Origin of the sequence: Pseudomonas cichorii, from assembly GCF_018343775.1 — a bacterium.
Taxonomy (GTDB): domain Bacteria; phylum Pseudomonadota; class Gammaproteobacteria; order Pseudomonadales; family Pseudomonadaceae; genus Aquipseudomonas; species Aquipseudomonas cichorii.
On record NZ_CP074349.1, the window covers coordinates 1,948,625 to 2,871,370 of the forward strand.

Annotated in this window: 769 protein-coding genes, 6 tRNA genes, 3 rRNA genes, 14 pseudogenes, 3 riboswitches and 1 other annotated feature (1 of these 796 running past the window's edge); of the genes and pseudogenes, 370 read left to right on the forward strand and 422 right to left on the reverse strand. The window is 58.4% G+C overall.

The window, feature by feature from the left end; translation table 11 throughout:
- Positions 1-33: 33 nt before the first annotated feature.
- From KGD89_RS08680 to KGD89_RS08695, 4 genes are all read right to left on the reverse strand, one after another.
- Positions 34-783: a 3-oxoacyl-ACP reductase family protein gene (locus KGD89_RS08680; RefSeq protein ID WP_025259394.1), complete on the reverse strand. Its 750-nt coding sequence runs from the start codon at positions 781-783 to the stop codon at positions 34-36.
- A gap of 87 nt (positions 784-870) precedes the next feature.
- Positions 871-1,584, reverse strand: a complete 714-nt coding sequence (locus KGD89_RS08685) for a DUF3142 domain-containing protein (RefSeq protein ID WP_025259395.1) — start codon at positions 1,582-1,584, stop codon at positions 871-873.
- A 6-nt stretch (positions 1,585-1,590) separates the two neighbouring features.
- Positions 1,591-3,765 carry a hypothetical protein gene (locus KGD89_RS08690; RefSeq protein ID WP_025259396.1) on the reverse strand — a complete coding sequence of 725 codons (2,175 nt, stop codon included), beginning with the start codon at positions 3,763-3,765 and terminating at the stop codon, positions 1,591-1,593.
- A gap of 69 nt (positions 3,766-3,834) precedes the next feature.
- Entirely contained in the window at positions 3,835-4,374 is a 540-nt protein-coding gene (locus KGD89_RS08695) for a cytochrome b (protein ID WP_025259397.1), read from the reverse strand.
- A gap of 340 nt (positions 4,375-4,714) precedes the next feature.
- Here KGD89_RS08695 and KGD89_RS08700 point away from each other — a divergent pair, with 340 nt between their 5' ends.
- Genes KGD89_RS08700 through KGD89_RS08710 form a run of 3 tightly spaced genes read left to right on the forward strand, consistent with a single transcriptional unit; the run spans position 4,715 to position 7,652 of the window.
- Positions 4,715-5,416 carry an endonuclease/exonuclease/phosphatase family protein gene (locus KGD89_RS08700; RefSeq protein WP_404940692.1) on the forward strand — a complete coding sequence of 234 codons (702 nt, stop codon included), beginning with the start codon at positions 4,715-4,717 and terminating at the stop codon, positions 5,414-5,416.
- Complete coding sequence (clsB, locus tag KGD89_RS08705; RefSeq protein ID WP_025259399.1) at positions 5,413-6,675, forward strand: cardiolipin synthase ClsB; 1,263 nt, start codon at positions 5,413-5,415, stop codon at positions 6,673-6,675. The genes KGD89_RS08700 and clsB overlap by 4 nt, the downstream gene beginning before the upstream one ends.
- Positions 6,672-7,652, forward strand: a complete 981-nt coding sequence (locus KGD89_RS08710; RefSeq protein ID WP_025259400.1) for a lysylphosphatidylglycerol synthase domain-containing protein — start codon at positions 6,672-6,674, stop codon at positions 7,650-7,652. Before clsB ends, KGD89_RS08710 begins: the two co-directional genes overlap by 4 nt.
- A gap of 100 nt (positions 7,653-7,752) precedes the next feature.
- On the opposite strand, the gene KGD89_RS26365 is transcribed toward KGD89_RS08710, so the two are convergent.
- From KGD89_RS26365 to KGD89_RS08720, 3 genes and pseudogenes are all read right to left on the reverse strand, one after another.
- Positions 7,753-8,211 carry a methyl-accepting chemotaxis protein gene (locus tag KGD89_RS26365; RefSeq protein ID WP_397430383.1) on the reverse strand — a complete coding sequence of 153 codons (459 nt, stop codon included), beginning with the start codon at positions 8,209-8,211 and terminating at the stop codon, positions 7,753-7,755.
- 135 nt (positions 8,212-8,346) lie between these two features.
- Positions 8,347-9,072 (reverse strand): annotated as a pseudogene (locus KGD89_RS26370) (PAS domain-containing protein); the annotation flags it as partial.
- A 300-nt stretch (positions 9,073-9,372) separates the two neighbouring features.
- Positions 9,373-10,281: a MurR/RpiR family transcriptional regulator gene (locus tag KGD89_RS08720; protein WP_025259402.1), complete on the reverse strand. Its 909-nt coding sequence runs from the start codon at positions 10,279-10,281 to the stop codon at positions 9,373-9,375.
- Between the two features lie 294 nt (positions 10,282-10,575).
- Here KGD89_RS08720 and KGD89_RS08725 point away from each other — a divergent pair, with 294 nt between their 5' ends.
- From KGD89_RS08725 to KGD89_RS08790, 14 genes are all read left to right on the forward strand, one after another.
- Positions 10,576-12,513, forward strand: coding sequence for a bifunctional 5-dehydro-2-deoxygluconokinase/5-dehydro-2-deoxyphosphogluconate aldolase (locus KGD89_RS08725; protein WP_025259403.1), 1,938 nt, complete (start codon positions 10,576-10,578; stop codon positions 12,511-12,513).
- Between the two features lie 45 nt (positions 12,514-12,558).
- A complete protein-coding gene (gene iolE / locus KGD89_RS08730) occupies positions 12,559-13,458 on the forward strand; it encodes a myo-inosose-2 dehydratase (protein WP_025259404.1) in 900 nt (299 codons plus the stop codon).
- Between the two features lie 14 nt (positions 13,459-13,472).
- Entirely contained in the window at positions 13,473-14,282 is an 810-nt protein-coding gene (gene iolB, locus KGD89_RS08735; RefSeq protein WP_025259405.1) for a 5-deoxy-glucuronate isomerase, read from the forward strand.
- 25 nt (positions 14,283-14,307) lie between these two features.
- Complete coding sequence (locus KGD89_RS08740; RefSeq protein ID WP_025259406.1) at positions 14,308-15,810, forward strand: CoA-acylating methylmalonate-semialdehyde dehydrogenase; 1,503 nt, start codon at positions 14,308-14,310, stop codon at positions 15,808-15,810.
- Positions 15,811-15,843: 33 nt separating this feature from the next.
- A complete protein-coding gene (locus KGD89_RS08745; RefSeq protein WP_025259407.1) occupies positions 15,844-16,671 on the forward strand; it encodes a TIM barrel protein in 828 nt (275 codons plus the stop codon).
- 71 nt (positions 16,672-16,742) lie between these two features.
- Positions 16,743-18,680 (forward strand): 3D-(3,5/4)-trihydroxycyclohexane-1,2-dione acylhydrolase (decyclizing), encoded by a 1,938-nt coding sequence (gene iolD, locus KGD89_RS08750; protein WP_025259408.1) that lies wholly within the window; start codon positions 16,743-16,745, stop codon positions 18,678-18,680.
- A 42-nt stretch (positions 18,681-18,722) separates the two neighbouring features.
- On the forward strand, positions 18,723-19,733 hold the full coding sequence (locus KGD89_RS08755) for a Gfo/Idh/MocA family protein (RefSeq protein WP_025259409.1): 1,011 nt from the start codon (positions 18,723-18,725) through the stop codon (positions 19,731-19,733).
- A gap of 38 nt (positions 19,734-19,771) precedes the next feature.
- Entirely contained in the window at positions 19,772-20,788 is a 1,017-nt protein-coding gene (locus KGD89_RS08760) for a Gfo/Idh/MocA family protein (protein WP_025259410.1), read from the forward strand.
- Positions 20,789-21,033: 245 nt separating this feature from the next.
- The gene (locus tag KGD89_RS08765) at positions 21,034-21,204 is read left to right on the forward strand and encodes a hypothetical protein (protein WP_155951531.1); all 171 of its coding nucleotides are present in this window, start codon (positions 21,034-21,036) and stop codon (positions 21,202-21,204) included.
- A gap of 62 nt (positions 21,205-21,266) precedes the next feature.
- Positions 21,267-22,208, forward strand: coding sequence for a sugar ABC transporter substrate-binding protein (locus KGD89_RS08770; protein ID WP_025259411.1), 942 nt, complete (start codon positions 21,267-21,269; stop codon positions 22,206-22,208).
- Positions 22,209-22,269: 61 nt separating this feature from the next.
- The gene (locus KGD89_RS08775) at positions 22,270-23,853 is read left to right on the forward strand and encodes a sugar ABC transporter ATP-binding protein (protein ID WP_025259412.1); all 1,584 of its coding nucleotides are present in this window, start codon (positions 22,270-22,272) and stop codon (positions 23,851-23,853) included.
- A 45-nt stretch (positions 23,854-23,898) separates the two neighbouring features.
- Positions 23,899-24,924 carry an ABC transporter permease gene (locus KGD89_RS08780; RefSeq protein ID WP_025259413.1) on the forward strand — a complete coding sequence of 342 codons (1,026 nt, stop codon included), beginning with the start codon at positions 23,899-23,901 and terminating at the stop codon, positions 24,922-24,924.
- Positions 24,925-25,217: 293 nt separating this feature from the next.
- Entirely contained in the window at positions 25,218-25,622 is a 405-nt protein-coding gene (locus tag KGD89_RS08785; RefSeq protein WP_025259414.1) for a TraR/DksA family transcriptional regulator, read from the forward strand.
- A 329-nt stretch (positions 25,623-25,951) separates the two neighbouring features.
- Entirely contained in the window at positions 25,952-27,433 is a 1,482-nt protein-coding gene (locus tag KGD89_RS08790) for a T6SS phospholipase effector Tle1-like catalytic domain-containing protein (protein WP_025259415.1), read from the forward strand.
- Between the two features lie 10 nt (positions 27,434-27,443).
- Here KGD89_RS08790 and KGD89_RS08795 read toward each other — a convergent pair whose 3' ends face one another.
- The gene (locus KGD89_RS08795; RefSeq protein WP_025259416.1) at positions 27,444-27,680 is read right to left on the reverse strand and encodes a DUF2789 domain-containing protein; all 237 of its coding nucleotides are present in this window, start codon (positions 27,678-27,680) and stop codon (positions 27,444-27,446) included.
- A 364-nt stretch (positions 27,681-28,044) separates the two neighbouring features.
- Between KGD89_RS08795 and KGD89_RS08800 the strand changes: the two genes are divergently transcribed.
- Positions 28,045-28,512, forward strand: coding sequence for a hypothetical protein (locus tag KGD89_RS08800; protein WP_025259417.1), 468 nt, complete (start codon positions 28,045-28,047; stop codon positions 28,510-28,512).
- Between the two features lie 59 nt (positions 28,513-28,571).
- On the opposite strand, the gene KGD89_RS08805 is transcribed toward KGD89_RS08800, so the two are convergent.
- From KGD89_RS08805 to KGD89_RS08840, 8 genes and pseudogenes are all read right to left on the reverse strand, one after another.
- On the reverse strand, positions 28,572-28,952 hold the full coding sequence (locus KGD89_RS08805) for a Na+/H+ antiporter subunit G (RefSeq protein ID WP_025259418.1): 381 nt from the start codon (positions 28,950-28,952) through the stop codon (positions 28,572-28,574).
- Positions 28,949-29,227, reverse strand: coding sequence for a K+/H+ antiporter subunit F (locus tag KGD89_RS08810; protein WP_025259419.1), 279 nt, complete (start codon positions 29,225-29,227; stop codon positions 28,949-28,951). Before KGD89_RS08810 ends, KGD89_RS08805 begins: the two co-directional genes overlap by 4 nt.
- The gene (locus KGD89_RS08815) at positions 29,224-29,712 is read right to left on the reverse strand and encodes a Na+/H+ antiporter subunit E (protein WP_025259420.1); all 489 of its coding nucleotides are present in this window, start codon (positions 29,710-29,712) and stop codon (positions 29,224-29,226) included. Before KGD89_RS08815 ends, KGD89_RS08810 begins: the two co-directional genes overlap by 4 nt.
- Entirely contained in the window at positions 29,712-31,397 is a 1,686-nt protein-coding gene (locus KGD89_RS08820) for a monovalent cation/H+ antiporter subunit D (RefSeq protein WP_025259421.1), read from the reverse strand. Before KGD89_RS08820 ends, KGD89_RS08815 begins: the two co-directional genes overlap by 1 nt.
- Entirely contained in the window at positions 31,394-31,738 is a 345-nt protein-coding gene (locus KGD89_RS08825) for a Na+/H+ antiporter subunit C (protein WP_007251310.1), read from the reverse strand. Before KGD89_RS08825 ends, KGD89_RS08820 begins: the two co-directional genes overlap by 4 nt.
- Positions 31,738-34,663, reverse strand: a pseudogene (locus KGD89_RS08830) (monovalent cation/H+ antiporter subunit A). Before KGD89_RS08830 ends, KGD89_RS08825 begins: the two are co-directional and overlap by 1 nt.
- 148 nt (positions 34,664-34,811) lie before the next feature.
- The gene (locus KGD89_RS08835) at positions 34,812-35,006 is read right to left on the reverse strand and encodes a hypothetical protein (RefSeq protein ID WP_155951532.1); all 195 of its coding nucleotides are present in this window, start codon (positions 35,004-35,006) and stop codon (positions 34,812-34,814) included.
- Positions 35,007-35,456: 450 nt separating this feature from the next.
- A complete protein-coding gene (locus KGD89_RS08840) occupies positions 35,457-36,371 on the reverse strand; it encodes a DMT family transporter (RefSeq protein ID WP_025259424.1) in 915 nt (304 codons plus the stop codon).
- A gap of 108 nt (positions 36,372-36,479) precedes the next feature.
- Between KGD89_RS08840 and KGD89_RS08845 the strand changes: the two genes are divergently transcribed.
- On the forward strand, positions 36,480-37,049 hold the full coding sequence (locus KGD89_RS08845) for a helix-turn-helix domain-containing protein (RefSeq protein ID WP_025259425.1): 570 nt from the start codon (positions 36,480-36,482) through the stop codon (positions 37,047-37,049).
- A 38-nt stretch (positions 37,050-37,087) separates the two neighbouring features.
- The gene (locus tag KGD89_RS08850; RefSeq protein WP_025259426.1) at positions 37,088-38,515 is read left to right on the forward strand and encodes an FAD/NAD(P)-binding protein; all 1,428 of its coding nucleotides are present in this window, start codon (positions 37,088-37,090) and stop codon (positions 38,513-38,515) included.
- On the opposite strand, the gene KGD89_RS08855 is transcribed toward KGD89_RS08850, so the two are convergent.
- Entirely contained in the window at positions 38,504-39,610 is a 1,107-nt protein-coding gene (locus KGD89_RS08855; RefSeq protein ID WP_025259427.1) for a sigma-54 interaction domain-containing protein, read from the reverse strand. The genes KGD89_RS08850 and KGD89_RS08855 overlap by 12 nt on opposite strands.
- The gene (gene ssuD, locus KGD89_RS08860) at positions 39,610-40,749 is read right to left on the reverse strand and encodes an FMNH2-dependent alkanesulfonate monooxygenase (RefSeq protein WP_025259428.1); all 1,140 of its coding nucleotides are present in this window, start codon (positions 40,747-40,749) and stop codon (positions 39,610-39,612) included. The genes KGD89_RS08855 and ssuD overlap by 1 nt, the downstream gene beginning before the upstream one ends.
- A 393-nt stretch (positions 40,750-41,142) precedes the next feature.
- On the opposite strand from ssuD, the gene KGD89_RS08865 reads away from it, so the two are divergent.
- Complete coding sequence (locus tag KGD89_RS08865) at positions 41,143-42,117, forward strand: aldo/keto reductase (RefSeq protein WP_025259429.1); 975 nt, start codon at positions 41,143-41,145, stop codon at positions 42,115-42,117.
- 65 nt (positions 42,118-42,182) lie between these two features.
- On the opposite strand, the gene pssA is transcribed toward KGD89_RS08865, so the two are convergent.
- Positions 42,183-43,526, reverse strand: coding sequence for a CDP-diacylglycerol--serine O-phosphatidyltransferase (pssA, locus tag KGD89_RS08870; RefSeq protein WP_025259430.1), 1,344 nt, complete (start codon positions 43,524-43,526; stop codon positions 42,183-42,185).
- A 134-nt stretch (positions 43,527-43,660) separates the two neighbouring features.
- Positions 43,661-44,815, reverse strand: a complete 1,155-nt coding sequence (locus tag KGD89_RS08875; protein WP_025259431.1) for a glycerophosphodiester phosphodiesterase — start codon at positions 44,813-44,815, stop codon at positions 43,661-43,663.
- Between the two features lie 255 nt (positions 44,816-45,070).
- Between KGD89_RS08875 and KGD89_RS08880 the strand changes: the two genes are divergently transcribed.
- From KGD89_RS08880 to KGD89_RS08895, 4 genes are all read left to right on the forward strand, one after another.
- Complete coding sequence (locus tag KGD89_RS08880; protein ID WP_025259432.1) at positions 45,071-46,003, forward strand: 2-hydroxyacid dehydrogenase; 933 nt, start codon at positions 45,071-45,073, stop codon at positions 46,001-46,003.
- Positions 46,004-46,144: 141 nt separating this feature from the next.
- Complete coding sequence (locus KGD89_RS08885) at positions 46,145-46,879, forward strand: CTP synthase C-terminal region-related (seleno)protein (RefSeq protein ID WP_025259433.1); 735 nt, start codon at positions 46,145-46,147, stop codon at positions 46,877-46,879.
- Entirely contained in the window at positions 46,876-47,211 is a 336-nt protein-coding gene (locus KGD89_RS08890; protein WP_025259434.1) for an antibiotic biosynthesis monooxygenase family protein, read from the forward strand. Before KGD89_RS08885 ends, KGD89_RS08890 begins: the two co-directional genes overlap by 4 nt.
- Positions 47,212-47,306: 95 nt before the next feature.
- Positions 47,307-47,807, forward strand: a complete 501-nt coding sequence (locus tag KGD89_RS08895; protein ID WP_025259435.1) for a MarR family winged helix-turn-helix transcriptional regulator — start codon at positions 47,307-47,309, stop codon at positions 47,805-47,807.
- Here KGD89_RS08895 and KGD89_RS08900 read toward each other — a convergent pair.
- The 3 genes from KGD89_RS08900 to KGD89_RS08910 all read right to left on the reverse strand — a co-directional run bounded on the left by KGD89_RS08900 (position 47,777) and on the right by KGD89_RS08910 (position 50,719).
- Entirely contained in the window at positions 47,777-49,201 is a 1,425-nt protein-coding gene (locus tag KGD89_RS08900) for a short-chain fatty acid transporter (RefSeq protein ID WP_025259436.1), read from the reverse strand. The genes KGD89_RS08895 and KGD89_RS08900 overlap by 31 nt on opposite strands.
- 90 nt (positions 49,202-49,291) lie before the next feature.
- Positions 49,292-49,948, reverse strand: a complete 657-nt coding sequence (locus KGD89_RS08905) for a CoA transferase subunit B (protein ID WP_025259437.1) — start codon at positions 49,946-49,948, stop codon at positions 49,292-49,294.
- A gap of 69 nt (positions 49,949-50,017) precedes the next feature.
- Positions 50,018-50,719: a CoA transferase subunit A gene (locus KGD89_RS08910; RefSeq protein ID WP_025259438.1), complete on the reverse strand. Its 702-nt coding sequence runs from the start codon at positions 50,717-50,719 to the stop codon at positions 50,018-50,020.
- A 115-nt stretch (positions 50,720-50,834) separates the two neighbouring features.
- On the opposite strand from KGD89_RS08910, the gene KGD89_RS08915 reads away from it, so the two are divergent.
- The 3 genes from KGD89_RS08915 to KGD89_RS08925 all read left to right on the forward strand — a co-directional run bounded on the left by KGD89_RS08915 (position 50,835) and on the right by KGD89_RS08925 (position 52,837).
- Complete coding sequence (locus tag KGD89_RS08915) at positions 50,835-51,743, forward strand: LysR family transcriptional regulator (protein WP_025259439.1); 909 nt, start codon at positions 50,835-50,837, stop codon at positions 51,741-51,743.
- A gap of 68 nt (positions 51,744-51,811) precedes the next feature.
- A complete protein-coding gene (locus KGD89_RS08920; RefSeq protein ID WP_025259440.1) occupies positions 51,812-52,093 on the forward strand; it encodes a hypothetical protein in 282 nt (93 codons plus the stop codon).
- Positions 52,094-52,228: 135 nt separating this feature from the next.
- Complete coding sequence (locus KGD89_RS08925; protein ID WP_025259441.1) at positions 52,229-52,837, forward strand: LysE family translocator; 609 nt, start codon at positions 52,229-52,231, stop codon at positions 52,835-52,837.
- Between the two features lie 102 nt (positions 52,838-52,939).
- Here KGD89_RS08925 and ssuE read toward each other — a convergent pair whose 3' ends face one another.
- The 16 genes from ssuE to KGD89_RS09005 all read right to left on the reverse strand — a co-directional run bounded on the left by ssuE (position 52,940) and on the right by KGD89_RS09005 (position 71,233).
- Complete coding sequence (ssuE, locus tag KGD89_RS08930) at positions 52,940-53,521, reverse strand: NADPH-dependent FMN reductase (RefSeq protein ID WP_025259442.1); 582 nt, start codon at positions 53,519-53,521, stop codon at positions 52,940-52,942.
- 229 nt (positions 53,522-53,750) lie between these two features.
- Positions 53,751-54,839 (reverse strand): polysaccharide biosynthesis/export family protein, encoded by a 1,089-nt coding sequence (locus KGD89_RS08935; RefSeq protein WP_025259443.1) that lies wholly within the window; start codon positions 54,837-54,839, stop codon positions 53,751-53,753.
- 163 nt (positions 54,840-55,002) lie between these two features.
- Complete coding sequence (locus KGD89_RS08940) at positions 55,003-56,415, reverse strand: undecaprenyl-phosphate glucose phosphotransferase (protein ID WP_025259444.1); 1,413 nt, start codon at positions 56,413-56,415, stop codon at positions 55,003-55,005.
- Positions 56,416-56,428: 13 nt separating this feature from the next.
- Positions 56,429-57,655: a glycosyltransferase family 4 protein gene (locus KGD89_RS08945; protein ID WP_025259445.1), complete on the reverse strand. Its 1,227-nt coding sequence runs from the start codon at positions 57,653-57,655 to the stop codon at positions 56,429-56,431.
- A gap of 77 nt (positions 57,656-57,732) precedes the next feature.
- A complete protein-coding gene (locus tag KGD89_RS08950; protein WP_025259446.1) occupies positions 57,733-58,848 on the reverse strand; it encodes a glycosyltransferase family 4 protein in 1,116 nt (371 codons plus the stop codon).
- 224 nt (positions 58,849-59,072) lie between these two features.
- A complete protein-coding gene (locus KGD89_RS08955; RefSeq protein ID WP_236249349.1) occupies positions 59,073-60,356 on the reverse strand; it encodes a hypothetical protein in 1,284 nt (427 codons plus the stop codon).
- Between the two features lie 106 nt (positions 60,357-60,462).
- Entirely contained in the window at positions 60,463-61,698 is a 1,236-nt protein-coding gene (locus tag KGD89_RS08960) for a glycosyltransferase family 4 protein (RefSeq protein ID WP_025259448.1), read from the reverse strand.
- Positions 61,695-62,696, reverse strand: a complete 1,002-nt coding sequence (locus tag KGD89_RS08965) for a glycosyltransferase (protein ID WP_025259449.1) — start codon at positions 62,694-62,696, stop codon at positions 61,695-61,697. Before KGD89_RS08965 ends, KGD89_RS08960 begins: the two co-directional genes overlap by 4 nt.
- A gap of 93 nt (positions 62,697-62,789) precedes the next feature.
- Positions 62,790-63,299: a transcription/translation regulatory transformer protein RfaH gene (gene rfaH / locus KGD89_RS08970; protein WP_025259450.1), complete on the reverse strand. Its 510-nt coding sequence runs from the start codon at positions 63,297-63,299 to the stop codon at positions 62,790-62,792.
- A 4-nt stretch (positions 63,300-63,303) separates the two neighbouring features.
- Positions 63,304-64,092, reverse strand: a complete 789-nt coding sequence (locus tag KGD89_RS08975) for a WbqC family protein (RefSeq protein ID WP_025259451.1) — start codon at positions 64,090-64,092, stop codon at positions 63,304-63,306.
- Between the two features lie 53 nt (positions 64,093-64,145).
- Complete coding sequence (locus tag KGD89_RS08980; protein WP_025259452.1) at positions 64,146-66,362, reverse strand: polysaccharide biosynthesis tyrosine autokinase; 2,217 nt, start codon at positions 66,360-66,362, stop codon at positions 64,146-64,148.
- Positions 66,363-66,815 (reverse strand): low molecular weight protein-tyrosine-phosphatase, encoded by a 453-nt coding sequence (locus KGD89_RS08985; protein WP_025259453.1) that lies wholly within the window; start codon positions 66,813-66,815, stop codon positions 66,363-66,365.
- Positions 66,805-67,737, reverse strand: coding sequence for a glycosyltransferase family 2 protein (locus KGD89_RS08990; RefSeq protein ID WP_025259454.1), 933 nt, complete (start codon positions 67,735-67,737; stop codon positions 66,805-66,807). The genes KGD89_RS08985 and KGD89_RS08990 overlap by 11 nt, the downstream gene beginning before the upstream one ends.
- 3 nt (positions 67,738-67,740) lie before the next feature.
- On the reverse strand, positions 67,741-69,258 hold the full coding sequence (locus KGD89_RS08995) for a lipopolysaccharide biosynthesis protein (RefSeq protein ID WP_025259455.1): 1,518 nt from the start codon (positions 69,256-69,258) through the stop codon (positions 67,741-67,743).
- Positions 69,259-69,263: 5 nt separating this feature from the next.
- Complete coding sequence (locus tag KGD89_RS09000) at positions 69,264-70,385, reverse strand: DegT/DnrJ/EryC1/StrS family aminotransferase (RefSeq protein WP_025259456.1); 1,122 nt, start codon at positions 70,383-70,385, stop codon at positions 69,264-69,266.
- Positions 70,386-70,447: 62 nt separating this feature from the next.
- Positions 70,448-71,233 carry a hypothetical protein gene (locus KGD89_RS09005; RefSeq protein ID WP_025259457.1) on the reverse strand — a complete coding sequence of 262 codons (786 nt, stop codon included), beginning with the start codon at positions 71,231-71,233 and terminating at the stop codon, positions 70,448-70,450.
- 816 nt (positions 71,234-72,049) lie between these two features.
- Here KGD89_RS09005 and KGD89_RS09010 point away from each other — a divergent pair.
- Together KGD89_RS09010 and KGD89_RS09015 are read left to right on the forward strand one after the other, a co-directional pair.
- Positions 72,050-73,228 (forward strand): cysteine desulfurase family protein, encoded by a 1,179-nt coding sequence (locus tag KGD89_RS09010; RefSeq protein ID WP_025259458.1) that lies wholly within the window; start codon positions 72,050-72,052, stop codon positions 73,226-73,228.
- A gap of 54 nt (positions 73,229-73,282) precedes the next feature.
- A complete protein-coding gene (locus KGD89_RS09015; protein WP_025259459.1) occupies positions 73,283-75,082 on the forward strand; it encodes an aminopeptidase P family protein in 1,800 nt (599 codons plus the stop codon).
- A 24-nt stretch (positions 75,083-75,106) separates the two neighbouring features.
- Here the strand turns inward: KGD89_RS09015 and KGD89_RS09020 are convergent, their stop codons facing one another.
- A complete protein-coding gene (locus KGD89_RS09020) occupies positions 75,107-75,421 on the reverse strand; it encodes a hypothetical protein (protein WP_025259460.1) in 315 nt (104 codons plus the stop codon).
- A 194-nt stretch (positions 75,422-75,615) separates the two neighbouring features.
- Entirely contained in the window at positions 75,616-76,500 is an 885-nt protein-coding gene (gene rhtA, locus KGD89_RS09025) for a threonine/homoserine exporter RhtA (protein WP_025259461.1), read from the reverse strand.
- Between the two features lie 650 nt (positions 76,501-77,150).
- On the opposite strand from rhtA, the gene KGD89_RS09030 reads away from it, so the two are divergent.
- The 5 genes from KGD89_RS09030 (at position 77,151) to rrf (ending at position 82,294) form a co-directional block, all read left to right on the forward strand.
- Positions 77,151-78,689: ribosomal RNA gene (locus KGD89_RS09030) — 16S ribosomal RNA — on the forward strand.
- 64 nt (positions 78,690-78,753) lie between these two features.
- Positions 78,754-78,830 (forward strand) — tRNA-Ile (locus KGD89_RS09035).
- A 7-nt stretch (positions 78,831-78,837) separates the two neighbouring features.
- Positions 78,838-78,913 (forward strand) — tRNA-Ala (locus tag KGD89_RS09040).
- Between the two features lie 226 nt (positions 78,914-79,139).
- Positions 79,140-82,031, forward strand: a 23S ribosomal RNA gene (locus KGD89_RS09045).
- A gap of 147 nt (positions 82,032-82,178) precedes the next feature.
- Positions 82,179-82,294, forward strand: a 5S ribosomal RNA gene (gene rrf, locus KGD89_RS09050).
- The 16S, 23S and 5S rRNA genes sit together here with 2 tRNA genes alongside, the layout of an rRNA operon.
- A gap of 188 nt (positions 82,295-82,482) precedes the next feature.
- Here rrf and queD read toward each other — a convergent pair.
- Positions 82,483-82,839 (reverse strand): 6-carboxytetrahydropterin synthase QueD, encoded by a 357-nt coding sequence (queD, locus tag KGD89_RS09055; RefSeq protein ID WP_025259462.1) that lies wholly within the window; start codon positions 82,837-82,839, stop codon positions 82,483-82,485.
- A 200-nt stretch (positions 82,840-83,039) separates the two neighbouring features.
- On the opposite strand from queD, the gene KGD89_RS09060 reads away from it, so the two are divergent.
- The 6 genes and pseudogenes from KGD89_RS09060 to KGD89_RS26380 all read left to right on the forward strand — a co-directional run.
- Positions 83,040-83,348 carry a PepSY domain-containing protein gene (locus tag KGD89_RS09060; protein WP_025259463.1) on the forward strand — a complete coding sequence of 103 codons (309 nt, stop codon included), beginning with the start codon at positions 83,040-83,042 and terminating at the stop codon, positions 83,346-83,348.
- Positions 83,348-83,656 carry a PepSY domain-containing protein gene (locus KGD89_RS09065; RefSeq protein WP_025259464.1) on the forward strand — a complete coding sequence of 103 codons (309 nt, stop codon included), beginning with the start codon at positions 83,348-83,350 and terminating at the stop codon, positions 83,654-83,656. The genes KGD89_RS09060 and KGD89_RS09065 overlap by 1 nt, the downstream gene beginning before the upstream one ends.
- Positions 83,656-84,324, forward strand: a complete 669-nt coding sequence (locus tag KGD89_RS09070) for a response regulator transcription factor (protein WP_025259465.1) — start codon at positions 83,656-83,658, stop codon at positions 84,322-84,324. The genes KGD89_RS09065 and KGD89_RS09070 overlap by 1 nt, the downstream gene beginning before the upstream one ends.
- Positions 84,321-85,643: an ATP-binding protein gene (locus KGD89_RS09075; RefSeq protein ID WP_025259466.1), complete on the forward strand. Its 1,323-nt coding sequence runs from the start codon at positions 84,321-84,323 to the stop codon at positions 85,641-85,643. Before KGD89_RS09070 ends, KGD89_RS09075 begins: the two co-directional genes overlap by 4 nt.
- Before the next feature lie 117 nt (positions 85,644-85,760).
- Positions 85,761-86,534 (forward strand): annotated as a pseudogene (locus tag KGD89_RS26375) (cache domain-containing protein); the annotation flags it as partial.
- 315 nt (positions 86,535-86,849) lie between these two features.
- A pseudogene (locus KGD89_RS26380) lies at positions 86,850-87,440 on the forward strand (methyl-accepting chemotaxis protein); the annotation flags it as partial.
- 143 nt (positions 87,441-87,583) lie between these two features.
- Here KGD89_RS26380 and nuoN read toward each other — a convergent pair.
- The 22 genes from nuoN to KGD89_RS09190 form a co-directional block, all read right to left on the reverse strand.
- A complete protein-coding gene (gene nuoN / locus KGD89_RS09085) occupies positions 87,584-89,047 on the reverse strand; it encodes an NADH-quinone oxidoreductase subunit NuoN (RefSeq protein ID WP_025259468.1) in 1,464 nt (487 codons plus the stop codon).
- Between the two features lie 7 nt (positions 89,048-89,054).
- Positions 89,055-90,587 carry an NADH-quinone oxidoreductase subunit M gene (gene nuoM / locus KGD89_RS09090; protein WP_025259469.1) on the reverse strand — a complete coding sequence of 511 codons (1,533 nt, stop codon included), beginning with the start codon at positions 90,585-90,587 and terminating at the stop codon, positions 89,055-89,057.
- 39 nt (positions 90,588-90,626) lie between these two features.
- Positions 90,627-92,480, reverse strand: coding sequence for an NADH-quinone oxidoreductase subunit L (nuoL, locus tag KGD89_RS09095; RefSeq protein WP_025259470.1), 1,854 nt, complete (start codon positions 92,478-92,480; stop codon positions 90,627-90,629).
- Positions 92,477-92,785 carry an NADH-quinone oxidoreductase subunit NuoK gene (nuoK, locus tag KGD89_RS09100; protein ID WP_025259471.1) on the reverse strand — a complete coding sequence of 103 codons (309 nt, stop codon included), beginning with the start codon at positions 92,783-92,785 and terminating at the stop codon, positions 92,477-92,479. Before nuoK ends, nuoL begins: the two co-directional genes overlap by 4 nt.
- Positions 92,782-93,291, reverse strand: coding sequence for an NADH-quinone oxidoreductase subunit J (gene nuoJ / locus KGD89_RS09105; RefSeq protein ID WP_025259472.1), 510 nt, complete (start codon positions 93,289-93,291; stop codon positions 92,782-92,784). Before nuoJ ends, nuoK begins: the two co-directional genes overlap by 4 nt.
- Positions 93,292-93,301: 10 nt before the next feature.
- Positions 93,302-93,850, reverse strand: a complete 549-nt coding sequence (gene nuoI / locus KGD89_RS09110) for an NADH-quinone oxidoreductase subunit NuoI (protein ID WP_025259473.1) — start codon at positions 93,848-93,850, stop codon at positions 93,302-93,304.
- Positions 93,851-93,861: 11 nt separating this feature from the next.
- Positions 93,862-94,869, reverse strand: coding sequence for an NADH-quinone oxidoreductase subunit NuoH (gene nuoH / locus KGD89_RS09115; protein WP_025259474.1), 1,008 nt, complete (start codon positions 94,867-94,869; stop codon positions 93,862-93,864).
- Positions 94,866-97,580 (reverse strand): NADH-quinone oxidoreductase subunit NuoG, encoded by a 2,715-nt coding sequence (gene nuoG, locus KGD89_RS09120; protein WP_025259475.1) that lies wholly within the window; start codon positions 97,578-97,580, stop codon positions 94,866-94,868. Before nuoG ends, nuoH begins: the two co-directional genes overlap by 4 nt.
- A gap of 133 nt (positions 97,581-97,713) precedes the next feature.
- Positions 97,714-99,069 (reverse strand): NADH-quinone oxidoreductase subunit NuoF, encoded by a 1,356-nt coding sequence (gene nuoF / locus KGD89_RS09125; protein WP_025259476.1) that lies wholly within the window; start codon positions 99,067-99,069, stop codon positions 97,714-97,716.
- On the reverse strand, positions 99,066-99,563 hold the full coding sequence (nuoE, locus tag KGD89_RS09130; protein ID WP_025259477.1) for an NADH-quinone oxidoreductase subunit NuoE: 498 nt from the start codon (positions 99,561-99,563) through the stop codon (positions 99,066-99,068). Before nuoE ends, nuoF begins: the two co-directional genes overlap by 4 nt.
- Positions 99,564-99,565: 2 nt before the next feature.
- Entirely contained in the window at positions 99,566-101,347 is a 1,782-nt protein-coding gene (gene nuoC, locus KGD89_RS09135; protein ID WP_025259478.1) for an NADH-quinone oxidoreductase subunit C/D, read from the reverse strand.
- Positions 101,348-101,419: 72 nt separating this feature from the next.
- A complete protein-coding gene (locus KGD89_RS09140; protein WP_025259479.1) occupies positions 101,420-102,094 on the reverse strand; it encodes a NuoB/complex I 20 kDa subunit family protein in 675 nt (224 codons plus the stop codon).
- Between the two features lie 10 nt (positions 102,095-102,104).
- Complete coding sequence (locus KGD89_RS09145) at positions 102,105-102,518, reverse strand: NADH-quinone oxidoreductase subunit A (protein WP_025259480.1); 414 nt, start codon at positions 102,516-102,518, stop codon at positions 102,105-102,107.
- 457 nt (positions 102,519-102,975) lie between these two features.
- The gene (gene aceA, locus KGD89_RS09150; RefSeq protein WP_025259481.1) at positions 102,976-104,301 is read right to left on the reverse strand and encodes an isocitrate lyase; all 1,326 of its coding nucleotides are present in this window, start codon (positions 104,299-104,301) and stop codon (positions 102,976-102,978) included.
- 507 nt (positions 104,302-104,808) lie between these two features.
- Entirely contained in the window at positions 104,809-105,549 is a 741-nt protein-coding gene (locus KGD89_RS09155; protein ID WP_038399782.1) for a secretin N-terminal domain-containing protein, read from the reverse strand.
- Positions 105,550-105,736: 187 nt separating this feature from the next.
- Positions 105,737-106,159 carry a GNAT family N-acetyltransferase gene (locus KGD89_RS09160; RefSeq protein ID WP_025259483.1) on the reverse strand — a complete coding sequence of 141 codons (423 nt, stop codon included), beginning with the start codon at positions 106,157-106,159 and terminating at the stop codon, positions 105,737-105,739.
- Positions 106,152-107,318: a ribosomal protein uL16 3-hydroxylase gene (locus KGD89_RS09165; RefSeq protein WP_025259484.1), complete on the reverse strand. Its 1,167-nt coding sequence runs from the start codon at positions 107,316-107,318 to the stop codon at positions 106,152-106,154. Before KGD89_RS09165 ends, KGD89_RS09160 begins: the two co-directional genes overlap by 8 nt.
- A 61-nt stretch (positions 107,319-107,379) precedes the next feature.
- Positions 107,380-108,750 carry an adenylosuccinate lyase gene (gene purB / locus KGD89_RS09170; protein ID WP_025259485.1) on the reverse strand — a complete coding sequence of 457 codons (1,371 nt, stop codon included), beginning with the start codon at positions 108,748-108,750 and terminating at the stop codon, positions 107,380-107,382.
- A 131-nt stretch (positions 108,751-108,881) separates the two neighbouring features.
- On the reverse strand, positions 108,882-109,502 hold the full coding sequence (gene hflD, locus KGD89_RS09175) for a high frequency lysogenization protein HflD (protein WP_025259486.1): 621 nt from the start codon (positions 109,500-109,502) through the stop codon (positions 108,882-108,884).
- Positions 109,502-110,632, reverse strand: coding sequence for a tRNA 2-thiouridine(34) synthase MnmA (gene mnmA / locus KGD89_RS09180; protein WP_025259487.1), 1,131 nt, complete (start codon positions 110,630-110,632; stop codon positions 109,502-109,504). Before mnmA ends, hflD begins: the two co-directional genes overlap by 1 nt.
- A 60-nt stretch (positions 110,633-110,692) precedes the next feature.
- Complete coding sequence (locus tag KGD89_RS09185) at positions 110,693-111,139, reverse strand: NUDIX hydrolase (protein WP_025259488.1); 447 nt, start codon at positions 111,137-111,139, stop codon at positions 110,693-110,695.
- A 155-nt stretch (positions 111,140-111,294) separates the two neighbouring features.
- Positions 111,295-113,520: an NADP-dependent isocitrate dehydrogenase gene (locus KGD89_RS09190; protein WP_025259489.1), complete on the reverse strand. Its 2,226-nt coding sequence runs from the start codon at positions 113,518-113,520 to the stop codon at positions 111,295-111,297.
- A gap of 441 nt (positions 113,521-113,961) precedes the next feature.
- Here KGD89_RS09190 and icd point away from each other — a divergent pair, with 441 nt between their 5' ends.
- A complete protein-coding gene (icd, locus tag KGD89_RS09195; protein WP_025259490.1) occupies positions 113,962-115,218 on the forward strand; it encodes an NADP-dependent isocitrate dehydrogenase in 1,257 nt (418 codons plus the stop codon).
- 81 nt (positions 115,219-115,299) lie between these two features.
- Here icd and cspD read toward each other — a convergent pair whose 3' ends face one another.
- Entirely contained in the window at positions 115,300-115,572 is a 273-nt protein-coding gene (gene cspD / locus KGD89_RS09200) for a cold shock domain-containing protein CspD (protein WP_025259491.1), read from the reverse strand.
- Between the two features lie 225 nt (positions 115,573-115,797).
- Here cspD and clpS point away from each other — a divergent pair, with 225 nt between their 5' ends.
- Positions 115,798-116,160 carry an ATP-dependent Clp protease adapter ClpS gene (clpS, locus tag KGD89_RS09205; protein ID WP_025259492.1) on the forward strand — a complete coding sequence of 121 codons (363 nt, stop codon included), beginning with the start codon at positions 115,798-115,800 and terminating at the stop codon, positions 116,158-116,160.
- A gap of 30 nt (positions 116,161-116,190) precedes the next feature.
- Positions 116,191-118,464 carry an ATP-dependent Clp protease ATP-binding subunit ClpA gene (gene clpA, locus KGD89_RS09210; protein WP_025259493.1) on the forward strand — a complete coding sequence of 758 codons (2,274 nt, stop codon included), beginning with the start codon at positions 116,191-116,193 and terminating at the stop codon, positions 118,462-118,464.
- 92 nt (positions 118,465-118,556) lie between these two features.
- On the opposite strand, the gene infA is transcribed toward clpA, so the two are convergent.
- The 3 genes from infA to aat all read right to left on the reverse strand — a co-directional run bounded on the left by infA (position 118,557) and on the right by aat (position 120,322).
- Entirely contained in the window at positions 118,557-118,775 is a 219-nt protein-coding gene (infA, locus tag KGD89_RS09215; protein WP_002553999.1) for a translation initiation factor IF-1, read from the reverse strand.
- Positions 118,776-118,876: 101 nt separating this feature from the next.
- Positions 118,877-119,584 (reverse strand): arginyltransferase, encoded by a 708-nt coding sequence (locus KGD89_RS09220; protein WP_025259494.1) that lies wholly within the window; start codon positions 119,582-119,584, stop codon positions 118,877-118,879.
- A gap of 48 nt (positions 119,585-119,632) precedes the next feature.
- Positions 119,633-120,322: a leucyl/phenylalanyl-tRNA--protein transferase gene (gene aat, locus KGD89_RS09225; RefSeq protein WP_025259495.1), complete on the reverse strand. Its 690-nt coding sequence runs from the start codon at positions 120,320-120,322 to the stop codon at positions 119,633-119,635.
- Positions 120,323-120,814: 492 nt separating this feature from the next.
- On the opposite strand from aat, the gene ftsK reads away from it, so the two are divergent.
- The 6 genes from ftsK (at position 120,815) to cysG (ending at position 128,318) form a co-directional block, all read left to right on the forward strand.
- On the forward strand, positions 120,815-123,217 hold the full coding sequence (ftsK, locus tag KGD89_RS09230; RefSeq protein ID WP_025259497.1) for a DNA translocase FtsK: 2,403 nt from the start codon (positions 120,815-120,817) through the stop codon (positions 123,215-123,217).
- 69 nt (positions 123,218-123,286) lie between these two features.
- On the forward strand, positions 123,287-123,910 hold the full coding sequence (gene lolA, locus KGD89_RS09235) for an outer membrane lipoprotein chaperone LolA (RefSeq protein WP_025259498.1): 624 nt from the start codon (positions 123,287-123,289) through the stop codon (positions 123,908-123,910).
- 19 nt (positions 123,911-123,929) lie between these two features.
- Entirely contained in the window at positions 123,930-125,252 is a 1,323-nt protein-coding gene (locus tag KGD89_RS09240) for a replication-associated recombination protein A (protein WP_025259499.1), read from the forward strand.
- Positions 125,252-125,626, forward strand: a complete 375-nt coding sequence (gene crcB / locus KGD89_RS09245; RefSeq protein WP_025259500.1) for a fluoride efflux transporter CrcB — start codon at positions 125,252-125,254, stop codon at positions 125,624-125,626. The genes KGD89_RS09240 and crcB overlap by 1 nt, the downstream gene beginning before the upstream one ends.
- Positions 125,627-125,642: 16 nt before the next feature.
- Positions 125,643-126,923, forward strand: a complete 1,281-nt coding sequence (gene serS, locus KGD89_RS09250; RefSeq protein ID WP_025259501.1) for a serine--tRNA ligase — start codon at positions 125,643-125,645, stop codon at positions 126,921-126,923.
- Positions 126,924-128,318, forward strand: a complete 1,395-nt coding sequence (gene cysG, locus KGD89_RS09255) for a siroheme synthase CysG (protein ID WP_025259502.1) — start codon at positions 126,924-126,926, stop codon at positions 128,316-128,318. It abuts the gene before it with no gap.
- Positions 128,319-128,357: 39 nt separating this feature from the next.
- Here the strand turns inward: cysG and KGD89_RS09260 are convergent, their stop codons facing one another.
- From KGD89_RS09260 to KGD89_RS09290, 7 genes are all read right to left on the reverse strand, one after another.
- The gene (locus KGD89_RS09260) at positions 128,358-129,353 is read right to left on the reverse strand and encodes a glutathione S-transferase family protein (RefSeq protein ID WP_025259503.1); all 996 of its coding nucleotides are present in this window, start codon (positions 129,351-129,353) and stop codon (positions 128,358-128,360) included.
- A 107-nt stretch (positions 129,354-129,460) separates the two neighbouring features.
- Positions 129,461-130,462 (reverse strand): glycosyl transferase family protein, encoded by a 1,002-nt coding sequence (locus tag KGD89_RS09265; RefSeq protein WP_025259504.1) that lies wholly within the window; start codon positions 130,460-130,462, stop codon positions 129,461-129,463.
- On the reverse strand, positions 130,459-130,794 hold the full coding sequence (locus KGD89_RS09270) for a TusE/DsrC/DsvC family sulfur relay protein (protein ID WP_025259505.1): 336 nt from the start codon (positions 130,792-130,794) through the stop codon (positions 130,459-130,461). Before KGD89_RS09270 ends, KGD89_RS09265 begins: the two co-directional genes overlap by 4 nt.
- Positions 130,791-131,090: a sulfurtransferase complex subunit TusB gene (gene tusB / locus KGD89_RS09275; protein ID WP_025259506.1), complete on the reverse strand. Its 300-nt coding sequence runs from the start codon at positions 131,088-131,090 to the stop codon at positions 130,791-130,793. The genes KGD89_RS09270 and tusB overlap by 4 nt, the downstream gene beginning before the upstream one ends.
- On the reverse strand, positions 131,090-131,452 hold the full coding sequence (gene tusC / locus KGD89_RS09280; RefSeq protein ID WP_025259507.1) for a sulfurtransferase complex subunit TusC: 363 nt from the start codon (positions 131,450-131,452) through the stop codon (positions 131,090-131,092). Before tusC ends, tusB begins: the two co-directional genes overlap by 1 nt.
- 1 nt (position 131,453) lies before the next feature.
- Positions 131,454-131,846, reverse strand: coding sequence for a sulfurtransferase complex subunit TusD (gene tusD, locus KGD89_RS09285; RefSeq protein WP_025259508.1), 393 nt, complete (start codon positions 131,844-131,846; stop codon positions 131,454-131,456).
- A 102-nt stretch (positions 131,847-131,948) separates the two neighbouring features.
- Entirely contained in the window at positions 131,949-132,620 is a 672-nt protein-coding gene (locus KGD89_RS09290) for a Bax inhibitor-1/YccA family protein (RefSeq protein ID WP_025259509.1), read from the reverse strand.
- 122 nt (positions 132,621-132,742) lie between these two features.
- Here KGD89_RS09290 and KGD89_RS09295 point away from each other — a divergent pair.
- Positions 132,743-132,830, forward strand: a tRNA-Ser gene (locus KGD89_RS09295).
- Positions 132,831-132,949: 119 nt separating this feature from the next.
- Here KGD89_RS09295 and KGD89_RS09300 read toward each other — a convergent pair.
- The gene (locus KGD89_RS09300; RefSeq protein ID WP_162883720.1) at positions 132,950-133,093 is read right to left on the reverse strand and encodes a hypothetical protein; all 144 of its coding nucleotides are present in this window, start codon (positions 133,091-133,093) and stop codon (positions 132,950-132,952) included.
- A 785-nt stretch (positions 133,094-133,878) separates the two neighbouring features.
- Between KGD89_RS09300 and KGD89_RS09305 the strand changes: the two genes are divergently transcribed.
- Positions 133,879-135,029, forward strand: a protein-coding gene (locus KGD89_RS09305) for an IS3 family transposase (RefSeq protein WP_117148206.1) whose coding sequence is annotated in 2 segments (ribosomal slippage) — positions 133,879-134,113 and positions 134,113-135,029 — 1,152 coding nt in all. Because the reading frame shifts where the segments join, the coding sequence is not laid out codon by codon here.
- A 442-nt stretch (positions 135,030-135,471) separates the two neighbouring features.
- Here the strand turns inward: KGD89_RS09305 and KGD89_RS09310 are convergent.
- Entirely contained in the window at positions 135,472-136,401 is a 930-nt protein-coding gene (locus KGD89_RS09310; protein ID WP_025259511.1) for a LysR family transcriptional regulator, read from the reverse strand.
- 315 nt (positions 136,402-136,716) lie between these two features.
- Here KGD89_RS09310 and KGD89_RS09315 point away from each other — a divergent pair, with 315 nt between their 5' ends.
- On the forward strand, positions 136,717-137,685 hold the full coding sequence (locus tag KGD89_RS09315; protein WP_143008760.1) for a M24 family metallopeptidase: 969 nt from the start codon (positions 136,717-136,719) through the stop codon (positions 137,683-137,685).
- 359 nt (positions 137,686-138,044) lie between these two features.
- On the opposite strand, the gene KGD89_RS09320 is transcribed toward KGD89_RS09315, so the two are convergent.
- The 3 genes from KGD89_RS09320 to istA all read right to left on the reverse strand — a co-directional run bounded on the left by KGD89_RS09320 (position 138,045) and on the right by istA (position 140,709).
- Positions 138,045-138,230, reverse strand: coding sequence for a helix-turn-helix domain-containing protein (locus tag KGD89_RS09320; protein WP_074569214.1), 186 nt, complete (start codon positions 138,228-138,230; stop codon positions 138,045-138,047).
- A gap of 180 nt (positions 138,231-138,410) precedes the next feature.
- Entirely contained in the window at positions 138,411-139,214 is an 804-nt protein-coding gene (gene istB / locus KGD89_RS09325) for an IS21-like element ISPsy20 family helper ATPase IstB (protein WP_025259513.1), read from the reverse strand.
- The gene (gene istA / locus KGD89_RS09330) at positions 139,207-140,709 is read right to left on the reverse strand and encodes an IS21-like element ISPsy20 family transposase (RefSeq protein ID WP_155951541.1); all 1,503 of its coding nucleotides are present in this window, start codon (positions 140,707-140,709) and stop codon (positions 139,207-139,209) included. The genes istB and istA overlap by 8 nt, the downstream gene beginning before the upstream one ends.
- 155 nt (positions 140,710-140,864) lie before the next feature.
- Here istA and KGD89_RS09335 point away from each other — a divergent pair, with 155 nt between their 5' ends.
- Complete coding sequence (locus tag KGD89_RS09335; protein ID WP_025259515.1) at positions 140,865-141,917, forward strand: hypothetical protein; 1,053 nt, start codon at positions 140,865-140,867, stop codon at positions 141,915-141,917.
- A 36-nt stretch (positions 141,918-141,953) separates the two neighbouring features.
- Here KGD89_RS09335 and KGD89_RS09340 read toward each other — a convergent pair.
- From KGD89_RS09340 to KGD89_RS09355, 4 genes are all read right to left on the reverse strand, one after another.
- A protein-coding gene (locus KGD89_RS09340; protein ID WP_117148244.1) for an IS3 family transposase occupies positions 141,954-143,164 on the reverse strand; the annotation gives its coding sequence in 2 pieces (ribosomal slippage) (positions 141,954-142,897 and positions 142,897-143,164; 1,212 coding nt in all).
- Positions 142,782-142,898: a sequence feature (AL1L pseudoknot), on the reverse strand. Its footprint overlaps the gene before it by 117 nt.
- A gap of 919 nt (positions 143,165-144,083) precedes the next feature.
- A complete protein-coding gene (locus KGD89_RS09345; protein ID WP_025259516.1) occupies positions 144,084-144,509 on the reverse strand; it encodes a GNAT family N-acetyltransferase in 426 nt (141 codons plus the stop codon).
- A gap of 156 nt (positions 144,510-144,665) precedes the next feature.
- Positions 144,666-145,220 carry a hypothetical protein gene (locus KGD89_RS09350; protein ID WP_051427720.1) on the reverse strand — a complete coding sequence of 185 codons (555 nt, stop codon included), beginning with the start codon at positions 145,218-145,220 and terminating at the stop codon, positions 144,666-144,668.
- 198 nt (positions 145,221-145,418) lie between these two features.
- On the reverse strand, positions 145,419-145,631 hold the full coding sequence (locus KGD89_RS09355; RefSeq protein ID WP_025259518.1) for a DUF6124 family protein: 213 nt from the start codon (positions 145,629-145,631) through the stop codon (positions 145,419-145,421).
- Between the two features lie 471 nt (positions 145,632-146,102).
- Here KGD89_RS09355 and KGD89_RS09360 point away from each other — a divergent pair, with 471 nt between their 5' ends.
- From KGD89_RS09360 to KGD89_RS26390, 4 genes are all read left to right on the forward strand, one after another.
- Positions 146,103-148,220: a TonB-dependent siderophore receptor gene (locus KGD89_RS09360; RefSeq protein ID WP_038399787.1), complete on the forward strand. Its 2,118-nt coding sequence runs from the start codon at positions 146,103-146,105 to the stop codon at positions 148,218-148,220.
- Positions 148,221-148,490: 270 nt separating this feature from the next.
- Positions 148,491-148,649 carry a hypothetical protein gene (locus KGD89_RS09365; protein WP_155951534.1) on the forward strand — a complete coding sequence of 53 codons (159 nt, stop codon included), beginning with the start codon at positions 148,491-148,493 and terminating at the stop codon, positions 148,647-148,649.
- Positions 148,650-148,971: 322 nt separating this feature from the next.
- Complete coding sequence (locus KGD89_RS26385) at positions 148,972-149,463, forward strand: MCP four helix bundle domain-containing protein (RefSeq protein ID WP_147471894.1); 492 nt, start codon at positions 148,972-148,974, stop codon at positions 149,461-149,463.
- A gap of 78 nt (positions 149,464-149,541) precedes the next feature.
- Entirely contained in the window at positions 149,542-150,597 is a 1,056-nt protein-coding gene (locus KGD89_RS26390; RefSeq protein WP_375233861.1) for a methyl-accepting chemotaxis protein, read from the forward strand.
- A gap of 775 nt (positions 150,598-151,372) precedes the next feature.
- On the opposite strand, the gene solA is transcribed toward KGD89_RS26390, so the two are convergent.
- From solA to KGD89_RS09390, 4 genes are all read right to left on the reverse strand, one after another.
- Positions 151,373-152,548: an N-methyl-L-tryptophan oxidase gene (gene solA, locus KGD89_RS09375; RefSeq protein WP_025259521.1), complete on the reverse strand. Its 1,176-nt coding sequence runs from the start codon at positions 152,546-152,548 to the stop codon at positions 151,373-151,375.
- Positions 152,549-152,927: 379 nt separating this feature from the next.
- On the reverse strand, positions 152,928-153,614 hold the full coding sequence (locus KGD89_RS09380) for an amino acid ABC transporter permease (RefSeq protein WP_025259522.1): 687 nt from the start codon (positions 153,612-153,614) through the stop codon (positions 152,928-152,930).
- A gap of 2 nt (positions 153,615-153,616) precedes the next feature.
- Positions 153,617-154,345, reverse strand: a complete 729-nt coding sequence (locus KGD89_RS09385; protein WP_025259523.1) for an amino acid ABC transporter permease — start codon at positions 154,343-154,345, stop codon at positions 153,617-153,619.
- 79 nt (positions 154,346-154,424) lie between these two features.
- A complete protein-coding gene (locus KGD89_RS09390; protein WP_025259524.1) occupies positions 154,425-155,231 on the reverse strand; it encodes an ABC transporter substrate-binding protein in 807 nt (268 codons plus the stop codon).
- Between the two features lie 553 nt (positions 155,232-155,784).
- Between KGD89_RS09390 and KGD89_RS09395 the strand changes: the two genes are divergently transcribed.
- The 14 genes from KGD89_RS09395 (at position 155,785) to KGD89_RS09460 (ending at position 166,450) form a co-directional block, all read left to right on the forward strand.
- Positions 155,785-156,708 (forward strand): sigma 54-interacting transcriptional regulator, encoded by a 924-nt coding sequence (locus tag KGD89_RS09395; RefSeq protein WP_038400296.1) that lies wholly within the window; start codon positions 155,785-155,787, stop codon positions 156,706-156,708.
- Positions 156,709-156,825: 117 nt separating this feature from the next.
- A complete protein-coding gene (locus KGD89_RS09400; protein ID WP_025259526.1) occupies positions 156,826-157,032 on the forward strand; it encodes a hypothetical protein in 207 nt (68 codons plus the stop codon).
- A gap of 69 nt (positions 157,033-157,101) precedes the next feature.
- Positions 157,102-158,070 (forward strand): DNA-binding protein, encoded by a 969-nt coding sequence (locus tag KGD89_RS09405; protein WP_095067708.1) that lies wholly within the window; start codon positions 157,102-157,104, stop codon positions 158,068-158,070.
- A gap of 35 nt (positions 158,071-158,105) precedes the next feature.
- On the forward strand, positions 158,106-158,474 hold the full coding sequence (locus tag KGD89_RS09410; protein ID WP_025259528.1) for an EscI/YscI/HrpB family type III secretion system inner rod protein: 369 nt from the start codon (positions 158,106-158,108) through the stop codon (positions 158,472-158,474).
- Between the two features lie 10 nt (positions 158,475-158,484).
- Entirely contained in the window at positions 158,485-159,270 is a 786-nt protein-coding gene (gene sctJ, locus KGD89_RS09415; RefSeq protein WP_025259529.1) for a type III secretion system inner membrane ring lipoprotein SctJ, read from the forward strand.
- Entirely contained in the window at positions 159,267-159,890 is a 624-nt protein-coding gene (locus KGD89_RS09420) for a hypothetical protein (protein ID WP_025259530.1), read from the forward strand. The genes sctJ and KGD89_RS09420 overlap by 4 nt, the downstream gene beginning before the upstream one ends.
- Entirely contained in the window at positions 159,856-160,434 is a 579-nt protein-coding gene (gene sctL, locus KGD89_RS09425) for a type III secretion system stator protein SctL (RefSeq protein ID WP_025259531.1), read from the forward strand. Before KGD89_RS09420 ends, sctL begins: the two co-directional genes overlap by 35 nt.
- Before the next feature lie 70 nt (positions 160,435-160,504).
- Entirely contained in the window at positions 160,505-160,726 is a 222-nt protein-coding gene (locus tag KGD89_RS09430; protein ID WP_025259532.1) for a serine kinase, read from the forward strand.
- A complete protein-coding gene (locus tag KGD89_RS09435) occupies positions 160,713-161,126 on the forward strand; it encodes a type III secretion system chaperone (RefSeq protein WP_025259533.1) in 414 nt (137 codons plus the stop codon). Before KGD89_RS09430 ends, KGD89_RS09435 begins: the two co-directional genes overlap by 14 nt.
- A gap of 58 nt (positions 161,127-161,184) precedes the next feature.
- Positions 161,185-163,137, forward strand: coding sequence for a type III secretion system outer membrane ring subunit SctC (sctC, locus tag KGD89_RS09440; RefSeq protein ID WP_236249378.1), 1,953 nt, complete (start codon positions 161,185-161,187; stop codon positions 163,135-163,137).
- A gap of 309 nt (positions 163,138-163,446) precedes the next feature.
- On the forward strand, positions 163,447-163,800 hold the full coding sequence (locus tag KGD89_RS09445) for a hypothetical protein (protein ID WP_025259535.1): 354 nt from the start codon (positions 163,447-163,449) through the stop codon (positions 163,798-163,800).
- 103 nt (positions 163,801-163,903) lie between these two features.
- A complete protein-coding gene (locus KGD89_RS09450) occupies positions 163,904-164,302 on the forward strand; it encodes a type III secretion system chaperone (protein ID WP_025259536.1) in 399 nt (132 codons plus the stop codon).
- 146 nt (positions 164,303-164,448) lie between these two features.
- Positions 164,449-166,119: a pectate lyase gene (locus KGD89_RS26145; RefSeq protein ID WP_025259537.1), complete on the forward strand. Its 1,671-nt coding sequence runs from the start codon at positions 164,449-164,451 to the stop codon at positions 166,117-166,119.
- Position 166,120: 1 nt separating this feature from the next.
- Positions 166,121-166,450: a hypothetical protein gene (locus KGD89_RS09460; protein ID WP_025259538.1), complete on the forward strand. Its 330-nt coding sequence runs from the start codon at positions 166,121-166,123 to the stop codon at positions 166,448-166,450.
- A 331-nt stretch (positions 166,451-166,781) separates the two neighbouring features.
- On the opposite strand, the gene KGD89_RS09465 is transcribed toward KGD89_RS09460, so the two are convergent.
- Both KGD89_RS09465 and KGD89_RS09470 read right to left on the reverse strand, forming a co-directional pair.
- Positions 166,782-167,390: an aspartyl/asparaginyl beta-hydroxylase domain-containing protein gene (locus KGD89_RS09465; protein ID WP_025259539.1), complete on the reverse strand. Its 609-nt coding sequence runs from the start codon at positions 167,388-167,390 to the stop codon at positions 166,782-166,784.
- A gap of 110 nt (positions 167,391-167,500) precedes the next feature.
- On the reverse strand, positions 167,501-172,957 hold the full coding sequence (locus tag KGD89_RS09470; protein ID WP_025259540.1) for an AvrE-family type 3 secretion system effector: 5,457 nt from the start codon (positions 172,955-172,957) through the stop codon (positions 167,501-167,503).
- Positions 172,958-173,364: 407 nt separating this feature from the next.
- Between KGD89_RS09470 and KGD89_RS09475 the strand changes: the two genes are divergently transcribed.
- From KGD89_RS09475 to KGD89_RS09510, 8 genes are all read left to right on the forward strand, one after another.
- The gene (locus KGD89_RS09475) at positions 173,365-174,111 is read left to right on the forward strand and encodes a YkgJ family cysteine cluster protein (protein WP_025259541.1); all 747 of its coding nucleotides are present in this window, start codon (positions 173,365-173,367) and stop codon (positions 174,109-174,111) included.
- Between the two features lie 127 nt (positions 174,112-174,238).
- Entirely contained in the window at positions 174,239-175,141 is a 903-nt protein-coding gene (locus KGD89_RS09480) for a pirin family protein (RefSeq protein ID WP_025259542.1), read from the forward strand.
- Positions 175,142-175,195: 54 nt separating this feature from the next.
- Positions 175,196-175,807: an FMN-dependent NADH-azoreductase gene (locus KGD89_RS09485; protein ID WP_025259543.1), complete on the forward strand. Its 612-nt coding sequence runs from the start codon at positions 175,196-175,198 to the stop codon at positions 175,805-175,807.
- Positions 175,808-176,063: 256 nt separating this feature from the next.
- Complete coding sequence (locus KGD89_RS09490) at positions 176,064-177,266, forward strand: efflux RND transporter periplasmic adaptor subunit (RefSeq protein WP_025259544.1); 1,203 nt, start codon at positions 176,064-176,066, stop codon at positions 177,264-177,266.
- Positions 177,263-180,346: an efflux RND transporter permease subunit gene (locus tag KGD89_RS09495; protein ID WP_025259545.1), complete on the forward strand. Its 3,084-nt coding sequence runs from the start codon at positions 177,263-177,265 to the stop codon at positions 180,344-180,346. The genes KGD89_RS09490 and KGD89_RS09495 overlap by 4 nt, the downstream gene beginning before the upstream one ends.
- A 198-nt stretch (positions 180,347-180,544) precedes the next feature.
- Complete coding sequence (locus tag KGD89_RS09500) at positions 180,545-181,330, forward strand: MipA/OmpV family protein (protein WP_038399790.1); 786 nt, start codon at positions 180,545-180,547, stop codon at positions 181,328-181,330.
- A gap of 98 nt (positions 181,331-181,428) precedes the next feature.
- Entirely contained in the window at positions 181,429-182,142 is a 714-nt protein-coding gene (locus KGD89_RS09505) for a response regulator transcription factor (protein ID WP_038399792.1), read from the forward strand.
- Entirely contained in the window at positions 182,139-183,524 is a 1,386-nt protein-coding gene (locus tag KGD89_RS09510) for a sensor histidine kinase (RefSeq protein WP_025259548.1), read from the forward strand. The genes KGD89_RS09505 and KGD89_RS09510 overlap by 4 nt, the downstream gene beginning before the upstream one ends.
- 11 nt (positions 183,525-183,535) lie before the next feature.
- Here the strand turns inward: KGD89_RS09510 and KGD89_RS09515 are convergent, their stop codons facing one another.
- The 23 genes from KGD89_RS09515 to sctW form a co-directional block, all read right to left on the reverse strand.
- Positions 183,536-184,192, reverse strand: a complete 657-nt coding sequence (locus KGD89_RS09515; RefSeq protein WP_025259549.1) for an HAD family hydrolase — start codon at positions 184,190-184,192, stop codon at positions 183,536-183,538.
- Between the two features lie 6 nt (positions 184,193-184,198).
- Positions 184,199-185,386: an MFS transporter gene (locus KGD89_RS09520; protein WP_051427721.1), complete on the reverse strand. Its 1,188-nt coding sequence runs from the start codon at positions 185,384-185,386 to the stop codon at positions 184,199-184,201.
- Positions 185,383-186,297 carry an ABC transporter substrate-binding protein gene (locus KGD89_RS09525; RefSeq protein ID WP_025259551.1) on the reverse strand — a complete coding sequence of 305 codons (915 nt, stop codon included), beginning with the start codon at positions 186,295-186,297 and terminating at the stop codon, positions 185,383-185,385. Before KGD89_RS09525 ends, KGD89_RS09520 begins: the two co-directional genes overlap by 4 nt.
- A gap of 8 nt (positions 186,298-186,305) precedes the next feature.
- A complete protein-coding gene (gene nudK, locus KGD89_RS09530) occupies positions 186,306-186,902 on the reverse strand; it encodes a GDP-mannose pyrophosphatase NudK (protein ID WP_025259552.1) in 597 nt (198 codons plus the stop codon).
- Complete coding sequence (gene mtnP, locus KGD89_RS09535) at positions 186,899-187,807, reverse strand: S-methyl-5'-thioadenosine phosphorylase (RefSeq protein WP_025259553.1); 909 nt, start codon at positions 187,805-187,807, stop codon at positions 186,899-186,901. Before mtnP ends, nudK begins: the two co-directional genes overlap by 4 nt.
- Complete coding sequence (locus KGD89_RS09540; RefSeq protein WP_025259554.1) at positions 187,804-188,916, reverse strand: fatty acid desaturase family protein; 1,113 nt, start codon at positions 188,914-188,916, stop codon at positions 187,804-187,806. Before KGD89_RS09540 ends, mtnP begins: the two co-directional genes overlap by 4 nt.
- 2 nt (positions 188,917-188,918) lie before the next feature.
- Positions 188,919-189,617, reverse strand: coding sequence for an HAD family hydrolase (locus KGD89_RS09545; RefSeq protein ID WP_025259555.1), 699 nt, complete (start codon positions 189,615-189,617; stop codon positions 188,919-188,921).
- Positions 189,614-190,984, reverse strand: a complete 1,371-nt coding sequence (locus KGD89_RS09550; protein WP_025259556.1) for an NAD(P)/FAD-dependent oxidoreductase — start codon at positions 190,982-190,984, stop codon at positions 189,614-189,616. Before KGD89_RS09550 ends, KGD89_RS09545 begins: the two co-directional genes overlap by 4 nt.
- A complete protein-coding gene (locus KGD89_RS09555; protein ID WP_025259557.1) occupies positions 190,965-192,053 on the reverse strand; it encodes a DegT/DnrJ/EryC1/StrS family aminotransferase in 1,089 nt (362 codons plus the stop codon). The genes KGD89_RS09550 and KGD89_RS09555 overlap by 20 nt, the downstream gene beginning before the upstream one ends.
- Positions 192,050-192,562 (reverse strand): NUDIX hydrolase, encoded by a 513-nt coding sequence (locus KGD89_RS09560; RefSeq protein WP_025259558.1) that lies wholly within the window; start codon positions 192,560-192,562, stop codon positions 192,050-192,052. The genes KGD89_RS09555 and KGD89_RS09560 overlap by 4 nt, the downstream gene beginning before the upstream one ends.
- Positions 192,563-193,678: a DegT/DnrJ/EryC1/StrS family aminotransferase gene (locus KGD89_RS09565; protein WP_025259559.1), complete on the reverse strand. Its 1,116-nt coding sequence runs from the start codon at positions 193,676-193,678 to the stop codon at positions 192,563-192,565.
- 33 nt (positions 193,679-193,711) lie between these two features.
- Positions 193,712-194,722: a Gfo/Idh/MocA family protein gene (locus tag KGD89_RS09570; RefSeq protein WP_025259560.1), complete on the reverse strand. Its 1,011-nt coding sequence runs from the start codon at positions 194,720-194,722 to the stop codon at positions 193,712-193,714.
- 663 nt (positions 194,723-195,385) lie between these two features.
- Positions 195,386-196,471 carry a type III secretion system export apparatus subunit SctU gene (gene sctU / locus KGD89_RS09575; protein WP_025259561.1) on the reverse strand — a complete coding sequence of 362 codons (1,086 nt, stop codon included), beginning with the start codon at positions 196,469-196,471 and terminating at the stop codon, positions 195,386-195,388.
- Between the two features lie 24 nt (positions 196,472-196,495).
- Positions 196,496-197,293, reverse strand: coding sequence for a type III secretion system export apparatus subunit SctT (gene sctT, locus KGD89_RS09580; RefSeq protein WP_025259562.1), 798 nt, complete (start codon positions 197,291-197,293; stop codon positions 196,496-196,498).
- 1 nt (position 197,294) lies between these two features.
- Positions 197,295-197,555, reverse strand: coding sequence for a type III secretion system export apparatus subunit SctS (gene sctS, locus KGD89_RS09585; RefSeq protein WP_025259563.1), 261 nt, complete (start codon positions 197,553-197,555; stop codon positions 197,295-197,297).
- A 14-nt stretch (positions 197,556-197,569) separates the two neighbouring features.
- A complete protein-coding gene (gene sctR, locus KGD89_RS09590; protein ID WP_025259564.1) occupies positions 197,570-198,223 on the reverse strand; it encodes a type III secretion system export apparatus subunit SctR in 654 nt (217 codons plus the stop codon).
- A complete protein-coding gene (gene sctQ, locus KGD89_RS09595; RefSeq protein WP_025259565.1) occupies positions 198,220-199,284 on the reverse strand; it encodes a type III secretion system cytoplasmic ring protein SctQ in 1,065 nt (354 codons plus the stop codon). Before sctQ ends, sctR begins: the two co-directional genes overlap by 4 nt.
- 1 nt (position 199,285) lies before the next feature.
- Entirely contained in the window at positions 199,286-199,849 is a 564-nt protein-coding gene (locus tag KGD89_RS09600) for a type III secretion system HrpP C-terminal domain-containing protein (RefSeq protein ID WP_025259566.1), read from the reverse strand.
- On the reverse strand, positions 199,846-200,310 hold the full coding sequence (locus KGD89_RS09605) for a hypothetical protein (protein WP_025259567.1): 465 nt from the start codon (positions 200,308-200,310) through the stop codon (positions 199,846-199,848). The genes KGD89_RS09600 and KGD89_RS09605 overlap by 4 nt, the downstream gene beginning before the upstream one ends.
- On the reverse strand, positions 200,297-201,640 hold the full coding sequence (locus KGD89_RS09610; protein WP_201016810.1) for a FliI/YscN family ATPase: 1,344 nt from the start codon (positions 201,638-201,640) through the stop codon (positions 200,297-200,299). The genes KGD89_RS09605 and KGD89_RS09610 overlap by 14 nt, the downstream gene beginning before the upstream one ends.
- A gap of 11 nt (positions 201,641-201,651) precedes the next feature.
- Complete coding sequence (locus KGD89_RS09615) at positions 201,652-202,638, reverse strand: FHA domain-containing protein (protein WP_025259569.1); 987 nt, start codon at positions 202,636-202,638, stop codon at positions 201,652-201,654.
- Between the two features lie 10 nt (positions 202,639-202,648).
- The gene (gene sctV, locus KGD89_RS09620; RefSeq protein WP_025259570.1) at positions 202,649-204,754 is read right to left on the reverse strand and encodes a type III secretion system export apparatus subunit SctV; all 2,106 of its coding nucleotides are present in this window, start codon (positions 204,752-204,754) and stop codon (positions 202,649-202,651) included.
- Positions 204,751-205,740 carry a type III secretion system gatekeeper subunit SctW gene (gene sctW, locus KGD89_RS09625; protein ID WP_236249376.1) on the reverse strand — a complete coding sequence of 330 codons (990 nt, stop codon included), beginning with the start codon at positions 205,738-205,740 and terminating at the stop codon, positions 204,751-204,753. Before sctW ends, sctV begins: the two co-directional genes overlap by 4 nt.
- A 390-nt stretch (positions 205,741-206,130) precedes the next feature.
- Between sctW and KGD89_RS09630 the strand changes: the two genes are divergently transcribed.
- On the forward strand, positions 206,131-206,685 hold the full coding sequence (locus KGD89_RS09630) for an RNA polymerase sigma factor (protein WP_025259572.1): 555 nt from the start codon (positions 206,131-206,133) through the stop codon (positions 206,683-206,685).
- Positions 206,685-207,266 (forward strand): GNAT family N-acetyltransferase, encoded by a 582-nt coding sequence (locus KGD89_RS09635; RefSeq protein ID WP_025259573.1) that lies wholly within the window; start codon positions 206,685-206,687, stop codon positions 207,264-207,266. Before KGD89_RS09630 ends, KGD89_RS09635 begins: the two co-directional genes overlap by 1 nt.
- A 205-nt stretch (positions 207,267-207,471) precedes the next feature.
- Here KGD89_RS09635 and KGD89_RS09640 read toward each other — a convergent pair whose 3' ends face one another.
- Positions 207,472-209,055 (reverse strand): aldehyde dehydrogenase (NADP(+)), encoded by a 1,584-nt coding sequence (locus KGD89_RS09640; protein ID WP_025259574.1) that lies wholly within the window; start codon positions 209,053-209,055, stop codon positions 207,472-207,474.
- A gap of 159 nt (positions 209,056-209,214) precedes the next feature.
- Entirely contained in the window at positions 209,215-210,093 is an 879-nt protein-coding gene (locus KGD89_RS09645; protein ID WP_025259575.1) for a LysR family transcriptional regulator, read from the reverse strand.
- A 106-nt stretch (positions 210,094-210,199) separates the two neighbouring features.
- Here KGD89_RS09645 and KGD89_RS09650 point away from each other — a divergent pair, with 106 nt between their 5' ends.
- The 6 genes from KGD89_RS09650 to KGD89_RS09675 all read left to right on the forward strand — a co-directional run bounded on the left by KGD89_RS09650 (position 210,200) and on the right by KGD89_RS09675 (position 215,634).
- Entirely contained in the window at positions 210,200-210,739 is a 540-nt protein-coding gene (locus KGD89_RS09650; RefSeq protein ID WP_025259576.1) for a GNAT family N-acetyltransferase, read from the forward strand.
- 6 nt (positions 210,740-210,745) lie between these two features.
- A complete protein-coding gene (locus KGD89_RS09655; protein WP_025259577.1) occupies positions 210,746-211,912 on the forward strand; it encodes an MFS transporter in 1,167 nt (388 codons plus the stop codon).
- A 153-nt stretch (positions 211,913-212,065) separates the two neighbouring features.
- Entirely contained in the window at positions 212,066-213,139 is a 1,074-nt protein-coding gene (locus tag KGD89_RS09660; RefSeq protein ID WP_025259578.1) for an ABC transporter substrate-binding protein, read from the forward strand.
- Positions 213,126-214,124: an ABC transporter permease gene (locus tag KGD89_RS09665; protein WP_025259579.1), complete on the forward strand. Its 999-nt coding sequence runs from the start codon at positions 213,126-213,128 to the stop codon at positions 214,122-214,124. The genes KGD89_RS09660 and KGD89_RS09665 overlap by 14 nt, the downstream gene beginning before the upstream one ends.
- The gene (locus KGD89_RS09670) at positions 214,118-214,909 is read left to right on the forward strand and encodes an ABC transporter ATP-binding protein (RefSeq protein ID WP_025259580.1); all 792 of its coding nucleotides are present in this window, start codon (positions 214,118-214,120) and stop codon (positions 214,907-214,909) included. The genes KGD89_RS09665 and KGD89_RS09670 overlap by 7 nt, the downstream gene beginning before the upstream one ends.
- Before the next feature lie 80 nt (positions 214,910-214,989).
- Positions 214,990-215,634, forward strand: coding sequence for a TetR/AcrR family transcriptional regulator (locus tag KGD89_RS09675; protein ID WP_025259581.1), 645 nt, complete (start codon positions 214,990-214,992; stop codon positions 215,632-215,634).
- 122 nt (positions 215,635-215,756) lie between these two features.
- Here KGD89_RS09675 and KGD89_RS09680 read toward each other — a convergent pair whose 3' ends face one another.
- The gene (locus KGD89_RS09680; protein ID WP_025259582.1) at positions 215,757-218,498 is read right to left on the reverse strand and encodes a beta-glucosidase; all 2,742 of its coding nucleotides are present in this window, start codon (positions 218,496-218,498) and stop codon (positions 215,757-215,759) included.
- 492 nt (positions 218,499-218,990) lie between these two features.
- Between KGD89_RS09680 and KGD89_RS09685 the strand changes: the two genes are divergently transcribed.
- The 13 genes from KGD89_RS09685 to KGD89_RS09745 all read left to right on the forward strand — a co-directional run bounded on the left by KGD89_RS09685 (position 218,991) and on the right by KGD89_RS09745 (position 230,106).
- Positions 218,991-219,209 (forward strand): hypothetical protein, encoded by a 219-nt coding sequence (locus KGD89_RS09685; RefSeq protein ID WP_025259583.1) that lies wholly within the window; start codon positions 218,991-218,993, stop codon positions 219,207-219,209.
- A gap of 86 nt (positions 219,210-219,295) precedes the next feature.
- Positions 219,296-221,020 carry a type II secretion system ATPase GspE gene (gene gspE / locus KGD89_RS09690; RefSeq protein WP_025259584.1) on the forward strand — a complete coding sequence of 575 codons (1,725 nt, stop codon included), beginning with the start codon at positions 219,296-219,298 and terminating at the stop codon, positions 221,018-221,020.
- On the forward strand, positions 221,017-222,219 hold the full coding sequence (gene gspF / locus KGD89_RS09695) for a type II secretion system inner membrane protein GspF (RefSeq protein ID WP_025259585.1): 1,203 nt from the start codon (positions 221,017-221,019) through the stop codon (positions 222,217-222,219). The genes gspE and gspF overlap by 4 nt, the downstream gene beginning before the upstream one ends.
- Before the next feature lie 24 nt (positions 222,220-222,243).
- Complete coding sequence (gene gspG, locus KGD89_RS09700; protein WP_025259586.1) at positions 222,244-222,675, forward strand: type II secretion system major pseudopilin GspG; 432 nt, start codon at positions 222,244-222,246, stop codon at positions 222,673-222,675.
- A gap of 9 nt (positions 222,676-222,684) precedes the next feature.
- The gene (locus tag KGD89_RS09705) at positions 222,685-223,122 is read left to right on the forward strand and encodes a GspH/FimT family pseudopilin (RefSeq protein ID WP_025259587.1); all 438 of its coding nucleotides are present in this window, start codon (positions 222,685-222,687) and stop codon (positions 223,120-223,122) included.
- The gene (locus KGD89_RS09710; RefSeq protein WP_025259588.1) at positions 223,119-223,490 is read left to right on the forward strand and encodes a type II secretion system protein; all 372 of its coding nucleotides are present in this window, start codon (positions 223,119-223,121) and stop codon (positions 223,488-223,490) included. Before KGD89_RS09705 ends, KGD89_RS09710 begins: the two co-directional genes overlap by 4 nt.
- 35 nt (positions 223,491-223,525) lie before the next feature.
- The gene (locus KGD89_RS09715; protein WP_404940693.1) at positions 223,526-224,119 is read left to right on the forward strand and encodes a hypothetical protein; all 594 of its coding nucleotides are present in this window, start codon (positions 223,526-223,528) and stop codon (positions 224,117-224,119) included.
- Positions 224,116-224,850, forward strand: a complete 735-nt coding sequence (locus tag KGD89_RS09720; protein ID WP_025259590.1) for a hypothetical protein — start codon at positions 224,116-224,118, stop codon at positions 224,848-224,850. Before KGD89_RS09715 ends, KGD89_RS09720 begins: the two co-directional genes overlap by 4 nt.
- A complete protein-coding gene (locus KGD89_RS09725; protein WP_025259591.1) occupies positions 224,847-225,902 on the forward strand; it encodes a type II secretion system protein GspL in 1,056 nt (351 codons plus the stop codon). The genes KGD89_RS09720 and KGD89_RS09725 overlap by 4 nt, the downstream gene beginning before the upstream one ends.
- Entirely contained in the window at positions 225,877-226,488 is a 612-nt protein-coding gene (gene gspM, locus KGD89_RS09730; protein WP_025259592.1) for a type II secretion system protein GspM, read from the forward strand. Before KGD89_RS09725 ends, gspM begins: the two co-directional genes overlap by 26 nt.
- On the forward strand, positions 226,485-227,015 hold the full coding sequence (locus KGD89_RS09735) for a general secretion pathway protein GspN (RefSeq protein WP_025259593.1): 531 nt from the start codon (positions 226,485-226,487) through the stop codon (positions 227,013-227,015). The genes gspM and KGD89_RS09735 overlap by 4 nt, the downstream gene beginning before the upstream one ends.
- Positions 227,015-229,315: a type II secretion system secretin GspD gene (gene gspD / locus KGD89_RS09740; protein WP_025259594.1), complete on the forward strand. Its 2,301-nt coding sequence runs from the start codon at positions 227,015-227,017 to the stop codon at positions 229,313-229,315. The genes KGD89_RS09735 and gspD overlap by 1 nt, the downstream gene beginning before the upstream one ends.
- A gap of 74 nt (positions 229,316-229,389) precedes the next feature.
- Positions 229,390-230,106 (forward strand): alpha/beta hydrolase, encoded by a 717-nt coding sequence (locus KGD89_RS09745; protein ID WP_025259595.1) that lies wholly within the window; start codon positions 229,390-229,392, stop codon positions 230,104-230,106.
- Between the two features lie 69 nt (positions 230,107-230,175).
- Here KGD89_RS09745 and KGD89_RS09750 read toward each other — a convergent pair whose 3' ends face one another.
- Positions 230,176-231,324, reverse strand: a complete 1,149-nt coding sequence (locus tag KGD89_RS09750) for an MFS transporter (protein WP_162883704.1) — start codon at positions 231,322-231,324, stop codon at positions 230,176-230,178.
- Positions 231,325-231,782: 458 nt separating this feature from the next.
- Here KGD89_RS09750 and KGD89_RS09755 point away from each other — a divergent pair, with 458 nt between their 5' ends.
- The 8 genes from KGD89_RS09755 (at position 231,783) to KGD89_RS09790 (ending at position 240,752) form a co-directional block, all read left to right on the forward strand.
- A complete protein-coding gene (locus tag KGD89_RS09755; RefSeq protein ID WP_081741924.1) occupies positions 231,783-232,151 on the forward strand; it encodes a 2Fe-2S iron-sulfur cluster-binding protein in 369 nt (122 codons plus the stop codon).
- Complete coding sequence (locus KGD89_RS09760; RefSeq protein WP_074568840.1) at positions 232,148-232,831, forward strand: hypothetical protein; 684 nt, start codon at positions 232,148-232,150, stop codon at positions 232,829-232,831. Before KGD89_RS09755 ends, KGD89_RS09760 begins: the two co-directional genes overlap by 4 nt.
- 2 nt (positions 232,832-232,833) lie before the next feature.
- Positions 232,834-234,132, forward strand: coding sequence for a DUF6531 domain-containing protein (locus tag KGD89_RS09765; protein ID WP_025259598.1), 1,299 nt, complete (start codon positions 232,834-232,836; stop codon positions 234,130-234,132).
- 99 nt (positions 234,133-234,231) lie between these two features.
- A complete protein-coding gene (locus KGD89_RS09770; protein ID WP_081741925.1) occupies positions 234,232-236,898 on the forward strand; it encodes an RHS repeat-associated core domain-containing protein in 2,667 nt (888 codons plus the stop codon).
- Between the two features lie 12 nt (positions 236,899-236,910).
- Positions 236,911-237,318, forward strand: coding sequence for a hypothetical protein (locus KGD89_RS09775; RefSeq protein ID WP_025259600.1), 408 nt, complete (start codon positions 236,911-236,913; stop codon positions 237,316-237,318).
- A 467-nt stretch (positions 237,319-237,785) separates the two neighbouring features.
- Positions 237,786-238,517: a GntR family transcriptional regulator gene (locus tag KGD89_RS09780; protein WP_025259601.1), complete on the forward strand. Its 732-nt coding sequence runs from the start codon at positions 237,786-237,788 to the stop codon at positions 238,515-238,517.
- A 46-nt stretch (positions 238,518-238,563) separates the two neighbouring features.
- Positions 238,564-239,850, forward strand: a complete 1,287-nt coding sequence (locus KGD89_RS09785) for an MFS transporter (RefSeq protein WP_025259602.1) — start codon at positions 238,564-238,566, stop codon at positions 239,848-239,850.
- Between the two features lie 56 nt (positions 239,851-239,906).
- A complete protein-coding gene (locus KGD89_RS09790) occupies positions 239,907-240,752 on the forward strand; it encodes an amidohydrolase family protein (protein ID WP_025259603.1) in 846 nt (281 codons plus the stop codon).
- 8 nt (positions 240,753-240,760) lie between these two features.
- Here the strand turns inward: KGD89_RS09790 and KGD89_RS09795 are convergent, their stop codons facing one another.
- The 8 genes from KGD89_RS09795 to pncA all read right to left on the reverse strand — a co-directional run bounded on the left by KGD89_RS09795 (position 240,761) and on the right by pncA (position 251,352).
- A complete protein-coding gene (locus tag KGD89_RS09795) occupies positions 240,761-243,802 on the reverse strand; it encodes an efflux RND transporter permease subunit (protein ID WP_025259604.1) in 3,042 nt (1,013 codons plus the stop codon).
- Positions 243,799-244,890 carry an efflux RND transporter periplasmic adaptor subunit gene (locus tag KGD89_RS09800; protein ID WP_025259605.1) on the reverse strand — a complete coding sequence of 364 codons (1,092 nt, stop codon included), beginning with the start codon at positions 244,888-244,890 and terminating at the stop codon, positions 243,799-243,801. Before KGD89_RS09800 ends, KGD89_RS09795 begins: the two co-directional genes overlap by 4 nt.
- The gene (locus tag KGD89_RS09805) at positions 244,887-246,086 is read right to left on the reverse strand and encodes an efflux RND transporter periplasmic adaptor subunit (RefSeq protein WP_025259606.1); all 1,200 of its coding nucleotides are present in this window, start codon (positions 246,084-246,086) and stop codon (positions 244,887-244,889) included. Before KGD89_RS09805 ends, KGD89_RS09800 begins: the two co-directional genes overlap by 4 nt.
- Before the next feature lie 65 nt (positions 246,087-246,151).
- Entirely contained in the window at positions 246,152-247,021 is an 870-nt protein-coding gene (locus KGD89_RS09810; protein ID WP_038399794.1) for an alpha/beta fold hydrolase, read from the reverse strand.
- 494 nt (positions 247,022-247,515) lie between these two features.
- Positions 247,516-248,913 (reverse strand): sensor histidine kinase, encoded by a 1,398-nt coding sequence (locus tag KGD89_RS09815; RefSeq protein WP_025259607.1) that lies wholly within the window; start codon positions 248,911-248,913, stop codon positions 247,516-247,518.
- Entirely contained in the window at positions 248,891-249,574 is a 684-nt protein-coding gene (locus tag KGD89_RS09820; protein ID WP_025259608.1) for a response regulator transcription factor, read from the reverse strand. Before KGD89_RS09820 ends, KGD89_RS09815 begins: the two co-directional genes overlap by 23 nt.
- A gap of 110 nt (positions 249,575-249,684) precedes the next feature.
- Entirely contained in the window at positions 249,685-250,599 is a 915-nt protein-coding gene (locus tag KGD89_RS09825; protein ID WP_025259609.1) for a formate/nitrite transporter family protein, read from the reverse strand.
- Between the two features lie 87 nt (positions 250,600-250,686).
- On the reverse strand, positions 250,687-251,352 hold the full coding sequence (gene pncA / locus KGD89_RS09830) for a bifunctional nicotinamidase/pyrazinamidase (protein ID WP_025259610.1): 666 nt from the start codon (positions 251,350-251,352) through the stop codon (positions 250,687-250,689).
- Positions 251,353-251,548: 196 nt separating this feature from the next.
- Here pncA and KGD89_RS09835 point away from each other — a divergent pair, with 196 nt between their 5' ends.
- Complete coding sequence (locus KGD89_RS09835) at positions 251,549-253,675, forward strand: TonB-dependent siderophore receptor (RefSeq protein ID WP_025259611.1); 2,127 nt, start codon at positions 251,549-251,551, stop codon at positions 253,673-253,675.
- A gap of 45 nt (positions 253,676-253,720) precedes the next feature.
- Here KGD89_RS09835 and KGD89_RS09840 read toward each other — a convergent pair whose 3' ends face one another.
- From KGD89_RS09840 to KGD89_RS09855, 4 genes are all read right to left on the reverse strand, one after another.
- Positions 253,721-254,677 (reverse strand): D-2-hydroxyacid dehydrogenase family protein, encoded by a 957-nt coding sequence (locus tag KGD89_RS09840; protein WP_025259612.1) that lies wholly within the window; start codon positions 254,675-254,677, stop codon positions 253,721-253,723.
- Between the two features lie 31 nt (positions 254,678-254,708).
- The gene (locus tag KGD89_RS09845) at positions 254,709-255,362 is read right to left on the reverse strand and encodes a DUF1345 domain-containing protein (RefSeq protein WP_025259613.1); all 654 of its coding nucleotides are present in this window, start codon (positions 255,360-255,362) and stop codon (positions 254,709-254,711) included.
- Positions 255,363-255,488: 126 nt separating this feature from the next.
- On the reverse strand, positions 255,489-256,826 hold the full coding sequence (gene gudD / locus KGD89_RS09850; RefSeq protein WP_025259614.1) for a glucarate dehydratase: 1,338 nt from the start codon (positions 256,824-256,826) through the stop codon (positions 255,489-255,491).
- A 34-nt stretch (positions 256,827-256,860) separates the two neighbouring features.
- Positions 256,861-258,186, reverse strand: coding sequence for an MFS transporter (locus tag KGD89_RS09855; RefSeq protein WP_025259615.1), 1,326 nt, complete (start codon positions 258,184-258,186; stop codon positions 256,861-256,863).
- A 502-nt stretch (positions 258,187-258,688) separates the two neighbouring features.
- Here KGD89_RS09855 and KGD89_RS09860 point away from each other — a divergent pair.
- From KGD89_RS09860 to KGD89_RS09870, 3 genes are all read left to right on the forward strand, one after another.
- Complete coding sequence (locus KGD89_RS09860; RefSeq protein ID WP_025259616.1) at positions 258,689-259,399, forward strand: FadR/GntR family transcriptional regulator; 711 nt, start codon at positions 258,689-258,691, stop codon at positions 259,397-259,399.
- A 187-nt stretch (positions 259,400-259,586) separates the two neighbouring features.
- A complete protein-coding gene (locus KGD89_RS09865; protein ID WP_025259617.1) occupies positions 259,587-260,678 on the forward strand; it encodes a sugar diacid recognition domain-containing protein in 1,092 nt (363 codons plus the stop codon).
- Between the two features lie 111 nt (positions 260,679-260,789).
- Positions 260,790-261,926 (forward strand): glycerate kinase, encoded by a 1,137-nt coding sequence (locus tag KGD89_RS09870; protein ID WP_025259618.1) that lies wholly within the window; start codon positions 260,790-260,792, stop codon positions 261,924-261,926.
- Here KGD89_RS09870 and KGD89_RS09875 read toward each other — a convergent pair whose 3' ends face one another.
- Complete coding sequence (locus tag KGD89_RS09875; protein ID WP_025259619.1) at positions 261,927-262,937, reverse strand: LacI family DNA-binding transcriptional regulator; 1,011 nt, start codon at positions 262,935-262,937, stop codon at positions 261,927-261,929.
- Positions 262,938-263,125: 188 nt separating this feature from the next.
- Between KGD89_RS09875 and KGD89_RS09880 the strand changes: the two genes are divergently transcribed.
- From KGD89_RS09880 to KGD89_RS09905, 7 genes and pseudogenes are all read left to right on the forward strand, one after another.
- The gene (locus tag KGD89_RS09880; protein ID WP_025259620.1) at positions 263,126-264,304 is read left to right on the forward strand and encodes a Gfo/Idh/MocA family protein; all 1,179 of its coding nucleotides are present in this window, start codon (positions 263,126-263,128) and stop codon (positions 264,302-264,304) included.
- Positions 264,301-265,374 (forward strand): sugar phosphate isomerase/epimerase family protein, encoded by a 1,074-nt coding sequence (locus KGD89_RS09885; protein WP_038399795.1) that lies wholly within the window; start codon positions 264,301-264,303, stop codon positions 265,372-265,374. The genes KGD89_RS09880 and KGD89_RS09885 overlap by 4 nt, the downstream gene beginning before the upstream one ends.
- A gap of 56 nt (positions 265,375-265,430) precedes the next feature.
- Positions 265,431-266,666 (forward strand): MFS transporter, encoded by a 1,236-nt coding sequence (locus tag KGD89_RS09890; RefSeq protein ID WP_025259622.1) that lies wholly within the window; start codon positions 265,431-265,433, stop codon positions 266,664-266,666.
- A gap of 27 nt (positions 266,667-266,693) precedes the next feature.
- The gene (locus KGD89_RS09895) at positions 266,694-267,563 is read left to right on the forward strand and encodes a sugar phosphate isomerase/epimerase family protein (RefSeq protein ID WP_025259623.1); all 870 of its coding nucleotides are present in this window, start codon (positions 266,694-266,696) and stop codon (positions 267,561-267,563) included.
- Between the two features lie 189 nt (positions 267,564-267,752).
- Positions 267,753-268,475, forward strand: a pseudogene (locus tag KGD89_RS26395) (MCP four helix bundle domain-containing protein); the annotation flags it as partial.
- A gap of 303 nt (positions 268,476-268,778) precedes the next feature.
- Positions 268,779-269,378: pseudogene (locus KGD89_RS26400) on the forward strand (methyl-accepting chemotaxis protein); the annotation flags it as partial.
- A gap of 110 nt (positions 269,379-269,488) precedes the next feature.
- Positions 269,489-270,733, forward strand: a complete 1,245-nt coding sequence (locus KGD89_RS09905) for a D-mannose isomerase (protein WP_025259625.1) — start codon at positions 269,489-269,491, stop codon at positions 270,731-270,733.
- Positions 270,734-270,739: 6 nt separating this feature from the next.
- Here KGD89_RS09905 and KGD89_RS09910 read toward each other — a convergent pair whose 3' ends face one another.
- Positions 270,740-271,828, reverse strand: coding sequence for an AbrB family transcriptional regulator (locus KGD89_RS09910; protein ID WP_025259626.1), 1,089 nt, complete (start codon positions 271,826-271,828; stop codon positions 270,740-270,742).
- 120 nt (positions 271,829-271,948) lie between these two features.
- On the opposite strand from KGD89_RS09910, the gene KGD89_RS09915 reads away from it, so the two are divergent.
- Together KGD89_RS09915 and KGD89_RS09920 are read left to right on the forward strand one after the other, a co-directional pair.
- Positions 271,949-272,851 carry a LysR family transcriptional regulator gene (locus KGD89_RS09915; protein WP_025259627.1) on the forward strand — a complete coding sequence of 301 codons (903 nt, stop codon included), beginning with the start codon at positions 271,949-271,951 and terminating at the stop codon, positions 272,849-272,851.
- A 95-nt stretch (positions 272,852-272,946) separates the two neighbouring features.
- On the forward strand, positions 272,947-273,165 hold the full coding sequence (locus KGD89_RS09920; protein WP_025259628.1) for a hypothetical protein: 219 nt from the start codon (positions 272,947-272,949) through the stop codon (positions 273,163-273,165).
- Positions 273,166-273,281: 116 nt separating this feature from the next.
- On the opposite strand, the gene KGD89_RS09925 is transcribed toward KGD89_RS09920, so the two are convergent.
- Positions 273,282-273,779 (reverse strand): nucleoside 2-deoxyribosyltransferase, encoded by a 498-nt coding sequence (locus KGD89_RS09925; RefSeq protein WP_025259629.1) that lies wholly within the window; start codon positions 273,777-273,779, stop codon positions 273,282-273,284.
- Positions 273,780-273,938: 159 nt separating this feature from the next.
- Here KGD89_RS09925 and KGD89_RS09930 point away from each other — a divergent pair, with 159 nt between their 5' ends.
- Complete coding sequence (locus KGD89_RS09930) at positions 273,939-275,591, forward strand: VRR-NUC domain-containing protein (protein WP_051427768.1); 1,653 nt, start codon at positions 273,939-273,941, stop codon at positions 275,589-275,591.
- Positions 275,592-275,593: 2 nt separating this feature from the next.
- Here the strand turns inward: KGD89_RS09930 and KGD89_RS09935 are convergent, their stop codons facing one another.
- A complete protein-coding gene (locus KGD89_RS09935) occupies positions 275,594-275,887 on the reverse strand; it encodes a hypothetical protein (RefSeq protein ID WP_025259630.1) in 294 nt (97 codons plus the stop codon).
- Positions 275,888-276,302: 415 nt separating this feature from the next.
- Between KGD89_RS09935 and pstS the strand changes: the two genes are divergently transcribed.
- From pstS to pstB, 4 genes are all read left to right on the forward strand, one after another.
- Positions 276,303-277,322, forward strand: a complete 1,020-nt coding sequence (pstS, locus tag KGD89_RS09940) for a phosphate ABC transporter substrate-binding protein PstS (RefSeq protein WP_025259631.1) — start codon at positions 276,303-276,305, stop codon at positions 277,320-277,322.
- Between the two features lie 84 nt (positions 277,323-277,406).
- Positions 277,407-278,402: a phosphate ABC transporter permease subunit PstC gene (gene pstC / locus KGD89_RS09945; RefSeq protein ID WP_025259632.1), complete on the forward strand. Its 996-nt coding sequence runs from the start codon at positions 277,407-277,409 to the stop codon at positions 278,400-278,402.
- Complete coding sequence (pstA, locus tag KGD89_RS09950) at positions 278,399-279,283, forward strand: phosphate ABC transporter permease PstA (protein WP_025259633.1); 885 nt, start codon at positions 278,399-278,401, stop codon at positions 279,281-279,283. Before pstC ends, pstA begins: the two co-directional genes overlap by 4 nt.
- Positions 279,283-280,062: a phosphate ABC transporter ATP-binding protein PstB gene (pstB, locus tag KGD89_RS09955; RefSeq protein WP_025259634.1), complete on the forward strand. Its 780-nt coding sequence runs from the start codon at positions 279,283-279,285 to the stop codon at positions 280,060-280,062. Before pstA ends, pstB begins: the two co-directional genes overlap by 1 nt.
- Here pstB and KGD89_RS09960 read toward each other — a convergent pair.
- Complete coding sequence (locus KGD89_RS09960) at positions 280,043-280,990, reverse strand: LysR family transcriptional regulator (RefSeq protein WP_025259635.1); 948 nt, start codon at positions 280,988-280,990, stop codon at positions 280,043-280,045. The two genes, pstB and KGD89_RS09960, sit on opposite strands and share 20 nt — an antisense overlap.
- A gap of 167 nt (positions 280,991-281,157) precedes the next feature.
- Here KGD89_RS09960 and KGD89_RS09965 point away from each other — a divergent pair, with 167 nt between their 5' ends.
- Positions 281,158-282,162 (forward strand): alpha/beta fold hydrolase, encoded by a 1,005-nt coding sequence (locus tag KGD89_RS09965; protein ID WP_025259636.1) that lies wholly within the window; start codon positions 281,158-281,160, stop codon positions 282,160-282,162.
- Positions 282,163-282,215: 53 nt separating this feature from the next.
- Here the strand turns inward: KGD89_RS09965 and KGD89_RS09970 are convergent, their stop codons facing one another.
- On the reverse strand, positions 282,216-283,049 hold the full coding sequence (locus KGD89_RS09970; RefSeq protein WP_081741927.1) for an HDOD domain-containing protein: 834 nt from the start codon (positions 283,047-283,049) through the stop codon (positions 282,216-282,218).
- 524 nt (positions 283,050-283,573) lie between these two features.
- On the opposite strand from KGD89_RS09970, the pseudogene KGD89_RS26405 reads away from it, so the two are divergent.
- The 8 genes and pseudogenes from KGD89_RS26405 to KGD89_RS10005 all read left to right on the forward strand — a co-directional run.
- Positions 283,574-284,560 (forward strand): annotated as a pseudogene (locus KGD89_RS26405) (cache domain-containing protein); the annotation flags it as partial.
- A 141-nt stretch (positions 284,561-284,701) separates the two neighbouring features.
- On the forward strand, positions 284,702-285,466 hold the full coding sequence (locus KGD89_RS26410; protein ID WP_371856567.1) for a methyl-accepting chemotaxis protein: 765 nt from the start codon (positions 284,702-284,704) through the stop codon (positions 285,464-285,466).
- Positions 285,467-285,588: 122 nt separating this feature from the next.
- Positions 285,589-286,155, forward strand: coding sequence for a phosphonate metabolism protein/1,5-bisphosphokinase (PRPP-forming) PhnN (gene phnN / locus KGD89_RS09980; protein ID WP_025259639.1), 567 nt, complete (start codon positions 285,589-285,591; stop codon positions 286,153-286,155).
- A 157-nt stretch (positions 286,156-286,312) separates the two neighbouring features.
- The gene (locus KGD89_RS09985) at positions 286,313-287,134 is read left to right on the forward strand and encodes an alpha/beta fold hydrolase (protein ID WP_025259640.1); all 822 of its coding nucleotides are present in this window, start codon (positions 286,313-286,315) and stop codon (positions 287,132-287,134) included.
- 613 nt (positions 287,135-287,747) lie between these two features.
- Positions 287,748-289,043 carry a nitrate regulatory protein gene (locus KGD89_RS09990; protein WP_025259641.1) on the forward strand — a complete coding sequence of 432 codons (1,296 nt, stop codon included), beginning with the start codon at positions 287,748-287,750 and terminating at the stop codon, positions 289,041-289,043.
- 286 nt (positions 289,044-289,329) lie between these two features.
- Positions 289,330-290,664, forward strand: coding sequence for a CmpA/NrtA family ABC transporter substrate-binding protein (locus tag KGD89_RS09995; RefSeq protein WP_025259642.1), 1,335 nt, complete (start codon positions 289,330-289,332; stop codon positions 290,662-290,664).
- 27 nt (positions 290,665-290,691) lie between these two features.
- A complete protein-coding gene (gene ntrB, locus KGD89_RS10000; protein ID WP_025259643.1) occupies positions 290,692-291,567 on the forward strand; it encodes a nitrate ABC transporter permease in 876 nt (291 codons plus the stop codon).
- An 11-nt stretch (positions 291,568-291,578) separates the two neighbouring features.
- Entirely contained in the window at positions 291,579-292,388 is an 810-nt protein-coding gene (locus KGD89_RS10005) for an ABC transporter ATP-binding protein (protein WP_025259644.1), read from the forward strand.
- Between the two features lie 53 nt (positions 292,389-292,441).
- Here KGD89_RS10005 and KGD89_RS10010 read toward each other — a convergent pair whose 3' ends face one another.
- From KGD89_RS10010 to KGD89_RS10050, 9 genes are all read right to left on the reverse strand, one after another.
- Positions 292,442-293,341 (reverse strand): AEC family transporter, encoded by a 900-nt coding sequence (locus KGD89_RS10010; RefSeq protein ID WP_025259645.1) that lies wholly within the window; start codon positions 293,339-293,341, stop codon positions 292,442-292,444.
- A 60-nt stretch (positions 293,342-293,401) separates the two neighbouring features.
- Positions 293,402-294,922 carry an amidase gene (locus tag KGD89_RS10015; RefSeq protein WP_025259646.1) on the reverse strand — a complete coding sequence of 507 codons (1,521 nt, stop codon included), beginning with the start codon at positions 294,920-294,922 and terminating at the stop codon, positions 293,402-293,404.
- 51 nt (positions 294,923-294,973) lie between these two features.
- Complete coding sequence (locus KGD89_RS10020; RefSeq protein ID WP_025259647.1) at positions 294,974-296,146, reverse strand: M20 family metallopeptidase; 1,173 nt, start codon at positions 296,144-296,146, stop codon at positions 294,974-294,976.
- Positions 296,143-297,570, reverse strand: a complete 1,428-nt coding sequence (locus KGD89_RS10025; RefSeq protein WP_025259648.1) for a M20 family metallopeptidase — start codon at positions 297,568-297,570, stop codon at positions 296,143-296,145. The genes KGD89_RS10020 and KGD89_RS10025 overlap by 4 nt, the downstream gene beginning before the upstream one ends.
- On the reverse strand, positions 297,567-298,553 hold the full coding sequence (locus KGD89_RS10030) for an ABC transporter ATP-binding protein (protein WP_025259649.1): 987 nt from the start codon (positions 298,551-298,553) through the stop codon (positions 297,567-297,569). The genes KGD89_RS10025 and KGD89_RS10030 overlap by 4 nt, the downstream gene beginning before the upstream one ends.
- The gene (locus KGD89_RS10035) at positions 298,550-299,551 is read right to left on the reverse strand and encodes an ABC transporter ATP-binding protein (RefSeq protein WP_025259650.1); all 1,002 of its coding nucleotides are present in this window, start codon (positions 299,549-299,551) and stop codon (positions 298,550-298,552) included. Before KGD89_RS10035 ends, KGD89_RS10030 begins: the two co-directional genes overlap by 4 nt.
- A 16-nt stretch (positions 299,552-299,567) precedes the next feature.
- On the reverse strand, positions 299,568-300,476 hold the full coding sequence (locus KGD89_RS10040) for an ABC transporter permease (RefSeq protein ID WP_025259651.1): 909 nt from the start codon (positions 300,474-300,476) through the stop codon (positions 299,568-299,570).
- An 8-nt stretch (positions 300,477-300,484) separates the two neighbouring features.
- Positions 300,485-301,402 (reverse strand): ABC transporter permease, encoded by a 918-nt coding sequence (locus KGD89_RS10045; protein WP_025259652.1) that lies wholly within the window; start codon positions 301,400-301,402, stop codon positions 300,485-300,487.
- 80 nt (positions 301,403-301,482) lie between these two features.
- Positions 301,483-303,003, reverse strand: a complete 1,521-nt coding sequence (locus tag KGD89_RS10050) for an ABC transporter substrate-binding protein (RefSeq protein ID WP_025259653.1) — start codon at positions 303,001-303,003, stop codon at positions 301,483-301,485.
- Between the two features lie 187 nt (positions 303,004-303,190).
- Between KGD89_RS10050 and KGD89_RS10055 the strand changes: the two genes are divergently transcribed.
- The 4 genes from KGD89_RS10055 (at position 303,191) to KGD89_RS10070 (ending at position 307,017) form a co-directional block, all read left to right on the forward strand.
- Positions 303,191-304,099 (forward strand): LysR substrate-binding domain-containing protein, encoded by a 909-nt coding sequence (locus KGD89_RS10055; RefSeq protein WP_025259654.1) that lies wholly within the window; start codon positions 303,191-303,193, stop codon positions 304,097-304,099.
- Between the two features lie 146 nt (positions 304,100-304,245).
- Complete coding sequence (gene folE2 / locus KGD89_RS10060; RefSeq protein ID WP_025259655.1) at positions 304,246-305,151, forward strand: GTP cyclohydrolase FolE2; 906 nt, start codon at positions 304,246-304,248, stop codon at positions 305,149-305,151.
- Between the two features lie 11 nt (positions 305,152-305,162).
- Positions 305,163-305,723, forward strand: coding sequence for a gamma carbonic anhydrase family protein (locus tag KGD89_RS10065; protein ID WP_025259656.1), 561 nt, complete (start codon positions 305,163-305,165; stop codon positions 305,721-305,723).
- Positions 305,724-305,850: 127 nt separating this feature from the next.
- Complete coding sequence (locus KGD89_RS10070) at positions 305,851-307,017, forward strand: DUF1624 domain-containing protein (protein WP_025259657.1); 1,167 nt, start codon at positions 305,851-305,853, stop codon at positions 307,015-307,017.
- Positions 307,018-307,065: 48 nt separating this feature from the next.
- Here KGD89_RS10070 and KGD89_RS10075 read toward each other — a convergent pair whose 3' ends face one another.
- Together KGD89_RS10075 and KGD89_RS10080 are read right to left on the reverse strand one after the other, a co-directional pair.
- Positions 307,066-307,794, reverse strand: a complete 729-nt coding sequence (locus tag KGD89_RS10075; protein WP_025259658.1) for a DUF4198 domain-containing protein — start codon at positions 307,792-307,794, stop codon at positions 307,066-307,068.
- 19 nt (positions 307,795-307,813) lie between these two features.
- Positions 307,814-309,934, reverse strand: coding sequence for a TonB-dependent siderophore receptor (locus KGD89_RS10080; protein ID WP_025259659.1), 2,121 nt, complete (start codon positions 309,932-309,934; stop codon positions 307,814-307,816).
- 321 nt (positions 309,935-310,255) lie between these two features.
- Here KGD89_RS10080 and KGD89_RS10085 point away from each other — a divergent pair, with 321 nt between their 5' ends.
- Positions 310,256-310,909, forward strand: coding sequence for a hypothetical protein (locus KGD89_RS10085; RefSeq protein ID WP_143008681.1), 654 nt, complete (start codon positions 310,256-310,258; stop codon positions 310,907-310,909).
- A 79-nt stretch (positions 310,910-310,988) separates the two neighbouring features.
- Here the strand turns inward: KGD89_RS10085 and KGD89_RS10090 are convergent, their stop codons facing one another.
- Together KGD89_RS10090 and KGD89_RS10095 are read right to left on the reverse strand one after the other, a co-directional pair.
- On the reverse strand, positions 310,989-312,485 hold the full coding sequence (locus tag KGD89_RS10090) for a cysteate racemase (protein WP_025259661.1): 1,497 nt from the start codon (positions 312,483-312,485) through the stop codon (positions 310,989-310,991).
- Positions 312,486-312,496: 11 nt separating this feature from the next.
- Positions 312,497-313,792 (reverse strand): dicarboxylate/amino acid:cation symporter, encoded by a 1,296-nt coding sequence (locus tag KGD89_RS10095; RefSeq protein WP_025259662.1) that lies wholly within the window; start codon positions 313,790-313,792, stop codon positions 312,497-312,499.
- A gap of 228 nt (positions 313,793-314,020) precedes the next feature.
- Here KGD89_RS10095 and KGD89_RS10100 point away from each other — a divergent pair, with 228 nt between their 5' ends.
- Complete coding sequence (locus KGD89_RS10100; protein WP_025259663.1) at positions 314,021-314,935, forward strand: LysR substrate-binding domain-containing protein; 915 nt, start codon at positions 314,021-314,023, stop codon at positions 314,933-314,935.
- A gap of 16 nt (positions 314,936-314,951) precedes the next feature.
- Entirely contained in the window at positions 314,952-315,266 is a 315-nt protein-coding gene (locus KGD89_RS10105) for a hypothetical protein (RefSeq protein ID WP_143008680.1), read from the forward strand.
- A 76-nt stretch (positions 315,267-315,342) separates the two neighbouring features.
- Here KGD89_RS10105 and KGD89_RS10110 read toward each other — a convergent pair whose 3' ends face one another.
- The 24 genes from KGD89_RS10110 to nirB form a co-directional block, all read right to left on the reverse strand.
- Complete coding sequence (locus tag KGD89_RS10110; protein WP_025259664.1) at positions 315,343-315,933, reverse strand: biliverdin-producing heme oxygenase; 591 nt, start codon at positions 315,931-315,933, stop codon at positions 315,343-315,345.
- A gap of 85 nt (positions 315,934-316,018) precedes the next feature.
- Positions 316,019-318,142, reverse strand: coding sequence for an HlyD family efflux transporter periplasmic adaptor subunit (locus KGD89_RS10115; RefSeq protein ID WP_025259665.1), 2,124 nt, complete (start codon positions 318,140-318,142; stop codon positions 316,019-316,021).
- A gap of 3 nt (positions 318,143-318,145) precedes the next feature.
- On the reverse strand, positions 318,146-319,480 hold the full coding sequence (locus tag KGD89_RS10120; protein ID WP_025259666.1) for an efflux RND transporter periplasmic adaptor subunit: 1,335 nt from the start codon (positions 319,478-319,480) through the stop codon (positions 318,146-318,148).
- Positions 319,477-320,241, reverse strand: coding sequence for an efflux RND transporter periplasmic adaptor subunit (locus tag KGD89_RS10125; protein WP_051427722.1), 765 nt, complete (start codon positions 320,239-320,241; stop codon positions 319,477-319,479). Before KGD89_RS10125 ends, KGD89_RS10120 begins: the two co-directional genes overlap by 4 nt.
- Positions 320,231-321,928, reverse strand: a complete 1,698-nt coding sequence (locus KGD89_RS10130) for a TolC family protein (protein WP_201016809.1) — start codon at positions 321,926-321,928, stop codon at positions 320,231-320,233. The genes KGD89_RS10125 and KGD89_RS10130 overlap by 11 nt, the downstream gene beginning before the upstream one ends.
- A 23-nt stretch (positions 321,929-321,951) precedes the next feature.
- On the reverse strand, positions 321,952-327,570 hold the full coding sequence (locus KGD89_RS10135) for a beta-propeller fold lactonase family protein (protein WP_025259669.1): 5,619 nt from the start codon (positions 327,568-327,570) through the stop codon (positions 321,952-321,954).
- A gap of 42 nt (positions 327,571-327,612) precedes the next feature.
- On the reverse strand, positions 327,613-329,139 hold the full coding sequence (locus KGD89_RS10140; RefSeq protein WP_025259670.1) for a pilus assembly protein TadG-related protein: 1,527 nt from the start codon (positions 329,137-329,139) through the stop codon (positions 327,613-327,615).
- 116 nt (positions 329,140-329,255) lie between these two features.
- Positions 329,256-329,834: a TadE/TadG family type IV pilus assembly protein gene (locus KGD89_RS10145; protein WP_025259671.1), complete on the reverse strand. Its 579-nt coding sequence runs from the start codon at positions 329,832-329,834 to the stop codon at positions 329,256-329,258.
- Entirely contained in the window at positions 329,831-330,340 is a 510-nt protein-coding gene (locus KGD89_RS10150) for a TadE/TadG family type IV pilus assembly protein (RefSeq protein ID WP_025259672.1), read from the reverse strand. Before KGD89_RS10150 ends, KGD89_RS10145 begins: the two co-directional genes overlap by 4 nt.
- The gene (locus KGD89_RS10155; RefSeq protein WP_159918422.1) at positions 330,337-331,218 is read right to left on the reverse strand and encodes a tetratricopeptide repeat protein; all 882 of its coding nucleotides are present in this window, start codon (positions 331,216-331,218) and stop codon (positions 330,337-330,339) included. The genes KGD89_RS10150 and KGD89_RS10155 overlap by 4 nt, the downstream gene beginning before the upstream one ends.
- Before the next feature lie 26 nt (positions 331,219-331,244).
- On the reverse strand, positions 331,245-332,198 hold the full coding sequence (locus KGD89_RS10160; protein WP_025259674.1) for a type II secretion system F family protein: 954 nt from the start codon (positions 332,196-332,198) through the stop codon (positions 331,245-331,247).
- A gap of 28 nt (positions 332,199-332,226) precedes the next feature.
- Positions 332,227-333,207, reverse strand: a complete 981-nt coding sequence (locus tag KGD89_RS10165) for a type II secretion system F family protein (RefSeq protein WP_025259675.1) — start codon at positions 333,205-333,207, stop codon at positions 332,227-332,229.
- Positions 333,208-333,218: 11 nt separating this feature from the next.
- Positions 333,219-334,586: a CpaF family protein gene (locus KGD89_RS10170; RefSeq protein WP_025259676.1), complete on the reverse strand. Its 1,368-nt coding sequence runs from the start codon at positions 334,584-334,586 to the stop codon at positions 333,219-333,221.
- Between the two features lie 16 nt (positions 334,587-334,602).
- The gene (locus KGD89_RS10175; protein WP_025259677.1) at positions 334,603-335,835 is read right to left on the reverse strand and encodes an AAA family ATPase; all 1,233 of its coding nucleotides are present in this window, start codon (positions 335,833-335,835) and stop codon (positions 334,603-334,605) included.
- A gap of 10 nt (positions 335,836-335,845) precedes the next feature.
- Positions 335,846-336,511 carry a CpaD family pilus assembly lipoprotein gene (locus tag KGD89_RS10180; protein ID WP_025259678.1) on the reverse strand — a complete coding sequence of 222 codons (666 nt, stop codon included), beginning with the start codon at positions 336,509-336,511 and terminating at the stop codon, positions 335,846-335,848.
- 14 nt (positions 336,512-336,525) lie between these two features.
- On the reverse strand, positions 336,526-338,043 hold the full coding sequence (locus KGD89_RS10185; RefSeq protein ID WP_025259679.1) for a type II and III secretion system protein family protein: 1,518 nt from the start codon (positions 338,041-338,043) through the stop codon (positions 336,526-336,528).
- A 57-nt stretch (positions 338,044-338,100) separates the two neighbouring features.
- Entirely contained in the window at positions 338,101-339,027 is a 927-nt protein-coding gene (gene cpaB, locus KGD89_RS10190) for a Flp pilus assembly protein CpaB (protein ID WP_025259680.1), read from the reverse strand.
- A 20-nt stretch (positions 339,028-339,047) separates the two neighbouring features.
- Entirely contained in the window at positions 339,048-339,605 is a 558-nt protein-coding gene (locus tag KGD89_RS10195; protein ID WP_025259681.1) for an A24 family peptidase, read from the reverse strand.
- 24 nt (positions 339,606-339,629) lie between these two features.
- Entirely contained in the window at positions 339,630-339,830 is a 201-nt protein-coding gene (locus KGD89_RS10200) for a Flp family type IVb pilin (protein ID WP_025259682.1), read from the reverse strand.
- Positions 339,831-339,963: 133 nt separating this feature from the next.
- Positions 339,964-341,355, reverse strand: coding sequence for a sensor histidine kinase (locus KGD89_RS10205; protein ID WP_143008679.1), 1,392 nt, complete (start codon positions 341,353-341,355; stop codon positions 339,964-339,966).
- Positions 341,330-341,995 (reverse strand): response regulator transcription factor, encoded by a 666-nt coding sequence (locus KGD89_RS10210; RefSeq protein WP_025259684.1) that lies wholly within the window; start codon positions 341,993-341,995, stop codon positions 341,330-341,332. Before KGD89_RS10210 ends, KGD89_RS10205 begins: the two co-directional genes overlap by 26 nt.
- A gap of 205 nt (positions 341,996-342,200) precedes the next feature.
- Positions 342,201-344,159: a DNA topoisomerase III gene (locus tag KGD89_RS10215; protein WP_025259685.1), complete on the reverse strand. Its 1,959-nt coding sequence runs from the start codon at positions 344,157-344,159 to the stop codon at positions 342,201-342,203.
- 119 nt (positions 344,160-344,278) lie between these two features.
- Positions 344,279-344,665: a nitrite reductase small subunit NirD gene (gene nirD, locus KGD89_RS10220; protein WP_025259686.1), complete on the reverse strand. Its 387-nt coding sequence runs from the start codon at positions 344,663-344,665 to the stop codon at positions 344,279-344,281.
- The gene (gene nirB, locus KGD89_RS10225) at positions 344,665-347,223 is read right to left on the reverse strand and encodes a nitrite reductase large subunit NirB (RefSeq protein WP_025259687.1); all 2,559 of its coding nucleotides are present in this window, start codon (positions 347,221-347,223) and stop codon (positions 344,665-344,667) included. Before nirB ends, nirD begins: the two co-directional genes overlap by 1 nt.
- A gap of 376 nt (positions 347,224-347,599) precedes the next feature.
- Between nirB and KGD89_RS10230 the strand changes: the two genes are divergently transcribed.
- Complete coding sequence (locus tag KGD89_RS10230; protein WP_025259688.1) at positions 347,600-348,094, forward strand: GNAT family N-acetyltransferase; 495 nt, start codon at positions 347,600-347,602, stop codon at positions 348,092-348,094.
- Positions 348,095-348,101: 7 nt separating this feature from the next.
- Here KGD89_RS10230 and KGD89_RS10235 read toward each other — a convergent pair whose 3' ends face one another.
- A complete protein-coding gene (locus KGD89_RS10235) occupies positions 348,102-349,169 on the reverse strand; it encodes an alkene reductase (RefSeq protein WP_025259689.1) in 1,068 nt (355 codons plus the stop codon).
- Between the two features lie 136 nt (positions 349,170-349,305).
- Here KGD89_RS10235 and KGD89_RS10240 point away from each other — a divergent pair, with 136 nt between their 5' ends.
- Positions 349,306-350,217 (forward strand): LysR family transcriptional regulator, encoded by a 912-nt coding sequence (locus KGD89_RS10240; protein WP_025259690.1) that lies wholly within the window; start codon positions 349,306-349,308, stop codon positions 350,215-350,217.
- Here the strand turns inward: KGD89_RS10240 and KGD89_RS10245 are convergent.
- Complete coding sequence (locus tag KGD89_RS10245; RefSeq protein ID WP_025259691.1) at positions 350,174-351,115, reverse strand: LysR family transcriptional regulator; 942 nt, start codon at positions 351,113-351,115, stop codon at positions 350,174-350,176. The genes KGD89_RS10240 and KGD89_RS10245 overlap by 44 nt on opposite strands.
- Before the next feature lie 98 nt (positions 351,116-351,213).
- On the opposite strand from KGD89_RS10245, the gene KGD89_RS10250 reads away from it, so the two are divergent.
- A complete protein-coding gene (locus KGD89_RS10250; protein WP_025259692.1) occupies positions 351,214-352,077 on the forward strand; it encodes an aldo/keto reductase family oxidoreductase in 864 nt (287 codons plus the stop codon).
- A 77-nt stretch (positions 352,078-352,154) separates the two neighbouring features.
- Here KGD89_RS10250 and KGD89_RS10255 read toward each other — a convergent pair whose 3' ends face one another.
- The 4 genes from KGD89_RS10255 to KGD89_RS10270 form a co-directional block, all read right to left on the reverse strand.
- Entirely contained in the window at positions 352,155-353,408 is a 1,254-nt protein-coding gene (locus tag KGD89_RS10255; RefSeq protein WP_025259693.1) for an OprD family porin, read from the reverse strand.
- An 89-nt stretch (positions 353,409-353,497) separates the two neighbouring features.
- Positions 353,498-354,802, reverse strand: a complete 1,305-nt coding sequence (locus KGD89_RS10260) for a CitMHS family transporter (RefSeq protein WP_025259694.1) — start codon at positions 354,800-354,802, stop codon at positions 353,498-353,500.
- 117 nt (positions 354,803-354,919) lie between these two features.
- Positions 354,920-356,230, reverse strand: a complete 1,311-nt coding sequence (locus KGD89_RS10265; RefSeq protein WP_038399799.1) for a dicarboxylate/amino acid:cation symporter — start codon at positions 356,228-356,230, stop codon at positions 354,920-354,922.
- A 77-nt stretch (positions 356,231-356,307) separates the two neighbouring features.
- The gene (locus tag KGD89_RS10270) at positions 356,308-357,390 is read right to left on the reverse strand and encodes a 4-oxalomesaconate tautomerase (protein ID WP_025259695.1); all 1,083 of its coding nucleotides are present in this window, start codon (positions 357,388-357,390) and stop codon (positions 356,308-356,310) included.
- A 168-nt stretch (positions 357,391-357,558) separates the two neighbouring features.
- Between KGD89_RS10270 and KGD89_RS10275 the strand changes: the two genes are divergently transcribed.
- Complete coding sequence (locus KGD89_RS10275; RefSeq protein WP_025259696.1) at positions 357,559-358,449, forward strand: LysR family transcriptional regulator; 891 nt, start codon at positions 357,559-357,561, stop codon at positions 358,447-358,449.
- Here KGD89_RS10275 and KGD89_RS10280 read toward each other — a convergent pair.
- The 4 genes from KGD89_RS10280 to KGD89_RS10295 form a co-directional block, all read right to left on the reverse strand.
- On the reverse strand, positions 358,443-359,234 hold the full coding sequence (locus KGD89_RS10280) for an ABC transporter ATP-binding protein (protein WP_025259697.1): 792 nt from the start codon (positions 359,232-359,234) through the stop codon (positions 358,443-358,445). The genes KGD89_RS10275 and KGD89_RS10280 overlap by 7 nt on opposite strands.
- The gene (locus KGD89_RS10285; RefSeq protein WP_025259698.1) at positions 359,231-360,253 is read right to left on the reverse strand and encodes a FecCD family ABC transporter permease; all 1,023 of its coding nucleotides are present in this window, start codon (positions 360,251-360,253) and stop codon (positions 359,231-359,233) included. Before KGD89_RS10285 ends, KGD89_RS10280 begins: the two co-directional genes overlap by 4 nt.
- Positions 360,250-361,263 carry an ABC transporter substrate-binding protein gene (locus KGD89_RS10290; RefSeq protein ID WP_025259699.1) on the reverse strand — a complete coding sequence of 338 codons (1,014 nt, stop codon included), beginning with the start codon at positions 361,261-361,263 and terminating at the stop codon, positions 360,250-360,252. The genes KGD89_RS10285 and KGD89_RS10290 overlap by 4 nt, the downstream gene beginning before the upstream one ends.
- Before the next feature lie 133 nt (positions 361,264-361,396).
- Positions 361,397-361,599, reverse strand: a riboswitch (cobalamin riboswitch).
- 19 nt (positions 361,600-361,618) lie between these two features.
- Positions 361,619-362,335, reverse strand: coding sequence for a FadR/GntR family transcriptional regulator (locus KGD89_RS10295; RefSeq protein ID WP_025259700.1), 717 nt, complete (start codon positions 362,333-362,335; stop codon positions 361,619-361,621).
- 110 nt (positions 362,336-362,445) lie between these two features.
- Between KGD89_RS10295 and KGD89_RS10300 the strand changes: the two genes are divergently transcribed.
- The gene (locus KGD89_RS10300) at positions 362,446-363,171 is read left to right on the forward strand and encodes a FadR/GntR family transcriptional regulator (protein ID WP_025259701.1); all 726 of its coding nucleotides are present in this window, start codon (positions 362,446-362,448) and stop codon (positions 363,169-363,171) included.
- Positions 363,172-363,237: 66 nt separating this feature from the next.
- Here KGD89_RS10300 and KGD89_RS10305 read toward each other — a convergent pair whose 3' ends face one another.
- From KGD89_RS10305 to KGD89_RS10360, 12 genes are all read right to left on the reverse strand, one after another.
- Positions 363,238-363,960 (reverse strand): oligogalacturonate-specific porin KdgM family protein, encoded by a 723-nt coding sequence (locus KGD89_RS10305; protein WP_025259702.1) that lies wholly within the window; start codon positions 363,958-363,960, stop codon positions 363,238-363,240.
- Positions 363,961-364,093: 133 nt separating this feature from the next.
- Positions 364,094-364,858 carry an ABC transporter ATP-binding protein gene (locus KGD89_RS10310; protein WP_025259703.1) on the reverse strand — a complete coding sequence of 255 codons (765 nt, stop codon included), beginning with the start codon at positions 364,856-364,858 and terminating at the stop codon, positions 364,094-364,096.
- A 10-nt stretch (positions 364,859-364,868) separates the two neighbouring features.
- On the reverse strand, positions 364,869-365,708 hold the full coding sequence (locus KGD89_RS10315; protein WP_025259704.1) for an ABC transporter ATP-binding protein: 840 nt from the start codon (positions 365,706-365,708) through the stop codon (positions 364,869-364,871).
- 19 nt (positions 365,709-365,727) lie between these two features.
- Entirely contained in the window at positions 365,728-366,633 is a 906-nt protein-coding gene (locus KGD89_RS10320) for an ABC transporter permease (RefSeq protein WP_025259705.1), read from the reverse strand.
- Positions 366,633-367,670, reverse strand: a complete 1,038-nt coding sequence (locus tag KGD89_RS10325; protein ID WP_025259706.1) for an ABC transporter permease — start codon at positions 367,668-367,670, stop codon at positions 366,633-366,635. Before KGD89_RS10325 ends, KGD89_RS10320 begins: the two co-directional genes overlap by 1 nt.
- 31 nt (positions 367,671-367,701) lie before the next feature.
- Positions 367,702-369,324, reverse strand: a complete 1,623-nt coding sequence (locus KGD89_RS10330; RefSeq protein ID WP_025259707.1) for an ABC transporter substrate-binding protein — start codon at positions 369,322-369,324, stop codon at positions 367,702-367,704.
- 76 nt (positions 369,325-369,400) lie between these two features.
- Positions 369,401-370,555 carry a mandelate racemase family protein gene (locus tag KGD89_RS10335; RefSeq protein ID WP_025259708.1) on the reverse strand — a complete coding sequence of 385 codons (1,155 nt, stop codon included), beginning with the start codon at positions 370,553-370,555 and terminating at the stop codon, positions 369,401-369,403.
- A 365-nt stretch (positions 370,556-370,920) separates the two neighbouring features.
- Positions 370,921-372,606, reverse strand: a complete 1,686-nt coding sequence (locus tag KGD89_RS10340) for an ABC transporter ATP-binding protein/permease (protein WP_025259709.1) — start codon at positions 372,604-372,606, stop codon at positions 370,921-370,923.
- Complete coding sequence (locus KGD89_RS10345) at positions 372,603-375,425, reverse strand: M16 family metallopeptidase (RefSeq protein ID WP_025259710.1); 2,823 nt, start codon at positions 375,423-375,425, stop codon at positions 372,603-372,605. The genes KGD89_RS10340 and KGD89_RS10345 overlap by 4 nt, the downstream gene beginning before the upstream one ends.
- Positions 375,426-375,471: 46 nt before the next feature.
- Positions 375,472-378,306 (reverse strand): TonB-dependent receptor, encoded by a 2,835-nt coding sequence (locus tag KGD89_RS10350; protein WP_025259711.1) that lies wholly within the window; start codon positions 378,304-378,306, stop codon positions 375,472-375,474.
- 155 nt (positions 378,307-378,461) lie between these two features.
- Positions 378,462-379,499: an AraC family transcriptional regulator gene (locus KGD89_RS10355; RefSeq protein ID WP_025259712.1), complete on the reverse strand. Its 1,038-nt coding sequence runs from the start codon at positions 379,497-379,499 to the stop codon at positions 378,462-378,464.
- A 29-nt stretch (positions 379,500-379,528) separates the two neighbouring features.
- A complete protein-coding gene (locus KGD89_RS10360) occupies positions 379,529-380,422 on the reverse strand; it encodes a GGDEF domain-containing protein (protein ID WP_038399800.1) in 894 nt (297 codons plus the stop codon).
- 334 nt (positions 380,423-380,756) lie between these two features.
- On the opposite strand from KGD89_RS10360, the gene KGD89_RS10365 reads away from it, so the two are divergent.
- The 5 genes from KGD89_RS10365 (at position 380,757) to KGD89_RS10385 (ending at position 387,299) form a co-directional block, all read left to right on the forward strand.
- Entirely contained in the window at positions 380,757-383,273 is a 2,517-nt protein-coding gene (locus KGD89_RS10365; protein WP_025259713.1) for a TonB-dependent receptor, read from the forward strand.
- Positions 383,274-383,334: 61 nt separating this feature from the next.
- Entirely contained in the window at positions 383,335-385,263 is a 1,929-nt protein-coding gene (locus KGD89_RS10370; protein WP_025259714.1) for a phytase, read from the forward strand.
- Between the two features lie 86 nt (positions 385,264-385,349).
- Complete coding sequence (gene tolQ, locus KGD89_RS10375; RefSeq protein WP_025259715.1) at positions 385,350-386,060, forward strand: protein TolQ; 711 nt, start codon at positions 385,350-385,352, stop codon at positions 386,058-386,060.
- Positions 386,061-386,070: 10 nt separating this feature from the next.
- Positions 386,071-386,517: a protein TolR gene (gene tolR / locus KGD89_RS10380; protein WP_025259716.1), complete on the forward strand. Its 447-nt coding sequence runs from the start codon at positions 386,071-386,073 to the stop codon at positions 386,515-386,517.
- Positions 386,514-387,299, forward strand: coding sequence for an energy transducer TonB (locus KGD89_RS10385; protein WP_025259717.1), 786 nt, complete (start codon positions 386,514-386,516; stop codon positions 387,297-387,299). The genes tolR and KGD89_RS10385 overlap by 4 nt, the downstream gene beginning before the upstream one ends.
- Before the next feature lie 20 nt (positions 387,300-387,319).
- Here KGD89_RS10385 and KGD89_RS10390 read toward each other — a convergent pair whose 3' ends face one another.
- The 3 genes from KGD89_RS10390 to KGD89_RS10400 form a co-directional block, all read right to left on the reverse strand.
- Positions 387,320-388,357 (reverse strand): FecR family protein, encoded by a 1,038-nt coding sequence (locus KGD89_RS10390; RefSeq protein WP_236249375.1) that lies wholly within the window; start codon positions 388,355-388,357, stop codon positions 387,320-387,322.
- Between the two features lie 76 nt (positions 388,358-388,433).
- Entirely contained in the window at positions 388,434-388,946 is a 513-nt protein-coding gene (locus KGD89_RS10395; RefSeq protein ID WP_025259719.1) for a sigma-70 family RNA polymerase sigma factor, read from the reverse strand.
- Positions 388,947-389,104: 158 nt separating this feature from the next.
- Positions 389,105-390,730 carry an NADP-dependent glyceraldehyde-3-phosphate dehydrogenase gene (locus tag KGD89_RS10400; RefSeq protein WP_025259720.1) on the reverse strand — a complete coding sequence of 542 codons (1,626 nt, stop codon included), beginning with the start codon at positions 390,728-390,730 and terminating at the stop codon, positions 389,105-389,107.
- Between the two features lie 159 nt (positions 390,731-390,889).
- Here KGD89_RS10400 and KGD89_RS10405 point away from each other — a divergent pair.
- Together KGD89_RS10405 and KGD89_RS10410 are read left to right on the forward strand one after the other, a co-directional pair.
- A tRNA-Asn gene (locus tag KGD89_RS10405) sits at positions 390,890-390,965 on the forward strand.
- 582 nt (positions 390,966-391,547) lie between these two features.
- Entirely contained in the window at positions 391,548-392,849 is a 1,302-nt protein-coding gene (locus KGD89_RS10410) for an Nramp family divalent metal transporter (RefSeq protein WP_025259721.1), read from the forward strand.
- A gap of 137 nt (positions 392,850-392,986) precedes the next feature.
- Here the strand turns inward: KGD89_RS10410 and KGD89_RS10415 are convergent, their stop codons facing one another.
- A complete protein-coding gene (locus tag KGD89_RS10415; protein WP_450091417.1) occupies positions 392,987-394,447 on the reverse strand; it encodes a methyl-accepting chemotaxis protein in 1,461 nt (486 codons plus the stop codon).
- 858 nt (positions 394,448-395,305) lie between these two features.
- Here KGD89_RS10415 and KGD89_RS10420 point away from each other — a divergent pair.
- Positions 395,306-395,548 carry a hypothetical protein gene (locus tag KGD89_RS10420; RefSeq protein ID WP_025259723.1) on the forward strand — a complete coding sequence of 81 codons (243 nt, stop codon included), beginning with the start codon at positions 395,306-395,308 and terminating at the stop codon, positions 395,546-395,548.
- A gap of 79 nt (positions 395,549-395,627) precedes the next feature.
- Here the strand turns inward: KGD89_RS10420 and KGD89_RS10425 are convergent, their stop codons facing one another.
- Entirely contained in the window at positions 395,628-396,500 is an 873-nt protein-coding gene (locus KGD89_RS10425; RefSeq protein WP_025259724.1) for a LysR substrate-binding domain-containing protein, read from the reverse strand.
- A 137-nt stretch (positions 396,501-396,637) separates the two neighbouring features.
- Here KGD89_RS10425 and KGD89_RS10430 point away from each other — a divergent pair, with 137 nt between their 5' ends.
- A complete protein-coding gene (locus KGD89_RS10430) occupies positions 396,638-397,063 on the forward strand; it encodes a VOC family protein (RefSeq protein WP_025259725.1) in 426 nt (141 codons plus the stop codon).
- Positions 397,064-397,155: 92 nt separating this feature from the next.
- Here KGD89_RS10430 and mqo read toward each other — a convergent pair whose 3' ends face one another.
- The gene (gene mqo / locus KGD89_RS10435) at positions 397,156-398,793 is read right to left on the reverse strand and encodes a malate dehydrogenase (quinone) (protein ID WP_025259726.1); all 1,638 of its coding nucleotides are present in this window, start codon (positions 398,791-398,793) and stop codon (positions 397,156-397,158) included.
- Positions 398,794-399,587: 794 nt separating this feature from the next.
- On the reverse strand, positions 399,588-400,082 hold the full coding sequence (locus tag KGD89_RS10440) for an Lrp/AsnC family transcriptional regulator (RefSeq protein ID WP_025259727.1): 495 nt from the start codon (positions 400,080-400,082) through the stop codon (positions 399,588-399,590).
- A gap of 142 nt (positions 400,083-400,224) precedes the next feature.
- On the opposite strand from KGD89_RS10440, the gene KGD89_RS10445 reads away from it, so the two are divergent.
- Both KGD89_RS10445 and KGD89_RS10450 read left to right on the forward strand, forming a co-directional pair.
- The gene (locus tag KGD89_RS10445; protein WP_025259728.1) at positions 400,225-401,175 is read left to right on the forward strand and encodes a DMT family transporter; all 951 of its coding nucleotides are present in this window, start codon (positions 400,225-400,227) and stop codon (positions 401,173-401,175) included.
- A gap of 214 nt (positions 401,176-401,389) precedes the next feature.
- A complete protein-coding gene (locus tag KGD89_RS10450) occupies positions 401,390-401,878 on the forward strand; it encodes a (R)-mandelonitrile lyase (RefSeq protein ID WP_025259729.1) in 489 nt (162 codons plus the stop codon).
- Here KGD89_RS10450 and KGD89_RS10455 read toward each other — a convergent pair whose 3' ends face one another.
- Positions 401,879-402,478: a nucleotidyltransferase family protein gene (locus tag KGD89_RS10455; RefSeq protein WP_025259730.1), complete on the reverse strand. Its 600-nt coding sequence runs from the start codon at positions 402,476-402,478 to the stop codon at positions 401,879-401,881.
- Between the two features lie 223 nt (positions 402,479-402,701).
- Here KGD89_RS10455 and KGD89_RS10460 point away from each other — a divergent pair, with 223 nt between their 5' ends.
- The 5 genes from KGD89_RS10460 to KGD89_RS10480 all read left to right on the forward strand — a co-directional run bounded on the left by KGD89_RS10460 (position 402,702) and on the right by KGD89_RS10480 (position 409,591).
- Positions 402,702-403,316, forward strand: coding sequence for a TetR/AcrR family transcriptional regulator (locus KGD89_RS10460; RefSeq protein WP_025259731.1), 615 nt, complete (start codon positions 402,702-402,704; stop codon positions 403,314-403,316).
- 80 nt (positions 403,317-403,396) lie between these two features.
- Positions 403,397-404,506, forward strand: a complete 1,110-nt coding sequence (locus KGD89_RS10465) for an efflux RND transporter periplasmic adaptor subunit (RefSeq protein WP_025259732.1) — start codon at positions 403,397-403,399, stop codon at positions 404,504-404,506.
- Complete coding sequence (locus tag KGD89_RS10470; protein ID WP_025259733.1) at positions 404,503-407,583, forward strand: efflux RND transporter permease subunit; 3,081 nt, start codon at positions 404,503-404,505, stop codon at positions 407,581-407,583. The genes KGD89_RS10465 and KGD89_RS10470 overlap by 4 nt, the downstream gene beginning before the upstream one ends.
- A 40-nt stretch (positions 407,584-407,623) precedes the next feature.
- Positions 407,624-408,916, forward strand: coding sequence for a beta-ketoacyl-ACP synthase II (gene fabF / locus KGD89_RS10475; protein ID WP_025259734.1), 1,293 nt, complete (start codon positions 407,624-407,626; stop codon positions 408,914-408,916).
- 90 nt (positions 408,917-409,006) lie between these two features.
- Positions 409,007-409,591, forward strand: a complete 585-nt coding sequence (locus KGD89_RS10480) for a flavin reductase family protein (RefSeq protein ID WP_025259735.1) — start codon at positions 409,007-409,009, stop codon at positions 409,589-409,591.
- Positions 409,592-409,794: 203 nt separating this feature from the next.
- On the opposite strand, the gene KGD89_RS10485 is transcribed toward KGD89_RS10480, so the two are convergent.
- Positions 409,795-411,186, reverse strand: a complete 1,392-nt coding sequence (locus KGD89_RS10485) for an aldehyde dehydrogenase family protein (protein WP_025259736.1) — start codon at positions 411,184-411,186, stop codon at positions 409,795-409,797.
- A gap of 102 nt (positions 411,187-411,288) precedes the next feature.
- Here KGD89_RS10485 and ptrR point away from each other — a divergent pair, with 102 nt between their 5' ends.
- The 5 genes from ptrR (at position 411,289) to KGD89_RS10510 (ending at position 414,250) form a co-directional block, all read left to right on the forward strand.
- A complete protein-coding gene (ptrR, locus tag KGD89_RS10490; protein ID WP_025259737.1) occupies positions 411,289-412,176 on the forward strand; it encodes a putrescine utilization regulator PtrR in 888 nt (295 codons plus the stop codon).
- Between the two features lie 65 nt (positions 412,177-412,241).
- A complete protein-coding gene (locus KGD89_RS10495; RefSeq protein WP_025259738.1) occupies positions 412,242-412,946 on the forward strand; it encodes an alpha/beta fold hydrolase in 705 nt (234 codons plus the stop codon).
- Positions 412,947-413,044: 98 nt separating this feature from the next.
- Positions 413,045-413,425, forward strand: a complete 381-nt coding sequence (locus KGD89_RS10500; RefSeq protein WP_025259739.1) for a VOC family protein — start codon at positions 413,045-413,047, stop codon at positions 413,423-413,425.
- Between the two features lie 61 nt (positions 413,426-413,486).
- Complete coding sequence (locus KGD89_RS10505) at positions 413,487-413,882, forward strand: DUF4280 domain-containing protein (RefSeq protein ID WP_025259740.1); 396 nt, start codon at positions 413,487-413,489, stop codon at positions 413,880-413,882.
- 35 nt (positions 413,883-413,917) lie between these two features.
- The gene (locus tag KGD89_RS10510; protein ID WP_025259741.1) at positions 413,918-414,250 is read left to right on the forward strand and encodes a hypothetical protein; all 333 of its coding nucleotides are present in this window, start codon (positions 413,918-413,920) and stop codon (positions 414,248-414,250) included.
- Here the strand turns inward: KGD89_RS10510 and KGD89_RS10515 are convergent, their stop codons facing one another.
- The 10 genes from KGD89_RS10515 to tssB (KGD89_RS10560) all read right to left on the reverse strand — a co-directional run bounded on the left by KGD89_RS10515 (position 414,251) and on the right by tssB (KGD89_RS10560) (position 426,423).
- Positions 414,251-414,796 carry a toxin-antitoxin system YwqK family antitoxin gene (locus tag KGD89_RS10515; RefSeq protein WP_025259742.1) on the reverse strand — a complete coding sequence of 182 codons (546 nt, stop codon included), beginning with the start codon at positions 414,794-414,796 and terminating at the stop codon, positions 414,251-414,253.
- A 10-nt stretch (positions 414,797-414,806) separates the two neighbouring features.
- On the reverse strand, positions 414,807-416,813 hold the full coding sequence (gene tssI / locus KGD89_RS10520) for a type VI secretion system Vgr family protein (protein ID WP_025259743.1): 2,007 nt from the start codon (positions 416,811-416,813) through the stop codon (positions 414,807-414,809).
- 15 nt (positions 416,814-416,828) lie between these two features.
- Complete coding sequence (locus KGD89_RS10525; RefSeq protein ID WP_025259744.1) at positions 416,829-417,893, reverse strand: endonuclease/exonuclease/phosphatase family protein; 1,065 nt, start codon at positions 417,891-417,893, stop codon at positions 416,829-416,831.
- An 82-nt stretch (positions 417,894-417,975) separates the two neighbouring features.
- Entirely contained in the window at positions 417,976-420,537 is a 2,562-nt protein-coding gene (tssH, locus tag KGD89_RS10530) for a type VI secretion system ATPase TssH (RefSeq protein WP_025259745.1), read from the reverse strand.
- A 2-nt stretch (positions 420,538-420,539) separates the two neighbouring features.
- A complete protein-coding gene (tssG, locus tag KGD89_RS10535; protein ID WP_025259746.1) occupies positions 420,540-421,559 on the reverse strand; it encodes a type VI secretion system baseplate subunit TssG in 1,020 nt (339 codons plus the stop codon).
- Positions 421,523-423,319 carry a type VI secretion system baseplate subunit TssF gene (gene tssF / locus KGD89_RS10540; protein ID WP_025259747.1) on the reverse strand — a complete coding sequence of 599 codons (1,797 nt, stop codon included), beginning with the start codon at positions 423,317-423,319 and terminating at the stop codon, positions 421,523-421,525. The genes tssG (KGD89_RS10535) and tssF (KGD89_RS10540) overlap by 37 nt, the downstream gene beginning before the upstream one ends.
- The gene (gene tssE / locus KGD89_RS10545; protein ID WP_025259748.1) at positions 423,303-423,752 is read right to left on the reverse strand and encodes a type VI secretion system baseplate subunit TssE; all 450 of its coding nucleotides are present in this window, start codon (positions 423,750-423,752) and stop codon (positions 423,303-423,305) included. The genes tssF (KGD89_RS10540) and tssE (KGD89_RS10545) overlap by 17 nt, the downstream gene beginning before the upstream one ends.
- A 15-nt stretch (positions 423,753-423,767) precedes the next feature.
- Entirely contained in the window at positions 423,768-424,265 is a 498-nt protein-coding gene (locus KGD89_RS10550) for an Hcp family type VI secretion system effector (protein ID WP_025259749.1), read from the reverse strand.
- Positions 424,266-424,340: 75 nt separating this feature from the next.
- Positions 424,341-425,828 carry a type VI secretion system contractile sheath large subunit gene (gene tssC / locus KGD89_RS10555; RefSeq protein ID WP_025259750.1) on the reverse strand — a complete coding sequence of 496 codons (1,488 nt, stop codon included), beginning with the start codon at positions 425,826-425,828 and terminating at the stop codon, positions 424,341-424,343.
- Between the two features lie 34 nt (positions 425,829-425,862).
- Complete coding sequence (tssB, locus tag KGD89_RS10560; protein ID WP_025259751.1) at positions 425,863-426,423, reverse strand: type VI secretion system contractile sheath small subunit; 561 nt, start codon at positions 426,421-426,423, stop codon at positions 425,863-425,865.
- 192 nt (positions 426,424-426,615) lie between these two features.
- Here tssB (KGD89_RS10560) and KGD89_RS10565 point away from each other — a divergent pair, with 192 nt between their 5' ends.
- From KGD89_RS10565 to tssA (KGD89_RS10585), 5 genes are read left to right on the forward strand one after another with little or no spacing between them, the layout of a single operon-like run.
- The gene (locus tag KGD89_RS10565; protein WP_025259752.1) at positions 426,616-427,086 is read left to right on the forward strand and encodes a YajG family lipoprotein; all 471 of its coding nucleotides are present in this window, start codon (positions 426,616-426,618) and stop codon (positions 427,084-427,086) included.
- 51 nt (positions 427,087-427,137) lie between these two features.
- Positions 427,138-428,472: a type VI secretion system baseplate subunit TssK gene (gene tssK / locus KGD89_RS10570; protein WP_025259753.1), complete on the forward strand. Its 1,335-nt coding sequence runs from the start codon at positions 427,138-427,140 to the stop codon at positions 428,470-428,472.
- Between the two features lie 18 nt (positions 428,473-428,490).
- Positions 428,491-429,261 carry a DotU family type IV/VI secretion system protein gene (locus tag KGD89_RS10575; protein ID WP_025259754.1) on the forward strand — a complete coding sequence of 257 codons (771 nt, stop codon included), beginning with the start codon at positions 428,491-428,493 and terminating at the stop codon, positions 429,259-429,261.
- A complete protein-coding gene (locus KGD89_RS10580) occupies positions 429,258-433,073 on the forward strand; it encodes a type VI secretion system protein (protein ID WP_025259755.1) in 3,816 nt (1,271 codons plus the stop codon). Before KGD89_RS10575 ends, KGD89_RS10580 begins: the two co-directional genes overlap by 4 nt.
- Positions 433,070-434,143, forward strand: coding sequence for a type VI secretion system protein TssA (gene tssA, locus KGD89_RS10585; RefSeq protein ID WP_025259756.1), 1,074 nt, complete (start codon positions 433,070-433,072; stop codon positions 434,141-434,143). Before KGD89_RS10580 ends, tssA (KGD89_RS10585) begins: the two co-directional genes overlap by 4 nt.
- Positions 434,144-434,280: 137 nt before the next feature.
- Here tssA (KGD89_RS10585) and KGD89_RS10590 read toward each other — a convergent pair whose 3' ends face one another.
- Together KGD89_RS10590 and KGD89_RS10595 are read right to left on the reverse strand one after the other, a co-directional pair.
- Complete coding sequence (locus tag KGD89_RS10590) at positions 434,281-435,369, reverse strand: DNA/RNA non-specific endonuclease (RefSeq protein WP_025259757.1); 1,089 nt, start codon at positions 435,367-435,369, stop codon at positions 434,281-434,283.
- A 100-nt stretch (positions 435,370-435,469) separates the two neighbouring features.
- On the reverse strand, positions 435,470-436,387 hold the full coding sequence (locus tag KGD89_RS10595) for a LysR substrate-binding domain-containing protein (RefSeq protein WP_213149633.1): 918 nt from the start codon (positions 436,385-436,387) through the stop codon (positions 435,470-435,472).
- A gap of 185 nt (positions 436,388-436,572) precedes the next feature.
- Here KGD89_RS10595 and KGD89_RS10600 point away from each other — a divergent pair, with 185 nt between their 5' ends.
- The 4 genes from KGD89_RS10600 (at position 436,573) to KGD89_RS10615 (ending at position 440,603) form a co-directional block, all read left to right on the forward strand.
- Positions 436,573-437,322 (forward strand): SDR family NAD(P)-dependent oxidoreductase, encoded by a 750-nt coding sequence (locus KGD89_RS10600; RefSeq protein WP_025259759.1) that lies wholly within the window; start codon positions 436,573-436,575, stop codon positions 437,320-437,322.
- A gap of 94 nt (positions 437,323-437,416) precedes the next feature.
- Positions 437,417-438,721: an MFS transporter gene (locus KGD89_RS10605; protein ID WP_038399806.1), complete on the forward strand. Its 1,305-nt coding sequence runs from the start codon at positions 437,417-437,419 to the stop codon at positions 438,719-438,721.
- 17 nt (positions 438,722-438,738) lie between these two features.
- Positions 438,739-439,587, forward strand: a complete 849-nt coding sequence (locus KGD89_RS10610; protein WP_025259761.1) for a transketolase — start codon at positions 438,739-438,741, stop codon at positions 439,585-439,587.
- Positions 439,584-440,603, forward strand: coding sequence for a transketolase family protein (locus KGD89_RS10615; protein ID WP_025259762.1), 1,020 nt, complete (start codon positions 439,584-439,586; stop codon positions 440,601-440,603). Before KGD89_RS10610 ends, KGD89_RS10615 begins: the two co-directional genes overlap by 4 nt.
- 33 nt (positions 440,604-440,636) lie before the next feature.
- On the opposite strand, the gene KGD89_RS10620 is transcribed toward KGD89_RS10615, so the two are convergent.
- From KGD89_RS10620 to KGD89_RS10640, 5 genes are all read right to left on the reverse strand, one after another.
- Positions 440,637-443,792: an efflux RND transporter permease subunit gene (locus tag KGD89_RS10620; protein ID WP_051427725.1), complete on the reverse strand. Its 3,156-nt coding sequence runs from the start codon at positions 443,790-443,792 to the stop codon at positions 440,637-440,639.
- 7 nt (positions 443,793-443,799) lie between these two features.
- Positions 443,800-444,978 carry an efflux RND transporter periplasmic adaptor subunit gene (locus KGD89_RS10625; protein WP_025259763.1) on the reverse strand — a complete coding sequence of 393 codons (1,179 nt, stop codon included), beginning with the start codon at positions 444,976-444,978 and terminating at the stop codon, positions 443,800-443,802.
- A gap of 82 nt (positions 444,979-445,060) precedes the next feature.
- The gene (locus tag KGD89_RS10630) at positions 445,061-445,798 is read right to left on the reverse strand and encodes a hypothetical protein (protein ID WP_025259764.1); all 738 of its coding nucleotides are present in this window, start codon (positions 445,796-445,798) and stop codon (positions 445,061-445,063) included.
- 197 nt (positions 445,799-445,995) lie between these two features.
- The gene (locus tag KGD89_RS10635; RefSeq protein WP_025259765.1) at positions 445,996-447,384 is read right to left on the reverse strand and encodes a heavy metal sensor histidine kinase; all 1,389 of its coding nucleotides are present in this window, start codon (positions 447,382-447,384) and stop codon (positions 445,996-445,998) included.
- Complete coding sequence (locus KGD89_RS10640) at positions 447,381-448,085, reverse strand: heavy metal response regulator transcription factor (protein ID WP_025259766.1); 705 nt, start codon at positions 448,083-448,085, stop codon at positions 447,381-447,383. Before KGD89_RS10640 ends, KGD89_RS10635 begins: the two co-directional genes overlap by 4 nt.
- 446 nt (positions 448,086-448,531) lie before the next feature.
- Here KGD89_RS10640 and KGD89_RS10645 point away from each other — a divergent pair, with 446 nt between their 5' ends.
- The 4 genes from KGD89_RS10645 to KGD89_RS10660 all read left to right on the forward strand — a co-directional run bounded on the left by KGD89_RS10645 (position 448,532) and on the right by KGD89_RS10660 (position 452,560).
- Positions 448,532-449,515: a PQQ-dependent sugar dehydrogenase gene (locus tag KGD89_RS10645; protein ID WP_200985961.1), complete on the forward strand. Its 984-nt coding sequence runs from the start codon at positions 448,532-448,534 to the stop codon at positions 449,513-449,515.
- Between the two features lie 306 nt (positions 449,516-449,821).
- Complete coding sequence (locus tag KGD89_RS10650; protein WP_025259768.1) at positions 449,822-450,166, forward strand: hypothetical protein; 345 nt, start codon at positions 449,822-449,824, stop codon at positions 450,164-450,166.
- A 79-nt stretch (positions 450,167-450,245) separates the two neighbouring features.
- Complete coding sequence (locus KGD89_RS10655; protein WP_025259769.1) at positions 450,246-451,532, forward strand: NTP/NDP exchange transporter; 1,287 nt, start codon at positions 450,246-450,248, stop codon at positions 451,530-451,532.
- Positions 451,533-451,651: 119 nt separating this feature from the next.
- Complete coding sequence (locus KGD89_RS10660; protein ID WP_025259770.1) at positions 451,652-452,560, forward strand: AraC family transcriptional regulator; 909 nt, start codon at positions 451,652-451,654, stop codon at positions 452,558-452,560.
- Positions 452,561-452,562: 2 nt separating this feature from the next.
- On the opposite strand, the gene KGD89_RS10665 is transcribed toward KGD89_RS10660, so the two are convergent.
- From KGD89_RS10665 to KGD89_RS10700, 8 genes are all read right to left on the reverse strand, one after another.
- Positions 452,563-452,928 carry a c-type cytochrome gene (locus tag KGD89_RS10665; RefSeq protein ID WP_236249374.1) on the reverse strand — a complete coding sequence of 122 codons (366 nt, stop codon included), beginning with the start codon at positions 452,926-452,928 and terminating at the stop codon, positions 452,563-452,565.
- Between the two features lie 30 nt (positions 452,929-452,958).
- The gene (locus KGD89_RS10670) at positions 452,959-455,196 is read right to left on the reverse strand and encodes a xanthine dehydrogenase family protein molybdopterin-binding subunit (RefSeq protein ID WP_025259772.1); all 2,238 of its coding nucleotides are present in this window, start codon (positions 455,194-455,196) and stop codon (positions 452,959-452,961) included.
- Positions 455,197-455,210: 14 nt separating this feature from the next.
- Positions 455,211-455,684, reverse strand: a complete 474-nt coding sequence (locus KGD89_RS10675; RefSeq protein WP_025259773.1) for a (2Fe-2S)-binding protein — start codon at positions 455,682-455,684, stop codon at positions 455,211-455,213.
- 55 nt (positions 455,685-455,739) lie between these two features.
- Complete coding sequence (locus tag KGD89_RS10680) at positions 455,740-456,372, reverse strand: NADPH-dependent F420 reductase (protein WP_081741929.1); 633 nt, start codon at positions 456,370-456,372, stop codon at positions 455,740-455,742.
- Between the two features lie 101 nt (positions 456,373-456,473).
- Entirely contained in the window at positions 456,474-457,451 is a 978-nt protein-coding gene (locus KGD89_RS10685; RefSeq protein WP_025259775.1) for an aldo/keto reductase, read from the reverse strand.
- A gap of 275 nt (positions 457,452-457,726) precedes the next feature.
- Positions 457,727-458,062 carry a hypothetical protein gene (locus KGD89_RS10690; protein ID WP_025259776.1) on the reverse strand — a complete coding sequence of 112 codons (336 nt, stop codon included), beginning with the start codon at positions 458,060-458,062 and terminating at the stop codon, positions 457,727-457,729.
- Between the two features lie 198 nt (positions 458,063-458,260).
- Positions 458,261-459,562 (reverse strand): cation:dicarboxylate symporter family transporter, encoded by a 1,302-nt coding sequence (locus tag KGD89_RS10695; protein WP_025259777.1) that lies wholly within the window; start codon positions 459,560-459,562, stop codon positions 458,261-458,263.
- Positions 459,563-459,631: 69 nt separating this feature from the next.
- Positions 459,632-460,987: a class-II fumarase/aspartase family protein gene (locus KGD89_RS10700; protein WP_025259778.1), complete on the reverse strand. Its 1,356-nt coding sequence runs from the start codon at positions 460,985-460,987 to the stop codon at positions 459,632-459,634.
- A gap of 116 nt (positions 460,988-461,103) precedes the next feature.
- Between KGD89_RS10700 and KGD89_RS10705 the strand changes: the two genes are divergently transcribed.
- Positions 461,104-461,847 carry a GntR family transcriptional regulator gene (locus tag KGD89_RS10705; protein WP_025259779.1) on the forward strand — a complete coding sequence of 248 codons (744 nt, stop codon included), beginning with the start codon at positions 461,104-461,106 and terminating at the stop codon, positions 461,845-461,847.
- On the opposite strand, the gene KGD89_RS10710 is transcribed toward KGD89_RS10705, so the two are convergent.
- Genes KGD89_RS10710 through KGD89_RS10725 form a run of 4 tightly spaced genes read right to left on the reverse strand, consistent with a single transcriptional unit; the run spans position 461,798 to position 465,388 of the window.
- Complete coding sequence (locus KGD89_RS10710; protein ID WP_025259780.1) at positions 461,798-462,676, reverse strand: sugar phosphate isomerase/epimerase family protein; 879 nt, start codon at positions 462,674-462,676, stop codon at positions 461,798-461,800. The two genes, KGD89_RS10705 and KGD89_RS10710, sit on opposite strands and share 50 nt — an antisense overlap.
- Position 462,677: 1 nt before the next feature.
- On the reverse strand, positions 462,678-463,919 hold the full coding sequence (locus KGD89_RS10715) for an NAD(P)/FAD-dependent oxidoreductase (RefSeq protein ID WP_025259781.1): 1,242 nt from the start codon (positions 463,917-463,919) through the stop codon (positions 462,678-462,680).
- Positions 463,920-463,933: 14 nt separating this feature from the next.
- On the reverse strand, positions 463,934-464,254 hold the full coding sequence (locus tag KGD89_RS10720) for a MocE family 2Fe-2S type ferredoxin (protein WP_038399808.1): 321 nt from the start codon (positions 464,252-464,254) through the stop codon (positions 463,934-463,936).
- A gap of 45 nt (positions 464,255-464,299) precedes the next feature.
- A complete protein-coding gene (locus KGD89_RS10725; RefSeq protein ID WP_038399810.1) occupies positions 464,300-465,388 on the reverse strand; it encodes a fatty acid desaturase family protein in 1,089 nt (362 codons plus the stop codon).
- 178 nt (positions 465,389-465,566) lie between these two features.
- Here KGD89_RS10725 and KGD89_RS10730 point away from each other — a divergent pair, with 178 nt between their 5' ends.
- Complete coding sequence (locus tag KGD89_RS10730) at positions 465,567-466,625, forward strand: LacI family DNA-binding transcriptional regulator (protein WP_025259782.1); 1,059 nt, start codon at positions 465,567-465,569, stop codon at positions 466,623-466,625.
- 264 nt (positions 466,626-466,889) lie between these two features.
- Here the strand turns inward: KGD89_RS10730 and KGD89_RS10735 are convergent, their stop codons facing one another.
- From KGD89_RS10735 to KGD89_RS10765, 7 genes are all read right to left on the reverse strand, one after another.
- Positions 466,890-467,633: a hypothetical protein gene (locus tag KGD89_RS10735; protein WP_143008678.1), complete on the reverse strand. Its 744-nt coding sequence runs from the start codon at positions 467,631-467,633 to the stop codon at positions 466,890-466,892.
- Between the two features lie 273 nt (positions 467,634-467,906).
- Entirely contained in the window at positions 467,907-468,830 is a 924-nt protein-coding gene (locus KGD89_RS10740) for a hypothetical protein (protein WP_025259784.1), read from the reverse strand.
- 253 nt (positions 468,831-469,083) lie between these two features.
- The gene (locus KGD89_RS10745) at positions 469,084-470,883 is read right to left on the reverse strand and encodes a reverse transcriptase domain-containing protein (protein ID WP_025259785.1); all 1,800 of its coding nucleotides are present in this window, start codon (positions 470,881-470,883) and stop codon (positions 469,084-469,086) included.
- 317 nt (positions 470,884-471,200) lie between these two features.
- Positions 471,201-471,440, reverse strand: a complete 240-nt coding sequence (locus tag KGD89_RS10750) for a hypothetical protein (RefSeq protein ID WP_025259786.1) — start codon at positions 471,438-471,440, stop codon at positions 471,201-471,203.
- A gap of 146 nt (positions 471,441-471,586) precedes the next feature.
- Entirely contained in the window at positions 471,587-471,799 is a 213-nt protein-coding gene (locus KGD89_RS10755) for a DUF6124 family protein (protein WP_025259787.1), read from the reverse strand.
- Between the two features lie 366 nt (positions 471,800-472,165).
- On the reverse strand, positions 472,166-472,540 hold the full coding sequence (locus KGD89_RS10760; RefSeq protein WP_025259788.1) for a hypothetical protein: 375 nt from the start codon (positions 472,538-472,540) through the stop codon (positions 472,166-472,168).
- Positions 472,541-472,557: 17 nt separating this feature from the next.
- On the reverse strand, positions 472,558-473,337 hold the full coding sequence (locus tag KGD89_RS10765; RefSeq protein WP_025259789.1) for a nickel uptake transporter family protein: 780 nt from the start codon (positions 473,335-473,337) through the stop codon (positions 472,558-472,560).
- Positions 473,338-473,651: 314 nt separating this feature from the next.
- Here KGD89_RS10765 and KGD89_RS10770 point away from each other — a divergent pair, with 314 nt between their 5' ends.
- Positions 473,652-475,208, forward strand: coding sequence for a sensor domain-containing diguanylate cyclase (locus KGD89_RS10770; RefSeq protein WP_025259790.1), 1,557 nt, complete (start codon positions 473,652-473,654; stop codon positions 475,206-475,208).
- Between the two features lie 50 nt (positions 475,209-475,258).
- Here the strand turns inward: KGD89_RS10770 and KGD89_RS10775 are convergent, their stop codons facing one another.
- Positions 475,259-478,375 (reverse strand): efflux RND transporter permease subunit, encoded by a 3,117-nt coding sequence (locus KGD89_RS10775; RefSeq protein ID WP_038399812.1) that lies wholly within the window; start codon positions 478,373-478,375, stop codon positions 475,259-475,261.
- Positions 478,376-478,408: 33 nt separating this feature from the next.
- Positions 478,409-479,569: an efflux RND transporter periplasmic adaptor subunit gene (locus KGD89_RS10780; RefSeq protein WP_038399813.1), complete on the reverse strand. Its 1,161-nt coding sequence runs from the start codon at positions 479,567-479,569 to the stop codon at positions 478,409-478,411.
- Between the two features lie 178 nt (positions 479,570-479,747).
- Here KGD89_RS10780 and KGD89_RS10785 point away from each other — a divergent pair, with 178 nt between their 5' ends.
- Positions 479,748-480,305, forward strand: coding sequence for a TetR/AcrR family transcriptional regulator (locus KGD89_RS10785; RefSeq protein WP_025259792.1), 558 nt, complete (start codon positions 479,748-479,750; stop codon positions 480,303-480,305).
- Positions 480,306-480,365: 60 nt separating this feature from the next.
- On the opposite strand, the gene KGD89_RS10790 is transcribed toward KGD89_RS10785, so the two are convergent.
- The 11 genes from KGD89_RS10790 to KGD89_RS10840 all read right to left on the reverse strand — a co-directional run bounded on the left by KGD89_RS10790 (position 480,366) and on the right by KGD89_RS10840 (position 508,116).
- Entirely contained in the window at positions 480,366-481,736 is a 1,371-nt protein-coding gene (locus tag KGD89_RS10790) for an isochorismate synthase (RefSeq protein ID WP_025259793.1), read from the reverse strand.
- Complete coding sequence (locus KGD89_RS10795) at positions 481,733-482,056, reverse strand: isochorismate lyase (RefSeq protein ID WP_025259794.1); 324 nt, start codon at positions 482,054-482,056, stop codon at positions 481,733-481,735. The genes KGD89_RS10790 and KGD89_RS10795 overlap by 4 nt, the downstream gene beginning before the upstream one ends.
- Before the next feature lie 14 nt (positions 482,057-482,070).
- Positions 482,071-483,642, reverse strand: coding sequence for a (2,3-dihydroxybenzoyl)adenylate synthase (locus KGD89_RS10800; protein ID WP_025259795.1), 1,572 nt, complete (start codon positions 483,640-483,642; stop codon positions 482,071-482,073).
- A 12-nt stretch (positions 483,643-483,654) separates the two neighbouring features.
- Positions 483,655-484,419, reverse strand: coding sequence for a thioesterase II family protein (locus KGD89_RS10805; protein ID WP_025259796.1), 765 nt, complete (start codon positions 484,417-484,419; stop codon positions 483,655-483,657).
- A 4-nt stretch (positions 484,420-484,423) separates the two neighbouring features.
- Positions 484,424-485,506 (reverse strand): Gfo/Idh/MocA family oxidoreductase, encoded by a 1,083-nt coding sequence (locus KGD89_RS10810; RefSeq protein WP_025259797.1) that lies wholly within the window; start codon positions 485,504-485,506, stop codon positions 484,424-484,426.
- Positions 485,503-495,003, reverse strand: a complete 9,501-nt coding sequence (locus KGD89_RS10815; RefSeq protein ID WP_025259798.1) for a type I polyketide synthase — start codon at positions 495,001-495,003, stop codon at positions 485,503-485,505. The genes KGD89_RS10810 and KGD89_RS10815 overlap by 4 nt, the downstream gene beginning before the upstream one ends.
- Positions 494,990-496,213, reverse strand: coding sequence for an MFS transporter (locus tag KGD89_RS10820; protein WP_025259799.1), 1,224 nt, complete (start codon positions 496,211-496,213; stop codon positions 494,990-494,992). The genes KGD89_RS10815 and KGD89_RS10820 overlap by 14 nt, the downstream gene beginning before the upstream one ends.
- Positions 496,210-502,380 (reverse strand): non-ribosomal peptide synthetase, encoded by a 6,171-nt coding sequence (locus tag KGD89_RS10825; protein WP_025259800.1) that lies wholly within the window; start codon positions 502,378-502,380, stop codon positions 496,210-496,212. The genes KGD89_RS10820 and KGD89_RS10825 overlap by 4 nt, the downstream gene beginning before the upstream one ends.
- 59 nt (positions 502,381-502,439) lie before the next feature.
- Complete coding sequence (locus tag KGD89_RS10830) at positions 502,440-504,185, reverse strand: ABC transporter ATP-binding protein (protein ID WP_025259801.1); 1,746 nt, start codon at positions 504,183-504,185, stop codon at positions 502,440-502,442.
- Complete coding sequence (locus KGD89_RS10835; RefSeq protein ID WP_025259802.1) at positions 504,182-505,966, reverse strand: ABC transporter ATP-binding protein; 1,785 nt, start codon at positions 505,964-505,966, stop codon at positions 504,182-504,184. The genes KGD89_RS10830 and KGD89_RS10835 overlap by 4 nt, the downstream gene beginning before the upstream one ends.
- 146 nt (positions 505,967-506,112) lie before the next feature.
- On the reverse strand, positions 506,113-508,116 hold the full coding sequence (locus KGD89_RS10840; protein WP_025259803.1) for a TonB-dependent receptor: 2,004 nt from the start codon (positions 508,114-508,116) through the stop codon (positions 506,113-506,115).
- A gap of 147 nt (positions 508,117-508,263) precedes the next feature.
- On the opposite strand from KGD89_RS10840, the gene KGD89_RS10845 reads away from it, so the two are divergent.
- A complete protein-coding gene (locus KGD89_RS10845) occupies positions 508,264-509,208 on the forward strand; it encodes a helix-turn-helix transcriptional regulator (protein ID WP_025259804.1) in 945 nt (314 codons plus the stop codon).
- Positions 509,209-509,223: 15 nt separating this feature from the next.
- Here KGD89_RS10845 and KGD89_RS10850 read toward each other — a convergent pair whose 3' ends face one another.
- A complete protein-coding gene (locus tag KGD89_RS10850; RefSeq protein WP_025259805.1) occupies positions 509,224-511,719 on the reverse strand; it encodes a TonB-dependent receptor plug domain-containing protein in 2,496 nt (831 codons plus the stop codon).
- Positions 511,720-512,066: 347 nt separating this feature from the next.
- Between KGD89_RS10850 and KGD89_RS25985 the strand changes: the two genes are divergently transcribed.
- The 6 genes from KGD89_RS25985 to KGD89_RS10880 all read left to right on the forward strand — a co-directional run bounded on the left by KGD89_RS25985 (position 512,067) and on the right by KGD89_RS10880 (position 515,899).
- A complete protein-coding gene (locus KGD89_RS25985) occupies positions 512,067-512,444 on the forward strand; it encodes a DUF2946 domain-containing protein (RefSeq protein WP_025259806.1) in 378 nt (125 codons plus the stop codon).
- 92 nt (positions 512,445-512,536) lie between these two features.
- Positions 512,537-513,142: an SCO family protein gene (locus KGD89_RS10860; RefSeq protein WP_025259807.1), complete on the forward strand. Its 606-nt coding sequence runs from the start codon at positions 512,537-512,539 to the stop codon at positions 513,140-513,142.
- Complete coding sequence (locus KGD89_RS10865) at positions 513,136-513,645, forward strand: copper chaperone PCu(A)C (RefSeq protein ID WP_025259808.1); 510 nt, start codon at positions 513,136-513,138, stop codon at positions 513,643-513,645. The genes KGD89_RS10860 and KGD89_RS10865 overlap by 7 nt, the downstream gene beginning before the upstream one ends.
- A 221-nt stretch (positions 513,646-513,866) precedes the next feature.
- A complete protein-coding gene (locus tag KGD89_RS10870) occupies positions 513,867-514,679 on the forward strand; it encodes an energy transducer TonB (protein ID WP_025259809.1) in 813 nt (270 codons plus the stop codon).
- A 94-nt stretch (positions 514,680-514,773) separates the two neighbouring features.
- Positions 514,774-515,496: a MotA/TolQ/ExbB proton channel family protein gene (locus tag KGD89_RS10875; RefSeq protein ID WP_025259810.1), complete on the forward strand. Its 723-nt coding sequence runs from the start codon at positions 514,774-514,776 to the stop codon at positions 515,494-515,496.
- 1 nt (position 515,497) lies between these two features.
- Entirely contained in the window at positions 515,498-515,899 is a 402-nt protein-coding gene (locus KGD89_RS10880; RefSeq protein WP_025259811.1) for an ExbD/TolR family protein, read from the forward strand.
- Positions 515,900-516,040: 141 nt separating this feature from the next.
- Here KGD89_RS10880 and KGD89_RS10885 read toward each other — a convergent pair whose 3' ends face one another.
- From KGD89_RS10885 to ribBA, 5 genes are all read right to left on the reverse strand, one after another.
- A complete protein-coding gene (locus KGD89_RS10885; RefSeq protein ID WP_025259812.1) occupies positions 516,041-517,195 on the reverse strand; it encodes an ABC transporter ATP-binding protein in 1,155 nt (384 codons plus the stop codon).
- Positions 517,192-518,007, reverse strand: coding sequence for an ABC transporter permease (locus tag KGD89_RS10890; protein WP_025259813.1), 816 nt, complete (start codon positions 518,005-518,007; stop codon positions 517,192-517,194). The genes KGD89_RS10885 and KGD89_RS10890 overlap by 4 nt, the downstream gene beginning before the upstream one ends.
- 3 nt (positions 518,008-518,010) lie before the next feature.
- Positions 518,011-518,967 carry an ABC transporter permease gene (locus tag KGD89_RS10895; RefSeq protein WP_025259814.1) on the reverse strand — a complete coding sequence of 319 codons (957 nt, stop codon included), beginning with the start codon at positions 518,965-518,967 and terminating at the stop codon, positions 518,011-518,013.
- The gene (locus tag KGD89_RS10900; protein WP_025259815.1) at positions 518,952-519,977 is read right to left on the reverse strand and encodes an ABC transporter substrate-binding protein; all 1,026 of its coding nucleotides are present in this window, start codon (positions 519,975-519,977) and stop codon (positions 518,952-518,954) included. The genes KGD89_RS10895 and KGD89_RS10900 overlap by 16 nt, the downstream gene beginning before the upstream one ends.
- A 307-nt stretch (positions 519,978-520,284) precedes the next feature.
- On the reverse strand, positions 520,285-521,394 hold the full coding sequence (gene ribBA / locus KGD89_RS10905) for a bifunctional 3,4-dihydroxy-2-butanone-4-phosphate synthase/GTP cyclohydrolase II (RefSeq protein ID WP_025259816.1): 1,110 nt from the start codon (positions 521,392-521,394) through the stop codon (positions 520,285-520,287).
- 93 nt (positions 521,395-521,487) lie between these two features.
- Between ribBA and KGD89_RS10910 the strand changes: the two genes are divergently transcribed.
- Positions 521,488-521,775: a DUF1330 domain-containing protein gene (locus tag KGD89_RS10910; RefSeq protein ID WP_025259817.1), complete on the forward strand. Its 288-nt coding sequence runs from the start codon at positions 521,488-521,490 to the stop codon at positions 521,773-521,775.
- Positions 521,776-521,851: 76 nt separating this feature from the next.
- Here KGD89_RS10910 and KGD89_RS10915 read toward each other — a convergent pair whose 3' ends face one another.
- The 6 genes from KGD89_RS10915 to KGD89_RS10940 form a co-directional block, all read right to left on the reverse strand.
- Entirely contained in the window at positions 521,852-522,415 is a 564-nt protein-coding gene (locus tag KGD89_RS10915; protein ID WP_025259818.1) for an NUDIX hydrolase, read from the reverse strand.
- A gap of 1 nt (position 522,416) precedes the next feature.
- Positions 522,417-523,169, reverse strand: coding sequence for a GntR family transcriptional regulator (locus KGD89_RS10920; protein ID WP_025259819.1), 753 nt, complete (start codon positions 523,167-523,169; stop codon positions 522,417-522,419).
- Between the two features lie 171 nt (positions 523,170-523,340).
- Positions 523,341-523,826 carry a flavin reductase family protein gene (locus KGD89_RS10925; RefSeq protein WP_025259820.1) on the reverse strand — a complete coding sequence of 162 codons (486 nt, stop codon included), beginning with the start codon at positions 523,824-523,826 and terminating at the stop codon, positions 523,341-523,343.
- A gap of 14 nt (positions 523,827-523,840) precedes the next feature.
- Positions 523,841-525,322, reverse strand: coding sequence for an aldehyde dehydrogenase (locus KGD89_RS10930; protein WP_025259821.1), 1,482 nt, complete (start codon positions 525,320-525,322; stop codon positions 523,841-523,843).
- Positions 525,319-526,152 (reverse strand): alpha/beta fold hydrolase, encoded by an 834-nt coding sequence (locus tag KGD89_RS10935; RefSeq protein WP_025259822.1) that lies wholly within the window; start codon positions 526,150-526,152, stop codon positions 525,319-525,321. The genes KGD89_RS10930 and KGD89_RS10935 overlap by 4 nt, the downstream gene beginning before the upstream one ends.
- Positions 526,153-526,193: 41 nt before the next feature.
- Positions 526,194-526,784, reverse strand: coding sequence for an amino acid synthesis family protein (locus KGD89_RS10940; RefSeq protein ID WP_025259823.1), 591 nt, complete (start codon positions 526,782-526,784; stop codon positions 526,194-526,196).
- Between the two features lie 220 nt (positions 526,785-527,004).
- On the opposite strand from KGD89_RS10940, the gene KGD89_RS10945 reads away from it, so the two are divergent.
- Together KGD89_RS10945 and KGD89_RS10950 are read left to right on the forward strand one after the other, a co-directional pair.
- Complete coding sequence (locus KGD89_RS10945) at positions 527,005-527,862, forward strand: SDR family oxidoreductase (RefSeq protein ID WP_025259824.1); 858 nt, start codon at positions 527,005-527,007, stop codon at positions 527,860-527,862.
- A gap of 170 nt (positions 527,863-528,032) precedes the next feature.
- Entirely contained in the window at positions 528,033-529,463 is a 1,431-nt protein-coding gene (locus tag KGD89_RS10950) for an NAD-dependent succinate-semialdehyde dehydrogenase (RefSeq protein ID WP_025259825.1), read from the forward strand.
- Between the two features lie 87 nt (positions 529,464-529,550).
- Here KGD89_RS10950 and pbpG read toward each other — a convergent pair whose 3' ends face one another.
- Positions 529,551-530,495: a D-alanyl-D-alanine endopeptidase gene (pbpG, locus tag KGD89_RS10955; protein WP_025259826.1), complete on the reverse strand. Its 945-nt coding sequence runs from the start codon at positions 530,493-530,495 to the stop codon at positions 529,551-529,553.
- A gap of 252 nt (positions 530,496-530,747) precedes the next feature.
- Between pbpG and KGD89_RS10960 the strand changes: the two genes are divergently transcribed.
- Positions 530,748-531,308: a hypothetical protein gene (locus KGD89_RS10960; RefSeq protein WP_025259827.1), complete on the forward strand. Its 561-nt coding sequence runs from the start codon at positions 530,748-530,750 to the stop codon at positions 531,306-531,308.
- 96 nt (positions 531,309-531,404) lie between these two features.
- On the opposite strand, the gene KGD89_RS10965 is transcribed toward KGD89_RS10960, so the two are convergent.
- The 3 genes from KGD89_RS10965 to KGD89_RS10975 form a co-directional block, all read right to left on the reverse strand.
- The gene (locus tag KGD89_RS10965) at positions 531,405-531,587 is read right to left on the reverse strand and encodes a hypothetical protein (RefSeq protein ID WP_025259828.1); all 183 of its coding nucleotides are present in this window, start codon (positions 531,585-531,587) and stop codon (positions 531,405-531,407) included.
- A 170-nt stretch (positions 531,588-531,757) separates the two neighbouring features.
- Complete coding sequence (locus KGD89_RS10970) at positions 531,758-532,111, reverse strand: hypothetical protein (RefSeq protein WP_025259829.1); 354 nt, start codon at positions 532,109-532,111, stop codon at positions 531,758-531,760.
- A 442-nt stretch (positions 532,112-532,553) separates the two neighbouring features.
- Positions 532,554-533,213 carry a YceH family protein gene (locus KGD89_RS10975; RefSeq protein ID WP_025259830.1) on the reverse strand — a complete coding sequence of 220 codons (660 nt, stop codon included), beginning with the start codon at positions 533,211-533,213 and terminating at the stop codon, positions 532,554-532,556.
- Positions 533,214-533,369: 156 nt separating this feature from the next.
- On the opposite strand from KGD89_RS10975, the gene KGD89_RS10980 reads away from it, so the two are divergent.
- Positions 533,370-533,879 (forward strand): DUF1993 domain-containing protein, encoded by a 510-nt coding sequence (locus KGD89_RS10980; RefSeq protein ID WP_025259831.1) that lies wholly within the window; start codon positions 533,370-533,372, stop codon positions 533,877-533,879.
- Between the two features lie 2 nt (positions 533,880-533,881).
- Here the strand turns inward: KGD89_RS10980 and nhaR are convergent, their stop codons facing one another.
- Positions 533,882-534,778, reverse strand: a complete 897-nt coding sequence (nhaR, locus tag KGD89_RS10985) for a transcriptional activator NhaR (protein ID WP_038399818.1) — start codon at positions 534,776-534,778, stop codon at positions 533,882-533,884.
- Positions 534,779-534,910: 132 nt separating this feature from the next.
- Between nhaR and KGD89_RS10990 the strand changes: the two genes are divergently transcribed.
- The 3 genes from KGD89_RS10990 (at position 534,911) to KGD89_RS11000 (ending at position 537,092) form a co-directional block, all read left to right on the forward strand.
- Complete coding sequence (locus tag KGD89_RS10990; RefSeq protein WP_025259832.1) at positions 534,911-535,153, forward strand: hypothetical protein; 243 nt, start codon at positions 534,911-534,913, stop codon at positions 535,151-535,153.
- Between the two features lie 32 nt (positions 535,154-535,185).
- Positions 535,186-535,944 (forward strand): TerC family protein, encoded by a 759-nt coding sequence (locus KGD89_RS10995; protein WP_025259833.1) that lies wholly within the window; start codon positions 535,186-535,188, stop codon positions 535,942-535,944.
- A 449-nt stretch (positions 535,945-536,393) separates the two neighbouring features.
- Positions 536,394-537,092, forward strand: a complete 699-nt coding sequence (locus KGD89_RS11000; RefSeq protein ID WP_025259834.1) for a hypothetical protein — start codon at positions 536,394-536,396, stop codon at positions 537,090-537,092.
- Between the two features lie 52 nt (positions 537,093-537,144).
- Here the strand turns inward: KGD89_RS11000 and KGD89_RS11005 are convergent, their stop codons facing one another.
- Positions 537,145-538,428 carry an NAD(P)/FAD-dependent oxidoreductase gene (locus tag KGD89_RS11005; protein WP_025259835.1) on the reverse strand — a complete coding sequence of 428 codons (1,284 nt, stop codon included), beginning with the start codon at positions 538,426-538,428 and terminating at the stop codon, positions 537,145-537,147.
- 182 nt (positions 538,429-538,610) lie between these two features.
- On the opposite strand from KGD89_RS11005, the gene KGD89_RS11010 reads away from it, so the two are divergent.
- A tRNA-Val gene (locus tag KGD89_RS11010) sits at positions 538,611-538,687 on the forward strand.
- Between the two features lie 118 nt (positions 538,688-538,805).
- On the opposite strand, the gene KGD89_RS11015 is transcribed toward KGD89_RS11010, so the two are convergent.
- Entirely contained in the window at positions 538,806-539,027 is a 222-nt protein-coding gene (locus KGD89_RS11015; protein WP_025259836.1) for a ubiquitin-like protein, read from the reverse strand.
- A gap of 296 nt (positions 539,028-539,323) precedes the next feature.
- Between KGD89_RS11015 and KGD89_RS11020 the strand changes: the two genes are divergently transcribed.
- Positions 539,324-539,400: transfer RNA gene (locus KGD89_RS11020), tRNA-Val, on the forward strand.
- Between the two features lie 84 nt (positions 539,401-539,484).
- Here the strand turns inward: KGD89_RS11020 and KGD89_RS11025 are convergent.
- From KGD89_RS11025 to KGD89_RS11035, 3 genes are all read right to left on the reverse strand, one after another.
- Positions 539,485-539,847 (reverse strand): NUDIX hydrolase, encoded by a 363-nt coding sequence (locus KGD89_RS11025; RefSeq protein ID WP_025259837.1) that lies wholly within the window; start codon positions 539,845-539,847, stop codon positions 539,485-539,487.
- A gap of 218 nt (positions 539,848-540,065) precedes the next feature.
- Complete coding sequence (locus tag KGD89_RS11030; RefSeq protein WP_025259838.1) at positions 540,066-540,434, reverse strand: hypothetical protein; 369 nt, start codon at positions 540,432-540,434, stop codon at positions 540,066-540,068.
- Positions 540,435-540,677: 243 nt separating this feature from the next.
- Positions 540,678-541,742 carry an NAD(P)-dependent alcohol dehydrogenase gene (locus KGD89_RS11035; RefSeq protein WP_025259839.1) on the reverse strand — a complete coding sequence of 355 codons (1,065 nt, stop codon included), beginning with the start codon at positions 541,740-541,742 and terminating at the stop codon, positions 540,678-540,680.
- A 345-nt stretch (positions 541,743-542,087) separates the two neighbouring features.
- On the opposite strand from KGD89_RS11035, the gene KGD89_RS11040 reads away from it, so the two are divergent.
- Together KGD89_RS11040 and KGD89_RS11045 are read left to right on the forward strand one after the other, a co-directional pair.
- A complete protein-coding gene (locus KGD89_RS11040; protein WP_236249433.1) occupies positions 542,088-544,901 on the forward strand; it encodes a sensor domain-containing phosphodiesterase in 2,814 nt (937 codons plus the stop codon).
- 142 nt (positions 544,902-545,043) lie between these two features.
- A complete protein-coding gene (locus KGD89_RS11045; protein WP_025259841.1) occupies positions 545,044-545,598 on the forward strand; it encodes a hypothetical protein in 555 nt (184 codons plus the stop codon).
- A 61-nt stretch (positions 545,599-545,659) separates the two neighbouring features.
- Here the strand turns inward: KGD89_RS11045 and KGD89_RS11050 are convergent, their stop codons facing one another.
- The 8 genes from KGD89_RS11050 to KGD89_RS11085 all read right to left on the reverse strand — a co-directional run bounded on the left by KGD89_RS11050 (position 545,660) and on the right by KGD89_RS11085 (position 555,069).
- Positions 545,660-546,598 (reverse strand): carbohydrate kinase family protein, encoded by a 939-nt coding sequence (locus tag KGD89_RS11050; protein WP_025259842.1) that lies wholly within the window; start codon positions 546,596-546,598, stop codon positions 545,660-545,662.
- A 24-nt stretch (positions 546,599-546,622) separates the two neighbouring features.
- On the reverse strand, positions 546,623-548,104 hold the full coding sequence (xylB, locus tag KGD89_RS11055; RefSeq protein WP_025259843.1) for a xylulokinase: 1,482 nt from the start codon (positions 548,102-548,104) through the stop codon (positions 546,623-546,625).
- A 9-nt stretch (positions 548,105-548,113) separates the two neighbouring features.
- Positions 548,114-549,595: a mannitol dehydrogenase family protein gene (locus tag KGD89_RS11060; RefSeq protein ID WP_025259844.1), complete on the reverse strand. Its 1,482-nt coding sequence runs from the start codon at positions 549,593-549,595 to the stop codon at positions 548,114-548,116.
- A gap of 20 nt (positions 549,596-549,615) precedes the next feature.
- On the reverse strand, positions 549,616-550,719 hold the full coding sequence (locus tag KGD89_RS11065) for an ABC transporter ATP-binding protein (RefSeq protein WP_025259845.1): 1,104 nt from the start codon (positions 550,717-550,719) through the stop codon (positions 549,616-549,618).
- A gap of 31 nt (positions 550,720-550,750) precedes the next feature.
- Entirely contained in the window at positions 550,751-551,584 is an 834-nt protein-coding gene (locus tag KGD89_RS11070) for a carbohydrate ABC transporter permease (protein WP_025259846.1), read from the reverse strand.
- A 10-nt stretch (positions 551,585-551,594) separates the two neighbouring features.
- Positions 551,595-552,527 carry a carbohydrate ABC transporter permease gene (locus KGD89_RS11075; RefSeq protein WP_025259847.1) on the reverse strand — a complete coding sequence of 311 codons (933 nt, stop codon included), beginning with the start codon at positions 552,525-552,527 and terminating at the stop codon, positions 551,595-551,597.
- A 74-nt stretch (positions 552,528-552,601) separates the two neighbouring features.
- Positions 552,602-553,924 carry an ABC transporter substrate-binding protein gene (locus KGD89_RS11080; RefSeq protein WP_025259848.1) on the reverse strand — a complete coding sequence of 441 codons (1,323 nt, stop codon included), beginning with the start codon at positions 553,922-553,924 and terminating at the stop codon, positions 552,602-552,604.
- Between the two features lie 239 nt (positions 553,925-554,163).
- The gene (locus KGD89_RS11085) at positions 554,164-555,069 is read right to left on the reverse strand and encodes an AraC family transcriptional regulator (protein WP_025259849.1); all 906 of its coding nucleotides are present in this window, start codon (positions 555,067-555,069) and stop codon (positions 554,164-554,166) included.
- 105 nt (positions 555,070-555,174) lie between these two features.
- Between KGD89_RS11085 and cobF the strand changes: the two genes are divergently transcribed.
- The gene (gene cobF, locus KGD89_RS11090) at positions 555,175-555,930 is read left to right on the forward strand and encodes a precorrin-6A synthase (deacetylating) (protein WP_025259850.1); all 756 of its coding nucleotides are present in this window, start codon (positions 555,175-555,177) and stop codon (positions 555,928-555,930) included.
- A gap of 1 nt (position 555,931) precedes the next feature.
- Here cobF and KGD89_RS11095 read toward each other — a convergent pair whose 3' ends face one another.
- On the reverse strand, positions 555,932-557,254 hold the full coding sequence (locus KGD89_RS11095; RefSeq protein ID WP_025259851.1) for a glycosyltransferase: 1,323 nt from the start codon (positions 557,252-557,254) through the stop codon (positions 555,932-555,934).
- Positions 557,247-557,606 carry a response regulator gene (locus KGD89_RS11100; RefSeq protein WP_025259852.1) on the reverse strand — a complete coding sequence of 120 codons (360 nt, stop codon included), beginning with the start codon at positions 557,604-557,606 and terminating at the stop codon, positions 557,247-557,249. Before KGD89_RS11100 ends, KGD89_RS11095 begins: the two co-directional genes overlap by 8 nt.
- A gap of 347 nt (positions 557,607-557,953) precedes the next feature.
- On the opposite strand from KGD89_RS11100, the gene KGD89_RS11105 reads away from it, so the two are divergent.
- The 5 genes from KGD89_RS11105 (at position 557,954) to KGD89_RS11125 (ending at position 564,590) form a co-directional block, all read left to right on the forward strand.
- On the forward strand, positions 557,954-561,454 hold the full coding sequence (locus KGD89_RS11105) for a response regulator (RefSeq protein WP_025259853.1): 3,501 nt from the start codon (positions 557,954-557,956) through the stop codon (positions 561,452-561,454).
- A gap of 40 nt (positions 561,455-561,494) precedes the next feature.
- The gene (locus KGD89_RS11110; RefSeq protein ID WP_025259854.1) at positions 561,495-562,316 is read left to right on the forward strand and encodes a CheR family methyltransferase; all 822 of its coding nucleotides are present in this window, start codon (positions 561,495-561,497) and stop codon (positions 562,314-562,316) included.
- The gene (locus KGD89_RS11115) at positions 562,313-562,927 is read left to right on the forward strand and encodes a chemotaxis protein CheB (protein WP_025259855.1); all 615 of its coding nucleotides are present in this window, start codon (positions 562,313-562,315) and stop codon (positions 562,925-562,927) included. Before KGD89_RS11110 ends, KGD89_RS11115 begins: the two co-directional genes overlap by 4 nt.
- Positions 562,921-564,102 carry a hybrid sensor histidine kinase/response regulator gene (locus tag KGD89_RS11120; protein ID WP_025259856.1) on the forward strand — a complete coding sequence of 394 codons (1,182 nt, stop codon included), beginning with the start codon at positions 562,921-562,923 and terminating at the stop codon, positions 564,100-564,102. The genes KGD89_RS11115 and KGD89_RS11120 overlap by 7 nt, the downstream gene beginning before the upstream one ends.
- A 110-nt stretch (positions 564,103-564,212) precedes the next feature.
- Positions 564,213-564,590 (forward strand): response regulator, encoded by a 378-nt coding sequence (locus tag KGD89_RS11125; RefSeq protein WP_025259857.1) that lies wholly within the window; start codon positions 564,213-564,215, stop codon positions 564,588-564,590.
- Positions 564,591-564,602: 12 nt separating this feature from the next.
- On the opposite strand, the gene KGD89_RS11130 is transcribed toward KGD89_RS11125, so the two are convergent.
- Together KGD89_RS11130 and KGD89_RS11135 are read right to left on the reverse strand one after the other, a co-directional pair.
- Entirely contained in the window at positions 564,603-566,633 is a 2,031-nt protein-coding gene (locus KGD89_RS11130; protein ID WP_025259858.1) for a response regulator, read from the reverse strand.
- On the reverse strand, positions 566,630-568,114 hold the full coding sequence (locus KGD89_RS11135; RefSeq protein ID WP_025259859.1) for an ATPase domain-containing protein: 1,485 nt from the start codon (positions 568,112-568,114) through the stop codon (positions 566,630-566,632). Before KGD89_RS11135 ends, KGD89_RS11130 begins: the two co-directional genes overlap by 4 nt.
- Before the next feature lie 200 nt (positions 568,115-568,314).
- On the opposite strand from KGD89_RS11135, the gene KGD89_RS11140 reads away from it, so the two are divergent.
- Positions 568,315-569,127: a crotonase/enoyl-CoA hydratase family protein gene (locus tag KGD89_RS11140; protein ID WP_025259860.1), complete on the forward strand. Its 813-nt coding sequence runs from the start codon at positions 568,315-568,317 to the stop codon at positions 569,125-569,127.
- 12 nt (positions 569,128-569,139) lie between these two features.
- Entirely contained in the window at positions 569,140-569,976 is an 837-nt protein-coding gene (gene nudC, locus KGD89_RS11145; RefSeq protein WP_025259861.1) for an NAD(+) diphosphatase, read from the forward strand.
- On the opposite strand, the gene KGD89_RS11150 is transcribed toward nudC, so the two are convergent.
- The 6 genes from KGD89_RS11150 to KGD89_RS11175 all read right to left on the reverse strand — a co-directional run bounded on the left by KGD89_RS11150 (position 569,944) and on the right by KGD89_RS11175 (position 575,245).
- Positions 569,944-570,723: a TSUP family transporter gene (locus KGD89_RS11150; protein ID WP_025259862.1), complete on the reverse strand. Its 780-nt coding sequence runs from the start codon at positions 570,721-570,723 to the stop codon at positions 569,944-569,946. The genes nudC and KGD89_RS11150 overlap by 33 nt on opposite strands.
- 100 nt (positions 570,724-570,823) lie before the next feature.
- A complete protein-coding gene (locus tag KGD89_RS11155; RefSeq protein ID WP_025259863.1) occupies positions 570,824-571,966 on the reverse strand; it encodes a Gfo/Idh/MocA family protein in 1,143 nt (380 codons plus the stop codon).
- 146 nt (positions 571,967-572,112) lie between these two features.
- Positions 572,113-572,880 (reverse strand): SDR family oxidoreductase, encoded by a 768-nt coding sequence (locus tag KGD89_RS11160; RefSeq protein WP_025259864.1) that lies wholly within the window; start codon positions 572,878-572,880, stop codon positions 572,113-572,115.
- A 24-nt stretch (positions 572,881-572,904) separates the two neighbouring features.
- Positions 572,905-573,972, reverse strand: coding sequence for a phosphotransferase family protein (locus KGD89_RS11165; protein WP_025259865.1), 1,068 nt, complete (start codon positions 573,970-573,972; stop codon positions 572,905-572,907).
- Positions 573,973-574,161: 189 nt separating this feature from the next.
- Entirely contained in the window at positions 574,162-574,479 is a 318-nt protein-coding gene (locus KGD89_RS11170) for an SCP2 sterol-binding domain-containing protein (RefSeq protein WP_025259866.1), read from the reverse strand.
- Between the two features lie 55 nt (positions 574,480-574,534).
- Positions 574,535-575,245 carry a histidine phosphatase family protein gene (locus KGD89_RS11175; RefSeq protein ID WP_025259867.1) on the reverse strand — a complete coding sequence of 237 codons (711 nt, stop codon included), beginning with the start codon at positions 575,243-575,245 and terminating at the stop codon, positions 574,535-574,537.
- 205 nt (positions 575,246-575,450) lie between these two features.
- Here KGD89_RS11175 and sohB point away from each other — a divergent pair, with 205 nt between their 5' ends.
- Positions 575,451-576,479 carry a protease SohB gene (gene sohB, locus KGD89_RS11180; RefSeq protein ID WP_025259868.1) on the forward strand — a complete coding sequence of 343 codons (1,029 nt, stop codon included), beginning with the start codon at positions 575,451-575,453 and terminating at the stop codon, positions 576,477-576,479.
- A 60-nt stretch (positions 576,480-576,539) separates the two neighbouring features.
- Here sohB and KGD89_RS11185 read toward each other — a convergent pair whose 3' ends face one another.
- Both KGD89_RS11185 and KGD89_RS11190 read right to left on the reverse strand, forming a co-directional pair.
- Positions 576,540-577,034, reverse strand: coding sequence for a DUF934 domain-containing protein (locus KGD89_RS11185; protein ID WP_025259869.1), 495 nt, complete (start codon positions 577,032-577,034; stop codon positions 576,540-576,542).
- Positions 577,018-578,676, reverse strand: a complete 1,659-nt coding sequence (locus KGD89_RS11190) for a nitrite/sulfite reductase (protein ID WP_025259870.1) — start codon at positions 578,674-578,676, stop codon at positions 577,018-577,020. The genes KGD89_RS11185 and KGD89_RS11190 overlap by 17 nt, the downstream gene beginning before the upstream one ends.
- 568 nt (positions 578,677-579,244) lie before the next feature.
- Between KGD89_RS11190 and KGD89_RS11195 the strand changes: the two genes are divergently transcribed.
- Positions 579,245-580,348, forward strand: coding sequence for an ABC transporter substrate-binding protein (locus KGD89_RS11195; protein WP_038399820.1), 1,104 nt, complete (start codon positions 579,245-579,247; stop codon positions 580,346-580,348).
- Here the strand turns inward: KGD89_RS11195 and KGD89_RS11200 are convergent.
- Positions 580,330-580,566, reverse strand: coding sequence for a DUF2970 domain-containing protein (locus KGD89_RS11200; RefSeq protein WP_025259872.1), 237 nt, complete (start codon positions 580,564-580,566; stop codon positions 580,330-580,332). The genes KGD89_RS11195 and KGD89_RS11200 overlap by 19 nt on opposite strands.
- A 105-nt stretch (positions 580,567-580,671) precedes the next feature.
- Positions 580,672-584,391 (reverse strand): methionine synthase, encoded by a 3,720-nt coding sequence (gene metH / locus KGD89_RS11205; RefSeq protein WP_025259873.1) that lies wholly within the window; start codon positions 584,389-584,391, stop codon positions 580,672-580,674.
- 153 nt (positions 584,392-584,544) lie between these two features.
- Here metH and KGD89_RS11210 point away from each other — a divergent pair, with 153 nt between their 5' ends.
- The 3 genes from KGD89_RS11210 to nfuA all read left to right on the forward strand — a co-directional run bounded on the left by KGD89_RS11210 (position 584,545) and on the right by nfuA (position 588,701).
- Complete coding sequence (locus KGD89_RS11210) at positions 584,545-586,848, forward strand: fatty acid cis/trans isomerase (RefSeq protein ID WP_038399822.1); 2,304 nt, start codon at positions 584,545-584,547, stop codon at positions 586,846-586,848.
- Positions 586,849-587,015: 167 nt separating this feature from the next.
- The gene (locus KGD89_RS11215; RefSeq protein ID WP_025259875.1) at positions 587,016-588,038 is read left to right on the forward strand and encodes an acyltransferase family protein; all 1,023 of its coding nucleotides are present in this window, start codon (positions 587,016-587,018) and stop codon (positions 588,036-588,038) included.
- Positions 588,039-588,107: 69 nt separating this feature from the next.
- Entirely contained in the window at positions 588,108-588,701 is a 594-nt protein-coding gene (gene nfuA, locus KGD89_RS11220) for a Fe-S biogenesis protein NfuA (RefSeq protein ID WP_025259876.1), read from the forward strand.
- A 73-nt stretch (positions 588,702-588,774) separates the two neighbouring features.
- Here the strand turns inward: nfuA and cobM are convergent, their stop codons facing one another.
- Genes cobM through KGD89_RS11240 form a run of 4 tightly spaced genes read right to left on the reverse strand, consistent with a single transcriptional unit; the run spans position 588,775 to position 590,879 of the window.
- Positions 588,775-589,521, reverse strand: coding sequence for a precorrin-4 C(11)-methyltransferase (cobM, locus tag KGD89_RS11225; protein ID WP_025259877.1), 747 nt, complete (start codon positions 589,519-589,521; stop codon positions 588,775-588,777).
- Positions 589,522-589,535: 14 nt separating this feature from the next.
- On the reverse strand, positions 589,536-589,997 hold the full coding sequence (locus KGD89_RS11230; protein WP_025259878.1) for a cobalamin biosynthesis protein: 462 nt from the start codon (positions 589,995-589,997) through the stop codon (positions 589,536-589,538).
- Positions 589,978-590,682, reverse strand: a complete 705-nt coding sequence (locus KGD89_RS11235; RefSeq protein WP_025259879.1) for a CbtA family protein — start codon at positions 590,680-590,682, stop codon at positions 589,978-589,980. Before KGD89_RS11235 ends, KGD89_RS11230 begins: the two co-directional genes overlap by 20 nt.
- An 11-nt stretch (positions 590,683-590,693) precedes the next feature.
- Positions 590,694-590,879, reverse strand: a complete 186-nt coding sequence (locus KGD89_RS11240; protein ID WP_025259880.1) for a CbtB domain-containing protein — start codon at positions 590,877-590,879, stop codon at positions 590,694-590,696.
- Positions 590,880-590,974: 95 nt separating this feature from the next.
- A riboswitch (cobalamin riboswitch) is annotated at positions 590,975-591,189 on the reverse strand.
- Positions 591,190-591,246: 57 nt separating this feature from the next.
- Positions 591,247-591,448, forward strand: a riboswitch (cobalamin riboswitch).
- A gap of 108 nt (positions 591,449-591,556) precedes the next feature.
- Between KGD89_RS11240 and cobW the strand changes: the two genes are divergently transcribed.
- From cobW to KGD89_RS11260, 4 genes are read left to right on the forward strand one after another with little or no spacing between them, the layout of a single operon-like run.
- Entirely contained in the window at positions 591,557-592,621 is a 1,065-nt protein-coding gene (gene cobW, locus KGD89_RS11245) for a cobalamin biosynthesis protein CobW (RefSeq protein ID WP_025259881.1), read from the forward strand.
- A 3-nt stretch (positions 592,622-592,624) separates the two neighbouring features.
- Positions 592,625-596,389 carry a cobaltochelatase subunit CobN gene (cobN, locus tag KGD89_RS11250; protein ID WP_025259882.1) on the forward strand — a complete coding sequence of 1,255 codons (3,765 nt, stop codon included), beginning with the start codon at positions 592,625-592,627 and terminating at the stop codon, positions 596,387-596,389.
- A gap of 8 nt (positions 596,390-596,397) precedes the next feature.
- On the forward strand, positions 596,398-597,408 hold the full coding sequence (locus tag KGD89_RS11255) for an ATP-binding protein (protein WP_038400349.1): 1,011 nt from the start codon (positions 596,398-596,400) through the stop codon (positions 597,406-597,408).
- Between the two features lie 53 nt (positions 597,409-597,461).
- Complete coding sequence (locus KGD89_RS11260; RefSeq protein WP_025259884.1) at positions 597,462-598,070, forward strand: vWA domain-containing protein; 609 nt, start codon at positions 597,462-597,464, stop codon at positions 598,068-598,070.
- 42 nt (positions 598,071-598,112) lie between these two features.
- Here KGD89_RS11260 and KGD89_RS11265 read toward each other — a convergent pair whose 3' ends face one another.
- The gene (locus tag KGD89_RS11265; protein WP_025259885.1) at positions 598,113-598,379 is read right to left on the reverse strand and encodes a hypothetical protein; all 267 of its coding nucleotides are present in this window, start codon (positions 598,377-598,379) and stop codon (positions 598,113-598,115) included.
- A gap of 374 nt (positions 598,380-598,753) precedes the next feature.
- On the opposite strand from KGD89_RS11265, the gene KGD89_RS11270 reads away from it, so the two are divergent.
- Positions 598,754-600,079, forward strand: a complete 1,326-nt coding sequence (locus KGD89_RS11270; protein ID WP_025259886.1) for a sigma-54 dependent transcriptional regulator — start codon at positions 598,754-598,756, stop codon at positions 600,077-600,079.
- Here KGD89_RS11270 and KGD89_RS11275 read toward each other — a convergent pair.
- Together KGD89_RS11275 and pnuC are read right to left on the reverse strand one after the other, a co-directional pair.
- Positions 600,067-600,600 carry an AAA family ATPase gene (locus KGD89_RS11275; RefSeq protein WP_025259887.1) on the reverse strand — a complete coding sequence of 178 codons (534 nt, stop codon included), beginning with the start codon at positions 600,598-600,600 and terminating at the stop codon, positions 600,067-600,069. The genes KGD89_RS11270 and KGD89_RS11275 overlap by 13 nt on opposite strands.
- Complete coding sequence (gene pnuC / locus KGD89_RS11280; protein WP_025259888.1) at positions 600,597-601,160, reverse strand: nicotinamide riboside transporter PnuC; 564 nt, start codon at positions 601,158-601,160, stop codon at positions 600,597-600,599. Before pnuC ends, KGD89_RS11275 begins: the two co-directional genes overlap by 4 nt.
- Before the next feature lie 235 nt (positions 601,161-601,395).
- Here pnuC and KGD89_RS11285 point away from each other — a divergent pair, with 235 nt between their 5' ends.
- A complete protein-coding gene (locus KGD89_RS11285) occupies positions 601,396-602,226 on the forward strand; it encodes an undecaprenyl-diphosphate phosphatase (protein WP_025259889.1) in 831 nt (276 codons plus the stop codon).
- Positions 602,227-602,228: 2 nt separating this feature from the next.
- Positions 602,229-602,693 (forward strand): DUF1294 domain-containing protein, encoded by a 465-nt coding sequence (locus KGD89_RS11290; protein ID WP_371856566.1) that lies wholly within the window; start codon positions 602,229-602,231, stop codon positions 602,691-602,693.
- Here the strand turns inward: KGD89_RS11290 and KGD89_RS11295 are convergent.
- Entirely contained in the window at positions 602,658-603,002 is a 345-nt protein-coding gene (locus tag KGD89_RS11295) for an MmcQ/YjbR family DNA-binding protein (protein ID WP_025259891.1), read from the reverse strand. The two genes, KGD89_RS11290 and KGD89_RS11295, sit on opposite strands and share 36 nt — an antisense overlap.
- Positions 603,003-603,118: 116 nt before the next feature.
- Between KGD89_RS11295 and pcaD the strand changes: the two genes are divergently transcribed.
- From pcaD to KGD89_RS11315, 4 genes are all read left to right on the forward strand, one after another.
- A complete protein-coding gene (gene pcaD, locus KGD89_RS11300; RefSeq protein ID WP_025259892.1) occupies positions 603,119-603,910 on the forward strand; it encodes a 3-oxoadipate enol-lactonase in 792 nt (263 codons plus the stop codon).
- 63 nt (positions 603,911-603,973) lie between these two features.
- On the forward strand, positions 603,974-604,933 hold the full coding sequence (locus KGD89_RS11305) for a LysR substrate-binding domain-containing protein (protein ID WP_025259893.1): 960 nt from the start codon (positions 603,974-603,976) through the stop codon (positions 604,931-604,933).
- Positions 604,934-605,007: 74 nt separating this feature from the next.
- Positions 605,008-605,619: an FMN-dependent NADH-azoreductase gene (locus tag KGD89_RS11310; RefSeq protein ID WP_025259894.1), complete on the forward strand. Its 612-nt coding sequence runs from the start codon at positions 605,008-605,010 to the stop codon at positions 605,617-605,619.
- A gap of 306 nt (positions 605,620-605,925) precedes the next feature.
- On the forward strand, positions 605,926-607,005 hold the full coding sequence (locus KGD89_RS11315) for an alpha/beta hydrolase family protein (RefSeq protein ID WP_025259895.1): 1,080 nt from the start codon (positions 605,926-605,928) through the stop codon (positions 607,003-607,005).
- On the opposite strand, the gene KGD89_RS11320 is transcribed toward KGD89_RS11315, so the two are convergent.
- The 10 genes from KGD89_RS11320 to glgA all read right to left on the reverse strand — a co-directional run bounded on the left by KGD89_RS11320 (position 606,960) and on the right by glgA (position 620,983).
- Entirely contained in the window at positions 606,960-607,634 is a 675-nt protein-coding gene (locus KGD89_RS11320) for a glycosyltransferase (RefSeq protein WP_025259896.1), read from the reverse strand. The two genes, KGD89_RS11315 and KGD89_RS11320, sit on opposite strands and share 46 nt — an antisense overlap.
- A complete protein-coding gene (locus tag KGD89_RS11325; RefSeq protein WP_025259897.1) occupies positions 607,631-608,230 on the reverse strand; it encodes a class I SAM-dependent DNA methyltransferase in 600 nt (199 codons plus the stop codon). Before KGD89_RS11325 ends, KGD89_RS11320 begins: the two co-directional genes overlap by 4 nt.
- Complete coding sequence (locus KGD89_RS11330) at positions 608,227-608,985, reverse strand: PIG-L deacetylase family protein (RefSeq protein ID WP_025259898.1); 759 nt, start codon at positions 608,983-608,985, stop codon at positions 608,227-608,229. Before KGD89_RS11330 ends, KGD89_RS11325 begins: the two co-directional genes overlap by 4 nt.
- Positions 608,986-608,987: 2 nt before the next feature.
- Complete coding sequence (locus KGD89_RS11335) at positions 608,988-609,998, reverse strand: acyl-CoA/acyl-ACP dehydrogenase (RefSeq protein WP_025259899.1); 1,011 nt, start codon at positions 609,996-609,998, stop codon at positions 608,988-608,990.
- On the reverse strand, positions 609,995-612,178 hold the full coding sequence (gene glgX, locus KGD89_RS11340) for a glycogen debranching protein GlgX (RefSeq protein WP_025259900.1): 2,184 nt from the start codon (positions 612,176-612,178) through the stop codon (positions 609,995-609,997). The genes KGD89_RS11335 and glgX overlap by 4 nt, the downstream gene beginning before the upstream one ends.
- 161 nt (positions 612,179-612,339) lie before the next feature.
- Positions 612,340-612,693, reverse strand: a complete 354-nt coding sequence (locus KGD89_RS11345) for a DUF2934 domain-containing protein (RefSeq protein WP_025259901.1) — start codon at positions 612,691-612,693, stop codon at positions 612,340-612,342.
- 17 nt (positions 612,694-612,710) lie between these two features.
- Positions 612,711-615,494, reverse strand: coding sequence for a malto-oligosyltrehalose synthase (locus KGD89_RS11350; protein ID WP_025259902.1), 2,784 nt, complete (start codon positions 615,492-615,494; stop codon positions 612,711-612,713).
- The gene (gene malQ, locus KGD89_RS11355; RefSeq protein ID WP_025259903.1) at positions 615,491-617,569 is read right to left on the reverse strand and encodes a 4-alpha-glucanotransferase; all 2,079 of its coding nucleotides are present in this window, start codon (positions 617,567-617,569) and stop codon (positions 615,491-615,493) included. Before malQ ends, KGD89_RS11350 begins: the two co-directional genes overlap by 4 nt.
- Positions 617,559-619,373 (reverse strand): malto-oligosyltrehalose trehalohydrolase, encoded by a 1,815-nt coding sequence (gene treZ, locus KGD89_RS11360; RefSeq protein ID WP_025259904.1) that lies wholly within the window; start codon positions 619,371-619,373, stop codon positions 617,559-617,561. The genes malQ and treZ overlap by 11 nt, the downstream gene beginning before the upstream one ends.
- Before the next feature lie 17 nt (positions 619,374-619,390).
- Positions 619,391-620,983: a glycogen synthase GlgA gene (gene glgA, locus KGD89_RS11365; protein ID WP_025259905.1), complete on the reverse strand. Its 1,593-nt coding sequence runs from the start codon at positions 620,981-620,983 to the stop codon at positions 619,391-619,393.
- Positions 620,984-621,583: 600 nt separating this feature from the next.
- On the opposite strand from glgA, the gene KGD89_RS11370 reads away from it, so the two are divergent.
- Complete coding sequence (locus tag KGD89_RS11370) at positions 621,584-622,075, forward strand: GNAT family N-acetyltransferase (protein WP_025259906.1); 492 nt, start codon at positions 621,584-621,586, stop codon at positions 622,073-622,075.
- A gap of 66 nt (positions 622,076-622,141) precedes the next feature.
- Here the strand turns inward: KGD89_RS11370 and KGD89_RS11375 are convergent, their stop codons facing one another.
- Complete coding sequence (locus tag KGD89_RS11375) at positions 622,142-622,315, reverse strand: DUF6026 family protein (protein ID WP_038399824.1); 174 nt, start codon at positions 622,313-622,315, stop codon at positions 622,142-622,144.
- A gap of 317 nt (positions 622,316-622,632) precedes the next feature.
- Between KGD89_RS11375 and gnd the strand changes: the two genes are divergently transcribed.
- The 4 genes from gnd to KGD89_RS11395 are packed head-to-tail and all read left to right on the forward strand — an operon-like array spanning position 622,633 to position 627,822.
- Positions 622,633-623,607, forward strand: coding sequence for a phosphogluconate dehydrogenase (NAD(+)-dependent, decarboxylating) (gene gnd, locus KGD89_RS11380; protein ID WP_025259907.1), 975 nt, complete (start codon positions 622,633-622,635; stop codon positions 623,605-623,607).
- On the forward strand, positions 623,607-625,139 hold the full coding sequence (zwf, locus tag KGD89_RS11385) for a glucose-6-phosphate dehydrogenase (protein ID WP_025259908.1): 1,533 nt from the start codon (positions 623,607-623,609) through the stop codon (positions 625,137-625,139). Before gnd ends, zwf begins: the two co-directional genes overlap by 1 nt.
- A complete protein-coding gene (locus tag KGD89_RS11390) occupies positions 625,132-625,950 on the forward strand; it encodes a Cof-type HAD-IIB family hydrolase (RefSeq protein ID WP_025259909.1) in 819 nt (272 codons plus the stop codon). Before zwf ends, KGD89_RS11390 begins: the two co-directional genes overlap by 8 nt.
- A gap of 48 nt (positions 625,951-625,998) precedes the next feature.
- Positions 625,999-627,822: a glycoside hydrolase family 15 protein gene (locus KGD89_RS11395; RefSeq protein WP_025259910.1), complete on the forward strand. Its 1,824-nt coding sequence runs from the start codon at positions 625,999-626,001 to the stop codon at positions 627,820-627,822.
- A 112-nt stretch (positions 627,823-627,934) separates the two neighbouring features.
- Here the strand turns inward: KGD89_RS11395 and KGD89_RS11400 are convergent, their stop codons facing one another.
- A complete protein-coding gene (locus tag KGD89_RS11400; protein WP_025259911.1) occupies positions 627,935-628,114 on the reverse strand; it encodes a hypothetical protein in 180 nt (59 codons plus the stop codon).
- A 16-nt stretch (positions 628,115-628,130) separates the two neighbouring features.
- Positions 628,131-628,436 carry a DUF1883 domain-containing protein gene (locus KGD89_RS11405; RefSeq protein WP_025259912.1) on the reverse strand — a complete coding sequence of 102 codons (306 nt, stop codon included), beginning with the start codon at positions 628,434-628,436 and terminating at the stop codon, positions 628,131-628,133.
- Between the two features lie 171 nt (positions 628,437-628,607).
- Between KGD89_RS11405 and KGD89_RS11410 the strand changes: the two genes are divergently transcribed.
- Positions 628,608-628,958, forward strand: coding sequence for a hypothetical protein (locus KGD89_RS11410; protein ID WP_025259913.1), 351 nt, complete (start codon positions 628,608-628,610; stop codon positions 628,956-628,958).
- Positions 628,959-628,965: 7 nt separating this feature from the next.
- On the opposite strand, the gene KGD89_RS11415 is transcribed toward KGD89_RS11410, so the two are convergent.
- Complete coding sequence (locus KGD89_RS11415) at positions 628,966-629,247, reverse strand: hypothetical protein (protein ID WP_025259914.1); 282 nt, start codon at positions 629,245-629,247, stop codon at positions 628,966-628,968.
- Positions 629,248-629,431: 184 nt separating this feature from the next.
- Between KGD89_RS11415 and KGD89_RS11420 the strand changes: the two genes are divergently transcribed.
- The 6 genes from KGD89_RS11420 to KGD89_RS11445 all read left to right on the forward strand — a co-directional run bounded on the left by KGD89_RS11420 (position 629,432) and on the right by KGD89_RS11445 (position 636,303).
- Entirely contained in the window at positions 629,432-630,793 is a 1,362-nt protein-coding gene (locus KGD89_RS11420) for a UDP-glucose dehydrogenase family protein (protein ID WP_025259915.1), read from the forward strand.
- Between the two features lie 44 nt (positions 630,794-630,837).
- Positions 630,838-631,677, forward strand: a complete 840-nt coding sequence (gene galU, locus KGD89_RS11425) for a UTP--glucose-1-phosphate uridylyltransferase GalU (protein ID WP_025259916.1) — start codon at positions 630,838-630,840, stop codon at positions 631,675-631,677.
- Between the two features lie 102 nt (positions 631,678-631,779).
- Positions 631,780-633,138: a glutathione-disulfide reductase gene (gene gorA, locus KGD89_RS11430; RefSeq protein WP_025259917.1), complete on the forward strand. Its 1,359-nt coding sequence runs from the start codon at positions 631,780-631,782 to the stop codon at positions 633,136-633,138.
- A 193-nt stretch (positions 633,139-633,331) separates the two neighbouring features.
- Positions 633,332-634,150 (forward strand): class II aldolase/adducin family protein, encoded by an 819-nt coding sequence (locus KGD89_RS11435; RefSeq protein WP_025259918.1) that lies wholly within the window; start codon positions 633,332-633,334, stop codon positions 634,148-634,150.
- Positions 634,151-634,269: 119 nt separating this feature from the next.
- Positions 634,270-635,178 carry a glutaminase B gene (glsB, locus tag KGD89_RS11440; RefSeq protein ID WP_025259919.1) on the forward strand — a complete coding sequence of 303 codons (909 nt, stop codon included), beginning with the start codon at positions 634,270-634,272 and terminating at the stop codon, positions 635,176-635,178.
- Between the two features lie 51 nt (positions 635,179-635,229).
- Positions 635,230-636,303 (forward strand): DUF1615 domain-containing protein, encoded by a 1,074-nt coding sequence (locus KGD89_RS11445; RefSeq protein WP_025259920.1) that lies wholly within the window; start codon positions 635,230-635,232, stop codon positions 636,301-636,303.
- Positions 636,304-636,308: 5 nt separating this feature from the next.
- On the opposite strand, the gene KGD89_RS11450 is transcribed toward KGD89_RS11445, so the two are convergent.
- The gene (locus KGD89_RS11450; RefSeq protein ID WP_025259921.1) at positions 636,309-636,740 is read right to left on the reverse strand and encodes a DUF1810 domain-containing protein; all 432 of its coding nucleotides are present in this window, start codon (positions 636,738-636,740) and stop codon (positions 636,309-636,311) included.
- 89 nt (positions 636,741-636,829) lie between these two features.
- Here KGD89_RS11450 and KGD89_RS11455 point away from each other — a divergent pair, with 89 nt between their 5' ends.
- The 3 genes from KGD89_RS11455 to KGD89_RS11465 all read left to right on the forward strand — a co-directional run bounded on the left by KGD89_RS11455 (position 636,830) and on the right by KGD89_RS11465 (position 642,532).
- The gene (locus KGD89_RS11455; RefSeq protein WP_025259922.1) at positions 636,830-638,641 is read left to right on the forward strand and encodes an ABC transporter ATP-binding protein; all 1,812 of its coding nucleotides are present in this window, start codon (positions 636,830-636,832) and stop codon (positions 638,639-638,641) included.
- Between the two features lie 135 nt (positions 638,642-638,776).
- Positions 638,777-639,814, forward strand: a complete 1,038-nt coding sequence (locus KGD89_RS11460) for an NADP(H)-dependent aldo-keto reductase (RefSeq protein ID WP_025259923.1) — start codon at positions 638,777-638,779, stop codon at positions 639,812-639,814.
- Positions 639,815-640,144: 330 nt separating this feature from the next.
- Positions 640,145-642,532, forward strand: coding sequence for a TonB-dependent receptor plug domain-containing protein (locus KGD89_RS11465; RefSeq protein ID WP_025259924.1), 2,388 nt, complete (start codon positions 640,145-640,147; stop codon positions 642,530-642,532).
- Between the two features lie 95 nt (positions 642,533-642,627).
- Here KGD89_RS11465 and KGD89_RS11470 read toward each other — a convergent pair whose 3' ends face one another.
- Together KGD89_RS11470 and KGD89_RS11475 are read right to left on the reverse strand one after the other, a co-directional pair.
- Positions 642,628-643,656: an ABC transporter substrate-binding protein gene (locus KGD89_RS11470; protein ID WP_025259925.1), complete on the reverse strand. Its 1,029-nt coding sequence runs from the start codon at positions 643,654-643,656 to the stop codon at positions 642,628-642,630.
- Between the two features lie 145 nt (positions 643,657-643,801).
- Positions 643,802-644,809 (reverse strand): DNA-binding protein, encoded by a 1,008-nt coding sequence (locus KGD89_RS11475; RefSeq protein ID WP_025259926.1) that lies wholly within the window; start codon positions 644,807-644,809, stop codon positions 643,802-643,804.
- Between the two features lie 177 nt (positions 644,810-644,986).
- Between KGD89_RS11475 and KGD89_RS11480 the strand changes: the two genes are divergently transcribed.
- The 3 genes from KGD89_RS11480 to ahpF all read left to right on the forward strand — a co-directional run bounded on the left by KGD89_RS11480 (position 644,987) and on the right by ahpF (position 648,298).
- Positions 644,987-645,946, forward strand: coding sequence for a site-specific integrase (locus KGD89_RS11480; protein ID WP_025259927.1), 960 nt, complete (start codon positions 644,987-644,989; stop codon positions 645,944-645,946).
- Positions 645,947-646,047: 101 nt separating this feature from the next.
- The gene (gene ahpC / locus KGD89_RS11485; protein ID WP_025259928.1) at positions 646,048-646,611 is read left to right on the forward strand and encodes an alkyl hydroperoxide reductase subunit C; all 564 of its coding nucleotides are present in this window, start codon (positions 646,048-646,050) and stop codon (positions 646,609-646,611) included.
- 124 nt (positions 646,612-646,735) lie between these two features.
- Positions 646,736-648,298 (forward strand): alkyl hydroperoxide reductase subunit F, encoded by a 1,563-nt coding sequence (gene ahpF, locus KGD89_RS11490; protein WP_025259929.1) that lies wholly within the window; start codon positions 646,736-646,738, stop codon positions 648,296-648,298.
- Between the two features lie 133 nt (positions 648,299-648,431).
- On the opposite strand, the gene gloA is transcribed toward ahpF, so the two are convergent.
- Positions 648,432-648,953: a lactoylglutathione lyase gene (gene gloA / locus KGD89_RS11495; RefSeq protein WP_025259930.1), complete on the reverse strand. Its 522-nt coding sequence runs from the start codon at positions 648,951-648,953 to the stop codon at positions 648,432-648,434.
- 154 nt (positions 648,954-649,107) lie between these two features.
- Between gloA and KGD89_RS11500 the strand changes: the two genes are divergently transcribed.
- Positions 649,108-649,650 carry a DUF4946 domain-containing protein gene (locus tag KGD89_RS11500; RefSeq protein ID WP_038399828.1) on the forward strand — a complete coding sequence of 181 codons (543 nt, stop codon included), beginning with the start codon at positions 649,108-649,110 and terminating at the stop codon, positions 649,648-649,650.
- Positions 649,651-650,224: 574 nt separating this feature from the next.
- On the opposite strand, the gene KGD89_RS11505 is transcribed toward KGD89_RS11500, so the two are convergent.
- The 16 genes and pseudogenes from KGD89_RS11505 to KGD89_RS11575 form a co-directional block, all read right to left on the reverse strand.
- Positions 650,225-650,590: a histone-like nucleoid-structuring protein, MvaT/MvaU family gene (locus tag KGD89_RS11505; protein ID WP_025259931.1), complete on the reverse strand. Its 366-nt coding sequence runs from the start codon at positions 650,588-650,590 to the stop codon at positions 650,225-650,227.
- Positions 650,591-650,994: 404 nt separating this feature from the next.
- On the reverse strand, positions 650,995-652,095 hold the full coding sequence (locus tag KGD89_RS11510) for a tetratricopeptide repeat protein (protein WP_025259932.1): 1,101 nt from the start codon (positions 652,093-652,095) through the stop codon (positions 650,995-650,997).
- A 142-nt stretch (positions 652,096-652,237) separates the two neighbouring features.
- The gene (locus KGD89_RS11515; RefSeq protein WP_025259933.1) at positions 652,238-653,635 is read right to left on the reverse strand and encodes an efflux transporter outer membrane subunit; all 1,398 of its coding nucleotides are present in this window, start codon (positions 653,633-653,635) and stop codon (positions 652,238-652,240) included.
- Positions 653,635-656,826 (reverse strand): efflux RND transporter permease subunit, encoded by a 3,192-nt coding sequence (locus KGD89_RS11520; RefSeq protein ID WP_025259934.1) that lies wholly within the window; start codon positions 656,824-656,826, stop codon positions 653,635-653,637. The genes KGD89_RS11515 and KGD89_RS11520 overlap by 1 nt, the downstream gene beginning before the upstream one ends.
- 12 nt (positions 656,827-656,838) lie before the next feature.
- The gene (mexE, locus tag KGD89_RS11525; protein ID WP_025259935.1) at positions 656,839-658,080 is read right to left on the reverse strand and encodes a multidrug efflux RND transporter periplasmic adaptor subunit MexE; all 1,242 of its coding nucleotides are present in this window, start codon (positions 658,078-658,080) and stop codon (positions 656,839-656,841) included.
- 159 nt (positions 658,081-658,239) lie between these two features.
- A pseudogene (locus tag KGD89_RS11530) lies at positions 658,240-658,422 on the reverse strand (alpha/beta hydrolase); the annotation flags it as partial.
- Between the two features lie 191 nt (positions 658,423-658,613).
- The gene (locus KGD89_RS26415; protein ID WP_371874282.1) at positions 658,614-659,381 is read right to left on the reverse strand and encodes a methyl-accepting chemotaxis protein; all 768 of its coding nucleotides are present in this window, start codon (positions 659,379-659,381) and stop codon (positions 658,614-658,616) included.
- A gap of 138 nt (positions 659,382-659,519) precedes the next feature.
- Positions 659,520-660,554, reverse strand: a pseudogene (locus KGD89_RS26420) (HAMP domain-containing protein); the annotation flags it as partial.
- Positions 660,555-660,710: 156 nt separating this feature from the next.
- The gene (locus KGD89_RS11540; protein WP_038399830.1) at positions 660,711-661,505 is read right to left on the reverse strand and encodes an IclR family transcriptional regulator; all 795 of its coding nucleotides are present in this window, start codon (positions 661,503-661,505) and stop codon (positions 660,711-660,713) included.
- A 6-nt stretch (positions 661,506-661,511) separates the two neighbouring features.
- Positions 661,512-662,063, reverse strand: a complete 552-nt coding sequence (locus KGD89_RS11545; RefSeq protein ID WP_038399832.1) for a sarcosine oxidase subunit gamma — start codon at positions 662,061-662,063, stop codon at positions 661,512-661,514.
- Positions 662,064-662,065: 2 nt separating this feature from the next.
- On the reverse strand, positions 662,066-664,972 hold the full coding sequence (locus KGD89_RS11550; RefSeq protein WP_025259938.1) for a 2Fe-2S iron-sulfur cluster-binding protein: 2,907 nt from the start codon (positions 664,970-664,972) through the stop codon (positions 662,066-662,068).
- Positions 664,969-665,274, reverse strand: coding sequence for a sarcosine oxidase subunit delta (locus KGD89_RS11555; protein ID WP_025259939.1), 306 nt, complete (start codon positions 665,272-665,274; stop codon positions 664,969-664,971). The genes KGD89_RS11550 and KGD89_RS11555 overlap by 4 nt, the downstream gene beginning before the upstream one ends.
- 13 nt (positions 665,275-665,287) lie before the next feature.
- Complete coding sequence (locus tag KGD89_RS11560; protein WP_025259940.1) at positions 665,288-666,529, reverse strand: FAD-dependent oxidoreductase; 1,242 nt, start codon at positions 666,527-666,529, stop codon at positions 665,288-665,290.
- The gene (gene folD / locus KGD89_RS11565; RefSeq protein WP_025259941.1) at positions 666,511-667,416 is read right to left on the reverse strand and encodes a bifunctional methylenetetrahydrofolate dehydrogenase/methenyltetrahydrofolate cyclohydrolase FolD; all 906 of its coding nucleotides are present in this window, start codon (positions 667,414-667,416) and stop codon (positions 666,511-666,513) included. The genes KGD89_RS11560 and folD overlap by 19 nt, the downstream gene beginning before the upstream one ends.
- Entirely contained in the window at positions 667,413-668,279 is an 867-nt protein-coding gene (purU, locus tag KGD89_RS11570; protein ID WP_025259942.1) for a formyltetrahydrofolate deformylase, read from the reverse strand. The genes folD and purU overlap by 4 nt, the downstream gene beginning before the upstream one ends.
- A 293-nt stretch (positions 668,280-668,572) precedes the next feature.
- Positions 668,573-669,178 (reverse strand): helix-turn-helix domain-containing protein, encoded by a 606-nt coding sequence (locus KGD89_RS11575; protein WP_025259943.1) that lies wholly within the window; start codon positions 669,176-669,178, stop codon positions 668,573-668,575.
- Between the two features lie 287 nt (positions 669,179-669,465).
- On the opposite strand from KGD89_RS11575, the gene glnT reads away from it, so the two are divergent.
- The 5 genes from glnT (at position 669,466) to KGD89_RS11600 (ending at position 675,349) form a co-directional block, all read left to right on the forward strand.
- Positions 669,466-670,800: a type III glutamate--ammonia ligase gene (glnT, locus tag KGD89_RS11580; protein WP_025259944.1), complete on the forward strand. Its 1,335-nt coding sequence runs from the start codon at positions 669,466-669,468 to the stop codon at positions 670,798-670,800.
- 129 nt (positions 670,801-670,929) lie between these two features.
- Complete coding sequence (locus KGD89_RS11585) at positions 670,930-671,835, forward strand: class II glutamine amidotransferase (RefSeq protein ID WP_025259945.1); 906 nt, start codon at positions 670,930-670,932, stop codon at positions 671,833-671,835.
- An 11-nt stretch (positions 671,836-671,846) separates the two neighbouring features.
- Positions 671,847-672,530, forward strand: coding sequence for a GltB/FmdC/FwdC-like GXGXG domain-containing protein (locus tag KGD89_RS11590; protein WP_025259946.1), 684 nt, complete (start codon positions 671,847-671,849; stop codon positions 672,528-672,530).
- Positions 672,531-672,545: 15 nt separating this feature from the next.
- On the forward strand, positions 672,546-673,868 hold the full coding sequence (locus KGD89_RS11595; RefSeq protein WP_025259947.1) for an FMN-binding glutamate synthase family protein: 1,323 nt from the start codon (positions 672,546-672,548) through the stop codon (positions 673,866-673,868).
- A gap of 155 nt (positions 673,869-674,023) precedes the next feature.
- Entirely contained in the window at positions 674,024-675,349 is a 1,326-nt protein-coding gene (locus tag KGD89_RS11600; RefSeq protein WP_025259948.1) for an ammonium transporter, read from the forward strand.
- Positions 675,350-675,414: 65 nt separating this feature from the next.
- Here KGD89_RS11600 and KGD89_RS11605 read toward each other — a convergent pair whose 3' ends face one another.
- From KGD89_RS11605 to KGD89_RS11615, 3 genes are all read right to left on the reverse strand, one after another.
- Positions 675,415-676,452: an LLM class flavin-dependent oxidoreductase gene (locus tag KGD89_RS11605; protein ID WP_025259949.1), complete on the reverse strand. Its 1,038-nt coding sequence runs from the start codon at positions 676,450-676,452 to the stop codon at positions 675,415-675,417.
- A gap of 183 nt (positions 676,453-676,635) precedes the next feature.
- On the reverse strand, positions 676,636-678,078 hold the full coding sequence (locus KGD89_RS11610; RefSeq protein ID WP_025259950.1) for a glycosyltransferase family 39 protein: 1,443 nt from the start codon (positions 678,076-678,078) through the stop codon (positions 676,636-676,638).
- Positions 678,079-678,117: 39 nt separating this feature from the next.
- On the reverse strand, positions 678,118-678,858 hold the full coding sequence (locus KGD89_RS11615) for an SDR family oxidoreductase (protein ID WP_025259951.1): 741 nt from the start codon (positions 678,856-678,858) through the stop codon (positions 678,118-678,120).
- Between the two features lie 418 nt (positions 678,859-679,276).
- On the opposite strand from KGD89_RS11615, the gene norR reads away from it, so the two are divergent.
- The 3 genes from norR (at position 679,277) to KGD89_RS11630 (ending at position 682,754) form a co-directional block, all read left to right on the forward strand.
- Positions 679,277-680,827, forward strand: coding sequence for a nitric oxide reductase transcriptional regulator NorR (norR, locus tag KGD89_RS11620; RefSeq protein WP_025259952.1), 1,551 nt, complete (start codon positions 679,277-679,279; stop codon positions 680,825-680,827).
- A gap of 125 nt (positions 680,828-680,952) precedes the next feature.
- Positions 680,953-681,177 carry a DUF6555 family protein gene (locus tag KGD89_RS11625; RefSeq protein ID WP_038399834.1) on the forward strand — a complete coding sequence of 75 codons (225 nt, stop codon included), beginning with the start codon at positions 680,953-680,955 and terminating at the stop codon, positions 681,175-681,177.
- Between the two features lie 98 nt (positions 681,178-681,275).
- Positions 681,276-682,754, forward strand: coding sequence for an MFS transporter (locus KGD89_RS11630; protein WP_025259953.1), 1,479 nt, complete (start codon positions 681,276-681,278; stop codon positions 682,752-682,754).
- On the opposite strand, the gene KGD89_RS11635 is transcribed toward KGD89_RS11630, so the two are convergent.
- From KGD89_RS11635 to KGD89_RS11650, 4 genes are all read right to left on the reverse strand, one after another.
- The gene (locus KGD89_RS11635) at positions 682,720-682,944 is read right to left on the reverse strand and encodes a hypothetical protein (RefSeq protein ID WP_025259954.1); all 225 of its coding nucleotides are present in this window, start codon (positions 682,942-682,944) and stop codon (positions 682,720-682,722) included. The two genes, KGD89_RS11630 and KGD89_RS11635, sit on opposite strands and share 35 nt — an antisense overlap.
- Positions 682,945-683,059: 115 nt before the next feature.
- Positions 683,060-683,254 (reverse strand): hypothetical protein, encoded by a 195-nt coding sequence (locus KGD89_RS11640; RefSeq protein ID WP_025259955.1) that lies wholly within the window; start codon positions 683,252-683,254, stop codon positions 683,060-683,062.
- A gap of 69 nt (positions 683,255-683,323) precedes the next feature.
- Positions 683,324-683,794: a hypothetical protein gene (locus tag KGD89_RS11645; protein WP_025259956.1), complete on the reverse strand. Its 471-nt coding sequence runs from the start codon at positions 683,792-683,794 to the stop codon at positions 683,324-683,326.
- A gap of 148 nt (positions 683,795-683,942) precedes the next feature.
- On the reverse strand, positions 683,943-684,563 hold the full coding sequence (locus KGD89_RS11650) for a LysE family translocator (RefSeq protein ID WP_025259957.1): 621 nt from the start codon (positions 684,561-684,563) through the stop codon (positions 683,943-683,945).
- Between the two features lie 166 nt (positions 684,564-684,729).
- Here KGD89_RS11650 and KGD89_RS11655 point away from each other — a divergent pair, with 166 nt between their 5' ends.
- On the forward strand, positions 684,730-685,212 hold the full coding sequence (locus tag KGD89_RS11655; protein WP_025259958.1) for an Lrp/AsnC family transcriptional regulator: 483 nt from the start codon (positions 684,730-684,732) through the stop codon (positions 685,210-685,212).
- 19 nt (positions 685,213-685,231) lie between these two features.
- Here KGD89_RS11655 and KGD89_RS11660 read toward each other — a convergent pair whose 3' ends face one another.
- From KGD89_RS11660 to KGD89_RS11670, 3 genes are all read right to left on the reverse strand, one after another.
- Complete coding sequence (locus KGD89_RS11660) at positions 685,232-685,528, reverse strand: RcnB family protein (protein WP_025259959.1); 297 nt, start codon at positions 685,526-685,528, stop codon at positions 685,232-685,234.
- A gap of 71 nt (positions 685,529-685,599) precedes the next feature.
- Entirely contained in the window at positions 685,600-685,899 is a 300-nt protein-coding gene (locus KGD89_RS11665; RefSeq protein WP_025259960.1) for an RcnB family protein, read from the reverse strand.
- Positions 685,900-685,998: 99 nt separating this feature from the next.
- A complete protein-coding gene (locus KGD89_RS11670) occupies positions 685,999-686,856 on the reverse strand; it encodes an SDR family oxidoreductase (RefSeq protein WP_025259961.1) in 858 nt (285 codons plus the stop codon).
- A 90-nt stretch (positions 686,857-686,946) separates the two neighbouring features.
- On the opposite strand from KGD89_RS11670, the gene KGD89_RS11675 reads away from it, so the two are divergent.
- Entirely contained in the window at positions 686,947-687,366 is a 420-nt protein-coding gene (locus KGD89_RS11675; RefSeq protein WP_025259962.1) for a winged helix-turn-helix transcriptional regulator, read from the forward strand.
- 135 nt (positions 687,367-687,501) lie between these two features.
- Positions 687,502-689,391, forward strand: a complete 1,890-nt coding sequence (gene mrdA, locus KGD89_RS11680) for a penicillin-binding protein 2 (protein ID WP_025259963.1) — start codon at positions 687,502-687,504, stop codon at positions 689,389-689,391.
- A gap of 6 nt (positions 689,392-689,397) precedes the next feature.
- Here mrdA and KGD89_RS11685 read toward each other — a convergent pair whose 3' ends face one another.
- On the reverse strand, positions 689,398-690,660 hold the full coding sequence (locus tag KGD89_RS11685) for an MFS transporter (RefSeq protein WP_025259964.1): 1,263 nt from the start codon (positions 690,658-690,660) through the stop codon (positions 689,398-689,400).
- A gap of 202 nt (positions 690,661-690,862) precedes the next feature.
- Here KGD89_RS11685 and KGD89_RS11690 point away from each other — a divergent pair, with 202 nt between their 5' ends.
- The 12 genes from KGD89_RS11690 to KGD89_RS11740 all read left to right on the forward strand — a co-directional run bounded on the left by KGD89_RS11690 (position 690,863) and on the right by KGD89_RS11740 (position 711,559).
- Positions 690,863-691,774: a LysR substrate-binding domain-containing protein gene (locus KGD89_RS11690; protein ID WP_025259965.1), complete on the forward strand. Its 912-nt coding sequence runs from the start codon at positions 690,863-690,865 to the stop codon at positions 691,772-691,774.
- Positions 691,775-691,934: 160 nt separating this feature from the next.
- Positions 691,935-692,549, forward strand: a complete 615-nt coding sequence (locus KGD89_RS11695) for an antibiotic biosynthesis monooxygenase (RefSeq protein WP_025259966.1) — start codon at positions 691,935-691,937, stop codon at positions 692,547-692,549.
- Between the two features lie 145 nt (positions 692,550-692,694).
- Entirely contained in the window at positions 692,695-694,533 is a 1,839-nt protein-coding gene (locus tag KGD89_RS11700) for an amidohydrolase (RefSeq protein WP_025259967.1), read from the forward strand.
- 56 nt (positions 694,534-694,589) lie between these two features.
- A complete protein-coding gene (gene ycaC, locus KGD89_RS11705; protein ID WP_025259968.1) occupies positions 694,590-695,213 on the forward strand; it encodes an isochorismate family cysteine hydrolase YcaC in 624 nt (207 codons plus the stop codon).
- Between the two features lie 519 nt (positions 695,214-695,732).
- The gene (locus KGD89_RS11710; protein WP_025259969.1) at positions 695,733-696,053 is read left to right on the forward strand and encodes a hypothetical protein; all 321 of its coding nucleotides are present in this window, start codon (positions 695,733-695,735) and stop codon (positions 696,051-696,053) included.
- Between the two features lie 452 nt (positions 696,054-696,505).
- Positions 696,506-709,069: a two-partner secretion domain-containing protein gene (locus tag KGD89_RS11715; protein WP_025259970.1), complete on the forward strand. Its 12,564-nt coding sequence runs from the start codon at positions 696,506-696,508 to the stop codon at positions 709,067-709,069.
- Positions 709,066-709,422 (forward strand): hypothetical protein, encoded by a 357-nt coding sequence (locus tag KGD89_RS11720; protein WP_025259971.1) that lies wholly within the window; start codon positions 709,066-709,068, stop codon positions 709,420-709,422. The genes KGD89_RS11715 and KGD89_RS11720 overlap by 4 nt, the downstream gene beginning before the upstream one ends.
- 151 nt (positions 709,423-709,573) lie before the next feature.
- The gene (locus KGD89_RS26560; RefSeq protein ID WP_425262085.1) at positions 709,574-709,780 is read left to right on the forward strand and encodes a TreTu family toxin; all 207 of its coding nucleotides are present in this window, start codon (positions 709,574-709,576) and stop codon (positions 709,778-709,780) included.
- 8 nt (positions 709,781-709,788) lie between these two features.
- Positions 709,789-710,076 carry a hypothetical protein gene (locus KGD89_RS11725; protein WP_025259972.1) on the forward strand — a complete coding sequence of 96 codons (288 nt, stop codon included), beginning with the start codon at positions 709,789-709,791 and terminating at the stop codon, positions 710,074-710,076.
- A gap of 278 nt (positions 710,077-710,354) precedes the next feature.
- Positions 710,355-710,501, forward strand: a complete 147-nt coding sequence (locus tag KGD89_RS26425) for a glycohydrolase toxin TNT-related protein (protein WP_074569193.1) — start codon at positions 710,355-710,357, stop codon at positions 710,499-710,501.
- Between the two features lie 2 nt (positions 710,502-710,503).
- On the forward strand, positions 710,504-710,911 hold the full coding sequence (locus KGD89_RS11735) for an Imm63 family immunity protein (RefSeq protein WP_025259973.1): 408 nt from the start codon (positions 710,504-710,506) through the stop codon (positions 710,909-710,911).
- A gap of 84 nt (positions 710,912-710,995) precedes the next feature.
- The gene (locus KGD89_RS11740) at positions 710,996-711,559 is read left to right on the forward strand and encodes a hypothetical protein (RefSeq protein WP_025259974.1); all 564 of its coding nucleotides are present in this window, start codon (positions 710,996-710,998) and stop codon (positions 711,557-711,559) included.
- A gap of 57 nt (positions 711,560-711,616) precedes the next feature.
- Here KGD89_RS11740 and KGD89_RS25990 read toward each other — a convergent pair.
- Positions 711,617-711,721: pseudogene (locus tag KGD89_RS25990) on the reverse strand (DUF4124 domain-containing protein); the annotation flags it as partial.
- 45 nt (positions 711,722-711,766) lie between these two features.
- Here KGD89_RS25990 and KGD89_RS26565 point away from each other — a divergent pair.
- The 3 genes and pseudogenes from KGD89_RS26565 to KGD89_RS11750 form a co-directional block, all read left to right on the forward strand.
- A pseudogene (locus KGD89_RS26565) lies at positions 711,767-713,749 on the forward strand (DUF637 domain-containing protein); the annotation flags it as partial.
- Positions 713,750-714,493: 744 nt separating this feature from the next.
- A pseudogene (locus KGD89_RS26570) lies at positions 714,494-714,853 on the forward strand (cytidine deaminase-like fold-containing protein); the annotation flags it as partial.
- An 18-nt stretch (positions 714,854-714,871) separates the two neighbouring features.
- Positions 714,872-715,255 (forward strand): DUF6911 family protein, encoded by a 384-nt coding sequence (locus KGD89_RS11750; RefSeq protein WP_143008745.1) that lies wholly within the window; start codon positions 714,872-714,874, stop codon positions 715,253-715,255.
- Between the two features lie 320 nt (positions 715,256-715,575).
- Here the strand turns inward: KGD89_RS11750 and KGD89_RS11755 are convergent, their stop codons facing one another.
- Positions 715,576-716,145 (reverse strand): GNAT family N-acetyltransferase, encoded by a 570-nt coding sequence (locus KGD89_RS11755; RefSeq protein ID WP_025259977.1) that lies wholly within the window; start codon positions 716,143-716,145, stop codon positions 715,576-715,578.
- Between the two features lie 186 nt (positions 716,146-716,331).
- On the opposite strand from KGD89_RS11755, the gene KGD89_RS11760 reads away from it, so the two are divergent.
- From KGD89_RS11760 to KGD89_RS11805, 10 genes are all read left to right on the forward strand, one after another.
- The gene (locus tag KGD89_RS11760; RefSeq protein WP_025259978.1) at positions 716,332-717,282 is read left to right on the forward strand and encodes a LysR family transcriptional regulator; all 951 of its coding nucleotides are present in this window, start codon (positions 716,332-716,334) and stop codon (positions 717,280-717,282) included.
- A 212-nt stretch (positions 717,283-717,494) separates the two neighbouring features.
- Entirely contained in the window at positions 717,495-718,955 is a 1,461-nt protein-coding gene (locus KGD89_RS11765; RefSeq protein WP_025259979.1) for an FAD-dependent oxidoreductase, read from the forward strand.
- A complete protein-coding gene (locus tag KGD89_RS11770; RefSeq protein WP_025259980.1) occupies positions 718,952-719,926 on the forward strand; it encodes an ABC transporter permease in 975 nt (324 codons plus the stop codon). Before KGD89_RS11765 ends, KGD89_RS11770 begins: the two co-directional genes overlap by 4 nt.
- Positions 719,923-720,828, forward strand: a complete 906-nt coding sequence (locus tag KGD89_RS11775) for an ABC transporter permease (RefSeq protein WP_025259981.1) — start codon at positions 719,923-719,925, stop codon at positions 720,826-720,828. The genes KGD89_RS11770 and KGD89_RS11775 overlap by 4 nt, the downstream gene beginning before the upstream one ends.
- Positions 720,825-721,823 (forward strand): ABC transporter ATP-binding protein, encoded by a 999-nt coding sequence (locus tag KGD89_RS11780; protein ID WP_025259982.1) that lies wholly within the window; start codon positions 720,825-720,827, stop codon positions 721,821-721,823. Before KGD89_RS11775 ends, KGD89_RS11780 begins: the two co-directional genes overlap by 4 nt.
- A complete protein-coding gene (locus KGD89_RS11785) occupies positions 721,813-722,820 on the forward strand; it encodes an ABC transporter ATP-binding protein (protein ID WP_025259983.1) in 1,008 nt (335 codons plus the stop codon). Before KGD89_RS11780 ends, KGD89_RS11785 begins: the two co-directional genes overlap by 11 nt.
- A gap of 57 nt (positions 722,821-722,877) precedes the next feature.
- Entirely contained in the window at positions 722,878-724,443 is a 1,566-nt protein-coding gene (locus KGD89_RS11790; protein WP_025259984.1) for an ABC transporter substrate-binding protein, read from the forward strand.
- A gap of 134 nt (positions 724,444-724,577) precedes the next feature.
- Positions 724,578-725,102 carry a CMD domain-containing protein gene (locus KGD89_RS11795; protein WP_025259985.1) on the forward strand — a complete coding sequence of 175 codons (525 nt, stop codon included), beginning with the start codon at positions 724,578-724,580 and terminating at the stop codon, positions 725,100-725,102.
- The gene (locus KGD89_RS11800) at positions 725,099-725,686 is read left to right on the forward strand and encodes a peroxidase-related enzyme (RefSeq protein WP_025259986.1); all 588 of its coding nucleotides are present in this window, start codon (positions 725,099-725,101) and stop codon (positions 725,684-725,686) included. Before KGD89_RS11795 ends, KGD89_RS11800 begins: the two co-directional genes overlap by 4 nt.
- Before the next feature lie 185 nt (positions 725,687-725,871).
- Positions 725,872-726,381, forward strand: coding sequence for a chalcone isomerase family protein (locus KGD89_RS11805; protein ID WP_025259987.1), 510 nt, complete (start codon positions 725,872-725,874; stop codon positions 726,379-726,381).
- Between the two features lie 144 nt (positions 726,382-726,525).
- Here KGD89_RS11805 and moaA read toward each other — a convergent pair whose 3' ends face one another.
- The 9 genes from moaA to KGD89_RS11850 all read right to left on the reverse strand — a co-directional run bounded on the left by moaA (position 726,526) and on the right by KGD89_RS11850 (position 735,720).
- Positions 726,526-727,524, reverse strand: coding sequence for a GTP 3',8-cyclase MoaA (gene moaA / locus KGD89_RS11810; RefSeq protein ID WP_025259988.1), 999 nt, complete (start codon positions 727,522-727,524; stop codon positions 726,526-726,528).
- An 89-nt stretch (positions 727,525-727,613) separates the two neighbouring features.
- Positions 727,614-728,966, reverse strand: coding sequence for a cation:proton antiporter (locus KGD89_RS11815; RefSeq protein WP_025259989.1), 1,353 nt, complete (start codon positions 728,964-728,966; stop codon positions 727,614-727,616).
- 143 nt (positions 728,967-729,109) lie between these two features.
- Positions 729,110-730,162, reverse strand: coding sequence for an ABC transporter substrate-binding protein (locus KGD89_RS11820; protein WP_025259990.1), 1,053 nt, complete (start codon positions 730,160-730,162; stop codon positions 729,110-729,112).
- A complete protein-coding gene (locus tag KGD89_RS11825) occupies positions 730,159-731,343 on the reverse strand; it encodes an NAD(P)/FAD-dependent oxidoreductase (protein WP_025259991.1) in 1,185 nt (394 codons plus the stop codon). Before KGD89_RS11825 ends, KGD89_RS11820 begins: the two co-directional genes overlap by 4 nt.
- Positions 731,340-732,713: an FAD/NAD(P)-dependent oxidoreductase gene (locus KGD89_RS11830; protein ID WP_025259992.1), complete on the reverse strand. Its 1,374-nt coding sequence runs from the start codon at positions 732,711-732,713 to the stop codon at positions 731,340-731,342. Before KGD89_RS11830 ends, KGD89_RS11825 begins: the two co-directional genes overlap by 4 nt.
- Entirely contained in the window at positions 732,710-733,000 is a 291-nt protein-coding gene (locus KGD89_RS11835) for a (2Fe-2S)-binding protein (protein ID WP_025259993.1), read from the reverse strand. Before KGD89_RS11835 ends, KGD89_RS11830 begins: the two co-directional genes overlap by 4 nt.
- A gap of 24 nt (positions 733,001-733,024) precedes the next feature.
- A complete protein-coding gene (locus KGD89_RS11840; protein ID WP_025259994.1) occupies positions 733,025-733,819 on the reverse strand; it encodes an ABC transporter permease in 795 nt (264 codons plus the stop codon).
- 3 nt (positions 733,820-733,822) lie between these two features.
- Positions 733,823-734,695 (reverse strand): ABC transporter permease, encoded by an 873-nt coding sequence (locus KGD89_RS11845; RefSeq protein WP_025259995.1) that lies wholly within the window; start codon positions 734,693-734,695, stop codon positions 733,823-733,825.
- Positions 734,692-735,720 (reverse strand): ABC transporter ATP-binding protein, encoded by a 1,029-nt coding sequence (locus KGD89_RS11850; RefSeq protein ID WP_025259996.1) that lies wholly within the window; start codon positions 735,718-735,720, stop codon positions 734,692-734,694. The genes KGD89_RS11845 and KGD89_RS11850 overlap by 4 nt, the downstream gene beginning before the upstream one ends.
- 245 nt (positions 735,721-735,965) lie before the next feature.
- Here KGD89_RS11850 and KGD89_RS11855 point away from each other — a divergent pair, with 245 nt between their 5' ends.
- Positions 735,966-736,799, forward strand: coding sequence for an IclR family transcriptional regulator (locus KGD89_RS11855; protein ID WP_025259997.1), 834 nt, complete (start codon positions 735,966-735,968; stop codon positions 736,797-736,799).
- A 90-nt stretch (positions 736,800-736,889) separates the two neighbouring features.
- Positions 736,890-737,270, forward strand: a complete 381-nt coding sequence (locus tag KGD89_RS11860) for a RidA family protein (RefSeq protein ID WP_025259998.1) — start codon at positions 736,890-736,892, stop codon at positions 737,268-737,270.
- A gap of 107 nt (positions 737,271-737,377) precedes the next feature.
- Here KGD89_RS11860 and KGD89_RS11865 read toward each other — a convergent pair whose 3' ends face one another.
- From KGD89_RS11865 to KGD89_RS11880, 4 genes are all read right to left on the reverse strand, one after another.
- Positions 737,378-738,574 carry an HD-GYP domain-containing protein gene (locus KGD89_RS11865; protein ID WP_025259999.1) on the reverse strand — a complete coding sequence of 399 codons (1,197 nt, stop codon included), beginning with the start codon at positions 738,572-738,574 and terminating at the stop codon, positions 737,378-737,380.
- A 74-nt stretch (positions 738,575-738,648) separates the two neighbouring features.
- On the reverse strand, positions 738,649-740,295 hold the full coding sequence (locus tag KGD89_RS11870; RefSeq protein WP_404940683.1) for a methyl-accepting chemotaxis protein: 1,647 nt from the start codon (positions 740,293-740,295) through the stop codon (positions 738,649-738,651).
- A gap of 264 nt (positions 740,296-740,559) precedes the next feature.
- The gene (locus KGD89_RS11875) at positions 740,560-741,927 is read right to left on the reverse strand and encodes a heavy metal sensor histidine kinase (RefSeq protein ID WP_025260001.1); all 1,368 of its coding nucleotides are present in this window, start codon (positions 741,925-741,927) and stop codon (positions 740,560-740,562) included.
- Complete coding sequence (locus KGD89_RS11880; protein ID WP_025260002.1) at positions 741,924-742,598, reverse strand: heavy metal response regulator transcription factor; 675 nt, start codon at positions 742,596-742,598, stop codon at positions 741,924-741,926. Before KGD89_RS11880 ends, KGD89_RS11875 begins: the two co-directional genes overlap by 4 nt.
- Positions 742,599-742,911: 313 nt before the next feature.
- Between KGD89_RS11880 and KGD89_RS11885 the strand changes: the two genes are divergently transcribed.
- The 5 genes from KGD89_RS11885 to KGD89_RS11905 all read left to right on the forward strand — a co-directional run bounded on the left by KGD89_RS11885 (position 742,912) and on the right by KGD89_RS11905 (position 749,691).
- Positions 742,912-744,147, forward strand: coding sequence for a TolC family protein (locus KGD89_RS11885; RefSeq protein WP_025260003.1), 1,236 nt, complete (start codon positions 742,912-742,914; stop codon positions 744,145-744,147).
- Between the two features lie 56 nt (positions 744,148-744,203).
- Complete coding sequence (locus KGD89_RS11890) at positions 744,204-745,505, forward strand: efflux RND transporter periplasmic adaptor subunit (RefSeq protein ID WP_025260004.1); 1,302 nt, start codon at positions 744,204-744,206, stop codon at positions 745,503-745,505.
- Between the two features lie 24 nt (positions 745,506-745,529).
- Complete coding sequence (locus KGD89_RS11895) at positions 745,530-748,664, forward strand: CusA/CzcA family heavy metal efflux RND transporter (RefSeq protein WP_038399840.1); 3,135 nt, start codon at positions 745,530-745,532, stop codon at positions 748,662-748,664.
- Between the two features lie 162 nt (positions 748,665-748,826).
- Complete coding sequence (locus tag KGD89_RS11900; RefSeq protein WP_038399841.1) at positions 748,827-749,156, forward strand: DUF2790 domain-containing protein; 330 nt, start codon at positions 748,827-748,829, stop codon at positions 749,154-749,156.
- A 202-nt stretch (positions 749,157-749,358) separates the two neighbouring features.
- The gene (locus tag KGD89_RS11905; RefSeq protein ID WP_025260005.1) at positions 749,359-749,691 is read left to right on the forward strand and encodes a DUF2790 domain-containing protein; all 333 of its coding nucleotides are present in this window, start codon (positions 749,359-749,361) and stop codon (positions 749,689-749,691) included.
- 86 nt (positions 749,692-749,777) lie between these two features.
- Here the strand turns inward: KGD89_RS11905 and KGD89_RS11910 are convergent, their stop codons facing one another.
- From KGD89_RS11910 to KGD89_RS11930, 5 genes are all read right to left on the reverse strand, one after another.
- Positions 749,778-750,740 carry a class I SAM-dependent methyltransferase gene (locus KGD89_RS11910; RefSeq protein ID WP_025260006.1) on the reverse strand — a complete coding sequence of 321 codons (963 nt, stop codon included), beginning with the start codon at positions 750,738-750,740 and terminating at the stop codon, positions 749,778-749,780.
- Between the two features lie 79 nt (positions 750,741-750,819).
- The gene (locus KGD89_RS11915) at positions 750,820-751,524 is read right to left on the reverse strand and encodes a YoaK family protein (RefSeq protein ID WP_025260007.1); all 705 of its coding nucleotides are present in this window, start codon (positions 751,522-751,524) and stop codon (positions 750,820-750,822) included.
- A gap of 51 nt (positions 751,525-751,575) precedes the next feature.
- Entirely contained in the window at positions 751,576-751,803 is a 228-nt protein-coding gene (locus KGD89_RS11920; RefSeq protein WP_025260008.1) for a hypothetical protein, read from the reverse strand.
- 133 nt (positions 751,804-751,936) lie between these two features.
- Positions 751,937-752,278, reverse strand: a complete 342-nt coding sequence (locus KGD89_RS11925) for an FKBP-type peptidyl-prolyl cis-trans isomerase (protein ID WP_025260009.1) — start codon at positions 752,276-752,278, stop codon at positions 751,937-751,939.
- Positions 752,279-752,399: 121 nt separating this feature from the next.
- Positions 752,400-752,681 (reverse strand): hypothetical protein, encoded by a 282-nt coding sequence (locus KGD89_RS11930; protein ID WP_025260010.1) that lies wholly within the window; start codon positions 752,679-752,681, stop codon positions 752,400-752,402.
- A gap of 644 nt (positions 752,682-753,325) precedes the next feature.
- Between KGD89_RS11930 and KGD89_RS11935 the strand changes: the two genes are divergently transcribed.
- Complete coding sequence (locus tag KGD89_RS11935) at positions 753,326-754,882, forward strand: TerC family protein (RefSeq protein ID WP_025260011.1); 1,557 nt, start codon at positions 753,326-753,328, stop codon at positions 754,880-754,882.
- A gap of 169 nt (positions 754,883-755,051) precedes the next feature.
- Positions 755,052-755,324: a hypothetical protein gene (locus KGD89_RS11940; protein WP_025260012.1), complete on the forward strand. Its 273-nt coding sequence runs from the start codon at positions 755,052-755,054 to the stop codon at positions 755,322-755,324.
- Between the two features lie 12 nt (positions 755,325-755,336).
- Here KGD89_RS11940 and KGD89_RS11945 read toward each other — a convergent pair whose 3' ends face one another.
- The 6 genes from KGD89_RS11945 to KGD89_RS11970 all read right to left on the reverse strand — a co-directional run bounded on the left by KGD89_RS11945 (position 755,337) and on the right by KGD89_RS11970 (position 764,453).
- A complete protein-coding gene (locus KGD89_RS11945) occupies positions 755,337-755,912 on the reverse strand; it encodes a GNAT family N-acetyltransferase (protein ID WP_025260013.1) in 576 nt (191 codons plus the stop codon).
- A gap of 111 nt (positions 755,913-756,023) precedes the next feature.
- Positions 756,024-756,656 (reverse strand): hypothetical protein, encoded by a 633-nt coding sequence (locus KGD89_RS11950; RefSeq protein ID WP_025260014.1) that lies wholly within the window; start codon positions 756,654-756,656, stop codon positions 756,024-756,026.
- 581 nt (positions 756,657-757,237) lie between these two features.
- Entirely contained in the window at positions 757,238-758,482 is a 1,245-nt protein-coding gene (locus KGD89_RS25995) for an MFS transporter (protein WP_236250067.1), read from the reverse strand.
- On the reverse strand, positions 758,479-761,718 hold the full coding sequence (locus tag KGD89_RS11960; RefSeq protein ID WP_025260017.1) for a hypothetical protein: 3,240 nt from the start codon (positions 761,716-761,718) through the stop codon (positions 758,479-758,481). The genes KGD89_RS25995 and KGD89_RS11960 overlap by 4 nt, the downstream gene beginning before the upstream one ends.
- 67 nt (positions 761,719-761,785) lie before the next feature.
- Positions 761,786-763,858 carry a type VI secretion system Vgr family protein gene (tssI, locus tag KGD89_RS11965; protein WP_025260018.1) on the reverse strand — a complete coding sequence of 691 codons (2,073 nt, stop codon included), beginning with the start codon at positions 763,856-763,858 and terminating at the stop codon, positions 761,786-761,788.
- Positions 763,859-763,937: 79 nt separating this feature from the next.
- Positions 763,938-764,453, reverse strand: coding sequence for an Hcp family type VI secretion system effector (locus KGD89_RS11970; protein ID WP_025260019.1), 516 nt, complete (start codon positions 764,451-764,453; stop codon positions 763,938-763,940).
- A gap of 546 nt (positions 764,454-764,999) precedes the next feature.
- Between KGD89_RS11970 and tssA (KGD89_RS11975) the strand changes: the two genes are divergently transcribed.
- From tssA (KGD89_RS11975) to tssM, 14 genes are all read left to right on the forward strand, one after another.
- Complete coding sequence (gene tssA, locus KGD89_RS11975; RefSeq protein ID WP_025260020.1) at positions 765,000-766,547, forward strand: type VI secretion system protein TssA; 1,548 nt, start codon at positions 765,000-765,002, stop codon at positions 766,545-766,547.
- A 33-nt stretch (positions 766,548-766,580) separates the two neighbouring features.
- Positions 766,581-767,087, forward strand: coding sequence for a type VI secretion system contractile sheath small subunit (tssB, locus tag KGD89_RS11980; RefSeq protein WP_025260021.1), 507 nt, complete (start codon positions 766,581-766,583; stop codon positions 767,085-767,087).
- Positions 767,088-767,113: 26 nt separating this feature from the next.
- Complete coding sequence (tssC, locus tag KGD89_RS11985) at positions 767,114-768,589, forward strand: type VI secretion system contractile sheath large subunit (protein ID WP_025260022.1); 1,476 nt, start codon at positions 767,114-767,116, stop codon at positions 768,587-768,589.
- A gap of 27 nt (positions 768,590-768,616) precedes the next feature.
- Positions 768,617-769,024 carry a type VI secretion system baseplate subunit TssE gene (gene tssE / locus KGD89_RS11990; RefSeq protein ID WP_025260023.1) on the forward strand — a complete coding sequence of 136 codons (408 nt, stop codon included), beginning with the start codon at positions 768,617-768,619 and terminating at the stop codon, positions 769,022-769,024.
- A gap of 126 nt (positions 769,025-769,150) precedes the next feature.
- Positions 769,151-770,938 carry a type VI secretion system baseplate subunit TssF gene (tssF, locus tag KGD89_RS11995; protein WP_025260024.1) on the forward strand — a complete coding sequence of 596 codons (1,788 nt, stop codon included), beginning with the start codon at positions 769,151-769,153 and terminating at the stop codon, positions 770,936-770,938.
- Positions 770,902-771,903, forward strand: a complete 1,002-nt coding sequence (gene tssG / locus KGD89_RS12000) for a type VI secretion system baseplate subunit TssG (protein ID WP_038400359.1) — start codon at positions 770,902-770,904, stop codon at positions 771,901-771,903. The genes tssF (KGD89_RS11995) and tssG (KGD89_RS12000) overlap by 37 nt, the downstream gene beginning before the upstream one ends.
- Positions 771,904-771,909: 6 nt before the next feature.
- Positions 771,910-774,495: a type VI secretion system ATPase TssH gene (gene tssH, locus KGD89_RS12005; RefSeq protein ID WP_162883706.1), complete on the forward strand. Its 2,586-nt coding sequence runs from the start codon at positions 771,910-771,912 to the stop codon at positions 774,493-774,495.
- Entirely contained in the window at positions 774,495-776,000 is a 1,506-nt protein-coding gene (locus KGD89_RS12010; protein WP_025260026.1) for a sigma-54 interaction domain-containing protein, read from the forward strand. The genes tssH (KGD89_RS12005) and KGD89_RS12010 overlap by 1 nt, the downstream gene beginning before the upstream one ends.
- Positions 776,001-776,051: 51 nt before the next feature.
- The gene (locus KGD89_RS12015) at positions 776,052-776,192 is read left to right on the forward strand and encodes a type VI secretion protein (RefSeq protein WP_074569124.1); all 141 of its coding nucleotides are present in this window, start codon (positions 776,052-776,054) and stop codon (positions 776,190-776,192) included.
- Between the two features lie 17 nt (positions 776,193-776,209).
- A complete protein-coding gene (locus KGD89_RS12020; protein WP_051427728.1) occupies positions 776,210-776,971 on the forward strand; it encodes a type VI secretion system-associated FHA domain protein in 762 nt (253 codons plus the stop codon).
- 5 nt (positions 776,972-776,976) lie between these two features.
- The gene (gene tssJ, locus KGD89_RS12025) at positions 776,977-777,471 is read left to right on the forward strand and encodes a type VI secretion system lipoprotein TssJ (RefSeq protein ID WP_025260027.1); all 495 of its coding nucleotides are present in this window, start codon (positions 776,977-776,979) and stop codon (positions 777,469-777,471) included.
- Positions 777,464-778,798 (forward strand): type VI secretion system baseplate subunit TssK, encoded by a 1,335-nt coding sequence (gene tssK, locus KGD89_RS12030; RefSeq protein ID WP_025260028.1) that lies wholly within the window; start codon positions 777,464-777,466, stop codon positions 778,796-778,798. The genes tssJ and tssK (KGD89_RS12030) overlap by 8 nt, the downstream gene beginning before the upstream one ends.
- A 2-nt stretch (positions 778,799-778,800) precedes the next feature.
- A complete protein-coding gene (gene icmH / locus KGD89_RS12035; RefSeq protein WP_025260029.1) occupies positions 778,801-779,676 on the forward strand; it encodes a type IVB secretion system protein IcmH/DotU in 876 nt (291 codons plus the stop codon).
- The gene (gene tssM, locus KGD89_RS12040; protein ID WP_025260030.1) at positions 779,673-783,170 is read left to right on the forward strand and encodes a type VI secretion system membrane subunit TssM; all 3,498 of its coding nucleotides are present in this window, start codon (positions 779,673-779,675) and stop codon (positions 783,168-783,170) included. Before icmH ends, tssM begins: the two co-directional genes overlap by 4 nt.
- A 9-nt stretch (positions 783,171-783,179) precedes the next feature.
- On the opposite strand, the gene KGD89_RS12045 is transcribed toward tssM, so the two are convergent.
- On the reverse strand, positions 783,180-784,097 hold the full coding sequence (locus KGD89_RS12045) for a LysR family transcriptional regulator (RefSeq protein ID WP_025260031.1): 918 nt from the start codon (positions 784,095-784,097) through the stop codon (positions 783,180-783,182).
- Positions 784,098-784,200: 103 nt separating this feature from the next.
- Here KGD89_RS12045 and KGD89_RS12050 point away from each other — a divergent pair, with 103 nt between their 5' ends.
- Positions 784,201-785,403 carry an aspartate aminotransferase family protein gene (locus KGD89_RS12050; protein WP_025260032.1) on the forward strand — a complete coding sequence of 401 codons (1,203 nt, stop codon included), beginning with the start codon at positions 784,201-784,203 and terminating at the stop codon, positions 785,401-785,403.
- Positions 785,404-785,530: 127 nt separating this feature from the next.
- On the forward strand, positions 785,531-786,061 hold the full coding sequence (locus KGD89_RS12055) for a DUF4174 domain-containing protein (RefSeq protein ID WP_025260033.1): 531 nt from the start codon (positions 785,531-785,533) through the stop codon (positions 786,059-786,061).
- Between the two features lie 53 nt (positions 786,062-786,114).
- Here KGD89_RS12055 and KGD89_RS12060 read toward each other — a convergent pair whose 3' ends face one another.
- Together KGD89_RS12060 and KGD89_RS12065 are read right to left on the reverse strand one after the other, a co-directional pair.
- The gene (locus tag KGD89_RS12060) at positions 786,115-786,555 is read right to left on the reverse strand and encodes a CBS domain-containing protein (protein ID WP_025260034.1); all 441 of its coding nucleotides are present in this window, start codon (positions 786,553-786,555) and stop codon (positions 786,115-786,117) included.
- A 127-nt stretch (positions 786,556-786,682) separates the two neighbouring features.
- Positions 786,683-789,187, reverse strand: coding sequence for a TonB-dependent siderophore receptor (locus tag KGD89_RS12065; RefSeq protein WP_025260035.1), 2,505 nt, complete (start codon positions 789,185-789,187; stop codon positions 786,683-786,685).
- A gap of 193 nt (positions 789,188-789,380) precedes the next feature.
- Here KGD89_RS12065 and KGD89_RS12070 point away from each other — a divergent pair, with 193 nt between their 5' ends.
- Entirely contained in the window at positions 789,381-791,750 is a 2,370-nt protein-coding gene (locus tag KGD89_RS12070; protein WP_025260036.1) for a DNA polymerase II, read from the forward strand.
- 11 nt (positions 791,751-791,761) lie between these two features.
- Here KGD89_RS12070 and KGD89_RS12075 read toward each other — a convergent pair whose 3' ends face one another.
- From KGD89_RS12075 to KGD89_RS12095, 5 genes are all read right to left on the reverse strand, one after another.
- A complete protein-coding gene (locus KGD89_RS12075) occupies positions 791,762-792,022 on the reverse strand; it encodes a winged helix-turn-helix transcriptional regulator (protein ID WP_081741932.1) in 261 nt (86 codons plus the stop codon).
- Between the two features lie 47 nt (positions 792,023-792,069).
- Positions 792,070-792,897 carry an NAD-dependent protein deacetylase gene (locus KGD89_RS12080; protein ID WP_025260037.1) on the reverse strand — a complete coding sequence of 276 codons (828 nt, stop codon included), beginning with the start codon at positions 792,895-792,897 and terminating at the stop codon, positions 792,070-792,072.
- 131 nt (positions 792,898-793,028) lie between these two features.
- The gene (locus KGD89_RS12085; protein ID WP_025260038.1) at positions 793,029-793,862 is read right to left on the reverse strand and encodes a TIGR03915 family putative DNA repair protein; all 834 of its coding nucleotides are present in this window, start codon (positions 793,860-793,862) and stop codon (positions 793,029-793,031) included.
- A complete protein-coding gene (locus tag KGD89_RS12090; RefSeq protein ID WP_025260039.1) occupies positions 793,859-795,079 on the reverse strand; it encodes a putative DNA modification/repair radical SAM protein in 1,221 nt (406 codons plus the stop codon). The genes KGD89_RS12085 and KGD89_RS12090 overlap by 4 nt, the downstream gene beginning before the upstream one ends.
- Before the next feature lie 68 nt (positions 795,080-795,147).
- A complete protein-coding gene (locus tag KGD89_RS12095; RefSeq protein WP_025260040.1) occupies positions 795,148-796,041 on the reverse strand; it encodes a LysR substrate-binding domain-containing protein in 894 nt (297 codons plus the stop codon).
- 226 nt (positions 796,042-796,267) lie between these two features.
- Between KGD89_RS12095 and KGD89_RS12100 the strand changes: the two genes are divergently transcribed.
- The 12 genes from KGD89_RS12100 (at position 796,268) to KGD89_RS12155 (ending at position 809,167) form a co-directional block, all read left to right on the forward strand.
- Complete coding sequence (locus tag KGD89_RS12100; protein WP_025260041.1) at positions 796,268-797,107, forward strand: transporter substrate-binding domain-containing protein; 840 nt, start codon at positions 796,268-796,270, stop codon at positions 797,105-797,107.
- Between the two features lie 57 nt (positions 797,108-797,164).
- Complete coding sequence (locus tag KGD89_RS12105; RefSeq protein ID WP_025260042.1) at positions 797,165-798,004, forward strand: transporter substrate-binding domain-containing protein; 840 nt, start codon at positions 797,165-797,167, stop codon at positions 798,002-798,004.
- Positions 798,001-799,422 (forward strand): FAD-binding oxidoreductase, encoded by a 1,422-nt coding sequence (locus tag KGD89_RS12110; protein WP_025260043.1) that lies wholly within the window; start codon positions 798,001-798,003, stop codon positions 799,420-799,422. The genes KGD89_RS12105 and KGD89_RS12110 overlap by 4 nt, the downstream gene beginning before the upstream one ends.
- Positions 799,419-800,636: an aminotransferase class I/II-fold pyridoxal phosphate-dependent enzyme gene (locus KGD89_RS12115; RefSeq protein ID WP_025260044.1), complete on the forward strand. Its 1,218-nt coding sequence runs from the start codon at positions 799,419-799,421 to the stop codon at positions 800,634-800,636. Before KGD89_RS12110 ends, KGD89_RS12115 begins: the two co-directional genes overlap by 4 nt.
- Positions 800,633-801,367 (forward strand): amino acid ABC transporter permease, encoded by a 735-nt coding sequence (locus KGD89_RS12120; RefSeq protein ID WP_025260045.1) that lies wholly within the window; start codon positions 800,633-800,635, stop codon positions 801,365-801,367. The genes KGD89_RS12115 and KGD89_RS12120 overlap by 4 nt, the downstream gene beginning before the upstream one ends.
- A complete protein-coding gene (locus tag KGD89_RS12125; RefSeq protein WP_025260046.1) occupies positions 801,357-802,145 on the forward strand; it encodes an amino acid ABC transporter permease in 789 nt (262 codons plus the stop codon). Before KGD89_RS12120 ends, KGD89_RS12125 begins: the two co-directional genes overlap by 11 nt.
- Positions 802,132-802,968 (forward strand): amino acid ABC transporter ATP-binding protein, encoded by an 837-nt coding sequence (locus tag KGD89_RS12130; RefSeq protein WP_025260047.1) that lies wholly within the window; start codon positions 802,132-802,134, stop codon positions 802,966-802,968. Before KGD89_RS12125 ends, KGD89_RS12130 begins: the two co-directional genes overlap by 14 nt.
- A gap of 30 nt (positions 802,969-802,998) precedes the next feature.
- Entirely contained in the window at positions 802,999-803,592 is a 594-nt protein-coding gene (locus KGD89_RS12135) for a cysteine dioxygenase family protein (protein ID WP_025260048.1), read from the forward strand.
- A gap of 42 nt (positions 803,593-803,634) precedes the next feature.
- Positions 803,635-806,394, forward strand: a complete 2,760-nt coding sequence (gene metC / locus KGD89_RS12140; RefSeq protein ID WP_038399845.1) for a cystathionine beta-lyase — start codon at positions 803,635-803,637, stop codon at positions 806,392-806,394.
- Between the two features lie 251 nt (positions 806,395-806,645).
- Positions 806,646-807,395 carry a zinc ABC transporter ATP-binding protein AztA gene (gene aztA / locus KGD89_RS12145; RefSeq protein WP_025260049.1) on the forward strand — a complete coding sequence of 250 codons (750 nt, stop codon included), beginning with the start codon at positions 806,646-806,648 and terminating at the stop codon, positions 807,393-807,395.
- On the forward strand, positions 807,392-808,261 hold the full coding sequence (locus KGD89_RS12150) for a metal ABC transporter permease (protein WP_025260050.1): 870 nt from the start codon (positions 807,392-807,394) through the stop codon (positions 808,259-808,261). Before aztA ends, KGD89_RS12150 begins: the two co-directional genes overlap by 4 nt.
- 12 nt (positions 808,262-808,273) lie before the next feature.
- Entirely contained in the window at positions 808,274-809,167 is an 894-nt protein-coding gene (locus tag KGD89_RS12155) for a metal ABC transporter substrate-binding protein (RefSeq protein ID WP_025260051.1), read from the forward strand.
- Between the two features lie 41 nt (positions 809,168-809,208).
- Here the strand turns inward: KGD89_RS12155 and KGD89_RS12160 are convergent, their stop codons facing one another.
- Complete coding sequence (locus KGD89_RS12160; protein ID WP_025260052.1) at positions 809,209-810,357, reverse strand: aldose epimerase family protein; 1,149 nt, start codon at positions 810,355-810,357, stop codon at positions 809,209-809,211.
- 210 nt (positions 810,358-810,567) lie between these two features.
- Between KGD89_RS12160 and KGD89_RS12165 the strand changes: the two genes are divergently transcribed.
- The 8 genes from KGD89_RS12165 (at position 810,568) to KGD89_RS12200 (ending at position 820,100) form a co-directional block, all read left to right on the forward strand.
- Complete coding sequence (locus tag KGD89_RS12165; RefSeq protein ID WP_025260053.1) at positions 810,568-811,440, forward strand: SMP-30/gluconolactonase/LRE family protein; 873 nt, start codon at positions 810,568-810,570, stop codon at positions 811,438-811,440.
- Positions 811,441-811,469: 29 nt separating this feature from the next.
- Positions 811,470-812,288, forward strand: coding sequence for an SDR family oxidoreductase (locus tag KGD89_RS12170; RefSeq protein WP_025260054.1), 819 nt, complete (start codon positions 811,470-811,472; stop codon positions 812,286-812,288).
- Positions 812,289-812,411: 123 nt separating this feature from the next.
- A complete protein-coding gene (locus KGD89_RS12175; RefSeq protein ID WP_025260055.1) occupies positions 812,412-813,416 on the forward strand; it encodes a substrate-binding domain-containing protein in 1,005 nt (334 codons plus the stop codon).
- A 50-nt stretch (positions 813,417-813,466) separates the two neighbouring features.
- Complete coding sequence (gene araG / locus KGD89_RS12180; RefSeq protein WP_025260056.1) at positions 813,467-814,993, forward strand: L-arabinose ABC transporter ATP-binding protein AraG; 1,527 nt, start codon at positions 813,467-813,469, stop codon at positions 814,991-814,993.
- Positions 814,994-815,034: 41 nt separating this feature from the next.
- The gene (gene araH, locus KGD89_RS12185) at positions 815,035-816,000 is read left to right on the forward strand and encodes an L-arabinose ABC transporter permease AraH (protein WP_025260057.1); all 966 of its coding nucleotides are present in this window, start codon (positions 815,035-815,037) and stop codon (positions 815,998-816,000) included.
- Between the two features lie 108 nt (positions 816,001-816,108).
- Positions 816,109-816,630 carry a sigma-70 family RNA polymerase sigma factor gene (locus KGD89_RS12190; RefSeq protein ID WP_025260058.1) on the forward strand — a complete coding sequence of 174 codons (522 nt, stop codon included), beginning with the start codon at positions 816,109-816,111 and terminating at the stop codon, positions 816,628-816,630.
- Complete coding sequence (locus tag KGD89_RS12195; RefSeq protein WP_025260059.1) at positions 816,627-817,601, forward strand: FecR domain-containing protein; 975 nt, start codon at positions 816,627-816,629, stop codon at positions 817,599-817,601. The genes KGD89_RS12190 and KGD89_RS12195 overlap by 4 nt, the downstream gene beginning before the upstream one ends.
- A 63-nt stretch (positions 817,602-817,664) precedes the next feature.
- Positions 817,665-820,100, forward strand: a complete 2,436-nt coding sequence (locus tag KGD89_RS12200) for a TonB-dependent receptor (protein ID WP_025260060.1) — start codon at positions 817,665-817,667, stop codon at positions 820,098-820,100.
- 67 nt (positions 820,101-820,167) lie between these two features.
- Here the strand turns inward: KGD89_RS12200 and KGD89_RS12205 are convergent, their stop codons facing one another.
- The 5 genes from KGD89_RS12205 to KGD89_RS12225 form a co-directional block, all read right to left on the reverse strand.
- Positions 820,168-820,605, reverse strand: coding sequence for a helix-turn-helix domain-containing protein (locus tag KGD89_RS12205; protein ID WP_025260061.1), 438 nt, complete (start codon positions 820,603-820,605; stop codon positions 820,168-820,170).
- Between the two features lie 337 nt (positions 820,606-820,942).
- Complete coding sequence (locus KGD89_RS12210) at positions 820,943-821,566, reverse strand: PqiC family protein (protein ID WP_025260062.1); 624 nt, start codon at positions 821,564-821,566, stop codon at positions 820,943-820,945.
- A complete protein-coding gene (locus KGD89_RS12215; RefSeq protein WP_025260063.1) occupies positions 821,563-823,239 on the reverse strand; it encodes a PqiB family protein in 1,677 nt (558 codons plus the stop codon). The genes KGD89_RS12210 and KGD89_RS12215 overlap by 4 nt, the downstream gene beginning before the upstream one ends.
- Positions 823,232-823,846 carry a paraquat-inducible protein A gene (locus tag KGD89_RS12220; protein WP_025260064.1) on the reverse strand — a complete coding sequence of 205 codons (615 nt, stop codon included), beginning with the start codon at positions 823,844-823,846 and terminating at the stop codon, positions 823,232-823,234. The genes KGD89_RS12215 and KGD89_RS12220 overlap by 8 nt, the downstream gene beginning before the upstream one ends.
- Complete coding sequence (locus KGD89_RS12225) at positions 823,843-824,454, reverse strand: paraquat-inducible protein A (protein WP_371856574.1); 612 nt, start codon at positions 824,452-824,454, stop codon at positions 823,843-823,845. The genes KGD89_RS12220 and KGD89_RS12225 overlap by 4 nt, the downstream gene beginning before the upstream one ends.
- A gap of 399 nt (positions 824,455-824,853) precedes the next feature.
- Between KGD89_RS12225 and KGD89_RS12230 the strand changes: the two genes are divergently transcribed.
- Entirely contained in the window at positions 824,854-825,210 is a 357-nt protein-coding gene (locus KGD89_RS12230) for an SPOR domain-containing protein (RefSeq protein ID WP_025260066.1), read from the forward strand.
- A gap of 47 nt (positions 825,211-825,257) precedes the next feature.
- On the opposite strand, the gene KGD89_RS12235 is transcribed toward KGD89_RS12230, so the two are convergent.
- A complete protein-coding gene (locus KGD89_RS12235) occupies positions 825,258-825,575 on the reverse strand; it encodes a DUF883 family protein (RefSeq protein WP_025260067.1) in 318 nt (105 codons plus the stop codon).
- 178 nt (positions 825,576-825,753) lie between these two features.
- On the opposite strand from KGD89_RS12235, the gene KGD89_RS12240 reads away from it, so the two are divergent.
- On the forward strand, positions 825,754-826,008 hold the full coding sequence (locus tag KGD89_RS12240) for a hypothetical protein (protein WP_025260068.1): 255 nt from the start codon (positions 825,754-825,756) through the stop codon (positions 826,006-826,008).
- A gap of 2 nt (positions 826,009-826,010) precedes the next feature.
- Here the strand turns inward: KGD89_RS12240 and KGD89_RS12245 are convergent, their stop codons facing one another.
- The gene (locus KGD89_RS12245) at positions 826,011-826,916 is read right to left on the reverse strand and encodes a LysR family transcriptional regulator (protein WP_025260069.1); all 906 of its coding nucleotides are present in this window, start codon (positions 826,914-826,916) and stop codon (positions 826,011-826,013) included.
- An 83-nt stretch (positions 826,917-826,999) separates the two neighbouring features.
- On the opposite strand from KGD89_RS12245, the gene KGD89_RS12250 reads away from it, so the two are divergent.
- Positions 827,000-827,926: a carbon-nitrogen hydrolase family protein gene (locus tag KGD89_RS12250; protein ID WP_025260070.1), complete on the forward strand. Its 927-nt coding sequence runs from the start codon at positions 827,000-827,002 to the stop codon at positions 827,924-827,926.
- 3 nt (positions 827,927-827,929) lie between these two features.
- Here KGD89_RS12250 and KGD89_RS12255 read toward each other — a convergent pair.
- Positions 827,930-828,220 (reverse strand): annotated as a pseudogene (locus KGD89_RS12255) (LEA type 2 family protein); the annotation flags it as partial.
- 128 nt (positions 828,221-828,348) lie between these two features.
- Between KGD89_RS12255 and KGD89_RS12260 the strand changes: the two are divergent.
- Positions 828,349-829,554, forward strand: a complete 1,206-nt coding sequence (locus KGD89_RS12260; protein WP_025260072.1) for an acetyl-CoA C-acyltransferase — start codon at positions 828,349-828,351, stop codon at positions 829,552-829,554.
- 66 nt (positions 829,555-829,620) lie between these two features.
- Positions 829,621-830,394, forward strand: a complete 774-nt coding sequence (locus KGD89_RS12265) for an enoyl-CoA hydratase (protein WP_025260073.1) — start codon at positions 829,621-829,623, stop codon at positions 830,392-830,394.
- Here KGD89_RS12265 and KGD89_RS12270 read toward each other — a convergent pair.
- Positions 830,381-832,309, reverse strand: coding sequence for a type VI secretion system Vgr family protein (locus KGD89_RS12270; RefSeq protein ID WP_236250066.1), 1,929 nt, complete (start codon positions 832,307-832,309; stop codon positions 830,381-830,383). The two genes, KGD89_RS12265 and KGD89_RS12270, sit on opposite strands and share 14 nt — an antisense overlap.
- Before the next feature lie 333 nt (positions 832,310-832,642).
- Between KGD89_RS12270 and KGD89_RS12275 the strand changes: the two genes are divergently transcribed.
- Positions 832,643-833,347 carry a YebC/PmpR family DNA-binding transcriptional regulator gene (locus KGD89_RS12275; RefSeq protein WP_025260075.1) on the forward strand — a complete coding sequence of 235 codons (705 nt, stop codon included), beginning with the start codon at positions 832,643-832,645 and terminating at the stop codon, positions 833,345-833,347.
- Positions 833,348-833,366: 19 nt separating this feature from the next.
- On the opposite strand, the gene KGD89_RS12280 is transcribed toward KGD89_RS12275, so the two are convergent.
- The 7 genes from KGD89_RS12280 to KGD89_RS12310 all read right to left on the reverse strand — a co-directional run bounded on the left by KGD89_RS12280 (position 833,367) and on the right by KGD89_RS12310 (position 842,595).
- Complete coding sequence (locus KGD89_RS12280; protein ID WP_025260076.1) at positions 833,367-834,671, reverse strand: leucine-rich repeat-containing protein kinase family protein; 1,305 nt, start codon at positions 834,669-834,671, stop codon at positions 833,367-833,369.
- A gap of 123 nt (positions 834,672-834,794) precedes the next feature.
- On the reverse strand, positions 834,795-835,931 hold the full coding sequence (locus KGD89_RS12285; protein WP_025260077.1) for a M14 family metallopeptidase: 1,137 nt from the start codon (positions 835,929-835,931) through the stop codon (positions 834,795-834,797).
- Positions 835,932-836,009: 78 nt separating this feature from the next.
- Positions 836,010-836,555 carry a DUF4880 domain-containing protein gene (locus tag KGD89_RS12290; protein ID WP_025260078.1) on the reverse strand — a complete coding sequence of 182 codons (546 nt, stop codon included), beginning with the start codon at positions 836,553-836,555 and terminating at the stop codon, positions 836,010-836,012.
- A gap of 456 nt (positions 836,556-837,011) precedes the next feature.
- On the reverse strand, positions 837,012-838,976 hold the full coding sequence (locus tag KGD89_RS12295; RefSeq protein WP_025260079.1) for an acetyl/propionyl/methylcrotonyl-CoA carboxylase subunit alpha: 1,965 nt from the start codon (positions 838,974-838,976) through the stop codon (positions 837,012-837,014).
- Positions 838,973-839,794, reverse strand: a complete 822-nt coding sequence (locus KGD89_RS12300) for a gamma-carboxygeranoyl-CoA hydratase (RefSeq protein ID WP_095068043.1) — start codon at positions 839,792-839,794, stop codon at positions 838,973-838,975. The genes KGD89_RS12295 and KGD89_RS12300 overlap by 4 nt, the downstream gene beginning before the upstream one ends.
- A 14-nt stretch (positions 839,795-839,808) precedes the next feature.
- Positions 839,809-841,416 (reverse strand): carboxyl transferase domain-containing protein, encoded by a 1,608-nt coding sequence (locus KGD89_RS12305; protein ID WP_025260081.1) that lies wholly within the window; start codon positions 841,414-841,416, stop codon positions 839,809-839,811.
- Between the two features lie 15 nt (positions 841,417-841,431).
- Positions 841,432-842,595, reverse strand: a complete 1,164-nt coding sequence (locus KGD89_RS12310; RefSeq protein ID WP_025260082.1) for an isovaleryl-CoA dehydrogenase — start codon at positions 842,593-842,595, stop codon at positions 841,432-841,434.
- Between the two features lie 184 nt (positions 842,596-842,779).
- Here KGD89_RS12310 and KGD89_RS26225 point away from each other — a divergent pair, with 184 nt between their 5' ends.
- Positions 842,780-843,016 (forward strand): hypothetical protein, encoded by a 237-nt coding sequence (locus KGD89_RS26225; protein WP_038400378.1) that lies wholly within the window; start codon positions 842,780-842,782, stop codon positions 843,014-843,016.
- Positions 843,017-843,300: 284 nt separating this feature from the next.
- Here KGD89_RS26225 and KGD89_RS12315 read toward each other — a convergent pair whose 3' ends face one another.
- The 3 genes from KGD89_RS12315 to KGD89_RS12325 form a co-directional block, all read right to left on the reverse strand.
- Positions 843,301-844,200: a hydroxymethylglutaryl-CoA lyase gene (locus tag KGD89_RS12315; protein WP_025260084.1), complete on the reverse strand. Its 900-nt coding sequence runs from the start codon at positions 844,198-844,200 to the stop codon at positions 843,301-843,303.
- Positions 844,201-844,250: 50 nt separating this feature from the next.
- A complete protein-coding gene (locus KGD89_RS12320; RefSeq protein WP_038399849.1) occupies positions 844,251-844,631 on the reverse strand; it encodes a MerR family transcriptional regulator in 381 nt (126 codons plus the stop codon).
- A 154-nt stretch (positions 844,632-844,785) separates the two neighbouring features.
- The gene (locus KGD89_RS12325; RefSeq protein WP_025260085.1) at positions 844,786-845,715 is read right to left on the reverse strand and encodes a LysR family transcriptional regulator; all 930 of its coding nucleotides are present in this window, start codon (positions 845,713-845,715) and stop codon (positions 844,786-844,788) included.
- A 168-nt stretch (positions 845,716-845,883) separates the two neighbouring features.
- Here KGD89_RS12325 and KGD89_RS12330 point away from each other — a divergent pair, with 168 nt between their 5' ends.
- Complete coding sequence (locus tag KGD89_RS12330; protein WP_038399851.1) at positions 845,884-847,095, forward strand: acyl-CoA dehydrogenase; 1,212 nt, start codon at positions 845,884-845,886, stop codon at positions 847,093-847,095.
- A gap of 19 nt (positions 847,096-847,114) precedes the next feature.
- Here the strand turns inward: KGD89_RS12330 and KGD89_RS12335 are convergent, their stop codons facing one another.
- Positions 847,115-848,458 carry a substrate-binding domain-containing protein gene (locus KGD89_RS12335; protein ID WP_025260086.1) on the reverse strand — a complete coding sequence of 448 codons (1,344 nt, stop codon included), beginning with the start codon at positions 848,456-848,458 and terminating at the stop codon, positions 847,115-847,117.
- 139 nt (positions 848,459-848,597) lie between these two features.
- Positions 848,598-849,410, reverse strand: a complete 813-nt coding sequence (xthA, locus tag KGD89_RS12340; protein WP_025260087.1) for an exodeoxyribonuclease III — start codon at positions 849,408-849,410, stop codon at positions 848,598-848,600.
- Positions 849,411-849,700: 290 nt separating this feature from the next.
- On the opposite strand from xthA, the gene KGD89_RS12345 reads away from it, so the two are divergent.
- The 9 genes and pseudogenes from KGD89_RS12345 to KGD89_RS12385 all read left to right on the forward strand — a co-directional run bounded on the left by KGD89_RS12345 (position 849,701) and on the right by KGD89_RS12385 (position 868,002).
- Positions 849,701-851,425, forward strand: a complete 1,725-nt coding sequence (locus KGD89_RS12345) for an autotransporter assembly complex protein TamA (protein ID WP_025260089.1) — start codon at positions 849,701-849,703, stop codon at positions 851,423-851,425.
- A gap of 5 nt (positions 851,426-851,430) precedes the next feature.
- Entirely contained in the window at positions 851,431-855,111 is a 3,681-nt protein-coding gene (locus KGD89_RS12350; protein WP_025260090.1) for a translocation/assembly module TamB domain-containing protein, read from the forward strand.
- A 109-nt stretch (positions 855,112-855,220) separates the two neighbouring features.
- A complete protein-coding gene (gene tpx, locus KGD89_RS12355; protein WP_025260091.1) occupies positions 855,221-855,721 on the forward strand; it encodes a thiol peroxidase in 501 nt (166 codons plus the stop codon).
- A 150-nt stretch (positions 855,722-855,871) separates the two neighbouring features.
- Positions 855,872-857,188, forward strand: a complete 1,317-nt coding sequence (locus KGD89_RS12360; RefSeq protein ID WP_025260092.1) for an MdtA/MuxA family multidrug efflux RND transporter periplasmic adaptor subunit — start codon at positions 855,872-855,874, stop codon at positions 857,186-857,188.
- Positions 857,185-860,283, forward strand: a complete 3,099-nt coding sequence (locus KGD89_RS12365) for an MdtB/MuxB family multidrug efflux RND transporter permease subunit (protein WP_025260093.1) — start codon at positions 857,185-857,187, stop codon at positions 860,281-860,283. The genes KGD89_RS12360 and KGD89_RS12365 overlap by 4 nt, the downstream gene beginning before the upstream one ends.
- Entirely contained in the window at positions 860,280-863,384 is a 3,105-nt protein-coding gene (locus KGD89_RS12370; RefSeq protein WP_025260094.1) for an efflux RND transporter permease subunit, read from the forward strand. The genes KGD89_RS12365 and KGD89_RS12370 overlap by 4 nt, the downstream gene beginning before the upstream one ends.
- Positions 863,381-864,841, forward strand: a complete 1,461-nt coding sequence (locus tag KGD89_RS12375) for an efflux transporter outer membrane subunit (protein ID WP_025260095.1) — start codon at positions 863,381-863,383, stop codon at positions 864,839-864,841. The genes KGD89_RS12370 and KGD89_RS12375 overlap by 4 nt, the downstream gene beginning before the upstream one ends.
- 178 nt (positions 864,842-865,019) lie before the next feature.
- Positions 865,020-867,083 (forward strand): annotated as a pseudogene (locus KGD89_RS12380) (putative bifunctional diguanylate cyclase/phosphodiesterase); the annotation flags it as partial.
- 172 nt (positions 867,084-867,255) lie between these two features.
- The gene (locus tag KGD89_RS12385; RefSeq protein ID WP_025260097.1) at positions 867,256-868,002 is read left to right on the forward strand and encodes an SDR family oxidoreductase; all 747 of its coding nucleotides are present in this window, start codon (positions 867,256-867,258) and stop codon (positions 868,000-868,002) included.
- 3 nt (positions 868,003-868,005) lie between these two features.
- Here the strand turns inward: KGD89_RS12385 and mapR are convergent, their stop codons facing one another.
- From mapR to KGD89_RS12405, 4 genes are all read right to left on the reverse strand, one after another.
- The gene (gene mapR / locus KGD89_RS12390) at positions 868,006-869,433 is read right to left on the reverse strand and encodes a GntR family transcriptional regulator MpaR (RefSeq protein ID WP_025260098.1); all 1,428 of its coding nucleotides are present in this window, start codon (positions 869,431-869,433) and stop codon (positions 868,006-868,008) included.
- A gap of 178 nt (positions 869,434-869,611) precedes the next feature.
- Positions 869,612-869,833, reverse strand: a complete 222-nt coding sequence (locus tag KGD89_RS12395; protein ID WP_025260099.1) for a DUF3203 family protein — start codon at positions 869,831-869,833, stop codon at positions 869,612-869,614.
- A 113-nt stretch (positions 869,834-869,946) separates the two neighbouring features.
- A complete protein-coding gene (locus tag KGD89_RS12400; RefSeq protein ID WP_167333078.1) occupies positions 869,947-870,123 on the reverse strand; it encodes a hypothetical protein in 177 nt (58 codons plus the stop codon).
- A gap of 65 nt (positions 870,124-870,188) precedes the next feature.
- Positions 870,189-870,383, reverse strand: a complete 195-nt coding sequence (locus KGD89_RS12405) for a hypothetical protein (RefSeq protein WP_143008728.1) — start codon at positions 870,381-870,383, stop codon at positions 870,189-870,191.
- 646 nt (positions 870,384-871,029) lie between these two features.
- On the opposite strand from KGD89_RS12405, the gene KGD89_RS12410 reads away from it, so the two are divergent.
- Genes KGD89_RS12410 through glgB form a run of 3 tightly spaced genes read left to right on the forward strand, consistent with a single transcriptional unit; the run spans position 871,030 to position 878,635 of the window.
- Positions 871,030-873,060: an alpha-1,4-glucan--maltose-1-phosphate maltosyltransferase gene (locus tag KGD89_RS12410; protein ID WP_025260100.1), complete on the forward strand. Its 2,031-nt coding sequence runs from the start codon at positions 871,030-871,032 to the stop codon at positions 873,058-873,060.
- Positions 873,061-873,077: 17 nt separating this feature from the next.
- Positions 873,078-876,407, forward strand: a complete 3,330-nt coding sequence (gene treS, locus KGD89_RS12415) for a maltose alpha-D-glucosyltransferase (RefSeq protein ID WP_025260101.1) — start codon at positions 873,078-873,080, stop codon at positions 876,405-876,407.
- Positions 876,404-878,635 carry a 1,4-alpha-glucan branching protein GlgB gene (gene glgB / locus KGD89_RS12420; protein WP_025260102.1) on the forward strand — a complete coding sequence of 744 codons (2,232 nt, stop codon included), beginning with the start codon at positions 876,404-876,406 and terminating at the stop codon, positions 878,633-878,635. Before treS ends, glgB begins: the two co-directional genes overlap by 4 nt.
- Positions 878,636-879,016: 381 nt before the next feature.
- Here glgB and KGD89_RS12425 read toward each other — a convergent pair whose 3' ends face one another.
- Together KGD89_RS12425 and KGD89_RS12430 are read right to left on the reverse strand one after the other, a co-directional pair.
- Complete coding sequence (locus KGD89_RS12425; RefSeq protein ID WP_025260103.1) at positions 879,017-881,650, reverse strand: autotransporter family protein; 2,634 nt, start codon at positions 881,648-881,650, stop codon at positions 879,017-879,019.
- 194 nt (positions 881,651-881,844) lie between these two features.
- The gene (locus KGD89_RS12430) at positions 881,845-883,050 is read right to left on the reverse strand and encodes an MFS transporter (RefSeq protein ID WP_038399853.1); all 1,206 of its coding nucleotides are present in this window, start codon (positions 883,048-883,050) and stop codon (positions 881,845-881,847) included.
- Positions 883,051-883,204: 154 nt separating this feature from the next.
- On the opposite strand from KGD89_RS12430, the gene KGD89_RS12435 reads away from it, so the two are divergent.
- Positions 883,205-884,335 carry a lactonase family protein gene (locus KGD89_RS12435; protein ID WP_025260105.1) on the forward strand — a complete coding sequence of 377 codons (1,131 nt, stop codon included), beginning with the start codon at positions 883,205-883,207 and terminating at the stop codon, positions 884,333-884,335.
- 56 nt (positions 884,336-884,391) lie between these two features.
- On the opposite strand, the gene KGD89_RS12440 is transcribed toward KGD89_RS12435, so the two are convergent.
- A complete protein-coding gene (locus KGD89_RS12440) occupies positions 884,392-885,981 on the reverse strand; it encodes an ABC-F family ATPase (protein WP_025260106.1) in 1,590 nt (529 codons plus the stop codon).
- 403 nt (positions 885,982-886,384) lie between these two features.
- Between KGD89_RS12440 and KGD89_RS12445 the strand changes: the two genes are divergently transcribed.
- Both KGD89_RS12445 and KGD89_RS12450 read left to right on the forward strand, forming a co-directional pair.
- Entirely contained in the window at positions 886,385-886,993 is a 609-nt protein-coding gene (locus tag KGD89_RS12445) for a YajG family lipoprotein (RefSeq protein WP_236249440.1), read from the forward strand.
- A gap of 246 nt (positions 886,994-887,239) precedes the next feature.
- Complete coding sequence (locus KGD89_RS12450; RefSeq protein WP_025260108.1) at positions 887,240-887,437, forward strand: hypothetical protein; 198 nt, start codon at positions 887,240-887,242, stop codon at positions 887,435-887,437.
- A 145-nt stretch (positions 887,438-887,582) separates the two neighbouring features.
- Here KGD89_RS12450 and KGD89_RS12455 read toward each other — a convergent pair whose 3' ends face one another.
- Positions 887,583-888,944, reverse strand: coding sequence for a hypothetical protein (locus KGD89_RS12455; RefSeq protein WP_025260109.1), 1,362 nt, complete (start codon positions 888,942-888,944; stop codon positions 887,583-887,585).
- 176 nt (positions 888,945-889,120) lie between these two features.
- On the opposite strand from KGD89_RS12455, the gene KGD89_RS12460 reads away from it, so the two are divergent.
- The 5 genes from KGD89_RS12460 to KGD89_RS12480 all read left to right on the forward strand — a co-directional run bounded on the left by KGD89_RS12460 (position 889,121) and on the right by KGD89_RS12480 (position 894,531).
- Positions 889,121-889,744, forward strand: coding sequence for a glutathione S-transferase family protein (locus KGD89_RS12460; RefSeq protein ID WP_025260110.1), 624 nt, complete (start codon positions 889,121-889,123; stop codon positions 889,742-889,744).
- Positions 889,745-889,786: 42 nt separating this feature from the next.
- Positions 889,787-890,212, forward strand: a complete 426-nt coding sequence (locus tag KGD89_RS12465; RefSeq protein ID WP_025260111.1) for a DUF3830 family protein — start codon at positions 889,787-889,789, stop codon at positions 890,210-890,212.
- A 54-nt stretch (positions 890,213-890,266) separates the two neighbouring features.
- Complete coding sequence (locus KGD89_RS26000; protein WP_025260112.1) at positions 890,267-890,617, forward strand: hypothetical protein; 351 nt, start codon at positions 890,267-890,269, stop codon at positions 890,615-890,617.
- 100 nt (positions 890,618-890,717) lie between these two features.
- Entirely contained in the window at positions 890,718-891,923 is a 1,206-nt protein-coding gene (locus KGD89_RS12475; RefSeq protein WP_025260113.1) for an amino acid deaminase, read from the forward strand.
- Between the two features lie 124 nt (positions 891,924-892,047).
- Positions 892,048-894,531 carry a UvrD-helicase domain-containing protein gene (locus KGD89_RS12480; RefSeq protein ID WP_025260114.1) on the forward strand — a complete coding sequence of 828 codons (2,484 nt, stop codon included), beginning with the start codon at positions 892,048-892,050 and terminating at the stop codon, positions 894,529-894,531.
- A gap of 34 nt (positions 894,532-894,565) precedes the next feature.
- Here KGD89_RS12480 and KGD89_RS12485 read toward each other — a convergent pair whose 3' ends face one another.
- Entirely contained in the window at positions 894,566-894,823 is a 258-nt protein-coding gene (locus tag KGD89_RS12485; RefSeq protein WP_025260115.1) for a DUF1652 domain-containing protein, read from the reverse strand.
- Positions 894,824-895,158: 335 nt separating this feature from the next.
- Between KGD89_RS12485 and KGD89_RS12490 the strand changes: the two genes are divergently transcribed.
- The 5 genes from KGD89_RS12490 (at position 895,159) to KGD89_RS12510 (ending at position 901,228) form a co-directional block, all read left to right on the forward strand.
- Positions 895,159-896,238, forward strand: coding sequence for a polyamine ABC transporter substrate-binding protein (locus tag KGD89_RS12490; protein ID WP_025260116.1), 1,080 nt, complete (start codon positions 895,159-895,161; stop codon positions 896,236-896,238).
- A gap of 236 nt (positions 896,239-896,474) precedes the next feature.
- Entirely contained in the window at positions 896,475-898,100 is a 1,626-nt protein-coding gene (locus tag KGD89_RS12495) for a methyl-accepting chemotaxis protein (RefSeq protein ID WP_025260117.1), read from the forward strand.
- Between the two features lie 403 nt (positions 898,101-898,503).
- Positions 898,504-899,184, forward strand: a complete 681-nt coding sequence (locus tag KGD89_RS12500; protein WP_025260118.1) for a hypothetical protein — start codon at positions 898,504-898,506, stop codon at positions 899,182-899,184.
- 100 nt (positions 899,185-899,284) lie between these two features.
- Positions 899,285-900,136, forward strand: coding sequence for an urea carboxylase-associated family protein (locus KGD89_RS12505; RefSeq protein WP_025260119.1), 852 nt, complete (start codon positions 899,285-899,287; stop codon positions 900,134-900,136).
- Positions 900,137-900,328: 192 nt separating this feature from the next.
- On the forward strand, positions 900,329-901,228 hold the full coding sequence (locus KGD89_RS12510) for a polysaccharide deacetylase family protein (protein WP_025260120.1): 900 nt from the start codon (positions 900,329-900,331) through the stop codon (positions 901,226-901,228).
- A 13-nt stretch (positions 901,229-901,241) separates the two neighbouring features.
- On the opposite strand, the gene KGD89_RS12515 is transcribed toward KGD89_RS12510, so the two are convergent.
- The 4 genes from KGD89_RS12515 to KGD89_RS12530 form a co-directional block, all read right to left on the reverse strand.
- Entirely contained in the window at positions 901,242-902,504 is a 1,263-nt protein-coding gene (locus KGD89_RS12515) for a metal-dependent hydrolase family protein (protein ID WP_025260121.1), read from the reverse strand.
- Entirely contained in the window at positions 902,501-903,811 is a 1,311-nt protein-coding gene (locus tag KGD89_RS12520; protein WP_025260122.1) for an MFS transporter, read from the reverse strand. The genes KGD89_RS12515 and KGD89_RS12520 overlap by 4 nt, the downstream gene beginning before the upstream one ends.
- 177 nt (positions 903,812-903,988) lie before the next feature.
- Complete coding sequence (locus KGD89_RS12525; protein WP_025260123.1) at positions 903,989-904,885, reverse strand: LysR substrate-binding domain-containing protein; 897 nt, start codon at positions 904,883-904,885, stop codon at positions 903,989-903,991.
- A 12-nt stretch (positions 904,886-904,897) separates the two neighbouring features.
- Positions 904,898-905,803, reverse strand: coding sequence for a LysR substrate-binding domain-containing protein (locus tag KGD89_RS12530; RefSeq protein WP_025260124.1), 906 nt, complete (start codon positions 905,801-905,803; stop codon positions 904,898-904,900).
- A 168-nt stretch (positions 905,804-905,971) separates the two neighbouring features.
- Here KGD89_RS12530 and ydiJ point away from each other — a divergent pair, with 168 nt between their 5' ends.
- Entirely contained in the window at positions 905,972-909,010 is a 3,039-nt protein-coding gene (gene ydiJ, locus KGD89_RS12535) for a D-2-hydroxyglutarate dehydrogenase YdiJ (protein WP_025260125.1), read from the forward strand.
- 111 nt (positions 909,011-909,121) lie between these two features.
- Here the strand turns inward: ydiJ and yghX are convergent, their stop codons facing one another.
- The 3 genes from yghX to KGD89_RS12550 all read right to left on the reverse strand — a co-directional run bounded on the left by yghX (position 909,122) and on the right by KGD89_RS12550 (position 912,677).
- Positions 909,122-910,009, reverse strand: a complete 888-nt coding sequence (gene yghX, locus KGD89_RS12540) for a YghX family hydrolase (RefSeq protein WP_025260126.1) — start codon at positions 910,007-910,009, stop codon at positions 909,122-909,124.
- A 90-nt stretch (positions 910,010-910,099) separates the two neighbouring features.
- A complete protein-coding gene (locus tag KGD89_RS12545; RefSeq protein ID WP_162883731.1) occupies positions 910,100-912,148 on the reverse strand; it encodes a TonB-dependent receptor in 2,049 nt (682 codons plus the stop codon).
- A gap of 139 nt (positions 912,149-912,287) precedes the next feature.
- Positions 912,288-912,677 carry a DUF2946 domain-containing protein gene (locus tag KGD89_RS12550; protein ID WP_025260128.1) on the reverse strand — a complete coding sequence of 130 codons (390 nt, stop codon included), beginning with the start codon at positions 912,675-912,677 and terminating at the stop codon, positions 912,288-912,290.
- 205 nt (positions 912,678-912,882) lie between these two features.
- Here KGD89_RS12550 and KGD89_RS12555 point away from each other — a divergent pair, with 205 nt between their 5' ends.
- The 6 genes from KGD89_RS12555 (at position 912,883) to KGD89_RS12580 (ending at position 922,531) form a co-directional block, all read left to right on the forward strand.
- Entirely contained in the window at positions 912,883-914,829 is a 1,947-nt protein-coding gene (locus KGD89_RS12555; protein WP_038399857.1) for a LodA/GoxA family CTQ-dependent oxidase, read from the forward strand.
- Positions 914,830-914,834: 5 nt separating this feature from the next.
- Positions 914,835-915,893: an NAD(P)/FAD-dependent oxidoreductase gene (locus KGD89_RS12560; RefSeq protein ID WP_236249442.1), complete on the forward strand. Its 1,059-nt coding sequence runs from the start codon at positions 914,835-914,837 to the stop codon at positions 915,891-915,893.
- 258 nt (positions 915,894-916,151) lie between these two features.
- Positions 916,152-917,711, forward strand: coding sequence for a sugar ABC transporter ATP-binding protein (locus tag KGD89_RS12565; protein ID WP_025260131.1), 1,560 nt, complete (start codon positions 916,152-916,154; stop codon positions 917,709-917,711).
- Positions 917,704-918,729 (forward strand): ABC transporter permease, encoded by a 1,026-nt coding sequence (locus KGD89_RS12570; RefSeq protein WP_025260132.1) that lies wholly within the window; start codon positions 917,704-917,706, stop codon positions 918,727-918,729. Before KGD89_RS12565 ends, KGD89_RS12570 begins: the two co-directional genes overlap by 8 nt.
- A gap of 27 nt (positions 918,730-918,756) precedes the next feature.
- A complete protein-coding gene (locus KGD89_RS12575) occupies positions 918,757-919,812 on the forward strand; it encodes a substrate-binding domain-containing protein (protein ID WP_025260133.1) in 1,056 nt (351 codons plus the stop codon).
- Between the two features lie 331 nt (positions 919,813-920,143).
- Entirely contained in the window at positions 920,144-922,531 is a 2,388-nt protein-coding gene (locus KGD89_RS12580; protein WP_025260134.1) for a TonB-dependent receptor plug domain-containing protein, read from the forward strand.
- Positions 922,532-922,576: 45 nt separating this feature from the next.
- Here KGD89_RS12580 and KGD89_RS12585 read toward each other — a convergent pair whose 3' ends face one another.
- Positions 922,577-922,746: the end of a DUF3574 domain-containing protein gene (locus KGD89_RS12585; RefSeq protein ID WP_025260135.1), read on the reverse strand. The gene runs 292 nt beyond the window's last position; 170 of the gene's 462 nt are visible here — the last part of the coding sequence; its start codon lies beyond the right edge, outside the window — the gene reads right to left on this strand; it ends in the stop codon at positions 922,577-922,579.

A 922,746-nucleotide genomic window follows, 5' to 3' on the forward strand; every position in this document is an offset into this window, starting at 1 on the left:
GGGGACGATGAGGTGGATGTGTTACGGGCCGGGTCAGGCGCTGAAGCCGCCGTCGATGGTCAGGCTGGCACCGGTGATATAGCCCGTCTCCGGGCCAGCAAGGTAGGCGACGAAACTGGCGATTTCTTCACTTTTGCCATAACGCGGGATGGCCATGAAACCCATGAGGCTTTCAGCGAATTCTCCATGGGCCGGGTTCATGTCGGTATCCACCGGGCCTGGCTGTACGTTATTGACGGTAATGCCCTGCGGGCCGAGATCACGGGCCAGGCCTTTGGTCAGGCCCACCAGTGCAGACTTGCTCATGGCATAAGGCGCACCGCCAGCGAAAGGCATGCGGTCGGCATTGGTGCTGCCGATATTGATGATGCGGCCACCTTCGCTCATATGGCGGGCCGCCTCCTGAGTGGCAATGAACACGCCGCGCACGTTGATGGCCAGGATTCTGTCGAAGTCTTCCAGGCTGAACTCATCCAGCGGGCCGACGGCCAGCACACCTGCATTGTTGACCAGAATATCCAGGCCACCAAAGGTTTCGGCGGTGGTCTCTACGGCGTGGCGAATGGCGGTGGCATCGGCGCTGTCGGCACGAATGGCCAGTGCCTTGCCGCCGTTGGCGCCGATGCTGTCCTGCAAGTCGAGTGCATTGATCTCGGAATTGACGTAAGTGAAGGCAACGGCCGCGCCTTCCTTGGCCAGGCGTCTGACGATAGCGGCACCGATACCGCGTGAGCCGCCCTGAACGAGTGCGACTTTACCGGCGAGGCTTGCATGCTGAGTCATGATGTTCTCCTGATCCTGTGCAACGTGGGAGATAGGGTGGAGGTTTCAGCGTAGTCCCCGAACCCTCATCTTGCAGGAGCTATCGCATTATCGATTCTGCAAGAAAACCACATACCCCCTGAACCACTCGTTGTCTTGCAGATACCCCGGCGCTTGCCATTCGCCGCCCTGAATCAGGCCGATCTTGAACGGCAGGCCGAGGCGGTTCAGGCGTGGCAGGTATGCGGCGTAGTCGGGGATGCTGTGGCGCCCCTGATAGGTTTGCACCACCACTTCGTCGATCACGCCTTTGAGGTCGCCGATGAAGCGGGCGTCGGCGTTGCTGCTCCAGTCCATGAGGCCGGTGATACTCAGGCGGTATTCGGGTGGCAGACGGCGGCGCAGGTCGCGCAGGAAGTCGACGTATTCATTCAGGTAGCGGGTGCGGGCATCGAAATCGATCTGGATGCCGACCAGGGTATTACCTGCCTGTCTCCAGCGTTCGACCTGGCCAAGCAACTGGCGGTAGACCGGCTCTGGCCAGCGCAGGGTATGGGCGCGATATACCACCCAGAGCTGTTCCTGAGGCAGTCGGGTTACGGCCATTCCCTGTGCGATGAAGTTGACCCGCTGTTGCGGGTCGCGGCGTGAGGTGCTGATCTGGCCTTGCAGCACGTACAGCGTCTTGGCTTTTGCCAGTACTGGCTGCGAGGTCACGCCGCCCCATAGCCAGAAGGCGTCGTAATCCGAGGCATCCACCGCTGCCCAGGCATGCAGCGGGCCAAGCAGCCAGAGCAGCGTCAGAAAACGCCATAAACGCATCGCGATTTACCAGTAGTACTGCAGCGATTTGCTCCAGCGGGTATCGGCGAATTCGCCTTTCAATTGCTTGAACCAGGCCTTGCGTACAGCGGGTTCGACATCCTTGCCGTTACAACTGTTATAGCCCGAGGGCGCATAGCAGTTGATTGCACGAAACAGCGCGTAGGCTTTGTCGTCGCGTGGTGCCTTGGGGTTGGCGATGACCTGCTTGTAGCCTTCGAGTCGGGAGAAGGCCTCACCGGCAAACCCCGGCGCGGTACCGCCCAGGCTGTCGGCGTGACGCTTCTGGTCAAGCGGCATGCTGTCCAGCTGGTTGCGCAGCATGAACTCGCCCAGGCAGTTCAGGCCTTGCGGGCTCTTGTGGTCAGCCTGCAAGACGGCGGCTGTCTGGGCGATGCCCGGGCAGGTGTAGCCGGACTGGGCCTTGTCGCCTTGCCAGTGGAAGAGGGCAAGTTCGGGTCCCTTTTCATACACATAACCCAGGCTGTAACCCAGCTTCTCGTCGGGAAGCGTGGCTGGCAATCGCTTGAAGTCCTCGGCAAAGTCAGCATAGCGATTGCGCAGCAGGTCTTTATAGAGCAGGACGAACAGCGCGGTATTGCGCTCGGTGGCGTCCGGGCCCTGGGTGGTCTGTTGGCGCAGTAGATCGGCATCGGCTACATGTCTGAGCAGGGTGTAACGTACCTGTTGCGACTGGATCGAAGAGTCCGCTGCGAAGACTCGGGATAATTGCTCGTCTCGCTCGTAACTCATGGCCAGAGCCAGTTCCAGTTGTTCGCGTTGCAGCGGCTGTTTGGCCAGCGGCAGCAGGTGCTCCCACAAGGCCTGTGCGGCTTTCCAGTCCTGGCGGGCTTGCAGTGCCAGGCCGCGCAGCATCTGCTGGCTGAAACTCAGGTAGTCGAGCGTGGCCGGTGGTTCGCTCGGCAGCAGCGTCAGGGCTTTTGCCGGGTTATCTTCGACATATAAGGCAAATGCAGCCTGCAAGTACTCATACAGGGCAGGCTGTTCGGCAAAGATCGGTTTCTGCGCTTGCAAGTCTGCTTCGGTCAGTTTCGGGGTCGACTTTTCCCGCATCCACATCAGGTCATTGATGGCCATCAGCAAAGGCGTTTGCACTGCCTGCCGGTTGACCGTCAGCAGCTTGGTATCCACCTCGCTCACCAGTTCATCCAGAGAAACGTTGCGCTGCGCATCGCTGGTTTGAGTCAGTTGCAGGGCGAAATCCCTGGCGAGTTTGTCGGAGTCATTGGCCAGCCAGTGAACGCGCCTCAGCAAGCCTTGAGCCGAAGCGGCGTATTCGCCTTGAGGATAGGCTTGCAGATACCGCTCGAAGCCGCTTTCGGCCCGTTGCAGCGCAGCCTTGTCCAGTTGTTCGGCAGAGCGTTCGCCGTATTCATTGAAAGCGTTTTGCTGGGCATCGTTCAGCGCGGTGCGTGCGCTCATGTACAGCGCGGTCTGCTTGAGCCAGGGCTGCGGGCTTTCGGCAAGGGCCGCAAAGCCTGTCGATGCCTCGGCAAAACGGCCGCTGTAAAAATCGCTGGCGGCTCGCAGATAGGTGGCGAATGCCTTGCCGGTCGAGGACGGTAGATCTGCGGGGATCTTGCTGACCTGCTGGCTGGCGTCCCAGCCGCATACGGTCAGCAATTGCAGGCGGGCATTGGCCAGCGAGCGGCGTTCGCTGTCGTTCAACGCCGGGCTGGCGACCAACTGCTCGATAAAGGCTGTGGCGCTGGTTTGGGTGTTGCTGCGGCAGCGGCTGCCTTCTCCTTGCAGGAACGCATCACCAGCAGTTTCGGTAACTTCGTGCTTGATACCCAGTTTTTCCAGCAATGGAATCAAGGCCGCGCTGACAGGCTGCTCCGGGGATTCAGCTTCGTCCCGGACTTTGATCGCGCCCAGACGATAAAGAGGGAAGGGCACCGGGCCATAACCCTGCGCCAGATCGTCGCTGTTCAGTGCGTGGGGTTGCAGCGCCAGCGCACCCTGATCGGCCAGCAGCAAGCGCAGATTGACCTGACTGTCGTTACCGGGGCTGAGGAAAGCCAGATTGCTGCAGACATCCAGACGCTCCTTGAGGATTGTCCAGTTCGGGTAGCAGGAATCATCGCCGCTGGCTTGAACCTGAGTGCAAAAAACAGAGCCGACAGCAAGGGTCAGAGCAGTCAACAGCCGGGTGCGCATGGGGTGTCCTTGATCCATGGGAGTGAACGCTGGCAATCATACAGTCTGCACAGGCCAATTAATCCTCTCCTACAGCATCCGCTTGAGCGTATTGTCCTTGCGCACGAAGTGATGCCAGATCGCAGCTGTCGCATGCAGCCCGATCACGTAATAAAAGATCGAGGCCAGCAACTTGTGCAGGTCCTCGAACTGCTCGGCTACACGGCCCGAAGTAGGGAATGGCCAGGGGATCAGCACATCTGTCAGCGGGATCGGCAACGCGCCTTTTTCAACCACGACCGTGAGTAGACCGAGCACAGGCTGGGCGAACAGGAATGCATACAGGGCGTAGTGCGACACGGTTGCCGCAAGGCGCAGCACGCCTTCAAGCGGCGGGGTAATACCCGGTGGTCGATGGCGACGGCGTTCTGCAACGCGAAAGAATGCCAGGGCCAATATCGCGATGCCAACCCAGAAATGGCTCTGGACGACGAATACTCGGTATTCCGATCCCTTACCGAACTGGGTACGGCTGAGAATCAAGGCATAAGCCAGCACGATCAGGACGGCCATGGCCCAATGCAGCCATTTGGCCCGGTAGGTATAGCTTTCAGAAGACGGTGAATCCACTGCCGGTATCCTTGTCATGTTGTCTCAAGGCTGATCTTGAATAGCTTAGGCGGTTTCAGAAAGCCTGCTTCAGACACTGTTTCGGCCAGTTGTGCATTAAGTAAACCTCATGCCTTGAAAGCATGGGAGAGGTCCATGTTCGATTGCGTCTTTGGCAGATAGTTGAATCTGCGGCTGCCTGTTCGACAAACGACGGAACCTGTGCATTCGTCCGGCTTCATATGACTTGAATGTCGTGAAGGAGCGAGCCTTGACCAGTGCCAGTCCCAGTCCCCCCTTGGGCAACATAACGCCGGTATCAGCGAACATTTCATTGAATGTGCTGACCATGAACATGCATATGGGTTTCGGCATCTTCAACCGCCGTTTCATTCTGCCGGAGCTGCGTGAGGCGGTGCGCACTGTGTCCGCCGATATCGTGTTCCTGCAGGAAGTCCATGGCGAACACAACAGTCATGCCCGGCGCATCAAGGACTGGCCGACGATTTCGCAGTACGAGTTTCTTGCCGACAGCATGTGGAAGGACTTTGCCTACGGGCGCAACGCGGTGTACCCGGAAGGGCATCACGGTAATGCGTTGCTGTCCAAATACCCCATCGTTCAGCACGAAAACCTCGATATCTCCATTCACGGTACTGAAGAGCGCGGGTTGCTGCACTGCATTCTTGAAGTCCCGCATTACGGGCAGGTTCATGCGGTCTGTGTGCATCTGGGGCTGTTCGAGAGCCATCGGCGGCAACAGCTCAAGCTTTTGGCCGAGTTGATGGAGCGCCTGCCGGCCGGTGTGCCGGTGATCGTTGCCGGCGATTTCAACGATTGGCGCTTGCGTGCCGATGCGTTGCTTGAAGGCACAGGGCTGCATGAAGTCTTTGTCGAGCGTTTTGGCGCGCCGGCCAAGAGCTTTCCAGCCCGCTGGCCGCTGTTGAGGCTGGATCGGATTTATGTACGCAACGCGACGAGCCACAGGCCCAAAGTGCTGTCCAACCGGCCGTGGTCCCATCTTTCCGATCATGCACCCTTGGCGGTGGAGGTGACCTTATGAACAACGATGCCAGGGAGCAGCGAGGGCAGTGGCGCGACGGTAATTGTGTCGAGTTGCTGATCAACGGGGAGGATTTCTTTTCCCGTGTTTTCGAGTGTATCCGTGCGGCTCGCAAGGAAGTGCTGGTCGAGACGTTCATCATTTTCGAGGACCGTATCGGCAAGGGCTTGCAGCAGGCCTTGATCGAAGCCGCGGGCAATGGTGCGCGGGTGGTGGTCACGGTGGACGACTACGGCACTTCGGATTTGAGTTCCGAATTCGTCAAAACCATGATCGATGCCGGCATCCAGATCCAGTTGTTCGACCCGCGTCCGCGCTTCATGGGCATGCGTACCAATCTGTTCCGGCGCCTGCACCGCAAGGTGGTGGTGATCGACGGTGAACTGGGGTTCATCGGTGGCATCAACTACAGCGTCGACCACATGACCGACACAGGGCTTACGGCCAAACAGGACTACGCCGTATTGGTGCGTGGCCCGATTCTCGCCGATATCCATCGCAGCGCGCTGCACATGCTCAACCCGGTGGTCCGTGCCACCTTGAAACCCATTCCCCTGAAGCTGAAATACGCTGGCAGTGCGCGGATGCTGCTGGCCGAACGTGACAACAGTAATCACACCACCGATATCGAGGAGCAATACCTCAAGGCCATTCGGAGTGCGACCCAGCGAATCACCATTGCCAATGCCTACTTTTTCCCCAGCTATCGCTTTCTGCGAGAGCTGCGCAATGCATCGCGGCGCGGGGTAAAGGTCACGCTGATTCTGCAAGGGCAACCGGACATGCCGTTCGTGCGTGTCTGTTCACGGCTGACTTACACCTATCTGCTGCGCGATGGCGTCGTGATCCATGAATACAAACAGCGGGCGCTGCATGGCAAGGTCGCGCTGATCGACCGCGAATGGTCCACCATCGGCTCCAGTAATCTGGACCCCTTGAGCCTGGCGCTGAATCTGGAAGCCAATCTGTTCATTCGTGACCCGGCCCTCAATCAACATCTGCATGAGCATCTGCGCGAACTGGCTGCCGAGCACAGCACCCAGATCAATCTCAAGGGCGCGGCCCGTGGTCAGTGGTGGCGTGCGCCGATGATTTTTCTGTGCTTCCACTTCCTGCGGCATTTTCCGGCCATCGCCGGGTTGTTTCCGGTCCACGGCATGCGCCTCAAGCCCATCAGGGCAGGGGATGTGATGCCCGAGGCGCGTGTCATCGAGCAGCAGGCTCATCAGGATTTGCGAGACAGGGAGCAATCGTCATGACTCAGGTCGCCCAGGCATCAGCCGATAATGGCCACGGGACCCGCTGGAAGTGGGCCAAGCGTGGCTTGAACCTGTTTTTCTTCATCGCCGTGCCGGTGTTGCTGTTCATGCTGGTCAAGAACCTCGACTGGCAGGAAGTCAGCCATGCCTTGCAGTCCTACAAACTCAGTACCCTGAGTATTGCGGTACTGGTAGCGCTGGCCAGTTACCTGACGTATTGCGGGTTCGACATTCTGGCGCGTTATTACACGGGCCATAAGTTGTCGATACAGCAGATCGTACCGGTGACGTTCGTCTGTTACGCCTTCAACCTCAACCTGAGTTCCTGGGTGGGCGGAATTGCTTTGCGCTATCGCCTGTATTCCCGGCTGGGGCTGGATGTGCCGACCATTACCCGAATTCTGAGCTTCAGTCTGATCACCAACTGGCTGGGCTACATGTTGCTGGCAGGGGCCGTTTTCTCGATGGGTTTCCCAAAGTTGCCCAAGGCCTGGGAGGTCGGTACGACGTCCTTGCAACTGATCGGTGTGGGTCTGCTGGTGCTGTGCTTTTCCTACCTGCTGGCGTGCCGCTTTTCCAAACGGCGCTCCTGGAATCTGCGAGGGCAGGAAATCGTTCTGCCTTCCCTCGGGCAGGCGTTGATGCAGGCCGGCCTCGGGGCCTTGAACTGGTCGTTGATGGCGATGGTGATTTACACCCTGCTGCCGGATAACGCGTTCTATCCGGCGATATTGGGTGTGCTGTTGATCAGCAGTATTGCAGGTGTCATTACTCACATTCCGGCAGGGCTCGGGGTGTTGGAAACCGTGTTCATCACCTTACTGGCCCAGGAGTTTTCCAAGGGCAGCCTGCTGGCCGGGCTGATCGGCTACCGGGCCATTTATTTCCTGTTGCCTCTGCTGATTGCCCTGCTGGTGTATGTGGTGCTGGAGAAAAAGGCGAAAAAGCTCAGCGCAAAGAACCAGCAGCGGATGTGAGGTGGGAGGGGCATTGGCCGCGACGACCTGCTTTGACAGCACATCTTCAGTACCTGAATGTGCTGTCGCGGCCAATGCCTCTTGAAGTGACGGCTATCTGTCAGTGCCCCACATCCTGGCGCGCAAACATTTTCACCGCATCGACCGCATGGCTGGTGCCTTCGCTGATCTGGACGATCACCGAGCCGGCCTGATCCGCCAGGTCGACACCCTTGACCGCGTTGCTGCGGGTGTTCTCCATGCTGTCGATGGCCTGGCGGGTTTCGTTCTGGATTACGCCGATCATCTCCGATATTTCGGCCGTGGAGCGGCTGGTGCGTCCGGCCAGTTGGCGAACTTCATCGGCCACCACCGCAAAACCGCGACCTTGATCACCGGCCCGTGCCGCTTCGATGGCCGCGTTCAGCGCCAGCAGGTTGGTCTGCTCCGCAATACTGCGAATGGTGTTGACGATGGTGGTGATCTGCTCCGAACGTTCGCCCAGTTGGGTAACGATGCGTGACGAATCCTCGATATTCACCGAGATCTGGCGCATTTCGTTCGCGGCCTGCTGAATCACCTGGGTGCCTTGTTCGGTGACTTTCCGGGTTTGTACCGAGATGTGATAGGCCTGCGCAGCACTGTCGGTATCGCGCTCATGTTTTTCGACTCGTGCAGTGATGTCTGAGGCGAATTTGATGATTTTCCACAGCTTCCCGTCCGTGTCGTATACGGGGTTGTAACTGGCTTCCAGCCACAGAGTCTGCCCATGGCGGTTGACACGTTTGAACTGGCCGCTGAAGAACTCGCCCTTGTTCAGGCGTTTCCAGAAGTCGGCATATTCGCTGCTGCTGGTGATTTCCGGTGGGCACAACAGCTTGTGGCTCTTGCCGATCAAGTCTTTTTCGCTGTAACCCATCAGGTTCGTCAGGTTGCTGTTGGCACACAGGATCCGGCCTTCCAGGTCGAACTCGATCACAGCCATGGCACGGTCGAGGACCAGCAGCTTGTTTTTCGCTTCGCTGTCGGCCTGGACCTTGGCGGTGATGTCCAGCGCGTACTTGACGATTTTCACGGTCTTGCCCGACTCATCCTTGATCGGGTTATAACTGGCTTCAAGCCATACCGTCTCGCCATTGCCGGCTACACGACGGAAAGTCGAGGAGACAAACTCTCCGGCTCTCAGGCGACTCCACAGCTGGCTGTATTCCGAACTGCGGGCGTATTCGGGCGGGCAGAATTTGCGGTGCTCCTTGCCCAGCACGTCTTCGCGACGGTAATGCATGGTGTTCAGGAAGTTGTCATTGACTGTCAGCACAACACCATTGAGATCGAACTCGATGATGGCCATCGAACGATCAAGTGCTTTTAATAGCCAGGCTTGTTGGTCAATGGTCTGCTGGAGGGCAATTAATTCTTTTTTGTTTGAATTAAATAGCATGGCGGCGTGGCTCAGGAGGAAGTTGTAATGAGGGTTCCCGTCCTTCGGCCTGCGGTGCGTAGGGCACTCGTGCGTATCCTTCTGCGATGATGGCACTATAGGTGGCACTTCGGGTGTTTGTACAACGGATTATGAAAAAAACATCCAGATGATAATGATGTTCAACTTTGTAGCTAATACGAACATTGTTTTGTATTGGATCACTTGAACGTTTTATTCAAATGAATGTGTTCATGGTTTTTTGACGCCAATCAAATAACCGGCAGCCTCCCTCTAAAGGCTGCGCCATGAAAGAGTGCCTCAGTCCTCGAACCCTGCCTGTTCATGAATTTCATCCACCTTCAATTCCAGGCGATAGGCCACGGCAATGAACAGTGCCTGGCACAGGCACAGTGTGGCGCTCAAGGAGCGGAAGGCGAACGAACTGCCTTCATTGACCAGCAGCACCGAATTGGCTCGTTTGGCCAATGGCGAAAGGTTGCTGTCGGTGATGATCAGCGTCTTGGCCTGATTGTGCTGGGCGATGCGCAGGCAATGCTGGGTTTCCTTGCCGTAGGGCGTGAAGCTGATGGCAATGACCAGGTCATTGGCCCGCACGCTGCGCATCTGTTCCCGATAACTGCCTCCAAGGCCGGAAATCAGGTGGATGCGCTTGTTGGTGTGTTGCAGGTTATAGACCAGATAATCGGCCACGGCGAAGGAGCGGCGTACGCCTACCACGTAGATATTGTCGGCGTTGACCACCAGGTCCACTGCTTTCTCGAATTCGTCGTCGTCCAGGTCCGCGCCCAGTCGCTCCAGGCCCGACAAGGTGGCATTCACGCATTCGCGAGCCAGATCGCCGCCGCGGGCTTTCTGGGACTTGTTGGCGATCATGTTGCGGATGCGTTGCTGGTAGTTCTGTACCGGCGTGGTCTTGTGGGTATAGGCCTCGCGGAACAGCGCCTGCATTTCACTGAAACCGCTGAAGCCGAAGCGCTGGGAAAAGCGCACGATGGCGGAAGGGTGAACTTCGCATTCCCGGGCAATATCGCTGATGCGATCGACCATGATCCGGTCGCTCTGCTGACTCATGTAGCTGGCGATACGTTTGAGCTGACGTGGCAGGCCGTCATATTCATTGGTGATCAGCCGCAGCAGGCCCTCGGCACTGGTCGGTGGCGTATCGAGGCCTGTGTCCGGCAGGGACGGCTGCTCGGTGCTGTTCATATCTCAATCCTTTTTGCTTGTTCTTTAGGGCGCCACACGCTGTACGAAAATGGCCGAGTGTCGTTGATCGCGCATTGATCTGGCCGCTTTCGTACATAGCCATGAACTATATCTCACCTGTCAGCCAAGTGTGACAGCACTCCGCGCATCGTCATTGGAAAAAATATTCTACTTGAAAAAATTATAGAATAATTATTGATTGATCCGGCGGGACGTTTTAGGCTCTGTTCTACCAAAAGCATTTTGCGCATCCATTGCGTGACATGCAGGCTGATAAAAATAACAGGAGCCACCATGGGCCAGACTCGCTTTGTCAGTGGGCGTCAGTTGGATCTGATCTGCCTCGGACGCCTTGGCGTCGACCTCTACGCGCAGCAGGTTGGAGCGCGGCTGGAAGATGTCTCAAGCTTTGCCAAATACCTGGGCGGTTCGTCGGCAAACATTGCCTTCGGTACGGCTCGACTGGGCCTCAAATCGGCCATGCTCAGCCGTGTTGGCGACGATCACATGGGGCGTTTCCTGGTTGAATCACTGGCGCGTGAAGGCTGTGATGTCAGCGCAATCAAGCGTGATCCCGAGCGTCTGACGGCTATGGTGCTGCTTGGGTTGAAAGATCGTGAAACATTTCCGTTGGTGTTCTACCGCGAAAACTGCGCCGATATGGCCTTGCGCGCCGAAGACATCGACGAGGCCCAGATCGCTTCAAGCAAGGCCCTGCTGATTACCGGCACGCATTTCTCCACCGAGCAAGTTTTCAAGGCTAGCAGTCAGGCACTGGATTACGCTGAAAAGCACAACGTCAAACGAGTTCTGGATATCGACTACCGGCCTGTCTTGTGGGGGTTGGCCGGCAAGGCCGATGGCGAAACCCGGTTTGTCGCCGATCAGCATGTCAGCCAGCATGTGCAGCGCATTCTGCCGCGTTTTGACCTGATCGTCGGCACCGAAGAAGAGTTTCTGATCGCGGGCGGGACCGAGGACTTGCTCGCTGCCTTGCGGGTGGTGCGTGGGCTGACGGCTGCGACTCTGGTGGTCAAGCTCGGGCCGCAGGGCTGCACCGTGATTCACGGTGCGATTCCGGCCCGCCTCGAAGACGGTGCCATTTATCCGGGCGTGCGGGTCGAAGTGCTCAATGTGCTGGGGGCCGGTGACGCTTTCATGTCCGGCTTCCTCAGCGGCTGGCTCAAGGATGCCAGTGACGAGCGCTGCTGCCAGTTGGCCAATGCCTGCGGCGGTCTGGTGGTGTCGCGCCATGCCTGCGCACCCGCCATGCCGACTCCGGCGGAACTGGATTATCTGTTCAACAGCCCGGTGCCGATCACCCGGCCGGATCGCGATGTTGTCCTGCAACGCCTGCATCAGGTCAGCGTGCCTCGCAAAGAGTGGAAGCAGTTGTTCATCTTTGCCTTCGATCATCGCGGGCAACTGGTGGAGCTGGCCCAGCAGGCCGGACGCGACCTTGGCAGCATCAGCGATCTCAAGCAACTCTTTATAACGGCTGTCGAGCGTGTCGAAGCTGATCTGCACAAGCGCGGTATCGAGGCTGATGTCGGTCTGCTTGCCGATCAGCGATTCGGTCAGGACTCACTCAACGCTGCCACCGGTCGCGACTGGTGGGTTGCCCGACCAGTGGAAGTGCAGGGCTCAAGGCCGTTGGCGTTCGAGCATGGTCGCTCCATTGGCAGCAATCTGTTGAGCTGGCCTCAGGAGCAGATCATCAAGTGTCTGGTGCAGTATCACCCTGACGACGAGCCGCTTCTGCGTCTTGAGCAGGAGGCCCAGATCAAGGGCTTGTACGAGGCCTCGCAAGTCAGTGGTCATGAGTTGCTGCTGGAAATCATCCCGCCCAAGGACCACCCGTCGACTCATCCCGACGTCATGTACCGTGCCCTCAAGCGTTTGTACAACCTGGGCATCTATCCTGCGTGGTGGAAGATCGAAGCGCAGAGCACCGAGGTCTGGCAGCAACTGGATGCCTTGATTCAGGAGCGCGATCCGTATTGCCGTGGCGTGGTGCTGCTGGGCCTCAATGCCCCGGTGGAGGAACTGGCCGTCGGCTTTGCCCAGGCGCGTCACAGCACCTCCTGCAAGGGGTTTGCCGTTGGCCGGACGATTTTCAGGGAGCCGAGTCGCGCCTGGATGGCCGGGGAAATCGACGACGCTACTCTGATAAATCAGGTGCAGAGTACGTTTATCTGGTTGATCGAGTCCTGGCGCGAAGCCCGCGCCTGACCCCATCCTCATTGACGCAGTGATAACAAAAAGAAAGGTGCAGCCATGCCTGTTTCCGCATCCAACATCCGCATCGGCATCAATCCGATTTCCTGGAGCAACGACGACCTGCCGGCGCTGGGCGGCGAAACGCCGTTGAGCACTGCCCTGAGCGAGGGCAAGGAAATCGGCTACGAAGGTTTTGAACTCAACGGCAAGTTTCCCAAGGACGCCAAAGGTGTCGGTGATGTGCTGCGTCCTTATGGGCTGGCGCTGGTGTCGGGCTGGTATTCCAGCCGACTGGCACGGCGTTCGGTGGCCGAGGAAATCGAAGCCATTGGCTCCCATGTACAACTGCTGGCGCAGAACGGTGCTTCGGTACTGGTGTATGGCGAAGTGGCCGACTCCATTCAGGGGCAACGCATTCCTCTGGTCGAGCGCCCCCGTTTCCACACCGATGCCGCCTGGCGTGAATATGCCGACAAGCTCACCGAGCTGGCGCGCTTCACACTTTCCCGGGGTGTGCGTCTTGCCTATCACCACCACATGGGCGCCTACGTCGAGTCGCCTCAGGACATTGATCGCCTGATGGAACTGACCGGTCCCGAAGTGGGCCTGCTGTTCGATTCGGGCCATTGCTACATGGGCGGTGGCGAACCCTTGCAGGTACTGAGCAAGCACATTGATCGCGTCTGTCATGTGCATTTCAAGGATGTGCGCAAGCCGGTCGTGCAACTGGCGCGCAACAATCTATGGAGTTTCCCGGACTGCATCGTCAACGGCACCTTTACCGTGCCCGGCGATGGCGATATTGATTTCTCGGCGCTGCTCAAGGTGCTGCTGCAGGCTGGTTATCAGGGCTGGCTGGTTGTCGAAGCCGAACAGGACCCTGCCGTCGCGCCCAGTTATGTCTACGCCAAAAAAGGCTATGACACGCTGCGCCAACTGTTGATGGATGCTCGATAACGGAGGACTGAACAATGAATCTGTTGACTAAAAGCAAGGCACAGGGGCGCGACATCGTCGAGTTGCAGGAGGGTGCGCTGGAGTATGTAGGCTTCGCCGCGTATCGCCTGGAAACCGGCGAGCGTTTGTCCCTCAATGCCGAAGACAACGAATTGTGCGTGGTGCTGCTCACCGGCCATGCCAGTGTGAGCGGCGAAGCATTGGGGCAGGGCGCGTTCAGTTGGGAAAACATCGGCGACCGGCACTCGGTCTTCGAAGAGAAGTCGCCGTTTGCCGTGTACCTGCCGCCCCACAGCCAGGCACATTTCACGGCACTGGGGCCTGCGCAACTGGCGGTCTGCAAGGCGCCCGGCGACAGTTCCAAGCGTGCCCCGGCGCGCCTTATCACGCCGGACAGCATGAAGCGCAGCGTGCGCGGTAAAAACGCCAATACCCGTTATGTCTGCGACATCCTGCCGGATACGGAGCAGGCCCATTCGCTGCTGGTGGTGGAAGTGCGCACGCCATCCGGGCATTCCTCCAGCTATCCGCCCCACAAGCACGACATGGATAACCTGCCCCACGAGAGCTATCTCGAAGAAACCTATTACCACCAGGTCAACCCGCCACAGGGCTTCGTCTTCCAGCGGGTGTACACCGACGATCGCAGCATCGATCAGGCCATGGCCGTGGAAAACAACGATCTGGTGACCGTGCCCAAGGGCTATCACCCGGTCAGCGTGCCTTACGGCTACGAGTCTTATTACCTGAACGTGATGGCAGGCCCCAAGCGTGCCTGGCAGTTCAATAACGACCCGCAGCACAGCTGGTTGCTGGATCTTTAACCTCTTTCGATTTGGAGTCAGTCAGATGAGCGAGTCCCCGGTTATCGGCCATTACATCAACGGCCAGTTGAATAACGGTGATGGCGAGCGTTACAGCGATGTGTTCAATCCGGTCAGCGGCAAGGTTCAGGCGCGGGTTGCCCTGGCCAGCCTCAAGACCATCGACGAAGCGGTCGCCTCGGCCCAGGCAGCGTTTCCAGCCTGGGCGGATCAGTCGTCCCTGCGTCGTGCGCGGGTCATGTTCAAGTTCAAGGAGCTGCTGGACAGGCATCACGAAGAGCTGGCGCAGATTATTTGTCGCGAGCACGGCAAGGTGTTGTCCGATGCCCGGGGCGAGGTGGTGCGTGGCATTGAAATCGTCGAATTTGCCTGTGGTGCGCCAAGCCTGCTGAAAAGCGATTTCAGCGACAACATCGGCGGTGGCATCGACAACTGGAACCTGCGTCAGCCGCTGGGCGTCTGTGCCGGGGTTACGCCGTTCAACTTCCCGGTGATGGTGCCGCTGTGGATGATTCCCCTGGCACTGGTCACCGGCAACTGCTTCATCCTCAAGCCTTCGGAACGTGACCCTTCGGCGAGCCTGCTGATGGCGCGTCTGCTCAAGGAAGCCGGTTTGCCGGACGGCGTGTTCAGCGTCGTTCAGGGCGACAAGGTGGCTGTGGATGGTCTGCTGCAACATCCGGGCATCGAAGCGATTTCCTTTGTCGGCTCGACCCCGATTGCCGAATACATCCACCAGCAAGGCACTGCTCACGGCAAGCGTGTGCAGGCATTGGGTGGTGCCAAGAACCATATGATCGTGATGCCCGATGCCGACCTGGATCAGGCCGCCGATGCCTTGATCGGCGCAGCCTATGGCTCGGCGGGCGAACGCTGCATGGCGATTTCCATTGCGGTGGTGGTGGGCGATGTGGGTCAGCAACTGATCGAAAAACTGCTGCCACGCATCGACCAGCTCAAGGTGGGTGATGGCATGCAGGCCGATTCAGACATGGGGCCGCTGGTCACTGCCGTGCACAAGGCCAAGGTCGAGGGTTATATCGACCAAGGCGTCAAAGAGGGCGCGAAGCTGGTGGTCGATGGTCGCAACTTCAAGGTGCCGGGCGCCGAGCAAGGCTTCTTCGTCGGGGCGACGCTGTTCGATAACGTCACGCCCGAGATGCAGATCTACAAGGAGGAAATCTTCGGCCCGGTGCTGGGCATCGTCCATGTGCCGGATTTCGCCAGCGCTGTAGCGCTGATCAATGCCCATGAGTTCGGCAACGGCGTGTCGTGTTTTACCAGCGATGGCGGCGTGGCCCGCGCCTTTGCCCGCTCGATCAAGGTCGGAATGGTGGGCATCAACGTGCCGATTCCGGTGCCCATGGCCTGGCATTCCTTCGGTGGCTGGAAGCGTTCGCTGTTCGGCGATCATCATGCCTACGGCGAAGAAGGCCTGCGTTTCTACAGCCGCTACAAGAGTGTCATGCAACGCTGGCCGGACAGCATCGCCAAAGGTCCTGAGTTCAGCATGCCAACCGCCAAGTAACCTTCAGACAATGGATTGTGGAGAACAATAACAATGAGCCAGCCCCTGCGCTTTGCCCTCAATCGTATGGTCGCCCCACGCCTGTCCCTGCCGGATTTCGTCGATCTGGCAGTGAAACTGGGGGCCGACGCCATCGAAATTCGCAACGACCTCAAAGGTATCGAGATCGAGGACGGTACGTCGCCACAGACCGTCCGCGCGCTATGTGCTGCCAAGGGGGTTCGTGTGCTGTCGATCAATGCCTTGTACCCGTTCGATGTGTGGAATGACGAGCGTCGGGCCCAGGCTACGAAGCTGGCGCAATATGCCCGAGATTGCGGTGCCGAAGCGCTGGTGATGTGCCCGCTCAACGAACGTGCCGATGCGCGTAATGCCGCGCAGCGTGCCACAGGCCTGCGCACGGCCTTGACCGAGCTGGCTCCGATTCTGCGCGAACACGGGATTCTCGGTTTCGTCGAGCCACTGGGTTTTGAAGAGTGCGCGTTGCGCTTCAAGCGTCAGGCGGTGGATGCGATCAGAGGCGTTGGCGGTCTGGATGTGTATCGGCTGGTGCATGACACCTTCCATCACCACCTGGCGGGTGAGGTTGAGCTGTTTCCCGAGCTCACCGGGCTGGTACACATCTCCGGTGTCGAAGATACCCAGGCGCCCCTCAACAGTATTCGCGACGGGCATCGGGTACTGGTGGGCGAAGCGGACATTCTGGGTAATGCCAGTCAGATCGAACGGTTATTGGCCAGTGGCTACAACGGGCATCTGTCCTTCGAGCCGTTTGCCGAAAGCGTGCATGCGCTGGACAACATTCCCGAGGCCATCGAACAGAGCATGAGTCATCTGTCCCAATGCTGCCTTCGCGGATAAGTCCGCTCCCACACAATCTGTAGGAGCGAATTCATTCGCGAAGAGACAACCACAAGAACAAAGGTGCGAGCATGAGTACAACCCGATTGACCATGGCCCAGGCCCTGGTGAAGTTTCTGGATAACCAGTACGTCGAAGTCGATGGCGTACAGAGCAAGTTCGTCGCCGGGGTTTTCACGATCTTTGGCCATGGCAACGTGCTGGGGATCGGACAGGCGCTGGAGCAGGACAGCGGCGATCTGGTTGTTCATCAAGGCCGTAACGAGCAGGGCATGTGCCATGCCGCCATCGGTTTTGCCAAACAGCATCTACGGCGCAAGATTTACGCCTGCACTTCTTCGGTCGGTCCGGGCGCTGCCAATATGCTGACCGCCGCCGCAACCGCTTCGGCCAACCGTATTCCCTTGCTGTTACTGCCGGGCGATGTCTATGCCAGTCGCCAGCCTGACCCGGTGCTGCAACAGATCGAACAATTCCACGACTTGAGCATCAGCACCAACGATGCCTTCAAGGCCGTCAGCAAATACTGGGACCGCATCAATCGCCCTGAGCAACTGATGAGTGCTGCGCTCAGCGCCATGCGGGTACTGACCGATCCGGCTGAAACCGGTGCCGTGACCTTGGCCCTGCCTCAGGATGTCCAGGCCGAAGCCTACGATTACCCCGACAGCTTCCTGCAAAAGCGTGTGCATCGCATCGACCGTCGCCCGCCAAGCCGTGCCATGCTCGATGACGCGCTGGCGTTGCTCAAGGGCAAGCGCAAGCCGCTGCTGATTTGTGGTGGCGGGGTGCGTTATTCCGGTGCCGCCCAGGCCTTGCAGGATTTTGCGGAACGCTTCGAGATTCCTTTCGTGGAAACCCAGGCCGGCAAGAGCGCCATTGTCTCGGCCCATCCCCTGAACATGGGGGGCATTGGTGAGACGGGCACGCTGGCGGCCAACCAACTGGCCAAAGAAGCAGATCTGATCATTGGCGTCGGCACGCGCTACAGCGACTTCACCACCGCCTCGAAATGGCTGTTCCAGAATCCGGATGTGCAGTTTCTCAACCTCAATGTCGGTGCCTTCGACGTGCAGAAACTGGACGGTGTGCAGGTGCTGGCGGATGCCAGGGAAGCCTTGCAGGCCCTGCATCAGGGTTTGCAGGCCAGCGACTACCGCGCCGCCTGGGGCGACGCCCCCAAACGTGCCAGGGCCGAACTGGATGCTGAAGTCGACCGCATTTATGCCGCCCAATACCAGACCCAGGATTTCACTCCTGAAATCAATGACCACATGGACCCGGCCGTGCTGCGCGAATTCATCGAGCTGACCGGCTCCTGCCTGACCCAGAGCGCTGTGCTGGGCGTGCTCAATCAGAGCCTGCCCGAAGACGCGATCATCGTTGCAGCCGCAGGCAGCCTGCCGGGCGACTTGCAGCGGGCCTGGCGCAGTACCGGCGTCGATACCTATCACGTCGAGTACGGCTATTCCTGCATGGGCTACGAGGTCAATGCTGCATTGGGCGTCAAACTGGCCGCGCCGCAGCGGGAAGTCTTCGCGCTGGTGGGAGACGGCTCCTACATGATGCTGCACTCGGAACTGGCAACCTCGGTTCAGGAGCGGCGCAAGATCAATATCGTGCTGCTGGACAACATGACCTTCGGTTGCATCAACAACCTGCAGATGGGCAACGGCATGAACAGCTTCGGCACCGAGTTCCGTTTCCGTAACCCGGAAACCGGTCTGCTCGACGGTGGCTTTGTGCCGGTGGACTTTGCCATGAGCGCAGCGGCCTATGGCTGCAAGACCTACAAGGTCAGCACCCTTGAGCAACTGCGCGAGGCCCTGGCAGATGCGCAACGGCAGACCGTTTCGACGCTCATTGATATCAAGGTCCTGCCCAAGACCATGATCCACAACTACCTGTCCTGGTGGCGGGTGGGTGTCGCCGAGGTATCCACCACCGGCACCACGGCTCAGGCGTACGAAAAGCTCAACAAGGAACTGGCCAAGGCCCGTCAATATTGATTGCGGTTATTCATTCGGAACACATTCAACAGGAGCACTGCAATGGCTTTGAAATTAGGCGTAATCGGTACTGGCGCAATCGGCCGTGATCACATCCGGCGTTGCAGCAAGACCCTGCTGGGTAGCCAGGTGGTGGCTGTCACCGATATCAATCTCGAACAGGCGGCAAATGTGGTTCGTGAACTGGATATCACAGCCGAGGTCTATGCCGACGGTCATGCGTTGATTGCTGCGCCCGATGTCGAGGCCATTCTGGTGACCTCATGGGGGCCGACCCATGAAGAGTTCGTGTTGGCGGCGATTGCCGCAGGCAAGCCAGTGTTCTGCGAAAAGCCCCTGGCAGTGACCGCAGAAGGTTGCCGTCGTATCGTCGATGCTGAAATCGCGTTCGGCAAGCGCCTGGTGCAAGTGGGCTTCATGCGCCCTTATGACGAAGGCTACCGAGCCCTGAAAGCGGTGATCGACAGTGGCAGGATCGGCGAGCCATTGATGCTGCACTGCGCTCACCGCAACCCGACCGTGGGCGAGAACTACAAGACCGACATGGCAATCACCGACACCCTGATCCACGAGATAGATGTGCTGCGCTGGCTGCTCGACGATGACTATATTTCGGTGCAAGTGGTCTTCCCGCGCAAGTCCTCCAGGGCGCTGGCGCACCTCAAGGATCCGCAGATCGTACTGCTGGAAACCGCCAAGGGAACCCGCATCGATGTCGAGGTCTTCGTCAATTGCCAGTACGGTTATGACATCCAGTGCGAAGTGGTAGGCGAGACCGGTATCGCCAGGCTGCCCGAGCCGTCGCAAGTCCAGTTGCGCAGCGAGGCCAAGCTGTCGAATGCAATCCTGATGGATTGGAAGGACCGTTTTATCGCGGCCTATGATGTCGAATTGCAGGCTTTCATCGATGGTGTGAATGCCGGTAAAGTCGGTGGTCCTTCAGCATGGGATGGCTACGCGGCTGCGGTAACCGCCGATGCCTGCGTCGAGGCACAGCGCAGTGGTGCGATCGTGCCGGTCAGCCTGGCCAGTCGTCCCGGGTTCTACGGCTGAAAAAGAGTTGTCAGCGATAGCAACAACAGGAGGACTTCATGCGAATAGGATTGGTGGGCTACGGAAAGGGCGGCCGTTACTTTCATGCAACGCTGCTTTCAAGTTTGCCCGATGCAACATTTGTGGGGGTCGTGACCCGCTCACCCGAGCGGCGGCAGGAAGTGGCCAACGATCATCCCGATGTCGCGACCTTCGACTCTCTGGCCGATCTGGTCGCCGCCGGTGTTGATGCTGTGGTGATCTCCACACCGCTGGCTTCCCGCCGCGCCCTGATACTGGAAGCCATCGAGTTGGGCGTGAATGTCGTCAGCGACAAACCCTTTTCCGATGACGCAGCCCAGGCCCGTGAGTTTGTAGATGCGGCGAAGCGGCGGGGCGTGCAACTGAGTGTTTATCAGAACCGGCGTTGGGATTCGGACTTCCTGACCTTGCGCAAACTGATCGACAATGACGTGCTTGGCTCCATCAGTCGTTTTGAGTCCAGTATCGAACGCTATTCCCCCAGGTCGGTGGGCAAGACCAGCGGTGGTGGTCTGTTGCGTGATCTTGGCAGCCATCTGGTGGATCAGGCTCTGGTGCTGTTCGGCCCTGTCAGCCGGGTGTATGCCGAATTGCAGTCCGGCGCGCCCGATGCGCCGGACCATGCCTTTTTCATTTCCCTGACCCATGCCAATGGCGTCGTCTCGCATTTGTCCGGTAGTTGTCTGCAAAACACGCCGAGGCCACGCTTCAGGGTCAGTGGAAGCCAGGGATGCTACAGCGTCGAAGGCCTGGACGGTCAGGAAGAGGCCGCTCTGGCGGGGCTGACGCCCAGGTCTGAAGGCGATCGCTGGGGTGTCGAAGAGCACAGGCGCTGGGGCTGGTTCGAGCACGGAGACCACCGGGAGCGGGTTCCCTCGGAGCAGGGACGCTGGCTGGAGTTCTATAAACAATTGCAGGATTCCATCGACGCTGGCGGGCAGAATCCTGTGGATGCAAACGACGCAGTCGCGACTGCCGTGGTGCTGGACGCTGCACGGCTGAGTGCGCAGGAGGGGCGAGTGATCGTCTTGTAAACAGCGCGTTTTTTCAGGGTTACACGCAAGCCCCGGTTCTCTGGAGAGAGCCGGGGCTTGCTGCTATCGACATTCCGGGAGGGTGAAATAAAAAAGAATAAAATTCTAAAATGAGTTGAATTGGAAAATATTTTCCAATAAAGTCGTTTTCAGGTTGCCGACTATCGAATCACCTGCGCTGTCAGACTTATCTGAAGGTCGCAGGGAACAAGCAAACAAAAACAAGACAAAGATAGGTACCGTCGATGAAAACCCCTACCCGCGGCCAACAGGCCATGCGTTCCGCCCCCTCGTCATTCTGGATCTCTGTCATGGAGCGATTCCTTACGCTCGTCGCACGCGGCATGTGCGTGCAGCACAAGGACGCGCAACTGTTCTGCATACCCGGTGCTACGGGTGTTCGTCTGCCGAAATAAACCGCTCTTCGCTACGTCGTTACCAAGTCTGAACAACAACAAGAATTTGGAGACAGACCTTCATGAAGACCAAGATTCGTTTCACCTCCCTGGCTCTGGCCCTGTTTCTGGGCAGCGGCACTGCACTGGCCGACATCAGGATCGGCGTGGCCATGTCGCAGTTCGATGACACCTGGCTGACCTATCTGCGCGAAGACATGAAAGATCATGCCAAGACCCTGCCCGATGGTGTCGACCTGCAGTTCGTCGATGCCCGTGCGGATGTGAACAAGCAGATCGATCAGGTACAGGAGCTCATCGGCAAGAAAGTCGACGCACTGATCGTCAATCCCGTGGATACCGCAGCGACCGCCCGTATCACCAAATTCGCCACGGCAGCCAAGATCCCGCTGGTGTACGTCAATCGTCGTCCCGACGATCCCAAGCTGCCCGAAGGTGTTGCCACCGTCACCTCCGATGATATGGAGGCTGGTCGCATGCAGATGCAATACATCGCCGAAAAACTGGGTGGCAAGGGCAGCGTCATGATCCTGCTGGGGGATCTGGCCAATAACTCGACGCAGAACCGCACTAAAGGCATCAAAGAAGTGCTGGGCAAATATCCCGACATCAAGATTGACCAGGAACAGACCGGTATCTGGTTACGCCAGAAAGGCATGGACCTGACCAACGACTGGATCACCCAGGGCAGAGCCTTCAATGCGGTGCTGGCCAACAACGACGAGATGGCAATTGGCGCTTCCATGGCACTTAAGCAGGCTGGCACCAAGCCCGGCAGCGTGCTGGTTGCCGGAGTGGACGGCACGCCTGACGGTCTCAATGCCGTGAAGCGTGGTGACTTGGCGGTATCGGTCTTTCAGGATGCTCACGGTCAGGCCACAGGCGCAATCGATGCCGCTGTGAAACTGGCCAAAAAGGAAAAGGTCGAGCCGCAGGCCATCCTGATTCCGTATCGCCTGATCACGCCTGAAAACGTCGACGAATTCACTAAAAAGAAACAGTGAAGAGGCCAGGGGAGGGCGCAAGCCAGCCCTCCCACAGCTTGCTGCCTGAGGAGTTTCGATCATGTTCGGTTCCGCTACCGCCACCCACCATGCCCAGCACGAGACGCCGTCCGCTGCTCGTGTCGATGACCCTGCTGCCACTGACGCTTCATCTCCCTATCTGCTGGAAATCAGCAATATCAGCAAGGGCTTTCCGGGCGTCATCGCCCTCAATGATGTACAGCTGCGGGTCCGGCCCGGCACTGTACTGGCCCTGATGGGCGAGAATGGCGCAGGCAAGTCGACCCTGATGAAAATCATCGCCGGGATCTATCAACCCGATACCGGCGAGATACGCCTGCGGGGCAATCCTGTGCGCTTCGATACGCCTCTGTCTGCCTTGCAGGCGGGTATTGCCATGATCCATCAGGAGTTGAACCTGATGCCGTTCATGAGTATTGCAGAGAACATCTGGATCGGCCGCGAACAACTCAACAGCCTGCACATGGTCGATCATCGGGAAATGTACCGCTGCACGTCCGAACTGCTGGAGCGCTTGCGCATAAGGCTCGATCCGCAGGAGCTGGTAGGCAACCTGAGCATTGCCGAGCGTCAGATGGTGGAGATTGCCAAGGCAGTGTCCTATGACTCCGACGTTCTCATCATGGACGAGCCGACATCGGCCATTACCGAAACGGAAGTCGCCCACCTGTTTTCCATCATTGGCGACCTGCGTGCCCAGGGCAAAGGCATCATCTATATCACCCACAAGATGAGTGAAGTGTTCGAGATTGCCGATGAAGTGGCGGTGTTTCGCGACGGCGCCTACATCGGTCTGCAGCGTGCGGAAAGCATGGACGGCGACAGCCTGATCTCGATGATGGTCGGGCGCGAACTGACCCAGCTCTTTCCCGAGCGGGAAAAACCCATTGGCGACCTGCTGCTGTCGGTGCGTGACCTGAGTCTGGACGGGGTATTCCAGGGCGTGTCCTTCGACCTGCATGCCGGCGAGATTCTTGGCATTGCAGGGCTGATGGGGTCCGGCAGGACTAATGTGGCCGAAACCCTGTTCGGTATCACGCCCAGTCAGGGCGGCGAAATACAACTCGATGGCGTGCCGGTGCATATTGCCGATCCGCATCAGGCCATCGAAAAGGGCTTCGCGCTACTGACTGAGGATCGCAAGCTGACGGGGCTGTTCCCCTGCCTGTCGGTCATGGAGAACATGGAAATGGCCGTTCTGGCCAACTATGCCGGCAATGGTTTTGTCCAGCAGAAAGCCCTGCGGGCGCTGTGCGAAGACATGTGCAAGAAGTTGCGTGTCAAGACGCCGTCCCTTGAGCAGTGCATCGATACGCTTTCTGGCGGCAACCAGCAGAAGGCATTGCTGGCCCGCTGGCTGATGACCAACCCCAGAATCCTGATTCTCGATGAGCCGACCCGTGGCATCGATGTGGGGGCCAAGGCAGAAATCTATCGCCTGATTTCCTTGCTGGCCGGTGAGGGTATGGCCGTGATCATGATTTCCTCCGAGTTGCCCGAAGTGCTGGGCATGAGTGATCGGGTCATGGTCATGCACGAAGGCGAAATGATGGGCATCCTCGATCGCAGTGAGGCCACCCAGGAAAAGGTCATGCACCTGGCTTCCGGCCATTTGGTTCACTGAGTTGCCCGTCCGGACGGGCGGCAGAAGAACAAGAGGGAAATGGAAATGAGCAACGCAATTTTGCAGAACAAACCGGCCCTGGCGCCGAACAAGAGCAAACGGCGGCTGCCTACCGAACTGAGTATTTTTCTGGTGCTGATCGGTATCGGGCTGGTCTTTGAACTGTTGGGCTGGATCGTGCGCGACCAGAGCTTCCTGCTCAACTCCCAGCGACTGGTGTTGATGATCCTGCAAGTCTCGATCATCGGCCTGCTGGCTATCGGTGTCACTCAGGTCATCATTACCACCGGTATCGATCTGTCGTCGGGCTCGGTGCTGGCCCTGTCGGCGATGATTGCCGCCAGTCTGGCGCAGACGTCGGATTTTTCCCGGGCGGTCTTTCCGTCGCTCACCGACTTGCCGGTCTGGATACCGGTGGTCGTGGGGCTTGGAGTCGGGCTGCTGGCCGGGGCAATCAACGGCAGTATCATCGCAATCACCGGGATTCCACCTTTCATTGCAACGCTGGGCATGATGGTGTCGGCTCGCGGACTGGCGCGTTTCTATACCGAAGGCCAGCCGGTGAGCATGCTTTCCGATTCCTACACGGCGATTGGTCAGGGGGCGATGCCGGTCATCATCTTTCTGGTTGTCGCGGTGATCTTTCACATAGCCTTGCGCTACACCAAGTACGGCAAGTACACCTACGCCATTGGCGGCAACATGCAGGCTGCCCGTACTTCGGGTATCAACGTCAAACGTCACCTGGTCATTGTCTACAGCATTGCGGGTCTGCTGGCGGGGCTGGCCGGGGTCGTGGCTTCGGCGCGTGCGGCGACAGGGCAGGCGGGCATGGGCATGTCCTATGAGCTGGATGCCATTGCCGCCGCCGTGATCGGCGGCACCAGCTTGGCCGGTGGCGTCGGGCGCATTACCGGCACCGTGATCGGCGCGCTGATCCTGGGCGTCATGGCCAGCGGCTTCACCTTTGTTGGTGTGGATGCTTATGTTCAGGACATCATCAAGGGGCTGATCATTGTGGTTGCGGTGGTAATCGATCAGTATCGCAACAAGCGCAAAGCCAAGCGTTGATAGCGGATGGAGCACAAAAGGGCCTTCAACAGGCCCTTTTGTGCTTTTTCCTTTACCGGAACTGATCTCTCTAAGCAGAGTCAGAGGCTCTTCACACAGGTATCAAGGCCTGATTTTCAGGGGCGTCGATGCAGTCGGGGTACAAAATCCCTTCAATTGTATTGCCGACGGGCCAAGCCGGCCTTAGACTGCCGCCCCTCGTAAATTGAGTGCCTGGTGGCGCTTGGAGATCATGGCGCTTTTACGGCAACGTTGAGCCGCTCCTCAATGCACGTTTTTTTATAGAGAAATCAATGACAAAGGAAAAGTTGCTGGCCATGCCGGCCGATGACTACATGAATGCTGAACAGCATGCTTTCTTCGTCGAGCTGTTGCAGGCCATGAAGGTTGAAATCCACGAGCGTATCGAGCAAAGCCGCATTGCTATCGAGAGCCTGGACACCCCGGCCGACCCTGCCGATGCTGCTTCGGTAGAAGAAGAGCGTCATTGGCTGGTCAATGTCATCGACCGTGATCAGCGTATGCTGCCCCAGCTGGAAATGGCCTTGTCGCGCATTGCCGATGACACCTTTGGCTGGTGCGACGACAGCGGCGAGCCTATTGGCCTCAAGCGCCTGCTGATCAGCCCGACGACCAAATATTGCATCGAGGCGCAAGAGCGCCACGAGCAGATCGACAAGCACCAGCGCCAGGCCTGATCCACAGGCTGGAGTGAGGTGTCACCTGACCGGGAGGCTATTTTAGCCTCCCGGTTTTCTTGCGCCTGTCATTTATGGAGGTCACGCAAGAGCGTTGATCAGTGGATTAAAACTTTTGTGTTTATTTTGTGGGTTTTGTTTTTCTGGTTGGTTGTAGTATTTATTTATTGTTTATTTAGAGTGGTGTTGATCCAGTTTGTAGGAGTGCTCTGTAAATCTATCCGTTGCTTGACTGTTTTGTGTTGCTGAGCAAGCTATTTAATCAAGTGTATTTAAATTTGTTAAATAGCGGTCATGCGAAATGGCTGTTTTCTACGGATGGATAGAAGATGAAAAATACAGGGACGGTTAATAAGGGGGGCGCAGTTTCTGACACGGCAGTACTCCGTGTTACGGTGCGTGCAGGCCTTTTCTTCGATGGTACAGGCAATAATCGCGTCAATAGCCAGATAGGGGCTGACTGTCGGGCCATGATGGAGGTCAATGCCCATAAACACATTGTCGAATGTTCGGGCAGGCACACCGACCCCAATAGCAGTTATAGCAACGACCTGAGTAATATTGCCCGCCTGGTTGCACTTTATCGTCATCAATATGTGGCCAGGAACGATGGGCAGGGATTGAAAGCTTATTGGCCCGTTTATATCAGTGGCACGGGAACAACTTCCGGAGCCGGTGATTCTCTTTGGCCGGGGCAAAGTTTTGGCCGTGGTACGACAGGCGTTACCGCCAAGGCCGAGCATGCAATCAAAAAGCTTGGTTCCCGTCTCAAGGCGTTTACGCTCGATAATCCCGGTTGTGTCATTGAAGCCCTTGAGCTGGATATCTTCGGTTTCAGTCGCGGCGCGGCCTCTGCCCGGCATTTCATCAACGAGGTCCTGAAGCAGGCTCAGGGTGCGCTTGAGCCGGTATTGGCAAGTCGCAAGGTCCCCTTGAGTGCGGATTTCGGCTGGGAGAGTGGCAGCGTGAGGCTCAAGGTTATCGGCCTGTTCGATACAGTGGCCGCGATTGGCAGCTTCCGGGATTTCTACACTGTCCGCGACTCTGCCAGCAACCGGGTCAATCTGTATTTGCCACCGGGCTGTGCCCAGCAGGTACTGCATCTGGTGGCGCGTGATGAGTCACGACGCAACTTTGCGCTCAACAGCATCGCCCCTGACTGGAGCCGGGAGATCGTACTGCCGGGAGCCCATGCCGATATTGGCGGTGGTTATCATCCACAGATGGAAGAAAAACTGCTGTTGACCCGGCCCCGCATGAGCGTGCTCTGCCAGTACACCTCCTGTGAGTCGAGCGCGGCCTGGTTGCAGGCGCAGCAAGACTTGCAGGCGCTGGATGCCGGACAGTGGATCGACCCTCTGGACCGCCAGGCCTCGTTGCAGGTGGAATGTTGCGAAACCTATGGTCGTGCGCATACTGCCGCTTTCGGGCTCAAGACCGTGGTGGCTGCTGCCTGTTTACGTCGTCAGGTGTTCGGGCATCTGTCGCGGGTCTATCTGCGGGTCATGCATGCACTGGCTTGTGATGAAGGCGTGCCGTTCGGGCCGGTTCCCGACACTGCTGAGCTGCGGCTCGTTCCAGAGCTGGAAAGCATCTGCCGCAAGTTGATCAGCTATGCCCGCGGCGGTGCCTATACCCTGGACGAGCAGGAAGAGCGCCTGCTGCGCTGGCGCTACATTCATCACTCGGCGCACTGGAATGCGATCATAGGCCGGGTCGGCAGCTTCAGTGATGCCGTATTCGTGCATGCGCCAGAGCCGGGAGGGCGTGTCCGGTATCCCAATACGAATCAGGCTGGATACCGGCATTGACGTGCAGGTGTCATGGGCTCTTGTGCAGCAACACATTGAGTTCGTCGACCACAGGAGCCCAGTCGGCATCTTCGCGAAGTTCTTCCTTCAGGAACCGGGCCTGTTGGGGTGTCCAGAACTCGGCGTCGATCAGTTTCACATCATCAGGCAGTGAATGGTTGGCAATGAAGTTCTGGATGCTATCCTCATCCGAGTCCAGGCCCAGTTGGGCGAACAGGTTGGGCAGAGAGTGGGTTGGCAGTTCCATGTCATCTCCTTGGCTACAGGGTTGGCCTTTGTCCTTTATAGGAGTGCCGACGACGGACAAGAGTTCGACGAACCTTTTATTGATCCGGCGACAGGTGCTAATGTCTGTCTCGCGTGTCGAACCTTGCCGCTTTCCCTGTCTCTGATATCTCTCTGTACAAAAGGTATATATGCCGCTGGCGTTGTCTGTCGGTAGAATCCGCCTCCAGCCTGCCCGGCAGGGTGGCGACCATGGAATCATCGCTCGCAGTTTCAGTGCGTGTCAGCAGGTATTTCAGCCGCTCCAGCGGCTTGTATGGATGCTTATTTTTTGACTGTCCTGGCTTTGTCAGGCAGCTTTATTTTCATGTTCGAGGATTTGTACATTGGCTGTAAGTAACCTGGATACCCATTCTCTGTTTGTGCTCGGTGATCTACGTGCGCAGTTGGTCAAGCAGTTCCAGTCACGTTTTGTCTATGTCACCGAGCAGTCGCCCGACGGCATCTACATGTCTGAAATCGATACCGAAACAGCACTGGTAGTCGATGACAAGCCGCGCCTTGAACTCAAGGTGGGGGATCATTTTCGCGCTTCGGTCCTGCCCAGCCGTGAAGGCGGAAAGTTTGAATTGAAGTTCCGCGATATCAAGTTCACCGTCTACGGGTTGGGCGATTACGCCTATGTCGATATTCCTGAAGGCCACGGCATCGTTTTCAGGGAAGGTCATGGCGTGTTCATGGTCTTTGCGGCCAATGAACAATTGCAGGGCGGTTTGAGCAAGCCTCTGAAAGCGGCCATCGGCAAGGCTGCCAAATGGCGCAAGGGTGAGCTGACCTTCAAGGCCAGCGAGTGATTCAAGCCTGACTGCAAGTCTTCGCGAGCAGGGCCGCCCGCGAAGTGATCAATGACGTTTCAGTTTTTCACTGAGTCTCGTGCGGGACGATCGCCACTGACTTCTGGCGGAACATCGTTATCTCCGGCCATGCGCTTGCGGAACAGTCCGGTACGGGCCAGCAGCAGCGTGGTGACCGGCACGGTGATCGACAGCAGGACTGGAATCAGCCAGGCGTGAATCACCGGTCCTGATTTCAGTGCCGAGAAATAAATGATCGAAGCCAGTGCAACGAGCCAGGCTCCCAACGTGGAGGCAAGGGCCGGTGGGTGCATACGCTGAAAAAAGGTCTTCAGGCGCAACAGGCCCAAGGCGCCGGTCAAGGCGAACACACTGCTGGTAACCAGCAGTAACGAGGTAATGACCTGCACCCAGAAGGGAAGGGTCTGTAGCGAATTCATTCGATCACCTCTCCGCGCAACAGGAATTTGGCCAGGGCAAAGGAGCCGACGAAACCGAACAGGGCGATCAGCAGGGCTGCCTCGAAATAGGTGTCGCTGGCATAGCGTATGCCCAGCACCAGCATCATCAGCATGGCAATGACGTACAGGTAATCCAGAGCCAGTACGCGATCCTGTGCCGACGGCCCCCTGAACAGGCGAATCAGGGTAATCACCATCGCCAGGGCAAAGATGAGCAGGCTGAGCAGAATGGCATTGTCGAGCAGTGCAGTCATTCGAAAATCTCCATCAAGGGGCGCTCATAAGCTGTCTTGAAGTGCTCGATGAATTGCGCTTCATCTTCCAGATCGAACACATGCATCAACAGAATGCTGCGGTCCAGCGCCAGTTCCGACCAGACGGTGCCGGGCACCACAGTCGTGACCATCGCCAGTGCGGCAAGGCCGCTGGGGTCGCGCAGGTCCAATGGCACCTTGACGAACGCCGAGCGTGGCGGGCGACGTTTCAGGTTCCAGACCGACATGAATATCTGCAGGTTCGAGATTACTGTGTCGTAGCCCACCCGCAGGAAAAACTTCAGGATCGTGCCGGGTTTGCGAATGCGTACCGGAGTCGGTCGCAGAGGTGCCATGAGCATCGGAGCCAGGAAGCCGAATATCGCACCCAGCAATATAGTGCCGGGGCTGATGGAAAGGTTCAGCACCAGCCACAACACCCAGAGCGCCAGGGAAAACCATGGGGCGGGGAAGAAGAACTTCATCATGGCTGCACCTGTGAGACGTCTTTGGGGCTGGTCGGCCCTGGCACGGGGCGTGTGGCCATGACCGATTGCACGTACTGCGTGGGCGTATGCAAGGCGGCAGCGGTATCCTGTGTGTAGCGCAACAGCGGTTCTGCCTTGATCGTCAGGGCAATGCACAGACCCAACAGAATAATGATGGGCAGGCACTCATTGCGGCGCAACAGCGGTGAGGGGCTTTCCAGCGGAGTCCAGAAACGCTGGATGCCGAGGCGGGAAAAGGCAATCAGCGAAGCCAGGCCCGAGAAGATCAGCAGGCCGATCAATATCCAGCCTTGAGTGGAAATGGCCTCGTCCTTTGCCACGTCCAGCCCCAACGGGTTGAGCAGGGCGCTGAGCAGGGTCAACTTGCCGATGAAGCCCGAGAGCGGCGGCATGCCGATGATCAGCAGGGCGCAGGCCACGAAGCTCAAACCCAGAAAGGCCATGGTCATGGGAATGACCTGACCGACCACGGCTTTCTGCTCGTCATCCAGGTTGGTGCCCGGTGGCGGGTGCAGGGACTCCATATTGCGTGGCAACTGGTCTGCATCATCTTCGAGATGAATCTCGTTGGAGGAGCGTGAGCGCTCGATCAGTTCACCCAGCAGGAACATCGCGCTCAGCGCCAGGGTCGAGCTGACCAGATAGAACAGCGCACCCGAGGTCAGGCTCGGCTGAGCGAAACCGATGGCCGCCAGCAGGATGCCTGCCGATACCAGAATGCTCAGGCTGGCCAGACGCTCCAGGCGCTGGGCGGCGATGATCGCGACGGCTGCGGTGACGATGGTTGCCATGCCGCCATAGATCAGCCAGTCCCCGCCGAAGAAGGCAGAAGGCCCGGCCTGTTCGGAGAACAGCAGCGTCCACAGGCGCAGCAGGGTGTAGATGCCGACCTTGGTCATGATGGCGAACATGGCCGCAACCGGGGCACTGGCTGCTGAGTAAGCCGGCACCAGCCAGAAGTTCAGCGGCCACATGCCGGCCTTGGCCAGAAATGCGGTGGCCAGAATCGCTGCGCCCGCATGCAGCAGGCCGAGGTCGGATTCCGGCACCTGAGGGATCTTGATCGCCAGATCTGCCAGGTTGAGAGTGCCTGTTACGCCGTAGATCAATGCGGCGCCAATCAGGAACAGCGATGAAGCCAGCAGGTTGATCGAGATGTAATGCAGGCCCGCCGACACCCGGGCACGACCCGAACCGTGCAGCATCAGGCCATAGGAAGCCGCCAGCAAGACCTCGAAGAACACGAACAGGTTGAACAGGTCTGCGGTCAGGAAGGCGCCATACAGGCCCATCAACTGAATCTGGAACAAGGCATGGAAGCTGGCGCCTGCCCGGTCCCAGCGGGCCAGTGCGAACAGCAGCGCACACACGGCGATGATGCCGGTCAGCACCAGCATCAGGGCAGACAGGTGATCCACCACCAGCACGATACCGAACGGCACTTCCCAGTTACCCGGCAGATACACGCCGATGGTGCCCGTGGTGCCGCTCTTCTGGACCCACAACAGCAATGTGATGGAAATCGCCAGCCCGAGCATGCTCGACAGCAGGTTGATGCGACCCTTGAGCGGCCTGTGTTTTTCACCCAGCCAGAGCATCAGCCCGGCGGTCACCAGTGGCAACAGGATGGGAGCAACAATCAGTTGGTTCATCCAGCTCATGCCTTGGGCTCCCTGCCATCAACATGGTCAGTGCCGGTCAGGCCGCGGGACGCCAGCAGCACGACCAGGAACAGCGCGGTCATGGCGAAGCTGATGACGATTGCGGTCAGTACCAGCGCCTGTGGCAGGGGGTCGGTGTAATTGAGCAGATCCTGAGGAATGCCGTCCTTGATGATGGGCTCCTTGCCGATGAACAGGCTGCCCATGCTGAAAATGAACAGGTTCACGCCATAGGACAGCAGACACAGCCCCATCACCACCTGAAAGGTACGCGGGCGCAGTATCAGCCAGACACCGGATGCAGCGAGAACGCCAATGGCGACTGCGATGACTTCTTCCATCAGACGGCTCCTTGTGTAGTCGCGGATTCGGCCGCAGGGCGGACAATCGGTTTCGGCAACTGGGTCGGTCGATGGCTGCGAACCGACTGGTGGGCCAGCGCGGTAAGGATCAACAGGGTCGAGCCGACGACCACGGCATACACGCCCACATCGAAGAACAGAGCGCTGGCGAAATGGACCTCACCGAGTATCGGCAGGTCCAGATGCGCGGTATGGGTGGTCATGAACGGATACCCCAGAGCCATGGAAACCAGTCCGGTGGTGACAGCGCACAGCAGACCGGTGCCCATCCAGCGCAGAGGCCGCAGGCTCATCTGCGCCTCGACCCACTGGGTTCCGGCCACCATGTATTGCAGGATGAACGCCACGGACATCACCAGACCGGCGACAAACCCGCCGCCTGGCTGGTTATGGCCGCGCATGAACAGGTACATCGAAATCATGAACGCGATGGGCAGCAGCAGACGCACCAGCGCAGCCGGCACCATCATGAAACCCAGTGCCGTATCGCTTGCGCTGCGCGGGTTGATCAGATCAGTGACCACGTCACGGGCCAGCAAGCGTTGCTGGGTAGGCAGGGCGATGCTTTCTTTGGGTGGACGGAAACGGCGCAACAAGGCGAATACTGTCAGGGCCACGGCGGCAAGTACCGTGATTTCACCGAAAGTATCGAAGCCCCGGAAGTCCACCAGCATCACGTTGACCACGTTGGTGCCGCCACCTTCGGGCAATGCCCGGCTCAGGTAGAACGAAGAAATGGCGTTGGGGGTCTGGCGGGTCAGCATGGCATAGGACAGCAAGGCCATGCCGACACCGACCAGTGCGGACAGTGTCAGGTCGCGTATACGTCGGGTGCGGGCATTGAGGCGAGTACTGACCGATGGCGCAACATCTTCGTTACGTCGCGGCATCCAGCGCAGGCCCAGCAGAATCAGCACCGTGGTCACCACTTCGACCACCAGTTGGGTCAGTGCCAGATCCGGTGCCGAGAACCAGACAAAGGTGATGCAGGTCATCAGGCCACAGACGCTGACCATGATCAGTGCAGCCAGACGGTGATACTTGCCTTGCCATGCGGCCCCGAGGGCGCAGGCAATCGCGATCAGCCACAGGGTTACAAATACCCCGGAGCCCGGAATCTTCGGTCGGTCACCCCAGGTCAGGCCGCTGAAGTACATCGGGATAAAGCCCAGCAGTGTCGCGGTCAGGACCAGCATGAACAATTGCGGCTGCAGGCGACGGGTGCTGACCTGACGTTCAAAGCGTCGGGCCCAGTGCATCATGATCACCTGGCAACGCTCGAAAAACAGCTTGCCGTTGAGTCGCGATACCAGTGGCGGGCCGACAAAGCGTTCCTGACGGAACGACTTGCGCAGCAGCAGGTACAGTACGATGCCGCCGGCCATGGCGATCAGGCTCATGATCATCGGCGCGTTCCAGCCATGCCAGATTGCCAGGCTGTACTCGGGCAGCGTGTCGCCCACCACCGGTTGTGCAGCAGCGGCCAGCAGTGGCGCGACCGATTGAGCCGGGAAAATACCGACCACCAGACAGGCCATCACCAGCAACTCCACCGGCGCACGCATCCAGCGTGGCGGCTCGTGTGGCAGCAGGGGAAGGTCCTTGGCTGCCGGGCCGAAAAACACATCCACGGTAAAGCGCAGGGAGTAGGCGACGCTGAAGGCCCCTGCAATGGTTGCGATGATGGGCAACGCCATTTCCACCCAGGTCGTGGCGGAAATGAACACGGTTTCGGCGAAGAACATCTCTTTGGACAGGAAGCCGTTGAGCAGCGGCACCCCAGCCATCGAAGCGCTTGCAACCATGGCCAGTGTCGCGGTGTAGGGGATCAGCTTTATCAGGCCGCTGAGACGCCGGATATCCCGGGTCCCGCTTTCGTGGTCGATGATCCCCGCCGCCATGAACAGTGAGGCTTTGAAGGTGGCGTGGTTGAGAATGTGGAACACAGCCGCAACGGCTGCCAGCGGGCTGTTGAGGCCCAGCAGCAAGGTGATCAGGCCCAGATGGCTAATGGTCGAGTAAGCCAGCAGGCCTTTCAGGTCATTCTGGAAAATGGCTGAGTAGGCACCCAGCACCAGCGTGCAGGCCCCGGCCCCGCTGACGATCCAGAACCACTGTTCGGTGCCGGACAGAGAAGGCCACAGGCGCGCAAGCAGAAACACCCCGGCCTTGACCATGGTAGCCGAGTGCAGATAAGCCGAGACCGGCGTCGGCGCGGCCATGGCATGAGGCAGCCAGAAGTGGAACGGAAACTGTGCGCTCTTGCTCAAGGCGCCGATCAGGATCAGGGTCAATAACACCGGGTACAGCGCATGGGCGCGGATCGCGTCGCCTGAGGCCAGCACGCGGTCCAGGTCATAACTGCCCACCACATGGCCCAGCATCAGCGCGCCCACCGGCACCTGTGACCATCAACGCCATGTAGGCACCGCGTCGGGCGTCATTGCGGTGGTGCCAGTAGCCGATCAGCAGGAAGGAAAAGACGCTGGTCAGTTCCCAGAAAAACACGATCTGGATCAGGTTGCCGGAGATCACCAGCCCCAGCATTGCGCCCATGAACGCCAGAAAGAAGGCAAAGAAGCGCGGAACAGGATCGTCCGGTGACATGTAATAGCGGGCATACAAGGACACCAGCGTGCCGATGCCCAGCACCATCATCGAAAACATCCAGGCAAACCCGTCCATGCGCAGGACGAAATTCAGTCCCAGGCTGGGCAGCCAGAAATATTCTTCACGAATCACACCGCCGTCGGCGATCTGAGGGAACCACAACGCCACCTGCACGGCACCGATCAGAGCGATCATGCCCGCGAGCAGGGATTCAGCGTTACGCGCGTTGTGCGGCAAAAGTGCCGCCAGACAGCTGCCGATGAAAGGCAGAAGCAGTAGAACTATCAGAGACATAGGCTTCTAATCTGCAGGGAAATGTCAAGCATCATACGTGCCAGACGTCGCATCTCCAAACCCATGGTTACGGGAATTTCCTACAAGAAGTGTCTGTTTTGAACATTGAGGCGTGTTTAGAGGGACGATATGCGCAGTTCAAGGGGCGTTAATCGCCTGTTGTTGCTGCAAGACACTGATCATTCGTGCGCCAGGTTGGGAGGTGATAGCTCTTTGCTTCGACTTCATCGAATTCAGTGTCGTCTTTACGATCATGGGCCTTGCGTGGCATGACGCCAGAAACATCAACCAGATATTTCAAAACTTCGCCGAGAGTGGGCGAGGTGTATCGTCTTTCCATCATGACTTCCTTGTGTGGGCATCCCTGCCCGTTGGATGTTACTTCTGATTGGGGTTGAGTTGCTTGCCGCGGTTGCCATGCACTTGGGAGTTTGTTTTGTTTGAGCCGCTTGTACCTCGGTTGGAGTTCAGGGCATCAGATCGCTGGTTATCCTGTTGACGCTTCTGAGAGGGTTGTTTCGCTGGCATGAGAATGACTCCTGGGTTGGAGTTCTCAGATTAGTCGAGTACTTGATGCCTGGGCGACGTCGAAAATGGCGACGTGTTTTTGCAAGATATTCAGGGCTCAGTCAAAATCCGGCAAGAGACGCCTGACTGATTTCTAGGAAGCGATATGGAATTAAGGGATATCACCACCTGGCTCAACGATATTCACTATGCGGCCGCCAGTGATATAGCCTAAGAGAGACTTTTCAGTGGCGACTCGTTGCACTTAGCAATTCAAGCCCGGCACTCAGTCTATTTTTCTCAGCGCGTCCACTTCCAGCTCCTGAGCCTTGCTCCGTGTCTTCATTTCACTGACGATCACACCCGCGACAATCAGCGCCGCGCCCAACAGTGCAATACCCGGCAAACGTTCACCAGCCAGCCGTCCGGCAATGCCCGCCCAGACCGGCTCGCCTGCGTAGATAACGGTGGCGCGGGTCGGGGAGACGCTTTTCTGGGCCCAGTTCATGGCGACCTGGATGACTGCGCTCATGGCGCCCAGGCCCACGGCGCTGATGACCAGAAGCCAGGAGAAACCCGGCAGGCTCTCTCCGGTGGGGACGATCATCAGGAACGCCAGTATCGAGGCGGTTGCCAGTTGCACGACGGTGACCCGTCGCACGTCGACCTTGCCCGCATAGGCGCCGATCATGATGATTTCGGCAGCGATCGCCACGGCGCTGATGATGGTGGCAACCTCTCCAGGGCTGAATTGCAGCGAGGCGCCTTCCGGTCCAGACAGCAGCATCAGGCCGCTGAAGGCCAGGGCAATGCCCAGGCTGGGCATCAGGCCGGGACGACGCCCCAGCACCAGCCATTGCAGCAATGGCACGCAAGGGACATACAATGCAGTGATGAACGCCGACTGGCTGCTGGGGATGGTTTGCAGGCCTATGGTCTGCAATCCGTAGCCGAGCATGATCGAAATGCCTATGAATAGGCCTGCCTTGAGTTCAAGCAAGGTGAGGTCACGCATTATTTTCATCGAGAACAGCGCTACGATGCAGGCCGCCGCTGCGAAACGCAGACCCACGAAAAACATCGGGCCGCTGACGGTGAGCGCGTGCTGGACCAGCAGGAATGTGCCGCCCCACAGGACAGTGATCAGGATCAATACCGCTTCAGCCTTGCTGACGCGCGGTACCCGGCGAATGGAGGTCATGACGATTTTCCAGGCTTTTAAAGCCTTGCATGCAATGGGACACGCAACACACAATGCGTCGCAAAATGTGTGCAGTATAATGCGCAAAGGGTCCAGATGAGCAATATCATGCACAAAGAAAACTCCCAGCGTGCCCCTGTGCTGCAGCATGTCAGCCACAACGTTCGCCGCCTGCGCAATGGCGCGGGGCTGAGTCAGAGCGCTCTGGCGGAAAAGTCCGGCGTCAGCCGCCGCATGCTGGTGGCTATCGAAGCGGGGGAGAAGAATGTCAGCCTCGCGACCCTGGACCGGGTGGCCGAGGCGCTGGAAGTGGCTTTCAGTGACTTGATCCAGGCCCCCGAGCTGGCGGATCACAGCCGTATCAATGAACTGGCCTGGGAAGGCACCCGGCCGGGCAGCAAGGCCGTGCTGCTGGCCAAGGCCCTCGCCCGGCGCGAGGTCGAGTTGTGGGAGTTCACTCTCGAGCCCGGGGATGTCTATGCATCCGAGGCAGATCCCGAAGGCTGGAGCGAACAGGTCTATGTCGTCGAAGGGCATCTGACCATTGGCTTTGCCGAGCCGGACAGGCAGCATCGGGTCGGTCCCGGCGAATTCTTCATGTTCCCCAGCAACCAGCCACATATGTATCGCAATGAAGGTGAGATTACCCTGCGTTTTGTACGCAATGTGGTGCTGTAAATACAGACTTCCCTGCAACCAGCCCGAGGCGATGTTCGATGCGAGATGACAAGACCCTGCCTGCCGTAGCCGATGTCCTGATCATTGGCGGGGGCCTGAGTGGCACCATGCTCGCAGTCCAGTTGCTGCGCCAGCCCGGCATGCGACGAATCCTGATCGTCGAGCCCCGTGCCGAGCTGGGCAGAGGAGAGGCCTACAGCGCTACTGAGCCGGGACATACCCTCAATGGCAATGCTGCCCGGATGAGTGCCGACCCCGACAACCCTGACGACCTGACCCACTGGCTGACCCAGTACCTGGCCGATGGCGGCTGGCCTGAGTCAAAGGAGCAATCGGTGCCGGTGTCGGTGCTGTTTCCGCCACGGGGCGTCTTTGGACTGTATGTGCAGCAACGTCTGCGGGAGGCTCAGGCGGTCGGGCAGGTTCACGGCTCCAGTGTCGAGCATGTTCACGGGGAAGCGGTAGATCTGCTGACGAACGAGTCGGGTGTCACAGTCACCCTGGCCGACGGGGCCGAGTTGCAGGCCCGTTTCGCGGTGCTGGCCACGGGAATGTACGCGGCTTCACGTACGCCGCAGCATCATTCCAATGGCCTCAATGCGGCAGCGCTCGATCCTTGGAACGTCGAGGTCATGCGTCGGCTGGATCCGCAGTCCACGGTGCTGATCATCGGTTCCGGGCTGACAATGGTCGATGCCGTGGTGTCCTTGCAGCAGTCCGGGCACCGTGGCCCCATCCGGGTGTTTTCCCGTCATGGCCTGCTGCCTCATGTCCGCCGTCAGCCGCCGGAGTGGGCCGACTTCCTGGACCAGGATCACAGTATTCGCAGTACCCGGCAATTGGTGCGCAAGGTGCGTGAACAGTGTGAGCTGGCCATCGAAAGCGGTATCGACTGGCAAGCCCCTCTGGATACGGTACGGGCCAATATCGGTCGTTTGTGGAACCAGGCTTCCGATCGCCAGCGCCGTCAGTTCGTCAGGCATGTGCGGCCCTGGTGGGAAAGCCATCACCATCGTTCGCCTCCGCCCAGTGCTGCGCTGCTCGCGGACCTGGTGCAACAGGGGCGCCTGACCATTCAGGCGGCCTCTTTGCAAGGGGTGAAGTCCGAGCTTCAGGGGCGGGTACACATTCAGATCCGGCATCGTGGCCAGAGCCAGTCGTCACTGGTTCCCGGAGATGCCCTGATCAACTCCACGGGGATCGAATACGACTGGCGCCGTGTAGACCGTCCCTTGCCACGCCAACTGCTGGCACGCGGCCTGATTCAGCCAGGCCCTCTGGCGTTGGGAATTGCCGCCGATCTCGATGGAGCAGTTCTCGATGCCAAGGGGCGCCGTTTATCGCGTCTGTTTGCCATGGGCCCGCCGCTGCGGGGCATGTGGTGGGAAAGTACCGCGGTGACCGATGTGGCGATCCAGGCCAAGGCATTGGCCTTGCGCCTGACTGATTTGCTCTCAGATCGATAGGTGCAGCATCTGCTCGCCTTGCAGGTTTTCACCGGGGCGACGTTTGTTGACGGCCAGCTCGCCGATGCGAATCAGGTGCGCCCGTGTGACATTGCGGGTCAGCCCCAGCAGGTTGGCGGTGTGTACCTGATTGTGATGGCAGAAGCGATAAGCCGCTCTTAGCAGGGCATCTTCGACTTTCTCATGCAGCGCCCCGGCCTGTTCTTCAAACAGCTTTTGGAAGGCGCGCTTGAGCAGTTCTTCCGCCGACTCATCGGCCCTTGGCGATTCTTCCTGGCGCTCGATCCTAAGGTTCGAGAGACGCAGGTCTTCATGCTGGATGATTCCGTTACGGCAGACCAGCAAGGTGTGGTGGATAACGTTTTCCAGTTCGCGAATATTGCCCGGCCAGCTGTAGCCCTTGAGCTTCAGTTCGGCTTCGGCACTGATGCGTATCGGGCCGTAGTTCAGGCGCTGGCTGTAGATGTCGATGAAGTGTCGGGCCAGCGGCAGAATATCTCCCGGCCGCTCGCGCAGCGGGCTCAACTCCAGATTGACCACGTCCAGCCGGTAATACAGATCCTCGCGGAAATGTCCGGCATTGATGGCTTTTTCCAGTTGCACGTTGGTCGCGGCCAGCACCCGTACATTGATGGGAATGCTCTTGCGCGAGCCCAGGCGTACGACCTCGCGCTCCTGCAAGACACGCAGCAGCTTGACCTGCAGAGGCATGGACAGATCGCCGATTTCATCCAGAAACAGCGTGCCGCCATCGGCCTCTTCAAACCAGCCGGATTTGGCGCTCAGGGCACCGGTGAAGGCGCCTTTCTCGTGACCGAACAGTTCGGCCTCGATCAGGGATTCGGAGAATGCGCCGCAGTTGACCGCCACGAAAGGTTTGTCGCGGCGATGACTGAGTTCATGGATATGCCGTGCAACCAGCTCCTTGCCGGTGCCGGTCTCCCCGATGATCAGCACACTGGCATCGCTGGGCGCCACTTGCTGCACGTGGGCCAGCAAGTCTCGGGATTTCGGGTCCTCGAAAACCTGGGCCGTAGCCCGGATCGAAGTCGCCAGGGCTGGCGAGGGCGGCAAGGTCAGCAGTTGCACAGACATCACTTGGCCTGCGGTGGCAGATCATTGGCGATCATTTCGCCAAAGGGGCCGGTGAGGTTGGTAATGCCGCGTCCTGCCAGGCTGGCGTAAGGCTCGGGCAGCAGCGGGAACACCAGCTCGGCAAAACGATAGGCTTCCTCCAGGTGCGGGTAGCCGGAGAAGATAAAGCTCTCGATGCCCAGATCCGCATATTCCTTGATGCGTGCCGCCACTTCCTGCGGGTTGCCCACCAATGCCGTGCCGGCACCACCGCGCACCAGACCGACGCCGGCCCACAGGTTGGGGGCGATTTCCAGGTTGTCGCGACGACCATCATGCAATGCAGCCATGCGGCGCTGACCTTCGGAGTCGAAACGGGAGAAGGATTTCTGTGCGGCGGCGATGGTTTCGTCGCTGATGTGTTCGATCAGGGTGCTGGCCGCTTTCCAGGCTTCTTCGCTGGTTTCGCGCACGATCACATGCAGACGGATACCGAATTTGACGGTGCGGCCCTTGCGTGCAGCACGCTCGCGGACATCGGCCAGTTTCTCGGCCACGGCGGCAGGTGGCTCACCCCAGGTCAGGTAGACATCCACCTGATCGGCGGCCAGGTCATGGGCAGCGTCGGAAGAACCACCAAAGTACAGGGGCGGATACGGTTTCTGGATCGGTGGATACAGCGCCTTGGCGTTCTGCACGCGCAGATGCTTGCCCTCGAAATCCACGGATTCGCCTTGCAACACGCGACGCCAGATTTTCAGGAACTCGTCGCTGACTTCGTAGCGTTCGCTGTGATCGAGGAAACTGCCATCGCCACGGTTTTCATCCGGGTCGCCACCGGTGACCACGTTGATCAGCAAGCGGCCACCTGAGAGGCGGTCCAGAGTCGCGGCCATGCGCGCCGAGACCGTCGGAGAAATGATCCCCGGACGAATCGCCACCAGAAACTTCAGGCGTTCGGTCAGCGGCACCAGCGCCGAAGCGATGACCCAGGAGTCTTCGCAGGAACGGCCGGTAGGAATCAACACACCGTGATAGCCCAGGTCATCGGCAGCCTGCGCCACCTGCTTCAGGTAATTGAGCGTGACCGGGCGTGCGCCTTTGGTCGTACCCAGAAAATGACCATCGCCGTGGGTGGGAAGAAACCAGAAAACGTTCATGACAATTCCTTGGGAAGATCAGGCAGTGTTGATAGCTGAACAGCACCTACTGTTGCCTCGCAGACAGTTGGCTCACAGCATGGGAGTGGTGCCAGTTATAAAGGCTGCGATTTATTCCGTAAAAGAACGAAAAACAATATTTTTATAATTGGATTGAATATAGGTGTTGATTTTCTGCATTTGCAGCTGCATAGGCGTGCGTTTTCCAGGATATTTCAACGCTTGTCACTGCTCTGCAACTTTGCTTGGGCGGTCCTGTCATTTTTAACGATGAATAAAGAGAGACACGTAACGGGAAGGGCAGGTCCGACCCTTGGCAAGGTATCGAAACAGGCAACGCATCACGCTAAAGAGGTTGAGGCAGCTGGCTGCCGAACCCATCAGGAGAACGCCATGATCCCATCGACCGGATTCACTCGCAGGCGGCTGCTCACTCTTGCTGCCGGTACCGCAGCAGCGATGGCATTCGATACCGCCGCTGCGAACGACAAGCCGCCGACCATTCCCTCTCCGTCTTCACCCTCGAAGCTGACCCAGGAAGGCAAGACTATGCTGACCCGAGCGATCCCCTCCAGTGACGAGCCCATTCCCGTGGTCGGGTTGGGCACTTATCGCGGTTTTGATGTGGCGACTTCAAGCCCGGCCTACAAGCAATTGCGTGCCGTGCTCGATGCGCTGTTTGCGGCGGGTGGCAGCGTCATCGACAGCTCGCCCATGTATGGCCGTGCCGAGCAGTCGACGGGCGAATTACTGTCCATCCACGAACCCCGTTCGCCTGCCTTTGTGGCGACCAAGGTCTGGACCCGTGGGCGCAAGGAAGGCATTGCGCAGATGGAGGACTCTTTCCGGTTATTGCAGACCGAACGTATCGACCTGATGCAGATTCACAACCTGCTGGACTGGAAAACACACCTGCCGACCCTGCGTGAATGGAAGGAGCAAGGGCGCATTCGCTACATCGGCATCAGCCATTACACCTCGTCGGCCTATGACGAAGTGGAAGCTGTTCTCAAGGCCGAGCCGCTGGATTTTCTGCAGATCAACTATGCGCTGGATGATCGGGTCGCCGAGAAGCGCTTGCTGCCGCTATGCCGCGAGCGCGGCGTGGCAGTGATCTGCAACCGGCCGTTTGGCGGCGGAGGCTTGCTTTCGCGACTCAAGGATAAACCTTTGCCTGGCTGGGCCGGGCAGGTGGAAGTGAACAGCTGGCCGCAACTTGCGCTCAAGTTCCTGCTGGCCAATCCGGCGGTGACCTGCGTGATCCCCGGCACCGGCAACCCGCGCTATATGGCCGAGAATGCTGGTGCAGGATTCGGCCCGATGCTGACCGATGCTCAGAGGCAGCAGTTGATTGCGTTGGTGGGTTGACGATTCGCGAATGAATTCGCTCCTGCACACTCTTTAGGAGCGAATTAATTCGCAAAATCAGCCACTTACAGAATCCTGTACAGCAACCGCTCGATTCTGACCCGGCTGACCCGGCGCAGAAACTTGCTCACGCCTTCGGGGTAATTGGCCAGGGTATCCAGCTCGTCGTACTGCCCAACCCGCTGGGTGTTCTGCATCAACTGTTGAATCTCTTCTTCCCGCGGCTTGAGCCACTGGCCCTTCGGGTCATCGATCAGCAGGCCGTTTTCCAGGTCCAGGTTGAAGGCGCGAGGGTTGAGGTTGTTGCCGGTCAGCAAGGTATAGCGATCGTCTACCCAGACGCCCTTGAGGTGGAACGTGTTGTCGCCGTGCTTCCAGAGATGCAGGTTCAGTCGGTGCTGGGCGATGGCCTTCTTGTGCTTCTGGGCGAAGCGACGCAGGCTGATTTCATACAGATAGGGCAGGGCAGAAATGACCTTGAACGGCTCCTCGGGAGGAATGAAGAAGTCGTTGGCGGTCTTGTCGCCGATGATGATGTCGACTTTCACACCGCGCTTGAGGGCGCGATTGATTTCCCGGGTCACCGCCACTGGCATATTGAAATAGGGGGTGCAGATGGTCAGTTGCGTCTTGCTGGCGGCGATCAGGTCGCAGATGGCCCGGTTGAGCGGGTTACGCGGGCCGACGCCCAGCAGCGGCATGATGCGCAGCTCACCGTTTTCCTTGTCGCCTGCGCTGGTTTCGTAGGCGGCGCGCTTCAGGTTGCTGCGAAAAGCCCTGATCTCGCCACGAAGGCTGCGGGAATCGGGGGGCGATTGAAGGTCCAGGCGGTGAACGGCAGGCGAAGGCAGGATTTCACGCTGCACCATGTCCACGAAGCTGTCGGCCAGTTGTGTGTTCTGGATCAGGTGATAACGATCCAGACGGTATTTGTCGAGCTTGTGCAGGTAAACGTTATTGATGCTGGCGCCGCTATAGATGACGCAGTCGTCGATGATGCTGCCCTTGAGATGCAGGACGCCGAACAGCTCGCGGGTCTGCACCGGCACGCCATGGATCGGGACTTCCTCGTCGTACTCCAGATTCTGCGCCTGATACCAGGCCGAGTTTCCTGCCTGACGTCCCGCTCCGATCAGGCCACGCTGGGCACGAAACCAGTCCACCAGCACCACGACATCCAGTTCGGGACGTGCAGCCTTGGCGGCATACAGTGCGTCGAGGATTTCCTGGCCGGCTTCATCCTGTTGCAGATACAGGGCGATGATGTAGATGCGCCGGGTGGCAGAAGCGATCTTCTCCAACAGGCAGCGTCGGTATTCAGCGGCAGAAGGAACAAGGGTGATGGCATCGTCGGACAAGGCAAAACCGCGAAGCGTGGCCAGGGTCGAGCGTCGGAAGTTGGACTGCATAAGCCTCTCGAAGGGATAACCAGCAGCGCACGAGCTTACACCAGACTCGACACAAGGTCGCCGATGAAGTCTGTCGCAATGATGTCTGTTTGTAATGCACAGACCGCGTCGAGTCGCGCGGTCTGTGCGTTCGATCAGTAACCGTTACGTTTCAGAATCGAATCGATGCTGTCTTTGGCCGGGCGGCCATAGAACTTGAGGAGTTCCGTGGTGCGGTTGGTGAAGAAACCGTCGACACCCGCGGCGCTGATCTGCTTGAAGTCAACGGCCTCATCCACGGTGTAGGTGTGGACCACCATGCCTTTGTCGTGGGTGACGTTGTTCATCCAGGGTTTGACCAGGTCCATGTAGCTCTGGTCGCCGCCATCGGCGAGCTGCGAGGATGGACCGGTGCCGATGGCGCCATGAGCCTTGGCCCAGTCGATCCAGGCCACGAATTCTTCCTGGGATTTGATTTCCTGAGCGGCGTAATAGCTGGCCTTGTCCTTGAATCCCGAGTCCTTGAAAGGAACAGTGGATTTGGGTTCTATTGAACCTTCACCGATCCACAGCAACAGCACTTTGGGAACCTTGGGCATTTCCTTCTGCAGTAGCACCAGGCTGGATTTGTCGAAGGTCTGTAGCACGACGCGCCCTGGCGACTGGGCGACGTTCACATGGCCAGCCGCTGCTGCCGGGCGCGGGCTGAGCCAGCCGCGCTTGGCCAGGGCCTTCTTCAGGTCAGCCTCGATGCCCGGAAACTGGGTCGGGACTTTGGTCTCGATATACAGCCCCGGCTTGTTTGCGCCACCTTCGGCGATATCGATCACTTCATCCAGGGTCAGAATCTGCAGGCCTGCATACGTGTCGCGAGCCCGAGACGGGTAGGCCTTGTTGAACCAGCTGCCGGCATCCAGCTCCTTGAGTTCAGCAAGCGTGAAGCTGCTGACCGGGTCCTTGCTGCGCTTTGGATAGACCTGGGCGATATTGGTGGTGCGGTCGAGCGTGTCGTCATGCAGGGCAATCAACACCCCGTCCTTGGTGCGTTGAATATCCATTTCCAGATAGTCCGCGCCCAGATCCCGTGCCAGGGTGTAGGCCGGAATGGTTTCTTCCGGCGCATCGTACGACGCCCCGCGGTGCGCAATGACCGCAGGCCATGGCAAACCGTTCTTCTCACTTATCACCTTGCCCGGAGCATCGGCTGCCGATGCCGTACCTGCCGACAGCATCACACCTGCCATAAGTGCGGTTGCCAACAAACGGTTCAAGGGTTTTTTGTGAGACGGGAATAGGGAAAATCCTTGCATGATCTGCTTGTTCCTTATTTGCATGAAGGGTCATGACGAAGCCACAGCGTGAAGCATTAACAGCATTTACAGGAAATGGGATGACGATTCAAATCGCGTATGAGCCAACGCTGGCAACCTCAGATTTTTTCCTGCATGCGAATTGAGATTTTCCTCCATGAATTGATTTTTAAGACTACACAGAGCATCGCCTCTGCCCAATCCTCCCAAGTCGCGTTACTGTCAGTCTTTTCATGACCCGTTAAGGAAAAGTGCATGACGACGGTACTGGTACTGGTCGAGAGCGTTAATGAATATTTGCCGATTCTGGAGAGCAGCGGTTTTCGCTTGATCCGTGCGCCCACGGCCGCTTTGCGTGCCGAAGCCATTGCTGAGCATGGCCATGAAATTTCCGCTGTAATGACCCGAGGTCCTCTGGGGCTGTTTGCCGAGGAAATGGACGCGCTGCCTCATTTACGGATCATCTGTGTATCGGGTGCCGGTTACGAGAAGGTCGACCTTGCGGCTGCCCAGGCTCGCGGAATCACCGTGACCAATGGCGCGGGGGTCAATGCGCCGACCGTGGCAGACCATACGATGGCGTTGTTGCTGGCGATCGTGCGCGATATCCCTCAGAACGATGCGTCTGTGCGGCGCAGTGAGTGGCGCAAGGTCACGTGCCCGTCATTTGCCGGCAAGCGCCTGGGGATTGTCGGTCTGGGGGCGGTCGGGCTGGCCATCGCCAAGCGGGCTCAGGCATTCGATATGTCGATCCAGTATCACAACCGCAAGGCCCGCAACGATGTGGATTACCTGTGGTACGCGACCGTGCTCGAACTGGCGGCGGCTTCGGATTTCCTGATCATTTCAACCCCCGGCGGCAATGGTACGCAGCATCTGATCGATGCCCGGGTGCTCGAAGCATTGGGGCCGCAGGGCTATATCGTGAATATCGCCCGGGCCAGCGTCGTCGATACCCAGGCCCTGGTCGAAGCCTTGCAACAGCGCCGGATCGCGGGTGCGGGCCTGGATGTCTTCGATGATGAGCCGCAAGTGCCGGATGTCTTCAAGAACCTCGATAACGTGGTGCTGACGCCCCATGTGGGTGGGCTTTCTCCCGAGGCATCGAAGGATATGGTCCTGATGGTCAACAAGAACCTGCTGGCGTTCTTCTCCGGGCAACCGGTTCTGACGCCGGTCCATGATTGAGGCGATCAGCTCCGTTCTCACCCATTAGCAAAACCTGAGTGTGCATTCAGGCATTGAATGCTTGCCACAACGCCAATTCTGATTGCACTCAGGCACGCTTATAGTCCCGACCACACACACACACACACACATGGGAGGGGCATGGACATGCAAGACGGGAAAGGCACGACGCTGCGAATCGGTCTGGTAGGGGATTTCGATCCAGAGGTGCCTGCGCATCAGGCGATTCCACTGGCGCTGGATATGGCGACCGTCATAGACAGCCCTCAGGTTCAGCATCAATGGCTGCCGACACCGGAGATCCGTGAGGGCGAAATCCTCGCCGGTTTTGACGGTATCTGGTGTGTGCCCGCCAGCCCTTATCGGGATATGCAGGGAGCGTTGACCGCCATTCGTTTTGCCCGTGAGCGGCAGATACCGTTTCTGGGCACTTGCGGTGGTTTTCAGCATGCCTTGATCGAATATGCCCGCAATTGCCTGGGCTGGCAGGACGCCGAGCATGCCGAAACTTCACCGGATTCGCCTCACACCATCATCACTCCCTTGAGCTGTTCGCTGGTGGAAACCACGGCGGCTATTCAACTGCAGCCCGATTCGTTGATTGCTCAAGCCTACGGAACCTCTGAAATTGCCGAGCGCTATCGATGCCGCTATGGCCTGCGGCCTGAGCTGGAAGCCTCGATGTTCAAAAATGGGCTGAAGGTCAGCGGTCGCGGGCCGGAAGGGGATGTCCGCAGTATCGAGCTGCAAGGCCATCCGTTTTTTGTCGCCACTCTGTTCCAGCCAGAGCGGGCGGCCTTGCAGGGCGTGGTCCCGGCGCTGGTGGCGGCTTTCGTTCGGGCCTGTGCCCGTCGTGCTGAAGGAGTTTGTTCATGATCGCTGCACGCTTTCCAGCGCCTTATTACGCGGTGATCTTCACGTCGTTGCGCACGGCCCAAGGTGCCCATGATTATGAAGTGGCCGCCCACAGGATGGTCGAGCTGGCCAGCGAGCAACCGGGCTTTCTGGGAGTGGAGTCGGCTCGCGGTGAGGACGGCTTGGGAATCACCGTTTCCTACTGGACGGACGAGCAGGCCATTCTGGGGTGGAAGCAGCACATTGAACATGCCAGTGTGCGAGAGCAGGGACGTGCGCACTGGTATCAGGCCTGTACCACCAGAGTCTGCAAGGTCGAGCGGGACTATGCCTTTGAGGCCCAGACATACTGAAACAATGATTCAGCCCTTTGGCCCTGTCTGAATCTGCGGGGATATGCCAGCATTACGCTCTTTCAGCCACAAAGCTGCTTTTGTGTGGAGCCCTCATGAACGAAAAAACGGCCCAGCCTGCCGTGCTGCGTATCCCCGAAGGCTTGCAGATCCCGGCCCAGGTGATCTGCCATGCCACCAGCCTGCGTCGGGCGAGTCGGCGTATCTGCCAGTTGTATGACGCGATCATGGCGCCCTGCGGATTGCGTTCGACCCAGCGTTCGATCCTGATGCAGATCGCTCGTAATCAGGCCCTGAGCATGACCGAACTGGCCACGTTACTGGTACTGGATCGCTCGGCCCTGGCCCAGAATCTCAAGCCACTGGAGCGTGAAGGGTTTGTCGTGGTCGAGGTGGACCCTGATGACCGGCGCAGTCGCCTGGTGCGTCTGACCCAGAGCGGCGTGGACAAACTGCTTGAGTCCCAGGCCCTGTGGGAACAGGCCCAGCGTTGTTATGAGACCGCTCTGGGCGCAGAGCGGGCTCATGAGTTGCGTCAGTTGCTGGGCATGGTCCCGGTGGCCGATTATGGCGATGGCATCATCGGCGGGATGTAGGTCAGCGTTGTGCCCAGTGCCCATAGCAATACCAGCACCAGCGGCGTATGCACCAGCAGTTGCACGAACGAGAAGCCGATCAGGTCCCGGGCCTTCAATCCCAGCACGCCCAGCAGCGGCAGCATGTAGAACGGGTTGATCAGGTTGGGCAATGCTTCGGCTGCGTTGTAGATCTGTACTGACCAGCCAAGGTGGTACTTCAGTTCATTGGCGACCTGCATCACATAGGGCGCTTCGATGATCCACTTGCCGCCACCCGACGGGATGAAGAACCCCAGTACCGCCGAATAGATACCCATCAGCACCGCATAGGTGTCGTGGGTGGCAATGCTGGTGAAAAAGGTCGAGATATAGTGCGCCAGGGTCTGGGCATCGCTGCCTTTGACTGTCGTCAGCAAGGCGGCGATGGAGCCATAGAGCGGGAACTGGATCAGCACGCCTGTGGTGGTCGGCACGGCACGGGTCACCGCATCCAGAAAGCTGCGTGGACGCCAGTGCAACAGTGCGCCGAGCATGATGAACAGGAAGTTATAGGTGTTCAGCCCCGAAATCGCAGTAATCGCAGGTTTGGTTGAAAACTCGTTGAAGAGCCAGCCGGCACCTAGCAACACCATCAGAATGATCAGCAGCGGGCTGTATTCCAGCCATTCGCCGGGCCGTGTGCGGGGCGGCAGCGGTGGCAGATTGAAAGCCGGGTCAACGCCGCAGTCCTCTGCAACTTTGGCGGCATTCGGGCCGGGAGCCGTGGCATAGGCGACGATCAGTGAAATGACCACCAGTGCTGCGAGCATGACGCCTGACTGCCAGAGGAAAATAGTCTCGGTGAAGGGGATCACGCCAGTGATCGCCAGAATCGACGGCGGCAGGCTGCCAGGGTTGGCCTGCAGTTGTGCTGCCGAAGACGAAAGCCCAAGCGCCCACACTGCGCCCAGCCCCAGATAGGCCGCAGCACCCGCAGCGCGATAGTCCATGCGCAGGTCGGTGCGACGGGCGAGGGCACGTACCAGCAGGCCGCCGAATACCAGGGAAAGTCCCCAGTTCAGCAACGAAGCCAGCATGGAAATCAGCGCCACCCAGGCCACGGCGGAGCGACCGTTTTTCGGGATGCAGGCCAGTCGATCGATCAGACGCACCGCAGGCGGTGAGCTGGCGACCACATAGCCACCAATGACCACGAAAGCCATTTGCATGGTGAAGGGAATCAGGCTCCAGAAACCATCACCGAAGGCCTTGGCTGCTTCGGTCGGTCTGGCACCGATGGCCAGTGTTGCCACGGTGACGATGGCTACCGCCAGTGCGGCAAAGACCCAGGAGTCGGGGAACCAGCGCTCGGCCCAGGCGGCACAGCGCAGGGCAAAGCGGGCGGAGCGGCTTTCTTCTATATGAGTGGTCACGTGAGGAGTACCTTTAATTATTGTTATAAGCGCGTAGGAGCGAATTCATTCACCATTCGCGAATGAATTCGCTCCTACCGGGTGGGGCTCTCAGAACGTCATTTCAATCACATCATCCGGCACGATCAACTTGCCGGCCGTCTTGGCAACGATCTCTTCCACGCTGACCCCCGGCGCACGTTCACGCAGGATGAAGGCACCGTTTTCGATTTCCAGATAGGCCAGGTCGGTCAGCACCCGGCGGATACAACCGGCACCGGTCAGGGGCAGGCTGCAACGCGGCAGCAGCTTGGATTCGCCGTCCTTGGAGGCATGGGTCATGGTGACGATGATGTTCTCGGCGCCCGCCACCAGATCCATCGCGCCACCCATGCCCTTGACCAGCTTGCCGGGGATCATCCATGACGCGATATTGCCCTCGACATCCACTTCAAAAGCGCCGAGAACCGTGAGGTCCACATGGCCGCCACGGATCATGGCGAAGGATTCGGCCGAGGAGAAAATCGAGGCACCGATGCGTGCGGTCACCGTCTGTTTGCCAGCATTGATCATGTCGGCATCGATGGTGTCTTCAGTGGGAAACTCGCCCATGCCCAGCAGGCCGTTTTCCGATTGCAGCATCACGTCGATGTCTGTGGGGACATAGTTGGCCACCAGCGTCGGGATGCCGATGCCCAGGTTGACGTAGTAACCGTCTTTCAATTCACGGGCGACACGTTGAGCCATTTGTTCGCGGGAAAGTGCCATGGTCTGAACTCTCTTTTTTGTTGTACGCCGCTTCCTGTCTTGAGGAAACAGCCCGCAAATGCGACGTGTTCAGGATTTCCTGACGGTGCGCTGTTCGATGCGTTTCTCGAAGGTGCCCTGAATCACCCGATCGACATAAATGCCCGGCGTGTGGATCTGGGTAGGCAGCAGCACGCCCGGCTCGACGATTTCTTCGACTTCGACGACGGTGATCCGGCCCGCCGTGGCGACCACCGGATTGAAGTTCTGCGCGGTATGACGATAGATCACGTTGCCGAAGTGGTCGGCTTTCCAGCCTCTGACCAAGGCGAAGTCGCCGGTAATGGCCTCTTCCAGAATGACATTGCGCCCGTTGAACTGGCGGGTTTCCTTGCCTTCGGCAACCGGGGTTCCGTAGCCGGTGGCGGTGTAGAACGCAGGGATGCCGGCACCGCCTGCGCGGAGTTTTTCTGCCAGGGTGCCTTGGGGCGTGAGTTCGACTTCCAGCTCGCCGCTGAGCAACTGCCGCTCGAACAGCGCGTTTTCGCCGACATAGGAGGAGATCATTTTCCTGATCTGGTGATCTTCCAGCAGAATGCCCAGGCCGAAACCATCGACGCCGCAGTTGTTGGAAACCACCGTCAGGCCTTTGATGCCCATGCGCTTGATCTGCGCAATGAGGTTTTCCGGGATGCCACACAGACCGAAGCCGCCGCACAACACCGTCATGTCATCGGTCAGGCCGGCAAGGGCCTCTTCATAGGTCGCGACACGTTTATCGAGTCCAGCCATGATGATTCGCCTTTTTTATTGTTGATCGTCAAGGACCGTTGTACCTGCATCTTCTCTCTCGCTCAGTGATTTGTTAATTTTGTTTTTCTGATCAATTGATAAGAAAAGCAAATATATGAACGTCAAACAGCTTCGGGCGTTTCTGGCGGTTGCCCAATGCCTGAGCTTTGCCCAGGCCGGAGAGCGATTGCATCTGTCGCAGCCGGCCCTGAGCCTGACCATCAAGAGCCTGGAGGAGGATTTAGGCGGTCAGTTGCTCACGCGCACCACGCGTACGGTCAGCCTGACCCCGGAAGGCGAAACCCTGCTGCCGCTGGCGCGCCAGTTGCTGGCCGACTGGGACAACACCGAAGAACTGCTGCGCCAGCGCTTCACGCTGCAGATGGGCAAAGTGTCGGTGGCGGCAATGCCTTCGTTTGCGGGCAATCTGTTGCCGGGCGCATTGAAGGTCTTTCGCGGGCTTTACCCAAGGGTCAACGTGGCGGTGCATGACGTGATCAACGAGCAGGTGGTGGAAATGGTGCGCCATCGCCGGGTCGAACTGGGGATCGGCTTTGAGCCCGAATCGAGTAATTCGCTGGTCTTCACGCCGTTTTACATGGACCGTTTTGTCGCCGTGGTCGCAGCGGATTCGCCACTGGCCCGGCGCAAGCAATTGACCTGGCGCGAGCTGCTGCGCGAGGACTTCATCGCCCTGCAACGTCCTTCAGCCGTGCGCCTGCTGCTGGAGGAAGCGATTGCAGCGCAGCACGGCAAGCTTTCGGTGGCCTTCGAGAGTCATCAGTTGTCCACCATCGGCCGCATGGTCGCCAATGGCCTGGGCGTCAGTGCGGTACCTGCGTTATGCATCCAGCAGATGCAGGAACTGGGCGCTCGCTGCATTGCTCTGGTCGAGCCGCGTATCGAGCGGCGCATCGGTCTGATGATGCTGGCCGATCACAAGCTGTCAGCGGCCGCCCATGCGTTGCGTGAGGTCTTGATTCAGTATTCCGTAAAAGTCGATAGCTACTATCACGACGGATGATTTTTGCCTGAGGGAGCCGGGGATTAACCTTTGTTCATTCCCGAAAACGAGTCAGTCTGGAGGCTCCCATGAATCATTTCTTTGCTCTTGGTCTTGTCGTGTTCTTCAGCGCTGTGCTGCTGGGCGGCTGTTCAACTCATCACTCGGTCGAGTTACGTCCCTACACCGCTGAGGAAACTCATCAACTGGCACTGGAAGACCTGAACCGTCGCGGCCTGTCTTTCGACGAATATCACGCACGCAAGGCGCAACTGATGGCTGATCCGTCCATTCAACAGGTTCGCGAGTTTGATAAAGCCGGTGAAGTGAGCGTTGATCGTGGAACCTTGCTGGAAGGCGGTCGCGGCTGAAAGCGGCTTAACAATTTTGCAAAAATAGATTTTTAATGAAACTGTACCTGTAAAAGTTTGCCCCACTGTCCGTGTGTTTGCAGGTGATGCTCCGCTAGGGTGAGCGCCTGACTTCACCCTCTTCTGGACAGTGCGATGTTTCTCTCTTTCGATCTGCTGCTGGCTTTCGCATTGTTTGCGTTTGTCGCCTCCGTGACCCCTGGCCCCAACAATACGATGCTACTGGCATCGGGGGTGAACTTCGGTTTCCAACGTACCCTCCCGCATATGGCGGGGATCAGTATCGGCTTTTTCGTCCTCATATTGTCGGTGGGTTTTGGCCTGGGCGGTCTGTTCAAGACCTGGCCTGTGCTCTACACCATCCTGCGCTATGTGGGCGCGGCCTATCTGCTGTACCTGGCCTGGAAAATCGCGACTTCGGGTCCGGCCTCCGATTCTTCTGAACAGCGTGGCGAACCCTTGGGCTTTCTCCCGGCGGCGTTGTTCCAGTGGGTCAATCCCAAGGCCTGGGTAATGGCGATTGGCGCGATCAGCACCTACACGCCGGTGGAAGGGTATTTCACCAATGTGCTGGTCATCGCGTCGGTATTTGCCCTGATCGGCTTGCCTTGCGTCTGCATCTGGGCCGGGTTCGGCAGTTTGCTGCGCAACGTCTTGCGCGACCCTCTGAAGCTGAGGATCTTCAATGGCGTGATGGCGGTTTTGCTGGTGGTGTCGCTGTATCCGTTGGTGCTTGAGCACTAGGCTTTTGAACTGCCCCCCCCAAAATCATTGTCTGGGATTGTTCGCGAATGAATTCGCTCCCACACACATAAAACCTGTGTGCGAATTCATTCGCGAAAGCAGCTACAACGCCAATTGCAAATGCCCGCCTTGCTGTTTTCTGCGTGCCTGAAGCCGATGCTGCAAGCCCAGCAGGAAATGCTCCAGCCCTTCACGCAGGCGTTCGGTGAGAATTTCATCCAGCTCACCGCCCAGTTCGTTATCGCTGTAACTGATCTGGCTATCGATGGCGAAGATACCGTGCAGCACTTCCTGTGATTTCAGCGCGGAAAGCACCGGCTTGAGGGCGTAATCCACGGCCAGCATATGGGCGATGCTGCCGCCGGTAGCCAATGGCAGCACCACTTTGCCGAGCAGGGCCCGCTCGGGAAGCAGGTCCAGCAGGGTCTTGAGGGCGCCGGAGAACGAGGCCTTGTAGACCGGCGTGCCGATCAGCAGGCCATCGGCCTGGCGGACGGCTTCGATAAAGTCCTGGACCTGAGGGCTGTCGAACTGGGCGAAGAGCAGGTCTTCAGCCTTGAAGTCACGGATGCGCAGCGTCGTGACATTGACGCCCTGATTTTCCAGCCAGCGACCGGCATGGGCCAGGACGACGCCGGAGCGGGATTTGGGGGAGGGGCTGCCTGAAAGCGAAACGACCAACATGCTGAATTCCTTGCGATAAGCGTATACCTGCAAAGCAGCATGTGTGCCAGCCTCGTATTTTTACCAAGCTATTGAAAATAAAGGATTTATTTTTAGGTGAGGTCTAGGCATTGCAAATGCTTGATGCTGAATCGGCAGGCAAGTGCTGATCCGCTGTTGCTGGGCAGACACTTTCGGCGGGCAAAAAAATCCCCGCACAGGCCAGTGCAGGGATGTTTTATGGTCAGGTTCAGTTCGTGAACGCTGCGCCTGTCTGGACCACGCTGGCTGAGCCGAGCAATTGACTGATGAACCGGCTCCATCGCGTGATATTGGCAGGTCCGACGAACACCACGTCCTGGGCCTGGAGTTCAAACTGGCCGGCCAGCAGGTAAGCGGTGGGCTTTTCGGCATTGAGGTGATAGACCGTGGACGCCGCATTGGCCTGGTTCTCGGCACCACGAATCACATACACCGCGTCGCCATCGGCACTTTCCGGGCTCAGACCGCCGGAACTGCCCAAGGCTTCGAGCAGCGTCACGCTGGTGGTGCCGAAGGAAATGACCTGCGGGTTACGCACTTCGCCCAGCACGTAGATCTTGTTCTTGGAGTTGCTGTTGAGGTGCAGGTAGTCGCCATCCTTGAGAAATATCTTGCTCAGTTGCGAGCCCTGGCGGTTCAGCGAGTCGATATCGATCAAGTAGTCCCGGCCATCGCGCCTCAGGCTCAGGCCTGCCAGGTTGGCATCGGTGAGATCAATGCCGGCGGTGCTGACTGCCTGCACCAGACTCAAGGGAATGTTGGTGATCGATTGCGGGCCGGGGGTCTTGAACGAACCCGAGAGCAGGACGCGCTGGCTGTTGTAGCGCAGCACTTTCACGTCCACCTTGACCTCGGTGTATTGCGGTGCCAACCCCATGCGCAGTTGTTCGCGAATCTGGCTGACCGTCTTGCCTCCCGCCCTGATCCGGCCGACATAAGGGAAGAACAGCGTGCCGTCGCTCAGTACTTCCCGAGTGTTGGCGTCCAGTTGGTCCTGTGAGCCCGGAGCTGTCAGTTCTGGATGCTCGAAGACCGTTACCAGCAAGGTATCGCCCGGGCCGACCACATATTCCGGGGTTTTGTAATTCAGCAGCTCAGGAGGCAGGGCCACCGCATTGGAAGCGATGCGTTGCTGCTGTTGTTGCAGGCTCTTGGGGGTGATATTGACCAATTGAGCCTTGGGGCCGTCCGGATCATCCGTTGTGACGTCCTCTGAAGTCATGTGTTGGCCGGGGGCAAACACACATCCCTGCAGTATCAGACCGCAGAGCAGCATAACAACCAGGTTTCTATTCATATGAGAGTTCCTTGCTGACGGTGCATCTGGCACCACGATGATTTCATTGCTTCCCTGTTCCACATGTCGCTGCGGCTTGATGTCTGGTGCGCGCACATACCTCCCTCCGGCGTCGGGTGCCCGGAATCCTTCGTTTCGTTTGGGGTAAGGTCTGTCGAACCGGTCAGAAGGCGTTCTTGTTGAGAAAACCTTTGAACAGGGTCAACAGGATGATTTTGAGATCCAGCCAGACTGACCAGTGCTCGATGTATTCAAGGTCGAACTCGACACGCTTCTGCATCTTGTCCAGCGTGTCGGTTTCGCCACGCCAGCCATTGATCTGTGCCCAGCCGGTAATGCCCGGCTTGACCTTGTGCCGCAGCATGTAGCCGCTGACCTGCTTGCGGTATTGCTCGTTATGCGCCACGGCATGAGGGCGCGGGCCGACGATGGACATGTCGCCGCGCAGCACATTCAGAAACTGCGGCAGCTCATCGAGGGATGTCCGGCGCAGAAAAGCCCCCAGCGGTGTGATGCGCGCATCGTTGCGGGTGGCCTGGCGCACGACTGCCCCGTTTTCCTGAACATTCATGCTGCGAAACTTCCAGACCATGATTGGTCGTCCGTCCAGGCCGTAGCGCCGCTGGCGAAACAGGATCGGGCCAGGTGACGTCAGCTTGATCGCAATGGCAATCAGCAACATGGGCAGGGCAATCAACAGCAGAATCAGGATCGACAGCAGAATATCCTCGGCCCGTTTGACCAGGCTCCAGGCGCCATCCATGGGCGAATCGAAAATGCTGATGCTGGCCAGGCCATTGATACTTTCGCTGCGCGCATGCAGCAGCTCGAACATGAAGACATCCGGGATCAGGTACACCGAGGCGGTGGTGTCGCTCAAACCTGTGATCAGCTCACGCAGGTGTGGCTCACCGCTGAATGCCAGAGTGATGTAAACCTTGTCGATCCTGCCTTCTCGGGCGTCGTCGATCAGTTGTTCGAGATTGCCCAGCACCGGTACATGATGATCGTTGTTATTGAGTTCCATCTGGCGGGGGTGCGAGTCGTAGAAGCCCAGCAGATTCAGGCCCATCCACGGCGCGCTGGAAATGGACTGCGCCAGCCGGGCACCGACCTGACCGGTACCGACAATCGCGACCCGCCTTGTATTGAAGCCGTGACGCCGCAAACCATGCAGAACCCGGCGAATCAGCAGCCGATAGCCACACAGGGCGGCCAGTACCAGCGCGAACCAGGTCATGTGGCTGTTATCGGGCATCCGGAAACTGCTGAGCAGCAAATAGTCTACGGACAGCAGAATAACGAACGTCAGTGCCCAGTAATTGAAGACCTTGGCCAGCTCCCGCAGGATGCGTTCGCCGCGCCATGATCCATAGAGTTGGTGAAACTCGCTCAGCCAATGGAAAACCAGTACGGCGAGGATGATCTGGAACCAGATTTCGGCAGTGCTGGCGGCCGGTTGTTGCTGACTCTGCCAATAGCCGATCAGCACAATGATTGTCAGATCCAGCAAACGATGAGCCACTGATAAGGCTGATTGGTGGGCATGCAGGATGCCGCGGACTGGGGTGCGCATTTAGTGGGCTCGCTCAAACGGATTCGGCTGGAACGACTCGGGGCGACACTTCGTTGTTGATCAGGTTCGGGCTGTTCGGATTCAGCCAGTGCCGGGTCGGCAGTTGGGTCAATTGCGTGGCGCTCAATCGGCTCTCGACGAACGACAGCATTTCCTGCTCAAAACGCCGGACCGAGAAGCGCTCGGCGTTGGCACGGCAGGCCTGGGCACTGATGAGCGATTGCGCGGACTCGAATTCGGCCACGGCAGCGATCAGCGATGCCATGTTCTGCTGCCGATAGAACACGCCGGTGGGGTGAGGGTGGTCCAGCCCGTGGACTGTTTCCAGCACGCCGCCCTTGCCAAAGGCAATCACCGGTGTGCCGCAGGCCTGAGCCTCCACCGGGCTGATGCCGAAATCCTCTTCGGCCGCGAACACGAATGCCTTGGCGGCGCGCATGTGCTCAAGCAACACCGCTGCCGGCTGAAAACCCAGCAATCGGACGTTGGGTGCCTTGCTGGCGATGGCCTGGGCCTTGGCCATGTCCGGGCCATCGCCCACTACCACCAGTTGTTTGTCCGGCATGGCGGCAAAGGCTTCGATGATCATTGGCAAGCGCTTGTAAGGCACCATGCGTGAGGCGGTGAAGTAATAGTTCTGCCGAGGACCTTCCTGGAAGGTGAAGCTCTGGGTGTCTACCGGCGGGTAGATCACCGTGGATTCACGGCGGTAAGCCTTGCAGATCCTTGCGCCAATGAAGCGCGAGTTGGCGATGAAGTCATCGACGCCGGTGGCGGTGCGTTGATCCCACATGCGCATGTAATGCAGCACCAGCCGCGCCAGCTTGCCCTTGAGGCCCTTGTCCAGGCCCGACTCGCGCAGGTATTGATGCTGCAGGTCCCAGGCATAGCGAATAGGCGAGTGGACATAGCTGACATGCAACTGGCCGGGACCGGTGAGCACACCCTTGGCCACGGCATGGCTGCTGCTGATGATCAGGTCATAGCCGGACAGATCCAGTTGCTCGATGGCCAGTGGCATCAATGGCAAGTAGCGCTGGTATCGGGTTCTGGCGCCTGGCAGATTCTGGATAAAGGTGGTCCTGGCGACCTTGCCGCCCAGATGGGCGCGGTCTTCGTCGCTGAGAAAGTCGATGACCGCAAACAGATCCGCCTCGGGCCAGATATTGATCAGTGAAGCCAGCACGCGCTCGGCACCGGCATAGGTCACCAGCCAGTCGTGGACGATAGCAATTCTCATGGAGATTCCTTGCTCTGTAGCTCGCTCTACTTCAGGCGCAGGCTGATCGCGTCTTGGCGTGGCAGTTTTATTGAGATTCAGCTTTTTCCCGAAGGGGTTTCCGGCACGGAGCGGGCATTGGCGGCGTGTTGAGGGGATGAGCCCAGCAGGGCATCGATGCGCTGTGACAGGCGTATGGCCGAGCTTTCCCAGGAAAAGCGCGTCACGTTCTTCAAGCCGTGTGTGCGCAATGCCTTGCGTAACGGCTCATCGATCAGCACCCGCTGCATGGCGGCAGCCATGTGGCTGACATCCAGAGGGTCGAAATACAGGGCGCTGGATTGCAGCACTTCGGGGATCGAGGCCGCATTGGCCGCCAGCACCGGGCAACCGCAGGCCTGGGCTTCCAGCGGCGGAATGCCAAAGCCTTCGTACAGAGAAGGGAAGACGAAAGCCGTGGCGCCCTGGTACTGCCTGATCAGTTCGGCATCGCTGAGGCGTCCCAGAAAGCGGATCCGTGGGTCCCGGCAGGCCAGGCGTTGCAGGTCCGGGTCTGCAAAGACCCCGTGGGCGCCGCCGACGATGTGCAACTGGACATCTTCATGCCCGCGCAAGCTCATGAAGGCCTGGATCATTCGGTGGAAGTTCTTGTGCGCACTTGGGGATGACACGGCCAGCAAGTATTTCCCGGTATCTTGCGCAGGGGGCTTAGGGATGAAGGCGTCGCTGACGGCGGCGGGCAGAACCAGAACCTTTTTTTCCGGGAAACCGTAGAACCGGGAAATCTCGCCTCTGGAAAAACTGCTGCTGGTCACAAGCGTTTTGATCCGCGAAAGCAGGAGCGGCGTGATGATCCGGTAAACGGTCCTGAAGGTTCGTGTGTAACTCTGCGGGAAGCGTGCATAGGTAATGTCGTGATGGGTCGCAATCTGATTGCTGTAAAGAACTGGGCCGGTGCTGCAGGTCGACAGCAGCAGCGGGCTGCCCTGGCGACGCAGGTACAGCGGCAGGTCGATTTGTTCCCACAGATGACCGCTATTGCGTCCGATGCAGCGCACCTCCAGCGCCTTGGCGCTTTCATGACGCTTGATCCCGTGGGGGGCGACAAAAACCAGATCGTTGCGTATCTCCTTGAGTGCAAGGCATAACTGCTCTGCGAAGCGCTGGACCCCGCCTATTTCCTGGGTAAGAAACCGGGCATTGATAAAGATCATTAAGTGCATCCTGCAAGGTAGTGGGTGGTGTGTGTTCGCTTGACGCACTGATGCTGATCAGTTGAGGCACAAACAAAACCTGTGGGAGGCAGCTTGCTGGCGAAAAAGGCCTGAAAACCGGCAGATAATCTGCGTCTGAAGAAGTCGCCAGCAAGCTGCCTCCCACAAAGTGATTTATCGCCTTTACTGATCGGCATTAGCTTGACGCAAGGGGGGGGGCGGCTTCAGTGTGCGTCGTGAGCGAATAGCGCTGGTCTTGTGCCCAGACTGATTATTTTTGGAAACTCATTGATCGGAACCTGTGCCGAGCAGCGTGCGTCATTGCAGTTCCAGGGGATATCGGTGTCGAACTGACCTCTTTCGGGCTGGCCGCTGTCGATGATGCGTACTGTGCCGTGCTGCATGCTGCTGGCCTCCACATGGGTCAGCCTCGGTACGCCGGTGGTCCAGGCCACCAGTATCTGTTCGGCGCCCTTGGCGAATCGCAGCAGATACGTGCTGTCCAGCTCGCGGCTTTTTTCAGCGTCATAGCGGTATTCGAGAATCGTACTGCTGATGGCCTTGAGCGTCAGGTAGGCCGGTTTCAGGCTCAGGTCGTACTTGAGCAGACCGAAGTTCTGCTGCGGGTCATTGCTGTCCCGACCGCTGTCGATCAGGCCGTACCACCACAGACCCTTGATGTCCGGCACGGTCTGGGCCAGGAAAAAACTGCGGGCCAGGAAGGCGGCCTGGGTCTGTTCGCTGATGCCGCATTTGCCCGTGTTGGTGGGCCAGCCCATTTCTGTCAGGTACAGAGGCACCGGGCGGGCGGCCAGGGTTCGCAGGTCGGCGTCGATCCAGCGTAACCAGGCGATCCAGCGTTCGGGCGTGTGGCGTTCTTCGTGACGGCAATGCACATAAGGGTGCAGTGACAAGCCATCGACCTGGTTGAGGATGCCGTTCTGGATCAGCCTGTCGGCAAACCCCAGGTCCATGCCCAGGCTGGTCACTGCGCCTGCCAGTATGGTCACTGGCTGCTTCTGTTTACGGATGCGGGCGACGCTTTCCTCGATCAGGTTGTTGTAGTCCTTGGTGGCCCATGCATCGACGGGGTTGTCCCGGTCCCACTCATTCCAGATCTCGTAGAGGTCGACGCTGTCGGCCAGTTCCCGGCTGACGAAGCTGACGTAGTTGGCGAATGCCAGGCTGACCGGGGGATGGCGGGGTTTTGCATAGTTTTCGTAATACGGGTTGCCGTAGCCGAGCACCAGCAAGGGGCGCAAGCGGTGTTCCTGAGCCTTGCTCAAGTATTCTCGCCAGGCAGGGTCGATACGCATCAGGCCGCGCCGGGGTTCGACGGTGGTCCAGTAGGCATCGTCGCGAACCGAAGTGACGCCTGCTTCCTCCAGCAGCCTCAAGACCTTGGCCGAATTGCCATTGTCGTTCATCAACTGGGTATCGACGCCGATGATGAAGGGCTCTTCTCCCTGTGCGATACGGATCGAAAGCAGCCACGGCAGAAAAACCATCAACAGTTTTCGCCAACAGGATGCAGGTGTTTTTGACATGGGTTGTCTCAATGAAGAGGCACGGTCCGGAGCGCTTGCTCAGTGGGGCACGGGCTGATGGATGTCACTACGCGGTATCGGGCAGGGAATGCAGCCGGGGCAATGCGATCCTGTCCTGCAAGGTCTGGATCAGAATGTTTTCGTACTGGTCCAGCATCAGTTCCAGGCTCAGAAAGTCAGCGACACTGTGACGGGCCTGAGCGCCAAGACGTGCCAGCAATCTGGGTTGCTGATGCAGCTTGAGCATGGCCAGCCCCAGCGAGTCCGGGTCGTCGGGGCTGCAAAGCAGGCCATTGAGTTGATCCTTGATGATCTCGGTCAGGCCGCCCATGCGGCTGGCAATGACCGGTTTTGAATGGGCGCAGGCTTCCACGGCGACCATGCCGAATGGCTCGTTCCACATGGAGGGCACGATGGCCACGTCGATCATGCTGTAGAAAACCTCGGGGTTCTGGTAGCCGACGAAGCTGATGTTCGGTGACGTGGCCATTGCCTTGAAACGCTCCTCGTCACTGATCTGCCCGCGCCCGGCGATCTGCAGGGTGGCGTTGAACGGCAGATGCTGGAACTGATCGATCAGCCAGCCGACGCCCTTGGGGTCCGACAAGGTACCGATATAGCCGAAGCGCAGAGGCGAATCGGGCTCGGTTGCCCGGACTTGAGAGTCATTGGCCGGGCACGGGCTGGCGTTATAGACAACGTAGCTTTTTGAACCCTTGAAATACCCCTTTTCCTGCAGGCTGTTGAGCAGAAAGCGGCTGACACCTACCACGGCGTCCACTTGCGAAGAACGTTCGTCGTGACCCGTGCGAAACCGTGTGCAAAGCCCGCACTGTTTCCGGCAGCTATGACCTTTCTTGAACATGGTGCTGCTAGGGCAAAGCAGGTACATGTCATGCAGGACCTGCACGACCGGAATGCTGGCCTGGCTGATTTCATCCCAGGCCGAAACCGACCAGCCGGTGAGGTTGTGGCACATCACCAGATCGGGCTGCTCCAGTGACAGAACACGCTTCACATGGTCGCGCATGCCGGGGTTGTAGCGATCGCGCAGGTGCCAGCCAAGCCGGGCCAGACGTCCCGGCCGCTGTGCCGTGAAATGCCAGTACGTATTGTGCAGACCGGCACGATAGACCTTGATCTGGTTGACCGCGTCCATGTGCAATCCGGCCCTGGCGGTGGTACACAGTACCGTTACGCCATGACCGCGCTGCTGCAGGCCTTCGACCATGCGTTGCAGGATGATTTCGGCACCACCGCCGATATCGGGGGCATAAAGGCTGCTGATGAACAGGATTTTCATAGTGGATACGTCCTGTTCAGGCCCAGCACGCCGGCTTCTCCGTCACGTATGGCTTTTTCGATCAGGTTCAGGCGTTTCCCGGCGTCGCAGCGGCGGGCAATCAGCCTCAGCAGACAGAAGAATATCCCGCGGTTGAGCCGGTAGAGCAGCGATGACGAGGCCCAGACATTCTTGTCGAACCAGGCCTGGTTGCGGGCACCGTAATAGGCGCGCAGATCCGAACCGCCCAGCAGGTAGTTCTCATAGACATTGCTGCTGCGAGCCTTGATGTTCCAGGAGTCTTCCAGATCGTCGAGCAAGGCTTCGGGCACCAGAAAGATCCGCCCGCCGCCCGCTGTTATGCGCCAGGTGTATTCGCTGTCGTCGGCATACAGCTTCAAGGCATCGAGGGGCAATCCGATCTTCTGGTACAGACTGCGATGAGCCAGCAGGCCGCCGTAGGTTGCAAAGGGCAATTGCACCATGTGTGGCGCGCCTTGCAGGGCTTGAGGTCGTCCCCAGGGCAGGCGCCGCCAGATCTTGTAGGGCAGTTGCGCGATATGAAACCCAAAAAAGCTCGAGCGCCGCTGGATGGCGAAACGCTGAGGTACGCCTGAAGCAATGTCTGCCTGATGTGTCGGACGGAAACCCAGAACGGCAGCCTTGTCCTTGCCATCGATCTGTTCGCGCTGATGCAGGTATTTATGCAGGATCGAAATGGCATTGATGGTCGGCGCGTTGTCATCGTCCATCAGCCAGATGTACTCGGCCCCTGCATCCAGCGCGGCCTGGATACCCACCGCATAACCATTGGCCGAGCCGGTATTGTCGGGCAGATAGATCACCTGCACCTGGCCGGGCCATTTGTTGCTCAGGGATTCCAGAGGCGCCACTGAGGCATTGCTGACAATGATGACGCGCTCTATCTGCGGGCTTTCCAGCGAGCGGCTGACGAGTGTGTGCAGGTATTTGAAACGATCACCATAGGTGAGCGTCACCAGCGTGGTTCGGTTGATCATGGTGAGGTTCCAGGATGGAGGTCTGTGTAGGAACGAATTCATTCGCGAACAAGTGACGTCGCGGATAAATCCGCTCCTACGGAATGGTTGGGTTCAGGCCCTGGCCTGCATCGGCGACAGGCTGCTGAGGGGGATCACCACTTTCTGCTGACGTTGCAGCAGATTGAGCAGGATCACTGCACGCTCGGTCCCTTCGGCTGCCAGGAAAATCGCTTCGACATCGCAGAAACCGCCCGCGGTCACGCGCACCGATTCACCCTGGGCATACATCGCCCTGGGTTTGGGCACCAGCAGGCGCTGGCGGATCTGTTCGATCAGATGATCCTGAACAGGCACCGGATGCCCACCGAACGTCACGATGCGCGCCACACCACGGGTCGAGCGAATCGGGTACCAGTTGTCATGGACCTGATGCATGCGAATGAACAGGTAGCCCGGAAACAATTCTTCTTCGGTCTTGGCGATGCGCTTTTTGTTGTCACTGACGGTCAGTGGCCGGTAGCACTCGAAATGCTGGCGTTGCAAGTGCTCCTGAGCACGGCCTTCCTGTCGGGGTTTGGTCTGTATCAGGTACCAGCGGGCGCTGCTATGGGAATCGGACATGATTTCACTCCACTGCAAGTTGTGGAGACAGGGTCGATACCGCTTCGGTACCGATCTGGATATAGGCGTCGTTGGCGGCAACACTTTCATTGTTGCTGTAACGGGTCAGCAGCTCCTGAACGCGCTCCAGGCTGTTGAACATCAGCACATCGATGATCGACAGGTTGGCCACGAAAGGGTGGGCAGACTGCGAATAGACAATCGGGTCCATCTTGAAAAACCGCAGCAGCAGGCCGTTGTGGGCGAAATGGTCGCGGTCGTACAACTCCATACCGCCGATCGGGTTGAGAACGGTGGTCGCCGAGAAGATGTGCGCAATATTGATGACCCGGTCCTGCTTGTCTGTGCATGACACCAGTTTCAGATCGGAGCCGCGCAGGATAGGCGTGATGATTTGCAGGTATGAGCACAACTCGCGGATGGAATGTTCGGCGTACAGCGCAAGGTTCTGTTGCGGAAAGCGAATCAGGCGCTCGATCAATGGCATCACCTGAGCGAAATAAGGCGCCTTGCGATAGCTCTGGGTTATCAGGTTGATGAGGCGACTGGCTTCCTCGTTGAAGTTGTCCACCAGATGACGCTGCATGATGGGCAGCGCGAAGTGGTCCTTTTTCAACGGGAAGCTGATCAGCCGGGCTTCGCCGTTGCACAGGATACGGTTGCGGTTGACCCAGCCTGCACGGATATATTGCAGATCGTCACCCAGGACGAAGACATCTGCGGCTGCGATGAGCTGAAAGTAACCCAGATAAGGAAACAGGTATGGCTGCATCATTGCTATGGTCCTGGCCATGTGTAACTCCTTTAGGTGGATGGCGTGAGTTATGCGTCGAGGCTTGGGTTATTTCATTTGTGAACCGGGTTGTAGCTGTATCCATAGGCAGCACAGTCGTAATCGGAACTCGATGCCTTGCGCACCACGGCATTGAAAATGGCGCCCTTGATCAGAATGCCGTTCTGCCCGAGCCGGCGTTTGCAGGCTTCGATTTCCTTGATGGTGGTCACGCCGAAACGGGCCACCAGCAGGCAGGTGCCCGCCTGACGGCCCACCAGGGTCGCATCGGTCACGGCAAGGATGGGTGGGGTGTCGATCAGGATCAGGTCGTAGAGTGGTGAAAGCTCGTTGAGCATTTTGTTGAAGTTGTCATGCATCAAGAGTTCTGAAGGGTTGGGCGCTGCGAAGCCGCATGAAATGAAATCCAGATGACGAATCTGCGTGTGGTTGATGACTTCGGTGCAGTGCAGGCGCGCGGCCAGGGTGTCGGACAGCCCGTGCTTGGGTTGCAGCCCCAGTACCCGGTGCAGATAACCCTTGCGCATATCGGCGTCGATCAGCAGCACCCGCTTGCCGGTCTGGGCGATGATGGCCGCCAGGTTGCTGGAGACGAACGACTTGCCGACGCCGGGAGACGGGCTTGAAATCATCAGCACGTTATTACGGGCTTCGAGCATGGCGAAGTGCAGGCTGGTACGCAGGCTGCGCAGGGATTCTATGGCCAGCTCGGTCGGTGCGGCGATGCTCAGCAGTTTCGAGTCCTTGCTGGCAACGCGGCTTTGCAGATTCTTCTCCAGACGTTCCTGCTGGCGGGAGTAGGGGAGTGAGGCGTAGACCGGCATGCCGATGTTTTCGATGAACTCGGCACTTTCCACGCCACGATAGAACGCCTGGCGTACAAAGATGATGGATACGGCCACCAGCCCGCCGAGCAGGGTGGCGATCAGCACGATCAGGGTTTTCATCGGCTTGACCGGTCTTTCGACGTTGGTATCGGCGTTGTCGATCACTCGCACGTTACCGATGCTGCCGGCCCGCAGAATGTCCTGTTCCTGGCTCTTGTTGAGCATCAGGGTGTAGGTCTGGCTGGTGACCTGCATGTCACGGGTCAGGCGCAGCAATTCCTGCTGAGTGAGTGGTAAGGCTTCGATCTTTTTCAGCAGGCCCTGCTTCTGTTGCTCCAGTTGGGTCATCTGATTCATCAGGCTGCGGTAGGTCGGGTGTTCGCGGGTATAGAGTCGTTCCAGTTCCACACGCTTGAGCTTGAGTTCCGACAACATGGAGTCGAGCTTGACCACCTGATCGAGCACACCTTTGGTTTCGATGCTCAGGTCCACCGACTTGGCGCTGGTCTGGAAGTTGTTCAGGGCTACTTCCGACTCTTCCAGTTGCTTGCGCACCATCGGCAATTGCGAGCGCAGGAACTCCAGGCGCTGCGCGGCTTCGGCAGAACTGCGTTCGACGTTCTGGCGGACATACAGACGGCTGATTTCGTTGAGTATCTCGTTGGCCTGTTTGGCGTCCTGATCCTCGATGGAGAGGTAGATGATTCCCGAGTCCTTGCCGGCTTCGGTGATCTTCAGGCGTTTCTGGTAAATCAGTGCCGCGCTCAGGGTACGCAGCCGGGAGACCGTGAATTCGGTACCGGGACGGGCCTGAATATCCGCGACCTGGATCTTCACGCCGCGACCTTCGACGGTCCTGTGGGTGGCGCCGCTGAGCAACAGGGCATGGTCCTTGTCATAAAGTGCAAAGGTGCCGGGCTTGCCTGCCACCAGTGTCAGGTCTTCCCCCAGAAGGTCTTGCGGAACCTCCAGTTGAAAGATATCGATCTTCTCGCCGCCCCAGGCGTATTGCTCCAGTCCGAACATCGGCTCGGCCAGGGCACCTTCGTATTCCGGTTTGAAGGTGCGATACAGGTAAGGACCGACGACCGGCAGAACGTTGGGTTTCTGGATGATATTGAGCTTCAGGTCGTCGACGACCTTGCCCAGCAAGGCCCGTGACTTGATCAGTTCGATCTCGGTCATGGCCTGGGAAACCGACATGGGTTTGTTGCTGACCTCGGGTGTGCCTTCGATCCCCACTTTCTTGGGTTCGATCTGGATCATGGCATTGGCCTGGAAAATCGGTGTGGCAAGAATCGCGTAGGCCAGGCCGACCATGAAGAACAGGCTGACGATCCAGATGATCAGACCCTTGTGGTCGAACAGCATGCGCAAGATAGTTGCCAAATCGACCCGGGTGTCCTGGTAGTAATCCAGAGAGGAACGGTTCATGACGGTCATTTATCTTGTTTCTCCTGACTGAAGATAAGGAAGCCAGTCGTCAACGCATCGCGAAAGATGCTCATAGGTCTTTTCAAAGGCTGACTTGGGCCCCCGGTAGGGGTCGGCTATTTCCTGCTGGTGTTGCCACTTGCCGATCAGAAACGTCTTGCCACGGACTTCCGGCGCCAGTTTCAGAATGTTGAGAATGTGCGGCTGCTCCATCAGCAGGATCAGATCTGCCTGACGCAGTAGTTGCCGATTCACCTGACGCGCTTCATGGCGGCGTGTCGGGACGCCATGAACCTGCAATACGGTTTTTGCCAGTGGGTCGATGGACGAGCCCGGCATCGTGCCGATCCCTGCCGAATGGATATGCACCGCGGATGACGACAGGCGATGGCGCAGCAGGGCTTCGGCCATGGGGCTGCGGCAGATATTGCCGACGCAGACCACCAGCACATTACTGAACATGGTGCCTGCCGTTTGACGGGATCAGCCTCTTGCCGAGGTTGACGATGACGTTGCGCGCCACCATCAGCAGCGCCTGAAACTTGTTGCGCGGCACCAGCGCCGCCAGCGACAGGCTGACCACCTGCATCAGGAAGTGCTCATACAGCTGCTGATTGCCCAGCCGGTTGTAGTAATTGGCCAGGCTTGAAAAGGTCAGCAGGCTCATGTGGATCTTTCGCTTGTTGCTGCGCATGGAGAAGATCCCGCCGGGATGCAACCGGTAAGCAGCGGGTTTGATCTCGGCGATGAACTTGCCCTTGCCGAAGGCCCCCAGCAACGACCACCAGCACAGGTCGTTGAGAGGTGCGATAGGTGGCTTCAGCTCGGGCGGCATGCTGGAGAACACGTTGCGAAAGCAGACCGTGAGTGTGGAAAGAGGCCGAGCCATCTGCAGTTCCAGGGCCGTGGCGTCGGCGCGCAGCTTGCCCTGTAGCTGGACGCCATATTGGCCGTGCTCGTCGAAGGCAATAGCGTCGTGATAGGTGATGACGTAATCGGGATGGCTTTCCAGAAAGTCCACTTGCAACTGCAGCTTGCGCGGGTCGGTCCAGTAGTCGTCGGCCTCGCAATAGGCGATGTAGCGGCCGCGGGCCTTGGCGAACAGTTCCGGGACACAGGGCTTGCCCTGGCGATACTGATTCTCCTCCTGATAAAAGGGGCGAATGATCGTCGGATGGCGCTTGGCGTATTGCGCAATGATCTGCGCGGTGCCGTCAGTGGAGGCATCGTCATGGATCAGGATTTCGAAGTTGAAGCTGGTCTGCTGGGACAGAAAGCCATCCAGCGTCTGGGTGATGAACCCCTCCTGGTTGTAGGCCGGGCAGACGATGCTCAATAGCGGTTCGGCGTTGTCAGGGCGCTTGTTTTTCACGGTGGCATCCATGGCTCATGTACTCGGTTTGCTGAACAAGACGTAGATCTTCATCGCCAGGGGTTTGTAGCTTGCGGCCACCAGCGCCAGGGTGATGAAGCCACTGGCGGCGAGGCCCAGCAGCACGGTCGTGCGGCTCTGTTGTTGCGTGATCATGCGAAACACCGGCTCGCTGCAGATCAGCCCGACGGCGGTCATGGCACTGATTCGCAGGGTGTCGCGCAGCCATTGCCCGTGAATGCCGGGTGCCAGACGCTGGTGAACGATCATCGGCCAGATCGCGAACGACACCGCACGCAGTGAAAAAAAGGCCAGCGCTGCGCCGTAGGCTCCCTGGTAATGAATCGCGACAACCATGACGGGCACTGTGATCACGGCGGAGATGACGCTGTACCAGATGTGCAGCCGCATCTGTCCATAGGCGTATTGCAGGTAGAACTGAAAGGCGCTGGCCGCCATGATTGCGCTGCCCAGTGCGTACCAGCACAGAACCGAGCGCCCCCATTGAGCGGCAGCCTGATCGCCGGTCCAGGCATAGATCAGCGGCTCGGCGTGCGCGGCAACAATGGCGGCCAACGGGAACAGAAAGGTGCAGACAAAACGGTTGGCTGCCAGAAACAAGGCATGCATGTCCTGCTGACGATCTTCAGCCACCAATACCGTCAGGCGGGGTAGCAAGGCCTGCACCAGCGGGTTGGTCAGCATCATGATGCCGGTGGTGATCAGCGCGACCAGCGAGAAATACCCGTATTGATCCAGCGGCAGTATTTCCGAGAGCAGTACCTTGTCTATCTGGGTCAGCACGATCCACAGGATGCTGCTCAGAGAAATGCTGGCGGCGAACGGCAGGATCGGTCTGACCAGCCGCCAGTCAATGCCTGTGAGCCAGTGGGCAACCGGCATCTGACGCCAGGCCCGTGTAGCGAATATCAGGGTTTCGAGCGCAGCAACAGCGGCCTGGAATTCAAAGAAATCCTGCGGGTCCTGAGAAAAGCTGCTCACCAGCAACAACCCGCCGAAGTAGCGCAGGGTCGCGATGGCGATGTTTACCCCATTGAGCCAGGCATGTTGTTCGAGCCCCTGAATACCGCTCTTGTACAGCGTTGAGTACAGGCGCAAGGCGATGACCACGCCCATCAGGCCGATGCAGTTGATCAGCGTCTGGGGCTGCAATGCCTGGGCATTGAGCCAGTGCACGGCAATCCATGGGCTGGCGGCATAGACAGCCACAGCACTGAACAGCGCCAGCGGCAGAAACATGATCTCGAACGAGCGCAGTATCCGCCCTTGATGCCTTTCGCTGGCCGGCGTGCCCTGATGCTGGGCCACGGCACGTACCAGACTGGGCGACATACCGGCATCGAGCAATTGCAGCCAGGCCTGCATGACGGTGAAAAAACCGATCAGGCCATACGCCTCGGCGCCCAGATGGCCGAGGTAGAACGGCATGATCAGAATGCCCACCAGCATTACATAAGCCTGCCCCGCGTAATTGAGCGCGGTATTGCCGATGACGGAGCGTTTGCTGAACATGGGCATCAGATGACCTGGGCAATGGCAGGGCTTTGGTAGCTCACGCTGCCCAGGCTGCATTCTTCGATCAGGGTATGAATGACCCGGTCCTGATCGTCACGCGGCAGGCCGGGGTAGATGGGCAGGCACAGCACACGCTCGCTCAAGGCTCGTGACACGGGTTGCCCAGGCTGCGGCTGGAGGTATTCGAGGGTGTCCAGAGACGGGTAAAAGTAGCGGCGCGGGTTGATACTGCGGGCGTTGAGCGAGGCACGTACCCTGAGCAGATGCTGCTCGTCCTGCAGGGCCACCGGGAAGTAGCTGTTATTCAACTCGCTGTCGGGCTCGGGTCGTTGCAGGTCCAGGTAACTTTCCAGACGCGAGCTGTAGCGATGGGCGATTTCAGCACGTTCTTCGAGGATATTCTCGATATTGTCCAGAATGCACAGCCCCATGGCGGCCGAGAACTCGTTGAGCTTGGCGTTGATGCCAATGCCGTCGATCTTGTCGACATCAGCAATGCCGAAGTTGCACAGCAGATAGACGCGTCTGGCCAGTTCGTCATCGTTGGTGATGATCGCGCCGCCTTCGATGGTGTGAAACAGCTTGGTCGCATGAAAACTCAGGGTGCTGATGTCGCCCCGGTTGAGCACTGACTGACCGCCATGACGCACTGCGAATGCATGGGCGCCGTCGTAGACCACCTTGAGCCGGTGCTTGCGTGCAATCTGCTCGATGGCGTCGACGGCGCAAGGATTGCCGAACACATGGGTCCCGACAATCGCACGGGTGTCTTCGGTGATCGCGCTTTCGATGTGTTGTGGCGAGATGTTCCAGGTATGGGGGTCTATGTCCGCGAAGATCGGCCGGATACCTTCCCATTGCAGGGAGCTGGTGGTCGCCACGAAACTGAAGGGTGTGGTCACGGCGCTGCCGCTCAGGCCCAGGGCGCGATAGGCGACTTGTAACGCCAGGGTGCCATTGTTGGTCAGGATGATGTGCTTGACCCCAAGGTAATCCTTGAGCCGGCTTTCCAGTTCGCCCACCAGTGGCCCGTGGTTGGTCAGCCAGCCTCGTGCGTAGATACCTTCGACATACGTCTTGAACTTGTCGATATCACCCAGGTAAGTCTTGGTTACGTTAATCATCGAAACCTCCATGTCGCTTGTCGGATCGTTCTGTTGCGGTGGGCGCCTGTTCCTTGCCTTAGCTAGGGAGAGGTCGGTTCTGGAGGCGAAGAACTGGTTTGTGCGCTGACACGTGCTGCCCGGCCCTGATTCATGCCCAGAATCAGGCGGGTGAGCGTGCTGCCGCTGTGGGGGTCGCCGAAATGCAGGATGGCCGTGGCCCGTTTCAGACCAGGACTGCATGGCTGGTTGGCGTGCAAGGAGCGATAGCCCCAGAACAGATAGATATTGCCGGGCTGCAGTTTCAGGACTGTCGGCCTGAGCCAGCCGCGATTGATGGCGGCACAGGTCAGCCAGCGGCTGAAGCGGTTCTGTAACAGTGCCTTCTCGACGACATTGCGCGCCACGTTGTTGCGCAGCTTGCGTGCGTTGGTGAACAGCATCAGGTCGCCGCATTCTTCGCCGTCGACCGGGATGTAGATCGGAATCAATGCGGTGACCAGACTGGCATCGAAGTGAAAGCAGTTGGACTCCCGTACTCCCTGGGAACCCTGTATGCAGCGCAGTACAGGGAATATCTGCTCGCTGGGGCTTTCCTGCAGGGCGGCATGCCGGTAGAGGCTGGCCATGAGCTGTTTGAATGTCGGGTCTGACCAGAGGCTGGCCAGCAGGCTTTCGCCCAGGCTTTTTTCGCCATGGTAGGCAAAGTACTCACCCGGATGCTTGGACGCCTGGCTGTCGGTGAAGGCCCGCAACTGCTCCAGGTCGGTGTCGCTCAATATGTTCGTGAGGGTAGTGAATCCCTGTGCATCTATATCGTTGGCCAGGTGTTGAATCTGTAGGGCGTCGAAAGCGGGTATCAGTGGCATTTCAGTTACACCTTTGGGCAGGTGGAGGCGAAAAACCAAAAGCGAAACTGCTGGCCTGGTTATTGGATTTACCGGATGTCCGGGCACGCTACCGCCCGAATCCTCGGGATCCGGACTTGCATTCATTCAAATGACACCCACTCCAGCCTGATTGAACGAATCCGTTCCAGTCGAGCGATTGCTTCAGACAAAGCTACCGCCACACCGAACGTGTTCAGTAATTTCAAGGGTTTCATGAGTCAACAGACATCCAGCGGGGCGAGGGCAAGGCTCCGTGGAAACAACTAACATCGTGGGCAGAACAAGAAAGCTACGGCGTGGCCCGATCCTGCGTTGTGCTCTGTGGCATTTACGTACAGTCCAGGATGGGGCTGACAGTCCTATATATTGGTAGCGTCAGCCAATCTGTCAAATTATTTCGTCAGCTTTCTGTTAAATACTTGATAAATCGTTTCATTAAATAAATAAGTCATTGATTTAAAACGGAGTCAAAAAAATAACGTATGCCTCATAAGAGGGCGGTGTCATTTTTTGGGCATATTTACACAACAGCGGGTGTAACATTTGTACAAGAGGATCCAGAGCGCTGAGCATAGGTGCTGTCGACACGTTTGCAGAGCACCTTTTATTCCTTATTTGAATATACAAATAATAATATATAATTTTTAGTTCTATGTGATTTCATGCAATATTGATGCTGTGATATGTAACGTGGCGTGCTTTGAGGATGGTCTCAGGGTTTGAACCGGATCGAAGGGATATGTCGATCATGTAAGCAGTTCGGGATGCCGGGCTGGGCAATTCAGAGGGCTGTACATGCAAAATTCTGCGCTTTATTTCGATTACGCTGCCACCACCCCCGTGGACGAGCGCGTGATTCAGGTGATGGTCAAGTGTCTGGGAATAACGGGCAATTTCGGCAATCCCGCTTCCAGTTCTCATTCATATGGCCAGCAGGCGCGCCTGACAGTCGAATACGCACGCGAGCAGGTGGCCGGGCTGGTCGGTGCCCAGGCCGGGCAGATTATCTGGACGTCCGGCGCTACCGAGTCCAATAACCTGGCGCTCAAGGGCGTGGCACAGGAGCAGGCACTGCGCACGTCAAAGTCCGGCGGGCACATCATCACCAGCCAGATCGAACACAAAGCCATCCTCGATACAGCCCAGCAACTCGAAGCCGGTGGCTACGAGGTGACCTACCTTGCTCCCGATGCCGATGGCCTGATTACCCCCGAGGCTGTGAGTGCAGCCCTGCGTGACGACACCTTTCTGGTATCGCTGATGCTGGTCAACAACGAACTGGGAACCGTCAGCGACATCGCCGCAATCGGCGAGCGGGTCAGGGCACATGGCGCCCTGTTTCATGTGGATGCGGCCCAGGGTGCCGGCAAGCTGGCGATCAACCTGGCGGAACTGGCCGTGGACCTGATGTCGTTTTCGGCGCACAAGATCTATGGTCCCAAAGGTATTGGCGCCCTGTATGTCGGTCCGCGAGCCGAGCAGCGGGTGCTGGCCCAGATTCATGGCGGCGGTCATGAATGCGGTCTGCGCTCTGGAACCCTTGCAACTCACCAGATTGCGGGAATGGGCGCAGCCTTCGCCCTGTCTGCCGACTCGCTGGAGCAGGAAATCGCCCATATCGAGTGTCTGAATCTTCGTCTGCGTGAACGTCTGGCGGATATTCCTGGTGTAAGAATCAATGGCAGCCCTGACCAGCGCATTGCACATACCCTGAGCCTGACCTTCGGCAAGAGCGACCTCAATATCGCTGCCCTTGGCAACGGCCTGGCTTTCTCATCCACCTCGGCCTGCAACTCCGCGAAGAACACGCCTTCGCACGTGCTGCTGGCGCTGGGGCACAGCCCGCAGACGGCGAGTCAGACCATTCGCCTGAGCCTGGGACGTTTCACCCACGAGCAGGATATCGACCGAGCCGTGGAGTTGATTCGTGCCTCATTGATCCAGCCTGCGTTCTGGGCGGTTGCTCAGTCTTGATTGGTGCTCCATTATCTGACCCGATATAGCGATTAAATCGGGTCAGGAGAGTCAATGAGTACGCAAACCACAGGAGTGGCAGAACGTCTGGCGCAGACGCGCGCCTTGATGAGTCGGGAACAGATCGATGCCTATCTGGTGCCCTCGGCAGATCCCCATCTCTCCGAATATCTGCCTGGCTATTGGCAAGGTCGGCAATGGCTTTCCGGTTTCCATGGCTCCGTGGGAACGCTGGTCATCACTCAGGATTTCGCCGGTGTCTGGGCCGACAGTCGTTACTGGGAGCAGGCGACCAAGGAACTGGCGGGCAGCGGTATCGAACTGGTCAAGCTGCTTCCCGGCCAGCAAGGTCCTCTGGAGTGGCTTGCCGATCAGGCCGGTGCTGAAACGGTGGTTGCCGTCGACGGTGCCGTGCTGGCTGTCGCTTCTTCCCGCAGTCTTGCCAGCAAGCTGTATGCCCGTGGAGCCAGGTTGCGCACGGACATGGACCTGCTCAATGAGCTATGGAAAGACCGTCCTGCCTTGCCGACCAATCCCGTATTTGAACATCTGCCGCCATACGCCACCCTTGAGCGGGGCGAGAAACTGGCCCGAGTGCGCCAGACCATGCTTGAGCGTGGAGCCGATTGGCATTTCATCGCGACCCTGGATGACATTGCCTGGCTGTTCAATCTGCGCGGCACCGATGTTTCCTACAACCCGGTCTTCATCTCTTTTGCACTGATCGGGCCTCAGAGCGTCACGCTGTTCGTGGCCTCGGACAAGGTGGGCGATGATGTGCGCCAGAGCCTTGTGCGTGACGGCATCAACCTGCTTGAGTACACGCAGATCGGCGCAGCGTTGCGCGAAGTGCCAAAGGATGCGCGTCTGCTGGTGGACCCGGCACGAGTGACCTGTGGTTTGCTCGATTACCTGGACAGTGAGGTGACGCTGGTCGAAGGGCTGAATCCGAGTACCTTGTTCAAATCCCGCAAGACCGAAGCTGATACACGGCACATTCGCCAGGTCATGGAGCAGGACGGTGCAGCGCTGTGCGAGTTCTTTGCCTGGCTTGACGCGGCATTGGGGCGCGAGCCCGTCAGTGAGCTGACCATCGACGAAAAACTCGGAGAAGCTCGTCAGAAACGTCCTGGTTATGTGTCGCCAAGTTTTGCCACCATCGCGGGATTCAATGGTAACGGGGCAATGCCGCATTATCGTGCCTGTGAAGAGGAGCATGCGCAGATCGAGGGTGACGGCCTGTTGCTGATTGACTCCGGTGGACAATATCTGGGCGGCACTACCGATATTACGCGCATGGTTCCGGTAGGGATGCCCAGCATTGAGCAGAAGCAGGACTGTACTCGAGTGCTCAAGGGCGTGATTGCTCTGTCCCGGGCTCGTTTTCCGAAGGGGATTCTGTCGCCGTTGCTGGATGCCATTGCCCGGGCGCCGATATGGGCCGACGAGGTCAATTACGGTCATGGCACCGGGCACGGTGTCGGCTATTTCCTGAATGTGCACGAAGGGCCGCAGGTCATTGCCTATCAGGCGGCGGCCACGCCACAGACAGCAATGTTGCCGGGGATGATCACGTCCATCGAGCCGGGTACTTACCGGCCGGGTCGCTGGGGAGTGCGAATCGAGAATCTGGTCATCAACCAGGAAGCGGGCAATACCGAGTTCGGTGAATTTCTCAGGTTCGAGACGCTTACGCTGTGCCCGATCGATACGCGCTGCCTGGAAATCTCACTGCTGAGCCAGGATGAGCGCAAGTGGCTCAACGACTATCATGCCCACGTCAATGAGCGCCTGAGCCCGCTGCTGCAGGGTGCGGCCCTGAAGTGGCTGCAGGTCCGCACAGCGGCGGTTTGATACCTGTGTTGAAGCGTCGAAGCCTCAGGGCTTCGACGCGGCCTGGCCTATCGGCGAGCTTTTGCGGCAAACAATGATCATGCTGCGGCTGGTATAGCCTGCCGGGTTCAGACCGAACGGGTAATCGCCCGGATCTTCCACCACATCGCCGGACTTGGCAATGACCTTGTAGCTCCTGGACTCACAGGCATTCGTAGCCAGTTCGTTGCATTTTTCCCAGGATGAAGACAGGCCCGAGCAATTGATGTGGATACCGCGCTTGCCTTGCTTGACAGGGTTGGACGTTGTCGCACATCCGGCGACGGCGAGTAACGCCAGTACGATAAAGATGTATTTCATGCCCTTCCTTAACTGGTCATTATTCAAAGCCAGCGTCTGGCCTGAGTTCTTGTGATCACATAATGACGTTCGTAACGTGATGTCTCGATGGCATTATCTGCGAAGCGAGAAATCATAAAGGCTTAAACATGGCTCATGCGCGTGACAAATACTAGTGCTCTGTCACCCAAAAGCATATCCATTTTCCTGAAGGCTCAATCTGCAGGCACGAGCTGCGGTTTGCCTGACGTCGACGTCAGGGTGGCGCCGATGGATGCCATGATGATGGCTAGAATTGCCAGCCACTGGACCAGTGTCAGGTGTTCGCCAAGGAAAAGAATGCCTGACAAGGCGGCAAACACCGGCTCCAGGCTTGCCAGCATTCCAAAGGTCTGTGCGGGCATGCGGGTCAGTGCGACCATTTCCAGGCTATAAGGCAATGCAGTGGACAGAATCGCGACCCCCAGAGCGGCAGGGATCAGGGAAATGTCGAGCAGTGCCGAGCCTGCATGTACCGCTCCGATCGGAGCGATGAAGATCGCTGCAATGATGACCCCCAGTGCTGCGGTCTGGACCCCGTTGTCGGCACCGGCTTTCTGGCCGAACAGAATATAAAGCGCCCAGCACACACCGGCGCCCAGCGCATAGCCTGCGCCGAGCAGATCAATGCTGGCACTCGACTGGCCGATCGGGATGAGCAGTAACAGACCGACAACGGCCAATACCACCCAGAGAAAGTCGATGGCTTTGCGTGAAGAGAGCAGGGCGACAGCCAGTGGCCCGGTAAACTCCAGGGCGACTGCAATGCCCAGCGGAATAGTTTGCAGGGACATATAGAAGAGAAAATTCATCCCGCCCAGTGCGATTCCGTAAATGACCACCGTGCGCAATGAGTTGGCAGTGAGGCGCGCTCGCCATGGACGCAAAATCACCAGCAGGATCAAGCTGGCAAAGACCAGTCGCAGCGTGGTGGTCCCTTGTGCGCCTACGGCGGGGAAAAGACTTTTGGCCAGCGAAGCGCCGCTTTGAATGGAGGCCATCGCAATCATCAGCAATCCCAGGGGAAAGATGATGGAGGCGATACGAGGCTTGTTGGTCATTTCGGGTGTGTATCCAGAGTAAGCGGGGGGTAGTGAGGGCAGTATGATGCTTAATAAAGCGGGGTTGCGCAATATATTGCGCAGTTGGTGTGGCGTTCTTATATAGAAGGAAGGCTGGAGAGGCTTGTTTTGCCGAAATCGAAATTAACGGTTGACGGGCGATTTAATGTCTCTATAATTCGCCCCACTTCCGGAGCAGACGGAACTGAAAAAGCCTTGTAGATCAATAGTTTGCAAGTGTTTTACGGTTCTGGAGTCGAGCTGGAAGTGCTTCGATCGTGGTTGGATCAGCAGCGGTGTGAGAAAGCGTTTGACACAGCCTTCGGGTCCTGTAGAATTCGCCTCCCGCTGACGAGCAACCTGAGGTTGATCGAAGCGCAAGTGGTTGAAGTTGCAAAGGAAACTTTGAAACTTGTTGAAATAACCGCTTGACAGATACAGAGGGTGCTGTAGAATGCGCGCCTCGGTTGAGACGAAAGGCTCAACCCGCCGCTCTTTAACAACTGAATCAAGCAATTCGTGTGGGTGCTTGTGGTGTAAGACTGAAGTCAACAGATTATCAGCAACGCAAGTTACTCCGCGAGAAATCAAAGATGTAACCAACGATTGCTGAGCCAAGTTTAGGGTTTTCTCAAAACCCAACGATGTTTGAACTGAAGAGTTTGATCATGGCTCAGATTGAACGCTGGCGGCAGGCCTAACACATGCAAGTCGGGCGGCAGCACAGGTACTTGTACCGGGTGGCGAGCGGCGGACGGGTGAGTAATGCCTAGGAATCTGCCTGGTAGTGGGGGATAACGCTCGGAAACGGACGCTAATACCGCATACGTCCTACGGGAGAAAGCAGGGGACCTTCGGGCCTTGCGCTATCAGATGAGCCTAGGTCGGATTAGCTAGTTGGTGAGGTAAAGGCTCACCAAGGCGACGATCCGTAACTGGTCTGAGAGGATGATCAGTCACACTGGAACTGAGACACGGTCCAGACTCCTACGGGAGGCAGCAGTGGGGAATATTGGACAATGGGCGAAAGCCTGATCCAGCCATGCCGCGTGTGTGAAGAAGGTCTTCGGATTGTAAAGCACTTTAAGTTGGGAGGAAGGGTCGTTACCTAATACGTGACGATTTTGACGTTACCGACAGAATAAGCACCGGCTAACTCTGTGCCAGCAGCCGCGGTAATACAGAGGGTGCAAGCGTTAATCGGAATTACTGGGCGTAAAGCGCGCGTAGGTGGTTCGTTAAGTTGGATGTGAAATCCCCGGGCTCAACCTGGGAACTGCATCCAAAACTGGCGAGCTAGAGTAGGGCAGAGGGTGGTGGAATTTCCTGTGTAGCGGTGAAATGCGTAGATATAGGAAGGAACACCAGTGGCGAAGGCGACCACCTGGGCTCATACTGACACTGAGGTGCGAAAGCGTGGGGAGCAAACAGGATTAGATACCCTGGTAGTCCACGCCGTAAACGATGTCAACTAGCCGTTGGAATCCTTGAGATTTTAGTGGCGCAGCTAACGCATTAAGTTGACCGCCTGGGGAGTACGGCCGCAAGGTTAAAACTCAAATGAATTGACGGGGGCCCGCACAAGCGGTGGAGCATGTGGTTTAATTCGAAGCAACGCGAAGAACCTTACCAGGCCTTGACATCCAGTGAACTTACCAGAGATGGTTTGGTGCCTTCGGGAACACTGAGACAGGTGCTGCATGGCTGTCGTCAGCTCGTGTCGTGAGATGTTGGGTTAAGTCCCGTAACGAGCGCAACCCTTGTCCTTAGTTACCAGCACGTGATGGTGGGCACTCTAAGGAGACTGCCGGTGACAAACCGGAGGAAGGTGGGGATGACGTCAAGTCATCATGGCCCTTACGGCCTGGGCTACACACGTGCTACAATGGTCGGTACAGAGGGTTGCCAAGCCGCGAGGTGGAGCTAATCTCACAAAACCGATCGTAGTCCGGATCGCAGTCTGCAACTCGACTGCGTGAAGTCGGAATCGCTAGTAATCGCGAATCAGAATGTCGCGGTGAATACGTTCCCGGGCCTTGTACACACCGCCCGTCACACCATGGGAGTGGGTTGCACCAGAAGTAGCTAGTCTAACCTTCGGGGGGACGGTTACCACGGTGTGATTCATGACTGGGGTGAAGTCGTAACAAGGTAGCCGTAGGGGAACCTGCGGCTGGATCACCTCCTTAATCGACGACTCAGCTTTACCATAAGCTCCCACACGAATTGCTTGATTCATTGAAGAAGACGATTGGGTCTGTAGCTCAGTTGGTTAGAGCGCACCCCTGATAAGGGTGAGGTCGGCAGTTCGAATCTGCCCAGACCCACCAATTGTTTGGGGCCATAGCTCAGCTGGGAGAGCGCCTGCCTTGCACGCAGGAGGTCAGCGGTTCGATCCCGCTTGGCTCCACCACCTCATGTCAAAGCTTAGAAATGAGCATTCCACCGAAACGGTGCGTGAATGTTGATTTCTGATCTTTATCAGAATCGTTCTTTAAAAATTTGGGTATGTAATAGAAAGTTAGACTGGACCGCACTTTCACTGGTGCGTGTTCAGGCTAAGGTAAAATTTGTGAGTGAATTGCAAATTTTCGGCGAATGTCGTCTTCACAGTATAACCAGATTGCTTGGGGTTATATGGTCAAGTGAAGAAGCGCATACGGTGGATGCCTTGGCAGTCAGAGGCGATGAAAGACGTGGTAGCCTGCGAAAAGCTTCGGGGAGTCGGCAAACAGACTGTGATCCGGAGATGTCTGAATGGGGGAACCCAGCTGTCATAAGACAGTTATCTTGTACTGAATACATAGGTGCAAGAGGCGAACCAGGGGAACTGAAACATCTAAGTACCCTGAGGAAAAGAAATCAACCGAGATTCCCTTAGTAGTGGCGAGCGAACGGGGACCAGCCCTTAAGTGGCTTTGAGATTAGCGGAACGCTCTGGAAAGTGCGGCCATAGTGGGTGATAGCCCTGTACGCGAAAATCTCTTGGTCATGAAATCGAGTAGGACGGGGCACGAGAAACCTTGTCTGAACATGGGGGGACCATCCTCCAAGGCTAAATACTACTGACTGACCGATAGTGAACCAGTACCGTGAGGGAAAGGCGAAAAGAACCCCGGAGAGGGGAGTGAAATAGATCCTGAAACCGTATGCGTACAAGCAGTGGGAGCCCACATTGTTGGGTGACTGCGTACCTTTTGTATAATGGGTCAGCGACTTATATTCAGTGGCAAGCTTAACCGAATAGGGGAGGCGTAGCGAAAGCGAGTCTTAATAGGGCGTTTAGTCGCTGGGTATAGACCCGAAACCGGGCGATCTATCCATGGGCAGGTTGAAGGTTAGGTAACACTGACTGGAGGACCGAACCGACTACCGTTGAAAAGTTAGCGGATGACCTGTGGATCGGAGTGAAAGGCTAATCAAGCTCGGAGATAGCTGGTTCTCCTCGAAAGCTATTTAGGTAGCGCCTCATGTATCACTGTAGGGGGTAGAGCACTGTTTCGGCTAGGGGGTCATCCCGACTTACCAAACCGATGCAAACTCCGAATACCTACAAGTGCCGAGCATGGGAGACACACGGCGGGTGCTAACGTCCGTCGTGAAAAGGGAAACAACCCAGACCGTCAGCTAAGGTCCCAAAGTCATGGTTAAGTGGGAAACGATGTGGGAAGGCTTAGACAGCTAGGAGGTTGGCTTAGAAGCAGCCACCCTTTAAAGAAAGCGTAATAGCTCACTAGTCGAGTCGGCCTGCGCGGAAGATGTAACGGGGCTCAAACCATGCACCGAAGCTACGGGTATCACCTTCTGGTGATGCGGTAGAGGAGCGTTCTGTAAGCCTGTGAAGGTGAGTTGAGAAGCTTGCTGGAGGTATCAGAAGTGCGAATGCTGACATGAGTAACGACAATGGGTGTGAAAAACACCCACGCCGAAAGACCAAGGTTTCCTGCGCAACGTTAATCGACGCAGGGTTAGTCGGTCCCTAAGGCGAGGCTGAAAAGCGTAGTCGATGGAAAACAGGTTAATATTCCTGTACTTCTGGTTATTGCGATGGAGGGACGGAGAAGGCTAGGCCAGCTTGGCGTTGGTTGTCCAAGTTTAAGGTGGTAGGCTGAGATCTTAGGTAAATCCGGGATCTTAAGGCCGAGAGCTGATGACGAGTGTTCCTAGAACACGAAGTGGTTGATGCCATGCTTCCAAGAAAAGCTTCTAAGCTTCAGGTAACCAGGAACCGTACCCCAAACCGACACAGGTGGTTGGGTAGAGAATACCAAGGCGCTTGAGAGAACTCGGGTGAAGGAACTAGGCAAAATGGCACCGTAACTTCGGGAGAAGGTGCGCCGGTGAGGGTGAAGGACTTGCTCCGTAAGCTCATGCCGGTCGAAGATACCAGGCCGCTGCGACTGTTTATTAAAAACACAGCACTCTGCAAACACGAAAGTGGACGTATAGGGTGTGACGCCTGCCCGGTGCCGGAAGGTTAATTGATGGGGTTAGCGCAAGCGAAGCTCTTGATCGAAGCCCCGGTAAACGGCGGCCGTAACTATAACGGTCCTAAGGTAGCGAAATTCCTTGTCGGGTAAGTTCCGACCTGCACGAATGGCGTAACGATGGCGGCGCTGTCTCCACCCGAGACTCAGTGAAATTGAAATCGCTGTGAAGATGCAGTGTATCCGCGGCTAGACGGAAAGACCCCGTGAACCTTTACTATAGCTTTGCACTGGACTTTGAATTTGCTTGTGTAGGATAGGTGGGAGGCTTTGAAGCGTGGACGCCAGTCTGCGTGGAGCCATCCTTGAAATACCACCCTGGCAACTTTGAGGTTCTAACTCAGGTCCGTTATCCGGATCGAGGACAGTGTATGGTGGGTAGTTTGACTGGGGCGGTCTCCTCCTAAAGAGTAACGGAGGAGTACGAAGGTGCGCTCAGACCGGTCGGAAATCGGTCGTAGAGTATAAAGGCAAAAGCGCGCTTGACTGCGAGACAGACACGTCGAGCAGGTACGAAAGTAGGTCTTAGTGATCCGGTGGTTCTGTATGGAAGGGCCATCGCTCAACGGATAAAAGGTACTCCGGGGATAACAGGCTGATACCGCCCAAGAGTTCATATCGACGGCGGTGTTTGGCACCTCGATGTCGGCTCATCACATCCTGGGGCTGAAGCCGGTCCCAAGGGTATGGCTGTTCGCCATTTAAAGTGGTACGCGAGCTGGGTTTAGAACGTCGTGAGACAGTTCGGTCCCTATCTGCCGTGGACGTTTGAGATTTGAGAGGGGCTGCTCCTAGTACGAGAGGACCGGAGTGGACGAACCTCTGGTGTTCCGGTTGTCACGCCAGTGGCATTGCCGGGTAGCTATGTTCGGAAAAGATAACCGCTGAAAGCATCTAAGCGGGAAACTTGCCTCAAGATGAGATCTCACTGGAACCTTGAGTTCCCTGAAGGGCCGTCGAAGACTACGACGTTGATAGGTGGGGTGTGTAAGTGCTGTGAGGCATTGAGCTAACCCATACTAATTGCCCGTGAGGCTTGACCATATAACACCCAAGCAATCTGCGAAGAGCGGATTGCGGTGTAGTGAAGATGACGAACCGAAAGTTTGCGCCACACACAGATTACCGAAACACCTCTATTACACACCCATTCGCGGGTACGTACCCAAGTACGCACCGGCTACCGAATTTCTTGACGACCATAGAGCATTGGAACCACCTGATCCCATCCCGAACTCAGCAGTGAAACGATGCATCGCCGATGGTAGTGTGGGGTTTCCCCATGTGAGAGTAGGTCATCGTCAAGATTCAAATTCAGAACCCCCATCTGCGAACGCAGGTGGGGGTTTTGTCTTTCTGGTCTTCGACCAAGGACGAAACAGTGGGAGGCGGCTTGCCAGCGACAGGGCCAGCAAGGTGTCAAAGTCGCTCAACGTCACTTGATTCAAGGCAATAAAAAACCACCATAAAGGTGGTTTTATATAAGCGGGGATCATCACTCGCCGCGATATTCACATCCACTGGTACAGGTTTCGTGAATGCGAACCGCCGAGAGTTCAGGCAGCAGGGGTTTCAGCTCGTCCCAGATCCATTTCGCCAGATTTTCGCTGGTCGGGTTTTCCAGACCAGGGATGTCGTTGAGGTAGTTATGATCCAGGCGTTCATACAGTGGCTTGAAAATGGCCTTGATCTCGGAGAAGTCGCGTATCCAGCCAATATGAGGATCGACCTTGCCGGACAGATGAATCCCTACTCGGAACGAATGCCCGTGCAGGCGTCCACATTTATGGCCCTCAGGCACATGGGGGAGCCGGTGTGCAGACTCGAAAGTAAACTCTTTGAAAATTTCCACTGTGTATAAGCCCTGGATAGATGGCGATCGCGCAAGCGATAAATGCAGGGGACGAGTTTAACAGCAATGCTTTCAAACACCATGCTCAGGTAAGGTGGTCGGACAAGTAGTGATGGCATGTAGCCAGAGGGATTCAGCTTGAGTTAAGTTGATACCCTTATCTTGGTATCCGTAGAAAGCACCACTCGACGGAGCCCATAATGAAAAGACTGACCACTTTGCTGACTGCCGTAATGCTCACTGCTTCTGCCGGGTTTGCCCTGGCACGTGATATCGGGCCAGATGAAGCCCTGCGCCTCAGGGATGCAGGAACCATCCAGTCTTTTGAAAAGCTCAACGAATACGCATTGTCCAAGCACCCTGGTGCAACGATCACCGAGACGGAGCTCGAAAACGAATACGGTAAATACGTTTATCAAATCGAATTACGTGATACCGCAGGCATTCAGTGGGACCTGAAAATAGACGCTGTCACCGGGCAGATATACAAGAACTATCAGGATAAGTAATGAAGGTCGAAAAGCGTCTCTGCGCACTCCTTGGCTTGGGGCTGCTCTGCACTGCGGCTCAAGCCAAGGACCTGAATCAGGACGAGGCACTCAGTTTGCGACAGCGTGGGGTGATCCTGCCTCTTGAGCAATTCATCGAGCAAGCGTTGAGTCATCATCCTGGTGCCAAGCTGCTTGAGGCTGAGCTGGAAGAAAAAAATGACCTGTACGTCTATGAATTCGAGTTGCTGACCACGCAAGGCGTTGTCCGCGAGCTCAAGTTCAACGCACGTGACGGGCGACTCCTGCAAGACGAGGAAGATGATTGATGCGGCTACTACTGGTTGAGGATCATGTGCCTTTGGCGGATGAACTGATCTCTGCCCTTGGGCGACAAGGTTATGCCGTGGATTGGCTGGCTGACGGCCGTGATGCGGTCTATCAAGGTGTGAGCGAGCCCTATGACCTGATCGTTCTGGATCTGGGGCTGCCAGGTCTTCCCGGTCTTGAGGTGCTTCAACAATGGCGCGCCAAAGGCCTGGCTGCGCCTGTGCTCATTCTTACGGCGCGGGGATCATGGTCAGAGCGCATAGAAGGCTTGAAGGCAGGTGCCGACGATTACCTGACCAAACCCTTTCATCCTGAAGAGTTGCAGTTGCGCATCCAGGCTTTGCTGCGCCGCTCGCATGGGCTGGCCAACCAGCCGACCCTCGAGTCAGCAGGGCTCAATCTGGATGAAAGCCGGCAGTGTGTTGTTCGCGACGGCGTGGATATCCAGCTGACGTCTGCTGAATTCCGTCTGCTTCGTTACTTCATGCACCACCCGGAACAGATCCTCTCCAAGAGTCATCTTTCCGAGCACCTGTACGATGGTGAAAACGAACGCGACTCCAATGTGATAGAAGTCCATGTCAATCACCTGAGGCGAAAGCTCGGGCGTTCGGTGGTCACGACCCGTCGTGGCCAGGGTTATCTGTTCGGTGGTAATAACGCTTGAAGTCCATACAGAGGCGCTTGAGCCTCGGTCTCGTTGCAGTGCTGGTCGCTGTGGGTCTGGTGATGGCCCAGACCAGCCTGTACCTGTTTGAGCTGGGTCTGCAACGCTATCTTGAAGCCGGGTTGCGCAAGGAAAGCGAAAGCCTGCTGGTAGCTCTGGTTCGTGGCCCGGTGGGTATTCAACTGGATGAGCAGCGCTTGTCTGCGGCTTATCAGCGACCGCTCTCCGGACACTACTTCCGCCTGGACTTTACCGAAGGCTACTGGCGCTCGCGCTCATTATGGGATTTTGAATTGCCGAAACCCCTGGGTGCAGGTCTTCATTCCGATCTGGAACTGGGACACACCGGGCAATCGCTGCTGGTATGGAGCGCGGACTATCGAAAGTTCGGGCAGCAGATCACAGTGACGGTTGCCCAGGATTACACCCCCGTCAGGGCAAGCTTTCAGCGCATGCAGCAAATAGGCCTGGGATTCGGCCTGGCGGCACTGATTCTGGTGCTGGTTCTGCAGCGCGTCACCGTGCGCCGGGCCTTGCGTCCTCTGGAAACCGTGCGCGAGCAGATATCCCAGTTGCAACAAGGCCAACGCTCGCAACTGGATAACCAGGTCCCCCTCGAACTTGAGCCGCTGGTTGCCCAGATCAACCACTTGCTCGCTCATACCGAAGACAGCCTCAAGCGTTCACGCAATGCCTTGGGTAACCTGGGCCATGCTCTCAAGACGCCCTTGGCTGTTCTGCTCAGCATGGCGTCGAGCGAACAACTGGATGCCAATCCTGCGCTGCGCAAAACCCTCCATGAGCAACTGGAGAACATCCGCCTGCGCCTGGAGCGTGAGTTGAATCGTGCCCGACTGTCCGGTGATGCGCTGCCAGGAGCGCGTTTCGATTGCGATGCAGAATTGTCCAGCCTGTTTTCGACACTGCGCATGATCCATGGCGAACATCTGGACCTGATCAATGATGTCCAGAGCGGTTTGCATTTGCCCTGGGATCGTGAGGACATTCTCGAATTGCTGGGTAACCTGCTGGATAACGCCTGCAAATGGGCTGACAGTGAAGTACGCCTGAATATCGAGCCGCAAGGGCAGGGATTCACGCTGCTGGTCGACGACGATGGACCTGGTATTCCCGAGTCTCAGCGTGCAGAGGTGTTCAGTCGCGGCACCCGCCTTGATGAACAGATCACCGGCCACGGCCTGGGTCTTGGGATCGTGCGCGATATTGTCGAAGCATGGGGCGGTGATCTGAAATTGCTCACCAGTCCGCAAGGTGGGCTGCGCGTGCGTATTGATCTGCCTGAGCGTACTTCTCCCTGATCTTGCTTTGTGTCAGTTTTTTCCTACAAAAAAACCGGGATGATATTAACTCCCGGTTTTTTTTGCCGATACACCTTGAAAGTCCTCCCTATAAAAACAACTGAATAGGCGAATCCTATGCGTCTGAGTCTGAAAACCAAGGTTCTGTCATTGGCTGTATTGCCAGTGTTGCTGTTCGCTGTGGTAATCAGCGTGACCACAGTGTTTATCCTTCATCAACAAGCCGACAGAGAGGTCAGCGAGACAAGGGAGCGTTTGCTGACAGAGGCCCGGGCGACTCTTAAAAGTTATGTCGATATTGCCCTGAGCGGTATCAAGCCTATCTATGAAGCTTCAGCACAAGGCGACAATGCAGCCAGAGCCAGTGCGGTCAAACTGCTTTCTGCGGTCAGTTATGGCAAGGACGGTTATCTGTTCGGATACGACTCCGAAATCATACGTATCTTCCGTAGCAACAGTCCCGATGGTCTGGGCAAAAGCTTTAAGGAGGTTCGTGACCCCAGTGGCGTGTATCTCAACAGGGAACTGGTAGCGTCAGCCAAGACGGGCGACCACTACACCTATTACGCTTCTCCATTGCCAGGCAAGACCGAACCGGTTCCGAAAGTCGCTTACACCGAATATCTACCGAAATGGGATCTGGTCGTCGGCAGCTCAGTCAACCTCGAGAATGTCGAAGCCCAGGTGGCTGTGGTCAAGCAGAACGTCGAGGCACGCCTGTACGACATGCTGTACAGCATTGTTGGCATCACAGTGCTGGTACTGGTGATCATCAGCGTGATCGGCATTGTCATGACCGGAACCCTGTTGCGCCCCCTGCGTTCGATGAAAGACAACCTGGACGATATCGTCGCAGGTGAAGGTGATCTGACGCGCCGTCTGGCCATTACCAGCCAGGATGAACTCGGCGAGCTGGCAGGCTCGTTCAACCGTTTCGTCGACAAGATTCATGGCATCGTTCGCCAGATCACCGAGATGACCACGCAACTCACCGGTCTGGTCAGCGAAGTCTCCGATCAGGCGCAGCGTTCGGAAAAGGCCATGGACCGCCAGCGCCACGAAACCGATCAGGTGGCTACCGCCATCAACGAAATGTCTGCCGCTGCCCAGGAAGTCGCAACAAGCGCTCAGGGTGCTTCTGTTGCTGCCCAGAAGACCGATGAGCAAGGCAAGGCTGCCAAGCAGGTGGTCGATGGCAGCATCAAGCAGATCCATGCGCTGGTAGATGACATCCGCAAAAGCGGCTCATCGCTGGACAGTCTGCAGCAGGACGTATCATCGATTGTCAGTGTGCTGGGCGTCATTCGCTCCATTGCAGAACAGACCAACCTGCTGGCCCTCAACGCAGCAATTGAAGCTGCGAGGGCAGGGGAGGCCGGTCGAGGGTTTGCGGTCGTAGCCGATGAAGTCCGGGCACTGGCCAGCAGGACTCAGCAAAGCACCCAGGAAATCCAGGGCATGATCGATCGTCTGCAAAAGGGTACGGAGGAAGCGGTAGGTGCCATGCGCCGCTCCAGCGAGGCGGGCGACGGTACTTCGACACAGGCCAACGAGGCAGGGCAGTCGCTGGTGACCATCGGTGAACTGATAGCGACCATCAACTCGATGAACGCCCAGATCGCCAGTGCCGCTGAAGAGCAGACAGCCGTAGCCGAGGAAATCAACCGCAGTGTCCACCAGATCGCCGTTGCAGTCGAAACCGTTGCCGACGAAACCCGTCAGGGCGCTCAGACTTCTCGCAGCCTGTTTGACCTTGGCAAACGTCTCGGCGGCCTGGTCGCCCAGTTCCGCGTCTGACCAAAACGTAGGAGCCAATTTATTCGCGAGACGGCAATTCCAAACGATGAATATGTATTGGATGCACTGACTTTTCGCGAATGAGTTCGCTCCTGTAAGCCAAAAAAAACCCTGCCGAAGCAGGGTTTTTTGTTTATTACCGATCAGCCTGCCAAGGCTGCATTCAGCACCAGATCCAGCAACGGTTGTGGGTACACACCCAGTACGAAGGTCAGGATGGCGACAGCCAGCAGCATCACGCCGCCTGTACGCTGTGCCCAGTTGAAGGCCGCATCATGGCGAGGCAGCTTGTTGTCGACCAGATACATCGTGACCATCACACGCAGGTAGTAGAACACGCCGATGGCGCTACCCAGAACCAGCGCACCGATCAGCCACCACAGGTGCGATTCAACGCCGGTGGCGATGATGTAGAACTTGCCGATGAAGCCAGCCGTCAGCGGAATACCCGCCAGAGACAGCATCATCAGGGTCATGACCGCAGTCAGGTACGGACGGCGCCAGAACAGGCCGCGGTACTCGAACATCGCATCGGCATCGCGGCCGCTGTACGGCGAGGACATCATGGTGATTACACCGAAGCTGCCCAGCGAGGTCAGTACATAGGTCGCCAGATAGACACCGATTGCCTCAACGGCCATGCCTTTACTGGCAACCAGCGCGATCATCAGGTAACCGAAGTGGGCGATGGACGAATAACCCAGCAGACGCTTGAGGTTGTTCTGGGTCAGCGCCAGCAGGTTACCGACCAGGATCGAAGCCACGGCGATTACGGCCAGGACGTCATGCAATACGCCACTGCTGGCTGCCGGGGAAATCTGGAACAGACGCACCAGCACAGCGAAAACCGCGACCTTGCTGGCGGTTGCCAGGAAAGCAGCAACCGGGGCAGGGGCGCCCTCGTATACGTCCGGTGTCCACAGGTGGAACGGGACCAGCGACAGTTTGAATGCCAGACCCACAACCATCATGCCAAGACCCAGGCTGGCAAGCGGGCTGGGCATGCCTGTAGCGGCAATCGCCTTGCCGATACCATCGAAGCTCAGGCTGCCTGCCTCTGCGTACAACAGCGCCATACCGAACAGCAGGAACGCCGAGCCGGCTGCCGAAAGCACCATGTACTTGATGCCGCCTTCCAGCGAGCGCTTGTTGAAGAAGGCGTAGGCGACCAGACCGTAGACAGGTACCGACAGCAGTTCCAGGCCGATGAACAGGCCAGCCAGATGCTTGGCACTCACCAGTACCAGACCGCCGGCCGCAGCCAGCAGGATCAGCAGGTAAAGCTCTTCACGGTTGCCCGGATAGCCTTTCTTGTCGTCGCCCAGATAGGCGTGCGCCATTGTCACGCATGCCAGGGTCGAGGCAAGGATGATTGCCATGTACAGGCAGGCGAAGCTGTCGATCTGCAGCAATGGCGTCACGGCCAGTGGCGCGACTTTCAGGGCTGGGTAAATCGACAGCAATGCCAGGTTGAGCCCTGCTACGGATAGCAGGAATGTTTGCGAGTGATTGCGGCACCATGCGATTGCCAGCATCACCACCACGATGGTGAGGCTGGTAATCAGCAGTGGGGCAAGCGCAATAAAGTGTTGAATCGTCAGGTCCATAGCGCTCTTACCGGGCCGAAGCGAGTTGAGTGAAGGCAGTGCCTAGCCATTGCTGCACGCCGTGCATGGTCGCTGCCGAAGTATCGAGGAACGGCTGCGGGTAAACCCCCAGCACGATCAGCAATACGGCAAGGCCCAGCACCATGATCAATTCCCGTCCATCCATGCCCTTGAGGATTTCCTCGGACTTGGAAGGGCCAAAGTAGGCGCGGTGGATCATGATCAGCGAGTAGACAGAACCGAACACCAGACCGGAAGTGGCGATGGCCGTGATCCATGGGGAGTGAACGAAAGCACCCAGCAGGATCAGGAACTCACCGACGAAGTTGCCTGTGCCCGGCAGACCCAGAGACGCGGCCGCGAAGAACAGGCTGATGGCCGGCAGGTAAGCGATGCGTGACCACAGGCCACCCATCTCACGCATGTCGCGGGTATGCAGACGCTCGTACAGCTGACCACTGAGGATAAACAGCGCAGCGGCCGACAGACCGTGGGCAATCATCTGGATCACCACGCCCTGCAAGGCGTGCTGGCTGCCGGAGTAGATACCGATCAGGACGAAGCCCATGTGCGAGACGCTGGAGAACGCGATCAGACGCTTGATATCGGTCTGGGCGAACGCCAGGAAAGCACCGTAGAAGATACCGACCAGGCCGAGGGTCATTGCAATCGGTGCGAACTCTGCCGAAGCGTTGGGGAACAGCGGCAGGGCGAAGCGCAGCAGACCGTAGGCAGCGGTTTTCAGCAGGATACCGGCCAGGTCGACGGAACCGGCAGTCGGGGCCTGGGCGTGAGCGTCCGGCAGCCAGGAGTGCAGCGGCACTACCGGCAGCTTCACCGCGAAAGCGATGAAGAAGCCCAGCATCAGGATGTACTCGGTGCCCGGAGCCAGTCTGGTCTTCAGCAGATCGGCGTAAGCGAAAGTGATCACGCCGGTCTGGTTGAAGTGAACCAGTACCAGACCCAGAATCGCCACCAGCATGATCAGGCCGCTGGCCTGGGTGAAGATGAAGAACTTGGTTGCCGCGTAGATTCGTGTCTTCTTGCCGTCCGATGAACTATGACCCCAGAGCGCGATGAGGAAATACATCGGCACCAGCATCATTTCCCAGAAGAAGAAGAACAGGAACAGGTCGATGGCCAGGAACACGCCAACCACACCGCCGAGAATCCACATCAGGTTGAGGTGGAAGAAGCCGACGTTGCGCTGGATTTCCTTCCAGGAACACAGCACGGACAACACGCCGAGCAGACCGGTCAGCATGATCATCAGCAGCGACAGGCCATCCAGCGCCAGATGCAGGCTGATGCCGAAGCGTGAAATCCACTGTTGGTGGAATTCCAGGGTCCAGGTCGGGTCAGCGCCAGGGGCCGGAGACAGGGTGTAGTCACCGACGCCCCACAGCCACAGGCCGATACCGAGCAACAGAGACATGGTCAGCAGCGCGATCCAGCGTGGCAGTGTGGCGCTTACGCGCTCACACAGCCAGCACAGCAGGCCGCCGATAAAGGGGATCAGGATTAGCCAAGGCAGAATCATGACGGGCTCAATTCCTTTCGCAAATTCGCAAGGTTCATGTCAGACCGCAACCAGAACGACGGCACCAAGTACCAGAACGGCACCCACGGCTATCGAGGCAGCATACCAACGCAACTGGCCGGTCTCGGTACGGCTCATGGTCACATGGCCTCCCTTGACCAGACGCGGGATCAAACCGATGGTGCGGTCGAACGGATCGCTACGCAGCACATGGCTGATCGCCAGATAAGGTTTGACGAACAGCTTGTCGTAGATCCAGTCGAAGCCCCATGCAGCGAACCACCAGGCTGACAGGAGACGGCCAGGGCCGCTGTTGGCGATAGCGGTTACCAGACGACGCTTGCCCAGGAACAGCAAGGCCGCCAGCAGGATACCGGCCAGGGCAATGGCGCCCGAGGCGATTTCCAGACTGTGCTTGGCATCTCCACCGGCATGACCAACGCTTTGTGGCAGAACACCTGCCAGTGGCGGGGTGATCATTGCGCCAATGAAAGTCGACAGCACGATCAGCACCGACAGAGGCAGCCAGTGAGCGATGCCATGACCGGCATGGGCTTCGGTCTTGGCTTCACCATGGAACGCGATGAAGATCAGGCGGAAGGTGTAGATCGAGGTCATGAACGCGCCGGCCAGACCTGCATACAGCAGACCGTTGTTACCGCTGGCGAAAGCTTCCCAGAGGATTTCGTCCTTGGAGTAGAAACCGGCTGTCAGCAGCGGCAGGGCAGCGAGGGCGGCACCACCGACGATGAAGCTGGCGTAGGCCAGAGGCAGTTTCTTCCACAGGCCACCCATCTTGAAGATGTTCTGCTCGTGGTGGCAGGCAACGATCACCGCACCGGAAGCAAGGAACAGCAGCGCCTTGAAGAAGGCGTGGGTCATCAGGTGGAAGATCGCGCCTTCCCAGGCACCAACGCCCAGGGCCAGGAACATGTAGCCGATCTGGCTCATGGTCGAGTAGGCGAGGATACGTTTGATGTCGGTTTGTACCAGTGCTGCGAAACCTGCCAGAACCAGAGTCACGCCGCCGACAACGCCGACCAGATGCAGAATGTCCGGAGCCAGGGCGAACAGGCCGTGGGTACGGGCAATCAGATAAACGCCTGCCGTTACCATGGTTGCTGCGTGGATCAGTGCCGAAACCGGAGTAGGGCCGGCCATCGCATCTGCCAGCCAGGTTTGCAGCGGCAGTTGTGCGGATTTACCGACAGCGCCGCCCAGCAGCATCAGGGTTGCCAGCACGATCCAGAAGTCGCCGACCTTGAAGTGCTCAGGAGCACGAACCAGCAGTTCCTGAATGTTCAGCGTACCCAGTTGCTGGAACAGGATGAACAGGCCGATGGCCATGAACACGTCGCCGATGCGGGTCACGATGAAGGCTTTCAGTGCTGCGTTACCGTTGTTGCGGTTGCTGTAGTAGAAACCGATCAACAGATAGCTGCACAGGCCCACGCCTTCCCAACCGAAGTAGATGAACAGCAGGTTGTCTCCCAGGATCAGGAACAACATGCTGGCAATGAACAGGTTGGTGTAGGAGAAGAAGCGCGAGTAACCAGCTTCACCGCGCATGTACCAGGACGCGAACAGGTGGATCAGGAAGCCCACGCCAACCACAACGCCGAGCATGGTGACCGATAGGCCATCCAGATACAGCGCGAAGTTGGGAGTGAAGCCATCCACGTTCATCCATTGCCACAGCACCTGGGTGTAACGACCACCCTCCGGCGGTGCAACGTTGAATTGCCAGATGACCCAGGCCGTGACCAGCGCTGAAAGGCCGATGGAGCCGACACCGATCAGGGCTGCGAGGTTTTCCGAGATGCGTCCACGGGAGAACGACAGCAGCAGAAAGCCGATCAGGGGAAATACGAAAGTGAGAAAGAGTAGGTTCATCCGCGCATCTCGCTGGCAGCATCGATATCGAGAGTGTGGAAGCGGCGATACAGCTGCATCAGGATCGCCAGGCCAATACTGGCCTCGGCAGCAGCGAGGGTGATCACCAGAATGAACATGACCTGTCCATCCGGCTGTGCCCAGCGGCTACCGGCAACGACGAACGCCAGAGCAGATGCGTTCATCATGATCTCCAGGCTCATCAACACAAAAAGAATGTTGCGGCGCACTATCAGGCCGACCAGGCCAAGACAGAACAGCACCCCGGCGACCGCCAGGCCATGTTCCAGAGGGATAGCATTCATTGGCTTGGCTCCTTGGTGTCGGTGCGGCCCAGATGGAAAGCCGTCACGGCTGCTGCAAGCAGCAGCATCGAGGCAAGTTCCACCACCAGCAGATAAGGCCCGAACAGGCTGATACCGACTGCCTTGGCGTCGACTGTGGTGTGACCGACGCCAGCGCCGGTCGGGTTGGCGAACAAGACGTACAGCAGTTCAGCCAGCAGCAGAGTGCCAAGAATCACCGGTCCCACCCAGATACCGGGCTTGAGCCACGCACGTTCCTGCTGAACCGAGGCCGGGCCCAGGTTCAGCATCATCACCACAAACACGAACAGGACCATGATTGCGCCCGCGTAGGCGATGACTTCCAGAACGCCGGCGAAAGGAGCGCCGAGGCTGAAAAAGGTCATTGCCACCGCGATCAGCGAAATGATCAGGTAGAGCAGGGCGTGCACCGGGTTCGTGTTCGTGATCACCCGCAGGGTGGACACGACGGCGATGCCGGATGCGAAATAGAAAGCGAATTCCATCTTTACTTCCTTAAGGCAGCAAGCTCTTGACGTTGATCGGCTCGGCTTCGTTCTGTGCAGAGCCCTTGGGCTTGCCAGCGATGGCCATACCGGCGACGCGATAGAAGTTATAGTCAGGGTTTTTGCCGGGGCCGGAGATCAGCAGATCTTCTTTCTCGTACACCAGATCCTGACGTTTGAACTCGGCCATCTCGAAATCCGGTGTCAGCTGGATTGCGGTGGTCGGGCAGGCTTCTTCGCACAGGCCGCAGAAAATGCAACGCGAGAAGTTGATGCGGAAAAAGTCCGGGTACCAGCGGCCGTCTTCGGTTTCGGCTTTCTGCAATGAAATGCAACCAACCGGGCAAGCCACGGCGCACAGGTTGCAGGCCACGCAGCGCTCTTCGCCGTCTGGGTCGCGAGTCAGAACGATACGGCCACGATAGCGTGGTGGCAGATAGACCGGCTCTTCCGGGTATTGCAGGGTGTCGCGTTTGCGGAAGCCGTGACCGAAAACCATTATCAGGCTGCGCAACTGGGTACCAGTACCCTTAACGATGTCGCCAATATATTTGAACATGGGTCAAATCCTCACTGAACCGAGCCTGCCGGTGTGTTCAACAACACAATCGCAGCAGTCACCAGCAAATTGATCAGGGTCAGCGGCAGACAGAATTTCCAGCTGAAGTCCATTACCTGGTCATAGCGTGGGCGCGGGATAGAGGCGCGCAGCAGGATGAACAGCATGATGAAGAACGCAGTCTTCAGGGCGAACCAGACGAAGGACAGTTGCGGCAGAATGCCGAACGGGCCATGCCAGCCGCCGAAGAACAGGGTCACCAGCAGCGCCGAGATCAGGATGATCCCGATGTACTCGCCCACGAAGAACATGCCCCATTTCATGCCGGCATATTCAATGTGGTAACCGTCGGCCAGTTCCTGCTCCGCTTCCGGCTGGTCGAAGGGGTGACGGTGAGTCACTGCAACGCCTGCGATGAAGAACGTACAGAAGCCGAAGAACTGCGGAATGATGAACCACAGGTTCTGTGCCTGATATTCAACGATGTCGCGCATGTTGAACGAGCCGACCTGAACCACGATGCCCATCAGCGCCAGACCCATGAACACTTCATAGGATACGGTTTGCGCCGAAGCACGCAGACTGCCCAGCAGGGCGTACTTGTTGTTACTCGACCAGCCGGCGAACAGCACGGCATAGACCGAAAGACCGGCCATGGCAAAGAAGAACAGCAAGCCGATGTTCAGGTCCGCCACGCCCCAGGTCGGGGTGATCGGGATGATTGCGAAGGCAATCAGCAAGGCGCTCATGGCCACGATCGGTGCCAGGGTGAAAATCACCTTGTCGGCAAACGGCGGTGTCCAGTCTTCCTTGAAGAACATTTTCAGCATGTCGGCAGCGATCTGGAACATGCCGAACGGGCCAACACGGTTCGGACCGTAACGGTCCTGCCACCAGCCCAGCAGGCGACGTTCGACGAAGCTCAACAGTGCGCCGCAGACCACAACGGCCAGCAGCACGACGATGGCTTTGAGGACCGCGAAGAGGGTGTCGATCACATCAGGAGTGAGCCAGCTCATTGTGCTGCCTCCTGAAGACCGTCAACCGTCTTGCCGAAGACCGCGGCAGGAATACCTGCCAGACCTACCGGCAATGCCACCAGACCTGCACCCAGTTCTTCATTGATGCGCAGTGGCAGACGCAAGGTCTTGCCGGCAACGTTCAGGGAGAGCAGGGCACCTTCGTTGACACCCAGGCGGTCGGCTTCGGACTTGGCCAGTGCAACATAGGCCGCGGGGATGCGTTCCTGAACCGGAGCGGCTTTTGAAGAGTTCTCTTCGCTGCCGAACAGGTGATAGAACGGCACCACTTGCCATGTGCCCTGGGCAGGCGAGAAGGCGCGTGGGACGCTGGCGAACCAGTTCAGGTTGTCGCCCTGGCTTTCGATCAGGCGAACACCCGGATCACCGGCGCGCAAGTGACCACCGACTTCGTCCTGGAACTTGTTCCAGGCCTGAGGCGAGTTCCAGCCCGGAGACCAGGCGAAAGGTACTTGCTGACGTGGTTCGGCGGAGCCCGAGTAACCTTCCATGGAGAAGGAGAACGCGGTGTCCTGGTCTTGCGGAGTACGAGGCTCATGCACGCTGATGTTGGCGCGCATGGCGGTACGGCCGCTGTAACGCAGCGGTTCGCGGGCCAGCTTCATGCCCTTGATACGGAACGCTGCAGAAGGCGCGGCATCGATGATGCCAGCCAGTTGCGAGCTGCTTTGTGCGCAGGCAGCAGTGACGTGGTCCAGCTGCGTCCAGTCCACCGGCTTGTTCAGCAGGGTCGCGCGCAGGGCATGCAACCAGCGCCAGCCTTCGTGGACCAGAATGCTGGCGTCCAGATAAGTTGGATCGAACACCTGGAAGAAGCGCTGGGCGCGGCCTTCCAGACTGACCAGCGTACCGTCGCCTTCAGCGAAGCTGGCTGCTGGCAACACCAGATGGGCACGGTCGCCCGTGGCAGTCTTCTGATGGTCGGCCACGATCACCACTTTGGCAGCGCTCAGGGCGGCATCGACCTTGGCGGCATCGGTACGGGTGTACAGATCGTTTTCCAGCACGACGATGGCGTCAGCCTTGCCGTCGATCACGGCCTGCAAGGCGGCATCGACCGACTCGCCACCCAGCAGGGCCAGGCCCAGGCTGTTGGCTTCCGGCACGATCAGGCTGATGGAGCCTTCTTTCTCCCGCAGTTTCAGAGCCTTGGCGATGTTCGCTGCGGCTTCGATCAGGGCTTTGGAACCCAGGGAAGTACCGGCAATGATCAGCGGGCGTTTGGCAGCCAGCAGAGAATCGGCAATGCGTTTGGCCAGTTCCAGGGCTTCGGCGTCCAGGCCTTCGACGGCAGGTGCGCTGGCGTCCAGGGCGTGAGCTACGGCAAAGCCGATACGGGCCAGATCGTCTGGAGCGGCGTGTACACACTCTTCGGCCACATCGTCGAGTTTTGTTTCAGCCAGGCTGGCGATAAACAGCGGGTTCAGCGCGTGCTGGCCGATGTTTTTCACTGCAGCATTGAGCCATGGCTGTACGCGCATGGCCTCGGCCATATCTTCCGCCTTGCCCTTGACCGATTGGCGCAGGGCCAGGGCCACACGTGCTGCGGTCTGGGTCAGGTCTTCACCGAGGACGAAAACTGCATCGTGGTCTTCGATGTCGCGTAGGGTCGGGATCGGCAGCGGGCTGTCTTTGAGCACCTGCGCCACCAGACGGATACGCTCCAGTTCACTGGCTTCGATACCCGAGTAGAAGTGCTCGGCACCGACCAGTTCGCGCAGCGCGTAGTTGCTTTCCAGGCTGGCGCGTGGCGAGCCGATACCGACGATGTTACGGCCGCGCAGCAGGTCGGCAGCCGTATCCAGCGCTGCATCCAGGCTCAGCTTGCTGCCGTCTGCCAGCAATGGCTGACGTGGCCTGTCTTCGCGGTTGACGTAGCCATAGCCGAAGCGGCCACGGTCGCACAGGAAGTACTGGTTCACCGAACCGTTGAAGCGGTTTTCGATGCGACGCAGTTCGCCGTAACGCTCACCGGGGCTTATATTGCAACCGCTGGAGCAGCCATGGCAGATGCTCGGCGAGAACTGCATGTCCCACTTGCGGTTGTAGCGCTCGGAGTGAGTCTTGTCGGTGAACACACCGGTCGGGCAGACCTCGGTCAGGTTGCCGGAGAACTCGCTTTCCAGCACGCCATCTTCGACACGGCCGAAGTACACGTTGTCGTGAGCGCCGAAAACGCCCAGGTCAGTGCCGCCTGCATAGTCGTTATAGAAGCGTACGCAACGGTAGCAGGCGATGCAGCGGTTCATCTCGTGAGCGATGAACGGGCCGAGTTCCTGGTTCTGGTGGGTGCGTTTGGTGAAGCGGTAACGACGCTCGTTGTGACCGGTCATGACGGTCATGTCTTGCAGGTGGCAGTGACCGCCTTCCTCGCAGACCGGGCAGTCATGCGGGTGGTTGGTCATCAGCCATTCGACGACACTGGCCCGGAAGGCCTTGGATTCGTCATCGTCGATGGAAATCCAGGTGTTGTCGGTGGCCGGAGTCATGCAGGACATGACGATGCGACCACGGGTGTCGTTCTCGTCGTTGTACTGCTTGACCGCGCACTGGCGACAGGCGCCAACGCTGCCAAGGGCGGGATGCCAGCAGAAATAAGGAATGTCGAGGCCCAGCGACAGACATGCCTGTAACAGGTTGTCTGCCCCGTCGACTTCGAGCGCTTTGCCGTCTACGTGGATAGTGGCCATGGTTCAAAGTTCTTCGTTGGCCCGGTGTCAGCGGGCGTGGCTAATGGAATCTTGTTATTCGTGCGACTCGAAACAGCCTGTGGGGGCGCTGTCGCACGATGGATGAAGGGCAGGGCCCTTCACCTTTAAAGGGTCATGCGCCGACGATGATCGGTCGTGCCTGGGGCGGGACGGCGGCGCTGGTGGGCGCGATGCCTGCCTCGAACTCCGGGCGGAAATATTTGATCGCGCTGCCCAATGGCTCCACGGCTCCCGGTGCGTGAGCACAGAAGGTCTTGCCTGGGCCGAGGAAGCCGACCAGACCGAGCAGCGTCTCGATATCTCCGGCTTGCCCTTCGCCTTTTTCCAGCGCACGCAGGAGCTTGACGCTCCATGGCAGACCGTCGCGGCAAGGGGTGCAGAAACCGCAGGATTCGCGGGCGAAGAATTCTTCCATGTTGCGCAGCAGGGACACCATGTTGATGCTGTCATCTACCGCCATGGCCAGACCGGTACCCATACGGGTGCCGACCTTGGCGATGCCGCCAGCGTACATTTGCGCATCCAGGTGTTCAGGCAACAGGAAACCGGTACCGGCGCCACCTGGCTGCCAGCACTTGAGTTTGTAGCCATCGCGCATGCCACCGGCATAGTCTTCAAAGAGTTCACGAGCGGTTACGCCGAATGGCAGCTCCCACAGGCCAGGGTTCTTCACTTTGCCGGAGAAGCCCATCAGCTTGGTGCCGTGGTCTTCACTGCCTTCGCGAGCGAGGGATTTGTACCAGTCGACGCCGTTGCCGATGATGGCTGGTACGTTGCAGAGGGTTTCGACGTTGTTCACGCAGGTCGGCTTGCCCCACACGCCGACGGCGGCGGGGAAGGGCGGCTTGGAGCGCGGGTTGGCGCGACGGCCTTCCAGGGAGTTGATCAGTGCGGTTTCTTCACCGCAGATGTAACGCCCGGCGCCGGTGTGGACGAACAGCTCGAAATCGAAGCCGCTGCCCAGGATGTTCTTGCCCAGCAGGCCGGCTGCCTTGGCTTCTTCCACTGCACGGTTCAGGTGCTTTGCGGCAGTGGTGTACTCGCCGCGCAGGAAGATGTAGCCACGGTAGGTTTTCAGTGCGCGGGCACTGATCAGCATGCCTTCGATCAGCAGATGGGGCAGTTGCTCCATCAGCATGCGGTCTTTCCAGGTGTTGGGCTCCATTTCATCCGCATTGCACAGCAGGTAACGGATGTTCATGGATTCGTCTTTGGGCATCAGGCCCCATTTCACGCCCGTAGGGAAGCCGGCACCGCCGCGTCCCTTGAGGCCGGCATCCTTGACGGTCTGGACGATATCGTCCTGAGACATGTCGGCGAATGCCTTGCGTGCTGCCGCGTAACCGTTCTTGGCCTGGTACTCGTCGAGCCAGACCGGCTCGGCGTCGTCACGCAGACGCCAGGTCAGCGGATGGGTTTCTGCACTGCGCGCGATGCGGTTGGCAGGGCCGAAGGAAGTCAGGGTCATACGTAGCCCTCCAGCAGTTTGGCGACGCCAGCAGGCTGTACGTCACCGAAAGTGTCGTCGTCGATCATCAGTGCCGGAGCCTTGTCGCAGTTGCCCAGGCAGCAGACCGGCAGCAGCGTGAAGCGGCCGTCGGGAGTGGTCTGGCCCAGGCCGATGCCCAGCTTGCTCTGGATTTCGCCAACCACAGACTCATGGCCGCCGATGTAGCAGACCATACTGTCGCAGACGCGAATGATGTGACGGCCGACCGGCTGACGGAAGATCTGGCTGTAGAACGTTGCCACACCTTCGACATCGCTGGCTGGAATGCCAAGAATCTCGCCGATCGCGTAGATGGCACCATCCGGCACCCAGCCACGTTCCTTCTGGACGATCTTGAGGGCTTCGATGGACGCCGCGCGGGAGTCTTCGTAGTGATGCAGCTCGTGCTCGATGGCCGAGCGTTCGGTTTCGCTCAGGGCGAAACGGTCTGTCTGGATAAGCGTGCTGTTCATGCTTAGCGGTCCACGTCGGCCATAACGAAATCGATGCTACCCAGGTACGCGATCAAGTCCGCGACCATGCTGCCTTTGATCACCGAAGGGATCTGCTGCAGGTGCGGGTAACTTGGGGTGCGAATCCGGGTACGGTAGCTCATGGTGCCGCCGTCGCTCGTCAGGTAATAACTGTTGATGCCCTTGGTCGCTTCGATCATCTGGAAGGATTCGTTGGCCGGCATGACCGGGCCCCACGAAACCTGCAGGAAGTGCGTGATCAAGGTTTCGATGTGCTGCAAGGTGCGCTCTTTGGGCGGCGGCGTGGTCAGCGGGTGATCCGCCTTGTACGGGCCTTCCGGCATGTTGCGCATGCACTGGTCGATGATCCTGATGCTCTGGCGCATTTCTTCTACACGCACCATGCAGCGGTCATAGGCATCGCCGTTGACTGCAAGCGGGACTTCGAATTCGAAGTTTTCGTAGCCGGAGTAAGGACGGGCCTTGCGCAGGTCGAAATCACAGCCGGTGGAACGCAGGCCTGCACCGGTGACACCCCATTCCAGGGCCTCTTTGGTGTTATAGGCTGCAACGCCGATGGTACGGCCTTTGAGGATACTGTTCTGCAGCGCTGCCTTGGTGTATTCGTCCAGGCGTTTTGGCAGCCAGTCGACGAATTCCTTCACCAGTTTTTCCCAGCCGCGTGGCAGGTCGTGAGCAACACCGCCGATGCGATACCAGGCCGGGTGCAGACGGAAGCCGGTGATGGCTTCGATGACCTTGTAGGCTTTCTGGCGGTCAGTAAAGGTGAAGAATACCGGGGTCATGGCGCCAACGTCCTGGATGTAGGTACCCAGGAACAGCAGGTGGCTGGTGATCCGGAAGAACTCGGCCATCATGATGCGGATGGTGTCGACCTTCTCGGGCACCTTGATGCCGGCCAGCTTCTCGACCGAAAGCACGTAAGGCAGGTTGTTCATCACCCCGCCCAGGTAGTCGATACGGTCGGTGTACGGAATGAAGCTGTGCCAGGACTGACGCTCTGCCATCTTCTCGGCACCACGGTGGTGGTAACCGATGTCGGGAACGCAGTCGACGATCTCTTCGCCGTCCAGTTGCAGAATGATGCGGAACGCACCGTGAGCCGAAGGGTGGTTCGGGCCCAGGTTGAGGAACATGTAGTCCTCGTTCTCACCGGAACGCTTCATGCCCCAGTCTTCAGGACGGAAGCGTGCGGCTTCCTCTTCCAGTTGCTGTTTGGCCAGGCTCAGGCTGTACGGGTCGAACTCGGTGGCGCGAGCCGGGAAGTCCTTGCGCAGCGGGTGACCTTCCCAGGTCGGCGGCATCATGATGCGGCTCAGGTGCGGGTGGCCCGGGAAGTCGATCCCGAACATGTCCCACACTTCACGCTCGTACCAGTTGGCGTTAGGCCAGATGCCGGTGACGGTTGGCAGGCTCAGGTCACTTTCGGACAGGGCCACCTTGATCATCACGTCGCTGTTACGTTCTACCGACAACAGGTGGTAGAAGACGGTGAAGTCTGCATCGGGCAGGCCGCGGCGATGGGTGCGCAGGCGCTCATCGACACCGTGCAGGTCGTAGAGCATGGAGTAGGGCTTGTTCACCTGTCGCAGGAACTTCAGCACCTCGACCAGGTGGGCGCGTGCAACCCACAGCACCGGCATGCCGGTACGGGTCGGCTGTGCCGTGAAGGCCTCGGCGCCAAAGCGTGTGTTCAATTCTACGACGACGTCTTGGTCGTCAGCCTTGTAAGGCGGGATGTACAGAGCGGTGTCTGCAGTCATAGGTCTCAATCACTTCGGTCAACGTACAGAATCAACCCGTTCTTGTCTTTTTTATAAGAAGAACGGGCTGGATCAGACTTCGTCGGGGCTGCGCAGGTTGGTGACCTGGATGCGCTGTTCGCGGCGCTGTTCCTTTTGCGAAGGCATTTCGGCGCGGTAAACGCCTTGATCGCCGACGACCCAGGAAAGAGGGCGACGCTCCTGGCCAATGGATTCCTGCAGCAGCATCAAGCCTTGCAGAAATGCCTCTGGGCGGGGTGGGCAGCCGGGCACGTACACATCGACAGGAAGGAACTTGTCCACGCCCTGCACCACAGAGTAGATGTCGTACATGCCACCGGAGTTGGCGCACGAACCCATGGAGATGACCCACTTGGGCTCAAGCATTTGCTCGTAGAGACGCTGGATGATCGGTGCCATCTTGATGAAGCAGGTCCCGGCAATAACCATGAAATCCGCCTGACGCGGCGATGCCCGGATGACTTCGGCGCCGAAGCGTGCGATGTCGTGGGGCGCCGTGAAGGCGGTGGTCATTTCCACATAGCAACACGACAGGCCGAAGTTGTACGGCCACAGGGAGTTTTTACGCCCCCAGTTGACCGCGCCGTTCAGCACGTCTTCAAGTTTGCCCATGTAGATGTTTTTGTGGACTTGATCTTCTAACGGATCGGAAACGGTTTCCCGTTTGCCGATTGGATACTGCTCATTAGGAGCATCCGGGTCGATCCTGGTGAGATTGTATTGCATCGCCAAAGCCTCATTGTTTTAGCTTCGCTTGCCGTTTACGGCGACCTTCAGGAGCCCAATCCAGCGCTCCAACCCGCCATAGGTAGACAAGACCTGCCAACAGAATTGCTATGAAAACGAGTGCTTCGACGAATCCGGTCCAGCCGCTTTCGCGGACGGACACAGACCAGGCAAAGAGAAAAAGGGCTTCAATGTCGAAGATCACGAAGAGCATCGCGACCAGATAGAATTTTGCGGAGAGGCGCAGGCGTGCACTGCCGGTAGGCAGCATGCCGGATTCAAAAGGTTCGTTCTTGCTGCGACCCCAGGCCTTGCTTCCCAGCAGGCTTGAGACACCGAGCATGAAGGCACAAAGACCGACAACACCGAGAAGGAAAATGGCGAAGCCCCAGTTGTGGGCAATCAAACCTGTCGTTTCGGGCATGCTGGCAGTCCTTGGAATAGAGAGCAAAGGTCTCTGTGCTTGATAAAGAGTGAGTCCGTGACGATATGTCGCAGAGGGAGCATCGGATTGATTTTATGTGCAAATACTTGGCAAGTAAATTTTCTACATCAAAATTATTTAATGAATGAATCGGAATCCGGGGACATGAAGGGCTGCAGGGCTTGCTGGCCGGGCATTGCCAAGGTTTTAACCATTTATTTTTCTTAATAGGGAAAAGCAATAAAAGGAAATTTGAATGATAATTAATATCATTTGAATGAGCCTTTTTAGTTTGTCGGGGTGTTGGGTGCTCCTGCTCTATTTTATTAAGTCCTTACAGTTGTATCACGGCCAGCCTGATTAAAGGTTGTCCCGGATCAATGCCGGGTGCCTGACAGAAAAGAACAGGCCGCCCGAGAGGAGGGCGGCCTGTTCTTGTTTTCAGCTGCTCCGCAGATCAGTGGAACTGTTCTTCCTCGGTGGAGCCTGTCAGTGCGGTGACCGATGAGGTGCCGCCCTGAATCACGGTGGTCATGTCGTCAAAGTAGCCGGTGCCCACTTCCTGCTGGTGAGCCACGAAGGTGTAGCCCTTGGCCGCGTCGGCGAACTCCTGTTCCTGCAGCTTTACGTAGGCCGTCATGTCGTTGCGGGCGTAGTCGTGCGCCAGATTGAACATGCTGTGCCACATATTGTGAATGCCGGCCAGGGTGATGAACTGGTGCTTGTAGCCCATGGCCGATAGCTCGCGCTGGAATTTGGCGATGGTGGCGTCGTCCAGATTCTTCTTCCAGTTGAAGGACGGCGAGCAGTTGTAGGAGAGCAACTGGTCGGGGTATTCCTTCTTGATGGCTTCGGCGAAGCGGCGTGCTTCGTCCAGATCCGGCTTGGCCGTTTCGCACCAGATCAGATCCGCATAAGGCGCGTAGGCCAGGCCGCGGGAGATGGCCTGATCCAGTCCGGCACGCACCTTGTAGAAACCTTCATGGGTGCGAGCGCCCGTGACGAAAGGCTTGTCGTAAGGGTCGCAGTCGGAGGTCAGCAGGTCGGCAGCGTTGGCGTCGGTACGGGCCAGGATGATGGTCGGTACGCCAGCGACGTCGGCAGCCAGGCGAGCGGCTACCAGTTTCTGCACGGCCTCCTGGGTCGGCACCAGCACTTTGCCGCCCATGTGGCCGCATTTCTTGACGGAGGCCAACTGGTCCTCGAAATGCACGCCTGCTGCACCGGCTTCGATCATGCTTTTCATCAGCTCATAAGCATTCAGCACGCCACCAAAGCCTGCCTCGGCATCGGCCACGATCGGTGCGAAATAGTCGATATAGCCTTCATCGCCCGGGTTTTTGCCGGCTTTCCACTGGATCTGGTCGGCACGGCGGAACGAGTTGTTGATGCGCTTGACCACGGTCGGGACCGAGTCCACCGGGTACAGCGACTGATCGGGGTACATGGATTCGGCGGAGTTGTTGTCGGCAGCAACCTGCCAGCCCGAGAGGTAGATCGCCTGTATGCCGGCCTTGACCTGTTGCACCGCCTGGCCGCCGGTCAGGGCGCCCATGCAGTTGACGAAGTCCTTGTCCGGGCGGAAAGACGGCTTGGCACCTTGCGTGACCAGATTCCAGAGCTTGTCTGCGCCCATTTTTGCGAAGGTGTGTTCAGGTTGAACCGAGCCACGCAAGCGGACGACATCAGCAGCAGAATAGGTACGGGTCACGTTTTTCCAGCGCGGATTTTCAGCCCAGTCTTTCTCGAGAGCCGCTATTTGTTGTTCGCGTGTCAGTGCCATGGAGATAAACCTCATTGTCAGGTTTTGGTTGGAAGATCCTGCTCCGCCAAAACGCCTCGTTTATCGAAGGCACGGTAGATGGCTGCTCGCTGCTCAGAGATCGGCAATGGGCGCGGTGGCGACGGATGAGCGAAGGGCTCGAGAGGGGAAGGAGAAAGTCCGGATGGCCTGAGTGGGCACTTTGGCTCGTGGATGCCTTTGTGCTTCGCTCACAGGAGCTGTCCGATCAACCGTCAACGCTTCCGTCCCTTGGGACAACTTCGTTCCAGTCGTAACCTTGTCAAACTGCCTTGTGGGCAGTCTCGACAGGAATCGGCTCAGGCTTAGAGCGTCGATCCTGAGGCTTTTTGAAGGCCTCTGATTAGCGGGAGCGAGGCAATCATGCCTCGCTGTTTTTTACCCGTCAAACGTTTTGTAGTGCTTTTTTATATTCACTACATATCTGTCTGGGTGCGACCGCCGGGTCACGAAAAGCCCCGCCGGTGCTGGCTTTTGGGCCATTGTCGATTATTCAAGGCTTTCGACCTTGACTCGCAGAGTCATGTCGTCGCGGCCCTGGGTGGAATAGCGTTGAGCGATGCCGCGCTGATCGGCCACGGATTGATCGCTGGAGGCGGCCAGAGTGATCCATTCACCCAGTCGACCACTCACCTGACTGTCGGTGCTCTGAACCTTGATAGCGTCCGGACGCTCCTGGCTCAGGCGGTCACGATTGGTGCTGATGTTCAGGTGAACGATATCGCCGGTTACGCTGGCCGTGACATAGAAACCCTGAGTGACATTGCGATATTCGGTATTGCTCTGCGGGTAGCCATAACCGTCTGTGCGGGTGGTGGTCAGGGGAACGCTCTGGCCGGTCTGAATCAGGGCCGGCGTGCCTTCGGTGGCTTGCACTTGCTGGACGCCGCCGTCACGGCTGGAGGTGCCGTAGCTGATGATTCGTGAGGGATTGGCGCCGTTGGTGGTGCTGGTGGCATTGTCGCTGGTGTCGACGCTGATGAGCAGGCGCTTGGGGGCCGTATCCAGTTGCGAGATCAGGGCGCGGAGTTCTTCGATCTTGCGCGATTCGGCATTGACGATCAGCTGATTGCCGTAGGCGCTGACCGAACCGTCCGCTCCCAGAAAGGATTTGGCGACGGGTAGCAAGTCTGCGCTGGTGCGGTAGTTGAGCGGGACGATTTCGGTGGCTGCCAGCGTGCAGGTGCTGAACGCGACAAGCAATGAGGTGAGCAGGGTACGTAACAACATGTCCAATCTCCGCGATGGGCGCGTAAAAACCGAGTGTGCCACTTTGTCGGCCAGGGGTGGGTACAAGTTGAACGGGCAGATGGCAAAACGCCCCGGCATTCCCTGTCTGAGCATAGTCATGCCGCAGGAAAATGACGGGGCGTTGCGTTATGTAGTGCCTTTTAAAACGCCTACATAGTGGTCTGGATCAGGCCTCGCGCACCATGTCGACGTGCGGCAGTCCGGCTTCGAGAAACTCGTCGCTGACCACGGTGAAACCAAAACGCTGGTAGAACGCAACGGCCTGAACCTGCGCACTGAGCTTTTGCTGCTTCAGGCCACGGGTCTGTGCTTCGTCGAGGATGGCGGTCAGCAGCATTTCACCGGCTTTCAGGCCGCGCCAGTCCTTGAGGACCGACAGGCGACCGATCTCGCCGTCCGGCAGCAGTCGGGCAGTACCGACGGCATAATCGCCTTCACGGGCCAGAAAATGTATGGCGTCGCTATCCTCCGAGTCCCATTCCAGTTCCGGTGGTACCGATTGCTCGGCAATGAACACGGCTTCACGAATACGCCGGATATCGGCGTTATTCTTCTGCCAGTCCGCGACGGATACAGTGATTTTATTCATCGGCAAATCCCAGGCTTCCTTGTTTTACGAGTTCGCAAATCAGATTGCGTCCCTCTTCATCGGCCAGCCATTGGCCGAGGTTTTCGCTGTGCAGCGAATCGGCCGCACAAATCAATTTAAGCAGTTCACGCAGGCTGCCCGGCAAAAGACGACTCTGGCCGCTGGCAAACAGTAGCAGATCGTCATCAACTTCAGACCAGGCCAGGCGTGCGCTTGGGTTGCGAATGAGAACTGCGCCCTGTTCCAGGCTGTCGAGCAGGTCTTCTTCTTCCAGTTCCGGGCCTGTGACCAGTTCCGGATAGCGAGGCTCGGTCATGAATTGGCCAAACCAGGTCAGCAGCAGGCGTTCGTCGCTCATGTGCTCGGCCAGCAGGGCCTTGAGGCGATCAAGGGCGTCGTGCTGGATCTGGTGTGGATCGCTGACCGGCTGTGCGTCGGCGTCCGTGTAGCGCTCTTCGTCCGGGATGAACTGGCTGAGGAAGTCGGTGAAGTGGGTCAGGACTTCGGCGGCGCTCGGGGCGCGGAAACCTACCGAGTAGGTCAGGCAGTCGTCCACGGCAACGCCGCAGTGGGCGAGGCGTGGTGGCAGATACAGCATGTCGCCGGGTTCCAGGGTCCACTCGTCGGTGGCCTGGAAGTCTGCGAGGATGCGCAGGTCGGCGTGCTGCAGCAGCGGGCTTTCGGAGTCGCACATCTGGCCGATCTGCCAATGGCGCTTGCCATGACCTTGCAGCAGGAAAACGTCGTAGTTGTCGAAGTGCGGACCGACGCTGCCGCCCGGTGCGGCGTAGCTGATCATGACATCGTCGATGCGCCAGCTTGGCAGGAAGCGGAAGTTCTCCAGCAATTCGCTGACTTCAGGTACGAACTGATCCACGGCCTGGACCAGAAGGGTCCATTCGCGCTCGGGCATCTTGCTGAAGTCGTCTTCGGAAAACGGGCCGCGACGCAGTTCCCATGGGCGCTCGCCGTTTTCGATGATCAGTCGGGATTCGACTTCTTCTTCCAGGGCAAGGCCGGCCAGTTCGTCAGGATCGATCGGGCTTTGGAAATCCGGCATCGCCTGACGGATCAGGAGGGGCTTTTTCTGCCAGTAGTCACGCAGGAAAACACGCGCGCTCATGCCGCCCAGAAGTTGAAGAGGAATATCAGGATTCATTTGTAAGCCCTTGAAATGAAAACGCCCGGCACAGCCGGGCGTGTGCAAAAGTTGCTGCGGGTCAGATGCGCTTGGCTTGTGCCACGGCATTGCCGATGTAATTGGCCGGGGTCAGCTTCTTCAGCTCGGCCTTGGCCTCGGCTGGCATGTCCAGACCGTCGATGAAAGTTTGCAGTGCTTCAGGGCTGATGCCCTTGCCGCGTGTCAGTTCTTTCAGCTTTTCGTACGGGTTTTCGATGTTGTAGCGACGCATGACGGTCTGGATCGGCTCTGCCAGAACTTCCCAGCAGGCGTCCAGATCGGCAGCGATACGCTGCTCGTTCAGTTCCAGCTTGCTGATGCCCTTGAGGCTGGCTTCGTAGGCAATGACGCTGTGAGCAAAGCCCACGCCCAGGTTGCGCAGCACGGTGGAGTCGGTCAGGTCGCGTTGCCAGCGGGAGATCGGCAGTTTGCTCGCCAGGTGCTGGAACAGTGCGTTGGCGATGCCCAGGTTGCCTTCGGAGTTTTCGAAGTCGATCGGGTTGACCTTGTGCGGCATGGTCGAGGAACCGATTTCGCCAGCGATGGTGCGCTGCTTGAAGTAGCCCAGGGAGATGTAGCCCCAGATATCGCGATCGAAGTCGATCAGGATGGTGTTGAAGCGCGCAATGGCATCGAACAGCTCGGCGATGTAGTCATGCGGTTCGATCTGGGTGGTGTAGGGGTTGAAGCCCAGGCCCAGTTCGTCTTCGATGAAGGCGCGTGCGTTGGCTTCCCAGTCGATGTCTGCATAGGCAGACAGGTGGGCGTTGTAGTTGCCTACCGCACCGTTGATCTTGCCCAGCAGAGGAACTGCTGCGATCTGGGTGATCTGGCGCTCCAGTCGATAGACGACGTTGGCCAGTTCCTTGCCCAGAGTCGTCGGTGAAGCCGGCTGGCCGTGGGTGCGCGACAGCATCGGCACGTCGGCGAAGCGCTGGGCCAGCTCGCGGATGGAGTCGGCGATCTGGCGCATCAGCGGCAGCATCACGTTATCGCGACCTTCGCGCAGCATCAGGGCGTGGGACAGGTTGTTGATGTCTTCGCTGGTGCAGGCGAAGTGGATGAACTCGCTGACCTTGTCCAGTTCAGGCAGCTTGGCAGCCTGTTCCTTGAGCAGATATTCCACGGCCTTGACGTCGTGGTTGGTGGTGCGTTCGATTTCTTTCACGCGCTCGGCGTGTTCCACGGAGAAATCTTCAGCCAGCGCATTGAGAATGGCGTTGGCCTCTGCGGAAAACGGTGGTACTTCGCTGATTTGCGGGTGAGCTGCCAGGCGCTGGAGCCAGCGAACTTCAACCATCACGCGAAAGCGGATCAGGCCGTATTCGCTGAAAATAGGGCGCAGAGCCTGGGTTTTGCCGGCGTAGCGGCCATCAACAGGGGAAACCGCAGTGAGCGAAGAAAGCTGCATGGGGTGGTCTCGAACAGTCGGGCAACGAAAAGGGGCGCATATCATACATGAAATTTCAGTCCGACTGGGTCGGACTGACCAGCGTAGATTGCGTCGTGCCTGGGTGGTAAGGGTCGCAGCTGCGTGGCAGGTCAGCCGTGCATCAGCGGATAGAGTTCTTTCAATAACTTGCGTCGGTTGAAGACCAGTTGCCAGCGATGACCGCCAACTTGTCGCCACAGACGGGCCGAGCGAATGCCGGCCAGCAACAGTGCGCGGATCTTCGAGGCATTGTTGGGTTGCTGCAGGTTGCGCATGTCGCCATGAACCTGAATGCGCTGGCGCAGGGTGCTCAGGGTGTCCTGATACAGCGCGCCGGTGGCAGCGATCACGTTTTCATGGGCGATGCCAAAATGTTCGGCCTGGGACTGGATCTGCGGCAGGCGCTTGCCGATCACTTCCAGCATGTCATCGCGCTTGGCCAGTTGCCGCTCAAGACCGAGCATCGACAGGGCATAGCGCAGCGGCTCGCGCTGCAGGGTCGCGGGGTCGCGCTCCAGAGCACTGACCATGGCGCGATAGCCCTCGCGCAGGTTCAGGTCGTCGCCGCCATACACGTCCAGTGTGTCTTTGGGGTCCAGCACCAGCAGGCTGCCGATCATGCAGCTCAGCCCGGCTTCGCTGACCTGTCCGGTCTTGGCGATCCGGTCTACCAGTATGGCGGCCTGGAATACGCCGCCCAGAGCGATCAGTTGCTCCTGAATAGGGGTCATCAACGCTTGTCCTTGCTTTTCCAGGGTTCGGCTATTTCGATCACGCCGCCCCCCAGGCAGATTTCGCCGTCATAGAACACCACGGACTGACCGGGTGTCACGGCGCGCTGCGGTTCATCGAATAGGGCGCGGTAGCCATCGGCAGTCTTTTCCAGCGTGCAGTGCTGGTCGCCCTGGCGATAACGTACCTTGGCGGTCAGTTTCTTCGGGCTGCTCAGGTCGATGGGGTTGACCCAGTAGATCTGCGAGGTGACCAGAGCCTGGGAAAACAGCCAGGGATGATCGTTACCCTGGCCGACGATCAGTTCGTTGTGTTCCAGGTCCTTGACCAGTACATACCAGGGATCATCGCTTGCGTCCTTCAGTCCGCCGATACCCAGGCCCTGGCGCTGACCGATGGTGTGGTACATCAGGCCGTTGTGGCGACCGATGACTTCGCCTTCGGTGGTCTTGATCTCGCCGGGCTGGGCAGGGAGGTACTGGCGCAGGAAATCCGTGAAGCGGCGTTCACCGATAAAGCAGATGCCGGTGGAGTCTTTCTTCTTGGCCGTCGCCAGACCGTGTTTCTCGGCAATGGCGCGTACTTCCGGTTTCTCCAGCTCGCCGACCGGGAACAGGGTGCGGGCGATCTGTTCGCCGCCCACGGCGTGCAGGAAATAGCTCTGGTCCTTGTTCGGGTCCAGGCCCTTGAGCAGTTCGGTGCGGCCGTCGATGTCGCGGCGGCGTACGTAATGGCCGGTGGCAATCAGGTCTGCGCCCAGCATCAGGGCGTAGTCAAGGAAGGCCTTGAACTTGATTTCCCGGTTGCAAAGGATATCCGGGTTAGGCGTGCGACCGGCCTTGTACTCTTCCAGGAAGTGCTCGAACACGTTGTCCCAGTACTCGGCGGCGAAGTTGGCGGTGTGCAGCTTTATGCCGATCTTGTCGCACACGGCCTGGGCGTCTGCCAGGTCTTCTCGGGCAGTGCAGTATTCCGTTCCGTCGTCTTCTTCCCAGTTCTTCATGAACAAGCCTTCCACCTGATAACCCTGCTCCATGAGCAGGACAGCGGAAACGGATGAGTCCACGCCGCCGGACATGCCGACTATGACGCGCTTGTTTTCTGGGTTGCAGTGGGCTGGATCACGCATGGGAGTTCAATGGGTGGCCTTGAAAAGGACGCGATTCTATCAGGCTGAGGGCGTCGAGTCTCACGCCTTGTCGCGCAGCAGGGCAAGACTGAAGTGTTCGGCATTCAGATAATCGTCCACACACCGCATGACCAGCTCGCTGCGCCAGCGATGCTGCTGGGTCATGAGTTCATCACGAGTCATCCAGACCGGGCCGACTATGCCCTCGTCCAGAGCGTATTCGGGATGATGGCGCAGGGCCTTGGCTGCAAAGCAGATGCGCTGGTAGGTCACGCCATTGCTGGGCGCTGTATACAGGTAGATACCGATCACGCTGGTCAGTTCGACATCCCAGCCGGTTTCTTCAAGGGTTTCGCGCACGGCTGCGTGTTGCAGGCTTTCGTTTGGGTCCAGATGCCCGGCAGGTTGGTTGAGTACCTTTTGTCCGCCCTTGATTTCTTCGACGAACAGGAAGCGGCCCTGATCTTCGACGATCGTGGCGACGGTAACGTGGGCTTGCCATTCCATAATGTTGCTACTCGTGTATTGGGGGAGGAGGTGTAATACCCATCAGTCAGGCACAAAAAAACGTGTAGGAGGGCGGCTTTTCTCTGGTCGGAAATACAAAAGCCCCGGTGCGTGGCCGGGGCTTTTGCAGATCATGTGTCTGACCGGTTTGCCACTTACAACGCGGCGATGGCTGCGTTCAAGGTTGCGCTAGGGCGCATGGCTTTGCTGGTCAGTTCAGCATTGGTGAAGTAGTAACCACCGATTTCCACTGGTTTGCCCTGGACAGCGTTGAGTTCGGCAACGATTTTCTCTTCGTTGTCGGTCAGTGTCTTGGCCAGCGGGCTGAACTGCGCCTTGAGGGCGGCGTCGTCGTTTTGAGCAGCCAGAGCCTGTGCCCAGAACAGGGTCAGGTAGAAGTGACTGCCGCGGTTGTCGATGCTGCCGACTTTGCGCGAAGGCGACTTGTTGCGATCCAGGAACTCACCGGTAGCCTGATCCAGAGTCTTGGACAGGACCAGAGCTTTAGGATTGTTGTAGGCATTGCCCAGGTGCTCAAGCGAAGCGGCCAGAGCCAGGAACTCGCCCAGGGAATCCCAGCGCAGGAAGTTCTCTTCGACGAACTGCTGAACGTGTTTCGGAGCCGAACCGCCAGCGCCGGTTTCGAACAGGCCACCGCCATTCATCAGCGGCACGATCGACAGCATCTTGGCGCTTGTGCCCAGTTCCATGATCGGGAACAGGTCGGTCAGGTAGTCGCGCAGTACGTTACCGGTCACCGAAATGGTGTCCTTGCCGGCACGGGTGCGTTCCAGGGTCAGCTTCATGGCTTCGACCGGCGACAGGATCTGGATGTCCAGGCCCGAAGTGTCGTGGTCGCCCAGGTACTTCTGGACTTTCTCGATCATGACGCTGTCATGGGCGCGAGCCGGGTCGAGCCAGAAAATCGCCGGGGTGTTGCTGGCGCGGGAGCGGTTGACGGCCAGTTTGACCCAGTCCTGGATCGGCGCGTCCTTGGCCTGGCACATGCGCCAGATGTCGCCGGTTTCGACGTTCTGTTCCATCAGCAGGTTGCCCTGGCTGTCGGTTACGCGAACCACGCCATCGGTCTTGATGTGGAAAGTCTTGTCGTGAGAGCCGTACTCTTCGGCTTTCTGAGCCATCAGGCCGACGTTCGGAACGCTGCCCATGGTGGTTGGGTCGAAGGCGCCGTTTTTCTTGCAGTCTTCGATGACAGCTTGGTAGATGGTCGCGTAGCAGCGATCCGGGATAACAGCCTTGGCGTCGTGCAGTTGACCGTCGGTGCCCCACATCTTGCCGGAGTCACGGATCATTGCAGGCATCGAGGCGTCGACGATGACGTCGCTCGGTACGTGCAGGTTGGTGATGCCTTTGTCGGAGTTGACCATCGCCAGTTGTGGGCGAGTGGCGTAGACCGCCTGGATGTCAGCCTTGATTTCAGCCTGTTTGTCAGCGGGCAGGGCGCCGATGCGGTCATACAGATCGCCGATGCCGTTGTTCAGGCTGAAGCCGATTTCCTTCAGGATGTCGGCGTGCTTGGTCAGCGCGTCCTTGTAGAACTCGTCGACGATCTGACCGAACATGATCGGGTCGGAGATTTTCATCATGGTGGCTTTCAGGTGCACCGAGAACAGAACGCCTTGCTTCTTGGCGTCTTCGATTTCGGCGGCAATGAAGCTGCGCAGGGCTTTCTTGCTCATGACCGAGCAATCGATCACTTCGCCAGCCTTGACGCTGGTTTTCTCTTTCAGGACGGTGGTTGTACCGTCTTTGGCAATCAGCTCGATCTTGACGCTGTTGTCAGCCTCGACCAGAGCGGCTTTTTCGCTGCCGTAAAAGTCGCCGCTGCTCATGTGAGCAACGTGAGCCTTGGAGTCGGCAGCCCAGGCGCCCATCTTGTGCGGGTGCTTGCGAGCGTAGTTCTTGACCGAGAGCGGGGCGCGGCGGTCGGAGTTGCCTTCACGCAGAACCGGGTTCACGGCGCTGCCCTTGACCTTGTCGTAACGGGCGCGGGTTTCTTTTTCCGCGTCGGTGGACGGCGCTTCCGGGTAGTCCGGGATCTTGAAGCCTTGTTCCTGCAGCTCTTTGATGGTCGCCTTCAATTGAGGGACCGAGGCGCTGATGTTAGGCAGCTTGATGATGTTGGCTTCTGGCGTGGTGGCCAGTTTGCCCAACTCGGCGAGATGATCCGGCACCTGCTGATCGGCGCCAAGCGATTCGGGGAAGCTGGAAAGAACACGGCCCGCCAGGGAGATATCGCGTGTTTCGACGTCGATATCGGAAGAGGCTGTAAATGCTTCGATGATTGGCAGAAGCGAGTAGGTGGCGAGTGCCGGAGCTTCGTCAGTGAAGGTGTAGATGATCTTCGAGCGGTTGGACATTGGTATTAACTCTCTGTTTTGCTGAGCATGCACAAAATCTCGATATGCGCAGGGTATGCACTCTTGCCCAAAGTTCGGTCATGGGCCCAAGTCGAGGTTTATTCGCGGTGATGTTGGGTGCATCAGTCGAGCGTCAAGCTGCCGGGCGTGGCCATGGTCACTGCCCGACGCATATATAAGGCTGAAAGTCTGGTTCCAGACACTTCGGCCTTTATGACTCTGCGGTCACGTCGCGAGTATATCAAACCCTTGGCGCCAAGCATTAATGCTATGCGTGCTATCGAATGGCGACTATTCGCCGTTGGTCGAACGAATGTGCTCAAGATCAAGGGTTTCGGGCCTTTTCGGCGGCTTCGGACTGGCGGGCTTTGCCTGTGCCTGCGGGGCTGACTAGGCTCAATGGCTGTCAGGATGTCCACTCAGCACGCACCGGAGTCCCGCATGGCATATCAAAAAACAAGAATCCCCGCCGTCGGTGAGAAGATCACTGTCAACGCAGACCACTCCTTGAATGTCCCCGATAACCCGATCATTCCCTTTATAGAAGGGGATGGGATTGGCATCGATATCACGCCGGTCATGATCAAGGTGGTCGATGCGGCCGTCAGCAAGGCCTATGGCGAAAAGCGCAGGATTTCCTGGATGGAAGTCTATGCCGGAGAGAAGGCGACCCGGATTTACGATCCTGATACCTGGCTGCCTCAGGAAACCCTGGATGCGGTGCGGGAGTACGTGGTTTCCATCAAGGGCCCTCTGACCACGCCGGTCGGAGGCGGCATTCGCTCTCTGAACGTTGCCTTGCGCCAGCAACTGGATCTGTATGTCTGCCTGAGGCCGGTTCGCTGGTTCGAGGGCGTGCCTAGCCCGGTCAAGAAACCTGGCGATGTGAACATGACGATCTTTCGTGAAAATTCCGAAGACATTTATGCCGGGATCGAATGGAAGGCCGGATCTCCCGAGGCGACCAAGGTTATTCGATTTCTCAAGGAAGAGATGGGTGTCACGAAAATCCGCTTTGACGAGGATTGCGGTATCGGGGTCAAGCCGGTTTCCCGGGAGGGCACCCGGCGTCTGGCACGCAAGGCGTTGCAGTATGTGGTCGACAATGACAGCGACTCGCTGACCATTGTGCATAAAGGCAACATCATGAAATTTACCGAAGGGGCCTTCAAGGAGTGGGCCTATGAGGTGGCCGCCGAAGAGTTTGGGGCGACGTTGCTGGAGGGTGGCCCGTGGATGCAGTTCACGAACGCCCGCACCGGCAAGAATGTGACCGTCAAGGATGCCATCGCCGATGCGATGCTTCAGCAGATCCTGTTACGCCCGGCTGACTATGATGTCATCGCAACGCTGAATCTCAACGGCGACTACCTTTCCGACGCGCTGGCTGCCGAGGTGGGAGGGATCGGTATTGCGCCGGGAGCCAATCTTTCTGACACCGTGGCCATGTTCGAGGCGACGCACGGGACAGCGCCTAAATATGCTGGCAAGGATCAGGTCAATCCGGGTTCTCTGATTCTGTCTGCCGAAATGATGTTGCGGCATATGGGATGGGTTGAGGCGGCCGATCTGATTATCAAAGGCACTAATGGTGCGATTGCTGCAAAAACTGTTACTTATGATTTCGAGCGATTGATGGAGGGCGCAACTCTGCTCTCATCGTCAGCATTCGGCGATGCCTTGATCGCGCACATGTGAAGCCGGTGCTGCGACGCAGCAGCCAGTTCAGTCATCCTGAACTGGCTGTTTCTTTATGGCTGGCGTATGTGGTGGTCTGCTTCAGGCCGACACATTAGCTGGCTTTTGTGCTGCGCTTGAAGCATCTGCGGATGTTGGAGCAGTAGCTGTGGACGCAGACGAGATATTCACGGCATGTAATCCCTTGGGGCCTTGAATGATCTCGAATTGGACCGGTTGGCCTGCCTTGAGCGTTTTGTAGCCATCCATTTGTATGGCTGAATAATGAGCAAACAGATCTTCATCTCTGCCATCGGCAAGAATAAATCCGTAGCCTTTTGCATTATTGAACCACTTGACTTTACCACTGAGCATAGCCATATCCCTCTGCAAAGGACTCCGTCTGGAGTATCATCCACCTCAATCCGCCTGGCCTAAAAAAATTTTGGTTGACTGCGCGGACCCTTTTTACCCAATGTGGGCTCTATTGTTTGTAACACCGATTAGCTGATAGTCAAGGTCATGCAGCGGTCTATGTGAAAACCGGTCAGGCTGCGACTAAATTATTCAATCCGCTCTTTACACGAACCTTTCTTTACCATGCATGCAATCAGCAAGATTCGACTAACATTCAATCAGGACGGTCCGCAGTCACACGAGGACGACTCAGCTGGCATTGCGTTGCAGGACGCCAAGCCCACCCTGCAGGCGCCACCGATGTACAAGGTGGTTTTGTTTAACGATGATTACACCCCTATGGATTTCGTCGTTGAGGTTCTTGAGGTGTTTTTCAACCTGAATCGTGAGCTGGCTACCAAGGTCATGCTGGCCGTCCATACAGAGGGGCGGGCAGTATGCGGATTGTTTACCCGCGACATAGCCGAAACCAAGGCAATGCAGGTCAATCAATACGCCCGGGAAAGTCAGCATCCACTACTCTGTGAGATCGAGAAGGACGGTTAAACGCCGGCCACTTGGGTATGAGGTGAAGCTATGTTAAACCGTGAGCTCGAAGTCACCCTCAATCTTGCCTTCAAGGAAGCTCGTTCAAAGCGTCATGAGTTCATGACGGTCGAGCATCTCCTGCTGGCTCTATTGGATAATGAGGCTGCAGCCACTGTCTTGCGTGCCTGCGGCGCAAACCTCGATAAGCTCAAGCATGATCTGCAGGAGTTCATCGACTCCACAACCCCACTGATCCCCGTCCATGACGAGGATCGTGAAACCCAGCCGACGCTCGGGTTCCAGCGCGTGTTGCAACGTGCAGTCTTCCATGTACAGAGTTCCGGCAAGCGTGAAGTGACCGGCGCCAACGTACTGGTAGCAATTTTCAGTGAGCAGGAAAGTCAGGCCGTCTTCCTGCTCAAGCAGCAGAGCGTGGCCCGGATTGATGTCGTCAACTACATCGCCCACGGTATCTCCAAGGTCCCTGGGCATGGCGAACACTCTTCTGAAGGTGAGCAGGATATGCAGGACGACGAGGGTGGTGAGGCTTCTTCCTCAGGCAATCCTCTGGATGCCTATGCAAGTAATCTGAACGAACTGGCGCGCCAGGGGCGTATTGATCCTCTGGTTGGGCGTGAGAGTGAAGTCGAGCGCGTTGCTCAGATTCTCGCCCGTCGTCGCAAGAACAACCCTTTGCTGGTCGGTGAGGCGGGTGTCGGCAAGACGGCCATTGCCGAAGGGCTGGCCAAGCGTATCGTCGACAATCAGGTCCCGGATCTGCTGGCCAGTAGTGTCGTCTACTCTCTGGATCTGGGTGCATTGCTGGCTGGTACCAAATACCGCGGCGATTTCGAGAAGCGTTTCAAGGCGCTGCTCAATGAACTGCGCAAGCGGCCTCATGCCATCCTGTTCATTGATGAAATCCATACCATCATCGGTGCGGGTGCAGCTTCAGGCGGGGTAATGGATGCATCCAACCTGCTCAAGCCGCTGCTGTCTTCTGGGGATATCCGTTGCATCGGTTCGACCACATTCCAGGAGTTCCGCGGGATCTTCGAGAAGGATCGTGCCCTGGCGCGTCGTTTCCAGAAAGTCGATGTCTCCGAACCATCGGTCGAGGACACCATTGGCATTCTCCGGGGCCTCAAGGGCCGCTTCGAACAGCATCACAGCATCGAGTACAGCGATGAAGCGTTGCGTGCAGCTGCAGAGCTTGCGTCGCGCTACATCAATGACCGGCACATGCCTGACAAGGCCATCGATGTCATCGACGAAGCTGGCGCCTTCCAGCGGCTGCAGCCGGTCGAGCGTCGGGTCAAGTGCATCGATGTGCCGCAGGTTGAAGATATCGTCGCGAAAATCGCGCGTATTCCTCCAAAACACGTCAACAGTTCCGACAAGGAGCTGCTGCGTAACCTGGAGCGCGATCTCAAGCTCACGGTCTTCGGTCAGGATGCTGCCATCGACTCGCTGTCCACTGCCATCAAGCTGTCCCGTGCCGGCTTGAAGTCGCCTGACAAGCCTGTAGGTTCTTTCCTGTTTGCAGGTCCTACCGGCGTCGGCAAGACCGAAGCAGCGCGTCAGTTGGCCAAGGCACTTGGCGTCGAGCTGATTCGCTTCGACATGTCCGAATACATGGAGCGGCATACCGTTTCGCGTCTGATCGGTGCGCCTCCGGGCTATGTCGGTTTCGATCAGGGCGGTCTGCTGACTGAAGCCATTACCCGTCAACCGCATTGCGTGTTGTTGCTCGATGAAATCGAGAAGGCGCATCCGGAAGTCTTCAACCTGCTTCTGCAGGTCATGGACCACGGTACGCTCACCGACAACAACGGGCGCAAGGCGGACTTCCGCAATGTGATCGTCATCATGACCACCAACGCCGGTGCCGAGTCGGCAGCGCGGGCTTCGATCGGTTTCACTCATCAGGATCACTCGTCCGATGCAATGGAAGTGATCAAGAAGAGCTTCACGCCGGAGTTCCGCAACCGTCTGGACACCATCATCCAGTTTGGTCGCCTCAGCCACGAAGTCATCAAGAGCGTGGTCGACAAGTTCCTTACCGAACTTCAGGCGCAACTGGAAGACAAGCGTGTACTGCTCGAAGTATCCGACGCGGCCAGAAGCTGGCTGGCGCAGAGTGGCTACGATGCGGCAATGGGGGCTCGTCCGATGGCTCGCCTTATCCAGGACAAGATCAAGCGTCCCCTGGCCGAGGAGATCCTGTTCGGAGAGTTGTCGGAGCATGGTGGCGTTGTGCATATCGATATCAAGGATGGCGAGATCACCTTTGATTTCGAGACAACGGCAGAAATGGCCTGATGGTAGTCCTGTCTGGCACTCGGTAATGAGTGCCAGACAAGCGGACAAACAAAAACGCCCGGCATATGCCGGGCGTTTTTGTCAGTACTAGCTTAGCGGGCGCGGTAGGTGATACGCCCTTTGCTCAGGTCATAAGGCGTCAGTTCGACGCGGACCTTGTCACCGGTAAGAATACGGATGTAGTTCTTGCGCATCTTGCCGGAGATATGCGCGGTTACGACGTGCCCGTTTTCCAACTCCACACGAAACATGGTGTTGGGCAGGGTGTCGACGACAGTGCCTTCCATTTCGAAGCTGTCTTCTTTCGACATGCAGTAAAGCCCTCGGTATACAAATGAGTGGCCCGGTGCAAGTGGCGCCAGGCAAAAGCGGCGTGCATTGTGCCCGAAAAAACCTCTTTAAGCCAAGGGCTTCAATACAGAGTGACCCATCTTTGATTGGTCAACAGCTCGATGGGGCGATATTGGGTCTTGTAATTCATCTTTTTACAGTTCTTGATCCAGTATCCCAGGTACACGGCATGCAACTGAAGCCGGGCTGCTTCGGCGATCTGCCACAGGATGGCATAACGCCCAAGACTGCGCCGTTCTTCATCGGGTTCATAAAAGGTATAGACCGCAGAAAGGCCGTTGGGCAAAAGATCGGTCACTGCGACTGCCAGCAGGCGCTGATCCAGCCGGAACTCGTAAAAACGCGAGAAGGGCAGGTCACGTACCAGAAAAGTGGAGAACTGGTCGCGACTGGGTGGGAACATGTCGCCATCGGCATGGCGTTGTTCGATGTAGCGTTGATAAAGGTCGAAGTGCTCTTCGGTGAACGCTGGCTTGGTGCTGCGCACCTCAAGGTCGGTGTTGCGTTTGAGGATGCGTTTTTGCTGCCGATCCGGGACGAAGAGATTCACCGGGATGCGCGCCGGCACGCAGGCGCTGCAATTCTGGCAGTGAGGGCGATAAAGATGGTCGCCACTGCGACGAAAGCCCATGTCCGACAGGTCGGCATAGACTTGCACGTCCATGGGTTGGCTGGGGTCCAGAAACAGCGTGGTCGCCTGCTCTTCGGGCAGGTAACTGCAGGTGTGGGGTTGAGTGGCATAAAACTTAAGCCGCGCCAGCTCTGTCATGATCGCCCCCGTTATCAGAATCCATGAATAAGAGTGTATGCCAGCCTTTCAAACTCGCCTAGGCAACCAGTCGGCGTTATTGGGCTGATCCAGATGCCGGTGCAGGTAGTCGGCAAATGTCTGGCGCGGGATCGAGCGGGCACCGAAGCTGTGCAGGTGCTGGGTAGGCATCTGGCAATCGATCAATACGAACCCCCAGGCATTCAGGCGTTCCACCAATGTGGCGAAGCCGACTTTCGAGGCGTTGTCGGCGCGGCTGAACATGGATTCGCCGAAAAACAGCTGCCCCATGGCCAGGCCATACAGCCCGCCCACCAGTGTGTCCTGGTCCCAGACCTCGACGCTGTGTGCGTGTCCGCGTCGATGCAGCTCCATATAGGCCTCCTGCATCGAGCGGGTGATCCAGGTTTCGTTGGCGTAGCTGCGAGGTTCGGCGCAGGCCTGTATGACGGCTGGGAAGTCCTGGTCGAACGTCACCCGATAGCGCTCCTGGCGAATGAGTTTGCCCAGGCTGCGTGACACATGTATCTCGGCTGGTGGCAGAACGGTGCGTGGGTCGGGTGACCACCAGAGAATGGGCTGCCCGTCCTGAAACCACGGAAAGCAGCCATGCCGGTAAGCCTGTATCAGCCGGTCTGCGGACAGGTCGCCGCCCGCAGCCAGCAGGCCGTTGGGTTCGCGCAGGGCTTTTTCCAGGGGTGGGAAAACAAGGCTGTTGCGTTGCAACCAGGTCAGCATGGCATCAGGACTTCGCGGTAGGGGAGGGCGCACGGGTGGTCATTTGCAACTCTGTACAATAAATGCGGTCACAACCGGTCGCCATTATGGTGTGTGTCGCAAGGTTTCGGTAGTGCAGGCAAAAGATGATAGCCCGATAGCCGTCGATCTTCTGTCTCACTGATAGAATCACCTCATAAGCCTTTGTCACAAAAGAGAATGCATGCTCAAATTGAACGTCATGAGGAAGGCTATGGCCCGTTGCGGTCAGTCCCTGTATGAAAACGACGATCATTGGGCGTTAAAAGCCGCTGTGAAGAGCTTTCCTACAGACCTCGGGACCTACAAAGCCGTACAATGCCGACTTTGCGCGTTATCATTCAGGTCATCTGTTCTGCGGGTGTTTCAGAGGTTCGCGATCCCGTTTTCGGCTGGAACCGGTCGATACCGTTCAGCAGCCGTTCATAGTCAATCAACGAGATGTTCGCGCTTGAGCGCAGGAAATAAAGCGTTTTGAAAAAATCCACCACAGCACCCAGCTCTGTTCCGCTCTGGCGGCAGCAACTGCATTATCGGCTCAAGGAAGGTGCACTGATTGCCTTTGGTGCCTTGTGCCTGTACCTGATGATGGCTCTGTTGACCTACGATCAGAGCGATCCGGGCTGGAGCCATACCAGCAGCTCCGCGCAAGTCCAGAACGCCGCAGGCCGTGCGGGTGCCTTCTGCGCCGATATCCTGTTCATGGTCGTTGGCTATTTCGCCTACATTTTCCCGTTGTTGCTGGCCATCAAGGCCTGGCAGGTCTTCAGTCAGCGTCACGAGCCGTGGCAGTGGAGCGGCTGGCTGTTCTCCTGGCGCCTGATCGGTCTGGTATTCCTGATTCTGGCCGGTGCAGCGCTGGCGCACATCCACTTTCATTTCGCAGCGGGCTTTCCGGGCTCGGCAGGCGGTGTGCTGGGTGAAGTGCTTGGCGATCTGGCCAAGAAAGCCCTCAACATCCAGGGCAGCACGTTGTTGTTCATCGCCTTGTTCCTGTTCGGCCTGACGGTATTCACCGACCTGTCCTGGTTCAAGGTCATGGATGTGACCGGCAAGATCACCCTCGACCTCTTCGAGCTCATCCAGAGTGCCGCCAACCGCTGGTGGGTCGCTCGTACCGAGCGTAAGCAGATGGTCGCGCAATTGCGTGAAGTCGACATGCGTGTCGACGAAGTGGTGGCGCCGGTCGTCCCCGATCGTCGTGAGCAGGTCAAGGCCCGCGAGCGTCTGATCGAGCGTGAAGAGTCCCTGAGCAAACACATGACCGAGCGCGAGAAACACGTGCCAGCAGTCATTGCTCCGGCACCTGCCAAGGCGCCCGAGCCGAGCAAGCGTGTCCAGAAAGAGAAGCAGGTGCCGTTGTTTGTCGACAGCGCCATCGAAGGCACCTTGCCGCCTATCTCGATTCTTGATCCGGCCGAAAAGAAACAGCTCAACTATTCGCCGGAGTCATTGGCGGCCGTAGGCCATCTGCTGGAAATCAAGCTCAAGGAGTTCGGCGTCGAGGTCACGGTGGATTCCATCCATCCGGGGCCGGTCATTACGCGCTACGAAATCCAGCCTGCCGCCGGGGTCAAGGTCAGCCGTATTGCCAACCTTGCCAAGGACCTTGCACGCTCACTGGCCGTGACCAGCGTCCGTGTGGTCGAGGTGATTCCCGGCAAGACCACCGTCGGTATCGAAATCCCCAATGAAGACCGCCAGATCGTGCGGTTTTCCGAGGTGCTGTCCTCGCCCGAGTATGACAATGCCAAGTCGCCGGTTACCCTGGCGCTGGGTCATGACATCGGTGGCCGTCCGGTCATCACCGATCTGGCCAAGATGCCTCACCTTCTGGTGGCCGGTACGACCGGTTCCGGTAAGTCCGTGGGTGTGAACGCCATGATCCTGTCGATCCTGTTCAAGTCCGGCCCGGAAGACGCCAAGCTGATCATGATCGACCCGAAAATGCTTGAATTGTCGATCTACGAAGGCATTCCGCACCTGCTGTGTCCGGTCGTGACCGACATGAAGGATGCGGCCAACGCCTTGCGTTGGAGCGTTGCCGAGATGGAGCGTCGTTACAAGCTGATGGCGGCCATGGGAGTGCGTAACCTTGCCGGCTTCAACCGCAAGATCAAGGACGCCGAGGAAGAGGGCAACCCGATTTCCGACCCGATGTATCGTCGTGAAAGCATTCATGACGAAGCGCCGTTGCTCACCACCTTGCCGACCATCGTGGTGGTGGTCGACGAGTTCGCCGACATGATGATGATTGTCGGCAAGAAGGTTGAAGAACTCATTGCCCGTATCGCGCAAAAGGCGCGGGCAGCCGGTATTCACCTGATCCTGGCAACCCAGCGCCCGTCCGTGGACGTCATCACCGGTCTTATCAAGGCCAACATCCCGACGCGCATGGCCTTCCAGGTGTCGAGCAAGATCGACTCGCGGACCATCATCGATCAGGGTGGCGCCGAGCAACTGCTGGGTCATGGTGACATGCTGTACATGCCGCCCGGTACAAGTCTGCCGATTCGTGTGCATGGCGCCTTCGTTTCCGACGAGGAAGTCCACCGTGTCGTGGAAGCCTGGAAAATGCGTGGCACGCCAAACTACAACGACGATATTCTGGCTGGCGTCGAAGAGGCTGGTAGCGGCTTCGAGGGCGGTAGCGGCGAAGGTGGTGAAGACAGCGAAAGCGATGCCTTGTATGACGAGGCAGTGAAGTTCGTTCTCGAAAGCCGCCGTGCATCGATCTCGGCTGTGCAGCGTAAACTCAAGATTGGTTACAACCGTGCTGCGCGGATGATCGAGGCGATGGAAATGGCGGGTGTCGTGACGTCCATGAACACCAATGGCTCGCGTGAAGTCATTGCGCCAGGCCCGATGCGCGACTGATTTAATCCCATAGCGCAGGTAGCGTGCCCGGTACGCTACCTGCGCTTCATGAATCCAATGAGGAATCCCATGCGTCTTATCCGCATGCTATTGGCAACTGCACTGACTTTCTCCGCGATCCCGGCCCATGCCGACAGCAAGGACGTGGCGCGACTGACCCAGTTGCTGGAAAAATCCCAGACCCTCACGGCGCGCTTTTCCCAGCTGACGCTGGATGGCAGCGGTACGCAATTGCAGGAAACCTCGGGTGAAATGGCTTTGCAGCGCCCGGGTCTGTTCAACTGGCACACCGATGCGCCGCAAGAGCAGTTGATGGTTTCCGATGGCAAGAAGGTTTCCCTCTGGGACCCTGACCTGCAACAGGTCACCATCAAGACTCTGGATCAGCGCCTGACCCAGACGCCAGCCTTGCTGCTGTCCGGTGATGTGTCGAAGATCAGCGAAAGCTTCGATATCACTGCCAAGGAAGCCGGTGGCGTGATCGACTTCGTGCTCAAGCCCAAGACCAAGGACACCCTGTTCGACAACCTGCGTCTGTCTTTCCGTAACGGCATCATCAACGACATGCAGTTGATCGACAGCGTCGGCCAGCGCACGAATATCCTGTTCACCGGCGTCAAGGCCAACGAGCCGATTGCGGCCAGCAAGTTCAAGTTCGACATTCCCAAAGGTGCCGATGTCATCCAGGAATAAAGGGGCTTAACCTCAGATCATGGACCTGTTTCGTAGTGAACCGATAGCTCAGCCACTGGCTGCACGCTTGCGTGCGACCAATCTGGACGAGTATGTCGGTCAGGAACACCTGCTGGCTCACGGCAAGCCTCTGCGTGAGGCGCTGGAGCAGGGTGCTCTGCATTCCATGATCTTCTGGGGGCCACCGGGTGTGGGTAAAACCACACTGGCTAAGCTGCTGGCCAAGGTTTCCGATGCGCATTTTGAAACCGTTTCGGCAGTGCTCGCCGGGGTCAAGGAAATCCGGCAGGCCGTCGAAGTGGCCAGGCAGCAGGCCGGCCAATACGGGCGTCGCACCATCCTGTTTGTCGATGAAGTCCACCGCTTCAACAAGTCGCAGCAGGACGCCTTTCTACCGTACGTTGAAGACGGCACCCTGATCTTCATTGGCGCGACCACTGAAAACCCTTCGTTCGAATTGAACAACGCCTTGCTTTCGCGAGCGCGGGTCTATGTCCTCAAGAGCCTGGACGAAGCTGCCTTGCGCAAGCTGGTGCATCGGGCGCTGAACGAAGAGCGTGGCTTGGGCAAGCATCACCTGAGCCTGAGTGATGAAGGTTTCGAGATGCTGATGTCGGCGGCTGATGGTGACGGTCGACGCATGCTCAACCTGCTGGAAAACGCCTCCGATCTTGCCGAAGATGGTTCGCAGATCAGTGTCGATCTGCTGCAAAGCCTGCTTGGCGACAGTCGTCGCCGTTTCGACAAGGGTGGTGAAGCGTTCTACGACCAGATATCCGCTCTGCACAAATCCATTCGTGGCTCCAATCCCGATGCGGCCTTGTACTGGTTTGCACGGATGATCGATGGTGGCTGCGATCCGCTGTATCTGGCGCGTCGTGTGGTTCGCATGGCCAGCGAAGATATCGGCAATGCCGATCCGCGTGCCTTGCCTCTGTGCATGTCCGCCTGGGATGTGCAGGAGCGTCTCGGCAGCCCGGAAGGCGAGCTGGCAGTGGCCCAGGCCATCGTTTATCTGGCCTGCGCGCCCAAAAGCAATGCGGTTTACATGGGCTTCAAGGCGGCGATGCGAGAGGCGACCGAGCACGGTTCGCTTGAAGTCCCGCTGCATTTGCGCAATGCGCCGACCAAACTCATGAAGCAACTGGGTTATGGCGAAGAATACCGCTATGCCCACGATGAGCCCGATGCCTACGCGGCCGGTGAAGACTACTTCCCCGAAGAGCTGGAACCACGCGAGTATTACAAGCCGGTGCCCCGTGGCCTGGAGCTTAAAATCGGCGAAAAGCTCAAACATCTGGCTTCATTGGACGCCGTCAGCCCTCGTCAGCGGAGAAAGTAGTGATTCAGACGATTCTTGCGGTGTCCGTAGCCGGTATCGCTGGTACATTATTGCGCTTTGCTGCAGGAACCTGGGTAAGCGCCAACTGGCCGCGGCATTTCTATACGGCAACTCTGGCGGTGAATATCGTCGGTTGCCTGATAATCGGCGTGCTTTACGGCTTGTTTCTGATTCGCCCGGAAGTGCCCATCGAGGTTCGTGCCGGCTTGATTGTCGGCTTTGTAGGCGGTCTGACGACCTTTTCATCCTTTTCACTGGATACGCTGCGCCTGCTGGAAAGCGGGCAAGTACCGATGGCGCTGGGCTATGCGGGTATCAGCGTGTTCGGCGGGCTGCTCGCAACCTGGGTTGGCCTGTCCCTGACCAGACTTTGATAGACGAGAGAACGATATGCTCGATTCCAAACTGTTACGTACCCAACTTCAGGACGTAGCGGATCGCCTGGCTTCCCGTGGTTTCACGCTGGACGTAGCGCGCATCGAATCGCTGGAAAACCAGCGCAAGACGGTACAGACCCGCACCGAACAGTTGCAGGCCGAGCGTAATGCCCGTTCCAAATCCATTGGTCAGGCCAAGCAGCGCGGCGAAGACATCGCGCCTTTGATGGCAGATATCGATCGCATGGCCGAAGAGCTCAACAGCGGCAAGAAAGAGCTGGACAGCATTCAGTCCGAGCTGGACGCCATGCTGCTGAGCATGCCGAACCTGCCTCACGAGTCCGTGCCGGTGGGCGCTGACGAAGACGAGAACGTCGAAGTGCGTACCTGGGGCACGCCTGCTTCCTTCGATTTCACCGTTCAGGACCACGTTGCACTGGGTGAGAAGTACGGCTGGCTGGACTTCGAAACCGCCGCCAAGCTGTCCGGCGCACGCTTTGCTCTGCTGCGCGGGCCAATCGCCCGTCTGCACCGCGCCCTGGCGCAGTTCATGATCAACCTGCATATCAACGAACACGGCTACGAAGAGGCGTACACGCCTTATCTGGTCCAGGCGCCTGCCTTGCAGGGCACCGGTCAGTTGCCGAAGTTCGAGGAAGACTTGTTCAAGATCTCCCGCGACGGTGAAGCGGATCTGTACCTGATCCCGACGGCAGAAGTGTCGTTGACCAACATCGTTTCCGGCGAAATCCTCGACCCGAAACAACTGCCTCTGAAATTCGTTGCCCACACGCCATGCTTCCGCAGCGAAGCCGGTGCTTCGGGGCGCGATACCCGCGGCATGATTCGCCAGCACCAGTTCGACAAGGTCGAGATGGTACAGATCGTCGCTCCGGACCAGTCCATGGAAGCGCTGGAGGGCCTGACCGCCAACGCCGAGCGCGTCCTGCAATTGCTGGAGCTGCCTTATCGCGTACTGGCTCTGTGTACTGGCGACATGGGCTTCAGCGCCGTCAAGACCTACGACCTTGAAGTCTGGATTCCGAGCCAGGCCAAGTTCCGTGAAATCTCGTCGTGCTCCAACTGCGGCGACTTCCAGGCGCGTCGCATGCAGGCCCGCTGGCGCAACCCGGAAACCGGCAAGCCGGAACTGGTTCATACCCTGAACGGTTCGGGTCTGGCTGTTGGCCGTACCCTGGTCGCGGTGCTGGAAAACTACCAGCAGGCTGACGGTTCGATCCGTGTGCCTGAAGTGCTCAAGCCTTACATGGGCGGCATCGAGGTCATCGGTTAAATGGAATTCCTGCCGCTGTTCCACAATCTGCGTGGCAGTTGGGTGCTGGTCGTCGGTGGCGGCGAGATTGCCTTGCGCAAGTCTCGCCTGCTGGCCGAAGCCGGTGCGCTGTTGCGGGTGGTCGCGCCCGACATCGAAGAGCAACTGCGCGAGCTGGTCGAGCGCAGCGGTGGCGAATTGATCCTTCGCGGTTACAGCGAAGGCGATCTGGACGGCTGTGTATTGGTCATTGCCGCCACCGACGATGAGCCGCTCAATGCCCAGGTGTCGCAGGACTCCAGGCAGCGTTGTGTTCCCGTCAATGTGGTGGATGCGCCTGCCTTGTGCACGGTCATTTTCCCGGCCATTGTCGACCGTTCACCCCTGGTAATTGCGGTCTCCAGTGGCGGCGATGCACCTGTGCTTGCACGTTTGATCCGCGCCAAGCTGGAAACCTGGATACCTTCTACCTACGGTCAGTTGGCCGGGCTTGCGGCGCGTTTTCGCAATCAGGTCAAAGGGCTGTTTCCGGATGTCCAGCAGCGTCGGGCGTTCTGGGAAGATGTTTTCCAGGGGCCTATCGCCGACAGGCAACTGGCCGGGCAGGGCAGCGAAGCCGAGCGGTTGCTGATCGCCAAGATTGCAGGCGATGCGCCCAAGGCGCAGGGTGAGGTTTATCTGGTGGGTGCCGGTCCCGGTGATCCTGACCTGCTGACCTTCCGCGCCTTGCGCCTTATGCAGCAAGCCGATGTCGTGCTGTATGACCGTCTGGTGGCTCCAGCCATTCTCGACCTCTGCCGTCGTGACGCCGAGCGCGTCTATGTGGGCAAGCGTCGCGCCGAGCACGCACTGCCTCAGGACCAGATCAACCAGCAACTGGTTGCCCTGGCCAAAGAAGGCAAGCGTGTTGTACGTCTGAAGGGCGGTGATCCGTTCATCTTTGGTCGTGGTGGCGAAGAGATCGAAGAGCTGGCTTCCCATGGCATCCCGTTTCAGGTCGTACCGGGCATCACGGCGGCCAGTGGTTGCGCGGCTTATGCCGGGATTCCGCTGACCCATCGCGATTATGCGCAATCGGTGCGTTTCATCACCGGGCACCTGAAAGATGGCACCAGCAATCTGCCCTGGGATGATCTGGTTTCGCCCGCACAGACCCTGGTGTTCTACATGGGCTTGATCGGGCTGCCAATCATCTGTGAGCAACTGATCAAGCATGGTCGATCGGCGGACACGCCAGCTGCATTGATTCAGCAGGGCACGACTTCCAGCCAGCGAGTCTTTACGGGCACTCTGGCCAATCTGCCTCAGCTGGTGGCAGAGCATGAAGTTCATGCTCCAACACTGGTGATCGTGGGGGAGGTCGTTGTGTTACGCGAAAAACTGGCCTGGTTTGAAGGCGCGCAATCCAGCGTCTGATCCTTGGGATAGCCCGCTTGCGGGCTATCCGTCCTTGCTTCAGCTCCAGATTCCCTTGCCCGGCAAACGCTCGCGGTCATGGCTGGCTTCCAGATTCAACGCCGGACCTTTCGGGACGATGCCTGTCGGGTTGATGGTGCGATGGCTGGCGTAGTAATGGCCTTTGATATGCTCAAGGTCTACTGTTTCTGCAATCCCTGGCCACTGATACAGCTCCCGCAGCCAGTTGCTCAGGTTGGGGTAGTCGGCGATGCGCCGCAGGTTGCACTTGAAGTGGCTGTAATAAACCGCATCGAAACGCACGATGGTGGTGAAGAGCCGAACATCGGCTTCGGTCAGGTATTCACCCGCCAGATAGCGATTTTCTCCCAGCAGCTTTTCCAGCACATCCAGCTCGGTGAACAATGCATCGAATGCTTCTTCGTACGCGCCTTGCGAGGTGGCAAAACCTGCCCGGTACACACCGTTATTGACGTTGGGGTAAATCTGCTCGTTTAGCAGATCGATCCTTGATTGCAGGGCGCTCGGGTAGAGGTCCAGATGATTGCCTGTCAGGCCATTGAATGCCGAGTTGAACATGCGGATGATTTCCGCCGATTCGTTGCTGACGATACGCTGCTGCTGTTTGTCCCACAGCACCGGCACGGTGACGCGGCCGGTATAGCGCGCATCATCTGCGGTGTAGCGTTGATGGAGAAACTGCAGGTTGTCGAGCTTATCGCCCGTCGAGCCTGTCTGTGGGTCGAAGGTCCAGCCGTTTTCCAGCATCAGCCAGCTGACTACCGAAACGTCGATCAGATCTTCCAGGCCTTTGAGTTTGCGCAGGATGAGGGTGCGGTGAGCCCATGGGCAGGCCAGCGATACGTACAGATGGTAGCGACCCGTTTGGGCTGCAAAGCCGCCTTCACCAGTAGGGCCGGGTTTGCCGCTGGCCGTGACCCAGTGACGACGCTGGGCGTTTTCCCGTTGGAATGCCCCATCCTTGCTGCTTTCGTACCACTGGTCATGCCAGCGTCCTTCGATGAGAAGGCCCATGTCTGACTCCAATCTGTAAATGAATATAGGTTGTGAGTCAGTCTAATCGAGTTGGTTCGACAGAAAAGCGCAAAGAGTGGCCTTCCATGATCGAGTAAATCGATAGGTTACAGGGCCTTGTCTCGGCGATCCCAGAAGCTTTGGGCTTGCTCAAAGGCTTCCTCGCGCGGGATACCGAGCCCGCGCAAAGCCAAGGCAATGGTGGACATCAGGGCGAGTTGCGGATAGCTGTCTTCTATCTCGCCGCGCCACAAGGCCACCAGTTGCTGTGGTTCCAACGTTGCGGGTTTGACGTGGCGTCTTGGCGAGAGCGCAGGCCATTCCTCATCCCAGGCTTGCCCGTTGCTGGTGCCGTACAGGTGGCTGATGGTGTCGGGGTTGATCTCGATTTCGCCGCCATCGCCCTTCACGACAATGGCATTGTCGCCCAGCAAGGTGCTGGCCTCGCGATGCACGCTTTGATAGCCAGGGTGAAAGATGCTCTGCAGGCCGCAACGGGCATTCAGCGGGTTGAGAACCCTGGCCAGGGAGTGAATCGGTGAGCGCAGGCCCAGTGTGTTGCGCAGATCAATCATGCGTTGCAACTGCGGCGCCCAGTCGCCCAGCGGAATAAATGCCAGATTGTGTTGCTCCAGCGCGGTTTCCACCGTTTGCCAATTGCGGCATAGCGGGATATCCAGCAGGCCGAGCAATTGTTCCGTATAAAGCCGCCCGGCGGTATGCGCGCCGCCGCCATGCAGCAGCACCTTGATGCCGTTTTGCGCCAGGCACTTGGCGGCCAGCAGATACCAGGGCAGGTGGCGCTTCTTGCCGGCGTAAGTCGGCCAGTCGATATCGACCTGTATAGGCGGGGCCGTGAGGCGTTCGCGAACCGCTTCGGTGAAACCGGCCAGCTCTTCCGGGCTTTCTTCCTTGTGGCGCAACAGCATCAGGAAGGCACCGAGTTGCGTGTCTTCGACCTTTTCATCGAGCAGCATGCCCATGGCTTCCCTGGCCTCTTCGCGGGTCAGGTTGCGGGCGCCGCGTTTGCCTTTGCCCAAGGCTCGGACGAACTGGGCAAAAGGATGCTCGGCAGGTGTTTCGGTGACGAGGGGAGCGTAATCGTTCATATGCAATTGGTCGGCTTCGGCAGGCCCGCCAGCTTGGCGGCCAGTTTGGCGGGAGTGCCATTGAACAGGCGGTTGAGATGCATGCTGTTGCCTTTTTCCGGCCCCAGTTTGAGTGCGGTGTACTTGATCAATGGGCGAGTGGCAGGCGAGAGCTGAAATTCTGCATGGAAATCGCGTAGCAGCTCCAGGATTTCCACATGCTCAGTGCTCAGGGCAATACCTTCCTCGGCCGCCAGCGCATGGGCCACTTCCAGCGACCAGTCGTTCAGGTCCCGAAGGAAACCCTCCTTATCCAGGGCAATGCTGCGTTCGGCAACGATCAACTGTTTCATAACCAGGTATTGACCTTGTCGAAGCGGATCGTCAGTTCGACGAAGCCTGGATAATCGATGCCATTTGCACCTTCAGGCAACTTAAGGTTACGGGCTTTTATATCTTCATCCAGCGCGAACAGTTTGAGCGCGGGCAGCTGTCTTTCCAGTGCCTGCAAGGGGGCGCTGGAGGGTATCAAGGCGTAAGTTGCATCGCCGCACAGCAGCAGGCCGTCATTTGGCCCCAGCAGGCTCAGGCAGCTATCCAGCCGTGTATCGGCGAAGGGCGAGTGAGAAAGAACGTGCAAGGTAGCCATCAGATCGTTATCACTTGGTCGTAGCGGTCAATAAGGGCCGATAACTCGGCTCTTGCGGGCAGATGATGGATTTCGGCATCCAGTTCGGCATGCGGCATGCCGCGTGCTGCCAGGCTTTGGCCGCAGGCATAGACCTCTTCCACGCCAAACATCGCCAGCGCTTTCAGATTGGCGGTGAGGTCTTTTTGTTGCAGCGCCGAGGCGTTCTGCTGTGGCAGCAACTGAAACACGCCATCATCCATGAACAGCAGCCCCACCGGCAGGTCATAGGCGCCGCCTGCCAGCACGATATCCAGCGCTTCACGGGCACTCGTGCCTGACCAGGGGGGCTGGCGGCTGATGATCAACAGTGACTTGGCCATTTCAAGGCCCTCCGAAACAGATCAATCGATCCGCCGATTGCACGGCGTCGTGCAACTGGCCCAGCCCGGACAATTCCCAAGGCTCAAGGAGATTGGCGGATGGGCGCTGATAGCGCTCGGCTTCTTCTGCATTCAGCACACCACGACGCAAGGCGGCTGCGATGCAGACCACGCCATCAAGCTGGTGCTTCACGATGAAGTCGCGCCATTGCTGTGACAGGTCCTGCTCATCCTGTGGCGACACGACATTGGCCGAAGCACTGTGGACGCCATCCTGATAAAAGAACAGACGCACAATCTCATGGCCGCCTGCCAATACAGCCTCTGCAAACAGCAGGGCGCGTCGAGAGGAGGGCGCATGGGCCGCGGAAAAAAGGGATATGGCGAATTTCATTGTCGGCTCTGTCGGCGGAACATGCGCAATGATAAAGAATTCACGGAGGCTGGACAGCAAAAAGCCCGCGAAGGCGGGCTTTTTGTTGAAACCGGACAGCTATCAGTCGTCGCGGCTCATGATGCCGAAGATCTGCAACAGGCTGACGAACAGGTTGTAGATCGATACATACAGGCTGACAGTCGCCATGATGTAGTTACGCTCGCCGCCATGGATGATGGCACTGGTCTGGAACAGGATGCAGACCGAGGAGAACAGCACGAAACCTGCGCTGATCGCCAGTTGCAGCCCGCTGATCTCGAAGAACAGGCTGGCCAGTACGGCGCCCATCAGAACGAAGAAGCCAGCAGTGATGAAGCCACCCAGGAAGCTCATGTCCTTGCGGGTCATCAGCACATAAGCCGACAGACCGCCGAACACCAGAGCCGTCATTGCGAACGCCGAGCTGACAACTTCAGCGCCGCCCGACATGCCCAGGTAACGGTTGAGGATCGGGCCCAGCAGGAAACCCATGAAGCCGGTCAGGGCGAACGTCGAAACCAGACCCCACACCGAATCACGCAGCTTGTTGGTGAGGAAGAACAGGCCGTAGAAGCCGATCAGCACCACGAAAATGTTCGGGTAGCCGACGCGCATCTGCTGGGCTACAAAGGCCATGACGCCGCTGAAAGCCAGGGTCAGGGCGAGAAGACCGTAAGTGTTGCGCAGGACACGACGAACCTCTAGCTGGTCGGCCTGCATGCCGGTTTTAAGGGCGTAATCCTGTTCGCGCATTGCGAAACTCCTTCCTGTTGAAATGTTGAGTTGCAAAGATCATAACAGAGGCGCTGCAACTGGCCACCTAGAGAGTTTGACAGCTTGTTTCATTCCGGTATTATGGCGCCCGCAACGCAAGTGGAAGTATGGCCGAGTGGTTTAAGGCAGCAGTCTTGAAAACTGCCGACTGTAACAGGTCCTAGAGTTCGAATCTCTATGCTTCCGCCATATTCGATACGTCAAAGCCCTGATTATTCAGGGCTTTTTCGTTTCTGGCCTTCAGAGGGCTTCGCGAATGAATTCGCCCCTGCGCGTACTGTGTGGGAGCGAATCGGGCGGCGCTCCGCTCATTCGCGAAAAGGCCCCTGACGCACCTCCACCCAGGCCAACGAGCGCTCCAGCTCAGCCTTGGCCATGCCAATCAAATGCGCCACTGAAAATGCCAGGTCGCGTTTTGGGCCGTTGAGGCTATCTCTGGTTTTGCAGGCCATGGCTGCGCACTCAACCTTTGTCCGATGTGATGGCGTTCTTGATGACCGACACCTACAGCGCCCACGATCTGGTAGTGGTGAGTTGGAATCGTGCAATGAGTGCATTCGAGATGAGGTAGGTGCTTCTTCGCGGTGAAGACCGTCGATGACTTCTCAATCGGAGTTTTATCTCTTTAGCTCTGCGCAGTGATCCCATCGAGACTACTGATTCATAGCTGTTCTATTGCGGCGGACGCCAAACAGCCAAATATCAAAGTGCAGAGTTTGGAAGGAGGCGTAAGTTGTTCAGGTTTGTTGGCAAATTCAGGTCTGAGGGAAAACGCCTTGTTGCTTATCGCAAAGGTGTTTTTCCGAATTAGGTCTCTTGTGTTTGATCTGAGCGTGCTGCCAAGATGCTTCGTGAGGCTGAATAATGATGTTTCTAGACAGTCCCCCTCCTGGAAGGCTTCCTGCGGGTATCGGTTTGCTTGGTTGGTGACCATTGTCCGCTGAACGTATTCAGGCATGCGTAAAAATAAGGTTCTTGGCCGTTCACTGCGGTTAGAAATCTATCGTCAAAGCGGGGCATTGTGTTGTCCTGTTAGGAACGTTTTTGGGAAAGAGGTACGCGCCGTTGAATCCTGATGTCCACGCTGCAAAGATCGATTTCGATCTTCCCCTTCAGTCTGACACTGCCCTAGCTAAAGATCAGTTATCCCGGGAGGGGTTTGCGAACATCGCGGCTGAATCGCCCCGGGTTTCGTAGACACCTCCATGCCTTAAAATGAGGCCAATCAGGAGGTGCCATGAGCAACCCGCGTTATCCCGAAGAATTCAAAACCCAAGCGGTCAATCAAGTGACCGAAAAGAAGCTTCCCGTCGCTGACGTAGCGGCCCGTCTTGGTGTGTCGACGCATAGCCTCTATGCGTGGATAAAGCGCTACAGCAAACCTCAAGAAGAACGGCAGCAAGACGATGACCAGCACGCTGAACTGCGTCGACTGCGAGCGGAACTCAAGCGGGTCACTGAAGAGCGAGACATCTTAAAAAAGGCCGCCGCGTACTTTGCCAAGGAGTGCGGCTGAAGTACGCCTTTATCAAGCAGCGCGCGGGCGACTATTCCATTCGACGGCTTTGCCTGACGCTGAAAGTCCATCCCAGTGGTTATTACGCCTGGTTGTCTGAGCCGCAATCTGCACGCGCTAAAGATGATCAGCGATTGCTGGGTTTGATTAAGCATTCATGGCTGGAGAGTGGCGGAGTGTATGGCTATCGCAAAATCCATGATGATCTTCGCGAGGTCGGTGAAGATTGTGGTCGGCATCGTGTGGCGAGGCTGATGCGTCTTGAGGGGCTGCGCTCTCAGACAGGGTATCGACGACGCCCTGGAAAGTACGGAGGTAAGCCAGCAGTCGCCTCACCCAATTTACTGAAGCGCCAGTTCGATGTCGTAGAACCCAACAAAGTGTGGGTCACCGACATCACCTACATTCGCACGTACGAAGGCTGGCTGTATTTGGCTGTGGTGCTGGATCTGTTTTCTCGTCAGGTCGTTGGCTGGTCAATGAAGTCGCAGATGACCAGTGATCTAGCCATTGATGCGTTATTGATGGCGGTTTGGAGGCGTAAGCCGAAACAGGAGGTGATGGTTCACTCCGACCAAGGCAGCCAGTACAGCAGCACCGATTGGCGCAGTTTTTTGAAGGCGAATAATTTGGTTGCCAGCATGAGTCGCCGAGGCAACTGTCATGACAACGCCGTAGCCGAGAGCTTTTTCCAGCTTCTAAAGCGGGAGCGTATCAAGCGGAGAATCTACACCACGCGGCAAGATGCTCGTAGCGATGTGTTCGACTACATCGAGATGTTCTACAACGCAAAACGCCGGCATGGTTTCAACAATCAGCTGTCACCGGTAGAGTTTGAAAAGCGTTACGCAATGAGCTTGCAAGGTGTCTAGAGAATCCGGGGCGATTCAGTTTGTCCATCACGGCCCTGCTACCCACGCGTCAGCTTGTACCGTACCGGGTTAAGGTTTTTCTCGATAAGCTAGGTGAAATTCTTTCCTCTCTGGATGTATAACTTAACGTTCGACTAAGCGACCTGTCGTCACCTCCAAAGCACGCATGGCCAAAGTCACATGACACTTTTCTAATTCTTAAAGGGTGCGAGTATTGATCGACAGATACAAAATTTACTAAATTTAAGTACGAATAAAATAGTTTCGGCAGAGTGCCAAGGCTGAGGGCGATTCGATCGCGCGCAGGTTTAAATAAAATTTAGAAAAGACTGCCTTTGGGTATCTGAACCTGATCATGAAGAGATGTAATTAAGCGATTCAGACTCGCAATGGTAGACGCGGGCGTCTAATTAACGGCGCGCCCGGTCTCTGCATTTGTGATTCAAACAGAATCTGAATATTTACTCTTCAGGAAATCAACAAAAACACGTAACTTTGCAGGCATCTGAGTACGGTGCGGGTAGTAAAGGAAGAAAGGTTCACTGGGAGGGCAGTAGCTATCAAGTATGATCTGCAATGTGTGATCGGCTAGCTGCGCTTGTGCAAACTCCTTAAACACATACGCAATGCCAATGCCTTGACAAGCGGCAGAGACTACGGCCCTCATTTCGTCAAAGATTACGTTGCCAGCTACGTTAACCTGTACGTCCCTTTCCTCTATTCGGAACACCCACTCGTATAGTTGCCCGCGAGGGTGGAGCCGTTGTCGAATGCAGCGGTGCTTCAACAGATCCTGAGGCGTTTGTGGCACGCCGTGCTGCTGCAGATATTTTGAAGAGGCAACAACAATACGGTGCTGCTGCGCGCCCAAGGGTATACCGACCATGTCTCGCTGTACGGTATGACGCTGACGAATGCCCAAATCAAAACCATTGGCAACGATATCAACGGGCTCATTGTCGACGGATATTTCGACGGTGATTTGGGGGTAAATCGTGAGAAACTCAGCCAGATACGGCTCAATCATTGTTACAAAAGCGACGTGTGATGTATTAACTTTCAGCTCGCCGCTGGGTTGGTTGTAAGACGAGCGTACTAGCTCGATCGCATCCTCTACAGATTCAAGCGCGGGCGCCAATGCGGATAATAATTGCTTGCCGGCATCGGTTAGCGAGACGCTGCGGGTTGTGCGATTCAAAAGCCTCGCTCCAAGAACTTCCTCTAATTGCTTGATGGTTTTTGATATGGCGGTAGTACTGACACTGAGTTCGCGTGCTGCACGAGTGAAGTTGAGAGTGTGAGCGACCGTGACGAAAACAGACAGCGCAGGCAATAGACAAGGTGAGTAAGCAGCGGTTACGGGCGTCAGCATTTCTTTATCAACCTATGGTTCATAGCGTGTGAACATTAGAGTCACTTATCGTCAATCGTCCTCGCGCTTAAGCTGGGCATCCTTGATTGATTGACGCATGAGGATGTTGCTTTGCTTACGAATCGTACACCAAGATCTGAATATGAAAACCGTTGGAAGCGTGCTCAGGCTACGGCACGGGCTAGCGGTGTTGAGGCGCTCGTGGTTTGGGGGAAGGGCGGCGGGACGGTAGATACAGCCAATGACCTAATTTATCTCGCTAACTATTGCCCCGTATTCCCATACATTCCTGACCTCCCTGGGGTCTGGGCGGGGTTGTCCCATGGCGCGGTGATTATACCTGTCAATGGCGAACCTATTCTGATCACTGAGACAGACGCCATCCGCCGAGATGTGGTTAGCGTGCAGGACGTCCGCTCAGCGAATGGCTTCGTTCCCGACAAGGTAGCGGAGACCCTTCGTGAGCTAGGGTTGGGTAATTCACGTGTCGGCCTAGTGGCAGGGCCATGGTTGGTAGCGTCCATTTATAAGCGACTGCTCAACTGTGCGAAGGGCGTTGACTTCATCGAACTGGACTATGCAATCGAAGCTCTTCGAACCCATAAGTCCGAGTTTGAATTCGAATTGCTTCGTGAAGCAGCGCTGGTTGGTAACGCCGCGATGGAGGCTATGATGAAAAGCGCCTCCACTCCCGGCACCTCGGAAGCTGATGCCGTGGCTGAAGCCTATAACATTGCCATCCGGAGAGGGAGCGCCATGATCGACGCCGCATGCTCCTCGGGCCGACATTCAGCTTTGTATTCTGACGGCATGGCACCTAACTGGACGACCCGACCGCTTGAGTCGGGTGACATCTTTCACTGCGATATGTATGGAGCTGCCGTCGAGGGCTATTGCTGGGATTTCTCACGATCTGTAGTAGTAGGCGGCAAATGGAGCGCAGGTCAAAACGAGGCGTATGACGGTGCGATTGCTGCAATTGATGCGGGTGTTGCGGCATGCCGCCCCGGCATTTCTGCCCACGCTCTCCACGAAGTTGTGTTCGCAGAGCTGAAAAAGCGGGAGATTTACTGCGGTTATCCGTTGCATGGCCATTCGTACGGCATCGGCTGGGAATCCCCATGGTTGGTACCTGGAAATGAGACGAAGATCGAAGCAGGTATGTCCATAGCTATTGAATGTATGGCAGGGCGAGACGACATTGGATACGTAAAGTTCGAGCACAACGTTTTGGTTCATGCTGACAGGACTGAGCTCATCTCAACGTGTCCAGCCCGTTTATAGAAGTCAGCCGTCAAGTGTTCCGTGCCCGTGGCAACTTCGTGCTGCGGGCACGGCAAATTCGTTATTTCAAACGTTACCACCCACAGACAATATTTTTGCTATCTGGTTGACGTTCAGTTTTCTTGATCCTGACTACCGCGTGCAGTGGAAACTTGAGGAAGCGGAAACAACAGCTGTTACTCATCTATAAATTCGGTAGTCAGCATCCAAGAAGTTTCACGAATAACGCCGGGTAACTGTCACTAGACGGCGTTAGATCCTGCAGCAATTCCCCTCGCGGTAGATGACGTACTGCCTTATTGCTCGGCAAAGGCAAGGCAAAGGCAACAACGCGACGCCTACGACGTACATATATTCCCCTAGCCCTTTGAGGGTGCTTTCCTGAATGCTTGTCGATACATCGTCGGATTCGTCCCGACGATATTCAGAAAATGCTCCCTCAAAGATGTCGAAGAATTAAAGCCAACCTCTGCCGCAACGTGTTCGATGGGTAGATCAGTCGCTTCCAGCAAGCATTGCGCGCGAGTTACTCTTGCATGGATCACCCACTGAAGAGGGCTTAGGTGTTAGCGCTGATTGAAAACTGACCCACCCTGCCGATTGAAAATTGACCCAGGATGGATTGCTGATTTTTGCCCCAGCAATTGTGAATAAGCTTAGCAGCAGTGTGCCGATTCAAGACGCATCAAGCCCCACCGCATGCAGCAGGGCATTTATGGTGCGGATCAAAATGGCTCATCGTCCTCGATATCATTTCCGTCCTTTCGCTTTCGTTCGCGTGTTTTGATCTTTGTCTGGGCAGCCAATGTGCTGTGTTGTAGGCGGTAGGACTCGTTGCCCGTTTCGACGATGTGGCAGTGGTGTGTCAGCCGATCCAGCAACGCGGTGGTCATCTTGGCGTCGCCAAACACACTCGACCATTCCGAGAAGCTCAGGGTGGTGGTGATGACCACGCTGGTGTGTTCGTACAGTTTGGACAGCAGGTGAAATAACAGGGCGCCACCGCTTTGGCTGAAGGGCAAATATCCGAGTTCATCCAGTATCACCAGGTCTGTGCGCAGCAGTGCCTGGGCGATTCGCCCTGCCTTGCCATCGTACTTCTCACGCTCCAGCAGATTCACCAGATCCACCGTGGAAAAGAAGCGCACGCGTTTGTTGTAGGCCGTGATTCCGGATACAGCCAAGGCACTGGCCAGGTGTGTTTTCCCGGTGCCAGGGCCGCCGATGAACACGACATTCTGCGCGGTTTCAGTGAACGCCAAGCTGGATAGATCGCTGACCAGCCGGGCATCAGCGCTGGAAGCGCTGAAGTCAAAGCCAGCTAAGTCACGGTGCATGGGGAGTTTTGCCATGTTCATCTGATGATTCACCGAGCGCACCGCGCGATCCGCATGTTCCTGCTGAAGCAGATGTTCCAGCAGCCATTTCGATGAAGCCGTCGACGCTGTTCCTTGAGAGACCAGTTCTTCCCAAGCACTGGCCATGCCGTGCAGGCGCAGTTCTTTGAGTTCAGTCATTAGGTCACGCATTGCGATTCTCCTCATCGGTCGTACGGAGCCGGTCGTAGCGTGCTGTATTGGCAACCGGCGCCACTTTGAGTTGCAGGCTGGTTTCTACACAGGGAGGTGGTGCGGTGGAGGTCAGGCGGGCAACGACATTGAGGATGTGATCGGCGCTCAGACTTCCCGATTCAAGTACCAGCTCCACCGCCACCAGCACTGGTTCGAGACCGGCGATGGGCACAGCAGCCAGTACCTGCATCATGATTCGATCACCGTTGGTGTGACGCCTCAGTCCGCGTTTAAGAAGCTGTAACGGTTTTGGCAGATCATCAGCAAATGGAGCGCCATTGCGCAGTGCACCAGGCTTGCGTTCGATGAGTGGGATGTAGTGCTGCCAGTCAAAACCGACCTGATCTCGATCAAAGAGGCGCTCGTGACTGGCGATCACCGTTTCGTCGGCAATGACCACGATTCGCGAAGGGTACAAACGGCTGCTGACCCATTGACCCACACGCTCGCAAGGCACCGAATAACGATTGCGCGCCACGCTGATCAGGCAGGTGCTAGAGACACGGACGGTGCGTTCCACGTAGCCATCAAAGGCCGTCGGCATCGGCATCATTTCAGCCTGCTCCAGCTCCAGGACTTCTGCCACCGTCAAACCGTTGTACTGCGGATGTACAAGTTCAGCCCAGAGCGTACGACAGCGTTGGCCGAGCCAGACGTTCAGCTCCTCGAAGGTATGGAACATGCAATTTTGAGCATCGAGCCAGATTCGCCTCCGGCTGTCTTGCACGTTCTTTTCGACGATGCCTTTCTCCCAGCCAGAGGCCACGTTGCAGAAGTCCGGATCGAACAGATAGTGCGCGCACATCACGGAAAACCGGGCATTGACCGTGCGGCCTTTGCCTTTGTTAACCTTGTCGACAGCCGTTTTCATGTTGTCGTAGATGCCGCGACGTGGCACGCCACCCAACGCTCCAAACGAGCGCGTATGGGCATCAAATAGCATCTCGTGGCCTTGGCTGGGGTACGCAACCAACCAGAATGCGCGGCTGGCGCACAGCTTCATGTGGGAGACCTGGACACGTCGAAAAAGACCACCGATCAGCAGACCTTCTTCGCTCCAGTCAAATTGAAAGGCCTCACCGAGAGCAAACGTCAGCGGTACAAAAGCGCGTAAAGACTTGCCTTGCTCCCCTCGCCAAGAGCGGACAAACGCCGTGAGCTGGCTGTAGCCGCCGTCGTAACCCTCGGCCTTGATCTGCTCGAAAAGCGCTTTGGCGCTCCTGCGGTTGTGTCTTGGCCGGAACGAATCGGCCTTGAGCGCCTGCTCCAGGGTCTCGTGAAAAGGGCTGAGCTTATTGAAGGTTGCGCACCGTTGGTACGCTGGCTGAGTGGCTTCGGGCGCTCTGACCCATTTTCGGATGGTGTTTCTCGACAGCCCGGTACGCTTGGCTATCTGATGCAGCGAGAGCTTGTCGCGGAAGTACATCCGCCGGATTTTTCCCAACATTTCCATGCTGATCACCCTGTGTTCTCCTGCTCAAAAAGTGAGCAGAAGCAGTTGAACACCTGGGTCAGTTTTCAGTCGGCAGAACAGCCTCTACTGGGTCAGTTTTCGGTCAGCGGCAACACACCATCGCCACCCTGGCCGAAAAATTCGGTGCATCTAGGGTGCTAAGCGGTGAAGGTCTGCCGCTGCCGACTGAATTGAAGGTCGGTAACACCAACTACCTAGTCGTCAGCGCGAAGATCAAGACAGCTGGTAAGAGCAAGAATGGTTCCAGTATTTTGAAAGCCAAGGGGGATGGTACGGAAGCTTACAATAGCTTCTGGCAAGCACTCAGCGACAGTCAGCGCAGTCCTGGTGCGCAGTTCGATTACTACACGTCGGTGAAGCTACATCGCTTCAAGGCATCCCTCGATACCATCTGCCAAGGCATCGATGTCGACCTCAAAAAGAAGCTTTCTGCATCAGCTATCGAGAAATGCTTGCAGGAATTGGCACTCAAAGAGTCGATTTTCCGGGACAAGACCGTGACTATCAGCGGTGCAACTTTGCCTGATCATGCGCTACAGCTGGTGAGCTGCCGAAGGGACTGGAACGAGAACGTCTACATTCAGGTACTCGATGTGACCGTAAGCAGTGAGACCATCAAGATCGAACGCTCGCGCCGGTTTGATGAGACCTGCAAAGGTGAGTTCAATTATGAGTACAAGCAACTGGGCACCGTTTTTGGAAAGGAGGGCACCAAGGCTTTCGACGTCCTTTGGAACAAAGCGTTTTTGATCCGAGACGTGCGCTCGAATACTTGGCTGAATGCATACAACACCATTCGCGTGCCCTCGATCATCGGCAACACACTATTCGACAACCAGGAGCGCCAAGACGATGGTACGTCACCGTCCCGTCAGGTTCGCGCTGAAGTAGCTTCACTGCCGTACTACCTGACACCCACAAAGCAGAACCAGCGTCACAGCGTGTTCATTCAGGACAACGGTTTGGAAGGGGCTCTGTATTTCGTGGCGTCAAACAAAGCCACAAACGGAACGATTGCAAAGCAAAGCTTGATGTACAACGTTGTGATCACCGACGAGGAGGGTACGCGCATTCCTGTCCTGAACCACCCATTGGGCGAGTTGTTCTTCTCAAGCTTTACCTATGATGTCGTGAGGCTTCGCGAAGCGGCCAAGAGCTCGATCTTCCAGAAAATTGTAGAGGTCTGAACCGCCCCGGGTATCGCGGAGGCTGTTTTGTTTGAGTCAGGCTGCAACTGATATGGCTGCCTGACTCTGTTCGTATAGTGCCTCAAACTCGGCTGGCGGCCTATTTCCAATAGGTTCCAGCAGACGCTGATGGTTGAACCAAGTCACCCATTTCAGCGTTTCCCACTCCAGACTTTCTACACTTTTCCACGGCCCTTGCTTGTGGATCAACTCCGTCTTGTAAAGGCCATTCATGGTCTCTGCCAGTGCGTTGTCGTAGCTATCACCGGTATTGCCAACCGACGGCTCGATACCCGCTTCGCCCAACCGCTCGCTGTAACGAATCGACAGATATTGCGAGCCTCTGTCGCTGTGATGAACCAGCCGATGAGGCTCGGGCCGACGGACGTGAAGTGCCTGTTCGAGCGCATCCAGGACAAACTCCGTACGCATGTGTCGGCTGACCCGCCAGCCAACGATGAACCTTGAATAGACATCCACGATGAACGCGACATAGGCAAATCCCTGCCAGGTTGAAACGAACGTGAAATCGGCGACCCAGAGCTGATTGGGACGTTCGGCAGTGAACTGGCGCTTCACTAGATCCCTGGGATTGGCATTGTCAGGATGGGCTTGCGTGGTTTTCACCGTTTTGCCCCAGGTCACGCCGCAGAGACCCATCTCACGCATCAATCGCTCCACTGTGCAGCGCGCTACTGCCTGATGTTCGCGATGCATCTGCCGCCAGACCTTCCTGGCCCCATAGACCTCGTAGTTCTCCTGCCAGACACGATGAATCTGTACGGCAAGTGCCTCGTCACGAATCGCTCGGGCAGAGCGTCGTGAGCGATCACGTAAACGTGCGGCATGGCACCGGTAAGCCGATGGAGACACTTGCAACACGCGGCACAGTGGCTCGACTCCAAAGCGCTGTCGGTGCTCGTCGATCAGACGCCAGATCACTTCAAACGACGGTCGAGTTCCGCCTGGGCGAAAAAAGCGCTAGCGACCTTGAGGATCTCATTGGCTCGCTTGAGCTCACGAACCTCGCGCTCCAGCTCTTTGATCCGGGGATCGGCCGGGGTGCTAGGCGTTGTGGGCGAAGAGGCCTTGCGGATCCAGTTGCTCAAGGTTTGGGCGGTGCATCCGATCTTGCTGGAAACAGCCTCGATGGCTGCCCACTGAGAATCGTGCGACTCGCGGACTTCGTAGACCATTCGCACAGCACGCTCACGGACTTCGGGGGAAAACTTGGGTGGCTTTGGCATAGTGGCTCCAGTTTCTCAAAAGGTGGAGCCTCCGCGATACCCGGGGCGGTTCAGTCTGCCTACACAACTAGTACCTGGGGGGAAAGCTAGGTGTGCGCGGCTTAAATCAATGGCTTTCTGCACCAAACGCAATGGCTTTAGATCCCACCCTATTGGGGGCAACTTTTTGTCGGACGCCGATTACGGTGATCAAGCTACCTGTTGCTCCATTGCTCTTGGAGAAATGTAATTGTTGTCACCATGGAGTCTAACTCGGTGGTGCCGCATGAGGCAGCAGTATACCCATTCTGACTTCTTAGATTTCAGGATAGCCTTTGGCGGGCACACATTCTGATATGAGCGTGCGCAAAGAGTTGTACCGTTGGTGCGTTGTCTTGCCACTGGCCTCTGCAGCTTATGTTTGTGATGGCATGCTAAAGCGGTTCGGACGGGTAGTGCTGCCTGGTGAGTACGCCTCCTCTGAGTGTGGAAGCCTTAAGGCCCAGTCCGCGGCTTTTTGCATTCAAGAAGTCGCTCCGTGCTTCACGTGCAGTACTGAAGATTGACAGGAATGTGCTACCGCTCTTTGCTGAGTATTCGGGCTAGTGGGGGCATCTAAGAAGCATGGTGCTAATCGTGCTCGACGCTTGTTTGGCAGTACTTCAAAAACCCAAGCAAAACAGTTGTTACAGCCGGCAGCATCAGTGACAGCACGTAGCAGGCGATACTGATCAGGATGATGCGTCCATTCGGTTTGCCATGGGCGCTATCAAATGCGGTGTGCATCCATTTTTTCTCTTTATACGGGGAGCGGAACGCCGTAAGCGTCCGGCCAACACGGCTGGTGTCATCAGTTGATTTGATTTATGGCGTTCATCAGGTAGAGGTAAACCGGATTGCAGGCCGTTTGAGGCCAGTCAAACGAACTGCGGACAGCCCCTCAATCTAATCGCTTCTGTAGAAAAAAACGCTTATGTTCTGGAGGGAAATCATTGAGGTGCCCAAACTCAGTGAAACCGTGTCGCTCATAGAAAGATGGGGCCTGGAAATCAAAAGTATCGAGCCAGATTCCAACGCAGTCTTTTTCGCGCGCGACATCTTCCGCCATGTGGATCAGTCGTGAGCCTATGCCTTGGCCCCTGGTTTGCTCGGGTATCGCAAGTAGTTCTATGAATAACCAGCGGTAAAATATTTCACCGTAAAGGCCCCCAATCACTTCGCCGGTCTGTTCATCACGGACTAGCAAAGCGATTGTCTCAGGCTTGGGGTCACCTGCCTGAGAAAAATTATGAGCCCGCAAAGGTCTGAGGATGGCCAGGCGCTCTTCCTCTCCCGGGTCGATCATCATTTCTATACGAGCCGTCATCACTAATCCTTTAGGTATTCAAACTGATATGGATAAACCTCGGCCCCAATTTGATCTCAGAGCAAACGCCGATAGACATCCTACGGGGTCAGAAGGATTTCCACACGTACGGGATTAACTGCTCAATCTCTCTCGCTCGCAGCGTTGGCAAATAAGTCAGGACTGCAAATAACCAATAACCGGCGCAATGCTGCTCAATTGCGGGGCCTTGGCAATAACGTCGTCTGCCTGGCACCAGGGGTAACCGAGGCCTTGCAGCCAGTTCATCACCGGTATCAGGTCTGCGGCCGGGCTGACCTGCATGTGATCAATGGTAATGGTCAGATGCACGACGAGCCCGGACTGAGAGTCAAAGCGCCAGTCATACTGACCGCAGCCGACACGTACTGCTCCTGTTTCCTTGACGGTCATCCCCACCAGCCATTTGCAGGTGTACGCCGAGGCATCGCTCACCGGTGGTTCACCGAGGCAGAAGGTGTAAACGTTTTCATAGGTCTGGCCAAAGCCACGTACCAATGTTTGCGCAATGGCACCCAGCCCTTCCAGCGTGGACGGAAATGAAATGGCGTCGGTATGCACGAGCATTTCAACCGTGGCTTCGGGGCTGAATGCCTGGCGCAGAAGATCAGGTCGATTGCCATCCTTGGCCAGGATGTACTGTTCTATGGAGTGGCGGTTGTTCGGCACAGGGTTGGCCAACAGTGTGCTCATTAGTTATAGGTACTCCATCACTGCGGTAATAGGGGGAGTCATTGTTTGAGCACCGAGTTGGCGGTGTCTATCCAACAATAATCGCGAGACATGTTCAGTTTAATTGAACAGGCAAGTTGCTCTTCGCGAATAAATTCGCTCCTACGCGGGCTGCGTGGGAGCGAATCGGGCGGCGCTCCGCTCATTCGCGAAAAAGCCTTAACGCACCTCCACCTGAGCCAGCGACCGCTCCAGCTCAGCCTTGGCCATGCCAATCAAATGCACCACCGAAAACGCCAGGTCGCGTTTCGGGCCGTTGAGGCTGTCTCCGGTTTCGTAGGCTGTGGCTGCTGCGCAACGCAGCAGGGCGTTGACGTGCAGAAGGGATTCTTCGAGGTTTTTATGCGGTGGATCGGGGGTTACTTTGATCATGAAGGTTGCCTGTGAGGTAAGGCCACCTGCCATTCGCTGCTAAACAAACAATGGGTGGCGACTTTGACGCGGGTTAGCAGACCGGGGCAACCTACAAATCCGGCGCACTCGAAAGTGCCCCACGCAAAGCCGCCATAAGCGGTACTTGCGCGTTGTATGTCACCCACAGGCTGCTAAACCCGATCACTGATATTCAGCGACGACCGCAGCCTAGAGCCCGAAATCACCCCGCGCAAGGGCTCGGGATTTTCTCGGAAACTTCATGCAGATGAAAGGGAAAAGGGTGTCGGAATGGGTTGTAGGAGGCGGTTTTTTGGTTAGCGGACGTAAAATTCGCGAGGGAAAAAGTCCAGCCCGTCACTCATGCAGCACGGCCCTGAAAAATATTTTCAAAAAAATGTGAGGTAACCACGCCTGCCATCCGTGTAAGTAAATGGGAATTATTCCTTTTACTATGCCGGAGTCATTTACGTGGCCAATACGCTTTCTCGCCTGAACGCTTCTGTTCTTCTCTGTTGTGCGCTGCCTTGTCTTGCGGTGGCTGCCGAGCCTGCCACTGAGCTGCCTGCCAGTGTCATCCAGTCTACCTCCGACGCTGACAGTTACACCCGTACGGAAACATCCACGGCGAGCAAGGGGTCCACGCAGATTCGGGACGAGGCGCAAACCGTCAATACGGTTGCCGCGCAGACCCTTGATGACTATCAGGTCAAGGACCTGAACGATGCGATGCGTTTTGTCAGCGGCGTCACTCAGACCAACACCTTGGGTGGCACCAAGGATGCGTTGATCAAGCGCGGGTTTGGCAGCAACGATGACAACTCGATCATGCGAGACGGGATTCGCTCGGCTATTGGTCGTAACCTGGGGGCAACCACCGATCATGTGGAGGTGCTCAAAGGGCCGGCGTCGTTGATGTACGGCGCACTGGAGCCCGGTGGGCTTATCAACGTCATCAGCAAGCAACCGCAGTTCAGCCGCAGCACGACGCTGACCGGATCCGGTTTCAGCGAGGGCGGTGGTTCGTTCGGTCTGGACACGACCGGCCCGCTGGGTGATACCGGACTGGCTTATCGTTTGATCGCTGAGCGCGGCCACGAAGATTACTGGCGTAACTATGGCGTTGACGAGCACACGCTCATTGCGCCGTCGATTGCCTGGGTGGGCGAGCGTGCGAGTGTTTCCCTGGCCTATACATACAACGATTACTCCAGCCCGTTCGATCGCGGCACGGTGTTCGTCAATGGTCGCCCCGCCGACATCAGTTATCGCGATCGTCTGGATGAGCGTTGGGCCAAGACAGTTGGCATAAGCCAGAGCACGACCGCGAAATTCGAGTACCAGCTCAATGAGGCATGGCGCAGCCGGCTGACCTATGGCTGGACTCAGGATCGCTACAGCCTGGCGATAGCCCAACCGAATACGCTGACCGGCAATAACCTGCGCCGGATCGCCAACGGCGGGCACTATGATTACGAGAGCCGTTATACCGCTCTGGATCTGATGGGCGACCAGCAGTTGTTCGGTCAGCGACATGAGATCACGGTCGGCGTGGACAACGAATCGCTTGATAAATACCGTGGCAAAACCTACCGCAATGCCAACACTGCCGCGGGCAACCTCAATATCCAGAACCCGGTATATGGCAATCTGGCGGAGCCTGCGACCATCAGCCCGACCCAGAGCAACGCAGAAAACAACCTCGTCACCACCTCGGTGTATTTCAAGGACAACTGGCACCTCAATGACCGCTGGATTCTGGTCTTCGGTGGTCGTCAGGAGCACTGGGATCAATACAGCGATCAGGGTCTGGGCAGTTCCTATGCGCCTGGTGCCGATTCAAATGGCGATAAATTCATTCCCTTCGGCGGGATCGTCTATCAACCGACCGAGACGGTCGCGCTTTATGCCAACTACAGCGGTTCTTTCGTGCCCAACGATGCCGATGATGCGGGCAACAGCTTCAAGCCCACTGAAGGTCGCAGCTACGAAGCGGGGATCAAATACACCCCTGTCCAGGCGCTCAACGTGAATCTGGCGGTGTACGACATCGTCAAGAAAAACCTGGTCAACAGCGTCCTGCAGAGCAACGGCGACAGCATCGACGAGGCCGTAGGCAAGGCGGGTTCCCGCGGTATCGAGCTGGATGTTACCGGTGAGTTGTCCGAGAACTGGAGCATGATCGGCACCTATGCCTATAACCGTACCAAGGTGCTGAAGAACCAGGAGTCGCCAGAGCAAGAGGGCAATCGCCTGCCCAATGCGCCCATGCACACTGCCAGTCTGTACCTGACTCACCACCTCGCGCTGCCGGCTGAAACCGGCAAGTGGCATGTCGGTGCCGGTGCACGATATGTAGGGGAGCGTCCGGGGGATAATGCCAACAGTTTCTGGATGGACAGCTACACCGTGGCCGATGCCTTTGTGCGCTGGGATCTGCCGACCCATGACTACAAGACCAGTCTGCAACTGAACATCGACAACCTGTTCAACAAGGAATACTACCCGGCCACAACCGGCAGCAGCGCGCTGCAGGTGGAGGAGGGTGCGCTACGTACAGCGCGGGTGACTGCCAGCGTTACGTTCTGATGGCGCAGGTCGGCGCTTGATATCCATCAGGCGCCTTCACAGTTTTTTTACATCGGGGCAGGTAATGTCGTAACTGCTCCTGAAAGAACCTTTAAGCCCGCTCCCCCCCATCGCGGGCTTTTCTTTGCCTGAAATTCCGTTGGCTGCATGGTGCGCATGCCTCAATGCAGCGATCATTCGTTGATTGAGTCGACGCATGGCGTGGTTTTTTGGACAGTGCCCGGGCCACTATCGGATTAACAGGGAATTTCACCTCAAGGTTTCCAGAGCATGGCTCTCTTCGCTTATCTACTGCTGTTCGTCATCTTTGGAATTCTCGTTGGCTTGGTCCTGATGCTTGTGCTGTTGGTGATTAAGCACGCCATTATCTGGAAGGGTGGTCAGGGCCATTGGGAGTTCGCCGATTGGGGCACTCCCTGGCCAGTCTGATTTGAGCGAGCGATGCAGTGGCGTCTCTGCATACGACGAGCGGCACATGCAGGTACTGACTCAAGAGCGTACCTGTGCAGGCACTGATTGTTTTCGCCTGATCAAAACTCGATAGCAACCTCGCATGCTCGCTGTCCTGGCAGGCATATAATAGAGCCTTTCAAGCCAGCCCCATGGATCATGTCCATTCCACTCTTGGGCAAATGGGGTGCGTACTAGCACAATAGAATTACACCCATCATTAAACTGCCCAACGGTGTCAAGAAAAAATACCCCACGCCGATCAGGTTAAAACATCCCACCCGCCGTGGAGTACCCCGCAATGATGCGACGTCTTAACCTGGCCCCCCGTTCAGCCCTGTGCTTTGGCTTCTTCTGCCTGATGCTGTTGATTCAGGGCGTGTTGTTCATGCGCCAGGCCGAGAAGCTCAATGAGGCTGAGAAACATGTTGAAACCAACGTGCTGCCCAGCGTCAAACTGCTCGGTTCGCTGGATCGGGAATTCGTCAGTCTGCGGGGTAACAATGCCCGCTTGCGCAATCCACTGGAGCCGCAGGAGCGCAAGACCAAGGCTATCAGTGATATTCAGCAGTCCCGTCAAATGATTGGTGAGTACAGCGACTCCCTGGCCAAGTTGCTTGTCACGGCTGAAGGTCGGCAAGCCTTCGGTGAGCTCAAGCAGGCCATTACCAGTTATAACGCCATTCAGGATCGCTACCTGTCGGAAACGGCAGCGGGCAATCTGGAAGCTGCGGTAAAGACGTCCAATACGGATATGAAGGCCGCTGCCGACCTGACCGAGTCCTCGCTGTAGAAGCTGATCGGCGTGAACGACATGAAAGCCAAGCGTGCGGGCGAGAAGGCCGATGCTGCTTACCACGGAACGGTGGTGATGGTGATCCTGTTCGTGGTGCTGGGAGCGACAGGCACCGTGCTGCTTGCCTGGCTGTATACCCGCAGCCTGACTGTGCCTATCAGCGAAGCGCTGGAGATCGCCCGGCGTATTGCAGCCAACGATTTGACCCAGCCCATCAAGCAAGAGGGCACTGATGAAGCGGCTCGACTGGTCGGTTCTCTGGCTGCCATGCAATCCAATCTGCGTGGTGCCCTGGCCACCATCCTGGACTCGGCGTCCCAGTTGGCTTCGACTTCCGAAGAAATGCATGTCGTTACCGAAGACGCCTCGCGCACCACTCTGCGCCAGAGTAACGAAATCGAAATGGCTGCAACCGCGGTCACCGAAATGAGCGCCGCGGTTGATGAGGTCGCCAGCAACGCTGCGGCGGCCTCGACGTCGGCGGCGCAGTCTACCAAGGCAGCGCTGGATGGCCGCGCTCAAGTGGATGAAACGGTCGCCGCGATCAACTTGATGGTGGCCAAGGTGGGAAGCACTTCGGCCGAGGTGCGTGGCCTGGCGACCATGGCCACGGATATCAGCAAGGTACTGGACGTCATTCGTGCCATCGCCGAGCAAACCAACCTTCTGGCCCTCAACGCCGCCATCGAAGCGGCCCGGGCGGGCGAGGCTGGCCGTGGATTTGCCGTGGTGGCCGATGAGGTGAGAGCGCTGGCGCATCGCACCCAGCAATCGACCCGGGAAATCGAGCAGATGGTCAGCTCGATCCAGACCGGTACTCATCAGGCGGTGACTGCCATGGAGCAGACCAGCCATCAGGCCCACAGCACGCTGGAACTGGCCAATGGCGCCGGGCAGGCATTGCTGGCCATTACCGACTCCATCGGCCAGATCAACGAGCGCAATCTGATGATCGCCACCGCAGCCGAAGAGCAGGCTCAGGTGGCGCGAGAGGTCGATAGAAGCCTGGTGAGCATTCGTGACCTGTCGGCTCAGACTTCCGAGGGCGCGAACCAGACGACCATCGCCACTGCAGAGCTGTCCAAGCTGGCGACAAACCTGAGTCGTATCACCAAGCAATTTCAGGTCTAGGACTTGTAAAGCCGTCCGGTCATGTGGCCGGACGGAATCTGGCGTGGTAACAGAGGGCATCAGGGCGCGGATGTTTTTTCGCCACGTAGCAAGGCACTCATCGCGTTCTTCCTGGGTGTATTTGCAGCGTTGAAGTACGCGCAAGTCATCATGTTCGGGGGCGCCGCAGCTGGCTTTATAGTTCTGATACCGGACCCGCTCTGGGCCTCATGATCCAGCTCTTTTGAAATTTACAAACGAGTGGCCGTTGCGCTTTAACCTTTACTGAAAAATGCCCGCATTCTTTCTGCCCGGTAGTAGAGTATTTATTCAAAAATTACTTTGCCATTGGCTCTCCTGATTCTGAACGTTTCAGGAAAATGGCTGTCAAAGGCGCGCTAAAATTCCTTCTTATAGCAGATGCCTCAACAGCCCTGGGTGATGCACTGCCGAAAAACTCTGCACGAAAACCTGACCAGATTGTCCGTTTTTAGCGTAATTATGGTGGCTTCATGCTCGTTTTTCGTCGTGCCCGGCTGTTGTCCGAGCAGGTGTTGATTAAATGGATGTCGGTAATAAACCCAACGTTAATGAAGAACGAGTGCTCAACTATTGTCAGGGGGCAGAAGGGGTCTGGCTTTACAATGTGTGATGTGAGCTGTCAGTTGTTTTTATTGTCAGATTTAATAAGTATCAAATTTTCCAAGTCTTTTCCGTTTGCTTTTTTCCAAGTAAGCCTGCCGACGAGTTGGCAAGTTTCTCGACGTGCATCACTCGGCAGCAGGTCATTGAATTTTTATTCTTCTAACTTGAAACGCTTCAACGAAAACGCCGACAAGTCCACCTCACTCTTTCCATGAATACACTGTTGGGCCAGTGCCTGTCCAAGTCCGGCGGAATGTTTGAAGCCGTGCCCCGAGCAGGCGGATACAACGGTCACGTTTTTAAGGCGAGGGTGTTCATCGATGATGAAGTGGTAATCCGGTGTCACCGTGTAGGCGCATACTGAGGATCTGACGACCCTGGAGGACAGCCCGGCTATCTTGCCGCTGACCTGGGTCCGGAACATGTCCTGCTCTTCTGCCGCCGTGATGGTCCGCTCCAGGGTTTCTGGTTGCGAGACGTCGACGTATTGCTCGGTGGCCATCTTCATACTGCCTTCGCCAGCCAGCGGCGGGAAGCCGTAGTTGATATCCACCTCGCCCGGCCCGTGGGTGAGGATGAAGCTGGGTGAGACGGGCGCGAAGACCGCCTGATCTTCCAGTTCAAACCAGAACAGCTTTTGCCGGCAGACCCTCAGCAATCGATCGAAAGGCGCTCCGAGCAGGTCGGCAGACCACATGCCGGCACTGACGACCACCTTGTCGGCCAGGATCGAGCCTTTATCGGTCGTGATGCGTACGCCTTCGCCATGAGTCTGCAAGTGAGTGACGGTTTCGTCTGTCAGGACTTTGGCTCCATGCGCTTTGGCCTGCTGGAGTTGCACGGCAATGCAGCGCTCTGGCCGCACATAACCACCGTCGGGCTCGAAGTAGCCGATGGCGCTATCCAGTACCGGCGCAAACTGTGGAAACCGCTGGCGAATGGATTGTGCCGACAGGACTTCGTGCTCTACACCATAGGCTTGAGCCAGCTGGATGGTCTTGTGGGTGAAGTCCTGCGGGTCTTGAGGGTCGTAAGCCGGATGGGAGCTCATTACCAGCACGCCGCATTGCTCGAACAGAGACTCGCCGGACAGCGCTTCCAGATCTCGCCATATGGCGTGAGAGTTGCGCACCAGCGGCAGATATTGCGGGCCTTCACCGACGGAGAGACGGGTGATGCGCGTGTCGCCGTGGCTGGAGCCATAAGTATGTGGCGGGTTGTGGCGATCCACGCCAATAGCCTTTACCCCGGCTTTGGCCAATTGATAAAGGGTTGCCGCGCCCATGGCTCCCAGTCCCAGAACTGCCACTTCACAACGTTGTTCCATCTGCAGGCCGCCTCGAAAAAGCGCTTATTTCAGAGAACGAGTGTATTTGAGGCAACAGTCAAAAAGGCATAAGCACAGGCCTGAACTGCATAGTCTTGTCGAATCGGTGGGTAAGGGCAGGGAGTGCAAAAAACTTCACACCATCGATGAATTTTGACTTGCGCTCCCATGTGTTTTTCAGGTTCGAATTTTTTGAAAAGTTGTCCACGGAAAACGTGGGTATGTCTGTGGGTAACTTTTTGTAAGCCACGTTCTACGTGGCCTGTGGCTGTGTGGTTATTTTATGAACAGCTCATGAAATGTACCTGTCCCGTGACCTTTGGAGTGCTGAAAATGGATCCTGAATTCGCGAATAAGCGCACAGAATCCGATTATTTTTTCAGCTTTTTTTCGCGCTTCCGGCACCCGCGAGCCGACTGGCGATCAGGTCCAGTGCCGAGCAGATAATGAAGTACACCAATGCAATGAACAGGAATATTTCGGTGGGGTACACCATGACCCGGTTGCTGACCTGGGTTGCCACGAACGACAGCTCTGCGACACCGATCACATAGGCCAGCGAGGTATCTTTTATCAGCGAGATCCATTGATTGAGGAATGAAGGCAGCATGATCGGCAGTGCCTGGGGCAGGATGATCAGGCGCAGCACTTGCCACGGGCTCATGCCCAGCGCCTTGGCGGCTGCCCATTGGCCTGAAGACAGGCTGAGGATGCCCGAGTGGACGGAGTGCGCCAGGTAGGCGCCGCCAATCAGCGAGAGGGCGCAAACCACGGTGAGCAAGGCCGGGACATCGATCTTGAACAGGATCGGCAACAGGAAGTAGGTCCAGAAAATCAGCATCACCACCGGAATGGCGCGAAAGAAACCCAGCACTCCCAGCAATACCCAGCGTGTCCGGCCGCGCACCAGTACCAGGGCCACTCCCAGCACCAGGCCCAATGCGGCGGCCAGAACGCCTGACAGCAGGCTGAGAATCAGCGTCAGTGCCGCACCGCCCAATGGCCCGTCCGGATACGCGCCCACCATCAGGTAGGCGAAGTTGTCGCTTATGACTGAAAAGTCCACGATCAGGCCGCTCCCTGGCGATAACGCTTGCTGTGCTGGATCATCTGGCCGATGGCTTCGATCAGCGCGATGCTCACGATGTACAGCAAGGTGGCGATACCGAAGGCCTGGAAAGCCTTGAAGGTTTCGGTTTCGACCTGACGCGAGGCATAGGACAGTTCGGCCAGGCCGATGGCCATGGTCAGCGAGGAGTTTTTCAGCACATTCATGTATTGCCCCAGCAATGGCCCAAGCGCCGTGCGCACGGCCTGAGGCAGCACGACATAACGCCAGACTTGCGCGGGGCGCAGCCCCAGAGCTTGTCCGGCAGTGCGCTGCTGGGCGCGCACCGAAGCGACACCGGCGCGAAACTCTTCGGCGATGAACGCACTGCTATAGAGCATCAGGCCCCAGAAACCGGCAATGAACTCGAATGACGGCCATTCGATCAGCAGGCCGGCCAGGTTCACTTCGTGTGGCATGTTCAGCCAGCTGACCAGCGCTTCAGGCAACAGGGCGCTGACCCCGAAGTACCAGAAGAACAACTGCACCAGCAGAGGCGTATTGCGAAACAGCGACAGATAGCCCCGTGCAGGCCAGGACCAGAGACGCGAAGAGGAAATGCGTGCCAGGCAGACAAGAAAGCCAAGCGCTGTGGCGCTCAGGCAGACCAGGATCGACAGGCCTAGCGTGAGCAGAAATCCATCGAACAACAAATGCAGGTATTGCGGGCCCAGCAGTTCACCGAACATCAGACGCAACATCCATCCAGAATTGAAAGAGCCCGCTGGATTGTCCGCAGCGGGCTACTGAGAAACGGATCGTTCGGGATCAGCTCTTGTCACCGATCTTGAACAGACGAGCCAGAGGTGTCGGGGTGTTCGGGCCAAACCAGGTGTCATAGATCTTCTGGGCCTGGCCTTTGGATTCCAGCTCTACCAGCGTCTGGTTGACGAACTCGGTCAGTGCGGTTTCGCCTTTCGGAATTCCGACTCCGATCAGGTCATTTGAGATGGTGAAGGGCGGAACTTCGTATTTGTCCTTGTCCGGCACATTGGCCAGCAGGCCGATCAGTTTCGGACCGTCCTGAGTGATAGCCTGCACGTTACCGTTGCGCAGTGCGGTGAAGGCAAAAGGCGTATCATCGTAGGCAATCACTTTGGCACCGGGGAATTTCTCGCGCAGCACGCCTTCGTTGACAGTGCCTTTGTCGACGCCCACGCGCCATTTGTTCAGGTCATCCTGATTCTTGAGCGTTCCTTTCTTGACGATGAACTGCTGGCCCGAGGAAAAGTAGGGGATGCTGAAGTTCACCTGCTCGGCCCGCTCCGGGGTGATGGTGAAATTGGCCAGAACCAGATCGACCTTGTTGGCGACCAGTAGCGGCACCCGGTTTGCAGGGTTTGTGGGTTGCAATTGCAGCTTCACACCCAGCTTGTCGGCGATGGCCTTGGCGTAATCCACATCCAGGCCCTCTATTTGCTTGCTTTTTGCATCTACAAAACCGAACGGCGGATTGCTGTCGAAAGCAGCCACCCTCAAGACACCGGATTTTTTGATGTCTTCCAGGCGGTCGGCATGAGCCAGACCCGAGAGCACGGCGAGGGACAGGGCAGTAATGGCAGTCAATTTTTTCATGAGTTCTCAACACTTTATGGATGATTCTGACGATGAGTGTTGCAGCTCATGGGTGATCTTAAAAAGAATATAAAGGAATCTTGTAATTCTTTTTTGGAATATTCAGGGTCGTGTGCTCCTTTTCATGCAGTGAGCGTCACAGGGCGCTTATGCGTGCAGTTGTTAGAGCGCGCAGGACATGTATATGAATCAAGGTGAAAGATGTGCCAGAAATATACGACGGTTTTATTACGCGTTCGGAAAACCGAATAAGAACGCACTTTCCCTACCATAAACGGCCGGGCTCTTAAACGACTTGCAAAGTTGCAAAGCCGCCTCGGTGCAATGAGGCTTTCGTCTCGGTTTTTACATGCTGCCTGTCACCCCGGTGCCTTTACCGAGAAATCAATGGTTTTAATAGAAAATCAAAACGAGATAATTGCTGGACGTTAATTTAAAGTACCCGTTTCGCGGCGTCAGTCGTCGGCAGACTGCCGAGATCCGTCGGCGAGGGTATTCCTGATATTCAGCGGAAGTGTTTATCATCGCAAGGAGATGGATGGATGAGGGCTTTATGAATACTGACTCTTCGCAGATGGAGCATGAGGTCCTCGATATCTTTGGCACGCTGCAGTCGTTTATCCGCAAGGCGGCTCCGCTCAACGTCGACATGGTGCTGGAGGGGGAGACGGGCACCGGCAAGGACACCCTGGCACGACGCATTCACCAGTTGTCGGGTCGCGAAGGTCCTCTGGTCGCACTCAACTGCGCCGCCGTGCCCGAGCAACTGGCCGAGAGTGAGCTTTTCGGGGTCATGGCGGGGGCATACACCGGCGCATCCAAGTCGCGGGCCGGCTATATAGAAGCGTCCCACAACGGGACGCTTTATCTGGATGAAATCGACAGCATGCCGTTGCTGCTCCAGGCAAAGCTGCTGCGCGTGCTGGAAATGCGCGGAATAGAGCGCTTGGGCTCGACACGTTTCGTGTCGCTGAACCTGCGTGTGATTGTCGCGACACAGACGCCGCTGGAGAAACTGGTAGAGGAGGGCAAGTTTCGGCGAGATCTGTTTTTTCGCCTGAACGTCATCAAGATCCAGTTGCCTACCCTGCGTTCGCGCCTTGACCATCTTCCTTCGTTGTTCGAGCGTTTCGTCATGGAGACGGCTCAGAAGCACCATCAGCCGCTTCCCCAGCGTGATCCTGCCGTGCTCAACCGCCTGCTCAGTCATCGCTGGCCCGGCAATATCCGCGAGCTTAAATGCGCGGCAGAGCGTTTCGTGCTGGGCATGTCACCGCTGGGCACCGACGAAGATCCGCACCTGGAAGGCAATGTTCCTCTCAAGGGGTATCTTCGCCAGTTCGAAAAGGCGCTCATTCAGGATTGTCTGTCGCGTCATCCCAAGTGTATCGAGTCCGTGATCAGTGAACTGGGCATTCCCCGACGCACCCTTTATCACCGCATGAAAAGCCTCAGTATCAACTCGCCGGAGCCGTAGTTTTTTATTTACTTCCTCATTCGTGCGTTCGCATGGAACCGCTTCTGAAAATCGACCACTCAATGTTCGAACACCAATTTGGTGTCCAAACCATCTCGATGATCAGGAGTAATAACTATGGCTGGTACCGCTTCCCTCGGCGCTTCGATGTCCGCAATGACCCTGATGGACTCTACTGCTGCTGCAACCACAATGATGAACGCCGAAGCACAATCGAACAAAATGCAGACAGATACCATCAACGGTATCGCCAGCGCCTACCAGGATTCTGCCACCAAGGCGCAGAACGCTGCTCAGCAAACCGGTAAGGCGATCAACTACTAAGTGGTTGCCGTGCCCTCTTGGTTCACCCCAGGAGGGCTTCAACCTGTTCGGTTTCCAAGGAGTAAATCCATGATTCCTTCTTCTTCGTTAGGCGCTGCGCAAGGCACCACTTTCCAGAGCTCCTTCGCAAGTACGCAAATGTCTACCATGCAGTCCGACCCTAACGGAAGTGCTGGCAAGATCGCTTCATTGCTGGGTGATTCGCTGTTTGAAAAGTCGGGCAGCGGCGCCAACATCCGTAACACTGACAATCCGTTGCTTGGCATGGTTGCCGACTACATGGATCGCAATCCTGACGAGTTCGGAAAACCGCACGACGCCAATGGCAAGGTCAATGGCTGGCGCGACGAGCTGTCGGAAGACAAGTACCTCAACAGTAAGGAGAAAGAATCCTTCACTAAAGGTCTTGAAGGTCTGATCAACGAATTCCTCAGTGGCGGCTCCAAAGGCCAGAACGTCTCTGGTGGTTCGGGTTTCGGTACGGGGAACTCGGGTTTCAATACTGGTAACAATACCGGCACCCATTCCTCGTCGGGCTGTGGTGGTTCGGCAGCCAGCAACGGAGCTTCCGGTGGTGGCCTTCAGGAACTGCTGGCCGCATTGCTGGGCAGCCTGGGCGAGGAAAAACTCGACAACCTGCTGACGCCCAATACTGCCCCGAATGCCAAAAGCGGCCAGATGAGCTTCAACTTCGAGGACAAAGACGTTCTCAAGGAAGTCTCGCGCTTCATGGACATGCATCCGGAAGAGTTCGGAAAACCGGACGGCAAGTCGAAGGACTGGATGGGGGAGCTCTCCGAGGGCGACAACGTCATGTCCAAGGCTGAAGGCGAGCAGTTCCAGAAAGCCATCAACATGATCAAGGGCGAAATCAAGGACAGTGCTCAGGGCAATTCGCTGGGCGGCCTGTTTCCCAATGCGGAACAGAATTTCCAGAACGGTGGCGCCGGCAACACCTTGAAGACCGATGCGAGCATCGCGGCGGGCAACGTTCTGTCCGTTCTTGTTCAGCAAAGCGTCACCGACTATCGCGGTTGATCTGTAAACCTTCGTCTTGGCAGGAGAAAGCAAACATGGCCGTTACTCGCGTATCAACTCATCACACTGGCCTCTTCGAGACAGAGGTGACATCGCCACCGTCTGGCCCTACTCCTGCCGAGGCGGACATTGCCTGGTTCAATGCCGCCATGCGCTCTGCAGATCCCAAGCCTGCCAGCGATTCGCAAATGCTGGTATCGCCTATTTCCAAGGCATCGACCGCTTACCAGAAAGAGTCGGAAAGGGTTGATCGAGACCTGCAGCGAGCCGCTCGCTCGAGCGATCCGAAAATGGCAATGGATGCCAACCGTTCCCTGTCTTCCTTTTATCTGGAAAGCCTGCTCAGCGCCAAGCTGGTAAGCAAGGCGGCCCAGACTGTGGAAAAACTGACCAGTCTGCAATAAGGCCCCGACTATGCACCCCAAGGCAATCAGGCTGGCCATCCTTATGCTTTTGGCGTTAATGATGGCTGGTTGCGGCGACCGTATGGAGCTGCATCGCGATCTGACCGAGCAGGATGCCAACGAAGTGTTGGCAGAGCTTGCGGGTAAAAACATTGACGCGCAAAAGCGCCTGGACAAGGGGGGAGTCGCCGTCCTGGTTTCCACGCAGGATATTTCCCGTGCGGTGAAGGTGCTGGAGGCCGTAGGCCTGCCTCGCCGGTCACGCTCGACGCTGGGGGAAGTATTTCGCAAGGAGGGTGTGATTTCCTCTCCCATGGAAGAACGGGCGCGCTATATCTACGCCTTGTCTCAGGAACTGGAGCAGACCCTGTCGCAGATCGATGGTGTCGTGGTTGCCAGGGTGCATGTCGTGCTGCCTGAACGTATAGCGCCGGGGGAGCCGGTTCAGCCGGCCTCGGCTGCGGTGTTCATCAAATACCGCAATGATCTCGAACCCGACAGCATATTGCCGCGCATACGCCGCATGGTTGCCAGCAGTATTCCAGGCATGGCCAATGCGGACGAGAAAAAGCTGGCAGTGGTGTTCGTTCCTTCCCAGGGTTATCAGGAGTCGGTGCCGATGGTCAGTGTCGGGCCGTTCACCATGACGCGCGACCGCCTGGAGTTCTGGCAGTGGATGGCGGTGCTCTGTACGTTCGGGATCGCCCTGATGCTGGCTGGCCTGTGGGCACTCAACCCGCAATGGCGACAACGCTTCATGCCGCGGCCTGCTGTAGCGGCGGAACCGCCGAAATGAAAGTGAGCGAGCCGCAGGCGCTGGTCTGGGTATGTTGGTGGACCCAGGGCTGGCGCCAGGCCCATGATAGTTGGCAACTGCACGATTCGGCAGGCATGAGCGCTTCAACCTTGAGGCTGCTGGGGCAGGTCGATGACGCAATGGTCGACCGCTACCTGGGCATGACTTCGACCCTGCCGCCTGCACCCGATGCCCTGTTGTTGCCCTTGCTGGAGCTGACCGATGAGCAATGGGCGCTGGCACTCGAACTCTGTGTGGGGATCTGTGCCGGCAGTCGCCTGCCGCGGCCCGATAGCCTGGACGAATCGGCCTGGCTCTGGTGTCGGCGCTTGGGCAGGGCCTTGCAGCCCGGGCACTGGCTGCCTGAACACTGGGACGCTCGACAGCCTCGGGTTGCGGGCCTGAGTCTGTTGAAGGCGTGGGTCGGTGACCGGCTCTGGCAGCGACTGCGGGTCAAGTTCGCTCGCGATGCCGTGGATCAGGCCGAATGCCTGTCATTGGATGACATACCCAAAGCCAGATTGTGTGCCTTGTGGCAGGCCGTGGGTGGGTACGTTTTGAGCAACAGCATTGAGGAAAGTCCGCATGTTGACCAGTCGCAGTCTGACGCTTACCAGTAACCGCTCCACGGTTAACGAGCCGCTTCTGCGCCGGGAAGTTCTTGAGCAGAGCCTGCTGGCAGAAGAACTGCTGGAAGATGCCCGTGCCCGTGCCCGGGAAATCCTTGAAACTGCCGAGGCTGAGGCCGAGGCGTTGCGTCGGCGCTGCGAAGAAGAAACCCGTGCCGAGGTCTGGCAGCAGGCCCAGTCATTGCTCGATGATCTGCGCGAGCAACGGGAGCAGACACTGGCAACGATTGTCGAGGCGGCAGAAGATCTGGTTCAGCAGGCATTGCAGCTTGTGCTGGGCGAATTGTCGGACGGCCAGAAAGTCGGCGCAGTCCTGCGGCAACTGACCTCGGCCAGCCCCAACGAAGAGTCGGCCTTGATCTATTGCCATCCCGACCAGATACCGCTGCTTGCCCAAAGCCTGGAAGAGCAGGGGCAACTGGGCTGGACGTTGCGAGGTGATCCGAACCTTGACCTCGATGCCATCAGCCTGCGCACCGAACATGGGGACTTCAGCCTGAGCTGGAGCGCCCTGCAGCGTCATCTCTGGCCTTGATCGGAATATTCTGGAACCAAACTCCTGCGCTTGCCACTCAGTCATGAGTTCCCGAACCAGGAGTATCACCATGCTTTCTTCCGATGCACTCAGACGCCGTCTCGACAACAACTTCGAAAACACTCAAAAGGATCTGGACTCGGCTGCACTGAGTCTGGACGCCTTCTCTCCGGATGATTGGCACGCCTTCAACTCGGCTATCCGGCAGTCCTCGACTGCCAGCTGGGCTGTGAACCAGGAAATTGTGGTCAAGCACAACCTGGCCAAGGCAATCATCAATGAAATCCGCTGATCTGACCGTTGCTGTCGAGCGTTGGCTCGACAGCAACGAACCTGTCTTGCTGTTGCAAGTCGATCAGCAGCCGTTAAGCATCAAACGCAGCAATGCAGGGCTGATTTATCTCGCGCCGTTGAGCGCGGCATGGCGCGGCGGTGATGCGGGGCTCGAGGCCGCATTGCGCCTTTCCGGCCCCAGCATCAGGCGCTTTCGCGGGGCGTTGGCACTGGATCCCGAAACCAGTCACTTGTGCCTTGTGCAATACCAGCAGTTTCAGAGTACGGCATCGGTCATTCATGACATCGAAGCGCTGGTCAACCAGCGTGATGTCTGGGAGTCGATGCTTGAACCCAGGAAGGTGACCCCGCCAAGGCAATTCATGCGGCCTATGGCACTGAGAGGCTCTTATGTTTAAGCAATGCTTGAAACGACTGTGCTGCCTTGCACTGCTGTGCATGCAGGCAGAGGTTGCCATGGCCGCAGTACCTGAAGAGTGGCGCCAGTCTGCTTATGCCTATGAGGCATCCCAGACTCCTTTGAGCACCGTGCTGAAGGATTTTGCCAGCTCCTATGGCGTGGGCCTGGAGATGAATGGCGTCAGCGGTGTGGTGGATGCAAAGATTCGCGCGGGCAATGCCCAGGAGTTCCTGGATCGCATGGCCCTGGAACATCAATTTCAATGGTTCCTGTACAACGGCAAGTTGTACGTGAGCCCACAGTCGGGGCAAGTCTCGCAACGGCTGGAAGTATCTTCCGATGCCGCCCCCGACCTGAAGCAGGCGCTGACCGACATCGGCCTGCTGGACAAGCGTTTCGGCTGGGGTGAACTGCCGGATGAAGGCGTGGTGCTGGTCAGTGGTCCGGCTCGCTATATCGAGCTGATCCGCGGTTTCAGCAAGGAAAAGGTCAAGGCCGAAGAGAAGCAGCAGGTCATGATGTTTTCGTTGCGTTATGCCGCCGTGGCCGATCGCGAGATCCACTATCGGGAGCAGAGCATCACCATTCCCGGTGTTGCGACACTGCTCGACGGCTTGCTGGACAGCAAGCAGGTCGTACCGCCTTCACCCCAGGACCCGATGGCCAATATCCAGGCCTTGCAGGGCATGGCGGATATCGGCCGCAACAAGATCATCAACCTGGCCACCGAACGTACCGCCTCACGTGACAAGCCCAAGGCCGGCAAGACCTCCAGTAATCGCAAGGTGGTCGCCGATGTGCGCAACAATGCGGTGCTGATCTATGACAACCCGGAAAAGCGCGACATGTATCAGCAGTTGATCCAGCAACTGGATCAACCGAGCAATCTGGTGGAAATCGACGCAATCATTCTGGACATCGATCGTACTCAACTGAGCGCTCTGGAGTCTCGCTGGTCGGCACGTGCCGGCTCGGTAAACGTTGGCAGCTCACTCCTGACCGGTGGTTCGGCCACGCTTTCCATCAGTGATTTCGATCGCTTCTTTGCCGACATCCAGGCACTGGAAGGGCAGGGTGTGGCATCCGTGATCGCCAGGCCTTCGGTGCTGACTCTGGAAAACCAGCCTGCCGTGATCGATTTCAGCCGCACCGCGTATATCACGGCCACCGGTGAGCGGGTCGCCAACGTGCAATCGGTCACTGCCGGGACCAGCCTGCAAGTTATCCCTCGCACCATTGCCGGTGCGCAGCCCAACCGCTTCCAGTTGATCATCGACATCGAGGACGGCCAGCTCGATCGCTCCCGCGACGGCGAAACCCCGGATGTGAAGCGAGGCACGGTCAGCACCCAGGCGGTCATCAGCGAAAACCGTTCGTTGGTGATTGGCGGATTTCATGTCGATGAAACCGGCCAGCGCCATGACAAGGTGCCGCTGCTGGGGGACCTGCCTGTTCTGGGGCCGCTGTTCACGTCCAAGCGCCAGGAGGTTTCACGACGCGAGCGTCTGTTCATCCTCACGCCAAGGCTGATTGGCGACCAGATCGATCCGGCGCGCTACATCGCTACTGAAAACCGTCCACAACTGGACAAGGCACTGGCCCTCAGTGGCTCGCCCAACAGTCGCGAGCGCAAGAAAATAGCCATCTCCAACGCCTTTGCCGACCTGGTCAAGGGACGCATCCCGAGTGATGTTAAAGAGGCATCTTCTGGTGTGCGTCTGGGGGACCTGTGTAGAGTGGGGAGCGGGCTTTCGATTGATCCTGCGCGGGGTCAATGGTTTGGCGGTAATGGCTTCGATATTGCTGTTGGCGTCGTGCGTAATAACAGCAGCAAGGCTCAGGATTTCTCTCTGGCATCCTGCTCCGGGGGTCGTACACTTGCTGTAACAATGTTGCCTGCCGGGCGCCTTCAGCCAGGTCAATCAACTGAAGTGTTTGTGGCAACCCGGCCGGTGGCGACGATTGCGACACCTGCCAGTCCTGCCAGAGTATCAATACTGCCGCCTTGAAACCTATGGGATGGAGAACGGTTTCAGGCACAGTGACATCTATTGTTTAAATAGCGACACAACCCATTAACACAGTACTTTTCAGGGCCGAATTCAGTACAGTCCGTTTGTAGGGAGAATCCGAAATGAAGTTGTTACATGCAGGTGCCTTATTTATTGTTACTCTCTTGTTGAGTGCTTGTGCGACAATGCAATCATCTTGTTCTGCCAGTGAATGCCAGCAAGTTGACGCCAATAGTTCCGGCCTTAAAGTTTGGTGGTCTCCTGAACTGCGTAACGACGCAACTGAATACACTACGGTACATTTGAATGACTGAAACGATTCTGCGTAGTAGCGACCAGCGAGATTTCCTTGTCAGCATCGGCGAGCAGCAGCCGAGTACCTGGCAATGGGCCCCTGGCATCGATTTCGTGTATCGCAGAGACAGCGTGGGCTGGGGGCTGGCGCTGATGATAGAGCGCCAGGCGCAGCGGCCCAATCTGTTCTCCGACACGCTCAAGCGCCGCTTCGAGGACGTCGAGTCCTATGACGGTTACTATATCTGTCTGGACAATCAGCAACGGTTCGTCGTCTGGCACGAACTGGGTCGTGATTATCGACGCGAAGACACCTTGCATGGCCTGCTCAGTGAGTTCCTCACATTGACCGGGTTTAAACACTAGATTCAGAATATTTATTCCAGCCGGAACCGCTCGCCATTAATTTTCCACTCAGTTGTCGCACTGGATCCATTTTTTGAGCAACGACAAACTTGAGGAAAATTCAATGGCGAACTCCCAACGCGACGCGCAACGTTTTATTGCGCGTCTTAGTGAAACACTCGGTACATCTTTAACCCTCCAAAATGGTGTCTGCGCTTTGTATGACAGCCAGAACCGTCAAGCCGCCGTTATCGAAGTGCCCAAGCTCAGTGACAATGTGGTTATTCATTGCAGTCTGGGCCAAGTGCGCAAGAGCCAGGAAAACATGCAGCGTCTGCTCAACATCAACTTTGATGTTGCAAGTCTGCGTGGCTGCTGGCTGGCCCTTGATCAGCAAGAGCTGCGTCTGTGCACCCAGCGTGAACTGGCTCGTCTCGACGAAGTCCAGTTCTGCGATCTGGTCAACGGCTTCATGACGCAGGTCCAGCAAACCCGCACCACCGTTCAGCCCTTGCTGAATTGAGTATTTGTTTGGGAACCGTCTGTCGGCTGTTGCCACACAACGGTGAGTGCCACTACGAGGTCGATCCTCTCGATGGCACTACCCCCGGCCAGAACGGCATCGATTGCCGTACTCCGGACACTCTCAATGAAGGAACGAGGTAGAAAATGGCTGATATCGCGGGTATTTCGGGTTTTTCCCAAAGTGGTCTTTCCGGTCTTTCGGGACTATCGGGTGGTCTGGGCGGGGCTACAGCAGGTGCTGCCACGGGGCAGGGCGGACAATCCGCTCTGGAGCAACTGGCCGGCATGCTGGCTGAAATGTTGCTCGGTTCCGGTTCTGGCTCCGGTGGTGGTGCCGGCGCAGGTTCGGGTTCCGGTGCGGGCCAGACTGGCAAGTCGGGCCAGAGCGACATCGACTCCTTGCTGCAGTCCCTGCAAGGCGGCGAGCAGAAGGATGGCAGCTCCAAGGGTGCGAACGGCACCGGCGACGAATCGTCCAAAGAGCTGCTGACTCAGGTTCTGATGGCGCTGTTCGAAAAAATTCTTGGTGGTTCCGACTCTTCGTCGGGCACGGGCGAAGGCGGTGGCAACGGCGCGGGTTCCGGTTCGGGTTCGCCGGTAAGCGGTGCAGGCGGTGCTGGTGGCGGCACCAAAGGGCTTGAAGGTCTGGGCTCGGGCCAGGGCCTTGGTGGTGCCCAGGGCGCGGGTGGTGGTTCCGGCAGCGTCGAAGATCTGGTGAACACGCTGATGAAAAGTCTGGGTGGCGGTTCCATGGATAACGCAATCCAGCCGACCTCCGATGGCGGTGGCCAGGTATCCCAGGACGGCAAGCTCAAAGAGCTGCTGGAAATGATCGCCCAGTTCATGGACAGCCATCCGGAAACCTTCAACCAGCCGTCTGACTCCTCCAGCAAGGGGACTGGCGGCGGTGGCGGTGGCGGTGCTCCGGCTGGTGGTGGCGGCGGTGGGGCTCCAGCTCCATCTGCGGGTGGTGGCGGCGGTGCTCCAGCTCCATCTGTGGGCGGCGGTGGTGGCGGTGGTGCCCCAGCTCCATCTGTGGGTGGCGGTGGTGGCGGCGGTGCTCCAGCTCCATCTGTGGGTGGTGGCGGCGGCGGTGCAGCTCCAACTCCATCCATCGGTGGCGCGGCTCCGACTCCTGGCACAGGTAGCCCTGCAGGCACTGGTGCTGCTGGTTCATCCACGCCAGTATCTTTCCCGACTGCTTCGGGCAGCCCGACCGTAGTCAACGAAACGATCAAGGTAGGTCCGGGCGAAGTGTTCGATGGCCAGGGCAAGACCTTTACTGCCGGCCCTAGCCTGGGTGATGGCGGACAGGGCGAAGGACAGAAGCCAATGTTTGAACTGGCTGAAGGCGCCACCCTGAAAAACGTGACCTTCGGTGAAAACGCCGCTGATGGCGTGCACGTTCGTGCTGGCAACGAGAAGGCTGTAAACGTCGATAACGTTCACTGGACCAACGTCGGTGAAGATGCACTGACCGTGAAGGGTGAAGGCGGTGCCAAAGTCACTAACCTGAACATCACCAACAGCAGTGCTCAGGGCGCCAATGACAAGATCTTCCAGCTCAATGCCGACGCTAACGTGAGTGTGGACAACTTCAAGGCCAAGGACTTCGGTACTTTCATGCGCACCAACGGTGGGCAGCAAGGCAACTGGAACCTGGACCTGAAGAACGTCGACGCTGAAAACGGCAAGTTCTCCTTCGTGAAGAGCGACAGTGAAGGCCTGAACCTGACCACCAGCGGCATCAACCTGAAGAACGTAGAGCACCCTTACGACAAGCTGCCGGGTTCTACCAACCACAAGGAGGTCTGATATGACAGCCACGGAACAAAAGCCTGAAGAAGTCTCCTGGTCGTCATTGGTACGCAAGGGCGGTTACCTGACCCCAGATCAGCGTCAGGCGTTTGAAAATGCAATTGCTCTGGTCAACGAGCGTTTGCAGGCGACTCTCGACAAGCCGGGTAACCGGGTCAATGGCCAGTTCAGTCTGAACAATTACATTGACAGCCTGGAGTCGGACTTCAAGCGTGATGCAGGTGCTGACGAGTTACGTGGCGATGCTTCGCTGACAGCCTTCTGGATCGTGCGGTTGTTGGCTGATCGCTTGCTGGAAGCTGCGGGTGCCAAGCCGGTCGTGCACTGACAGTACGTAAGGCGGGAAACAAAACGGGCTCTTGAAGAGCCCGTTTTTTTATGGGCGCTGTTTGCATTTGCTGACTGGCACTACCCTGGTAGGAGCGAATTTATTCGCGAGAGGCCCGTGAAGCTGAAGAAATCTATCGTCCTCAATGACGTCTCGCGAATGAATTCGCTCCTACGGGAGGGGGGAATTCATTCGCGAAGGGCCATCAAATCCAATAAATATACGTCGTTTGAAACCCCACCTTGCGAATTCATTCTGCTCAAAACACAGACACAAAAAATCCCACAGGCGTTACTCACGCTCTGTGGGACGGGTACAGCGTTTACTTCAATCAATGCTTCATGAACTTCTCTTTCTCGAACTCCATGTAGATGATGGTCCGTGGAACCGGAGTGGCGTTGACGGCGAAATGATCCAGCGAGCCATCGAAAATCGCGCCTGTGCCCGGTTTCTGGTGATAGAACTCGCCCGCCACGTTCAGGTAGGAGTAGTTGGCTTCATTGGCGGCGCTGAGGGTGATGTGCATCTGCAACAGGCCTTCATCCGTCAGTTCCGGGTGACGGTGCAAGCTCAGAAAACTGTGAGGCGCCATACGGGCCAGGGCCACGACTTTTATGCCCTTGAGCGGCTTGAACAACTCCAGAGTGCGGGGCATGGTCGCCTGGGCCGGGCCGATAGGCGTGTCTCTGAACAGCAGCGCATATTGCGTCCAGTCACGGTTGCCTCCTTCGGCACCCCAGCCCTTGAGCCAGCCGTAATCGCCACCCTGTTGCAGGTGTTCGCTCAGTTCTTCGTGTACTTGCTGATGCTGCTTGTTGGTACGGTCGATATCGAGCAGAGGTGCATCCAGAGTCGCGAGCTCTTCCTGGATCACCGCGCAGTTGGCGACCAGGTTGGCCAGTTCCGGAAAATCGTCGAGAGCATAAAAAGCGGTAGTCATCTTGAGGTTCCTTTGAGCAGTCAAAACACAGAACAGGTGAGGCTCGCGGCGCAATTCTGTTTGCGCCGCGAGCCTGTTTTTTACGTCAGTGAACAAAGAACGGGAGCGGCTTAGCTCTTGAGTTCCAGTCCGCTTTTCTGCAGGTCTTGCATTACGGTTTTCTGTGTGTCCGATGCTCGGGAAATCTCACCGTTCACGAAGTACGCCTTGGGTTTGTCCTGATCCTCGCCGTAGGTGAAGTTCACCTTGGCCAGGGTCTTGTTCACGGCCATTGAGGCTGAGCTATTGGCACTGACCAATGGCGTGGGAGTGGTGAAACCTTCGGTCTGTGCTGCGCTCTTGAAGATCGAAATAGCCAGGACCCGCATGTTGTCGCGGTTGCTGAGCAGTTCGAACATTTCTTTTTGCGTGAGAGTGCCATCCCGGCTGCCGGCATCGACCCTGTCGAAGACATGGTCCTTGGGCTCCAGGCGAACCCGTGCCAGGGTGCCAGGCTGGCTTTGAAACTCTTTGAGTATCGACTTGAGTGCCGGGTCCTGATCGATCAGCTTGGCGATGTTCTCCGCGTTGCTGGTCTGATGATTGCCGTAAATCACACTCATGATCTTGGAAGTAAGGTTCTGCGAGTCCAGGCGCGCCAGGTTGGTGTAGTTACTTTCAAAGCGACCATTGTCCAGCACGCTGTGCTTGTTGACCGAGGCTTCCTGCTGGGCCGTGGAACGTTTCAGAGAACGCAATGCTGCGTATTGATCATCGTTTTCCGGCGTCTTGCTGGCAAAGAAGTCATTGAGCCCCTTCAGATGAATCTGGATTTTCTCCTTGGCACTGGCGTCCTTGTATTCCGGTTGTTTATGGTCGGCCAGTCGAGTCAGTTCGGCCTTCGAAGCCTTGTCCTTGAACGCATCGCCCAACGACGTTGCGAGTTTGGTCACATTGGCGGTGGTCAGCGGTGCCGCCTCCTTGAACTGGAACTTGATCCGCTTGGTTGTCTTGTCGTCAATGGAGGCGGTTCCAGTGATGCCGTTGGTGCTCGTGATTGCCTGAGAGCCGGGGGCCGAGCTCGGGGTTGGATTGGTATGGCCGCCGACAACCTGAGCGCGGGCGAAAAATCCGGCATTGAAGTTGTTGAGCAGACGAGGCCTGTTCTGGGATTTTTCATCCATGCGACTGGTATCGTTTTCCTGACTCAGTTTTTGCCAGGTGAAGTTGGCAAGATTGACGTTGGCGGTGAAACCGACACCGAAGCGTGCAGAGGCTGTCAATGGCTTGCTGTCATGATCCGAGATGCCCAGTTGTACGCGGAACTCGGTGTTGGCCCCCGCAGTCAAGTCGACATTGACCCGCTTCATTTCGTGGGCCTTGTGGTTTGCGCCTTCCTTGAGAACATCCAGTGCTGTCAGCTTGCCTGTGAAGAGGTTGTCGACGAACTGATCGATCTTTTCATCCGGCACTGTAAATGCCACACCGGTACGTTGGGTGTGGGTACCCGCAAGCGTTATATCGCCTCCTACGCGAAAGGCCAGTGCGCCACGTTTTTCATTGCCCAGATCCAGGGTGGTCAGTTTTGCGTATTCACCGGCGCTCGTAATGTCCGGCAGGACATCCTTGCCGGCTCCCACGGTACCGCTGAGCAGGTTGGCACGTTCACGAAGCAGATAGACTTCCACGCCCTTTTCGCCGCGCTCGGCCGCAAAGGCGTAATTGCGGGTGTTGGTGTACTGCCCGCTGGGGAAGGGGCCTGTCACGTGTTTGGCTATACCAATGAAGGGCGTGCTCAAGGTCATGCCGTAGCTGCGTGAAAGGCTGATTTCGTCGTCCGGAAATTCCAGCTGCTTAAGCGAGTTCTTGAATTTTTCAGCCAGCTCGGCCTGATCCTTGCTGCCGGTGGCGACGCGCATGTTGAGGCTGGTGGCGTGATCCGGCTTGTGGAAACCGTTCAGGAAAGCCTTGATTCCGTCGTAGGACTTTTCCAACTGATAGTGCTCGGTAAAACCCATGTCCGAAACGTGCTTGATCGGATTTTCGCCATAGGTCTTGTCGCGCAGATGGGTCAATTCGTGCTTGATGGCCTTTATCTGGGCATTCTTGTCGGGGCCATCAGGGAGTTTTTCAGCTTTGTCCAGCAGCTGTCCGACCTCATTGAGGGTCTTGATATCCAGAGCCAGGCGTGCCTTGGTCAGGGCATGTTCATCGTGGCCATGGCGACGCTTGCCCGCGGGGGTATCGGCATCCAGATGCTTCATTTTCAGGCCCATGCCCTGCAGGGACTTGAGCAATGCGCCGGTCGGGTTATCCGAGGACGGAGAGACTTTGTCCAGAGCACCCTGAGTCAGTGCCATCAGGTCATTCTTGGGTTCATTACGTTTTGGAGGCGCAGACTCCAGTTTACTCGCGGCTTTTTTCCCTTTTTCCGTGGGCTCTCCATGAAGGTTGAGCAGGCCTGCTTTTTCGCCCAGGGTCATGACCGCCTTGCGGCTGTGGTTTTCCAGCTCTTCGCGGAAAGACTCCAGGCTTTTGGTCAACTCCTTGCCTTCTTCACCGATATCCAGTTTGGCGATGCGAGTTTTCAGGTCGTGGCCGGCTTCCGGGGCCTTGCCTGGTGCCTGGCGGATTTCCTTCAAGTCATGAAACAAGGGGGACTGGGCATTGTAGACGTCTGCCAGACCGACCCGGCCATTGATCTTGTGGTCGAAATAGTTCACTACGTTCTTGGCCGGTCGTATTTCCAGATCGGGCTTGAAAACGTAAGCCTTGGTGAACTCTACCGTGCTGGATTTATTGCTTTGCTCTATACCGCTGCGGCCCAGCAGGTTGGAGGTATAGTTTAATGTGCCGACTCCGGGAATGCTCACCCTTGCCATGCTTTTGTCGAGTCGATTGAATATCGTGTTCAGTTCGTTCTGATCGGCAGGACGATGGTCAATGGTTTGCCATTTCTTGTCCTTGAGCTGATAGGCGCCGTTACCATTGGGGTCGTTTTTCAGCGAAACGCTGAGCGTGTTATCCACTTCTGTACGAATACTGGCTATCTCACTCCCGAAGCTGAGAGGGATTTTTTGCCATTTGGGCTCGCTGTCTGTTTTGGACTCCGATGCCTTGGGGCTTGAAGGTTTGTCCGCTGTTGCAGTGGAGGTTGAAGGTTTGTCCGCTGCTGCGGCGGATGTTGAAGGTTTGTCCTCAGCCGCTGTGGAGGTCGAAGGCTGGGACTGCAATGGCGTATCCGTCGGTTTTTTCTGCCAGTCCTCGTTGAGCATGAAGAACAGATCGCCATTGCTGGTTGCAGCATGCACGCCATTGGCGTCCAGGGTCAGGTAGGCAACAGTGCCTTCCAGGCCATGGCGGGTCATTTCAGTTGGATCGCCTTCCTTGTGGTGGGCGGTCATGCGGCCTTTGTCATCAAGGGCCACGAACTGTTTGTCGTTGTACATGGCAAAGTCTTTGATCACGCGGTCCTCCAGGCCCGCGATGGCATCGCCCAGTTCGACCTTGGTAGAGCGTGGCGTATCTTTCAGGTTGTGGGTGTCGTTGAAGGTGCTCTTGCCGTAGTCGGGAGTCACTTTCAGCTCGTGAACCTTGCCGTCCTTGAGCACATAGGCATTGCCGTCGATGCCGCGTTTCAGCGCATCGATATCTTTGACGCCGGTGTCTTTCCAGGCCTGAGTGGTCGTATCCCATGCCTGGATACTGCCATCCACCAGGCCTACGCGACCGTTCCTGTGCAGGTCGTAGATGTTTTCCGAAGTCGGCTCGCTCTTTACAGGCAGGCCCTGGGTATTTTCCAGAACCTTCACGTCCGAGAGGTTCCAGCCGCTCTGGAGGCTGGAGGTCTTTTCATCCAGGGTATGGGAGTGGACCTGGCCGGCACCGTCCTTGACCAAGGCATGCATCTGCCCGTCATCACCACTCATGAAACCGGTGACCTGATGACGCGCTCCCAGCTTGCCATCTTCTGGCTGGTAGTTTTTCTCCGGCATGAGTTTCAGGACGCCATCATCGCTTTTAAGCTCGTTGCGCGAGGCGCTGTACAGCTTGCCTTCGGTATCGGCGACGAACAGGCGATCCTTGGTCAGGCCGATGCTGCTGGCTTCGGACTTGCCATCGTTGAGGTTGAGGGTGATATGCAGCTCTGGCACTTCCCCCATCTTGCCCAACTGCAGGGTCTGGGTGTCCTTGCCCGCCAGCATGGCCACGGTTCCGTCGGAGGCAACCGAATGTGCCGCCAGATCCTTGAGTTGGATTTCGGGTTTTTTATCGCTGGACAGATTGATCAGCGAGTCGCCGCTACGGGCATAGAGCTTGCCGTCACCTTCCGTTGAAAGGCTGCTGAATTTTTTGTCGCCTGTATCGGGAAGGGGGGACCACTTGGAAGTGTCCGACTTGAACTGATAAAGCTTTTCATCATGAAGGCGCAGCGTCTGGCCGCTGCTGTCCTGATGGGCTCCGCTCAAGTGGGCAATGTGCGCTTTGTCCGGCAGGGCTTGTGTGACCGTCGATTTCAGGCCTTCGAGGTTCATCGAGTTGCCCTGGCGTTGGAGCGTGACGCTGCCAGGTTTGCTACCTGACGGTACATCCAGCGATTTACTGCTGCGCAACAGGGTGAAGCCTGTTTCACTCTGCTGCATCTTGAGCAGGTGGCCCTTGGGTTCCAGCAGGACCTGATCGTTGCCTTTCCCCGTGTAATGATGGGCCAGGTAGGTTTTATCCTTTTTGCCAACGGTATCTTGAAGCAAGGTGTTCAGCGCCGGTGGGCTGAAGTTCTCGAAACTGGCCTTGCCTTTCTTGTCCAGAGTGACCGCGTTGCTATCGGGTCTGGGGAGGGACTCGCGGCCTTCGTTGAGGGCCCGGCCCAGGCCATCGCTGCCACTGAGTCTGGTATTCGATCTGCTTCTGGCCTGAGCTGCGTTCTGAAGCGCCTGCTCATCACGGGAAAGCTTCGGTGATCCGGTTTCGGTAATCTCCTGCTTAGATGATGTACCGGCCTCTTTCTGGATTGGCGTTTCTTTGGCTGACTCGCCTGCGCTGCTCTTGCCTTCGGCTTTATTCGATTTCGAGGATTCGGCTTTAGGTTTGCCCATCAAGGAGTTTTTCAGTGCGCTGTTGCGCAGTGGCCAACCCATCTCCTCTGTTTTCAGCACAACCGGGTCATTTTGTGCCAGAGGCATGGCTTCTGACTTGACGCTGCTTTCTGCGTTGCTTTCGGATTTCTTCGATTTCGAGGATTCTGCCCGGCTTTCTCCGCCCCCAGAGCGCCCCAATTTATCCGAACCGCGCAGGCTTGAGCCCGCCCCGCGCATACGCTGTGCTGTGGCTTGAGCGGCCTGATCGCTGGCGTCCTGATTCTGTATCTCGGACTGTCCGCTGCTCTGCACGCCGATCTTTGGCGTGGCCTGCAGGTCCTGAGTCACCGGGCCGGTTTTTGTGGTTGAGTGCTGACCCAGTTTGTCCAGTGAAGTGGCTGTGCGCTGTGTCGGTGGCTGGTTTTGCTGGTTGAGGCCTTGCGGGTTGTGGCCCGAGGACGTCGCGCCATGTATCTGGCTCGTGCCGGGTGTGTTGTTAAGCGGAATCATGAGCATTCTCCGTGTCATGGACTGACCGGAACAACCTCGCGATGGCTGTCCGGCCGTAAAGGAAGGTTTCCTTTGCCCTGAGTGGAAATGCCCTGTGACTTGGTTCCAGCATGGCGATGCCGTTTGCGGCTTTGCCTGGCTTATGGGACGAGAATGCTTCTCTTTGAAATACCCGGCTACAACTGTGTCGATATTGATACGTTCGGAAACTGTTATTTTCCCGCCATGACTGCACCAGCGCCATCCTATTGATGCTTGTGTATCGCAACTCAATACATTTGTTTACCCCTCACCCTGGCTGATCAGCAGCAGGTGAATGTCCGTGACCCTGTTTTTCAATCATTCGACCAGATTATGGGCGCCGAACCCGTTCGCCCCTGAAAAGACCTGTAGCTCCAGGATGGAATATGCAAAACACTGTGATTCGCTATAACTGCGTGGGCTGCGGGATCTGCTGCAAAGGCCGGCTCATACCCCTGACGCTGACCGAGGCCGAGCAATGGCTGGCCCGCGGACATGATGTAGCGGTGGTGCTGGAAGCCTTCAACGAGCTGACCTGGCCAGCCGACTCAAGACAATATGCCCACGGCGCAGGCCGGTCGGTCGCGGTCAACAGTGATGACAGCAGCATCCGCGTTATCGCGGTGTTCGTTGCCAATGCGCTCGACCAGTGCCCGAATTTGCGTGCGGATAACCTGTGCGGCATCTATGAAGAGCGCCCGCTGGTGTGCCGGATTTACCCAATGGAAATCAATCCGTTCATTGAGATGAGCAGTGACAACAAGATCTGTCCGCCCGAGTCCTGGGGCAGTGGAGACATTCTTTGTACCGACGGCGTGGCCAACCCCGAGCTTCAGGCATTGGTCAACCGGTCCAGGCAAGCCGATGTGGAAGACGCCGCCACCAAGATCGCCGTTTGCGCGCAACTGGGCATCAAGGTTGCGAGCTGGAAGGAGAATGCATTCGCCGTCTATTTCCCGGAGCGTCTTAAGCTGATCGATGCGATACGCGACAGCAAGGAAGCCGCCGTGGATGACTGGACCGAGGGCTGGAAGGTACGGGTGGATGATTCAGAGCTGCGTGAGCGCCTGACTGCGCACCGGGTTCCGCTGGCCAGCAGTGACGCTGCCGATTATATCTTTCACAGGCTTTAACGCTTATTGCGTCAATAAATGGATGAATTCAATCCTATAAGTCCATCTTATCAATTAAATGAGTCGGCCATATCCTAGTGACAACAGGGCACATGCCCCAACCTCACACACAGGGCGTCGCTGACTCATGACTATTTCATCTTCCCTTAACCGCACTCATCACAGTATTCACGATCACCAGCACAGCTATTTACTGGCGGGTAATGACGAGCAGGCGCGTGCCATCGTCCATCGCACCCATGGCCGAGTGCATGGGCCTGTCACTCGCCTCATGAGTCCGAGTGACCTTGGCCAGATATTGAAGCCGTTCGTATTTCTCGACATCTTCAGCACTCTGCCAAACGCCAGACCGCAAGGCTTCGGCATGCATCCTCATTCCGGCATTGCAACGCTGACTTTCATGGAAGCTGGTGAAGTGATCTACGAAGACACCACTGGCAAGAAAGGTGTTCTACCCACAGGTGGTGTTGAGTGGATGAGTGCGGGCAATGGCATCTGGCATTCCGGTACGCCGGTCAGTGAAAAGGCGATGCATGGCTTCCAGTTGTGGGTCGCATTGCCTGCTGCTGAAGAAAACTCACCCCCCGAAAGTCATTACCTTGCCCCTTCGCAGATCCCCCGGGAAGGCCCGGCGCGAGTTCTGCTTGGTCGCTATGGCCATGCAGAAAGTGCCATCCCGGCACCTTCGGACATGACCTATCTCGCCGTGACGCTGAAAGACGGCGAACGGTGGCGCTTCACTCCGCCATCGGGTCATACCGTGGCGTGGCTGGCGGTCAGTGAAGGGCGACTTGAGGCCGGTAGCGCTTTGGATACCGGCGAGCTGGTGGTGTTTGAAGAGTCAAACCAGGCCATCGATCTGGTCGCGCAGGGCACAACCTCTTTTGTACTGGGCTCGGCTGTGAAGCATCCCCACGAACTGGTGATGGGTCATTACTCGGTTCACACCAGCAGGGAAGCCCTTGCACAAGGTGAAGCCGAGATACAGCGCATCGGTGCTGCTCTGCGGCGCGACGGGCGACTGGGCTAACACCCTTCAGCATCATTTCAGAACGAATATTTCAGCCAAAGTAAGGAGTTACCCATGAACATTCTTCACCTCGATTCGAGCATCCTGGGCGCCCATTCGGTCAGCCGCGCACTGTCTACACAGATTGTCGCAAAACTGCAGAGTGAAACGCCGAATGCCGTCGTGACCTATCGGGACCTGGCAGCAACGCCGGTACCGCATCTGTCCGCCGCTTATCTCACGGCTCTACAAGCCACAGGCGTTGATCACTCGCCGGAGATACAACGCGACCTTGAGATTGGTGCGGCCACCTTGCAGGAGTTTCAGGCTGCCGACACCATCGTGATAGGTGTCGCGTTCTACAACTTCACCGTGCCTACACAACTCAAGGCCTGGATCGACCGGGTTCTTGTGGCAGGCCAGACCTTCCGCTACACGGAGCAAGGGCCTGAAGGACTGGCGGGTGGAAAACGTGTCATCCTGGCGGTCGCACGTGGCGGTAACTATGGACCAGACTCGCCGATTGCCAGTATGGAACATGGCGAAACCTACCTGCGCACCGCGCTCAACTTCATCGGCATCACCAACCCCGAGGTCATCCTGGCCGAGGGTGTTGCCTTCGGCCCCGATCAGCGTGCTGCTGCGATTAGCGCCGCCGAGCAGCGGATTGCCGAGCTTTCTGTCTGATTCCGTAATACCGTCCCTGTCGGGCCGACCAGACCAAATCCATCTCGCTTACTTCTCCTCCGTAGCCAATCCAGGCTGGCCGCAATGGCTACCTGGACTCGGCGCATACGCCCAGCTTGACGACATTGCTGCGACACGCCAGCGATACGATCTGACTCCTCAAAAAACGCAGGTAGCCCAGGGATGATTTCAGCCTTGGGCACCACCAGCGGTACTTCTTCTTCCCGATACTCCCCCCAACTTAGAACACACCCCTATGACAGTAAAAAACTGTGCGCCCAATACCAAATCAACAGACGAACACCAACGTAACCTGGCAATTGCGGCGCTGAGCCTGTTTGTCTTGCTGGTTGTCGGGGCTATTTTCTGGCAGGTGTTGTATCTGCGGGACGTTCCACCCTCAGAGCCGACCACTGATGCCCTGATAGCAATGACGGTTACCGATGCGCCCGTGCGGTTGGCTGAATGGCCGGTCCATTTGAATGCCTCCGGTGCAATTGAGCCATGGCAGGAGGCGGTTATCGGCGCACAGGTCAGTGGGGTTCGACTCACTGAGTTGCTTGTTGGCCCGGGGGATGTGGTGCGTCGAGGCCAAGTGTTGGCGCGATTTGAAACCGAGGCCTTGCGCGCCGATGTTGCGCAATTGCATGCGGCACTCAGGCAGTCGAAAGCTCTGGCTGTACAAGCGGTTGCCAATCGTGAGCGCGCACTCAAACTCAAGGAAGTGGGGGCCATGAGCGAGCAGGACATATCGAACTCGGTGACCGAGGCTGAAACAGCCTTGGCACAGGTTGAGTCCAGCCAGGCTCAAGTGACGTATCGGGAGTTACAGCTCAGGTATGCAACGGTTGTATCGCCCGATGATGGTGTGATCAGTACCCGCACTGCAACGATTGGCACAGTAGGCGCGGTCGGCGATGAGCTGTTTCGGCTCATACGCCAGAGTCGACTCGAATGGCGAGGTGAGCTTACCGCTGCGCAGGCAGGGCAGGTGGCTGCTGGCCAGATTGTGACGTTGGCGCTGCCAGATGGCCGGGGCGCGCAAGCAACGGTCAGGCAAATGGCACCCGCGTTGAACGCTCAAACGCGCCTCGCAATGGTGTATGCAGACATCATTTCGGGCAGCACAGCGCGAGCTGGCATGTACGTACAAGGGCGCATTTCAGTGACGCAGCAGAATGCGTTGGTGGTGCCCGCTGGCAGTGTCTTTATCCGCGATGGGCATAGCCATGTATTCAGGCTCGATACGCAACAAGGTGCTGCGAAGGTATCTCTTCAGGTCGTGAAGACTGGCCGCCGTCAGGCTCAGGATGTAGAGATTGTGCAGGGTTTGAGTGAGGGCGATCGTGTTGTGGTACAGGGCGCCGGTTTTGTGAATGATGGCGACAGCGTAAGGATTGTTCAGGCACCTGCGGTTGCGATTTCTGCTACGACAGTTGCAAACGGAGCAGAGAAATGAACCTGGCTACCTGGTCCATACGCAATCCGATCCCCTCTATTCTGCTGTTTGCACTGCTTATCCTGGCGGGCACATGGGGGCTGTGGACGTTACCGATTCAGGATATGCCTGATGTCGATATGCCGGTTGTTCGCATAGCGCTTTCGCAACCCGGTGCTGCACCTGCTCAGCTTGAAACCGAAGTGGCGCGTAAAATCGAAGACTCTCTGGCCACACTGGATAGAATCAAGCACATAAGAACCTTGATCACCGAGAGTTCCGTGAATATTTCGGTGGAATTCGAGCTGGGCAAGCCTCTTTCCGATGCATTGATGGAATCCAGGGATGCCGTTGATCGTGTTCGCTCCGACTTGCCTGACGATCTACTGGAGCCGCAGGTAAGCGCTGTGCGTGCGAGTAGTGAAGCTATTCAGACTTATGCCATCGCCATGCCAGCCATGAACGAAGAGGCTTTGTCATGGTTTGTGGATGACACGGTAGCCAAGGTGATATTGGGGGTAAAAGGTGTCGGTCGTTTCGAGCGTATCGGTGGTGTGATGCGGGAAGTACGGGTGACTCTGGACCCCGCTTTACTCATCGCCCACGCTGCGACTGTCGGCGAAGTCTCGCTTGCATTGAGCAACGCTCAGCAGCAAAGCTCAGGAGGGCGCGCCAGACTTGGTGGTGGCGAACAGGCGGTGCGGACTATTTCACTGGCCGGCCAGGCTTCCGAGTTGTCGGCATTGCCGATTGCGTTGTCGGACGGACGATCACTGCGACTGGATCAGTTGGCAACGGTCACTGATACGGTTGCCGAACGCAGTCAGATAGCACTGTTGGACGGGAAGCCTGTTGTCGGTTTCCGGATCTACCCATCCATGGGGCAGGACGTTACTCGAATCGCAGCCGGTGTAAAGACGGCGCTGGCCGGGTTGCAGCAAAAGCGTCCGGGCATGCAGAGCACTCTGGTCACTAACAGCGTTGATTACACGCAAGAGCAATTCGATGGCTCGCTGTTCATGCTCTACGAAGGGGCGTTATTGGCTGTGCTGGTGGTCTGGTTCTTCCTGCGGGACTGGCGAGCCATGTTGATAGCCGCTTCGGCACTGCCTTTGTCGATTCTTCCGACATTCGCTGCCATGGCGTGGTTTGGTTTTTCGCTTAATACGGTAAGCCTGTTGGCGCTGGCAGTCATAGTCGGCATCCTGGTGGACGATGCGATTGTGGAAGTCGAGAACATTGAACGCCATGCACGCATGGGCAAGCCTATGGAGCAAGCAACGGCTGATGCTGTTACCGAGATAGCGCTGGCGGTGATTGCTACCACAATGGCGCTTGTCGTCGTGTTTCTCCCCACCGCGATGATGGGCGGGGTGCCCGGCCTGTTCTTTCGAGAGTTTGGTTGGACCGCAGTGGTTGCGGTGCTGGCTTCGTTATTGGTAGCCCGGCTGATTACTCCGATGATGGCAGTCCGGTTTCTGAAACCGTATCCCCCTCGTGCGGATGAATCCGAAGGGGGGGATGGCCGCGTGATGCGCACCTATCTGCGTCTGGCCAATTGGTGCCTTATGCATCGCAAATCCACGCTGGCCCTGACATTTGCATTCATGGTCGGTTCGTTGGCTCTCGTACCTTACTTGCCAACGGGTTTAATGCCGGCTTCTGACCGTGGATACACCACAATCAGCATCGAATTACCTCCTGGCAGTGCACTACAGGATACCCTGACAACCGCCGAAGCGGCTCGTGCCCGACTGGCCACGCTGCCTGGCGTCCAGAGGGTGTTATCTACTGTGGGGGCGGCGCAGGCGGACAGTGATAATTTACAGGGTGGAGACGTGCGTCGCGGAGCGTTGGATGTGACGTTGATGCCTCGCGCCGAACGTGGCGATCAAACGTCGATTGAAAACACCCTGCGTGCAGCACTGCAGAGTGTACCGGGGGCACGTTTTACCGTAGGCAGCGGTAATATCGGCGAACAAATGTCGATCATTCTGACCAGTGATGACGCTGTCGCACTGAAAGTCAGTGCTCAGGCTATCGAGTCTGAGCTTCGAGGAGTACGCGGCTTGTACAACGTCAGTTCTACGGCAAGCCTGGAGCGCCCGGAAATTACCGTCCGGCCCGATCTGGTAAGGGCTTCCGAGTCTGGCGTCAGTACAGCCGCAATTGGCGAGACGGTACGTATCGCAACGGCCGGAGATACGGACTCACGACTTGCGCGGCTCAATCTCGACAATCGACAGGTGTATATACGCACACAACTGCCTGAGGCTGTTCAGCAGGATGTCGAGTCCTTGAGCAATCTTCGAGTGCGGGGCCGCGAGGGGCTTGTGCCGCTTGGGAATGTGGCACACATCAGCATCGGCAGTGGTCCGGCACAGATTGAGCGCTATGATCGGCGCCGCTACGTGACCATCAGTGCCGAACTGGGTGGGACGCCCCTTGGCCAGGCGCTTGCTGACACCCTGGCTTTACCTGCGGTGCAAGCCATGCCGTCGAGTGTGCAGATTGTTCAGGCAGATGATGCCGAACTCATGGAAGAGTTGGGGCTTGGCTTCGGGTTGGCCAGCCTTATTGGTGTGGTGTGTGTTTACTGTGTTCTGGTGTTGCTCTTCAAGGATTTCCTGCATCCGGTCACCATTCTTTCGGCTATTCCTCTGTCAATGGGCGGGGCTTTTGTCGGTCTGCTCGTTGCGGATAGCGAGTTGAGTATCCCGTCAATGATCGGGCTTATCATGCTGATGGGTATTGTGACCAAAAACTCGATTCTGCTTGTCGAATACACGATTGTAACGATACGTGAGCAGGGCGTGGCGTTGAATACGGCGCTGCTTGACGCTTGTCACAAACGTGCGCGCCCCATCGTGATGACCACTATTGCAATGATCGCCGGCATGTTGCCGATCGGGTTGGGGTTGGGGGCCGATGCGAGTTTTCGCCAACCGATGGCGGTGGCAGTGATCGGCGGACTAATCACATCCACTGCTCTCAGCCTGCTCGTCGTCCCAGTGGTCTTTTCCTGTATGGAGAGTGCGCAGCGCCGGATTCGCCACTGGCTTTCTCCACGTTCTACGACAGGGCTCCTGCGTACTGTGTGACGATGGCAAGCCTCCCTGATGCTCGCACCTGTGCTATACCCGGACAGCCAGGTGCCAACGTCCTTTACGACATTGTTACGACACGCCAGACGTACGATTCGATTGCTTGAAAACCTTGGGGTGTAAACCCGGCCTGGCACGCTGTCTTGCCAGGTTGTGCGCCCCCGATCCTGAAACCAATCGGAACTCCTGGCACTTATGAATAAATCCTGCTCAGTCCTGGCCTGCTTGCTCACCCTGCCAACCCTCGCTACCGCGCAGACGGCCTCACAGGCTGACTCCCCACGCTGGGGCTTGGGGTTGGGCGTTGGGATATCGGAAAGTCCTTACGCGGGTGAAGGTACAAAAATCACACCGTTGCCACTGATTCATTATGAAGGGGAGCGGTTTTTCGTACGTGGCCTGACCGGTGGCGCGCATCTGATTCGCAATGAAGGCTTCGAGCTGAATGCCATTGCCTCGCTACGGATGGACGGGATAGATGCCAAGGATTTTGGTCGTAAGGAACTGGCCCGTAACGGTATCGACAGAAACCTGCTCGAAGATCGTGACAATGGTCTGGACATGGGCCTCTCTGCCTCATGGCGGGGGGCAGCAGGCAAGTTTGAATTGGTCGCCAAGACCGACGTAAGTGGTGCCAGTGAGGGGTTTGAACTGTCGGCCAAGTACGGTTATGAGTTTGAAGTCGGTCGCGGCAGCCTTGAACCGACCATCAGTGTCAGCCACCTCTCCAAGGATACGGCGAACTACTACTACGGCACCCTGAAAGACGAAGTGGCGCGAGGCGTCGTTGACTACAAGCCTGGCGCATCGACTATCCCTGAGCTAGGCCTGACTTACATCCACCCGATCGGCCAGAACTGGCAGTTCATGAGTTCTGCGCACTACAAGTTCCTGCCCAATGACATTCGCGACAGCCCGCTGCTTGAGGATGACACCCATGGCGAAGGATCGGTTATGTTTGGCATCTCGCGGCGCTTCTGAGGCAAGGCACCGTTGCCTGCTTTACCCTACCTATCGTTCGTGGAAAGAAACTGCAATTCGCAACCCTCTTACATTTCCGTTGTGAAAAGGTCTGTCAAATGAACCCTGGCCTGGCTCATCCGATATCGTTACAAGTCCTTATCATCGAGGATAACCGCTTGCTTGCAGCCAACATGTTTGACTATCTGGAAGCCTGCGGACATATCCCGGATGCAGCACCCGATGGCCAGTCAGGGTTGAGCCTTGCGATCCAGAACCGCTACGACGCGATCATTCTGGACTGGATGTTGCCACGAATGGACGGCATGAGCGTCCTGCGCAAACTACGAGAGGAGCATAGGTGTATAACGCCCATTATCATGCTCACCGCCAAAGACCAGCTCGAAGGCAAATTGTTGAGTTTTGAACAGGGCGCAGACGACTACCTTGTCAAACCTGTTGCTTTGCCGGAGCTCGAAATCCGCTTGCGCGTCATGGTCAGTCGCGCCAAGGCCAGTGCGGCGGCAGGGCGCATATTGCGAATACGCGATTTGACATACAACCTGGACAGCCAGGAGGTTACAAGAGGCTTGCGCACGATAACGCTCTCCGGGACGCTGCGTAATGTCTTGGAGTTGTTGATGCGCGAGTCGCCAAGAACGGTACGTCGTGATCGTCTCGAGGGGTTGATCTGGGGCGAAAGTGTCCCGGATGGAGATCTGCTGCGCTCGCATATGCACCTGTTGCGTCGCGCCATCGATCAGCATGGCGAAGACAAGCTTCTCCATACGATTACCGGCACTGGCTATCGTCTGGGTGAGAGCGGCGAATGAAGTTTCCATGGCGATTGCAAAGCGTGCAGTGGCTGGTCAATGTGAGCTTTGCAATGTTTGGTGCGATGCTCACGCTAGGCCTCGTAGTCCAGGGCAAACTGAGTCAAGGCTTGGTTGAGCATCCGATCTGGCTGCAAGTACTGGAGTCGAGTACGCAGAATGTTCTGCAGTCTTCCCGAGCAGACTTTCGTGACTCGTTGCCCACCGAGGGTGCGGTGAAGGGGTGGCTGTTAACCCGTGATGGAACGTTACCCGCCGACATGCCAGCGTTTCTGGCTACGCTTGCACCTGGGTACTACAGGGAAGGCGAACTTGATAGCATCGCGGACTCTTCGTCGTTTTCCGGTGTGCTGTCTATTGTGACACCGAGGTGGGGGCCTTTTGCTGACGCTCCCGGTGACACCACTCGTGCCCGCGCTTACACCGCCTTGGTGACTTCTGTGCCGCAGGGGCGATTAGTCATGGCAATCGATATGACCGGTCTGGAAGACGAGCAGAACGCAAGCGTACAACTCAGCCTGGTGTTTCTGCTGTTCAATTTCATCCTGATCTGCCTGGTGATCCGATGGTTCCACCTGAGCCTGACCAGACCCATTGCGGACCTGGCATGGCGGATGCGCAAGCTCGATCCGTTGAAACCTTCGCAACGGATTCCGGCGACCTATCGTAAAAGCGAACTTAATACCATCGCCCAGGAAGCCAACGCGCACCTTGAGCGGGTCGAACTTGCGGTTGAGCGTGAGCGCAGCCTGCTGGACCAGGCCAGCCACGAATTTCGTACGCCTCTGGCCATTATTTCCGGGGCTGCGGATGTGCTTCATAAACAACAATTGCCCGAACGGGCGCAGCGGCCGTTGCGTCGGATTGACGAAGCAGTGGATACACTCACGCAGATCATGGAAGCGCTGTTGTACCTGTCACGCGAGCCAAGCCCTCAAGAGCGAAAACAAGTCACGGTGCTGCACGGGCTGCTTCCTGAACTGGTGAATGACCACACCTACCTGCTTTCTGGAAAACCAGTGCGTTATGTGTTGGGAGATATCGAACCTTTAACCTTGCAGGCCCCTGAATCCATGGTGCGAATCGCGGCAGGCAATTTGCTCAGAAACGCTGCGGAGCATACCCACGAAGGCGAAATCCATGTGTCGCTTGTGGATGGGAAATTGTGTATCCGTGACTCCGGCTCCGGCTTCGATGCAACCCAGGCGGCCTATCGCTTCACTGAATCGCTCAAGCAATCGGGGCAACGGGCAGGCGGTGCAGGGCTGGGTCTGTTTCTGACCCAGCGCATCTGCGAGCGGTTCGGCTGGCAACTGACCCTTGAGTCGTCCTTGTCTGTTGGAACTTCAGCGATTATTGATTTCATGCCGGATCACGCGTGATTTACATCGCATCAGGACGACGATTTCAACAGATTCCACAGAACCTCATCATTGAAGTCACGGATCACGCTTTTGGCGCCCGCTTCTCGCAGTTGGTGTTCATCAAGCCCCGACAGGACGCCGAAGGTATGGATGCCAGCGGCGTTCGCTGACTGTACACCCGCCAGCGAGTCCTCGAAGGCCAGCGCGTTGTCGGCGCTCACGCCCAGCAGTTCCAGAGCGGTCAGGTAGGGCATGGGGTGGGGTTTGCCGCGCTCCAGTTCTCCGCCGATGACGATGGTCTCGAAACGATCGACGATCCCCAGGCCGGTCAACATGGCCATTGCGTTCTCTCGTGGCGCGTTGGTCACAACGGCAGTGCGCAGGCCGGTGTCCTGTGCATGATCGAGAATGCGCAAGACGCCAGGCACGGGGATGGTTTCTCCCAGTTGAGCGCGGAACATGGCTTCTTTCTGAGCGGCCAGATCAGCGTATTGTGAGGCGGGAATGTCGGGGAACAGGCCACCGAAAATCATGTCATCCGGGAAGCCCATGACATGGGCCTTGTAGTAGCCGATGTCCATCGAGCGATCCCAGCGTGCCAGCAACTGGTTGTAGGCGTTCAGGTGCAGTTCATCGGTATCGATGAGGGTTCCGTCCAGATCGAACAACAGCGCAGAAAGGGCCATTGGTTCTTACTCCTTTAAGTGTTCAGTAGTGTTGCCCAGTGACCAGACACCCCGCAGGGCCGGTACCAGCGGCAACATGAGCAGGGGATAGACGATCAGCAAGCTGAAGGCGGCTTCGACCCCTATGCGTTCTGACAGCACCCCCAGCAGAAAGGGTGCCAGCAACAACGCGACGCCCACAGCCTGTGAAGCCTGGGTGCTGAGTGCCGAGCTTGCGTGGGGCGCGATGCGCATGGCTGAGCCCAGAATCAGCGGGAAGAAATTGCCCAGACAGGCACCCAGTACAAAGATGAATATCGCTGTACCGACCAGCCCTTCGATAAACGACAGCACCAGCAGTGTAGCAATGGCGCTCAGAATCACCGAACTCAGCAATGTCAGCGGTGATATACGACGCAGTGCATAGCTGCTGGCCAGACGTCCGCAGACGGTGCCGGCAAAGTACAGGCTCATCAGGGTAGCGGCCACCGATGCGCTGGTCTGCGCATGGGTCTTGATATATTCCGCACCCCAGAAGCCCACACCCCATTCTGCGGAAATCCCCAGTATCACCAGCGCCCACAGGCTGAGCCGGGTCAGACGCTGCGCATCCGTGGTGTCCGTGGCTGTTTCCGGTGAGGCCGTCTGATCAGGCTCTGGTCGATGGATCGTCTGTGGTGCGCAGAACATCACCAGGGCCCATGCGCTGACGATCAGCGGAGCCGTGCGCCAGGACAGCCCCATGGCCGTCGCTGCCCCGACCAGCAGCGCACCTCCCAGCACACAGAGCCCTGCCACAATGTGCGCTTCCACCAGTTTCGCGGCAGCCTGCTGGCGATAGCGCTTGCCGAGCATGGCCTGGCCGACGGCCATGACCAGCCCTCCGGACAATCCCATGAGGACGCTGCCCGGCAGTGTCATGGGCAAGCCGCCCGCAATGGCGAACAGTCCGCTCGCCAGCACGATCGAACCTATTGCGATACGCCCGGTGCCGATTGGTAATGCCCTTCGCTCAAGCCAGCGATAGGGGATGCCGATCATCACCAGCCCCAATGCATAGGCCGCAAAATGCAGACCGGTCCAGCGCAGGTCCAGACCGAATTCGGCACGCAAAAAGGGCATCAGGGGGCCGAGCATGCCTTGTTGAGCGCCGAACAGGCCGAACATCAGGTAAATCGCCCAGGGGCGTCGTTCTGTGTGAGCCGTGTCTGTCATAGGCCTGCCTTTGTGTCGAACAGTGAATGCCAGCGTGCGCAACGAGCAACCTTGGTGTGGCTGGCCTCGATGGCATCCAGTGCTTTCAGATCGACCGCTGCCAGTGTGTCGCTGGACACACCGCCGACAACGACCTTGCCGTAGCTTCTGCTGATTGCCGCCGCGTGCGGCGAGAGCATCCAGTTGAGCGCCTTTATCGCCTCGGTTGCCCGTGGCGAACTGGCGCGGCAGCCGAATACTTCAAACTCGTAGCGCCGGGCATCAGCGGGGACGCACCAGCGCAAGGACGAATGCTGCGCCGCTGCGCGAGTGGCCGCCGTGGACACCGTCACTCCGACCAATGCATGGCCCTGAAGTACGGCCTCTATTGGCGCCGTCGAAGATCCGCTGATCGAAGGCCGTAGCTGCGCAACGTCGGCCAGCATCTCCCAGGCCCCATCGCCGTAATGCTCCAGCAGTGCGCTCAGGTGCAGATAACCGGCCCCCGAGCGGCCCGGGTCCGGCAGGGCAATGCGTTGCGACCATGCCGGTGCGCAAAGCGCTTCCCAGGAGAGTGGCGGTGTCAGGCCATTTTGGGCGAGTACCTGCGGGTCGTAGCAAAAGGCGGGCACAAAGCCTGACGGGCTGAACCAGCGCCTGTCGGCGGCAATTGCCTTGGGAGGCAATGTCGAGTCATCCAGGCCGTCAAGAGCCCGCAACTGTGAAGCCAGTGCGGGATCGAGGAGGGCGGTGGCAGCGGTCCCCAGCAGCAGGTCCCAGTCACCCGCCGTGCCGTTGATGACCCGCTCGATCAACTCCGAAGTGGACCAGCGCGACAGGCGCACAGGCACGCCGACCTGTTCGCTGATACCCGCCATGAACTCGGCAAGCTCTGCGTGCTCCATCGAACTGATAGCGATAAGTTCATCCATGCCCGGCCTCACTCCAGCAGTCGATGCAGTTTGGCGTATTGCAGGAGCATGATGGTCTTGCCGTCGCAGATCGCGCCGGTCTCGATCATCGACAGCGCTTCGTCCAGAGGCAGTTCGAGGACTTCGATGTCTTCGCCTTCGTCCTCCAGACCGCCACCGGCGCTCAGTTTGTCTTCGTCGAAATACTCCCCGACAAAAAAGTACAAGCGTTCGGTGACCGATCCCGGGCTCATGAAGGCTTCAAACACCTTGCGCACTTCCTGAATGCGATAACCGGTTTCCTCCTCGGTTTCCTTGCGGATGCAGGTCTGAGGATCGTCCCGGTCCAGCAGCCCGGCGCAGGTTTCGACCAGCATGCCGTCGTGTTCGTTGACGAAGGCGGGAAAGCGGAACTGCCGGGTCAGGACGACAGTCTGTTTCAGCTTGCTGTAGAGCAGGATGGTTGCGCCGTTGCCCCGGTCATAGGTTTCACGGGTCAGGGTGCTCCAGGTGCCGTTATTGCTCTGAAAGTCGTACGTGGTCTTGCGCAGGACGTACCAGTTGTCCGACAGCACTTCGACCTTCTTGATCTGCACCCGGTCCTTGGTAGGAATGGCCTTGCTCATGGCTTGGCTCCCAGGTGAGTGGCGTTGGGCGCAACGGTCAGCAGGCGTGCGACCATCTCCGGATCGCGATGCTCCGGTGCCGTCATCACGGCCGTATCCAGCGCGTGGTCGCACCCGGCCGAGCAGGCGCCCTGGTGTTCACCCAGCCGGGTGACGGCTTCGGTGACCAGGCGGCGGGTCAGGGTAAAGGTGTCGGCCATGCGCTCGGCAACCAGGGTGGCGTTCACGTCTTCGTGGGACTCGTGCCAGCAATCGAAGTCGGTGGGGATGGCAATCATCGCGTAGCAAAGCTCTGCTTCGCGAGCCAGCTTGGCTTCGGGCATGGCGGTCATGCCGATCACGGTGCCGCCCCACTGGCGATAGAGGTGGGATTCGGCGCGGGTCGAAAACTGCGGTCCTTCCATGACCACGTAAGTGCCGCCATTGAGGGCTTGCACGTCAGCGGTTTCTGCGGCGGTTGCCAGTACCGAGCGCATGCGTCCGCACACCGGGTCGCCAAACGGTACATGGCCCACCAGACCGGGTCCGAAGAAAGTCTTGTCACGCTTGATCGTGCGGTCGATGTATTGATCGATCAGCACGAAGCTGCCTGGTGGCGCATCGTGGGTCAGGCTGCCCACGGCACTGACCGATAACACCTGCGTACAGCCGACACTGCGCAGCGCAGCGATGTTGGCCCGCACATTGATGAAGGCTGGCGGGATGGTGTGTCCGACGCCGTGGCGCTGCACGAAGGCCACCGGCACATTGTTGAGCGTGCCCAGGGTGATGGCTGATGAAGGTTTGCCGAACGCGGTCTCGCATTCGACCAGCTCGATATCCTTCAGGCCGGGCAGTTGTTGAAGACCGCTGCCGCCAATGATGCCGATACGTTGAACCTGCTGCTGTGTCGATGAGTTATTCACACGCTGCCTCTCGTCTTCAGGGTGTTTTCTGGGTGTCCGGTGGTCACCAGACGTTCATACAGTTCGGAAAGCGCAGTAGGTGCGCTGCCGCGCCTGAGCAGCAGGCCTTCACTGGCGTTGTTGCTGTAGCGGGGTTCATGAATCTTCAGGTGCCGGTCGATGGCTGGCAGGTAGTTCCAGCGAACGCCGGGGTACAGCGAGTGGGCCAGATGGTAGGCATCGGACGTCGGTGCGATGAACACGCGGATCAGCCATCCGCTGATGCCGAAATAATCGGTGGGGCGGCCTGCCAGGTATTCGAGGTCGCGTCGGTCTCGGGATGTTCCTTCGACAAACCAGCGGTGTTCGGTGAGCAGCGATACCCAGGCAAAGACCGGGTATGAGGTCATCAGCGGCACCAGCCAGCCAAACAGCACGCCTTTCCAGCCTCCAGCCCAGTAGAGCAGGGCGGCGACGGCTATCAGACACAGCACCCGGAGCACCGTCGTCAGCCGCGAATGGTTCAACAGGCTGTTGCGTGCCATGGTTGTCAGGTTGACCCAGGCGCCACCAGGCGTCAGCGGGTAAAGCAGCAGCGTATGGAAACTGCTGGATGAAATGCCTGCCACATAGCCACCGGCCTGGACCCTGGCCCGGTTCGGATCACGGTCGGGGTGATTGGGGTTGCGATGGTGTTCCATCGTGTGGGTCTGATGGCGACTGCGCATGTCGCGTTTGAACGCTGGAAACTGATAGAAAACGTTACTCAGCCACCACTGCCATTCATGGTTGGGGCACAACGCGAAATGCACGGCGTTGTGTCCGAATTCCTGCAGTGCGCGCAGGCGTCCGCCGCTCCAGAGCACCACCACCAGCCACATCAGCGGCGTCGAGTAGATCGATGCCAGCAGCACGGCGGCCACGATATCCAGCCAGGTCCAGATGAAGGGCAGTGGCGCGAGCCATCCATCCCATGGCCGGTAGTAGTGTTCCTTGCGGCCGGCAATCCGTGGCTCCAGCTTCAGCAGCCGCAGAATGCGCTGATGGTCGCGGTAGTAAAAGGCGACCAGCGCGCGCAATGCCAATGCAGTCGCGATCAGGCCGATCAGCACCATGTGCGAGGTGGTCATGGTCAGGCCTCCCCGGTTTCGGCGCAGAGTGCCTGAGCAGGTGCAAAGCGTTGCAGCAGTTCGTCCAGGCTGTTGAGCAGCGGCGCACCGCTGACGCGCAGTCGTTCGCTGTTCTGATGGCCTGTCGAGACCAGCACCGGCGACCAGCCCACCGCATTCGCTACCTCGAAATCGTGCAGCGTGTCGCCGACGAACAGGGTTCGTGAGGCGGGTGTCCCCAGCGTCTCTTGCAGCACAATGGCCTCGGCCGTCTTGCTGGTCGCCTGGTTATGGCTCAGCCCCACGACATGTTCGAAATAGTCATACAGGCCTTTGGCCCTAAGGGTCTGCACCAGCACATCGCAATGCGACGCCGAGAGTATCGAGACGCCGATACCGGCACGTTTTGCGGCGTCGAGAAACTCGATCACGCCCGGGTGCAGCGGGCAGTGAGCGACATTCGCGTCGAAGTGCTCCAGATAACGCTGGACGATGGTGGAGAAGGGCACGCGATCCAGATCGAAACCGAGCGCCGCGTAGAAACCGGCAATGGGAAAGTCGAACTGAGCCCTGTACCGCTCAGCGGTAATGGGCGGGACATCGAAGTGCTCGCCGCAGCGATTTACGGCGAAGACAGCAAGATCGATATCGTCGATCAAGGTACCGTTCCAGTCGAACACCACATGTTCGATGCCGGAAAAATGCAGGGGGTCGTCGATCATTGTCGGCTGTTCCAGGGAAGTAGGGCATTGAGTGCGATGCGCGACGCAATCGCCGGCGCGTAGAGCCGGCTGGGGTCCACCACCAGATTGGTCACACCGATTTGTGTTTCCAGCGCCCGGCGATTGTTTGCCGAGAGCTTGCCAAGCCCGGCGCCGTACCAATGGTCGAAGCGGGTGCGCCAGGTGCGTTCGCCGGAGGTTTCCGGGAAGCGGAAATCTTCGGTCGTGGCCATGTTCCATGCGCCGTCGACCACACCACACAGCAAGCCTTGCAACTGATGGCAACTGAGTGAACGCTCTAGCAGCGCGTCCAGGCGGTTGTCGATGCAGTCGGCTTCGAGTGCGCCGATGGTCATGCCCTGGCTGTACAGCGGGTTCATGCTGCTCAAGGCATCACCCACGACCAGCAAACCTTCCGGCCAGTGTTCGAGGCGGTCGTAATGGGTGCGGCGGCTGCCGGGCATCTTGAACGTGAAGACCTCCGACAGCGGCTCGGCCTCTCGGATGACTTCGTGGATATCAGGCACCGGCAGGTTGGCCAGTGCCTGCAGAAAATCGTCCGGGTCCTTGCCGGGAAAGTGGCCGAACCAGCCACCGGTGGTCACCATCCAGCGGTCACCCTCGATGGGACTGATGACCCCCATGGAGCGTTGTTCCGGAGCCGCTGGCAACACCAGCAGCACTTGCCATTGCTCGGCGAAAGCGGGGAGCCGCTTGTAGATGCGCGATGCATAACCCAGCTCGGTCTTGACCACGCTGTTCTGCACCGTGCCGAAGCCGGCCTCTTTCAGCCAGGAGGGCATGTGCGTGCCCCGGCCACTGGAGTCCACCAGCAGGTCGCAAGGCAGGTGGTGCGCACCCGAGCCGTTGTCGATGTTCACGCCTTTGACATGGCGCTGTCTGTCGGCACCGGCAAATTCGATCCCTGTCACTCGCGTGCTGGACAGAATCTCGACCTGGGGTACTGTCGTCAGGCAGCGGCGCAACTGGTTGTCGATGAGTCTGCGGCTGCAATAGTGGGCATGGATGCCGCTGCGGTAACGGTTTTTCCAGCGGCCGCGCTGATACCACTTCACATCGTGTCCCAGATCCGCTACCTGGGCACCGTCCTGTTCCAGCGCACTCAGCAGGCCCGGGAAAATGCCTTCCATGATCTGCTTGCCGCGCAACAGCAGAAGATGCACGTGGTGTTCCTGTGGAAGGCTCTGGCGCGGACCGGTTTCGTCGTAGAAATCACTTTTCTCGATCACGGTGACACGCTCGAAGCGCCGCGCCAGCACGGCAGCGGTCAGGCAGCCGGTCACGCTGCCGCCGATCACCACCGCATGGCCCGAGCGTGTGCCCGATTCAGTTGGGAGAGTAGTCATTGAGCACCTTGGCGATGTAATGCAGATCGTCGTCCTTCAGATCCGGGTGCAGCGGCACCGTCGTCAATGAACGCAGCAACCTGGCGGCGTTGGGGCAATCGCGGTGATACCAGGTCAGTAACGGCAGTTGGTACAGCGGCTGGTTGTCGTACTTGCCGATATCGGACTCGATACCGTGCCGCTGCTGGTAATGCACCAGTTGGCGACCGTCATGCCCCACCGATTGCAGCAGCAGCGAATAACCGTTCACCACACCACCGGGGACCACCGGCATTTCGCGAAACGCCGGGTTGTCCAGCAGGCCCAGAAGCCGTTCTCGATTGCTCAGGCGTTGCTCCAGATGTGCATTGAGCTGACGTGACCGGGCCAGGCCCAGGGCAGCCTGCAGCCCGCCCAGTTTCAGGTTGATGCCCAGGGACTCGCCAGTCAGATTGCCGAAGCGGGTGTAGGCGCGAATCCGCCGTGCCCGCTCATCGTCATCGGTCATCACGAAGCCGCCTTCGCCGGTGGAGATGAACTTGCAGTCATGGGTGCTGAAGCAACTGATGTCGCCATGACGTGCCAGCCATGTTCCGTCCAGACGGGTCATGTGGGCGTGAGCCAGATCCTGGATCAGCGGGATTCCGGCTTCCTTCACAAAAGCCCAGGTCGCGTTCGAGTTGACCGGATAACCCCACATCGGTACTTCGATCACTGCACAGGTCCGCGGCCTGATACAGCGCCGCAGATCCAGCGGGTCCAGACCGAAACTGTCCGGCGCGACATCGCAGAACACCGGTACAAGCCCCATCGCGAGAATGGGCAGTACCGTACAGATCGGTCCTGTCGGGGCGACGATGACTTCATCGCCCGGCCGGAAGTCGACGCCGGCCAGCGCGGCCGTCACCGAAGCCGCACCGGACGAAACGCTGATCACATGCTTGATGCCGTACAGCGCAGCAATCGCGGCTTCGTATTCCTCGACAATCGGCGAGGTACCCGTCAGGCCCGAGTGCAGGGCCCTTTCCAGCTCGCGAAGGTCGTCAGCCGAGTGCAGGGTGCCTTTCTGGGTAACGGTTCTCAGGTTCATGGCGACACCTTTTTTCCCACCAGATCCCACAGCGCATCGTCTGCGAAGACTCGGTCTACCATTCGCCGGAAGTTGGGAAACATCTGCAGCGCTGCTGTTTCCTGATGGCTGAAGAATCGCGCATTTTCCACCTCTCTGTCGTCCGGGCAGGCGAGCAGAGGGGTTGCCGTGACATAGATCAGGTCCAGGTGATAGTGCGGCCCGCGCTTGTCATCGATGTATTCGCACAACACCCGGTAGGGTTGATGCAATACGGTGACGTCGGTTTCGATATCGGCAAGTTCCTCATCGCGTTCGCCAAGCAGTTCGGCGCGGATGCCCGTTTCCTCGAAAATCTCCCTCAGTACGGCTACGTCGGGTGTTTCTCCCTGTTCGATGTGACCGCCCGGATACAGCCAGACACCGAGCTTGCGGTGATGCAACAGCAGCATCTTCCTGTCCGGGTTCAAGACGAACCCGGACGCGGTGAAATGCCGATCCAGTTGTGAGCGATCGAGAGGGGCCGTCATTCAGGCGGCACCGTACTGGTTGATGCGTTCTGCCATGTAGTCCAGTTCCGTCTGGGTAATATCCGGATGAACCGGAATTGTCGTCATGCCTGCCAGCAAGGCTTCGGCATTTGGACACTCGTTGCGGTATTGGGCAAGTGCCGGGAATTCATAGAGCGCCTTGCAGCCATAGCGCTTGATGTCGGAAGGGATGCCCGCATCATCGAGGTAGTCGATGAAAGCACGGTTGTCGGCAAAATGTAGCTCAAGGTTGAGGAAGTAATAGTTCGGCTGGCCGCCATCGATGATTTTTTTCTCCCGGACCTTGCTGTGATCCAGCTTGCTGAGGAAGTAGGCCGCGTTTTCCCGGCGTTTCTCGATTTGCCCGGCCAGGGACGCCAGACGGCTGCCGCCCAGGGCTGCCGGCAGTGCCGCGAGCTTGTAATTGAGACCGAAATCCTTGCCATTGAGGTTGCCGAAGCGGCTGTAGTCGCGGCAGCGCTTTGCCAGTGCATCGTCGTCGGTGAGGATGAAACCGCCTTCTCCGGTCGCCAGTGGCTTGCGCTCGTGGGTGCTGAAGCAGGACAGGTCACCGAACTGCGACAGTGGACGGCCCTGCAGGGTCGTGCCATGGGAGTGAGCCAGGTCCAGAATCAGCTTGATGCCCAGTTCATGGGTCAGCAGGCGCAACTCGTCGACTTCGCTCGGGTAGCCCCACATCGGGATGTCGATGATGGCCTTGGTGTTCGGCGTGATGCGAGCCTTGATCGAGGCCGGGTCTGCACCGAAACCATGGGCGCGGGTATCGACGAAGATGGGGTTGGCGCCGGCGGCAATGATCGGGTAGATGGTACACAGCGGGCAGCTAGGCGTCAGTAGGACGTCATCGCCCGGACCCACGCCCGATGCGTAAATAGCCACGCTGAGGGCTGCGCCGCCTGACGACACGGCAATGGCATGCTGCGCCTCGAACCACTCGGCAAGTTTGCTTTCGTATTCGCCCACCACATCGCTGGTGCCCGACAACGGACGTTCCAGGGTCAGTTTCATGGTGAGCAGGTCGTCCGCGTATACCGGGCGATATTTATCGGAAACGGGAGCGTGTGCATTTGCGGTGCTGGAAAGATTGGCTGACATTTTCATGGATTCCGTAACAGGCTTTGGTTGGGCTCAAGCGCTAAGGGCAAGATTTTGTTCGGCTGCGTCGCAGATGCTCTCGATCACCTTGTAAGTCGCACGCAAGCTTTCAAAGCTCGCTTCAAAGGCGGTGTTGGTGCGCACGGCATGGAAGAACTTTTCCAGCTCGCCGAAATAACCGCTGCGCTCATAGCCGGAATCCAGTGGCCCTGGCTGCCACGCCCCACGCCAGCGTTTGGCGGTACCTGTGGCACTGGTGCCGTGCTCCGGCTCGTGCATGGTGATGTTCCAGAGGTTGTTGAGCTCCACCATCATCGAGTTCGAGCTGACAATCTTCATGTCGAATTCAAAGTAGGGGAACAGGGTGCCGCTGAGCAGGCTGACACTGGCACCTGTGGTGAATTGCAGTTCGAGGCTGACCAGCAACGAGTCGCCATGACGCTGCACCCGGGACTCGATATCACGCAGTTCGCCGCCACCGAAGGTCACGCCCAGGTCGATGGTGTGAATGGCCTGGGCCAGCAGGAAGGAGCGCAGTGTCGAGTCCAGGCCCCAGAGCGGCGACGTGGGTTTGCTTGCATAGTGGTTGAGCTGAACATGCACGGTCTGGCCGAACTGTTCTGTGCTGGTCATCTTGCGCAACTGCTGCATGGGCTTGGCGAACTTGAAGTTCATGCCGACGCCGGTAACCACTTTGGCATCGTTGCTGGCAGCGATCAGTGCTTCCAGTTCGTCGAGTGTGAAGCAAGGTGGTTTCTCGACGAATACGTGTACACCCTTGGCCATGGCCTTGAACGAAAGGTCGCGGTGCGCCTGGGGCGGGCAGGCCATGACCACTGCATCGAGCCTGGCGGATGCCAGCATTTCGTCGAAGCTGTCGGTGATCATCACGTTGGATACGAAACGATTGATTTGTTCGGCACGGGTACGGTCACTGTCGCAGACCGCCACGATACGAATATCCGGCATTTGCAGAAGTGTGGGCAGCAGATTTTCCTGCATCTGTGCGCCGAGACCAACGATACCAACTCTGAGTCCAGTCATAGTTATCTCCATCTTGGAAAGATTCATATTTCATTGGAAGTACGGACGAGCGCGTACACGAATTCCGTAACGGATTGTCGGGCGGACAAACCGAATAAGTTCAGCGTTCGTTTTTAAACAGTTAGAGCAAGAGGTGTGTATTGAACCGGCTAATGAAAACGCTCTTCGCTGTTTTCAGCCAGTCTTGTGAGGGGTGTCATCAAGTCAGGAATATTATGGGGCTGCAGTGTGTCGCAAGCGTCGCGCATCAGGCCTTGAGAGCGGGGTGTGAGGATGTTTACGAACCGGGAACGCAATGAGATTGCAGGGTCCGGGTTTGCTTCGGAAAGTGCGAACATTCTTGCGAATTGTTCATGTGTTGCCTTGAACGAGGAGCGGCAGTTGCTTTTCTGATCAGTATTCATAATACAAATCTTCCGTGATTGCCTGATTCAAACTTCAACATAGTCCGTGTTGAAGCCACTGCGTCAGTGTGTCTTGCTGACTGAGTACGAGGCTGAATCTATAGGCGGGCTTTGTGCGTGGCAACCCGGCCTATAGAACGGAAAATTATAAAAGGCAGTGCGTTATTTATTCGTTGGATATTAGGTGTTTTTGTTACGCGGGTAAGTATATTGATTTATAAGGAAAAAATTCGGCGTATTTTTCTTTGTTTATGAGGCCTCAATAGTGAGGCATCTCGATCGTGTCCCCTTTTGCCTGTTCATCGATTTCGCGTAACAAACGATAAACCTGCGCCACAGCCTGCAGGGTGGCCCGTGGAATGAACTGCCCGACGTTTTCGCGATACAGCGTCCGTGCCAGCCAGACGAAGCGCACCACGGGCACGCCAGCCTTGCGGGCGCGCTCGATGAGTTCCCGGGCATCGGCGTCGCGCCCCTTGCAAATGATACGCGGCAGCGGAGTCTGTTCAGGGCGATAGAAGAGCGCCACGGCGAAGTGGGTCGGGTTGACCAGCAGCATGTCGGCGTCTTCGACCGGTGCCTGGGCCGGGGCCGCGGAGCCGGGTTTCTCGGAGATTTCCCGGGCCAGGGACTTGCGGTGGGACTTCATGTGCGGGTCGCCTTCGGACTCCTTGTACTCCTTGCGGATATCTTCATGGCTCATGCGCTGACCCTTGATGAAGAAGTACTTCTGCAGGGCGAAGTCAAGGATTGCCAGCACCAGCAGCAAACCCAGACAGATACGTGACAGGCGTCTGAACAGGTCGACCAGCGCTTTCCAGTAACTGTCCAGATCCGTCTGGGCAAGGCCGATCAGGTCGCCCAGTGACGGCGGCAGGAGCCAATACAGCACGAGGGTGATCATCACCGCCTTGCACAGGCTGTTGAACAGGTTGAACAACTGGCGCGAAGAGAACATCTGCTGGAACTGATTGATGGGGTTCAGGCGCTCGAAGTCCAGCTTCAGGGCCTCGGTGGCGAACAGCGGCCCGAACTGGACCCAGCCGCCGGCCAGGCGCATGACTACGGCAACCCCCAGGACCGGGAGCATGAACAGCAACAACTCCAGGCCAGCCTTGGTCATCACTTCGCCAAGGGCGGCGCCGAAGGGCCGATCCAGCTCCATGATGGGCAGAATCATCAGCTCTTTGAGGCGCTCCATGCCGGAGTCCACCATGGTCAGGATCATCTCGATCAAGGCCGCGAAAATGAACAGTTTGGGAATATCCTGACTTTGCCCGACCTGACCTTTCTTGCGTGCGTCGTCGAGCTTTTTCTGCGTGGGTTCTTCGGTTTTTTCGCTCATGGTCCGGCTTCCGGCAGAGGGCGGTCAGGGGATCTGCAACATCAGCGGCAGCAAGTGCTTCAAGTCTTTCAGTTCATCCAGGCGCCCTTCGCCAAGCCAGGTGAGCATGGGCATGTACAGCACCAGAAAGCCCAGGCCTACAAGGCTCTTGGCAGGCATCGCCAGGGTCGAGACCTGCAGTTGCGGGCTGTACAGGCTGAGAATCGCCATGCCGAATTCGATCAGCAGCAACAGGCCTACCAGCGGCGCGGCGTACAGCACCATGAAGCGGAACGTGCTGGCGACCAGCTTGAGATAGACCTCGAACCCCTCGGGGCCGGTGACGGGTACCCATTGGGTGGCGGGCCAGATCAGGTAACTGTCCCACATGATCTGGGTCAGGCTGGCGTAACCGCCGCCCAGGATCATCAGCAGGATCATGACCTGCTTGAGCATGTGGCCCAGTTCCGAGGTGTTGTCGCCCAGTGCCGGGTTGATCTGGCCACCCACCAGCGCGCCACGCTGGTTGTCGAACAGGCAGCCGATGGACTCGAACAGCCAGAAGGGCATGGCCAGCAACAGGCCCAGCAGCAGACCGATGATGCTTTCCTTGAGCAGCAGCGCCGTCAGGTCCAGCCAGTCGAGGGTCTGGCCGGTGAGGGACGCACGAATGCTGGGCATCGGGAACAGGGCCAGGGCCAGCACGATGGTGTGCCGCAGCATGCCTTTGAGTTCGGTGAACGCGAACGCCGGAATCAGGAACAGGCACGGGTACAGCCGTGCCATGCCGATGGTCAGGGCAATGATCGATTCGCTGACTTCCTTGAACGGGAGTTCGAACATCTCAAGGCCTCGTCTGACCGATCATGTTGAAAGACAGGTAGGCCAGTTGCATGAGTTCGATACCTATCCAGCGTCCGGTCAGCGCCAGTGCCACGCCTACGGCAACCAGCTTGATGGCGAATGGCAGGGTCTGATCCTGCAACTGCATCACCGCCTGCAGCAGCGAGGTGATGACACCGACAATCACCGCCACGATCAGCGCCGGAGCGGACAGCACCACCACCAGCAACATGGCCTGCTTGAAAAGCGTCAGGGTTTCCATAAAGCCTCGGCGGATCACATGTAGCTGTAGAAGAGCCCGTCGAGCAGGCGGGTCCAGCCATCCACCAGCACGAACAGGAGGATTTTCAGCGGTAGCGAGATGGTCATCGGCGCAACCATCTGCATGCCCAGGGCCAGCAGAATGTTCGAGACGATCAGGTCGATGACGATGAACGGGATATAGATCAGGAAGCCGATCTGAAAACCGGCCTGCAACTCGGACAGCACGAAGGCCGGCACCACCAGCAACAGGTCATCGCGGCTGGCCTGGGACGACATTTCCTTGGGCCACATGCGCTGGGTGTTTTCAAGCAGGTGGGTCTGGATGTCCGGATCGATGTTGCGGGTCATGAACAGGCGCAGCGGTTCGATCACATGTTTGCCGGCGCTTTCCATGGCGGCAAAGTTGTCCAGCCGATCGGGGAGTTTCTTGACCCGTTGCCCCATTTCGTTGAACACCGGCGCCATGATGAACAGGGTGGCGGCCAGGGCAATGCCATACAGCGCCATGTTCGGCGGCGCCTGCTGGACACCGATGGCGTTGCGGGTAATCAGCAACACCATGGCGATCTTCAGGAAGGCCGTGCAGATGATCATCAGCAATGGCACCAGTGACAGGGCCCCGAGAAACAGGGCCAGCGTCAGCGGGTTGGCATCCTGCAGGTTCACCGCAAAGCTTCCATGCGGGTGATCTGCAGGCCCAGACGTCCTTCGACATCCACCAGCTCGCCATGGGCCAGCGCACGTTCGCCATGAAACAGCATGGCATTGCCCGGCGCGCAGCCGTTGAAGGTCAGCACGGAGCCGACAGACAGTGAACGCAACTGACCCAGACTCAGAGAAAGATTGCCCGCCCGCAACGTCAGGGCCAGGGCCAGGTCGTTGAAGCGTTCCAGATCGTCGCTTCCGTCAGCCGCGTTTTCGGCGAAGTCTTCATGTTCCTGCAGATGGATATCGTCGAGCAGGATCGGGTTATCGCTGTCGGACGCCGCAAAGTGGTCGATAGTGGCATTCATGGTGTCTTGCTCCAGTTCGGTAAGGGTGAAGCACAATGCGTTGGCGGATTCCTGGACCAGGCTCAGGCGGCAGGAGCCCAGTTGCAGTATTCCGTGGCCATCGGGGGTAAACAGTGGGTGATCAGGCAGCAGCACATCGCCCGGGCGCAGGCCTTTCAATTGCTTGTAGGTCAGTGCCAGATGGCCCAGCAGCAACGGGGTGTTTATGGGCCACGGCCAGGTCTTGCCGACGGACCTGTGCTGCCATTGGCCGCGGTCCAGCAGGTCGAGCAGGGTGGCGGGCGGCGCCGAGAGCCGCGAGCAGACCCGCAAACCGTTGATGCGTGCTTCCAGCAGGCAGTCCAGCCCTTGTTCATTGGGCTGATCAAGCGGTTGCAGGGAGCCGAACAGGTGTTGCAGTTCCGGGCTCAGGTAATGGTTGTAAAGCTGCCAGTACCATTGATGGTCTTCACTGTTGTCCGATTGCTGCAACAGAGCCGGGCAACTGGACAACAGACCCAGCAGAGCTTCGGTGTTGGTCAGTCGCAAAGGTCCGGATGCACATTCCAGATAACCTTCGTCAACGCTCTGGCCGGGCATGGGCGCCAGGCGCAGGGCCAGTTGGCCTTTTTGCCGGTTGAGCTGGAAAGGCAGGCTCAGACCGGTGCCTATCCGCTGCCTGATCGAAGCCTCGGTGGTGCTGACGGGTCTGAGGGCAAGTGCCTGTGCATTCATTTCAATGACCTGCCTGATCGAGAGTGAGCCTGACGCGACGTCCCAACCGCTGGCTGAGCCATTCACGACTGGCTTCGCGGTTTTCCTGACAGCGTTGCAATGCGGTATCACGGGCAAAGCGCAGGGCAATATCCAGGCCGTCGCTGCGCGGGATGACCTGCACGGTTATCTTGCCCAGTTCCGGTAGCTCGAAGATGGCCTCCATGGGTTCCATTTCGTTGCTGGCCAGGTGTTCCTCGATCGGGTTGAGCAGGGAATCCCACAAGGCCTCGACCGGTGCCGGTGGTAACGAGGCATTGCCGCCATGCTTTTCCCCGTCGCGCCAGCCATCGCTCAGCCCTTGTGGCTGGTCGTTGCCCAGCCAGAAGACGTTGTCGTTGGACGCGGTCATCATCTGCTCGAAGAGTTCGCCTTCTTCCAGGGTTTCATGAGGCACATGCTCGCCGCGTTCGTGTTTGATTGGCGTGGCCGTGTTCTCGCTGCTGCTGTTATTGCTGCTGCGAGGCTTGGGCGGCTCCTGCGGGCGAGGAGGCGTAGGTTTGTGGGGGACAGGCTTGGTGTTCATGAGGCCTCCCGAGCGAGATCCATCAGGTAATCGAGTTTTTCAACATCACGCTGGCGTTTGCGCAGTTCCGTGTGGCTGTCGTCAGTCCACATTTTCTGCTGGCGATGTTCATGCTGCAGATTGCTCAGGTGCTTTTCGTTGCGCTCGATATGCCGGATGGTCTGACGTTCCTGTGCCAGCCAGTCATTCATTTCGCTCAGGGGCAGCGGGCGGTTTGAATGGCGCTCGCGCTGCTCGATGCGTGACTGCCGATAGGCCTGGTGCAACGACTCAAGGTCCTGGGTCATCTGATGCAGACGGGTCTGCAGCTCGTTGAGCACCTGGTTCTGGCGACGCCAGGCCTGTTCGGCCAGGGTCAGGCGATGCCGACGGATCGGCGCCAGGATATCCAGGGTCTCGCCAAGGCTGTTCATTTGCGGATCATTGGCCGAATCCAGCAGGTCAAGGTCATCGTGGGACATCAGCAGTTACCTGTATGAGGTGGTCCAGGGTATCTTCCAGCGACACCGGATCTCGTAGCGATTGCTGCAGAAAATCCATGATCTGATCGCGCGATTGCACAGCGAAGTCGGTCAATGGATCGTTCCCCTGTTGGTACTCACCCAGCTTGATCAACATTTCAACTTGCTGATAAGCAGCCAACAGTCTGCGTATCTGTGTGGCACCCTTGACCTGTTCGGTTCCCACCACATTGCTCATCGTTCGACTCAGGCTGGTGAGAATGTCCACGGCCGGGTAATGGCCGCGCTCTGCCAGGCGCCGAGAGAGCACGATATGGCCGTCCAGCAGGGAGCGAACTTCGTCGGCTACCGGGTCGTTCATCGAGTCCTGTTCGATCAGAACCGAATACAGGGCCGTGATGGCGCCGGTCCGGGTTCGCCCGGCGCGCTCCACCAGACGCGGCAGCAGGCTGTAGACCGACGGTGGAAGCCCGCCGCGACCGGCCGGCTCGCCACTGGCCAGGCCGATTTCCCGCTGGGCCCGTGCGAAACGGGTGAGAGAGTCGATGATCAGCAGGGTCGATTTGCCTTGCTGTCGGAAGCCTTCGGCGATGGTGGTGGCGGTGAAGGCGGCCCGGGCACGCTCCATGCTGCTGCGGTCCGAAGTGGAGCAGACCAGTACGGTTCGCGAGCGCAGTTCTTCGTCCAGCTCGTGGTCGAGAAACTCGCGCAATTCACGTCCGCGTTCACCGATCAGACCGAACACAATCGCCTCGCAGGGCGTATTGCGCGCCATCTCTGCCAGCAGCGTGGTCTTGCCGCAACCCGCCCCGGCGAACAGCCCGACCCGTTGGCCTTCGCCAAGGGTCAGAAGCCCGTCGATGGCGCGCAGGCCGGTGGACAGCGGCGCTTCGATCCTGGGACGCTCGGTGGCGGGCGGCGCATCGCGAATCACCGGCTGGGCACCCGCTGCGCCGGACAGGGCAAAGGCCGAAGGCCCATCACCGCTGAGCGATCGGCCGAAACCATCCAGCACCGAGCCCAGCAGGTATTCACCCACCACCAGGCTGTGGGGCTGGAACATTGGCCTGACCGGCGCGCCGATGGCGATACCGTCCAGCGCCCCGAGGGCCGCGAGCAAAGTGTGTTGGCGATCGAAGCCCACGATTTCGGCCATGACTTCACTGCCGTCGGCCCGACGAATTTCGCACAGATCCCCGATACGGGCCTGAGGCATGTGGCTGTGCAAGAGGATGCCTTTGACACCGGCGATACGGCCCATGACCTCGACCGGTGCGCAGCGTTGCAGTCGCTCGCTGTGTTCCTGGCGCCAGCTGTCCAGAGGTGTCATGGTCGACTCCATCACCAGCTCACCTCCACACGCCGCTCACCCTCGAACACCACTTTGTGTTCGTTGATGTCCACGAAGCGCACGCCATCGACTTCATCGCCCAGGAACAGGCGTCGGCCATCGCTGGTCAGGACACTGGCCAGGCGTGTGTTGCTGATCTGAATAATGGTGAAGGGCAATTCGGCAGTGGCGGCGGGCAGGGCGTTGAGCACTTGCAGCGGGCTTTTGTACTGGCGATCGAAGTGCAACAGCATGCGCGAGGTGGATTGCAGCAGGTCGTCTTCGTCGAAAGGGCCGTGCAGGAATATCTTTCCTTCTTCTTCGGCCAGGGTGATGCGTTTTTGCAGCTCGCGTTCTTCAAGCATCTTGGTGAGGACTTTCTTGACCTCGGTGGCATCCTTGAGCTCGATTTTGGAGGGCTTGATCGGCGCGGGCGGTGCAGGCTCCTGTTGATTGACCAGCCAGAACAGCGCGCCCAGAAAGACCACCAGTGAACCGGCCAGCAGTAAAGGCCCGAGCAGTGAACGCGGTGCCCGTTTGAGCGCCGGTGCTTCACGCTCGGCCACAAGCTCCTCGGGTTCCGGTTCGGGTTCAGGGCCGTATGCCTGTTCGAGCTCCGGGTCGTTGAGGGCCTGTGCAAAGTCCCGTGCAGAAGTCTCAGGTTGTTCTTCGTCCTCTTCGGTCGGCCATTCGGTGTTGGCGCTGAGCACCGATAACCACACGCCATTGAGGGCAAAGGGCGTACCCGGCTCAAGCTGGGTGATGCCCTCGATCTTGTGGCCCTCGCTGTCGGTGACTGCACCTTCGCTGCTGGCCAGCGACCAGGTGCTGTCCACCAGCCGCAGCATGCAGTGGCTGTCCTTGATGCCGGGATCGTACAGCGCAAGGTCTGCGCCGCTGGATGAGCCGATGCTCCATTGATCGCCGTTCAAGGGCAGTGCCGCGCCCCGATGCAGGCCGGTCAGTACCCGTAGTTCGTAGTGTTTCTTGGTTTCCATAGGGACTCCGTCAGGCTAGCAGGGCTTGTGCTTCATCCAGGTCGATGCGACCCAGGACCTTGACTTGCACCGTGGACAACAACTCGGCGAAAGACAGCACGGGTACGTGGTTGAACTCATCTGCCAGCAGGCTGTGCAAGGGGCTGCGCAAATCCTGGGCAACCAGCAGGATGGCCTTGGGGCTTGATGGCGGGTTCGATTGCAGGGCGAAGGCTTCGCGCAACTGTTCGAGCAGCGCACTGCCCAGCTCGGGCTCAAGGGCAAAGTAGGATTCGTTCTGGGTCTGGCGCAGGGCATCGCGCAGCAATACTTCCGTTTCCGGCGTCACCAGCCAGGTGTGGAGGGTGTTTTCTTCACTGTGTTGATGACAGATCTGCGCCTTGAGGGCGATGCGCACATAGTCGGTCAGGGCATTGAGGTCGCGCTCATGCTGGCCTTGTTCGATCAGGGTTTCGGCAATCGGCCTGACCGAGCGCAACGAAACCAGTTCGGCAGAAAGACGTTGCAACACGGCAGCAAAGCGCGCCAAAGGCAAGGTGCGTTGCAGCTCCTGGGCCAGTTCCGGTTGTTCGGACTCCAGCCAGCTGAGGATCGCCTTGCTTTCCTGAAGACCGATGAATTGCGGGCCGGTGGCCTGGAAGGCGCGGCTCATGCGCTCCAGGATCAGCTCATGAGGCCGTATGCCGACGATGTCCTCGTCCTCGAACAGCGGATCGTTTGCATCCACCCACATCCACTGGGCTTCGTCGCGATCGACCCGTCCGGGTTCGCCGGGCTGGTCTTCCTCCACATCACGGATATCGACGGCCACGTGGGTCAGGGAAATGGTGGCGCGTACAAAAGGCACTTCATAAACGCAGAAGCGGAATTCGTCGATTTCGCAACTTTCCACGAACTCGATATCGAAGGAGGGCAGCGTCAGGCCGAAGTTGTGAACCAGTGTGTTGCGGCGCTGGCGAATGCCTTGAATCAGCATGTCGAGCTCCATCAAACCCTGATGGCTTGGGTGAAACTGCAGCAGGTAGGCCCGTGACGGGTTGAAGCGGCGGATATCCTCGCGACCATTGAGTTCGGGCGCGGCATTGCGGGCGGAGCCGACCTGATCCTGATAAAGCTCTTTCTGACGAATCCGCCACAACTGGATCAGACCGCTGAACAGGCACAGCGAGCTGATGCACGCAAACACAAGGGTCGGCATCCCCGGAATCAGGCCGAACCCCATCATCCCGATGGAGGCGAATACCCAGGCCTTTGGCTGGCTGGTGAGCTGTTCGGCGATTTCGTGACCGATGTTGGCGTCGGCGGTCTGACTGTCAGGGGCTACACGGGTGATGATCATGCCTGCGGTCAGGGAGATCAGCAGCGCAGGGATCTGAGCGATCAGGCCGTCACCGATGGTCAGTACCGAATACAGGTGCATGGCATCACCGGCTTCCATGCCGTGTTGCAGCACGCCGATGGAAAAACCACCGATCAGGTTGATGAACACGATCACCAGGCCGGCGATGGCATCACCCTTCACGAACTTCATCGCACCGTCCATCGCACCGAACAGCTGGCTTTCCTTGGACAACTGCTCACGGCGATGCCGGGCTTCGCGCACGTTGATCAGGTTGGCCCGCAGGTCGCTGTCGATGGACATCTGCTTGCCGGGCATTGCGTCCAGGGTGAAGCGTGCCGCCACTTCCGCAACCCGCTCCGAGCCCTTGGTGATCACCAGAAAGTTGACGATGGTCAGGATCAGGAAGATCACCAGACCCACTGCCAGGTTGCCGCCGACCACGAAACTGCCGAATGCTTCGACGATATGGCCGGCATCCTGTTGCAGCAGAATCAGGCGGGTGGTGGCAATCGACAAGGCCAGACGAAACATGGTGGTCAGCAGCAACACCGCCGGGAAGGTCGAGAACGCCAGCGGGCGCGGCAGGTACATCGCCAACACGATAAGCAATGACGAAATACAGATGTTCAGGGCGATCAGCACGTCCACCAGCGCGGTGGGCAAGGGCAGGATCATCATGAACACGATGGCCATGACCATGATCGCGCCAACGATTTCCGTGCGCCTCATCACCGCCAGCGCGAGGTTGTTGAGTGCATGGATGATGCGAATCATTGGATGGTTCTCCCGGCATCTTCAATGCCCATGGCCTTGCGTTCCTGGCGAGACAATTCATCCATGAGGCCCTGTAACAGGCGCAGGCCGTTCTGGCGGGTTTTCAGGTCCTTCCACAACGGCAGAGGCAGGTTTTGCAGCAACGGGTACAGGCCGTTGAAGAACAGCGGTTGCAGGTTGGGCGTGCGACCAATGGTTTCTTCGGCCAGCAATGTCAGGTCGCGGGCGAAGAAGCCGTTGCCGCAGAAACGCAGCACTCGTTTGCTCATGCCCAGTGCGGTCATGGCGCTGTCGGGAGATTTCTTTGCCAGGCGTTCAAGCAGCGCCAGGCAGGTTTTCAGCAGGTTGTTCAACTGGCCGCTGGCGCCCAGGCCTCGCAGCATCGAGCGCAGTACGCCGCCCGGCAGTGAAGGGGCGAGGGCGGCAATGTCGTCTGCCAGCGCTCGCTGCAGGGTGCGCAGGCCGCGGGCGAACTGATCTTCATTGAAGCGTTCGAGCAAGGCTTCCAGCAGGGTTGCCAGCGGCTGCTGACCTACGATTGCCTTGTAATAGAGCTGACGCATCAGGCTGCGTTGCTGAGGGTCGCTGCTGAACAGGGCGATGGCGCTGGCGGTATTCAAACCGGCGCGAATCTTGTCGCCATGGGTCAGGCGCAGCTCTTCAAGCATGGTCTGAGCCTGGTCGTGACTGGTTTCGCTGCCTTCGGCAACGGACAGGCGCACCACCTGCTGCAACAGAATGTCGGCCCGCGCCGGGTCGTTGTCCGCCATCTTCAGCAGGTCAGGCATCGAACTGCCTTGCTGCATCATCTGGATCTGCATGCGCCTGGCCTGCTGCTCCAGGGTTGGCTGCTCGCTGTTATCGAGCAGGCGGTACATCTCGGCCAGTTTCTCGATGCGTTCGATACGTTGCGAACTGCCGGACTCGCGAACATGTCGCTCGTCCAGTCCCTTGCTGTGGCGCTCCACGCTTTCACTGAACTTCATCGCCACTTCTTCCATGGAATCGAGCAATGGATTCTTGGGAGCGAACGATCGTGTTTCCGCAACAGGCGGGCGAGGGAGCGGCTCCAGGTCAGCAGGCCGCATATCTGGGAAGGAGTTGATTTTCATGGGCTGCGCTATCGCCTCGGAACATGTGTTTGCTGAGTGGCGTTTAAGCGCAACCGGTTCCTGCAATACGGTGTTTTGAATGCTGTGCCAGTTCTTGCACAGCCTTTATGTCGAGAATGCAACAAATGGCACAAAACACCCTTTTTATTGCCTTTAAATCCTTATAAAACAATGACTTGAAAATATTAAATAGTTGGTACGTTCGCTGCTCTCCCTATCTGGCCACTACTGGCAAAAGTTACTTATGGATATGGAGATACAACCGTGGAAGTCAAAGGCATGCAGCGCGAAGGGAAAGTCATTGGTGTTATCGCACTGGACTTGGGTGGCCTTGCTAAAAGCAGCGAGAAAAAGCTGCGAGGTTTCATCGCTAAACGTGTGTTCAATCAGGCGGATGTCGATGACCTGATGCAGATGACGTATCTGGAAGCCTGGCGCAATCAACACAAGTATCTGGGCACCTCCCGCCCTGAAACCTGGTTGTTCGGGATTGCAGCCAATCTGGTGAGGAACCATTTCAAAACGTTTTACAACCAGCCTCAGTGCATGGAGCTGACCGACTCCGAACTGGAAAATCTGGAACATGGCCATGACCCGAGCCTGGTCAGCGATTTTCAGCGCACCCTGGGCCGGACCCTCGAAGCCATCGAAGAGCTTTCGGTGGACATGCGCACTGTCATTCAACTGGTGGTCGATTCAGACATCAGCTACCAGGATGCTGCGCGCCATCTGGATATCCCGATTGGCACCATCCGCTCACGATTGGCCCGTGCCCGTGGGCAGCTCAAATCCAGCGTTTATTCCAAGGAGATTCACTGATGAACAGTTTTGTCCCTAAACCCGAGCTGCCACGTCTGCCACGCGGTATTCGCGAGTTCACTGAAAACGACCTCGAAGCCATGATGAACATCTTCAATGAAACGGCGGGCAGTGGCGCCAACTCGCCGGTTACCCGGCCGATGACCTACGAAGAAGTGAAGTTCTACGTCAACCTCTACAAGCGCGATGGTTTGCCGGTCTACGTTTACGAGCGTCGCGGCGAAGTTCTGGGTTGGCTGTCGATCAACCGCTTCAGTTGGGGAACCCAGGCCTGCTACAGAACCGGGGAAACGGCTATCTACGTGCGCGGCGACCATTTCGGCAGCGGTATTGGCGTGTTGCTCTGTAAAGCGACGGTGATCCTGGGTAAACAGGCGGGGCTTGAGAATCTGGTGGCCTGGATCATGGCGGCCAACACTCCGAGTCAGAAGATCGTCACGGCGGTGGGTGCGCACCTGTGGGCTCGCTTGCCCAATATCGCCCGCTTCGGTGAGCAACGTTCCGACGTTCTGCTGTTTGGTCTGCCATTAGGGCAGTCGTTGAACGTGCCGGTGCGGATCAATGTTTCGGAGGCTGTCTGATTCGCCAGCGTTGAAAAAAGGGTATGCACTGGCTGAAGGTGCATACCGTGTTATCTACCGCACGACCGGATTGACGGTCGATGCGGTGCTGATTCCGGCCAGGACCGGCACAAGGTCCTGGCAATCCGGCACAAGGTCACAGTTGTGGATGCAAAAAAACGGCGCAGCCTTTTCAGGCCGCGCCGCTGTTTTTTGTGGCTACCGATCAGACGATAGGCTGGTCGCTCCACTCGCCATTGACCAGTCGTTTCAGACCCAGCGGGTTGGCGTTCTGCAGGGCAGGTGGCAACAGGCTGTCAGCCTGGTTCTGATAGCAGATCGGACGCAGGAAACGATCGATGGCCAGGCTGCCTACCGAGGTGCCGCGGGCATCGGAAGTCGCCGGGTAAGGACCGCCATGGACCATGGCATCGCAGACTTCGACGCCAGTCGGGTAGCCATTGATCAGAATGCGACCGACTTTCTCTTCCAGCAGCGGCAGCAGCCAGTTGTATTTGGCCAGGTCTGTCTGCTCGCCGATCAGGGTCGCGGTGAGCTGACCACGCAAGGCCAGCAGCGCTTTCTTCAGTTCGGCATCGTCAGCGACTTCGATCACCAGCGTGGTCGGGCCGAAAACTTCTTCCTGCAACAGTTCGTCACCGTTGAGCAGCAGGCTGACATCAGCCTTGAACAGTTGTGCCTGAGCCTGCTTGCCTTCCTGCGGCTTGCCTGCCAGATGCGTTATGCCCGGATGTGACAGCAAGTGCTCGACACCTTTGCTGTAGCTGCGCAGACCGCCAGCGTTGAGCATGGTTTGCGGGGCCTGACCGCCCATGTGCTCGGTCAGTTGCTCAAGGAAGGCCGAGAAGGTTGCAGAGCGCAGACCGATCACCACGCCAGGGTTGGTGCAGAACTGGCCAGCACCCATGACAACCGAAGCCGCCAGATCCTTGGCCACGGTTTCGCCGCGTGCTGCCAACGCTTCCGGCAGCAGCACCACCGGGTTGATGCTCGACATTTCCGCGAAGACCGGAATCGGTTGCGGACGTTCGGCGGCCATCTTGCTCAGGGCGTTACCGCCGCCCAGAGAACCGGTGAAACCGACAGCCTGAATGGCCGGGTGCTTGACCAGTCCTTCACCGACGCCATTGCCGAAGATCATGTTGAACACACCTTTTGGCATCTGGGTGCGTTCGGCTGCGCGAATAATTGCACTGCCCACCAGATCGGCGGTGGCCATGTGGCCGCTGTGAGCCTTGAAGACCACCGGGCAACCGGCTGCCAGCGCAGCAGCGGTATCACCACCGGCGGTGGAGAAGGCCAGCGGGAAGTTGCTGGCGCCGAACACGGCGACCGGGCCTACACCGATGCGGTATTGGCGCAGGTCCACACGTGGCAGAGGCTTTCGGTCCGGCAGCGGCAGGTCGATGCGGGCACCGAGGTAATCGCCACGGCGCAGAACCTTGGCGAACAGACGCATCTGACCGCTGGTACGACCACGTTCACCCTGGATACGCGCTTGAGGCAGAGCGGTTTCCTGGCAGACGATGGCGACGAAGTCATCGCCCAACTGGTCGATCTCGTCAGCGATGGCTTCAAGGAACTCGGCGCGACGGGCCGGGCTCAGTTGACGGAATTCCGGGAAGGCTTCTTTGGCAGCCAGGGCAGCGGCATCGATTTCGCCATCGGTGGCCTGGGAGAAGCTGTACGGCAGTTCTTCACCGGTCGTGGCGTCGAGGCTTTTCTGCTGGATCTGACCCAGGGCGCTGCGGCCACCAGCGATGAAGTTGTGGCCGAGAATGTTAGGCATCGGTATCTCCTGTTGTTTTGACGTGGGAGACAGGTCCGGATAAAAGCGGGACCTGCGCTCCTTTATGGGTTGCCGAATCTGTGAGGTCAGCAGTCATCGTACAACTTGGTCGGCAGCATATGCAACTGCCAAAGCAGGATAGCGGCAGGAACGAATCGCTTACCCGCGAAGCGCATCCAGCACCTTGCGCAATGCCTTGCTCACCGGTTTGTCCTGACGCAACACGATGCCCAGTGTACGGTTCAGTCCCGGTGTCAGCGAGTGGACTTGCAGCCCGCGCCGATGATGGGTCGCGGCTACCGACATACGGGGCACGATGCTGTAACCCAGACCTGCGGCGACCATCTCCTTGATGGCTTCGATGCTGCCCAGTTCCATCACCGGTTTGATGCGGATGCCCGCCTGCAAGTACCACTCGTTGATGAGCAGGCGTGTGCTGCTGCCGGCTTCGAACACCACCAGCGGGTAATCGCTGAGTGTCTTGGGTGTGAAGGCCTCGGGCAGCGGGTCTTGCTGGCTGGCGAAAATCGCCACGAATTCATCTTCCAGCAGCGGTGTGACTTCCAGGCTACGGCCTGAAGCGGGCAGGGTAACCAGAGCCAGGTCCAGACGGTTTTCTTCAACGGCCTTGAGGATACCGTCAGTGTTGCCAGTGCTCACCCGCACGTCCAGATCGGGGAAGCGTCGCCGCAGGTCTTGCAGTATCGGCGGCAGCAGGTGAATGCAGGCGGTGGCTCCGGTGCCGATGGCAATCTGTCCGGCTATGCCATGGGCATGGCTGGCAAGCTCCAGCATGGCGTCTTCAACCACCGCGTCGATTCGCGAGACATGTTCCAGCAAGGTGCTGCCTGCCGAGGTGGGTTTGATGCGCTTGCCCACTCGCTCGATCAATCGCAGGTTCAGGTGCTCTTCCAGTTGCCGCACTTGCAGGCTTACCGCTGGTTGGGTCAGGTTCAGGCGTTCGGCTGCCGCCGAGAAGCTGCCGTGGGCGATGACCAGCGAGAAGGTGTGCAGATGGTTGAGGTTCAGTCGGCGCATGGCAAAGTTTTACTTATGCTGAGGATGAATGATCATAGCTTTGTTTATGAATTGCCGCGCTGCATCATTGTTCCCATTCAATAGCACCCGCCAAAGAGTCTTCAAGATGAACGATGTCCTGACCCTGCGTGACGCCCGCGACGATGATATGCCCATGGTCCATGCGATCTATGCCGAACATGTGCTGGAGGGGATTTCCAGCTTTGAGCTGGAGCCGCCGAGTCTGGCGGAAATGCGGCGTCGGCGCGCCGAAGTGCTCGCCAAGGGGTTGCCTTATCGGGTTGCCGAGCGCCTGGGTGAAGTAGTGGGCTATGGCTATGTCACGCCTTATCGGCCGCGTCCGGGCTACCGGTTTACTGTGGAAGACTCGGTTTATGTGCGCAGTGGTATGGGGGGCCTGGGCATCGGCCAGGCGCTGCTCGGAGAACTGGTCGAGCACTGCGTCGAAGGCGGCTGGCGGCAGATGATCGCCATTATCGGTAACAGTGAGAATACCGCGTCGATCCGCCTGCACGAACGCCTGGGTTTTCATCGGGTAGGCGTCTTCGAGTCGGTGGGCTTCAAGCACGGACGCTGGGTCGATACCGTGCTGATGCAGCGTGCCTTGGGCGGCGGTTCGCTCAGCCTGCCTGAACCTGTTGTGTGATACCGGGTGAACGGCTCGGGCTTGCCCCGGCATGCAGTGTTGCGACTGGGCGTTGCGCAGTTGATCAATTGGGGCGTGACCTTTTACCTGCCGGGCGCTTTTGGCAACGCCATCGCCGATGACCTGGGCTGGAGCGGGCAACGGGTTTTTGCCGGATTATCGGTGGCGATGCTGGTCATGGGGCTGGTTTCTCCACTGGTTGCCCGTCTGATCCAGCATCTGGGCGCACGGCAGGTGATGCAGACGGGAGCCTTGTTCAATACGGTCGGATGCTGTGCTCTGGCGCTGTGTCATGGCCCGACGCTGTACTTCATGGCGTGGTGCATCCTTGGCGTCGGGATGCGTTTGTCCCTTTACGATGCGCTGTTTGCAGTGCTGGCCGGATTACTGGCTGCCAGAGCCCGTCCTCTGATGATGCAGATCACTTTGCTGGGTGGCCTGGCTTCAGCGGTGTTCTGGCCCTTGGGGCATTACTTGCAGGACGTTTTTGGCTGGCGCAGTGCGCTTGGGGTGTATGCCGCTCTGGCGCTGTTCAGCGGGCTGTTAGCGAGCGGGCTGCCGGACGCCCGTACAGGTTTTGCACAAGAGCGTGTCGAATCCGGCGAGCCGCCCATTGCCACGCCTTATCTGCCGCAGATTGGTTATGCCTTGAGCATGATGTTGATCGGCTTCATGTCTGCCGGTCTGTCGGCGCACTTGCCAGCGATGCTGGCGGGGGTCGGTGTTCCGCTGGGGCTGGTGGCCTTGTGGGGCATCGGGCAGACCAGCGCTCGCCTGTTGCAGGTGTTGCTGGGGCAATCCATGTCGGCGTTGCGCTTGAATGTCTGGGTGGGTGCCGGTCTTGCGCTGTGTTTTGCCATGGCGCTCATGAGCCAGGGACGAGTCTGGCTGGCCTGTCTGTTCATCTTTGGCTATGGGGCCATGAACGGCCTGTGTACCTTGCTGCGTGCCAGCCTGCCGTTCGAGCTTTTTGCCCATGCCCGCTACACCCAGTTGCAGGGCAGGCTGCTGGCACCGGGTTTTCTGTGTGCGGCGGGCGCACCCTGGTTCTACGCTCTGGTGCGTGAAACGTCGGGGGATCGCGGGCTGGTAGTGCTCTCGTTGGCTATCAGTCTGCTGGTGTGGGGCCTGGCGATGGTTCTGCGGCGCTACGCTCAGGTGTCTGTCGTTTGATAGACTATTTGCATATTTATATAGAAGTTAAATGAATTTATAGAATGTTTTGTCCGGTGATATGGTTTTAACCAATTGCCGAAACCTTGAGAAAAGTTATTAAAAATTCTCGGTGAAGGCCTTCACCGTTTTCATTCTCAAGGAACGACTCGCATGGCCGCTTTTGATTCTTTAACCCGTCGACGCTTGCTGGGATGGGCCAGTGCCGTTCTGGCCAGCCCTTTGCTGCTGTCGTTGCCGCGTTCCGGCTGGGCAGTGGATGAGCATGCCGGGCATCTGAGTCATCCGGATATCGAGCCTGACGGTACCGGTGATTTCATTCGTCTGGCTGAACCGCGAGCACTCAAGCTGGCGGTCAACCTCAACGCGGTCTGCCTGGCGCCAGTGGTCATCGCCCATGGCCAGGGCTTCTTCAAGAAGCACAACCTGGACGTGGAACTGGTCAACTTCGGCAACTCCACCGAGGTGCTGCTGGAAGCCATTGCCACCGGCAAGGCTGATGCCGGTGTCGGCATGGCGCTACGCTGGCTCAAGGCGCTGGAGCAGGGCTTCGACGTCAAGCTGACGGCGGGCACTCATGGCGGCTGCCTGCGCCTGCTCAGTGCCGTCAACAGCCCGGTCAACAAGCTCGAAGACCTTAAGGGCAAGGCCATCGGCGTAACCGACATGGCCAGCCCTGACCGCAACTTTTTCTCGGTACTGCTCAAAAAGCATGGCGTTGACCCGGTGCGGGATGTGGACTGGCGTCTTTACCCCGCAGACCTGCTGGGTACGGCGCTGGAGCGGGGCGAAGTGCAGGCGGTCAGCGGCAGCGACCCGTTCATGTATCGCCTGATCAACGCTGGCAAGGCGCGTGAACTGTCCACCAATCTGGTGGAGGAATACGCCAACCTGAGCTGCTGCGTGGTGGGTGTCACCGGCAAGCTGGTGCGTGAAGAAAAGCGTGTGGTGGCAGCCCTGACTCAGGCGATTCTTGAGGCTCACGCTTACGCCGTGAAGCATCCCGAAGTGGTCGCCAAGGGCTTTCAGGCCCATGCCTTGAACACTTCGGTGGAAGAGGTTCAGGCGATCCTTCATGATCATACTCATGGCCATCATGCCGTCGGCGCCGCACTGACCAGAGAAATCCAGACCTACGTCACGGACCTGAAAACCGTTGAAGTCATCCGCCAGAGTACCGATGCCGTCGAGTTCTCCAGAGAGATTACCGCCGATGTCTTCAGCTGAAGCTTCTACCCTGACGAGTGAAGAGCCCCGCGAGGCTTTCGGCTTCTGGAAGCTGGGCGCAGTGGCCGTCTTTGCCTGGATTCTGGTAGCGGCATTGACCTTGTACTTGCCCAATGCCACACGCAAATGGCCGATGACCGAAGGCCTGGCCAATCTGTGCCTGGCGATTGCCCTGTTGATTTTGCTGGCCGGTATTGCCGGGCGCTGGTCCGACGGCCTGGCGCGTCGAGCCCAAGCGGCCGGGCCGTGGCTGATTGCATTGCCGGTCCTGCTGGGGATCTGGGAAGTGCTCACGGCCAAGTCGGGTTTGCTGCCTGTGCCATTTTTTGCACCGCCACAAGCCTTGCTGGATGTCTACGTCGAAGACTGGCCGCGTCTGCTGGAAAGCCTGCTGCATTCGGCCCTGTTGCTGGGCACTGGCGTGGCGCTGGGGGCCGTGACCGGTTTTATCGCCGGGGTCGCCATCGGCTGGTCGAGCAGCATTGGCTACTGGCTGCATCCGGTTCTGCGCATTCTTGGCCCGGTGCCTTCCACAGCCCTGTTGCCGCTGTGCTTCTTTCTATTCCCCACGAGCTGGAGCGCCAGTGTGTTCCTGATTGCGCTGGCCACCTGGTTTCCGGTGACGGTGCTGACCTGGTCGGGCGTTGCCAGTGTCGACAAGGCCTATTACGACGTGGCGCGCACTCTGGGTGCCAAACCGGGTTTCCTGATTTTCAACGTAGCGATTCCTGCTGCCTTGCCCCATGTGTTCGTCGGTTTGTTCATGGGTCTTGGGGCATCTTTCTCGACTCTGGTAGTGGCCGAGATGATGGGCGTCAAAGCCGGAATCGGCTGGTATCTGCAATGGGCCCAAGGCTGGGCGGCCTACGCCAATATGTATGCCGCGCTGTTGATCATGGCGCTGGCGTGTTCCGGCCTGATCACGGCGCTGTTCCTGATTCGTGACCGCCTTCTGGCCTGGCAACAAGGAACCATGAAATGGTAGCCACCGCTCACGCTGCAAATCCTTCCCGGGCCGGGCTTGCGTTGCGTATCGACAGCCTCAGCCATGGCTTCGCTCTGGATGGCCAGAGCCTGCCGGTGCTGGATAAGGTTTCACTGGATGTCGCCCCCGGAGAGTTTGTCGCGCTGCTCGGGCCTTCCGGGTGCGGCAAGTCCACTTTGCTGCGGCTGGTAGCCGGGCTTGAGCCCGCCGACTCCGGCGCCTTGCTGGCCGATGGCGTGCCGATTGGCGGCCCGGATCCTTCTCGGGTCGTGGTATTTCAGGACCCGACGCTCTATCCCTGGCGTCGGGTGTGGGACAACGTGGCGCTGGGTCTGCAAGCCCAGGGTTTGCTGAAAACCCATTCGGCCAAGGTCGATGCCGCGCTGGCCAAGGTCGGGCTCAGTCAGTTCGATCGTGCTTATCCACGGCAATTGTCTGGCGGCATGGCGCAGCGGGTGGCGCTGGCACGGGCCTTGGTCAACGAGCCGCGCTTGCTGATTCTCGACGAGCCGCTGGGCAAGCTTGATTCCCTGACCCGGATTGCCATGCAGCAGGAACTGATCGACCTGTGGCAGCGCCAGGGCTACACCGCGCTGCTGGTGACCCACGATGTCGAAGAGGCGTTGCTGCTGGCCAATCGGGTGATCGTTTTCAGTGACCGGCCTGCCAGTATCAAGGCGCAACTGACCATCGAGCGTCCTTATCCACGTCATCGTGACGATCCTTATCTTGTGGACCTGCGCCGCCAGATCCTTGGTCTGCTTGGGCTGGGTGAGCGGTGGTAGACGATAGTCGGTCGCGCCACGGGATTGCGACCTGCGGCCTGAGTGAGTAGGGTACGCGCCTGAACAAGAAGGAGCCTGCCATGACCCGGCACAACCCACAGGACACGGGGTCGCCAGCCATCCGGCAACGACGTGCGCCCAAAGGCGAAAAGCGCCGCGAAGAACTGCTCGATGCGGCCTTGCAGGTATTCTCCCTGGAAGGCTATACCGGCGCGTCCATGGCCCAGGTGGCGGGGATTGTCGGCATATCCGTTGCAGGCCTGCTGCATCACTTTCCCAACAAGGTTTCCCTGTTGATGGGCGTGCTGGACCGGCGCGATGAAGTCAGCCGCAAGATCGCCGATGAAGTCCGCGCAGAAAATAACCTCACCGGCCTGCTGGGCAGCCTGCGGGCGATCAACCGCTCCAATGCCACGGCGCCGGGCGTGATTCGTGCGTTCTCGATTCTCAATGCAGAAAGCCTGCTGGAAAACCATCCCGCCTGGGACTGGTTCCAGACACGTTACCAACGGATCTACCAGCGCTTGCTGGCCCAGTTCACGGCGTTGGTGGACAGCGGGGAAGTGCGCGGAGATGTGGATTTGCCAGCGCTGATCCAGCAGATTCTGGCGATGATGGACGGGCTGCAGATCCAGTGGCTGCGCTTCCCGGAGCAGGTTGATCTGGTGAACAGTTTCGATGCCTACATTGCGCAGGTCGATCAGGCGATAAGGGCGCGTCCCTGAGCCACTATCGAGGTAGCGAATTTATCGTTTGGAAATACTATTGCGGGCAAGGCCCCTCCCACACAGTCCATGTGGTAGGGGCCTTGCCCGCGACGGTTACCTGCCGATGTGAACCCTGACGGTTATTCGGTTTCCTGATCAAACACCCCACCGGTCTTCACCGCTGGCTTGCTGACATTCACCGAGTTCAGTGCCGAACGTGGCAGCGGGTTGCTGGTGGTGGTCGAGAGTTCCTGGCGGAACGGGTTGACCAGCTTGGCGTTCAGGCGGATGTCCTGAGACGAACTGCCCAGCGACAGGTTGAAGGTGTCGGCATCTACCACCCACTTCTTGGCGTTGACGTCGTAGTAAGCCAGCGAGCGATCGTTGAGCTCGATGGTCACGCGCTTGCTTTCACCCGGCTTGAGGAACACCTTCTTGTAGCCCTTGAGCTCCTTGAGGGCGCGCTCGACTTTCGGGTTCTGCTGGCCAACATACAACTGCGCGACTTCCGAACCACCGACCTTGCCGGTGTTGGTCAGGTCGAACGAGACCTTGATCGGCGTATTGCCCACCGCTACGCCCGGCGTAACGCTGATATTGCTGTAGCCGAAGGTGGTGTAGGACAGGCCATAGCCGAACGGGTAGAGCGGCTTGATGCCTTTCTTCTCGTAACCGCGATAACCCAGCAGCAGGTCATCCTTGTAGTCCATTTCCTTGAGCGTATTCTCGTTGTCGAATTTCGGGAAAGACGCGTAGGCCGGGTTGTCTTCGATATTGCGTTCGATACTGATCGGCAGCTTGCCCGACGGGTTGACCTTGCCGAACAGGATTTCGGCCAGCGCCTGACCACCGTTCTGGCCCGGGTAGAACGCATGCAGTGCCACCGGAACCTGATCGATCCAGTCGCTCATTTTCAGGGCAGTCCCGCCGTACATGGTCACCACGGTATTGGGATTGACCTTGGCGATGCTCTGGATCAGTTCGTTCTGATACTCAGGCAGATCGAAGCTGTGGTCGAAACCTTCACCTTCGTATTCGGCGCTATTACCGACAGCAACCACTACCGCATCGTAACCGGACAGATCCTGAGGTGCGTTCAATGCCGCCCAGCTCATCTGTACGCCTACCAGGCCGCCCATGGTCGACAGGTAACCGGCACGACGCGAGTATTCGAGCTTCACGTCGTAGCTCTTGCCAGCTTCCAGGTTGATCTTGGCGTATTCAGGAATGGTTGGCGGAATGCTGTTGCCCGGCAGTGGCTTGCCGTCGCCGTTGTCGATGATCTTCTTGCCGTTGACATACAGGCGCACGGCACCGTCGGCGCGAAGCTTGAACACCTGCTCGCCGCTCTGGGTCGGGGTGATCTTGCCGGTGTAGCGAATCGACGTGGAAGAGGTATCGCCATTGAGCGAGCCGGAAGTAGAGCCTTTGCTGGTGTAAGGGTCGGAAGTCGAGGTGTTGCTGTCGAACGGCAGGTCGGTGTCGTTGGCCCAGTCCAGATCGACATGGTTTTCAGTGCGGGTTACCGCAGCATCGCCAGACCAGTTGGCGTTGCTGAAGTACTCGACCTTCATGCCTTTCACGTCGTCGCCAGCGATGTTGGTGCTGGTCCATTGTGCGGCTTTCGGGTCCAGTGACAGGCCGTCGATGAACTCGACCTTGGCGTTCGGTGCGATCTGCTGCAGGCCGCTCAACTCGCTGACGTAACGGGTTGCCTGCACGTTGGCGCTGCCGAAACCGGTAGGCGGTGCATATTTGGCCAGATTGCCGACCACGGCGATTTTCTTGACCTTCTGCTTGTCCAGCGGCAGCAGATCGTTCTGGTTCTTGAGCAGCACGATGCCTTCACGGGCGGCGTTCAGGGCGACCTTGTTGCTGGTAGCGCTGTTCATGTTGTGGGTGGTCAGAGGCGTCTTGGTATCGAACTTGTACAGGTAGATCTGCTTCAGGATGCGGCGGACCTTGTCGTCGATGGTCGCAGCGCTCAGCTCACCACTGTCCAGATAAGGCTTGAGGTTGGTGCTGTTCATCTGGAAGCCCATCATGTCCAGATCGGTGCCTGCCTGGGCAGCGTTCAGGCCATGGACGACAGCGTTGTAGTCGCTCTGTACGAAGCCCTTGAAGCCCCATTCCTTCTTGAGAATCTGCTTGATCAGGAGATCGTTTTCACAGGCGAACTCGCCGTTCACTTTCTGGAAGGCGCACATCATCATGGCGACGTTGCCGTTCTTGGCCGCCGATTCGAACGCAGGCAGCGACATCTCGCGCAGTACGCGCTCATCCATGAGCTGGTTCAGGTTGAAACGGTTGCTTTCCTGGTCGTTGGCCGCGTAGTGCTTGGCGTTGGCCCACACACCACGTGCCTGGATGCCGTTGATGACGCCGGGTGCCAGGCTGGCGCCCAGGAACGGATCTTCACCGGAGAGGTATTCAAACGCACGGCCGCCATAGGGCATGCGATACAGGTTCATGCCCGGGCCGGTGATGAACTGATAGCCGCCAGTGGCGGTGTCATAACCCAGGGCACGGCCCAGGTCGATGGCGCGGCGCGGGTTCCAGGTAGCGGCCAGGTTCGGACCGGACGGATAGACCACGCCCTGATCGTTGCCTTCGCTGGTGTAGCGCACACCGACGCCGCCATCGGCACCGTGAATCTGCGGGATACCGTAGCGGGACAGTGGCTTCACGTCCCAGCCGCCGGTACCACCGATGTAGGCCAGTTTTTCTTCCTGGGTCATCTTGTCCAGGGTCTTTTGCGCGGCCTTTTCGGCACGTGCCTCACGAGCTTCCTGCTGAGCGGCGTCGGTAGCGTGCACCTGAGATACAGCCAATGCCAGCAGGGCCAGGGCCGACTGGGCGCCGATCATTTTCCGTTTGTTCATGCGTCTCTCCAACAACTTGTTCAATAAGGGGTCATGCAGTGAGAAGGGCGACGGGGGTCGCTGACTTCATGACCTTTCGTTGGGCAACAGTTTCCCGTCACCGCGATTCAAAGTGTTTTAACTTCAAGCGGGTGTTGCAGTTTTATGATGTTTTTACCATGTAACTATTGTTTGATTTTTTTTGCTTGATTGATTTCAGAGTGCCACTAGTTGATGGCGCTTTGAAATAACAAAACGAAACAATTAAGACGAAAAGTCCAATTAAAAGTCAAATAAAAGTGTGTTTTTGTTGTTTTTTGTTCGTTTTTGACTTTTTTCTTTACAATTTTTGAACTCTTGTTAAACCTACTGGTCGATTGGTTTAAGAATTTTCGAGCCCTGTCTCTGGGGTCGAAAGCTGCTTGATGGCCAGAGGCTTAGTTGTCAGGCCTGATTCGGTTTCTTGGCCTTGCTTGATGTAACCCTTGAATTTAGTTGGTTGGAGTATTTGCTATGAAGTTCTCGATTTTTGGTGCGGGTGTTGTTCTGGGTGTGGCGCTTAGTGGCGCGGTAGTTGCGGCTGAAGCAACGGATGCAGATGCGACTTCCGGTGCAAGCGACTCCACGGTGATGACCCAGACCCAGGACACCAAGGCTACTCGCAAGCAGAACACCGAAACGACCAAAGGCGGTCGTCCTCAGAGTTCGACTACTCAGAAACAGTCCGATTGATGTAAGACGTTTCTGAGCATGGCCTCCCTCGCTATGGGGGAGTGCTGTAGTCTATGCCCCTCCGATGTGTACAGATTTCCTCCAAAATGCAGTCAGAACCCGTCGATGCTACTCAGCTCCTGATTCCCGATGCCACTCAGGTATGTGCCTGGCTGATGGGCAATGCCGGTCTGAAAACCCAGGATCTTGAGCGAGCACAGCGTTTGCAGCAGGAGTCCGAAGGCACAGACCTGCTGGCTCTGTTGACCCGGTTGGGTCTGGTTTCCGAATTCGAGCTGGCCCGTGCCTGGGCCGCTTTATTGAATGCCCCGCTATTAATGGCCGAAGCTGCGCCGCCCTTGCTTGACCCTTTGCCAGCGTTGACCGAGCGCTTCATGCGCCATTATCAAGTGGTGCCGGTGGGGTGGAGTGACAACGGTTTGCAGGTGCTGGCCGCGAACCCCGCCGTGTTGTATCCGTTCCAGGCCATTGCCTATGCCTGCGAAGTGCCGGTCAGTCTGTCTGTGGGGCCGCGCAATGAAGTCGAAACCCTGATCGAGCGCTATTACGGCCAGGGACGTTCGGCCATGGGCACACTGATTGAAAACCTCGATGAAGACGGCGGTTCGCTGGAAGACATCGAGCATCTCAAGGATCTGGCTTCCGAAGCGCCGGTGATTCGTCTGGTCAACCTGATCCTGCAGCGTGCAGTCGAACAGCGTGCCTCTGACATTCATATCGAACCCTTCGAGAGCCAGCTCAAGGTGCGTTATCGCATCGACGGCGTATTGCATGAAGCCGAAGCGCCGCCTTCCAGTTCATCGGCAGCCGTGATTTCCCGGGTCAAGATCATGGCCCGCCTGGACATCGCTGAACGCCGTTTGCCCCAGGACGGACGCATCATGTTGCGCATCCAGGGCAAGGAACTGGATTTGCGGGTTTCTACCGTGCCCACCAGTTTTGGCGAGTCGGTGGTCATGCGTCTGCTGGATCGCCAGACCATCGATTTCGATTTCCCGAGCCTGGGTTTCGATGGCGAGCGTCTGCAGCATTTCCTTGACGTGCTGGAGCGTCCCCACGGAATTCTGCTGGTGACCGGCCCGACCGGCTCCGGCAAGACCACCACGCTTTATACCGCCTTGTCGCGGCTCAACACTGCCGAGCGCAAGATCATCACCGTTGAAGACCCGGTGGAGTATCAGCTCGAAGGCATCAACCAGATTCAGGTCAAGCCCGCCATCGGCCTGGATTTTGCCGGAGCGCTGCGCTCGATTGTGCGTCAGGACCCGGACGTCATCATGATTGGTGAGATGCGCGACCTGGAAACCTGCCGTATCGCCATCCAGTCCTCGCTGACCGGTCACCTGGTGCTTTCGACCCTGCACACCAACAGCGCGGCAGCGAGTATCACCCGCTTGCTGGACATGGGTGTGGAAAGCTACCTGATCGCTTCCACGGTCAACGGTATTCTGGCCCAGCGACTTGTGCGTCGTCTGGACCCTGCTACCCGTGAAGCCTTCGATGCGCCGCCTGAGCTGATCGCCGAGCACGGGCTTGAGCGCTTCACCGACGAGCGTCCGATTCGCCTTTATCGACCCCGTGCCGACGCGCCGGGCGGCGGTTATCGCGGGCGCAGTGCAATTACCGAATTGCTGGTCATGAATGAAGAGTTGCGAAGCCTGCTGATGCGTCATGCCGATGCCGCGACCCTGGAGGAAGCTGCCAGACGGGGTGGTTTGCGTACCCTCCATGAAGAAGGTCTGCGTCAGGCCGTTGCGGGTGTGACCTCGCTGGAGGAGGTACTGCGTGTCACCCGTGGTGACGGCTCATGAGCCTGTTCAAGTTTCGTGCTCTGGATGCTTCGGGTGCCGTGCAGAACGGTGCACTGGAAGCCAGGGATCAGGAAGCAGCCGTGGCAGCCCTGCAAAAGCGTGGCCTGATGGTGTTGCATATAGAAAGCGCCGGCCTGGGCGGTTTGAGCCGCGCCTTTGGGCGTGGGCTGTTGAGTGGCGCGGCCCTGGTGAGTTTTACCCAGCAACTGGCGACGCTACTGGGTGCTGGCCAGCCTCTGGAACGATCTCTGGGAATTCTGCTCAAACAGCCCGGCCAGCCGCAGACCCGAGCCTTGATCGAGCGGATTCGCGAACAGGTCAAGGCCGGTAAACCGCTGTCTGTTGCTCTGGAAGAAGAGGGCAGCCAGTTCTCGCCGCTGTACATCAGCATGGTGCGCGCCGGTGAGGCTGGCGGTGCGCTGGAAAGCACCCTGCGTCAGTTGAGCGATTATCTGGAACGCAGCCAGTTGCTGCGCGGCGAAGTCATCAATGCGCTGATCTATCCGGCGTTTCTGGTGGTCGGCGTGCTGGGCTCCCTGGCTTTGCTGCTGGCTTATGTGGTGCCGCAATTCGTGCCTATCTTCAAGGACCTGGGCGTGCCGATCCCGCTGATTACCGAGGTCATTCTCGGTCTTGGCCAGTTTCTGGGGGATTACGGTCTGGCGCTGTTTGCCGGGCTGATTGTGTTGGCCTGGACCATGGCCGTGCGCCTGCGCGACCCCCAGCGCCGCGAACGCCGTGACCGTCGCTTGCTGGGTATCCGGGTTATCGGCCCGCTGTTGCAGCGAGTCGAAGCTGCACGCCTGACTCGCACCTTGGGTACCTTGCTCAGTAATGGCGTGGCGTTATTGCAGGCGCTGGTCATCGCCCGACAGGTCTGCACCAACCGGGCCTTGCAGGTGCAGGTGGAACAGGCTGCAGAGTCGGTCAAGGGCGGCGGCACACTGGCCAGTGCCTTTGGTGCCCAACCGCTATTGCCCGATCTGGCATTGCAGATGATCGAGGTCGGCGAACAGGCTGGCGAACTGGACAGCATGTTGCTCAAGGTCGCCGATGTCTTCGACGTGGAAGCCAAGCGCGGTATCGACCGCATGCTCGCGGCGCTGGTGCCTGCGCTGACGGTAGTCATGGCAGGCATGGTCGCGGTGATCATGCTGGCAATCATGCTGCCGCTGATGAGCCTGACCAGCAATATCTGAATTCATGAATGAGGAATGACCCCGATGAATCTTAATCGTACGCGCTTCAAACCCGGACGCCGACAGGGCGGTTTTACCCTGCTGGAAATGCTTGCCGTGATTGTTCTGCTGGGTATCGTGGCGACCATTGTCGTGCGTCAGGTGGGCGGTAACGTCGACAAGGGCAAATACGGTGCAGGCAAGGCGCAACTGGCCAGCCTGGGCATGAAGATTGAAAGCTATGCACTGGATGTCGGCTCGCCGCCCAAGACCTTGCAGCAACTGGTGGAAAAGCCAGGCAACTCTTCGGGCTGGAACGGTCCTTACGCCAAGCCTTCGGATCTCAAGGATCCGTTCGGCCATGCGTTCGGCTACCGCTTTCCGGGTCAGCATGGCAGCTTCGATCTGATTTTCTATGGTCAGGACGGTCAGCCGGGTGGTGAAGGCTACAGCGCCGATCTGGGCAACTGGGAGTAAGGAGGCGTCATGAATTCTCCTGTCGCGAACCGCGGTTTCACCCTGATGGAAATGCTGGTGGTGCTGGTGTTGATGAGCATCGCCGTAGGTCTGGTGGGTTTCGGTTTGCAACAGGGTCTGAGTGCTGCCAGCGAGCGTCGTGCCGTGGGCGACATGGTCGAAGCGCTTCGGGCGACTCGGGTTCGGGCGATTGTCACCGGACAGCCGGCCCGCACCGTGTTCGACCTGCGCAAGATGACATTCAAGGCCCCGGGCAAGCGTGTGCAGCACTGGCCGGAAAACTTGCAGGTGAACATGCAGACGGCCGCCGATCTGGGATCTGCGGTGGAGTTTTACCCTGATGGCGGTTCCAGTGGCGGCAACCTCACGCTGGTCAATGGTGACCGTCGCTGGCGGATCGATATCGGCTGGCTGACCGGCAGCGTTCAGGTCCGAACACTCCGATGAACACCTCGCAGTCAGGTTTTACGCTGCTGGAAATGCTGGCGGCCCTGACCGTCATGGCGTTGTGCAGCAGTGTGCTGCTGGTGGCGTTCGGGCAGAGTGCCCGCTCATTGCAGCAGGTGTCCCACAGTGACAGGCTCAGTCATGCTGCGCGCACGATTATGGATCAGGAAAGCGCCGGCCCGCTGGCAAACGGCACGCGACAGGGCGCATTGGCCGGTATCGACTGGACCCTGAGTATTCGCCAGATGCCGGGCCGTGGTACCCAGTCACGTCTGTTTCGTCTTGACCTGACGCTTCAGGAAGATCAGCGTCGAGCGCAGTTCAGTACCTTGAAGCTGCGCGGTGTGTCAGCCGGAGCGGGATTTTGAAAACGTCTCAGCGTGGTTTCACGCTGCTGGAAATCATGCTGGTGCTCAGTCTTCTGGGCATCTTGCTGGTGTTGATTGCAGGTGCGTTGCTGGGTGCCAATCGCGCGGTATTGAAGGCCGAGCGCTATACGCAAAGCCTTGATGAAGTGCGGGCGACGCAGGCATTCCTGCGCAGTTCGATTGGCCAGGCATTGCCGCTGGACACATCCGAGGACGATAGTGTCAGCAACGGGTTTTTCGAGGGTTCGGCCCAGCAATTGCAATTCGTTGCGACCCTGCCTGGTGAACTGGGTGGGGGTATTCAGCGTCATACCCTGCAATTGAGCGGGCCAGAAGGGCAGCGCGACCTGCAAGTGGCGTTCGAGCAGATCAGGTCGGGTCCTGGAGGCACGATTGTGCAGCCATGGGGCGAGCCTCAGGTCCTGCTGAATAATGTGCAGACGCTGACGTTCAGTTATCGCGGTTTCTCGCCCAAGGGCAAGCCGACCGGATGGCTGGCCGACTGGCCATGGCCAAGCCGCCTGCCCAGTGCCGTACGCATCGATATGAAGTTGAACGGGCCGGTGCCCTGGGTCAGTGAAGTGGTTGCCTTGCGTCTGGACCTGTCCGGTGGAGCAGGGGGCCAATGAAGCGTTTTTACCCGCATCAGCAGGGCGTTGCACTATTGGTGGTGCTCTGGGTGCTGGCCCTGCTGAGCCTCTTGCTCGGCGGGCTGGCCGGCTGGGTGCAACTGGAAAGTCGCCAGGCGCTTTGGCTGCGGCAGAACACCCAGGCGATTCTGGCGGCCGAAGCGGGCATGAACATGGCGATACAAGGTCTGCTCGATCCGGCGCAGCGCAAGGTCTGGATAGCGGATGGACGTCCGGTTGCCTTGAAGTTCGATGACACTCAATTGCTCGTCAGTGTGCGCAGCGAGTTGGGCAAGCTGGACCTCAACAGTGCGCCGGTTGCAGATATTTCCAGGCTCTTGCAGGCCTGTGGTGCTGCGAAAAACCAGGCAAGTGGCATCGCGCAGTTTCTTGAGGCGCAACGCAGCGGTGGGCAGCCGCCGTTGCGGGTGATCGAAGAGATCCGCCAACTGCCGGGCATGAATCAGGCGCTGTATGTCTGCCTGGTGCCGGAAGTCACGCTTTGGAGTGGTCTGGAGCGGCCTGATCCAGCATTTGCAACAGCTTTGATACGCCGCAGTCTGAACCTGCCGAACCAGAGCGCCGTGGGGGCCGATCCCGGCGAAGTTCTGTTCATCGACAGCCAGGCACAACGACCGGGTGGTACGTCCGCCCATTTACAAATCACGGTTTTATTGAGTCCAGCGGGGGAAAACGCACAACCTTACAAGGTGCTGCGTTGGCAAGAATGAATTCATTATCAGCACGTCTGGCGCCTGTCTTCGCGTTGCGCGACCGGGTTGCCCAGCAGTGGCGTGGAAGTCTGGCACAGCGGGGCTGGCAGTTATGGCTGGCGGAGCTACAGGCTTGCCTGCCGGTTCGTGTGCGCCAATGGCTGGTCCAGGAAACCGTCGAGCAGGTCTACTCATGGCCGCTGCCATCGCACATGCCCAAAGCATCTGCCGATGCGCGCCGGATCCTGCTGCTTTCGCCAGCCGATGTGTTGGTGCAGACCCTGCAATTGCCCTCTGCAGCGGCCCGTAATCTATCCACGGTGGTGGGTTACGAGCTGGACCGCTTTACCCCGTTCGATGCCGGACAACTGTACTTTGTCGCACGACAGGAAAGCCGCAGTGCCAGTTTCATTCAGGTCACGCTGGTGGCCATTCTGCGTGAGCGTCTGGATCATATTCTTGCCGAGTGCGCTGCCCAGGGGCTGCAACCCGATGCCGTGGATGTGGGGTCTGTCACACAGCGCATGGGCATTGATCTGCTGCCGACTCCGTTGCGCTCTAATCAGGTTCGCTCCGGTCATCGTGTGCAGCGCTGGCTGCTGTGGACCTGTGGTGCCTTGTTGCTTGGCCTGATGTTGCTCTGGCTCAACGACCGACAGCGTTTGCTGGACGAGATGCAGGCCAGCGTACAGGTGCAAAAGGCTCAGGTTGCCGAAGTCCAGAAGCTGCGCCAGCAATTGACCAATACCCGGGGTGCGGCCAATTACCTGATACGTCGCAAGGCGGCTCAAACGCCGTTGTCGGCATTGCTCAGCGAGTTGACCGCCTGCCTGCCTTCGGACACCTGGATCGAAAGTCTGGAAATCAGCGACAGCGCCGAAATCTCCTTTTCTGGCCAGAGCGCCAAGGCCAGCGCCCTCATTGCCCGGGCCAAGAATTGCCACAGCCTGGATAACGCGCAGTTTCAGGGCGTGATCCAGCCCGATAGCCGGACCGGCAAGGATCAGTATTCCCTGCGTGCCCATCTGCATCAGGAGAACGCCGATGCGCCGTCCACTGACAAGCCGTGAGCGTCGGGGCGCGGCCCTGATCGTTCTGGCGCTGGTGCTTTATCTGGCCTACTGGTTGTTGATCGACAGCTGGTTTGCCGGCCCGTTGCGTGAGATCAGCGAACAGACCGAGCAACTGCGCGAACAGCAACAGCGTTATGCCGGCTTGCTGCAACAGGGCGACTCCCTGCGCCAGCAACTGGAACAGGCCCGTAACGATCCGGCCAGCAGCACCAGTCTGTTGCCGGGTCAGGACCCCAGTGCCGTGGCCGCCGACCTGATGCAGCGCATTGCCGACCTGATCAACAGTCACGCCACAACCGGCGGTGGCTGCGCCTTGACCCAGCGCATGCCGATCACTCCCGAGCAGGACAGTGCCGAGCCTTATCGGCAGGTCAAGGTCAGCCTGACGTTGAACTGCGCCATTGAGCCGCTTACGGCCATCCTGCATGCGCTGGAATATCAGCGACCGTTTCTGTTCGTCGATGAAATGAGCATGCGCCGCGATGCCAATGCTCCGGCAACGGGTGGTGCGGGCAAGCTGGTGGTGCATCTGCTGGTGCGTGGCTACCTGCAACCTGCATTGGCTGGGGAGGGCGAGCAATGAAGACTCTATTGCGTCCTCTGGAGTGGGCATTGCTGGGGCTGGCAACACTGCTGGCAGCGCTTGTTGCTCTGGTGCTCAGTGGCGCGGCCCACTCACCGGACTGGCTGCCCGAAGAGGCGCCGCGCAACCCGGTCAACCATTCGGCACAAGCCCAGCGTGCCCCCGAAGCGAGTCTGGACAGCCTGTCCAATACCTGGAAAACCCCGCTGTTCAGCCCTGATCGCAGCCCTGATCGTGCGGTGGAGCAAGCCAATGTGCAGGCCACCAGCCTGTCGGGCATGACCCTGAGTGGCGTCATCATCGACGGTTCCCTGAAGGTTGCACTGCTCAAGCAAAACGATGGTCCGCCCTTGAAAATCAAACAAGGCCAGCGCCTGGCCAATGGCTGGACGCTGGACAGTGTCGAGCCGATGCAAGCCACATTCAGTTTCGATGGCCGCACGCAAGCCTTGCGCTTGCCCGCACCGCGTCTGCCGCCGCCCTCGAACACGCCACCAATTACCTTAACCAACGATTCAGCCCCGTGATGGGTACCTTTTCAGGAGTTCCTGCCATCGCTACCTTGCGCACACCCTTGCTTTGTCTGGCCACTGCCGTCGCTCTTGGCGGCTGCGCGACTGCGCCCGACACTCTTGACCCCGACAACGGCATGCTGCAGGAAGCGCTGCAAGGCACGGGTTCACAACGTCCGCCGGTAGATCCTCGTACCGAGCAGGCGCCTGTCGACACCCAGCCACAACCCTCGGCCATTTCGCCGCAACGGCAGATCATCAAAGGCAATCAGCGCTTTGTCCGCACCCCTGCGGTTTCGCCTGCCGCTCAGGCCGAGACCGGCGATATCGTGTTCAACTTCACCAATCAGCCTATCCAGGCAGTGATCAACAGCATCATGGGTGACCTGCTGCATGAGAACTACAGCATTGCCCAGGGCGTGAAGGGCGATGTGAGCTTCTCCACCTCCAAACCGGTGAACAAGCAGCAAGCATTGTCGATTCTGGAAACGCTGCTGTCCTGGACGGACAACGCGATGATTCGCCAGGGCGACCGTTACGTGATCCTGCCGTCCAGTCAGGCGGTGGCGGGCAAGCTGGTGCCGGAAATGCCGGTGGCGCAACCCGCAGCGGGCATGTCGGCTCGGTTGTTCCCGCTGCGCTACATCTCGGCCACGGAAATGCAGAAGCTGCTCAAGCCCTTTGCCCGTGAAAACGCCTTCCTGCTGGTCGATCCGGCCCGCAATGTCCTGAGCATGGCGGGTACGCCCGATGAACTGGCCAACTATCAGGACACCATCGACACTTTCGATGTGGATTGGCTCAAGGGTATGTCGGTCGGTGTTTTCGGCTTGCAGCGTGCCTCGGTCAGCGAACTGATGCCCGAGTTGCAAAAGATATTCGGCCCCAAAAGCGGCATGCCACTGGCTGGCATGGTGCGCTTTTTGCCCATCGAGCGGACCAATTCGGTGGTGGCGATTTCCTCCCAGCCCGAATACCTGAGCGAAGTCGGCCAGTGGATTCATACCATCGACGAAGGTGGCGGCAACGAGCCGCAGATGTACGTCTATGACGTGCGCAACATGAAGGCCACCGACCTGGCCAAATACCTGCGCCAGATCTACGGCACTGCTGCCATCAAGGATGACTCCCCGGCCAGGGTCGCGCCGGGGTTGCGCACGGCCACGCTGTCGTCGCCCAACTCCAGTGGTGGCTTCGGTTCCAGTTCCGGCTTCAACGGCAGTTCCGGCGGTCTGGGCAACAGTGGCGGGTTCGGCAATAACCGTGGCATGAACAACAACGGTGGCATGAATAACCAGAATGCCGACGACAGCGAGGCGCAGGAAGAAGATCAGGGCAGCGATTCTGCTGACAGCGCCCAGGGTTCGAACGCCAGCAAGAGTCTGGATTCCAGCACCCGGATCACTGCGCAAAAGAGCAGCAACCAGTTGCTGGTCCGTACACGCCCGGCGCAATGGAAGGAAATCGAATCGGCTATCAAGCGCCTCGACAATCCGCCACTTCAAGTGCAGATCGAAACCCGGATTCTGGAAGTCAAACTCACCGGCGAACTGGACATGGGCGTGCAGTGGTATCTGGGCCGGCTGGCGGGCAACTCCACAAGCACCACGGTAGCCGACACCGCCGGCAGTCAGGGCGCACTGGGTTCCGGCGGCGCAGGGCTGGGCGCGACGGATTCGTTGTTCTACTCCTTTGTCAGCAGCAACCTGCAGGTCGCGTTGCGCGCACTGGAAACCAATGGCCGCACCCAGGTGCTGTCGGCTCCGTCGCTGGTGGTCATGAACAACCAGCAAGCGCAGATTCAAGTGGGCGACAACATCCCCATCAGCCAGACCACGGTCAATACCAACACCTCCGACACGACATTGAGCAGTGTCGAATACGTGCAGACCGGTGTGATTCTGGATGTGGTGCCACGCATCAATCCGGGTGGCCTGGTGTACATGGACATCCAGCAACAGGTCAGCGATGCCGACACCTCCGGCGTTACCGATGACAACGGCAACCCGCGTATTTCCACTCGCTCGGTGGCCACTCAAGTGGCGGCGCAAAGCGGCCAGACCGTGTTGCTGGGTGGTTTGATCAAGCAGGACAATGCCGAAACCGTGAGTTCTGTGCCGTATCTGGGGCGCATTCCGGGCTTGCGCTGGTTGTTCGGCGCGACCAGCAAATCCAAGGACCGTACCGAGCTGATCGTGCTGATTACGCCACGGGTCATCACCAGCGGCAGTCAGGCGCGTCAGGTCACCGATGACTATCGCCAACAGATGCAATTGCTCAAACCAGAAGTCTCACGCACCAGCATGCAGAACTAAGCAGCTATCATGAGGCTCGACGCCCACTCACGGCACTGCCGCTGGCAGGCAGTGCCACTGGAGGATATGGACACATGCTGAAGTTTTTTGCCGTCTTGCTGTTTGCCTTCTCGAGTCTTGTGCAGGCAGAAAATACGTTGCACGCCGATCTGCCTCTGAAATACCTGGCTCAGGCCAGCGCCGATGTGCCGAACAGGCCGCTGGTGATCTTCATTCACGGTTCCGGCAGTAATGAGGCGGACCTGTTCAGCCTCAAGGATCTCTTGTCCCCGGACTACAACTACCTGTCCGTGCGGGCACCCATCGAGGTAAGGCCGGGTGGCTACAAGTGGTTCAATCGCCGGATCGAAGAGGGCAACTACGATGGCGTGACCGAGGACCTGAAAAACAGCGGTGACTTGCTGAAGGCCTTCATCAAACAGGCCACCCAGAAATACCGGACTCAGCCAGGCAAAGTGGTGCTGGTGGGCTTCAGTCAGGGCTCCGTCATGAGCTATGAGGTGGCGCTACGCGACCCGGATATGGTCGGCGGCATTGCGGCCTTGAGTGGTCCGGTCCTGTCTGTACTGAAAGCCAGCCTCAAGCCCGAGGAACGCTTCAAGACATTCAACGTGTTCGCTGCCCATGGCACCGCAGACCCGGTGTTGCCTTTCAGTGGCGCAACCCGCACCGAGGAAACCTTGAAGGGGCTAGGCATCAAGCCGGAGTTTCATGCCTATGAAGGGATGGGGCATACCATCAATCAGGAAGAAGTTGCCGACTTGAAGCGTTGGCTGGAGCATGCGTTTTAGGTGATCCCATTCGCGCTCCCACACATATGTTCCTGCAGGTGTGGGAGCGAATTCATTCGCGAAAAAAACCTACCCCCGCGAATCCCGCAAAAACCCCAGCAGCGCAATCAAGGGCAGGGCAGTGCCCACCACGCTGATCCACACCCAGCCCCCATGATCGAACAGCACACTGGCAACCGACGAGCCGATGGCTCCGCCAATGAAAATGCTGGTCATGTACAAGGCATTGAGTCGGCTGCGGCTCGCTGCATCCAGTGCATAAACAGCCCGTTGGCCCACCACCAGATTCATCTGCACGCAGAAATCCAGCACTACACCGGTCACGGCAAGGCCGATCAGGTTGTAAGGCGCCGGGATCAGACCAGGCAGGAAACTCAAGGCACCAAACAGCAGAGCACCCAGCGTTGCGATTCGGCTGTGGCCAGCATCCGCAAGGCGTCCACTGAGGGGCGCAGCAATCGCGCCAATGGCACCGATCAGCGCAAACACGGCAATCTGGCTTTGCGACAGGCCATGGTTACGCGCCAGTTCCAGAGGAACGGCGGTCCAGAACAGGCTGAAAGTGGCAAACATGCAGGCTTGATAAAACGCCCGTTGCCTCAATACCGGTTGCTTACGCAGCAGAGTCCACAGGGAAAACAGCAACTCACCATACGATGCCCGATGATCCGGTACACGCTTGGGCATGGTGGTTGCCAGTACAACGCTGATCCCGGCCATCAGCACCGCCGCCGAGCCAAACACTGCGCGCCAGCCAAAATGGTCAGCTACCAGGCTCGAAACCGGACGAGCCAACAGAATCCCCAATAACAGCCCGCCCATGATCGAACCGACTACTCGCCCGCGAGTTTCCTCAGGCGCCAGATGCGCAGCCAGCGGAATCAGCATCTGCACCGAAACCGAACTGAAACCCACCAGCAACGAGACCACCAGAAACAGATTGGGCTGCTCGGCAAATGCGGCGCCCAGCAGGCTGAGAATCGCAACCCCGGTGGTCAAGAGCATCAAGCGCCGGTTCTCCAGCAGATCCCCCAACGGCACCAGAAAGAACAGCCCCAGCGCATAACCCACCTGCGTCAAGGACACGATCAGGCTGGCCATGGTGCTCGACAGGCCAATGTCCGGCGCAATCAGCTCAATGATCGGCTGGGCGTAATAGATGTTGGCAACGATAGCGCCGCAGCAGAACGCAAACAGCATCACCAGACCCCTGGTCATGGTGACAGCGCCGTGCCGGGCGTGGATCGAAGTACTCATGAGTATTCTCGCTTGTGCAAAAGACCGGAAAGCCGCGTAAAGCAAGCCTGCCAGAGCGGTCGGGAGTGGATGCTGAGCAGGCTAACGGCTTTGGCGGAGATTAAGTAGGTGCGGCTGATTGATACAAGATATTTCTGAAAACAATAGTCAGTCGGAAGGCATCGGTTCGCTCGGGCCGGCCAAGGAAAAATGCTCTGCGTGTGACGAGCCTCTTGAAATCGGCGCCTTTAAACGTCTGTTTAAATCTATTGAGTTGTTTTTACTTATTTTTTGAAAAAAGGGTCTGTTCGCACGTCTTCCCTTGGGTGTGTCGGTTTTGTATCGATGTTGGTACGGGTTGCGACCGCTCTGTATGCCGTTGCTCAAGTAGAGCGATGTGTGTAAGCGCTTATTCAGTGTTTTTACTTAAGGATAGAAAGATGGCAGGCGGCACTATAACGCTACCCAGTATTCCAGTAACAGCTCCCGCGCCAGGTACTCCAGGAGGCAGCGGCGGGGGAACAGGGCAGGTATACAATGTCACGATCGACGGTTGTACTTTCCGCTGTTCTGATGACGCTTATATTCTGGACCAGGCCGAAGAGTATCGGCTTGACCTGCCGTATTCCTGTCGTGCGGGTTCTTGTTCGTCGTGTGTTGGAAAAATCATGGGTGGAACAGTCAATCAGTCAGATGGTTCATTCCTGGATGATGATCAGTTAGCCGAAGGATTTGTATTGCTGTGTTGTGCTTACCCGACCAGTGATGTCTATATCCAGGCTCATGCCGAAGAGGAGCTGACATCATGATGGAGGATAAGTATTCGGTGTATTCCAGGCGTCATGTATTAAAAGGAGTTATGTTGGTCGGCACGTGCCTGCCTTTGAATATCCGGGCAAGCGATGGAAAACGTTTGCCTGATCTATACAGGTTGAATAAAGGCGGGGATGTTCTGTCCGGACGGATCATGCATTTCTTTGAACGCTGGGTTCCACAGGGTGTGGTAACGGGAGAGTATGGATTGCCCAAGGTTAATCTCAAGATTAACGTTGTTGACTCGGCATTTGCTCCCGTGGAAGGCGGCGATCTTCTCGTACTTCAGGCTGACTCTTATTTGAGAGAGAAGTCTCGACCACTGGTGTCTACCCGGGTCAAGACACGTCCTGATGGTTCTGCGGATATACATGTATCCTTTCCTATTCTTTCGGACCGCATTATAGCGTCTACAGCCTCTCGGTTTTCGTCTGGCTTTGATGTGTTCGTACTGCGTGATGGCCATGTATTTGGCACTCGGTTGCTGGCCAGTAATGAATGTTGTGGTATTGCACACACTGCAATGAACAGTGCTGTTCCCCGATTGCGGGCAGTGACAGTGATCGATAAATACTTCTCCAGTTTTCAGCACGGCGACCTGGCGGTGAGGCCTGTGAATCTTGAATGGGTCAATGGGTCTGCTAACGCATCTTTTACAGTCGTATTGCAAGGTTGAACATGGACGATATTCTAAAAAAACAGGCCCGTGGTTTAAGAAGCTTTTGGGGGTGTGTGTTAACGGCCTTTCTATTGGCGGGCTCTCCGGTGACCGTGTGGGGGATGGCGTGTGATATCGTTTTTCCCTTGGACGATGAGATAGGAGACGGCGACGATAATAATAAGGTCTTGAATGATGATGTGCCTCAGCCTTGTGGCATGGTGGGGAATCCTGTCAATCTTATTTCGGGCAACAAGTTTCAGGAAGAGATGGATTACACCGGTAAAGGCGTATCGGCCATAAATCTGACGCGGGTTTATAACAGTTATGACGGTATATGGCGTCATAATTATTCAGATAATCTGTCCATCGGCCAGTTTGTAATTACCTATGTTCGGGCTGACGGGACCCGGCATGTGTTTATGAAAAAGGGGTTTACCCCTTTGTACGGCGCAGCTGGCAAAATGTCGTCCAGCGGGAGCGGGTATGTGTACACGGCCATGGACGGCAGTCAGTTGACCTTCGATTCGCTTGGAAAGCTGATTTCAATCAAGGATACCGAAGGGCTTACGCAGACACTGACCTATTCGGCTAATAATACGGTCACTGTCAAAAATGTGTTTGGACAGACCCTTGTCATGACGCTGGGCATGCTTTCGCAGCTTACGAGCGCCAAGGTAGGGGGGCTCAGCATTACGTATCATTACGCGGCCGATGCGACGCGATTGTTGTCCTTGAGCAAGATCGTGGATGGCAAGACACTGACGCGCCACTACCATTATGAAGTGTCCAATGCCACATGGTTGTTGACCGGTATAACGGATGAGCGGGGAATTCGTTTTGCAACATGGAAATATGACGACTCATTCCGTGCCATCTCCAGCGAACATGCTGAGGGCGTGGAATCCAGCAGGCTGAACTATAAAGATCACCTGACCACGGTGGTGACGAATGAACGGGGTAAGCAGACGACCTATAAATTCAAAGAGATTTACCACAGCCGTCGAATAGTGGAAATCATTGGTGAGCCCACGCCGTCCTGCCCTTACTCGAACTCGAAGTTTGAATATGACACTAAAGGGCGTATGTCGGCAAAGGTCGATAATATGGGTGTCCGGTCTGAATATTATTACAATGATCGGGATCTGTTGGTACGCACTGTTGTTGCGGTGGGGACGAACGTGTCCAAGGAAACATTGGTTGAGTGGCATGCCACTTTTCAAAAGCCTGTCAAGGTCACGACGCCTACCCGTATAACGACTTACAGTTATGACGCTCAGGGGCGGCGGGTCAATACTTCAGTGGTCAGTCGGGTATGAATTCATGGAACTGAATGTTTCTGTTGTGGAGTTTGATGTGTGAGCATTCTCAGCTATTTTAATAGGTCATCGTTGTGGGTGGCTTTGGCGGTCGTCAATATGTCGAGTATGGCATTGGCCGCCTCGACGCAATACAGTTATACATCGCTGGGCCAACTGGAAACGGTCAACGGTCCTCGTACCGATTTGAACGATATAACCCGTTTTGCCTATGATGCTCAGGGTAATCTGGCCTCGGTGACCAATGCACTTGGGCATGTGACAAGGCTGGCCAACTATGATGTACAGGGTAACCCTCAGAAAATAACCGACCCCAATGGTGCGGTGACAACACTGTCATATACAACGAATGGTCTATTGGCGAGTACGACGCTTGGCAGCAGTACCACGCGGTTCGATTACAATGCCGTAGGCGATGTCATTAAAGTGACCGGTGGCAACGGTAATTGGGTTGAATACACTTACGATAATGCCCGGCGCTTGAAGACCATTCTTAATATTCTCGGCGAGAGTATTACTTATACACTGGATACACAGGGCAATCGTACCGCTGAAGTCATCAAGAACAGCAGTGGGGCTGTAGTTCGCCAGCAACGGCGTGCATTCGATGAGTTGGGGCGTCTGGTTCAGGTTGTGGGGGCTGCCAACCAGACTCGACGTTACAGCTATGACCTGAATGACAACCTGTCCAGTGACACCTCGGCACGAAGCCACAAGACCCAGCAATCTTTCGATGCACTGAACCGGGTCATCAAGATTGTCGATCCGCTGCAAGGCTCTACTTCATTGGCTTACAACGCCGATGACCGGGTCACTCAGGTTGTCGATCCCCGGGGCGTAAAGACCCAGTATGCCTATGACGGCCAAGGCAACCTGCTCAAGACCGTCAGCCCGGATACCGGGACCAGCACTTTTGTCTACGACGAGGCCAATAACCTGATTCGCAGCACGGATGCTCGTGGTGTCGTGACCGAGTACACCTACGATGCGCTCAATCGGCTGATCACTAAAAACTACCCGTCCACGCCTGCACTGAACATCAAGTTTCTCTACGATCAGACCACGGGCGGCAATTACGGCATCGGTCGCCGTACAGGGATCCAGGACAGCGCCGGACTGCTGAGTTACTCCTACGATGTTCAAGGCAACCTGGCCGGGCAGCAGCGTACGGTAGGTGTCAACAGCGGTACTTATAGCGAAACCCTGACTTATGGTTACGACGCCGCCGGCAACCTCATAAAGATGGGGTATCCGTCCAGTATTGGTGTGACGTACGCCCGAAATACCGCCGGGCAGGTAGCAGGTATACAACTGGCAGTGGCTGGTAAAACCGTCACCCTGGCCAGCAACATTGCCTATCAACCCTTTGGCCCTGTCAGAACCTTGACCTGGGGTAACGGCATCCTGTTGTCGAAAACCTACGATCAGGACTATCAACTGACACAGCAACACGTCGGCAACTGGCAAACGACTTATCGCTATGACGCTGACAGTAATATCAGTTCGACGACCCATAGCCTCTGGGGGGCGGTGCAGTATGAGTACGATGCCTTGGGTCGTCTGACTCAGGAGCAGAACAGTACAATCAAAAAAGCCTATACCCTCGATGCGACCGGCAACCGTACACGACGCACCACCAGTAATCTGGCCGGTAACAGCACCACTGAAACCCAGACGCTAGCCTATGCCAGCGACAGCAATCGACTGACCGGCATAAATGGCGCTACGGCACCAGTAGATGCCGCTGGCAACCACACACCGGTCAACGGATTGCGCCTTACCTATGACAGTCAAGGGCGTCTGAGTCAGGTCCATCAAGCCAGCATCTATCAGATCGCTGAATACAAATACAACGCTTTGGGGCAGCGGGTCAGCAAGCGTGTTTACGATATGGGCAGCCAGGCGCTTATCGGTACAACGACGTACCTGTATGGCCCGAACGGAAAGCTCATTGGCCAGACCTTTTACGATGCAAATGGTTTGAAAACCAGCGGCCAATACTGGTTCTGGCTGGATGACATGCCTCTTGCCCAGTTGACGGCCAATTTCTCTTCGTTGGGAGAAGTGAGCAGCAGCAAGCTGGTTTACCTGCATTCAGATCACCTGAATACTCCACGACTGGCAACTGACAGCACACAGGCTTTGCAATGGCGCTGGAGCAGTGATGCCTACGGGGTGGGTAAGCCTGATGAAGATGTTGACGGCGATGGTGCGGCGACCAGCGTAGCACTGCGCTTTCCGGGGCAGATCTACGACGCGCAGACGCAACTGAATTACAACTACTACAGGGATTACAACCCGGAAACCGGGCGGTATGTACAGAGTGATCCGATCGGGTTGGCAGGAGGGCTGAATACGTTTGGGTATGCCTATCAGAACCCGGTCAATTACTTTGACCCTGATGGGCGGTTAGTCTGGTTCTTTGGGCTTGGGGCCTTGGGAGGAACAGGAGCGGCTACCAGTGGGGCCGGCTTTTGGGGGATGGGTGCTGTATTGGGAGGCGCAGCTGCTGTAGCCACGATCCCTGGCTCAACACCTATGTACGCAAAACCCAAGCCTGGCTCAAAGCCTAAAAACTGTCCGTCAGGAACAATACCTATCGATCAAGTGCCAGGTCTGGACAAGGATGACCTCCATGGCGTCAAAGATGGTGTGGGGGCCGGACCGCGTGACTGGACTGGGGTCGCACCCAATGGAGATGTCATAACGGGCGACTCAAACGGTGAAGCGGTCAATAATGGGCCTATCAGTACCTACTTACCTTGAGGCTGTGGACATATGCATTCCTTCAAGTTTTCAGTTTCTTTGCGATTTTTTGGTCTGAACGTTGACCCGGATATCATTTGCCAGCAACTCGAGCGTTCCCCCAAGTGGAAGAATAAAATGGGTGATCCTAGAAAAGGCCCCGGCGGACAAGCGCTGGGTGGGGTGTACGACAGGCATTATTGCTCTTTCAAGTTAGCGGATAAGCAGGACGGGGAGCTGCATGAGTTTCTGGAAAAGACGCTGACGGATCTTATGAGGCACGCCTCTACTTTTGAGTTGATCAATAAGAGTGGAGACCGAGCCGAGCTTTTCATCGGGTGGTACTCGCCGGGTAATACGGGCGCCATTCTTGACAGCTCTTTGCTGAGGAAAATGGGGGAGTTGAATATTGATTTGGCACTTGATGTTTATGGCTCTTGATAATGGGTAACGTAAAGTTTTAAGGCCGTAGGGTTGCCTGAGGTGGCTATGTGTTTCTGGCCGCTTCAGGTCGACCATTCTTCCCGTCGTCAACAGTGATGCCTACGGGGTCGGTCAGCCTGATGAAGATGTTGACGGCGCTGGTGCGGCGACCAGCGCAGCCCTCCCATTCTGGGTATGTCTGAATCTTGATGTTGTGCTCCTGGCTTTTTCTGCCTGGAGCCAATTTTCAACGCCCGAAAAATAAATGACACAGACCAGGGAGAGGGGCCTTTCTTCCTCGGAATCCAGGGTTATGGTTTTTTGTAGCCTCTGCGCACTTTTTCATTCGCTGATCGTTCTCTTCTCAAGGTCACAACTCATCTACGCTTGGCGAATGATGGCAATATGCTAATCAAATCCTTGACGTTCATTTGTAACAGATGAATACTGTGCATATTCATATATATGACTGGATGAATCAGGGAATGAATAAGCTCTCAAGTGATGAACGTCTGCCGCTCTACCAACGTCTGCGTGATTGCCTGGCCGAGCAGATCGCCAATAATCGCTGGCGTCCGGGGGAGGCGATTCCTACCGAGGCGGCGCTTTCCGCCGAGTATTGCCTGTCTACCGGCACGGTGCGCAAAGCCATCGACATCCTGGTCAATGACAACATCCTCGAACGTCAGCAGGGGCGTGGCACCTTCATTCGACGTGCGCAGTTCCAGTCTTCGCTGTTCCGCTTCTTCCGTTTCCAGACCGAGTCCGGCGTCCGGCAGGTTCCGGAAAGCCGGATTCTGTCTATCGAGCCCGTTGCTGCGCCGTCGGCGGTCAGCCATGCCCTGGGGCTGCTCCCGGATGCGCCGGTGATTCGCATGATCCGCCTGAGACTGCTGGATGCCCAGCCGGTTTTGACCGAAGAGATCTGGCTGCCTCGGGTTCAGTTCCAGGCCCTGCTGGAAGTGGACCTGAACGCTCAGGGGCCTTTGCTCTATCCGATCTATGAACAGCTGTGCGGTCAGGTTGTGGCGTATGCCGAGGAAACCCTGACAGCCGAGTCCGTTACTGACGTCTATGCCCGCATGTTGCAGGTTCAGACTGGCAGCCCGGTCGTGGTGATCGAGCGGCTGGCGCGCAATTACGCCGGTGAGCCGCTGGAATGGCGTCGCTCCCGTGGTCATGCCAGTCATTTCCGTTACAGCGTAGAAATTCGCTGAGTCTTCAATTCCGTCATTCACTGCACGCTTCATAAGGATATTGCGCATGTTCAGTTGGTATCGCGAAGTCACATCACGGGAACGCAAGACGTTTTGGGCCTGCTTCGGCGGATGGTCGCTGGATGCGCTGGAAGTACAGATGTTCGGTCTGGCGATTCCGGCGCTGATCGCCGCTTTTGCCTTGAGCAAGGGCGACGCCGGCATGATCAGTGCCGTCACTCTGGTCACTTCGGCGCTGGGTGGTTGGGTGGGCGGTACATTGTCTGACCGTTATGGCCGGGTCCGCACCCTGCAATTGATGATTCTGTGGTTCTCGTTCTTCACCTTCCTGTCGGCGTTCGTGACCGGCTTCAACCAGTTGCTGATCGTCAAGGCCCTGCAAGGCTTTGGTATCGGTGGCGAGTGGGCGGCGGGCGCGGTGTTGATGGCCGAGACCATTCAGTCCAAATACCGCGGCAAGGTGATGGGCACCGTACAAAGTGCCTGGGCCGTGGGTTGGGGCATGGCGGTTCTGCTGTTTACCCTGATCTATTCGTTCGTGCCGCAGGATATTGCCTGGCGAGTAATGTTCGGCGTCGGTCTGCTGCCTGCCTTGCTGATCATCTGGGTGCGTCGCAACGTTGAAGAGCCGGACAGCTATCAGCGCATGCACAAGGAAAAGGCCTCGTCGGGCAACTTTTTCAAATCCATGGCAGGCATTTTCCGTCCTGAGCTGCTGCGCGTGACGCTGCTGGGCGGTCTGTTGGGGCTGGGTGCGCACGGTGGCTACCACGCGGTCATGACCTGGTTGCCGACCTTTCTCAAGACCGAACGCAATCTTTCGGTGCTGAGTTCCGGTGGTTATCTGGCAGTGATCATCTTCGCCTTCTGGTGTGGCTGTATCACCAGCGGCATGCTGATCGACCGCATTGGTCGTCGCAAGAACATCGTGCTGTTCGCGCTGTGCTGCATCGTTACCGTGCAGTGTTATCTGATGTTGCCGCTGAGCAACACACAGATGCTGTTCCTCGGTTTCCCGCTGGGTTTCTTCGCGGCAGGTATTCCCGCCAGTCTCGGCTCGTTCTTCAACGAGCTGTACCCGGCAGATGTGCGCGGGGCAGGGGTTGGCTTCTGCTACAACTTCGGCCGTGTGCTGTCGGCGGTGTTCCCGTTCCTGGTCGGACACATGAGCGAATCCATGTCGTTGGGTACGGCGATCGGTATCGATGCCGGGATCGCCTACGGCGTGGCAATGGTTGCTGCGCTCTGCTTGCCTGAAACCCGAGGACGCACTCTGCAAGGCGCGCCTGACAACGCGGATGCCACCGAAAAGGGCACACCACAGCAGGCCTGATCGGCCCCCTCTCTGCGCGGTGTCACGGCACCGCGCTCATTTAGTAGATGAGTTCCATGACTGACCCCTGTAGTTCGCCGATTCTCGGTATCGATGCTCATGCCCATGTCTTCGGTAATGGTGTGAGCCTGATTCCAGGTCTACGTTATACCCCTGATTACGAAGCCACTTTGCAGTCCTATCTGGCGAATTTGCGCGAGCATGGCCTGAGCCATGGTGTGCTGGTGCAGCCCAGTTTTCTGGGCACGGACAATCAATACCTGCTCGATGCCCTGGCTCACGCGCCTGGCCAACTGCGCGGTGTAGCGGTGGTGGATAACACCATCAGCCGTTCGGCGTTGCAGCGCCTGGCCGATCAGGGTGTTGTCGGCATCAGGTTGAATCTGATGGGCAGGCCTTTGCCGGATTTCAGCGAGCCGGGCTGGCGGGACCTGTTCAAGAATGTCTGGGCGTTGGGCTGGCACATTGAGTTGCATCGCCATGTGGCTGATCTCCCGGGGCTGATTCGCGACCTGCTGCCGTTTGGCTGCAAGATCGTGGTCGATCATTTTGGTCGGCCCGACGCGAGCGTCGGCGTCGACGATCCGGCTTTTCAGGCCTTGCTGGAGCTGGGCCTGAGCGGGCAGATCTGGATGAAGGTTTCTGCCATCTACCGCCTGGGCGGCAGCGATGAGCAGAACATGGCTTTCGCCAATGCTGCACTGCCTTTGCTGGTCCAGGCTTTCGGCGCGCGTCGCATGGTCTGGGGCAGTGACTGGCCGCATACCCAGCATGAGCATCACGTCAGCTACGCCACGGTAGTCGAGCAGTTTCGCAACCTCGATTGCCCGGCCCCGATCAAGCAGAGCATGCTGATCGAGGCGGCGCAGTCGTTGTTCGATTTTTCTGTTGTCGAGCTCTGATCCAGCGATCAGCCTTTGGGTGCCTGGATCCGGTAACAGACCAGGTACAAGGCGGGCAGGAAGAACAGCGTCAACACGGTGGCTATCGCAATACCACCGATCATGGCGTAGGCCATGGGTCCCCAGAAAACTTCACGGGCAATGGGGATCATCCCCAGGCTGGCGGCCGCTGCCGTCAACAGAATCGGCCTGCAGCGGTGCTCGGTGGCCTTGACCACCGCCGTCCAGGCATCTTCGCCTGCCGCCATGAACTCATCGATCTGTGTCACCAGAATCACCGAGTTGCGGATGATGATGCCGATCAGCGCCAGTACGCCAAGAATCGCCACAAAGCCCAGCGGATAACCTGTCAGCAGCAGGGCGGCGACTACGCCAATCAGGCCCAGCGGCACGACACTGACCACCAGCAGCAGCTTTTTCACGCTGTGCAACTGGATCATCAGGAAGCTCGCCACCAACAGCAGCATCAAGGGCACCACTTTCAGGATCGGCCCCTGTGAGCGGGCGCTGGCTTCTACCGCGCCGCCTGTGGCCACCGAGTAGCGCACCGGCAATTGATCGGTGAAAGCCTTGACCTGCGGTTGCAACTGTTTGACCAGTGCTGCCGGTTGCAGGTGACCGATCACGTTGGCCTTCAGCGTGATAGTCGGCAGGCGATCACGACGCCAGACCAGTGGCTGCTCCTGTTCGTAGCTCAGGGTGGCGAATGCCATCAGCGGTACTGTGGCGCCGTTGGGTGTCGGGATCTGCAGGCTGCTCAGGGTTTGCAGGGAACTGCGCTCCTGATCTTCGGCACGGCCTATCAAGTCGATCAGGTAAGTGTCATCGCGCACCTGAGTGATGCTGGTGCCGGTGACCAGGCTGTTGAGGATCTGCGCGACGTCTTCGGACGACAAGCCGAACTGGCGCACCTTGTCCTGAGCGATATGAATCTTGAGCACCTTGCCCGGCTCGTTCCAGTCATAAATGACCTGACCGATATTGGGGTTGGCATCCAGGATGGCGGCTAGGGCCATGGCATTGCTGCGAACCTGTTCGATGTCCGGGCCGCTGACCCGATACTGCACCGGCCAGCCCACGGGCGGCCCCATGTTCAGGAGTTGCACGTAGCCGCCCACACCGACAAAGTCATCGCGAAAGCGTTGGCGCAGACGTTCGATCAGGCGGTCACGGCCTTCGCCACCCCGGCTGACAATCACCAGTTGCCCATAGAACGGGTTGTTCAACTGTTGGTCCAGCGGCAGATAGAAACGCACGGCGCCTTTGCCCACATAGGAACTCCAGCGAAGAATGTCCGGATCGTCCTTGAGCGTGGCCTCGAAGCGGTCCATGGTCTGGCGGGTGCCTTCGATCGAGCCGTTCTGCGGCATGTAGATATCCACCAGGATTTCCGGGCGATCGGAGTCGGGGAAGAACTGGTTTTGCAGCAGCTTGCCGGCAAACAGCGAGCCGACAAAGACCAGGGCCGTGACGCCGATCACCCACCAGCGATGCTTGAGAGCCTGCAACAGCACGCGCTGGAAGGCGCGCATCCAGGCGCTGTTGTGTGCCTGATGGCCCTCGGGTTTTTTCAGGATATAGATGCCGATCAGTGGCGCGAACAGCACTGCCACCAGCCAGGACAGCAGCAGGGCGACGGCAATGACCGCAAACATGGTGAACACGTATTCACCCGCCGAACTGGAGTTCAGGCCAATGGGCACGAAACCGGCGACGGTCACCAGCGTGCCGGTGAGCATTGGAAAGGCGGTCGAGGTGTAGGCAAACGTCGCGGCCTGTTGCAGGGAGTCTCCGCCTTCAAGCCGGGTGACCATCATCTCCACGGTGATCATCGCGTCATCCACCAGCAGCCCCAGGGCAATGATCAGGGCCCCGAGTGAAATGCGCTGCATGGTGATGCCGCTGTATTCCATGAAGACAAACACCAGCGCCAGTACCAGCGGAATCGAGCAGGCCACCACCAGACCTGCGCGGATACCCAGGCTGATGAAGCTCACCACCAGCACGATCAGGATCGCCTCGAACAGGGCGCGGGTGAAACCACCGATGGCCTTGTCGACCACATCGGCCTGGCTGGACACCAGATGCACATCGATGCCCAGCGGCAGTTCGCCGGTGAGTTCATCGATACGCTGTTGCAGACGGTTGCCGAACTCCTGAATATTGCCGCCTTGCTTCATCGCCACTGCCAGGCCAATGGCGGGCTGACCGTTGAAGCGAAACAGCGAGGAGGGTGGGTCTGCATAGCGACGTTCGACCGTTGCCAGATCGCTCAGGCGAAAGAAGCGGTCGCCAAAGCGCAGGTTCACTGCCAGCAGGTCCTGTTCGTTGGTGAACTGGCCGCTGGTACGCACGGCAATACGTTCCGGTCCGGCTTCCATGACTCCGGCCGGTGTGACCGAGTTCTGTGCCTGAAGACTTTGCAGCACCTGGCGCTGATCGATGCCCAGCGCCGCCAGTTTGCGGATGGAGAAGTTCAGGTAGATGACTTCGCGCTGGGCGCCCAGCAGTTCGATCTTGCCCAGGTTCGGTACGCTGCGGATATCCGCCCGGACCTGTTCGACATAATCGCGCAACTGGCGGAATGACAGGCCGTCGGCGGTGAAGGCGTAGATGCTGCCGAACACATCGCCGAATTCGTCGTTGAAGGCTGGGCCCTGAATGCCGCTGGGCAATTCGCCGCGAACGTCCATGATCTTCTTGCGCACCTGATACCAGGCGGCGGGAATATCGGCGCTGCGGGTTTCACTCTTGAGGAACACGAAGATCGTCGATTCGCCTGCCAGCGTGTAGCTCTTCACGTAATCCAGCGCGTCGATTTCTTCGAGCTTCTTTTCCAGGCGGTCGGTTACCTGCTGCAAGGTGTCGGGCAATGTCGCGCCCGGCCAGCGTGCCTGGATGACCATGGTCTTGATGGCGAAAGACGGGTCTTCTTCACGGCCCAGATTGAGGAACGACCAGCTTCCCATCAGCAGTGAAACGAACATCATGTACCAGACCAGCGTGCGGTGTTTGAGGCCCCAGGCAGACAGATTGAAGCGCTCTCTCACAAACTGACCTCGCGTTCGACACGGATTTTCTGGCCGGGTCGCAGGCTGTTCACGCCAGCGATCACGACCTTGTCGCCATCATTCAATTCACCGCTGACCCGCACCGCCGAACCATGGCGCGTCAGCACCTGCACCGTGCGCGGGTTCAGGGTGGCGGTCTGCGGGTCGATGACCCAGACCTGCGCCAGGCCGTCGCGCTCCTGCAGGGCGGTGTCGGGCAGTTCGCGGAAGGTGGGCACGTTGCTGCTGATTTCGACACTGACGGTCGAGCCCAGGCGGAAGCTGTCCGGAATCTGCTGCAGGGTCAGGCGCACTCGCTGGGTGCGGGTCGCGGCATCGATCTGCGGTGACAACTGGCGAACCTGAGCGCTGACGAACACTTGCTCGTTCAACTGGGAAACCACTTTGATCTGCATGCCTTTATCCAGATTCGTAGCCAACTCCACCGGCAGGTCCACCACGGCTTCGCGGCTTTCTGGACGTGCCAGGCTGACCACCGAATGACCGGTGACCATCACCTGGCCGACCTCGGCATGCCAGCCGGTGACCACACCGTCGAACTCGGCCTGCAGGCGCGTGTAGGAGAGATGGTCGCTGGCCTGTTCAGCGGCAATTTTCGCCTGATGCAGAGCGGCTTCCTGACTGCGCAGGTCGCTGCTCAACCGGTCAAGACGTGCCTGCGAGCCCACGCCCCGTTCGAACAATTGCTGGTAGCGCAACTGTTCATCCCGGGTCTGTTGCCACGACGCCTGAGCCTTGCTCAGTTCTGCCTGTTGAGCCCGCAACCGGTTCTGCTGGTCGCTGGGTTCAAGAGTGGCCAGCAAGTCACCTTTGCGCACCAGTTGGCCCGTCTCGGCATGCCGGGTGGCGATGCGCCCGGCGACCCGAAACCCCAGGGCCACTTCGTATTGCGGCTGGATGCTGCCTGCGAAACGCCCGTGCAGGTCATTGCGCTGGTCGACGATCTCGGTGAACAGCACCGGCCGCTCGATGAACTCGCGAACCGGTTTGTCACGACAACCCGAGAGAAACATGAGCACCACGCAAAACAGCCACAGTTGTATGCAGGTCTTTACGGTCAGACTCATAGCGTGTTTTCCGATGACACGGCGGAGGTTGAGGCGCTGCTGGTTGTGTGTTCAGCGACATCGACTTTTTGCCCGGGATAGAGGAACTGAGCGCCTTTGGAAACCACCTTGTCGCCATCCGACAAACCGGAGGCAATGACAACCTGTCCCTGTTCGTAACGCATCACCTGCACCTTGGCCAGCCTGACCTGGGACTTGTCGTCCAGCAGCCAGACGGCAGGCTGCCCGTGGGTACGGCTCAAGGCCGACCAGGGGAGGGTGAATGCCCGTTGCGAACGGGTCAGAAGTTGTGCACTGACGACGGTTCCCAGCGCCAGTGTTGCAGAGGTGTCCGGCAGTGAAACCCGTACCCGCAACGTGCCGCTGGACGCGGACACGATGGGCGTGATTTCACGGATTTTGCCGGGCACTTCGATATCGGGCAGGCCCAGGGTTCTGATCAGTACGGCACCGCCGGGCTGATCTGAACTCAGTAAAGACTCATAAGCGGCGAATACGGCTTCACGTTCGCCATCATGAGCAAGGCTGAAAATCGGTGTAGCGGCCTGTACCACCTGGCCTTCTTCGGCGTGGCGAGCGGTGATGACCCCATCGGCCACCGCAACCAGTTCGGTATAACCGACCTGATCACGGGCATTGGCCTGACGTGCCTTCAACGAGGCCAGGTCCCCGCGGGCACTTTCCAGAGTGGAGAGTGCCTGCTGGTATTCACTGAGATTGGTATAGCCTTTGGGCAGTAATGTCTGCTGACGCTTATAGTTGTTTTGTGCAAGGCGCAACCGTGATTCCCGGGCTGCCAGTTCGGCATTTGCCGACTCTAGGTCGGTCTTTTGTTCACGGGGGTCCAGCCTGGCTAATACCTGATTGGCCCGCACCCGATCTCCTACATCCACGAACCGCTGCACCAGCTTGCCTGACACGCGAAAGGCCTGATCGGTCACTTTGCGCGCCTGGATGTCGCCTGTGAGTACGACACTGGTCGTGACATCGCTGGATGTCACTTGCTGGACCGCTACGCGAACCGGTGCTTTTTCCGCAGGTTTCCCGGCAGAACAAGCGCTGATCGAGAGCGCCAGAACGCAGTGAAGTCCCAGGGCCAGCAAGGGCCGGCCCGAGGACGGTATAGGGTGCGAAGGTCGGATTTTTCCGGTAACACGGCAAAACGAACGTAAAAGAGTTTCAGGGTTAATAGTCATCAACAACACAGCCACTGCCTTGTGGAATAAGCCAACACCGGTGAATCACCGTCTCACGGGTGCTGTCAGGCAATCGCGGTTGCGTCAGGCCATACTTGCTCGCTGCTGACTTCTTCGGTGCCAAAGAACTCCAGCACGTTCTTCTGCGACGCCAGCCAGGCTGCCTTGCTTTCCAGGTCCAGGAAATGCCCGGTATCGGGGACTGCCTTGAAGCTGCTATGGGCAATGTAGTCGGCGAAACTGCGGGCATCTTCGACCGTGGTGTATTCGTCTTTTTCGCCATTGATGAACAGCACCGGAATCTTGATCGAAGAAAAACGCTCGACATAGTTGCTGGCGCTCAGCTTGCGGATCTGGCTGATGTGGAAGTCGATCTGCTTGTATTCATGCTCGGCAAGACTGATCAGGTGCTTGTAGTTGTAAAGCTTGAACAGGCGCGGCAGGTACTTGCCAACGGTGTCGTTGAGCAGGGAGCCGATTTTGCGTTTTTCCCGGGCTGCCAGGTAGATCTGCGCCTTGTCGATGTAGTCGAGCATTGGCTCGTTCAGCACCGGAGAGAAGGAGGAAATGAGCGCCTTTTCTACCGTTGGTGGCGATTCGGCCAGTGCCAGCAGCGCTGATACGCCGCCCCAGGAAACCGAAAGCAGGTAGTTGACCTGGAAGCGTTCGATGATTTGCAGAAGGATCTTGACCTCATCTTCCTTGGTCACGATCAGATCGTCGCGATTGTGGGCGCGGGACTGTCCTGCAAACGGCAGGTCGAACAACACGAGGTTGTAGTGGGGTTGTAAATACTTGACCGTCTGGCCAAAGGAACCAGTAGTGGAAAGTGCTCCGTTAATCAACAAAACGGTCTTTGCAGTACTGCTTTTCCAATAGGTTTCGGTGTAGAGCTTGAACTCTCCAACGCTTATGATCTTTGATTGCGCGCCCATAAATAGAAGCCTCCCAGGCTAAGTCGATCCTACTGATTAATACGGTTTTCTCTGCTCTAGCGGCCATGCCAAAGCCTCGCCTGGTTAGTGGCGAAATCCATTGAGTCTTTATTGTTATGGTTGGGGTGTTGCGGGAAGAACGTGAATCACGGTGGCTATTGATAACGCAGCGGCATCGGACCGACAAGTAGCTGGCGTCATAAAAATGCCGACGAATGGTGTCCCGTCTTTCCGGGGGGAAACCGAAGAGGTGATATCAAAGAGATATTATTCGGTGAAAAGCAGCGTATCGAGCGTGAAAAACTCGTCAAAGGAGCGGAACTTGTGTTTGCTGAATCGGTCCAACAAAGTCACTTTTTGAAATTATTTGTTACAAATAACCGCTTGCCAGCCTGCGCCAGTTTTATAGCGAAGTGTCGTTTGCCGCAGGCTAGAGCCTTTATCTTCGTCAAAATGCAGGCACGGCATGTTTTTTCAAGCAGGAAGGCCCTGCTTTATATCAGGGTATTAGCTTTTTGGCACTCCATTATGATGCTGGCTCCTCCGTACTGGCTGGTACCGATCTGCACACTGAAGCCATGCAGGTTAACGATGGCTGCAACCACCGACAGGCCAAGGCCGAAGCCACTTTGCTGGTTCCCGTCTTCACAACGATAGAAGCGCTGGAAGACTGCCTCGCGTTCAGAGGGCGGGATGCCGGTGCCGGAGTCCTGAACCTCGATACAAGGGCTGCTGCCATCGCCTTTGCTGTAGGCACTGATCAGGACTGTGCCACCGGCAGGTGTAAATTTGATTGCATTGCTCAGCAAGTTGGCCAGAGCTTCAAACAGCAAGGCGCGATCACCAACCAGCGTCGGTAACGGCTCATTGAGTTGCAGTATCAGCAGCACTTCGTCTTCTTCGGCAAGTGGCAGGTAAAAGTCGTGAAGTTCCTGCAAGAGCGGACGCAGATCCAGCTCCACGAATGCCGAGCGCCTCTGGTGGTCCTCGATTTCCGAAATACGCAAAAGTCCCCGAAAACGGGCCATCAACGTGTCGGCTTCGGCGATCACCTGCGCCATCTGTGTTGCCTGGGGTGAATCGTCCGCCGATTGCTGCTGGATGCGGTAGAGCTGAGCGCGCAGGCGGGTCAGCGGGGTGCGTAAATCATGGGCGATGTTGTCGCAGACACCCTTGACCTCGTTCATCAGTTTTTCGATGCGATCAAGCATGACGTTGACGATCACCGCCAGCATGTCCAGCTCGTCGCGTTTGTTGGACACCGGGAGGCGCCCCGACATGTCGCCGGCAATGATCGATTCCGCGCTGGCCTGTATGGCGCGAATGCGGCGCAAGGGGCGACGGCGCAACAGATGCCAGCCAGCTACGCCGGGAATGATGGTCAGGGAAATGCCCCACAGCAAGGCCTTGAGGATCAGGGTCGAGACGGCGAACAGCGAGCCGTTGTCGCGTACCAGCACCAGCCAGCGGCCATCGGGGGTTTCTGTGGCAATCGCATCGCAACTGTCGCTCGGCAGTTCCGGGTCGCTGGACTCGATGCAGTTTTTCAGTTGATGGATGCTGCCATCGAGCGGCAGGCTTGGTGGGATCTGGCGGATCGGCCCGGCCAGGGGTTGCAGATTGGCATCGAACAGGCCGTAGGCATCCACGGAGCGCATATCGAACGTCATGCTGGTGGCCAGCGCATCGACCAGTTCGTGGCCTTCAAAGCGGGAAAACAGTTGCTGGCGCTGCATCAGCGAATGGCGGGCGAGGTTGCCCAGGTAAGAGGTGACTTCCCAATACAGCACGCCCAGCAGAATGCCGCTCCAGGCCACGAACAGAAAACTGTACAGCGCCAGAAGGCGGCTGCTTGAAGAGCGCCAGCCTTTAGACGGGTTCGGCAATAACATAGCCGGAGCCCCGAACAGTCTGGATCAGCGGCGGGGTGCCTGGCGGGTCGATCTTTTTGCGCAGACGGCCAATATGTACATCGATCAGGTTGGTGCCCGGATCGAAGTGATAACCCCAGACTTCCTGGAAAATCATCATCCGGGTAATGATCTGCCCGCTGTTGCGCATGAGAAATTCCAGCAGCTTGTATTCGGTAGGCAGCAGAGTGAGTGGCTTGCCGCCCCGACAGGCTTCACGGCTGATCAGGTCCAACTCCAGGTCAGCGACTTGCAGGACGGTCTTGGCAGCCGTCACGGGATTGCTGCGGCGCAGCAGCACTTCGACTCGCGCTGCCATTTCATCGGAGGCAAAAGGCTTTGGCAGGTAATCATCGCCCCCGGCACGCAGGCCACGCACACGCTCGTCCACATCCGACAGTGCGCTGATCATCAGGATCGGGGTGGCAATCCCCTGGGCGCGCAGGTTGGTCACGATACTCAATCCGTCCATTTCCGGCAGCATTCGATCCAGTGTGATGAGGTCATACTCACCGCTTGATGCCCGGGCGAAACCATCACGACCGTTATCCACCCAGTCCACTTCAAGGCCATGGCTGCTGAGCTCCGCAACGATTTCCCTTGCGGTGACAGCATCGTCTTCGATTGCCAGGATTCTGGTCATGATCTTTGCCTGAATAAATACGGGAAAACCGTAGTTTGCCTTTTAATGCCCGGGTGTTTGCTTAATAAAAGTTTAAGAAACTTTGATTGTCGTGGTCTGGGGCTGCCGGGTTATGCACTTTCAGTACGCTTTTGTTCTTTTCGGGCCAGGGCTTCGGCCTGGCGTTTCTTGCGATCACGTTCCCATTTGGCAGTCATGTCCTTTTCGCTGCGGATCTGCGCATGGCTGAGCAGCCCGAAAATGAAACTGCCGCCGATGATATTGCCGGCCAGGGTCGGGCCTGCGAAGACCAGCCAGAAATCTTTCCAGGCAATTTCGCCTGCAAATACCAGATAGGAGACTTCTGCGGAGCCGACGACGATATGGGTGAAATCACCCAGGGCCATCAGGTAAGTGATCATCACAATAATGGCTATCTTAGCGTTCTCCATGGAGGCGATCATCCAGACCATGGTCGCAATCATCCAGCCGGAGACGATGCCTTTGGAAAACATGTGGTTGACGTCGTTTTCCATGACCTTGCGGCCGATCTCCAGAAACGCCTGGTCGGTCTTGCTATCGAAAATAGGCAGGTTCAGCATCACGTAGGCCACCAGCAGGGTACCCGCCAGATTGCCTGCCAGGACGATAGTCCATAACCGCAGCAGTCTGGCGACGTTACCCAGGGTCAATTTACTCATGACCGGCAATACGGCGGTGAGGGTGTTTTCCGTGAAGAGCTGCTGGCGAGCGAGGATCACGGCCAGAAAACCTGCCGAATAACCGAGGCTGGCGATGACATGACTGGCTTCTACATCCGCCAGTCGCGACTTGAAAAGCCCCATGGCCATCAGCGAAAGTCCCATGGTCAGGCCTGCGGCCAGCGCCGACCACCACAGGGCCGCAGCACTGCGCTCCAGTTCATGGTCGCCCTGGATACGAATGGTTTCATGCAGAACAGCCGCACGGGGCGGCTGGTTTTCATCGATTTCGCGTTGTTCTTCGGCTGACAAGCCTGGGGTCTTGCCGTCTGGGGACTGGTCCATGGAACTCAACTTCCTGCGCATGAGGGGCTGTTGGTTCAGACACGGACCGACTGTCGTTCGTTCGCCTGTTTCCGAGTAGGAGCGAATTCATTCGCGAAGGCCGCTTGCGCGCTCCAAGAACACATGGCTCTGCACCCGCTTTACGCCACTCGCCAGCATCGCCTGCCAGGCATTTTCCAGCGACCCGTTCATATCGATGGCGCGGCAGGCGTCCTCGATCACATAGGTGGTGAAGCCTGTCTTGCGGGCGTCCTGGGCTGACCACGAAACGCAGAAATCCAGCGCCAGGCCGACCACGAACAGCGTGTCGATACCGCGTTCCTTCAGGTAACCGGCCAGTCCGGTCGTGGTCGTGCGATCCGCTTCCATGAATGCGGAGTAACTGTCGATGTGCGCATTGAAGCCCTTGCGCACGATCAACTGCGCATGCGGCAGGTTCAGGTCGGCATGCAGTTGCGCGCCATGGCTGCCTTGCACGCAATGATCCGGCCATAACGTTTGAGGGCCGTAGGGCAGGGTGATGCTCTCGAAGGGCGTGCAGCCCGGATGGCTGGAAGCAAAGGAAATATGACCTGCCGGGTGCCAGTCCTGAGTGAGGATCACCCGTGTGAAGCGTTCGCCCAGGCGGTTGATCAAGGGCAGGACTGCATTTCCATCGGGTACTGCCAGTCGGCCACCGGGCATGAAGTCATATTGCATGTCGATGACCAGCAGGGCGCAGTTGGGAGCAGTGGGCAGGTGGGAGAGTGGCATTTGGGGTGGCTCCTGATCGGGCGTGTGCAGGCCGCCAGTTTGCCTCTTTCTCGATGCCTTTGCGAAAGGGGCGCGGCTGTCCATTTTTATTTATTAGCAATTTGTATCAAGTACTAATGAGAATCTGTACTATTCGCGCAAAAAAAACCTGCCGGGTCCTATGACGGCCTGGTTTTCATCGGGGATATACACGTTGATGCGTCGTACTTTAGTTTCTCTCTGCGTTATTCAAGCCATCAGCCAGGCTGCCTGGGCTGATCCGGTTACTGCCGATAAAGCGTCGATAGAGTTGCAGAATATCGACATTCAGGGCGCTGCCGACACCGAGCAAGCGACAGGCCCGGTCCAGGGCTATCGTGCGACCCGTTCCGCCAGTGCCACTCGCACTGACACCTCTTTGCACGAAACCCCGCAGTCGGTCAGCGTTGTCACCCGCGAAGCGGTGGAAGACATCGGCGCGATACGCCTGCAGGATGCGCTCGACTACGCCGGTGGCGTGGGCCGTGCCAACAACTTCGGCGCGCAGGGACTGACGACCTTCACCGTGCGTGGTTTTACCACCGGCGAGTTCTACCGCAATGGCTTCCCGATCAACCGCGGCTATCCGAGCATGCCCGATGCCAACACCATCGAGCGTCTTGAAGTTCTGCGCGGTCCGGCGACCACACTGTATGGCCGTGGCGATCCCGGCGGTACTTTCAACGTGGTGTCCAAGCAGCCGCTGGCGCAAAGAGCCGTTACCCTGGGCACCCAGATCAACGATCAGGGCATGAAGCGCGGCACTCTCGATGCTACCGGCCCGCTGGATGACGAAGGTCGTTTTGCCTATCGTCTGAACGTGGTGGGCGAGGGTGGCGATACCTTTCGCGATCACGTTGAAACCGAGCGTTACGGTATTGCGCCGGTCTTGAGCTGGCAGGTCAACGATGCGACCCGCATCATCTTCGAGGGTGATTTCATGCGCAACAATGCGCCCCTCGACCGTGGCCTGACACGCTATACCAACCAGACGCGCACGGCTTCGCGTGACTCGTTCTTCGGCGAAAAGGACGCGGGCAAGCTGCACACCGACACCAGCATGGCGCAGGTGCGTTTCGAGCATGACCTCAACGACAACTGGAAGCTGGGCGGTGGTTTCCAGCTGCTTGATGGCACCATGCAGGGCGATGCAGTCGAGGCCAATGGCATGGGGGCCGATGGTCGTACCCTGGGGCGTAACTACAACTATCGCAAGCTGGAGTGGACCGACCGCGACGTGCAGTTCAACGTGACGGGCAACTTCACTGCCGGTGGCTTCGACCACACACTGTTGGCTGGCGTGGAATATGAGGATTACGACTACAAGTCGATCATCCAGCGCTCCGCGGCAGGTTTGAGCGTCTACACCATCGATATCTACGATCCGGTCTACGGCCAGGCGCGTCCGGCGCTGACCCGCACCACGACCCACGATAAAGAAAACCTCAAGACCTACGCCGCGTTCCTGCAGGATCAGGTGGCGCTGACCGAGCGCTTGAAGTTGCTGGCCGGTGCCCGTTTCGAGCGTTTCGAGCACGACTATGACTCTTATGTCTCCGATGCCGAAGACTTCACCAAGGCTGACAACGCGGTCACTCCGCGCCTGGGTCTGGTCTACGACCTGACCGACACGGTCGCGGTCTATGCCAACACGGCGCGCTCCTTCAAGCCAAACACCGGCGCGAGTCGCCAGGGCGGTGGTTTCAAGGCCGAAGAGGGCAAGTCCTATGAAGTCGGTGTGAAGTGGCAGGCGCTTGATCGTCAGTTGAACGTTGATGCCGCTGTCTATCAGATCGACAAGAAAAACGTCCTGACCAGCGATCCGGTCGACCCTGAATTCAGTGTGGCGGCAGGTGAGGTGCGTAGCCGCGGCTTCGACCTGAACGTGGTCGGCAACCTGACTCCCGAGTGGCGCCTGATGGGTAACTACGCCTATGTGGATGCCGAAGTCACCAAGGACAACTCGCTCAGAAAAGGCACTCGCCTGGCGAATATTCCGGAGCAGAGCTTCAGCCTGTTGAACGTCTATGAGTTCCAGGACGGCGCCTTCAGAGGCCTGGGCGTCGGCGCGGGTGGCCGTTATGTGGCGCAGCGTGAGGGGCGGACGGTCAACGAGTCGTTTGATATGGACAGCTACACGGTTTTCGATCTGCTCACCTACTACAAGGTCAACGATCGCGTGAAGCTCAATCTTGATGTGAAAAACCTCTTCAACAAAGAGTTTGAAGAAGGGGCGTGGGGCAATGCCTTCGCTTACCCAGGCGCGCCGCGCACTGTGCAGGCCGGTATTTCCTACAGCTTGTAAGGCATGAAGTCTTCGCGGGCTGTCTCGCGAAGACTTCCCTTTACATCAGGCAAACACTCGAATTGGCGCACCCGCATGCCAGGCCTGGATATCTTCAATCATCTGGCTGAAGAAGGTCCGGTAGTTGTTTTCGGTGACATAACCGATATGCGGGGTCGCCAATACGTTGTCCAGCGTGCGGAACGGATGTTCGGCCGGCAATGGCTCGATATCGAAGACATCCAGCGCCGCACCGGCAATCCTGCGTTGTTGCAGAGTGGTAATCAGCGCCGCTTCATCGATGATGGGGCCACGCGACGAGTTGACGATATAGGCACTCGGCTTCATCCAGGCCAAGGCTTCAGCATCCACCAGACCACGACTGCGGTCGCTGAGCACCAGATGCACCGACAGTACGTCGGCCTGCTCGAACAATTCCTGCTTGCTCACATAAGTGACACCCGACTCGGCGGCTGCCTCGGCTGTCAGGTTCTGGCTCCAGGCGATGACGTTCATGCCGAACGCCTGCCCGTAACGAGCAATCCATTTACCGATGCTGCCCAGCCCCAGAATGCCCAATGTCTTGCCATGCAGATCGCTGCCCAGGCCGACTTGCCATTTGCCGTCGCGCAATGAATTGGCTTCCGCGACCAGATTGCGGGTGATGCCCATGATCAGCGCCCAGGTCAGCTCCGGTGCGGCATGCTTGTAGCTTTCGGTACCACAGACTTCGATTCCCAGCCGTTTCGCAGCCTTGATATCAATGGCTGCGTTGCGCATGCCGCCGGTCACCAGCAGTTTGAGGCGTGGCAACTGGCTGAGCAGGGCTTCATCAAACAAGGTGCGTTCGCGCATCATGCAAATGATCTCGAAACCTTGCAGGCGCTGCACCATGGTTGCAGTGTCGGCCGGGAAGTCATGAAGAAAACTGACTTCGCCGATGGGCGACAGCACGGACCAGTCCACTACATCGCTGGCAATGTCTTGCCAGTCATCGATCACTGCAATGCTTGTTTTTGTCATTCGAGGGCTCCAGAGGCCTGGTTTCGGTCTGTCAGCCAAACAGGCTGGCAGCGATGTTGATGGAAAACCCCAGGATCGCGGTATTGAACACAAAGCCGATCAGGCTCTGGGCCAGGACGATCCGGCGCATGTTCCGGCTGGCTACGCCTACATCCGAGGTTTGCACGGCGACGCTCAGGGTGAAGGAGAAATACAGGAAGTCCCAGTAATCGGGCCGGGTTTCGCCATCGGCAAAACGCAAGGCCGGCTCTTTGCCTTTCCATGTGTAGAACAGGCGGGCGTAATGCAGGCTGAAGACCACTCCGATCATCAGCCAGGAACCCACGATGGTCATGCCGGTAAAGGCGTAATGCAACAGGCGCTGGTTGCTGGTCATGTCCTTGCTGCCTGCCAGTTCGAGGAAAATGGCCGCCAGGCTGGCCAGGGCCGCAATGCTCACGGTCATCAGGATCACGCCGGCATTTTCATCCTCGATCATGGCGATTCTTTTGACGTCTTCGGCGTTGCTGCGCAGGGTGTGAGTGAGGATCAGGATCAGGTAAAGCCACACGCCAATGTTCCAGCCGGTCAGACAATTGCTGGTGAACGAGGCGTCTTTATAAAAGAAGGCGGAAGCGATACCGCCCGCCAGGCCCAGTAACGTGGCCAGACTCAGGCGTGGGTGAGTGCGAGCGATATGCAGCATGACGGGCAGTCGCGACAAAATGTTGCACACACCATAGCACGTCATGATCGGAGCAAAAAAAACGGCGCGTAAGGGGGTTACGCGCCGGTTGCCAGGGGAGAGCAAGTTATTGAAAAGCGGGTGGAGTCAACGCACCAGACAAGGCTGCTTGTTGTTGAACTCCCAGTTCGGAATCAGGAACTGCATGGCGACCGCATCGTTGCGGGCGCCCAGGCCCATGCCTTTGTACAGTTCATGGGCCTTGTTGAGCTGGTCCACATCCAGTTCGATACCCAGCCCCGGTTTTTTCGGGACCTGCACATGACCACCGATGATCCGCAGAGGCTCTTTGGTCAGGCGCTGGCCGTCCTGCCAGATCCAGTGGGTGTCGATGGCGGTGATATCCCCCGGTGCAGCGGCGGCCACATGGGTGAACATCGCCAGGGAAATATCGAAATGGTTATTGGAATGCGAACCCCAGGTCAGGCCCCACTCGTTGCACATCTGGGCCACGCGCACCGAACCCTGCATGGTCCAGAAGTGCGGGTCGGCCAGCGGAATGTCGACGGACTGCAACTGAATCGCATGGCCCATTTCACGCCAGTCAGTGGCAATCATGTTGGTGGCGGTCTTCAGGCCCGTGGCGCGGCGGAACTCGGCCATGACTTCGCGACCGGAGAAACCGTTTTCAGCACCGCATGGGTCTTCGGCATAGGCCAGCACATGATGCTGGTCGCGGCACAGACGAATCGCTTCTTTCAATGACCAGGCCCCGTTCGGGTCCAGGGTGATGCGGGCATCGGGGAAGCGCTCGGCCAGCGCGGTCACGGCTTCGATTTCCTCATCGCCACGCAATACGCCGCCCTTGAGCTTGAAGTCCTGGAAGCCATAACGGCTGTGAGCGGCTTCTGCCAGGCGAACCACGGCTTCGGGCGTCAGTGCCTTTTCATGGCGGACCCGGAACCAGTCGTTGTCGGCATCCGCTTCGCTGCGGTAGGGCAGGTTGGTCTGGTGCTGGTCGCCGACATAAAACAGATAGCCGAGCATTTCCACCGAATCGCGTTGCTGGCCTTCGCCCAGCAGGGCGGCCACCGGTACTTCCAGATGCTGGCCGAGCAGGTCCAGCAAGGCAGCTTCCAGTGCGGTGACCGCGTGAATGGTGATGCGCAGATCGAACGTCTGCTGGCCACGGCCTCCTGCGTCGCGTTCGGCGAATGCCTGGCGCACGTCATTGAGGATCTTCTGATACGTGCCGATGCTGCTGCCGACGACCAGTGAGCGGGCATCTTCCAGCGTCTGGCGAATGCGCTCGCCGCCAGGGACTTCACCCACGCCGGTATTACCGGCGTTGTCCTTGAGAATCACGATATTGCGGGTGAAGTAAGGGCCATGCGCGCCGCTGAGGTTGAGCAGCATGTCATCGTGGCCCGCCACCGGCACGACCTGCAGACTGGTGATGACAGGGGTCTTGTTTGGAGTGTTCATGGTCTGATCCTTTTAAAGGCGAGTCCGTGAGTGATCAATGACTGGCCGATGTCTGTACGGCGGCAACCGGTGTGGCGCCAGGCTTTGGCTTGTTGCGGGCGGCAAAGACGATGACTGCGGCAATCAGCGACGTTGCGGTCAGGCCATAGAGCCCGCCCTGAATCGAGCCGGTGTTCTGTTCGAGAAGGCCGAAGGTGGTAGGGGCCACGAAACCGCCCAGGTTGCCTACCGAGTTGATCAGGGCGATGACTGCCGCAGCGATCCGCGCATCCAGATAGGCTTGCGGGATGGGCCAGAACAGTGACGATGCCGATTTGAAACCAAGGGCCGCGAAGCAGATGGCGACAAAGGCAAAGACCGGGCTGCCAGTGGTGGACAGGAACATCCCGGCGGCTGCGATCAGCAGGGCAGTGGCGACCCAGGCCTGCTGGTGTTTCCATTTGGCCGACAGCGAAGCGAAGGCGTACATGCCGATGATCGACAGTAACCAGGGGATCGAGTTGAAGAAGCCCACCTGAATGTCGCTCAGGTCACCCATTTTCTTGATGATGCTGGGCAGCCAGAAGGTCGCTGCATAAATGGTCAACTGGATGAAGAAGTAGATCAGGCAGAACAGAATGATCTGACTGTCCTTGAGCAGCTTGCCCAGTGACGGCTTGATGGGGGTTGCGGCTTCACGGGCCAGTTGCTCGTCGTCGATGGCTTTGACGAGAGCGTCCTGTTCTTCGCGGCTCAGCCACTTGGCATCGTGAGGTTTGGAGTCCAGCCAGAACCAGACAAAGAAGCACAGACCCACCGAGAACATGCCCTCGATGAAGTACATCCACTGCCAGCCTTTCATGCCCAGGCCATTGATCTGCAACAGCAGGCCTGACAACGGGCCGGCAATCAGCGAAGCAATGGCCGAGCCGCTGAGGAAGATGGCAATAGCCTTGCCGCGTTCGGCGCCAGGCAACCAGCGGGTGAAGTAGTAAATCACGCCCGGGAAGAAACCGGCTTCGGCCACGCCCAGCAGGAAACGCAGGATATAGAAGTGGGTTTCGTTCTGGATGAAGGCCATGCAGGAGGCAACGATGCCCCAGGTGAACATGATGCGTGTCAGCCAGATTCGGGCGCCGACTTTTTGCAGCAGCAGGTTGGAAGGAACTTCAAACAGCGCGTAACCGATGAAGAACAGGCCGGCACCCAGGCCATAGGCCGCAGCACCGATGCCCAGATCATGCTCCATGTGCGAACGCACAAAGCCGATGTTCACCCGGTCGATGTAGTTCACGATGAACATGATGACGAAAAGCGGCAGAACGTGGCGTTTTACTTTGGATATGGCCGAACTCAGGACCGGGTCCTTGTGGTCAGCTATCCCGGGATTGGACGTGCTCAAGGTTGAATCTCCCACTCGTTGTTTTTATGCGGGTATGTGCAAGATGTGTCCCTTGCATTGTCGGTCATCATACAAGTAAAAGTTTGCCGCGCAAGTCCCCCCAGGCGTTTGGTATCAGGCATTTTTTGTATTTATTGAAAATGAACAGGCTTGGAGTGGGTGTGGTTTTTTCAGGATTTTTATTGTTTTAATCCCATTATTCATTGGGTTTTAAGGTTTTTTAAGGATTTATGAAGCTTGGAGCTGAGGGCGTTTTCGAGAAAGGGAGAGCAGAAGATTCTTGAAAAGACAGCCGGTGCTGAAAAAGCTGTTGTTTTGATTTTATGATCGCTTGTCTGACAAGTTAGACAAGTACAGAGCCCTTGGCGAATGGGCATCCCGCAGGCTATCCGGTGTTATGATCCAGCCCATCGTCGACCTTGCACTCGTTGTTTCAGACAAGTGAGAGGCTTAGAAACCGGTGTTTCAGGACATGATCGCCATGCAAGAACCCAGCATCGCTTCCTCAAAGCGTCGTCAACACAGCCTGGCCACCGATCTGGTCACCGAACTCAGCCAGCGGATACTGCTGGGCAAGATCGCTCCCGGTCAGAAGCTGCCGTCCGAAAACGAGATCGTTCGTGAGCACGGCGTCAGCCGCACCGTGGTGCGCGAAGCGATTTCCAAATTGCAGGCATCGGGGCTGGTCGTGACCCACCATGGCGTTGGCACCTTCGTGCTGGAGCGCAGCGACCAGACCGGGTTGCGTCTCAAGGTTGAAACGGTTTCCCGGGTGCGGGACATCATCGAGCTGCGCATCGGCCTGGAAACCCAGGCCGTGGCCCTGGCCGCATTGCGTCGTACCGATGAACAACTGGCGGCGATGCGTCAGGCGCTGGATGACTATCAGGATCTGTTGGCCAACGAAGACAGTTGTGTGGAAGCCGACAAGCGCTTTCACATGCTGATCGCCGAAGCGACAGGCAACCCGTACTTCATTGAAATCATGCAGCACCTGGGCAGCGCGATCATTCCCCGCACGCGCATCGCATCGAGCGAGCGCGCCGGTGCCAGCATGGCTCCCCACGGCTATCTGGCCAACCTCGAACATGAGGCACTGCTCAGTGCCATCCGTCGCAAAGACCCCGATGCTGCGAGGGCTGCAATGTGGACCCACCTGAGCAACAGCCGCGAACGGTTGGTGCCGCTGTAGGAGCAATCGGGCGGCGCTCCGCTCATTCGCGAAGACGGGGCATTTCGCGAATGAATTCACTCCTGCGCCGTCTGCCTCGGGCTACAGACAAGCACCAAACTTGCAGGCACACTCCAGACCTCAATAAATCCAAAAATGTGTCCCATGCCTATCCATTCCAAGCCTTTCCTGCCGCAGGGTTTTTTCCATGTTCGCCCTTGACCGAGTCCTGGCTCAGGACATTGTCGACCGGGCCATGGCGATTCTTCCTTACAACGTCAATGTCATGGACTATCTGGGCATCATCATCGGCAGTGGCGATCCCGAGCGTTTGTGCACCCGGCATGAAGGGGCGCAACTGGTACTGGCCAACAGCCGCGTAGTGGAGATCGATTCCCAGGCGGCACTGCATCTGGGCGGTGTGAAACCTGGCGTGAATCTGCCGCTGATGCTCGATCACAAGCTGGTGGGCGTGCTGGGCATTACCGGTGAACCAGACGAGGTTCGGGTCTACGGCGAACTGGTGCGCATGACCGCCGAAATGCTGATGGAGCATCGTCGTCAGCAGGCTGATCGACAGTGGCGCTTGCAGCGCAGCGAAGACCTGCTGGCTCGCCTGCTGTTGCAGGACTGTCCGGAAAGCCTGGTGGATGAAGCGCGACAGTTGGGCCTGCAACCTCACTTGCCGCGTCAGGCGGTGTTGATCCGTCTGGCCGAGCAGACTTCCACAGCGAGCCAACTGGTTGCCTGGCTCAATGGCCGCTACGCCGACAGTTGGTGTGTGATGCGCGAGCCGACTCTGTTGTACTGGTGTCGGGCGCAGGGCAAGGACCGGGACGATGCCTTGCTGCTCAAGCAGTTCGATGAGCATGGCTGGCCGGTGTTACGCATGGCCACCGCAGAGCCATCGGCCGATCTGCCTGCCTTGCGCCATGCCTGCAGCGCTGCGCAGGACCTGCTGGATTACGCCCGTCAGTCCCGGCCCGACCAGCGTCTGCTGCGTCTGTCGGCTTATCGCCTGCCGGTGCTGTTCTGGCGTCATCGTCACGACTGGCTCGCCCAGGAGATTGCCGAGCCGATTGGCCGCTTGCACAATCATGGCCAATTGCTGGAAACCCTGTGCAGCTGGTTTGAATACAGCGGGGAAAGCCAGGCCTGCGCCGAAGCCTTGGGTATCCATCGCAACAGCCTGCGTTACAGGCTGGAAAAGATTGCCGAGCTGACGGGATGTGATCCTTACAAGACCGATGACGTGCTGCGTTTGTATCTGGGCGTGCAGATGACACCTCGCTCTGGCTGAAGGCGAATTTTGTTCAAATGACCGATAACCTTTGACATTCATTGTGCGAAGGTCAGGCGGAAAATCCATGACGGGGTGAGAACATCCCTGCATCGGATATGGAGAACAACAATGAAAATCGTCATCGCACCCGACTCTTTCAAGGACAGCCTCAGCGCCCAGGCTGTCGCGACTGCCATTGCCAGTGGCCTTGCCGACGTCTGGCCGACTGCCGAACTGATCGAATGCCCGATGGCCGACGGTGGCGAAGGTACTATCGAAGCCGTATTGGCTGCCTGTAACGGGCAATTGATGAGCGCTGAAGTCCGCGGCCCACTGGAAAGCCCGGTTCAGGCCCATTGGGGCTGGCTGCCGCACAGCCGCACCGCGATTATCGAAATGGCCATGGCCAGCGGCCTGCAATTGCTGACCCTCGAACAACGCAATGCCTGCATCACCACGACTTACGGCACTGGTCAGCTGATTGCTCAGGCACTGGACGCCGGAGCTCAACGGGTGATCCTGGCCATTGGCGGCAGCGCGACCAACGATGCTGGCACCGGCATGCTGTCGGCGCTCGGCGCACGGTTTCTCGACGGCAATGACCAGCCTTTGGTGCCGGGTGGCCTGGCATTGGCACAACTGGCTCGCGTCGATCTGAGCGGCTTTGATCCGCGGCTGTCCGATGTACGCTTTGAAATCGCTGCCGATGTGGACAATCCCTTGTGCGGCCCGAACGGTGCATCGCACATTTTCGGTCCGCAGAAAGGCGCATCCCCTGAACAGGTTCTGGCGCTTGATGCTGCGCTCGGGCATTTCGCCGACCTGTCCGTGCAGGCGGTCGGCCAGGATCTGCGCGACAGCCCCGGCAGCGGTGCTGCTGGCGGCATGGGCTTTGCTGCCAAGGCCTATCTCAAGGCCTCATTCCGGGCGGGCGTGGAAGTGGTGGCCGATCTCACCGGTCTTGAACAGGCGCTTGTGGGCGCGGACCTGGTGATTACCGGGGAAGGGCGCTTCGATGCCCAGACCTTGCGCGGCAAGACGCCCTTTGGCGTCGCCAGAGTTGCCGCCCGCCATCAAGTGCCCGTTATTGTGTTGGCGGGCACGCTGGGCGAGGGCTATGAGCGATTGTACGAGCACGGTATCAGCGCCGCCTTCGCCCTGGCCAGCGGGCCGATGACCCTGGATGAAGCCTGCCGCAATGCAGCGAGCCTGCTGCATGACCGGGCGCGGGATCTGGCGCGGGTCTGGCGTGTGGCGGGGCGGTAATCACCGCCCTCTGAAACCCGGCGCAGCTGTGCTGTTGCGCAACGTCAATTCAAACGGCAGCACGATATGGCGTTGTTCTATGGGTTTCTTTTCGATCAGGGCGATCAGCATCTGGACGGCTGTCTGGCCAAAGGCTTCGGCAGGCTGGGAAATGGTGGTCAGTGGCGGGTCGCAGTAGGCCGCCAGTGGAATGTCGTCGAAGCCCACCAGGGAAAGGTCTTCGGGCACGCGCAGGCCGTGTTCCTTGATGCGTTTCAGTGCGCCGATGGCCATTTCATCGTTTTCGCAGAAAAGTGCGGTGGGCCGTTCGGGTAGTTCCAGGATGGCGCCTGCGCCGTCATAACCGGCTTGCAGACTGAAGTTGCCATGGCACACAAGCGCAGGATCGAATTCGATACCTGCCTGTTCCAGGGCATCAAGGTATCCGGCCACGCGGTCGCGGGTCAGCGGGCTGCTTCTGGGGCCTTTGATCAGGCCGATTCGGCGATGTCCCAGTTCGATCAGGTGCTGGGTCATGGCTTTGGCGGCGGCATGGTTATCCAGGCTGATAGTCGGATGGCGGCCATTGCTGATCACTTCGCAGGCGTTGACGATGGGGGGCAAGTCGGCACTGGAGCAGGTTGTATCGTAAGGGTCGTAGGCGCGCAGTTGAATCACGCCATCTGCCTGATGGGCATATACCAGCTCGGCAAATGTACGTTCGATTTCCTCGCGTCCCTGGGTGTCGCACAGCAGCAGTCGATAACCGGCGGCCTGGGCGGCCTGCTGAGCGCCGCTGATCACCCGAGCAAAGAAGGTGTTGGCGATGGTCGGCACCAGAATGACCAGATTGGCGGTCTTGCGGGAGCGAAACTGCACCGCCATGAGGTTGGGGCGATAACCGGCCTGTTCCACGGCGGCATTGACCTTGTCACGGGTCTCGGGCAGCACGCGCTCGGGGGACTTGAGGGTTCGCGACACGGTAGCGACCGAAACCCCTGCCAGTCGGGCCACTTCACGGATATTGGACAAAACCACCTCGTTTCAAGCTGTGCGGCCTGCGAGCTTACCGCAGGTTGAGCGTGTGCAGAAATCTTCGAAAACCCGGATCCGGAGTTTGACACCCGGCATGGGAGGGGATAAGTTCTCGCCACGATGTAACCGGTTACATCTCAGTAAAACCTGAGCCTGACCTTGCTTCAAACAGAGAAGATTTCGTGATGAATGCAGCAATTCCAAAAATAAGAATGGGTTTTGTCGGCGGAGGTGAGGGCGCGTTCATTGCCAAGGCTCACCGCCAGGCCGTCGGGCTTGATGGATGTTATGAGCTGGTCTGCGGCGCTTTCAGCCGGGATACCCGAAACAACCGCAACACTGGCCTGGCGCTGGGTTTGCCAGAGTCACGCTGCTATGACGACTGGCAGCACATGCTCGAAGCCGAGCGTGCGCTACCGGCAGACCAGCGCATGGAGTTGCTGGTGATCGTTACCCCCAATCATCTGCATGCACCCATTGCCAGCCAGGCGCTGAGCGCGGGCTTTCATGTGTTCAGCGAAAAGCCTGCCGCATTGAACCTGGCCGAGTTGCTGGATTTGAAGGAAGTCGTCGGTCGCAGCAACCGCCTTTATGGCCTGGCCCACACGTACCTGGGTTATCCGATGGTCTGGCAGGCTCGGGAGATGGTACGCAGTGGCGTGATCGGCGAGCTGCGCAAGGTGATTGTCGAGTATCCCCAGGGCTGGCTCAGCCAGGATGTCGCAGGGCAGGGCAACAAGCAGGCTGACTGGCGAGGTCGACCCGAGCAGTCTGGAGTGGGCGGTTGCATTGGCGACATAGGCACCCATGCGTTTTCCCTGGCGGAGTTCGTCGCCGGTCAGTCGATTGTGCAACTGTGCGCGATGCTGGCTGTACACATCGAAGGCCGGCAACTGGACGATGATGCTTCGATGCTGTTCAAGATGTCTGAAGGTGCCAGCGGTGTGCTGATTGCCAGCCAGGTTTGTGCCGGTGAGGAGAACCCACTCAAGATTCGCCTCTATGGCAGTAAAGGTGGTCTGGAGTGGCGCCAGGAAGATCCCTCCAGCCTTATCCATCGTTCTCTTGACCAGCCTTTGCGCATCTTGCGTTCCGGTGTCGGCCAGCCCTGGTTGTGTGACGCCGCCAGTCAGCGCATGCGTTTGCCCGCCGGGCATCCTGAAGGCTATCTCGAAGCGATGGCCAACCTCTATGGTGATTTCGCCAGCGCCATTCGTGCCGACATCGACGGCAGCGATGCCGAGGGTGTGCCCGGCATCGATGTCGGATTACGCGGCATGGCCTTTATCGAAACCGTGATCGCCAGCCATCGTGGCGACGCCAAGTGGACCGAGCTGGTCTGCACTCAGGGAGGACTGTCATGAGTCAGGCATCCACAGGTTTGCGCGGGCCGGGCATTTTTCTCGCCCAGTTCATGTCGGCTGAAGCACCGTTCGACACACTCGCCAACATTGCCCGCTGGGCTGCGTCCCAGGGTTACAAGGCCATTCAGTTGCCGACGCTGGGCACGCAGTTCATCGATCTGGCACGGGCCGCCGAAAGTCAGAGCTATTGCGATGAGCTGAAAGCTGTCTGCGCTGAAGCCGGTGTCGAGATCAGTGAGCTGTCGACGCACCTGCAAGGCCAGTTGGTGGCGGTGCATCCGGCGTTCGACACGCTGTTCGACGACTTCGCGCCAGCTCATCTGCGCGGTCAGCCGCAGGCGCGGACCGAATGGGCAATCGATCAGTTGAAGCTGGCTGCGCGGGCCAGTCAGCGCCTGGGTCTGACGGCGCATGCGACTTTTTCCGGCGCGTTGCTGTGGCCTTATGTCTATCCATGGCCACAAAGGCCCGCAGGTCTGGTGGAGCAGGGCTTTGCCGAACTGGCGAAACGCTGGTTGCCGATCCTCGATTGCTTCGATGAGGCTGGTGTCGACCTCTGTTACGAGATTCACCCCGGCGAAGACCTGCACGATGGCGCCAGCTTCGAGCGTTTTCTCCAGGCTGTTGATCATCATCCACGGGCAGCGATTCTTTATGACCCGAGTCATCTGCTGCTCCAGCAAATGGATTACCTGGGTTTTATCGACCGTTATCACGAGCGCATTCGCATGTTTCACGTCAAGGATGCGGAATTTCGTCCCGATGCCCGATCCGGTGTTTACGGCGGGTATCAGGGCTGGGTCGAACGCCCCGGTCGCTTTCGTTCCCTGGGCGATGGCCAGATCGATTTCAAATCCATCTTCAGCAAGCTGACGCAATACGACTTTGCCGGTTGGGCGGTGCTGGAGTGGGAATGCTGCCTGAAGGACTCCGGGCAGGGCGCGGCTGAAGGCGCGTCATTCATCCGGCAACACATGATTACCAAGACCCGAAAGGCATTCGACGACTTCGCCAGTGTGGCGGCCGATGAGCGATCCAACCGCCGACTGCTGGGGCTGTCCGACCCCTGATTCCGGCACCTGAACCCGATGCTGTTTACCGCTATAAAAATAAAACGGTGACTGTTATGACCCCTATGACTGCGCGTCTGAGCGCCATGATGTTCCTGCAATTCTTTATCTGGGGAGGCTGGTTCGTCACCCTGGGAACTTTTCTCTCCACCAGCCTGGGTGCCAGTGGCGGTCAGGTCGGGATGGCATTTTCCACACAATCCTGGGGCGCGATCATTGCGCCCTTTGTCATCGGCCTGATCGCCGACCGCTATTTCAACGCCGAACGTATTCTCGCCGTGCTGCACCTGTTGGGCGCGGTACTTTTGTACCAGCTGTATCGTGCGCCTGACTTCAGTCAGTTCTATCCCTATCTGCTGGCCTACATGATCATCTATATGCCGACCCTGGCACTGGTGAACTCGGTGGCCTTCCGGCAGATGAAAGACCCGGCTCTGGAGTTCGCCCGTATCCGTGTCTGGGGCACCATCGGCTGGATCGTGGCCGGGGTGGTGATCAGTTTTGTCTTCACCTGGGACTCCCAGGATGCAATCTCGTCCGGCGCTCTTCGCAGCACTTTCCTGATGTCATCCCTCGCTTCACTGGCGCTGGGGCTGTACAGCTTTACCCTGCCCGGTACGCCATCGCAGAAATCCACAGCGGGTCGTGAAGGTTTCAGGCAGTTGCTCGGGCTGGATGCTTTGGGCCTGTTGAAGGACCGCAGTTATCTGGTGTTCTTTGTCGCCTCGATCCTGATCTGCATTCCGCTGGCTTTCTATTACCAGAACGCCAACTCGTTTCTGGCAGAAATCGGTGTAGCCAACCCCACGGCGAAAATGGCGGTGGGCCAGGTTTCCGAAGTGGTGTTCATGCTGCTGTTGCCGCTTTTCATTCATCGCTTCGGTATCAAGGTTGCCTTGTTGGTCGGGATGCTGGCCTGGGCCTTGCGTTATCTCCTGTTCGCCTACGGCAATAATGGCGACCTGGCTTTCATGCTGTTCGCGGGCATTGCCTTGCATGGCATCTGTTATGACTTCTTCTTTGTATCGGGCCAGATCTATACCGACGCCAAGGCATCGGAGCGCTTCAGAAGTTCGGCACAGGGACTTATTACCCTGGCCACTTATGGCGTGGGCATGCTGATCGGTTTCTGGGTCGCGGGTCATGTCTCCGATTATTACGCAGGGCCCGAAGGCCACCTCTGGCGCAGCATCTGGTTATTCCCGGCGACCTTTTCACTGGGTGTCGTGCTGGTCTTTCTTCTGGCTTTTCGCGATGCGCGGCCGGCCGGTATCACGTTTTCCAAGTCCTGAATAAATCAATAGCCAAAGGAAGTTGCCATGGGTTTCATGAAGTCTGCCGTACTGTCCGCACTCTTTGTCTGGGTTGTCACGGGAGGAAGTGCCGCAATGGCTGCGCCGCCTTCGAGTGCAACCAGTCCGATTGCCCTGCAAATGTATACGTTGCGCAATGCCGGCACGCTTGAGCAACAACTGGCCATGGCAAAAAGTGCAGGTTTTCGCTCCCTTGAAGTCGTCGGCAACCAGGGCGTTACTGCCAATGAACTCAAGTTCCTGCTGGAGAAGTATCAGTTGAACGTCGTCTCTTCCCACGAACAACTGGCAACCCTGCGCAACAACCTCCCAGCCACCATTGCCTTTAACCAGACCATCGGCAACAAGGTTCTGGTACTGCCCTGGCTCGATCCGGCCGATCGTCCGACCGATGCCGCAGGCTGGCGCAAACTGGGTGGGGAACTGGATCGTCTGGGCGCCAGGTTGCGGGAGTACGGCATGAAGCTGGCTTACCATAACCATGACTTCGAAATGAAAAAGTATCAGGGCAAGACCGCTTTCGAGTGGCTGGTCAGTGCTACAAAGCCCGAGAACCTGTTGCTTGAAGTCGATGTGGCCTGGATTTACCGCGGCGGACATGACCCGGCCCGTTTCATCAGACAGTATGCCGGTCGACTGTTTGCCATTCATGCCAAGGACAACTCCGGCATCGGAGTACGTGACGATGAAATGAACTTCGCGCCTTTGGGAGAAGGCTTGTTGAGCTGGAAGGAAATCATTCCGGCTTATGAGCGAACTGACAGGCCTCTTTATATCGTCGAACACGACCTGCCCAAGGATCCGGTCGCCATCATCACCACCGCAAGACGTAATCTTCTGGCCGAACTAGCGGCCGAACGTGTTGCGGGCAAGTGAATGTATAAAGTTTGAAACAGTTGTTTGAGCGGGGCCTGTTGATTACAGGCCCTGTCGCAAAAGTACGTTGCTCTTCTCGAAAAAATGATTCCATTTAGCTCTCAAGAAGCCTTGCGAGCCGTCGATATGATAGGAGGTTGTCTGACAACCAGTTACAAAACTGCCTTCTAAATATAAGAGCCTCTCGCCATGAACTTACGCACATTAACTATCGCTCGCCGTGCGGGCCTGGGTTTTACCCTGATTTCCCTGCTGGTTGCGTTGTTGGGTTGGTTCTCGCTGGTGCAGATGTCTGCGATTCGCCAAAGCGAAATCGCGGTTGAAACCAATTGGCTGCCGAGCATGCGAGTGGTCAACGATATTCGCGAAATCATGCTGCGCATTCGCACGATTTCCCTGCGTATGGCTCTGGACACAGATACCAAGAATATTCCTACCTACCGCAGCCAGATGGACGTGCGTAATCAGGATCTGGCCAAGAAGCTCGACATACTCGACAAGTTTGTCGATACCCCGGAAGAGAAGACCCTGGCCGATCAATTCCGCGTCAGCCTGGGTGAATATCAGAAAGCTCTGGAGCGTTCATTCGTGCTGGCTGGCCAGGGCGACAGTGCCGGTTTGAACAAGCTGTTGCTGGTGGACATGAAAACCATCGTCGATGGCTCGGGCAAGCAACTGAGTGACATGGGCGAGTTCTACAATCAAAAGGTCGATGCCGAAGGCAAGGCCGCCGAAATCCAGTATGACCAGTCACGCAATATCGTGATTGCGTTTGTGCTCCTTGCAGCGCTGGGCACAATTGGCCTGGCTCTGTTGCTGACCCGCAGTATCGTCAGGCCTCTGGAAAGCGCTGTATCGGCTGCCGAGCATGTGGCCAAGGGTGATCTGACCCATGACATCGTGGTGGATGGCAGTGATGAGGTCACTCGCCTGTTGCGTGCGCTTGAGCAGATGAAAGACAACCTGCGCACCGCCATGCGCAATATCAGCAGCTCAGCCACCCAATTGGCATCTGCTGCGACTGAACTCAACTCGGTCACTGAAGACAGTTATCGCGGCCTGAACCAACAGAATGCCGAGATCGATCAGGCGGCCACAGCTGTCAATGAAATGACTTCGGCTGTTGAAGAAGTGGCGCGCAACGCGGTGTCCACCTCCGATGCTTCCAACCATTCCAGCGCCTCGGCCAAGGCCGGTCAGGCGCGTGTGAACGAGACCGTGCAGTCGATCCAGACCCTGACCACTAACGTACAGTCTACTTCGTCGCTGGTGCAGAACCTGGCTGATCAGTCTCAGGACATCGGCAAGGTGCTGGATGTCATTCGCTCGATTGCCGAGCAGACCAACCTGCTGGCGCTCAACGCCGCCATCGAGGCTGCGCGTGCCGGTGAGTCGGGCCGTGGTTTTGCGGTGGTGGCCGACGAGGTGCGGGCACTGGCCCATCGTACTCAGCAGTCGACTCTGGAAATCGACACCATGGTCAGCGCCATGCGCAATGGCTCCGCCCAGGCGCTTGAGTCGATGATGACCAGTCGTGACCGTGCCAATTCAACCTTGTCGCTTGCCCTGGGTGCGGGTGAGTCCCTGAGCGAAATCACTTCGTCCATCAACCAGATTTCCGAGCGTAACCTGGTCATCGCCAGCGCCGCCGAGGAACAGGCACAAGTGGCCCGTGAAGTGGACCGTAATATCGTCAATATCCGCGACCTGTCCATGCAATCCACCCAGGGTGCAAACCAGATCAGCGCCTCCAGCCATGAGCTGTCACGCCTGGCTGCCGACCTGAATCAGGTCGTGTCCAACTTCAAGGTCTGAAGCAGAACCTTTACAGGTCCGCTTGCCGCTGACCGGCCGTGGCGCGCATGATTGCCCACGGTCGGAAAGACCACCGGTAAATTTCTTATCGTTGGAGGCGGCATCGCGTCATGGACAATAACAACTACAACTTCAGCAGTTGGCTGCTTTCGCAACGTCATCATCAATGGCTGGCGCAGGAAGGTACTCGCCTGCTGACCTTCGCCAAGGCCTCGAAGCTGGAAAACGGCTTCGGCAGCCTCGACGGCTATGGCCGTCTCATGGTCGGTGCCACGGCTCAGACCATGAACACCGCCCGCATGACCCACAGTTTTGCCATGGCCCACGCTCAGGGCATTCCCGGCTGCGCCGCGCTGGTGGATCACGGGATTGCAGCCCTCAGCGGCCCGTTGCGTGACGCCGAGCACGGTGGCTGGTTCAGTGCAGCGCTGGAGGAGGGTGGCAAGACCGACAAGCAGGCCTATCTGCATGCCTTTGTCGCCCTGGCTGCCAGCTCGGCGGTGGTGGCCGGACGAGAGGGTGCCCAGGCGCTGCTGTCCGATTCGATACAGATCATCAAGACCCGTTTCTGGAGCGAGGAAGAGGGCGCCATGCGCGAGTCCTTCGCTCGAGACTGGCAGGGCGAAGAAGCTTATCGCGGTGCCAACAGCAATATGCACAGCACCGAGGCTTTCCTGGCCCTGGCGGATGTTACCGGCGACGCGCAATGGCTTGACCGGGCGCTGAGTATCGTCGAACGGATCATCCATGGGCATGCCGCGGCCAATGACTTCCAGGTTGTCGAGCATTTCAGCCAGTCCTGGCAGCCTTTACCCGACTACAACCGCGACAACCCCGCAGACGGTTTCCGGCCTTTCGGCACCACGCCGGGGCATGCTTTCGAGTGGGCGCGTCTGGTTCTGCATCTGGAGGCCGCCCTCAAGCGCGCAGGCCGTCCGACGCCTGAGTGGTTGCTGAACGATGCCCGTCAGTTGTTTGCCAATGCCTGCCGCCATGGCTGGAATGTCGATGGCGCGCCAGGCATTGTCTACACCCTCGACTGGGAGAATCGCCCGGTGGTGCGCCATCGTCTGCACTGGACCCATTGCGAAGCGGCGGCCGCAGCGGCTGCATTGCTGCAACGCACGGGCGAAAAACAGTATGAGGACTGGTATCGCTGCTTCTGGGAGTTCAACGAAACCCTGTTTATCGACCATGAACACGGTAGCTGGCGTCACGAACTCAACGAGCAGAATGTACCCAGCGCGGATATCTGGCCGGGCAAGCCGGACCTGTATCACGCCTATCAGGCCACTCTGCTGCCGGTATTGCCGCTGGCGCCAAGCCTGGCCAGTGCCTTGGCGGGCATGGCCTGACGGGAGTCAATGTGCCGGTATCCGCTTGTCGGTCAGGCGGATGATCTGCCGGGCCAGGAAGCTGCCGGTCAGGATCACGCCGAACAGGCGCAGGGTCTGCATCGCCAGCACGAAACCGACGTCGGCATGGGTGTCGATGGCAATGATCGCCATCGCATCCAGGCCGCCGGGGCTGGTGGCCAGGTAGACCGAGAGGTAATCCTTGTCCAGCATCACGGCAATCAGCCAGGCTGAAAGGGCGCACAACACGATCAGCAGCATCGAGGCGAAGATCATCATCGGCAGGCGTCGCCAGACGTAGCTGATGGTTTCACGGTCAAAGCGCAGGCCGATATAGCAGCCTATGGCGCCATACCCCATGGCCAGCATCCAGGTGGGGATGGTGATTTGCAGCAGGCCACTCAATTGCAGAGCACCGCCGATTACCAGCGGCACCAGCAAGGCACCGGCAGGCATTCGCGCGCCCAGCAGCACACCGAATACGATGACCCCCAGGCTCAGGCCGAAGTCCAGCAGGTTCATGCCTTGCAGCGCCACTTCACTGCTGTGCAGGTCTGCGCCGCTGTCGGGAGCGCCCATGAAGCGGCTGACCAGCGAGCCGACCACCACCACACACACGACACGCACATATTGCATGGTGGCGACCACTCGGGAGTCGGCGCCGTAGTCTTCGGACATGGCCACCATCGCTGATGCCGCGCCCGGCGAGGTGCCCCAGGCTGCCGTGTTGCTGGGGATGCCGGCAAAGCGCACCAGCACCAGCCCGACCAGCGCACTGAGCAGCACAGTCAGGATCGTGGCGAACAACATGACATGCCAGGACTGGATGGCGGTCATCAGCACACCGATGGTCATGGCGTGGGCGATCAGCACGCCTACCGTGCCCTGGCCCAGCTGGAAAAGCTTTTTATTCATGCGGATGGTCGCACCCGATACACCGAAACCGATGGCGACCAGCATCGGGCCAAGGAACAGCGCCGCAGGAACGTTCAGGTACTTGAGAAATTGCCCGAAGGTGCCTGCAACCAGCAGCAGGCTTGCCCATTGGGCCAGAGGAGGCAGCGTGGATAGCGACAGACTTGAAGCACGTGGCAAGGAGGTTCTCCCAGACTTTGGCTGCCGATCAGGACCTGACCGGTCGTATAAAGTATCGACACTTCAATCGATCAAGTCTATTTTCTAATAATCATGAATTGATAACTTTGGTTGATGGATATGGACCTGCGGGACCTCACTTATTTCGAAACCATCGCTGAACTGGGTCATCTGGGACGCGCAGCCGAAAAGCTCAATCGCAGCCAGCCGGCACTGACCAAAAGCATTCAGCGTCTGGAAGAGTCTCTTGGTACACGTCTGTTCCAGCGTGACGGGCGACGCATCAAGCTGACCCCGGTGGGCGAACTGCTTCAGGCCCGGGGCAGGGAGTTGCAGCAGAGCATTGCCCAGACCCAGCGGGAGGTCCGGGATTTCGCCAGTGGCATGGTGGGCAATATCCGCGTGGGTTGCGCGGCCACGATGGCGGAATACCTGATGCCCAAGCTGACTTCGGCCTTGTTGCAACGCGCGCCGGACGTGACCTTGAAGCTGGTGGTCGGACAGGACGACTTGCTTGGCGAATCACTGCGTTCCGGGCAACTGGACATGATTATCTGCTCGCTGATTCCTGACGATGACCAGGTTGTCAGCTACCCCATTCTCAAGGACGAAGCGGTGGTCATAGCCAGCAAGCAGCATCCGATTTTCAAGGCGCCGCTGCAGATGAGCGACTTGAATGCCTATCGCTGGGTGTTACCGCCCACAGGTGTGTCTTCACGTAAATGGCTGGATGCGACCTTTGCCGCCCATGGTTTGCCGCTGCCCGTGGTGCAGATCGAGGCGAACTCCATTTCCCTGCTGCCGGGGCTGATTGCCCAGAGCAACCTGCTGAGCTTTATCGCCAGGGAGTCACTGGAGTTTGGCAAGAACATGCAGCATCTTCGCGAAGTGCCTCTGGAGCAGACCACGATGAAACGCACCATTGGCGTGACACTGCGCAGCAGTGGTTACCTGTCACCGGCCGCCCAGAAAATGCTGCAGATGTTGCGTGACAACGGTGGCGAATTTGTAGGCTGGACCTGAGGTTTTGCGCTTTTATCCGCGGCTGCGATAGCCTGTGGTCATGCAGATGCGTAGGACGTATCTGATTTCATGAGAAAAACAGGAGCTAGGCATCCATGCAGACATCTTCATTCGCAACAGACTTTTCTCGATTTGCCACTCCGGTACAGCATTTTGGCGGTGACCAGTCGCCTTTGAACGATGCCGATGCCGATGAAGACAATGATCCGGAAGGCTATCTGGACCTGGATATCCTTGGTCTGGATGATTTTGTCGATGCCGACAAGCTTGACCCGACCATTACCGGTGATATCGGGTCATCGACATTGGGGTGAGCCCCAACTCCAGCCCGCGTAGGAGCTAATTTATTCGCGAGAGGCCGCGACATCCGGTACATATTCATCATCTGGAATGCCTCTTCGCGAATAAGCGGATCGCTGCCCGGTTGCTCCTACTTTGAGGTCAGATACCGGGCCAATGCTTCGATCCCCGACTCGGCACTCGGGCTGCTTCCCGCCCAGGTGCAGGCCAGCATCAGGTTGCGGGGCAGGTTGAAGTCTTCCACGATGAAACCCTGGCTGTCGAAACCGTTTTCATCATGAGGCACCAGTTCGCGTAACGAGGCGACGGGCTCGAAATATCCCCACACCGGTTTGTTCAGCGCCACCGCCATGCCAACCTCGAACGCGGTGCCTGAGTCGGGTTCCAGGCCGCGAAAGACATTGAGGTTGGCCAGCACCGCCGTGCAACGCTGGATCATTGCGATGTTCATCGTGCAGATCAATTGCGCTGTGTCGTGAGCAGACAACCCGGACGGCACTTCATTGTCGAACGGGTACAACCCTTCCAGACCCTGGGCTGCACACAGGTTCTTGAGGTATTGACCATATTCGACGGCGTCCTGGCGGAACACATCAAAACCTGCGAGGTAAACCAGCGGCGCTTGCATATCCGCTCCTTGCCAAAAAGGGCGATCTTACGGCCCGCAGGCCCTTTTGCGAAATGCACCATTTATCGGGCGACCTGAAAACCGATGGATTCATGGCTGGAATCTGTACGGATAACCAGTATCCTTGGCCGCCTGTCTCTGCCGTATGTGACCGTATCCTTGAGCACTCCACCTCTCGACAATCCGTTTTATTACCTGGAAAACTTCCGTCAGGTCCTGGCCTGGATCGTTCAGCGTTACGACGATCTGCTGGATGAGCACGAGCGCCGGTTTATCAGTGATTTTTCCGGGTTGCCGACGCCTGCCCAAGGGTTGCTGGTGCGTATGGTCATGCGCAAGGGCACGCTGTTCCGGGCCAGCAAGCTCGATTACGACGAAATTGGCGATACCCGCGAAGCGGCGCTGCCATTGCTGGCGCATGGCTTGATCGACGCACGTCCGCGGCTTGATCTGGAAGCGTTGTTTCAATTGCTGCGCAAGGACGAACTGAGCCAGTGTTTCAAGGCCCATGCGGTAAAAGGGCCGGAGCGCAAGCCGCAGTGGCTTGAGCGGCTGCAATCGGTCTATGAAGTCGCCCAGCCTCTGGATCAGTGGCACCCCGACCTGGACGATCAGGTATTCGAGCTGAAGGTGATGCCGCTGTGTGATCGCCTGCGCCTTCTGTATTTCGGCAATCTGTATCAGGAGTGGTCGGAGTTCGTGCTGGCGGATCTGGGCATCTTTCGCTATGAGAAAGTCGAATTTTCCCCGGATTCACGGGCCATCAGCGAACGGGTGGACATAGACGTCTGCCTGCAATTGCATGCCTGCCGGGAAGCCATGGAGCAGGGCATCGAGCTGGCGTTGCTGGCCGAACAGGCGATGGCCATCGAAACACGCAATCCGTGGCTGCAAAGGCGCTGTGCCAAACTGCTGTTCCATATCGGGCAGCAGGCCGAGCGCTTGAAGGAATGGCCGCTGGCACTGGAGGTCTATCGCCAGTGCAATTATCCCGGTGCGCGTTCGCGGCAGATCCGGGTTCTGGAACTCAGTGCCGAATATGCCCAGGCCATGGCGCTGCTGGAGCAGGTCAGGGCCGTGCCACAGAACGATGCCGAGCTTCAGCATCTGCAACGCATTCTGCCGCGTTTACAGCGCAAGCTGGGTCTGGCGGTCGAGAAGCGTGCGGCCGCTCGCAGCGTGTCACGCCTGGATCTGAGCGTTGTGCCGGTGCCGGGTCTGAGTGTCGAGTTCCTCACCCGCGAGCATCTGGCAGAAGAGGGCAGCGAGGTGCATTACGTCGAGAATGCGCTGATCAACTCACTGTTCGGCCTGCTGTGCTGGAAGGCTATTTTCGCACCGCTGCCGGGAGCGTTTTTCCATCCCTTCCATAGCGCCCCCAGCGATCTTCTCAGCCCGGATTTCTACCAACGCCGTGCCGCATTGTTCGATGAATGCCTGGCCCAGTTGGAAAGTGGTACCTATCAGGCGACGATTCGTGAGCACTTCCAGAGCAAGTCCGGCCTGCAGTCGCCCTTCGTGTTCTGGAGCGTCCTGACCCCCGAGTTGCTTGAGCAGGCTCTGCATTGTTTGCCTGCCGAGCACCTTGGCCACTGGTTTCGCCGCTTGCTGCAAGACATCAAGGCCAATCGCACCGGCATGCCTGACCTGATTCAGTTTTTCCCCGAACAGCGTCGTTATCGCATGATCGAGGTCAAGGGACCTGGCGACCGGCTACAGGACAACCAACTGCGCTGGCTGGATTTCTGTGCCGAGCATGGCATGCCTGTAGAAGTCTGTTACGTGCAGTGGGCACCCGATCAACTGGACTGATCTCAGTGATCCGAGGGTTTTTTATCATTGGCGGTACTGCTGTCGTTATCGCCGTTCGAGCCCTGAGTGCTGTCGCTGCCCATCCCGTTGGTTTGCTCCGGGTCCGGGACCCTGCCGTCCGCTTCGGGGCTGCTGCCGTCGGTGTTGTCTTCCTGATCGCTTTTCAGCTCCATGGCCGGGCTGTCCGGGTCATTGCCTTCTGGATGGGTAGGGCCGGTCGATCCTGCCCATGTACCTGCGCTCATACCTGCCAGTAAGGCCGCAAGGCCCCAAGCCGCTATTCGGTTGCCGATCATGATGTGAGTCTCCAATGTTGGGTCGTTACCTGTCATTGGTCTGGACTGGGAAAAGATAGGTGCGATGCTTCCGACCGGCGGAGTCTTCAAGACCTTGTTGCTATAAAAAGTCATCTCCAGCCTGACATTGGTTCTAAAAAGACGCGCTTTCTTACAATTTAAAAACAGAGATGGCTCTGCGCCATCTTGATGGGGTGGCAGATTGATATTTTTCGGGATTCAGGAGGAAACCCCTGTAAATACGGGGCTTTACCGGTTTTTTATGGTGGGCGGGCGTAGGAGATCGACTACAAAAAACGCTCATTTCTGACACGAGTCGACGGACTGTCATTAAACAGCAACATTTCAGGTTTTAAATCCGCCTCGGGCCTCCTTAAGTGGACCACCACACTTTCTCCTGGACTGAGGTATTACCGTGATACTGCTGACTAAAAAACGCTTGTCGCTTCTGATCGCTTCGCTGTGCCTGAGCGGTGCTGCCCACGCGACTGATGTTACTGGCGCTGGTTCGAGTTTCGTTTTCCCGGTTATTTCAAAGTGGTCCCAGGACTACAGCAAGAATTCTCCAAACCGCATCAACTATCAGTCGATCGGTTCGGGCGGCGGTATTGCCCAGATCAAGGCAGCAACCGTTGACTTCGGCGCATCCGATGCCCCGATGTCGGCAGAAGACCTGCAGGCCGCTGGCCTGGGTCAATTCCCTAGCGTGATCGGTGGCATCGTGCCAATCGTCAACGTTGAAGGCATCGAAAGCGGCAAGCTGAAGCTGGACGGCGAGACACTGGCCAAGATCTTCATGGGCACCGTGAAGACCTGGGACGACGAGGCCATCAAGGCACTCAACCCTGGCGTGACTCTGCCTAAAACCAACATCACTGTTGTTCACCGTTCCGACGGTTCGGGCACTTCCTACAACTTCACCAACTACCTGAGCAAAGTCAGCCCGGAGTGGAATGAGAAGTTGCAGTTCGGTTCCACCGTCAAATGGCCAGTGGGTGTGGGTGGCAAGGGTAACGAAGGTGTTTCTGCCTACGTCAAGCAGATCAAGGGTTCCATCGGCTACGTAGAGTACTCCTACGCGGCAACCAACAAACTGTCTTACACCCAGCTGAAAAACGCGGCTGGCAAGTTTGTAACCCCGACTTCCAAGACCTTCGCCGCTGCGGCTGACACTGCCGACTGGGCAAGCGCCAAGGATTTCGGTCTGATCATGACCAACGCTCCGGGCGACGAAGCATGGCCGATCACCGCCACCACCTGGATCATCATGTACAAGAAGGCCAAGAACGAAGAGCGAAGTGCAGCCACTTTCGACTTCTTCAAGTGGTCTCTGGAAAATGGCCAGAAGCAGGCCGAAGAACTGGATTACGTCGCTCTGCCGAAATCGCTGGTTGAGCGTGTAGAAGGCTACTGGAAAACCGAATTCACCAAGTAAGTGATTCAAGCCTGTAGCTCACCCCTGTCATCAACCGCGATATCGGTTCGGTGACGGGGGCTTTTTCTTGCGAGTGGACTCAACATGACTGAAAACACCCAATACCTGTCCGCGAACGTCTCAGACATCGACTCCGAAGGCGAAAAGCGCGCCAAGCGGGATCATCGACATGACGCCTGGTTCAGGCGTTCGCTGCAAGGCGCCGCCATGCTGGTGCTGGCATTGCTGGGATGTATTGCCCTGTCGACCCTGTGGGGCGGAAGTCTGGCATTCGAGACCTTTGGTTTTGGTTTTCTGACCAGTTCCGAATGGGACGTGAACAACGGCAAGTTTGGTGCCCTGGTTCCGATCTACGGTACGCTGGTTACATCTTTTCTGGCTTTGCTGATCGCCGTTCCGGTGAGTTTCGGCATCGCCATCTTCCTGACGGAAGTCGCGCCGCCCTGGTTGAGGATGCCCATTGCCTCGGCCATCGAGCTGCTGGCCGGCATTCCTTCGATCATCTACGGCATGTGGGGACTGTTCGTATTCGGCCCGTTCATGGCTGAACACCTGTCGCCGTGGATCAATGAAAACCTGGGTGGCCTGCCCATTATCGGCAGCCTGTTCCAGGGCCCGCCGCTGGGTATCGGCATGCTGACCGCAGGTATCGTCCTGGCGATCATGATCACGCCGTTCATTACTTCGGTGATGCAGGAAGTTTTCCGTACCGTTCCTACGACCCTTAAAGAGTCTGCCTACGCCTTGGGCGGCACGACCTGGGAAGTGGTCTGGGACATCGTTCTGCCTTACACCCGCTCGGCGGTGGTTGGCGGTGTGTTCCTGGGGCTGGGTCGTGCTTTGGGTGAAACCATGGCAGTGACCTTCGTTCTGGGTAACGCCCACCAGTTCTCCGCATCCCTGATGATGCCGAGCAGCTCCATTGCATCGGTCATCGCCAACGAGTTCAACGAGGCCTACACCGACCTGCACCGTTCGGCGCTGATCGCACTGGGCTTCCTGCTGTTTGTGGTTACTTTCATCGTGCTTGCCCTTGCACGTCTGATGTTGTCGCGTCTTTCGCGTAAGGAGGGGTTATGAGTAAGGACGTAACCGGTAGCGAGCGCCTGTACCGGGTTCGTGATATCAAGAACAAGATCGCAATGGTGCTCAGCTGCGGCGCCACTGCATTCGGTCTGTTGTGGCTGGTATGGATTCTGCTGACCACCATCATCAAGGGCATTGATGCCCTGAACCTGCAACTGTTCTCCGGCATGACCCCGCCGCCGGGTGTCGAAGGCGGTCTGGCCAACGCGTTCTACGGCAGCCTCCTGATGTCCGGTATCGGTCTGTTGATCGGTACGCCAATCGGCCTGATGGCCGGTATCTGGCTGGCCGAGTTCGCCCGCTACTCCAAGCTGGGCAACGCAGTGCGTTTCATCAACGACATTCTGCTGTCGGCGCCGTCGATTGTGCTGGGTCTGTTCGTGTACACCGTGGTCGTGCTGCCGCTCAACCAGCTCACAGGCCAACAGGTCGGTTTCTCGGCGATTGCCGGTGCCCTGGCCCTGGCATTGCTGGTGATCCCGGTGGTGGTGCGTACTACCGATGAAATGATGCAACTGCAACCTTCGACCATGCGCGAAGCCGCATTGGCCCTGGGTGTGCCGCAATGGAAGCTGACCCTGCAAATCGTCCTGCGTGCCGCCAAGGCGGGCGTGGTGACAGGTGTTCTGCTGGCGCTGGCACGTATCACCGGCGAAACCGCGCCGCTGCTGTTCACCGCTTTCGGCAACCAGTTCTGGAGCAGCGACCTGCTCAAGCCAATCGCCAGCGTTCCGGTGGTTGTCTTCCAGTACGCCATGAGCCCGTTTGAAGACTGGCACTCCCTGGCATGGGCCGGTGCATTGGTCATGACGCTCTTCGTACTGATACTGAGTCTGCTTTCTCGCTTAATTCTTCTGCGCAATAGGGCGTCCTGATGAACAACCTTTCCCTTGCCAACGAAAAAACCAAGATTCAAGTGCGCGGTCTGGAGTTTTTCTACAACGACCAGAAGTCACTGAAATCCATCGACATGATGATCCCTGAAAAGCGCATCACGTCGATCATCGGCCCGTCCGGCTGCGGCAAGTCCACCCTGCTGCGTGTGTTCAACCGTATCTACTCGATGTACCCGAAGCAGGAAGCGCGCGGCGAAGTGCTGCTCAATGGCGAAAACATCCTGGCGCCGGGTTACTCGATGAACCGTCTGCGCAGTCAGGTGGGCATGGTGTTCCAGAAGCCGGTGCCGTTCCCGATGTCGATCTTCGAGAACATTGCCTACGCTATCCGTCACCACGAAAAGCTGTCGCGTCGTGAAATGGAAGACCGCGTCGAGCAGGCCCTGCGTGGCGCCGCTTTGTGGGATGAAGTGAAGGACAAGCTCAAGAACAGCGCCACCAGCCTGTCCGGTGGTCAGCAACAGCGTCTGTGTATCGCGCGTACCATCGCACTGCGTCCTCAGGTCCTGCTGCTCGATGAGCCGACTTCGGCACTGGACCCGATCTCCACTGGCCGTATCGAGCAGTTGATCACCGAACTGAAAGAGCAGTTCACCGTGATCATCGTGACCCACAACATGCAACAGGCGGCCCGTTGCTCGGACTACACGGCGTTCATGTTCATGGGTGAACTGATCGAACACGGCGATACCGACACCATCTTCACCAAGCCTTCCAAGACCCAGACCGAAGACTACATCACCGGTCGCTTTGGCTGATGCCCTCCAGGGCGGGCACCGCCTGGTGCTCGCCCATGAATTCCTCGATCCGGCTGCGCAGCCAGCGTTCTGCCGGATCGCTGTCCATAACGCTCAACCATGTCATCGACAGATCCAGCCCCGGCGTACTGAACGGCAAGGGCTCATCGTGCAATAACCCTAACGCACTCATTGCACTGGCCGTGAAGTCTGACAGACCGGCGATCAGGTCGGTCCCGGCCATCAGCGCGGGCAGGGTGGTGAAGCGCGGCACGGACAGCACCACCTTTCGCTTGCGTCCCAGCGCCGTCAGCCACTCATCGGCAAAGCTGCTGACGTTCGCTGCATGGGACACCACCACATGAGGCCGTGAACAGTATTCATCCAGCGTCATGGGTGTCGACGACTTGTCGGCCCTTACAACCCGCGGCTGTACATTGCGCAATGGCTTGCGCTTGGCATTGGCTGGCAGGTCGCGGGTCAGGCAGACGCCTACGGTAATCTCGCCGGACATCAGCACTTCCGAGATATTCAGGTAATCGACGTGCTTGACCACCAGCACCACGCCCGGTGCTTCCTTGCGTACCGCCTTGAGCAAGGCGGGGAGCAAGCCGAATTCCACATCGTCCGACATGCCAATGCGAAAGGTCATGGTGCTGACCGACGGATCGAAGTCGCTGGCCAGGCTGAGCGCCATGGACATGGCATCCAGTGCCGGGGTCAGGTGCCTGAGAATTTCATGGGCGCGGGCGGTGGGTTCCATGCGATGACCGACCCGGATGAACAGCGGGTCGTTGAGCAGGCTGCGTAACCGATTGAGTGCAGCACTGATGGTCGGCTGGCCGAGAAACAGTTTTTCGGCAGTGCGCGTCACATTGCGCTCCAGCATCAATGTCTCGAAAACCACCATCAGGTTGATGTCTGCCTTGCGCAGTTCATTGCGATTCATCGTTATTCCTTTGCTCCATGCCAGGCCGTACTTCGAAAGGATGGCGACAGTCTATCTGACTCGGCGTTAACACTATGAAATGTCTGCTTGCGTGACAGGAGCAAGTCTGTAGGCAAGCATGATGAATTCCCGCATGTTCATGCTCCATTTCCTACAGGAGGTTCTTTATGCGTGCTGCAAAGATCGCAGGTTTTCTCATGACACTTGCGCTGCCGGGTGCAGTGTTTGCCGAAACGCCCAGCTATGGCCAGCAACTCGAAGGGTTCGCCTATCCCCATGCCCTGAAGAAATTCAGCTTCCAGTCCCAGGGCCAGAAACTGGAAATGGGCTACATGGATGTCGCGCCCACCGGCAAGGCCAATGGCCGCACGGCCGTATTGATGCATGGCAAGAATTTCTGTGCCGCTACCTGGGAAGACAGCATCAAGGCACTGAGCGAGGCGGGTTATCGCGTCGTGGCGCCGGATCAGATCGGTTTCTGCACCTCCACCAAGCCTGGCTACTACCAATACAGCTTTCAGCAGTTGGCAACCAATACCCATGAGTTGCTGACCAGCCTGAAGGTTGACAAGGTTTCGGTGATCGGTCATTCCACGGGCGGCATGCTGGCTACACGTTTTGCGCTGATGTATCCGCAACAGACTGAAAAGCTGGTAATGGTCAACCCGATCGGCCTTGAAGACTGGAAAGCCCTGGGCGTGCCTTATCGCAGCATCGATCAATGGTATGAGCGTGAACTGAAGGTAACCGCCGAAGGGATTCGCCAATACGAGCAGAAGACGTATTACGACGGCCGCTGGAAGCCTGAGTACGACAAGTGGGTCGATATGCTGGCCGGTCTGAACAAGGGGCCGGGCCAGAAAGCGGTCGCCTGGAACTCGGCGCTGATCTACGACATGATTTTCACCCAACCGGTCTTCTACGAATTCCCGAAACTCAAAGTCCCGACCTTGCTGATGATCGGTGATGCCGACACCACAGCCATTGGCAGCGATATCGCGCCACCGGAGGTCAAGGCCCGGATCGGTAATTACAAGGTGTTGGGCAAGCAGGTTACCGAAATGATTCCGGGCGCCACCCTGGTCGAGTTCAAAGGCATGGGGCATGCCCCTCAGATGGAAGATCCGGAAGGCTTCAACAAGGCCCTGGTTTCAGGTTTGCTCCTGAAATAGATGCCAGGAGCGAATTCATTCGCGAATGAATTCGCTCCTGCGCGCGGAGGGGTTCAGGACAGCAGTTGTGAGAACGCCTTGTCTGCCTCCAATACCGCAGGCAGGCCTTTGAACAGGGCATCCAGGTCGATGCCCTCCATCAACGGGCCGCTTGCTGCCTTCTGTGCTTCAGGTGTGGCGCCGCCACCGGTTTCCAGTGCGTCGGAAATCACGATGGCCTGAGCCACGATGCGTGGCAGCGGGGCGTTGTCCGGTGCCTGGACCGGGTTGGCCTGATAGGCAATCGCCTGTTTGATGACATTCGGCAGATGCCAGCGGTTGGCAAGCTCTGCACCCACTTCCGGATAACCGAAGCCCAACTGCAGTGTTTCATTGGCTGCACGTCCTGCTGTCCCGGCCCTGGCGGCGTTGTTCAACCGTTCGGCCACTTGTGGCGCACCGGTCTGGATCAGCAGTTCACCAATGTTGTGCATGACCCCGCACGTAAAGGCGATTTCAGGATCTGCGCCGGTCTGCTTGGCCAGCATCCGGCAGATCCCCGCGACCTGGAAGCTTTTGAGCCAGAACGCCTTGAGATCGAAACTTGGCCCGGCCTTGAAAGCACCCGTCACTGCCGAGGCCATCACCAACGTGCGCAGGGTATTGAAGCCCAGACGCATGGCTGCGTCTTCGATACTGGATGATTCCCGGGAGCCGCGAAACCGTGCAGAGTTGGCCAGACGAAGTACCTTTGCGGCAATCACCGGGTCCTTCTCGATATTGCGGGCGATGCTTTCCAGGTTGGAGGAGGGGTTATCGAACTGCAGCATCAGGTCCTGGGCCACTTTGGGAATGCTGGGCAGGCTGTGCAAATCTTCAAACAGTTTTTCAAGAGTCATCGATGGCATCCTCGTACGTCGGATGATTCAACGATAGTCAGTTTTTTCCTCTGTGCACGTTTGCCGATGCATTGTGAGAGGTGCATCTCAGCTCTGGCACCCTGAGCACATCATCCAGGGTATTTACGATGCGATGAGCGGCGTTGAAAAAACTGGATAAAAAGTTTATGGCATGTTTATGGTCAAGTAAGGCATGTCCTTTTGAAAAGTATGTGCACTCGCCAGAATGATCATTCAAGTCGGATTGTTCGGCACTTTATTGACGTCATTAATGAAAAAATTAAACAGGAGACGTTTTCAGACAAGGCATTTTAAATAAATGCTCAAATTGTCATGGAAAATGCATGTGTGTATGATATCAATTCGCTCCGTTTCCGGAGCAAGCTGTTGCTGAAAGCTTTCTGGATTGCAGGCACCTACTGACATATCAGCGGTTTTTGCCAATCTCCCTGGTTCGTAGAAACGACACAGTTGTCAGGCTTTTCGGGTGATTGCTATTTCGCCGTTCCGGTTTCTGCAATGGAAGTATTCTCATGATTAAAAGTTTAGGTTTCAGCAAGAAAATTCTGCTGGCGGCTGCGTTGATTGTGGTGGTCGCGTTTAGTGCGTTTATTGTCATCAACGACTATCGACAACGCCAAACTTTGAAATCCAATGTCCTGTCCGAATTGCAACAGCTGGGCACTCTGACGACTCAGAATATTCAGACCTGGCTGGAAAGCCGTTCGCAACTGCTGCAGTCCATGGCCCAACAGATTGCTGTCGATGGCAAGGCCCTGCCTCAATTGCAACGGGCAATCGGCTTGCAGGCTTACAGCGAGAACTTCCAGCTCAGTTACTTCGGCAGCACCGAAGGCGTGATGTTTTCCATTCCGGCTGGCAATCGCGCCGCCGATTACGATCCGCGTGCCCGTGGCTGGTACAAGGCAGCGCAGAACGCGCCCGGCATCATCGTCACCGAACCTTACATAGCCGCTTCCTCGGGCAAACTGGTGGTCACCCTGGCGACACCGGTCAAGATCCAGAATCAGTTTGCCGGTGTCGCGGGTGCGGACATTTCCCTGGACAGTATCAGCAAGACCATCAACTCCCTGAATTTCGGCGGCCATGGTTATGCGTACATTGTCAGTGCAGAGGGCAAGATCCTGATTCACCCGGACAGCAAGCTGGTCCTCAAGAACATCAGCGAAGCCTATCCGAACAACACGCCCAAGATCGTGGCCGGTGTCAGTGAAATCACCTCCGGTGGCAAGACGGAGTTCGTCTCCTTCACGCCGGTCCAGGGCATTTCAACAGCGAACTGGTATGTCGCTCTGGTACTGGATCAGGAAGCGGCCTACTCGATGCTCAGCGAGTTCCGCACGTCGGCGATCACCGCCATGGGCGTGGTCGTACTGGTGATCATCCTGTTGCTGGGCCTGCTGATTCGTGTGCTGATGCAGCCATTGCACCAGATGGGGCGCGCCATGCGTGACATTGCGGACGGTGAGGGCGATCTGACCAAGCGGCTGGCCATTACCTCCCAGGATGAGTTCGGTGAACTGGCGCAATCCTTCAACCACTTTGTCGAGCGTATCCATACCTCTATCCGGGAAGTGGCTTCCACTGCCGGGCAACTGGGTGAAGTCGCAACGCGAGTGGTCAAGGCGTCCAATTCGTCCATGACCAACTCCGATCAGCAATCCAATCGTACCGAAAGTGTTGCCGCAGCCATCAATCAACTGGGCGCTGCAGCCCAGGAAATCGCCCAGAATGCTGCTCGCACTTCGCAACAGTCCAGCGATGCCAGCGACCTGGCCGGTGAAGGGCAGAGCGTCGTGCAGCAGACCATTGCTGCGATGAACGAGCTTTCGGGCAAGATCAGCGAGTCGTGCGTCAACATCGAGAGCCTCAATGGCAAGACCGCCAATATCGGGCAGATTCTCGAGGTCATCACCAGCATTTCCCAGCAGACCAACCTGCTGGCCCTCAACGCTGCCATCGAGGCGGCTCGCGCAGGTGAAGCGGGCCGTGGTTTTGCCGTGGTGGCCGATGAGGTCCGCAACCTGGCGCACCGGACTCAGGATTCTGCCCAGCAAGTGCAGACCATGATCGAAGAGTTGCAGGTCGGCGCCCGGGAAGCGGTCGTGAACATGACCGAAAGCCAGCGTCAGAGCGAGGACAGCGTGAGCATCGCCAACCGCGCCGGTGAGCGTCTGGGCAGCGTCACCCGACGTATCGATGAAATCAACGGCATGAACCAGTCGGTTGCTACTGCAACTGAAGAGCAGACCGCCGTTGTGGAGTCGATCAACGTCGACATCACGCATATCAACACCCTCAACCAGCAGGGTGTCGATAACCTGCGCTTGACGCTGGATGCCTGTAACCTGCTGGAAGAACAGGCCGCCCGTTTGCAACAATTGGTGGGAAGTTTCCGCATCTGACGTGTGAAACAGGGCTACTGAATATCCCCTTGAACGATTATCATCCGGCCAGTCTTTTACTGGCCGTGGTGTGAGCGCCCCACGGTCTGTCGTTACCCGCAACGTCTGGCGAGGGTGTTTTGATGGTGGGCAGGTTGATCTATCTCATCGGGCCGTCCGGCTCAGGCAAGGACAGCCTGCTGGATGCCGCACGGGAAACATTGGCCTTCAATGATTGCCGTATCGTGCGGCGGGTCATTACCCGTTCTGCCGAGGCCGTGGGCGAAGCAGCCCAGGCCGTCAGCGTCGAACAGTTCGAGACCATGCGCGAGCAGGGCGCCTTTGCCTTGAGCTGGCAGGCTAATGGTCTGCGCTACGGAATTCCCATCGAAATAGACCAGTGGCTGCTTGAAGGCCATAACGTGCTCATCAACGGTTCAAGGGCTCACTTGCAGCAGGCGCAAGTGCGTTATCCGACGCTGCTGGCGGTGCTGCTGACGGTCGATCAGCAGGTCTTGCGTCAGCGTCTGTTGGCACGAGGACGTGAATCGGTCGCGGAAATCGAAGCAAGGCTGGAGCGCAACGCTTCCTTTGCCGTGAATGTAATGGCCAGCAATCCCTCGGTTTTCCTGCTGGATAACTCCGGCGAACTGCAACAGACCGTCAACACCCTCATTCGCTACATCAACAGCCAGCGCGAACCCGCCTGACCGAACCATCGGTCCACCAGGGCACATCCACACAAGGCTATGCCCTTATTACGGTCTAGTCTCAATTCCCACACCTTCGATGCGTCGATTGCGTATGACGTCGCGCGAATGTCGTCCTTGTTCCTGTCACTGCTGCATAACATGAGGATTGATGTTTATGGGCCTGTTGAAAGTCAAAGATGGCACCGAGATCTACTACAAGGATTGGGGTTCCGGGCAACCGGTAGTGTTCTCCCACGGCTGGCCGCTGGATGCCGATGCCTGGGATGCCCAGATGAACTTCCTGGGTCGGCTCGGCTACCGAGTCATTGCCCACGACCGGCGCGGACATGGCCGCTCAGGCCAGCCGTGGGATGGCAATGAAATGGACACTTACGCCGACGATCTGGCCGAGCTGTTCGAGGCGCTGGACCTGAAGGATGCGGTTCTGGTCGGTCACTCCACAGGCGGCGGCGAAGTCGCCCGCTATATTGGTCGTCATGGCACTGCACGGGTCGCCAAGGCGGTGCTGATTGGCGCAGTACCGCCGATCATGCTCAAGACTGAGGCCAATCCCGACGGGCTGCCTATCGAATTCTTCGATGGCATTCGCGAGAGCGTCACGGCCAATCGTTCGCAGTTCTTCAAGGAACTGGCGATACCTTTCTATGGTTTCAACCGCGAGGGCGTCGAGGCTTCTCAGGGCACCATCGATGCGTTCTGGGCCATCGGCATGCTGGGTTCTATCAAGGGCGAGCTGGATTGCATCAAGGCATTTTCCGAAACCGATTTCACCGAAGACCTGAAGAAGTTCGATATTCCCACCTTGATCCTGCATGGCGATGACGACCAGATCGTGCCCATAGCCGCTTCGGCTATTAAAAGTGCAGAGCTGGTGCGTGGTTCGGAGCTGAAAATCATCCCCGGTGCCTCTCATGGCATGTGTACGACATTGATTGATGAGATCAACGGCTATCTGCTGGACTTCATCAAGCAATGAGCCGTTCGCGAATGAATGCGCTCTCATCAAACAAGACGCAAGACCATGAATTAGAAAGTATTTTATGTAGGGTAAAAATGTTATCCGGCGTACATATCCATTATTGATATGTGCTGCTCCTACTGGTTCCGCCTTTACGGCGGCCCCCTTTTGTTTCGGCAAAAGGGGGAAAACCATCCGCTCCGGTTCGGCCCCGCCTTGGGGCGGGGTTCCCTCGCTCCGGCATTGCTCCGTGGGTACGCGCCGACGGGCCTTCCATGGCCCTGCGGCGCTTGCTCGGCGTCCTGCCTCGCACCCCACTACGCAATACCTCCACTCGGCCGTCACCCACGTCGCAATCGGTGGTGTCTGGAGGATTTTTGCTCATCCCGGTAGGAGCGAATGAAGCTCCTACACAACAATCGTGAGAGCGCCGCAGAACGCGCCGTAAAGGCGCAAGGCGGCCTCAAGCCGAACCATGAACCTGGAAACACCTGCTCCTGTTTGCTGCGCGACAGCGCGGTGCCGAGGCGGCGGGTGATCTCCTGCAACCTCAAGCAACATACCTCTTTCGGATTGAGGCATGGACCCGCTTTTGCATGGAGACCCCGAACTCCACCCGTGAAGCTATTCCATGACTGATAAAAACATGCCCGCAGCATTGCGTTTCATGTTGGCTGCGCGCCGCAGCGAACTGGAAGGCCTGGAAGGATTGGCCTCCACTTGCCAGATGGTGACGCAGGTCGGCCAGCTGGTGCATGCCCTGCAACGTGAGCGTGGTTATTCCAATATGTATCTGGGCAGCGGCAAGGCCCATCACCTGACCCAGCTTGATGTACTGACAGCCGAGGCCAAGGCCATCGAAGCCCGGGTCCTGGACTGTTTCGAGCGTATTGATCTGGACGCTGCCAGTGCATCCGACCGCGCCCGGCTGTTCAACCGTATCGCCTATGTCATGCATGGCCTGGATGAACTGCCTGGCTTGCGGCGACGCATTCGCGAGCAGCGGCTTAAGCCTCAGGACGCCACCATGGTGTTGAGCCGTCTGATCGGTGGCTTGCTGGCGGTTGTATTCGAGGCCGCTGACACCGCCATCGACCCGGTGGTTACCCGCGTTCTGGTGGCGATGTTCAATTTCATGCAGGGCAAGGAACTGGCAGGGCAGGAGCGTGCCTGTGGCGTGGGCGGCTTTCTGGCGGGCTATTTCGATGCTGCAGCTCATGACCGGCTTCAACATCTGGTGCAGAGCCAGGAGCGTTGTTTCCAGACCTTCATCCAGTTCGCCGACGACGATGCCCGACGCCTGTGGCGCAATCAGGAAAGCAGCGATTGTGTGGCGCAGCTTGGGCGTTTGCGTGGCGTGGCGTTGAAAACCTCGGAGGCCGAGAAAGTCGATTCGATGCTGTCGGAGGTCTGGTTCGACCTTAATAGCCTGCGCATTGATGCCATGCGCGATATCGAGATCTACCTGGCCGATGGGCTGCTGGCCCGTTGTCAGGAGAGCATCAAGCAGGCTCGTGCCGATCTGGACAACCACCGCCAATTGCTCGCCCGTCTGGTGAGCCTGGAAGCTGAAGGCAGTGTCGATCAGGCGCGCCTGTTCAGTGTCCAGGCCATCGATCTGGACAGCACGCCAACCGATGGCCTGGGGCCGAACCTGGGGCGTTCGGTTCTGGATCTGTTGCAGTCTCAGACCCAGCGCCTGCTGAGCGCCAACGATGAGCTCGAAGAGGCACGACAGGCCCTCAACGAACGCAAGTTGATCGAGCGGGCCAAGCGCCTGTTGATGGATGAACATCAGTTGAGCGAAGGCCAGGCCTACGAGCGCCTGCGCCAGTCAGCCATGGAGCGCGGCCAGCGTATGGTCGACGTCTCCCAGACCCTGCTGGCCTTCGCCGCCGCTCGTCCTGCACCGCGCAAGCGTCACTGACCCTTGTGCACTTGCGCCGGGCAAGCGGTGCAGGTCGCGCCCCAGTAATGTGCGAAACGATCCCGAGGCGCACAGCGAGCCAGACACATCTTCGCTACAAGCCACGCGATTCGTGGTTGTTGCAGAGCTGGCATGCAAACTGCTTTACAGGTTGTGCAAGCCGGGTGCTTCAAGACGAAGACTGCGGCACATAAGCGAATTCCGGACAACGGCGTCCACACGTTCATCGGCAAAGGCCTGGAGCGTGTGTACGCCGTTTTTTTATGCGTGTTTTTGGGGGAGTGATATGGACGAGAAGCCAGATAGCCACGAGCAAGACAGCCCGGAAAATGCGCCTCGGCGGTCTTTCCTCAAACAGTCGCTGGGCTTGCTGGGCGGCGGTGCGGCATTGAGCATTCTGCCGCCAGGCTTGCAGTCCGTGGTCTGGGCTGCTGGCACCGATGGCCTGGAAACCACCAGTGCCAAGCTGGGGTTCATTGCCCTGACCGACGCTGCGCCGCTGTTCGTGGCTGACGAGAAAGGTCTGTTCGCCAAATACGGCATGACCGGTGTCGAAGTGCTGAAACAGTCTTCCTGGGGCACCACACGCGACAACCTGGTGCTGGGCTCGGCCAGTAATGGCATCGATGGTGCACACATCCTGACGCCCATGCCTTATCTGATCGCCGCAGGCAAGATCACCCCCAATAACAGGCCGGTGCCGATGTACATCCTGGCGCGCCTGAATGTGGGTGGTCAGTGTATTTCCGTTGGCAACGAATACGCTGACCTTAAGCTGGGCCTCGACTCGGCACCTTTCAAGGCTGCACTGGATGCCAAGAAAGCAGCAGGCAAGAGCATCAACGCCGCAATGACTTTCCCTGGCGGCACCCATGACCTGTGGATGCGCTACTGGCTGGCGGCCGGTGGCATCGACCCGAACAAAGACCTGTCGACCATCGTCGTGCCGCCACCGCAAATGGTCGCGAACATGAAGGTCGGCAGCATGGACAGCTTCTGTGTGGGCGAGCCGTGGAACGGGCAACTGGTCAATCAGAAGATCGGCTACACCGCCAACACCACCAGCGAAATCTGGAACAACCACCCGGAAAAAGCTCTGGCGTTGCGTGCCGATTATGTAGATGCCAACCCCAATGCGGCCAAAGCCTTGCTCAAGGCAGTGATGGAAGCACAGATGTTCTGCGATCAGCCTGAAAACAAGGAAGAGGTCGCCAAGATCTGCGCCAAGCGCCGCTGGATCAACGCACCTTACGAAGACATTGTGCAGCGCATGAAAGGCAACTTCGATTACGGCACCGGTAAGGTCGTGGAAAACAGCCAGTTCATGATGCGCTACTGGAACGAGTTCGCGTCCTACCCGTTCAAGAGCCATGACCTGTGGTTCCTCACCGAGAACAAACGCTGGGGCTACCTGCCGCAGGGCTTCGACAGCCAGGCGCTGGTGGACAAGGTCAACCGCGAAGACATCTGGCGCAAGGCTGCAGCTGAACTGAATGTACCGGCGGCACAGATTCCGGCCTCCACCTCGCGTGGTATCGAGAGGTTCTTCGATGGCAAGACCTTTGATCCGCAAAACCCGCAGGCCTATCTGGACAGCCAGACCATCAAGGCTTTGTCCTGATAGTGGCCACTCGCTTGGGAGAAATCGATGAACGCTGAAAGTAAAAGCTTCAAGGCCGCGGGAACGCCCGTGAGCGTTACCGGCAAGCCCGCCAGTCGCTGGCCTGCACGAATCAAGAACCTGCGTCAGTTCCTTGTGCAGGGTGTATTGCCACCGCTGGTGGTGGGCGCGCTGTTTCTATTGCTGTGGCAAATGCTCTGCAGCGGCAAGGGCGCGGCCTTGCCGCCGCCGACCCAGGTCATTCATGAAACCTGGGAACTGATCATCCATCCGTTCTATGACAACGGCGGCAATGACAAGGGCATGGCCTGGCAACTGCTCGCCAGCCTGCAACGTGTCGCTTACGGCTATACGCTGGCAGTGGTCGCCGGGATCAGCCTCGGGGTGCTGATCGGTCAGTCGGCCTGGGCCATGCGTGCACTTGACCCGCTGTTCCAGATCCTGCGCACCGTACCGCCACTGGCCTGGTTGCCGCTGTCGCTGGCAGGCTTCAAGGACAGTCACCCTTCGGCGATCTTCGTGATTTTCATCACTGCGATCTGGCCGATCATCATCAATACCTCGGTGGGCGTGCGCAACATTCCCGATGACTACCGCAACGTGGCCAAGGTCCTGCGTCTCAATGGCGTGGAGTACTTCTGCAAGATCATGTTGCCTGCTGCTGCGCCGTACATCTTCTCCGGCCTGCGCATAGGTGTCGGTCTTTCCTGGCTGGCGATCATTGCCGCCGAAATGCTGATCGGTGGCGTGGGTATCGGTTTCTTTATCTGGGATGCGTGGAACGCCTCGCGCATCAGCGACATCATCCTGGCGCTGATCTACGTCGGTGTCGTCGGGTTTCTACTCGACCGGTTGGTGGCCCTGATCGGTCATCTGGTCACTCGCGGCACATCGGCCGGTTAAGGAGCAAGCACATGAATGCGCACGACAAGTATCTGAGCATCGAAAACGTCAGCAAGACCTTCGAGCGTGATGGCGTCTCCAGCCAGGTCCTGACCGGCGTCAACCTGGAAGTGGCGCGGGGCGAGTACATCTCGATCATCGGCCACTCGGGTTGTGGCAAGTCCACGGTATTGAACATCGTGGCCGGGCTGACCGAATCCACCAGCGGTGCGGTAATCCTGGATGGCAAAGAGGTTCGCACACCGGGCCCGGATCGCAGCCTGGTGTTCCAGAACCATTCGCTGCTGCCCTGGCTGACGGTCTACGAGAATGTGGCGCTGGCGGTCGATAAAGTCTTCAAACGCAGCAAGAGCAAGGCCGAACGTCATGAATGGGTGCTGTATAACCTGGACATGGTCAGCATGAGCCACGCCCTGCACAAGCGCCCGAGCGAAGTGTCTGGTGGCATGAAACAGCGGGTCGGCATCGCCCGTGCGTTGGCCATGCAGCCCAAGGTCCTGCTGCTGGACGAACCCTTTGGCGCGCTGGATGCGTTGACTCGCGCCCACTTGCAGGACGAGGTGATGCGAATCCAGAGCGAATTGCAGAACACGGTGCTGATGATCACCCACGATGTGGACGAAGCGGTGTTGCTTTCCGACCGCATCGTGATGATGACCAACGGCCCGTCGGCGACCATCGGTGAAATTCTCAAGATCGACTTGCCGCGCCCGCGCAACCGCATCGCTATGGCCGATGACCCGCTGTACAACCAATATCGCCATGCGGTATTGAGCTTCCTGTACGAGAAGCATCGCAAGGTGGAGGCGGTGGCTGTTTAGCACCACTGCCGTGTAAGCGAATTCATTCGTGAATGAATTCGCTTGGCAGATGTTTAAAGCAGCGTCCCGATCCACATCCATAACGGCAATGTCCCCACCGACAGAAGGGTGGTCAGGCAAATCGCCGAGCTGGTTTTCTGGACGTCCGGCACGGTCCGGGCAAAGCCCAGCACATTGACCCCGGACGGCCCGGCTGCCATCAGCACCAGCACGGCCCGCGGCATGCCTTCGATGCCCAGCACGACACAGGCCAGCAACACCAGCAGCGGCATCAGCGCGAGTTTGGCGAAGGTGATACCCAAGGCCTCGGCGCTGGGTGTCAGCCGGTAGCTGGAAAGGTTGGCACCCAGCACGATCAAGGCGCAGGGCAGGGCAGCCTGGGCCAGCCAGGTGGTGAGGTGATCGGCCCAGTCGGGTAATGCCAGGCCGGACAGATTCAGCGCCACGCCCAGCAACAGACCAATGATCATCGGGTTCGCGAGGCTCGCAATCAATGAGCGCGAATTGAACGGCTCGTTGCCCGCAAAACTGTCGTACAGGCTCTGGAAGCTGAACAGCAACAGGCTGTGAACGGCAATCACGGTAAACAGCAGAACCAGCCCCGGATTGCCGAACAGACCGGCAATCATCGGAATGCCGATCAGCACGTTATTGGAAAAACTCGCCGTCAGGCCGAATGGCGTCGGGTGTCCGGCAAAGCGGTGGTTTACCAGATTGACCAGCGCAAACACCATCAGCGCAGGAATGAAGTAGGCCGCCAGTATCCGGATATCCAGACCATCGTGCAGGGGTGCCTTGGCCATGCCGGTAAACAGCACCATGGGCATGAACAGCTTGAAGGCCAGATTGCTCAGGGCCTTGGTGCTATCGGGAGTGAGTGTCTTGCGGCGTCCCAGCACGTACCCCAGGACGATCAACAGAAATATCGGCAGGATGGCTTGGGAAACGGCCACAGATTCAAGCTCCTTGGGGGATGGCCGGGCATTATTGCGCTGTTCGCCCGGCCATGCCTATCACATCGCCCCGATATCCGGCTTGAGCGTGCTCGATCCGCCATAGATGGGTGGGTGAGTGACGATATGGGTCAGGTCCACCGCCGAGTTCATCAGTTTTTGCAGGTCCGGTCGCGGGCGGGACAGGCGCGGGTCGCCTGCGGTGGCCTGTTCGAGCGCCTGGGCGCAGGCCATCAAGGCTGCATCGCCCCGGAAGCCGCCAATCATTTGCAGGCCGAACGGCATGCCTTTGTGGTCCAGACCACAGGGGATCGAGACGGCAGGGTTGGTGGTCAGGGTGATGGTGTAGCACAGCGCCAGCCAGCGATAGTAATTGTCCAGCGGCACGCCATTGACTTCACGCAAATACAACTCGGTCCACGGGAAAGGCGAAACCGGTGTGGTGGGGGCGAGGATCAGGTCGTAGCGCTCGAACTGCTGCTGGAAACTGCGGAAGATGCGGCTCTGTTCGCCATGGGCCTTGACGCAATCCTGCAACGACATGGCCGCGCCCATTTCATAGTTGGCACGGGTGTTGGGGCCGAGTGCGTCCGGGTCACGCTCATGGGCATCCTGAAGGCCGGCGACAAAGGCTTCGGCGCGCAAGACATCGAAGGTGCGATGGGCGCTTTCCAGATTCAGGTCGATGGCCTCGCAGGATTTGAACAGGTGCTTGAGGGCGTCGATTTTTGCCCGGAACACGGCGCGGATTTCGTTATCCACGGCGCAACTGCCAAAGTCTTCGCTGTAACCGACGCGCAACTGGCTCAGGTCGATGGAGCGGGGCGCAAACTCGTCGTTGCTGATGGCATAGCTCAACGGGTCGGACTGGCCCAGACCCGCCGATGCCCGCAATTGCAGCAAGGTATCGGCCACAGTTCGGCCCATGGGGCCGACCACTGAAATGGGAGTCCAGCCCAGTTTCTTGCGCTCGCTGGGCACCAGACCTGGTGAAGGCCGCAGGCCAACGATGCCGCACAGGGCGGCGGGAATGCGCAATGAGCCCCCGGTGTCGGAGCCGCTGCAAAGCGGCACCATATCCACCGCCAGCGCAGCAGCCGAACCGCCCGATGAACCACCGGCATTCAGGTTTGGATCAAAAGGATTGCCGGTGGCTCCCCAGACCACATTGCGGGTGTTGGCTCCTGCGCCCATTTCCGGGACGTTGGTCTTGCCGACCATGATCGCTCCGGCGCTGCGCAGACGGTCTACAAAGACATTGTCACGGCTGGGCACATTGTCGCGAAACAGTTGTGAGCCGTAAGTGGTCAGTACGTCGGCGGTTTCTTCCAGGTCCTTGATGCCGATGGGCAGGCCATGAAGCAACCCCAGAGGCTTGCCTTGCATCACCGCCTGCTCGGCTTCTGCCGCTTCCTTGCGGGCGCGCTCGAAACAGGTGGCGGAAAAGGCATTGATCTTTGGGTTGAGGGTTTCGATTCGCTGGATGCAAGCGTCCAGCAGTTCGACGGGGGAAAGTTGTTTGTTGCCGATCAGGGTGCGCAGTTCGGTGGCGGGTTTGCTGAGCAGGTCGGAGTGAGGCATGGGGGCAGTCCTTGGAATAAGCGGTGGGCTTTTTCGCGAATAAATTCGCTCCTACGGCGTTGGTGTAGGGGCGGATGATTCATTCAGCGCCAGAATGGTCGCGACCAGTGCCTGGCCTCTTGGGACCAGGGTCGCCAGTTCCAGGTATTCGCGATCGGTATGCACCTTGCCGCCGACCGGCCCCAGACCACACAGGGTCGGGATGCCCAGGCTGGCGGTAAATCCGGAGTCGGCGCAGCCACCGGTGAATTCGCCTTCCACGATGAAACCCAATTCAGTTGCCTGTTGCTGATAGAGACGCAAGAGCTCGGTACTGTGTCTGGCTTCCATGGGCAGGAAGGTGGTGGCTTCCAGCAGACGGGCCGTTGTGCCGGGCAGTTCCTCTTCGGCGACGATGGCCTTAATGGCCTTGAGAATTTCATCCCATTGCCTGAGTTCCACAAAGCGCACATCGAGCTTTGCCGTGGCGCTTGGGGCGACGGTATTGCTGGAGGTGCCGCCGGACATCAGACCCACATTGGTGGTGATGCCTGCCGCATAGTCAGTCAAGGCATGCAGCTTGATGATCTTGTGCGCCAGTGCCTGAATGGCGCTGGCACCGTCGGCATGGTTGACCCCCGAATGCGCGGCGCGGCCGCTGACTTCGATGATCAGCGTGGCGCCACCTTTGCGGGCGCTGACGACATTGCCGCTGGCGCGTCCCGGTTCCGGGTTGAGCACGGCCTGGGCTGCACGGGCATGACGTTCAATATGAACACGGGCGCTGCCCGAACCGATTTCTTCATCGCCGGTATAGAGAATCTGTACCGGAAACGGCAACGGCGGCAGGCGTTTCAGGGCCTTGAGGGCGAAGCAGTTGAGCACCAGCCCGCCTTTCATGTCTGCCACGCCCGGGCCGTAGGCCAGTTTGTCATCGCGGGAATAGCCGCGAGTGGCGGTGGTGCCTTTGGGGAAAACCGTGTCGCGATGCCCCAGCAGCAGGACCGGCCTGCCCGGACCGCCCGGCAGTTCGGCCAGCAGTACATCGCCGAAATTCTCGACGGCGATGCGTTCGACGCCGATGCCATCGGCCTGTAGCTCGGCGGCGAGCAGTTCACCGACCGCATCGACGCCAGCCTTGTCGTAGCTGTTGGAGTCGGTGTCCACCAGCCGTTGCAATAGCGACTCCATGGCATCGTGCTGTCCGGCGAGCCATTGGGTGGCCAGCTTTTTAGCTTCATTCATAAGGCGTTCTCCAGTGCCTGATGTTCGCGGGTCAGGCGTTCAGCATCATTGCCCAGGTCCCAGAACAGACCGGTCATGATTTGCAGGCTTTCCTTGACCACCGGTGCCAGCAGGTGTTCGTTGGGAGCATGCTGCGAACACGCCGGGTACGAATGTGGCACCCAGACGGTGGGCAGGCCAAGTACTTCTGCAAACACATCATTGGGCAACGAGCCGCCAAGGTTGGGCAGCAACGCGGGTTTCTTGCCGGTGGTGGTGGTCAGCGAAGCAAGTGCCCATTCCACCCAGGGGCTGTCAGGCGACAGGCGAGTGGCGTTCATGACGTCGATCCGGCCTTGCTTGACCTCGACATTGCTGAAGCCATGGGCATCCAGATGAGCACGTACGGCTGGTATGAAGGTGGTGTAGTCGCTGTCCACCACAAAGCGCATATGGCAATGGGCAAAGGCCTTGCCGGGGATGGCGTGAACCGGAGCGTCCGGGTTGCCGGTCTTGAAAGCCAGCACGTCCAGGGTATTCCAGCCGAACACCTTTTCGCTCAGGGACAGGCCTGGCTCGCCCCAGTCCGGATCGATATCGGGGTCACCAGGACCGCCACCCACTTCGATATCCGCCAGCGCTTCACGCACTTTTTCAGGGATGGCCTTGGGCATCAGCCCGGCGACTTTCACCCGGCCCTTTGCATCGACCATGCTGGCGATGGCGTTGGCCAGGATGATGCCCGGGTTGGCCAGCAGTCCGCCCCAGTTGCCGGAGTGATGCGCGCCTTCGCGCAAGTCCACGTTCAGCTCGAAATTGAAGACGCCCCGCGAGCCGAGAAACAGCGTCGGTCGTGACGCCGCCAGACGAGGGCCGTCGGACGCAATGAAGATATCGGCCGCCAGCGCTTCGCTGTATTTTTCGCAAAATTCGCGCAAGCCGGGGGAGCCGTCTTCTTCGCCCATTTCCAGCAGCAGCTTCACATTAAAACCCAGCTTGCCGTTGCGAGCCTTCAGGGTCTGCTCCAGTGCGGTCAGATTGATCAGGTGCTGGCCCTTGTTATCCGCTGTACCGCGACCGTACCAGCGATCCCCGCGTTCGACCACTTGCCAGGGCGACAGACCTTCGTACCATTGCGCGTCGTAACCGCGCACCACATCGCCGTGGCCATAGCTGAGCAGGGTTGGCAGGTGCGGGTCTTCAATGCGGGTGGCGATCATCAGCGGACCGCGTCCGGCCACCGGGTTTTCATGGATCTGCACGCTGAAGCCCAAGCGCTCCACATGCGGCGTGATGAACTCCTTCAGGTAGCGATAAAGCTCCGGCAAGCTGGCGGCTTCCTGGCTTTGGGTCGGGTAGGCGACGCTGCTTTGCAACAGGGCGAAGAAAGCGCCGTTGTCGAATTGTTCGCAGACGTTATCGATAGCGTTCGAGCGACTACTCATGAGGCTACTAGCTCCAGGGGTTGAGGGGTGTCGCGAAGATGGCAGCGCACGGTTCCGCCCTTGACGGAAACATTGGCCGGATAGTGCTGCTTGCAGGTGTCGCCGCTGCTTGGGCAGCGCGGATGGAAGGCGCAGCCGGTCGGGGGCGACATCGGGTTGGGGAAGTTGCCATGCAGGCCAAGGTCGGGAATGCCCAGATGCGGGTCGGGGGTCAGCACCGAGTCCAGCAGTGCCTGGGTATAAGGATGGCCAGGCTCGGAGAACAGCGATTCGCGGCTGCGCTCTTCGACGATGCGGCCCAGATACATCACTGCGACTCGGTCTGCCAGGTGTTCGATCACCGCCAGGTTGTGGCTGATCAGCAGGTAGGTCAGGCCGAACTCGCGCTTGAGGTCCTGCAACAGGTTGAGGATCTGCGCCTGTACCGAAACGTCCAGCGCCGAAGTGGGTTCGTCGCAGATCAACACATCCGGGCGCATGATCAGCGCACGGGCGATGGCCACACGCTGCCGCTGGCCACCGGAAAGCTGGCTGGGATAGCTGTCGATGACCCGTTTGGGCAAGCCGACCACATCAAGCATTTCTTCTGTGCGCTTGCGGCGTTCGGCCGTGTTGCCGATGTCATGCACGATCATCGGCAGGGTCACGATTTCGCGCAGGGTCTTGCGCGGGTTCAAAGAAGAGTAGGGATCCTGGAAGATCGGCTGGATGCGTCGCGCCATTTCCTTGCGGTCGGTGGCGGCCAGATGCTTGCCGTTGACCAGTACATCACCGCTGCTGGGCGGCAGCAGACCCAGCAGCATTTTCGCCAGGGTGCTCTTGCCGCAACCGGACTCGCCCACCAGCCCCAGTGTTTCGCCGCGCATCAGGCGCAGGGACACGCCATCCACGGCTTTCAGGGTGGCGGTCGGTTTGAAGAAACCGCGATTGATCTTGAATTCCCGACGGATATCACAGAGTTCCAGAGCGATATCTTTTTTCATGACAGTGCTCCTTCCCGGTGGAAGACGGTGGGCGTTGCGGGAGTGGCAAACAGGCAGCGGGCCATGTGGTCGTCGTTTTCCACGGGGGGGACGTGACTGGCGCAGGCTTCAATCGCTTGTGAGCAACGGTTGCGGAACGCGCAGCCTTGTTGTTCGCCTACCAGGCTCGGCACCAGACCGGGAATCGACCCCAGCGGCTGACCCGGTTGCGTGCGCCCCGGAATCGGGATACTGGCCAGCAGGCCACGGGTATAAGGATGCTGCGGGTTCTCGAACAACTGCACGGCGGGTGCCGTTTCGACGATTTGCCCGGCGTACATCACCGCAACCCGGTCGGCGATGCGGGCGACCAGCCCGAGGTCGTGGGTAATGAAGATCACGGCCATGCCGAATTCTTTCTGGATATCGCGAATCAGCCGCAGAATCTGCGCCTGAATGGTCACGTCCAGCGCCGTGGTGGGCTCGTCGGCGATGATCACATCGGGTTCGCACATCAACGCCATGGCGATGATGACCCGCTGGCGCAGGCCGCCCGACAATTGATGCGGGTATTGACGCAGGCGTTCGCCCGCATTGCTGATGCCGACCTTTTCCAGCATCTGCCCTGCACGCAACATGGCATCCTTGCGCGACACCTTGCGGTGGCGCAGCAGCACTTCGCACAGCTGATCGCCAATGCTGTAGGCCGGGTTCAGCGAGGTCATGGGTTCCTGGAAGATCATCGCCAGGCGGTTGCCCCGCAGGTCGCACATCTGGCGTTCGCTCTGGGTCAGCATATCGATGCCGTCCAGGCTGAGTTGCGTTGCGGTACGTTTTGCCTTGCGCGGCAGCAGGTCCATGAGCGCCAGGGACGTCAGGGATTTTCCGCATCCCGACTCGCCGACGATGCACAGCATTTCGCCGCGCTCGACATGGAAATCCAGGCCGCGAACGGCGTGCAGGGTTTCCTGGCCAAGGGGGATATCGACGCGCAGGTTTTCAACATGCAAGAGAGCCATGTCCGGATATCCTCTGTCAGTTGCGCCCATCGGGCAGGATCAAGTCACGCAGGCCGTCACCGACCAGGTTGATGCCCAGCACCAGCACCATCAGTGCGACACCGGGGATGGCGATGACCCAGGGGGAAAAGAACATGTAGGGTTTGCCTTCGGCGATCATCAGGCCCCAGGACGGAATCGGCGGTTGTACACCCACGCCCAGGAACGACAGCGCCGACTCCAGCAGGATGGCGTGGGCCATTTCCAGGGTGGCAACCACGATCAGTGCGCCGACCAGGTTGGGCAGGATTTCACTGGCCAGGATGCGAAAGGTCGAGCAGCCCAGTGCCTGGGCCGAGGCGACATATTCGGCATCGCGAATCTGTTGCACCGCCGCACGGACCACCACTGCGAAACGGTCCCACAGCAGGCAACCAAGCAGAATGATCACCACTTTCAGCGAACCGCCCATCAGCGAGGCCGAGGCCAGCGCGACCATGACCACGGGCATGGCCAGGCGGGTGGTGATCAGGTAGCTGATCACGGCATCGACCTTGCCGCCGAAGTAGCCGGCCAACAGGCCCATGACCGTGCCAATCAGGCCGGAGATCAGTGCTGCCGAGAAACCGATGAACAGTGAGATACGCGCGCCATAGAGAAGGCGCGACAGGTAATCGCGGCCCAGCTTGTCGGTGCCCAGAATGTAATCCCAGGTGCCGTTGGCCATCCATACCGGCGGCTTCATGCGCAGCATGACGTCCTGAGCGTAAGGGTCGTAAGGCGCAAGCCACGGAGCAAACAACGCGCCGAACAGAATGATTGCCAGCAGCAACATGCCAATCGCAAAGCCGCGATGACGCAGGCTGTTACGCAGGCTTCGCAGGATGCTTTTCGCCGGTGGCTGGTAGTCGTTGATGACCAGAGCGGATGAGGTTGTCGTGCTCATGGGGCCTCCTATTTCACGCGAATGCGCGGGTCGAGCAGTGCGTTGAGCACGTCGGCCAGCAGGGTGAGAACGATGTAGATCACGGCAATCAGCAACACCACGGCCTGAACCACCGGGAAGTCGTCACGGGCGATGGCATCCCAGGCCAGTTGACCGATGCCTTGAAGGGAGAACACCGTTTCGATGACCACCGAGCCGCCGAGCATGAAGCCGAATTCCACGGCCGCCAGTGCGACCACTGGGATCAGGGCATTGCGCAGCGCGTGCTTGAACAGCACGGTCGAAGGGCGCAGCCCTTTGGCGCGAGCAGTGCGGATGTAATCGGAGTTGAGCACATCGAGCATCCCGGCGCGGGTCAGGCGCATGATGGCCGGTGTGGCGTAGTAACCCAGGGCAATGGCGGGCATCACAAAATGCGCCCAGGTGGCATTGCCGGAAACCGGCAGCCATTTCAGCGTGACCGAGAACACCACGATCAGCATCAGGGCAAACCAGAAGCTGGGCATCGCCTGACCCAGAACCGCGATGCTCAAGGCCAGACGATCAATCCAGGTATCGCGCTTGACCGCTGCCAGTACGCCCAGCGGAATGGCGATCAAGAGGGCGATGCCCAGAGCCATGGCTCCCAGGCCGAGGGTGATCGACAGGCGCGAGGCGATCAGGTTGTAGACCGACTCCTGAAAGAAGAACGAATCACCCAGGTCCAGGCGCAGCAGGTCGCCCAGCCAGTTGAAGTATTGAGTGACCAGCGGCTTGTCGAGGCCGTACTGCACACGGATCTGCTCGATCTGTTCGCTGGTGGCTTCCGGTCCGCCAATGGCGGTGGCCAGGTCACCGGAAAGGTGCAGGAGAGAGAAACTGATGATCGACACGGTAATCGCCACGCACAGGGCGATACCAAGGCGACGCAAAAGGAATCCATACATGGCAAGTGACCTTGTATCCATGGGATGACATTGATGAGTGCGCAGTGGTGCCGCACTCACCGATTTACTTCAGGTGGCGCTTACTTCCAGCTCGACAGAACGAAGCGCGGCAGCTCGTCCGGGTAAGGCTTGAAGTTCAGGTCCGAGACATACGCATAGTTCATCGAGTAGTTGAACAGCGGTGCCCAGTAGGCCTGTTCGCTGATGCGCTGCAAGGCCAGGCGGTAGTTGTCCTTGCGCACTTGTGGGTCCAGCGCGTTGTCTGCGGTTTGCAGCCAGCCCTGGACTTGCGGGTCCTTGATGTTGTCGTCCGGGTTGCCTTTGAACCATGTGCCGGCCGAGGCCGAGGTGTCGAGGATCGAGAACGAGCCCCAGGCCTGGAACGACATCGGCACCTTGCCGCCGCGCTGCTGGTCACGCAGTGCCGCGTATTTCAGGTAGCGAAGCTTGGCGTTGATCCCTACGGCGCGCAGGTTGCCGATAATCGCCTCTACATAGTCTCGGTCACGGTAGGCGAAGATTTCAGTCTCGAAACCATTGGGATAGCCCGCTTCTGCAAGCAGCGCCTTGGCCTTGGTCGGGTCGTAGTTGTAGACCGTTGCCGCCGTGGTGTCGCAACCGAACTGACCAGGGTAGCAGGCCACTTGCAGCGGCTTGCTTTCGCCGCCCACCAGTTGTGAAGCCAGGCCTTCACGGTTGATCGCGTGGTTGATTGCCTGACGCACCTTGAGGTGCTTCATGGGCGAATCGGCGCTGGAGGTGCCACGGGCATCGAGGATCAGAAATCCGATACGCATGGTCCCGCCGCTGGTCACCACCAGGCTTTGCATGCCCTTGAGGCTTTGCGCCTGATCCGGTGCCACGCGCCAGACCCAGTCAACGCCACCGGTCATCAGCTCGGCGAGGCGGGTTTCGGAGTCCGCAATCACCTTGAACTGGATATGACCGATTTTCGGCTGGCCTTGCGGGCTGCCCTGGAAGTAGTCCGGGTTCTTGTCCATGTTCACGCCGACACCGCTGGTGATGGACGCAACCTTGTAAGGGCCGGTACCCACCGGTTTGCGGCTGAACTCAGCCAGGCCGACTTTCTCGAAATAGTTTTTCGGGAACATCGGTACGGCATTGGACAGGTATTCGAGTGCGGCCGGGAAGGGCTTTTTCAGGTGCAGGCGGACGCTGTAATCCCCCAGCTTTTCTGCGCTCTTGATCCAGTCGACGTTTTGTATGGTGACGACCTTGGAGTCCGGCGACACCACGTAGTTGAGGGTGAACACCACATCGTCGGCCGTGAAGGCATCGCCGTTGTGGAATTTCACGCCCTGGCGCAATTCGAAATCGATGGTGCTGTCGTCGACCTGTTTCCAGCTGGTGGCCAGCATGGGTTCCAGTTGGCCGCTGTCGGGGTTGCGATAGACCAGGTTATCCCAGATGAGTCGACCCAGAATGACGCCTTCGCGCAAGTCGTTGTGATAAGGACTGATGTTTTCAGGTTCACTGTCGGATGCGTAAACCAGCGTGTCATCGGCTTTGCCTGCGAAGGCGGAAAAGCTGCTGAACAAGCCCAGCAGCGCAATGCTGCGAGCGAAACCCTTGATGCCCATGCCGTCATCTCCATAAGGCGAAGTGGTTGTATCAAAGGGCAGTGGATCGCAAATGCGAAAGGAGAAAGGAGTACAAGCAGGCAATGGTTTTATTAGGCCTCGACACGACTCTAGGCAAAGCGTATCAATGCCACAAGCACAATCTTTCGATACTTGCTTTGCCGAAAAGGCAACGCTGGAGGCGTTCATGCAACTCTACGGTGTGCAATCCACGGCCTTGCGCTACTTTCTGGAAGTGTCGCGCTGCGGGTCGATCAGTGAGGCATCATTGCGACTGAATGTCGCGGCATCGGCGGTCAGCCGCCAGATCGCCAAGCTGGAGCGGGATCTGGATGCGGTGCTGTTCGAGCGGCGTGCCCGAGGTATGGTGTTGAGCGAGGCGGGGATACGCCTGGCGGCCTATGCGCGCAAATCCCAGCTCGAAGCCGAGCAGGTGGTACTGGAAATCACCGAATTGCACGGCTTGCAGCGCGGTCATGTCCGCATTGCCTGTTCCGAAGGCTTCGCCCTGGAATTTCTGCCCAAGGCCATCGCGCTGTTTCGCCGGACCTATCAAGGCATCCATTTTTCACTGGAAGTCTGCGCACCGGCCCAGGCCACGGAAAAGGTACGCTCCGGCGATGCTGACCTTGGCCTGACGTTCAGCCTGACGCCGCAAAAGGAGATCAAGGTCGAATACATCCATACCGGAGCCATCTGCGCGGTGGTGAGCAACCACCATCCTCTGGCAGAACGCCCGGAAGTCTCGCTGGCAGAGCTTCAGCCTTATGCCATCGCCTTGACCAATACCGATACGACACTGCGTCAGTTGTTCGATATCTGCTGCGGCGTACAGGGCCTGCTGTTCGATCCGGTGCTGACCAGCAATTACATAGGCGCGCTGTTGCGCTTTGTCCGGGAGGAGGGCGGCATCAGTCTGTCCAGTGAAATGACGCTGGACAGGCGTCTGCTTGGCAAGGAGTTGCGCTCTCTGCCGATCAGCGACGAAGGCATGAAAGCCCGACGCATCGAGTTGCAGAGCATGGCCGGGCGCAACCTGCCCGCGGCGGTCAGTGCGTTTCGGGACTTCCTGATCGAGGAGCTGGCGAAAACCTGAGGCGCAATACCCGAGGAGGCATGTCTGGTTCTCTGGTTGCTAATGTTATAGTGTATCAATATTGGCTGGCGTAGAACGTTGCCCATATCGCTTACATCATGCTTCGCCCGTGGTGGCGGAGCAGGCCAACGAGATGAACTACAGAAATGAATAACCCCCTCCCTGACGTTGCCCTGACGGAAGTTTCCAAAGTCCTGATTCCCCTTGACTGGGTAGGCATGCAAGGTGTCGAAGTCCCGATTCAGTTGGGCGAACCCGGTGTGGCGCATCCGATACATGCCTATGTGGATCTGCAGGTCGACCTGGCGGATCCCGGCGTCAAGGGTATTCATATGTCGCGCCTTTATACCTTGCTCGACAGCTTTGCCGAACATCAGCCATTCATTCCTGGCACCCTGGCGGCGCTGCTTGAAGCCATGGTCACCAGCCATGCCGATTGCCATTCCAGCCGCGCCCGGCTCAAGGTGAATTTCAATCTGTTGTGTCGCCGACCGGCATTGAAAACCCCAGGCCTGAGTGGCTGGAAATCCTATCCAGTGACATTGAGTGCGGTCTGGGCAGGAGGGCGGTTATCCCTCGATGCCTCGGTGGATGTCACGTATTCCTCGACCTGCCCGTGTTCGGCAGCCTTGTCGCGCCAGTTGGTGGAAGAGGCGTTTCTGGCGCGCTTTGCCGGTCAGGAAGCATTGAGTCCTGCTCATGCGGCGGTCTGGCTGCGTGAAAATGCTTCCTTCGCAACACCTCATAGCCAGCGCAGTGTGGCAACGGTTCAGGTACGCATCTCGGAGCAGGCCACCGCGCTTGGCCTGATGGCATTGATCGATGCCACCGAAAGCGCCCTGGGCACTCCGGTGCAAACTGCCGTCAAACGCGCCGACGAGCAGGCCTTTGCCCGGCTCAATGGCCAGAATCTGATGTACGTCGAAGACGCTGCACGCAAGATCCAGCAGGCACTGGAAGGGCTGTTTGCCGCATCCAGTGTCAGCGTGCGTCACCTGGAAAGCCTGCACCCCCACGATGCCGTGGCCTATACCTCCAACTATACGTCCTGAGGACTACCACCGTGATCCGCAAGAACCCTTCCGGCCATCTGCCGGTCATTGCCGAGTCAGCCTATATCGATAAAACCGCGATCATCTGCGGCAAGGTCATCATCAAGGACAACGTCTTTGTCGGTCCCTATGCCGTGATCCGGGCCGACGAGGTCAACGCCAATGGCGATATGGACCCGATCATCATCGGTGCCAATTCCAATATTCAGGATGGCGTGGTGATCCACTCCAAGTCCGGTGCGGCAGTGACCATCGGCGAATATACGTCCATTGCTCACCGCTCCATCGTCCACGGCCCCTGCACGGTGGGCGACCGGGTTTTCGTCGGCTTCAACAGCGTGCTGTTCAACTGTCAGGTGGGGAATGGCAGTGTCGTGCGCCATAACTCGGTGGTGGATGGTCGCGATCTGCCGGAAAGTTTCTACGTGCCGTCCACCACCCGCATCGGCCCGAACACCGATCTTTCGCAGTTCCCGCCGGTGAGTATTTCGGCCTCGGAGTTCTCGGAAGATGTGGCACACACCAATATCGATCTGGTTCGCGGCTACAAGGCCTTGCAGAACGAGTTCTGAAATATGGCACTGTCATGGGCAAGCCTGACTGCGGCACAATGCGCCCGGCGTTTTGTGTGAGCGAGGCTTGCCCGCACGTTTGAAGCATCATGCACCTGTTACAGCCCTCAACGGACAAGAACCTTCCATGACAACAGCTGTTCCCTCGACTCCTGCGCCGTCCTCACGGTTGCGATCGATCGACGCCCTGCGCGGGTTGATCATTCTTTTCATGTTGCTGGACCATGTGCGGGAAACCTTCTTCCTGCACCGTCAGGTCAGTGATCCGATGGATGTCGCCACGACTGCGCCGGAACTGTTCTTCAGCCGCTTGCTGGCCCACGTGTGTGCGCCCTTGTTCGTGCTGTTGACCGGGCTTTCGGCCTATCTGTATGGCGAAAAGTACAGTGGCAGAACTGACGTTTCGGCCTTTCTGCTCAAGCGCGGCCTGTTCCTGATTGCCCTGGAGTTCACGCTGGTCAGCTTCGCCTGGACCTTCAAATTCCCGCCCACCATTATTTACCTTCAAGTCATCTGGGCTATCGGTCTGAGCATGGTTGCCTTGTCGGTGATGGTGTTTCTGCCGCGCTGGGCGCTGGTGGTGATCGGGCTGGTAATCGTTGCCGGGCATAACCTGCTGGACTCGCTGCATTTCGGTGTCGAGTCGGCCATGCATATTCCGTGGGCGATTCTGCATGATCGCGGCTGGATCGAAGTCAGTGACACCCTGCGTTTGCGCACCTCTTATCCGTTGCTGCCCTGGATCGGTGTCATCGCTCTGGGCTATGCCGCCGGCCCCTGGTTTTCGTCGGCTATGGATGCTGTTGCGCGCCGTACTCGCTTGCTGGTCTGGGGGCTGGGCGCGCTGGTGGGTTTCATGGTCCTGCGCGTCATCAACGGCTATGGCGAAAAGCCCTGGAGCGTTGGTGAAACCGGCGTGCAGACGCTGATGAGCTTTTTCAATATCACCAAATACCCGCCGTCACTGCTGTTCATCAGCCTGACACTGGGCGTTGGCCTGCTGGTGCTGATCTGGTTCGAGCGTATTCAGGATAAGGGCTGGTTGAAACCGCTGGTGACCCTGGGCGCAGCACCGATGTTCTTCTACTTGCTGCACCTGTATGTGCTGAAGTTCCTGTACCTGATTGCTGTAGCGATCTGGGGCAAGAATCAGGGCGATTACTTCGGTTTCGATGCGATGTGGGGCGTATGGCTGAGTTCAGTGCTGCTGGCGGTGGTGTTGTTCCCGGCAGTGCGCTGGTTTGCGGGGCTGAAAGCGCGGCGGCGTGATATTACCTGGTTGAAATACCTGTAACGCCGACCTGCAGGAGCGGACTTGTCCGCTCCTGCAGATTTTGTTGCATCAATCGTGATGCGCTTCCCCCACGAAGGTCAGCGAGGTAAACAGGCCTCGCGCTTCGATATCGGCATCGTTGCTGACCGGCAGCGTGACTTCGGCGGCAATCACATTCAATCCCTCGTTACGCACGACTACATTGGCGCGACCTTCAGCATCGGTTTCGGCACTCACCACGTCCGGAGCGCTGCGGTAATCCCCGAACAGCTTGATACCCGCCGCAGGCTTGCCATCCACCAGCACACGCACCGGCAACGGTTTGCCCGGCCCGACTGTCAGCGGGTCGACCTGAGGCACGATCACGAACTTCAGTTTGTCGAATGACGGCAGGCGAGCGCCTTCCTCATAAATCGCCAGGCTGTACTTGAAGGTATGGATCGACTCGGTGCCGCCCGGTACTTTGCTGCGGCCTTCGTTGATCCACTTCTTGTCCTTGTTTCTGGTCCACATGCCGTTGTCCAGCGCGACAGACATCACCGCCACCGGCTTCAGGGGGTGCAGGCGTGCATGGTCGTCCAGACGCTGCACCGTGACCGGAACCCTCCGGCCAGCAAGATCATAGGCCCAGGCTCCGCTGACCTTTTGCGCCTTGAAGGCGTTGTCTTCTGCGCCATGGCCGTAGACCACTTCGATATTGCCGCGACGCTGTTCGGTCCACAGACCGTGAGCGCTCGCATGGCCCGCGAAAAGGGCGCCCAGCAGGCTCAAGGCCAGAACTGATGGTTTGCAAATCATGATGCGTCCTTTTTTCCGGTCAGAGGTTGAGGGTCAGGCTGACAGTGAAGTTACGTGGCTCGCCCGGTGCGACCCAGTAATTGCTGTAGGAGCGCTCGAAGTATTTCTCGTCAAACAGGTTGTTGAGGTTCAGGCCAACGGTCACGTTCTCAGTGGCCTTGTAATGGGCGAGCAGGTCTACGGTATGGTAAGCCGGCAGCTCGAAACGGGTCCCGGCTTCGCCGGAGCGATCCCCGACATAGGTGAACGCGGCGCCCACATCAGAGCCTCGCAATACGCCTTCCTGGAATTCATAAACGCCCAGCAGGCTGCCACTGCGCTTGGCGACACCGAGAATCCGGCTGCCGGTCGGAATGGTCCGGTCACCCTTGGTCACTTCGGCATCGATATAGGCAAAGGCCCCGATCACACGGATGGCATCGGTGACTTGACCCGTCAGTTGCAGATCCACGCCCTGACTGCGAGCCTCACCGATGGCACGGTTGCTGTCGGTGGAAGGATCGAGGGCCAGCACGTTTTCCTTCTCGATATGGAAGGCGGCGAGGGTGGTGCTCAAGCGATCGTCGAACAGCTCGCTCTTGATCCCGATCTCGTAACCGACACCTTCTTCCGGATCGAAGGTTTTACCTGAGGCATCCAGACCGTTATTGGGTTTGAATGAGGTCGAGGCGTTGGCGAACAGGCCGACTTGTGGCGTCAGTTGATACAGCAGGCCGGCGCGCTGGGTGAAGGCGTCATGGCGCTGTCTTGAGGTCGGGTTGGTTGCGGTAGGGGTGTAGTCATCGATCTGCTGATCGAAATGCTCGTAGCGAGCACCGATCATGCCGCGCAACTTGTCGGTGAAAACGATCTGATCCTGCAGGTTCAGGGCTCGGCTTTCGACATGCTCGAAGAAGTCCGTACCGGTGCGGGCACCATTGGGTTTGGCCTGGCCATAGACCGGGTTGTAGATATTGATGGCATAGTTGCTGCCGCCAATATTGGTAACCCGCTCGTTCTTGCGGTAGTTCTCGTATTCGGTGCCGATCAGCACCTCATGCTCCAGCCCCACGGCGTCGAAACGGCCGCGCAGTTCCAGTTGGGTGATGCTGTCATGCCAGTTCATGTCGCGTTCGCGATAGCGGCGGTTGACGGTTTGCGAGTTGGCGCTCAGCGCCCGGGATTCACTGGCGTAGCCCGACAGTTCGCCTTCCTTGTAATGGCTGGCCAGACGCAGCGACCAGGCATCATTGAGGTGATGATCCAGCGCGACCTGAATCATGTTGTTGTCGTTATCGATATCGTCGTCCGGCTCGCCCAGAAAGGTGGAACGGGACATGCCGCTCCACTTGTTGTTCGGCGCGACGATGCCACGGTCGAAAGTGGACTTGTGGCGTACGAACTCGGTTTCCACCAACAGGCTGGTGTCGGGATTCAACTGCCAACTGAAAGACGGGGCCACGAACACGCGATTGCTCTCGACGTGATCGCGGAAACTGTTGTTGTCCTCGACCGCCAGATTGACCCGCGACAGGACATTGCCTTCTTCATCCAGAGGCGTGTTTACGTCCAGCGCCGTGCGATAACGATCCCAACTGCCAGCACTGGTTTGCAGCGTGGTGAACGCCTCGCGTTGCGGCTTCTTGGTCACGATATTGACCGTACCGCCGGGATCGCCACGGCCATACAGGCTGGCCGCCGGGCCTTTCAAGACCTCGATACGCTCTATATTGGCGGTGTCCGGCGTCGTCGGGTAACCACGGTTGGCGCTGAAGCCATCCTTGTAGAACTCGGAAGTGGTAAAGCCGCGAATGCTGTACTCGTAAAGGGTCAGACCGCCGAAGTTATTCTGCTTCGACACACCACCGGCATAGTCCAGGGCGCGTTCGACACTGTTGCTGCCCAGGTCCTTGAGTACCGAGGCCGGAACCACGCTGATGGATTGCGGAATGTCCTTGATGGCGGTGTCGGTCTTGGTCGCCGTTGCCGAGCGCGTGGCCCGATAACCCTGAACCGGGCTGGTGGCCGTCTCATAGTGGTAATCGGAGGAAATGTTGACGCTGTCCAGTTCGAGGGTTTGCGGCAGTTCTTCAGCGAAACTGACATTGCCCAGCACTCCGATTGCCAGGCTGGTCAGAGACGCGATTTTACGAGACGACATGGAGGACTTCCTGATAGTTATCGATACAATATAACATCTCCATTGAGAATTATTACTGAGTGTGAATGTAACTGGATGTAAATTTTTTGCTCTGCCGATGCCCGTCGCCATGGCTTGCCGGCAGCGAGGACCGATCACGCAGGTCCCACCGATGTCTGCGATGAGGAAATCCTGATCTGCGCTGGAGGTGGGGAGTGCATCGTCAGTGGTAAGGATGTTCAGTTGATCCACTTGTATTTATATTGGCCAAGCTGTTTTGAGAGCAGAAGAGGGCTGACTCCTGGCCGTGTGTACCTGCAGAAACTCTATTGGGGTGATTTTATGAGTACGTTGTATTCGCTGCGCTCGTTTGTGAAAACAGAGGGGTCTGACGCCGAGCCCGTTGTCAGAGAGCACTTGGAGCTTCTGGTGCAACTCAGTGAAGCAAAGGCCGATTATTTCAAGATCAAAACGGCTTCTGACTTGCGTGTGTCGGGAACCACGGACAATGCTCAAGTCCCCATTGAAAGCATTCTGGAAACAGACTCCAGGGTATTTGCAGTGACAAGGATCGAAGGCGATACGATAAAAAATACCGTCGAGCCACTGATGGAAAAAATATCTCCGGGCGTGGGGAGCGGGGGTAAGAAAGCTATCAATGCCATGGTGACAAACATCGTGTCCGGCTTTCTGGGGAATTCGCCAGCCTTTGGAAATACCGAAGAATATTACATTGTCTACGCTGAGCATAATGCGCTCATAAGGCTTGATATCCACCTGTGGAATCAGAAGGTGAATTTTTCAGGGGAGGTGAAGAAAGAGTTAAATGGCCTGTTGGTAATGACCTACTCGAAATCGGCCATCGACGTGCAAAAACTTAAACTGAATACATTCATTGCTCTGTATCAGCGCCAGCTTTCTTCGATAAACCTCAAGATTGACATTGATGAGATATCCCGGATCAAAAGCATTTATAGCTTGCTTCATGACGCCTGATTCCCAAAAAAAGGTCGGTTGAAGTCAGCACTCAATTCATCCAGAGGGCGCTTGTGAGGCGCCCTTTACGTTTCACTTTTCAAGCCGCATCGATCTTTACCCTGACCGGCTGTTCACCCGCCAACTCAATGCATTTCAACGCAAGAATCGTTGTGGGATCGACCAGCGCGACGGTGTGATCCTTTATCTGAAACACCTCGCTGTGGGCGAGTACCAATGGCAATTCCGTGCAGCCGAGAATCAACACTTCAGCGCCCAGTTCACACAGGTGCTCCGCCGCCAGCAGCAATTGCTCCTTGCAGAGACCCTCCGTGAATCCGGCCTTGATGCCGCGCTCGCCGTAGATGGCTTCCATGACCATGTGCTGGTAATCGAGCCCCGGCGTGATGATCTGTAGCCCTGCGCGGTTTGCCGCTTCGTGGTAGACCTGACTTTGAACCGTACCGGACGTGGCCAGGAGGCCGACGTTCTTGCCTGAGCCGTATTGCTGCACGATCCACTCCACCGTTTCGGTCAGCATGTTGACGATGGGTACCCGCAAATGAGGCTGGATGCGTCCGACAAAAGCGTGAGCGGTGTTGCAGGGGATTGCGATGGCGTTTGCACCAGCGCTTTCCAGGCGTTTGCAGGTTGCGTACATCGCCATGGTCGGGTCGGTTTCGTCATGCAGCAAGCTGGCGGTGCGATCAGGGATCTGCGGATTCTGCTCGACCACCATCTTGATGTGTTCCTGATCCTTTCCCGCTGGAGTATGGGCAACCACTTTGCCCATGAAGTCCACGGTGGCGGCAGGCCCTACGCCGCCTACGATGCCAAGTTTGAAAGGCGGGCGTGCAGACTGGCCTTTTTCCAGCGTCGCAAAGCTGGCGTAGATTTCGTTGATATCCAGAACCGATACCCCGCGGCGCTGAAGCTCTGGGCAAACCAGTGATAGCTCCGTCATACCGGGGAGCACCACCGCAGCCCCTTGCGCCTGCAAGGAGAGACACGCCTCATGGACCGTTTTCAGAGGCGCGCCTTCAAGGTGGCCGTCCTTGATGCCGTTAACGCCGTACATCGCGTCCATCAGCGCAGACTGCGCTTCTGGATCGGGGTAAACGATCCTGAAATCCTGGCCCAGATACCGCTCGAACAGCCCTGAATGAGCGACGAAATCCGAAGCAATCACGCCCAGCGTCGTTCCGGGTTTGATCCTGAGACGAATGTGCCGTACCAGCGCCTGCATCATGTCCAGCACCGGAATGCCCAGTTCCTCCTGAATTTCGGCGCGGAACGTATGGCTGGCAAAGCAGGGAAGCATCACCGCATCGACACCGCTTTCCTCGAACGACTTGCACACCTGGAACACATAGAACTTGCGCGACGTCATGTTGGCTTCCTTGTCCAGCGGCAGCCGCACGTCCTTGAACGGGTGCTGCTCGAACAGGAAGTGGTAGCGGCCCTGATCCTCAAGCACCGCCCTGGATTTGACCAGCTTGTAGAAGAGGTCACCACCGGCCAGCGAGCCCAGCCCTCCAACAATACCCAGCTTGCGAACAAAGGCACCCTTGCTGGCCGACCTGGATTTTCTCTTCATGACCCTGCTCCTCAGGCGACCGAAACCGGGTGTCCGGGTTGGGCGTGTACATCTGCGTTATCCGCTGTTTCATCGGGCTCTTCGTGTGGCTCGGATTTCGCGACCACGGCTGTGGCGATGCTGTTGCCCACGACGTTGGTGGCGGTACGCGCCATGTCCAGAAACTGGTCGATGCCGATGATCAACAGCAGCCCGGCTTCCGGCAGGTTGAACATCGGCAGGGTTGCGGCGACCACGACCACCGAAGCACGTGCCACGCCTGCCATGCCTTTGCTGGTGATCATCAGCGTCAACAGGATCAACAGTTGCTGGGTGAAGCTCAGGTCAATGTTGTAGGCCTGGGCGATGAACATGATGGCGAAGGCCTGGTACATCATCGAACCATCGAGGTTGAACGAATACCCCAGCGGCAATACGAAACTGGACACCCGCTTGGGCGCACCGAATTTCTCCAGGGCTTCCATGGTTTTCGGGTAGGCGGATTCGCTGCTGGCTGTCGAAAACGCCAGCAGAATGGGTTCGCGAATCAGCTTGCCCAGCGTGAAAACGGAACGCCCGAGGAACAGATAGCCAGCACCGAACAGCACGCCCCAAAGGACCGCAATCCCCAGATAGAACTCGGCGATCAGCTTGCCGTAATCGACCAGCAGACCCAGCCCCTGAGTCGTGATCGCCGAAGCGATGGCCGCAAACACACCGATTGGTGCCAGGGCCATGACGTAATCGGTGATCTTGAACATCACCTTGGCCAGCTCATCGATGGTGTCGGTGATCCGTGTGTAACCGGCGCGCTTGACGCCAGCCAGCGCAAAGCCGAAGAACAGTGAGAACACCACGATCTGCAGAATCTCGTTATTGGCCATGGCCTCGGCAATGCTGCGGGGAAACACGTGGCTGATGAACACCTTGAGGCTGAAGTCGCCGGTATTGACCGGCACCGCCGCCGTCGCATGCTGGGTGACGTCCATATTGAGCCCGGCTCCGGGCTGAAACAGGTTGACCAGCCCCATGCCGATTGTCAGCGAGATCACCGAAGCGGTCACGAACCAGGCCATGGCGCGCATGCCGATGCGCCCGACCGATCGTGAGTTCCCCAGGCTGGCAATGCCGCCGACCAGCGTGGCGAATACCAGCGGTGCGATGATCATCTTGATCATGCGCAGGAAAATATCGGTGATCATCGAAAAGTACGAAGCAATCTGCCTGGCATTCTGCTCGTTCCCTGCGAAATGGTGACACGCCCAACCCACCAGCACGCCCAGTGCAATACCAATGGCGATTTGCCGTGGAAGTCTGTTTTTCTTCACGAAGCTGTCCTCAAGTGGTTTTTTGATTTTTTTATCCGGCAGGAGACCAATCAGATTCGCCCAATGGCTCTTGTGGCCCTGGTGCTAGCGGCGATTCTAGGGAAGCGCTTGTCAGCGATGATGAGTAATCATGCTAAACCCATGCGTTTTTGGAATAGTTGCTCAAATGGCAGCGATAGGGCTGCGAAGTCGACGTAAAATGCACCTCTCACAGCGGGAGATGCGGGTATGCAAATCAAATGGCTGGACGATCTTCTGGCTATCGCCGAATGGAAAAACTTTTCCCGTGCGGCCGAAGTTCGTTGCGTGACCCAATCGGCCCTGTCGCGACGGATTCGCTCACTTGAAGAGTGGGTGGGCGTCGAGCTGGTTGACCGTGGCACCTATCCCGTGCGACTTACCGCTGCCGGAAGCGCCTTCTGTGAAGAGAGCCGTGAAGTGTTGGCAGGCTTGCTGAGGCTGCGCTCAACCTTGCGCGAAGTGGAACGCATGCCTGGGCGTTCCATTCAGGTCACGGCCGGGCACAGCCTGTCGATGACGTTTCTGCCCAAGTGGCTTTCGCAGTTTCAGCAACAGAACGAGCAATTCAACGCACGGGTTGTCGCCGCCAACATCCATGATGCCGTGATTGCTCTGGAGGAGGGCAGTTGCGACCTGATGATCGTCTACCACCATCCCCTTGCGCCCATCATGCTGAATGCCGAACGCTTCGGCAGCCTGGCCTTGGGGCATGACGCTTTCATCCCCTTGTGCGCCCCGGACAAGAAAGGCCAGCCGTTGTACCGCTTGCCGGGCAGCGCCGCAAAACCCGTCCCGCACCTTGCCTACACCGCAACGACGTTTCTGGGGCGTGTCGCTGATATCGTCACCAAGAATGGCCCGACTCCCCTCAATCTGGAGCGCTGCTACGAAGCGGACATGGCCATGCTCCTGATGCGCATGGCCATCGAAGGCTACGGCGTGGCCTGGTTGCCACAAAGCGCGGTTGTTGACGAGCTTGAACGAGGGTTACTGGTAAGAGCCGGTGGCGAAGAGTGGAGTACTCGTCTGGAAATCCGTTCTTACTGCGCGATAGCCAATCAGAACCCGACCATGCGCAAACTCTGGAAAACGCTGGAAGGGGCTTCGCGGCTGAATCAGTAAATGCTGTGAGCAAATGATGGCTAAGCGTATCGCTAATGGAAACTCCCCAATTTCTGCCCAATGTTGCTCACGGATTGCAGAAGGTGATCAACTGGTTTCGGACTTGCGTGTCCGGCTTGCAGGCATGGAAGCAGTAGAAGAAAAAAGACGGCAATTCGATATGAATATCCGGAAGAAAATCGAGCAGGCGGCTGACGATGCGATAGAAAACTATGCCCGCTCGCAAAAGTACGAACGGGTAGTGGGTAGCGACTCCAGCATCGTGTACAACGAGAAAAAGGTCGTGCTGGATATCACCGAGGCGGTTATCGAGTCGATCAAAAATCGATAGTGAAATGCAGTCTTTCATGAGTGCGCTTTGCGAATGAATTCGCTCACTCAAGGAGCGAATTCATTCGCGAAGACGATCAAACCACGCCATACACCTGCTGCAACCGGTCACGATAGAAATCAAACGCCGCCCGTGCCCCGGCAATCACTTCCTTGTCCTGTTCTTCAGTCAGTTCCAGTGCATCCAGTTGCTGGACGAAGGCGCGCCAGTGCAGGGCGCGGCCGTCTTCGTGGGCGGCAAGGTGGCGGGCGCCGTGGGTTTCGTTCAGGTCGAGCTGGCGAGTGTGTTTGAACAGGATGGCAGCGCCCAGGTTCGAGCCTTCGCTGCAATACAGCCAGCCCAGTGCATGATAGACCGAGCCGATGGCGGCCGGTGCCGGGGTGTGCGGCGTGGGGATCTGCAGATCGTTCAGGTCCGCTTCGACGGCCGGGAAGCGGTCGAGCTGGCTCAGGCCTGGCAGCAATTCGTTCAGGTTTTCATTGAGGTAGACCGGTTGCAGCGCACCATGAAAACCATGTTGCAGGCGCAGGAAGTTGCCGTAGTTTTCAATGCTCTGAAAGGGCGCGTTGCGCATGACCAGATCGTTGATGTTGTCGTGTTCGGTATGAGTCCCGGCTTTCAGTCGTTTGGCGCGTGATAGCGGTTCTGCAAGGGTGGCGGTGGACATGTCGGACTCCAGCGTGAAAGTAGAAATGCACGATAGAGTCCGCGTCAGTTGCCAACAATCGCGGGTCCATTAAGAGTTGTTAAGGTCAGAATGCGGCTTCGCGAATCAATACGGCGACCACATTCTGCCAGGCGTAAAGCAGCGGGCTGCGCGTCTCGGCGTCGATGCTGACGCTGCCTCTGAGGACCTGTTCGATGTTCTGCGATGCTCCGCGCGGTTGCAGCAGAACCCGATACACCGCCTGTTCCGGGACGGGTTCGTGTTCCTTGTTCAGACGGGTGGCGATGCCGCCCTGATAATCCGAAGCCAGTTCGGGAGCCGAAGCCAGTTTGCGCACGGCGGTTTGCTCGACTCGGGTTACCAGCAGCTCGATGCGCGGACGAGACAAGTCCTCGGGGTAGAACCAGGCGCGATTGTCTGCGGCGATGCGGTGCATGTCCTGTTCACTGACGAAAGCCTCGATCAATGCGCTGCCCGGCGCGGCGAGGGTCGCCAGCCATTCTCCGGGCGGCAGCCATTGGCCGACAGCCAGGGGCTCGGCCATATCGACAAGGGTGCCGTCGAAGGGTGCACGAATCTGCAATTGATCGATCTGGCTGCGCAAGGCGTTGTAGCGCTCCTGAGCGGTGTCGAGTTCACGCTGCACCACCGGCAAGCGGGTGGCGGCGTCCTTGTCCATGCGCTGGAAGCTCAGTTGCCAGCTCAGGGTCTTGATCTGGAGTTCAAGGTTGCTCAGTTCATGAGTCAGCGTCGGTGCTTCAAGGCGAAACATCGGTTGATCGCGCTCGATAATCTGACCGGGCCGCACATTGATGCTTTGCAGCCGGGCACCGTTGGGCACCAGCAAGGGTGCCTGCTGGCTGGCGCGCAATAGCGCCGGAGCCTGGACGCTGCTGCGCCATGGCAGGCAGACGCCCAGTAGCAGAGCAGCGAGTACAGCGCAGGTGATCAGGGTATTGCGGTTCATGCGGTAGTCCTTGCGGCGTCCGGCCCAGTGTTGCAACTCGCGAAAGATCGGCATCAGGATAAAAACGCCGATCTCGACGGCGAACAGCAGCAGCCCCAGCAACTTGAATGCGAAGTGATAGACCAGCAGGGCAATGCCCAAAAACAGGAAAAAGCGGTAGATCCAGGTGCCGAAGGCGTAGAGCAGCAGCGTACGTTCCAGCCACGGCTCGAACACTTCCGGGCGCGGGTCGTCCAGGCCGAACAGCCACTCGCGCAGACGCCAGCGGGCCAGCGCAAAACCACGGCTTTGCAGATTGGGAACGTCCAGCGCATCGGACAGCAGAAAGTAGCCATCGAAACGCATCAAGGGACTTAGGTTGATGGCCAGGGTCAGAATCCAGGTGGTGGTCGCCAGCATGAAGGCCGCACTGCGCAACGGGCCGTCAGGCAAGAAACTCCAGAGCAGGGTCGCCCAGGCGGCCAGTGACAGCTCCACCAGCATGCCTGCCGCGCCAATCGCCAGGCGCTGGCGGCGTGCAGTCAGGCGCCAGGCCCCGGTGGTGTCGGTGTACAGCACCGGCCACATCACCAGCAAGGCCACGCCCATACTGGCTACCCTGCAACCGAAACGCTTGCAGGTGTAAGCATGTCCCAGTTCGTGAAGCACCTTGGTACAACCCAGGGTCATGGCTGCCAGCAGCGCGCCTTCAAGGCTGAAGAAGTGCAGGAAGGTATGCACGAAGACGTCCCACTGACGGGCAACCAGGATCAGTCCGGTCAGGGCTGCCATCAATGTCAGAAGGGCAAAGCCGCGACTCATCAACGGTCGCACCCACGGCAATGTACGCTCCAGAAACGCATCGGGATTGACCAGCGGAATACGCACGAACAGGTAGTTGTGCATTAGCCAGCCGGCCCAGCCATGTTTGTTCTGCTGGCTGATCTTGAGCAGCCTGTCGTTGCCTTCCGGCCCTTGGACCTGGACCAGTTGCAGGTTGCCGAGAAACGCCGCAAAGCCTTTGATGTCCTGAATATCCAGGGTCAGGGATGTCTGGGTGTTGACCGCATCCAGCACCTTTTGGCTGTTGCCGGTTTCCCAGCGGGCCAGCATTTCCACTTCGGCCCAGCCAAGCCGGAAGAACTGCCCGCGAGCAGGGTCTTCAAGGGTCCAGCTGGGCGAGCCGTCGCGCAGTCTTGGGCCGCGATGCAGTTTCAGTTCCTGGCGCAGTTGTGGCAGGTCCATGCTTGAAGGGCTGTGCATCACTTACAGCCCCACATGGATACGCAAGGCTGCCAGAGGTCGGCGCAACAGGTAGTAGAACAACACCGTGGGTTCGGCATACAGCTTGGCACTGCCCTTGAGGCCGATGCGGATACGTGGGTCCTGGGTATCGAAGGTGCCTTTCAGTCGATAGGCCATCACGCCATCGGGGTTGACGCTGGCGCGGTAGCCGATGCGTTGCAAGGTCGCATCCAGTGGCGCCGTGGGGTCGGTGTTCAGGAACAGCTTCACCGGTGTCTGCGCTTGCAGGGCAATGGCATCAGCGACGGGGAGCTGGATTTCCAGATCGGCATCCTGAGGTTCGGCGATCAGCATGATGCGTTCTCCCAGATTGACGGGACGACCGATCCAGTCACTGGGATCATCGAAAATCGCGATGCCGTCACGGGGAGCTTCAATGCGCAGGCGATTGAGGTTGGCGGTGTAGAACTCGACATCGTTTCTGGCCTGCTCGCGTCGTCCTTGCAGGGTGGCCAGTGTGGCTTTACTGCGTTCGTCGAACAGCGCCTGTTGCTGAGCCTGACGCAGTTCGGCATCGGCCACGGCGTAGGCCTGTCGAGCCGACTCCAGATGATTGCTTTGCTCGCGGGTATCGAGTTGTACCAGCGGTTGGCCTGCGGTGACTCGCTGGTTCGGCTGAACCAGAATGCGGTCCACTACCGCAGCCAGCGGCGCACGCAGCACGGCCGGGTCCCGTGCAACGATTTCCGCCGGAGCCAATACCGACTGTCGCACCGGTAGCATCAATAATGCGGCTACGGCCAATCCGGCAGCCCACCACAGGCGTTTGCGTCTGCGCAGTGGCTGGCGTTGCGGACGATGCCTCAACAGGCTGCTCCAGGCGTGGCCATAGCAATCCAGCAGCAAGGGCGCCAACAGCCGTTCGGTGTCGCGCAGCGGGACATCGCGACTCAAGAGCAACGCGCCCAGAAGCGGGCCGCCCGCCTTTTGCAACGGCAGCCAGATCAGGCGCTGTGCGCAATACTCGCTCCATTGCGGCTGGTCTTCGGTGGCCACCGTCGAAGCGGTCAGTTCATGGATATGCCGGGCATTGTCGGTCTGTTCCCAGCGACGGCACTGGCGGTTCAGCCAGGTCACCATGGGAGCCTGCTGCTCCACGACGGCCAGCCCCGAGAAGCCTTGTACGGTCTGGGTGTCGCAGCGCCAGAGGATGGCTTGCCGGTATTCGAGCAGCGAGTGGCTGTCGTTGAGCAGAATGAAGCCCAACGCTTGCAGGCTCTCGGCAGCGCGGACTTGCTGCTCCAGTTGGACCAGCAAGGTCAGGTGTTCCATGGAGCGGCTTTGCGCCTGAATCATGACTCACCCGGAGCCGTCAGTTTCGCCACGCCGCTCATGCCCGGCAGCAGGCTTTCATCGCTCTGGGTGATGCGCCCGAATACTTTCACCGACTGGCTGACCGGGTCGATGATCGCGCCGATCCGGCTGATCTGCGCCGGATAGTCCTTGCCGCTTTCGTCCAGATGCACGCTGAAGTTCTGGCCCGGTTTGAGCCAGCGCAACCAGTTGGACGGCACGATCAGTTCCAGCTCATAGGCGCTGTCATCGTAGATGCTCAGCAGCTCCTTGCCTTCCGCGACGTACTCCCAGCGTTGCGCCTTGCGTGCCGCGACTCGCCCCGAGAAGGGCGCAGTGATTGCGCAGCGTCCCAGAATCGCCTGGTTGATACCGCTTTCGGCCCTGGCAACTGCCATGGCCGCCTGGGCCTGGGTCACATCGGCGACGCTGATGGAGTTGAGCTTGTCGAGGCGGTTGGCGACTTCAAGCTTCTTGCGTGCGCCTTCCTGCACGGCGGCGGTACGATTCAACTGCGCCTGATAGACACTGCAATCGAACGCCACCAGCCGGTCGCCTTTCTTGAATCGCTCACCTTCCTTGATGGACAGTTCGGTGATCTTCCCGGCGACTTCGCTGGACAGCGTGGTCTGGGCAATGGCGCTCAGTTGCACGCGCAACACTGGCTGGGTATCAGCAGCATGCGCCATGTTGGCGGCAACGCTGATCAGAATCGCCAGCCAGACTCGCGAATGCTGTCTGATGGAGGCTGGTTCAGCGTGCATTTGTCGTGCTTCCCTGTTCCTTGAGCTCAACGCCTTGCAGCGAACCCAGACTGTCGAACATATCGACCCTGGCAATCGGCGCGATGGCGACCGGGCTGACAGGGGCCGGGCGGCTTTGGGCTGCGGTATTCAGCGGTGTTTCAAAACGCGGGATATGCACCTGACCGCTTGCCAGGTCAACTGCATTGCGGGCGATGGCCTGAGTCAGTTCGGCAATGCTTTCGCCTGCCAGACGCTGGGGCAGGGGATCGAGCCCGGCAGCCTGCTGAATGGCGCCGTAGGTGGCTTGCAGCTCTGCGAAGCTGCGATCACGGGTGCGTTTCGCCAACACGGTTTCGGTTTCGATCCGTACCTTCTCCAGCAGGCTCTGAGCCTGGCTGCTATAGGCACTTTCACTTTGCGCCAGAATGCCGTCCTGCAAGCGTTGCAGCTCGTTGGAACGCTCGAACAACTGGTGGGCGCGCTGGTATTGCTGCCAGGCCACGTTGACCTGGGTCAGCACCGCCATGCGCACCGCCTGACGACGCAGTTCGGCCACGGCTTCGCGGTTTTCGCCAGTCTTCTTGATCGACGAATAGGACAGCACGCTCATCAGGTTCCAGCTGATCTGCATGCCGGCGTCGGCCCATTGTTCATTGACCAGATAGCTGTTGCTGTCACGGTTCAGGCCTGCGAACAGATTGACGCCGGGCAACAGCTTGAGCATTGCCATGCGGGTTTCCAGCACCGCATTGCGGGCCTGATAGGTTTCTTCGCGGATTTCCGGGCGTTGGGTCATGGCCAGGGTTTCCAGATCGTCCAGGCTGTAGGCCACGGCGGGCGCAGTCATGCTGGCATCGTCCGGGACGGCCAAGGTGTACTGGCTGGCAGGCGGAATGTTCATCAAGCCTGCAAGACGTGCCTTGGCCAGCGCCAGTTCCCCATCCAGCACTTCCAGCTGACGAATCATTTCCACCAGGCTTTTCTGGTAGCGCAGCGAGTCGATAGGCGTGAGCAGACGCTCGCGTTCGGTGACACGAGCCTGATCCAGCGCGGCGCGGGCCTGAACCAGTGTGGATTGCACCTGCGGCTTGAGGCGTTGCGCCGTGGCAGCATCCCAGTAAGCGGTACGTACTTGCTGGATGATGTCGGCAATCACCCGGCGACGACGTTCTTCAGCCGCCAGACTCTTGTTGGCCTGGACCTTGGCGCCGAAGTAGCTGATACCGAAATCCAGCACGTTCCACGACAACTGCAAGTCAGCCGTATGGCCGGAACGATCAGAACTGGTGGAAGGCTCAAGGGATTGTGTCCGGGTGCGGACCGATTCACTGGAGGACCCGGCGACATTGTCCCGGCCACGCCAGCCTGCGCGAGCGGCCAGTTGCGGCAGCATCGACAGGTTCTGGGTATCGAGCAGACCTTCTTCCATGGCCTGTTCCATCAGGCCGAGGCGTTGTTGCAGGTTGTATTTCACCGCTCGCGCCATGGCTTCGTTGAGGCTGACCGGTCGGCTCAGGGGCTCTTGCCGGTCGAACATCTTGCTGCGGTCGGCACTGGCCTGGGCCAGTTGCTGGTCCAGGCTGACAGGTTCGGGTTTGACCGCACAGGCGCTCAGGCCGGCAATGATGCAGCCGATGGTCAGGCACAGGACGGTCTTGCGCAGCACAAGGCCTGGCAGTCGCTGTTCTTGGGTGATTCTGGACATTGTTGCGTTTCCCCTGAAAAAGATCATGCGACGCGCTGGTCGTCTTGGGTCGCTGCGTTGGCGACGGTTTCGTTGGATTCGTTGTCCACGATCGAGAGCAGGCTTTCCAACAGGCTCTGGGCCTGATGAGCCAGGTTCAGGCTCGGCGCGCTGTCTTGCAGTCGGGCGCGCAAGGCCTGTTCCGGTATGGGCGCTTGTGGAGTGTTTGCAGGTGTTGGCCGGGTGGCTGCATCCTGAGGCCGTTCACCGGCCTCGATCTGGACGGGTGTGCGTTGTTCCTGACCGGAGCGGTCGCGGGTGATCAGCACCAGGTTCAGGCGTTGCGCGGCAGTCAACTGGCGGTTATCGACAATCAGTTTGCCGCTGCGCGGGTCGAATCGAACCCAGCTTGGCAAGGGCAAACCATTACTCATGCGCAGTTGCGGGCTGCTCTGGTTGTTGGCGAGCAACGACAGCGGCAGTTGCACTTCGCTGTTCCCGCTGCTGGCAGCATTGACCTGCATCTGCCAGGTTTCGCCCGGACGTGCCGACTGGCTGGAGGCCAGGGTGTCGCTGAGGATGCTGCTACTGCCGAGCAGTTGCTCGGTGACGCTGCGCTGACTCGATTCCAACCCCGTGGCGTCGGGCAGGACAGTGTTCAGCGTGCTGTTTATCTCTGCTGGCAAGCCGAGCGGGCTGATGCCCGGTGGCAAGGACGTTTCTGTTTGCCGGACTTCATTGAACCCGCTTGGGCGCAGCCCCATCAGCGGCGCGGATTGCGTTGCAACGATAACCGGCTCGGTGACGTTGGTTGTCGGGGTGCTGCTGCCGGTATCCACGTCGGTTGGCGGCGGTGTAATGACGGTACCGCCGTCTGTATCTGGCGGCGTTACTACAGGAGGTGCTACGACTGGCGGTGTCACTACAGGCAGTTCCACGACAGGAGGCGTCACCACTGGCGGCGTTATGACGGGCGTGCTGGTTGCCGTGATTGCGATGGTAAAACTCGCGCTGTTCGAGTCCAGCAGCCCATCGTTGATACTGGCCGCCAGTTGCACCTGCGCAGGCGGTGTGTCGGCGCTGTTGAGGTAGGTCAGGTGTTGCAGCACCGACTGCGCCTGTGCCTGGCTGATATCGCCGGTAAAGGTGATGGTCAGGCGGCCAGCGCTCTGGCTGAACGTGGCGATGGCGGTGTCGTTGAGCAGGATCTGGCTGCCATCGCTGGACAGGGTAAGCGTTGCAGAATCTTGCAGGCCAAAGCGGTCTTCGGCGCTGGCACCGTCCTGGCGCGCCACGGTGAGGGTGGCCCCTTTGTAATTGCCTGTGCCCTCGTTCAATGCATCCAGCTCGGCATCGCTGACAAGCCCGTTAGGCGCGAGCAGTACGGCATCGCCACCCTGAGTGAAGTGCGGGGCGCTGGTCGGGCTGCTCAAGATCACCACATCCGAACCTGACCACTCGCTGCCCAAGGCATACAGGCTGCCATCTGTGGCGCTGACGAGGTTGTTGAAGCCTGTCGATGACGAATAGGCACGAACAAAGGTCAAGGCACCGCTGGTGGCGTCTCGGCTGTACACCAGCAGGCTCGGATCACTGCCTTCGTGGGCAAGATAAAAAGCGCTGCCATCGGCACTGAGGGTTATATCCGCCAGTGAATAGACACTTCTCAGCCCGTCCCTGAGGGTGCTGGTCAGCGTCAGGGTGCCATCGGCGTTGCGGCTGAAAACCCGGATCGAGTTGCTGTTCTTGTCCGAGACATAAAGAAAGTCGCCCGCGCTGGACAGGGCAAGCCCGCCGATCGAACTGAGGTTTTGACCGTTGCCCAGTGCTGTCAGTGAACCCACAAAGCTGAGTGCGCCGGTGGTTGTGTCGCGGCTGAATATAGCGATGCCACTGTCCCAGCTATTGCTGACATAGACCGAGCGGCCGTCGCTGGAAATCACCACGTCCGAGCTTTGGCCAATACCGTCCGACAGATGCCCGGATTGAGTCAGGCCTCCCTGAGCATTGATGGTGAAGGTCGTGATGCCGCTGTTTGAGCTGTCGGCGCTGACGGCATACAACGACCTTCCATCGGCGGACACCACCATTTGCCCAAAATAGTTACTGCTTGTGGCGTTGCTGGCGGCAATGCCCATATAACTGAGCGCCCCGGTGGTGACGTCGCGCTGATACAGGGTGATGGTCGAAAGCGCACCTGTCTCGGAAGTAGCCTCGAAACCGGCCACATACAGAAACCTTCCATCCACCGACAGCGTGACCGAGGATACCCGGTCCATACCTTCCAGGAAGACGTCCCGGTCGCTGAAATACTGGTCGTCGCTGAAGCTGCCTTGCTCGACCAGGCCGTCTGCTGTTCTGGCGTAGATCGTCAGGGTCTTGCCGGCCACGATATAGACGAACTTGCCATCACTGGAAGTGGCCATGGCTGAAGGTGCCGAGTCCACGCTGCCCGGTGTCAGTTGGGTGGGTTGGGTCGGGTCGGTGATGGCGGGTGAGGTCAGCACCGTTCCCGGATTCGGGTTGCTGATGCCGGGTGCGGTATTGGCAGTGACATTCACTGTGGAGGCAATGTTCAGGTCGCTGACGTCAGTTCCGCCATCCAGCGTGCCGCCGCTGTCCTGAATGCTCACCAGCGTTACGGTACGGCTGCCCAGGGTCGGTGCCAGGCTGGCATTGCTGTAACGGATGCCGTCTATCAGGGTTTGCGCCGCTTCAGTGCTGATGCCGCTGACCGGGGTGATAGTCAGCGTGGCCGTGTCTGTCGACAGGCTGACGGTGTAGGTGTAATCGCCGACCGTTTGCGTGCCGTTCACCAGTTCCACAAGGGTGCCATTGATGTTCAGGCGTTCCTGGCTGCCATCGCTCAGGCCGGTTATTTCCAGACGCAACACTATGATGGATTGACCCTGTTCCACCGTGGAAATCTGCGTGTCGCTGAACAGCGCCGTGTTATTGCCAAAACTCAGGGTCGGGTCGAGGGCACTGGCGGTCAACTCTGGCGCGTCGTTGATTTCGGTCACGGTGATGGCAATGGTATGTACGGTCGATGTCAGACCGTCGCCATCGTTGATCGACAGGTTCAGGCTGACCTGGCTGCCTGGATCGCTGTTTTCATTGGCATAGGTAATCTGCTTGAGAACCTGATTGGCATCGGCGGCGCTGACCGGCTGGCTGGCCGTGAAGGTCAGCACCAGTGCGCCGTCTGTCAGGTTGAAGCTGGCAATGACGTTGCCGTCCTTGAGCACTTGCTGGCCATCGGCGGACAGCGTAAAGCCGTTGCCTTCCTGAAAACCGAAGATATCGGCTGCGTTGGCACCTTCGCTGCGCACGATACGGATGCTGGCGTCGCGGTAATCGCCATCGCTGTCCAGTTCGACATCGCTGAAGCCTGTGTCTGCGAGCAGTGAAATCGCTGCCGCTTTTTCGGTGTAGGCCAGGTTTGTCGGTACGTCACTGAGCAGCGGTGCGCTGTTATCGCGCATGGTCACGGTGGAGGTCAGGTTCAGCGCTGTGCTGTCGATGCCGCCATTGGCTGTTGTGCCGTTGTCGCGAATCAGTGTCAGGCCGACCACCCGATCAACGCCGGTGATGGTGGTGCTGTCGTTGTAATAGCCGATGCCGTTTACCAGCGCCTGCGCATTGGTCACGCTGAGGTTGCCGCCACTCAAACCGATACTGGCGGTTGTGCCGCTGACGCTGACCACATAACTCAGGCCACTGCGGGTGGTGCCGGTATTGCCTTGGGTGAGGGTGATGCGTGTGCCGTCAACGACCAGCACTTCGTTGGTACCGTCCTGTATGTCGGTGACGCTCAGGTCCAGGCCGCTGACCGACTGGGCTCTTTCGCCGGTATCGATGACAGTGTCCTGAAACACAGCGACCGGGTTGCCTTGGGCGGAGTATCTGGGATCGGTGGCGGTGGTGGTCAGAGTGGGGGCGTTGTTGATGTCCACCAGACGCACTTCCACGTTCAGTGAGGTGCTGGCGCCCTGGCCGTTGTCGAACGCCATTACCATGACCGCCAGGCTTCCGGCATCCGAACTGGTGTTGCTGTAGCCGACCTGCTGGAGTACCTGATTGGCCAGCGCGGTGCTGACCTGGCCGGTAAAGGTGATGCTCAGGCTGGAGCCATTGACTGTCAGGTTGGCGATGGCCGTGCCGCCGTTCAGGATTTGCGAACCGTCACTGCTCAAGGTCAGGCTGCCGGTGGGGATAAAGCTCAAGGTGTCTTCGGCGTTGTCACCGCGTTGCGGCGTGACGCTGAAGCTTGCGCCGTTATAGTCACCATTACCGTTGTCGAGGGCGTCCAGGGTTGAGTCGCTGACCACTGCATCGCTCAGCTTTTGTGCGGTCGTGCCTTCCAGGTAGCGGGTGCTGGCTTCTTGCAGAACGCTGATGCCCGAGCCCGTGACAATCACGCCGCCATCGGCGCTGACCTGAATCGCGCTGGCGTCGCTCTGGCCACCGGCTGTGCTATTGAGCAGCACCAGACCTGACGTCGTGGCGCTGTAGCGATTGATGGTGCCGTCGCTGAGAGTGGCATAAAGCGTACTGCCGTTACTGCTCAGGGCCGTTGAAGTGATATTGGCCTGGCTTATCGAGTTCTGGACGACAAAGGACTGGCCTTCGACCCGGAACGTGACAATGCCTTCAGAGGTGGTTACGTAGAGGTTCTGGCCATCGGGCGAGACATTGATCTGGCTCGGCGCCTTGAGCGAAACCGTCGTGCCGGCGCTGTCCTGCTGACCATCGCGAATGTAGAACGGCGAGCCCAGGTTGCCATCGGCATCGCGTTGATAGGCGATCAGGGTATGGGGTGGGGAGAAGGTCTGGGTTGTTACGAATACGTAATCTCCCCGGCTCTCCATGGCCGATATGGCGAACATGTAAGGTGGGCTCCATGACGTGTTCTCGACCAGATTCAGTCGCGTCAGACTGCCGCTGGCGGTATCACGGCTGAAGACATAGATCCCTTCGTTGCCGCTATCGACGGCATATACCGACTTACCGTCGTCCGAGATTTCCAGTGTTTCTATCGTGAGGATGTAATGGCTTTCAAGGAAGACAAGGCTTCCTGTGGCTGGATCGCGGTTGAATACGGCAAGCGTGTCCGAATAGGACCTGCCGTTTGCACCGCTCATAAGGAGCGTTTCGCCATCCGGGCTGATCTTCAGATCAATGATTAAAGTCAGCTGAGTGTCGCTGGCCGTCAGGGTGTTGCTTAGCGTCAACGCGCCAGTCTCGGTGTCACGGCTGAAGATCGCCAGCTCACCTGTACTGCTGGCTGCGTACAGGGTCTTGCCATCACTGGACAGTTCGGTTTGCGCAATATTGCTCAGGCCGCTGATCGTGTTCAGGGTTTCCAGGCTTGTCAGAGCGTCCAGACTCAGGTGGGCACCGTTATCGGTCGCCAGCGCTGTGGTGCGCTGGCTTGTGGTGGCGTTTTCCTGATCATTGCCTGAAGTGCTGCTGTTCTCATGAGCAATGCTGGTCGTGGAGTTGTCTGCCGTTTTATCTGCTGCCGGACTGGCGCTCTGGGTTTCGCTTGCAGCAGCGACTTCCGTCGCCGTGGCGACCGCCGCTGCATCGAACATCATCCGGGGTTCGAGCGCCAGATAGAGTCGCTGGAGGCGGGGACGGGCAGGGGAACGCTCAGTCATTGGGACAGTCCTTTGGGGCGTAGACGGAAATAGGGAGGCGCATCATTCAACCAGCAGCACGCGATTGGCCTGGCTCTTGAGTTCATTGGCGATGCTGTCGAAAGCGGCCTTCAGATCACCGGGGGTGTCCGATGAGTTGCCTTCGATGACATGCAGGCGTTGGCCGCCGCCGGTGCAGGGATTCAGCCAGTCGGCAGGTGTCACGTAGTGGCCGCCGGGGCTGTTGATGTCTGTGGTATTGCGAACCACGGCGTAGAAAACGATTCCGTTGTCGCTGAAGGATTGGCAGGTGTCGAGGTAGTTGCGCAGGGTTTCCTTTTCCTCACGCCACGCAGAACCTGCATTCCAGTTCATCAACAAGACAATGGCCTTGCGATTGGGACCGCTGCCATCGGCGTTGAAGTCCAGCGGGTATGTGCTGTCGCCCCAGCCGTTGCCGCCACGCCAGTTGGGTGACAGGGTACTGCCTGCCCATACCAGCCCGGGCAGGGGATGGATCTGCCAGTCCCCTCTGATCTCGCGCACGCGCGTTTCGATCTTGCTTCTGCTGGCTTCCAGAGGCAGCAAGGGGGCATTGGGGATGGTGTGGTCGGTCATGATCGTCTGATCGGCACCGTCTGCATCCACTGTGCTGAGTGAGAACATGCGGCGCTCGGAAACGACGGGACGATTGTCTTCCGGGTTCAGGTACATCATGTTCGCGTTCAGACGCATCCTTGACTCGGCAGGCGAGGCAATCCAGTCATAGGTCTTGTCCCGGTAGTTGTCTCCCCTGTAGAAACTCTGGCGCCTGGCTCTGCGGTCCGGAAACATGATATTGCTCAAGTCGCCGTACTGCCGGTAGAAGCCCCGGGTGCGCAGGCTCGGGATCGGATCTTCAGTGGTCAGTGCATCCGGAGTCGTCCACTCCTTGAGCCGTGGTTGACTGTTTCGGCTGTGATCGGGGTCGTACAGATTGACATCGTTGCTGAAGGGAATAATGGCTACCCGCAGGTTTTCTTTCTCCTCGCGGGTATTGCCATTGCTGTCCTGGCCGAACAGTTCGCCCAGAAAGTGTTCCGTTGCGTCCATGTGCAACTGTGCGTCCGGGCTGATACCGGAGAATATCGAGGCAAAGTTGACAGACGAATCAATCGCCAACGCCACCTCCAGCGGCTTGCTGATCAACTCTGCCGTGGAATGCACGGTCAGGTCCTGACTGGCATTACCGCTGACTTGTGGGTCGTGACGGGACGTCGCGGTTACCCGGTAGGTGGGATTGCTGTCGGCGCTGCGTCCTTCTTCGACGGTGACTTCGCCCAGGTTATCCAGAAGCTGCGCATCCATGCCCAGGTTCTGGCGCACATAGGCGGTGGCAAAACCGGTGGGGGCCTTGCTGACGTTTTCATCGCCGTCGGCATTGGCCCGGCCGACGGCCAGGGCGGCGGCGTCGGTCGCGCGCTTGAGTTGCGAGGCGTTGCCGGTCATGCGCGTCACGTCTATCGCGTAGGCACTGGCCAGTAACAGGCCGCCAGTGGCAAGGATCATGAAGGGCGCGACGTTACCGCGCTGAAGCCTGCGATTGAGCATGAAGCGGTCATTCCTGAGGGGATCAACAGGCCGCTATGACAGCAGCCTTGAGGTTTATACAAGAATAAGAATCTTTCCCAACTAGCAGCAAGGCTGGCTCCATTAAGAAGGCTTAATCAACTCTGGTCCGTGTCCAGACCGGCCTCCTGCGCCAGATCTTCAGCCAGTTGCAGGTCGCTGTTCTGCATGCGGTCCAGAGCGACGCTTTGCAGGATTCTGCCGCCAAACAGGTCGCTGCTCATGGCCAGTTCGGTACTGGCCTGGCAGGTCTGCACGATCAGCATCGAGACCGTGTCTTGCTGTGGCTCTTCGGAGGAAGATGGTGTGGGGCTGCTTTCGGGCAGCTCGCCGCTGTACTGGCTGCTGGCGAAAGGGTCATCGCACAGCCCGGTGGCATTGCCCCGTTGCAGATGCCAGACCACTTCACCGCTGCGTCGGACCTGAGCGATGAAAATCTGATAGTTGTCCTTACGCGGGCCACGTATGTTCTCGATCAGCTGTTCGAGGCCGCCACGGGTCAGCCGATCCTGAATCGACAGGATCGAGGAGAGCGTCGAGGTGCTGCGCTCCATGTCGGTTTTGGCACGGCTGAGGTTGTAAAGGTCGGCGCAGATAAAACCCGTGCCCAGGATGATCGGCAGGGCCAGTGCAGTTTCCAGCAGGGCGCTGCCGCGTTGCTGCGTACGCTTGATCATTGCTCGTTACCAATCAGGGCGGTGTTATAGAGGTTGCCCAGCACCTGCCGGTACTCATAGGTAAAACGGTCGGGCAGGGCGAGCAGTTTGGGCAGGGCGGTGATGTAGGCTTGTTGCAAGGCCACCTTGACGACAATCACCGGCTGGCTGCCGTCGGGCAATTCAGTGCCGGACTCATCGGCGTTGGCATCGTCCCCGCCCATGACTTGCAAGGCGCTGTAGGACGTTGCATCGACCTGGATTTCGTTGGCCTTGAGGTAGCCGTAGGACGCCAGCAGAATCCGCTCGGTGATCAAAGGCTGAAGCTGTTCGGTGGCCATCAGGTCGATTTTCTCCCTGCGCAGGCCGCCCAGCGCCGAGTCCAGCGCCAGATTGCCTATGATCACCACCAGCGCGATGCGCGCCAGCTCGAAGAACATCATCAGGCCGATCAGGATCACCGGCATGATCAGCGCGGTCTCCACCGCCGTTACGCCGCGTTGGCTGTAGGGGCCTGCCCGCTTCACTGCGGTGTGCCCAGTGCCAGCGGACGCTGGCTGGCAGCGAGCAGTTCGGTTGCGGCAGGGGAGCCGGCATGGATGCGGGCGACACTGGCCTGCAAGGCTTGCAGCAGATCTTCGGTATTGGCATCGGGCAGGTTGCGGCTCAGGGTCTGACGCGCCTGATCGTTATCGCCCTTGAGCAGATGCGCCAAGGCCAGGTTCAGCACCAGGCTGGGTGTGGCATTGAGGCTGGCGCCTTGCAGAAGAGTGATGGCCTGCTGAGGCTGGTTGCTGCTCAGGTAGGTCATGGCCAGATTGTTCAGCGCGGGCTGGTTGGACGGGTCGATCTCCAGTACGTGTTGAAACAGCTTCTGAGCCTGCTCGGTCTGGCCAAGGCTGTTGCTGGCCACGCCCAGACCATTGAGGCCTTCGGTGCTGTCCGGCTGGGCCTTGAGCGCGCAATTGAAATCCTTCACCGAAGCCTGAAGCTGATTCAGTGCCAGACGCGCACGGCCCATGCCCAGGCAGGTAATCAGGCTTTCGGACGGGCTGAGATTGTCGGCACCGCCAAGGGCGTGTCGGGCACGGCCGTAGAGTTCCAGTGATTGCTGCGGCTTGCGCACCAACGCCGCAACACTGGCGTATTCCAGCAGTTCCCGGGGGCTGAGTTGCTGGCGCTGGTCCATCTTGGCGTAGACCTCGGTGGCCGCTTCGATACGCCCGTTATCGCGCAGCACGCGGGCCAGCCTCAGTGCTTCGGCGCTTTCCTTTTTGCTCAGGGGGGCGTTGGTCTGTGGCTGGGCATTGTCACGGTCGATGCCGGGCAGGCTGGAGCAGCCGCTTGCGCCGATGATCAGCAGCGAAAGCAGGGCGAGGCGTGAAAGGGACAGAGGTGAGGACACGGTATTCTCCAGAGACAAGGCAGGCATCAGTTTTGCGCCAGAGCGCGGACCAGGCGGATCATCGCCGGGGCGCCCATGACCGCGATGATCGGTGGCAGGATCAGGACCATCAGTGGCACGCTCATTTGCGCGGGCAGCTTTCCGGCTTTTTCTTCAAGGCCCAGCACCAGGGTCTTGCGACTTTCATCGGCGATGGTGCGCAGTGCCTGGGACAGGGGAGTGCCGTAGCGCTCGGCCTGGATCAGGGTTCCCACCATGCTTTCGATTTCCCGGACGCCCGTGCGCTCGGCGAGGTTGAGCAATGCCCGTGAGCGGTCACTGACGATTTGCAGTTCGGCGAAGGTGTAGCGCAATTCATCCGCCAGTTCGGGAGCCGACAGCGCCAGTTCCCTGGCCACCACTTGCATGATGCGGCCCAGCGGCAGGCCGGCTTCGGCGCAGATCACCATCAGGTCCAGGCCATCGGGAACCGAACGGGCCATGCGCCCGCCGCGCCGCGCCGCCCGCCATTTCAGCCAGGCTTCGGGCAGGGTGGTGCCGACAAACAGGGCGATCAGGCCCATGGCCAGACCCTTGAGGCCGAAGCGGCTCTGGGCATCCAGAACACCAAACAGAACGATGCCCAGAAACAGCAGGCCGTTGGCATATTTGGCGACCATCAACAGACCCAGGCTGGCCTGGGCACGAAAGCCCGCCATGCTCAGCAGGCGGTTGAGGTGTTGGCGATCCTGTGCCGTGCCCGCCAGATGCTCGCCGGCCGAAGCCAGTGGCAGCAGTAGACGTTTGGCATTGGCGGACAGAGCCAGTTGGTCGGTGCGCAGGATGTTGGCCTGGACCTGTTGCTGGCGATTGTCCTCGCTGCGGCCCAGGCGCAGGTCCAGGCTTTTCTCCGAAAGACCCAGGTACCAGCCGAGCAGGCCCAGGCCGGTGCCGGTCAACATCACCCCCAGGGCGAGCAGAATGAGCGTTTCGTGGGTCATGGCTGTTGTTCTCCGCAAAAGCGAGCGTTCATCCGACTCGGCTCACCATCAGGTGGTTGATGACCAGCCCCAGCGTGACGCTGGCAAGGGCGTAGAACAGCACCATGTTGCCGGTGGGGTCGTTGAGCAGAAAGCGGAAGTCCTGAGGGGCATTGATGTACATGTAGCCCAGCATGGCGGGCACCAGCGATGACACGATCTTGGAAGAGGCCCGTGCTTCGGAGGTCTTGGACAGAATCTTCAATTGCAGCTCGTGACGGTCGCGCAGGGTGGTCGAGAGCCGGTCCAGGGTTTCGCCCAGACGGCCACCGGCTTCCTGGTTGATGATCAGGATCACCGCGAAAAACCGGTACTCGGCCAGTGGCACGCGCAGGGTCGAATCCTGCATGACCCGCCGCAGCGGCACACCCAGGCGCAGCCAGTGATCGATAATCGCGAATTCCACGCTCAACGGCCCGCTCAGATGATCGGCGACCAGCGCGAAGGCATTGCTGATCGGTACGCCTGCACGGCAGGTGCGGGTGATGGAGTCGATGGCTTCGGGCAGTGACTGGCGCAGTTGCTTGTGGTACTTGGCCAGAGCCTGGCGATAGAACAGCGTGAACAGGGCGATGGCGGCGAATACCGCAATCAGGCTGCCGAACAGCAAGGGGATGGGCGTGTCGCGACCAATCAGCACCCCGGCGAAAAAGCCGCCGATGCCGAAGGCAATGACCCGTCCCTTGAGGGTCTTGCGCCAGCCCAGCAGGTTCAGGTTGATCCACAGGTGAGTGATGTGGGTGCCGAGCACGGGAATGTGGCCCAGGGGGGCGCTCTGCATTTCCCGCATGATGCTTTCAACTTCGGTTTTAGGTGCATTCACCGTCACCTTGTCGCGCAGCAATTGTTCCAGACGCGCCGCGCTTTCGGCGGCTCGCTGGCGGCGTTTGCTCAGGCTCAGCAGCCCATAGAAGGCGAACATCACGCAGGCGAAGACCAGCAGTGTGAGTAAATCGAGGACAGCTTGCATGGGGTGTCCTCTTAAAGATCGCCAAACAGATGGGCATGCTGGTTGTAGAACTCGGGCCGTTGGCCGCTACTCACGTAGTCGCCCACAATCTTGCCTTGGCTGTCGGTGGAGCGGACCTTGAAGCCGAACAGCTCCTGAGTCTGGATGACGTCGTTTTCCATGCCGCAGACTTCAGTGATCGAGACAACACGTCGTCCGCCGTCACGCTGGCGTTCGACCTGAACCACCAGGTTCACGGCACTGGCGATCTGGCGTCGAATGGCTTCCATCGGCAGTTGCATGCTTGCCATCATCACCATGTTTTCCAGGCGCATGATGGCGTCGCGAGGGGTGTTGGCGTGGACGGTACAGAGCGAGCCGTCATGCCCGGTATTCATGGCCTGCAACATGTCGAAGGCTTCACCGCCGCGTACTTCACCGAGGATGATCCGGTCTGGCCGCATCCGCAGGGCGTTGCGCACCAGATCGCGCTGATCGACCTTGCCGGTGCCTTCGGCACTGACCGGCCGTGTTTCAAGACGCACCACATGGATCTGTTGCAGTTGCAGCTCTGCGGCATCTTCGATGGTCAGGATACGATCGTCTTCGCTGATCTTTTGCGACAACGCATTGAGCAGCGTGGTCTTGCCCGCACCCGTACCGCCGGACACCACGATATTGAGCTTGGCAATCATTGCGCGGTTGAGCACCTGGACCATTTCCATCGACATGGCGTTACGTGCCGCGAGGGATTCCAGCGTCAGGTTGCGGCGCATGAATTTACGGATGGAGATGGTGGTGCCGTCGATGGCCAGCGGGTAAGTAATGACGTTGACCCGGCTGCCGTCAGCCAGCCGTGCATCGACCATGGGGTTGGCTTCGTCGATGCGTCGTCCTACACCGGCCGCGATACGCTGGGCAGTGTTGAACACATGCTCTTCGTCCAGAAACGTGATGGTCGACAGCTCCAGCTTGCCGAAGCGCTCGACGAACACCTGACCCGCGCCATTGACCAGAATATCGTTGACCGTGTCGTCGGCCAGCAGCGGCTGGATCGGCCCGATACCCAGCATCTCGTCCAGCATTTCGCTGGCGATCTGCTCTTCTTCGGGGCGAGACAGTTGCAGGCGGTTTTCATCGCAGATGCGTCGTATCTGGCTTTCAATCTGCTGACGCAGCTTGTCACGCCCCATGGCCGCAGCCTTGAGCGGGTCGATCTGGTCATAGAGGAAACCGCGGATCAGGCGTCGGTTCAGGTTGGCGCCGCTGTCGGCATGCTTGCTGGCAGGGTTTGCCTTGGTCGTGTTGACCTTCTGCATCTCGATGACCGACTCGCCGCTTTCCTGCACGGGCAATGTTGCCGGAGCGGGGGCAGGGGTTCTGGGCTTGCGTATCAGCATGATCCGGCTCCTTGTGTCAGGCCGCGTTACGACGGGTCAGGGCGCCTTTGAGGCGGGCCAGCACCGACGGCGCTACGAGGGCATTGCCCGGTTTGCGGCCACAGGCCAGGTCTGCCAGATTCAGCAGGGCCTGACGAAAGGCCGGTGCAGCTTCCAGACGCAGAGGCCCGCTCAACAGGCTGTCGCTCAGGGCATGCCCGGCGTAAGGCAGCACCAAGTCCACGCGCCTGCCGACAAAGGCCTCGAACTGTTCGCGGGCGACTGTCTGGTGAGTGCCGTGGTTCTGGTTGACGACCAGCAGCAGTTGCTGGCCCTCGCTTTCGTCACCGATCTCTTCAAGCAGGCGCTGGGTATTGCGGGCGCCTTGAATGGTGAATTCGCTGAGCAGGATGCGGGTTTCGACGTGGCGCAACACCTCCAGCGCACCTTGAGGGTGGCCGGATGGCAAGTCCCATACGACCTGATTGAACAAGCGGCACAGGTTGGCGCCCAGTTCAAGCAGGTGATCGGTATCGATAGGCGCGAAATGGTCGGCCGAAGGTTCCTGGGCCAGCAGATGCAGGCGGTCATCCAGACGAGTCATGGCCCGTTGCAGAAAACGGGCATCGATCTCGCTGCTGCTCAAGGCTGCGGCCAGTCCGCAATCGCCCTGAGCCCCCAGCAGCAGGGACAGGTCTGCGTTGTGCCGATCGTAATCCACGGCGGCCACTGGCATATGCCGTTCGTGTGACAGCAACAGGCTCAGCCCGGCGCTGACCGTGCTGGTGCCCAGCCCGCCGGAGCAAGCCGTCACGGCAATGCTGCGGCCGGTACGCACCTGGCGGGTCTGGGGTTGCTGATGGATATTGCGCGCACGCTCCAGGCTGCTGGCCAGCAAGTCCAGTGGTACGGGTTTGCACAGGTAATCCACCACGCCGCTGTGGGTCAGGGCGCGATACAGGTCCACATTCTGCTGGCTGCCGATGGCCAGAATCGCACAACCCGGATCGCACAGGCTCGACAGTTCAGAAATGGCCTGCAAGGGCAATTGCTCGCCATCCAGGTCCACCAGCAGCAGGCTGGCCCGCTGTTCGGCACACCAAGCCTTGGCCGCTTCGATTCCGCCGCTCAGGACCAGCGCCTCGGGCTGGCCCAGGCGCTGCAACTGTTCGGCGAAGCTGCGCTGGTCAGCCGTACTGGCGGCAAACAGGACCGGTGCCAGAAAGGTTTTGTCGCCGCTGGGCAGTACAGTGTTGGTCTTGTCGTTCATGGCGGCGTCCTCAGTCGTCCTGGGAGAAGTCGATGTTCATCAGTTCGGTGGTCTTGCTTTCCTGATAACGCTGCACGGCATTGTTGGCCTGATTGCCATCGGCGCTGTCCAGAGTGCGTGGGCGGACCAGGTCGCGAGGGTCGCTGACCATCCGCGCAATGTTGGCCCGGTTGGCACAACCAAGGGTGCCGACTGCCTGATAAGGGGTCATGGTCCAGGCATCGGCGTTGGCGATCCGGCAGTCGGGGATTTGCGCGACCATGGCCTCGGAAATCACCTGCAGGTCCCACCCGCCGGACTGTTCGGCAGCCTTGAGCTGGACCGGCGCCAGGATGATGCGGTCGGCATCCGCGCCGCGTTCGCTCAGCACCCGTACCAGGCGTTTGGCCATCTGCTCACCCGCAGGAGTGAAGGGTTGCAGGGTCAGGCTCTGATTTTTCAGACGGCCCTGATTGCTCAGCATCGTGTTGAGGTTTTCCAGGGATTCGGCGGTCAGCCCCTTACCCTGATTGACCGTATTGAGGGAAACGCTCAGGGCGCTGGGGTTCACCTGCGTGACCGGCATCGGCGTGTTGGCAAAGCGCTTGGCGCGCAGTTCGTTGTACTGCGCGGTACAGCCCGCCATGAACAAGGGCAGGCAGACCAGCAGTGCGAGGCGGAAAGTGGCAGGCTTCATTTTCAAGGTCTCCATCAGTACAGGTACCCTGCGCTGGCCTGGCGCGGCATCTGCGCATCCATGCCTGGCAGGCCGCGGCCCGGGGTTTGCAATTCACCTTCGGTGACGGGGTCTACGACATAAGCGGTCGCCAGAATCACCAGTTCGGTGTCCTCTTGTGTGCTGGTTTCACCCTCGAACAGGCGGCCGAGCAACGGCACGCCCTTGAGACCCGGCAGGCCGCTGACTTGCTGGGCAACGTTGCTGCGCAGCATGCCCGCGAGGGCGAAGCTCTGGCCGCTGGCCAGTTCCACCGTGGTGTCGGCGCGACGAACCTTGAAGGCCGGAATGGTCGAGCCGCCATCGGGCAGGGTCACTGCGCCGTCATCGGACAGATCACTGACTTCCGGTGCGATATGCAGGCTGATGCGGTTGGGCGAGAGCAGGGTGGGCGTCATGCGCAGGATCACGCCGTAGGATTTGTAGGTGATGCTGACGTTGTTGTTGGTGATCACCACAATCGGCACTTCACCACCGGCGGCGAAGCCTGCGGTTTCGCCGGACATGGCCGTCAGGTTGGGCTCGGCCAGGACCGAGGCCATGCCTTCCACCGACAGGGCGTTGATCAGCCCGGTCAGGTTGCCGTCGGTGAATCCAATGGTGTTGGCCGTGCGGATCAACTGACCGGCCTGGGTCGCGCCAGCGATGGTGCCTGCCGATGAGGCCGCGTTGGCGGCGTTGAACAGGCTGGTCGAAGAACCGGTCGCCAGACGGAACTTGCCGCTGTTCATGACCGAGTCCCAGTTCAGGCCCAGCGTGTGGCTGAGGTTGCGGGACACTTCGACGACCCGAACCCGGATGTTGACCTGTGCCGACAACTCGACCTTGAGCTGATTGATGACCCGCGGTGCAGCCGGGCCTCCACCACCGGGCGCACCGGCTGGAGCGCCGCCACCCGGTCCGCCTGCCGCGCTGTCATTGGCGCCGACGGCGGCCTTGACGCTGGCCATGACCTGACGGGCTTCGAGGGGGGTACGAACATGTCCACGAACGATCAGGCCATCGCCTGCCGCGGGTACGAAACTGACTTGTGAACCCGCCACTTCATTTTCGATCTGCTGGCGCAGGCCTTCCAGGTCGAAGCCTGCGACCAGTCGCATGGCTGCGATCACATTGTCGTTGGCGTCCAGTGCATAAAGGGTCGTGGCGCCTGACCGCTGGGCGAATACGAAGACACTGCTTGGCGACGGCATCTGGAAACTGGCCACTTCCGGGTCGGCCAACAGCACTTTTGCCGCGGCGCGAGGCAGTTGCAGCAGACGGCCCTGGCGCACGGTCAGGTTGACCGTCTGGGTTTCACTGATCTGTTGCAACTGGGCACGTGTGATGACTGGCGTGACCGGGGTTTTCGCCGGCATGTCGTAGTTGTCCACGGTCGCCTGTTCGGCCATGACAACTGACGGGCTGACCAGGGTGGCGCTCAAGCCGAGGCCGGCGAGCAGCAAGGAGAGTCCGTTCCGGCCCGAAGCCAGAGGTTGCGCTGTGCGTTTCATGCTGTTTTTTCCGTAAGGGCGTCTGCCAGCGCTACACAGGCCGGCAGACGCAACTGATCAGTGTTTCGCCAGGTCCAGAACTTCGGTGGCCTTGCCCCTGAAGAGCTGCACAGTGGTGGCCGGCCCTGATTTGCCCGCGCTTTTCTGCGAGGGATAAATGCTGGTGGTCTTGTTCAGGGTGGTGACTTCACTGCTGGTCAGCAGCTCGTCTTCGGTCTGCTCGACCGATGAGCGGATGGCCAGTTGCAGGTTGCCAATCTCCTTGGCGACTGCCAGTTGTTCGGCCGCCGACGGCGCGACTTCCAGCGTCACGGTTTCAAAGCTCTGACGGCTGCTGGTGTTCTTGGCGTTGGGCGTGGCTTCCAGATCCCTGCGTACATTCAGGTCGCTGCGGGTGCTGTTATTCATCGCCAGCACGCGGATATCGTGAAGGATGGTCTGGGCCGCCAGAAACGGCGCGGCATTGGCGGTGGCGTCCGGCGCCTGGGTTTCCTGTTCGCGCTTGAGGCTCAGGATCACATCCACGCGATCACCGGCGGCCACCAGGCCGAAGTTGCTTTCCACTGCGCTGGTCGGCACGGATACGGCGCGCATGCCGGGCTTGATGACCGAGGCCAGAAAGCCTGGTTCGCCGGGGCGCACGACCACGCTGCTGGTCAGTGGCTGACCGGCTTCGACCGGTTGACGCACAGTGGCGCCCAGCAAGGAGTCCTGTTTGTCCTGGCCTTCGATGAAATACAGGGAGCGCGTCATTTGTGCGGTTGCCGGTTGCCAGTCCAGGCTGCCTGCATCGATGAAGTCGCCCGGTTGCAGGTTGCGCGAAGCGACCAGCACCTGGCGAGTGGCTTCCTTGGGTGCGGCAGGTTGAACCTGTGCCTTGACTTCAGGTGGCTTTGGCGGTGCCAGCAAAGCCCGTGCGAGCAGGGCGGAACCACTGGCGAGGACAATGGCCCCAGTCAGCAGAATGAGCGAATTCTTTTTCATCGAGTACGGCTACTGTGGGTTCAGGTGTGGATGGGAAACAACAAGGTGAACAGCGCACCTGCTGCGATGGCCAGACCGTAGGGGATACCTGCGGGGCGTTGGGCGTCATAGATGATCGGTACGGCGATGGTGTCTTGCGGCATGCGTCTGATCAGCCACATCACGCCCCTTGCAAGCGCCGCTTCAAGCATTTCCAGGGTAGGTAGCACCAGCGCCAGGATGCCGCCAGCCAGCGAGGTGATGATCAGGAACGTGATCAGGTCTTCGCTGCCGATCCACAGGCTCAGCACGGTCATCAGCTTGACGTCGCCGCCGCCGACCCGTTCGATCATGTAGAGGCCGTAACCGACCAGCAGGACCAGTGCCGCGCCTGCTGTGGACCAGCCCATGGCGGAAATGACCTGCCAGGTCCCCAAACCTGCAAAAGGGCCGACATTCAGGGGCGCCAGCAGCGGCAATGCAAGCCATCCCGCCAGCAAGGCCAGCACCAGTCGGTTATGGATCTTGCGATACAACAGGTCCGTGACCACGACCCAGCACAAGGCGGGCAACAGCAGAACGACGACAAGGCTGGTCATGGACGGGAATCCTGCGGGGTAACGTCAGTTGCTGCCGGTGCTGTTGTTGGTGGACCTGATCTGGTCGGCGATACCGCCGAAACGCTCTTTGAGCGCGCCGATGAACTGGCCGTCCGAGCCGAAGATGTAGCCGATGGCTGCCGCCATGGAGGCAGCCAGAATGCCGTATTCGATGGCGGTCACGCCGCTTTCGTCGTTAAGGAATTTCTTGAAGGAGTTGAGCATGGCGCAGCCTGTATGAAATGTCGGAAAAGGGAGCCCCGACCGCAGTGAACAGCGGTTTGGGACGGTTCAACAAGGTGAAACGATACTAAGATTTATTCTCATTAAGCGGCAAGGCGGAGATCATTAAGAAGCCTTAAGGAATCGCCCGGCTCAACTGCAATTCGACACGCAGGCCGGGCTGGTTGTCGCTCAGCCGCAGGGAGCCGCCATGCAGTTCACTGATGGCCTTGACGAGTGTCAGGCCGAGCCCGTTGCCGGGAATGTCGCCGGAGGTATGCAGGCGATGGAAACGTTCCACCACCTGTTCCGTTGCAGAAGCCGGAATGCCTTCGCCGTGATCCGCCACGCCAAGGGTGGCGAAGAGAGGGCGATGCCGGGCAAAGAGCGTGATGGTGGAATTGCGCGGCGCATATTTCAGTGCGTTGTCCACCAGATTGGCCATGGCCTGGAACAGCAGGGCACGGTCGCCCCAGATCTTGCAGCCAGGGTCTATGCTCAGCACCAGCGGCGAGTTGCGCTCATCGGCCAGGGGCAAGTAATACTCGCGCAGATCGTTGAGCAGATCCTGGGCTGGAAACTCCTCGAAAAGATGGGCGCAACGCCCGGTTTCCACTTCCCCGACCCGCATGACCGCCCGAAACAGGCTCTGGATGCGTTCGCTTTCGTCGGCGGCCATCCACAGTGCTTCGCGCACATCACCCGTGGCGATTTCGGCTGCGCTGACCAGACGATTCTGCAATCGCGTCAGCGGCGTGCGCAGTTCGTGGGCGATATGGCTGGTCACGCCCTTGACCTCGGCCATCAGCTTGTTGATCCGCTCCAGGTTGCGATAGATCTCGGTGGCCAGCCGGTCAAGCTCGTCGCCGCTGCGGTCATGGGGCGGAAAGGCTTGATGATCGCCACTGGCAAAGCGTTTCAGTGCGTCATGAATACGTTCTATGCGGTACAGCTTGCGCAGGCTGTAACGCAGGCTGAAGATCAGGCTGCCCAATAGCACCAGAAACAGACCCGCGCCGGCCATCAGCGGAATGATCTGGGTGCGTTCCAGCATCGGTTGCAGGTCGTAGGCGCTGAAATAGCGACCGCCGTCGCGCAGCTCGATCACCAGCCCCATGATCTGCCGCTCTTTGTTACGAATGTTTCGCCAGTTATCCGGGCATCTGGACGCGATGCAGTCCATGACTTCGTGCATCGTCGCATCGCCGGTCAGGACCTTGCCCTGTGGGTCCAGCAACAGAGAATGACGCTCGCTGCGCCGGTCATAGAGGTCCCGCTGCCTGAGCAGTTCGGCGACCTGATGGCTGCTGCGGCTCTGGGTCAGTTCATGCATGGTGCGTACGTCGGCGAGGATCATTTCCCGCACGTGGCTGCGCATGACGCTTTCGAGCACGCAACCACTGCCGATGACCGACAGCAAGGCCACCAGCAGACAGGCAAATGCCATGGTGGCGGCTTGTTGGAAGTTGCTGGTTTCAAGGATGTGACGCAGCTCGAAGCGACTAGCCGAGTTCATAGCCGATTGCACGAATGGTCCTCAGCAGGCTGCGCTCAAACCCTTTGTCGATCTTGGTCCGCAGCTTGGAGATATGGACGTCGATCAGGTTGGTCTGCGGGTCGAAGTGATAGCCCCAGACCTTTTCCAGCAGCATGGTACGGGTGACCGTCTGGCCCGGATGTTCGGCGAGCACTTGCAGCAGGCGGAACTCCTTGTCGGTCAGGTCAATATTGCGCCCGGCCCGACATGCACTGCGCTGGCCCAGGTCGATGCGTAAATCTTCTATGTAGATCACTTCTTCCATAGCGGTTTGATTGTGCCGGCGAGCCAGCACCTCCAGGCGCAACAGCAGTTCGGTGAAGTCGAAAGGCTTGCCCAGATAGTCGTCCGCACCGGCACGCAAACCTTCGACACGGTCACTGGTCTGGTCGTTTGCCGACAGGATCAGCACGGGAGGGCGGGAGCGGCCATGGAGCCGGTTGAGCAGTTCGATGCCATCCATCCTGGGCAACATGCGGTCTAGCACTACGACGTCGAACGCTTCCTGCGTAAGAATCTCCAGCGCGCCTTCACCGTCATGGGTCAACTTGCAGTTATGGCCGAACGCATGGAGTTTGCTGCCAAGCCAGTGGCTGACCGATATGTCGTCTTCTACCACTAATACACGCATGGTGGTGCCGCTCCCTTCTTCTGGTGGCAGTCATCTTCAAACGGAAAGCCAGATTGTAACAATTAAGATTCATTAATGTTAGTAAATGCTAATCATTATCATTATTGTGCTATCAATACGGCATTGATGTATAGGGGGGAGTGAAAAGCAGGGGTAAGCCGCAAGCGATAAGCTGCAAGCTGTAAGCGGCGAGATACAAATGGGGTCAGGCTTTCTTTGTTGCTCTTGTCGGGCGTTTGCCCTTGCTTGCAGTGGCTCCGGCCGCCTTGCGCGTACCGGTCTTGCGTTTTTTCTTCCAGGGCGCTGCGCCACCGGCCGGGCTGGCGGGGCCGCTGATGGTCATCCGCAGGCCGACGCAACGGCTGACCTGCTTGCTCATCCAGGCGGCCTGTTTGGCGACGAATTCCTCCAGGCTCATTTCACCGTTTTGCACCATGTCCAGCGCCTGTTCCCAAATGGCGGTGGTGCCGGGGTCGGCGATGGCGCGAGGGACGGCATCGATCAGGCTGAATGCTGCGGCAGTGGCAGACAAGGCCTTGCCTTGCTTGATCAGATAACCCCGGTCGATCAGGCCCTGAATGATGCCGGCGCGGGTGGCTTCGGTACCGATCCCGGTGGTGTCCTTGAGCTTCTGCTTGAGCAGCGGGTCTTCCACCAGCTTGGCGACATTCTTCATGGCCTTGATCAGGTCGCCTTCGGTGAAAGGCTTGGGCGGCTGAGTCCACAGGTCCTTGAGGATGACATCGCTCACCGGGCAGTCGCAGCCCTGAAACAGCGCGGGCAGGTTTTGCGGGGGAGGGGCTTCGCGCCCTTTGGCTGGCGCCAGCGCTTCGGGCATGGCACGTTTCCAGCCTGGCTCGATGATCTGTTTGCCGACAGCCCGTAAGGCCTGCCCGGCGCAGTCGAAGTCGGCCTGGGTCCGGTCGTATTCGTGATTGGGCAGGAACTGCGCCAGATAGCGCGCCCTGATCAGGGTGTAGACCGCTCGCGGCTTGCCGGTCAGACGCTCGATGCCTCGGGCGGCAGCGGTGGGGATGATGCCGTGGTGGGCGCTGACCTTGGCGTCGTTCCAGGCCCGTGAGCGACGTTGCGGGTCCAGATGCCTGAGCAGTTCGCTCAGTGCAGGGTCTGATTGGCCCAGCGCGGCAATGATGCCCGCAGCCTCGCCATGCTGGCTCATGGGCAGATAACCGCAATCGCTGCGCGGGTAGGTGATGACCTTGTGGGTTTCATACAGGGCCTGGGCGATATCCAGGGTTTCCTGAGCGCCAAGGCCGAGCTTTTTCGAGCAGATTTCCTGCAAGGTGCCCAGGTCGAAAGGCAAGGGCGCAGCTTCGCGAATCCGTTCGGTGCGCAGTTTTACGACCTTGGCGCTGGCGGCATTGCGAATCGCCTCTGCGGCCTGTTGCGCCAGTGGCTGGTTCAGGCAGCGGTCCTGATCGTCACAGGCATCTGAGGGGGCTCGCCACTGGGCAATGAAGGCCTGACCGTCATGCAGCAGTTTGACGTCGATGGCCCAGTAAGGCACGGGGACGAAGTCGGCGATGCTGCGGTCGCGATCCACCACCAGCCGCAGGGTTGGCGTTTGCACACGGCCCACCGGCAGCACGCCCTGATACCCGGACTGGCGACCGAGCAGGGTGAACAGGCGGCTCATGTTCATGCCGATCAGCCAGTCGGCGCGGGAGCGGCCCAGTGCCGAATGATAGAGGCTGAAGGTATCGGCACCGGGCTTGAGGGACGCCAGCGCCTTGCGGATCGAAGCGTCATCCAGGGCCGAGAGCCACAAGCGCTGTATCGGACCACGATAGCGACAATGTTCAACCAGTTCGCGAGCAATCATCTCGCCTTCGCGGTCGGCGTCGGTGGCGATGATCAGTTCCCGAGCTTCGCCCAGCAGGCGTTTTACGGCCTTGAACTGGCTGGCGGTGCGGGGTTTGACCAGCATCTTCCATTTGTCCGGGACAATCGGCAGGTCTTCCAGCACCCAGCGTTTGTAACGGGCATCGTAGGCATCCGGTGGCGCGGTTTCCAGCAGGTGGCCGATGCACCAGGTCACGGTGGCGTTGGGGCCTGTCCAGCAGCCGTCCCCACGCCGGGTCGCGCCGAGGACGGCGGCGATATCTTTGGCCTGTGAGGGTTTTTCGCAGAGAAACAGCCGCATAACCACCGCTTGCATTGATGGGGTTTGAATGCGGTAAGGATGAACACTGAAAGCGTTGTGAGCAAGGTTTATCTGTATGGATATACAGATAAACCTTGTAGGACTTGCCCAACGGCAGGCTAAACCGCGATTTCCACCTGCTCGCCATTCAGGCGCACCGGCCAGACTTCGAGTTGTTGCTCCGGGTATTCCACGCAGGTGCCGTCGTGCAGGCGGAAGTGCTGCTTGTACAGCGGCGACGCGATGACCAGTTCCCCGCCAAGCTGCCCTATGAGGCCGCGGCCGATGACATTTGCACCGGATTTGGGATCGCGGTTTTCGATGGCAAAGAGCTTTTCGCCTTCCTCGGTTTCAGGCAGATAGAACAGCGCGACCTGCGCGCCATCGAGCCAGGCCACCACGCCTGAGTTGGCAACCAGATCCTTGCGCGAGCACAGCGTCTGCCATTGTGTGCTCATGGCAGGCGCGAGTGTTTTTTCGGCATAGGCCATGTTGGACTGGCTCATCAGACCACCTCCTTGAACGGGATAAGGGCGATTTCTTCAGGTTTTGCAGGGCGGCGTTGCTCACGTTCCTTGACGAAGTGGACATCCGGGTCGCTGCGCTTGTCGTTGACGAAGGTGCGGAAGCGCTTGAGCTTTTCCGGGTCCTTGAGGGCATTGGCCCATTCGCATTCATAGCGATCGACCACCAGTTGCATCTGCGCTTCCAGCTCGTCGGCCAGCCCCAGGCTGTCGTCGATGATCACGGCCTTGAGGTAATCCAGGCCGCCTTCCAGCGACTCGCGCCAGACCGAGGTGCGTTGCAGCTTGTCGGCGGTGCGGATGTAGAGCATCAGGAAACGGTCGATGTAACGGATCAGGGTTTCGTCATCCAGGTCAGTGGCGAACAGTTCCGCATGGCGTGGGCGCATGCCGCCGTTGCCGCTTACATAGAGGTTCCAGCCGTTTTCGGTGGCGATGACACCCACATCCTTGCTTTGTGCTTCCGCGCATTCGCGGGTACAGCCAGAAACGGCGAACTTGAGTTTGTGTGGCGAGCGCAGGCCCTTGTAGCGGTCTTCGATACGCAAGGCCATGGCCACGCTGTCCTGTACGCCATAGCGGCACCAGGTACTGCCCACGCAGGATTTCACGGTCCGCGTCGATTTGCCGTAGGCATGGCCAGTCTCGAAACCGGCTTCGATCAATTCGCTCCAGATATCCGGCAGTTCGTGGAGTTGTGCGCCGAACAGGTCGATACGCTGACCGCCGGTGATCTTGGTGTACAGGTCGTATTTCTTGGCCACGGCACCGATGGCAATCAGGCCGTCCGGTGTGATCTCGCCACCGGGAATGCGCGGCACCACCGAGTAAGTGCCGTTTTTCTGCATGTTGGCCATGAAGGTGTCGTTGGTGTCTTGCAGTGGCACCAGCGAAGGCTCGGTAATCTGCCGGTTCCAGCAGGACGCGAGAATCGAGCCGACGGCAGGTTTGCAGATGTCGCAGCCATGGGCGCCCTTGCCGTGGCGGGTCAGCAGTTCCTCGAAGGTTTCGATGCCTTCGACGCGGACCATCGAATACAGCTCCTGACGGGTGTAGGCGAAGTGTTCGCACAGGCTCTTGTCGACGCTGACGCCACGGGCGATCAGTTCATGCTCGAAAACCTGCTTGAGCAAGGCTGCGCAGCCACCACAGCCGGTGCAGGCCTTGGTCTGGGTCTTGATGCCGGCCAGATCGGTACAGCCTGCATCGATGGCCGAGCAGATCGAGCCTTTGCTGACGTTATGGCAGGAGCAGATGGTCGCCGTGGCGGGCAGGGCATCGGCCCCCAGGGTCGGCGCGCCTTCGCCACGGGGCAGGATCAGGCTGGAAGGATCGGCGGGCAGGGGAATGCCGTTCTGGGCGTATTGCAGCAGGGTGTCGTAATAACTGTTGTCGCCCACCAGCACCGCGCCCAGCACTTGCTTGCCATCGGCCGACACCACCAGACGGCGATAGCTGGAAGTGGCTTCATCGATAAAGCGATAGCTGACCGCACCCGCCAGTGCGCCATGGGCATCGCCAATGGAGCCTACATCCACGCCCAGCAGTTTGAGCTTGGTGGACATGTCGGCACCAAAGAAGGCATCGGCGTCCTGACCGCAAAGCTGGGCGGCCACGCTACGGGCCATCTGATAGCCCGGCGCAACCAGGCCGAAGACACTGCCGTTCCAGGCCGCGCATTCGCCAATGGCATAGATATCCGCATCGCTGGTGCGGCAGTGTTCATCGATTGCGATACCGCCCCGAGGGCCGAGTTCCAGTTCGCATTGGCGAGCCAGTGCATCCTGAGGACGAATACCGGCAGAGAACACGATCAGATCGGTTTCCAGAAACTCGTCGTTGGCGAAGTTCATGCGATAGCGGTACTGCTTGCCGTCGCTGATCGACTGTGTGGCACGGGACAGGTGCACACCAACGCCAAGCGCTTCGATGCGGGCCTTGAGGGCCGCGCCGCCAAGATCGTCCAGTTGCACCGGCATCAGTCGTGGCGCGAACTCCACCACATGGGCTTCTAGCCCCAGGGATTTCAGGGCGTTGGCCGCTTCCAGTCCCAGCAGGCCGCCACCTACGACTACACCGCGACGAGCCTTGCTGGCGGCGTAACGAATGGTGTCCAGGTCTTCGAGGGTGCGGTAGACCAGACGTGAGTCGCCTTGGGCACCTTCGATTGGCGGTACGAACGGGAACGAGCCCGTGGCCATGATCAGCTTGTCATAAGTGAAGCAGCCTTCAGCGGTGATGATCTCGCGACGATCCCGGTCGATCTCCAGCACTGGAACACCCAGGTGCAGGGTCAGCCCGGCTTGCTGATAGAGGGCCGCATCACTCATGGCCAGGGATTCGGCATCGCGGCCAGTGAAGTACTCTGAAAGATGCACGCGGTCGTAGGCACGCTGGCGTTCTTCGCCGAAGACATGAATGCGATAGCGATCAAGGGCGCCGCCTGCGATCAACTGCTCGACGCAATGATGACCGACCATGCCATTGCCGACGACGATAAGGGTCTGTACATCGCTGAAGGGTAAGACTGTGGTGTTCATAGCAAGTCCCGGCCTAGGCCAATCAGGTTTTTCAAAGCCAAAAAAAAGACGCCCGGAACCTTTCGGTTCCAGGCGCCTTTGCCTGTTATTCATAAAGTTTTGTGGGTGACATCGGACGACGTTGCCGGATGCACCGCCCGACCACATTCATGGTGGGGTTATCACAGACTATGCAGGGGGTGTGCCAGCTTGCTTAAAAGGCTGTTTTCAGCAGGTTATGACGTGAGGGCGTGTTCCAACCCGCTTTGCATTGGTGCGTCATGGGGCGGCGATGCTGTAAATCTGTGCATGAACCTTCGGTACAAGCGCATTCATTCGTGACTAAATTCGCCCCGAAATTGTATTACCCTGCGCTACCCCACCCAGGTCAGTTGCCATGAACATCACCATCACTGAAGTCCAGCCTGCCGACATTCCCCGCACCATCGACTTTGTCATGGCGGCCCGTGCCGAAATATTTCCCATGCTCGATGCCAGCGTCGTTCCGGCTGATCTGGCCGACTTTGAACAGGTCTATCTGGACGCGGAGGACGGCAGGTTCCTGATCGCCTGCTGCGAAGGCGAGATCATCGCTGCCATCGGTTATCTGCCTTACGACCATCGCTTTGCCCAACTGAACTACGCAGGCCGCAGAGCGGTGGAAATTGTGCGCCTGTTCGTCAGCCACGAATTCAGAGGTGCCGGGCTGGCAGGGCAGTTGTACGAAGCGCTCAAGGTGCAGGCCGATGCCAGTGGCGTGGAGGTGTTGTACCTGCACACCCACCCGTTTCTGCCGGGTGCGATCCGCTTCTGGGAAAAGCAGGGTTTTGTAACGGTCGATGTGGAGGACGATCCCGTCTGGCAGACAACGCATATGCATTGTCTGCGCTGAGGGACAGTCAGGCGTTCAGGGCGGGGTAATCGGTATAGCCGCGTTCTTCACCCTGGTAGAACGTCGCCTGATCTGGAGTATTGAGCGTGGCCCCCTGTCGGATTCGTTCAACCAGATCCGGGTTGGCCAGAAAAGGTGTGCCGAACGACACCAGTTCAGCGTCGCCAGCCTGAATGGTCGCCTCTGCCCGATCGGCATCAAAGCCGCCATTGGCTATATAGGTTCCGCCAAATTGCTGTTTCAGTTTCACGAAGTCAAAGTGGCCTTCGCCAAACTGCACAACATGCAGGTAGGCCAGGCCGTAACCGCTCAGGGTTTTTACGGCGTGCTCAAAGGTCGACTGTGGCGTGCTGTCGCTGACCGAGAAAATATTGAGGTTGGGTGAGAGGCGTACACCGGTGCGATCTGCACCAAAAACCGGGATCACCGCTTCTACCACTTCCTTGAGGAAGCGAACGCGATTTTCGGCAGAGCCGCCATATTCATCGGTGCGCAGATTGGCGCCATCGCGCAGGAACTGATCGATCAGGTAACCATTGGCGCCATGGATTTCCACACCGTCAAAGCCTGCAAGCTTTGCATGCTCGGCCCCTTGGCGAAACTGCGCGACAACCCCCGGGATTTCATCCAGCGCAAGGGCCCTGGGTGTTTCATAGGGCTTGAGCCCTTGCGGGGTATACAGCTCACCTTCGGGCTTGATGGCTGAGGGCGCTACAGGTAACTCCCCGTTGGCTTGAACCAGTGGGTGGGAGAGTCGCCCGACATGCCACAGTTGCAGGAATATACGTCCTCCTGCCGAGTGTACTGCGTCGGTCACCTGCTTCCAGCCCGCAATTTGTGCTTGCGTGAAAATGCCAGCCGTTCGCGGATAGCCTTTCGCCTGGGCCGAAACCTGTGAACCTTCAGTGATGATCAGGCCGGCACTTGCCCGCTGACGGTAATATTCAGCGACGAGAGGCGTAGCAGCATCTCCTTCGCCCGCACGGCTGCGGGTCATCGGTGCCACCACCAGACGATTCTTCAAGGGCAGGGGGCCGAGTTGGAAAGGCGATAGCAAGGCTTCGTGATTGCTCATGGATATTTCTCTGACAGGTAGGGCCTGGGGTCGGCCTGAAAGTGATTTCGGTGCGAAGAAGATAAAAGGCCCCCTGTCTGTTTACTAGATGGATGGATTGTATTTAACTCGTCCATATTTCAATGGAATGGGCCAGATGCTTGATCTCAATGATGTCGCGCTCTTCGTTCAGGTCGTGCGTTACGGCAGCTTTGCCGAGGCCGCGAGGCGCATGGGGATTCCGTCCAATACGGTGAGCCGTCGCGTCCAGCAGCTTGAGGCGCAATTGGGTTCCAGGCTGTTGCAGCGCTCGACGCGCAAGCTCACCCTGACCGATGCCGGGAGGACCTTTCACGAACGCTGTGCCGGTGCCGTGGATGATCTGGCCGATGCCGGTCAGGCATTGATGATGGGCAGTCAGGAGTCCAGCGGGCTGATGCGTGTGGCAGTGCCTGCCGATTTCTTCGATGTCTTTCAGATGGAGTGGGTCGCCGAATTCATGGCGTTGTACCCGAAGATGCGGCTCGAATTCGTGCTCAGTGATGACAAGGCTGACCTGATCGCCGATCAGATCGATGTTGCGTTTCGGGGTGGGCCGCTTAACGATCTGGCTTATGTCAGTCGGCAGATTCTAGGCACCAGCAACAGTGTACTTGTGGCCAGCCCTGGCTATATCACTCGACATGGTCAACCCGAAACCTTGCAGGAGGTGGCGGGGCTGGACTGTATAGGTTTTGCCCATCCCAGCGGTTTTGCCACATGGCGTCTCGACGGGCCTGACGGTGTCGAGGAAGAGGTTCAGGTGACGTGCCGGTTCATCGGCAATACCGCGCAATCACTGCGCAAGGCCTCAGTGGCCGGGCTTGGCATAACCTTGCTTCCCACCACGCTTACCCACTTGGATCTGCAGGCCGGCCGACTTGTAGAGGTGCTCCCGCAATACCAGCGCGTGGGGCCTGGCCTGAATGCACTTTACCCGAGCCGCAAACATCTTCCTGCTGCGGTGTCTGCGTTCATGGATCTGGTCAAGGAGAAGGTATGCCAGACTTTCTGCTGTCAGGCCGGGTGACGTTCTGCTCTTTGACAAAGTCCACAAATGCCCTGAGCGGGGAAGGCAGGTAGCGGCGACCGGGATAGTAGAGATAAGGCCCGGAAAACTCCTGCCACCAGGTTTCCATCACCGGTTCCAGTGCTCCGCTTTGCAGATGCGGTTGAATCCACTCCTCGAACAGATAAACGATGCCCAGGCCATCGATTGCCGCCTGGACCGCCAGGTCGGAAGCCCCTCCAGCCCTGACCAGTAAAGGGCCGGTGGGGTCTACGCAAACGGTTTCGCCATCACGTTCGTACTCCCAGAGCGGCATGGCGCCACTGGCGAATTTACCCCGTATGCATGAGTGTTGCAGAAGGTCTTGCGGATGCTCTGGGCGACCATGGGTCTTGAGATAGGCGGGTGACGCTGCCGTCGCCATGCGCTGGAGTCTCGGGCCGATGGGGATGGCAATCATGTCTTTTTCAAGACGTTCATCGTAACGAATCCCGGCGTCACAACCTTCCTTGAGCATGTCGACAAAGCTTTCTTCGATGACCACTTCCAGACGGATGTCGGGGTAGGCTTGCAGAAAGGGCGTGATGATTGCGGGCAGTACCAGTCTGGCCGCGCTGGCAGGTACGTTCAGCTTCAGTGTGCCGGAAGGGCCGTCGCGGAAGTCATTCACCACATCCAGGGATGTCTCGACCTCGGCAAGGGCTGGAACGATCCGCTCCATCAAGCGCGCACCCGCCTCGGTGGGCATTACGCTGCGCGTAGTGCGATTGAGCAGACGCACGCCGAGCCTTGCTTCGATGCGCCGCACGGCATCGCTGAGGCTGGAGGCGGATTTGCCGCTGGCCCTGGCGCCCTCACGAAAGCCTCCGGCTTTTACGACAATCACATAGGACAGCAAGTCCTGGATATCTGCGGGCACTGTTCTCTCCGGCGTACAACCTGTGCGGATTGCACTGCATTATCAGTGGAGCCGTCAATGCCTATAGTGGCCTGAACACATTTCCCGAGGTGGACGACATGAGCAATGCACGCAAGGCAGGTTCTTTCTTGTTGGGCGACCGTACGGTCAATCGCATGGGCTATGGCGCGATGCAATTGGCCGGTCCCAATGTCTTCGGCCCACCCAAAGACCCGAAAGCGGCAGTTGCTGTTTTGCAGGAAGCACTGGCATCGGGTGTCAACCATATCGATACCGCGGACTTCTACGGCCCGCATGTGACCAACCAGTTGATCCGCGAAGCCTTGCAGCCATACCCGGACAATCTGGTGATCGTGACCAAGGTCGGCGCCCTGCGCGGTGCAGATGGTTCATGGAACCCGGCACCGAGCCCTGCCGAGCTGACCCATGCGGTGCATGACAACTTGCGCCACCTGGGGCGCGATGTGCTGGATGTTGTGAACCTGCGGGCCTGGGGCAGCCAGCAGGCTCCCGAAGAGGGGCCGATCGAGGAGGCGTTCACGACCCTGGCCGAATTGCAGCAACAAGGGTTGATTCGTCATCTGGGCCTAAGCAATGTCACGGCGTCGCAGATCAAACAGGCTCAAGGAATCGCCAGGGTTGTCTGCGTGCAGAACCATTACAACCTGTCTCACCGGGCAGATGAACAGCTTATCCAAGAGCTGAGCCAGCAAGGCATTGCCTACGTGCCGTTCTTTCCCCTCGGTGGCTTCAGCCCGTTGCAATCGACAACCCTGTCTCGCGTCGCGACTCGCCTGGGTGCCTCGCCTCTGAACGTGGCGCTGGCCTGGCTGCTGCAACGCTCGCCCAATATCCTGCTGATTCCGGGGACCTCTTCGGTTGCGCACCTGCGCGAAAACCTCTCTGCCAGTGAGCTGGTGATCGAGCCGGGTCTGCTGGCCGAGCTTGAAGAGTTGGCATGAGCCCTTTACGAGACTTTATATAAAGAGCAGGCGAGTGATGGTCAGCTACAAAACCTCACTCGCCGACCGGTATCCGGTCACCAGAGGGCAATCTCGTAGGTGATGTAGATCCGGTTGCTGTCACGGCCTCGGGCGTAATCCGAACGGTAGACATAGTTACGCAGCTTCATGCCCAGCCCTTTGAAGGTCCCGCCTTGCAGCACATAGGCCAGTTCGGCATCGCGCTCCCACTCGTGCAGCCTTGCCGAGCCGGACTTGCCATTGTCGCCACTCAGGTAGCGGGTCGAAAATGTCAGGCCCGGCACACCGCTGCGAGCGAAGTCATAGCCATAGGCGAGCATCCAGGTCTTTTCATCCTCCTCGATAAACTTGCCGATCCCGACATTACTGAATGAGTACACGGTTGCGCCGCTGATATAAGGCAAGCCTGCCTCCCCGCTCAGTGTCTGATAACCACCACCGAAGCTGTGTCCGGCCAATGCATAGGTCAACTGGCCGCTGAACATATCGTTATCGATCTTGCCTCCTCGCGCGGTGCCGGCATCCACGCTATGGAAATAACGCAGATCGCTGGTCAGCACGCCTTTGCCAATCGGCAGGTCGTGCTGGATCGAGGCGAAGTTCTGGCGGTAGAAATCCTCAAGCTCGCCATGGAAATAGCTGAGGCGAATGTTCTTGCCGAGCTTGTAGTCCCCGCCGATATAAGAGAAGTCCGAGCCTTTGCCGGTAAAGCCATCGGGAACAATCGAGCGGCTGTCCGAAGAGTCGCGCAACTTGAATTGATCCAGATGGCCGCCGGTGAGGGTCAGGTTGTCGATGTCGTTGCTGGTGAACTGCGTGCCCTGATAAGTCTGTGGCAGCAGGCGAGCATCGTTGTAAATCAGCACCGGGGTTTTGGGCAGCAACGAGCCGTATTTGACGGTGGTCTTGGCCAGACGCATTTTTGCGGCTGCGCCCAGGCTGGCAAACTCATCCGCCGCACGCCCGTCGCCATGCACCGGTAGCAGTCCGGTGCCGCTACGGCCCTTGCCGGAGTCGAGCTTTACGCCCATCAGCCCGAGTGTATCGAGGCCAAAACCCAGAGTCCCCTGAGTAAAGCCGGACTGATAGTCGAGCAGGAAGCCTTGTGCCCACTCGGTGCGCTCGCTTTTGGCTGTACTCGCCGCACGGGCGCTCAGGCCGTTCTCGTCCCGGAAGTTTTCATTGAAGTAGACGTTGCGCAGTTGCAGCTTCAGCTTGCTGTCTTCAACGAAGCCCGCAGCGCCGACACTGGCGCAGGGCAGGGCGCCCAACACGGAAAAAAGGGCTCCACGCTTGAAAAACATACTCATGCTCAATACTCGTTGTTGTTATTGGAGGTGCAGTGATCCGCAGGTCCTTTTCAGGACCCGTGAGTAGTCGTGTTACGGGGTGGGTGACGTCAGACGAACAGCGTCAGGGCGCCGGTCAGCAGAGCCAGGGCCGTGACCACAAGGGAGGTCAGCACCGCCCATTTCAAGGTGGCTTTCTGGAACTCACCGATGTCGCGGTCGATCATGCCGACCAGCAAGAGGGTCGAGGCCACCAACGGGCTCATCAGATGCACCGGCTGGCCCAGAATCGAAGCCCTGGCAATTTCCAGCGGGCTGATGCCATAGGCGGCTGCGGCATTGGCAAGGATCGGTACCACGCCGAAGTAATAAGCGTCGTTGGACAGCACAAAAGTCAGCGGCATGCTGGTCAGGGCGACGACCAGCGGGAACAGATGCCCCCATTGCGGTGGAATCCAGTCCACCAGGGTCTGCGCCAGGGCGTCGACCATCTTGGTGCCGGAGAAGATCCCGGCGAAAACCCCGGCGGCGAAGACCAGCAGAACCACGGTCATGGCATTGCCGGAGTGGGCGAGGATGCGTTCCTTCTGAATATCCAGTTGCGGGTAGTTGATCATCAGCGCGACGACGAAACCGATCAGGAACAGCACGGCTGAGTGCATCAGGCCCGTTACCAGCGCAATCATCACGGCAATGACCAGCGCCAGATTGACGTAGGCCAGTTTGGGGCGTTTGTGCGGCGTATTGCCCAGTATTTCGTCGATATAGCAGTCACCGCCGCCGCTCTGCAACTGCACGTTGCCGATGCGTTTGCGCTCGGAACGGCCCAACAGAAAGGCAGTGAACACCACCCAGGCGGCGCCGCCGATCATGGTGGGCAGCAACGGAATGAAATACTCGCCTGCATCCAGGCCCAGCGCGGCAATGGCTCGGGTTGCAGGGCCGCCCCATGGCGTCATGCCGCTCATGATGCTCAGGGAAAGCATCGATATGATGCCGAGGATCATCGGATTCATGCCAATGCGTTTGTACAGCGGCAGCATGGCTGCGCAGGTAATCATGTAAGTGGTCGTGCCATCACCGTCGAGGGCGACAGTCAGTGACAAGAGCGCCGTGCCCACCGCGATTTTCATCGGGTCGCCATTGACCCGCTTGAGGATCTTGCGGATCAGCGGGTCGAACAGGCCGGAGTCGATCATCAGGCCAAAGAACAGGATGGCGAACAGCAGGAGGGCCGCGGAGGGCGCGACCATTTTCAGGCCGTCGAGCATCATTTTGCCGGTGGTGCCGCCAAAGCCGCCAATGATTGCGAAAACGATGGGGACCAGGGTCAGCGCGACAATCGGAGACAAGCGTTTGGACATGATCAGGTAGGTGAACACCACGACCATGGCCAGGCCAAGAAAGGCAAGCATATGGATATTCTCTTGTTGTTATTCATGGGCAAGCGAATGCCGCCGGGCCTGCAGGGCATCGCATGAACGATGCCTTGCCTGCTCGAATGGATATCGATTGATGTGTGTAGGTGTGTGTCAGGTGCGCTCGGCAGCCTGGGGTGTGCTTTCCCATTGCGGGGTTTCAGGCGTGGCGGCGATGGCTTTCCCGTCGAGGCGTTGCATGAGGACCTGGCGGTCACATGCGTTTTCCGACAGGGAGATCACCACCGTCGCGACGGCGTTACTGGCCAGGCTGGTCAGCGCCCGGGCTTCGGACATGAAACGGTCGATACCGATCAGCAATGCCAGGCCTGCCAGCGGAATATCGTGGATGACCGTAAGGGTCGATGCCAGGGCGACGAAGCCGCTGCCGGTCACGCCCGCCGCGCCCTTGGATGACAGCAACATGATTGCCAGCATGGTCAGGGTCTGCGTCATGCTCAGTTCGATATTGCACGCCTGGGCAATGAAAATGGCGGCCAGGGAAAGATAGATTGCTGTGCCGTCCAGATTGAAGGAGTACCCCGTTGGCAGTACCAGGCCGACAACGCCTTTCTTGCAACCCAGGGCTTGAAGTTTCTCCAGCATGCGCGGCATGACAGGCTCGGTTGACGAAGTGCCGAGCACCACCAGGAACTCTTCGCGAAAGTAGCGCAGCAGTTTCCAGAGGCTGAAGCCGTGAGCGCGGCAGATTCCGCCCAGCACTACGAACACGAAGAAGCCGCAGGCGATGTACAAGGTCATGATGAGCTTGGCCAGCGAGCCGAGGGAAGTGATGCCGTACTGGCCCACGGTAAATGCCAGGGCACCAAAGGCACCGATCGGAGCGAAGCGCATCAGGTACGAGAAGATCTTGAAGACCATGTGCGAGGCCGATTCCAGCACATTGAGCACCGGTTTGCCGCGCTCGCCCAAGGATGACAGTGCGAACCCGGACAATACCGCGATAAACAGCACCGGCAAGACTTCACCCTTGTTGAACGCGCCAATGAAGGTGTCCGGGATGATGTGCATGAAAAAGTCCACGACACCCAGTTTCGCAGCGGAGTCCGTGTACTGGCTCAAACCGGCAGTGCTCAGTTTCGCCGGATCGATGTTCATACCGACGCCCGGCTGGATCACATAAACCGCGATCAGGCCGATGAACAGGCTGACCACCGTCAGGGCGAGGAACAGCAGCATGGTCTTGCTCATCAGGCGCCCGAGAGAGCGCTTGTCGCTCATACCGGCAATGCCGGTGACGATGGTGCAGAACACCACCGGTGCGATCATCATTTTGATCAGCTTGATGAACGCATCGCCCAAAGGCTTGAGGGCGATGGCTTGCTGGGCCCAGAAGTGACCGACCAGGACCCCGAGGACCACGGCGCAGATAATCTGAAAGTAGAGCGATTTAGCGATTTTCATGTTGCATCACCCATTATTGGAGTTGTTCTGATGCGGTACTCAGTATCAGGCAGAGCAGTGTGCAGTGATAAACAATGTCAGCCCGCCAGCCGTTGCGCGACAGGGGCGTAGACCTCCCCGGAGAAGAGTCGACGTGCCGTGCGCACCACCGAAGCCCGGATGGTCTGTCCGTTTTCCCCTACGTAGGCCAGGGCGACCTGGATCGAACCGCTCGGATGTTCGATCCGGACTTCTTGCAGGCGCGGAGTCTGGGCATTACCCAGCAGTTGGGCAACCACGGTGTCTTCACTGACACAGGCTGTAGCCAGGCCGATGGAGCCAGTGATCGCCAGGGCCTTATGACAGTTATGCGGCATGAAATAGCGAACCTTGAGGGTGCCGCCTGCATCGGGCCGCGAAACCAGTACGGGTTTGGGAATCACTTTGTCGCTCACATCGCCCAGCCCCATGGCCATTCCCGCGCGCAAGCGTAAAGCTTCGAGCTTGCGCAGAAAATCCTTGTCGGCGTCCAGTTCGGCAGGCGTCTCATCGCCACGCTTGCCCAGCAGAGACGCTTCGATGATGACCATGGGCATCGCCATGTCGATGCAGGTCACAGGTACGCCATCAAAGATGTCAGTCTGTTGGCCGGTGGGGAACAGCTTGCCGGTCTTGCTGCCTGCTGCGTCCAGGAAAGTCAGTTGCACTGGAGCTGCCGTGCCCGGTACTCCGTCGATGCTGGTTTGGCCTTCGTAGCTGACGTGGCCGCCAGGGGTGCGGACATCGGCGCAGACGAAGGTGCCGGTGTTGAGGTTGCGAATCCGCACTTGAGTGACGTCGCCACTGGCCTCGACCAGACCTTGTTCCACTGCAAACGGGCCGACGGCGCAGAGCATGTTGCCGCAGTTGGGCGCGGTATCGACGCGGCGCTGGGAAACCATGACCTGTACGAACAGGTAATCCACATCGGCATCTTCATGAGTCGATGGGCTGACGATTGCCACTTTGCTGGTCTGCGGGCTGCCACCACCGATTCCGTCGATTTCCAGCTCATGACCAGAGCCCATGAGGGCCAGCAGCAGTTCATCGCGCTCAGCGGTCGAAGAGGGTAAATCACTGGCGAGAAAAACCGGCCCTTTGGAAGTGCCGCCGCGCATCAGGACGCAGGGAATCGGTTGCATAATTTTTGGACTCTTGTTGATCAATTGAGGTAATTGATGTGTTGGAAGCAAGAGTCCCATGGATTTTTAAGCGTATCCAATGCAAAGATCGTAGATATTATTCCACTTCAGGCAATAATTCTCCGCTGGTCTTGAAGGCCCATCGCAATCCACCAAAAGGAAAATAATGTGGAATATGAGCTGCAAGATATTCGATCGTTCGTGAAAATCGCTGAACTTGGAAGCTTCCATGAAGCCGCCGAAGTGCTGCATATTTCCCAGCCTGCCCTCACTCGGCGAATCAAGAAGCTTGAGCAGGGCCTAGGCACCTCATTGCTGGATCGCACCACTCGCCGGGTCAGCCTGACCAGCGTCGGCCGCGATTTTTTTCCCAAGGCGCGACGGCTTCTGGATGATTTCGAGGACTCGATTCTCAATATCCGGGAATTGGCAGAACGCCAGATTGGCCAGGTGACCCTTGCCTGTATTCCCACGGCCGCGTTCTACTTTTTGCCTTCCGTGATCCGCCTGTACAACGAGCGATACCCCAAGATCCGCATCCGGCTGCTGGACCTCAGTGCCAATGAGGGGCTGGAAGCCGTGTTGCGAGGGGAGGCCGATTTCGGCATCAACATGATGAGCGGGCAACACCCGGATATCGAGTTCGTGCCCCTTGTCAAAGAGCCTTTCGTGCTCGCCTGCCGACGCGACCATGAGCTGGCAAAGCGGGAGTCGGTTGCCTGGATCGAACTCAGTGAATATCGCCTGATCGGCGTTGGCCGCCTGAGCGGCAACCGGATGATTCTCGACCATGCGCTGGCCGGCCTGAGCTGGCGACCCAAGTGGTTCTATGAAGTGCAGCACCTGTCGACATCGCTGGGTATGGTCGAAGCCGGGCTGGGCATATCCGCCATGCCCAGCCTGGCCATGCCGGCCGAAGGGCATCCGACGCTGGTCAGCGTTCCGCTGGTAGATCCGGTGGTGGATCGAACCCTGGGGCTGGTTTCCCGGCGCGGCGCGTCACTGTCGCCTGCTGCCGAAAAGTTCGTAGCGATGTTGCTGGAGCAATGGCCTCAGTAAGACCGCAGACGCAGTATCCGTGCACCATCGAACGGATCGGTCAGCCAGTGGGCCCTGACGCCGAAAGTGCTATGCAGGCGCTCAGGTGTCAGCACATCCACAGGTTTGCCGAGTGCGACCATCTGGCCGTTTTCCATCACCGCCACACGGTCACATTCCAGCGCCTGATTGAGGTCGTGCAGAGCAATGACGGTGGTGACAGGCAACGACTTGATCAGCCCCAGAATCGACAGTTGATGCTGGATATCCAGATGGTTGGTCGGCTCGTCCAGTAACAGGATCTGCGGGCGTTGCGCCAGTGCCCGGGCAATATGGGTACGCTGGCGTTCGCCGCCGGACAGGGTATGCCAGGCGCGCTTGATCAGGTGCAGCATCCCGACATCCTGCAAGGCCTGGCGGACTATGGCGTCGTCGCGGTCGCTCCAGGGTTCCAGGGCAGACAGCCAGGGGGTACGGCCCAGTTCGACGGCGTCCAGTACGGTGATTGCGTCGCTGGTTTCGGCCTGTTGTTCGACCACCGCCAACAGTTGGGCGATATCGCGGCGCTTCATGCTGGCCAGTGCCTGCCCATTGAGCTGCACCTGACCGCTGGACGGCGATTGAAGGCCTGACAGCAGCTTGAGCAGTGTCGACTTCCCCGAACCGTTGGGACCGACAATGCCAAGGGTTTCACCCGGCGCAATGCTCAGATTCACGTCCTTGAGCAGGGTCTTGTCCTTGAGCGAATAACCAAGACCCAAGCAACTGAGTGCCGGGGTGTCGACGATGGGCGAAAAGGCGTTCATCGTGTGGTTTTCCCTCGAATGAGAATCAGCGCAAAGACCGGTGCGCCGATCAGTGCGGTGATGACGCCAATCGGCAAGACCTGGCCCTTGATCAGGGTGCGGGACAGGATGTCGGCGGCAATCAGGAACAGCGCGCCGCACAAGGCGCTGAGCGGCACCAGCCGGGCATGGCGGACTCCGGCGACCATGCGCACGGCATGGGGAATCACCAGCCCGACAAAGCCGATGGAGCCGACAATGGATACCATCACTGCCGTGACCAGCGCTGCAGAAGCGATCAGCACGATTTGCACGCGTCGTACCGGGATGCCGAGGGATGCCGCCGAATCACTGCCGAAGGTGAAGGCATCCAGGGCGCGCCGATGCCACAGGCAGACCAGCAAACCCACCACGACCACTGGCACTGCCAGCCATACCGAATGCCAGCGCACGCCACTGAGATTGCCCAGCAGCCAGAACATGATGCCCCGTGCCTGCTCGGCGCTGGCGGATTTGGTGATGAGAAACGAGGTCAGGGCATTGAACAGCTGCGACCCGGCGATCCCGGCCAGAATGATATGCCCGGCTGCTGTCGGGCCGTGGGAAGAGCGTGCGAGCAGGGCGACCAGCGAGAAGGCCGCCACCGCTCCGGCGAAGGCTCCCGCCGACATGGAAATGGCTCCGGCGCCCAGGCCCAGAATCGCCACCAGCACAGCGCCCGTCGAGGCGCCGGCGGAGATGCCCAGCAGGTATGGATCGGCCAGCGGATTACGCAGCAACGATTGCAGCACCACACCGGAAATCGCCAGCCCCGCGCCACAGGCCGCTGCCACGATGGAGCGGGTCAGGCGATAGTTCCAGACAATCCCCTCATCGATGGGGTCGAGCACGTACCCGGCCGCCCACAGTTTGTTCGCCAGCACCTGGAAGACCACCGGCAGGCTGATGCTGGTTTCACCGATGGCAGCGCCCGCCACGATGGCCAGCAGCAGAACTGCTGTCACCCATAGTATGTGGCCGAGCGCAGTGGCCAGCTTCATTGAGCGGCGTTGTAGCGATTGGCGGCTTCGGCCAGTTCTTCGATGCCAGTAAACAGCCGGATGCTGGCCTGCATGGCATCGGCATCGATGATCACGATACGGTCATGCTTGACCGCGTCCATATTGCGGGTCACCGGGTCGGACTTGAGGAATTCGAGTTTCCTGCGGTAGTCGTCGGCCGGAAAACGACGGCGATCCATACGTGCGATCACCAGAATGTCGGGATTGGCCTTGGCGATGGTTTCCCAGCCCACGGTCGGCCACTCTTCATCGGACTCGACGATATTGCGCATGCCCAGGTTATTGAGCATGAAGTCCGGAATGCCTTTGCGGCCTGCCACATAAGGGTCGATATCGATGTCTGCGCTGGAGAACCAGAACACTGCGGACACATCCCGCTCCTTGTTCTGTTTGACGTTGGCGACTGCATGGGCCAGACGACTGCGCAGCTCTGCAACCAGTTGCTGGCCGCGATCCTGTACGTCGAATATCTGGGCGAGCTGTTCGATGCTCTTGTAGATGGTGTCGATGCGGAAGGGCTCCAGGCGTGTGCCATCAGCGCCTACCAGGTTGTCCTTGCCTTCGCAGTCGGACGGCATGATGTAGGTCGGGATCTTCAAGTCATGAAACTGCTGGCGGGTACCGACCACGCCCTGGGCTCCGACCATCCATTCAAGCTGGACGGCCACCAGTTCCGGGCGCTTGCCGATGACGGCCTCGAAACTCGGGTCGTTGTCCGCCAGACGTTCGACCTTGTCGTTCTGCGCCTTGAAGCGCGGCAGCACATCGTTGAACCACAGCGAAGTGCCTACCAGCGTGTCGCCCAGCCCCAGTTCGTGAAGCATTTCGGTCCCGGACTGGCCGATGGTCACTGCCTTGCGCGGCGCATGCTCGAACGTCAGCTTCATGCCACAGTTTTCGACAGTGAGCGGGTATTGAGTGGGAGCGGCAAGGCTCAGGGTGGACAGGCTCAGACCGGCGATGAGGGCGGCAAGGCGGGGCAGTGACATGTAATGCGATCTCCGTTTCGTACGTGCAGGGCGCAATGTACAGACAGGAAACACATCCCCGGCACTGCGCCGAAGGCAGGGCAAGGCAGCCATGAACCGGCGCGCGGATGTCCTTCCCGGACACCCCGCCGGTCAGTGAAGTTGCAGGTCGGCAGGTCTCCTGACTGGCATTTCATCACCTGACTCCAGCCTTCCCGGGAATGAACTACCCAGTGGCCATGATGGAGTTGGCTCGATGCCTACAGTTGCGGGGGCAGTTTCGTTTGAGCTGCGCAGGTGCGAGGCCCTCGAATTCCCTGTTAGTTCCTCTCGGAAACCGACGGGGCGCGATGGTAAACGATAAGCCTTTTAGTGGCTAATCCTTTGCGCGAAGGCGTTGCAGGCAGTTGATCAGGTGCAGGCGCATCGCCGCCCTGGCCGCATCGCGATCCTGATGGGCGATAGCCGAGTAGATCTGCTCCTGTTCGCGCTGCTGGATGTGCGGGTCATCCATGAGCCGAGTCGTCGGCACATTGCCGAAACCGATCCGTGCCCTGGGCAGAATGCTGTTGCCCAGTTGGGTCATGACATCGGTAAAGAAGCTGTTGGCGGTGCATTGCACGATACTGCGGTGAAACTCGAAATCGGCCTGGGTCGTATCGGTTTCGTTCCGGTCGCAGCGATGCAACTCGTCTAGCGCCTTGCGTATGGCTTCCAGTTGCTCCGGCGTGCGCCGTTGTGCGGCGAGAGCGGCGGATTCCGGTTCAAGGCTCAGGCGCAGTTCGATGATGGCCGCTGCATCGGGAGGGCTGCCGGACAGGGTTTCCGGGATCTGGAAATCCCGTGGACGCGAAGCATCGACCACAAAGGTCCCGATGCCATGGCGGGTTTCCACCAGCCCTTCGGCCTGCAGGCGCGACATCGCCTCGCGAACCACCGTACGGCTGACACCCGTTTCCCGGATGATGACCTGCTCGGTCGGCAGCTTTTCACCACTTTTGATCTCGCCCTCGCGGATCTTGCGCGAGAACTCGGCGACCAGTTGCTGGGTCAGGCTGGAGCGGCGTCCTGTAGGGGATGACGGGTGTTCCATAGGCGGGCTGATCGGGTCCGTGTCGGGTTGCTGAGTATAACCGCAGTCATGGTGTGTTTTGTGTCGGTATCGCAGCCTATACTGTGGCATTCGATCGAATTGAGGCTGCAATGTCGGACAACGTCCTTTCTTCGCAGAAAAACCATCGTCGTCTTGCCGAAACACTGGTCGACCGCTTTGCCCAGCGGATGCGCGATGGTGTGCTCCAGCGTGGCGAGAAGCTGCCTTCTGAAATCCATATCATGGAGGCCGAGGGCGTCAGCCGCACAGTGGTTCGCGATGCACTCTCGCGGATGCAGGCCGCCGGGCTTGTGGAGACGCGCCATGGGGTCGGCACCTTTGTGCTGGATATGCCGCCACCTGAAGGTTTTTCGGTTGGGCCGGCGACCATTGCGACCTTGTCCGATGTGCTGAATCTGCTGGAGTTTCGCATCAGCCTGGAGGTCGAAGCGGCGGGGCTGGCTGCGCAACGTCGCAGCCCTGAAACCTTGCTGGAACTCAAGCGGGCCTTTGATGCGCTGCTCGAAGGGCCGGAAAAATCCGGGACCACGATCAATGCCGACTTCCAGTTCCACCTCAAGATCGCCAAGGCTTCGGGCAATGCGTACCTGATCGACATCATGAAACACCTGGGCACCAAGCTGATTCCGCGTACCCGCATGAATTCCGCCTACACCGGGCAAAGTGATCGCAGTGCTTATCTGGCCGGGATCAATGCCGAACATCGACAGATCTACAACGCGATTGCCGAAGGTAATGTGGATGCGGCCCGTTCGGCCATGTACCTGCACCTCAACGGCAGCCGCATCCGGTTGCGGCGTACTCATAGCGAGTAGGGCTTGTTCGCGACTGAAGTCGCTCCTGCGAGGAGCGACTTCAGTCGCGAAAGGATGATGAAGCAATCACATAAAGTTGTATTGAATCCCGACCCGTAATCTCAACTGGCGTTTGTCATCCTCGGAATCGACCTTGATATCGCCGATCTCGAAGAACGGCACCCATTGTTTGCTCCAGCGATATTTGAATGCCGCATTCTGTTCGTAATCGCTGGTGCCGTTGTCGTAGCGGATATAGTCCGCATCGAAATAGGTGAGCTGGTACTCGTAAGTCCATGGCCCCTTGGTCGAGTAGTTGATCCAGATGTCATAGCGGTTGATCGACTGGTTATCCATCGCGTTGTCGGGCATGGATTCGTTGATCTTGTCACGGTCGAGCTTGATCGAGTCATAGCGGTAACGGCCTGAAATGCTCAGCGCATCGTTCACCTTGTAACCGACCTTGATGCCCGTCTTGTAAGACGTGGACTTCTCGATGCTTTCCAGTGCCAGGGAAGGCGTTACAGTCCATCTGTCGTTGAGTTTGTGCTGATAGCTGATCGTCAGCTCATGGCCGTTGCCGACGGTATTGTCGAAGGCCACATCCTGACGGTCACCCGCAGTCTTGTACTTCAGCTCACCTTCAAACCCCCAGCCACTGTCCAGGCGTGTGCCGAACTTGACCCGGTCGGAGTGCATGCGGGTGCTTTCCGCGTATTGATGTCGATAGTTGATATAGCCGCTGTCGGCATAGCTCCAGGCAGATGGCAACAGGGCGGACAGGGAGAGCAGAGCGATTGATTTTTTCATTTTTTTATTCTTGTTTGATTGAAGTTCTGGGTGTGTTGGAGCAAATCGCAGGCAGCCGAATCCCGTAGCCGTCATGGCCTGGGGTCACGCTGTCAGCGGGGTTCGGTTTTTCAGGCCGTCAGGCGACGACCGCTCAGCCGGTGAGGCGCACGTCCATGTCGCGGCTGGCCTGGATCAATAATCGGGAGTACTCGTGCTGCGCCTGATTGTTGACCAACTGGCTGCTGTCGAGGGTTTCCAGCACCTGGCCTTGCTGCATCACGGCAACCCGGTCGCACAGGTGCGCCACGACGCCCAGGTCGTGCGTCACCATCAGGTAGGTGAGGCCTTGTTGCTGTCGCAGGTCGGCCAGCAGATTGAGGATTTCGGCCTGAACGGAAACGTCCAGCGCCGAGGTGGGTTCATCCAGCAGCAGGACGCGGGGTTCCAGGATCAATGCCCGGGCGATGGCGACACGCTGGCGCTGACCACCGGACAGTTGATGCGGATAGCGAAAGCGGAAGCTTTCATTGAGACCAACCCGTGACAGCACTTCGCAGACTCTTTTGTCGCGCTCGCCGATGCGATGGATGCTCAGGGGCTCCTTGAGCGCTGCATCGATGGTGTGGCGCGGGTGCAGCGAAGCATAGGGGTCCTGAAAGACCATCTGCACGGTCCGGTAATGACTGGCGTCCAGATGACGGCTTACCGCCCGGCCGGCCACGCTCAGGCTGCCGGTCCAGTGCTGGTATTGCCCGGCCAGGCAGCGCAGGACCGTAGTCTTGCCCGAACCCGACTCGCCAACCAGCCCGAACGACTGGCCCTCTGCGACATGCAGGTTAACGTCACGCAGCACCTGATTCAGTCCTGGACCAGTACCAAAACTCAGGTTCAGTGAATCGACTCTGATCATTGCCATGGGATCATTCTCAGTGGGTGAGCCAAAGGGGATCGCGTTGCAGGACCGGCAGGCTGGCGCGCGGACGATCCAGGCTGGGCAGGGCGGCGAGCAGGCCCTGGGTGTACGGGTGGCGGGCGTGGTCCAGTTCGCTGGCGTCCAGGGATTCCACCACCCGTCCGGCGTACATCACCAGCACCCGGTCGCAGAAGTGCCGCACCAGATTCAGGTCATGGCTGATGAAAATCAGCCCCAGGTCACGTTCGCTGACCAGTTCTTCCAGCACGTTGAGCACCTGGCGGCGGACCGAGACATCCAGTGCCGAGGTGGGTTCGTCGGCGATGATTACCTGCGGATCGGTGATCACCATCATGGCAATCATGATCCGCTGCCCCATGCCGCCGGAAACCTCGTGGGGGTAGAGATCGTAAACCCGTGCCGGGTCGCGGATATGCACCTTGGCCAGCATGTCCAGCGTGCGCTCGCGGGCCTCCTGTGCTGAAACCTTGTGATGGGCCAGATAGGCCTCGGCAATCTGTTCGCCGACCTTGATCACCGGGTTCAGCGAGTATTTAGGGTCTTGCATGATCATCGACATGCGCCGGCCACGAATGCCCTGGATCTGTTTCTCGCTGCAACTGAGCAGGTCGATATCACCGAAGCGCAGGGTCTTGGCGGTGATGCGGGCGCTCGACGGGTGCAGACGCAACAGGCTGCGCCCCACCGTGGATTTTCCGGAGCCGGACTCGCCGACGATGGCCAGTTTTTCCCGACCCAGATTGAACGAAACATCGCGTACCGCCGCCGTTGTCTTGCCAGCATTGGTGAATTCGACGCGCAAGTCTTCTACCGCAAGCTTTATCTGTGACATGGCTTTTACCTTGTTTTTGTTATTCGCTGCGTGGGTCCAGAACATCGCGCAGGCCATCACCCAGCAGGTTGAATGCCAGGCTGACCAGCATGATCGTTGCGCCGGGTGCTGCCACCAGCCACCAGCTTTCCAGCATGTAACGTCGGCCGCTGGAGATCATCGCGCCCCATTCCGGCAGTGGCGCCTGTGCGCCCAGACCGAGGAAGCCCAGTGCCGCGGCGGTGAGGATGATGCTGGCCATGTTCATGGTCAGGCGGATGATCACCGAGGACAGGCACATGGGGATGATGTGGCGACCAATGATGCGCAGCGCCGATGCGCCCTGCAGCTTGACCGCCACCACGAAGTCGGCGTTGCGCAGCGACAGGGTTTCGGCCCGCGCCAGGCGTGCAATGGGCGGCCATGCGGTCAGGGCAATGGCAATCACCGCATGTTCCAGGCCAGGGCCGAGAGCGGCGATGAACGCCAGTGCCAGAACCAGGCTGGGAAACGAGATGAAGATGTCGGTGATACGCATGAACAGGCTGTCGACCCAGCCGCCAAAGTAGCCTGACACGGTGCCGATCAGCAGCCCGATCGGGCCGACGATCACGGTCACCAGCATCACGATGTACAGGGTGATGCGTGAGCCATACACCAGGCGGCTGAACACGTCCCGGCCATATTCATCGGTACCGAACCAGTTCTGTGCGCCTGGCGTGCGCAGGGCGGCTGACAGGTCCTGGGCGAGTGGGTCGTGAGTGGCAATCCAGGGCGCGAAGAGGGCGACCACCATCAACGTGCTGATCACGATCAGGCCCGCCAGCGTCATCGGGTTGCGCAGCAGAAAGCGCAACAGGCGTGAGCAACTGCCGGTGAAGGCCGCGAAGCTTGAAGTGGGTGCCTGGATCATGGGTTTGGCGCTGCTTGCAATGGACGTATTCATCAGCGGGTTCTCGGATCGAAGACTTTATAGAGGGCATCGCTGATCTGGTTCAGGATCACAAAGATCAGACCGATCAGCAGCACGCAGGCCATCACCGCATTCATGTCGCCCAGCAACAGGCTGCTGGTCAGGTACTGGCCGAAGCCCGGCCAGGCAAAGACCGTTTCGATCAGCACCGCCCCTTCAAGCAGGCCGCCGTAGGCCAGGGCGACGATGGTCAGCAACTGCACGCGAATGTTGCGGAAGGCATGGCCCCAGACGATTCGCCGTTGCGACAGACCCTTGACCCGCGCCGTGATGATGTACTCCTGCGACAGTTGTTCGAGCATGAAGCTGCGGGTCATGCGGCTGATGTAAGCCACCGAGTTGAAACTCAGGATCACCGCTGGCAGCAGGATGTGGCGCAGCGCGCTGCGAAAGGCCTCCCAGTCGCCGGACAGGGCCGTATCGATCAGCAGCAGCCCGGAGCGGGTTTCGATCAGGCCGTCATAGGCCAGGCCGATACGCCCGACACCGCCGGCCCAGCCCAGCCAGGCGTAAAACACCAGGAACGCCATCATGCCCAGCCAGAAGATCGGCGTGGAGTAACCGAACAGCGTGATGACACGGGCAATGTGGTCGCCGGTACGGCCTTGATGAGTCGCGGCATACACGCCCAGCGGCAGGCCGATCAGCACGCCGAACAGAATCGCCAGGGTCGCCAGTTCCAGGGTGGCCGGGAATACCCGGGCGATGTCTTCGATGACCGGATGGCCAGTGAGCAACGCCTTGCCCAGATCCCCATGCAGCAGGTCCTTGAGGTACAGGCCGAACTGGGTCCAGAGCGGCTTGTCCAGACCCAGTTCCTGATAGGCCTGAGCGTAGGCGGCTGCATCGGCGTCAGGTCCGACGATGGCCAGCACCGGGTCCAGCGGCATGACCCGACCGATGAAGAAAGTGAGCAAAAGCAGTCCGAACAGGGTCGCCGCCACTGATCCGCCGCGCCGGGTGCCGTTGGCGACCCGACTGCTCAAAAGTGAAAATGATGCACTCGACATAATGATTCCTGCCTTCGTTGAACCCATGAGGTCAGCGTTGCTTGTAGACGTCCCGCAGGCGCGTGGTGGCAGCGCTGTGGCCCAGGTATTGGCGGACATCGGCGTGGATCACCACTTCATCGGTCATTTGCGAGACCGGCATGATGGGGCCTGCCTTCTGGTCGTAGAGGGTCTGGATGCGCTGGTACAGGCTGAGCTGTCTGGCGGCATCGCGTTCCTGCTCGGCCTGCTCGATCAACTGGTTGATCTCGGCGTTGTAGAACGAGGTGCGCCAGCCTTGAAAATTGCTCAGTTTGGCCTGCTCGCGGTTGTCCGGGTTGTAGATCAGCGCCCGCAGGCTGGAATGGGGATGGCGTTCGGCGCCACCGCCACCGCGCCCGACCAGAATGTCGAAGCGTCGATCCCGCATGGCGCCATAGATCTGGTTGCCGGTGCCGGTGATGATCGTGGCCTGGATGCCTGCCTGGGCAAGGGTGGATTGCAGGCTGGTGGCGATGTTGATGAACGGGGAATCGGTGAGTGAGCGAATGGTGATCTTGAAGCCATCGGGATGTCCGGCCTCGGCCAGCAAGCGTTTGGCTTGTGTGACGTTGAGCGTGTAGCCCGGATCGTCCAGTCGCGCCGCCAGCCCCAGTTGCAGAGGGCGCTGATTGATCAGGCCGTAATGAGGCATCACCACGTTATTGATGCCCTGATAGTCGATCAGCGAACGAATGGCCTGGCGAACCCGTATGTCCTGAAACAACGGCTGCTCCATGCTCAGGGCCACGTAATAGAGCGTGCCGCGAGGGATGGTCTGTACGCTGACTTCTTCAGAGCGGGTCAGGGCCTTGATATCGGTGGCGGCCATGCCGCGTGCCACATCCAGATCGCCGCGTTCGACCATCAGGCGCAAGGCCTGGGACTCGGTCATGTTGCGCATGATCACCCGGCGCATCTTGGCCGGCCCGCGCCAGTACTGGTCGAAGCGGGTCATGAGGATCACGTCGTTGGCACGCCAGATATCCAGCTTGAAGGCACCGGAACCTGCAGTGTGCGTCGTGAGCCAGGCTGCGCCCTGATCGTCACCCTGGGCATTTTGCAGGGCTGTGACGCGATCGATGACAAAGGCGCTAGGTGAGGTCGCCAGGGTATTGAGCACCAGCAGCGGGTCGGTGGCTTTTGGCAAGTCGAGAACGAAAGTTGACGGTCCTTCGGCGCGCATCAGTTGAGTGACGTTCTGCGCTGTATAGCCATAGGCTTTCCAGGTGGAGGCGAGGGCTTTATTGAGGGTGACCACACGCTGCAGAGACCAGGCGACATCCTGGGCGGTCAGCGGGTTGCCGGAGTGAAAGACCACGCCAGGGCGCAGGTGAAAGGTGAGGCGCATGCGGTCCGGGCTGATTTCCCAGCGTTCGGCCAGTGACGGAATCAACTGGTCCGGGCGTGCGGCGTCCTGTTCCAGCAGCATGTCGTAGACATTGGAGTTGACCTCCGACACCTCAAGGCCGGTTGCGCCTGCGGGGTCCAGGGACAGGAGGTTGATCATGCTCATGCCGATCACCAGTTGATCGACAGGTGTTTCTCCGCGTGCGGTGGCAGGCGGGGTGTGCAGAAATGTCGCCGTGAGGGCGAGGCATAGCAGCCAGGGCAGGCGCTTGGGCCAGAGTTTCATGGGGGCGGTCCTTTTTTATATTTATAAAGACACTTTGACGAGGGGCGCTCTGATCGCCCCTCGTGGTACAGCCGGTTCAGTAACGTTGCAGGGTATGAGTCTCGATATAACTGAAGTTGATGTCTTCGCCCAGTCCCGGCTTCTGGGAAAGATGCACGTAACCGTCGCTGTCCATGGGGTCGACCAGGGTATTGAGGTAGGCCGGTACTTCATCGTATTCAAGGAAAGGGTGCAGCAGGCCGCGCTCGTACCAGCGACAGTTGCTGATTGCGCCGACCACACTCAGGTTGGCTGCGCCGTTGCCGTGGACTTCGCAGTCCATGCCGAACGACTCGGCCAGGTGCGCGACTTTCAGGCATGGCCCGATACCGCCAACACCTGCCACACCGGCGCGCAGGATGTCACAGGCCTTGTTGCTGACCCAACTGGCGCGGCTGTGGTACTTGCCGGCAATGCTTTCAGGGCCGAGTACCGGAATGTCCAGATTCGCAGCGAGCCAGGCATAGGATTCGCTGGAGTCTTCCATCATCGGTTCTTCAAACCAGGCAAAGTCGAGCTTCTGTAGTTCGCGGCCTATGTAAAGGGCGTCGGTGCGGCTGTACCAGTGATAGCCGTCGAGCATCAGGGCGATATCCGGGCCTACGGCTTCGCGCACGGCGGCGCAGGCCTGGACATCCATCTGCGGGTTGGGGGCGAAGGAAATCGGCGGCATCCAGGTGTGCAGCTTGATGCCTTTATAGCCGCGCTGAACCAGCTTCTCGGCGAACTGGGCGTATTCATCCGGCGTGGACAGGCCGCCCGGCAGGTCATCGCCGCACATGGTCGAACCGTAGGCCAGCACCTTGTCGCGATAGCCGCCCAGCAATTTGTACACGGGCAGTTTCAGGGCGCGTCCGGCCAGATCCCACAGGGCTTGTTCCACCAGCGCCAGGGCACGATCAGTGAACTGGCTGGCACTGCCGCGTTGCCAGTGAGCCAGCTCCTGCCAGATTTTTTCCCGGTTCATGGGGTTTTGGCCGATCAGCACCTTCTTCACGAATGACTCGATGATATGCGGGCGGATCAACTCGGGCGCGCCAAAGGAAAAGCCTTCGCTGCCATCGTCGCAGGCGATGCGCAGCATGCCCATTTTGACCGGTTTCTCTTCGCCGGGATGGGCGTGGCCGGCGCTGTCTACAGCGCGCCGCGAAGGGTAGGAAAAGACATCGACACTGACAGAGATGATTTTCATGGTGGCCTTCATTGGTCTTGTATTTATAAGGAGGTTATTCGTATGTCGTCATACAACGTTAGGGCGATTATTTACAGATATCGGGAGGCTGGTCAATAGTGGTGTGATGACTATTTTGATTATTCGTGATTTTTATGGGGTATTATGGAGGTCGTCATACAGATAAAGAGATGGCTTCCTTCTTGTTGTCATACTTCTGTGGCGGGGTAGGCGCGGGTTCATCCGCGAAACGTCACTGAAGAAGGCGATGCATTTTTTTGGGATGTGCCGGCCCTTCGCGAATGAGTTCACTTCTACAAAATTATTGCCTTGCGTTTTTTTCAGGCGACGCCGGGAGCAGAGGCTCCCGGTTTTTTGAGGCAGGGTCAGGCGAGGGAGGGTTTGGCGTGCAGCGGACTGCCGGCCTGCAGATTCAAGCTGCGCTGGAAGAGGCTTGCAACGCTGGGCTGATGACTGATGCCGATCACCAGCGTGTCAGGCAGTTCCTGTCGCAGGACGTTGAGCAGATGGCAGGCGCTCTGGTCATCCAGTTGATTGGTCGCTTCGTCCAGATACAGCGTCTGCGGTGCATTCAGCAAGGCGCGGGCCAGGCCCAGGCGTTGCTGTTCGCCACCGGACAGTTCCCGTGTCCACTCGGTTTGCTGGTCCAGGCGATGTTCCAGCTTCGACAGGCCAACCTGATGCAACATCTGCACCAGGCGCGCATCGGATGGGCATTCGGTGGCCGGGTAGGTCAGTAACTGGCGCAACGGCATTTCCGGCAGATAAGGCTGTTGCGGAATCAGCAGGCTCGATCCACCCGGCAACTCCCAGCTTCCCCGGTAGTAGGGCCACAGGCCTTGCAGGGTGCGCAGCAGAGTGGATTTGCCCAGACCGCTGCGACCTTCGATGCGCAGCCATTCGCCTGCCGTGGCACTGGCATTGATGCTGTCCAGCAGGACGCTGCCATCGGGACGGTGGATTTGCAGGTTATCGATCCGCAAGGCCACAGTGCGTTCGATATCGCGAACCTGACCGCGTGTGGCCTCGATGGCCTGCTGAAACTGGCCAAGTCGTTCTACCGTGGCGCTCCATGCAGCGAGCCGTGGGTAGACGTCGATAAACCAGCTGAGCGAGCCTTGCACCGCCGTGAAGGCGCTGCGGATCTGCATCAGGCCACCGAGTGTGATGGTCTTGGCCAGAAAGGCGGGCAGGGCGGCGAAGACCGGGATGATGCGGCTGACCCGGTCATAACTCACGGTAAAGAATTGCAGCTTGCGCATCCGCTCCATGAGTTGCCACCAGTTGCCGGCGATGTACTCGAAACGTTCGCCCAGTTGGCGCTTCTCGACGGCTTCGCCGCCATACAGCGCGATCTGCTCGGCATGGTCGCGCTTGCGCAGCAGGCTGGCGCGAAAGTCAGCTTCGTAACGCTGCTGCTGAAAATTGAGCGGCTGCAACGGGCTCCCGAGAAAGTGGGTGAACGCCGTGCCGAGCACCGTATAGATCACGGCCGCCCACAACAGATAGCCATGGATGGTGATGTCATGGCCCAGCACCTGGAAGTTCAGGACCCCCGAGAGGTTCCACAACACCCCGGCAAAAGCCAGCACCTGAGCCAGGTTGATGATGAACGATGCCAGCAGCTCGACGCTGCGATCCACCAGCAGGTCCACGTCCTCGGCAATCCGCTGGTCCGGGTTGTCCGGCTCGCCGGTCAGCCCCAGCCGATAGTAGGCCTGGCCCTGCATCCAGGCGTCGATGGTGGTTTTTGTCATCGCCCGGCGCCAGCGCAGCACCAATGCCTTGCGCAGCCATTCCAGGTAGACAACGATCACCACGTAGCCCGCGATGTACAGGCAGTACTGGCCCATCAGCGAGTACAGCGCTTCGGTCTTGAACTCGCCCAGGGTGTCGTAGAACGTCTTGCTCCAGGCGTTGATCCAGACGTTGATCTGCACCACCAGCAAGCCCATGCCGATCACGCTGAGCAACAACACCCATGACAGCCATTGCCTGCGGTCCAGCCAGTAAGGGCTGGCCAGGGCATAGAAGGTTTTCAGGGTTTTCATTGACCGGCTACCGCCTCTTTCGGCGCAGGCAGCAGGCGGAACTGGACCAGGTTCTGCTGACCGAACAGCTCACCGGCCAGACGCTTGAGTGCCGGAACTGTCAGGGCGTCGAGCAATTGTTGTTGCTGGCTCAGGTAGCGCGGATCACCCCAATAGCGATCACTGAGAATCAGGCGGCGCATCTGGGTCTGTGGATCGTCGCGGCGCAGTTTTTCCTGATGTATCAGGTTCTTGCGGGCGGCCACGATGTCTTTTTCGCTGATGGTCTTCGACAGCCCGGCAAGCGTGGTCCTGGCCAGTTGCCAGAGTTCTTCGACACGAGCCGGATCGGTACTGAAGTTCAGGCTGGTTTCGATGCGTTGGGTCTGCTGATTGAGCGTGCTGTCGAAGTTCAGTCGATAGACTCCCGAGGCTTCGCCCCGCAGTTGCTGTTTGAGGGCGGCGAGGGCAATGTCCCGTAAGGTCGCGACTCGTGCAGCGTCCACTGGTGTCCAGGTGCGCGGGTGATAGCTGAAGGCTTGCAGCACGGCACGAGGTTCGATGCCGATGGCCAGTTCCTGTGCGTGATAGCCGCTGCGTTGCTGTTGCTGGCTGGTTTTCAGGGCCTTGCCGCGAGGAGTGCCGGCCAGTTCCTGTTCCACAAGAGGCTGGAGAACGCTGGCGTCTACATCGGCCATCAGGTAGTAAGTCACCGGTGCCTGGCTCAGGCGTTTCCAGTCCTTATCCAGCTCTTCAGGCTGCACGTGCTGCAATTGGGCGATGGTGGGCGACTGCCAGTTGTCCTGGCCGTATTGCAGCTTGCGCAGGGCCTTGTCCTGTAGCTCTCGGACATTGTCGGTATTGCGCGACAGACGCTCGATCAGTTCGTCTCGCGCCTCCTCGAAAGCGTCGCTGTCGATGCCCGCTGGCGACTGGCTCAGGCGGTAGGCCTGCAGCATGGCCTGAAGGCGTTGTTGTGCGGGAAGGTCCTTTTTGGCGTCGATCGTCGAGAGGTCCAGTTGCAGGCGATCGGCTTCCTGATCGAGGGATAAATTCACCCCTTGCTCGCTGCGCCAGCGGTGGATCTGCGCTTCGGTCCAGCCTTGTGGAGCGCTTTGGCCAGTCAATTGCACCGCCATCTGGCTGCGCCAGGCTGGAATCTCGGCGGTCATGAACCCTGCGCTGGAGTCTGCTTTCATCAGCAGCCGGTCATTGTCGGCATTGCGTTTGAGCCAGACCAGACGGTCGCCGTTGCTCAACTGCCAGTATTCGACTTTCTGCTCGGCGAATGCCTTGCGTTTCACGATCTGCCCCTTGGCCGTGGCCGCAGGCAAGGCGGGCAGGGCGTCGGGTTCTGTCGAGACGGTGGCCGCTTCGGTTTGCGGAGCGTCCAGCGGGCTGCTCTGGATCTGTGCCAACAGGCTGTTTACAGCCTCAGCCGTGGGCAAGGTCAGCGGTTTCAGGCCGGGAGCCGAGAGTTGCAGAACCCGGTCCGGGCTGTCGGTCCAGCTTTTCAGGCGTTGATTGAGATCCTTGAGGTCGATGCTGTCCAGTGCTTCCAGGTACTGCGAAGCAATGTCGTGTCGGGTGAGTACGACGCGACTCTGATTCGCGGCATCATTGAGATCGGTCACCCATTTCTCGAAGTTGCGTGGCTCGTTGTTTGCCAGCATCTTTTGCGCGATGGCCCGCAGTTCCTTTCTTTCACGGTTCAGGTCGGTATCGCGCAGGCCAAAGCGCCGGACACGCTCGATTTCCGTCAGCAGTTGCTTAAGAGCAACTTGATGAGCGTCACTTTCCACACCGGCAGCAATGCCCAGCACGCTGGAGTAGTCGCCGATCAGGCTTTTCTGCACGGTCAGGCTGCGCACGCCGGTTTCCTTGGGCTGGATGCGCAACTGTTCAAGCAGGGCTGACAGGGTGATGCGATCGATCAGGCGTTCGCGCAGGCCGTCCTGGGTCGGAGCGCGACTGGCAGGCTCATGCAGGCGGAACAGCAGAGACACTTGATTGGTGCCACTCTGGCTGTCCTGCAAACGGACGACTTTCAGCCGGTTGTCGAGAGGCAACTCCCGATAGCTTTTCTCGGGGAGTTCTCCTGCTTTGGCCTTGCCGAACCAGTGCTCGATACGGTTGGGCAGGGTCGCGGGGTCGATATCGCCGACAATGGTCAGCACCATATTGTTGGGCACATACCAGCGTTGTCCGAAGCGCTTGAGTTCAGTCAGCGTGGCCGAGCGAATCGCGGCTTCGTTGCCGATGGTGCGATGCCCAGGGTAGCGTGAACCGATACGTTGCGAGGCGGTGCGCTGATCGTTCATGCGCTGGGCGACCCCCAGGCCGCCGCGCCATTCTTCGATGACGACCGGACGCTCCTGCTCCAGATTGTCAGCGGTGTAGTCATGGGCCAGGGTCAGGGTCGAAAGCGCCTGCAAGGCCTGTTCGGTCTGGGCCGCACCGCCGGTAGGGCTGAGCATGTACAGGGTGCGGTCGTAGTTGGTCATTGCGTTGTAGTTACGCCCCTGAGCCCAGCCCCACTGATTCATGAGCGTGCGGATGTTCGCGTCCTGACCGGCACGGTTATAGAAGTTCAGGTGCTCGACCATATGGGCGACACCCACTTGATCATCCTCTTCGTCTACGGAGCCGGCCTTGACCGTCAGGCGCGCATCGATGCGGCCGCGCTGGCTGGCTTCACGCACCAGACGGTATTCCAGGCCATTGCTCAACTGGCCGCGTATGACCTGTGGGTCCCAGGTCTGGGGTTGCGAGCTGTCTGGAAACTGTGCGCAGGCGCTTAGCATCAGCAAACCCGACAGGCTCATGATCATTTTTTTCATCAGGAATCTCGGTTAAAGCGTTTGGGGCGTATTGGTTATTGCAGGCTCAGAAGCGGTAGCCGACTTCGAGCCAGTACTGGCGACCGGTTTCATAGGTGGTGCGGGCACTGTTGCTGACTATCGGATTGACCTTGTCGGCAACGTTGGTCACGTCCACGGCAACGAATGCGGCCTGATCCTTGCCGGTGGGTAGTTCCCAGTCCAGGCGCATGTCCCAGGTAGGGGCTGCCTTGACGGTGGCTGTTTCGTACACGGAGTAGTCTTTGCCATCAATGGTCACGTCATCGCCTGTACTGATGATCTGGTCGTAGCCACCGCGGTAGCGAAAGAAGTTGCTCCAGGTCAGGTTCAGTTGCGGTATCTCGGTGATAGTGGTCATGCGAGCTGTCCAGGGCCGGTTGAAGTCACTGGCAGGCAACTCGTTGTATTTCATCTGTTTGCCGTCATAGATCACATCTTCGTTGGTATACAACTCGGAGTTGATGGCATCGTCATAGTTGCCATAGGCATCACGAGTACGGGACCAGTCGAAGGCCATCTGCACGCTGGTCCGGGTGCCCTGGAACTTGAGTTCATGCAAAGGGGTGACGCTCAGCGTGATGTTGTCGCTTTCGCTCATCCCTTCGTTGGTGTAGGTGAAGTATTCGGTCGCATAGCCGTTCTCGGCTGCCAATCCCTGGACACGAGCCGATGAGCGATTGATCTTGTCTCTGCCCTTGCGGTTGACATATTTCAGACGAAAGTCGGTATCCAGCCAGCGCTGATCGATGCCCAGAGTCAGTTCGTCGTCATAAGGAACATCAAGGGAGGTGAACTTGCTGGTGCTGGCCTGCCGGGTTCCTACCCAGGCGCCGGTCTGGGTTTCGCGGGCATAACTGGTATTGAGCGTGCCGCGTCCGTCTGCCAGCCGATACTTGAACAGGTTGCGGCCGTAGTAACGGTTGGCACCAAAGACCAGCACGGTGCTGCGGTCGCCGAACAGGTCGTAGTCGCCGGAAAAGCGCGGAGCAATGGTCTTCTTCTCCATATAGTCGTCGCCCTCAAAGCGCACGCCTGGACGCAGGGTCAGTTTGCCGATTTCAATCTTGTCCTGAACGAAGAACGCATATTTGTTTTCCGTCAGTTCAATTTTTCCTGCTTCATAGGTGGTCATCCGGGTGGCGTATTGGCGGATGTTGCCGTTGAGCTGCCTGCCTATCGAGCACAGTGAATCGTTGCCCGCGCAGGTGGCGACATTGTCCCTGCGGAACGTGGTTGCGGAGGTCACGTCATCAAGCCGTTCCCAGGTAGCGATCTGATGCGACAGTTCCATGCCCGTCGTGAAGCTGTGAGTGGTGCCTGCAATCTGGATCGGGAACCAGTCGGCCTTGGTGTTATAGGTGATGCCGCGCTGTGTCTGTTCGAGCGACCCGGACGAGCCCTCGGCGCTACGGGCTGTGTTGCTGTTGGGGTTGCCCCAGTTCTTTACCGTCGAGTAATACCAGTTGATGTATTCGTCCGATTCCGCATCCCGTGAGCTGTTCAGGTTGGTAAGCGCCAGCTTGTTGGTCCAGACGGCATTGTCGCCTTGCCATTTGGTGGTGATCGCACCCTGAAAACCACCGCCTTCGGTGGTGAAGCCGGAGTTGATTCGGTTGGCCCGGAAGTAATAGTTTTCCTGTGGCGCATAGGTCAGGGAGGTATCGACTGTCAGTCGTTCACTGGCGTTCCAGTAGGTCTTGAGCAGATAGTTGTCGATGCGGCGTGTCTGGTCTTTGCTGTTCGGACTGGTATCACTTCTATAGCCATTGTCGTAGACATTCAGCGGGATGGTGGCACGCTTCTGGGAGAAGTTGAGGATGGCTCCGAAGTCTTCTGTCAGATGGCCTTCCAGTGTTCCTCGCACCGTGGTTTTTTCGAACTGCGGCTGGTATTGCTCGTCGGTGGAGGTCTGGAAACCTTCCTGATCCTCGCCACTGATGTGGTACTTGGTCCATTCGGAACGTGACATCGAAGCCGAGATCTTGCCGTGCATCTCTTTGGTGGGTTTGCGGGTAATGGCATCCACCACGCCACCGTTGAAACCACCGTATTCGGCAGGCACGTTGCTGTCGTAGACCCGGACTTCTTCCAGCAGGTCCGCATCCAGCGCAATACCGTGAGAGCGGCTGGGTGCCGAGTCGAACTGACGAATCGAGTTGTAATCGTGCTCGCCCGGATCCAGGTCGTTATTGATCGAGATGCCATCGATCATGAAGTTGTTCTGGTAGAACTTGGCACCGTTGATGCTGACATCCGCCGGGTCGATTTCACCGGGGGCGTTGGAGCTCTGCTGGGCATTGTTGAACTGCACGTTGGGGTGCATGCGCAGCAGGGTCGTGATGTCACCGTTGGCACCGGGGAAGGCTTCGATGGCCTTGCGACCGATGACGGTCTGCCCCTGAAAACTGTTCTCTTGCGGCTCACCCAGTACCACCGTACTCTGCAACTCCATCGCTGCATCGAAACCACCGGTCCGGGTCTTGTGAAACACCAGGCTGCCTTGTTCATAGCCCCAGCCAATGCCGGTGCCATGCAGCAGTTTTGCCAGCGCCTGTTCACTGCTCATCTGGCCCTGGACGGCTTGTGAGTAAAGGCCGCCCAGCAAGGACGGGTCGACGCTCACTTGCAGGTTGCTCTGCTGGCCGAAGCTGATCAGTGCGGCCGAGAGTTCTTGTACCGAGATATCAAAACTATGGCGGGTTTGCAGGATTTGCTCACGCTCGCTCAGCGGTTCGCTGGCCATGACGTTCTGGCTGCTGATCATCCAGCACAGGCTCAAGGCGCTGAGTTGTGTGGCGTGATTCAGGTGTTTGCGAATCGCTGTGCCCAGGCTTCGCGATGGCTGAGTGTTCGGTGTCATCCCACGTCCCCGTACGGGCTTAAAACCCGCATTTTTGAATGAGAATTGATCTCAATGTTATGTGCGAGTCAAAGGACGGGGCAGCGCGGGAAATTTTCAGAAAATAATTAAAAAAACTTCATGAAGGGCAGGCGTGGGCCATTTTCAGGTCGTTTTCAGTCGAAATTGAACAGTCGCTGGATCAGTTTCGGTGTGCTGCCGGTCCAGCGTTTGAAGGAGCGGCGGAAGTTGGCGGGGTCGTTGAAATTCAGGTATTCGGCGACTGCTTCATTGCTCAGGCCCTTGATCTGATACAGGTGCAGGGCCACGTGTTTGCGGGCCAGATCGTGCTGGGCCTGGAAACTGGTGCCGTGTTTCTGCAGTTTGCGCTTGAGGGTCGCCGGGCTCATGGCGAAAGCCTGGGCGACCTGATCCAGGTTCGGTGCTTCACGCACGTTATCGCGCAGATAACGGTAGATCCGGTCCAGCAGGCTGGCGTACATGCCCAGCGTTTCCAGTTGTGCGCTGGCTTCCTGCTGAGCGACTTGCCCGGCAATCGGAGACGCGCCCGGCCATGGACGGGTCAGGCATTCTCTGGGAAGGCGCATCATGTCCAGTGGTCGCCCGAACGAGGTGTTTTCCCCCAGATGAACCCAGTACTGCTCGACGTAGCGTGGCTCGTCATGACAGAAACTGCATTCCCAGGGCAGACGCTCACCGCCCAGCAGATGACTCATCGCGATCAGCGCGGTCATGCCGGCTTCCAGCACAAACCGCTGCTGCTCGCCTGCGCCGCAACTGTCCAGCCAGTAGAGATAGGCATAGTGCTCGTCCAGTTCCAGGCGCGGCGTCAGCAGCGGGCTGAGCAGTGCCTGCTGCTGGATCAGGATTTCCAGGGCTTGATGCAGATTCCGGGCATGGCGCAAGGCATGACTGGCAGCGCCGTAATGGCCTGGAAACAGGCGCTGGCCAAACAGGAAACTGGTGTCATCGGCAGCCATCTGCCGCTGGGCATTGCCGATCAGGGCGAAGAATTGCTGCGGGCTCAGGCGCGTCTTGCCCGCAATGATGTCCTCGTAGAACAGGCCGGTGCCTTTGAGCAGGCGGTGGCTGTCGATAGAGCGTGACAACGCCAGGTCGATCAGGGCTGCCGGCTGGTAGTGGCCGGGAATGAATCGGCTGTCGGTTTCGTACCAGTCGCTCTTGATGGTCACGGCAGGCCTCAGGCTATTCGCGGCAGAGGCTACCGGGCGCGAGCAAGCGAAAGATTGAGACGCTTGAGCAGGTTTTCGGGCGTCTCGTCCATGGCCATTACCGCAGCAGTGCTGGCTGACAGGTGAAGCCGCTCGCCCTGTTGCCGGGTCTTGTGGGCCAGTCCGGCAACGGCTTGCTGCAACTCCAGAGCAAACAGTTTTGCCTGGCTTTCGCCGGTATTGGGCAGCAGCACGACAAACCGGTCACCCGCCAGACGACAGAGCAGATCCTGTCGACGCAGGTTCAGCACCAGCAGATGACTGAGGGCCGACAGCACTTCATCGCCTTCGGCATGACCGAACGCCTGATTGATGGCGCTGAAATTGTCGATATCCACCGCCACCAGCGACAGAGGTTGCTGCTGACGCTGACTCTGTTCCAGGCTGAGCGCCAACTGGCGCTTGAGGTAATCGGCGCTCCCCAGCGGGGTGAGTTTGTCGAACAGCCGATGCTCGCGAAAACCGCGCTCACGCTTTTCCATCTGGGCGCTGATTGCCAGTTGTTCCCGGTGCCAGTGATAGATGCCGATGGTCAACAGAATCAAACCCACCGGCATCGGACCGGACTCCAGCCAATGGTCCCAGTTGATGTCTTTGGGCAGGCGGATGAATTCGTCCAGCGCATCGATCCACCAGGAAAAAAACACACAGCTCAGGCCCACGGACAGGTAATTGGTGACCCGACCGGCCGGGCGGCTCTTGAACACCAGAAACAGCCAGATCAGTGCCAGAACCGCGGAGCCGCCTTCACCGATGATATCCAGCCATTTCCACTCGCTGACGTATTTGATATCCCCGAAAGCCAGGAATGCGAGCAGCCCCATATTGGCCGCGACCATCAGCAGGGCGAGTTTCCCGCGGTGGGGTTTGAGGATGCTGAACATGGCCTGACGGGCTCCCGGAGCACTGAATGTCGGCCAGCAGAACAGATGACTGTGACAGTTGGGTGACGGCGCAAAGGGTCGAATCAGCTCATGGGAGGTACATGTTTTTCGCGAATGAATTCGCCCTACAGCCCCGGTAGGGACGAATTCATTCGCGAAGCTCCAAAGACTCCCCACAACCCAAAGTCAAATCAGCTCATTTCACCTCTGAAACCCTCAATTTCAGGGGGGTTCGGCGTTATCTGTCACAGAATCGTCACGCCTCGACTCTAGCTTGCGCCTCCAGTTGCCGGGTCATTTGCCTGGTCCATCGTGAAGCCTGGAGAGGACAGACATGTACAAGCGCCGCAGCAGGGCACAACTGGTCGGCTACGCACTCAGCGCACTGGCCCTGGCGATTGCCAACGAGCGGCTTCAGGCTGCCGAAGTCAATGCCACCGAGCATGTCGAGGTGGTGGGGCAGGCGGCAAGTATCGATCAGGCCCTCAAGGAACAGCGCTCCTCGGACAGTATCAAGAGCGTGGTGCATGCCGATGGCGTGGCCCAATTGCCGGACCAGAACGTTGCCGAAGCGGTGCAGCGCCTGCCGGGCATCAGCGTTGAGCGTGATCAGGGCGAAGGCCGTTTCGTGACGGTGCGAGGCCTGGCCCCGGACCTGAACAGCGTGACCATCAATGGCACACTTGTGCCGGCACCGGAAAGTGATCGTCGCGCAGTGGCGCTGGATGTCTTGCCCTCGGAGCTGGTGCAGTCACTGTCTGTCATCAAGACCCTGACGCCGGACATGGATGCCAACTCCCTGGGCGGCACGGTGGATGTCGAGAGCCTTTCGGCGTTCGATCACAAGGGGGTGTTCTATACCGGCAGCAGCGAAGCCAGTTATGACAAGAACAGCGGCCAGACCAGCCCGAAGTTTTCCGGCGCGGCCAGCAATCGCTTTAGCCTGGGTGATGGCATCGACAACTTCGGTGTCGCGGCGGCTCTCAGCTGGCAGAAGCGCGACTTCGGTTCTGACAACGTCGAAACGGGCGGTGCCTGGGATGGCCGGAGCCTGCAAGAGTTCGAGCAGCGCAACTATGACATCAGCCGCGAGCGTGCTGGCGGCGGTCTGAACTTCGATTACAAGCCGGATGATGTCAGCAGTTTCTACCTGCGAACCTTGTACAGCCGCTTCAAGGACGATGAAGTCCGTACCACCAATGGTTTCGAGTTCGCCGATGCGCAAAGCGCCGGTACGCTGGGCGATGCCGAAGGCACCCGCAAGCTCAAGGCGCGCACTGAAACCCAGGAGATCAAATCCTTTGTGTTCGGCGGTGAGCGCATGTACGACCTGTGGACTGTCAGCGGTCAGGCCGGTTATAGCGAGTCCAGCGAAGACAGCCCTGGCCATATCGCAGGCGCCACGTTCGTGGGCAACAATGACTTCGCCAACACCGGTTTCTACGACACTGAAACGCCGCGCCCGATTGTCGGCTCCGCTTTTTACGATGCCTCGAACTTCACTCTCGACAAGGTGGACTGGGAAAAGCAGAACACCAGGGACAAGGAAAAGAACCTGCGTCTGGACCTGGCCCGGGATTACGACTTAAAGGGGTATGCCTCGCAATTCAAGTTCGGTGGCAAGGTCAGCCGGCGTGACAAGACCAACGATCTGGAGGTCTGGAAATACGAGGACTTCGATACGCTGGGTTTCACTTCCAGTGATTTGAATCTGACGCAATTCCAGAAAGGCACAATCGATTACCGGCTGGGTAATTTCGGTAACGGCATCAGTCCCGGCGCCATCAAAGGGTTGCTGGGTGGCCTGAATGCTGCGGACTTCTACGATGAGTCGGAGTCGCGGGCCAATGACTTCACGATCAGTGAAGACATCAACGCCGGTTACTTCATGAACACCATCGATATCGATAAATGGCGCTTCATTGCCGGCCTTCGCTACGAAGGCACCGAGATGGAAGCCAAGGGAACCGGCGTACGCGACGGGGTGTTCGAGTCGAGCCAGACCCGACGCGATTACCACCACTGGCTGCCGGGCCTGCATGCACGCTATCAGATCGACAAGAACACCCAGTTGCGCGCCGCCTGGACCAAAAGCGTTGTGCGTCCGACCTTTGGGCAACTGGCTCCGGGTTTTGTGATCGATGATGACGAAGCGACATTCGGCAACCCGGACCTCAAGCCACTGGAGTCCAGCAACCTGGACCTGGGCATTGAGCACTTCATGGGGCGTGCCGGCACGGTGTCGGCCTTCGTGTTCTACAAGGACATCCAGAACTTCGTTTACAACACCGATCTGGCGGGTACGGGGCAGTGGGCGAGTTTTTCCGAGGCCAACACCTACGCCAATGGCGACAAGGCCAAGCTGTATGGCCTTGAACTGGCGTACTCGCAGAAGCTCGACTGGTTGCCTGCACCCTGGAATGGCCTGCTGTTGGGCGCCAACGCTACTTTCAGTCGCTCGGACGCCAGCATCAAGGGTTTCGACCAGAGCACGGGAACCAACCGCAAGCGCGATATCGATCTGCCGAGCCAGTCCGATACGGTCGGCAACCTGATGCTGGGCTGGGAAAACGACACGCTCAGCCTGCGCCTGTCGGCCAACTACAAGTCGGCCTATCTGTATGAGCTGGCTGCCATTGGCGACAAGGACCATGACCTGTACGTCGACGGCCAGACCTTCATCGATTTCAGCGCTCGCTACTCGCTGACCAAGAACCTGAAAGTCAGTTTCGAGGCGCAAAACCTCACCGATCAGCCGTACTTCGTCTATGCCGGCCATCGCTCCCTCAACAGCCAATACGAAGAGTACGGCCCGACCTACAAGATCGGCCTGACGTTCACCCATTTCTGATCGATACCGGCAGCCCTTCACCCGTGCTGCCGGATAACCTTGTGCAAGGATTCAAGTGTTCATGAAGATTTCGTTGCCACGTAAAGCGGGTTGCCTGTCGCTGTTGATCGGCCTGATGGCCGGGGCCGTACAGGCCGCGCCCACTCCCGAGATGAGCCTTGGGCGCTGGGCCGAAAGCGAGCCGTTCAAGGCCCAGTCCGTGGGTTTTCTGCCTGGCAGTGACGGGGCGAAACGCCTGGCCGCCAGTGTCAAATCCGGCCTGTTGCTGCTCGATGACAAAGGGCGCCAACTGGCCCGGCTGCCGGGTTCCTATCAGGCGCTGGATAGTCGCCAGAGCGGTGAAACGGTATGGGTTGCGACACTGGACAATCTGCGTCAGCAACCGATGCTGAGCCACATCGATCCGGCAAAGAACCAATGGTCAAAGCCTGTTTACCTGCCAGCACGGGATTACTCGGTCACCGGCCTGTGCCTGTATCGCGATGAGGCCAGCAACCTGTTCCTGTTTCTGGTCGGCGACGAGGGCAAGGGTGAGCAATGGCTGGTCGGCAGCGGGGAGCATCTCAGCGAACAGCCGCGCCTGGTGCGCAACCTGCCGCTGCCGCCCAATGCGGAGTTCTGTCAGGTTGACGACGCGGCACATCGCTTGTTCGTCAATGAGGAGAACATCGGGTGGTGGGCTTACCCGGCGCATCCCGAAGCGGATGTAGCCCGAACCCCCGTTGCCTTGCGTGAGCCGTTTGGTGCAATCAGGCAGGCGGCGGGTGCCATGGCGGTCGTCCCCGGTGGTTTGCTGGCGCTCGATCCCAAGGGCAAGGCTTTGCATCTCTATCAACAGCAAAGCGACAGCGAGAGTTGGTCATCGGTGGCCGAACTGTCGTTGATGAACCTGAAAAAACCTGAAGGCCTGTCGATTCATGAAGGCTCGAGTGGCCTGCAATTGCTGCTCAACGATAACGACGGTGACCGCCTGTTTGAGGGAGAACTGAGCTGGAAGCCGAAACCGGTCGCTCTGGCTGCGCCGCTGCCCGGCGTGGCGGCTGTCGCTCAGAGTCAGCCGGTAGCACGCCAGGGCGATGCTGCGGACGATCCCGCGATCTGGATTCATCCGAAAAATCCGGCCCAAAGTCGCGTGCTGGGCACCAACAAGAAGCAGGGGCTGCTGGTTTATGACCTGAAGGGCAAGCAGCTTCAGGAACTGGCCGTCGGACGTCTGAACAACGTCGATGTACGGCCCGGCTTCATGCTGGGCAAGCAGAAGGTCGATCTGGCGGTGGCCAGCAATCGTGATCGCAACAGCCTGAGCCTGTTCAGCATCGACCGTAACAGTGGCGCGCTTCGCGAGGCGGGCGAAATTCCCACGCCGCTGGCGCAGATCTATGGCATCTGCCTGTTCCAGCCGGCCAGTGGCGAGCTCTATGCCTTTGCCAACGGCAAGGATGGCAGCTTCCTCCAATACCGGATCAGCGCGCCTGACGGCAAGGCCAGGGGAGAACTGGTGCGTAGCTTCAAGGTGGACAGCCAGCCGGAAGGCTGCGTGGCCGACGATCAGCGCCAGCGGCTGTTTCTTGGCGAGGAGGACGTGGGTGTCTGGGCGGTGGATGCCCGTGCCGATCAGCCCGCAACACTGTCCAGCGTGATCAAAGTCGGCGATGTGGTGCATGCCGATGTCGAGGGGCTGGCGCTGTATCAGAGCGAGCAGCATGACTATCTGGTGATCTCCAGCCAGGGCAATGACAGCTATGTGGTGGTGGATGCCGAACCGCCTTATGCGCTGCGCGGCGCATTTCGTGTGGGCCTCAATGCCCGGCTCGGGATCGATGGGACTTCTGAAACCGATGGCCTGGAAGTGACCTCGGCCAACCTCGGCGGCCCATGGAGCAAAGGCATGCTGGTGGTGCAGGACGGCCGCAAGCGCATGCCCGAACAGGCGCAGAACTTCAAATTCATCCCTTGGGCCGACGTGGTTAAAACCCTGGCTTTGCCGTAAGTCGTTTGTCATCAAGCGGTGATAAACAATCGATTCATACAGGCACTGACCTTGACCGGAAGGTGCCATACATCAGGAACTCAACGATGCACGCCACGCTAGAACACATGACCCTCTGGGGGCTGATCAGCAATGCCAGCGTACTGGTCCAGGCTGTGATGCTGACCTTGTTGATGGCTTCGCTGACCAGTTGGTATCTGATCATTCAACGCAGCCTTGCCTTGCGTCACGACGAACATTCCATGGACGCTTTCCAGCAGCGCTTTCGTCGCGAACCGGAACTGTCGCCGCTGTACGGCGAGGCCACTGAAGCCCGTGATCGAGCCAACGGCATCCAGCAGATTTTCCAGGCAGGTTATGCCGAGTATCAGCAGCTCAGGCATCGTCCTGATATTGAGCCCGATGCCGTGTTGTCCGGCGTCGAGCGCTCGCTTCAGGTGGCGATCAGCGAGCAGGAACTGCAACTGGAAAAGGGGCTGCAGTTTCTTGCCACGGTGGGTTCGGTCAGCCCGTATATCGGCCTGTTCGGTACGGTCTGGGGCATCATGAATGCTTTTATTGGCCTGTCTCAGGTGCAGCAAGCCACGCTGTCCACGGTCGCGCCCGGTATTGCCGAAGCCTTGATTGCGACCGCCATCGGCCTGTTCGCCGCCATTCCTGCCGTGATTGCCTACAACCGCTTTGCCGCACGCGGCCAGACCCTTGCGGCTCGCTACTACAGCTTCGGCAACGAATTGCAGGTGCGTCTGAACCGGACCCTGCAAGGCCTGACTCGCAACATGGCCGCTGCGGCCTGAGGGACTTTCCATGCTGGTCAAACCTCAACGCAAACATGGTCCGAAAGCCGAAATGAACGTCGTGCCCTATATCGACGTCATGCTGGTGCTGCTGGTGATTTTCATGGTGACCGCGCCGATGCTGACCCAGGGCGTGAAGATCGAACTGCCGAAAGTTGCCAGTGAGGCGCTGCTCACCGACACCAAGCAGCGCATCGTGACCTTGTCGGTCAAGGCTGAAGGCGGTTACTACTGGAACCTCGGGGAAAACGTCGACACCCATTCGCAGACCGATACCGCTGCCAGTCTGGAAGACATGCAAGACCGCATTGCCCGACTGGTGGCCGAACGTGCAGATACCCAGGTGTTCATCCGCGCAGATGACAAGGCCGATTACGGGCGGGTGGTTGCCGCCATGGCCGCTTTGCAGCACAGCGGCGTGACTCATCTGGGACTGGTGACCGAGGCCCCGCAATGACCACCATGACACTGGAACTCGAGTCTCGTGGCTCCAGGGCCATGGACTGGAGAAAGCTATGCCAGAACGGACTGGCGGCCGCCATTGCTTTTGGCCTGCATGGCGCGGTACTGGGCGCATTGCTGTTCGGCTGGAGCCTTCAGGAAAAACCAGCCGAACCCGTCAGAACGATGGCTACTCAGCTGTTCATCCTGCCACCCGAACCGGCACCTGCACCTGCACCTGCGATGATTGCGCCTGCGCCCGTCATTGAGCCTGTGGTCGCCAAACCCATCGAGGCGCCCAGGCCACAGGTCGATACTCAACGCCAGGCCCGCCAGCTCGAGCAGGCCGCACTGGCGCGCAAGCGCGTCGAAGAGCAAAAGCGCGAGCAGCGGCAACACGCTCAGGAAGTCGAGCAGCAGCGTGTGGCGCAGCAGCAGGCCGAGCACCAACGCCAGGCCGAGCAGGCCAGGCAAACCGCCGAACGTGCCCGTCAGGTCCAACAACAAACGGCGGCTGCCGCCGACAGCAGCCAATACCAACCTCTGAGCAAGGAAGCTCCCGACTATCCCCAGCGTGCACTGGACAAAGGTATCGAAGGCGACTGCACCGTCATCTACGACGTTTCACCTCAGGGGCGCGTGGTCAATCCACAGGTCCAGGGCACCTGTCATCCACTGTTTATCAGGCCATCAATGACTGCGGCTGAAACCTTCCGGTATCAGCCGCGAATTGTGGAGGGAAGGGCGGTGACTGTTTCGGGGGTGAAGAACACGTTTCATTACCGGATCAGTCAGTAAAGCGGTGTTCCGTTTCAAGCCTACCGCGTAATCACCAGCACCCAAGGCCCCCAGCCTTCGACCTTCGCCCCATGGGGTTGCGCCATTGCGCGCAATGCGGCTTCGGGGTTGCTGGTGTCATAAACGCCGGTAATACGTTTATCGGCCAGTTGCAGGTCTTTGATCCAGAGGGTTCCGGGCAGGTAGCGGCGCAGTTCGTCCACCACGTCGGCCATGCGGGCGTTGTCTGCGATGAGCTGGCCGTTGCGCCAGGTGGCGATGCGGTTGGCAGGCAGGGTTATCAGTTTGATCTGGCCGTTGCTGCGGTTGAAGTCCAGTTGCTGACCTGCGGTCAGGCCTGGATTGAGGATCCGGTTCGAGCCATGTTCGGTGACTTTTACCGATCCGTGCTGCACGCCCACTTCGATGTTCTTCTTTTCCAGGTCGACATTGAAGGCTGTACCGGTCACGGTCACATCAAGGTCTTGTGCGCGTACATTGAAGGGCTTGCTGCGATCAGGCTTGACCTCGAAAAAGGCTTGTCCGCACAGCAGGCGAATATCGCGGCGGGTGGCCGTGAACTCAAAGGCAATGGCGCTGTTGCTGTCGAGCACGGCACGGCTGCCATCCGGGAGCTGGATTTCGCGGCGTTCGCTGGCGGTCTGGAAGTCCGCCTGCAAGGCTGTGTTTAAACTGGGAGCCACGGCAGCCACCAGGCAGGCGGCCAGAGCCCCGCCAACAGCCCAGCTCAAGGTACGTCGGCGTCTTGGGCGGGCGGCGAGATGAGCTTGTGGTGCAGGAGCTGTCGCTACAGGTGGAACCGGAGGCCATTTATGGGCTGTTGCCGGAGCAAGCTGGCCGGTCAGGCCCCAGACGCGCTCGGCCTTTAGCAAGGCTTCGGCATTTTCCGGTGCGGCCTGTAGCCAGTCCTGAAGTTCAGTCTGCAAGCCGGCATCGTCGGGCGCCTCTCGGACACGCATCAGCCAATCCAGGGCAATATCCAGACGAGCTTGGCGAGGTTCGGCTTGCGGCATGTCCGGCAAGACTCCAGCGGTAGAAAAGGCGTGGGAGGGTCGCACACTATGGCTCCCTTCTGCAAAAGACGTTTGGCTCGTGTTTTTTTTCAGATTTTCCTGAAAATTCTTTGAACGGGGCTCAGCCATTGCCTCGCTCCAGCCAGGCTGCGCAATGACTCAAGGCATCATGTACCAACTGGTGAGTCAGCCCGACCGAGATACCCAGAGCTGCTGCGATCTGTTGCAGGGTGTAGCCACCGAGACGATGCATCTCGAAAGCCATGCGGGTTCGCTCCGGCAATTGTGCCAGGGCATCGGAGACTTGTTGCAGCTCATCATGGCTGACCGCTTCCTGCTCGGGGGACGCAGTAGCGGCTGGTAGCTCCGCCAGCAGGGTGTCGCCGTCGGGCTGGCGTTTTTCGGTCGCAATACTGCGTGTCAGGTCCAGGGCCAGGTTTCGTACGATTCGATACAGATAGCCGACCGGATGGTCGATGGTGGTGTCTTGATTGGGGCGACCATTGAAACGCAGCCAGGCTTCCTGGACCACATCTTCGGCGCGAGCACGGCAGCCTACGATGGGCGCGGCATAGTCCACCAGGGCAGAGCGATGCGCCATATAAAGGTCGAGTTTGCTGGCGGACGAATCCACGGAGGTTAGTGCTCGTATCGCGTGGGGAGGTGCGACATGTCCTGCCCGAAAGTGGGCATGCTACCTGTTTTCGATAATCATTATCAAATGCGATTTATGTCTTTCTGCCACTGCATTGTCAGGGGCGCAGCCTTGCACTGAGCCCCTGATTCCGGACTTCAGAAGATATAGTCGGTGGTCAGGAAGCTGGACTCCCGGTTACGGATGATGTCGCTGATCAGTGTCTTGTTGCTGTCCTGGAACTTGGTCGCTACCAGCGTACGGATCGAGAACACGCGCAAGGCATCGTGAACCGACAGGGTGCCCTCGGCGGAATTCTTGCGGCCATTGAACGGGTACTGGTCCGGGCCTCGCTGGCATTGGGCGTTGATATTGATCCGGCCCACCTGATTGGCAAAGGCATCCACCAGTCGTCCGACCTGGGTTGAGTCATTGCCGAATATGCTCAGTTGCTGGCCGAAGTCGGAGTCGAGCACATAGTCGATCACGGTTTGCAGATCCCGATAAGCGACTACCGGCACGACCGGGCCGAACTGTTCTTCGTGGTAGACGCGCATGTCCGGTGTCACGGGGTACAGCAGGGCAGGGTAGAAGAAGGTTTCGCTGACGTCTGCGCCGCCTTCATTGACGACTCGGGCACCCTTTGCAGTGGCGTCGACAACCAGGCCTTGCAGGTAGTCAGTCTTGCCTGGCTCCGGCAGTGGCGTAAGGGACACGCCAGGCTCCCAAGGCATGCCGGGCTTCAACTGTGCCAGCTTCTGCTGGAACTTCTCCAGAAAACCATCCACCACATCCTCATGAACGAAGAGGATCTTCAGGGCTGTGCAACGTTGACCATTGAAAGACAGCGAACCGGTCACCGCTTCGTTGACGGCGTTATCCAGATCCACATCGGGCAGCACGATGCCGGGATTTTTTGCATCCAGCCCCAGCGCGGCACGAAGGCGGTGAGGGCGGGGATGCAGCTTTTTCAGGTCGCTGGCGGCCTTGTTGGTGCCGATAAAGGCAAAGATGTCGATCTTGCCGGTGGCCATCAAGGCACTGACCGTTTCCCTGCCGCGCCCGTAGATCACATTGATGACCCCGGCCGGAAAGCTGTCCCGAAAGGCTTCAAGCAGCGGACGAATCAGCAGCACGCCGAACTTTGCGGGCTTGAAGACCACGGTATTGCCCATGATCAGGGCCGGAATGAGGGTGGTGAAGGTTTCGTTGAGCGGATAATTGTAAGGCCCCATGCACAGCGTCACGCCAAGCGGTACACGACGGATCTGGCCAAGGGTGTCCTGTTCCAGCTCGAAACGACTGGAGCGGCGGTCCAGTTCTTTCAGGGCATTGATGGTGTCGACGATGTAATCGCAGGTACGGTCGAACTCCTTTTCCGAGTCCTTGAGGTTCTTGCCGATCTCCCACATCAGCAGATTCACCACGGCCTGGCGTTGTTCACGCATGCGTTTGAGGAACGACTCTACATGCTGAATGCGCTCCACCACACGCATTGTCGGCCAGCGACCCTGGCCACGATCATAAGCCTGAACCGCAGCATCGAGTGCCGTCATGGCCGTTTCTGCATCCAGCAGCGGCGTACTGCCCAGAATCACCGACTCAAGCCCCGTTTCACTTCTCAGACAAACCGGACTGCGCACTGGGGCCAGTGGCCCTTGCCATGATTGCAGGACGCCATTGACCAGATATTCCCGTTGCTCGATTGCCGGGCCTGTACGGTACTGTTCCGGGATGTCGTCAGCGGTAGGGAACAGCGTTTCAAGACGGTTGGCCTGGGTCATCTCGTTCTCCTTTCTGTGATAAGCGTGCGGGGCAAGCGAACACACTACGCCACAGCAAACCCGCGACGAAACCCTGCGCCTGCAAATGACTGTTTATGCTCAATATTTTTTCAAGGGGATGCTTGACTTACCTATTTTAATCAGTAAGATAGCCCTCATTCCGCGATAGCTCAGTTGGTAGAGCAAGTGACTGTTAATCACTGGGTCCCTGGTTCGAGTCCAGGTCGTGGAGCCAGAATTTCAGGATGTAAATCAAGGTCTTGCGTCGTTTCTGCTGAAAGCGCATACCAATGACGGCTGATACGTCATTGGGCTTTCAGAAGTGAAAACGTCCAAGACCTTGTTTTTTTACATCCGGAAACAAAGTCGCACTCCCTATTTTGACGATCCGGCGCCGTCTCTAATCAATCGATTTAGAGGCTTGCATCATGAGAATCGTATCCATCTTCAGGTGCTTTACGCTATCGGCCCCCCTCGCAAAGGCAAGTCCTGCAGGGGATTGGCGTTTGCTTTCTGATTCGCTTTTCAGCCATCGCTTCAAATGATGCTTCGGCCTTTTCTGTATTTTTTGGGGTGTGGTCACCGTTCCGGCCGAGGATCCCCCAGTTGCGTGTTGTTGCAGCTCTTCCGGTAATGCATGCACACGGCCCGCATGGTTTCACGTGCCATAAGCACTGAGAAACCTTCATCAACTCTAACTGACACCCTGGGGCTGAAATATCTAAAAACACATTTTCTTGAGAAGTGTTGTACGACGTCTAATAAGTTGTGTTCGACTGCTGTCGATCCAACAAAAACAATAATGGAGACATCCTCTATGGCAAGCATTCCTTCCGTCGAAGGTCAGGCATCCGGGCGCGCGCAAAATCGTTTTACACGAATGCTGAAACTACTGGGCCCCGGCATCATTGCCGTACTGTCCTGGCTAGGTGCAGGTGACCTGATTACGTCGTCTGTCGCAGGAGCGAATTACGGTTACGCGATGATGTGGGTGTTGGCGGTTTCTCTGCTGCTCAGATATCTGATCGTAAACATCATTGCTCGCTTCCAGTTGTGCAACAACCAAGGCATGACAATCCTTCAGGGCTATGCGCAACTGAATCCCTTTTTTGCCTGGTTCATGCTTGTTTATGCCTTGCTGATGGGGCATTTGATGAATGCCTACATGATCAAAGGGGCAGGTGAGTCGCTGGCGATGCTGTTCAAGATCGACCACCCATTGCTCTGTTCGGTTGCGGTGGTGCTGGCTGTCTGGATGCTGGTCGGTCGTAACATCTATTCAATGATCGAAGGCGTGATGAAGCTGTTGCTGGCGGTCATGACCCTGGCCTTTATCGCCCTGGCTGTCATGTCCGGCCCGGATGTTGTGGGTATCGTCAAAGGCACCATCGGTTTCAGTATCCCGCCGGATGAAGGTGTGCATGGTGCGCTGTTGGTTGCGGTGTCGGTGATCGGCGCGGTTGCAGGTTCCATTGCAAACTTCGTGCATCCCTATGTCATGCGCCAGAAGGGCTGGGTAGGGCCGCAGCACAAGCGTGTTCAACGTAACGATTTATTGTTTGCCGTGTGCGTCGGGATCGTCATTAACCTGGCCATCTGGATTGTCGGAGCGGAAATTCTGCGACCAAACGGTATCGAGGTGAAGACTCTGGGGGACTTGGGCAAGGCGCTGGAAATGTTCTTTGGCCCCGCTGGTTGGTATGTGTTCTTTATCGGCGTATTCGCGACCCTGTTCGCCAGTATTTCAGGAAAAACCACTGCATTCCCGATGTTGATTACCGATGCGCTCCAGCATGTTCTTCCTGCACGTCGCGAGAAGTACGGTAAAGAGTTTCACCATGACCCCATGCACAAGTGGTTCATGCTGTTCATTCTGGTGACGCCATTGATCTGGTCGCTGCCAGGCATGCCGGATTTCGTGACCTTGACCATCGGGGTCAGTGCGCTGAATATCATTGGTTTGCCGGTCATTTCGCTGGGCCTGCTGATCATGTCCAACCAGAAGTCGCTGCTGGATAAGAAATATCGCAATAACCTGTTTGAAAATATCGCATTGCTCTTCGCAACATGCCTGGCGCTCTGGGTCGCTTTCCAGTTGGGTGTCGATCTGTTTGCCTGATACCGAGTTGCCGAGGAGGCTGATTGCCTCTTCGGTTCTCGGCTTCTCGTTCTTGGAGTTTCGTCAGGGGCTGAGCTTGCAATGTGCGGATACTGGCCCAGGCTTCTGACTGGTGCAGAAGCCTGGGTCTTCAGGGCTCAGACCTGAAACTTGGCCACTTCCCGTTGCAGGCCCGTCGCGAGGTTGTCCAGGTTGCTGCTGGTCTTGAGCAGTTCCTGAATCGATTGGTTGTTCTGTTCGGCCATTTGCGCCGAGCGTTCTACGCTTCGGGCCACGTCCTGGCTGGCGGCAGTCTGTTCGCGAAGGGCGAAGGAAATCTGATCGACTACATGCAGTACTTTGCTGGAGCTGTCGCGGATTTCGATGATGGCCTGGCCGGCAGTTCCGGCCATGGTCACGCCCTGGTTCACTTCCTCTACGCCATTGCGCATGGTTTCTACCGTTTCGCGAACCCCAGCCTGAATCTTCTCGATCATGCCTGCGATTTCCTTGGTCGACTTGCCGGTGTTCTGTGCCAGCAGGCGCACCTCATCGGCAACCACTGCGAAACCGCGACCTTGTTCTCCGGCACGGGCTGCTTCGATGGCGGCATTGAGTGCCAGGAGGTTGGTCTGGTCTGCGATGCCTTGAATCACGCCGATAATCGACGAAATGTGTTCCGAATGCTGACCAAGATCGGCGACCTGGGCAGATGAATGCTGTACCGTCTTGGCTATGCCGCTCATGCTGGAAAGCGTGTTTTCGATGACGTGTGCACCTTCCCTGGATTGCTGTCCCGAATGGCTGGCGATCTGGTGGGCTTCATCGGCGTTTTCGGAAACATGATGGATGCTTACGGTCAGCTCTTCGATGGTGGCGGCCATCATCGAGGCTGATGTCGATTGTTCCTGAATGGCTCCGGACAATTGTGTGGAGGCACCTGAAATCTGTTGCACGGCAACGACCAGTTGATTCGCCGCCTGGTTTATCTGCTGGATCGTTTCGCGCAAGCGATTCTGCATGCGATCGAAGGCTTTCGGCAGTTCGTCATGACTGCTGGTGTCGATGGCTGTATCCAGCTTGCCATTGGCAATTGCGGTGGCAGCATCGATGGCCATTTGCAGGCGCGCCGTGGTGCTGCGCCCTAGGGTGGCAGCCAGAAAAAGAGAGAGTGCGACGGCGGCAAGGCCTCCCCAGATCAGGATCATGAGGGCAAGCTCCTTCGAGCTCTTCATGTGCTGGCTTCTTTTTTCCAGCAGTTGGTTCTCTGCTCCTTTGATCTCGGCCAGGGTGGCGCGCATGCTGTCCATCTTGGCTTTGTCGGCACCTGACGTAATGCGCTTGTCCAGTTCATCGTCGGGCATGTCGCGTGCTGTCAGGTCCTTGCGCAGCGCAATGATTGGATTGATATCTTCGTTTATCCAGCGTTTTTGGGTTTCCTCCAGCAGGGCGAGGCGCCGTTGCTGATCCGGATTGTCAGCTGTCAGCTGTTTGAGTGACTGAAGCTTTTCAGAGAAGCTTTTTTCTCCCACGATCAACGGTTCCAGAAACGAATCCTTTGAAGAGATGACGAAGCCTCGCATGCCGGTTTCGATGTTGACCAGTTGTTCAAGGGCCAGTTGCGTATCGCTGAGGACCTGATAGGTGTGAATATTGCTGTTCGTGGCATCCTGGACTTGCTCAAAACCCCGATAGGCACCCACCACCAATATGGAAATAATGACGCTGACAGTAGCGAAACTTAAGTAAAGTTTCTGAGAAATGCTGAGTTTTTTAAACATGGGCTACTCCTGAGTTAGCCATTGTTGGTGGGGGTGCTTGGTTTTTTCATTAATTTGATGGTGGGGGGGCGGGCAACGACTTATTATCGTCTGTCTGGCTGTTAACTTTAGAGCAGGAATGGAGGGATTTTGTATTGTCCCAGGAGTTGGGGGCATAAGGATTAAAACAAGAATTTTAGTTTTTATTCAATAAGTCATTGATTTATGGTGGTTGTGGAGTGGGTGTCGCTTGCTGAAGAGAAAGTTTGCGGCATTCATTTGGCTTGATATCAGGGCATGGTCTTTTTAATTTTCCTTCAATTAGATCGAGCAATACCTTGTCGACTTGCTCGTACTTCCTTGTCTCGTGCACTAACCGGTTTCTCCGTAAGTTATATATGCTCGGTTCTGGTGCGCCAACTTAGTTGTCAGTTATCGGCTGTCTGCGGTGCTGAAGATGGGTTGGCTTGAGTGGTAGCTGGTTTGATGATTTTTTCCGGTCAGGATTTTGTGCTGTTTTTATGTTTTTATGTTTTTATTTTTGTCAAGTAAAATATTATTCATGTGTCTCTGTATATAAATATTCATGATTCCGAGGATACATTCTCCCACGGCAGCCAGCTCTGCCAGCAAGAAAACAAAAAGCCTTACTCGCATCAACTCAATATCAAGCTATCGAGAGGAAGCATCATGAATCGAGTAACAGGTAAGTCCGTATTGAAAAAGCTCATGGTCACTACCGCAGCCGTGATCGGTTTGCAAGGAATGGCGTTTGCTGCTGTCAGTCAGCAACCTGTTTCTGTCCAGGAAGGTAAATATGCCCAGGTCCAGGCTCGGGATGCGGCCAAGGCCGGAGTCAGGAGCTCCACGGCGATGCCGCTGCAGGTCGCCAGTCGCCTGAGCAGCAGTGGTTTGCGCATCAACAAGGCGTGCGATGATACCGGGCTGCCTTGCCGCTGAAATGTCGTAATGGAAGCTGCAGTCGCGCGCTGAATGTGTGCGGCTGCAGCAAGATCTGTCATTTGCGTGATGGTCTGCGTCACGTGCCTTGCACCCGTCCCTCAACCAGCTCAATCAACAACCTCACCGGCTCGCTCAAGCTCTCTCTGGTCCGATGCACCAACCCCACATCGCGATGAAACGTATGCGCGCCTAAATCCAGCGCCCGCACTTCGGCAGGCCATTGCCTGTGATCGGCTGTTTGCGGAACCAGTGCCACGCCTAGGCCATTGGCGACCAGTTTGATGATGGCTTCCAGTTCGTCCAGCTCGCAGGCTTCGCGCAGGGTGAAGTGCATCTGGCGCAGGAAGCGGTCGACCTGTCGGCCGCCGAACGAGGTGCGGTCGTAGCGGATCAGGGGCTGGGTGGACAGCAGTTCGGCCCAGTCATCGCCGGGTAGGTGGCTCGGGGCGATCAGGCGATAGGGTTCGCTGGCCAGGGCGGTCCAGCGCAGGTCGCTTTGCAGTGCGAACGGTGGACGGATGATGGCGGTCATGTCGATCTCGCCAGCATCCACCAGGTTAAGCAGTTGCATGGAGACGCCGGGTATCACGCGGGTGCGGCACTGTGGCCATTGGCGGTGAAAGGCTGCCAGTGCGTCGGGGAGCAGTGAGCGCTGGACCGAGGCAATTGCGCCGATGTTGACCAGTACGCTCTCGGGTTGTCCGCTGGCTGTCGAGCCAAGGTTGTTGTAGAGGCGGATCAGTTCCTGGGCTTGCAGGAGGGTCTGATGTCCCATTCGATTGAGCTGTGCCGAGCGGCCCTTGCGGTCGAATAGCTGATAGCCAAGTTCGGTTTCGAGACGTTGCATCTGTGCGCTGACGGCGGCCTGAGTCAGGCCTATGCGGTTTCCGGCGGCGGCGAAGGTGCCTTCCTGTGCGACTGCGACAAGGGTCTTCAGCTCACGAATCATTGATAAATCTCTTTTGTATATCTGAGAAATATATATTGATTTTATTGTTGGGTCGCTACTTCTATGATTTCTCCAGTACATAAACAACGGGAAGCAAAACCTTCCGGTTGATAAAAACCAAGAGCCTGGAGTTTCTGATGAGTCTTTCTCCCTTTCACCTTGCGATCCCCGTTTACGATCTTGCGGCTGCGCGTTCCTTCTATGGTCAGGTTTTTGGTCTGGAAGAAGGGCGCTCCAGCGATCATTGGGTCGATTTCAATTTCTATGGCCACCAACTGGTGATTCACGAAGCGCCGAAGAACGCGGTGCAGGAAAGTGCGCATAGCAATCCGGTGGACGGACATGACGTGCCTGTTCCGCACTTTGGCATCGTATTGCAGTGGGAGCAGTGGGAAGCGCTTGCCGAGCGTTTGAGGTCGTTCGAGACTCGTTTCGTGATCGAGCCTTACATCCGGTTCAAGGGGCAGGTGGGTGAGCAGGCGACGATGTTTCTGCTGGACCCTTGTGGCAACGCACTGGAGTTCAAGGCGTTCAAGGATATGGGGCAGTTGTTCGCGAAGTAGGAGTCAGGAGGGAAGGTAGGGGAGGCGGTAAAGCGGTATTTCCCGGCTGCAGAAAAAAGCCCCATCAAACCAGGTTTGATGGGGCTTTGGCATTACAGCGCCATATCAGTCGCTGCGTTGCTTTCGCGTGGCTTGGCAGGTGTTGCTGCCGGAGCCGGTGCTGCAGCGCCAACAGCTGGAGGTGCTGGAAGTTGCAGGATTTCGCTGGTGTAAGCCCATTCCTTGGCAACCTGATCAGGATGATCGTTCAGCTTGGTGCCGTAGCTTGGGATGATCTGGTGCAGCTTTTCCTGCCAGGCAGGGGTTGCAACCTTGTCTTTGAAGACCTTCTCGAGAACGCCCAGCATGATCGGAGCTGCGGTCGATGCACCTGGCGATGCACCCAGCAGGCCGGCAAGGCTGTTGTCCTTGGCGCTGACAATCTCGGTACCCAGTTTCAGGACGCCGCCTTTCTCTTCATCACGCTTGATGATCTGAACGCGCTGACCTGCCTGCCACAGACGCCAGTCTTCTTTCTTGGCGTTAGGGAAGTATTCTTTCAGGGCTGCGAAGCGATCGTCATCGGACTGCATCAACTGGCCGGCAAGGTACTCAACCAGTGGGTATTCCTTGATGCCGACTCGGGTCATTGGCCAGACGTTGTGCAGGGTGGTGCTGGTCAGCAGGTCCAGGTAAGAGCCTTCTTTCAGGAACTTCGTGGAGAAGGTCGCGAATGGGCCAAACAGGATAACGCGCTTGCCATCCAGTACGCGGGTGTCCAGGTGAGGAACCGACATCGGAGGTGCGCCAACCGAAGCCTGACCATAGGCCTTGGCCATGTGCAGGTCAGCGATCTGTGGGTTTTCGGTCACGAGGAATGAACCGCCGACAGGGAAGGCACCGTATTCCTTGGCTTCAGGAATACCGGACTTTTGCAGCAGGTGCAGTGCACCGCCGCCCGCGCCGATGAATACGAACTTGGCGTCGGTTTCGGTTTCTTTACCGTCTTTCAGGTTCTTGTAGGACACGCGCCACGAGCCATCAGCATTACGCTTGATGTCTTCGACTTCGCTCGACAGTTGCAGATTGAAGTTAGGCTGGTTTTTCAGATGGCCCACGAACTGGCGAGTGATTTCGCCGAAGTTCACGTCGGTACCGATCGGAGTCCAGGTCGCCGCGATTTTCTGGTTCGGGTCACGCCCTTCCATCATCAGCGGAACCCACTTCTTGATCTGCTCCTGATCTTCGGAGTACTGCATGGCGCTGAAGAGAGGGTTGACCTTCAGGGCGTCATAGCGGCGTTTCAGGAACGAGATGTTCTTTTCGCCCCACAGGAAGCTCATGTGCGGGGTGTAGTTGATGAACGAACGCGGGTTTTTCAACACACCGTTCTTGACCTGCCACGCCCAGAACTGGCGGGAGATCTGGAAGGATTCGTTGATTTCGATGGCCTTGGAGACGTCGATCTTGCCGTCTTTTTCTGGCGTGTAGTTCAGCTCGGCCAGGGCAGAGTGACCCGTACCGGCGTTGTTCCAGCCGTTCGAGCTTTCCTGGGCTACACCATCAAGACGTTCAACCATTTCGATCGACCAGCCTGGCTCCAGCTCATTGAGCCAGATACCCAGGGTCGAACTCATTATTCCTCCCCCGATGAGCAAAACGTCTACTTTTTTTGCTTCAGCCGCATGCAAGGGCATGAGACCCATCGACATAGCCAGCCCCAGCAGAGCCGTGTTCATTTTCTTCAACATACTGTGATCCATATGATAAACGCCATCCGCCCTCAGGTTCTGTAGCAGGAGCTTTGGCGTGTCGCATGCTATGCCGCATGCGACAAACTCTCGCACCCACAAGGACTAGAGGTGGACATACAAGGCCAATACAATAACGCTTTAGACCTCACTTTCTATGTCCTCCTGCGCTGACTTCTTATCATCATTGGCTTCAGCGGCTTGAGTGACACATAGTTCTGTTGGTATGGCTCCATGCGCAGCGAAGACATCCTCCCTGCACGCGCAAGCCATGCCCATCAGCTTCCTCACGGAGTTCCGACACGGAGTCGGTATTCATAGACACGTCTGTGGTGTCTTGTCCGTCATCAAGGCTGCTGCGACATGCTACGGTGACCTGCGTGTCATAAGCTCATCATCGTCAGACTCGGCGAGGGCGCGCATGCTGCCATGTTCTGGCTGGCGCTCCAAGTCGGCGATGACGCTGCATTTTCGCATAATGTGAACCTCTGGCGCGAGGTGCCATCACGTTCTAGAGCCTTATCCTGCCTACTCTGTCGTGCCTGATGTCATCCAGAAACTGCTTTTTGCGCGCCGTTCACGTAACGATCAGTACGTTTTCCTGCTATCGATAGCACGCTAAATATTACTGAATGTATCCAGTATTGCGGTCTGATCGGCGATTGGCCGGGCACACAAAGGCGTTTTTTTGCCCTTTGCGGCGTCTGAAAGCGCCTGTCTTTCTTGTTTCGGCCTGTCTGGTCCGAAGTTTAGGGCTGTTTTCTTCGCCGTGACGCGCTGACTGATGACGCAGGTTATCTGGGGTCGGTCAGGGTCAGCCCGTTGGGTGGCAGTGGCAACGCCGTTTTGTAAAGCACCTGCTTGAGAGCGAAGCTGGAACGGATATTCGCGACCCCCGGAATCTTCGACAGGTGATCCAGGATGAAACGTTCCAGGTCCTGAATATTGGCCACCAGAATGCGCAGCAGATAATCGGCATCTCCGGTCATCAGATAGCATTCCATCACTTCCGGGCGGTCGGCCACAGCCTGCTCGAACAAGCGCAAGGCATTTTCGACCTGTTTTTCCAGGCTGACATGGATGAATACATTGAGATGCAGGCCCAATACCTGAGGGTCCAGCAGCGTCACCTGGCCTTTGATCAGGCCCGCTTCCTCCATGGCCTTGACCCGGTTGAAGCAGGGCGTGGGCGAGAGGTTGACCGAGCGTCCCAGATCCGCATTGGTGATCCCGGCGTCCTGCTGCAGCGTGTTCAGAATGCTTATATCGGTTCGATCCAGTTTTTTCAAAAGAATAAACCTCTGCAAAATCGTGATTTGGCAGAGATTACATCTTTGATCTGATGGATTGATAGCCAAGAAGGGAGAAACTTTCTCCCGATACGCCAGTTAAAATTTTTCCCTCGAAGCACTCGTTCAGAAGAGGGAAACCATGTCAGACGCAAGCAAGCACAGTGCCCTGGTGAACGACCCGGCTCATGCGCAGGGCCTGGTGTCTTCGCCCAAGGCCAAGGGTGTGCTTTTGCTGATCATGGCGATCCTGATCTGGGGTGCCAACTGGCCGGTCATGAAGGCGGGCCTTGAGCACATCACGCCGGTCTGGTTTTCGACCCTGCGCTTTGCGAGCGGTGCAGCCTGTCTGCTGGCATTGCAACTGGTGACCGGCAAGCTGCGGCTGCCCACCCGGCAGGATCTGCCGCTGATCCTGAGTGTCGGTCTGCTGCAAATGCTGACCTTTACCGTGCTGGGCGCGATTGCCATGACTCAGGTGCCGGCCGGGCGCTCTGCCGTCCTGGCCTACACCACGCCCTTGTGGGTGACGCCGATTGCCGTCATGTTCCTGCGTGAAAAACTGTCCACGCGGCAACTGATCGGCACACTGCTGGGCGGCGTCGGTGTCTGTGTCCTGTTCAATCCCCTGACGCTGGACTGGGGCAACGGAGCCCTGGTGAAAGCCAATCTGATGCTGCTGGCGGCTTCATTCTGCTGGGCAATGTGCATCCTGCATCTGCGCTACTCAAAGAACACCGCCAGTGCTTACCAACTGGCCCCTTGGCAGATGCTGGTTGCCACCATTCCCCTGATCGCGCTGGCTTACTTCACGGAAGGGCCATTCACTGGCGATGGCTCGAGAACCCTGTGGGAGATCCTGATTTTCATGGGGCCTCTGGCAACAGCGTTCTGCTTTTGTGCGGTCAATGCGGCCAGCATGTGGCTTTCCAGCACCAGCATGTCGACGGCTATGCTCGGTGTACCGGTCGTGGGGTTGTTGATGTCGGTGGTCTTCATGGGCGAGCAACTGACGATGACGTTGATTGTCGGGATCATGGCGATCATCGGCGGCATCCTGATCGTGACGGTCAAACGTTCCAGCGCAGCCTGATTCACCGATTAATGAAACTGGCTCATGGCGGTTAGCGGATTCAGCCGACTAATCACTGTCTCTTGAGGTTGATAGATTGGGCGTGTCGTGTCACCGCAAAGGGATTCGGCACACTCGACGCAGCCGCTTACAGAGTGGGCATGAGCCAGGCACTCTCTGATTGAAGTCCCTCATGCCCCGCGGAGCGCTCATCCATATAGATGGAGGACTGTCTTTGAAGACGCTCGCAGCAACAGCACTTTCCCTTTCTCTTCTGGCTGCCGAGGCCCATAGCGAGACGAGTCCGGTTGTGACTGTCACTCAAAACGGCTCTCAGCCTTCGGCCAAGGGGCCAACGGATTACTTCACCGGCCAGGTGCGCGTGGATGCTCCTTTCAAGGGCACAGGCGATGCACGCGTCAGTGGTGCGACAGTCACCTTCGAGCCGGGCGCTCGCACGGCATGGCATACCCATCCACTGGGTCAGACCCTGATCGTCACTGCAGGTACGGGGCTGGTCCAGCAGCAGGGGCAGCCGATCAGGACCATCCGGCCTGGCGATACGGTATGGATTCCACCTCATACCCGGCACTGGCATGGCGCGACGGCGAAAACCGGCATGACCCACATCGCGATTGCCGAGGTTCTGGATGGCAAGGTCGTGGACTGGATGCAACAGGTCAGCGATCAGGAATACGCTCAGGCGACTGCGCTGGATAAGTGATTATCGAGCGTTTGGAAGATCCTGCCGAATCTGTTCCGGCGTATCAACGTCGCGCACGGTGCCGGGATCATCGGTTGCCATGAGGTCGCAAACCGAGGCATTGGCTGTCAGCAGTTTTCTGGCACCCTGATCGCCTTCGAGCAGCAGCAGTTCTGGCCATAATTGACGACCGATGATCACCGGATGGCCGCGCTGTCCTGCATACACCGGCTGTGCGATCCGCTGCGGGTCGGCCAGTTGCACAAGGCTTCGCAGGGTCGCCGTTTGCAGCCAGGGCATGTCGGCAAGCAGGATGGCGACTGCGATGGCGGGCGAGGGCATCAGTGCTTCGATGCCGCTGGCCAGGCTGTGTCCCATCCCCAGATCGGCCTGTTCGCTGCGCACGATGCCGACATCGGGCACAATCCCCAGCGCTTGCGCATCGTCATCGTCGCGCAGCACCACCCAGACCTCATTGAAGGACTGTCTGGCAGTGTCGATGCTGGCTTGCAGCATGCTGCGCCCGTCGGGCAGCAGCGCCCGGCGCTTGTCGTCCGCAAAGCGTCGGCTGCGTCCGGCAGCCAATATGAGGCCGATTACGTGGGGTGCAGACTCATTCATCCGGAGTCCTTGAGAGCAGGAACAGAGTTGAACAGGCATCATAGAAGACGCACAGGGATTCATTAAGCCCGCAAGCGGGATGCTGTCATGAGCTGTTTTCATGAATAGGCAGATGGTTTTGTATGGACAGTGTGGCCGTTCTGTCTGAAAGATGGAAATTCATGACCAAATCACAATATAGTCACTATTTATCAATCAAGGTCACGCAAGCCAGGCTGGAAAAATGACTGAAAAACAGAATGTATCCCCTTCGCGTGGTCCTTTGGATCATAACGTTCGTGACCAGATCGTCGAAGCCGCCACCGAGCACTTCGGCCATTATGGTTACGAGAAAACCACGGTGTCCGACCTGGCCCGTGCCATCGGCTTTTCCAAGGCCTATATCTACAAGTTCTTCGATTCCAAACAGGCTATCGGTGAGGTGATTTGTACCAATCGTCTGGCCGCCATCATGGAAATCGTCAATGCCGCCGTGGTGGATGCGCCGACCGCTTCCGAAAAGCTGCGACGAATGCTCAAGGCCTTGGTGGAGGCGGGCAGCAGCCTGTTTTTTCATGATCGCAAGCTCTTTGACATTGCCGCTGTTTCGGCCAGGGATCAGTGGCCTTCGGCGCGTGGGCATGAAGTGCGGCTGCGGCAGTTGATCGAGCAGATTGTCCGGGAAGGCCGGGAAGCGGGCGAGTTCGAGCGCAAGACGCCGCTGGATGAGGTGAGCAATGCCATTTATCTGGTGATGTGGCCCTACATCAACCCCGTGTTGTTGCAGTACAGCCTTGATCGTGCCGAGGAGACAACCGTCCATCTGTCGGCATTGATATTGCGCAGCATGGCGCCTTAGCTTGAAGTTGTGACTATTGACTTAATTGGTCACTAGAATGAGAATCTGGCTCTGGATCATCTATCTGAGCCCGTGCCCTCATGTCCCGTCGCCGATCTGCTGTCGTTGCCTTTTGTTTGCTGCCGCTCTTCCTGACAGGGTGTGGCGACTCCTCCGTCGCCCCTGATCCACGCCTTCAAGCGCCGCTGGTCAGGGTCGCTGCGGTTCAGGAATCAACGGATATTTCGCGTTCCTTTACCGGCACCGTTGCGGCGCGGATTCAGAGCGATCTGGGTTTTCGTGTCTCGGGCAAGGTGCTTGAGCGCCTGGTCGATACCGGCCAGAGCGTCCGGCAAGGTCAGCCGCTGATGCGTATCGACCCGGTAGACCTCGGCCTGCAGGCCAAGGCACAGCAAGACGCGGTCACTGCCGCGCAAGCAGTGGCCAGGCAGGCGGTCGACGACGAAGCGCGGTATCGGAATCTGGTCGCTACCGGCGCCGTTTCGGCTTCTACCTACGCCCAGATAAAAGCGGCGGCGGATTCGGCCAAGGCGCAACTCAGTGCTGCCCAAGCCCAGGCCAATGTGGCCCGCAACGCCACCAGCTATGCCGTTCTGCTGGCTGACGCCGATGGCGTCGTGGTGGAAACCCTGGCCGAGCCAGGTCAGGTTGTCAGTGCCGGGCAACCGGTGGTGAGGCTGGCGCGGGCGGGGCAGCGTGAGGCCATCGTGCACTTGCCCGAAACCCTGCGCCCGGCTGTGGGCTCCGTGGCACAAGCCACTCTGTATGGCAGCAGTCTCGGTGCAGTGCCTGCGAAATTGCGTCTGCTCTCCAACGCCGCCGATCCCGTGACCCGTACTTTCGAGGCGAGGTATGTGCTTGAGGGCGCGATGGCCAGCGCACCGCTGGGGGCGACGGTCAGTCTGCAGATCGCTTATGGCGCAGCGTCCGCTCAAGCTCTTCAAATCCCCATGGGTGCACTTTACGATCCGGGCACCGGCACCGGCGTGTGGACCATCTCCGGCAAGCCTTTGAAGGTGAGCTGGCAACCCGTTCAGGTGCTTGCCCTGCATGACGATGTGGTACGGATAACCGGCAATCTCAAGGCCGGCGAGCAAGTGGTGGCATTGGGAGCCCATCTGCTGCATGACGGCGATCAGGTCCGGCTGAGCGAAACACTGGATACCAGAGTCGTCGGGAGCCAGCCATGAGCGAGGGGCGTTTCAATCTGTCGGCGCTCGCCGTTCGCGAGCGCTCTATCACGCTGTTCCTGATCTTTCTGATTTCCGCTGCCGGGATCCTGGCCTTCTTCGGCCTGGGACGTGCGGAAGACCCGCCGTTCACGGTCAAGCAGATGACGGTGATCACCGTATGGCCGGGTGCGACGGCGCAGGAAATGCAGGATCAGGTCGCCGAGCCGCTGGAAAAGCGCCTGCAGGAACTGCGCTGGTACGATCGGTCGGAAACCTACACGCGCCCGGGCATGGCTTTCACCATGCTGTCGCTGCTCGACAGCACGCCACCTTCGCAAGTGCAGGAAGAGTTCTATCAGGCGCGCAAGAAGATCGGTGACGAAGCCAGGCTCTTGCCGACAGGTGTCATCGGTCCCATGGTCAATGACGAATTTTCCGATGTGACCTTCGCGCTGTTTGCCCTCAAAGCCAAAGGCGAGCCGCAACGGCTGTTGGTGCGCGATGCCGAGTCGCTGCGCCAGCGTCTGCTGCACGTGCCGGGCGTGAAAAAGGTCAACATCATTGGGGAGCAGGCCGAGCGCATCTTTGTGTCCTTCTCCCATGATCGCCTCGCGACGCTGGGCATTTCTCCTCAGGAGATTTTCTCAGCCCTGAACAGCCAGAACGTGCTCACCCCGGCCGGTTCGATTGAAACACTGGGGCCGCAGGTCTTTCTGCGCCTGGACGGCGCTTTCGACAGGCTGAAAAAGATTCGTGACACACCGGTTTCGGTGCAGGGCCGCACCCTGAAGCTGTCGGACGTAGCGACGGTCGAGCGCGGTTATGAAGACCCGGCGACCTTCCAGGTACGCAATAACGGAGAGCCAGCCTTGTTGCTGGGCGTCGTGATGCGCGAAGGCTGGAACGGCCTGGACCTGGGCAAGGCCCTGGACGCGGAAACCACGAAAATCAATGACGGCATGCCGCTGGGCATGACCTTGAGCAAGGTGACCGACCAATCGGTGAACATCAGTTCATCGGTCGATGAGTTCATGGTCAAGTTCTTCATCGCCTTGCTGGTGGTGATGCTGGTCTGTTTCCTCAGCATGGGCTGGCGCGTGGGTGTCGTGGTGGCGGCTGCCGTGCCTTTGACGCTGGCGGTGGTATTCGTGGTGATGGCGGCCACCGGCAAGAATTTCGACCGTATCACCCTGGGCTCGCTGATCCTGGCGCTGGGTTTGCTGGTGGACGACGCAATCATCGCAATCGAAATGATGGTGGTGAAAATGGAGGAGGGCTACAGCCGCATGGCCGCATCGGCCTATGCCTGGAGCCATACCGCGGCGCCCATGCTCTCCGGCACGCTGGTGACCGCCATCGGCTTCATGCCCAACGGTTTTGCCCAGTCCACGGCTGGTGAATACACCAGCAACATGTTCTGGATCGTCGGCATTGCGCTTATTGCGTCCTGGGTTGTCGCCGTGGTGTTCACGCCTTACCTGGGTGTGAAGCTGCTGCCGGAGCTCAAGCAGGTGGAGGGCGGTCATGAGGCGATCTACAACACGCCCAACTACAACCGTTTTCGCGGCTTCCTGAGAAACGTCATTGCGCGTAAATGGCTGGTCGCCGGTACGGTAATCGGGGCCTTTGTGGTGGCGATTGTCGGTATGGGGCTGGTCAAGAAACAGTTCTTCCCGACTTCCGACCGGCCGGAAGTGCTGATCGAAGTGCAGATGCCATACGGCACCTCCATCGAGCAGACCAGCGCTGCTGTTGCCAAGGTCGAAGCCTGGCTGCAAAAGCAGAAGGAAGCCCGGATCGTCACGTCTTATATCGGCCAGGGCGCGCCGCGTTTCTATCTGGCCATGGCGCCGGAACTGCCTGATCCATCCTTTGCCAAGATTGTGGTCCTGACGGACAGCCAGGACGCACGTGAAGCCCTCAAGTTCCGTATCCGTGAGGCGGCTGCCGAAGGGCTGGCGCCTGAGGCGCAGGTCCGCGTGACTCAACTGGTGTTTGGTCCGTATTCGCCGTTCCCCGTGGCCTATCGCGTGATGGGGCCTGACCCCTTGAAGTTGCGCGAAATCGCTGGCCAGGTTCAGAAGGTATTGCAGGCGAGCCCTATGATGAGGACCGTCAATACCGACTGGGGACCGTTGGTGCCGGTGCTGCATTTTTCGCTGGATCAGGACCGCCTGCAGGCCGTGGGTCTGACGTCGAATGCTGTCGCGCAGCAATTGCAGTTTCTGCTCACGGGTGTACCCATCACGGCGGTTCGGGAAGATATCCGCTCGGTGCAGGTGGTAGGTCGCGCAGCGGGTGACATTCGCCTCGATCCCGCGAAGATTGCCGGTTTCACCCTGGTGGGTTCGGCCGGGCAGCGTATTCCGCTGTCGCAGGTGGGCGATGTCGATGTGCGGATGGAGGACCCCATTCTGCGACGCCGGGATCGCACGCCCACCATCACGGTGCGCGGCGACATCGCCGAGGGCCTGCAACCGCCTGATGTGTCCAGCGTTGTCCTGAAACAGCTGCAACCGGTCATCGACACGCTGCCCGATGGCTACCGGATCGTGGAGGCAGGTTCGAGCGAAGAGTCGGCCAAGGCCAGCAAGGCGATGCTGCCGCTGTTCCCGATCATGATTGCACTGACCTTGCTGATCATCATCCTTCAGGTGCGGTCGATCTCGGCCATGATCATGGTGTTTTTCACCGCACCGCTGGGGTTGATCGGCGTGGTGCCGACTCTGCTGCTTTTCCAGCAACCCTTTGGCATCAACGCCCTGGTGGGCCTGATCGCGCTGTCGGGGATCCTGATGCGCAATACCCTGATCCTGATCGGCCAGATTCAGGACAACAAGGCCCAGGGGCTCGACCCTTTCCGTGCCGTGGTGGAAGCCACCGTGCAGCGTGCCCGTCCAGTGCTGCTGACGGCGCTGGCGGCAATCCTGGCTTTCATCCCGCTGACCCATTCGGTGTTCTGGGGAACGCTGGCCTACACCCTGATCGGCGGCACCTTTGGCGGCACCATCATGACGTTGGTGTTCCTGCCTGCCATGTACGCCATCTGGTTCAGGATCCGTCCTGATACCGGGCCAACCGAAAAGACAGCATGACCCGTGTCTTGCTGCCGATTGTGTAATGAAGAGGTTTTGAATGACTGATTTCACGGCTCAAAAACGAATCGTAGTGACGGGTGTCGGGATTGTCGGACCACTGGGATGTGGCGTGCAGGCGGTCTGGGAAAGGCTGCTGGCCGGACAGTCCGGTATTCGCAATCTTGCCCGGGACATCACCGAGGGCACGGGCGTAGCGGTAGGCGGGCAAGTGCCGTCGCTGGAAGAAGACGCTATTGCGGGTTATGACCCGGACCGTCTCATTTCGGCCAAGGACCGCAAGAAGATGGATCGCTTCATCGAGTTTGCACTGGTGGCCGCCCATGAGGCGCTGGAGCAGGCAAACTGGCATCCGGTCGATGAAGACGCGCAGCAGCGCACTGCGACCATCATTGCATCGGGCGTGGGCGGTTTCGGTGTCATTGCCGAGGCCGTGCGGACCACCGATGCCCGTGGCCCGCGCAGGCTGTCGCCATTCACCGCGCCGTCCTTCCTGGCCAACATGGCGGCCGGGCATATTTCCATCAAGCACGGTTTCAAGGGCCCGCTCGGTGCTCCGGTGACCGCTTGCGCAGCCGGTGTACAAGCCATTGGCGACGCCGCCAGGCTCATCAGAAGCGGTGAGGCCGATATTGCGGTGTGCGGTGGGACGGAGGCTGCGATTGACCGAGTGACCCTGGGTTGCTTTGCTGCTGCTCGTGCCCTGTCCACCGGGTTTGCCGAGCGACCTCAGGAGGCCTCGCGCCCCTTTGATCGTGACCGTGATGGCTTTGTCATGGCCGAAGGTGCGGGGATATTGGTCATCGAGTCCCTTGAACACGCTTTGGCCCGTGGCGCCACGCCGCTGGCGGAACTGGTGGGCTACGGCACCAGCGCCGATGCCTATCACCTGACGGCTGGCCCCGAGGATGGCGGCGGAGCCCGGCGCGCCATGCAGCAGGCCTTGCGACAGGCCGGTCTGAACCCGGACGAGATTCAGCACATCAACGCCCACGCCACCTCGACTCAAGTGGGCGACAAGGGCGAGCTGGCCGCCATCCGCTCGGTGTTTGGTGCAGGCTCAAGTGTGGCAATCACCTCGACCAAGTCCGCTACCGGGCATCTGCTGGGTGCGGCGGGTGGCATTGAAGCCATCTTTACGGTAATGGCGCTGCGCGACCAGATCGTGCCGCCCACGCTGAACCTGAATAACCCTGACGAAGCGGCAGAAGGGCTGGACCTTGTCGGCCTGACCGCCCGTAAACTGCCGCTGACCCATGCGCTGTCCAACGGCTTCGGTTTTGGTGGTGTGAATGCCAGCGTCGTTTTCCGTCGTTGGGAGTCGGCATCCTGAGAATGGGCAAGGTTAGCGATTAGTCCTACAGAAATACTCCTTAGTCAGTAGAATGCGCCCTTTGCGCTTGCCCGATCTGAAGGAGTTTTCGTGGATAACCGTATTCGCCCAGTCGATCTGGAGAAGGCCTACAGACTGATCAATCACGGTCCTGCCGTGCTGGTTTCCTCCAGCCATGGCGGGACGCATAACGTCATGTCGGCTTCATGGGCCTGTGCCCTGGACTTTTCTCCGCCCAAGGTTACGGTGGTCATCGACAAGATGACCAAAACCCGTGGGCTTGTCGAAAAGAGCGGTTACTTCGCTCTGCAGGTGCCGACGGTGGAGCAGGTGCAACAGGTCTATGACGTAGGCACGCAAAGCCTGACCTTTATGCCGGACAAGCTGGAAAAATCAGGCGTCGAGCTGTTTCGTATTGAAGGGCACGAGATGCCACTGGTGGCGGGTTGCTCGGCCTGGCTGATTTGCAAGCTCATACCCGAGCCCCACAACCAGCAGACCTATGACCTGTTCATCGGTGAAGTGGTGGCGGCCTGGGCCGATGAGCGAGCGTTCAAGGATGGCCATTGGGCATTTGAGACGACCGATCCGCGCTGGCGTAGCCTGCACTACATCGCTGGCGGGACTTTTTACGCCATCGGCGATCTGGTGCGGGTTGAAAGTGACGAGGAATAACTGGCGGTAGAAAGGGGAGCGCAAGGCTAATGCCGATCAGTTAAGGCACAAACAAAACCTGTGGGAGGCAGCTTGCTGGCGAGAGGGCCTTTGAAACTGGCAGATATTCTGCGTCTGCCAAAGTCGCCAGCAAGCTGCCTCCCACAAAGTGATTCATTGACCTTAACTGATCGACATTAGAGCGCAAGGCTCCCCTGAATCCATCAGCGGCGATCCAGCCAGACGGTTTTCGCGTTGCAGAACTCACGCACCCCGAAGTGTGAAAGCTCACGACCAAAGCCGCTTTTCTTCACGCCGCCAAAGGCCACGCGTGGGTCGGAGGCGCAATAGCCATTGATGAACACGCCGCCTGTTTCCAGCTCGTCAGCCAGTTGTTCAGCCAGTTCGACATTACGGCTATAGATGGTCGAGGTCAGACCGAACTCGCTATCGTTGGCCAGCTCCAGTGCATGCCTGGCATCGCGGGCGGTGATGATCGACGCCACCGGGCCGAACAATTCCTCTCTGAAAGACGTCATCTGATCGGTGACATCGCTCAGCACGGTGGGCTCATAGAAGTTGCCAGCGCCTTCGGCCTTTTTACCGCCCAGCAGCAAGGTCGCTCCTTCGGCGAGAGTCGCTTGCACCTGCTGGTCCAGTTCGTCACGCAAATCGAAACGGGCCATGGGGCCGATGTACGTCTCCGGGCTCGATGGGTCGCCCATCGCCAGCAGGCGAGTGGCGTCGACGAACTTGCGGGTGAAGTCTTCGACAACGCCCTGTTCGACGATCAGGCGTTTGGCGGCTGCACAGACCTGACCGGTATTCTGATAACGACCGATCACGGCGGCTTTCACCGCTTCGTCCAGATCGGCATCGTTGAGCACGATAAAGGGATCGGAGCCGCCCAGTTCCAGTACGCATTTCTTCAAGGCAGCACCTGCCTGTGCGCCAATCGCAGTCCCGGCCCGTACGCTGCCGGTCAGGGTCACGGCGGCAATGCGCGGGTCGGCAATGGCGCGTGATACGCCTTCCTGAGCTACGTTGATCACTTCAAACACACCTTGCGGGAAACCGGCCTGTTGCAGTGCATCGCGTATCAGGTAAGCGCAGCCCATCACGTTGGGCGCATGTTTGAGCACGTAAGTGTTGCCGGCAAGCAGGACCGGAACGGCACCGCGCAGCACCTGCCAGACCGGGAAGTTCCATGGCATGACGGCCAGGATCGGGCCAAGCGGGCGGTATTCGATACGCGCCTTGTTGTTTTCGACCAGCGTCGGTTCCGGAGCAAGCATGGCCGGGCCATGGCTGGCGTACCACTCGCAGAGCTGCGCGCATTTCTCGATTTCGCCACGGGCCTGGGCGATGGGCTTGCCCATTTCCCGGGTGATCATCTGCGCCATGGACGTTGTGTTGTCGCGTAATGCCTTGCCCAGCGCAATCAGCAGTTGGGCGCGTTCATCGACCGTCTTGCGTTTCCACAGCGCATAACCGTCAGCCGCGCGGGAAAGTGCAGCTTCCAGTGCCGAGTCAGACTCGAATGCATAATGGCCGACCTGCTCACCATTGGCCGGGTTGATCGAGATTGCATGGGTGTGGCTGGAAATCTGTGTCATGACGCCATCCTCTTGTGGGTGGGAATGGGGCCAGAGTATCGTCGTGCTATGCTTTGCGAAACTGAATAATAATGATCATATCGTTCACGTTTGGAGAATGAATTGGATCTCGTCCAGCTTGAAATATTCAAGGCTGTCGCCGAGCAGGGCAGCATCAGCGCCGCTGCGCAGCACATCCATCGGGTGCCCTCGAACCTGACCACGCGCATCAAGCAACTGGAACTCGACCTGGGCGTCGAGCTGTTCATTCGCGAGAAGCACCGTTTGCGCCTGTCACCGGCTGGCTGGAATTTTCTGGACTATGCCCGGCGCATCCTGGCACTGGTGGATGAGGCGCGCATGGCCATTTCCGGCGAAGAGCCCCAAGGGCCATTCTCCCTCGGCTCGCTGGAGAGTACGGCAGCGGTGCGTATTCCGGCGCTGTTGGCGGCCTATAACCAGCAATACGCCAAGGTCGAACTGGACCTGTCCACGGGGCCGTCCGGCACCATGATCGATGGTGTGTTGTCTGGACGTCTGGTGGCGGCGTTCGTGGATGGGCCGGTGCTGCATCCGGCGCTGGAAGGTGTACCGGTTTTCGAGGAAGAGATGGTGATCATCGCGCCGCTCAACCATGCGCCTGTTACGCGGGGGCTGGATGTGAATGGCGAAAGCATCTACGCCTTTCGCGCCAACTGCTCATACCGCCATCACTTCGAGAGCTGGTTCACCGACGACGCCGCAGTGCCGGGCAAGATCTACGAAATGGAGTCCTATCACGGCATGCTGGCGTGCGTCAGTGCGGGCGCGGGCCTGGCGCTGATGCCACGCAGCATGCTTGAAAGCATGCCGGGCTGCACCACCGTCAGCATCTGGCCGTTGTCCGAGCAATTCCGCTTTCTGCAAACCTGGCTGGTGTGGCGCAGGGGCACGGTTTCCCAGAGTCTGACGCGGTTTGTGGAGTTGCTGGAAGCGCGGGGTGGGCCTACTCGTAACGAGCCGCTTCAATGATGTGCCGAATGAGGTTCGGAAGATGTCATGTATGAGTATTTTTCTTTTGCTCCAGGAGAGCCACGTTGGCGTGCAATAACATTCCTCTCGTTCTTTTGCCCGGTTTGCTGAACGATGAGCGACTTTGGGCTCATCAGGTGGCGGCTTTCGAGTCTGCACGCAGGGTTTTCGTTGCGGATCTTTCCCAGGACGACAGCATCGCGCAAATGGCCCGGCGCACGCTGGAACAGGCGCCGCCGTTCTTTGCCCTGGCGGCCTTGTCCATGGGCGGGTATGTGGCGATGGAAATCATGCGTCAGGCTCCCGAGCGGGTGGTGGCACTGGCCTTGTTCGACACCATGGTCCGGCCAGACAGCGAGGATCGGGCCAGGGTTCGGCGTGGCCTGCTGGAACTGGCGAAGCTGGGCAAGTTCATGGGCGTGACGCCTCACTTGCTGCCCCGGATCATTCATGCTCGTTGCATAGGCACTGCCGCAGCACAGCAGGTCATGGACATGGCGCAGGCCATTGGCAGGGAAGGTTTCATCCGTCAGCAGCAAGCGATCATCGAGCGTCAGGACTACAGTTCGCTTCTGGAGGCGATCAGCGTACCGACCTTGATCGTCGTCGGGGAAAACGATGAGATCACGCCGGTAGAAGAGTCTGCATTCACTCAGCAAGGCATTGCCGGTTCGCGTCTGGTGGTTCTGCCCGAATGCGGCCATCTACCGCCTCTGGAGTACCCTGAACGCACCACCGAGCTGTTGCAGGAATGGCTGAACGCGGTGTGACCCTGTGAACTTGCTGTTTGAGAACAATGCACTGTGGGAGAGGGCCTGCCTGCGACGAGGCAAGTTATTTACATCCCAGACCTATGCAGGGAGAAACCATGCTTATCGATCATCTGGACCACCTGGTCCTCACGACTTGCGACGCGGCAGCCTGTGAGGATTTCTATACCCGCATCATGGGCATGAGCCTGGAAACCTTCGGCAATGGCCGTGTTGCCTTTCGCTTCGGCAATCAGAAGATCAACCTGCATGTGCGAGGCCACGAATTTGAGCCCAAGGCGCATCTGCCCGTGCCCGGTGCGCTGGATCTCTGCTTTATCGCCGCCGGGCCTCTGGATGAAGTGATCGCCCATCTTCGGCAGCAGAACTGGCCGATAATCGAGGGGCCTGTGCAGCGAACCGGTGCCGCGGGGCCGATCCGTTCGGTGTATGTTCGCGATCCTGACTTGAATTTGATCGAGATCTCCGAGTATTTGTGATTGGCAGGGCTAATAGCCTTGGGCTATTTTGTCAGCCGAACTTCACCCAGGGTGCCTGCCGATGTCATGTCCGCAAGTCTGTGCCGGAGCCACGTTGCAATGCAGTTTCGGCGCTGCGCCTACCGTATTGAACGTATTGCCGACCAATCGCGTGCTGACCAGCAGCATGCCGGCGGCGACCATCATGGATCACATCCCGTTGGTCAATATTCCCACCTTCGGAATGTGCATGAGCACGGCCAACCCCATGGTGATCGCGGCCACGGCAGCAGCATTGGGGGTGCTTACGCCAATGCCTTGCATTCCCGCAACAGCCTCGCCATGGATTCCGGGCGGTGCGCCAACGGTGTTATTGGGTGGCATGCCGGCAATCGACTCCAACAGCATGCTGATGTGCAACTGGGCCGGGGTGATCAAGATCGTGATGCCGGGTCAGGTGCAGATGTTGATTCCTTAGTTTGATAAAAACGCTTTTCTGCAAGGACGATATGGATGGGTGTGCTGTTCTCGATTGCTTTCAGTACGTTATCTCTGGTTCTGGCTTCCCGGATCATGAATGTCGGGCTAGGTATTATTCCGGCGCTACTGATCGTTGTTTTTCTTCAGGTGATGGGCGCCGCTCTTGAAGGTACTGAAAAGCTTCTATATGCGTTTATCGTCATCATCAGCTTGCTGATCTACTTTGCGGGGTTGAAGCGATTTACTGGCGAAAGTACCTGGACGCTGATCAAGCTGACGATAGTCTGGATGATTCTGGCGGTTGTTATCGCGCAGGTCTTCTTCGAGTTACTCGGACTGTCCTTTGCGTTTTATCTGAGATCCTGATCAGGACTGTGCAGGTGACACAGTATTCATCCACCACCAGCGCAGCCGTGAAACCGGTTTGCCCTTGGCGTCCAGCGGGCGGCCGTCATCGGCGAATTGTTGTTCCTGATCCAGCAACTGGCCGTTCAGGTAGCGGGCTTTGAAGGAGGCTTGGCCGTTGGTGTGGAAACGCTGATACAGCCCGTCGCGTACACCGTCCTTGTAGTGCTCCAGTTCCGCCAGTTGTCCGTCAGGGTAATGAATGCTGGCCTCGCCGTGCAGCAGGCCCATTCGGTAGGTGGCCCGGCGTTGCAACAGCCCTTCGGGCGAATAGAAATTCGCGACGCCATGCAGCTTGTCGTTCACATAAGGCAACTGTGCGGAAACCCGGCCATTGGGATGGTAGGTGAGGCTCATGCCCTGTAACTCGCCCTGGCTGTAATTCAGGTTGGCCAGCGGGCGGTCGTTTTTTTCGATCCGCAACGGCCCGTCCAGTTGGCCGTTGTTGAGACGCCCAGCCAGCTGTGCATCGCCACTTTGTACATCCACAGTTTCTGTCTTGGCCATGCTCAGAATCTCAATTGACTTGTACCAGGCCGCCCTTGATGGTCAGCATGCCGCCACCATCCACGGTCTGTGACGCTGCGGCCTTGTTGGTCAGGCTGATGCCCGCGTCATTGGTCATGGTGGTGCCTGCCTTGTTTTCCAGCGATGTGCCCGCCTGATTGGTCAGGGCCGTTCCGGCTTTCTGGGTGATTGAGGTACTGGCCTGTACTGCCAGATCGGCACCGCTCTTGATCGTGAAACTGCCGCCGCTTTCCAGGGTGATGGTGCCGCTGACCTTGAGGGTCAGGTTGCCGTCCACGGTCAGGCTGTAATTGCCTGTGACCTTGTCGGTGTAGTTGCCGCCGGTGCTGTGGGTCTGGTCGCCGCCGACCTTGACGGTGCGAGTGTCCTTCACGTCCAGCGTGTCGCTACCGGTCTGGATGGTGACGCTGCGCTTGCCCTTTTCCAGCGTGACGGTTTCATCGCCTTCCTTGACGGTGCGGGTGCGGGCGTTCTGTACGGTCAGGGTTTCATCGTGGCCGACGGTGACTGTAGTGTCGTTGAGCACATTGGTCTTGAAGTCCTTCTGGGCTTGCAGAAAGACTTCCTCAGCGTCCTTCTTGTCCTCGAAACGCAACTCGTTGAAACCGCCGCCGCCCTTGGAGGAATTGGTCTTGATCCCCGATTGCGTCTGGTTGGCGGGCAAGGCATAGGGTAGGGCGTTGTCGCCGTTGTACACGCAACCGCTGACCAATGGCCGGTCCGGGTCGCCGTCGATAAAGGTGACGATCACTTCCTGACCGATACGCGGCACAAACTGCATGCCGAACCCCTTGCCGGTCCAGGGCAGTACCACGCGCACCCAGCAGGAGCTGGTTTCGTCGCTCTTGCCGTCGCGGTCCCACGGGAACTGGATCTTGATCCGGCCATATTCGTCGGTCCAGATTTCCTCGCCGGATTTGCCGACCACGGTGGCCGTCTGGGTGTGCATGCGCGGTTTGGATGTCACCCGCGCTGGGCGATAAGTCGTTGCCTTTGGGATAGCCTCGAAGCGGTTGCGATAGCCTTCATGACTGGCTTCGTGGGTAACCGCCGTTACTACCCAGTCGATATTCAGCGTCGCATCGTCATGGCCGCTCAGGGTGAAATAGTGCCCCGGCACCAGCCAGCGGCAGTCGCTTTCACCGATAAAGCGTTTCTCCTGACTGCGCAGGCCATCGACCCGTTGCTTGGTCAATGCATCGCCCCGTGCCTTGGCGATATAACCACCCGGATGCTCATACATCGACAACGGCCCGGCCTTGGCTTCGGCCTTGCTGTACAGCGAAGTGGTGGGCGTGGTGAATTCGTAATCCGACGCCGAATACACCCCGGAAACCGCTTGCAACACCAGTTGCCCGGAACGAATCCCGTGCAGCTCCCGATTGCCCATTCCCTGACCCAGATACTTCACCGCCGGCCCGTTGGGAATCGCCGGAAACGCATCGTTGTTGTCCGCCAACACCAGCGTGTGCTTGCCTTCCTCATGGGTGAAAAACCAGAAAATCCCTTCCTCTTCCAGCAGGCGCGACACAAACGCAAAATCGGTTTCACCGTACTGCACGCAATACTCGCGGGGCGTGTAACTGCCGGTCAGCGACAGCTTGTGATCACTGAAACCATGGTCAGTGAAGATCGATGTCACAATGTCCGATGTGGAGAGGTTCTGAAACACCCGGTTATTGCTCGCCAGCGTCAACCACCACAACCATGGGCGCAACAACACCTGATACCGATCTGCCGTGGCGTCTGCCGGAAGCTGCCGGATCTCCGCAACCAGTGCATCCATCGGCCGCAGCATCGCGTCGTTATGCAACGTCGCGGTAACGTGAGTGGCGATGGCAGAAGTCAGCGTCAATGCGGTATCCGCCTGACCATGCAGGAAATACTGCCCCATAGTATTGAGGGATTCCTCACCGCTGATGGAGTCAGGGTACAGCTCGGTGAGGGCTGAGCCGGTCAGGGAGAGGCTGGTGGTGGTGTCGGTGGAGCGGGGCATGATTGCCTCAATGAATTAAAGGGCTGTGCAAGTGTAGATAACCGGAAAGTGATCACTTCTCATTAAAACGTTATCGCATAGCCTCTGTGTGGAGGTAACTCCTAAAACTGCCGAAGTGTGGACGGCCACTGAGCCGTGACAGACAGCTTGCCAATCACTTGTATTGTGTACAAATGCATAATCCAAAAATCGATTTGTCACTACAACACTCTCATGTGTTTCACTGCCTTCGTGGACAGAATACTGACGATCAAAATGAGCATCGACATACGCAAATGCGGTGTCTAACTCTTGTAGCCTTGTTGTGATTTTGAGGACACGGGCTTTGCTTTTTTGTGTGGTTGTCGGTGCTTTGAGGATGTTTTTTTTCTCTTCTGTCAAATTTCCGTAGTGGCTGTTGAATGCCCGTGCCAAACCGTGCCGGTTGATCAACCCTTCATACCGTCTGGCCACGTCGAGGTGGAGGGTCTTGGTCTCGACTAACGTAAATTTACTGTGAGTGTATCCTACGCCGACGGGACCCAGCTTTTTAAGGTGCCCTATTGAGTCGTTCATGCTGTAGTAGTCATGGTTAAGATCGCCTCCAAAAAAAATCAAGTCATCTCCGACTTCTTGATGGATGAACTGGATGGCGTCTCTGATATGACCGAATGAAGTATTTTCATTGGCATTGGCATGATAAAACGCAAGGTACTTGCCAGTTTGATGTTTTAGTATGACCGGAGCGCGCCGCTCCTGGTCTCCCAATACGTATTCAAAGTCAGGCAGTCCTACCTGTCCTTTTTTGTCTTCGCGAACAAATGTGCTGATGCCCAGTGTGGTGTTTTTTGTGAAGCCACCTTCTTGAGTGAGGTGGACGACAGGTACAAAGTTCCCGGGAAGGTTGTACACTTCGCTGGTCAGGCTTTGATTGATGTTTCCGGTCTTTCCTGTTTCCAGGAAGACCAATATGTCGATGTCGCTTTGTTGGGCGAGGTATTGTTTCAGGAAGTCCCGTTTTTCTGTAAAGGCCTGGGAGTGAGTCGAACTGGACTGGTTGTCGAAATGCTGTGCATTCCACACCATTATTTTTAATGCCATATCTTTTCCTGGTTTATCCCATGGCTGTCTTCGGCGTTGGGTACACTGACGCCTGATTCATGTCGTCGAGGTGATGTAAGTTTCACTCCAACACCCACTCCGCCAACTTCCCCGTCACCTGTTTCATCAATACATTCTCAATATCCCTCGCCCCGGCCCCGCTGCATTTCGCCAGTACGGCCTTGACAATCCCGTTATCAAAATCAAATTGCTTGCCCGTCGCGGCCTTGTACCGGCCACGCAATTTCTCCAGTTTGGCCAGCACGATTCCTTCCAGCGTCGCTTCATCCAGCGGGCGATAAGGCACCACGGTCATGCGGGCGAGGAAGGCGGGGCGGAAGGCTTGTAGCAGGACTTTGTGCAGGCGTTCGTTGAACGGGTCTGTGTCGAGTTCGGCGCTAGGGGTGTCGAGAATCAGTTCGGCACCGACGTTGCTGGTGGCGAGCATGACGGTGTTCTTGAAGTCCACCACCAGGCCGGTGCCGTCTTCCATGACACCTTTGTCGAACACGTTGTAGAACGCTTCCAGTACGTCCGGGTGGGCTTTTTCGATTTCGTCCAGCAGCACCACGGAATAGGGTTTGCGGCGTACCGCTTCGGTCAGCACACCACCGGTGCCGTAACCGACGTAGCCGGGTGGCGCGCCTTTGAGTTGGCTGACGGTGTGGGCTTCCTGGTATTCGGAAAGGTTGATGCTGATCAGGTTGCGCTCGCCACCGTATAACGCGTCGGCCAGGGCGTAGGCGGTTTCGGTCTTGCCGACACCGGTAGGGCCGGGGAGCAGGAACACACCCACCGGTTTCTGCGGGTCGGTCAGGCCGGCGCGGTAGGCTTGCAGGCGTTGGGCGATGGTGTCGAGGGCGGCTTTCTGGCCCATGACTCGCTGACCCATGCGCTGCCCCAGGGTCCGTACGGCATGGGCCTCGTCGGCGAGCATCTTGCCGACCGGGATGCCGGTCCAGCCTGCAATCACGGCGGCGACGGTCTTGGAGTCGACCTGTTCCGGCACCAGCGGATCGTCCTGGCGAATGGCGTCCAGACCGGCTTCCAGACGCACCAGTTCCGAGGCCAGGTAGTCGATGCGGCTGTCGGTGTCCGGGTCGCGTTTGGCGAGGTCAGTATTGGCGTCCACGCGCTCGCTCAGGGCCAGCAGTTCGCGGCGGGTTTCCAGCAGTTCGCGCACGGCTTCCCGCTCTTCGCCCCAGCGCACTTCCAGTTCACGGATAGCTTGCAGGTTGCTGGTGGATTCGCTTTCCAGTGTGGTGATGCGTTCCCGGTGATCGAGGCCTGTGGCCTGTTCGCGACGCAGGCGTTCGAGTTCTTCTTTCAGGCTTTGCTGGCGATGGCGCAGGCTTTCAAGTGGCGGTGGCACGTCGTGTTGGCCGAGTGCGACACGGGCACAGGCGGTGTCGAGGATGCTGATGGCCTTGTCCGGCAGTTGCCGCCCGGATATGTAGCGGTGTGAGAGTTTCACCGCATCGTGAATCGCTGCATCCAGCACTTGTACGCCATGGTGCTGTTCCAGTTTGGTGGCCACGCCCCGAAGCATTTCTACGGCTGTGGCTTCGTCCGGTTCTTCCACCTGTACCAACTGGAAACGCCGGGCCAGGGCCGGGTCTTTCTCGAAATACTTCTTGTATTCCATCCAGGTGGTGGCGGCCAGGGTGCGCAGTTCGCCGCGGGCCAGAGCGGGTTTGAGCAGGTTGGCGGCGTCGCTGCCGCCTTCCGCGCCACCGGCACCGATCAGGGTGTGGGCTTCGTCGATAAACAGGATGATCGGCTTCTCGGCACTGCGCACCGCATCAATCACCCCTTTGAGACGCTGCTCGAATTCGCCTTTTACACCAGCACCGGCTTGCAGCAGGCCAAGGTCGAGCACCCGCAGGCTGACATCCTGCAAGGACGGCGGCACATCGCCCGCGGCAATACGCAAGGCCAGGCCTTCGACCACGGCGGTTTTACCCACACCCGGCGCGCCCACCAGAATCGGGTTGTTCTGGCGACGGCGCAGCAGGATGTCGATGCACTGGCGGATTTCCCCGTCGCGGCCGACGATGGGGTCGATGCGCCCGGCGTGGGCATCGGCAGTCAGGTCCTGGGTGTATTGGTCGAGAGTCGAGCCTTCGACGGTCTTCGCCGCAGCCTTGCCCGGTTGGCCGGGTGCGGCGATAGCGATATGTTCGCGAGAAGGCTGCGCCCATTCCTGCAAATTATTGCGCAGCACATCCGGGGGAATGCACAGCAACGAGGATGCACTGTTGAGCAGCAGGCTGCGATGTTCATCCCGGTCCAGCAAGGCCAGCAGCAACAGCCCTGAACGAATGCTTGGCTGGCCCATGACGCTGGCCTGCACCACGGTGTCTTCTAAAAGGCCGATGGTCTGCGCGGACAATGCCGGTGTGCGGGTGCTGCCGGATTTGAACAGCTCCAGCGCCTTGTTGATTTCTGCGCTCAGCGCATCGCGCTCCAGGCCGAAACGCGGCAGCAGGCAAGCCAGGTCGCCGCCTTCGATATCCAGCAGTTCCAGCAGCAGGTGCTCGATTTCAACGTAGTGATGACCCCGTTGCAGGCAGCGCTGCGCGGCACGTTCCAGGGCGCGGCGGCTGTCGGCGTTGAGGCGTGCTATCAGGCTGCCGAGTTCCATATTCAGGCCATCTCCGCTTGGCGCAGCCGGGTATCGATGCGCTGCACGTCTTGGTTGGGTTTTCTACGCAAGCCACCGTTCCAGTTCAGGGTTGGTGGATTCTCGCGATTCATGACCATCGGTTCTGCGCCTGACACCAGCAGGGTCAGCGAGCAGTCCAGATCGGGGCCGAAATACAGCGCAGCCATGCTTGCCAGTTGCTGATGGGCTTCGCCGTCGGGCAGCAGGCGTCTGGCCTGTTCGTTTTGCAACGGGCCGATCGTCAGGCGAATGCCGGCATGCTCATCCCAGACGCGGGTCCCGGCAATGGCGGTGCTGCCCAGTTTCAGGTTGCGGCCACCGGGTTTCAGGAGGCTGCGACTGGCTGGCGGAATGCTGCGCCATGCGCCTTCGTAGGCGCTGATCTGTACCGGCAGCCCGAAATGCTGGCGCACGATGGCGGCGAAACCGGCAATTGAACGACGACCACCCGAGTACAAGGCGCTGCGTGCCATGATCGCAGCGTCGGGCAGTGCCTGGCGTTCCTGCAATGATTTGGGCAGCAAGCCGGTCAGTGCGCGTAGCTGCGCTTGCACCGGGCTGGCCGAAGGCACCGAGAACCCCAGCGCCACGCGATGCTTGCGCAGCACCCGATAGAGCAGGCTGAGCAGGCGATGCTGGAACAGGTCGAGAAATTCGCCTGGCGCATGATCCTTGGCGCGGGCACGTTGTTGCAGCCATTCCTGAAAGGCGTACGGCAAAGGACCGTCGGGCCCGCCCAAACCAAAGATCGGCGTCGTCAGTACCGGTTGCTGACCGGGTTCCTGTGTCAGGTTCTCGACTTCGCTGGAGGCAAACAAGGGCGTCAGCGGGCCGCGCAGGCGGATGGCTTCGGCCTGGGGCGAGGTGCCAGTGCCCAATGGCGAAGCCTGCGGGTGCTCGCGCTCCAGAATCAGCAAGGCCTGCAACAGCTCGAAAGCCTGTGGCTCCTTGCGCAAGACCTCGCTTAGAGGGACAGGGGCATGCCGGCCTGGGGTTGCCATGTCTTGACCTCCTTGTCCGAGTTGACCAGCACCGTACGCACGAAGCGGTTGGCCGTGGCGTAAAGCGAGAAGAATTGCGCCAGCACTGCCGAGAACAGCACGGCGCTATTGCCGACGAAGTGTTCCGGGTCCAGTTGCAGGCTGACTTCCAGCCCGTTGCGCCAGCCGCGCCAGGCATCTTCACCGACTTGGGCGATGACCCGTTCACAGGTTATTTTTTGCAGGCCTTCGATCTGCCGACGGGCACTGGCCTCGTCGCGCAGGTTATGCAGGCTGAGGATTTCCTTGAGGGCTTCCAGCGCCTTGGGACCTTCCACCAGCGACAGATGGTTGAGGTTCAGTTGCGAAATCAGCCGCCAGCGCGATTCACCACCCAGTTGAGGGATGCTTTGTGAGCTTGGTGGGTTGATCAGGCTGGCCCTGGCCACCGGGCCGGGTCGCTCGAAACTCAGTGGAGTACCTGCGCTCAGGCTTTGGGCCAGATGGCGATTGGTGCAAAGCAGTTCGGCTGTCAGGCTGTAGTCGGGCGCATCGAGCAGCGGGTCGAAGCGGGTGTCGACCAGACTGAGCATCAGGTCGCTGCCCAGTCGGTTGGGCGTCAGACCGCTGATGCGTCGGGCATGCCAGTAGAGGTTGCTGTCACCCAGGCTGTGCTGGCTGCCGTAATAGGCGGGCACCGGGCGTACACCCTGGGGCGAAGCGGCGCGCATGCCACGGATGCTGTGGATCTCGACGCTGTTCTCGCGATGGCTGTCGGCAATCAGGCGATATTCGCTTTGTGTACCGTCCGGGCGCAGCGGTTCGGAAGTTCGCGGGAACAGATTGATTGCCGGAGTACAGCCCAAGGCGAGATCGCTGGCTTGCAAGTGCAGGCGTGCCTGAGGGGCGCGATCAAAGACGATATACAGATAGAGCGTTCGCCCCTCGACATGGACCGTGTTCAACGGGATATCGAAGAAGTGGAATTTTTCCGGGAATGCAAAGTACTCGGCGAGCAGGCGCATGCCGGGATGTACGCCATCTTCTTCCGGCAGCAGGGCTTCGTCGTTGGCGAAACCGGCAATTTCCGGCAGGTCGCCATGGGCAACTGGCTGAGTGCCAGGCGCGCCGCTCAAGACCTTGACGGCATTTGCCCCCAGCAAGTCGTAAAGCGCGGCATTCACTACCGGCGAGGCGTCCAGATGCAGGCGCAGGTGTTCAATGCTCAGTTGTGCCCAGTCTGTGGTTTCACCCAGGCATTCCAGCGTCAGACGCAAGGCCGAGCGGGCCTGGAAGATGCCCGTCAGTGACTGGGCTTCCTCTGCATTGAGTAGCACGGCTTCGCTGATCTGAATGGGCCACAAGGTCACTTCGGCACTGGTGCGAAAGTGGATGCTTTCACCTTTGGTCGTGGTCACAAACAAGGGCGTGTCCCGGGGCAATGGATAGCCCGCTGCCAGATTGCCTTTGCTCGGGTCCGGCTCGAACCGCACGATGCTGCACGAGGGCAGGGGCCTGATGGCCAGCGGGTAAAGCTGTTCCAGCAGGGCGTTGCTGAATTCGTCGTAGTCGTCATCGAGGCGCCGTTGCAGGCGCGCAGCAAGCAGGGCGAAACCTTCCAGCAGGCGCTCGACATGCGGGTCCTGGCTTTCGCCGGGAGACAGTTCCAGGCGTTTGGCGACTTTGGGGTAGCGATTGGCGAATACACTGCCGGCATGTCTGAGCCAGGTCAGTTCGCGCTGGTAATAGTCGAGCAGTTGCGGGTCAATCGAATCGCTCATGCCTGACCTCCAGCCCGGCTTCCGAGGTCTGCACCGCGAATGCCACGGGCCATTCCTGACGGTCATGGCGCAGGGTGCCGCTCAGGCGTATATCCAGTTGCCGAGGGCGTCCGGTTACGGCTTGTACGTCCACACCGCTGAGGTGCAGTCGTGGCTCGAAATGAGTGATTGCTGCGCGGATTTCCCGTGTGATGCGGCGTCGGTCATCGCTGTTGCTGGCTTGCAGGGCACTCCAGTCGGCAATGCCGTAGTCGAGCAGGGTCGGTGGCGTGGTCATGTTCCCTGAAGCACGGCGGGTATTGAGCAGACGCACCAGTTCGGTTCGGACCGAGTCGGCCAGAGCCTGTCGGTCGAAAAACCTCGTGTGCTGCGTCTGCTCCTCGCTGAAAGCCAGGCGCTCGAATAGCGGCGGACGAATGCCTGTGCCTGGCATGGCGAGTTACCTTTCTCAGCTGGCTTTCTTGTTGGCGGCCAGGTCCCAGCTGGTGCCTGCCACGCCTTCCTTGGTGCCATCGTCTTTCTGGGCTGTCAGTTCCCATTTGATCTTGGTGAAGTTCAGCGAGATGGTTTCCACCGGCTTGCCGCCAGCACCGCCGCTGACGCTGACGTTGGACAGCACCACGTTGTCCAGGGTGTAGACAATGAACGGCATGATCTGACCGCTGCCTTCCGAGGCGTTGCGGCCAATGGTGATCTTGGCGGTGGTGATCGGCTTGCCCGCACAGCAGTAGCTGTTGAGGTTGGGCGTCGAGCTGTCGACGAACTTGGTCAGGGTGAACTCACCGACATGGGGTTTACCCGAAGTACGCTCCGAGTTGCTGACGTCGTTGGTCACTTGCATGGCAACGTTATGGCTGTAGGACATGATTTCGATCTTGTCCGTGAAGCCTTCCAGCATGCTGTCGCCTTTAATATCGTCACCCAGATCCAGAATGATCGCATCCATCGGGTGTAACTCCTGCAAATTGTCAAAAAGAAAGTGGGGGAGACGTCCTGCGAGCCAGGCCCGCAGGACTCAGGGTCAGGCTGCTACCGGCGGTGGCAGACTGGCGACCAGACGGATCGAGGCGGTCAGTTCTTCCAGTTGGAAGTGCGGACGCAGGAACACCGTGGCACGGTAGGCGCCAGGCTTGCCGGGAACCTCGGTGATGTCCACGCGCGCTTCACGCAGCGGGTACTGGGCCTTTATTTCCTGGGGCGCGTTGTCGTTGATCAGTACGTAATCTGCGATCCAGTTGTTCAGGTAGGTCTGAACGTTATCGCGGGTCATGAAGCTGCCGACCTTGTCGCGCATGATCACTTTCAGGTAGTGAGCGAAACGCGAGGCGGCGAGCACGTACGGCAACATCGCAGAAATCCGGGCGTTGGCGTTGGCTTCGTTGGTGTTGTAGAGCTTGGGCTTGTTGGTGGTCTGGCCGCCGAAGAACACAGCGACATCGCTGTTCTTCTTGTGGCAGAGCGAGATGAAACCCAGGTCATTGAGTTCTTTCTCGCGACGGTCGGTAATCGCCACTTCGGTCGGACACTTGAGTGAGATATCGCCCGAGGACGTGCGGAAGGTATGCGCTGGCAAGCCTTCAACCGCGCCACCGCCTTCAGCACCTCGAATCGCTGCGCACCAGCCGTATTTGGCGTAGGCCTCGGTGATGCGCTGGGACAGAGCCCAGGCCGCATTGCCCCACAGGTATTTGCTGTGGTCGGTGCCGGTGACGTCTTCCACGAAGTTCATGCCTTCCACCGGGCTGGTGTCCGGGCCGTAAGGCAGACGCAGCAGGAAGTTCGGCAGTACCAGCGAGACATAGCGCGAATCTTCGCTTTCGCGGAAGGAGCGCCACTTGATCAGTTCCTGGCTCTCGAACACTTTGGCCAGGTCACGAGGCACGGCCAGTTCGGTGAAGCTGCTCATGTCGAACAGGCGCGGGCTGGCGGCGGCAATGAACGGCGCGTGGGCGGCGGCTGCAACGTTGGACAGCTTCTCCAGCAGGCCGATGTCCTGCGGGTGACGGCCAAAGGTGTAGTCGCCCACCAGGACGCTGAACGGATGGCCACCGAAGGTGCCGTATTCTTCTTCGTAGATTTTCTTGAACAGCGCGCTCTGGTCGAACTCGACAGCCTTCTCCAGATCCGTCTGCAGTTCTTTCTGCGAGACGTTGAGCAGGCGCAGTTTCAGGCGGGTGCTGGTTTCGGTGTTCTGCACCAGTGAGTGCAGGCCGCGCCATGATGCTTCGAGCTTTTGCAGGTCCTCGTGATGGAGGATCTCGTTGAGCTGGTCGCTGATCAGCGAGTCGATCTGGCTGATGCGGTCGTTGATCATGGCGACGGTGTCTTTATCGATCGCCATGCCTTCATCAAGGACCTGGGTGGCGAACTCGGCAAGCATGTCGCGAGCGTAACCTTGCTGGCTGTCGTCATGCGCCATGCGGCCTTCGGCGATGATCTTGTCCAGCAGGGACAATGTCTGGGTTGAGCCTTCGCTGCCTTGATTCTCAGCGCTGGTTGATGTGGCCATGGTTAATCCTCAGCGAATGGGTGGGCAATGACAATCAGGCTTGCGGCTCGGCAGGCGACTCTTCGGCTGTGCCGGTACCTGCTTGTGGCGCTCCCGTTTCGCTTTCAGGACGGGCTGATTTGATCTGTTGCAGACCTTCGGTATTGGCGACGACTTCCTGAAGCAGCTTGTCCAGATCGTCATTGCCGTCGAGCTTGGTCAGCAGGTCACGAAGACGCTGACGGGCTTCGAGCAGGCGACGCAGAGGCGTGACTTGCTTGACCAGGTTGATGGGATCGAAATCGTCGATATGGCCGAAGCGCAGTTCGACGTTGAGCTTGCTGTCGTCGCCGCTGAGGGTGTTGTCGACCTGGATGGCCGCACGTGGAGCGATGGAGGCGAGCACTTCGTTGAAGTTGTCGCGATCGATTTCAACGAAACGTCGATCGATCAGTTTTGCAGGAGGAGCATCAGGTTTGCCTGACAGGTCGGCCAGAATGCCGACTACAAGTGGCAGTTCCTTTTTCTCGATGGCATTACCGATTTCTACGTCGTAGGTGATCTGAACACGAGGCGGGCGAACCCTGTCTAGCTTGTGCTGAGTACTCTCGGCCATGGTGGCTGAACTCCGATGCATAAGGCGGGCGCAATGCAACGGTTTCCCAATGCTCGCATTCCCTTGCTTGACCGCAGAACAGATCCGCACGGATCTATTTCTGCAATCGTCTAAATTCGTCATGGTGGCGAATTGGCCTTGATGCTATAACAGGAACGCCCAAAAGCAATACAAAATTTTTCTTGGACAATCATGATCGTAAAACAGTTCAAATACCGACAATGGATTGCCGTATTGATGGCTGTTTTCACGCTCACGGGTTGTTCGTTTTTGGATCCAAAAGTAAGTGTCGACTCACTCGTCCTGGACGTAGCCCTGCGCGCCAACGATGACTCGCCTGTCGCTGTCGATTTCATCTCCGTCAATGACCCCGACCTGCTCAATAAACTGTCCGGCCTGACCGCCAGCCAGTGGTTCAGCGAGCGTGAACAATACCGCCGCGATTACCGCCAGCTCATGGCTGTCTGGGGCATGGAGCTGGTGCCGGGGCAACTGATCGAATCGGGTACTTTCCCGCTGGACGGTAAGCCCTCCATGGGGCTGCTGGTTTTTGCCAATTACAATACGCCCGGCGCGCACCGCCTGCGGCTCGATGGTCAGCGCAGGATATGGCTGAAATTCGATAGCCGGGAAATGACGCTGTTCGACGAAAATGTTCATTGAGTATTGCGTCGCACTGACCATGCGCCACACACAGGATGTCAAGGAAACTTTATGAGCGTGCTACCTGATGCAGTCTGCTGGCACGAAGGCATGCAATTGCTGCCCCAGCATTTTCAGTTGCAAGGCTTGCGGTCCGAAGCGCTGGCAGCCCATCTGGCCCAGGCATCGAACCCTTGGTACTGGGGTGTTTCGAATCTTGATCTGGATCCTTCGGCCCTGTTTGCCGGGCAGGTTCGCATCCTGGCGCTGGACGCCACCTTGCCTGATGGCATGCCCCTGAGCATTCGTGCCGGATCCGGGCCGATGGTGGAACTTGATATCAATGAGGCGGCTGCAGCATCCGCCACTTCGACCGTGATGGTCTATCTGGCGATCAGCCCCTTGTGGCGCGCCGGTCAGTTGTTGCCGCTCAAGGGCCGCCTGCAATCGGTGCTCGGCGATTCGCTGCCGGATCTGGCCAGTGGCGAGAACCCGGAAACCATCACTGTCTGGCGACCCAATCCACGGTTGGTCACCGAGGCCAACAGGGCCGACTCCATCTGCCTGCCTCTGCTGCATGTGCGTAAAGAAGGTGGCGGTTTCGTTCAATTGCCCTATGTCGCGCCGACACCGTTGATCCTGCCTGAGTCCTTGTTGGGGCGTCGCGTGGCCGAGTTGTGCGCCCGCACCCGTGAAAAATGCATGTTTCTGGCCGGACGTTTGCGTCAGGCCCAGCAGGCGGGTAATCAGGACGATGCCGAGGAAATCCGTCTGCAATCCGCTGCGCTCTGGGCCAGATTGCCCGAGGTGGAAGGTGCCTTGAGCAGCCGGGTCGCCACGGCCCAGGGGCTGCATGGGCTGTTGCTCGGAATGACCGGTAGCTGGTCGGTACTGGACCCGGTTTCGGGTGTGCCTGCTTATGCGCCGCTGGACTTTCTCGATCTGTATCGCGGCTACGATCAGGTGCTGACCTGGCTGGAGCGCACTCTGGAGCAGGTGCGAGTCGGCTTTCGCAGCGTGCCTTTCGAGCAGGCCGACCATGTCTTTTCCATTACGCTGCCCGAGCAGAAACCTCGCCAAAGACTGGTGGTCGGCTTGCGCATGCCGGCCGGTGCGGCTGCGCAGGCAGCAACCGACTGGCTGGGCAGGGCAATCATCGCTTCCGGGCCGCACATTCCGGTGCTGGCACGCCAGCGCATGAGCGGTTTGTCCCATCAGGCGATGAGTCGTCAGGAACAGGTTGCCTACAGCATGGGCGATGACACGCGGCTGTTTGTCATCCAGGCCAGTGGCGAGTGGTTCGACCCGACGCAGCCGTTACACATCGTTTCATCCATTTCAGGAGGCGCGGTCAGCCCCTGGCAAGTCGTTCTGTTCATCGACAAAACCACCAACGAATCCGCCTGAGTACGGTAGGGAAATCGTATGCCTGAAGGGAATGCCGTTTCGCGGGTGCGTGCCATGCAGGATGCGCCGTTGAGTAGCGCTTTTCGTGAGGCGTGGCAGCAATGGCTGACCGCCTGGAACGAACTGGACAAGAGTGGCGAAGATACCCCGAAGCTGGTCGAGACCGTGGCCGAACTGTCGACCCGGATCACGCGCCTACTGTGGCGCAATGCATTCTCCAATGTAGGGGATTCCGCGACTCAGCAAATGAAAGCCATGGTTTATGCCTTTGTCGCACTGGTGGATGAAACCCTGCTGTACGCTGACTGGTCAGGGCAGAGCGCCTGGCAGGAAAAGCCCCTTGAATCGCGCCTGTATTCAAGTCGCCAGGCCGGTCAGCGACTGCCACTGGAAATCAAGCGCTTGCTCGATGAGCAGGTTTCCACCAATCGGGATCTGGGCAACGTTTACCTGCTGTGCCTGATCCTCGGTTTTCACGGGCACTTGCGTGGGGAGCGCGGTCAGGCGCTGCACGAAAAATGGCGTCACGCGCTGTTTACCTTCACCCGCCAGCGCGAGCCGGATTACGCCAACGTCAGCCAGTTGCTGGCCGAACCTTCCAGCGTCGCGCCGCGCCAGTTGCCGTTGCGTAAATCATTGCCTGACGGCTTGCGTCTGGGGCTGGTGATTCTGGCGTTCACACTGTTGTTTATCGGTATCGGTCAATTGTTCTGGCATGACATCGGCCAGCGTCTGGAGCCGGTTCTGCATCTGGCGACACCTTTTGTGGTTGTGGAGAACCTGTCATGACGCTGGCCATGCTGGGCTGGGTGATCGGCATCGTTGTCGTCCTGCTGATTGTGCTGTTGTGCATCGGGTGGCTGCGTACCCGTGGCGGTGCGGCGATTCGCAGTTTCCATTTTGCCGTGCGCCAGATGGAGAAGGACCAGGGCGTGCGCGATCACTACCAGACTTCCTGGCTGTTGATGGTGGGCGATGAGGCTCAGGGCTCCCAGTTGTGCTCGGCCTGGAATCTTTCGCCAACGGACAAGCCCGCATGGTTTGGCCGTTGGTGGTCCGATCCCGAAGGCGCGGTGCTGGTTGTGCCGCAGTCGCTGTTCATGCCCGAAGAAGGCATGAAGCTTCAGGGTAACGGCTGGGCGAGCCTGCTGGGCCTGTTGCTGCGCATCCGTGGTCAGCGCCCGCTGGACGGGGTGATCTGGAACATCAGCGCAGCCGATCTTCTGGATGGCGAGCGTGCGGCCTCGCTTGGGCTGGCGGCGCGTCGGCGCTTTATCGATCTGCTGCAACGCCTTGGGCTCAGTGTGCCGGTGTATGTCGTGATCAACGGCATGGACGAGATTCCCGGCTTTCAGGATCTGGTCATGGCCTTGCCGCAGGACACCCGCCAGCAGATTCTGGGCTGGAGTTCGCCTTATGACCCGGAAATGGTCTGGCAATCCCAGTGGAGCGATACTGCGCTCGATTCCGTGGTGCAGGCACTTTCGGAAGCCATTGTTCAGGTGGGTGCGTTGTCGGGCCACTTGAGTGGTGAGCTGAGTTTCCTGCCCGAGCGTCTGAAGGATTTGCGCCGCTCTCTGCAAATGCTGCTGGAGCCGGTCTTTCAGGGCAATGCCCAGGGCGAGGCGGTATGTTTTCGGGGGCTGTACTTCACCGCGGATCAGGCATCGGCTCCGGGTCATGAAACTCTGTCGGCAACCGATGCGCCGCTCATGCAGAGCGTCTTCGCCTCAATGCTCTGGCAGCATCGCATCAATGCCGAGCGCGGCCTTGCGCAACCTGTGCCGCGCCTTTTGCATCTGCGTCGGCGCTGGCAGCGGGTCACGGCCATTGGTGCGCTGATCTTTGGCGTGATCTGGGTCATTTCCATGCTTTGGGTCTGGCGTTATTCGATCGATGAAGCCGACGAGCTGTCCCGCCTGTTGCAGGAAGCTCAGCGCAATTACGTGCAGGTCAACGATGACGCGCACCGTCAGGAACTGACCCGCAGCAATGTGCAGGCATTCTGGAATGTTCTGCAGAACGCGCCGCGTTGGCATTTCGCTTCTCCGGTTTATCCAAGCTCCTGGTTTTCCTCGCTGGATACCCGTCTGGACGGGGTATTGCGGCACATGTCCATGAGCCACATGCGCCAGCCTTTGCATGACTTGCTGCTGGCCCAGACCAACGAATTGCTGGCGATCACCGACAGTGACCGGCGCTCCGCTCAAGAGGGCGATGACCCAGCGCTATGGCAGAGTTACGTCAAAGCCAGGGATCTGGTAGAGCGGGCAACACGTCTGGAGCAGATGAGCAATCTGTACAGCCTGTCCTTCAGCAACCAGAAAACCCCGCTGGAAGAACTGGTGCCCCTGAGCAATAGCGCCTTGGGCCTGAATCTCAATGCGGGCACCTTGCATCGCGAGTCGTTCTACAACCGGCTGATGGTGGAGAAGGGCGCTTCATCTCTGCAACCGCTGGACCTTCTGGCTCATCGCAAGGAAGTGACCACCAACTTCACCAAGCTCATGGAGAAGTGGCTGGTTCAATATTACCGGGCGGACAACTTCATCACCGCCGCTGGTTATCTCAAGCTGCATCTGGAGCGTCTGGAGTCGAGTACCGAGAATGATCTTGAAGAACTGGAGCGCATCAAGGACCTGATTGACGATTTGCAGGCAGTCATCGACCTGACCAACGCCACCTGGAGCCGTGGCAAGGGGCAGGAACTGGTGCCTGGTTATCTGGCGATGATGGACAGTGTCAGGCAAAGCAAGTTGCTGGGGCCGCAGGTGGCCCAGGAGCTTGAAAGCCAGGCGGCCCAGTTGCAGCACAGTTTCAAGGGGCAATGGATCGCTCAGGGCGCCGCAAGCAATAGTCTGCTGACCCAGAGTGGCAGTGGGCAACTGACCTTGCAGGAGCGGGTTTCGCAACTGCATGCGGCCATCAATTCGTTGCTGCGCCGCGACTTCGTGGCCAGCGCGTTGCGTCAGGACGGCCGTGGTGAAAACGGGCCGGCGCAGCATATCGATAACGACGGCCTGAGCATCGCCCTGAATCACTACAACAGCTACAAGCTGTATGCCCGTGAAGAACTGCCGAATATTCCGGCCATGTATCGCCCGGCCATGTTGAGCACCGCCGAAGAGGCTGCCGCCGATTCCATGTGGTCGAGCCTGAGTACCCATGCGTCTTCGTCGGGATCTGAGGAGGACGCCCGGCTTTTCGATATCCGCACCGATCAGGCACTGGCGCTGCACAAGGCCTTTATCGAGCTCAAGCATCCCCAGCTCGCTATCAGCCTTCAGAACTACCTGAACCGGGTCGCACTGGCGGATATCTCGACGGCGACCGACATGGTGCTTGAACAACCGCTGTTCCGGGATCGTGCTGACATCAGTGAATGGGATGGCGGTAAGAACTTTGGTCTGCAATTGTTGCGAGCCACGGATGCCCAGGATCTCAAACGCGGTCTGGACCAGCAGTTCGCAGTGATCTCCAAGATCACCGAGCAACATGCACCGGCCGTGGAATGGCTGAAGACTCAGTTGCAGAACCTGCCTATGGTCAGCGTCGAGGAAGTGACCCGGTTTGCCTCTCTGAGTGAGGAAATGAACAAGTACAAGGCGCAGAACCCGTCGAGTTCTCCAGCCTTGATCACTCAGTTGCTCAGTCGTGACTTCAACGACATGGACGAGAACACTTGCCTGGGCATCTTGCAGTCGGCCAATGTGCCGGTCAGTACCGGGCAGTTGACTCAGCGTTGGCTGACCTTGCAACAAGGGGCTCTGCGCCGTTGCCAGCTCTTGCAACAGCAGCAGGGCACCGCCGCCTGGAACGCACTGGCCAGTTACTTCAATCAATACCTGTCGGGGCGTTTCCCCTTCGCCCATGACTTGAGCGCGGCGGATGCCGACCCGGCGCGTGTTCAGCACTTCCTGACCCTGATCGACGAGCGATTGCCTCAGGCTCAGGACGGGCTCAAGAATGCCCAGTCCCGCGACCGCGCGGCGGCTGCCGAGTTTCTTGAACGCCTGAAGCTGGCCCGACCCTGGCTTGGTGCTCTGCTGCTGCGCGACAAGGCCGGTCTGGTGGGCGCGGACATGGAAATCCAGTGGCGCACCGATCGTGACAGTGAGCGTGGTGCCGATCAGGTCATCAGCTGGAAACTGGTTTCAGGGAACCGTGAAATCAGCTATCCGGGCCAGGCGCAGCAGGTCCTGCACTGGAATGTCGGTCAGCCGCTGAGCCTGATCCTGCGCTGGGCCCGGGATGGCACTCAGCGTCCGGTCAACGATCCATTGCAGCCCGACTTGCGTGTCAGCGGGCTGGAAGCCGAGTGGCAATACCTTGGGCCGTGGTCGTTGCTGCGCCTGATGAGCGCCCATGTGTCGGTGCAACGTCAGCCCAACGTCGATTACACGGAATTCCCGCTGTCGCTTGAAGTGCCGGTCCATGCGCCGGCCAATGAAGAAAACCAGACCCTGATGTTCGTGCGCCTGTCGTTGATGAGCCAGGGCGGCAAGGCCCCGTTGTCGATTCAACCCTTGCCGGTGCAGGCACCTCGCTCGCCATTCGGCTCGGCCCCTCGTTCTGTAGTTGATGCTGGAGTGTATCGATGAGTCAGCTTTCGTCACGGGTCAGCGAACTGCTGGAGCCCCTGTTTGGTCACTCGCCCTGCGGCGTAAACCTGCGCCACGAGCCTATCTACGATCGCTTGCGACAGTTGCGTCGCGAAGACGATGCAAGTTTGCCGATGGGCGTCTGGCAGGCGGACATCAAACGGGCCGACTGGGGGCAGGTGGAATCCATTGCGACCTCGGTACTGCTCAAGGAAAGCAAGGACCTGATGATCGCCGCCTGGCTGGGCGAAGCCTGGCTGCACAAGGATGCCAGGCCGGGAATCATTGATGCGTTGAGCCTGCTGATCGGCTTGTGCGAGCGCTATCCGCAGGAGTTGCACCCACAACCCGCCGATGGTGACTTGTCATGGCGAGCGACGCCCCTTGAGTGGATCGTGCGTCGCTATACCGAACTGCTGCGCACGCAATTCCAGTTGTTCGAGAGTCGGGAAGGCGAGTTTACCGGTTATGTTCTGAGTGACTGGCAGCAACTGCAACGCAACCGAGTGCAGGTCAACGACAGCAAGGCATCCAAAATAGCGGCCGAAAACGCTGCCGGCGACCAGGCCCGAATCAATGAACGGGTACGTGCCACGCCGGTTGCCTGGTGGTTGAGCAGCTTTGAAGTCACCCAGGCGGCGTTGCAGAAACTGGAGGCGCTGGACAACTGGAGCACTCAGTACTTTGCCGAGGATGGCCCGTCGTACGCGCCCCTGAAACAGACGCTGGTATCCCTGGCGTCACTGTTCAAGGAATTCATCGCCATGCACCCCCCGCAACCCTTGCCGCCGGAAACCGAAGAGGCCCCAGCCGACATGACGCTTGATACCCCGCTTGAGTCGAACGCCGGAGCACGAGCCTTCAGCGAGCCACGCAATCGTGAAGAGGCCTATCGGCAATTACTGTTGATTGCCGATTATCTGGCCCGCAACGAACCCCACAGCCCGGTGCCTTACCTGATCCGCAAAGGCGTGGAGTGGGGCAACAAACCCCTCAAGGAACTGCTTTCGGAACTGATTACATCCGATGCCGAGGCAAGAAGGGTCTGGGCGTTGTTGGGGGTGCTTTAGAGGCGGGGCGATAAACGCTGTATTCGTGGAGCAGTCCGTTTCCAGTATGCGTTGACGTGTTCATCGTCTTGTCCGTATGCCCGGACTGTTCATGCGTTCGAGTGCCTGGCTGTTTCGAGAAACGTGCAGCAGTCTGCTCAGTAGGGACTGAATTTATAGCTTTTTTTCTTTATGCGGCCGGTGCCACGAATGATGCCATATAGGGATTTGCTGTCATCATCGTTTATCCGTGCGCGCTTGTCGCTGTTGTGCTTGGCGCTGATGAGCATGGCGTTGCTATAGGAGGCGGCTCCGCTGGCAGACTTGGGAATCACGTGATCGACCTGAGGCGTCAGGTCATGCCCGCCTTCGACCAGCAGACCCAGTGGCTGGCCCGGTATGCGATATCTGTCGGTGTGTACAGGGTCGTTCGGTGAGTCGCTTATCAGGAATCCGTCATTGAGTACGCGATTGACTGCGCGGATGGTTGCGATCTGTGAGCTTGTGAATTCTGAGGCCTGAGCCAGTATTAGGCCGTTGTTCCAATGCTCAAGCGCTTGCGGGTAGTCCTTGACGGCTTTCCACTCTGCATAATCGAGGAAGGCGTATGGCTTGGCTGCGGTGGGGAATAGGGGCATGCGTCGATAGGAAGGAAAATCTGCGGTACTGAGATAGTCCTTGATATCCCAGCCCAGATTTGTCATTTCGGCAATAAGCGCCAGATATTCAGCCTTCTTGATCGGGTCGGCACCGCTGACGACCGGTACCGGTTTGGTGTGAGTAATAGGCCATGTGTGGGTGCGTCCCGTCTGCAGGCCATTCATGACTCTCACTGTGATCATAAACATTGTGGGCACACGCTGATCCTCGGCAGGATCAATGGCGTAATCGCAGACGATGGTGACTTCGCAGTTGCCACCGGCGGCGTTGACCCATATTTCGAGCTCACGTTCAAATTGGCGCCAGATACCGCCAGAGTTGAACGCCCCATACATCGGGACCAGATTTCCCGAGTGTTCGGGGCCGCCAAACTCCAGGGCGATCAAATGGCCGCGGTGACAGTCCTGATGTCGAGTGTCTGAAATGCCTGCCTCATACATTGAAAGAGGCAAGACATTATTGTCTCGTAGAGTCGGGGTATGCGGTTTGAACCCCGGGGACATCTCTGCGACGAGTCGCTTTACTCGCTGGCGCGTCCCTGCCTTGAAGTTCTCTGGCAGGGCACTGATGAAGTTGACGAAACGCATGATCCTTCCTTGGGTGAGCGGATTGCCGAGAGAGTGATGGCAAATCGTACATGTCGCATGGAGAGCGAAGCAAGACAGACTTGCCCGGGCATTGCCTGCCTCAATACGAAAAATCCCCGCCCAACTCTTCCTGCATCCACTCCAGAAATCGTTTCACCCTTGGAAAATTGGCATGTGCCTTGGGGAATACCAGATGGTGAGCGGTAATCGGCGCGCTCAGTGCCTCTGGTGATACAACCACCAGATCGCCTCTGGCCAGATACTTCTGGGCCAGCAGGGTGCTTTCCAGGGCAAAGCCAAGACCCTGGCTGGCGGCTTCGAGGGCCATGTAGGAGCGGTCGAAACTCAGCGGGTAGGGCTTTTCCGGGCGGGAAAGGCCGTGCCGGGCAAACCATTGTGGCCATTTGATAAGCGTTGCTTCGGACAGAATCAGCGGGCTGCCGCGCAGGTCTGCTGCACTATGGATGGGACTCCTGTGCAGCAGGGCAGGTGAGGCCATGACCGCGATCTGTTCGTTGCGCACCGTGCGCACTTCCAGCGTTGGCCAGTCGGGCAGCCCATGGCGAATGTCCACATCGATCTTGTCGCGGCTGAAATGCAGGGATTCGTAGGAACACGACAGATTCAACTGAATATCGGGGTTACTCTGGCGAAACTTTTCCAGGCGCGGCATCAACCACAGAAAGCCGAAGCTGGGTGCTGAATGCAGCCGCAGGCAGTCCAGGCTGATATCACTGGCAGCCCGTTCGGTGGCCACGGCGAAGCTGTGCAGTATCCCTGAAATTTCCGACAGGTATTGTTCGCCCACAGGTGTCAGGCTTACGCCTCTTGCCGTGCGCAGGAACAACTGGCGACCGATCATCGATTCCAGTTTGGCCAGTTGATGGCTCACAGCCGAGGGCGTCAGGTTGAGCTGTTCGGCGGCTCGCGCCACATTGCCGAAGCGGGCAGTCTGTTCAAAGGCTTGAATGGCCTTGAGCGGTGGCAGATTGAGTGAAGGGTCGCCTGGGGTATGCATGCTGTTTCCGGCCTTGCTCAGCTTTTCTTTGCACTCAAATATCACTCATTCATTTCCCGAGTGCTGATTTTTTTTCAGCACTTGCTGAAAGTCGCGTTATTGCTCAGCTCCGGGGTGGGGCACAAGCTGGGCCATCGATTCGACACGGGTCGATCCAATAAAAACAATTCAGGAGAACCCTGCCCATGATTCTTCAAGACAAGATTGCAATCATTACCGGCGCCGCCTCTGCACGCGGCATTGGTCGAGCCACTGCTGTCACGTTCGCCCAACAGGGCGCCCGCGTGGTCATTCTGGATCTGGATGAGTCTGCCGCCCGTGACGCTGCCGCCTCTCTGGGCGAAGGCCATCTGGGGCTGGCCGCCAACGTGGCGGACGAAGCCCATGTCTCTCAGGCCGTTGCCCGCGTTCTGGAACACTTCGGCCGCATCGACGTGCTGGTCAACAACGCTGGCATCACTCAGCCACTCAAGACCCTCGACATCGGTCGCAGCGATTACGACAAGGTGCTGGATGTCAGCCTGCGTGGCACATTGCTCATGTCCCAGGCCGTGATCCCGGCCATGCGCAAGCAGGCCAGCGGCAGCATTGTGTGCATGTCTTCGGTTTCCGCCCAGCGTGGCGGCGGTATCTTTGGCGGTCCTCACTACAGCGCAGCCAAGGCCGGTGTGCTGGGGCTGGCCAAGGCCATGGCACGGGAGCTTGGGCCGGACAATGTGCGGGTCAACTCCATTGCGCCGGGCCTGATCCATACGGACATCACCGGCGGTCTGATGCAGGATGAGCGTCGCCACGCGATTATCGACGGCATTCCCCTCGGACGTCTGGGCGTGGCTCAGGATGTGGCCAATGCGGCACTGTTCCTGGCCAGCGATCTGTCTTCGTACCTGACCGGCATTACCCTGGATGTGAATGGCGGCATGCTGATTCACTAAACCGGGCGGGCCAATCCTGCCCGTACTGTTCTGTATCGATGATACCGCCGGGTCACGAGCCTGGCGGTCAATAAAAACAAGAGATCAGACCATCATGACAACGACCACCCTGTCTGCGGACGCGGTCACCACCGTGCGCTCCAACGCTTATCGCAAGACCGCCTGGCGACTGATGCCATTCCTGATGCTGTGCTACCTGTGCGCCTATCTGGATCGGGTCAACGTCGGCTTTGCCAAATTGCAGATGATGAACGACCTGGCCCTCAGTGAGGCGGTCTATGGCCTGGGTGCCGGCATGTTCTTCATCGGCTACTTCCTGTGCGAGGTGCCCAGCAACATCATCCTGCACCGTGTCGGCGCCCGGATCTGGATTGCCCGGATCATGATTACCTGGGGCATCATTTCGGGGCTTTTTGCCTTTGTGGAAACGGCCTGGCAGTTCTATGTCCTGCGTTTCTTGCTGGGGGTTGCCGAAGCGGGCCTGGCTCCCGGCCTGTTGCTGTACCTGACCTACTGGTTTCCGTCCTATCGTCGTGCGCGCATGACGGTGCTGTGGTTTGTCGCCATTCCGCTGTCGGGAATGATCGGCGGGCCGCTGTCGGGCTGGATCATGAACAGCTTTGCCGGTTACCAGGGTTGGGCTGGCTGGCAATGGATGTTCGTCATTGAGGCCATTCCCACCGTTGTGGTCGGCTTGATGGTACTGGGCTATCTCAAGGACGGCGTGCATCAGGCCACCTGGCTCAATGACGATGAAAAAGCGCTGGTGCTGCGCGAGCTTGAAGAAGACAACAGCCAGAAAGTCGTCCATGAATCCACAGGTGCCTTTATTCGCGACCGGCGTCTGTGGTTGCTGGCGGGCATCTACTTCTGCGTGGTCATGGGCCAGTACGCGATCACGTTCTGGTTGCCGACGCTGGTGCGTAATGCCGGGGTGTCCGACCCGTTGCACATCGGCCTGCTGAGCAGCGTGCCTTACATCTGCGCCATCTTCGCGATGCTGCTGATGGGGCGCAGCGGTGACAAGCACCGCGAGCGGCGCTGGCATCTGGTGATCCCGATGATCGCGGGTGCGGCTGGCTTGAGTCTGGCGGCCGTAATGGGCGGCAACCTGCTGTTGTCGATCATGAGCCTGTGCTTGGCCGCTGCCGGAATTCTGTCCGCGTCGTCGATGTTCTGGATGCTGCCCACCACCTTGCTGGGTGGCGTATCGGCGGCGGCAGGCATCGCGGCGGTCAACAGCTTTGCCAACCTTGCCGGCTTCTGTTCCCCCTATCTGATCGGCTGGATCACGACCACTACAGGCTCCAGTGCCATTGGCATGTACCTGATTACAGGCGTGCTGGTCTTTGGTGCCTTTCTGGTGCTGCGTGTCCCGGCTGCACTGGTCAACCGCTAAGTTGAGGAGTTTTTCTGATGACTGCTACTGATTTACAAACCGGCACCCTGACACTGGCGCAGCGTGCCCACAACATTCGTCGCAATGCCTTGCGCATGGGGCAGGTTCAAGGCCAGGGCTATGTCGGCCAGGCGCTCGGCGCTGCCGACCTGCTGGCGGTGTCCTACTTCCATTCCATGAACCATCGGCCCGAAGATCCGGAGTGGGAGGGCAGGGACCGTTTTTACCTGTCCATCGGCCACTATGCGATTGCCTTGTATGCCGCATTGATCGAGGCCGGAATCATTCCTGCCGATGAGCTGGAAACCTACGGCTCCGATGACAGCCGACTGCCCATGTCAGGCATGGCGGCCTATACACCGGGCATGGAAATCACCGGTGGCTCACTGGGCCACGGGCTGGGTATCGCTGTGGGAGCCTGCCTGGGGCTCAAGCGCAAGGAGTCGTCTTCTTTCGTCTACAACCTGCTGTCCGACGGCGAACTGAATGAAGGTTCCACCTGGGAAGCGGTGATGTCCGCCTCCCACTGGAAGCTCGATAACCTGATTGCCATTGTCGATGTGAACAACCAGCAGGCCGACGGCCATTCCAGCGAAATCCTGGCGTTTGAGCCCATCGTCGACCGCTGGCAGGCCTTTGGCTGGTTTACCCAGCGGGTCGATGGCAATGACCTGGAGGCGCTGGTCAAGGCCTTCGATGCGGCGCGCAACCATAGCGCAGCACAGCCGCGGGTCATCATTTGCGATACCCGCATGGGCAAGGGCGTTCCGTTTCTGGAAACCCGTGAAAAGACCCACTTCATTCGTGTCGATGAGCACGAGTGGGATGTCGCACTGGACAATCTGGACGCTGGGAGAACCGTATGAGCACTTTGAAAAACAACGCGCCTAGCAGCGAAGCGCCGAAGAAACGCCTCACCACTTCGGCCATGATCGCCTCGATTGCCTCCGAAGGGCAGGCGACCCGTTCGGCTCCCTTTGGTCATGCCCTGGCGGCTCTGGCCGATCAGCGTCAGGACATTGTCGGGCTGTCTGCCGACCTGTCGAAATACACGGACCTGCATATCTTCGCCAAGGCCCATCCCGAGCGTTTCTACCAGATGGGCATGGCCGAACAGTTGCTGATGAGCGCCGCAGCGGGTATGGCCCGGGAAGGCTTCGTGCCGTTTGCGACTACCTATGCGGTGTTCGCCTCGCGTCGTGCCTATGACTTTATCTGCATGGCGATTGCCGAAGAGAACCTGAACGTCAAGATCGTCTGTGGCTTGCCGGGCCTGACCACTGGCTACGGCCCAAGCCATCAGGCCACCGATGATCTGGCGATCTTTCGCGCCATGCCGAACCTGATGATCGTCGACCCTTGCGATGCACTGGAAATCGAACAGGCCGTACCCGCCATTGCCGCCCACCAAGGCCCGGTCTATATGCGCCTGCTGCGTGGCAACGTGCCTCTGGTGCTGGACGAGTACGGCTATACCTTCGAGCTGGGCAAGGCGAAAACCCTCAGGACCGGTAACGATGTGCTGATCATTTCCACGGGCCTGATGACCATGCGCGCCCTTGAGGCTGCCAAACAGCTTCAGGCCGATGGCGTGGACGTGGCGGTATTGCATGTCCCGACCATCAAGCCGCTGGATGAACAGACCATCCTGGCCGAGGCACGCAAACCGGGCCGACTGGTGGTGACGGCTGAAAACCACTCGATCATCGGTGGCCTGGGCGAAGCAGTGGCGGGTGTGCTGCTGCGCAACGGCGTAACCCCGACCTTCCGGCAGATTGCCCTGCCGGATGCCTTCCTGGATGCCGGAGCCTTGCCGACGCTTCATGACCGTTACGGAATTTCAACCAACGCGGTGAGCCAGCAGATAAAGGCCTGGCTCTAGGCAAGCAGCGCGCTTGCCCGGGGCAGGCGCGCTTTACAGGCTGGCATGCCGATGCAAAGGTCGGTTGCCACCCAGCTTGCGCATCGCGACATAGAACACCGGGGTCAGTAAAAGCCCGAAGAACGTCACGCCAATCATCCCCGCAAACACCGTAACCCCCATGACATAGCGAACTTCTGAACCCGCACCTGTCGAGTAAAGCAACGGCAATACGCCCATGATGAATGCCACGGATGTCATGAGAATCGGGCGCAATCGCAGGCGGCAGGATTCGATGGCGGCCTGGAGTGGTGAGCGGCCATTGAATTCAAGTTCCCGAGCGAACTCCACGATCAGAATGGCATTTTTCGCTGAAAGCCCTACCAGAACCATCAGGCCGATCTGCGTGAAGATATTGTTGTCGCCCTCTGTCAGCCACACTCCGGTGAGTGCCGACAAGAGCGCCATGGGCACGATGAGGATAATTGCCATCGGCAAGGCCAGACTTTCATAAAGCGCGGCCAGTACCAGGAACACCAGCAGGACAGCCAGCGGGAACAGCCACCAGCCGCTGCTGCCCGCAAGAATTTCCTGATAGGTGAGGTCGGTCCACTCGAACGCTATGCCTGGCGGTAGCGTCTGGGCGGCAACTCTTTCCACGGCCTCGCGAGCCTGGCTGCTTGAATAACCAGCAGCGGCGGCTCCACTGACATCGGCGCTGGGGTAACCGTTGTAGCGCATTGCCCGTTCCGGCCCATAGCCGGGCTGGATCGACAGCAAGGTTTCCAGAGGAATCATTTCACCGCTTTGCGACCGCACCCGCAGTGCTCCGACATCCTCTGCCTGGGCGCGGAACTCGCCATCGGCTTGGGCGCGAACCGTGTAAGTGCGACCGAATTGAGTGAAGTCGTTTACGTAGAGGCTGCCCAGGTATATCTGCAATGTGCTGAAGATTTCATTGACCGGCACCCCCAGTTGCCTGGCCTTGACGCGGTCCACCTCCGCCCGCAATTGCGGAACGTTTACCTGAAAGCTCGAGAACATGCCGGTCAGTTCGGGCGCCTGAGAAGCTGCGGCGATGAAGCGCTTGGAGGCTTCGTCAAGCGCGGCATACCCGAGTGCTGCACGGTCCTCAAGCTGAAGCCTGAATCCGCCCGTCGTTCCGAGACCACGAACGGGAGGCGGGTTGAAAAGAATGATACGGGCCTCTTTGATTGCCGAAAACTCGCGGGCCAGCGCAGCAGAAATTGCCCTGGCGCTATGGGCTTCACCTACACGTTCGTCGAAGGGCTTGAGGTTGATAAAGGCAATGCCCGCATTGGAGCTGTTCGTGAAGCCGTTCACCGACATGCCGGGAAAGGCCAGCGATGCGCGAACATCCGGGTGGCGCAAGGCAATGTCGCTGGCTTGCCTCACGACTTTCTCTGTACGGTCCAGGGTTGCGCCATCGGGCAACTGGATAACCGCAAGCAGATAGGTCCTGTCCTGAGCCGGCACAAAACCGGCTGGCACGGTGCGAAACAGCAGCACGGTGACGCCCACAAGCAGCATGTAGATCAGCAGAAGCGATCCCTTGTGTGTCAGAGCTGTACGCACACTAGTGCCATAACCTTGCGCACCTCTGCTGAACAGCCGGTTGAACCCATGGAAGAATCGACCGAGAAATCGGTCCATGACCCGTGTCAGCCAGTCCTTGGGTGCATCATGGGACTTGAGCAGCAGGGCGGCCATGGCCGGAGACAATGTCAGGGAATTGAAGGCCGAAATCACCGTCGATATGGCGATTGTCAGGGCGAACTGACGATAGAACTGGCCGCTGAGCCCACTACTGAAAGCCAGGGGCACGAATACCGCACACAGCACCAGTGCGATGGCAATGATCGGGCCCGAGACTTCACGCATGGCCTGATAACTGGCCTCCTTGGGCGTCAGGCCTGCTTCAATGTTGCGCTCCACGTTTTCCACGACGACGATTGCATCATCCACCACTATGCCAATGGCCAGCACCAGGCCGAACAGCGTCAGGGTGTTGATCGAGAAGCCAAAGGCCTGCATCACGGCAAAGGTGCCGATCACTGACACCGGAACGGCCAGCAAGGGAATGATGGAGGCACGCCATGTCTGGAGAAAGAGGATCACCACGAGCACCACCAGTGCGACCGCTTCCAGCAATGTGGTGGTTACAGCCTCGATGGAAGCGGTGACGAACTGCGTGGGGTCGAAAATAATCCGGTAGTCCACACCTTCAGGCATCTGCTGTTTCAGTTCGGCCATGATCCGTCGTACTTCGTTGCCGATTTCGACGGTGTTGGAGCCGGGAGCCTGTGTCACTAACAGCGCCGCAGCGGGCTGATTATCCATCAGTGCCCTGGCGGCATATTCGGCGCTGCCCAGTTCGATCCGGGCGATATCGCGCAGGTGAGTCACGGCACCGGTGGGGCTGGTGCGCACCACGATATTGCCGAACTCCTGAGTATCCTTGAGACGCCCCTGCACACTGATCGACATCTGTGTAACGACATCGCTCGGGCTGGGACTGGCACCGATGATGCCTGCCGCCGCCTGAAGGTTTTCCTGACGGATCGCGGTCACGACATCGCTTGGCGCCAGCCCGCGTTCACTCAGCTTCTGAGGGTCCAGCCAGATGCGCATTGCATATTCGCCAGCTCCACGCACCTGGATGCTTCCGACACCCTGAATACGGGTGAGCCGGTCGCGCACATTGAGGATCGCATAGTTGTTCAGGTAGGCCATGTCGTAGCGTTCACCCGGCGAATACAGGTGTACCACCATCGTCAGGTCGGGCGTGCTTTTTATGGTGGTTACGCCGAGCCGCTGGACCTCTTCGGGCAATCGGGTTTCCGCTTGCAGGACCCGGTTCTGAACCAGTTGCTGAGCCAGATTCGGGTCCGTTCCCAGCTGGAAGTTCACCGTCAGCGTCAGCAGGCCATCGGTTGTCGCCTGGCTGCTCATGTAGAGCATGTTCTCGACGCCGTTGATGGCTTCTTCCAGTGGCATGGCCACTGTCTGTGCAATGACTTCCGGGCTCGCACCCGGAAACCGGGCACTGACCACCACGGTCGGCGGGGCAACTTCCGGGTATTCGGACACCGGTAGCAATGGAATCGCGACCAGGCCTGCTACGACCACCAATATCGAAAGGACGGCGGCGAAGATGGGACGGTCGATGAAAAATCTTGAAATATTCATCTGGGCTTCAGATCTTGTTGGAGGCGAGGGATGAGCCGTTATCGATAACGGGTTGAGGCGTTACAAGCGCTCCGGGACGCACACGTTGCATACCATCGACAATGATGCGGTCGCCTTCAGCCAGCCCCGAGGTCACGATGCGTTGCGTATCGACCCGCGCTCCAAGCGAGATCTGCCTATAACTGACCTTGTTCTGGTCATCAAGGATAAGTACGTAACGTCGATCCTGATCCGTACCAATTGATCGTTCCTCTACCAGAATGGCCTCACGGGCTTGCACCTGTCCCATTTGCAAGCGGGCGAACTGGCCAGGCACAAGCTGCCCGTCTGGATTTGCCAGCACGGCGCGCATACGCACCGTGCCGCTTTGTGGGTCGATCTGGTTGTCGAGTAACTGCAAGCGGCCTTCGGTGGCCTGGAAGCCTTGGCCGGTGACGCGCACGGGAACATTGGCCAGTTGATCGCGCTGGGAGAATGTATCGAGCGCTCGCACGACCGCCTGTTCGTCTGCGTCAAAGCTCAGGTAAATCGGATCTACCGATACCAGAGTCGTCAGCACAGGACCTTCCGGGCCTGCGGCTACCAGATTCCCCGTAGTGACTTCGCGACGTCCGATCCGACCCGAAATAGGTGCTCGTACCTCGGTGTAGCCGAGGTTTATCTGCGCCAGCCGCAGGTTGGCCTGAGCGGCCTTCAACTGTGCATCAGCCTCCAGCGCCTCGTTTTCGCGCTGCTCCAGAATGTTCTGGGCAATGGCCCGGGCAGGCCACAGTTTTCGTGCTCGCTCGGCCTCACCCGAGGTGTAGAGCTTGCGTGCTCTGGCGGAGGCGACCTGAGCTTCTGCCTGTGCAACTGCGGCGGCATAGACCGCGGCGTCAATGGTCAGCAAAACATCCCCTTGCTTGACCAGTTGACCTTCTTGAAAACGGATTTCCTTGATCTGGCCAGCCACTTGAGGACGTATGAGCACGCGATCAACGGCTTCCAGGCGCCCTGAAAAATCGTCCCAGGTCCGTATCGTGTTCTTTTTTACCTGCATCATGGCGACAGCTACCGGAGCAGCCGCCGCTGCCGGCGGTGTGCTGGAGCCTGACAGCATCGGGGTGTACCAGACTGCAATACCTGCACTTGAAGCAAGGGCGATGAACAACAGGAGCCTGGGTACTCTCGCAACTCGAATGCTCATGGATATAGCTCCGTTGAGGGATTCATGGGACAGGGGGATTAAGGGGAAAAGCGGTAGCGGCGTGCGGATAGCGAACGGGGTATCAACTTCCTCTATTTCTTTCGATCGAACGGCTTTTGAATGGCAAGGGGTGAGTACGGCTGCCCATCGCGTTGACGATGGCATTACACAAGGCCCGCACGAAGGGTACGTAACTCACCTGGCCAGGCTGGCAGGCATTGAGGTCTTGATCGGCATCTATCAGGTGTACCGCGATTTGCCTGGGTAACAAGGACACGAGCGGCCAGCTATTGCGACTGGCATCCACCGGGTATGGGTGACTTGTGGTCGGGCCGATATCGCATGACGTCACAAGCGCTACGCCCATCAGGCAAGCGCCTTCAAGCTGTGAGCGCATGCGTCCTGGACTTTCAAGCGGGCCGAGGTCAGCAGCAATCACAGCTTCATGAATGATCAAGCGACCCTCATCACTCACCTCTACATCGAGTACCACCGCCATGTATGTCGATGAGTCGTAGTGTGCGGCGATGCCCTGTGCTCTTCCTTTTCGTGAAAGCTTGCCCCAGTGGCCTTTGTCCGCCGCTTCAGTGATGACATGGCGAAGTCGATCGGCATCGAAGGTCGATGGCTTCGATGCCTTGTCGATCAAGGCAAGCAGATAGTCTTTCTGATCGATATTGCCGCAAGCTGTCCTCTCTGCAACCGTGCGCTGCTCGGCAAATACGGACAGCAGAAAATTCTTCCTGCCCGGGTTACTGTCGGGCATGGATTGCCATTGGAATGAGGCAAGGACGCTGTCGTAGGTATCAGGGTGGCTCATGTGCGTTTCTCCTTCCGGCTGATGGCAAGAGGTTCTGCCAGACGCGACGCCCGTCACTGGCTCTGATAGCGCGTTGTTCACGCAGGCATCAGAGCAGCAATCGTGGGCTTACTTTAGAGAGGAGGAACTGACGTCAGAGTGACTGGCGGCTGACAGGAACATGTCAAACGCCAGTCTGATCAGACCCGTGAACAGGGTCAGGCGGGGGCGACTCTTGAGGTTGGCGGGTCAATCATTACCGAGAAACCGAAGGTATTGAGGCCGTTTTCACTTCGGGCAAAAACGCTGCCGCCATGCATGGACGCCACAGCGCGGACAATGGAGAGCCCCAGGCCGTGATGCGAGTCACTTCGGGCGCGGGCGGCATCGGCCCGATAGAAACGCTCGAACAGGCGCTGCAGATGCGTATTGTCAATGTGCTCGCCCACGTTGGAGACGCTGATCTCGACATGTTTTTCCTTGCGGGCGAGATGGATGGTCAGTGTGCTGGAAACCGGGGCATAGCGTGCTGCGTTTTGCAGGAGGTTGGCCAGGGAGCGGTGAAACAGGCGCTTGTCTACCTGAATCCGCATGTCACCGTGAATGGCGAGAACCAGATTCTTTTCTATCAGCACCGGCTCCAGATACTCGACGGTCTTGGACGACTCTTCCTGAAGAGAAACCTCACTCAGTTCGGTGATTCTCTCGCCGCTCTCGGCACCGGCCAGAAACAGCATGTCGTTCACGATACCGCCCATGCGCTCCAGCTCTTCCAGGTTGGACTGAAGAAGATCCTGAAGCTCATTGATGTCACGGTCATGGGCCAGTGCGACCTGGGTCTGGCCTATCAGGTTGGTCAGAGGCGTACGCAGCTCGTGGGCCACATTCGCATTGAAGCCTTCCAGTTGTTGCCAGGCCGCTTCCTGCCGACTCAATGCACCATTGAACGAGGTCGCAAGCTCTTGCAGTTCATTGGGCAGCGCCGTGGTGTCCAGGCGTTTTTTCGAGTCGCCGGGAGGCAGGTTGTTGGCTTGCTGGCTGAGCCTGCGCACCGGTGTCAGACCTGCACGTGCTACCCAGTAACCGACCAGTGCCGCCAGAAGCATTGCCCAGGCCGACGTCATGATCAGGGTTTCGGTGAACTCCCTCAGCGTGGCGCGGAAGGGGGCGTAGTCCAGGCCGATGATAAAGCGTAGTTCCGGACGAATCGCCGAGCCCGGAATGGTCTTGATCATCAGGAACATCGGGCTCTTGTCAGCAATGTTCATCACCGCTGTACCATCGGGGTGCCTGGACCAGTCCTGGCCATCCGGCATGGGGTCGCCATAGCTGAAATAGGTATCACCGGCCAGGACCCAGTGGCGCACACGTTTGTCCGACGGCGTAAGGTCGTCCAGTTTTTTGTGCAGGCCAATCCAGTCTGCGCGGCTCTCGTACTTGGCGACAGCGGGGTCCAGCATGAAATGGCGCAGAGCCAGTTCATTGCGGATCTGGCCTTGAAGCGACTCTTTCAGGGAGTTGCGCAGCAGGACCGCGCTGACCGACATGATGAGCGCCATGGCCAGAGCAAACAGCAGTGCCAGCCGTTTCGAGATCGATAGTTTCATGGTGTGATGCTACTTTTGATGCTTGGGGTTTCGCGCTTTTCCAGTACATAGCCCATGCCGCGCACGGTATGCAGCAACTTGTCTGGATAAGGCGCGTCGATTTTGGCCCGCACTCGCTTGATTGCTACTTCGACGACATTGGCGTCGCTGTCGAAGTTCATGTCCCATACCTGCTCGGCGATCATCAACTTGGAGAGAATTTCGCCTTGATGCCGAGCCAGCAGGCTCAGCAGGGCGAACTCCTTGGCGGTAAGGTCCAGGCGAACGCCACCGCGCATGACCTTGCGGGCTTGCAGGTCCACTTCCAGATCGTCGATATGGATATGCGTCAGGTCTATCGCATCGCTGCTGCGACGTATCAGCGCCTGGATACGGGCGACCAGTTCGGCGAAGGAAAAGGGTTTGCCCAGGTAGTCATCGGCACCTTCCCTGAGCCCTCGGACCCGGTCATCTACAGTGCCCCGCGCGGACAGCATGATGACCGGTGTTTTCTTCTTCTGGCGCAGGCCTTCCAGAACACCGTAGCCATCTTTGCCGGGCAGCATGATGTCGAGAATGATGACGTCGTAATCGATCTCCACGGCCAGATGCAGGCCGTCGATGCCATTGCTGGCAATGTCGACGGTATAGCCCAGCTCGCTCAGACCGCGATGAACATAGGAGGATGTCTTTTCTTCATCCTCAACCATCAGCAGACGCATTCTGTACTCCTGGTGCGCAGCCTTGCATGGCAATCGGCTGCTTCAAATAGGGGAATTATCAGCATTACAGGGTAGAGGGGATGCATGTCTACAGCCTGACCGCTACCTGACATTTTTGTCAGGAATGGCCAGCCAGCCAGAAAACAGCTTTGTCGGTTTGCCGTCAGTTACCTGTCACCTTGCTGTCAACGACGGGATCATAAATTCGGGCTTCAATATTTACCCGGTTGAATCGAGTTGTCAGCGAGTCATGGAGTTCTATGAGAAGTCTTGGAAGTAAACGCCCTCGTCATTGCCTGGTACTCGTCAGCGGGCTTCTTGCCTTGATTGCACCGCCCTCATTTGCAAAAAACGCTCCGAATGCCGGCCAACAGCCGCCCAGCACTTCTCGCCCATTTTCCGTAACGCCCGTTGCTGCATTCAGGGAACCCTGGGCCATTGCGTTCTTGCCTGACTCTCGGCTGCTTGTCACCGAAAAGGCAGGTCGTCTGTTTATGACCACCCAGGACGGCGTAAAAAAGGAGGTCGAGGGTGTTCCGCAGGTTCAATACGGCGGACAAAACGGGTTGCTCGACGTCGCGGTGTCACCCACGTTTGACCAGGATTCCAGCGTCTACCTGAGTTTTGTTGAGCCGGTAGCGGGAGGCAGCGGACTTGCCTTGGCCCGAGGTCGGCTGGATGAGACTGAGCAGGGCGCTGCGCTGAAGGACCTCACGGTCATCTGGCGGCAGGAGCCCAAAGCCATGGGTAGTCAGCCGGGCGGGGTCATCGCATTCTCTCCTGACGGCCAACACCTTTTTCTGACCTCAGGTGACAGACGCCACCCCGACTCGGCCCAGGACCTGAACTCTGCATTGGGGAAAGTGCTGCGTCTTAACCTCGACGGCACGACACCGGCTGACAATCCCATGGCGAGCCGGGGCGGGGTAAGGGCTCAGCTCTGGACCAGCGGGCACCGGAACCCTTACGGACTGGCTTTTTCAGCGGATGGAAAGCTCTGGCAGCATGAAATGGGACCCCAGGGCGGTGATGAACTCAACCTGCTGCAAGCAGGGAGAAACTACGGCTGGCCGGTAGTCTCGAACGGTGACAACTACGGCGGCTCGCCAATACCGGACCATGATCAGGAGCGACGTCCGGAGTTCGCCGCCCCGGCGCTATTCTGGACACCGGTCATATCTCCGGCAGGCATGAGTTTTTACAGCGGCCCGTTGTTCCCTGACTGGAACGGCTCTGCGCTGATCGGATCGTTGTCGGCCACCGGCCTTATCCGTGTTTCCGTTGATCCGCGTGGTATGGCCAGACAAGAAGACCGCTGGAACCTCGGCAAGCGAATCCGGGATGTCGCCATTGCGCCTGACGGGGCTGTCTGGCTGGTAGAGGATGGGGCTGGAGGGATGCTGGTCAATCTCAGGCCCGATCATCTTTGACGTGTTGAGGACGGTGCTGCGCAGGGGCTGCCGTGCACTGGATGAACGAGTGCAGATTGGCTATATCTTCCATGTGCGAGGCATGAGTTGACTCGTCGGTTTGGGCAGTCTGCCGCCTTTGAAATAACTTGTAATCTTTGTTGTTTTTCGGAGCAGGTGAGTAAAACTCCGTTGAATCGAGCAATCAATAGCGCCGATCAGGCAATCGGTCATGGCCTTCAGCGCAGGATACTGCGTCAGGCTGCACGGGATCTGAGTTTATGCTGAGTGATCCTGGCCCCAAAGACTGCCTTTTGGAGACCGCTCATGAGCTTTTCAACTCACGATTCCCTGTTCAGTCAGTTCGTGGAATTCATCGTCGATCCGCTTCATGCTCAGGATCTGGCGGCGGCATTGATTGCTCGCACTGAACGTTTTACCTGTTTTTATCCGGGATTCATCAGTGCTCAGGTCAATGTCAGTGAGGCGGGCGACAGAGTGCTCATGCAGTTTCTGTGGTCCTCTGTAAGTCAGGGCCAGCAAGCGATTGAGAAAGCTCAAGCCATAGAGCCGGACCTGTTTCAACTGGCCCGCCAACACCACTCCCGCGCGTTGTTGTTCAGCGCTTTCAATACGGTTGCGCGAGTGCAGGCGCAGCCGGTGTTGCCTTGAGTGCCCACATGACCCGTAGAGGATCTTTCGCCATGTCTCTTGTTATTCATTCACCCGTTTCAGCGGTGGGTAACCGGTTTTGATACCTGCCAAGGCATTCAAATGGACAAACGTCCAGCCGTCCGAGCGAGCGGCGCTGTTGCTGGGGTTCGCGTTTCATTTCTGTGTCCTGGCCAGCTATTACCTGGTGCGCCCTCTGCGTGATGCTTTGGGGCTGGAGGGCGGTGCCGACAAACTGCAATGGCTGTTTACGGCGACCTTCCTGGTGATGCTGCTGATGGTCCCGTTATTTGGTGCATTGGTTTCCCGCCTGCCTGCGAAGCGTTTCGTGCCTTTGATCTATCGGCTCGTTGCGTTGACGATGCTGATATTCGGTGTGCTGATTGCCAACCGGGTTGCGCCAGTCAGAGTCGGGCAGGTGTTTTTTGTCTGGATCAGCGTCTACAACCTGTTCATCGTCTCCATTTTCTGGAGTGTGCTGGTTGATCGATTCTCCAGCGAGCAAGGTCGACGACTGTTCGGCTTCGTGGCGGCGGGAGGAACCCTGGGGACTTTCGTCGGCCCATTACTCGCGGCGGGAATGGCAACCAGGCTGGGGCCGCTGGCATTGACCTTTGCAGCGGCGTTGCTGCTTGAACTGTCCGTGCGTTGCTATCGGGGGCTTCTGTCTCGCACCGAGGCGCAATCCATAAGCCCGTTACAAAGCGAGCGAAGCATGGGCGGCAGTGTGCTGGCGGGTATCACGCTGATTTCGCGCTCACCTTATCTGCTGGGGCTGGTCTTGTTCATGCTCTTGCATACCACGGCAGCCACTTTCCTGTATTTCGAGCAGGGCCGGATTGTTGCCGGCAGTTACTCGGATGTGGGCAGCAGAACGCGGTTCTTTGCCATCATTGATCTGGTCGTGTCAGCGCTGACCCTGATTTTCCAGCTCTTGCTGACGGGGCCGCTGATCCGGCTGGTCGGCGTCGGTGGCGCGCTGATCTCGCTGCCGCTGGCGACCATCGTGGCGTTTACCGCCATGGCCATGGCTCCCGTTCCTGCGACCGTTGCGTTGGCGCAGGGCTTGCGTCGCGCCATCGAATTCGCCGTGGTGCGTCCTGCCCGTGAAGTGCTCTGGACCGTCGTCACCCGTGAGGAAAAGTACAAGGCAAAGAATGTGATCGAAACCCTGGTGTACCGGGGAGGCGACGCGGCCAGTGGCTGGTTGTCCGTTGGCTTGACGGCGTTGGGTGCAGGTTTTGGCGCTCTGGCCATCGTCATCGTGCCCGTCGCTGGTCTGTGGGGGGCGTTGTGCCTCTGGCTATCCAGACGGCACCGGGAAAGGGCGTCTGTCGACACGCAGGTAACCCATGAAAAACCTTGATTTTCAGGTCGTGCAGCACGCCTTGAAATGGCTTGAGCAAGACCCGGCATACATTGTCCGCAGTGCTGAGGGGGGTGTTCGTGGCCAGTTATAGACCTGATAGTGCCAAGGAGTCGAACGTGCAGTCTTCTTTCGAAAACAATCAGACCAGCAGCGATACCAGCCAGCTTGCCCACGTGGTGAGCCAGCTGCTGCGCAGTGAAGGGGACCTGGTCACCGCGATTCCCGGCCTGAGCCTGCATCGGCGCAAGGCCGCTACGTTGCCAGTGCATTGTATTTACGGTCTGGGGATCGGTGTGACGTTACAAGGCGGCAAGCAGGCCATTGTCGGCGATGAGGTGCTCGCCTATGACCCTGGCCAGTCGATGGTGACCAGCATCGATTTGCCGGTGTTCTCGAATGTCACCAAGGCCAGCGTTGCCAAACCGTTCTTGGGCATGATGCTGACCTTCGACAGTGCCACGGTCATGCAGGTGGCCGAGCGCATGCAGTTGTCGCCGCGCATGAAAGACGACGAGTTTCGTCCGATTACCGTACAGGCGCTGGACGCCGGCGTACTCGATGCGTTGAGACGTCTGGTCGATCTGCTTGGTGAGCCGGATTTACTGGCGTCCATTGCTCCGCTGATCAAGGAAGAGATCATCACTCGTCTTCTGAATGGCGCGCATGGCCCGCAATTGCTGCATATCGTGGCTGCCGGTTCACCCAGAAATCACATCGCCAGAACGGTTGCCTGGCTGAAGCTGAATTTTCGGGAAACCCTGCGTATGGACGATCTGGCGGAACATGCCCATATGAGCCCATCGACTTTTCGCCAGCACTTTCGGGCCGTCACGGGGATGAGCCCGTTGCAGTACCAGAAGCAATTGCGGCTGCAAGCGGCCCGGCAGTTGATGCTGAGCCAGAATATCGATGCGAGCCGCGCCAGCGGGTTGGTGGGTTATGAAAGCTCGTCGCAGTTCAGTCGTGAATACAGCCGATTGTTTGGTGCGCCGCCCCAGAGGGATATCAAGCGGATGCGTGTGTGATGCTAGGGTGCGCCATCCAGTAGCCACTGCGCGATCGACTTCAGATCGGCATCGGAAACTTGGGCTTGCGGGGGCATCGACATCGGTCCCCACTTGCCGGTGCTGCCCGATTTGATACTGGCGGCTATTTGCTCTGCTGTCGTGCTGCCGTCGCTATACTTTTGCGCGATTTCCTTCCAGGACGGGCCAACGACCCTTGCAGCGGGCTGGTGGCAGGCGGTGCAGACATAGCGCTGGGCCAACGCCTGGCTGGCTTGGGCCTGTGCTGGCAACAGGAGGCTGGCAAATGCCCCTAGAGACATGACCAGTGCGGCAATCATGACGCCTTGCGGTTTGTGCGCAGATTTCGGGTTCAGGTAGTAGGTCAATTGGTTTTCTCTCTATTGATCAGCATTCGCTTACGCGAGTTTGAAAGGCAGCTCACGCAGCGGTTTGCCAGTGAGCCGGGCAATGGCGTTGGCGAAAGCCGGTGCGAGAGGGGGGAGGCCAGGCTCACCGATTCCTGTCGGCGGCTCGGCGCTCGGCACGACATGTACAGCGAACTCAGGCATGTCAGTGATGCGTGGCACGCTGAAGTCTGCAAAATTGCTTTGCTGCACTTCTCCGTCTTTCAGCGTGATTGCGCCGCCTGGCAAGCACATCGACAGGCCCATGACGGCTGCACCTTGTACCTGGGCTTCCACGCTGCGCGGGTTGACCGCGAGGTTGCAGTGCACACCGGCCGTGACATGGTGCAGCACCGGTTGCCCGTCACGTACCGAGGCTTGTACTACGTAGGCGACAATCGAACTGAAGGACTCATGCACGGCCACTCCCCAGGCACGGCCTGCGGGTAGCTGCGCCTTGCCATAGCCGCTTTTTTCCACCGCCAGTTGCAGGGCGGCACGGTGGCGTGGGTTTTGATCGGCGAACAGGCGCATCCGATAGTCCACAGGGTCCTGGCCGGTTGTCCGTGCGATTTCATCAATCAGTGTTTCCATCACGAAGGCGGTGTGAGTGGAGCCCACACTGCGCCACCATAAAACCGGAACGTTGAGTTTCGGATGGTGCACGGTCAGGCGCATGGGGAACGGATAGGGATCACGCATGCCTTCCGTTGCGGTCCTGTCGATGCCGTTCTTTACCATGCCGCTGAACATGGTATCGCTGGTGATGGACTGCCCGACCAGAACATGGTCCCAGGCCAGCACGTTGCCTTTGTCGTCAAAACCGATATGTGCGCGGTGCAAATGCATGGGGCGGTAGTAGCCACCCTTTATATCGTCCTCGCGACTCCAGAGCGTACGCACTGGTACATTCAGACCTGCTGTCCGGGCTGCCTTGGCCACTTCACACGCGAGTACAACGATGTCGCAACTGTGCAGGCCACGCCGACCGAAGCCACCGCCAGCGATCTGTACATTCACGTTTACCTGCTCAGGCTTGAGGTCAAGAGCGCGTGCGGCAGCCGCATTGTCTGTGCCGGGAAACTGGGTGCCCACCCAAAGCTCGGCGCGCTTTTCAGAAAGCTGGACGGTACAGTTCAACGGCTCCATGGGCGCGTGGGCCAGGTACGGGAACACAAACTCCGCCTGCAATTGATGCGGCGCTGTTGCCAGCGGCGTCATGTCGGCCTCGAAGCTTCGCGGGCCGGGGCGCTCTGCCAGCTCCCGGTAAGAAGCCAACTGCTTTTCGCTGTCTACCTTTTCGAGGTTTGCGGTATCCCATTGCAGCTTGAGTGCATCGCGTCCCTGTCTGGCTTGCCAGTAACCGTCAGCCACCACCGCCACGCCTTCTGCGCCGCGATCGAGCGGAATACGCAGCACGGCTTTTACGCCTTTCACTGCACGAGCTGCACTGTCATCCACCGAGCTAAGCCGGGCACCAAAGATCGGTGGGCGCGCGACCACGGCGGTGAGTTGTCCAGGCAGGCGCATGTCGATGCCAAAATCCTGCTGGCCACTGCTTTTGGCCTTGGCGTCGATACGTGTTGTTGCACGGCCGATGATTCTGAAATCCTTGGGGTCCTTGAGCGTGACTGTTTCCGGTACGGGCAATGCCATTGCGGCTTCGGCCAGCTCACCGTAGCTCGCCTTGCGGCCACCTGGCCCGATGACCATTCCTGACTGTGTGCGCAGGCTTGTCACGTTTACCTTCCAGCGTGTGGCTGCTGCCGTGAGCAACATGGCGCGTGCCCGTGCGCCCAGTTCGCGATACTGGAGGTAGCTGTTCTTGATTGAGTTTGAGCCGCCGGTAAGGTGCATGCCGAAAGACGGGTCTTGATAGGCTGCGTCGCTGTTGCCGTTGCGACTGCGCACCAGGCTCCAGTCAGCATCGAGTTCTTCGGCCAGAATCATTGGCAGGCCGGTTTGTACGCCCTGGCCAAACTCCAGCCGGTTGATGGTCACCGTCACTTCACCGTTGGAGGCAATCTGCACAAAGGCCGACGGCTGTTGCGAAGGCTTGAGAGGTGCCGGGCCAGTGCTGCCGCTTTCTGCCATGGCCCAGTGGGGAAAGGCACCGATGGCCAGCCCGCCGATACCGGCCATTTTCAGGAAATTGCGGCGCGCCAGCATGACCGGTTCGCGCTTCTGGTCACGTTCAAGCAGGTGTTGCAACGCACGTGGCAACTCATCCGGGACGGTTTCGTTGAACATGATGAAAGCTCCAGTCAGGCAAGAGTTTGAGCAGCGTCGGCCACGGCTGCGCGTATGCGGGCATAGGTACCGCAGCGGCAGATGTTGCCGACCATGGCGGAGTCGATTTCCTCAGGTGTCGGTTGCCTGCCCTTGGGCTGGGCCTTGAGAAAGGCGGTCGCACTCATGATCTGCCCGCTCTGGCAGTAACCGCATTGCGCTACGTCGTGCTTGACCCAGGCGGCATGGACCGCTGCACCTATGGGGTCGTGGCCATCGGTTGCGCTTTCGATCGTGACGATTTTCTTGCCTGCGACTGCCGATATCGGCGTCACGCAGGAGCGTATGGCCTGTCCGTCCAGATGCACTGTGCAAGCACCGCAAAGCGCCATTCCGCAGCCGAACTTGGTGCCGCTCAACCCCAGAGTGTCGCGCAAGACCCAGAGGACAGGCGTTGCGGGGTCTACATCGACTACGTGGTCTTTGCCGTTGATATTGAGGGCGCTCATGGTGGGTCAGCTCTCAGTGATTGGATGGGGGCGAGTCTTTCAAACGTGCAGGTGCTCAGGTGCCCGCAGGCAAACCCAGCAACTGGCGCAACTCAACGGCATCGGTATTGGCCCTGAACCCAGGGCCACCCCGTTGAAAGGTGCGGGCCGTGGCCAGGTTGCCGGTGATGACCGGCTCGCAGCCAATGTCACGGGCCAGCCGGGCTGCCACTTCCAGTGCCTGCGAGTCATTACTGGCGATGGGGACGCCGAGTTTCGGTCCCTGTCCACGTGCAGAGGCACTGACAGAGGTCGCATCGACAGCGCTGAAAGCACGAACCAGTCGGGTACCGGGCAAGTATCTGGCTGAGGTTTCGCCTACGCCATTGGCATAGGCTTCGCGGGACAAGGCGTTGCCTTCATCGGGAGGCGGGTTGGTGGCATCCAGGACTATTTTGCCGCGCAGGGCAGGGGTCAGATCCTGTCCCAGTTGCACGAGGGCGTTATAAGGCACGGCAAAAAACACCACGGTGCCGAACTCTGCCGCCTGCTGCGGGGTGCCTGTCGACGCTCGCGGCCCCAGCTGTTTGACCATCGGCTCAAGTTCTGACGGAGTGCGCGACGAAAACATGACCTCGTAACCCGCTTGTACCCAGAGCCGACCGAGAGTCCCGCCATGTGAGCCGGCACCGATCACCCCGATTCGCATCCTGGGCTCGGCATGACTTGTGGCAGGGAAGAGCCACAGTGTTGATAAAACCATAATGGCCATCAGAACAGCGCGACGAATAGTTGGCATGAAAACGATCCTCAAAGGTCTATGGCGGCCATTCCTTCTACGCTATGGCGCTCGCCTGCAGCAGGCGTGAGATTGTTCAGGCGATGGATTTGCCCGGCACTGAGCTCAAGCTGATCCGCCGCTGTGTTTTCCTCGACTCGCGACAAGTTTTTGGTGCCTGGAATCGGTGCAATGTCGTCACCCTGAGCCAGCAACCACGCCAGCGCCACTTGAGCCGGGGTCGCATCTGACTCGTCAGCCACAGCCTTTACCTGCTCAACGATGCGCAGGTTGCGCTGGAAGTTTTCGCCGATAAAACGTGGGTTGGTCTTGCGCCAGTCATCGTCACCAATCTGCTCGGGAGAACGGATTGCGCCGGTGAGGAAACCGTGGCCCAGTGGTGAATACGGCACAAAACCGATGCCCAGTTCTCGCAGCAATGGCAGTAATACCGCCTCGGGATCACGGCTCCACAAAGAGTATTCCGTTTGCAGGGCGCTGATCGGGTGTATGGCGTGAGCACGGCGGATTGTGGACGGCGAAGCCTCGGACAGGCCGATATGGCGAATCTTTCCCTCTTTGACGAGGTCAGCCAGTGTCGCAACGGTCTCTTCGATCGGGGTACCCGGATCGACACGGTGCTGGTAGTACAAATCGATGTAATCGGTACCTAGGCGTTTCAGCGAACCTTCGACGGCGGTGCGGATATTCGACGGGCTGCTGTCGAGCACTCCAGGCCCACCGTTCGAGTGGGAAACAATCCCGAATTTGCTGGCCAGCACGACCTTGTCCCGACGCCCTTTGATGGCCCGACCCACCAGTTCTTCATTGATATAGGGGCCATAGATTTCGGCGGTGTCCAGGTGAGTGACCCCTAACTCAAGCGCCCTGTGAAGGGTCCTGACGGAGTCATCGTCGTTGGCTGTCCCGATGTCATAAAAGGCCGACATTGACATTGCGCCGAGCCCTATACGGGAAACTTCGAGCCCACCGATGGATATATATTTCATCGTTCAGTTTCTCAAACGGGTGTGAGCATGAGGCCCACAAAGGTGATGAACCGCGACAGGGTTCCTGTGAGGAACTATAGGGCGCGGCACATTTCCCGAATTACCCATTACGCTCGAATCATTGCCTAAAGAAGCGAGAGTGCGAGAGGTGTGTCGGCATGTGTGCGGGGGGGAAGTATCGGGCGGGTATCAGCAGGCATAGAGCCCGATCTGGTCGGGCTCTATGGGGCGGAGGGATGAATCGAAGGTGTCATTGACGGCCAGGTGTCAGCCGATCAACTGCAAGCTTCCGCATGAAGATATTCAGCAGTGGAGTCACGAATGATCGGCCCCATGCTGCTGACAGGGTGCGATTGTTCCATGATCTCAAGCGTTGCACCGGTGCCCACCAGATTCACCGTGCGGTTCTGGCAGTCATAGACGCGCTTTGAGTAGATCACGCCCAGGAAACCTTCACGTTTGGTGACGATGACACGCTGTCCGGCTGTGCCGCTTTTTTTCACCACAGCGTAAGCACCGGTCGGGTCACCGGGAACTGAAATGGCTCTCTCGGAGGCATTGGCCGAGAATACGGGGATCAGTAGAGCCAACAAACAAGCCTGAATTCTCATCGATGCTCCTGCGGATGAATTGCGCTAGCCATTGGATCCAAAATCTACTCCTACACTATCGTTCTGAATAGCGGAGGAACGTGCCTTTCGTCGTTTTGATGGGGGATATGACGTGCCGTTCGTCGTCTTGGTGTTTTTTGATTGAGCAGAAACTAAAAGCCCCGGAGAACCGGGGCTGGTGGATGCATCAGCGATAAATTACAACGCAGCCTGCGGACTACGCCCCAGCACACGGCTGTATTCGGCCTGTGCTGTTGCTTCGGTAAACTCGCCCGACCATTTGGAAACCACCACGGTTGCGACGCTATTGCCAATGGTGTTGCAGGTGGCGATGGCCATGGACATGAAGCGGTAGACCCCGAACAGCAGCGCCAGGCCTTCGGCTGGCAGTACGCCGATGGCGGTCACGGTCGCAGCGAATACCACAAAGCTGCCTCCCGACACGGCGGCGGCGCCTTTGGAGGTCACCAGCATCAGGGCGATGATGCCCAGTTGTTGCTCCCAGCTCAGCGGCACGCCGTAGGCATTGGCGATGAACAGCACGCACAGCGACATGTAGATGGACGTGCCGTCCAGGTTGAAGGCATAGCCGGTAGGCAGTACAAGGCCCACGCTCTGCTTGGAACAGCCGAACTTCTCCAGCTTTTGCAGCAGGCGTGGCAGGGCGCTTTCCGAGGAAGCCGTTCCCAGAACGATGAAGATTTCATCCTTGATGTACTTCAGGAAGCGCCACAGGCTGAACCCGGAAATACGGCACACCACGCCCAGCACTACAAAGATGAAGAAGGCCACGCAGACGTAGAACATCAGCACCAGGTTGGCCAGCGACATCAATACCGCCGTGCCGTTGCTGCCGACGGCGTAGGCCACCGAGCCGAATGCACCCAGAGGCGCGAACTTCATGATCAGGTTGATGAACTCGAAGAAGCACTCGGAGATGCGGTTCAGGCCATCCTCGATGACTTCCCGGCGTTCCGGCTTGAGCGCCAGCAGTGCAAAGCCGAAGAACACCGAGATCACCAGCACTTGCAGCAGTTGACCGCCGGAGAAGGCACCGATGAAGTTGTCCGGGAAAATCCCGTAGATGAAGTCCAGCGTCGAGGTCGGTGCGTGGCCCTTGGCGATTGCCGCACTGGCCGCTGCCGAGGTGTTGCTGCTCGGGTGTGCGTCATGCATACCTGAGCCGATCTGCAACAGGTTGCCCCACAGCAGACCCAGCGCCAGAGCAATGGTGGATACGATCTCGAAATAGATAAGGGCGCGCAGGCCTACCTTGCCGACCCGCTTGATATCGCCGGCCGAGGCGATGCCATGCACCACGGTGAAAAACACCAGTGGTGCAACGGCGGTCTTGATCAGCTTGAGGAAGATATCGCCGAGGATCTTGAACTTGGCCGCCAGCTCCGGAGCCATGAAGCCGAAGGCGATACCCAGCACCATCGCAGCGATGACCTGAAAGGTCAGGTCCTTGTAGAACGGTTTCTTGGTGGTCGTGGACATGATTGCAATCTCATTGTTTTTATTGGCAAGCAAAGGCAATGACCCGGCCTTGACCGGGCCTTCGGAGGATCAGCGTTTGACGGAGCCCTCTCGGGCCAGGGCGATATCGACCATCTGCGGGGCCAGGCCCAGATAGTTGGCCGGATCGGTCAGGCGCTTGAGTTCCTCGATGTCCAGTTGCGCGGTGGCTTCACCTTGGGCGAGAAGGGCGTCGAGCAGGCTGATGCCCTGATCGTTGGCCATGCGGCAGGCGGTATACACCACGTCATGGGCGACCTGGCGACCCAATGCCGGAGCCAGCCCCATCATCACGGCTTCGGCCACGATCAGGCCTTGGGTCATGTCCAGGTTCTTGCGCATGCGCTCGGGACGTACTTCAAGCCCGGCGAGCATGAAGGTCGCCTGGCCCAGGGACGCGGCGCTCAAGGCGAAGGCTTCGGGAATGGCGATCCATTCGGCCTGCCATGGGCCGGTGGAGCGCTCGAAATCCTGAATCATGGCGTCGAGCATCAGGCCTGCTTGCTGGCGCACACCCTTGGCGGCGGCATACATCAGCTCGCAGGAAATCGGGTTGCGTTTTTGCGGCATGGTGCTGCTGGCACCACGTCCCTTGACGAAGGGCTCGTACGCTTCGCCCAGTTCGCTGGTCATCATCATCATGATGTCCAGCGCGATCTTGCCCAGAGAGCCGGTGACCAGCCCAAGGAAGTTCAAGGTTTCGGCCAGCCCGTCACGAGCGACATGCCAGGTCGCCTGAGGGACGCCAAGGCCCAGCTCGGCCATCAAGGCTTCCTGTACTTCCAGGCCCTTGTCGCCCAGCGAGGCCAGGGTGCCTGCGGCCCCTGCGAACTGCCCGACTTCCACCCGCGGGCGCAGTTCCACCAGACGCTCGGCGTGGCGGTCGAACATGCTCAGCCAGACGGCGCATTTGTAGCCGAAGGTGATCGGCAGGGCATGCTGCAAATGAGTCCGGCCAGCCATCGGGGTATCGCGATAACGCTGGGCCAGACCGGCCAGCAGGTTGCGCACGCTCTGGATATCACGTTCGACGATGGCCAGGGCTGCGCGTACCTGCAACACCACAGCGGTGTCCATGATGTCCTGGGTGGTCGCGCCCCAATGCACATAGCGTCCGGCTTCGCCGCAGGTTTTGGACAGTTGTTCGACCAGAGGCAGGATCGGGTAACCGACGATTTCGGTTTCGTGCTGCATGAGCGCCAGATCCAGCGACGAGTAAGTGGCCAGTTCGGCGATCTGCTCGGCCGCCTTGGCGGGGATCACGCCACATCGGGCTTCTGCACGAGCGAGGGCTACCTCGACTTCGATATAGCGTTCGATCAGGGCTTTGTCGGAAAACACGGCGCGCATCTCGGCGGTGCCGAACATATCGCGAAAGAGGGCGGAGTCGAAAACGGTGCTGGACATGAAGAGGTACCTGATATGTTGTTATTGGTCGGACATATTTAAAATGTACGTACATAATTCTTGCCCGCTCGCTGATACACTGTCAACTCGCAGAAAGACCGGGACTGATGAAAGGTATGAACCAGACGCGCTATGCGGTTGTTGCAAAGGACCTGTTGGAGGGCATTGCCAGCGGCCGCTACCCGGTGGGGAGCCTGTTACCCACCGAGTTCGAGTTATGTGAGCTTTATGACGTGAGCCGCCATACCGTGCGTGCGGCCATCACCCAGTTGCAGAATCAGGGCCTGGTATCACGACGCAAGCGGGTGGGGACGCGGGTCGAAGCCAGCTCGCCGAGAGGCGGCTACTCGCATTCATTGGCATCGGTGTCGGATCTGGTTCATCTGGCCGAGACGCAGGTGCGCAGCATCCAGAACGTTCGTCATTTCGTTGCGGATATCGCCGAAGCCCGGCGTCTGGGGCTTGAGCCGGGGGAACACTACTTTTGCGTGTCGAGCATTCGGGTCGACCAGCAGAACATCAATGCGCCTTTGTGCTGGACGGATGTCTACGCGCAGGATGGCTACTCGGCCGTGATCGAACTGGCCGAGCAGCACCCCGACGAACTGATCGCGGCACTGATCGAGCAGCATTTCGGTCGCCATATCGACGTGGTGGACCAGCAGGTGCGAGCGGTGCTCCTGACCCCGGAAATCGCCAGGACCCTCAATGCCGAGACGGGCTCGCCCGGCCTGAAGATCATTCGCCAGTATCGAGACGATTCAGGGGCCTTGATGGTGGTGTCCGAAACCATTCACCCGGATGACCGCTTCACACTGGTGGTGCAGATGAAACGCGAGAAGAGTACTGGCGCCGGCTAGCCTGACATTCTTTCCAGACCTCGCCGATCAGTTGTTTGAGCAACAGCGCCTCGGCCCAGCGGTCGGTGATATCACGTCCGTCCGGGCCGGTGATTGCATAGGGCGGCGGGCCGAGTTCGCAGGTAAATGACAGGCTGCCGGTTTCGCCGAGCGGGCGGTTCAGCCAGTCCTCGATGCCGTAGCGCCAGAGCTTGAGAAAGTAGTCCAGCCAGGGCCGATGCTGGGCAAAGGTGATGGGTATTTGCACCTGTTCACTGTTGGCGACCCGGCCATGGAAACCCCAGCTATGGCGCAGAATGGTCTGCAAATGCTCTTCGTCTTGCGAGGCCGCAGGCAAGGGCAGTTCCCGGCCCACGACGTAATGGGACAGATCGGCCAGAAGCTTGAGGTCCGGCATCTCGGCGAGGATATCCAGGGTGAACAACAAGTCGCTGGTGATGCGATAGCGATGGGTTTCCAGCAGGATCGGAAACGCTGCCTGCTCGGCCAGTCGCTGCCAGCCCTCGATCAGGTCGATGGCCTGGCGCACTGTTCGTGGTTGCGCATCCGCTTGCAGGGTGAGGTGGTGGCAACCGTAAGGTGAAATCACATCGATGGCTCTGGCCAGATCGTCCACGGTGCGGGGAAACAACTGGCCTTCGATCTGCAAGCCCTGAGCGTTGGCAGCAGAGGCTAGCCGCTTCACATGTCCCGGGACCCAGAAGTGATCGGTGATCCCATCAAACCCGGCTGCCGCGATTTTCTCCAGTTGCGCCTCAAGAGAGAGGTCGCACTGCCCCTGATGATCGAGCATTGCCCAGAGTGACTGGAAGATCAGGAATTCACGCATGTCAGCTCCTCAACAGTTGCTTGAGTGGCCTGTCGGGGTTGGCCAGTTGCCCCGCATCCAGGCGGATCTGACTGCCGATCAGCCGTTCGCAGAGCTTGATGTCCTTGGCGACGCTGTTACCCGGTCCCCAGCCGCAGGCGCCGATCAGGCGGTGCTGCGGGTCGAGGTAAAACAGCACGAAGCCGTCCGCCGAGGTGACACGTGTGGCATCAGGCTCGCTATTTGAAACCTGCCCTACGGTTTGCAGCCCCCAATCGTACTGATCGCTCCAGAAGCCGGGTACCTCGTTGAATGGCTGCCTGGCACCCAGCATATTCAAGGCTGCATGTCGCCCCTGGGCTTCGGCATTGCGCCAGGTTTCCTGACGTTGAAAGTCATCCTCGGGGTGCAGGCGAAACTCGCAGACATCCCCGGCGGCAAAGATATCCGGGGCGCTGGTACGCAATTGCTCATCGACACGAATGCCTTGGCCGACCTCAAGACCTGCCTCTCTGGCCAGTTCGATATTGGGTTGCATGCCAATACCTGCGACCACCAGGTCACAGGCAAACAGCTCGCCGTTGACCAGTTGCACGGATTCGACACGGGGCGCGCCCTGCAAGGTTTCAATGGCTGCATTCAGGCGCACGTTCACGCCGTTGCGTACATGCAGTGCCAGCAGGGCGGCGGACACAGGACCTGGCAGGACTCGACCCGCCAGACGCGGCCCGGCCTCCAGCAAGGTCACCTGGCAATCCAGGGCTCGTGCAGTGGCCGCGACCTCCAGGCCGATGAAACCGCCACCGATCACCACCAGGCGAGTGCCCGGCTTGAGCGACGTTCGCAAGGCAATGGCTTCGTCATGGGTCCGAAGGTAAAGCAGGTTGGCGGGCCGATGTGCAGCGATGGGCAACTGCCGAGCCCGGCCACCGGTGGCAATCAGCAGGCGGGCATAATCCAGCCAGTTTCCGTCTGCCAGTTGCAGGCGATGGCGGGACGGGTCCAGAGCTGTCACCGGGTTGCCCGACAAATGCTCGATATTCAGTTCGGCCAGTCGGGCCTCATCGCAGAGGCTGCATGCAGCAAGGTCCATCGTGCCCTTGAGCAATTCCTTGGACAGTGGCGGACGTTCGTAGGGCAGGTGCCTTTCATCACCGATCAGCACCAGACGACCGCTGTAACCCTCGGCCCGCAGAGTCAGGGCCGCACGGCCACCGGCATGCCCGGCGCCGATGATCACCAGTGGAGCGTCATGAGCAGGCATGGCGATTCCCCCTTTCATGAGGTGAGGCCGAGCAGGACACGTCCCGCTTCGACCCGGACCCGGTAGGTCTTGAGATTGACGCAGACCGGAGCCCCCAAGGCCTGGCCGGAGCGGTAATCGAAGCGTCCATTGTGTTTGGGGCACTCGATCACATGCGCCATCACCAGCCCGTCGGCCAGGTGAATGGCCTCATGGGAGCACAGGCCGTCGGTGGCGAAAAACTCACTGTCGGCAGAGCGGTAAACCGCATAGGTGCGCTGGGCATGGTCGAAACGAATGACGTCTTCTTCGTCTATGTCGTCCACAGCGCATACGTCGATCCATTGGTCGGTCATGGCAATCTCTCTTGTTGTTTTTCGTGGGATCCAGCGAGGGGCCGTTCAGGACTCGGCAAGTGCCTGTTCACTGCTTTCCCGTAACGGGCGGCGAACGAAGTAGGTCGGGTCCTTGCGCTGTTTCCAGACCGTTGGAAAAATTTCTCTGAAAGCCTCGAACAGGCTGCGATAAGGCGGCGGGCAATCGTCGATTATTTCCGCGTGAAGTTGCGGCAGGGCGTGATAAGGCACCATGGGAAACATATGATGTTCCAGGTGATAGTTCATGTTCATGTAGAGGAACCGAAGCACAGGGTTCATATAAATGGTTCGGCAGTTAGTGCGGTGGTCCAATGTATCTTCGGCCAGCCCTACATGTTGTGTAATACCGAAAAGATAGGAAAGCCAGCCGCCATAAAGTGCCGGTAGACCGATAAACATCAAAGGCAGCCAACTGTGCAGATAGAGTGCGGTCATGAGGGTCAGGGCATAAATCACCAGCCAGATCCGCGCCGCACGAAAGACCTTGGGCAGCTCGGATTCAGGGATGAAATCCCGTTCTTCATCACTCGCATGGCCCTGGGCATGGCGCAGGACACCGCGAAAGGTGTCCAGTGCGCGGGGCAGGCTGCACAGGTTCAGAAACATCTTCAACAGACTGGGTGGACGCGGTTCGACGATCTCCGGGTCCCGACCGACAATGATGGTATCGGTGTGGTGCCTGGCATGACTCCAGCGCCAGACATGGGGTTCAAACAGGCACATGAAGCTGGCGACATGATAAACGGCATCGTTCATCCAGCGGGTCTTGAAGGCCGTGCCATGCCCGGTTTCATGCCAGCGGGCATTGGAGGCGCTGCCATAGAGCACGCCATAGACAATGAAGAACGGCACGCAGGCCCAGCTTCCCCAGAACCAGTAGCCACCCCAACCGGACAGCCCCAGCGTCAGAAACCACAGCGCGGTATCACGCAGGGCCGGACCATCGCGGCGTTGCATCAACTCTTTCATGCGCTTGCGAGAGACAGGGCATTGATACCAGGTTGCCGATACCAGACCTTTTTGCGCGGCACGTGCTGCCTCTGGGCCGGTCAGTCGATAATCCCGACGCGTGTATTGAATACCCTGTTCAAAGGCTGAATCGTGTTCAGGCATTTTATTATTCTCCGCAAGCATGTTTATTGTTGGAACTTGCCGCGATGTTTGTTTGATTGCATCGCTGGAGAAAAGAGTAGGCAGTTGCAATAAATCGCTCAATCCCTTGAATACATTCTCTATCAAGCTATCATCCAGAGCCTGAGTGGCATGATAGTTTTCTATCAAGGGATCAACTATGAATAACAAGAAACGTCCTACGATTGCCACGGTGGCCGAACGCGCCGGCTTGAGTGTGGCCACCGTGGACCGGGTGCTCAACGACAGGGCTCCGGTCAGCCCGCAAACCGCCGAACAGGTGTTGCAGGCCGCCGAAGCGGTCGGTTATTTCGCCGCCCGCCTGATCGGCCAGCGACTGCGCGAGCGTCGCCCTCACTATCGTTTCGGCATTCTGCTGCTGGGCACTGCGCAGGAGTTCTACGCCAACCTTGCAGCGGCCATCAACGAAGCCGCCCGAGCCTGGACCGATGCCAATCTCAGCTGCCACTTCGAGTACATCACCGACCGTACCCCGGCCGTGATTGCCGGACAGATCGAACAACTGGCGGTGAAATATGACGGGCTGGGTGTCGTCAGTTTCGCTCATCCGCTGATCAACCAGACCATCCTGCAGATACGCGCCGCCGGGGTGCCGATAGTGGCCTTGCTGTCGGACTTCCACGAGACCCCGCAAGGGCCTTATGTCGGCCAGGACAACCATGCATTCGGGCGCACCATGGGCTGGCTGGTCGCCCATATCTCGGGTGCCCGCGAAGGATGCGTCGGGGTGCTGATGGGCGGCCATCGCTTTCTCGGGCATCAGGCCCGCGTCGACGGCCTGCGCAGCTACCTCACGCAACACGCACCGCACCTGCGCCTGCTGGAGCCGCTGGTGAACATGGATAACGACGACATCACCGAAGAAGCCACCCTCGACCTGCTGGCCCGCCATGACGACCTGCGCGGACTGTGCGTAGTAGGTGGGGGTGGCGACGGCATTATCAAAGCACTGGCCCAGTTACCCGAGCGGCCGTCGATCTGCAGCATCCTGCTGGAATCGACGTCCAGCTCGCATCAGGCGCTTGAGCAGGGCGTAGTCAGTCTGGTGATCGATTCGCAGCCACTGCTGATCGGCACTTCCCTGATCCGGCTGCTGGTCGAGTTGCAGGCAGCGCCAGTCTTTGATCCAAAGCGGCATTGTGTGCATGTGCCTTTGCAGATTGTGACGAGTGAGAATAGTGGGGCTTTGGGCTGTTGAGGTATGGCCGATGCTTTTGGCTTTTGGAGTGGCATCCCTGCGCCTTGCTGAATTTCATTACTACTTTCCCTGTGCTTGTAGCCGTGCAATAGCCCTGGATTCTTCAGATGTTTAGGGTAGGCAGTTTTAGGGCGGTGGGTTTCCTGTGTCAATGTTTGCTGAATATTGTTGTTGGCCAAGGGTGGCTTTGGGGTGGGTGCTGTGAGTTGCGATTGGCAGAAATCGGCCACCAGCAGTCTCTCGAACGCATCCAGCTAGAAGGATTCAATGCTTCAAGTATCCATCGCCTACGTAACCAGGAGATACAAAATTTATTGGCGTCTTATCTATGGTAATTATGGTTGCAATAGGGTGGCTTTCGGGCTCTCGTGGAAAATAAACAACCAATGCTTTATCTTCAAAAACTGTTAGAACTGACCATTTCTTTTTGCTGATATCCACTAAAGGAAGATTTTCTCCATAGTTCCGCATCACCTCAATTGCTCTAGCCTCACCCTTTAAGGAAGATGCTGAGTAAAAAATCATGACTGTAGAAGCGACTATTATCACCCCCCAAAACCTATTACTTAGAAAATCTTTGTATCTAACCACGATAACTGCGACACCCAGTCCGATCACGTAGGTCGACGGGGCTAAAATCATGTTTAATAAATACATTGCTTCAGATGCTAGCTGATAGATTTTTGTACGCATAACATATGTAGTCATGATTATAAGCGCTAGATATGTTAATATTATAAAGCTCACCACCTTGTCAAACAAAGAAGACGAAATGATTTTTATCGAGATTCCGAAGGCTAGACTCATAAGCATGATGCCGCTCATTGTCGCTGCTGAGTGCATAGAAAAATAGCTGGTTGGTAAAAATGGTGTATACCATTTCAACCCGAACGCTGTGTAATAAGTTTGTATTTCAAGAAAGCCATAAACGAAGGATGCCAAATAAACTAATGCTGCTGCTCCGCCTAGTTCAGCCACTTTACCTAATATATTTGCTTCGGCGCTCATGCTACTTAGACCTTATCGTTTGAGATGCGCACACTAAAATGTGCTTTTTGATTTTCGCGAAAATCTTAAGTCAATTTTTTATGCGCTTAAAATGACTGGCTCAGCGTAGAAAAGCTATACGGCATTAACGATCCTCTCAATTCGCCTAGTTAATTCAAAAACTTCAACCGATAGGAGATTATACTCATCTGTAACAGGTCTGCGTTTTGGCAAGAGAATATATGGCTTCGAGCTGAATTAGTCGCGCCTGTAAATGGGGTCAAGGCTCTGGCATTAGAAACTCCAGTCGCTAAGTTTGATCCTGTAGTTTTCCTCAAGAAAAGCTGGTAGGTCTTTATGCTCAAGTGTCTGGAAAATTTGATGATTATCAATATCAAAAACAGAGAACTTCAAATTAATTTCTGTTCGATCAAATTTTTTGCCAATCGCAGAGTACAAAACTTCAAAAAGAACGAAAGGCCAGCCTTGAGTACTGAATACATGCTTTGAATCACCTTCCTGACTGCTCCCATAATAAACTTTTCCGTCACTTACCCAAACAGTCCAAGAAGCGCCTTGAGACCGAGATTGGCCATCACCTGTTGAATTAATAAAGCATGACATTCCTGGGTTCGAGGAAGTATGCTTTTGCGATAGCTTATGAGTGAAAGCGTTTCTCTGGGAATAAAGAAATTTAAGCTTTAGCTTATATAGCTTTTCTTCGCTAGTTACTGGCATGGTCGGATATATCGTGTTTTTATTTTCAGGCTTCAGAGATTCTGGGTCGCGTTTGGAAACGCTGACTGACGCGAGCAGATGAGCTAATGCGCTAGGAGGGAGATTTTCAACTCCAGCATGAAATGCTCTAGTTACCCCATAAATCTTATTATAATGCTCATGAAGTGCTTTTGCGCTTTCTACAAACGCATCAGATTCAAAGGCTAGGCTTTCAATCGCATCCCTATGCTCTGAGAGAATTTCGGTTTTTTTGCTGGAAAGCCACTCATAAAATGTGATGAATTCTCGTGACTGCCCTAGTAAGTCGAAGCAAGTAAGCAGAAGATAAACGACAAGTGCTTCACGCTCGTGTCGTGAGTGATGAACGAAGTTTTCGGCTTGATCCACGGAATAACCTTCAGCACCAGGGAGTGCGTCAGACTCCTCCAAGATTTCTTGTGCTAAATTTAATCTGGCGAGGATCAATTTATCTTTGTCCATATTTTAGCCTTTTAGTGGGTGACCAATACAAATTAGCAATGTGGTTTTATAGATTTAATTAGTGCTCTTTCTCTAATGTCAATCGCGTGGTTTTAGCTCCGGTTCTTTACTAGAATATTATCTGAGCGGAGCGAGTAAATTGTATCAAATTCTAGCAAAAACAGCATCCTAAGTACCCATCCCTCATTAGCTGTTCCATGTAGGTAGAAAACGATATGCCAGCCCTCTCGATCTGACAGTCTTTGCCTGACCTCTAGCTACGTCCGTTAAGGGTAGTGACAGGCTGCTTCTGAAGCCTTGTTTGATAGGTGCTGCTAAAAACCCCTTTGCCGGGAATTTCTGGTAAGAGGTTTAGCGTTCCGTCCCCCATATAGTCGTACAACCTTTTTAGGAGCAAAAAGTCGGCTCTTTTTGTAAAGTTATTCAAGCTCTCTAATGGTATAAACCCATAAAGCGCTGCGTCGATATTGTTTTTAGCACCTCTAGCTGTGACGCCGATTACTTCCATTGAGTCGTTGAACATAGGGCCTCCACTGTTTCCCTCCATTAGCGTAAAATCTACCAGCCAAAGGTCTAGGTCAACCTGTCGTCGCCGTTGGGTAGTATTACCTTTCGCAATGTAGTGTGCTGTACCGTCTCGATGTTTAGGAAAGCCGATAGATAGAACTGGATCGGTGGGGCGAATAATAGTCTTTTCGCATTTTTGCAGGGCAGGTATGTTTTTAAAATCCACATTGGGATGAAAAATAGCCAAGTCTGCTTTCTTGTCCGAAAGTATAAGCTCTGCGGAGTATTCTTTCGGGTCACCGGCACGGTGGAATGAAATGGAGTGACGGGCGATAGTTTTGGATATCCCGGTCACGACGTGTTCGTTGGTCACTATGCCGACCCCCTCCAGAAGGAAGGCTGTTCCTTGGCTTTCATCAATGATATTGTTCACGACAAAAATTGAGTTTCCTAAAATTTCTTCTGGTGATTTTTTGAACTCAGTATTTTCTTTGCCTATTGCTACTGTAAACTCGTAAGCCAATCGACGATATATGTTGTCACCTCGCCCTCGAACCATCTGGATGTAGTTCAGTCGTCCTCTGACCACCTTGATATAAAAATCGCCAACATTGTCCTTTGTCCGCAGAATTTGTCGAGGCTGCAGTGACTGATTTTCGCCCTTGAGGATCTCCAGATATCTGGCTTCTGCCAGCTCAGGCCCGTAGCGCTTGAGGGCATTGATCATTGAGCTCGTTAAACGGATAAACTCTCTCGTGACGTTCGGCATATCGTTAACGACAAGCCCGGTTACCATTTGTCGCTGCGTTCGGTGCTGAAGACGCGTTTTTTCAGGATTTATGATAAATCCATTGGATTTGATGATTTCTTCCAGCTCGCGCCCAAGTATCGCTCTGCCGTCATCGGAAATCTCGACAATATCCTTAGGCAGATGTTTTGCGGTGCTGGTAAACGAAAATGTGATGTCGTCAGCATACCTGGTGAAGTGACATTTGCCTGACTTTGCTAACGCCTGCAGTTGTGAGTCAAGCTTGCGGCATATCATGTTAGATATCAGCGGTGACGTAGGGGCGCCCTGAGCTAATTTCCCATCGCTGCAACAGATTTGTGCCATGACCGTCGCAACATTATGGGGTGCATTAAATGGATGAGCCATGAATAGGTTTCTGATTCGTCCGAAGTGAATGCTTTCAAAAAAATCTTTCAGATCAATATTGAATACATATCTCTTTCTGGCGTGGATCTGAGCATTTGTCTTAATGTTTCTGCCCTTGACGAAGCCGTGGCTGGAAGATTTTGGAGAATAATATTTTTCCAGATGCGGCAATAGTGCATGCTGAATTGTTTTCATCACCCGTTTTGGGGCTTTGATGGTGCGATGAGTTTTGTTTTTCTTTAAAATGGAAAAGCTTACGTAATGGCTGCCTTTCCTTTTGTAAAGAAAACTCAGTAGTTTGTTCTGATCAACCTTTAGTAACTGGCAAAATCCATCAAGGCTGTTGAAACCGGGGCCAAACAAATTCTTGAAAATTTCGTCGATATCCATTCGTAGTACCGGGTCTCGGGGCTATTTTCTCTTCTACCAGCGCCATCGATAACGTCAACGTATAGCGCGAACAGGCAAAGCTACCCTTGCAGTGGCCACCGCATATAGTCAGTGGAAAGTTAAATCGCGCCCCGAGCCCGATGGTAAATTGATATCATGGCGCGCATTGCTGGTCAACGTGCACTGGGAGAATCATCAGGCCGGTGTCAGACAATCATGCTAAAAGCGACATTTTTTGGCCGCTAGCTGCCCTCTGCCGAGGGCGGTATCCACTCGAAACGGTTCAACCAACTCCCAGCGGATACCGTGCGGTGTTTCTATATAACAAACTTCAGGCATGCGAACCCGGTCTTGATTTGCAGTTGTTGAATGGGTTCGATGTTTTCCTGGTCGCCGACTTTCTTGATGACGCCTAGGCCACAGAAATGTTGCTCGCGGTTGAAGATCGGAAGAATGCTTGCCTGGGGCTTGCTCCAGAAGCCTTGAGTCAAGGTATAGGTGGCGCCATTGCCAGCCTTGAGGCGAGTCGTTGCAGAGGGGGCTTCGCTCCTAATCACATTTTCAGTCTTTGCTCTCTTACCCCAGCCTTGCCAGGCATTGGTTCGGTGTCTTTAAGATTTGCTGTACGGACCGGAAACATTTTCGTCGTCGGACCGGATAAGCAGCGCATTACCTAATCCGGTCCCACACTTTCACTACAGCTTCAACGCAGCTCCACCCGCTCCAACGATCGATCCAGTTCAGTCCTGGCCATGCCGATCAGATGCACGACTGAAAAAGCCAGATCACGTTTCGGTCCATTGAGGCTGTCGCCGGATTCGTAGGCGGTGGCGGCTGCGCAGCGCAGCAGTTCGGAGATATGCAGCAGGGATTCTTCGAGGGAAGGAACAGGTGGGTCGGGGGTTACTTTTTTCACGGTCGAGTTACCTATATCGGGCCACCTTTCACTCGCTGCTAAACGATAGAGGGGTGGCGACTTTGACGCGGGTTAGCAGACCGGTAACTCAACCAAAACCGGCGCACCCGAAGGTGCCCCACGCAAAGCCGCCATATAGGCGTGACTCTTGCGTGGTTGAGCTATGCAGGCTGCTAAACCCGATCACTGATGAGCAGTGACCGGCACAGCCTAGAGAGCCAAAAACACCCACGCAAGGGGATGGGATTTTCTAGGAAACTTCGTGCGGATGATAGGGACGGGTCCGTAAGAAATGCCCTGCAAGCAGGGCATTTTCGTTAGTTTAAGTAACACCGAGGCCGGTCTTGAATGCCATATTCAACCCCATCACGGAATCTTGAACCGCGCACTGACCTTGGTCTTGCCATCCGCCAGAGTCAGCAGGGCGCTGACCCGCGAGCCTGACTGGTAACTCACGCCCTTGCTTTGCAGTTGATTGCCGCTGAGCGCGACGATGTCGGTTTTAACCCGTTTATGGCGGGTGGTAATGGTCAGCACGCCGGTGACGTTGTCGGCACTGACCGGCTGATCGTGATCGGTCAGGTACAGGTCCACGGTATCGCCGTTGGCGACCATTTCGATGGCTACCAGCCCGGCATCTTCGATCAGGCCGCCATGCTGCGGCTGAGGAACGCCATGGGCATTGGCCTGGTTCATGAACAGGGCACAGGCAACTAGCAGGCAATGGAAAACAGCTTTCATTGACAGGTTCCCCTCAATTACTTCTTGTTCAGACGAGCGATTTCCGACGCTGGCAGCGTTGATTCTGCGCGGGGCAGAGGTGCCAGACCGCTCGCCTTGTGGAACGAGAGCGACGAGCTGTAGGCCAGGATGTCGTATTTTTCCTTGTTGCCATCAAGGCCGACACGTTCTCCACCCGCCGAGCGGTCGCGGTATTCGATACCCAGCACATAGGTGCCTTTCCAGGGCAGCTTGAAGCTGACCTTGCCTTCGCCATCGGTATTGGCAAGCCGCACCCAGCCGGAGCCCGAAGACAGGGTCACGGGAACATTGCCCAACGGGTCTTGCAGGTGAAAGACCTGGAACTCCACTTCATCGCCCTTTACGACGCCTGTCGGTACGATATCCAGGTCCAGCTCTGGCTCGCGGGCACGAAAGTCGCTGACCCAGCGGGTGGCTGGCGTCCAGTAGGCGCTGACGGTCTTGCCTTCGTCCTTGACCTGAAAGATCGGGTACTGCTTGTCGAAGGCCAGCCATGAATCATTCTTGCCGGGCTTCTGAGCAACCGAAAAGTGGTCGCGCTCGAGTTTCATTTTCAGCGGAGTCGTTCCTGATGCGCTTGTCCACTGAGCTTCCAGGGCCTTGAAGCGATCCATGCCGCCAGGAGTGACCTCCAGCATATTGTTGTCATATTCGCCGTAGTAGAACGTCATGCTGCGGTCCGGGGCTTGCTCGAACCAGATCTGGTGAGCCTGTACTGAGGGGGCTGCAAGCAGGATTGCCGAAGCGGTAAGCAAGGTGCTCAGGGTTTTCTTCATGACGGTTTCATATCCATTGGGCCAAGCCGGCCAGAATACCCAGCGAAAGCTTCTGTGTCAGGCTTGTGCGAGCTTCTTCAGAGCTAAGGTCATGATCTGGCCGTTAATTTTTTTCGTATGAGCCCCAAAGCTTTTTCCGTTCAGGGCCGGAACACGTCTACTGTTTCAATACGGAATATGGACAAGGGAAGCGAGCAAATCTTGGAAATGATGGCAAAAGAATGGTACAGGGTTGGTGCACATCATGAGTGCGCAGGTTCAATGATGAATCCGTGTACGTCGAACATGTTTTCAACCTGCCTTGGAGGCTGCCTTTGAAGAGTGATCTTCGTCTTGCCTCATTGCTGATTTTTGTTGTGTGCCTGTGCGTCGTGTTACTGACGGTATGGCAGATAGTGACGGTGCGCCAGAATACGCTGGTGAGTATCGAAACCAATACCGTCAACCTCACCAGTGCCCTGAGCAACTACACCGAGGGCATGTTCAGGCAGAGTGAGCTGATGCTGGTCGGCCTTATCGAAAGGGTCGAGAAAGAGGGCGTGGGTGAAAAGCAGATCGAACGCCTGAGGTCGGTGGTTGCCCTGGAAATGGCTACACTGAAACCCTTGAACAGCGTGGTGCTGTATGACGCGGACGGCAGTGGGGTATTCCTGAGTAACCGGCATATTCCGAGGATGGGGGGGGAAGATCGAGAGTTCTTCATGTACCACAAGGAAAATCGCGACCGTGGAGTGTTCATCGGGCCTGCCTTTCGCAGCCGAGTCACCAATGCCTGGCTGGTTTCGATCAGTCGGCGGATCGATAATCCTGACTCGAGCTTTGGCGGGGTCATGCTGATCACCATCAGCATCGATCATTTGCTCAACTTCTATTCCAATATCGATGTCGGGCATACCGGGGTCATCAGCCTGAGTTCGTCTCAGGGACGGTTGCTGGTCAGGTATCCCTTCCGCGAGGCGGATATCAACCGCGACCTTTCCTCGGCACCGATTTTTGCCATTACCCGTAAAAATTTGTCCGGTACGGCCGAGTTCATTTCCAATGTGGACGGGGTTGATCGTCTCTACGCTTTCAAGAGAAGCGAGCATTACCCGTTGGTGACCACAGTTGCGGTTGGCCGGGAAGAGGCCATGCAAATCTGGTGGAACCAGGCCCGCCAGTCGATAGTGGTGGTGCTGGTGCTATTGGGGTTGCTGGTTGGATTGGGGATTCGCCTGATTGGCCATATCCACCGCCGCATACGGGCCGAAAGCGAGCTGCTGGTTTCCCAGGCCGCACTGATCGAACTGAACCAGAGCCTGGAACTTCTGGCTTCTCAGGACAAACTGACGGGCCTGGCCAACCGCAGGCGCTTCGATCAGTTTCTGGATATCGAATTCAAGCGGGCCAAGCGCGAGCGACGGGCCTTGTCGCTCATCCTTATCGATGTGGATTATTTCAAGCTCTATAACGACCATTACGGTCATCTGGCGGGTGACGAGTGCCTGAAGACCATCAGCCGGATCATCGAGCAATGCATCAGACGCCCCGGAGACATGGCGGCCCGCTATGGCGGTGAGGAGTTTGCGGTGGTCATTCCCGATACTGACGAGGCGGGTGCCCGCGCGGTCGCCGAGGCGATTCTGGAGCGCATCCGCACTCAATGCATCGAGCATATATCCAGCCCCTTCAACATCGTGACCATCAGCCTGGGTGTTGCAACGCTTGCGCAGCGCAATGAGCCGGTGAATCAGGAAGGGTTGATCGAACTGGCTGACCGGGCACTCTATTCGGCCAAGTCACAGGGCAAGAATCAGGTGAGCATGGCGTCGAAGTTCCTCCTCGACGCCAGCCCGGCCTGGTCACAGATCACGGCAAAAAATAATCCGTAGCGAATTCATTCGCGAATGAATTCGCTCCAGTACAGATTGCTGAGCTCTGCCTACTCCTGTTCGACTGGATGGGGCTTGCGACGCAATACCGACAGCACCCATACGAAGAAGATCGGTACCAGAATCACCCCCAGCAGTGTCGCGCTGAGCATGCCGCCGATCACGCCTGTACCGATGGCACGCTGGCTGGCAGCGCCAGCACCGGTGGCGATGGTCAACGGGACGACACCCAGGATAAAGGCCAGCGAGGTCATGACGATCGGGCGGAAGCGCAGGCGTGCTGCCTGGAGAGCCGAATCGCGCAGGGAATGCCCCTGTTCCCACAGTTCCTTGGCAAACTCGACGATCAGAATCGCGTTTTTCGCCGCCAGACCGATAATCGTGATCAGGCCAACCTTGAAGTACACATCGTTGGGCATGTCGACCGCGGTTACAGCCAGCACGGCTCCCAGGGCTCCGACCGGCACGATCAGCATGACCACCAGCGGAATCGCCCAGCTCTCATAAAGCGCAACCAGCAACAGGAACACGACCACCAGCGCCAGTGCGAACAACACCGTCGCCTGACCACTGGCCACTTTCTCCTGATAGGAGAGGCCGGTCCACTCGTAACCAATGCCCGGTGGCAGCTCGGAAACAATCCGCTCGATCTCGGCCATCGCCTCGCCGGTACTGACACCCGGTGGTGCATCGCCCGAAATCTTGAACGCCGGGTAGCCGTTGTAGCGGGCGATCTGCACCGGGCCTTCTTCCCAGTGAGTGGTGACGAACGCACCCAGCGGAACCAGTGTGCCGCTGCTGTTGGGAACATGGAGTTTCAGAACGCTTTCCGGTGTCATCCGCGAGTCCTGATCGGCCTGAACCACGACTCGTTGCTGTCTACCGGCGTTGGCAAAGTCACTGATGACCGAGGAACCAAATGCCGTGGACAGGGCATTGTTGATCGACTCGAAACTCACCCCCAGTGCGCGGGCTTTTTCCCGGTCGATACTCAGACGCAGTTGTGGCGCTTCGGCCAGGCCTTCCATCATGGCGTAGAGGATTTTCGGGTTGCCATTGGCCTTGCCCAGCAATTCATTACGTGCTGCCAGCAGTGCTTCGCGACCCAGACCGGCTCGGTCCTGCAAGCGCAATGCGAAGCCGCCCGAAGTGCCGAGGCCTTCGATAGGCGGTGGCGTGACCGCCATGACCGTACCGTCGCTCAGGCCGGCGAAATGCTGGTTGAACGCTGCCGCTTCGTCGGCGGCCGATTGCCCTTTGCCGCGCTCGGACCAGTCCTTCAGGGTCGGGAAAGCCAGACCGGCGTTTTCGCCCATGCCGGAGAAACTGAAACCCAGCAGCATCGTCACCGAGTCGGTGCTCTCGCGGGACATCAGGTACTTTTCCAGTAACTGTGCCGTTTCATCGGTCCGCGCACGGGTCGCACCGGGCGGCAGTTGCACGTCGACGATCAGGTAGCCCTGGTCTTCGACCGGCACGAAGGATTCCGGCAGGCGCAGATAAAAGAAGCCCAGCAGGCCGACGATGCCGACATACACCAGCATGTAGCGGCCCGCACGTTGCAGCATGCTCGAACTCAGTCGCTCGTAGCGGTGTGTCAGCTTTTCGAACAGGCGGTTGAAGCCGCCGAAGAAACCGCGTTTTTCGTGATGCCCGGCCGGAATAGGCTTGAGCAGGGTGGCGCACAGCGCGGGTGTGAACGTCAGGGCCAGGAAGCCCGAGAACAGGATCGACACCGCCAGCGACAGCGAGAACTGCTGGTAGATCACGCCGACCGAACCGCCCATGAAGGCCAGCGGCAGGAACACGGCAGCCAGCACCAGAGTGATGCCCAGAATCGCACCCGACACCTGACCCATCGCCTTGACCGTCGCGGCCGCCGGGGACAAGCCTTCTTCGGCCATGATCCGCTCGACGTTCTCCACCACCACAATGGCGTCGTCTACCAGGATACCGATGGCCAGGACCATGCCGAACATGGTCATCATGTTCACCGAGAAGCCCAGCAGGTACATGATCGCCAGCGTACCCGCCAGACAGACCGGCACCACGATGGTCGGGATCAGGGTATAGCGGATGTTCTGCAGGAACAGGAACATCACCAGAAACACCAGCACCATGGCTTCGATCAGGGTGTAGATCACCTTGTCGATGGCCACATCCACAAAGCGCGAGGTGTCATAGGGTACGGAGAACTCGACGTCGTCCGGGAAATTGACCGACAGCTCGGTCAGGCGTTGCTTGACGGCCTTTACCGTCTCGATGGCGTTGGCGCCCGGCGAGAGCTGGATGGCGGCTGCCACGGCACGCTTGCCGTTCAGGCGCGACTCGAAGTTGTAATCCTGGCTGCCCACGGCAAGGCGTGCGACATCGGCCAGATGCACGGTGGAGCCATCCTGATTGGCGCGCAGCACGATGCGCCCGAACTCTTCGGGATTATCCAGCGTGCCCTTGACCGCCAGGGTTGCGGTCAGCTCTTGCAGTGATGAGCCAGGCGTACTGCCGAAGCTGCCGGCAGGCACCTGAACGTTCTGGCCACGAATCGCCGTATTCACGTCATCGATGGACAGGCCGAAACCCACCAGTTTCTGTGGGTCGATCCACACGCGCATGGCCGCTTCTGCGGCAAAGAACTGCAGCTTGCCGACGCCGTTCACACGGCTGATTTCATTGTTGACGTTACGCGCCGCATAGTCGGCCAGGGCAACGGTGTCCTTGTTGGTCGAATCGCCCTTGTAGCTCAGGGCGAAAATCATCAGGAACCCGGAGCTGGCCTGTTCCACCTGCAAACCCTGGCTCAGCACCGGCTGCGGCAGGCGCGCTTCGGCTTTCTTGATGCGGTTCTGCACTTCGACCTGAGCCATGTCCGGGTTGGTCCCCGGATTGAAGGTCACGTTGATTTCGGCAGAACCGGTGGAGTTGCTGGTCGACTCGTAATACAGCATCCCCTTGGCGCCGTTGAGTTCGTCCTCGATGACGCTGGTGACCGAGTCCACCAGCACCTTGGCGGAAGCGCCGGGGTAGGTGGCGGTGATGGTGATCTGCGGCGGCGCCACGACCGGGTATTGCGCCACCGGCAGCGACGGCAGCGCCATCAGGCCCGCCAGCAGGATGAACAAGGCAACGACCCACGCGAAGTTGGGGCGCTTGATAAAGAACAGTGACATAGAAAGTTATCCTTGATCGCGCTGAAGTCGGCCTTACTGAGCCTTGGCCTGCTGTTGAGCGGGTTGCGATTTGGGGACGACCTTGTCACCAGGATTGAGGCCGGTCATGTTGCCGACGATGATCTGCTCGCCTGCGCTCAACCCTTCGGTGATCTGCCAGCGCGAGTCCTGCATCGCTCCGGTTTTCACCGGTCTGGCTTCCACCGTTCCATCCTTGCCGATGACCAGCACCTGGGCTGCGCCGTCGCTGGAACGCTTGATGGCACGCTGAGGAATCAGGATCGCGTTATCGCTTGTGCTCTGTGGCGTGCGAACCCGCACATACATGCCGGGCAACAAGATGCCTTCGGGGTTGGCGAAGCGGGCGCGCAGGGAAACCTGACTGGTGGTGCGGTCTACCTCGATGTCGGTGAACAGCAGGGTGCCACGGCTCTGGTAGTCGGTCCCCTCGACGCTCAGGGAAAGGGCATCTTCACCACCTTTGGGCAGGCTGCCGTTCTGGATGGCGGTACGCATGCGCAAGGCATCGGCCACCGGCTGGGTGAAGTCGGCATACACCGGGTCCAGTTGCTGGATGGTTGCCATCAGCGTGGTTTCGCCCTGGCCGACCAGCGCACCTTCGGTGACGGTGGCTCGGCCGATACGACCGGAGATGGGCGCCTTGACCGTGGCATAACCCAGATCCAGCCGAGCCGTTTCGACGTCGGCCTGGGCCGAGCGCCTGGCAGCGCTGGCGTTCTGCAGTGCGGCTTTGGCGGTGTCGTAATCCTGCTGGCTGACCGCTTCGATTTTCACCAGGGGTTCATAGCGTTTGACGGTGGCCTGGGTTTCGTAAAGCGTTGCTTCGGTGCGCGCCAGCTCACCCTGGGCTTTGGAAAGGGCGGCCTTGAAAGGGGCAGGGTCGATCTGGAACAAGATATCGCCAGCCTTTACATCGGCGCCTTCCACGAAGTTGCGACTGAGTACGATACCCGCGACCCGGGCGCGTACCTGGGCGACCCTGACCGGCTCGATACGGCCGGGCAGCTCGTTGATCAGGGTGAAAGCCTCGGTCTTGACGGCAACAGAGTCGACCTCCCGTGGTGCGCCTGACGCTCCCCAGCCTTGTTGGGCTTTTTGATCACAACCTGCCAGGCCCAATGCGGCCAGCAGCGTCACAACCGGAATAACACGCCATTCGCGCAACGTACTCATGCTTTCACCCGGGCAACGCCCATTAATCGCTAAAGTTGCGAATGATCTGTTTTGTACTAAGGTGAGTCAATATTGACTCATATGAATCTTTTGTGAGCAATTGTTAATGTTCTTTGAGGAAATGGGCTTTTTCTGCACAATGCCCGCCATGCCATTTTGACGAGTGAAAGACCACCCAATGGATTTACCCGCTGCTGATGAAAAACTCCTGAAAGCTCTGGCTATCGCGCTTGTCGAACATCCGGCAGGCACGTTCAAGGACATCGCCGAGGCTGCCGGCGTGAGCAAGGCTACCCTCAATCGCTTTTGCGGGACCCGCAGCAATCTCATCGAAATGTTGCTCAACCATGGCTCGTCGCTGATGAACCAGGTCATTGAAGCCTCGGACCTGGAGCATGCTGCACCGCTGGATGCATTGAGCCGTCTGATCGAAGGGCACCTGACCCATCGTGAAGTGTTGGTGTTCCTGTGCTTTCAATGGCGCCCGGATTCCATGGACGAACGCTGTGGCGGCACCCGCTGGATGCCGTATTCGGATGCCCTGGATGCCTTCTTCCTGCGTGGTCAGCGTGAAGGTGTTTTCCGGATCGACATCGGCGCACCGGTACTGACGGAAATCTTCGCTTCCCAGCTGTTCGGGCTGGTGGATGCAGAACGGCGCGGCCGGGTGGCGCGTTCGGGTATGGCAGCATTGTTGATGCAGTTCTTTTTGCAGGGCGCGGCAGTGGTGAAGTAACCATTCGTAGCGGATTTATCCGCGAAGGGGCTGATGTGGCCGCCTTCGCGAATGAATTCGCTACCCTTGCAAAGCCTCGCGCATGGTCTGCATCTTCAGATCACTCTCCCGATACTCGCTCTCCGGCTCAGACTCACTGACCAGCCCGCACCCTGCAAACAGGGTCGCTCTGTTGCCGTCCAGCAAGGCAGAGCGCAGGGCGACGGCAAATTCGCCGCTGCCGCGATCATCCAGCCAGCCTACCGGCCCGGCGTACCAGCCACGATCCAGATGCTCGTGATTGCGTATGTAGTCCAGTGCCTGATTACGAGGCAAACCGCCTACCGCCGGAGTCGGGTGCAGGCTTTCGACCATTGCCAGCAAGCGGGCGTCTGGCGCGAGTGTGCCCTGGACCGGCGTCAGCAGGTGCTGGATATGCGGCAGTTTGTGCAGCCGTGGCTGGCAAGCGATATCCAGTTCCAGGCAGTGCCGGCTCAGGCACTCCTTGAGGCTGGCGACCACCATCGCATGCTCGGCGTTATCCTTGCGGCTGGCGAGCAATTGCTCTCCCAACCGCGCATCGTCAGCGCTGTTCTGGCCGCGTGGTGCTGTGCCCGCCAGGGCCATGGTCCGAAACGCCTTGCCTTGTACGGTCAGCAGGCATTCAGGTGACGCGCCGATAAAGCAACTGTCCTGCCGAGCGAATGCAAACAGATAGGCATTGGGTTGTTTGTGCAGCAGACGTTGCATGACCTGATGCAAGGGCTGCGCAGCCGGTACGTTTTGCGAACGGGCCAGCACGACCTTTTCCAGGTCGCTGCGCTGGATCCAGCTCACAGCATTACTTACATCCTGCTTCCACAAGTGCGCCATGGACAGGCGCACATAGTTGTCGACGGGCGCAGCCTTGACGGGTACCGGTCTGGCGAGAACGGTCGCCCACTCGTTGACAAGGCTGTCGGCCAGTTGCTCACAGACGGTGCCTTGCGCCACCAGCACATTGACGATCAGGCGTGTCTGGCCCTCGTTCTCATGCAGCTCGAAGCGCGGCAGGGTCAGCGCAGCATCGGGAAAATCACGCCATAACCGGGTTCTGTGATGGTGCCTGTCGAAGGCGAAACCACCGAACAGCGCCGGACGATGCGGGCCATGGACGACGGCGTCGGCTGCCAGGCTTTGCCAGCGATCTTCAAGCAGTTGCCAACTGTCGGTGCTGCGGGCATTGAACTCATGAGCAAGGCCCAGCCCCAGGCGATATTGCGCCTGAGCCTTGACGTGCCACAGGCTGGCCGGTTGCAGATGTTCCCGGTTGGCGCTGAACAGCGTCAGTGGCTCGACCTCCGGCGATGGCGTCGAGAATGACGCCAGCACAAAAGGCCGCTTCGGGCTGACCCGCTGCCGGGCTTCGTCCAGGCATTTCAGAAGCCCGTCGAACGATGGGAGTGGGTTCATTGTTCACAAGCCTCCGGATGCAGGGTGCGCCAGTGATTGATCTGCTGATTGATGAACCAGTGAATCAGGTCCTTGAAGAAATCCTCGGTCTGATCCACAGGCAGCCCCGCCTCGGCGGCCCATTGGCGCCGTTCTTCGAGCATGGCCACGACCCGCTCCGGGGCGGGAATGCTGTGTTCGTTGGCCTTGAAACGGGTAGCGGCCTTTACATAGGTCAAGCGTCGGGCAAGCAGACTGACGATCTGCTGATCAATGCTGTCGATGCCTTGGCGTATGTCGCCCAGGTTCTGGCAGTCAGGCGCGGACTTGATGGCACTCATGGAAAACTCCGGATTCACTGAGCCATGACGGCGAGTTGGCGTTTGTCTATCTTGCCCACGGCGGTCAATGGCCAGGCCGCGACCCACTCGAACTGATCGGGCAGCTTGTCTTCGCCCAACCCGCATTCGCGCAACTGGTCACGCACCTGTTGGGCTGCGCCCGCAGGTTGTTCCCCGAGAATGAAGGCGCAGATGCGCTCGCCCAGCAGGCTGTCCGGCACGGCAACCACAACGGCCGCCTCGACTTCAGGCAGGGTATTGAGGTGGGATTCGATCAATGCGGCCGAAATCTTTTCACCGCTGCGCTGGATCTGTTCCTTGATCCGGCCTTCGACGATCAGGTTACCGTCCGGCGTCCAGCGTGCCAGATCGCCGCTGCGGTAAAAGCCATCCGGGGTGAAGCTGACCGCGTTATGGGCTTCGGCCCGGTAATAACCGGCGATGGTGTAGGGGCCACGGGTCAGAAGTTCGCCCGTCTCGCCCGGCGCGACGTCCTGCAAGTCAGCGTCCACCAGCCGTACTTCATCGAAGGGCGATAGCGGCCTGCCTTGGGTGTTGAGCACGGTATCCAGAGCGTCGGACGGCCGGGTGTAGCACAGCAGGCCTTCGGCCATGCCGAATACCTGTTGCAGGCGACAGCCCAGGGCGTCCAGCAGTTGTTGCGCCAGAACCGGGTCGAGTCGCGAGCCGCCCACTTGCAATAACTTCAGGCTCGACAGGTCGCTGTCTTCCCATTCCCGGCCTTGCGCCCAGAGCTGCGCCAAGGGTGGAACCAGCGCCACATGGGTGACACGTTCGCGCTCAATCAACGGCATCGCCTGATCGCAGCTTGCGCTTTCGCCCAGAATGACCGTCGCCCCCGCCGCCAGGCTGCCCAGTATGCCGGGGCAGGCCAGGGTGAAGTTATGGGCGGTCGGCAGCACGGCGAGGTACACGCTGCTGCTGTCGATTTCGCACAGTTTGGCCGAGAGAGAAAAGTTATAGGCGTAGGCCGCGTGGCTGCGCGGAATCAGTTTGGGTGTTCCGGTGGTACCGCCAGAAAGTAGCAGCAATGCCGTATCGAGTGGATTGATGACTGGCCATGCCGGGCAGGGTGCATCCAGGGATGACAGTGCCGTGAAGGCTCCTGGTTCGCCATCGACAATCACATGGCGCAACGAGTGCTGGCGTTCGACGATGCCTGCTGCCATTTCCCGGTAGTCGAAGTCGCGGATACGGTCGGGAATCAGGTAGGCCACCGGTTCGGCCAGTTGGCACAGCGCTTCGATATCCTGGGCGCGTTGTGTGGGCATGGTCAGGACCGGCAGTGCGCCGATGCGCATCACGGCGAAAAAGGCGCTGACAAAGGCCATGCTGTTGGGCAGTTGCAGCATTACCCGGTCACCGGCCACGATGCCCAGCGCCGCCAGCCCGCCTGCGAGGCGTTCGACCCGTTGCTGGAGTTGCGTGTAGCTCATGCGCAGTTCGCCCGAAACCAGAGCGGTGCGCGAACCCTTGGCCTGAGCCCAGTGTTGCAGGCGCTGGGGCAGCGTCAGGTCGAGGTAAGGTTGCAGCGGGTCATTGGGCAAGGTGTGTTGTGTGTTCATGTCCGGCTCCCGTTAATGATGGAAAGGGCTGATGCTGTTCTCGATGAAACCGAGAACACGGGCCGCAAAGGCCCTGGGACGCTGAGTCAGATAAAAGTGATCGCCTGCCATGGCGTGTTGCTGGTGATCGCCACACAGCCACTGGCTCCAGGCCGCCACTTCCTCGGCATCGGCCTCGGGGTCGTGACTGCCGTGCAGCAGGAGGGTCGGGGTGTGCAGTTGCTGGCGCTGGGGATCAAGCAGGCGGTGGTAGCTTTCGGTGGCCTGGAAGTCCGCGCGCAGCAAGGGCATGAACAGCATCAGCAGGTCGCGGTCTGCCAACAGCGCCTCGCTGCAACCGCCAATGGCGACCAGTTGCTCGATAAAACGCTGGTCATCCAGATGGCTGAGCAGGCGTCTGCCACTCAGGTGCGGCGCATGGCAGGCAGACAACACCAGCCCGGCGGGCGGTTTACCGGCCTGTTCCAGCAGCAGGCAGGTCTCGAAAGCCACCTGAGCGCCCATGCTGTGCCCGGCCAGGATCAGCTTCTGGCGCTGTGGGTTGGTCAGCGCCTGAATTTCAGCGGCAAGGCTTTCGGCCAGTGGCTGGACCTGACGCACGCAAGGTTCGTGCATGCGCTGGTCGCGTCCCGGATAGATTGCCAGCGAAAGGTCCAGCCCCAGCTCGTCCAGGCCGCGCCAGCTCTGGAATGCACCGCCGCTGGCTCCGGCGAACGGGCAGAGCAGCACATGGGTGTCGCAGTGGTCGGCCTGGAGATAAGGTCGCAGCATGCCCATGGACTCAGACCTCCGCTCGCAGTTGGTCGGCATCGATGATGCGCGGCGGCGTGGCCGAACGCTGCTCGGCAGGGCCGGCACAGCGCAGGGTTTCCTGCCAGAGCCGGGCCAGGGCGAGTTGGTAGTCGCTGCTCAGGCTTGCAGCGACAGGTTCGCCCTGAATGCAGGCTTTCAGGTGTTGCAATAGCCAGGTGACGCCCGCAGGACCTTCGATTTCATGGGCGCTGCGCCAGTGGCTGGCTGCCGGGTGCAGGGGCAATGCCGTGGCTCGCTCAAGATAGTGGGCGGTGCTGGCGTAGAGCGTCTGCCGATCGTCGTTGTGGGTATCGGCATGCAGCGCGGGCGTCCAGTTGACCGGGCCATAACTGGCGTCCAGCGACAGGTATCCGCTGCTCCAGGCCAGGTTCAACTGATGCATGACCAGGCTGTGCAGGTCGGGATCGTCGGGGTCCATCCAGCTTTGCAGGCGCAGCAGCACACGGCTGCCCGGCAGAGTGAGCGACAGGGTGTGAAAGTCCGTGTCGCGATCCACCAGGCTCACGCTGGCCTGTGCCGCCAGCTCGCAGCCCAAGGCTTGCAGCAGCAGGTCCAGGCTCGAATAGAGCAACTGGCGGCTGGTGGTCAGTTGCGCCAGTTGCGGCTTCTGACCGTCCAGCAACTGGCTGACACGTTGCGCTGCACCGGTCCAGCAACGACCGGCTTCGGTATGCGGGTAGAAACTGTTGACGATGTAATGCAACCCCGACTGTGCGGCCAGTGATTGATGACGGGCGATTTCATCCGGGTGAACCGGGTGCTCCTGAATGACGTGCAGGCCACGGCGCAGCAGCTTTTCCGTGAGCTGCCCGCCGACACCGCCAACGATGGCCGATCGCACCACGACACAGGCAATGTCCAGGTCGCCGGGCACTTGCTCGATGTCGGTGTAGAGCGGGATGCCGAAGGCATTGGCCAGCGCTCTGGAGCGCGGGCTGCCAGTGGCCAGCAGGCCAGCCAGTTGCAGGCCGGGTTGCTCGTCCAGAAAACTGTTGAGGTACAGCTCGCCGAATTTGGCCCCGACGATCAGGACTTTCAAAGGCGTACTCATTGTTGATGCTCCTTGTCAGTGGCGGCCAGCCAGTCATTGATGACGGCAGCGGTACGTTCGACCTGTTGCGGATCGAGCAACAATTGCCAGTGATCGCAGGCCATGGATTGGCGCCTGGCCTGTGCAGCCCAGTCCTGCCAGTCCTGTTCGGCGGGTTGCCAGTGCTGCGGGCGACCTTCGGCGGTCAGCCACAGGCACGGCAGGTCCAGGTGGTGCGGGCGTGAGTGGCGGGTCAGCAGCTTCATCAAGTGCTCGATGCGTTCCAGCCACTGTCGGGCCTGCTCCGGTTCCGGCGGGTTTTTCAGGACGCCGGCACGGGTGGCATTGCCCATGAACACTTCCAGTTGCCGGGATGCGGAAAGTTGTTCCAGATCGTCGGGCAACTCGACGGTCTTCGCGCCCTGGGCCATCAGGCGCAACAGGCCCGAACGGTTCTCGACGTGGAAGTCTTCACGGCAGACCGGGTCGAGCAGGATCAGACGCACCTGCTGACCATCGCGCTGCAACAGATGAGCAGCCGCTTCGGCCACGAATGTCCCGTAGGACCAGCCCAGCAGCACATACGGCCCGCTGGCCTGTTGGCGGCGAATGGCGCGAACGTAATGCGCTGCCAGCTCTTGCAAAGACTGAATACCCGGCGCATCGGCGGCCTGCAGGCCGAAGACCTGCAGATCCAGCGCCTGAGCCAGCGGCAGGTAAGAGCCTATTTCGCCATCGGATGCATGGAACACAAACATTGGCAGCGTGTTGCGGCCACGGGCCAGCGCCAGCGGGTTGTCGTCGGCGCGGGCCTCGGTGGTCTGCAATGTGGCGCAGAAGTCGCCCAGACGCGGGTTGTCGAACAGATTGCGCAGGCTGCTGCCGGGGTAACCCATGCGGTTGAGGCGCGCGATCATGCGGGTCGCTATCAGGCTGTCACCGCCACTCTGGAAGAAGTCGCTCTCGGCATCCAGGCTTTGCCCGAGCAATTCCTGCCATAGCCGGGCGACGGCATCCAGTGTTGCCGGGTTCACGACTGCTGCGGGACGCGACTCGGTGCTGGCTGCTTCGGCACGCTGGGTTTCAGTCGCGCTCAACAAGTGTTCGACCTGACGCAATGCCAGTGGCCAGTGTGTCTGCTGTTCAATCTCAGCCTGCACAGCCGCCAGATCCAGATGCGTGTGGCCTTCGGCGCGGGCCAGCATGAAGTGCTGACGCATGCTGTCCTGAGCCTGTTGCGGCCAGTTCATCACCCAACTGAAGCCCGAAGCCTGCACGGCAGTGCGCCAGCGCGGCAGGTCCAGCATGGCCTTGTCGTCTTCGCTGCGCTCGTCTTCAAAGTTGCTCAGGCCTTCGATGAACCCGATGCTCGCCAGTTGCAGCGCGCTGTCGCGTTCGGTGGCCTCCAGCAACAGCAAATGCCCGCCGCTGCGTAACAGACGATGCAAGCGTTTGAGTGAACGGGTCACATGGGACGCATCGTGCATCACGTTGACCGCCACGATCAGGTCGTAGCCTTGTGCCGGATGCTGGCTGAAGTCCACGGGCTGGTTCAGGTCCAGAATCGAGCTGGTCAGTTGCGGCCAGGCTGCGAAGCGTTCCTGGGCCTGCTTGAGGAACAGGCTGGAAACATCGGTAAAGCGGTATTCACTCAGATGGCTTTCCAGCATCGGCAGCAAATGGTTGGTGGTGGCACCGGTACCGGCGCCCACTTCCAGCACCCGCAGGTCACGACGTTTTCCGGCCAGCGCCTTGGCGGTCTGTGCGAGTGCGCTGTTCAGGCAATGCAGGACCGGGTTGTTGCTGTACAGGGCTTTCACGACTTCGTCGCTGTTACCGAACAGCAGGCTCAGCGGCGAGCGATCACCTCGCAGCAACTCTCCATGCAACTCGATGCAGGCATCCAGATAGGTGGAAAGTGTCTGGCTCCAGTCGGCATCGGGCAGTGTCTGCGCTGTCGCCGGGGCACCTTCTGGCGCCAGGGTCAGGTAGCGTTGCCCGTCCTGTTGTACCCAGCCTTGCTGGCAGAGCATGGCCAGCCATTGGCGCAGCAGGCCGCCAAATTGCGGCAATGCTCCCAGACGGGTCATCACCTGAGCCAGGTCATGGCTCTGACCGGCTTCAGTGAACAGCCCGTGCTTTTGCAGCGTGGCGAGGATGCCCTGGCGGGCACGGCTTTCGAGCGCTTGCCAGGTCAGGTCCACTTCCTGACGCTGGGCATCGCTCAGGTCCGGCAACTCGTTCAGTGCCAGTGGCAGCGGAGCGAGAAGGGTGTCATCAAGGGCTGCCGGTTCTCTGGCGACCAGTTCACCCAGCAAGGTACGGCCATCGGTATCGACGCTGATTCTTGCCGCCTGAACGCCTTGCGCACGGCGCAACTGTGCCTCAAGGGCTTGCGGATCGAAGCGCTCGCCGTCCAGATTGACTGACCAGTCGTGGCGTGGCAGATCCGGCAGGCCATCGAAGCCTTGAGGATGGCTTGCCAGTTTCTGCAACAATTCGCCATAGGCCTGGAACAGGCTGTCGATCAAACCGTCGGCCAGCACGTCCTCCATGCAGTACCAACTGAACACCAGCTCCCCGTCGATCTCCATGACCTGATGATCGAGCCAGACCTGCGGCGTCTGGGTGAAGACATGCACCGGGTCGCCGAGGGTCGAGGTCATGGCCTGATCGATGGCTTTACCGTCCAGCGACATGCCCAGCATGCTGGTGAACACCACCGGCATGGTTGGTTGACGGCTCTGGCCCTGACGACGCCCGAGTTCGCGCATCAGTTCCACGCCATTGACGTTGGTGTGGGTGAGGCGTTGCCAGAGACGTGCCTGGGTACTTTCCATGACCTGACGCAGGCTGTCGCCGCGTCCCAGTTGGAAGTCGATCAACAGCACCGAAGTGAAGTCGCCGATCAACTGCTGGACCTGCGGATGCAGTGGGCGGCGGTTGAAGTAAGTCAGGTTGAGGGTGAAGTCCGGCGTGCGGCTGACGCTTTCCAGCGTCTGGGCAAACAGCGCCAGCAAGGCCGCAGAGGCGGTGACGCCAGACTGTTGGCATTGCGTCTTGAAGCTGCTCCAGTGCTCGGCACCCAGCGTGGCCTGCAAAGTGCGGAAACGTGGCTGGCCCTGTTGCGGCACGGCGGCCATCGGCAACTGCGGTGCGGCCGGCAGGTGCGCCAGTGTTTCCTGCCAGTAGCGCCAGGATTGGCGCCATTGCAGGCTGTCGCGCTGGGCCAGATCGGTCAGTACATAGTCGCGGAAGGTCAATTGCAGAGGCGCGAGGTCCTGACCGGCATAGGCCGTGGCCAGATCGTCCATCATCACCTTGAAACTCTGCACATCGAACAGCAGCAGATCGAGGTTCATGTGCAGGCGGCAATGTCCGGCATCCAGTTCGCTGACCGTGACCTCGAACAGAGGCCAGCGGTCGGCGGGCAGGACCCGATACGACATTTCTTCGCGAATGCCCAGCAAGCGCTGTTGTTGCTGTTCCTCAGGCAAGTCGCGCAGGTCATCGCGTGGCAGCTTGTACCAGGGCGTCTGTTCAAGGATGCGTTGCCGACCGTCGCTGTCCACCACCATGCGCAGCATGTCATGGCGTGCGATCAGCGCATTCCAGGCCCGCTCGAAACGGCTCAGGTCAAAATCGGCATAGGCCTTGTCCCACTCGAACAACACATGACAGGCCACACCGCCGTATTCGATCAGGTCGGTGCGTCCCAGCCAGTAGGCGTGCTGAATCGGTGTCAACGGGAACGGCTCGAAGCGCGCCTTTGGATCAGGCACGATCTGCTGATCGTTCGCGGCCACCGGCGTTTTCCCGGCATCGGCCAGCAACAGGGCGCTCAGGCCGCGGATGCTCAGGTCGCGATAGGCCTGTTCGGCGTCCAGACGGATGCCCAGTTGGCGCTGGATATCGCTGCTCAGTTCCAGGAACAGCAGGGAATCCAGGCCCAGTTGCATCAGGTCCTGATTTTCCGCAGGCGCAGAATCGGAGCCCAGGCGCAATTGTCGGCAGATCGATGCGCTCAGCCAGTGGCTCAGGGCCTGACGATCAGCCTTTGCTTCGCCGGTCAGCACCGGTGCCGTGATAGCATCGGTCTGCCGAGTGTTCTTGGCCTGAGGTCGGGCGGCAGGTTGTTCGGCCTGTTGTGCGAACAGGCGACGACGCGGGTCGATACGCTCATGATCCACGCGCATTGCCAGGTGCCATGGCGCACCGCGCATGACGGCTTGCTCCAGATGCCAGAGACCTTCGCCTGTTTGCAGCGTGCCCATTCCGCCCTGAGCCAGTCTGGCATGCAGGTTGTCTTCGGCAGCCCGGCCGATCTCACCCCAGGCGCCCCAGGCAATGCTGATGGTGCGTAGGCTGGCGCGAGGATTGGCTTCGGCCAGACCGTCCAGATAGGCACTGGCCAGCGCATGGGCACCCTGGCCCGATGCGCCGAGGCTGGCAGCGGCCGAAGAGTAGAGCAGCAGATAGCGGCCCTGACCGGCCAGTGCGGTCTGAAGCTGGCTGGCCGCCGAGCATTTGACCTGCAACAGCGGTTGCATGCGTTCAGTGTCGAGGTTGGCCAGCGGCGTATCGTCCAGCAGCCCGGCGCTATGAACCGCACCCATCAGGCCGCCATCCAGTTGCAAGTCTTCCAGGCACATGCCCAGCGCAGCCGGGTCGCTGACATCGCAGTCGAACCAGCGCAATTCGCAGCCGTGTTCCTGTTGCAGGCGGGCGAACCACTGCCCGACGTCTTCAGGGCCGCGAGGGGCGAGCAGGGCAATACGACGGGCACCTTGATGAGCCAGCCACTCGACGCTCAAACGACCCAGCCCGCCAAAGGCGCCGGTTACCACATGCCAGCCGTTGCCGGTAAAGCTGTGCGCGGGCAGGTTGGCGGTGCTGTGGGGTTGGGCAGCCAGTGCCTGGATCTGTACCTGACCATTGCGTACCGCGATCCAGCGTTCGCCGCTTTGTGCGGCGCTCAAACCCGGCAACATCTGTTGCCATTCGTCACTGCCATTCAGGTCGATAGCCGCCAGCGCCCGCTCTGGTTGCTCGGCACTGGCAACCTTTAGCAAGCCCCAGATTGCACGTTGTTCCGGGTTTACGGCGGTATCGCCAGCCGGTGCCCAGGCATTGCGGGTGACCACCAGTAAAGGTTGATCCGTGTTGCGGGTCAGGGCATTGAGCACGTCGTGGGTGATGGCTTGCAGCTCGCCGTTTTCCACGACCAGCAGGCAGGCCTTGGCGTCAGGGTCATGAGCAATGCCCACTTCGGCCAGTGCGGATCGTGCGCTGGCCGGCTCAATGCGCAATGCGGGGACCGCGGCGTCCTGCACGTTCAGTGCCTGCCACTGCCAGGCGTAATGAGTGCCAGGCGCTGCCTTCAGTGCGGGCAGAGAAGCGTTGGCCACTGGCTGGTTATCGGCGCTGCCGAGCAATAGCCATTGCCCTTGGTCATTGCGCTGCTTGAGTGTCACACGGGCGACGCCGAACGGGCTGGCACACCATTCCAGCGACAAACCGTCCAGCCGTTCGGGCAACGCGACAGGCTGCGTGAATACCGGCACCTGACGTGTGTCGCCATGCCGTGATGCCAATTCGTTGCATGCCTGTTGAAGACGCGCCTGCCAGCGTTGCGCCTGGCCGGAGCAGTCTCGCCAGTCGGGTTGATAGAGGCTTTCGCCCAGTTGTCGACCCAGAACGGCACTGCCACTGTCGTGACCGGCACTGGCAGGGTTGGCGGTGACGTTCGACGCCTGGGTGCGGGCCAGCAGAATATGCTCGCTGATGTTTGCGGTCACGCTGCCATCGTCCGGCAACCAGTCCAGGCGCTCGAAACCGCTTTCCCGGCATTGCTGCTGCCAGTGTTCGGTGGACAGGAACAACTCGCCGCCACGGGCCTGTTCATCATGCAGCGGCAGTACCAGCGGGCCGAACACGAAGTCGAAAAGACGCATCGGGCGAGTGATTTCGCGCATCAACAGGCCACCACCGGGCTTGAGCAACGGACGCAGGTTTTGCAGCGTCTGGCCCACATGCTGGGTGGCGTGGATCACGTTGGCGGCGACGATCAGGTCATATTGCCCGGCCAGGAAGCCTTGCTCGCCGGCCGGTTTCTGCAGGTCGAACTGGGCGTAATCGACAAAGTCGTATTCGCTGAATTTTTCTTCGGCACGGCGGCTGAACAGGGCGGAAATATCGGTAAAGCAATAACGCACATCCGCCACGTCCTTGAGCTCGGGCAACAGCCAGGCGGTGGTGCCGCCTGTACCGCCACCGACTTCCAGAATGCGCAGCGGGCTACCACCGTTCTGCCGGTTCTGGTTGACCAGCCCGGATATCACGCCTGCGGCAATCTGGTTGAAGTAACGACCGAAACTGAATTGCTGATACAGCACTTCCACGCCGCTCGACGCGCTTTCCGGGAAGATCACCGCCACGGGCTCCACGGAGCCGTTCATCATGGCGAAAAGCTGCTCGCCAGCGCGTTCGACCGTTTCGGCGATCACGTCCAGGCCTTCGCAGCAGTCGCGCAGTTCCTTGAGCAGGGCTGCGCGCTGCTCGTAAGGCACCGGAATCGCGGTGCGATAGATACCGTGTTCCTGCGCGTAGTAGCCATCCTCGACACAGGCATTGAGCAGGCGCACCAGCAATTGCCGGTGACGCGGCAGCAGACGCCCGCCACGCAGGATGTCCAGCGCCGGAGCACCGGTATCGATGCGCTCGCCCACGCACTGGCGAACCATCTGGTCGACATAGATTGCATGCAGCTTGGTCACGCACACATAGAGGCGTTCCAGACGCGGCAGATCCAGGCTTGCGCCTTCTTGAATGACGGCCTGGCGACCGGCTTCCAGCAACGGATCCTGCTGAGTCACCGCGAGCGTTTGACGTGGCGTATCGCACCAGTAGCGTTGTTCATCAAAGGCATAAAGTGGCGCCTGGATGCGTTGCCCGCTGCTGGGCAGCAACTCGCGCCATGGCAGGTTGGCGCCCGCGGCGAACAGGCGCAGCAGGCTGTCTTGCAATACAACTTGCGCGGGCTTTTGACGTCGGGCGCTGGCAATCCAGTGCACGCCCGGTTGTTGCAGGCGAGTGCCAATGCCGGTCAGCGGCGCATCGGGACCCAGTTCCAGGCTGATGCCGACGCTGGTTTGCAGGGCTTGTTGCAAGGCCTGATGGAAGCGTACTGGCTCGCGCATGTGTCGGCGCCAGTAATCACCGCTTTCCAGCTCGGCCTGAGTCAGCGGCTGGCCGGTCAGGGTCGAGATCAGCGGGATTTTCCCGGGGTTGGCATGCAGGCGGGCGCAGGCTTGCTGAAACTCGTCGAGGATTGGGTCGAGCAGACGAGAATGCGCTGCACCGGCCACGCTCAGGCGGTTATGGCGGATCTGCCGGTCTTGCAGTGTTTGCACCAGCGCCTCGATGCCGTCACGGCTGCCCGAAGCCACCAGATGCTGTTCGGCGTTATGCACGGCAATCTCGACGCCATGCTGGCGGGCCAGAGGCTCAAGGGTTGCGGCGTTGCAGAACACCGCGAGCATCGTGCCTTCGGCGGCGCTCTGGTTCATCAGGCGACCACGGGTAATGACCAGTGGCAGCACGTCTTCCAGGCGGTAGATCCCGGCGATCACCACGGCCGCGAACTCACCGACCGAATGACCGATCAGCAGGTCCGGCGTCAGGCCTTGTTCGCGCCAGTGGGCGGCCATGGCCACGGCAAAGGCCACGATGGCCGGTTGCGCATAATCCATGCGGTCGATCAGCGCGTCATGCTCGCCGAACATCACCGATTGCAGGGACGGCTGAAGGTGGGCAGCGCAGGCGGCGAAGCTGCGGTCCAGGCTTTCGGTAAATGCCTTGGCTTGGCCGTAGAGATTTTTGCCCATGCCTGCCCACTGGCTGCCCTGGCCGCTGCACAACCAGAGCTGCGCGGCCTGTTGTGCATGGCCGTCATGCAGCAGTGCATCGCTGTTGCCCTGGGCAAAGGCTTCAAGTGCCGGTGCCGTTTCTTCATGCAGTGGCACCGCCAGGCGATAAGGCAGGTCGAGTTGTCGACCGTGTAACGCGGTATGTGCCAGGTTGGCCGCAGCGTTGCTGTTCTTGAGTTGCAGGGCGTAGCGACCGGCCAGTTGTTGCAGCGATGCCTGGCTTGCGGCACTGAGCAACAGAGCGCTGGACTCAGGTTTGGGGCTGGTGCTGCGCAAGGTATCGGGTAGGGCTTCGACGATTACATGGCAGTTGGTGCCGCCGATTCCGAAGGAGGAAACGCCCGCGCGGCGCGGCCCGGCTGGCCAGTCACGTGGCTGGGTCGGGACCCTGAACGGGCTGTTTTCCAGTTGCAGCGCGGGATTGGCCTGCTCGAAGTTGATACTTGGCGGAATCCGCCCATGGCTGACGGCAAGCACCGTTTTGATCAGGCTGGCGATGCCGGCTGCGGTATCCAGATGCCCCAGGTTGCCCTTGACCGAGCCCAGCGCACAGCCGCCGATGTCGCTGCGCTGGGCGAAGACATCGCGCAGCGCCTGCACTTCGATGGGGTCGCCCAGTGGCGTGCCGGTGCCATGAGCCTCGATCATGCCGATGCTGGAGCATTCGATATCGGCCAGCAGCAGGGCATCGCTGATGACCTCACGCTGACCGACCACCGATGGCGCGGTATAGCCGACCTTGTGATGACCGTCGTTATTGATCGCACTGCCGCGCAGTACGGCAAGAATCGGATCGCCATCGCGCAAGGCATCTTCAAGGCGACGCAAGGTCACGGCACCGACGCCGTTGCCGGCAAAGGTGCCCTGGGCACTGGCGTCGAACGGGCGGCAGCGTCCGTCCGGCGAGAAAATCATGCCCGGCTGATAGAGGTAACCCGCCTGTTGCGGAAACGACACCGCAACGCCACCCGCCACGGCCATGGAGCATTCGCCGCTGCGCAGGCTTTCACAGGCCATGTGCACGGCGACCAGCGAACTGGAACAGGCCGTCTGCACCGTCATGGCCGGGCCGCGAAGGTTGAGCTTGTAAGCGGCGCGGCTGGCCAGGTAATCCTTGTCGTTGCCCATCAAGGCTTGCAGTCCCTTGACCTGAGCCACTTCGGTAACGCGGATGTTGTCGCGGCCCGGATAGGTGCTCATGCGTCCGGAGGCGAATACACCGGTCTTGTGAACAACGTCGCGTGGCGCAAAACCCGCATGCTCCAGAGCGTGCCAGACGGTTTGCAGGAACAGTCGTTGTTGCGGATCGATGGACTCGGCTTCCTGACGCGAATAGCCGAACAGCGCGGCATCGAACCGGTCAGGGTTATCGATGGTCGAGGCCACATTGACGAAATCGGGGTTGTCGATCAGCGCCGGGTCCAACCCGGCGGCCAGCAGTTCTTCACGGCTGAAACGGCGGCTGCATTCGCGGCCATTCAGTAAATTCTGCCAGTACTCGTTACTGTCGCTGGCGCCGGGGAAGCGGCAAGCCAGACCAATGACGGCGATGGGTTCACTGGTGCCGTAGAACTCTTCAAAGGTGTGCATGAATGACCTCTTGGGCAGGAGCGTTAGACGAAGTGGATGAAGCGCGTTCAAGGCGGCGACGCAGCCGCAACGCAGGCCATAGAGAAAGGCAGGCAATGGCCGCCAGAATGGCCAGCAACGCTGGATAGCCCAGGTGATGGGCGACTTGCAGGGCGGCCATGGAACCGAGCATGGCAATGGCAGCATCCACCGATTGCAGCAGGGCATAGTCCGAGGCCGGTTGGTGCGCTCGTACGACGCCCATCAACAGGTTGTAGAGCGTGACAAAGCTGATGGCCGCCGCGACATTGACCAGCGCGAACAGCGCCAGCCAGGCCGTGAGGCTGTAGAGCGTGGCGCCCAGCGCCGCCGCCACGGCAATCGCGGCGTGGATGGCCATGGCGGGCAGCAGGCAACGCCAGGCGCCGAAACGCTTGGCCAGCCAGCCGCCGAGGAATACGCCAAGAGCGCTGGCGAGGGTGCCGTACAACGTTGTTACAAAACCCAGGTCCGCGAGACTCAAGCCTTGATCCAGCAAGAGCACGGTTTGTACGGTCATCAGGCCGCGCATTGCCAGGTAGTAGATGGCGGTCAGGCAGAGCGCAGGCCACAGGGCCGTGAAGCTGCTGAGGTCCAGCCTTGGAGGTCGCGTTGGTTCAGTGCTGACCGTGCTGGCCGGTAGCAGGCTCACCGGCAATAACAGCAACAGTGAAACCGCCGCCATCCCGGTAAAGCCCGCACGCCAGCCCCAGTGCTCGGCCAGGTACAGAAACACGAACGAGCCGAACACCACGCCCAGATAACTGCCGCCCACTTGCGCGGTATTGGCGAACGGACGACTGGCTGCATCGCAAGTGGTAATGGTGATGCCGTCGGCATAGATGTCATGACTGGCCGAGAGCAACGCCAGCAACATCAGGCCGGCCATGATCGGGTAGATCGAATGCTCCGGTGCCAGAAAGCCGAGCGTCAGCAGGGTCACCGCCATGCACAGTTGCAGGATCACCAGGCTGCCCAGGTAGCGATTGCCGCGCAGGGGGATGCTGTGGCGTTCGCACCAGGGTGCCCAGAGAAACTTGCCGACCCAGGGCAGGAACGTCAGCGACAGCAAACTGAGGCTGGCAAGGTCCAGCCCCTTATGACGGAAGTAGCCGACCACCCCTTGCAGCATCAAGGCCGTGAGCATGCCTTGATGCAGGTAGTAACACCAATAAGGCAGATAGCGGCTCATGAAGCACTCCCGATGCGACGTAAGCGCCTGGCATTGCGCTGGGTCAACTGGGTACGACGCGCCTGTTCCAGGTCTTCGCTGACTGGCGCTGTCTGGCTCAGGTGCAAGGCCAGCGCATGGGCATTGGGGTAGCCGAACAGATCCGTGACTTGCAGTTGCGGATAGCCCGATTGAGTCAGACGGATATGCAACTGCACCAGCTTCAGGGAGCTGGCGCCCGCATCGAAGAAGTTCTGCCGGGCGTCGTGCAGTTTCAGCCCCATCACTTCACTGAAGCTCTGGCGGATCTGCTCGACGATCTGCTCATCGACCTGGCTGCCGGTGTCCACCGGCGTCGGTACTGGCAGTGCGCGGGGCAGGGTGGCGATTGAGGCCCCTGCCTGTTTGCGCGCCACCAGTTGCTCCAGCGGCAAGGCCCATGCCTGCGGTTGTTCGGCCAACTGATGCAACAGGGCAACATACTGGGTGAACATGGCGCGCAGCATGGCGGGCTCGAACAGCGCTTCGACCGCATCCCAGTTCAGGCACAGGTCGCCCTCCGACTCGTAGACCTGATGATCCAGCCAGATCTGTGGCGTCTGGGAAATGCCCCAGACCGGTTTGAGCCAGGACGACTCGGCCATGAAGCGGCCTTTGTCGAAGCCCAGCGCGCTGGTGAACACCACCGGCATCTGCGCGGCAGCCATACCGTTGCGCCTGGCCAGCTCACGCATCACCCGGATGGCCGAGTGATCCCGCTGGGCCAGGTCGCGCCAGAGCCGCTGTTGCAGGCGTTGAGCGCTGCCGAGCCACTGGCCGGTCGGTTGCCAGGCCAGCAACAGCAATGACGTGAAGTCGCCCAGTACCCGGTCGATGTGCGGGTGCAACGGCTGACGGTCGAACAGCGTCAGGGTCAGTTCACGCTCGCTGCTCCAGGCCGAAAGCACGGCGGCGAATGCACTGAGCAGCAGGCCTGAAGGCGTCAACTGGTGCTGGTGTGCCTGGGCTTTCAGGCGTTCCCAGGTGTCTGCCGGAATCCGTTCGGCCAGACGCACGAAGCGTGGCGTGCCGACTTCGCTCGGGTCCTGGCGCAATGGCAGGCGCGGCGCGGACGGCAGACTGTCCAGACGGCGCTGCCAGTAGGCCTGGGCGTTGACGGCCTCGCGTTGCTCGGCACGCAGGCACTGGTAATCCCTGAAGCCGATATCGATAGGCTCCAGTTCGCGGTCGGGTTGCTGATACAGCACTTCCAGTTCGGCCAGCAGAATCTGCATGCTCATACCGTCGAGCAACAGGTTGTCCAGGCTGATGAACACGCTGCTGTGCGTGCCGCCATCCTCGGCGATTTGCACATCGAACAATGGCCATTGTTCCGGGTTCAGCACTTGATGCGACAGGCGATCACGCAGCGCCAGGGTTTCCGGGGCCTGCAGCGAGCTGACGCGGTGACGTTGCGGCACAAAGGCGGGAACCTGCTCCAGCACTTGCATGCGCCCGTCACGCACCACTGCGCGCAGTGTGTCGTGGCGGTCGATCAACTGCTGCCAGACCGACTCGAAGCGCTGGATATCCAGTTGCTCGACGTTGAACTCGACAAAGAAATGCGCACCTACGCCGCCCAGTACGAAACCGGGCTGGCGACCCACCAGGTAGGCTTCCTGCACATCGCTCAAGGCAAAAGGTTGATAGCGGCCAGCGGGATCATGTTGCAGGGTTGTCGCAGGCGCGCTGTTGTCGGCGACCAGAGTGGCCGCGAACGCTTGCAGACCCGGGAAGTTGAACAGGTCATCGAGCCGGGCGCGATAGCCATGCTTGCCCAGTTCGCCGATCAGTCGGGTGGCCAGCAGAGAGTCGCCGCCCAGCTGGAAGAACTGGCTTTGGCAATGGACCGGACCGGTCTGCAACAGCTCTTCCCAGAGACGGGCCAGCAATTGCTCGCGGTCGGTGCTCGGGGCCTGAGTGTCGTCGAGGATTTCGACGGCAGGCTTGCAGAGCTGGGCTAGAGTCTTGTGGTCGATCTTGCCATTGGCTGTCAGGGGCAGGGCGTCGAGAAAGTACAGGCGCTGGGGGATCATATAGCCGGGCAGTTCGCCGGCCAGTGCCTTGGCCAGTCGTGCCGCGTCCGGTTTTTGCAGAGTGTCGCTGGCGCGCAGCACCAGACGTTGCACATCGCCCAGGCGATCGGCATGACCGCTGCTCAATCCGGCCTGAGCCAGCAGGGTTTGCCAGTGGGCCGTATCGTGCAGTTGTTGCGCGGCGCTCTGACCTTCGCTGAGCAGGTCGGCACTGACCAGGGCCAGCGGGGAAGCCTGCGCCAGTTCCAGCACACAGACAGCGGCGCCCGGCGCACAGAGTTTCAGCCAGCGTTGGAGTGCCAGCTCCGGCTGGTCGATGCGGTGCAACTGGTTATTGATCAACAAGACATCGGCGCTGTGGCGCAGGGTCTGGAGTTCGGCATCGGTGTCGCGACAGGCTTTGCCATGGGCAAAGCGGGCCAGACGTTCCCGGGCTTTGAGGACCAGCGCCTGGGACTCATCGATAGCCGTGTATTGCACCTGGGTGGCGCTCAGACGCTCCAGCAGATGAACGGCGGCCACGGCGCTGCGGGCACCGGCTTCGATCAGTCGCACGGGGCGTTGCAGACGCTGGCTCAGGCGGGCAATGGAGGTCGCCAGTTGTTCGAGGGCGGCGCTGCTGCCAGCGCTTTGCATCAACAGATGTTCGGGGGACCAGTAAGGGTGATCGAGCAAGGTCCGGGCATTGCGTTGGCCGCGCAGGATATCGCTGAGTGCGTCGTGGTGAGCGTTCAACGCTTCCTTGAGGGCGTAAGTCGAATCGTTGTCGGCGTTGCTGACCGATTCGGCGCTGTGTGTGCGCTGCCATTGTCCATCGGCATTGCAGTGCAGGCGGCCCTGGGTGCTCAACTCGTCCAGCCAGCGGCCCAACAGCGCCCGCCATTGTTCCTGAGCGCCATAGGTTTGCAGGGCCGCGTCGAGGCTGACCGGCGTGCTGAAGTCCAGGCCGTTGAGGGCCAGGTGCTGGATCAGAAAGTCAGCCAGCAGAGCATCTTGCGAGGTCGATAGCTCAGCAAGGCAAGGAGACGTCAGCCAGTCGCAATAGTCGGTCGGTGTGTGCGGGTCGGCTTCGACCGGGCTGCACAGGCTTGAACCCTGCGGCACGACAAAGGCCACCAGACTTTTTTCCCGTTCGCCCAGTGCCATGCTGATGGCACTCTTGACGCCTTCCAGACGGTTGAACGCTGCGTCGATCTCGCCCAGTTCGATGCGATAGCCGCCGACCTTGACCTGCTTGTCGCGACGGCCGAGGAATTCCAGGGTACCGTCGGGCCAGTAGCAGCCCATGTCGCCGGTGCGATACCAGCGTGCGCCGTCCACTTCGACGAATTGACGGGCGCTGCGCTCGATGTCGTTGAAGTAGCCTTGTGCGACGCCGATACCGCCGATCCACAGCTCCCCCGCAACCCAGTCGGGGCAGTCGCGGCCCAGCTCATCCACCACGCGATAGCTCTGGTTGGCCAGCGGCTGGCCGTAGGGAATCGAGCGCCAATTCGGCTCGACACGCGCCACGGTGCAGGTGTTGGACCAGATCGCCGCTTCCGTCGCACCGCCCATGGCCACGAACTCGCCGTCGGCGCGGTACTGGTGATAGCGCTCGGGCAGGTCCAGGCCGATCCAGTCGCCGGACAGCATGACCACCCGCAGATGCGCCGGGCTGTTCAGCTCGAAGCCTTCGCTGTAGGTCAGCAGCATGTCGAACAGGGCAGGTACGCTGTTCCATAGCGTGATGCCGTGTTTCACGATCAGGTCGCACCACAGCGCAGGATCACGGCGCTGCTGCTCGTTGACCAACACCACCGAAGCGCCTGAACCGAGCACGCCGAAGATGTCGTAGACCGACAGGTCGAAATGCAGCGCCGAGAGGGCCAGTACCCGGTCGTTTTCGTCGACTTGATGGCGCTGGCTGATATCCACGCAGGTGTTCAGGGCGCTCTGATGGCTGATGACCACGCCTTTGGGTTCGCCGGTGGAACCTGAGGTGTAGATGATGTAGGCCGGTTGTTGCACATCCACGGCCACTTGCTGAAACAGCGGTTCACCGAGGATTGCCTGCTGCCAGTCGAGACGGTTGTCGATTTCGTTTTCGCGAGGTTCGTCCGCGCTGGTCAGCACGCACTTGACCCCGGCACCTTTATAGATTCCCAGACGTCGCGCCAGCGGTTGATCAGGCGGCACGGGAACGTAAATGGCTCCGGCCTTGAGAATGCCCAGTACGGCAATGATCTGGCCGATATCCTTGAACATGCTGACCGCGACCGTATCGCCTGCGCTCACGCCTCGGGCTTGCAGGCTGCCGGCAAGGCGACTGGCCTGATCGATCAACTGGGCAAAACTCAACTGACGCTCGCCCTGAATCAGCGCGATGGCATCTGGACGGTGTACGGCCTGGGCGAAAACAGCGTCGTGCAGCAGGCCGGCAGGCACAGGACGCGCCGTGGCGTTCGCCAGCTCGCGGACCACGCGCTGGGTGGCAGGCATCAGTTCCGGCAGCGGACGTGACCAGCCGCTCGGGTCAGCAATCAAGGCCAGCACCTGCTCGAAATAGACCTCGAACAGCGTGTCGGTCAGCCCTTTGGGGAACAGGTCGTTGTTGCTGTCCCATTGCAGCATGATCTGGCCACGGTGCTCGAACGCCAGGTGGTCGATCCACACCTGCGGGGTCTGGGAAATGCCCCAGCCCGGTTCGCCGATGGAGCTTGCTTCGGCTTCGCCATACAGCGGGCGTCCCAGATTGCTGGTGAACACCAACGGCGCACCGTGGGGGTGGCGCTGGTGTTTCTTGAGTTCGCGCAGCACCTCGACGCCGGACCAGGCGCTGTGCTCATGGACCTCGGCAAACGTCCGCTGGTTGGCCAGTGCCAGTTCGGCAAAGGTCTGCCCGTCACATTCCACCGGTAACGGCAGGATATTGGTGAAGTCGGCAATCATGCCGGACACAGCCGGATGCAGTGGCTGACGGTCGAACAGGGTCAGGTTCAGCAGCAGTTTCTGTTGCCCGCTCCAGCGGCCCAGCACCGCGCTGAACAATGTGGCCAGCGCCATGGTCGGGGTTACGCCGTGGTTGCCGGCGTGCTCCTTGAAAACCTGCCATTGCCCGGCGTCCAGTTGTCCGCGGCGGCGGCTGATACGGACCTGTTCGATACGCTCGGGTTCTTGCGCCAAGGGCAGGATCGGGGCCAGCGGCAAATCGTCCAGACGTGCCATCCACCAGGCTTTGGCCTGTTCGATACGTGCCTGATCGTTGCGCTCGACCTGTGTCAGGTAACTGCAAAAGTCGTAATCGGTGGGCGAGGGTGGCAGCGGCTGGTCCGCTATCAGGGCAATCAGTTCCTCGAACAGCTGGTTGAAGCTGGCGGCATCGCAGACCAGCAGGTCGATATTGACCAGCAGCCGGTGTTTGCCTTCAGGCAGCAGGCACAACTGGAAGTCGAAGGTTTCACCGATCTCGACCTGCAGGCGACGATGGCCCAGTTGCTCACGCAATTGCAGGAGGGTTTGCTGGCGCGAAGCCTGGTCGTGCTGACGCAGGTCATGAACCTTCAGGCCCGGCCATGAGGCGTGTGGTTGCCATTGCTGGCGACCGTTGGCCAGAAAGCGGGTCTTGAGCATCGGATGGCGTTCGATCAGTTGATAGATCGCAGGCTCCAGCACCTGTGCTGTCAGCCCATGGCCATCGAATTCCTGATACAGATGGCAACCCACGCCGCCCAGTGGCTGCTCGCTGGAGCGGCCGACCAGATAAGCGTGCTGCACGGCGGTCAGCGGGAATGGCTGGCCATCGCTCATGCGCGGTAGCGGCTCTGTCGTTTGTGGTACAGCGGCACCCGGAGCTTTGGCGCGGGCATTGGTCAGCAGGTTTTGCCAGCCTTCCAGCGTCGGGTGGTCATAAAGCTCGCTCAAGGTCACCTTGAAGCCCAGGCGACGAAAGCGATTGAGCCAGGCCATCAGGTGCATTGAATCAAGGCCCAGCCGTAGAAGGTTGGCATCGCCTGGTAGCTGTTCGACGGGCAAGCGAAGTTGCTTGGCGATTTCATCAACCAGTGTTGCAGGGTCGAAGTCTTCAAGCGTTGTGCCGCGCGTAGTCGAGGCTTTTCTGGTCGATGTGTACATGGTAAGACTCCATCCAGACAAGTACTCGTGCCGCGCAGGATTTGCGCGGCGCGTAGGGTTCAGGTGTTCAGGTTCCAGTGCCGTGCCCGGCTCTGCTGATTCCATAAATGTGCGTAAAGACCGTTCAGCTCCAGAAGCTCGTCGTGACGGCCCTGTTCGACGATGCGCCCGCGATCCATGACCAGAATCTGGTCGGCGTGCTGAATGTTGTGCAGACGGTGAGCGATGACCAGCACGGTGCGGTCACGCACCAGCGCATCCAGTCCCAGTTGAATAGCGGCTTCCGAGGACGGATCGACGCTGGAAGTGGCTTCATCGAGTAACAGGATCGGGCTGTTCTTGAGCAGGGCGCGGGCAATCGAAAGGCGCTGGCGTTCACCCCCTGAAAGCCTGCCGCCGTTTTCGCCGATTCGTGTGGCGTAACCGTCTGGCAGGGCTTCGATAAAATCGTGGGCCTGGGCAAGGCGTGCGGCGTGGATGACTTCCTGCTCGCTTGCGTCGGGCTTGCCGACCAGCAGGTTGTCGAGCACGGTGCCGGAGAACAGCGTGACGTCCTGGAAGACCATGGCGATGTGTTCTTGCAGGCAATGGCTGCCAATCTCACGGGCCTCGATGCCGCCAATCTGCAATTGGCCGCTGTCGATGTCCCAGAGCCTTGCGACCAGATGCGCCAGGGTGCTTTTGCCTGCTCCGCTCGGGCCGACCAGTGCGGTCAGGGTGCCCGCTGGCAGGTGGCAGGAAATACCGTCGATCACCGTCGATTCACGCTCGGCGTAGCTGAAGCGCACATTCTTGAGTTCGATGTCGAAGTGCCGGGGTTTGCGTGGCGTGGACGGCTCCGGCATCGGCGCCTGTTCCAGCAACTGCTCGGTGCGGGTCAGCGCCAGATGGCCGAAGCGCAGCAGCAGGGTGGAGAAACCCAGGTCGATGGCCTGGCGATACAGCGGCAGGGACAGCACGGTAAAGATGAGCAGGTTTTCGATACTCAACTGCCCTTTGAGCAGCAGGTTGCAGCCCAGCAGCACCATCAGGATGAAACCGGCTTCGATCACCAGCCCGAACAGCCCGACCCAGGGTGCCGGTTTCAGTTCGATGCTGACCATTGCCTGATGTTGCGCATCCATCACTTTGTTCAAGCGTTGCAGGGCGCTGCCGAACCGGCCGAAGCTGCGGATCACCGCAATGCCTTGAATGTATTCCTGCAACGCTGCCTGGGTGCGGTTGTTATTGGTGAGCATGCGGTCGGCATGCACCAGGGTCTTGCGGATCGCCACATAGATGGCCAGGCAGGCCAATGGCAGCATGGCCAGTACGGCGCAGGCCAGCACGGGTTCCAGCCAGAACAGGAAGATCAGGAGAAAGGCCAGCTTCGCAAGCGACAGGGCGAAGACGCCGAGAAAGTGTGACCAGAGATGCTCTACCAGTGCCAGGTCACCGGTGACCCGAGCGCTGATTTCGCCGCTGTGGGTCTTGCCGAACCAGCCAAGAGGCAGCTTTTGCAGATGGTCCACAAGGCGAATGCGGGCGTTGGCCATCATGGCGTAGGCACCCGTGAAGATCAGCGGGGTGCCGATTGCACCGGTGACGATTCGGGCAATCAGGCAGGCGAGCATCGCCAGTGCCAGCCCGATCACGCTCAAGGTGGTGGCCGTGCCTTTGAGCAGGCTGTCGAGCAACCCGTACAACAAAGGGTAAGGCGCAGCGCTCAGCAGGCCTTCCAGCACTGCAAGGCGCAGGCCCTGATTCAGATGAGGGTCACGCTGGCCGGCCAGGCGTTCACCGGCTCGCATCAGATTGGCGATCATGCCGATACTCCTGTACTGCTCAGTTGCCATTGGCGAATACGTGTGTGGTCTTGCCAGAGCTGTCGATACAACGCGCAGTTTTCAAGCAGCTCTTCATGACGACCGGCGCCGCGCACTTGCCCTTGATCCAGCACGACGATGCGCTGGGCGGCAATCACGGTATGCAGGCGGTGGGCGATCATCAGCACCGTGCGGCCTCGACACAGATTGGCCAGTGCTTCCTGGATCAGCGCTTCGTTTTCGCTGTCGGCATAGGCGGTGGCTTCATCAAGAATCAGCACCGGAGCGTTCTTGAGCAGGGCGCGTGCGATGGACAGCCGCTGGCGTTCGCCACCGGACAGTTGCGCGCCGCCTTCGCCGATCCGGGTCTGATAGCCCTGTGGCAGACGCTGAATGAAATCGTGAGCGCAGGCGGCGCGGGTTGCGGCCTCGACGCTGGCCTGATCGGCATCGGGCCTGGCCAGCAGCAGGTTGTCGAGCACTGTGCCGTCGAACAGGTGAACCTGCTGGAATACCGACGCGACCCGTTCGAGCAAGGCTTCCAGCGGCCAGTCACGCAGGTCCGTTCCGCCCAGAGTGATACTGCCGCTGTCGGCATCGAACAGGCGGCAAACCAGTTGCGCTATGGTGCTCTTGCCGGAGCCGCTGGGGCCGACCAGCGCTGTCAACTGGCCCGCCTGGGCGCTGAAGCTGACCTGGTTCAGGGCTTTTCTTTCGCCATAGGCGTGGGAGACGTTTTCCAGACGCAGGTCCAGTGGCGCATCGGGGATGCGGGCGTCCGGGTTTTCGCTCATCGCCGGGCTGAGCAACACCGCGTTGATACGGGCCAGTGCCGCATTGCGCTGTACCTGATCGCCGAGCATGTAGGTCAGGCGCAGCAGTGGCATCAGTACGGCGGGAGCGAGAAGCAGAAACAACAGCAATGTTTCCAGGGTGATCTTGCCTGCCAGCAGCAGCCAGGCACCCAGCGGCGCCACGATGATCAGGTTGGCGCTGAGCAGGCCCGAGAACACCACCCAGAACAGCGAACTCTTGCGGGCAAACCCGGCCACCCACTCAGCGGCACCGCGAATGTCCTTGCTCAGTGTGCCGAAGCGCAGGCTGGTCAGGCCGAAGCTTTTCACGACCTGGATACCTTGCAGGTACTCGCTGAAGCTCTGGGAAATCTGCTGTTGCAGGCTTTGCCATTTGGCCATGCGTTCGGCCGAGCCCTTGACCATCAGCATCTGCGCCATAAAGGCCAGGGGCAGCGGGGCAATACAGGCCAGTGCCAGTCGCCAGTCGATGCAAAGCAGCACGATCAGGGTCAGCGGCGGCATTACGGCGGCGGCTATGGAGTCGGGGAGTGAGTGAGCAAAAAAGCCTTCAAGAGAGCCGACGTCGTCGTTGATGGTGCGACGCAGGTCCGTGCTGCTGTTCTTGTTGAAGAAGCTCAAGGGGACTTCGCCCAGATGCCGGGCGATACGGCTGCGCAACTGGCGTAATAGCTCGAAGGCCGCCAGGTGGGCGGTTACATGGCTGACGGTCATGATCAGCCAGCGCAGCAGAACGGCAAAAAGCGCTGCCAGCCCCCAGCCCAGGGCGGCTTCGGCATTGGGGGCGGTATTGAGCAGCATCTGCGCAATCTTGTAGATACACCACAGCGGCACCAGGCTGAGCAGGGTCGAGGCCACGGCGCAACCGATGGCGATGGCAAACAGTGTGGGTGCCAGTTTCAGTAGCCCGGTATGGCTCAAGGGCTCGGTTGTGGTCGTGCCGACAGTGTCGTGTTGTGGGCTCATTCAGAACTCCTGTGGGTTTCTGTGCTTTTCAGGAGGGTGCACGGGGCCAGGCTGACGGCTGAAGGGCCGTGGCCACGGGTTATTCCGTTGAAAGAGCGAAGCGCTTGTCGGCTTCGCTCGTTACACCTTTCCCGACGTGTCTCGCGTCAGAAGGTTATTTTGGTGCTCACGCCCAGTTCGCGGCCTTGGCCGGGTTGACTGAACTGGGCGCCGGAGGTGATGTAGGAGTAGGTGCGATAGTCCTTGTCCCCCAGGTTGTTGCCGTACAGCGCCAGTTCCAGGTCCGGTTTGGGCAGCCAGGAAAGGCGGGCGTCCACCAGGCTGTAACCGCCTTGCGAGACTTCGTTGTCCACATCGAAGTAGTGCTGGCCGGTGTAGCTGATGCCGACACTCGGGCGCAGCTCGCCCAGCAGGTTATCGAAGTAGAAACTGCGTTCTGCCGAGGCACGCAAGGTGCGTCCGGGCGTGTAGGTCAGGCTGTTGCCCTGACGGTCGGAGTCCAGCAGGCGGTTACGGTTGACGGTGCCGGCCAGACGAATCAGGGTGGCTTCGTCGGCGCGCCAGTCCAGAGACATTTCCGCGCCTTCGCTGCGGGCCTTGCCGATGTTGCTCAAGGCCTGGGTACCGGTGCCTGCGGCGCCGATGAACTGCTGCACATCGTCGATATCGATGCGGTACAGCGCCGCATTCAGCCAGAGACGCTTGTCCAGCAGGCTGGATTTGACGCCGACTTCCATGTTCAGCGATTTTTCCGGCGAGTACGCCACCGAGTCGGAAGTGATCGAGCCAATGCGGTTGTAGCCACCGGCCTTGAAGCCTTTGCTGACCGATGCGTACAGGCGGGTATCGGGCGTTACCTGGAAGCCCAGCGCCACTTTGGGCGTGGTGCTGGTGAAGGTGTCGTTGCCTTTATAGACGAAGCCCGGTGTGAACAGCGCGTCCACCTGGTTGTAGGTGGTTTCGGCCTTTTCCTCGCTGTGACGGGCGCCCAGGGTCAGGTCCCAGCGCGGCGCCAGGTGCCAGATGAACTCGCCGAACACGGCTTTTTCGGTGTTCTCGATGCGGCTGTCGGCTGCGCCATACACGCCGAACAGCGGGGCGCCAGCGTCTGGAGTCCGTTCTGAATGGCTGCGGCTCTTCTGCCAGTACAGGCCGCCGACCGCATCCCAGGCACGGTCTTCACCCTGTGTGGAAAGGCGCAGTTCCTGGCTGACGGTGCGCTGAGCTTCCGGCCAGAGAAAACCCATGTCGCCGAACAGACGCTCGTGACGGTAATTCTGCAGGGACGTGATGGACGTCAATTTCAGCGAGTCGCTGAGGTTCCAGTCAATGCTTGCGCTGCTGGTTTCCACCCGGCGCACGTAGACCGATTCCATCAACGGCACGCTGGCCCGGCGCTTCTCATAGGTTTCGTCGGCCAGATATTGCTCGTTGTAGGACGTTAGCCGGTCACGGGCATAGGCCAGTTTCAGACTGAAGTCTTCGTTGGGCCTGAAGGTCAGTGCGACATTGCCGCCACCGTTGTCGCTGTCGCCATGATGTTCGCTGCGGGTCAGCTCGCCATCGGTATCATCGTGGTAGACCGTGCCCTGGATGAACAGCTTGTCCGCAACCAGTGGTGCCGAGCCGCTGACGGCGACTTGTTGGTGCAGGTTGCTGAAGCGGCTTTGTATCGTCGCCGTCGGTGTGTTGTCCGGCTGGCGGGTAATGATGTTTAGCGCACCGGCATGGGCGTTGCGTCCGTACAGGGTGCCTTGCGGCCCTTTGAGCAGTTCGATGTGTTCGACGTCGAGTAGTTGCTGATTGAAGGTGCCCAGGTATTGCGGGACGCCATCGACGTAGATTGCCACTGGCGCGTTGTAAGGGTCCGAAGACGAAATGCCGCGCATGCTCAGGCTCGGGAACACGCCGGCACCGGTATTACGCACCAGCAGTTCGGGGAATACTCTTTCCAGCTCGCCGCTGTTATAGACGTTGGCACGCTCAAGGTCAGTCTCACTGGCAACCGAAAGCGCCAGATCGGTCTGATCCTGGGCCTGGGTTCGCTTGCTGGCAGTCACTTGCATTTCCGGCAAGTTCAGAACATCGTCCGCCAGAACCTGGCCGGATAGGGCGAGCGTGATCGCCAGACTGAGGGTAGAGCGCTGCATGGGAAGACTCGGCTGGTAAGTGGAAGCCGCTATCTTCTGGTTATGGTTATGTTGTTGCGCGTGCGATCGGGGTATAAATGCGCGCAATCGGCACTATAGTTGATAAGTGTTATCATTTGAGTCTGATTCCCAAAAGAGTGTGTGCCCATGAGCCTTAATCATTACCGCGCTGATTATGAATTGCCCAAGGTGCTCACCGAGGAGGTGGGGGACGAACTCGACATCCGCCTGATCGAATGGCAGGTCGATGAAGACCGGCATCTGGATGCCTCTTGCGAGGCATCGCTGACAGTGTCTTATCACGCCAATTGCGCGGGCTGGCGAAGTTTTGCCGATACCTCACCCTTGAGTTGGCGCGAGGATCACTGTTGTCTGTTTCACTCTACGGTGCCGCTGCAGGGCGTGGGCTTTGTTCCGGCGGGGACGCGCTGGCGCGGGGTGAATATCAGCTTCGCCGCTCACCGGCTGGGCATGCTGGACCTGGCCACGCAACTGTTCGAGTACGACGGCCCATGGGAGAAAACCCGCACGGTGGACAGCGCAGCACGCCTGGCACAGTTTCCGGCACCTCACGTCGTCAGGCGTATCGGCCAGGAAATGCTGGGCTGTCGGCTGGAGGGCGTTGCCAGGGACTTGCTGTTGCGGGGCAAGGCCTATGAAATGCTCGGGCAACTGACTGCACATATCCAGGACCTTGCGCGGTTCACCGGGCTCAGTGCCGGTGGCCGTGATCTGGCCCGTGTGGAGCGTGCGCGCAAGCTGCTTGAGGCTCATCCGGAACAGGACTGGACCATCGAGTCACTGGCTCAGTGTGTGGAACTCAATACCAAGAAACTCAAGCAGGGCTTTCGTGACGTCTATGACAGCGGCGTGTACGGCTATCTGCAGAAAGTCCGTATCGAGCGGGCCGCGCAATTGCTCAAGCAGCGGGGATCGGTCAGCGAAGTGGCGGCGGCAGTCGGGTATTCCAACGCCAGCCACTTCGCCAAGGTTTTTCGCCGCTACTACGGCATCAACCCGCTGCACTTCAGCACGCTGGCTGCCAATGGCATTGATGAGGTGGCGATCCGGGCCGGTGTCGATCCATTCTGATCCGCAAGACGTGCTTCAGAAGTCATAAGCGATCTTGCTGTACCAGAACCCGCCACCCGGATAGAACGGCGGGTTGCTGTAGAGGTTCAGACCATTGGCCGAAGGGATTGCGTTCTTGTCCGGGCGCACATTGAAAATGTTCGTGCCGCCCAGGCTGACCGTGATGTTTTCCTGGAGGGTATAGGACAGGTCCAGATCGGTAATCCATTTGGCGCCGAAGCTGCGGTCGCCACTCTCCAGTTGCTGCAGCGTCTTGACCTTGCCGTAACGGGTGGTCTGCAGGTTCACGCCCAGGTCGCCGAGGGTCCAGTTGGCACCCAGCACCCATTTGGTTTTTGGTTGCGCGTCGGTCAGATCGCCTTCCCGGGCACGGCCGACCCAGGTCAGGCTGCCGCCGGTGTTGTCGCCCAGGCCCTGTAAGGCTGAGGGCTCGCTCTTGACGTCGGTGATGATGGTCTTGTTGTAGTTGAATCCTGCGCTCCAGCGCACATCACCCAAGGCACCATAACGGCTGGAATGATCGAGCACGATATCCAGGCCGCGGGTGCGGGTGTCGAAAGCGTTGGCGTAATACGAGGTCCAGGTGCTGGTGTCGACGTTCTGGGCGGTGAGAATCGGCGCCAGTGCCGGGCCATACAGGCTTTCGGTGCGTGCGATGCGGTCGGCAATCTCGATCCAGTACGCATCGACCGTCAGGCTGGTGCGCGGCGCCGGTTGCCAGGTCACGCCCAGGCCCAGGTTGCGGGACTTTTCCGGGTCCAGAGGTGTGGCGCCCAGCGCCTGGGCCAGGGACGAATTGACCGGCGCGATGCGGGTCACGGCGGGCACGACGGTACCGTCAGGGGCTGTACCCACCCGGTTATCGGAGATGCTGTAGCCGATCTGGGTCAGGGAGGGAGCCCGAAAGCCTGTGCCGATTGTGCCGCGCACCGCAAAAGTGTCGGTGAATTCGTAGCGGGAGTTGAGCTTGGCACTGAGGGTGTTGCCCGAGTCGTCATCGAAGTGCTCTGCGCGCAGGGCCAGGTCAATGAACAGTGGCTCGATGGGCGTGATGCCGAAGTCCACATAGGCTGCATAGTTGTTGCGTTTGATGCTGGTTGCATCCTGAGGCGAGATGACCGCCGCAGCCTGTGCGGCAATCGACGCCAACTGGCCTGCCAGCGGATTGGGCTGGCCATTGGGCAGCGAGGCCGGGAAACGATAGCCACCCACTTGATAGGCCTGTGCATCACCGGCGAAGGTCCGGAAGCGCTCCCAGCGATGTTCGAGCCCTGCGGAAACCTGCAACGGCACACCGAACACGCCGTCAAAGGCGCGGGTGATATCCAGGTTGTTGACCCACTGCTCGAAGCGATAGGTCGCCAGGTCATCGAACGAAGTCGGTGAAGCCGGACCCAGTGACGGGTTGATGGTCAGGTCACTGTATTGATGATTGTTGTTGCGTCCGTAGGTGGTGCTCAGGTCCCAGTTCCAGCCCAGGGATTCGCCTTTGGCACCGATCAGGTACTGGTAGTCGGTGTCGTCCAGATTGTTCAGCGGGTAGTAGCCGTCGGGGAACAGTTCCGGGATGTTGGCGTTGCCATTGGGGTAGCGGAAGTAGTTATTGATGATGGCGTCGCGTTGGCCATAGGTGCCGTAGGAATACAGCTTTGTCTGATCATCCAGTGGCAGTTCGGCGTTGTAGGCCAGGTTGAAGGCCTTGATCTGCGGGTCGCCGTTCTTGACGCCTACCCGGTCCCAGGTCGCTTCCCGAGGGTCGCCGGGGAAATAGGCAGTATTGGTAGCCTTTTCATTCCAGCTGGCATCGCCGCGTTTGCGCGCATCGGCGGACAGGTGCAGGAAACCTCCATCCCCCAGCTTAAAGCCCTTGTCGCCCTCAAACTTGGTCACTTCGCCTTCGCCACTGTAGAGCTTTCCGTAGGTCACGCCCAGGTGGCCGCCCTGGGCGCTGGACTTGAGGATCACGTTGATCACGCCCGCAATGGCATCGGAGCCATATTGAGCGGCGGCGCTGTCCTTGAGGACTTCGATGCGCTCCACCGCGCTGACGGGGATCATGTCAATGTCCACCGAGTTGGCGCCGCTGCTGTCGGTGGAACCGTTGGCGGGCAGGGCGCTGTTATGGCGTCGCTTGCCGTTCACCAGCACCAATGTATAAGCCGGTGCCAGGCTGCGGTTGGACAAGGGGCGGATAGTGGAGTTGTAGCCGGCGACGTTGGTGCCGTAGTTGAACGAAGGCAGCAGCTTGGCGATGGCTTCGGTCAGATCGGCGCGGCCGGTCTTGAGCAGTTGTTCGCTGGTAACGATATCGATGGGCGCCGGGCTGTTGGTCACCGTGCGTTCGGTGCCGCGAATCCCGGTGGAGATGACCGTGACCTTGTCCAGGCGTGTGTCATTGCCGGTTTCTTCTGCTGCTTGCACGGGCGTTATCAAGCCCAGGCCGGCAAAGGCGATGCCTTTCAACAGATGAGGGGGCAGGGGCTTTCTGGCTGCGCGAGCAGTGGAGGCCATGGGGAGTGATCCTTGTCAGTTTCGAGAAGTTTTTCTGAGCCTCCACGGGTAAGGGTCGGTCTGTAAGCGGGAATATATGGTTATGAAACAGTCCTGTGAAAGTTCTTTTCGGTATAAGCTAATTATGAATTATTTGAATTTAAATATTGTTTATAGATAAATAAATTGCATTTTGTTCGAGGGGAATGAACCGTTCTCGAGCGGTCCTGGCATCCCTGTTGTGCTGCCTGCGCCACTTTGTCGCACCTCGGGTTGTGGCCCGTAACCGCACGCTTCATGCCTTTGCCTGCATGCCGTCCGTGGATTCGCGGTGTTCGACAGAGCGTGAGAGTGGTAGATTCGCCGCCATGAAATTCGTCCGAACTCACCGCTCGCTCATTGCCTGGATGCTGTATGGCTTCATCCTGTTCAATGGGTTCATGTGCAGCATCAGCCATGGGCAGATGCTGGGGACGTTTTCCTCTGTAGCAGCCGCCGATATCTGTGGCGATAACCCGGACACTTCCATGTCGATGGAAGGCCCGGACGAGGCCAGGCATTCACTGGTCATGCAACTGGCCATGCTGGACTGCACTTTTGCCGGCAAGCTGACCGGTTTCGTGGTGTTCTTCATCGGACTGGGCTGGCTGCTGCGCTCGCGCAATGTCAGGCTGCGTATCCCGCCGGGCCTGATGCGCGAGTCCTCCCGTCACACTTCGCCGGGGCTGGTGCCGCAGGCGCCCTGAAACCCCGTCTTGCGTTCACTGGTTGTCTGCAGCGCATCCGTTATGTGACGTGCTGCATGCCTTGCCTGTTTTCCTTCAAAGGACCGTAATGCATGACTCAATACCTGACCCGTCGCGAAGTGGTCGCGGGCCTCTCCTTGCTGAGCCTTGGCGTTCTGACCGGTTGCAATAACTCCAATGCCTTGCCGTTCAAGTACGGCAAGGATCTGAGCAACAAGATCATCGGGCGCAACTTCAGGCTGCGCAACACTCATGGCGACGTGCTGACCCTGTCGAATTTCCGGGGTTACATGCCGATGGTGTTCTTCGGCTTCACCCAATGTCCGGCGGTCTGCCCGACTGCGCTGGCCCGTGCCGCGCAGATCAAGAAGCTGATGGGCGCCGATGCCGATACCTTCCAGGTGGTGTTCATCACCCTGGACCCGGAGCGTGACACGCCGCAAGTCATCGAATCCTATGTAAAGGCTTTCGATCCAAGCTTTGTGGCACTGTCCGGCACCCTGGAAGAAACCGCGGCCACGGCCAAGGAATTCGGCGTGTTCTACGAGAAGGTGCCGCTGGGCGACACTTATACGATTTCCCACACCTCCACCAGCTATGTGTTCGATACCCGTGGCGTGTTGCGCCTTGGCCTGTCTCACTCGCTGTCCGCGCAGCAATGCGCAGAAGATTTGCTCACTTTGATGGAAGTATGCTGATGACTACTCTGATCCGTAATGCCCTGATCGCTACCCCGTGCAAAAGCCTGCTGCTGGCTCTGTCCATGCTGGGTGTCAGCCTTCAGGCCCATGCGCAGACCACCGTGGACGATGCCTGGGTGCGTGCCACGGTTGCCGGGCAGCCAGCGACCGGCGCTTTCATGAACATCACGTCGAGCACGGGCGGCAAGCTGGTTGAGGTCAGTTCGCCTGCTGCGAAAGACGTGCAGATCCATCAGATGAGCATGAAGAACGATGTGATGAACATGCAGCAGGTCAAATCCATCGACCTGCCGGCTGGCAAGACGGTTGTGCTGGACTCCAACGGCTATCACGTGATGCTCATGGGCCTGGTGGCTCAGGTGAAGGAGGGTGATCAGGTGCCGCTGACCCTGACCGTCGAGGACGAAAAGGGCGTCAAGGAGTCGATCAAGGTCAGCGCGCCTGTCAGGGCCCTGACGGCTCAGGGGCATTCCGGCCATGGCGATCATAGCGGTCATTGATTGAGGTTTACCCCAGTCTGCTCCAGGCCCCGCCATGTTCGTGCATGCCGGGGCTTTTTGATGGGTGAGGTTTTATATTCAATTTATGAATAACAGGAGAACTAAATATTCTTTTCAGGAACAAGCGCGATCATGGATGATTGCCCGGCGCTACCAAATTGGAAAGGTGACTGATACCAACAGAACCTGGATTTTTACTGAAAAAATGCAGGAGTGTATCAATGGGCAATGTCCAGACCGCAGCCAGTGCACATGAAGTGCCTTGGCGCCAAACGCCGAGCGGCGAATTGGTCGATCTGGGGCGTCCTTTTCGGGGACCCTTGGCGCAATCGCGGTTGCAGCGCACGCCCAAGCCTGTTCTGGGACGTCGGGAAGGCATTCTGCTGGGTGCATTTGCCTTGGTGCTGCATGGTGCAGTGATTTACTGGCTGAGCCAGACTCCAACCCCTGTTCTGCCGATCGTCCCGCCGGAAATTCCGCCGATGACCATCGAATTTTCCCAGCCCGCGCCGCCCGTGGTTGAAACGCCGCCACCGCCGCCCGAGCCAATCGTTCAACCTGTGGTCGAGCCGCCGCCTCCCGTTGAGGATGAGCTGGCCGTCAAGCCACCGCCCAAGCCAAAACCCAAGCCGGTCGTCAAACCGCCGACTCCAAAGCCTGTTGCCAAGCCCGTTGAGCAGCCGCCCGCACCACCTGCACCGCCACAACCGATTGCAGCGCCTGCGCCACCGGCACCGCCTGCGCCAGCACCCGTGACGCCGGCTTCGGCCAGCGCCGGTTACCTGCGCAATCCGGCTCCGGAATATCCATCGCTGGCCATGCGCCGCGGTTGGGAAGGGACGGTCCTGTTGCGAGTGCATGTACTGGCCAGCGGCAAACCGGGCGAGATTCAGATTCAGAAAAGCAGTGGTCGTGATTCGCTCGACGAAGCCGCAGTAACGGCAGTCAAGCGCTGGAGCTTCGTTCCCGCCAAGCAGGGCGATGTCGCCCAGGATGGCTGGGTCAGCGTGCCCATCGACTTCAAGATCAAATAAATAACGGTTTCAACGCTTCAATGCGAGCCACCTGACAAAAGGAGCATCGCAACACCAGAACCTGACGTATCAGCACAGCACGAGAGTACAGATCATGAATCTACTGGCATCCCCTTTTGAATCCATCGAACACGCCGTCATCTGGCTGCTGGTGGTCTTTTCCGTCGCGACCTGGGGCCTGGCCTTGCTCAAGGGCGTACAGTTTTCACGTCTGAAATCCCAGGATCGCAAGTTCCACAAGCAGTTCTGGGCGGCCTCCAGCCTGGATTCGGCCGCTGAACTGGCTCAGCAACAGCCTGGTGCTGCCGCTCGTGTTGCCCAGGCCGGTTATGCCGCCATCCAGGTTCATGAAGGCGGTCAGCAGACCGACCTGAGCCAGTCGATCAATCATCAGGATCGCCTGGAGCGCGCCTTGCGCCAGCAGATCGTGCGTGAACGTCGCTCGCTGGAAACCGGCCTGGCTGTTCTGGCCAGTATCGGCAGCACCTCGCCCTTCATCGGCCTGTTCGGTACGGTGTGGGGCATCATGACTGCACTTCAGGGCATCAGCGCAGCGGGTTCCGCCAGCCTGGAAACGGTGGCCGGTCCTATCGGTGCTGCACTGGTCGCTACCGGTGTCGGTATCGCGGTCGCGGTACCTGCGGTACTGGTTTACAACTACTTCCTGCGTCGCCTGAAACTGACTGCCGCCGACCTGGACGACTTTGCCCATGACTTCTACAGCCTGGCGCAGAAAAACTCTTTCCGTGTCCTGCTGCACCCGGTTCTGACCAAGAATGGCGCCGGTGCCAGCCAGAAAGTGAAGGAGGCGTCCTGATATGGCCTTCTCCACTCAAGACAATGATGAAGTGCTCAGCGAAATCAACGTAACGCCTCTGGTGGACGTGATGCTGGTACTGCTGGTGGTGTTCATCGTGACCGCGCCGCTGCTGACCAACTCGATCCCGATCAACCTGCCCAAGACCGAAGCGGTCGCTCCGGCAGAGCAGAAGGACCCGCTGGTAGTGAGCATTGACGGACAAGGCAAGGTGTTCATCAACAAGGACGAGATTCAGGCAGACCTGCTGGAAACCAACCTTCAGGCCGCCAAGGCCAAGGATGCGCAGGTTCGTGTGCAACTTCAGGCAGACAACGGCGTGAACTACGGCGAAGTAGCCCGCGCCATGGCCTCGATCGAACGTGCAGGCATCACCAAGTTGTCGGTGATTACTGCCAAATAGAGCAATACCCTTCAAGACAGTGAAGCCTTTAAGGTCGTACCCTCAGGTAGGTACGGCCTTTTTTTTGTGTGGTATTCAATGGTCTTTCGCGAATGAATTCGCTCCCGCACGGCGCGAATTCATTCGCGAAAGGGGTAGGACTCAATGAGCCCCAGCCGCCTTGTTCAGGTCGCTTTCTGCCCATTGGGTGTAGATACAGGCATCGGCTGTGGCCCAGCGGACGCGGACGGTATCACCGGCTTTCAGTTGCAAGCCGGTGGCTGAAAGCGCCTTGACGGTCATGGCGGTACCGCCTGAAGTGACGACCGCACAGGTCTGGCTTTCGCCCAGGAACAAGACTTCCGTCACCTTTGCCGTGACTTCGTTCCAGCCATGCTCCAGTGGGGTGGCTTCGGCCTGTTGAGTGCTCAGGGCCTGAGCTTTCTCCGGACGTATCATCAGCAACACGTCCTGATCGGTTTTCAGGCCTGAAGTCAGACGGATCGACAGGGGATTGCCTTCAAACGTCGCCACCGCATTGCCCTGTGCCTTGAGCTTCAGGAAGTTCGAGTTGCCCAGGAACGAGGCGACAAAGGCATTGGGCGGGTTCTGATAAAGGTCATAGCCGGTGCCCAGGCCGACGATCTTGCCATGGCTGAAGATCGCGATGCGCTGAGACAGGCGCATGGCTTCTTCCTGGTCGTGGGTCACGTAGACAATGGTGATGCCCAGGCGACGATGCAGTTGCCGCAGTTCATCCTGCAGGTCTTCACGCAGTTTCTTGTCCAGAGCGCCCAGAGGTTCGTCCATCAGCAGAATGCGTGGTTCGTAAACCAGCGCCCGGGCAATGGCCACACGTTGCTGCTGGCCGCCGGACAGTTGCGAAGGGCGGCGATGGGCGAATTGTTCCAGTTGCACCAGCTTGAGCATGGCGTCCACACGCTTGTCGCGCTCGGCCGCCGGCAGTTTGCGGATGGCCAGCGGGAAGGCGATGTTGTCGCGTACCGACAGGTGCGGAAACAGCGAATAGCGCTGGAACACCATGCCGATATCCCGCTTGTGGGGCGGCACGTTCACCAGGGATTTGCCACCTACCAGGATTTCTCCCGAGCTGGGTGTTTCAAACCCTGCCAGCATCGACAGTGTGGTGCTCTTGCCCGAGCCGCTGGAGCCCAGGAAGGTCAGGAACTCGCCGTCCTGGATATCCAGGTCGATATTGTCCACTGCAGCGAAATCGCCGTAATGCTTGTTCAGGTTGCACAGGCTGACCAGGGTTTTCGGGTCGTGTTGTGCGCTGTCTTTGATCACTGCACTCATGAGGTACTCCTGGCTTCGTTGCGGCGACGCAGGGTCGCGGCGATGAACATGACCAGCACCGACAGGGCGATCAGCAGCGTCGAAGCGACTGCAATGACCGGGGTCAGATCCTGACGCAAAGTGGTCCACATTTTGACGGGTAGGGTTTGCAGGGTCGGGCTGGCCATCATCACGCTCAGGACCACCTCGTCCCACGACACCAGGAACGCGAACAACGCGCCGGCGATCATGCCGGGACGAATGGCCGGAAAGGTGACCTTGATCACTGCCTGGATTCGCGATGCGCCGCAGATCACGGCGGCATCCTCGATGGACTGGTCAAACAGTTTCAGCGAGTTGATGATCGAGATGATGGTAAATGGCAGCGCCACGATCACATGGCTGACCACGAAGGAAAACAGCGTGCCGGTGTAGCCAAGCTTGAGAAACAGCGCATACACGGCCACGGCAATGATCACCAGCGGCACGATCATCGGCAGGGTAAAGATGCCGTACAGCATGTCACGGCCCGGAAAACGTCCACGCACCAGCGCAAAGGCTGTGGGCAGGCCCAGAGCGACGGCGCTGATGGTGGTCAGTACGGCGACCTTGAAGCTTGACATCGCCGCCTGCATCCATTCCGGATTGGAGAAGAACTGCTGATACCACTTCAGGGTCCAGCCCGGTGGCGGGAAGACCAGCCACTGGGATGAGCCGAACGAAAGCAGCACGATGAACAGGATCGGCAGCAACAGAAACAGCGCGATCACCCCGGTGGTCAGGTACAGACCGACCCGCAGGCGCGTGCTCATGGCATTGGGAGTCAGGAGCATGGCTTACCTCGCATTGCTGGCGCCGACCGGGGATTCCGGCTGGAGCTTGAGATAGAAGTAGAACAGCACCAGAGTAATCAGGATCAGCAGTGCGGCTGCGGCACTGGCCAGTCCCCAGTTCAGGAAGGACTGCACCTGCTGGACGATGAACTCGGGCAGCATCATGTTCTGTGCGCCACCCAGCAGAGCGGGGGTGACGTAGTAACCCAGGGACATCACAAACACCATCAGACCACCGGAAAACAGCCCCGAGCGGCACAGTGGCAGGAACACCCTGAAGAAGTTGGTCCACGGGCTTGCACCGCAGATGGAGCCGGCCTGCAACACCATCGGGTCAATGGCCTGCATGGTCGCCTGCAACGGCAGCACGATGAACGGAATCATGATGTAGCTCATGCCGATCACCACGCCTGTGAGGTTATGCACCATCTCCAGCGGCTGATCGATGATGCCCATGGCCATCAGTGTCTTGTTGATGACCCCTGAAGCCTGGAGCAATACCAGCCAGGAGTAGGTGCGGGCCAGCAGGCTGGTCCACATCGACAGCAGCACGATATTGAGAATCCAGCGGCCCCAGCCGCGTGGCACAAGGGTGATCGCCCAGGCCAGCGGGAAACCCAGCAGCACACTGAACAGGGTGACCAGACCCGCCACCGAGAACGTGTTGAACAACACCCTGGCGTAGGCGGAGTTGGCGAACAGTTGTTCGTAGTTGCCCAGGCCCGGAGTGGGTTCCAGCACACCGCGAAGCAACAGGCCTATCAGTGGTGCGAAGAAAAAAAGCCCCAGAAAGAGCAGTGCCGGGAGCAGGTTGCGACTGCCGCGCCAGCGTTGTGACAAAGACGTTTTTGGCTGCATCTTCACTGCCTTGGTGCAAGCCGCGCCAGCGGTGCTTGACGCACCACCGGCCGGGTTGGGTTGACGGGAAGCAATAGCCGTCATTTTTACTTGACCAGCCATTCGTTCCACCGTGTCGCAATGTCAGAGCCGTTCTTGGCCCAGTATGCGAAGTCGAGAGTGATCTGGTCTGATGCATAGGCGGTCGGCAGGTTCGGCGCCAGCGTCGAATCCAGGCGCGGTATGCTGTCCAGGTTGACCGGTGCATAGGCGCTCAGGTTCGAGAAGTCGGCCTGGCCTTTGGGGCTGGTCGCTTCGGCGATGAACTTCATGGCAGCTTCCTTGTTCTTGGCGCCTTTGGGGACGACCAGGAAATCAGCCATGACCAGGTTCTGCTTCCAGCTCACACCCACTGGAGCGCCATCCTGTTGCAGGGCGTAGACGCGACCGTTCCACATCTGGCCCATGGACGCTTCACCCGAAGCCAGCAGTTGCTGGGATTGAGCGCCGCCGCCCCACCAGACGATGTCTTTCTTGATGGTGTCGAGTTTCTTGAAGGCGCGGTCCAGATCCAGCGGGTAGAGCTTGTCAGGGGCTACGCCATCGGCCAGCAGTGCCAGCTCAAGTACGCCGGGGCTCGGCCATTTGTACAGGGCGCGTTTGCCGGGGTAGGTCTTGGTGTCGAACATGGCAGACCAGTCTTGCGGGGTTTTGGCGCCTACCTTGCTTTCGTTGTAGCCCAGTACGAAGGAGAAGAAGAACGAGCCGGCGCCGTGGTCAGACACAAAGCGAGGGTCGATCCGGTCACGCTTGATGGTGGTGAAATCGAGGGGTTCAAGCAGGCCTTCGCTGGCGGCACGCAGGGCGAAGTCGGCTTCCACATCCACGACATCCCATTGCACGTTGCCGCTTTCAACCATGGCCTTCAGTTTGCCGTAGTCGGTAGGGCCATCCAGCACAACGTTGATACCGCTGGCTTTGGTGAAAGGCGTTGCCCAGGCCTGCTTCTGTGCGTCCTGGGTAGAACCACCCCAACTGACGAAGTTGACGCTTTCAGCGGCCATGGCTGTGAGACTCGAGATAGCCAAAATGCCGGCAGCAAGAGCTGCAGTTGCTCGTTTGTTCAACACCATTTTCACGCCCTCATTTGTTGTGTTTTGAGCGGGCTTTTTTTGCCCGCGTATTCGGGAGCAGTAGGTCCAGAGGACCGGAGAAACTGGCGACCGTGTCGGGCACTGTTGTTAGCCTTATCCCTTGGCGGGGGCACCTGACAAAACCTTCGGTCTACGGAATGTCATATTATGGTATTCCAAACTTTGTGCAAGTATTTTGCCCTGTCGGAACCTGTTCATTTTGCTTTTTTTACCGGTGAAAACCTTGTTTTACGGGGGTGAACGTCTCTTCTTCAGCGTTGTTGCCTGCCTCCTTTCAGCACTGAAATCAGCCAGTAAAGGGAATACTTTCAACCACTTCCAGATCGTATCCGGTCAGTCCTGCGTATTTGAGAGGAGGGCCCAGATGGCGTAGTTTGCCCACGCCAAGGTCTTGCAGAATCTGTGCGCCAGTGCCGACTTCAGAATAAATGCGCGACTGGGAACGGGTGTACTGACGCGGCGGCTGGGTAAGTTGCGGGATACGCTCCAGCAGTGCCTGGGAGGACTCGTGATTGGCCAGTACCACGACCACGCCGCGACCTTCTTCGGCGACTTTCTGCAGGGCGGCCCACAGGGTCCAGTTCGCTGGGCCCGTGTACTCGGCACCTACCAGGTCGCGCAGTGGATCAACCACGTGTACTCGCACCAAGGTCGGGTAATCGCGCTGGATGTCGCCCATGACCATGGCCATGTGTACACCACCTTCGATCCGGTCCTCGTAGCTGAACAGGCGGAAGGTTCCATGAACCGTGGGCAACTCGCGTTCGCCGATGCGTACCACAGTGTGTTCGGTGCTCAGGCGGTAATGGATCAGGTCGGCAATGGTGCCGATGCGGATACCATGTTTTTCGGCGAACAGTTCCAGATCGGGGCGGCGGGCCATGGTGCCGTCATCGTTCATGACTTCCACGATCACTGACGCAGGCGTCAGGCCTGCCAGACGGGCCAGGTCACAGCCGGCTTCGGTGTGACCGGCGCGGGTCAGCACGCCGCCTTCGCGGGCGCGCAGCGGGAAAATATGGCCGGGCTGTACCAGGTCGTCGGCACAGGCTTCTGGGTTGACGGCAGCCTGGACGGTGCGGGCTCGGTCGGCGGCAGAAATACCGGTGCTGACGCCTGTTGCGGCTTCGATGGAAACCGTGAACGCCGTGGCGAATACGCTGCCATTGCTGGGCACCATCTGCTCCAGCCCCAGGCGCTGACAATGTTCGTCGGTCAGGGTAAGGCAGATCAGGCCGCGTGCTTCGCGGGCCATGAAGCTGATGGCCTGAGGTGTGCAGAGGTCGGCAGCAAGCAGCAGGTCACCTTCGTTTTCCCGGTCTTCGTCGTCCACCAGCAGGACCATCTTGCCCTGACGGTAGTCTTCAATGATGTCTTCGATGCGATCGAACGCCATACTCAGGATCTCGGTGTTATGGATGAAAAATCGTGGTATACCATAAGACAGAATATTTCACAGATTCCCTATCATTGAAACAGTGAGATCGCGATGAAGGCTTATTGGATTGCAAACGTGGACGTAACCGACCCTAAGCAGTACAGCGAATATACCCAGCGAGCGCCAGCGGCATTTGAATTATTTGGTGGCAAATTCATGGCTCGTGGTGGGCGTTCCGAAGCCGTCGAAGGCCGCGACACGCCGCAACGCACGGTTGTGATTGAGTTTGAATCGTATGAGCAGGCTTTGGCCTGTTATCGCTCGGCCGAGTATCAGGAAGCGATGAGGCATCGCCTGGGTGTGGCGAAGGCCGAGATCGTGATTGTCGAAGGGGTTTGATGTTGTGACTTGTGTGGGGGGCGAATTTATTCGCAAAGAGCCGTTTCGCGAATAAATTCGCTCACTCAGAGGCAATTCACCGAATGAAATGCACCTTGCCGGTGTCGTCATTGCCCATGTACAGGCCATACACCCCGGCCTGACACTCGGCGATATAACGTTCGAGGATTTGCCGGATGGCAGGGTAGTAGATGCTGTCCCACGGGATGTCTTCGGGGGCGAAGAATTTGTAATCCAGGGTCTCCGGCCCGAACTGGCCGGTGATTTCCAGGGCTATGGCGCGGAAGACGATATACACCTCGCTGATCTTCGGCACGCTGAAGATGGAGTAGGGCGAGATGATTTCTGCGCGTACGCCGCTTTCTTCCCAGACTTCCCGCAGGGCGGCCTGTTCGGTGGTTTCGCCACTCTCCATGAAACCGGCCGGTAGCGTCCAGGTGCCGGGGCGTGGCGCGATTGCCCGCTGGCACAGCAGGTATTTGCCTTCCTGCTCGATGATGCAGCCGGCAATGATCTTCGGATTGACGTAATGAATGTAATTGCAACTGCCGCACATCAGCCGCGCATGGGTATCGCCCGGTGGGATGCGCTGATCGAGATCGGCACTGCCACATTGCGGACAAAAGCGCGGTGCGGGCATGTCAGCGTCCTATTCGGGGTTCTTTGATGGCAATCGGAGCAATGATGTCGCGGACCTTGGCGTCATCGTCCTGCTTGGATTTCAGGTATTCCAGCGCCACAGCGGCAGCGTTGCGCACGTGATCGACGGAAGCCTTGTGGGCCGCCAGCGGGTCGCCGCTCTTGATGGCTTCGACGATGTGTTCCATTTCCTTGCTGCTGGCACCGCGGCGGTTGATCTGTGACACCGAGGTGGCCCGCAGGTAGCTGATGCGAGCCTGCAACTGACGCAACTGGGTGGCGGCGATGTGATTGCCAGACCCTTCGAGCAGTACATCGTAGAAACTTTGTACCGAATCGATGACCTGTTGCAACTCGCCATCGTCGAGGGCCTTGCGGTTCTCTTCGAGGGCCTTTTCCAGGGCACGGATATCTTTCGCCTTGGCTCGCAGGGTGAAAAGCTGCACGATCAGCCCTTCGAGCACGCAACGCAGCTCATAGATATCGCAGGCATCTTCCAGCGTGATGATCGCGACCCGCGGCCCCTTGGCGTCGGCGAACTCCACCAGACCTTCGGACTCCAGATGGCGCAAGGCTTCACGCACCGAGGTCCGGCTGACCCCGAGACGATCACACAGATCTCGCTCGACCAGACGATCACCCGGCAGAAGCTGGAAGTTCATGATTGCGCTGCGCAGTTTGTCCAGCACGATTTCGCGCAGGGTAACGGGATTGCGATTGACCTTGAAGTTGTCGTCGAGTGGCAGGCGTTTCATCGGGTGTGCTCGGAGTGGGGCTGTCTATGTGAAAAACACGGCCAGAACAAGGCGGTCGCGTTCATGGCGTCAGCCTGAAAACCGGCCTGGCTGACGCATGACCGGGCCTGCATCGCCCGGATAGACGCCGAGTTTATCACGCCGTTGCTCTTGACTACCAAGAACCCCGTCTCATGCAAAAGGTGGCAGAGCCCCCAGTTTGCCGCGGTAGTAGAGCATCGGTGTAGCAGGTGTTTCCGGCAGGATCAGGTTTTTCACCGCGCCGACGATGATGGCGTGATCGCCGCCGTCATATTCGCGCCACAGTTCGCACTCGATGATCGCCGTCGCCTTGCTCAGCAACGGGTTGCCGAGCTCGCTCAGGTGCCATTCGATACCCTTGGTCTTGTCCTTGCCCTTGCTGGCGAACGCATAGGCTTCAGCCTGCTGCTCGGCAGAGAGCAAATGGATCGCGAACTTTTTACTGTCGCGCAGCACAGGGTAAGTGTCGCTGGCGTAGTTCGGGCAGAACAGCACCAGTGCCGGGTCGATGGATAGCGCGCTGAAAGCGCTGGCGGTGATGCCTACCAGACCGCCTTCGGCGTCCAGTGTGGTGACGATGGTCACGCCCGAAGGAAAGGACGCCATGACTTCTTTATAAATGCCGGGTTCTATCATTGCCGCCGCCTCACTCAACGCATTACAAAAGGATCAGGCATGGGGGCCTGCGATAGATTGATCCATACCGTTTTCAGTTCGGTATAGGCCAGGACCGAGTCAATGCCGCTCTCACGGCCATAGCCGCTGTTCTTGAACCCGCCGATGGGGGCCATGGCAGATACGGCTCGATAGGTGTTGACCCAGATGATACCTGAACGGATGTCCCGTGCCAGACGGTGTGCGCGGCCAAGATCCCGGGTCCAGATTCCTGCTGCAAGGCCGAACTGCGAGTCGTTGGCAATCGCCAGGGCTTCGGCTTCATCCTTGAAACGGATCACCGACGCGACAGGACCGAAGACCTCTTCCTGCATGATCTTCATGGAGTTGCGGTCGCACTCGAACAGGGTCGGCTCGTAGAACCAGCCTTCGCTGGCCATTTCGGGCCGCTTGCCACCCAGTCGCAGGCGTGCGCCTTCGGCCAGTGCATCAGCCACCAGACCTTCGACCACGGCCAGTTGCTGGGCAGTGGCCATGGGGCCCATTTCAGTGGTTTCGTCCTGAGGATTGCCGATGCGGATACGGCTGGCGCGTTCGGCCAGGCGCTCGACGAATTCGTCGTAGATCTCGTCCTGGACCAGCAGTCGCGAGCCCGACACACAGCTTTGCCCCGAAGCGGCATAGATACCAGCGACCGCGCCATTGATGGCGCTGTCCAGATCGGCGTCGGCAAAGATGATGTTGGGAGATTTGCCTCCCAGTTCCAGGGACAGCTTGGCGAAGTTTTCGGCGCTGCTGCGCACCACATGGCGCGCAGTCGCGGCGCCGCCGGTAAAGGCGATCTTGCGCACCAGCGGATGACGGGTCAGGGCGGCGCCGGTACTCGGGCCGTACCCGGTCACGACATTGACCACGCCCGGCGGAATACCGGCTTCCAGCGCCAGACGCGCCAGTTCCAGAATGGTGGCCGAGGCGTGTTCGGAAGGCTTGAGTACGATGGTGTTGCCCGCTGCCAGTGCCGGAGCCAGTTTGATGGCTGTCAGGTACAGCGGGCTGTTCCAGGGAATGATCCCGGCGACCACGCCCATGGGTTCATGGACCGTGTAGGCAAACAGATCGGGCTTGTCGAGGGGCAGGGTGCCGCCTTCGAGTTTGTCCGCAAGGCCGGCCGTGTAGTGGAAAAATTCCGGCAGATAGCTCACCTGACCACGGGTTTCGCGGATCAGCTTGCCGTTGTCGCGGCTTTCCAGTTGGGCCAGTTGTTCCTTGTTCTCGGCGATCAGGTCGCCCAGCCTGCGCAGCAGCTTGCCTCGTGCCGTGGCTGTCAGCCCGCGCCAGGATTTGTCTTCAAAGGCCTTTTGTGCGGCCTGGACGGCGCGCTCCACGTCCGCCTCATCGGCGTCGGGCAACTGCGCCCAGGGTTCGGCCAATGCAGGGTTGAGACTGTCGAAGGTCTTGCCGGAAAGTGCGTCGACCCATTGGCCGTCTATGCACATCTGAAAGCGCGTGAGAGTCATGCAACGATTCCCTTTGCCGGATTATGTAGAGCTGCCGACTTGTCGAGAAAGTCCAGCAACACCTGATTGACCAGACGCGGCGATTCCACCGGCATCATGTGCCGCTGCTCGGGCAGTATCGCAACCTCTGCACCATGGATACGCATCGCCAGTTGACGGGCCATGTCCGGTGTCGAACCGGGGTCCAGCTCGCCGGTGGCAATCAGCGTCGGTGCGCGAATATCGCCCAGATCTTCGGCGCGGTACATATCCTGTGTGGCAAACAGCTTGTAAGTGGTCAGGTAGCCCTGTGGGTCGTTGCTGGCCAGGTTCTGCCGGATGGCTGCGATCTGTGCAGGGTTGGCCGCCTGGTATTCCCTGCTGAACCAGCGCGACAAGGCCTCTGCGGCATTGGCGTCCGGCCCGTGTTCGGCGGCCTGGCTGGTGCGTGCGATGACACCGGCACGTTGCTCGGGCGTGCGATTGAACACGCTGTTGAGGATGACCATGCCGGACAGGTGCTGCGGGAAGTGCAGGGCAAAGGCCCGCGCAACCAGCCCACCCATGGAGAAGCCGATGATCGTGGCCTGAGGCAGGCCCAGATGGTCGAGCAATTCTCGCAGTTGTTCTGCATAACCGGGCAGGCCGGTATCCGGGTCCGGGCGCGGACTCGAACCATGACCCAGCATGTCGTAGGCAATGACTCGGTAATGCGGGGCCAGGCCGACAATCTGGCCGCCCCACATTTCTTTGTTCAGACCCACCCCGTGAATCAACACCACAGGGTGGCCCTGGCCGGTGGCCAGATAACTGGTTCCGGCCGGGGTGCGTTCAGCGGTGAGCTGAATCATGGATCGCTCCTGCGCAGGCATTCATTATTGTTGGGAGGGGATTACTGAGCCTTTTCGGCAGCCAGCTCTTCCAGGTCGATATAACGGTTGCCGATGCGCGGGTGCAGACGGCCACCGTTGGCAGCGCCCAGCACGACGATGATTTCGTCGGCGCGTGGTGCGTCTTCGATCTGCATTTCCAGGGTGATGTAGTGCGAGCGCAGGCCTTCGTCATCCTTGTGCATCATCGGGATCTGGATGGAAGTGCCCGGGCCGCCGCGCTTGTTGGTGAAGCTCAGGTAGCTCTTGGCCTTGACCGCTTCACGGTAGTGGTTGCCGAAGCGCAGGGTGTGAATCACCGCTGAAGCGTGTTCGATCTCGCCTTCGGCGCCGACCACTGCGGCCTTGCCGTAGGCTTCGATCTTGTCTGCACCGCCGATGGCGGTCGTCAGGCGCTTGACCATCAGTTCGCCCAGCTCGGAGCAGTTTGCGCGGATTTCAGGCTTGAGGTCTTCGACAAAACCACGACCGAGCCAAGGGTTCTTGATCACGACAGCCAGGCCGACCATGGTCACCGGTTTGTCGGTCGCCTTGCCGCCTTCGATGAAGGTCTCTTCGGTGTAATTGACGATCTTGCGAATTTCAAAGCTCATGTAGGACTCCCGGATCGAGCACTGTTGTATTTCGTATGATGGTATACCATAAGATTGTGTGTGCAAGTGCTTTATTCGAGCGGGTTGCAAAAACCTTCCTCGACGACCATTCGTCAGTGGTGTCCTGTGGTTCTTTGAACGTTGTCCGGCGCTGACAGGCCAGATATTTCATGGGCCATGGACGGTTTTCGTTTCCTCCAGCCCACTACAGGAGAAAGAAATGACTGACTACCCAAGACCTCCTTTCCCGCAACAGGCGCAATCGGTGCCTGGTTCGCAAGCGAAGATGGAGCCCTATCCCGATTGCGGCGAGCAGAGCTACCGTGGCTCTGAGCGACTGCAAGACAGAATTGCCCTGATCACCGGCGGGGACAGCGGCATTGGCCGCGCAGTGGCCATTGCCTTTGCGCGAGAGGGTGCTGACGTCGCGCTCTCTTATCTCGATGAGCATGAGGATGCTCAGGAAACCGCTCGCTGGGTCGAGCAGGCTGGCAGGCAGTGTTTGTTGCTGCCGGGCGATCTTGCTCAGAAAGAGCAGTGCCGCCACATTGTGGAAGAAACCGTCGGGCGCTTTGGCCGTATCGATGTGCTGGTCAACAACGCAGCCTTCCAGATGACTCACGAAACCTTTGAAGAAATCCCCGATGAAGAATGGGTGAGGACCTTCGATATCAATATCACGGCGATATTCCGCATCTGTCAGGCGGCAGTGCCACACATGGCTGCAGGCAGTTCGATCATCAACACCAGTTCGGTGAACGCCGACATGCCCAAGCCGACCCTGCTGCCTTATGCCTCCACCAAAGGCGCCATTGCCAATTTTTCCGGCGGCCTGGCGCAACTGCTGGGCGAACGTGGAATCCGGGTCAACAGTGTCGCTCCGGGCCCGATCTGGACACCCTTGATCGTGTCGACCATGACGGACGAAGAAGTCCGCAACTTCGGCAGCCAGACGCCGCTGGGGCGTCCGGGCCAGCCTGTTGAGGTGGCACCGATTTATGTGCTGCTGGCTTCAGACCAGTCCAGCTATACCTCCGGTGCGCTCTATAGCGTGACGGGCGGCAAGCCGATTTTGTAGCGAACATTCTGCTTTGGCTGCACTCCCATACAGTGACGGCCTGTCGATGAGGTGCTGGCAGGTCGTTACTGTTTGCATCTGTCATTCATTCTTGACTGTGCCTTGACTCTTACGGGTATATCCCCGTAAGTTGGTCGACTCAGTCATGCATCAACTTCAGGAGAAATGCCATGTATCCCGATGTTCAGCTCTATATCGATGGCCAATGGCGTGCAAGCCGCGATGGCCGCACCTTGTCGGTCATCGATCCTGCCACCGGCCAGTCGCTGGGAACGGTGGCCCATGCCAGCATTCCCGATCTGGACGAAGCCCTGGCGGCAGCTGAACGTGGTTTTGCAACCTGGCGCGCCACTTCGGCCTATGATCGCTACAAGATCATGCAAAAGGCTGCGCAATTGCTGCGCGAGCGCGCCGACAGCATTGCCCGCATCATGACTCAGGAACAGGGCAAGCCGCTGGCCGAAGCGCGTATGGAAACCCAGTCCGCTGCCGATATCATCGACTGGCTGGCCGAGGAGGGGCGTCGCAGCTATGGCCGTCTCGTGCCGTCGCGCAATCCTTCCATCGAGCAGAAGGTGATCAAGGAGCCGGTCGGTCCCGTTGCCGCGTTCACGCCCTGGAACTTCCCGATCAACCAGGTGGTGCGCAAGCTGTCGTCGGCACTGGCCGCCGGTTGCTCGATCATCATCAAGGCCCCGGAAGAAACTCCGGCATCGCCTGCTGAACTGGTCCGTGCCTTTGCCGATGCCGGTGTGCCGGCTGGCGTGATTGGGCTGGTATACGGCGTGCCTGCCGAGATCTCCAATTACCTGATCCCGCATCCGGTGATCCGCAAAGTGACCTTCACCGGCTCCACTCCAGTAGGCAAGCAACTGGCGGCCTTGGCTGGCCAGCACATGAAGCGCGCCACCATGGAGCTGGGCGGCCATGCGCCTGCACTGGTCTTCGACGACGCCGATCTGGATCTGGCTGCGCGAGTGCTGTCCACCGCCAAGTTCCGCAATGCCGGTCAGGTCTGTGTTTCACCGACGCGGATTCTGGTACAGCGCAAGGTATTCGAGGCTTTCACCGAGAAATTCGTGGGGCTGACCCGGGAAGTCAAGGTTGGCAATGGCCTGGAAGCGGGCACGACCATGGGGCCGGTGGCCAATGAACGCCGCATTCCGGCGCTGACGGATCTGATCGAAGATGCAGTGGGTGCCGGTGCGAAGCTGGAAACGGGCGGCAAGGCCGTTGAAGGGGCAGGCTATTTCTTCGAGCCAACCGTATTGAGCGGTCTGACCCGTGAAATGCGCATCATGAACGAAGAGCCTTTCGGTCCTGTTGCGTTGTTGGTGCCGTTCGACACGCTGGAAGAGGTTATCGCCGAGTCCAACCGTGTGCCGTTTGGTCTGGCGTCCTATGCCTTCACCACTTCGATGAAGACTGCCCAGGCGCTGAGCAATGGTATCGAGGCAGGTATGCTGTCGATCAACCATCAGGGTATTGGCCTGCCTGAGATTCCGTTTGGCGGGATCAAGGACTCAGGCTACGGCTCCGAAGGCGGCACCGAAGCCATCGAGGCCTACCTCAATACCAAGCTCGTGACGCAGTTCAACTAAACCTGCCCCGGTAGGAGCGAATTCATTCGCGAAGGAAGCCCCTAAGGGCCTTTTCGCGGATAAATCCGCTCCTGCGCAGATGGGGGGTTATTCCCGCGCCTGCTGAATACCGTTCTGCTTCATCACCAGATTCTTTTCCTTCTTGTACTGCAAGGCGACTTCCGGCGCAGGACCGCTCTCGCCGGTTTCCATCCAGCGGCGCAGGCGGCTGGCATCGGCGAAGTGGGTGTATTTGCCGAAGGCGTCGAGAATCACCACGGAAACCTGACGGTTAGCCATGGTGGTCAGCAGCACCAGGCAGTGACCTGCCTGATTGGTGAAACCGGTCTTGGTCAGCTTGATGTCCCAGTTGTCCTTGCGCACCAGGTGATCCGTGTTGCTGAAGCCCAGGTTGTAAGTGGGCTTGCGGAAGGTCACGGTCTTTTCCGCAGTGGTGCTCAGCTCAGTGATCATCGGGTATTTGCGAGCAGCCATGATCAGCTTGGTGAGGTCGCGAGCCGTGGAAACGTTATAGACCGACAGCCCGGTAGGCTCGACATAGGCCGTATGCTTCATGCCCAGCGCCTTGGCCTTTGCATTCATGGCCAGGATGAAGGCCGGATAGCCGCCCGGGTAACTGTGGGCCAGGCTCGCGGCGGCACGGTTTTCCGAAGACATCAGCGTGATCAGCAGCATGTCCTTGCGATTCATTTCGCTGCCCAGCTTGACGCGGGAGAACACGCCTTTCATTTCCGGGGTCTGGGAAATGTTGACTGGAATGACTTCGTCCATCGACTGTTTGGCGTCCAGCACGACCATGGCGGTCATGAGTTTGGTGACCGAAGCGATGGGGACGATAACGTCAGGGTTGTGTGAATACAGGACCTTGTCGGTTTGCACATCAATGACCAGTGTGCTGCCGGAAGCCAGATGAAGTTTTGATGGGTCCCGGTTCAGGGCCGCGATTTCGTTTGCAGTGGCGTTGATGGAAACTACAGGGCCCGTAAGTGCAAATAAAAGACCCAGAAGTGGCAGACGAATTTTCAAGAACAGGGCTCACTCGATAAATGTGCAGTTTTGCACGTGGATATAGGAAAAACGCTGCATTTTAGGAGCGGACTTTGCCCAAAGTCGATGGGGTGAGCAGGGCGATTCGTCAATTAATTCAGGAATCGTGGTTTTATTAAGTTGCTGTTAAGTAGGAAAGCCACGAATGGGGGGTGTGTTTTCAATATTCGTGGTGTCCACGGCTCGCACCGATTAGCATTCACGCCATCAAGGCTCATCGATTTAAGGAAGCGTTCAATGCTCAAGGGGTTTATCAGCAAGGATTACGTTGTTCTGGTGATCGCTGCATCTCTGGTCGCGGTCGTACTGCTTGTCAGCGGTTTTTTTTCACGGCCTGCCGACTGGGCCGGCTGGGTTCAGGCCACCGGGCTGATCGTCGGCATGATGGTCGCTGTGGGGGTTCCGGGTATCCAGCGCAAGCAGGAAGCGGCAGTGGCCCACAAGCAACTGCGTGAACGCGAAACCGGTTATGCCCGCCGTATTCAATACCTGTGCGGCGAGTTGACCGAGCTGCAGGCCAGAACCAGTCTGAATCTTACCCATTTGCGCGCCAGCGACCGGCATCGCCTGAAATATACGCTGCAGGATTATCTGCACCGCTTGTTCGAGTCCCATAAACAGGATTTGAATGATGATCGTGTAGTTCTGGCTTATGAACTGCGTCAGGTGGCCAACGACCTGATCGATGAACTGGACAGCGGTCGTACCGATCGTGTCGTGTTCCTCGCTCTGGAAAAGCGCCTGCAAAAACTGGCTCATCGCTGCCAGGTCAATGCGGCAATGGCCGAGCGCGTCTGAGACTTTTTCGAGCCCATAAAAAAGCCCACATCAAAGGATGTGGGCAAGGGGATGTGCGGAGCAAACGCACGAAGACTGTGAAACCGGGCACTGCACTCAGCCGTTGAGCTTGTGGCTTTCCAGCTTGTCGGAGCTGGCCTGTGCTGCTGGCAATGAAGCGAAAGGGCCGCTGACGGGCTCGCCGTTGTGCATCAGATACCAGCAAGCCAGAAAACCGCGTTCTCTGAGTGTGGCCGGAACGGCGCTGCCAACTACTGACATGATCTGAACCTTGTTCATGGCTGTCTCCATCAATCGATGGCGCTACTTTACTCAGCCATCGTCTCTGGCAGAAATCATCGTTCTCGATAGTGGTCATTGATAATCACGAGGGTTGTGCGTCTTGACGGGCAACCTCCGTTTGATAGCAAAGCAACGAAAAGCCCCGCACCAGGCGGGGCTTTTGTCGGTTACCAGTGGCCGCGTGGCGGGCCATAGTAGGCGGGTGGCGGCGCATAACGACGGTAGTAGACCGGTGGCGGAGCCGGGTAACGTTCCACAACCTCATAAGCCGGCGCCGGCTGGTAGTAAACCACTGGTGGAGGAGGCGGCGCGTAGTAGACCGGCTGCGGTTGAACATAGACCGGCTGGCGTTCTACATACACTGTCCTGTCACGGCTGGACGAAACTGCGGCTCCAACCACGGCAGCGCCGACGATTGCACCCAGTACGGCTGGCCCACCCCAGCCACGATCAGCGTTGGCCTGGCCTGCCAATGCCAAGGCACCTATAAACAAGGCAATTTTGGGGATATGACGAATCATGACTGTTCCTCGCTCTCAACCCGTTGTCGCGGGCCTGCATTACGCTCAAGCACTGCCACGGGATAACTCTAAGACATCGTAATTTGAGAAAACGGCGAAGCCGTTAGGTAAATTTTGTGTAAGGGGGCCGGCGATGTTTGTGCCGCCTGTTCATCGTTTGGGCTCGGAGCAGATTTTACGCTTGCTCCGAGGGGTTAATCCAATACCGTTTGGTAGGAAAGGTGTAGATGAAGTGCAAGACTGAAGGATTAAAAGAACTTGCCCAAGCCAAGGCGTCTAAAGCGCCACAGTGGTATAAAACCAAAGAAAGCAAGGGCGAGTCCTGAAGAAAGCTTACGACCCAGACTGGCGTGTTGTCATTAGCCAGGTGTCGATCTGTGCAGGGGGGCACGCGCGCCTTGGCGACGCTGAGCGAGCAGGGGGAGTTGAGTCATACGCAAACTCACTCCAGCCTCGCCAGCCGCTCTTCAAGCGCCGCAATCCTTGCTTCCAGCTCATCAATTCTCTCGCTCGATGCGGATGCCGACTGCCGCTCCGGCTGGTTTTGCCGGGCTGCAAGGAGGTCTTGCAGGTCTGCCGGGTCGCCCAGCGAATGCATGTAGCGATCTTCGCGCTGACCGGGCTGGCGTGGCAGCAGGGTTGCCAGGCCTCGGGCGATGAGGCGGTCCAATTGGTGGACGACTTGTTCGCTGTCTTCAAAATCGTGCATGCGGTTGCTGCGGGTCAGCAGTTCGTTGCTGGTTTGCGGGCCGCGCAGCAGTAGCAGGCCGGTCAGGATCATCTGGGCTGGCACCAGCTCCAGGTGCTTGTCGACCTTGTGTTCCCAGCGGTCGGCGCGGCTGCCCATGACCAGGCGGGCGAGGCCCCGATTTTCCAGGGCGCGCAGGCTTTGGCCAACCTGGCCCTGAGTCAGATTCATCACCGGGTCGCGGCTGGTTTTCTGGTTACAGGCAATGACCAGTGCATTGAGTGTCAGAGGGTAGGTTTCCGGGCTGGTGGCCTGTTTTTCGATCAGGCAGCCGAGAATGCGCACTTCGGTGCTGTTGAGTTGCAACGATTCGGTGTCATCGGCCGATTCGGTTGAAGAATGTTCGGTGGTCATTACGCTTTCCCTGAGCGATGGCGGGGTGTCAGCCTAGGGGCTGCGCTGAATTATTGCCAGTGCGCCGATGATTCGCGTCATGGTATGGAGAAAAGACTCGCCATCTTTCCTGAAGAGCATGTCTATAATTCCCGACTTTCACTTTCAGGATTTGTCATGTCTATTTCCCTGTACGCCGCTTCCGTTCCTGTATTCCAGCAAATGCTCAACGCGCTGAATGACGTTCTGGTCAAGGCCGAGGCCCACGCGACCGAGAAGAAAATCCAGCCTGAAGCCCTGTTGCAGGCGCGCCTGTTCCCGGACATGCTGCCTTTCACTCGTCAGATTCAGATTGCCGTGGATTTCGCCAAAGGCGCTTCGGCCCGTCTGGCAGGCGTCGAGATTCCAAAGTACGAAGACACCGAAACCACCTTTGCCGATCTGCAAGCCCTGATCGCCAAGACTCTGGCCTTCATCGCCAGCATCAAGCCGGAAGATGTCGACGGCAAGGAAGGCATCGAGATCGTTCTGCGTCCTGGCACCGACAAGGAGAAACGCCTCAACGGCCAGGCTTACCTGCTCAGCTATGCCTTGCCGCAGTTCTTTTTCCATGTCACCACAGCCTATGACCTGCTACGTCACAATGGCGTGGAAATCGGCAAGCGCGATTACATGGGCAAGTTCTAAGCTCAGTCGGTAAACAGCTTGTTTCGGGCACTCTCGGTAATGGCGACAATACCGGGGTGCCTGACCTTTCGTTCGACGGTAATGGCATAGAACGATTCGGTCACCGATTCGGTCTGGCCGATGATTTTCACGTCATATTGGCTCTGTACTTCATCGGCGATCACGCTGGGCGCGACGAATACGCCGCTGCCGGATTTGCCAAAAGCTTTCATCAGGGCGCTGTCATCGAACTCCCCGATAATCCGCGGCTGGATTTTCTGTTCGGCGAACCAGCGCATCAACCTGCCACGAACCACGGTGTCCTGCCCGGGAATCAATAGTGGTGCTCCATGCATGCACTGCGGAAAGTCACCCCACAGACTTTCAGCCACGCCCTGGGTCGCGAAGAAGCTGACGCCACACTCTCCCAGTTTCTGGTTGTAGCCTTTAATGTCCAAATGTGGTGGCATAGGGCTGTCAGATATCACCATGTCCAGTCTCTGGATTGCCAGGTCGGCCAGCAGGCGTTCGAGCTTGTCTTCGCGGCAGGTGATACGGATCGATTCATCGAGCTCCATGGTGGGCGCGATCAGTCGATAGACGATGGATTTGGGCACGACATCGGCCACACCGATGCGAAACAGGAGCTGTTGTTCGTCGGGCTGTGAGCGCAGCATGGTTTCCAGCTCATTGCCCAACTGGAACATCTGTTCGGCATAGGGCAGTGCCAGGCGACCGGCTTCAGTCAGCTCCAGTTGCCGGCCTACACGGCGGAAGAGATCGACGCCCAGGGTTTCCTCGAACAGGCTGATCTGGCCGCTGATGGTCTGGGGGGTGAGGTTCAATTGTTCGCAGGCGCGTACAATGCTGCCGGTTTTGGCCACGACCCAGAAATAGTGGAGTTGACGATAATTGAGCATAAAGATTGTCGATTCGGTAAAACCGAAGTATACACCTTGAAAAAGCGAATTTTTCTGATGTTTCCATGTCTCTAGAATGCTTCGCTGACGCCGGACCAAAGGTGATGTCCGGCCTTGCATATCGAGGGAAACATGATCAAACCCGTTTACGCCGCATTGCTGGCATGTTCGCTGGTTGTAATGGCTGGCTGTGACCAGGTAGAAACATCGACCAAGCAAATCCTGGACACGGCTGCCAATACAGCCAAACAGGCGATTGACGATACCCATGAAGCTGCAACCAAGGCGCTGGAAGATACCCGCAAGGATCTTTCGGTACTTGAACCCAAAAAACAGCCCGAGTCTCCCGAAGAGAAGTCTGGTAAAGAAATCTAACGCTCAACATTGGCTCAAGCAGGACACGATCTATGGAATACCTTTTGGAACTCGCTACAAGTCCCGCCGCCTGGATTGCCTTGGCCACGCTGGTGGTTATGGAAGTCGTGTTGGGTATCGATAACCTGATCTTCATTTCCATTCTGACCAACAAGTTGCCGGAGCATCAGCGTGCCAAGGCCCGTCGTCTGGGTATCAGTGCGGCCTTGATCATGCGTCTGGGCCTGCTCAGCACCGTGGCTTTCATCGTCCAGTTGACCGAACCTGTGCTCGACGTGTTCGGCCAGGCGTTCTCCTGGAAAGACATGATCCTGATCGCGGGTGGCTTGTTCCTGGTCTGGAAGGCGACCACGGAAATCCATCACAGCATGGACAGCAAGGCTGAGCAGGAAAAGACCATCGGGTCCGCTGTGACGCTGAGCATGGGCGCGGCAATCTTCCAGATCCTGCTGCTGGACCTGGTGTTCTCCATCGACAGTATCATCACTGCGGTGGGCATGACTGAGCACTTGCCGATCATGATTATCGCGGTAGTGTCTGCTGTGATCGTGATGATGGTGGCTGCCAACCCGCTGGCCAAGTTCATCAATGACAACCCGACGGTGGTGATGCTGGCGCTGGGCTTCCTGATCATGATCGGTATGACACTGATCGCTGAAGGTTTTGGTGCCCATGTACCTAAAGGCTACATCTACGCCGCCATGACGTTCTCGGCAGCGGTTGAGATCCTCAACATCCTGGCTCGCAAGGCCAAGCGTAAAAAGACTGCTGCTGAAGCTGCCAAAGCCTGATCTCTCGATCAGTGAAGCAAAAAAATGGTCGGCCCTGTAATGGGGCCGACCATTTTGCATTTCATGAGCGCTGATCAGTGAGCGACTGCAGGCTGTCTTTTTTCCAGCCGGACCACTGGGGTCGGTCGTACGACGCGCGGTTGGTGACGACGGGAAACTCTCAGTACTCCCCAAAGCATGGCGCCTGCAACCATCAGCCATGCCACGATCAGCATCACGATTGTCATTTCCAGGCTCATAAGTGCCTCCGTATTTACCGCATCTTCTTGCTGTCTGAATAAGTGACAGTCTAGTCCCTCACATGTTTCGATTAATTGACGGCTATGACCAATTTGATCTATCCAGTCACTCTGACTGTGTCAGAAGGCTATACCCAGGCGCTGTGCGGCTCTATGATCGGTGTCCGAGTCAGGTCGTGTGTTGCCTGACACCCGTTGAAGTGAGTGAAAATGCTGCCGGTATCTTTCTTGTTCAACGCCGCCAGGACCCGGCGGCCGTGGTGGGTGATGGTCCTGGCCTTGAGCCTGACCGCCTGCGCTTCTATGGTTACGCCAGAAATTCAGCGCTTGCCGGACCGGGTTGAACTCAACTCTGTGCCGTTCTTCCGTGGCAACGCGTATCAAAGCGGACCTGGCGCATTGGCGGGCATGCTGGCCAACCGTCAGGTGCTGATTACACCCGGGCTCCTCGATAAGCCCCTGCAATTGCCGGGCGGCGAGGGGAAGCTTGAAAGCAATATGCAGAATGCGGCGCGCCAATACGGTTTCATGGTTTACCCACTCGATGGCGAACTGCACGCTTTGCTGGAGCAGGTTTCGGCGGGTTATCCGGTGATGCTGCGGCTGTCCGAAGGCTCGGCCTGGTGGAAAGGGCCTCGTTATGGCGTGCTGGTGGGCTATAACCGCATCAAGCAGACCGTTCTGCTGCAGGTGGGCATGAATCGTCGGCAGATGATGAGCTTTGGCAGCTTCAGCTCTGCCTGGAAGGATGCAGGCAGTTGGGCGGTCCTGATTCAGGGGCCACGGCAACTGCCTGCCAATGTGGATCAGCAGCGCTGGCTGAAAGCTGCCAATGAACTGTCTCAGGCCGGACAGGAGCAGGCTGCCGGTGAAGCAGTGAAGGCATTGGCCCGTCAGGGTGTTAAATAAGTTTGGTCTGAAGCAGTGAAAACCCCGATCTACAGGGTTTTCACGCTATCCATCAAAAGCCCAGTCTGTCGCGCAGGCTGTAATACCAGGCGCCCAGTGCTGTAAGCGGCGTGCGCAGCAACTGGCCGCCAGGGAATGGGTAGTGGGGCAGGTCGGCGAATGCATCGAAACGCTCGGCCTGGCCACGCAAGGCTTCGCAAAGCACCTTGCCTGCCAGATGGGTATAGGTCACGCCATGCCCGCTGCAACCCTGAGAGTAATAGATGTTGTCGCCCAGGCGCCCGACCTGCGGAAGTCGTGACAGGGTCAGCAGGAAATTGCCGGTCCAGGCGTAATCGATCTTCACATCCTTGAGTTGCGGGAAGGCCTTGAGCATCTTGGGACGAATGATGGCTTCGATATTGGCCGGGTCGCGGGCGCCATAGACCACGCCACCACCAAAGATCAGGCGCTTGTCGGCGCTGAGGCGGTAGTAGTCCAGCAGGTAATTACAGTCCTCGACGCAGTAATCCTGAGGCAGCAGGGATTTGGCCAGCTCTTCGGTCAGCGGTTCGGTGGTGATCACCTGAGTGCCGCATGGCATCGACTTGGCCGCCAGTTCCGGCACCAGATTGCCCAGATAGGCATTGCCGGCCACGATGATGAATCTGGCCCGGACTTTCCCTTGTGCCGTATGCACGACCGGGTTGGCGCCACGTTCGATACGGATCGCCGCCGATTGTTCATGGATGACACCGCCCAGCGATTCCACGGCAGTCGCTTCGCCCAGCGCCAGGTTCAGTGGATGGATATGGCCGCCGGTCATGTCCAGCATGCCGCCGATATATTGCTCGCAGGCAACGACTTCGCGGATGCGGTTTTTATCCATCAGCTCCAGATGCGAATGCCCATAGCGTTCCCACAAACGCTTCTGAGCTTCCAGATGCGCCATCTGCTTGTTGGTCAGGGCTGCGAATACGCCGCCGTCCTTCAGGTCGCATTGAATACCGTAACGGGAAACACGATCTCGAATGATCGCCGCGCCCTCGAATGCCATCTGCCCCAGCAGTTGCGCCTGTTTGGGGCCTACGCTGCGCTCGATGACATCGATATCGCGGCTATAGCTGTTGACGATCTGCCCGCCGTTACGGCCCGAGGCGCCAAAGCCGACCTTCGCGGCCTCCAGCACGGTGACTCTGAAGCCATGCTCAAGCAGGAAGAGGGCGCTGGACAACCCTGTATAGCCTGCGCCGATGACGCATACGTCCGTCTCCACTTCACCCTGCAAGGCAGGACGTTCCGGGACCGGATTGGCTGATGCGGCGTAGTAGGACTGCGGATAGAGCGTGTTCGCCATCCTGAAGCTCCGTTTAAAATTCTTGACGAGTGCCGTGATCCTACCCCAGTTAAAAAACCTCTGCCAGCCACGGGATAAAACATATTTACCTGCGCAGCACCTAAAAGCGTTGCGAATTCATAGGCTTAGCTGAAAAAGAGATTGACAGGCCAGCCAATGTCCGTAGAATGCGCACCCACAGCAGGCACGTAGCTCAGTTGGTTAGAGCACCACCTTGACATGGTGGGGGTCGTTGGTTCGAGTCCAATCGCGCCTACCAGACAAATCCGCTCTGCTGGGCGGTGAAGAAGGGCGATCCGAAAGGGTCGCCCTTTTTTCGTTCGACCGTGAAGTGCATGATGCCGGTTGTCTATGGGTATTGCGCCAGAGCTTTATGTCTAGAGTCGGATTACAACATATATGGTGCTCTCCTTCTGAATGTTGTAATCGCTCAGGCTTCTCTGATCTTCAAGCTGTTTCCCGGCAAAGATAAGCCTCTGTGCTTCGGGGGAAATGCCAGATTTATCCTGAATCTTGCATTTCACGTTACTGATCGTATCTGAGGGTTCAACATCCAGTTCCCAGAGTTCTCCGGTCAATTTCTTTGCATAAATAATCATTTCGTCACCTGGCGTGAATGGCATAGGAGACGCGAACAGGAGTGCCTTGAACGTGTTCGTGCAGATAGCTACATTCGCTTGCGCGCGTGCGTACAGATTAAAAGTGGGGGGGAATGACGGGAACTGACAGAACTGTCAGCGCCGTGCGCTTTCAGACAGTTGGCTTGATGCCCTTGCCGGAGCTTGCGTCTGATGGCATGTACTGAATTCAGAGCTAAAAATTTGAATATATCAGTGGGTTACTGCAAAAATCCGTTGACACCTTTTTCAATATCCGTAGAATGCGCTCCCACAGCAGGCACGTAGCTCAGTTGGTTAGAGCACCACCTTGACATGGTGGGGGTCGTTGGTTCGAGTCCAATCGCGCCTACCAAACAAAATCCGCTCTGCTGGGCGGTGAAGAAGGGCGATCCGAAAGGGTCGCCCTTTTTTCGTTTGCGCAGATTGAAACCCGACCCTATTTGGGCCGGGCAAACGATTTGACGATGGATTTGGTCGCTGTGCTTGCCTTGAGGTCGCTGATGTTTCCAGTCGCGAGCCATTTGCAGGCGGCAATCTCGTTCCGTGGCGAGGGCTCGCTGGAGGAGGGGATCACGGCTGTGAATATGTGGTGAATGACCCGATCCTTTTCGTATTCATCCACATACATGAGGTCCAGGTTTTCAAGGCCCGTTTCCTCACTCAGTTCGCGCACGGCTGCCTGGGCTGGCGTTTCTCCCGCTTCGATCCTGCCGCCGGGCAATGCCCATTTCGATTTTGGTTTGCGAACGTAGAGGATCTGGTCGTCACGCTTGCAGATGACTGTTGCTCGTTCTTTCATCTTTCCACCTGTTAACGTCCAGTCATTCTTGATATCTGCACGCTTGCCCTGAAACTTGAATCTGTTGAGATAACAGATATCAATGTCATAAAAATGTAATAAAAAGTTAATCTTTCACCAAGCACAATCGGTGCCAGAACGCTTGTTGAAAAAGGATAGCCGGGCCATAACGAAAGAGCCCGGCGCAGGGCCGGGTTCTTGTCACGCAGTGGGGGCTGTTACATGAAGTCGGACACAGGGATATCCTGCGCCATTTTTCGGTAGGTGTTTTCATCGGTGGCGGCGAGCAGGCTCCTGCCGTCCTTGAGCGTTGCTACAAAGGTTATCTCTTTCTCTTCGCTCGCCAGGAACATGCCGGCGGCAGCTCCCACGGGGCCTAACATCAATGCACCTGCAAGACCGAACCCGATAGTGTCATCCATTTTCCTGTTTGATGCTTTGCTGGCAATTTCCATTGACTTGATTTCGTCCTGTTTGAAACAGATTCCAGGCCATGGAAAGAGGGGGGTTACAAGAGTAATGGTGCCAGCACGGTATTCCCCATTACCTTGAAGAAAATCACCCGCTAAAACATTGATCTTAGCCATGTGCATTTCCCCATCGTTTCATCCAATACCCATTGCGCGCCCCATTACAGGGCGTGTCAACAGGCTGGAGGGGCGGATAAGGGCTTTATGACGAATGGTTTGACAAAGCGTGCAGTTATTTGCGGCAAGATATTTCAATGATGAGGTTTGTTGTTTAAAGGCGCTGAATCGAGACTTTTTGTCATATGGCCCTGACGATAAAACAGGCTGCCCGATCCTGCCGGACAGCCTGAATGTTCGCTATCAGGCCGCAGAAGCCTCCTGTTTCAGCGTGGCCATATCAATCACGAAGCGATATTTCACGTCACCCTTGAGCATGCGCTCGTAGGCCTCGTTGATATCTCGCATCGCGATGATTTCGATATCCGAAACAATGCCGTGTTCGGCACAGAAATCCAGCATCTCCTGGGTTTCCTGGATGCCGCCTATCAATGAACCGGCCAGGCTGCGACGCTTGAAGATCAGCCCGAACACGGCCGGTGATGGGTGAGGCTCGGCAGGTGCGCCAACCAGCGTCATGGTGCCGTCACGCTTGAGCAATCCCAGGAAGGCATCGAGGTCGTGGGGCGCGGCGACTGTATTGAGGATGAAGTCCAGGCTGTTGGCCTGTGCTGCCATTTCGGCAGGGTCTTTGGAAACCACGACTTCATCAGCGCCCAGGCGCAGGCCATCTTCACGCTTGTTGGGCGAGGTGGTGAACAGCACCACATGCGCGCCCATGGCGTGGGCAATCTTCACGGCCATATGACCCAGCCCGCCAAGGCCGACGACACCGACCCGTTTTCCTGGCCCGACTTTCCAGTGGCGCAGCGGTGAGTAGGTGGTAATGCCTGCACAGAGCAACGGAGCGACAGCAGCCAGATTGTCGCTGTGGGAGATGCGCAGGACGAATTTCTCCTTGACTACGATATTGTCGGAGTAACCGCCAAAGGTGTTTTCGCCACCAAAGACCGGGCCGTTATAGGTGCCGGTAAAACCGTTCTCACAGTATTGCTCTTCACCTTCGGCGCAGGAGGCGCAGTGTTGGCAACTGTCGACCATGCAGCCGACGCCTGCCAGGTCTCCCACCTTGAAGTGCTTGACGTCGGCGCCCACAGCGGTGACCCGGCCGACGATTTCATGGCCCGGTACCGAAGGGTAGAGCGTGTTGTGCCATTCGTTACGGGCGGTGTGCAGGTCCGAGTGGCAGACGCCGCAGTACAGAATGTCTATCTGTACATCGTCGGCACCGGGAGTGCGGCGTTCAAAACGATAAGGTTTCAGGGTGTCGGTCGGTTTCTGGGCGGCGTAACTGTAAGTCTTGACCATTGCGATCACCTTTTGCGAAGGGTTGAAAGAAGTCGTAAGCCAGCATAGCGGTTGAACAGGCTTCGATTATTACAACGTGACCCGATTCGACCTGCTCAAGAACCGGATAGTGCCGACTGAGTGTCAGCTTTTCTGTCGTAAGGAGTGCTTGATGCACTTCGTAATACACACTTTCTTGCCTTCAATCACATATCCTGCTTGCCACCCTCGGGCGCTGCCGCCGAAGATAGCCGCAGCCAGTTACAGGATTTGGTGTTTTTCATGCAGGTTCCTCCTTTTTCCCCGGCCTTGAACCAATCCACCGATGATTGCGCTGCATCGCCTGCGCTTTCCAGTGAAGCGCTCATGGAAACCTTGCTGCGCGAGGCGCGCATCAGCATGCCCGATGTGGTCTGGGCGGCTTACGGTGCCGGTACGCACAAGCGCCTGCTGGGGAGTGGATCTGCACAGGCCGATTGGCTGGGCGAGATTCCCTGTGACGGTTTCGATGACTTCTGCAACAAGCGCCAGTTGCATCGCTGGGTCGTGGGCATGGGCGAAACCCCGCTGGGCTGGCTGCTGGCACCCAAGGCCGAATCAGCCAATCCGGCCCTGGCCGACCTGGCCTTGCGACTGGGCTATCTGTTGCAAAGTGTCGCACTGGTAAGAGCGCAGAATACTCAGCGGGTGCTCTATGAAATCAGTCATCTGGCCAGCTCGACACGGGATCGCAGCACCTTCCTCAAGGGCATCCACAAGCAACTGGCGACGCTGATCGATGCCGAGAACTTCTATCTGGCGCTTTATGACGATCAGAGAGAAAAGATCACTTATCCCTATTACATCGACGTAGCCGATCACGAGGCGATGGAGCCGGAAAGCTTCGAGTACCTCGACCGCTCGCGGCTGAGCATGACGGGCTATGTGCTGACCACGGGCCAGCCGTTGTTCGTCGATGCCACGGCTATAAAGCAGGCTCAGGCTCAGGGGCTGTTCTTCTGTGAGGGCCGTCCTTCCGAGTTCTGGATGGGCGCACCGCTGAAGAAATCATCCGACGAAGTCTTCGGCATGCTGGCCATGCAGGTATACGACGTCTCGCGCATCTATAGCGTCGAAGACCGCGCGCTGTTTCTGGTGGTTGCCCGGCATGTGGCGATGGCGCTGGACCGGATTCTGCACCGGGCCGACCTTGAGCATACCGTGCTGCTGCGCACCCAGCAGTTGTCTGCTGCCAACGACGCCCTGAGGCAAGAGGTGGCCGATCGCGAACGGGCGGAGCACCTGCAGAGTGCGCTGTTCCAGATTACCGAGCTGTCCAGCCAGCCGGGTGACATGGCGGAACTGTTCCATAGCCTGCACATGATCGTCGGCGAGTTGCTGGTGGCCTACAACTTCTATATCGCCCTTTATGACGGCTCCACCGAAGAAGTGACGTTCCCCTATTACAGCGATGAACGACTGGCCACGCCGCCCAGGTCACGGCGTGGTCAGCGTGGCTTTACCGAGTATGTCATCCGCCAGCGCCGTCCTTGCCTGATTGATCGTGAAGATGCTTACAGGCTGGAAAGGGAAGGCGAGATCGAGACCCAGAATGACTCCAATCGGTCCTCATCCTGGCTGGGCATACCTTTGTTCGAGGGGGATGATGTCCGGGGCGTGCTGGCGGTGCAGAGCTATTCGCAGAATGTGAGTTACACCCTGCGGGATCAGGAACTGTTGACCTTCGTCTCCCGGCACATCGACACGGCTCTGTCCCGGCGAAGCGCCGCCGAAGCGATCCATACCGCCAATCTTCGGCTGGAGGCGCGGGTTCAGGACCGTACCCGTGAGCTGGATCTGGCCAATGCCCGGCTTCAGCATGAAAACTCCCATGACTCGCTCACCAGCCTGCCCAATCGCAGCCAGTTGCAGCAGCGTCTGAAAGAGGCCTGGCAGGCTTTCAATCAACATGACCAGCAATTGGTGGTCATGTTTATTGACCTGGACCGGTTCAAGGTCGTCAACGACAGCCTGGGTCATCACTTTGGCGATATCCTGTTGGTCCAGGCGGCTGCGCGGTTGCGCAGTTGTATCCGCGATTGCGATCTGCTTGCGCGTCTGGGGGGCGATGAGTTTGCTGTGCTGGGGATCGGTGCGCCGCTGGCTGTCGGGGTCGGGATTGCCGAGCGCATTCTTGAAGCGTTCGACCTGCCGTTCTTTATCAGCGGCCATTCGGTCTTTTCTTCGTGCAGCATCGGTGTGGTCGGGGCTGATCGTCAGTTTCATCAGGAGCCAGCCGAGTTGCTGCGCGATGCCGACACGGCCATGTACCGGGCCAAGAATGGCGGTCGTGACAGCTTTGTGGTGTTCAATCAGGAGTTGCGCCGTGAGGTTTCCGATCAGGTCGAGCGTGAGGGCGCACTGCGCAAGGCGCTCAAGCACACCAATGAGCTGATTCCGTATTTTCAGCCGATTATCTGCGTCAATACTGGCAAGCTGTTTGCCCTTGAAGCCCTGATTCGCTGGCGTCAGCCCGATGGCCGGGTCATCGCTCCCGGCAGTTTTCTACCGGCTCTGGAAGGTTTGCGCCTTATCGGTCGCCTGGACATTTACATGTTGCAGCGCGTCATTGCCATTCTGGCCGATCCGGCCAATGCCCACTGGCCGCCGGTGCATGTGAACTGCTCCAGTTACAGCATCACTCGCCCTGAATTTGCCGCAGAGGTGCTGAACCTGCTGACGGAATATGGTGTTGCGCCTTCGCGCCTGTGCCTTGAACTCACCGAGGGGGCGCTGGTGGCCGATCCGGCGCAGGCGCGTGAGTCCATGAAGCAGTTGGCCGACAAGGGCATGTCGGTGGTGCTCGACGACTTCGGTGCAGGTTTCTCGTCGCTCAGCTATGTGCATCAGTATCACTTCAGCGGCCTGAAGATCGACAAGTCCTTTGTTCTGGAACTGACGACCAGCGCCAGAAGCCGGGCGATTGTGCGTGCCATCGTGCGGATGGCCGAGTCTCTTGATCTGACCGTGGTAGCGGAAGGCGTTGAGGATCATGCGACTCTGGAATTGCTGCGGGGCATGGGGGCGGGCCAGGCTCAGGGCTATTATTTCGCAATGCCGTTACCCCTTGAACAGCTCGATCTGAGCAAAGATATCGAGTTGGGCCTGCACTGGACCCAGGCCGGCAATGACTTGCCATGATCGGCAGTGTTTCTCCGTTTTCTTCCGGTCGTTGTTCGTGGTTCCTTTTTAAAGCCTTTTGAAAACAGTGGGTTGAAGGTTTTTGATACGGCTGGCACTGGTTTTGCTGCGTAAGGGTCGCACCCACCGCAGGAGGTGAAAGATGATTATCAACAACGGCACGCTCGAAGGTCTGGTTTCCAGATTCGTCGGGCGCAAGACAGTGGATGAAGTTTCCCAGAACTCATTCAGTACTGTTGCGGCTGCTGAGAGTCTGGTTCCGGCTGTTAATCCGGTGACCGCCAGGGCTGACAGTTCCGCGTCCCAGGACAGTACCAAGAGCAACAATGGCTATGACGAATCCTTTGCCCGGATGATGTTCAACATCAAGACCCTGGCCGAGAAAACCCTGTCCGAGAAAACCGCCGACAGCGACAATGGTGTGATCGCATCGAACGGGGCGGGCAGCACGACCAGCACCGGTAGTTCGACCAGCTCGATTCAGCAGGAATTCATGGATTACATGAAGCAGACTGCCGAAGAGAAAATGCGTGAAAAACTCACGGGTGTCAGCAAGGCTGAATATGAGGCCATGAGCCCTGAAGAGAAGCTGGCCGTGGACAAGAAAGTCCAGGAAGCCCTCAAGGGGCATCAGACTGCGGCTGTTGATGACATCAATGCGAGAATCAATGGCATCAAGGCCGGGATGCTTGCGTAGCGCTCTTTCGCGAATGAATTCGCTCCTTCAACCCGCGTAGGAGCGACTTCAGTCGCGAAAATCACGCCAGCTGATGCCGATACGGCAGATCCGGTCCCACCCTGGTGCAGGTCAGCGCCGCCGCCCTGACGGCAAAGCCGAGCATTTCATCCAGGGCTTCCCGTGTCAGTGATTCAAGACTTTGCGGCGTATCCAGCTGGCGCTCGCTGAGAAAGGTCAGCAAGGCCGCCTGGAACGTATCGCCTGCGCCCACCGTGTCCACGGTCTTGACGCTTTGCGCCGCCACCGACCAGCTCCCGTGTTGCCGGGTAAAAATGCTGGCACCTTCCGAACCCCGGGTCAGAACCACCAACTGGCAGCGTTTGCTCAGCCATTCTTGCGCAATGCTTTGCGGATCGCTGTCCGGGTAGAGCAGGTGCAGGTCTTCATCGCTGACCTTGATGATATGCGCGTGTTCGGCAAAGGCGCGGATCTGAGCGCGCCAGCGTTCTATGTCCGGCTCCGGGTTGAGCCGCACGTTGGGGTCCAGGCTGATAAGCCGGTTGTTGCTCTCCCGGGCGACCAGCGCCAGCACGGTATCGGCAATCGGCTGCACAACCAGCGAAAACGAGCCGACATGAATGCCGCGCACTTTCTCATCCAGAACGGGCAGGTGCTCCAGCCGCAACTGCCGGTCGGCACAACCCTCGCCACGAAAACTGTAGGTGGGCGAGCCATCGGCACCGACCGCCACCATGGCCAGTGTCGTAGGCGCTTCAACGTCGATCAGGTAAGCGGGGCTGACCGCTTCCTGATCAAGTACGGCACGCAAGCGGCGACCCAGGTAGTCGGTGGACAGCCCGGCGAAAAAAGCGGCCTCGACCCCGAGGCGGCGCAAACCGATCGCCACGTTGAAAGGTGAACCCCCGGCAACGGCTTCAAGGCCCAGCCTGTTGAGCGAACCGTTGTCGTCCGCTCGGGTGAAAATATCGAAAAGAGCTTCGCCGCAGACAAGAAACATAAGTGCTCCGTGAAATGGCAGGGATCAGACTGCCCGCAATTGATCCTGATAACGTGCGTAGACGCGCTCGTAAGCGGCCACATTTTCTGCGACAGGGTAGGTTTCGCTGTCGGGGTCGAGCCTGACGCAGCGTTCGCAAAGTGTGTGCAGATCCGTTGCTTGCCCATTCTCGCCAGAACTGCACCAGGCCGCCTGAATAGCAGCGCCCAGGGCCGCCGCTTCGGCGTACTCGGTGCAAATGACTGGAGTATCCATGATGTCGGCAATCATCTGCCGCCAGATGGCGCTTTTCGAGCCGCCACCGATCAGGCGGATGGTCTGGCTCTTGATACCGCTGGCCCTCAGCAGGTCCAGCCCGTAGCGTAATCCGAGGCTGGTTCCTTCAACCACGGCCCGGCACAGATTGGCCTGGGTCAGGTTGGTGCTGTTGAGGCCCAGAATGCTGCCGGTGGCATCGGGCAGGGCGGGGACTCGTTCGCCGTTGAGAAACGGCAGCATGAGCACACCTTCCGCTCCGATGGGTGATTGGGTGACGGCCTGATTGAAACCGTCGATATCCAGCGTGAACAACTCGCGAATGGCACTAGTGGCGTTGGTCAGGTTCATGGTGCAGATCAGCGGCAGCCAGCCATCGGACGAAGAACAGAAGGTTGCCACCGACGCTTGCTCGCTGACAAAGGGCTGATCGGCAAAGGCATACACGGTGCCTGATGACCCAAGGCTCATGGTGATCAGGCCGGGCTTGATATTGCCGGTGCCGATGGCCCCCATCATGTTGTCGCCACCGCCGCTGGACACCACCGCGTCAGGGTTCAGGCCCAGCAGGCTGGCGATTTCGCCTCGAATCGTGCCGACTTTGTGCTGTGCCGGCAGCAACTCAGGAAGCGCCTTGCCCAGACGACCAGTCGGATCGATATGCGCCAGCAATGGCAAGTCCCATTCCCGGGTGCGCACATTGAAGTAACCGGTCCCCGACGCATCGCCATAGTCCGTGCAGCAACGCCCGGTCAGCCAGTAATTGAGGTAATCGTGAGGCAGCAGGATCCTGTCGATACGCTCGAACAGTTCCGGGTGCTGCTCCTTGGTCCACAACAGCTTGGAAACCGTATAGCCCGGCGCAATGACCAGCCCCAAACGTTGCAGCGAACCTTGCTCGCCCCCCAGATAATCCAGCAGGCGCTGGTTCTCGGGTGTGGTTTCGGTGTCGCACCATAATTTGGCCGGGCGCAGCACCTGGCCCTGAGCGTCCAGCAGCACCAGGCCGTGCTGCTGACCGGAAACGCCGATGCCCCTGATCTGCTGGCCTGAAATACCAGCCTTGGCCAGCGCACTGCGGGTCGCCAGCGCCAGCGCGTCCAGCCACTGCTGCACATCCTGTTCGCGTCGGCCATGGGCGTTGCTGATCAGACTGTGAGGGGCAGAACCTTCGCCCAGTACCTGACCGCTATCAGCATCCAGAATGATCGCTTTTGTACCTTGGGTCCCGCAATCGATTCCAAGAAACATGGTTGCCTCTCAAAGGCCGTTGGCCAGGATTTTTTCCAGTGTACCGCTGACTCCCAGGTCCCGCAGATTATTGACGTTCTGCTCGAAAGCAGCGACGAATTCGGCAGAGCGCGGGATTGCCAGGCCAAAGATTTCTTCCACGCCGAGCAACCGCTGGGTCAGCAACGCATCGTCGGCCACCAGGGCCTGACAGAAGTCAGCCCGTGGGTCGGGAATCCGGTAGGGGGTGCCGTTTTCGTCCACGCCCTTGAGGTACAAGGCCCAGGCAGCCACCACCAGTGAAGCGCGCTCCAGATTGCCTTGGTCGAGAATCAGCCGGTTGATGGTCGGAATCGTGAACTTGGGAAATTTCGAGGAGCCGTCCGAACACACCCGCTCCAGCTGGTCGGCAATCGCCTGATTGGAGAAGCGCTCGATCAGGGTGTCCTTGTAGCCCTCCAGATCGATACCCGGTACCGAGGCCAGTTGCGGGGTGACATCCAGGTCCATGTAGGTGCGGATATAGCGCACGAACAGCGGATCGTTCATGGTTTCGTGAACGAAGCGATAGCCTTTCAGGAAGCCCAGATAGGTCAGGGCCAGATGGCTGCCGTTGAGCAGCTTGATCTTCATTTCTTCGTAGGGGGTCACGTCGTCGGTGAACTGCACGCCGACCTTTTCCCAGGCCGGGCGACCATTGACGAACTTGTCTTCCAGTACCCATTGCACGAAAGGCTCGCACACCACTGGCCAGGCGTCGTCGATATGTTTTTCATCGGCCAGTTTCAGGCGATGGGCCGAGCTGGTCATGGGCGTGATGCGGTCGACCATGGCATTGGGGAAGCTGACGTTTTCGGCAATCCAGTCATGCAGGTCGGCGTCGCGCAGGGCGGCAAAGGCCAGCAGCGCCTTGCGGGTCACGGCGCCGTTGTGGGGCAGGTTGTCGCAGGACATCAGGGTAAAGGCCGGTATGCCGGCTGCACGCCGACGGGCCAGCGCAGCACACAGAAAGCCGAATACTGTGCCGGGAGTATTGGGGTGGGTCAGGTCGTGGCGGATCTGCGGCAGGTGCGCCATGAACTGGCCGTTGCTGTCATCGATGCAGTAGCCGCCTTCGGTGATGGTCAGCGAAACGATGCGGATGTCCGGGCTGGCCAGTTTGTCGATCAGGGCCTGGGGATCGTCTTCGGCCAGCAGCATGCCGCTGATGGACGCGATGATCCGGGTTTCGGTGTCCGGTGTGTCGCCCAGCTCATACAGGGTGTAGAGATAGTCCTGGCCGGCCAGTGCATCGCGCACGCTTCGGTCTTCGGGACGCAGGCCGACGCCGCAGATGCTCCAGTCCAGCCCTTCGCCGCTGTTCATCAGCGCATCGGTGTAAAACGCCTGATGCGCCCGGTGAAAGCCACCGACGCCGATATGGGCGATGCCGTGGCGGGTTTCGCTGGCCGAGTAGGCGGGGCGGGCAATATCGGCGCCCAGTTGTGACAGGTTCTGTTTGTTCAGTTTCATGTCAGAGGCTCTCCAATACGTTAAGCAGCGACCGCTACGGCCTTGGCAATCACCAGTCCCTGTTCATCGAACAGATGGCAATGGGCGCTATCGAGATGCAGGTTCAGGGTTTCGCCGTACTGGCTAGCCAGATCGCCACGGATACGCATGGTCAGGGCTTCGCCCGAGCGGGTACGGACATGGCAATAGGTATCGCTGCCCAGGCGTTCACTGACATCGGCGGTGACCTGCAACTGACACTCGCCACTCTGGGCAATGTTCAGATGCTCGGGACGGATACCCAGCGTGACCGGAGCCCCGACACTCAAGCCGGCACGGCTTACCGGCAGGGTGATGCGTGTACCGGCATCCAGTTCGACTTCGCACTCATGGCTGTCGACCTGGCTGAGCCGGCCCTTGAGGAAGCCCATTTTCGGCGTGCCGAGAAAACCTGCGACAAACAGGTTGGCCGGGTAGTGATACAGCTCCAGTGGCGAGCCCACCTGTTCCACCTTGCCGCCATTGAGTACCACCACCTTGTCGGCCAGGGTCATGGCCTCGACCTGATCGTGAGTGACGTAAATCATCGTGGCCTGCAGCTCCTTGTGCAGGCGCGACAGCTCCAGCCGGGTCTGCACCCGCAAGGCGGCGTCGAGGTTGGAGAGGGGTTCGTCGAACAGGAAGATTTTCGGGTTGCGCACGATGGCCCGGCCAATGGCGACCCGCTGGCGCTGGCCACCTGAAAGTTGCTTGGGTTTACGCTCCAGCAGTGGCCCAAGCTCCAGGATGCGTGCGGCTTCATCCACTTTCTTCTTGATCTCGGCCTTATCACCGCCCGCCAGGTCCAGGGCAAAGGACAGATTCTTGCCCACGGTCATGTGCGGGTATAGGGCGTAGGTCTGGAACACCATGGCCAGGTCGCGCTTGGCCGGTGTGACCTGGGTGATCTCGCGGCCATCGAGTTCGATGCTCCCCGAGGTGACTTCCTCAAGCCCGGCAATCAGGCGCAGCAGGGTGGACTTGCCGCAACCCGACGGGCCGACAAAGACCACGAACTCGCGGTCCTTCACATCGAGGTCGATGCCTTTGATGATCTGATGGCCGTCGAAGCCTTTTTGCAGATTTCTGATACTGAGATTAGCCATGCTTGACTCCGTTTTTATTCTTGAATTCGGGCTATTTGACTGCGCCGAACGACAGGCCGCGGACCAGTTGTTTCTGGCTGATCCAGCCGAAAATCAGGATCGGTGCGCAGGCCAGGGTCGAGACGGCCGAGAGCTTGGCCCAGAACAACCCTTCAGGGCTTGAGTACGAGGCGATGAGTGCAGTGAGCGGCGCGGCGTTGGACGAGGTGAGGTTCAGGGACCAGAAGGCCTCGTTCCAGCACAGGATCAAGGACAGCAGCGCCGTCGAGGCCAGGCCGCCCTTGCAGATCGGCATCAGCACCCGGAATATTTCCTGGCGCGTGCTGGCACCGTCCAGACGCGAGGCTTCGAGGATTTCTCCCGGAATGTCCTTGAAGTAGGTGTAAATCATCCAGACCACGATCGGCAGGTTGATCAGCGTGTAGATGATGATCAGCGCCAGACGCGAATCCAGCAGGCCGAAGGTCTTGGCCAGCAGGTAGATCGGCATCAGCACGCCCACCGGCGGCAACATCTTGGTGGAGAGCATCCACAGCAGCGTGCTCTTGGTGCGCTTGGTTTCAAAGAAGGCCATGGAGTAGGCCGCCGGGATTGCCACCAGCATGGACAGGATCGTGGCACTGAACGAGATCAGCACCGAGTTCCAGGCAAAGTGGAAGTAATCGCTGCGCTCCTGAATGTGCAGGTAGTTTTCCAGCGTCGGCGTGAAGAACAGTTGCGGCGGCGTTGCGAAGGCGTCGATCTCGGTCTTGAAGCTGGTCAGCACCATCCAGAAAATCGGGAAGAATATCAGTGCGGCGATAAGCCAGGACAAGGCCCCGAGCAGCAGGCTTTGCAGGCGTCGTGATTGTTTGAGCGTCATCATGGCAAGGCCCTCATGACTTGTCGGTGAGGTTTTTGCCGATCATCCGGATCAGGATGATCGCCGCGATATTGGCAATGACGACCGCGATCAGGCCGCCCGCCGAGGCCATGCCGACATCGAACTGCAGCAATGCCTGGATGTAGATCAGGTACGCCAGGTTGGTCGAAGCGAAGCCCGGGCCACCATTGGTGGTGGTGAATATTTCGGCAAACACTGAGAGCAGGAAAATCGTCTCGATCATCACCACTACGGCAATCGGCCGGGCCAGGTGGGGCAGGGTCAGGTGCCAGAAAATCGCAATCGGGCCAGCGCCATCGAGTCGCGCCGCTTCCTTCTGCTCCTGGTCCAGCGACTGCATGGCGGTCATCAGGATCAGGATGGCGAACGGCAGCCATTGCCAGGAGACGATGATAATGATCGACAGCATCGGGTAATGGGCGAACCAGTCGACGGGTTCTGCACCGAAGAAGCGCCACACGGCGGCCAGCACACCAGACACCGGGTGAAAGATCAGGTTCTTCCAGATCAGGGCGCTGACGGTGGGCATGATGAAGAACGGCGAGATCAACAGCACCCGTACGATGCCGCGGCCGAAAAACTCGCTGGCTTCCAGCAGGGCGGAAATCAATACGCCGAGGATCACGCTGATCGCCAGTACGCTGCCCACCAGCAACAAGGTATTACCGGCACCGGGCAGAAAACCGCTGTCGGTGACGAAGTACGTGAAGTTTTCCAGCCCGACGAATTCGTTTTCACCGGGGCTCAACAGGTTGTAGCGAATCAGCGAGAAGTAGATGGTCATGCCCAGTGGCACGATCATCCAGACCAGCAAGAGCGCCACGGAAGGGCTGACCAGAAACCATCCGGGTTTGAACCGGCTGTTTCTGGCCTTTGGGGTCTCGCCGGATAAATCCGGACGAGCAGGAGTGGCTGAGGTCTTCATGGGGAACTCCGAACCGGGATTTGCCTGTCAGCGGGAGTCGAGGGGCTGGCGCCCCCCGGCTTGAGTCACGCGGTCTACTTTTTCGGGTAGCCGGCTCTTTTCATGTCGCGCTCGGTGGAGTTCTGCGCCATTTTCAAGGCGTTCTCCACGGTCGACTGGCCGATCAGGGCTGCCGAGAACTGCTGGCCGACACTGGTGCCGATGGCCTGGAACTCGGGAATGGTCACCAACTGGATGCCCACGTAAGGCACCGGCTTGAGGGTCGGGGTCTTGGGTGTCACAGCCATCAGGGACTTGAGGGTGATATCGGCGAACGGTGCGGCTTTCTTGTATTCATCGGTGTAGGTCGATGCACGTGTGCCTGGTGGCACGTTGGAAACGCCATCCTTCTCGGCAACCAGCGCGGCATATTCCCTGGACGTTGCCCACTGAGTGAAGGTCTGTGCGTCCTTGGTGTTCTTGGCGCTGGTCGGAATCGCCAGCGACCAGGAGTACAGCCACGACGAGCCTTTTTCCGTCACTTGATGAGGTGCATAGGTGAAGCCGACATGGTCTGCCACCTTGCTCTGGCTCTTGTCGGTGACAAAGGAGCCTGCCACGCTGGCATCGACCCACATGGCGCACTTGCCGCTGTTGAACAGCGCCAGGTTTTCGTTGAAACCGTTGCTCGATGCGCCCGGTGGCCCGGATTGCTTCATGGTGTTGACGTAGAAGTTGAGGGCGTCTTTCCATTCCGGCTGATCGAACTGGGGTTTCCATTGTTCATCGAACCAGCGTGCACCGTAGGCGTTGGCCACTGTGGTAATCAGCGCCATGTTCTCGCCCCAGCCAGCCTTGCCGCGCAGGCAGATGCCGTATTGCTCCTTGGATTTGTCCGTCAGCTTGCCCGCGAACTCGGCAATCTGGGTCCAGGTCGGACGCTCCGGCATGGTCAGGCCGGCGTTCTGGAACAGATCCTTGCGGTAGTAGGTGATCGAGCTTTCCGCATAGAACGGCAGGGCGAACAGCTTGCCATCCACCGACAGCCCGTCGCGCACGGAAGGGAATACATCATCGAGCTGGTAGCTGGCAGGCAGGTCTTTCATTTCCTGCAGCCAGCCCTTGGCGCCCCAGAGTGAGGCTTCGTACATGCCGATGGTCAGCACATCGAACTGGCCGCCCTTGGTGGCAATGTCGGTGGTCAGGCGCTGGCGCAGGACGTTTTCTTCCAGCACGACCCAGTTGAGCTTGATGTCGGGATGCTGTTCTTCAAAGGTCTTGGAGAGGCGTTGCATGCGGATCATGTCGCTGTTGTTGACCGTGGCGATGGTCACGGTTCCTGCAGCAGCGGTGCCGCCGAACAGGAAACCGGCGCTGAGGACTGAACTGGCAAGCAGGAATTTTGCTGAGGTCTTCATGGGTCACTCCTCTTCCATGCTCGGAGAGCCTGGAGGGTCGGTTATTGTTTTTGTCTCTTCCGGAGGTAAGGAAGATGTGAGCTGATTACACCGGCCTTGAGGCGCGATGACAAATCCTGCGCCGCACTTCAACTGATACTTTTTTGCATTCGGCAAGGGTGTGAAAACCCACTGCAGCCGCGCCAAGGCAGGCTGCAATGCAGAATCAGCGTAGACGAGATGGCCGCAGGCAGGGTGAATCAGTACAGGTTCTGCTCGGTCAGGCGCTGGACGGCAAGGCGTCGGTAATGGGAGGGCGTCATGCCTTTGAGTTGCTGGAAACGGCGGTTGAAGTTGGAAATGTTGTTGAAACCCGACTCGAAACAGATATCCGTCACCGGCTTGTCGCCGTCGGCCAGCAGCTCGCACGACTTGCTGATGCGCAGGCGATTGACGAACTCCACGAAGCAGCGCCCGGTGGCCTGTTTGAACACCCTGGAAAAGTACGTGGGTTTCATCCCCAGGTACTCGGCGACCTCTTCAAGAGGCAGTTCGCGCCCGTAATGGGCAAAGATATAGTCCACCGCCCGGTTGGTCCGCTCCACGCTGTGCTCGTCGGCCATGTGCGACACCGTGGTCCCCGAGAGCAGTTGAAAATCGTCGCTGGCCGCCAGCAGTTCCAGCAGAATCAGGAAGTGCCCGAGCCGGGTGATACCGCTGGAGTCGGCGATTTTCTGCATCAGCTTCATGGCCTGACGGATCGTGCGTTTGCAGCGAAACTCGATACCGTACTGGGCGCGCTCCAGCAGGGGGGTCAGGCTCTTGAGTTCGGTAAACACCTGATTGCCGCTTTCCAGCAGCTCATCGGTGAAGTTGACCAGCATGTCGCGCTTTGGCACCACTTCATCTTCCTGGATCTGGCTGATCCAGTTGTGCGGCAGGTTAGGCCCGGTGAGAAACAGGCTGCCTGGATTGAAGTTGCCGATATAGTCGCCGACGAATACCTTGCCGGAGCTGGCGACGATCAGGTGCAGTTCGTACTCCTTGTGGAAGTGCCAGCGCACCAGCGGGCAGGGAAAACCGTGTTCGCGATAGATGATCGACAGGCCATTGTGGTCGTCCATCAATTCGTAGGAAGGGTCTGTAATTCTTGCTGTTCTTGTCATGGTCTGACCGCCTTCAGAAGTTGCCAGTCTGCTAATGTGCCTCAATTGTTCTGTTCATGCCCAGTCGTCTAATGTTGTCCGCATCGAAACCGGAGTCATTGCCTGATGAAACAGATCCTTCTGATCGGTATTGGTGCCGGAGATCCCGAACAAATTACAGTGCAGGCCATCAATGCCCTGAACCGCGCCACTGTGTTCTTTCTTCTGGACAAGGGCTATGCCGAGGATGATCTGCTGCGCCTGAGAAAAGACATCTGTCAGCGTTATATCCAGAACGACGACTATCGACTGGTGCAGGTCCGGGACCCGCAGCGCGAAGATGACCCTCAGGGCTATGAGCGCGGCATCGAACATTGGCATGAGCAGCGGGCGGTTCTGTTCGAGCGGCTGATCGGTGATGAGCTGAGAATGGGGGAGGTAGGTGCGTTTCTGGTCTGGGGTGATCCGTCACTGTACGACAGCACCCTCAGGATTCTCGATCGGGTGCTGGCCCGGGGCCGGGAAGTTTTCGACTATCAGGTGATTCCCGGCATCACCAGTGTCCAGGCGCTGGTGGCGCAGCATCGCGTGCCGTTGAACCGGGTTGGCGAGCAGATTCGTATCACCACCGGCAGGCGACTGGCGGGTATGGCGGCAGATGAAGTGGACAATGTGGTGGTGATGCTTGATGCGCACTGTACGTTCGAGCGCTTTGTCGGGCAGGGGCTGGACATCTATTGGGGCGCTTATCTGGGCACGCCGGACGAGATATTGCTGTGCGGCCCGCTCGATCAGGTCGGTGGGCAGATCAGGCGGCTACGCGATGAGGCGCGCAGCCGCAAGGGCTGGATCATGGATACTTATCTGTTGCGCAAGGGCTGATTCAATCCTTGCGATTCTTCGCCTCAATCCACTGCGCCATATATTGGGTACTTTTGTGGTGGTGATGGCGCAGCATCGCGCCGGTGAAGTTGGCGAGGCGATGGCGGGGTAGATCCTGGCGCAGTGTTTCAATGCGTTCGATCAGGCTCGCGCAGTGTTGCTTGTGCTGAAAGCGTGTTTGCAGGATGGTCCGGCCCGCCGCCTGGGCTTCGGTCCATAAGGTTTGATCCTGATACAGGCGCACCGCCGCGCTGGCGATTTCGCTGGCACTGCGAGCGATGGTCCCCGGCCATGGCAGGTCGCCGCTCATGGCTTCGGCGCCCACGGGCGTTGTCACCGAAGGCGTGCCGCTGAGCATGGCATCCATCAGCTTGCCCTTGATACCCGCCCCGAAGCGTAGCGGTGCCAGACAAATACGCGCGCCGGACATCACCAGCAGGGCGTCTTCAGCCCAGTTCATGACATGAAAACCCTGCGCCGCATTATGCAGTGCCGTGGCCTTGGGCGGCGTATAAGCGCCGTAGATATGCAATTGCGCAGTCGGCAACTGTTGGCGAATCAGCGGCCAGATGGCGTTTTTCATCCAGAGGACTGCGTCCCAGTTGGGCGCATGGCGAAAGTTGCCGATGCTGAGAAAGTGCGCCCGCTGCTCGAACGGTGCCACGCTTTCCGGTACGCCATCGAGCATCAGCGGGCACCAGTGCAGCAGGGACTTAGGCACGCCAAACTGGTCGCTCAGCAAGTCGATCTCGACATCCGAAACCATCAGGTTCAGGTCGCAGCGATAGAGCGAGGCCACTTCCCTTTGCGCCAGATCGCTGCTGGCGATCCGGGCAAAGAGCTGCGAGTTATCTATATCGAAAAAACTATTTAAATCATCGGGTTGTGAAGATTCATTCAAGTGCTCTTTAAGCAGTTGATGGCGCGTGTGGCGCAGGCTCTGAAAGTCGCAGGTCTCCAGAATCCGCAAGGCATCGGGGCAATGCTTTTCTACCCGCCAGCCAAACTGTTCCTCGATCAGGAACTGGTCGAACAGCACCACATCAGGCTGAAGCTCGCTGACGAAGGTATCGAAGCTGCTGTTGTTGAGCTCGATGTGGACCTCGTCGATGCCCAGGCTTTGCAGGTCGGCCCGGTGTTCACCCTCGGTGGCCGGGCTGGCAAAGGTGATGTGCCAGTCCTGTTCGAGAAAACACTGGATCAGTTGCATGACATGGCCGCTGGCCGCCGAGGAACGGGGCTCGGGCCATACATAGCCAATGATCAACAGTCGGGTTTTTGCTCGCAGCGGCGTCTGGGCTGGGTGAAGGTCGTTATTAGCCAAGGATGCTTTTTACCTTGTCACGCAGGTCATCGATGGAAAACGGCTTTCCGATCGAGTACATGCCATCCGGGACCTCGATGTTTTCCGAATAGCCGCTGGCAAACAGGATCGGTAGTTGCGGGCGCAGTTGCCGTGTCTGTCGGGCCAGTTCCGTGCCGCGCATGTCAGGCAGGCCCTGATCCGTCATCAACAGGTCGATGTGGGTGGCGTCGTCCTTGATGTGGGCAAGCGCCTCCTGGGCATCCGCAGCTTCAAGCACCTGATACTCCAGTTCTTCAAGCACATCGACGATCAGCATGCGCACGATGCTGTCATCTTCGACTACAAGAATGGTGTTGGCTGTTTCAGGCATGGCAAATTCCTAAAGAATGGTAGTGAAGGCTATGCACCTGGCGCAGCCTGCGGGCTTTTGTACGAAAAGTCACTGCATTTGGATCATGTTGCCTTGAAAACAGGCCAATCTGATCGATAACAATCGACTCTGTGCCCGTGTCTATCCATCAGTAAATAAAACACAACCAGAAGTTCCATCTGATTTTAGTAGGTAGCTATCCTTTGCCAGGAGGCTTTACTTGCTGGAGGTGGCGAGCTTATCGCCGATTTATGTGTGAAATTTCAATCCTCTATGCGAGAAAAGTGAGTCTTTTTCTTGCTGTTACGGCAAACTCTACCGTTTTGATATAACGCCAGGGACTTTTCATGAACCGGACGTCTGTCGTCGATGAGCAGCGCTTTCGCAAATTACTGGTCCGCAACATCAGTCTGCCGCTGGGCGTTGGCGTTTTAAGCGCGCTTTTCTTTGCCATCCTGATCGGCTATCTGCTCTCGGTCATTCAGTGGGTCGAGCATACGGATCGGGTGCTCAACAGCACCAACCGTGCGATGAAGCTCTCCATTGACATGGAAACCGGCATGCGCGGTTTCCTGCTGACCGGGCAGGAAAACTTTCTTGACCCCTATGAAGTCGCGAAACCCTTGCTCAGGGCCGAGTTGAAAAACCTGGAAGAGCTGGTGTTCGATAACCCGACGCAAGTGGACCGTTTCCGCCGGTTGTCCACCTTGCAGGAAGAGTGGGGACATTTCGCTCAGGAAATGATCGAGATGCGCCGTCAGAACGGTGATTTCGTCCTCGCCACTCGTGCCGGGCGCGGCAAGCGCATTACCGATGAAATCCGTACCGAGTACGATCAGGTCATTTCCATGGAGCAGCAGTTGCGACTTGCCCGCAACGCTGACGTGACCCGCACGACCATTGCGTGCGTGGTGCTGTACATGATCTTTGTGCTGGCGGTCAGCGGCATCCTGGCGTATTTCGGAAGGCGTGACCTGCTTTCCCTGTCCACGACTTACAGCTCCAACCTGAACCAGCTTGAAGATAACGCCGAGCGTCTGCAGAAGGTCGCCTGGCTGCGCAATGGCCAGAGCGAACTGGCCGAGCAGGTGCTTGGCCAGTTGACGCTCAATACCCTCGGGCAGCATATCCTGCAGTTCTTCGCCCAGTACCTGGGCGCGGTGGTGGCGGCTGTCTATGTCCGTCAGGAGCACGGTGGCCTGTTGCGTGTCGCTTCTTACGGGTTCTCCCGGGAGCATGAGCAGCAGGAGCAGACAATCTTCAGTGGCGAAGGCGTCATTGGCCAGGCCGCACAGCAGAACCGCATCGTCACCCTGGACGGGTTGCCCGGCGATTACTTCAAATACAGCTCCGGCCTGGGCGAAGGTTTGCCGAGCAGTGTGGTCATCGTGCCGACCAGCAATGACGATCAGGTCAATGGTGTAATCGAACTGGGCTTCATGCGCGCACTCACCGAAAAGGACGTCGAGTTTCTAGAGCTGGTGGCCGCAAATATCGGCACCTCCATTGAAGCGGCGCGTTATCGCCAGCGTCTTCAGGAAGTCCTGACCGAAACCCAGCAGCTCAACGAAGAGTTGCAGGTCCAGCAGGAAGAGCTGCGCACCGCCAACGAAGAACTCGAAGAGCAATCGCGGATCCTCAAGGAGTCCCAGGCCCATCTGGAAACCCAGCAGGCCGAGCTCGAGCAGACCAATACCCAGTTGGCTGAACAGAGCCAGGCCCTGGAAGACCAGCGCGATATCCTGGACAGCAAGAACGAAGAGCTGAGCCTGGCTCAGGTGGAGTTGCAAGCCCGTGCCGATGAGCTGCAGCGCTCCAGCAAGTACAAGTCCGAATTCCTGGCCAACATGTCCCATGAGTTGCGCACGCCGCTCAACAGTTCGTTGATCCTGGCCAAGCTGCTGGCGGAAAACCCGACCGAGAACCTGACTCAGGAGCAGGTCAAGTTTGCCGAATCGATCTACTCGGCCGGCAATGACCTGTTGAACCTGATCAACGACATTCTGGATATCTCCAAGGTCGAGGCGGGCAAGCTGGAAGTCCGTCCCGAGAACAGCAGCGTGTCGCGTCTGGTGGATGGCCTGCGTGGCATGTTCCAGCCATTGGCGACCGAAAAGAATCTGGACTTCGTCGTGGAAGTGCAGCCTGGCACGCCAACCATGCTGTTTACCGACCGTCAGCGTCTGGAGCAGATCCTCAAGAACCTCTTGTCCAACGCCATCAAGTTCACCGAGAGCGGCACCGTGAGCATGATCGTCTCTCGTCAGCCGGGTTCGGGCATTGTGTTTACCGTGCGTGATTCGGGTATCGGTATCGCCCCGGAGCATCAGCAGAGCATTTTCGAGGCCTTCCGCCAGGCCGATGGCACCACCAACCGGCGTTACGGCGGCACCGGTCTGGGGCTGTCGATTTCCCGGGATCTGGCAGCCTTGCTGGGAGGCTCCATCAGCGTCACCAGTGCGCCGGGCCAAGGCAGCATTTTCTCTCTGGTGTTGCCAGAGCAGTACGTCGAGCAGGAGCGCGAAGAGGAGGGCGGCGAACGGTCGGTGATCATTTCGTCGCCTGTTGTCACGTTGCCGGTAGCAAGCCAGCCGGCTATCGAACCCAAGCCGGCAATGCCGGAGTCGGCCTTTGCCGATGATCGCCACAAGGCACCGTTCAGCGGGCGCTGCATTCTGGTCATCGAAGATGAAGTGCGGTTTGCGCAGATCCTTTTCGATCTGGCCCATGAGCTGGGTTACAGCTGTCTGGTCGCCCACGCCGCCGACGAAGGCTTCAACCTGGCCGCGGAGTTCACCCCCGACGCCATCCTGCTGGACATGCGCCTGCCGGACCACTCGGGCCTGACCGTGTTGCAGCGTCTCAAGGAGCTGGCGCCTACCCGGCACATTCCGGTGCACGTGATTTCTGTCGAGGATCGCCAGGAGGCCGCCATGCACATGGGAGCCATCGGTTATGCGGTCAAGCCGACCACCCGTGAGGAACTCAAGGATGTATTCGCCAGGCTTGAAGCCAAGCTGACCCAGAAGGTCAAGCACATCCTGCTGGTCGAGGACGATGCCTTGCAGCGCGACAGCATTGCGCGCCTGATCGGCGACGATGATATTGAAATTACCGCTGTTGGCTTCGCTCAGGAGGCGCTGGATCTGCTGCGCGAAAACATCTATGACTGCATGATCATCGACCTGAAGTTGCCGGACATGCTGGGCAATGAACTGCTCAAGCGCATGTCCACCGAAGACATTCGTTCCTTCCCGCCGGTGATCGTCTACACGGGGCGCAACATGACCCGTGACGAAGAAACCGAACTGATGAAGTACTCGCGTTCGATCATCATCAAGGGCGCCCGCTCGCCGGAGCGCCTGCTGGATGAAGTGACCCTGTTCCTGCACAAGGTCGAGTCGCAGCTCTCCAACGAGCGTCAGAAAATGCTCAAGACTGCCCGCAGCCGTGACAAGGTCTTCGAGGCGCGCAAGATCCTGGTGGTCGATGACGATGTGCGCAATATCTTCGCCCTGACCAGTGCCCTGGAACACAAGGGCGCTGTGGTGGAGATCGCCCGTAACGGCATCGAGGCGATTGCAAAGCTCAATGAGGTCGAAGATATCGATCTGGTGCTGATGGACGTGATGATGCCGGAAATGGACGGCTACGAAGCGACCGTTGAAATCCGCAAGGACCCTCGCTGGCGCAAACTGCCGATCATTGCAGTGACCGCCAAGGCCATGAAGGACGATCAGGAGCGTTGCCTGCAGGCAGGTTCCAACGACTATCTGGCCAAGCCCATCGATCTGGACCGGCTGTTCTCTTTGATTCGGGTCTGGCTGCCGAAAATGGAACGTATTTGAGTGATGGCGGCCCAAACGATTTATTTTCTCAGGTTTATCCATGGCACTTGATCGAAGCGCTGATATCGAGCTGCAACTGCTGATTGATGCGATTTATCTGAAATACAGCTATGACTTTCGGGACTATTCCGGCGCTTCCATCAAGCGCCGGGTGAACCATGCCCTGCGTCAGTTCGATTGCAGCACCATTTCTGCCTTGCAGGAGCGTGTGCTGCACGATCCGGCCGCGTTCATGCAGTTGCTGCAATTGCTGACGATTCCGGTCAGCGAGATGTTTCGCGATCCTTCGCATTTTCTGGCCATTCGCCAGGAAGTGGTGCCGTTGCTCAGGACCTATCCGTCGATCAAGGTCTGGATCGCCGGTTGCAGCACGGGGGAAGAAGTCTATTCGACGGCGATTCTCTTGCGCGAAGAGGGGTTGCTTGAACGCACCATCATTTACGCCACCGATATCAACCCAAGCTCCCTGGAAAAAGCCAAGCAGGGGATCTTCTCCATGGAAAGCGTGCGGGCCTATGCCGAAAACTACCGCAAGGCCGGTGGTCAGCGCGAGCTCTCGGATTACTACACCTCGGCCTATGATTACGCGATCTTCGACAAGACCCTGCGCGAGAATGTCACGTTCGCCGATCATAGCCTGGCCACCGACAGCGTCTTCTCCGAGACGCAGCTCATTTCATGCCGGAACGTGTTGATCTATTTCAACAAGAGTCTTCAGAACCGAACCTTCGGGTTGTTCCATGAGTCATTATGCCATCGCGGATTTCTCGCATTGGGCAGCAAGGAAACTCTGGATTTTTCCGAGTACAGCAATGTTTTTGAAACACTGGTGAAACCGGAACGGATCTACCGGAAAAAATGAAAACGACCTTCAGTGTCGAGTCGGCCGATTGCACTCTGCCGGCAGTGGATGCCATTGTCGTCGGTGCGTCGGCGGGCGGTGTGGAAGCGTTGCTGAAAATATTCGGCATGCTCAGGCCCGGCTTTCCTCTTCCGATCATTGCTGTCCTGCATCTGCCGGAGTCGCGGCGCAGCCAGTTGGCTCATGTATTCCAGAATCGTCTGGCGATACCGGTCAAGGAAGCTGACGACAAGGAGTCGATTGTGCCCGGCACGCTGTATTTTGCGCCTGCCGGTTATCACCTGTCGGTGGAGAACGATCACAGCTTTTCGTTGAGCCAGGAAGAGCGCGTATTTCATTCGCGGCCCAGCATCGATATTTTGTTCGATTCGGCTGCGGATGCCTTTGGCTCACGCCTTGCAGGCGTATTGCTGACCGGCGCCAATAACGATGGGGCACTCGGGTTGGCGCAAATAAACAGATACGGTGGTTTTACCGTGATTCAGGATCCGGATCAGGCCCTGGCGCGCACCATGCCCGAGGCGGCCCTGGCGCTCCATTCGCCTGATTACCTTCTGCCTTTGAATGAAATAGGCCAACTGCTGGTCAAGCTGGAACGAATCACATGCTAAATGAAATCCAGGCAAAACTGCTCATAGTCGACGATTTGCCGGAAAACCTGCTTGCCCTCGAAGCGTTGATCAAGCGTGATGACCGCACCGTATACAAGGCCTTGTCGGCAGACGAAGCCTTGTCCCTGCTGTTGCAGCATGAATTCGCCCTGGCCATTCTCGACGTGCAGATGCCCGGCATGAACGGTTTCGAGCTGGCCGAGATGATGCGCAGCACCGAAAAGACCAAGAACATTCCTATCGTGTTTGTCAGTGCCGCCGGGCGTGAACTCAACTATGCCTTCAAAGGCTACGAAAGCGGAGCCGTGGACTTCCTGCACAAGCCGCTGGATATCCATGCGGTCAAGAGCAAGGTCAACGTCTTCGTCGAGCTGTATCGCCAGCGCAAGGCGGTGAAAATGCAGGTCGAAGCGCTGGAGCAGAGTCGCCACGAACAGGAAATACTGCTCAAGCGTCTGCAGGCGACCCAGGGCGAGCTCGAACATGCCATCCGCATGCGCGACGACTTCATGTCCATCGTCTCCCATGAAGTGCGCACACCGCTCAATGGCCTGATCCTGGAAACCCAGTTGCGCAAGTTGCATCTGGCCAAGGACAACACAGCGGCTTTCACCCTGGACAAGCTGCGGGGCATGGTCGATCGCGACGAGCGTCAGATCCAGAGCCTGATCCGGCTGATCGAGGACATGCTCGATGTGTCTCGTATCCGCACCGGCAAGCTGTCGATCCGGCCAAACGCCTTTGACCTGAGCGAGTTGGTGGGCCAGTTACTGGAAAACTTCGCGGCCCAGATTGCCGCGACCGAATCCACCGTCACCCTGTTTGCCGAAGAGACAGTCATCGGGGTATGGGACGAGTTCCGGATCGAGCAGGTGGTGGCCAACCTGTTGACCAATGCAATGCGCTACGGTGCCCGCAAGCCGATCGAGGTGCATGTGTATTGTGAAAGCGGCGAGGCGCGGGTCGAAGTGATAGATCAGGGGATCGGGATTTCCGAGGAAAACCAGAAGCGCATCTTCCAGCAGTTCGAGCGGGTAACGGCCAAGCATGCCGTGGCCGGCCTGGGGCTTGGGTTGTTCATCTCCGAACAGATCGTTCTGGCCCATGGCGGCCGGATTGTCGTGGAGAGCGAAGAGGGCAAGGGCTCGACATTCCGGGTCTGCCTGCCGTTGTAACATTAATTTTTTTCATTCGTGGGTGGTGCGAAGTTTCAAAAAGATTTGCGCAACCTCTACCAAGCGCTGTGGTCGTATTGGCAGCTATTTACAGAACAAAAGGCAGTTCCATGAGCGCTGATGCAGAAAACGTCGTACTAATCGTCGAAGACGAACCCTTGATCCTGATGCTGCTGGCTGATTATCTGTCGGGCGAGGGCTATCGGGTCTTGCAGGCCTCCAACGGCGAGCAGGCGTTCGAGATTCTGGCGACCAAGCCCCACCTGGACCTGATGATCACCGACTATCGCCTGCCAGGCGGGTTCTCCGGTGTGATGATTGCCGAGCCAGCGGTCAAGCTGCGACCTGAGCTGAAGGTCATCTTTATCAGCGGTTACCCGGCGGAAATCCTCGATTGCGACAGCCCGATCACTCGCAAGGCGCCGATTCTGGCCAAGCCGTTCACCATGGAAACCCTGCACACGCAGATCCAGCGTCTGCTGGCCTGAGGCTTCGGCGGTTCAGGCCTCGATCATCTCTCTCACCTTGGACGTCAGGTGATCGAAGGCAAAGGGCTTGGTGATCATCTGCATGCCGGTATCCAGAAAACCCGAGCGAGCGGCTGCGTGCTCGGCATAGCCGGTGATAAACAGCACTTTCAGCTCAGGCCTTAGCTGCCGGGCTATTTCCGCCAGTTGCCGACCGTTCATGCCGGGCAGGCCGACGTCGCTGATCAGCAGGTCGATACGCTGATCGGACTCCAGGACCGGCACGGCACCTCGTGCGTCGCCTGCCTCTACATAGGCATACCCCAATTCGCTGAGTACCGAGCTGACCAGAGCCCGCACGGAGGGATCGTCTTCGACTATCAGGATCGTTTCGCCTTCTCTGGCGCAGATAGTATTGCCCTGATAGCTCTGTTCGTTTTCGGGCTGATCGCCCTGGAAGCGTGGCAGAAACAACTGCACGGTCGTGCCGCGCCCGACTTCGCTCTGTATGGCGACATGACCGTGAGACTGCTTGCTGAAGCCATAGATCATCGACAACCCGAGGCCGGTACCCTGGCCGATGGGTTTGGTGGTAAAGAACGGGTCGAAGGCACGGCTGACAATGGCTTCGGGCATGCCGCAACCATTGTCGCTGACGTTCAGGACCACATAATCGCCCGGCAAGAGGTTTTCATGGGCGTTGGTGAACGACTTGTCCAGCCGCTGATTGAACGTCTCGATCTGCAACTGCCCCCCATCGGGCATGGCGTCCCGGGCATTGAGCACCAGATTGAGCAGGGCATTTTCCAGTTGGTTGGGATCGGCTTCGGCGGTCCATAGCTCGGCGTTCAGGCGCATGTCCAGGTGAATGCTTTCATTGAGGCTGCGCTGGATCAGTTCCCCCATGGAGCTGACCAACTGGTTCATCTCCACAGGCTTGGAGTCCAGCGACTGGCGTCTGGAAAACGCCAGCAGTCGATGGGTGAGGGAGGCTGCCCGGTTGGCGGAAGTCACGCCCAGATCGATCAGTTTATCCAGGTCGTCGAGTCGGCCTCGCTCCAGGCGGCGCCTGATCATTTCGAGACTGCCGATGATGCCCGTGAGCATGTTGTTGAAATCGTGGGCGATGCCGCCAGTCAATTGGCCGACGGCCTCCATCTTTTGTGACTGGCGCAGGATCTCTTCTTTATGGCGCAGTTGTGAAGTGCGCTCTTCGACCTGCTGTTCAAGGGTTTCGTTGAGGCTTCTGAGCTGGGCTTCGGCCTGCTTGCGCTCAGAGATATCGGAGGTCACTCCGGACAATGCGCTGACCTGGCCGTTCTTGGCCCGTATGGCCCGTGCGCGTACATCGACCCAGTTGACCGAGCCGTCTGGCCAGATGTCCCGGTATTCAATAATGAAATCGACGCCCGTATCCAGGCTGCGCTGCAAGGCTGATTGCATGCGTGGCTGATCTTCGGGGTGAACCGCTTCCAGCCAGTCGTCGTAGGTGAAGTTTTCGTGCTCTTCGCGGCCATAGTGGGATTTGCTGATGGCCGAGCAGGTCAGAACCAGAAATCCGGCTTCCAGTTGCCACGAGCCGAGCCGACCCGCCTTGAGGGCGTTTTGCAAACGCCTCTCACCCTCCACAAGATCCTCCATGCGTGCCCGAGCCTCGTACTGGCGTCGACGGCCGCGTACGGCCGTTGACACCAGGCTGACCAGCGTGATGGGGTGGAAGGGGCGCTCCAGGAACGTGATGTTGCCCAACAGGCTGCCCAGCCGTGCCGAAGGGTTCTGGTCCGGGCCGCCATGGTGAGTGAGCAACACGATAGGCAGGTCGGACCAGGCGGGCTGGTTGGCCAGAAGGCTCACCAGCGGATCGATATCCGCACCGTGCAGTGCCTCATCGGCAATGATCGCGAGTCCCGCTCCGGCAGCCAGCTCCTGGCCAAGTTCGTTGAGGTCGCGGGCAATCGTTGCCCGATAGCCCGCTTCCTCAAGGATCATTACCGCAATCTGACTGTCACGTCCTCTGGGGGCCAGAATGACAGCCCGTTCCGATAGCAATCCGCTGACACTCACTCGTCTTCATCCTTGAGCAGTGGCTTGCTTTCGCCAACGTAATCGGGAGCGCCTCGCAAGACACCCTGAAAGGCTGATAACGGCTCGCCTATTCTCAGGCCGCTCCTGCCGATGCGGTATTCGCGAATCGTCGATTCGTGAGTGCCGGTTCGTTTCTTGATGATGGATATGGCCCTGCGTATCTGGCCGAGCGCTTCAAAGTAGCGCAACAGGATGACGGTGTCTGCCAGATAGGTAATGTCCACTGGCGTTTGCATATCGCCGACCAAGCCGTGTTGAGCCACGGTCATGAAGGTCGAGGCTCCTTGTCGGTTGAGATAAAGCAGAAGTTCATGTACGTGCAGAACCAGTGAATTCTCTTCCGGCATTGCCGCCTGATAGCCGTTGATGCTGTCGATGACAACGGTCTTGATCTGCTTGTCATCCACGCAGCGGCGGACCCGATGGGAAAACTCCCCCGGAGACAATTCGGCAGCGTCCACCTGTTCGATCATCAGGTTGCCCGTGGCCTGCAAGGCCTTGAGGTCGATGCCTATCTTTTTCATCCGGTCAAACAGCAGGCCCAGTTCTTCGTCGAAGATAAACAGGCCGACCCGTTCGCCACGAGAGACGGCTTCTGCGGCGAACACCAGTGCGATCAACGATTTGCCAGTGCCGGCCGGGCCGAGGATCAGCGTACTTGAGCCGCCATCCGTACCCCCGCCGAGCAAGTCGTCGAGTTCCTTGATGCCGCTGCCAAGTTGCGTGCGGATGTAGTCGTTACGGTGTTCGGCCGCGACCAGGCGCGGGAACACATGGATTCCGTCTTCCATGATGGTGAAGTCATGGAAGCCGCCGCGATACTTCTGACCGCGATACTTGACGATCTTGATGCGCCGCCGCTCTGCGCCATAGTTGGGTGTCAGTTCTTCCAGGCGGATGACGCCGTGGGCGACGCTGTGTACGGTCTTGTCCAGAGACTCCGTAGTCAGGTCGTCGAGCAGAATGACGGTTGCGTCATAGCGAGCAAAATAATGCTTGATGGCCAGAATCTGCCGTCTGTAGCGCAACGAACTCTGCGCCAGCAGGCGAATTTCCGAAAGGCTGTCTATGACTACGCGAGTTGGTCTGATGCGTTCCACCACGTCAAAGATCTGCCGTGTTGCTTCCCCCAGCTCAAGGTCAGAGGAGTACAGCAGGCTTTGATGCTGCTCGGTATTGAGCAGGGTTTCAGGAGGCGTCAGCTCGAAAATCTCGATATGTTCATCCAGTTCCCAGCCATGGGAACGCGCTCCCTCACGCAGCTCTCGTTCGGTTTCCGATAGTGTGATGTACAGGCCGACTTCACCCGCTTGCGCACCCGCCAGCAGAAACTGCAGCGCGACGGTGGTCTTGCCGGTTCCGGGTTCCCCTTCGAGAAGGAAAACGTGATTGCGTGAAAGACCTCCTGACAGGATGTCATCCAGACCGTCTATACCGGTTACCGCTTTTGACTTTTCCAAGTATTGCCCTCTTGTTTCCGAATGCAGGCAATGAATCTGGACCCCTTGAGGCCTCGACGGTTCATACTTTTTATATGGCAGGCCATGGAGCATGGCCGATTTGCGGTCCGGGAAATGTCACAAAAGTCGCCTTACGACAGCCGTGAAGGGCTTGGTATAGTCCGCCTCAGACAGACAATAACCACCCTGAGGATAATGCCGTGTCCGACTACCAAACCTTTCTCGTCGAGCTGACTGACCACATCGCTCATGTGCAGCTTAATCGACCGGACAAGGTCAATGCCATGAATGCCGCTTTCTGGACCGAAATCATCGAGATATTCCAGTGGGTCGAGGAAAACGACGAGGTTCGCGTCGTGGTTCTGAGTGGTGCGGGCAAGCACTTTTCCTCAGGGATCGATCTTGCGTTGCTGGCCTCCATCGCCGGTGAAATGGGCAAGGATGTCGGGCGCAATGCGCGTCTGTTGCGGCGCAAAATCCAGCAGATGCAGGCTTCGTTCACTGCCGTGGACAACTGCCGCAAGCCGGTGCTCGCGGCGATTCACGGTTACTGCCTGGGCGGTGCCATCGATCTGGTTTCCGCGTGTGACATGCGTTATGCAGCGGCTGATGCGCAGTTCTCGATCCGCGAAATCGACATGGGCATGGCAGCTGATGTCGGCACCCTGCAACGCCTGCCACGAATCATTGGCGATGGCATGATGCGTGAGCTGGCCTATACCGGGCGCACGGTCGGCGCCGAAGAAGCCCAGCGCATCGGTCTGGTCAACAGCACTTTTGCCGATGCGCCGAGCCTGCTGGAAGCTGTCTTTGCCATCGCCCGTGAAATAGCCGCCAAGTCGCCAATTGCGATAGAAGGCACCAAGCAGATGATCGCCTACATGCGCGATCATCGTATCGATGATGGTCTTGAGCACGTTGCCATCTGGAACTCTGCCATGCTGCAATCGGTCGATCTCAGGGTGGCAATGGCTGCGCACATGAGCAAACAGAAGCCGGTTTTCGACAATTAAGGAGTTCTTGTCATGACACGCCCGGCGCGTTGGACAACTGCAGTTCTGGATACGTCAGCAACAGGTGGCTGGGCCGTGGTTCATGGTGATCAGGGTTTTCTGCTTGACGGTAATGGCGTCATGTTTCCCAGGGAATGGCTAAAGCGCCAGGACCTGCCGGTGCAAAGCGAGCATGGCATCGGCCACTTCGATGGCGAACCGGTCTATGTGCTGGTGCTCGATCGGTCGGTGGAGGTCGAAGGCTGTACCTGGCAGGGGCTGCGCCAGTTCATGTTGCAGGGGGATTTTGCGATCTATCAGAAACTCGGCTATGCGGCGCAGATCAGCACCTGGGCTCGCGAGCATCGATTCTGTGGTGCCTGTGGCCGCCCGACGGTGCAGATTCCCGGTGAGCGGGCGATGTACTGCGAGCATGACAACCTGCGTTTCTACCCGCGCATCTCGCCGAGCATGATCGTGCTGATTACCCGTGGCGATGAAATCCTGCTGGCTCGTTCACCGCGTTTCGTGACCGGTGTCTACAGCACCCTGGCCGGTTTTGCCGAGCCCGGCGAGTCGGCCGAGGATTGCGTGCGTCGGGAGGTGATGGAAGAGGTGCAGATCCGCATCCGCAACATCACCTACATGGGCAGCCAGTGCTGGCCATTCCCGCATTCGATGATGCTGGGTTTCCATGCCGAATATGAGAGCGGTGAAATCGTGCCTCAGGCCGATGAGATCGAAGATGCGCGCTGGTTTCATGTCGATGACCTTCCGCCGTTACCGGCCAGCCGTTCCATTGCGCGCTATCTGATCGAGTCTTACCTGGCCCGTCGTTCAGGCGCCCCCGAACCAGTGTTGCCAGGCTAGGCGCACGGTCAGGCCGAGTACCACGATGATGAATACCGGACGAATGAATTTGGCGCCGCCCTTGATGGCGGTGCCTGCGCCGAAGTAGGCGCCGAGCATCACTGACAGGCCCATGCTCAGGCCGATGACGAAGTCCACCTGGCCCGAAAAGATGAATATCGACAAGGCAACGGCATTGCTGACGAAGTTCATGCTGCGTGCCACGCCGCTGGCCTTTACCAGATCCACCGGGTACATCATCAGCGTGCTGACGGTCCAGAAAGCGCCGGTGCCCGGGCCAGCCACGCCGTCATAGAAGCCCAGTGTCAGGCCCTGAGGCAGTTGCCATTTCTTCCTGATCGGCGCGTTGCTGTCCAGTGGCGCCTTGGGCGTACCGCCGAACAGCAGGTACAGACCGCAACCGAACACAATCACGGGCAGCATCTGATTGATCCATTCGGCAGGCAGGTAATGGGCGATCACCGCGCCGATTGCAGCGCCCACGGCAGTGCCTACCAAGGCATGAGCCCATTGCCGGGGATGGAAAAGCTTGCGGCGGTAGTAGGTGAAGCTGGCGGTTGCAGAACCGAAGGTCGAGCTGAGTTTGTTGGTGCCCAGCACCAGATGCGGCGGCAGGCCGGCCGTCATCAGGGCAGGGGTGGTCAACAGCCCGCCGCCTCCGGCAATGGCATCGATGAATCCGGCAATGAAGGCAACAACGATCAGAATGGCGAGGGTGGCAAGGTCGACACTGAGTTCAAAAGGCATGATCGGTACGGCTTATAGGGCAGGGGGCAGAATGGCTGCCCGAAGGCGCGCATTCTACTCCCCTGTTTGCCCTGTGTCAGACAATGGTCGAAGGCGTTTTTCAGATTTCACCCAGTCCGACCCAGCGCTGTTCGCGTGCTGCGAGACGAATCGCTGCTGCCAGGCGTTCGATCTGCCAGGCCTCTTCAAAGTCAGGCCCTCGCTTGCCAACACCGCACACGGCCTGAATCAGTGAATGCACTTCCAGCGCCTTGAGCTCGTTGTACCCCAGTTGATGGCCGGGCGCCGGGCAGAAGGCGGCATAGCCTGCCTGGGCCGGACCTGCGAGTATCCGCTGGAAACCATCGCGTCCGGTTGCGCCGCTGCGATAGATGCGCAGCTCGTTCAAGCGCTCCTGATCGAAGGTCAGAGTGCCGCGGGTGCCGCTGATTTCAAAGCTCAGATGGTTCTTGTAGCCGTGCTTGAGCCAACTGCTGCTGAAGGTGCCGCGTGCGCCACTGGCAAAGCGCAGCAGGGCATGAGTCTGATCGTCCACCGCAATCGAACGCATCTCGTTACTGCCGCGGGTGGCGGGGCGCTGGCGATGCACGGTGCTTGAATCGGCGCATACCGCTTCGATATCGCCCAGCAGGTAGCGGGCCATGGCCAGCAGATGGCTGCCAAGATCGGCCAGTGCGCCACCGGCATGCTCGGCTTCACAGCGCCAGGACCATGGCGATGCCGGGTCGCCCATGAAGTCTTCGCTGAACTCTCCCTGGAAACTGATGATTTCCCCCAGCTCTCCCGCGTCGATCATTTCTCTTGCGAGGTCGATCATCGGGTTGTGCTGATAGTTGTAACCCACTTGCGTCACGACGCCTGCGGCCTCGGCACTACGGCGCATTTCATCCGCCTGGGCCAGGCTGACTGCCAGAGGCTTTTCGCAATACACCGCTTTTCCTGCAGCGATGGCGGCCATGGCCATGGGGAAGTGCAAATGATTGGGCGTGGTGATCGCGACGATCTGTACCTGAGGATCGTCGATCAGTTGTTGCCAGTCACTGTGGCTGCGCTCAAAGCCCCATGCCTGAGCACATTGCCCGGCGCGGGCACTGTCTGCATCGGCGAGGGCTGCGAGGTGAATAGGGGCAGGAAGTTCAAAGGCTGCACTGACATTGCGAAACGCCAGGGCATGGGCGCGGCCCATGAAGCCGGTGCCGATCAGGCCGATACCCAAGGGTGCGGGGAGGGGGTTTTTCCGCATGACAATCTCCGTGATGGATTATTGTTTTCGGAAAATATATTCCACAAATTATAATTATGGAAATTTAATTCTTGTTTTGTTGGTGTGGTCATTCTTCGCGAATGAATTCGCTCTCACGGGGAGTGGGGGATTCATTCGCGAAAGGATCAGGAAAGAAACCCGCCATCCACATTCAGTGCGACCCCGGTCGTGTAGCTCGACGCTTCACTGGCCAGATACAGCACCGCGCCTGCCATTTCGCTGGGAGCAGCCACGCGCTTGAGGGGGATCTGGGCCAGTGCCATGTTGAGGATGGCGTCGTTCTTGACCAGCGCCGAGGCAAATTTGGTGTCGGTGAGGCCCGGCAGCAGGGCATTGCAGCGGATACCGAACGCTGCACATTCCTTGGCGAACACTTTGGTCATATTGATGACCGCCGCCTTGGTTACCGAATAGATGCCCTGGAATTGCCCTGGCGATACGCCATTGATCGAGGCCACATTGATGATGCTGCCGCCACCGTTGTCGCGCATCAGCTTGCCGGCTTCCACCGACATGAAGAAATACCCGCGAATGTTCACGTCCACGGTCTTCTGAAAAGCCCCGAGGTCCGTATCCAGCACATTGCAGAACTGCGGGTTGGTGGCTGCGTTGTTGACCAGCACGTCCAGACGTCCGAACTGTTGGCGAATCTGCTCGAACACGTTTTGAATCTGTTCCATTTCACCGATATGACAGGCGATGGCTGTCGCCTTGCCACCTTCGGCAACAATGGCATCTGCAACCTGCTGGCAGCCCTCGATCTTGCGGCTGGAAACAATCACGTGTGCGCCTTGCTGGGCCAGCAGTCTGGCGATGGCTTCACCAATGCCGCGACTGGCGCCGGAAACGAAGGCGATCTTGCCATCAAGGTCGAATAACTGGGTTCTGGACATGGTGGTTTCCTTGGGTCACTGCACTCAAAGGCTGGATTTTTCGATCACTTGCAGGCTCGTGCGCTCCAGCAGCAGGTTCATCTGGATGAACTGTGCGAAACGTTTGTCCTGAGTCTGGCCGTGGAAGAAACGGTAGTAGATCTGCTGCACGATGCCCGCCAGACGGAACAGGCCATAGGTGTAATAGAAGTCGAAATTATCGATACAAATGCCTGAGCGTTCGGCGTAGTAGTCGACAAACTGCTGACGAGTCAGCATGCCCGGGGCATTGCTGGGCTGGCGACGCATCAGTTGCACGGGCGCAGGGTCGTCGGCCTGAATCCAGTAAGCCAGGGTGTTGCCCAGGTCCATCAGCGGATCGCCCAGCGTGGTCAGTTCCCAATCCAGCACACCGATGATGCGCATCGGGTTTTCGGGGTCGAGAATCACGTTGTCGAAACGGTAATCGTTGTGCACGATGGCCGGTTTCGGATGGTCGGCGGGCATTTTCGCTACCAGCCAGTTCCTGACCTTTTCCCAGGCGGGAGCATCGGGAGTCATGGCTTTCTCGTAGCGCTCGCTCCAGCCCAGAATCTGCCGTTTCACATAACCCTGCGGCTTGCCCAGGTCCGCCAGGCCGCAGGCCTGATAGTCGACCTGATGCAGCTCCACCAGTTTGTCGATGAAGCTTTTGCACAATTCTTCGGTCTGCCCGGCATCCAGGTTCAATTCCGGCGGCAGGTCCGAGCGCAGGATGATGCCCTTGACCCGCTCCATGACATAGAAGTCGGAGCCGATCAGGCTTTCATCGGTGCAGTGTGCATAGGCTTTCGGGCAGTAGGGGAACGCATCCTTGAGGCCGTTGAGAATGCGGTACTCGCGGCCCATGTCGTGAGCCGACCTGGCTTTTTGCCCGAATGGCGGGCGGCGCAGAACGAACTCCTGTCCGGGGTAGCGGACCAGATACGTGAGGTTCGAGGCACCTCCCGGAAACTGGCTGATCTGCGGCAAACCGCTGAGACCGGGAATCCGGGTTTTGAGGTAGGGATCGATGAGATGTGCGTCCAGCTCTTCACCGGGACGAATATCCGTGGACTGGTCGGTTAGCGCCATGCTTATTCCTGCTTATTATGGTCTGCCAGGATCATTGGCTAATCTAATGAACGGCGTGTCTGCGAACAACCTTGGGCGAGCCTTATAGGCTAGCGTGTTGCCCGTCGATCAGCCGGTTTGATTCAGGCGAAAAAAAACCGAAGCCATGAAGCTTCGGTTTTTTGTGCGTCGCAAGAATCAACTCCCTGATCAGACCGGGAATAAATCGCTCAGCTTCATGGCCAGCATCATATCGCCTTCGGCGCGCAGCTTGCCGCCCATGAAAGCCTGCATGCCATCGGTTTCGCCGCTGACGATGCCTTTGAGGGTTTCGCTGTCCATGATCAGGGTCACGTTGGCGTCAGGGTTCTCGCCTTCCTGCAGTTCGCAGGTGCTGTCCTTGACGATCAGGGCGTAGTGCTTGCCTTCGTCAGTGATGTTGAAGCCGAAAACCAGGTCCAGGCCCGCAGCGGCGCTTGGGTTGAACTTGGCTTTCATGGTTTGGACAGCTTCGGCTACTGAGGTCATGGTTTTATCCTTTTATGGTTGGTTCTGGCGCCGGTCAGGGCGCGGTTGGCCGGACTCAGCGGTAAGTGATGAGTTCCGGCACCTTCAGCAGTTGCAGGTGTGTGTCACTGTTGAAGGAAGCCAGGGTCACCTTGCTGCCACTGAATTCCAGCCGGTTCAGCGAGGTGTTGACGATATGCCAGTTAAGCTCGAATGCCTGCTGTGCGGGCATTCCGGTAACAAGGTGCAGCAAGGCCGTAATGGTGCCGCCGGAAGTGAACACGGCGATGCGCTCACGTTTGCCGGCAGTTTCGATGATTCTGTCCAGGCCAGCCTTTACGCCAGAGACGAATGCCAGCCAGCTTTGCATGCCCGGTGTGTCGTGTTTGCCGCCCAGCCAGCGGCTGACGATCTGCGCAAACAGTCGCTGGAACTCGGCCGGGTTATGACCGGCATTGCGCAGGATGTGCAGGGCGTCGGGTTCATCGGGCAGCATCTCGGGTATCAGGGCACGCACGACACCTTCGGCATCGAATTCATTGAAAGCGCTGTCGATTTCCAGTGCGGGCGGTTCAAGACCGGCCTCGGCCAGTTGTGCCAGGGCATTTTGCGCGGTGTCTTTCTGGCGCCGCAGACTGCCGGACAGGCAACGGTCCAGGCGCAGGCCCATCTGTGCCAGATGCGCGCCCAGTACCTGAGCCTGGCGAATGCCGACAGGCGACAGCACGTCGTAATCGTCTGCACCGAATGAAGCCTGGCCATGTCGTATCAGATAAATGCTGCCCACGTCCGTGTCGTCTCGGTACGTTGAAGGTCCGGCGAGGTTATGGGGGATGGCCGGGGCCTGTCAACGAAAAAACATACGCTCGTTTGAAATTGCTGTTTTAACTATTTGCAATATGTAGCGCGCTGGTGAACCTCCTGGCTCGTCGGTATGCTGGAGTCATCGCAGCCCTTGACTGGAAAGGGCGCAACGCAAGTGAGGAGCATCTGTGGATTTTGTCGCTGATTACGCAAGTTTTCTGGCCAAGACGGTTACGCTGGTCATTGCCATCGTCATCGTGCTGGTGGCTATTGCGTCAGTACGTGGAAAAGGCCGTCGCAAGTCGGCAGGACAGCTTCACGTCACCAGGCTCAACGAGTTCTACAAAGGTCTGCGCGAGCATCTGGAACAATCGTTGCTGGATAAGGATCGCCTCAAGGCCTTGCGCAAAGAGCAGGCCAAGGCTCTGAAGAAAGAGAAGAAACAGGCCGAGCCCGAGGTCAAGCCACGGGTCTACGTGCTGGATTTCGATGGCGACATCAAGGCTTCTGCCACCGAAAGCATGCGTCATGAAATCACCGCATTGCTGACCATGGCCACTGAAAAGGACGAAGTGGTCCTGCGCTTGGAAAGCGGCGGCGGCATGGTTCACAGCTATGGCCTGGCTTCATCGCAACTGGCGCGTATCCGTCAGGCGGGGATTCCACTGACCATCTGCATCGACAAGGTCGCGGCCAGCGGCGGTTACATGATGGCTTGCATCGGCAACAAGATCATCAGCGCACCGTTCGCGATCCTCGGTTCCATCGGCGTCGTGGCGCAGTTGCCCAACGTCAACCGTCTGCTGAAAAAGCACGATATCGATTTTGAAGTGCTGACCGCAGGCGAGTACAAGCGCACTCTGACCGTGTTTGGCGAAAACACCGAGAAGGGCCGCGAGAAGTTTCAGCAGGACCTGGACATCACCCATGATCTGTTCAAAGGCTTCGTCGCCAGCTATCGCCCGCAGTTGTCCATCGATGAAGTGGCCACCGGTGAAGTCTGGCTGGGCATGGCGGCTATTGAGAAACAGCTGGTCGATGAGCTGCAGACCAGTGATCAGTATCTGGCCGACCGGGCCAAGGAAGCTGAGGTCTTTCACCTGAACTACGCCCAGCGCAAAAGCCTGCAGGAGCGGGTAGGGCTGGCGGCTGAGTCATCGGTGGATCGACTGGTGACCGGCTGGTGGAGTCGGTTGACCCGGCAGCGGTTCTGGTGATGCCTTCGCGAATGAATGCGCTCCCACGGGAGGAGCGAATTCATTCGCGAAACCTGCCCGTCAGCGACGACGGAACAGCGGCAGAGGCTCGTCGGTTGCAGCCTGGTAGGTTACCGAGAAGTCCTTGAGACCTTCGAGGGCATCGTAAGGGTCTTTATCGGCGCGGACGGCGAAAGCATCGAAGCCGCAGCGACGCAGGTAGAACAACTGGTCGCGCAATACATCGCCAATTGCCCGCAATTCGCCCTTGTAGCCATAGCGATCACGCAGCAGGCGTGCATTGGAGTAGCTACGGCCATCGGTGAACGCCGGGAAGTTCAGGGCAATGACCTGAAACTGGTCGACGTGCTCGCCGATTTCCTCTGCTTCTTCATCGCTGTCCAGCCATACGCCCAGGCCGCCATCGCGAGCCTTGAGTGCATGGCCATGTTCGCGCCACAACGCCAGCGGGACGATCAGGTCATCGCAGTTGGACAGGCTGTCAAAGGTCGTTTCCTTGGGCAGCATGTGCCAGGTTTCGTCGATGACTTCGTTGTTCTTAATGATTCGCTGCATAGACGCGCTCCTTGAAAGGGTCAATGCCAATACGCTGATAGGTGTCGATGAAGCGTTCGTCTTCGGTGCGTTTCTCGACGTAGACGTCAATCAGCTTCTCGATCACGTCCGGCATCACGTCCTGAGCGAAGGACGGGCCGAGGATCTTGCCCAGGCTTGCATCACGGCTGGCACTGCCGCCGAGGGAAACCTGATAGAACTCTTCGCCTTTCTTGTCCACGCCCAGAATGCCGATATGACCGACGTGGTGGTGGCCACAGGCGTTCATGCAGCCGGAAATGTTCAGGTCCAGTTCGCCGATATCGAACAGGTAGTCCAGGTCATCGAAGCGGCGCTGGATGGATTCGGCGATCGGGATCGACTTGGCGTTGGCCAGTGAGCAGAAATCACCGCCAGGGCAGCAGATGATGTCGGTCAGCAGGCCGATGTTCGGTGTGGCGAAGCCGCCTTCACGCAGTTCGTTCCAGAGAGTGAACAACTCCGATTGCTCGACGTCGGCCAGAATGATGTTCTGCTCGTGAGAGGTGCGCAGTTGGCCGAAGCTGTAGCGGTCAGCCAGGTCGGCAACGGCGTCCAGCTGTTTGTCGGTCAGGTCGCCAGGAGCAACGCCGGTTGGCTTGAGCGACAGGGTCACGGCAACGTAGCCCGGCTTTTTATGGGCCAGGACATTGCGGGTACGCCAGCGGGCGAAGCCCGGGTGTTGAGCGTCCAGGGCAGCCAACTCGTCGTGCTGGTCGCTGAGCGCCTTGTACTGCGGATCGACGAAGTGCTTGGCAACGCGCTGCACTTCGGCTTCGGTCAGAGTGGTCTGGCCGCCACGCAGGTGAGCCATTTCGGCGTCGACCTTCTGGGCGAAGACTTCAGGCGTGAGAGCCTTGACCAGAATCTTGATCCGGGCCTTGTACTTGTTGTCGCGACGACCGTAGCGGTTGTAGACCCGCAGGATGGCGTCCAGGTAGCTCAACAGATCCTGCCATGGCAGGAATTCGTTGATGAAGGCACCCACCACCGGAGTACGACCAAGGCCACCGCCGACAAGCACGCGGAAACCCAGCTCGCCAGCAGCGTTGTATACCGGCTCCAGGCCGATATCGTGCACTTCAATGGCGGCGCGGTCGCTTTTCGAGCCGTTGATCGCAATCTTGAACTTGCGCGGCAGGTAGGCGAATTCCGGGTGGAAGGTGGTCCACTGGCGAACGATTTCACACCATGGGCGCGGGTCGATCACTTCGTCGGCGGCAACGCCGGCGAACTGGTCGGTGGTCACGTTGCGCAGGCAGTTGCCGCTGGTCTGGATGGCGTGCATCTGCACGGTAGCCAGTTCGGCCAGAATATCCGGCACGTCTTCCAGGGCTGGCCAGTTGAACTGTACGTTCTGGCGGGTACTGATATGCGCATAGCCCTTGTCATAATCCCGGGCTATCTTGGCCATCATGCGCGTCTGGCGCGACGTCAGTTGGCCGTAAGGCACGGCAACGCGCAGCATCGGCGCGAAACGCTGGACATAAAGACCGTTTTGCAGGCGCAACGGTCGAAACTCTTCTTCGCTCAGTTCGCCCGCCAGATAGCGTCGGGTCTGGTCACGGAACTGCTTGACGCGGTCCTCGATGATCCGCTGATCGTACTCGTCGTATACGTACATATAGGTCCTGTTCTCAGGCTTCGTAATGAAGCAAGGGCTGCTGCGTCAAACACGACTGTTGTCAACACAGTCAGCCTTCGCTGCCAAGCCTTGCGCCACCTAGACAATTCTGCGCGCACGGTCGCGCACTCCCTACGGAGCGCGGCGAAGATAACAGTTTGCTGATATCGGTAAAAGTGATGTTTATATATATGCAAATCGTTAAAAGCGATAAGCAAAATCCGCTGGCCCTATGACCTTGCTTGCCGTGTGGGAAATTATCGACTTTACTCAGTGCCTATCGATGCCTGATGAGGGCGCGACCTGATTTTTTCATATGCAATCACCTATAAAACCGACAAGAGGCGATGCGATGAGCAAGCACCCGAAGACCACCCGGTCCGATAGTCATGTGGATGCCTGGGCTATTTCTTTCATCATTCTATTGGTAGTAGGCGCTGCTGTTTTCTGGGTCAGCGGGCAATAGCCGCCGCCTGACTTTCTGGAAGGTCGATTGCGCAGTTCTCCAGTATTTGCAGAGGACGGCCGATAACCATTCATTGCTTGGTTGCTCCAAGGCTTTGTGAATATGAATGGTTTTATCTGTCGCTGCCTGATCATTCTTGCCAGCACATGGAGCGGTTCGCTTCTGGCCGCTTCAGTCGTTTTTCTAAGCCCGGGCTTTGCGGACGATGGCTACTGGCAAAGCTATGCCCGTGTCATGCAGTCGGCTGCCGAAGGAACCGGCATGTCGCTCAAGGTGTTGTACACCGATCGCGATACCCGGAAATTGCTGTCCATGGCGCGAGAAGCGCTGCAGGGCAATGGCGAACGTCCCGACTATCTGGTGTTTTCCAATGAGCTGAACGTGGCACCTCAGGTGTTGCGTCTTTCCGAGGGCAGTGGCGTCAAGCTGCTGGCCGTCAACAACACGCTGACCGAGGATCAGGTCCGGATTCTCGGTGATCTTCCTACGCGATACCCCAATTTCCTTGGCAGCCTGATCGGTAATGACGAGGAGGGCGGCTATCTGACGGCAAAGCGGCTGATCAGCCTTTATCCCGGGCTCAACACGGGTAAGCCCATCGAGATGCTGGCGTTTTCCGGAACCAACTCCACGCCGGTTTCCCTGGAGCGAGAGCGCGGAATGCGCCGTGCGCTTACCGAGTTTCCTCAGGTTCATCTGCGCCAGATCGTGCTGGGTGGCTGGCGTCGGGACCGGGCGCAGGAACAGGCGCGTGTATTGCTCAAGCGTTACCCGGATATTCGCCTGATCTGGTCTGCCAACGAGCAGATGGCTTTCGGTGCCATCGACGCCTTGCGCGAGCGTGGCGGGGAGCCGGGCAAGGACATCCTTTTCAGTGCCATTAACGGCACGAAGATTTCATTGCAGGCACAGTTGAGTGGTCATCTGAGCGTGGTAGCGACAGGGCATTTCACCATTGGCGGCTGGGCGATGCTTCTGTTGAATGACTATGAGATGGCTGACGCAAAGACCCGCAAGCGAATCGGCGACCGTTGTGTCCGCGTGCTGGAGCTGGTCGAGCGACATGATGCCATGCGTTTTCTGGAGGCGGCGAAAGTCGAGCGCTACTACCTGGACAAACAGGCATTCAGTCGTGAGCCGCTGGGCGATGATTCGCCGTTTGCCCTGAAAAACATGCTGCCGCTGGTTCATCCCGAGGCGAAATAAAGCACCAGTTGCACGATACCGAACAGGGTCAGGGCGAAGAAAACCGTAAACAGCAGGCCCAGCAGCAGGAAGTGGGCCGGCTTGCCGTGGGTGAAGTCGCGCTGGCGATTCCTGTTGCTTTGCACGCCAAAGGCTGCCGCCATGATGCTGTGCAGCATTTGCCAGAAGGTTGGCGGTTTGCCCTGGTCTTTTGGCGAGTCATCGGATGGATCGCCCATAAGCCCTCGCTGACCGGCATTCGAGTGATCGGGTCACTTGCAGCATAGCCAGCGTCGCCTTTCCATGAGCGACGATGCGTCCATGGAAAGGCGGCAGGCGACGAATTACTCGTCGTAACCCAGGTTGGGCGCCAGCCAGCGCTCGGTCACGCTGAGGTCCTGACCTTTGCGAGCGGTGTAGCTTTCGACCTGATCCTTGTCGATCTTGCCCACGGCGAAGTATTGCGCCTGCGGGTGTGCGAAGTACCAGCCACTGACGGCGGCTGCCGGGAACATGGCGTAGTGCTCGGTGAGGAACACGCCGCTTTTGCCTGGAGTATGGATCGGCGTGCCTTCAGGCAGCGGGTCGAGCAGGGCGAACAGGGTGCTTTTCTCGGTGTGATCCGGGCAGGCCGGATATCCAGGAGCAGGCCGGATACCCACGTATTGCTCTTTGATGAGCGCTTCGTTGTCCAGGTGCTCGTCCTTGGCGTAACCCCAATATTCCTTGCGCACCTGCTGGTGCAGCCATTCGGCGCAGGCTTCGGCCAGGCGGTCGGCCAAAGCCTTGACCATGATCGAGTTGTAGTCGTCGCCGTTGTCCTGATAGGCCTTGGCCACTTCTTCGGCACCAATGCCTGCGGTGGTGATGAAGCCACCTACATAGTCGGTGATGCCGCTGTCCTTGGGCGCCACGAAGTCGGCCAGGGAGAAGTTCGGTTTGCCATCGGTCTTGATGATCTGCTGGCGCAGGTGATGCAGTTTCGCCAGTGGCTGACCGTCTTCGCCGTAGACTTCCAGGTCATCGTCATTGACCTGGTTGGCAGGCCAGAAACCGAATACCGCACGGGCGCTGATGAGTTTCTCGTCGATGAGCTTGCGCAGCATCTGCTGGGCATCGGCAAACAGCGTGGTCGCAGCCTCACCCACCACTTCGTCGGTGAGGATGCGCGGGTATTTGCCGGCCAGGTCCCAGGAGATGAAGAATGGCGTCCAGTCGATGTATTCGGCCAGCACGTCCAGGTCGATATCTTCAAGAATGCGGGTGCCGGTGAAGGTTGGTTTGGCCGGCTCGTAGCTGCTCCAGTCGAACTGCGGCTTTTTCGCCACGGCCGCGCCATAGCTCAGGCGTTCGGTGCGAGCGCTGCGGGCCGAGGTGCGTTCGCGGACTTCAACGTACTCGCGGCGAGTCTTTTCGATAAAGCCGGCTTTCAGTTCCTTGGACAGTAACTGGGTGGCAACACCCACGGCACGTGAGGCGTCCGTGACATAGATCACGGCGTCATTGCTGTACTTGGGCTCGATCTTGACGGCGGTGTGGGCCTTGGAAGTGGTGGCGCCGCCGATCATCAGGGGCAGGTGGAAATCCTGGCGCTGCATTTCCCGGGCAACATGGACCATTTCATCCAGCGACGGGGTAATCAGGCCGGACAGGCCGATGATGTCGCACTTCTCGTCGCGGGCTACTTGCAGGATCTTCTCGGCAGGCACCATGACGCCCAGGTCAACGATGTCATAGCCGTTGCAGCCCAGTACCACGCCGACGATGTTCTTTCCGATGTCGTGCACGTCGCCCTTGACCGTGGCCATCAGGATCTTGCCCTTGGCTTCGGGCTTGTCGCCTTTTTCCAGTTCGATGAACGGGATCAGGTGCGCTACGGCCTGTTTCATCACGCGGGCGGATTTCACCACCTGGGGCAGGAACATTTTCCCGGAGCCGAACAGATCGCCCACCACGTTCATGCCGGACATCAGCGGGCCTTCGATCACTTCGATCGGGCGCGAGAAGGACTGGCGTGACTCTTCGGTGTCTTCGACGATATGGGTCGTGATGCCCTTGACCAGCGCATGTTCCAGGCGCTGGTTCACCGGCCAGGTGCGCCACTCTTCGGTTTCGGCTTCTTTTACGCTGCCGTCGCCCTTGAAGCTGTCGGCAATGGCCAGCAGTGCATCGGTGCCTTCGGGGGTGCGATTGAGCACCACGTCTTCGACCCGGTCGCGCAACTCGGTGGGGATCTGGTCGTAGATTTCCAGCTGGCCGGCGTTGACGATACCCATGCTCAGGCCGTTGCGGATCGCATGCAGCAGGAACACCGAGTGAATCGCTTCGCGCACCGGGTTGTTGCCGCGGAACGAGAACGATACGTTGGAAACACCGCCGGACGTCAGAGCGTAGGGCAGTTCGTCACGGATATAGGCACAGGCGTTGATGAAGTCTACGGCGTAGTTGTTGTGTTCTTCGATGCCGGTGGCGATGGCGAAGATGTTCGGGTCGAAGATGATGTCTTCCGGCGGGAAGCCCACTTCGTTGACCAGGATGTCGTAAGAGCGCTTGCAGATTTCCTTCTTGCGCGCTTCGGTGTCGGCCTGACCGGCCTCGTCGAACGCCATGACTACCACTGCCGCGCCATAGCGCTTGCAGAGTTTTGCATGGTGGATGAACTGCTCGACGCCTTCCTTCATGCTGATGGAGTTGACGATGCCCTTGCCCTGGATGCATTTGAGGCCGGCTTCGATCACGTCCCACTTGGAGGAGTCGATCATGATCGGCACACGGGAGATGTCCGGCTCGCCTGCGATCAGGTTGAGGAAGGTCACCATGGCCTTCTTCGAGTCCAGCATCCCTTCGTCCATGTTGATGTCGATCACCTGAGCGCCGGCTTCGACCTGCTGCAGGGCGACTTCCAGGGCTTCGGTGTAGTTGTCTTCACGGATCAGGCGGGCGAAGCGGGCGGAGCCGGTGATGTTAGTGCGCTCGCCGACGTTGACGAACAGCGACTGACGATCGATGGTGAACGGCTCAAGGCCCGACAGGCGGCAGGCCTTCGGAATATCCGGGATCTGGCGCGGCGCGTAGCCCGATACGGCTTCGGCAATTGCCTTGATGTGCGCAGGCGTGGTGCCGCAGCAGCCGCCGACGATGTTCAGGAAGCCGCTCTGGGCGAATTCCTCGATGATTTTTGCTGTCTGGCTGGGCAGTTCGTCGTATTCGCCGAAGGCGTTGGGCAGTCCGGCGTTCGGGTGCGCGGAAACGTGGGTGTTGGCCTTGGTGGACAGTTCCTGCAGATAAGGACGCAGGTCGCTGGCACCCAGAGCGCAGTTCAGGCCGACGGAAATCGGCTTGGCGTGGCTGATCGAGTTCCAGAAGGCTTCGGTGGTCTGGCCCGACAGGGTGCGACCCGACGCATCGGTGATGGTGCCGGAAATCATGATCGGCAGCTCGAAGCCTATTTCCTCGAAGACGCCTTGCACGGCAAAGATCGCTGCCTTGGCGTTGAGGGTGTCGAAGATGGTTTCGATCAGGATCAGGTCGGCGCCGCCTTCGATCAGGCCGCGAGTGGCTTCGGTGTAGTTTTCGACCAGTTCGTCGAAGGTCACGTTGCGGTAGCCGGGGTTGTTCACGTCCGGCGACAGCGAGCAGGTGCGGCTGGTCGGGCCGAGCACGCCAGCGACAAAGCGTGGCCTGTCCGGGGTTTCGAGGGTTTTTGCGTCGGCGACCTTGCGCGCCAGACGTGCACCTTCTACGTTCAGCTCGTAGACCAGCGCTTCCATGCCGTAATCGGCCTGGGAAACCTGGGTGGCGTTGAAGGTGTTGGTTTCCAGGATGTCTGCGCCAGCATCCAGATAAGCCTTCTCGATGGCACCGATGACATCGGGACGTGTCAGGACCAGCAGATCGTTGTTGCCTTTGACATCGCTTGGCCAGTCGGCGAAGCGTTTGCCACGGTAATCCTCTTCCTCGAGCCTGTAGCTCTGGATCATGGTGCCCATGCCGCCATCGAGGATCAGGATCCTCTGTTTCAGAGCGTTGAGAAAGGCTTGATGGCGGGCGCTGCGGTCAGACATGGGATTACCTTGGAAAGGTCGATACAGAAAGGTCGAGATAATACCAAACCGGAGCGCTTTTGGTGTTGGTGGCGGCTTTGCATGAAAATAGCTCATGTTGGCGCCCGCTATCCGCTGTAGAATTGCGCGTTTTTTCCTTTCAAGGCCCCGGATATGCCGTACCGCTCGTTGCCAAGTCTCGTGTTGCTGTTGTGGTGCTGCGCTGTCCAGGCTCAGGGGGTGCCTGCATCACCTGTGCCGAATATTTCCTATGTGCGGGATATCCAGCCGATCCTGACCCAGAAGTGCGTGGCCTGCCATGCCTGTAACGACGCCCCTTGTCAGTTGAACCTGGGCAGCGGCGAAGGCATGAGTCGCGGGGCCAACAAGACGCCGGTCTATCAGGGCGAGCGCAGCGCTGCGATGACGCCAACCCGTTTGTTTTACGACGCCAGCGGCACTGATGCCTGGCGGCGCAAGGACTTCTATTCGGTGCTCGATGCCCAAGGCAGCCAGGCTTCCCTGATGGCACGCATGCTGGAGTTGGGCCACAGTGCGCCATTGCCTCCCAACAGCAAGATCCCCGACGATATCGTGCTGGGTTTGAACCGGGAAAACCTCTGCCCGCTGCCGGGCGAGTTCCCGGCCTATGCCCAGGCGCATCCCACCGGTGGCATGCCGCTGGCAGTGGCCGGGCTGAGCGATGCCGAGTATCAGACCCTGCAACGCTGGCTGGCTGCTGGTGCGCCGGTGGAGCAACAGCCCATCATGCCCAATGTCGCCGAAGCGGCGCAGATTGCCGAATGGGAAGCCTTGCTCAATCGTCGGGGCTCCAGAGAAGCGCTGGTGGGTCGCTGGCTGTACGAGCACCTGTTTCTGGCACACGTCTATTTTGAAGGCGGCGATACCGGGCATTTCTTCCAGTGGGTTCGCTCGCGCACCCCGAGCGGCAAGCCTGTGGATCTGATTGCCACCCGGCGCCCCAACGACGATCCGGGCAATGACTTCTATTACCGGTTGATTCCCGTCCAGGGCGTGATCGTTCACAAGACCCATATCACTTACCCGATGAGCCCCCAGAAGCTCAAACGGGTCAAGGAACTGTTTTACAGCTCTAACTGGAGCGTGAATGCAATGCCGGGCTACGGCCCGGGGCATCGTGCCAATCCGTTTCTGACCTTCGAGGCGATTCCGGCGCAGGCGCGTTATCAGTTCATGCTTGATAACGCCGAATACTTCGTACGCACCTTCATCCGCGGGCCGGTTTGCCGTGGTCAGATTGCGACCGACGTGATCCGCGACCATTTCTGGGTGCTGTTCCAGGAGCCGGGGCATGATCGTTACATCACCGATGCCCAGTATCGTGGGCAGGCTACGCCTTTGCTGGCCATGCCGGGGCAGAACGATCAGGTCGGCAGTATTCTGAGTTTGTGGCTTTCCTACCGGGACCGCCGCAACGCCTATGAAGACCTGCGTCGCGACAGCTACGCCAGCATGACGCCACCGAGCTGGTCGACGCTGTGGGCCGGCAACGATAACTCGCTGCTGACGGTCTTCCGCCATTTCGACAGCGCCTCGGTGACCAAAGGGCTGATTGGCGATGTGCCGCATTCGCTGTGGTTATTCGACTATCCGCTGCTGGAGCGCACCTATTATCAACTGGCGGTGAACTTCGACGTTTACGGCAACATTTCCCATCAGGCCCAGACCCGGCTTTATTTCGACCTGATTCGCAATGGCGCAGAAATCAACTTCCTGCGACTGATGCCGGCCGACAAGCGCGAGAAGATGCTGGGCGACCTGTATCAGGACTCCGGCAAGTTCAAGATGTGGCTGGACTACCAGCGTATCGATGACGATACGGCCAGCGGCCTGAGGCTCGATGGGCATCATCCTCGTCAGGACTTCGCACGTCAGTTGATTCAGCGCTCCGGCACGCTCAATGCCGCGCCGGACCCGATCAACCGCTGCCAGGGCGCCTATTGCTCACGGCCTGGTATAGGCCCCGTTTTTGCCCAGGCAGAGCAATCCCTCAGTCGACTGGTTTCACGGCCTGCTGCGGGCCTCAAGGTTATCGATCAGTTGCCCGAAGCGACCATGTTGCGCGTGGAAGACGCCAGTGGCAAACGCATGATGTACAGCATGCTGCGCAACCGTGCCCACAGTAACGTGGCCTTCCTGTTGGGTGAGTCCTATCGCTATCAACCGGGTCTGGACACCCTGACCATTTACCCGGGCGTGCTCAGCAGCTATCCGAACTTCATATTCAACATACCGGCTGGCGAAGTACCCGCTTTCGTCGATGCCATGCAACAGGTCAAGGATCAGGCCGGGTTTGAGAAAATCGTGGAGCGCTGGGGCGTCAGGCGTACTCATCCGTTGTTCTGGACCTACTTCCACGACATCAATCGCTATATTCAGGAGACCGAGCCGCGAGAGGGTGGTGTGCTGGATATGAACCGCTACGAAAACCTCTAGGAGTCGTTGCAGGTCACGTAAATCGTGGCCTGCGGCCACTACTGTTTCCTGAACGAAGCAGGATTTTCCTGATCTTTTTTGTCATCTCACTGTCCGACCCCATGCGCGTCCGGCTCCCTTCGAGTGTCGGGCTTGGTTGAAAAGGCAGGTGACAAGAGGTTTTGTGGATGTTGATTTCGGTTCAGGCTTTACGGGCTTTCGCCGCGTGGGTTGTTGTGTGTCATCACTTCATGCAGATTTTTTTCGATTTCAAGGCCAGCGGTCCCGTTGGCGAATTCTTTGTTTCAAAGGGCGCAGTGGGCGTCGATATCTTTTTTGTCATCAGCGGGCTGGTGATCTACCTCTCGACCCATAACAGCGACATGCCCGCCGGGCGTTTCATCCTGCACCGTCTGATCCGTATCGTTCCTGCCTACTGGCTGTACACCGCCGCCATGGGGTTGTTGCTGCTGGTTGCGGCTCCCTGGTTGCCTCATCAGGTGATCGGCTGGCAGAACTTCCTGCTTTCGCTGTTTTTCATTCCCTCGGAAAACCCCGGCGGTTACGGCCTGTATCCCACGTTGAACGTCGGCTGGACCCTGAACTACGAGATGCTGTTTTACGTACTGTTCTCCATGGTGTTTCTGTTCGAGCAGCGCCATAGGCCCTTGATCATCGCGGCAGCACTCTTTGCCGTGACCGAAATTCTGGCTCGCAGCGGCTTGATCAGCCGGTTCTACGGTAACGACATTGTCTACGAGTTCCTGTTGGGGATCGGCATCGGCATGCTCTATCGTCGTGGCTGGATCAAGGAAGGGTTGTGGATGCCATTGGCGGGGATAGTGGCTGCCATGCTGGTGATTCATCACCTGACCAACGAGCAGCGCCTGTTGAACTGGGGGCTGCCAAGCGCATTGATCGTGTTCTGCGCCATCTCCCTTGAACCCTACTTGCGCGGCAACCGCTTGCTCAAAACCCTGGGCGATTGTTCCTATTCGGTCTATCTGCTGCATGTGCTGGTGCTTTACGGTGGCCTGCTCATGGCTCAGCGCTTTGCCTTGAACCCGTATCTGGTATTTGCCTTCTGCGTGCCGATCATCGCCATTGGAGCATGGTGCAGTTACGAGTGGATCGAGAAGGGCTTGTATCACCGGATGCGTCGCAGTCTGGATGCTCGTCAGGAAGGAAGAGGCGTCGTTGCGCTTTCCTGACAAAAACACTAGGACTTTGTATGCGCATCCGATTGGCGTAAACTGCCGGCAAGTCTGCGAGGAACGTTCATGACCGCTATCACTATTACCGATGCTGCCCACGATTATCTGGCCGATCTGCTGGAAAAGCAGAACACTCCAGGTATCGGCATCCGCGTGTTTATCACCCAGCCTGGCACTCAGTACGCTGAAACCTGCATTGCCTACTGCAAGCCGGGCGAAGAAAAACCTGAAGACAAGGCCATTGGCCTCAAGAGCTTCACGGCCTGGATCGATGGTTTCAGCGAAGCCTTTCTGGATGACGCCGTGGTCGATTACGCCACTGATCGCATGGGCGGCCAACTGACCATCAAGGCACCAAACGCCAAAGTGCCGATGGTCAATGCCGACAGCCCGATCAACGAGCGCATCAACTATTACCTGCAAACCGAGATCAACCCGGGGCTCGCCAGCCACGGCGGTCAGGTGACCCTGATCGACGTGATCGAGGAAGAAGAGCGCAATATCGCCGTCCTGCAGTTCGGCGGTGGTTGCCAGGGTTGCGGCCAGGCCGATGTGACCTTGAAGGAAGGTATCGAGCGTACCTTGCTGGAGCGTATCCCTGAGCTGTCGGGTGTGCGTGATGTGACTGACCATACGCAGAAAGAAAACGCTTATTACTGAGTCGTTTTCTTCGCGCGTCCATTCGCGAATAAATTCGCTCCTGCCGTGGGAGCGAATTCATTCGCGAACATCATCAGGGCCTGAACAAATGTGCATGCCCGGCGCGATACAGCGATGACTCGCCAAACGTATCGTCAGCCAGTACACGACCGACCAGAATCAGTGCCGTACGTTTGAATCCCTTCTCCAGTACCTTGTCGTGAATGTCGGCCAGGGTGCCTATAACCCAGTCCTGATCCGGCCAGCTTGCGCGATGGACCACTGCTATCGGGCAGTCCGCGCCGTAATGCGGTATCAGTTCTTCCACGATTTTCTGCAGATTGTTGACCCCCAGGTGAATGGCCATGGTGGTGCGATGCTGGGCCAGGCTTGTCAGCTCTTCGCCTGCCGGCATCGACGTCTTGTCGGCGTAGCGGGTCAGGATCACGCTCTGGGAAATGTCCGGCAGTGTCAGTTCGGTGCCCAGCAAGGCTGCGCAGGCCGCCGTGGCCGTTACGCCGGGGATGATTTCAAAGGGAATGCCCAGCTCACGCAGGCGGCGAATCTGTTCGCCAATCGCGCCATACAGGCTTGGGTCGCCGGAGTGAATCCTGGCCACATCCCGGCCCTGTTCATGAGCGGATTTCATCAAGGAGATGATCTGTTCCAGGTGCAACTTGGCACTGTTGACCACCTGAACGGCACGATTGCCATCCAGCACTGCCACTGGCACCAGTGAGCCAGCATAAATGATGACCGGACAGCTATGGATCAGTCGCTGCCCCTTGACGGTGATCAGGTCCGGATCGCCAGGGCCTGCGCCGATGAAAAAGACGGTCAATGGAATCTCCTGAGTCAAGCGGTATTAATGAGCGGCGTATTATCGACACTGCTTGCCAGGGCAAAGGTTGCCCGGGCGTTTTTCTGGCGTTGGATCACCAGTGTTACCGGGCTTTTGCCCAATTGGCTGGCCAGTGCCAGCGCTGCGCTTTCGGCAACCCCGTGACAGCCCGTGTGCTGGAACGCCTTTGGCGAGCGGTGGGTCAGTTGCGGTTCGTATTCTGCCAGTTGTGACGCGCTGAAGAATATCAGCGGAACGGACAGCTGTTTGGCCAATTCCAGCAAGCCCGGTTCGTCCTGCTTGAGGTCGATGGAGGCGAGGGCAGTGATGGCCCCGATTTCCAGGTCGTGGGCTTTCAGGCTGCTTTCGATCAGTTCCAGCAGGCTCGCTGCCGGGCAGCCGCGCTGGCAACCCAGGCCTGCCACAAGGGCAGGGCCGGATTGCCCGGTGCCGTGATCAGGCGTGCAGGTCGGCATTGTTGCGACGGAACAGCCAGGCGCTGATCAGGCCCAGAGCGACCCAGAACAATGCGTTGGTCAGCAACGAAGCCAGGATGAACTGCGATTCCAGAGCTTCGGGAGCCAGGCTCTCATGAGTCAATGGCTGTGGCGCGCCAATCAGATGCGGCACAACCAAAATAGCCGCGCCCAGCACCTTGAGCAGCCAGTTCTGGCCGAAAGCGATCAAGGCCAGACCCGCCGCCGTTGAGGCCGCAGTCCCGATCCACCAGTACTGGCGCAGGTTCAGGTCGGCAGCCGCTGTCCCCGGCAATTCCGGTGGCAGGCCCAGTGTCGGCGCCAGGACGAAGACCGCAAAACCGGCCAGCCCCCACAATGCGCCCTGAGAGGTGCGACCCGGTGCGCGTAGCGTGTAGAGCGCCACCAGCATCAAGGCAAAACCTACCGCGACCACCAGATTGCCGCCGGTCGTGGAGAGAATACGCTGCCAGCCGTCTTCCGGCTCCCAGGCTTCTTCGTCGTGGCTGTGCCCTGCGGCGGAAGCATCGGCGTGGTCATGTTCATGCACGTGTTCGGCGGGTGCCTTTTCAAAGGTTTCGGCCTGAAGAATCAGGGGCGAAACCCAAAAGCTTTGCAGCAGGGTCAGCAGCAATGCCGCCAGCAGACCGCTGAAACCTGCCGTCTGAATGATTCGCTTGAACATGGCGTCAGGTCTCAATGGCAAGGGAAGGCGGCGCTGTGGCGGGTGTCGTGGGCCGCGTTGTGAACGGCGGCAATGTGCGAGAAACCGGCGAAGTACACCAGGCAGGCGCCCAGAATCGCAGCGCTGATGGCGGCGGTCAGGCGTTGGGCCTGGGTGGACGTGGTGGTGCTCGACTGGCTGCTGCTGATGGTGGACATGGCGCTTCCCTCTGGTTTCGACAGGCGGGCATGCGCACAGGAACCTGCTGACGGAGGTCAGAAGGCTTCAACTGCGCCCGCCCACCGCGGGTGTGTCATTGAGTCAGTATCGGGCCGGTCTCCGGGCTCGCGAGGGGTGTCGATATTCAGCCTCGACGCCTTCAGGATCACCTTCCCATGCCGTGGCACAGTGGTTCTGATCCTCTCTCGCTTACCGTTGCGGGGGCAGCACCGGACTGACTCATGGACAAATGAGCGCACCGGTTTCCCGTTTCACCCCGTGAGGGGCACCCGTAACAAGTTGTGTAGGAGAGCATGGCGGCCCGTGAACGTCAATCTGAACGATTGACCTGCCTTCGACCTCTGCGTAGCCTTGCGCACTTGAGGTTCTCGACCTTGTGCAAAAGGTCGGGCTAAGACGGGAATGCGGTTCAAGCCGCAGCTGCCCCCGCAACTGTAAACGGTGATTTCATTGCATGGCCACTGCGCGAGCGGGAAGGCGCGATGAATGCCTGTCCTGCCGACACGCCGCCGTAAGCCAGGAGACCTGCCTCGAACCGGGCCACAGGCCCACGAATTCTCACTACAACCGGGCGGGGTGATCCGGTGGCGAATCGATCCGTGCGCAGTGCACGGATCTCGTCCTGCTTGCCCGCCGTATTGCCAAAGGGCATCCGATGAAAACACTGGCCAAACTTCCCGTCACCATCGTTACCGGCTTCCTGGGCTCGGGTAAAACCACCTTGTTGCGGCACATGCTCGATAACGCCGAAGGGCGTCGTATCGCGGTGATCGTCAACGAGTTCGGCGAGCTGGGCATCGACGGCGAAATCCTCAAGCAATGCACCATCGGTTGCAGCGAAGAGGAAGCTGTTGGCCGGGTGTATGAGCTGGCCAACGGTTGCCTGTGCTGCACGGTGCAGGAAGAGTTCTTCCCGGTGATGCGCGAACTGGTGTCGCGTCGCGCCGACCTGGACCACATCCTTATCGAAACCTCGGGTCTGGCGTTGCCAAAACCGCTGGTCCAGGCTTTCCAGTGGCCGGAAATCCGCAACGCCTGCACCGTCGATGCGGTCATAACAGTGGTCGACAGCCCGGCCGTTGCAGCAGGTACTTTCGCGGCTTTCCCGGATCAAGTGGACGCCCAGCGCAAGCTCGACCCGAACCTTGACCACGAATCCCCGCTACATGAACTGTTCGCTGACCAGCTGGCCAGCGCTGATCTGGTGATCCTCAACAAGGCCGACATGATCGACGCCGAAGGCCTGGCGGCGGTACGTGCCGAAGTCGCCGAAGAACTGCCGCCAGCGGTCAAGGTCATCGAAGCCAGCAGTGGCCGTCTGCCAATCAACGTGTTGCTGGGCATCGGTGCCGAGTCGGAACTGCACATCGATGGTCGCAAGACTCACCATGACCATCACGACGATGAAGATCATGACGACCACGATCACGATGCTTTCGATTCGATTTCCATCAAACTGCCACAGGCCGACGAAAGCGTGCTGCTCGATGCCCTGACGCAACTGGTGGTCAAGCACGGCATTCTGCGGGTCAAAGGTTTCGCCGCGATTCCAGGCAAGCCGATGCGCCTGCTGATCCAGGGCGTGGGCACACGCTTCGACAAGCATTTCGACCGCGCCTGGCGTGCCGATGAGGAGCGCATCACCAATCTGGTGCTGATCGGCCAGGAGCTGGATGCCGTGGCGCTGGAAGCGCAACTCAATGCTGCGATTGCTGGCTGATCCATGCATTTACTGAGAACCCAGCCGGGCGGTTTCGTACCCGACGACAGCATTGCCGACCTGGGACAGACGCCGGCCGAGCTGGTGATTCTCTGCAGCGGCGATTCGAGCCTGGCGTTACTGGCCGAAGCCGCTCAGCAACTGCCCGACGACTACCCGAGCCTGCGTCTGGCCAATCCGATGCAGGTGCAGAATCACGCCTCGGTGGACTTGTACGTCGATGAGGTGTTGCGCCACGCCAGGGTCATTCTGATTTCCCTGCATGGCGGCATTGGCTACTGGCGCTACGGTGTCGAGCGCTTGATGGAGCTGGCAGCTCGTGGTGTGCAGGTGATTCTGGTGCCGGGGGATGATCGTCCCGATCCAGAGCTGAGCGATCTGAGCACTGTGCCTGCCGAGGAGCGTGACCGGCTATGGCAGTTCTTGCGCCAGGGCGGCTTGCAGAATGCGCTGGATCTTTATCGTTGCATGGCCAGCAGCTGGCTTGAGCGCGATTACCCATGGGCCGAGCCTCAGCCACTGCCACGCACGGCCATCTATCATCCGCGCAAAGCGACGGCCACGCTGCCGGACTGGCAGGCAGACTGGATACCGGGGCATCCGGTGGTTGCGCTGCTGTTCTACCGCTCCCACTTGCAGGCGGCCAATACCGGTTTCATCGATGTGTTCTGCGAGCGCTTGCAGGCTCAAGGGCTCAATCCCTTGCCGATTGCGCTGGCCAGTCTCAAGGAGCCGGGTTGCCTGACCATGGTCGAGGACTGGCTGGATGAAGTCGAAGCCGGGCTGATCCTCAATACCACGGGCTTTGCCCAGTCCAGCCCGGAAGCGCCGCATCTGCGACCGTTTCGCCGCAATGTGCCCGTGATCCAGGCCATCTGCGCTCAGGACAACCAGCCCGCCTGGCAGGCCAGCGAGCAAGGTCTTGGGGCGCGGGATCTGGCGATGCACATTGCCTTGCCGGAACTGGACGGGCGGATCATCAGCCGGCCCATCAGCTTCAAGGATCTGGCTTGGCGCAGCGAGCGCAGCCAGTCGGACGTGGTGTGCTATCGCGCCCATCCCGAGCGCATGGACTTCGTCGCGCAACTGGCACGACGCTGGATCGAACTGGCGCTACTGCCCAATGCCAGCAAGCGGGTAGCGCTGATCCTGGCCAACTACCCGACCCGCGATGGCCGGATCGGCAACGGGGTAGGGCTCGACACACCTGCAGCGGCGCTGAATATACTGCGCGCCATGCAGGACGAGGGCTATCCGCTGGCACCGTTGCCCGAAAGCGGCACCGCGCTGATTCAGCAATTGCTGGGTGGCGTCACCAACGATCTGGACAGCATCGACCTGCGTCCTTGCCAGCAAAGCATGGCGCTGGACGAGTACCTTGATGCCTTCGATGACTTGCCCCAGGCCAGTCGCGATGCGGTAAATGCACGCTGGGGCGCGCCACAGAACGACCCGATGTTCCGCAGCGGGCGGATGATGATTGCCGGTATCCGCTTTAGCCTGACCTTTGTCGGCATTCAGCCTGCCCGTGGTTATCAGGTGGACCCCAGTGCGGTCTATCACGACCCCGATCTGGTGCCGCCTCACGGTTATCTCGCGTTCTACTTCTGGCTGCGCAAGGCGTATGGCGCTCATGCGGTGCTGCATGTGGGCAAGCATGGCAACCTGGAGTGGCTGCCGGGCAAGGGCGTCGGTCTGTCTCAAGACTGCTGGCCTGATGCAGTGCTGGGCGCGATGCCGAATATCTACCCGTTTATCGTCAACGATCCAGGCGAGGGTGCCCAGGCCAAGCGCCGTACCCAGGCGGTCATCATCGACCACCTGATGCCGCCCCTGACCCGTGCCGAAACCTACGGCCCGCTGCGCAATCTTGAGCGGCTGGCTGACGAATACTACGAGGCGCAACTGCTCGACCCGCGCCGGGCGCAGGAACTGCAACGGGACATTCTCAAGCTGGTGCGTGAAACCCGTATTGACCGTGAACTGGCGCTGGACGACGCCATCGACAGCGACGCCGACGCCGCAATCTGGCTGCCGCGTCTGGACACCTATCTGTGTGACTTGAAGGAGTCGCAGATCCGCGATGGCCTGCATGTTTTCGGTCAATCCCCCCAAGGCCGTCTGCGTATCGACACGCTGCTGGCACTGCTGCGCATTCCCCGTGGCGATGGCCGTGGTGCGCAGTCGAGTGTGCTGCGGGTGCTGGCCAAGGCTCTGGCGCTGGATTTCGACCCGCTGGATTGCGAGCTGGCCGAGCCCTGGAACGGTCCGCGTCCGTCCGTCTTGCTGGTAGTGAGTGACGACCCATGGCGCACCACGGGCGATACCCGGGAGCGGCTTGAGCTGTATGCCGCGATTCTGATCGAACGCATCGTGAACGAAGAGGCGATTGACGATCTGCCGGATCATCCTGAACTGACACTGGTTCTCGAAAGCCTTCGCAATGTGGTCGCCCCGCGTCTGGATGCCTGCGGTCCCGAAGAGATGCGCGGTCTGCTGGATGCCCTGAGTGGCCGATTCGTGCCAGCCGGCCCGAGCGGTGCGCCGAGTCGCGGGCGGCTGGACGTGCTGCCCACGGGCCGCAACTTCTTTACCGTGGATGTGCGCAACCTGCCGACTACCACGGCCTGGCGAATCGGTTTTCAATCGGCCAACCTGTTGCTGGAGCGCCATCTTCAGGATCATGGCGACCACTTGCGCCAGCTCGGCCTGTCGGTCTGGGGCACGGCCACCATGCGCACCGGTGGCGACGATATTGCCCAGGCCATGGCCCTGATGGGCGTGCGTCCGGTCTGGGCGACGGGTAGCCAGCGGGTCGATGATTTCGAGATTCTGCCCCTGAGCCTGCTGGACCGGCCTCGTGTGGATGTGACCTTGCGAGTATCCGGGTTCTTCCGTGATGCCTTTGCCAACCTGATCCGCCTGTTTGATGCCGCTGTGCAGGCCGTTGCTGCTCTGGATGAGCCGGACGATCAGAATCCGCTGGCGGCCCGTGTCCGTGAAGAGCGCCGCAGCTTTCAGGAGTCCGGGCTGAGCGAAGACGAAGCGGCGCGTCAGGCGGGTTGGCGCATTTTCGGCGCCAAGCCCGGCGCCTATGGCGCGGGTGTGCAGGGTGCCATCGACGGACGTCTGTGGCAGAGCCGCGACGATCTGGCCGAGGTCTATCTGAACTGGGGCGGCTATGCCTACGGCGCGGCTGATGAAGGCACGCCGGCTCGCCAGCAGTTCGCGCATCGGCTGACGCAGGTTCAGGCGGTGTTGCAGAATCAGGATAACCGCGAGCATGACCTGCTGGATTCCAACGATTACTACCAGTTTCAGGGTGGCATGCTGGCGGCCGCCGAAAGCCTGAGCGGCCAGAAAACCGCCAGTTACCATGGCGACAACAGCCAGCCGGATCTACCCAGGATTCGCACCCTCAAGGAAGAACTGAACCGGGTGGTCCGCAGTCGTGCGGCCAATCCGAAGTGGATCGAAGGCGTCAAGCGTCATGGCTATAAAGGTGCGTTCGAAATGGCTGCGACCGTGGACTTTCTGTTTGCGTTCGATGCCACCACTGAACTGATCGACGACCACCAATATGCACTGCTGGCCGATGCCTACCTGCTTGATCCGTCGACCCGCGACTTCATCCGCGAGCACAACCCCGATGCCCTGCGCGACATGACCGAGCGTATGCTCGAAGCCCAGCAGCGCGGCCTCTGGCAGGAGCCGGGTGACTATCGTGAAGCGCTGGAAGACCTGTTGCTGGACATAGAAGAGAGCTGATGACAAGCATGACCGATACCCCGCATTTTCCCCTGGCAGCAGTGGTCGGCGCCGAGGACTTGAAGCTGGCGCTGTGCCTGACGGCCATCGACCCGAAAATCGGCGGTGTACTGATCGAAGGGCCGCGTGGCATGGCCAAGTCGACCCTGGCCCGTGGGCTGGCGGACTTGCTGGCCAGCGGTCAGTTTGTCACCTTGCCGTTGGGCGCTACCGAAGAGCGGCTGGTCGGCACCCTGGATCTGGATGCGGCGCTGTCCGAAGGTCGTGCGCAGTTTTCCCCCGGCGTACTGGCCAAGGCAGACGGTGGCGTGCTGTATGTGGATGAGGTCAACCTGCTGGCCGATCATCTGGTAGATCTGCTGCTGGATGTTGCTGCCAGTGGCACCAATCTGGTGGAGCGCGATGGCATTTCCCACCGTCATGCGGCGCGCTTCGTGCTGATCGGCACCATGAATCCTGAAGAGGGCGAGTTGCGTCCGCAACTGCTGGACCGTTTCGGTTTGAATGTGGCCCTGAGTGGGCAGACGTTGCCGACCGAGCGCAGCCAGATCATCCGCCGTCGTCTGGATTTCGATGCCGACCCCCAGGCTTTTTGTCTGGCGTGGCAAGGTCAGCAGCAGGCTTTGCAGCAACGTTGCGAGCAGGCCCGTGCGCTGTTGTCTGCCATCGAGCTTGATGATCGTTCGCTGGGGCTTGTGACGGAGCGCTGTTTTGCGGCAGGTGTCGATGGCATGCGCGCTGATCTGGTCTGGCTGCGTGCTGCGCGAGCCCATGCTGCATGGCGTGGTGCCAGTGAGATCGAAGAGCAGGATATCGACGCGGTGGCCGAGTTTGCCTTGCGTCATCGGCGTCGCGATCCTGCGCCCTCGGCACAGAATCCAGAACCGCCAGCGCCCAGCCAGGGCACACCTCAGGAACCTCAGCCTCAGAACGGGCAGGGCAACTGGGGGGAATTGCCTGCCCGGCCTGTGCCCACCGGTGCGCGCCGCGAAGTGCCGAGCTGGCCAAAAAAGCCCTAGGCATCCGCCCTCGTTCGGCAAAGGGGGCGGATGCCAGTCCCCGTCCTGGCAGCCTGACTTCCGGGCGTCATGGTGCAGCGCGTTCAGGCATCGATGGTGCGATTGCCTGGCTGCCGACGCTGTTGCGTGGTCGTCCACAAAGCCGCCACGATCTGGTACGCCAGCCTCGCAGCAGTCGGTCGACCGAGTTGTTGCTGGTCATTGTTGATGCCTCGGCCTCGACACGTCGTCATCAGGCGCTCAGTCAGGCCAAGGGCGTGCTGGCTCAGATCTTCGACGAGGCCTATCGCCGTCGTGCCAGACTGGCGCTGCTGACTGCCAGCGGCAATGTTCCCCAGTGGAAACATCAAGGCCTCAAGGCTTCGGCGGCATTACGGCCATGGCTGGATGCGTTGGGGGCGGGCGGAGGAACGCCGTTGTTCGCAGCCATCGAGCAGGCAAAAGACTGGTTGAAAATGCGACACCAGCGTTATCCCGCTGAACATTTGCGTGTGCTGATCCTCACCGATGGCCGGGTCAAGGATATGCCGCCGTGTTCAGGGTTCGACTGCGAGAGTCTGCTGATCGATATCGAGAAAGGGCCTATCCGGCTGGGCCGGGCGCGGGAACTGGCGCTAAGGCTGGGAGCCGGTTACCGGCATCTTGAAGAGCTTCGCGAATGAATGCGCTCCGGAGCGCATTCATTCGCGATAAGGATCACCCTATCAGGCCGGCATGGTCCACGGCTGAAGGCTGTAACCTTCATTGCTGATTTCTTCGCGAGCTTCTTTCAGAACACTGGCAAGTTGCGCTGGGTCGGAGTAAGCGCTGCTCGGGATTTGTTTATGACCGATACGTGCGCAGGTGCGGTCGATCACTGTAAGGCTCAGTTCTCCGCTTCCGGCCTGGGCTGCCCAGGCAACACACTGGAAAGGTGCAAAAGCGTTTCCAGCGATCAGAAGTGCATCGTTGAAGCGCAGTGGGGCGTTCATTTTCAATTCCTCAAAATGCCCATATCAGTCCAGGCACGTCGGCGGGCTTTACCGTTCGGCTGGTTACCTGTGTTGATGCCGAACAGGGTGGGGTGAGTCACACCGCTTGCCGGATATTTTAAATTTTTTTACATCCGTGCCGTATTCGGCTTGATCTGAGGCAACTTTTACGGTGTTCGGTTCAATGACCGGCAGAATTTTCTGACTCTCAAAACGTTACAACCTGTTTAATTACTTTTCGTTATGAGCGATATATTTAAACGGTACAAGGGTGTGTCAAATATTTGCTAACGTAACATTCGGGCTCGTCAACTTACTGTTTATAAAAAGATTTTAATAACTCCACTCCATGTCGGGCGCCAAGGGAATCTACTATGCATGAAGCGGCCCAAACACGACGTTTATTGATTGTTGACCCCAGTGATGATTGTCATCAGTTGATCCCTGTCTTGCAGGCTGCCGGCTGGGCGGTGGACAGTAATACGCTGGAAGCGGCGCTCAACCAGCGTTGCGATGTTGGTCTGATTCGTCTCATGCCTGAGCATTTCGAGCACCCCGAAGTGGTCAAGGAACTGATTACCCGCAGCAACACACAATGGATCGCCGTGCTTGCACCCAATGATTTGCGGCGCGAGAAAATCGGCGATTTTGTCTGCGAATGGTTCTTCGATTTTCATACCTTGCCTTTCGATGTGGCTCGCATGCAGGTCACTCTCGGGCGGGCTTATGGCATGGCGCGTCTGCGTGCGCAGGGTGCTAACCAAGTGTCCAGCGGCGATCACGAGATGCTGGGCGAGAGTCGTCCTATCCGGGAGCTGCGTCGGCTGCTGGGCAAGCTGGCACCTACCGAATCGCCGGTATTGATCCGCGGCGAACGTGGCACAGGCAAAGAACTGGTGGCGCGTACCCTGCACATGCAGTCGCAGCGCCGGAACAAACCGTTCGTTGCGGTCAATTGCGGAGCCATTGCCGAGCATCTGTTGCACACCGAGCTGTTCGGCTATGAGAAAGGTGCGTTCAATGGTGCTCTCGAGCGCAAGATCGGCCGCATCGAAGCTGCGAATGGCGGGACGCTGTTTCTGGACGATATTGGTGATCTGCCCATGGAAACCCAGGCCCATCTGCTACGCCTGTTGCAGGACCGGCATATCGAGCGGTTCGGTGGCAGCGAAGCGATTCCCGTGGATGTGCGGGTGCTGGCCGCGACCCATGTGGACCTTGAAACCGCCATCCGTAAAAAGCGCTTCCGTGAAGATTTGTACTACCGCCTGAATGTCTTGCAGGTTGGCACTGCGCCTCTGCGTGAACGCCATGGTGATCTGGCCATGCTGGCCAATCATTTTGCGCATTTCTACAGTCAGGAAACCGGTCGACGCGCCCGCAACTTCAGTCAGGACGCGCTGATCGCCATGGGCAAGCATGACTGGCCCGGCAATGTGCGGGAACTGGCCAACCGGGTGCGGCGCGGTTTGGTGCTGGCCGAAGGGCGGCAGATCGAAGCGGCGGATCTGGGGCTGCTCGGTGAAGAAGACATTGCCAGCAGCATGGGGACGCTGGATGACTACAAGTCACGGGCCGAGCGTCAGGCGTTGTGCGATGTATTGACTCGCCACAGTGACAACCTCAGCGTTGCGGCCAAGGTTTTAGGTATTTCGCGGCCGACTTTCTACCGGCTGCTGCACAAGCATCAAATCCGCTGAGTCATCAGTAGCTGCGTGACGGCCTCCAGTGCCTGCTCGCGGCGTGCCTCCCAGTTACCTCCGATAACCTGATAGTTCTGTCCATGGTGTTCCAGCCATTGTCGACTGTCCTCGAAGAATGCCTGACGCTCGCTCAGTTGCGGCTGGCAGCGCTGTCCGTCACTGATCCAGTCGACACCTTCAGGGGAAAGCAGCAGATGCAGGTCATAGTGCCTGCTGAGCAATTGCTGCTCGATCCACAGCGGGCAATCACCGAACAAGGTCTTGCTCCAGAGCATATTGCTCAGCAGATGGGTGTCGAGAATCAGCAGCGGTGGGGCGGTAGCGCGGGCCGTGTCCTCCCAGGCCAGTTGGCCTTGGGCAATGTCGGGAATATCGCTGTAGACAGTGTCGCGACCTTGCTGCTCGATGAAATGGCGCACGTACTCGCCCACCACCAGACCGCCGAAGCGTTTGTGTATTTCGCCGGACAACCAGCTTTTGCCGCTGGATTCGGGACCTGCCAGGACCAGGATTTTCATCGCGCCAGCGCCAGATCGTTGCGCCATTCACGCCAGCCTTGCACGGCCAGCAGGGTAAAGAGCCCATACAGCGCCGCGGTCAGGTACAACCCTTTGTAAACGAAAAGGCCGACGAAGATGATGTCCAGCACGATCCACAAGGGCCAGCACTGGAGCCGCTTTTGCGCCATCCACACCTGAGCCACGAGGCTGAAGCCGGTGAGTGCCGCATCGAGCCAGGGCTGCGCAGCATCAGTCAGGTGAGCCATGAAAGCGCCGAGCACCAGGCTGATCACAGCGCCGATTGCCAGGCCACTCAAGACCGGAGCGCCCGGCAGAACCGTGACCGCCCGTACCGGCAGGCCATTGCCGTGGCGGGTCCATTGCAGCCAGCCATACACCTGCAGGCCGGCGTAGATCACTTGCAGCAGCATGTCCGAGTAGAGCTTTACGTCGAAGAAGATCCAGATATAGATCACCACCATCACTAGGCCGATTGGCCAGCACCAGGGGTTCTGCTTCACTGTAAGCCAGACTGCTATCACGCCGAGGGCGGCAGCGAAGAGTTCAAGTCCGGACATGGCGGCTCCCTGAGAGTGGTCGAGATGAGTGGGCGCGCGATTGTAAGCGCTTCTGTGCAAGACAGGGAGCCTCATCGACAAGTCGCGTGAGGCTTTACCTGCGCAGGTCTGCTAGCATCTCGGCGCTTTTACGCATCCTCTTCAAGAATTGTTCAGGTTCGGGTGCCCATAGTTACAACCTTTTTGCAAAACAACACGAATGAGCGAGCCACTGGCAGCGCTTTATGGGGGAATGATGGATCTTTGGACCGCCACTCAGGCGTTGATATTGGGTATTGTCGAGGGGCTGACGGAGTTTCTGCCGATTTCCAGTACGGGGCATCAGATCATCGTCGCCGACTTGATCGGCTTTGGTGGCGAACGGGCCATGGCGTTCAATATCATCATCCAGCTCGGTGCCATTCTGGCCGTGGTCTGGGAGTTTCGGCGCAAGATCATCGACGTGGTCGTGGGCCTGCCCAAACAGCAACAGGCGCAGCGTTTCACCATCAACCTGCTGATCGCTTTCCTGCCGGCCGTGGTGTTGGGGGTGATTTTTGCCGACCTGATTCACCACTATCTGTTCAACCCCATCACCGTCGCGACTGCTCTGGTGATTGGCGGTGTGATCATGCTCTGGGCCGAGCGTCGCCAGCATGTGATACGTGCTGAAACAGTCGACGACATGACCTGGCGTGATGCCTTGAAAGTGGGCTGCGCGCAGTGTCTGGCAATGATTCCAGGGACTTCACGCTCGGGCTCGACCATTATCGGCGGCCTGCTGTTCGGTCTCTCGCGCAAGGCCGCGACCGAGTTCTCGTTCTTCCTGGCCATGCCGACCATGGTCGGTGCTGCCGTGTATTCGGGCTACAAGTACCGTGAGCTGTTCCGCCCTGAAGACTTTGCAGTGTTCGCGGTAGGTTTCGTTGTCTCGTTCATCTTTGCCATGATCGCCGTGCGCGGCCTGCTCAAGTTCATCGCCACCCACAGCTATGCCGTGTTCGCCTGGTATCGCATCGTCTTTGGCCTGCTGATCCTTGCCACATGGCAGTTTGGCTGGATCGACTGGGCTGCTGCCAAGGCATGACCTTGCCACGGCAGCGTTCATCGACTCAGAAACCGAACCGGGGCAGGGCGCCGGTTCAGGGGCTGAATCTCAAGGTCTTTATCCTTGCGCTGTTGTGTGTGATGCCTGCCTATGGCGCAGGCATTTCCTGGTTCCAGTCAGGCATGCCTCTGGTGCTTGCGGCTTATGTGCTCGTCAGCCTGCTGGCATTTCTGCTTTACCGGCATGACAAGCGTCAGGCCGGTAACGGTGGCTGGCGTACTCCCGAGAACGTTCTGCACCTGACAGAACTGTTGGGTGGCTGGCCCGGTGCTTTGCTGGGCCAACAGGTGTTCCGGCACAAGACGCGCAAGGTGTCGTTCCAATTGGTGTTCTGGCTGATCGTGCTGGGGCATCAGTTGTTCTGGATCGATCAGCTGTTTCTCGACAGTGGCTGGTTCAAACCCTGGTTTTCACAGCTTGAGCGCTACTTGCAGGCGCTTCGGTAGTTTACTGACCACCAGTTGATGGGAGCGGGTCAGCAAGTCCCTGATTTCTTCGTCGCTCAAGGCATGGGGTTGCTGGACACTGATCCAGTAGGCCCTGGCCAGATAAGGTGCCGGGCGAATCCCCGGACGATCCACATAGCCCAGGAACAGATCCTGGTTGACCTTGAACGACAGGCCCTGGCCTGCAAGGTTTATGATCGCGAACATCTTCTTCTCGGCAACGGAAAACACGTGCATGCCGCCCCATTTGTAGTCTTCACGGGCGCCCGGCAAGCTCAGGCAGAAACGGGCGATCTCTTCGTTTTGCATGGTTTCGGCAGCCTCCCTTTCTAAATTGTTCGATAGTCGCACGAATAATCCCCGAGCGGATTGTTTGACCGTGCGTCTGTGTCTACTGTGCATCTTTTGTCTATCAGGAGCCTGGAATGTCTGCCGTGCAACTCGCTGAAGGTGAGCTCAATTATCTGCTGGAAGGCCCGGCCGATGCGCCGGTGCTGGTGTTGTCCAACTCTCTGGGCACTGACTTGCACATGTGGGATGCGCAGGTTCCGACATTTATCCGGCATTTTCGCGTATTGCGCTACGACACTCGCGGCCATGGTCGTTCGCTGGTCAGCGAAGGCCCTTACAGTATCGAGCGCAATGGCCGTGATGTGCTGGCGCTGCTGGATGCGCTGCACATCGACAAGGTTTATTTCTGCGGCCTGTCCATGGGCGGCCTGATCGGCCAATGGCTGGCGCTCAATGCCCCCGAACGTCTTGAGCGGGTGGTACTGTGCAACACCGCCTCGAAGATCGGTACGCCGGAGGTGTGGAACCCGCGCATCGAAACCGTACTGCGCGATGGCAAGGACGCCATGGTCGCGCTGCGGGATGCCTCGATTGCGCGCTGGTTCACGCCTGATTTCGCTGTGGCCGAGCCTGCAAAAGTCGAAAGCATCGTTGGCATGCTCGCGCAGACCTCGCCCCAGGGTTATGCTGCCAACTGCGCCGCTGTGCGCGATGCCGATTTCCGTGACCGGATTGCCTCCATCAACCTGCCGGTTCTCGTGGTGTGTGGCACTCATGATGCCGTGACCACACCGGCGGACGGGCGCTTCATGATCGAGCGTATTCAGGGCGCGCAGATGATCGAGCTGCATGCGGCGCATCTGTCGAACGTCGAAGCGGGGGAGTTGTTCACGCAGCCCGTGCTGGCATTTCTGACTGGCGAATGACTCACGCTGTCCCGCCCCCCGTAGCGCTGCCATAATCGCCACTCAGAATGCGAGGGTGGCGCGGTGTTTGATCTCAATGATCTGTTCTATTTCGTTCAGGTGGTCGAGTGCCAGGGGTTTGCGGCGGCCAGTCGCAAGCTGGGTATTCCCAAATCCAAGCTCAGTCGCCGGGTGGCAGGGCTTGAAGAGCGCCTTGGGGTCAGATTGATTCAGCGCTCCACACGCAAGTTTGCCGTCACCGAAAGCGGTCGTGATTACTACGGCCACTGTGTCGCGATGATGGTCGAGGCCGAGGCCGCTGAAGAAGCTATTGCCCGTTCCATGGCCGAGCCTCAAGGGCGAGTGACCATCAGTTGCCCTCCGGGGCTGGCAGCCATGGGCGTCAGTGAAACCATCGCCCGCTTCATGGTGGCCCATCCGAAGGTTCAGGTGCATGTCGAAAGCTCCAATCGGCGTGTCGATCCCTTGACGGAAAACATCGATATCGCCTTGCGCGTGCGCTTTCCGCCTCTGGAGGATGACGGCTTGGTGGTCAAGATTCTCGGGCACAGTGCCCAGCGGCTGGTTGCGCATCCGGCACTGGCCAGCCAGTTGTCCGCCACGCCCACTTTTGAAGAGCTGTCGGCCATGCCCAGCCTTGATTTTCCGTCATCGACTCACGAGCATCGCTGGGTACTGAGCACCGGAGATGGTGAGTATGCCGAGGTGCGGCACAGGCCCAAACTGATCTGTTCCGACCTCACAACCATTCGCCAGGCTGCGTTACACGGAGTGGGTGTTGCGCAACTTCCGGAAATTCTTGTACGAGAGGCTTTGCAGGATGCTCGGCTGGTGGAGCTGTTCGCCGGGTCCCCGCCCAAGTGCGGCATCGTGCACGCCGTATTCGCCTCGCGCCGTGGCTTGCTCCCGGCAGTCAGAGCGTTGCTGGACACCCTGGGTGAAACTTTCAAGACGTTCGAGACCGATCCGGCAGATGTTCATTGTTCTGAAAATGGAACGAAGCATCATATTTTTGCCGACTAATTGATGATTGGAATTGTGTATAGGATGCTCGCTATTGATCGCCTGATGGCGATTCTCATTTAGGGAAGTCCGTTATGACCGTTCTGCACATCGATTCCAGCATTCTTGGCGACCATTCTGCCTCACGTCAGCTCAGCCGTAGTGTTGCCCAGGCTTATCAGGCCATCAATGTCGATAGCCAGGTGATCTACCGCGACCTGGCCAGCGATGCCCTGAGCCATTTCTCGGCTGGCACTCTGGCTGCTGCAGGCACTCCGGCTGAAAGCCGTGATGCCGCACAACAGCAGGAAGTGGATGCAAACGAGGCGATCTTGCAGGAGTTTCTGGCCGCGGATGTGTTGATTCTGGGCGCACCGATGTACAACTTCACCATTCCCAGCCAACTCAAGGCCTGGATCGACCGGATCACCGTTGCCGGTCGCACTTTTCGCTACAGCGAGGCCGGCCCCGAAGGCCTGTGCGCCGGCAAGAAAGTTATCGTCGTTTCCACCTCCGGTGGCTTGCATGTCGGCCAGCCAACGGGCGTTGGTCATGAAGAGCTGCTCAAGGCCCTGTTCGCATTCATCGGTGTGACCGATCTGCAATTCGTACGCGCCCATGGCCTGGCTTATGGCGAAGAGCCTCGCGCCAATGCCATGAGTGCCGCACAACAGCACATTGAAGAGAGCCTGTTCGCAGCGGCCTGATCGCCACGACTTCTGCTTTTGAACCCGACAGCCCGGCGCATTGATGTGTGCCGGGCTGTCGGGTTTTTGCTGTCTATACGCCGCAACCTGAAACCTTGACAGCTTCCTTACAGGTAAGCGGACCTGTCCGGCAGTAACATGGCCCTCAGTCGGAACGCAGACGTCCGATAAAATAGTCTGGCCCGGCTTATGCACTATTTAGTGTTTAAAGACTCTCATTTTCTGTGAGAGCCGGGTGGCCGGGGCATGAAGCTCGATATCGGCGCAGAAATGGAATGTTCGGGACTACAAAGGATGAGTCTTCAAATGGTACGTCTTTGTGCAGCGATGCTGGTTATTCTGCTCAATGGCCTGATTTCAGTGCAGGCGCAGGCAGATGAGGAGTGGAGCGCAGGCTTTCATGAGCTGAGCTTTCCCGACCCTCTGGACTCGCAACTGATGCAGGCTTTTGCCTTCTACCCGTCCACGGGTTCGGAGCAGGTGAGCGTGCTGCAGGGTTACCGGGTTGAAGCCGGTGAAGATGCACCGATTGCCATGGGGCGCTTCCCCTTGCTCCTGTTGTCCCACGGCAACACCGGTAATCCGCTGGCACTGCACGATCTGGCAACGTCTCTGGCCCGTCAGGGTTTTGTGGTGGTGGCCGTGATGCATCCCGGCGATAACTATCGCGATCACAGCCGTCTTGGCAGCCTGAGCAACCTTTACGGTCGTCCGCTGCAGATTTCCGAAGCCATCAGCGCAGCTTTGCTTGACCCCATGCTGTCGCCTTATCTCAACTCACGTCAGGTCGGTGTGATCGGTTATTCGGCCGGTGGCGAAACAGCGTTGATACTGGCCGGAGCCCAGCCCGACCTCAAGCGTCTGCGCCAGTACTGCGTGGAGCGTCCCGACGATCGCGATGCCTGCAAGACCCAGGGGGAACTGGTGGCTGACCGGGATGACCTGCATGCCCAGGCCGATCCGCGAGTGGGTGCGCTGATGCTCATGGCGCCACTGAGCCTGATGTTCGGCCGTCACACCTTGAGTGATGTGCATGTGCCGGTGCTGATGTATGCCGGGGATGACGACCAGTTGCTGCCCATCGACAAGAATGCCGAGGCGCTGGCGCGCAAACTGCCGCAAGTCTCGGATTACAAACTGCTGGCGGGTGCAGGACACTTCGTGTTCATGGCCCCGTGCAGCGATGAGCAGCGGGCAACCATGCCGCTGCTGTGCACCGACCGTGAAGGCGTGGATCGCGAAGATATCCATCGCACCCTCAGTGCCGAAGCCGTACGGTTTTTCAGCAGCTCGCTGGGCTCATCCGACGAGGATCGTTCCGGTATGCAGACAGCCCATCATCAATGGCCCGACTCGCTGCTGCCTTCTGCCAACGACTTCAGGTAGTCGCCAAAACCGCCGCTGGCCCGTGGATCGAGGCGAGTACTGGTGGTGACTCTTGGCCTGCAGCTCCAGGCGATGCGGGCACCGCTGAGTTCCAGTTGCCGTACAAGGTGAACATCTTCATGGCAGGTCAGCAAGGGGAATCCTCCGGCCCGTAAATAGGCCGCAGCACTCACACCCAGGTTGGCACCATGAATGTGCCGATGTCCGTCGCGATGCTGATAGTGCTGTTCAAACAGCGTCTGCACGGCGGCTGACAGGCCGTTTTCCTGCATGGGGAGTGTGATGGTGCCACAGACGGCGTCGGCATCCAGGGCCAGTTGTTCCACCAGCCAGTCGGCGGCCACGTTGCTGTCGCCATCGGTGCTGGCCAGCCAGCGGGCACCTTTTTCCAGCAGATAGCCTGCGCCTGCCGCGCGTGCCTGTCCGACATTGCGTGCAGCCACATCCAGGGTGATGACGCCGTACTCCAGCGCGATATCGGCCGAGTGATCGGTGCAACTGTCCAGTACCACCAGAATGGTGACCTGCTCACCATTCAGGCCCGGGTGCCTGCTGGCCTGGAGCAGGCTCTCAAGGCAGGCTCCGAGCAGTTTCTCTTCGTTGTGCACCGGGATCAGAATACCAATCAACGGAGATTTTCCCGAGTGGCCACTGAAGCTGGATCGTGACTCCAGAGATCCAGCAGAAAGTCATCTTCGTGATGACTGAGCAAGCGAGGCATCTTCAAGCGCTCGTCCAGCACCTCATGAACCCGCTTGGCATCCAGAGGGCAGTCCTTGATTTCGGGTCGCCAGTGGCAGGCCAGTAGCTGGCCGTCGGGTTTGAGGGAGGCCAGCGCACAGTCGATCCAGCGCTGCAGGTCTTCGAGATCCAGGTAGTAGCCCAGTTCGCTGAATACGATCAGGTCGAACTGCCCCTCTGGCCATTGTTGCGGAAGCCGGGCGTGCAGCACGCGAGCGTGCTTGAAAGGTGCAAGGCGTTCACGGGCAAGGTCCACGGCCAGGGCCGAGGTATCGCAACACAGTAAATGGTCGCAACGCTCGGCCAGTCCGGCGCTCAGTTCGCCATTGGCGCAACCGGGCTCGAAAATCGCGGCATATCGCTCGCGGGGCAGGGCGGCCAGGGTCAGGGCGCGCTTGCGGCGCTCATACCAGCGCTGTTTGAAAGCCCAGGGGTCGTTGTTGTCCCTGAAAATCTCATCGAAATACTGCTCCGTGACACTCATATGAAAACCACCTCGAAAGGTTGCAGCAATCGTTCAAGAATCCCGGCAGGCAATATCGGCGAAAGACCGATGTCCGGATCTCCCTGCAACTGGCTGGCAAAGGCATGGGCCGCATGGCGCTTGCGGGCTATGGTCATGGGGTCCAGCAAGACCTTGCGGGCACGCTCCCAGGGCAGGCGGTCATCCTCTGGACTTGCCCAGTGCCAGGCCCAGACTGGTACTTCATTGAGTCTGGCGCCGACCGTGGCGCAGGCCCGTGCGCAGGCCCGACCGACCGCCTCATGATCAGGGTGACCATCTTCGGCCCAGGTGGTGAACACCACATCGGTGGGCAACAGATAGCGTTCGATGAACTTCTCCAGTTTCTCCTCCTGAATGGCGACAGCACCGTCAGGGAAGCCGCCACGAATCCATTGCAGGCGATGCAGTGGCAAGTCGAGACGGCGCAAGGCTTCGGCGCTTTCCTGAGGGCGGATCACGCTCAGGCGCTCTGTGGGCCACAGTTGCGAGCCGGGATGGCTGGCACTGCCGTCGGTGACCGACAGCAGTTTCAGGCTCCGCTCCAGTTGCGCCAGTTGGCACATCAGGCCACCGCAGCCCAGGACTTCATCATCCGGGTGAGGCGCGACAATGACGGCCCGTGAGTGGGGCGGTACCAGCAGATCGGCACTGATGACGGGTACTGCGGCCAGTTTCTGTGAGGCATTCCAGGCTTTGAGGCTGGTGCCGCGACCGGCAATCAGTTTTTTCTTCATGGCTACCAGGCTGCACCCCATGGGCTGTTCAATGTCTTGCCTGCCAGTTGCCCCAGCACTGCCAGGTCTTTCTCGGCGTGGCTCTGGCGCAGGAAGACCGGGAGGTCGGCCATCAGGCGGGCGAAATGGGCGTCCTTGCAGTAGGGCGTTGCCCCCAGCGCCCGCCCTACATGATGGATGACCTGTTCGGCGGTGTTTTCGACATGGGCACGACAACGTCGGGCCAGTTGTTCGGCATGCTCGGCAGGTGCCCGATCCAGGCTTGCAGCTGCTGCCTCAAGGAGCTGAGCTGCACTGTACAACGCCACATCCACCGCACCCAGATGGGCGAGGGCATGGGGTTCTTCCTTGCCGGCCTGTGATAAAAGCCGCTGCGCCAGTGCGCCCGAAGCGCCATACCAGCAAGCCGCAATGCCGATGCCTCCCTGCCAGAAGCCTGGACGTGACAGGTACTCACCGGGCGTGCCGACCAGCGATACCCTGGCATGCTCGAATTGAACGTCGATACTGCCCGTTGCCCCCATGCCGACGGCGCGCCATCCGGCGGCCGCGATATGAATGCCGGGTTGATCGAGAGCAACGGCAACCAGTTGCTGACGATTGTCCTCATCCCAGGCGGTGATCAGGGCGTGGCTCAATACCGCAGCGCCCGAACACCAGGCCTTGCGTCCATCAAGGCGCAGCGAATCGGCCTTGCCGCTGAGGTTGACCCTGGCGTTGGGCGGCTCGGCAGCCCACATGCCCCAGGTCGTTCCGGGCCCGGGCGGCTCGGCACCCAGTTCTTGCATGATCGCCAGGGCATCGGTATGGCCTTCGTAGAGTTTGCACAACCCCAGATCATGAGCGGCTACACCCGCCAGCGCATGCCAGCGCTCCAGGGTCCTGCCACTGGCGGGCATCGGCAGACGATCGAGACCTTCGTTCACCAATGCCCGCAGGCACTCGCCCAGCGCCTGCGTATCGGCATAGCCGTGCCTGCGCCAGTCGAGAAACTCCTTGAGTGCCTGGGTCATGACTGATCTTCACGTTGCAGCTCGAACAGCAGCAGTGAGCGTGGCGTTACGGTGTAGTGGGAGCCGAAGTCGAACTGCTCCTTGCTGCGCAAGTCCTCCTGATTGGTATCGATCAGGCAGGTGAAATGCGTGCCTTCGGGGACCTGCGGGAAGGTGAAGTCCACACCTTCATGGTGAGCGTTGACCACCAGCAGCAGGGTGGCATCGGCACCTGGGCGACGAATGCCGGTTTCCTGGGCGCGGCCATCCATCAGCATGCCCAGGCAGCGGGCGTTGCTGTCATGCCATTGTTCGACGCTCATTTCATTGCCGTCCGGCGCCAGCCAGGTGACATCCTTGACCCCGATTTCCTCGTTGTAGTCACCCACCAGGAAGCGGCTGCGGCGCAGGATCGGATAGCTCTGGCGCAGCTTGATCACACGCTTGACGAACTTGAGCAGGGCCTTGCCATCGGAATCCAGGTCCCAGTTGACCCAGCCGATCTCGCTGTCCTGGCAGTAGGCATTGTTGTTGCCGTGCTGGGTGCGGGCGAACTCGTCGCCGGCGACCATCATCGGCGTGCCCTGGGCCAGCAGCAGAGTGGCGAAGAAGTTGCGCATCTGGCGCAGGCGCAACTGGTTGATTTCAGGGTTGTCCGTCGGGCCTTCAACGCCGTGGTTCCAGGACAGGTTGTTATTGCTGCCGTCCTGATTGTTCTCGTCGTTGGCTTCGTTGTGCTTGTCGTTGTAGGACACCAGGTCATGCAGGGTGAAGCCGTCGTGGGCGGTGATGAAATTCACCGAGGCCTGAGGGCGACGTCCGCGCTGATTGAACATATTTCCCGAGGCGGTCATGCGCCCGGCGAAGTCGGCAAGTTGATTGTCGTCGCCTTTCCAGAAGGCCCGCACGGTATCGCGGAATTTGTCGTTCCACTCCATCCAGCCCGGCGGGAAGCCACCCACCTGATAACCGCCGGGGCCACAGTCCCAGGGCTCGGCTATGAGTTTGACCTGACGCAGGACCGGGTCCTGGCGACAGGCGACCAGGAAGCTGTGGCGCTCATCGAAACCGTCGTGGTAGCGGCCCAGAATGGTCGCCAGGTCGAAGCGGAAACCGTCGACATGCATCTCCGACGCCCAGTAGCGCAAGGAGTCGGTGACCATCTGCAAGACGCAAGGATGGCTCAGGTCCAGAGTGTTGCCCGTGCCTGAATCGTTGATGTAGAAACGCTTGTCGTCCGGCATCAATCGGTAATACGAGGCGTTGTCGATGCCGCGCATGGACAGGGTCGGCCCCAGCTCATTGCCTTCTGCGGTGTGGTTGTAGACCACATCGAGAATCACCTCCAGCCCTGCATGGTGCATGTGGGCGATCATTTCCTTGAACTCGGCGATCTTGCCGTGTGCCAAGTATCGCGGGTCCGGGGCGAAGAAGGCGATGCTGTTGTAGCCCCAGTAGTTGGTCATGCCTTTGTGCAGCAGGTGCTGGTCATTGACGAAGGCATGCACCGGCAGAAGCTCGACCGCAGTCACACCCAGCTTGCGCACGTGATCGATGACTTCCTCGACCATCAGCCCGGAGAAGGTGCCGCGCAATTCTTCCGGTACGGCAGGGTGGCGCATGGTGAAACCGCGTACGTGGGTTTCATAGAGAATGGTCTTGTCCCACGGCGTACCGACCCGTTGGTCGCGGCCCCAGGTGTAGGCCGGGTCGATGACTTTGCTCTTGGGCACGAAAGGCGCACTGTCACGCTCATCGAAACTCAGGTCGCCATCCGGGTGGCCGATGGTGTAGCCGAACAAGGCTTCCGACCATTTCAATTCGCCGACCAGTTGTTTGGCATAGGGGTCGATGAGCAGTTTGTTGTGGTTGAAGCGATGGCCATTCTTCGGGTCGTAAGGGCCATAGACCCTGTAGCCGTAGATCAGGCCGGGATGCGCGTCGGGAAGGTAGCCGTGAAAGATTTCATCGGTGTACTCCGGCAGCTCGATACGCTCCAGCTCCACCTCGCCGCTGGAGTCGAACAGGCACAGTTCTACCTTGGTCGCGTTGGCGGAGAACAACGCAAAGTTGACCCCTAGACCGTCCCAACTGGCGCCGAGGGGGAAGGGCAGCCCTTCACGAATGCGTGAGGTCGAGCCGGCTGGTGTTTCGTGAGTCGTCGAAGTATCGCTTTTCACGGTTTTGGACTTTGTATTCATGATTCCTTCCTGACTCGATGATGACTTTGCGGGCAGCCGAAACCGCTATCGAAACCTGACAGCTTCAATACTGCTGAAGAGAGATGTCGGGGTTGCCGCAGGTCACGTCTCGATCTGGCGCGACATCTGCGGCAGTGGGCTGGTACTGGACCTGTAGGGTTTCAGGTTGTCGGTGGCTTGCGGGGTTTCTTCGCCGCAGGCTTTGGCGGTTGCTCTGCCTGGGCAGGGGTGGATTTGGGTTTTGCAGCGGGTTTTGCCTTGGGTGCTGCTGCCGGCTTGGTTGCCGGTGCTGCCTTGGCGGCCGGTTTGGAAGGCGCAGTCTTGGGCGCTGTGTCTACCTTGGGCAGCTTGGGCTTGTTGGCTTTGCTGGCACTGGTTTTATCCGGAGCCAGTGCTTCGGCTTCTGCCAGTTTGCGTGCCATTTCCCAATGGCGTTGTTCATGCCCAACAGGCTTCCCTTCCGATTCCCATATCTGATATGCAAATTCGCGGATTCTTTTTTCGTCGGCACTCATCTCGACACTCCCAGGTATCACATAGTTTGAATAAGCAGGTTTACAGAAAATTCCTTGAGCGCTGCACTGAGCTGTATTTCCCTGTCATTTATGGCTATGACGTCAGAAAAGAGGCCCTTCCAGTCTGGATGTGAATCAGCGAATGGCAGAATGATTCGTGTATCGCCCCAATTGGCAGCATTAATGAATGGAGTTTGCGCAGTACCCAATAGTTCACTGCTTGTGCGTGGAACAACAACGATGGCGCGCTCGCCCTCCCATACACGAGCGAAAGCCACTACATGCTCTGCATGACTGCCCGTTACTTCCAGGGGCAGATACTCCCCGTGACTGAACAGCTCTGAATGTGCGGCGCGCAGATTCAGCACCTGCGCGATCAATGCCTGCTTGACCCTGCCGTCCTGCCAGTCGCTCAGCAGCTCGCTGGCTTTTGCAGACTCGGCCAGTGCCTGTTCGCGGGCCTTGTAGTCCACCGGACGACGGTTGTCCGGGTCCACGAGGCTGAAATCCCAGAACTCGGTGCCCTGATACAGATCCGGCACGCCAGGCACGGTCATGCGCAGCAAGGTCTGCGCCAGGCTGTTAAGCGCGCCGGCGGCTGCAATACGGTTGGCAGTGGCGCCCAGAGACTGGCGCAGCGCCAGGGCTTCGGGTGCCAGCAGCAGGCGTTGCAGGAATTCCCGGCAGGCACTTTCGTAGGCCTGATTGGGCGCTCCCCAACTGCTTTGCAGCTTGGCTTCGCGCAGGGCTTTTTCCTGCCACTGAACCATGCGCCGGGCATACGCTTCGTGAGCTTGTTCGCCTTCCAGCTCCAGCGGCCAACTGCCCAGCAGGGCTTGATAGAGCATCAGCTCGTCGCCCGCGCTGATGGTCGGCTCTTCACCCTTGAGCGGCACCGCCAATTGCCGCCAGCGCTCCACCTGTTCGGCATACCAGCCTGCACACTCACTGAGCACGGCCAGTCGTGTGCGGGTATCTTCCCCACGTTTATGGTCGTGGGTCGCGGTCGCCAGCAGGTTGTTGGCGAACTTCTCATGACGCTGCTGGCAGGCCTGATGGAAAGCTTCCACCGGGGCACTGAAGTGCTGGGGATGAAAGCCCACGTCGTTACGCGACAGCAGCACTGCCGAGCGATAGAACGCGGTGTCCTCCACGGACTTGGCAGCCACGGGGGAGGTGAGTTGCTGAAAGCGTACGCAGGCCTTGCGGTGCAGATCGCGCAGGCGTCCGCGTGGCAGCTTGCGCCAGGGCTCGCCACCCAGCCAGCGTTGCAGGTAATCCAGCACCGGCCAGTCGCCTTCGTTGAGGCTGGTGCGTGCGCCCTGCATGGCTTGCTCGAAGAAGCGATCGTCTTCTGCCGAGCGCCCGCAGGCGCTGATGTAGGTCCGGTAGATCGGGAAGTTCACTACCAGCGCCAGCAGCGCACGGCGAATGGCTCCCAGCGTCAGGTCACGACTCATCAGGTCGCTGCGCGCCACCTGTAGCAGCGCTTGTGCAAGATTCTCGAAGTCTCCGGCAAGGGTGCCATGCAGCACAAGATCACGGGCCACCAGGACTTCCTGATCGAAGTCGGCCGTGCGCTTCGTCAGCCGGTTCCAGAGTTCGGCCAGAGGGGCCTGACCTTTGGGATCGTGCTGCAGCAGAGACACCTGATTCATGAACTCGTAACCGGTGGTGCCGTCCACGCTCCAGTCGTCGCGCAGTGGCTCATCGGGGCCGAGGATTTTCTCGACGAAAATCGGCAGGTGTTCCATCTGCGCATGAGCAGGGCGTTGCTTGAGCAGCCCTTGCACCCGGCGATGGAGTTTTCGGCCATAGCCGCGAGGGTCGGCGAGCCCGTCGATATGGTCGATACGCAGGCCGTCCACCAGACCTTCTTCGATCAACTGGAAAATCTTGCCGTGGGTGGCCTCGAAAACCATGGGCCGCTCGACCCGCAGACCGCCCAGTTCATTGATGTCGAAAAAGCGCCGCCAGTTGATGTCATCGGCAGCGGTGCGCCAGCTTGCCAGCCGGTAATGCTGACGCTCCAGCAAGTGATGCAGACGCTCGAAGCCTTCGTGCTCTCTTGAATCGAACCGGGCAATCCCTTGTTCGATGGCTTGACGGATCTCCGGCACCCTGGCCAGTTCCGCCAGCTCGGCCTTGGCCTGCCGGGCGCGCTCGTAAGCCTGGGGGTATTGATTCAGTGCGCCGAAACGCTGGCCCAGTTCGGTCAGTTGCGGGTGGCCGCTGGCATGCAGCAGTGGACCGTAGGTGGTGGGCGTCACCGGAAAATGATGCTGATAGTGTTCGATGTGAAACGAGCCGTGCTGCGCATCGAAACGCAACGGAATCTCGCCGGCCTGCAGCACCGCGCCATAGTCACTGCTCAGGAAAGGCAGCAGCAACTGACCTTCCAGCAGCGGATCGGGAGAGTTCCACTGAATATCGAAGAAGTTCGCGTAAGGGCTGCCGCGTCCCCATTCCAGCAGGTCGAGCCACCAGGGATTGTCCGCGCCACCGACGGCCATGTGGTTGGAAACGATATCGAGGATCAGGCCCATGCCGTGGGCGCGCAGGGCCTCCACCAGACGGCGCAGTGCCGGTTCGCCGCCCAGTTGCGGATTGATGATCGTCGGGTCGACCACGTCGTAGCCATGCATGGAATCGGCTCGTGCCTTGAGCAGTGGCGAGGCGTAGATATGGCTGATGCCCAGGCTGGCAAAGTAGGGCACCAATGGCACGGCGTCGTCGAGGGTGAAGTCTTTGTGGAATTGCAGGCGCTGGGTGGCGCGCAGGGGTTGAAGGGGCATGCTCATCGGTCACGCTCCGCAGCTTGCAGCCGGGATTGGGACAGCAATTCCAGTCGTCGTGCAGCGTCTTCATTGTCGAGTAGGGTAGCGCTTTCTGCATTGAAGCGGCGCCGCCAGTTTGGATGGCTGTCGATGGTGCCGGGCAGGTTGGCCTGTTCATGAACGCCCAGTGCATCTTCCATGGGCAACAGCACCAGCGGTGCCCGGGTATGACCCAGATAACGGATCCCGGCATCGATGAGGCGGGTGAAGTCCTCGGTATCGGCAGGCAGGTTGTCATTGTTCTGGCTCAGGGCGCGGCGCAGGCCATCGTATTCACGGGCTCGCTCTTCACGCCAGTGACGCTCGCTCTGTTCGTCGAGATGGCCAAGACGCGAATGCCATTCGATGTCCAGTTCGCTCAGCCAGCCGGTCAGGGTTGGCAGGTCATGGGTACTGGTGGTTGCCAGCGCTTCGTCCGACCAGTCGAGGATAGGTTTGAAGTGGCCGTTATTCTGCTCGAACAGCAGGACGCGCATGCCCAGAATCGCCCGGGCCGAGAGTTTCTCATGCAGGCCCTCGGGGACCGTGCCCAGGTCTTCCCCGAGTACGATTGCCTTGTGACGCCAGGACTCCAGGCTCAGCAGGCGCAGCATGTCGTCCAGGGGATAGTTGAGGTAGGCACCTTCGCTGGGAGGGGAGCCCAATGGCACGACCCACAGGCGTTGCAGGCCCATCACGTGGTCGATCCGCAGGCCGCCGGCATGGGCGAAGTTGGCCCGCAGCATCTCGATGAAGGCCCGGAAGCCATTGCGTTTCAGCCCTTCGGGAGAAAAGGCCGAGATGCCCCAGCTTTGTCCTGAGCGATTGAGAATATCCGGTGGTGCGCCAACGGTCAGTGCCGACAGCAGTTCGTCCTGGCGACCCCAGGCCTGACTGCCGGCACCGTCCGCGCCCACTGCCAGGTCAGCGATCAGGCCGACACGCATGCCGCTGCTACGCGCAGCAACCTGCGCACGCTCCAGACTGCGCGCAATCAGCCACTGCGCGAAGGCATGAAAGCTGATCAGCGGGCCATGGGCTGCGGCGAACAGGGCAATGGCTTCGCTGCGTGGTTCTTTGAGCTCGTCCGGCCATTCATGCCAGTTGTCACTGATGCCCATGTTCTGGCTTTCAGCGCGCAGGGCTTCGAAGCGGCAATGGTTTTCCAGAGCTTCACCGCCGGTATGACGGAAACTGTTGAAGTCTTCATGCAGCGGATGTGCACCGGTGCTGAACGCTTCATAGAGTGCGTGGAGGGCTTTCCATTTGGCACTGGCGGCGGCAGGCCAGTCGATCAGTTGCAGGTCTTCCAGACGCTTGAATTCATCGCTCACACCAGCGTCTTCAATGGCCTGTCGCCAGGCACGTTCGCCAAGGATCATGCCTGGCGAGGCGTAAAGACTGTTGAGGAACAGGCGACTGGAAGGGGAATAAGGGCTGTAGCGTTGCGGGTCGCTGGCGAACATGGCGTGGATGGGGCTGATCGCCAGAGCATCGGCGCCTCTTTCGCCCGCCGAACGCACCAGGGCTTCAAGCGCCTGGGTGTCGCCGAATCCACCATCGCCTTCGCGGCGTAAACCGTACAACTGCACCGTCAGGCCCCAGGTGCGAGGCGTCTTGACATCGGTGGCCATGGCCATGCTGAAGCAAGCGTCTGGCGCGACAGCGATGGTCAGGTGCTGACCGGCTATCTCCAGTTGCTGATAGCCGATGGTTGCCAGGGCTGGCAGTTCGGCGTTTGAGGTGAGTCTGGCGGCCAGTCGCGAACTGTCTTCCAGGTGCAGGACGAAAGGGGTCTCGGGCTCGAACCACTCCGACAGGTCCAGATTCTTGCCATGATCCACTGTCAGCAGTGGCGGGGCGTTGGCACCGTGGCGTGCGGTTTGCAACTGCAGCAGGCTGGCGTCGATGGCTTCGCTGCTGTCTGCCCGATAACCGAGGGCTTCAAGAACCTTGCGCAAGACCTGGGGGCTGACTGTCTGTGGGCGAGCGTTGGCATCGACCCAGTGCACCGACAAGCCTGCTTCAGTGGCAAGTCTCTCCAATTGCTCATTGCTCATCCTGTTCCTCCAGAACATCACTTGCTGTCAGGCTGACAATGGCCATGTAAGGATTGAGGGTGCCCTTTGGGGAAAGTTCTACCGGATGTGACTGAGTGGTAAAGAGAATCGTAGCGCTCTCCTGTCCAGACGCCAGTACCGGGTGTTTGCCCAGATTCAGATCGATGCGCAGGACACTGCCGTCGCCCATTCGCCAGCGCGCACTGACTGCGTCATCGCCCAGCACTTCGCAGCCCAATGGGCGTGTGCCCGGCAGACGCGGGACGATCTCGCGATGGCGGATACTCAGCAATTGCCTGTAGAGCTGCAGCCAGTTTCGGTGCTCGGTGCCTTTATCGGTTTGCGGTTCGATGGCATCGAAATCGGGACGTGAGGCGGTGAAGGTCTGTGGATCGTTGGGATCGGGGATGTGCTCGCGGCGTTCTTCATCGGCAAAGGCTGCGAAAGCGGCAAACTCTTTTCGTCGTCCCTCGCGAACGGCGTCGGCCAGTTCCCCATGATGACTGGTGAAGAACAGAAAAGGCTCAGTTGCTCCCCATTCATCGCCCATGAACATCAACGGGATCATCGGGGATAACAGCAGCAGTGCGGTCGCCGCCTTGAGCGCGGGGGCAGAGCAGAGTTGGGTCAGTCGTTCGCCCAGGGCGCGATTGCCGATCTGGTCGTGATTCTGCAGGAACAGGACGAAGGCACTGGGTTCGAGGTGCCCGCTGGGCTCGCCCCGGTTATGGCCATGCTGGGTCGCTTCACCTTGATAGACGAAACCTTCGCTCAGCAGGCGCGCCAGCTTCTGGGTCGGCTCCTGAGCGAAATCCGCATAATAGGCATCGGTTTCGCCGGTCAGCAGGACATGCAGAGTGTTGTGCCCGTCATCGTTCCACTGGGCATCGAAGCCTTGTTCGAGCAGTTCTGCCTGATTGAATTCGTTTTCCAGATTCAGCCAGACATGCCGGTCCTTGCTGATCTGCTGGCGTACACGTCGGGCAAATTCGGGCAGAAAGGTGTCGTCCTTGATGGCATGCACCGCGTCCAGGCGTAACCCGTCGAAGCGATAGTCGAGCAACCACATCAAGGCGTTATCGATGAAGAAATCGCGAACTTGTGGTCGACGAAAATCGATGGCATCGCCCCATGGCGTCTTCACATCGCTGCGAAAGAAGCTTTTGGCGTAGCTGCCCAGATAATTGCCGTCCGGGCCGAAATGGTTGTAGACCACATCAAGAATCACCATCAGGCCAAGGCCGTGGGCTGTGTCTATCAGGTGCTTGAGTTGGTCCGGTGTGCCATAGGATGACTGGGGTGCATAAGGCAGTACCCCGTCGTATCCCCAATTACGATCACCGGGAAACTGCGCAATCGGCATCAACTCGATGGCAGTGACGCCCAGCTCTGCAAGACGCGCCAGATGGCTCTCCGCTACGGCATAGCCGCCCAGTGCGCCCACATGAACTTCCTGGATGACGGCTTCATGCCAGGGCCGGCCTTGCCAGTGGCTGTGTTGCCACTGATAGGCCTGATGGTCGATCACGATGCTCCGGGAGTGCACATCATCGACCTGGGCGCGGGACGCCGGGTCTGGCACCTCCAGTTCCCTGTCGATCTTGTAGCGGTAGCGAGAGCCCGCGGTACAGCGGGCCTCTACGGCAAACCAGCCGTCCTCCTGTGCTTCCATACTCAAGGATCGCCCATCATCCAGTTCGACACTTACATTCTGGGCATCCGGTGCCCAAATGGCGAACCGGGTGTGTTCGGGGTTCAACAAAACGGCGCCGTGGCGCCCGCTATCGTCTGTACGCACAGGCATCCAGTAACCCCTTCTCCTCAATAATAAGTTGCAACGCCTGCATTCTTTTTCAGCAGGTCCTGATAAAGATCCGCATAGGGTTCCACAGCCTGTTGCCAGTTGAACGGCGCGGCCATGGCGCGGCAGCGCATGGCATTGAGCAGAGCGGTGTTGTCGAACACCTTGAAGGCACGATTCAGGGCTTCGGTGTAGCTTTCTACGGTGGAATCATCAAAGAGAAAACCGGTAACACCATCTTCTATCGTGTCCGCCAGGCCGCCGGTGTTTCGAGCAACCGGCAGTGAGCCGAAACGCTGGGCGTACATCTGGCTCAGGCCGCAAGGCTCGTAGCGCGATGGCATCAGCAGGAAGTCGCTCCCGGCGAACATGCGGCGTGCATCGGTTTCATTGAAGCCGATGCGCACACTGATCCGGCCGGGGAAGCGTGCCGCCAGGGCGCGCATGGCTTCCTCTTCCTCAGGCTCGCCACGACCGATGATCGCGATTTGCCCACCCTGATTGACGATGTGTTCGGCCACGCCAATGGTCAGGTCCAGCCCCTTCTGGTACACCAGCCGCGAAACCACGGCGAACAGCGGACCTGTGGAAGGATCAAGCTCGAACAGCTCGCGAACGTAGTCGGCGTTGATTTCCTTGCGCAGCCACTCGTTGGGCGCGAAATGGCAGATCAGGTGCTCGTCGGTACTGGCATCCCAACTGGCGTCGATGCCGTTGGGGATCCCGCTGAGCTGGCCTTTGTCGGCCTTGCTTTGCAGGAAACCTTCCAGGCCGCAGCCAAAATCGGCAGTGGTGATTTCCTTGGCGTAGGTGGCGCTGACAGTCGTGATGTGGCTGGCGTACGCCATGCCAGCCTTGATGAAGGACAGCTTGCCGTAGAACTCCATACCGTCGCTGCTCAAGGCTTCGTCCGGAATACCCAGTTCACGACTCGAACCTGTACTGACCGTGCCTTGATAGGCCAGGTTATGAATGGTGAAAATGCTCGGTGTCGTCTGCCCGCGCCAGCGCATGTAGGCTGGAGCAAGACCGGCAGGCCAGTCGTGGGCATGGACCAGTTCCGGGCTCCACTGGCTTTTTACTGAGCCAGCGGCGAAATCGGCTGCCGCCAGGCCCAGCCGGGCGAAACGGATATGGTTGTCGGACCAGTCGCGACCGTTGGCATCGCCATAAGGTGTGCCTTCGCGTTCGTACAGTTCGGGGCAGATCAGTACATAAATGACCAGACCGTCCTTCATGTCCATGCGACCGATCTTGCAGGCTGGCAAGGCGGCATAGCCTCCCAGCTCGCTGATCACATGGATCGGGTTGCCGCTGTTGAGTACTTGCGGATAGCCCGGAATCAGCACGCGCACATCATGCAGATGACGCATGGCACGTGGCAGGGCAGCAGACACATCGCCCAGACCCCCGGTTTTTACCAGATCAGCCAGCTCCGAGGTCACGAACAGCACTTTGCGTCTGTTGACCGGGGAGATCATGGGCTGTGCGGTTGAAGTGGGTAGTTGGAGCTGAGGGACAGTGGTTGTAGCAAATGGTGGTAGATGAGTCAGCTCGTTGGCCAGCTGATTAAAACTCTCTCCCTTCTGGGTTTTGACCGCGGCGCTAATCATCGTTTTCTCCCATTCAACACAGTGTTGGTACGGCATTGGCGTTTTATGAGCCATTTCCTATGGCCGACGTTATTGCACTACGCAAAATCAGTACCTGTTTTGCAGCTTGCGCAGTGATGGAGCATTACAAGTAGGCCCAATGCTTATTGGTCAGCCAATAGCATAGGCGCTCTAAGGAGATGACCCGGCCGTTTTGGAGAAGTTTCGACTTTTTTACGGCGAAATGTCTGGCATGGGCGTCGGACGTAGATAAAGCACACGTCTTGGAAGCCCGCAAAGGCAGGGGTGCGTCTTTATGGTGCGGATTCTGTAGGAAAAAAAGCCTTGATGACCGGTCGTCGGATAGCTTGATGGCAGGTGCAGAATCGAGCCGATTCAATGACAGATGCCATTATTTTGCGCAATTTTCCGGCAGGAAACAGGTTGTATGCCTCTTCCGGGTGCATCAAGCGTTTTATCTTTGGGTGTCCGAAGAAATTTCCTACGTTAAGGTTGGAACATTTTGGGGTGATGCACGATAGAATCTGCCCTCTTTGGCTTGCCTTTCTGCGTGCTCGCCATATGGAATCAAACTGTGTTGTCGTATTGAAGAGGTTGGAAATGGAAGCCCCAGAGGTGCTGGTACTGCAAGCGAGCTACACCAATCCGGTACATGCCGAAGCGATTGGGTTCGTCTTGAATCACTATGCCGAGGATGTCATGGGCGGTGGCGAGTCACTATCGGTCGATACTCGTCAGCAACTGGCAATCGAACTGGCCAAGCGACCTCATGCTTTCAGCGTGCTGGCTTTTATCGCTGGTGAGCCGGTAGGGTTGGTTAACTGCTTTGAAGGTTTTTCGACTTTCGCCTGCCGCCCGCTGATCAATATTCATGACGTGGTCGTGCTTGCTCAATACCGTGGCCGTGGCATCTGCCAGAAAATGCTTGCCAAGGTCGAAGAAATCGCCCGTCAGCGTGGCTGTTGCAAGCTGACACTCGAAGTTCTGGAAGGTAACGCTGCGGCGCAGGCAGTCTATGCAAGGCAGGGATTTGGCAGCTATGAGCTGGATCCGCAAATGGGGCGTGCGATGTTCTGGCAGAAAACGCTATAAACTACGCTCATCGCGGGCAAGCCGTGGGTCAGGCTTGCCACTGAGCGTTGGGGCGGGGTGTGCAGGTCAGGCTTGCAGGGCTGTGCCAGGAGCGGCCAGTTGTGCTTGCTGCAGAAGCAGGCTCAAGTGGGCTACTTTGCTGAGCAACTGTTCACGCTCTTCTTTGAGGGCGCGCAGTTCGTCGCGACGGATAGTGACGTACAGGGTTTGTGGTGCAAGTGCTGGTAGTACTGTGCCCATTGCTCACCTCGCAAATGGCGGATTCAACGTCGGAAAGACCTCTGCATTGACAATCGTTCCCTGAATCGCCACTGCTTGTCTCTCTATCGGCATCGATTTTGATTTCTTTTGCACAAAATTGGAACTTTTTTATTTTTAATTGTCGCGAACCTTTCGCGTTAACGACAAAATGCACTATCGGGCGGATGTAAATGCCGCTGTCCCCACCTTGGGGAACCGATGCCAGAGCTTTCTTGACTAACCAGCATGTGTCACTGAATCAAGCGCTGGAACCGAGAAAGTGAGGCACCTTTTTACAGATTGAGGAGCACCTTTTCATGCAACTTGGGATTGTTGGGCTGGGCCGCATGGGCGGCAATATTGCACGGCGACTGATGCTCGATGGCCACAGCACTGTGGTCTATGACCGCGATGAAGCCTCTCGCAATACCCTGGCCAACGAAGGTTCGACGGCTGCCGACGACCTGGCGTCACTGGTCGCTGCGCTCGAAAAACCACGCGCCGTGTGGGTCATGCTCCCGGCCGGTGCTCCGACCGAAGACACCATTCAGGTGCTGAGCCAGTTGCTGGAAGTCGACGATGTGATCATCGATGGCGGCAACACCTTCTACAAGGACGACATCCGTCGTGCCAAGGAGCTGACTGAAAAAGGTCTGCATTACATCGATGTCGGCACTTCCGGCGGTGTGTGGGGCCTGGAGCGCGGCTATTGCATGATGATCGGTGGTGAAAGCGCTATCGTCGAGCGTCTGGACCCGCTGTTCGCCACCCTGGCTCCGGGCTATGGCTCGATTGAACGCACCCGGGATCGCAATTCCAGCGATGACCGTGCCGAGCGTGGCTATATCCACTCGGGCCCGGCCGGTTCCGGTCACTTCGTGAAGATGATTCACAACGGCATCGAGTACGGCATGATGCAGGCCTTTGCCGAGGGCTTCGATCTGCTCAAGCAGAAGAACTCCGAGCACCTGCCGCCCGAGCAGCGTTTCGACCTCAATACCGCCGATATCGCTGAAGTCTGGCGTCGTGGCAGCGTGGTTTCGTCCTGGCTGCTGGACCTGACGGCCGATGCCCTGGCAACTGACCCTGACTTGGATGCGTTCTCCGGTTCCGTGGCCGACAGTGGCGAAGGCCGCTGGACCATCGAGGCCGCCATCGAGCAGGCCGTGCCGGTTCCGGTGTTGTCCAGCGCGCTTTTTGCCCGTTTCCGCTCGCGTCAGACCAGCTCTTACGCCGACAAGATGTTGTCCGCCATGCGCTTCGGGTTCGGTGGTCACAAGGAACCCAAATAATGGGCCTGTCACGCGGCAAGGCCGCCCACAAAGCTGAGGTTGCTCCGGCTACGACACTGTTTCTGTTCGGTGCTCACGGTGACCTGGTAAAGCGTTTGTTGATGCCGGCGCTCTACAACCTGGCGCGTGACGGACTGCTGGATGAGGGGCTGCATATTGTCGGTGTCGATCACAATGCGATCAGTGACACCGACTTTGCCCTCAAGCTTGAAAACTTCATCCGCCAGGAGGCCTCCAGCAAGGTCTCCGAAGCGGGTGGGGAAGCCTTGGACCCTGAGCTCTGGGGCAAGCTGGCCAAGCGCATCAGCTATGTGCAAGGCGACTTTCTCGACGATTCGACCTATCAGGACATTGCCGGCAAGATCGAGGGCAGCGGCACGGCCAATGCTGTTTTCTATCTTGCCACGGCACCGCGCTTCTTCAGTGAAGTGGTTTCGCGACTCGGTTCATCAGGCCTGCTGACGGAGGCCGCAGACAGCTTTCGCCGGGTGGTGATCGAAAAACCGTTCGGTTCGGATCTGGCCAGTGCGGTTGAGCTCAATGCCTGCCTGCTCAAGGTGATGAGCGAAAAGCAGATTTATCGCATCGATCATTATCTGGGCAAGGAAACGGTACAGAACATTCTGGTCACCCGTTTCTCCAACGCCTTTTTCGAGTCGTTCTGGAACAACCACTACATCGATCACATCCAGATCACGGCGGCTGAAACCGTGGGTGTCGAAACCCGCGGTAGTTTTTATGAAAATACAGGGGCACTGCGCGACATGGTGCCCAATCACCTGTTCCAGTTGCTGGCCATGGTCGCCATGGAGCCACCGGCAGCGTTCGGCGCCGATGCTGTACGGGGCGAGAAGGCCAAGGTCATCGGCGCGATTCGGCCATGGAGCAAGGAAGAGGCACTGAGCAACTCGGTACGTGGCCAGTATGCCAAAGGCCGGTCGGGTGATCGTGACGTTGTCGGCTATCGCGATGAAGAGCGCGTTGACGCTGACAGCACGACCGAAACCTATGTGGCCCTCAAGGTTCTGGTGGACAACTGGCGTTGGGTCGGGGTGCCGTTCTATCTGCGCACCGGCAAGCGCATGAGCTCTCGTGATACCGAAATCGCCATCTGCTTCAAGCCGGCGCCTTATGCCCAGTTCCGGGATACCGAGGTCGACCGGCTCAAGCCCAATTATCTGCGAATCCAGATTCAGCCCAATGAGGGCGTCTGGTTCGACCTGTTTGCCAAGCGTCCGGGGCCGACCCTGGACATGGAAGACATCGAACTGGGTTTTGCTTACAAGGACTTTTTCGAGATGCAGCCATCGACCGGCTACGAAACCCTGATCTACGACTGCCTGACAGGCGACCAGACGCTGTTCCAGCGCGCCGACAATATCGAGAATGGCTGGCGCGCCGTTCAGCCGTTTCTGGATGCCTGGGCCGACAAGCCCGAAGTGCAGTTCTACAAGGCCGGTGAAGACGGGCCTGAGGCTGCGCAAGACCTGCTGACCCGTGATGGTCGCGAGTGGCGCCAGATCGATGACTGAACGCTCGCAGTCACTCATCCAATTCCTGTTGTCCGATATCGATGGCACCTTGCTGCTCCCCGATCACAGCCTCACTTCGGCTACTGTCGAGGCAGTGGGGCGGCTGCGCGATGCCGGGATTCACTTCACCCTGGCCAGCAGTCGGCCGCCACGGGCCATGGGGCCGATCATCGAAACCCTGGGCGTCGATCTGCCGACCGTCTCTTTCAACGGCGGCACTATCACTCATCCCGATGGCAGCCTGTTGGCGGCCTATCGAATCGAGCCTGAAGCTGCGCGCACTTGCCTGGAGCTGTTCGCCACTGAAGAGGTCGCGGTCTGGGTCTTTGCCGATGACCAATGGCTTCTGCTCGATCCTGACAGCGCTTATGTCGATCACGAGCGCCATGCGCTGGGTTATGAGCCGCTGCTGGTGGACAGCTTCGAGCCGTATCTGGATCGCATCGACAAGATAGTGGCCTCCAGCACGGACTTCGATTTGCTCGAAACTCTGGAAAACCGGCTCAACCCCTTGATTGAAGGGCAGGCGCTGGCGGCGCGCTCGCAATCCTATTACCTCGATGTCACGGCTTTGGCGGCCAACAAGGGCACGGCCCTGATGACGCTTGCCCAGTATCTGGGTGTAGAACTGGTGAATACGGCTGCCATTGGCGATGGTGGCAACGATGTCGCCATGTTCCAGTTGGCGGGGCTCTCCATTGCCATGGGCCAGGCCGATGCCAGCGTGCGAGGGCAGGCCTATGTCGTGACCGAAAGCAACCTTCAGGACGGTGTGGCTCAGGCCATCGACCGTTACATCTTGCCGCGCTGAGGTCTGCTGTTCCCGGCGCGGCTTCACGATAGGGACGGACATTCTCGAATGGCTGCACTGATTGAAGACTACGCATTGCTGGGTAATTGCCGGACTGCCGCTCTGGTTGCCCGGGATGGTTCACTGGATTGGCTGTGTTTTCCGCGTTTCGATGCACCTGCCTGTTTCGCGGCCTTGCTGGGTGACAGTGATAATGGTCGCTGGAAGATTGCACCGGCAGAAGAGATCACCTCTGTCGAGCGTCGTTATCGCGAAGGCACTCTGATTCTGGAAACCCTGTTCACGACCCCGAGCGGCCGCGCACTGCTGATCGACTTCATGCCCATGGGCGTCGACAACCAGGTCGTGCGGACTGTGGTCGGTCTTGAAGGACGGGTGCGTTTCAGCATGGACCTTGCCATTCGCTTCGATTACGGCAGTACGGTGCCGTGGGTCGAGAAGAAGGATCCACACACCCTGACTGCCGTGGCGGGGCCGGAAATGCTCGTGTTACGCAGCCCGGTTTCCCTTCAGCCCCATGATCACCACACCGGCAGTGACTTCCATGTCGCTGCAGGCGAGCGCAAGGTTTTCACCCTGGCTTACCAGCCTTCCTACGAACCGATACTGCCCGAAACCGATGCCGGGCAGGCGATGGTCCGTACTGAGGCTTTCTGGCGAGCGTTTTCCGATCGCTGCCCTGATGTCGGGCCCTGGACTGCTCAGGTCAAACGTTCGCTGATCACCCTCAAGGCCATGACCTATCAGCCTACGGGTGGCATCGTTGCCGCAGTGACGACTTCGTTGCCCGAGCAGTTGGGAGGTGAGCGCAACTGGGATTACCGCTATTGCTGGTTGCGGGATGCGACCATGACGCTGCTGGCGTTCATGAACCTGGGCTATTTCGAGGAAGCGACAGAGTGGCGTGACTGGCTGCTGCGTTCGGTAGCGGGCAATCCCGAGCAGATACAGATTATGTATGGGCTGGGCGGTGAGCGACGGCTGCTGGAGTATGAATTGCCCTGGCTGAGCGGTTACAAGGGATCGCAGCCGGTGCGCATCGGCAACGGTGCCGCAACCCAGATGCAGCTGGATGTCTACGGCGAAGTGGCCGATGCCATGATCCAGGCGCTCAAGGGTGGCATGCCGCGCCACCCGCGCAGCATTGCGATTTCCAAGGTCGTGATGCCGTTTCTGGAAACGGTCTGGCACTTGCCGGACGCCGGTATCTGGGAGATTCGTTCCGAGCCCCGGCATTTTACCCATTCCAAGGTCATGGCCTGGGTGGCCTTCGACCGTAATGCGACACAGATAGCCGAGGCTGCGCTCACCGAAGAAGATCGGGCTCTGGCGCGGCATTTTCGGGATGTGGCGGATCAGATCCACGCCGACGTGTGCCTCAATGGCTTCAATGCGCAGTTGGGCTGTTTCGTACAGACCTATGGCGCCACCGAAATGGATGCCAGCCTGCTACAGATTGCCCTGACCGGATTCCTGCCCGCCAACGACCCACGAGTGGTCGCCACCGTTGAGCGGATCGAGCGCACCCTGATGCAGGATGGCCTGTTGCTGCGTTATGACAATGAACGCAGCGTCGACGGCTTGTCGGGAACTGAAGGGACTTTCCTGGTGTGTTCGTTCTGGCTCGCCGATGTTTATGTCCTGCAGGGGCGTGCGCGGGAGGCCAGAGAGCTGTTTGACCGCTTGTGCGGCCTGTGCAATGACGTCGGGTTGCTGGCCGAGCAATACGAGCCCCAAGGCAAGCACATGCTGGGTAACTTTCCCCAGGCGTTCAGTCATATCGGCATCATCAATACCGCGCTGAACCTGCATCGTGCGGAGTGCCCGCTCAAGGCGCGCACATCTCCCGGCGTTGAAAGCTGTACGGGGTAGGGCGGTGTTTTCGCGACTGAAGTCGCTCCTACGGGGATGGTAGGTAGCGAATTCATTCGCGAAAAATGAATCTGGTCGGCTGGCAATCGATCCCGCAAAGACGCTGCTACGGTTAAAGAGCCTTGCTGACTTTCACATCGCTGATCTGGTCATCGCTCTGGCCGTGCATCTTTTCCAGTGCAGCCCTGGCTTCTTCTACCGAGGCCGATTGCAGTTGTGCGAATTCGAAGCGGCGCTCGCCATTGAGTTTGTAGCTGACGGCGTACTTGGTCGTGCTGGCAGTGTTGTTCACATTGGCTCCTTGGGCATCAGCTCAGGCGAGAGGTCGAACGGCGGACGATCTTGATCGAGTGGGTGAATTTCGGTTTGTGGCCAGGGTTCGCACTCGGCTTGCGGCCCGTGGTGTCGATGGTGATATTCCAGAAACCGGTGCTGGGCGCTGCGATCTTGGCCGGGAACTTGTCGAAAGCACCGCCGTGGTAGGTATGGCGTCCGCCGTTCTTGAAGCTGCGAAAGTTGGCATCGTTCATCAGGCGAATGTTGCACGTTTGCGAGCATTCGATGACGACCAGATCGTCCTCGTTCAAGTGCTCACGCTGGTGTACGAATTTCATGGGTGTCTCCGAAAGCAGTGGCTTTTTCTGAAAAATCAAAACGATAGCATGCGGGGCGTGCCATTTGCCGTTGTTTGGGCGTCAATTGCGCTCTTTCTGGTAAAAAGTGTCCCGTTCGGGATCTAATTGCGCCTGTGCTTGTCGTAGCACCTTTAAATTGGAGGGGATTGTATGAAACTGGCCGTTGTAGTCATGGCTTTGGCGATGAGCGGATGTGCGACCGTTGCTGATATCGAGCACTCGCCTGCAACCCTGAACGTAATTTCCGGCAAGACGCCTCAGCAGTATGCCGACTGTTTTGTCGGCAAGATCAGCGAGAGTCGCAAGCCCCCGCTCATCGAGCCTCATCGTGACGGCCTGCGCCTGATCGTTGCGCAAAGTTTCAGCAGTGACCCCGCAGCGGTGATTTATGTCGAGAACCGCTCCGGAGGCAGCACGATCAAGGTTCATGAACGTCTTTCCAACCTGCCTTTGCGTTTCAAGGATGTACGCAACGCTGCCGAGGCCTGCATTTCAGGCTGATCGCCCTTTATTTGCACACCACCAGAACGCTACGGCTCTTGTAGTTGCCCACGTCCAGGCCAAGGGTTTTCTCGCTTTCGGCGGGGCGGGGCGTGCCATCGGTGCCGACGATCTCATAACCGGTGCCCGCACAGGAAGCATCGGCCTTTTCATAGCAGCTGGCCCATGACATCGCTTCTCCCGAGCAATCGATGCTCAGGCCTTGCTTGCCATTTTTCAGGTAAGTGTTGGAGGCGGTGGCGCAGCCAGTCAGGCCCAGTACAGCAATAATGGACAGAACTCTGATCATGTTTTTCGCTTCAAGATAAGGCCGGGGGGAAGTTTGCAATACGAGGCTTGGACTGATCGTCGGTGCCATCGTTCCGCCATGTGATTCATGATAATTCTTCTGTCATGTGTCTGTCGTCATGTCATCACCGTGCTGCAATCGGTTTGCGTTGCAATCGTCGCAAATCCGAATGGAGAGGCGACTCATGCGACTGTGCATAATCGGTGCCGGATACGTGGGGCTGGTGACGGCGGCCTGCTTTGCCGAAATGGGCAATCAGGTGCTGTGTGTCGAAACCCGCTTACAGAGAATTGCCGCCTTGCGGCGTGGTGAGTGTCCCATTTACGAGCCAGGTCTTGAGCCCATGCTCAAGGAGCATCAGGCCAGCGGGTTGCTCAGGTTTACCTCAAGCCTGGAGGAGGGCGTACGCCAGGCCGATATCATTTTCATTGCGGTGGGCACGCCGGGCAATGAAGACGGTGCGGCGGACCTGTCCCAGGTGCTGAAAGTCGCCGATCAGTTGGGGCAATCCCTGAATCGGGCTTGCCTGGTGGTCAACAAGTCAACCGTGCCGGTGGGTACTGCCGAAGCGTTGTCCCAGCGCATCAACGGGCATCTTTCGCGACGCGGCCTGACTGCGCGTGTAACGGTGGCGAGCAACCCCGAGTTTCTCAAGGAAGGCGCGGCCATCGAGGACTTCATGAGGCCGGACAGGGTGATTCTGGGCTGTGCGGAGCCTGAGTCCGTGCAACTGTTGCAACGCTTGTACGGGCCGTTTCTGCGCAACCGCGAGCGCGCGCTGGTCATGGACATACGCGCCGCAGAGTTCAGCAAATACGCCGCCAATGCATTCCTGGCGACAAAGATTTCCTTCATCAATGAAATGGCCGGCCTGTGTGCTCATCTGGGCGTGGATATCGAGCAGGTGCGGCGCGGTATCGGCAGTGACAAACGCATCGGCACGCATTTCATTTACGCCGGTTGCGGCTATGGCGGTTCGTGTTTTCCCAAGGATGTGCGGGCACTGATTCGAACGGCCGAGCAGCAGGGGTTCGATCCGCAGATTCTGCGTGCGGTGCAGCAGCGCAATGCAACCCAGAAGACCCTGCTGTTCGAGGCCTTGCACCAGCATTTTGGTGGTTATATGCAGGGGCGGGTGGTTGCGTTGTGGGGGCTGGCCTTCAAGCCCGGCACCGACGACATTCGTGAAGCCCCAAGCCTGGTCCTGATTGATGCCTTGCTGGCGGCGGGTGTCAAAGTTCAGGCCACGGACCCGGCGGCCATGGGACCGGTGGCCGAATATTATTCCGGCGCAGTGCAAAGTGGTCAGCTACGCTTGAGCGAGTCGCTGTACAGCTGTGTCGAAGGCGCAGATGCAGTGGTTCTGCTGACCGAATGGAAGCAGTTTCGTCAGCCGGATTTCATCCGCGTTCGGGGCCTTATGCGCATGCCCGTGATTTTCGATGGGCGCAATATCTATGATTTTGCGGAACTATCTGCTCATGGATTCCTCTACCATGGCATCGGACGGCCAGTGGCGGGGCATTGTAAGGTGACCGCCGCCTGATTAGACTGCGCCGCTAACACCAACAGCCCTTACCAAGGACTTTTATGATCAAGAAATGCTTGTTCCCAGCAGCCGGTTACGGTACTCGCTTTTTGCCAGCGACCAAGGCCATGCCCAAGGAAATGCTGCCGGTGGTCAACAAGCCACTGATCCAATACGGTGTGGAAGAAGCGCTCGCCGCTGGTTTGAATGAGATCTCCATCGTCACCGGTCGCGGCAAGCGCGCACTGGAAGACCATTTCGACATCAGCTACGAGCTGGAGCACCAGATCAAGGGTACGGATAAAGAGAAGTACCTGGTCGGTATTCGCAAACTGATCGACGAGTGCAGCTTCTCCTACACTCGCCAGACCGAAATGAAAGGTCTGGGTCACGCGATCCTCAGCGGTCGTCCTCTGATCGGCAAGGAAGCGTTCGCCGTTGTTCTGGCGGACGACCTGTGTGTCAACCTCGATGGCGACGGCGTGCTGGCCCAGATGGTCAAGCTGCACAACCATTACGGCTGCTCGATCATCGCGATCCAGGAAGTCGATCCTCAGGAAACCAACAAGTACGGCGTCATTGCCGGTGACGAAATCAAGCCGGGCCTGTTCCGTGTCACCGACATGGTCGAGAAGCCAAAGCCTGAAGACGCTCCATCGAACATGGCGATCATTGGTCGTTATATTCTGACGCCGGACATCTTCGAGAAAATCGAACAGACCGCTCCAGGCAAAGGCGGCGAGATCCAGATCACCGACGCCCTGATGAAGCAGGCTGCCGAAGGCAACGTGCTGGCTTACAAGTTCAAGGGCCAGCGTTTCGACTGCGGTGGTGCAGAAGGCTATATCGAAGCGACCAACTTCTGCTTCGAGCATTTCTACAAAACGGGCAAGGCTTACTGATTCACGCTCGCACGCTTCAAGACAAGGCCACCTTCGGGTGGCCTTGTCGTTTTCTGACTGACCGTTTAGCGGTTATGCTGGCCCATCGCTAAGGAGACAGTAATGGCTTACGACTTCGATCTTTTTGTAATTGGTGCCGGTTCCGGCGGTGTCAGGGCGGCGCGTTTTGCTGCCGGTTTCGGTGCGCGAGTGGCCGTAGCCGAAAGTCGCTATCTGGGTGGCACATGCGTCAACGTGGGCTGTGTGCCCAAGAAGCTTCTGGTGTACGGCGCGCATTACTCCGAAGATTTCGAGCAGGCCAAAGGTTTTGGCTGGTCGCTGGGCGAGGCACAATTCGACTGGGCCACGCTGATCGCCAACAAGGACCGCGAAATCAACCGCCTCAACGGCATCTATCGCAATCTGCTGGTCAACAGCGGCGTCACGCTGCTGGAAGGCCATGCCCGGATCACCGGGCCGCAGCGTGTTGAGATAAACGGCCAGAGCTACAGTGCCGAACGCATTCTGATTGCGACCGGTGGCTGGCCACAGGTGCCTGACGTGCCGGGTCGCGAGCATGCCATTACCTCCAATGAAGCCTTCTACCTCAAGGAATTGCCAAAGCGCGTGACAGTGGTCGGCGGAGGCTACATTGCTGTCGAGTTCGCTTCGATCTTCAACGGTCTGGGGGCCGACACCACGCTGCTCTATCGCGGCGATCTGTTCCTGCGTGGCTTCGATAGTGGTGTGCGTACCCACCTGCATGAAGAACTGGTGAAGCGACACATGAATGTGCGTTTCAACAGCGATATCGAGCGTATCGAAAAACAGGCCGATGGCAGCCTGTTGCTGTCCCTCAAGGATGGCAGCAGCCTGGAGACAGACTGTGTGTTCTACGCCACGGGTCGTCGCCCGATGCTCGATAACCTCGGTCTGGAAAGCGTCAACATCAAGCTGGACGAGCGCGGCTACATTGAAGTCGACGAGCATTATCAGAGCAGCGAGCCTTCGATCCTGGCCATTGGCGATGTAATCGGTGGCGTGCAACTGACGCCGGTGGCGCTGGCCGAAGGCATGGCCGTGGCCCGCCGCCTGTTCAAGCCTGAGCAGTATCGCCCGGTGGACTATAACCATATTCCGACGGCGGTCTTCAGCCTGCCGAACATTGGTACTGTCGGCCTGACCGAAGAGGACGCCATCAAGGCCGGGCATGAGGTGCAGATTTTCGAGAGCCGCTTCCGCCCCATGAAACTGACCCTGACCGACGTTCAGGAGAAGACCTTCATGAAACTGGTGGTTGACGCCCGGACCGACCGCGTACTGGGTTGCCACATGGTCGGCCCGGATGCCGGCGAGATCGTCCAGAGCCTGGCAATCGCCCTGAAGGCCGGCGCGACCAAACAGATATTCGACGACACCATCGGCGTACACCCGACTGCAGCGGAAGAGTTTGTGACGATGAGGACGCCGGTGGCGCGCTGAGGAACTCTTGCAGCTTGAAGCTTTGTAGCTAGTACCCAGCTACAAGCCGCAAGCTTTAAGCTGCAAGCGATGTTGCGGTGTTTCTAATATTTGTTTTTTTCATAATTAGCTTATAAGAAAATGTGCTTTTTAATGATTTTGTTATGCGCTTAGTCTTGTGGGACAGGCTTTAAAGTCATTCAGGAGCAATACCATGAGCAACGTCAGCGCTTTACCAGTCCAGCAAGGGACTCCAGGCCCGGAAAAATCAGGCAGCGTCCGGGATCGGGTTTCGCCTGAGGAGTGGGAAGTGCGGGTCAAGCTGGCGGCGGCTTATCGTCTGGCGGCACTCAAGCGCTGGACCGATCACATCTACACCCATTTCTCCGCACGGGTTCCTGGCCCGGACGAGCATTTCCTGATCAACGCCTTTGGCCTGTTGTTCGATGAAATTACCGCATCGAACCTGGTCAAGGTCGATCTCGACGGCACCATCGTCGATGACCCGACGGGGCTTGGCATCAACTACGCCGGTTACGTGATTCATAGCGCGATCCATGGCGCACGTCCCGATCTTCAGGCGGTACTGCATACCCATACCCGCGACGGCATTGCGGTTTCTGCCCAGAAGGATGGCTTGCTGCTTATTTCCCAGCATTCTCTGGGGTTCTCGGGGCGAGTGGCCTATCACGGTTATGAAGGGGTGGCACTGAACCTGGACGAGCGTGAGCGGCTGGTGGCGGATCTGGGCGACAAGAGCGTGATGATCCTGCGCAACCATGGCTTGCTGACTGCCGGGGTGAGTGTCGAGCATGCGTTCCAGCAACTGCAATCGCTGGAGTACGCCTGCAATATCCAGATCGCCGCTCAGGCTGCTGGCAATGCGGAGCTGGTTTTCCCGCCTGCAGAAGTGATCGCCACTGTGGAAAATCAGGTCAAGGCCTTCAAGGATGGTGACGAGCCCTATGTGTCCAGGCACTGGAATGCACTGATCCGTCAACTTGAACGCACCGATACCGAATACAAGACCTGATGTCGGGTGAGGTCAGGCTTTTTCACGATGACTGTAAAACACGGGACATTGTCCTTGTTGGATGATGCTCGTTTTCAATTGTTGGTGTAGTGTGCGCACCCAAAACAAGGGGCGCATGCATGCAAAACCTGCTGAACGAAATTCTTGATGAAGTCAGGCCCTTGCTCGGCCAGGGCAAGGTCGCCAATTACATTCCTGCGCTGGGTGAAGTTCGCCCTGATCAATTGGGTATTGCGGTCTATAGCAACAGCGGCGAGGTGTTCCATGCCGGCGATGCTGCCACGCCGTTTTCGATCCAGAGTATCTCCAAAGTCTTCAGCCTGGTTCAGGCCATCGGACATTCCGGCGAGGACATCTGGAAGCGTCTGGGGCATGAGCCTTCAGGTCAGCCTTTCAACTCGCTGGTCCAGCTGGAGTTCGAGCGGGGCAGGCCGCGCAACCCTTTCATCAACGCCGGGGCGCTGGTGATCTGTGATATCAATCAGGCGCGTTTCGCAGCTCCCGCGCTGTCCATGCGCGACTTCGTGCGACGTCTGTGCGGCAACCCGACCATCATTTCCGATGCCAAGGTCGCGGAGTCCGAATATCAGCACCGTTCCCGCAATGCTGCTGCGGCCTATCTGATGAAGTCCTTCGATAACTTCAATGGCGACGTCGAAGACGTGCTGCGCAGTTATTTCCATCATTGCGCTCTGAGCATGAACTGCATCGATCTGGCGCGGGCCTTCGGTTTTCTGGCCAATCAGGGCTTCTGCACCCACAGCGGCGAGCAGATCCTGACGGCACGCCAGGCCACGCAACTGAACTCGATCATGGCCACCAGCGGTCTTTACGACGAAGCCGGTAACTTTGCCTATCGGGTCGGCCTGCCGGGCAAGAGCGGCGTGGGCGGTGGTATTGTTGCCGTGGTGCCGGGACGGTTTTCTGTTTGTGTCTGGTCCCCGGAATTGAACGCGGCGGGCAATTCGCTGGTCGGTATGGCAGCGCTGGAAAAACTGAGTGCGAGGATTGAGTGGTCTGTGTTCTAGACCAGTATCGAGAGAGGTAAGCAATTGAAGGGAGTGAAGTCTGGAACGCTCATGATGAGCTTTGCATTGGCGCTTGCCGGATGCAGCAGCCAGCGGGTTCAAGAGCCGGAGTTGAGCCCCGATCAGGCGCGGGCGCAGATCGTGCGCCTGATGCCGCCCAAGACTCCGGATCGTCAGGAATGGGCAGGCGATATCTATGCCGCGTTCGTGGCGCAGAGAATCGATCTGACCACCGAGAACCTGTGTTCCGTGCTGGCGGTGACCGAACAGGAATCCACTTATCAGGTTGATCCGACAGTGCCGGGAATGGCGAAGATTGCCCGTGCCGAGATCGACCGGCGTGCCTCGCGGCTGCATATTCCGGCGGCGCTGGTCAACGCAGCCCTGCGGATCCGTTCGCCCAGTGGTAAAACGTATGGCGCTCGGCTGGATGCGGCTCGTACCGAGAAGGAACTGAGCGCCATTTTCGATGACTTCATCGGCATGGTGCCGCTTGGGCAGACGCTGTTCGGCAATTTCAATCCGGTGCGCACGGGCGGGCCGATGCAGGTCAGCATTGCCTTTGCCGAAAAGCAGGCGGCCAATTATCCCTATGCGGTCGATGGTTCCATTCGCCGGGAAGTCTTCACCCGTCGCGGCGGCATGTACTTCGGTATTGCCCATCTGCTGGGTTACCCGGCCAGCTACACGCAGTCGATCTACCGTTTCGCGGATTTCAATGCCGGCTGGTACGCCAGTCGCAATGCCGCTTTCCAGAATGCGGTCAGCCGTGCCACGGGGATCGAGCTGGCGCTGGATGGCGACCTGATTCGCTATGATTCGACGTCGCCGGGGTCGACGGAACTTGCAGTTCGCACCTTGGGCGCTCGTCTGGACATGAGCAATTCGGCCATCTGGAACCAGCTCAAGCAGGGTGACACGTTCGAGTTCGAGGAAACCCGGCTTTACACCCGTGTCTTCGAGCTGGCCCAGAAGACTCAGGGCAAACCGCTGCCCCGTGCCGTACTGCCCGGCATTGTCCTGAAAAGCCCGAAGATTACCCGCAAGCTGACAACGGCCTGGTTTGCCGAGCGCGTCGATGAGCGACGCGAGCGCTGCATGCAGCGCTCTTCGGCAGGCGTTTGAAGCGTTCAGGGAAAGGCTTGCAGTTTCTCAATGGTCATGGCGTCCGGTTCACCATCGAAGAAGGTGTCCAGCACTTCCTTGAACAAGGGGTGTTCCGGTGCCGCGGCTGCAAACAGGGTCATGCTTGAATGCAGCTTGAGGTCATCCGGGGAGCCGAAAATCTGTCGAGCCGAACGCTGGATCTGAGGCGCGATGGTTTTTGCGCACAGCTCCAGGCGCGGCCCCAGCAGCGGGTGCCGCAAATAGGCCCGGGCTTCATCGAGGCCGCTGATGGCATAGCGCTGCGCCATGGCGCTGCGTCCCAGGCCCTTGATCTGCGGAAATACAAACCACATCCAGTGACTGCGCTTTCTGCCGGCTTCGAGTTCGGCCAGTGCTTGCCGGAAAACCGGCTCCTGAGCCTCGACGAAGCGTTGCAGGTCGTAAGCATCGTGCATGATGTGCCTCTTTTTCACGTTGGGCCGGGGCCGTTTTGTGATATCAGGCCTGCTCTCAATCCATTCCTGTTTCAAGAGTTCCTGTGCGCATGTCCCTTGTCCCTCGTTTGACGTCTTTCCTGCAGCAGGCAGTCCGTGCCATGCAGCTAGTCTGGACCACTTCACGAGCCTTGTCCCTCGGGCTGGTGCTGGCGACCCTGATTGCCGGTCTGCTGCCTGCACTGGCCGCCTGGCTGGGCCAGCGCATCGTCGACTCGGTGCTGGCTGCCATCGAACTCAATACGGCCACCGGCGATGCGCCGCTGTGGCCGGTCTTGCGTTATGTCTTGCTTGAGGCGGGCGTGCTGGCGCTGCTGGCCGCCGCTCAACGGGCGTTATCGGTTCAGCAGGCCTTGTTGCGGGTGCAGCTTGGGCAGAAGGTCAACACCCTGATTCTGGAGAAGGCCCAGACCCTTTCGTTGTTGCAGTTCGAGGATTCGGAGTTTTACGACAAGCTGGTGCGGGTCCGGCGCGAGGCGTCGGTGAGGCCGCTGGCGCTGGTTACCAAATCCCTCGGGTTGATGCAGAACCTGATTGCCCTGATGGGCTTCGCTGTGTTGCTGGTGCATTTCTCGCCCTGGGCTCTGCTGATTCTGGTGCTGGGCGCATTGCCGGTGTTCTTTGCCGAGGCGCATTTTTCGGGCAATGCCTTCCGGCTGTTTGCGCGCCGCGCCCCTGAAACCCGCAAGCAGAATTACATCGAAGCGCTGCTCTCCAATGAGGTTCACATCAAGGAGGTCAAGCTGTTCGGTTTTGCGCCGCTGTTGCTCAAGCGCTACCGGGACACCTTCGAGCGCCTGTATGCCGAAGACCGACAACTGACCATCCGCCGCGATGGCTGGGGTTTCCTGTTGGGCTTGCTGGGCACCGCGGCCTTTTACCTGACGTATGCCTGGGTGATTGTCGATGCCGTGCACGGGCGTATCACGCTTGGGCAAATGACCATGTATCTGGTGCTGTTCAAGCAGGGCCAGACCGCCGTGAGCAGCAGCCTGATGGCAATCAGCGGTTTGTACGAGGATGGGCTGTATCTGGCGGACCTCTATGAATACCTGGGGCAGCCGGTCCAGCCAGCTTCCGGCAGCCTGACCCAAGGCGTTATGCCCGGCGATGGCCTGCGTTTTGAAGCGGTGAGCTTCAGCTATCCGGGTGCAAGTCAGGCGGCGCTGGAGAATATCGATCTGCACCTGGCGCCCGGTCGCAGCGTTGCGCTGGTGGGGGCCAATGGTTCGGGCAAGACCACGTTGATCAAGCTGCTGACTCGCCTTTATCGACCGGATCAGGGCCGCATCCTGCTCGATGGCAGCGATTTGCAGGAGTGGGACGAAGATGCTTTGCGTACCCGTATCGGGGTGATCTTTCAGGATTTCATCCGTTATCAGTTTCTGGTGGGCGAAAACCTTGGCGTGGGCGATATCACGGCCTTCGATGACGAGGGTCGCTGGAAGGAGGCGGCCTCTCAGGGAATGGCGGCCTCTTTCATTGCGCAGCTCGACAAGGGTTATGCGACCCAGTTGGGTCGCTGGTTCAAGGGCGGTCAGGAGTTGTCCGGCGGGCAATGGCAGAAGATCGCCTTGTCCCGCGCCTACATGCGGCGTGATGCCGATATTCTGATTCTCGATGAGCCGACCGCCGCACTGGATGCCGGAGCGGAAGCCGCGGTATTCGATCGTTTTCGCGAGTACGCCAAAGGGCGCATGACGCTGTTGATCTCCCATCGTTTTTCCAGCGTGCGCAACGCCGAGCATATCGTGGTGCTGGAGCAGGGGCGTGTGCTGGAACGTGGCGATCACGACAGTCTGATGGCGGCCGGTGGTCACTACGCAACGCTGTTCGATCTGCAGGCCGAAGGCTATCGCTAAGCGCTCTGCCATGCAGGTGTTGGCCGGCGGACACCAACAAAACACTTGCAGCGCCTGGGCTGAGGGCGTTTTATAGGGCCTCTTTGCCAGGCGCCGGAGCGCGCTCGTTTTTATCTGAACCAGACGGAGACATCGATGCAATTTCGTTCATTGGGCAAGACCGATATCTCGGTCAGCGCCATCGCGCTGGGCACCATGACCTGGGGCGAGCAAAACACCGAAGCCCAGGCTTTCGAGCAGATTCAGCTGGCCAAAAAGGCTGGCGTCAACTTCATCGACACCGCCGAGATGTACCCGGTGCCGCCACGTGGGGAAACCTACACCAAGACCGAAAGCATCATCGGCGAATACTTCAAAAAGTACGGTGATCGCAAGGATTGGGTGCTGGCCAGCAAGGTGGCCGGTCCTGGCCGCATGGAGCATATCCGCAATGGCAACCCGCGCCTGGATCGCGCCAATATCACCGCAGCGCTGGAGGCCAGTCTCAAGCGTCTGAACACCGACTATCTGGACCTGTACCAACTGCACTGGCCTGATCGCAAGACCAATTTTTTCGGTGTGCTGGGCTATCAGCATGACCCGGACGATTCGGCGGTGGAGATCGAAGAAACCCTGTCGGTGCTGAACGATCTGGTCAAGGCTGGCAAGATTCGTCATTTCGGCCTGTCCAACGAAACTCCCTGGGGCACCCAGCGTTTCCTGCACCTGGCCGAAACCCATGGCCTGCCGCGTGCCGTTTCCATCCAGAACCCGTACAACCTGCTTAACCGCAGCTTTGAAATCGGCCTGGCGGAAATCGCGATTCGCGAGCAGATCGGTCTGCTGGCTTATTCGCCACTGGCGTTCGGTGTGCTTGCAGGCAAATACCTCGACGGCGCACGTCCGGCCGATGGTCGTCTGACGCTGTTCGAGCGTTTCCAGCGCTACAACAATCCGCAGGCCGTGCGTGCTACCGCGCAGTACGTGGCACTGGCTCGCCAGCACGGTCTGGACCCGGCACAAATGGCCCTGGCCTATGTCACCAGCCGCCCGTTCGTGACCAGCAACATCATCGGTGCGACCACGCTTGAGCAACTGGCCGTCAACCTGGCGAGCATCGATGTCTCGTTGTCCGATGAGGTTATTGCCGGTATCGAAGCGATTCATGTCGGGCAACCCAACCCGGCACCGTAACATTCAGCCCCCTTCCAGCCTGTGGGAGGGGGCTTGCCCGCGACCGTCCACCTCAGAAACTGATCCATCTGCCAGAAAACTCCCCGTTTTGGTGCGTAAATCCCTGTTCGCAAATAAATCCGCTCCTGCCTTGTGCGCTTGAAAACGCATTTGTAGCTTCTTATGCATTAATGGTATTTAAAAACTTACAGTTAATGGCATTAAGCTATAAGGCATCGGACCACCGGGGAACCTAATTACATATCGATGAACGCTACCGTCCGCCGCACGGATCGCTCGTTGTTACCCAGGCAGAGAGGTCTGGGGTCAGGGATTTAAAAGGGGAGCGGTATGGGGAGCTTTAAACGACACGTGCTGGGGACGGCCATTTTGTCAGCCAATTTGCTGACTGCCGGAACCTGGAGCGCCGCAGCACTGGCCGAGGAGGCCAAGGAAGAAAGCAAAACGCTCGATACGGTCATCGTGACCGGTACGCGGGCTCAGGAGCGCACTGCAAGCGCTTCGTTGTCACCCATCGATGTCATTTCCGGCGACAGCCTGCGCAATTCCGGTTCTGGAGAACTGGGGGCGGTACTGGCTCGCCTGATTCCTTCAATCAACTTTCCACGTCCCAGCCTGGTGGATGGCGCTGAGCTGACGCGTCCTGCGCAATTGCGTGGTCTGTCGCCGGATCAGGTGCTGGTGCTGGTCAATGGCAAACGCCGTCATACCTCGGCCTTCGTCAACCTGGGTGGCGCGGTCGGCCGTGGTTCGGCACCTGCCGACCTGAACGCCATTCCGCTGTCTGCCATCGATCACATCGAAGTGCTGCGTGACGGTGCCTCGGCACGTTATGGCTCGGATGCCATCGCCGGGGTTATCAACGTCATCCTCAAGGAGGGCGACCATGGTGGTTCGATTTCCACTCAGTACGGGCAGTACAAGAAGGGAGACGGGATCAAGCGCAATATTTCGGGTAACACCGGTTTTGCCCTGGGCAGCAATGGTTTCCTCAATCTTTCCGGCGAAGGTGCGAACAACGACTACACTGACCGCGCTGGCAATGACCTTCGCCCGGCAAGCGTCGGTTCTACCACCTACGGACAGCATGTATTCCGTCAGGGTGAGCCGGAAACCGAAGAAGGCAAGATCCAGTTCAACGGTGGCTACACCTTCAGCGATGCTGCCGAGTTCTACAGCTTTGGCGGCTACAGCAAGCGTCGCGGTGAAACGGCAGCGTTCTACCGGGCCAGCAATGCCGGTAACAACATTCCTGCAATTTTCCCCAATGGTTACCTGCCGCTGATTCGCGGCACCCTGGAAGACACGACGCTGGTCGCCGGTTTGCGTGGCGAGCTTGCCAATAACTGGCATTACGACCTGTCTGCCAACTACGGCAAGAACTCTTACGAGTTGCGCACCAAGACCATCAACACCTCGTTGGGTCTGGCCACTCCGCGCTCGTTCTATAACGGTACGCTGACCAACGACCAGAAGCAGCTCAGCCTGGATCTGTCCCGTGAGTTCAGTGCTGCGTGGCTGCCGTATCCGGTGTCGGTGGCGTTCGGTGCCGAGTATCTGCACCAGGGTTATCAGATCGAGGCGGGTCAGGCCGAGTCCTACTTCCAGACCGGCAGCTCCGGGCTTGGCGGTTTCCGCGCAGCGGATGCAGGCAGCTATTCGCGGCATAACATTGCCCAGTATCTGGACCTGGAAACCAATATCACTGAAAAGCTCGGGGTTTCGGCAGCTGTGCGTCGCGAGGACTACAGTGACTTCGGCTCTAATACCAGTGGCTCGGTTTCGGCGCGTTACGATTTCACGCCGCGTATCGCCTTGCGCGGTAGCGTTTCGACAGGGTTCCGTGCGCCATCGCTGGCTCAGCAGAACTTCACGTATACCTCGTCGCAGTTGATCGGCAACACCATTCAGGAAGCGGGTACGTTCCCGGCCAACAGCAATGTGGCTCAACTGTTGGGTGCTGAAGATCTCAAGGCCGAGAAGTCCCGCAACTACAGTCTGGGCCTGGTGCTCAAGCCGCTGGACAATCTGACCGTGACTGCGGATGTTTACCGTATCGACATCCGTGATCGCATCTCGCTGTCCTCCAACCTGGTGCTCAACAACGCTGCAACCAACTACCTGCAAGCCAACGGTATCACTGACATCAACTACACCAGTGTCCGTTACTTCACCAATGCCACCGACACCAGCACCGACGGTATCGACCTGGTTGCCAACTACCGCTATCAGTTCGATAACGGTGTGGATTGGAACAGCACCCTGGGCTACAACTACAACCACACCAAGGTCACCAGCGTAAAAGCCAACCCGCCGGAGCTGGATCAACTGGGTGTCAATCTGGTGCGTGTAGACCGTCGTGAACGCATCGGTCTGCTGGGTGATACCACGCCGCAGCACAAACTTACCCTGGCCAACGATTTCACGATCGGCAACTGGACGCTGCACTCCAACCTGGTGCGGTATGGCGAGTTCACCAGCTATCAGGCAGCCGAAGTCAACGACCAGACGTTCAAGGCGGCCTGGTTGCTGGACCTGGCAGTGGATTACAAGCTCAAGAACTGGGTCTTCACAGTGGGCGGCGACAACGTTACCGATGAATACCCGGAGAAGCTGAACGAGTTTGCGTCCAGTGGCGGCAACCTGGCCTACAGTACGTTTTCACCTTATGGGTATAGCGGCGCGTTTTACTACGCACGTGCCACCTATAACTGGTAACAGCCGAGTTGTAAAAAGCGCTCCCGCTTAATGGCGGGAGCGTTTTTTTGTAAGGGGTTTACCCCTGCCGGACGACAGGGGCAGCGTGAAGGCTGTCAGCTACCTTGAAGCGGCTTGGCATCCTGAAAGAAGTAGTCTTTCCACGACTCTGGCTTGTTCTTGATCGCACCGACGCGGTACAGGAATTCGGCCAGCGGGTAAGTGTTCTTCGGGGTGATGGTGAACTGGAATTCCGGTTTGTCGATGATCTGCAGCAGTTCTGCGCGATCGATTTTGGCCTTGGTGACACGGATGTAGGTGTCGGCTGCAGCGCCGATGTCCTTGCTGACGAATGCTTCGGCTTCCGACAAGGCTTCAATGAAGGCCTTGTAGGTCTTCGGGTTTTCCTTGCGGAATTTCTCGGTGGCGAACAGCACGGTTGGCGAGTTTGGTCCCAGCAGGTCGTAGGTGTTGAGCACGACATGCACGCCAGGGTTTTTCAGTTCCTGCTCCTGAAAGGGCGGGTTGGAGAAATGCCCTGTCAGTTCGGTGCCTCCGGTGATCAGACTGGCAGCCGCGTCCGGATGTGGCAGGCTGACGGTGTATTTGTCCAGTCGGGCATATTCCTTGTCACCCCATTGTTTGGCGGCTGCATATTGCAGGTAACGCGACTGGACGGAAACGCTCACGGCCGGTACGGCAATGCGGTCCTTTTCCGTGAAGTCGGCGATGGTCTTGACCTTGGGGTTGTTGCTGAGCAGGTAGTACGGGAAGTTGCCCAGCGAAGCGACGGCCTTGACGTTCTGTTTGCCCTTGGTACGGTCCCAGATGGTCAGCAGCGGGCCGACACCGGCGCCTGCGATATCGATGGAGCCTGACAGCAAGGCATCGTTCACCGCCGAGCCGCCGGAGAGCTGGGTCCAGTCGACCTTGATATCCAGGCCTTCTTCCTTGCCGTGCTTCTCGATCAGGTTCTGGTCGCGCACGACGTTGAGCAGCAGATAGACGATGCCGAACTGTTCGGCGATCCTTATTTCACCCTCGGCTTGCGCAGTGGCAGGCATTATCAATGCGCCGGACATCAGTGCTGCACCCAGGCCGATGGCGGTTGCCAGGCGAGACAGGCGTTTCGTGGGTTTGTGCATACAAGGCTCCAGCTTCCAGGGATTTAGTCGGATGTGGAGTGAGCTTATATGCATAAAAAATGTTAATTAAATAACATTTAAGAATAATTATATGATGAATAAATAGTGGCTATTTATAGTAGTCGCGCAGGTTGGCCGGTGCTTTTTATTGGTCCGGCGACGCCTTGCCCGAAGCCTTCTTCGGCTTTGGTTTTTCGCCGGGCTCGCGCAGATGTTCCAGTGCGGCTTCCTTCTTTATCAGCAACAATTCCAGCATGCGGTTCTGTTGGCGAGTGTCCGTCAGGCTTTGCTTGAGTTCGGCGTTCTCGTCCTGAGTGGTGCGCAGTCGTTCTTCGAGCAGGGCGCATTGGGTGTGTGAATGCTGGTAATGCTCGCGGGTGCTGGCAACTTGTTGGGTGGCCTGGCTCAGCAGGTCCTTCTGGTCGTTCAGCGCCCTTGCTACGTTGCGATTTTCTGTCAGCAGCCTTTCGTTGTCCCGGTTCAATAAGGTGATTTCTTCCTGACGCATTGTCAGGCTCTGCTGGGCCTGGCGCAGCTCCATCTGGACTTGCTGAAGCTGGCCTTCGTGGCGTTGTTGCTCGCGGGTGCGCTGTTCCATGATCGAGTTTCGATAGTGCTCCAGCGCTTCCCGGGCGTGCCGATGCTTTTCTTCCAGTGAGTGAATCTGCGCGTCCTTGTCTTGCAGGCGTGCTTCCAGGTCGCTGTTGGCCTGCTGCAGCCTGGCATTTTCTGTCTGCTCGCCTTGCAGTGTCTGCTGGCAGTGGAGCAGGGCGGCGTTCTGTTGCTCGAAAGCGTCGGTCTGGCGTGTCAGCCGCTCTTGCAGTTCATCAATGCGCTGCTGCGCTGTGGTGAGTTCCTGCTGCATGGCCTTGCGATGGGCGTCGTGCTCGTCGCGGACCTGATCAATACGTTCCTGAGCCTGTTCCTGAAGGCGCTGGGCAAGCCTGCTTACCAGATCCGTCAGTTCATCGTTGATGTCGGGCGGCGCGGTGTCGGTTTCATCCAGCTCCCTGAGATAGCGGTGGATGGTGGTTTTCGAGCCGGTATTGCCCATTTCGACACGTACTGCATCGATGCTGGGATTTTCCCCGCGAGAGAGCAGGGCAAGCCGTGCCTTGTTCACCAGCGCCTTGTTTACACCGCCGCGAGCCATGCTGTCTCCTACGATTTCGTACTGTGGTATGTACCCTGTAATTACATACTATATTAGATTGAAAATCAGCGTTGAATTTGTAATAAATTAACCCGTGATATTGGCGTATTATCCCGTGTCATACGCTTGTCTGGCCTGTGAGGGCGATGTGCGCAGTACACAAAGGGGTGACAAGGCATGAATGACGTTGATCGCTATATCGCGGCGGCGACCCGGGACAACACCCGGCGCAGCTACCGAGCGGCCATCGAGCATTTCGAGGTGACATGGGGCGGGTTTCTGCCGGCCACCAGCGAGAGTGTGGCCCGCTATCTGGCGACCTATGCTTCGACCCTGTCAGTCAATACCCTGAAGCTGCGCATGTCGGCGCTGGCGCAGTGGCATAGCAGCCAGGGTTTTGCCGACCCGACCAAGTCCGCGATGGTGCGCAAGGTACTCAAGGGCATACGGGCCTTGCATCCCGCTCAGGAGAAGCAGGCCGAGCCTTTGCAGTTGCAGGATCTGGAGCGTGTGGTTGCCTGGCTTGAAGCTCAGGCGAATGATGCGCTGGCACGGCACGATCAGGCGCAGTTGCTGCGCTGTCGTCGCGATGCGGCGCTGATCCTGCTGGGATTCTGGCGAGGGTTTCGCAGTGACGAGCTGTGCCGCCTGCAAATCGAGGACATCAAGGCGATTCCCGAATCCGGGATCAGTCTTTACCTGCCGCGTAGCAAGGGTGATCGGGACAATATCGGCAAGACCTACCAGACCCCGGCCTTGCAGCGCCTGTGTCCGGTGCAGGCTTACATCGACTGGGTCAATTGCTCTGCCTTGGCGCGTGGCCCGGTATTTCGCTCCATCGATCGCTGGGGCAATCTGGGCGAGGAGGGGCTGCATGTCAGCAGTGTCATTCCCTTGTTGCGTCAGGCGTTCGAGCGTGCAGGTATCAGCGCCGATCAATACACCAGCCACTCGTTGCGCCGCGGGTTTGCCACCTGGGCGCATCGCAACGGATGGGACCTCAAGTCGCTCATGGCTTACGTGGGGTGGCGGGACATGAAGTCTGCGATGCGTTACATTGAGCCGGTTTCGTTCAGCAGTCCTTCCGGGGACCTGGGCGACGTGAAGGTTTCTTCTATTAATAAGCTTCGCCGATAGGCAAAACTAATAAGCAACATCAGGTTTGCCAATGAGCCTTTGTCATCAATCGTGCGTAAGCTTCACTCCATCGAATTCACAACCCATCAGGAGATTCACCGATGCCTATTATCAACAGCCAAGTAAAACCGTTCAAAGCAACCGCATTCAAGAACGGTGCTTTCGTCGACGTTTCGGAAGCTGACTTCAAAGGTAAATGGTCTGTCGTATTCTTCTACCCAGCCGACTTCACCTTTGTTTGCCCTACCGAACTGGAAGACCTGGCTGACAACTACGCTGAGTTCCAGAAACTCGGCGTCGAGATCTACAGCGTTTCTACCGACACTCATTTTGCCCACGCTGCATGGCACAACACTTCGCCAGCAATCGGCAAGATCCAGTACACCATGATCGGCGACCCGACTCTGCAGATCTCCCGCAACTTCGACGTGCTGATCGAAGAAGCCGGTCTGGCTGATCGCGGTACTTTCGTGGTCAACCCTGAAGGCCAGATCAAAATCGTTGAACTGAACGATGGCGGCGTTGGCCGTGACGCTTCCGAGCTGCTGCGCAAGATCAAGGCTGCTCAGTACGTTGCTGCTCACCCGGGCGAAGTCTGCCCAGCCAAGTGGAAAGAAGGCGAGGCTACTCTGGCTCCGTCTCTGGACCTGGTCGGCAAGATCTAAGTCGTATGAAACGGCTAGGGGCTTTGAGCTCTTGAGCAAGTAAACCGCATCGCCCCAAAAAACGCCCGGGCGGTCATCGCCTGGGCGTTGTTTTTTCTACCTTCGTAAAATAGGAAGTCGCCACATGTTGGACGCCAATCTTAAAGCCCAGTTGAAATCCTACCTGGAGCGGGTTACTCGCCCCATCGAGATCGTTGCGTCCCTTGATGACGGCGCCAAATCCCAGGAAATGCTGGCTCTGCTGAACGATGTACTCAGTGTTTCCAAAGACATCACCCTGCAAGACAACGGCACCGATGCACGCAAGCCATCGTTCTCGTTGAACAGCCCTGGTCAGAATATCAGCCTGCGTTTCGCCGGTATTCCCATGGGGCACGAATTCACCTCGCTGGTCCTGGCGTTGCTGCAAACAGGCGGCTACCCACCCAAGGTCAGTGCGGAAACCATCGAACAGGTTCGCGCCCTGCAAGGCGAGTTCCATTTCGAAACCTATTTCTCGCAGTCTTGCCAGAACTGCCCGGACGTCGTTCAGGCCCTGAACCTGATGGCGGTCCTCAATCCGAACATCAAGCACGTCGCCATCGACGGTGCGCTGTTCCAGGATGAAGTGACTGACCGCAAGATCATGTCGGTACCGAGCATCTACCTCAATGGCGAACTGTTCGGCCAGGGCCGCATGGGCCTGGAAGAAATCCTCGCCAAGATCGACACCGGCGCCAGCGCTCGTCAGGCTGAAAAACTCAATGCCAAGGATGCCTTCGACGTTCTGGTCGTCGGCGGTGGTCCAGCCGGTTCGGCCGCAGCGGTCTACGCAGCCCGTAAAGGCATTCGTACCGGTGTTGCGGCAGAGCGTTTCGGCGGTCAGGTGCTGGACACCATGGCAATCGAGAACTTCATCTCGGTACAACACACCGAAGGCCCTAAACTGGCCGTTGCGCTTGAAGAGCACGTCAAGCAATACAACGTCGACATCATGAATCTGCAGCGCGCCGACAAGCTGATTCCCGGCAAAGAGGGCGAACTGCATGAAGTGAAGTTCGCCAGCGGTGCAAGCCTCAAGGCCAAGACCGTGATTCTGGCTACCGGTGCCCGCTGGAGGGAGATGAATGTCCCTGGCGAGCAGCAATACCGCAACAAGGGCGTTGCCTACTGCCCGCACTGCGATGGCCCGCTGTTCAAAGGCAAGCGCGTTGCAGTGATCGGCGGTGGTAACTCGGGCGTTGAAGCGGCCATTGACCTGGCAGGTATCGTCTCCCACGTGACCCTGCTGGAATTCGATGTGCAATTGCGTGCCGACGCAGTCCTGCAGCGCAAACTGCACAGCCTGCCGAACGTTACCGTGATTACCAGCGCCCAGACCACTGAAGTGACTGGCGACGAGCAGAAGGTCAACGGCCTGCGCTACAAGAACCGTGTTAATGGCGAAGAAGTGACTGTCGAGCTGGAAGGTATCTTCGTACAGATCGGCCTGCTGCCTAACAGCGAATGGCTCAAGGGTGCCATCGAGTTGTCGCCACGTGGCGAGATCATCGTCGATGCACGCGGCGAGACTTCGGTTCCAGGTATCTTCGGTGCCGGTGACGTGACGATTGCTCCTTACAAGCAGATCATCATCGCCCTGGGCGAAGGTGCCAAGGCTTCCCTGAGCGCCTTCGATCACCTGATCCGCACATCTGCTCCGGCCTGATTGGCAGTCAGATACAAAAAAGCCCCATGAGTGATCATGGGGCTTTTTTATGTACATGGCCCCATTCGCGAATAAATTAGTTCCTACGGTGTACAGACTGTAAGAGCGAATCCATTCGGGAACAGGCGAAGGGTTACAGCGGCGTCGGCTGGATGATTTCCACCCAGTAGCCATCCGGGTCCTTGATGAAGGCCAGGTTGTTCATGCGGCCATCGGCCAGGCGTTTCTGGAAGTCCACGCCTAGCTTTTCAAAGCGTTCGCAGGCTGCATGCACGTCTGGTACGGACACGCAGATATGCCCGAAGCCACGCGGGTCGCTGTTGCCGTTGTGATAGCTGAAGGCCGGGTCTTTTTCGGTGCCGTGGTTGTGGGTCAGTTCCAGAATGCCGGGGATGGATTTCATCCACTCGTGGCGAGCCTTGTCGTCGGCAGGGATCTGGGCCTTGTCGACCAGTGCCAGGAAGTACAGGCTGAACTCGGCTTCCGGGAAGTCGCGCTTTTCTACCAGGCTGAAACCCAGTACACGGGTGTAGAAGTCCAGCGAGGCGGTGACGTCCTTGACGCGCAGCATGGTGTGGTTGAACACGAAGCGCTGGGTGGCCGCTTCAGGTTCAGCGGTCACGCCAGGGAAGGTATTGAGTTCTTGCAGGCTCATGGGGATCTCCAACAGAGTGTTCAAAAATTGCCAAATGATACGGGGCAGGGCGGCCAGTGCCAAACCTTGCGCTGATCAAAAAGTGCTTCGGCCCTTGCTCGTGGCGGGCGACAGGCTCAGAATTTCCAGTTTCCTGTACTGAGTAGCTTCGATCATGACGTTCTTGCCATGCAGATCCTTGTTCATCAGCCTGTGCCTGGCTGCAGCAGGTGCACATGCCGCCGATGCAATGATCATCTGGCCGGCGGGCTGGGAGGTGGAATCGCTGCCGACAGCGGACCCCGCCACTCAACCGTCCGTGCAAGTCAGACAACGCGCAGTCAAAAACGATCAGGCCGGTAATCCGAGTATGGTGATGGAGCTGACCCAGTCACGTCTGGTGCCTGGCCATGAGGTCAATGTTCAGGCTGTTTTGCTGGAGATGCGCAAGTCGATTCAGGTCAATTTCGCTCGCAGCGGCATGCAGAGCGTGTGCACTCATGTGCGCGAAGGGCAGCTCAGTGTGATTCCTTCGCTGGAAACCACCTGCACGGTGACCCAGAACGGCGTGCATGTGATGACCCAGACCCTGGTGGCAGCAGCGAACAAGGAGATGGCGTGGTCGTTGTCCTATGCCGGATCGGTTGATGGCTATGCGGCGAACAAGGATGAGGTTTTGCGTATCAGGGAAGGGCTGAAGCTCGACTCTACGCCTTGATGCTTTCCTGTAGGCAAAAAGAAGCCCGCCGAGGCGGGCATGGGGCGCTATTCCTTTAGCGGCCTTTATCTTGTAAGAAGACGTGTGAAAAAAATGTGAAGTCCTGACTTGATGCTTATTGCCTTGAGGCGCAGGTCGCAAATCATTTGAACCGGTCTTTTGCACAATCCTGTCCGACACTATTCGCGACTCGTCGAAAAGTTAGCATCTTCGTGTGCTCATTCCTGCAAAACGGCGACGATTTTTTGGTGAAGCAGGTGTGTAGTCGTGAGAGGAAAACGATGCACTTCACATCGAGTTACACATCGTAATGAAGCTGTCGGAATGCTGAACGAGGGGGTGAATTCTTCAAGTTGCAACAGTGACTGCTATGTTGGATTGTGGTGATTTTATTGGCGTCATTATTTTAACGTGAGCAGGGTCTACGGTATGTCATCAGCTGTTATATGCAAATCGTGCCGAAGTAGACGGCATGTATATGAATTAATCATGCTTCCCTATTCATATATATGAGTGGGGCGCGTGCAATAAAAAGCCCTGCAGATGCAGGGCTTGCCTTGACGACAAAGTGTGATCAGGCGCGCAGCCAGGAATCGACAGTCTCGACGCCGTATTGCTCTTTCCAGGCTTTGAGGCCGCGGTGGTTACCGCCTTTGGTTTCAATCAGCTCGCCTGTGTGCGGGTTCTGATAGACCTTTACAACCCGCGCGCGACGGCGTTTTGGGCCGGGGGCCGGGGCAACCAGGGACGTGGAGCTGACAGGGTCGAGGATTGCAATGATGTCGCGCAGGCTTTTGCCGTAGCTGCCCATCAGGTCCTGAAGCTTCTGCTCGAATTCAATCTCTTTTTTCAGTCCGGCATCATTCTTCAGGGATTCCAGCTGTGCAAGCTGTTCTTGAAGGGCTTTCTCTGCTGCGCGGAACTCGGCAAGTCTGGACAAATAAAATACTCCAACGGTGTAGTGGCTGTTGATAGCCCGATAAAGCGATATGACAAAAACGTTAGGCCGACTCGCTCATTTGGTTTCCTACCCGACCCCGCATTTTCAATGATGAAACTAAAGGTTCCGTCAGGCGTGCGGGAGTAGTGGGTAGTTATAATCAGTTGCCCGTAAATAATGCACGTTTTTTACGAGTTAGAAAATAGTATTCTTGAAAATGATTAAATGAAACTGCGTTCATCAGTTGGCGGTTTCTATCACTGCTTGTGATATCGGACGAAGCGCGTTGTAAGTTATTTCCGATATTAGGTTGGGCGTGAAGAAGTGTGAAATATGTCGGAACAGGTTAAAAAAGACGCGAAATGCTTACTTTCAGGCAGGTAAAAAGCCTGCCTGCCAAGCGTCTAGAGCCCTTGCTGGAGGGCCGGATCATCGGGATTCTGCTGCTCCAGCTCAGCCAGCAATACCTGTACGTTCTGCAATTGGCCGTTTTCTTTCCAGTACTGGATCAGTAAAACCCGGGCTCGTCGGTTGGCAGGCTGATTCTGGAGTATCTGAGCCAATTGTTTTTGCGCGGCTTCCAGTTGATCCAGATCATGCAGCGCTACTGCCAGGTCATAGCGGTAATCATTGTTCCCCGGTTCAAGTTCTGCCGCTTTGGCCAGGCTGAGCAGTGCGTACTCGCTCTGTCCATGGTGCAGCAGCCACATGCCCAATGCGTGTTGCAGCACAGAGGACTCCGGGTTGCGTTCCAGTAACTTCGCGAAAAGGCTGCGGGCCTGATCCGCCTGGCCCTTTTTGTCCAGCAGTTCGATATGCGCCAGAGCGGCTTCGATGTTATCCGGGTCCAGGGCAATGGCGTTCTTCAGGGCTGAAAGCGCAGGTTCCAGATCCCCGGTCTGCAGATAGAGTTTTGCCAGTTGCAACTGGTTCTGCGCTGTCTGTGGCTGGGTTTTCAGGGCTTCCTGCCAGGTTTCGGCGCTTTGTTGCAGAACAGCGAAATACAGGCCCAGATCATCCGCAGAGAGCCCCAGCAATGCGCGGGTGGCGCTGAATCTCACGGATTGTTCGGCATCTTCCAGCAAGGGGCCCAGCAACAGGCTGCGCTTGTTGTCGGGTATCAGCTCCATACTGGCTTCGATAGCCGCCTGACGCACCTGGGGCGATGAGTCCTTGAGACAGCCATTGAGTAACTTGAGTGCCTGGGGGCTTGGATAATTGCCCAGTTCGGCCAGCAGGGCTATGCGATGGGTAGGTGAAAGGTCCGTACGTGCCAGTTGCTGATAAAGCATGCGCGCTGCGCCGGGCTTGCCATCATGAGCCTGCTGCATTGCCTGAGCGTAGGTGTGATTCAGTTTTGCGGCGGGTTGGGCAGGGGGGCTGCGCCATGACCACACGACCAATGACAGCGCCACCAGCATGACGGATGCAACGGCGATACCGACCAGCCTGCGGCGTCGGGTGCCAGGGTGAGGCGATGAGCCCTGTAAAGGCATTTTGGGCATACCGGGTTCCAGTTCCAGACGGCATGAAGCTTCGGGCAGTGACTGGCTGCTGTCAAACTTCAATCGTGTATAGCCTGTAAATACGGGACGCAAAAAAGCCCCGCGCTCAGAGAACGCAGGGCTTTCGTGACTTGCGAGGCGATCAGGCCTGGGGTTGCCACCCGCCGCCCAATGCCTTGTAAATGGCTACGATTCCGCGATAGGTCTCGATTTCTGCCTGGGCCTGGGAGTCTTCGGCTGCCAGGCGTTCCCGCTCGGCATCCAGCAGAACCAGGAAGTCTGCCGTGCCTTCGCGGTACTGGATGGACGCCAGCCTCGCTGCGGCACGACTCGATTCGCTCTGGCGAATCAGAGCCAGCAGGCGTTGCTGGCGTTTGTCGTAGTCGCTGAAAGCGTTTTCCGATTCTTCGAGTGCCAGCAGTACTTGCTGTTCATAGTTCGCCAGCGCGCCTTCGGCATCGGCATCGGCGCTGCGAATCTGGGCACGGACGCTGCCCAGATCGAAAGCGGCCCATGTGATGTTCGGGCCAAGCGCCCAGGCTCGTGCAGCCGAAGAGCCTATCTGCGAGCCGCGTCCGGCAGTAAAGCCCAGGAAACCGCTCAGGCTGACCCGTGGAAACAGGTCGGCAGTCGCCACTCCGATACGTGCGGTGGAGGCGGCCAGTTGCCGTTCGGCTGCACGGATGTCAGGACGCTGGCGCAAGACCTGCGCCGGATCGCCAATCGGCAAAGCCTTGGCAATGGCAGGCAGTTTTGCCGGGCTCAGGTCCACGCTGAGACTTTCGGGACGCTCGCCCAGCAAGGTCGCGATGCGGTTGCGCTGACGAACCTGTTCGGCCTGCAATTGCGGCACGCTGGCTTCGACGGCAGCGAGGCGGGCGTCGGCGCGAACCACGTCCAGTTCGTTGCCGACTCCGGCATCACGCAATTGTGTGGTCACGCCTCGGGAATCCTGCTGGTTTTTCAGGTTGTCCCGGGCAATCGCCTCACGCAGTTGAGCGCCGCGCAATTGGCCATAGGCATCGACCACTTCGGCAATCAGCGTCACCTGAAGCTGATACAGGTCGGCTTCGGCGGCCTGCTGATCGGCTTCGCTGGCTTCCAGTTGCCGTTGGATGCGACCGAACAGGTCCAGCTCCCAGGCCATGTCCAGACCCAGATCATAGCGCTCGCTATTGACTCGGCGCTCGGTGGTGCCCGGTTGCTGGCCTTTGCCCAGATCGCTGCTGGCACGGCTGGTGATCACGGGCATGGCGTCGTTGCTGACGTCATCGCGAATCGCCCGGGCCGATTTCAGGCGGGCAAAGGCCACGCGCAGATCACGGTTGCCATCCAGGGAGCGGCTGACCAGCGTGTTCAGGGTCGGATCGTCGAACTGCTGCCACCACAGGGTATCCACCTTGCTGCGGTCGTGGTTGCCCTGAGCGGCCGAAGCGAGTTTTGCCGGAGCCGTTTCGGGGGCCTTGTAGTCCGGGCCGACGGCACAAGCCGCCAGCGCCAGGACCAGCAGGGCCGGAGCGAAAAGTTTAAGCGCGCTCATCAATGCATCTCCGCAGGCAAGGTGTTCAGTTTCTGTGCCCTGGCTGCCTTGCGGGCTTCCTGGCGCTCTACATAGTTACGGATCAGCACATAGAACACCGGCGTCAGCAGCAGACCGAAGAAGGTCACCCCGAGCATGCCGGAGAACACCGCCACGCCCATAGCATGACGCATCTCGGCACCGGCACCGCTGGACAGCACCAGTGGCACCACACCCATGATGAAGGCGAACGAGGTCATCAGGATCGGGCGTAGACGCAGGCGGCAGGCTTCCAGTACCGCATCCAGCGGGCTCATGCCTTCTTCCTGTTTATCCTTGGCGAACTCGACGATCAGAATCGCGTTCTTGCACGCCAGGCCCACCAGTACGATGAGTCCGATCTGGGTAAAGATGTTGTTGTCGCTACCGGCAATGATGACCCCGGCGATGGCCGACAGCAGCGTCATCGGTACGATCAGGATCACGGCCAGTGGCAGGCTCCAGCTTTCGTATTGGGCCGCCAATACCAGGAAGGCCAGCAGTACGCAGAGCGGGAAGACAAACAGCGCGGTGTTGCCCGAAAGAATTTGCTGGTAAGTCAGGTCTGTCCACTCGTAAACCATGCCGTTGGGCAGTTCTTCCTTGAGCAGTTTCTCGATGGCCGCCTGGGCTTGCCCGGAGCTGTAGCCCGGTGCAGCCGCACCGTTGATCTCGGCGGTGATGAAGCCGTTGTAGTGCATCACACGGTCGGGGCCTGCGGTGTCGCTGATCTTGACGAAAGTCGCCAGCGGGATCATTTCACCCAGATTGTTGCGCACCTTGAGTTGCCCGATCTGGTCAGACTCCTGACGGAACTGCTGCTCGGCCTGAACGTTGACCTGGTAGGTGCGACCGAAGCGGTTGAAGTCGTTGGCATACAACGAGCCCAGGTAAACCTGCAGGGTGTCGAAGATGTCGCTGATGGCAACGCCGTGTGTCTTGGCTTTTTCACGGTCGATGGCGGCATCGACCTGAGGCACGTTCACAGTGTAGCTGGTGAACAGGCCTGCCAGTTCCGGCACGCTACGGCTCTTGGTGATGACGTTCTGGGTTTCCTTGTACAGCTCGTCATAGCCCAGGTTGCCACGGTCTTCGACTTGCAGGCGGAAACCGCCAATGGTGCCCAGCCCTTGTACCGGCGGTGGCGGGAAGATCGCCATGTAAGCATCCTGAATGGAGGCGAACTTGCCGTTCAGCGCGCCAGCGATGGCATTGGCCGACTGGCTCGGGTCCTTGCGCTGGTCGAAGTCCTTGAGGGCGACGAACACCACGCCATTGTTGGGGCTGTTGGTGAAACCGTTGATCGACAGGCCCGGGAAGGCGATGGCGTTTTCCACGCCTGGCTGTTGCAGTGCCAGTTCGGACATACGCTTGATGACATCTTCGGTGCGATCCAGGCTGGCGGCGTCCGGCAACTGGGCGAAGGCGACCAGATACTGCTTGTCCTGGCTCGGTACGAAGCCGGTCGGCGTGCTGGAGAAGCCCATCCAGGTCATGACCATCAGACCGGCGTAAACCACCAGTGCGATACCGCTGCTGCGGATGACACGGGCGACGGTGCCGACATAGCCATGGCTGGCTTTCTCGAAGAAACGGTTGAACGGACGGAACAGCCAGCCACCGAGTATCCGGTCCAGGAACAGTGAGAACTTGTCTTTTGGCGCACCATGAGCCTTGAGCAGGACCGCGGCCAGAGCTGGCGACAGGGTCAGGGAGTTGAATGCCGAGATCACCGTCGAGATGGCAATGGTCAGGGCGAACTGTTTATAGAACTGACCTGTCAGCCCGGAAATGAACGCCGCCGGTACGAAGACCGCACACAGCACCAGCGCCGTGGCGATGATCGGCCCGGTCACTTCGCCCATGGCCTTGTGGGTCGCCTCCATGGGCGACAGTCCCAGCTCGATATTACGCTCGACGTTTTCCACGACGACGATGGCGTCGTCCACCACGATCCCGATGGCCAGTACCAACCCGAACAACGACAGTGCGTTCAGGGAGAAGCCGAACATGTGCATGACCGCGAATGTACCGATCAGCGAAACCGGTACGGCCACCAGCGGGATGATCGAGGCGCGCCAGGTCTGCAGGAACAGGATCACCACCAGAACGACCAGGATGAGTGCTTCGAACAGGGTATGGATCACCGCTTCGATGGAGCCGCGCACGAAAATGGTCGGGTCATAGACGATGCTGTAGTCCATGCCTTCAGGGAAGCCTTTTTTCAGCTCGGCCATTTTGCTGCGCACGTCATTCGAGATATCGATGGCGTTGGAGCCTGGGCGCTGGAAGATCGGCAGGGCGACCGCCGGTTTGTTGTTGAGCAGCGAGCGCAAGGCGTACTGGTTGGAGCCCAGTTCCACACGGGCTACATCTTTGAGACGAGTGATTTCACCATCGGCACCAGCGCGAATGACGACGTTCTCGAACTCCTCTTCAGTGACCAGACGGCCCTGAGTATTGATCGACATCTGGAAGCTGGTCGCGCTCGGGGAGGGCGGTGCACCCAGTTGACCGGCCGCAACCTGGCGGTTCTGCTCACGAATGGCGTTGACCACATCGGTGGCGGTCAGATTGCGTGAAGCCGTCTTGTTCGGGTCCAGCCAGACACGCAGCGAGTAGTCGCCCATACCGAACAGTTGCACGTCACCGACACCGCCCAGCCGTGCCAGCTCATCTTTGATGTTGAGCACGGCATAGTTGGACAGATACAGCATGTCGTAGCGGTTGTCCGGGGAGGTCAAGTGCACGACCATGGTTAGGTCGGGAGACGCCTTGTCCACGGTGATACCGATACGGGTCACTTCCTCGGGCAGCTTGGGTTCGGTACGGGTCACACGGTTCTGTACCTGTACCTGAGCGTTGTCCAGGTCAGTGCCCAGCGCAAAGGTGATGGTCAGGGTCAGCTTGCCGTCGGCCGTTGACTGCGAGGACATGTACAGCATGTTCTCGACGCCGGTGATGGCCTGTTCCAGTGGCGAAGCAACGGTTTCACCGATGACCTTAGGGTTGGCGCCGGGGAAGCTGGCACGTACCACGACTGTGGGCGGAACCACTTCCGGGTATTCGCTGATCGGCAACTGGAACAGCGAGATGGCACCGGCGATCAGGATCAGCAGTGACAGCACTGCCGCGAAGATCGGCCGCGTGATAAAGAATTTGGAGAAGTTCATCGGACGAGTCCCTTAGCCGCGAGGCGCAGTTGCGCTGGCGATTTTGACGGCCGCCTTGGGCGCCACTTGTGACAGATTGCTGGCTTCTAGGGCCTGGCGTTGTTTGAGCAGTGCAGCCAGTGTTTCGCTGGAAGCCATTGGCGTCACTTCAGGGTCTACAGGCTGGCCAGGGCGAACGCGCTGCAAGCCTTTGACGATGATGGTGTCGTCTTTGCCCAGGCCGCTGCGCACGATGCGCAGACCTTCAACCTTGGGGCCCAGCTCGACGAAGCGATAGGTCGGCTTGTTGTCCTTGTCCATCACCAGTACGAATTTCTTGCCCAGATCCGTGCCCACGGCTTCGTCGTTGATCAGCATGGCCGAATAGGTGCCGCTGCCCACCAGCTTGAGGCGTGCGTACAGGCCGGGAGTGAAGCTGCCGTCGGTGTTGTCGAACACGGCGCGACCGCGAATGGTGCCGGTCCGCGGGTTGACCTGGTTGTCGACGAAGTTCATCTGGCCCAGGTGAGGGTTGCCGGCTTCGTTGGACAGCCCTAGATAGACCGGAGTGGTCTGGCCACGCTGGCCCTTGCGCGCCAGTTCGGTGTACTTGAGGAATACGCGCTCGTCGGCGTCGAAGTAGGCGTAGACCTTGTCGGTGGAAACCACACTGGTCAGCGGCGTTACATCGGCAGTCACGATGTTGCCGGCGGTGATTTCGGCACGGCTGACGCGACCGCTGATGGGCGCAGTGACGCGGGTGAAGCTCAGGTTGAGCCTGGCCACGTCCAGTTGTGCCTGGATTGCTGCAACGCCGGCTTTTGCTTCCTGGGCCGAGGTGGTGCGCGAGTCGGCCAGTTCGGCGGAAATTGCATTGTTGGTGCGCAGACGCTCACCGCGTTCGGCTTCGTTTTCACTGCGATTGGCTACGGCGCGAGCCTGTTGCAGTTGAGCTTCAAGACGGCGGACTTCGGCCTGGAAAGGACGTGGGTCGATCTGAAACAGCAAGTCGCCTTTCTTGACCAGTGAGCCATCGGTAAAGGCCACCTGATCAATCTGGCCGGAAACCCGTGGACGAACTTCGACGGTTTCCGGCGCTTCGAGGCGACCGGTGAACTCATCCCATTCGTTGATCGGCTGTTCCAGCACTTTAGCGACACTGACTTTGGCTGCGGCTGGAGCCATGGTGGCCTCAGGTGCGCGTCCGCAGGCACTGATCACGATCAGTGCGAGGGCGGTGAGGGGATAGCGCAAATGAGAGAGAGACTGAGACATGGGAAATCCGCCGATAATGTGAGATGGGCGGATTCTGTTGCGGTGGCAGTCTATTAACGAATCGAATGAACCGAAGGTTACTATCAGCAGGAATGATAAAAGGAACCTTTGCCCCTTTCAGGGATCGGCCATTCGTTTCATTATCAAATGCTCAACGCTTCATTGAGCCTTTGCAGCGGCAAGGTTGGTTTCGAAGAACGAGTACAGCTTGCTCCACGGAATCAGGTCGGCACGGTCATAAAGATCGACGTGTCCGGCACCCGGAACGTAGTAAAGCTCTTTCGGCTCATCGGCGCGCTTGTAGGCGTCCTCACTGAATTCTTTTGAATGCGCCTGATCGCCGGTGGAACTTGTGGGACAAGGGGGAATTTTGATGTGTTTGTGAGAAGAATTCAGTCGTGGTGGATTAAGGGGCTTCTGCGGGGTAGCGCTGATCAGTCAAGGCACACACAAAGTGATCATGCTCGTGGCTGATCGGCATCTGCGGGAAAGCGGTGTTCGACACACCGCCTTCCGGCAAAAGGTGACCGCTATCAGGTCTTGAACTTGCGTACCAGGGCATCCAGCTCGTTGGAGAGGGTTGCCAGGCTGTGGGAGTCATTGCGGGCCGAGTCGGAGAGGTCGGCAATCAGTTGCGCATCGCCATGGATCTGGCTGATGTGGCGGTTGATGTCTTCTGCTACCTGATGCTGTTCTTCGGCCGCCGTGGCGATCTGGGTATTCATGTCGCGGATCACGTCCACCGATTCTCGGATCTGCCCGAAGCTGCTGCGAGCCTGACCGATCTTGGTGACCGATTGTTGCGAGACATCCAGGCTGGCGTGCATCTGTTGCGCCACGGACGCGGTGCGTCTGGCCAGGTTGCCCAGCAGCGTATCGATCTCGGCAGTCGAGTCGGCCGTGCGTTTTGCCAGGGCGCGAACCTCGTCGGCTACTACCGCAAAGCCACGGCCCTGTTCGCCAGCACGAGCGGCTTCGATGGCGGCGTTGAGCGCCAGCAGGTTGGTCTGTTCGGCGATGGAACGAATGGTGTCGAGGATCGACTGGATATCGTTGCTGTCTTTTTCCAGGTCCGACATGTCTTTGGCCGAACGGGCGATTTCCGAACTCAGCTTGTCGACACTGCTCACCGCGTCATCAATCTGTCGCTGACCTTCGCGGGCTTGCTGTTGACCGTTGTCGGCCGATTCCGCGGCCTGGCTGCAGGAGCGGGCGACTTCGTTGGCAGTGGCGACCATTTCATGGAACGCCGTTGACACCATATCCACTGCTTCACGCTGACGGCCTGCCGCTTCTGCCATGTCATTGGAGACACGGGTAGAGCTTTGCGAGGTGTCGAGGATCTTGTGAGCGGCTTGTCCGATATGCTGGATCAGGCTTCGGATCGCGGCCAGGAACTGGTTGAACCAGCCGGCCAGTTGGGCGGTTTCATCCTTGCCGCGCACTGTCAGGCTGTGGGTCAGATCACCTTCGCCCTGGGCAATGCCTTCAAGGCCGCTGGACACGCTATGGATCGGTCGCACGATCACGCGGGCGAAGCTGGCACCGACGATAGCGAAGACGATTGCCAGTACGGCAGCGATGATGCCGATCAGCCAGGTCAGGCGAGTGGCGGAGGCCATGACTTCATCCTGCTTGATCAGGCCGATAAAGCTCCAGCCAAGATCCGGAGACGGGTAGACGTTGGCCATGTAGCGCTCGCCGTTGAGCTGTACTTCGACCAGGCCTTTTTCAGTCTTGGCCAGTTGAGCGAAGCCATCACCCAGATCGCCGAGCTTCTTGAAGTTATGCTCCGGCTGCTTGGGATCGACCAGCACATTGCCGTTCTTTTCCAGCAGGATCAGGTAGCCACTGTCGCCCAGCTTGATGTCTTTGACGATGCCGGTCAGTTGCTTGAGCGACACGTCGATATTCACCACACCGCCGGGATTGCCCAGGGTGTTGGGGATCGCCCGCACGGTACTCATCAGGACGGCGTCATCGCCAGCCCAATAGTAGGCATCGCTGCGCACGGTCTTGCCCAGGTTGTCCATGGCCGTCTTGTACCAGGGACGAACACGTGGGTCGTAATTGCTCATCTTCGGATCTTCCGGCGTCATCACGTAGGTGCCGTTGATCAGACCGTAGGAGACGTAGGAATAAGCCGGGTGGGCCTTGGCGATGCTGACAAAGAATTCAGTGGTCAGCTTGTCGTTTTCGGACTGCGGTGTCGGGGTTGCGCCTGTGTAGTTTCTCAGGTCGCCACCGGCCCCTGCGATCAGCGGATGCGAGGCGATGTAGTTGACGTTCTGGCTGATGCCATCGAAGAACAGCTGCATGGCGTTATCGACCTGACGGATTTCGCGACTGCTGCTGTTCACGAAGTTATCGGTCGCGTTGTTACGCAGGTTTACGATAACGATAGTGGCAACGACGACAATGGGCAGGCACGCAATGACTGCAAAGGCCCACGTCAGTTTCTGTTTGATATTCATCCATGCTCCAGATTTTTCTTGTATATCGTTATCTGACGACGGCAGGCAATAAGCAGACTTCAGACCCTGATCGAGCCTCAAAGCTTCGTCTTATGGCATACCGACAATTTCGGCAGTCCATATGGAATCTTTAGCAAACAAAATGCCATCCATCGTTCATGAATGATAGGTGTCATTTTTATGACCAAGATCACGGCTGATGGCGGCGCTGCACTTCAGCAACAAAGCCTGAAAGCGCTCCTTTGCACCTTCCGGGTCCATGACCGCATCCGGGCCGGACAGGTTGATGGCCGCAGTGACCTGACCCATGTGATCCTTGATCGAAGTGGCAATTGCTGTCGAATAATCGGAGCGATGCAACACCCAGCCACGCTCCCGATCGCTCTGGATCAGGGCTTGCAGCTCGGGCAATGTGCGCGGGGCAGGTGACGGGTAATCGTCCAGCCGGATGTGCTGATAGAGCGCACCCAGCTCTGCTTCCTTCAAGGCCGTGAGCAACATGCGCCCCATAGCGGTGCAGTGGCAGGCAATGCGAGTGCCTACCGGGATATTCACTGACAGGCGTTGCGCCGCGAAGGCGCGATACAGGTACAGGCTGTCGGTCTGTTCGCGAATGCTCAGGTGGCACGATAGCGAAGTACGGTCGCGCAACTCGTTCAGATGCGGCATGGCGACTTCGACGATATCGCGGCTGGCCAGGTAGCTGAAACCATCGCTGATGACCCTGGCGCCCAGCGCGTACTGGGTATTGACCTTGTTCAGGTAGCCCATGTCGGTCAGGGTAAACAGAATCCTGTAGACAGCCGACGTGCTCACTTCCAGGCGTTCGGCGATCTCATTGATGCTGAGCGAGCGCGTCCTTGCGTTGAACATGCCCAGCACACTCAGGCCCCGGGCGAGAGCCGGGACGCTGTAGTCGGTGTCCTTGTTATGGGGGGCAAGTTTTTTCATGAAATGTTAACCATTGAACTCGTTCATGGCATCCAGCACCGCGCCCTTGAAATATTCCAGTGAAGCGCGGTCGCAGAGGATCTGGAAACAGGGCGTCGTGCCCAGGCCGGTATTGATCACGATCACGTTGATACGCGCCGCCGACGTCTGGGCTACCGCACCCTGGCCGAAGGCCTGAGTTTGCAGGTCAACACCACACAGCTTGGCCATCACCTCTGCAATGCAGGCGCCGCTCAGTTGCAGCCAGGCGTGGCTGTCCTGGCGCGGCAGCAGGTAATTGGCGCTATGGTCCAGTTCCCAGCGGGCTTCTTCGTCGGCAATACGTTCGCCCTGGTCGTTGAGGCTGCCCAGAATCAGGTATTCGGTCTGCGACAGGCGTGCGACATGGCTGCCGTCCGCCTGGTGTACTGCCTGGTTCGGTACATCCGGCAACGTGAAGCCACGGGCCTGAAGGTACTCGGCGCTTTGCGTTCCGCGAAAGCCCACGCGCGGGGTATCGGTCAGGTCCACCAGCGTGCACAACCGGACAGGGGGATTTTCGAGAGTGAGGCTGGACATGATCAAAGCTCCTGGCGCTGGTTTTCAGGATCGAAGAAGGGCAGTTTCACCACGGTGGCCTGGACCACGACACCGTCCTCGACCCGGATCGGAATCTGCTGGCCGGGCGTGCTCTGATCAAAGGCGGCGTAGGCCAGACCAATGATTTTGCCCAGGCTCTGTGAGTACTCGCAGGAGGTCACGTTGCCGCTGATGTCCGGCCCCTTGAGCACCAGATGGCCCTCCAGTGGTTGCGGGCTGGCCTTGGGCAGGGTGAAACCCACCAGCTTGCGGGTCTGCGGCTGGGCTTCAAGGATGTCCACCGAGCGGCGACCGACAAAGAACGGCTTGGTACGGCTCACTGCCCAGCCCATGTCGATTTCGCCTGGATGGGTCATGCCGTCGGTGTCCTGGCTAATGATCACGTGGCCTTTTTCAAGGCGCAGCAGGCGCTGGGTTTCGACCCCGAAAGGACGTATGTCGCAGGCCTTGCCGGCTTCGATCAGGGCGTCCCAGAGTCGCAGGGCATGGCGCGCCGGAACGTGGATTTCATAACCCAGTTCACCCACGAAACCCACTCGCAACAGACGGGCCTTGATCCCGGCCACGGTGCCTTGGCGCACTGCCAGGTATGGGAAGCCTTCGGCGGAAAGATCCAGATCGGAGCAGACTTTTTCCAGGACCTTGCGCGAGTCCGGTCCGGCCACGTTGACGGCTGAAATCGCTGCCGTGACGTTGGCGATGTCCACGTTCAGACGCCATTGGGCGTTCCACTTGAGCATTTGCTGGTAGATACGATCCACGCCGCTGGTGGTGGCGGTGACGTAGAAATGGTTATCGGCGAAGCGCGCACAGACGCCGTCGTCTATGACCACGCCATGTTCGTTGGTCATCAACGCATAGCGCGAACGGCCCACCGGCTGCTTGAGAAAAGCGAAGGTGTACATGCGATTGAGCAGTTCGGCGGCGTCCGGGCCGCGTACATCCAGCCCGCCGAGCGTCGAGACGTCGATGATGCCGACCTTGTTACGCACGTGCAGGGCTTCGGCCTGCATGCATTTATCACGCTCGTTTGTCTTCCCGTAATACGCGGGACGCTGCCAGATGCCAGCGGGCATCATCTTCGCTCCTGCTTCTACGTGCCGTTTGTGCATCGGCGTCTGCCGGTACGGATCGAAAGCCCGCCCTGCGACGTGGGCCAGCTTCTCGGCCTCGAAAGGCGGGCGGGCAGTGGTGACACCCGTTTCGCTGATACTGCGTTGTGTCGAAGACGCGACCAGGCGAGCTGTTGGCAACGCCGAATGCCGACCTTGGGACGGACCCATGCCGACTGTGGAATAGCGCTTGACCAGTTGCACGTCGCGGTAGCCGATGCGCGTGGCATTGACGATGTCGCGCACTTGCAGGTCTTCGTCGAAGTCGACGAAATCCTTGCCCTTGGGATGAGGGAAGATAGGCCAGGCAAAGTTGACGCGGGCTTCGGTGCGCAGAGGCTGCGGGCTGGTGTCGGGTTCCAGGCCCAGCGCGGCAACCACTTCGGCGCTGGCATGAATGGCATCGGCCAGCACATTGTCCAGCGCATGATAGCCATGCACCGAGCCGGCTACATTCAGGTTTTTCGGCAGGCCGCTCAGGGTGAATTCCGACAGTTGATCGTCATAGCTCAACTTGCCGCCTGCCTGACACAGCAACTGATAGACCGGCATGTAGCCGCCGGACATGCACAGCAGATCGCACTGGACGGTCAGGCCGCTATTGGCGACCTGACCCTGGCCGGTGATCTTGCGCAGATCTGCGCCGCTCACATGGCGCATGCCTTTTTCATGCAACGCTTCATAGACGGTGGTGCTCGGGTGGCAAGGGATGCCGCGTTTTTCCAGGGCGCTCAGAAGGGCACTGTCTACAGGGTTGGCGCGCATGTCTGCCACGGCAACGACTTCTACGCCCTGATCATGCAGATCCAGAGCGGCCAGATAGCCGTCGTCATTACCGGTCAGAACCACGGCGCGTTTGCCGGGCTTGACGGCATACAGCTTCATCAGGCGCTGTGCGGCGCTGGTCAGCATCACACCGGGCAGGTCGTTGTTGCGGAAAATCACCGGTTGGTCGAACGAGCCGCTGCACACCAGGCAGTGAGTCGCACGCACTTTGTACATGCGCTTGCCCTGAATGACCGGCAGGTAGTTATCGGTGAACCAGGCATTGCAGGTAGCCTGCTTGAGCACGCGAATATTGGCGTGGTCTTCCACAGCATCGATCAGGTTGCGCCGCAGTTTTTCACCACGCTGGCCTTCGATATCGAAACGGGCATAGGTCAGCGAGCCACCGAGAATCGGTTGCTGTTCGATCAGCAAGACCTTGGCACCGGCATTGGCGGCTGTCAGTGCTGCCTGCAAACCGGCCGGGCCTGCACCGATGATCGCCAGATCGGTGAACAGATAAGCCTTGTCGTAATACTCGGGCTGGAATTCAAGGTCCAGCACCCCCAGCCCGGCTTTCTTGCGGATGATCGGTTCCCAGACTTTCCACATGCCCTTGGGTTTGTAGAACGAACGGTAATAGAAGCCCACTGGCATGAACTTCGAGAACTTGCCCAGATAGGCGTCCTTGTCGTTGTCCAGCGAGCCGTTGAAATTTTGCCCGGTCACTTGCAGGCCGGCTTCAAGTGCATGGGCATCGGCCAGTACGTTGGGTTCGCTGGGCAACTGGATCAGCGTATTGGCGTCTTGCCCGGCCATGGTCAGCGGGCCACGCGGACGGTGGTATTTGAACGAACGCGACAGCAGAAAGCGGCCGTTGGCGAGCAGGGCGCTGGCGATGCTGTCGCCTTGCAGTCCCTGATAGGACTTGCCGTCAAAGCTGAACGTCAGCGGCTGATTGCGATCGATCAACAGGCCCATGGGGGCCGGCAGGCGGGTCAGGGTGCTCATCCTGCGATCTCCTTGGACGGGGCCGGTGTGAAATCGACGCGGGCGGTAAAGATTTCCCGTGGGTCGAAGGTGCGGATGATTTCGTCGCTGGCGGTATGGCGCTCGGCCAGGAACCAGTAGCTGGACGGGTTATGCATCCACCATTCGCGCACTACGCCCAGAGTGTCCTCGCTGTTGAAGACGTAATCGGCCCATTCGGCATCGGTGCAGGTCTGAGGGTCGGGCATGAGCTTGAATTCGCCGCCGTAAGTGAATTCGCTGATATTGCGTGGCCCGTTGAGCGGGCATGTCATGACTTTCATGTGTCGCTCTCCGTCAGTGGCTGGCCGCTGTCGCGCCCATTTCGTTGACTTGCCGGAAGGTCGAGAAACGTTCCAGGCCAAAGGGTTTGATCAGGTCCGGCACCTTGCCGCCGCTGGCCACGAGTTCCGCCATGGTCTTGCCGCAGATGGGCGTGGCCTTGAAGCCCCAGGTGCCCCAGCCTGCATCCAGGTAATAATTCTTTACCGGCGAAAGGCCCATGATCGGGCTGTAGTCCGGGGTCATGTCGGTGATCCCGGCCCACTGGCGCATCAACTTTGCATTGGCCAGGAACGGGAACATCTCGATGGCGTGGGCCAGCAGGCTTTCCTTGAGGTCCAGGGTGGAGCGGGTATTGAACAGCGGGTAAGGATCGGAGCCGCCGCCAAACACCACTTCGCCGCGACTGGTCTGCTGCACGTAGCAATGCAGGGCCGATGAACTCACCAGCGGGTCGAGAAAGGGTTTGAACGGTTGGGTCACCATGGCTTGCAGCGGGAAGGTCTGGATCGGTGAGCGAATCCCGGCTTTCTTCATCAATTGCGAACTCATGCCCGCCACCGCCTGCACTGCGCAGCCGCATTTGATGGTGCCGCGATTGGTCTTCACGGCGGTAATGGTGCCGTTTTCAATGACCAGCTCCTGAACTTCGGTGAGCTGATGGATCTCTACGCCACGCTTGGCCGCCTGCTTGGCATAACCCCAGGCCACGGCGTCATGCCGGGCGGTGGCGCCGTCGATGTGCCACAGACCGGCGATCACCGGCAGATGGCCCGGATCGAGGTTGAGGGAAGGCACCAGTTCACGGATCTGCTGGCGGTCGATCATTTCGGTACGGCCACCGAAATGCTTGTTGACCTCGGCGCGCTGGCGGAACGAACGCACCGTCGCGTCGGTATGCGCCAGGGTGAGTTGCCCGCGATGGGAGTACATGATGTTGAAGTCGAACTCGTTGGACAGGCCTTCAAACATCCGCACCGATTCGGCGTAGAAACGCACGCCTTCGCTGGTGAGGTAATTGGAGCGGATGACGGCTGTGTTGCGTGCTGTGTTGCCACCGCCCAGGTAGCCTTTTTCCAGCACGGCGATATTGGTGATGCCGTGGTACTTCGACAGGTAGTACGCAGTGGCCAGGCCGTGACCGCCACCGCCGATGATCACCACGTCATAAGAGGTTTTGAGTTCCTTGGGCGCAGGCAGATCCACCTCGACCGGATACTCCGAGCTGAGCCCGTACTTCAATAGATTGAAAGGCATACGGCCTCCGATTGGCTACGTTGCGCTTGGGCCTGCTGACGGGCAGCGGTCACGGTGTTTTTCATGAGAAAGGCAATGGTCATGGGGCCGACGCCACCCGGCACGGGAGTAATGGCCGAGACTCTGGACAGCGCGCTGTCGAAATCCACATCGCCGACCAGACGGCTGCGGCCGTTGTCCTGGATGCGGTTGATGCCGACGTCGATCACCACGGCGCCGGGCTTGAGCCAACCGGCATCGATCATGCGCGGGCGACCGACAGCCGCGACCACGATATCGGCCAGTAGGCACAGGGCCCTGGCGTCGGCACTGCGCGAATGCACGACAGTCACCGAGCAGTGAGCCTTGAGCAGCAGGGCGGCCATGGGTTTGCCGACGATATTGGAGCGGCCGATCACCACCGCATGCTTGCCGGTGAGATCACCACAGGTGTCCTCCAGCAACTGCATGCAGCCACTGGGCGTGCAGGGGGTCAGCACATCGCGGCCCTGGCTCAGACCGCCGACGTTTTCACTGTGAAAACCGTCCACGTCCTTGCACGGGTCGATGGCCTGCAAGGCCCGGGCTTCTTCGATATGGGGCGGCAGTGGCAGTTGCAGCAGGATGCCGTTGACCTTCGGGTCTGCATTCAACTCGCTGATCAGCGCCAGCAAGCGGGCCTGGGAGCTGTCCGCAGAGAGTCGGTATTCCAGCGAGTGAATGCCGGCTTCCTCGGCGCGCAGGATCTTGTTGCGCACATAGACCTGACTGGCCGGGTCTTCCCCCACCAGAATCACCGCCAGCGCAGGCTCTATGCCCTCGGTCTTGAGTCGCTGGACATCGGCTTTGACCTGCTGCAGCACTCGACCTGCAGCCGCCTTGCCATCAATCAGTTTTGAAGTGTTCACCTGAAGATCACCGTTCTGTCCGTGTTGAGGAACACACGATGCTCAAGGTGGTATTTCACCGCCCTGGACAGCGCAATGGTCTCGGTATTGCGGCCAGCGGCCACCAGATCGTCAGGCAGGTAGACGTGATCCACACGCTGCACCTCCTGCTCGATGATCGGCCCTTCGTCCAGGTCGCTGGTGACGTAATGCGCGGTTGCGCCGATCAGTTTCACGCCACGTTCGTAAGCCTGGTGATAAGGCTTGGCGCCCTTGAAAGCGGGCAGAAAGGAGTGATGGATATTGATTGCCCGGCCCGACAGTTGCTGGCACAGGTCATCGGAAAGGATCTGCATGTAGCGGGCGAGCACCACCAGTTCGGTGCCGGTTTCATCGACCACTTTCATCAGCGCCGCTTCCTGCTGGGCCTTGATTTCCTTGGTAACCGGCAGGTAGATGAAACGAATGCCTTCACGCTCGGCCATCGGGCGCAGGTCCAGATGGTTGGAGACGATGGCGGTGATGGTCATGTCCATCTCGCCTTTGTGGTAGCGATACAGAAGGTCGGTCAGGCAATGGTCGAACTTGCTGACCATCAACAGTACGCGCATGGGGTGGCGCGTGTCGTGCAGTTCCCACTGCATGGAAAAGTCACTGGCGACGGCGTCGAAACCGTCCTTGAGCTGCTGGATATCGCCTTGATGACCATCGTTGAAGCGAAACACCGCACGCATGAAGAATTTGCCGCTGAACTCGTCATCGAACTGGGCCATTTCACCGATGTAGCACTGGTTGTCTGCCAGATAGGAAGTCACCGCCGCGACAATGCCGGAAGTCGCCGGGCAACTGATCTTGAGGATGAAATGGTTCTTTTCGTGTTGCATGGCTTGTCCTCTGGAAAGTGGCGGCAGCTCAGCGCAGGGCGAAATATTCGGGGGTGAACATTATTTTTGCGGATGAATAAAAATTCCTGATGGGAATTAAATATTCACAGATGGCGTTTTATAGGCGAAAGAATCTGTAGCGTCCAGAGGTTTTTGGAAACTTTTTTAACTGTGGGGAAATTTTTGTGATGGGCTTTCGCGAATAAACGGAGCGCCGCCCGATTGCTCCTACACAGCCTGCATAGGAGCGAATTCATTCGCGAAAAAGGTTCAGAGGAAGGCCGACTGTTAACTCACTCGCCCTGTGCCCCATAGTTCATGATCGACAACAGACGAATCGGCACTTGCACCAGCTGTTCCGGCCCATGAGGAATCTCGCCGTCGAAGGTCAGGCTGTCTCCAGCCTCCATGCGATACACCTGATTGCCATGGCGATAGATCAGCTCACCTTCCAGCAGGTGCAGGAATTCGGTGCCAGGGTGGGAGAAGGTCGGGAACTCTTCGCTGGCATCGTCCATGGTCACCATGTAGGCCTCGAAACTTTTCTTCGGCCCGCGTGTGTGGTTGAGCAGGTGATAGGTGTGGCCTTTCTCGGTTCCACGCCTCACCACTTCCAGCCCTTCATCGGCCTTGACCAACAGCGCGCTGCTGCCTTGTTGATCGTACTGGCTGAACAGTTTGGACATGGGCATGCCCAACACGTCGCACAGGCGGCTGAGGTTATCCAGGCTGGTGGACACCTGAGCGTTTTCGATCTTGCTCAACATGCCCTGGCTGATGCCGGCGATACGGGCCACGTCGGCCAGTTTCAATTCCTGGGCCTGACGCTGGCGCTTGATCTGGATACCCAGGTATTGCTCAAGCTTCAGCTTGGGTTGGGGTTCGTTCGGCATATTCATCGGCTTTGCACGGTTTCCGCTCAATAATTTTTATTTCGCACCATGAATGTGCGAGATCCCTGTCCGCGCAGTGGCGTGCGTCGGTTTATTCCCTCAAGGAAAACGAGTTTCCCATATATACAGCGGAAATTCCGCCTTTGGCTGAATTCGACTTTTGGTATACCAAGATGGCAAGGGCTTTGCATTCCTGAAGGGAAAGTAATTTTCCTGATCGGAATAAGTGTTCCGGCAGGAAGTGAACAGCGGTCCCCACCTCAACGTTTTGCTTTCGCCAGGAGACAAGTCTCATGTTGCCAACAGAAACACAGCGTCTGATCGAGGAGCACGGCATCAAGTACGTGCTGGCTCAGTTCGTGGATATCCATGGCTCCTCCAAGACCAAATCGGTTCCTGTCTCGGGCCTGGAGATGGTGATCGAAGATGGCGCCGGTTTTGCCGGTTTCGCCATCTGTGGCATGGGCATGGAGCCTCATGGCCCGGATTTCATGGCCAAGGGCGATCTCTCTTCGCTGACGCCGGTGCCCTGGCAGCCGGGTTATGGCCGGGTGGTGTGTATCGGTCACGTCGAAGGCAAGCCCTGGCCTTATGACAGTCGTTACGTGTTGCAACAGCAGGTCGAGCGCCTCAGCCAGCGGGGCTGGACCCTCAATACCGGCCTGGAACCTGAATTCAGTCTGTTCAAACGCGATGCGGCGGGCAGCCTGCAACTGGTGGACAACAGCGATAGCCTGGACAAACCGTGCTACGACTACAAAGGCCTGTCACGTTCCCGGGAATTCCTTGAGCGCTTGACCGAAGCCTTACAGCCAGTGGGTTTCGACATCTACCAGATCGACCACGAAGACGCCAACGGCCAGTTCGAGATCAATTACACCTACAGCGATGCCATGGAGTCGGCGGACCGCTTCACTTTCTTCCGCATGGCGGCCGGCGAGATCGCCAATGACATGGGCATGATCTGCTCGTTCATGCCAAAGCCCGATCCCAAGCGCGCCGGTAACGGCATGCACTTTCATCTGTCGATCAGCAGCGCCACCAACAAGAACATGTTCCATGACGCCAGCGACCCGAGCGGCATGGGCCTGTCGAAAATGGCTTACCACTTCGCCGCCGGGCTACTGGCCCACGGCCCGGCCCTGTGTGCCTTTGCGGCACCGACGGTCAACTCCTACAAGCGTCTGGTGGTGGGTAACTCGTTGTCCGGTGCGACCTGGGCTCCGGCCTTTATCGCCTTTGGCGCCAACAACCGCTCGGCCATGGTGCGAGTGCCTTATGGCCGTCTCGAATTCCGCCTGCCGGACGCCGGTTGCAACCCGTATCTGGTCAGTGCCGCGATCATCGCCGCAGGCCTGGACGGTATTGATCGGCAACTGACGATCGACACCGTCTGCAATGAAAACCTCTACAAGCTGAGCCTGGAAGAAATCGCCGCACGAGGCATCAAGACCCTGCCGCAATCCCTCAAGGAAGCCTGCGACGCCCTGGAAGCCGACCCGTTGTTCGCCGAAGTGCTGGGCAACGAAATCGTTGGCGAATTCATCAAGCTCAAACGCATGGAATGGGTGGAATACAGCCGCCACGTCAGCGACTGGGAAGTGAAGCGGTATACGGAATTTTTTTGAATTCAGCTGCAAGTTTTTAGCTGCAAGCTGCAAGTAAAAGCAGTCGGCGGCGGACACAGGATTTTCAATTAACCCGGACAGCTTGCAGCTTATGGCTTGCAGCTTTCCTCGCGAAGTGAGACTGCCCCTATGTGCGGAATTGTTGGTTTGTACCTGAAAAACCCGGCGCTGGAGTCCCAGCTCGGAAAGCTGTTCGAGCCGATGCTTGAAGCGATGACCGATCGTGGTCCTGACAGTGCCGGGTTTGCGATTTATGGGGATGAAGTGACCGATGGCTGGGTCAAGCTGACCTTGCAGGCCACCACCGAAGGGTACGACTTCAAGGCGCTGATCGCGGCGCTGGAAGGCAAACTCGGCGCGTCACTGGACTGGTTCCAGAATGCGAGCGCCGTGGTGCTGAAGATCCAGGCTGAAGAAGCCGTTGTGCGTGCGGCTCTGGGTGAGCTGGCACCGACCGTGCGCATCATGAGCGCGGGCAAGAGCATCGAAATCCTCAAGGGCATGGGCTTGCCGAAAGAGATTTCCGAGCGTTTTGGCCTGAGCAGCATGAAAGGCAGCCACATCATCGGCCACACGCGCATGGCCACTGAAAGCGCCGTGACCATGGAAGGCAGTCACCCGTTTTCCACCGGCGCCGACCTGTGCCTGGTACACAACGGCTCGCTCTCCAACCACTTTCGTCTGCGTCAGGAACTGCGCCGCGAAGGGATCAACTTCGACACCGAGAACGACACGGAAGTCGCCGCCGGTTATCTGGCCTGGCGCCTTCAGCAGGGCGATTCCCTGAAGACCGCGCTGGACAGCTCGCTGGAAGCACTGGATGGCTTCTTCACCTTTGCCATCGGCACCCGCAACGGCTTTGCTGTGATTCGCGACCCGATTGCCTGCAAGCCGGCGATTCTCGCCGAGACCGATGATTACGTCGCGATGGCTTCGGAATATCAGGCGCTGTCGAGCCTGCCGGGGATCGAGAAGGCCAAAGTCTGGGAACCTGTTCCCGCCACCATGTACATCTGGGAACGCGAGTCGGCTTAAGGAGCACGCACATGAAAACCATCGATCTTTCCACTGCCAGCGTGCGTGACCTCAATCAGGCGCTGCACGATCAAGTCAGACAACTCGAGGAACGCGAGTGGGTCGTGACCCATCCCAACGGCGCTCACAACCTGGCGGTTGGCGTCAACGAAGCGGTGTCCGTGGATATTCAGGGGCACGCCGGCTATTACTGCGCCGGCATGAACCAGAAGGCCTCGATCACCGTGCATGGCAACGTCGGCGTCGGGTGTGCCGAAAACATGATGTCCGGTTATGTGCGGGTCAAAGGCAGCGCCTCACAAGCTGCGGGCGCGACTGCTCATGGCGGTTTGCTGGTCATCGAAGGTGATGCGGGTGCTCGTTGCGGCATTTCCATGAAGGGTATCGACATCGTGGTCGGCGGCAGCATTGGCCACATGAGCTGCTTCATGGGCCAGGCCGGTCGGCTGGTGGTCTGTGGCGATGCAGGCGATGCACTGGGCGATTCGCTGTACGAAACGAAGATTTTCGTCAAAGGCAGCGTGGAGTCCCTGGGTTCCGACTGCATCGAGAAAGAGATGCGCCCGGAGCATCTGGAAGAGCTGCAAGAGCTGCTCAATCGCGCCGGTTTCAATGAAAAGGCCGCCGATTTCAAACGCTACGGCTCGGCCCGTCAGCTCTACAACTTCAAAGTCGATAACGCCTCCGCGTACTGATCCAGGAGCATCATCATGAGTGACAAACCAACTCCAGTCCTGCGCGAGTCCGCGACCTTCGACCGCCTGACCATTCAGGAAATCCAGCGTGCTGCTGAAACCGGCATCTACGACATTCGCGGTGGCGGCACCAAACGCAAGCTTCCGCATTTCGATGACCTGCTGCTGCTCGGCGCCAGCGTTTCCCGCTACCCGCTGGAAGGCTATCGCGAGAAGTGCGGGACCGATGTCATCCTTGGCAATCGTTTCGCCAAGAAGCCGATCCACCTGAAGATTCCGGTGACTATCGCGGGTATGAGCTTTGGTGCCTTGTCGGCCAATGCCAAGGAAGCACTGGGCCGTGGCGCGACCATCGCAGGTACCAGCACCACCACCGGTGACGGCGGCATGACCCCGGAAGAGCGCGGTCAGTCCCAGCACCTGGTCTATCAATACCTGCCATCGCGCTATGGCATGAACCCTGATGATCTGCGCAAGGCCGATGCCATCGAAATCGTGCTGGGGCAGGGCGCCAAACCGGGTGGTGGCGGCATGCTGCTGGGCATGAAGGTCACTGAGCGCGTTGCGGGCATGCGGACGCTGCCCATCGGTGTCGATCAGCGTTCGGCCTGCCGTCACCCGGACTGGACCGGCCCGGACGATCTGGCAATCAAGATTGCCGAGATCCGCGAAATCACCGACTGGGAAAAGCCGATCTACGTGAAGATCGGTGCGAGCCGCCCGTATTACGACGTCAAGCTGGCAGTCAAGGCCGGTGCGGATGTGATTGTGCTCGATGGCATGCAAGGCGGTACGGCGGCGACTCAGGAGGTGTTCATCGAACACGTGGGCATCCCGATTCTGCCAGCCATTCCTCAGGCCGTTCAGGCGTTGCAGGAAATGGGCATGCATCGCAAGGTGCAACTGATCGTGTCCGGCGGCATTCGTAACGGTGCCGACGTGGCCAAGGCCATGGCCCTCGGTGCCGATGCGGTTGCCATCGGCACGGCGGCGCTGATTGCGCTGGGCGATAACCATCCGCGTCTGGACGAGGAGTTGAAGAAGATCGGCTCGGCGGCCGGTTTCTACGACGACTGGCAGAACGGCCGCGACCCGGCAGGTATCACCACTCAGGACCCGGAACTGTCCAAGCGTCTGGACCCGGTCGAAGGCGGGCGTCGTCTGGCAAATTACTTGCGTGTATTGGTGCTGGAAGCCCAGACCATGGCCCGCGCCTGCGGCAAGTCGCACCTGCACAACCTCGATCCCGAGGATCTGGTGGCGCTGACGGTGGAGTCTGCAGCCATGGCGCGAGTGCCTTTGGCCGGAACCAGCTGGATTCCAGGTCAGCAGTACTGATCCCCCCGTAGGAGCGAATTTATTCGCGAATGTGCGGAGCGCCGCCCGATTCGCTCCTACGGAGTTTTATCTATAAAGAGGCCGCAAAGGCCCGCAGTTTCAAGCCACTCTGCTTTCTGCCCGACACTTTCCATTCCCATGCAGGAGCTTTGATAATGGTTAATCGTCCTATCGGCAAATCCCTTCTGGCGTTACTGGCAGTCGGCGCTTTTTCTCCTCTGGCCCTGGCGGCCGAAACCCCTGTTCTCAATACCGGCAGCACCGCCTGGATGATCACCGCCGCCGTGCTGGTGCTGTTCATGTGCCTGCCTGGCCTGGCGCTGTTTTATGGCGGTCTGGTGCGGGCCAAGAACATGCTTTCGTTGTTTACCCAGTGTTTCGGTATTGCAGGGCTGGTGGGTGTGTTGTGGATCATCTACGGCTACAGCATGGTGGTCGACACCAGCAACATGGTTGAAGGTGAAGTGACCTTCAACAGCTTTGTCGGCGGCCTGAGCCGTGTCTTTCTGGCGGGCATGACGCCGGACAGTCTGGTGGGCGAGATTCCTGAAGGGGTGTTCGTGACCTTCCAGATGACTTTCGCCATCATCACCCCGGCACTGATTGCAGGTGCCTTTGCCGAGCGCATGAAGTTCTCGGCAGCGCTGCTGTTCATGGCGATCTGGTTCACTCTGGTCTACGCGCCGGTGGCGCACATGGTCTGGGGCGGAGCGGGGGCCTTGATGCATAACTGGGGCGTGCTGGACTTTGCGGGCGGCACCGCCGTGCATATCAATGCCGGGGTTGCGGCACTGGCGGCCTGTCTGGTGCTGGGCAAGCGCAAGGGCTATCAGAACACGCCAATGCCTGCGCATAACCTGAGCCTGACCATGGCCGGTGCGGCGATGCTGTGGGTCGGCTGGTTCGGTTTCAACATCGGCTCAGGCGGCGGCCTGAGCGGCACGTCGGGCATCGTCATGCTCAATACTCAGGTAGGCGCTTGCGCCGGTATTCTGGGCTGGATGTTTACCGAGTGGTTCAAGGTCGGCAAGCCCAGCGCATTGGGTCTGGCCAGCGGCGCATTGGCCGGCCTGGTGGGGATTACTCCGGCTTGCGCCTATGTCGGTGTCGGCGGAGCCCTGGCAATCGGCTTGTTGTGTGGCGTGTTCTGCTACTTGAGCGTGACCGTCCTGAAGAAGCGCCTGGGCTATGACGACAGCCTGGATGTATTCGGCCTGCACGGTGTGGGCGGCATGATCGGTGCGGTGCTGACCGGTGTGTTCTGTTTACCGTCGATGGGCGGTCTGGTGCCGGATGTGAGCATGGGCGCTCAGGTCATCGCGCAGATCAAGGGTGTGCTGTTCACCACGGTTTATTGCTTCGTGGTCAGCTGGGGGATTCTCAAGCTCGTCAACGCCCTGATCGGCTTGCGTGCTCATGAATCGGTGGAAGAGATGGGGCTGGATCTGGCCGAGCACAATGAGCGTGCTTATAACCATTAAAGGAAGTTGAAGCAGGAGCGAATTCATTCGCGATTTTCGCGGATAAATCCGCTCCTGCAGACGACTCAGCGAAACGCTGGTATTACGTGCTTGATGAACAGTTCCAGCGATTTCTTCTTCTCGGCGTGCGACAGGCTGTTGTCACACCAGAAGCTGAACTCATCGACGCCCAGTTCCTGGTAGTAACGGATGCGCGGGATGATTTCTTCCGGCGTGCCGATCATGGTGTTCTTGCGGATGTTTTCCAGCTCGAACTCCGGGCGTTCCTTGAATTTCTCTTCCGGGCTTGGCGCCAGAAAGCCATTGACCGGTGTCTGCTTGTTGCCGAACCAGGCATCGAAGGTGCGATAGAACTTCGAGATCGCGGTCGCGCCGACTTTCCAGCCTTCGGGCTCGTCAGCAGTGTGGACGTGGGTGTGGCGCAGGACCATCAATTGCGGGCGAGGGACGCTTGGGTTGTTGTCCAGCGCGGCCTGGAACTTGTTCTTCAGGTCCAGAACCTCTTCATCGCCTTTCATCAGCGGCGTGACCATGACGTTGCAGCCGTTCTGCACCGCAAAGTTGTGGGAATCCGGGTCGCGGGCGGCGATCCACATCGGTGGCGTATTGACCGGTTTCGGCACACAGGTGGAGGTGGGGAATTTCCAGATATCGCCGTCGTGCGCATAGTCGCCTTGCCACAGGGCCTTGACCACGGGGACCATTTCACGAAGGGCCTTGCCGCCTTCAGAGGCTGGCATGCCACCCGCCATGCGATCGAACTCGACCTGATAGGCGCCGCGAGCCAGACCCACTTCCATGCGCCCATTGCTGATGACATCCAGCAGCGCGCATTCGCCGGCTACCCGCAACGGGTGCCAGAACGGAGCAATGATAGTGCCTGCGCCCAGGTGGATAGTGCTGGTTCTGGCAGCGAGATAGGCCAGCAGCGGCATCGGGCTTGGAGAAATGGTGTATTCCATTGCATGGTGTTCGCCGATCCAGACGGTACTGAATCCGCCTTTTTCGGCCAGCAGCGTCAGTTCGGTCAGGTCCTCGAACAACTGGCGATGGCTGACTTGCTCATCCCAGCGTTCCATGTGCACGAACAACGAAAATTTCATGACACTCACCTCGGTTCAATCGTGGCGCCTCAGAAGGGCGGAGCCGATATTTTTTTGGTATACCGCAATGCTGTGTGGTGATGCAGCTCAGACGTGTGGGTCAGCCTGTTTTGTCTGATGGTATACCGTAATACTTTCTGTGCAAGTATTTTTTGGTGAGGGTCGGCTTCTCCACCAGGAAACTCACTTCATGTGCAGCGCATAGCCTGGCGTCCAGCTTTCCAGCCGGTATTGCTCGGCAATCATGGCGCAGTAGCTCAGGCGGGTCAGGTACGCGCCGCGGGCATCGAGGTAGGAATGGATCTGCGCGGCTTCACTGCATATCGCCAGTTTGCGCCCGCGCAGCAGGCCGAATGACTGGGCCGAACGCATGGCACCCATGGGCTCTGGGTCGGCAATCAATAGCGCGCCTTCGGGCACCGAGGCTTCATAGACTCGCACGAAGCGCTCGGCGGATCGATCCGGCAGGTAAGGCGCCATGAAGTAATGAATGTCATCGCGAAACGGCAGCGCCTCGATATGCGTCGGCAAGCGGATCAGGCCACTGCTGTAGAGAAAGTAGACGAACAGAATCACGATGGGTGAGGTCAGTGTCGACAGGTTCAGCAGGGCAGTTCTCATGCGACAGCGGGCCAGTAGCGCCTGAAGCTGAATCACGCCCAGAATGCTGAACAGCGCCACGCCGGGCAGGAAGAAGACAAAGCGATCGGTCACGTTGTATGAAGCCGCGAACACCAGATTCAGCAACCCTGCGCTCCACAGCAGTCGCAGCCTTTTGCCACGGGGAAAGACGAGCAGCCCCAACAGTTGCGGCCCCAGCAATGAGAGCAGCAACAAGCCTACGGATTTTTTCTCGTACCACATGATATCGAAGCGCAGCAGACTGCCTTCCCGGTTGATGTCACCCACAATGGCGGACGAACCGGTGAAGTAGCGGCGGCCTGTTTCCAGCATGCTCATCGGGACCTGCAGGTCATGGACGATGGCTGGCAAGGCGACAGCGATACCCGCAATGAAACCTGGCAGGGTCATCAGAGTGCGCAGCCTGTGCCGGTACAGCAACTGGATGTAGAGCGGCAGCAGCACCACAAAGGTCAGTTGGTGAGTCGCCGCACCAAGCCCGGTCAGCAGGCCGATCACAAGCAGCTTCCTGGAATCGCCCAGGCGCGCTCCTGCACTGAACTGCACCCAGTAGGCCATCAGCATCAGCAAGGTATGCAGCACATACACATCTGCCTTGGTCGATACCCAGAACACGGCATGGGACAGCACGCTGACCACGGCGGCGAGCATGGCCTGCCGTGAGGTGGCGCCTGCGCTCGTGGCCAGCCGATAGATGATCCAGGCCAGCGGCAGCAGAAGCATCGAGTTGAGCAGGCTCAAGGTCTGAGGGCCGAATAACTGGAAGAACAGCGTCGTGACGAACCGATAGAGGGGATGTTCCACCGGGCCAAGTGACTGGCTGAAGTACTGACCCTGACTGGCATCGACCAGCAACAGGCCGTTGTCCCGCCACTGGATCGGGCCGCTGGAGGCGACAAAGCTTGCGGCAATCGCGGCACATACCAGCAGCAGGGGAATGATAGGGAGCAATGATGAAGCGCGCTGGTTTTTGTCCGGGCTCATGGAAGGGGTCTCGGGGGCAAGTGAGGGATGGCGCTTGAGTTACAGATCGAGCCTTTTGAACAGTGGCTGGGGAATCGAACGGATCACCCACATGAGCAAGGCCCAGAAACCCGGTGCATAGAGGACCGTCGTCTTGCGCTCGATACCGCTGACGATGCGGTCAGCGACCTGCCCGGGTTGCGCGACCAGTGCCGCAGGTAGCGACATGCCACGGGTCATGGGCGTATCGACAAAGCCTGGTTTGATGATCATTACATGCACGCCGACCTTGAACAGACGGGCCTGTAGACCTTCGCTGAATGTCGAGACGGCTGCCTTGGCCGAGCCGTACAGATAATTGGAAGGCCGGCCCCGGTCACCCGCCACGGAAGAAATCACCGCCAGACTGCCGTTGCGCTGCAATTCGAATTGCCTGGCCAGCAAGGTCAGCAGGGCAATTACCGTCGCGGCATTGGTGATGAACTCCTGGAGCATCAGCCCCACATTCTGCTCGCAGGCTTGCTGGTCGGGCAGGGTGCCATGGGCAATCAGGGCCACATCGATCTGGCCCAGCGCCGTGAGGCAGTCGATGAGCATTTTCGGGTGTTCGGCAAAATGCGTGGCGTCCATTTCATGCAGCGTGATGTTCTTTGCGCCTCTGGTTCTGAGGTCGGCTGCGGTGGCGTGCAGCTTGCTGACATTGCGTCCCACCAGAAAGAAATCACAGCCCTGTACGGCCCATAGCCGGGCGCAGGCAATGGCGATGGAGGATGTAGCGCCGATAATAAGGATTCGTTTCATAGAGCCACTCGTTTCCAGAGGCGGGAGATCAGCGGACATGGCAAAGCAACGCCTGATTTAATAAAGCGCTCTTCAAGATCCATAACTAAAGGCGTAACTAGCAAGGGTTCGCCCTTGAATGACGGGCATGGAGAGCACTTTGTTAAGCTTTGTGAACACTATGGAACGAAAGTGAACGAATGCCACTTCAATAAAGTTAAAGGGGGTATAGCCATTTCGTCATCGGGCTGGCGTCAGAAAATCCTGGAGAAAAATGGCTTGGTATAACGGCTGAACTGTTTCAGCTATTTAACATTTATTCCCATCCATAGACGTTAGTTGTAAAGGGAGAGAGACGTCCTGTTATGGAATATAAATGTCGCATTAACACTGCGAGGAGTCATAATGACCCGTTTTCGGCCATGGTTCAGGAGTCGTAATGACCAATCTCTTGCTGTCGGCGTTGGTGCCTCTGGTGGCCGACCTCACCCGCGAGCTGCCGCAAGAGGAGCGCTATCGACGCCTGTTGCATGCCTTGCGCCAATGGCTGCCTTGCGATGCCGTGGCATTGCTCAGGCTTGAAGACGATGTACTGATCCCGCTGGCTGTCGATGGTTTGAGCCCTGACACTCTGGGGCGCCGGTTCCGGGTGCAGGAGCATCCCCGGCTCAGGATACTGCTGGAAAGCCAGGGACCGGTGCGTTTCTCCATGGATTGCGACCTGCCTGACCCTTATGACGGTCTGGTGGAAGGGCATGGCCAACTGGAGGTGCATGACTGTCTGGGATGCGCGCTGTATTTTCAGGACAAGCCCTGGGGGCTTATCACTCTGGACTCTCTGGACCCTTCCAGTTTCGGCAGTGTGGACCTTGAGAATCTGCAGGCATTTGCCAGCCTGGCTGCTGCAACCGTCATGGCCAGTGACCGGATCAGCCAGTTGGGTCGCAACTATGAAGAGCAGCGGCAACTGGCCGAGGTCTACAAACGGGCAGCAGGCGGTCGGGCACCGCGTGAACTGATCGGCCAGAGTGCTGCGCACAGGCGTATGCAGCAGGAAATACAGCTGGTCGGCAACAGCCCGCTGACCGTGCTGGTCACCGGCGAAACCGGGGTCGGCAAGGAGTTGGTCGCCGAGTCGATCCACTTGCATTCCTCAAGGGCGCACAAGCCCTTGATCAGTCTCAACTGCGCGGCCCTGCCTGAAACCCTGGTAGAAAGCGAACTGTTCGGACACGTCAAGGGCGCGTTCTCCGGTGCGGTCAATGGTCGTAGCGGCAAGTTCGAGCTGGCTGACGGCGGCACGCTGTTTCTGGATGAGGTGGGCGAGTTGCCGCTGCCGGTACAGTCAAAGCTGCTGCGTGTACTGCAAAGCGGCCAGTTGCAGCGGGTCGGCTCTGATCAGGAACATCGTGTGGATGTGCGCATCATCGCCGCTACCAACCGGGATCTGGCCGAGGAAGTCCGGTCAGGGCGTTTCCGCGCTGATCTCTACCATCGGCTGAGCGTCTATCCTCTGCACGTGCCGCCTCTGCGCGAGCGGGGGCGTGATGTGTTGCTGCTGGCCGGCTATTTCCTGGAAGAGAACCGCATGCGCATGGGGCTGCGCAGCCTGCGACTCAATGCCGAGGCCCAGAAGCTGTTGCTTGCCCATGCATGGCCCGGCAATGTGCGTGAACTGGAGCACTTGATCAGCCGTGCGGTTCTCAAGGCCTTGTCTGGCCATGCGGACAGGCCGCGGATCCTGACCATCGAAGCCCATGCCCTTGGGCTCGACGATCAACTGCCAGGCACACCGGTGGCCAGTGTGCCGGACGCGGGCCTTGCGATCGCCGCAGGGCAGGGGCTCAAGGAGGCTGTGGACGCTTATCAGCGAGCATTGATTGTCGATGCGCTTGAGCGGCATCAAGGCAAATGGGTCGAGGTGGCGCGGGAATTATCGGTGGATCGGGCAAACTTGAGTCGTCTTGCCAAACGTTTGGGAGTTCGCTGAGTATTGTCCTGGTGTCAGACAATATGGGTTCACTGGTCGCCTGTTATTAAAAAAGAATGAATTTTCTGGTTCGGTTTTGTGTCATCTCTAGTCCATAGTCACAACACAAGAGGTATAGCCTAATAATGGCACTGCCCAAACACTACCGGATTGATTACTTATTAAACGGAACGTTCAAGAGTTTTTATATCCGTGCCGATAATATGGACAACGCCGAGGCATGGCACCACGCAAGTGTAGACGCCGGTCTGGCTCGTATTCCCAAATACCGACTGGAGAAAGTACCCCGTGTAACGAAGCCACATGCTGAACATTTTGGCATCACCAATGTTGAGTGGGTAAAAACCTGATAGCCCGCTTAGTTGTCGTTATTGCTGCATCGGGCGGGTTTTGATCCTGCCTGATGCGCTTATCCTGATGCATGAATTTTCCTTGAGTGAAGCCGGCCATGACCACCATTCCGCAATCCCGGCAGGGGCGTGTCTTCGAGACGGATCTGCCTGCGCGGCTGGATCGGTTGCCGTGGGGCCGGTTTCATACTTTGCTGGTAATAGCCTTGGGGATCACCTGGCTGCTTGACGGCTTGGAGGTGACCCTGGCCGGCTCTGTGGCGGGTGCTCTGAAAGACAGCCCGGTTCTCAAGCTCTCCAACAGTGATATCGGCCTGGCCGGTGCGGTGTACATCACCGGTGCGGTGCTGGGTGCACTGTTCTTCGGTTGGCTGACCGACCGCCTCGGGCGTCGCAAGCTGTTTTTCATCACCTTGCTGCTGTATGTGGGGGCTACAGCCGCCACAGCGTTTTCATTCAATCTGTGGAGCTTCCTGCTGTTTCGCTTTTTGACCGGCATGGGCATTGGCGGTGAATACACCGCAATCAATTCGACCATTCAGGAGTTCACGCCCGCCCGCTACCGCGGTTGGGTGGACCTGAGTATCAATGGGACGTTCTGGCTGGGCGCAGCCCTTGGCGCCGGTGGTTCGATCCTGCTGCTGGACCCGCAGTGGCTGGGAGGCGAATTGGGTTGGCGGCTGTGTTTCGGCATTGGCGCCATTCTCGGACTGTTTATCCTGCTGATGCGTCTCTGGCTGCCGGAAAGCCCGCGCTGGCTGCTGATCCATGATCGACCCGAAGAAGCCAGGCGTATCGTGGAGCGGATCGAAGCCGATATGCGTCGTCAGGGGCATGTACTGCCCGAGCCACAAGGTCGACCGTTGCGTTTGCAGGCACGAGATCACACGCCGCTGGGGGAAATAGCCCGAACCCTGCTGGTGACTTTCCGTCAGCGTTCACTGGTCGGGCTGACCCTGTTGACGGCCCAGGCCTTTTTCTACAACGCGATTTTCTTTACCTACGCCCTGGTGCTCACCGAGTTCTATGGTGTCCCGTCAGCACAGGTCGGCTGGTATGTGCTGCCTTTGGCGCTGGGTAATTTCTGCGGGCCGCTGCTGCTGGGGAGACTGTTCGATGTCATCGGGCGGCGGATCATGATCAGCTCCACTTACGCGATTGCCGGTGTGCTGCTGACCATCAGTGGTTATCTGTTTGCTCAAGGGCTGCTGGATGTCAGACAGCAGGCCATTGCCTGGATGGTGATCTTCTTTTTTGCCTCGGCCGCTGCCAGTTCTGCTTACCTGACCGTGTCGGAAACTTTCCCGCTGGAGATTCGTGCCTTGGCCATTGCCGTGTTCTATGCCTTTGGCACTGGCCTGGGAGGCATCATTGGCCCGACGCTGTTCGGCCAACTGATAGAAACCCAGGATCGCGACAATGTGCTCATCGGCTATCTGATCGGGGCTGGGCTGATGATGATCGCTGCTCTGGTGCAGGCCATCTGGGGCGCGGCAGCCGAGCGCAAGTCGCTGGAGGAGGTTGCCCGGCCCCTTTCACAGGTCAGAGGGCAGGAGGCGTCTGATCGATCAGCCTGACAACGCCGCGCAGATCCTGGACCGAAGCCTGCAAGCCTTCGATATTGGCGCTGACTTCAAGCATTTCGGTCGGGCGGAAGGTGTGTTGCAGGTACATGACGTGGCCTGCCAGATTCATTGACACCTGCTCCAGATCGTTCGCTGTCCGTTGCAAATACTCCTGAATGTCTTTCAGTGGTTCGATTTGCACCAGCTTCTACTCCAGCAGTTGCGTGCCAATGGTTTGATTGAGCCCCGTCCGTTGGAGTGTATGTTCTGTATATCGGCAATAGTGGCACAGTGCTTTAGTTTATTTTGTCAACCGCTCACAGCTCGTCGGATTCCGAATACGAATCCAGCAGTTCAGCCAGCGCACGGGTGCGTTCAAGGCCGCTGGTGGTAGACATGATCTGCGCTACGGCTTCAATGGCGTCCGCCTTGGCTGCGGCGCGCTCGGCATCGGTGTTATTGGGCGTGGCGTCCTGCGCGGCTTCAATAATCGATTGCTCAAAGGTGTTCATGGTTCTCGCTCTTTGGGGCAAATGTCTTTGATACCCATAGCGGGCCGTTATTTCAAGTCTCAGCTTTGCTCAGTCTCCCTCGTAGGGGAAATCCTGCAGGGTCTGCACCAGAGATACATCGTCCGGTCCTTGAAGGTTGTCCAGCACCCAGCATTGCCCGCCCGGGTTCCTGGCCAGCAGCAGGCGAGTGCTCTGGGTGCTCGCGCCCAGCGGATAAACCATCTCGACCACGGCCTGTTTGTCGGAACTGGACACCAGCTTCCACTCGGTCGCCTGGATGACCTCGTTATCCTGGGTTCCGGTCCAAGGATCGGCGCTGATCGCGCACTGGTCGCCTGGCTGCTGGCAACTCCAGTCCTTCTTCAGCAGGCCCAGCAAGTTCTTGGACAGATACTCCGGTCCACCTTTGCCACTGACATAGAAATCATGGTGATTGGTGTAGATCCAGCGTGCCGTATCGACTGGAGTGCCAGCAGGGCAGGCGGCCTGAACGGCGGTTGAAAATACACAGGCAAGGACGATGGCAAGAGATCTGGACATGGAGCGAAACTCGGCAAATGGGTAGTCGATGAAGATGTAACATTGATGAAACAGTATTTGGAGGCCAAGCGCGGGAAAAAGCAATGGTTTTGGCTGCCCAAATGGCTATCGGGGGCCAGATTGATCCGGGCCCATCATTTCACGGGAGTCAACGGGCCAGCATCGATGCAGCGGCCATCAGCATGATTGCCGCTGCGCCGCGAAACAGCTTTCGCTGAGCGGACTGGCCCGAGAGTAAATGGCGGATTCGGACGGCTGCAAAAATGAACAGCGCTCCGAAAGCCAGTAGCACCAGGACGGTAAGCGGAACCAGCACCAGCGCCCAGGTTTTTAACGAGACAGCTTCCAGATTGATGGCCAGCGGCAGAAGCGCCAGGTAGAAGGCGATGGTTTTCGGATTGCTCAGCGTGATGGTCAGCCCGGAGAGGGCTGCGGACAGCAACTCCTTCTTTGCGGTTTTCTTGCCTGACTCCATGGCCTGATGGTCGGCGAACCAGAACTGCCAGGCCAGATAGCAGAGATACAGGGCCGCGCCCCAGCGCACCACCTGAAACAGCGCGTTGAAGTGCTCGGCGATGAGTGCCAGCCCGAAGACTGCAAACGATAGGTAGGTCAAATCACCCAGGATCAGCCCGCACAGCAGGCAAAAGCCTGAAAGCGTGCCGCCACTGACGCTGCGCGCTACCAGTGCTGCCATACCGGGGCCGGGAATGGCGGCGGCAATGCCCAGGGCAGCCGAATAAGTCAGTATTTGGGTCATATCCAGCATGTTTATCTCCTGAAGGGGGCGAGCCTGTAATCCGCTCCTCGGAAGTCGTGTCGCTTCGAGGTCGAAAAATGCTACGTCCTTCACTCGGGGAAAACTTGTCTGTTTTTATTGCTTGTTACGCTGAAACAGGTAGAAGCTACCTGTTTGATATCGAAATGTGGAATTTATGACCGATCAAGCGCTGAGTCTGACAGATGTCCGGATTCTCACGGCTTTGCAGCAGGATGGCAGGGTCACCAACCAGACCCTGGCCGAGCATCTCGGTATGTCGGCTTCACCCTGCTGGCGCCGGGTAAAACAACTGGAAGAACATCGCTATATCCTGAGTTACAAGGCGGTGCTGGACCGACGCAAGATCGGGCTCGGTGTCATGGTGTTCATACGGGTCAGTATCGACAGCCACAGCGAGGCCGAAGCGAAGAAGTTCGAGCAGGAGGTCATGCAACTGGAGGATGTGGTGGCGTGTTACAGCATCGGTGGCGATGCGGATTTCCTGTTGCAGGTGGTGGCGCGGGATCTGGATTCGTTTGCCGACTTTGCCATGACCGCCATCCGGAGGTTACCTGGTATCAAGGAAATGCAGAGCATGTTCGTGCTCAAGGAGATCAAGCCTTTTGTATCCTTCCCTGTCAAAGGCCCTCAAGCCTGAGGGCGTGTGCTCTGACTGTTCATCTCGGCGCTTCGACAATCTCCAGAACTTTGCCGGTACTGATCTGCACAAGGGCGTATTTGTCCTGAATGCGCACCCACTGGCTATTGATACCTGGTGACTTCAGGCCTTTGGCTTTCCAGTCGTCCATGGCGGCCTTGGAGCTCTGGAATCTTTGTGGCACCAGTGAGCCGACGTCCAGTTCCTGATAGATGGTGCTGGATGCTTCAACCCGTTGTGCCGCCTGAGTGGGCAGGGTGGTGATGGCGAAGCAGCCCAGCAGTGCCATGCAGGCGGTCAATGATTTGCTATTCATGTCAGGCTCCCGGTCCGGTGAATGGTGGGTTTATGCACTGGGAGCTGCTACATTGCAAATCATTCGGTGGGTTACTTTTTCGAGACAGGAACGATATCGACGATTTGCCCATTGGTGATCTGCACGCGGACATATTTGTCATTGATCCGCACCCACTGGCTTTCTTTGGCGGGCTCGGCGAGGCCTTTGCTTTTCCAGTCGCTGATGGCGGCGTCGGGGCGCTGGAATTGCTGCGGTGCCCGTGAGCCCAGTTCCAGTTCGTGCATGTTGTCTGCGGACTCTTCGACTTTCTGCTCCGCCTGTACAGGCAGGCTGGTGAAAGAGAAGCAGCCCAGCAGGGCCATACAGGCGATCAACGATTTGCTGTTCATGTCAGAGACTCCCAGTCTATTGATTCATGGCTTTATGCCGGTTGCATAGACTGGGACCCTGGTCACCGTAAAACATTCGATTGGATATGACGCCCTTGATTATCCAGCCAGGGCAGCAGCAATGCTCACTGATACCGGCGTGGTGGCGCGGCCTGTGAGAGTGCTGAGCTGACGGCTGTCATCATAGAGCGCGCCTTTGGATGCGCCGCTGTCGGAATCGGCCAGCAGGTGAGCAATCGGTTGGGGCAAACCGGCGTTTTCCAGCGCGCCCTGATAATCGGCCTGTGTGAGGTTCACGTAAGGCAGGGTTTTTCCGCTCTGTTGCGACAACTGCGCGGCGAAGTCGGTCAGGGTGTAGGACTCATCGCCAGCCAGCTCGTAGACACGACCTGCCTGGTTCTCGTTTGAAGTCAGGACCACTGCGGCGGCTTCTGCATAGTCCTGGCGGGCTGCCGAACTGATGAGGCCATCGCCTGCGCATCCATAGACCGAACCGAGGCCCAGGGCTGCAGGGATGCCTGCTGTGTAGTTTTCGTGGTACCAGCCATTGCGCAGAATAACGGTAGGTAGGCCGCTGTCGCGCAAGGCACTTTCGGTTTCGGTGTGCTCTTGTGCCAGGCCCAATACAGAAGTATCGGCATGGAGAAGGCTGGTGTAGGCTAGCAATTTGACATCGGCACGTTTGGCGGCGTCGATCACGGCCTGGTGCTGTGGCAGGCGCTGGCCTACTTCGCTGGACGAGATCAGCAGCACCGTGTGCGCACCGGCCAGGGCACCGTCGAGCGTAGAAGGCTGCGAATAGTCCGCATGGCGAATCTGCACGCCCAGCGCCGCGAGGTCGGCGGCTTTTTCCGGGCTGCGTACAGCCGCGACGATCGTTGAAGCCGGAACGCGCTTGAGCAGTTGTTCAATGACGAGACGGCCAAGCTGGCCGGTTGCACCTGTGACGACGATCATGAGTGGACCCTTTAGCTCATTGAATTGAAGTGAAAGGCCAGCATAAACTTTAAGCTAACCTTTCGTAAGTACTGACTAAAAGGTAAGTATATGAGCCACCTTCTAAGTGACCCTCGGTCTTCCGAGTCATCGAACGCTATCTGCGGGCGTCAGGGTGAGCTGATGGCCGCCGAGTGCCCGTCACGCAGTGTGCTCAGTCATGTGTGCAGCCGCTGGGGGGTATTGGTGCTGGTGGTGTTGCGCGATGGAACCCATCGTTTCAGCGAGATCCGCCGCAAGATCGGTGGCGTCAGCGAAAAAATGCTCGCCCAGACCCTGCAGAATCTGGAATACGATGGCTTTGTGGACCGCAAGTCCTTGCCGGTGGTGCCGCCTCATGTCGAGTATCGCCTGACGCCCATGGGGGAGGAGATCGCCTTGCAGGTCGAAACCATGGCTCGCTGGATAGAAGGAAACATGCCACGCATCATGCAGGCCCGTGAAGCCACGGCCGAGCCGCTGCTGGAGTAGTTCCTCTGTTGGGGCGTGGTGCTTCCTCTCGGCAGACAATCCCCTGCAACCCTCAACTTCTTGGTATCGTGCGCGCCGTAATATTTACTTACATATGTCGTGCGCGCCGTTTGTCATTACCGAGAAGCTGTAGAAATGCCCAATCCCATTCCTCTGAAGGATCATGAGACAGAGAGTCGCCTGGTCAATTTGCGTGTAGTGGCCTGTGCGTTGCTGGTCATAACATTGAGTTGTTGCCTGATCGCTCGCATGTACTTTCTGCAAGTCATCGAGTTCGACTATCACTCCACCATCTCCGAAAACAATCGGGTGCATGTGCTGCCGATACCGCCGGAGCGCGGCTTGATCTATGACCGCAATGGCGTGGTGCTGGCCGACAACCGTCCCAGCTTCAATCTGACCCTGACCCGCGAGCGTGCCAACGACTGGCACAAGGTCATCGACGAGTTGATGAGCATCCTGTCGCTCCCCGACGAGGACCGCATCCTCTTCGAGAAAGAGCTGAAACAGGTACGCCACCCGTTTGAACCCGCCACCTTGCTCTACGAATTGACTGAAGAGCAGATCGCCTTGCTGGCGGTCAATCAGTTCCGCTTGCCGGGTGTCGATGTGGCGCCGCAGTTCATTCGCCACTATCCCCTCGGTGCGCACTTTGCTCATTCGATTGGCTATGTCGGGCGTATCAACGAGAAAGAATCCAAACAGCTGGACACCGATTACCGTGGCACCCAGTCCATAGGCAAGACCGGCATCGAGCGTTTCTACGAGTCCGAACTGCATGGGCATGTGGGCTATGAAGAAGTCGAGACCAATGCCCAGGGCCGTGTATTACGAGTGCTCAAGCACACCGATCCGACCCCGGGCAAGAACATCACCCTGAGCCTGGATGTGCATTTGCAGGAGGCGGCCGAGAAGGCTCTGGGTGATCGCCGTGGTTCGGTGGTGGCGCTGGACCCTGCAACGGGTGAAGTGCTGGCGATGGTCAGCAAACCCAGCTTCGACCCCAATCTGTTCGTGACCGGCATCAGCTTCAAGCAGTACGCCGCGCTGCGTGATTCCATCGACCGGCCATTGTTCAACCGGGTGCTGCGGGGCCTGTATGCGCCCGGTTCGACGGTCAAGCCCGAGGTGGCGATTGCCGGGCTTGATACAGGCGTGGTCAATGCTTCTACCCGGGTGTTCGATCCTGGGTATTTCCAGTTGCCGGATTTCGATCACAAATACCGTAACTGGAACCACAGCGGCGATGGCTGGGTGGACATGGACACCGCGATCATGCGTTCCAACGACACCTATTTCTACACCCTGGCCCACAAGCTGGGCATCGACCGCCTGCATGACTACATGGCCATGTTCGGTCTGGGCCAGAAAGTCTCGCTGGACATGTTCGAGGAATCTGCAGGTCTGATGCCTTCGCGGGAGTGGAAGCGGGCGACGCGCCGTCAGGCCTGGTTCCCCGGCGAAACAGTGATTCTGGGCATTGGCCAGGGCTACATGCAGGTCACGCCGCTGCAACTGGCTCAGGCGACTTCATTGATCGCCAGCAAGGGCGTCTGGCATCGTCCGCACTTGGCTGTCGAGGTGGGGAATGTGGCGCCGGTGGATGAACATCCGATGCCCAATATCGTGCTGCATGATCCGAACGAATGGAATCAGGTCAATCTGGGCATGCAAATGGTCATGCACGATCCGCGTGGAATTGCCCGTGACGCGGCCAAGGGCGTGCAGTATCACATCGCTGGCAAGAGCGGCACCGCGCAGGTGGTGGCGATCAAGCAGGGTGAGCGATACAACCGCCTCAAGACTCTGGAGCGCAACCGGGACAACGCCTTGTTCGTCGGCTTCGCCCCGGCCGAGCATCCGAAAATCGTGGTTTCCGTCATGATCGAGAACGGCGAGGCGGGAGGCCGGGTTGCGGGGCCTGTGGTCAGGGAAGTCCTCGATGCCTGGTTGCTGGACGATGCCGGCAAGCTCAAGCCGCAATATGCAGCGCCGGGCAAGGCTGAAGGTCCTCCCCATGCGTGAGGATGTTCATTTGCCTTGCGGGCCGGTTTCTCGCAGGAAAACGGCCAGCACCATGGCGATCACGATACCCGCCAGCAGGTAGCTGCCTGCCTGCTGGAAGACCGAAAGGGACAGGTCGCCACCTGCGGCGATTCGGGTCAGCAGATGGCCGAATACCGGTGTCAGCAGGGCGCTGAAGGTAAACACCAGAAAGTTGATAGCACCGGTTGCACTGCCTTTCACGTTGTCCGGGTTGACCTCCTTGATGATGGTGTAGGGAATCATCGCGGCTCCCGAACCAATGCCCAGCAGCAAACCGAACAGGTAAGGCGGGGCGATGCCGGCGGGCAGATACAGAATCGCGGCACAGGACACCAGCATCAGCAAGGCACCGGCCAGCATGACCGGCTTGCGCCGACCCATCCGGTCCGAAATATAGCCCAGCAACGGACAGCCGATCACCCAACCCAGCGGAACCATGCTGCTGCGATTCACCGCCTCGGCATAGCTGATGGACAAACCTTCGCGCAAGAAGGGAACACCCCAGATCATGTCGCCTATGGTAGTCGGCAGAAACAGCAGGCCTGCGCTGAAGCCACAGAGATAGGACTGAGGGTTGCTCAGCACCTGTTTGTATGGCGTGAGCAGCGAACCTGCCGAACCACTGCTGTTGACCGGCCCAGGATCATGACCTTTGGGCGTCGCGATCAGTACCAGAATCGCAACCACCGCCAGGCAGGCTGCGGAAATGAACCAGAACTGCTCCCAGAGGATCGTGCCGTGAATCAGTGGCCCGACCCCGAACTGCCCGGCAAAACCGCCCAGCATGCCGAAGCATTGGGTAAACCCCACGGCGGTTGCCAGATAGCGCGACGGAAAACCGTGGGTGGCCAGATAGACCGCTCCGATAAAGGAACAGGCCGAACCTGCGCCCTGCAGCAGGCGCCCGATCTGCGCGGCCTGCAATTCGCCGAGGCCGAACAGAGCTGCACCTGAGGCGACCATCAGGATGCCCAGAGGAATCACATACTTGGCACCCAGGCGATCCAGTGCAGCGCCCGCTAGGATCGAGAATACCGAGTAGGTGTAGTAATAGAGCCCGATCAGGGCGCCGATTGCCACCACATCCTTGCCGAATGCCTGGGTCAGCTCCGGCATCATCACGCCGGGCGCAGAGCGTAGCGAATACTGAATGAAGTAGAAGAGGACGCAGAACAGCCAGGCAATGACAAAGCCCGTATGCAACCGCTCTGAGCGTATGGACAAGGTTGCGGAGGAGGCGGGTGGCATGGTGGTGGCTCGCTTACAGCAAAAGGAGATTCCATACCATAGCCCGCTTTGGCAGACATGACCCTGCGGCAGGTCAACAAACGATGTTGTAACGCTTATTGCAGAGCGGTTGCGGGGGATATTAAAAGCACAGGCATACAAGGTTTGTGCAAGCCTGTCATGCCTACTTGAGCCTGCCCATATCCAGCCTCTGGAACCTTGCATGAATCGCAATGATCTACGCCGCGTCGATCTGAACCTGTTGGTGATTTTCGAGGCCTTGATGTTTGAACGCAACCTCACCCGTGTCGCCGAAAAGCTATTTATCGGCCAGCCAGCGGTGAGCGCTGCGCTGGGTCGCCTGCGTGACCTGTTCGACGATCAACTGCTGCTGCGCAATGGCCGGGCCATGGAGCCTACAGCCAGAGCCCTGGATATCCTCAAGGAAATCCGGCCTGCGCTGGATACCATTTCCGGCGCGGTCAGCCGGGCCAAGGAGTTCGATCCTTCCACCAGCAGCGATGTCTTTCGCATCGGTCTGTCCGATGATGCCGAGTTCGGTTTGTTACCGCCCTTACTCAAGCAGCTTCGTGAAGAGGCTCCCGGCATCATCGTGGTCATTCGCCGGGCCAATTACCTGCTGCTGCCTGCCTTGCTGGCCTCAGGGGAAATCTCGGTAGGTGTCAGCTACACGGTGGATCTGCCCGCCAATGCCAAGCGTAAAAAGCTGCGCGAAATCGGCTGCAAAGTGATTCGTGGTGATGCCCGTCCGGGTGCCTTGAGCCTGGATGAGTACTGTGAACGACAGCATGCGATGGTGTCGTTTTCCGGTGACCTGAGCGGCAATATCGATCTGGACCTGGCCAGAGTCGGACGTGCCCGCAAGGTGGTATTGGCCGTGCCCCAGTTCAATGGCTTGCGCGCCTTGCTGGCCGGTACCGAACTGATTGCCACCGTCCCGGATTACGCGGCCTGTGCGCTGGTTGAAGGGACTTCATTGCGCGCCGAAGATCCGCCATTCCCTATCGTGCCTGCCGAACTGTCGATGGTCTGGAGCGGTGTGCATGACAACGACCCTGCAGAGCGCTGGCTGCGCTCGCGCATTGCTCACTACATGGCAATGCCGATCATTTAAGGCCTTCGCGAATTCATTCGCGAAGAGCGAGGGTATCAATCCAGATACAAGACAGCACATACATTCAATTTCCGGCCTGTAATCAACGGCACTATCTCCCTCGGTCAAGCACATCGTCTGGCCTGGAGATTTTCATTCTGTATTTACGGAGCTGCCGGTCATGTCCGATCCCATTCGTCTCGATGCACAAGCAGGTGTCTTGAACAGCGCGATCTTCAATGAAGTCGTCACCCTGGTCATCAAGCACCGGATCAAGGCCGGACAAGAGGCGGCTTATGAGGCCTGGCTGCGCCGCATCGTCACTATTGCCGGTAGCTATCCGGGACATCTGGGTGTGGATGTGATCCGCAGCAAGTCCGGCGGCCTCCATCTGTTTACCTGTGTCCTGCGTTTTCACTCCACCGAAGCCATGCAGAGCTGGCTGGACTCCGATGAGCGGCGGCAACTGGTGCAGGAGGCCGCGCCTATGCTTGCCGATGGTGATCAGACGCAGGTCAACCCGCATAACGAGTTCTGGTTCACCCCGGTGACCGATGACGTCGGGCCACCGCCACGCTGGAAGCAGGCGTGCGTGACCTTCTTGGTCATCCTGCCGTTGAGCCTGTTGATTCCCCTGCTATGGAAGCCGGTTTTTGCGCTCATTCCATGGCTGTCGGGTTATCTCGTCAGCAACGCGCTGGTGACGGTAACCATCGTTCTGCTGGTGGTTTATCTGTTGATGCCTGCCGCTACACGCCTGTTTGCCCCTTGGCTGAAGACTCCACAAGGAAAGTGAACCCATGAGTGATGAAAAAACCGATTTACAGCGCAGGCGCTTCATTGCCAAAGGCTCATTGCTGAGCGCCGCTGCGGCGATCCTGCCTGCCTTGCCATTCTCCGGTTATGCCGGTGCTTCCCAAACTTTTGCCAAAGGTGCTGCAATGAATGTCGAACTGATTCTCTTCAACGGTCAATTTCATACGGTCGATCGTGAAAAGCCCAAGGCCAGTGCTGTGGCGATCAGTGGCGGACGTTTTGTGGCCGTGGGCACCGAGGCCGAGGTGATGGCGTTGCGCGGTAGCGCCACTCAGGTCATCGATCTGCAGAAGCGTACGGTGATTCCCGGTCTGAACGACTCACACCTGCATCTGATTCGCGGTGGACTCAATTACAACCTGGAACTGCGCTGGGAAGGCGTTCCGTCCTTGGCCGATGCCTTGCGCATGCTCAAGGAACAGGCCGACCGCACACCGACGCCACAATGGGTGCGTGTTGTGGGCGGCTGGAATGAATTCCAGTTTGCCGAAAAGCGCATGCCGACTCTTGAAGAACTCAATCAGGCGGCACCCGATACCCCGGTATTCGTGCTCCACCTGTATGACCGCGCCTTGCTCAACCGCGCCGCCTTGCGAGTGGCGGGCTACACCCGCGATACCCCCAATCCGCCCGGTGGCGAGATCGTTCGGGATTCCCAGGGCAATCCCACTGGCATGCTGGTGGCCAAACCCAATGCCATGATCCTGTACTCGACCCTGGCCAAGGGACCGAAGCTACCGCTGGAGTATCAGGTCAACTCGACCCGACAGTTCATGCGCGAACTCAACCGCCTGGGCGTCACCAGCGCCATCGATGCGGGTGGCGGCTTCCAGAACTATCCCGACGATTACGCGGTGATCGAACAACTGGCCCGGGAAAAGCAGCTCACGGTACGGATTTCCTACAACCTGTTCACCCAGAAACCCAAGGAAGAACTGGCCGATTTCAAGAACTGGACCAGCTCGGTCACTCTGCATCAGGGCGACGATTTCCTGCGGCATAACGGGGCAGGGGAGATGCTGACCTTCTCGGCTGCCGACTTCGAAGACTTCCTTGAACCTCGTCCGGACCTGCCGCCTGGCATGGAGCAGGATCTCGAGCCTGTGGTCCGGCATCTGGTCGAGCATCGCTGGCCGTTCCGGTTGCATGCGACCTATGACGAATCCATCAGCCGGATGCTGGATGTCTTCGAGAAGGTCAACCGCGATATCCCGTTCAATGGCCTGCCGTGGTTCTTCGACCACTGCGAAACCATTACTCCCCGCAATATCGAACGGGTCCGTGCGCTGGGCGGTGGCATTGCGATCCAGGACCGCATGGCGTTCCAGGGCGAATATTTCGTCGACCGTTACGGTGCCAAGGCTGCCGAAATGACGCCGCCGATCAAACGCATGCTGTCCGAAGGCGTGCCGGTGGGGGCGGGCACTGACGCTACACGGGTTTCCAGCTACAACCCCTGGACGTCGCTGTACTGGATGGTCAGCGGGCGCACGGTGGGCGGGCTTGAGCTGTATCCCGAAGGCTTGCCTCGTGAAACCGCCCTTGAACTGTTCACCCACGGCAGCGCCTGGTTCTCGTCCGAACAAGGCAAGAAAGGCCAGATCAAGGTTGGCCAACTGGCGGATCTGGTCGCCTTGTCGGCGGACTACTTCAGTGTCGAGGAAGAGTCCATCAAGTGGATCGAGTCGGTGCTGACCGTCGTTGATGGCAAGGTCGTCTTCGGCTCCGGCGATTTCGAGAAACTGGCTCCAACGAGTCTGCCTGTGCTGCCGGACTGGTCGCCGGTTGCAAAAGTCGCCGGGCACTGGCGACCAGCATCGCCGGTACTGGCCCAGGTTCACCAATGCAGCGGCCCTTGCGCCGTGCACTCCCACAGCCATGAGCGCGCACGGCTTTCCAGCGTGCCGGTCAGCGACTTCCAGGGGTTCTGGGGCGCGTTTGGCTGTTCATGTTTTGCGTTCTGATTGTTTCACCCTTGCATGCAAACACCGGATGTCGATAAAAAACCAAGGAGTCAACCATGAGCACCCCGTACAAACGCTTGAACAAAGATGACGCAGCCGTTCTGTTGGTCGATCACCAGACTGGCCTGATTTCTCTGGTCCAGGACTTTTCGCCCAACGAATTCAAGAACAATGTCCTGGCTTTGGGCGATGTAGCCAAGTTCTTCAACCTGCCGACCATCCTCACCACCAGCTTCGAACAAGGCCCCAACGGCCCGCTGGTGCCTGAACTCAAGGAAATGTTCCCGGATGCCCCGTACATTCCGCGTCCAGGACAGATCAATGCCTGGGACAACGAGGATTTCGTCAAGGCCGTCAAGGCGACCGGTCGCAAGCAATTGATCATCGCAGGTGTGGTGACCGACGTTTGCGTGGCATTCCCGACCCTTTGCGCTCTGGCCGAAGGTTTCGAAGTGTTCGTGGTGACCGACGCTTCCGGTACTTTCAATGAAACGGTCCAGCAGGCCGCGTGGGCACGCATGACTGCTGCGGGTGCGCAACTGGTCAACTGGTTCTCGGTGGCCTGCGAACTGCAGATCGACTGGCGCAACGACATGGAAGGTCTGGCCAATCTGCTTTCCCAGCGCATCCCCAACTACCGCAACCTGATCAACAGCTACACCGCTTTCACTGCCCGCTAAAACCGGCAGCCCCTCTACGTCGGCAGTGACCGGATAGTCACTGCCGACGCTTCTTTTGCGGGTTTCAAAAAATTATGTAGTGATCAAAAATAATCACTACATATTGGTTGACGCCTGCCTTTTCCTTTTGCATTATGCAGCTGTCTCCCTGATCGGGAGCGCTGGAAAAGATGTACTGAACAGGCTCGGCAAGCCGTCGAGATGTTCCCCGGATGCAGGCTGCCCACAAGGCAGATTGATGAAGCTGACCCGGCATGGCCCGTCCGACAGGGCGAGCAGCTGGCGAAACGTCCTCATGATACTTGTGGCAGACCTTGTAACGGTCGCCAGCCAGGTCTTTGGCTTTCGCTACGCTCTCCCTCCGTGACGCCTCCCTGTTGTAGTGGCTTTATCTAAAGGCTACCTGCATGTCCTCTGGGTCGGGTTGCAAGACGTGAACATGACGCACTGTCTCTCACCCGACAGGCAAGTTTATCTATCAATGGTCTTAAACAGGTTAACGAGCGAAGGAGCATCAACATGAATATCAACAATCATCCAACTATTGATGAACTGGCTCGTCTGTTTGCAGCGCGCAAAGATACTCTGGACAGCCATATCCTCTGGATCGAACACTCGGGTGAGGTCCATATCGACCCCATGTCGCCCTGCACGGCAGAGAGCGAATTTCAGGAAAACCACCCGCAAATGCTCGCCTGCCTGAAAATGTTCCGCAGAGGGCAGGGCTATGTCGGCAAGAAGGCCGCCGCTGATACCGAGTTCATGAAGGGTCTCTTGCAGAACCTGAAAGATGAATGGCAAAACGCTAAGAAACAACAGCGCTTTGTTCGGGTCGCCTGATAAATACGGCCAATAAAAGACACAGGATTATTTAAATATGCCCTCTTATTGAGGGCATTTTTTTAACGGCGTTATTAGTCTTTAAAAGATAAAACTGACAACCTTCTTGCAGCCCCACACTTTCTTGCCGCTTGCCGCTTGCCGCTTGCCGCTTGCCCGCGTACCAAACCCGACACACGGTCGATACAGAAATTTGACGTCATAATGATGGCAATCTACAATCGCGCCGAATTTGATATCAATATGATATTGCAGGGATTCGCGCAGTGTACCTATCCACCCAAAGACGGCTTCGCCAGTCCTTCACGCTGCCACTCCTCTGGTTTCCCCGGCCATTCCCGCTCCCACCTCCGGTGAGCAGAACCTGATCTGCCGATCAGTTTTCGCCTTGAACTGCGAACTGCTTTTCAAAATCTTTCCAGACTTTCTGATTCCCGCAGGAAAACTTCCGCATGGACGCCAAGCACCTCGCCTTCCTGGCCCGTCAACCGTCGGCCCGTGTCCAATCGCGTGAACACTTCTGGGGCCTGCCCAAACGCGGCATTGCGCTGATCCTGGCCAATGCCATGTTCTGGCAGCCGATGTGGGCACAGGCCGACGGGATTGTGGTCAGTGGGTCGGGGACCGGCCTGGCGCAGGCGGGCAATGGCGTGCCGATCGTCAATATCGCGACACCCAATGCCACTGGGCTGTCGCATAACCAGTTCCAGCAGTACAACGTCGACGCTCAGGGCCTGATCCTCAACAACATTGCCCAGCAGACCGGCGCGACCCAACTGGGCGGGATCATCGTCGGCAACCCGAACATGAACAACGGGGTGGCGGCGCAGGTCATCCTCAACGAAGTGGTGGGCGCCAACGCCAGCCAGCTCAAGGGCTACACCGAAGTGGCCGGGCAGGCGGCGCGGGTGATCGTGGCCAACCCCTATGGCATCACCTGTAATGGCTGCGGTTTTCTCAATACTCCGCAGGTGACCCTGACCACCGGCAAGCCGGTGCTCGACAGCAATGGCGGTCTGGTGCGTTTCACTGTCCAGAACGGCAGCGTGGCCATCGAAGGGCTGGGCCTGAACGCCGATAACGTCGATCAGTTCGACATCATCACCCGCAGCGCGAAGATCAACGCCGAGCTGCACGCGAAAAAGCTCAACATCATCGCCGGTCGCAACGACGTCGATGCCCAGACCCTGAGCGCCACGGCGCTGGCGGACGACGGCAGCGCCAAACCGGAGCTGGCCATCGACAGCTCGGCCCTGGGCGGCATGTACGTCGGGGCGGTGAAGCTGGTGGGCACCGAGGCGGGTGTCGGGGTGAGGCTGGCGAGCAATGTGGCGGCCAGTGCCGGTGATATCCAGATCGATGCCAACGGCCAGCTGACCCTGAGCCAGGCGGTGGCCAGCGGGGCGGTGGCGGTGAAGGCCAATGCGGTCGAGGTCAAGGGCCCGCTGTATGCAGGCACCTCGCTGTCGGTCACCACACCGGGCGATCTTTCGATTCAGCAGAATGTCGCGGCGCGGGATGTCGTCACACTGTCCAGCACCGGCCAGTTGACCAACACCGCCATCATCGAAGCGGGCATCAATCCCGACAACAGCCGCAATACCACCGGCGATGTCGTGCTGTCGGCGGGCAACCTGACCAACACCGGCAGCGTCGTGGCCAGCCGCGCCCTGCAGGCGACGGCCAGCCAGACCCTGAACAACCAGGGCGGGACCCTGAGCGGGCAGGCCAGTACCCGGATCACGGCCACGACCCTTGATAACCGCCAGTCCGGGCGGATCATGAGCCAGGGCGGCAGCGTCGAGGTCACGGCCAGTGGCGTGTCGAACGGCCAGAAGGGCCTGATCTCCAGTGCGGGCACGCTGACGATCAATGCTGCCTCGCTGGATAACCAGCAAGGCGTGGTGCGCAGCACGGGCGCCTCGACCCTGACCGTCACCGACGCCGTGGTCAACCAGGGCGGCGAAGTGCTGAGCGACACGGGCCTGACCCTCACCAGCGGTCGCCTGGACAATAGCCGCAGCGGGCGTATTGCGGGCAAAGGCGTGACCGTCACCACCGGCGCCTTCGACAACCACCTGGACGGTCGCCTGACCAGCACCGAGGCCCTGCGCCTCACGGCAGCGCAGGTGAATAACAGCGAAGCAGGGCGCATTGCCAGTGCCATGGCCCTGACCGCGGTGGTCACGGGTCTGGATCAGCACGCCGACGGTCGCCTGTACAGCAATGGCGACGTCAGCCTGGATCTGGGCAACGGCCACCTCAATAACCAGGACGGCCTGATCACTGCGCCCGGTCAGTTGCTGCTGACCCGTCTGGGCACCGTGGATAACCAGCGCGGCGAAATCTCCAGCGCCAAGGGGTTTACCCTGGCGGCCACGTCGCTGGACAACACCGACGGCACGGTGCTCAGCGACGAGGCGTTGATCGTGCGTGTCGACAAGGCACTGACCAACCTGCGGGGGCTGGTGTCCGGCAAAGGCGTGGACCTCACGGCCGCGACCCTGAACAACGACAGCGGCGAGGTCAGCAGCGAGGCGGGCCTCACGCTGGACGTGACCGGCGAGGTCAGCAACCGTCAGGGCCTGCTGAGCAGTGCGGCGGCCACCACTTTAGAGGCCAAGAGCCTGGACAACGCCGAAGGCCAGGTCATGGCTGACGAGGAACTGACGGTCATTCTGGCTCAAGCCCTCGACAACCAGGCCGGGACCCTGGGGGCCGGGCTGGGGCTGGACCTGCGGGCCGCGAGCCTGGACAACCGCCTGGCCGGTGCCGTGCTCACCGATGGCCAACTGGACATCACCCTGACCGGCACCCTGGATAACCGCACTGGCGGGCAGGTGCAGGCCAAGGGCATGCTCAACCTGACCAGCCAGGTCCTGAACAACCAGGGCGGCCGGGTGGTGGGGCAGGACCTGCTGACCGTGCACAGCGACAGCGCCCTCAACCGGGGCGGGGTGATCCGCGCCGACCAGTTGATGAAACTGTTCATCGGTGACCTGGATAATAGCCAGACCGGATTGACCGCTGCCCAGAAGGGCGCCATTACCAGCCAGGCCGGACTGGAATTCATCGGCCAGCGACTGGGCAACCAGAACGGCCTGCTCAATGCCGTGGGCGTGATGACGTTGCAGGCCGACACGCTGCTCAACGGCACTGGCCGCATCGCCAGCCAGAGCGACCTGACCGCCACGGTCGACACCGTGACCCAGCAGGGCGGTGAACTGGTGGCCCAGGGCACCTTGACCCTGACCGGCCAGAGTCTGGATAACCGGGCCGGTGGCCTGGTGGGCGCCACAAAAGCGCTGAAACTCACCGTTGACGACATCGATAATCGGGCCGGTGAAGTGTCCAGCCAGGTGGGCGTGGAACTCATCGGTGATCGGCTCGACAACCGCGACGGCGGCAAGGTGCTGGCCGGGACCGCCCTGCAACTGCTCGTCGAGCGGGTGATCAACGAGAACAAGGGCCTGCTGTTCGGCCAGACCCTGACCCTGGACGGCCAGCGCCTGGACAACGCCGGGGGCACCCTGGCCAGCCAGTTGGCCCAGACCCTGACCCTGACCGGTGCCCTGAACAACCGCGCCGGCCTGCTCAGCAGCGAAGCGGCGCTGACGGTCAAGGCCGCGTCTCTGGACAACACCGGCGGCACGCTGTCCAGCGCCGGTGCGCTCAAGGTCACCACCGACGACGCACTGATCAACCAGAGCGGCTCGATCACCACCGATGCGGCCCTGACGGTGGTCAGTGGCAGCCTGGACAACAGCCAGAAAGGCAAGCTGTCCGGCCAGGGCGCGACCAAAGTCACCACCGGTGCCTTTGACAACCGCCAGGGCGGGCAACTGACCAGCCGCGACACCCTGGAACTGATCGCCGGTCAGGTCATCAACCAGAGCGCGGGGCGCATCGCCAGTGCGCTGGCCCTGACCGCCAGCGTCACCAGCCTGGACCAGCAAGGCGGCGAGCTGTTCAGCAACACCACCCTGAGCCTGGACCTCAACAACGGGCAACTGAACAACCAGGGCGGCCTGATCAACAGCCCGGGCGCGCTGCTGCTGAAAAACCTCAAGGCGGTGGACAACCAGGGCGGCGAAATCTCCAGCGCCCAGGCCTTTACCCTCAAGGCCCAGTCGCTGGACAACAGCGGCGGCAAGTTGCTCGGCAGCCAGGCCCTGACCCTGGACCTGGTCGAGTTTTTCCGTAACCTCAAGGGCACCGTGTCGGCCACCGGCCTGAATATCGACAGCGACAGCCTGACCAACGACGAAGGCCTGATCAGCAGCCGGGCAGGGATGACCCTGACCGTCGACCAGGCCCTGAGCAACGTCAAGGGCAGTGTGATTGCCGATGGCGATCTGGATGTCAGCGCCGCGACCGGCAACAACGCCCAGGGCGAGATCTCCAGCCAGAAAGCCCTGACCGCGGTGATCGGCAACCTGCAACAGCAGGGCGGGCAACTCTTCGCCCTCGGCTCGCTGAGCCTGACCGGCGATACCTTGAACAACCGCCTCAAAGGCTTTGTGGGGGCCGGTGAGGCCCTGACCCTGACGGTGGAGGACATCGACAACCAGGGCGGTGAGATTTCCAGCCAGAAAGGCATCACCCTGACCGGCCAGACCCTGACCAACAGCGGCGGCCAGGTCCTGGCGCAACAGGCCCTGACCCTCGCCATCGCCAAGGCCACCACCAACCGCAACGACGGCGTCCTGTCCGGCAAGACCGGCCTGACCCTGACCGGCGCTTCACTGGACAACACCGGCGGGGTGATCAGTGGCCTGCAAGGCCTGGGCCTCGACCTGTCGGGCGCGCTGGACAACAGCCAGGGCCTGATCAGCAGCGAAGGCACGCTGAGCCTCGAAGCGGGCAGCCTGACCAACACGGCGGGCAGCGTCTCCAGCGCGGGCACCCTGACCCTCGACATCGCCGGCGCCCTCGCCAACCAGGGTGGCGAACTGGTCACCGATGACGCCCTGACCCTGACCAGCTCCAGCCTCGACAACAGCCTGCAAGGCACCGTCAGCGCCAAGGGCCGGGTGACGATCGACACCGGCGACCTGGACAACAGCCAGAAAGGCCGCATCAGCAGTGGCGAGCGCCTGGACCTGACCGCCGCCCGACTGACCAACCACGGCGGCAGCATTGCCAGCCAGCAGGCACTGGTCGCGAGCGTCAGCAGCCTCGAACAACACAAGGGCAGCCTGACCAGCGCCACCGTCCTGAGCCTGGACGTGAACCAGGGCTTGCTGGATAACCAGGGCGGCCTGATCAACGCCCCCGGCACCTTGCTGCTGAAAAACCTCAAGACCGTGCTCAACCAGGGCGGTGAAATCTCCAGCGCCCAAGCCTTCACCCTCAATGCCCAGTCGCTGGACAACAGCGGCGGCACGTTGCTGAGCAACCAGATGCTGACCCTGCGCATCGCCCAGGCCCTGAACAACGTCAAGGGCATGATCGCCGCGGCGGGCGTCGATGCCACGGCCGCCAGCCTGGACAACACCGGCGGCACCCTGACCAGCCGCAACGCCCTGGACCTCACCGTCACCGGCCTGCTCACCAACCGCGACAAGGGCCTGATCAACGCCGCCGAAACATTGAAGATCACCTCGGGTGACCTCAACAACCGGGGCGGGCAACTGCTGGGCACCACCGCCCTGACCCTTGACAGCGCGGCCCTCGACACCGGTGCCAAAGGCTTGATCAACAGCCAGGGCACCCTGAACATCACCGCCGACAGCCTGAGTGCCGACACCGGCGGTGAAGTCTCGGCCCTGGGCACCATGACCCTGGTCCTCAACGCCTTGTCCCTCGATGCCAGCCGCCTGATCGGCAACGCCGGGCTGAGTCTGGACCTCAACGGTGCGGACCTCAACAACCGCGCCGGCCTGATCACCGCCAAAGGTCCCTTGACCTTCAAGCAGGTGCGGGACGTCAACAACCAGGGCGGTGAAATCTCCAGCGCCCAAGCCTTCACCCTGACCGCCCGGACCCTGGACAACAGCGGCGGCCAGCTCATCAGCAACAACCTGCTGACCCTCAACGCCGACAGCCTGCTCAACCAGAACGGCCTGATTTCCGGCTGGCAAGGACTGGACGTGACCGCCACGTCCCTGGACAACCGCAACCGCGGCACCCTGTCCAGCCGCAACGGTGCGGTGGACGTAGACCTGAGCGGCGCGCTGCTCAACAGCGGTGCGGGCGCGCTGGTCAGCCAGACCGCCCTGACCGTGACCGCCGACAGCCTCGATAACCGCGGCGGCATCCTCTCCAGCGGCACCGCGCAGACCCTGACCGTCACCGGCCTGCTGAACAACAGCCAGAGCGGCCTGATCGACAGCGGTGCGGACCTGACACTCACCGCCAACGCCCTCGACAACAGCGCGGGCACGCTCATCAGCACCGGCAAGGCCACCCTCGACCTGATCGGCGCCCTGACCAACACCGGCGGCAAACTCGCCAGCGGCGGTGACTGGCTGCTCAAGCGCAGCAGCGCCGTGCACAACCAGGGCGGGCAACTGATCAGCCAGCGCCTGATGACCCTCAATACCGGGCTGCTGGACAACAGCACGACCGGCACCGTCGCCGCCAACGGCACCCTGCTGATCACCGCCACCGGCAAGGTCCTCAACCACACCGATGGCCTGATCTACAGCCAGAACGCGGGCGTGGAACTGGACGCCACAAGCCTGGACAACACCCGGGGCGCGGTACAAGGCCAGAGCACCCTCAAGGTCGAGACAAGCGAAGGCATCGACAACCTCAACGGTCGCCTGATCGCCCAGAACGGCGACCTGACGGTAGAAGCCGCCCGCCTCGACAACCGTGGCGGCCTGCTCTCCAGCCTCAAGGGGCTGTTCACCGCACAGATCAGCGGCGTGCTGAAAAACGGCTACGACCTCGCGGCCAACCGCCAGGGCGGCGTCATCCAGGCCCAGCGCCTGAGCCTGACCGCCCTGGGCGGCTTCGACAACTACGGCGGCCGCGTCTCGGCCAGCACCGGCGAAGCCCTGCTCACCACCGCCAACCTCGACAACCGCAACGGCGGTATTTACGCCAAAGGCCTGGTGCGGGTCATTGCCAAGGACCTGGACAACAGCGGCGACAACGACGGCCAGATCGCCGGGGGCCAGGTCGACCTCAGACTGACCGGCGACCTGAACAACCGCCTGGGCATCATCGAAAGCGACAGCACCCTGGCCATCAAGGCCGCCAGCCTCGACAACCAGACCGGGCAGATACGCTCGCTCGGCACCCTTGATGCCGCCGACTTCCAGATCGGCACCCTGTTCGACAACCGTCGCGGCACCGTGGAAGTGGCCAACAGCAACCTGATCCTCAACGCCGCCAGCTTCCTCAACGCCAGCGGCAACCTGATCCATGCCGGTGCCGGCACCTTCGACATCTCCACCGCCAACCTCACCCAGGCCGGCGGCAACCTCGTGACCCGCGGCGGCCTGACCGTCACGGCCGATAGCTGGACCAACAGCAGCGTGATCCAGGCCGGCCGCCTGACCGTCAACGTCGGCACCTTCAACCAGACCGCCAGCGGGCAGTTGCTGGCTTCGAGTGCGTTTGTGGGGACTGGGGGAAGCTGGACGAATGAGGGGGTGATTGCGAGTGACGGGACGCTGAGTTTGAACCTGAGCGGGGGGTATGGGGGAGGTGGGCGTACGAGCAGCCTGGGCACCCTGGGCCTGACCGCCAGCCAACTGGCACTGACCAGTACGGCCAGCCTTACGGGTGGCGCCCGGACCGAACTCAACATCACCGGTCTGGCCAGCAACTACGGGCGTATCACGTCGGCGGCCGATTTGATCGTCAATGCCGGGAGTGTCACCAACTACGGCACCTTGGGTGCCACGCAAAACCTCACCTTCAACACCGCGAGCCTGCTTAACAGTCAGGGGCTGATCTTTAGCGGCGCGGATATGCAGGTGAATGTGGGGAGTTTGAGCAACCTGAAGGGCGACTTTTATGCGCTGAATAACCTGACCATCAAAGGGTATGGCGTTGAGCGGGCCAATCAGGTTTCGAATATATCGGGTTCGATGGAGAGTGGCGGCAACTTTGCGATCAGTGCGACGGCGTTTGAGAATCGCACAGAAGGTTCGGATGGCCAGCAGGTTTCTACTGCGGGTCGGACTTTGGTGAAGGGGATCATGGCTATGAATTGCCTCATTTGTGCAAGGGATTTCTTAGCTGATTTTTATGTAAAAGAATATTTTGAAGGAGCGGCGGATATCGATGTGACAGTCTCTGCTTTATTGACGTCCGGTCGAGATTTTACTTTCGTCGGAGGAGATTTTTTAAATAGTAAAAGCACGATTAGTGTCGCGGGAGATGTTGTTATTAATGCTGATGATTTTAGGAATGTAGGTGCTGTTTTTGGTTCGATAGAGCGGACGCGTATTTACCGCTCCTATGATTGGAAGGATGCCGAGTATTCTTATTTTTATAATCAGCGTAATAGTCCTGATTTTCCTAATTATTACTATGTTAATGCTGCGGGAGAGCTGAGGCTAGGTTTGATGTCTAAGTTTTTTGGCCAGGGTGGAGGGGATACTACCTATGGATATGTTGAATATGAGTTGAGAGATGCTGAGACTTTGTTGTTTGTGGAGCCTTCTATGCTTTATCCAGAAGATCAGCTATGGAATGAGCAATTACCCGTATCACTGTATGATCGAAAAAATCTTGTAGAAGTCCCTGATGCTATAACACGTTTAGAATTGCTTAGTGATATAGAAAAGAATGTGGGTAGCGGCAGTGTTGGCCGAAGTGCCATCATCCAATCCGGCGGTAATGTCTCTATCACCGCCACACAGAACTTGCAAAATAGCGTCATCCGCCAGCATTACACAGCCGCTGGCGGCACCAGCAAAGTTCAAGGCACCAGCCCCTCCGGTACGGGCACTACGATCATTCGCGTCAACGCTCAACTACCCCCCGATCTGTCCCAACAACAAGTCAACCCACTTACCCTGCCAGGTTTCAGCCTGCCCACCGGCCAGAATGCCCTGTTCCGCCTGAGTGCTCAGACCGGCAGCAATGTCGCTGCCACTCAAACCAGCACTGCGCCACAAAACTGGACACTCGGCAGTGCCAGCGTATCTGTCGCCCAGCGCGAGCAGGCCGTGTCCGATACCCAGGCCAGAACCCTCCAGTTCGGGACTGCCGGGCAGGTTTCGTCAGCCACTCGTCAACTGGCTGATGTGGTCCGTCAGAACTCCGGCTTGAGCGCCAACGCTTCCGCCTTTGATTCCAGCACCCCGGTCGATTCAGTGAGCAATCTGCAGCTCACTGGCCATAGCGCCGACCCCACCGGCTTAACACCGGTTCCCAGCGTTCAGGATTTGCCTGGCTCAACCAACTCAACCGCCCAGGTCGCCCGTGTGCAGGCCTTACCCGGCAGCACAACCCCGTCAAACCCGCATAAGTACCTGATCGAAACCAACCCGGTCCTGACCGACCTGCGCCAGTTCATGAGTTCGGACTACCTGCTGGCCGGTCTGGGCTACGACCCGGAAGCCAGTGCCAAACGTCTCGGTGATGGTCTGTACGAACAGCGTCTTGTTCAGCAAGCCATCGTGGCTCGAACCGGTCAGGCATTCCTGGCCGGGCAGACCTCCAACGAGGCCCAGCTCAAGTACCTGATGAACAATGCCATCGCCAGCAAAGAACAACTGAACCTGGCGATCGGGGTGACATTGAGTCCACCCCAAGTGGCGGCCCTGACCCACGACATCGTATGGCTCGAAGAACATGAGGTGAATGGCGAGAAAGTCCTGGTGCCCGTGCTCTACCTGGCCCAGGCCAACAACCGTCTGGGCCCGACCGGAGCGCTGATTGCAGGCAACGATGTCACGCTGACGGCGGGTGAAGAACTCGATAACGTCGGAACATTACGCGCCACCAATAACCTGTCGGCAACGGCGGGCACCAATCTGGTCAACACAGGCCTGATCGAGGCGGGCAATCGCCTTGACCTGCTGGCGGGTAACGACCTGATCAACAAGGCGGGCGGCATCCTGTATGGCCGTGATGTGACGCTGAGCGCTACCCGTGGCGATGTCATCAACGAGCGCACAGTGACACGTGCCGTCAGCGTAGCGGGATATCAGGATTTCGCCGACAGCGCCGCCCGTGTTGAATCTGCAAACGACCTGACCATCAAGGCCGGGCGCGATGTGATGAGTATTGGCGGCACCCTGCAGGCTGGTCGTGACCTCAGCCTGATTGCCGGTCGTGACGTCAATATCGGTGCGGCACAAACCGAAACAGCGAAGGCACAGGGAGCGAATACCCAATCCAGCATCACGCAACTGGGCTCCAGCGTCAGCGTCGGTCGTGACCTCATGGCCCTGTCGGGACGTGACATCAACGTTGTAGCCAGCGACATCGACGCCAAGCGCGACATCGCCATGGCCGCGACCGAGAACATGACCATCAGCTCGGCGGCAGACGAAACCCACTCCCTGTCCAGAAGCAAGAAACTCACCGTCCAGACCGACCACGTCAAACAAGTCTCCGCCGACCTGAATGCCGGCGGCAGCATTGTCCTGAACGCCGGACAGGACCTGGCCGTCATCTCCAGCCGCATCGCTGCAGGTGAAAACGCCAACCTGTCAGCAGGCGAAAACCTCAGCATCTTGGCCGCGCAGGACAGTGATTACTACCTCTACGACAAGAAGAGCAAAGGTAGCTGGGGCAAAAAGAAAACCAAACGCGATGAAGTGACCGATATCCGCAATGTCGGCAGCGAAATCACCTCTGGTGGTGACCTGACACTGGAGAGTGGCGGCGACCAGTTGTACCAGGTGGCCAAGCTCACCAGTGGCAACGACCTGACCCTTGAAAGTGGTGGTGGCATCACCTTTGAAGGTGTGAAGGACCTGCATGATGAGAGTCATACCAAGAGCAATAACGACGCCTTTTGGACCTCATCCAAAGGTAAAGGTAGGACTGATGAAACCTTGCGTCAGACGCAGATGGTTGCCAAAGGTGAGCTGAGTATCAAGGCCGTCAATGGTTTGAAAATTGATATTAAGCATATTGATCAGCAAACCGTCAGTCAGACCATTGATGTCATGGTACAGGCCGACCCGCAACTTGCTTGGCTCAAGGATGCCGAGAAGCGCGGAGATGTAGATTGGCGTCAAGTGAAGGAGATCCACGAGAGCTTTAAGTACAGTAACTCAGGGTTGGGCCCTGCTTCGCAGATAATCATTGCAATCGCATTGGCAGCTGTCATGGGGCCCATGATGGCCAGTTTTAGCACTATGGCACAGGCTGGTGCCATCAGTGTTGCGACAAAGGCCACCGTCAGCACTATTGATAACAGAGGTAACCTTGGAAAGGTTCTGAAAGACGTTACCTCAAAGGACAGCATCAAAGGGTATGCGGTTGCAGTCGCTACCGCAGGAGTGGCCGACAAGCTTGGCTACAACCCGGCCACAGCAAGTGTAAAAACTGCCGCTATAAAAACAGTTGCTGATGCAACGATCAAAACAGCTGTGTATGGCGGGAGCTTCACGGACAATCTGGTAAGCGCGGCAGCGGGTACGGCAGCTAGCATCGGTGGTGCCGCAGTTGCTGGGAAAATCGGAGACTTGCCCCTCGCTGACGGTGGTATCGCCAAGATTCTTTTGCATGCTGGTTTGGGTGGCCTGTTAGCTGAAGCTATGGGCGGTGACTTCCGCGCTGGGGCTCTTGCTGGCGGCGCAAATGAGGTTTTGGTGGGGTTGTTGGGGGACAAGCTCCTGCCTCCAAATCTCATAGAGGGCACGCCTGAGTATGATCGGGCCAAGGCCAATTTGCTGGCCTTGTCACAGATTGTTGGCGTGCTTGGTGCTGCGGCCAACGACTCGGATGTTGGCATTGCAGCAGCAGTTGCAGCGAATGCTACCCAGTACAACTGGTTGTCACACAGAGAGATAAGGATTGCTGATGAGGCCCGGAGCGCGTGTGCAGCAAAGGGAGGTGATGTTCAAGGTTGTCAGTTAGCGATCACTCGCAAGATGGAGACGTTGCATAAAGAGCGTGAATATGAGCTGCAAGAGCGAGCACGCGCTATTCAGCTTCAGTCCTTGCAGGAAGGTGGCTGGTCTCTGGAGGATTACAACAAAGCTCTTTACGACGATTACTTTGCCAGTAAGGGGCTTGATAAGAGCGAGATAGCTTTTGACGGATACGACCCTGCAAAAACGTTGGGTTACATGCTTTCCGAGAGGGGTATCGGCGCTGCCAACGCCCTCATTAAATGGCCAGGTGAGGTCCTTGGCGGTATAGTCAGTGCCGTCACTCATCCCGTGGATACTTTGACGGGAGCTGCGCAGAGTGTTTGGTCCGCTGCGGGTTCAGTAGCCGGATGGGCGAGCAGTCCTATTCCTGCTCAAGGGCTTGAGCGTGTGGGAGACCAATTACTCGCGCAATCCGAGCAGCAAGCTGGCGAGCTTATTTTCGACACTGTCAGCGGCTTGATTACCACGACGATTGGTGGGGTTGCGGTCAAGTGGGTTGGTGGTAAGTGGGTTCGGGCGGGGGACGTAAATAGTGGAAATGTTAGTAGCAACCTCGGACTAGCTGATTATCTGTTACCTGATGCCGATTTTGTTGGTCGTGGCGTTGTTCGACCTGACCTGAAAGATCACCTTGTAGATGCAACCCGCTCAGGAAAGCAGATATCAGGAGGCCATGATCTGGAAAATTTTATGCAAGCATTGACAGAGCATTCGGGTACGTCATCAAGGTTTGAAGTCGCTCCAGGGATCTATAAAGTAGAATATCGATTGCCAAATGCTACGAAAGATGCAGTCAAGACAGTATATGATCCAAAAGTTTATCCAGATATGGCGAATATGGCTAATGAGGCCGCTCATAAAGCGTTGATTCAGTATCAATTAACAGGTGGTTCGGTGCAGGAGGTCGTTGTGGGGAAGGTTAGATTTCAAGTTCCAATTAATATTAGAGGTGAGCAGGTGTATGTTCCTACGGCTTTTCCTATCGGTGTTGTGAAATGAAGTGGGGTGAGCTTCCAGGAGATGATAGGGATCTATTGTTTTGGGTGCTTTGGTTTGCTATTGGGCATTATTCTGACTTTGGTCTAAATGAGCTTTTAAAGAGGTTTTTTACAACGCATGTAGGACTTGCAGGAGATCCAGGTTGGGAGTTTGAGTATTTGAAAGATGATGCGGGTTGTGAGTCTTATGATTTTTTAGCTGATAGTGATTTTAGTGGTATAGAACCAGGATTTCGAAACTATGAATTTGAAGTGGTTCGCGAGGCTATAAAAGAGTCCTTGCTTGCCCTTGCTGATAAAAGGCCTAATAAGGCTGATGAGGTGGCTAGTCTAATAGCTAACTATAGGCTTTGAGTTTTTTAATAAAATGGAGTGGCTGATTTGATTTAGGGGGCGTTTTCGGTTGTGGTCGATGAGGTGTCAACGAGCTAGGAAGACGCCGTAATTGAAGATAGAGTGACTTATAATGAGGTAAGGGCTTGGTTTCTGGGTAGCTATTAATGGTATCGCCGATTTTAAAGGGGCTGCACCCAAAGGTTCTGTCTATGTTGAGTTTGATGTTCCAGCTAACAGTTTGCTGCAAGGCGGGAAAGATGGCTGGTTTAAAATGATTGCTCCTGATGCAGGTAGGTCTCAGCAGTTCTTGCTTAATAAGCTGGGCGGTGAGCACCTTCCGGCGGTCACGAATATTGAGGTTTTAGATAGAAAATGAGAAGTCTTATGGATAGCTCTTGGTTTAATGAAAGCGTAAAACCACTTTTGAAGGGGATTTCTCTAGAATACTCATCATTTGCTGATGGGGAGTTTGGTGACCTCGAAAGGATAGAGTTGGAAGGTTTTAACAAGCTAGGAACTGTAGAGTTTTGGTCTAAAGGTTGGGTGGGTGTTGATATATACAACTGTGCTCTTGATGATCAGGTTATGAATGTGTTGCTTTCTCCGGAAGAGGAGGGGGCTGTTTCTCAGGTGTTTGAGAGGTTTGTAAAGATATTGATGCAGGATAGTTGATAGTGTGGAAGGTGCTACTGCGAATAGTCCAAGATTAATTGGTGTCATAGCCAGTAATTAAACTGCAGGATTTTCTTGTTGTGAGCGGTTTAATAAAATTGACGGCAGTTCGGGATGGCTGAAGAGCTTATGGGGCTCTGAAGGCCCGATTAAAGATACGTTACCAGTGGCACTAAACTAGGTCGCTATGGTGGGCCGAATGGTTCATTTCTTTCGCCAAAAGTTACTCCAATTTTATCTGCGGGCATTATCACGCGGCTCAAGGGGGCAAATATAAAGTGCTTAAACCATTGCCTGTAATTCAGGGAAAAATTGCTCCTGCATTCAACGAGCCAGGCGGTGGTGCGCAAATTCTGCCAGCACTTTCAGAGAGAGTTAACGTGCAATGGCTTATTGATAATAATTTTATAAAAGAGGTACGGTAAGAATGATTGCCTCTATTCAGGAAATACAATCTATGGTCGACAGGCTCGGGGAAAGAGTTGGCGCGCCGAAGTCTTTGTTGGTCGTCTTGTCTGCCCCTGCAGATGATGGGACTCCTTATGTTAAAGTTTACGACCATGGCTTTAGTTATGTGTCTTCTGAACGGGGTTGTGAAATATATAATAAGTCGACTAACTCCTTGGATGAGCTGCTCTATTGGATAATGAAGCGTGTTGTACAGCGGATGGCTGTTAAGTATGAGCTGGATAATAGAGTGGGTGGTTTTGATACAAGAAGAGTTTACTTTTCAAAGTTTGTACAGATTTTTGATGAGATAAACCCTGAGTGGGCGGGCTTAGCAAGGCGGGATGTTGATGAAATATTGAAGGCGTCTCCATATTTGGATGGTTAAATCAAGGCTGAAGTTAAATATTTTGCAATGCTACATGATTTAATATGGCAATATTATATTTTTCATTTTTCAAGGCTCTCCCCCATGCAAACCCTAAAACTCTTACTTCCCTTGTGCCTGACAACCCTCCTATCAGCCTGCAACACCACCTCCTACGACAAAGCCACCATCTACTACGACCGAACACAATTCCCGTCCCAAATCGTCAAAGACGTCCCAGACCTGAACACCCCGATCACCCAGCACGGACGTTGTTCGGTCATTGTCTCCACGCCCGGCTCCACCACTGGCCCGTATTACTTCTGCACATACGCCCTGACCTCAACCGGGCTTTATGTGCAAGGTTGGGATGCCAAACAGATGAAGTACACGGAAATTGCCCGTGTCGATCTGGCTGCACTCAGGACGGTGTCGCTCTATTCGTTTCTCAAGAACAAGCAGGTGCAGTTGACTGAAGAGCGACGTCAGCTTGCCTTGAGCGCCATGATTGATGAGGGCGGTTATATCGATGGTGATGCTACTGTGCGTCTGTTCGATGCGATCAGAAGCAAGGGGGTGAAAGTGGTCGAGAGCGACGGTGCAGTAAAACCTCCAGCGCCTGCCGGGCCTGTCTATGTACCGCTGATTATTCCTCAGGTAAAACGCTAACGATCCGGTAGATAAAAAAGGGGCCGATATAAATACGTCCCTTTTATCAAATCCCAATCATTTCCCCACCTTCTTCGACGAATACCCACCCGACGGATCAAAGCACTGGCTGTTGTAGAGCGGGCTCTTGCACTGCGATAACGCATTCTGCGGCGGTGTTCTGCAAGCGGGCTATGGTACACAACAGGCGATCAACAGTGATCTTTGGGGGCTTCAGATAATAAGGCGGGCGGCACCCTGCAGGCTGGTCGTGACCTCAGCCTGATTGCCGGTCGTGACGTCAATATCGGTGCGGCACCAACCGAAACAGCGAAGGCACAGGGAGCGAATACCCAGTCCAGCATCACGCAACTGGGCTCCAGCGTCAGCGTCGGTCGTGACCTCATGGCTCTGTCGGGACGCGATATCAATGTTGCAGCCAGCGACATCGATGCCAAGCGCGATATCGCCATGGCCGCGACCGAGAACATGACCATCAGCTCGGCGGCAGACGAAACCCACTCCCTGTCCAGAAGCAAGAAACTCACCGTCCAGACCGACCACGTCAAACAGGTTTCCTCCGACCTGAACGCCGGCGGCAGCATTGCCCTGAACGCAGGCAAGGACCTGGCCGTCATCTCCAGCCGCATTACCGCAGGTGAAAACGCCAACCTCTCGGCAGGCGAAAACCTCAGCCTCCTGGCCGCGCAGGACAGCGATTACTACCTCTACGACAAGAAGAGCAAAGGCAGTTGGGGCAAAAAGAAAACCAAGCGGGATGAAGTGACCGATATCCGCAATGTCGGCAGCGAAATCACCTCCGGCGGTGACCTGACACTGGAGAGTGGAGGCAACCAGTTGTATCAGGTGGCGAAGCTCACCAGTGGTAATGACCTGACCATTGAAAGCGGTGGGGGTATCACCTTTGAGGGGGTGAAGGACTTCCATGATGAAAGTCATACCAAGAGCAAAAGCAGCCTTGCCTGGAACTCGATGAAAGGGAAAGGCCGAACCGATGAAACCTTGCGTCAGACCGAGATGGTGGCAAAGGGCGAATTGACAATCCAGGCTGTGGAAGGCCTGAGGATCGATATCAAGCAGGTCGATCAGCAAACTGTAAGTCAGACCATTGATGCCATGGTCCAGGCCGATCCGCAACTGGCCTGGCTCAAAGAGGCCGAGAAGCGTGGTGATGTGGATTGGCGGCAGGTCAAGGAGATCCACGAAAGTTTCAAATACAGCCATTCCAGTCTAGGTGGAGCCGCACAGATGATCATTGCGATCATCGTGGCTTATTTCACGGCGGGCGCTGCAAGTGGTCTGATCGGAGCGGGTGCCATGTCAGGCTCTGGCACTGCAATGGCAGCAGCGACTACTTCTCAGGCAATGGCTGCGGGGGCCTCCTACGTTGGTGCTGGCTGGGATAACGTGGCCCTCACGGCAGTAGCTACCAGCGCCGCGAGCGGCGCAACGGTCAGCGCTATTAATAACCGCGGAAATCTTGGTGCTGTGCTCAAGGATGTGACCTCTGCGGACGCTCTACGTGGCTATGTGGTTTCTGGTGTTACAGCCGGGCTGACAGCGGGTGTCTACGACAAACTGACGAGCACTCAGACAGGCACCTCGGGTGTCTTGCAGAACAGCGGAAAAGTTATCAGCAGTGGTGGGCTGTCCTCTTGGGGAGGTGTAGGAAGCTTTGCTGCTAATCAGCTTCTACAGAACACTACTTCGACATTGATTGATCGTGCATTGGGAGGTGATAGCCAGTTCGGTGATGCCCTGAGCAGCAGCTTGGTCAATACCTTTGCGGCAGCTGGCTTCAACTGGGTAGGTGGCTTCAGCAAAACTAATCAACTGGCCGACGGTAGTCTGGCCAAGATTGGCTTGCATGCGGTCATGGGAGGTCTGGCAGCAGAGGCGGCTGGTGGTGACTTCAAGACCGGTGCACTGGCTGCGGGTGTGAATGAGGCGTTAGTTGATACCCTGGCCAAGCAATACGCCGATATGTCCAAGGAGCAAAGGGACAAGCTTCTGGTCATGAACTCCCAGGTTATTGGTGTGCTTACTGCCTCAGTCCAAGGAGGTGATGCGAAGAGCTTGCAAACGGGGTCATGGGTGGCCGCAAATGCTACGACCTATAATCGTTTATTGCATGCTACAGAACGAAAGGCTTTGAACGATGAAGCCAAGGCGCTTGAAAAGCGCTTGGGTAAGCCATCATCCAGTATATCTTGGGATGATTTCCTGCTTTTGGCTTCCAGTGCTGAATTGGATGCTGCTGAAAGTGCACGACTGCAGGCCGTATTGGCCAGCTTTAAAGAGGGTAACCCTGAGCAGTCGCGTTTCAAGGCGGAACTATCGATTGCCATGGAGAGTATTCAGCACCTGGCCTCTCAAAACACGGTTCTGATGTGGAGCGATGGAAAACCGATTGTCGCCAACGGTGCCCCCGTTTATGCATTTCAGTCGACAGATAGGCAGTTCAGGGATTCCGGGCTATTAAATACGGACTCAGGGAAACAGACCAATTCAGCGGACAGTATTGTTGATGTCGTTCCCTTTGCCTTGATACAACAGCTTGGCGAGAAAAATGCGACAGCATATTGGACAGAGCTTTCCAAGGCTTCAACCAGCCCTGTAGAGCTCGATGAGCTGGTGGGCCGGGTCTCAAATGTTCTGATCGGTGGTATTGACCGGGTTACGTGGGATCTTGATCTTGCTTTTGCTTTGACTGGCGGGCCTGGTGTACTGAGGGCTTTGTTGGCTAAGCGTGTTTCTGTGTCAGGTGGTGCAAAAGTCGCTGCGTCCAAGAATGCGAATGCAACAAGCATGCTTACGGATTCGGAAGCTGCTGTACTGGTCGAGAGAAATGTAATAGAAGGAACGGCTAAGGGATCTGCACCAAAAGTGGCGGCAGAGGGAAATGTAGGAGGCCAGACCTTCCAAGACGTTAATCAGACCTCTCGTCCGCTCAATGAAGCGGACCCCAAAATACCTTCGTTGATCGCGGATAGGATTGCAGATAAAGCCTCTACGAATCCTGGCAAGCTTTATCCAAATGGAAATATGAAAGATGCCCACGCTGAAATCGGTGTTATTCAGCAAGCTTATAGCTCTGGTAAAACCACCGGAGCGGACATGTTCTTGACAGTCGCAGGAAAGGATGTGTGCGGATTCTGCAAAGGTGATATAGCCGCAGCCGCAGAAAAGGCTGAGTTGAAGTCTTTAACCGTAAGCGCTATAGATGATAAAACAGGGCTTCCGAAAAATTACTACTGGGAGTCAGGTATGAAGTCCATTAAGGAGAAAAAATAGATGATAATCGGAGGGTATATGCTTAGCCCTGAGCGCGGCAGATTGCAAATTCCTCTTGTTCATCAGCCGAGTATGGAGGACGTTAAATCCATTATATTTGAATATATTAAATTCGATGGTGTGGTTTCGTTGTCTATTACCCCTGCACCTGAAGCTGGACCTTACGAAATCAATCTTTATGCTGATTCTGGAAATTATCTTTTGATGTTGAATCAGTATCTGGATGATGGGGCGCACGTTGTGCGTACCCTTAATAATACGTCAGCTGGAGCGAAATCTATTGATATTCTGGGTGATTGCTATCGCGCGAGTTTAATTACAAGAGATATAGGGGTCGTTATTTTTTGTTTTCAAGAGTTTTTGAGTTTTGGTGATGTGAGTTCGGCAGTATTAAGTGTTTAAAGGAAAAAGGAGCTAGTGGAATAAATAAGGGGTAGGTGCAAGAGCAACTGCTTCTAAAGTCTCAATGCAACCAGTGTGCTGACTGGCTCAGAGGTGGGCATGCTGGAAAGGAGTATTTGGGAAGCATGCCTCAAAGTGATAAATCAAGCCGAACCAAAATCTAGGTAAGCAGAATGAAAAAATCTACTTTGCTTTGTGTGAGCGGTGCGGAGGAGAAGTAGAAAAACTAGAAGCGGGTAGTGCTCAAGGATTAAGGTGTGCTGGTGCTATTCAGCAATGATTAGTTTACCAATGAGGTGGTTAGGCCCAGGGCGTTGTACTCACAACCCCACCTTATAAACAACCTGCCCCCGCTCCAGCGGATCCGGATGACACTCAAACCCCAACGACCGCGCCAGATTAAACATCCTTGCATTCTTCACCGCGTCTATCGAAAACATCCTATAAAACCCGTTCAACCGCGCAGCATTCATAAGGTGCTGCATCAGCAATTTGCCCAGCCCGCGGTCTTGCCATTTTTCGGCGACCACGACGGCGCATTCGCAGCAGGAGTCGCCTTCTGTCGCGGCGTAGCGGCTCAGGCCTATTTCGGTCAGTTGGTTGTTGTCTTCCATGATCAGGGCGACGTAGGTCATGCGTTGTTGGTAGTCGGTGTCCATGATCTGGTCGAGGGCCAGCGGGGCGTGGTCGTTGTTGGGGGAGAGGAAGCGGAAGTGCTGTGTCTGTGGCGACAGGCGTGTGATGAATTCGAATGCTCGTTGCCGGTCGTCTTCCTGGATCGGTCTGATCAGCAGGTGGGTGCCGTCGCTCAGTTCTTCGATCCAGTGGATGAAGCGCAGCTCAGGGGCGTAGAGGTCGTCGCTGATCGAGTCGCTGGTGACGGTGTTCATGTCTATCCCTTGGGGCCGTGCGTCGATTGAGCAGGCGGTTTACCTATCTTTTACGCTTCGGCACCTTCAGGTCATGATCCAGATCAATACTTCTGTTTGCCCTGTCTGCGTGTAGACTGCCTGCCGTTTGTTCATCGCAGTCTTTGCCTGATGGACGTTTCCACTTCATTGATTCAAGGCGTGCATATGGATCTGCGACAACTCGAGGCTTTTGCGGCTGTCATGTCGGCGGGCAGTGTGACGGCGGCGGGGAAGATGCTGGGGCGTTCGCAACCCTCGGTGACCCGTGCCATCCAGGAGTTGGAGCAGGAGCTGGGTTTTGCCTTGTTCGAGCGCAGTGGGCCGAAGGTCACGCCTTCGCAGAAAGCGTTCATGATGTATGCCGAGGTGGAGAGTGCATTGCTGGGTATTCGCAATATCCGGCAGCGCGCGCAGCATATTGCGCTGGACGAGAACCGGCAGATCAAGCTGGTGGCGATACCGGCGCTGGCGGCGGGTTTGTTGCCGCTGGCCTTGTCCCGTTTGCCGGATGATCTGCGCCCGCAGCATATCCAGTTGCACAGTATGTCTCCTGAAAATGTCGTGCAGGCGGTGCTTTCCAAGACCATGGACCTGGGCGCAGTCAGCCTGCCGCTGGAGCATCGGGGGCTGGATATTCACTGGATCGGTGAGTCGCCTTGTGTGGCGGTGCTGGCTGCGGATTCGCCGCTGGCCCGTTTCGATGTCTTGCCGATGCAGGTTCTGGCCAGTCAGACGCTGATTACCATGTCCAACCCTTATCGTTTTCGACGTCGTATCGACAAGGCTTTTCAGGATGTCGGCGGCGCTGTTCCGCACATGCTCGATACCAATACTTCGCTGATTGCCATGCAGATGGCGCGGGTGGGGCTGGGTGTGGCGCTGGTCGATCCTTTCACTGCGCTGGGCGTGCCTGTAGAAGGCGTGGTCGTGCGACCGATGGAATGCAATATTCCGTTCTTTTTCGGTCTGGTTTCGGCGTTTGCCAGCCCGTTGTCAGATGTGGCGCAGGCGCTGGTGACGGAGCTTGCTGCATCGGCTCAGGCCTTGCTGCCCTCCGTGATCATGCATGCCCCGAGCGAGCATGACGCTCTTTTGCAGAGCATTTACGCCGGTTGAAGCCCGGCAGCGAGCGTCGTGCTTATGCGACTTTCTGATTTCTTATCGTTTTAAGCTATATCAATATTCATTTTTTGCCGTTGTAGTAATAAATATCAGCTTTTAGTATTCGTTTTTTGAATTCATAAGCCTTATGAATTCAATAATTGTGAGTTTGGAGCGTTTTTTGTATGGATTCGCTCTATCCATGATCTTCAGCACGAGTACTGAAAATGTCCGATACAAACGCACCGATTGGGCTTGCCGCCTTGCAGGCCCGTCTCAAGCAGGATCTGGAGTGGCTGGATCTGCCAGCCTCACCCTGGGTCAAGCCGCGTTTGCATGAAGGCGCTCCAGTACTGGATGTCGCGATCATCGGTGGTGGCATGGCTGGTCTGGCACTGGCGGCGGAGTTGCGTCATCTGGGTGTGGTGACGACGATTTTCGATCAGTCCCCGACCGGTTTCGAAGGCCCGTGGGCAACCACTGCGCGCATGGAAACCCTGCGTTCGCCCAAACAACTGACCGGTCCGGCACTGGGTTTGCCTGCCCTGACATTTCGTGCCTGGTTCGAGGCGCAGTTCGGGCTTGAGGCCTGGAATGCGCTGGACAAGATCCCGCGTCTGCAATGGGCGGATTACCTGCGTTGGTATCGCAAGGTGCTGGATCTGGATGTGCGCAACGAGCATCGGGTCAGCCGGGTCCAGCCTCGCGCCGATGGTCTGGTCGAACTGGATATCGTCAGCCCCGGCCACAATCAGCACTATGTGGCCCGGCATGTGGTGCTGGCGACCGGGCGCGATGGCTTGGGCGGGCCTTGGGTGCCGGATTTTGCTCGTGAGCTGCCGCGCCAGGTCTGGGCGCACTCGGCCGATGGTTTGCAGGATGACTGGTTTGTCGGCAAGCGGGTGGCGGTGATCGGTGGCGGTGCTTCGGCCATGGACAGTGCCGCCACGGCGATTGAGGCGGGTGCGCAGAAGGTCGACTTGCTGATTCGTCGCGCAGAGTTGCCACGGGTCAACAAGGGCAAGGGCGCAGGCAATCCGGGGATGACCCACGGTTACTGGCGTTTGCCGGACAGCTGGAAATGGCGCATCCGCCGCTACCTCAATACCCAGCAAGTGCCGCCTCCCCGTGGCAGCACACAGCGTGTTTCCCGTTCACCTGACTCTCGTTTCCTGCTCAACAGCCCGATTGTTTCGGTTCGGCAGAACGAGTCCGGCGCGCTGGTAGTGCGCACGCCCAATGCGAAGCTGGAATACGATTTTCTGGTGTTTGCCACAGGCTTTCGGACGGACTTCAACTTGCGTCCCGAGTTTGCTTCTTTCGCAAAGCATATTCAGGTCTGGAGCGACCGCTTCGAGGTGCCTGAGGATGAGTTCGATGCCGAGCTTTGCTCTCTGCCGGATCTGGGGACCTGCTTCGAGTTCCAGCAGAAAACCCCCGGCGCATGCCCGGGGATCGAGAAGATTCACTGCTTCAATTACCCGGCAGCCCTGAGTTACGGGGCGGTATCCGGGGACATTCCGGCCATCAGCGAAGGCGCCAAGCGCCTGGCTCATGGGCTGGCAGGGCAGTTGTTCAACGAGGACATCGATTTGCATTTTGCCGCCATGCAGAGCTACAACGAGCCCGAATTGCTGGGCGACGAATGGGTCGCCGGTGCGCCCACAGCCCAAGAGCTGCTCGGATGATCGGCTGGGCTGTGCGGCGTCTGGTTCAGTCGCTGCTGGTGGTGTTGCTCATGACGCTGGTGGTGTTCATCGGCCTGAATGCCATTGGTAATCCGATGGACATTCTGGTGGGTGAGGACCTGAATCAGGCCGAGCGTCTGGCGGCTATCGCACACCTCGGGCTGGACAAGCCGCTGTGGCAGCAATACCTGCTGTTCCTCAAGGGCGCGGCGAGCGGCAATCTCGGCCAGAGTTTCGTCTATCACGAAGATGCCATGCGCCTGATTCTGCAACGCCTGCCTGCCACGTTCGAGCTGGCGTTCAGTGCCCTGTTCCTGGCGGTATTGCTGGGTGTGCCGCTGGGCATGTTCGCGGGCACTTATCCCGATCACCCGGTCTCGCGGGTAATGATGGCCACCAGCATTGTGGGCTTCTCGCTGCCAGCGTTCTGGGTGGCGCTGATGATGATCATGCTGTTCTCGATCCACCTGGGCTGGCTACCAGCCAGCGGGCGTGGGGAGACTCGCGAGTTTCTTGGCGTGCAGTGGTCGTTCCTGACGCTGGATGGCCTGCAACACCTGATTCTTCCGGCGCTCAACCTGGCGCTGTTCAAGATTTCCCTTGTGCTGCGCCTGACTCGTGCCGGTGTGCGCGAAGTGTTGCCCCAGGAGTTCGTCAAGTTCGCCCGTGCCAAGGGCCTGTCGCCGATGCGGGTGATGTGCATGCATGTGATGCGCAACACCATGATCCCGCTGGTGACAGTGCTGGCAATGGAGCTGGGGTCGACCATCGCCTATGCCGTGGTGACCGAAAGTATCTTTGCCTGGCCGGGTGCCGGGAAGCTGATTCTGGACAGTATCAATATGCTGGATCGCCCGGTTGTCGTGGCTTATCTGATGGTGGTGGTCGTGATTTTCGTGGTGCTCAATCTGATCGTCGATGCGTTGTATTACCTGCTTGATCCGCGTGTGCGCATCGAGGCTGGCCGATGAGTCAGGTACAGGTCGCACGCCTGCACGTGCAATCGCCATGGCGGCTCGGTGCTGTGGAGTTTTCCCGTTCCTATACGGCCATGTTCGGTCTGCTGGTGCTGCTGGTCATCATGCTGATGGCGGCACTGGCGCCGTGGATCGTGTTTCAGAATCCCTATGACCTGATGCAGCTCAATGTGCTGGATGCACGCCTGCCGCCGGGCAGTGAAAACCTCGACGGTGGCTACACCTATTGGCTGGGCACTGACGGCCAGGGCCGTGATCTGCTGTCGGCGATCATCTACGGGCTGCGTATCAGCCTGTGGGTCGGTATCGGTTCTGCACTGATTGCCGCTGCCGTTGGCACCTTGCTGGGTTTGCTGTCGGCTTATGTCGGCGGCTGGCTCGATGCCTTGTTGATGCGTCTGGTGGATCTGCTGCTGTCTTTCCCTGTCATTCTCATGGCGTTGATGATTCTGGCCTGGCTGGGCAAGGGCGTCGGCAATGTGATGCTGACGCTGGTGCTGCTCGAATGGGCCTATTACGCCCGTACCGCCCGTGGGCAGGCCTTGACCGAAAGCCGTCGCGAGTACGTCGATGCGGCGCGGGGGCAGGGGATCGGTTCATGGCGGATCGTCGTGCGGCATATCCTGCCCAACTGCCTGCCGCCGCTGATCGTGATCGGCGCCTTGCAGATTGCCAGGGGCATCACGCTGGAGGCGACCTTGTCGTTCCTGGGGCTTGGCGTGCCGATTACCGAACCGTCACTCGGGCTGCTGATTGCCAACGGCTTCCAGTACATGCTCAGCAACGAATACTGGATCAGTTTCTTTCCGGGGCTGGCGCTGCTGATCACCATTGTGGCCATCAATCTGGTGGGTGATCGTTTGCGTGATGTCTTGAACCCGAGGTTGCAACGATGAGCGCGCCTGAAGTGTCTCTGGCGCAACCGACTCTGGATGTGCGCAACCTCTGTACGTCGTTCGATACCCGGGCGGGCATTCTGCCTGCCGTGCGCGATGTTTCTCTGCGCCTGCAACCGGGGCGGATTCTCGGTCTTGTGGGCGAGTCGGGTTCCGGCAAGTCGGTGACCGGTTTTTCCATTCTCGGGCTGGTCGATGCGCCGGGGCGTATCAGCGGTGGTGAAGTGGTGTTTCAAGGTCGCGATCTGACGAAGCTGAGCGCTTCGCAGTTGCGCAGCCTGCAAGGCAATCGCATTGCGATGATCTTTCAGGACCCGATGATGACCCTCAATCCGGTCCTGCGCATCGATACGCAAATGATCGAAGCGGTGCAGGCTCATCGCCCGATGGGGCGTCGCGAGGCGCGTCAGCATGCCAGTGACACCTTGGCGCTGATGGGAATTCCCAGCCCTGACGAGCGCTTGAATGCCTATCCGCATCAGCTCTCCGGTGGCATGCGCCAGCGGGTGGCGATTGCCATTGCCCTGTTGCACGCACCGGACCTGATTATCGCCGACGAGCCGACCACGGCGCTGGACGTGACCATTCAGGCGCAGATCCTCAGCGAGGTGCAAAAGCTTGTGCGTCAGCAAGGAACCTCCCTGATCTGGATTACCCATGACCTTTCAGTGGTGGCCGGTCTGGCGGATGACATCGCCGTGATGTATGCCGGTCGTATCGTCGAGCAAGGCCCGGTATCGGCGGTGCTGGATCGTCCACAGCATCCTTACACCCAGGGCCTGATCGACAGCCTTCCGAGCCGTAACAAGCGTGGTCAGCGTCTGCGCCAGATCCCCGGCATGGCACCGGATCTGTTGTCGATGCCGACCGGTTGCGCCTTTGCTGCACGTTGCTCCCGAGCGAGCAATCAGTGCGAGCAGGAACCACACAGTCGCGAAATCGAAGCGGGTCGTCTGGTCCGTTGTTTTCACCCGGGAGCTGCCGATGAGTATTAACCAGACGCCCATCGTCGAATTGAGCCAGGTCAGTAAAACCTTCGGTAAGCGCAATAACGACAGCACCTTGAATCAGTGGCTGCAACGCATGCAGTGGACCAGGCCATCAGCCGTGACCCATGCGGTGGATCGCGTCGATTTGCGGATCAACCGTGGCGAAGTCGTTGGGCTGGTGGGCGAGTCTGGCTGCGGCAAGTCAACGCTGGGCCGCATGGTGGCCGGGTTGCTGCCCGTATCCTCCGGGACCGCTTCCATCGACGGCAAGCGCCTTGAGGACCTGACGGCCGAGGAGCGTCTGGCGGCGCGCCTGAAGATTCAGATGATTTTCCAGGACCCGTCTTCCAGCCTTAATCCGCGCCTTCGGGTCGACCAGATTGTCGGGGAGGGCGCCTTGCTGCATGGTCTGACCGACAAGGCCGGGTTCGACGATTATGTCAGTGCGCAATTGCAGCGTGCGGGTCTGAGCCCGCAACTGCGCCAGCGTTACCCGCATCAGTTCAGCGGTGGCCAGCGTCAGCGCATCGGCATTGCCCGGGCCTTGGCGGTACAGCCGCAGCTTCTGGTGTGCGACGAGTCGGTGGCGGCGCTGGACGTGTCCATTCAGGCGCAGATCCTCAACCTGTTCATGGACCTGCGCGATGAGCTGGGCCTGACCTATCTGTTCATCAGCCACGATCTCGGCGTGGTGGAACACCTCTGCGACCGCGTGGTGGTGATGTATCTGGGGCGGGTGGTAGAGAGCGCCAGTGTCGATGACCTGTTTGCACGAGCCAATCACCCTTATACCCAGGCCCTGCTGGCGCAGATTCCGCGCTTTGATGTTCGCAGTGCCCGTTATGACGCGATAAAAGGGGAAATCCCCAGCCCGCTGAACCCGCCTGCCGGGTGTCATTTCCATCCTCGCTGTCCGCATGCCACGGCGCGCTGCCGCGAGGAAGTTCCAACGCTCAGGGAGGTTGCACCCGGCCACCTGAGCGCCTGTCACCTCAATGAATAGCACCGAACGAGCGCTGCAATGCTGGCGCTCATTGCCATTACGCACAAGGAATAGCCCATGAAACCACTTGTCCGTTCACTGTTGGCCTCGGCCCTGATCCTGGCCGCCGGCAGCGCAGCGGCGCAGAGTCTGCGTATCGGTTATGCCGATCCGGTCTCCTCGCTTGACCCGCAATTGAACAACTATGCCGGTGACCGCTCGGTTGCCCTGCATGCCTTCGAGTCGCTGGTCAATCGCCGTGACGACAAGACCCTGCCGGGTCTGGCGCAAAGCTGGAAAGTCCTGGACGACAAGACCTGGGAGTTCAACCTGCGCAAGGACGTCAAATGGCAGGACGGCAAGCCCCTGACCGCCGATGACTTCGTGTTCTCCTTCGAGCGTGCCCGCAAGGTGCCGGGCAGCGTTGCGTCTTATGCAGGGGCCATGCGTACCGTTGAGTCGGTCACGGCCAAGGATGATCACACCCTGATCATCAAGACCCTTACACCCAACGCTAACCTGCTGCCGGACGTGGATTCGATCTACATCGTCAGCCGCCACGTGGGTGCCGACGCGCAAAGCGCCGATTACAACAGCGGCAAGGCGATGGTCGGTACCGGGCCTTATCGCTTTGTGTCATTCGTGCCGGGCGATCGCACGATCTTCGAGCGCAATGCAGACTATTGGGGGCCGAAACCGCTGTGGGACAAAGTGGATTATCGCTTCATCTCCAACGCCGCGAGCCGTACGGCGGCCTTGCTGGCCGGTGATGTGGACGTGATCGATAAGGTGTCGCCAACCGATGTGGAACGCCTGAAGAAAAGCCCGAATGTCAGTGTCTTCGCTTATCCGGGCCTGCGTGCCTTGCTGATTCAGCCAAGCTTCCGTGAAGGCCCCAACGAGTTCATTCGTGACAATGCCGGCAAGCCGCTGGCCGAGAACCCGCTGCGCGATGTACGAGTACGCAAGGCCTTGAACCTGGCCATCAACCGCCAGGCGATTGTCGAGCGCATCATGCAGGGCACGGTGACCGAGGCCAATCAGTGGATGCCGGCCAAGACCTTTGGCTACAGCTCCGAGCTGAAGAACATCCCTTATGACCCGAAACAGGCCAAGGAGCTGCTGGCTCAGGCGGGCTTCCCCGAAGGCTTCCAGTTGACCGTGCACGTACCGGGCGACCGTTACCCGCAGGCGCCGGAAACCCTGCAGGCGGTGGCGCAGTTCTGGTCGCGCATTGGCGTCAAGGTACAACTGGAAGTCCTGCCGTGGGCCGTTTACGCAGGCAAGGCCAACAAGAACGAATTTGCGATCAGCGTGGTTGCCTGGGGTAACGGCACGGGCGAAGCCGCCTATGCACTGACCAACATCCTGACCACGGTGGACAGCGTCAAGGGTCGCGGTGCCTCCAACTGGGGTCATTACAGCAACCCGCTGGTGGATCAGGCGCTGGTTGATGCTACTTCCGAGTTCGACGATGCCAAGCGCCGGGCGATCCTGGAGCAGTCTGCCAAGGTGGTGGCTGACGATGTCGGCATCATCCCGCTGTTCCATTACCAGAACATCTGGGCTGCGCGCAAAGGCCTGAAAGTCGAGCCACTGGTCAGTGACCGCACTGCCGCGAGCATGGTGACCGAACAGCCTTAGTTATATGAGAGGGAGCGGATCGGGCGGCGCTCCGCTCATCCGCGACGACGTCACCGAAGGCGCCAGATGCTCTTGGGCCTCTCGCGAATAAATTCGCTCCTACTTGTTAATTCATGATTTTGATGGGAATGAATATGACCTCAACTGTAGAACCGGGCCTCGATGTCCTGGATACCTTGCTGGGCATCGAGCCTGAAACCGGTCTGTACAAGGTGCGCCATGCCCGTGACAAAGTCGTGGCGGCAACGCAGGGCAGTCATGAGCTGTTTTTCGACCCGGCGCTTCAAGATAATCTGTCCCTCGTCGAGCGTCTGCTGGTGGCGTATTACGCCAGCCATCTGACACCAAACGCCTTGCTGGCAGGCTACTACCTTGAGCAGTTGCAGGTGCTGAATGTCGAATCGGAACTGGTGGCCGCCATTGATTCCGGCTCCATCGAAGCGCTCAGCGATGTGCGTCTGTCGGCGATTCTGGTGTTCACCCGGACCTTGATCGAGTCGCCGGTCGAAGGCGATCGTGCTGCTTTGCAGGTCCTGCAGGCCGCGGGTCTCTCTTCGTCTGAAATCGTGGTGCTGGCGCAGTTGATTGCGTTCCTGTCGTATCAGGTACGGCTGGCGGCCGGCCTTGGTGCCTTGTCAGCCATGGGAGAAGCACAATGAGCGAGCCCATTCGCAGCAACGGATTTACCAACGAAGTGTTGGGCTGGAAGGCCTGGTTGCCCACGGTGCAAGTGGACAGCGCCACGCCGGAGCAACTGGCGGTACTGGAAGAGAGCCATCCCCAGGCCAAGACGTCGGATTACTACCTGACACTGGTCCATCAGCCGCAGATCCTGCGTCAGCGGTCCGTTGCGTTCAACGCGATCATGTATGCGCCGGGCGGTTTGTCCCGTGCGGAGCGCGAACTGGCCAGTACCGTCGTGTCACGAGTCAATCAGTGTGTTTATTGTGCTTCAGTGCATGCCCAGCGTTTCGAGCAACTGGCCAAGCGCAATGATGTGATTGCGCAGATATTTGCCGATCCACAGACGTCGGGAACCACGGAACGGGAAAAGGCCATTGTGCGCTTTGCAATTGATCTGACCCTGGCCCCGGCTGCCTTGGGCGCCGAACATATCAGGCCGTTGCGTGAGCAGGGGCTCGATGATGGACAGGTACTGGATCTGATCCACGCCATTTCCATTTTTGCCTGGGCCAACCGGTTGATGCTCAATCTGGGTGAGCCGCTTTATCCAGCAGTGTGAAAGATTGTTTCATTTTTGATAAAAAACTTTGTCCGAGTGTTGTACAAAATTACCGCTGTAGTATAGCTTTTACAGCAGAGCCAGCTGGCGTGGCGCTGACATTGCCGTTTACGGTATAGACCACGCCACTGGCTCTTCCATCTTTCTACCTGTGGGTCATCCCGCAGGCACCACAGAGGCTTCACATGATCGCGTCGCGCTGGTTGTGGCTGGTGCTTCTGCTCAGCGGCAGCGCATTTGCCGATTGGCGTGAAGCATTGCCTGATTCCCGTGTCGTCGGTTCCGGCGACTTCAGTGTGTTTGGATTCCGTATCTATTCGGCCCGTCTTTGGAGCCCTGCAAAGCCGTTTGTGGCGGATGCTCCCATGGCGCTGGAGCTCACTTATCATCGCGACATCGACCGGGAAGACCTGGTGGATGCCAGCATCGATGAGATCCAGCGTATTTCCGGATCGGCCGTCAGCGATCAGCAGTTGTCCGTGTGGCGTCAGCAGATGCAGCAGTCTTTCGTCGATGTTCAGCCAGGCATGAAAATCACCGGTGTCTACCTGCCGGGACGTGAAGCGCGCTTCTATGTAGGCCCCAAGCTGCAGCATGTGGTCCAGGATAGCGAGTTCGCCAAGGCGTTCTTCTCCATCTGGCTGGACCCCAAGACCCGCAACCCCGATTTACGTGAGCAATTGCTGGGTAAATGACGCCTCAGTAAAGCTTTTATGAATGTGTCCTTCGTTGACCAATTGCCAAACAAAAAGCCCAATGAAACCAGCTGTTTCATTGGGCTTGTGTCTTTAATGAGTTCTTTGTGTTTCAGGCCGGTATCACTTCTGTCGTCCTGGTAACTAGCCGCCTGTCATGTTCATGAAACGCACGACCTGCACATTGTCATCAAGCGTGAAGTTATGGCTCCATGGTTTGAGCTGCATGGCATCGACTATGGCCTTTTCCAGCTTTTGGGGCTGGCCGGGGTTGGCCCGCAGCACGGCTTTGAGGTCAACCGAATGCTCGTTGCCCAGGCACAGCAGCAAACGGCCTTCCACCGTCAGGCGCACGCGGTTGCAGGTGCCGCAGAAGTTATGGCTGTGGGGAGAGATGAAGCCGATGCGAATATCAGGGGCTTCGGCCAGGCGCCAGTAGCGCGACGGGCCCTGAGTCGAGTCGGTGGACGAAACCAGTGTGTAGCGCTCGGCGATGCGCTCGCGTACCTGATCGCTGGAATAGAACGACTCGGCGCGGCTGTGTTCGCTGATGATGCCCAGGGGCATTTCCTCGATAAAGGAAACGTCCAGCTTGCGGTCGATAGCAAAGGCCAGCAGATCATTGATCTCATGATCGTTGCGGCCTTGCATCACTACGCAATTGAGCTTGGTGTGGGTGAAACCGGCAGCATTGGCAGCGTCGATCCCGGCAATCACCTTGCTCAGATCGCCGGTGCGTGTCATTTCCCGGAAACGTTGCGGGTCCAGACTATCAAGGCTGATGTTGAGGCGAGTGACCCCGGCGTCGAACAGCGGCCTGGCCAGTTTGTCCAGTTGAGAGCCATTGGTGGTCATGCACAGTTCCCGCAGGCCGGGCAGGGCGGCGATGCGCTTGCACAGGTCGACGATACCGGCACGTACCAGCGGCTCGCCACCGGTCAGGCGTATCTTGCGGGTACCCAGGGCAACGAAGCGTTCGGCAATCTGGTGGATTTCTTCCAGGGACAGGATCTGCTGGCGAGGCAGAAATGTCATCTCTTCGGCCATGCAGTACACGCAGCGAAAATCGCACCGGTCGGTGACCGACATGCGCAGATAATCGACTTTGCGTGCAAAACGGTCCATCAGGACGGGATCTGACATCTCACCTTCTCAATATGCTGTAGCCGTAAGCTTGCTGAGTCCAATTGCCGCAGTCCAATCGCTTGTGATGATGACATGATCGACTGGATCTATGGCGTCTTGCTATCGCCTGCCGAGCGACGTTCGTAATGCTCCAGCAAAGGCTGGATGCTAATGCCATGCAGCAGGATACTCAACGCAACCACCGACAACGTCATCCCTATGGCGGTATGGACTGCATCTTGCGGTAAACCGTGGGTCAAGGCAAAGCACAGGTAATAAAGGCTGCCGATTCCACGTATGCCGAACCAGCCGACCAGAGCCTTCTGGCGCCGGTCCAGCAGGCGTCTGCCCACCAGCAGCCAGACGCTGGCCGGACGAATGATGCAAAACAGGGCCAGACCCAGACCAACGGCTCGCCAGTCCCAGTACAACGCCAGAGCTGCCCCCAGCAGGGTAATCAACAGTACCTCCATGGAGCGTTCGATCAGACTGCCGAATGCCAGCATATCCCCCATCATGATTCCGGCAGCCAATTGCGACTCGCTCAGGTCCTCGCCCTCGGCGACCGTGGCCTTTTCCTGATTGGCGGTCATATGGCCAATCACCGGCTGAGCAACATGCTCCGAGGGAACGTGGGATTGAGTGATGCGCGCCTCTGCCTGTCTCAAGCCGAACCCTGCAGTGAATACCGAGAGAAAACCAAAGGCGCCTGCGCCTTCTGCCACCACGTAAGACAAGGCAATCAAGGCCAGTGCGAGAAAGTCATTGGGTGAAGTGGTGCTGTCTGAATTCCTGATCCGCAGGAAGATCATCAGATGCCCGACGCCACGGCCCATGCCGTAGCCGATCAACATGCCGGCCGGTACGCCCCAGACCAGACTCTTGAGTGCCCAGTGCTGAATCCATCCGGCTTCCAGCCCGCCATTGCTCATATACAGCAAGGCAAAGATCACGAACGGAAACGCCGTGCCATCGTTCATGCCTGCTTCGCCGGAAAGTCCGAAGCGCAGGCGGTCCTGATCCTGGGCATTGGTCACTTGAACCAGCCCGGCCAGCACCGGATCGGTGGGCGAAAGCATGGCACCCAGCAGCAGCGAGATACCCCATGACAGACCGAACAGGTAATGCGCAGCCAGGCACGTACCAGCAATCGTGGCAAGCATCACCGGGCCGGCCAGCCAGTACGCCGAATGCCAGGCTTTGCTGCGCAGCGGCTGTCGCAACTTGATCCCGGTATTGAACAGCGAAAACAGCACTGCAACCTCGGTCAGACGCTCCAGCCAGTGCCTGGCTTCATGGACGTCCAGCTTCAGCATATCCAGCCCCATCGGCCCAATGGCGAAACCGAACGCCAGGCACACCGCCGACGTCGTGACTGGCAACCAGCGCAAAAAGGATGAGGTCAGTGCCAGTAGCATCAACAACGCGCCGAGCACAGTCATGCAGATAGTGAAGCTCATGGAGTCACGCCCATCGCCATATCGTCCTTAAAGTAGGGCGCATGAGGGTGTGACTGTGGGGTGGCGGGTTAGTTGAAGGAATCTGACAGTGGGAGACGCGAATGAGTGGTGCGGGACGCCAGCGCACTCATTCGCGCTGAGTTTCAGCGCTCGATGCTGCGACTCCAGCGTGCATTCCACTCGGGACGAATCTGGTTGACCTGATCCCAGTCAATGGTCACGGCGGTTTCCAGGTATTTCTTCATGGCCTGGACCTGATCGCGGGTCTTGTCAGTGGTGGGCGTATTGGGGTTGGACGGGATCTGGTCGCCAAGCTCCAGGGCCGGGGCCTGAGCTTCGGCGGTCAGCAGGTAGGCTGCCAGCTTCTGGGTCAGTTGCGGCTGGTTGTTTTTGGCGATGGCACATTCGGCGACGTTCAACACCACGGCGCCTTCCCTGGGCTGTGCGTATTCCACGGGCACACCCTTGATTTTCAGGGCCGTGACCTGAGTCGGTGTCAGGGGAAATAGGGCGGCCTCGTCGGTCTGTACCATCTCGGAGATTTTTGCCGAACTGGCGATGTATTCCAGCACGTTGGGGCCAATGGTTTTCGGCCAGGCCTTGAAGCCGGGTTCGACGTTGCTCTCGGTGCCGCCCTGGATACGGTTGAACATCAGAAAGCCATGCAGGCCAAAGGTCGAGGATGCCAGTGACTGGAACACGACCTTGTCCTTGAAGCGCTTGTCAGCCAGATCCATCCAGGAAGCAGGAGCGCTCCAGCCTTTTTCCTTGAACATGCGGGTGTTGTAGGCCAAGCCTGTCACACCCAGGCTCACGGCGGCAGCCTGATCCTTGATTCTGGCCTGAGGGGGCAATTCGGCCAATGCCGCGCTGGGTTGCAAGGTATCGCACAAGCCCATGGAAATGGCCCGATACATGATGCCGTCATCAAGGAATATCAGGTGCATCTGCGGATTGTCCTTGCTGGCCTGAACCTTGGCCAAGATGTCCGAAGAAGTGCCGGGCACGATCACGACCTTGACGTTGTTGGCCTTTTCAAAAGCCGGCAGCACATGATCGGCATACAGGCGCTCCATGGTTCCGCCGTTCATGCCCAGGTACAGCGTCGTTTCAGCCAGTGCAGGCTGCGAAGCGAGCAGGGCGGTGAGTGGCAGGCATGACAGGCCTGAGAGTGCGATACGTTTGGCAATCTTCATTTGGGCGACCTTCCTCTGTGTATTGGAATGACGTTGCTGGCAAGTACGGGGGTAATGGCTGGTGTTTCCGGGATCTGGAAGCGGCCGATGGAAAAGGCTTCGATGGCAATCGATGACCGACCATGGCAGACCCATTCGGCCAGGGCTTCGCCAGCTGCCGGACCAATCTGGAAGCCCGCGCCGGCAAAGCCGAAGCCGTGCAACAGGCCGGGTTGGTGCAGACTGGGGCCGAGCACCGGTTCACGGTCGGGCAGGTAGCCCTCGGTGCCGCTCCAGGTGCGGATGGCGTGGGCGCCAGCCAGTGGCGGGTAGAGTTCGACGGCGTTGCGCAGGATGTCCAGAATCGCTGCCTGTCCCGGTCGGGCGCGCAACGGGTCCTGGGCGAATCCCTGACCGCCGCCCAGGATGCAATTGCCTCTGGCCACCTGCCTTGCATAGATACCGCCACCTTCGACCCCGGTGCTGACATCCATGAACATGGGCAGTGGTTCGGTCACCAGCATGGCGGGATAACCCGAATACATGGGCACGGGTTCACCGAATTGTGCCGCCAGCGTACCTGCCCATGCACCGGCGCAATTGAGCAGCCAGGGAGCGCGCAATTGCAGGCCACTGGCTGTGCGGACGATGAACGCCTGACTGTCATGTTCCACGTCGATGACCTGAGCCTGCTCGAAGATCTGCGCACCTGCCTTGTGCGCCGCACGGGCGAAGGCCGGTGATACGAGGCGCGGGTTGGCATGCCCGTCGTCCGGGCACAGTGAGGCGCCTACGGCGACATCACCGGCCCAGGGGTAGCGAGCCAGCAACTGTGTGCGATCAAGCAGTTGCAGGCCCAGGCCAAAGGCCCGGCTGGCTTGTTCGTAGGCGCGCAAGGCATTCATGTCCTGTTCGTTGCGGGCCAGTTTCAGGTGCCCGGAACGCACGTACTCACCGTCACTGCCGATCAATTCATGCAGGATTCCCCATAGCTCGTGGGCCCGCTGTGACAGAGGCAGTTGGGACAAAGGCCGACCCTGGCGCCTGACGCCGCCGTAATTGACTCCGCTGGAGTGTGAGCCGCAGAAGTCACGCTCCAGCAGCGTTACCCGCTTGCCCTTGAGTGCAAGCATCAGCGCAGCAGAGGCGCCGACGATGCCGCCGCCAATGATCAACGCATCGGTTTCCATGGGGCGGCTCATGCTTCAGTCTCCAGGCCGAACGGCAGCGGTTTGATCGGAGCCTGGCCGCGCAGTCGACCAATGTTGTCCAGCCTGCGATGGCTTTCCCGGGCAATGATTTCCGCCGCAGCCATGCCACACATGCGGCCCTGGCAACGCCCCATGCCGACCCTGCACATGGCCTTGACCCGATTGATCTCCCAATGGCCTTCTTGCACTGTGGCTCTGATCTCGCCTGCGCTGACTTCTTCGCAGCGGCAGATGATGGTTTCGTCGGGCACTTTGGCGGCCCACTCGACAGGGAACGGGAAGGCCGTCTCCAGTCCCAGGCGAAAGTGCTCGATCTTCTGCAGTCTGCTTTGCAGGGTTGAGAGGCGGCCCTGGTCGATAGAGTGCCCGCTGTCTTCAAGCAGGCTCAGTGCTGCCAGCTCTCCGCTCATCTGTGCAGCATCGGCGCCCATTATTGAAGCACCATCACCTGCCAGATAAACGCCTGCGACGCTGCTGCGTCCCGCATTGTCGCGTGTCGGCAGCCAGGCCCGGTTCAACGGGCTCCAGCCGAATGTGCAGCCGAGCATATCCGCCAGTTGGGTTTCGCTGCGCAAGGCATGGGCAAAGGCCACGGCATCGCACGCCAACTGCTTTTGCTGGCCCTTGTGTTGCCAACGCACGCCAGTGACGCGCTTCTCACCTTCGATACGCTGCAGTGTCGCGTCCTGATGCACCGGTATGCCATGAGCCGTCAGCCATGCCCGGTAATAAAGGCCTTTGGCAAGGGTGGCCGGTTGATTCAGCAAGGCAGGCAAGGCCCGGCATTGTGCGCTGAAGGGGGCGCTATCGAGCACGGCCACGACTTTGGCCCCGGCCTTGGCATATTGATAAGCCACCAGATAGAGCAGAGGGCCACTGCCACCCAACACAACGTTTTCGCCGATGGCACAGCCCTGATACTTCAAGGCGATTTGCGCAGCGCCCAGGCTGTAGACACCTGGCAGTGTCCAGCCTGGAACGGGGAGAATGCGATCCGTTGCACCGGTGGCGACAATCACTTGAGAGAAGTCGATCTGCCCGGCACGCAACTGACTCAGGGTGTCGAGCCTGCCGTTTTCGGCATTCCAGACCAGTGTCTGCGCACGATAGTCGATGCTGTCGGCCAGATCGTCCATGGCCTTATGCACTGTAACCGCCTTGCCTGCTTCAAAGCCGTACAGGTCCTTGGGTGAGCGCTTGAAGTTCTCCGGCTGACGGCGATAAATCTGCCCGCCGCCGCGCAGGCCTTCGTCGATCAGGCAGGGTTTTACGCCATGTTCGAGCAAGGTCTGCGCCGCCCGGATGCCAGCAGGGCCTGCGCCGATGATGACGACCTTTCTGAGGTCAGTGTCTGTGCTCATGACTGACGCCCCGGTTCGCGACTGACTATCTGGTCGGCTTGCAACAGGGTCGAGCAGGCCCGCACCCGCTGCCCGTCTCCCAAGCGTACCCAGCATTCCTGGCAGGCTCCCATCATGCAGAACCCTGCACGGGGTTCTGCACTGAAATCGCTGCCGCGCAGATGCTCGCTCGCCGTCAGTACGGCGGTCAGCAATGTATCGCCTTGCAACCCGCTGGCGGGCTGGCCATCCAGGGTGAAGGACAGGGCCGGACGGTCGAGTTCGACCAGTCGTTTCAGCAATGCCATTGAATATGCGCTCCGGGCCTGAAGTTAATGTTTGCCGACCAGTACGCGATCCAGGCCATAGACCCGGTCGAGCAGAATCATGGTGGCGGCGGTCAGCGCAATGACCAGCGCGGAAACGGCGGCCATCATCGGGTCGATGGATTCGGTGGCGTAGACGTACATGCGCACCGGCAGGGTCTGGGTCGCTGGCGAGGTGACGAAGATCGACAGGGTCACCTCGTCGAAACTGTTGATGAATGCCAGCAGCCAGCCTCCGGCGACGCCAGGCAGGATCATCGGCAGGGTAATCTGGCGAAACAGCGTGAAGCGGCTTGCACCCAATGACTCGGCAGCCTGTTCGGCGCTGCGGTCGATGCCGATGGCGGCGGCGATCACCAGTCGCAACACATAAGGCGTAATCACCACCACGTGGGCCAGGATCAGCCATGTAAAGCTGCCATTGACACCCATCAGCGCAAACAGTCGCAGCATTGCCACGCCCAGCACCAGATGCGGAATGATGATCGGCGACAGGAACAGCGCATTGAGAAAGTTGCGCCCCGGGAACTCATGGCGAGTGATGGCCAGCGCAGCAGGCACGGCAATCAGGGTGGCCAGCGTGGCAGAAACGAAGGCCAGCATCAGGCTGTTATAGAACGAGTCGATGAAGTCCGCCCGCTCGAAAACCGCCTTGAACCAGCGCAGCGAGAAGTCGGTGGTGGGCAGGCTCAGGGTGTTTTCCGGGGTAAAGGCCACCAGGCATACAACCCCCAGTGGCGCGAGCATGAACACCACGACCAGCGTATGAAATGACAAGGCCAGAGGACCGTTCTTGGACATGGATCATTCCCCCAGGGATTTTTTATAACGGCCTTCGATCATGCGATTCCACGACAGCATGATCAGCAGGTTCACCAGCAGCAGCGCCACCGCAATGGTCGCGCCCATGGGCCAGTTCAGCTCCGAGAGGTATTGGTCGTAGATCACCGTGGCGACCATTTTCAAACGTCGACCACCCAGCAGGCCGGGGATTGCGAAGGAGCTGGCGGCCAGCCCGAAGACGATCAGAGTCCCGGACAGCACGCCTGGCATGACTTGAGGCAGAACCACCAGGCGCATGACTTTGGCCTGGCTTGCACCCAGCGACAGGGCAGCCTGTTCGGCAGCCGGATCGAGCTTTTGCAGCGAGGTCCAGACAGGAATGATCATGAACGGCAGCATCACATGCACCAGGGCGATAATGACGGCGAACGGCGTATAGAGCAGCTTGACCGGGCGTCCGCCCATGGCCTGGATCATTTGATTGATCAGGCCGTCGGCACCTAGCAGCAGGCTCCAGCCAAAGGCGCGGACCACGACTGAAATCAGCAGGGGAGTGAGGATCAGAATCAGGAATATCGAACGCCAAGGCGTACCCATTCGACTGAGAATGTAGGCTTCCGGCACACCGATCAGCACGCAGAGCAGGGTGACCAGCGCACTGATCCAGAAGGTGCGCAGAAAGATTTCGTAGAAGTACGAATCAGTCAGGACGGCGATGTAGTTGGCCAGTGTGTAGCTATCGTTTTTGACCCCGACTTCGTAGTCGAAAACGTTGAACGACAGCACCAGTGTCAAGCCAAGAGGCAGAATCAGCAGGCCGATGAACAGCGCCAGTGCGGGCGCTGACAGCCAGTAGCCACGCCCGCCCTGACGTATTTCCTTCAGCGGGCTCATGGGTGTACCTCATCGGTATCGAGCACGCGCAACAGTTCGGTCTGCCAGTCCATGCCAACGGCTGAGCCTTCCGGCAGCGGCGGCTGGCCATTGTTGCGGCGTACAACGGTCAGCTCGCCAATCTCGGTTTCAATGCGGTACAGCCATTGGCTGCCAAGAAAATAACGGGTGACTATCTGGCCTTGCAGGCGGCCTGTGCCGGGCTCTGTCAGGTCGATCTTTTCCGGGCGCAGGCTCAGGGTCAGGGCACCATCACCGCCAGCCACCCGCACCTGAGGCAAACCGCTTTCATCCAGATCACCCGACAGCATGTTGGCCTTGCCGACGAAGCCGGAAATGAAGCGCGTGCGTGGGTGCTCGTAGAGTGTGTAAGGCTCGTCGATCTGGGTAATACGACCGGCCTGCATGACAACAACACGATCACTGATGGACAGCGCTTCGGCCTGATCGTGGGTGACCATCAGCGTGGTGATCCCGACCTCATTCTGGATGCGTCGGATTTCGAACTGCATTTCCTCGCGCAGGTTGGCGTCCAGGTTGGACAGCGGCTCATCGAGCAACAGCACGGGCGGCTCGATAACCAGCGCCCGGGCCAGTGCGACACGCTGACGTTGCCCGCCTGACAGCTCGCGAGGATAGCGAGCGGCATGCTGACTGAGGCGAACCAGCTCCAGTACCCGGCTTACTCGCCGCTGAATATCTGCCGCTGGCACTTTGCGCATGCGCAGACCAAAGGCGACATTGTCGGCAACGCTCATGTGCGGGAACAGCGCGTAGCTCTGGAACACCACGCCCAGGCCTCGGCTGCTGGGCTTGGCATGAGTGATGTCGCGACCGTCCAGCACAATGCGTCCGGCGCTGACGTCGACAAAGCCCGCGATCATTTGCAGGGTGGTGGTCTTGCCGCAGCCTGAGGGGCCAAGCAGTGAAACGAACTCGCCTTTTTCTACCGCCAGGTGGGTGGCGATGACGGCATCGATGGAGCCGTAGCGTTTTGATAGTCCTTCAAGCTGGAGAAATGCCATATCTGCTTGCACCTTGTTCTACGTGCGTGCCGAAGCACGCGTTTATCGTGGGCAGATGCGAAGTGAGATCATGCAGTTGCGTGGACGGGGTGCTCGCTCTGTGTCGGCTACCGATGATTGTTCAAATCGCCCTTGTGGACCGAGAGTAGGACGAAGGCTAGGATGCACTCAATGGAGAATTTCACTGAATAACATCTTTTTTTGAATTTATTCATTTAATGAATTTAATGTTTGGAAAATTGGCAATGAATTCCACTGATCGGAATGAAGAATCAAAAGAAGTCGGTACAGGTGCTGTTTCCCGCCTGTTTGCCGTGCTGCGTTGTCTGGGCGAATGTCCCGAAGGAGGCGAGCGAGTCACGCAACTGGCCCAGCAAGTCGGCCTTTCCCAGCCCACGACTCATCGCCTGTTGCGCAGCCTTATGGACGAGGGGATGGTCGAGCAGGATGTACTCAGCAAACGCTATCGATTGAGCATCGAGTTCTTCGCCCTGGCGGCCAGGGCCGGTAATGCCGGTAATCTGCGCGACCTGGTACGGCCAGGGTTGTTAAGGCTGTCGGCGTCTCTGGGGGATTCACTGTTTCTGCTGGCGCGCAGCGGTTTTGATGCCATCTGCCTGGACCGCAGCGAAGGGCCATATCCTATTCGCACCTTCACCGGCGATATCGGCGGCCGTGTTGCGCTGGGTGTGGGGCAGGGCAGTCTGGCGATTCTGGCCTTTCTGCCTGAGGAAGAGCGTGACACCGTCATTCGCTACAACCTGCCACGGCTCCAGGATTTCCATCTGTACGACGAAGTCTTCCTGCGCTCGGAAGTCGAAAATGTCAGGCGCCAGGGGTATGCCGCCCGTAATACCGGGGCCTTGCCCGGTATGGCAGGACTTGCCGTCCCCATCCTCGATCGCAATGGCCGTGCAGTCGCAGCGTTAAGCGTGGCGACCATCAGCGACCGGCTGGGCCCGGACCGGCTCATGACCGTTGTCGAACTGCTCAAGCGCGAAGCCAATGCAATTACTGCAAAAATCAACCCGTTTGATCCTTCCCTGAGACGGCCAAGTCAGGTGTTCGGGCTGGGGTAGAGTACTCATGTCGTTTTTTGAAGTGTGTAAACTGCAGCGCGAAAAGGCGTGACACCACATGCCAGTCTTACTACTGATCAAGAGATTCTCATGGCCAACCAGGACATCACCTTCACCCCCGATCCCGACGCCACATCCATTTCTTCCGACGTTGCCGGTTTCGGTGGCTTGCTGGTTTCCACCCAGATTCCCACACGCGCCGACGGCAGCCTGGAGCTGGGCGGTATCGTCGAGCAGAGCGAGTGCACCTTGCAGGCACTCAAGGTTGCGCTGGAGCGTGCGGGCAGTTCCATGGACCGGGTGTTGCACCTGACCATCTACCTCACCGACATGGCTGACCGTGCTGCATTCAATGAGGTCTACCAGCGTTTCTTCGCCAAGCCCTGGCCAGTGCGTGCCGCTGTCGGCGTGGCAGCTCTGGCGGTTGAAGGGATGCGAGTGGAAGTGACGGCGATGGCGGCCAAGGCATAACGCCAGTAAGAGCGTATTCATTCGCGAGACGTCATTGAAGGCGATACATCTTCCTTGGATTTCAACGCGCCTCTCGCGAATGAATTCGCTCCTAGGGCGCCAAAGATTCAATGCGCCACGCTTTCAGGCGACCCCGCCCACAAATGGTCCAGGTTCTTGAAGCCCCAGCTCTTCGCGCACTCGCGGCTGACGATTCTGTCCTCGCCAGCCTGTATGGAGAGATCTATCAGGGTATGGGCAATGGGCATCTTGCACAGGGCCGAGTAGAACACCTTGACCTTGGGTGTCAGCAGTGAAGCCTTGTTCTGCTCCATGACGATGCCCAGGTTGCCGCTTTCCAGACGCACCAGTGAGCCCACCGGGTAGATGCCGACGCATTTGACGAAGGCCTGGAATATCTTCTCGTCGAAATGCCCGGTCCATTCGGCCATTCTGCTGATGGACTCTGCCGGGCTCCAGCAGGTCTTGTAAGGGCGGTCGGAAGTAATGGCGTCGTAGACGTCGCAGATGGCACCCATGCGTGCAAACAGGCTGATCTGTGAACCGGCGAGCCGGTCGGGATAGCCGCTGCCATCGAAGCGTTCGTGGTGGTGCAGGCAGACATCCAGCACCCTGGGGCTGAAGTGTTTGCTTTCGCCCAGTAACTGGTGGCCGATTTCCGGATGCTTGCGCACGATTGCAAATTCCTCGTCGCTGAGTTTGCCGGGCTTGCCGAGAATGGCCGCAGGTATCGCCAGTTTGCCGACATCGTGCAGCAGGCCTGCCATGCCGGCTTCCTTGACCAGGCTTTCAGGCAGTGCCAGTTGACGTGCCAGGGCAATCATCAATCCGCCCACCGCCACCGAATGCATGTAGGTGTATTCATCCGCCGTTTTAAGGCGGGCCAGGCTGAGCAGGGCATCGGGATGACGGGCCAGGGAGTCGGAAATATCGTCGATCAGGTCACCCATGTCTTCCAGTTCCGCGATCCTGCCCATGCGTACATCGCTGAAGATTCTGACAACGGCGGCTTTGGAGCGGGCGCAAAGCTCCCGGGCGTAGCCGATTTCTTCTTCCAGCGCGCAAGTCTGGTCCTGGCCATCGGTTAGTGAAGGGGCCTCTGAGAGGCTGACAGGTTGTATATCAAGCCCCCGGCTGCCATCGATCCACAGTTGGGTGATGCTGGAGTTGCGGATGCGTTGCAGATCGCTTTCATGCTTGAGCAGAAAGCTGCTGGTCCAGAAGGAGTGGTCGGCGCGCAAGCCGCACAGTTCGTGGACATACATGCCGAGGCGAAGCTCGGTGACGGGAATGTGTTTCAGCACGATAAATACCTGCTTTGGCTTGATCGTGAATCAGCAGAACATTCATCCCTGTAGTGTTCAGACGAGTTCGATAGTTAGACAGAGAACCGGGAAACCAGTCGGTTCAGATCGACAGCCAGTCTTGAAAGCTCCTGGCTTGCAGTTGAGGTCTGATCGGCAGCCGAAGAGCTTTGCACCGACAGGTCCCTGATGCTGACCAGGTTCTGATCGACGGACCGCGCTGCATGGGCCTGTTCTTCGGAAGCCGTAGCGATCAGCAGGTTGCGTTCGTTGATCTGGGAAATGGCAGTGGTGATTTCCTTTATCGCGGTCCCGGATTCCTGGGCGATCAGCAAGGTGGCATCGGCTTCCTCACTGCTTTGCTTCATGGATTGCACAGCCAGAGTCGAGTCCTTCTGGATGCTCTGAATCATCTGCTCGATTTCCTGGGTCGAGGATTGAGTGCGATGAGCCAGTGCCCGGACCTCGTCGGCAACCACTGCGAAGCCACGACCCTGCTCACCGGCACGGGCTGCTTCGATGGCCGCATTGAGTGCCAGCAGGTTGGTCTGTTCGGCAATGGCGCGAATGACATCCAGCACCTTGGTGATGTTCTGGGCCTGATTGGCCAGCCCTTCGACTTCTGTGCTGGTGCGGTCGACCGTAGAGCTGAGTTTTTCGAGTGCATTTATGGTCTTGCTGACGCATTCCTGCCCGGTCTTGGCCGAGCGTTCCGAAGCCTGGGTGGATTCCGAGGCAGATACCGCATTGCGGGCAACTTCTTCGATGGCGGCAGTCATCTCATTGACGGCAGTGGCTGCCTGTTCGGTTTCCATGGATTGACGCTGGATGCCATGTGTCGATTCCTGAGTGATCGAGCTCATTTCCTCTGCCGCCGAAGCCAGGAGGCCGGAGGAGTCGGAGATATGCTGGATGGTACTTTTCAGGCTGGCGAGCATGGTTGCCGTTGCACTTTGCAATTCGGTCAGTTCATCGGCACCGGTAATTTCTACGTGCGTACGCAAATCGCCTTCGGCAATGCGTTTAGTGGTTTCAAGCAGAGCCTTGACGGGGCGGGCAACGCTACGGGTAAACACGGTCGCGACCAGTACAGTCAGAATAACGGCGATAACAATAAACGCGATGGTGACGGTCAGTCCGTTTTCATAAGCCTTGTTTGCCGTGTCACTCGACTTTTCCGCGCCTTTGACATTGACCTCAATCAAAGCCTCTATGGACGATTGCAGGGCCTTGGCCTGTGGGCTGCTGGTGTCGCGGATAAAGATGAATAGTTCGTTGTTGGTCTTGGTCTTGCTGAGTTCCATCAACTCGTCGATCTTGGCGGTATAGGCCTGGACATTGGTTTTGACCTGACGATAAGCCTGTTCTTCGGTTTCGCTGGATACCATGGGAGCATAGCTGTCGGTTATCTGAATCAATGCGTTTTTCAGACCCTTCAACTTGTCGATGGACGCGCTGCCCTGTCTTTCTTCGTCCATCACGAACCGCCGGGCATCCAGGCGGTAGAGCAGGCCAGCGCTTTCGATCTTGCCTGCCTGCCTTACGCTGGGCAGCAGGTCGGTCTGGAACTTGCTGACCGAGTCATGCAGGCTGTCCATCTTGTAAATGACCGTTGTCCCCAAGCCTATAAGAAGCAGGCAGATAATGCCGAAACTGAGAAAGGCGCGGGTGTTCAATCGGATATTTCTTGTTTTCATTTTTGGATCCTCTTTGCTCACCATAGAGCAGCAGCCAACATCAATCGCATGGCAACGTAATATCACTGTAGGTGCTGTGATGTGAAAAAAATATAGTGAGTGCAGAAAACTTTTATTGCGTAAAAGCGGTATCAATTGAATCTATTAATTCAAGTTTTCTGGAACGTAGACGTGAGGGGCCGATAGACAGTTTTTAGGTTAACTGTCTATCGCTTTGGGGGGTTATAAAGTTTCACTCTAAAGTGAATGAGAGTAATTAATGCGGTGTCATTAATTTGCCGTCAATTATTAAGTGAGTTGTTCTGGAGCAGGGAAAATCATCGTGAAGCGGGTATAAGTGCCCGGGGTACTTTGTACGCTTACATGGCCTTCATGCAGGCTCATGATGGAGCGCACGATTGCCAGCCCCAGCCCGGTGCCGCCCTGATGCCGCGAACGACTGGCATGCACTCTGTAAAAACGGTCGAACAGGCGTGGCAGGTGCTCGGCCTCGATGCCTTCTCCGGTGTTGCCGACACTGAGCGAAACCTGACCCTGTTGCTGTTCGAGGCTGATGCTGATCGTACTGTCTTCAGGGCTGTGCCTGATGGCATTGGAAAGCAGATTCGAGATGGCGCGCTGAATCATAAGGCGCTCTCCGTTTATCCGGGCGCGACCTGTCACCTGCAGGGCAATGTTCTTTTCCTCGGCTGACAAGGCAAAGAGTTCCACTACCTTGCTTACTTCTTCATCCAGATCGATTCGGCTGAAGGCGATGGGGGCCAACGGCTGGCTGACGCTGGCCAGAAACAGCATCTGAGACACCATGCGTGACATGCGCTCCAGTTCTTCAGTGCATGACTCAAGCACCTGCTTGTACTCGTCGGGTGGTCTTTCCCTGGACAGCGTCACCTGGGCTTTGCCCATCAGGTTGTTCATGGGCGAGCGAAGCTCATGGGCCAGATCGTCCGAGAACTGCGTCAACTGTTGAACATCACTGTCCAGGCGGTGCAGCATGAAATTGATCGCATGGGCCAGATTGCTCAGTTCATCAGGCAAGTCGCTGGTCTTGACCCGATGCGTCAGATCCCGGGCCGATATCATTTGCGCCACCTTGCGAAAGGCCCGCAACGGTTTGAGGCCGCGATGCACCACCCACCAGGCGACCGCGCCCACCAGCAGCAGAATCAGCGGCAAGGCGATCAGGGTCGAGGTCATGTAAGACTGCAGCAAGTCAGTATCGCTTTGCCGGTCGAGAGACAGCAGGACGGTAACCTTCTCCTTGTCGCGCAAGGGCACCAGCCTTGAGGCAATCAGCACTTTGCCGGTGTCCGGGCTGTCGGCGTTCATGGCCAGAATCTGTTCTGCCGTCGCAGGGCCCATGCTGAACAGCACATGTGTCGGCTCGGCCGGATCGATGATCGCCAGACTGAAATCGTCATGGCCCATGATCTGGTCGCGCAGATTATGGGGGTTGAGCATGATATCTGCGCTGCTGGCCGTCTCGGTCAGACTGTGCTCGATCTGCTTGAGCTTTTCTTCAAGGCTGTTGCTGGCCCGCAGATCCAGTTGGCGCGAGATGGCCAGCGAGGCCAGCGTCGCCATGACGATCACCAGGATGGCGCACATCAGGCTGACGGTCAGCCCCAGTTGCATCGATAGCCGCGTGGGCTTCATTCCCGGGACTCCAGCACATAACCCACGCCGCGCAGGGTATGAATCAACTTGTTATCGAACGGGTCATCGATCTTGGCCCGCAGGCGCCTGATGGACACCTCCACCACGTTGGTGTCGCAATCGAAGTTCATGTCCCACACCAGAGAAATGATCTGGGTACGTGACAGAACCTCGCCGCTGTGGCGCATCAACAAATGCAGGAGTGCGAACTCCTTGGTGGTCAGGTCAATGCGCTGCTTGCCCCGGAATGCCCGGTGTCGGCCCTGATCGAGCTCCAGGTCCGCCACTTGCAGCACCTGAGGCACATTGGCCTGCTCGCTGCGGCGCATCAGGGTGCGAATCCGTGCCAGCAGTTCGGGAAACTCGAACGGCTTGACCAGATAGTCGTCGGCTCCCGATTCCAGGCCTTTTATCTTTTCATCGAGACGGCCGCGGGCAGTGACGATCATGACCCGGGTATTACTGGTCTTACGCAGTTGTGCCAGAACATCCCAGCCATCCATGCCCGGCAGGTTGATGTCCAGAATGACCACGTCATAGATCTGTTGCTGGGCCAGACAAAGGCCGTCGATTCCTGTCGTGGCAACATCGACGATATAACCGCTTTCGGTCAGACCCTGATGCATGTATTCGGCAGTTTTCGGCTCGTCCTCGACCACAAGGATTCGCATGGTTGAATATCCTGTTTGAATTGAGTCAGTGGATGCTGAAGCGAAGGGATTCTGAAGTCTGTAGCGACTACAGAGTCAATGCTGATGTGTTACTTACTTTAAGGCCAAAGCGCCGCACTTTTTTCAGATAACGAAATTGTAATTTTCCAGCAACCCCGCTGATAACTGCCATTCCCTAAAGTCCCTGCGTCAACCCCGGCAGCTCATGCTCGCCGGTGCAATCGCCGCTCAGGCGTGGATCATGCAAGTGGGGAAGTACAACGTGCGCGGCTATCGAATCTTGAACAGTTCACCGGGCGGCAAACCCGGCAGAATGAAAATGGGCTTTGCCTGTGTGCTGTTCCTGGCGTTTTTCAGCCAGAGCGCGACGGCAGCGCAATCGCAATCCATCACACTGTCCGACGCTCTGGACACGGCCTTTTCCATGAATCCGGATCTGGCTGCCGCTCGCAGTGAAATCGACATCGCGCTTGGGGAGCGGCAGCAGGCCGGGTTGATACCCAATCCTGAGCTGTCCTGGGAGATGGAGGACACCCGCAAGTCCACCAGCACCACAACCATCGCCATCAGTCAGGCGCTGGAACTGGGAGGCAAAAGAGGCGCCCGTGTCGATGTTGCCAGCCGTGGCCAGGATGTCGCCGCGCTTGAGCTGGAGCAACGTGGCAATGCCTTGCGGGGCGAGGTGATCCAGGGCTTTTATGCGGCCTTGCGGGCCCAGGCCGGGCTGGATCTGGCGCTGGAATCCCAGACACTGGCCGAGCGAGGACTCAAGGTTGCCGAGGGTCGTATCCAGGCTGGCAAGTCGTCGCCTGTAGAAGCCACCCGGGCTCAGGTGCAACTGGCCGAAACCCGTCTGCAGGTGCGTCAGGCGCAGATCGCCAAATCGGCTGCCTGGCGTGAACTGTCTCAGATCATGGGCCAGTCGCAGACCTCTTTCGAGCGCCTGCAGTCCCCGAATCTGTCGCCGGGCAAGGCGCCTCACGGGCCAACCCTGTTGAATCAAATCAAACAGACCGCCGAGCTGCGTCTGGCCGAAACCCGCATCGCACTAGGCGAGGCGCAACTGGGTTCGCAGAAGGCGCAACGTATTCCAGACCTCACCGTCAGCGTGGGCAGCCAGTACAGCCGTGAAGACCGCGAGCGGGTCAATGTGGTCGGCTTTTCCGTGCCGATTCCATTGTTCGATCGCAATCAGGGCAATGTCCTGGCGGCCGCGCGACGTGCCGATCAATCCCGAGACTTGCGCAACTCCGTGGAGTTGAAGCTGCGCACCCAGACGCAACTGGCGGTCGATCAGTGGGACACCGCAGCCCAGGAAGCCGAGGCGTTCACCAAGGTCATCCTGCCTGCCGCCCAACAGGCCGTCGACACCGCAACCCGCGGTTTCGAGATGGGCAAGTTCGGTTTCCTGGAAGTGCTCGATGCACAGCGCACCTTGATTTCTGCACGTAGCCAGTATCTGGAGTCGTTGGCCCGCGCGGCTGATGCACGGGTCGTCATCGAACGCATTTACGGCGACTCGGGCCGTTTCCTCACTCAACTTCAATAGCCAGCGGTGGCCAGCGGCAGGGGCGTAAAGCCCTGAGTGGCCAATCAGGAGTCTTCATGAATAACAAACGCAACATTGCCGCTGCGACGGCAGTGGTGGTTCTCATTGGCCTGGGCAGTCTGACCCTGGGCGGCGGTCAGTCTTTCTCCAATGCTTCTTCCGAACATGCCCATGACGATGAAAAGGAGTCGTCTCACGGCCAGGAGAAAGGCCATGAAGGGGAAGGTCATGACGATCACGGGGATGAGCCAAAAGGCAAACCGGCCGACAAGGACGAGCATGACGATGAAAGCCATGGGGAAGAAGGGCATGGAGAGGAGGGCCATGAAGAAGAGGGCGCGCTGGAGTTGAGCGAGGCCCAGATCAAGGCGGCGGGCATTGAGCTGGGTGTGGCCGTTTCTCGCCAGATGAGCACGTCCGTCTCGTTCCCCGGTGAAATCCGCTTCGATGAGGATCGCACCTCTCATGTGGTGCCACGAGTCAGCGGTGTCGTGGAAGAGGTGAAAGCCGATCTGGGGCAGCAGGTCAGAAAAGGCCAGGTTCTGGCGGTGATTGCCAGCCAGCAGGTCTCGGAGCAGCGCAGTGAGTTGAGCGCGGCGCAGCGTCGGGTCGAACTGGCCCGCCTGACATTTCAGCGCGAGAAAAAACTCTGGGAAGACAAGATCTCGGCCGAGCAGGATTACCAGCAGGCGCGTCAGGCCTTGCAGGAGGCCGAAATCGCCCTGAGCAATGCCCGGCAGAAAGTCAGTGCCATGGGGGCTGCCGGCAAAGCCACTGGCAATCGCTACGAACTCGTTGCGCCTTTCGATTCCGTGGTCGTTGAAAAGCATCTGGGGCTCGGTGAAGTGGTCAGCGAGAGCAGCAACGTTTTCACGCTCTCGGATCTCTCCCGTGTCTGGGCCACCTTTGGTGTGACGCCCAAGGATCTGGACAAGGTGTTGGTCGGGCGCAATGTCAAAGTCAGTTCACCCGATATGAATGCCGAAGTCGAGGGGCAGGTGAGCTATGTCGGCAACCTGCTGGGCGAGCAGAGCAGGGCTGCGACGGTTCGGGTGAAACTCGCCAACCCGCAGGGCGCCTGGCGGCCAGGACTGTTCGTCTCCGTTGCGGTGGTGGCGCATGCCAGCGAGGTCGCGGTCAGCATTCCCGAAGAAGCGATTCAGACCGTTGAAGACAAGCCTTCGGTCTTCGTACGTACGCCACAGGGTTTCCAGGTCCAGCCAGTCACGCTCGGGCGTAGCGACAGCGGCTATGTGGAAGTGCTCAAGGGGCTGGCAGTCAACACACAAGTTGCAACCGCAGGCAGCTTCGTCCTCAAGTCGGAGCTGGGCAAGGGCTCGGCCGAGCATGCCCATTGATCCGCTACGCACGAGAACTCTTCCATGTTTGAACGCCTGATTCAATTTGCCATAGAGCAACGCATTGTCGTCATGCTGGCGGTCCTGCTAATGGCCGGGCTGGGCATTGCCAGCTACCAGAAGCTGCCCATCGATGCGGTGCCCGATATCACCAACGTCCAGGTGCAGATCAATACCGCTGCACCGGGTTTTTCTCCGCTGGAAACGGAGCAGCGCATTACCTTTGCCATCGAAACCGCCATGGCCGGTCTACCAGGCCTGAAGCAGACCCGTTCGCTGTCGCGCTCGGGGCTGTCCCAGGTCACCGTGATTTTCGAGGATGGCACCGACCTGTTTTTCGCCCGCCAACAGGTCAGCGAGCGTTTGCAGACTGCCAAGGAGCAGTTGCCTGAAAACATCGATGCCATGATGGGGCCTGTCTCAACCGGTCTCGGAGAGATATTCCTCTGGACGGTCGAGGCCAAAGAGGGGGCGCTGAAAGAGGATGGCACGCCGTATACGCCTACTGACCTGCGGGTCATTCAGGACTGGATCATCAAGCCACAGTTGCGCAATGTGCCGGGTGTCGCCGAGATCAATACCATTGGCGGCTTTGCCAAGCAGTACCAGATAGCGCCCGATCCGAAAAAGCTGGCTGCCTACAAGTTGACACTCAACGACCTGATCGTGGCCCTTGAGCGCAACAACTCCAATGTCGGCGCTGGCTATATCGAGCGGGGTGGTGAGCAACTGGTGATCCGGGCGCCGGGGCAACTGGTCAATGAACTCGATATCGCCAATATCGTGATTGCCAATGTGCAGGGCACGCCGATCCGGGTGAGTCATGTTGCCGATGTGGTGATCGGCAAGGAACTGCGTTCCGGTGCAGCGACCGAAAACGGTCGTGAAGTCGTGCTGGGTACAGTTTTCATGCTGATCGGCGAAAACAGTCGCAGCGTCTCCCAGGCGGTGGCTGCGAAGCTGACCGAGATCAATCGCTCGCTGCCCAAGGGCGTCGTTGCGGTGACGGTGTATGACCGTACCAATCTGGTGGAAAAGGCTATTGCCACGGTCAAGAAGAACCTGATCGAAGGCGCGATTCTGGTTATCGCGGTCCTCTTCCTGTTCCTGGGTAACATTCGTGCTGCCCTGATCACCGCCATGGTGATTCCACTGGCCATGCTCTTCACCTTTACCGGCATGTTCGCCAACAAGGTCAGTGCCAACCTGATGAGCCTGGGGGCGCTGGACTTCGGGATTATCGTCGATGGCGCGGTGGTGATCGTCGAAAACGCCATTCGCAGGCTGGCCCATGCCCAGCAGCGGCATGGCCGGATGCTGACCCGTTCCGAACGTTTCCATGAAGTGTTTGCAGCCGCGCGTGAGGCCCGGCGTCCGTTGATCTTCGGTCAGTTGATCATCATGGTCGTCTACTTGCCGATATTTGCCCTGACAGGTGTCGAGGGCAAGATGTTCCACCCGATGGCCTTTACCGTGGTCATTGCGCTGCTGGGTGCGATGACCCTGTCCGTGACCTTCGTACCGGCTGCCATTGCCATGTTCGTCACTGGCAAGGTGAAGGAAGAGGAAGGCGTGGTCATGCGTACGGCCCGCCAGCGATATGCACCGGTTCTGGACTGGGTGCTTGGCAACCGTACCCTGGCGTTCGGCATGGCGTTTGCGGTTATTGCCGTTTCTGGTGTTGCCGCCAGCCGAATGGGCAGTGAGTTCATTCCCAGTCTGAGTGAAGGCGACTTTGCCTTGCAGGCCTTGCGTGTTCCGGGCACCAGCCTGACCCAGTCGGTGGACATGCAACAGCGACTTGAGAAAGCCATTATCGAGCGCATGCCGGAAGTGGAGCGCGTGTTCGCCCGTACAGGGACTGCGGAAATCGCCGCCGATCCGATGCCGCCGAATATTTCCGATAGCTACGTGATGCTCAAGCCTGCCGATCAATGGCCTGATCCGAAGAAGTCCCGCGAGACACTGATTGCCGAGTTGCAGGCCGCCGCTGCCAGCGTGCCGGGCAGCAACTACGAGCTGTCCCAACCGATTCAGTTGCGCTTCAACGAGCTGATTTCAGGTGTGCGCAGCGATGTTGCGGTGAAAGTGTTTGGCGATGATATGGATGTACTGAATCAGACGGCGAACAAGATCGCCGCAACGCTGCAGAAGGTCAGCGGCGCCTCGGAGGTCAAGGTCGAACAGACGACCGGCCTGCCGGTGCTGACGATCAATATCGATCGCGACAAGGCTGCCCGTTATGGTTTGAACATGGGCGATGTGCAGGATGCCATTGCGATTGCTGTCGGTGGGCGTCAGGCCGGCACGCTGTATGACGGGGACCGCCGATTCGACATGGTGGTGCGCTTGTCCGAGAAACTGCGCACCGACGTGAACGGGCTCTCCAATCTGCTGATTCCCATTCCGGCCAGTCCGGGCAGCAGCAATGCGCAGATCGGCTTCATCCCATTGTCCCAGGTGGCGAGCCTGGATCTGGTCCTCGGGCCTAATCAGATCAGTCGCGAGAACGGCAAGCGTCTGGTCATCGTCAGCGCCAACGTACGGGGCCGTGATCTTGGCTCGTTCGTGGAAGAGGCCGGGCAATCCATTCAGGAGCAGGTGACGATCCCGCCGGGATACTGGACCAGTTGGGGTGGCCAGTTCGAGCAGCTTCAATCAGCGGCCCAGCGCCTGCAAATCGTGGTGCCCGTGGCGTTGCTGATGGTGCTGGCACTGCTGTTCATGATGTTCAACAACCTCAAGGATGGCTTGCTGGTGTTCACCGGGATTCCCTTTGCCTTGACGGGCGGTATCCTGGCGTTATGGCTGCGGGACATCCCATTGTCGATTTCCGCCGGGGTCGGGTTCATTGCCCTGTCCGGTGTCGCGGTCTTGAATGGTCTGGTGATGATTGCCTTCATTCGTAACCTTCGTGAGGAAGGCTTCAGCCTGGAAAAAGCCATCCATGAAGGCGCTTTGACAAGGTTGCGTCCGGTACTGATGACGGCTTTGGTTGCTTCTCTGGGCTTCATCCCCATGGCTCTGGCGACTGGCACCGGTGCGGAAGTGCAGAGGCCTCTGGCTACCGTCGTGATCGGCGGGATCCTGTCGTCGACGATTCTGACTTTGCTGGTATTGCCAGCGCTGTATCAGTGGGCTCATCGTCGAGAAGAATAAGAATTCAAGTTGTTGAAAGGCTCGTGGCGGGTGAACTGCCACGGGCTTTTTTATTTGGGGTTTATAAAGCGTTCAGCGCGATTACAAAATGGTAATTCTCGAGCAACGTTCTGGAAAGTGTCTGATTGCTACAGTGAGTCATCACTTGATAGGAGTCGCAAGATGAATGTTATAAAATTGTCTGTTCTTGCCTTTGCGCTTGTTTCGCCACTGACCTCGTACGCTTTCAGTTCTGTGGACCTTCAAGGCGACGAGCGGAGCAGGGTGCATCAACTTAAAGTTGAGGAATATGCAGCCAGGATGCAGAAGGCTGTTCCTGAGATACAGAACTACACCTACGGTATGAACCTGGATATTGCCAGGGTGATCGTTAAAACTCCGGCGCCGAAGAGTTGCGGGGTCAACGCCAGGTTGATGACGTATGAAAACTCCCAAGGCGAACTCAATACGCTGCGCTACAAGGTATTGAGTGACTGCGCTGGCAAGAACTGATGACGCTCTGGCTGCCTCGCTTTGTCGTCGTGGCCGGCGGCAGGTCACGGTAAGCCAGTGAGCAGGTTTCTTTAAATATCACGATCTTTTTACAAATAAAAAACAAACAGAAACAATTGGCGCTTCAGGGTATGCCGGGTGGCATATTTTTACCGAGTGATTGTATTGCTACATTGAGTTACCACCAAACAGGAGAAAATAGATGAATGTTTTAAAGCTGTCCGTTCTTGCCTTTGCACTGGCTTCGCCATTGACTTCGTATGCTTTCAGTACGACGGACTTGCGGGGCAGTGATGAGCGCAGCAAAGCGCATCAGATCAAGGTCGAGGAATATGCGGCCAAGGTCCAGAAGCCGGTTCCCGTTATACAGAACTATGCCTACGGAATGAAGCTGGATGTTGCCAAGGTGGTCATCAAGACCCCGGCCCCTGGCGACTGCGGTATCAACTATAAGTTCATGACTTATGAAGACTCGCAAGGCGATCTCAATACACTGAGTTACAAGGCAATAACTGAGTGTGCCGGTAGAAACTGATGCTTGCAAACCAATAAGCGGCTGGTGCGTATGCGCCAGCCGCTTATTGCATTTGAGGAAGGTATTCCCGGCTGCATTCCTCGCCGCTATGCCCATCCTGCCCGGGGTTCACCATCAGCCTTGAACACCAGAGCTTTCAAACCACCCTCGATACGGGCATCGGGAAATTCGGGCGGATTTTCCAGGCGTTGCTCGAAGCGCAATCCCGGAGCTTCAACTGCTGTGTGTCGGATCAGAAAGTCCGTGCCGACTGCCGGATCGTTCATACAGGCCAGTACCGTTCCATCCTCGGTCAGCAGTTCCGGCAAGCGGCGCAAAACCCGCTGATAATCCTTGTCGAGCATGAAACTGCCTTTCTGGAATGACGGCGGGTCGATGATCACCAGATCGTAAGGACCCGAACGGGTGACTTTGGCCCACGACTTGAACAGATCGTGTCCCAGAAAGCTGACCCGGCTCAGATCATGGCCATTGAGCCGATGATTCTCACGTCCACGATTCAGCGCGGCCTTGGCCATGTCCAGATTGACCACATGATCGGCACCGCCGGCAATGGCAGCGACCGAAAAGCCGCAGGTATAGGCGAACAGATTGAGTATCCGCTTGCCCTTGGCCCGGGAGCGAACCCATTCGCGGCCATAACGCATGTCCAGAAACAGACCGCTGTTCTGTTTCTTGCCGAAATCCACCTTGTAGCGCAGGTTGTTCTCGGTAATGACCCACTCGTCCATCAGCTCGCCCACGAGGCATTGCACAGTGCTTTGTGGCAGATAGCGATGTTGCAGCAACAGCGTATGGGCCTGGCTCTGTTGCCATTGAGGGGAGTGCGTAAGCTCCAGCAGCAGTCGGGTCAATGACTCCAGTTCTGACTCCAGTGATTCCCTGAACAGCGAGACCAGCACCACGCCCTGCATCCAGTCGACGGTAATGTGTTCAAGCCCCGGCCATACTCTGCCGCGTCCATGAAACAGGCGACGGGTTTCATCGGGCACGGTGCTCAAGGCATCGAGTACGTGCTGTTGCAGAGTGGCGAGCGCATCAGGGGTCATGACAAGGGTCGGCAGTGAAAGGGCGCGTATGTTAAACGCATTTCAAGCGACGCTGAAATGGAAGAGCAATCCAGTCGCGTCAGCGTGGCATATAGCGGCGTTGCCAGCGATGGGGGATTTTCAGTGACACAAGCCCCAGCAAGGCTGAGAGCCCGCCGCTGACCAGCAGTGCATTGAGTCCCATGTGCCGTTCAAGCACGGCGCCAATGACGGCACCGACAAACATGCCTGCCCACGGGACAAGTTGAATCCGCCAGCCATCGCGGCGCTCACCCAGCATCCGGCGCCCCAGGCCACGCCCGAAGCGTGACAGCGCGCCGGTCACGTAGGTCAGGCCCACGGGAAGACCGTTGACCTGTTCAACAGCAGCATTGAGCATGCCCATTGCCAGAATGGCCCAGACAAGTACCAGAATATTTGAATCCATTGGCCAGGCCGCGGCAGCGCAAAGCAGTGTGGCGACGCTGAGCAACAAGGGCAGGGCGCGTCTGCCACCCAGGCGGGCAATGATGACGCCCAGGGCATTGCCTGCAATAAAAACAATAATGGCCAGTATCAGGCGTGTGGTTGTCCCCGAGTCACCATCGCTGATGGCGACGGCCAGGCGAGTAGTGTTGCCGCTCATGAATGAAACGAAATCCCCGGTGGCCATGAAGCCTATCGCATCGGTCATGCCCGCCAGCACTGACAGGCTGGCCGCCAGTGCCATGCCGACCCTGCCACGCCATTTCTGCATGTTCAGGTGTCTGGGGCTGGCGCTTATCTTTGTGGCGGATGGCAACATGGATGGCTCTCTGGCAGTAGGCTGCGCGGGGGCTGGGGTTCTGTCCGTGTTTCACTGCGGCTTGGTGCGCACGATCCTTTTCGCCTTGACCTCATCCACATAGGCCTTGAGCTGGTCGGCATCGCCATAGAGCCGATTGACCAACTGCAGAATGGCGGTCACATCGACATCTTTCATGCCAGAGGCGAGCTTGAGAATTTCATCGGCTGTTTTTTCAAGATTGGAGGCAGTGCCCTTCAGGTGCCGTTTCAGCTCCTGGGTCGGCTTATTGAGAGCCATATATATTCCTGTCAGATAAATGTCTGAACTCCATGCCCAGAGCATGGCTTTTTCCACGGTAACAAGCAATCCGGGGGCTGTATCAGACATTCACGAAGGAAATGGTGTCGGGCAGGCCATACCTTGCCCGTGATCAATCGTCGCGGGTCAGGACTTCCAGCAGCTCTATTTCAAACGTCAGATTGGAGCCGGGCTGGATATGGGCACCCATCTTTCTGTCGCCATAGCCCAGGTGAGCAGGGACGAAAAGCTTGCGTTTGCCACCAACCTTCATGCCCATCAGGCCAATGTCCCAGCCCTTGATGACCCGGCCGGTGCCAATTACACACTGAAATGGCTTGCCGCGCTCATGGGATGAGTCGAAGACGGTGCCGTCGTCCAGAACGCCAGTGTAATGAGTGGTGATCAAGGCGCCTTTTACCGCTTCCTTGCCGTCCCCGATATGCAGGTCGGTAATCTGTAGTTCGTTGCTCATGGCCTGATTGTCCTGTGATGGTCGGGGCTGCTTTCTCGCAGAAAAGCCTGTGGGTGGCAAGTTGCGCAAATGAAAACGGGGAAGCTTTCACTTCCCCGTCCGGTGGTCACTGCGTCTTGTGTCACAGGTTCTGTGTGCTGATCACCATGGCTTGGGCGATATTGGCCTTCTGCTCTTCGGTGAAGTGGTCCCAGACATTGACCTTGGCATAGTAACCAAGCCCGGCCAGGCAATACAGGCTCAGGGTGAGCACGATAAAGATCGAAATGAAGGTCCAGCGGCCCTGATCGTCTTCGCGATTGAAATCACGGGAGTAGGGGGTGTCTGCAGAGCGGCGGGATGCAAGCACCGAGGAAAGACGTTTGAACCATTGGAACAGGTGAATCACAACAAGCCGCAGCATTGGAAATAGCCTCAATATCAGAAAACGGAGCTGGCTTTACGGCTTTGTGAGCCAGAAAGCAAAAGCTGAAAACGCAGAAAGCCCGTCAGGGACGGGCTTTCTTTTTATAAGTCGGTTCAAGTCAAGTGGGATGTCGCGACAGGACAGGCTGGCTGCCCATGTTCGATTCCGCACTCGCTTGACGGTATTGCAACATTTTAAGACAAATGAAGGCGTGCAGCTACCGCCTGGCCGCCGTCGTCAGATAACTGGTCGCCTTTGGGCGTGCGACATAGTGTCGCTGGAGGATGACTTACCCATGATCTCAGTCAATCTTTGTAATACTTATTCGACGGGTGAAATATCTTTTTCTATTGTAGGATCTCATCCCGCATTAATTTTCAGGACTATATGAATACCCCTCAGGAGCCTCCTGGTCGCTCTGCTTCATCAACACCCCCCATCTGCTCGCGTGCCCACGCCTCGTTATCGAGCGGATCACTTCATTCAAGCATTGGTTTCTTCACTCTCTTGCAGGGTGTTCGCCCCGTCAGCCTTTTGCCCTCCGGATTTACCGAGCCAAGCCCGGTAACGCCTCGCAGTGCATGCTTGATTCTGCCGATGACATCCTCCCGCCACTTTTTGCACGAGACTGAATGATTCCTATGGAATGGATTGCTGACCCCACGGCATGGCTTGGCCTGCTTACGCTGATCGTGCTTGAACTGGTGCTGGGTATCGACAACCTGGTGTTCATTGCCATCCTGGCCGACAAACTGCCTCCCGAACAGCGCGACAAGGCTCGCGTGATTGGCCTGTCCCTGGCGCTGATCATGCGACTGGGCCTGCTGGCGAGTATTTCCTGGATGGTGACGCTGACCGAGCCTCTGTTCGAGGTGTTCGATCACAGCTTCTCCGGGCGTGACCTGATCATGTTGTTCGGTGGTGTGTTCCTGCTGTTCAAGGCCACGATGGAGTTGCATGAGCGACTCGAAGGCCATGTCAGCCAGCGTGCCGGTAATGCCGCCTATGCCATGTTCTGGCCTATCGTGGCGCAGATCGTGGTGCTGGACGCTGTGTTCTCGCTGGATGCCGTGATTACAGCGGTTGGCATGGTCGAGCACCTGTCGATCATGATGATTGCCGTGATCTTCTCCATCGGCCTGATGCTGGTTGCCAGCAAGCCGCTGACCAAGTTCGTCAACAGCCACCCGACCGTCATCATGCTGTGTCTGGGCTTCCTGATGATGATCGGCTTCAGCCTGACTGCGGAAGGTCTGGGTTTCCACATACCTAAAGGCTACCTGTATGCCGCGATTGGCTTCTCGATCCTGATCGAGGTGTTCAACCAGATCGCTCGCAAGCGCAGCAAGAAGTCTGCCCATGGTCATCTGCCGCGCCGTGAGCGTGCAGCCCATGCGGTGATGCGTCTGCTGGGCGGCCGCAAGCTGGAAGCGGGTGAGGTCGAGGAGGAAATCATCGAAATGATCGAGGGCGAAGGCACTGAGCCTGTCTTTGACCGTCGCGAGCGCGTCATGATCAGCGGCGTCCTGCAACTGGCCGAACGTCAGGTGCGCACCGCCATGACACCGCGTACTGAAGTCGACTACATCGACATTGGTGATGATGCGGAGAAGATCCGCCTCAAGCTGATGCACTCCTCATACTCCAGACTGCCGCTGATCGGCGAGGCTGGCATTGATGAGCCATTGGGCTTTGTGCACAAGAAGGAGTTGTTGAAGGAAATCCTGGCGGGTAACGAACCTGACCTGCGTCTGATGAGCCGCAAGGCGATCAACCTGCTGGATAACTTCACCATCCTCAATGCCCTAGAGCAGATGCGCAAAGAGTCGACTCACATTGCATTCGTGGTCAATGAGTTCGGCGACTTCATCGGTGTCTTGAGCATGACCGATATTCTGGAGTCCATCGCTGGCCAGTTACCTGATGCCAGCGAAGTGGAAGGGCCGGATATCGTGCCGCAGGGTGAGGACTTCCTGGTGTCGGGCGCCTTGAACCTGAGCCTGATCCGCGAGCGGACCGGCTTTCAGGCCAAGGCAACCGATGATTATCAGACCCTGGCCGGCCTGGTCATGAGTCTGCTGGATCGCTTGCCGGTGATCGGTGACAACCTGGACTGGCAAGGCTGGCAACTCAAGGTCGTCGGTGTCGAGGAACGGCGTGTGACGCGGGTTCTGCTGCAAAAGCAACCTGATGCGTAAACCTCTTAAACCTTGAACGTCGGGCGGGGCGGGCACTTTTAGCCCGTTCCGCCCGCGTTTTGCTGTCGGCGGTCAGGCGAACCTGCACTGCCAGTGATGCTTGGTCTATCCTGCCTCATTCCCTGTGGTTTCAACATGCAGTCAACCACGTCCACAAACGGAGACTGCCATGGCCACTGCCTTCCTGTTCAATCCCAATCTGACTTATGATGTTGTTTCAACCCGCAAGTCCTATCCCGTCTGGCGTATCCGCGAGCGCAAGGTCTACGCCTATCTGGAACATGATCCGCGCCGCGACTGGAGTGGCGAGATAGGCACCTTGAGCCTTGGAACCCCACAGCGTCTGGTTGACCATGACGGGCAAACCATCGCCTATATCGTGGGCGCCGAGGTGCGGGACACCAAGGGGCGAAGATTTGCCCTGAACGAAGTCAAGGACTGAGCGGGCTTTTGACTACCGGCGTCGTGGTCGCGAGACCACTGACTCGATATTCTTGCGTCCGATCAACTTCGGCTGGGCTGGTTCTTGAGCTTCGGGCTCATCAATCAGCCATTTGAACATCACCAGGCAATCCACCAACCCCGATTGCCGATGGCGATAGGCGCGTGGCAGGCGTCCCACGGTTGCAAACCCCAGCTTGGTCCACAGGGCAACCGCCGCTTCATTGGTGGACACCACCGAATTGAACTGCATGGCCAGAAAACCGCTTTCGCGAGCCAGTTGCTGAGAGTGCTCGCACATCAGACGCGCCACGCCGCGTCCGCGTGCGGCCTCGGTCACCATATAACCGCAATTGCTGACATGCTTGCCGGGGCCGGCGGCATTGGCCTTGAGGTAATAACTGCCCAGCAACTGGCCGTCTTCTTCAGCGACCAGCGTATGCAAGGGCAATCCCATCCACAGGTCCTGTGCCTGTTCCCGAGTCAGTGCCGGGTCATAAGCGTAGGTTTCCTGTGCTACCACGACAGCCTGAAACGTGGGCCAGAAAATCTCGAAATCGTCGTGGGTCATGGGGCGAATCTGAATCATGGTGCTCCTTGCAGAAGGGCTTGCAGCAGTGGTCTTGTATCGGGCGGGTAGATTTTGCCTGAGCCCCGGATTTTGTACAGTCCGGGTTATGCTTGGGGGGATCCGTTTCTCTCAGTCACCAGCGCACGACACAAAGTCCTCAGCCTTGGAGGTTGCCTGAATACCCTTGGCTTCCTGAGTGCGATACCAGGCTTCGATGGTGAGTTCTTCGCTCAGGCGGGCCTTGATCACGCAGGGTTGTTGTTGTTGCCAGGGATAGTGTTGCAATTGCTCGTTGAGCTTCTTTTCTCCCGAGGTTTTCCAGCCGGTTAGTGCCTGATCGCGCCAGCGGCGAGGGTTGCGGCCAGTGCGGGTGTCGTGGGCGGCGGTAACCGGGTCCAGATGGCGGCTTTGTTCCAGTACCGGAAGGTCGGGCAGGGGCTGGGTGATGTCCATATAGCGTTGCAGGCAATCCCAGAAGGCCAGGGCATTGGCCTTGTCCAGTCCCAGGCTATGCACCTTGGTGGCGAGACAGATTCGGGTATTGGTGTAGCGGTGATAGAGCGTGATCGCATAGTCACGGGAGCCATAACCGCTGGGCAGCGTGGTCAGTACCGGGTCGAACTCTTCAAAAGGCGCGACAAACAGGCGCCGAAAACGCCGCTTGAAACGCAGCATGCCGTCTACCCGATTGAACTCGCTGCCGTCGTGACGGCTGAGGGTGCTGTGCAGCCAGAGCAGGCAATCGAAACCGATGGCACCCATGAAGTACAGGAAAGTGCCGAACCAGAAGGCGATATGCATTTCGCTGTTGCCCCAGAGGGTGCCTTTTAGCCAGAGGACGATGGCTGCACAGATAACGAAGCCGGAAATTTGGACGTGGTGGAGGTACTTGTTTTCGGTCATGTATAGAGTTAAAGCCCCTATCATTAATGCGACCGATAAAAAAGCTATTAGCAATGTAAGTCCAGTGCCGGTATATCCATATCCAAGTTCTTCCTGAATTGGAAAGAAAATCCATATACTCCATGGAAACCATACAAAAGGAAAGCACATTAGCTTGGACAAAAATAACGAGTGTGGAGTATTACTGGAGTTCTGAAAACGCCAACGCTTGGCATCGCAATACACTTCCTGTTTTTCACCACGCTCTTCCTGCCTCTGATAAATCCGATGCTCTTCGCACTCCAGTTGCAGAGTGATTTCCGTAGCCGAGTCCAGCTCTGCGTAATGACCAAAGGCAAGGTGGGTGTCGAACAGGCCATTACGGTTGAGATGGGCATACGATCCTGGTGGTGGCAGTGGGTCCTGACTGTCGCTGCGGTAAGCGCTATTGGCGTAGGCGTTCATATCTGTGACTCGTCGTAATCAGCGCGCGGCGCAAAGTCCTCAGCCTTGGGTGTTGCCTGAATACCCTTGGCTTCCTGAGCGCGGTACCAGGCTTCGATGGTGAGCTCTTCACTCAGGCGGGCTTTGATCACGCAGGGCTGTTGCTGCCAGGGATAGCGTTGCAATTGCTCGTTGAGTTTCTTTTCTCCCGAAGTTTTCCAGCCTGTTATTGCTTGATCGCGCCAGCGACGTGAGTTGCGGCCGGTGCTGGCATCGTGGGCGGCGGTGACGGGGTCCAGATGGCGGCTTTGTTCCAGTACCGGAAGGTCGGGCAGAGGTTGGGTGACGTCCATATAGCGTTGCAGGCAATCCCAGAAGGCCAGAGTGTTGGCCTGATCCAGCCCCAGTGAATGCATCTTGGTTGCCAGAGATATCTTCTTGTTGGTGTAGCGGTGATACAGCGTGATCGTGTAGTCATGAGAGCCGTAGCCACTGGGCAGTAACGTCAGCACCGGATCGAACTCCTCGAAAGGCGCGACAAACAAACGCCGAAAGCGCCGCTTGAAACGCACCATGCCGTCTACCCGATTGAACTCGCTGCCGTCATGGCGGCTGGCCGTACTGTGTAGCCAGAGCAAACAGTCGAAGCCGATGGCGCCCATGAAGTAGAGGAGGGTGCCTAACCAGAAGAAAATATGCATTTCGCTACTGCCGAAGAGAGAGCCTTTTAGCCAGAAGACAAGGCCAGTGCAGATAAGGAGTCCGACAATTTGAATGTAATGAACAGATTTTTTTTCGGTCATGTACAGGGCGAGAGACGTAACCATCAAGCCTACTGATAGCGCGGCTATTAAAACAGCGATTTCAGTCGTCACGTTTCCATATACCAGTTCAAGAATTACTGAATAGAAAGTCCCCATACCCCAAAGAGCCCATATAAAGAAAAAGCTCATTAGCTTAAGCGTAAATAAAATATGCGGTATCTTGCTGGAGTTCTGAAATCGCCAGCGTTTTGCATCACAGTACACTTCCTGTTTTTCACCACCCACTTTCTGCTTCTGATAAATCAGATGTTCTTCGCACTCCAGTTGCAGAGTGATTTCCGTAGCTGAATCCAGCCCGGCGTAATGACCAAAGGCAAGATGCGTGTTGAACAGGCCATTGCAGTTGAGATGGACGTACCATCTTGGTGGCGGCAGTGATCCTTTGTTGTCGCTGCGATAGGCGCTATTGGCGTAGGTAGTATCAATATTTGCGTTCATATACGGTTCTCGATGGTTTCGATTTGCCAATACAGAGGAGGGTTGCTCTCCGGGTTGCCATTGGGTGCTCGGCGGTGGGCAGGCGTAAAAGGCGTCCACTTTTTGGGGTGGGGTTGCGGAAGTAGCAAAGGCGGGCTGCCCGGTTCTGCATGCAATTCGATCTGGGTACTGATTCTCAGCCCTTCGGTTCTGACGGTGCGGCTGATGGGAAAGGTGGTTTCAATGAAAGAGGGCAATACATACAGAACGGTGGTCGCATCCAGTGGCACCGCCGCCAGTTTTGGGTTACCCGCCCTTTGCCAGTGATAGTGCTGGCCAGCGAAGGCCATGCCGGTTTCCATGTGTGATTGAAATTCATGGGCCAGCAGTTGAAAGTGTTGGGCGCTATTGCTGAGCATCCCCAGCAGGGGGGTGCTTAAAGTCACCACCCAATCCTGATCGTCCAGAGCTTGAGCGTTGGGTGTGATGGTTTGTATATGTGTGTTTGTCGGACGCTTGCGTTGCTGGTCGGCGTTTAACAGTGCCTCAAGATGATGTGCTGGGGCTTTTCTGCGCCAGTCGCCGAGTCGCATTGCATTGATCTCGGGTTTGCACAGAAGCCCCGTTAATTGCTGATAGGCAATGAACGGATCTTTTAAATGTAGAAAGTCTTCAGGCGAATCTTCAGCGGCAGAGTCTGTGCCGAGGGGGCCATAACGCACGGCAAGTTCGATTGCATCGTCATCAAATATATTGGCAAGCACTGCTCCGCCAATCACCAATGCTGCCCCGATCAAAAGCGCAAAGGGGTTGATGGTAAGGCCTATGGTATAGGCTAGCCATATTAAATTTCCCGCTGTAATGGTTGCATAACTTGCTGATAGCTCGTAATTACCATCGTTATAGTTTCGATAGCTGTCCCAAGCGCTTATTGCTGCGCTAAATAGTGTGGCTGAACCGCCAATGGCTCGAAGAAGAGGCAGCTTGGGGCTGCCTGTCTGCTTCTCGAGGTTTTTTGCCCAGCGCGACAAAACGTTTGCTACGTTGATGCGCGGCCTAGTTAGTGCGTTTTCGGTGGCTTTACCGAAAAGAAGTTTGCTATGTCCTCCTAGCGCTACAACAAGATCAGCTAAAGCGCTACCCACCCCAAAGGCCCCCCGAAACTTTTCTTCACTAGCATTGAACTCTTCAACCGCATCCACCTGCACCACCAAGTTAAAAACCGCAAACCCCACCATCAACGTAGGCACCACCCTGGTCTTCTCCAGTCCCTGAGTCAGCGCCCCAAAATTCACCCGGAAGTTGCTGTAGTGCGCCAGTTCGGGGTGGCTCTCAGGGATGGCAAGCACCATGACATTACGCAGCATCGGGGCGTTCTTGCCTTGGCCTTTGGCGCTGGTGCTGCCCAGGGTTTCGCCGGACTGGCTGTGCAGGGTGGCGTAGCGGTAGTTCTTGCGGGTCAGTTCGCTGCGTTCGCTGTCGGTCAGGCCTCTGCGCAAGCCTGCGCCCTGAACGCCGATGACCACATAGTTCCCGGCCAGTGCTTCGCCCATGGGCATCAGGCGGATTTCAGCCATCTTTTTCGAGAGAGCCGAGAGGGTGTTAAAGGTCGGCATGAAGAGCCGGTCGAGTTTGATCTTGAGACTGCTGTTGGACAGCCGACGGAGTTGCGCCACGACGCTGGCACCGAAAATATCCAGCAGGTCGCCCATGAAGTACGCGAAGGTCTTGCCCAGGCCGGGCCAATCCACTTTGTCGACAAAGGAGGCGCTGAGCATCAGGGTGCTCAGGCCCATGGCTTGTGGCTCGGCTGGTTGATCAAGGTCGCGCAGGGCAATCAGGCGCTTGAGCAGTTCGGGAGGTTGCCCGGCGTCTGTGGCCAGCAGCATGGCGCCCAGTGGGTGCTCGGCCTGCAGGATGTTCTTGACCAGGGTTCTGATGGAGGTTTCCAGCTCTGTAACGTCCATGCCGGTCAGCAAGGCATCCGCCTGAGCAGGCGTGTACTCAAGCGCGCCCAGAGCATTTGCCATCAGGCTGTAAGGTTCCAGCAACGCTTCGTCGTGGCGATGGGTCCAGTCCATCAGGACGGCGGGCAGTTTTTTGTCGAGCACGTCGACCAGTCGCGCAAGGTGTGCGGCCAGCGATTTGCGTCCGAACTTGCGCTCCTGCTCAAACACCGTTTCATAAAACCTCGGCAGGTCAATCCGGCCTTTCAGGTAAGCGTAATTTCCACCCACAGCGCTATACAGCACCTGCGCATAACGTCCGTGTGGCTGGAAGGCAATCAGGGCGTTCAAAGTTTGCAGATAGGAAACACAGTCGCGTATCTGGGCGGTCGCGTGGCGAACGGTAAACAGCGGGTCTTCAAGAATGAGGGCGACCAGATGGGTGTTGTCCCGCAACTGGTAGCTGTCCAGCAGATCGACGCCTGCTTCCACGTCTGGCAGTGGCGCAGGCGGTTGCTGTTTGAGGTGATGCGCCAATTGCTCCTGGCGGCTTTGCAAACGTTTGAGCAATGTCTCATCGCTGAACGCTGCAAACTCCGGGGTGAAATCCAGCGGGTCCTGCAGGGCGCTTTCACTATTGAAATCCCTGGCCCGCAAGCCTTTGCGGATACGGCTGACTGGCAGGCTCGGGTTGTCCTGTGTGGTTTTCCAGTGCTCCGAACCCACTACAGCGGTGTCCCAGATTCGCGCAATATGCTGACAGCGAACCTTGATCCGGCTGGCGTCGCTTTCAAGCCATTGGATGTATTCCCAGCTCCAGGGCAGTTCGCTGTAGGCCATGCGCAACTGATCGGCGACGAAGCGGCCCTGCAATAGCATCGGCAGCAGAATCACCTGCTGTTTGACGGCCACCGGGTCGCGCTGGTCGGCATTGCCGAGTTGTTGCGCGATCGTGCGCCAGTGCGCGACATCCACCTCGAACAACTGGCCCTGGCCATCGGTTTCCAGCTCTCGCCATAAAACGTTGCGCCAGAACACATAAATGCGGCCCCGACGTGGCAGGCCGCCCCGAGGGTATTCAGTGGGCTTGTCATAACCCGGAAGGCGAGCCAGGGGCAGGACGGAGAGCAGTGTATTGCGCTGAATGGTTTCCTCTTCCCGGGTGCTTTGAGCATCGGGGAGCAGGGGGATTTGCAGCAGGCCGCCGTCGGTGCGGGGAATCTGCAGCGCCAGCCGCGCATTCTGGTCATTCAGGTACTCGGTTTTCTTGCGTGTGCCCTGGGTGATTGGCTTGTCGTTGAACGTGCTCATGGCTGCTGCTCCGGCCCTGTCAGGATCAACTGGCTGCCATGATCGAGATTGCCCCAGACATCGACTGTCATTGTTTTTCTCCCGCCAGCAATATTTTGCGGTAACCGCAATCGTTGACCAGGCAATTTAATGGCGTACCGCTTTTATGGTTCTGACACCGCTCGACGATGGGGGCGTGACCTCTCAGGCTCTGCATCAGCAGTTGCCCCGGCTTTTCCGTCGCTGCCCGTTCTGACAGGCCTGGTAGCAAAGGCATTGCCGTGGTTCCAATACCGGGGCTGACGGCTTCATTGGTCCTGACCAGCGGCCCGTTCATCATCACCCCGCTGTGATCGATCTTGATAAAGCTGCCACCGACCTTGAGGGTCAGTTCCATGCCTGCATCGATCACCAGCTTGTCGCCGGACTTGATATGTATTTCCTGTCCGGCTTCGACCAGTTGTGCCACGCCCACCTTGATGTGCTGAACCTGAGCGATGTTCAAATGATCGTTCGCCCGGATTTCCACCTTGCGGTCGGCTTCGACGGTGCAGTGTTCTTCGGCCTTGAATTCGCTGTAGCTGTTGGCCTCGACCCGGTCGAGGCGCTCATTGCCGACCTGGATCTTCTGGTCGTGACCAATGCTCTGGTCCCAGTTGCGCTGGGCGTGGATGAAGATCTGTTCCTGATCCTTGCGGTCCTCGATGCGCAGCTCGTTGGAGCCACCGCCGCCGGGGCTGCTCAGGGTCTTGAAGACGCTGCGGGTGCGGTGTTCGGGCAGGCTGTAGGGCGGGGTGTTTTCGGCGTGGTAGAGGCAGCCGGTGACCAGTGGTTGATCGGGGTCGCCTTCCAGAAAAGTCACCAGCACTTCCATGCCGACCCGTGGCAACACGACAGCACCATAGCGATTGCCCGCCCAACCGGACGACACCCGCAGCCAGCAACTGCTTCTGGCATCCTGCTGGCCCTCGCGGTCCCAGTGGAACTGCACCTTGATCCGGCCATGTTTGTCGCAATGGATTTCCTGATCCTGCGGGCCGGTGACTATTGCCGTCTGGCTGCCCGAAATACGGGGTTTGGGGTGACGAAGAGGCGTGCGGTAGAAAGCGTCCCAAGGCGTGCCCCGGAAGGTATTGCGATAGCCCTGTCTGGCTGGTTGCTGTCTTTGACCTGCCGTTTCTTCCAGCACCTGAGGCTGATGACCTTCGTGGTGCACTTCGGTCAGCAGCCAGAGCTGATTCCAGTCTCTCTGTGGATGCCTGTTCAGGTCCAGAAAGTGGCCGCTAACCAGCCGTGGTTGATCGCTATGGCCTTCGGCGAGGCGGTAATCATGACGATGACGTTCCAGTGCCCGCTTGGTCAGCATGTTGCCGCGCTCACGGTCGGTGAAACGGGCCGGGTAATCGTAATCCTCAAGATCCGGTAGGGTCTGGTGATCGACTGTGCTTTCAAGAGGCGCTCGTGGTTTCTGAAAGTCATAATCCCGCCGCGTGGTGCGAGTGCTGCGGGTTTCCAGGCGGACATTGAAACGTTTGACCACTGGCCCGTCGGGCGGCATTCCGCTGTCCTGTCGATAGCTCAGAGGCGCTAGCCTGGGAAAGACTGTCTGGTCATCGCCGAATACCAGCCGGTGCATGCTTGGGCTGTGCTGGAAGTGATAGTGCAGGCCTTCTTCTTCACAGAGACGCTGGATGAAATGCAGGTCCGATTCGTCGTACTGCACGCAGTATTCGCGCTTTGGGTAGGGCAGGCCGAGCTGGAAGTGATAGCGGTCGGCAAGGATGCCGTGGTCCTGTAGAACCCGGGCAATGATGTCGGGCACGGACTGCTGCTGGAAGATGCGCTGATTGATGCGATGGCCCAGGTACGACAGCTGAGGTCGCAGGGTCATTGCGTAGTGGGTCAGACGTTTGCGGGAATCGCCCTGGGCGATGCGGTCGATCAAACCATGCACGCCAATGTCGTTGGGGCCGAACTGCAGAAAGGCCGGACGGTGCAGGAGGTTGTCCAGGGCCAGCACGGGATCTTCGCTGACCAGTTCCAGCTCAAAGGCAAAGGGCTGGCTGATGGCCTCTGTGCCGGTAAAGGCCAGTACCTTGAAGTCGTGTTTGACGTCTTGCAGGTGCAGGCTGAAATGCGCTTGATGGGCGGGTGCGGGCATTACCTGCTTCTCCATATCTGAATGAGCGACAACCTGAGCCCTATCGATTCTGCTGAATCGATAGGGCTGTTATTCAGGCTTAGGCTCTTATTGGAAAGCGCAAGTCGTCAGACCCTGAGCTCTTGGCCATCAGATGGGTCCAGGTTATTTTGCTGTAGGCGATATGAACGTCTTGCAAGTGGCTGGAATGCGCGTTGGCTGGATCCTGGCTGCTAAGCATGTAGTCTTTGATTTCCACAATGACGGCGTCTTCCAGGGAGGTGGTGTAATAGTGCTCCAGCACGCCATCCGCAATGCGATACCAGTGTATTTCGACCAGAGGCAGGCGTTCGTTGGAGGCCAGTGCTGCCTGCAGCATCGGTGAAGCTCTGTCGAATATCTTGGTAATGCAGAGGGGTTTGTGAATGCGTGTGGTGGCAGGCTGGCTTGACTGTAAATCACAAGGAACGGTGATCACATGGCTGACAGCCTGGATCATGAACTGATCTTCATGCTCCTTCTTATAAGTGTTTCCAACCGATTCAAAAGTTAAGGCCTTTTCAGTGATCAGGCCTTGTCTGGAACCTTTTATAGACATGTAAACAGGTGTGGCCATCGATACTCTCCTTGCAAAAAAATAAGCGTCCGGCAGCGTAATTCGCCTGGGGATCGATAGGGGTAATACCAAGAAGTATGCCAGTTTTTGTTTTTCCTTTTAAAACATAAAGTTGGCTTTTTTCTAGTTTTAAGGTGAGTGGTTTTTAATAGTCGAACTGCGCAAGTTATTGCGCATCTGCGCAATTTTTTGCATGCGGAATCTTACGTGCCTGTTTATGGGCGGTCCGGGGCTTTATTCGCAATTATATTCGCACTATGTTGTGCAGGGTTTTGCGCATGATGGCCTTTTTGCCGTGTTGTCATATGTTGCTGACGCAAGGTTGTTGCTATCTAGGTTGACGATCCTGAAATTTCGAGGGCTGTTGTAAATCTTTTCTATATTTGACTGTAGGAATATTCCGAAAGTTTATGGTGTATCCCTTTCGTGCTTGTTAAAGAGTTTTTTCAAAGCTAGTGTGCGCATCGTGATGGGTGCAAGGCACTTTCTGGTTTTTACATGTTGTCTGTGTGATAGACAAACGGTTTCAGGGATGAAGATTGATTAATGACTTACTCGGACAAGCTTTCCAGTCGTTACCTTGAACTTGTCGAACACCCTGTTTCCGAAGAGTGTCCAGAAGGTGAGGATGTTCGTTTTTCAGCCGAGTTCGAAACCCTTGAGGGTGAGCTGGGTAAAGTGTACTCCTTGCATGGGAGTGTTCAGATCGACTGGTTGAGAGTGCGTGAGGTCAGTGAACTTATCCTGCGTGAATGCTCGAAAGATCTTCGCGTTGCAGTGTGGTTAACGTGGTCCTTGTATCAATGTGAATCATTTCCCGGCTTGTTGGCGGGCGTGAACCTGCTTCATCATCTCTGCAGTCATCGCTGGCAGGTTCTTCATCCTCGTAAACTGCGAACCCGAACGGCTTCACTTAACTGGTTAGTGCCTCGGCTTGAGCAGGTGCTTGTCGATGATGTATCCGTTACTGCACAGTTACCGTTGTTTCAAAAACTGGTTGAAGCACTTGAAGCGCTGGACACGTTGCTGTCGAGTTATCTGGGCGATGAAGCCCCACTGCTTTTACCTGTTCGTCGCAGGCTTGCGGCGATGGTCAAGCATGCTGTCGAAAGCAAAGCCGATACAGAGAACCTGGTTGTTCAGGTAAAGCAGGCTGCCGCCAGGATTTTTAAAAGTGATGTCACCATTGAAAATGAAAGGGACGCACAGAAGGCCTTAAAAGGACAGCAGGAAAGTGCGCAGAAATTGTGTGCCTGGTGGTTGCGTCAAAAATCGACCGATGTGCGAGCCCTGTACCTGAGTCGTACGGTGTCGTGGTTAGGTATCGATAAATTACCTGAGTGCAATGTCAGGCAAATAACAGCATTGCATGCTTTGCCAGCGGATAAGTTGCGCAGTTATGGCGAGCGTTTTCAGCAAGGGCATTACGCGGATCTGGTGGTTGATGTTGAGGCCAGTCTTGCACTGACCCCCTTCTGGTTTGATGGACAGCGACTGGTATGGGAGTGCTTGCGTGCGTTGAAGGCCGACCTGGCAATGCGGGAGGTGGAAATCCTTTTTGCCCTTTTCCTGCAGCGCCTTCCGGGCATCTGTGAGCTGAAGTTTCAGGATGGGTCGCCTTTTGCCGATGATGATACTCACCGCTGGATCAATGAGCAGGTCATGCCTCATGTCCAGATTGATAGTCCTGTTGAAAGCCTTGAGGAAACCGTTGCACAGCCTGAATGGGAAGTAGCGTTACAAGAGGCTCTATCTGTTTTGCGCAGTGAGGGGCTCAAAGCGGCTGTTCAGATACTTAAACAGAAATTACAGATTGCCCAGAGTCAGCGAGACCGTTTTTATTGGCAGTTTGCTCTGGCCCAGCTTTGTTATACCGCCAAGAAATATGAGCTCGCCAAGAGTCAGCTGGAAATACTGGATCAATATTTACAGGACTCAGGGTTTCATACATGGGAACCAGAGCTATCCCTGAAAGTGCTGCACACATTGAATAGCTGTTATGAATGCTTGCCGCAGAGCAATGTGGTAAGGGAACGCAAGGATGAAATATATCGCAGGCTTTGTCACCTCGATCTTGAGGTGTTACTTGGGTAAGCCTTGAAGGCTGGAACGGTAAGGGAGAAACGTATGGCAAAAAAAGGTTCTGTTGCACCTAAAGAGCGTATCAATGTCACCTTCAGACCTGCTATTGGAGGGGCAAAGGAAGAGATTGAACTTCCCTTGAAGTTGCTGGTGCTGGGAGATTTCACGCAGCGCGCCGATGAGCGCAAGCTTGAAGATCGTAAAGCGATAAGCATCGATAAAAACAATTTTGATGCTGTACTGGAGAAGCAGGAGTTGACGCTGGCGTTGAATGTACACAACCGTCTTCAAGAGACTGATGGCAATGAAGAGTTAGGCATCAATATCCGTATCCGTTCACTCAAGGATTTCAATCCGGTCAGTCTGGTAGAGCAGGTTCCCGAGCTGAAAAGTCTTATGGAATTGCGCAATGCCCTTATGGCGCTCAAGGGACCTTTGGGGAACGCGCCTGCTTTTCGTAAAGCGATTGAAAGCGTGCTTGCCGATACCGAATCCCGCAACCGTGTACTGGGTGAGTTGGGTCTGGGTATTGCTGCATCGGAAAACGCCTGAGTTATACGCATAAGGAAATCAATCTAATGAGTGCTAAAGCGCTACGGTCAGAAAATGACAACGCTGTAGAGTATGGGGTTCTTGATCAGATCATTGCTGAAACAAAACTGACTCCCGGCGACGAAGCATATGATATCGCCAGGCGCGGAGTTGCAGCGTTCATTGAGGAACTGCTGAAGCCACACAACAGCAAGGAGCCTGTAAAAAAGGCACTGGTTGATCGCATGATCGCCGAAATCGATACCCGGCTCAGTCAGCAAATGGATGAGATCCTGCATCACAAGGACTTTCAGGCGCTGGAAGCTTCATGGCGTGGTCTTCAATTGCTGGTGGACCGTACTGACTTTCGTGAAAATATAAAGATCGAAGTATTGAACGTCTCCCGGCAAGACTTGCTGGATGATTTTGAAGATTCACCAGAAGTCATGCAGTCAGGCCTTTATAAGCATGTCTATACCGCTGAATATGGTCAGTTCGGTGGTAAGCCGGTTGGCGCGATCATCGCCAACTACTTTTTTTCGCCAAGTTCGCCTGACGTGAAAACCCTGCAGTATGTATCGAGTGTTGCCTGCATGGCCCATGCGCCATTTATCGCCGCTGCCGGTCCCGGCTTTTTTGGTCTTGAGCAGTTCACAGGGTTACCTGACCTCAAGGACCTGAAAGATCACTTCGATGGTCCGCAATTCGCCAAATGGCAAAGTTTTCGCCAGCAGGAAGACGCTCGTTACTGTGCCTTGACGGTGCCACGTTTTCTGCTGCGTACCCCCTATGATCCGCAAGAGAACCCGGTCAAGACGTTTGTCTACAGAGAAAACGTTTCCGGTAGTCATGAGCACTACTTATGGGGCAATACGGCCTATGCATTTGCTACCCGCCTGACCGACAGTTTTGCCAGGTTCCGCTGGTGTCCGAATATTATCGGCCCTCAGAGTGGTGGTGCTGTCGAGGATCTGCCGCTGCACCATTTCCATAGCATGGGTGAAATAGAGACCAAAATACCTACCGAGGTCCTGGTTTCCGATCGTCGTGAGTACGAGCTTGCCGAAGAGGGCTTCATCGCTCTGACCATGCGCAAGGGCAGTGATAACGCAGCCTTTTTCTCGGCCAGCTCCGTGCAGAAACCCAAGTTCTTCGGCATCAGCGCTGAGAGTAAAGCGGCTGAGTTGAACTACAGACTGGGCACTCAGCTTCCCTACATGATGATCGTCAACCGGCTGGCGCATTATCTCAAAGTGCTGCAGCGTGAACAGCTTGGTTCCTGGAAGGAGCGTGCCGATCTTGAGCTTGAACTGAACAAGTGGATCGGTCAGTACGTGGCCGATCAGGAAAATCCGAGCGTTGATGTGCGCGGCAGTCGTCCATTACGTGCTGCGCAGATCACCGTCAGTAATGTTGAAGGCGAGCCGGGTTGGTACCGGGTCAACCTGAGCGTGCGGCCTCACTTCAAATACATGGGGGCGGACTTTACGCTTTCTCTGGTCGGCAAGCTGGACAAGGAATAACCGTATGCAGGCTGAAGGCGCTCGGACATGAATCCTTACGGTAGCCTTTTCGAGCGCCTTGGCGGTGAAACCAGGCGCCGTAAAGGTTTGAGTCGCGAAGAGTGTGTCATCGCTTCGGTGGCTGCCCATCTTGCGAAGATGCTCGGTACCCGGGCGGGGAGTGTGCAGACACAACCCGAGTACGGGCTGCCGGATCTGAATGATATGCGCATGAGCCTGCATGACACTCTTGCCCTGTCCCGCTCGGCTATCGAGGCTTTCATCAGAACCTGTGAGCCTCGATTGTCCGACGTGCGTGTGATGCCCCTGTCGCCCGATGAGGACAAATTGAAGTTGCGATTTTCCATTGAGGGCTTTTTAACGGTGGAAGGTGCGAAGTGTGCCGTCAGTTTTACTGCACGTCTGGATGGTTGCGGGAAAGTCGATATAAATTAAGTGTCCGTAAGTTTCAAGTTTGGTGTGCGCGTATTTTTACGCAGGCAGATGGAACATGTACTGTCGGATTCAAGTATTTCGTTTTGTATGTTCTTGCTTTTCAGGCATGACTCAGGTGGATAACGCTTGTCTTTTAATAACTATTATCAAAGTGAATTGACGGCCTTGCGTCAATTGGGAAGTCGCTTTGCCGAGCGTAATCCTGCATTGGCGCCTTTTTTGGGGCAGGCCGGGCAGGATCCTGATGTCGAGCGACTACTGGAGGGTTTCGCATTTCTGACAGGCCGGCTGCGACAGAAGCTGGATGACGAGTTACCCGAACTTACTCACTCCTTGATGCAGTTGTTGTGGCCGAATTACATGCGTCCGTTTCCCGCGGTCAGCATGTTGCAGTTCGAGCCTCTGGAGCATTCGGGAGCGGGGATTGTAGTTGCCCGAGGAACTCCCGTGGAAAGCATTCCGGTTGAGGACACCGTTTGTCATTTTCGTACCTGCTACGAAACGGCTGTATTACCGTTGAGGCTGAGTGCAGTCAATTACTCCGCAAATGGCAACGGTGTATTGCTTGGCTTGCGTCTTGATATGAACGGTGACGGGCATATCGGTTCTCTGGAGCTGAATGATTTGCGACTGCATTTTGCCGGAGAGCCTTATGTCAGCCAGACGTTATACCTGGGGTTGATGCGCAATCTCGAAAAAATCAGTTTGACGCCCCTGGATGCGGAAGGTAATCCTTTTGCTGTTGCAGGCGACGAAACAGTATCTTTCAATATACCTGTCGACAGAATAAAAGCAGTGGGTTTTGCAGAAGAGGAAGCCCTTGTTCCTTATCCATTGAATACTTTTCGAGGGTATCGTTATCTGCAGGAATACTTTGTATTTAAAGAGAAATACCTGTTTGTTGATGTGTCGGGGCTTGAGGTCATCAATTCACTGGCGCCGCAGATTCTGGAAAAATCAAGGAGTATAGAGCTATCGTTTGATATCGCGAAAAATGAAATTCAGCGCCTGCGACCGACACTGCAGAATATCAAACTGTATTGCACGCCTATCGTGAACCTGTTCGAACAGGATGCACTGCCTGTTCGTCTTGAGGGTACGCAGGATGAATACCGGTTGCTGCCTGGCGGACATGACTCAAAAAAGTGCGGGATCTTTTCGGTCGACAAGGTGACCGGCTGGCAGCCGGGAGGTCTGGGTTATCAGGAGTTTGTGCTGTTTGAGTCATTCGAGCACGACCCCAGTTTCGACGTGCAACATCCAAGGCCTTATTACAGCATTCGTCAGCATCCTTCACCGCTGCACGAGGGGCTGGACACGTATTTGAGTTTCGATGGTCGTCAGACCCGTCAGCATGAAACCCTCTCTGTGGAGTTGACCTGTACCCATCAGGACCTTCCCTTGCAGATAGCGGCAGGTGGCATTTGCAGGCCTTGCGAAGAAACACCTGATTTTCTGAAGTTCAGAAATATTACACCGGCTACGCGAAGTTTTGCTCCGCCGCTACACAAGGAGTTTCTGTGGCGGGTGATCAGTAACATGTCCTTGAATTACCTATCGTTGAATAACGTCTCGGCGTTGAAGTGCATTCTGGAAACGTATGACTTTCCGCGTTATTACGACCAGCAGGCTGAACGGGTCAGCAAGCAGCTTTTGAACGGACTCAAGTCCATTCGGCATGAACCTGTCGATCATTTATATCGAGGTCTCCCTGTTCGAGGGTTGAAAACGGAGTTGCTGATCGATACGCAAGGCTGTGCCGGTGAAGGAGGGTTGTTTGTTTTCGCTTCGGTACTTAACGAGTTTTTCGCTCTTTACGCCAGTCTCAACTCTTTCCATGAATTGCATGTCAGGAGCACCCAGGGAGAAGTATACGAATGGACACCACGCATGGGACTTCAACCTCTGATCTGAAACGATTGAGTCAGACGATACGTAGATACTCGCTGTTTCAGGCAATACCCTTGATTGTAGAGCAACTACTGGAAGTCAACCCGGATGTCGATGAAGAGGATGTTCAGGACTTGCTGGAGTTTCAAGCCAATCCTGGCCTGGGATTTCCCGGAAGCGATATTGATGGCCTGGTTTTTTTTGAAGAGCACGGACAGCAGCGGGCACGACTTACGCTCAACTTGCTGGGTTTGTGTGGAGGCAACTCGCCGTTACCTGCTTTTTATAGTGAGCAAGCGTCAGGCGATAGCGAGTCATCGCAAACGACGCGTTCGTTCCTCGATGTTTTTCATCATCGTTTGCATCGGCTTATTTTTCCGGTCTGGCGTAAATATCGTTATGAAGCCAGCTTTACACATGGCGCGAAGGATTCTTTTTCAGGGCAACTCTTTGCCCTGATAGGTCTGGCAGGAGAGGACGTTCGCCGTACTGAAGAACTCAACTGGAAACGTTTGTTTCCCTATCTCGGCTTGCTGAGTTTGAGGGCTCATTCAGCAGCATTGATAGAGTCTGTACTGCGCTACTACTTCAAGCATGCCAGCTTGTTCATTGAGCAATGTATGGAGCGTTCTGTTGATGTTGTAGAGCGGCAACGCAACCGTTTGGGGATCGTCAATAGCCGCCTTGGTGAGGATGCAGTGTTGGGCACGCGTGTCTGTGATCGAGGTGGCAAGTTTCGTATTCACATCAAACAACTTGGCTGGGAGCGCTTTCACGAATTCCTGCCCATAGGTTCCGGCTTTGGATCTCTTGCAGCATTGGTGCGCTTCACCCTGCGCGACCAACTGGATTACGACATTCGCCTGGAATTACGCCAGGACGAAATCAGAGAGCTGCGTATTGGCGACTCCAACAGTTGCCATCTGGGTTGGAGCAGTTGGCTCGGATGTGAGCGGGCTGATGGCCTGGTCACTCTGAACAGTCATTAAGGACAGATATCGATGATCAATGTAGACCTGCAACAACTGGTGAATGCACTGGATGCAGTTACTCGCAAAGACCTTGAGGGAACTGCAGAACGCTGTGTGGCAAGAGGTGGCAGCAAGATTCTCGTGGAGGATCTGCTGCTGGCCCTGCTCGAACGCCCTGACGGGATGCTGTCCCGTGCCTTGCAGGACGCGGATGTAGAACCAGGATCTCTGGCCGTGACCTTGCAAATGACCATGGAGCACCGTTCTTCCTGCAACCCGGTATTCGCTCCGGAACTGGTCCAGTGGCTTCAGGATGCTTTGCTTGTCGCCAATCTGGAGCTGGGTCAGAGCCAGATCGGGCAGGCGGCCTTGATCCTGGCCTTGCTGCGCAATCCCGTCCGCTACGCCGGTAGCCGTTATCAGCCATTGCTGGCGAAGATAAATATCGACCGCTTGCGTGATTTCGCGCTTGGCGAGCAGGTTGCATCTGCCGATGCCCCCTCACCAACAGGCGAGTCCCTGCTGGCCCGTTTCACCCAGAACCTGACCCGCCAAGCCAGGGACGGCAAGCTCGATCCGGTTCTGTGCCGTGATCCCGAGATCCGGCAGATGGTCGACATCCTGGCCCGTCGTCGCAAGAACAACCCGATCGTGATCGGCGAGGCGGGTGTCGGGAAGACCGCGATTGTGGAAGGGCTGGCACTGCGAATTGCCCAGGGTGATGTCCCGCAGCCCTTGCAGGGTGTCGAGCTGCTGTCGCTGGACATGGGCTTGCTGCAGGCTGGAGCAAGCCTGAAGGGTGAGTTTGAACGTCGCCTCAAAGGCATCATCGATGAGGTGAAGTCTTCTCCCGAGCCGATCATTCTTTTTATCGACGAGGCCCATACCCTGATTGGTGCCGGAGCCCAGGCCGGGAGCTCCGATGCGGCGAATCTGCTGAAACCTGCCTTGGCGCGAGGTGAGCTGCGAACCATCGCGGCGACCACATGGGCAGAGTACAAGAAGTATTTCGAGAAAGACCCGGCATTGTCGCGACGCTTTCAACCCGTGCAAGTGCATGAGCCTTCTGTGGACGAGGCCATTACCATCCTGCGTGGTCTGGCCCCGGTCTATGAAAAGAGTCACGGCGTTTATCTGCGTGACGATGCGGTCGTTGCGGCTGCCCGGTTATCGGCACGTTACCTGTCCGGACGACAGTTGCCGGACAAGGCTGTCGATGTTCTGGACACGGCCTGTGCCCGTGTCCGGATCAGCCTCGCAGCGCCTCCCGAAAGCCTGGAGCTTTTGCGTGCCGGTCGGGCTGAAGGGCAGCGTCAGATCGATGCCTTGAGGCGCGATGCCGATGCGGGATTACCGGTCGATGCGTGCCTGTTGTATACGCTGCAAGCCCGGATGGCGCAGGCAGGCGAGGAAGAGGCCGGGCTTGAGCAGCTTTGGCATGAACAACGAGAGGACGCTGAACATTTGCTCCTGTTGCGACAGCAACTGGCTGATGCGCGCAACCAGCAGGATCGTGAAGGCGTGCCTGAGTCAATCGAGCATGAGCTACAGATCATCCATCAGCGCCTGGTCCTGAGTCAGGCAAGCCATCGGCTGGTCAGTTTCGAGGTTTGTCCTCGGCTGGTCGCCGAGGTGATCAGCGCCTGGACAGGTATTCCGCTTTCCCAACTGGCTGGCGAATACTGCGACAAGGTTGCCGACTTTGCTTCGGGCTTGCGTTTCTGGATCCGTGGACAGGAGCAGGCCATCGGGGCACTGGATCGTTCCATGCGTGCCGTTGCAGCGGGGCTGAACAAGTCCGATGCGCCTGTTGGAGTCTTTCTGCTGACAGGTCCCAGTGGCGTCGGCAAAACCGAAACCGCTCTGGCACTTGCTGACCTGCTGTACGGCGGCGAGCGTTTTCTGATCACGATCAACATGTCGGAATTCCAGGAGAAACATACGGTTTCCCGGTTGATCGGCTCGCCACCCGGTTACGTCGGTTACGGCGAAGGTGGAATGCTGACCGAAGCTGTCCGGCAAAAGCCGTATTCGGTGGTTCTGCTGGATGAAGTGGAAAAAGCCGATCCCGATGTTTTGAATCTTTTCTATCAGATCTTCGACAAGGGTGTGGTCAATGATGGCGAGGGAAGGGAGATCAACTTCCGCAACACCTTGATCCTCATGACCTCCAATCTGGGCAGCGACGCCATTACGGCGCTGTGTCAGAACGGTCAGCTGCCCGAAGCGGATGAACTGGACAAGATCATTCGTCCGCTACTCAGTGCCCACTTCAAGCCGGCGTTGCTGGCACGGATGCAAGTGGTGCCTTACTACCCGATCAGCGAGCCGCTGATGCGCGAGTTGATCGAACTCAAACTTCGTCGCCTGGGTGAGCGTCTGTCATCCCGGCAACTGGTATTCAGTCATTGTCAGGCGCTGGTCACTTACCTGACCGAGCGTTGCGCGCAAAGTGACAGTGGCGCACGGCTGGTGGACTCGCTGCTGGATCTGCACGTGCTGCCCCTGATCGCAGACCGGGTGCTGGATGCCATGGCCCGAGGCGAAAGGCTGGAAACAGTGCATGCCACGCTCGACGCTGCAGGCACCGTCATTTGCGAGTGCGCATGATGTTCAATTCAATTGAAGAGCCTTTCGGCTATGTCCAGAAACTCTGTGCCCAATACACCCGTCTTTCGCATCTCTGCGACAGCGAGAGCCTGTTGCAGGCGTTTGCGCTTGCTGCCGCAGAGCTGACTGATTGCGAACTGGGCCGCTTATATCTGCTCGATGCTACCCAGACCCGTCTGCAGTTGTGTGCAGAAGCCCGGGAAGGCCTGATCATTCCGATAAGCCCTGCAAGCCTTGAAGTGGATTGCAAGGGGGAGCAGCTATTGCAGTTCTGTCTCTGCCAGAACCAGGTTGTCAGTGTGAGTGAACTCAGTATCGGGATCTATGACACCGGCTTCTTGCCGACCCATGAGCAAGCCTGGAAATCGTTGTTGTGTATGCCACTGGTGGATCAGCAGCAGAGAGTTGCCGGGCTGCTATTGTGCGCCGGCCTGAATCGCAGGGTGCTCGATGGCTTTGCCGAGTCTCTGGGCGAACTCGGAGCATTTGTACTTTCGCAATTGCAACTGCTGCAGCGTCTGCGACCTTCTGTCAGTCCTCTTGACGTGAAGCCTTCCCGCAAGCGGTACGGCCTGATCGGCCAGAGCGAGATCATGCACCAGACCTGCCACTTGATCGGCAAGGTGCTGCAAAGCTCATACACGGTCTTGCTGACCGGTGAAACGGGGACAGGCAAGGAAGTGGTGGCTCGTGCCATTCACGATCACGGGCCTCGCCGCTCCAGGCCTTTTGTCGTGCAGAACTGCACGGCTTTCCCTGAAGGGCTTCTGGAAAGCGAGTTGTTCGGTTATTGCAGAGGTGCATTTACCGGGGCTGATCGTGATCGGGCAGGCCTGTTCGATACAGCCAATGGTGGCACGTTATTGCTGGACGAGATTGGCGATATGCCGCTGTCCTTGCAGGCAAAGCTCTTGCGGGTCTTGCAGGAAGGGGAGATTCGCCCGCTGGGGTCAAGCGAGACCCGCAAGGTCGATGTGCGAATCATCGCTGCAACTCACCGCAATCTCCTGGCACTGGTGGCCGAAGGGGTGTTCAGGGAAGACCTTTACTATCGGCTTGCCCAGTTTCCCATCGAGTTGCCGCCATTGCGTCACCGTGAAGGGGACATTGCGGAGCTGGCACGACATTTTGCCGACAAGGCTTGTAACTTTCTTGGGCGTGCGCCTGTTCGATGGTCTGAAGTGGCGCTTCTGCTGCTGTGCCGACGTAGTTTTCCCGGCAATGTCCGCGAACTGAAAGGGCTGGTGGAGCGCGCTGTTCTGTTATGTGAAGGGGACGAACTGTTGCCTGAACACTTTTCTTTTGATGTAAAGCTGTTGGTGCGTGATACGACACTTAATCTTCGAGAGCGCCTTGAACAAGTCGAACGTTGTGTACTGCTTGATTCCTTGAGGAAAAGTGGCGGCAATCGCAGTCTTGCCGCACGTGAGTTGGGATTGGCACGTCGTACTCTGCTTTATCGCATGTCTCATTTGAATATCAAACGTGATGAGCTGCATGCCTGATCGATAAGTAACTTTTATTGTTTGTTTCACCCATTTTCATAGAGGCATTTTATGAGTGTTCGTTATTGGCTGCCTGCTGTTTTTGTTTTTGTCGTTTTAAATTTTCTGGCGGGGTGTGGTGGCCACTTCAAATTTGATGATGACGAATATCGTACGTTGGGCGACCCCGACTCAATAAATCGTGGCAAGTAGTGGCAAGAGAAAGAATCATGGAAAATTTCTTTGAAGGGATGAATACCTCGTTGGACCCACTTGCCGCCATGGACATGAAGGCCTTACCGGGAGCGCCCCTTCAAGCGGGGTATGGGATAGATCATGCTCCCGTGGACAGTGAAAGCCTGTTGCTGCCTGCTCTGATTGATTGTCCGTTCGCCGAGCCTTGTCAGGGCGAATCACAAACCCTCACTGGCGATTTCTGGAAAGCATTTGGCGACGCGTTGGGTATTAATATCGATCATCTTGAACCGTCGGCTCGTCAGGTGCTGGCGTTAAATACTGCACGGTTATTCAGGCACTGTATTAGCGGTATAAAAGATAATTTGCGTACCCGCCGTGAGTTGAAAAGCGAGTTGCAGTTGGCGCCGGAGGGCATGGGGCCAATTGAACGGGCGACCGATGTCAGTGCGGCGGTTGATGGCGTATTGAATGGCAAGTTTCCAGTGTCTTCGCTTGTGCAGGACTTTCGAGCATTACAGGCTCATCAAGTTGCCATGCTGGATGCCAGTCGCACCATGGCGCGTCTCACGCTGGAGCAGTTTTCACCGCAACAACTGACCTGGAAGTTTGAACAGGATGGCGGTCTCTCGTTATTGCAAACGGCGGGAAAGCGTTGGCGCGCCTATGTGCGTCATTACCACTCTCTGGAGCAGGAGGGTGAATGGGAAAAACGTCTGTTGGTCAGCAACTTTGCCCATGCCTATGAAGAACAGATTCGCCTGATAAACACCCTCTACCTGGACACCCAAGGATGATAACTATGTTTTGCCTCAAGAGTTCGATCATGCTGCCCGTGCTGCTGGCACTGAGCAGTTGTTCGGCATTGTCGCCTTACTCGACCCAGACCCGCTTGAGTCTGCAACTGATAGCCAGTGACGGCCTTAACCCCGATATCAACGGTCGATCCTCTCCTATCGTGTTGCGCCTGCTTGAGCTGAAGCATCCGGTTGCTTTCGAGAACATGGATTTTTTCAGTCTGTATGGACGCTCCAAAGAGTCCCTGAGTACGGACCTCGTCGCAAGCGAGGAGCTGGAATTACTGCCGGGGCAAAGCATCGTTCTCAAATTGAAGACCGGGAAAGACAGTCAGTATGTCGGAGTTCTGGCTGCTTATCGAAACCTGCCTGAAACCCGGTGGCGCTATGTCATTCCGTTGACGGTCGAGGGGCATACCCGTACCGAACTGTCGCTCGATGACGCCGGTATTCACCGTAGCGATGAACATCAGCCAGGGCGAATGACCAGCCATGAGTGAGCATAAAGTCATCTGGCGTGAAGGCATGTTATTGCGTCCGCAGCACTTTCAGCATAACGACCGTTATTACGATCATCAGATGAGAGTCCGTACCCGGTTGGCCGGTGCCTATGTGTGGGGCTTCACAGAGTTGGTGATAGACCCGCAGTTTCTGACTTCCGGGCAGATCGTGATCGCTCAGGCGTCGGGGGTTCTTCCCGATGGCAGCATTTTCGACCTTGGGGATCGTGATAAACCCCTGGCTCTGGATATACCGCCCAATACCATGGACACGCCGGTCTATCTGGCATTGCCACTGGTGACCGGGAATTGCATTGAGGCGCGGGGACCGGAACAGCCCGATGTGCTGGCCCGATACACCTCCTATACACGCAAGATATCGGACTCCAATGCCGGGGAAGGAAACTCCACGGAGATCATTTGCGCGCGCCCGGACTTTCACCTGCTGCCGGGTGAGCAGCAGGGCGAGCAGACGTATGTGAGGCTCAAGGTGTGCCATGTCCTGTCGGCTTCACCTGACAAGGCAATCACGCTGGCCCCTGGCTTTACCCCGACATTCATCAATGCCCGTCGCTCGACCTATCTGACGTCATGCCTCAAGGAAGTGGTGGGCTTGCTGGAGTATCGCGGCGATGTCATTGCCAGGCGCGTTCGTGCAAGCGGCAAGGTCGGTGGCGGGCAAGTCGGTGATTTCATGATGCTGCAACTGATCAACCGTACCGAGTTGCTGCTCAGGCATTACCTGAACATCGAAGAGGTTCATCCGGAAGAGTTGTACCGCGTGTTGCTGGTCATGCTGGGTGATCTGGCCACATTCGGCGGCGACACCCGGCGCCCTGTGCTGAGCAGTGGTTATCGGCACAGTGATCAAGAGGCGACGTTCAGCGCCTTGATGGCCGAGATCCGGCAAGTGTTGTCGATGGTGCTCGAACAGCATGCAACTGAACTGGAGCTGCAGGCTCGTCAGTATGGCGTTCTGGTGTCCCCGCGTGTCGATCAGCAATTGCTGGGTTCGGCGTCGTTCGTTCTGGCTGCCAGTGCGCATTGCGATACCGAAGAGTTGCGCCATCGGCTGCCTTCACATCTCAAGGTCGGGTCCGTGGAGAGCATTCGCGAGCTGGTCAACCTGCATCTGCCGGGAATCAGGCTCAGACCGCTGCCGGTTGCGCCCCGACAGATTCCGTTTCACTCGAACAAGACCTATTTCATTCTCGAACTCAATGCTCAGGAACAGGCCCTGGTAGAAAACTCCGGAGGCTTTGCTTTCCATGTTTCAGGTGAGTTTGACGGGCTTGATTTGCAATTCTGGGCCATCAGGAACTCATGAACATGCGCTTTGACAGGGAGAACGACCACGACGCCAACGTGGTTCATCAACAGAATACTGCCCATGGAGGCCTGACCGATTTCACCCGGCCACCAGGTTTCGAGCAGCTCGAAGAGCGCCTGACTTACACCGCACGCCTGGCACCGGCGCAAACGTTCAGCATCAACATCAATCCTCTGGTCGCGGCAGCGAGTGATCTGCTGGCACAAGTCGTCGAGCTGGCAGGCAGTGCAAGTGCAGAAGCGGGGGAGCTTCACGCACTGAACCGCAGGCTTGTCCGGTACATCAAGCTCTTCGAGGCTCGAGCCCGGCAGGACGGGATAGAGAACGATCAATTGCTGGCTGCCCGCTATGTGCTGTGTACGGTGCTTGATGAAACCGTCCTGACCACTCCGTGGGGCGGTGAGTGGTCGACGATGAGCCTGTTGAGCCATTTCCATCAGGAAACCTTTGGCGGCGAAAAGTTCTTCCAGTTGCTGGAGCGCTTGTCGAGCAATCCGGCCCGGCATTTATCCATGCTTGAGTTGATGTATCTGTGCCTGTCATTAGGATTTGAAGGCAAATACCGCGTGATGAAGCGCGGCAATATCGAGCTGGAAGGCATTCGTGACGGCCTTTACCGGCAGATCCGGCAATTGCGTGGGGATGTCTGCGCAGAACTGTCGCCACACTGGCATGGGTTACAGACACAGCAGGGCTCGACCGTTCGCACTGCGCCCTGGTGGCTGATCGGCTTGTTCACTTTCGTGAGCCTGGCCGCCATGTATTCGGGGTTCGCCTGGGTGTTGGCCGAACAGCGCGAAACGGTGCTCAAACCCTATCGGCAAGTCCATTCCGAAGTACTCAAGTCCTCGGTCGTAAACAGAGACATGCAATGAAAAACCTCTTGAAGAAACTGGCAGCCCTGTTGTGCAAGACATGGGTCTGGACGCTGCTGTCGGTATTGTTTGTGGTGCTGTGCATCTGGTTCACGGGACCGTTGCTGGCCGTGGCCGATCACAAGTTCTGGGAAAGTCCGACATCCCGGCTCTTGTCCGTAAGCCTGTTGTTTCTGCTGTGGGGGCTGGGCATGGTTTTCGTCAGTTGGCGCAGCGCAGCAGACAGGAAGCAGAAAGAAGCCGACACCACAGGTCAGGAACAGCTTCGTCAGCAGGCCCTGATTGAAAAGGAACACAAGGAATTATCCGGTCGCTTCAAGGACGCCCTGCGCGTCATCAGACTCTCCAGCCTGTATGGTGGTGAGGGTAAGCACTTGCCCTGGTACTTGTTGATCGGGCCGGCCGGGAGTGGCAAGACCAGCCTGCTGGACTTTTCCGGCCTGGACTTCCCGCTCAACAAGGTCGAGCGCAAGTTGACCCGCGATACTCGGGGTACTGCCGGCAGCGATTGGTACTTTGCCGATCAGGCGGTGATCATCGATACGCCGGGCCGTTATCTGGAGCAGCGTCAGCCACTGATCGATGCCAGTGCCTGGCTGATGCTTTTGGGGCTGCTGCGCAATCGTCGGCGTACCTGCCCTGTGAATGGGGTGCTGGTGACATTGCCCGTCGAGATCCTGTCCGGTAACGACGAAGTCCGTCTGGAAATGATGGCGGAAGCGGTGCGCAGCCGTCTGGATGAGTTGCACCGCCAGTTGCGTGTCGACGTGCCGGTGTATCTGGTGCTGACCAAGGCCGACTCGCTGACGGGGTTCGATGAGTTTTTCGACCCTCTGTCCAAGGAAGAGGGTGAGCAGGTGCTTGGCGCAACGTTCGGCCAGGATCAGCGGGGCAGTGACCCCGATGTGCTCAGACAGGAATTTGAAGCGCTGCTGCGACGTATTGGCAGCCAGGTCATCATGCGCATTCACCAGGAGTATGACCCGCAGCGTCGTGGGCGAATGCTTGGGTTTCCCGATCAGCTGGGTGGGATCGGGCATCGATTGTGTCTGTTTGCCGAGATGGCTTTTGCGGGCAGTCGCTATCAGCGTGCCACTCAGTTACGGGGATTTTATTTGACCCGTGCGCCTCACTTGCTCCCAAGCGTTCAAGAGAACGGTGCAGAGGAGGGTGAACATGCCCCGATCAACACCAGAGCATTGCCAGGCATGCACGCCGGGCGGCCACGCTTCATTCGTCAGCTCTTGAGTCGGGTGATCTTTCCCGAGGCGGCTCTGGCCATGATGGACAAGGGCGAGCGTCAGCGGATGAGCTGGATTCGACGCACAGCGTATTGTGCGGCCCTGATGGTCTTGGTGTTGTTCGGCGCGCTATGGGCGAACGGTTTCAGCGCCAATCATGATCGTCTGGAGCGTATTCGCCATCTGGCTCAGCAATGGACCCAGCAACGTTCGGGCATGAATGCCCAGACCGATACCCTGGCGATACTCAAGTCCCTGAACCTCAGTCATGAAGCCACCCGGGTCTTTCCTGGCAGGGAAGAGGTCGCGCTGCATGAGCGCAGCGGCCTTTATCAAGGCGTCACGAGCAATCAGGTGCTTTCGGGTGCCTATCAGGCTGAACTGCAAAGCCAGTTGTTACCCCGTGTAGCCCGCACACTGGAAGCACAGATACAGGCCAGTATGAAGGATCGTGAACAACTGCTGAGCAGCTTGCGGGCTTACTTGATGCTCTACTTGCCCGAGCGCCGCGACCAGGCCTGGCTGCAAGACTGGATGGCGGCTGACTGGACGCTGCGTTATGCAGGTCTGCCCAGGGAACAGAGCGAGCTAAATGGCCATCTGGAGCGCCTGCTTCGGCAACCGTTCAAGTACCCGATCAACGATGCATTGGTGGCACAGGCTCGTCAGGCGCTTCGCAGTGAATCCCTGGCCACTATCGTCTATCGGCTCCTGCGCGAGCAGGCACGCAGCCTTGCGGATTATCGCCTGGGTCATCATATCGGCACCCAGGCCAGTCTGTTGGTCGGTACGCAATACCCGATTCCCGGTTTCTATACCCGCCAAGGCTATCAACAGTTCTTTGTGACTCAGGGCGTTGGCGCGGTCAATGACATCCTGCGTGACAACTGGGTGCTGGGCGAGGGTTCAGGCCTGAGCGGCATGGAAATGCGCAGCCTGATGGTCGAGCTGGAGCAGCTGTATTTTCGTGATTACGCCAATCACTGGAGCGAAGCGGTCGCTCAGGTTGCATTGCAGCCCTTTGAAGGCCCCTTGCATGGGGCAGTTCAAGCAGCCGGCATGACAGCTGCCAATTCGCCGTTGGTGCAACTGCTGACGCAAGTACGCGATAACACGCTGTTTCCGACTATTGCCGAAAACCTGGAGCAGGTAGCTGAGGGCGCGCCTTCAGGTGTGCTGAATGCCGTGGCGTCTGCGGCAGCCGATCAGGCAGCGGCTCTGGCTCCCAAACTGCCGGATACGGCGAAGAAGTCATTGCAGCGCCGTTTCGAGCCCTTGCATCGTTTGCTGGATGAACACAACGGCCCTGCTGCAGAACTGCTGGCGGTCATGCAGGCCTTGAACGACGTGCAACAGCAACTGGCCAGCCTTGGGCGGTCCGGTCAGCCTGAGCTACTGGCTTTCGAGATGGCCAGAGTCCGCATGACGGGTCAGCGGGATGCGCTGAGCAACCTTCGCAATGCATCCGCCCGGTTGCCCCAACCTGTTGGCGGATGGTTCAACGGACTGGCCGAAGACACTTGGTCATGGGTTCTGGGTGAGGCCTATCAACACATCAACCAGCGTTACAGGAATGAGCTGTACAGCTTTTATGAACAGTCGCTCGATAAACGTTATCCGTTTCATGCCCATAGCAGCAGCGATGTGGCCATCAACGATTTTCGGGAGTTCTTCAAGGCTCAAGGCCTTGCCGAGCGCTTTTTCGACAGCTACATGAAGCCTTTTGTCAGCGGTGATCCGGGGCATTATCGCCTGCGCACCATTGATGGCTCAGGCTTGCCAGCCAGCCGTGCCTACCTCGACCAGATGGGGCGCGTGCACACCATTCGCAAAAGCTTCTTTGCAGAAAATCCCGAGGAGCCGCTGGTGCAGTTCAAGCTGGAACCCTACACGCTGGACCCGGCCGTGAGCCGTGCCGAGTTTCGTCTGGGCGATCAGATGATGGAGTATCGCCATGGTCCTGTTGTGCCGGTTTCGTTCAGATGGCCGACCGATGCGGATGACGGTCGCGCCAGCCTGGTGCTGGAGCGAATGGCAGAACGGCCCATCGGTATCGAGAAAACTACCGGGCCATGGTCACTGTTCCGCCTGCTGGATTTGATGCAGACCGAATCCCTCCAGGGCCGGGATGTGCTGGTGCTCAAGGCCGATGTAGGAGGGCTGAGGGCCAATTACCTGTTGCTCGCCCAGCGAGCGGCCAACCCCTTCGATGTTGCGGTATTGCGCAGATTCCGGATGCCGGCACAGCTTTGAAGCAGGGTCTTATTCCGGCGCCTGCTTGCCCCAGCGGTCAATGGTGAAATCGACAAAGCTGCGCAACTTGGGCAACTGATAGCGATCCGGGGAGTAGATCAGATGCATGGGCCTGCTGGGCAAGTGATAGTCGGGCAATAGCGCAACCAGCCGGCCATCACGCAGGTCCTGTTCCACATAAGCATCGGGCAGCATGACAATCCCCGCTCCAACCCTGGCGGTCCGGTACAGGCCTGATGAACTGTTCATCACCATCGGGCCGCTTATCTCCACCGTGACTTCACCTTCCGGCCCGGTCAGGCGCCAGTTTTTCTCCACGCCGCTCCAGTCATCCCCGGCCGGGTAGGCGAATGCCAGGCAGTCATGCAGTTGCAGATCTTCCGGACGCTGTGGAATGCCGCGACGGGCCAGGTAATCCGGCGCAGCGCAAATGGTCAGGGTGTAGTCCTGCAAGGGGCGTGCAATCAGGCGGGAGTTTTCCGGCACGTTGCCCATGCGGATCGCCGCGTCGAAGCCGTTATCGAGCAAGTCCAGGCGCTGGTTGGTCAAGACCAGGTCCAGCTTGACCTTGGGGAACTGCAGAGAGAACTCGCACAGGGACGGAGCCAGCACTTCCGAGCCGAACGTTAGGGGCGCGGTGATGCGCAGCGTACCGGTGGGTTCGCCCTGAGCCTGCTCGGCCAGCCGTTCGGACGCGGCCACCAGCCCCAGCACTTCCAGGCAGCGTTCGTAATAGGCAGCACCGAACTCTGTCAGGCGCTGACGCCGGGTGGTGCGCTTGAGCAGGCTCACCCCGAGGCGTTGTTCCAGGGCCCGCAGATGATTGCCGACCATGGTCGTGGAGATCGAGCACTGCTGCGCTGCGCCGGTCATGCTGCCGGCTTCCACGACTTTTACGTACACCGACATTGCCTGGAGCAAATCCATTATCAAGTCCAAGTTTAAAATGATTGAAGGGTTGTACTGTTTATCCAGCTTTGGTGGCTAACGATACTGCAAAAACTGTCTGACCACCCTGGAGCTTTACGCCATGACCGCCGATTGCCTGATGACTACTTACAAGCCTCTGGACCTGAATCTTGTCCGTGGCCTTGGCACCCGTCTGTGGGATCAGGCAGGCCGCGAGTATCTGGATGCCGTGGCGGGTGTTGCGGTGACCAATGTCGGGCATTCCCATCCCTTGCTGGTCGCGGCCATCACCGAGCAGGCCGGGTTACTGTTGCATACCTCCAATCTGTACAGCATTGATTGGCAGCAACGATTGGCGCATAAGCTGACCCGGCTATCGGGTCTGGAGCGTGCGTTTTTCAACAACTCCGGTGCGGAGGCTAACGAAACGGCACTCAAGCTCGCCCGGCTGCATGGCTGGCACAAAGGTATTGACCAGCCATTGGTGGTGGTCATGGACAACGCCTTTCACGGACGTACGCTGGGCACCTTGTCTGCCAGCGACGGGCCTGCCGTGCGGCTGGGTTTCAGCAACTTGCCAGGCGACTTCATCAAGGTCGCGTTCGGGGATCTGAAGGCCTTCGACCGGGTATGTGAAAGCCATGGCCATCGCATCGCCGCAGTGCTGGTCGAACCTGTGCAGGGCGAGGGCGGCGTGCAGGTCGCCCCTGAGGGCTATCTGAAAGCCTTGCGTGAACGTTGCACGCGGCGCAACTGGTTGCTGATGCTTGATGAAATCCAGACGGGCATGGGCCGTACCGGGCAATGGTTTGCCTTTCAGCACGAAGGTATCGTGCCTGATGTCATGACCCTTGCCAAAGGCCTGGGCAACGGCATCCCCATCGGTGCCTGTCTGGCGAAAGGTGCGGCTGCCCGGCTGTTTACCCCAGGCAGCCATGGCAGTACGTTTGGCGGTAATCCGCTGGCCTGTCGCGCTGCCTGTACCGTCATCGACATCATTGAACAGCAGGATCTTGTGCAAAACGCTCGCCTGCAAGGGCAGCATCTGTTGGAGCGGTTGCGTGAAGAGCTGGGCAGTCATCCCGAGGTGGTAGCAATCCGTGGTTCGGGTTTGATGATCGGCATCGAATTGCAACAAGCCATTGCTGATCTGACCTCCGTTGCAGCCAGTCAGCAGGGCTTGTTGATCAATGTGACGAGAAGCAAGACCATTCGTCTCTTGCCGCCGTTGATCCTTGATGGCGCAGAGGTCGAGATGATTGTGCAAGGCATCGTCAGGACACTGGATAGCGTCACTCGCAGGGCTGTTCAGGGCTGTGCCTGAAGCAATGGATCGAGGGAAAGACAAATCCTGGGCTATACCGTGATGATGCAGATGCGGTAGAACAACGCTGGGAATTACGAGTCTCTACGCGTAATGCTTACCCCCATGGATTTGAAAGGAGCCCATCATGCTTATCCGGTCCCTGACCCTCGCCACCTTGCTGATCGCTGCCGGCCCGTCCTTTGCGGCTGACGGCGATGCACCGCTGGCGCAGGAGCGCGGCAAGACACGTCCGTTGATCATCATTGCTCCCAGCACGGTCGACCCCACCCTGATCAGCCTGAAAAAGGCCCTTGATGAACCCGCCAATCGCGAGGCATTCGCCCAGCGCAACATGGTCTTGTATACCGTGGTCAACACCATCGGTGAACGTAACGGCAAGACCATGGATGCCCAGTCCACCATGGCCTTGATACGCGAACTCAAGCTGGGTGCGGGTGTGCAGACCAAGGTCATTCTTGTGGGCAAGGATGGCGAGAAGAAGATCGAGAAATCCGGCGCAATCGATCCCAAGGAAATCTTCGCCACCATCGATCAGATGCCGATGCGCGAAAAAGAAGCTGCCGTGCCGCCACCCGAACCGGAAGCCAAACCGGCCCCTGCCGAAAAGGCTGCGAAACCCGGCAAGGCGACCCAAGGCAAGACGCTGGACGATTGATGAGAGAGCAGGGTGGAGCTGTGTTGCCAGCTCCCCCTTGTTTGTGCTGAAACTCAATCGCCGCGAATGTACTGCTCAAGCTGCTGGATAAGGCTGGACTGTTCCGCGATGGCTTCCTTGACGAGGTCACCGATGGACAACAGCCCCAGCAACTGCCCGTGTTCCACGACCGGCAGATGACGAAGATGATTGTCGGTCATGATGCCCATGCAGGTTTCCACGCTCTGCTGTGAATCGACCGTGATGACCTTGCTGCTCATGATGGCGCTGACCGGCGTGCCGACAGACGAGCGTCCCTTGAGAATCATCTTGCGTGCGTAGTCACGCTCGCTGACCACCCCGACAACCACACCGCCTGCAACGACCGGCAATGCCCCGATATTCTTGTCGGCCATCAGCCTGAGTGCATCGAGCACCATCTGATCGGGACCGATGGTATGCACTTGCTGGTTGTGTTCGGATTTGAGCTTCAGCAATTGGGCAACGGTTTTCATGGGGGCTCTCCGTGGGTGAGGACCTGAATGATTGTAGCCCTCTGCTGAGGGCACTACAGAATCACGGGATCGGAGAGTTCAGGCAAGTGTTTATGAAAGGGGGATGCCAAGCCCCCGATTGCATGATTTACCAGCGATAGGTCGCACTGGCCTGCACGGTGCGTTGTGCGCCGTACCAGCACCATGAATAGTAATAGCAGGACGCGACGTATTCCTTGTTGGCCAGGTTGGAGACATTCAACGCCAGGCGCAGGTTGTCCATCGGGTTGTAGAGGTTTGGAATGTCATAGTGCGCCGCGGCGTCGAACAGGGTGTAGCCCGGTACTTTCAGGCTGTTGGCTTCATCACCCCAGGTCGAGCCGATATAGCGCGCACCCGCGCCGACACCAAAGCCGTCCAGCTTGCCTTCGCGAAAGGTGTAATCGACCCAGGCCGAGGCAGTGTGGCGGGGAATGGCTGGCGGGGTTGTGCCTTCAGCCGGCAGCGCCGGGCCATTGGCCTGGCCGACGATGCCCGGCTGGACCCGCACGGTGCTGTTTGACTTGCTGATCTGGTTGTCCAGATAGGCATAAGCCGCCGTGATATCCAGGTTGTCGCTCAGGCTGGCCTTGCCTTCAAGCTCGAAGCCGCGTGACTGGACTTCGCCGGTCTGGACCTGGCAGCGGGCACCATTGCAGATATTCGTCGCGATCGGGTCCGGGGTCAGCACATTGGTGCGTCGCAAATCGAAGATGGCGGCGCTGATGAAACTGTTGCTACCCGGTGGCTGGTATTTGATGCCCAGTTCGTACTGCTTGCCCTCGGTCGGCTCGAAAGGCTTGTTGCCCAGGCCCGTACCCGATTGCGGCTCGAAGGATTCGGAATAGCTGATGTAAGGTGCCAGCCCGTTATCGAACAGATAGACCAGGCCCAGGCGTCCGGTGAAGGCTTCACTTTCCACCGAGCTTTTGGTTTTCACGCCGGTCGCGATTCGCTTAGAGCTGTTAGTGCTGTCAGCCCAGTCGTAACGGCCCCCCATCAGCAAGACCCATTTGTCCCACTTCAACTGCTCTTGCAGGTACAGGCCTTTCTGCTGACTGCGAGCGGTCGCGTCAGTGGTGTAGGTGATGGGCGCTACCGGGCGGCCATAGACCGGATCGAACAGATCCAGGGACGGGCCATTGCCATTCCCGGATTCGGTGTCGGTGCTGATGTTCTGATAATCGGCACCAAACAGTACTGTGTGCTGCACAGGGCCTGTGTCGAATTTGGCCTGCAACTGATTATCGAGGGTGTAGGAGTCCATATTTACATCGCTGCCGATGGTGTAGCGGCCCATGGTGCGGTAATCGGGCTGCAAGGCATCGGTGCCGTTGTAGATGCTCTGATAGATACCTTCGCTGCGCAGGTAGCGGGTGTTCTGGCGAAAGGTCCAGACATCGTTCAAGTGATGCTCGAACAGGTAACCGACAGCGTGATATTCACGGTCGCTTTTCTCGAAATCCTTCTCGCCGTCGTAGAAGTCCACATCGATATCGCGTCCGGTCGGGCTGTTCAGCAATGAGCCGTAAGCCGGGATCGACCCATAGGACGCGCCTTTGGGATCGCTTTGATAATTCGCCAGAAAAGTCAGCGAAGTGTCTTCATTCGGGCGCCAGGTGAACGCTGTCGCAATGGACTGGCGACGGGTTTCGGTGTGTTTGATCTGGCCGTCCGCATCGTCATACAGCCCGGACACGCGATAGGAGTAGACACCCTGATCGTCAATCGGCCCGCCAAAGTCGAAGGTCGTGCGCTTCTTGTTGAAGTTGCCGTACGTGAGCCCGATTTCGCGAAAAGGCGTCTCGGTCGGCAACTTGCTGACCATGTTCACCACGCCGCTGGGGCTGGCCTGGCCGTACAGCACGGAAGAGGGGCCGCGCAGCACTTCGACACGTTCCAGATCGAAGGCATCCTTCTGCGGTGACGCATCCCGGTTGCCCGGCATGCGCAGGCCGTCCAGATAGGTCGCCGGGGAGAAACCGCGAATACTCATCTGGTCGAGTCGCGAGGCTGTAGAACCACGGGTTTCCGGTACCACCGCCGCGCTGTAGCGCAGGATCTGATTGAGGCTCGATGCGCCCTGGGCTTTCATCTGGTCCTTGGTGACCACTGAAATCGACTGTGGCGTTTCGATCAGAGCGGTGTCGGTCTTGGTTCCGGTACGTCCACGGGTTGCGACATAACCCGACACCGGACCACTGGCGCTCTCGGCCTGGGTCGCGCCGATGATGCTGGTGGCTTGCAGCTCCATTGTTCCTTCCGTTGGTTCGGGCGCTGGCTCGATGCGATAACGATTGGCCGATAACGCCAGGGCTTGCAAGCCAGTACCGCTGAGCAACCGGCTGATGGCCTCCTGGGTACTGAATTGACCCTGTAGCCCGTTGCTGCGTTTGCCTCGGGTCAGTGCCGGGTCGAATGCCAGTACCAGTTGCGCTTGCTCCGCAAGCGTATTGAGCGCTTCACTCAACTCCCCGGCCGGGATCGAGAAAGGGCTGACAACGCTGGCCTGTTGCTCAGGCACGGATGATTCGGCGGCTTGCAGAGGCACCGCAGCGCAGGCCATGAAAATGGCAAGTGCCAAGGGATGCAGCGAACTGGCAGGGCGAGACATGAAAGATCCTTGGTGCAAATGGAGGGTTTCCTTAGCCCTGACGCACACCGGGAAAAAACAGACAGCAGATGGGAAATATTTTTATTCTGTTTTGTGAAGCGTACTGATTCAAAGCCTGAAGGAATGAATTCGCTCATGCCGGGGGCTCGAAGGGTAGAATCAGCACCTGAAACACTTTCTTGAGGTCAGCGCGTTGGATTTACAGCAGGGCTTTATCCTGAGCCGACACTGGCGTGATACGCCAGCCGGGACTGAAGTCGACTTCTGGTTAGCCACCGATCATGGCCCCAGACATATCCGCCTGCCTTGCCAGCCTTCCGTCGCTTTTGTGCCCGCCGAGCAGGGCGAGCGAGCAAGGGAATTGCTGCGCGGTGAGCGTGGTTTAGAGCTGCGTCCGCTGGCGCTCTGTGATTTTCGTCACCGCCCGGTGCTGGGTGTCTATTGCCAACAGCATCGGCAGTTGATGAACATCGAGAAACTGTTGCGCAAGGGCAATGTGGATGTCTACGAAGCCGATATCCGCCCCCCTGAACGCTATCTGATGGAGCGTTTCATTACCGCACCGGTGCTGTTCGGCGGTACGCCCGATGCGCAGGGTGTGCTGTGCAATGCCCAGATCAAGCCTGACCCCGATTATCGGCCACAACTGAAACTGGTTTCGCTGGATATCGAAACCACCTCCCGTGGCGAGTTGTATTCGATTGCCCTGGAAGGCTGCGGGCAGCGTCAGGTCTACATGCTGGGACCTGCCAACGGCGGCAATGAAACACTGGATTTCCAGCTCGAATATTGCGACACCCGTGCGCAGTTGCTGGAAAGACTGAACCAGTGGCTGGCCCTGCATGACCCGGATGCAATCATCGGCTGGAATGTGGTGCAGTTCGACCTGCGGGTTCTGCATGAGCATGCCAAGCGCTTGCAGGTCCCTTTGATATTGGGGCGCGATAACCAGCCCATGGGCTGGCGCGAGCATGGCAACCGTGACAACCATTACTTTGCCGATATCAGCGGGCGTCTGGTTATCGACGGTATCGAAGCCTTGCGTTCGGCAACGTGGAGTTTCCCTTCGTTCAGCCTTGAAAACGTGTCGCAGACTCTGCTGGGCGAAGGCAAGGCCATTGATACGCCCTATCAGCGCATGGACGAAATCAACCGCATGTTCGCCGAGGACAAGCCGGCGCTGGCCCGCTACAACATCAAGGACTGCGAACTGGTCACGCGGATCTTTGCCAAAACCGAATTACTGACTTTCCTGCTGGAGCGTGCAACGGTCACGGGGCTGCCTGCCGATCGCAGCGGAGGTTCGGTTGCCGCTTTCTGTCATCTGTATATTCCGCTGATGCATCGTCAGGGCTTTGTCGCGCCCAATCTCGGCGAGCGCCTGCCGGAAGCCAGCCCCGGCGGCTTTGTCATGGACTCCCAGCCCGGCCTGTATGAGTCCGTGCTGGTGCTGGACTACAAGAGTCTGTACCCGTCGATTATCCGCTCATTCCTGATCGATCCTGTTGGTTTGATCGAAGGCATGCGCCAGCCGGATGACGAATATTCCGTGCCGGGCTTTCGTGGCGCACGCTTTTCCCGCACCCGGCATAGCCTGCCTTCCATCGTCGAGCGGGTCTGGCGTGGCCGGGAAACCGCCAAGCGTGAACACAATGCGCCGCTGTCCCAGGCGTTGAAGATCATCATGAATGCCTTCTATGGCGTGCTGGGGTCGAGTGGTTGCCGCTTTTTCGACCCGCGCCTGGCGTCGTCGATCACCATGCGTGGCCACGAAATCATGCTCAAGACCCGTGAACTGATCCAGGCTCAGGGCTACACGGTGATCTACGGCGACACCGATTCGACCTTTGTCTGGCTAGGACGCGCCCATGGGCAGGAAGAGGCGACGGATATCGGTCGCTCGCTGGTCCAGCACGTCAACCAGTGGTGGCGCGAGCATCTGCACAACGAGTACGGATTGCACAGTGCACTTGAGCTGCAGTTTGAAACGCATTTCCGCCGCTTTCTGATGCCGACCATCCGGGGCGCAGAGGAGGGCAGCAAGAAGCGTTACGCCGGCCTGGTAACCCGCGCCGACGGCAGCGAGGAAATGGTCTACAAGGGGCTGGAAACCGTACGTACCGACTGGTCACCGCTGGCGCAGCAATTCCAGCAGGAACTGTACCTGCGGATCTTCAAGCGCCAGCCTTATCAGGATTATGTGCGCGAGTATGTGCGGCGTACCCTGGCAGGCGAACTCGATGACTTGCTGATCTATCGCAAGCGGCTGCGGCGCAAGCTGGACGACTACCAGCGCAACGTACCGCCCCATGTGCGCGCGGCGCGCCTTGCCGATGAGTACAACGACAGCCAGGGGCGACCGCGTCAGTACCAGAGCGGAGGCTGGATCAGTTATGTGATAACCATTGCCGGGCCTGAGCCTCTGGAGATTCGCACCGCGCCCATCGACTACGACCACTACATCACCAGACAGCTACAACCCTTGGCTGATGCCATCCTGCCGTTTGTGCTGTCGCACACCATTGACTTGCAGAGCCTGGATCAGCTCAGCTTTGACTTCTGATCACGGCTGGCTCATTCCGGGATTTCAATGCGGATTGCACGGGTTCCGATTTCTGAACCGTTCACCGTATCAATTGCAATGGGCTTGATATCGATGCCCGTCTCGGCATCCAGAAAGCGCGTCAGATTGCCTTCGCCGCGATGCTTCTTGCCCCAGGCTCCGATCATGAACAGCACCGGCAAGTAGTCACGCCCAGCCTCGGTCAAGACATATTCTTCCCGTGGCGGACGTTCCGAATACAGGCGTTTCTCCAGCAGTTTCTCGTCCGTCAGGGTCGCAAGACGTTATGTCGTTGTTGCGCACGGCCCGCTGATCACAACTAAAGCAAACGCTCCACCAGCATCGGCAACACCTGTTCGCACGAAGCCTCGATCTTCATGTCCAGCAAATCGTCTGCACGGGTCTTGCCCTGATTGATGGCTATGACGGGCTTGCCTTTCTCGACCATCGCCTTGCACAAGCGAAAGGCCGACCAGGCCATCAATGAAGTGCCGACCACCAGCAGCCCTTCTGCCTGTTCGACACTTTGGGTGGCTTTGGCGGCGGTGTCGGTTGCAACGTTTTCACCAAAGAACACCACGTCCGGTTTCAGTCGCTGGCCATCGCAATGTGGGCAATGGGGTACTTGAAAGTCTGTCTCGAAAGACGAGTCCAGCAGGGTGTCGCCATCAGGCGCCTGTATGGCGTCGACCCCCGAGAGATAAGGGTTCTGCGCAACCATGATGTCCTGGATTGCAGCCCGGTCGCTGCGCTGATGGCAGTCCAGGCAGTACACGCGATGCAGGCTGCCATGCAGCTCGATCACGTCATGGCTGCCCGCCTGATCATGGAGCGCGTCGACATTCTGGGTGATAAGCCCGCTGATATGCCCACCCGCCTGCAAACTGGCCAATGCCCGGTGCGCGGTATTGGGTTCGGCCTGGCGGATACGCGGCCAGCCGAGCATCGCTCGCGCCCAGTAACGCTGGCGTGCGCTGGGTGCCTTGAGGAATTCCTGATACATCATCGGCTGCTTGCCACGCCGCACACCGTCCTTGTCGCGATAGTCGGGAATGCCCGACGCGGTGCTGATGCCCGCGCCGGTCAGGACAAGGAGCGGTTTGTCGGTCAGGGCCTGAAGCAGATCGTGGATTTGGTTGTCCAGCATCGTCGCACCTCTAACGGAGGGTCCAGGTCGAGACATTAACACCGATCGCGTGGGGGCGAAGTCATTCGCGAGGTGCCGGTACATCCCAAGAAAATGTATCGTCTGGAATACCGTCTCGCGAATGGATTCGCCTACCGGCCAATCCTTTTACCGGGTCTTGTTCCAATATCACTGGCCTGGCCATCCTTTTGTTTGCCGGTTCTGGCCTGGGTGATGAGGGCGGGGATCAGGGGGCCTTCGGGCAGGGTTTTCCAGAAGCGGGAAGGCATATGGCCTTGCATGACTTTGGGGTTCAGGCGTGCAGGGTTGAAGATATGGCTGTAATAGGTCAGCCACAGGTTGCCATGGGGATCTTCTGCCTGACGGGCCATTTTTTGCCACACTTCGGGGCAGCGCCGTTCGTGGATCAGTTGCGTGCCATCGTAATAAACCCCGTCCTGTGGGGTGGCGATCATCCAGCGATGCTGGCCCATGCGCCCGATGAAGTGCTGGCTGGCGCTTTGCAGAATGTCGTGGGCCGGTTCATGCCACGCGACGTATTCAGGTTGCAGCAGTTCAGGTGTTTCACTTGGGGCGGGAAGCGCCACAAAACGCAGGAAGGCATGCAGGTGATGGGCTTCGCGGCCGATGGTCTTGAGGCGTCGATGCAACTCACTGCCCAGTCTGTCGCCTGCCAGCATGGCGGTGCGGTCGCCATGGCTGACCCGCCAGAGTACTTCATACAACAGACTCCAGCGTTGATCGCCCCGATAGCAGGCGGCGCTTTGCAGCAGTTTCAGCAACTCCAGCGGCACTCGCGCCTGAAAAGGCCCGTGTTCCTGCGGTACATCTTCGTCGCTGGAGAACAGGTCGGCATCGTCGACAGCCTTCCAGCTCACCCGGCTGGGATCTATTTCATGGCTCAACAGCCAGCGGGCCTGCTGACGCCAGGTGTCGAACAGGTCATCGCAATCCAGGCAGATCATCCCCAGAGCCCCAGTTGTTGAGGTTGTGGCCTGTCACGCAATTGATAATGCAATTGCTCGCTGCTGCTCTCGGCCTGGGACGGATGGTAATCGCTGGTGATGATGAACGGCTTGGCCTTGGCCAGTACGCAACGCAGGCGAGTCAGGTCTTCGTAGCGAATGCGCCGTTGCCTGCGCAGTTCGACCAGCCGCTGGGTGGTACGAATGCCGATGCCGGGGATGCGGGCGATCAAGGCCGGTTCGGCATTGTTCAGGTCCAGCGGGAAAACCGACCGGTTATTCAAGGCCCAGGCCAGCTTGGGGTCGATGTCCAGAGCCAGATCGCCCGGTCCGCTCAGCAGTTCGTTGGCCGTAAAGCCATAGCCGCGCAACAGGAAATCCGCCTGATACAGGCGATGCTCGCGCAGCAGGGGCGGTGCGGCCAGGGGTACGCTGTTCGGGCTGTTGGGGATCGGGCTGAACGCCGAGTAATAGACCCGGCGCAACTTGAAGTTGCTGTAGAGCGACTGGGCGCTGTGCAGGATGGTGCTGTCATCGGTAGCGTCGGCACCCACGATCATCTGGGTACTTTGCCCGGCGGGCGCAAAACGCGGGGCGCGGGGTTCGTTGAGTACGGTCTGCTCGCCGGTATGGATGGTCTTCATGGCCTGCTTGATGGACTTCACGTCCTTTTCCGGCGCCAGGGTTTGCAGGCTGGCATCGGTGGGCAGCTCGATATTCACGCTCAGGCGATCGGCATAGCGACCGGCCTGTTCAATCAGCGCCGGGTCGGCATCCGGGATGGTCTTGAGATGGATGTAGCCGCGAAACTCGTGTTTTTCCCGCAGCAGGCGGGCGACCTGTATCAGTTGCTCCATGGTGTAGTCGGCGGAGCGGATGATGCCGGAACTCAGGAACAACCCGCTGACGCAGTTGCGTCGATAGAAATCCAGGGTCAGGGTAACGACTTCTTCCGGGTTGAAGCGGGCGCGAGGCACATCGCTTGAGCGACGGTTGACGCAGTACTGGCAGTCATACAGGCAGAAGTTGGTCAGCAGGATTTTCAATAGCGAGACACAGCGGCCATCCGGCGTGAAGCTGTGACAAATGCCCATGCCGGTGGTCGAGCCCAGCCCGGTCTTGCCTTGTGAGCTGCGCTTGGGCGCGCCACTGCTGGCGCACGACGCATCGTATTTGGCAGCGTCTGCCAGAATGCTGAGCTTGTCGATGAGCTGCATGAAAAATACCAATACTGTTTTTATATACAGTATCCGGTTGGGCGCCTTACTACAAGCTCGGATTTTGCCTACAACCCTTGACTGGCCCGTATCAATTCATAGGCCTTGCGAGCCAGCGGATTCACGGTATTGGGCCTGATCCACAGGTGATAGGTCACGTCGGGCAGGCGCGGCAGGCCATCGTTTTCACCCAGTACGCGCATGTCCGGCCCGAGCATTTCCATGCTGCGCGGCGTCACGCCAAGGCCTGCGCGAGTGGCGGCCTTGATGCCGATCAGATTGGACGCCAGGTACGCCTGTCGCCATGGAATATTGGCCGCTTCCAGGGCTTGCAGGGCATAGCGTCGGTAGATACTCGGTTCATCCACCAGAATCAGCGGCAGCGGTTCGTCCGGTACATGGATGTATTGCGCGGAACAGATCCACCACACAGGCGAAGTACGCAAGGCAAAACCTTCCAGGGTCGGATCTTCGCGGGTGGAAATCACCATGTCCACCTTGCCGCGATGCAGGTCTTCCATCAGGAACGGGCTGCGGCCCACATCGATTTCCAGGCGCAGACGCGGAGCCGAGCGGGCGATATGGCTCAGCAAGGGCGGCAGGATGGTGTCGGCGATGTCATGGGGCGAGCCGATGCGCAGCACGCCGCTCAGGCTGCTCTCGCGCAACGAGTTCAGGGCATCGTCATTGAGCGACAGCATCTGCCGTGCGTGGCGCAGCAGTTGCCGGCCTGGCTCGGTCAGTTGCTTCTGGCGACCTTGTTTCTGGAACAGGCTGACACCCACTTGTTGTTCCAGACGCTGCATGTGCTGAGTGACCGAAGACTGGGTGCGCGACAGCTGCAGGCCGGCTTCGGCAAAGCTGTGATGATCGACCACCGCGACAAAGGTGCGCAGCAGTTCCAGATCGAGCGTCGAGGTCGGGCTTGATGGGGCGGTCATGGTGATTTGTGCTGAATTCATATCAGGGGTTCAGGCAAATACATTACGTAATTTTATGTTTGGTGTGGTGTTTTTTCTGCGCTTTTTAGTTTTGTTCAATGAATACTGGGTTTTTGTTGGCGGTTGAGCAGGCTCTGCATGGAAAGTTATAACCATATTTGATATTTGAATTTCCGTTAACAGGCAACGATCCGTAATGTCCCGGCATCAGTTCGGGGAACTCCGATCATTTGCCTGGGGAATTTACATGCCGACTCGCTCATCCGTTTCACGTTTCTTCCCGGCCATGCTGGGGCTGTTTGCCGGTCTTGCGGTCAGTGGTTCGGCACTGGCCGATGCCACCCTGGACAAGATCCAGGAGCGTCATCGTCTGGTGGTGGGCGTGTTGTTGTCCGGCGGGCCTTTTGGCTCCATCGATCCGGCGACCCAGAAGCCTAAAGGCGCGAACGTGGATCTGGCTGAAGACCTGGGACGCCGTCTGGGCGTCGAGGTGGAGCTGGTGTCGGTATTGACGGCCAATCGCGTGCAATTCCTGCAACAAGGCAAGGTCGATCTGTTGATCGCCAATATGGAGTGGACCCCGGAGCGCGGGCAGATTCTCGGTTCGGTACCGACACCTTTTTACAAGGTCGGTGGCACAGCCGTTGTGCTCAAGGACAGCAAGATCACCCGTTGGGAGGATCTCAAGGGCCAACCTGTCTGCACGTCTCAGGGCAGCAGCTACATCAAACCGTTGACCGGGTTCGGTGCCGAACTCAAGGCGTTCAAAAGCTCCGCCGAATCCTTGCTGGCGCTGCGCGGCAATAATTGTGTCGCGGCTGTGCATGACGCCACGCTGATCAATCCGCTACTGGCCAGCAACGAGGAGTGGAAGGGCTATCGCGCCATTCTCCCGGAACTGAACCCGGCACCTTCGGTGATCTGGACTCGCCTGGGCGAAACCGACACTCAGGCGCGTCTGGACAGCATCGTCAAGGACTGGCATCGCACCGGCTGGCTGATCGAAGTCGAAAAACGCCACAACATCACGCCAGCCTCCCCGGCACTGGTGGAGCTGCATGAGCAGTTCAAGGCCAAGGGTGCCTGATCGTTCTCCCATTTCCCTGCCGACGCGCCTAGCGTCGGCCATTCAAGGAAGGCTCCCATGAGCAGATTTTTTACAGCCAAGACGCTGACCGCGCTGGGGCTGGTCCTGTGCGCCGGGCTGGCCAGTGCCGACGCGACCCTGGACAAGATTCAGGAACGCCACAAGATCAGCATCGGTGTGATCCTCAGCGGTCCTCCGTTCGGCACCATTGATCCCAAGACCGGCGAGCATCTGGGCTATAACGTCGAGCTGTCGAAGGAAATCGCCAAGCGTCTGAACGTGGAGCTGGAAACCGTTTCGGTGCTGGCCCCCAACCGCGTGCAGTTCTTGCAGCAAGGCAAGGTCGATCTGTTGATCGCCAACATGCAACTGACTGAAGAGCGTGCGCAGATTCTCGATTACGTGCCCACGCCTTACGAGGAAGTCGGCGGGGCGGCGCTGATCCGCAAGGGCGCGGGGATCAGCAAATGGGAAGACCTCAAGGACAAGCCGGTGTGCGTGTCCCAGGGCAGCAATTTCATCAAGCCGTTGCAGGAAGTCTATGGCGCGCAAATCAAGGCATTTCGCAGCCAGTCCGAATCGCTGCTGTCGTTGCGTGGCAATGGTTGTGTGGCCGCGGTGCATGTCAGCCCGACCATGCATACCTTGTTGGCCGATGCGGAATGGTCCGGCTTCGAGATTCCCTTGGCCACGGACCTGATTCCCTCCAAATCGGTGATCTGGCTGCGCAAGGGCGAGAAAGACATTCAGGCCCGTCTGGACGCCATTGTTCGTGACTGGCATCGCAGCGGCTGGTTGATCGAACTGGGTCATCGCACCGGTATGGCGCCGTCCCAGGCCTTGCATGATCTGCATGAGCAATACCGCAATGCAGCGCCGCTGGCTGCCACGCCATGAGTGATGGACTGTTCCAGGCATTGCAGCAACTGTTGGGCGCCAGTCATGTGCAGACTGGCGAACAGGCCCGTGAGCGCTTGACTGACAAGCAGGAACGCTATGTCGGGCAAGTGGTCGCGGCGGTGCGTCCTGCGGACACCGAACAGGTCGCCGCCGTGGTGCGTTTGTGTGTCGCCCATGCTGCACCCGTGGTGGTGCAGGGCGGCAACACGGGCCTGATGGGCGCTGCAACGCCGGATGCCAGCGGCAAGGCCGTGTTGTTGCTGCTGGAGCGCATGAACCGTGTGCGTGAGATCGACACCGATAACGACACCCTGACGGTCGAAGCCGGCTGCATCCTGCAACATCTGCAGGACATCGCTCGCAAGGCTGACCGCCTGTTCCCGCTCAGCCTGGGCGCGCAAGGCAGTTGCACCATTGGCGGCAACCTGGGCACCAATGCCGGTGGCAACGCCGTATTGCGTTATGGCAATGCCCGCGAACTGACGCTGGGGCTTGAAGTGGTCACGGCCCAGGGTGAAATCTGGGAAGGGCTGCGCGGTCTGCGCAAGGACAATACCGGTTATGACCTGCGGGACCTGTTCATCGGCAGCGAAGGTACGCTGGGCATTATCACTGCAGCGACCTTGAAACTGTTCCCACTGCCCAAGGCGCAACTCACGGCATTTCTGGCGTTTGAGTCACTGGCCCAGGCGGTGCGTTTCCTGTCCCACGCCCGTGCCGGGTTTGGAGCAAGCCTGACCGCTTTCGAGCTGCTTTCGGCTGACTGCCTGACCTTGCTGCGTGAACAGTTTCCACAAGGGCCGCAACCCTTCAGCCATGCTGCGTACCCTTGGTTCGCCTTGCTGGAACTGTCCGATAACCACAGCGAAAGCCATGCGCGGCAGAGTTTTGAAGCCGTGTTAGGCGATGCATTTGAAGTCGATCTGCTCAGCGATGCCCTGATTGCCGAAAGCCTGGCCCAGAGCCAGGCGCTGTGGCAGTTGCGCGAGAACATGAGCGATGCCCAGCGGCGTGCCGGGCGCAATATGAAGCACGATATCTCGGTGCCGATTTCCCGTGTCGTTGAGTTCGTGACCCGGACCGATGCCTTGTTGCAAGAGCACTTTCCCGGTGTACGCAACTTCACGTTTGGTCACCTGGGTGATGGCAACCTGCATTACAACGTCGCGCATCCGCTGGGCTCCACGGTCGAGGCGCACATGGCTCGTTACGCCGAACTGAGCGAGCGGGTGCACGACAGCGCCCATGCCCATGGCGGCTCGATCAGCGCCGAACACGGCATCGGCCAGCGCAAGCTGGACATGCTGTCCCGTTACAAAAGCCCTGTGGAACTGGATCTGATGCGCCGCATCAAGCAGGCACTGGACCCGAACAACCTGCTCAATCCGGGCAAGGTACTGGAGGCCCGAGCATGAGCATCGGCTTGTCAAAACGCGTACAGCGCGTCTCGCTTTCGGCCAACGCCGCCGCCAAATCCCGGGCTACCGCCTTGCGCGATGCCGGGGTGGATATTCTCGACCTGACCACCGGCGAGCCGGATTTCGACACCCCTGAACACATCAAGCAGGCAGCCTTCAAGGCCATTGCCGCGGGTGCCACCAAATACACACCGACCCCCGGTGTGCGGGCCTTGCGCGAAGCGGTGCAAGGCAAGTTGCAGCGCGAAAACGCTCTGGATTATCCATTGGCTTCCATCGTGATAGCCAACGGTGCCAAGCAGATCATCTTCAATGCATTCGCCGCGACCCTGAATGACGGCGACGAAGTGCTGGTGCCAGTGCCGTACTGGCCGTCATTCCCGGACAGTGTGCGTTTCAATGGCGGTGAGCCGGTGTTTATCGAGTGCGGCCTGGAGCAAGGCTGCAAGCTGACCCCGACGCAACTGGAACGCCATATCGGTGAGCGAACGCGCTGGCTGATCCTCAACGGGCCGGGCAACCCCAGTGGCGCGGTGTATAGCGAGGCGGAGCTGTTGGCGCTGGCTGACGTGCTGCGTCGTCATCCGCACGTGCTGGTGTTGCTGGACGAGTTGTACGAGCACATTCGTTTCGACGGGCAACCTGCCCAGAGCTTGCTCAATGTCGCGCCGGACTTGCAGCCGCGCTGCCTGCTGGTGGGCGGCGTGTCCAAGACTTACGCCATGACCGGCTGGCGGGTCGGCTTCGGGGCCGGACCGCATGAACTCACCACGGCCATGACCGTGGTGCAATCGCAGTCGACCTCCGGAGCTTCATCGGTGGGGCAGGCTGCGGCATTGGCAGCGTTTGAGGGCGGGCTGGAGTTTCTGCCGCAACACGTGGCGGCCTACCACCTGCGCCGGGACTTGCTGGTTGAAACCCTGAGTGCCGTCGATGGCCTTGAAGTGCTGGTGCCCCAGGGCGGCTTCTTTGTTTTCGTGCGGTGCGCCGGGTTGCTGGGTCGCTATCGCCCGGACGGCCTGCAACTGGAAAACGATGCCGATGTGGTCGCCTGGCTGCTGGAGTCCGGCGTGGCCGGTGTCGCAGGCAGTGCTTATGGTTTGTCGCCGTGGTTTCGCCTGTCGATTGCCACGGCCACCGAAACCGTGATCGAAGCCGGGCAGCGTATTGCCCGTGCCTGTGCGCAGTTGAGTGTGGGGGAGGCGCCATGAGTCACTTGCTGGAGTCGTTCGTACAGTGGACGGCCGGATTTGGCCTGAACTACGCCTTTCTGCTGGATGCCTATCAGCGCGGCACGATGGTCGACGGGGCGTTGACCACCTTGCTGCTGTGCCTGCTCACCATCGTTGGCAGCCTGCTGGTGGGTGTCGCCCTGGCGGCCATGCTCACTTCGGGCAAGCCATGGCTGCGTTCGCCAGCCAGAGTATTCATTGAAGTCACCCGCAATACGCCGACGCTGGTGCAACTGTATTGCGCCTTTCTGGTGTTGAACATGCTGTTGACCCAGGCCGTCGGTGCAGCCAATCCGCTGACACCTTTCGCCTGGGTGGTGATCGTGATTTCTCTGCACAAGGGGGCTTTCCATGCTGAAGCCTTGCGGGCCGGTATCGAAGCGGTTCCTTCCGTGACCCTGGAAGCCGCCAGCTCTCTGGCTTTCAACAGTCGCCAGTTGCTGTGGAACGTGCAGTTGCCACTGGCTGTGCGTTTTGCCTTGCCATCGCTGATCAATAACCTGATCGATCTGGTGAAGATGACTGCCGTGGCTTCGGCCATCGCGGTGGGGGACATCACCTATGCGGCGATCATGATCTGGACCCAGAGCGATAACGTGCTGGAACTGATGATCCTGATCCTGAGCTTTTTCGGCTTGCTCAGCTTTATCGTCAACTGTGCAGGGCGCGCCCTGGAATCACGCCTGAGGATGCCCGGCTATGGCCATTGATTCATCGGTTGCCACGCCTGTCGCGTGGCCGCGTCGCCATTTACTGGCGCTGACACTGGTTGTTCTGGCGGTTGCCTGGCTGATTTTCGGTGCGCCGAACAGCCCGGTGTTCCTGGCATTGATGCAGTGGTCGCCTGCTTTGGCAGTGGGTTTTGGCCAGAACATCCTGATCAGTCTGGTTGCCATCGGTCTGGGGACGGTGTTCGGGCTGCTGGTCGGCGCTCTGGGAATGTCGCCTTTCAGGCTGCTGCGCCTGCCTGCGCGAATCTGGATACAGATCTTTCGCAATGCGCCCTGGCTGGTGCTGATCTATTTCACCACTTATGTGTTCCCGTTCGAGATCAAGATCGGCAGCACCTATATCTCGTTTCCCGACTGGGTGAAGGTCACCATCGGCCTGGCTTTGCCGGCCAGTGCCAATGTCGCGGAAATCTTCAGGGGAGCCGTGGCGTCGATCCCCAGCACCCAATGGGAAGCCGCACGTTCGCTGGCGTTCACCCGTGGGCAGATATTCACCTCGATCATCCTGCCGCAGTGCTTCAAACGCATGCTGCCGCCGTGGATGAACCTCTACGCGGTTATCACCATGGGCACGGCACTGGCTTCGCTGGTGGGTGTGCATGACGTGATCGACACCGCGCAGATTGCCAGCAACACCGTCAATCAGACCGGTTTCACCGTGATCATTTATTGCAGCCTGCTGGTGCTGTTCTTTGCCTATTGCTACCCGATTTCCCGTCTGACCCAACGCCTGGAGCGACGTTATGCCTTCTATTGATTCTGGCGCCGAGCCTCTGGTCAGTCTGCGCGACCTGCACCTGTCATTTGGCAGCAACCTGGTGCTCAAGGGCATCGATCTGGATGTGCAGCGCGGTCAGGCAGTGTCGATCATCGGCCCGTCCGGTTCGGGCAAGTCAACCATCCTGCGCTGCATCACCGGGCTGTTGCAGACCCAGCGCGGCACCATCCGCGTGGGCAATACCGACGTTCATGCCCTGACCCGCGAAGCGGAGCGTATCGAACTGCGCAAACGCGTGGGTTTTGTGTTCCAGCAGTACAACCTGTTTCCGCATCTGTCGGTGCTGGAAAACCTGGTAATCGCCCCGCGCAAGGTGCTGGGGATCGAGCGCGCCGAAGCTGAGAAACAGGCGCGTGCCTTGCTCGCCAAGGTGCGTATGGAACACAAGGCCGATGCTTATCCTGGGCAATTGTCCGGTGGCCAGCAGCAGCGAGTTGCGATTGCCCGGGCCTTGACCATGCGCCCGGAACTGATCCTGTTCGACGAAGTGACCTCGGCCCTGGACCCGGAAACTGTCGGTGAAGTGCTGACCGTAATCCGCGAGCTGACCGAAGAAGGCATGACCTGTGTGCTGGTGACCCACGAAATGCGTTTCGCCGAAGAAATCAGCGACGTGGTGTATTTCACCGAGAACGGCCTGATCGTCGAGCACGGCAGCGCCGAGCAGATATTCCAGCGTCCGACCAGTGAGCGAACCCGCGAGTTTCTGCGCCACGCTCTGGGTGATTCCGGACGTCGTCCGCCGGTGTCCTCCGACCCGTTTGCACTGAGCAATATCAGCCGTTACAGCCTGTCCGTATAACTAAAATCGAACCCCACCGGGAGCTACCTGATGAGCAACGCAAACCGAACCCAAGTGATTGAAAATTTTCTGCAGCAGATCCGTGTCATCAACCAGCGCGGCGTAGACCGCGAGGCGTTGAAGGAAATCATCGCGCTGCTGGAAGACTTGGCCAAGCGCCATGACCTGTTCAACTTTACCGAGTTTCCTGCGCCGGTACCGGGGCAGGGCGAGACTGCTTTCCGCTATCGCCTGAACGATGATGGCGAGACCCCGACCCTGTACATGAACTCGCTGCTGCCGGGCAAAAGCACCTTGCCGCACAACCATGAAACCTGGGCGGTGATCGTTGCCGTGCAGGGCCAGGAGATCAACTACGTCTGGGCGCGTACCGACGATGGCAGCGACCCGGCCTTCGCTCGTCTGGAGCTGGAAAAGGAAGTCATTGTCCAGCCAGGCACCCCCATCGGTTTCCTGGGCGAAGACTTGCATGGCATCAAGGTCACGGGCGAAGAGCCGACCTTGCACTTTCACCTGTATGGCCGCCCGCTGGAATCGCTCAACGGGCGTTTCGGTGTCAATGAAGAAGGCCGTGTCCTGAACTACAACGCCTCGCAGATGGCACCGTCGATTCAGGCTTATTGATAGCCAGCACAGGTTTCCCCTTTCACTTTTATGAGCCACCTCATGAGCCAGACCACCACCGCGGCCCAACTACAACAATGGCTGTTCGACGGGCAGGAAATTGCCCTGTTCGACCTGCGCGAACATGGCCAGTACGGCGAAGCCCATCTGTTCCATGGCGTCACGCTGCCCTATAGCCGACTGGAGCTGGATATTCGTCGCCTGGCACCCAACCCTGGCGTGCGGCTGGTGATCTATGACCAGAATGGCGGCGATATCGCTTCGCGTGCCGCCTTGCGACTGGAAGCGCTCGGCTATCGTCAGGTGCATATTCTGGAAGGGGGCGCCGATGGCTGGCAGGCCGCAGGTCTGCAACTGTTCGCGGGTGTGCATGTGCCGTCCAAGGCGTTTGGCGAACTGGTGGAAGAGGCTCGCCATACGCCGCATATCAGCGCCACCGAACTGGCGCAGCGTCAGGCTCAGGGCGAGTCGCTGATGGTGCTGGACGGCAGACCATTCGACGAATACCGCAAGATGACCATTCCCGGTTCTGTGTGCTGCCCCAATGGCGAACTGGGTTATCGGCTGCCGGAACTGGTCCGCGACGAACACACGCCGATCATCGTCAATTGCGCCGGGAGGACCCGCAGCATCATCGGCGCGCAGACGCTGATCGACCTGGGCGTGAAGAACCCGGTCTATGCCCTGGAAAACGGAACCCAGGGTTGGTATCTGGCCGATCTGCAACTGGAGCACGGCAGCACCCGACGCTACCCGGATGCCGTATCGCCCGAGTCGCTGGCCCTGCAGCGGGATGCCGCCCAGGCTTTGGCCGAACGTGCAGGGGTGCAGACGGTCAGCTCCAAACAGGTTACCGGCTGGGCCGCAGACAGCGGGCGTAGCCTGTTCCTGTGCGATGTACGAACCGCCGAGGAGTTTGCGGCAGGCACATTGGCGGGTGCGCAACATACGCCGGGCGGCCAGTTGATTCAGGCGACGGATTTATATGTCGGCGTGCGTCAGGCGCGGCTGGTGCTGGTGGACGACGAAGGCATTCGCGCCCCGATTGTCGCCAGTTGGCTGAGGCAACTGGGACATGATGCCTATGTGCTGGCTGATGGCGTGAACAGTGGTTTGTCGCTGCCTGTCGCGGGCGAGTATGTTCAGCCGGGCCTGCCGGGCATCAGCGTGCAACTGCTCGCCGACGCCTTGAAAGACAGCACGGTAGCGCTTATCGATCTGCGTCCGAGCACAGGTTTTCGCAAAGGCCATATTGAAGGTTCACGCTGGTCGATTCGTCCGCTGCTGGCTGCCGCCGTTGCTGATGAGTCCCGGCCTCTGGTGCTGATTGCCGATGATCCGGCTCTGGCGCAACTGGCGGTAGAAGAGTTGCCACAGGCGCAGCGTCAGCAGGTGCGTCTGCTGGACGGCGGGATCAAGGCCTGGCAAACCGCCGGGCTACCGTTGCGCGAAGACAGTGCCAGCCTGGCGGACGAGCAGTGCATCGATTTTCTGTTCTTCACTCATGACCGGCATTCCGGCAACAAGGACGCTGCCCGCCAGTACCTGGCCTGGGAAATCGGTCTGCTGGGGCAGATGACCGAGCAGGAAATTGCCAGCCTCAAGCCCTTATCCGCAAAAAAGCCTGAGCGCCCGTCACAGAACCCCTTGGTCAAGACCCGGTTGATCCATGCCGCGCGTACGGCCAAGGGCAGTGGCGTGCGCGGGGTGAATGTACCGGTTTCGCGCATGAGCACCGTACTGTTCGACAGCCTCGGGCAGATGCGCGATATCCGCAAGCGCCGCGATACCGAGCGCCTGTTGAGCTATGGGGCGAGGGGCAATCCAACGGGATTTGCCCTGGAAGACCTCGTGACTGAACTGGAAGGCGGCTATCGCACCCGATTGTTCAGCACCGGCCTTGCGGCAGTGGCGCAGACTTTCCTGGCCTATCTGCGCCCCGGCGATCATGTCCTGATAACCGATGCCGTGTATTCGCCGGTGCGGCGTGTGGCCCGTGACTTCCTTGAGCCATTCGGCATTCAGGTCAGCTATTTCAGGGCCGACGGCCAGGGGCTGGAAGGGCAACTGCAGGCCAATACCCGCATGGTCTACACCGAAGTGCCGGGTTCGTTGCTCTACGAACTCTGCGACTTGCCGGCCATTGCCGCGCTGTGCAAACCACGAAACATCCTGCTGGCGGTGGACAACACCTGGGGCTCGGCCTACCTCTATCGGCCACTGGAGCTGGGCGCGGACATTTCCATCATGGCCCTGACCAAGTACCTGTGCGGTCATAGCGATGTGGTGATGGGCAGCGTCTGCACCCGTGAAGACGTCTGGCAGCCGCTGGGAAGGATGAGCGACACCTTCGGCAATGCGGTCAGCCCCGATGACGCCTATCTGGTCCTGCGCGGTGCCCGCACCCTGGCTTCACGCATGGAAACCCACGAGCGCCAGGCCCTTGAAGTCGCGTACTGGCTGAACGAACAACCGCAAGTCCGCCGTGTTTTCCATCCAGCCTTGCCGGACCACCCCGGCCACGCCCTGTGGAAGCGCGACTTCACCGGCAGCAACGGCTTGCTGTCCTTCGAGTTCGAGTCCTCGGACCCGGGTCAGCTGGAGCGCTTTATCGGCGCGTTGCAACTGTTCGGGCTCGGTGCTTCATGGGGCGGCTACGAAAGCCTGATCACCGTGGCCAACGTCAGTGATCGCGACAATGAAGCCGATCGACTGCTCAACCCGGTGTTGCGCTTGCATATCGGGCTGGAGGATGTGGCAGCGTTGATCGAGGATTTGCAGAGGGGGTTTGGGCGAGGATGAAAGCTGCAAGCCTCAAGTCAAAAGCGTGTAGTTTAAAACTTGCAGCTCAACTAAATGTTATTTCATAACAAAATGCCGAATGGTCGTGTAATACTGTAACGAATCGTTGCAGGCTACTCTCCCGTGAAAGCTCCCCGCGCTCCCTCTGTTGCAGGTTCCGTTCTGGCTCAATCGGCTTTGAAGCGGGTCCTGCTGGCTCTCGGTATTTTGCTGTTGTTATGGCTGGCCATTGTCTGGTCGGTGGCTATTCCATGAGTGCCGCCATTGCTCTGGACAATCTGACCGTCGCTTACGAACGCCGTCCGGCGGTGCATCACATCAGTGGTCGTTTCGAGGCGGGTAGCCTGACTGCCATCGTCGGCCCCAATGGTGCGGGCAAGTCCACGCTGATCAAGACCATTGCCGGGACCATGAAGCCAGCGGCGGGGCGTGTGGATCGAGGCCGGTTGGCGACCCGCACGTTGGGTTATCTGCCACAGGCGGCGGAGATCGATCGTAGTTTTCCCTTGAGCGTGGCCGATACCGTGGCCATGGGTGCTTGGCACAGCATCGGCCCGTTTCGCGGCCTGACTCGCAATCACGCCAGGCTCACCCGGGATGCGCTGAAAACCGTCGGGCTTGAGGGCTTTGAGGCGCGCAGCATCGGATCTCTGTCCTCCGGGCAGTTCCAGCGGGTGCTGTTCGCACGGCTGCTATTGCAGGACGCCTCGGTGATTCTGCTGGACGAGCCTTTTACCGCCATCGATGCCCGCACCACCCGCGATCTGCTGGAGCTGGTCCGGGTCTGGCATGGGCAGGGACGCACCGTCATTGCGGTGTTGCACGATATCGATCAGGTCCGTCAGCACTTTCCGCAAACCCTGTTGATGGCCCGCGAAACCATTGCCTGGGGAGCGACAGCCGAAGTATTGAGCGATGCCAATCTGCGGCGCGCCCGCAATATGGCCGAGTTCTGGAGTGCGGATGCTCAGGTCTGCGATACCGAAGGTGAGCATTCATGATGCTCTATGCCACGCTGATCGAGCCTTTTGTCGAGTTCGGTTTCATGCGCCGGGCTTTGGTGGCCTGCCTCGCGTTGGGAGTCGGTTCCGGTCCGGTGGGTGTGTTGCTGATGTTGCGGCGCATGAGCCTGGTGGGGGATGCCATGAGCCATGCGGTCCTGCCGGGCGCGGCACTGGGTTTCATGGTGGCAGGCCTGTCGCTGCCGGCCATGGGCATTGGCGGTCTGATCGCCGGGCTTGCCGTGGCTTTGCTGTCTGGGCTGGTCAGCCGCCTGACCGCCTTGCGCGAAGACGCCAGCTTCGCCAGTTTCTACCTGACCTCACTGGCTGCCGGAGTATTGATCGTCTCCATGCACGGCTCCAGTGTCGATCTGCTGCACGTGCTGTTCGGCACCATCCTGGCCATCGATGACAGCGCGATCTATATGGTCGGCGGCATTGCGTCATTCACCCTTATCCTGCTGGCCGTGATCTATCGCCCGCTGGTGCTCGAATGTTTCGATCCGGGATTCCTGCGTGCCGTTGGCGGCATGGGTTCGCTGTACCACGTGCTGTTTCTGCTGCTGGTCGTTTTGAACCTGGTGGCGGGTTTTCAGGCGCTCGGCACGCTGATGGCGGTGGGCATGATGATGCTGCCCGCCACGGCTGCCCGGTTCTGGGCCAGCTCATTGAGTGCCCTGATGCTGATCTCGACGGTATTGGCGACCGTTTCGGGGCTGATCGGCCTGATCGTTTCCTATCACCTTGGCGTGGCGTCCGGGCCGGCCATCGTTCTGACCGCCAGCGTCTTTTATGGCTTTTCGCTGCTGTTCGGCCGCACGGGCATCTTGCGTCGACTGTTTCCAAAACCCCACCTGGCCAACTGAAAAGGGCATGTCATGAAACGATTGATGATGTTGAGCTCGATGGCGGCGATTGCGCTGTCGGCGTTTGCAAGTCTTGCCCAGGCCAAGCCTCTTGAGGCGGTGGCTTCGTTCACGGTGATTGCCGATATGGTCAGCAATGTCGGCGGCGATCGGGTTCACGTGACCTCGCTGATCGGCCCCAATGGCGACCCCCATGTTTACGAACCCACCCCGCGTGATGCCCAGGCACTGAAGAGCGCTGACCTTACCTTTGTCAGCGGCCTGCATCTGGAAGGCTGGATGGACCGCCTGATCAAGGCGTCCGGCTACAAGGGCCAGCCGGTTGTGTTGTCCGAGGGCATCAAGACCCGTTACATGCAGGAAGACGGCAAGCTCATCACCGATCCCCATGCCTGGAACAGCGCCGCCAACGGGGTGATCTATGTGCGCAATATCATGACCGCGCTCAAGAAGGCGGACCCTGAAGGTGCCAGCGTCTACGAGGCCAATGGTCAACGCTATATCGTGCAATTGCAGGAGCTTGACCTCTATGCCCGTGATCAGGTCCAGTCGGTGCCCGAGTCGAAACGCAAGATTCTCACGTCCCACGATGCGTTCGGTTATTTCGGTGACGCCTATGGCGTGACCTTCCTGTCACCCTTGGGTTTCTCTACCGAGTCGGAAGCGTCGGCGGCAGATGTCGCAAAACTGATCCGCCAGATCAAGAGCGAGCACGTGACGGCCTATTTCTTCGAAAACTCCGGTGATCCTCGGCTGGTCAAGCAGATCGCCGATGCCAGTGGCGCGCAGCCGGGGGGTGAGCTATACGTCGAGGCCTTGTCACCCGCGGATGGCCCGGCGGCCAGCTATGCGCAGATGTTTCGCTATAACGTCGACAAGCTGACGGCGGCAATGAAGGGTAAATGATGGTGTGCAGACTGCGGGAGCTCCCACAGTCTGCACACTTCTCAATGAGTCAGAAACTTGAAGATGGTGGTCTGGGTGTAAGCCTTGCCAGGGTCCAGTCGCGTACTGGGGAAGGCGGGCTGGTTGGGCGCATCGGGGTAGTGCTGGGTTTCCAGGGTGAAGGCACCCCAATGCGGATAGACCTTGCCGGCCTTGCCATGAATGCTGCCATCCAGGAAATTGCCGGTATACAACTGCACGCCGGGCTCGGTGGTGAACAGTTGCAAGTGACGGCCTGACTGCGGGTCACTGACTTCTGCCGCAAGTTTGCTGATGTCACCCTTGGTGTCCAGCACCCAGTTGAAGTCAAAGCCGCCTTGTTTGGGCTCAGCGTACTTGAGCTGTTGATGGTCGGCCTTGATGTTCTTGCCGATGGCCGTTGGCTTGAGGAAGTCCATGGACGTGCCAGCCACCGGGGCCAGCTCACCGGTAGGGATCAGCTTGTCGTTGACCGGCGTGTAACGGGAAGCGTGCAGGGTGGCCACCTGCTGGAGAATATCGCCGTTGCCCGCGCCCGCCAGATTGAAATAGCTGTGGTTGGTCAGGTTCAGCACCGTGGGCTTGTCGGTGGTGGCGCGGTAGTCGATCTTCAGCTCGTTCTGGTCGTTGAGGCTATAGGTGACTTCTGTCAGCAACGCGCCGGGAAAACCCATCTCGCCATCGGGCGACAGGTAGCTAAGCTTCACCCCGACCGAGCCATTGGCCTTGATGCTTTCGGCTTTCCAGATACGCTTGTCGAAACCCTGATTGCCGCCATGCAGCGCATTGGTCTTGTCGTTGAGCGGGACGCGGTAGGTCTTGTCGTCCAGCTTGAAGGTGCCGCCCGCCAGTCGGTTGCCGAAACGACCGATGGTTGCACCGAAATACACGGTGCCGTTGGCCTGATAGCCCTGCACATCATCGAAGCCCAGAACGACGTCTTCGACCTTGCCGTTCCTGTCCGGAACCTTGAGCGATTGCAGGGTTGCGCCATAGGTAATGATGCTGGCCTGCAGGCCGTGACTGTTTTGCAGGGTGTACTTCTCGATGGGCGTACCATCGGGCAGTTTGCCGAAGAGGCCATGTTCGCTGGACAGTGCGGCGGCTTGTGCGGTCAGGGTGGCGATCATCAGTGACAGTCCAAGGCTGCTGAGAAGAGCGTGATTTTTCATCTGTTCTACTCACTTTTATTGTTGTTGTGAAAGGAGAAGGTGACGCAACGCATCTCTGGGTTTTGCTGTCAGACAGCAAATTGGTAAGACTATTTGATCGGTTTTAATCCGATGCAAGGATTTATAGACGATAAAAAGCCGCTTGAAAAATAAATCGTAATACTATTTAGTAGAGGCAGTTCCTAAGAAAAATAAAAAAGGACACCGTCCATGCAATGGCAGCCGCTATCCGAGCACCGTTTCAAACTGGCTGAAGCCCCTTTCTGGGACCTTGATCAGCAAGCCTTGTACTGGGTCGACATTGCCGGGCGTCTGGCCTGCAGGCTGGTCCAGGGTCAATACAGCCAATGGCGTCTGCCTGAGGCGGTTTCCGCATTCATTCCCACCGACAAGGGCGATGCCCTGGTGACTCTGGCCAGCGGCGTATACCGCCTGAGCCTCGAATCGCCTAAAACCTCCATTTCATTGCTGTGCGTGGCCGATCCTGTCGCGGGCAACCGCGCCAACGAATCCCGTTGCGACGCTCAGGGCCGCCTGTGGCTGGGCAGCATGCAGAACAATCTGGATGACGAAGGTGGCGACTTGCCGTTGGTACGCCGCTCCGGTGGCCTGTTTCGCGTAGACCCGGATGCAAGGGTCACGCACTTGCTGGACAGGCAGGGCATCGTCAACACCCTTTTGTGGAATGCCCAGGGCACAGTGCTCTACAGCGCCGATACCCTTGATGGCGTTATCTACCAATACCCGATTCTGACTGACGACAGCTTGGGCGAGCGTCAGGTGTGGGCGCACGAACACCCCCGCGGCGTACCGGACGGTTCGGCCATGGATGCCGAAGGCTATGTCTGGAATGCCCGCTGGGGGGGGAGCTGCCTGATCCGCTTTGCCCCCGATGGCAGCGTTGATCGGGTGATCGACCTGCCTGTCAGTCATCCCACCAGTTGTGTTTTTGGCGGCCCCGGCCTGTCTACGCTCTATGTCACCAGCGCTGCACCGGCCGATGCCCATGGCCAGTTCGATGGCGCGCTACTCAAGGCCGACGTGGGTGTTGCCGGGCAGCTTTGCCCGCGCTTCGCAGGCTGAATTTTCATTGCATTCAAGGAGAGTTGAACATGGCGATACCTTTGTCGTTACCCCCGGTTCCCGAGCCGGTTCGCGGTGAACGCCTCAAAGGCAAGGTGGTGCTGGTGACCGGCGCTGCCCAGGGGATTGGCGAAGCCATCGTGGCGTGTTTCCAGGCGCAGCAGGCCAGGCTGATCATCAGCGATGTGCAGGGCGAAAAGGTCGAGCAGGTGGCGGCGAAATGGCGCGGGCAGGGGGCCGAGATTCACGCACTCAAGGTCGATGTCACGCAACAGGACCAGTGGCGCAGCATGGTGGACCTGGCCATCGAGCATTTTGGCCGGGTCGATGTGCTGATCAACTGCGCCGGGGTCAATGTGTTCCGCGACCCGCTGGAAATGAGCGACGAAGACTGGAAGCGCTGCTTCGCCATCGATCTGGATGGCGCCTGGTATGGCTGCCGCAGTGTCTTGCCGAAAATGCTGGAACAGGGCGCGGGCAACATCATCAATATCGCCTCGACCCATTCGAGCAACATCATTCCCGGATGCTTTCCCTATCCGGTCGCCAAGCATGGCCTGTTGGGCCTGACCCGCGCCCTGGGTATCGAATACGCGCCCAAGGGTATTCGGGTCAACGCCATCGCGCCGGGCTATATCGAAACCCAGCTCAACGTCGATTACTGGAACGGCTTCGATGATCCACAGGCCGAGCGGCAACGCGCCTTCGATCTGCATCCGCCCAAACGTATCGGCCAGCCCATCGAAGTTGCGATGACTGCGCTGTTCCTGGCCACTGATGAGGCGCCGTTCATCAACGCCAGTTGCATCATGATCGATGGCGGCCGCTCGGTGCTTTATCACGAGTGACACTCGGTTACATTGCTGTTCCTGGCGATATGGTATGACTATTTAACGGGTTTTGGGTGTACAGAGCCTGGAGCCTCACCTTGTTGGACGCTGTAGCTATTCAATAAAAATAAGGAGTTAGCTATGTTGAGTCGTCACGGGATTCGTTCCCTATGCTGCGCCGCTGTCACCACTGCCATCCTGGGCATGAGTGGCATCCTCCACGCTGCCGAAGAAGTGAAAATCGGCTTCCTGGTCAAGCAACCCGAAGAACCCTGGTTCCAGACCGAATGGGCCTTTGCCGACAAGGCGGGCAAGGAGCACGGCTTCACGGTGCTCAAGATTGCCGTACCCGATGGCGAGAAAACCCTGGCAGCCATCGACAGCCTGGCAGCCAACGGCGCCAAGGGTTTTGTCATCTGCCCACCCGATGTTTCCCTCGGCCCGGCCATCGTCGCCAAGGCCAAGGCGTTGGGCTTGAAGGTGATGGCGGTGGATGATCGTTTCGTCGATGCCAAGGGCAACTTCATGGAAGACGTGCCGTACCTGGGCATGGCCGCTTTCGAGGTGGGTCAGAAACAGGGCGAGGCCATGGCGGCCGAGGCGAAAAACCGCAATTGGGACTGGAAAGAAACCTACGCCATCATCAACACCTACAACGAACTGGATACCGGCAAGAAGCGCACCGACGGCTCTGTGGATGCGCTGAAAAAAGCCGGTCTGCCGGAAAGCCATATCCTCTTCACTGCCCAGAAGACCCTCGATGTGCCGGGCAGTATGGATGCGACCAACTCGGCGCTGCCGAAACTGCCGGGTAATGCCAAGAACCTGATCATCGGTGGCATGAACGACAACACCGTGCTCGGCGGCGTGCGTGCCACAGCCACCAACGGCTTCAAGCCAGCCAACGTGATCGGTATCGGCATCAATGGTACTGACGCAATCGATGAACTGAAAAAGAAAGAAAGCGGTTTCTTCGGTTCGATGCTGCCGAGCCCGGACAAGGAAGGCTATGACACCGCCTACCAGATGTTCAAATGGGTCACGACCGGCGAAGAACCTCCCAAGTACACCGCCATGGACGACGTGACGCTCATTACGCGGGCCAACTTCCAGGAAGTCCTGACCAAGATCGGTCTGTGGAAGTGAGTTCAAGGGGGCCTGATCTCAGGCCCCTTCGCGAGTGAGGAGGACAGTTCATGCAGCAGGCAATCGAACAACAGCAAGCGGCCGGTGGCGCCTTGCGCTTCAGCGGCATCGGCAAGGTCTTTCCCGGCGTCAAGGCGCTGTCGGACATCAGCTTCCAGGCCAATCCTGGCAGCGTACATGCCTTGATGGGCGAGAACGGGGCTGGCAAGTCCACATTGCTGAAAATACTGGGTGGCTCCTATACGCCCAACAGCGGGACCTTGCAGATCGGTGAACTCACCCATCAGTTCAGGTCCACCGCAGACAGCATCGCGGCGGGTGTCGCAGTGATTCACCAGGAACTGCATCTGGTGCCGGAAATGACCGTGGCAGAAAACCTGCTGCTGGGGCATATGCCCAATCGCTTCGGGATGATCAATCGCCGGCTCATGCTGCGTCAGGCCACGGAACTGCTCAAGGGGCTTGCCGACGAAATCGATCCGGGAATGCGTCTCGGGGATTTGTCGCTGGGGCTGCGGCAATTGGTGGAAATCGCCAAGGCCATGTCGCGCAATGCCCATGTGATTGCCTTCGATGAACCCACCAGCAGCCTGTCGGCGCGTGAGATCGACCGCTTGATGGCGATCATCGCCAAATTGCGCGACGAGGGCAGGGTGATTCTTTACGTGTCCCACCGCATGGAAGAAATTTTCCGTATCTGCGATGCCGTGACGGTGTTCAAGGACGGGCGTTTCGTACGCACCTTCGAGGACATGGCAGAGCTTGACCATGATCGTCTGGTGACCTGCATGGTCGGGCGCGATATCCAGGATATCTATGACTATCGGCCCCGTGAGCATCAAGGCCCGAGTCTGCGGGTTACTGGCCTGCTCGGGCCGGGATTGCAGGAGCCGGTGAGCTTCGCAGTCGAGAAGGGCGAAGTGCTGGGCTTCTTCGGGCTGGTGGGGGCTGGTCGTACCGAGCTGTTTCGCCTGTTGTCCGGCATGACCCGCAGCAAGGCTGGCACGCTGCAACTGGACGGCAAGCCGCTGACCTTGAAGTCTCCTCGGGACGCGATTGCCGCTGGCATATTGCTCTGCCCGGAGGACCGCAAGAAAGAAGGCATCGTGCCGCTGTCCAGTGTGGCCGAGAACATCAATATCGGCGCCCGGTCCCGGCATGTGAGCCTGGGTTGCCTGCTTCAAGGACGTTGGGAACGCGAGAACGCCGAAAAACAGATTCGGGCGATGAACGTCAAGACGCCTTCGCCGGATCAGCAGATTGTCTTTCTTTCCGGTGGTAATCAGCAGAAGGCGATTCTGGGTCGCTGGTTGTCTATGCCGATGAAAGTCCTGCTGCTGGACGAGCCCACCCGAGGCATTGATATCGGTGCCAAATCCGAGATTTACCAGATCATCCATAACCTGGCGGCGCAAGGCATCGCGGTGATTGTGGTGTCCAGCGACCTGATGGAAGTCATGGGCATCTCAGACCGCATTCTGGTCATGAGCGAAGGGGCCATTACCGGTGAACTCAACCGCGACGAGGCCGATGAGTCGCGACTTCTACAACTGGCATTACCCCGCTCACGCGGCTGAACCTTTGGTCTACGACCATGAACAATAAAAAAGAGGTGCGTATGTCTACCGAAACCAGCCTGCGGGCTCCCCGTCAGGGCGTGAATATGCGCCGCTTTCTCGATGAATGGGTCATGTTGCTGGCTGCACTGGGTATTTTCATGCTGTGTGCGGTGTTCATCGATAACTTCCTGTCGCCGCTGAACATGCGCGGGTTGGGGCTGGCAATTTCCACCGTGGGCATTGCCGCCTGCACCATGCTTTATTGCCTGGCTTCCGGGCACTTCGACCTGTCGGTCGGTTCGGTACTGGCGTGTGCCGGTGTGATTGCCGGGATCGTGATTCGCGATACCGACAGCGTATTCCTCGGAGTGAGCGCTGCCCTTGCCATGGGCCTGCTGGTGGGGCTGATCAACGGTATCGTCATTGCCAAGCTGCGCATCAATGCCCTGATCACGACCCTGGCGACCATGCAGATCGTTCGTGGGCTGGCGTATATCTTTTCCAACGGCAAGGCTGTGGGGGTTTCCAACGAGGACTTCTTCGTCTTCGGCAACGGCCAGTTCTATGGTGTGCCGGTACCGATCCTGATCACCATTGCCTGCTTTATCTTCTTTGGCTGGCTGCTCAACTACACCACCTATGGCCGCAACACCATGGCCATTGGCGGTAACCAGGAGGCCGCCTTGCTGGCGGGTGTGCATGTCGACCGGACCAAGATCATCATCTTTGCCGTACACGGCCTGATTGGTGCGCTGGCCGGCGTGGTGCTGGCTTCACGCATGACTTCCGGGCAACCCATGATCGGCCAGGGCTTCGAGCTGACAGTCATCTCGGCCTGTGTGCTGGGCGGCGTCTCGCTGAGCGGCGGTATCGGCATGATTCGCCATGTGATCGCGGGTGTGCTGATTCTGGCGATCATCGAGAATGCGATGAACCTCAAGAACATCGACACCTTCTACCAGTACGTCATTCGCGGCACCATTCTGTTACTGGCGGTGATTATCGACAGGTTGAAGCGCCGCTGAATCACTAGGAGATCACCCGAGTGTTGAGCCTGAGAAACAGGTTGGCTCGCTGACACGAATTAAATAGAATGATTCTCATTTTAAGTCGCTGTCATGGGTGGCCTTTGAATGAGTGATGCAGCAGGGTCATCGGGTATACAGCCTGGCCTGGACAACTTCTATCGTGATCACCGTAGCTGGCTGGAAAACTGGCTACGGTGCCGCTTGGGCAATGCGTGGGATGCCGCCGATCTCAGTCAGGATACGTTCTTGCGGATCATGGCGACCTGGCAGAGCGAACCCTTGGCTAACCTGCGTGAGCCGCGTGCCTATCTGGTGACCGTGGGCAAGCGGTTGCTGATCAATCACTACAAGCGCCGCAGTCTCGAACAGGCTTATCTGGAGGCTTTGGCGGCATTGCCCGAAGAGGCCGTTCCATCTCCCGAGCAGCGCTGGATCCTGTTGCAGACCCTGCAGGCACTGGATGAGTTACTCGACGACTTGCCGGTGGTGGTGCGTCGGGCGTTTCTCTGGTCGCAGCTTGAAGGCCTGGGTTATGCGCAGATCGCCCTCAGGCTGAAGGTGTCCGAACGTACCGTGAAACGCTACATGGCACAGGCCTATGCACATTGCCTGATGGCCGAGCTATGAGTGACATGGCGCGTGATGAGCAGGCCCGGCAAGTGGCGCATGCTGCGGCCTACTGGCTGGCGTTGCTGGAGTCCGGGACGGCCAGTGCTCAGGAGTACGAACAATTGCAGCGCTGGCGCGAGCAATGCCCAAGTCATGAGCAGGTGTGGCAGCGGGCACAAGGCTTGCGGCAGCGTTTCTCCGAACTGCCGCCCGAACTGGCCATGGCCAGCCTCGATCGGGCAGACCTCAAGCGAAGCGAGCCGACGCGTCGGGCGATTCTCAAGCGTGCGCTGGTTATTGCGGCTCTGATTCCCGGCGGCTGGATCGTCAGCAGTCAGTTGCCCGTCAGGGCCTGGCGCGCCGATCTGCGCACCGCAACCGGCGAGCGCAAGACCTTGCGCCTGCCCGATGGCAGTCAATTGCAACTCAATACCGCCAGTGCCGTGGATCTCGACTTCCTGGACGGCAGGCGCCAGTTAGTGTTGATCGAAGGGGAGATTGCCTTGACCATGGCTGGCAATGCGCCGGCCGTGAGCATCAATACCCGCATGGGCCATATCATCGCCAACGGTGCCGAACTGTGCATTCGACAGGACGAGCACCGTTGTCGGGTTTCGGTGGCGAGTGGCAGTGTCGATCTGCTGTCCAGACAAGGCGCGACCTTGCGTCTCAAGGGGGGCGAACGGGCAGCCCTGACTGCTCAAGGTGTTACTGCGGTCGAACGCTTCGACGCTCGCCAACCGGATTGGCGCCAGGGCGTGTTGACCGTAGAGAATCGCCCGCTGGGGAGTTTCCTGACCGAACTCAATCGCTATCGTCCCGGGATTCTGCGCTGGGAACCCGAGCTGGAGGCCTTGAGGGTGACCGGCTCGTTCCGGCTGGACGATACTGATCGCATTCTGGATTTGCTGGTTGCAAGCCTGCCTGTACAGGTGCATTCGCGGACACGGTACTGGATCACCCTGGGGCCTCGAAATATTTCTGCCTGACGTGTCCCTTTTTTTTCCGTCGCTTGTCATCTCTCTCAAGTGAACACAAAAGAGAGTGCTCCAATGCCCGTAGTTTTCTTGCGTCGCCTGCGTCTTGCCCGTTTCGGCATGGCTCCGTTGCTGCATATGAGTTGCCAGGCCAGCGTGGTGATCGGTCTTGGCGTCGCGCCGGTATTCGTGGCTTCGGTCCAGGCGGAGGAGTCTGTGCGGCGCAGTTATCAGATTCCGGCTGGCAGCCTGAGTGCCGCCTTGACCCGCTTTGCTGCGCTGTCTGGCGTCAGCCTTTCCGTAGACCCGGCACTGGTGGCCGGTCGCAACAGCAAGGGGCTTGATGGCGAATACCCTGTCGATGAGGGCTTCATGCTTTTGCTGCAAGGCTCCGGACTGCAATTGCAACCGCTCGGCAATCAGTCCTATACGCTGGTGCCTGCACCGGTCGCAGAAAACGGCTCGATGGTATTGCCCAATACGTCCATCGACGGCAGCCGGCTGGACGGGCCGGGCGACATTTATGCCGGTGGCCAGGTCGCCCGCAGCGGTTCCCAGGGCATGCTGGGCGATCGTGATTTCATGGAGACGCCCTTCAACCAGACGTCCTATACCAGCACCACGATCAAAAACCAGCAGGCGCGTACTCTTGGCGATATGGTTGCCAGCGACCCGTCGGTGCGTACCACCAACCCGGCAGGCGGGCGTTTCGAGCAGTTCTCGATTCGAGGGTTCAGTCTGTTCAACAGCGATGTGTCGTTTGGTGGGTTGTATGGCGTGCTGCCGACGTACTCCATCGACATGGAGATGGTCGAGCGGGTCGATATCCTCAAAGGGCCCGGCGCGTTATTGGGTGGCATCGTTCCGCGCGGCAGTGTGGGCGGCAATATCAATATCGAGCCCAAGCGCGCCGGCAGCGAACCGTTGACCGAATTCACCGGCAGCTTTGCATCGGCCGGGCAGTTTGGCGGGCACGTGGATATCGGTCGCCGCTTTGGCGATAACCAGCGTTTCGGGGTGCGTTACAACGGGGTACGGCAATCGGGCGATACCGAGTGGGATCACCAGAAAGTCGAGCGTGAAGCTTCGGTCATCGGGCTGGACTGGCGTGAAGACCGGATGCGCATGTCGCTGGATCTCGGGGAGCAGGAGCGTTATGCCGATGCGCCCATCGAGCGGGTCGAAGTCGCCGCCGGTATCGCCATGCCCAAGGCCAGGGATATTCGTCGCAACATTGCCCAGCCCTGGACTTATTCCCACTCCAAGGACTCTTTCGGCGCATGGCGAGGTGAGTTCGATCTGAGTGATGCAGTGATGGTGTATGCCGCTGCCGGTGCGCGCAAGGGCAATTATGACTTCCTGCGCCACACGGTTCCTGTGACCACCAGCAGTGGCGATTTTACCGTGACGCCGCGTACTTTTCGGCGCGACGAGGAGGTCAAGACCTTCACGGTCGGTGCGCGTAGCTGGTTCAACACCGGGCCGGTGGGGCATACGCTGAACATCAGCCTCAACCGTTTCGACTTCGAGTTCGATAACGCCGGCGAACGTTACCAGCCTCGCACCAGCAACCTTTATAACCCGGTCGTGTTGCCGTATCCGGGTGCGCCAACCCGCTTCGATACCTCGACTCATACCGAAAACCTGTTCACCAGTATTGCGCTGGCCGATACCTTGAGCTTTCTTGACGATCGCGTGCTGTTGACCCTGGGCGCTCGCCTGCAGCGGGTTGAAGTGGACAGCTATTCCAATGGTGCGCTGGGGCAGCGCTACGACGAGCGCGCCACGTCTCCCGCCATGGGGCTGGTGATCAAGGCCACCGACTCGATCTCGCTATATGCCAACTACATGGAAGGCCTTAGCCAGGGCGAGACTGCGCCCACGACTGCCACTAACAGCGACGAAGTGTTTGCACCCTACAAGTCCAAGCAGACGGAAGTCGGCGTGAAGTATGACCATGGCACTTTTGGCACCAGCCTGAGTGTATTCCGCATAGAACAGCCGGCCTACATCACCGATGCCCAAGGCAACTTCAAGCCCGATGGCGAACTGCGCAATCAGGGTGTCGAGTTGAATATGTTCGGTGAACCCTTATCGGGTGTACGGCTGCTGGGTGGCGTCATGTTACTTGACAGTGAGCAGACCAAAACCGCGCTGGGCACTTTCGATGGCAATCGCGGCACCGGCTCGCCTGAGGTCAACGCCAATATGGGTGTGGAGTGGGATATCAATCGCCTGCCAGGCCTGACGCTTACTGCCCGTGCCATTCATACAGGGTCGCAATACCTGGATGCTGCCAATAACCAGAAAATCGACTCATGGGAACGTTATGACGTCGGTGGCCGTTATGCCTTCAAGCTGGGCGATAATCCCGTCACCGTGCGCGCTTCTGTAGAAAACGTGCTGGATAAAACCTATTGGGCATCGGCAGCAACTTCGTCAGACAGTGCGGCGGGCCTTACATTGTCGACACCGAGGACTTATCTGGTGTCGGCGACTGTCGGGTTTTAAGGCTGTTGCAGCGGCATTCCGTGTACGACCGAATGCCGCTCCGGCCTTCCTGGAGAAGGCCGGGAGATCAATTCAGTTTCGAACTCACGTAGATCAAGCGTACTGCCGCAACTGTAATGGCTTCCGCTTCTTCCTTGATAGTGCCCACTTGTGACCTGATCGAGGTATTTTCATGGTTCTCGAGTAATCGGGCCATGTGGTAGATGTTCTGCGTGACTTCATGCAGGTTTTTATGCAGGCGCGATATGACGCGATTCAGGCGCTCGCTCGTGTCATGAATCTCCAGAGTGGGGAGAGGGCGCTCAAGGCTGAAACCTGTCACTACATAGGTTACATCGATGCCTGCGTCTGAAATACGGGCCAGGTAGTCGGCTCTGGGTGAACGTATGCCGTTCTCGTAATTGCTCTGGGCATTGGTTTCAACACCCCCAATAGCGCCCAGCGTGCTTTGTGACAGTTTGAGTCTTATTCGTTCTCGTTTGAGGCGGGGGCCGATTCCGGGCATTCAGTTGTCCTCTAGAAGCGCCTGCCTTAAAGAAGGCTGTGGCAGAATTGTAAGGAGTGTGTAAGGAGTTCCATGACCTTACAGACATATCCGGCACGACTGATCAATAAGCAAAAGTCGACATCATTCAGGTAAACAATTGCCGAGATGAAGATAGCTGCACAGCGATGCTGTATTTGATCGGGAGTGTAATGGCCTATTGGGTACTTTTGATACTGTTTTATACTTATTTGTACTTGTGTATATAAATTTTCGGGTGGTCTTTCATTCCTCTTATGCAATCAATAAAGCCTGCACAATAGAAAAGGCCCCTGTTACGGGGCCTTTGAGTCGGTTTTCAGAGACATCGTGAGGAAGGATTCTGTGCCCAGCCCTGTGCGGTGTCGGCAATTTCCTGTGCGAGTTTCGAGACGGCCTGCTGGTGAGCCAGGATCAGGTTTTCCATACCCAATGCAGCCTGTTCGCGGATCACGCTGCTGCAGGTCAGGTTGATGCGCTTGTTGCCAGCGGTGGCACCTGTGTTGCGCAGGCTCAGACTCCAGACCACATCAATCAGTGCGTACTGGCCGGGGACCGACTCGAAGCGTCTGACATCGGTGCGCAATGAAAGCACTGGCTGCCCGCTGTCCTTTGGCAGTCCCGCCATGTCGCGGCTACCAAAGCGGCGTTCCAGCTTGGCGGTCAGCGCATCGTGAAACTCGTCGCCCAGTGGCGAGCCCCAGCGCTCGGTATCCAGGATTTCCAGGCTGCCATCGCCCTGGCGCACGACCAGAGGAGGTTGATCCACCTGGACAGGCATCAGCACCGGCAGCATCTCGAACTGGAACGGCGCAGGCTGTGCACTGGGCACGCTGGCGGAGTCCATGGGGGCGATCAGCGTGTAGTAGCGGGTCGGTGTCGAGGAGCAGGCACCCAGGCCCAGTGCCGCAGCCAATACCAACAGTTTAAGGCGAAAGGTCATTGTTTTGGCTCCAGATCGATTGCACGGGACGAAGACGGCGCTTTGTATGAGGCTGGTGCCGCATCGCCGCTGCGACCGCGAATCAGCGCTTCAGGATGACGGCTCAGGAAGTCGGTCAATACCCGTACCGAGCGGGCAGTGCGCTGCACTTCTTCCATGGCCTGAGTCAGTTGCTGGCGGCCTGGAGAGTCTTCGCCCAGAGTTTCGTTGGCGCTGCTCAGGGTTTTTTCTGCCTGCTGCAAGGTGCCGCGCATTTGCGGCAAGACGCTGCCATTGACCTGCTTGAGGGTTTTCTGCAGTTCGGTCAGGTTGCCATTGAGGTTCTTGGCCAGTTCATCGATAGGCACTTTGCTGAGCTTGTCGACGAATGCCTGCAACTGCTCCTGCAGCTTGTCGAAGTTACCCGGTACGGTAGGAATCTCAAGAGGCCTGGCCTTGGGGTTGAAAGTCACCTTTGGCGCCTTTGGGTCGAACTCCATTGCAATGTATAACTGGCCGGTCAACAGGTTGCCGGTGCGAGCCTGTGCCCGCAGCCCGTTATTGACGAAGGCGTTGAGAATTCTGGCTGACTGTTCTTCTTCGTCGCCGCTACCGCCCAGCTGGCGCAGTTTGGATTCGGCAGCGCCCAGACGGTTGGGGTAGATAACGGCGCCGACAATGCTCGGGAAGGTCCCGGTTTTCGGGTCGTAATCCAGATCCACCGACACCACTTTGCCGATGTTCACACCCAGGAAGTCCACCGGGGAGTTTACTGCCAGGCCGCGCAGTGACTGGTTGAAGCGCATGCGGATGTAGCGTGGCTCACCGTCAGGCGGCGCCAGGGCCGTGGCCTGATCATCGAAGATCTTGAACTCGGCGTTCTCATCGGCGGGCTTCGATTCCGGGCTCCAGTTCGGCTCGCGGAATGCGATGCCGCCGGACAGGATCGAGGTCAGCGACTGGGTATTGATCTTCAGGCCAGCGGTACCGACGGTCACGTCCACGCCGCTGGCATTCCAGAAGCGTGTGTCGGTGGTGATGTACTGATCGTTCGGGGAGTTGATGAAAATCTGTACGTCGACACCCTTGCCATCCGGGGACAGCTCATAGGCCACCACCTGACCTACCTGAATGCGGCGGTAATAGATCGGCGAGCCGATATCCAGCGACCCCAGATCGTCGGTGTGCAGGGTGAAACGCTTGCCTTTCTCGCCGAAGGTCACCGGAGGCGGTGTCTCAAGGCCGGTAAAGTCGCTTTTGGTTTCCTGCGAGTTACCCGCGTCGGCACCAATGAATGCGCCCGACAGCAAGGTATCGACACCCGAAACGCCATGGGCTCCGATACGTGGCCGCACGACCCAGAACTGGCTGTCGACCCGGGTGAAAGGCGTGGCCGTGTTATTGAGATCGACCGCTGCCAGCACATGCGTGCGGTCTTCGCTCAGGGTGATGTCCGTCACCATGCCGATCACCACGTTCTTGTACTTGACCTGCGTCTTGTTGGCTTCCAGGCCTTCGGCAGTCTGGAAACTGATGGTGATGCGCGGACCTATGTTCATCCAGTCATGAAAGGCCATGGACAGGCCGATCAGGCCGGCAACGATCGGCACCAGCCAGATCAGTGAAACGCGCATGCGCCGCTGCTTGACCTCGGGACGAAGTGGCGACGAACGGGGGGCGGTATTCTCAGACATCTTCAACCTCTGCGTCCCAGATAAGCCGGGGATCGAAACTCATGGCGGCGAACATCGTCATCACCACTACCAGACCAAAAAACAGGATGCCGATCATCGGCTCGATGGTGCTCAGTTCATGGAACTGGACAAGGGAGGCCACCAGCGCAACCACCAGCACATCGAGCATCGACCAATAGCCGATCAGCTCGATAAAACGATAAAGCCGCGCACGCTCCAGCATGGCCCAGCGACTGCGCCGCTGACAGGTGACCAGAAGCATGCCTAGTACCAGGAACTTGATGCAGGGCACCACGACGCTGGCAATGAAAATCAGCAGGGCAATATCCCATGACCCGCTTTTGAAGAACTCGATCACGCCGCTCATGATGGTGTTCTGGCTGCTGTTGCCCAGCAGGGTGGTGTACATCACGGGCAGCACATTGGCCGGCACGTAGAAAATCAGTCCGGCAATCAGGAACGCCCAGGTCCGGGCAATGCTGTTGGGCTTGCGCCGATGCACGGGCGAGTCGCAACGCGGGCAGTGATGGACATCTTCCGGGCAGGCGTAGCCGCAGGTGTGGCACAGGCACAAATGCTGTTCATGGGCGAAAGGAATGCCGTTCATCCTGGCTGGACTCCCAGTTCATCCCACAGGCGGCGGATATCCTTGTTGGCGATCAGCAGGATCAGCACCATCAGCATCGCCATGGCCCACAAGCCAAGGCCGGGATGCACATCGAGCATCCCCGAGAGCTTGATGATGGCGACCAGGATCCCGAGCATGCACACCTCCAGCATGCTCCAGGGACGCAGGTGTTCCAGTGCGCGCATGCACGTCTTGAAGCCCGGGGCAATGACGCCGCTGTGCGCGTGCAGCAGCACCCAGAAGAGCAGGGCGATCTGCAGCAGTGGAGCAAGGATGATCGACAGGCCGGCCACGAGAGCAATGATCGTGATGCGCCCTTGAGCCAGGGCTTCCACCGACTCCCAGAGGGTCACTTCATTGGTCAGGCCCTTCATGCTGATGCTGATCACCGGAAAGAAATTGGCGAACAGAAAGAGCAGGGCGGCGGCAATGGTCAGGGCCAGCAACTGCTCGATGGTCAGGCGATGGCCTCGGCCCAGCAATGCCTTGCAGCGCAGGCAATGCGCCGATTCGCCAGCCTTCAGGGGCGTGGCTTCATACAGCGAGTCGCAGTGCTCGCAGATGATCAGATCCGAGAGAGGTTTCATGGAATGCACAGTGGTCATCGACGCCGTTGATGCAGGATTTGCCGGGTTGAAAAAAACGAGGACGGGAAGATACCTCGTTAATGGCATTACGGCATATTTTTCTGTGTAAACAACTGTTCTGTGTAAGCAGCAAGGTTGAAGCATTGACCACAGCCATGGGTTGTCGTTCCCATATCATTGCGCCATTAGTTTGTAATTGTTCTGTTACTTACGGGCTGCCTGAAGAAACATTTCATTACACGATGGCAAGTTGCGCCCGGCCTCATGCCCCGTCTGCCCTGTAGCGCTGAACAGGGCGTTCATGCCCGCCAAAGTGCCCTGCGTCACCTCGACACAGCGGCTCATGGCCCGATGCAGTAGTGCTAGACTCGCGCCACTTCAGACAAGGAGCAGACTTACGTGCGCAAGACGGTAATGATAATGGCAGCGCTGACGCTGGTGCTGGCCGGATGCGATGCAGGAAACTCTCGGCCATCGGCCCGCGACAAGGCCGAGCCAGTGACTCAGCCTCCGCAAGCGGCCACGCCACAGTGGTTCATCCAGATGAACTCCAAAGAGGCGGTCAGCGATATCAGTGCCTGGTTGCTCGAGCGTAGTTATGCGCCGGTCGTGGTCACGATCGACGGCAAGCAGCAATTGTTGATTGGTCCGTTCCAGAGCGCGGAACAGGCAGAAGAGCAGCGCGTCGGCCTGCTGGCCAAGGTTGCCAAGTCCCATCGCCTGGCTGCGCCTGTAGTCATTCAGCGTAACCAGTAATGCAGATGTCCTGTGCTGCCAGTGTTGACTGGCAGCACAGGCATGCATCAACGACGTCCCAGCAGCAAGCCCACCACCAGACCGAATCCGGCAGAAATGGCCACGGTCTGCCATGGGTGCCCGCCGATATAGGTTTCAGTGGCCTCGACCACAGGCTTGGTGCGCTCACGTACGCTGGATACCGAATCCAGTGCCTGCCTGAGCTTCAGGCTCAATTGTGCGCGCAGGGTTTCCGCTTCTTCGCCAACCAGCGCGGCGCTGTCTTTGAGCAGTTTGTCTGATTCTTCGATCAGAGCCTGCAATTCGCTGAATGCCTGGTCTTTGATCTGATCGGCAGTATTTTGCGCAGCGGTTTTACGAGCCATGATGTTTTCCTTTCAGTTGATGGCAGTGTTCCTCAATGGAGTCCTCAGTGTTGCGGAAAGTTGCAATTGCACAAGTCATCTCTCTCAAGCACTGCAAAAACTGTAGGAGCGAATTCATTCGTGAAGGACCAGGGTGTAAGATGCAGCCGTTTTTAGTCGTAGGTAGTAGGTGAACGCTATGAGTTTCAATCTGGCCAACCGGTCTCTTCCCGAACGCGCTGCCATCGAGGATGAAAAGTCCCGCCTGTTTGAACTCTGGCAGAGCAATCTGGGCAAGGCCAAGGGGGATGCGGCTCGTCTGATGGGTGAAAAGTCCAAGCGCAAGGGCAAGTGGTCGGAGTGGGTTCGCTCCGAACTGGACGCCATGAGCCCGCCGGAGTACGCCAACATGGTTCGCAGCGAAGTGAATCGCCTCATGGCTGCTGCCAGGTAAATTCAGAACAGCCCGATAATGGCTTCACGAACGGCATCCACTGCCGGATCGGGCTGTGAGCCGGTGCGCCAGCCCAATTCTATTGGATAACGTGGCATGGCCAGCGGGCAGGGCAACAAGGTAAGGTCGGTGAGTTGCACAATCGCCTGCGCCGCGTGAGTGGGGATCGTGGCCAGTGCCTGTGTGCCCTTGAGCAGATAGGGCAATGCCGCAAAATGTGTGGTCGACGCACACACCCGGCGGTTCAGGCCCAGACTGGCCAGCCCTTCATCGACCATACCGATCAGCCCGCCGGATGAAATCAGGATATGTTCACGCTCAATGAACGCCTGAATGCTCAGTTGCGTCTGGCCGGGCTCAAGGCTGGCCGGGTCCACCAGACATGAATAGTCGCCTTCTCCCAATACCCTGCGGGTCAGCAAACGATTGGCGAAGCCTCCCGAGGCAATCGCCAGATCGATGGTGCGGTCCAGCAAGGCTGTCGCAACGATCTGGCTGTGGGTCTGGCGGAACATCAACCTCAACCTGGGTGCTGTAACGCTGACCGCGCTCATCAGGCGTTGGCCCAGTGCCATTTCAAAGTCATCCGACAGGCCGATGACCACCAACCTTCCTTCGTAATCCTCCGATGCCGTTGCAACCATTGCCAGGCTCTGTCGGCATTTGTTGAGAGCTTCGGTGACCACAGGCTTTAGCTGGTCGGCCCGCAAGGTCGGCGCCAGACCTCGTCCGGTACGTACGAACAACTGATCGCCATACAGCGCTCGCAGACGCCGCAAGGCCGCACTGATGGCCGACTGAGTCACGCCCAGGCGCAACGCCGCCCGGCTGGCGCTGGACTCATCGTGTAACGCCTCAAAGACTTTGAGCAGATTGAGATCGATGGTGCTGATATTCATAGTGTTCATATCATTAAGCATTGAGATGGGCTTTATCAATGTTGGGCGGCCAGTCGAGAATTGGCAACACTCATCGCCAACGGAGCCCCGTCATGTCCAGATCCATCGTCGCAGCACTGCAAATCGGCGCCTTGCCGGGCGGCAAGGCAGACACCCTTGAGCTGATCCTCTCCTACGAACAGGCCATCATCGAGTCTGGCGCCCGTGTGGTGGTCATGCCCGAGGCGCTGCTGGGGGGATATCCCAAGGGTGAAACCTTCGGTACCCAACTGGGTTACCGCCTGCCTCAGGGGCGTGAGGCCTTTGCCCGTTACTTCGAGAACGCCATCGATGTGCCGGGCGATGAAACCCGGACACTGGAGCAACTGTCGGCCCGCACGGGTGCGAGTCTGGTGTTGGGCGTGATCGAGCGTTCCGGCAGCAGCCTTTATTGCACGGTGCTGCTGTTCGAGCCTGAAGGCGGACTGGTCGCGACGCATCGCAAATTGATGCCGACCGGTACTGAGCGGTTGATCTGGGGCAAGGGCGATGGCTCGACCCTGTCAGTGGTCCCGAGCCGCGCCGGGCGCCTGGGGACGGCAGTCTGCTGGGAAAATCATATGCCGCTGCTGCGCACCGCGATGTATGCCAAGGGCGTGGAAATCTGGTGTGCGCCAACAGTGGACGAGCGCGAAATATGGCAATGTTCGATGCGCCATATTGCCCATGAGGGCCGTATGTTCGTGATCAGCGCCTGTCAGGTGCAGCTATCGCCGCAAGCGCTGGGCATCGATGTCGCCAACTGGCCTGCCGAGCGCCCGCTGATCAATGGTGGCAGCGTGATTGTCGGGCCGATGGGCGATGTGCTGGCCGGTCCGCTGATTGGTGAAACCGGGCTGCTGGTGGCTGAAATCGATGTCGATGAACTGGTCAAGGCGCGTTATGACTTCGATGTAGTGGGGCATTACTCACGGCCAGATATCTTCGAGCTGGTGGTGGATGAGCGTTCAAAGCCCGGCGTGCGCTTCATCACGGACTGAGTGCTACCAGTCGCCAGTGATGGGTTGCGGCAGGCTCAGGGTGCCGCTGTCCCTGAAGCGCACGGTGCCGAATACGCCACCTGCCAGTTTGCCGCGCAGGGTGTAGGGCAGGTTGTCCAGGCGTTGGGTCTGGGTCAGGCCCACAGCCTGGCGCAGCGCCGAGAAGGCAGAAATGCTCACTGGCACCACCAGCACGGTTTCGGAGAACCGCCCGATGCTGCCCCGCTGGTCACTGACACCTGAGGCCAGCAGCTTGCCATTGACCTCCAGGTCCAGCGCCACGCCGTTGTAGTCAGTGCTGGCGATATTGGCTCAGACCGCAGGCTCTGTCAGAGATTCGTCTGTTGCGACCTTTGCCTCGCACTCTACAAAAGTCGATGATTTCTGCTATTCCAATAACAACAGCATTCTGGAAATCTGCCATGTCCATCGAGAACAAGACACCGCCTCACGACCCTGTCGTCATCGTCAGTGCCGCCCGAACGCCCATTGGCGGTTTTCAAGGAGATTTGAAAAGCCTCACTGCGCCGCAACTGGGTTCGGCAGCCATTCGTGCCGCTGTCGAGCGGGTGGGTATCGATCCGCAGGACGTCGAAGAAGTCCTGTTCGGTTGCGTGTTGCCAGCCGGACTCGGCCAGGCGCCAGCGCGTCAGGCGGCGTTGGGGGCGGGGTTGAGCACCTCGGCCCTGTGCACCACCGTCAATAAGATGTGCGGCTCCGGCATGCAGACTGCCATTCTGGCCCATGACCTGCTGCTCGCCGGCAGTGTCAGCGTGGTTGTCGCGGGCGGTATGGAAAGCATGTCCAATGCGCCTTACTTGCTGGATCGCGCCCGCAGTGGCTACCGGATGGGTCATGGACGGGTACTGGACCACATGTTTTTCGACGGCCTTGAAGACGCCTACGAGCCAGGCCGGTTGATGGGTACGTATGCCGAGGATTGCGCCCAGATGAACGGTTTCAGTCGCGAGGCGCAGGATGCCTTTGCCGTGGCTTCCCTGACGCGCGCGCAGGAAGCCATCGCCGAAGGTCATTTCGATGCCGAGATCGTTCCGTTGCAGGTTACGGTGGGCAAAGAGCAGCGATTGATCAGTCACGACGAACAGCCGCCCAAGGCGCTACTGGAAAAGATTCCGCTTCTGAAACCTGCCTTTCGTGAGGAAGGCACCGTGACTGCCGCCAACTCCAGCTCCATCTCCGACGGGGCTGCGGCCCTGTTGCTGATGCGTCACTCCGAAGCACAACGCCGTGGCCTGACTCCGCTGGCAAGGATTCATGCCCATGCCGCTTTTGCCGATGTTCCCGGTCTCTTTCCTACGGCGCCGATAGGGGCGATTACCCGCTTGCTGGGCAAGACCGGCTGGTCGGTGGATGATGTGGACCTGTTTGAAATCAATGAAGCCTTTGCCGTGGTGCCACTGGCGGCCATGAGCCGCCTCGAACTGCATCACGAGAAGGTCAATATCAGCGGCGGCGCCTGCGCGCTGGGGCATCCGGTGGGAGCGTCGGGTGCGCGGATCATCGTTACCTTGCTGGCGGCATTGCGCCGTAAACAGCTCAAGCGCGGTATCGCTGCAATCTGCATTGGTGGTGGTGAAGCAACTGCCATGGCGGTCGAGTTGATGTAGGAGATCGAATTTATTCGCGAATGAATTCGCTCCTGCAGGATGATTATTGACATTGGATTTATATCAATGAGTTACGAGACAGTCTTAAGAGAGATTAGAGGTAAGGTCGGCCTGATTACCTTGAACCGTCCCCAGGCGCTCAACGCCCTGAATGCCCAGCTCATCGATGAGCTGAATCAGATTCTGGACGAGTTCGAGCGCAATCAGGACATCGGTTGCATTGTGCTCACCGGTTCCAGCAAGGCATTTGCTGCCGGGGCCGATATCAAGGAGATGGCCGAACTGACCTACCCGCAGATCTACCTTGATGATCTTTTCGCCCAAAGCGACCGGATTGCAGCGCGGCGCAAGCCCATCATTGCCGCAGTGGCGGGGTTTGCCTTGGGGGGCGGTTGCGAGCTGGCGCTGATGTGCGATTTCATTCTGGCAGCAGAAAACGCCCGATTCGGCCAGCCCGAGATCAATCTGGGCGTGTTGCCCGGTATGGGCGGCACCCAGCGTCTGACGCGAGCAGTAGGCAAGGCCAAGGCCATGGAAATGTGCCTGACCGGCCGTTTGATGGATGCCCGCGAGGCCGAGAGTGCCGGCCTCGTCGCACGTATTCTGCCTACCGAGCAATTGCTCGACGAGGCATTGGCGGTGGCCGCCGTGATTGCCGAGAAATCCCTGCCGGTCGCGATGATGGTCAAGGAAAGCGTCAACCGGGCGTTTGAAGTCAACCTTGCTGAAGGCGTGCGCTTTGAGCGACGGGTGTTCCATGCCGTCTTTGCCAGCGAGGACCAGAAAGAAGGCATGCAGGCTTTCATCGAGAAGCGAGCGGCCAGCTTCAAAGGCCGCTGAGTATGAACGCCTGTCGCTGCTGCTCGTTCCAGTTCTGCTGGATGTAGTCCTGCAGCCTGACGCACTGGCCGGGGTGGACCAGACACAGGCTGCCGGGCGATGTGTTGTAGTACGCCGCCAGTTGCTGCAATTGCTCCTGGCTCAGGCCCAGATAGCCCGATTCATCGGTTTTGCCCTCGAACAGAAAGTCTGCCGGCTCGATATGCGCCAGATGCTCCAGCCCCGGTTTGGCCATACGCACGATGTACCAGGTGCGCCGGGCCAGTGGCTCGCCTTGCAGCCCCGGCTTTTGCGTCAGGCGCAGATCGGTGAGGGGCACTGCGGTGGCGTCCTGTTGCTCGGGGGGCGAAGCTTTCATGGTTCGCGGCCCGATGATGGAAATACCTTGGGCCGCGATCTGCAAGGCACCCTGTGCACCATGCAGGATCAGGTCTTCGCGGGTATCAATGTGCAAGCGTTGTCCGCTGCCCAGACGAATGCTCTCGGCCTTCGGGTCCAGTGGCGTGCCGTCGAGCTGGATGCGTGGCTGGGGATTGACCTCGTTGCCCGGTAGCAGGCCACAGATCACCGGTCGGTCCGGATCGTTGTTCAGATGACGGATCAATACCCTGGCTCCGACCTGCACCTCATCAAGGCCCGATTCGCCAGTCCGGGCAATCCGCGCCATAGGCCAGCGGCGGATATCGGACGCGGGCTGTGCCAGGGTCTGCCAGTCAAAGCGGACGGGCAGGCGACCTTGCTCATCGATTTTGCCATCGTCCATCAAGGTTGCCGTCTGATAACCGCTGACCAGAGGCCTGTGGCGCTTCAATGACGGGCGAAAGGGCATGGCCCAGGGAATGACGCGAAAAGTATTGCGATAGCCGTCATCCAGCTTGTCTGTGCCTGACGACACCGAGAGATTGACGATGGCGGTAATGTCGTGAGGGTCTAAGCCTTCCATGAGATGGCGCTGCATGCCTGTGTGCTGCACCTGGGTCAGCAGCCAGTGATCATTGAGCGTCGGTTCGGGATGATCGAGCACCTGCATGACCTGTCCGCTGTGCAGGGCCGGTTGATGACTGCCGCCACTAATGTGTCGTCGCTCGCAACGCAGGCGCTCCAGCCTTCGGGCACTGCGTTGTCGCTGAAAGGCTTCGTCCTGGTTCCTGGGGCGTGAGGCGATGGACTCTTCAAAAGGATGGTTGATTCCGGGATTGCCTCCCGTGTCGATGGGAGACAGCGCAATCAGCGGCGCAGCGCCATGCCGGTGGACGGTGTGGCTGCTGTAGCCGGGGGATATCGACAGGCATTCGACCAGATGGGTAATGGCGGGTTGTTCGGGGACTTGTTCGTCATCGGCCCTGAAATGCATTGGCCAGGGCAGTTCCGGGAAACGGGCCGGGTCATCGGAAAATACCAACTGGTGGCCGGTACTGCTGTGCTCGAAGCGAAAATGAATGCCTTCTTCTTCGCACAGGCGTTGCAGCAGGTGCAGGTCGCTTTCATCGTATTGCACGCACAACGTGCGGGCCGGATACAGGCCTATGGTTTCGAAACGGTAGGCATTTTCTTCGATGCCATGCTCTTCAAGCAGCCGGGCAATCAACTGGAGAGCGCTGAGGTCATGATAGGCTCGTCGCTGCTGGCGTTGAGCAAGCGCTTGCAGGCGTGGCATCAGGCTGACCCGGTAATGGCTCAGGCAAGTACCAGCATATTGCTGGCTGGCGTGAAGGATCTGACCATGCACGCCGACATGTTCCGGCCCGAAATTCAGAAAGGCGTCACGCTTCAGGAGGGTGGCGAAATCCAGGTGGGGGTCGCTGCAGATCAGGTCAATGTCGAAACGATACACTTCGTTCAAGGCGTCCAGGCCGGTAAAGCTGATGACATGCAGATCCATCTGGCAGTCGGCAATCGCCAGAAATATTGGCATTTGCGGGTCTTCGCACATTCGCGGGCTCTCTCACCATGAAGTTCAGGCTGCGAAGGGTACGAAATGCAAAGCCTCAAGGGCATCGTTGCAGGTTTTTTCAGAAAAGGACTACAAGGCAAGGCGTGATCCTGGTAATTGCGAGCAAGCAATTCAGGGTCAGGCAAAGCGGATGTTCGATCTCAGGGGTTTCATCTGGCGCCATCGCGTATAAAATGCGCCCGGCGTCTCAGGCGCGTCATTATCGGTAACCATTTTTTCAGCGCTTTGCCATTCCTGCGGCCTGCTTGCCTGACAAGCCAGGCGGCAAGGCGCAATCGGATCAAGAGAGCACACATGGGCGCACAGTGGAAGGTCAAGCATAAAGAAGCGGCAGCCAACGCCAAGGGGCGTGTTTTTGGCAAGCTGTCCAAGGAAATCATGATCGCTGCCCGTGCAGGTGCCGATCCGGATATGAACTCGCGTTTGCGACTGGTGGTCGAGCAGGCGAAAAAAGCCTCCATGCCCCGTGAAACCCTGGAGCGTGCCATCAAGAAGGGCGCGGGTCTGCTGGGCGAAAGCGTGACCTTCGAGCGCCTGACTTACGAAGGTTTTGCTCCGCATCGGGTGCCGGTCATCGTCGAGTGCCTGACCGACAACATCAACCGTACCGTTTCGGAAATCCGCGTGCTGTTCCGAAAGGGACAATTGGGTGCCGCCGGTTCGGTTTCCTGGGATTTCCTCTATCAGGGCATGATCGAAGCCGTTCCGACCTCACCGGATGCCGATCCTGATGAGGCGGCCATCGAAGCGGGCGCCCAGGATTGCGAAGCGGGTGAAGAGGGCGCGACCCTGTTCCTGACCGAGCCCACCGACATGGACGCCGTGTGCAAGAAATTGCCCGAGTTCGGTTTTACCGTACAGTCGGCACAACTGGGCTACCGCCCGAAAAGCACAGTCGACGGCCTGAGCGACGAGCAGATGGCTGAAGTCGAAGCCTTTCTGGAAGCCATCGACGGCCACGACGACGTGCAGAACGTTTATGTAGGTCTGGCAGGCTGATCTGTGTGCGTGGGCTGTTTCAGACAGCCCACGCTTGCAACGCCTGAAACACTTCTTGCAGCGCCGGTCGCTTCCCGACTTCGGCCTGCAGGCATCGCGCTTGCAGCGTCTGTAACCGCTCCATGAGTGGCCCGTCTTGCGACCTTGGCTCGCAGCGCTCCAGCAATTCCCCCAGCAAGATCCCGAAAGCCCGTGCTTCGATACGCTCCAGCGCCACACCCTGGCTCTCTGAAGGGTGGAATGAAGCCGCGCCGAAATCCCCCAGCAAACTGTCGCCATTGCTGCGCAGCAGAATGTTATGGCCGTAAAGATCACCATGGGTAATCCCGCACGCATGCAGATGCGCCGTGACCGAGGCGATTGAGCGAGCCAGATGCAGCAGCGTCTCTGGCGAGAAGCGGGTCTGGGTCGGGTAGATATCCCGGGTGCAGGAATCCAGGCTTGGCGGGCCGGCGAGATTCACGAAGTCCGGTGCAATCAGTTCCATCACCAGCCCCAGTTGCCCTTGGGGATGCCCGGTAATCTGCCCTGATACCTTGATCAGGTTCGGATGATTGCCTGCCGCGATGCAGGCTGCCATTTCATTGAGCGGCGACCCATCGCTGGTGACATCGCCCTTGTAGAGCTTGATGGCAGCCGTCTCGCTGTGATCCCCGTTCTGCCATGTGCCTTGCTGGATAATCCCGGAAGCCCCTTCACCCAGGCGCTGCTGAATGCTCAGTTGTTCCCAGGGAATCTGCCGGACAGATTGCTTTTCACGTGCCGGGCACAGCGGATTGCCTGCATAAGCCAGCCAGGCCAGGGCCGGCAGGCGCAACAGCCAGTCAGGCAGCTCGTTCAACTGGTTGGCGGCAATGCGGATCAGTTCTAGCTTGTGGCAGTTGGCAAGGCTGGCTGGCAGGTTCTGCAGTCGATTGCCCGCCAGCATCAGTTTTTGCAATTCAGGACGCTGTCCCAGCTCTTCGGGAAGCGACTCTATCTGGTTGTCCGTAAGGATCAGCCAGCGCAGGCGAGGCGGCAGAGCCTTGGCCGAGACATGACTGATCCGGTTGGCCTTGAAACCGACGATGCGTAATTGCTCACATTCGCCAATGCAAGCCGGCAGCTCGGTAAACAGGTTGTCGGATACGAACAGCACTTGCAGGTGCTTGAGCCGGCACAGGTCGTCGGGCAGGCGATGAAGGGCATTGCCACTGAGATTGAGCACCTGCAGCGAGTCGGCCAGATCGAAGATTTCCTGCGGAAATTCCGTAAGGCCGCAAGACAGGTCCAGCCGGGTGATGCCAGACAGTTTGCCGGCACGCAGGTCTGCGAGGGTATGCATAGGTCATTTCAGCCAAAGCGGTAGGAGAGCGAATTTATTCGCGAGACAGCATTCCAGGCGATGCATTTCCTTTGGATGTACCGGCCTCTCGCGAATGAATTCGCACCCACAGAGGGGTGTTGATCAGCGCAGGATCGAGACCATTTCCGATGTCACGGTCAACACATTTCTGGCCAACTGGCCGGAACGCTTGCCTGACCAGCCGGTGGTTGCATCCGGGGCGTTGTCGTTATCCTTGAAGGGCATTTCCAGCGTCAGTGACAGGCACTTGAAGCGCTCGCCAACGCTGTTGCAGGCCAGCTTCATGTTGGCCTGGCCGGGAGCGCTGCGGGGGTAGCCATATCGGGTCTGAAAGTCGACGGTGATTTCACTCAGGCGGCGACGGAAATGCTCTTCCAGTTGCTGTTGCTGCTGGGTATAACCCGGATTGCCTTCGCAGGCGGCGGTGAACACGTAAGGTATCTCTTCATCGCCATGGACATCGATGAACATGTCCACGCCATGTTTTTCCATCTGCTGGAGGACGAAAAACACTTCCGGGCTTTGCTCTGCCGTGCTGTCCTGCCAGGCGCGATTCAGGTCGTTGCCCTGGGCGTTGGTGCGCAAATGGCCATGAAACGCGCCGTCCGGATTCACGTTGGGCACCAGGTACAGATCCGCCGTCTCCAGCAGTTGCCTGATGACCGGGTCGTCCTGTTCCTGCAAGCGCTCGATCAGGCCTTCCATGAACCACTCGGCCATATGCTCGCCGGGGTGTTGCTGGGCGATCATCCAGATCTTGCGCTTGCCTTCGGCACCATCGCCCTTGCGCAGGAGTTGAATATCCCGGCCCTCGACGCTCTTGCCGGTTGCCAGCAGCTCGGCGCCAGTCTTTTCCAGAGCCTGCCTGATCAGCCAGTCATGGCGCTCACGGGTGTAGGGCTCGAAATAGGCGAACCAGATATGCGGCTCGCTGGGCGAAATACTGAAGTTCAAGGCTTTGCCATCGAAGCTCGAAGGCACACGAAACCAGGTCTGGTGATCGTAGGAGGCCACGGCGTTATAGCCGCTCCAGGCACGATTGAAGGTGGACTCGCTGGCATTGGTCAGGCTGAAAGCATGTGGCTGGCCGACGTTCAGGCCCTCGACCTTGAAGTGAAACCACTGAAAGTGAGTGCTTTGGGTGTCGGGCGCGATTGCCAGTTCGACGCGTGCCGGATTGCTGGCATCTATGACTTGGATATTGCCGCTGTCGAAATCGGCACGAATGGTGAGGGCCACGGTGTATTCCTGTGTACGTAAGGCCCGTACTTTACACCGATCGACAGTCTTTATGACGACTTGAATGCCATGGACTGTTCAGGAGAATGTTTCAGCCGTCATCACCAGGCCGCAGACGAATGCGGTGAACAGGCACCAGGCCATATAAGTGCGGCGCTTTCGACGATGCCAGCCTGAGCTGCCGAGGAGGGCGGCGGGCGCTTGCAGGCGACGCCACAGGCGTTCGCTGGTCTGAAAGGCCGCAAGGTGGGCCGGATCGGCATCCAGCCAGTGACGAAACTCGATGCGCTGGCTGGCGGTGGTAGCCGGGCTTTGCAGGTGAACATACCAGCGGTTGGCCTGCTCCTGAGCCTGATCACCGGGGAAGTCGGCTGGTTTTTCGTCATGCCTGTAAGCCTGTTGCAGTACCCGGAACATAGCGCGTTCGACCTTTTCCAGGTCGACTTCCAGAAAGGCGGCGATCTCGGCGTAGGCGACACCATCGAGGCGGCTGAGCAGGAATATCTGCTGGCGACGGCGCGAAAGTTTGCCCAGGCTGCGGCTCAACTCGGCGGCATGCCGGGATATGGGGGCATCTGGCTGCCGGGTTGGCAGATGCAACAGAGGAGAGAGCTGGCTACTCATGATCTATCGCTCGCTGATCTTCCATGGAATCTTCCTTGTAAAGTGTGTGTTGTCATCCGTGACCAGTTTCAGGCTAGTGAATTCGAGAATCATTCTCAAGTGAAAAGTGACAACAATTACTATTTTTAATGAAAGGTGGAGCTAAAATTTATGACCTTGGTCGATATTGTTTTGCTATGATCCGCGCCATTGAGACACACAAAGACTTCATTAGCCTGAAGCAGCGAAAAAACCAAAAAAAAGACCCGGCAAAAAGCCGGGTCAAAAACCGTGATTAGCCTGATGAGGAGATAATCCGGGAGTCGACCTAAGACTCCTGGGTTATCCGCCAGTCTCGCGACCAGCTGATGCAATAATAATCATTATCATTTGCAAGTCAAATGTTTTTCCTGCGTCCATTGAAATAAATAATCCTCCCTGCGCTGTGATGCCGTCCTGTACGAACCGGAGAGGCCCTCACATGTCCTGCATTTCTACCAGCAACATTCCTTCGCTGACCATTTCTCCTTCCTGGCAATGTAATGCCGCAATCACGCCTGCCTGCGCGGCACGAATGCTGTGTTCCATTTTCATGGCCTCAAGCACTACCAGTTGTGTACCCGCCTCAACCTGCTGACCCGCTTGCACCAGAACGCGCACGATGCTGCCATTCATGGGGGCAGTAAAGCCGCCTTGCCGGGTTTCACTGGTGCTGGTTGCCGCGATGGGGTCCATGCGTCTGATCGCATGCACTTCACCTTGCCACTTGAGGTACAGCTTTTCGCTCTGGCGTATGGCCAGGTGTTGATGACGAACGCCATTGCTCTCCACCACCAGTCGCTCGCCGCTCCACTGCAACAGGGCTTCGCTGCTGCGACGCAGGCGGACGACTTTCATCTGGTCCTTGCACTGCAAGTGAAGGTCGATCTGATCGGGTAGCCCGAAGCGCAGGCCTGTGTTTGAACTCCATGGCGAGTGTTGGTCCTCCGTGCAGATACGTGAAGGTTCGCTCTGGATAAAGGCTTCGGCGGCGGCCTGCCAGAACTCTTCGGTCAATTCGCCTGTGTCAGGCAGCAAGTGCTCCTTATGGCGAGGGATGAATCCGGTATCCAGCTCGGCGGCAGCAAAGGCCGGATGGCCAATGATGCGCTGCAAAAAGGGCAGATTGGTTTTCACGCCGCCCACTGCGAACTCATCCAGCATGGTCAGCAGTCGCAGGCGTGCTTCTTCACGGTTTTCGCCCCAGGCAATCAGCTTGCCCAGCATGGGGTCGTAGAACGGCGAGATGCTGTCGCCCTGGCTGACGCCGCTGTCGATCCGCCAGCCTGGGCGGGGAAGGGGCTCGCGATAGAGGTCGAGGGTGCCGGTGGCGGGCAGAAAGTCCTTTTCCGGGTCCTCGGCATACAGGCGCACTTCGATGGCGTGCCCGTTCAGGGGGACTTGCTCTTGAGTGATTGGCAGTACCTCGCCAAGGGCGACGCTGAGCTGCCACTGCACCAGATCAAGCCCGGTGATGTATTCGGTCACCGGGTGCTCGACCTGCAGGCGGGTGTTCATCTCCATGAAGAAGAACTCGCCCCGCGAATCCAGCAGAAATTCCACGGTGCCTGCACCCACATAACCGATGGCCTGGGCTGCCCGGACGGCGGCTTCGCCCATGGTCTGGCGCAATTGCGGGCTCAGGCCCGGAGCCGGCGCTTCTTCGACGACTTTCTGGTGGCGGCGCTGTATCGAGCAGTCCCGCTCATTGAGGTAGAGGCAATGCCCGTGCTGGTCGGCAAACACCTGAATCTCGATATGGCGGGGTCTGAGCAGGTACTTTTCCACCAGCATTCGCGAGTCGCCAAACGAGGACTTGGCTTCGCGCTGCGCCGAAGCCAGGGCCTCGGCCAGTTCGCTGTCTTTCTCCACAATCTTCATGCCCTTGCCGCCACCACCTGCGGTGGCCTTGAGCAGCACGGGGTAGCCGATACGTTCGGCAGCGGTACGAAAGGTGTCCAGATCCTGGGCGGCACCATGATAGCCAGGCACCAGCGGGACTCCGGCAGCTTCCATCAAGGATTTGGCGGCGGACTTGCTGCCCATGGCTTCTATGGCCGAAGCGGGCGGGCCGATAAAGATCAGTCCGGCGTTTTCAACGGCCCTGGCAAATTCGGCGCTTTCGGACAGAAAACCGTAGCCGGGATGTATCGCCTGAGCACCGCTGGAGCGGGCGGCGGCGATCAGTTTTTCGATGTGCAGGTAGCTTTCTGCTGCCTTGCTCCCGCCCAGGTCCACCCGAATGTCCGCTTCACGGCTGTGGCGTGCTTCCCGATCAATGGCGCTGTGGACGGCGACAGTGGTCAGCCCCAATTGTTTGGCGGTGCGCATGATGCGACAGGTGATTTCGCCCCGGTTGGCAACCAGCAGCGTGGTCAGAACAGGCTTGGCCGGGGCGTTCATGATTGCGAGTCCTTCTGTGTGTCCGCAGGTGTCTGCCAATAGGGTTGGCGCTTTTCCAGAAAGGCCCGCAAACCTTCCTGGCCTTCGGCGCTGGTGCGAATCCGGGCGATGGCGCTTTCGCAGTAACGGCGCAGGGATGGCGTCAGTTCGCCGCTGCCCACTTCCCGCAGCAGGTCTTTGCTGGTGCGCATGGCGTGGGGGCTGTTGAGCAGCAGATTATCGATCCAGAGTCGTGTCTGGTTTTCCAGGTCCGCCAGCGGGTAACACTCGGCAAGCAGGCCGATCTCCCGGGCACGCATTCCATCGAAGCGTTCGGCGGTCAGGGTGTAGCGCCGCGCTGCACGTTCACCGATGGCCTGAACCACAAACGGGCTGATCACCGCAGGTGCCAGGCCAATCCGCACCTCCGACAGGCAGAACTGCGCCTCTTGGGCGCCGATGGCCAGGTCGCAGCAACTGATCAGGCCCAATGCACCGCCAAATGCCGCGCCCTGGACCACGGCCAGGGTCGGGATTTTCAGTTTGGCCAGGTTGTACATCAGTTCGGCCAGTTCCCTGGCGTCGTCCAGGTTGGTGTTGTAATCCAGATCCGCTGCCTGCTGCATCCAGCTCAGGTCGGCACCCGCACTGAAATGCTTGCCATGCCCGCGAATCAGCAGAAAGCGAAGGCTGGCATTGGCGTGTACGGCGTCCAGGGCCAGGATCAGCTCGCGAATCATCTGCGCATTGAAGGCGTTGTGCTTTTCCGGGCGATTGAGCCACAGGGTGGCGAAGCCGCGTGGGTCTTCGATCAGGGTGATGGTTGCGAAGGGCGTCATGGTCTATCCCCCGGTTACATGCGAAACAGGCCGAACGTGGTGGGTTCGATGGGTGCGTTGAGCGAGGCTGAAAGTGCCAGGGCCAGGATGTCGCGGGTCTGGGCCGGGTCGATGACGCCGTCGTCCCACAGGCGTGCGCTGGAATAATAGGGGTGGCCCTGATGTTCGTACTGGTCGAGGATCGGCTGTTTCAGTTCGGCCTGCTGCTCTTCGCTGAAGGTCTGGCCACTGCGCTCGGCCTGTTCGCGCTTGACCTGCACCAGCACGCCCGCCGCCTGTTCGCCGCCCATCACGCCGATCCGCGCATTGGGCCACATCCAGAGGAATCGCGGGTCATAGGCACGGCCACACATCCCATAGTTCCCGGCCCCGAAGCTGCCACCGATGATGACGGTGAATTTGGGTACTCGGGCGCAAGCTACGGCGGTCACCAGCTTGGCGCCGTGCTTGGCGATACCGCCGCTTTCGTATTTCTGGCCGACCATGAAGCCGGTGATGTTCTGCAGGAACAGCAACGGGATGCCGCGTTGGCAGGCCAGTTCGATGAAGTGCGCGCCTTTCTGCGCGGCTTCGGCGAACAGAATGCCGTTATTGGCGAGGATCGCGACAGGGTAGCCATGCAGCCGGGCAAAGCCGCAGACCAGCGTGGTGCCGAACAGCGCCTTGAATTCATCGAGCACCGAACCGTCTACCAGTCGCGCAATGACCTCGCGCACATCGAAAGGCTGCTTGGCTTCGGCAGGAATCACGCCATACAACTCGTCGCTGGCATACAAGGGCGCAACAGGTACGCTGACGTTCAGTCGACCCTGCTTGTGCCAGTTGAGGTTGGCGACACTGCGGCGGGCCAGCTCCAGGGCGTGTTCGTCGTTCTCGGCGTAGTGGTCGGCCACTCCGGAAGTCCGGCAATGCACATCGGCACCGCCCAGTTCTTCGGCGCTCACCACTTCGCCGGTGGCGGCCTTTACCAGTGGCGGTCCGGCCAGGAAGATCGTGGCCTGTTGACGCACCATGATCGCTTCGTCGGCCATGGCGGGCACATAGGCGCCGCCCGCCGTGCAGGACCCCATGACCACGGCAATCTGCGGGATCCCCATGGCGCTCATGTTGGCCTGATTGAAGAAGATCCGCCCGAAGTGTTCGCGATCCGGAAACACCTCATCCTGACGCGGCAGGTTGGCACCGCCCGAATCCACCAGATAGATACAAGGCAGGCGATTCTGCTGGGCGATGGCCTGGGCACGCAGGTGCTTTTTGACGGTGAGCGGGTAGTAGGAGCCACCTTTGACCGTGGCGTCATTGGCGACAATCATGCATTCCACGCCTTCGACCCGGCCAATGCCGGCAATCACGCCCGCCGCCGGCACCTCTTCGTCATAGACACCATGAGCTGCGAGCTGGCCGATTTCCAGAAACGGCGAGCCGGGGTCCAGCAAGCGATTGATGCGCTCGCGGGGCAATAGCTTGCCTCGGGACGTGTGGCGCTCCTGGGCCTTGCTGCCGCCACCTTCATGAACCCTGGCCAGCAGGCGGCGCAGGTCATTGACCTGTTCCAGCAAGGCAGCGTGGTTGCTGGCGAATTCGGCGGAGCGCGTATTGATTCGGCTGGGCAGAATGGTCATGAAGCACTCCGGAAGTCAGCGGGTCTCGTTGAACAGTTCGCGGCCAATCAGCATGCGCCGGATTTCACTGGTGCCTGCGCCGATCTCGTAGAGCTTGGCGTCGCGCAGGAGGCGACCGGCCGGGAATTCATTGATGTAACCGTTGCCGCCCAGAATCTGGATGGTATCCAGTGCCATTTGCGTGGCCCGTTCGGCGCTGTAAAGGATGATCCCGGCGGCATCCTTGCGAGTGGTTTCGCCGCGATCGCAGGCCTGGGCGACGGCATACAGATACGCGCGGCTGGCATTCATCTGGGTGTACATGTCCGCGACCTTGCCCTGAATGAGTTGGAACTCGCCAATGCTCTGGCCGAACTGTTTGCGGTCGTGGATATAAGGCAGCACCACATCCATGCAGGCCTGCATGATCCCGGTCGGGCCGCCAGACAGTACGACGCGCTCGTAATCCAGGCCGCTCATCAACACCTTCACGCCGCCATTGAGCGGCCCCAGCAGGTTTTCTTCCGGGATTTCCACGTCATCGAAAAACAGCTCGCAGGTATTGGAGCCACGCATGCCGAGCTTGTCGAACTTGTTGCTGCGGGTGAAACCCTTCCAGTCGCGCTCGACGATAAAGGCACTGATGCCATGTGCAGCCTGTTCCGGGTCGGTCTTGGCGTAGATCACATAGGTGTTGGCGTCCGGGCCGTTGGTGATCCAGGTCTTGCTGCCATTGAGCACGAAACGGTCGCCATGCCGCTCGGCCCTCAGCTTCATAGACACCACGTCCGAGCCGGCATTGGGTTCGCTCATGGCCAGGGCGCCGACATGTTCGCCACTGATCAATGCGGGCAGATAACGGGCTTTCTGCGCCGGGGTACCATTGCGATTGATCTGGTTGACGCACAGGTTCGAGTGCGCCCCATAGGAGAGGGCGACTGAGGCCGACCCGCGACTGATTTCTTCCATGGCGACCACGTGGGCCAGGTAGCCAAGGCCTGCACCGCCATACTCTTCGCTGACGGTAATGCCCAGAAGGCCCATTTCTCCGAACTTGCGCCACATATCGGCCGGGAACAGGTTGTCCTTGTCGATCTGTGCGGCGCGTGGGGAGAGTTCGGACGCGACAAAGGACCGGGTCTGGTCACGCAACATGTCGATGGTTTCGCCCAAGGCGAAGTTCAGGCTGGGGTAGATCATGAATAGCGCTCCAGTTTTATTATTGGCGGATTGGCTATGACCTTTACGTTAACGTAAGCCTGGAATTGCCAAGGTGTCAATGTCGGAGGGCGAACAGGGGAAAGAGGAGGGAGATTGTGGGGAATGCCGGAAAGCACGAAGGGGAGCCTGGGCTCCCCTTCAAGGTTTCTTTGCATGCTCTTTTTTGTTTTTCGGGAGGCCTTTTATTGTTTTTGGCGACCTGGCCCTTCACATCTTTTTTGAGCGACCCCCATTCGGGATCAAGAGCAAACGTATTTTTTTGAGCGCTGATATCGCTTTTATCGTGTCGATCCAACCAGTTCCGGAGCTACCTGAAGGTAGTTTTATTGTTCTCTGCCTGGTTGCGAGTACCCTTTCGCAAGGGCCTCTAAAAGCTATCCACTCCAAAAAAATCTGTTAGCTGCGCCTCTGTCCGTGTTGTTCTTGTTATGTCAGAGCCGATACGTATTGTTTTTATTGGATTGCTGCGTTTTCTTGTTCTTGTTGTACAAGAGATATAGCAGAACCCGTGCCAGTTTTTGCGAAACCCTTTAAAAGCGGGGCTTTGGCGGGATTCTGGAGGCTGAGGCGCTTGCCCGTCAGCCATTGAATGTTTCCGTGTTACCCGTTTTCACTCAACTGATCTTGGCGAGGGTAACACTCTGTGACAAGTTGCCGCACCGGCTCGCCGACCAATGACCCTTCTCAAACGGGCAGACGAGCTATAGCCACCCTGGACCCGTTGCGGCGTTCCAGCACGGTACAGATGCGCTGGCCAGCCGCGATCAGCGGATCCAGGTCGATGCCAGTGTCGATACCCAGGCCGCCGAGCATATACAGCACGTCCTCTGTCGCCACATTGCCGCTGGCACCCTTGGCGTAAGGACAGCCGCCAAGTCCGGCAACCGAGCTGTCGAAAACCGCGATGCCTTCCAGCAGACTGGCGTAGATATTGACCAGTGCCTGGCCGTAGGTGTCGTGAAAATGCCCGGCGAGTTTGCCCCGGGGAATCTGCCCGGCGACCACGTTGAACAGCTCCCGTGTGTCGGCGGGTGTGCCGATGCCGATGGTGTCGCCCAGAGACACTTCGTAGCAGCCCATGGCGATCAATTCGTTGGCCACGGATGACACCTGTTGGGGGAGAACCTTGCCTTCGTACGGGCAGCCCAGTACGCACGACACATAACCTCGCACGCGAATGCCATGCAGATGCGCCGCCGCCATTACCGGCAGGAAACGCTCCAGGCTTTCGCTGATGGAGCAGTTGATATTGCGCTTGGAAAAGGCTTCGGAGGCTGAAGCAAATACCGCCACCTCACGAACTCCGGCCTGCAGCGCATCTTCAAAACCTTTCAGATTGGGGGTCAGTGCTGAATAGATGACACCGGTTTGAGGTTGGAGCCTGGCAAAGACTTCTGCAGAGCCGGCCATCTGCGGCACCCATTTGGGGGATACGAAACTACCGGCCTCGATGTGCTTCAGTCCTGCGGCTGTCAGGTCCTCGATCAGTTTCACCTTGTCCGAAATGCTCACCGGATGCGCTTCATTTTGCAGGCCGTCTCTGGGGCCGACTTCCACCAGGCGAACGCGTTGAGGTAAATGCATGGCGGTTGTACCTCATTTTTTGTTGAGGTTTATTGTTTATATTTTTGATACTAAAGGGTTTTATCCAGCGCAGCCCTGCAGCGTTCCTCTGCGGTATCCAGCTCCAGCTGCATCTGCTGAATATCCAGAAGCTGCTGCTCCAACTGGTTGCGGCGCTCTTCGATCTTGCCCAGCATGCTGTGTAACTGCTTCTGATTGTCACCGTGAGGGTCGTACAGCTCGATCAGCTCCCTGCATTCAGCCAGGGAGAAGCCGATGCGTTTACCGCGCAGGATCAGCTTGAGGGTGACTTTGTCACGGGGGGAGTAGATACGCTCCAGGCCCCGTCTTTCAGGGCTGAGCATGCCTTGTTCCTCGTAAAAGCGAATGGCGCGGGTAGTGATATCCAGTTCGCGGGCGAGGTCGGAGATGCTGTAGGTCGGGCTATTCATGGGGCGCTCGGCGGGGGAAACCTTTGAGTTAACCTAAGGCTGGCTTGACGTATACGTCAAGCCGGTACCGCTCTGCAGAGTCAAAGTTAAAGCTAGAACTAGCTTTAACTTTTAAATTTAAATCTATATTTATCAGTTATTTGAGTCATATAGCTTATGCTGTTTCTGTCTTTTTTTCCTGTGCGGTAACCCGCTGGCACAGTTCGATAAGCTGCTCGCGCATCCAGCGATTGGCCGGATCCTGGTCGGTGCTTTCGTGCCAGTACAGATGGGTTTCCACTGCCGGAACATCGCTGACCGGCAACTGCGCATAGTGCAGGTCATGACGTCGGGAAAAGCGCTCGGGGACGGTCATGACCATGTCGGTCTGTTGCAGCACCTGGGTCGCCATCAGGTAGTGCTGGGAACGCAAGGCGATCTTGCGCTGGATTCCCATCTTGCCCAGCGCCAGGTCCACATGCCCAAGGCCGCTGCGACGGCTGGAAATATGAATGTGCGCCTGCGCCAGATAGTCATCCAGATTGAAGGCTGCCTTGCCTGCCAGAGGATGGCCTTTGCGCATGGCGCAGACGTATTTGTCTTCCATCAACTTGACATGCCGTACCTGCGGATCGGTATTGAGAGGCGCATCGACGGCGAAGTCCAGGCGCCCTGCGGCCAGTTCCTTGGTGGTTTCGCGACGTTTGGACAGGAAGCTTTCGATGGTCACTGCCGGGGCCTGACGCCGCAGGCGCTGAAACAGCAGGGGCAGGATCACCGCTTCGGTGAGGTCGGTCATGCTGATGCGGTAGTTCTTGCTGGCCTGCAGCGGATTGAAAATCCGGCTTTCCTGCACCGACACTCGCAGTAGTGACAAGGCATTGCGCACCGGGCCGATGATGTTCTGGGCCATGGGCGTGGGCACCATGCCCTGTGCCGTGCGCACGAACAGCGGATCGTTGAAGGTTTCCCGCAGTCGCGCCAGGGCGTTGGATACCGCTGGCTGGGTAATACCCACGATCTGGCCGGCTCGTGTCAGATTGGCTTCGGTGTAAATGGCGTCGAAGACAATGAAAAGATTGAGATCAACCTTGCTCAGGTTCATTGGAGGCGCCTCTCGTTGTTCTTGTAGGGTCACTGCTTATGCCGCAGCGTAGCCCGATCATATATTGGTTATGAATGTTTATATACGCCGAGAATAGATTAGATAAATGCCGGTGGGTTCTTTAGCATCCTTTCCATGACCTCCATTCCCTTGAGAAGGTAGCTGCCGATGGATTTTGCCTATTCCCCGAAAGTGCAGGAGCTACGCGAGCGCGTCACTGCCTTCATGGACGCTTACGTTTATCCCGCTGAGCCGGTGTTCGAGCGCCAGGTGGCGGAAGGTGACCGCTGGCAGCCCACGGCAATCATGGAAGAGCTCAAAGCCAGGGCCATGGAGCAAGGCCTGTGGAACCTGTTCCTGCCCGAGTCGAAACTGGGCGCAGGCCTGACCAATCTTGAATACGCGCCCCTGGCTGAAATCATGGGGCGCTCGCTGCTGGGGCCTGAGCCTTTCAACTGTTCGGCTCCGGATACCGGCAATATGGAAGTGCTGGTGCGTTACGCAACCCCGGAGCAGAAGCAGCAATGGCTGGAGCCGCTGCTGCGGGGCGAGATTCGTTCGGCCTTTGCCATGACCGAGCCTGACGTGGCGTCCTCGGATGCAACCAATATGGCGGCCCGCGCCGAGCGGGATGGCGATGAGTGGGTTATCAATGGCCGCAAGTGGTGGACCTCCGGCGCCTGTGACCCGCGCTGCAAAATCCTGATTTTCATGGGCCTGACCAACCCTGATGGGCCTCGTCATCAGCAGCACTCCATGATTCTTGTGCCTGCTGATACGCCCGGCGTGAAAATCGTGCGGCCGCTGCCGGTCTTTGGCTATGACGATGCGCCTCACGGGCACGCCGAGGTGCTGTTCGAGAATGTCCGGGTGCCTTATGGCAATGTGCTGTTGGGCGAAGGGCGTGGTTTTGAAATCGCCCAGGGGCGTCTGGGGCCTGGGCGTATCCACCACTGCATGCGCTCGATCGGCATGGCGGAGCGGGCTTTGGAACTGATGTGTCAGCGTGCTGCCAGTCGCGTGGCATTCGGCAAGCCATTGGGGTTGCTGGGCGGCAATATCGACAGGATTGCGGATTCGCGCATGGAAATCGACATGGCGCGGCTGCTGACCCTCAAGGCCGCTTACATGATGGATACCGTGGGTAACAAGGTGGCCAAAAGCGAGATTGCCCAGATCAAGGTGGTGGCGCCCAACGTGGCTTTGAAAGTCATTGACCGGGCCATCCAGATCCATGGCGGCGCAGGGGTTTCCAATGATTTCCCGCTGGCCTATATGTATGCCATGCAGCGCACCTTGCGTCTGGCCGACGGCCCGGATGAGGTGCATCGTGCGGCTATTGGCAAATTTGAACTGGGAAAATACCTGCCTCAGAGGTGAGTAGGTCAGGGGGGCGGATTCAATTCACCCAGACTTCAACCCGCCGGTTCTTGATCCGGCCATCGTCGGCATCGTTGCCAGCGACCGGCATTTCGTCGCCGAAGCCCAGTATTTCGTGGAAAGTCACGCCACTTTTCTGCAGTTCCCGGCGAACCGCCATGGCGCGCAGCCGGGAAAGCAGGGTGGCCCGTGCCGAATCGCTCTTGGCATCGCCAAAACCCACCAGTGTGACTTGCTGATCGAGCTTCTGATGGGTTTTGAGGTAATCCGCCACACGCCTGAGATCCAGCTGTGCCTTGTTATCCAGTCGGGCGCTGCCCTGGGCAAAGCGGAAGTTGACCGACAGGCGCTCGGCCTTGCGAGTCAATGCCTGATAGTCCTCGGGCATCTGCGCCGTTGCCTGCACCTTCATGGCCTGAACGGTCTGGGCCACAAAACCGTTGCTGGCCACGATAGCCTGGCCTTCGGCGCTTTGCACAAAGTGAACCAGTGCCTGGGCCCAGTCATGGTTTGCCTTGGGCGGAACATAAAGATACAGGCGTCTCGAAAGCGGGTAATCCTCGGTGGCAATCAGGCTGACAGTCGGCAGCATCGCTTTTGATTCGCCGTCGGTAACCGCTACGGCTTTGGTGTGGCGAACATAAGGCAGGCCGATGAAGCCAATGCCGTTGCGATCATGGCTGACCGCATCGGAAAGTTGCTCGCTGGACTCGAAGCGCCTCGCCTGACGCGACAGGTTCTTGCTGTTGCGGGTCAGCACCAGTTCCTTGAAGGTTTCATAGGTGCCGGAATTTTCGTCGCGTGCGTATAGATGAATCTCGCCGGCATTGCCGCCGACTTCTTGCCAGTCTCGGATTTCTCCCGAAAAGATGCGAGCCAGTTCCAGAGTGCTGAGCTGTCGCAGCGGATTGCCCGGATGCAAGATGACCGCTACGCCGTCGATGGCGATCACTTGTTCGCTCTCGAGGCTTTTCAGGTCGCCAAGGGCTTTGAGTTCCTGGGCTTCCTGATCCTTGATCGGTCGTGAAGAGGCCGCAATATCGGCGCTGCCTGCCTTGAGCGCAGTGAAACCGGTGCCCGAACCGTGGGCGGCAATTTCCGCGACCACCACCTGTCCGGCTGCCGTGGAGCCCGTCACGCGGGTTTCGTTGGGTTGGGTGCCGGGAAGTCTTTGCAGGGCTTGCAGCCCTTGCTGGCGCATCAGGCCTTCGACCAGTGCCGGGCCCAGTTGCGCATTGATGGTGTTGGAACCCTGGATGCGCAACGCCGGCGTGTTGCCCGTCGGTACGGGCAGCGCAGCCTGGGTCATGCAGGGCAGGAAGGCGCAGGGCAGCACCAGTGCGCAAAGCAGAGCGCGCAGCATCTGCGTCACCTTGTATAGCGGAAAGTCTCGGCAGAATAAGACAGAAAGATTGCTGAAATATGACGCTTGATGAGGCGTCTGGTGTTTATTCGCGCCGACTCGCCTGCGGGTCACAGGCAAGCCGGTATCGCGACATTTATCAGCTCAATTCAAGCCAGATAGGCGCGTGATCCGAAGGTTTTTCCATACCGCGCAACTCGTAGTCCACGCCGGCTGCCTTGATGCGTGGTTGCAGACCTGTGGACGTCATGATCAGGTCGATGCGCAGTCCGCGCTTGGGGCTGTCTTCAAAGCCGCGACTGCGGTAGTCGAACCAACTGAACTGATCCGCCACTTCCGGGTGCAGGTGCCGGAAGCTGTCCACCAGGCCCCAGTTCTTCAGGCGCTCCATCCATTCGCGCTCTTCCGGCAGAAAGCTGCATTTGCCGGTTTTCAGCCAGCGCTTGGCATTGTCCGGGCCGATGCCGATGTCGCAGTCTTGCGGGGAAATATTCACATCGCCCATGACGATCAGCGGCTGGTCATTGCTGAAACGGCTTTCCAGCAGTGCTTGCAGGTCGTTGTAGAAGCGTTGCTTGGCGGGGAACTTGGTGGGGTGGTCGCGGCTTTCGCCCTGAGGGAAGTAACCATTCATGATGGTGATCGGCTGGCCATTGCTGTCAGCGTAGGTGCCCCAGATGAAACGCTTCTGTGCCTCTTCGTCGTCCCCCTCGAAACCCTTGTGCAGGGCCAGTGGCATATTGCGTGAAAGCAGGGCAACGCCGTAATGGCCTTTCTGACCATGGAAGTGAACGTGGTAGCCCAGCGATTCGATCTCTGCCTGGGGAAACTGCTCGTCGCTGACCTTGGTTTCCTGTAGGCCAATCACGTCAGGCTGATGTTTTTCGATCAGCGCCGCCAGCTGATGCGGTCGGGCACGCAGACCGTTGATATTGAAAGATACAATTTTCATGAAGCGGCAATCCTGAATTCATACAAAGAAGCGATGCTAGCCGACCGGCCGATTTACGGCCAGCGTGCTGTCGGCTGCTACGCTGGATTGATGGCTGGAACTGTTCCGGCTGTGCTTGCTCTCACCCTTGCGCAGCCATGGATGAAAATGGCTGCAAGGCCAGTGCGCAGAAGGCTTTTTTCTGACCGGACCTTCAGGTTTTCCTGCAGGTTGTGGCGTAAGGGATTGAAAGTTCGACCTATTGACGGGTTCCAGCAGAATCTGTCGATCGTGTTAGCATCCGTGACCATATGAAGTTTTTAACCCTGCTCAGCAGCGCGCTGCTGATGTCCATGAGCGCAACGGCCCTTGCCCAAGCCCGTCTGGATGTCAGGATCAAGCCCGCGAATCCGGAACTCAAAGCCAACGTCGAAGGATATGTAGGCAGCCTTGGCGAGCGTGATGCCGAGGCCCTGAAACATTTCAGCCTGGGCGCTGAAGAACAGGCGCAGAAGGCAGCTCAGGCGCTGGGCTACTATCAGGCGCAAATTGACAGTCAGGTGACAGGCGACCAGGACCCGAAGCTGGTCATCACCATCCAGCCCGGTGAACCTATCCGCCTGCGCAATGTGACGGTACGTATCGATGGGCCAGCGGCGTCCCTCAAGGCTTTTCAGGTTCCCAGGAGCCGGGCTCTCGCTCCCGGTGCCGTGCTCAACCACGGTTATTATGAAGATGCAAAGCGCCTGATCCAGAATCAGGCCTCACGCTACGGTTTTTTCAGCGGCCGCTTTACCAGCCAGCGTCTGACGATAGACCCTCGCGCCGGGGTGGCGGATATCGATCTGGTCTATGACAGCGGTCCGCGCTACTCCCTGGGCAAAGTGGTGTTCAGTGGCGATACACCGCTCGATGACGACCTGCTCAAGCGCATGGTGCCGTTCAAAGAAAACACGCCTTACGACTCGCAACTGATCGCCGAACTCAATCAGGCCATGCAGTCCAGTGGCTATTTCGAGGGCGTGCGGGTGGATGCAGCTCCCGCCGCTGCCGTGGGGCAGGTCATTCCGGTGAGTGTGCAACTGGAAACCCGCAAGCCGCGCACCATGGGCCTGGGTCTGGGTTTTTCCACTGACGTCGGGCCGCGTGGCAAGGCCAACTGGACGCGCCACTGGGCCAATCCCCAAGGGCACAGTTATGGGTTTGAAACAGAGCTGTCGGCACCCCGGCAGAATGTGGGCCTGTGGTACGACATACCGCTCGATCCACCACTGACCGACAAGCTGCGTTTTGCCGGTGGTTATCAATATGAAGAAATCGCAGGCACCGACAGCCTCAGCAAGCTGCTCACCGTCGGCCCGGAATGGCACAGCAAGTTGCCCAGTGGCTGGGAGCGGGTGGTTTCCCTCAAGTGGCAGCGAGAAGAGTATCGCCTGGGCGATGACAGCGGCCTGAGCACCTTGCTGATGCCCGGTATCAGCTATTCGTTCCTGCGCAGCGACAACCGCATCGATCCGAGCCAGGGCTACCGGTTGCAGTTCGATGCGCAGGTTGCCAAGGAGGGCGTGATGTCAGATGCCAACCTGTTTCATGGCAACGTACTGCTCAAGGGCCTGACCACCGTTGCGCAGAATCACCGTTTTCTCGGGCGCGTGCAGTTCGGTGGCAACCTGACCAATGGCTATAAATCCATCCCGCCGTCTCTGCGCTTTTTTGCCGGTGGCGATCAGAGCGTTCGCGGTTATGACTATCAGACCCTGTCGCCGACCAACTCCGATGGCGACCGTATCGGCGGTCGCTACATGGTGGCGGGCAGTGTCGAGTATCAATACTCCATCGCGGAAAAATGGCGTCTGGCGACTTTTGTCGATCAGGGCAACTCCTTCAATAACCTTGAGCTGCCGAGCCTGAAGACCGGCGTAGGCTTCGGGGTGCGCTGGGTTTCACCGGTCGGGCCGTTGCGCCTGGATCTGGCCCGTGCGCTGGACGATGACGGCGGGATTCGTCTGCACTTCTCCATGGGACCGGAACTGTGAAGCGTCTGAACATCAAGCGTGGGGCGAAGATCGCGGGTCTGGGGCTGGTCACGATCCTGCTGCTGTTGCTGGTGGGCACCTGGATGGCAGTGGGCACGCAGAGCGGCAGCCAGTGGGCACTGGCGCGAGTACCGGGTTTGCAGGTAGAGAATTTCAGCGGCCGGCTGGGCGGGCAATGGCGTGCTGACTCTGTGCTCTGGCAGCAGGGCGAGGATCGCGTTGAAGTCAGAGCCGTCCAGTTCGACTGGTCGCCTGCCTGCCTCTTGAGGATGACGCTGTGCATCGAGCAACTGCATGCCGATCAGGTACGTATGCATTTCGCGGCCAGCGAAGAGACTGTCAGCGAAGGCCCGCTGTCCTTGCCGCAACTGAAACTGCCGCTGGCGATTCGCTTGAATGACGTGCAACTGGGCAGCCTGCAACTGGACGGCGTCGAGCAACTGAGTGATCTGAAACTGGCGGCGCACTGGACGGCTGATGGCCTGCTGATCGACTCGGCCCATTTGCAGCGCGACAGTCTGGTTCTCGACCTTGTCGGCCTGCTGAAGCCCGAGGGTGAGTGGCCGCTGACTGCCAAAGGCACCTTGCAACTGCCGCCACAGGACGGACAGTCATGGACACTGGCGCTGGATATCACCGGCGCACTGCTCAAGACCCTGCAACTCAAGGCCGACAGCAGTGGTTACTTGCAGGGGCGATTGAGTGGCGAGTTGCAAGCGCTGGCCGAACATTTGCCGGCCAAAGTGAGCATCACCTCCGAGCGATTCAAGCCCGGTGCCGGATTGCCGGATACCTTGCAGCTTGAGCAGGTGTTGCTCAATGCCGAAGGCAACCTCGACAGCGGCTACCAGATTACCGGTACCGCCAGCCTGCCCGCCGAACAAGGCCCGGTCGCTCTGGCGCTGCAAGGCCGTGTGGATGCCAAAGGCGCTGATATCGAGACGCTGCAACTGACCGCCAGTGAGCAGCAGCATCTCACCCTCAACGGCCAGTTGAACTGGGAAAAAGCGTTCAAGGCTGATGCGAAAATCGACTGGCTGGACTTCCCGTGGCAGCGGCTTTATCCGCTGGCGAGCGAGCCTCAGGTCAGTCTGCGCACATTCAAGGGCGAGATTTCCTACACCGACGGCCAGTATCTGGGCAATTTCAGTTCCGACCTGGATGGCCCGGCAGGTGCTTTCAGCCTGGGCAGCCCGTTCAGTGGTGATTTGCAGCGGGTGTACCTGCCGCAACTGGAACTGGTTGCTGGGCAGGGTAAGGCCAGCGGTCATCTGAATCTGCAGTTCGCCGATGGCATCGGTTGGGACACTGCTCTGGATCTGGGCTCGCTCGATCCGTCCTATTGGGTCGCGGAACTGCCGGGCACTCTGGCCGGGGCGCTGCGCAGCAAAGGGCAATTGAAAGACGAAAAGCTCGAACTCAATGCCGACTTGGACCTCAAGGGGCGTTTGCGTGGTCAGCCAGCGGTGTTGCTGGTCAAGGCCGATGGTGCGGGTGAGCAATGGAACCTCGGTGCGCTGGATATACGCCTGGGCGACAACCGGATCCAGGGTCGTGGCAGCTTGCAGCAGCGTCTTGCGGGTCAGGTGGACCTCAACCTGCCTCGCCTTGGGCAGCTATGGCCACGATTGCAGGGGCGGATCAACGCAAAACTGGATCTGGCCGGAACGCTCCAGGCCCCTCAGGGGCGGTTTGACCTGCAAGGCTCGCAACTGGCCTTGCAGGACAATCGCCTGCAAAACCTGACAATGGCGGCGAAGCTCGATCAGGCCCAGCGGGCAACGGTCGATCTCAAGGGCAGCGGTATTTACGCCGGCGACACGGCCTTGGGAACCTTGACCGTCAATGGGCAGGGCACGCTCAAGAACCAGCAGATGAAAATCGACCTGCAAGGCCCGTTGCTGAAACTGGCTCTGGCACTCGACGGTGTTCTGGATAAGGGCAACTGGCGCGGACGACTGGCCAGCGGCGCCATTCAGAGCGGCGGACAGGACTGGAAACTGCAACAGCCTGCAAAGCTTGAGCGTCTGGCCGACGGCAAGATCAACTTCGGTGCCCATTGCTGGGCTTCCGGGCAGGCAAGCCTGTGCGGTGAAGATCAGCGTCTGATGCCTGAGCCCCAATTGCGTTATCACCTGAAGAAATTCCCCCTCGAAAGCCTGGCTCAGTGGCTGCCCAAGGACTTCGCCTGGAAAGGCGCGCTCAATGCCGATATCCGACTCGATCTGCCAGCCGCCGGACCTGACGGGCAAATCACGGTCGATGCCAGCAACGGCACGCTGCGGGTAAGGGAAAAGGATCAGTGGCTGGACTTTCCTTATCGCAGCCTGAAACTCAGCAGCACCCTGAAACCACGCAGTATCGATTCGCGACTGGATTTCGATGGCGAGAAACTGGGCAGGCTGTTGCTCACGGCGCGAATCGACCCGCTGTCGCGTGAAAAGAGCCTGAGTGGCGACTTCAGCCTGTCCGGCCTGGACGTTTCCGTGGCGCGGCCCTTCGTGCCCATGGTGCAGAAGCTCAATGGCCGCCTGAGTGGCAATGGTCGGCTGTCCGGTGGTCTGCTGGCACCTCAGGTCAATGGCAGTCTCAGCCTGGAGGGTGGTGAGGTTTCGGGGCCGGAGCTCCCCATGGAGTTGCAGGACCTGAAAGTCCAGGCCCTGATTGCCGGGGAAAGTGTACAGCTCAATGGTGGCTGGAAGAGCGGCGCGACCGGGCAGGGCACAGTGAGCGGGCAGGTGGCCTGGGGGCAGGCCCTGATGGTGGATATCAACCTCAAGGGCTCGCGCCTGCCGATTACCGTCGAACCTTATGTCGCCGTGGAAGCGGCGCCCGACCTGAAAATCTCCATGCACAACGACCGGCTGGGCATTTCCGGCAAGGTGCTGGTGCCCAAGGGTACGATCACGGTGCGCGAGTTGCCGCCTTCTACTGTGAAGCTGTCGGGGGATACAGTCATCGTGGGCCAGCAGACCGAAGAGGGCGCACCGCCGCTGGCCATGGCGATGGATATCGATGTCGAGGTCGGACAGGAAAAACTGGCGTTCAGCGGCTTCGGGCTGACGGCCAACCTTGTCGGGCATGTGCACATTGGCGACAATCTGGATACCCGTGGCGAACTGAACCTCAATGACGGACGTTACCGCGCTTATGGCCAGCGCCTGACCATCCGCAAGGCTCGCCTGTTGTTTGCAGGCCCCATCGATCAGCCTTATCTGGATATCGAAGCGATTCGCCAGACCGACGAGATCATCGCCGGTATCCGCCTGACTGGCAGTGCCGATCAGCCCACTACCGAAGTGTTTTCCGAACCTGCCATGAGTCAGGAGCAGGCGCTGTCCTATCTGGTGATGGGCAGGCCGCTGGGCAATACCGGGGAAGACAGCAACATGGTTGCCCAGGCCGCCCTGGCGCTGGGCGTGGCGGGAAGTGCATCGACTACCGGCAAACTTGCCGACAACCTCGGGATCAAGGACTTTGAGCTCGATACCACCGGCACCGGCAACAAGACCAATGTCGTGGCCAGCGGCAAGATCACCGAAAAACTCAGCCTGCGTTATGGTGTAGGCGTGTTCGAGCCGGCCAATACCATTGCGTTGCGCTATATGCTGAGCAAAAGGGTATATCTGGAAGCGGCCAGCGGTATTGCCAGTTCACTGGATATTTTCTATAAACGGGATTTTTAGCGCGAAGGCTCTATCTCGTACCCGTTTCGGAAATATCCGATCTAGGTACTCTGACACTTTCGTGGTTAACTTCCGGCTCTTCAAAAACTCTGTAAAAGGACTTGGTTTCATGGCTCAAGTAACGCTAAAAGGCAACCCTGTACAAATCGCTGGCGACCTGCCGAAAACCGGCAGCGCTGCTCCCGCTTTCACTCTGGTCGGTGCCGGCCTTGCCGATGTGACCCTGGCTGACTTTGCGGGCAAGCGTAAAGTCCTGAACATCTTCCCAAGTGTCGATACTCCGACCTGCGCCACTTCCGTGCGCAAGTTCAACGCCCAGGCCAATGACGTCGCAAACGCCGTCGTGCTGTGCATTTCCGCTGACCTGCCATTCGCCCAGGCTCGTTTCTGTGGCTCGGAAGGTCTGGAGAACGTCCAGAACCTGTCTTCTTTCCGCAGTGCCGATTTCGGCAAGAACTACGGCGTTGAAATCGCCGATGGTGCCCTGGCTCACCTGACGGCTCGTGCTGTTGTCGTCCTGGACGAAAACAACAATGTATTGCACAGCGAGCTGGTTTCGGAAATCGCCGAAGAGCCGAACTATGAAGCGGCTCTGGCTGTATTGAAGTAATACGTTGCAACACTTCAGCGGCCTGAATCCGTTCAGGCCGTTTTTTTATTTGTGCTTCAACCGTTTAACAAAAGTAAGCGCTTGGTAAAGGCGCTTTGCTTGCAGCTCATCTGTGCTTATTGTTCAGCCTCCTGAAGAACCCCACCTGTAATGGTTGATTTATTCATGCAATCGTCTGGCCCCCGTAATTCCCGTCGCTGGTTGATCAGTCTGCTGGTCCTGTTGGTTATCGTCGGTTTGTGCTGGTGGTTCTGGCCTGCGTCCTCTTCATCCCACAAGGGCGCCGAGTCGGGCAAGGCACCGGCAGCGGCAAGTGCAGGCAAAGTGGCGCGGCCAGGTTTCGGTGGTTCGGCGGCAGCGGTTCCGGTGCGGGTTGCCCCGGTGACCCAGGGCGACTTTCCGATCTATTACAAGGCGCTGGGCACGGTGACTGCGACCAACACCATCAATGTGCGCAGCCGTGTGGCGGGAGAGCTGGTCCGTATCCATTTCCAGGAAGGGCAGATGGTCAAGGCGGGCGATCTGCTGGCCGAAATCGACCCGCGCACCTATCAGGTCGCGTTGCAGCAGGCTGAAGGCACCCTGGCGACCAATCAGGCGCTTTTGAAGAACGCCCAGCTCGATGTGCAGCGTTACCGCGGGCTGTTCGCCGAGGACAGCATCGCCAAGCAGACCCTGGACACTGCCGAATCCCTGGTGAACCAGTATCAGGGGACCATCAAGTCCAATCAGGCGGCTGTGGCGGAGGCGAAGCTCAATCTGGACTTCACCCGCATCAAGGCCCCGATTGCCGGACGTGTCGGCCTCAAGCAACTGGATATCGGCAATCTGGTCGCTGCCAACGACACCACGGCGCTGGTGGTGATTACCCAGACCCAGCCGATTTCGGTCAACTTCACCTTGCCGGAGAAAGACCTTTCAGCCGTCATCGCCCGTTATCGCAGCAGCGACAAACTGCCTGTCGAGGCCTGGGACCGGGGCGACCTCAAGTTGCAGGCCACTGGTGTGCTCGCGAGCCTGGACAACCAGATCGATGTCACCACCGGCACCCTGAAGTTCAAGGCCCGTTTTGAAAACCGCGATGAAGTGCTGTTCCCCAATCAGTTTGTGAATGTGCGCCTGCGTGCCGATACCCTCAAGCAAGCGGTGCTGGTACCTACAGCGGCCGTGCAGTTCGGCACCAATGGCACCTTTGTCTATGCGCTGGACGGCGACAAGAAGGTCAAGGTCAACCTGCTCAAGACCGGCCCGAGCGATGAGAACTCGACCGTCGTGCTCGAAGGCCTGGCTGCCGGTGCGCAGGTCGTGCTCGAAGGCACCGACCGGCTGCGCGACGGAGCCGCAGTGGAGGTGGTCACTGACAGCAAGGACGTGCCGTCCACTCCAGGCCAGCAGTTGCAGGGCAAGCCTGACAAGGCCACCGATAAATCGGCCTCGGCCGACAAGGTGGAAAAAAACCAAGCATGAACATGTCGCGCCTGTTCATCCTGCGTCCGGTCGCCACCACGCTGAGCATGTTGGCGATTGTGCTGGCCGGTTTGATCGCCTACACCCTATTGCCGGTTTCGGCCCTGCCACAGGTGGATTACCCGACCATCCGGGTCATGACCCTGTATCCGGGCGCCAGCCCGCAGGTCATGACCAGCGCCGTGACGGCGCCGCTGGAGCGACAGTTCGGGCAGATGCCGGGGCTGGACCAGATGGCGTCCACCAGTTCGGGCGGCGCGTCGGTCATCACCTTGCGTTTCAATCTTGAAATCAACATGGACGTGGCCGAGCAGGAAGTGCAGGCGGCCATCAATGCCGCGACCAACCTGTTGCCCAATGATCTGCCTGCGCCACCGGTCTACAACAAGGTCAACCCGGCGGATACGCCGGTCCTGACCCTGGCAATCACTTCCAGGACCATGCTGCTGCCCAAGCTCAACGATCTGGTGGATACGCGCATGGCGCAGAAAATCTCCCAGATCAGCGGCGTCGGCATGGTCAGCATCGCGGGCGGGCAGCGTCAGGCGGTGCGGATCAAGGTCAACCCCGAAGCCCTGGCTGCCAACGGCCTGAATCTGGCGGACGTGCGCACGCTGATCAGTGCCTCCAACGTCAACCAGCCAAAGGGTAACTTCGACGGTCCGACCCGGGTGTCGATGCTCGATGCCAACGACCAGCTCAAGTCCCCCGAGGAATACGCCAACCTGATCCTGGCCTACAGCAATGGTGCACCGCTGCGTCTCAAGGATGTGGCAGAGATCGTCGATGGTGCGGAAAACGAGCGACTGGCCGCCTGGGCCAACCGCAATCAGGCGGTGCTGCTCAATATCCAGCGTCAGCCCGGTGCCAACGTCATCGAGGTGGTAGACCGGATCAAGGCCTTGCTGCCCAGCATCACGGACAACCTGCCGGCCGGACTGGATGTGGTTGTGCTGACCGACCGTACCCAGACCATCCGCGCCTCGGTGACCGACGTTCAGCATGAGTTGCTGATCGCCATCGTGCTCGTGGTACTGGTGACTTTCCTGTTTCTGCGCCGGGTCAGTGCAACCATCATTCCGTCGATTGCCGTGCCGTTGTCCCTGATCGGCACGTTTGGCGTGATGTATCTGGCCGGTTTCTCCATCAACAACCTCACGCTGATGGCCCTGACCATCGCCACCGGTTTTGTGGTGGACGATGCCATCGTGATGCTGGAGAACATTTCCCGGCATATCGAAGAGGGTGAAACACCTTTTCAGGCAGCCTTGAAGGGCGCGAAGCAGATCGGCTTCACGCTGATTTCCCTTACCCTGTCGCTGATTGCCGTATTGATCCCGCTGCTGTTCATGGCCGATGTGGTCGGGCGTCTGTTCCGGGAGTTCGCTATTACCCTGGCAGTGGCGATCCTGATTTCTCTTGTTGTTTCCCTGACCCTGACCCCGATGATGTGCGCCCGCTTGCTCAAGCGTGAGCCAAAGGAAGAAGAGCAGGGGCGTTTCTACCGCGCCAGCGGTGCCTGGATCGACTGGCTGATCCGCATCTATTCCGACAAGCTGCGCTGGGTGCTCAAGCACCAGCCTCTGACCCTGCTGGTTGCCATCGGTACGATGGGTTTGACCGTCGTGCTGTACATGGCCGTTCCCAAGGGCTTCTTTCCGGTGCAGGACACCGGCGTGATCCAGGGTATTTCCGAAGCGCCGCAGTCGGTGTCGTTCAAATCCATGAGCGAGCGTCAGCAATCGCTGGCGGACATTATTCTCAAGGATCCTGCCGTTGCGAGCCTGTCTTCCTATATAGGTGTCGATGGTGACAACGCGACGCTCAACAGCGGCCGCCTGCTGATCAACCTCAAGCCCCACGGCGAGCGCGACCTGACTGCCATGCAGGTCATCCAGCGTCTGCAACCTCAACTGGACGGCTTGTCGGGCATTCGCCTGTTCATGCAGCCGGTGCAGGACCTGACCATCGAAGACCGGGTCAGCCGGACCCAGTACCAGTTCAGCATGTCGTCACCTGATGCCGAACTGCTCAGTCTGTGGAGCGGCAAGCTGGTGGACGCCCTGAGCAAGCGCCCGGAACTGACCGATGTCGCCAGTGACCTGCAGGACAAGGGCTTGCAGGTTTACCTGATGATCGACCGCGATGCTGCAAGCCGCGTGGGCGTTACCGTGGCCAATATCACCGATGCGCTGTACGACGCTTTCGGTCAGCGGCAGATTTCCACCATCTACACCCAGGCCAGTCAGTATCGAGTGGTGCTGCAGGCGGCTTCCGGCAACGAGCTGGGCCCCAGGGCGCTGGAGCAGATTCACGTCAAGACCACCGATGGCGGTCAGGTCAAGCTGTCGAGTCTGGCCAGGGTCGAGCAGCGTCAGGCACAACTGGCGATTGCCCATATGGGGCAGTTCCCGGCGGTCATGATGTCGTTCAACCTCGCGCCTGATGTGGCGCTGGGCCAGGCGGTGCAGGTGATCGAGCAGGTACAGAAAGACATCGGCATGCCGATTGGCGTGCAGACCCAGTTCCAGGGCGCTGCCGCAGCGTTTCAGGCCTCGTTGTCCAGCACGCTGCTGCTGATCCTGGCGGCGGTGGTGACCATGTACATCGTGCTGGGTGTGCTCTACGAGAGTTATATCCACCCGATCACCATTCTCTCGACCCTGCCATCGGCAGCGGTGGGCGCATTGCTGGCTCTGATGATCAGCGGCAACGATCTGGGGATGATCGCCATCATCGGCATCATTCTGCTGATTGGTATCGTCAAGAAGAATGCCATCATGATGATCGACTTCGCCCTGGACGCCGAACGTAATCGCGGCATCGACCCCGAAACGGCTATCTATGAAGCGGCGTTGCTGCGTTTCCGGCCGATCCTGATGACGACCCTGGCGGCGCTGTTCGGCGCGATACCGCTGATGCTGGCCACCGGCTCCGGCGCAGAGCTGCGTCAGCCGCTGGGGCTGGTGATGGTCGGCGGCCTGTTGCTCAGCCAGATCCTCACGCTGTTCACGACCCCGGTGATCTATCTGTACTTCGATCGCCTTGGCCGTCGCTGGGCGCGCAAGCCTGACTCAAGACAGGTCGAAGCATGAACCTGTCCGCACCCTTTATCAGCAGGCCGGTCGCCACCGTTCTGCTGAGTCTGGCAATCATGCTGCTGGGCGCGGTCAGTTTCAGGCTGTTGCCCGTGGCGCCGTTGCCGAACATGGATTTCCCGGTGATTGTGGTATCGGCCAGCCTGCCGGGCGCGAGCCCCGAGATCATGGCCTCCAGTGTGGCCACGCCGCTGGAGCGCTCGCTGGGATCCATCGCCGGCATCAATACCATGAGCAGCAGCTCGAGCCAGGGGACGACCCGGGTGATCCTGCAGTTCGACCTGGACCGGGATATCAACGGTGCGGCGCGGGAAGTGCAGGCGGCAATCAACGCCTCGCGCAATCTGTTGCCCAGTGGCATGCGCAGCATGCCGACCTACAAGAAGGTCAACCCTTCCCAGGCACCGATCATGGTACTGACCCTGACTTCCGATGTGCTGGAAAAAGGGCAGCTCTACGATCTGGCCTCGACCATCCTGTCCCAGAGCCTCTCTCAGGTGACTGGTGTCGGCGAGGTGCAGATTGGCGGCAGTTCGCTACCGGCCGTGCGTATCGAGCTGGAACCGAACATGCTGGACCAGTACGGTGTTTCCCTCGACGAAGTGCGCACCACCATCACCGGTTCCAACGTGCGTCGTCCCAAGGGGTTTGTGGAAGACAGCCAGCATAACTGGCAGGTCCAGGCCAACGACCAGCTGGAAAAGGCCAAGGATTACGCGCCACTGATCATTCGCTATCAGGATGGCGCGGCACTGCGTCTCAAGGATGTGGCCAAGGTCAGCGACGCCGTGGAAAACCGCTACAACAGTGGTTTCTTCAATGACCAGTCGGCCGTGCTGCTGGTTATCAACCGTCAGGCCGGTGCCAACATCATCGAGACGGTGGCGCAGATCAAGGAGCAGTTGCCTGCCTTGCAGGCGGTCTTGCCTGCCAGTGTGAAGCTGAATATCGCCATGGACCGTTCGCCGGTCATCAAGGCCACGCTGCATGAAGCCGAGATGACCCTGTTGATTGCCGTGGTTCTGGTGATTCTGGTGGTGTTCCTGTTTCTGGGCAGTCTGCGGGCTTCGCTGATCCCGACACTGGCGGTGCCGGTTTCCCTGGTGGGTACTTTCGCCATCATGTATCTGTGCGGTTTCTCCCTGAACAACCTGTCGCTGATGGCCCTGATTCTGGCCACCGGGCTGGTGGTGGACGACGCAATCGTGGTGCTGGAGAACATTTCCCGGCATATCGATGAGGGTGTCCCGCCGATGAAGGCGGCTTACCTGGGGTCCAAGGAAGTCGGTTTCACGTTGTTGTCCATGAACGTTTCGCTGGTGGCCGTGTTCATCTCGATCCTGTTCATGGGCGGTCTGGTGGAAAGCCTGTTCCGGGAGTTTTCCATCACGCTGTCGGTGGCGATCATCGTTTCACTGCTGGTTTCCCTGACGTTGACGCCGATGCTCTGCGCGCGCTGGCTCAAGCCTCAGGAGCAGGAAAAGAGTGCTTTTCAACGCTGGAGCCAGCGCGTCAACGATCGCATGGTGGTCGGCTATGACCGTTCCCTTGGCTGGGTGCTGCGTCACCCGCGTCTGACGCTGCTCAGCCTGCTGATTACCATCGTGGTGAACGTCGCGCTGTATGTGGTGGTGCCCAAGACCTTCCTGCCGCAGCAGGATACGGGGCAACTGATGGGGTTCATTCGTGGCGATGACGGTCTTTCGTTCACCGTGATGCAGCCCAAGATGGAAATCTTCCGCCGTGCCGTGCTGACCGATCCGGCGGTGCAGAGTGTTGCGGGGTTCATCGGCGGCAGTGGCGGGACCAACAATGCCTTCATGATCGTACGCCTGAAGCCGATTTCCGAACGCAAGGTATCCGCGACCCAGGTGGTCGAGCGTTTGCGCAAGACCCTGCCTCATGTGCCGGGCGGGCGATTGTTCCTGGCCCCGGATCAGGACCTGCAACTGGGCGGTGGTCGTGAACAGGCCAGCTCCCAGTATCAGTACATTCTGCAAAGCGGTGACCTGCAAAGCTTGCGCGAGTGGTATCCGAAAGTCGTGGCAGCCCTCAAGGCGTTGCCTGAGCTGACCGCCATCGACGCCCGTGAAGGGCGCGGTGCCCAGCAGGTCACTCTGGTGGTCAATCGGGATGCAGCCAAGCGCCTGGGTATCGACATGAACATGGTGACCACCGTGCTCAACAACGCCTATAGCCAGCGTCAGGTTTCCACCATCTATGACACCCTGAACCAGTATCAGGTGGTGATGGAGGTCAACCCCCGATACGCGCAGGACCCGGTCACGCTACAGCAGGTGCAGGTGATTACCGCAGACGGGCAGCGCGTGCCATTGTCGAGCATTGCCCATTATGAGCGCAGTCTTGCCAATGACCGGGTGTCCCATGAAGGCCAGTTCGCTTCGGAAAGCATTTCCTTCGATCTGGCCGAAGGCGTCAGCCTCGACACGGCGACGGTGGCCATAGAGCGTGCGATTGCCAAGGTCGGTTTGCCTTCGGAAGTCATCTCCAAGATGGCCGGTGCTGCCGACGCCTTTGCAGCCACTCAGAAAGGCCAGCCATTGATGATTCTCGGGGCCTTGCTGGCGGTTTATCTGGTGCTGGGGATTCTTTACGAAAGCTACATTCATCCATTGACGATCCTCTCGACCCTGCCGTCGGCCGGTGTCGGAGCCTTGCTGAGCATCTATGTGCTGGGCGGCGAATTCAGTCTGATTTCCCTGTTGGGGCTGTTTCTGCTCATTGGGGTCGTGAAGAAAAATGCCATCATGATGATCGACCTGGCCCTGCATCTGGAGCGTGAATCGGGAATGACGCCACAGGAGTCGATCCGCAGTGCCTGCCTGCAACGTCTGAGGCCGATCCTCATGACCACGATTGCTGCCATTCTGGGGGCCTTGCCGCTCCTGCTGAGTAACGCCGAAGGTGCGGAAATGCGCCGTCCGCTGGGCCTGACCATTATCGGCGGACTGGTCTTCAGCCAGATTCTGACCCTTTACACCACCCCCGTGGTTTACCTCTATCTCGACCGGCTGCGCCACCGATTCAATCGCTGGCGTGGCGTGCGCACCGATGCTGCTCTGGAAACCCCGCTATGACTGACCATCCGGCAATCAAATCCAACCCGCAGTGGCTTGTCCGGCCACTGGCAACGGGGCTTTGCGTCCTGCTGCTGAGCGCCTGTGCCGTAGGGCCTGACTACCACAAGCCGTCAGTGACCACGCCTGTGCAGTTCAAGGCGGCCGAGGGCTGGCGTCAGGCGACACCGAGCGATGCCATGGCCCGTGGCGCATGGTGGGAGGTGTATGGCGACAGCGAGCTCAATGCGCTGGTGGAGCGGCTCAACAGTTCCAACCAGACGGTCGCACAATATGAAGCCCAGTACCGGCAGGCCAGGGCATTGGTGCGCAGTTCCCGCGGTGCGCTGTTTCCCACGCTGGACCTGACGGCCGGCAAGACCCGCTCGAGCCAGGGTTCCTCCAGCACCAGTACGTCGGGTTCCAGCGGTATCAACGATTCCTACAATGCTCAACTGGGCGTGAGCTGGGAAGCCGATATCTGGGGCAAGTTGCGCCGTGGGCTGGAAGCCGACACCGCCAGCGCCCAGGCCAGCCTTGCAGATCTGGCTGCCATGCAGTTGAGCCTGCAATCGGAACTGGTGCAGAACTACCTGCAATTGCGGGTGCTGGACGAGCAGAAGCGTTTGCTGGAGTCCACTGTCCAGGCTTACGAACGTTCCCTGACCATGACCCGCAATCAGTATCAGGCCGGTATTTCCGGGCGCGAAGCCGTGGCCCAGGCCCAGACCCAGCTCAAGACCACCCAGGCCGACCTGATTGATCTGACGTGGCAGCGCGCCCAGTTCGAGAATGCCATCGCGGTCTTGATGGGCATGGCGCCAGCCGAGTTCAATCTGCCAGCGACGACCACGATCCCGGAGTTGCCGCAGATTCCGGTGGGCATTCCTTCGCAATTGCTGGAGCGTCGCCCTGATATCGCGGCTGCCGAACGCTCCATCATGGCCGCCAACGCTAACATCGGTGTCGCCAAGGCCGCTTACTACCCGGATTTCACCCTGAGCCTGAGTGGCGGCTATAACAGCAATTCGTTTTCCAACTGGATCAGCCTGCCGAACCGCTTCTGGTCGGTCGGGCCGCAAATGGCCCTGACGCTGTTCGATGCCGGCAGACGCTCTGCGGAAGTCGATCGCATTGAAGCCGTCTATGACCAGACCGTTGCGCAATACCGGCAAACGGTCCTGAACGGCTTCCAGGAGGTGGAAAACTACATGGTTCAGCTCAAGGTTTACGAGGAGGAAGCGACCGTTCGGCAGGAAGCGCTGGATGCTGCCCGTGAATCCCTGCGCCTGACCAGCAACCAATACAAAGCCGGAGTCATCGGCTATCTGGATGTCGTCAATGTGCAGACCACTGCGCTGAGCAACGAGCGCAGCGTCTTGAATGTGCTGCAAAGCCGCCTGATTGCCAGTGTGCAGTTGATCGCTGCAATGGGGGGTGGCTGGGATGCCCGGAGCGGTCTGCAGATCAAGGAATGATCAGTGCATCGAGGAGGGCGGATGACATCAATGTGCTATCTGTCTGAAATAGTTATTTTGTATGTGGCTAATAGCCATATTTGTGAGCGCCTGACGCGACATTTTCCTGCTTTTGCGTAGAATTGCCCGCACTGTCTGGCATGGATGCGTTAACCGGATCCATGTCACAGGAGCGCTCATGTTGACTGGTCACTACACGCCCTCACTGGTCTTCATCTCCATATTCGTTGCGATCCTTGCTTCGTATACCGCTCTCGATCTGGCTGGCCGCATTGCTTCGGCCAAAGGCCGTGCCGTTTACATATGGATGGGCGGCGGAGCTTTTGCCATGGGCATCGGCATCTGCTCCATGCACTTTATCGGGATGCTGGCTTTCCAGTTGCCCATCGAGGTGGGTTTCGACATCTCTCTGACCCTGTGGTCACTGCTGATTGCAATGGTGTCTTCGGGGATTGCCTTGTGGCTGGTCAATCAGCCGCAATTACCCTTGTCGCACCTTGCGCTCGGTGCCTTGTTCATGGGGGGCGGCATCAGTGCCATGCATTACACCGGCATGGCTGCGATGAGTATGCAGCCCGGCATCGAATACGACCCCTTTCTGTTCATCTTGTCCTTGTTGATTGCCGTGCTGGCTTCGGCGGCTGCCATCTGGATTGCCTTCCGTTTGCGCAACCGGACTTCCAATGTGTTTCTGGTCCGTGCCGGGGCTGCTGTGGTCATGGGCGTGGCCATCGTGGGCATGCACTACACCGGCATGGCGGCGGCCAGCTTTCCCGAGGGCAGCTTCTGTGGCGCGCTGGGTAACGGGCTCAAAACCGACGGCCTGGACAAGCTGGTGCTGGTCACCAGCCTGGCGGTACTGACTATTGTGCTCCTGACCTCGATCCTCGACGCCCGTCTGGAAGCCCGCACCGCTGTGCTGGCCAATTCGCTGCTCGAAGCCAACCGTGAACTGACTCACCTGGCCCTGCATGACAGCCTGACCAGCCTGCCGAACCGTGTACTGCTGGCGGATCGTATCGAGCAGGCCATGAAGAAGGCGAACGACAGTGGCGGCTGTTTTGCGTTGATGTTCATGGATCTGGATGGCTTCAAGCCGGTAAACGATGCGTTTGGTCATCATGTCGGCGATCAGCTGTTGCGTCAGGTCGCGTTGCGCCTGCGTGAAAACCTGCACCGCCATGACACCCTGGCGCGTATCGGTGGCGATGAGTTCGTGTTGCTGATGGAGTTGCAGGATGTCGAAGATGCATTGGCCGTGGCTTCCCGCCAGGTGAATGTGATTGCCCAACCGTTCGATATTGCCGGACACACTTTGCAGGTTTCGGTCAGCATCGGGATCTGCATATACCCGGGCAATGGCCAGACCCTGCATGAACTGCTGATGAACGCCGACGCAGCGATGTATCACGCCAAGGCGGCCGGCAAGAACGGTTACAGCTTCTTCGAGTCGTCGATGAACGCCAATGCCCGCAACCAGATGCAAGTCCTGCAAGACTTGCGCACAGCCATCCGGCACAAGCATTTCTGCCTGCACTACCAGCCCAAGTTCGATGCGGTCACCAATACGCCTGTCGGGGCTGAAGCCTTGCTGCGCTGGAATCACCCGGAGCAGGGCATGCTCGGGCCGGACACGTTCATCGAGCTGGCGGAAAAGACCGGCCTGATTATCCCGATTGGCGAATGGGTGCTGGATGAAGCCTGTCGCCAGATGAGCGAATGGTATGCCCAGGGCTACACCCATTGGCGTATTGCGGTAAACCTGTCGGCCTTGCAGTTCTGTCATGCCGGACTGGTCACGACGGTCGCCAATACCTTGTCCAGGCACCGGCTCGCGCCCAACTGCCTGACCCTGGAAATTACCGAAACCACGGCCATGAGCAATGCCGAGGTCACCATGCACGTCTTGCAGAAGCTCTCGGCCATGGGCGTCGATATTTCCATTGACGATTTCGGCACCGGTTACTCCAGCCTGATGTACCTCAAGCATCTGCCAGCCAATGAAATCAAGATCGACCGTGGTTTCGTCCGTGACCTGGATCATGACCTTGATGATGCCGCCATCGTTTCGGCCATCGTCGCCGTAGGCCGGGCTCTGGACTTGCGCATTGTTGCCGAAGGCGTTGAAAACAGTGTTCAGCAGAGCTTTCTTACCAACCTGGGTTGCAATGCCTTGCAGGGCTATCTGCTGGGGATTCCATTACCTGCGCAACAATTCATGAGTCATATCCAGTCGATCGAGGAGGACTCATCGACGAGGCTGAATGGAGCGATGGCTGAAATACAGGATGGCGTTCATATCAAAACGCTGGCAGGATCGATTCTGCATGCGAGCGCCGTGGGTCCGCTAGGCTCTGTGTGAGCAACGGATCCCTGGCGATCCCTGGCCCCTGAAAAACCCACGAGAGACATTCATGGATAAAGTCCTCCTCATTACCGGCGGCTCCCGCGGGATCGGTGCTGCCACGGCGCTTCTGGCGGCTTCACACGGTTATCGAATCTGCATCAATTACCTGTCCGACCATGCTTCTGCCGAGAAAATATGCACCCGAGTCCGGGAATTGGGGGCGCAGGCCATTGCGGTACAGGCCGATGTCAGTAACGAGGACGAAATCATCCGCCTCTATGCGCGTATCGATTCAGAGTTGGGACCTGTTACTCATCTGGTCAACAACGCCGGGACCATTGCCCATACCTCGCGGCTGGACGACATGTCCGAGTTCCGCATGCTCAAGATCATGATGACCAACGTGGTCGGCCCGATGCTGTGCAGTAAACACGCCTTGTTGCGCATGTCGCCGCGCCATGGCGGCAACGGCGGCAGCATCGTCAACGTGACCTCGGCTGCTGCCCGACTGGGTGCGCCGGGTGAATATATCGATTACGCCGCTTCCAAGGGGGCGCTGGATACGTTCACCATCGGTTTGTCCAAGGAGGTCGCAGGCGAGGGGATTCGGGTCAATGCGGTAAGACCGGGCTTTATCTTCACCGACTTTCATGCCCTGAGTGGCGATCCGTTTCGGGTCAGCAAGCTCGAAGGGGACATCCCCATGTGTCGGGGCGGAAAAGCCGAAGAGGTGGCCGAAACCATCGTCTGGCTGCTGTCGGACCATGCTTCATACGTGACCGGCACTTTTATTGACGCGGCGGGCGGGCGCTGAGGCTCAATTGTCCAGCAACGAACGAATGATCCGCCCCAGGGTTTCCATGGCCTTTTCGGAGGCCGTGGTCCAGGGGCTGCCGTAGTTCAGGCGAATGCAGTTGCCAAAGCGTCGGGTTGGCGAAAAGATTGGCCCTGGCGCAATACTGATCCCCTGTGCCAACGCCACCTGGAAGACTTTCAGCGAGTCGAGCGGCTCCGGCAGTTCAACCCACAGAAAATAACCGCCCACCGGCTGACTGACCCTGGTCTGTGCCGGGAAGTATCGACCGATGGCACCCAGCATGGCTCGCTGTTGATCTTCCAGTGCATAGCGCAATTTGCGCAGATGCCGGTCGTAACCACCGTGTTGCAGATAGTCCGCAATGGCGGCCTGAGCGGGCATCGAAGCGCACAGTGATGTCATCAGTTTCAGGCGTTCGATTTTCTGCGCGTAGCGGCCAGCCGCCACCCAGCCGATCCGATAGCCTGGCGCCAGGCTTTTGGAAAACGAGCCGCAATGCATGACCAGCCCATCGGTATCGAAGGCTTTGGCCGGTTTCGGGGCCTGAGGACCGTAGTACAGCTCGGCGTAGGCATCATCCTCGATCAACGGCACCTGATGCTCGCGCAACAATTCCACCAATTCACGTTTGCGCGCTTCAGGGACCAGAGCGCCGGTCGGGTTCTGGAAAGTGGTCATGCACCAGCAGACTTTGATCGGATGGCGTTCCAGAGCCTGTTTCAAAACGCCCAGATCGATACCGTCACGGGGATGAGTCGGAATCTCCACAGCCTTGAGTTTCAGGCGCTCCAGCACTTGCAGGCAGGCGTAAAACGTCGGCGCTTCGATGGCCACCAGATCACCCGGCTCGGTGACGGCTTGCAGGCACAAATTCAGGGCTTCCAGTGCGCCATTGGTAATCAGCAATTCCTCCATGGGCAACACCAGGCCATTGACCATGTAGCGCAAGGCGATCTGGCGGCGCAGTTGCGGATTGCCCGGCGACATGTCGGTGACCACCATGCGCGGGTCCATGTCACGGCTGGCGCTGGCCAGCGAACGGGAAAGGCGCGGCAACGGAAACAGCATCGGACTGGGGAAGGCCGAGCCAAAGGGCACGGTATTGGGGTCCTTGATGGAGTCCAGCACTGAAAACACCAGCTCACTGACATCCACCTCGGTGGATTCATTGACCTGGGTGCTGACCTGGGGCTCGCTGAACGGTTTGGGAGTATTGCCGACAATGCTGTTGACGAAATACCCGGAGCGAGCCCGTGCCCGAATCAACCCGCGACGTTCCAGCAGGTAATAGGCCTGGAACACGGTGGAAGGGCTGATGCCATGGGTCTGGCTCGCATAACGCACCGAAGGCACCCGCTGGTCCGGCCCTAACACGCCACTGCGAATCAACTCGGCTACATCGTCGGCATACTTCTCGTAACGCTTCATGGCATCACCGCTAATGAGGTAGCCGGACTATAAAGGCGAGGCTGTTTGCAGAACAGATGCAGGTTTGTGATTAAAAAGCAGATCAGATAAACGCCGTACAAGCGAATTCATTCGCGAAGAACCCGTACACCCGAAGAGTCATGTCATTTGAAATACCGTCTTGCGAATGAATTCGCGCCTACTCTCTGACGGTGTGATGTCGCTTGTCCTGCGCACCTTGCACCGTCAACGCATCGGCATCCGCCTCGGTTATCGGTACGTGCTGTCCATCTATCAGCGCCTCGGACATATGGGTCGCATCGTTGGTCGTGATGATCACATCAGCCACGAGGCTGCGCAAAATCCTATCGTGAAATGTCACGGAGCAGGATTGGTGAGCGCTATCGAATTCCAGTGTCATGGCACAGCTCCTTGAGGTGTGCGTCAAAACTCTCAGACATTCATGCCCTGCACATTGATTGGGGTCAGGGTTCGACGCAGGAGGTGTGCAGAGGCGCAACCTCCTGCTCCCGATCATTGCGGCAAGTCGTCCATCACAATGACAGGTGGCTCCTGCGGCGGTGGATCGCCCGCCGGTGGCTGAATCACCGGCGGCCTGGTCGGTGGCGGCTCTTCGGCGGGGGGCGGCACGGGCAGGGCGGGGTTATCGATATTCGGGTCCGGTGTTTCGGCAGGAATGGGGATATTCATGGTGTTCACCTCGATACCAGATAAGTGGCGTTCGTGATGTTTGACCGTCGGGGGCGGTCGGGAATTCAGACTGTTTTGTTCTGGGGCGACAAGAGTGTGCGCTGAGTGGTTGTTTCGTCCTCTGTTGTATATGAGGCTGCTTGTGCTTCTCTCAGTTCTCTTAATACGCGCCATTGTGTCTCTGATGTACTGTCTTTAATGGCGCCTGGGTGTTGAATGTCAAAAAACAAAAGTTCGTAATCAAAGATTTTAATTGGCATGGCTTGCCTTCTTTGCGGGCTTGTAAAATGCGGCTTGCCTTGGCGGCATGCGTGCTGCCGGCTTTGGCTGGAGTGCACAGGATTAGTCTGGATGTACGGCGTTTTTTATTTGTTTCATGCCTTCAGGTCAACATGATTGCGCGTGCCAGAATTTATAAGTTTTCTTTTGTGGAAACGTCTCACGTGTATTTAGGAGGTTTCTAAGTTGTTGCTGAATTTTATTCGGACTCCTTGATGGTTGTAAGATGTTTCCGTAAACCCAATCAACAGGCAGGGTCACACTCAATAAATATCTGATTTGAGAAACTACGCACATTTATCTCCAAGCCGTCTCCCACCGCTTCAACTCTGCACACTTGACATACCTCCCAAAAAAAGCCGACAAACGGTCGTCCAGGTTTTGCTTTCCCTAGCCGCTCAGGCGTTATGCGCTGTGGAATGGCCCGGCCCTGAGCGAACAGATTCGTCTACGCTGAGGCTCGTTCTCAAACTTTTTGAACTTTGCCTGTACCGGCGGCTCGGAAAACCATGCGACAGATTCAGGCGAATCAGGACCGTCTTTTCCTGTGCGCACCGCATCGATACAAAACCTTTTTTCTGCATGGATTGCACAGGAGCGTCCCAGGGGCGTGAGGAGTGATGCTCGATGAATGTGACTGCTGATCAGCCATACGGCCCGGATTCCCTGGCCTCTGATGTTCCACACCCAACCCGTCCCTTGACCCTGACCCATGCCCTGCAATTGCCGCGTATCGTGATCGAAGACACCATGCCGGTGATCGATGGCGGGTTGTTTGCCGTGAAGGGCATCGTCGGGCAGAAGGTCACGGTGACCAGCAAGGTGTTTGCCGACGGGCATGACAAGCTGGCGGTGCGTGTCTGTTGGCGGGCTGATGGTGAAGAGAACTGGCAGGACGCTTTGTTGCGTGACCTGGGCAATGACAGCTGGATCGGTGAGTTCACCCCGACATCGGTTGACCGTTATGTGTTTCGCCTGGAAGCCTGGATCGATCAGTACGCCAGCTATCGCTACGAACTGGAGAAAAAGTTCGCAGCCGGTGTGTCAATCGAGCTGGAGCTTGAAGAAGGGCGCCTGCATCTGCTGCATGCGGCCGAACGCACTCAGGGAGCCTTGCGCCAGCAGATCGAAAGTGTTCTCGAACGTCTCGGCCAGATAGACGCCGATGGCCGTGTCGCATTGCTCTTGCACAGTGAAACCTCGGCCTTGATGGTTCAGGCAGACAACCGTGCGTTTCTGAGCCGTAGCATCGAGTTCCCGTTGGATGTGGAGCGCCAGCTGGCGCAGTTCGCCAGTTGGTATGAGTTGTTTCCACGCTCGATTACCGATGATCCGGCACGGCACGGCACCTTCAATGATGTGCACTCGCGCCTGCCGATGATTCGGGACATGGGCTTCGATGTGCTGTATTTCCCGCCGATACATCCCATCGGACGCGCTCACCGCAAAGGCCCCAATAACTCGTTGACTGCAGGCCCGGACGATCCCGGCAGCCCGTATGCCATTGGCAGTGAAGATGGCGGTCATGAGGCCATTCACCCGCAACTGGGTACCCTTGAGGATTTCCGTAATCTGGTAGCGGCCGCCGCAGAACATGGTCTGGAAATCGCTCTGGATTTCGCTATTCAGTGTTCTCAGGATCATCCCTGGCTCAAGCAGCATCCGGGCTGGTTCTCCTGGCGCCCGGACGGCACCATCCGTTATGCGGAAAACCCGCCGAAGAAATATCAGGACATCGTCAACGTCGACTTCTATGCCGCCGATGCGATTCCCGGCCTGTGGCTGGAGTTGCGGGACATCGTGCTGGGCTGGGTCGAGGAGGGCGTGAAGATCTTTCGGGTCGACAACCCGCACACCAAGCCGCTGCCGTTCTGGCAGTGGATGATCGGTGACATTCGCAGCCAGCATCCTGATGTGATGTTCCTGGCCGAAGCCTTTACCAAACCCGCGATGATGGCGCGGCTGGGCAAGGTCGGCTATTCACAGAGCTATACCTATTTCACCTGGCGCAACACCAAGGCCGAGCTGTCCGAGTACCTGACCCAGCTCAATCAGCCGCCATTGCGCGATTGCTATCGTCCCAACTTCTTTGTCAATACGCCGGACATCAACCCGTACTTTCTGCACCAGTCGGGGCGGGCAGGTTTTCTGATCCGTGCTGCGCTGGCCACCATGGGCTCGGGCCTTTGGGGTATGTATTCGGGCTTCGAGTTGTGCGAGTCGGCCCCGATTCCCGGCAAGGAGGAATATCTGGATTCCGAGAAGTATGAGATCCGCGTCAGGGACTTCACGGCGCCAGGCAATATCATTGCCGAGATCGCCCAGCTCAATCGCATCCGCAGGCAGAACCCGGCGCTGCAGACCCATCTGGGCCTGAAGCTGTATGCGGCCTGGAACGACAATATTCTGTATTTCGGCAAGCGCTCGGATGATGGCAGCAACTTCATTCTGGTTGCGGTCAGCCTCGATCCGTTCAATGCCCAGGAGGCGCACTTCGAGTTGCCGCTTTGGGATATGGGTTTGCCTGACGATGCTGCTACGTCGGGCGAAGACCTGATGACCGGGCATCGCTGGACCTGGTACGGCAAGATTCAGTGGATGCGGATCGACCCTTCGTATCAGCCATTTGGCATCTGGCGGATCCAGGCCGCGAATTGAAGAGGCAGGAGCCCGTAATGGCGAAGAAGAAAGCTACTAACGCCACATTCATCAACGACCCGCTGTGGTACAAGGACGCGGTGATCTATCAAGTTCACGTCAAGTCGTTCTTCGACTCCAACAACGACGGTATCGGTGACTTTGCCGGCCTGATCGACAAGCTCGATTACATTGCCGAACTGGGCGTCAACACCATCTGGCTGTTGCCGTTCTATCCCTCGCCACGACGTGACGATGGCTACGACATTTCCGAATATCGCGATGTGCACAGCGATTACGGGACCATGGCTGATGCCAGGAAATTTATCGCTCAGGCTCACAAGCGTGGCTTGCGGGTCATCAGCGAGCTGGTCATCAATCACACCTCGGACCAGCATCCGTGGTTCCAGAAGGCGCGGCACTCCAAGCCCGGCTCCAAGGCTCGCGACTTTTATGTGTGGTCCGATACCGACCAGAAGTACGAAGGCACGCGGATCATCTTTCTGGACACGGAAAAGTCCAACTGGACCTGGGACCCGGTGGCCGGTCAGTACTTCTGGCACCGTTTCTACTCCCACCAGCCGGACCTGAACTTCGACAACCCCCAGGTGATGGATGCCGTGCTGGACGTCATGCGCTTCTGGCTGGACCTGGGAATCGATGGCCTGCGTCTGGATGCCATTCCTTATCTGATCGAACGGGATGGCACCAACAACGAGAACCTGCCCGAGACTCATCAGGTCCTCAAGCGTATCCGCGCCGAGATCGATGCCCATTATCCGGATCGCATGCTGCTGGCCGAAGCCAATCAATGGCCGGAGGACACGCAGCTGTATTTCGGTGATACCCATGGACCCAATGGCGATGAATGCCACATGGCGTTTCACTTCCCTTTGATGCCGCGCATGTACATGGCGCTGGCCCAGGAAGACCGTTTTCCGATCACTGACATTCTGCGCCAGACACCGGAAATTCCGGCCAACTGCCAGTGGGCGATTTTTCTGCGCAACCACGATGAGCTGACCCTGGAAATGGTCACCGATCGTGAGCGGGACTATCTGTGGAATTACTACGCGGCCGACAAGCGTGCACGTATCAACCTGGGCATTCGTCGACGTCTGGCTCCGCTGGTGGAGCGTGACCGGCGTCGCGTCGAACTGCTCAACAGCATGCTGTTGTCCATGCCGGGTACGCCGACGCTGTATTACGGCGATGAAATCGGCATGGGTGACAACATCTACCTGGGCGATCGCGACGGGGTTCGCACGCCGATGCAGTGGTCCATCGACCGCAATGGCGGTTTCTCCCGGGCCGATCCGGCCAGTCTGGTATTGCCGCCGCTGATGGACCCGCTGTACGGCTATCAGTCGGTCAACGTCGAAAGCCAGGAGAAAGACCCGCACTCCTTGCTGAACTGGAATCGCCGCATGCTGGCCGTACGCAAACAGCAGAAGGCCTTCGGGCGCGGCACCCTGAAAATGCTGTCGCCGTCCAATCGTCGCATCCTGGCCTACATTCGCGAATACACGGGGTCGGATGGACATAACGAGATCATTTTGTGCGTAGCCAACGTGTCCAGTGCCGCCCAGGCCGCCGAGCTTGAGCTGTCGGCCCATGCGGGCACTGTTCCGGTGGAAATGCTCGGCGGCAGTGCTTTCCCGCCGATCGGGCAACTGAGTTATCTGCTGACGCTGCCACCTTATGGTTTTTACTGGTTTCTTCTCGCCCCGGAGAATCAAATGCCCAGTTGGCACGTGGAACCTGCGCAAAGCATGCCGGACTTTCCCACGCTGGTACTCAAGAAGCGTCTTGAGGAGTTGCTCGACGAGCCGTTGCGCAGCACGATGGAAAGCACCTCCCTGGCGGTCTACCTGCCCAAGCGCCGCTGGTTTGCGGGCAAGGACAAGGCTATCGAGCAGGTCAATATCACCTATGCCGTTCGCTTCGGCGACCCGTCGCATCCGGTCCTGCTCAGTGAAATCGAGGTCACGGCCGGTGGCCAGCCTGAGCGCTATCAACTGCCTTTCGGGCTGCTGGCCGAAGACGACATCAGCAGTGCCTTGCCTCAGCAACTGGCGCTGGCCCGTGTACGACGTGGTCGACAAGTAGGTCTGATTACCGATGCCTTCACCTTGGAAACCTTTATCCGCGCAGTGATTCAGGGCATGCAGGATCAGACCGTACTGACCAGCAGCGAAGGCGAATTGCGTTTTGAAAACACCTCGGAGCTGGCTCCGCTGGGCTTGAGCGATGAGTCGGAGGTGCGTTACCTGTCCGCCGAGCAGTCCAACAGCTCGGTGGTGGTGGGCAGCAGTCTGGTGCTCAAGCTGATCCGCAAGGTCAGTGCTGGTATTCACCCGGAGCTGGAAATGGGCGCTTACCTGACCAATGCCGGTTATCGGAACATTTCGCCTTTGCTGGGTGCCGTGACCCGAGTCGGCAATGACGGACAACCGCACCTGTTGATGATTGCCCAGGGCTACCTGAGCAATCAGGGCGATGCCTGGGAGTGGACCCAGAACAACCTGGAGCGGGCGGTGCGCGATGCACTGGCGCATGGTGTGTCCGAGCAGGAGCAGCATTACAACGCATTGCTGGAACTGGCGGATTTCTCCGGTTATCTGGGGCAGCGGCTGGGAGAAATGCACCAGGTTCTGGCAACACCTACCGACAACCCGGACTTCGCGGTGCAAGTTACCAGCGCCAAGGACAGCCAGGCGTCGGCGAAAAGCGTCGGCGAACAGCTTGATCGTGCCCTGCAGTTGCTCGATCAGCGCAAGGATTCGCTGGGTGCCGATGATCAGCAACTGGTCAGCGACCTCATCGCCCGGCGCAAGTCCATCCAGAATCATGTGCAGGATCTGGCCAAACGCTCGGTGGGCGGTTTGCGCATGCGTGTCCACGGCGACCTGCACCTGGGCCAGGTATTGGTGGTCAAGGGCGATGCCTACCTGATCGACTTCGAGGGCGAACCTGCCCGCAGCCTGCCCGAGCGGCGCGCCAAACACAGCCCGTTCAAGGACGTCAGCGGCGTTTTGCGCTCTTTCGACTACGCTGCCGCCATGGCCGTGCGCAGCGCACAGAGCGTGGATACTTCCCAAGAGGCTGGCGTGGCCCGGCAGTCTGTGGCAGATACCTATCTGTCTCAGGCCCGCGAGTCTTTTCTGGGCGGATATCGCAAGGCAACCGCCGGTCTGGCCCATGAATGGAAAGACAAGACAGGGGAGAGCGCAGCGCTGGAATTGTTCACCCTGGAAAAAGCTGCTTATGAAGTGATCTACGAAGCCGAGAATCGTCCGAGTTGGTTGGCCGTGCCTTTGCAAGGTTTGCGTGGGTTGCTGGAATTATCCGATGGAGAAACCAAATGAATTTGCCTGACAAAATCGGCACGGGCCGCCAACCAATGCCCGCAGCCGTCGATATGGATGCGTTGATCCGTGCGGAGCACAGAGATCCCTTTTCCATTCTCGGGCCGCATGACGATGGCGCTCACGGGCAGTTCATCCGCGCGTATCTGCCGGGTGCCTTGAGTGTCCGGGTGCTTGCCCAGAATGACGGGCGGGATCTTGGTGAACTGCAGATGAGCGAAGTGCCGGGTTTTTTCGTCGGGCATTTCGAGCATGCACAGCCATACCTGTTGAAGATCAACTGGGCAGGCGGTGAACAGGTCACTGAAGATCCCTACAGCTTTGGTCCGTTGTTGGGTGAAATGGACCTCTACCTGTTTGCCGAAGGCAATCACCGCGACCTGAGCAGTTGCCTGGGCGCACAGATCACCAACGTTGCGGGCATCGATGGCGTGCGCTTTGCGGTCTGGGCACCCAATGCCCGCCGGGTTTCGGTGGTAGGCAACTTCAATAACTGGGACGGACGTCGCCATCCGATGCGCCTGCGTCATCCCTCCGGTGTCTGGGAAGTGTTCGTGCCTCGCTTGCAGGCAGGCGAGGTCTACAAATACGAGATTCTGGGCAGCCAGGGCATTCTGCCCTTGAAGTGCGACCCGGTGGCTCTGGCAACCACCTTGCCGCCCGATACCGCATCAAAGGTCGCCAACCCCCTGCAATTCGACTGGCAGGACCATGACTGGCTGCATTCTCGTGGCGACCGCCACACCCAGGCGGCGCCATTGTCGATCTACGAGCTGCATGCCGGGTCCTGGCAGATGGAGCAGAACGAAGATGGCACACAATGGCGGCAATACAACTGGCGTGAACTGGCTGACAGACTGATCCCTTACGTCAAGGAACTGGGTTTCACCCACATCGAGCTGATGCCGATCATGGAGCACCCTTTCGGTGGCTCCTGGGGTTATCAATTGCTGGCGCAGTTCGCTCCTACGGCGCGTTATGGTTCGCCCGAGGATTTTGCATTCTTCGTCAACGCCTGCCATCAGGCCGAAATCGGCGTGATCCTGGACTGGGTGCCTGCGCATTTCCCCACCGATACCCATGGCCTGGCCCAGTTCGACGGCACGGCGCTGTATGAATACGGCAACCCTCAGGAAGGCTTCCACCAGGATTGGGACACCCTGATCTACAACCTCGGTCGCACCGAAGTGCATGGTTTCATGCTGGCCTCGGCGTTGCACTGGCTCAAGCACTTCCATATCGACGGCCTGCGGGTGGATGCTGTGGCGTCGATGCTGTATCGGGATTATTCGCGCAAGGCTGGCGAATGGGTGCCGAACCGTTTTGGCGGGCGTGAAAACCTCGAAGCCATCGACTTTCTGCGTCACCTCAACGATGTGGTCGCGATTGAAGCGCCGGGCACCATGGTGATTGCCGAGGAGTCCACGGCCTGGCCGGGCGTCACCCAGAACACCCAGCAGGGCGGGCTGGGGTTCTCCTATAAATGGAACATGGGCTGGATGCATGATTCGCTGCATTACATGCAGCAAGACCCGATTCACCGCGCCCACCACCATAACGAGCTGAGCTTTGGCCTGGTGTACGCCTGGTCGGAGCGTTTCATCCTGCCGATTTCCCATGATGAAGTGGTACACGGCAAGCACTCGCTGATCGACAAGATGCCGGGTGATCGCTGGCAGAAATTCGCCAACCTGCGTGCCTACCTGACCTTCATGTGGACGCATCCGGGCAAGAAGCTACTGTTCATGGGCTGTGAGTTCGGCCAGTGGCGCGAGTGGAACCACGACGAGCAACTGGACTGGTACCTGCTGCAATATGCCGAGCATATCGGCGTGAAAAAGCTGGTATCGGACCTCAATCGTTTGTATCGCCAGGAAAAGGCCCTGCACGAGCGTGATGCCGAGCCGATGGGCTTCCAGTGGCTGATCGGTGACGATGCGGCCAACAGCGTGTTTGCGTGGCTGCGCTGGAGCAAGGAGGGCGAGCCGCTGCTGGTGGTCGCCAACATGACCCCGGTGCCTCGTGAGAGTTACTGCGTGGGCGTGCCTTTTGCCGGAACCTGGGTCGAGTTGCTCAACAGTGATGCTGAAACTTATGCCGGGTCGAATCTGGGCAATGGTGGTGGCGTTCATAGCGAAGACAGTCCGAGCCATGGCATGCCAGCTTCCGTTTCATTGAGCCTGCCGCCGCTGGCGGTGTTGATCCTCAAGCCCAAGGTCGAGGAATAGCGCGTCTGCGTAGGAGCAATCGGGCGGCGATCCGTTCATTCGCGAGAGACCGATACATCCGAAAAAATGTATCGTCTTAAATACCGCCTCGCGAATGAATTCGCTCTCATCAAAAAAGACGCAATACCATGAACTAGAACGTATTTTATGTAGGGTAAAAATGTTATCCGGCGTACATATCCATTATCGGCATGTGCTGGCCCTACTGGTTCCGCCTTTACGGCGGCCCCCTTTTGTTTCGGCAAAAGCTTTGGCCGAAACCAAAGTGACGCGCCGTAAAGGCGCAAGGCGGCCTCAAGCCGAACCATGAATCTGGAAACACCTGCGCCTGTTTGCTGCGCGACAGAGCGACAGCGCGGCGCCGAGGCGGCGGGTGATCTCCTACCAACTCACTCTGACCCCTAGATTCCCCCGCAACCCATCCAGGTCATTGTCATCCAGATTGCTGCTGTAATCGGCGCTGAGGTAAAGGCTGATTTCACGTGACAATCTGGCTGTCAGACCCACTCCCAGATCCGCCGTGGTGGCTTTGTGTTCAGTCTTGATCCGGTCGCTGTGATCGAAGGTCAGGGTGTCCGAGCCGTCAAAGTTGTGCCACAGGTTGCCTTGCAAAAATGGTTCGACCGGAATACCGCGCACCTGATAGCGCCCTTCAAGTCGCCCGCCAAGGCGTGCGCTGGTGTAGGGCTGTGAATCGAAGGCGACATGGGAAATGCCATCGTCCTGGCTATCAAGATCGATACGCTGGTGGATCACTTGTGCCTGGGGCTCGATGACCCAGTCCGGGTTCAGCTCAATCGGATAACCTGCCTCGATGGAAAGACTCAGGGCATCGCCTTCAGTGTCCATGCGAATGCCACGTTGCGAGCGGGTAGAGCCATCCACCCGCGTACCCATCGCCACGGTATCCACATACCAGCCTTTCGGGTCTATCAGGGTCCAGTACAGGCCCAGGCTATCGCCCTGGATTTTCAGTTTGCCGGTCCGGCGATCCTTGAAGCCTTCGGCAAAGCCTTTGACGTGGCCGTCCATGCGCGTGTGAGCCACGAACAGGCCGACCCGCTGGGTGCGCCCGTCGCCGTTTTGCAGCGCCAGCAAGTCGTGGCCGATCTGATAACCCTTGAGCGATGCATCCAGGCTTGGAGCCACGGTGCCCGACCAGTCCTGCCTGAAGTCATTGCCAAACAGGCGTGCCCAGCCAGCAGGCAATACGCCGGTTTCGGTCAGCAGGTTCTGGTCGCCCTGACGCTCATGGAAGGTGCCCAGTGAAGACAGGGCCAGTGTTGCGACCGCTGGCGTCACCACAGCGTAATTCGGCACTTCCAGGCGATACAAGGGAACCGGTGCAGCGCCACGCACCGGTTCGGGAAGCGGCGGGGTGCCCGGAGCCGGAATGGGCTGGGCGATGGCCGGTTGCACGGTTGGCTGTGTGGGATTTGTCGGTGTGGGGACTGGCGTTGGCGCCGGGGCTACAGGAGGAACGGGTGTCGAGGGTGGTGTCGGAGTGGGTGGTTCTGCGGCAGGCTCTTCGGGCACAGGCATGGCCGCCAGAGGTGCGGAAATCACCGAAGAGCGCAGAAACCAGCTGTTCTCCGAGTCTGCAGTCGCGCCGCCCTTGAACAGATAGTACTGATAGGCACCGACCGACAATGAATTTTTCAGGGAGAAGGCCGAGTTATCGCTGGTTGCACCATTGGCGGCCTGTACCACCTCGATCCCGTTCTGCAGGGTCAAGGCTCCGGTACCTCCCAGATTGTTGACTGCGATCTGGGTCGTACCGCTGATCGCTCCCCGGGAAACCACCAGCTTGTCACTGGGCGAGTTGTCACCGCCCAGCACCGATTGCAGCAACAGTTGTCCGTTGCTGCCCACGTAATTGCCATTGATCGTGAGTGTGTCGCTGGCACTGCCGGTGCTCATGTCCAGAGTACCGGCATTATTGAGTATGACCAGGCCGCTGCTGGTAAAGGGTGAAATGCTGCCCGATACGGATGTCAGGGTACTGCTGGCATCGACATTCATGACCCCGGTTCCGCTGACGCTGTCTCCCAGTGTGAAAATGCCTGCCAGGTCCAGTTGTGAGCCGTTACCGAGATTGACCGTTTCCCAATTGGCATAGCGTTCGGGTTTGGCGGAGGTGGTTGCGTCGAAGGTCAGTAGATCCGTGCCTGCGCCGCCATTGAGCAGAGGGTTTGGCCCCAGATGGTTTTCATCCAGATTGCGCAGTGTTGCGCTGTCATTGTCGCTTTCCATCAAAACGCTGCCGCGTATGTAGCCGCTATTGAGCCAGGTGAACGTGTCATTGCCAAAGCTGGTGCGTATCCCGCCGCGAATCTCGCCGCCACTGACGGTAATCCGGTCGTTGCCACCGCTGATGCTCACCAGCCCCCCAATACTGCCGCCCGATACAATAATGGTGTCTCGGCCAAATCCGGCCACCAGATTATTGACGATGGTTCCGCCTGACATGTCGAAGGTATTGTCATCCAGTTTCATGTCCACGCGGCCTATGGTACCGCCGGTCATTCTGGCCTGATCGCCATCCTCGAAGGCGCTACTGATCGTGCCGCCGGTCATGAGAAAGGTGTCCAGGCCATCGCCTTGAGTCAGCGAGCGCAGGGTGCCGCCACTCATGAAGAAATCGTCACGGTCGGCACCCTGATTGACATCGCCTGTGATGTTTCCTGCCGTGATGCGAAACTGATCCGGCCCCGCGCCCTGATTGACGCTGCCGGTGATGTTGCCGGAATTCATCTCGACCCTGTCGCTTCCTGGCCCATAGGTGACGCTGCCGTTAATCGAACCCGTACCTCCTGCAGGGAATATCAGCGTGTTATTACCGCCTGGTTTGTTCAAGGGACCGCTGCTGCCGCTGTCACAGACCTGTATCTCGTTGGTGATGGTGGCGGCGAGATCGCAGGCACCATGAGCGTTGGGGGAGATGAAGAGGGTCAGTACAGCCAGGGGAAGGATTCGAGCGATGAAGCGCAGGAGTAACCGGTGGTTGATTTTCATGACTGCTCTCTCTGAACACGTGGTCAGGGAGGCGGTTCATGGTTTCAATGCTGGCCTGGCTACCACGCAAGTGACATCCATGAAGGGGTTTTATAAGCCTGATCAATGGCTAGCAGAAACAAGTCAAGATCCGATTGCGGGATGCGTCAATTAGTTGACCGACCGGCGGCATCAGGTTTCGTGCGAAAACAGGTTCAGGTGCCTGCTTGAGGGCGGCGTGATAACCAGAACGTCAGCGCCAGGGCGATGATCGACAGCAAAGAGGCATAAAAGAAAATCCAGCCATAGCCCTGACCCAGAGCAATGAAGCCCATTACGGGGCCGGCAATCGCCAGTGCCAGGTCGAAGAACACCGCATAGGCGCTCAAGCCTGCGCCACGACTGGTGGTGGGGACTTGCTTGATGGCCTCCACACCCAATGCCGGATACACCAGCGACAGCCCCAGGCCGGTAAGGCCCGCGCCTGCCAGGGCAAAGCCGGTGTTGGGAGAAAGCCACAGCATGACCAGCCCGACGGTTTCCACCGCCATGCACAGCATCGCCGCAGTGAAGCCCCCCAAACGATTGATGGCACCGATAAAGAGCAGCCGCGCAAGGATGAAGCACACCCCGAACACGCTCAGGCACCAGGCAGCACCTTCCCAACCACGACTGATATAGAACAGGGTGATAAACGTCGTCAGGGTGCCGTAGCCGATGGAAGAGAGTGTCAGCCCAAGGCCATAGGGCGCGATACGCCCGAACACCGACCAGTAGGGCAGGCGCTCGCCGGCAATCACTGGCACCGATGGCTTCTTGCGGATCATCAGCAATGCCAGGGCCGCCATGGTGATCAAGGCAATGCCCAGGCTGTTGAATCCTGTGTGATCGATCACTACGACCCCGACTGGCGCGCCGATGGCAATGGCGCCATAGGACGCGATGCCATTCCAGGAGATCGAGCGCGCCGTATGTTCTGCGCCGACCTTGCCAATGCACCAACTGATGGTGCCGACCCCGATCATGCCCTGGGAGACGCCGAGAAACAGACGCGCCACGATCAGAATCCACAGGCTGGCCAGCGGGATGCTTTCCAGCAGCGTGGCGACCAGCGTCAGGACACCACTGATCGCTATCCCGCACAGGCCAAGAACGATGGCGCGTTTGCTGCCCATATTGTCCGTCACCCGGCCTGCAAAAGGGCGGCTGAGCAGGGTGGCCAGGTATTGAGAGCCGATGGTCAATCCGGCGACCACGGCGCTGAAGCCGAGCTGGTCATGCACATAGCCGGGCAGCACGGCAATCGGCAGACCGATGCACAGGAAGGCGATGAAGGTATAGAAAACGATGGAAACGATCTGCAGCGTGATCGTCATGGAGCTGGGCTGCGCTGAGGGTTGTTGACTTGAGGCGGCAGGCATCGGACTCGTTCGCTGGCAGGCGGTTGGAATGCAGTCATCATGGCCCGGTAACGGCACAAATGAAAGCTTGCTAACAATCCGGTGGGGCGTATTGCTGTTATTCGTGACTAGTCATAGGATGACTGACCACAAACACAATAACAAAAGGTGCGGCATGAAAAGAAATCTCCTGTTGGCGGCTGCGGTTTCCTGCTCGTTCGGTCTGTCTGCTCACGCAGCGACTTTCGCCTACATCTCCAGTCCTGCGGACGGGCTCATTTCCCAGTACCGGCTTGACGCGAAAAGCGGAGCACTGAGCCTGATCGAGCAGACCAATGCGGGCGATCAGGTCAATCCCATGGCACTCTCTGCGGATGGCAAGACACTGTTTGCCGCCTTGCGTGCCAAGCCTTATCAGGTTGTCAGCTTTGGCGTCGAGCCGGGAACGGGGCACCTCAAGCAGATATCTCAGGGGCCGCTGGCCGAGAGCCTGGCTTACCTGTCCACTGACCGCAGCGGTCGATTCCTGATGGGGGCCTCCTATGGCGGCGACTTGCTGAGTGTCCAGCCCATCGATGCCCAGCAGCGCCCAAGCGACAGCATTCAGACCTACAAGACCGGCTTGCATGCGCATTCGGTACGCACAGACCCGAGCAACCGCTTCGTGTATGCCGGTAACCTGGGCGTCGATCACGTCCTGCAATACCGCCTGGAAAAGGACGGCACACTTGCGCCGATAGGGACGGGCTACGTCACCGTTGCAGACAAGACCGGTCCACGCCATCTGGCTTTCTCGCCGGACGGCAAATTCCTGTATGTAGTGGGAGAAATGAGCGGCACCGTGACCGGCTTTGCGATCGATGACAAAACCGGTGCGCTGACCCAGGTGACTCAGGCTGCCGGTATCCCGGAGCGCCTGAAACTTGCCCATGGCGAGGTGCGCGACGCCCGCAACAACGACCTCAAGGACGACCCGACTCCGCGCATCTGGGCGGCCGATATCCGCATGGCGCCGGATGGCAAGCTGCTGTTTATCAGCGAGCGTACATCCAGCAGCGTATCGACTTTCAAGGTCGAGCCTTCGAGCGGCAAGCTGACCTATCTTGAGAACTACGCGGTTCAGGAGAAGCAGCCACGCAATATCGCAGTCTCACCCGACGGACACTGGCTGCTGGTGACGGGAGAGAAGAGCGAGGTGGTGGGCAGTTATTCGATTGGCGCAGAGGGCGCCTTGAAGCGGGTCAGCGAAGCACCGTCGGGTAAAGGTGCGCTGTGGATCGAGATGCTGGAGCAGCCTGGCACGTAATACCCGGTTCACGAATGAATCCGCTTCAAGGAGCGGACTCATTCGCGGCAGGCGTTTTAGATCACTACACCCTGGCTGCGCAGGTAGTCATCGTAGGTGCCGCTGAAGTCGATCACGCCGCTCGGGCTGAGTTCGATGATGCGGGTGGCCAGCGAGGATACGAACTCCCGGTCATGGCTGACGAAAATCAGCGTCCCCGGATAGTTTTCCAGCGCCAGGTTCAGGGCCTCGATGGATTCCATGTCCAGGTGGTTGGTCGGTTCGTCCATCACCAGCACGTTCGGCTTCTGCAGGATCAGCTTGCCGAACAGCATACGGCCTTGCTCACCACCGGAAATGACCTTGACCGACTTGAGGATCTCGTCGTTGGAGAACAGCATGCGGCCCAGGGTGCCACGAACCAGCTGTTCGCCGCCCTGGGTCCACTGGCCCATCCAGTCGAACAGGGTGCTGTCGTCTTCGAAGTCGTGGGCGTGGTCCTGAGCGTAATAGCCGATTTCTGCGGATTCGGTCCACTTGATCGAACCGGCATCCGGCGTCAGGTCGTTGACCAGAGTACGCAGCAAGGTGGTCTTGCCGATACCGTTCGGGCCGATGATCGCCACGCGCTCGCCGGCTTCGACCGTGAAGCTGAAATCCTTGAACAGAATATTGCCATCGAACCCTTTGGCCATGTGCTCGACCACAACGGCCTGACGGTGCAGCTTCTTGGTCTGCTCGAAGCGAATGAACGGGCTGACACGGCTGGAAGGCTTGACCTCGGCTAGCTGGATCTTGTCGATCTGCTTGGCGCGGGAAGTGGCCTGCTTGGCTTTCGAGGCGTTGGCCGAGAAGCGGCTGACGAACGACTGCAGCTCGGAAATCTGTGCTTTCTTCTTGGCGTTGTCGGCCAGCAACTGCTCGCGGGACTGGGTCGCCACGGTCATGTACTCGTCGTAGTTGCCCGGGAACAGACGCAGTTCGCCGTAATCCAGGTCAGCCATGTGGGTGCACACGCTGTTCAGGAAGTGACGGTCGTGAGAGATGATGATCATCAGGCTGTTACGCTGGGTCAGAACGTTTTCCAGCCAGCGGATAGTGTTGATGTCCAGGTGGTTGGTCGGTTCGTCGAGCAACAGCACTTCAGGATCGGAAAACAGCGCCTGAGCCAGCAGGACGCGCAGTTTCCAGCCCGGCGAAACTTCGCTCATCGGGCCATTGTGCTGCTCGATGCCGATCCCCAGGCCCAGCAACAGCTCGCCGGCACGGGACTCGGCGGTGTAGCCGTCCATTTCCGCGAACTCGGTTTCCAGCTCGGCAACGGCCATGCCGTCGTCTTCGGTCATTTCCGGCAGCGAGTAGATACGGTCGCGCTCGGCCTTGACCTTCCACAGCTCTTCGTGACCCATGATCACGGTGTCGAGAACGGTGAATTCCTCGTAGGCGAACTGATCCTGGCGCAATTTACCCAGGCGCACGTTCGGTTCCAGCATGACCTGGCCACCCGAAGGCTCCAGGTCACCGCCCAGAATCTTCATGAACGTGGATTTGCCGCAGCCGTTGGCGCCGATCAGGCCGTAACGGTTACCGGCACCAAACTTGACCGAGACATTCTCGAACAAGGGTTTGGGGCCGAACTGCATGGTTATATTCGCGGTGGAGATCAATTGCCTTACCTATCAATAACTTGGGAAATGCCGATGTGAGCCGTACCCAATAGGGCGGCTCGCTCCAGTCGGAGCTTGAGTGGTTCCAGCGAGGCATACGTCGATAGCAACCAGCCTGTCAGAGACGGGTTGCCGGAATATGAATGCGGGGTTCATGCCAGACTTTGGCGCGCATTGTCGCATAGGTGGGGCGGTAGTTGTACGGTGGCGGGTAATGAATGCGTGGCTTTCTGCTGCCGACGTCTGCATGAATGCAGGTTAAAGACTATTCAGTGATGGCACTTTGATTTTTTTGAGCATCGCTTCTGACGGGTTTTCGCTTAGAATTTTCCCGACCGATATTCGGTCAGGCCAATGACGGCGAAAAGGAGTGGTTATAGCGATGGGTTTTCGGATAGCGGCAATGGTAGTTGCACTGGGTTTGCTGACGGGCTGTGCAATGGGGCGCTCGGAAGTCGATGTGAAGTTTGCTCCCCTCGATACCGCTCAGAAAACGACGACGTCCAATGGCAAGAAGGTTCTGATCAGTGCCGTTGATGAACGTGTTTTCAAAATCAATCCGCGCAGTGCTGATATCCCGTCATTGAAAGATGATGAAATCACTGACAAATCCATCACTGAGCGTGCTGTTGGCCGCAAGCGTAATGGTTATGGAATGGCGATGGGCGATGTAGTGCTTCCCTCTGGTCGCACGGTGTCCCAATTGGTGAGCCAGGCCGTCTCTGATGCCTACAGGAATGCAGGTTATGAGGTCGTGACTGACAAGAGTGCCAAGGAGGCCACTGCTGTAAACGTTCATATCGTGGAGTTCTGGTCATGGTTCTCCCCTGGGTTTCTATCGATTGCGGTCAACAACAAATCTCACCTGAGAATCGAAACTGCAGGTGCTCCGGACATGAATGTAGTCACTCGCAAGAGCGAAAACATGCAGGCTGCGACCGAATCCGACTGGAAAGAAATCACTGAATCCGGTCTCAAGGAAATTGCCCTTGAGACGAAAAAGCAGCTCTAGGTATCTCTGATACTTGAGGGGGCAGCAGGGTCGTTATGGAGCCGATGTCTGTCGAGCCACAGATGAGCTGCCTTCCCGCACACGCCGCATTGATCTATTAAGGTGTGCCTTTGAATAGCGCGTACCGATCATCGGGAGCCAAAGTCGCCCTGATCTGTATCAATGGCGAATTCCGTCTTGCAGCCTACGCTTTTTGCCATAAGGGCTGGATACCCTTTCCAGCTCTTTGCATTCAGGAGTAGTCCAATGTCGAGCAAGCCACCGCTCTTTAACGATGAAATCCAGGCATGGGATCTGTATGCCTCTGCCGCGCTCAGTGCCACGATTGTGAAAGCCGAGTCTGCCGAACAGGCGGTCGAGGCTGCGGCCGATCTGGCGGACAGCCTTCTCAAGGAGCGGGCAAAGCGTATCAAGGCTGCGAAGGAGCATCTTTTTCAGCATTGAGGCCTTTCGGGCCTGATCCTGTTTTTACTAACTGTCGGGAGCGGTCTTGCTCTTCATGTAGCCGTTCTTTTGCAATCTCACCGCCCTTGTTCTTCAGGCTGGGGCGGTGAACTGCAAGCCTTCCATCAATCTCGCTGTTCAACCGCTAAACGTAAAATCGTTGGTCTGATTCCGGATCAGCCAGCAGTTTGTTGTACACGCTCATGAACTCACGGTCCTGCCGTTCGCGCTCATAAAGACGGTCAATTTCATTGGCCAGATTCCGCCCTAGTGCAATCACATTTCTGATCCAGTTCTGTTTCACGAGCTGGTTTATGTGTTTGTCCAGGTCTTTCAGGATAGGGCCCACATCTATCCATTCGAGCTGGTAATGGGCAGGAATGCAAAAACTGCCGTTCGTTTGTGATAGACGCAAATCGAGGAGTTCCGCATTGAGGTTTCCATCGTTATCAATGGCACCTCTCAGGTAGCTGGCTGAGGCGTCGTGCGATTGCATTATGTTCTGAATGATTGAAGATCGCTGGCGAGCCAGGAACTCTTCAAGGTCATCTAGTCCATGCGTGTGAGCAAGCGCCTGAATGATTTCAATAAGCTCTTTTTCCGTTTCGTCAGCATGCCTCGGTGATGCTTCCAGTACCGTCAAAAACGCCTCGCAAGCAGGAATGTTTGCACTGATCGCCGAGGATATTTCCAGAAGGTCGTAGGTGTTGTTACATTTGATGTTCTCCAGGTCCTTGTCGCCGTAAACTTCCTCCAGAAGTGCTGACATCCTTTGGTCAGGCAAGTGCTCACGGGCGATGTCGTGGATGGCACGGCAAACGTCTGCCGGGGACTGACGGCTGCCCTCTACATCTACCAGTTCCAGCGGGCTATCGAGAAGTTCGCGCAGTCGTTGGCCTGCGATCATGTTCTCGATTGTGCTATTTACGGTACTGGCGCGTTTGAGTGTTCTCACAACCTCTGAAGGTAGAGAGTCCTTTTTTACCTGAGTGCACAATGCTTGGTCGTCCAGCACTCGCGCGCACAAATCGTCGATCCATTCAGAGTCTGCCGGGTCTACTTTTATCAGCGCTTCATGGTTTCGATTGAAATGGGTCTTCCAATCGAAACGGATGCCGGAAAACCAGGGTTCTGCTCCACGGGTGACGTTTTGTGAGCCAAGCCATGCAACGCCGTCATGAGCAAGCAATTTGATGTGGCATGCCGCGTGTAGGTATAGCTGGGTATCCTCGCGAAGATTCTCCGTAATTTTTTTCAGGGCTTCCTGAAGAGCGTTATCGGCAGCCTTATCAATGTTAGCCAAGCCAATGATGAGCCGCGGTGAGGTGCCAATGGCTCGAGCCAGATAGGTGCTGTTCAAGTATCGAAAAAGCGAATCCAGGTTCGATGCATCTGCATAAGTAATGATTGTCAAATCCCTGACTGATTCGGGTGTCGACGGATTGAACGCACGCTCTCCGTAGTGGCGATGAAAAAGGGTTGCTGTAATCGTGGCGAGCGGCTTCATGGTTTAGCCTTCCTGGCGAAAGAGTCCTGAAGTTTACAGGCGCCTGAGGCGCAGGACGAGTCATCCAGTAGTCAAAGCCAGACAAGGCCTGTTTTCGGTTTGTGCTGACTGTTTGCCCATGAGCCCGAACAGAACTGATATCGTCATATCTACCCTTTGTGAGTCAAGAACTCGAAATGTTGCGAATACTCGGCAAGGCATCGTCAATCAACGTCAGAAAAGTGCTGTGGGCATGCGCCGAAACAGACCGGTCTTTTGAAAGGGAAGACTGGGGAAGCGGTTTTCGGGCCACGGATACGCCCGAGTTCATGGCCTTGAACCCCAATGCCATGGTGCCCGTGATTCTGGAAGACGACTTTGTCTTGTGGGAATCCAACACCATCATTCGCTATCTGGCGTCTGTTCACCCGGATGAAGGTTTCTACCCGTCCCAGCCCAGAGCCAGGGCCCGCATAGATCAATGGATAGACTGGCAGGCAACGGACCTCAACAAGTCCTGGACCTATGCGTTCATGTCGCTGGTCAGGCGCTCGGCCGAGTTTCAGGATCGAGATGCGTTAAAGGCGTCCAGCAGCAGTTGGGCCCGGCATATGCAGATACTGGATCGACAGCTTGAGCTGACTGGCGCTTATGTGGCCGGCGAGTCGTTTACCCTTGCCGATATCCCGGTTGGCCTCTCGGTCAATCGATGGTTTGAAACCCCGCTGGACCATCCCGAGTTTCCCGCAGTCGCTGCTTACTATGAGCGTCTGAGCGAGCGCCCCGGTTATTTGCTGTATGGCAGAAACGGAACTCCGTGACCGGATATTCACCGAACCCCTTCGTAAACAGGAGTCGAAGTCGTGACCACCCTAAAAATAACCGCTGGCGGATATGAGTTCCTGGCCGAGGCCAATCCCGATGCGCCGCATACCGTTGCGGCCTTCTTGAAGTTGCTGCCTTACCGGCAGAAGTTCATTCATGTGCGCTGGAGCGGAGAGGGGTGCTGGGTGCCGCTGGACGATTACCAGCTCATGCTCGGTGACAAACCCATTGGTTTCGAGAATGCGACCAGCCATCCTTCGGTGGGTGACATCCTGTTTTATCCGGGCGGTTACAGTGAAACCGAGATCATTCTGGCTTACGGATCCTGCTGTTTTGCCAGCAAGATGGGGCAACTCGCGGGCAATCACTTCCTGACCATCGTTGAAGGCAAGGAAAACCTGCGCAAACTGGGCGTCAAGACCTTGTGGGAAGGTGCCCAGGATGTGGTTTTCGAGTTGGCCTAAGGCTGACCACTGCGCCGCGGTGCTAGAATCGGCTTTTTTCGACGAAGGCATGTCATGAAATTTCCGGTTTCTATCATCGCGGTCACTCTGTTGCTGGCTGGATGCGCGGCTCCCTCTGACTCGGCCCGTTCGGCCGGGCCGACCAAAGTCCTGTCAAGCAGCAAACAGGATGCGGCCGTGGCTCAGTGCATCCAGGTGTCCTGGCAGAACGAAGCCATGTTCGGCACGTCCTCCGATGTATTCCTGCACAAGCTTTCCGGTGGCGGTTTTACGGTTTTCACTACCGAGGCCAAGTATTTCGCCGATGTGCGCAGCAAGGGGCCGACCACCGATATCGAATTCTATGCGCCTGCAGGTGACAGCCACTCCGCGCTGAGGGCTGCGGCAATTGCTACGTGTTTGTGAGAGGGCAAGCTGCAAGCTTGAAGCTTGCACGTGTGAGCGGCTTGAAACTTGCTTGAAGCTTGAAACTTGCAGCTTGTAACTTCCAGCCCCCGGAGCCCCCATGCCTATCCCTGTCCCCGATAAAGGCTTTGCCGAGCCGAGTCAACGCTTGTTGTGTGATGTAAGTCTGCCGGCTCTGGTGATTCACAATCAGGCGCTGGAGCACAATATTCGCTGGATGCAGGGCTTTGTCACTGACAGCGGTGCGGAGCTGGCGCCTCATGGCAAGACCAGCATGGTGCCGGCCTTGTTTCGTCGTCAACTGGAGGAGGGTGCCTGGGGCATGACCCTGGCCACTGCGGTGCAGACCCGCGCCGCTTTTGCCCACGGGGTGCGTCGCGTATTGATGGCCAATCAGTTGGTAGGTGCGCCCAACATGGCGATCATCGCCGAGATGCTGGCCGATTCGTTGTTCGATTTTCATTGCATGGTCGATCACCCGGATAACGCCGTGGCGCTGGGTGAGTTCTTTGCCGCACGCGGGCTGCGACTGAATGTCATGATCGAATACGGCGTGCCCGGCGGGCGCTGCGGTTGTCGTACCGAGCAGGAAGTGCTGGCGCTGGCAGAGGTGATCAACGCCCAGCCGGCTTTGGCCCTGACCGGTATCGAAGGCTACGAAGGCGTGATTCATGGCGATCGGGCCATTGAAGAGATCAGGGCTTTTGCCGCGTCACTGGTGCGGCTGGCCGTCGAGTTGCAGGACAGGCAAGCCTTTGCCCTGGATCGTCCCATCGTGACCGCTTCCGGGTCGGCCTGGTATGACCTGATTGCCGAAGCCTTCGATGCTCAGGCTGTGCGCCAGCGGTTTCTCAGCGTCCTGCGTCCCGGCTGCTATTTGGTGCATGACCACGGCATCTACAAGGCTGCGCAGTGCAGCGTGCTGGATCGCCGCGCCGACTTGAGCGAAGGGCTGCGCCCGGCCATGGAAGTCTGGGCTCATGTGCAATCCTTGCCTGAGCCGGGTTTTGCAGTGGTCGCCCTGGGTAAGCGCGATATCGCCTGCGACGCTGGTTTGCCTACACCGCTGCTGCGTTACAAGGCCGGTGATTTGTCCAGCAAGGGCGATGATGTCAGCGCCTGCCAGGTCACAGCCTTGATGGATCAACATGCGTTCATGACCATCGCGCCGGGCTGTGAGCTGAAAATCGGCGATATCATTTCCTTCGGTTCTTCTCATCCGTGCCTGACCTTCGACAAGTGGCGCTCCGGGTGCCTGATTGATGAGGACCTGAACGTCATCGAAAGCTTCGATACATATTTTTAATGGCGCGATCAACTGTGCAGCATGCAGTTGATCGCCTAAGACCCTGAAACGAAAGCATTTCGCTGGAGCTTGTGGGCGAATCCGGCGACCATAGGCGTCCGACGATTCTCACTCTGGAGCCTGCGTGCCTGACGATCTGCCTTCTGCTCTTCCTCCTGATCTGGATATCGAACTCAATCCGCCCGAGCGCCTGCCGCTGTTCAAGCGCCTGTTGTCACGCCTGATGGGGCGTGGTCTGACGGGGCTTGGCGCGCAGCACAGGCCTTCGTGGTTTCAGGGGCATGCCGACGGGTTTCTGAGTGGGCATATCGAGGGCGTGAACGAGGGCTACGCCGAAGGTCGACTGGATGGGTTGGAGCAAGGGCGTAATGTCCTTTTGATTCGCGATACCCGTCCCAGTGAACATCGCGGACCGAAAGTCGATGATCATCTGTTCGATGACTGGCGTCTGGGTCTGACCCCAGAACTGAAAAAGCGTATCAAGGCTGATGTGGCGCAAAAGCTGCCGCCCCATGCCCAGCCCACCCCGGCGCAGTGGAAAATGATTTTCAGCGATACGCCTTCCACCTACGTGATTGCGGGTGCTGGGGCGGGCAAGTCCACATCGCTGGTGCTGCGGGTGTTGTTGCTTCACCACTACCTGGGGTTCGAGCTGGAAGCCATGACCGTGGTGACGTTCACCCGCGAGTCGCGCAAGGACTTCATCGGCAAGCTGATCGAGATAATGGCTTTGTGGGGGCATACCCTGAGCCACAAGCAGGCCCGGGATCTGGTTCGCACCTTCCACTCGCGAATCCTGCCTCTGGTTCGCAGCCTGCCGGGCTTCGAGCAACTGCGCGCTTTCGAGAATCTGGGCAATACGTCGGCCTCTGGGGATGAGGCTGACAGTAACCCGTTCGATCTGCGCATCAACGACGCCCAGCGTCAGCAATTGAACCTGTGCTATCGCGACCTCTATGCCAGCAGCGAACGCTTTCGCGAGGTGATTGCGCCGCTGTACCGCCATGCGCTGCAACTCAAGGAACTGGATCGCGATCATCCGGATGTGCAAAAGCGCATCACCGTGACCGAGCTGTCGTCCAAGCGCGATGAAGAACTGTGCGACATCATCGAAGACCTGTGGATACGGGCAAAGGCCTGGCCTGTAAAAGGCATTGAGCCCATGCGCCAGACCATTGAAATCAATGGCTTTGCCTTTCACGTTCACGGCTATATCGCCGAGCTGGATGCCTGGGTTGTGCTGGGGCTCGACTCCAGCGAAGACCAGCAGATGAAACGCCCCGGCGCCAAGCTTCCGGTCTGGGCCGAATGGGTCATCAAACGCACACTGTTTCAAGCTTTCTGCCGCAAACCGTTGATCTGGTTCGAGAACTACGAAGCGGCTGGCAAGGTGCTGCAGTCCCTGGCCGGATCGGCCGTAGCGGGGCCGGGGTTCGATTACCGGGTCAAGGGTGAGCTGGGCGCTGCACCGCTGCTGGATTGTTTTGTCATGGCTGCCAGCTTTATCGAGAACCTTGGCCTCGATGTGCCCTCTGCCGTGGCTGAAATGAGTTTTGCCAGCAATGACCCTGACCGGTTTTTCTTCGAGGGTTTGAGCCTGTTCTGGAAGGCCCTTGAGAACCATCTGCTGGATCAGAAGCCACCGATCATGACCTACAACCGGATGTTCGCCCTGTTTGGCGAAACATCACCGGAAAACCTGCGCCAGGTCAGCGATGAAGTGCTCAGGCCTCTGGCACACCTGATGATCGATGAGTTCCAGGATGTCTCACCGCAGATCGTGTCCTGGATAAGGGCCAGCCTGCAGGAAATCCGACGCCGTGGCCCGGCCATGCACACCGGTCGCGTGGCCCGGCATTCATCGTTGCTGTGTGTGGGTGATGACTGGCAGTCCATCTATGGCTGGCGAGGCAGCTCGCCACACTACTTCATGGAGTTTCCCAAGGAGTTCTCATCGCCCGCGACCACCAAGGTCATGCTCAGCGATAACTTTCGCAGCCATCAGCACATTATCGATGCCGCCGAGCATATCGTGCGCGCTGCTCCTGCCATTGCGGGCAAGAAGGCCAAGGCCAGCGGCGCTGTTCAGGAACTGGTGCCGATAACGGTGCTGAACCGCGATGACAATGAGCTGGCCGAGCGTGTGGCCGAGCACTACAACGCCGGTGACTCGATCCTGCTGCTGTATCGAAAGAGCAGTGAGAAGGCCATGATTTCCGAGCAGTTGAAATCCCTGATCCATGCCGATGCGGCCATGGGGCCGCAGGCACGGCGAATCAGGATGCTGACCTATCACAGCTCAAAGGGACTGCAGGCCGATGCGGTATTCCTGCTAGGGGATTGTCAGCACTCGACGCTGTCGCCCTACAAGAATCAGGTCTATCGCCTGGCCGGTCTTGGTGATGCCGCAGATTCGCAGTCGTTCGACAGTGCCCAGCAGGACGAAGTCCTGCGTCTGGCCTATGTGGCCATCACTCGTGCGGTACGCCATTGCTACTGGTACATCGATGAAAGCTCTGCGGGGAACGACCCTATCAAGGTGCCCAAGGCATCGGACAGGGTTGCCCAGGACAAGCCTTTTTTCAAAGACCTGCGCAAGAATCGATGAATGAGTGGGTGGGAGCTGAAGGCTCCCGTCTGTTTTACAGGAAGCCAGCCAGTTGATTGCTGCCGAACAGTTCCATCTCGGCTTCGATGGCCTCGATGATCCGCTCTACGTCGGTGGCGTTCATGACTGTTGCGCAGGGCAGGCCGGCAATCGCCACTACCGTTTCACCGCTGGCCCGGTCGAACAGGCGGGCAATCATGCTGCTGGGGGCATCCATGGTGGCTTCAAAGCCAACCGGATGAAAGTGCCAGCGCATCAGTTGGCATGCATTGGGGAACGTGACTTTGGTCATGGAAGCGGCCCACCTGATTCAATCGAGCAATTCCTTCGGCCCCAATGGGTAGGGAGACCAGTCGAGATGCGACCGATAAAAGCCGAAGTGACCAAACAGTTAACAATCCTGAATGATCGTACTGCTTTCCAGCGGGATGATCTGAACGGTCTGACGAGACCTAAAAATAGCACCTGCCTGCACACAGCTGGAAAATATTTTCAGGCGCCAGTCGAATTTTTCAAATAATTTGATGTACGTCAAAAACGTTTGATCCTGCGAGCTGTTTGCTTCAAGTATTGAGGTGTGCCCGATGGATAGGGCAAGCTGGTTTCATTGACCCATGGAGTTGAAGAATGCTGAGTAAATCCGTTGCTGCGCTGATGTTGCTGGTCTCCACCAGTCATGCAGCAGACAGGGTCAATATCTACAACTGGACCGACTACATCGCGTCCGACACCCTGAAGAACTTTCAGGCGGCGACCGGTATCAAGCCCGATTACCAGACCTACGAAACCAATGAAGCCCTCAATGCCAGACTCATGGCCCGTCACTCGGGTTATGACATCGTGGTGCCGTCGGTGCATTTCATGGCGCGGCAGATCGACAAGGGCGCCTTGAAGGTGCTCGACAAGCATCAGCTACCCAACTGGAAGAATCTGAACCCGGTCCTGCTCAAGGCGCTGGAGGTCAACGATCCCGGTAATCAGCATGGGTTTCCCTATCTGTGGGGCAGCACCGGCATCGGTTACAACGTGGACAAGGTCAAGTCTGTACTGGGCGACGACACGCCGCTGGACTCCTGGGACCTCATCCTGAAGCCGGAGAATATGCAAAAGCTTGCCCAGTGTGGTGTTGCGATCCTGGATAACGCTGCGCAAGTGCTTCCGATCGTCTTGAACTATCTGGAACTGCCTCCCCACAGCGAGCAACCTGAAGACTATGCAAAGGTCGAGGCTGCACTGGCTGCCATTCGTCCCTATGTTCTGTACTTCGACTCGGTCAAGTACATCGAGGATCTGGGCAGCGGCAAGATCTGCATGACATTGGGTTTTTCCGGTGATATGGCTCAGGCCCAGGAGCGCGCAGATAAAGCTGATAACGGCATAAAAATCGGTTACACCGTCCCCAGGGAGGGCGCGCCGATGTGGTTCGACATGGTTGCCATGCCCATCGATGCTCCCAATGAAAAGGCTGGCTATGCCTTCATGAATTACCTGTTGCGTCCGGAAGTGATGGCCCACATCACCAACGAGGTCAAATATGCCAATGGCAATGAAAAAGCCGATGCATTGATCGACCCGGCTCTTTGGGCTGACACCAGCGTTTACCCCAATGCCGAGATGCTCAGCCGGATGTTCGTGCTTGAGCCGGTCGAGATGAAAACCGAAGCGTTGCGCACACGTATCTGGGCCCGCACCAAATCAGGAAATTGAATAGGACGGGGCAACTTTCCAGTTGGGAAGTATCAGTGAAGTGCAACTGAAAGTCGTCACTTTGACGTCAGAAAAGATTTCCTGTTTTTGACTCCATTTATTCTCAAGTGCGACCGATAACCGGTTTATGGGGGATGGCTTTTATGCTGTCGCCCCTCTAATTGGCGAGGGTTCTGACTCTCTCGTTTCGTGATGCATGGATCGCATCGTGTTGTACCTCCCAAGAGAATGATTCCATGTCACTACGAAGCATCAATATTGCGCCTCGTGCTTTTCTGGGCTTTGCCTTTATTGCCGTTCTGGTAATAGGGCTGGGCATTTTCGCACTCAACCGCATGTCGATCATTCGCCAGGCCACCACGGACCTGGAAACCAACATGCTGCCCAGCATCGGCTACCTGGGTGAAGTGGACGAGAACCTGCTGCTGTTACGCATCATGTCGTTCAGGTACCTGATCAACCGGGAGCCCGAGCAGATACAGGACACCGAAAGCCGTGCCCAGCTGTTGACTCAAAAACTCAAGAAAGCCGAATCCAGTTATGCAGCCTTGCCAGCGGACGGTGAGGAAAAAGACACCTACAGAAAGTTTCAAGTGTCGTTGGCCGAATACCTGGATATACAACAAACTGCAATAACGCTGTCGCGCAGTAATGATCTTGAAGCGTTGAAGACACTGGTCAACACAAAGATGAAAACCAGTACGGATTTGATCGCTTCGCAACTTGATCAATTGATCACGATCAATAAAAAGTCGGCCCTGGATGCTTCCGAACTTTCAAGCATGCATTTTGATAATGCCAATACCGCAATCATTTTTGTTTCGGTGCTGGCGGCGGCCTTGACGGTTCTTCTGGCCTGGTTGTTAACGCGCAGTATTGTCATGCCATTGTCCAGAGCAGTACGTGCTGCGCAGGAAATCTCCGACGGCAACCTGACCCGGCATATCGAAGTAGACGGCAATGACGAACCTGCACGTCTGCTGGAAGCCCTGGTAGTGATGCAGCAGAACCTGCGCAAGACCATCGAACAGATTTCAGGTTCTGCAACTCAACTGGCTTCGGCGGCTGAAGAGCTGAGCGCGGTCACTGAAGAGTCCTCCCGCGGGCTGCAACAGCAGAATGATGAGCTTGAACAAGCGGCCACCGCCGTCAACCAGATGACCGCTGCCGTGGAAGAGGTAGCACGCAACGCTGTATCCACCTCGCAAGCCTCGCAGCAATCCAATGAAACGGCGCGTCAGGGGCGGGACAAGGTGGTGGAAACGGTCAAGGCGATCCAGGTCATGACCCAGGACGTACAGAGCGCTTCCAGTTTGGTCGAAGGGCTGGCCACTCAGGGACGTGAGATCGGCAAAGTGCTGGATGTGATTCGTGGCATCGCCGAGCAGACCAACCTGCTGGCACTCAACGCTGCCATCGAAGCCGCACGTGCAGGCGAGGCGGGTAGAGGGTTTGCGGTCGTGGCAGACGAAGTGCGGGCGCTGGCGCATCGTACCGCCCAGTCGACCCGGGAAATCGAGCAGATGGTGGCAGGCATCCAGAGCGGCACTGGGCAGGCGGTGGAGTCCATGACCCTCAATACCGGCCGTACCCGAGTCACGCTGGACCTGGCTCAGGCCGCAGGCGATGCTCTGGAGCGGATCACCGATGCCATCTCGCAGATCAACGAGCGCAATCTGGTGATTGCCAGTGCTTCGGAAGAACAGGCTCAGGTTTCCCGGGAAGTTGACCGCAACCTGGTGAATATCCGTGACCTGGCCAACCAGTCCGCCGCAGGTGCCAATCAGACCAGCGCTGCCAGCCACGAGCTGTCACGACTGGCGGTGGGCCTCAATACGATGGTGGGTCGATTCGTGATCTGAAACTGGAGTGGGAGGCGGCAAGCCGCTTCCCACTCACGCCAATTTTTGAAACAAAATATCATTCTCAATTTTTTTGCCAACATTCGCTGATTTATCGCAATAACCCCTCCTGTTACCCTGATTAATGAGCTTTTAAAGCTCGTCATAGAGCCTTTTTTGGCGATATTTTCTCTCGTGTTTTGTCTGTTTTTGCCTGCCGAATGCAACAAGAAGGCTTTTTTGGACTCCTACCATCCGAATTCTTCATATCGCAACATAACGGTATTAGTCTTTAAGCGTGATCAAGGGTACGTATTCGACTGATCCACAAAGGATTTCCTGGGGGCTGCGAACCCGCTCATGGCTGGCATATTCGCATCAGCGACACGCTGAATTTACATAAACACGTGCCGGACTCCATACCATGAATATGTCAAAACTCTCATCAATAAGCCGCGTCTATCGCCGTTACGCCTGGTTTCTTTTTCCTGCCTTGTTGGTTTTCTGCGCGGCCTTCTGGCTCTCTATCGGCCGCGGGGTGCATGCCGAACCGAAAAACGGCACGCAAACCCTCGTATTCCTGCGCCATGCAGAGAAGCCTTCCATGGGCCTGGGGCAATTGAATTGCCAGGGCCTGAATCGGGCCATCGATTTGTCCGAGCTGTTGCCAAGGACCTATGGCAAGGCCGACTTCATCTTTGCCGCCAACCCGAGTCGTCATGTGGAAGAGGGTGAGGGTGATCTGTCCTACAGCTATCTGCGACCCTTGATGACAGTCGGACCCAGCGCAATCAAGTTAGGCCTGCCGGTCAATATCGACTTTGGTGCCAATGACACCGGCGCCCTGGCCGATGAGTTGATGCACGACAAGTATCACAACTCGACCATCTACACGGCATGGTCTCACGGTTACCTGCCTGAGCTGATCAACAAGGTGGCCCAGGAAGCCTCGGGCCAGAAAGTGAAGCTGGTGGATGACTGGACAGGCGATGACTTCGACTCGGTGCTGGTGATTACCCTGAAATGGGTCAACGGCAAGGCCACGCTGGATTACGAGAACCACAAGCAGGGCCTCGATAACGGCACGGTTTCCTGTCCGACCTGATCGAAACCGTCCATTCATGTCTGCCCACGTCATGCAGGCTTGACGATCTGTCGGGGAAGTCTGTTATCTGTGGCCATTGCCCACGGTCGAGGAACAGCGCATGTACAAGGATTACCCCGCCGCTTATCAGGTCAGCAAAGGCGCTGCGCTGCAGGTAGACAAGGCGTTTTACGAGCGTATACGCGCCAGTACCGGACAGCGCACGCTGATTGAGACATTCGAGGTGCCGATTCGTACCGGGCGGGCCTGGAAGGTCAAGGCGGGGCAGGTGTTTCGAGTCACCACTCCGATCGGCCCGCAGGTCGGCGATTTCAATGTCTGGAATGCCGACGATCCTCGTGAGCGCCTCTGGGCAGCACGTACTCGCCAGTTGCAGGGGGCTCATGTCACGACTCACGACAGGCTCTGGTCGAACCTGCCATTCCTGCGGCCCATGGTGACCATCACCGACGACAGCCTGGCCAGTTACGGCATCGACGAGCACGGCGGCCGTCTGCATGATCTGCTTGGCACCCGCTGCGACCCTTACGTCAACAAGATGCTGACCGGCGAAGATTTTCACCATCACTGCCACTCGAACCTGACCCGCGCAGTGTTGCCCCACGGCCTGACCGAATTCGATGTCCATGACGTGCTGAATATCTTCCAGTGCACCGGCCTCAATCATGACGACATGTATTTCATGAAAGCCTGCCCGGCCCGTCAGGGCGATTACCTGGAATTCTTCGCGGAAATCGACTTGCTGTGCGCCTTGTCCACGTGCCCAGGCGGTGACCTGTCATTGCCCATGTGGGGGCCGGACGCTCAGGATCCGCTGTCTGTCTGTCGTCCCTTGGGTGTGGAAATCTACAACCTTGATGACTCGCTGCTGGAGGGCTGGACGTCGCCTCGGCGGGCCAGTTACGACGGTTTGCACGGGTTGAAGATTTCACCGGCAGAATGGGAGAAGTAGCAACCGGCCATCAAGTTCATCGTTTGCCCATGGCTTTACTGTCCGAGCCCGGATAATGTGTGAACCCCTGTGTTTACCTCAGCGCAGTACAGGGGCGCGCAGGGCGCGAATGCCCGCGCATGAGCCGATCACGGAGGAATGGCCGGGCCCGAAAAGGGCATCACCGCTGGCTATCCGGATTAGAACCTACTCATGTGCCCTGTTTTTCGTACCCTGGCGGTGCTGGTTGTCGCGCTCGGCCTTTCGGGCTGCATCGCCAACCCTGTTCCCCTGACGCCACAGACGGTCGAGCGCCTGCATCAGCAGCCACCGGTTCGGTTTCTGCTGACATTCGATGACGGGCCCAGCGCATCAAGCTTTTACAATCCGACGCTCACGGTGCTGGACAGCCTGGCCACTAACCCCGTGCAGCCGGATATCAAGGCTGTTTTCTTCGTCCAGACCGGTGCAAGTGGCGCAGGCGGCAGTGAGCAGGGCCGAGCGATCATGCAGCGCCAACATGCCGAAGGGCATGTGCTGGGCTTTCATACCAGCACCCCGCACCACACCAATCACCGCTCGCTGAACCCTGAAGAGCTTGAGCAATCCCTGACGCAAGGCAGTGGAATCATCGCCGGCATCACGGGCACGCCGACGGTCTTGCTGCGTCCGCCATTCTGGAACTACGACAAGCGCACCTTCGCGGCCTATCAGCAGCATGGCCTGCATGTGCTGCTGACTGACCTGAGTGCCAATGACGGCAAGATATGGGGTTACAACTTCAGCCTGCGCCGTCGATCCAATATGGTCCGGCAGCTATCGGAAGTGCGCGAGCGCATCGCCGCAGGCGAGCTGCCCTCCATCGAGGGCGTCATACCGGTGGTGGTCACGTTTCATGATCTGAATCGCTACACCGCCCGGCATGCTCGGGAATACCTGCAGATCCTGATCGATAGCGCCCGTGAAACCGGCGTGGCCCTGGATCAAAAGCCTTTCTACGACGACAGTGCGCAGTTGAAGCGCGCTGCGCTGGCTCGTACGGTCAAGAGCCGTGATGAGAGCGTGCGTTTGCCGGGTATATGGAACTGGCTCTGGGATCAAAACTCGCACTAGGTTCTGTAACCGGTCACTGCTCCAGCGTATTTTTCCGGATATGACCATTCTGGAAGATCATCGCCAGGTGTTCGCCCTGGCCCACGAGGCAGTCAATGTCAGTGAGCGGATCACCGTCCACCACCAACAGGTCGGCCTGTGCGCCTGCGGCGATGCAGCCCAGTTCGCCCTCGCGCTGAAGGATCTGCGCCGCCACGCTGGTGGCGCTGCGCAGGGCCGCAAGATTGCCCAGTAATTCGGCACGGATCTTCAGTTCGTGGCTCTGGTATTCATGCATTTCACCGAGCAGGTCCGAGCCGTAGCCCATGGGTACGCCCGCTTCGGCGAACAGCAGCAGGGCATTGCGTCCGGCCTGACGCACGTCTTCGATCTTGGCCACCGAATCTGCTGGGAGTCCGAAACGTTCGCCGTACTGGGCGAGCATTTCATAGGTGACTTGAGTCGGTACTGCAAAAGCGCCTTTTTCAGCCATCAGGCGGGCGGTGTCGGCATCCACCAGGTTGCCGTGCTCAATGGTGCGCACGCCGCATTCGATGGCACGGCGAATGGCCCGAGCCGTGTAGGCGTGAGCCATCACGTAGGTATTGGCGGCTGCGGCTTCGTCGACGATGGCGCGGATTTCGGCTTCGCTGTATTGGGTATTGGCAATCGGGTCGGTGGGTGAAGAGACGCCACCTGAAGCCATGATCTTTATCTGGTTCGCGCCTTGTTGCAGCTCTTCACGAACCGCCAGACGCACATTGTCGACACCGTCCACTACCCGGGCGATGGCCCCGGCGCGGAAGCAGCAGGAGCAGGGCTCACTCGTCAAAAGGTCGCCGCGGGCGCGCATGTCGCCGTGGCCGCCTGTCTGCGACAAGGCCTTGCCCGAAGCAAAGATCTTCGGCCCGGGAATCAGCCCCATCTGGATGGACCGAGCCAGCGCCCAATCGGCACCACCGGCATCGCGCACCGTGGTGAAGCCACGTTGCAGCATGGCTGCCAGAATCGGCAGGGCGCGGTACATGATGATTGCGTTGGGTTGCAGGGCATTGAAACCCAGGTTGGCACTGGAGGCCAGAACATGAACATGACAGTCGATGAGGCCGGGCATCAGGGTCTTGCCGCCCAGATCGATAACTTTGGCCCCAGCTTCGGCGGGTTCGCCAGCAGGGCGTACGGTGACAATGCGCTCACCCTCGATCACGACTTCCTGGCCGTCGATCAATTGACCCTGTTGCAGGTCGAGCAAACGCCCGTTGCGCAGGATCAGCGTTGAAGAGTCAGGGGTATTCATTGATAGGCTCCAGTCAGAGGAAGGCGTGACACAGGTTCTCTGTCGCGATAGAGCATCGCGCCCACGCCGCTGATGATTGCTGCAAACATGATGTAGAACGCGGGGGCCACGTTGCTGCCAGTCGAGGCGATCAGCCAGGTGATGGTGAACGTGGCGAAACCGCCGAAGATCGTTACGGCGAAGTTGTAGGCCACCGACAAGCCGGTCGAGAGCACGTGGCTTGGTAGCAGCTCGCCGAAGGCGGCGAGGATCGAGCCGATGTAACCCGAAATCAGCAGGCCGAGCACCACTTCAAATACCAGCAGCGAAAACAGCCCCGGCATCTGGTTGATGAAAAGAAACATCGGGTAGGCGCTGAAGAAAATGGCCACTGCCGAGCCGAGGAGCCAAGGGCGACGACCATAGCGGTCAGCAAGGGCACCGACGATAGGCGTGGTCACGATCAGTACTGCGCCGCCCATCATCCCGGCGCTGAATCCCATCCATGAAGGCAGGCCGAGGACCCGCTGAGCATAAGAGGGAATGTAAAACAGGACGGCGTAGGTGCAGACTGTCCAGAGCACGACCAGCGAGAAACTGATCAGGGTCTGGCGCGGATAGGTGCGCAAGACTTCACGCAAGGGCGATTCGACAGTCTTGCTGGTCTTGTAGACCGGCGTTTCATCGACGCGGCTTCGAATATAGAAGCCAACCGGGCCGATCAGGGTGCCGATCAGAAATGGCACGCGCCAGCCCCAGCTTTCCAGTTGCGCCTGGGTCAGGTAACTGGACAGGAAAGCACCCAGCGCGGAGCCGAGTAATACGGCCACGCCAATGCTGGCTTGAATCCAGCTGGAGTAGAAGGCTTTCTTGCCTTCGGGGGCGTGTTCGGTCAGAAATGCCGTGGCGCTGCCCATCTCGCCGCCCGCCGAGAAACCTTGCAGCAGGCGCGCCAGCACGATCAGTACCGGAGCCATCAGGCCTATCTGCGCATAACTGGGAGTGATGGCGATGATCAGTGTGCCAAGGGCCATGAGCAGGATGGTCAGCGAGAGTGCTGCCTTGCGCCCGTGCTTGTCGCCATAGATACCCAGCACGATGCCACCCACCGGGCGCATGAAAAAGCCGACGCCGAAGGTGGCCAGGGCCAGAAGGTAGGAAGTCAGTTCATTGCCGGTGGGGAAGAACACCTTGGCGATGATGACGGAAAAGAAGCTGTAGACCGTGAAGTCGAACCATTCCAGGCCATTGCCGATGACCGTAGCGATAACCGCACGGCGCGCCTTTTGGTTGTGAGTGCGTGATGGAGATGTTTGTTCTGTGCTCACTTTTTTGACTCCTGCATGCAAAACATGCAGGAAACAACCCTGCATTTATAGAGGGGCAGAGTTGAAAAGTTGAAACATTATTCGGATCTGATGCCCGGTTGCGTTCGAGATTAGGCTGCAGCCTGAATTTGAGAAAGCGATCATTACGCAGGTTTGCATGCGTGTGGCGCATGCAAGTCAGTTGGCAATCTCATTGCTCAGCCATTTCTCGAAGGCTCGGGCAGCACGTCTTGGCATCTTGCCGCTGGGGGTGAGCAGGTAATAGCCGCCGATGGCGCCGATATCCGCGTTGCATGCAGGGACCAGAGCGCCGGATTTCACATGGCGATCAATCATCGGGCGCCAGCCCAGCACAATGCCGTGGCCGGCGATGGCCAGATCCACGAGTACCGGATAGAGGTTCACGGTCATGCGCTGGTGGATCAGCGAAGCGTCCACGCCCTGGCGACCGAACCAGTCGTTCCAGGACAGCCATTGGCGCTGGCCGTCTTCGAGCATCAGCAGGCAGTGGTCGAGCAGTTGCACCGGCTCAAGCGTCTGCCCGTCCAGATAACCCGGTGAGCAATAGGCATTCACCGATTCGGCAAATAGCAGGCGGCCATCCAGGCCGGGAGGGGATTTTTCACGCAGGAAGTACAGCGCCAGGTCGAACTCGGCCCGGATCAGAGAATCCAGCCCATCGACCACCCGCAGGCGTATGTCCACCGCCGGGAATTCGTCCTTGTAGCGACCCAGTAACGGACCCAGCCATAGCGCTGCCACGCCGCTGGAGCAGGCCAGCGTCAATTGCTGTTCGCCGCTGTGGGTGATGACCTGGGCGGTGGCTTCGGCGCATTGAGTCAGGATCCGATGAATTTCTTCGGCATAGATCTGGCCCGCGATCGTCAGGTGAATGCGCTTGTGTTCGCGACGAAACAACGCCCGGCCCAGGAAGTCCTCCAGTTGCGCGACCTGCCGGCTGATTGCACTTTGTGTCAGGTGCAGCTCGGCGGCAGCCCGGGTGAAACTGCCATGTCGAACCGTGGCTTCAAAGGCGATCAGGTTTTGTAGTGGCGGAAGGGGTTCTATACGCACAGAGGCTCCGTATTAAAAACCATCGGGAAAGGGTGTCGACAGCAGCCAGTCCCTGAACACGCAGAGCGACGGCAGGTTCTGGAAGCGCGTGGCATACACCAGATAGTAATTGCGGCCGCTGTCCATGGGGTCGAACAGCGTCACCAGTTCGCCGCTGCTGATTTCGTCCTGCACCAGAATGCGCGGCACCAGCGCCACACCAATACCCGCTGCCACGGCCTGGATCAGGTGTGCGGTCAGCTCGAAACTCGGGCCGGGGCGCATGATGTGGTGGTCGAGTTGGTTTCTGTCGAACCAGTCGGACCATGTATTGGGGCGCGAAACCACGCTCAGCAGTGATTGCTGGGCAATCTGCCCCGGCGTCATGGACTCATGGCCGACAAGCGCTGAAGGGCTGGCGATAAGCACCAGTTTTTCCGCAATCAGCGGATGGGCGATATAGCCCGGCCAATTGCCTGTGCCTGCACAGATGATCGCATTCATGTCGCTGGCCGCAGGCATCAGGTCGGCATGCACGATGCGTGAGTGGATATGCACCACATGGCCCGGATGCCGGGCATAAAAGTCATGCATGCGCGGCAGCAGCCACTTTGAGCCGAAGGTCGGCAGCACGGCGAGGTGCAGGGTTCCGCCTTCGGACTTGTGGGCGATGGTCTGCAGCGTTGCACTGCGGATTCGCCCAAGGGCTGCCGCCAGTTCATGCTGATACAGTGCGCCCGCCGTGGTCAGTTCGATACGTCGGCCATCACGCTTGAACAACGCCACTTCCAGTTGTGCTTCAAGGGCCTGCACCTGGCGACTGACGGCGCTTTGGGTCAGGGCCAGCTCATCGGCGGCCTTGGTGAAGCTGACATGGCGCGCCGCTGCTTCAAAAGCGATGAGCAACGACATCGAAGGCGTGAGTCTTCTCGGGTTCATTCATAAAACTCATGGAAAAACGGCAGGTTTTACATTTGCGCTCTTGGCCCTGAAGCCTGAAAATCAACGTCAACCGTTGATGAAGCCCTGTTTCAGAGCGCTCTGAAGCATACGTGCTTTGCCCATAAAAGTTTGCATATAAAAAGCCTAGCCTGTCAGGAAGCCACCATGATTGCCCTCTTGAATCCGACCCTCGAACAGGTCGATCACTATGACCGTTTCCTCAATGCCCTGGCGCAGGAGGGTTTTCGAGGCGAAATCGCAAGGGATCATGGCTCGCGAACCGTTCTGGCCACCGATAACTCGATCTATCAGCGCCTGCCCCAGGCCGCCGTGTTTCCCCTCGACAGCGCCGATGTCGAAACCCTGGCGCGACTGGCCGGACGTGCCGAGCACAAGCAGGTGGTATTGACGCCACGGGGCGGCGGCACCGGTACCAACGGGCAATCTCTGACCGATGGCGTAGTCGTCGACCTTTCGCGGCACATGAACCGGATTCTGGAAATCAACGTTGAGGAGCGCTGGGTGCGGGTGCAGACCGGCGTGGTCAAGGATCAGCTCAACGCTGCCCTCAAGCCCCACGGCCTGTTCTTCGCCCCGGAGCTGTCCACCTCCAACCGTGCAACGGTCGGTGGCATGATCAATACCGATGCCAGCGGTCAGGGTAGCTGCACCTACGGCAAGACCCGCGACCATGTGCTTGAACTGTCGACGGTACTGCTCGGCGGTTCGCGTATACACAGCCTGGCCATGGTGGCCGATCAACTGGAGTCTGAGCAGGCGCGAACCGACCGGGCTGGGGATGCCTATCGTTGCGCCCGCGAGATTGCCGATACTCAGGCGCAACTGATCAAGGATATCTTTCCGCCGCTCAATCGTTGCCTGACCGGTTACGACCTTGCCCATTTGCGCGAGACCGATGGCCGCTTCAATCTCAATAGTGTGCTGTGCGGTTCGGAAGGTTCGCTGGGCTTTATCGTCGAAGCCAAGCTCAATGTGCTGCCGATCCCCAAGCATTCGATTCTGGTCAACGTGCGCTACGCCGGCTTCATGGATGCCCTGCGCGACGCCAAGGCACTCATGGCGCTCAAGCCGCTGTCCATCGAAACCGTGGATTCAAAAGTCCTGATGCTCGCCATGCAGGACATCGTCTGGCATGGCGTGGCCGAATACTTTCCTCAGGATCCGGATACACCGACTCTGGGGATCAACCTGATCGAGTTCTGCGGCGACGAAGCCAGCGAAGTGGAGCAGCGGGTCCATGCCTTCGTCGAGCATTTGCAGAGCGACACCTCGGTGGTTCGACTGGGCCACACGCTGGCGGTGGGCAGCGCAGCGGTCAATCGTGTCTACGCCATGCGCAAGCGTTCGGTCGGTCTGCTGGGCAACGTCAAAGGCGAAGCCAGGCCTCAGCCTTTTGTCGAAGACACCGCTGTGCCGCCTGAAAACCTTGCCGATTACATTCAGGAATTCCGCGCGCTGCTGGACAGCTACAACCTGCAATACGGCATGTTTGGCCATGTGGATGCCGGGGTGCTGCACGTACGGCCGATCCTCGACATGAAAGACCCGGCCCAGGCCGCGCTGGTGCGTCCGATCTCCGATGCTGTTGCCGCCTTGACCAAGCGTTACGGTGGCCTGCTCTGGGGCGAGCATGGCAAGGGGTTGCGCTCTCAATATGTGCCGGAATACTTCGGCGAGCTTTACCCGGCGCTTCAGGCACTCAAGGCTGCTTTCGACCCGTTCAATCAGCTCAACCCCGGCAAGATCGCGACTCCTGCAACCGTACCTGCTGCCAGATTGACGCTGGTGGACGAAGTGCAGTTGAGAGGCGATCTGGACCGTCGTATCGACGAGCGCGTCTGGCAGAGCTACGAAAGTGCCGTGCACTGTAACGGCAACGGCGCCTGTTACAACTATGATGCCGACGACGCCATGTGCCCGTCCTGGAAAGCTACCCGCAACCGCATTCATTCGCCAAAGGGCAGGGCTTCTCTGGTCCGTGAGTGGCTGCGCCTGCAGGGTGAGCAGAATGTGGATGTGCTGACCGCGAGCGCCCGTGCCCGCTCGGCCAATGTCATCAAGAGTCTGGTCAGCAAGACCGCCAACACCTTGGGCAGGCTGCGCGGACAGCAAGACTTTTCCCATGAAGTCTATGACGCCATGGCCGGTTGCCTGGCCTGTAAATCCTGTGCTGGGCAGTGCCCGGTCAAGGTCAATGTGCCGGAATTCCGTTCGCGTTTCCTGGAGCTGTACCACAGCCGCTACCTGCGCCCGCTGAAGGACTACCTGATCGGCTCGCTGGAATTCAGCATCCCGTATCTGGCTCGCTTCCCGAAACTCTACAACGCCATGATGGGGGCCAAGCCCGTTCGCTATCTGCTTGAGCATGTGGCGGGCATGGTGGACAGCCCCTTGTTGAGCCTGATGGATTTCCGCGCCGCCTGCGCACGCTGGAATGTCGGCATTGCCACGCCCGAGCGTCTGGCCGCGCTGTCTGAACAGGAACGCAAGCGTACGGTGATCCTCGTTCAGGACGCTTTCACTCGTTACTTCGAGACTCATCTGGCGGCTGACTGGCTGGAGCTGATTTCGCGTCTGGGGTATCAGGTTTATCTCGCGCCATTTGCACCAAACGGCAAGCCGCTGCAAGTGCAAGGTTTCCTGGCGGCTTTCGAGAAGGCTGCCAGTTTCAACAGCCAATCGCTGCGTAAAATTGAGGCTTATGGCATCCCGCTGGTAGGGCTTGATCCGGCCATGACGCTGGTTTACCGGCAGGAATACAGCAAGACACTGGGCAGCGAAAACGTGCCCACGGTGTTGCTGCCCCAAGAGTGGCTGGCTGCGCAGCTGGAAGAGTCCGGGCAGGTTCAGTCGGGCGAAACCTATTACTTCCTGCCGCACTGCACCGAGAAAACCAACGAACCGGGCAGCGTCGGTCTGTGGCAGAAAGTCTTTGCTCGTACCGGTCTGAAACTTGAAGTACTGGCCAGCGGTTGCTGCGGCATGTCAGGCACCTACGGCCACGAAACCCGAAATGCCAAACACTCCGACACCATCTATAGCCAGTCCTGGCAACCGTTGGTGGCCCGCCACAATGGCGAGGGTCGACTGGTTGCCGATGGTTACTCCTGTCGCAGCCAGGTCAAGCGGCAGGACGGGCAGGTGGTGCAGCATCCGTTACAGATATTGCTGGCTCATATATAAAACTCTGGGAGCGGACTTGTCCGCGAAGACGGCTTCCCATACACATAAATATGTATGGGATGTTCTGGCCCTTCGCGAATGAATTCGCTCCCTCAATTCGTGCGAATGGTCTCAAACCAGATACCGCCGAAACCATCCCACGGTTCTGTCCCAGGCCAGATTGGCGGCGGCTTCGTCGTATCGTGGCGTGGAGTCGTTGTGGAAGCCGTGGTTGGCACCGGGATAGATATAGGTTTCGTAATTTGTGCCAGCCGCTTTCAACGCCGCTTCATAAGCGGGCCAGCCTTCGTTGATCCGTGTGTCCAGTTCGCCATAATGGATCATGATCGGCGCCTTGATCCGCACCACGTCTTCGGACTTGGGTTGGCGACCATAGAATGAAACCGCTGCTCCCAATTCCGGATAAGCCACGGCCGCCGCATTGGCGACGCCTCCGCCATAGCAGAAGCCGGTGATGCCGACCTTTCCGGTGCTTGCGTCATGCTTCATCAGCCATTCGATAGCCGCGAAGAAGTCGTTCATGAGCTTTTCAGGATCGACTTTCTGTTGAAGTTCTCGGCCTTTGTCATCGTTGCCCGGATAACCGCCCACGGAGGACAGGCCATCAGGTGCCAGTGCGATGAAGCCTGCCTTGGCAGCACGTCGGGCGACGTCCTCGATATAGGGATTGAGCCCACGGTTTTCATGGGCGACCACTATCGCAGGCAGCTTGCCGCTGGCTTTCGCCGGACGCACCAGATAACCACGTACTTGCCCATGACCTTTGGGCGAAGGGTAATTGACGTATTCGGCAATGATATCCGGGTCGGTGAACGCCACTTGTTCGGCCAGCGCGTAGTTCGGGCTCAGCGAGGCCAGAAGGGCCGTGGCAGTCAGGCCTCCCAGAGTGAACAGGGCAGCACGGTCGAGAAATTCGCGCCTGTTGATCTTGCCGTGGGCGTAGTAGTCGTACAGCTCAAGCAGTTCAGGGGCAAAGTCTTTGGCGGTGAGACGATCCATCTGCATGCTTCCTGTCAGATCATTGGGGTTTCTATTAAAGCAGCTTTGATGCCTAGGTGCCGTTGATAGCACCTCGACATTTATTGCGGATCAGAAATCCATCGTGACCCCGGTATAGAGTGCGCGCCCATCACCCGGCGAGTGCAGGGAGTCGACGGCGCCGTCCGGGTCATACCAGACGTACTCGTAATAACGGTTGGTCAGGTTCTTGAGTTGCAGGTCGACACTGACCGACTCGCTTACCTTCCAGGTCGCGCCCAGGTTCATCAGCACATAGCCGCCATAGGTGCCCTGAGTGTTTTCCCGCTCCAGATAATAGTTGGTCTGGCCGTTCATCCAGGCCGTCAATTGAACAGCGGGGGTGGCCTGATAGGTCATGCCGGCGTTGTAGACGTGATGGGGGATATGGTCGATTTCCCGGCCTTTGCTGTTGGGCAATGTAGCGCTGGGCTCAAGGATTTTCGAGTATTGCCATGAGTACGCCATCCATATTTCCGTGCGCTCGTTCGGGTGCAGGTTCACCTGCAGGTCATAACCCCAGCGCCGGGTTTCCCCGACGTTATCCGATTCGCCACTCGGGTCGTTGAGCCGGCGGCTGACTTCGCCACTGGCTTCCTGCTGCCAATAGGCGATCCGACCATCAACCCAACTGGCGGGAGTGAATTTGATCCCGGCTTCCCAGCCTTCGTTGATCGAGGGTTCCAGATCGGTATCCCGTGGCGGAATCTTGTAGGCCGCCGCCCCTGTACCGACCTGGAAGGTGCGTCCCCAGTTGGCGTAGAAACTGGCCACATCCCAGGGCGAATACACCACGCTGAGCTTGGGCTGCTTGATCAGGCCATAGTCATTGATGTCGTAATCCAGGCCGGTCATTTCATTGGTGAAGTCGCCCTGGATCTTGTCGACCCGATAGGCCGGGACAATCTTCAACGACTCGAAAGGCTTGATCTCGGCCTGGATATAAGCGCCGTATGTGTCGAAGTCGAATTGCTGGTCGCGGGTCTGGGCCTGGCGAACCCGATTCAGGGTCCGGTAGCGTTCGCTCTTGTTTTCCTGCTGCTGCATGTCCGCTCCGCCTTCCAGAGCAAAGTCGTACAGCCAGCTGACTTCCGGGCGCCAGGTCAGAGAGGTGAGGGCGCCGTACTGGGTTTCATAGGCATCCCGTTCCTGTTGCGAGGTGGTTCTCCAGTACTGGGTCCAGCGTCGGTCGTCAAAGGTGTTGATGTAGGTTTTAGCGGACCATGCCAGGGTGTCTGCAAGGTCCGTATCGAAATGCAGGCTGACCTGATTCATGCGCCGGGTGCCCTTGTCCGTGGCGTTGTAGCTGTTGGTCATGGTCGGGTGGCGGCTGGCATTCTCTTCGCTCAGGTATCCGGGCTCCTGGGCTTCGGTTTCGTAATGCCTGGCAATCAGGCCGATGCGATAACTCTCGTCGTCCGGGGTGTAGAACCACTTGCCAGACATGGAGAATTTCTCGGCGTCGGAGTGATCGCGATAGCCCTCGGATTTCTGATAGGCGAAGAAATAGTTCTGGCTCCAGTTGCTGTTCTCGAAACCTTTGGAAAGCTGGGTTTCCCGTGTATTGAAGCTGCCGTAGCGAATCCGGGCCTTGGTGTAATTGCCGCCGGTGCGGGTCAGCATGTTGACGTTGCCCGCGATGTTGTTCAGCCCGTAACGGGCATCGCTGGTGCCGCGAACCACCTCGATGCTGTCCAGCTCCATGGGGAAAATCATGTCCATGAACGGCATGTTGCCGTCGTTGCTGTTGCTCGGAATGCCGTCGATCAACAGTTTTACCGCATTGATTTCGCCTTCACCGTTGAAGCCGCGAAAGGAAATCTTGCCGGACGTGGTGCCCTGATTGAATTGGGTAAGGATCACGCCGGGGGCACGACTGAACAGCTCCCAGCTGTAATTGACCGGCATCTTTTCAAGGATGTCGCCACCCAGAATATCCACCGAGCTCAGCACGCTGCTGGTGCTCAGCGGGCCGCTGCTGTTGCCCTGAACGGTGACGGAACCGAGGGTCAGGGTCGAGTTTTCAATCTGGGTTTCGGCCAGTGCCGCGGACAGCGGCGTCAGGGCAAATACCCCGCAGGTCAGCGCCTGGCAGAGAGAGCGGGCCACAGGGGCATGCATTGCACGTGGCAATGTAGAAAAAACAGGCATAGCACTTACTTCCTGGAGACCAAGATATTTCGAGGACGTGGAATGGCCGTTCAATGCATTCCAGCGCCAGACAGGAAAAACCGCGCCAGAGTCGGCGGGCAAGGCGTGGTCAGGCCAGGGGAGAAGCGCGCGGAGTCAGACTGGGCCAGCGAACCCTGGGATGCAGCGTTGGCTGCTCGGGGTTGTCCAGTGCTGTGTCAGGGGTGTAGCGGGGCAGGAAGTGGCGGTAGTAATCGGATGGCAGGGCTGCCAGTCCGGCATGGCCACAGCAGCAGTCGCCATGCTGCATGGCGGCTTTCGAGGAAGCGGGTTGCAGGGTATCGATCAGTTTCTTGAAGCCAGGCGGCAATACAGTCGAACCGCTCCCCGAGCAAAAACCGCCCCACAACAACAAATGCGCATCCGGCGTCTGCATGGCGCGGCTCATCGGCATGGCCAACATATTGAGCAATATGGCCAGGCAGGCGATCCAGGGACTGATGCGTTTCATTGAAGCCATGGGTGGGCCCGGAGCAGGAAGGCCGCCATTTAGCCGTATTTGATCAGGGAATGTAAATGCTTCTGTGGGGAGGATTTTCAGCGTACGGAAAGCGATGCAGGAACTGATGTGTGGCTATTTGACATCTTGATATTCTGTCATCTAGTGTCGTGGCCTGAGAAACAGTTCTCGGGATACTTCATTTCAGCAGGGAGGCTACATCGCAATGGCCACTACCATCAGTTCTGCGTTGATCAAATCAGTACGTGTGCATCCGGGGCTGGGGATTGCCCGGGTCGGTAATGCCTTGGGTCATGATGAATATGTTCTGGCCGCCGAGGTTCCGGGAGCGGTTGCGAGCAGTGCGGATGGAGCGTTTCGCGATGCCAAGGGCCACCTGCGGCGTCAGGCCGTGCGTTTCCGTATCTATGCAGAGCTGACGGATGGTTCGGTCCGCGAACTGACCCTCGAAGATGGGGTGAAAATCGATTGGACCGTAGAGCTCGCCAACCTCAAGGCGGGCTGGTACAACTTCGAGAATGCCATGGACTTGCCTGCGCCCTACGCGAAGAGCGCAGGTCGACGTAATCCGGCGGTCATTGGCAAGCAGCGCAAGGCGCTGGACATTCGTCCTGGCCCGAGAACCATCGGTGGTCGCAACAAACAGGGCAAAGCCTTCCATTTCGATACGGGCGAGTTCTACAGCAAGCCGGTCTATCTGGGCGAGTTGCGCACCGACGCGGAGGGCCGACTCATCGCGCTGGGTGGACACGGGCATTCCGCACCGCTCAAGGCCGGCACCGCGCCTGTCACCTTTGCCAACAATGAAGACTGGCATGACGATATCTCGGATGGTCCGGTCTACGCTCGCGTGACCTTCGCCAATGGCGACACCCTGGAGGCCGAACCGGGTTTCCTGGCCGTCACACCGCCCAACTATGCACCGGGACTGTTCGGTGTCGTCACCATGGAAGACGTGGTGCGCGACCTGTATGTGCGCAATGGTCAACTGCCTGCCCACAAAACCACTGAGTTCACCCGCGACATCTGGCCGATCTTTGATCGCCTGACCAATATGCAGTGGACCAACCATGGTATTTACATGCTCAGCGGCTCCGGCTCGCCACTGGATACCAAAAACAAGGCAGTCTTGAAGAAACTTGCCGACCCGTCTGCAAAGAATGCCGAGTTCCGTACCAGGGTCTTCGATCTTTTCCGTATCCCTGACGGTAGCGGGGCGTTCACGTCTGCGCTGCTGCCGTTCTACGGCGATTACTACGGCGATTATTCCGATCTCGAAGGTGCAGGCCTGGCCGTGACGCCTTTGATGTACAAGGCACTGGAAAACTGGGTGAAAGGGGATTTCGTTTCTGACTGGAAAGGTGAGCCGGTTATCCCGGCGTTCTCGTCCCTCAAACCGCAACAGCAGGTTGAAGCGCTGGATCGTGCAGGCCTGCATGAGTGCCTGGGCGGGCCGTTCCATCCCGGCATCGAACTGACCTGGTTCATGCGTGTGTCCAGCGTCTGGAAAAGCCCTTATCGCCTGGCAGTCCTGCCTCAGGGCCATGCTGTGCGCCAGGATTACGGCAGCAAGCTGACACCGGAAATCTGCCTGAGCAAAGGTGGCCCGCTGGACGGCGTAGGTCCCGGCTCCCTGACCCGCGCACTGGGCGTGCCATGGCAGACTGATGGCGCATCCTGTCTGTCCGATGCGGAATATGAACCAGGCTCTTATCTGTCCTTCCCCAGCTACTGGGGAGCACGCGTGCCCAACAGCGTGCTCAGCAACGAGGCCTGGCAGCGTGTCGGTTCAACGCAATCGAGTGAACCGCAACAGCTCAAGAACTTCTCCTACCGCGAGGACTGGTTGCGCGACCTGAAAGGTTCCTATCTGGCGCGTATCAACAAGATGGTCAGCCAATGGTGGGAGCTTGGCGTTCTGGTCAGCCAGGAGACATCGCCCGAGTTGCAAAAGAAACTTGGGCTGCCAGCCCAGGCCTGGGTAGAAACCGGTCGCCCGGAAAGTGCCGTTGGCCCCAACACCAAGGTTGCCTTGCTCGCGGCCATCGAAGCTCTGGACCATCCACAACCGTTGCTCAAGGGCGCCGGACTCGACAAAGCCACGCCACGCAAGAATGTGAAACCACGTCGTCTGCGCAGGGACGAGATTTGACCCACGTGTACGACGTTCTGGTCGTGGGCGCCGGGCCGGCAGGTTCGGCGCTTGCCATTTGTCTGGCCCAGGTGGGGCTTGACGTATGCATGGTTGATCGCGATGACGCGGGCCAGCCGCGACCCGGTGAATGCCTGTCGCCCGAAGCGGTGCCGGCGTTGGCCGCGCTCGGGCATGCTGATTTGCTGGACGACATGTTGGTTGCCCGGCGCTGTTGCGGCGTGCAATCGATCTGGGTGACGCCTGAACGGGCTTTTCGCGATTATTTCGCCGAACGCTCATCCCAGGGTTATTTCCTGGATCGTCAGGTGTTCGATGCCCGTCTGCGGGACAGGGCACAGGCTGAAGGTGTGGTGCTGGAGCGGGGCGTGCGGGTGACCGAGGCCGAGTGGGGTGCAGTCACCACCCTGAGCGGTTTGCGGGGCGAGGACTTCTGGCGTGGTCAAGCCCGTTTCGTGATCGATGCTTCGGGCAAGTCCAGTGTTATTGCGCGCCTGGGCGGTGCGGGCAGGCGTCGCTTGAGTCGTCAGGTCGCCGTTGCAGCCTGTTTGCCTGCCGGTACTTCTGAGTTGGCGTCAACCGACTGGTTGTTGATCGAGGCGGACACACAGGGCTGGTGGTCCGGTGCGACTTCGGCCAGCGGCCAGCGCCATCTGGTGCGATTTTTCCCCGAAGGCGGCGAAGTCTCCCGCAGCCCGGCCGAACTTGGCCGACAACTGGAACAGACAAAGTTGATGCAGCACTACGTTGCCGCCGGCGAACTGTCGGCGGCACCTTTGCAAGTGCTCGATGCCGGTTGTTCTGCGCTGGACTGCGTTGCGACCTCGCAATGGCTTGCGGTCGGTGAAGCGGCAATCGCTTTCGATCCCGTCACGTCACAGGGCCTTGCCCATGCGTTCGGGGCGAGCCAGCCAGCGGCCCGCGCTGTGCTGGAATATCTGCATCATGGCCGTGTGGACAAGCTTGAACGTTATGATCAGCAGACCCGTATAACCCTGGCGCATTCTCTCAAAGGGCTCATGAGCCACTACGCGCAGTGCCATAGTCTGGCGAGTGTGGGCTGATCAGCCTTTGTTCAAGTGCCTGAGTACTCCGGCTGAAAGCCGACTTGGACAGACCCAGCGACAAGGCCGATCCAGATGCATGGGCCGCAGCAGCCGCAAGGTACGCGAGTGCTTCTATGGATATTTCAATTGGTTATTTATCGCCGGATAACCCGTCCATTAGGCTATATGCGATTTCGTCTCTCTTGAAGACGTCGTTTATCGCCGTGTGACCCGTGCGCGGCCTGCTTTTCTCTGATCCCTTGTGTTGAGTTCTCCATGAAAGTGCCCGTAACGGTCCCTCAGGATCCCTTGGTCAGTACCCGTGGGCTGGGCAAGTCATTCGGTTCAAGCCGGGTCTTGCAGGACATCGACTTGAACCTTTATCCCGGTGAGGTTGTGGCCTTGCTGGGGGCCAATGGTGCGGGCAAATCCACCCTGGTGAAAATCCTCTCTGGCAGCCATCGCCATGATGCGGGCGAGTTGCGGGTCGAGGGCAGGGCGCTGGGTTTTGCTTCCCCTCATGAAGCGCGGCGCGCCGGTATCGTTGCGGTTCACCAGCAGGTTGACGAGGCGGTGGTGCCGGGTTTCAGCGTGGCCGAGAATCTGGTGCTGGATGAACTGTGTCAGCCGCAAGGTTCCATCTGGAGCAGGCGGCGACGTCTGCATGAGCGTGCCGCCCAGATCGCGGCAGGTCTGGATTTGCACTTGCCGCTGGACGCGGCCATCGAAAGCCTCGGCACGGCTGAGCGGCAACTGGTGGTGCTGGCTCGTGCGCTGGCGCTCAAGCCCCGCTTGCTGGTGCTGGATGAGCCCACGGCGTCCTTGTCGGCTACCGAGGCTGAGCGACTGTTCGCGTTGATCGACGTTCTGCGCGGGCGCGGGGTCAGCATTCTCTACATTTCCCATCGCCTGTCAGATTTGCAGCGCATTGCAGACCGGGCGATTGTGCTGCGCGATGGACGTCTGGCGGGCGAGTTCGCCGCACCGCTGGACCTGGCCGCTGCCGTGCGGGCCATGCTCGGCAGCGAACTGGCGCCTGTGGTTCACCAACAGACCGAGCGCGGGCGTGAAGTGGTGCAGATGCGCGATTGTCGACTCAGTGAAGCCAGCACGGCTTTCGATCTGAATCTGTACCGAGGCGAAGTGGTCGCCATGACTGGCCTGCTTGGGGCTGGCAAGAGTGAGATAGCCGAACTTCTTTTCGGCCTGCGTCAGCCTGTGGCGGGCGTTATCGAACTGGATGGCCAGCGCTGGGCTCCGGCATCGCCACGCGAGGCCATTGCGGGCGGTGTATTCATGGCCTGCGAGGACCGCATGCGTGGCTCATTGGTGCCGGGCTTTTCCCTGACGCGAACCCTGACCTTGCCGTTTTTGCAGCGATTCAGTCGTGGCGGTTTTATTGATGCTGGCGCAGAACGCGAAGCGGTGCAGGAGCATGTGCAAACCCTGGGCATCAAGTGTGCGGGTATTGATGTGCCGATGGAGACGCTTTCTGGAGGCAATCAACAGAAAGTGGTGCTGGCCCGCTGGTTGCTGGGCAATGGTCGCTTGCTGATTCTCGATGAGCCGTTTCAGGGCGTGGATATCCGCGCCCGCCGGGAAATCGGTGCTCGGATTCGTGCCAGCGCCGGTCAGCGCGCCACGCTGGTGATCTGCTCCGACCCCGACGAAGCGCTGGAAATCGCCGACCGTATTCTGGTGGTGCGTGACGCCAGTGTGGTGGCCGATTACCCGCGTGCCGGTCTGCAACGCGAGCAACTGGTCGCGCACATGGCGGGCGTAGCGCCGCAACCTGACATCAACCCTCTGCATCGCCAAGGAGCCACGCTTGCCTGAGTCGACGTCTTCACATTCCCTGAAACCACGGCCATGGGAATCATTGTTGCGTTTCACCATTCATTACGGGCTTTTGCTGCTCCTGGCGTGGGTGGTGGTGCTGTTTTCGGTACTGGAACCTGCGTTTTTGCGGGTCGGCAATCTGTTCATCATTCTGCAGTCGGTGTCCATCGTGGCGCTGCTGGCTCTGGGTGTGACCCTGAGCATGTCGGTGGGCGGGCTCGACTTGTCCATCGGTGCGGTGGCCGCCATGAGCCTGATGTGTGCCAGCTACGTCATGGTGGTTCTGGACTGGGGGCCGCTGCCGGCGATTTTCATCAGTCTTGCCTGTGGGGCGCTGGTGGGATTACTCAACGGATTTCTGATCGTACGCATGGGCATCCCGGACATTCTGGCGACCCTGGGCAGCATGTTCCTGATCATTGGCCTGCAACTGATTCCTACCGGTGGCCGCTCCATTGCGGTCGGCATGACCTTGCCCAACGGTGACGAAGCTTCCGGCAGTTTCAGTGCGGCCTTTCTGGCGATTGGCCGTGCGCGGCTATGGGACACGGTGCCGGTTCCGGTGCTGGTCATGCTGGTGGTCGCGCTACTGGTCTGGGGCTTTCTTGAGCTGACCCGCTTTGGCCGGGTGTTCTACGCCATCGGTGGCAACGAGCGGGCGGCGCGGCTGGCCGGTGCTTCGGTGGAGAAATACAAGCTGCTGGCCTATGTGCTCTCGGCGTTGCTGGCTTCACTGGGCGGCCTGTTGCTGGCGGCCCGTCTGGGACGTGGCGATGTCAGCTCCGGCAATGGTCTGGTGCTGGATGCGCTGGGGGCGGCACTGATCGGTTTCGCCGTGCTCGGTGCCCGCAAGCCCAATGCCTTTGGCACGCTGGTGGGTGCGTTGCTGGTTGCAACCTTGCTCAACGGCCTGACCATGCTCAATGCACCTTATTACACCCAGGATTTCGTCAAGGGCGCGGTACTGGTCCTGGCGCTGATGTTTACCTTCGGCCTCGCGCAACGGGCGCGCTGAGCCTCACTGTCAGAGAAGGAATACTCGATGCATCGACTCATCACACGCGGGCTGCGACGCCTGCTCGCCGCCACGCTGGTCGCTTCCCTGGCCACAGGCGCCAGCGCTGCCGGAATTGCCGGTGCGCCTGCGCCGTTCGACAAGGGCGGGGTCAATATCGCGCTGGTGGGCTATCTGTTCTCGGGGGACTTCCCCGAGGCTTACCTGCGTGGCGTCGAAAAACAGTCGGAGGCGCTGGGCATTAACCTGCGCCTGTTCGATGCCCGGCAACAGGCGGCAACTCAACGAGAAATGTTGGAGCAGGCCATCGACCTGGGTGTAGATGGCATCATCGTGCAACTGGGCCTGGCCGAAACCCTCAAGGACACCGTGGCCAAGGCCGTCGCCAAAGGCATCAAGGTCGTCGCGTTCGATATCGACCTGGGCAATCCGCAAGTGACCCAGATTGAACAGGATCACCATCAACTGGCGCGTCTGGCGCTGGATCAGGCACTCAAGGACAACGGCAACGCATTCCAGGCGGGTTATGTGTTCATTGGTGGCTTTACGCCGATGGAGCGTCGCGATGAAATCTGGCGGCAGGTCAAGGCGGACAATCCCGGTATCGTCGAGAAGGCACGTTTCGGCACCCTCAATCCGCCCATCGCCAACTCGGTCGCGGATCAGGCCAGTGCCGTGCTGCGGGCCAATCCCGGTTTGCAGGTGATCTTCGCGCCCTTCGACGAGTTCGCCAAAGGGGCCAAGATCGCAGTCGATGAGGCGGGCCTGGGCAAGCAGATCAAGATCTACAGTGCCGACATTTCCACGGCCGATATCCAGATCATGAAAGAGCCCGGCAGCGCCTGGGCTGCCACGGCTGCCGTAAACCCTGAGGTGGCAGGCGCAATCAGCGTGCGCAGCCTGGCCATGCGTATTGCCGGTGAAGACCCGGGAGCCCGTGTGCTGGTCCCGCCAACCCTGATTACCCGTCAGCAGTTGCTGGATCTGGATGTGAAGAATGTCCGTGACCTCGCGAAGAAAGTACCTGCGTTCGGTGAAGCTGCAGGTGTGGCACGTTCGGCCTGGATTCCGTTGGCGAAATAAACTCCATTTCTGCCATCTCCGTAAGCACATTCATTCGCGAAACTGCTCTTCGCGAATGAATGTGCGCTACGTTTTAGAAGGCAACTGTTGCTTTGCCAACAACCAATGTTGAATAAGCAACAGTATTGAAGAGCGATATAACCTAAGTATTATTGGTTCTTTGGCATAGATTGCCGCCTCGTCTAATGTCCTGTCTTCAAAGGGTTTTATTGGCTCTTTGTGTCTTCTTTGCATTGATCTCGCTGCGTGCCCGAACTTTAAAACTACAGCAGAAAACCGCCGCAATTCTTGTTGGTCGGCAGGTATTTCTGCGCCCCAAAGGAGCCGTTCCATGTATTACCGTTCACGGTCACTGCTGGCTGCCGCTGTGGTGGCGGCAATGACGCAACTTCCTGCGCAAGCCGAAGAAACTTCCCCGAGTGCTGATGACGAAACGCGTCTTGGCGCCGTACTGGTGACCGGCACGCGAGGCAAGGCCCGTACCGTGCTGGATTCGCCCGTGCCGGTAGACGTATTGACCGCCGATGACCTCAAGTCCGCCGCAGCCGGCGGGGGTGAACTGGGGCAGGCGCTGCAGACGTTATTGCCGTCGTTCAGCTTTCCCCGCCAGTCCAACTCTGGCGGTGCCGACCATGTACGGGCCGCTCAACTGCGGGGCATGAGTCCCGATCAGGTGCTGGTTCTGGTCAACGGCAAACGTCGGCATACCTCGGCGCTGGTCAACGACTCCTCGAAGATCGGTCGCGGTACCGCGCCAGTGGATTTCAACTCGATCCCCATCAGCGCCATCAAGCGCATCGAAGTGCTGCGTGACGGGGCCGGTGCGCAATATGGTTCTGACGCCATTGCCGGGGTGATCAATATCATCCTCGACGATGCTCCTGAAGGCGGTGAAGTCTCGACCACTTATGGCGCTTACCACACGCGCCAGGATGCCATTGGCAAGACCACGACCGATGGCCGCAACTCGCTGACGACGGCCAAGATCGGCGCACGTCTGGGGGACGAAGGTGGTTTCATCCGTGGCGGCACCGAATACAAGGATCGCGACCCGACCAACCGCGCCGGATTCGACGGTTTCTCCGATACGCCAGGCCAGCGCAACTATGTAATGGGCGACGGCGTGGCACGGGACATCAATGCCTGGTTCAACAGCGAACTGCCGCTGGGCAACGGCAAGGCCTATTCCTTCGGCACCTACAACGAACGCCACACCACGGGTGCCGAGTTCTATCGCTATCCCGGCGACCAGCCACAGTTCTATCCAGACGGCTATCTGCCGCAATCACTGGGAGATAACAAGGACCTGTCGGCCACCGTCGGCTTCAAAGGTCTGCTCGGTGAGCAATGGGACTTCGACAGCAGCCTTACCCATGGCCGCAACCACTTTGAATCGGCGACCCAGCGCACCCTCAACGTTGCCTTGGGGGCTGACTCGCCGACCCGTTTTGATACCGGAACCTACGAATTGCGCCAGACCACCGGCAACCTGGATTTCACCCGTGAGCTGCGCCTTGCCGGCCGCCCGTTCGTGTTGGCGCTGGGCGGCGAATACCGCTACGAAAACTACCTGACCTACGCAGGCGACGAAGCTTCGTATTTCGGCACCGGAGCCGATGGTGCCAACGGCCTGCGCCCGAGCGAAGAAGTGGACCTGGACCGTAATGTCTTCGGCACCTACGCCGAATTGTCCGGCGACCTGACCGACCGGCTGTTTGTCGACGCAGCAACCCGCTGGGAACGTTATGACGATGCGGGCAGCAAGCTCACCGGTAAGCTGAGCGGCCGCTACCGCCTGACCGGGCAACTGGCCTTGCGCGGCGCTGTCTCCAACAATTTCCGGGCGCCGTCGCTGGCGCAGGTGGGCTTCCAGAACACCACCAGCAACTTCGGCACCGGCGGCACGCTGACCGATATCCGGGTGCTGTCGGTCAATGACCCGATTGCCCGCGCGCTGGGTGCCGAGGACCTGAAACCGGAAACCTCTAAGAACTTCAGCCTCGGACTGACGGCGCAATTGAGTGAACGTTTCGATGCGTCCTTCGATGTGTTCCGCATCGACGTCAAAGACCGCATTACCTTGTCCCAGCGTATCGGCAGCGACGCACTGGAGCAGTACATCAACGATAACCTTGGTGTTGCCGGGGTCCATGATGTGAACTTCTTCACCAACGCCGCCGACACCCGCACCGACGGTGCCGAACTGGTCCTCAATTACCGACAGCCATGGCTGGACGGGCAACTGGGCCTGACCACGGCTTACACCTGGAACCACACTAAAGTCACCAAGACCAAAGGCACGCCGTCACAGCTCAGCAATCTCGGGATCGGCAGCGATGCGCTGGTGGGCGTGGAAGAGCGTAACACCCTGACCGATGCGGCACCCAGGGACCGTTTCGTGATTTCCGCCAACTGGGCCAGCCAGCACTGGGGCCTGCTTGGCCGCTTGACGCGCCAGGGCAAGACCACCCGTGTGTTCGATTTCGGGGATTCCCAGCCGGAACAGACCTATAACGCGGTCTGGCAACTGGATGCAGAGGTGCAGTACAGGTTCACGCCCAGATTCGATATTGCCCTGGGCGGCAACAACCTGACCGACAGATATCCGGAGCGCTCCAGCGCCGAGATCAACTACGGCGGCAATCTTCCGTATGATGTGTTGTCACCGGTTGGAACCAATGGCGCGTATTACTACGCCAGGGTGACTTACGGATTCTGAAGAGTTGTTATTGGACACGCCGCCTTGTACGGGCGGCGTTTTTGTTTAAAAGGAAATCTCTGCCGGTTGCGACAAACGTAAAACCGAAAGATCGCCTGTCACGCTCTTCCAGGCCAGGCGAATGGCCTCGATGTTCTCGCGGTTTTTGGCGGTGTTTTCGTGGAGGATCACAATCACCCGGGTATTCAGCCGCTCCGGTTGTGTGGCGCCTTTAT

What these genes read in the sequence shown, in the direction of transcription:
- KGD89_RS11030 (WP_025259838.1), bottom strand. Translation starts at nt 540,434, where the DNA reads ATGGCTAAGATCAATGTTTTAGCGGGTGATTTTCTTCAAGGTAATGGG.
- iolE (WP_025259404.1), top strand. Translation starts at nt 12,559, where the DNA reads ATGCCTGTTTCCGCATCCAACATCCGCATCGGCATCAATCCGATTTCC.
- KGD89_RS12130 (WP_025260047.1), top strand. Translation starts at nt 802,132, where the DNA reads ATGCCTTCTATTGATTCTGGCGCCGAGCCTCTGGTCAGTCTGCGCGAC.
- KGD89_RS10090 (WP_025259661.1), bottom strand. Translation starts at nt 312,485, where the DNA reads ATGAAGAGAAAATCCAGGTCGGCCAGCAAGGGTGCCTTTGTTCGCAAG.
- KGD89_RS09815 (WP_025259607.1), bottom strand. Translation starts at nt 248,913, where the DNA reads ATGTTATTGCCGAACCCGTCTAAAGGCTGGCGCTCTTCAAGCAGCCGC.
- KGD89_RS08825 (WP_007251310.1), bottom strand. Translation starts at nt 31,738, where the DNA reads ATGGAAGAAGTCATCGCAGTCGCCATTGGCGTTCTCGCTGCATCCGGT.
- KGD89_RS08680 (WP_025259394.1), bottom strand. Translation starts at nt 783, where the DNA reads ATGACTCAGCATGCAAGCCTCGCCGGTAAAGTCGCACTCGTTCAGGGC.
- mnmA (WP_025259487.1), bottom strand. Translation starts at nt 110,632, where the DNA reads ATGCGTGATCCAGCCCACTGCAACCCAGAAAACAAGCGCGTCATAGTC.
- KGD89_RS11645 (WP_025259956.1), bottom strand. Translation starts at nt 683,794, where the DNA reads ATGTCCAGATCTCTTGCCATCGTCCTTGCCTGTGTATTTTCAACCGCC.
- KGD89_RS12055 (WP_025260033.1), top strand. Translation starts at nt 785,531, where the DNA reads ATGCTTATCCGGTCCCTGACCCTCGCCACCTTGCTGATCGCTGCCGGC.
- KGD89_RS11660 (WP_025259959.1), bottom strand. Translation starts at nt 685,528, where the DNA reads ATGAATAGCAAATCATTGACCGCCTGCATGGCACTGCTGGGCTGCTTC.
- KGD89_RS11710 (WP_025259969.1), top strand. Translation starts at nt 695,733, where the DNA reads ATGAATATCAACAATCATCCAACTATTGATGAACTGGCTCGTCTGTTT.
- KGD89_RS12210 (WP_025260062.1), bottom strand. Translation starts at nt 821,566, where the DNA reads ATGACCTTTCGCCTTAAACTGTTGGTATTGGCTGCGGCACTGGGCCTG.
- KGD89_RS11335 (WP_025259899.1), bottom strand. Translation starts at nt 609,998, where the DNA reads ATGACCCAGGCACTCAAGGAGTTTCTCGACTGGCGCAGGCACGGCTAT.
- KGD89_RS11160 (WP_025259864.1), bottom strand. Translation starts at nt 572,880, where the DNA reads ATGTCCAGAACCCAGTTATTCGACCTTGATGGCAAGATCGCCTTCGTT.
- KGD89_RS12235 (WP_025260067.1), bottom strand. Translation starts at nt 825,575, where the DNA reads ATGGCTCGTAAAACCGCTGCGCAAAATACTGCCGATCAGATCAAAGAC.
- KGD89_RS10260 (WP_025259694.1), bottom strand. Translation starts at nt 354,802, where the DNA reads ATGCTTGCCTTTCTTGGCCTGGCCATGGTCGTGGTGTTCACCTACCTG.
- cobW (WP_025259881.1), top strand. Translation starts at nt 591,557, where the DNA reads ATGAAAACACTGGCCAAACTTCCCGTCACCATCGTTACCGGCTTCCTG.
- KGD89_RS11475 (WP_025259926.1), bottom strand. Translation starts at nt 644,809, where the DNA reads ATGGCTCGCGGCGGTGTAAACAAGGCGCTGGTGAACAAGGCACGGCTT.
- KGD89_RS10795 (WP_025259794.1), bottom strand. Translation starts at nt 482,056, where the DNA reads ATGAGTGCCATCAAGTCCGCGCCTGACTGCCAGAACCTGGGCGACATA.
- KGD89_RS11780 (WP_025259982.1), top strand. Translation starts at nt 720,825, where the DNA reads ATGAGCGCGCCTGAAGTGTCTCTGGCGCAACCGACTCTGGATGTGCGC.
- KGD89_RS11050 (WP_025259842.1), bottom strand. Translation starts at nt 546,598, where the DNA reads ATGTTTCTTGTCTGCGGCGAAGCTCTTTTCGATATTTTCACCCGAGCG.
- KGD89_RS11330 (WP_025259898.1), bottom strand. Translation starts at nt 608,985, where the DNA reads ATGAAGAAAAAACTGATTGCCGGTCGCGGCACCAGCCTCAAAGCCTGG.
- KGD89_RS12020 (WP_051427728.1), top strand. Translation starts at nt 776,210, where the DNA reads ATGGAAAATTTCTTTGAAGGGATGAATACCTCGTTGGACCCACTTGCC.
- KGD89_RS12100 (WP_025260041.1), top strand. Translation starts at nt 796,268, where the DNA reads ATGCCGACTCGCTCATCCGTTTCACGTTTCTTCCCGGCCATGCTGGGG.
- KGD89_RS12485 (WP_025260115.1), bottom strand. Translation starts at nt 894,823, where the DNA reads ATGACCAAAGTCACGTTCCCCAATGCATGCCAACTGATGCGCTGGCAC.
- KGD89_RS11860 (WP_025259998.1), top strand. Translation starts at nt 736,890, where the DNA reads ATGGCCAACCAGGACATCACCTTCACCCCCGATCCCGACGCCACATCC.
- KGD89_RS08960 (WP_025259448.1), bottom strand. Translation starts at nt 61,698, where the DNA reads ATGAAAATCCTGTTCATCAGCAGCCTTTATGCCCCCGATATCGGCGGT.
- KGD89_RS10945 (WP_025259824.1), top strand. Translation starts at nt 527,005, where the DNA reads ATGACTGACTACCCAAGACCTCCTTTCCCGCAACAGGCGCAATCGGTG.
- KGD89_RS09475 (WP_025259541.1), top strand. Translation starts at nt 173,365, where the DNA reads ATGCAAAACACTGTGATTCGCTATAACTGCGTGGGCTGCGGGATCTGC.
- KGD89_RS12205 (WP_025260061.1), bottom strand. Translation starts at nt 820,605, where the DNA reads ATGCCCGGAATCGGCCCCCGCCTCAAACGAGAACGAATAAGACTCAAA.
- tssK (WP_025259753.1), top strand. Translation starts at nt 427,138, where the DNA reads ATGAGCGTGCTACCTGATGCAGTCTGCTGGCACGAAGGCATGCAATTG.
- KGD89_RS11285 (WP_025259889.1), top strand. Translation starts at nt 601,396, where the DNA reads ATGGATCTTTGGACCGCCACTCAGGCGTTGATATTGGGTATTGTCGAG.
- KGD89_RS11165 (WP_025259865.1), bottom strand. Translation starts at nt 573,972, where the DNA reads ATGGCGCTAACCGACCAGTCCACGGATATTCGTCCCGGTGAAGAGCTG.
- KGD89_RS09400 (WP_025259526.1), top strand. Translation starts at nt 156,826, where the DNA reads ATGGCTGGTACCGCTTCCCTCGGCGCTTCGATGTCCGCAATGACCCTG.
- rfaH (WP_025259450.1), bottom strand. Translation starts at nt 63,299, where the DNA reads ATGTCCGATTCCCATAGCAGCGCCCGCTGGTACCTGATACAGACCAAA.
- KGD89_RS10410 (WP_025259721.1), top strand. Translation starts at nt 391,548, where the DNA reads ATGGCAAGCATTCCTTCCGTCGAAGGTCAGGCATCCGGGCGCGCGCAA.
- KGD89_RS09760 (WP_074568840.1), top strand. Translation starts at nt 232,148, where the DNA reads ATGATGGAGGATAAGTATTCGGTGTATTCCAGGCGTCATGTATTAAAA.
- KGD89_RS10685 (WP_025259775.1), bottom strand. Translation starts at nt 457,451, where the DNA reads ATGAAATATATATCCATCGGTGGGCTCGAAGTTTCCCGTATAGGGCTC.
- KGD89_RS12515 (WP_025260121.1), bottom strand. Translation starts at nt 902,504, where the DNA reads ATGAATACCCCTGACTCTTCAACGCTGATCCTGCGCAACGGGCGTTTG.
- KGD89_RS08815 (WP_025259420.1), bottom strand. Translation starts at nt 29,712, where the DNA reads ATGAAGTTCTTCTTCCCCGCCCCATGGTTTTCCCTGGCGCTCTGGGTG.
- KGD89_RS12460 (WP_025260110.1), top strand. Translation starts at nt 889,121, where the DNA reads ATGTTGCGAATACTCGGCAAGGCATCGTCAATCAACGTCAGAAAAGTG.
- KGD89_RS10990 (WP_025259832.1), top strand. Translation starts at nt 534,911, where the DNA reads ATGATCAAACCCGTTTACGCCGCATTGCTGGCATGTTCGCTGGTTGTA.
- ntrB (WP_025259643.1), top strand. Translation starts at nt 290,692, where the DNA reads ATGAACGCTGAAAGTAAAAGCTTCAAGGCCGCGGGAACGCCCGTGAGC.
- KGD89_RS10860 (WP_025259807.1), top strand. Translation starts at nt 512,537, where the DNA reads ATGACTCAATACCTGACCCGTCGCGAAGTGGTCGCGGGCCTCTCCTTG.
- KGD89_RS10965 (WP_025259828.1), bottom strand. Translation starts at nt 531,587, where the DNA reads ATGAACAAGGTTCAGATCATGTCAGTAGTTGGCAGCGCCGTTCCGGCC.
- KGD89_RS26145 (WP_025259537.1), top strand. Translation starts at nt 164,449, where the DNA reads ATGGCTGATATCGCGGGTATTTCGGGTTTTTCCCAAAGTGGTCTTTCC.
- KGD89_RS09870 (WP_025259618.1), top strand. Translation starts at nt 260,790, where the DNA reads ATGAAAATCGTCATCGCACCCGACTCTTTCAAGGACAGCCTCAGCGCC.
- KGD89_RS10315 (WP_025259704.1), bottom strand. Translation starts at nt 365,708, where the DNA reads ATGTCACAGATAAAGCTTGCGGTAGAAGACTTGCGCGTCGAATTCACC.
- KGD89_RS12345 (WP_025260089.1), top strand. Translation starts at nt 849,701, where the DNA reads ATGAAGTTTTTAACCCTGCTCAGCAGCGCGCTGCTGATGTCCATGAGC.
- KGD89_RS09555 (WP_025259557.1), bottom strand. Translation starts at nt 192,053, where the DNA reads ATGAACCTGAGAACCGTTACCCAGAAAGGCACCCTGCACTCGGCTGAC.
- aceA (WP_025259481.1), bottom strand. Translation starts at nt 104,301, where the DNA reads ATGGCACTGACACGCGAACAACAAATAGCGGCTCTCGAGAAAGACTGG.
- KGD89_RS08760 (WP_025259410.1), top strand. Translation starts at nt 19,772, where the DNA reads ATGCGAATAGGATTGGTGGGCTACGGAAAGGGCGGCCGTTACTTTCAT.
- KGD89_RS26390 (WP_375233861.1), top strand. Translation starts at nt 149,542, where the DNA reads ATGGTGATCCTGTTCGTGGTGCTGGGAGCGACAGGCACCGTGCTGCTT.
- KGD89_RS11740 (WP_025259974.1), top strand. Translation starts at nt 710,996, where the DNA reads ATGCAAACCCTAAAACTCTTACTTCCCTTGTGCCTGACAACCCTCCTA.
- KGD89_RS10610 (WP_025259761.1), top strand. Translation starts at nt 438,739, where the DNA reads ATGACTGCTACTGATTTACAAACCGGCACCCTGACACTGGCGCAGCGT.
- KGD89_RS10705 (WP_025259779.1), top strand. Translation starts at nt 461,104, where the DNA reads ATGAACCAGACGCGCTATGCGGTTGTTGCAAAGGACCTGTTGGAGGGC.
- KGD89_RS11450 (WP_025259921.1), bottom strand. Translation starts at nt 636,740, where the DNA reads ATGCACGATGCTTACGACCTGCAACGCTTCGTCGAGGCTCAGGAGCCG.
- KGD89_RS11545 (WP_038399832.1), bottom strand. Translation starts at nt 662,063, where the DNA reads ATGTCCAGCCTCACTCTCGAAAATCCCCCTGTCCGGTTGTGCACGCTG.
- KGD89_RS10740 (WP_025259784.1), bottom strand. Translation starts at nt 468,830, where the DNA reads ATGGACAAAGATAAATTGATCCTCGCCAGATTAAATTTAGCACAAGAA.
- serS (WP_025259501.1), top strand. Translation starts at nt 125,643, where the DNA reads ATGCTCGATTCCAAACTGTTACGTACCCAACTTCAGGACGTAGCGGAT.
- KGD89_RS10040 (WP_025259651.1), bottom strand. Translation starts at nt 300,476, where the DNA reads ATGAGCACGACAACCTCATCCGCTCTGGTCATCAACGACTACCAGCCA.
- KGD89_RS09705 (WP_025259587.1), top strand. Translation starts at nt 222,685, where the DNA reads ATGAATTCTCCTGTCGCGAACCGCGGTTTCACCCTGATGGAAATGCTG.
- KGD89_RS11800 (WP_025259986.1), top strand. Translation starts at nt 725,099, where the DNA reads ATGAGCGAGCCCATTCGCAGCAACGGATTTACCAACGAAGTGTTGGGC.
- KGD89_RS11605 (WP_025259949.1), bottom strand. Translation starts at nt 676,452, where the DNA reads ATGAAATTTTCGTTGTTCGTGCACATGGAACGCTGGGATGAGCAAGTC.
- KGD89_RS11315 (WP_025259895.1), top strand. Translation starts at nt 605,926, where the DNA reads ATGGTACGTCTTTGTGCAGCGATGCTGGTTATTCTGCTCAATGGCCTG.
- KGD89_RS10930 (WP_025259821.1), bottom strand. Translation starts at nt 525,322, where the DNA reads ATGACTCTCACGCGCTTTCAGATGTGCATAGACGGCCAATGGGTCGAC.
- KGD89_RS09615 (WP_025259569.1), bottom strand. Translation starts at nt 202,638, where the DNA reads ATGGAAACCAAGAAACACTACGAACTACGGGTACTGACCGGCCTGCAT.
- KGD89_RS10975 (WP_025259830.1), bottom strand. Translation starts at nt 533,213, where the DNA reads ATGACCACCGAACATTCTTCAACCGAATCGGCCGATGACACCGAATCG.
- istA (WP_155951541.1), bottom strand. Translation starts at nt 140,709, where the DNA reads ATGGAAATGTTGGGAAAAATCCGGCGGATGTACTTCCGCGACAAGCTC.
- KGD89_RS09710 (WP_025259588.1), top strand. Translation starts at nt 223,119, where the DNA reads ATGAACACCTCGCAGTCAGGTTTTACGCTGCTGGAAATGCTGGCGGCC.
- lolA (WP_025259498.1), top strand. Translation starts at nt 123,287, where the DNA reads ATGCGTCTTATCCGCATGCTATTGGCAACTGCACTGACTTTCTCCGCG.
- KGD89_RS08810 (WP_025259419.1), bottom strand. Translation starts at nt 29,227, where the DNA reads ATGACTGCACTGCTCGACAATGCCATTCTGCTCAGCCTGCTCATCTTT.
- KGD89_RS12330 (WP_038399851.1), top strand. Translation starts at nt 845,884, where the DNA reads ATGGATTTTGCCTATTCCCCGAAAGTGCAGGAGCTACGCGAGCGCGTC.
- KGD89_RS10500 (WP_025259739.1), top strand. Translation starts at nt 413,045, where the DNA reads ATGCTTATCGATCATCTGGACCACCTGGTCCTCACGACTTGCGACGCG.
- KGD89_RS10980 (WP_025259831.1), top strand. Translation starts at nt 533,370, where the DNA reads ATGTCTATTTCCCTGTACGCCGCTTCCGTTCCTGTATTCCAGCAAATG.
- KGD89_RS10915 (WP_025259818.1), bottom strand. Translation starts at nt 522,415, where the DNA reads ATGCCCGCACCGCGCTTTTGTCCGCAATGTGGCAGTGCCGATCTCGAT.
- KGD89_RS08995 (WP_025259455.1), bottom strand. Translation starts at nt 69,258, where the DNA reads ATGTTCAGCAAACGCTCCGTCATCGGCAATACCGCGCTCAATTACGCG.
- KGD89_RS11970 (WP_025260019.1), bottom strand. Translation starts at nt 764,453, where the DNA reads ATGGCCACACCTGTTTACATGTCTATAAAAGGTTCCAGACAAGGCCTG.
- solA (WP_025259521.1), bottom strand. Translation starts at nt 152,548, where the DNA reads ATGGAACAACGTTGTGAAGTGGCAGTTCTGGGACTGGGAGCCATGGGC.
- KGD89_RS10020 (WP_025259647.1), bottom strand. Translation starts at nt 296,146, where the DNA reads ATGAATGAAGCTAAAAAGCTGGCCACCCAATGGCTCGCCGGACAGCAC.
- KGD89_RS11325 (WP_025259897.1), bottom strand. Translation starts at nt 608,230, where the DNA reads ATGAGTGTCACGGAGCAGTATTTCGATGAGATTTTCAGGGACAACAAC.
- KGD89_RS09265 (WP_025259504.1), bottom strand. Translation starts at nt 130,462, where the DNA reads ATGAACGATTACGCTCCCCTCGTCACCGAAACACCTGCCGAGCATCCT.
- KGD89_RS11935 (WP_025260011.1), top strand. Translation starts at nt 753,326, where the DNA reads ATGGAATGGATTGCTGACCCCACGGCATGGCTTGGCCTGCTTACGCTG.
- KGD89_RS26410 (WP_371856567.1), top strand. Translation starts at nt 284,702, where the DNA reads ATGACCAACTCCGATCAGCAATCCAATCGTACCGAAAGTGTTGCCGCA.
- tssB (WP_025259751.1), bottom strand. Translation starts at nt 426,423, where the DNA reads ATGGCCGAGAGTACTCAGCACAAGCTAGACAGGGTTCGCCCGCCTCGT.
- KGD89_RS11655 (WP_025259958.1), top strand. Translation starts at nt 684,730, where the DNA reads ATGACCGATCAAGCGCTGAGTCTGACAGATGTCCGGATTCTCACGGCT.
- KGD89_RS12280 (WP_025260076.1), bottom strand. Translation starts at nt 834,671, where the DNA reads ATGCATACCCTCGCAGACCTGCGTGCCGGCAAACTGTCTGGCATCACC.
- KGD89_RS08915 (WP_025259439.1), top strand. Translation starts at nt 50,835, where the DNA reads ATGAACGTCAAACAGCTTCGGGCGTTTCTGGCGGTTGCCCAATGCCTG.
- KGD89_RS09020 (WP_025259460.1), bottom strand. Translation starts at nt 75,421, where the DNA reads ATGAAATACATCTTTATCGTACTGGCGTTACTCGCCGTCGCCGGATGT.
- cobN (WP_025259882.1), top strand. Translation starts at nt 592,625, where the DNA reads ATGCATTTACTGAGAACCCAGCCGGGCGGTTTCGTACCCGACGACAGC.
- KGD89_RS10830 (WP_025259801.1), bottom strand. Translation starts at nt 504,185, where the DNA reads ATGATCGCCAATCTGATGCGAGCCGGTGAACGCCTGGCCGGCCAGCGT.
- KGD89_RS12555 (WP_038399857.1), top strand. Translation starts at nt 912,883, where the DNA reads ATGGCCACTACCATCAGTTCTGCGTTGATCAAATCAGTACGTGTGCAT.
- KGD89_RS09920 (WP_025259628.1), top strand. Translation starts at nt 272,947, where the DNA reads ATGCAGACATCTTCATTCGCAACAGACTTTTCTCGATTTGCCACTCCG.
- KGD89_RS09995 (WP_025259642.1), top strand. Translation starts at nt 289,330, where the DNA reads ATGGACGAGAAGCCAGATAGCCACGAGCAAGACAGCCCGGAAAATGCG.
- KGD89_RS09185 (WP_025259488.1), bottom strand. Translation starts at nt 111,139, where the DNA reads ATGGAATGGCAAGCCCACGTTACCGTCGCCACGATCGTCGAAGATCAG.
- clpA (WP_025259493.1), top strand. Translation starts at nt 116,191, where the DNA reads ATGTTAAACCGTGAGCTCGAAGTCACCCTCAATCTTGCCTTCAAGGAA.
- sctL (WP_025259531.1), top strand. Translation starts at nt 159,856, where the DNA reads ATGTTGACCAGTCGCAGTCTGACGCTTACCAGTAACCGCTCCACGGTT.
- aztA (WP_025260049.1), top strand. Translation starts at nt 806,646, where the DNA reads ATGAGTGCCGCCATTGCTCTGGACAATCTGACCGTCGCTTACGAACGC.
- KGD89_RS10135 (WP_025259669.1), bottom strand. Translation starts at nt 327,570, where the DNA reads ATGACTGAGCGTTCCCCTGCCCGTCCCCGCCTCCAGCGACTCTATCTG.
- KGD89_RS09880 (WP_025259620.1), top strand. Translation starts at nt 263,126, where the DNA reads ATGAATGCAGCAATTCCAAAAATAAGAATGGGTTTTGTCGGCGGAGGT.
- KGD89_RS11350 (WP_025259902.1), bottom strand. Translation starts at nt 615,494, where the DNA reads ATGAGCATGCCCCTTCAACCCCTGCGCGCCACCCAGCGCCTGCAATTC.
- KGD89_RS12495 (WP_025260117.1), top strand. Translation starts at nt 896,475, where the DNA reads ATGTCACTACGAAGCATCAATATTGCGCCTCGTGCTTTTCTGGGCTTT.
- KGD89_RS10825 (WP_025259800.1), bottom strand. Translation starts at nt 502,380, where the DNA reads ATGTACACATCGACCAGAAAAGCCTCGACTACGCGCGGCACAACGCTT.
- KGD89_RS11560 (WP_025259940.1), bottom strand. Translation starts at nt 666,529, where the DNA reads ATGCCTTTCAATCTATTGAAGTACGGGCTCAGCTCGGAGTATCCGGTC.
- KGD89_RS26000 (WP_025260112.1), top strand. Translation starts at nt 890,267, where the DNA reads ATGAAATTTCCGGTTTCTATCATCGCGGTCACTCTGTTGCTGGCTGGA.
- KGD89_RS11015 (WP_025259836.1), bottom strand. Translation starts at nt 539,027, where the DNA reads ATGATTATTTATGCAAAGAAATTGACCGGAGAACTCTGGGAACTGGAT.
- KGD89_RS10055 (WP_025259654.1), top strand. Translation starts at nt 303,191, where the DNA reads ATGCAACTCTACGGTGTGCAATCCACGGCCTTGCGCTACTTTCTGGAA.
- KGD89_RS10720 (WP_038399808.1), bottom strand. Translation starts at nt 464,254, where the DNA reads ATGACCGACCAATGGATCGACGTATGCGCTGTGGACGACATAGACGAA.
- KGD89_RS12085 (WP_025260038.1), bottom strand. Translation starts at nt 793,862, where the DNA reads ATGATCTGCCTGGATTGCGATGACCTGTTCGACACCTGGCGTCAGCAG.
- KGD89_RS10565 (WP_025259752.1), top strand. Translation starts at nt 426,616, where the DNA reads ATGATCGTAAAACAGTTCAAATACCGACAATGGATTGCCGTATTGATG.
- KGD89_RS09565 (WP_025259559.1), bottom strand. Translation starts at nt 193,678, where the DNA reads ATGTCAGCCAATCTTTCCAGCACCGCAAATGCACACGCTCCCGTTTCC.
- KGD89_RS10960 (WP_025259827.1), top strand. Translation starts at nt 530,748, where the DNA reads ATGCTCAAGGGGTTTATCAGCAAGGATTACGTTGTTCTGGTGATCGCT.
- pstA (WP_025259633.1), top strand. Translation starts at nt 278,399, where the DNA reads ATGAGTAAGGACGTAACCGGTAGCGAGCGCCTGTACCGGGTTCGTGAT.
- KGD89_RS08880 (WP_025259432.1), top strand. Translation starts at nt 45,071, where the DNA reads ATGACGACGGTACTGGTACTGGTCGAGAGCGTTAATGAATATTTGCCG.
- KGD89_RS10455 (WP_025259730.1), bottom strand. Translation starts at nt 402,478, where the DNA reads ATGAATGAGTCTGCACCCCACGTAATCGGCCTCATATTGGCTGCCGGA.
- KGD89_RS08920 (WP_025259440.1), top strand. Translation starts at nt 51,812, where the DNA reads ATGAATCATTTCTTTGCTCTTGGTCTTGTCGTGTTCTTCAGCGCTGTG.
- KGD89_RS11085 (WP_025259849.1), bottom strand. Translation starts at nt 555,069, where the DNA reads ATGACAAGAACAGCAAGAATTACAGACCCTTCCTACGAATTGATGGAC.
- clsB (WP_025259399.1), top strand. Translation starts at nt 5,413, where the DNA reads ATGAACAACGATGCCAGGGAGCAGCGAGGGCAGTGGCGCGACGGTAAT.
- KGD89_RS09735 (WP_025259593.1), top strand. Translation starts at nt 226,485, where the DNA reads ATGAAGACTCTATTGCGTCCTCTGGAGTGGGCATTGCTGGGGCTGGCA.
- KGD89_RS11185 (WP_025259869.1), bottom strand. Translation starts at nt 577,034, where the DNA reads ATGCAGCGAATCATTAAGAACAACGAAGTCATCGACGAAACCTGGCAC.
- KGD89_RS10345 (WP_025259710.1), bottom strand. Translation starts at nt 375,425, where the DNA reads ATGAAAAAAATGATCATGAGCCTGTCGGGTTTGCTGATGCTAAGCGCC.
- KGD89_RS25985 (WP_025259806.1), top strand. Translation starts at nt 512,067, where the DNA reads ATGAAATTCGTCCGAACTCACCGCTCGCTCATTGCCTGGATGCTGTAT.
- nuoI (WP_025259473.1), bottom strand. Translation starts at nt 93,850, where the DNA reads ATGTTCAAATATATTGGCGACATCGTTAAGGGTACTGGTACCCAGTTG.
- KGD89_RS08780 (WP_025259413.1), top strand. Translation starts at nt 23,899, where the DNA reads ATGAGCAACGCAATTTTGCAGAACAAACCGGCCCTGGCGCCGAACAAG.
- KGD89_RS12290 (WP_025260078.1), bottom strand. Translation starts at nt 836,555, where the DNA reads ATGAGTAGCCAGCTCTCTCCTCTGTTGCATCTGCCAACCCGGCAGCCA.
- KGD89_RS10910 (WP_025259817.1), top strand. Translation starts at nt 521,488, where the DNA reads ATGAAGGCTTATTGGATTGCAAACGTGGACGTAACCGACCCTAAGCAG.
- KGD89_RS12095 (WP_025260040.1), bottom strand. Translation starts at nt 796,041, where the DNA reads ATGAATTCAGCACAAATCACCATGACCGCCCCATCAAGCCCGACCTCG.
- KGD89_RS09765 (WP_025259598.1), top strand. Translation starts at nt 232,834, where the DNA reads ATGGACGATATTCTAAAAAAACAGGCCCGTGGTTTAAGAAGCTTTTGG.
- KGD89_RS12115 (WP_025260044.1), top strand. Translation starts at nt 799,419, where the DNA reads ATGAGCATCGGCTTGTCAAAACGCGTACAGCGCGTCTCGCTTTCGGCC.
- ydiJ (WP_025260125.1), top strand. Translation starts at nt 905,972, where the DNA reads ATGATTGCCCTCTTGAATCCGACCCTCGAACAGGTCGATCACTATGAC.
- KGD89_RS12175 (WP_025260055.1), top strand. Translation starts at nt 812,412, where the DNA reads ATGTTGAGTCGTCACGGGATTCGTTCCCTATGCTGCGCCGCTGTCACC.
- KGD89_RS11500 (WP_038399828.1), top strand. Translation starts at nt 649,108, where the DNA reads ATGACGTTCTTGCCATGCAGATCCTTGTTCATCAGCCTGTGCCTGGCT.
- KGD89_RS11805 (WP_025259987.1), top strand. Translation starts at nt 725,872, where the DNA reads ATGATCGCGTCGCGCTGGTTGTGGCTGGTGCTTCTGCTCAGCGGCAGC.
- KGD89_RS10295 (WP_025259700.1), bottom strand. Translation starts at nt 362,335, where the DNA reads ATGGAACACCCGTCATCCCCTACAGGACGCCGCTCCAGCCTGACCCAG.
- KGD89_RS10650 (WP_025259768.1), top strand. Translation starts at nt 449,822, where the DNA reads ATGAGCTTTTCAACTCACGATTCCCTGTTCAGTCAGTTCGTGGAATTC.
- KGD89_RS10230 (WP_025259688.1), top strand. Translation starts at nt 347,600, where the DNA reads ATGAACATCACCATCACTGAAGTCCAGCCTGCCGACATTCCCCGCACC.
- gnd (WP_025259907.1), top strand. Translation starts at nt 622,633, where the DNA reads ATGCAACTTGGGATTGTTGGGCTGGGCCGCATGGGCGGCAATATTGCA.
- nuoJ (WP_025259472.1), bottom strand. Translation starts at nt 93,291, where the DNA reads ATGGAATTCGCTTTCTATTTCGCATCCGGCATCGCCGTCGTGTCCACC.
- ahpC (WP_025259928.1), top strand. Translation starts at nt 646,048, where the DNA reads ATGCCTATTATCAACAGCCAAGTAAAACCGTTCAAAGCAACCGCATTC.
- icd (WP_025259490.1), top strand. Translation starts at nt 113,962, where the DNA reads ATGGCATATCAAAAAACAAGAATCCCCGCCGTCGGTGAGAAGATCACT.
- KGD89_RS10865 (WP_025259808.1), top strand. Translation starts at nt 513,136, where the DNA reads ATGCTGATGACTACTCTGATCCGTAATGCCCTGATCGCTACCCCGTGC.
- KGD89_RS09915 (WP_025259627.1), top strand. Translation starts at nt 271,949, where the DNA reads ATGGACCTGCGGGACCTCACTTATTTCGAAACCATCGCTGAACTGGGT.
- KGD89_RS08945 (WP_025259445.1), bottom strand. Translation starts at nt 57,655, where the DNA reads ATGAGAATTGCTATCGTCCACGACTGGCTGGTGACCTATGCCGGTGCC.
- KGD89_RS08890 (WP_025259434.1), top strand. Translation starts at nt 46,876, where the DNA reads ATGATCGCTGCACGCTTTCCAGCGCCTTATTACGCGGTGATCTTCACG.
- cysG (WP_025259502.1), top strand. Translation starts at nt 126,924, where the DNA reads ATGGAATTCCTGCCGCTGTTCCACAATCTGCGTGGCAGTTGGGTGCTG.
- KGD89_RS11775 (WP_025259981.1), top strand. Translation starts at nt 719,923, where the DNA reads ATGAGTCAGGTACAGGTCGCACGCCTGCACGTGCAATCGCCATGGCGG.
- KGD89_RS25995 (WP_236250067.1), bottom strand. Translation starts at nt 758,482, where the DNA reads ATGAACGCAAATATTGATACTACCTACGCCAATAGCGCCTATCGCAGC.
- KGD89_RS08685 (WP_025259395.1), bottom strand. Translation starts at nt 1,584, where the DNA reads ATGCGTTTATGGCGTTTTCTGACGCTGCTCTGGCTGCTTGGCCCGCTG.
- tusB (WP_025259506.1), bottom strand. Translation starts at nt 131,090, where the DNA reads ATGGCTACCTTGCACGTTCTTTCTCACTCGCCCTTCGCCGATACACGG.
- KGD89_RS12015 (WP_074569124.1), top strand. Translation starts at nt 776,052, where the DNA reads ATGAGTGTTCGTTATTGGCTGCCTGCTGTTTTTGTTTTTGTCGTTTTA.
- KGD89_RS10080 (WP_025259659.1), bottom strand. Translation starts at nt 309,934, where the DNA reads ATGTCGTCTCGTAAAATCGCGTCTCTGACCAGCCTGGCAATCGGAGTG.
- KGD89_RS09240 (WP_025259499.1), top strand. Translation starts at nt 123,930, where the DNA reads ATGGACCTGTTTCGTAGTGAACCGATAGCTCAGCCACTGGCTGCACGC.
- KGD89_RS09720 (WP_025259590.1), top strand. Translation starts at nt 224,116, where the DNA reads ATGAAGCGTTTTTACCCGCATCAGCAGGGCGTTGCACTATTGGTGGTG.
- pnuC (WP_025259888.1), bottom strand. Translation starts at nt 601,160, where the DNA reads ATGTCCGGACTTGAACTCTTCGCTGCCGCCCTCGGCGTGATAGCAGTC.
- KGD89_RS10030 (WP_025259649.1), bottom strand. Translation starts at nt 298,553, where the DNA reads ATGAAAAAAGATATCGCTCTGGAACTCTGTGATATCCGTCGGGAATTC.
- KGD89_RS08955 (WP_236249349.1), bottom strand. Translation starts at nt 60,356, where the DNA reads ATGGTTTTTCTGCCGTGGCTGCTTTCGATCCGTATCGCACAGGGAGAA.
- KGD89_RS09750 (WP_162883704.1), bottom strand. Translation starts at nt 231,324, where the DNA reads ATGACCAGGGGTCTGGTGATGCTGTTTGCGTTCTGCTGCGGCGCTATC.
- KGD89_RS11345 (WP_025259901.1), bottom strand. Translation starts at nt 612,693, where the DNA reads ATGAGTGCCGACGAAAAAAGAATCCGCGAATTTGCATATCAGATATGG.
- KGD89_RS09820 (WP_025259608.1), bottom strand. Translation starts at nt 249,574, where the DNA reads ATGACCAGAATCCTGGCAATCGAAGACGATGCTGTCACCGCAAGGGAA.
- purB (WP_025259485.1), bottom strand. Translation starts at nt 108,750, where the DNA reads ATGCAGCTTTCTTCGCTCACTGCGGTTTCCCCTGTTGATGGCCGCTAC.
- tssE (WP_025259748.1), bottom strand. Translation starts at nt 423,752, where the DNA reads ATGCCAGGCACAGGCATTCGTCCGCCGCTATTCGAGCGCCTGGCTTTC.
- KGD89_RS12510 (WP_025260120.1), top strand. Translation starts at nt 900,329, where the DNA reads ATGTGCCCTGTTTTTCGTACCCTGGCGGTGCTGGTTGTCGCGCTCGGC.
- KGD89_RS12315 (WP_025260084.1), bottom strand. Translation starts at nt 844,200, where the DNA reads ATGCATTTACCTCAACGCGTTCGCCTGGTGGAAGTCGGCCCCAGAGAC.
- phnN (WP_025259639.1), top strand. Translation starts at nt 285,589, where the DNA reads ATGGTGGGCAGGTTGATCTATCTCATCGGGCCGTCCGGCTCAGGCAAG.
- KGD89_RS08755 (WP_025259409.1), top strand. Translation starts at nt 18,723, where the DNA reads ATGGCTTTGAAATTAGGCGTAATCGGTACTGGCGCAATCGGCCGTGAT.
- KGD89_RS11410 (WP_025259913.1), top strand. Translation starts at nt 628,608, where the DNA reads ATGAAACTGGCCGTTGTAGTCATGGCTTTGGCGATGAGCGGATGTGCG.
- istB (WP_025259513.1), bottom strand. Translation starts at nt 139,214, where the DNA reads ATGCGTGACCTAATGACTGAACTCAAAGAACTGCGCCTGCACGGCATG.
- KGD89_RS12245 (WP_025260069.1), bottom strand. Translation starts at nt 826,916, where the DNA reads ATGAACACTATGAATATCAGCACCATCGATCTCAATCTGCTCAAAGTC.
- nuoM (WP_025259469.1), bottom strand. Translation starts at nt 90,587, where the DNA reads ATGATTCTGCCTTGGCTAATCCTGATCCCCTTTATCGGCGGCCTGCTG.
- KGD89_RS11735 (WP_025259973.1), top strand. Translation starts at nt 710,504, where the DNA reads ATGATTGCCTCTATTCAGGAAATACAATCTATGGTCGACAGGCTCGGG.
- pstC (WP_025259632.1), top strand. Translation starts at nt 277,407, where the DNA reads ATGACTGAAAACACCCAATACCTGTCCGCGAACGTCTCAGACATCGAC.
- KGD89_RS10880 (WP_025259811.1), top strand. Translation starts at nt 515,498, where the DNA reads ATGGCCTTCTCCACTCAAGACAATGATGAAGTGCTCAGCGAAATCAAC.
- KGD89_RS10715 (WP_025259781.1), bottom strand. Translation starts at nt 463,919, where the DNA reads ATGCCTGCTCATGACGCTCCACTGGTGATCATCGGCGCCGGGCATGCC.
- KGD89_RS10765 (WP_025259789.1), bottom strand. Translation starts at nt 473,337, where the DNA reads ATGAAGAAAACCCTGAGCACCTTGCTTACCGCTTCGGCAATCCTGCTT.
- glnT (WP_025259944.1), top strand. Translation starts at nt 669,466, where the DNA reads ATGTTGCCAACAGAAACACAGCGTCTGATCGAGGAGCACGGCATCAAG.
- KGD89_RS12120 (WP_025260045.1), top strand. Translation starts at nt 800,633, where the DNA reads ATGAGTCACTTGCTGGAGTCGTTCGTACAGTGGACGGCCGGATTTGGC.
- KGD89_RS10580 (WP_025259755.1), top strand. Translation starts at nt 429,258, where the DNA reads ATGACGCTGGCCATGCTGGGCTGGGTGATCGGCATCGTTGTCGTCCTG.
- KGD89_RS09545 (WP_025259555.1), bottom strand. Translation starts at nt 189,617, where the DNA reads ATGATCGACGACCCCCTGCATTTTTCCGGCATCGAACATGTGGTGTTC.
- KGD89_RS10845 (WP_025259804.1), top strand. Translation starts at nt 508,264, where the DNA reads ATGAGCCTTAATCATTACCGCGCTGATTATGAATTGCCCAAGGTGCTC.
- KGD89_RS10310 (WP_025259703.1), bottom strand. Translation starts at nt 364,858, where the DNA reads ATGGCAATGATCAGAGTCGATTCACTGAACCTGAGTTTTGGTACTGGT.
- KGD89_RS10265 (WP_038399799.1), bottom strand. Translation starts at nt 356,230, where the DNA reads ATGAAAATCGCTAAATCGCTCTACTTTCAGATTATCTGCGCCGTGGTC.
- KGD89_RS11950 (WP_025260014.1), bottom strand. Translation starts at nt 756,656, where the DNA reads ATGGGTGCCATCGGTTTCGATTGCCTGCTCTGGCTGCACAGCACCCTC.
- tssM (WP_025260030.1), top strand. Translation starts at nt 779,673, where the DNA reads ATGAAAAACCTCTTGAAGAAACTGGCAGCCCTGTTGTGCAAGACATGG.
- KGD89_RS12200 (WP_025260060.1), top strand. Translation starts at nt 817,665, where the DNA reads ATGCCCGTAGTTTTCTTGCGTCGCCTGCGTCTTGCCCGTTTCGGCATG.
- KGD89_RS11910 (WP_025260006.1), bottom strand. Translation starts at nt 750,740, where the DNA reads ATGACCCCTGATGCGCTCGCCACTCTGCAACAGCACGTACTCGATGCC.
- KGD89_RS11915 (WP_025260007.1), bottom strand. Translation starts at nt 751,524, where the DNA reads ATGTTGCCATCCGCCACAAAGATAAGCGCCAGCCCCAGACACCTGAAC.
- icmH (WP_025260029.1), top strand. Translation starts at nt 778,801, where the DNA reads ATGCGCTTTGACAGGGAGAACGACCACGACGCCAACGTGGTTCATCAA.
- KGD89_RS10620 (WP_051427725.1), bottom strand. Translation starts at nt 443,792, where the DNA reads ATGAATATTTCAAGATTTTTCATCGACCGTCCCATCTTCGCCGCCGTC.
- KGD89_RS09165 (WP_025259484.1), bottom strand. Translation starts at nt 107,318, where the DNA reads ATGAATCCTGATATTCCTCTTCAACTTCTGGGCGGCATGAGCGCGCGT.
- KGD89_RS10850 (WP_025259805.1), bottom strand. Translation starts at nt 511,719, where the DNA reads ATGGCCTCCACTGCTCGCGCAGCCAGAAAGCCCCTGCCCCCTCATCTG.
- KGD89_RS11595 (WP_025259947.1), top strand. Translation starts at nt 672,546, where the DNA reads ATGAGTGACAAACCAACTCCAGTCCTGCGCGAGTCCGCGACCTTCGAC.
- KGD89_RS12385 (WP_025260097.1), top strand. Translation starts at nt 867,256, where the DNA reads ATGGATAAAGTCCTCCTCATTACCGGCGGCTCCCGCGGGATCGGTGCT.
- KGD89_RS11435 (WP_025259918.1), top strand. Translation starts at nt 633,332, where the DNA reads ATGAGCAACGTCAGCGCTTTACCAGTCCAGCAAGGGACTCCAGGCCCG.
- cobF (WP_025259850.1), top strand. Translation starts at nt 555,175, where the DNA reads ATGAAACAGATCCTTCTGATCGGTATTGGTGCCGGAGATCCCGAACAA.
- KGD89_RS09490 (WP_025259544.1), top strand. Translation starts at nt 176,064, where the DNA reads ATGACAGTAAAAAACTGTGCGCCCAATACCAAATCAACAGACGAACAC.
- tssF (WP_025259747.1), bottom strand. Translation starts at nt 423,319, where the DNA reads ATGAGCGATTCGATTGACCCGCAACTGCTCGACTATTACCAGCGCGAA.
- KGD89_RS10145 (WP_025259671.1), bottom strand. Translation starts at nt 329,834, where the DNA reads ATGATCAAGCGTACGCAGCAACGCGGCAGCGCCCTGCTGGAAACTGCA.
- KGD89_RS09385 (WP_025259523.1), bottom strand. Translation starts at nt 154,345, where the DNA reads ATGTTCGGTGAACTGCTGGGCCCGCAATACCTGCATTTGTTGTTCGAT.
- cpaB (WP_025259680.1), bottom strand. Translation starts at nt 339,027, where the DNA reads ATGAAAAAGAATTCGCTCATTCTGCTGACTGGGGCCATTGTCCTCGCC.
- KGD89_RS11120 (WP_025259856.1), top strand. Translation starts at nt 562,921, where the DNA reads ATGCTAAATGAAATCCAGGCAAAACTGCTCATAGTCGACGATTTGCCG.
- KGD89_RS10115 (WP_025259665.1), bottom strand. Translation starts at nt 318,142, where the DNA reads ATGCACAGCCCTTCAAGCATGGACCTGCCACAACTGCGCCAGGAACTG.
- KGD89_RS11035 (WP_025259839.1), bottom strand. Translation starts at nt 541,742, where the DNA reads ATGGTCAAGACTTACAGTTACGCCGCCCAGAAACCGACCGACACCCTG.
- KGD89_RS11080 (WP_025259848.1), bottom strand. Translation starts at nt 553,924, where the DNA reads ATGAAGACCTCAGCAAAATTCCTGCTTGCCAGTTCAGTCCTCAGCGCC.
- KGD89_RS10630 (WP_025259764.1), bottom strand. Translation starts at nt 445,798, where the DNA reads ATGAGCCACCCTGATACCTACGACAGCGTCCTTGCCTCATTCCAATGG.
- KGD89_RS08965 (WP_025259449.1), bottom strand. Translation starts at nt 62,696, where the DNA reads ATGATCAACCGAACCACGCTGGTGACGCTCACCTATGGTGATCGTTTC.
- KGD89_RS12565 (WP_025260131.1), top strand. Translation starts at nt 916,152, where the DNA reads ATGAAAGTGCCCGTAACGGTCCCTCAGGATCCCTTGGTCAGTACCCGT.
- tolQ (WP_025259715.1), top strand. Translation starts at nt 385,350, where the DNA reads ATGCACGCCACGCTAGAACACATGACCCTCTGGGGGCTGATCAGCAAT.
- KGD89_RS09395 (WP_038400296.1), top strand. Translation starts at nt 155,785, where the DNA reads ATGAATACTGACTCTTCGCAGATGGAGCATGAGGTCCTCGATATCTTT.
- KGD89_RS09785 (WP_025259602.1), top strand. Translation starts at nt 238,564, where the DNA reads ATGTTCAGTTGGTATCGCGAAGTCACATCACGGGAACGCAAGACGTTT.
- KGD89_RS12475 (WP_025260113.1), top strand. Translation starts at nt 890,718, where the DNA reads ATGCCTATCCCTGTCCCCGATAAAGGCTTTGCCGAGCCGAGTCAACGC.
- KGD89_RS11375 (WP_038399824.1), bottom strand. Translation starts at nt 622,315, where the DNA reads ATGGGCACAGTACTACCAGCACTTGCACCACAAACCCTGTACGTCACT.
- cspD (WP_025259491.1), bottom strand. Translation starts at nt 115,572, where the DNA reads ATGCTCAGTGGTAAAGTCAAGTGGTTCAATAATGCAAAAGGCTACGGA.
- KGD89_RS09450 (WP_025259536.1), top strand. Translation starts at nt 163,904, where the DNA reads ATGGCGAACTCCCAACGCGACGCGCAACGTTTTATTGCGCGTCTTAGT.
- hflD (WP_025259486.1), bottom strand. Translation starts at nt 109,502, where the DNA reads ATGACCCCTATTCAGGAGCAACTGATCGCTCTGGGCGGCGTATTCCAG.
- tssG (WP_038400359.1), top strand. Translation starts at nt 770,902, where the DNA reads ATGGACACCACGCATGGGACTTCAACCTCTGATCTGAAACGATTGAGT.
- tssC (WP_025259750.1), bottom strand. Translation starts at nt 425,828, where the DNA reads ATGGCCACATCAACCAGCGCTGAGAATCAAGGCAGCGAAGGCTCAACC.
- araH (WP_025260057.1), top strand. Translation starts at nt 815,035, where the DNA reads ATGTCTACCGAAACCAGCCTGCGGGCTCCCCGTCAGGGCGTGAATATG.
- KGD89_RS11515 (WP_025259933.1), bottom strand. Translation starts at nt 653,635, where the DNA reads ATGAGCGCGCTTAAACTTTTCGCTCCGGCCCTGCTGGTCCTGGCGCTG.
- KGD89_RS11820 (WP_025259990.1), bottom strand. Translation starts at nt 730,162, where the DNA reads ATGAAGATTGCCAAACGTATCGCACTCTCAGGCCTGTCATGCCTGCCA.
- KGD89_RS12450 (WP_025260108.1), top strand. Translation starts at nt 887,240, where the DNA reads ATGTCGAGCAAGCCACCGCTCTTTAACGATGAAATCCAGGCATGGGAT.
- KGD89_RS10280 (WP_025259697.1), bottom strand. Translation starts at nt 359,234, where the DNA reads ATGAACGCCTTTTCGCCCATCGTCGACACCCCGGCACTCAGTTGCTTG.
- KGD89_RS10785 (WP_025259792.1), top strand. Translation starts at nt 479,748, where the DNA reads ATGGATTTACCCGCTGCTGATGAAAAACTCCTGAAAGCTCTGGCTATC.
- KGD89_RS10350 (WP_025259711.1), bottom strand. Translation starts at nt 378,306, where the DNA reads ATGACACCGAACACTCAGCCATCGCGAAGCCTGGGCACAGCGATTCGC.
- KGD89_RS11755 (WP_025259977.1), bottom strand. Translation starts at nt 716,145, where the DNA reads ATGAACACCGTCACCAGCGACTCGATCAGCGACGACCTCTACGCCCCT.
- KGD89_RS09550 (WP_025259556.1), bottom strand. Translation starts at nt 190,984, where the DNA reads ATGACTACTCTCCCAACTGAATCGGGCACACGCTCGGGCCATGCGGTG.
- KGD89_RS11310 (WP_025259894.1), top strand. Translation starts at nt 605,008, where the DNA reads ATGACCGTTCTGCACATCGATTCCAGCATTCTTGGCGACCATTCTGCC.
- KGD89_RS09505 (WP_038399792.1), top strand. Translation starts at nt 181,429, where the DNA reads ATGAACCCTGGCCTGGCTCATCCGATATCGTTACAAGTCCTTATCATC.
- tssI (WP_025260018.1), bottom strand. Translation starts at nt 763,858, where the DNA reads ATGCCCGCACCCGCCCATCAAGCGCATTTCAGCCTGCACCTGCAAGAC.
- KGD89_RS11750 (WP_143008745.1), top strand. Translation starts at nt 714,872, where the DNA reads ATGCTTAGCCCTGAGCGCGGCAGATTGCAAATTCCTCTTGTTCATCAG.
- KGD89_RS11240 (WP_025259880.1), bottom strand. Translation starts at nt 590,879, where the DNA reads ATGTCCACCATCAGCAGCAGCCAGTCGAGCACCACCACGTCCACCCAG.
- KGD89_RS08910 (WP_025259438.1), bottom strand. Translation starts at nt 50,719, where the DNA reads ATGGCTGGACTCGATAAACGTGTCGCGACCTATGAAGAGGCCCTTGCC.
- nuoK (WP_025259471.1), bottom strand. Translation starts at nt 92,785, where the DNA reads ATGAATGCTATCCCTCTGGAACATGGCCTGGCGGTCGCCGGGGTGCTG.
- KGD89_RS11650 (WP_025259957.1), bottom strand. Translation starts at nt 684,563, where the DNA reads ATGCTGGATATGACCCAAATACTGACTTATTCGGCTGCCCTGGGCATT.
- KGD89_RS10525 (WP_025259744.1), bottom strand. Translation starts at nt 417,893, where the DNA reads ATGGCATTAAAAATAATGGTGTGGAATGCACAGCATTTCGACAACCAG.
- sctC (WP_236249378.1), top strand. Translation starts at nt 161,185, where the DNA reads ATGGCCGCAGTACCTGAAGAGTGGCGCCAGTCTGCTTATGCCTATGAG.
- KGD89_RS12410 (WP_025260100.1), top strand. Translation starts at nt 871,030, where the DNA reads ATGAATGTGACTGCTGATCAGCCATACGGCCCGGATTCCCTGGCCTCT.
- KGD89_RS11695 (WP_025259966.1), top strand. Translation starts at nt 691,935, where the DNA reads ATGTCCGATCCCATTCGTCTCGATGCACAAGCAGGTGTCTTGAACAGC.
- KGD89_RS11590 (WP_025259946.1), top strand. Translation starts at nt 671,847, where the DNA reads ATGAAAACCATCGATCTTTCCACTGCCAGCGTGCGTGACCTCAATCAG.
- KGD89_RS10885 (WP_025259812.1), bottom strand. Translation starts at nt 517,195, where the DNA reads ATGAGTGCAGTGATCAAAGACAGCGCACAACACGACCCGAAAACCCTG.
- KGD89_RS12400 (WP_167333078.1), bottom strand. Translation starts at nt 870,123, where the DNA reads ATGAATATCCCCATTCCTGCCGAAACACCGGACCCGAATATCGATAAC.
- KGD89_RS11770 (WP_025259980.1), top strand. Translation starts at nt 718,952, where the DNA reads ATGATCGGCTGGGCTGTGCGGCGTCTGGTTCAGTCGCTGCTGGTGGTG.
- KGD89_RS12425 (WP_025260103.1), bottom strand. Translation starts at nt 881,650, where the DNA reads ATGAAAATCAACCACCGGTTACTCCTGCGCTTCATCGCTCGAATCCTT.
- KGD89_RS10700 (WP_025259778.1), bottom strand. Translation starts at nt 460,987, where the DNA reads ATGTCCAGCACCGTTTTCGACTCCGCCCTCTTTCGCGATATGTTCGGC.
- KGD89_RS10870 (WP_025259809.1), top strand. Translation starts at nt 513,867, where the DNA reads ATGGGCAATGTCCAGACCGCAGCCAGTGCACATGAAGTGCCTTGGCGC.
- KGD89_RS09895 (WP_025259623.1), top strand. Translation starts at nt 266,694, where the DNA reads ATGGGTTTCATGAAGTCTGCCGTACTGTCCGCACTCTTTGTCTGGGTT.
- KGD89_RS09805 (WP_025259606.1), bottom strand. Translation starts at nt 246,086, where the DNA reads ATGACTATTAACCCTGAAACTCTTTTACGTTCGTTTTGCCGTGTTACC.
- gspD (WP_025259594.1), top strand. Translation starts at nt 227,015, where the DNA reads ATGGGTACCTTTTCAGGAGTTCCTGCCATCGCTACCTTGCGCACACCC.
- KGD89_RS10995 (WP_025259833.1), top strand. Translation starts at nt 535,186, where the DNA reads ATGGAATACCTTTTGGAACTCGCTACAAGTCCCGCCGCCTGGATTGCC.
- KGD89_RS11720 (WP_025259971.1), top strand. Translation starts at nt 709,066, where the DNA reads ATGAAGTGGGGTGAGCTTCCAGGAGATGATAGGGATCTATTGTTTTGG.
- KGD89_RS09985 (WP_025259640.1), top strand. Translation starts at nt 286,313, where the DNA reads ATGGGCCTGTTGAAAGTCAAAGATGGCACCGAGATCTACTACAAGGAT.
- nuoH (WP_025259474.1), bottom strand. Translation starts at nt 94,869, where the DNA reads ATGAGCTGGCTCACTCCTGATGTGATCGACACCCTCTTCGCGGTCCTC.
- KGD89_RS10820 (WP_025259799.1), bottom strand. Translation starts at nt 496,213, where the DNA reads ATGAGCCGCTATCTGCCTTATTGGTGTTACTACCTGCATCAAGGCATG.
- KGD89_RS10470 (WP_025259733.1), top strand. Translation starts at nt 404,503, where the DNA reads ATGAGCGAGGGGCGTTTCAATCTGTCGGCGCTCGCCGTTCGCGAGCGC.
- KGD89_RS08795 (WP_025259416.1), bottom strand. Translation starts at nt 27,680, where the DNA reads ATGGAACTGCCAACCCACTCTCTGCCCAACCTGTTCGCCCAACTGGGC.
- KGD89_RS09190 (WP_025259489.1), bottom strand. Translation starts at nt 113,520, where the DNA reads ATGTCCAACCGCTCGAAGATCATCTACACCTTCACTGACGAAGCTCCG.
- KGD89_RS12270 (WP_236250066.1), bottom strand. Translation starts at nt 832,309, where the DNA reads ATGCCAATATTTCTGGCGATTGCCGACTGCCAGATGGATCTGCATGTC.
- gloA (WP_025259930.1), bottom strand. Translation starts at nt 648,953, where the DNA reads ATGAGCCTGCAAGAACTCAATACCTTCCCTGGCGTGACCGCTGAACCT.
- KGD89_RS08745 (WP_025259407.1), top strand. Translation starts at nt 15,844, where the DNA reads ATGAGCCAGCCCCTGCGCTTTGCCCTCAATCGTATGGTCGCCCCACGC.
- KGD89_RS11005 (WP_025259835.1), bottom strand. Translation starts at nt 538,428, where the DNA reads ATGGCGAACACGCTCTATCCGCAGTCCTACTACGCCGCATCAGCCAAT.
- KGD89_RS09005 (WP_025259457.1), bottom strand. Translation starts at nt 71,233, where the DNA reads ATGCCACTGATACCCGCTTTCGACGCCCTACAGATTCAACACCTGGCC.
- KGD89_RS10875 (WP_025259810.1), top strand. Translation starts at nt 514,774, where the DNA reads ATGAATCTACTGGCATCCCCTTTTGAATCCATCGAACACGCCGTCATC.
- pncA (WP_025259610.1), bottom strand. Translation starts at nt 251,352, where the DNA reads ATGCCACTCTCCCACCTGCCCACTGCTCCCAACTGCGCCCTGCTGGTC.
- KGD89_RS08785 (WP_025259414.1), top strand. Translation starts at nt 25,218, where the DNA reads ATGACAAAGGAAAAGTTGCTGGCCATGCCGGCCGATGACTACATGAAT.
- KGD89_RS09835 (WP_025259611.1), top strand. Translation starts at nt 251,549, where the DNA reads ATGCGTCGTACTTTAGTTTCTCTCTGCGTTATTCAAGCCATCAGCCAG.
- KGD89_RS10335 (WP_025259708.1), bottom strand. Translation starts at nt 370,555, where the DNA reads ATGAAAATCATCTCTGTCAGTGTCGATGTCTTTTCCTACCCTTCGCGG.
- KGD89_RS09990 (WP_025259641.1), top strand. Translation starts at nt 287,748, where the DNA reads ATGACTGATAAAAACATGCCCGCAGCATTGCGTTTCATGTTGGCTGCG.
- KGD89_RS10760 (WP_025259788.1), bottom strand. Translation starts at nt 472,540, where the DNA reads ATGAAAGCTGTTTTCCATTGCCTGCTAGTTGCCTGTGCCCTGTTCATG.
- galU (WP_025259916.1), top strand. Translation starts at nt 630,838, where the DNA reads ATGATCAAGAAATGCTTGTTCCCAGCAGCCGGTTACGGTACTCGCTTT.
- KGD89_RS10465 (WP_025259732.1), top strand. Translation starts at nt 403,397, where the DNA reads ATGTCCCGTCGCCGATCTGCTGTCGTTGCCTTTTGTTTGCTGCCGCTC.
- ssuD (WP_025259428.1), bottom strand. Translation starts at nt 40,749, where the DNA reads ATGAACGTTTTCTGGTTTCTTCCCACCCACGGCGATGGTCATTTTCTG.
- KGD89_RS10185 (WP_025259679.1), bottom strand. Translation starts at nt 338,043, where the DNA reads ATGAAACGCACAGCGCAACCTCTGGCTTCGGGCCGGAACGGACTCTCC.
- KGD89_RS09000 (WP_025259456.1), bottom strand. Translation starts at nt 70,385, where the DNA reads ATGATTAACGTAACCAAGACTTACCTGGGTGATATCGACAAGTTCAAG.
- KGD89_RS10675 (WP_025259773.1), bottom strand. Translation starts at nt 455,684, where the DNA reads ATGAGCGCCCTCAATATCAACGGCAAAGACCACGTAGTCGATGTAGAC.
- tpx (WP_025260091.1), top strand. Translation starts at nt 855,221, where the DNA reads ATGGCTCAAGTAACGCTAAAAGGCAACCCTGTACAAATCGCTGGCGAC.
- KGD89_RS12310 (WP_025260082.1), bottom strand. Translation starts at nt 842,595, where the DNA reads ATGATCTACCCCAGCCTGAACTTCGCCTTGGGCGAAACCATCGACATG.
- KGD89_RS08710 (WP_025259400.1), top strand. Translation starts at nt 6,672, where the DNA reads ATGACTCAGGTCGCCCAGGCATCAGCCGATAATGGCCACGGGACCCGC.
- KGD89_RS12320 (WP_038399849.1), bottom strand. Translation starts at nt 844,631, where the DNA reads ATGAATAGCCCGACCTACAGCATCTCCGACCTCGCCCGCGAACTGGAT.
- KGD89_RS12110 (WP_025260043.1), top strand. Translation starts at nt 798,001, where the DNA reads ATGAGTGATGGACTGTTCCAGGCATTGCAGCAACTGTTGGGCGCCAGT.
- KGD89_RS09060 (WP_025259463.1), top strand. Translation starts at nt 83,040, where the DNA reads ATGAAAAGACTGACCACTTTGCTGACTGCCGTAATGCTCACTGCTTCT.
- KGD89_RS09485 (WP_025259543.1), top strand. Translation starts at nt 175,196, where the DNA reads ATGAACATTCTTCACCTCGATTCGAGCATCCTGGGCGCCCATTCGGTC.
- KGD89_RS08940 (WP_025259444.1), bottom strand. Translation starts at nt 56,415, where the DNA reads ATGCGCACCCCAGTCCGCGGCATCCTGCATGCCCACCAATCAGCCTTA.
- KGD89_RS09780 (WP_025259601.1), top strand. Translation starts at nt 237,786, where the DNA reads ATGAATAAGCTCTCAAGTGATGAACGTCTGCCGCTCTACCAACGTCTG.
- KGD89_RS11845 (WP_025259995.1), bottom strand. Translation starts at nt 734,695, where the DNA reads ATGAGCCCGCTGAAGGAAATACGTCAGGGCGGGCGTGGCTACTGGCTG.
- clpS (WP_025259492.1), top strand. Translation starts at nt 115,798, where the DNA reads ATGCATGCAATCAGCAAGATTCGACTAACATTCAATCAGGACGGTCCG.
- KGD89_RS09515 (WP_025259549.1), bottom strand. Translation starts at nt 184,192, where the DNA reads ATGGCCCTTTCTGCGCTGTTGTTCGATCTGGACGGAACCCTCATCGAT.
- KGD89_RS08875 (WP_025259431.1), bottom strand. Translation starts at nt 44,815, where the DNA reads ATGCAAGGATTTTCCCTATTCCCGTCTCACAAAAAACCCTTGAACCGT.
- KGD89_RS09345 (WP_025259516.1), bottom strand. Translation starts at nt 144,509, where the DNA reads ATGACGGCTCGTATAGAAATGATGATCGACCCGGGAGAGGAAGAGCGC.
- KGD89_RS08720 (WP_025259402.1), bottom strand. Translation starts at nt 10,281, where the DNA reads ATGAACAGCACCGAGCAGCCGTCCCTGCCGGACACAGGCCTCGATACG.
- KGD89_RS09065 (WP_025259464.1), top strand. Translation starts at nt 83,348, where the DNA reads ATGAAGGTCGAAAAGCGTCTCTGCGCACTCCTTGGCTTGGGGCTGCTC.
- KGD89_RS09685 (WP_025259583.1), top strand. Translation starts at nt 218,991, where the DNA reads ATGAAGTTCTCGATTTTTGGTGCGGGTGTTGTTCTGGGTGTGGCGCTT.
- KGD89_RS11930 (WP_025260010.1), bottom strand. Translation starts at nt 752,681, where the DNA reads ATGCTGCGGCTTGTTGTGATTCACCTGTTCCAATGGTTCAAACGTCTT.
- xthA (WP_025260087.1), bottom strand. Translation starts at nt 849,410, where the DNA reads ATGAAAATTGTATCTTTCAATATCAACGGTCTGCGTGCCCGACCGCAT.
- KGD89_RS09260 (WP_025259503.1), bottom strand. Translation starts at nt 129,353, where the DNA reads ATGGGCCTTCTCATCGAAGGACGCTGGCATGACCAGTGGTACGAAAGC.
- KGD89_RS10070 (WP_025259657.1), top strand. Translation starts at nt 305,851, where the DNA reads ATGACAACAGCTGTTCCCTCGACTCCTGCGCCGTCCTCACGGTTGCGA.
- KGD89_RS08935 (WP_025259443.1), bottom strand. Translation starts at nt 54,839, where the DNA reads ATGAATAGAAACCTGGTTGTTATGCTGCTCTGCGGTCTGATACTGCAG.
- yghX (WP_025260126.1), bottom strand. Translation starts at nt 910,009, where the DNA reads ATGGATCGTCTCACCGCCAAAGACTTTGCCCCTGAACTGCTTGAGCTG.
- malQ (WP_025259903.1), bottom strand. Translation starts at nt 617,569, where the DNA reads ATGAGCAATGAGCAATTGGAGAGACTTGCCACTGAAGCAGGCTTGTCG.
- KGD89_RS08850 (WP_025259426.1), top strand. Translation starts at nt 37,088, where the DNA reads ATGCGAGATGACAAGACCCTGCCTGCCGTAGCCGATGTCCTGATCATT.
- KGD89_RS10640 (WP_025259766.1), bottom strand. Translation starts at nt 448,085, where the DNA reads ATGCGTCTGCTGATGGTTGAGGATGAAGAAAAGACATCCTCCTATGTT.
- tssJ (WP_025260027.1), top strand. Translation starts at nt 776,977, where the DNA reads ATGTTTTGCCTCAAGAGTTCGATCATGCTGCCCGTGCTGCTGGCACTG.
- KGD89_RS10215 (WP_025259685.1), bottom strand. Translation starts at nt 344,159, where the DNA reads ATGCGGCTGTTTCTCTGCGAAAAACCCTCACAGGCCAAAGATATCGCC.
- KGD89_RS10590 (WP_025259757.1), bottom strand. Translation starts at nt 435,369, where the DNA reads ATGCGTTTCGTCAACTTCATCAGTGCCCTGCCAGAGAACTTCAAGGCA.
- KGD89_RS11870 (WP_404940683.1), bottom strand. Translation starts at nt 740,295, where the DNA reads ATGGTGAGCAAAGAGGATCCAAAAATGAAAACAAGAAATATCCGATTG.
- KGD89_RS09925 (WP_025259629.1), bottom strand. Translation starts at nt 273,779, where the DNA reads ATGCAAGCGCCGCTGGTTTACCTCGCAGGTTTTGATGTGTTCCGCCAG.
- KGD89_RS09350 (WP_051427720.1), bottom strand. Translation starts at nt 145,220, where the DNA reads ATGAGCACACTGTTGGCCAACCCTGTGCCGAACAACCGCCACTCCATA.
- aat (WP_025259495.1), bottom strand. Translation starts at nt 120,322, where the DNA reads ATGCTGACCTGGTTGCAACGCAACAGCCTTGTTTTCCCACCCCTGGAA.
- tssK (WP_025260028.1), top strand. Translation starts at nt 777,464, where the DNA reads ATGAGTGAGCATAAAGTCATCTGGCGTGAAGGCATGTTATTGCGTCCG.
- KGD89_RS11480 (WP_025259927.1), top strand. Translation starts at nt 644,987, where the DNA reads ATGAATGACGTTGATCGCTATATCGCGGCGGCGACCCGGGACAACACC.
- KGD89_RS10180 (WP_025259678.1), bottom strand. Translation starts at nt 336,511, where the DNA reads ATGAAGCCTGCCACTTTCCGCCTCGCACTGCTGGTCTGCCTGCCCTTG.
- KGD89_RS12080 (WP_025260037.1), bottom strand. Translation starts at nt 792,897, where the DNA reads ATGCTGGACAACCAAATCCACGATCTGCTTCAGGCCCTGACCGACAAA.
- KGD89_RS10385 (WP_025259717.1), top strand. Translation starts at nt 386,514, where the DNA reads ATGACCACCATGACACTGGAACTCGAGTCTCGTGGCTCCAGGGCCATG.
- KGD89_RS11150 (WP_025259862.1), bottom strand. Translation starts at nt 570,723, where the DNA reads ATGCCTTTTGAACTCAGTGTCGACCTTGCCACCCTCGCCATTCTGATC.
- KGD89_RS11790 (WP_025259984.1), top strand. Translation starts at nt 722,878, where the DNA reads ATGAAACCACTTGTCCGTTCACTGTTGGCCTCGGCCCTGATCCTGGCC.
- nuoE (WP_025259477.1), bottom strand. Translation starts at nt 99,563, where the DNA reads ATGAACAGCACGCTTATCCAGACAGACCGTTTCGCCCTGAGCGAAACC.
- tssI (WP_025259743.1), bottom strand. Translation starts at nt 416,813, where the DNA reads ATGCCCCGCTCCACCGACACCACCACCAGCCTCTCCCTGACCGGCTCA.
- tssA (WP_025259756.1), top strand. Translation starts at nt 433,070, where the DNA reads ATGAGTCAGCTTTCGTCACGGGTCAGCGAACTGCTGGAGCCCCTGTTT.
- KGD89_RS10130 (WP_201016809.1), bottom strand. Translation starts at nt 321,928, where the DNA reads ATGTCCAGAATCACCCAAGAACAGCGACTGCCAGGCCTTGTGCTGCGC.
- treZ (WP_025259904.1), bottom strand. Translation starts at nt 619,373, where the DNA reads ATGCCTGTGCGTACAGACGATAGCGGGCGCCACGGCGCCGTTTTGTTG.
- KGD89_RS10140 (WP_025259670.1), bottom strand. Translation starts at nt 329,139, where the DNA reads ATGCTCAATCGCAGGCTTCAGCGCGGTAACGTCGCGCCCTTCATGATC.
- KGD89_RS11200 (WP_025259872.1), bottom strand. Translation starts at nt 580,566, where the DNA reads ATGGGCGATCCATCCGATGACTCGCCAAAAGACCAGGGCAAACCGCCA.
- tssA (WP_025260020.1), top strand. Translation starts at nt 765,000, where the DNA reads ATGACTTACTCGGACAAGCTTTCCAGTCGTTACCTTGAACTTGTCGAA.
- KGD89_RS10695 (WP_025259777.1), bottom strand. Translation starts at nt 459,562, where the DNA reads ATGTCCACGACCACCAAGAAACCGTTCTACAAGGACCTGACCTTTCAG.
- KGD89_RS12250 (WP_025260070.1), top strand. Translation starts at nt 827,000, where the DNA reads ATGTCCAGATCCATCGTCGCAGCACTGCAAATCGGCGCCTTGCCGGGC.
- KGD89_RS11390 (WP_025259909.1), top strand. Translation starts at nt 625,132, where the DNA reads ATGACTGAACGCTCGCAGTCACTCATCCAATTCCTGTTGTCCGATATC.
- KGD89_RS08865 (WP_025259429.1), top strand. Translation starts at nt 41,143, where the DNA reads ATGATCCCATCGACCGGATTCACTCGCAGGCGGCTGCTCACTCTTGCT.
- gspG (WP_025259586.1), top strand. Translation starts at nt 222,244, where the DNA reads ATGAATCTTAATCGTACGCGCTTCAAACCCGGACGCCGACAGGGCGGT.
- KGD89_RS08975 (WP_025259451.1), bottom strand. Translation starts at nt 64,092, where the DNA reads ATGGCCAGGACCATAGCAATGATGCAGCCATACCTGTTTCCTTATCTG.
- norR (WP_025259952.1), top strand. Translation starts at nt 679,277, where the DNA reads ATGACCAATCTCTTGCTGTCGGCGTTGGTGCCTCTGGTGGCCGACCTC.
- KGD89_RS10745 (WP_025259785.1), bottom strand. Translation starts at nt 470,883, where the DNA reads ATGGATATCGACGAAATTTTCAAGAATTTGTTTGGCCCCGGTTTCAAC.
- sctJ (WP_025259529.1), top strand. Translation starts at nt 158,485, where the DNA reads ATGCACCCCAAGGCAATCAGGCTGGCCATCCTTATGCTTTTGGCGTTA.
- KGD89_RS10025 (WP_025259648.1), bottom strand. Translation starts at nt 297,570, where the DNA reads ATGAGTAGTCGCTCGAACGCTATCGATAACGTCTGCGAACAATTCGAC.
- KGD89_RS10690 (WP_025259776.1), bottom strand. Translation starts at nt 458,062, where the DNA reads ATGAGAATTCAGGCTTGTTTGTTGGCTCTACTGATCCCCGTATTCTCG.
- KGD89_RS11270 (WP_025259886.1), top strand. Translation starts at nt 598,754, where the DNA reads ATGCATGAAGCGGCCCAAACACGACGTTTATTGATTGTTGACCCCAGT.
- KGD89_RS09570 (WP_025259560.1), bottom strand. Translation starts at nt 194,722, where the DNA reads ATGACTGGACTCAGAGTTGGTATCGTTGGTCTCGGCGCACAGATGCAG.
- tusC (WP_025259507.1), bottom strand. Translation starts at nt 131,452, where the DNA reads ATGGCCAAGTCACTGTTGATCATCAGCCGCCAGCCCCCCTGGTCAGGC.
- KGD89_RS10005 (WP_025259644.1), top strand. Translation starts at nt 291,579, where the DNA reads ATGAATGCGCACGACAAGTATCTGAGCATCGAAAACGTCAGCAAGACC.
- fabF (WP_025259734.1), top strand. Translation starts at nt 407,624, where the DNA reads ATGACTGATTTCACGGCTCAAAAACGAATCGTAGTGACGGGTGTCGGG.
- KGD89_RS09435 (WP_025259533.1), top strand. Translation starts at nt 160,713, where the DNA reads ATGAAATCCGCTGATCTGACCGTTGCTGTCGAGCGTTGGCTCGACAGC.
- KGD89_RS09650 (WP_025259576.1), top strand. Translation starts at nt 210,200, where the DNA reads ATGAACGATGTCCTGACCCTGCGTGACGCCCGCGACGATGATATGCCC.
- mqo (WP_025259726.1), bottom strand. Translation starts at nt 398,793, where the DNA reads ATGTTGAAGAAAATGAACACGGCTCTGCTGGGGCTGGCTATGTCGATG.
- ribBA (WP_025259816.1), bottom strand. Translation starts at nt 521,394, where the DNA reads ATGGCGTTCGATCGCATCGAAGACATCATTGAAGACTACCGTCAGGGC.
- KGD89_RS11155 (WP_025259863.1), bottom strand. Translation starts at nt 571,966, where the DNA reads ATGCGGAAAAACCCCCTCCCCGCACCCTTGGGTATCGGCCTGATCGGC.
- KGD89_RS10270 (WP_025259695.1), bottom strand. Translation starts at nt 357,390, where the DNA reads ATGCAACCGATTCCCTGCGTCCTGATGCGCGGCGGCACTTCCAAAGGG.
- gudD (WP_025259614.1), bottom strand. Translation starts at nt 256,826, where the DNA reads ATGAACACTCCAAACAAGACCCCTGTCATCACCAGTCTGCAGGTCGTG.
- KGD89_RS10325 (WP_025259706.1), bottom strand. Translation starts at nt 367,670, where the DNA reads ATGTCGAGTGCATCATTTTCACTTTTGAGCAGTCGGGTCGCCAACGGC.
- KGD89_RS11815 (WP_025259989.1), bottom strand. Translation starts at nt 728,966, where the DNA reads ATGAGCTTCACTATCTGCATGACTGTGCTCGGCGCGTTGTTGATGCTA.
- KGD89_RS10595 (WP_213149633.1), bottom strand. Translation starts at nt 436,387, where the DNA reads ATGCATACCCCAGGCGACCCTTCACTCAATCTGCCACCGCTCAAGGCC.
- KGD89_RS12325 (WP_025260085.1), bottom strand. Translation starts at nt 845,715, where the DNA reads ATGAACCTGAGCAAGGTTGATCTCAATCTTTTCATTGTCTTCGACGCC.
- KGD89_RS09465 (WP_025259539.1), bottom strand. Translation starts at nt 167,390, where the DNA reads ATGACTACCGCTTTTTATGCTCTCGACGATTTTCCGGAACTGGCCAAC.
- nfuA (WP_025259876.1), top strand. Translation starts at nt 588,108, where the DNA reads ATGACCGCTATCACTATTACCGATGCTGCCCACGATTATCTGGCCGAT.
- moaA (WP_025259988.1), bottom strand. Translation starts at nt 727,524, where the DNA reads ATGTCAGATCCCGTCCTGATGGACCGTTTTGCACGCAAAGTCGATTAT.
- KGD89_RS10255 (WP_025259693.1), bottom strand. Translation starts at nt 353,408, where the DNA reads ATGAGTATGTTTTTCAAGCGTGGAGCCCTTTTTTCCGTGTTGGGCGCC.
- metH (WP_025259873.1), bottom strand. Translation starts at nt 584,391, where the DNA reads ATGTCTGACCGCAGCGCCCGCCATCAAGCCTTTCTCAACGCTCTGAAA.
- KGD89_RS12105 (WP_025260042.1), top strand. Translation starts at nt 797,165, where the DNA reads ATGAGCAGATTTTTTACAGCCAAGACGCTGACCGCGCTGGGGCTGGTC.
- KGD89_RS11945 (WP_025260013.1), bottom strand. Translation starts at nt 755,912, where the DNA reads ATGATTCAGATTCGCCCCATGACCCACGACGATTTCGAGATTTTCTGG.
- KGD89_RS12545 (WP_162883731.1), bottom strand. Translation starts at nt 912,148, where the DNA reads ATGCATGCCCCTGTGGCCCGCTCTCTCTGCCAGGCGCTGACCTGCGGG.
- KGD89_RS11900 (WP_038399841.1), top strand. Translation starts at nt 748,827, where the DNA reads ATGAATGTTATAAAATTGTCTGTTCTTGCCTTTGCGCTTGTTTCGCCA.
- KGD89_RS09495 (WP_025259545.1), top strand. Translation starts at nt 177,263, where the DNA reads ATGAACCTGGCTACCTGGTCCATACGCAATCCGATCCCCTCTATTCTG.
- KGD89_RS11195 (WP_038399820.1), top strand. Translation starts at nt 579,245, where the DNA reads ATGAATGGTTTTATCTGTCGCTGCCTGATCATTCTTGCCAGCACATGG.
- KGD89_RS11875 (WP_025260001.1), bottom strand. Translation starts at nt 741,927, where the DNA reads ATGAAGCCCACGCGGCTATCGATGCAACTGGGGCTGACCGTCAGCCTG.
- KGD89_RS11825 (WP_025259991.1), bottom strand. Translation starts at nt 731,343, where the DNA reads ATGAGCCGCCCCATGGAAACCGATGCGTTGATCATTGGCGGCGGCATC.
- KGD89_RS08740 (WP_025259406.1), top strand. Translation starts at nt 14,308, where the DNA reads ATGAGCGAGTCCCCGGTTATCGGCCATTACATCAACGGCCAGTTGAAT.
- KGD89_RS11075 (WP_025259847.1), bottom strand. Translation starts at nt 552,527, where the DNA reads ATGAAGACCTCAGCCACTCCTGCTCGTCCGGATTTATCCGGCGAGACC.
- KGD89_RS09865 (WP_025259617.1), top strand. Translation starts at nt 259,587, where the DNA reads ATGTTCGCCCTTGACCGAGTCCTGGCTCAGGACATTGTCGACCGGGCC.
- KGD89_RS09680 (WP_025259582.1), bottom strand. Translation starts at nt 218,498, where the DNA reads ATGAACAAACGGAAAATGATCGGCGCCCAGTCGGCCCTGGCCCTGCTG.
- KGD89_RS12445 (WP_236249440.1), top strand. Translation starts at nt 886,385, where the DNA reads ATGGTAGTTGCACTGGGTTTGCTGACGGGCTGTGCAATGGGGCGCTCG.
- KGD89_RS11420 (WP_025259915.1), top strand. Translation starts at nt 629,432, where the DNA reads ATGCGACTGTGCATAATCGGTGCCGGATACGTGGGGCTGGTGACGGCG.
- KGD89_RS11550 (WP_025259938.1), bottom strand. Translation starts at nt 664,972, where the DNA reads ATGAGCACCCTGACCCGCCTGCCGGCCCCCATGGGCCTGTTGATCGAT.
- KGD89_RS10160 (WP_025259674.1), bottom strand. Translation starts at nt 332,198, where the DNA reads ATGACCCACGAAACGCTCATTCTGCTCGCCCTGGGGGTGATGTTGACC.
- KGD89_RS10425 (WP_025259724.1), bottom strand. Translation starts at nt 396,500, where the DNA reads ATGATTCGTGAGCTGAAGACCCTTGTCGCAGTCGCACAGGAAGGCACC.
- KGD89_RS10780 (WP_038399813.1), bottom strand. Translation starts at nt 479,569, where the DNA reads ATGAGTACGTTGCGCGAATGGCGTGTTATTCCGGTTGTGACGCTGCTG.
- KGD89_RS11585 (WP_025259945.1), top strand. Translation starts at nt 670,930, where the DNA reads ATGTGCGGAATTGTTGGTTTGTACCTGAAAAACCCGGCGCTGGAGTCC.
- KGD89_RS11850 (WP_025259996.1), bottom strand. Translation starts at nt 735,720, where the DNA reads ATGGCATTTCTCCAGCTTGAAGGACTATCAAAACGCTACGGCTCCATC.
- KGD89_RS09770 (WP_081741925.1), top strand. Translation starts at nt 234,232, where the DNA reads ATGTCGAGTATGGCATTGGCCGCCTCGACGCAATACAGTTATACATCG.
- nuoF (WP_025259476.1), bottom strand. Translation starts at nt 99,069, where the DNA reads ATGACCCTGACTTCCTTCGGCCCTGCCAACCGCATCGCGCGCAGTGCA.
- sctU (WP_025259561.1), bottom strand. Translation starts at nt 196,471, where the DNA reads ATGAGCGAAAAAACCGAAGAACCCACGCAGAAAAAGCTCGACGACGCA.
- sctQ (WP_025259565.1), bottom strand. Translation starts at nt 199,284, where the DNA reads ATGAATGCACAGGCACTTGCCCTCAGACCCGTCAGCACCACCGAGGCT.
- gspE (WP_025259584.1), top strand. Translation starts at nt 219,296, where the DNA reads ATGCAGTCAGAACCCGTCGATGCTACTCAGCTCCTGATTCCCGATGCC.
- KGD89_RS12335 (WP_025260086.1), bottom strand. Translation starts at nt 848,458, where the DNA reads ATGCTGCGCGCTCTGCTTTGCGCACTGGTGCTGCCCTGCGCCTTCCTG.
- KGD89_RS10210 (WP_025259684.1), bottom strand. Translation starts at nt 341,995, where the DNA reads ATGCGTGTATTAGTGGTAGAAGACGACATATCGGTCAGCCACTGGCTT.
- KGD89_RS08690 (WP_025259396.1), bottom strand. Translation starts at nt 3,765, where the DNA reads ATGCGCACCCGGCTGTTGACTGCTCTGACCCTTGCTGTCGGCTCTGTT.
- nirB (WP_025259687.1), bottom strand. Translation starts at nt 347,223, where the DNA reads ATGAACACCACAGTCTTACCCTTCAGCGATGTACAGACCCTTATCGTC.
- KGD89_RS08980 (WP_025259452.1), bottom strand. Translation starts at nt 66,362, where the DNA reads ATGACCGTCATGAACCGTTCCTCTCTGGATTACTACCAGGACACCCGG.
- KGD89_RS10835 (WP_025259802.1), bottom strand. Translation starts at nt 505,966, where the DNA reads ATGAGCCCACAACACGACACTGTCGGCACGACCACAACCGAGCCCTTG.
- KGD89_RS09840 (WP_025259612.1), bottom strand. Translation starts at nt 254,677, where the DNA reads ATGACAAAAACAAGCATTGCAGTGATCGATGACTGGCAAGACATTGCC.
- KGD89_RS12195 (WP_025260059.1), top strand. Translation starts at nt 816,627, where the DNA reads ATGAGTGACATGGCGCGTGATGAGCAGGCCCGGCAAGTGGCGCATGCT.
- KGD89_RS11470 (WP_025259925.1), bottom strand. Translation starts at nt 643,656, where the DNA reads ATGCACAAACCCACGAAACGCCTGTCTCGCCTGGCAACCGCCATCGGC.
- KGD89_RS08805 (WP_025259418.1), bottom strand. Translation starts at nt 28,952, where the DNA reads ATGAATTCGCTACAGACCCTTCCCTTCTGGGTGCAGGTCATTACCTCG.
- KGD89_RS09610 (WP_201016810.1), bottom strand. Translation starts at nt 201,640, where the DNA reads ATGACACCTCTGGACAGCTGGCGCCAGGAACACAGCGAGCGACTGCAA.
- KGD89_RS10120 (WP_025259666.1), bottom strand. Translation starts at nt 319,480, where the DNA reads ATGATTCAGGCGCAAAGCCGCTCCATGGAACACCTGACCTTGCTGGTC.
- nhaR (WP_038399818.1), bottom strand. Translation starts at nt 534,778, where the DNA reads ATGCTCAATTATCGTCAACTCCACTATTTCTGGGTCGTGGCCAAAACC.
- KGD89_RS12360 (WP_025260092.1), top strand. Translation starts at nt 855,872, where the DNA reads ATGGTTGATTTATTCATGCAATCGTCTGGCCCCCGTAATTCCCGTCGC.
- KGD89_RS09520 (WP_051427721.1), bottom strand. Translation starts at nt 185,386, where the DNA reads ATGACAGACACGGCTCACACAGAACGACGCCCCTGGGCGATTTACCTG.
- KGD89_RS11210 (WP_038399822.1), top strand. Translation starts at nt 584,545, where the DNA reads ATGCCGTACCGCTCGTTGCCAAGTCTCGTGTTGCTGTTGTGGTGCTGC.
- KGD89_RS11670 (WP_025259961.1), bottom strand. Translation starts at nt 686,856, where the DNA reads ATGATCGTCGTCACAGGTGCAACCGGCCAGCTTGGCCGTCTCGTCATT.
- KGD89_RS12300 (WP_095068043.1), bottom strand. Translation starts at nt 839,794, where the DNA reads ATGACGCCCTTCGCAACCATCACCCTGATCGAAGACCCACGCGGCTTC.
- iolD (WP_025259408.1), top strand. Translation starts at nt 16,743, where the DNA reads ATGAGTACAACCCGATTGACCATGGCCCAGGCCCTGGTGAAGTTTCTG.
- KGD89_RS08905 (WP_025259437.1), bottom strand. Translation starts at nt 49,948, where the DNA reads ATGGCACTTTCCCGCGAACAAATGGCTCAACGTGTCGCCCGTGAATTG.
- KGD89_RS09665 (WP_025259579.1), top strand. Translation starts at nt 213,126, where the DNA reads ATGTCTTCAGCTGAAGCTTCTACCCTGACGAGTGAAGAGCCCCGCGAG.
- KGD89_RS11190 (WP_025259870.1), bottom strand. Translation starts at nt 578,676, where the DNA reads ATGTACGTATACGACGAGTACGATCAGCGGATCATCGAGGACCGCGTC.
- KGD89_RS10615 (WP_025259762.1), top strand. Translation starts at nt 439,584, where the DNA reads ATGAGCACTTTGAAAAACAACGCGCCTAGCAGCGAAGCGCCGAAGAAA.
- KGD89_RS09290 (WP_025259509.1), bottom strand. Translation starts at nt 132,620, where the DNA reads ATGCGCGAACAGGATTACGCCCTTAAAACCGGCATGCAGGCCGACCAG.
- pssA (WP_025259430.1), bottom strand. Translation starts at nt 43,526, where the DNA reads ATGCAGTCCAACTTCCGACGCTCGACCCTGGCCACGCTTCGCGGTTTT.
- KGD89_RS09775 (WP_025259600.1), top strand. Translation starts at nt 236,911, where the DNA reads ATGCATTCCTTCAAGTTTTCAGTTTCTTTGCGATTTTTTGGTCTGAAC.
- KGD89_RS10200 (WP_025259682.1), bottom strand. Translation starts at nt 339,830, where the DNA reads ATGCTCAACTCCTTCAAGAAATTCCTTAACGACGAAAGCGGCGTGACC.
- KGD89_RS12045 (WP_025260031.1), bottom strand. Translation starts at nt 784,097, where the DNA reads ATGGATTTGCTCCAGGCAATGTCGGTGTACGTAAAAGTCGTGGAAGCC.
- KGD89_RS08765 (WP_155951531.1), top strand. Translation starts at nt 21,034, where the DNA reads ATGAAAACCCCTACCCGCGGCCAACAGGCCATGCGTTCCGCCCCCTCG.
- KGD89_RS08855 (WP_025259427.1), bottom strand. Translation starts at nt 39,610, where the DNA reads ATGTCTGTGCAACTGCTGACCTTGCCGCCCTCGCCAGCCCTGGCGACT.
- glsB (WP_025259919.1), top strand. Translation starts at nt 634,270, where the DNA reads ATGCAAAACCTGCTGAACGAAATTCTTGATGAAGTCAGGCCCTTGCTC.
- KGD89_RS09270 (WP_025259505.1), bottom strand. Translation starts at nt 130,794, where the DNA reads ATGAAACAGTTGATCGTTGCCGAACGCAGCATTGCCCTGGATAAGGAG.
- KGD89_RS11960 (WP_025260017.1), bottom strand. Translation starts at nt 761,718, where the DNA reads ATGAGCACGTTCAACGACAAGCCAATCACCCAGGGCACACGCAAGAAA.
- KGD89_RS12050 (WP_025260032.1), top strand. Translation starts at nt 784,201, where the DNA reads ATGACCGCCGATTGCCTGATGACTACTTACAAGCCTCTGGACCTGAAT.
- KGD89_RS08770 (WP_025259411.1), top strand. Translation starts at nt 21,267, where the DNA reads ATGAAGACCAAGATTCGTTTCACCTCCCTGGCTCTGGCCCTGTTTCTG.
- KGD89_RS11215 (WP_025259875.1), top strand. Translation starts at nt 587,016, where the DNA reads ATGTTGATTTCGGTTCAGGCTTTACGGGCTTTCGCCGCGTGGGTTGTT.
- KGD89_RS12060 (WP_025260034.1), bottom strand. Translation starts at nt 786,555, where the DNA reads ATGAAAACCGTTGCCCAATTGCTGAAGCTCAAATCCGAACACAACCAG.
- KGD89_RS11065 (WP_025259845.1), bottom strand. Translation starts at nt 550,719, where the DNA reads ATGGCTAATCTCAGTATCAGAAATCTGCAAAAAGGCTTCGACGGCCAT.
- mexE (WP_025259935.1), bottom strand. Translation starts at nt 658,080, where the DNA reads ATGTCTCAGTCTCTCTCTCATTTGCGCTATCCCCTCACCGCCCTCGCA.
- KGD89_RS10920 (WP_025259819.1), bottom strand. Translation starts at nt 523,169, where the DNA reads ATGAAACGCCTGCCACTCGACGACAACTTCAAGGTCAATCGCAATCCC.
- nudC (WP_025259861.1), top strand. Translation starts at nt 569,140, where the DNA reads ATGACACGCCCGGCGCGTTGGACAACTGCAGTTCTGGATACGTCAGCA.
- glgX (WP_025259900.1), bottom strand. Translation starts at nt 612,178, where the DNA reads ATGAATACAAAGTCCAAAACCGTGAAAAGCGATACTTCGACGACTCAC.
- KGD89_RS10970 (WP_025259829.1), bottom strand. Translation starts at nt 532,111, where the DNA reads ATGATTCGTCATATCCCCAAAATTGCCTTGTTTATAGGTGCCTTGGCA.
- KGD89_RS10485 (WP_025259736.1), bottom strand. Translation starts at nt 411,186, where the DNA reads ATGACACAGATTTCCAGCCACACCCATGCAATCTCGATCAACCCGGCC.
- KGD89_RS11170 (WP_025259866.1), bottom strand. Translation starts at nt 574,479, where the DNA reads ATGACCTCAGTAGCCGAAGCTGTCCAAACCATGAAAGCCAAGTTCAAC.
- KGD89_RS09015 (WP_025259459.1), top strand. Translation starts at nt 73,283, where the DNA reads ATGAGTACGCAAACCACAGGAGTGGCAGAACGTCTGGCGCAGACGCGC.
- gspM (WP_025259592.1), top strand. Translation starts at nt 225,877, where the DNA reads ATGCGCCGTCCACTGACAAGCCGTGAGCGTCGGGGCGCGGCCCTGATC.
- KGD89_RS10895 (WP_025259814.1), bottom strand. Translation starts at nt 518,967, where the DNA reads ATGGCTGGTCAAGTAAAAATGACGGCTATTGCTTCCCGTCAACCCAAC.
- KGD89_RS10365 (WP_025259713.1), top strand. Translation starts at nt 380,757, where the DNA reads ATGTACAAGCGCCGCAGCAGGGCACAACTGGTCGGCTACGCACTCAGC.
- KGD89_RS10290 (WP_025259699.1), bottom strand. Translation starts at nt 361,263, where the DNA reads ATGTCACTGCCCCGCCTTGCCGCCCTCATCGCCGGTCTGAGCCTGTCC.
- KGD89_RS09960 (WP_025259635.1), bottom strand. Translation starts at nt 280,990, where the DNA reads ATGAATCGCAATGAACTGCGCAAGGCAGACATCAACCTGATGGTGGTT.
- KGD89_RS09800 (WP_025259605.1), bottom strand. Translation starts at nt 244,890, where the DNA reads ATGAGTCTGACCGTAAAGACCTGCATACAACTGTGGCTGTTTTGCGTG.
- KGD89_RS12165 (WP_025260053.1), top strand. Translation starts at nt 810,568, where the DNA reads ATGCAATGGCAGCCGCTATCCGAGCACCGTTTCAAACTGGCTGAAGCC.
- KGD89_RS11760 (WP_025259978.1), top strand. Translation starts at nt 716,332, where the DNA reads ATGGATCTGCGACAACTCGAGGCTTTTGCGGCTGTCATGTCGGCGGGC.
- KGD89_RS08925 (WP_025259441.1), top strand. Translation starts at nt 52,229, where the DNA reads ATGTTTCTCTCTTTCGATCTGCTGCTGGCTTTCGCATTGTTTGCGTTT.
- KGD89_RS10925 (WP_025259820.1), bottom strand. Translation starts at nt 523,826, where the DNA reads ATGATAGAACCCGGCATTTATAAAGAAGTCATGGCGTCCTTTCCTTCG.
- KGD89_RS09410 (WP_025259528.1), top strand. Translation starts at nt 158,106, where the DNA reads ATGGCCGTTACTCGCGTATCAACTCATCACACTGGCCTCTTCGAGACA.
- KGD89_RS09745 (WP_025259595.1), top strand. Translation starts at nt 229,390, where the DNA reads ATGCTGAAGTTTTTTGCCGTCTTGCTGTTTGCCTTCTCGAGTCTTGTG.
- KGD89_RS09140 (WP_025259479.1), bottom strand. Translation starts at nt 102,094, where the DNA reads ATGCAATACAATCTCACCAGGATCGACCCGGATGCTCCTAATGAGCAG.
- sctV (WP_025259570.1), bottom strand. Translation starts at nt 204,754, where the DNA reads ATGATTCGCATCATCCATGCACTCAACAACCTCGCGCTGGCGGTGATG.
- KGD89_RS09885 (WP_038399795.1), top strand. Translation starts at nt 264,301, where the DNA reads ATGAGTCAGGCATCCACAGGTTTGCGCGGGCCGGGCATTTTTCTCGCC.
- KGD89_RS11100 (WP_025259852.1), bottom strand. Translation starts at nt 557,606, where the DNA reads ATGCCTGAAACAGCCAACACCATTCTTGTAGTCGAAGATGACAGCATC.
- KGD89_RS08840 (WP_025259424.1), bottom strand. Translation starts at nt 36,371, where the DNA reads ATGACCTCCATTCGCCGGGTACCGCGCGTCAGCAAGGCTGAAGCGGTA.
- KGD89_RS10725 (WP_038399810.1), bottom strand. Translation starts at nt 465,388, where the DNA reads ATGCCTGAACACGATTCAGCCTTTGAACAGGGTATTCAATACACGCGT.
- KGD89_RS11445 (WP_025259920.1), top strand. Translation starts at nt 635,230, where the DNA reads ATGATGAGCTTTGCATTGGCGCTTGCCGGATGCAGCAGCCAGCGGGTT.
- KGD89_RS12530 (WP_025260124.1), bottom strand. Translation starts at nt 905,803, where the DNA reads ATGAACCCGAGAAGACTCACGCCTTCGATGTCGTTGCTCATCGCTTTT.
- sctW (WP_236249376.1), bottom strand. Translation starts at nt 205,740, where the DNA reads ATGAAGTTCAGTGAAAGCGTGGAGCGCCACAGCAAGGGACTGGACGAG.
- KGD89_RS11610 (WP_025259950.1), bottom strand. Translation starts at nt 678,078, where the DNA reads ATGAGCCCGGACAAAAACCAGCGCGCTTCATCATTGCTCCCTATCATT.
- KGD89_RS12190 (WP_025260058.1), top strand. Translation starts at nt 816,109, where the DNA reads ATGAGTGATGCAGCAGGGTCATCGGGTATACAGCCTGGCCTGGACAAC.
- KGD89_RS09755 (WP_081741924.1), top strand. Translation starts at nt 231,783, where the DNA reads ATGGCAGGCGGCACTATAACGCTACCCAGTATTCCAGTAACAGCTCCC.
- rhtA (WP_025259461.1), bottom strand. Translation starts at nt 76,500, where the DNA reads ATGACCAACAAGCCTCGTATCGCCTCCATCATCTTTCCCCTGGGATTG.
- KGD89_RS10300 (WP_025259701.1), top strand. Translation starts at nt 362,446, where the DNA reads ATGTCGGACAACGTCCTTTCTTCGCAGAAAAACCATCGTCGTCTTGCC.
- KGD89_RS10305 (WP_025259702.1), bottom strand. Translation starts at nt 363,960, where the DNA reads ATGAAAAAATCAATCGCTCTGCTCTCCCTGTCCGCCCTGTTGCCATCT.
- KGD89_RS11665 (WP_025259960.1), bottom strand. Translation starts at nt 685,899, where the DNA reads ATGAACAGCAAATCGTTGATCGCCTGTATGGCCCTGCTGGGCTGCTTC.
- tolR (WP_025259716.1), top strand. Translation starts at nt 386,071, where the DNA reads ATGCTGGTCAAACCTCAACGCAAACATGGTCCGAAAGCCGAAATGAAC.
- KGD89_RS12155 (WP_025260051.1), top strand. Translation starts at nt 808,274, where the DNA reads ATGAAACGATTGATGATGTTGAGCTCGATGGCGGCGATTGCGCTGTCG.
- KGD89_RS09970 (WP_081741927.1), bottom strand. Translation starts at nt 283,049, where the DNA reads ATGCCATCGATGACTCTTGAAAAACTGTTTGAAGATTTGCACAGCCTG.
- KGD89_RS10015 (WP_025259646.1), bottom strand. Translation starts at nt 294,922, where the DNA reads ATGCCTCACTCCGACCTGCTCAGCAAACCCGCCACCGAACTGCGCACC.
- araG (WP_025260056.1), top strand. Translation starts at nt 813,467, where the DNA reads ATGCAGCAGGCAATCGAACAACAGCAAGCGGCCGGTGGCGCCTTGCGC.
- KGD89_RS11060 (WP_025259844.1), bottom strand. Translation starts at nt 549,595, where the DNA reads ATGAAACTGAACAAACAGAACCTGTCACAACTGGGCGCCGATATTGCC.
- KGD89_RS12220 (WP_025260064.1), bottom strand. Translation starts at nt 823,846, where the DNA reads ATGAACGGCATTCCTTTCGCCCATGAACAGCATTTGTGCCTGTGCCAC.
- KGD89_RS11830 (WP_025259992.1), bottom strand. Translation starts at nt 732,713, where the DNA reads ATGAGCACAGACACTGACCTCAGAAAGGTCGTCATCATCGGCGCAGGC.
- KGD89_RS10370 (WP_025259714.1), top strand. Translation starts at nt 383,335, where the DNA reads ATGAAGATTTCGTTGCCACGTAAAGCGGGTTGCCTGTCGCTGTTGATC.
- KGD89_RS11395 (WP_025259910.1), top strand. Translation starts at nt 625,999, where the DNA reads ATGGCTGCACTGATTGAAGACTACGCATTGCTGGGTAATTGCCGGACT.
- sctS (WP_025259563.1), bottom strand. Translation starts at nt 197,555, where the DNA reads ATGGAAACCCTGACGCTTTTCAAGCAGGCCATGTTGCTGGTGGTGGTG.
- KGD89_RS12455 (WP_025260109.1), bottom strand. Translation starts at nt 888,944, where the DNA reads ATGAAGCCGCTCGCCACGATTACAGCAACCCTTTTTCATCGCCACTAC.
- nuoC (WP_025259478.1), bottom strand. Translation starts at nt 101,347, where the DNA reads ATGACTGCAGACACCGCTCTGTACATCCCGCCTTACAAGGCTGACGAC.
- KGD89_RS10400 (WP_025259720.1), bottom strand. Translation starts at nt 390,730, where the DNA reads ATGACCCAGGCCAACCGTCTTGAAACGCTGTTCCCTACCGCTGACGAC.
- KGD89_RS09670 (WP_025259580.1), top strand. Translation starts at nt 214,118, where the DNA reads ATGGTAGCCACCGCTCACGCTGCAAATCCTTCCCGGGCCGGGCTTGCG.
- tssB (WP_025260021.1), top strand. Translation starts at nt 766,581, where the DNA reads ATGGCAAAAAAAGGTTCTGTTGCACCTAAAGAGCGTATCAATGTCACC.
- KGD89_RS11715 (WP_025259970.1), top strand. Translation starts at nt 696,506, where the DNA reads ATGGACGCCAAGCACCTCGCCTTCCTGGCCCGTCAACCGTCGGCCCGT.
- KGD89_RS08820 (WP_025259421.1), bottom strand. Translation starts at nt 31,397, where the DNA reads ATGAGCTGGATGAACCAACTGATTGTTGCTCCCATCCTGTTGCCACTG.
- mapR (WP_025260098.1), bottom strand. Translation starts at nt 869,433, where the DNA reads ATGAAGCGTTACGAGAAGTATGCCGACGATGTAGCCGAGTTGATTCGC.
- KGD89_RS12065 (WP_025260035.1), bottom strand. Translation starts at nt 789,187, where the DNA reads ATGTCTCGCCCTGCCAGTTCGCTGCATCCCTTGGCACTTGCCATTTTC.
- KGD89_RS11785 (WP_025259983.1), top strand. Translation starts at nt 721,813, where the DNA reads ATGAGTATTAACCAGACGCCCATCGTCGAATTGAGCCAGGTCAGTAAA.
- tssG (WP_025259746.1), bottom strand. Translation starts at nt 421,559, where the DNA reads ATGGCAACCCCAGGCCGGCATGCCCCTGTCCCTCTAAGCGAGGTCTTG.
- KGD89_RS12010 (WP_025260026.1), top strand. Translation starts at nt 774,495, where the DNA reads ATGTTCAATTCAATTGAAGAGCCTTTCGGCTATGTCCAGAAACTCTGT.
- KGD89_RS09070 (WP_025259465.1), top strand. Translation starts at nt 83,656, where the DNA reads ATGCGGCTACTACTGGTTGAGGATCATGTGCCTTTGGCGGATGAACTG.
- KGD89_RS11795 (WP_025259985.1), top strand. Translation starts at nt 724,578, where the DNA reads ATGACCTCAACTGTAGAACCGGGCCTCGATGTCCTGGATACCTTGCTG.
- KGD89_RS08790 (WP_025259415.1), top strand. Translation starts at nt 25,952, where the DNA reads ATGAAAAATACAGGGACGGTTAATAAGGGGGGCGCAGTTTCTGACACG.
- nuoL (WP_025259470.1), bottom strand. Translation starts at nt 92,480, where the DNA reads ATGAACCTACTCTTTCTCACTTTCGTATTTCCCCTGATCGGCTTTCTG.
- KGD89_RS10360 (WP_038399800.1), bottom strand. Translation starts at nt 380,422, where the DNA reads ATGTTCAGCATCCTCAAACCCCACCGCGGGAAACTCGCCCTGCTGATG.
- KGD89_RS09300 (WP_162883720.1), bottom strand. Translation starts at nt 133,093, where the DNA reads ATGGCCTGCAAAACCAGAGATAGCCTCAACGGCCCAAAACGCGACCTG.
- KGD89_RS11640 (WP_025259955.1), bottom strand. Translation starts at nt 683,254, where the DNA reads ATGAACACCTTTGAGCAATCGATTATTGAAGCCGCGCAGGACGCCACG.
- KGD89_RS11265 (WP_025259885.1), bottom strand. Translation starts at nt 598,379, where the DNA reads ATGAACGCCCCACTGCGCTTCAACGATGCACTTCTGATCGCTGGAAAC.
- KGD89_RS09810 (WP_038399794.1), bottom strand. Translation starts at nt 247,021, where the DNA reads ATGGGCGCGCAATCAAAGATCATAAGCGTTGGAGAGTTCAAGCTCTAC.
- KGD89_RS10575 (WP_025259754.1), top strand. Translation starts at nt 428,491, where the DNA reads ATGCCTGAAGGGAATGCCGTTTCGCGGGTGCGTGCCATGCAGGATGCG.
- KGD89_RS09365 (WP_155951534.1), top strand. Translation starts at nt 148,491, where the DNA reads ATGGCTCTCTTCGCTTATCTACTGCTGTTCGTCATCTTTGGAATTCTC.
- ycaC (WP_025259968.1), top strand. Translation starts at nt 694,590, where the DNA reads ATGAGCACCCCGTACAAACGCTTGAACAAAGATGACGCAGCCGTTCTG.
- ssuE (WP_025259442.1), bottom strand. Translation starts at nt 53,521, where the DNA reads ATGTTGGTCGTTTCGCTTTCAGGCAGCCCCTCCCCCAAATCCCGCTCC.
- KGD89_RS09600 (WP_025259566.1), bottom strand. Translation starts at nt 199,849, where the DNA reads ATGAACACCAAGCCTGTCCCCCACAAACCTACGCCTCCTCGCCCGCAG.
- ahpF (WP_025259929.1), top strand. Translation starts at nt 646,736, where the DNA reads ATGTTGGACGCCAATCTTAAAGCCCAGTTGAAATCCTACCTGGAGCGG.
- KGD89_RS11600 (WP_025259948.1), top strand. Translation starts at nt 674,024, where the DNA reads ATGGTTAATCGTCCTATCGGCAAATCCCTTCTGGCGTTACTGGCAGTC.
- KGD89_RS09890 (WP_025259622.1), top strand. Translation starts at nt 265,431, where the DNA reads ATGACCCCTATGACTGCGCGTCTGAGCGCCATGATGTTCCTGCAATTC.
- mrdA (WP_025259963.1), top strand. Translation starts at nt 687,502, where the DNA reads ATGCCCAATCCCATTCCTCTGAAGGATCATGAGACAGAGAGTCGCCTG.
- KGD89_RS10625 (WP_025259763.1), bottom strand. Translation starts at nt 444,978, where the DNA reads ATGAGCATTCGAGTTGCGAGAGTACCCAGGCTCCTGTTGTTCATCGCC.
- KGD89_RS12265 (WP_025260073.1), top strand. Translation starts at nt 829,621, where the DNA reads ATGAGTTACGAGACAGTCTTAAGAGAGATTAGAGGTAAGGTCGGCCTG.
- KGD89_RS11510 (WP_025259932.1), bottom strand. Translation starts at nt 652,095, where the DNA reads ATGCCCAAAATGCCTTTACAGGGCTCATCGCCTCACCCTGGCACCCGA.
- KGD89_RS09430 (WP_025259532.1), top strand. Translation starts at nt 160,505, where the DNA reads ATGCTTTCTTCCGATGCACTCAGACGCCGTCTCGACAACAACTTCGAA.
- KGD89_RS11000 (WP_025259834.1), top strand. Translation starts at nt 536,394, where the DNA reads ATGCTGCCGGTATCTTTCTTGTTCAACGCCGCCAGGACCCGGCGGCCG.
- KGD89_RS09145 (WP_025259480.1), bottom strand. Translation starts at nt 102,518, where the DNA reads ATGCCCGAAACGACAGGTTTGATTGCCCACAACTGGGGCTTCGCCATT.
- KGD89_RS11890 (WP_025260004.1), top strand. Translation starts at nt 744,204, where the DNA reads ATGAATAACAAACGCAACATTGCCGCTGCGACGGCAGTGGTGGTTCTC.
- KGD89_RS11625 (WP_038399834.1), top strand. Translation starts at nt 680,953, where the DNA reads ATGGCACTGCCCAAACACTACCGGATTGATTACTTATTAAACGGAACG.
- KGD89_RS09420 (WP_025259530.1), top strand. Translation starts at nt 159,267, where the DNA reads ATGAAAGTGAGCGAGCCGCAGGCGCTGGTCTGGGTATGTTGGTGGACC.
- KGD89_RS12135 (WP_025260048.1), top strand. Translation starts at nt 802,999, where the DNA reads ATGAGCAACGCAAACCGAACCCAAGTGATTGAAAATTTTCTGCAGCAG.
- KGD89_RS11840 (WP_025259994.1), bottom strand. Translation starts at nt 733,819, where the DNA reads ATGTCCAAGAACGGTCCTCTGGCCTTGTCATTTCATACGCTGGTCGTG.
- KGD89_RS10340 (WP_025259709.1), bottom strand. Translation starts at nt 372,606, where the DNA reads ATGAAAACCCTGAAAACCTTCTATGCCCTGGCCAGCCCTTACTGGCTG.
- KGD89_RS11455 (WP_025259922.1), top strand. Translation starts at nt 636,830, where the DNA reads ATGTCCCTTGTCCCTCGTTTGACGTCTTTCCTGCAGCAGGCAGTCCGT.
- KGD89_RS09310 (WP_025259511.1), bottom strand. Translation starts at nt 136,401, where the DNA reads ATGCTGACGCCCGTAACCGCTGCTTACTCACCTTGTCTATTGCCTGCG.
- KGD89_RS12260 (WP_025260072.1), top strand. Translation starts at nt 828,349, where the DNA reads ATGTCCATCGAGAACAAGACACCGCCTCACGACCCTGTCGTCATCGTC.
- KGD89_RS11540 (WP_038399830.1), bottom strand. Translation starts at nt 661,505, where the DNA reads ATGAAAAAACTTGCCCCCCATAACAAGGACACCGACTACAGCGTCCCG.
- glgA (WP_025259905.1), bottom strand. Translation starts at nt 620,983, where the DNA reads ATGATTAGCGCCGCGGTCAAAACCCAGAAGGGAGAGAGTTTTAATCAG.
- KGD89_RS12125 (WP_025260046.1), top strand. Translation starts at nt 801,357, where the DNA reads ATGGCCATTGATTCATCGGTTGCCACGCCTGTCGCGTGGCCGCGTCGC.
- metC (WP_038399845.1), top strand. Translation starts at nt 803,635, where the DNA reads ATGAGCCAGACCACCACCGCGGCCCAACTACAACAATGGCTGTTCGAC.
- KGD89_RS09640 (WP_025259574.1), bottom strand. Translation starts at nt 209,055, where the DNA reads ATGCCTAACATTCTCGGCCACAACTTCATCGCTGGTGGCCGCAGCGCC.
- gspF (WP_025259585.1), top strand. Translation starts at nt 221,017, where the DNA reads ATGAGCCTGTTCAAGTTTCGTGCTCTGGATGCTTCGGGTGCCGTGCAG.
- KGD89_RS11835 (WP_025259993.1), bottom strand. Translation starts at nt 733,000, where the DNA reads ATGGCATTGCTGAAACGACTGGTCGAACTCGACCGTCCGGCCCTGTCC.
- KGD89_RS10445 (WP_025259728.1), top strand. Translation starts at nt 400,225, where the DNA reads ATGTCAGACGCAAGCAAGCACAGTGCCCTGGTGAACGACCCGGCTCAT.
- KGD89_RS11370 (WP_025259906.1), top strand. Translation starts at nt 621,584, where the DNA reads ATGGAAGCCCCAGAGGTGCTGGTACTGCAAGCGAGCTACACCAATCCG.
- KGD89_RS10510 (WP_025259741.1), top strand. Translation starts at nt 413,918, where the DNA reads ATGGGTGTGCTGTTCTCGATTGCTTTCAGTACGTTATCTCTGGTTCTG.
- tssC (WP_025260022.1), top strand. Translation starts at nt 767,114, where the DNA reads ATGAGTGCTAAAGCGCTACGGTCAGAAAATGACAACGCTGTAGAGTAT.
- KGD89_RS12430 (WP_038399853.1), bottom strand. Translation starts at nt 883,050, where the DNA reads ATGCCTGCCGCCTCAAGTCAACAACCCTCAGCGCAGCCCAGCTCCATG.
- KGD89_RS11230 (WP_025259878.1), bottom strand. Translation starts at nt 589,997, where the DNA reads ATGCCGACCTGCACGCCTGATCACGGCACCGGGCAATCCGGCCCTGCC.
- KGD89_RS09510 (WP_025259548.1), top strand. Translation starts at nt 182,139, where the DNA reads ATGAAGTTTCCATGGCGATTGCAAAGCGTGCAGTGGCTGGTCAATGTG.
- KGD89_RS12150 (WP_025260050.1), top strand. Translation starts at nt 807,392, where the DNA reads ATGATGCTCTATGCCACGCTGATCGAGCCTTTTGTCGAGTTCGGTTTC.
- KGD89_RS11675 (WP_025259962.1), top strand. Translation starts at nt 686,947, where the DNA reads ATGAGCCACCTTCTAAGTGACCCTCGGTCTTCCGAGTCATCGAACGCT.
- KGD89_RS11885 (WP_025260003.1), top strand. Translation starts at nt 742,912, where the DNA reads ATGAAAATGGGCTTTGCCTGTGTGCTGTTCCTGGCGTTTTTCAGCCAG.
- KGD89_RS11880 (WP_025260002.1), bottom strand. Translation starts at nt 742,598, where the DNA reads ATGCGAATCCTTGTGGTCGAGGACGAGCCGAAAACTGCCGAATACATG.
- KGD89_RS10800 (WP_025259795.1), bottom strand. Translation starts at nt 483,642, where the DNA reads ATGAACACACAACACACCTTGCCCAATGACCCGCTGCAACCTTACCTC.
- pstB (WP_025259634.1), top strand. Translation starts at nt 279,283, where the DNA reads ATGAACAACCTTTCCCTTGCCAACGAAAAAACCAAGATTCAAGTGCGC.
- folE2 (WP_025259655.1), top strand. Translation starts at nt 304,246, where the DNA reads ATGAATAACCCCCTCCCTGACGTTGCCCTGACGGAAGTTTCCAAAGTC.
- KGD89_RS12090 (WP_025260039.1), bottom strand. Translation starts at nt 795,079, where the DNA reads ATGCAGCTCATCGACAAGCTCAGCATTCTGGCAGACGCTGCCAAATAC.
- KGD89_RS11275 (WP_025259887.1), bottom strand. Translation starts at nt 600,600, where the DNA reads ATGAAAATCCTGGTCCTGGCAGGTCCCGAATCCAGCGGCAAAAGCTGG.
- KGD89_RS10670 (WP_025259772.1), bottom strand. Translation starts at nt 455,196, where the DNA reads ATGTTCAACGAAACCGTCCCGGATGAGTTGCCACGTGCGTTGCAACAC.
- KGD89_RS09645 (WP_025259575.1), bottom strand. Translation starts at nt 210,093, where the DNA reads ATGCGCCGACTGAACCTCAACCATCTGCACACCTTCTCGCTGGTCATC.
- nudK (WP_025259552.1), bottom strand. Translation starts at nt 186,902, where the DNA reads ATGAGCAAGGCCATTCCTACCAAGGACCGGGTGCAGATCAAGAAGGTC.
- KGD89_RS09540 (WP_025259554.1), bottom strand. Translation starts at nt 188,916, where the DNA reads ATGACCACCTCGCACATGGTGCTGATCGGCCTGATCGCGACTGCATTG.
- KGD89_RS10075 (WP_025259658.1), bottom strand. Translation starts at nt 307,794, where the DNA reads ATGATTTGCAAACCATCAGTTCTGGCCTTGAGCCTGCTGGGCGCCCTT.
- KGD89_RS10105 (WP_143008680.1), top strand. Translation starts at nt 314,952, where the DNA reads ATGGCTAAGCGTATCGCTAATGGAAACTCCCCAATTTCTGCCCAATGT.
- tssH (WP_025259745.1), bottom strand. Translation starts at nt 420,537, where the DNA reads ATGGAACTCGGCAGCCTGATAGCACGCCTCAACGCCGACAGCCGCCGC.
- KGD89_RS10320 (WP_025259705.1), bottom strand. Translation starts at nt 366,633, where the DNA reads ATGAATACGTCCATTGCAAGCAGCGCCAAACCCATGATCCAGGCACCC.
- KGD89_RS10890 (WP_025259813.1), bottom strand. Translation starts at nt 518,007, where the DNA reads ATGCTCCTGACTCCCAATGCCATGAGCACGCGCCTGCGGGTCGGTCTG.
- KGD89_RS10900 (WP_025259815.1), bottom strand. Translation starts at nt 519,977, where the DNA reads ATGGTGTTGAACAAACGAGCAACTGCAGCTCTTGCTGCCGGCATTTTG.
- KGD89_RS08725 (WP_025259403.1), top strand. Translation starts at nt 10,576, where the DNA reads ATGGGCCAGACTCGCTTTGTCAGTGGGCGTCAGTTGGATCTGATCTGC.
- KGD89_RS12490 (WP_025260116.1), top strand. Translation starts at nt 895,159, where the DNA reads ATGCTGAGTAAATCCGTTGCTGCGCTGATGTTGCTGGTCTCCACCAGT.
- treS (WP_025260101.1), top strand. Translation starts at nt 873,078, where the DNA reads ATGGCGAAGAAGAAAGCTACTAACGCCACATTCATCAACGACCCGCTG.
- pcaD (WP_025259892.1), top strand. Translation starts at nt 603,119, where the DNA reads ATGTCTGCCGTGCAACTCGCTGAAGGTGAGCTCAATTATCTGCTGGAA.
- KGD89_RS09965 (WP_025259636.1), top strand. Translation starts at nt 281,158, where the DNA reads ATGCGTGCTGCAAAGATCGCAGGTTTTCTCATGACACTTGCGCTGCCG.
- tusD (WP_025259508.1), bottom strand. Translation starts at nt 131,846, where the DNA reads ATGAAATTCGCCATATCCCTTTTTTCCGCGGCCCATGCGCCCTCCTCT.
- KGD89_RS11255 (WP_038400349.1), top strand. Translation starts at nt 596,398, where the DNA reads ATGACCGATACCCCGCATTTTCCCCTGGCAGCAGTGGTCGGCGCCGAG.
- KGD89_RS10815 (WP_025259798.1), bottom strand. Translation starts at nt 495,003, where the DNA reads ATGCACACCTTTGAAGAGTTCTACGGCACCAGTGAACCCATCGCCGTC.
- KGD89_RS10810 (WP_025259797.1), bottom strand. Translation starts at nt 485,506, where the DNA reads ATGAGTACGCCTTTGAAAGTCCTGATCGTCGGGGCCAAATTCGGCGAG.
- KGD89_RS08985 (WP_025259453.1), bottom strand. Translation starts at nt 66,815, where the DNA reads ATGTTCAGTAATGTGCTGGTGGTCTGCGTCGGCAATATCTGCCGCAGC.
- KGD89_RS11630 (WP_025259953.1), top strand. Translation starts at nt 681,276, where the DNA reads ATGACCACCATTCCGCAATCCCGGCAGGGGCGTGTCTTCGAGACGGAT.
- KGD89_RS10600 (WP_025259759.1), top strand. Translation starts at nt 436,573, where the DNA reads ATGATTCTTCAAGACAAGATTGCAATCATTACCGGCGCCGCCTCTGCA.
- zwf (WP_025259908.1), top strand. Translation starts at nt 623,607, where the DNA reads ATGGGCCTGTCACGCGGCAAGGCCGCCCACAAAGCTGAGGTTGCTCCG.
- KGD89_RS09725 (WP_025259591.1), top strand. Translation starts at nt 224,847, where the DNA reads ATGAATTCATTATCAGCACGTCTGGCGCCTGTCTTCGCGTTGCGCGAC.
- purU (WP_025259942.1), bottom strand. Translation starts at nt 668,279, where the DNA reads ATGCAACACGAAAAGAACCATTTCATCCTCAAGATCAGTTGCCCGGCG.
- KGD89_RS12305 (WP_025260081.1), bottom strand. Translation starts at nt 841,416, where the DNA reads ATGACCATTCTGCCCAGCCGAATCAATACGCGCTCCGCCGAATTCGCC.
- KGD89_RS12580 (WP_025260134.1), top strand. Translation starts at nt 920,144, where the DNA reads ATGTATTACCGTTCACGGTCACTGCTGGCTGCCGCTGTGGTGGCGGCA.
- KGD89_RS10235 (WP_025259689.1), bottom strand. Translation starts at nt 349,169, where the DNA reads ATGAGCAATCACGAAGCCTTGCTATCGCCTTTCCAACTCGGCCCCCTG.
- KGD89_RS11415 (WP_025259914.1), bottom strand. Translation starts at nt 629,247, where the DNA reads ATGATCAGAGTTCTGTCCATTATTGCTGTACTGGGCCTGACTGGCTGC.
- KGD89_RS09635 (WP_025259573.1), top strand. Translation starts at nt 206,685, where the DNA reads ATGAACAGTTTTGTCCCTAAACCCGAGCTGCCACGTCTGCCACGCGGT.
- gorA (WP_025259917.1), top strand. Translation starts at nt 631,780, where the DNA reads ATGGCTTACGACTTCGATCTTTTTGTAATTGGTGCCGGTTCCGGCGGT.
- KGD89_RS12550 (WP_025260128.1), bottom strand. Translation starts at nt 912,677, where the DNA reads ATGGCTTCAATGAAACGCATCAGTCCCTGGATCGCCTGCCTGGCCATA.
- KGD89_RS09500 (WP_038399790.1), top strand. Translation starts at nt 180,545, where the DNA reads ATGAATAAATCCTGCTCAGTCCTGGCCTGCTTGCTCACCCTGCCAACC.
- KGD89_RS11920 (WP_025260008.1), bottom strand. Translation starts at nt 751,803, where the DNA reads ATGGCTCTCAATAAGCCGACCCAGGAGCTGAAACGGCACCTGAAGGGC.
- KGD89_RS12160 (WP_025260052.1), bottom strand. Translation starts at nt 810,357, where the DNA reads ATGAAAAATCACGCTCTTCTCAGCAGCCTTGGACTGTCACTGATGATC.
- KGD89_RS11045 (WP_025259841.1), top strand. Translation starts at nt 545,044, where the DNA reads ATGATTATCAACAACGGCACGCTCGAAGGTCTGGTTTCCAGATTCGTC.
- KGD89_RS11070 (WP_025259846.1), bottom strand. Translation starts at nt 551,584, where the DNA reads ATGATGACGCTCAAACAATCACGACGCCTGCAAAGCCTGCTGCTCGGG.
- KGD89_RS11615 (WP_025259951.1), bottom strand. Translation starts at nt 678,858, where the DNA reads ATGAAACGAATCCTTATTATCGGCGCTACATCCTCCATCGCCATTGCC.
- KGD89_RS10125 (WP_051427722.1), bottom strand. Translation starts at nt 320,241, where the DNA reads ATGCACGCTGAACCAGCCTCCATCAGACAGCATTCGCGAGTCTGGCTG.
- KGD89_RS11895 (WP_038399840.1), top strand. Translation starts at nt 745,530, where the DNA reads ATGTTTGAACGCCTGATTCAATTTGCCATAGAGCAACGCATTGTCGTC.
- KGD89_RS11685 (WP_025259964.1), bottom strand. Translation starts at nt 690,660, where the DNA reads ATGCCACCCGCCTCCTCCGCAACCTTGTCCATACGCTCAGAGCGGTTG.
- KGD89_RS10805 (WP_025259796.1), bottom strand. Translation starts at nt 484,419, where the DNA reads ATGGGCATGCTGCGACCTTATCTCCAGGCCGACCACTGCGACACCCAT.
- KGD89_RS08845 (WP_025259425.1), top strand. Translation starts at nt 36,480, where the DNA reads ATGCACAAAGAAAACTCCCAGCGTGCCCCTGTGCTGCAGCATGTCAGC.
- KGD89_RS10085 (WP_143008681.1), top strand. Translation starts at nt 310,256, where the DNA reads ATGAGTACGTTGTATTCGCTGCGCTCGTTTGTGAAAACAGAGGGGTCT.
- KGD89_RS26385 (WP_147471894.1), top strand. Translation starts at nt 148,972, where the DNA reads ATGATGCGACGTCTTAACCTGGCCCCCCGTTCAGCCCTGTGCTTTGGC.
- KGD89_RS08775 (WP_025259412.1), top strand. Translation starts at nt 22,270, where the DNA reads ATGTTCGGTTCCGCTACCGCCACCCACCATGCCCAGCACGAGACGCCG.
- KGD89_RS10635 (WP_025259765.1), bottom strand. Translation starts at nt 447,384, where the DNA reads ATGAAACTATCGATCTCGAAACGGCTGGCACTGCTGTTTGCTCTGGCC.
- KGD89_RS11725 (WP_025259972.1), top strand. Translation starts at nt 709,789, where the DNA reads ATGGATAGCTCTTGGTTTAATGAAAGCGTAAAACCACTTTTGAAGGGG.
- KGD89_RS10680 (WP_081741929.1), bottom strand. Translation starts at nt 456,372, where the DNA reads ATGCGAATCGGGGTGATCGGTGCCGGCTCACATGGCGGGACTCTCGGT.
- KGD89_RS11575 (WP_025259943.1), bottom strand. Translation starts at nt 669,178, where the DNA reads ATGAATATGCCGAACGAACCCCAACCCAAGCTGAAGCTTGAGCAATAC.
- KGD89_RS11520 (WP_025259934.1), bottom strand. Translation starts at nt 656,826, where the DNA reads ATGAACTTCTCCAAATTCTTTATCACGCGGCCGATCTTCGCGGCAGTG.
- KGD89_RS11295 (WP_025259891.1), bottom strand. Translation starts at nt 603,002, where the DNA reads ATGCAAAACGAAGAGATCGCCCGTTTCTGCCTGAGCTTGCCGGGCGCC.
- KGD89_RS10935 (WP_025259822.1), bottom strand. Translation starts at nt 526,152, where the DNA reads ATGATTCAGCTCACCGCTGAACGCACCCCGGCCGGAACCAGTTATCTG.
- KGD89_RS12505 (WP_025260119.1), top strand. Translation starts at nt 899,285, where the DNA reads ATGTACAAGGATTACCCCGCCGCTTATCAGGTCAGCAAAGGCGCTGCG.
- KGD89_RS08950 (WP_025259446.1), bottom strand. Translation starts at nt 58,848, where the DNA reads ATGATCTTTATCAATGCCCGGTTTCTTACCCAGGAAATAGGCGGGGTC.
- KGD89_RS09660 (WP_025259578.1), top strand. Translation starts at nt 212,066, where the DNA reads ATGGCCGCTTTTGATTCTTTAACCCGTCGACGCTTGCTGGGATGGGCC.
- KGD89_RS10100 (WP_025259663.1), top strand. Translation starts at nt 314,021, where the DNA reads ATGCAAATCAAATGGCTGGACGATCTTCTGGCTATCGCCGAATGGAAA.
- KGD89_RS09480 (WP_025259542.1), top strand. Translation starts at nt 174,239, where the DNA reads ATGACTATTTCATCTTCCCTTAACCGCACTCATCACAGTATTCACGAT.
- KGD89_RS09405 (WP_095067708.1), top strand. Translation starts at nt 157,102, where the DNA reads ATGATTCCTTCTTCTTCGTTAGGCGCTGCGCAAGGCACCACTTTCCAG.
- KGD89_RS10175 (WP_025259677.1), bottom strand. Translation starts at nt 335,835, where the DNA reads ATGAACGACAAGACCAACACTGTACTGCCCAGCGGCGACAAAACCTTT.
- KGD89_RS11905 (WP_025260005.1), top strand. Translation starts at nt 749,359, where the DNA reads ATGAATGTTTTAAAGCTGTCCGTTCTTGCCTTTGCACTGGCTTCGCCA.
- KGD89_RS09715 (WP_404940693.1), top strand. Translation starts at nt 223,526, where the DNA reads ATGCTGGTGCTCAGTCTTCTGGGCATCTTGCTGGTGTTGATTGCAGGT.
- nuoN (WP_025259468.1), bottom strand. Translation starts at nt 89,047, where the DNA reads ATGGACCTGACGATTCAACACTTTATTGCGCTTGCCCCACTGCTGATT.
- KGD89_RS10170 (WP_025259676.1), bottom strand. Translation starts at nt 334,586, where the DNA reads ATGCTGATACGCAAGCCCAGAACCCCTGCCCCCGCTCCGGCAACATTG.
- KGD89_RS10035 (WP_025259650.1), bottom strand. Translation starts at nt 299,551, where the DNA reads ATGGCTCTCTTGCATGTTGAAAACCTGCGCGTCGATATCCCCCTTGGC.
- KGD89_RS11460 (WP_025259923.1), top strand. Translation starts at nt 638,777, where the DNA reads ATGCAATTTCGTTCATTGGGCAAGACCGATATCTCGGTCAGCGCCATC.
- KGD89_RS09445 (WP_025259535.1), top strand. Translation starts at nt 163,447, where the DNA reads ATGACTGAAACGATTCTGCGTAGTAGCGACCAGCGAGATTTCCTTGTC.
- KGD89_RS10050 (WP_025259653.1), bottom strand. Translation starts at nt 303,003, where the DNA reads ATGGGCATCAAGGGTTTCGCTCGCAGCATTGCGCTGCTGGGCTTGTTC.
- KGD89_RS10840 (WP_025259803.1), bottom strand. Translation starts at nt 508,116, where the DNA reads ATGCAGCGCTCTACCCTCAGTCTGGCGATCACGCTCGCCCTATCCGGC.
- KGD89_RS09460 (WP_025259538.1), top strand. Translation starts at nt 166,121, where the DNA reads ATGACAGCCACGGAACAAAAGCCTGAAGAAGTCTCCTGGTCGTCATTG.
- KGD89_RS08700 (WP_404940692.1), top strand. Translation starts at nt 4,715, where the DNA reads ATGGGTTTCGGCATCTTCAACCGCCGTTTCATTCTGCCGGAGCTGCGT.
- KGD89_RS12275 (WP_025260075.1), top strand. Translation starts at nt 832,643, where the DNA reads ATGGGCGCACAGTGGAAGGTCAAGCATAAAGAAGCGGCAGCCAACGCC.
- xylB (WP_025259843.1), bottom strand. Translation starts at nt 548,104, where the DNA reads ATGTTTCTTGGAATCGATTGCGGGACCCAAGGTACAAAAGCGATCATT.
- KGD89_RS10240 (WP_025259690.1), top strand. Translation starts at nt 349,306, where the DNA reads ATGCTTGATCTCAATGATGTCGCGCTCTTCGTTCAGGTCGTGCGTTAC.
- KGD89_RS08990 (WP_025259454.1), bottom strand. Translation starts at nt 67,737, where the DNA reads ATGGATGCCACCGTGAAAAACAAGCGCCCTGACAACGCCGAACCGCTA.
- nuoG (WP_025259475.1), bottom strand. Translation starts at nt 97,580, where the DNA reads ATGGCCACTATCCACGTAGACGGCAAAGCGCTCGAAGTCGACGGGGCA.
- KGD89_RS10950 (WP_025259825.1), top strand. Translation starts at nt 528,033, where the DNA reads ATGTATCCCGATGTTCAGCTCTATATCGATGGCCAATGGCGTGCAAGC.
- KGD89_RS11855 (WP_025259997.1), top strand. Translation starts at nt 735,966, where the DNA reads ATGAATTCCACTGATCGGAATGAAGAATCAAAAGAAGTCGGTACAGGT.
- KGD89_RS09935 (WP_025259630.1), bottom strand. Translation starts at nt 275,887, where the DNA reads ATGATCGGCAACCGAATAGCGGCTTGGGGCCTTGCGGCCTTACTGGCA.
- KGD89_RS11700 (WP_025259967.1), top strand. Translation starts at nt 692,695, where the DNA reads ATGAATGTCGAACTGATTCTCTTCAACGGTCAATTTCATACGGTCGAT.
- KGD89_RS11040 (WP_236249433.1), top strand. Translation starts at nt 542,088, where the DNA reads ATGGAAACCTTGCTGCGCGAGGCGCGCATCAGCATGCCCGATGTGGTC.
- KGD89_RS12395 (WP_025260099.1), bottom strand. Translation starts at nt 869,833, where the DNA reads ATGACACTGGAATTCGATAGCGCTCACCAATCCTGCTCCGTGACATTT.
- KGD89_RS10940 (WP_025259823.1), bottom strand. Translation starts at nt 526,784, where the DNA reads ATGAGCTTTGAAATTCGCAAGATCGTCAATTACACCGAAGAGACCTTC.
- KGD89_RS09355 (WP_025259518.1), bottom strand. Translation starts at nt 145,631, where the DNA reads ATGATCAAAGTAACCCCCGATCCACCGCATAAAAACCTCGAAGAATCC.
- KGD89_RS08835 (WP_155951532.1), bottom strand. Translation starts at nt 35,006, where the DNA reads ATGATGGAAAGACGATACACCTCGCCCACTCTCGGCGAAGTTTTGAAA.
- KGD89_RS11765 (WP_025259979.1), top strand. Translation starts at nt 717,495, where the DNA reads ATGTCCGATACAAACGCACCGATTGGGCTTGCCGCCTTGCAGGCCCGT.
- KGD89_RS09675 (WP_025259581.1), top strand. Translation starts at nt 214,990, where the DNA reads ATGACCCGGCACAACCCACAGGACACGGGGTCGCCAGCCATCCGGCAA.
- KGD89_RS10730 (WP_025259782.1), top strand. Translation starts at nt 465,567, where the DNA reads ATGAATAACAAGAAACGTCCTACGATTGCCACGGTGGCCGAACGCGCC.
- KGD89_RS10735 (WP_143008678.1), bottom strand. Translation starts at nt 467,633, where the DNA reads ATGAGCGCCGAAGCAAATATATTAGGTAAAGTGGCTGAACTAGGCGGA.
- KGD89_RS10790 (WP_025259793.1), bottom strand. Translation starts at nt 481,736, where the DNA reads ATGAACCCACTCCCATCGTTCGACGGGCTTCTGAAATGCCTGGACGAA.
- KGD89_RS09860 (WP_025259616.1), top strand. Translation starts at nt 258,689, where the DNA reads ATGCAAGAACCCAGCATCGCTTCCTCAAAGCGTCGTCAACACAGCCTG.
- KGD89_RS12370 (WP_025260094.1), top strand. Translation starts at nt 860,280, where the DNA reads ATGAACCTGTCCGCACCCTTTATCAGCAGGCCGGTCGCCACCGTTCTG.
- KGD89_RS09470 (WP_025259540.1), bottom strand. Translation starts at nt 172,957, where the DNA reads ATGATTCCGCTTAACAACACACCCGGCACGAGCCAGATACATGGCGCG.
- KGD89_RS09825 (WP_025259609.1), bottom strand. Translation starts at nt 250,599, where the DNA reads ATGGACCAGTCCCCAGACGGCAAGACCCCAGGCTTGTCAGCCGAAGAA.
- infA (WP_002553999.1), bottom strand. Translation starts at nt 118,775, where the DNA reads ATGTCGAAAGAAGACAGCTTCGAAATGGAAGGCACTGTCGTCGACACC.
- KGD89_RS10110 (WP_025259664.1), bottom strand. Translation starts at nt 315,933, where the DNA reads ATGTCCACCGCCACCCTTGCAGAACCGCTATCACGCGCCAAACGACTG.
- KGD89_RS11125 (WP_025259857.1), top strand. Translation starts at nt 564,213, where the DNA reads ATGAGCGCTGATGCAGAAAACGTCGTACTAATCGTCGAAGACGAACCC.
- KGD89_RS10775 (WP_038399812.1), bottom strand. Translation starts at nt 478,375, where the DNA reads ATGTCACTGTTCTTTATCAAGCGCCCCAACTTCGCGTGGGTCGTTGCC.
- KGD89_RS11940 (WP_025260012.1), top strand. Translation starts at nt 755,052, where the DNA reads ATGGCCACTGCCTTCCTGTTCAATCCCAATCTGACTTATGATGTTGTT.
- KGD89_RS12295 (WP_025260079.1), bottom strand. Translation starts at nt 838,976, where the DNA reads ATGAACGCCCCGGCCAAGCCTGTTCTGACCACGCTGCTGGTTGCCAAC.
- KGD89_RS12240 (WP_025260068.1), top strand. Translation starts at nt 825,754, where the DNA reads ATGAGTTTCAATCTGGCCAACCGGTCTCTTCCCGAACGCGCTGCCATC.
- KGD89_RS11110 (WP_025259854.1), top strand. Translation starts at nt 561,495, where the DNA reads ATGGCACTTGATCGAAGCGCTGATATCGAGCTGCAACTGCTGATTGAT.
- KGD89_RS10045 (WP_025259652.1), bottom strand. Translation starts at nt 301,402, where the DNA reads ATGTATGGATTCCTTTTGCGTCGCCTTGGTATCGCCCTGTGCGTGGCG.
- KGD89_RS10605 (WP_038399806.1), top strand. Translation starts at nt 437,417, where the DNA reads ATGACAACGACCACCCTGTCTGCGGACGCGGTCACCACCGTGCGCTCC.
- nirD (WP_025259686.1), bottom strand. Translation starts at nt 344,665, where the DNA reads ATGAGCCAGTCCAACATGGCCTATGCCGAAAAAACACTCGCGCCTGCC.
- KGD89_RS10330 (WP_025259707.1), bottom strand. Translation starts at nt 369,324, where the DNA reads ATGAAACTCTGGCCCAAGCGCCTGCCCTGGCTGCTATGCCTCGCCCTC.
- KGD89_RS10250 (WP_025259692.1), top strand. Translation starts at nt 351,214, where the DNA reads ATGAGCAATGCACGCAAGGCAGGTTCTTTCTTGTTGGGCGACCGTACG.
- KGD89_RS10195 (WP_025259681.1), bottom strand. Translation starts at nt 339,605, where the DNA reads ATGACCAGCCTTGTCGTCGTTCTGCTGTTGCCCGCCTTGTGCTGGGTC.
- sctT (WP_025259562.1), bottom strand. Translation starts at nt 197,293, where the DNA reads ATGTTCGAACTCCCGTTCAAGGAAGTCAGCGAATCGATCATTGCCCTG.
- KGD89_RS09160 (WP_025259483.1), bottom strand. Translation starts at nt 106,159, where the DNA reads ATGAATAAAATCACTGTATCCGTCGCGGACTGGCAGAAGAATAACGCC.
- KGD89_RS10515 (WP_025259742.1), bottom strand. Translation starts at nt 414,796, where the DNA reads ATGGCCAAGACAGAAACTGTGGATGTACAAAGTGGCGATGCACAGCTG.
- KGD89_RS12215 (WP_025260063.1), bottom strand. Translation starts at nt 823,239, where the DNA reads ATGTCTGAGAATACCGCCCCCCGTTCGTCGCCACTTCGTCCCGAGGTC.
- KGD89_RS09525 (WP_025259551.1), bottom strand. Translation starts at nt 186,297, where the DNA reads ATGGATGAACTTATCGCTATCAGTTCGATGGAGCACGCAGAGCTTGCC.
- KGD89_RS11690 (WP_025259965.1), top strand. Translation starts at nt 690,863, where the DNA reads ATGAATCGCAATGATCTACGCCGCGTCGATCTGAACCTGTTGGTGATT.
- KGD89_RS09010 (WP_025259458.1), top strand. Translation starts at nt 72,050, where the DNA reads ATGCAAAATTCTGCGCTTTATTTCGATTACGCTGCCACCACCCCCGTG.
- KGD89_RS11025 (WP_025259837.1), bottom strand. Translation starts at nt 539,847, where the DNA reads ATGAAAGAACGAGCAACAGTCATCTGCAAGCGTGACGACCAGATCCTC.
- KGD89_RS11105 (WP_025259853.1), top strand. Translation starts at nt 557,954, where the DNA reads ATGAACCGGACGTCTGTCGTCGATGAGCAGCGCTTTCGCAAATTACTG.
- KGD89_RS11555 (WP_025259939.1), bottom strand. Translation starts at nt 665,274, where the DNA reads ATGAAAGTCATGACATGCCCGCTCAACGGGCCACGCAATATCAGCGAA.
- KGD89_RS12170 (WP_025260054.1), top strand. Translation starts at nt 811,470, where the DNA reads ATGGCGATACCTTTGTCGTTACCCCCGGTTCCCGAGCCGGTTCGCGGT.
- KGD89_RS10165 (WP_025259675.1), bottom strand. Translation starts at nt 333,207, where the DNA reads ATGCAAGCTGTCCTCGATTTACTCACACTGCTGGTCTTCGCCTGCGTG.
- KGD89_RS09155 (WP_038399782.1), bottom strand. Translation starts at nt 105,549, where the DNA reads ATGTTGTTACGTACCCTGCTCACCTCATTGCTTGTCGCGTTCAGCACC.
- KGD89_RS08885 (WP_025259433.1), top strand. Translation starts at nt 46,145, where the DNA reads ATGGACATGCAAGACGGGAAAGGCACGACGCTGCGAATCGGTCTGGTA.
- KGD89_RS10285 (WP_025259698.1), bottom strand. Translation starts at nt 360,253, where the DNA reads ATGAAGCTGGCCACTGCGCTCGGCCACATACTATGGGTGACAGCAGTT.
- KGD89_RS09790 (WP_025259603.1), top strand. Translation starts at nt 239,907, where the DNA reads ATGACTGACCCCTGTAGTTCGCCGATTCTCGGTATCGATGCTCATGCC.
- KGD89_RS12575 (WP_025260133.1), top strand. Translation starts at nt 918,757, where the DNA reads ATGCATCGACTCATCACACGCGGGCTGCGACGCCTGCTCGCCGCCACG.
- KGD89_RS08895 (WP_025259435.1), top strand. Translation starts at nt 47,307, where the DNA reads ATGAACGAAAAAACGGCCCAGCCTGCCGTGCTGCGTATCCCCGAAGGC.
- KGD89_RS09390 (WP_025259524.1), bottom strand. Translation starts at nt 155,231, where the DNA reads ATGAAAAAATTGACTGCCATTACTGCCCTGTCCCTCGCCGTGCTCTCG.
- glgB (WP_025260102.1), top strand. Translation starts at nt 876,404, where the DNA reads ATGAATTTGCCTGACAAAATCGGCACGGGCCGCCAACCAATGCCCGCA.
- KGD89_RS10460 (WP_025259731.1), top strand. Translation starts at nt 402,702, where the DNA reads ATGACTGAAAAACAGAATGTATCCCCTTCGCGTGGTCCTTTGGATCAT.
- KGD89_RS11115 (WP_025259855.1), top strand. Translation starts at nt 562,313, where the DNA reads ATGAAAACGACCTTCAGTGTCGAGTCGGCCGATTGCACTCTGCCGGCA.
- KGD89_RS10550 (WP_025259749.1), bottom strand. Translation starts at nt 424,265, where the DNA reads ATGGATGCGATCATTCTGGATCTGGGTGACGATATTAAAGGCGACAGC.
- KGD89_RS09845 (WP_025259613.1), bottom strand. Translation starts at nt 255,362, where the DNA reads ATGCTGCATATCGCTCGCACTCACCCACGCCTGAGTCTGGCCACGTTA.
- KGD89_RS12225 (WP_371856574.1), bottom strand. Translation starts at nt 824,454, where the DNA reads ATGAAACCTCTCTCGGATCTGATCATCTGCGAGCACTGCGACTCGCTG.
- KGD89_RS12375 (WP_025260095.1), top strand. Translation starts at nt 863,381, where the DNA reads ATGACTGACCATCCGGCAATCAAATCCAACCCGCAGTGGCTTGTCCGG.
- KGD89_RS09220 (WP_025259494.1), bottom strand. Translation starts at nt 119,584, where the DNA reads ATGACAGAGCTGGCGCGGCTTAAGTTTTATGCCACTCAACCCCACACC.
- iolB (WP_025259405.1), top strand. Translation starts at nt 13,473, where the DNA reads ATGAATCTGTTGACTAAAAGCAAGGCACAGGGGCGCGACATCGTCGAG.
- KGD89_RS10505 (WP_025259740.1), top strand. Translation starts at nt 413,487, where the DNA reads ATGTCATGTCCGCAAGTCTGTGCCGGAGCCACGTTGCAATGCAGTTTC.
- KGD89_RS09560 (WP_025259558.1), bottom strand. Translation starts at nt 192,562, where the DNA reads ATGACGGCCCCTCTCGATCGCTCACAACTGGATCGGCATTTCACCGCG.
- KGD89_RS12435 (WP_025260105.1), top strand. Translation starts at nt 883,205, where the DNA reads ATGAAAAGAAATCTCCTGTTGGCGGCTGCGGTTTCCTGCTCGTTCGGT.
- KGD89_RS10430 (WP_025259725.1), top strand. Translation starts at nt 396,638, where the DNA reads ATGAGTCTTTCTCCCTTTCACCTTGCGATCCCCGTTTACGATCTTGCG.
- KGD89_RS09605 (WP_025259567.1), bottom strand. Translation starts at nt 200,310, where the DNA reads ATGTCCCACGATGACCTTGACCTGCTGGATTCGGCCAATGATCCGCAA.
- KGD89_RS11405 (WP_025259912.1), bottom strand. Translation starts at nt 628,436, where the DNA reads ATGAAATTCGTACACCAGCGTGAGCACTTGAACGAGGACGATCTGGTC.
- KGD89_RS09905 (WP_025259625.1), top strand. Translation starts at nt 269,489, where the DNA reads ATGGACAATAACAACTACAACTTCAGCAGTTGGCTGCTTTCGCAACGT.
- KGD89_RS12500 (WP_025260118.1), top strand. Translation starts at nt 898,504, where the DNA reads ATGAATATGTCAAAACTCTCATCAATAAGCCGCGTCTATCGCCGTTAC.
- KGD89_RS12365 (WP_025260093.1), top strand. Translation starts at nt 857,185, where the DNA reads ATGAACATGTCGCGCCTGTTCATCCTGCGTCCGGTCGCCACCACGCTG.
- KGD89_RS11465 (WP_025259924.1), top strand. Translation starts at nt 640,145, where the DNA reads ATGGGGAGCTTTAAACGACACGTGCTGGGGACGGCCATTTTGTCAGCC.
- KGD89_RS12405 (WP_143008728.1), bottom strand. Translation starts at nt 870,383, where the DNA reads ATGCCAATTAAAATCTTTGATTACGAACTTTTGTTTTTTGACATTCAA.
- KGD89_RS11235 (WP_025259879.1), bottom strand. Translation starts at nt 590,682, where the DNA reads ATGTTCAAGCGAATCATTCAGACGGCAGGTTTCAGCGGTCTGCTGGCG.
- KGD89_RS26415 (WP_371874282.1), bottom strand. Translation starts at nt 659,381, where the DNA reads ATGGCAGAAGCGGCAGGCCGTCAGCGTGAAGCAGTGGATATGGTGTCA.
- tssE (WP_025260023.1), top strand. Translation starts at nt 768,617, where the DNA reads ATGAATCCTTACGGTAGCCTTTTCGAGCGCCTTGGCGGTGAAACCAGG.
- KGD89_RS10710 (WP_025259780.1), bottom strand. Translation starts at nt 462,676, where the DNA reads ATGCGTGAATTCCTGATCTTCCAGTCACTCTGGGCAATGCTCGATCAT.
- KGD89_RS11925 (WP_025260009.1), bottom strand. Translation starts at nt 752,278, where the DNA reads ATGAGCAACGAACTACAGATTACCGACCTGCATATCGGGGACGGCAAG.